The sequence below is a fragment of the Paenibacillus sp. FSL R10-2771 genome, from assembly GCF_038000205.1.
Lineage (GTDB): Bacteria > Bacillota > Bacilli > Paenibacillales > Paenibacillaceae > Paenibacillus_AQ > Paenibacillus_AQ phytohabitans.
On the sequence record NZ_JBBOBM010000001.1, the window covers coordinates 5,709,480 to 6,632,225 of the forward strand.

General features: G+C 51.4%; 842 protein-coding genes, 19 tRNA genes, 3 rRNA genes, 6 pseudogenes, 4 riboswitches and 2 other annotated features (2 of these 876 running past the window's edge). Of the genes and pseudogenes, 210 read left to right on the forward strand and 660 right to left on the reverse strand.

Annotated features, from left to right (window positions below; all coding sequences use genetic code 11):
• The 3 genes from NSU14_RS24230 to NSU14_RS24240 all read left to right on the forward strand — a co-directional run.
• On the forward strand, positions 1-137 hold the 3' end of the coding sequence (locus tag NSU14_RS24230) for a Ger(x)C family spore germination protein (RefSeq protein ID WP_042134468.1). Its footprint begins 1,090 nt before the window's first position; the window shows 137 of its 1,227 coding nt (coding positions 1,091-1,227); its start codon lies beyond the left edge, outside the window; it ends in the stop codon at positions 135-137.
• Between the two features lie 46 nt (positions 138-183).
• The gene (locus NSU14_RS24235) at positions 184-369 is read left to right on the forward strand and encodes a CLC_0170 family protein (protein WP_042134467.1); all 186 of its coding nucleotides are present in this window, start codon (positions 184-186) and stop codon (positions 367-369) included.
• 82 nt (positions 370-451) lie between these two features.
• Positions 452-1,504, forward strand: a complete 1,053-nt coding sequence (locus NSU14_RS24240) for an RluA family pseudouridine synthase (protein WP_081969858.1) — start codon at positions 452-454, stop codon at positions 1,502-1,504.
• 127 nt (positions 1,505-1,631) lie between these two features.
• Here the strand turns inward: NSU14_RS24240 and NSU14_RS24245 are convergent, their stop codons facing one another.
• The 5 genes from NSU14_RS24245 to NSU14_RS24265 all read right to left on the reverse strand — a co-directional run bounded on the left by NSU14_RS24245 (position 1,632) and on the right by NSU14_RS24265 (position 5,050).
• The gene (locus NSU14_RS24245; protein WP_156118557.1) at positions 1,632-1,790 is read right to left on the reverse strand and encodes a hypothetical protein; all 159 of its coding nucleotides are present in this window, start codon (positions 1,788-1,790) and stop codon (positions 1,632-1,634) included.
• A 256-nt stretch (positions 1,791-2,046) separates the two neighbouring features.
• Entirely contained in the window at positions 2,047-2,928 is an 882-nt protein-coding gene (locus tag NSU14_RS24250; protein ID WP_340947511.1) for a transporter substrate-binding domain-containing protein, read from the reverse strand.
• Positions 2,929-2,957: 29 nt separating this feature from the next.
• A complete protein-coding gene (locus NSU14_RS24255) occupies positions 2,958-3,704 on the reverse strand; it encodes an amino acid ABC transporter ATP-binding protein (protein WP_340947512.1) in 747 nt (248 codons plus the stop codon).
• A 22-nt stretch (positions 3,705-3,726) separates the two neighbouring features.
• A complete protein-coding gene (locus NSU14_RS24260) occupies positions 3,727-4,404 on the reverse strand; it encodes an amino acid ABC transporter permease (RefSeq protein ID WP_039299894.1) in 678 nt (225 codons plus the stop codon).
• Positions 4,385-5,050 (reverse strand): amino acid ABC transporter permease, encoded by a 666-nt coding sequence (locus NSU14_RS24265; RefSeq protein WP_042219065.1) that lies wholly within the window; start codon positions 5,048-5,050, stop codon positions 4,385-4,387. The genes NSU14_RS24260 and NSU14_RS24265 overlap by 20 nt, the downstream gene beginning before the upstream one ends.
• 286 nt (positions 5,051-5,336) lie before the next feature.
• On the opposite strand from NSU14_RS24265, the gene NSU14_RS24270 reads away from it, so the two are divergent.
• The 4 genes and pseudogenes from NSU14_RS24270 to NSU14_RS24285 form a co-directional block, all read left to right on the forward strand.
• Complete coding sequence (locus tag NSU14_RS24270; RefSeq protein ID WP_305954179.1) at positions 5,337-5,861, forward strand: hypothetical protein; 525 nt, start codon at positions 5,337-5,339, stop codon at positions 5,859-5,861.
• Positions 5,862-5,885: 24 nt separating this feature from the next.
• Positions 5,886-6,281, forward strand: coding sequence for a hypothetical protein (locus NSU14_RS24275; protein WP_076242431.1), 396 nt, complete (start codon positions 5,886-5,888; stop codon positions 6,279-6,281).
• 60 nt (positions 6,282-6,341) lie between these two features.
• Positions 6,342-6,911: a TetR-like C-terminal domain-containing protein gene (locus tag NSU14_RS24280; protein ID WP_042140838.1), complete on the forward strand. Its 570-nt coding sequence runs from the start codon at positions 6,342-6,344 to the stop codon at positions 6,909-6,911.
• A gap of 179 nt (positions 6,912-7,090) precedes the next feature.
• Positions 7,091-8,683 (forward strand): annotated as a pseudogene (locus NSU14_RS24285) (oleate hydratase); the annotation flags it as partial.
• Between the two features lie 95 nt (positions 8,684-8,778).
• Here NSU14_RS24285 and NSU14_RS24290 read toward each other — a convergent pair.
• A complete protein-coding gene (locus NSU14_RS24290; protein WP_336102964.1) occupies positions 8,779-9,501 on the reverse strand; it encodes a DsbA family oxidoreductase in 723 nt (240 codons plus the stop codon).
• A 516-nt stretch (positions 9,502-10,017) separates the two neighbouring features.
• The gene (locus NSU14_RS24295; RefSeq protein WP_340947514.1) at positions 10,018-11,301 is read right to left on the reverse strand and encodes a glycosyltransferase family 4 protein; all 1,284 of its coding nucleotides are present in this window, start codon (positions 11,299-11,301) and stop codon (positions 10,018-10,020) included.
• A gap of 270 nt (positions 11,302-11,571) precedes the next feature.
• Here NSU14_RS24295 and NSU14_RS24300 point away from each other — a divergent pair, with 270 nt between their 5' ends.
• Complete coding sequence (locus tag NSU14_RS24300; protein ID WP_340947515.1) at positions 11,572-12,504, forward strand: glycosyltransferase family 2 protein; 933 nt, start codon at positions 11,572-11,574, stop codon at positions 12,502-12,504.
• A gap of 531 nt (positions 12,505-13,035) precedes the next feature.
• Here the strand turns inward: NSU14_RS24300 and NSU14_RS24305 are convergent.
• A complete protein-coding gene (locus NSU14_RS24305; RefSeq protein WP_340948985.1) occupies positions 13,036-14,694 on the reverse strand; it encodes an SGNH/GDSL hydrolase family protein in 1,659 nt (552 codons plus the stop codon).
• Between the two features lie 219 nt (positions 14,695-14,913).
• Entirely contained in the window at positions 14,914-15,486 is a 573-nt protein-coding gene (locus tag NSU14_RS24310) for a TetR/AcrR family transcriptional regulator (RefSeq protein ID WP_039299874.1), read from the reverse strand.
• 244 nt (positions 15,487-15,730) lie between these two features.
• Between NSU14_RS24310 and NSU14_RS24315 the strand changes: the two genes are divergently transcribed.
• The gene (locus NSU14_RS24315; RefSeq protein ID WP_042134446.1) at positions 15,731-16,846 is read left to right on the forward strand and encodes an FAD:protein FMN transferase; all 1,116 of its coding nucleotides are present in this window, start codon (positions 15,731-15,733) and stop codon (positions 16,844-16,846) included.
• Positions 16,847-16,923: 77 nt separating this feature from the next.
• Here NSU14_RS24315 and NSU14_RS24320 read toward each other — a convergent pair whose 3' ends face one another.
• The 8 genes from NSU14_RS24320 to NSU14_RS24355 all read right to left on the reverse strand — a co-directional run bounded on the left by NSU14_RS24320 (position 16,924) and on the right by NSU14_RS24355 (position 24,441).
• Positions 16,924-17,634, reverse strand: a complete 711-nt coding sequence (locus NSU14_RS24320; RefSeq protein ID WP_042134444.1) for an HAD family hydrolase — start codon at positions 17,632-17,634, stop codon at positions 16,924-16,926.
• Between the two features lie 22 nt (positions 17,635-17,656).
• Positions 17,657-18,118, reverse strand: a complete 462-nt coding sequence (locus NSU14_RS24325; RefSeq protein ID WP_340947516.1) for a GNAT family N-acetyltransferase — start codon at positions 18,116-18,118, stop codon at positions 17,657-17,659.
• Between the two features lie 29 nt (positions 18,119-18,147).
• Complete coding sequence (locus tag NSU14_RS24330; RefSeq protein WP_171717644.1) at positions 18,148-18,654, reverse strand: metallophosphoesterase family protein; 507 nt, start codon at positions 18,652-18,654, stop codon at positions 18,148-18,150.
• A gap of 220 nt (positions 18,655-18,874) precedes the next feature.
• A complete protein-coding gene (locus NSU14_RS24335) occupies positions 18,875-20,080 on the reverse strand; it encodes an anti-sigma factor (protein WP_336102962.1) in 1,206 nt (401 codons plus the stop codon).
• Positions 20,073-20,576: a sigma-70 family RNA polymerase sigma factor gene (locus tag NSU14_RS24340; protein ID WP_336102961.1), complete on the reverse strand. Its 504-nt coding sequence runs from the start codon at positions 20,574-20,576 to the stop codon at positions 20,073-20,075. Before NSU14_RS24340 ends, NSU14_RS24335 begins: the two co-directional genes overlap by 8 nt.
• A 518-nt stretch (positions 20,577-21,094) precedes the next feature.
• Entirely contained in the window at positions 21,095-22,381 is a 1,287-nt protein-coding gene (locus NSU14_RS24345) for an ATP-binding protein (protein ID WP_042134433.1), read from the reverse strand.
• 1 nt (position 22,382) lies between these two features.
• Positions 22,383-23,822, reverse strand: coding sequence for an RtcB family protein (locus tag NSU14_RS24350; protein WP_340947517.1), 1,440 nt, complete (start codon positions 23,820-23,822; stop codon positions 22,383-22,385).
• Positions 23,823-24,180: 358 nt separating this feature from the next.
• Positions 24,181-24,441 carry a YqkE family protein gene (locus NSU14_RS24355; RefSeq protein WP_042134429.1) on the reverse strand — a complete coding sequence of 87 codons (261 nt, stop codon included), beginning with the start codon at positions 24,439-24,441 and terminating at the stop codon, positions 24,181-24,183.
• A gap of 90 nt (positions 24,442-24,531) precedes the next feature.
• On the opposite strand from NSU14_RS24355, the gene NSU14_RS24360 reads away from it, so the two are divergent.
• Positions 24,532-24,879, forward strand: a complete 348-nt coding sequence (locus NSU14_RS24360; RefSeq protein WP_039299846.1) for a winged helix-turn-helix transcriptional regulator — start codon at positions 24,532-24,534, stop codon at positions 24,877-24,879.
• A gap of 37 nt (positions 24,880-24,916) precedes the next feature.
• Here the strand turns inward: NSU14_RS24360 and NSU14_RS24365 are convergent, their stop codons facing one another.
• Positions 24,917-25,420: a GNAT family N-acetyltransferase gene (locus NSU14_RS24365; protein ID WP_336102960.1), complete on the reverse strand. Its 504-nt coding sequence runs from the start codon at positions 25,418-25,420 to the stop codon at positions 24,917-24,919.
• A gap of 197 nt (positions 25,421-25,617) precedes the next feature.
• Complete coding sequence (locus NSU14_RS24370) at positions 25,618-26,460, reverse strand: SDR family oxidoreductase (protein WP_042140836.1); 843 nt, start codon at positions 26,458-26,460, stop codon at positions 25,618-25,620.
• Positions 26,461-26,641: 181 nt separating this feature from the next.
• On the opposite strand from NSU14_RS24370, the gene csaA reads away from it, so the two are divergent.
• Complete coding sequence (csaA, locus tag NSU14_RS24375) at positions 26,642-26,971, forward strand: chaperone CsaA (protein WP_076242412.1); 330 nt, start codon at positions 26,642-26,644, stop codon at positions 26,969-26,971.
• 552 nt (positions 26,972-27,523) lie between these two features.
• Here the strand turns inward: csaA and NSU14_RS24380 are convergent.
• Positions 27,524-28,876 (reverse strand): PQQ-dependent sugar dehydrogenase, encoded by a 1,353-nt coding sequence (locus tag NSU14_RS24380; RefSeq protein WP_340947518.1) that lies wholly within the window; start codon positions 28,874-28,876, stop codon positions 27,524-27,526.
• 186 nt (positions 28,877-29,062) lie between these two features.
• Here NSU14_RS24380 and NSU14_RS24385 point away from each other — a divergent pair, with 186 nt between their 5' ends.
• Positions 29,063-30,157 (forward strand): M24 family metallopeptidase, encoded by a 1,095-nt coding sequence (locus NSU14_RS24385; RefSeq protein WP_336102958.1) that lies wholly within the window; start codon positions 29,063-29,065, stop codon positions 30,155-30,157.
• A gap of 68 nt (positions 30,158-30,225) precedes the next feature.
• Here NSU14_RS24385 and NSU14_RS24390 read toward each other — a convergent pair whose 3' ends face one another.
• Positions 30,226-30,951, reverse strand: coding sequence for a queuosine precursor transporter (locus NSU14_RS24390; protein WP_042134420.1), 726 nt, complete (start codon positions 30,949-30,951; stop codon positions 30,226-30,228).
• 394 nt (positions 30,952-31,345) lie between these two features.
• Here NSU14_RS24390 and NSU14_RS24395 point away from each other — a divergent pair, with 394 nt between their 5' ends.
• Positions 31,346-33,034: a methyl-accepting chemotaxis protein gene (locus NSU14_RS24395; RefSeq protein WP_042134417.1), complete on the forward strand. Its 1,689-nt coding sequence runs from the start codon at positions 31,346-31,348 to the stop codon at positions 33,032-33,034.
• A 431-nt stretch (positions 33,035-33,465) separates the two neighbouring features.
• Here the strand turns inward: NSU14_RS24395 and NSU14_RS24400 are convergent, their stop codons facing one another.
• The 14 genes and pseudogenes from NSU14_RS24400 to cobD form a co-directional block, all read right to left on the reverse strand.
• Positions 33,466-33,792 carry a YnfA family protein gene (locus tag NSU14_RS24400; protein ID WP_042134414.1) on the reverse strand — a complete coding sequence of 109 codons (327 nt, stop codon included), beginning with the start codon at positions 33,790-33,792 and terminating at the stop codon, positions 33,466-33,468.
• 2 nt (positions 33,793-33,794) lie between these two features.
• Positions 33,795-35,348: a cobyric acid synthase gene (locus tag NSU14_RS24405; protein WP_340948986.1), complete on the reverse strand. Its 1,554-nt coding sequence runs from the start codon at positions 35,346-35,348 to the stop codon at positions 33,795-33,797.
• A 261-nt stretch (positions 35,349-35,609) separates the two neighbouring features.
• Positions 35,610-36,380 carry an adenosylcobinamide-GDP ribazoletransferase gene (cobS, locus tag NSU14_RS24410; RefSeq protein WP_340948987.1) on the reverse strand — a complete coding sequence of 257 codons (771 nt, stop codon included), beginning with the start codon at positions 36,378-36,380 and terminating at the stop codon, positions 35,610-35,612.
• Positions 36,381-36,414: 34 nt separating this feature from the next.
• Positions 36,415-36,978: a bifunctional adenosylcobinamide kinase/adenosylcobinamide-phosphate guanylyltransferase gene (gene cobU / locus NSU14_RS24415; protein WP_076242408.1), complete on the reverse strand. Its 564-nt coding sequence runs from the start codon at positions 36,976-36,978 to the stop codon at positions 36,415-36,417.
• Positions 36,975-38,036, reverse strand: a complete 1,062-nt coding sequence (gene cobT / locus NSU14_RS24420) for a nicotinate-nucleotide--dimethylbenzimidazole phosphoribosyltransferase (protein WP_042134408.1) — start codon at positions 38,034-38,036, stop codon at positions 36,975-36,977. Before cobT ends, cobU begins: the two co-directional genes overlap by 4 nt.
• A gap of 218 nt (positions 38,037-38,254) precedes the next feature.
• On the reverse strand, positions 38,255-39,442 hold the full coding sequence (locus NSU14_RS24425; protein WP_336103919.1) for an aminotransferase class I/II-fold pyridoxal phosphate-dependent enzyme: 1,188 nt from the start codon (positions 39,440-39,442) through the stop codon (positions 38,255-38,257).
• A gap of 41 nt (positions 39,443-39,483) precedes the next feature.
• The gene (locus NSU14_RS24430; protein WP_340947519.1) at positions 39,484-40,473 is read right to left on the reverse strand and encodes a D-alanine--D-alanine ligase; all 990 of its coding nucleotides are present in this window, start codon (positions 40,471-40,473) and stop codon (positions 39,484-39,486) included.
• A gap of 14 nt (positions 40,474-40,487) precedes the next feature.
• Positions 40,488-41,947: pseudogene (locus tag NSU14_RS24435) on the reverse strand (aminotransferase-like domain-containing protein).
• Positions 41,948-42,515: 568 nt separating this feature from the next.
• The gene (locus tag NSU14_RS24440; protein ID WP_340947520.1) at positions 42,516-42,677 is read right to left on the reverse strand and encodes a hypothetical protein; all 162 of its coding nucleotides are present in this window, start codon (positions 42,675-42,677) and stop codon (positions 42,516-42,518) included.
• Positions 42,671-43,750: a histidine phosphatase family protein gene (locus NSU14_RS24445; RefSeq protein WP_340948988.1), complete on the reverse strand. Its 1,080-nt coding sequence runs from the start codon at positions 43,748-43,750 to the stop codon at positions 42,671-42,673. The genes NSU14_RS24440 and NSU14_RS24445 overlap by 7 nt, the downstream gene beginning before the upstream one ends.
• Positions 43,751-43,761: 11 nt before the next feature.
• Positions 43,762-44,727 (reverse strand): adenosylcobinamide-phosphate synthase CbiB, encoded by a 966-nt coding sequence (gene cbiB, locus NSU14_RS24450; RefSeq protein WP_042134404.1) that lies wholly within the window; start codon positions 44,725-44,727, stop codon positions 43,762-43,764.
• 52 nt (positions 44,728-44,779) lie between these two features.
• On the reverse strand, positions 44,780-45,703 hold the full coding sequence (locus NSU14_RS24455; RefSeq protein WP_256703729.1) for an adenosylcobinamide amidohydrolase: 924 nt from the start codon (positions 45,701-45,703) through the stop codon (positions 44,780-44,782).
• Between the two features lie 146 nt (positions 45,704-45,849).
• Positions 45,850-50,817, reverse strand: a complete 4,968-nt coding sequence (locus NSU14_RS24460) for an S-layer homology domain-containing protein (RefSeq protein ID WP_340947521.1) — start codon at positions 50,815-50,817, stop codon at positions 45,850-45,852.
• A 724-nt stretch (positions 50,818-51,541) separates the two neighbouring features.
• On the reverse strand, positions 51,542-52,633 hold the full coding sequence (gene cobD, locus NSU14_RS24465) for a threonine-phosphate decarboxylase CobD (RefSeq protein ID WP_340947522.1): 1,092 nt from the start codon (positions 52,631-52,633) through the stop codon (positions 51,542-51,544).
• A gap of 508 nt (positions 52,634-53,141) precedes the next feature.
• Here cobD and NSU14_RS24470 point away from each other — a divergent pair.
• Entirely contained in the window at positions 53,142-54,146 is a 1,005-nt protein-coding gene (locus tag NSU14_RS24470) for a lipoate--protein ligase (protein ID WP_042134400.1), read from the forward strand.
• 166 nt (positions 54,147-54,312) lie between these two features.
• On the opposite strand, the gene NSU14_RS24475 is transcribed toward NSU14_RS24470, so the two are convergent.
• Positions 54,313-55,035, reverse strand: coding sequence for a metal-dependent hydrolase (locus NSU14_RS24475; protein ID WP_340947523.1), 723 nt, complete (start codon positions 55,033-55,035; stop codon positions 54,313-54,315).
• Positions 55,036-55,266: 231 nt separating this feature from the next.
• Between NSU14_RS24475 and NSU14_RS24480 the strand changes: the two genes are divergently transcribed.
• From NSU14_RS24480 to NSU14_RS24490, 3 genes are all read left to right on the forward strand, one after another.
• A complete protein-coding gene (locus NSU14_RS24480) occupies positions 55,267-56,178 on the forward strand; it encodes a DMT family transporter (protein ID WP_340947524.1) in 912 nt (303 codons plus the stop codon).
• A gap of 110 nt (positions 56,179-56,288) precedes the next feature.
• Positions 56,289-57,092 (forward strand): Cof-type HAD-IIB family hydrolase, encoded by an 804-nt coding sequence (locus NSU14_RS24485; protein ID WP_042134396.1) that lies wholly within the window; start codon positions 56,289-56,291, stop codon positions 57,090-57,092.
• Positions 57,093-57,207: 115 nt separating this feature from the next.
• Complete coding sequence (locus NSU14_RS24490; RefSeq protein WP_076242400.1) at positions 57,208-57,573, forward strand: hypothetical protein; 366 nt, start codon at positions 57,208-57,210, stop codon at positions 57,571-57,573.
• Positions 57,574-57,618: 45 nt separating this feature from the next.
• Here the strand turns inward: NSU14_RS24490 and NSU14_RS24495 are convergent, their stop codons facing one another.
• The 8 genes from NSU14_RS24495 to NSU14_RS24530 form a co-directional block, all read right to left on the reverse strand.
• Entirely contained in the window at positions 57,619-59,454 is a 1,836-nt protein-coding gene (locus tag NSU14_RS24495; RefSeq protein WP_340947525.1) for an ABC transporter ATP-binding protein, read from the reverse strand.
• Positions 59,455-59,468: 14 nt separating this feature from the next.
• Positions 59,469-60,050 (reverse strand): GNAT family N-acetyltransferase, encoded by a 582-nt coding sequence (locus NSU14_RS24500; protein ID WP_042134392.1) that lies wholly within the window; start codon positions 60,048-60,050, stop codon positions 59,469-59,471.
• Positions 60,051-61,021: 971 nt separating this feature from the next.
• Positions 61,022-61,744: a 5'-methylthioadenosine/adenosylhomocysteine nucleosidase gene (locus NSU14_RS24505; protein WP_076242398.1), complete on the reverse strand. Its 723-nt coding sequence runs from the start codon at positions 61,742-61,744 to the stop codon at positions 61,022-61,024.
• Positions 61,745-61,748: 4 nt separating this feature from the next.
• Positions 61,749-63,026, reverse strand: a complete 1,278-nt coding sequence (locus tag NSU14_RS24510) for an iron-containing alcohol dehydrogenase family protein (protein WP_256703761.1) — start codon at positions 63,024-63,026, stop codon at positions 61,749-61,751.
• A 115-nt stretch (positions 63,027-63,141) separates the two neighbouring features.
• The gene (locus tag NSU14_RS24515; RefSeq protein ID WP_039296489.1) at positions 63,142-63,801 is read right to left on the reverse strand and encodes a methionine ABC transporter permease; all 660 of its coding nucleotides are present in this window, start codon (positions 63,799-63,801) and stop codon (positions 63,142-63,144) included.
• A complete protein-coding gene (locus NSU14_RS24520) occupies positions 63,801-64,820 on the reverse strand; it encodes a methionine ABC transporter ATP-binding protein (protein WP_076242396.1) in 1,020 nt (339 codons plus the stop codon). Before NSU14_RS24520 ends, NSU14_RS24515 begins: the two co-directional genes overlap by 1 nt.
• The gene (locus NSU14_RS24525) at positions 64,813-66,027 is read right to left on the reverse strand and encodes an aminotransferase class I/II-fold pyridoxal phosphate-dependent enzyme (protein WP_336102259.1); all 1,215 of its coding nucleotides are present in this window, start codon (positions 66,025-66,027) and stop codon (positions 64,813-64,815) included. Before NSU14_RS24525 ends, NSU14_RS24520 begins: the two co-directional genes overlap by 8 nt.
• Before the next feature lie 124 nt (positions 66,028-66,151).
• A complete protein-coding gene (locus NSU14_RS24530; RefSeq protein ID WP_340947527.1) occupies positions 66,152-67,009 on the reverse strand; it encodes a MetQ/NlpA family ABC transporter substrate-binding protein in 858 nt (285 codons plus the stop codon).
• Positions 67,010-67,249: 240 nt separating this feature from the next.
• Here NSU14_RS24530 and NSU14_RS24535 point away from each other — a divergent pair, with 240 nt between their 5' ends.
• Positions 67,250-67,705: an S-ribosylhomocysteine lyase gene (locus tag NSU14_RS24535; protein ID WP_042134385.1), complete on the forward strand. Its 456-nt coding sequence runs from the start codon at positions 67,250-67,252 to the stop codon at positions 67,703-67,705.
• Between the two features lie 21 nt (positions 67,706-67,726).
• Entirely contained in the window at positions 67,727-68,497 is a 771-nt protein-coding gene (locus tag NSU14_RS24540; RefSeq protein ID WP_042134383.1) for an SDR family NAD(P)-dependent oxidoreductase, read from the forward strand.
• A gap of 148 nt (positions 68,498-68,645) precedes the next feature.
• Here NSU14_RS24540 and NSU14_RS24545 read toward each other — a convergent pair whose 3' ends face one another.
• Together NSU14_RS24545 and NSU14_RS24550 are read right to left on the reverse strand one after the other, a co-directional pair.
• Positions 68,646-68,993, reverse strand: coding sequence for a VOC family protein (locus tag NSU14_RS24545; protein WP_340947528.1), 348 nt, complete (start codon positions 68,991-68,993; stop codon positions 68,646-68,648).
• A gap of 90 nt (positions 68,994-69,083) precedes the next feature.
• Complete coding sequence (locus tag NSU14_RS24550; protein WP_042134378.1) at positions 69,084-69,293, reverse strand: hypothetical protein; 210 nt, start codon at positions 69,291-69,293, stop codon at positions 69,084-69,086.
• Between the two features lie 334 nt (positions 69,294-69,627).
• Here NSU14_RS24550 and NSU14_RS24555 point away from each other — a divergent pair, with 334 nt between their 5' ends.
• Entirely contained in the window at positions 69,628-69,948 is a 321-nt protein-coding gene (locus tag NSU14_RS24555) for a MazG-like protein (protein WP_042134376.1), read from the forward strand.
• A gap of 97 nt (positions 69,949-70,045) precedes the next feature.
• On the opposite strand, the gene NSU14_RS24560 is transcribed toward NSU14_RS24555, so the two are convergent.
• From NSU14_RS24560 to cysT, 6 genes are all read right to left on the reverse strand, one after another.
• Positions 70,046-70,828, reverse strand: a complete 783-nt coding sequence (locus tag NSU14_RS24560) for an MBL fold metallo-hydrolase (protein ID WP_340947529.1) — start codon at positions 70,826-70,828, stop codon at positions 70,046-70,048.
• 132 nt (positions 70,829-70,960) lie between these two features.
• Positions 70,961-71,371 carry a hypothetical protein gene (locus NSU14_RS24565; protein ID WP_340947530.1) on the reverse strand — a complete coding sequence of 137 codons (411 nt, stop codon included), beginning with the start codon at positions 71,369-71,371 and terminating at the stop codon, positions 70,961-70,963.
• 113 nt (positions 71,372-71,484) lie between these two features.
• Entirely contained in the window at positions 71,485-72,552 is a 1,068-nt protein-coding gene (locus tag NSU14_RS24570; RefSeq protein WP_340947531.1) for a sulfate ABC transporter substrate-binding protein, read from the reverse strand.
• Between the two features lie 39 nt (positions 72,553-72,591).
• Entirely contained in the window at positions 72,592-73,656 is a 1,065-nt protein-coding gene (locus tag NSU14_RS24575) for a sulfate/molybdate ABC transporter ATP-binding protein (RefSeq protein WP_340947532.1), read from the reverse strand.
• 2 nt (positions 73,657-73,658) lie between these two features.
• Complete coding sequence (locus NSU14_RS24580; RefSeq protein WP_042134367.1) at positions 73,659-74,456, reverse strand: sulfate ABC transporter permease subunit; 798 nt, start codon at positions 74,454-74,456, stop codon at positions 73,659-73,661.
• Positions 74,453-75,268: a sulfate ABC transporter permease subunit CysT gene (gene cysT / locus NSU14_RS24585; protein WP_042134365.1), complete on the reverse strand. Its 816-nt coding sequence runs from the start codon at positions 75,266-75,268 to the stop codon at positions 74,453-74,455. The genes NSU14_RS24580 and cysT overlap by 4 nt, the downstream gene beginning before the upstream one ends.
• A gap of 195 nt (positions 75,269-75,463) precedes the next feature.
• On the opposite strand from cysT, the gene NSU14_RS24590 reads away from it, so the two are divergent.
• Complete coding sequence (locus NSU14_RS24590) at positions 75,464-75,865, forward strand: secondary thiamine-phosphate synthase enzyme YjbQ (RefSeq protein WP_042134363.1); 402 nt, start codon at positions 75,464-75,466, stop codon at positions 75,863-75,865.
• Between the two features lie 153 nt (positions 75,866-76,018).
• Here the strand turns inward: NSU14_RS24590 and NSU14_RS24595 are convergent, their stop codons facing one another.
• The 3 genes from NSU14_RS24595 to NSU14_RS24605 form a co-directional block, all read right to left on the reverse strand.
• The gene (locus tag NSU14_RS24595) at positions 76,019-76,600 is read right to left on the reverse strand and encodes a TetR/AcrR family transcriptional regulator (RefSeq protein WP_039296452.1); all 582 of its coding nucleotides are present in this window, start codon (positions 76,598-76,600) and stop codon (positions 76,019-76,021) included.
• 4 nt (positions 76,601-76,604) lie between these two features.
• Positions 76,605-77,237, reverse strand: a complete 633-nt coding sequence (locus tag NSU14_RS24600) for a YigZ family protein (RefSeq protein ID WP_042134362.1) — start codon at positions 77,235-77,237, stop codon at positions 76,605-76,607.
• Between the two features lie 130 nt (positions 77,238-77,367).
• Positions 77,368-78,723: a glucose-6-phosphate isomerase gene (locus NSU14_RS24605; protein ID WP_039296447.1), complete on the reverse strand. Its 1,356-nt coding sequence runs from the start codon at positions 78,721-78,723 to the stop codon at positions 77,368-77,370.
• A gap of 263 nt (positions 78,724-78,986) precedes the next feature.
• Here NSU14_RS24605 and NSU14_RS24610 point away from each other — a divergent pair, with 263 nt between their 5' ends.
• Positions 78,987-79,889 carry an NAD(P)-dependent oxidoreductase gene (locus tag NSU14_RS24610; RefSeq protein WP_042134359.1) on the forward strand — a complete coding sequence of 301 codons (903 nt, stop codon included), beginning with the start codon at positions 78,987-78,989 and terminating at the stop codon, positions 79,887-79,889.
• A 100-nt stretch (positions 79,890-79,989) separates the two neighbouring features.
• Here NSU14_RS24610 and NSU14_RS24615 read toward each other — a convergent pair whose 3' ends face one another.
• The 4 genes from NSU14_RS24615 to tkt form a co-directional block, all read right to left on the reverse strand.
• The gene (locus NSU14_RS24615) at positions 79,990-80,811 is read right to left on the reverse strand and encodes an alpha/beta fold hydrolase (protein ID WP_042134357.1); all 822 of its coding nucleotides are present in this window, start codon (positions 80,809-80,811) and stop codon (positions 79,990-79,992) included.
• Positions 80,812-81,255: 444 nt separating this feature from the next.
• A complete protein-coding gene (locus tag NSU14_RS24620) occupies positions 81,256-82,659 on the reverse strand; it encodes a M14 family metallopeptidase (RefSeq protein WP_052421708.1) in 1,404 nt (467 codons plus the stop codon).
• Between the two features lie 307 nt (positions 82,660-82,966).
• Entirely contained in the window at positions 82,967-83,284 is a 318-nt protein-coding gene (ppnP, locus tag NSU14_RS24625; protein ID WP_042134355.1) for a pyrimidine/purine nucleoside phosphorylase, read from the reverse strand.
• Between the two features lie 34 nt (positions 83,285-83,318).
• On the reverse strand, positions 83,319-85,370 hold the full coding sequence (gene tkt / locus NSU14_RS24630; RefSeq protein WP_340947533.1) for a transketolase: 2,052 nt from the start codon (positions 85,368-85,370) through the stop codon (positions 83,319-83,321).
• 318 nt (positions 85,371-85,688) lie between these two features.
• Between tkt and NSU14_RS24635 the strand changes: the two genes are divergently transcribed.
• Positions 85,689-86,333: a hypothetical protein gene (locus NSU14_RS24635; protein WP_340947534.1), complete on the forward strand. Its 645-nt coding sequence runs from the start codon at positions 85,689-85,691 to the stop codon at positions 86,331-86,333.
• A gap of 81 nt (positions 86,334-86,414) precedes the next feature.
• Here the strand turns inward: NSU14_RS24635 and NSU14_RS24640 are convergent, their stop codons facing one another.
• From NSU14_RS24640 to NSU14_RS24705, 14 genes are all read right to left on the reverse strand, one after another.
• Positions 86,415-89,600 (reverse strand): hypothetical protein, encoded by a 3,186-nt coding sequence (locus NSU14_RS24640; RefSeq protein ID WP_340947535.1) that lies wholly within the window; start codon positions 89,598-89,600, stop codon positions 86,415-86,417.
• Between the two features lie 573 nt (positions 89,601-90,173).
• On the reverse strand, positions 90,174-92,438 hold the full coding sequence (locus NSU14_RS24645) for a hypothetical protein (protein WP_340947536.1): 2,265 nt from the start codon (positions 92,436-92,438) through the stop codon (positions 90,174-90,176).
• Between the two features lie 9 nt (positions 92,439-92,447).
• Positions 92,448-93,080 (reverse strand): hypothetical protein, encoded by a 633-nt coding sequence (locus NSU14_RS24650; protein ID WP_340947537.1) that lies wholly within the window; start codon positions 93,078-93,080, stop codon positions 92,448-92,450.
• A 57-nt stretch (positions 93,081-93,137) separates the two neighbouring features.
• Entirely contained in the window at positions 93,138-93,635 is a 498-nt protein-coding gene (locus tag NSU14_RS24655; protein ID WP_042134344.1) for a hypothetical protein, read from the reverse strand.
• 20 nt (positions 93,636-93,655) lie between these two features.
• Complete coding sequence (locus tag NSU14_RS24660; RefSeq protein ID WP_039296416.1) at positions 93,656-94,036, reverse strand: hypothetical protein; 381 nt, start codon at positions 94,034-94,036, stop codon at positions 93,656-93,658.
• Positions 94,037-94,051: 15 nt separating this feature from the next.
• Entirely contained in the window at positions 94,052-94,195 is a 144-nt protein-coding gene (locus NSU14_RS24665; protein ID WP_156118554.1) for a hypothetical protein, read from the reverse strand.
• Positions 94,196-94,200: 5 nt separating this feature from the next.
• Positions 94,201-94,410, reverse strand: coding sequence for a hypothetical protein (locus NSU14_RS24670; protein ID WP_042134342.1), 210 nt, complete (start codon positions 94,408-94,410; stop codon positions 94,201-94,203).
• Between the two features lie 61 nt (positions 94,411-94,471).
• Positions 94,472-95,341 carry a hypothetical protein gene (locus tag NSU14_RS24675; RefSeq protein WP_340947538.1) on the reverse strand — a complete coding sequence of 290 codons (870 nt, stop codon included), beginning with the start codon at positions 95,339-95,341 and terminating at the stop codon, positions 94,472-94,474.
• Between the two features lie 11 nt (positions 95,342-95,352).
• Positions 95,353-96,402, reverse strand: coding sequence for a hypothetical protein (locus NSU14_RS24680; protein ID WP_340947539.1), 1,050 nt, complete (start codon positions 96,400-96,402; stop codon positions 95,353-95,355).
• Between the two features lie 11 nt (positions 96,403-96,413).
• Positions 96,414-97,988: an ATPase, T2SS/T4P/T4SS family gene (locus tag NSU14_RS24685; protein WP_340947540.1), complete on the reverse strand. Its 1,575-nt coding sequence runs from the start codon at positions 97,986-97,988 to the stop codon at positions 96,414-96,416.
• Positions 97,985-99,055 (reverse strand): hypothetical protein, encoded by a 1,071-nt coding sequence (locus tag NSU14_RS24690; protein WP_340947541.1) that lies wholly within the window; start codon positions 99,053-99,055, stop codon positions 97,985-97,987. The genes NSU14_RS24685 and NSU14_RS24690 overlap by 4 nt, the downstream gene beginning before the upstream one ends.
• A gap of 25 nt (positions 99,056-99,080) precedes the next feature.
• A complete protein-coding gene (locus NSU14_RS24695) occupies positions 99,081-99,860 on the reverse strand; it encodes a hypothetical protein (protein WP_340947542.1) in 780 nt (259 codons plus the stop codon).
• 279 nt (positions 99,861-100,139) lie between these two features.
• The gene (purU, locus tag NSU14_RS24700; RefSeq protein ID WP_042134331.1) at positions 100,140-101,036 is read right to left on the reverse strand and encodes a formyltetrahydrofolate deformylase; all 897 of its coding nucleotides are present in this window, start codon (positions 101,034-101,036) and stop codon (positions 100,140-100,142) included.
• A gap of 46 nt (positions 101,037-101,082) precedes the next feature.
• A complete protein-coding gene (locus NSU14_RS24705) occupies positions 101,083-102,210 on the reverse strand; it encodes a deoxyribonuclease IV (RefSeq protein WP_042134329.1) in 1,128 nt (375 codons plus the stop codon).
• Between the two features lie 171 nt (positions 102,211-102,381).
• On the opposite strand from NSU14_RS24705, the gene NSU14_RS24710 reads away from it, so the two are divergent.
• The gene (locus NSU14_RS24710) at positions 102,382-102,846 is read left to right on the forward strand and encodes a DUF2621 family protein (protein WP_340948989.1); all 465 of its coding nucleotides are present in this window, start codon (positions 102,382-102,384) and stop codon (positions 102,844-102,846) included.
• A 50-nt stretch (positions 102,847-102,896) separates the two neighbouring features.
• Positions 102,897-103,802: a TIGR01777 family oxidoreductase gene (locus NSU14_RS24715; RefSeq protein ID WP_340947543.1), complete on the forward strand. Its 906-nt coding sequence runs from the start codon at positions 102,897-102,899 to the stop codon at positions 103,800-103,802.
• On the opposite strand, the gene NSU14_RS24720 is transcribed toward NSU14_RS24715, so the two are convergent.
• From NSU14_RS24720 to NSU14_RS24760, 9 genes are all read right to left on the reverse strand, one after another.
• Entirely contained in the window at positions 103,793-105,499 is a 1,707-nt protein-coding gene (locus tag NSU14_RS24720) for a DUF6382 domain-containing protein (protein WP_340947544.1), read from the reverse strand. The genes NSU14_RS24715 and NSU14_RS24720 overlap by 10 nt on opposite strands.
• Positions 105,500-105,540: 41 nt before the next feature.
• The gene (locus NSU14_RS24725) at positions 105,541-106,053 is read right to left on the reverse strand and encodes an A24 family peptidase (protein WP_340947545.1); all 513 of its coding nucleotides are present in this window, start codon (positions 106,051-106,053) and stop codon (positions 105,541-105,543) included.
• A 27-nt stretch (positions 106,054-106,080) separates the two neighbouring features.
• Complete coding sequence (locus NSU14_RS24730) at positions 106,081-107,055, reverse strand: pilus assembly protein (RefSeq protein ID WP_340947546.1); 975 nt, start codon at positions 107,053-107,055, stop codon at positions 106,081-106,083.
• Positions 107,056-107,070: 15 nt separating this feature from the next.
• Positions 107,071-109,224, reverse strand: a complete 2,154-nt coding sequence (locus NSU14_RS24735) for a hypothetical protein (RefSeq protein WP_340947547.1) — start codon at positions 109,222-109,224, stop codon at positions 107,071-107,073.
• Between the two features lie 257 nt (positions 109,225-109,481).
• Positions 109,482-110,147 carry a TadE family protein gene (locus NSU14_RS24740; protein WP_076242376.1) on the reverse strand — a complete coding sequence of 222 codons (666 nt, stop codon included), beginning with the start codon at positions 110,145-110,147 and terminating at the stop codon, positions 109,482-109,484.
• Complete coding sequence (locus NSU14_RS24745) at positions 110,144-110,332, reverse strand: Flp1 family type IVb pilin (RefSeq protein WP_076242375.1); 189 nt, start codon at positions 110,330-110,332, stop codon at positions 110,144-110,146. Before NSU14_RS24745 ends, NSU14_RS24740 begins: the two co-directional genes overlap by 4 nt.
• Positions 110,333-110,345: 13 nt before the next feature.
• Positions 110,346-111,218, reverse strand: a complete 873-nt coding sequence (locus NSU14_RS24750) for a type II secretion system F family protein (protein ID WP_340947549.1) — start codon at positions 111,216-111,218, stop codon at positions 110,346-110,348.
• Between the two features lie 319 nt (positions 111,219-111,537).
• A complete protein-coding gene (locus NSU14_RS24755) occupies positions 111,538-111,741 on the reverse strand; it encodes a helix-turn-helix domain-containing protein (RefSeq protein WP_340947550.1) in 204 nt (67 codons plus the stop codon).
• Positions 111,742-111,881: 140 nt separating this feature from the next.
• On the reverse strand, positions 111,882-112,295 hold the full coding sequence (locus NSU14_RS24760; RefSeq protein ID WP_340947551.1) for a LytTR family DNA-binding domain-containing protein: 414 nt from the start codon (positions 112,293-112,295) through the stop codon (positions 111,882-111,884).
• A 119-nt stretch (positions 112,296-112,414) separates the two neighbouring features.
• Here NSU14_RS24760 and NSU14_RS36040 point away from each other — a divergent pair, with 119 nt between their 5' ends.
• A complete protein-coding gene (locus tag NSU14_RS36040; protein ID WP_445670061.1) occupies positions 112,415-112,657 on the forward strand; it encodes a helix-turn-helix transcriptional regulator in 243 nt (80 codons plus the stop codon).
• Between the two features lie 194 nt (positions 112,658-112,851).
• On the opposite strand, the gene NSU14_RS24765 is transcribed toward NSU14_RS36040, so the two are convergent.
• The 9 genes from NSU14_RS24765 to NSU14_RS24805 all read right to left on the reverse strand — a co-directional run bounded on the left by NSU14_RS24765 (position 112,852) and on the right by NSU14_RS24805 (position 115,875).
• Entirely contained in the window at positions 112,852-113,223 is a 372-nt protein-coding gene (locus tag NSU14_RS24765; RefSeq protein WP_340947552.1) for a LytTR family transcriptional regulator DNA-binding domain-containing protein, read from the reverse strand.
• The gene (locus NSU14_RS24770) at positions 113,224-113,379 is read right to left on the reverse strand and encodes a cyclic lactone autoinducer peptide (protein ID WP_340947554.1); all 156 of its coding nucleotides are present in this window, start codon (positions 113,377-113,379) and stop codon (positions 113,224-113,226) included.
• Positions 113,380-113,886, reverse strand: a complete 507-nt coding sequence (locus tag NSU14_RS24775; protein ID WP_340947555.1) for an accessory gene regulator ArgB-like protein — start codon at positions 113,884-113,886, stop codon at positions 113,380-113,382.
• An 8-nt stretch (positions 113,887-113,894) separates the two neighbouring features.
• Positions 113,895-114,518 carry a hypothetical protein gene (locus tag NSU14_RS24780; protein ID WP_340947556.1) on the reverse strand — a complete coding sequence of 208 codons (624 nt, stop codon included), beginning with the start codon at positions 114,516-114,518 and terminating at the stop codon, positions 113,895-113,897.
• Positions 114,519-114,638: 120 nt separating this feature from the next.
• Positions 114,639-114,884: a hypothetical protein gene (locus tag NSU14_RS24785; protein ID WP_340947558.1), complete on the reverse strand. Its 246-nt coding sequence runs from the start codon at positions 114,882-114,884 to the stop codon at positions 114,639-114,641.
• Positions 114,881-115,123, reverse strand: coding sequence for a DUF7667 family protein (locus NSU14_RS24790; RefSeq protein WP_340947560.1), 243 nt, complete (start codon positions 115,121-115,123; stop codon positions 114,881-114,883). Before NSU14_RS24790 ends, NSU14_RS24785 begins: the two co-directional genes overlap by 4 nt.
• Before the next feature lie 148 nt (positions 115,124-115,271).
• Positions 115,272-115,400, reverse strand: coding sequence for a hypothetical protein (locus tag NSU14_RS24795; protein ID WP_340947561.1), 129 nt, complete (start codon positions 115,398-115,400; stop codon positions 115,272-115,274).
• Positions 115,401-115,476: 76 nt separating this feature from the next.
• Positions 115,477-115,674, reverse strand: a complete 198-nt coding sequence (locus NSU14_RS24800) for a hypothetical protein (protein ID WP_340947562.1) — start codon at positions 115,672-115,674, stop codon at positions 115,477-115,479.
• A 30-nt stretch (positions 115,675-115,704) separates the two neighbouring features.
• Entirely contained in the window at positions 115,705-115,875 is a 171-nt protein-coding gene (locus NSU14_RS24805; protein ID WP_340947564.1) for a hypothetical protein, read from the reverse strand.
• Between the two features lie 143 nt (positions 115,876-116,018).
• On the opposite strand from NSU14_RS24805, the gene NSU14_RS24810 reads away from it, so the two are divergent.
• Positions 116,019-116,222: a helix-turn-helix domain-containing protein gene (locus NSU14_RS24810; RefSeq protein ID WP_340947566.1), complete on the forward strand. Its 204-nt coding sequence runs from the start codon at positions 116,019-116,021 to the stop codon at positions 116,220-116,222.
• 19 nt (positions 116,223-116,241) lie between these two features.
• A complete protein-coding gene (locus tag NSU14_RS24815) occupies positions 116,242-116,484 on the forward strand; it encodes a hypothetical protein (RefSeq protein WP_340947568.1) in 243 nt (80 codons plus the stop codon).
• 38 nt (positions 116,485-116,522) lie between these two features.
• Here NSU14_RS24815 and NSU14_RS24820 read toward each other — a convergent pair whose 3' ends face one another.
• Genes NSU14_RS24820 through NSU14_RS24830 form a run of 3 tightly spaced genes read right to left on the reverse strand, consistent with a single transcriptional unit; the run spans position 116,523 to position 117,506 of the window.
• Positions 116,523-117,002: a hypothetical protein gene (locus NSU14_RS24820; RefSeq protein ID WP_076242963.1), complete on the reverse strand. Its 480-nt coding sequence runs from the start codon at positions 117,000-117,002 to the stop codon at positions 116,523-116,525.
• Between the two features lie 14 nt (positions 117,003-117,016).
• A complete protein-coding gene (locus NSU14_RS24825; protein WP_076242962.1) occupies positions 117,017-117,316 on the reverse strand; it encodes a hypothetical protein in 300 nt (99 codons plus the stop codon).
• Positions 117,309-117,506, reverse strand: a complete 198-nt coding sequence (locus tag NSU14_RS24830; protein WP_076242961.1) for a hypothetical protein — start codon at positions 117,504-117,506, stop codon at positions 117,309-117,311. The genes NSU14_RS24825 and NSU14_RS24830 overlap by 8 nt, the downstream gene beginning before the upstream one ends.
• Before the next feature lie 151 nt (positions 117,507-117,657).
• On the opposite strand from NSU14_RS24830, the gene NSU14_RS24835 reads away from it, so the two are divergent.
• From NSU14_RS24835 to NSU14_RS24850, 4 genes are all read left to right on the forward strand, one after another.
• Positions 117,658-118,164, forward strand: coding sequence for a hypothetical protein (locus NSU14_RS24835; protein WP_076242960.1), 507 nt, complete (start codon positions 117,658-117,660; stop codon positions 118,162-118,164).
• Between the two features lie 153 nt (positions 118,165-118,317).
• Positions 118,318-119,181 carry an ATP-dependent DNA ligase gene (locus NSU14_RS24840; protein WP_340947569.1) on the forward strand — a complete coding sequence of 288 codons (864 nt, stop codon included), beginning with the start codon at positions 118,318-118,320 and terminating at the stop codon, positions 119,179-119,181.
• A gap of 36 nt (positions 119,182-119,217) precedes the next feature.
• Positions 119,218-119,889 carry an SOS response-associated peptidase gene (locus NSU14_RS24845; RefSeq protein WP_340948990.1) on the forward strand — a complete coding sequence of 224 codons (672 nt, stop codon included), beginning with the start codon at positions 119,218-119,220 and terminating at the stop codon, positions 119,887-119,889.
• A gap of 170 nt (positions 119,890-120,059) precedes the next feature.
• Positions 120,060-121,244 (forward strand): hypothetical protein, encoded by a 1,185-nt coding sequence (locus tag NSU14_RS24850; protein ID WP_340947570.1) that lies wholly within the window; start codon positions 120,060-120,062, stop codon positions 121,242-121,244.
• 36 nt (positions 121,245-121,280) lie between these two features.
• Here the strand turns inward: NSU14_RS24850 and NSU14_RS24855 are convergent, their stop codons facing one another.
• The 3 genes from NSU14_RS24855 to NSU14_RS24865 form a co-directional block, all read right to left on the reverse strand.
• Positions 121,281-121,499, reverse strand: coding sequence for a hypothetical protein (locus NSU14_RS24855; protein ID WP_340947571.1), 219 nt, complete (start codon positions 121,497-121,499; stop codon positions 121,281-121,283).
• 10 nt (positions 121,500-121,509) lie between these two features.
• Positions 121,510-121,773 (reverse strand): hypothetical protein, encoded by a 264-nt coding sequence (locus NSU14_RS24860; RefSeq protein WP_340947572.1) that lies wholly within the window; start codon positions 121,771-121,773, stop codon positions 121,510-121,512.
• A gap of 134 nt (positions 121,774-121,907) precedes the next feature.
• The gene (locus NSU14_RS24865) at positions 121,908-122,945 is read right to left on the reverse strand and encodes a fibronectin type III domain-containing protein (RefSeq protein WP_340947573.1); all 1,038 of its coding nucleotides are present in this window, start codon (positions 122,943-122,945) and stop codon (positions 121,908-121,910) included.
• Between the two features lie 210 nt (positions 122,946-123,155).
• Between NSU14_RS24865 and NSU14_RS24870 the strand changes: the two genes are divergently transcribed.
• The 3 genes from NSU14_RS24870 (at position 123,156) to NSU14_RS24880 (ending at position 124,178) form a co-directional block, all read left to right on the forward strand.
• Positions 123,156-123,356 (forward strand): hypothetical protein, encoded by a 201-nt coding sequence (locus NSU14_RS24870; RefSeq protein ID WP_340947574.1) that lies wholly within the window; start codon positions 123,156-123,158, stop codon positions 123,354-123,356.
• Positions 123,357-123,528: 172 nt separating this feature from the next.
• Positions 123,529-123,717, forward strand: coding sequence for a type II toxin-antitoxin system HicA family toxin (locus NSU14_RS24875; RefSeq protein ID WP_340947575.1), 189 nt, complete (start codon positions 123,529-123,531; stop codon positions 123,715-123,717).
• Between the two features lie 38 nt (positions 123,718-123,755).
• Complete coding sequence (locus NSU14_RS24880) at positions 123,756-124,178, forward strand: type II toxin-antitoxin system HicB family antitoxin (RefSeq protein WP_340947577.1); 423 nt, start codon at positions 123,756-123,758, stop codon at positions 124,176-124,178.
• 229 nt (positions 124,179-124,407) lie between these two features.
• Here NSU14_RS24880 and NSU14_RS24885 read toward each other — a convergent pair whose 3' ends face one another.
• From NSU14_RS24885 to NSU14_RS25300, 85 genes are all read right to left on the reverse strand, one after another.
• The gene (locus tag NSU14_RS24885; RefSeq protein ID WP_340947578.1) at positions 124,408-124,560 is read right to left on the reverse strand and encodes a hypothetical protein; all 153 of its coding nucleotides are present in this window, start codon (positions 124,558-124,560) and stop codon (positions 124,408-124,410) included.
• On the reverse strand, positions 124,550-125,887 hold the full coding sequence (locus NSU14_RS24890; RefSeq protein WP_340947580.1) for a hypothetical protein: 1,338 nt from the start codon (positions 125,885-125,887) through the stop codon (positions 124,550-124,552). The genes NSU14_RS24885 and NSU14_RS24890 overlap by 11 nt, the downstream gene beginning before the upstream one ends.
• Positions 125,888-126,059: 172 nt before the next feature.
• On the reverse strand, positions 126,060-126,500 hold the full coding sequence (locus tag NSU14_RS24895) for a hypothetical protein (protein WP_340947582.1): 441 nt from the start codon (positions 126,498-126,500) through the stop codon (positions 126,060-126,062).
• A gap of 458 nt (positions 126,501-126,958) precedes the next feature.
• Entirely contained in the window at positions 126,959-127,474 is a 516-nt protein-coding gene (locus NSU14_RS24900) for an ImmA/IrrE family metallo-endopeptidase (protein WP_340947583.1), read from the reverse strand.
• A gap of 1 nt (position 127,475) precedes the next feature.
• Entirely contained in the window at positions 127,476-127,844 is a 369-nt protein-coding gene (locus tag NSU14_RS24905) for a helix-turn-helix domain-containing protein (RefSeq protein ID WP_340947584.1), read from the reverse strand.
• 154 nt (positions 127,845-127,998) lie between these two features.
• A complete protein-coding gene (locus tag NSU14_RS24910) occupies positions 127,999-128,355 on the reverse strand; it encodes a phage holin, LLH family (RefSeq protein ID WP_340947585.1) in 357 nt (118 codons plus the stop codon).
• Positions 128,355-129,149, reverse strand: a complete 795-nt coding sequence (locus NSU14_RS24915) for a M15 family metallopeptidase (protein ID WP_340947586.1) — start codon at positions 129,147-129,149, stop codon at positions 128,355-128,357. The genes NSU14_RS24910 and NSU14_RS24915 overlap by 1 nt, the downstream gene beginning before the upstream one ends.
• On the reverse strand, positions 129,149-129,430 hold the full coding sequence (locus tag NSU14_RS24920) for a DUF6527 family protein (protein ID WP_042136455.1): 282 nt from the start codon (positions 129,428-129,430) through the stop codon (positions 129,149-129,151). Before NSU14_RS24920 ends, NSU14_RS24915 begins: the two co-directional genes overlap by 1 nt.
• A complete protein-coding gene (locus NSU14_RS24925; RefSeq protein ID WP_340947589.1) occupies positions 129,427-129,795 on the reverse strand; it encodes a hypothetical protein in 369 nt (122 codons plus the stop codon). The genes NSU14_RS24920 and NSU14_RS24925 overlap by 4 nt, the downstream gene beginning before the upstream one ends.
• On the reverse strand, positions 129,782-129,979 hold the full coding sequence (locus NSU14_RS24930; RefSeq protein WP_340947590.1) for a hypothetical protein: 198 nt from the start codon (positions 129,977-129,979) through the stop codon (positions 129,782-129,784). Before NSU14_RS24930 ends, NSU14_RS24925 begins: the two co-directional genes overlap by 14 nt.
• A gap of 2 nt (positions 129,980-129,981) precedes the next feature.
• The gene (locus tag NSU14_RS24935) at positions 129,982-130,260 is read right to left on the reverse strand and encodes a hypothetical protein (protein WP_340947592.1); all 279 of its coding nucleotides are present in this window, start codon (positions 130,258-130,260) and stop codon (positions 129,982-129,984) included.
• 268 nt (positions 130,261-130,528) lie between these two features.
• Positions 130,529-130,915 carry a hypothetical protein gene (locus NSU14_RS24940; RefSeq protein WP_340947593.1) on the reverse strand — a complete coding sequence of 129 codons (387 nt, stop codon included), beginning with the start codon at positions 130,913-130,915 and terminating at the stop codon, positions 130,529-130,531.
• Positions 130,916-130,934: 19 nt separating this feature from the next.
• Complete coding sequence (locus NSU14_RS24945; protein ID WP_340947594.1) at positions 130,935-132,785, reverse strand: hypothetical protein; 1,851 nt, start codon at positions 132,783-132,785, stop codon at positions 130,935-130,937.
• An 11-nt stretch (positions 132,786-132,796) separates the two neighbouring features.
• Positions 132,797-133,408 carry a YmfQ family protein gene (locus NSU14_RS24950; RefSeq protein ID WP_340947595.1) on the reverse strand — a complete coding sequence of 204 codons (612 nt, stop codon included), beginning with the start codon at positions 133,406-133,408 and terminating at the stop codon, positions 132,797-132,799.
• Positions 133,409-133,410: 2 nt separating this feature from the next.
• Positions 133,411-133,749 carry a hyaluronate lyase N-terminal domain-containing protein gene (locus NSU14_RS24955; RefSeq protein WP_340947596.1) on the reverse strand — a complete coding sequence of 113 codons (339 nt, stop codon included), beginning with the start codon at positions 133,747-133,749 and terminating at the stop codon, positions 133,411-133,413.
• A 17-nt stretch (positions 133,750-133,766) separates the two neighbouring features.
• On the reverse strand, positions 133,767-134,789 hold the full coding sequence (locus NSU14_RS24960) for a DUF2793 domain-containing protein (protein WP_340947597.1): 1,023 nt from the start codon (positions 134,787-134,789) through the stop codon (positions 133,767-133,769).
• A 1-nt stretch (position 134,790) separates the two neighbouring features.
• Complete coding sequence (locus NSU14_RS24965) at positions 134,791-135,204, reverse strand: phosphoglucomutase (RefSeq protein ID WP_340947598.1); 414 nt, start codon at positions 135,202-135,204, stop codon at positions 134,791-134,793.
• Position 135,205: 1 nt separating this feature from the next.
• Entirely contained in the window at positions 135,206-136,339 is a 1,134-nt protein-coding gene (locus NSU14_RS24970; protein ID WP_340947600.1) for a baseplate J/gp47 family protein, read from the reverse strand.
• Positions 136,339-136,791, reverse strand: a complete 453-nt coding sequence (locus NSU14_RS24975) for a DUF2634 domain-containing protein (protein ID WP_340947602.1) — start codon at positions 136,789-136,791, stop codon at positions 136,339-136,341. Before NSU14_RS24975 ends, NSU14_RS24970 begins: the two co-directional genes overlap by 1 nt.
• Entirely contained in the window at positions 136,784-137,125 is a 342-nt protein-coding gene (locus tag NSU14_RS24980; RefSeq protein ID WP_445670098.1) for a hypothetical protein, read from the reverse strand. The genes NSU14_RS24975 and NSU14_RS24980 overlap by 8 nt, the downstream gene beginning before the upstream one ends.
• A 37-nt stretch (positions 137,126-137,162) precedes the next feature.
• Positions 137,163-138,173, reverse strand: coding sequence for an XkdQ/YqbQ family protein (locus NSU14_RS24985; protein ID WP_340947604.1), 1,011 nt, complete (start codon positions 138,171-138,173; stop codon positions 137,163-137,165).
• Complete coding sequence (locus NSU14_RS24990) at positions 138,170-138,832, reverse strand: LysM peptidoglycan-binding domain-containing protein (RefSeq protein WP_340947605.1); 663 nt, start codon at positions 138,830-138,832, stop codon at positions 138,170-138,172. The genes NSU14_RS24985 and NSU14_RS24990 overlap by 4 nt, the downstream gene beginning before the upstream one ends.
• 24 nt (positions 138,833-138,856) lie before the next feature.
• The gene (locus NSU14_RS24995) at positions 138,857-139,075 is read right to left on the reverse strand and encodes a hypothetical protein (protein ID WP_340947606.1); all 219 of its coding nucleotides are present in this window, start codon (positions 139,073-139,075) and stop codon (positions 138,857-138,859) included.
• A gap of 51 nt (positions 139,076-139,126) precedes the next feature.
• Positions 139,127-142,126 carry a phage tail tape measure protein gene (locus NSU14_RS25000; RefSeq protein WP_340947607.1) on the reverse strand — a complete coding sequence of 1,000 codons (3,000 nt, stop codon included), beginning with the start codon at positions 142,124-142,126 and terminating at the stop codon, positions 139,127-139,129.
• 198 nt (positions 142,127-142,324) lie between these two features.
• Positions 142,325-142,783, reverse strand: a complete 459-nt coding sequence (locus tag NSU14_RS25005; protein WP_340947608.1) for a phage tail assembly chaperone — start codon at positions 142,781-142,783, stop codon at positions 142,325-142,327.
• Between the two features lie 34 nt (positions 142,784-142,817).
• Positions 142,818-143,231 carry a phage tail tube protein gene (locus tag NSU14_RS25010; RefSeq protein ID WP_340947609.1) on the reverse strand — a complete coding sequence of 138 codons (414 nt, stop codon included), beginning with the start codon at positions 143,229-143,231 and terminating at the stop codon, positions 142,818-142,820.
• Positions 143,232-143,244: 13 nt separating this feature from the next.
• Complete coding sequence (locus NSU14_RS25015; protein ID WP_340947611.1) at positions 143,245-144,714, reverse strand: phage tail sheath subtilisin-like domain-containing protein; 1,470 nt, start codon at positions 144,712-144,714, stop codon at positions 143,245-143,247.
• Entirely contained in the window at positions 144,715-144,915 is a 201-nt protein-coding gene (locus tag NSU14_RS25020; protein ID WP_340947612.1) for a hypothetical protein, read from the reverse strand.
• Positions 144,916-144,932: 17 nt separating this feature from the next.
• Positions 144,933-145,760, reverse strand: a complete 828-nt coding sequence (locus NSU14_RS25025) for a hypothetical protein (RefSeq protein WP_340947614.1) — start codon at positions 145,758-145,760, stop codon at positions 144,933-144,935.
• On the reverse strand, positions 145,757-146,176 hold the full coding sequence (locus NSU14_RS25030; RefSeq protein ID WP_340947616.1) for a hypothetical protein: 420 nt from the start codon (positions 146,174-146,176) through the stop codon (positions 145,757-145,759). Before NSU14_RS25030 ends, NSU14_RS25025 begins: the two co-directional genes overlap by 4 nt.
• 2 nt (positions 146,177-146,178) lie before the next feature.
• Positions 146,179-146,562: a hypothetical protein gene (locus NSU14_RS25035; RefSeq protein WP_340948991.1), complete on the reverse strand. Its 384-nt coding sequence runs from the start codon at positions 146,560-146,562 to the stop codon at positions 146,179-146,181.
• On the reverse strand, positions 146,562-146,906 hold the full coding sequence (locus tag NSU14_RS25040; RefSeq protein ID WP_340947618.1) for a hypothetical protein: 345 nt from the start codon (positions 146,904-146,906) through the stop codon (positions 146,562-146,564). Before NSU14_RS25040 ends, NSU14_RS25035 begins: the two co-directional genes overlap by 1 nt.
• Before the next feature lie 28 nt (positions 146,907-146,934).
• Positions 146,935-147,969, reverse strand: a complete 1,035-nt coding sequence (locus NSU14_RS25045; protein WP_340947619.1) for a hypothetical protein — start codon at positions 147,967-147,969, stop codon at positions 146,935-146,937.
• A 16-nt stretch (positions 147,970-147,985) separates the two neighbouring features.
• Entirely contained in the window at positions 147,986-148,381 is a 396-nt protein-coding gene (locus tag NSU14_RS25050; protein ID WP_340947621.1) for a DUF2190 family protein, read from the reverse strand.
• A 19-nt stretch (positions 148,382-148,400) separates the two neighbouring features.
• Positions 148,401-149,582 (reverse strand): hypothetical protein, encoded by a 1,182-nt coding sequence (locus NSU14_RS25055; protein ID WP_340947623.1) that lies wholly within the window; start codon positions 149,580-149,582, stop codon positions 148,401-148,403.
• Positions 149,557-149,964 (reverse strand): hypothetical protein, encoded by a 408-nt coding sequence (locus tag NSU14_RS25060; RefSeq protein ID WP_340947625.1) that lies wholly within the window; start codon positions 149,962-149,964, stop codon positions 149,557-149,559. Before NSU14_RS25060 ends, NSU14_RS25055 begins: the two co-directional genes overlap by 26 nt.
• Positions 149,965-149,978: 14 nt before the next feature.
• Positions 149,979-150,152, reverse strand: coding sequence for a hypothetical protein (locus NSU14_RS25065; RefSeq protein ID WP_340947627.1), 174 nt, complete (start codon positions 150,150-150,152; stop codon positions 149,979-149,981).
• Positions 150,153-150,423: 271 nt separating this feature from the next.
• Entirely contained in the window at positions 150,424-151,446 is a 1,023-nt protein-coding gene (locus NSU14_RS25070; protein ID WP_340947628.1) for a retron-type reverse transcriptase, read from the reverse strand.
• A gap of 3 nt (positions 151,447-151,449) precedes the next feature.
• A complete protein-coding gene (locus NSU14_RS25075; protein WP_340947629.1) occupies positions 151,450-152,934 on the reverse strand; it encodes a phage portal protein in 1,485 nt (494 codons plus the stop codon).
• Complete coding sequence (locus tag NSU14_RS25080) at positions 152,927-154,378, reverse strand: phage terminase large subunit (protein WP_340947631.1); 1,452 nt, start codon at positions 154,376-154,378, stop codon at positions 152,927-152,929. The genes NSU14_RS25075 and NSU14_RS25080 overlap by 8 nt, the downstream gene beginning before the upstream one ends.
• Complete coding sequence (locus tag NSU14_RS25085; protein WP_340947633.1) at positions 154,368-155,315, reverse strand: terminase small subunit; 948 nt, start codon at positions 155,313-155,315, stop codon at positions 154,368-154,370. Before NSU14_RS25085 ends, NSU14_RS25080 begins: the two co-directional genes overlap by 11 nt.
• A 67-nt stretch (positions 155,316-155,382) precedes the next feature.
• Positions 155,383-155,559, reverse strand: coding sequence for a sporulation protein Cse60 (locus NSU14_RS25090; protein ID WP_340947635.1), 177 nt, complete (start codon positions 155,557-155,559; stop codon positions 155,383-155,385).
• Between the two features lie 116 nt (positions 155,560-155,675).
• Complete coding sequence (locus NSU14_RS25095) at positions 155,676-156,083, reverse strand: hypothetical protein (protein ID WP_340947636.1); 408 nt, start codon at positions 156,081-156,083, stop codon at positions 155,676-155,678.
• A gap of 91 nt (positions 156,084-156,174) precedes the next feature.
• On the reverse strand, positions 156,175-156,492 hold the full coding sequence (locus NSU14_RS25100; RefSeq protein ID WP_340947637.1) for a hypothetical protein: 318 nt from the start codon (positions 156,490-156,492) through the stop codon (positions 156,175-156,177).
• 94 nt (positions 156,493-156,586) lie between these two features.
• Positions 156,587-156,805, reverse strand: a complete 219-nt coding sequence (locus NSU14_RS25105) for a hypothetical protein (RefSeq protein WP_340947638.1) — start codon at positions 156,803-156,805, stop codon at positions 156,587-156,589.
• A gap of 978 nt (positions 156,806-157,783) precedes the next feature.
• Positions 157,784-158,128 carry a hypothetical protein gene (locus tag NSU14_RS25110; protein WP_340947639.1) on the reverse strand — a complete coding sequence of 115 codons (345 nt, stop codon included), beginning with the start codon at positions 158,126-158,128 and terminating at the stop codon, positions 157,784-157,786.
• The gene (locus tag NSU14_RS25115) at positions 158,125-158,736 is read right to left on the reverse strand and encodes a deaminase domain-containing protein (protein WP_340947641.1); all 612 of its coding nucleotides are present in this window, start codon (positions 158,734-158,736) and stop codon (positions 158,125-158,127) included. Before NSU14_RS25115 ends, NSU14_RS25110 begins: the two co-directional genes overlap by 4 nt.
• Before the next feature lie 69 nt (positions 158,737-158,805).
• Positions 158,806-159,330: a sigma factor-like helix-turn-helix DNA-binding protein gene (locus NSU14_RS25120; protein ID WP_340947642.1), complete on the reverse strand. Its 525-nt coding sequence runs from the start codon at positions 159,328-159,330 to the stop codon at positions 158,806-158,808.
• A 46-nt stretch (positions 159,331-159,376) separates the two neighbouring features.
• The gene (locus NSU14_RS25125) at positions 159,377-159,613 is read right to left on the reverse strand and encodes a hypothetical protein (protein WP_340947643.1); all 237 of its coding nucleotides are present in this window, start codon (positions 159,611-159,613) and stop codon (positions 159,377-159,379) included.
• Positions 159,610-159,789 (reverse strand): hypothetical protein, encoded by a 180-nt coding sequence (locus tag NSU14_RS25130; RefSeq protein WP_340947644.1) that lies wholly within the window; start codon positions 159,787-159,789, stop codon positions 159,610-159,612. The genes NSU14_RS25125 and NSU14_RS25130 overlap by 4 nt, the downstream gene beginning before the upstream one ends.
• A gap of 231 nt (positions 159,790-160,020) precedes the next feature.
• Entirely contained in the window at positions 160,021-160,227 is a 207-nt protein-coding gene (locus NSU14_RS25135) for a hypothetical protein (RefSeq protein WP_340947645.1), read from the reverse strand.
• Positions 160,228-160,416: a hypothetical protein gene (locus NSU14_RS25140; RefSeq protein ID WP_340947646.1), complete on the reverse strand. Its 189-nt coding sequence runs from the start codon at positions 160,414-160,416 to the stop codon at positions 160,228-160,230. It lies immediately after the preceding gene.
• Positions 160,417-160,670: 254 nt separating this feature from the next.
• Positions 160,671-161,006, reverse strand: a complete 336-nt coding sequence (locus NSU14_RS25145) for a hypothetical protein (RefSeq protein ID WP_340947647.1) — start codon at positions 161,004-161,006, stop codon at positions 160,671-160,673.
• Between the two features lie 27 nt (positions 161,007-161,033).
• Entirely contained in the window at positions 161,034-161,381 is a 348-nt protein-coding gene (locus tag NSU14_RS25150) for a hypothetical protein (RefSeq protein ID WP_340947648.1), read from the reverse strand.
• A gap of 36 nt (positions 161,382-161,417) precedes the next feature.
• Positions 161,418-161,564 (reverse strand): hypothetical protein, encoded by a 147-nt coding sequence (locus tag NSU14_RS25155; protein ID WP_340947651.1) that lies wholly within the window; start codon positions 161,562-161,564, stop codon positions 161,418-161,420.
• A gap of 93 nt (positions 161,565-161,657) precedes the next feature.
• Positions 161,658-162,026: a BC1872 family protein gene (locus tag NSU14_RS25160; protein WP_340947652.1), complete on the reverse strand. Its 369-nt coding sequence runs from the start codon at positions 162,024-162,026 to the stop codon at positions 161,658-161,660.
• A 2-nt stretch (positions 162,027-162,028) separates the two neighbouring features.
• On the reverse strand, positions 162,029-162,301 hold the full coding sequence (locus tag NSU14_RS25165) for a hypothetical protein (protein WP_340947654.1): 273 nt from the start codon (positions 162,299-162,301) through the stop codon (positions 162,029-162,031).
• The gene (locus tag NSU14_RS25170; protein ID WP_340947656.1) at positions 162,298-162,576 is read right to left on the reverse strand and encodes a hypothetical protein; all 279 of its coding nucleotides are present in this window, start codon (positions 162,574-162,576) and stop codon (positions 162,298-162,300) included. Before NSU14_RS25170 ends, NSU14_RS25165 begins: the two co-directional genes overlap by 4 nt.
• A gap of 3 nt (positions 162,577-162,579) precedes the next feature.
• Entirely contained in the window at positions 162,580-162,831 is a 252-nt protein-coding gene (locus tag NSU14_RS25175; protein WP_340947657.1) for a hypothetical protein, read from the reverse strand.
• Entirely contained in the window at positions 162,828-163,295 is a 468-nt protein-coding gene (locus NSU14_RS25180) for a hypothetical protein (RefSeq protein WP_340947658.1), read from the reverse strand. Before NSU14_RS25180 ends, NSU14_RS25175 begins: the two co-directional genes overlap by 4 nt.
• Complete coding sequence (locus NSU14_RS25185; RefSeq protein WP_340947660.1) at positions 163,292-163,540, reverse strand: hypothetical protein; 249 nt, start codon at positions 163,538-163,540, stop codon at positions 163,292-163,294. The genes NSU14_RS25180 and NSU14_RS25185 overlap by 4 nt, the downstream gene beginning before the upstream one ends.
• A 267-nt stretch (positions 163,541-163,807) precedes the next feature.
• Positions 163,808-164,035 carry a hypothetical protein gene (locus tag NSU14_RS25190; RefSeq protein ID WP_076242905.1) on the reverse strand — a complete coding sequence of 76 codons (228 nt, stop codon included), beginning with the start codon at positions 164,033-164,035 and terminating at the stop codon, positions 163,808-163,810.
• 110 nt (positions 164,036-164,145) lie between these two features.
• The gene (locus tag NSU14_RS25195) at positions 164,146-164,322 is read right to left on the reverse strand and encodes a hypothetical protein (protein ID WP_340947662.1); all 177 of its coding nucleotides are present in this window, start codon (positions 164,320-164,322) and stop codon (positions 164,146-164,148) included.
• The gene (locus NSU14_RS25200; protein ID WP_340947663.1) at positions 164,319-165,038 is read right to left on the reverse strand and encodes a hypothetical protein; all 720 of its coding nucleotides are present in this window, start codon (positions 165,036-165,038) and stop codon (positions 164,319-164,321) included. Before NSU14_RS25200 ends, NSU14_RS25195 begins: the two co-directional genes overlap by 4 nt.
• On the reverse strand, positions 165,031-165,300 hold the full coding sequence (locus NSU14_RS25205; protein WP_340947665.1) for a hypothetical protein: 270 nt from the start codon (positions 165,298-165,300) through the stop codon (positions 165,031-165,033). The genes NSU14_RS25200 and NSU14_RS25205 overlap by 8 nt, the downstream gene beginning before the upstream one ends.
• Positions 165,297-165,734 carry an ASCH domain-containing protein gene (locus NSU14_RS25210; protein WP_340947667.1) on the reverse strand — a complete coding sequence of 146 codons (438 nt, stop codon included), beginning with the start codon at positions 165,732-165,734 and terminating at the stop codon, positions 165,297-165,299. The genes NSU14_RS25205 and NSU14_RS25210 overlap by 4 nt, the downstream gene beginning before the upstream one ends.
• 256 nt (positions 165,735-165,990) lie before the next feature.
• On the reverse strand, positions 165,991-166,620 hold the full coding sequence (locus tag NSU14_RS25215) for a hypothetical protein (protein ID WP_340947669.1): 630 nt from the start codon (positions 166,618-166,620) through the stop codon (positions 165,991-165,993).
• 33 nt (positions 166,621-166,653) lie between these two features.
• Positions 166,654-166,782 carry a hypothetical protein gene (locus NSU14_RS25220; protein WP_340947670.1) on the reverse strand — a complete coding sequence of 43 codons (129 nt, stop codon included), beginning with the start codon at positions 166,780-166,782 and terminating at the stop codon, positions 166,654-166,656.
• A gap of 34 nt (positions 166,783-166,816) precedes the next feature.
• Positions 166,817-167,638, reverse strand: a complete 822-nt coding sequence (locus tag NSU14_RS25225; protein WP_340947671.1) for a hypothetical protein — start codon at positions 167,636-167,638, stop codon at positions 166,817-166,819.
• 19 nt (positions 167,639-167,657) lie between these two features.
• Positions 167,658-167,840 (reverse strand): hypothetical protein, encoded by a 183-nt coding sequence (locus tag NSU14_RS25230; RefSeq protein ID WP_340947673.1) that lies wholly within the window; start codon positions 167,838-167,840, stop codon positions 167,658-167,660.
• A 31-nt stretch (positions 167,841-167,871) separates the two neighbouring features.
• On the reverse strand, positions 167,872-168,540 hold the full coding sequence (locus NSU14_RS25235; protein WP_340947674.1) for an HNH endonuclease: 669 nt from the start codon (positions 168,538-168,540) through the stop codon (positions 167,872-167,874).
• A 23-nt stretch (positions 168,541-168,563) separates the two neighbouring features.
• On the reverse strand, positions 168,564-168,761 hold the full coding sequence (locus NSU14_RS25240) for a hypothetical protein (protein ID WP_340947676.1): 198 nt from the start codon (positions 168,759-168,761) through the stop codon (positions 168,564-168,566).
• Positions 168,762-169,107: 346 nt separating this feature from the next.
• A complete protein-coding gene (locus NSU14_RS25245; RefSeq protein ID WP_340947677.1) occupies positions 169,108-169,815 on the reverse strand; it encodes a hypothetical protein in 708 nt (235 codons plus the stop codon).
• Between the two features lie 2 nt (positions 169,816-169,817).
• Positions 169,818-170,231, reverse strand: coding sequence for a replication terminator protein (locus NSU14_RS25250; protein ID WP_340947679.1), 414 nt, complete (start codon positions 170,229-170,231; stop codon positions 169,818-169,820).
• 95 nt (positions 170,232-170,326) lie between these two features.
• Positions 170,327-170,884: a Holliday junction resolvase RecU gene (locus tag NSU14_RS25255; protein ID WP_340947680.1), complete on the reverse strand. Its 558-nt coding sequence runs from the start codon at positions 170,882-170,884 to the stop codon at positions 170,327-170,329.
• Positions 170,885-171,121: 237 nt separating this feature from the next.
• Complete coding sequence (locus tag NSU14_RS25260) at positions 171,122-172,063, reverse strand: DnaD domain-containing protein (RefSeq protein WP_340947681.1); 942 nt, start codon at positions 172,061-172,063, stop codon at positions 171,122-171,124.
• A gap of 71 nt (positions 172,064-172,134) precedes the next feature.
• On the reverse strand, positions 172,135-172,500 hold the full coding sequence (locus NSU14_RS25265; RefSeq protein WP_340947682.1) for a hypothetical protein: 366 nt from the start codon (positions 172,498-172,500) through the stop codon (positions 172,135-172,137).
• A gap of 1 nt (position 172,501) precedes the next feature.
• Positions 172,502-172,894 carry a hypothetical protein gene (locus NSU14_RS25270; RefSeq protein WP_340947683.1) on the reverse strand — a complete coding sequence of 131 codons (393 nt, stop codon included), beginning with the start codon at positions 172,892-172,894 and terminating at the stop codon, positions 172,502-172,504.
• Positions 172,884-173,396, reverse strand: coding sequence for a hypothetical protein (locus NSU14_RS25275; RefSeq protein WP_340947684.1), 513 nt, complete (start codon positions 173,394-173,396; stop codon positions 172,884-172,886). Before NSU14_RS25275 ends, NSU14_RS25270 begins: the two co-directional genes overlap by 11 nt.
• Positions 173,380-173,613: a hypothetical protein gene (locus NSU14_RS25280; protein WP_340947685.1), complete on the reverse strand. Its 234-nt coding sequence runs from the start codon at positions 173,611-173,613 to the stop codon at positions 173,380-173,382. The genes NSU14_RS25275 and NSU14_RS25280 overlap by 17 nt, the downstream gene beginning before the upstream one ends.
• Entirely contained in the window at positions 173,610-173,879 is a 270-nt protein-coding gene (locus NSU14_RS25285; RefSeq protein ID WP_340947686.1) for a hypothetical protein, read from the reverse strand. Before NSU14_RS25285 ends, NSU14_RS25280 begins: the two co-directional genes overlap by 4 nt.
• 11 nt (positions 173,880-173,890) lie before the next feature.
• Positions 173,891-174,664 carry a phage antirepressor KilAC domain-containing protein gene (locus NSU14_RS25290; protein WP_340947687.1) on the reverse strand — a complete coding sequence of 258 codons (774 nt, stop codon included), beginning with the start codon at positions 174,662-174,664 and terminating at the stop codon, positions 173,891-173,893.
• Positions 174,645-174,818 carry a hypothetical protein gene (locus NSU14_RS25295; RefSeq protein ID WP_340947689.1) on the reverse strand — a complete coding sequence of 58 codons (174 nt, stop codon included), beginning with the start codon at positions 174,816-174,818 and terminating at the stop codon, positions 174,645-174,647. The genes NSU14_RS25290 and NSU14_RS25295 overlap by 20 nt, the downstream gene beginning before the upstream one ends.
• 241 nt (positions 174,819-175,059) lie before the next feature.
• Entirely contained in the window at positions 175,060-175,272 is a 213-nt protein-coding gene (locus NSU14_RS36045) for a helix-turn-helix domain-containing protein (RefSeq protein ID WP_445670062.1), read from the reverse strand.
• A complete protein-coding gene (locus NSU14_RS25300) occupies positions 175,250-175,501 on the reverse strand; it encodes a helix-turn-helix transcriptional regulator (protein ID WP_340947691.1) in 252 nt (83 codons plus the stop codon). Before NSU14_RS25300 ends, NSU14_RS36045 begins: the two co-directional genes overlap by 23 nt.
• Before the next feature lie 152 nt (positions 175,502-175,653).
• Here NSU14_RS25300 and NSU14_RS25305 point away from each other — a divergent pair, with 152 nt between their 5' ends.
• The 3 genes from NSU14_RS25305 (at position 175,654) to NSU14_RS25315 (ending at position 177,715) form a co-directional block, all read left to right on the forward strand.
• A complete protein-coding gene (locus tag NSU14_RS25305) occupies positions 175,654-175,977 on the forward strand; it encodes a helix-turn-helix transcriptional regulator (protein WP_340947692.1) in 324 nt (107 codons plus the stop codon).
• Between the two features lie 11 nt (positions 175,978-175,988).
• Positions 175,989-176,456: an ImmA/IrrE family metallo-endopeptidase gene (locus NSU14_RS25310; protein WP_340947693.1), complete on the forward strand. Its 468-nt coding sequence runs from the start codon at positions 175,989-175,991 to the stop codon at positions 176,454-176,456.
• 71 nt (positions 176,457-176,527) lie between these two features.
• Entirely contained in the window at positions 176,528-177,715 is a 1,188-nt protein-coding gene (locus NSU14_RS25315; RefSeq protein ID WP_340947694.1) for a tyrosine-type recombinase/integrase, read from the forward strand.
• Positions 177,716-177,775: 60 nt separating this feature from the next.
• Here NSU14_RS25315 and NSU14_RS25320 read toward each other — a convergent pair whose 3' ends face one another.
• From NSU14_RS25320 to NSU14_RS25330, 3 genes are read right to left on the reverse strand one after another with little or no spacing between them, the layout of a single operon-like run.
• Entirely contained in the window at positions 177,776-178,537 is a 762-nt protein-coding gene (locus NSU14_RS25320; protein WP_445670063.1) for a type II secretion system F family protein, read from the reverse strand.
• Between the two features lie 5 nt (positions 178,538-178,542).
• A complete protein-coding gene (locus NSU14_RS25325; RefSeq protein WP_340947695.1) occupies positions 178,543-179,814 on the reverse strand; it encodes a CpaF family protein in 1,272 nt (423 codons plus the stop codon).
• Positions 179,811-180,968, reverse strand: a complete 1,158-nt coding sequence (locus NSU14_RS25330; RefSeq protein WP_340947697.1) for a hypothetical protein — start codon at positions 180,966-180,968, stop codon at positions 179,811-179,813. Before NSU14_RS25330 ends, NSU14_RS25325 begins: the two co-directional genes overlap by 4 nt.
• Positions 180,969-181,261: 293 nt before the next feature.
• Between NSU14_RS25330 and NSU14_RS25335 the strand changes: the two genes are divergently transcribed.
• Positions 181,262-182,452, forward strand: coding sequence for a copper amine oxidase N-terminal domain-containing protein (locus NSU14_RS25335; protein WP_340947698.1), 1,191 nt, complete (start codon positions 181,262-181,264; stop codon positions 182,450-182,452).
• 109 nt (positions 182,453-182,561) lie between these two features.
• On the opposite strand, the gene NSU14_RS25340 is transcribed toward NSU14_RS25335, so the two are convergent.
• The 3 genes from NSU14_RS25340 to NSU14_RS25350 all read right to left on the reverse strand — a co-directional run bounded on the left by NSU14_RS25340 (position 182,562) and on the right by NSU14_RS25350 (position 184,068).
• Positions 182,562-182,960 carry a thiol-disulfide oxidoreductase DCC family protein gene (locus NSU14_RS25340; RefSeq protein WP_042140821.1) on the reverse strand — a complete coding sequence of 133 codons (399 nt, stop codon included), beginning with the start codon at positions 182,958-182,960 and terminating at the stop codon, positions 182,562-182,564.
• A gap of 126 nt (positions 182,961-183,086) precedes the next feature.
• Positions 183,087-183,365, reverse strand: a complete 279-nt coding sequence (locus tag NSU14_RS25345; RefSeq protein ID WP_039296361.1) for a hypothetical protein — start codon at positions 183,363-183,365, stop codon at positions 183,087-183,089.
• A gap of 283 nt (positions 183,366-183,648) precedes the next feature.
• Positions 183,649-184,068: an organic hydroperoxide resistance protein gene (locus NSU14_RS25350; protein ID WP_042140820.1), complete on the reverse strand. Its 420-nt coding sequence runs from the start codon at positions 184,066-184,068 to the stop codon at positions 183,649-183,651.
• Positions 184,069-184,255: 187 nt separating this feature from the next.
• On the opposite strand from NSU14_RS25350, the gene NSU14_RS25355 reads away from it, so the two are divergent.
• On the forward strand, positions 184,256-184,735 hold the full coding sequence (locus NSU14_RS25355; RefSeq protein WP_076242370.1) for a glutathione peroxidase: 480 nt from the start codon (positions 184,256-184,258) through the stop codon (positions 184,733-184,735).
• Between the two features lie 180 nt (positions 184,736-184,915).
• On the opposite strand, the gene NSU14_RS25360 is transcribed toward NSU14_RS25355, so the two are convergent.
• The 3 genes from NSU14_RS25360 to NSU14_RS25370 all read right to left on the reverse strand — a co-directional run bounded on the left by NSU14_RS25360 (position 184,916) and on the right by NSU14_RS25370 (position 186,482).
• Positions 184,916-185,791 (reverse strand): polysaccharide deacetylase family protein, encoded by an 876-nt coding sequence (locus NSU14_RS25360; RefSeq protein WP_340947699.1) that lies wholly within the window; start codon positions 185,789-185,791, stop codon positions 184,916-184,918.
• A gap of 120 nt (positions 185,792-185,911) precedes the next feature.
• A tRNA-Leu gene (locus NSU14_RS25365) sits at positions 185,912-185,994 on the reverse strand.
• 119 nt (positions 185,995-186,113) lie between these two features.
• On the reverse strand, positions 186,114-186,482 hold the full coding sequence (locus NSU14_RS25370) for a helix-turn-helix domain-containing protein (RefSeq protein WP_042134309.1): 369 nt from the start codon (positions 186,480-186,482) through the stop codon (positions 186,114-186,116).
• 148 nt (positions 186,483-186,630) lie between these two features.
• Between NSU14_RS25370 and NSU14_RS25375 the strand changes: the two genes are divergently transcribed.
• Both NSU14_RS25375 and NSU14_RS25380 read left to right on the forward strand, forming a co-directional pair.
• Positions 186,631-186,828 carry a Rha family transcriptional regulator gene (locus NSU14_RS25375; protein WP_076242814.1) on the forward strand — a complete coding sequence of 66 codons (198 nt, stop codon included), beginning with the start codon at positions 186,631-186,633 and terminating at the stop codon, positions 186,826-186,828.
• A gap of 36 nt (positions 186,829-186,864) precedes the next feature.
• The gene (locus NSU14_RS25380; RefSeq protein ID WP_076242368.1) at positions 186,865-187,506 is read left to right on the forward strand and encodes a hypothetical protein; all 642 of its coding nucleotides are present in this window, start codon (positions 186,865-186,867) and stop codon (positions 187,504-187,506) included.
• 19 nt (positions 187,507-187,525) lie between these two features.
• Here NSU14_RS25380 and NSU14_RS25385 read toward each other — a convergent pair whose 3' ends face one another.
• The 42 genes from NSU14_RS25385 to NSU14_RS25590 form a co-directional block, all read right to left on the reverse strand.
• The gene (locus tag NSU14_RS25385; RefSeq protein WP_340947702.1) at positions 187,526-188,518 is read right to left on the reverse strand and encodes a hypothetical protein; all 993 of its coding nucleotides are present in this window, start codon (positions 188,516-188,518) and stop codon (positions 187,526-187,528) included.
• Complete coding sequence (locus NSU14_RS25390) at positions 188,515-188,952, reverse strand: DUF3788 domain-containing protein (protein WP_042134303.1); 438 nt, start codon at positions 188,950-188,952, stop codon at positions 188,515-188,517. The genes NSU14_RS25385 and NSU14_RS25390 overlap by 4 nt, the downstream gene beginning before the upstream one ends.
• Positions 188,953-189,483: 531 nt before the next feature.
• A complete protein-coding gene (locus tag NSU14_RS25395) occupies positions 189,484-189,885 on the reverse strand; it encodes a hypothetical protein (protein ID WP_340947704.1) in 402 nt (133 codons plus the stop codon).
• Between the two features lie 17 nt (positions 189,886-189,902).
• Positions 189,903-190,055, reverse strand: coding sequence for a deaminase domain-containing protein (locus tag NSU14_RS25400; protein ID WP_081969850.1), 153 nt, complete (start codon positions 190,053-190,055; stop codon positions 189,903-189,905).
• Complete coding sequence (locus tag NSU14_RS25405) at positions 190,030-190,716, reverse strand: hypothetical protein (protein ID WP_340947706.1); 687 nt, start codon at positions 190,714-190,716, stop codon at positions 190,030-190,032. The genes NSU14_RS25400 and NSU14_RS25405 overlap by 26 nt, the downstream gene beginning before the upstream one ends.
• A 373-nt stretch (positions 190,717-191,089) precedes the next feature.
• Complete coding sequence (locus NSU14_RS25410) at positions 191,090-191,431, reverse strand: Imm3 family immunity protein (RefSeq protein WP_042134298.1); 342 nt, start codon at positions 191,429-191,431, stop codon at positions 191,090-191,092.
• Positions 191,432-191,463: 32 nt separating this feature from the next.
• Positions 191,464-193,572: a deaminase domain-containing protein gene (locus NSU14_RS25415; protein WP_052421705.1), complete on the reverse strand. Its 2,109-nt coding sequence runs from the start codon at positions 193,570-193,572 to the stop codon at positions 191,464-191,466.
• 109 nt (positions 193,573-193,681) lie between these two features.
• Positions 193,682-193,981 (reverse strand): WXG100 family type VII secretion target, encoded by a 300-nt coding sequence (locus NSU14_RS25420; protein ID WP_042134296.1) that lies wholly within the window; start codon positions 193,979-193,981, stop codon positions 193,682-193,684.
• 189 nt (positions 193,982-194,170) lie between these two features.
• Positions 194,171-196,936 (reverse strand): DUF5704 domain-containing protein, encoded by a 2,766-nt coding sequence (locus NSU14_RS25425; RefSeq protein WP_340947707.1) that lies wholly within the window; start codon positions 196,934-196,936, stop codon positions 194,171-194,173.
• 607 nt (positions 196,937-197,543) lie between these two features.
• A complete protein-coding gene (locus tag NSU14_RS25430; RefSeq protein WP_336103506.1) occupies positions 197,544-198,779 on the reverse strand; it encodes an S-layer homology domain-containing protein in 1,236 nt (411 codons plus the stop codon).
• A 40-nt stretch (positions 198,780-198,819) separates the two neighbouring features.
• Positions 198,820-199,797 (reverse strand): hypothetical protein, encoded by a 978-nt coding sequence (locus NSU14_RS25435; protein WP_076242363.1) that lies wholly within the window; start codon positions 199,795-199,797, stop codon positions 198,820-198,822.
• Entirely contained in the window at positions 199,784-200,335 is a 552-nt protein-coding gene (locus NSU14_RS25440) for a hypothetical protein (RefSeq protein WP_076242362.1), read from the reverse strand. The genes NSU14_RS25435 and NSU14_RS25440 overlap by 14 nt, the downstream gene beginning before the upstream one ends.
• 15 nt (positions 200,336-200,350) lie before the next feature.
• Complete coding sequence (locus tag NSU14_RS25445; RefSeq protein ID WP_076242361.1) at positions 200,351-200,713, reverse strand: hypothetical protein; 363 nt, start codon at positions 200,711-200,713, stop codon at positions 200,351-200,353.
• Complete coding sequence (locus tag NSU14_RS25450; protein ID WP_042134289.1) at positions 200,713-201,252, reverse strand: hypothetical protein; 540 nt, start codon at positions 201,250-201,252, stop codon at positions 200,713-200,715. The genes NSU14_RS25445 and NSU14_RS25450 overlap by 1 nt, the downstream gene beginning before the upstream one ends.
• A 24-nt stretch (positions 201,253-201,276) precedes the next feature.
• Positions 201,277-201,801 carry a hypothetical protein gene (locus NSU14_RS25455; RefSeq protein WP_042134287.1) on the reverse strand — a complete coding sequence of 175 codons (525 nt, stop codon included), beginning with the start codon at positions 201,799-201,801 and terminating at the stop codon, positions 201,277-201,279.
• A 59-nt stretch (positions 201,802-201,860) separates the two neighbouring features.
• Positions 201,861-202,370, reverse strand: coding sequence for a hypothetical protein (locus tag NSU14_RS25460; RefSeq protein ID WP_076242360.1), 510 nt, complete (start codon positions 202,368-202,370; stop codon positions 201,861-201,863).
• A gap of 13 nt (positions 202,371-202,383) precedes the next feature.
• Complete coding sequence (locus NSU14_RS25465; protein WP_340947708.1) at positions 202,384-204,465, reverse strand: hypothetical protein; 2,082 nt, start codon at positions 204,463-204,465, stop codon at positions 202,384-202,386.
• On the reverse strand, positions 204,462-206,309 hold the full coding sequence (locus NSU14_RS25470) for a Flp pilus assembly complex ATPase component TadA (RefSeq protein ID WP_076242359.1): 1,848 nt from the start codon (positions 206,307-206,309) through the stop codon (positions 204,462-204,464). Before NSU14_RS25470 ends, NSU14_RS25465 begins: the two co-directional genes overlap by 4 nt.
• Entirely contained in the window at positions 206,302-207,132 is an 831-nt protein-coding gene (locus NSU14_RS25475) for a hypothetical protein (protein ID WP_340947710.1), read from the reverse strand. The genes NSU14_RS25470 and NSU14_RS25475 overlap by 8 nt, the downstream gene beginning before the upstream one ends.
• A gap of 2 nt (positions 207,133-207,134) precedes the next feature.
• Positions 207,135-207,713 (reverse strand): hypothetical protein, encoded by a 579-nt coding sequence (locus NSU14_RS25480; protein ID WP_042134276.1) that lies wholly within the window; start codon positions 207,711-207,713, stop codon positions 207,135-207,137.
• A gap of 5 nt (positions 207,714-207,718) precedes the next feature.
• On the reverse strand, positions 207,719-208,741 hold the full coding sequence (locus tag NSU14_RS25485; RefSeq protein ID WP_340947711.1) for an SAF domain-containing protein: 1,023 nt from the start codon (positions 208,739-208,741) through the stop codon (positions 207,719-207,721).
• Between the two features lie 45 nt (positions 208,742-208,786).
• Positions 208,787-209,140, reverse strand: coding sequence for a hypothetical protein (locus tag NSU14_RS25490; protein ID WP_144025951.1), 354 nt, complete (start codon positions 209,138-209,140; stop codon positions 208,787-208,789).
• Between the two features lie 20 nt (positions 209,141-209,160).
• A complete protein-coding gene (locus NSU14_RS25495; RefSeq protein WP_340947712.1) occupies positions 209,161-210,612 on the reverse strand; it encodes a hypothetical protein in 1,452 nt (483 codons plus the stop codon).
• 28 nt (positions 210,613-210,640) lie between these two features.
• A complete protein-coding gene (locus NSU14_RS25500; protein ID WP_042134268.1) occupies positions 210,641-210,892 on the reverse strand; it encodes a hypothetical protein in 252 nt (83 codons plus the stop codon).
• Positions 210,861-211,601 (reverse strand): hypothetical protein, encoded by a 741-nt coding sequence (locus NSU14_RS25505; RefSeq protein WP_340947713.1) that lies wholly within the window; start codon positions 211,599-211,601, stop codon positions 210,861-210,863. The genes NSU14_RS25500 and NSU14_RS25505 overlap by 32 nt, the downstream gene beginning before the upstream one ends.
• 38 nt (positions 211,602-211,639) lie before the next feature.
• Entirely contained in the window at positions 211,640-215,629 is a 3,990-nt protein-coding gene (gene essC / locus NSU14_RS25510; protein ID WP_340947714.1) for a type VII secretion protein EssC, read from the reverse strand.
• Positions 215,583-215,798, reverse strand: a complete 216-nt coding sequence (locus NSU14_RS25515) for a hypothetical protein (RefSeq protein ID WP_340947716.1) — start codon at positions 215,796-215,798, stop codon at positions 215,583-215,585. The genes essC and NSU14_RS25515 overlap by 47 nt, the downstream gene beginning before the upstream one ends.
• Before the next feature lie 539 nt (positions 215,799-216,337).
• Positions 216,338-216,589, reverse strand: a complete 252-nt coding sequence (locus NSU14_RS25520; RefSeq protein WP_340947717.1) for an ABC transporter permease subunit — start codon at positions 216,587-216,589, stop codon at positions 216,338-216,340.
• Between the two features lie 288 nt (positions 216,590-216,877).
• Positions 216,878-216,960, reverse strand: a tRNA-Leu gene (locus NSU14_RS25525).
• A 4-nt stretch (positions 216,961-216,964) separates the two neighbouring features.
• A tRNA-Glu gene (locus NSU14_RS25530) sits at positions 216,965-217,039 on the reverse strand.
• A gap of 172 nt (positions 217,040-217,211) precedes the next feature.
• Positions 217,212-218,348 (reverse strand): alanine dehydrogenase, encoded by a 1,137-nt coding sequence (ald, locus tag NSU14_RS25535; RefSeq protein ID WP_076242353.1) that lies wholly within the window; start codon positions 218,346-218,348, stop codon positions 217,212-217,214.
• A 224-nt stretch (positions 218,349-218,572) separates the two neighbouring features.
• Positions 218,573-219,769, reverse strand: a complete 1,197-nt coding sequence (locus NSU14_RS25540; protein WP_076242352.1) for an ABC transporter substrate-binding protein — start codon at positions 219,767-219,769, stop codon at positions 218,573-218,575.
• A 75-nt stretch (positions 219,770-219,844) separates the two neighbouring features.
• Positions 219,845-220,546, reverse strand: coding sequence for an ABC transporter ATP-binding protein (locus NSU14_RS25545; protein WP_076242351.1), 702 nt, complete (start codon positions 220,544-220,546; stop codon positions 219,845-219,847).
• A gap of 4 nt (positions 220,547-220,550) precedes the next feature.
• Positions 220,551-221,333: an ABC transporter ATP-binding protein gene (locus NSU14_RS25550; RefSeq protein WP_042134258.1), complete on the reverse strand. Its 783-nt coding sequence runs from the start codon at positions 221,331-221,333 to the stop codon at positions 220,551-220,553.
• Positions 221,302-222,270: a branched-chain amino acid ABC transporter permease gene (locus NSU14_RS25555; RefSeq protein ID WP_179093401.1), complete on the reverse strand. Its 969-nt coding sequence runs from the start codon at positions 222,268-222,270 to the stop codon at positions 221,302-221,304. The genes NSU14_RS25550 and NSU14_RS25555 overlap by 32 nt, the downstream gene beginning before the upstream one ends.
• 12 nt (positions 222,271-222,282) lie before the next feature.
• A complete protein-coding gene (locus NSU14_RS25560; protein ID WP_039296535.1) occupies positions 222,283-223,188 on the reverse strand; it encodes a branched-chain amino acid ABC transporter permease in 906 nt (301 codons plus the stop codon).
• Positions 223,189-223,661: 473 nt separating this feature from the next.
• Positions 223,662-224,744, reverse strand: a complete 1,083-nt coding sequence (locus NSU14_RS25565; protein ID WP_042134256.1) for a Gfo/Idh/MocA family protein — start codon at positions 224,742-224,744, stop codon at positions 223,662-223,664.
• Positions 224,745-224,762: 18 nt separating this feature from the next.
• Entirely contained in the window at positions 224,763-225,680 is a 918-nt protein-coding gene (locus tag NSU14_RS25570; RefSeq protein WP_179093400.1) for a helix-turn-helix domain-containing protein, read from the reverse strand.
• Positions 225,681-225,722: 42 nt separating this feature from the next.
• Positions 225,723-226,727, reverse strand: a complete 1,005-nt coding sequence (locus tag NSU14_RS25575) for a Gfo/Idh/MocA family protein (RefSeq protein ID WP_340947718.1) — start codon at positions 226,725-226,727, stop codon at positions 225,723-225,725.
• Positions 226,728-227,171: 444 nt separating this feature from the next.
• A tRNA-Ser gene (locus tag NSU14_RS25580) sits at positions 227,172-227,260 on the reverse strand.
• A 6-nt stretch (positions 227,261-227,266) separates the two neighbouring features.
• Positions 227,267-227,342: transfer RNA gene (locus NSU14_RS25585), tRNA-Asn, on the reverse strand.
• 104 nt (positions 227,343-227,446) lie between these two features.
• The gene (locus tag NSU14_RS25590; RefSeq protein ID WP_076242348.1) at positions 227,447-228,199 is read right to left on the reverse strand and encodes an MBL fold metallo-hydrolase; all 753 of its coding nucleotides are present in this window, start codon (positions 228,197-228,199) and stop codon (positions 227,447-227,449) included.
• Positions 228,200-228,332: 133 nt separating this feature from the next.
• On the opposite strand from NSU14_RS25590, the gene NSU14_RS25595 reads away from it, so the two are divergent.
• On the forward strand, positions 228,333-228,761 hold the full coding sequence (locus tag NSU14_RS25595; RefSeq protein ID WP_179093399.1) for an Lrp/AsnC family transcriptional regulator: 429 nt from the start codon (positions 228,333-228,335) through the stop codon (positions 228,759-228,761).
• 487 nt (positions 228,762-229,248) lie between these two features.
• On the opposite strand, the gene NSU14_RS25600 is transcribed toward NSU14_RS25595, so the two are convergent.
• Together NSU14_RS25600 and NSU14_RS25605 are read right to left on the reverse strand one after the other, a co-directional pair.
• Positions 229,249-230,340 carry an IS4 family transposase gene (locus NSU14_RS25600; RefSeq protein WP_340942393.1) on the reverse strand — a complete coding sequence of 364 codons (1,092 nt, stop codon included), beginning with the start codon at positions 230,338-230,340 and terminating at the stop codon, positions 229,249-229,251.
• Between the two features lie 822 nt (positions 230,341-231,162).
• Positions 231,163-238,125, reverse strand: coding sequence for an S-layer homology domain-containing protein (locus NSU14_RS25605; protein WP_340947719.1), 6,963 nt, complete (start codon positions 238,123-238,125; stop codon positions 231,163-231,165).
• A 227-nt stretch (positions 238,126-238,352) separates the two neighbouring features.
• On the opposite strand from NSU14_RS25605, the gene NSU14_RS25610 reads away from it, so the two are divergent.
• Positions 238,353-238,994 carry a pentapeptide repeat-containing protein gene (locus NSU14_RS25610; protein WP_042134244.1) on the forward strand — a complete coding sequence of 214 codons (642 nt, stop codon included), beginning with the start codon at positions 238,353-238,355 and terminating at the stop codon, positions 238,992-238,994.
• Here the strand turns inward: NSU14_RS25610 and NSU14_RS25615 are convergent.
• A complete protein-coding gene (locus NSU14_RS25615; protein WP_081969846.1) occupies positions 238,991-239,476 on the reverse strand; it encodes a SprT family protein in 486 nt (161 codons plus the stop codon). The genes NSU14_RS25610 and NSU14_RS25615 overlap by 4 nt on opposite strands.
• 121 nt (positions 239,477-239,597) lie before the next feature.
• On the opposite strand from NSU14_RS25615, the gene NSU14_RS25620 reads away from it, so the two are divergent.
• Entirely contained in the window at positions 239,598-239,957 is a 360-nt protein-coding gene (locus tag NSU14_RS25620) for a hypothetical protein (protein WP_039296308.1), read from the forward strand.
• Between the two features lie 127 nt (positions 239,958-240,084).
• On the forward strand, positions 240,085-240,222 hold the full coding sequence (cmpA, locus tag NSU14_RS25625) for a cortex morphogenetic protein CmpA (protein WP_099052445.1): 138 nt from the start codon (positions 240,085-240,087) through the stop codon (positions 240,220-240,222).
• A gap of 113 nt (positions 240,223-240,335) precedes the next feature.
• Here cmpA and NSU14_RS25630 read toward each other — a convergent pair whose 3' ends face one another.
• Entirely contained in the window at positions 240,336-240,503 is a 168-nt protein-coding gene (locus NSU14_RS25630) for a hypothetical protein (protein WP_179093398.1), read from the reverse strand.
• A gap of 124 nt (positions 240,504-240,627) precedes the next feature.
• Entirely contained in the window at positions 240,628-241,122 is a 495-nt protein-coding gene (locus tag NSU14_RS25635; RefSeq protein WP_340947720.1) for a DinB family protein, read from the reverse strand.
• Positions 241,123-241,304: 182 nt separating this feature from the next.
• On the opposite strand from NSU14_RS25635, the gene NSU14_RS25640 reads away from it, so the two are divergent.
• Positions 241,305-241,880 (forward strand): CGNR zinc finger domain-containing protein, encoded by a 576-nt coding sequence (locus NSU14_RS25640; protein WP_076242345.1) that lies wholly within the window; start codon positions 241,305-241,307, stop codon positions 241,878-241,880.
• Between the two features lie 3 nt (positions 241,881-241,883).
• On the opposite strand, the gene NSU14_RS25645 is transcribed toward NSU14_RS25640, so the two are convergent.
• Positions 241,884-243,017, reverse strand: a complete 1,134-nt coding sequence (locus NSU14_RS25645; protein ID WP_256703727.1) for a GGDEF domain-containing protein — start codon at positions 243,015-243,017, stop codon at positions 241,884-241,886.
• 290 nt (positions 243,018-243,307) lie between these two features.
• The gene (locus NSU14_RS25650) at positions 243,308-243,481 is read right to left on the reverse strand and encodes a hypothetical protein (protein ID WP_042134236.1); all 174 of its coding nucleotides are present in this window, start codon (positions 243,479-243,481) and stop codon (positions 243,308-243,310) included.
• A 132-nt stretch (positions 243,482-243,613) separates the two neighbouring features.
• Here NSU14_RS25650 and NSU14_RS25655 point away from each other — a divergent pair, with 132 nt between their 5' ends.
• On the forward strand, positions 243,614-243,913 hold the full coding sequence (locus tag NSU14_RS25655) for a hypothetical protein (protein WP_042134234.1): 300 nt from the start codon (positions 243,614-243,616) through the stop codon (positions 243,911-243,913).
• A gap of 286 nt (positions 243,914-244,199) precedes the next feature.
• Complete coding sequence (locus NSU14_RS25660; RefSeq protein ID WP_179093397.1) at positions 244,200-245,159, forward strand: S-layer homology domain-containing protein; 960 nt, start codon at positions 244,200-244,202, stop codon at positions 245,157-245,159.
• 150 nt (positions 245,160-245,309) lie between these two features.
• On the opposite strand, the gene NSU14_RS25665 is transcribed toward NSU14_RS25660, so the two are convergent.
• The 4 genes from NSU14_RS25665 to NSU14_RS25680 form a co-directional block, all read right to left on the reverse strand.
• The gene (locus NSU14_RS25665; protein WP_340947721.1) at positions 245,310-245,468 is read right to left on the reverse strand and encodes a hypothetical protein; all 159 of its coding nucleotides are present in this window, start codon (positions 245,466-245,468) and stop codon (positions 245,310-245,312) included.
• A 173-nt stretch (positions 245,469-245,641) separates the two neighbouring features.
• Positions 245,642-245,833, reverse strand: coding sequence for a hypothetical protein (locus NSU14_RS25670; RefSeq protein WP_156118546.1), 192 nt, complete (start codon positions 245,831-245,833; stop codon positions 245,642-245,644).
• 113 nt (positions 245,834-245,946) lie between these two features.
• Positions 245,947-246,360 (reverse strand): hypothetical protein, encoded by a 414-nt coding sequence (locus NSU14_RS25675; protein WP_336101719.1) that lies wholly within the window; start codon positions 246,358-246,360, stop codon positions 245,947-245,949.
• 81 nt (positions 246,361-246,441) lie between these two features.
• Entirely contained in the window at positions 246,442-248,421 is a 1,980-nt protein-coding gene (locus tag NSU14_RS25680; protein ID WP_340947724.1) for a translation factor GTPase family protein, read from the reverse strand.
• Between the two features lie 292 nt (positions 248,422-248,713).
• Between NSU14_RS25680 and NSU14_RS25685 the strand changes: the two genes are divergently transcribed.
• Complete coding sequence (locus tag NSU14_RS25685; protein ID WP_336101717.1) at positions 248,714-249,688, forward strand: S-layer homology domain-containing protein; 975 nt, start codon at positions 248,714-248,716, stop codon at positions 249,686-249,688.
• A gap of 116 nt (positions 249,689-249,804) precedes the next feature.
• On the opposite strand, the gene NSU14_RS25690 is transcribed toward NSU14_RS25685, so the two are convergent.
• The 14 genes from NSU14_RS25690 to NSU14_RS25755 all read right to left on the reverse strand — a co-directional run bounded on the left by NSU14_RS25690 (position 249,805) and on the right by NSU14_RS25755 (position 264,738).
• The gene (locus NSU14_RS25690; RefSeq protein ID WP_340947726.1) at positions 249,805-250,569 is read right to left on the reverse strand and encodes a hypothetical protein; all 765 of its coding nucleotides are present in this window, start codon (positions 250,567-250,569) and stop codon (positions 249,805-249,807) included.
• Positions 250,570-250,640: 71 nt separating this feature from the next.
• On the reverse strand, positions 250,641-251,120 hold the full coding sequence (locus NSU14_RS25695) for a GNAT family N-acetyltransferase (RefSeq protein ID WP_340947728.1): 480 nt from the start codon (positions 251,118-251,120) through the stop codon (positions 250,641-250,643).
• Between the two features lie 66 nt (positions 251,121-251,186).
• Positions 251,187-252,101: a GNAT family N-acetyltransferase gene (locus NSU14_RS25700; RefSeq protein ID WP_340947730.1), complete on the reverse strand. Its 915-nt coding sequence runs from the start codon at positions 252,099-252,101 to the stop codon at positions 251,187-251,189.
• Positions 252,102-252,850: 749 nt separating this feature from the next.
• Positions 252,851-253,012 carry a hypothetical protein gene (locus tag NSU14_RS25705; RefSeq protein ID WP_340947731.1) on the reverse strand — a complete coding sequence of 54 codons (162 nt, stop codon included), beginning with the start codon at positions 253,010-253,012 and terminating at the stop codon, positions 252,851-252,853.
• Between the two features lie 42 nt (positions 253,013-253,054).
• A complete protein-coding gene (locus tag NSU14_RS25710) occupies positions 253,055-255,217 on the reverse strand; it encodes a Tex family protein (RefSeq protein WP_179093432.1) in 2,163 nt (720 codons plus the stop codon).
• A 694-nt stretch (positions 255,218-255,911) separates the two neighbouring features.
• Positions 255,912-257,123: an MFS transporter gene (locus tag NSU14_RS25715; protein ID WP_042134223.1), complete on the reverse strand. Its 1,212-nt coding sequence runs from the start codon at positions 257,121-257,123 to the stop codon at positions 255,912-255,914.
• Positions 257,124-257,444: 321 nt separating this feature from the next.
• Positions 257,445-258,086, reverse strand: a complete 642-nt coding sequence (locus NSU14_RS25720; RefSeq protein WP_340948994.1) for a TetR/AcrR family transcriptional regulator — start codon at positions 258,084-258,086, stop codon at positions 257,445-257,447.
• A gap of 202 nt (positions 258,087-258,288) precedes the next feature.
• The gene (locus NSU14_RS25725) at positions 258,289-258,639 is read right to left on the reverse strand and encodes a type II toxin-antitoxin system PemK/MazF family toxin (protein WP_019913013.1); all 351 of its coding nucleotides are present in this window, start codon (positions 258,637-258,639) and stop codon (positions 258,289-258,291) included.
• A gap of 3 nt (positions 258,640-258,642) precedes the next feature.
• Positions 258,643-258,924, reverse strand: a complete 282-nt coding sequence (locus tag NSU14_RS25730; protein ID WP_039307597.1) for a CopG family ribbon-helix-helix protein — start codon at positions 258,922-258,924, stop codon at positions 258,643-258,645.
• A 212-nt stretch (positions 258,925-259,136) separates the two neighbouring features.
• Positions 259,137-260,318 (reverse strand): alanine racemase, encoded by a 1,182-nt coding sequence (gene alr, locus NSU14_RS25735; protein ID WP_042134217.1) that lies wholly within the window; start codon positions 260,316-260,318, stop codon positions 259,137-259,139.
• A 182-nt stretch (positions 260,319-260,500) separates the two neighbouring features.
• Positions 260,501-261,583, reverse strand: coding sequence for a LolA family protein (locus NSU14_RS25740; RefSeq protein WP_042134215.1), 1,083 nt, complete (start codon positions 261,581-261,583; stop codon positions 260,501-260,503).
• A 299-nt stretch (positions 261,584-261,882) separates the two neighbouring features.
• Positions 261,883-262,782 carry a DUF4367 domain-containing protein gene (locus NSU14_RS25745; protein WP_042134213.1) on the reverse strand — a complete coding sequence of 300 codons (900 nt, stop codon included), beginning with the start codon at positions 262,780-262,782 and terminating at the stop codon, positions 261,883-261,885.
• Entirely contained in the window at positions 262,779-263,342 is a 564-nt protein-coding gene (locus NSU14_RS25750) for a sigma-70 family RNA polymerase sigma factor (protein WP_042134211.1), read from the reverse strand. The genes NSU14_RS25745 and NSU14_RS25750 overlap by 4 nt, the downstream gene beginning before the upstream one ends.
• A gap of 193 nt (positions 263,343-263,535) precedes the next feature.
• The gene (locus NSU14_RS25755) at positions 263,536-264,738 is read right to left on the reverse strand and encodes an MFS transporter (protein WP_340947734.1); all 1,203 of its coding nucleotides are present in this window, start codon (positions 264,736-264,738) and stop codon (positions 263,536-263,538) included.
• Positions 264,739-264,921: 183 nt separating this feature from the next.
• Here NSU14_RS25755 and NSU14_RS25760 point away from each other — a divergent pair, with 183 nt between their 5' ends.
• Positions 264,922-265,497, forward strand: coding sequence for a TetR/AcrR family transcriptional regulator (locus NSU14_RS25760; protein ID WP_042134209.1), 576 nt, complete (start codon positions 264,922-264,924; stop codon positions 265,495-265,497).
• A gap of 7 nt (positions 265,498-265,504) precedes the next feature.
• Here the strand turns inward: NSU14_RS25760 and NSU14_RS25765 are convergent, their stop codons facing one another.
• The 3 genes from NSU14_RS25765 to NSU14_RS25775 form a co-directional block, all read right to left on the reverse strand.
• Positions 265,505-265,687 (reverse strand): aspartyl-phosphate phosphatase Spo0E family protein, encoded by a 183-nt coding sequence (locus NSU14_RS25765; protein ID WP_039307562.1) that lies wholly within the window; start codon positions 265,685-265,687, stop codon positions 265,505-265,507.
• A gap of 264 nt (positions 265,688-265,951) precedes the next feature.
• Entirely contained in the window at positions 265,952-266,857 is a 906-nt protein-coding gene (locus NSU14_RS25770) for a DMT family transporter (RefSeq protein WP_340947735.1), read from the reverse strand.
• Positions 266,858-267,030: 173 nt separating this feature from the next.
• Entirely contained in the window at positions 267,031-267,447 is a 417-nt protein-coding gene (locus tag NSU14_RS25775; RefSeq protein WP_039307558.1) for a MarR family winged helix-turn-helix transcriptional regulator, read from the reverse strand.
• A gap of 341 nt (positions 267,448-267,788) precedes the next feature.
• On the opposite strand from NSU14_RS25775, the gene NSU14_RS25780 reads away from it, so the two are divergent.
• The 3 genes from NSU14_RS25780 (at position 267,789) to NSU14_RS25790 (ending at position 270,463) form a co-directional block, all read left to right on the forward strand.
• On the forward strand, positions 267,789-268,325 hold the full coding sequence (locus tag NSU14_RS25780; protein ID WP_042134203.1) for a DoxX family protein: 537 nt from the start codon (positions 267,789-267,791) through the stop codon (positions 268,323-268,325).
• Between the two features lie 208 nt (positions 268,326-268,533).
• Entirely contained in the window at positions 268,534-269,658 is a 1,125-nt protein-coding gene (locus NSU14_RS25785; protein ID WP_076242336.1) for a stalk domain-containing protein, read from the forward strand.
• A 25-nt stretch (positions 269,659-269,683) separates the two neighbouring features.
• On the forward strand, positions 269,684-270,463 hold the full coding sequence (locus tag NSU14_RS25790; RefSeq protein WP_340947738.1) for a TatD family hydrolase: 780 nt from the start codon (positions 269,684-269,686) through the stop codon (positions 270,461-270,463).
• Positions 270,464-270,537: 74 nt separating this feature from the next.
• Here the strand turns inward: NSU14_RS25790 and NSU14_RS25795 are convergent, their stop codons facing one another.
• The 5 genes from NSU14_RS25795 to NSU14_RS25815 form a co-directional block, all read right to left on the reverse strand.
• On the reverse strand, positions 270,538-270,798 hold the full coding sequence (locus NSU14_RS25795; RefSeq protein WP_042134199.1) for a hypothetical protein: 261 nt from the start codon (positions 270,796-270,798) through the stop codon (positions 270,538-270,540).
• 9 nt (positions 270,799-270,807) lie between these two features.
• Entirely contained in the window at positions 270,808-271,383 is a 576-nt protein-coding gene (locus tag NSU14_RS25800; protein ID WP_336100500.1) for a histidine phosphatase family protein, read from the reverse strand.
• An 81-nt stretch (positions 271,384-271,464) separates the two neighbouring features.
• Positions 271,465-272,754 carry an MFS transporter gene (locus NSU14_RS25805; RefSeq protein WP_076242333.1) on the reverse strand — a complete coding sequence of 430 codons (1,290 nt, stop codon included), beginning with the start codon at positions 272,752-272,754 and terminating at the stop codon, positions 271,465-271,467.
• A gap of 86 nt (positions 272,755-272,840) precedes the next feature.
• Positions 272,841-273,995 (reverse strand): winged helix-turn-helix domain-containing protein, encoded by a 1,155-nt coding sequence (locus NSU14_RS25810; RefSeq protein WP_336100496.1) that lies wholly within the window; start codon positions 273,993-273,995, stop codon positions 272,841-272,843.
• 233 nt (positions 273,996-274,228) lie between these two features.
• Positions 274,229-274,969 carry a YjgB family protein gene (locus NSU14_RS25815; protein WP_340947740.1) on the reverse strand — a complete coding sequence of 247 codons (741 nt, stop codon included), beginning with the start codon at positions 274,967-274,969 and terminating at the stop codon, positions 274,229-274,231.
• A gap of 447 nt (positions 274,970-275,416) precedes the next feature.
• Here NSU14_RS25815 and NSU14_RS25820 point away from each other — a divergent pair, with 447 nt between their 5' ends.
• From NSU14_RS25820 to NSU14_RS25830, 3 genes are read left to right on the forward strand one after another with little or no spacing between them, the layout of a single operon-like run.
• The gene (locus tag NSU14_RS25820) at positions 275,417-275,911 is read left to right on the forward strand and encodes an RNA polymerase sigma factor (RefSeq protein WP_445670064.1); all 495 of its coding nucleotides are present in this window, start codon (positions 275,417-275,419) and stop codon (positions 275,909-275,911) included.
• A complete protein-coding gene (locus NSU14_RS25825) occupies positions 275,908-276,252 on the forward strand; it encodes a hypothetical protein (RefSeq protein ID WP_076242330.1) in 345 nt (114 codons plus the stop codon). The genes NSU14_RS25820 and NSU14_RS25825 overlap by 4 nt, the downstream gene beginning before the upstream one ends.
• Entirely contained in the window at positions 276,242-278,605 is a 2,364-nt protein-coding gene (locus NSU14_RS25830; RefSeq protein WP_340947741.1) for a carboxypeptidase-like regulatory domain-containing protein, read from the forward strand. Before NSU14_RS25825 ends, NSU14_RS25830 begins: the two co-directional genes overlap by 11 nt.
• Positions 278,606-278,698: 93 nt before the next feature.
• Here the strand turns inward: NSU14_RS25830 and NSU14_RS25835 are convergent, their stop codons facing one another.
• The gene (locus tag NSU14_RS25835; protein WP_340947742.1) at positions 278,699-279,250 is read right to left on the reverse strand and encodes an RDD family protein; all 552 of its coding nucleotides are present in this window, start codon (positions 279,248-279,250) and stop codon (positions 278,699-278,701) included.
• A gap of 20 nt (positions 279,251-279,270) precedes the next feature.
• Entirely contained in the window at positions 279,271-279,735 is a 465-nt protein-coding gene (locus tag NSU14_RS25840) for a hypothetical protein (protein ID WP_340947743.1), read from the reverse strand.
• 158 nt (positions 279,736-279,893) lie between these two features.
• Here NSU14_RS25840 and NSU14_RS25845 point away from each other — a divergent pair, with 158 nt between their 5' ends.
• The gene (locus NSU14_RS25845; protein ID WP_340947745.1) at positions 279,894-280,805 is read left to right on the forward strand and encodes a copper amine oxidase N-terminal domain-containing protein; all 912 of its coding nucleotides are present in this window, start codon (positions 279,894-279,896) and stop codon (positions 280,803-280,805) included.
• Here NSU14_RS25845 and NSU14_RS25850 read toward each other — a convergent pair whose 3' ends face one another.
• The gene (locus NSU14_RS25850) at positions 280,806-281,114 is read right to left on the reverse strand and encodes a hypothetical protein (protein WP_042134179.1); all 309 of its coding nucleotides are present in this window, start codon (positions 281,112-281,114) and stop codon (positions 280,806-280,808) included.
• 201 nt (positions 281,115-281,315) lie between these two features.
• Between NSU14_RS25850 and NSU14_RS25855 the strand changes: the two genes are divergently transcribed.
• Complete coding sequence (locus NSU14_RS25855; RefSeq protein ID WP_076242325.1) at positions 281,316-282,296, forward strand: N-acetylglucosamine kinase; 981 nt, start codon at positions 281,316-281,318, stop codon at positions 282,294-282,296.
• Between the two features lie 64 nt (positions 282,297-282,360).
• Here NSU14_RS25855 and NSU14_RS25860 read toward each other — a convergent pair whose 3' ends face one another.
• Positions 282,361-283,269, reverse strand: a complete 909-nt coding sequence (locus NSU14_RS25860; RefSeq protein ID WP_336100486.1) for a L,D-transpeptidase family protein — start codon at positions 283,267-283,269, stop codon at positions 282,361-282,363.
• A 256-nt stretch (positions 283,270-283,525) separates the two neighbouring features.
• Here NSU14_RS25860 and NSU14_RS25865 point away from each other — a divergent pair, with 256 nt between their 5' ends.
• Positions 283,526-284,089: a hypothetical protein gene (locus NSU14_RS25865; RefSeq protein ID WP_063779782.1), complete on the forward strand. Its 564-nt coding sequence runs from the start codon at positions 283,526-283,528 to the stop codon at positions 284,087-284,089.
• Between the two features lie 120 nt (positions 284,090-284,209).
• Here NSU14_RS25865 and NSU14_RS25870 read toward each other — a convergent pair whose 3' ends face one another.
• The 3 genes from NSU14_RS25870 to NSU14_RS25880 all read right to left on the reverse strand — a co-directional run bounded on the left by NSU14_RS25870 (position 284,210) and on the right by NSU14_RS25880 (position 289,803).
• Positions 284,210-285,217 (reverse strand): sugar kinase, encoded by a 1,008-nt coding sequence (locus tag NSU14_RS25870; protein WP_340947746.1) that lies wholly within the window; start codon positions 285,215-285,217, stop codon positions 284,210-284,212.
• Positions 285,214-286,269: an SPFH domain-containing protein gene (locus NSU14_RS25875; protein ID WP_042134172.1), complete on the reverse strand. Its 1,056-nt coding sequence runs from the start codon at positions 286,267-286,269 to the stop codon at positions 285,214-285,216. Before NSU14_RS25875 ends, NSU14_RS25870 begins: the two co-directional genes overlap by 4 nt.
• Positions 286,270-286,443: 174 nt before the next feature.
• On the reverse strand, positions 286,444-289,803 hold the full coding sequence (locus tag NSU14_RS25880) for an Ig-like domain-containing protein (RefSeq protein ID WP_340947747.1): 3,360 nt from the start codon (positions 289,801-289,803) through the stop codon (positions 286,444-286,446).
• Between the two features lie 442 nt (positions 289,804-290,245).
• On the opposite strand from NSU14_RS25880, the gene NSU14_RS25885 reads away from it, so the two are divergent.
• Both NSU14_RS25885 and NSU14_RS25890 read left to right on the forward strand, forming a co-directional pair.
• Entirely contained in the window at positions 290,246-291,253 is a 1,008-nt protein-coding gene (locus tag NSU14_RS25885) for an ABC transporter substrate-binding protein (protein ID WP_340947748.1), read from the forward strand.
• A 146-nt stretch (positions 291,254-291,399) separates the two neighbouring features.
• Positions 291,400-293,112 carry a helix-turn-helix domain-containing protein gene (locus NSU14_RS25890; protein ID WP_231575296.1) on the forward strand — a complete coding sequence of 571 codons (1,713 nt, stop codon included), beginning with the start codon at positions 291,400-291,402 and terminating at the stop codon, positions 293,110-293,112.
• Between the two features lie 828 nt (positions 293,113-293,940).
• Here NSU14_RS25890 and NSU14_RS25895 read toward each other — a convergent pair.
• The 11 genes from NSU14_RS25895 to NSU14_RS25945 all read right to left on the reverse strand — a co-directional run bounded on the left by NSU14_RS25895 (position 293,941) and on the right by NSU14_RS25945 (position 306,808).
• The gene (locus NSU14_RS25895; protein WP_445670065.1) at positions 293,941-295,446 is read right to left on the reverse strand and encodes an alpha-L-fucosidase; all 1,506 of its coding nucleotides are present in this window, start codon (positions 295,444-295,446) and stop codon (positions 293,941-293,943) included.
• A gap of 14 nt (positions 295,447-295,460) precedes the next feature.
• Positions 295,461-296,153: a copper homeostasis protein CutC gene (locus tag NSU14_RS25900; protein ID WP_076242320.1), complete on the reverse strand. Its 693-nt coding sequence runs from the start codon at positions 296,151-296,153 to the stop codon at positions 295,461-295,463.
• A gap of 8 nt (positions 296,154-296,161) precedes the next feature.
• The gene (locus tag NSU14_RS25905) at positions 296,162-297,061 is read right to left on the reverse strand and encodes an ROK family protein (RefSeq protein WP_340947750.1); all 900 of its coding nucleotides are present in this window, start codon (positions 297,059-297,061) and stop codon (positions 296,162-296,164) included.
• Positions 297,058-297,774 (reverse strand): N-acetylmannosamine-6-phosphate 2-epimerase, encoded by a 717-nt coding sequence (locus NSU14_RS25910; protein WP_042134161.1) that lies wholly within the window; start codon positions 297,772-297,774, stop codon positions 297,058-297,060. Before NSU14_RS25910 ends, NSU14_RS25905 begins: the two co-directional genes overlap by 4 nt.
• A 93-nt stretch (positions 297,775-297,867) precedes the next feature.
• Positions 297,868-298,686 carry a carbohydrate ABC transporter permease gene (locus tag NSU14_RS25915; RefSeq protein WP_042134160.1) on the reverse strand — a complete coding sequence of 273 codons (819 nt, stop codon included), beginning with the start codon at positions 298,684-298,686 and terminating at the stop codon, positions 297,868-297,870.
• Complete coding sequence (locus NSU14_RS25920) at positions 298,683-299,555, reverse strand: carbohydrate ABC transporter permease (RefSeq protein ID WP_340947751.1); 873 nt, start codon at positions 299,553-299,555, stop codon at positions 298,683-298,685. Before NSU14_RS25920 ends, NSU14_RS25915 begins: the two co-directional genes overlap by 4 nt.
• Positions 299,556-299,914: 359 nt before the next feature.
• Positions 299,915-301,210, reverse strand: coding sequence for an ABC transporter substrate-binding protein (locus NSU14_RS25925; protein WP_340947752.1), 1,296 nt, complete (start codon positions 301,208-301,210; stop codon positions 299,915-299,917).
• A gap of 182 nt (positions 301,211-301,392) precedes the next feature.
• Complete coding sequence (locus tag NSU14_RS25930; RefSeq protein WP_042134155.1) at positions 301,393-302,589, reverse strand: response regulator; 1,197 nt, start codon at positions 302,587-302,589, stop codon at positions 301,393-301,395.
• Between the two features lie 3 nt (positions 302,590-302,592).
• Complete coding sequence (locus NSU14_RS25935; protein ID WP_256703723.1) at positions 302,593-304,443, reverse strand: cache domain-containing sensor histidine kinase; 1,851 nt, start codon at positions 304,441-304,443, stop codon at positions 302,593-302,595.
• Positions 304,444-305,084: 641 nt separating this feature from the next.
• On the reverse strand, positions 305,085-305,816 hold the full coding sequence (locus tag NSU14_RS25940) for a ThuA domain-containing protein (protein ID WP_039309665.1): 732 nt from the start codon (positions 305,814-305,816) through the stop codon (positions 305,085-305,087).
• Positions 305,817-305,929: 113 nt separating this feature from the next.
• On the reverse strand, positions 305,930-306,808 hold the full coding sequence (locus NSU14_RS25945; RefSeq protein ID WP_076242317.1) for an AraC family transcriptional regulator: 879 nt from the start codon (positions 306,806-306,808) through the stop codon (positions 305,930-305,932).
• 245 nt (positions 306,809-307,053) lie between these two features.
• Here NSU14_RS25945 and NSU14_RS25950 point away from each other — a divergent pair, with 245 nt between their 5' ends.
• On the forward strand, positions 307,054-307,674 hold the full coding sequence (locus NSU14_RS25950) for a sensor domain-containing protein (protein ID WP_340947753.1): 621 nt from the start codon (positions 307,054-307,056) through the stop codon (positions 307,672-307,674).
• 123 nt (positions 307,675-307,797) lie between these two features.
• Here the strand turns inward: NSU14_RS25950 and NSU14_RS25955 are convergent, their stop codons facing one another.
• Both NSU14_RS25955 and NSU14_RS25960 read right to left on the reverse strand, forming a co-directional pair.
• Complete coding sequence (locus NSU14_RS25955) at positions 307,798-308,652, reverse strand: GNAT family N-acetyltransferase (protein WP_340947754.1); 855 nt, start codon at positions 308,650-308,652, stop codon at positions 307,798-307,800.
• Between the two features lie 221 nt (positions 308,653-308,873).
• Positions 308,874-309,326 carry a YhcH/YjgK/YiaL family protein gene (locus NSU14_RS25960; RefSeq protein ID WP_340947755.1) on the reverse strand — a complete coding sequence of 151 codons (453 nt, stop codon included), beginning with the start codon at positions 309,324-309,326 and terminating at the stop codon, positions 308,874-308,876.
• A gap of 145 nt (positions 309,327-309,471) precedes the next feature.
• Between NSU14_RS25960 and NSU14_RS25965 the strand changes: the two genes are divergently transcribed.
• The gene (locus NSU14_RS25965) at positions 309,472-310,074 is read left to right on the forward strand and encodes a hypothetical protein (RefSeq protein ID WP_042134142.1); all 603 of its coding nucleotides are present in this window, start codon (positions 309,472-309,474) and stop codon (positions 310,072-310,074) included.
• Positions 310,075-310,082: 8 nt separating this feature from the next.
• Here the strand turns inward: NSU14_RS25965 and NSU14_RS25970 are convergent, their stop codons facing one another.
• From NSU14_RS25970 to NSU14_RS25990, 5 genes are all read right to left on the reverse strand, one after another.
• Positions 310,083-310,610 (reverse strand): NAD(+) diphosphatase, encoded by a 528-nt coding sequence (locus NSU14_RS25970; protein ID WP_042134141.1) that lies wholly within the window; start codon positions 310,608-310,610, stop codon positions 310,083-310,085.
• Between the two features lie 159 nt (positions 310,611-310,769).
• Entirely contained in the window at positions 310,770-311,558 is a 789-nt protein-coding gene (locus NSU14_RS25975; RefSeq protein ID WP_076242314.1) for a VOC family protein, read from the reverse strand.
• Positions 311,555-312,370, reverse strand: coding sequence for a pyrroline-5-carboxylate reductase (gene proC, locus NSU14_RS25980; RefSeq protein WP_076242313.1), 816 nt, complete (start codon positions 312,368-312,370; stop codon positions 311,555-311,557). Before proC ends, NSU14_RS25975 begins: the two co-directional genes overlap by 4 nt.
• A 1-nt stretch (position 312,371) precedes the next feature.
• Positions 312,372-313,214 (reverse strand): MetQ/NlpA family ABC transporter substrate-binding protein, encoded by an 843-nt coding sequence (locus NSU14_RS25985; RefSeq protein WP_042134134.1) that lies wholly within the window; start codon positions 313,212-313,214, stop codon positions 312,372-312,374.
• Positions 313,192-314,259, reverse strand: coding sequence for a uroporphyrinogen decarboxylase family protein (locus tag NSU14_RS25990; protein WP_042134132.1), 1,068 nt, complete (start codon positions 314,257-314,259; stop codon positions 313,192-313,194). The genes NSU14_RS25985 and NSU14_RS25990 overlap by 23 nt, the downstream gene beginning before the upstream one ends.
• Positions 314,260-314,543: 284 nt before the next feature.
• Between NSU14_RS25990 and NSU14_RS25995 the strand changes: the two genes are divergently transcribed.
• Together NSU14_RS25995 and NSU14_RS26000 are read left to right on the forward strand one after the other, a co-directional pair.
• A complete protein-coding gene (locus NSU14_RS25995) occupies positions 314,544-315,713 on the forward strand; it encodes an amidohydrolase (protein ID WP_076242311.1) in 1,170 nt (389 codons plus the stop codon).
• A 152-nt stretch (positions 315,714-315,865) separates the two neighbouring features.
• The gene (locus NSU14_RS26000) at positions 315,866-316,600 is read left to right on the forward strand and encodes a glycerophosphodiester phosphodiesterase (RefSeq protein ID WP_076242310.1); all 735 of its coding nucleotides are present in this window, start codon (positions 315,866-315,868) and stop codon (positions 316,598-316,600) included.
• Positions 316,601-316,987: 387 nt separating this feature from the next.
• Here the strand turns inward: NSU14_RS26000 and NSU14_RS26005 are convergent, their stop codons facing one another.
• Entirely contained in the window at positions 316,988-317,839 is an 852-nt protein-coding gene (locus NSU14_RS26005) for a GGDEF domain-containing protein (RefSeq protein WP_340947756.1), read from the reverse strand.
• Between the two features lie 234 nt (positions 317,840-318,073).
• On the reverse strand, positions 318,074-318,655 hold the full coding sequence (locus NSU14_RS26010; protein WP_336102275.1) for a histidine phosphatase family protein: 582 nt from the start codon (positions 318,653-318,655) through the stop codon (positions 318,074-318,076).
• A gap of 192 nt (positions 318,656-318,847) precedes the next feature.
• Between NSU14_RS26010 and NSU14_RS26015 the strand changes: the two genes are divergently transcribed.
• The 16 genes from NSU14_RS26015 to cysC all read left to right on the forward strand — a co-directional run bounded on the left by NSU14_RS26015 (position 318,848) and on the right by cysC (position 337,523).
• Complete coding sequence (locus NSU14_RS26015; protein WP_340947757.1) at positions 318,848-319,999, forward strand: phosphodiester glycosidase family protein; 1,152 nt, start codon at positions 318,848-318,850, stop codon at positions 319,997-319,999.
• A 186-nt stretch (positions 320,000-320,185) separates the two neighbouring features.
• Positions 320,186-321,808, forward strand: coding sequence for a spore germination protein (locus NSU14_RS26020; RefSeq protein ID WP_340947758.1), 1,623 nt, complete (start codon positions 320,186-320,188; stop codon positions 321,806-321,808).
• On the forward strand, positions 321,805-322,908 hold the full coding sequence (locus NSU14_RS26025; protein WP_340947759.1) for a GerAB/ArcD/ProY family transporter: 1,104 nt from the start codon (positions 321,805-321,807) through the stop codon (positions 322,906-322,908). The genes NSU14_RS26020 and NSU14_RS26025 overlap by 4 nt, the downstream gene beginning before the upstream one ends.
• Positions 322,905-324,137 (forward strand): Ger(x)C family spore germination protein, encoded by a 1,233-nt coding sequence (locus NSU14_RS26030; protein ID WP_340947760.1) that lies wholly within the window; start codon positions 322,905-322,907, stop codon positions 324,135-324,137. Before NSU14_RS26025 ends, NSU14_RS26030 begins: the two co-directional genes overlap by 4 nt.
• A 255-nt stretch (positions 324,138-324,392) precedes the next feature.
• On the forward strand, positions 324,393-325,490 hold the full coding sequence (locus NSU14_RS26035) for a GerAB/ArcD/ProY family transporter (RefSeq protein ID WP_042140797.1): 1,098 nt from the start codon (positions 324,393-324,395) through the stop codon (positions 325,488-325,490).
• 113 nt (positions 325,491-325,603) lie between these two features.
• On the forward strand, positions 325,604-326,566 hold the full coding sequence (locus tag NSU14_RS26040; protein ID WP_042134118.1) for a helix-turn-helix transcriptional regulator: 963 nt from the start codon (positions 325,604-325,606) through the stop codon (positions 326,564-326,566).
• A gap of 84 nt (positions 326,567-326,650) precedes the next feature.
• Positions 326,651-327,109 (forward strand): SRPBCC domain-containing protein, encoded by a 459-nt coding sequence (locus NSU14_RS26045; RefSeq protein WP_042134116.1) that lies wholly within the window; start codon positions 326,651-326,653, stop codon positions 327,107-327,109.
• A 297-nt stretch (positions 327,110-327,406) separates the two neighbouring features.
• Positions 327,407-327,661 (forward strand): FeoA family protein, encoded by a 255-nt coding sequence (locus NSU14_RS26050; protein ID WP_340947761.1) that lies wholly within the window; start codon positions 327,407-327,409, stop codon positions 327,659-327,661.
• Positions 327,658-328,389, forward strand: a complete 732-nt coding sequence (locus NSU14_RS26055) for a FeoB small GTPase domain-containing protein (RefSeq protein WP_042134113.1) — start codon at positions 327,658-327,660, stop codon at positions 328,387-328,389. Before NSU14_RS26050 ends, NSU14_RS26055 begins: the two co-directional genes overlap by 4 nt.
• Positions 328,367-329,776, forward strand: a complete 1,410-nt coding sequence (locus tag NSU14_RS26060) for a nucleoside recognition domain-containing protein (RefSeq protein WP_340947762.1) — start codon at positions 328,367-328,369, stop codon at positions 329,774-329,776. Before NSU14_RS26055 ends, NSU14_RS26060 begins: the two co-directional genes overlap by 23 nt.
• Before the next feature lie 1,301 nt (positions 329,777-331,077).
• On the forward strand, positions 331,078-331,923 hold the full coding sequence (locus NSU14_RS26065) for an STM4015 family protein (RefSeq protein ID WP_340947763.1): 846 nt from the start codon (positions 331,078-331,080) through the stop codon (positions 331,921-331,923).
• The gene (locus tag NSU14_RS26070) at positions 331,923-333,371 is read left to right on the forward strand and encodes an STM4014 family protein (protein ID WP_340948996.1); all 1,449 of its coding nucleotides are present in this window, start codon (positions 331,923-331,925) and stop codon (positions 333,369-333,371) included. Before NSU14_RS26065 ends, NSU14_RS26070 begins: the two co-directional genes overlap by 1 nt.
• Positions 333,368-334,153 carry an STM4013/SEN3800 family hydrolase gene (locus NSU14_RS26075; RefSeq protein WP_336102064.1) on the forward strand — a complete coding sequence of 262 codons (786 nt, stop codon included), beginning with the start codon at positions 333,368-333,370 and terminating at the stop codon, positions 334,151-334,153. The genes NSU14_RS26070 and NSU14_RS26075 overlap by 4 nt, the downstream gene beginning before the upstream one ends.
• A gap of 31 nt (positions 334,154-334,184) precedes the next feature.
• Positions 334,185-335,573 carry an STM4012 family radical SAM protein gene (locus tag NSU14_RS26080; RefSeq protein WP_076242305.1) on the forward strand — a complete coding sequence of 463 codons (1,389 nt, stop codon included), beginning with the start codon at positions 334,185-334,187 and terminating at the stop codon, positions 335,571-335,573.
• Positions 335,570-336,472 carry an STM4011 family radical SAM protein gene (locus NSU14_RS26085; protein WP_340947766.1) on the forward strand — a complete coding sequence of 301 codons (903 nt, stop codon included), beginning with the start codon at positions 335,570-335,572 and terminating at the stop codon, positions 336,470-336,472. The genes NSU14_RS26080 and NSU14_RS26085 overlap by 4 nt, the downstream gene beginning before the upstream one ends.
• Before the next feature lie 490 nt (positions 336,473-336,962).
• Entirely contained in the window at positions 336,963-337,523 is a 561-nt protein-coding gene (gene cysC / locus NSU14_RS26090; RefSeq protein ID WP_042134098.1) for an adenylyl-sulfate kinase, read from the forward strand.
• 206 nt (positions 337,524-337,729) lie between these two features.
• On the opposite strand, the gene NSU14_RS26095 is transcribed toward cysC, so the two are convergent.
• Complete coding sequence (locus NSU14_RS26095) at positions 337,730-338,401, reverse strand: hypothetical protein (RefSeq protein WP_340947768.1); 672 nt, start codon at positions 338,399-338,401, stop codon at positions 337,730-337,732.
• A 529-nt stretch (positions 338,402-338,930) separates the two neighbouring features.
• Positions 338,931-340,367, reverse strand: a complete 1,437-nt coding sequence (locus NSU14_RS26100; RefSeq protein WP_076242302.1) for an aminotransferase-like domain-containing protein — start codon at positions 340,365-340,367, stop codon at positions 338,931-338,933.
• 241 nt (positions 340,368-340,608) lie between these two features.
• On the opposite strand from NSU14_RS26100, the gene NSU14_RS26105 reads away from it, so the two are divergent.
• A complete protein-coding gene (locus NSU14_RS26105; RefSeq protein ID WP_340947769.1) occupies positions 340,609-341,559 on the forward strand; it encodes a DMT family transporter in 951 nt (316 codons plus the stop codon).
• A gap of 103 nt (positions 341,560-341,662) precedes the next feature.
• Here NSU14_RS26105 and NSU14_RS26110 read toward each other — a convergent pair whose 3' ends face one another.
• Positions 341,663-342,256, reverse strand: coding sequence for a hypothetical protein (locus NSU14_RS26110; protein WP_340947770.1), 594 nt, complete (start codon positions 342,254-342,256; stop codon positions 341,663-341,665).
• Positions 342,257-342,571: 315 nt separating this feature from the next.
• On the opposite strand from NSU14_RS26110, the gene NSU14_RS26115 reads away from it, so the two are divergent.
• The 3 genes from NSU14_RS26115 to glpX are packed head-to-tail and all read left to right on the forward strand — an operon-like array spanning position 342,572 to position 345,065.
• A complete protein-coding gene (locus NSU14_RS26115) occupies positions 342,572-343,216 on the forward strand; it encodes a helix-turn-helix transcriptional regulator (protein ID WP_340947771.1) in 645 nt (214 codons plus the stop codon).
• Positions 343,217-343,234: 18 nt separating this feature from the next.
• Entirely contained in the window at positions 343,235-344,035 is an 801-nt protein-coding gene (locus tag NSU14_RS26120) for a pyruvate, water dikinase regulatory protein (RefSeq protein ID WP_039302045.1), read from the forward strand.
• A gap of 34 nt (positions 344,036-344,069) precedes the next feature.
• Positions 344,070-345,065: a class II fructose-bisphosphatase gene (gene glpX, locus NSU14_RS26125; RefSeq protein ID WP_340947772.1), complete on the forward strand. Its 996-nt coding sequence runs from the start codon at positions 344,070-344,072 to the stop codon at positions 345,063-345,065.
• Positions 345,066-345,511: 446 nt separating this feature from the next.
• On the opposite strand, the gene NSU14_RS36050 is transcribed toward glpX, so the two are convergent.
• Positions 345,512-346,690, reverse strand: coding sequence for a YsnF/AvaK domain-containing protein (locus tag NSU14_RS36050; RefSeq protein WP_445670066.1), 1,179 nt, complete (start codon positions 346,688-346,690; stop codon positions 345,512-345,514).
• A 378-nt stretch (positions 346,691-347,068) separates the two neighbouring features.
• On the opposite strand from NSU14_RS36050, the gene NSU14_RS26140 reads away from it, so the two are divergent.
• The 4 genes from NSU14_RS26140 (at position 347,069) to NSU14_RS26155 (ending at position 350,689) form a co-directional block, all read left to right on the forward strand.
• A complete protein-coding gene (locus NSU14_RS26140; protein WP_042134087.1) occupies positions 347,069-347,380 on the forward strand; it encodes a (2Fe-2S) ferredoxin domain-containing protein in 312 nt (103 codons plus the stop codon).
• Between the two features lie 250 nt (positions 347,381-347,630).
• Positions 347,631-348,476, forward strand: coding sequence for an AraC family transcriptional regulator (locus NSU14_RS26145; RefSeq protein WP_042134085.1), 846 nt, complete (start codon positions 347,631-347,633; stop codon positions 348,474-348,476).
• A 159-nt stretch (positions 348,477-348,635) separates the two neighbouring features.
• Complete coding sequence (locus tag NSU14_RS26150) at positions 348,636-349,625, forward strand: aldo/keto reductase (protein ID WP_039302057.1); 990 nt, start codon at positions 348,636-348,638, stop codon at positions 349,623-349,625.
• 155 nt (positions 349,626-349,780) lie between these two features.
• The gene (locus NSU14_RS26155) at positions 349,781-350,689 is read left to right on the forward strand and encodes an aldo/keto reductase (protein WP_340947773.1); all 909 of its coding nucleotides are present in this window, start codon (positions 349,781-349,783) and stop codon (positions 350,687-350,689) included.
• A 119-nt stretch (positions 350,690-350,808) separates the two neighbouring features.
• On the opposite strand, the gene NSU14_RS26160 is transcribed toward NSU14_RS26155, so the two are convergent.
• The 3 genes from NSU14_RS26160 to NSU14_RS26165 form a co-directional block, all read right to left on the reverse strand.
• Entirely contained in the window at positions 350,809-351,102 is a 294-nt protein-coding gene (locus NSU14_RS26160) for a hypothetical protein (RefSeq protein ID WP_042134081.1), read from the reverse strand.
• A gap of 166 nt (positions 351,103-351,268) precedes the next feature.
• Positions 351,269-351,412: an S-layer homology domain-containing protein gene (locus tag NSU14_RS36055; protein ID WP_445670100.1), complete on the reverse strand. Its 144-nt coding sequence runs from the start codon at positions 351,410-351,412 to the stop codon at positions 351,269-351,271.
• A 3-nt stretch (positions 351,413-351,415) separates the two neighbouring features.
• A complete protein-coding gene (locus tag NSU14_RS26165) occupies positions 351,416-352,150 on the reverse strand; it encodes a ZIP family metal transporter (protein WP_081969841.1) in 735 nt (244 codons plus the stop codon).
• Between the two features lie 365 nt (positions 352,151-352,515).
• On the opposite strand from NSU14_RS26165, the gene NSU14_RS26170 reads away from it, so the two are divergent.
• Entirely contained in the window at positions 352,516-355,368 is a 2,853-nt protein-coding gene (locus NSU14_RS26170; RefSeq protein ID WP_340947774.1) for an S-layer homology domain-containing protein, read from the forward strand.
• 164 nt (positions 355,369-355,532) lie between these two features.
• On the opposite strand, the gene NSU14_RS26175 is transcribed toward NSU14_RS26170, so the two are convergent.
• The 21 genes from NSU14_RS26175 to NSU14_RS26275 all read right to left on the reverse strand — a co-directional run bounded on the left by NSU14_RS26175 (position 355,533) and on the right by NSU14_RS26275 (position 374,472).
• A complete protein-coding gene (locus NSU14_RS26175) occupies positions 355,533-356,849 on the reverse strand; it encodes an amidohydrolase family protein (protein WP_336102057.1) in 1,317 nt (438 codons plus the stop codon).
• A 12-nt stretch (positions 356,850-356,861) separates the two neighbouring features.
• On the reverse strand, positions 356,862-358,274 hold the full coding sequence (locus tag NSU14_RS26180; RefSeq protein ID WP_340947775.1) for a Zn-dependent hydrolase: 1,413 nt from the start codon (positions 358,272-358,274) through the stop codon (positions 356,862-356,864).
• On the reverse strand, positions 358,274-359,548 hold the full coding sequence (gene hutI, locus NSU14_RS26185; RefSeq protein ID WP_340947776.1) for an imidazolonepropionase: 1,275 nt from the start codon (positions 359,546-359,548) through the stop codon (positions 358,274-358,276). Before hutI ends, NSU14_RS26180 begins: the two co-directional genes overlap by 1 nt.
• Complete coding sequence (gene hutU, locus NSU14_RS26190; RefSeq protein WP_336102054.1) at positions 359,548-361,227, reverse strand: urocanate hydratase; 1,680 nt, start codon at positions 361,225-361,227, stop codon at positions 359,548-359,550. The genes hutI and hutU overlap by 1 nt, the downstream gene beginning before the upstream one ends.
• Positions 361,228-361,377: 150 nt before the next feature.
• Entirely contained in the window at positions 361,378-361,500 is a 123-nt protein-coding gene (locus NSU14_RS26195; RefSeq protein ID WP_336102053.1) for a hypothetical protein, read from the reverse strand.
• Positions 361,501-361,738: 238 nt separating this feature from the next.
• Positions 361,739-363,283, reverse strand: a complete 1,545-nt coding sequence (hutH, locus tag NSU14_RS26200; protein ID WP_340947777.1) for a histidine ammonia-lyase — start codon at positions 363,281-363,283, stop codon at positions 361,739-361,741.
• 96 nt (positions 363,284-363,379) lie between these two features.
• A complete protein-coding gene (locus tag NSU14_RS26205) occupies positions 363,380-363,523 on the reverse strand; it encodes a hypothetical protein (RefSeq protein WP_156118541.1) in 144 nt (47 codons plus the stop codon).
• 100 nt (positions 363,524-363,623) lie between these two features.
• Positions 363,624-364,604 carry a peptide-methionine (S)-S-oxide reductase MsrA gene (gene msrA / locus NSU14_RS26210; RefSeq protein WP_340947778.1) on the reverse strand — a complete coding sequence of 327 codons (981 nt, stop codon included), beginning with the start codon at positions 364,602-364,604 and terminating at the stop codon, positions 363,624-363,626.
• A gap of 172 nt (positions 364,605-364,776) precedes the next feature.
• Positions 364,777-365,151: a hypothetical protein gene (locus tag NSU14_RS26215; protein WP_042134071.1), complete on the reverse strand. Its 375-nt coding sequence runs from the start codon at positions 365,149-365,151 to the stop codon at positions 364,777-364,779.
• Positions 365,138-365,281, reverse strand: a complete 144-nt coding sequence (locus NSU14_RS26220; protein WP_340947779.1) for a hypothetical protein — start codon at positions 365,279-365,281, stop codon at positions 365,138-365,140. Before NSU14_RS26220 ends, NSU14_RS26215 begins: the two co-directional genes overlap by 14 nt.
• Before the next feature lie 29 nt (positions 365,282-365,310).
• Positions 365,311-365,565 carry a hypothetical protein gene (locus NSU14_RS26225; protein WP_039302090.1) on the reverse strand — a complete coding sequence of 85 codons (255 nt, stop codon included), beginning with the start codon at positions 365,563-365,565 and terminating at the stop codon, positions 365,311-365,313.
• Positions 365,566-366,243: 678 nt separating this feature from the next.
• On the reverse strand, positions 366,244-366,540 hold the full coding sequence (locus NSU14_RS26230) for a hypothetical protein (protein WP_042134067.1): 297 nt from the start codon (positions 366,538-366,540) through the stop codon (positions 366,244-366,246).
• A gap of 42 nt (positions 366,541-366,582) precedes the next feature.
• Positions 366,583-366,918, reverse strand: coding sequence for a hypothetical protein (locus NSU14_RS26235; RefSeq protein ID WP_246354306.1), 336 nt, complete (start codon positions 366,916-366,918; stop codon positions 366,583-366,585).
• A gap of 17 nt (positions 366,919-366,935) precedes the next feature.
• Positions 366,936-368,888, reverse strand: a complete 1,953-nt coding sequence (locus NSU14_RS26240) for a zincin-like metallopeptidase toxin domain-containing protein (protein ID WP_340947782.1) — start codon at positions 368,886-368,888, stop codon at positions 366,936-366,938.
• A 256-nt stretch (positions 368,889-369,144) separates the two neighbouring features.
• Entirely contained in the window at positions 369,145-370,773 is a 1,629-nt protein-coding gene (gene groL, locus NSU14_RS26245; protein WP_039302101.1) for a chaperonin GroEL, read from the reverse strand.
• 139 nt (positions 370,774-370,912) lie between these two features.
• Positions 370,913-371,194: a co-chaperone GroES gene (gene groES, locus NSU14_RS26250; protein ID WP_039302104.1), complete on the reverse strand. Its 282-nt coding sequence runs from the start codon at positions 371,192-371,194 to the stop codon at positions 370,913-370,915.
• A 323-nt stretch (positions 371,195-371,517) separates the two neighbouring features.
• The gene (gene tatC / locus NSU14_RS26255) at positions 371,518-372,282 is read right to left on the reverse strand and encodes a twin-arginine translocase subunit TatC (RefSeq protein WP_039302107.1); all 765 of its coding nucleotides are present in this window, start codon (positions 372,280-372,282) and stop codon (positions 371,518-371,520) included.
• A 116-nt stretch (positions 372,283-372,398) separates the two neighbouring features.
• A complete protein-coding gene (tatA, locus tag NSU14_RS26260; RefSeq protein WP_039302110.1) occupies positions 372,399-372,641 on the reverse strand; it encodes a twin-arginine translocase TatA/TatE family subunit in 243 nt (80 codons plus the stop codon).
• Positions 372,642-372,769: 128 nt separating this feature from the next.
• On the reverse strand, positions 372,770-373,255 hold the full coding sequence (locus NSU14_RS26265) for a MogA/MoaB family molybdenum cofactor biosynthesis protein (RefSeq protein ID WP_039302112.1): 486 nt from the start codon (positions 373,253-373,255) through the stop codon (positions 372,770-372,772).
• 90 nt (positions 373,256-373,345) lie between these two features.
• Positions 373,346-373,822 carry a cyclic pyranopterin monophosphate synthase MoaC gene (gene moaC / locus NSU14_RS26270; RefSeq protein ID WP_340947784.1) on the reverse strand — a complete coding sequence of 159 codons (477 nt, stop codon included), beginning with the start codon at positions 373,820-373,822 and terminating at the stop codon, positions 373,346-373,348.
• Positions 373,813-374,472, reverse strand: a complete 660-nt coding sequence (locus NSU14_RS26275; RefSeq protein ID WP_336103734.1) for a 5-formyltetrahydrofolate cyclo-ligase — start codon at positions 374,470-374,472, stop codon at positions 373,813-373,815. The genes moaC and NSU14_RS26275 overlap by 10 nt, the downstream gene beginning before the upstream one ends.
• A gap of 309 nt (positions 374,473-374,781) precedes the next feature.
• Between NSU14_RS26275 and NSU14_RS26280 the strand changes: the two genes are divergently transcribed.
• Complete coding sequence (locus tag NSU14_RS26280; RefSeq protein WP_340947786.1) at positions 374,782-376,734, forward strand: ABC-F family ATP-binding cassette domain-containing protein; 1,953 nt, start codon at positions 374,782-374,784, stop codon at positions 376,732-376,734.
• 873 nt (positions 376,735-377,607) lie between these two features.
• On the opposite strand, the gene NSU14_RS26285 is transcribed toward NSU14_RS26280, so the two are convergent.
• From NSU14_RS26285 to NSU14_RS26310, 6 genes are all read right to left on the reverse strand, one after another.
• A complete protein-coding gene (locus NSU14_RS26285) occupies positions 377,608-379,176 on the reverse strand; it encodes a 2-isopropylmalate synthase (RefSeq protein WP_042134054.1) in 1,569 nt (522 codons plus the stop codon).
• An 86-nt stretch (positions 379,177-379,262) separates the two neighbouring features.
• Positions 379,263-379,562 (reverse strand) — a binding site (T-box leader).
• A 46-nt stretch (positions 379,563-379,608) separates the two neighbouring features.
• Positions 379,609-379,903 (reverse strand) — a binding site (T-box leader).
• Positions 379,904-379,957: 54 nt separating this feature from the next.
• Positions 379,958-381,007, reverse strand: a complete 1,050-nt coding sequence (gene tsaD, locus NSU14_RS26290; RefSeq protein ID WP_336103732.1) for a tRNA (adenosine(37)-N6)-threonylcarbamoyltransferase complex transferase subunit TsaD — start codon at positions 381,005-381,007, stop codon at positions 379,958-379,960.
• Positions 381,004-381,528 (reverse strand): ribosomal protein S18-alanine N-acetyltransferase, encoded by a 525-nt coding sequence (gene rimI / locus NSU14_RS26295; protein ID WP_042134051.1) that lies wholly within the window; start codon positions 381,526-381,528, stop codon positions 381,004-381,006. The genes tsaD and rimI overlap by 4 nt, the downstream gene beginning before the upstream one ends.
• Positions 381,525-382,358: a tRNA (adenosine(37)-N6)-threonylcarbamoyltransferase complex dimerization subunit type 1 TsaB gene (gene tsaB, locus NSU14_RS26300; protein ID WP_042134049.1), complete on the reverse strand. Its 834-nt coding sequence runs from the start codon at positions 382,356-382,358 to the stop codon at positions 381,525-381,527. Before tsaB ends, rimI begins: the two co-directional genes overlap by 4 nt.
• Positions 382,355-382,846: a tRNA (adenosine(37)-N6)-threonylcarbamoyltransferase complex ATPase subunit type 1 TsaE gene (gene tsaE, locus NSU14_RS26305; protein ID WP_081956381.1), complete on the reverse strand. Its 492-nt coding sequence runs from the start codon at positions 382,844-382,846 to the stop codon at positions 382,355-382,357. Before tsaE ends, tsaB begins: the two co-directional genes overlap by 4 nt.
• Before the next feature lie 237 nt (positions 382,847-383,083).
• Positions 383,084-384,094, reverse strand: coding sequence for a DMT family transporter (locus NSU14_RS26310; protein ID WP_340947787.1), 1,011 nt, complete (start codon positions 384,092-384,094; stop codon positions 383,084-383,086).
• Between the two features lie 411 nt (positions 384,095-384,505).
• On the opposite strand from NSU14_RS26310, the gene NSU14_RS26315 reads away from it, so the two are divergent.
• Together NSU14_RS26315 and NSU14_RS26320 are read left to right on the forward strand one after the other, a co-directional pair.
• The gene (locus NSU14_RS26315) at positions 384,506-384,820 is read left to right on the forward strand and encodes a helix-turn-helix domain-containing protein (RefSeq protein WP_052421685.1); all 315 of its coding nucleotides are present in this window, start codon (positions 384,506-384,508) and stop codon (positions 384,818-384,820) included.
• Positions 384,821-384,825: 5 nt separating this feature from the next.
• On the forward strand, positions 384,826-385,758 hold the full coding sequence (locus tag NSU14_RS26320) for an IS3 family transposase (RefSeq protein WP_336103406.1): 933 nt from the start codon (positions 384,826-384,828) through the stop codon (positions 385,756-385,758).
• A 709-nt stretch (positions 385,759-386,467) separates the two neighbouring features.
• Here the strand turns inward: NSU14_RS26320 and NSU14_RS26325 are convergent.
• Together NSU14_RS26325 and NSU14_RS26330 are read right to left on the reverse strand one after the other, a co-directional pair.
• Positions 386,468-386,653: an H-type small acid-soluble spore protein gene (locus tag NSU14_RS26325; RefSeq protein ID WP_039302140.1), complete on the reverse strand. Its 186-nt coding sequence runs from the start codon at positions 386,651-386,653 to the stop codon at positions 386,468-386,470.
• Between the two features lie 12 nt (positions 386,654-386,665).
• Positions 386,666-386,845, reverse strand: coding sequence for a hypothetical protein (locus tag NSU14_RS26330; protein WP_076242284.1), 180 nt, complete (start codon positions 386,843-386,845; stop codon positions 386,666-386,668).
• Positions 386,846-387,059: 214 nt separating this feature from the next.
• Here NSU14_RS26330 and ku point away from each other — a divergent pair, with 214 nt between their 5' ends.
• The 3 genes from ku to ligD all read left to right on the forward strand — a co-directional run bounded on the left by ku (position 387,060) and on the right by ligD (position 390,140).
• Positions 387,060-388,055, forward strand: a complete 996-nt coding sequence (gene ku, locus NSU14_RS26335; protein ID WP_340947788.1) for a non-homologous end joining protein Ku — start codon at positions 387,060-387,062, stop codon at positions 388,053-388,055.
• Positions 388,048-389,046: an ATP-dependent DNA ligase gene (locus NSU14_RS26340; protein ID WP_340947789.1), complete on the forward strand. Its 999-nt coding sequence runs from the start codon at positions 388,048-388,050 to the stop codon at positions 389,044-389,046. The genes ku and NSU14_RS26340 overlap by 8 nt, the downstream gene beginning before the upstream one ends.
• Positions 389,047-389,255: 209 nt before the next feature.
• A complete protein-coding gene (gene ligD / locus NSU14_RS26345; protein ID WP_076242282.1) occupies positions 389,256-390,140 on the forward strand; it encodes a non-homologous end-joining DNA ligase in 885 nt (294 codons plus the stop codon).
• A gap of 192 nt (positions 390,141-390,332) precedes the next feature.
• On the opposite strand, the gene NSU14_RS26350 is transcribed toward ligD, so the two are convergent.
• Entirely contained in the window at positions 390,333-391,241 is a 909-nt protein-coding gene (locus tag NSU14_RS26350; RefSeq protein WP_039302151.1) for a YitT family protein, read from the reverse strand.
• Positions 391,242-391,409: 168 nt separating this feature from the next.
• Positions 391,410-392,840: a cardiolipin synthase gene (gene cls, locus NSU14_RS26355; RefSeq protein ID WP_340947792.1), complete on the reverse strand. Its 1,431-nt coding sequence runs from the start codon at positions 392,838-392,840 to the stop codon at positions 391,410-391,412.
• A 213-nt stretch (positions 392,841-393,053) separates the two neighbouring features.
• Between cls and NSU14_RS26360 the strand changes: the two genes are divergently transcribed.
• Both NSU14_RS26360 and NSU14_RS26365 read left to right on the forward strand, forming a co-directional pair.
• A complete protein-coding gene (locus NSU14_RS26360) occupies positions 393,054-394,277 on the forward strand; it encodes a M23 family metallopeptidase (protein WP_076242280.1) in 1,224 nt (407 codons plus the stop codon).
• Between the two features lie 22 nt (positions 394,278-394,299).
• Complete coding sequence (locus NSU14_RS26365; protein ID WP_340947793.1) at positions 394,300-394,749, forward strand: bactofilin family protein; 450 nt, start codon at positions 394,300-394,302, stop codon at positions 394,747-394,749.
• A 55-nt stretch (positions 394,750-394,804) separates the two neighbouring features.
• Here the strand turns inward: NSU14_RS26365 and NSU14_RS26370 are convergent, their stop codons facing one another.
• The 5 genes from NSU14_RS26370 to NSU14_RS26390 form a co-directional block, all read right to left on the reverse strand.
• On the reverse strand, positions 394,805-395,596 hold the full coding sequence (locus NSU14_RS26370; RefSeq protein WP_042134035.1) for an ABC transporter permease: 792 nt from the start codon (positions 395,594-395,596) through the stop codon (positions 394,805-394,807).
• Positions 395,589-396,515 carry an ABC transporter ATP-binding protein gene (locus NSU14_RS26375; protein WP_042134033.1) on the reverse strand — a complete coding sequence of 309 codons (927 nt, stop codon included), beginning with the start codon at positions 396,513-396,515 and terminating at the stop codon, positions 395,589-395,591. Before NSU14_RS26375 ends, NSU14_RS26370 begins: the two co-directional genes overlap by 8 nt.
• Before the next feature lie 515 nt (positions 396,516-397,030).
• A complete protein-coding gene (gene gltB / locus NSU14_RS26380; protein WP_340948998.1) occupies positions 397,031-401,626 on the reverse strand; it encodes a glutamate synthase large subunit in 4,596 nt (1,531 codons plus the stop codon).
• 374 nt (positions 401,627-402,000) lie between these two features.
• Positions 402,001-404,355 (reverse strand): YhgE/Pip domain-containing protein, encoded by a 2,355-nt coding sequence (locus NSU14_RS26385; protein WP_042134032.1) that lies wholly within the window; start codon positions 404,353-404,355, stop codon positions 402,001-402,003.
• A 195-nt stretch (positions 404,356-404,550) separates the two neighbouring features.
• On the reverse strand, positions 404,551-405,126 hold the full coding sequence (locus tag NSU14_RS26390) for a TetR/AcrR family transcriptional regulator (RefSeq protein ID WP_039302173.1): 576 nt from the start codon (positions 405,124-405,126) through the stop codon (positions 404,551-404,553).
• 296 nt (positions 405,127-405,422) lie between these two features.
• Between NSU14_RS26390 and NSU14_RS26395 the strand changes: the two genes are divergently transcribed.
• Entirely contained in the window at positions 405,423-406,619 is a 1,197-nt protein-coding gene (locus NSU14_RS26395; protein WP_042134030.1) for a UDP-N-acetylglucosamine--LPS N-acetylglucosamine transferase, read from the forward strand.
• Between the two features lie 151 nt (positions 406,620-406,770).
• Here the strand turns inward: NSU14_RS26395 and NSU14_RS26400 are convergent, their stop codons facing one another.
• Positions 406,771-407,679, reverse strand: a complete 909-nt coding sequence (locus NSU14_RS26400; RefSeq protein WP_340947795.1) for a cell wall hydrolase — start codon at positions 407,677-407,679, stop codon at positions 406,771-406,773.
• Between the two features lie 76 nt (positions 407,680-407,755).
• Complete coding sequence (gene thpR / locus NSU14_RS26405) at positions 407,756-408,367, reverse strand: RNA 2',3'-cyclic phosphodiesterase (RefSeq protein ID WP_340947796.1); 612 nt, start codon at positions 408,365-408,367, stop codon at positions 407,756-407,758.
• A gap of 91 nt (positions 408,368-408,458) precedes the next feature.
• Between thpR and NSU14_RS26410 the strand changes: the two genes are divergently transcribed.
• Positions 408,459-409,415 carry a D-2-hydroxyacid dehydrogenase gene (locus NSU14_RS26410; protein WP_042134025.1) on the forward strand — a complete coding sequence of 319 codons (957 nt, stop codon included), beginning with the start codon at positions 408,459-408,461 and terminating at the stop codon, positions 409,413-409,415.
• 990 nt (positions 409,416-410,405) lie between these two features.
• Here NSU14_RS26410 and NSU14_RS26415 read toward each other — a convergent pair.
• Both NSU14_RS26415 and NSU14_RS26420 read right to left on the reverse strand, forming a co-directional pair.
• Complete coding sequence (locus tag NSU14_RS26415) at positions 410,406-412,190, reverse strand: methyl-accepting chemotaxis protein (protein ID WP_076242277.1); 1,785 nt, start codon at positions 412,188-412,190, stop codon at positions 410,406-410,408.
• A gap of 206 nt (positions 412,191-412,396) precedes the next feature.
• Positions 412,397-413,806 carry a deoxyguanosinetriphosphate triphosphohydrolase family protein gene (locus NSU14_RS26420; protein WP_042134021.1) on the reverse strand — a complete coding sequence of 470 codons (1,410 nt, stop codon included), beginning with the start codon at positions 413,804-413,806 and terminating at the stop codon, positions 412,397-412,399.
• A 246-nt stretch (positions 413,807-414,052) separates the two neighbouring features.
• Between NSU14_RS26420 and NSU14_RS26425 the strand changes: the two genes are divergently transcribed.
• Both NSU14_RS26425 and NSU14_RS26430 read left to right on the forward strand, forming a co-directional pair.
• A complete protein-coding gene (locus NSU14_RS26425; RefSeq protein ID WP_340947797.1) occupies positions 414,053-414,829 on the forward strand; it encodes a polysaccharide deacetylase family protein in 777 nt (258 codons plus the stop codon).
• A gap of 143 nt (positions 414,830-414,972) precedes the next feature.
• Positions 414,973-415,983 carry a substrate-binding domain-containing protein gene (locus NSU14_RS26430; protein WP_042134017.1) on the forward strand — a complete coding sequence of 337 codons (1,011 nt, stop codon included), beginning with the start codon at positions 414,973-414,975 and terminating at the stop codon, positions 415,981-415,983.
• A 92-nt stretch (positions 415,984-416,075) separates the two neighbouring features.
• On the opposite strand, the pseudogene dhaK reads toward NSU14_RS26430, so the two are convergent.
• From dhaK to NSU14_RS26465, 7 genes and pseudogenes are all read right to left on the reverse strand, one after another.
• Positions 416,076-417,719, reverse strand: a pseudogene (gene dhaK / locus NSU14_RS26435) (dihydroxyacetone kinase subunit DhaK).
• Positions 417,716-418,816 (reverse strand): glycerol dehydrogenase, encoded by a 1,101-nt coding sequence (locus NSU14_RS26440; protein WP_076242274.1) that lies wholly within the window; start codon positions 418,814-418,816, stop codon positions 417,716-417,718. Before NSU14_RS26440 ends, dhaK begins: the two are co-directional and overlap by 4 nt.
• Positions 418,817-418,950: 134 nt before the next feature.
• The gene (locus NSU14_RS26445) at positions 418,951-419,958 is read right to left on the reverse strand and encodes a PocR ligand-binding domain-containing protein (RefSeq protein ID WP_340947798.1); all 1,008 of its coding nucleotides are present in this window, start codon (positions 419,956-419,958) and stop codon (positions 418,951-418,953) included.
• A 665-nt stretch (positions 419,959-420,623) separates the two neighbouring features.
• Positions 420,624-422,834, reverse strand: coding sequence for an alginate lyase family protein (locus NSU14_RS26450; RefSeq protein WP_340947799.1), 2,211 nt, complete (start codon positions 422,832-422,834; stop codon positions 420,624-420,626).
• A gap of 42 nt (positions 422,835-422,876) precedes the next feature.
• On the reverse strand, positions 422,877-423,746 hold the full coding sequence (locus NSU14_RS26455; protein WP_042134005.1) for a carbohydrate ABC transporter permease: 870 nt from the start codon (positions 423,744-423,746) through the stop codon (positions 422,877-422,879).
• Between the two features lie 24 nt (positions 423,747-423,770).
• Positions 423,771-424,679 (reverse strand): ABC transporter permease, encoded by a 909-nt coding sequence (locus NSU14_RS26460; protein ID WP_340947802.1) that lies wholly within the window; start codon positions 424,677-424,679, stop codon positions 423,771-423,773.
• Between the two features lie 80 nt (positions 424,680-424,759).
• On the reverse strand, positions 424,760-426,322 hold the full coding sequence (locus NSU14_RS26465; RefSeq protein WP_340947803.1) for an extracellular solute-binding protein: 1,563 nt from the start codon (positions 426,320-426,322) through the stop codon (positions 424,760-424,762).
• A gap of 224 nt (positions 426,323-426,546) precedes the next feature.
• Between NSU14_RS26465 and NSU14_RS26470 the strand changes: the two genes are divergently transcribed.
• Positions 426,547-428,352: a sensor histidine kinase gene (locus tag NSU14_RS26470; protein ID WP_042134001.1), complete on the forward strand. Its 1,806-nt coding sequence runs from the start codon at positions 426,547-426,549 to the stop codon at positions 428,350-428,352.
• Positions 428,339-429,958 carry a helix-turn-helix domain-containing protein gene (locus NSU14_RS26475; RefSeq protein ID WP_076247436.1) on the forward strand — a complete coding sequence of 540 codons (1,620 nt, stop codon included), beginning with the start codon at positions 428,339-428,341 and terminating at the stop codon, positions 429,956-429,958. Before NSU14_RS26470 ends, NSU14_RS26475 begins: the two co-directional genes overlap by 14 nt.
• 60 nt (positions 429,959-430,018) lie before the next feature.
• On the opposite strand, the gene modB is transcribed toward NSU14_RS26475, so the two are convergent.
• The 10 genes from modB to NSU14_RS26525 form a co-directional block, all read right to left on the reverse strand.
• On the reverse strand, positions 430,019-430,681 hold the full coding sequence (gene modB / locus NSU14_RS26480) for a molybdate ABC transporter permease subunit (protein WP_042133997.1): 663 nt from the start codon (positions 430,679-430,681) through the stop codon (positions 430,019-430,021).
• 29 nt (positions 430,682-430,710) lie between these two features.
• Complete coding sequence (modA, locus tag NSU14_RS26485; protein WP_336101172.1) at positions 430,711-431,490, reverse strand: molybdate ABC transporter substrate-binding protein; 780 nt, start codon at positions 431,488-431,490, stop codon at positions 430,711-430,713.
• A 204-nt stretch (positions 431,491-431,694) separates the two neighbouring features.
• Complete coding sequence (gene nikC, locus NSU14_RS26490) at positions 431,695-432,588, reverse strand: nickel transporter permease (RefSeq protein WP_042133992.1); 894 nt, start codon at positions 432,586-432,588, stop codon at positions 431,695-431,697.
• Positions 432,589-432,599: 11 nt separating this feature from the next.
• A complete protein-coding gene (locus NSU14_RS26495) occupies positions 432,600-433,604 on the reverse strand; it encodes an ABC transporter permease (protein WP_042133990.1) in 1,005 nt (334 codons plus the stop codon).
• A 78-nt stretch (positions 433,605-433,682) separates the two neighbouring features.
• Positions 433,683-435,353 (reverse strand): ABC transporter substrate-binding protein, encoded by a 1,671-nt coding sequence (locus tag NSU14_RS26500; RefSeq protein WP_340947804.1) that lies wholly within the window; start codon positions 435,351-435,353, stop codon positions 433,683-433,685.
• A gap of 120 nt (positions 435,354-435,473) precedes the next feature.
• Complete coding sequence (locus tag NSU14_RS26505) at positions 435,474-436,466, reverse strand: ABC transporter ATP-binding protein (protein WP_336101736.1); 993 nt, start codon at positions 436,464-436,466, stop codon at positions 435,474-435,476.
• Positions 436,463-437,452: an ABC transporter ATP-binding protein gene (locus tag NSU14_RS26510; protein ID WP_340947805.1), complete on the reverse strand. Its 990-nt coding sequence runs from the start codon at positions 437,450-437,452 to the stop codon at positions 436,463-436,465. The genes NSU14_RS26505 and NSU14_RS26510 overlap by 4 nt, the downstream gene beginning before the upstream one ends.
• Before the next feature lie 271 nt (positions 437,453-437,723).
• Positions 437,724-438,689, reverse strand: coding sequence for a helix-turn-helix transcriptional regulator (locus NSU14_RS26515; RefSeq protein WP_076247430.1), 966 nt, complete (start codon positions 438,687-438,689; stop codon positions 437,724-437,726).
• A 234-nt stretch (positions 438,690-438,923) separates the two neighbouring features.
• On the reverse strand, positions 438,924-439,607 hold the full coding sequence (locus NSU14_RS26520) for a hypothetical protein (RefSeq protein ID WP_042133982.1): 684 nt from the start codon (positions 439,605-439,607) through the stop codon (positions 438,924-438,926).
• A 187-nt stretch (positions 439,608-439,794) separates the two neighbouring features.
• On the reverse strand, positions 439,795-440,481 hold the full coding sequence (locus NSU14_RS26525; protein WP_042133981.1) for a M50 family metallopeptidase: 687 nt from the start codon (positions 440,479-440,481) through the stop codon (positions 439,795-439,797).
• 212 nt (positions 440,482-440,693) lie between these two features.
• On the opposite strand from NSU14_RS26525, the gene NSU14_RS26530 reads away from it, so the two are divergent.
• Entirely contained in the window at positions 440,694-441,203 is a 510-nt protein-coding gene (locus NSU14_RS26530) for a hypothetical protein (protein ID WP_042133980.1), read from the forward strand.
• Positions 441,204-441,255: 52 nt separating this feature from the next.
• A complete protein-coding gene (locus NSU14_RS26535; RefSeq protein ID WP_042133978.1) occupies positions 441,256-441,960 on the forward strand; it encodes an AIM24 family protein in 705 nt (234 codons plus the stop codon).
• Between the two features lie 82 nt (positions 441,961-442,042).
• Here NSU14_RS26535 and NSU14_RS26540 read toward each other — a convergent pair whose 3' ends face one another.
• From NSU14_RS26540 to NSU14_RS26655, 24 genes are all read right to left on the reverse strand, one after another.
• Complete coding sequence (locus NSU14_RS26540) at positions 442,043-442,498, reverse strand: Dps family protein (RefSeq protein WP_340947807.1); 456 nt, start codon at positions 442,496-442,498, stop codon at positions 442,043-442,045.
• 231 nt (positions 442,499-442,729) lie between these two features.
• Positions 442,730-444,208 (reverse strand): potassium/proton antiporter, encoded by a 1,479-nt coding sequence (locus NSU14_RS26545; RefSeq protein WP_042133975.1) that lies wholly within the window; start codon positions 444,206-444,208, stop codon positions 442,730-442,732.
• An 87-nt stretch (positions 444,209-444,295) separates the two neighbouring features.
• Positions 444,296-446,842, reverse strand: a complete 2,547-nt coding sequence (locus NSU14_RS26550) for a discoidin domain-containing protein (RefSeq protein WP_340947808.1) — start codon at positions 446,840-446,842, stop codon at positions 444,296-444,298.
• Positions 446,843-447,062: 220 nt separating this feature from the next.
• Positions 447,063-448,577, reverse strand: a complete 1,515-nt coding sequence (locus NSU14_RS26555; protein WP_340947809.1) for a glycosyl hydrolase — start codon at positions 448,575-448,577, stop codon at positions 447,063-447,065.
• 211 nt (positions 448,578-448,788) lie between these two features.
• Positions 448,789-451,305, reverse strand: a complete 2,517-nt coding sequence (locus NSU14_RS26560; RefSeq protein ID WP_340947810.1) for a PA14 domain-containing protein — start codon at positions 451,303-451,305, stop codon at positions 448,789-448,791.
• 37 nt (positions 451,306-451,342) lie between these two features.
• Positions 451,343-451,423: riboswitch (cyclic di-GMP riboswitch) on the reverse strand.
• A 137-nt stretch (positions 451,424-451,560) separates the two neighbouring features.
• Positions 451,561-452,934 (reverse strand): sugar phosphate nucleotidyltransferase, encoded by a 1,374-nt coding sequence (locus NSU14_RS26565; RefSeq protein ID WP_042133969.1) that lies wholly within the window; start codon positions 452,932-452,934, stop codon positions 451,561-451,563.
• A gap of 545 nt (positions 452,935-453,479) precedes the next feature.
• A complete protein-coding gene (locus NSU14_RS26570; protein ID WP_340947811.1) occupies positions 453,480-453,938 on the reverse strand; it encodes a hypothetical protein in 459 nt (152 codons plus the stop codon).
• 45 nt (positions 453,939-453,983) lie between these two features.
• Positions 453,984-455,324 carry a UDP-glucose dehydrogenase family protein gene (locus NSU14_RS26575; protein WP_042133965.1) on the reverse strand — a complete coding sequence of 447 codons (1,341 nt, stop codon included), beginning with the start codon at positions 455,322-455,324 and terminating at the stop codon, positions 453,984-453,986.
• Positions 455,325-455,328: 4 nt separating this feature from the next.
• Positions 455,329-456,429 (reverse strand): glycosyltransferase, encoded by a 1,101-nt coding sequence (locus NSU14_RS26580; protein WP_042133962.1) that lies wholly within the window; start codon positions 456,427-456,429, stop codon positions 455,329-455,331.
• Positions 456,430-456,531: 102 nt separating this feature from the next.
• Entirely contained in the window at positions 456,532-457,671 is a 1,140-nt protein-coding gene (locus NSU14_RS26585) for a glycosyltransferase family 4 protein (protein ID WP_042133960.1), read from the reverse strand.
• Positions 457,668-458,858 carry a glycosyltransferase family 4 protein gene (locus NSU14_RS26590; RefSeq protein WP_042133957.1) on the reverse strand — a complete coding sequence of 397 codons (1,191 nt, stop codon included), beginning with the start codon at positions 458,856-458,858 and terminating at the stop codon, positions 457,668-457,670. Before NSU14_RS26590 ends, NSU14_RS26585 begins: the two co-directional genes overlap by 4 nt.
• Positions 458,845-459,699, reverse strand: coding sequence for a glycosyltransferase family 2 protein (locus tag NSU14_RS26595; RefSeq protein ID WP_042133955.1), 855 nt, complete (start codon positions 459,697-459,699; stop codon positions 458,845-458,847). The genes NSU14_RS26590 and NSU14_RS26595 overlap by 14 nt, the downstream gene beginning before the upstream one ends.
• Before the next feature lie 256 nt (positions 459,700-459,955).
• Positions 459,956-461,335, reverse strand: a complete 1,380-nt coding sequence (locus NSU14_RS26600; protein WP_042133953.1) for an oligosaccharide flippase family protein — start codon at positions 461,333-461,335, stop codon at positions 459,956-459,958.
• Complete coding sequence (locus NSU14_RS26605) at positions 461,301-462,800, reverse strand: O-antigen ligase family protein (protein WP_042133951.1); 1,500 nt, start codon at positions 462,798-462,800, stop codon at positions 461,301-461,303. The genes NSU14_RS26600 and NSU14_RS26605 overlap by 35 nt, the downstream gene beginning before the upstream one ends.
• Positions 462,801-462,831: 31 nt before the next feature.
• On the reverse strand, positions 462,832-463,605 hold the full coding sequence (locus NSU14_RS26610; protein ID WP_039302998.1) for a WecB/TagA/CpsF family glycosyltransferase: 774 nt from the start codon (positions 463,603-463,605) through the stop codon (positions 462,832-462,834).
• Positions 463,602-464,948, reverse strand: coding sequence for an O-antigen ligase family protein (locus NSU14_RS26615; protein WP_042133950.1), 1,347 nt, complete (start codon positions 464,946-464,948; stop codon positions 463,602-463,604). The genes NSU14_RS26610 and NSU14_RS26615 overlap by 4 nt, the downstream gene beginning before the upstream one ends.
• A gap of 14 nt (positions 464,949-464,962) precedes the next feature.
• Positions 464,963-465,904 carry a glycosyltransferase gene (locus NSU14_RS26620; protein WP_231575290.1) on the reverse strand — a complete coding sequence of 314 codons (942 nt, stop codon included), beginning with the start codon at positions 465,902-465,904 and terminating at the stop codon, positions 464,963-464,965.
• Between the two features lie 19 nt (positions 465,905-465,923).
• On the reverse strand, positions 465,924-466,616 hold the full coding sequence (locus NSU14_RS26625; RefSeq protein ID WP_039302991.1) for a sugar transferase: 693 nt from the start codon (positions 466,614-466,616) through the stop codon (positions 465,924-465,926).
• A gap of 30 nt (positions 466,617-466,646) precedes the next feature.
• The gene (gene galU / locus NSU14_RS26630; protein ID WP_042133948.1) at positions 466,647-467,537 is read right to left on the reverse strand and encodes a UTP--glucose-1-phosphate uridylyltransferase GalU; all 891 of its coding nucleotides are present in this window, start codon (positions 467,535-467,537) and stop codon (positions 466,647-466,649) included.
• A gap of 46 nt (positions 467,538-467,583) precedes the next feature.
• Positions 467,584-468,225, reverse strand: coding sequence for a CpsD/CapB family tyrosine-protein kinase (locus NSU14_RS26635; RefSeq protein WP_076247416.1), 642 nt, complete (start codon positions 468,223-468,225; stop codon positions 467,584-467,586).
• Complete coding sequence (locus NSU14_RS26640; protein ID WP_042133944.1) at positions 468,209-468,949, reverse strand: YveK family protein; 741 nt, start codon at positions 468,947-468,949, stop codon at positions 468,209-468,211. Before NSU14_RS26640 ends, NSU14_RS26635 begins: the two co-directional genes overlap by 17 nt.
• 364 nt (positions 468,950-469,313) lie before the next feature.
• A complete protein-coding gene (locus tag NSU14_RS26645; protein WP_039302980.1) occupies positions 469,314-469,949 on the reverse strand; it encodes a response regulator in 636 nt (211 codons plus the stop codon).
• Between the two features lie 23 nt (positions 469,950-469,972).
• A complete protein-coding gene (locus NSU14_RS26650; protein WP_340947817.1) occupies positions 469,973-471,418 on the reverse strand; it encodes a sensor histidine kinase in 1,446 nt (481 codons plus the stop codon).
• Positions 471,419-472,245: 827 nt separating this feature from the next.
• A complete protein-coding gene (locus tag NSU14_RS26655) occupies positions 472,246-473,100 on the reverse strand; it encodes a helix-turn-helix transcriptional regulator (protein ID WP_340947819.1) in 855 nt (284 codons plus the stop codon).
• A gap of 84 nt (positions 473,101-473,184) precedes the next feature.
• Between NSU14_RS26655 and NSU14_RS26660 the strand changes: the two genes are divergently transcribed.
• Positions 473,185-475,119: a glycoside hydrolase family 20 zincin-like fold domain-containing protein gene (locus NSU14_RS26660; RefSeq protein WP_340947820.1), complete on the forward strand. Its 1,935-nt coding sequence runs from the start codon at positions 473,185-473,187 to the stop codon at positions 475,117-475,119.
• Positions 475,120-475,510: 391 nt separating this feature from the next.
• Here NSU14_RS26660 and NSU14_RS26665 read toward each other — a convergent pair whose 3' ends face one another.
• Positions 475,511-476,587, reverse strand: coding sequence for a Gfo/Idh/MocA family protein (locus tag NSU14_RS26665; RefSeq protein WP_340947821.1), 1,077 nt, complete (start codon positions 476,585-476,587; stop codon positions 475,511-475,513).
• Between the two features lie 222 nt (positions 476,588-476,809).
• On the opposite strand from NSU14_RS26665, the gene NSU14_RS26670 reads away from it, so the two are divergent.
• On the forward strand, positions 476,810-477,748 hold the full coding sequence (locus NSU14_RS26670) for a hypothetical protein (protein ID WP_340947822.1): 939 nt from the start codon (positions 476,810-476,812) through the stop codon (positions 477,746-477,748).
• Positions 477,749-477,832: 84 nt separating this feature from the next.
• Positions 477,833-478,072 carry an NHLP leader peptide family RiPP precursor gene (locus tag NSU14_RS26675; protein WP_039302970.1) on the forward strand — a complete coding sequence of 80 codons (240 nt, stop codon included), beginning with the start codon at positions 477,833-477,835 and terminating at the stop codon, positions 478,070-478,072.
• A gap of 15 nt (positions 478,073-478,087) precedes the next feature.
• Here NSU14_RS26675 and NSU14_RS26680 read toward each other — a convergent pair whose 3' ends face one another.
• Positions 478,088-480,004 carry a sensor histidine kinase gene (locus NSU14_RS26680; RefSeq protein WP_231575288.1) on the reverse strand — a complete coding sequence of 639 codons (1,917 nt, stop codon included), beginning with the start codon at positions 480,002-480,004 and terminating at the stop codon, positions 478,088-478,090.
• Positions 480,005-480,120: 116 nt separating this feature from the next.
• Positions 480,121-482,019 (reverse strand): ATP-binding protein, encoded by a 1,899-nt coding sequence (locus NSU14_RS26685; protein ID WP_340947824.1) that lies wholly within the window; start codon positions 482,017-482,019, stop codon positions 480,121-480,123.
• Between the two features lie 275 nt (positions 482,020-482,294).
• Here NSU14_RS26685 and NSU14_RS26690 point away from each other — a divergent pair, with 275 nt between their 5' ends.
• The 3 genes from NSU14_RS26690 (at position 482,295) to NSU14_RS26700 (ending at position 484,584) form a co-directional block, all read left to right on the forward strand.
• Positions 482,295-482,474, forward strand: a complete 180-nt coding sequence (locus NSU14_RS26690; protein ID WP_042133927.1) for a hypothetical protein — start codon at positions 482,295-482,297, stop codon at positions 482,472-482,474.
• Positions 482,475-482,495: 21 nt separating this feature from the next.
• Entirely contained in the window at positions 482,496-483,101 is a 606-nt protein-coding gene (locus NSU14_RS26695; protein ID WP_052421682.1) for a hypothetical protein, read from the forward strand.
• Between the two features lie 49 nt (positions 483,102-483,150).
• Positions 483,151-483,212: riboswitch (Fluoride riboswitch) on the forward strand.
• A gap of 64 nt (positions 483,213-483,276) precedes the next feature.
• Positions 483,277-484,584 carry a voltage-gated chloride channel family protein gene (locus NSU14_RS26700; RefSeq protein WP_042133926.1) on the forward strand — a complete coding sequence of 436 codons (1,308 nt, stop codon included), beginning with the start codon at positions 483,277-483,279 and terminating at the stop codon, positions 484,582-484,584.
• Positions 484,585-484,603: 19 nt separating this feature from the next.
• Here the strand turns inward: NSU14_RS26700 and NSU14_RS26705 are convergent, their stop codons facing one another.
• Complete coding sequence (locus NSU14_RS26705) at positions 484,604-485,821, reverse strand: MFS transporter (RefSeq protein ID WP_042133924.1); 1,218 nt, start codon at positions 485,819-485,821, stop codon at positions 484,604-484,606.
• 173 nt (positions 485,822-485,994) lie between these two features.
• Here NSU14_RS26705 and NSU14_RS26710 point away from each other — a divergent pair, with 173 nt between their 5' ends.
• A complete protein-coding gene (locus tag NSU14_RS26710; protein ID WP_156118534.1) occupies positions 485,995-486,717 on the forward strand; it encodes a peptidylprolyl isomerase in 723 nt (240 codons plus the stop codon).
• A gap of 183 nt (positions 486,718-486,900) precedes the next feature.
• Here the strand turns inward: NSU14_RS26710 and NSU14_RS26715 are convergent, their stop codons facing one another.
• The 9 genes from NSU14_RS26715 to NSU14_RS26755 form a co-directional block, all read right to left on the reverse strand.
• On the reverse strand, positions 486,901-487,182 hold the full coding sequence (locus NSU14_RS26715; protein WP_340947828.1) for a hypothetical protein: 282 nt from the start codon (positions 487,180-487,182) through the stop codon (positions 486,901-486,903).
• A 244-nt stretch (positions 487,183-487,426) separates the two neighbouring features.
• A complete protein-coding gene (locus NSU14_RS26720; RefSeq protein ID WP_336103552.1) occupies positions 487,427-488,521 on the reverse strand; it encodes a Leu/Phe/Val dehydrogenase in 1,095 nt (364 codons plus the stop codon).
• A gap of 182 nt (positions 488,522-488,703) precedes the next feature.
• A complete protein-coding gene (locus tag NSU14_RS26725) occupies positions 488,704-489,033 on the reverse strand; it encodes a hypothetical protein (protein ID WP_340947829.1) in 330 nt (109 codons plus the stop codon).
• A gap of 37 nt (positions 489,034-489,070) precedes the next feature.
• Positions 489,071-489,772, reverse strand: a complete 702-nt coding sequence (locus NSU14_RS26730; protein WP_042133919.1) for a pirin family protein — start codon at positions 489,770-489,772, stop codon at positions 489,071-489,073.
• A 180-nt stretch (positions 489,773-489,952) separates the two neighbouring features.
• Positions 489,953-490,600 carry a nitroreductase family protein gene (locus NSU14_RS26735; RefSeq protein WP_042133916.1) on the reverse strand — a complete coding sequence of 216 codons (648 nt, stop codon included), beginning with the start codon at positions 490,598-490,600 and terminating at the stop codon, positions 489,953-489,955.
• A gap of 120 nt (positions 490,601-490,720) precedes the next feature.
• Positions 490,721-491,158 carry an RrF2 family transcriptional regulator gene (locus NSU14_RS26740; protein WP_042133909.1) on the reverse strand — a complete coding sequence of 146 codons (438 nt, stop codon included), beginning with the start codon at positions 491,156-491,158 and terminating at the stop codon, positions 490,721-490,723.
• Positions 491,159-491,188: 30 nt separating this feature from the next.
• Positions 491,189-491,764, reverse strand: coding sequence for a hypothetical protein (locus NSU14_RS26745; protein WP_336103547.1), 576 nt, complete (start codon positions 491,762-491,764; stop codon positions 491,189-491,191).
• 168 nt (positions 491,765-491,932) lie between these two features.
• Entirely contained in the window at positions 491,933-492,865 is a 933-nt protein-coding gene (locus NSU14_RS26750; RefSeq protein ID WP_336103548.1) for a manganese-dependent inorganic pyrophosphatase, read from the reverse strand.
• An 88-nt stretch (positions 492,866-492,953) separates the two neighbouring features.
• Positions 492,954-493,793 carry an AAC(3) family N-acetyltransferase gene (locus NSU14_RS26755; protein ID WP_336103549.1) on the reverse strand — a complete coding sequence of 280 codons (840 nt, stop codon included), beginning with the start codon at positions 493,791-493,793 and terminating at the stop codon, positions 492,954-492,956.
• A gap of 193 nt (positions 493,794-493,986) precedes the next feature.
• Between NSU14_RS26755 and NSU14_RS26760 the strand changes: the two genes are divergently transcribed.
• On the forward strand, positions 493,987-494,970 hold the full coding sequence (locus tag NSU14_RS26760; protein WP_336103550.1) for a ring-cleaving dioxygenase: 984 nt from the start codon (positions 493,987-493,989) through the stop codon (positions 494,968-494,970).
• Positions 494,971-495,168: 198 nt separating this feature from the next.
• Here NSU14_RS26760 and NSU14_RS26765 read toward each other — a convergent pair whose 3' ends face one another.
• The gene (locus NSU14_RS26765; protein WP_052421681.1) at positions 495,169-495,840 is read right to left on the reverse strand and encodes a stalk domain-containing protein; all 672 of its coding nucleotides are present in this window, start codon (positions 495,838-495,840) and stop codon (positions 495,169-495,171) included.
• A gap of 147 nt (positions 495,841-495,987) precedes the next feature.
• Positions 495,988-496,671, reverse strand: coding sequence for a YjjG family noncanonical pyrimidine nucleotidase (locus NSU14_RS26770; RefSeq protein WP_336103551.1), 684 nt, complete (start codon positions 496,669-496,671; stop codon positions 495,988-495,990).
• A gap of 200 nt (positions 496,672-496,871) precedes the next feature.
• On the opposite strand from NSU14_RS26770, the gene NSU14_RS26775 reads away from it, so the two are divergent.
• Positions 496,872-497,831: an MraY family glycosyltransferase gene (locus tag NSU14_RS26775; RefSeq protein ID WP_171720677.1), complete on the forward strand. Its 960-nt coding sequence runs from the start codon at positions 496,872-496,874 to the stop codon at positions 497,829-497,831.
• A gap of 372 nt (positions 497,832-498,203) precedes the next feature.
• On the opposite strand, the gene NSU14_RS26780 is transcribed toward NSU14_RS26775, so the two are convergent.
• From NSU14_RS26780 to NSU14_RS26805, 6 genes are all read right to left on the reverse strand, one after another.
• The gene (locus tag NSU14_RS26780) at positions 498,204-498,725 is read right to left on the reverse strand and encodes a mismatch-specific DNA-glycosylase (RefSeq protein ID WP_144026182.1); all 522 of its coding nucleotides are present in this window, start codon (positions 498,723-498,725) and stop codon (positions 498,204-498,206) included.
• A 277-nt stretch (positions 498,726-499,002) separates the two neighbouring features.
• Positions 499,003-501,009, reverse strand: coding sequence for a DUF6449 domain-containing protein (locus NSU14_RS26785; protein WP_340947837.1), 2,007 nt, complete (start codon positions 501,007-501,009; stop codon positions 499,003-499,005).
• Positions 500,984-501,886 (reverse strand): ABC transporter ATP-binding protein, encoded by a 903-nt coding sequence (locus NSU14_RS26790; protein WP_171720557.1) that lies wholly within the window; start codon positions 501,884-501,886, stop codon positions 500,984-500,986. The genes NSU14_RS26785 and NSU14_RS26790 overlap by 26 nt, the downstream gene beginning before the upstream one ends.
• Positions 501,879-502,268, reverse strand: a complete 390-nt coding sequence (locus NSU14_RS26795; protein ID WP_042133893.1) for a GntR family transcriptional regulator — start codon at positions 502,266-502,268, stop codon at positions 501,879-501,881. The genes NSU14_RS26790 and NSU14_RS26795 overlap by 8 nt, the downstream gene beginning before the upstream one ends.
• Before the next feature lie 253 nt (positions 502,269-502,521).
• Positions 502,522-503,622, reverse strand: coding sequence for an agmatine deiminase (gene aguA, locus NSU14_RS26800; RefSeq protein ID WP_076247379.1), 1,101 nt, complete (start codon positions 503,620-503,622; stop codon positions 502,522-502,524).
• A 237-nt stretch (positions 503,623-503,859) separates the two neighbouring features.
• Positions 503,860-505,296 carry an MFS transporter gene (locus NSU14_RS26805; protein WP_340947841.1) on the reverse strand — a complete coding sequence of 479 codons (1,437 nt, stop codon included), beginning with the start codon at positions 505,294-505,296 and terminating at the stop codon, positions 503,860-503,862.
• 158 nt (positions 505,297-505,454) lie between these two features.
• Between NSU14_RS26805 and NSU14_RS26810 the strand changes: the two genes are divergently transcribed.
• Complete coding sequence (locus tag NSU14_RS26810; RefSeq protein WP_042133887.1) at positions 505,455-506,072, forward strand: TetR/AcrR family transcriptional regulator; 618 nt, start codon at positions 505,455-505,457, stop codon at positions 506,070-506,072.
• 165 nt (positions 506,073-506,237) lie between these two features.
• Here the strand turns inward: NSU14_RS26810 and NSU14_RS26815 are convergent, their stop codons facing one another.
• Entirely contained in the window at positions 506,238-507,377 is a 1,140-nt protein-coding gene (locus NSU14_RS26815; RefSeq protein WP_340947844.1) for a polysaccharide deacetylase, read from the reverse strand.
• A 503-nt stretch (positions 507,378-507,880) separates the two neighbouring features.
• On the opposite strand from NSU14_RS26815, the gene qoxA reads away from it, so the two are divergent.
• Genes qoxA through qoxD form a run of 4 tightly spaced genes read left to right on the forward strand, consistent with a single transcriptional unit; the run spans position 507,881 to position 511,778 of the window.
• The gene (gene qoxA / locus NSU14_RS26820; RefSeq protein WP_042133885.1) at positions 507,881-508,897 is read left to right on the forward strand and encodes a cytochrome aa3 quinol oxidase subunit II; all 1,017 of its coding nucleotides are present in this window, start codon (positions 507,881-507,883) and stop codon (positions 508,895-508,897) included.
• A 43-nt stretch (positions 508,898-508,940) separates the two neighbouring features.
• Positions 508,941-510,890 carry a cytochrome aa3 quinol oxidase subunit I gene (qoxB, locus tag NSU14_RS26825; protein WP_042133883.1) on the forward strand — a complete coding sequence of 650 codons (1,950 nt, stop codon included), beginning with the start codon at positions 508,941-508,943 and terminating at the stop codon, positions 510,888-510,890.
• Positions 510,887-511,483 (forward strand): cytochrome aa3 quinol oxidase subunit III, encoded by a 597-nt coding sequence (qoxC, locus tag NSU14_RS26830; RefSeq protein WP_042133881.1) that lies wholly within the window; start codon positions 510,887-510,889, stop codon positions 511,481-511,483. Before qoxB ends, qoxC begins: the two co-directional genes overlap by 4 nt.
• A 1-nt stretch (position 511,484) precedes the next feature.
• Complete coding sequence (qoxD, locus tag NSU14_RS26835) at positions 511,485-511,778, forward strand: cytochrome aa3 quinol oxidase subunit IV (protein ID WP_039302907.1); 294 nt, start codon at positions 511,485-511,487, stop codon at positions 511,776-511,778.
• Positions 511,779-512,108: 330 nt separating this feature from the next.
• Here the strand turns inward: qoxD and NSU14_RS26840 are convergent, their stop codons facing one another.
• From NSU14_RS26840 to NSU14_RS26870, 7 genes are all read right to left on the reverse strand, one after another.
• Positions 512,109-513,254: a hypothetical protein gene (locus NSU14_RS26840; protein WP_340947848.1), complete on the reverse strand. Its 1,146-nt coding sequence runs from the start codon at positions 513,252-513,254 to the stop codon at positions 512,109-512,111.
• A 279-nt stretch (positions 513,255-513,533) separates the two neighbouring features.
• Positions 513,534-515,243, reverse strand: coding sequence for a methyl-accepting chemotaxis protein (locus NSU14_RS26845; protein WP_340947850.1), 1,710 nt, complete (start codon positions 515,241-515,243; stop codon positions 513,534-513,536).
• 144 nt (positions 515,244-515,387) lie between these two features.
• Positions 515,388-516,074 carry an ECF transporter S component gene (locus tag NSU14_RS26850; protein ID WP_340947851.1) on the reverse strand — a complete coding sequence of 229 codons (687 nt, stop codon included), beginning with the start codon at positions 516,072-516,074 and terminating at the stop codon, positions 515,388-515,390.
• Positions 516,047-517,888, reverse strand: coding sequence for an ABC transporter ATP-binding protein (locus tag NSU14_RS26855; RefSeq protein WP_340947853.1), 1,842 nt, complete (start codon positions 517,886-517,888; stop codon positions 516,047-516,049). The genes NSU14_RS26850 and NSU14_RS26855 overlap by 28 nt, the downstream gene beginning before the upstream one ends.
• Entirely contained in the window at positions 517,804-518,748 is a 945-nt protein-coding gene (locus NSU14_RS26860) for an energy-coupling factor transporter transmembrane component T (protein ID WP_340947855.1), read from the reverse strand. Before NSU14_RS26860 ends, NSU14_RS26855 begins: the two co-directional genes overlap by 85 nt.
• On the reverse strand, positions 518,745-519,608 hold the full coding sequence (locus NSU14_RS26865) for a DUF4430 domain-containing protein (protein WP_340947856.1): 864 nt from the start codon (positions 519,606-519,608) through the stop codon (positions 518,745-518,747). Before NSU14_RS26865 ends, NSU14_RS26860 begins: the two co-directional genes overlap by 4 nt.
• 466 nt (positions 519,609-520,074) lie before the next feature.
• Positions 520,075-520,344 (reverse strand): hypothetical protein, encoded by a 270-nt coding sequence (locus tag NSU14_RS26870; RefSeq protein ID WP_340947858.1) that lies wholly within the window; start codon positions 520,342-520,344, stop codon positions 520,075-520,077.
• A 390-nt stretch (positions 520,345-520,734) separates the two neighbouring features.
• Between NSU14_RS26870 and NSU14_RS26875 the strand changes: the two genes are divergently transcribed.
• Positions 520,735-520,971, forward strand: a complete 237-nt coding sequence (locus NSU14_RS26875) for a hypothetical protein (RefSeq protein WP_042133865.1) — start codon at positions 520,735-520,737, stop codon at positions 520,969-520,971.
• A gap of 61 nt (positions 520,972-521,032) precedes the next feature.
• Here the strand turns inward: NSU14_RS26875 and NSU14_RS26880 are convergent, their stop codons facing one another.
• The 8 genes from NSU14_RS26880 to NSU14_RS26915 all read right to left on the reverse strand — a co-directional run bounded on the left by NSU14_RS26880 (position 521,033) and on the right by NSU14_RS26915 (position 538,896).
• Positions 521,033-523,192 (reverse strand): S-layer homology domain-containing protein, encoded by a 2,160-nt coding sequence (locus tag NSU14_RS26880; protein ID WP_340947859.1) that lies wholly within the window; start codon positions 523,190-523,192, stop codon positions 521,033-521,035.
• A 192-nt stretch (positions 523,193-523,384) separates the two neighbouring features.
• A riboswitch (cobalamin riboswitch) is annotated at positions 523,385-523,573 on the reverse strand.
• Positions 523,574-524,090: 517 nt separating this feature from the next.
• On the reverse strand, positions 524,091-527,273 hold the full coding sequence (locus tag NSU14_RS26885) for a GAP1-N2 domain-containing protein (RefSeq protein WP_340947860.1): 3,183 nt from the start codon (positions 527,271-527,273) through the stop codon (positions 524,091-524,093).
• A complete protein-coding gene (locus NSU14_RS26890) occupies positions 527,270-528,532 on the reverse strand; it encodes a hypothetical protein (protein ID WP_042133863.1) in 1,263 nt (420 codons plus the stop codon). The genes NSU14_RS26885 and NSU14_RS26890 overlap by 4 nt, the downstream gene beginning before the upstream one ends.
• 498 nt (positions 528,533-529,030) lie before the next feature.
• Positions 529,031-529,666: a hypothetical protein gene (locus tag NSU14_RS26895; protein ID WP_042133861.1), complete on the reverse strand. Its 636-nt coding sequence runs from the start codon at positions 529,664-529,666 to the stop codon at positions 529,031-529,033.
• Positions 529,667-529,701: 35 nt separating this feature from the next.
• Complete coding sequence (locus NSU14_RS26900; protein ID WP_340947863.1) at positions 529,702-530,973, reverse strand: vWA domain-containing protein; 1,272 nt, start codon at positions 530,971-530,973, stop codon at positions 529,702-529,704.
• Between the two features lie 193 nt (positions 530,974-531,166).
• Positions 531,167-533,590 carry a transcription initiation factor TFIID gene (locus tag NSU14_RS26905; RefSeq protein ID WP_083705691.1) on the reverse strand — a complete coding sequence of 808 codons (2,424 nt, stop codon included), beginning with the start codon at positions 533,588-533,590 and terminating at the stop codon, positions 531,167-531,169.
• Positions 533,591-533,594: 4 nt separating this feature from the next.
• Positions 533,595-536,984 (reverse strand): tubulin-like doman-containing protein, encoded by a 3,390-nt coding sequence (locus NSU14_RS26910; protein ID WP_076247339.1) that lies wholly within the window; start codon positions 536,982-536,984, stop codon positions 533,595-533,597.
• Positions 536,985-537,072: 88 nt separating this feature from the next.
• Positions 537,073-538,896, reverse strand: a complete 1,824-nt coding sequence (locus NSU14_RS26915; RefSeq protein ID WP_340947864.1) for a vWA domain-containing protein — start codon at positions 538,894-538,896, stop codon at positions 537,073-537,075.
• A 242-nt stretch (positions 538,897-539,138) separates the two neighbouring features.
• Here NSU14_RS26915 and NSU14_RS26920 point away from each other — a divergent pair, with 242 nt between their 5' ends.
• Genes NSU14_RS26920 through NSU14_RS26930 form a run of 3 tightly spaced genes read left to right on the forward strand, consistent with a single transcriptional unit; the run spans position 539,139 to position 542,066 of the window.
• Positions 539,139-539,291, forward strand: coding sequence for a hypothetical protein (locus NSU14_RS26920; RefSeq protein ID WP_156118531.1), 153 nt, complete (start codon positions 539,139-539,141; stop codon positions 539,289-539,291).
• Positions 539,284-540,207 (forward strand): hypothetical protein, encoded by a 924-nt coding sequence (locus NSU14_RS26925; protein ID WP_039305825.1) that lies wholly within the window; start codon positions 539,284-539,286, stop codon positions 540,205-540,207. The genes NSU14_RS26920 and NSU14_RS26925 overlap by 8 nt, the downstream gene beginning before the upstream one ends.
• A 56-nt stretch (positions 540,208-540,263) precedes the next feature.
• Complete coding sequence (locus tag NSU14_RS26930) at positions 540,264-542,066, forward strand: hypothetical protein (RefSeq protein WP_340947865.1); 1,803 nt, start codon at positions 540,264-540,266, stop codon at positions 542,064-542,066.
• Between the two features lie 118 nt (positions 542,067-542,184).
• Here the strand turns inward: NSU14_RS26930 and NSU14_RS26935 are convergent, their stop codons facing one another.
• The 10 genes from NSU14_RS26935 to NSU14_RS26980 form a co-directional block, all read right to left on the reverse strand.
• On the reverse strand, positions 542,185-542,517 hold the full coding sequence (locus tag NSU14_RS26935) for a hypothetical protein (RefSeq protein WP_039305831.1): 333 nt from the start codon (positions 542,515-542,517) through the stop codon (positions 542,185-542,187).
• A 98-nt stretch (positions 542,518-542,615) separates the two neighbouring features.
• Positions 542,616-543,758, reverse strand: coding sequence for a 3-dehydroquinate synthase (gene aroB / locus NSU14_RS26940; protein ID WP_340947867.1), 1,143 nt, complete (start codon positions 543,756-543,758; stop codon positions 542,616-542,618).
• 48 nt (positions 543,759-543,806) lie between these two features.
• A complete protein-coding gene (locus tag NSU14_RS26945; RefSeq protein ID WP_076247328.1) occupies positions 543,807-544,556 on the reverse strand; it encodes a WecB/TagA/CpsF family glycosyltransferase in 750 nt (249 codons plus the stop codon).
• Positions 544,553-544,720 carry a hypothetical protein gene (locus NSU14_RS26950; protein WP_179093603.1) on the reverse strand — a complete coding sequence of 56 codons (168 nt, stop codon included), beginning with the start codon at positions 544,718-544,720 and terminating at the stop codon, positions 544,553-544,555. The genes NSU14_RS26945 and NSU14_RS26950 overlap by 4 nt, the downstream gene beginning before the upstream one ends.
• 285 nt (positions 544,721-545,005) lie before the next feature.
• The gene (locus NSU14_RS26955; protein ID WP_076247447.1) at positions 545,006-546,448 is read right to left on the reverse strand and encodes an MFS transporter; all 1,443 of its coding nucleotides are present in this window, start codon (positions 546,446-546,448) and stop codon (positions 545,006-545,008) included.
• Positions 546,445-547,083, reverse strand: a complete 639-nt coding sequence (locus tag NSU14_RS26960; RefSeq protein ID WP_042133847.1) for a cysteine hydrolase family protein — start codon at positions 547,081-547,083, stop codon at positions 546,445-546,447. The genes NSU14_RS26955 and NSU14_RS26960 overlap by 4 nt, the downstream gene beginning before the upstream one ends.
• A 52-nt stretch (positions 547,084-547,135) precedes the next feature.
• On the reverse strand, positions 547,136-548,185 hold the full coding sequence (locus NSU14_RS26965) for an ABC transporter substrate-binding protein (RefSeq protein WP_076247444.1): 1,050 nt from the start codon (positions 548,183-548,185) through the stop codon (positions 547,136-547,138).
• Positions 548,186-548,227: 42 nt separating this feature from the next.
• Complete coding sequence (locus tag NSU14_RS26970; RefSeq protein WP_371916297.1) at positions 548,228-549,037, reverse strand: ABC transporter permease; 810 nt, start codon at positions 549,035-549,037, stop codon at positions 548,228-548,230.
• A 111-nt stretch (positions 549,038-549,148) separates the two neighbouring features.
• A complete protein-coding gene (locus tag NSU14_RS26975; protein ID WP_042210734.1) occupies positions 549,149-549,934 on the reverse strand; it encodes an ABC transporter ATP-binding protein in 786 nt (261 codons plus the stop codon).
• A gap of 146 nt (positions 549,935-550,080) precedes the next feature.
• Entirely contained in the window at positions 550,081-550,455 is a 375-nt protein-coding gene (locus NSU14_RS26980; protein WP_179093602.1) for a Na-translocating system protein MpsC family protein, read from the reverse strand.
• Positions 550,456-550,740: 285 nt separating this feature from the next.
• Between NSU14_RS26980 and NSU14_RS26985 the strand changes: the two genes are divergently transcribed.
• Together NSU14_RS26985 and NSU14_RS26990 are read left to right on the forward strand one after the other, a co-directional pair.
• A complete protein-coding gene (locus tag NSU14_RS26985; protein WP_340947871.1) occupies positions 550,741-551,850 on the forward strand; it encodes an ATP-binding protein in 1,110 nt (369 codons plus the stop codon).
• A 35-nt stretch (positions 551,851-551,885) separates the two neighbouring features.
• Complete coding sequence (locus NSU14_RS26990; protein WP_340947873.1) at positions 551,886-552,587, forward strand: class I SAM-dependent methyltransferase; 702 nt, start codon at positions 551,886-551,888, stop codon at positions 552,585-552,587.
• 551 nt (positions 552,588-553,138) lie between these two features.
• Here NSU14_RS26990 and NSU14_RS26995 read toward each other — a convergent pair.
• The 6 genes from NSU14_RS26995 to NSU14_RS27020 form a co-directional block, all read right to left on the reverse strand.
• Entirely contained in the window at positions 553,139-553,645 is a 507-nt protein-coding gene (locus tag NSU14_RS26995; RefSeq protein ID WP_144026173.1) for a hypothetical protein, read from the reverse strand.
• Positions 553,646-553,729: 84 nt separating this feature from the next.
• Entirely contained in the window at positions 553,730-554,653 is a 924-nt protein-coding gene (locus NSU14_RS27000) for an ADP-ribosylglycohydrolase family protein (RefSeq protein ID WP_042133835.1), read from the reverse strand.
• Positions 554,650-555,024 carry a hypothetical protein gene (locus tag NSU14_RS27005; protein ID WP_042133833.1) on the reverse strand — a complete coding sequence of 125 codons (375 nt, stop codon included), beginning with the start codon at positions 555,022-555,024 and terminating at the stop codon, positions 554,650-554,652. Before NSU14_RS27005 ends, NSU14_RS27000 begins: the two co-directional genes overlap by 4 nt.
• The gene (locus NSU14_RS27010) at positions 555,017-556,015 is read right to left on the reverse strand and encodes a Gfo/Idh/MocA family protein (protein ID WP_042133831.1); all 999 of its coding nucleotides are present in this window, start codon (positions 556,013-556,015) and stop codon (positions 555,017-555,019) included. The genes NSU14_RS27005 and NSU14_RS27010 overlap by 8 nt, the downstream gene beginning before the upstream one ends.
• A gap of 105 nt (positions 556,016-556,120) precedes the next feature.
• Positions 556,121-556,450 (reverse strand): nucleoside triphosphate pyrophosphohydrolase, encoded by a 330-nt coding sequence (locus tag NSU14_RS27015; protein WP_144026174.1) that lies wholly within the window; start codon positions 556,448-556,450, stop codon positions 556,121-556,123.
• 669 nt (positions 556,451-557,119) lie between these two features.
• A complete protein-coding gene (locus NSU14_RS27020) occupies positions 557,120-557,836 on the reverse strand; it encodes a YceI family protein (RefSeq protein WP_042133828.1) in 717 nt (238 codons plus the stop codon).
• Positions 557,837-558,025: 189 nt separating this feature from the next.
• Between NSU14_RS27020 and NSU14_RS27025 the strand changes: the two genes are divergently transcribed.
• From NSU14_RS27025 to NSU14_RS27040, 4 genes are all read left to right on the forward strand, one after another.
• Complete coding sequence (locus NSU14_RS27025; RefSeq protein WP_039305880.1) at positions 558,026-558,706, forward strand: response regulator transcription factor; 681 nt, start codon at positions 558,026-558,028, stop codon at positions 558,704-558,706.
• Entirely contained in the window at positions 558,703-560,106 is a 1,404-nt protein-coding gene (locus NSU14_RS27030) for a HAMP domain-containing sensor histidine kinase (RefSeq protein ID WP_340947876.1), read from the forward strand. The genes NSU14_RS27025 and NSU14_RS27030 overlap by 4 nt, the downstream gene beginning before the upstream one ends.
• Positions 560,107-560,204: 98 nt before the next feature.
• Positions 560,205-560,699: a hypothetical protein gene (locus NSU14_RS27035; protein ID WP_076247182.1), complete on the forward strand. Its 495-nt coding sequence runs from the start codon at positions 560,205-560,207 to the stop codon at positions 560,697-560,699.
• 437 nt (positions 560,700-561,136) lie between these two features.
• Positions 561,137-561,877: a hypothetical protein gene (locus NSU14_RS27040; RefSeq protein ID WP_336101049.1), complete on the forward strand. Its 741-nt coding sequence runs from the start codon at positions 561,137-561,139 to the stop codon at positions 561,875-561,877.
• A gap of 83 nt (positions 561,878-561,960) precedes the next feature.
• On the opposite strand, the gene NSU14_RS27045 is transcribed toward NSU14_RS27040, so the two are convergent.
• Entirely contained in the window at positions 561,961-562,863 is a 903-nt protein-coding gene (locus tag NSU14_RS27045) for a DUF6612 family protein (protein WP_076247184.1), read from the reverse strand.
• A gap of 208 nt (positions 562,864-563,071) precedes the next feature.
• Here NSU14_RS27045 and NSU14_RS27050 point away from each other — a divergent pair, with 208 nt between their 5' ends.
• Entirely contained in the window at positions 563,072-564,529 is a 1,458-nt protein-coding gene (locus tag NSU14_RS27050; RefSeq protein ID WP_340947877.1) for an amidase family protein, read from the forward strand.
• 18 nt (positions 564,530-564,547) lie between these two features.
• Here the strand turns inward: NSU14_RS27050 and NSU14_RS27055 are convergent, their stop codons facing one another.
• Positions 564,548-564,868: a YciI family protein gene (locus tag NSU14_RS27055; RefSeq protein ID WP_052421675.1), complete on the reverse strand. Its 321-nt coding sequence runs from the start codon at positions 564,866-564,868 to the stop codon at positions 564,548-564,550.
• Positions 564,869-564,881: 13 nt separating this feature from the next.
• Positions 564,882-565,439: a DUF1273 domain-containing protein gene (locus tag NSU14_RS27060; protein ID WP_076247188.1), complete on the reverse strand. Its 558-nt coding sequence runs from the start codon at positions 565,437-565,439 to the stop codon at positions 564,882-564,884.
• 248 nt (positions 565,440-565,687) lie between these two features.
• On the opposite strand from NSU14_RS27060, the gene NSU14_RS27065 reads away from it, so the two are divergent.
• The 4 genes from NSU14_RS27065 to NSU14_RS27080 all read left to right on the forward strand — a co-directional run bounded on the left by NSU14_RS27065 (position 565,688) and on the right by NSU14_RS27080 (position 570,663).
• Positions 565,688-566,425 (forward strand): hypothetical protein, encoded by a 738-nt coding sequence (locus tag NSU14_RS27065; RefSeq protein WP_340947878.1) that lies wholly within the window; start codon positions 565,688-565,690, stop codon positions 566,423-566,425.
• Positions 566,426-566,661: 236 nt separating this feature from the next.
• On the forward strand, positions 566,662-568,335 hold the full coding sequence (locus tag NSU14_RS27070) for a spore germination protein (RefSeq protein WP_445670067.1): 1,674 nt from the start codon (positions 566,662-566,664) through the stop codon (positions 568,333-568,335).
• Between the two features lie 32 nt (positions 568,336-568,367).
• On the forward strand, positions 568,368-569,471 hold the full coding sequence (locus NSU14_RS27075; RefSeq protein ID WP_042133808.1) for a GerAB/ArcD/ProY family transporter: 1,104 nt from the start codon (positions 568,368-568,370) through the stop codon (positions 569,469-569,471).
• A gap of 16 nt (positions 569,472-569,487) precedes the next feature.
• Positions 569,488-570,663 (forward strand): Ger(x)C family spore germination protein, encoded by a 1,176-nt coding sequence (locus NSU14_RS27080; protein WP_340949001.1) that lies wholly within the window; start codon positions 569,488-569,490, stop codon positions 570,661-570,663.
• A gap of 63 nt (positions 570,664-570,726) precedes the next feature.
• Here the strand turns inward: NSU14_RS27080 and NSU14_RS27085 are convergent, their stop codons facing one another.
• Positions 570,727-572,757, reverse strand: a complete 2,031-nt coding sequence (locus NSU14_RS27085; protein ID WP_340947880.1) for a beta-galactosidase — start codon at positions 572,755-572,757, stop codon at positions 570,727-570,729.
• 118 nt (positions 572,758-572,875) lie between these two features.
• On the opposite strand from NSU14_RS27085, the gene NSU14_RS27090 reads away from it, so the two are divergent.
• Positions 572,876-573,712, forward strand: a complete 837-nt coding sequence (locus NSU14_RS27090) for an AraC family transcriptional regulator (protein ID WP_076247201.1) — start codon at positions 572,876-572,878, stop codon at positions 573,710-573,712.
• Positions 573,713-574,163: 451 nt separating this feature from the next.
• Here the strand turns inward: NSU14_RS27090 and NSU14_RS36060 are convergent.
• A pseudogene (locus tag NSU14_RS36060) lies at positions 574,164-574,347 on the reverse strand (IS1182 family transposase); the annotation flags it as partial.
• A 271-nt stretch (positions 574,348-574,618) separates the two neighbouring features.
• A complete protein-coding gene (locus NSU14_RS27095; protein ID WP_340947881.1) occupies positions 574,619-575,533 on the reverse strand; it encodes a LysR family transcriptional regulator in 915 nt (304 codons plus the stop codon).
• 150 nt (positions 575,534-575,683) lie between these two features.
• On the opposite strand from NSU14_RS27095, the gene NSU14_RS27100 reads away from it, so the two are divergent.
• On the forward strand, positions 575,684-575,920 hold the full coding sequence (locus NSU14_RS27100) for a hypothetical protein (protein WP_144026175.1): 237 nt from the start codon (positions 575,684-575,686) through the stop codon (positions 575,918-575,920).
• 28 nt (positions 575,921-575,948) lie between these two features.
• Here the strand turns inward: NSU14_RS27100 and NSU14_RS27105 are convergent, their stop codons facing one another.
• From NSU14_RS27105 to NSU14_RS27120, 4 genes are all read right to left on the reverse strand, one after another.
• Positions 575,949-577,982, reverse strand: coding sequence for a beta-galactosidase (locus NSU14_RS27105; RefSeq protein ID WP_340947882.1), 2,034 nt, complete (start codon positions 577,980-577,982; stop codon positions 575,949-575,951).
• A 193-nt stretch (positions 577,983-578,175) separates the two neighbouring features.
• Positions 578,176-579,477, reverse strand: coding sequence for an ABC transporter substrate-binding protein (locus NSU14_RS27110; RefSeq protein ID WP_081969826.1), 1,302 nt, complete (start codon positions 579,475-579,477; stop codon positions 578,176-578,178).
• 58 nt (positions 579,478-579,535) lie between these two features.
• The gene (locus NSU14_RS27115) at positions 579,536-580,369 is read right to left on the reverse strand and encodes a carbohydrate ABC transporter permease (RefSeq protein ID WP_039305922.1); all 834 of its coding nucleotides are present in this window, start codon (positions 580,367-580,369) and stop codon (positions 579,536-579,538) included.
• Complete coding sequence (locus NSU14_RS27120; RefSeq protein WP_042210709.1) at positions 580,370-581,251, reverse strand: carbohydrate ABC transporter permease; 882 nt, start codon at positions 581,249-581,251, stop codon at positions 580,370-580,372. It lies immediately after the preceding gene.
• 134 nt (positions 581,252-581,385) lie between these two features.
• Between NSU14_RS27120 and NSU14_RS27125 the strand changes: the two genes are divergently transcribed.
• The 3 genes from NSU14_RS27125 to NSU14_RS27135 all read left to right on the forward strand — a co-directional run bounded on the left by NSU14_RS27125 (position 581,386) and on the right by NSU14_RS27135 (position 585,116).
• A complete protein-coding gene (locus tag NSU14_RS27125; RefSeq protein ID WP_042140763.1) occupies positions 581,386-583,224 on the forward strand; it encodes a cache domain-containing sensor histidine kinase in 1,839 nt (612 codons plus the stop codon).
• Positions 583,221-584,882, forward strand: coding sequence for a helix-turn-helix domain-containing protein (locus NSU14_RS27130; protein WP_340947884.1), 1,662 nt, complete (start codon positions 583,221-583,223; stop codon positions 584,880-584,882). The genes NSU14_RS27125 and NSU14_RS27130 overlap by 4 nt, the downstream gene beginning before the upstream one ends.
• Positions 584,883-585,020: 138 nt before the next feature.
• The gene (locus NSU14_RS27135; protein ID WP_231575287.1) at positions 585,021-585,116 is read left to right on the forward strand and encodes a YjcZ family sporulation protein; all 96 of its coding nucleotides are present in this window, start codon (positions 585,021-585,023) and stop codon (positions 585,114-585,116) included.
• A 51-nt stretch (positions 585,117-585,167) separates the two neighbouring features.
• On the opposite strand, the gene NSU14_RS27140 is transcribed toward NSU14_RS27135, so the two are convergent.
• The 3 genes from NSU14_RS27140 to yicI form a co-directional block, all read right to left on the reverse strand.
• A complete protein-coding gene (locus NSU14_RS27140; RefSeq protein ID WP_336101354.1) occupies positions 585,168-585,452 on the reverse strand; it encodes a hypothetical protein in 285 nt (94 codons plus the stop codon).
• Positions 585,453-585,539: 87 nt separating this feature from the next.
• Positions 585,540-586,715, reverse strand: coding sequence for an SGNH/GDSL hydrolase family protein (locus NSU14_RS27145; protein WP_340947885.1), 1,176 nt, complete (start codon positions 586,713-586,715; stop codon positions 585,540-585,542).
• 394 nt (positions 586,716-587,109) lie between these two features.
• Positions 587,110-589,431, reverse strand: a complete 2,322-nt coding sequence (yicI, locus tag NSU14_RS27150) for an alpha-xylosidase (RefSeq protein ID WP_340947886.1) — start codon at positions 589,429-589,431, stop codon at positions 587,110-587,112.
• Positions 589,432-589,558: 127 nt separating this feature from the next.
• On the opposite strand from yicI, the gene NSU14_RS27155 reads away from it, so the two are divergent.
• From NSU14_RS27155 to rarD, 3 genes are all read left to right on the forward strand, one after another.
• A complete protein-coding gene (locus NSU14_RS27155; RefSeq protein ID WP_076247211.1) occupies positions 589,559-590,476 on the forward strand; it encodes an AraC family transcriptional regulator in 918 nt (305 codons plus the stop codon).
• Between the two features lie 115 nt (positions 590,477-590,591).
• A complete protein-coding gene (locus tag NSU14_RS27160) occupies positions 590,592-590,942 on the forward strand; it encodes a nuclear transport factor 2 family protein (protein ID WP_076247214.1) in 351 nt (116 codons plus the stop codon).
• 193 nt (positions 590,943-591,135) lie between these two features.
• Positions 591,136-592,014 (forward strand): EamA family transporter RarD, encoded by an 879-nt coding sequence (gene rarD / locus NSU14_RS27165; protein WP_340947888.1) that lies wholly within the window; start codon positions 591,136-591,138, stop codon positions 592,012-592,014.
• An 86-nt stretch (positions 592,015-592,100) separates the two neighbouring features.
• On the opposite strand, the gene NSU14_RS27170 is transcribed toward rarD, so the two are convergent.
• Together NSU14_RS27170 and NSU14_RS27175 are read right to left on the reverse strand one after the other, a co-directional pair.
• Complete coding sequence (locus tag NSU14_RS27170; RefSeq protein WP_340947892.1) at positions 592,101-594,185, reverse strand: class I SAM-dependent methyltransferase; 2,085 nt, start codon at positions 594,183-594,185, stop codon at positions 592,101-592,103.
• 390 nt (positions 594,186-594,575) lie between these two features.
• Positions 594,576-595,418, reverse strand: a complete 843-nt coding sequence (locus tag NSU14_RS27175) for an NAD-dependent epimerase/dehydratase family protein (protein WP_340947894.1) — start codon at positions 595,416-595,418, stop codon at positions 594,576-594,578.
• Positions 595,419-595,535: 117 nt separating this feature from the next.
• Here NSU14_RS27175 and NSU14_RS27180 point away from each other — a divergent pair, with 117 nt between their 5' ends.
• Positions 595,536-596,369, forward strand: coding sequence for a helix-turn-helix transcriptional regulator (locus NSU14_RS27180; protein WP_340947895.1), 834 nt, complete (start codon positions 595,536-595,538; stop codon positions 596,367-596,369).
• 89 nt (positions 596,370-596,458) lie between these two features.
• Here NSU14_RS27180 and NSU14_RS27185 read toward each other — a convergent pair whose 3' ends face one another.
• The 10 genes from NSU14_RS27185 to NSU14_RS27230 all read right to left on the reverse strand — a co-directional run bounded on the left by NSU14_RS27185 (position 596,459) and on the right by NSU14_RS27230 (position 611,357).
• Complete coding sequence (locus NSU14_RS27185; protein ID WP_340947897.1) at positions 596,459-598,393, reverse strand: cellulase family glycosylhydrolase; 1,935 nt, start codon at positions 598,391-598,393, stop codon at positions 596,459-596,461.
• A 102-nt stretch (positions 598,394-598,495) separates the two neighbouring features.
• A complete protein-coding gene (locus NSU14_RS27190; RefSeq protein ID WP_340947899.1) occupies positions 598,496-599,506 on the reverse strand; it encodes a carbohydrate ABC transporter permease in 1,011 nt (336 codons plus the stop codon).
• Between the two features lie 24 nt (positions 599,507-599,530).
• On the reverse strand, positions 599,531-600,430 hold the full coding sequence (locus NSU14_RS27195; protein ID WP_039306560.1) for a carbohydrate ABC transporter permease: 900 nt from the start codon (positions 600,428-600,430) through the stop codon (positions 599,531-599,533).
• The gene (locus NSU14_RS27200; RefSeq protein WP_340947900.1) at positions 600,427-603,006 is read right to left on the reverse strand and encodes a DUF5696 domain-containing protein; all 2,580 of its coding nucleotides are present in this window, start codon (positions 603,004-603,006) and stop codon (positions 600,427-600,429) included. Before NSU14_RS27200 ends, NSU14_RS27195 begins: the two co-directional genes overlap by 4 nt.
• A 14-nt stretch (positions 603,007-603,020) precedes the next feature.
• Complete coding sequence (locus NSU14_RS27205; protein WP_042133771.1) at positions 603,021-603,641, reverse strand: YIP1 family protein; 621 nt, start codon at positions 603,639-603,641, stop codon at positions 603,021-603,023.
• Entirely contained in the window at positions 603,622-605,130 is a 1,509-nt protein-coding gene (locus NSU14_RS27210) for an NHL repeat-containing protein (protein ID WP_340947902.1), read from the reverse strand. The genes NSU14_RS27205 and NSU14_RS27210 overlap by 20 nt, the downstream gene beginning before the upstream one ends.
• Before the next feature lie 13 nt (positions 605,131-605,143).
• Entirely contained in the window at positions 605,144-605,992 is an 849-nt protein-coding gene (locus NSU14_RS27215) for a carbohydrate ABC transporter permease (protein WP_256703999.1), read from the reverse strand.
• Positions 605,993-606,048: 56 nt separating this feature from the next.
• The gene (locus tag NSU14_RS27220) at positions 606,049-606,921 is read right to left on the reverse strand and encodes a carbohydrate ABC transporter permease (RefSeq protein WP_081970408.1); all 873 of its coding nucleotides are present in this window, start codon (positions 606,919-606,921) and stop codon (positions 606,049-606,051) included.
• 54 nt (positions 606,922-606,975) lie between these two features.
• Entirely contained in the window at positions 606,976-609,858 is a 2,883-nt protein-coding gene (locus NSU14_RS27225) for an extracellular solute-binding protein (protein ID WP_340949003.1), read from the reverse strand.
• Between the two features lie 137 nt (positions 609,859-609,995).
• Positions 609,996-611,357 carry an ABC transporter substrate-binding protein gene (locus NSU14_RS27230; protein ID WP_336101346.1) on the reverse strand — a complete coding sequence of 454 codons (1,362 nt, stop codon included), beginning with the start codon at positions 611,355-611,357 and terminating at the stop codon, positions 609,996-609,998.
• Positions 611,358-611,849: 492 nt separating this feature from the next.
• Between NSU14_RS27230 and NSU14_RS27235 the strand changes: the two genes are divergently transcribed.
• Both NSU14_RS27235 and NSU14_RS27240 read left to right on the forward strand, forming a co-directional pair.
• Positions 611,850-612,854 (forward strand): LacI family DNA-binding transcriptional regulator, encoded by a 1,005-nt coding sequence (locus tag NSU14_RS27235; protein WP_340947903.1) that lies wholly within the window; start codon positions 611,850-611,852, stop codon positions 612,852-612,854.
• A gap of 345 nt (positions 612,855-613,199) precedes the next feature.
• The gene (locus tag NSU14_RS27240; RefSeq protein WP_042133764.1) at positions 613,200-613,703 is read left to right on the forward strand and encodes a hypothetical protein; all 504 of its coding nucleotides are present in this window, start codon (positions 613,200-613,202) and stop codon (positions 613,701-613,703) included.
• A gap of 96 nt (positions 613,704-613,799) precedes the next feature.
• Here the strand turns inward: NSU14_RS27240 and NSU14_RS27245 are convergent, their stop codons facing one another.
• From NSU14_RS27245 to NSU14_RS27285, 9 genes are all read right to left on the reverse strand, one after another.
• Complete coding sequence (locus tag NSU14_RS27245; RefSeq protein ID WP_340947904.1) at positions 613,800-614,738, reverse strand: alpha/beta fold hydrolase; 939 nt, start codon at positions 614,736-614,738, stop codon at positions 613,800-613,802.
• Positions 614,739-615,455: 717 nt separating this feature from the next.
• Positions 615,456-615,932, reverse strand: coding sequence for a hypothetical protein (locus NSU14_RS27250; RefSeq protein WP_340947905.1), 477 nt, complete (start codon positions 615,930-615,932; stop codon positions 615,456-615,458).
• A gap of 105 nt (positions 615,933-616,037) precedes the next feature.
• The gene (locus NSU14_RS27255; RefSeq protein WP_340947906.1) at positions 616,038-617,405 is read right to left on the reverse strand and encodes a sensor histidine kinase; all 1,368 of its coding nucleotides are present in this window, start codon (positions 617,403-617,405) and stop codon (positions 616,038-616,040) included.
• Positions 617,402-618,076 carry a response regulator transcription factor gene (locus tag NSU14_RS27260; protein WP_042133756.1) on the reverse strand — a complete coding sequence of 225 codons (675 nt, stop codon included), beginning with the start codon at positions 618,074-618,076 and terminating at the stop codon, positions 617,402-617,404. The genes NSU14_RS27255 and NSU14_RS27260 overlap by 4 nt, the downstream gene beginning before the upstream one ends.
• Positions 618,077-618,177: 101 nt before the next feature.
• Positions 618,178-619,053 carry a radical SAM/SPASM domain-containing protein gene (locus tag NSU14_RS27265; RefSeq protein WP_042133754.1) on the reverse strand — a complete coding sequence of 292 codons (876 nt, stop codon included), beginning with the start codon at positions 619,051-619,053 and terminating at the stop codon, positions 618,178-618,180.
• A 57-nt stretch (positions 619,054-619,110) separates the two neighbouring features.
• Positions 619,111-620,097 (reverse strand): Gfo/Idh/MocA family protein, encoded by a 987-nt coding sequence (locus NSU14_RS27270; protein ID WP_042133752.1) that lies wholly within the window; start codon positions 620,095-620,097, stop codon positions 619,111-619,113.
• 314 nt (positions 620,098-620,411) lie between these two features.
• Complete coding sequence (locus NSU14_RS27275; RefSeq protein ID WP_336102344.1) at positions 620,412-621,188, reverse strand: SDR family NAD(P)-dependent oxidoreductase; 777 nt, start codon at positions 621,186-621,188, stop codon at positions 620,412-620,414.
• 75 nt (positions 621,189-621,263) lie between these two features.
• Complete coding sequence (locus NSU14_RS27280; protein WP_083705687.1) at positions 621,264-622,085, reverse strand: acetoacetate decarboxylase family protein; 822 nt, start codon at positions 622,083-622,085, stop codon at positions 621,264-621,266.
• A gap of 24 nt (positions 622,086-622,109) precedes the next feature.
• Complete coding sequence (locus NSU14_RS27285) at positions 622,110-624,050, reverse strand: NAD(P)/FAD-dependent oxidoreductase (protein ID WP_340947907.1); 1,941 nt, start codon at positions 624,048-624,050, stop codon at positions 622,110-622,112.
• 119 nt (positions 624,051-624,169) lie between these two features.
• Between NSU14_RS27285 and NSU14_RS27290 the strand changes: the two genes are divergently transcribed.
• Positions 624,170-625,456: a PucR family transcriptional regulator gene (locus tag NSU14_RS27290; protein WP_340947908.1), complete on the forward strand. Its 1,287-nt coding sequence runs from the start codon at positions 624,170-624,172 to the stop codon at positions 625,454-625,456.
• A gap of 441 nt (positions 625,457-625,897) precedes the next feature.
• Here NSU14_RS27290 and thrC read toward each other — a convergent pair whose 3' ends face one another.
• From thrC to NSU14_RS27355, 13 genes are all read right to left on the reverse strand, one after another.
• Positions 625,898-627,286, reverse strand: a complete 1,389-nt coding sequence (gene thrC, locus NSU14_RS27295) for a threonine synthase (protein WP_340947909.1) — start codon at positions 627,284-627,286, stop codon at positions 625,898-625,900.
• Positions 627,287-627,506: 220 nt separating this feature from the next.
• On the reverse strand, positions 627,507-628,001 hold the full coding sequence (locus NSU14_RS27300) for a CYTH domain-containing protein (protein ID WP_042133743.1): 495 nt from the start codon (positions 627,999-628,001) through the stop codon (positions 627,507-627,509).
• Between the two features lie 94 nt (positions 628,002-628,095).
• A complete protein-coding gene (locus NSU14_RS27305) occupies positions 628,096-628,641 on the reverse strand; it encodes a hypothetical protein (protein ID WP_042133741.1) in 546 nt (181 codons plus the stop codon).
• 988 nt (positions 628,642-629,629) lie between these two features.
• Positions 629,630-631,351 carry an adenine deaminase gene (locus NSU14_RS27310; protein WP_340947910.1) on the reverse strand — a complete coding sequence of 574 codons (1,722 nt, stop codon included), beginning with the start codon at positions 631,349-631,351 and terminating at the stop codon, positions 629,630-629,632.
• 22 nt (positions 631,352-631,373) lie between these two features.
• Positions 631,374-632,447: an ABC transporter ATP-binding protein gene (locus NSU14_RS27315; RefSeq protein WP_042133735.1), complete on the reverse strand. Its 1,074-nt coding sequence runs from the start codon at positions 632,445-632,447 to the stop codon at positions 631,374-631,376.
• 30 nt (positions 632,448-632,477) lie between these two features.
• A complete protein-coding gene (locus NSU14_RS27320; RefSeq protein WP_340947912.1) occupies positions 632,478-633,266 on the reverse strand; it encodes an ABC transporter permease in 789 nt (262 codons plus the stop codon).
• A 4-nt stretch (positions 633,267-633,270) separates the two neighbouring features.
• Positions 633,271-634,089 carry an ABC transporter permease gene (locus tag NSU14_RS27325; protein ID WP_039310210.1) on the reverse strand — a complete coding sequence of 273 codons (819 nt, stop codon included), beginning with the start codon at positions 634,087-634,089 and terminating at the stop codon, positions 633,271-633,273.
• The gene (locus NSU14_RS27330; RefSeq protein ID WP_076247255.1) at positions 634,082-635,062 is read right to left on the reverse strand and encodes a nucleoside hydrolase; all 981 of its coding nucleotides are present in this window, start codon (positions 635,060-635,062) and stop codon (positions 634,082-634,084) included. The genes NSU14_RS27325 and NSU14_RS27330 overlap by 8 nt, the downstream gene beginning before the upstream one ends.
• Before the next feature lie 2 nt (positions 635,063-635,064).
• Positions 635,065-636,156, reverse strand: coding sequence for an ABC transporter substrate-binding protein (locus NSU14_RS27335; protein ID WP_042133730.1), 1,092 nt, complete (start codon positions 636,154-636,156; stop codon positions 635,065-635,067).
• Positions 636,157-636,471: 315 nt separating this feature from the next.
• Positions 636,472-636,816 carry a hypothetical protein gene (locus NSU14_RS27340; protein ID WP_039310202.1) on the reverse strand — a complete coding sequence of 115 codons (345 nt, stop codon included), beginning with the start codon at positions 636,814-636,816 and terminating at the stop codon, positions 636,472-636,474.
• A gap of 1,465 nt (positions 636,817-638,281) precedes the next feature.
• A complete protein-coding gene (locus tag NSU14_RS27345; RefSeq protein WP_042133728.1) occupies positions 638,282-640,435 on the reverse strand; it encodes an alpha-galactosidase in 2,154 nt (717 codons plus the stop codon).
• A 183-nt stretch (positions 640,436-640,618) separates the two neighbouring features.
• Positions 640,619-640,756, reverse strand: coding sequence for a hypothetical protein (locus NSU14_RS27350; protein WP_179093599.1), 138 nt, complete (start codon positions 640,754-640,756; stop codon positions 640,619-640,621).
• A 323-nt stretch (positions 640,757-641,079) separates the two neighbouring features.
• Positions 641,080-643,617 carry a beta-mannosidase gene (locus NSU14_RS27355; protein WP_340947914.1) on the reverse strand — a complete coding sequence of 846 codons (2,538 nt, stop codon included), beginning with the start codon at positions 643,615-643,617 and terminating at the stop codon, positions 641,080-641,082.
• 292 nt (positions 643,618-643,909) lie between these two features.
• Between NSU14_RS27355 and NSU14_RS27360 the strand changes: the two genes are divergently transcribed.
• The 6 genes from NSU14_RS27360 to NSU14_RS27385 all read left to right on the forward strand — a co-directional run bounded on the left by NSU14_RS27360 (position 643,910) and on the right by NSU14_RS27385 (position 651,302).
• Positions 643,910-645,262, forward strand: a complete 1,353-nt coding sequence (locus NSU14_RS27360; RefSeq protein ID WP_039310194.1) for an ABC transporter substrate-binding protein — start codon at positions 643,910-643,912, stop codon at positions 645,260-645,262.
• 168 nt (positions 645,263-645,430) lie between these two features.
• A complete protein-coding gene (locus NSU14_RS27365) occupies positions 645,431-646,324 on the forward strand; it encodes a carbohydrate ABC transporter permease (RefSeq protein ID WP_042133723.1) in 894 nt (297 codons plus the stop codon).
• A gap of 2 nt (positions 646,325-646,326) precedes the next feature.
• On the forward strand, positions 646,327-647,160 hold the full coding sequence (locus NSU14_RS27370) for a carbohydrate ABC transporter permease (RefSeq protein ID WP_042133722.1): 834 nt from the start codon (positions 646,327-646,329) through the stop codon (positions 647,158-647,160).
• A 25-nt stretch (positions 647,161-647,185) separates the two neighbouring features.
• A complete protein-coding gene (locus NSU14_RS27375) occupies positions 647,186-648,997 on the forward strand; it encodes a sensor histidine kinase (protein ID WP_042133719.1) in 1,812 nt (603 codons plus the stop codon).
• Positions 648,998-649,048: 51 nt separating this feature from the next.
• Positions 649,049-650,545 carry a response regulator gene (locus NSU14_RS27380; RefSeq protein WP_340947915.1) on the forward strand — a complete coding sequence of 499 codons (1,497 nt, stop codon included), beginning with the start codon at positions 649,049-649,051 and terminating at the stop codon, positions 650,543-650,545.
• Positions 650,517-651,302 carry a spermidine synthase gene (locus tag NSU14_RS27385; protein ID WP_445670068.1) on the forward strand — a complete coding sequence of 262 codons (786 nt, stop codon included), beginning with the start codon at positions 650,517-650,519 and terminating at the stop codon, positions 651,300-651,302. Before NSU14_RS27380 ends, NSU14_RS27385 begins: the two co-directional genes overlap by 29 nt.
• 366 nt (positions 651,303-651,668) lie before the next feature.
• Here the strand turns inward: NSU14_RS27385 and NSU14_RS27390 are convergent, their stop codons facing one another.
• The 3 genes from NSU14_RS27390 to NSU14_RS27400 all read right to left on the reverse strand — a co-directional run bounded on the left by NSU14_RS27390 (position 651,669) and on the right by NSU14_RS27400 (position 652,843).
• Positions 651,669-651,866, reverse strand: coding sequence for a DUF4177 domain-containing protein (locus NSU14_RS27390; RefSeq protein ID WP_042133716.1), 198 nt, complete (start codon positions 651,864-651,866; stop codon positions 651,669-651,671).
• Between the two features lie 37 nt (positions 651,867-651,903).
• The gene (locus NSU14_RS27395) at positions 651,904-652,263 is read right to left on the reverse strand and encodes a nuclear transport factor 2 family protein (RefSeq protein ID WP_076247264.1); all 360 of its coding nucleotides are present in this window, start codon (positions 652,261-652,263) and stop codon (positions 651,904-651,906) included.
• A 127-nt stretch (positions 652,264-652,390) separates the two neighbouring features.
• Positions 652,391-652,843, reverse strand: coding sequence for a helix-turn-helix transcriptional regulator (locus NSU14_RS27400; RefSeq protein ID WP_340947918.1), 453 nt, complete (start codon positions 652,841-652,843; stop codon positions 652,391-652,393).
• 109 nt (positions 652,844-652,952) lie between these two features.
• Between NSU14_RS27400 and NSU14_RS27405 the strand changes: the two genes are divergently transcribed.
• Positions 652,953-653,117, forward strand: a complete 165-nt coding sequence (locus tag NSU14_RS27405; protein WP_340949004.1) for a DUF3502 domain-containing protein — start codon at positions 652,953-652,955, stop codon at positions 653,115-653,117.
• A gap of 281 nt (positions 653,118-653,398) precedes the next feature.
• On the opposite strand, the gene NSU14_RS27410 is transcribed toward NSU14_RS27405, so the two are convergent.
• The 4 genes from NSU14_RS27410 to NSU14_RS27425 all read right to left on the reverse strand — a co-directional run bounded on the left by NSU14_RS27410 (position 653,399) and on the right by NSU14_RS27425 (position 659,854).
• A complete protein-coding gene (locus tag NSU14_RS27410) occupies positions 653,399-653,545 on the reverse strand; it encodes a hypothetical protein (protein WP_340947920.1) in 147 nt (48 codons plus the stop codon).
• 123 nt (positions 653,546-653,668) lie between these two features.
• Positions 653,669-658,648: a DUF4132 domain-containing protein gene (locus NSU14_RS27415; RefSeq protein ID WP_340947921.1), complete on the reverse strand. Its 4,980-nt coding sequence runs from the start codon at positions 658,646-658,648 to the stop codon at positions 653,669-653,671.
• 28 nt (positions 658,649-658,676) lie between these two features.
• Complete coding sequence (locus NSU14_RS27420) at positions 658,677-659,096, reverse strand: hypothetical protein (RefSeq protein ID WP_042133701.1); 420 nt, start codon at positions 659,094-659,096, stop codon at positions 658,677-658,679.
• Between the two features lie 98 nt (positions 659,097-659,194).
• Positions 659,195-659,854, reverse strand: coding sequence for a hypothetical protein (locus NSU14_RS27425; protein WP_340947922.1), 660 nt, complete (start codon positions 659,852-659,854; stop codon positions 659,195-659,197).
• 189 nt (positions 659,855-660,043) lie between these two features.
• On the opposite strand from NSU14_RS27425, the gene NSU14_RS27430 reads away from it, so the two are divergent.
• On the forward strand, positions 660,044-660,796 hold the full coding sequence (locus tag NSU14_RS27430; RefSeq protein ID WP_042133697.1) for a 3'-5' exonuclease: 753 nt from the start codon (positions 660,044-660,046) through the stop codon (positions 660,794-660,796).
• Between the two features lie 351 nt (positions 660,797-661,147).
• A complete protein-coding gene (locus NSU14_RS27435) occupies positions 661,148-661,912 on the forward strand; it encodes a MerR family transcriptional regulator (RefSeq protein ID WP_039310161.1) in 765 nt (254 codons plus the stop codon).
• 73 nt (positions 661,913-661,985) lie between these two features.
• Here the strand turns inward: NSU14_RS27435 and NSU14_RS27440 are convergent, their stop codons facing one another.
• The 6 genes from NSU14_RS27440 to rbsK form a co-directional block, all read right to left on the reverse strand.
• The gene (locus NSU14_RS27440; protein WP_340947923.1) at positions 661,986-662,555 is read right to left on the reverse strand and encodes a PepSY domain-containing protein; all 570 of its coding nucleotides are present in this window, start codon (positions 662,553-662,555) and stop codon (positions 661,986-661,988) included.
• A gap of 192 nt (positions 662,556-662,747) precedes the next feature.
• The gene (locus tag NSU14_RS27445) at positions 662,748-663,380 is read right to left on the reverse strand and encodes a PepSY domain-containing protein (RefSeq protein WP_340947925.1); all 633 of its coding nucleotides are present in this window, start codon (positions 663,378-663,380) and stop codon (positions 662,748-662,750) included.
• Positions 663,377-664,741, reverse strand: a complete 1,365-nt coding sequence (locus NSU14_RS27450) for a sensor histidine kinase (RefSeq protein ID WP_042133693.1) — start codon at positions 664,739-664,741, stop codon at positions 663,377-663,379. Before NSU14_RS27450 ends, NSU14_RS27445 begins: the two co-directional genes overlap by 4 nt.
• The gene (locus tag NSU14_RS27455; RefSeq protein ID WP_042133691.1) at positions 664,738-665,430 is read right to left on the reverse strand and encodes a response regulator transcription factor; all 693 of its coding nucleotides are present in this window, start codon (positions 665,428-665,430) and stop codon (positions 664,738-664,740) included. Before NSU14_RS27455 ends, NSU14_RS27450 begins: the two co-directional genes overlap by 4 nt.
• A gap of 443 nt (positions 665,431-665,873) precedes the next feature.
• A complete protein-coding gene (gene aroD / locus NSU14_RS27460; RefSeq protein WP_340947926.1) occupies positions 665,874-666,638 on the reverse strand; it encodes a type I 3-dehydroquinate dehydratase in 765 nt (254 codons plus the stop codon).
• 324 nt (positions 666,639-666,962) lie between these two features.
• Entirely contained in the window at positions 666,963-667,904 is a 942-nt protein-coding gene (gene rbsK / locus NSU14_RS27465; RefSeq protein WP_340947927.1) for a ribokinase, read from the reverse strand.
• A gap of 320 nt (positions 667,905-668,224) precedes the next feature.
• Between rbsK and glgP the strand changes: the two genes are divergently transcribed.
• The 3 genes from glgP to katA all read left to right on the forward strand — a co-directional run bounded on the left by glgP (position 668,225) and on the right by katA (position 672,553).
• Positions 668,225-669,841, forward strand: a complete 1,617-nt coding sequence (gene glgP, locus NSU14_RS27470) for an alpha-glucan family phosphorylase (RefSeq protein ID WP_076247290.1) — start codon at positions 668,225-668,227, stop codon at positions 669,839-669,841.
• A gap of 389 nt (positions 669,842-670,230) precedes the next feature.
• Positions 670,231-670,755 carry a discoidin domain-containing protein gene (locus NSU14_RS27475; protein WP_039310145.1) on the forward strand — a complete coding sequence of 175 codons (525 nt, stop codon included), beginning with the start codon at positions 670,231-670,233 and terminating at the stop codon, positions 670,753-670,755.
• Between the two features lie 346 nt (positions 670,756-671,101).
• Positions 671,102-672,553, forward strand: coding sequence for a catalase KatA (gene katA, locus NSU14_RS27480; protein WP_340947928.1), 1,452 nt, complete (start codon positions 671,102-671,104; stop codon positions 672,551-672,553).
• A gap of 93 nt (positions 672,554-672,646) precedes the next feature.
• Here the strand turns inward: katA and NSU14_RS27485 are convergent, their stop codons facing one another.
• The 20 genes from NSU14_RS27485 to NSU14_RS27580 all read right to left on the reverse strand — a co-directional run bounded on the left by NSU14_RS27485 (position 672,647) and on the right by NSU14_RS27580 (position 682,744).
• Complete coding sequence (locus tag NSU14_RS27485) at positions 672,647-673,597, reverse strand: helix-turn-helix transcriptional regulator (RefSeq protein ID WP_042133682.1); 951 nt, start codon at positions 673,595-673,597, stop codon at positions 672,647-672,649.
• A gap of 218 nt (positions 673,598-673,815) precedes the next feature.
• A tRNA-Gly gene (locus tag NSU14_RS27490) sits at positions 673,816-673,886 on the reverse strand.
• Positions 673,887-673,898: 12 nt separating this feature from the next.
• A tRNA-Pro gene (locus tag NSU14_RS27495) sits at positions 673,899-673,972 on the reverse strand.
• A gap of 153 nt (positions 673,973-674,125) precedes the next feature.
• A tRNA-Arg gene (locus NSU14_RS27500) sits at positions 674,126-674,202 on the reverse strand.
• Positions 674,203-674,212: 10 nt separating this feature from the next.
• A tRNA-Gly gene (locus NSU14_RS27505) sits at positions 674,213-674,287 on the reverse strand.
• A gap of 7 nt (positions 674,288-674,294) precedes the next feature.
• Positions 674,295-674,378 (reverse strand) — tRNA-Leu (locus tag NSU14_RS27510).
• 16 nt (positions 674,379-674,394) lie between these two features.
• Positions 674,395-674,470 (reverse strand) — tRNA-Lys (locus NSU14_RS27515).
• 27 nt (positions 674,471-674,497) lie between these two features.
• Positions 674,498-674,572, reverse strand: a tRNA-Gln gene (locus NSU14_RS27520).
• 205 nt (positions 674,573-674,777) lie between these two features.
• Positions 674,778-674,855: transfer RNA gene (locus tag NSU14_RS27525), tRNA-Asp, on the reverse strand.
• Positions 674,856-674,859: 4 nt separating this feature from the next.
• Positions 674,860-674,936, reverse strand: a tRNA-Met gene (locus NSU14_RS27530).
• Between the two features lie 33 nt (positions 674,937-674,969).
• A tRNA-Val gene (locus tag NSU14_RS27535) sits at positions 674,970-675,045 on the reverse strand.
• Between the two features lie 5 nt (positions 675,046-675,050).
• Positions 675,051-675,122: transfer RNA gene (locus NSU14_RS27540), tRNA-Glu, on the reverse strand.
• 51 nt (positions 675,123-675,173) lie between these two features.
• Positions 675,174-675,263: transfer RNA gene (locus NSU14_RS27545), tRNA-Ser, on the reverse strand.
• Between the two features lie 3 nt (positions 675,264-675,266).
• Positions 675,267-675,342: transfer RNA gene (locus NSU14_RS27550), tRNA-Asn, on the reverse strand.
• Between the two features lie 3 nt (positions 675,343-675,345).
• A tRNA-Ile gene (locus NSU14_RS27555) sits at positions 675,346-675,422 on the reverse strand.
• 63 nt (positions 675,423-675,485) lie between these two features.
• Positions 675,486-675,602: ribosomal RNA gene (rrf, locus tag NSU14_RS27560) — 5S ribosomal RNA — on the reverse strand.
• 77 nt (positions 675,603-675,679) lie between these two features.
• A 23S ribosomal RNA gene (locus NSU14_RS27565) occupies positions 675,680-678,610 on the reverse strand.
• A 248-nt stretch (positions 678,611-678,858) separates the two neighbouring features.
• Positions 678,859-680,416 (reverse strand): 16S ribosomal RNA (locus NSU14_RS27570).
• Together the 16S, 23S and 5S rRNA genes with 14 tRNA genes alongside form the textbook arrangement of a ribosomal RNA operon.
• A 465-nt stretch (positions 680,417-680,881) precedes the next feature.
• Positions 680,882-682,057, reverse strand: coding sequence for an Acg family FMN-binding oxidoreductase (locus NSU14_RS27575; protein ID WP_340947929.1), 1,176 nt, complete (start codon positions 682,055-682,057; stop codon positions 680,882-680,884).
• 39 nt (positions 682,058-682,096) lie between these two features.
• Positions 682,097-682,744, reverse strand: coding sequence for a TetR/AcrR family transcriptional regulator (locus NSU14_RS27580; protein ID WP_340947931.1), 648 nt, complete (start codon positions 682,742-682,744; stop codon positions 682,097-682,099).
• Between the two features lie 279 nt (positions 682,745-683,023).
• Here NSU14_RS27580 and NSU14_RS27585 point away from each other — a divergent pair, with 279 nt between their 5' ends.
• Positions 683,024-683,149, forward strand: coding sequence for a DUF4023 family protein (locus NSU14_RS27585; protein WP_076248006.1), 126 nt, complete (start codon positions 683,024-683,026; stop codon positions 683,147-683,149).
• 157 nt (positions 683,150-683,306) lie between these two features.
• On the opposite strand, the gene NSU14_RS27590 is transcribed toward NSU14_RS27585, so the two are convergent.
• The 3 genes from NSU14_RS27590 to NSU14_RS27600 all read right to left on the reverse strand — a co-directional run bounded on the left by NSU14_RS27590 (position 683,307) and on the right by NSU14_RS27600 (position 685,708).
• Positions 683,307-684,023 (reverse strand): stalk domain-containing protein, encoded by a 717-nt coding sequence (locus tag NSU14_RS27590; RefSeq protein ID WP_042133678.1) that lies wholly within the window; start codon positions 684,021-684,023, stop codon positions 683,307-683,309.
• A 128-nt stretch (positions 684,024-684,151) separates the two neighbouring features.
• Positions 684,152-684,691 carry a GNAT family N-acetyltransferase gene (locus NSU14_RS27595; RefSeq protein WP_340949006.1) on the reverse strand — a complete coding sequence of 180 codons (540 nt, stop codon included), beginning with the start codon at positions 684,689-684,691 and terminating at the stop codon, positions 684,152-684,154.
• Positions 684,692-684,880: 189 nt separating this feature from the next.
• Entirely contained in the window at positions 684,881-685,708 is an 828-nt protein-coding gene (locus NSU14_RS27600) for a methyl-accepting chemotaxis protein (RefSeq protein ID WP_076248004.1), read from the reverse strand.
• A gap of 295 nt (positions 685,709-686,003) precedes the next feature.
• On the opposite strand from NSU14_RS27600, the gene NSU14_RS27605 reads away from it, so the two are divergent.
• The gene (locus NSU14_RS27605; RefSeq protein WP_340949007.1) at positions 686,004-687,539 is read left to right on the forward strand and encodes an acyl-CoA synthetase; all 1,536 of its coding nucleotides are present in this window, start codon (positions 686,004-686,006) and stop codon (positions 687,537-687,539) included.
• A 158-nt stretch (positions 687,540-687,697) separates the two neighbouring features.
• Here the strand turns inward: NSU14_RS27605 and NSU14_RS27610 are convergent, their stop codons facing one another.
• From NSU14_RS27610 to NSU14_RS27630, 5 genes are all read right to left on the reverse strand, one after another.
• On the reverse strand, positions 687,698-688,588 hold the full coding sequence (locus tag NSU14_RS27610) for a CPBP family intramembrane glutamic endopeptidase (RefSeq protein ID WP_076248002.1): 891 nt from the start codon (positions 688,586-688,588) through the stop codon (positions 687,698-687,700).
• Positions 688,589-688,696: 108 nt separating this feature from the next.
• Positions 688,697-689,269 carry a hypothetical protein gene (locus tag NSU14_RS27615; protein WP_076247999.1) on the reverse strand — a complete coding sequence of 191 codons (573 nt, stop codon included), beginning with the start codon at positions 689,267-689,269 and terminating at the stop codon, positions 688,697-688,699.
• 20 nt (positions 689,270-689,289) lie between these two features.
• Positions 689,290-690,249 (reverse strand): DUF561 domain-containing protein, encoded by a 960-nt coding sequence (locus NSU14_RS27620; protein WP_340947934.1) that lies wholly within the window; start codon positions 690,247-690,249, stop codon positions 689,290-689,292.
• Between the two features lie 76 nt (positions 690,250-690,325).
• Positions 690,326-690,766: a HEAT repeat domain-containing protein gene (locus tag NSU14_RS27625; protein ID WP_042133669.1), complete on the reverse strand. Its 441-nt coding sequence runs from the start codon at positions 690,764-690,766 to the stop codon at positions 690,326-690,328.
• 135 nt (positions 690,767-690,901) lie between these two features.
• Positions 690,902-692,155 (reverse strand): MFS transporter, encoded by a 1,254-nt coding sequence (locus tag NSU14_RS27630; protein ID WP_076247994.1) that lies wholly within the window; start codon positions 692,153-692,155, stop codon positions 690,902-690,904.
• A 246-nt stretch (positions 692,156-692,401) separates the two neighbouring features.
• Between NSU14_RS27630 and NSU14_RS27635 the strand changes: the two genes are divergently transcribed.
• The gene (locus tag NSU14_RS27635; protein ID WP_340947935.1) at positions 692,402-693,343 is read left to right on the forward strand and encodes an NADP-dependent oxidoreductase; all 942 of its coding nucleotides are present in this window, start codon (positions 692,402-692,404) and stop codon (positions 693,341-693,343) included.
• Positions 693,344-693,499: 156 nt separating this feature from the next.
• Here the strand turns inward: NSU14_RS27635 and NSU14_RS27640 are convergent, their stop codons facing one another.
• Positions 693,500-694,210, reverse strand: coding sequence for a DUF554 domain-containing protein (locus NSU14_RS27640; RefSeq protein WP_076247989.1), 711 nt, complete (start codon positions 694,208-694,210; stop codon positions 693,500-693,502).
• A 330-nt stretch (positions 694,211-694,540) separates the two neighbouring features.
• Between NSU14_RS27640 and NSU14_RS27645 the strand changes: the two genes are divergently transcribed.
• Positions 694,541-695,731 carry a nucleotidyltransferase domain-containing protein gene (locus NSU14_RS27645; protein WP_042133662.1) on the forward strand — a complete coding sequence of 397 codons (1,191 nt, stop codon included), beginning with the start codon at positions 694,541-694,543 and terminating at the stop codon, positions 695,729-695,731.
• Between the two features lie 8 nt (positions 695,732-695,739).
• Entirely contained in the window at positions 695,740-695,865 is a 126-nt protein-coding gene (locus NSU14_RS27650; protein ID WP_340947936.1) for a hypothetical protein, read from the forward strand.
• Positions 695,866-696,312: 447 nt separating this feature from the next.
• Here the strand turns inward: NSU14_RS27650 and NSU14_RS27655 are convergent, their stop codons facing one another.
• From NSU14_RS27655 to NSU14_RS27680, 6 genes are all read right to left on the reverse strand, one after another.
• Positions 696,313-698,112: an ABC transporter ATP-binding protein gene (locus tag NSU14_RS27655; RefSeq protein WP_042133661.1), complete on the reverse strand. Its 1,800-nt coding sequence runs from the start codon at positions 698,110-698,112 to the stop codon at positions 696,313-696,315.
• A 13-nt stretch (positions 698,113-698,125) separates the two neighbouring features.
• Positions 698,126-698,584: a lasso peptide biosynthesis B2 protein gene (locus NSU14_RS27660; protein ID WP_042133659.1), complete on the reverse strand. Its 459-nt coding sequence runs from the start codon at positions 698,582-698,584 to the stop codon at positions 698,126-698,128.
• Positions 698,581-698,880: a lasso peptide biosynthesis PqqD family chaperone gene (locus tag NSU14_RS27665; protein ID WP_042140743.1), complete on the reverse strand. Its 300-nt coding sequence runs from the start codon at positions 698,878-698,880 to the stop codon at positions 698,581-698,583. The genes NSU14_RS27660 and NSU14_RS27665 overlap by 4 nt, the downstream gene beginning before the upstream one ends.
• A gap of 2 nt (positions 698,881-698,882) precedes the next feature.
• Positions 698,883-699,818, reverse strand: a complete 936-nt coding sequence (locus NSU14_RS27670) for a hypothetical protein (RefSeq protein WP_042140742.1) — start codon at positions 699,816-699,818, stop codon at positions 698,883-698,885.
• Positions 699,819-699,934: 116 nt separating this feature from the next.
• A complete protein-coding gene (locus NSU14_RS27675; protein WP_039306512.1) occupies positions 699,935-700,060 on the reverse strand; it encodes a paeninodin family lasso peptide in 126 nt (41 codons plus the stop codon).
• Between the two features lie 29 nt (positions 700,061-700,089).
• A complete protein-coding gene (locus NSU14_RS27680; protein ID WP_076247987.1) occupies positions 700,090-702,015 on the reverse strand; it encodes an asparagine synthase-related protein in 1,926 nt (641 codons plus the stop codon).
• 279 nt (positions 702,016-702,294) lie between these two features.
• Here NSU14_RS27680 and NSU14_RS27685 point away from each other — a divergent pair, with 279 nt between their 5' ends.
• The gene (locus NSU14_RS27685; protein ID WP_076247984.1) at positions 702,295-702,882 is read left to right on the forward strand and encodes a GNAT family N-acetyltransferase; all 588 of its coding nucleotides are present in this window, start codon (positions 702,295-702,297) and stop codon (positions 702,880-702,882) included.
• Positions 702,883-702,895: 13 nt separating this feature from the next.
• On the forward strand, positions 702,896-703,771 hold the full coding sequence (locus tag NSU14_RS27690) for a GNAT family N-acetyltransferase (RefSeq protein ID WP_340947937.1): 876 nt from the start codon (positions 702,896-702,898) through the stop codon (positions 703,769-703,771).
• A 23-nt stretch (positions 703,772-703,794) separates the two neighbouring features.
• Here NSU14_RS27690 and NSU14_RS27695 read toward each other — a convergent pair whose 3' ends face one another.
• From NSU14_RS27695 to NSU14_RS27705, 3 genes are all read right to left on the reverse strand, one after another.
• A complete protein-coding gene (locus tag NSU14_RS27695) occupies positions 703,795-704,448 on the reverse strand; it encodes a M48 family metallopeptidase (RefSeq protein ID WP_042140741.1) in 654 nt (217 codons plus the stop codon).
• A gap of 23 nt (positions 704,449-704,471) precedes the next feature.
• A complete protein-coding gene (locus NSU14_RS27700; RefSeq protein ID WP_340947939.1) occupies positions 704,472-705,923 on the reverse strand; it encodes a hypothetical protein in 1,452 nt (483 codons plus the stop codon).
• 140 nt (positions 705,924-706,063) lie between these two features.
• On the reverse strand, positions 706,064-706,816 hold the full coding sequence (locus NSU14_RS27705; RefSeq protein ID WP_336103190.1) for an SDR family NAD(P)-dependent oxidoreductase: 753 nt from the start codon (positions 706,814-706,816) through the stop codon (positions 706,064-706,066).
• Positions 706,817-706,989: 173 nt separating this feature from the next.
• On the opposite strand from NSU14_RS27705, the gene NSU14_RS27710 reads away from it, so the two are divergent.
• Positions 706,990-707,637 (forward strand): TetR/AcrR family transcriptional regulator, encoded by a 648-nt coding sequence (locus NSU14_RS27710; protein WP_076247974.1) that lies wholly within the window; start codon positions 706,990-706,992, stop codon positions 707,635-707,637.
• 128 nt (positions 707,638-707,765) lie between these two features.
• Here the strand turns inward: NSU14_RS27710 and NSU14_RS27715 are convergent, their stop codons facing one another.
• From NSU14_RS27715 to NSU14_RS27745, 7 genes are all read right to left on the reverse strand, one after another.
• Positions 707,766-708,791, reverse strand: a complete 1,026-nt coding sequence (locus NSU14_RS27715; protein ID WP_042133644.1) for an ABC transporter ATP-binding protein — start codon at positions 708,789-708,791, stop codon at positions 707,766-707,768.
• A complete protein-coding gene (locus NSU14_RS27720; protein WP_042133642.1) occupies positions 708,788-709,804 on the reverse strand; it encodes an ABC transporter ATP-binding protein in 1,017 nt (338 codons plus the stop codon). The genes NSU14_RS27715 and NSU14_RS27720 overlap by 4 nt, the downstream gene beginning before the upstream one ends.
• The gene (locus tag NSU14_RS27725; RefSeq protein ID WP_076248012.1) at positions 709,771-710,730 is read right to left on the reverse strand and encodes an ABC transporter permease; all 960 of its coding nucleotides are present in this window, start codon (positions 710,728-710,730) and stop codon (positions 709,771-709,773) included. Before NSU14_RS27725 ends, NSU14_RS27720 begins: the two co-directional genes overlap by 34 nt.
• A 59-nt stretch (positions 710,731-710,789) precedes the next feature.
• Complete coding sequence (locus NSU14_RS27730; RefSeq protein WP_039306525.1) at positions 710,790-711,761, reverse strand: ABC transporter permease; 972 nt, start codon at positions 711,759-711,761, stop codon at positions 710,790-710,792.
• A gap of 123 nt (positions 711,762-711,884) precedes the next feature.
• Positions 711,885-713,627: a peptide-binding protein gene (locus NSU14_RS27735; protein ID WP_042133640.1), complete on the reverse strand. Its 1,743-nt coding sequence runs from the start codon at positions 713,625-713,627 to the stop codon at positions 711,885-711,887.
• A 629-nt stretch (positions 713,628-714,256) separates the two neighbouring features.
• The gene (locus NSU14_RS27740; protein ID WP_042133638.1) at positions 714,257-716,824 is read right to left on the reverse strand and encodes an ABC transporter permease; all 2,568 of its coding nucleotides are present in this window, start codon (positions 716,822-716,824) and stop codon (positions 714,257-714,259) included.
• 13 nt (positions 716,825-716,837) lie between these two features.
• Positions 716,838-717,539 (reverse strand): ABC transporter ATP-binding protein, encoded by a 702-nt coding sequence (locus NSU14_RS27745; RefSeq protein WP_042133636.1) that lies wholly within the window; start codon positions 717,537-717,539, stop codon positions 716,838-716,840.
• Between the two features lie 290 nt (positions 717,540-717,829).
• On the opposite strand from NSU14_RS27745, the gene NSU14_RS27750 reads away from it, so the two are divergent.
• Positions 717,830-718,297 carry a hypothetical protein gene (locus NSU14_RS27750; protein WP_340947943.1) on the forward strand — a complete coding sequence of 156 codons (468 nt, stop codon included), beginning with the start codon at positions 717,830-717,832 and terminating at the stop codon, positions 718,295-718,297.
• Positions 718,298-718,417: 120 nt separating this feature from the next.
• On the opposite strand, the gene NSU14_RS27755 is transcribed toward NSU14_RS27750, so the two are convergent.
• From NSU14_RS27755 to NSU14_RS27780, 6 genes are all read right to left on the reverse strand, one after another.
• Positions 718,418-719,314, reverse strand: a complete 897-nt coding sequence (locus NSU14_RS27755) for an SDR family oxidoreductase (RefSeq protein WP_076247963.1) — start codon at positions 719,312-719,314, stop codon at positions 718,418-718,420.
• 142 nt (positions 719,315-719,456) lie between these two features.
• On the reverse strand, positions 719,457-720,296 hold the full coding sequence (locus NSU14_RS27760) for an aldo/keto reductase (RefSeq protein ID WP_076247960.1): 840 nt from the start codon (positions 720,294-720,296) through the stop codon (positions 719,457-719,459).
• An 83-nt stretch (positions 720,297-720,379) separates the two neighbouring features.
• Positions 720,380-725,410: an AAA domain-containing protein gene (locus NSU14_RS27765; protein WP_340947944.1), complete on the reverse strand. Its 5,031-nt coding sequence runs from the start codon at positions 725,408-725,410 to the stop codon at positions 720,380-720,382.
• A 334-nt stretch (positions 725,411-725,744) separates the two neighbouring features.
• Positions 725,745-726,086: a cupin domain-containing protein gene (locus tag NSU14_RS27770; RefSeq protein ID WP_042133628.1), complete on the reverse strand. Its 342-nt coding sequence runs from the start codon at positions 726,084-726,086 to the stop codon at positions 725,745-725,747.
• A gap of 57 nt (positions 726,087-726,143) precedes the next feature.
• On the reverse strand, positions 726,144-727,385 hold the full coding sequence (locus NSU14_RS27775; protein ID WP_256704025.1) for a PTS ascorbate transporter subunit IIC: 1,242 nt from the start codon (positions 727,383-727,385) through the stop codon (positions 726,144-726,146).
• A 440-nt stretch (positions 727,386-727,825) separates the two neighbouring features.
• Positions 727,826-728,848, reverse strand: a complete 1,023-nt coding sequence (locus tag NSU14_RS27780; protein WP_340947945.1) for a LacI family DNA-binding transcriptional regulator — start codon at positions 728,846-728,848, stop codon at positions 727,826-727,828.
• 281 nt (positions 728,849-729,129) lie between these two features.
• On the opposite strand from NSU14_RS27780, the gene NSU14_RS27785 reads away from it, so the two are divergent.
• Positions 729,130-729,261 carry a hypothetical protein gene (locus NSU14_RS27785; RefSeq protein ID WP_340947946.1) on the forward strand — a complete coding sequence of 44 codons (132 nt, stop codon included), beginning with the start codon at positions 729,130-729,132 and terminating at the stop codon, positions 729,259-729,261.
• A 57-nt stretch (positions 729,262-729,318) separates the two neighbouring features.
• On the opposite strand, the gene NSU14_RS27790 is transcribed toward NSU14_RS27785, so the two are convergent.
• Both NSU14_RS27790 and NSU14_RS27795 read right to left on the reverse strand, forming a co-directional pair.
• Positions 729,319-729,774: a putative immunity protein gene (locus tag NSU14_RS27790; RefSeq protein ID WP_256704024.1), complete on the reverse strand. Its 456-nt coding sequence runs from the start codon at positions 729,772-729,774 to the stop codon at positions 729,319-729,321.
• A 71-nt stretch (positions 729,775-729,845) separates the two neighbouring features.
• A complete protein-coding gene (locus NSU14_RS27795) occupies positions 729,846-732,233 on the reverse strand; it encodes a GH36-type glycosyl hydrolase domain-containing protein (RefSeq protein WP_336100467.1) in 2,388 nt (795 codons plus the stop codon).
• Positions 732,234-732,403: 170 nt separating this feature from the next.
• On the opposite strand from NSU14_RS27795, the gene NSU14_RS27800 reads away from it, so the two are divergent.
• Positions 732,404-733,390, forward strand: coding sequence for a DUF4003 family protein (locus NSU14_RS27800; RefSeq protein ID WP_336100466.1), 987 nt, complete (start codon positions 732,404-732,406; stop codon positions 733,388-733,390).
• 350 nt (positions 733,391-733,740) lie between these two features.
• On the opposite strand, the gene NSU14_RS27805 is transcribed toward NSU14_RS27800, so the two are convergent.
• Positions 733,741-735,120, reverse strand: a complete 1,380-nt coding sequence (locus NSU14_RS27805) for an amino acid permease (protein ID WP_340947947.1) — start codon at positions 735,118-735,120, stop codon at positions 733,741-733,743.
• 233 nt (positions 735,121-735,353) lie between these two features.
• On the opposite strand from NSU14_RS27805, the gene NSU14_RS27810 reads away from it, so the two are divergent.
• Together NSU14_RS27810 and NSU14_RS27815 are read left to right on the forward strand one after the other, a co-directional pair.
• Positions 735,354-737,129, forward strand: a complete 1,776-nt coding sequence (locus NSU14_RS27810; protein ID WP_042133617.1) for an ABC transporter ATP-binding protein — start codon at positions 735,354-735,356, stop codon at positions 737,127-737,129.
• Positions 737,116-738,891, forward strand: a complete 1,776-nt coding sequence (locus NSU14_RS27815) for an ABC transporter ATP-binding protein (RefSeq protein WP_340947949.1) — start codon at positions 737,116-737,118, stop codon at positions 738,889-738,891. Before NSU14_RS27810 ends, NSU14_RS27815 begins: the two co-directional genes overlap by 14 nt.
• Positions 738,892-739,035: 144 nt before the next feature.
• On the opposite strand, the gene NSU14_RS27820 is transcribed toward NSU14_RS27815, so the two are convergent.
• Together NSU14_RS27820 and NSU14_RS27825 are read right to left on the reverse strand one after the other, a co-directional pair.
• Positions 739,036-739,608 (reverse strand): GNAT family N-acetyltransferase, encoded by a 573-nt coding sequence (locus tag NSU14_RS27820; protein WP_340947950.1) that lies wholly within the window; start codon positions 739,606-739,608, stop codon positions 739,036-739,038.
• A gap of 24 nt (positions 739,609-739,632) precedes the next feature.
• Positions 739,633-740,550, reverse strand: coding sequence for an AraC family transcriptional regulator (locus tag NSU14_RS27825; protein WP_340947951.1), 918 nt, complete (start codon positions 740,548-740,550; stop codon positions 739,633-739,635).
• A gap of 66 nt (positions 740,551-740,616) precedes the next feature.
• Here NSU14_RS27825 and NSU14_RS27830 point away from each other — a divergent pair, with 66 nt between their 5' ends.
• Complete coding sequence (locus NSU14_RS27830) at positions 740,617-741,177, forward strand: histidine phosphatase family protein (RefSeq protein ID WP_340947952.1); 561 nt, start codon at positions 740,617-740,619, stop codon at positions 741,175-741,177.
• A gap of 67 nt (positions 741,178-741,244) precedes the next feature.
• Positions 741,245-741,772, forward strand: a complete 528-nt coding sequence (locus NSU14_RS27835) for a ClbS/DfsB family four-helix bundle protein (RefSeq protein ID WP_042133608.1) — start codon at positions 741,245-741,247, stop codon at positions 741,770-741,772.
• A gap of 39 nt (positions 741,773-741,811) precedes the next feature.
• Here NSU14_RS27835 and NSU14_RS27840 read toward each other — a convergent pair whose 3' ends face one another.
• Together NSU14_RS27840 and NSU14_RS27845 are read right to left on the reverse strand one after the other, a co-directional pair.
• Positions 741,812-742,060 (reverse strand): hypothetical protein, encoded by a 249-nt coding sequence (locus NSU14_RS27840; protein WP_340947954.1) that lies wholly within the window; start codon positions 742,058-742,060, stop codon positions 741,812-741,814.
• A complete protein-coding gene (locus NSU14_RS27845) occupies positions 742,050-743,642 on the reverse strand; it encodes a glycosyltransferase family 39 protein (protein ID WP_340947957.1) in 1,593 nt (530 codons plus the stop codon). Before NSU14_RS27845 ends, NSU14_RS27840 begins: the two co-directional genes overlap by 11 nt.
• A gap of 489 nt (positions 743,643-744,131) precedes the next feature.
• Between NSU14_RS27845 and NSU14_RS27850 the strand changes: the two genes are divergently transcribed.
• Positions 744,132-744,548: a VOC family protein gene (locus tag NSU14_RS27850; protein WP_076247930.1), complete on the forward strand. Its 417-nt coding sequence runs from the start codon at positions 744,132-744,134 to the stop codon at positions 744,546-744,548.
• A 236-nt stretch (positions 744,549-744,784) separates the two neighbouring features.
• Here the strand turns inward: NSU14_RS27850 and NSU14_RS27855 are convergent, their stop codons facing one another.
• From NSU14_RS27855 to NSU14_RS27905, 11 genes are all read right to left on the reverse strand, one after another.
• Positions 744,785-746,458 (reverse strand): ABC transporter substrate-binding protein, encoded by a 1,674-nt coding sequence (locus tag NSU14_RS27855; RefSeq protein ID WP_076247927.1) that lies wholly within the window; start codon positions 746,456-746,458, stop codon positions 744,785-744,787.
• A gap of 71 nt (positions 746,459-746,529) precedes the next feature.
• Complete coding sequence (locus NSU14_RS27860) at positions 746,530-747,402, reverse strand: carbohydrate ABC transporter permease (protein ID WP_042133598.1); 873 nt, start codon at positions 747,400-747,402, stop codon at positions 746,530-746,532.
• Between the two features lie 15 nt (positions 747,403-747,417).
• Positions 747,418-748,377, reverse strand: coding sequence for an ABC transporter permease (locus NSU14_RS27865; RefSeq protein ID WP_081969822.1), 960 nt, complete (start codon positions 748,375-748,377; stop codon positions 747,418-747,420).
• Positions 748,378-748,676: 299 nt separating this feature from the next.
• On the reverse strand, positions 748,677-750,959 hold the full coding sequence (locus NSU14_RS27870) for a helix-turn-helix domain-containing protein (protein ID WP_076247924.1): 2,283 nt from the start codon (positions 750,957-750,959) through the stop codon (positions 748,677-748,679).
• A 111-nt stretch (positions 750,960-751,070) separates the two neighbouring features.
• Positions 751,071-751,910 carry a formylglycine-generating enzyme family protein gene (locus NSU14_RS27875; protein WP_042133594.1) on the reverse strand — a complete coding sequence of 280 codons (840 nt, stop codon included), beginning with the start codon at positions 751,908-751,910 and terminating at the stop codon, positions 751,071-751,073.
• Between the two features lie 214 nt (positions 751,911-752,124).
• Entirely contained in the window at positions 752,125-752,760 is a 636-nt protein-coding gene (locus tag NSU14_RS27880) for a glycoside hydrolase family 11 protein (RefSeq protein WP_042133591.1), read from the reverse strand.
• 287 nt (positions 752,761-753,047) lie between these two features.
• Entirely contained in the window at positions 753,048-754,088 is a 1,041-nt protein-coding gene (locus NSU14_RS27885; protein WP_076247922.1) for an NAD(P)-dependent alcohol dehydrogenase, read from the reverse strand.
• Between the two features lie 44 nt (positions 754,089-754,132).
• The gene (locus NSU14_RS27890; protein WP_340947961.1) at positions 754,133-755,134 is read right to left on the reverse strand and encodes a sugar ABC transporter substrate-binding protein; all 1,002 of its coding nucleotides are present in this window, start codon (positions 755,132-755,134) and stop codon (positions 754,133-754,135) included.
• A 78-nt stretch (positions 755,135-755,212) separates the two neighbouring features.
• A complete protein-coding gene (locus tag NSU14_RS27895) occupies positions 755,213-756,256 on the reverse strand; it encodes an ABC transporter permease (protein WP_340947962.1) in 1,044 nt (347 codons plus the stop codon).
• Positions 756,257-756,266: 10 nt separating this feature from the next.
• Positions 756,267-757,778 (reverse strand): sugar ABC transporter ATP-binding protein, encoded by a 1,512-nt coding sequence (locus NSU14_RS27900; protein ID WP_042133586.1) that lies wholly within the window; start codon positions 757,776-757,778, stop codon positions 756,267-756,269.
• Between the two features lie 273 nt (positions 757,779-758,051).
• A complete protein-coding gene (locus tag NSU14_RS27905; RefSeq protein ID WP_076247914.1) occupies positions 758,052-759,179 on the reverse strand; it encodes an ROK family transcriptional regulator in 1,128 nt (375 codons plus the stop codon).
• Positions 759,180-759,879: 700 nt separating this feature from the next.
• Here NSU14_RS27905 and NSU14_RS27910 point away from each other — a divergent pair.
• A complete protein-coding gene (locus NSU14_RS27910; RefSeq protein ID WP_340947963.1) occupies positions 759,880-760,329 on the forward strand; it encodes an acetyltransferase in 450 nt (149 codons plus the stop codon).
• On the opposite strand, the gene pcp is transcribed toward NSU14_RS27910, so the two are convergent.
• From pcp to NSU14_RS27945, 7 genes are all read right to left on the reverse strand, one after another.
• Positions 760,298-760,909: a pyroglutamyl-peptidase I gene (pcp, locus tag NSU14_RS27915; RefSeq protein WP_340947964.1), complete on the reverse strand. Its 612-nt coding sequence runs from the start codon at positions 760,907-760,909 to the stop codon at positions 760,298-760,300. The two genes, NSU14_RS27910 and pcp, sit on opposite strands and share 32 nt — an antisense overlap.
• Positions 760,910-761,011: 102 nt before the next feature.
• Entirely contained in the window at positions 761,012-764,374 is a 3,363-nt protein-coding gene (locus NSU14_RS27920; protein ID WP_340947965.1) for a HEAT repeat domain-containing protein, read from the reverse strand.
• A gap of 201 nt (positions 764,375-764,575) precedes the next feature.
• Positions 764,576-765,346, reverse strand: coding sequence for a peroxide stress protein YaaA (gene yaaA / locus NSU14_RS27925; RefSeq protein ID WP_076247907.1), 771 nt, complete (start codon positions 765,344-765,346; stop codon positions 764,576-764,578).
• A 250-nt stretch (positions 765,347-765,596) separates the two neighbouring features.
• Complete coding sequence (locus NSU14_RS27930) at positions 765,597-766,763, reverse strand: GyrI-like domain-containing protein (RefSeq protein WP_340947967.1); 1,167 nt, start codon at positions 766,761-766,763, stop codon at positions 765,597-765,599.
• Positions 766,764-766,817: 54 nt separating this feature from the next.
• Complete coding sequence (locus tag NSU14_RS27935; RefSeq protein ID WP_340947968.1) at positions 766,818-768,086, reverse strand: AraC family transcriptional regulator; 1,269 nt, start codon at positions 768,084-768,086, stop codon at positions 766,818-766,820.
• Positions 768,087-768,641: 555 nt separating this feature from the next.
• Positions 768,642-770,804: a 1,3-beta-galactosyl-N-acetylhexosamine phosphorylase gene (gene gnpA / locus NSU14_RS27940; RefSeq protein WP_340947969.1), complete on the reverse strand. Its 2,163-nt coding sequence runs from the start codon at positions 770,802-770,804 to the stop codon at positions 768,642-768,644.
• A 12-nt stretch (positions 770,805-770,816) separates the two neighbouring features.
• Entirely contained in the window at positions 770,817-771,836 is a 1,020-nt protein-coding gene (locus tag NSU14_RS27945) for a glycoside hydrolase family 88/105 protein (protein ID WP_076247897.1), read from the reverse strand.
• Positions 771,837-772,012: 176 nt separating this feature from the next.
• On the opposite strand from NSU14_RS27945, the gene NSU14_RS27950 reads away from it, so the two are divergent.
• Positions 772,013-772,954, forward strand: a complete 942-nt coding sequence (locus NSU14_RS27950) for a helix-turn-helix domain-containing protein (protein ID WP_039292517.1) — start codon at positions 772,013-772,015, stop codon at positions 772,952-772,954.
• Positions 772,955-772,956: 2 nt separating this feature from the next.
• Positions 772,957-773,475: an IS3 family transposase gene (locus NSU14_RS27955; protein ID WP_179093627.1), complete on the forward strand. Its 519-nt coding sequence runs from the start codon at positions 772,957-772,959 to the stop codon at positions 773,473-773,475.
• 208 nt (positions 773,476-773,683) lie between these two features.
• On the opposite strand, the gene NSU14_RS27960 is transcribed toward NSU14_RS27955, so the two are convergent.
• The 7 genes from NSU14_RS27960 to NSU14_RS27990 form a co-directional block, all read right to left on the reverse strand.
• Positions 773,684-774,160 carry a universal stress protein gene (locus tag NSU14_RS27960; protein ID WP_340947971.1) on the reverse strand — a complete coding sequence of 159 codons (477 nt, stop codon included), beginning with the start codon at positions 774,158-774,160 and terminating at the stop codon, positions 773,684-773,686.
• 48 nt (positions 774,161-774,208) lie between these two features.
• The gene (locus tag NSU14_RS27965; RefSeq protein ID WP_038596501.1) at positions 774,209-774,448 is read right to left on the reverse strand and encodes a NifU family protein; all 240 of its coding nucleotides are present in this window, start codon (positions 774,446-774,448) and stop codon (positions 774,209-774,211) included.
• A 286-nt stretch (positions 774,449-774,734) separates the two neighbouring features.
• Positions 774,735-776,132, reverse strand: a complete 1,398-nt coding sequence (gene sufB / locus NSU14_RS27970) for a Fe-S cluster assembly protein SufB (RefSeq protein WP_340947973.1) — start codon at positions 776,130-776,132, stop codon at positions 774,735-774,737.
• An 83-nt stretch (positions 776,133-776,215) separates the two neighbouring features.
• Entirely contained in the window at positions 776,216-777,499 is a 1,284-nt protein-coding gene (sufD, locus tag NSU14_RS27975; protein ID WP_340949008.1) for a Fe-S cluster assembly protein SufD, read from the reverse strand.
• A 47-nt stretch (positions 777,500-777,546) separates the two neighbouring features.
• Positions 777,547-778,326 (reverse strand): Fe-S cluster assembly ATPase SufC, encoded by a 780-nt coding sequence (gene sufC / locus NSU14_RS27980; protein WP_340947975.1) that lies wholly within the window; start codon positions 778,324-778,326, stop codon positions 777,547-777,549.
• The gene (locus tag NSU14_RS27985) at positions 778,307-778,828 is read right to left on the reverse strand and encodes a MarR family transcriptional regulator (RefSeq protein ID WP_340947976.1); all 522 of its coding nucleotides are present in this window, start codon (positions 778,826-778,828) and stop codon (positions 778,307-778,309) included. The genes sufC and NSU14_RS27985 overlap by 20 nt, the downstream gene beginning before the upstream one ends.
• A gap of 248 nt (positions 778,829-779,076) precedes the next feature.
• Entirely contained in the window at positions 779,077-784,464 is a 5,388-nt protein-coding gene (locus NSU14_RS27990; RefSeq protein WP_340947977.1) for an S-layer homology domain-containing protein, read from the reverse strand.
• A 367-nt stretch (positions 784,465-784,831) separates the two neighbouring features.
• Between NSU14_RS27990 and NSU14_RS27995 the strand changes: the two genes are divergently transcribed.
• Positions 784,832-785,416, forward strand: a complete 585-nt coding sequence (locus NSU14_RS27995; RefSeq protein ID WP_042133555.1) for a DUF4304 domain-containing protein — start codon at positions 784,832-784,834, stop codon at positions 785,414-785,416.
• A gap of 138 nt (positions 785,417-785,554) precedes the next feature.
• Here the strand turns inward: NSU14_RS27995 and NSU14_RS28000 are convergent, their stop codons facing one another.
• The 7 genes from NSU14_RS28000 to NSU14_RS28030 all read right to left on the reverse strand — a co-directional run bounded on the left by NSU14_RS28000 (position 785,555) and on the right by NSU14_RS28030 (position 795,472).
• Positions 785,555-786,724 carry a DUF4317 domain-containing protein gene (locus tag NSU14_RS28000; protein ID WP_340947978.1) on the reverse strand — a complete coding sequence of 390 codons (1,170 nt, stop codon included), beginning with the start codon at positions 786,722-786,724 and terminating at the stop codon, positions 785,555-785,557.
• Between the two features lie 125 nt (positions 786,725-786,849).
• A complete protein-coding gene (locus tag NSU14_RS28005) occupies positions 786,850-787,764 on the reverse strand; it encodes a carbohydrate ABC transporter permease (protein ID WP_336103133.1) in 915 nt (304 codons plus the stop codon).
• 17 nt (positions 787,765-787,781) lie between these two features.
• Positions 787,782-788,654 (reverse strand): ABC transporter permease, encoded by an 873-nt coding sequence (locus tag NSU14_RS28010; protein WP_336103137.1) that lies wholly within the window; start codon positions 788,652-788,654, stop codon positions 787,782-787,784.
• 206 nt (positions 788,655-788,860) lie between these two features.
• Positions 788,861-790,543 carry an ABC transporter substrate-binding protein gene (locus tag NSU14_RS28015; protein ID WP_042133548.1) on the reverse strand — a complete coding sequence of 561 codons (1,683 nt, stop codon included), beginning with the start codon at positions 790,541-790,543 and terminating at the stop codon, positions 788,861-788,863.
• A gap of 115 nt (positions 790,544-790,658) precedes the next feature.
• On the reverse strand, positions 790,659-792,401 hold the full coding sequence (locus NSU14_RS28020; RefSeq protein WP_336103134.1) for a sensor histidine kinase: 1,743 nt from the start codon (positions 792,399-792,401) through the stop codon (positions 790,659-790,661).
• 18 nt (positions 792,402-792,419) lie between these two features.
• Positions 792,420-793,973, reverse strand: coding sequence for a response regulator transcription factor (locus NSU14_RS28025; protein WP_336103138.1), 1,554 nt, complete (start codon positions 793,971-793,973; stop codon positions 792,420-792,422).
• 230 nt (positions 793,974-794,203) lie between these two features.
• Complete coding sequence (locus NSU14_RS28030; RefSeq protein ID WP_340947980.1) at positions 794,204-795,472, reverse strand: carbohydrate-binding domain-containing protein; 1,269 nt, start codon at positions 795,470-795,472, stop codon at positions 794,204-794,206.
• A 202-nt stretch (positions 795,473-795,674) separates the two neighbouring features.
• On the opposite strand from NSU14_RS28030, the gene NSU14_RS28035 reads away from it, so the two are divergent.
• Positions 795,675-796,586 (forward strand): SDR family oxidoreductase, encoded by a 912-nt coding sequence (locus tag NSU14_RS28035; protein WP_340947982.1) that lies wholly within the window; start codon positions 795,675-795,677, stop codon positions 796,584-796,586.
• A 43-nt stretch (positions 796,587-796,629) separates the two neighbouring features.
• Here the strand turns inward: NSU14_RS28035 and NSU14_RS28040 are convergent, their stop codons facing one another.
• The 8 genes and pseudogenes from NSU14_RS28040 to NSU14_RS28080 all read right to left on the reverse strand — a co-directional run bounded on the left by NSU14_RS28040 (position 796,630) and on the right by NSU14_RS28080 (position 805,788).
• Positions 796,630-798,354: an ABC transporter ATP-binding protein gene (locus NSU14_RS28040; RefSeq protein ID WP_042133541.1), complete on the reverse strand. Its 1,725-nt coding sequence runs from the start codon at positions 798,352-798,354 to the stop codon at positions 796,630-796,632.
• A complete protein-coding gene (locus NSU14_RS28045) occupies positions 798,351-800,063 on the reverse strand; it encodes an ABC transporter ATP-binding protein (protein ID WP_052421663.1) in 1,713 nt (570 codons plus the stop codon). Before NSU14_RS28045 ends, NSU14_RS28040 begins: the two co-directional genes overlap by 4 nt.
• A gap of 171 nt (positions 800,064-800,234) precedes the next feature.
• Positions 800,235-801,923 (reverse strand): helix-turn-helix domain-containing protein, encoded by a 1,689-nt coding sequence (locus tag NSU14_RS28050; RefSeq protein WP_340947984.1) that lies wholly within the window; start codon positions 801,921-801,923, stop codon positions 800,235-800,237.
• Positions 801,924-801,974: 51 nt separating this feature from the next.
• The gene (locus tag NSU14_RS28055; RefSeq protein WP_340947985.1) at positions 801,975-802,751 is read right to left on the reverse strand and encodes an IucA/IucC family C-terminal-domain containing protein; all 777 of its coding nucleotides are present in this window, start codon (positions 802,749-802,751) and stop codon (positions 801,975-801,977) included.
• A 1-nt stretch (position 802,752) separates the two neighbouring features.
• Entirely contained in the window at positions 802,753-803,826 is a 1,074-nt protein-coding gene (locus tag NSU14_RS28060) for an ABC transporter substrate-binding protein (RefSeq protein WP_340947986.1), read from the reverse strand.
• A gap of 259 nt (positions 803,827-804,085) precedes the next feature.
• Positions 804,086-804,361: pseudogene (locus NSU14_RS28065) on the reverse strand (5-methyltetrahydropteroyltriglutamate--homocysteine methyltransferase); the annotation flags it as partial.
• Between the two features lie 73 nt (positions 804,362-804,434).
• Positions 804,435-804,980, reverse strand: coding sequence for a CPBP family intramembrane glutamic endopeptidase (locus NSU14_RS28070; RefSeq protein ID WP_340947987.1), 546 nt, complete (start codon positions 804,978-804,980; stop codon positions 804,435-804,437).
• A 496-nt stretch (positions 804,981-805,476) separates the two neighbouring features.
• Entirely contained in the window at positions 805,477-805,788 is a 312-nt protein-coding gene (locus tag NSU14_RS28080) for a YbjQ family protein (protein WP_038585821.1), read from the reverse strand.
• A 225-nt stretch (positions 805,789-806,013) separates the two neighbouring features.
• Here NSU14_RS28080 and NSU14_RS28085 point away from each other — a divergent pair, with 225 nt between their 5' ends.
• Both NSU14_RS28085 and NSU14_RS28090 read left to right on the forward strand, forming a co-directional pair.
• Complete coding sequence (locus NSU14_RS28085; protein WP_336102681.1) at positions 806,014-806,748, forward strand: response regulator transcription factor; 735 nt, start codon at positions 806,014-806,016, stop codon at positions 806,746-806,748.
• A 59-nt stretch (positions 806,749-806,807) separates the two neighbouring features.
• Positions 806,808-808,484 carry a sensor histidine kinase gene (locus NSU14_RS28090; RefSeq protein WP_340947989.1) on the forward strand — a complete coding sequence of 559 codons (1,677 nt, stop codon included), beginning with the start codon at positions 806,808-806,810 and terminating at the stop codon, positions 808,482-808,484.
• 158 nt (positions 808,485-808,642) lie between these two features.
• Here the strand turns inward: NSU14_RS28090 and NSU14_RS28095 are convergent, their stop codons facing one another.
• Positions 808,643-808,837 (reverse strand): hypothetical protein, encoded by a 195-nt coding sequence (locus NSU14_RS28095; RefSeq protein ID WP_042133529.1) that lies wholly within the window; start codon positions 808,835-808,837, stop codon positions 808,643-808,645.
• Positions 808,800-809,108: pseudogene (locus NSU14_RS28100) on the reverse strand (5-methyltetrahydropteroyltriglutamate--homocysteine methyltransferase); the annotation flags it as partial. The pseudogene NSU14_RS28100 and the gene NSU14_RS28095, both read right to left, overlap by 38 nt.
• 142 nt (positions 809,109-809,250) lie before the next feature.
• Between NSU14_RS28100 and NSU14_RS28105 the strand changes: the two are divergent.
• The 5 genes from NSU14_RS28105 (at position 809,251) to msrAB (ending at position 813,805) form a co-directional block, all read left to right on the forward strand.
• Positions 809,251-809,682: a stalk domain-containing protein gene (locus NSU14_RS28105; RefSeq protein ID WP_340947991.1), complete on the forward strand. Its 432-nt coding sequence runs from the start codon at positions 809,251-809,253 to the stop codon at positions 809,680-809,682.
• Between the two features lie 73 nt (positions 809,683-809,755).
• Positions 809,756-810,460, forward strand: a complete 705-nt coding sequence (locus NSU14_RS28110; RefSeq protein ID WP_042133522.1) for a response regulator transcription factor — start codon at positions 809,756-809,758, stop codon at positions 810,458-810,460.
• Positions 810,460-811,503, forward strand: a complete 1,044-nt coding sequence (locus tag NSU14_RS28115) for a sensor histidine kinase (RefSeq protein ID WP_336102677.1) — start codon at positions 810,460-810,462, stop codon at positions 811,501-811,503. Before NSU14_RS28110 ends, NSU14_RS28115 begins: the two co-directional genes overlap by 1 nt.
• Positions 811,504-811,530: 27 nt before the next feature.
• Entirely contained in the window at positions 811,531-812,247 is a 717-nt protein-coding gene (locus NSU14_RS28120; protein ID WP_042133518.1) for a cytochrome c biogenesis CcdA family protein, read from the forward strand.
• 19 nt (positions 812,248-812,266) lie between these two features.
• Positions 812,267-813,805, forward strand: coding sequence for a bifunctional peptide-methionine (S)-S-oxide reductase MsrA/peptide-methionine (R)-S-oxide reductase MsrB (gene msrAB / locus NSU14_RS28125; protein WP_336102676.1), 1,539 nt, complete (start codon positions 812,267-812,269; stop codon positions 813,803-813,805).
• A gap of 89 nt (positions 813,806-813,894) precedes the next feature.
• On the opposite strand, the gene NSU14_RS28130 is transcribed toward msrAB, so the two are convergent.
• A complete protein-coding gene (locus NSU14_RS28130) occupies positions 813,895-815,049 on the reverse strand; it encodes a cobalamin-independent methionine synthase II family protein (RefSeq protein ID WP_076248932.1) in 1,155 nt (384 codons plus the stop codon).
• Positions 815,050-815,307: 258 nt separating this feature from the next.
• Between NSU14_RS28130 and NSU14_RS28135 the strand changes: the two genes are divergently transcribed.
• Both NSU14_RS28135 and NSU14_RS28140 read left to right on the forward strand, forming a co-directional pair.
• Positions 815,308-815,466 (forward strand): hypothetical protein, encoded by a 159-nt coding sequence (locus NSU14_RS28135; protein ID WP_179093664.1) that lies wholly within the window; start codon positions 815,308-815,310, stop codon positions 815,464-815,466.
• Positions 815,451-816,554 carry a response regulator gene (locus NSU14_RS28140; protein WP_340947993.1) on the forward strand — a complete coding sequence of 368 codons (1,104 nt, stop codon included), beginning with the start codon at positions 815,451-815,453 and terminating at the stop codon, positions 816,552-816,554. The genes NSU14_RS28135 and NSU14_RS28140 overlap by 16 nt, the downstream gene beginning before the upstream one ends.
• Before the next feature lie 73 nt (positions 816,555-816,627).
• Here NSU14_RS28140 and NSU14_RS28145 read toward each other — a convergent pair whose 3' ends face one another.
• The 4 genes from NSU14_RS28145 to NSU14_RS28160 all read right to left on the reverse strand — a co-directional run bounded on the left by NSU14_RS28145 (position 816,628) and on the right by NSU14_RS28160 (position 827,347).
• On the reverse strand, positions 816,628-824,397 hold the full coding sequence (locus NSU14_RS28145; protein WP_340947995.1) for a stalk domain-containing protein: 7,770 nt from the start codon (positions 824,395-824,397) through the stop codon (positions 816,628-816,630).
• 112 nt (positions 824,398-824,509) lie between these two features.
• Positions 824,510-825,253 carry an NADAR family protein gene (locus NSU14_RS28150; RefSeq protein ID WP_340947996.1) on the reverse strand — a complete coding sequence of 248 codons (744 nt, stop codon included), beginning with the start codon at positions 825,251-825,253 and terminating at the stop codon, positions 824,510-824,512.
• A 57-nt stretch (positions 825,254-825,310) separates the two neighbouring features.
• Entirely contained in the window at positions 825,311-826,105 is a 795-nt protein-coding gene (locus NSU14_RS28155) for a hypothetical protein (protein WP_340947997.1), read from the reverse strand.
• Positions 826,106-826,243: 138 nt separating this feature from the next.
• Positions 826,244-827,347, reverse strand: coding sequence for a slipin family protein (locus NSU14_RS28160; protein WP_340947999.1), 1,104 nt, complete (start codon positions 827,345-827,347; stop codon positions 826,244-826,246).
• Between the two features lie 631 nt (positions 827,348-827,978).
• Here NSU14_RS28160 and NSU14_RS36065 point away from each other — a divergent pair.
• The 3 genes from NSU14_RS36065 (at position 827,979) to NSU14_RS28170 (ending at position 831,744) form a co-directional block, all read left to right on the forward strand.
• Complete coding sequence (locus NSU14_RS36065) at positions 827,979-828,083, forward strand: putative holin-like toxin (protein WP_445670069.1); 105 nt, start codon at positions 827,979-827,981, stop codon at positions 828,081-828,083.
• Positions 828,084-828,452: 369 nt separating this feature from the next.
• Positions 828,453-828,851, forward strand: a complete 399-nt coding sequence (locus NSU14_RS28165; RefSeq protein ID WP_340948000.1) for a (deoxy)nucleoside triphosphate pyrophosphohydrolase — start codon at positions 828,453-828,455, stop codon at positions 828,849-828,851.
• Between the two features lies 1 nt (position 828,852).
• Positions 828,853-831,744 carry a DEAD/DEAH box helicase gene (locus NSU14_RS28170; protein ID WP_340948001.1) on the forward strand — a complete coding sequence of 964 codons (2,892 nt, stop codon included), beginning with the start codon at positions 828,853-828,855 and terminating at the stop codon, positions 831,742-831,744.
• A gap of 62 nt (positions 831,745-831,806) precedes the next feature.
• Here NSU14_RS28170 and NSU14_RS28175 read toward each other — a convergent pair whose 3' ends face one another.
• The 3 genes from NSU14_RS28175 to NSU14_RS28185 form a co-directional block, all read right to left on the reverse strand.
• Positions 831,807-832,829 carry a restriction endonuclease gene (locus tag NSU14_RS28175; protein WP_340948002.1) on the reverse strand — a complete coding sequence of 341 codons (1,023 nt, stop codon included), beginning with the start codon at positions 832,827-832,829 and terminating at the stop codon, positions 831,807-831,809.
• On the reverse strand, positions 832,826-833,515 hold the full coding sequence (locus NSU14_RS28180; RefSeq protein WP_340948004.1) for a nuclease-related domain-containing protein: 690 nt from the start codon (positions 833,513-833,515) through the stop codon (positions 832,826-832,828). The genes NSU14_RS28175 and NSU14_RS28180 overlap by 4 nt, the downstream gene beginning before the upstream one ends.
• 184 nt (positions 833,516-833,699) lie before the next feature.
• Positions 833,700-834,197, reverse strand: coding sequence for a hypothetical protein (locus tag NSU14_RS28185; protein ID WP_340948005.1), 498 nt, complete (start codon positions 834,195-834,197; stop codon positions 833,700-833,702).
• A 151-nt stretch (positions 834,198-834,348) separates the two neighbouring features.
• Between NSU14_RS28185 and NSU14_RS28190 the strand changes: the two genes are divergently transcribed.
• Entirely contained in the window at positions 834,349-834,597 is a 249-nt protein-coding gene (locus NSU14_RS28190; RefSeq protein ID WP_340948006.1) for a helix-turn-helix domain-containing protein, read from the forward strand.
• A gap of 845 nt (positions 834,598-835,442) precedes the next feature.
• Here NSU14_RS28190 and NSU14_RS28195 read toward each other — a convergent pair.
• The 6 genes from NSU14_RS28195 to NSU14_RS28220 form a co-directional block, all read right to left on the reverse strand.
• Complete coding sequence (locus NSU14_RS28195) at positions 835,443-837,356, reverse strand: helix-turn-helix transcriptional regulator (RefSeq protein WP_340948007.1); 1,914 nt, start codon at positions 837,354-837,356, stop codon at positions 835,443-835,445.
• A gap of 44 nt (positions 837,357-837,400) precedes the next feature.
• Positions 837,401-840,310: a type I restriction endonuclease subunit R gene (locus NSU14_RS28200; RefSeq protein ID WP_340948009.1), complete on the reverse strand. Its 2,910-nt coding sequence runs from the start codon at positions 840,308-840,310 to the stop codon at positions 837,401-837,403.
• Positions 840,311-840,562: 252 nt separating this feature from the next.
• Positions 840,563-841,714, reverse strand: a complete 1,152-nt coding sequence (locus tag NSU14_RS28205; RefSeq protein WP_340948011.1) for a restriction endonuclease subunit S — start codon at positions 841,712-841,714, stop codon at positions 840,563-840,565.
• Positions 841,707-843,203, reverse strand: a complete 1,497-nt coding sequence (locus NSU14_RS28210) for a type I restriction-modification system subunit M (RefSeq protein WP_340948012.1) — start codon at positions 843,201-843,203, stop codon at positions 841,707-841,709. The genes NSU14_RS28205 and NSU14_RS28210 overlap by 8 nt, the downstream gene beginning before the upstream one ends.
• Positions 843,196-845,616 (reverse strand): N-6 DNA methylase, encoded by a 2,421-nt coding sequence (locus NSU14_RS28215; protein WP_340948013.1) that lies wholly within the window; start codon positions 845,614-845,616, stop codon positions 843,196-843,198. Before NSU14_RS28215 ends, NSU14_RS28210 begins: the two co-directional genes overlap by 8 nt.
• 108 nt (positions 845,617-845,724) lie before the next feature.
• Complete coding sequence (locus tag NSU14_RS28220) at positions 845,725-847,347, reverse strand: restriction endonuclease subunit S (RefSeq protein WP_340948014.1); 1,623 nt, start codon at positions 847,345-847,347, stop codon at positions 845,725-845,727.
• A 537-nt stretch (positions 847,348-847,884) separates the two neighbouring features.
• On the opposite strand from NSU14_RS28220, the gene NSU14_RS28225 reads away from it, so the two are divergent.
• The 3 genes from NSU14_RS28225 (at position 847,885) to NSU14_RS28235 (ending at position 850,331) form a co-directional block, all read left to right on the forward strand.
• On the forward strand, positions 847,885-848,421 hold the full coding sequence (locus tag NSU14_RS28225) for a hypothetical protein (protein ID WP_340948016.1): 537 nt from the start codon (positions 847,885-847,887) through the stop codon (positions 848,419-848,421).
• A gap of 153 nt (positions 848,422-848,574) precedes the next feature.
• Positions 848,575-849,348 carry a phage antirepressor gene (locus NSU14_RS28230; protein ID WP_340948017.1) on the forward strand — a complete coding sequence of 258 codons (774 nt, stop codon included), beginning with the start codon at positions 848,575-848,577 and terminating at the stop codon, positions 849,346-849,348.
• A gap of 389 nt (positions 849,349-849,737) precedes the next feature.
• Positions 849,738-850,331 carry a hypothetical protein gene (locus tag NSU14_RS28235; RefSeq protein ID WP_340948018.1) on the forward strand — a complete coding sequence of 198 codons (594 nt, stop codon included), beginning with the start codon at positions 849,738-849,740 and terminating at the stop codon, positions 850,329-850,331.
• A 693-nt stretch (positions 850,332-851,024) separates the two neighbouring features.
• On the opposite strand, the gene NSU14_RS28240 is transcribed toward NSU14_RS28235, so the two are convergent.
• Both NSU14_RS28240 and NSU14_RS28245 read right to left on the reverse strand, forming a co-directional pair.
• Complete coding sequence (locus NSU14_RS28240; RefSeq protein WP_340948019.1) at positions 851,025-851,597, reverse strand: DinB family protein; 573 nt, start codon at positions 851,595-851,597, stop codon at positions 851,025-851,027.
• Positions 851,598-851,652: 55 nt separating this feature from the next.
• The gene (locus NSU14_RS28245) at positions 851,653-851,961 is read right to left on the reverse strand and encodes a hypothetical protein (protein ID WP_340948020.1); all 309 of its coding nucleotides are present in this window, start codon (positions 851,959-851,961) and stop codon (positions 851,653-851,655) included.
• Between the two features lie 194 nt (positions 851,962-852,155).
• Between NSU14_RS28245 and NSU14_RS28250 the strand changes: the two genes are divergently transcribed.
• Entirely contained in the window at positions 852,156-852,719 is a 564-nt protein-coding gene (locus NSU14_RS28250; protein WP_076248112.1) for a hypothetical protein, read from the forward strand.
• Positions 852,720-852,851: 132 nt separating this feature from the next.
• Here the strand turns inward: NSU14_RS28250 and NSU14_RS28255 are convergent, their stop codons facing one another.
• Both NSU14_RS28255 and NSU14_RS28260 read right to left on the reverse strand, forming a co-directional pair.
• A complete protein-coding gene (locus NSU14_RS28255; RefSeq protein WP_340948022.1) occupies positions 852,852-853,469 on the reverse strand; it encodes a type 1 glutamine amidotransferase family protein in 618 nt (205 codons plus the stop codon).
• A gap of 151 nt (positions 853,470-853,620) precedes the next feature.
• Positions 853,621-854,643 (reverse strand): carbohydrate-binding protein, encoded by a 1,023-nt coding sequence (locus NSU14_RS28260; protein WP_340948024.1) that lies wholly within the window; start codon positions 854,641-854,643, stop codon positions 853,621-853,623.
• Positions 854,644-854,935: 292 nt separating this feature from the next.
• Here NSU14_RS28260 and NSU14_RS28265 point away from each other — a divergent pair, with 292 nt between their 5' ends.
• Positions 854,936-857,089, forward strand: coding sequence for an ATP-binding protein (locus NSU14_RS28265; RefSeq protein ID WP_340948025.1), 2,154 nt, complete (start codon positions 854,936-854,938; stop codon positions 857,087-857,089).
• A 4-nt stretch (positions 857,090-857,093) separates the two neighbouring features.
• Positions 857,094-857,786 carry a response regulator transcription factor gene (locus NSU14_RS28270; protein ID WP_340948027.1) on the forward strand — a complete coding sequence of 231 codons (693 nt, stop codon included), beginning with the start codon at positions 857,094-857,096 and terminating at the stop codon, positions 857,784-857,786.
• A 65-nt stretch (positions 857,787-857,851) separates the two neighbouring features.
• Here the strand turns inward: NSU14_RS28270 and NSU14_RS28275 are convergent, their stop codons facing one another.
• The 4 genes from NSU14_RS28275 to NSU14_RS28290 all read right to left on the reverse strand — a co-directional run bounded on the left by NSU14_RS28275 (position 857,852) and on the right by NSU14_RS28290 (position 860,253).
• Positions 857,852-858,421, reverse strand: coding sequence for an SF0329 family protein (locus NSU14_RS28275; protein ID WP_340948028.1), 570 nt, complete (start codon positions 858,419-858,421; stop codon positions 857,852-857,854).
• A gap of 102 nt (positions 858,422-858,523) precedes the next feature.
• Positions 858,524-858,763, reverse strand: a complete 240-nt coding sequence (locus NSU14_RS28280) for a type II toxin-antitoxin system PemK/MazF family toxin (protein ID WP_336103328.1) — start codon at positions 858,761-858,763, stop codon at positions 858,524-858,526.
• Between the two features lie 93 nt (positions 858,764-858,856).
• On the reverse strand, positions 858,857-859,087 hold the full coding sequence (locus NSU14_RS28285; RefSeq protein WP_340948029.1) for an AbrB/MazE/SpoVT family DNA-binding domain-containing protein: 231 nt from the start codon (positions 859,085-859,087) through the stop codon (positions 858,857-858,859).
• A gap of 176 nt (positions 859,088-859,263) precedes the next feature.
• Positions 859,264-860,253, reverse strand: a complete 990-nt coding sequence (locus NSU14_RS28290) for a tRNA dihydrouridine synthase (protein ID WP_340948030.1) — start codon at positions 860,251-860,253, stop codon at positions 859,264-859,266.
• 309 nt (positions 860,254-860,562) lie between these two features.
• Between NSU14_RS28290 and NSU14_RS28295 the strand changes: the two genes are divergently transcribed.
• The 3 genes from NSU14_RS28295 to NSU14_RS28305 all read left to right on the forward strand — a co-directional run bounded on the left by NSU14_RS28295 (position 860,563) and on the right by NSU14_RS28305 (position 864,603).
• Positions 860,563-861,861, forward strand: coding sequence for an MFS transporter (locus NSU14_RS28295; RefSeq protein ID WP_340948031.1), 1,299 nt, complete (start codon positions 860,563-860,565; stop codon positions 861,859-861,861).
• A gap of 207 nt (positions 861,862-862,068) precedes the next feature.
• A complete protein-coding gene (locus NSU14_RS28300) occupies positions 862,069-863,733 on the forward strand; it encodes a cellulase family glycosylhydrolase (RefSeq protein WP_340948033.1) in 1,665 nt (554 codons plus the stop codon).
• 81 nt (positions 863,734-863,814) lie between these two features.
• Positions 863,815-864,603 (forward strand): nucleotidyltransferase domain-containing protein, encoded by a 789-nt coding sequence (locus NSU14_RS28305; protein WP_340948034.1) that lies wholly within the window; start codon positions 863,815-863,817, stop codon positions 864,601-864,603.
• 70 nt (positions 864,604-864,673) lie between these two features.
• Here the strand turns inward: NSU14_RS28305 and NSU14_RS28310 are convergent, their stop codons facing one another.
• Genes NSU14_RS28310 through NSU14_RS28330 form a run of 5 tightly spaced genes read right to left on the reverse strand, consistent with a single transcriptional unit; the run spans position 864,674 to position 869,603 of the window.
• Complete coding sequence (locus NSU14_RS28310; RefSeq protein WP_340948035.1) at positions 864,674-865,687, reverse strand: Gfo/Idh/MocA family protein; 1,014 nt, start codon at positions 865,685-865,687, stop codon at positions 864,674-864,676.
• Positions 865,684-866,877, reverse strand: coding sequence for a radical SAM/SPASM domain-containing protein (locus NSU14_RS28315; protein ID WP_042133462.1), 1,194 nt, complete (start codon positions 866,875-866,877; stop codon positions 865,684-865,686). The genes NSU14_RS28310 and NSU14_RS28315 overlap by 4 nt, the downstream gene beginning before the upstream one ends.
• The gene (locus NSU14_RS28320) at positions 866,877-867,998 is read right to left on the reverse strand and encodes a UDP-glucuronosyltransferase (RefSeq protein WP_340948036.1); all 1,122 of its coding nucleotides are present in this window, start codon (positions 867,996-867,998) and stop codon (positions 866,877-866,879) included. The genes NSU14_RS28315 and NSU14_RS28320 overlap by 1 nt, the downstream gene beginning before the upstream one ends.
• 16 nt (positions 867,999-868,014) lie before the next feature.
• Positions 868,015-869,364 (reverse strand): hypothetical protein, encoded by a 1,350-nt coding sequence (locus NSU14_RS28325; RefSeq protein ID WP_340948037.1) that lies wholly within the window; start codon positions 869,362-869,364, stop codon positions 868,015-868,017.
• Entirely contained in the window at positions 869,361-869,603 is a 243-nt protein-coding gene (locus NSU14_RS28330) for an acyl carrier protein (RefSeq protein ID WP_042133457.1), read from the reverse strand. The genes NSU14_RS28325 and NSU14_RS28330 overlap by 4 nt, the downstream gene beginning before the upstream one ends.
• A gap of 157 nt (positions 869,604-869,760) precedes the next feature.
• Between NSU14_RS28330 and NSU14_RS28335 the strand changes: the two genes are divergently transcribed.
• The 4 genes from NSU14_RS28335 (at position 869,761) to NSU14_RS28350 (ending at position 874,817) form a co-directional block, all read left to right on the forward strand.
• Complete coding sequence (locus NSU14_RS28335) at positions 869,761-870,681, forward strand: AraC family transcriptional regulator (protein ID WP_340948039.1); 921 nt, start codon at positions 869,761-869,763, stop codon at positions 870,679-870,681.
• A complete protein-coding gene (locus NSU14_RS28340) occupies positions 870,659-871,645 on the forward strand; it encodes a hypothetical protein (protein ID WP_340948040.1) in 987 nt (328 codons plus the stop codon). The genes NSU14_RS28335 and NSU14_RS28340 overlap by 23 nt, the downstream gene beginning before the upstream one ends.
• Positions 871,646-871,982: 337 nt before the next feature.
• Positions 871,983-873,866 (forward strand): leucine-rich repeat domain-containing protein, encoded by a 1,884-nt coding sequence (locus tag NSU14_RS28345; RefSeq protein WP_336103313.1) that lies wholly within the window; start codon positions 871,983-871,985, stop codon positions 873,864-873,866.
• Between the two features lie 174 nt (positions 873,867-874,040).
• On the forward strand, positions 874,041-874,817 hold the full coding sequence (locus NSU14_RS28350) for a class I SAM-dependent methyltransferase (protein WP_076248074.1): 777 nt from the start codon (positions 874,041-874,043) through the stop codon (positions 874,815-874,817).
• A 143-nt stretch (positions 874,818-874,960) separates the two neighbouring features.
• On the opposite strand, the gene NSU14_RS28355 is transcribed toward NSU14_RS28350, so the two are convergent.
• The 5 genes from NSU14_RS28355 to NSU14_RS28375 all read right to left on the reverse strand — a co-directional run bounded on the left by NSU14_RS28355 (position 874,961) and on the right by NSU14_RS28375 (position 882,473).
• Positions 874,961-877,603 carry a GH32 C-terminal domain-containing protein gene (locus tag NSU14_RS28355; RefSeq protein ID WP_340948043.1) on the reverse strand — a complete coding sequence of 881 codons (2,643 nt, stop codon included), beginning with the start codon at positions 877,601-877,603 and terminating at the stop codon, positions 874,961-874,963.
• 1,020 nt (positions 877,604-878,623) lie between these two features.
• Positions 878,624-880,099: a 23S rRNA (uracil(1939)-C(5))-methyltransferase RlmD gene (gene rlmD / locus NSU14_RS28360; protein ID WP_340948044.1), complete on the reverse strand. Its 1,476-nt coding sequence runs from the start codon at positions 880,097-880,099 to the stop codon at positions 878,624-878,626.
• A gap of 43 nt (positions 880,100-880,142) precedes the next feature.
• Complete coding sequence (locus NSU14_RS28365) at positions 880,143-881,036, reverse strand: diacylglycerol kinase (RefSeq protein WP_042133438.1); 894 nt, start codon at positions 881,034-881,036, stop codon at positions 880,143-880,145.
• A 372-nt stretch (positions 881,037-881,408) separates the two neighbouring features.
• Positions 881,409-882,161: a sirohydrochlorin chelatase gene (locus NSU14_RS28370; RefSeq protein WP_340948045.1), complete on the reverse strand. Its 753-nt coding sequence runs from the start codon at positions 882,159-882,161 to the stop codon at positions 881,409-881,411.
• A gap of 21 nt (positions 882,162-882,182) precedes the next feature.
• Positions 882,183-882,473 carry a YerC/YecD family TrpR-related protein gene (locus tag NSU14_RS28375; RefSeq protein WP_019913624.1) on the reverse strand — a complete coding sequence of 97 codons (291 nt, stop codon included), beginning with the start codon at positions 882,471-882,473 and terminating at the stop codon, positions 882,183-882,185.
• A 429-nt stretch (positions 882,474-882,902) separates the two neighbouring features.
• On the opposite strand from NSU14_RS28375, the gene NSU14_RS28380 reads away from it, so the two are divergent.
• Positions 882,903-883,451 carry a tyrosine protein kinase gene (locus NSU14_RS28380; protein WP_340948046.1) on the forward strand — a complete coding sequence of 183 codons (549 nt, stop codon included), beginning with the start codon at positions 882,903-882,905 and terminating at the stop codon, positions 883,449-883,451.
• Here the strand turns inward: NSU14_RS28380 and NSU14_RS28385 are convergent.
• The 14 genes from NSU14_RS28385 to NSU14_RS28450 form a co-directional block, all read right to left on the reverse strand.
• Positions 883,448-883,570 (reverse strand): hypothetical protein, encoded by a 123-nt coding sequence (locus NSU14_RS28385; protein WP_256704028.1) that lies wholly within the window; start codon positions 883,568-883,570, stop codon positions 883,448-883,450. The genes NSU14_RS28380 and NSU14_RS28385 overlap by 4 nt on opposite strands.
• A 4-nt stretch (positions 883,571-883,574) precedes the next feature.
• Positions 883,575-884,534, reverse strand: a complete 960-nt coding sequence (corA, locus tag NSU14_RS28390; protein ID WP_042210486.1) for a magnesium/cobalt transporter CorA — start codon at positions 884,532-884,534, stop codon at positions 883,575-883,577.
• A 205-nt stretch (positions 884,535-884,739) separates the two neighbouring features.
• Positions 884,740-885,642, reverse strand: a complete 903-nt coding sequence (locus NSU14_RS28395; RefSeq protein ID WP_039298308.1) for a response regulator — start codon at positions 885,640-885,642, stop codon at positions 884,740-884,742.
• Between the two features lie 3 nt (positions 885,643-885,645).
• Positions 885,646-886,935, reverse strand: coding sequence for an ATP-binding protein (locus NSU14_RS28400; RefSeq protein ID WP_340948048.1), 1,290 nt, complete (start codon positions 886,933-886,935; stop codon positions 885,646-885,648).
• Positions 886,936-887,022: 87 nt separating this feature from the next.
• Positions 887,023-887,673 (reverse strand): amino acid ABC transporter permease, encoded by a 651-nt coding sequence (locus NSU14_RS28405; protein WP_042133429.1) that lies wholly within the window; start codon positions 887,671-887,673, stop codon positions 887,023-887,025.
• Positions 887,674-887,704: 31 nt separating this feature from the next.
• Entirely contained in the window at positions 887,705-888,355 is a 651-nt protein-coding gene (locus NSU14_RS28410; protein ID WP_039298474.1) for an amino acid ABC transporter permease, read from the reverse strand.
• A 161-nt stretch (positions 888,356-888,516) separates the two neighbouring features.
• A complete protein-coding gene (locus NSU14_RS28415) occupies positions 888,517-889,368 on the reverse strand; it encodes a glutamate ABC transporter substrate-binding protein (protein ID WP_039298300.1) in 852 nt (283 codons plus the stop codon).
• Between the two features lie 32 nt (positions 889,369-889,400).
• Entirely contained in the window at positions 889,401-890,129 is a 729-nt protein-coding gene (locus NSU14_RS28420; RefSeq protein ID WP_076248059.1) for an amino acid ABC transporter ATP-binding protein, read from the reverse strand.
• 350 nt (positions 890,130-890,479) lie between these two features.
• Positions 890,480-891,469 carry an inorganic phosphate transporter gene (locus NSU14_RS28425; RefSeq protein WP_039298295.1) on the reverse strand — a complete coding sequence of 330 codons (990 nt, stop codon included), beginning with the start codon at positions 891,467-891,469 and terminating at the stop codon, positions 890,480-890,482.
• Positions 891,470-891,482: 13 nt separating this feature from the next.
• On the reverse strand, positions 891,483-892,100 hold the full coding sequence (locus tag NSU14_RS28430; protein WP_039298293.1) for a DUF47 domain-containing protein: 618 nt from the start codon (positions 892,098-892,100) through the stop codon (positions 891,483-891,485).
• A 204-nt stretch (positions 892,101-892,304) separates the two neighbouring features.
• Positions 892,305-893,408 carry a DUF3048 domain-containing protein gene (locus tag NSU14_RS28435; RefSeq protein WP_076248057.1) on the reverse strand — a complete coding sequence of 368 codons (1,104 nt, stop codon included), beginning with the start codon at positions 893,406-893,408 and terminating at the stop codon, positions 892,305-892,307.
• A gap of 147 nt (positions 893,409-893,555) precedes the next feature.
• A complete protein-coding gene (locus NSU14_RS28440; protein WP_042133424.1) occupies positions 893,556-894,332 on the reverse strand; it encodes a DODA-type extradiol aromatic ring-opening family dioxygenase in 777 nt (258 codons plus the stop codon).
• Between the two features lie 85 nt (positions 894,333-894,417).
• Positions 894,418-895,248 carry an alpha/beta hydrolase family protein gene (locus NSU14_RS28445; protein ID WP_039298286.1) on the reverse strand — a complete coding sequence of 277 codons (831 nt, stop codon included), beginning with the start codon at positions 895,246-895,248 and terminating at the stop codon, positions 894,418-894,420.
• Positions 895,249-895,439: 191 nt separating this feature from the next.
• Complete coding sequence (locus NSU14_RS28450; protein ID WP_042133422.1) at positions 895,440-895,640, reverse strand: hypothetical protein; 201 nt, start codon at positions 895,638-895,640, stop codon at positions 895,440-895,442.
• 239 nt (positions 895,641-895,879) lie between these two features.
• Here NSU14_RS28450 and NSU14_RS28455 point away from each other — a divergent pair, with 239 nt between their 5' ends.
• Both NSU14_RS28455 and NSU14_RS28460 read left to right on the forward strand, forming a co-directional pair.
• A complete protein-coding gene (locus NSU14_RS28455) occupies positions 895,880-896,527 on the forward strand; it encodes a DUF1129 family protein (RefSeq protein WP_179093633.1) in 648 nt (215 codons plus the stop codon).
• Between the two features lie 41 nt (positions 896,528-896,568).
• On the forward strand, positions 896,569-897,528 hold the full coding sequence (locus NSU14_RS28460; protein WP_340948053.1) for a hypothetical protein: 960 nt from the start codon (positions 896,569-896,571) through the stop codon (positions 897,526-897,528).
• A 132-nt stretch (positions 897,529-897,660) separates the two neighbouring features.
• On the opposite strand, the gene ilvA is transcribed toward NSU14_RS28460, so the two are convergent.
• From ilvA to NSU14_RS28560, 20 genes are all read right to left on the reverse strand, one after another.
• The gene (gene ilvA, locus NSU14_RS28465) at positions 897,661-898,923 is read right to left on the reverse strand and encodes a threonine ammonia-lyase IlvA (RefSeq protein ID WP_039298277.1); all 1,263 of its coding nucleotides are present in this window, start codon (positions 898,921-898,923) and stop codon (positions 897,661-897,663) included.
• A gap of 531 nt (positions 898,924-899,454) precedes the next feature.
• Entirely contained in the window at positions 899,455-901,539 is a 2,085-nt protein-coding gene (locus tag NSU14_RS28470; protein WP_052421657.1) for a methyl-accepting chemotaxis protein, read from the reverse strand.
• A 313-nt stretch (positions 901,540-901,852) separates the two neighbouring features.
• A complete protein-coding gene (locus NSU14_RS28475; RefSeq protein WP_052421656.1) occupies positions 901,853-902,344 on the reverse strand; it encodes a PadR family transcriptional regulator in 492 nt (163 codons plus the stop codon).
• A gap of 45 nt (positions 902,345-902,389) precedes the next feature.
• Positions 902,390-903,232 (reverse strand): NmrA family NAD(P)-binding protein, encoded by an 843-nt coding sequence (locus tag NSU14_RS28480; protein WP_042133417.1) that lies wholly within the window; start codon positions 903,230-903,232, stop codon positions 902,390-902,392.
• A 150-nt stretch (positions 903,233-903,382) separates the two neighbouring features.
• Entirely contained in the window at positions 903,383-904,729 is a 1,347-nt protein-coding gene (locus NSU14_RS28485) for an SEC-C metal-binding domain-containing protein (protein ID WP_144026201.1), read from the reverse strand.
• A 382-nt stretch (positions 904,730-905,111) separates the two neighbouring features.
• Positions 905,112-906,377, reverse strand: a complete 1,266-nt coding sequence (gene purD, locus NSU14_RS28490) for a phosphoribosylamine--glycine ligase (protein ID WP_076248051.1) — start codon at positions 906,375-906,377, stop codon at positions 905,112-905,114.
• Between the two features lie 23 nt (positions 906,378-906,400).
• Positions 906,401-907,948, reverse strand: a complete 1,548-nt coding sequence (purH, locus tag NSU14_RS28495; protein WP_340948056.1) for a bifunctional phosphoribosylaminoimidazolecarboxamide formyltransferase/IMP cyclohydrolase — start codon at positions 907,946-907,948, stop codon at positions 906,401-906,403.
• Between the two features lie 482 nt (positions 907,949-908,430).
• Entirely contained in the window at positions 908,431-909,045 is a 615-nt protein-coding gene (purN, locus tag NSU14_RS28500) for a phosphoribosylglycinamide formyltransferase (protein ID WP_042133409.1), read from the reverse strand.
• Positions 909,045-910,085, reverse strand: a complete 1,041-nt coding sequence (gene purM / locus NSU14_RS28505; RefSeq protein ID WP_340948057.1) for a phosphoribosylformylglycinamidine cyclo-ligase — start codon at positions 910,083-910,085, stop codon at positions 909,045-909,047. Before purM ends, purN begins: the two co-directional genes overlap by 1 nt.
• Before the next feature lie 678 nt (positions 910,086-910,763).
• Positions 910,764-912,260, reverse strand: a complete 1,497-nt coding sequence (purF, locus tag NSU14_RS28510; protein WP_340948059.1) for an amidophosphoribosyltransferase — start codon at positions 912,258-912,260, stop codon at positions 910,764-910,766.
• Positions 912,245-914,491 carry a phosphoribosylformylglycinamidine synthase subunit PurL gene (gene purL / locus NSU14_RS28515; RefSeq protein ID WP_042133403.1) on the reverse strand — a complete coding sequence of 749 codons (2,247 nt, stop codon included), beginning with the start codon at positions 914,489-914,491 and terminating at the stop codon, positions 912,245-912,247. Before purL ends, purF begins: the two co-directional genes overlap by 16 nt.
• Positions 914,469-915,158: a phosphoribosylformylglycinamidine synthase subunit PurQ gene (gene purQ, locus NSU14_RS28520; protein WP_039298250.1), complete on the reverse strand. Its 690-nt coding sequence runs from the start codon at positions 915,156-915,158 to the stop codon at positions 914,469-914,471. The genes purL and purQ overlap by 23 nt, the downstream gene beginning before the upstream one ends.
• 5 nt (positions 915,159-915,163) lie before the next feature.
• Positions 915,164-915,409, reverse strand: a complete 246-nt coding sequence (gene purS / locus NSU14_RS28525) for a phosphoribosylformylglycinamidine synthase subunit PurS (RefSeq protein ID WP_039298247.1) — start codon at positions 915,407-915,409, stop codon at positions 915,164-915,166.
• A 364-nt stretch (positions 915,410-915,773) separates the two neighbouring features.
• Entirely contained in the window at positions 915,774-916,664 is an 891-nt protein-coding gene (locus NSU14_RS28530; protein ID WP_340948063.1) for a phosphoribosylaminoimidazolesuccinocarboxamide synthase, read from the reverse strand.
• 368 nt (positions 916,665-917,032) lie between these two features.
• Positions 917,033-918,328, reverse strand: coding sequence for an adenylosuccinate lyase (purB, locus tag NSU14_RS28535; RefSeq protein ID WP_042133396.1), 1,296 nt, complete (start codon positions 918,326-918,328; stop codon positions 917,033-917,035).
• 6 nt (positions 918,329-918,334) lie between these two features.
• Positions 918,335-919,636, reverse strand: coding sequence for a 5-(carboxyamino)imidazole ribonucleotide synthase (locus tag NSU14_RS28540; RefSeq protein ID WP_340949011.1), 1,302 nt, complete (start codon positions 919,634-919,636; stop codon positions 918,335-918,337).
• Between the two features lie 80 nt (positions 919,637-919,716).
• On the reverse strand, positions 919,717-920,202 hold the full coding sequence (gene purE / locus NSU14_RS28545; protein WP_042133394.1) for a 5-(carboxyamino)imidazole ribonucleotide mutase: 486 nt from the start codon (positions 920,200-920,202) through the stop codon (positions 919,717-919,719).
• Between the two features lie 239 nt (positions 920,203-920,441).
• Positions 920,442-920,543, reverse strand: a riboswitch (purine riboswitch).
• Positions 920,544-920,705: 162 nt separating this feature from the next.
• The gene (locus NSU14_RS28550) at positions 920,706-921,140 is read right to left on the reverse strand and encodes a universal stress protein (RefSeq protein WP_042133392.1); all 435 of its coding nucleotides are present in this window, start codon (positions 921,138-921,140) and stop codon (positions 920,706-920,708) included.
• Positions 921,141-921,190: 50 nt separating this feature from the next.
• Positions 921,191-921,454, reverse strand: coding sequence for a DUF1294 domain-containing protein (locus NSU14_RS28555; protein ID WP_039310312.1), 264 nt, complete (start codon positions 921,452-921,454; stop codon positions 921,191-921,193).
• Between the two features lie 147 nt (positions 921,455-921,601).
• Positions 921,602-922,746: the 3' portion of an MFS transporter gene (locus NSU14_RS28560; RefSeq protein WP_340948067.1), read on the reverse strand. Its footprint extends 109 nt past the window's final position; only the last 1,145 of its 1,254 coding nucleotides appear in the window; the start codon falls outside the window, past its right edge — the gene reads right to left on this strand; the stop codon is at positions 921,602-921,604.

Below are 922,746 nucleotides of genomic sequence, written 5' to 3' on the forward strand. Positions count from 1 at the left end.
TGATCCGGAGTCACCATCCTGCCTACTGGAAAGAGCATATCCATGACAAAGATGACTGGGAAAGCCTGTATGGCAGCATTGAGATAGACATTCAAATGAAGCTTCATATCCGGAGAGTGGGACTGAAAGACCAATAACCAGTAATTAAGTTCATGTATCTATATTTAAAAGGGAGCGATCCGCATGGTCCGCCTGTTCGGAAGTCTGGTTATCATAATGTTAATCTCCACACTGATGCTGCTGGCGGTAGATGCCCGGATTTACAACAGCAAAGGCTGGCTCCGGGAGAAAAAATACGCTATGGTTCTGGGATGGGCCTACGGCGTCATCTCCCTGGCTATCCTTATCGGGCTGATCATTTATGTATAGCTGTCCCGGCACCCTCCGTAGTATTTCTTCACGGCCCATGGTATATTGAGGAGTACAATATTACAGGACGGAGAATGCAGGCATGAATACAAGAAGAAATCCGAAAGAGGGTTCCAAGCGGGGCGTGAAGCCCGCAGCAGCCTCCAAGGCTCAGCCTAAATCAGGAACCAGAAATCAGGGGAACAAGACCTCTAACCATAAACCGGGGGCAAGACCGGGAGCACCTGCCACAACAACAACCAAAACACCTGCACAGATAAAATCCTATACGGTGTCCGAGCCCGCAGAGCTGCTGCCTTACCTGCTTAAGACGATTACGAATAAGGGACGGAATGCGGTCAAGTCGATGCTGTCCCGGGGACAGATATCGGTAAACGGCAAGCCGGTAACCCAGCATAACCATCAGCTCCATCCCGGTCAGACCGTGACCATTGATCAGGAGAAGCATGCAGAAGCCAAAGAAATGCTCGGGCTGACCATTGTCCATGAGGATGATGATATCATCGTCATTCAGAAGGATGCCGGACTGCTGTCGATTGCTACCGGAGAAGACAATGAACTGACAGCTTACCGCCAATTGATGGAGCATGTGCGCCTGACGAATCCGAAGAACCGCGTCTTTGTGGTACACCGCCTGGACCGTGATACCTCAGGAGTCATGATGTTTGCCAAAAGCGAGGCGATTCAGCAGTCCCTGCAGAACAGCTGGAAAGAGACCGTCAAGGAACGCTCCTACGTGGCGCTGGTGGAAGGCGCAGTCAAGAAATCCGAAGGCACCATCAGCTCCTGGCTGAAGGAGACGTCTACGCTGAAGATGTACTCCAGTCCGCATGAAGGGGACGGGCTGCATGCCGTAACCCGTTATAAGCTGATCCAGGCCAACCGCCATTTCTCCCTGCTGGAAGTCCACCTGGAGACCGGACGGAAGAACCAGATCCGTGTCCACATGTCAGACATCGGGCATCCAATTGCCGGCGACAAGAAATACGGCGCCGAGACCAAAGCTGTCGGCCGTCTCGGACTGCATGCCCGCGTACTTTCGTTCGTTCATCCGACTACCGGGGAAATCCTCACCTTTGAGAGTCCTATTCCAAAGACATTCCTGAAGTATACCGCACCTGCGCCGACGAACTAAACAAGCTGGGTAATTTCTTTGTCAGTTACTAGAGTTTGATTCCATTCCAGACACTTTTATTTGCGTAATTAAAGGAAAATGAGAGGCATTTATGCCTCTCATTTGTCGCTTTCGGGAATTCCCCGATTCATCCGCTTTTTGAGGCAGAGATCCGGCACCATTCTATGAAATCCTGCACATAATACAACATTTCCCTCCTCATACCGGCCCAAATCCACAATTGTTGTACAAACTGCAGCATTTCATCTCTTTCAAACGGCTCAGCAGAATTATTCTTGTATTTCATACAACAATCCTCCCGATCACCCGGCTATCCATCAATCAAAGTTGCAAAACGTACAACATTTATGTCTACAGTGTTTCTTGCACACTCTTTCGATTCACTATCATCCAATTTTAAACTTAGTATATAGGATTAGTTCGCTTAGCTCTATCCCGCGCCTGAGAAATTCCACGAAAAAGACACCCGCAAGGGTGCCTTTTCATGCTCACTATCTGATCTCGTACCAGTTCCTCAGACCTGACGCCATAGCGCGGCTAAATTACTCTACCTTACCGCCTTCAACTACCAGCTCGTCAGTATAGCCTTCTCCATAGACCTCATTCAATGTATCGCTATAAGCCTGATGAATGAATTGCTCTTTACCGATGGTTTCAAGCTCTGTATTGATCCAGTTCAGCAGCTCCGTGTTGCCTTTGGCTACTGCCGGGGCAATCGTATCCTGTCCGCCAAACGCCGGGATGCTTACCGTGAAGCCGGGATTGGACTTCGCCCAGGCGATCAGCTCGGTGTTATCGTTGGCAATCGCTGCACCGCGTCCGTCTTTGAGTGCTGCAAAGATCTCTGTGTACTGGTCAAATTTCAGCAGCTCAATGTCCGGGTACTCTTTGGTGAAGTAAGTTTCTGCTGTGGTTCCTTTGGCAACGATAAGCTTCTGGCCTTTCTCCTTCAGCTGGTCAATCGAAGTAACCGGTGCACTGTCAGGGGATACGATCCCGAAGGACAGCTTCATATACGGATTGGCAAAATCCACTTTTTCTTTTCTTTCATCCGTTACGGTGAAGTTAGCCATAATGATATCTACTTTATTGGATTCCAGGTAAGCGACGCGGCTGGCCGCATCTACCAGAACGAATTCCGCCTTGGATTCATCCCCGAGCAGGTCCTTGGCGAATCTTTTGGCGATATAGACGTCGAAGCCCTGATTCTTGCCGTCAGCATCCACATATCCAAATGGCGGTTTATCCGCAAAAACACCAATCCGGACCTTGCCGTCCTTCTTCAGCTGTTCAATAGAAGCAAACTTAGATGATGCCGGCCCTGCACTATTATCTTTGTTATCCGAATTACTGCAAGCGGTTAAGCCCGCCAGCAATAAACCCGCTGCCATAAATGATACTGCCCATTTCATCCCTTTTCTCATTCCTCTTCATCCCCTGTTTTCTATGATTTTTAATACTGAAATATATCCAGAAAGTGCTGTGCACGCTCTGTCGCTGGTTGGGTGAAAAATTGCTGCGGCTCCGCGATCTCACAAATGCTGCCCTGATCCATAAATACGATCCGGTCACCAACAGACTTGGCAAAGCCCATTTCATGGGTCACGATAATCATCGTCATGCCCTGTTCGGCAAGTCCCAGAATAACATCCAGCACTTCGCGCACCATTTCAGGATCAAGCGAAGCCGTTACTTCATCGAATAACATAATCTCGGGGTTCATACATAACGCCCGTACAATCGCAATCCGCTGCTTCTGTCCTCCGGACAGCTGCCGGGGATAAGCATCCTTGCGGTCCAGCAGCCCGACCCGGTCCAGCAGTTGCTCTGCCTGCTGCCGCGCTTCTTTCGGTTCTCTCTTTTGCACCTTGAGAGGTCCGAGCAGAATGTTGTCCAGCACCGTCATATGCGGGAACAGCTCATAATTCTGAAACACCATCCCGATGCGCTGCCTGACTTCACGCCAATTCACCTGGGGTCCGGCCAGATCCTGGCCATGGTAGCTGATTCTTCCGCCCTGCACGGGCTCCAGCCCGTTAAGACATCGCAGGAGCGTGCTTTTTCCGCAGCCGGACGGGCCGAGAATAACTGTTACTTCCCCTTTAACCACCTGCAGATCAATGCCGCTTAGAACCAGCCGTTCTCCGAAGCTTTTCTGCAATCCTTCTACCTCCAGCAACAGTTCGCCGGTATTTATCATGATTATCGTTCCTTCCTAACGGCTAATTCTGCCATCTGCGTTCCACTCTCCGGGAAATACGGGATAACGGGAAACATACGGCAAAGTACAGGATAAAGATGAAACCATACACCCAAAACGAAGCGTTTGGCGCTTTGATGACCCCAAGCTCAATGATCTGCTGCCCGATCTTCACAACCTCTATCACTCCAATCAGCACAACGAGCGAGGTGGTCTTGATCATCCGTGTCGCCAGGTTAATTGCGCCAGGCACCATTCTGCGGATAGCCTGAGGGATAAGAATATACCGGTACAGCTGCCCCCGGCTGAGTCCCAGCGCTGCACCCGATTCCTCCTGATGCTTCGGCATGGACTGCAGCGCCCCCCGCACAATGTCGCCAATCTCGGCCGCTCCCCACAGGCTGAACACCAGAATGGAAGTCGTCTCACCGCTAATGTCGATATTTAATAGAGGTGTGAAGCTGAAATGCACAACGTAGAGCCAGACCAGAATCGGTATGATCCGGAAGGCCTCCAGATACAAACGTAGCAATGCCTGCAACGGCTTCACGTTCAGCGTCCGGAGCAGCCCCATCACTATGCCCAGCACCGTCCCGATCACAATGGAAACAAACGAAATTTCAATGGTGACCAGCAGACCGCCGAGCAGACGCTCGAAGTTCGAGCCTTCAAACAGTACCTCAATCCCCGAATTCTGCATATCTTACCTTCCTTTCCAGCCAGCTCAGCACAACCGACAGAGGAAGCACCAGAATGAGATAAGCGGCCACCAGCAGCAGCAGGGATTCCGCTGTTTTGTAATGCATGCCGATCAGATCCTTCGCCACATTCATCAGATCCATTAAGGCGATTGCTCCGACAATGGAGGTCTCCTTGAGCAGAAAAATCACATTCGCTCCCAGTGAAGGAATGCTGATGGCAAAGGCCTGCGGAAGAATAACATATCTGGCGAGCTGGGTCCGGGATAATCCGATACTAAGTCCCGACTCCACCTGTGTCCTGCTTACAGCTTCCATTCCGCCGCGGAAAGCCTCGGTCATATAACTGCCTCCCAGGAAGGTCAGCCCGACAATGGCACATGTGACCTCACTCATCCGAAGGCCGACCTTAGGCAAGCCATAGTATAGGAAGAACAGCTGTACCAGCAGCGGGGTATTCCTCGACAGCTCGATATAAGCTTGAATAATGAAGCTGATGCCCTTCACTTTGTAATACAGGATAACGCTGAATATCAGTCCCAGCACCAGCGAGAACAGAATGGCCCAGAAGGCCAGCTTCAAGGTCAGCCACATCGCGTCACCATACAGCGGCAGGCTCTCGGCGATAAACTCCCAATCCAAATTCATAACCATTCACAACCCTTTGTCTGTAAATAAAATCCCCCATGAATGCAGCTAAAACTAACTATTCAAATGCGAAAACCCCACTTTATAGGCGGCTTAAGACGCCTTTGGATTTTTGTGAGCAACTATGATTGCCCTATGTACAATTCTGCCAAACTATTTAAAATTCTTACAAAAACCTCACATACTGTGGTAATCATCTTATTCACATAATGCCTACTTGTCAACTATGTTTTCTTAATTTTCACTCTTTTCCGCGTCATGGTACAATACAGAGAAACGTTAGAAGGTGCCGCTCTTGTTCCATCCTACTGTATTTGACAATATTAAAATCGCTTTTGAGAACCAGATCTACGACTACGATAATCTGGATGGAATCCTTGTCGTGACGGACCGGTCGGATTTGCTGAACCTCGCGCTGATGTCACGGGAGTTCAGTCTCTCTTTCAAATTGACTGAAGGCAATAATGTAACCTCCGAAATTATGCTGCAATCTTCGGTGAAGGATCTGAGCGACGAAATTATGGAAACACCGGGGAGTGATCCCGGTTGCACTCTTCTATTACGCTTTTATATGGAGATTGACGATGTGAATGTGCAGTGTCCAGCGGCGGAGAAGATTCTGTCTACGATCTGGGGGCCGGATTTCCAGCCTGTCCAGTCCCTCAGCTTCCGCTACGGCCAGGAAGGCGATACGTACAATAACTGCATAGAACTGCAGTTCAAGCGACAAATCACTGAAGAACAGATGGAAGATATTCCGAACCTTCTGAAGTTCCTGCTGCAAAGCGCCGGGGAACTGGAGGAGGTATAATTCTTAAGGCGGGGTGAACTGCATATGAATTTTCTGCCTCCTGCAAGGACGGGCCGCTGGCTCTGGTGGTATGTCAGTTATGCGCTGATTGTATGGCTGCTGCTGATTCTGCACCGGTTCGTGCTGCTCGGCGAGAGTTTCGATCTTCTGATCTTACTTCGCTGGGCTGCTCTTTCTATCGTGCTCTCCGGTATTATTAACAGCTTCGGCTGGTATGGCGCCCGGCTGGTGTGGATATTCTCGACCGCAGGCGTTGTGCTCGGGATCAGCCTGATGTTCATTTACACTTCCCGCGATATGTCAGGCTGGGAGGATCTTGCGGGCTTTCTGTCTTTTCTCCTGTTCACGGCGGGTGGTTTCGTCCTGGGTTTGCTTGTGGAAGGCAGCCGACTGCTTGTTCAATATTTGCGCAAACGCTGATGCCTTCTGCTGGCCGGACTCTACCCTTATACAGGATTACAAGAGGAGCTGATGACCCTGATGTCCAATTCCTTGCTGACCAAAAATGCGCTCGCCCGCTCCCTGAAAGAGCTAATGGCACATATTCCGCTGAACAAAATCTCCGTCAGGCATCTGGTCGACGACTGCGGAGTGAACCGGCAGACCTTTTATTATCATTTTCAGGATATCTTCGACCTCCTGGGCTGGATCTATAAGACTGAGGCGGTTGAGAGCATTGCCCAGTACCGCAGTTACAGCACGTGGACGGACGGATTTCACCGGATTTTCTGCTATATTGAGAGCAATAAAGCCTTCTGCTGCAACACGCTGGACTCGCTGGGACGGACACACCTCGACGCCTACTTGTATGAGGTAACTAATGATCTGATCATGGGAGTCATTAACGAGCTGGCCGCCGGGATGGATATCAGGCTGGAGGATAAGCAATTTATCGCTAACTTCTACACGCTGGCCTTCACCGGGCTTGTGATTCAGTGGATGCGCGACGGTATGAAGGATCAGCCGAAGCATATGATTGAGAAGCTCAGCGTGCTGATCGAAGGGAACTTCCTCAAGGCGCTGCATAAATATGAACAGGCGATGCCGTAACCCTCCGGGTTGCGGCTTTTTTAATGAAATAATATGTTTTGGGGTTATTTTCCTGTCCAAAAACTATACACTTTGCTCCATATGACCAAATTTCATACACTCGCGGACTTTTGATGATACCTTCCACAGCGGCGCTATATTACACTCGGTTCAGGTACAGCAATCAAGCAAACCTATGGAGGCGACAATCAGTGAAAAAAAAGTACGGTAACGAGCAGGTGTATTTTGTCGGCGGCGGAATTGCATCACTTGCGGGTGCGGCATACCTCGTCAGAGACTGTGGTTTTCCCGGACAGAACATTCACATTATTGAAGAGATGAAGATCCTCGGCGGCAGCAATGACGGCTCAGGCAATGAGGAGCACGGCTATGTGATCCGGGGCGGCCGGATGCTGAACGACGAAACCTATGAGAACCTATGGGAACTTCTAAATACGATTCCATCGATTGACCAGCCGGGGCTGACGCTGCGGGAAGAAATCACCCAGTTCGATGATGCCAATCCAACCCGCTCCAAGGCGCGCCTGGTCGACAGCAAGGGTGAGATTCAGGATGTCAATTCGATGGGCTTCGATATGGCTGACCGCCTGGCCCTCGGCAAGCTGATCATTACTCCGGAGGCCAAAATGGGTAAAGCACGGATTAACGACTGGTTCGGACCGCATTTCTTCACCACCAACTTCTGGTATATGTGGGCGACTACCTTCGCCTTCCAGCCTTGGCATAGTGCGGTTGAACTGAAACGCTATATGATCCGCTTCATTCATGAATTCCCGAGAATTCAGACGCTCGAAGGCGTAACCCGCACCCCTTACAATCAATATGATTCGATTATTCTGCCGCTGCACCAGTATCTGGAACCGCTTGGCGTAGATTTCACGTTAAAATGTACGGTAACTGATCTGGAATTCAAAGAAGGCGACGGCATTACCGTTACGAAAATGAAGGTCTCCCGCCAAGGCGTGGAAGACGTGATCGAGATTAACGAAGGCGACCGTGTGATTATCACCAACGGTTCGATGACCGAAGGCTCCAGCCTCGGCTCGATGACCTCGGCGCCGCGCCTGAACGGCAAAGGCAGCTCGTGGAAGCTGTGGGAGAATATCGCCGCCAAGAAGCCGGGTCTCGGCAATCCTTCGTCTTTCGACGATCATGTGGACGAGTCCAAGTGGGAATCCTTCACGGTTACCTTCCAGGACTCGAAGTTCTTCGACCTGATGGAAGACTTCACGCGCAACCGGGCCGGCACCGGAGCACTCGTGACCTTCAAGGATTCCAGCTGGCTGATGTCCGTTGTATTGGCCTTCCAGCCGCATTTCCGCAACCAGCCGGAGCATGTCAAGGTATTCTGGGGTTACGGACTGTATCCGGACAAGGTCGGCGATTATGTTCACAAGAAAATGTGCGACTGTACCGGCGAAGAGATCATGCAGGAGCTGATTGGCCATCTCCATTTCGAGGCGCATAAGGAAGAGATCATGGCTACTGCCAATTGCATTCCTTGCATGATGCCGTACATTACGTCCCAGTTCATGCCAAGACTGAACAGCGACCGGCCGCAGGTTGTGCCTGAAGGCTCCACCAACCTGGCCTTTGTCGGCCAATATTGCGAAATCCCGGACGATGTGGTTTTCACGGAAGAATATTCCGTCCGTGCAGCCCGAATCGCTGTCTACACCCTGTTCGGCATTAACCGTCCGGTGGAGCCGATCAAGGAATACCAGCATGATGTGCGCACGCTGTTATCGAGCCTTGTGACTTCGTTCAGATAGTACTGTTATAGGCCTGGAATAGGTAAACGAAATACCCCGCTGCATGGAGAGAATCCATACAGCGGGGTATTTGTGTGCAGTCTGCCTAAGCGGAATCAGATGCTGCAGGAGCCATCATCACAGCCGTCAGCATCTTCTGCCTTGGACTGCGGCTTGCCGACTACCTGGAGCACAGGAGCATTCTGTTCTTCGGCCCATACGGTGTCCAGGACTTCGGTGAATACCGGACCCGGCTGCGCGCCGGACACCGCGTATTTGTTGTTGAAGACGAAGAACGGCACGCCGGTGATATTCAGCAGCCGGGCCGCATCAATATCTGCATTTACCTGATCAGCATAAGCGTCGCTCTCCAGCACCGCAGCCGTTTCAGCCTGATCTAGTCCGACCTCTGCGGCCAGCTCAGCCAGTACCTTGCGGTCACCGAGATTCAGCGAGTCGGTGAAATACGCGCGCAGCAGCCGTTCGGTCATTTGCGGGGCTTTACCCTTTGTAGCCGCGTAATGGCTTAAGCGGTGACCGTCGAACGTATTGGTCGACTGGACCGTATCGAAGTTGAACTCAAGACCCACACCCTGCGCTTGTTCGGCGAGCTGTGCGTTGGTAGCTTTAGCTTTGTCACGGGTCATGCCGTATTTGGCAGCCAAAATGTCGTGAATATCTCTCGTTTCGTCGGTGCGCGCATTCGGATCCAGCTGGAAGCTGCGGAATACGACCTCCACTTTGTCACGGTCCGGGAACTGGCTCAGGGCGTGCTCCAGCCGTCTTTTGCCGATATAGCAGAACGGGCAGGCATAATCGGACCATATATCTATTCTCATGGGAATTCCTCCTGAAATGTATTGGATGCAACGCTGTCCTACAATTGACGAGTCTTACATGTCACTTACTATTATATAGTTAAAAACCGAAAATTACAAACAAACTTTCTGCCGGGATGCAGATGGCGTTGTACCGGTGCTTATGGATCATTACATTGACTAATTGGTGATTAGACGGCAGGTGAATTCCATATCAAGTCCGCAGATGTATTTAGGGAGGCGTTCCATTGTTCAGAGAGGATTCCGGGGTGATCATCCGCAGATTGGATGCTTGCTTATAGCGGGTCTGTTTATATATGCGGCAGCTATCCCAAAATAATCGCCCCGTTCCGCAACAAGCTGCTGTATGCCTGTATAGCCTCTATCGGCCTCTATCCAGGTATACAGCAGCTATAGGCTTCTATGTAGTCGCAGAGCATCGGATCTGCAACGGGTTCGCCAATTAGAGGAGTGACCATCCGCCGTATTCCGGCAGCCGCGGCCTCAGTCACAACGGCACAACAATAAGACAGCGGTCTACAAGGGAGACGTTAACTCCGGAGCATACCCGTCACCGAAGAGCGGTACGGACGGATCAAGCCCCAAGCTCTCCTGAAGCAGATTGTAGAGTCTGGCTCCGATAATCTCTTCCGAATATTCGGAACGGACGATCTGCAGCGCTGCTGCCCCCATCTCCCGGCACATATCAGGATTGCCGAGCAGCTGATCCAGGGATGCAGCTAGTTGAGCCGGGTCAAGCCCTTCAGCAAGCAGTCCGCTCTCCCCGTGGCGTACCAGACCTCTGACCCCCATCACATTAAAAGCAACGGTTGGAAGACCGCAGGCTCCCGCTTCCAGGATAACCAGCGGCAATCCTTCATAACGCGAAGGCAGCACAAACAGCTCAGAGACGCTGTAATAGCTGGCCAACATATCCTTGTTGCGGATTGTACCGAGCATGATGAAGCGGTCCTCCAGCCCCTTGGCCCGGATCAGATCCTTCAGACTCTGTTCATCCGGACCGCCGCCGGCAACCAATATTCTAAGGTCAGGGTGCTGCTTCAGCTGCTCCATGGCCTGCACCAGCAGCGAATGGCCCTTCTGATGCTCAAACAGCCGTCCAACGGTAATGATATATCTGCAGCCGGGGTCCAGCCCCAATGCGGCTATCGCCTCATCCTTATCCCGCCGGTAAAAGATCGCCGAATTCACGAAATTCGGCAGCAGCCGGATCCGCCCCTCCAGATGCGGAAAGTGGCGCACCATGCTGTTCTGCTCATCTTCGTTAAGCGTAGTCATGAATGCTGCCTTATGAAGCGTATGCTTCTTGATCGGCAGAATCCACTTATGGATGCTGCCCCCGTGGTAAGCGGCAATGATCGGGATGCTCAGCTTCTTCGCAGCGGCAGCCAGCCGCTCAAACCGTCCGGAAGCATATTCCTGGGCATAAATCAGGCTGACTCCGTCTCCCCGCAGAATATCACACAGGTCTCTCTGAATCGTGGATATATATTGTGATACGAATTTGCCGATCGGTGTCCGGTGGGACAAGGGAATGACGGAATACCATTTATACAGCATGCCCACCGGGATAAACTTAATCGTACAATCCACGATTCCGTGCTGATAGGTGCGGACCTCACTCCCAATCCTGGTGAAATTGTAGATGGTCGTGCGGATCCCCTTGGTTTGCAGAAGACGCGCATAGTCGAAAGAAAAATCGTTATGATACGAATGTACATATTCCTCTTCACTGAGACCCAGACCCTTTACGAAGAAATCTTCAAAGTAATTGGTATGCATAAAGATCCCGACATGCATAACGTCCCCTCCTAAAAGTTTTGTTAACTTTACTTCTTCAGATGATACTTCGTACAAAACCTGCTTCGAAAGCATCCGCTTAGGTTTTGAAAGCATATACATTCTGAAATTAATTCTATTATAAGCGCAACTGTACTAAATAAAAGTAAACCAAAGTGGTATATACGGCCTACAAAAGGGGGAGTAAAATTAGATCAACACGTACTTTCGGTGCATTGTAATCTAAAATTAAAGCGGACAGTCTAGGACGTCCCGGGAGGAGTCAGCGGTATGCATGATCTGTCTATAGTAATTCCTACACGCAACCGGATCAGCGATCTGACCCTGTGCATTGAATCCATCGGCAGGCAGACAGAGCTGGAGGATGTTTCAATTGAATTGCTGATTGTGGATGACGGCGAGATTGAGGAGAAAGTGCTGGAGTATTTCCGCAAGGTACTGGGGCGTATGCCTCAAGCCGAGCTGCGCTATTACCGCAAAACCAAACCCGGCGTCTGGCTCTCCCGCTATGAAGCCCTGGGGCTTATCGACGGTGAGATTCTGCTCAGCTTCGATGACGATGCCGAGCTGGATGATCCGCTCTACATCCGCCGGATGCTGGACACCTACGCTTCGGACCCGTCCATTGCCGGAGTTGGCGGCATCGCCAAGGGCCTCTCCAGCAGCAAGTCCGGCAAACTGCTCGGCAGGCTGACCTGCCAGATGTCGGCTTCACCCGGCAGGCTGTCGGCAAGCACACTGGCAGGCTCCCTGCTGCTGTGGGGGGAGACCGAGAATATTTTCGAGACGGATTTCTTCCATGGCTGCAATATGTCCTTCCGGACGTCTGCGCTGCAGGATATGAAGCCTTACCCCTGGATGACCAGCTACGCGGTGGCTGACGATATCTATATGTGCCATCTGGCCAGCAGATACGGCAAGCTTGTCATCAACCCGGAGATGAAGATTATGCATCATGAATCTCCCAGCTCCCGCGATAAGGCAGGCCGGGTGGCCCGGGCTACTGCAGTGAATCATTATTATTTGCTTAATCTGCGCAAGGCACCGGTGAAGAATTATGCCGCATTGCTGTGGACACTGACCTATTTAACCGGCAAGGCTACCCTCAAGCGGAATTTCAATGCCGTCTCGGGCTATGCCAGCGGAATTCTCTTCGTACTGAACCCCCGCAAGGATAAATACAGGGAATTTATGCTGGAATAGCAGCGCCAGATTCAACCTATATAGATTGAACTTGTATTTTTTCTATTATGGGATTGCCGTGACTCCAGAGAATGTTTAACCCTCCGGCCGCTGCCCGTCTGCCGATTTCTTGAATTTAACCCGCTGTTCGCGGTGGAAATCCGCAGACAAAGGCGGACGCTGTCGTCCTACAGTTCCAAAATTCTCCTCCGCCACTACTGAAGGTTTGCGGTGACCGGATTACAGTGATCGGATTACGGTATCCGATATGCTTAATTGTACTTTGTACAACTAAATCATCTGTTTACCAACCCATTATCCGTTTAGTTGTATTTCGTGCAATTAAAATGCCGGTTGTAGAGGGTTCTGTCCGATTCGGGCGGATTTAGTTGTACAGACTGCAGTTATAAGACGGAAACAACCCTTTTCGCAGGTTTTAATTGTACATAATACAACTATCACTGAATTTCCACTTGGACTGAATACATAAGTTGCTGCATTGTTTGAATGAACTCACTTCTTCAGTCCTGTTGTGTGCCAGTTCTTAAACCATCACACTGTATAACCGAAGCCCAGTATCGTAAAGCATTTGTCCTTATCTTCCTTCGCCATGCGGATCTCAATGACATGCTGCTGACTCTGCTCATTCTGGTACAGAATGACCGGATTGCAGTGCGTCCAGCTGTTCACATGCGGATCAGCAGTCAGCACAAGGCTGCCATCGACGAAGATATCTGCTCTGCCAAACTCAGGGCTGCCCGAATCCTTGTATACGAGGATCAGATTGCTGCTGGTGAGGGTCATCCTGAAGCTATCCTCACCGGATGCTGCCGTATGCAGCCAGTTATGCGGAAATTCCGGGGTGCCGAAGGGATCGGCATCCAGCTCTACCCGCTGCAAATCCGTGTCGGTCGCCCCGAAACCGCCAGCTTCCACTCCGATATCACTGAGACCAGTCAGGCTCTTGCGGTCAAGCAGCCGTATATTCGCGTAATCATTTCCGAGAACCGGCCGTTTAGCGGTTGTAATATCCTCTTCGTCCCGGAGCGACCGGCAGGTCTCGGAGAATAAATAACCCAGACAGTCTGCCATTACCCGGTGTCCGTCATTAGCAGGATGATAAATATCGTAGAAAAATTGCCGTTTCGATATGACGTTCCCCTCAGTCTTGCTCAGACGGAATTGTCCGGTTACCGCATCTTTGATGCTGACCATCGGGAGGTTATAGTGCCTGCCCACAGGAGCGAGCCGTTCCTGAAGGTTCCAGTCATTCACAAACACACTGAACAGCAGAATCATGGCGGGCCGGGCCGGGTCAGACAGGATTTTTAGACAAAGGCTCTCGAAGCAATTGCCCTTCGTTTCATCACCCTCGTCATTCACTGCAAATTCCACCACCACGATATCCGGCGTTACCGCACCCTCCCGCAGAATATCTCTTTCATAACGGATTACTCCAAGCTCAGAAGGCGTCCCGCCTACTCCGGCTTTCACATAATGGATATTCTCTCCACCGTCCTTACCGAACAGCTCCTTGAACTGCAAATAAGACTGGTAGGCATAACATCCGGTGTGGGTCGGCTTAGCCCCTGCACCCTGGGTGATGGATCCTCCAATATAAGCAATGGTGACATCCTCACCCTTAATTGCCTTGTCTATTGCTGTTCTGAGCCGGTAATTATTGCCCGAATGCAGCAGAGACTTAGCAATCATTGCGCGGTATTCCAGTGAACCGAAGTCAACCGGAGCTTCCATTGTAGCTTCTGGCGCAGTATAGCCATCATTCAAATAGAAAATAATACTCGCCGTTGCCAGCTCTCCTTCACGGCCAAATTCAAAAGCGAATTTGCCGGGACTTACATCGTCCCCGGACCACATGACCTCCTCCAGCTTCAGCAATACCTCCGTCCCGTCCCCCGGACAGGGGACACGCAGCTGCGTTCCTGTCTCATACTTGCTGCTTCTGCCCCAGTTCTGCATAAGAAAGGAGACCGTTCCCCCTTCACTGCCGGTACCGGTCTTCACGGACACCCCGATGCTATGCACCAGTTCACGGAACCCCGCCCAGGTTGTCAGAAGCGCCAGCATCCCCTCATCCGTAATCCCGCCTATGTATCTTGCCTTATCCGTCAGATAATTGCCTTCCAGATACACTTCCTGGGATGGACTGCCCTCCGCTCTGGCTGTCGCCTCGATCGCTGTTTCGAACATGACGAAGAAGCCGCTTCTTCTCTCCTCCGGATCTTTGGGGGCCGCCGGACCTTCCAATCTGCCGCCGGTAAAATCAATGTTATTGCCCTTCACTTGGATCAGCTCGCTTTCCGGTATATATGAAGACGCTCTCATTATAGACGGGAGGCGGACTACGCTCAACCGGGAAAGACGGACTTTGTTAAGTTATTACAATAATTCTCTAGTTTGTCCACCATACTATAGTAAAATCCCTGTAGAAATGAATAGGATCATATGCTCTTTAATCCGGTTTTTGTCCAGCGGCTCATGGGATTTGTTCCATTCCGTGGTGAGCGCCAGGTACATTCGCAGAATCATAAATGCCGCAACACTGGAATCACAGGGCTTCACTTCACCGCTGCCGATGGCTTCCTCAATCTGCTGTCTCAAGAAATCCAGCGCGTATGCCTCCATCCGCTTAACACCTTCCAGCGCCTGGGCTGTTCCGATGTCCCGCACCTCCTGGGCGAGCTTCACAAATAGCTCATGATCAGACCGGAATTCCAGAATGGAATCCAGCAGATTAAGCAAATTATGCACAAAGGTCGTTTGTTCCGCCGCTACACGGTTCATCACCGACATTAATTCCTGCGAAGCCTTGTCCAGAATTTCCTCAAACAGCTCTTCTTTGGTTTTGAAAAAAGTATAGATCGTGCCTTTGCCCACATTGGCGATTCTGGATACCTGATCCATAGTCGTAGCTTTATAGCCAAATTGTACAAAGGACAGGGTCGCTGCCTGCAGGATCAAAGCCTTGCGGTCAATGGACATAGTAAAACTCCTTTCTTTCTGTACGACCATAAATTGACTGAATTTAATTTTTGGTCACTAAGTCACAAATCAATTTACCATGTCCCCGGGAAGAAGACAACTTTTTGATAAAAGTTTCAATCCGCTTCCGTTCTGCAAGCTGCTCTTCTGCACAAAATGTCATGAAATTAGTATCCCTTGCCATTCTTTCTGGGGTATGATAATAAAGATGTGATCAAGAAACTAACTTTATGGATGGTGGAATATGTTTAAGAACAAGAAATCCGGCGTTATTCTGGCCGCTCTCGTCATTGTTATCGTCGCAGCTGTGGGCATCTGGCTCTTGGTGGGCAACAATGGAAAAGACAGCACAACTACTGAAACCCCCGGCGGTGCAACGGTCACAAAAGATGGCGATACGAAGTCCCTGGAACAGACGTTTTATATTTATGATACGGTCGTGAATATCAAGGTCTTCGGTGATACTGTAGAGCAGAAGAATATGGATGATATTCAGGCGATGCTGGAACGGATGGACATCGAGTTCAGCCGCACCAAGGAGAACGGGGAATTATACGCTGTGAATCAGGCAGCCGGTAAAGAAGCCGTAGCCGTATCCGACGAAACGCTAGATATCGTGAAGCTTTCCCTCAAATATGCCGAAGAAATGGACGGGCTATATGATCCGACTGTTGGACCGCTCGTTGACCTCTGGGCAATCGGTGAAGGCGGAGAGCATGTTCCCGATCAGGCAGCGATTGATAAAGCCCGCAGCCTGACCAATTACAAGGATGTTATTGTGGATGATGCCGCGAAGACGGTGAAGCTGGCCAAAGAAGGCATGGTGCTGGATATGGGCGGGATCGGCAAAGGGTATGCCGCTGACCGGATCGCCGACTATCTCAAGGCGCAAGGTCTGGACAGTGCGATGATCAATCTCGGCGGCAGCAGTATTATTGCGCTTGGCAACAAGCCGAACGGCTCGCCGTGGAATATCGGCCTGCAGGACCCCGATCAGAGCCGCGGTACCCAGCTGGGTACAATCAAAATCTCTGACGAGGTTATTGATGCATCCGGGGTATACGAACGTTTCTTCATGCAGGACGGTGTGCGTTACCATCATATTCTGGACCCGCGGACGGGCTTCCCGTCCCAGAACGGGCTGAAGAGCATTACCATTATGAGTCCGAACGCAACAGATGCGGATGCCCTGTCAACCGGTGTATTCCTGATGGGTCTCGAAGACGGCATGAAGTATCTAGAAGCGCTCCCGGAGAAGGTCGATGCCTTCTTCATCACAGACGACAACAAGATTTATGCCACCTCTTCGCTGAGAGAACGGCTGAATCTGACCGATCCTACGTACAGCTTCGCTGATTGATACCGCGCAGTGATGGATGTGCAGCATCGTATGCAAGCAGAAAAGGTGCCTTCCTTTGGGGGAGGGCACCTTTTTTGTCATACCAGCGGCAGCTCACTGAACTCCTTATAATTGGTGAAAATATAGCTTGGCGTGTGATCTCCACCCGGCTGCCGGCCGCGCGGGTTGTACCAGCATACCTTCCAGCCTGCCGCAAGCGCACCGACCACATCATTAGCCCATGTATCACCTACATAGAGGCTGTTCTCAGGTGCAGTTCCCGTCATCTTATTGACATGGGCGAAGATGGCCGGGTCGGGCTTAGCCAGACCGACAGCATCCGAGATGAAGATCATCTCCTGCGGAATGAGCTTATCTATACCCAGCCCGCGCAGCTTGCCCATCTGGTGCTCCAGCGGGCCGTTGGTGATAATGCCTACCGGATGCCCCAGGCTAATAAAGCGCTGAAGCTGCTCCGCCACGCCTTCGATCATCCCGATCGTATACTGGCGGGCAATATAGGAGGCCTGAACTCTGGTTGCCTGCTCCCGGTTCAAGGGCAGGCCATATTCGGCAAAAGCCAGCTCCAGCCGCATCACCCGGGTCTCCTCCAGCTCAAGCTCCCCGCGCAGATATTTCGGCCATAGTAAATCACTGTGATGCCTGACGGTGTAGAACAGCTCCGCATAATCCAGCTTGTCTTCGTCTGGCGCCAGCACCTCGCGCACCGCTTCCCGGAAAGGCACCAAATGGTCGTACAACGTATCATCCAGATCAAAAAACACGGCTAGCTTATTGCTTGTCTCCACGTAAACTCCCCTAACTATATCTTTAGAAATATAAATGATAAGTGAAAAAGCTCTCGTCCCGGATGTAGCCTTGGGCTTCATACAAACGCTGTGCGCCGGTATTATGCGTCAGCGTTGAAAGCGTCAGTCCCTTCGCACCAGTACCCTGCGCAAATCCGCGCACGCCTTCAAGCAGCAGTGAGCCAAGTCCATGCCCGCGCTGCTCCTCCGTCACAAACAGATCGTTCAGAATCCATACGGGCTGAACTGTAATGGAGGAGAAGGAAGGGTACAGCTGTGCCAGGCCATACGTGCGGCGTTCTGCACCCTCACCGGCAACGGCCATAAAAATAACGGATTCCTCATTCTGCAGCCTCGCCGCCAGGAACTCCCGGGCAGCCTCCGGGTCCGGAGCCTGCCCATAAAAGCTGCGGTATTCGTCAAAGAGTGGAGCAAGCTCCTCTACATCTGCAAGCTCCGCCCGTTCAAAACGGTAATTCAACATAGCTGCTCCCCTCCTTCTACCAGCTTCCTTTATTCCTTGGAGTCATAAAAGACATGACGGGCTGTGATCTTCCCGTCTTCAATGTCCATCAGTCCGAAGGAATACTGCTTCTCCCGGCGTTTGTCCGTAGGCGAGCCTGGGTTGAACAGCAGAATACCGTTCTCCCGGCGCATCAGCGGCTGATGGGAATGGCCAAAAAGAATACAGTCTACATCCTGTCCTTCAAAGGCCAGCAGCGCATTTCCATCCGTCCCCTTACGGGAATACGGCGCATGTCCGTGAATCATCCCGATACGCATGCCTTCCAGCGTAACGATCTTGCTCTCTCCGAAGCGCTGAATAATCTCATATCCGTCGTTATTGCCGGCAATCCCCTCTACCGGAGCAAGCCCGGCCAGCAGATCGTAGATCTCCAGCGATACCCAATCGCCCAGATGCAGAATCATATCCACCTTGCTGAATTCTTCCATAAGCACGGAGGGCAGCCCCTTGGCCCTGCTTGAGAGATGTGTATCCGATACTACTCCAATCTTCATCTGCTTCAGCTCCTAATTCACATAATCACCTTAGAGGTATCCTGGTAGATTCCATGCAAATATTCATATGATCCATAATGAACCCGAGGGACAGGTAGTAAAAAGCTGAGAAGCGCTGTAAACTGCGATTCTCAGCTTTTCACCTTAACATACTCAAGTTTACGTACTTATAATTGTACGATTTGCAGAACTTAGAAGCAAGCCGTGCCCGGCCTAAGCCTCATTCCCGCCAATTCCAGAGCCGGACTTCACCCACCCGCATATAGCTGACCCAGGAAGCCTCGCGCAGCTTCAGCAGTTCCTTGACCGGTCCTGTAGCAACGGCTCCATAAATCTGAACTCCGTGCTCCTGAAGATAGGAGAGCGAAGTATCCAGTTCAATAAACGGCGCTGCCTTCCTGGCCAGTGACTGATGCTTTTGCAGCAGCTTAAGCGTTTTGATGAAGTTGGCATCACGCAGTGCCCCATCCCCATAGGGTTCAACAGAAGGCGATACGCTGCTGTAGGAGGAGACCGAGCTGAACCAGCCTGTTTTTTGGGTGGTGACCTCTGATTTCAGCATATCATCGTCATGCCAGATCGGATCATAGGGAAATCCCAGCGGAGAAGTAACCACCTCATCGTGGGTAGACGGACCCGTATCTGCTCCGAACCACACAGGCAGGATATTCAGCGGCTCAAACTCCTTGAGCAGCTCCTCCGTGGTGTATAAGTGGTCGAACGACAGATAAGCTTCGGCAACCGTACCCTCGGGAAGCTTATCCAGCTTGTTCCACTCATCGCTGTTATCCCCGCTGCTGACGGAACCATCTGCTGACGGATAGTAGAAAATGTAATTACTCGCATTCCGGTCATCCATCCAGTTGAACACTCCGGGATAGGATAGCCCCAGGAGAAAGGTCTGGTTGTAATTACCCATCTGAACCTTCTCCCCGCCTACCTGCTTCAGCAGTTTACCGGTCAGATTCATCCGGAAGACCGATTTCGCATTGCTGGAAAGATATGTGGTTGTGTTGGGCCGGGTCACGGCAATCGCCGAGGATACAACATCACTATAGGTCTCACCACGGTTCCCGGTGTTGTAGAATACTATAGTAATAATATTACTGATGATCATGAAGACAATGAAGGCCGCAAATACAGTAAGGGTGTTCACGAGCCGCGCCTTCCATTTGCCGCGGCGGATAATTTTCTTCTCCCGCTTTTCCGCCTTTTTCTTTACCTTCTTGAGTCCCGGAGAATCGCTGCCGGCCGGGTCCGCCTTGGTCCACCGTCCGCTGGTCTGCTCCTCCCGCTCCATTTGCTCCTCCAGATACAGCTGATAAGCCTCCAGCTTCGCAAGTTCACTCTCCAGCGCCTCCCGTTCTTCCTCCGGAAGTGTTCCCTCACTGTATTTCCTCAGTTGTTCTTTGAACTCCTCACTCATGCTCATTCCTCCTCCGGTCCGCCTCACGCAGCTTCTGCCTGGCGCGGAATACCAATATCTTGTATTGGGACAAACCTACGTTCAAGATGCCAGCAGCTTCCTTGTAGGTCAGCCCGTGATAATCATGCAGCAGCAGCGCATGGCGCTGCCCCTCCGGCAGACGGCTGAGTGCCAGTGCTGTCTCTTCCCAGCGTTCCTGACGCAGCAAAGTCCCCTCCGTGGTTTCGGGATGGGGCAGCCCGCTGAAAAACCCGTCATCCTTGGACACACTCCGCTTTTCCTTGCGCTTGTAATCCACGAAGGCATTGTAAGCCACGCGGAACAGCCACGGCTTAATCCGCTCTTCCCGGCAATCCTCCAGATACAGATACGCCCGGTAAAAGGTCTCCTGCATCAAATCTTCGGCCGCATGGTGGTCATGGCAGAGGGAGCGCAGATAGCGGTAGATGTCCGCCACATAATTCTCATATAGATCATCCAGCGAATTCGGCTCCATCTCCTCCCCCCTTAATCCATCCACGTATGAGAATGCCAAAAGTTACACTTCTGTATGAAAATTCCCCTTATCCGCGCCGTTGCTGAGGGGACAGAGGGGAAGCTAAGTTTGTTAACGGACAACAGCACGCTTATTTGCGGATTTTTGTCGGTAGTGTCAAGAAGTTTTGCTTACAGTTCGGAGTGCTGCGGATGATCTAAGTGGAATTAGTACATCTAATTTAGCGTCAAAGGTACATTTTATTAAAAGCAATTGGAAAAACAACACTTAATCGGTCCGATTTCAGCTAAATCCAGGTGGGTCGGTGGATTAAGTGGACTTTTTCCAACTGCTTACTCTCAACTCTTCGTTTCGGCAGAATTAAGTGCCTTTTTTCCAACTATGTCCGCTGTCCCCGATAGCCACTAAATAAATAAGGAGTAAGCTTCGCTTCTCCAAACCTATAAACTCTTATCCCCCAGGAAAAAGGGAGCCTCACGGCTCCCCAAATCTTCCCTTTACAGTCGCTTCTCTCTTACTTAATAAAATCCGATACTGGACGAAGCATCCTTCATCCATTCCCGTTTGCGCCCCTTGTCCAGTTCGCCGCGCATGCCGCGCACCAGAGACTCGACATCAGCCGTGCCATTCTCATGCCATTCCAGTGCCGCACTGACATACAGCTCGCCAAGCTGGGTCAGGGAGAAATCTCCTGTCAGGCGCGCAGCGGTGGCCGTACCTTCTTCACCTGCGAAGGCGGAGAACCCGCGCAGCTGCAGATATTCGAGGCGCAGCGCCTCATTTGGCATCTTGATCTCATAGGCCCGGTCGAAGCGTCCGGCGCGGTTCATGAGGCCCGGGTCGATTTTCTCCGGATAATTGGTGGTGCCGATCAGGAAGATGCCTTCCTTCGAAGTAGCCCCGTCCAGCGTGTTCAGGAAAAAGGACCGGACCTCCTGCGGCATGGAATCGATGTCCTCAATCACCAGTACCATCGGCGCCAGCCGGGCCGCAGCCTCGAACACCTCATTCACTGACTCGCTGCTCGTATATTCGGTAATCTGCCAGTAGATCACAGGTCCCGGTACACTTCCGGCGATCGATTTGACGAGCGTAGTCTTGCCGTTGCCCGGATGCCCGTAGAGCAGAATGCCCCGCTTGTACGGGATATCGTAAGTGACGTAGAAGCTGCGGTCCGAATCAAAAAACTGGTCGAGCGAACGGTAGATTTCTTTCTTGATCCCCGCGTCCAGCACGACCTCCTCACGCCCGACAGAGCGGGTGATGGGTTCATCCTCACGGAAGATTCCGTTACGCCGGTCAGTGAACACCGTCACCTTATTGATGTTCTGCTCCCGCTGCCGGGTACGCACATTGGCCAGGAAGAATTGCAGCTGCGCGTCAGATGCCGCGAACACATAGTCCTGGAAGTTGATGCCGTTCTCCTGGAACACAGGCACCCGCGCCAGAGCAATGCCCATGGCAGGATACGCCAGCACATTATTGCGGATCGAGAGATGGATATTGTACTCCGGCTGCTCTTTATCATCGTCGTACACAAATGTCCGGTCCTCCAGGCGGTCAAAAATCCGCGCCACATGCTCCACCCCGGCATTCCCGCTCTGCACATCGTTCTCCAGCAGCTTCCAGTATTCACTGTTGGGATCATCGCTCGCATACAGCTCATAACGTACGCCGTAGCGGCTGTAGAGCGCTTCAAGTATGCCGTCAACCAGGCGTGCGTACACATCATAACCTTTGATGATTCCGGCTCTGTCTTCATCGTATTCGTAGATTACAGTAGGTTTCTTAATCTCCTGCTCCATCCTATTTCGTCCCCTTTATCGCTGCGAGCGGCTTGCATTTGGCTACAACAGCAGCCAGGCCGGCGCCCGTAACGCTTTCTATAATCTCATCTACATTCTTATAGGCCTGGGGAGATTCGTCAATGATAGATTCCAGGGAATGCTGATTCACTACAATCTCGTCTGCCGTCCCCACCTTCATCGACCGGGAGAATTCATGGACAGACACCAGACGCTTCGTTGCCGAGCGCGAGCGGATGCGTCCGGCACCATGGCAGATCGAATAATAATTCTCTTCTCCTCCGGGCTGGCCGACCATGATGTAGGAAGCGGTGCCCATCGAGCCGGGGATCAGCGCCGGATGCCCGGTCGCCGCGTAAGCCCGCGGATTATCCGCATGGTCTGCAGGCAGGGCGCGTGTCGCCCCTTTGCGGTGAACAAACTTGGTGCCTGAGGAGGTCTCCTCTTCCCACGCATAATTGTGCATCAGATCGTAGAGGGTGCGCAGCTCGCATTTCGTGCCGAAGACGTCACGGAAGCCCTCACGTACACCATAAGCGATCAGATGGCGGTTCACCACCGCATAGTTCAGCGCCGAGTACATCAGATTAACATAGCGCTGAGCCTGCGGATGTGACAGGGGCGCATAGATCAGGCGCGGGTCAGCGCTGCCCAGTCCAAGCTGGCCCATGACCTTGGCGAAGGCCGGGGTACAGAACTGATTGACCATGCCTCCCCAGGCCCGGGAGCCGGAGTGGATCATCACGGCAATCTGCCCGTCTCTCAGGCCCCACGCTTCAGCCACCTCCCGCTGCTCCTCGGCGATTTCAATCGCCTGGATCTCAACGAAATGGTTGCCGCCGCCAAGGGTGCCGAGCTGGCGGTGCCCCCGGTGCCAGGCCATATCCGGCAGCTCATTCAGAATCTCGTCATCGAAGGCAAGCTTGCTGATCTCCACATGGGACAGTGCGCTTGATTTCTTCGGAGTGTAGCTGTCCGGAACATATTTGCTTGGCAGGCCGTGCAGGCCCTTGCGCACGATATTCTCCAGCCGGATATCGCTGTAGTGGCCGCGCTGCTGGGCCTCCATCGGCAGATACTTCTCAATTGCACGGACCAGCTTCCGGCGCAGCTTCACTTCACGCAGATCATCCATATGCAGATTGGTCAGATGTACACGCATGCCGCAGCCGATATCGCTGCCTACAATGGACGGCGAGACATAACCTGACGCGGCATCCCAGACCGCAGTAGTCCCGATGCAGGTTCCGACGCCTACATGCACATCAGGAGTGTAGCTCATATATTCTATATTCGGGATTTGCAGATTGTTATTAGCCATTTCCAGGACCTTGTAATCAAGTGAGCCAAATAATTGCTCACTGGCATATACCTTGAGGTCGCCTCCCGGAAGGGCTACCTCATGTTTGTAGCGGGATATCTCCCCCGCTTGCTGCTTCATGCTATTCATAAATGTTTTCATTTCCTCTCAGGTTGGTAAGATAATTTCCAGTTTTGTGGTACGCAAAAAGAGCCGCAGATCAGTTCTGATCATGCGGCTCCCGGAGCGCTGGGTGCAGCTTCGAATTCAAGCCGGGACACCCGTATGCAGTTGTGACATAATAAGCACGCTGCGTATTATGTCTTCCGGACGAAGGCGATGAGATCAGATTGTTCATATGCGGTTGTAATGTGACTGTGCGGCGTTCTCAAACCATTTGTTCCAATCATGACCCATCGGCCTCCCTTCTCTAAATGATAAACCCAATAATATATGGCGCTGCTGCAGATTGTCAACCCTGAATCTGGTAAAGTTTGTTTTATTTGAATTTCGACCAGTCCTGATTGCTGTTCTCCAGCAGGTGGCCGAAATCATTCTCCAGACGTTTCTGCTCTGCCTTGCGTTTGTCCTCTGCATCCTTGAGGGCGGCGTCTTTCTTGCCTTGCTCTTCGGCTTTGAGCGCATCGGACTGCGCCTTCAGCTTGTCCAGCACCTCGCGGCTGAGCAGGTCTTTGAGTGTTGCCGGAGCATCGGCCGCAGCAGGGCGCGGAGCCGGAGTTATCTTCTTCTTTTTAGCCAAGGGAATCATCCTTTCAAGTAGTGCAAATAGTTCAAATTTGTTTTAGTTATAGGTCTTTTCGTTTATAATGTACAATAAGAGGTGAGCCTAATGAAATCCACAGAGTTATGTCCAAGGTTACAAAAAAGCATGGATATTATCGGCAGACGTTGGACGGGCTTAATCATCTATCAGCTTCTGCAAGGTCCCCAGCGCTTCGGCGCCATTGAAGCTTCGCTGCCCGTCAGCGGCAGGCTTTTGTCCGAGCGGCTGAAGGAACTGGAGCAGGAGGGTATCGTCCTGCGCGAGGTTTTTCCCGAAACACCTGTAAGAATCCAGTATTCGTTAACTGACAAGGGCCGGGCCCTGGAATCCGTCATCCGTGATTTGCAGGTATGGTCGGAAGACTGGATTACGGAAGAGGAATGCCGGTCTGCTTCAGCTGCTCCTCCGCAATAAGTTTCACACACTGTTTCTGCGAAAGCCTTATATAAATTTACAGCTTGCGGCCTACGATAACAAGGTCACGCGGAATGCCGTCCAGCACGGCGACACCCGGCAGCAGGCCCCATTGTCCGAAACCAAACTTCCGCAGCAGCGCAAGACTTGGCTCATTATGGCCAAACACAAAGCCGACCAGGTTCTGCAGACCAAGACGCGGACATTCCTCAAGCGCCTTGGTCAGCAGGATACTTCCGGCGCCGCTGCCGCGGAATTTTTCACTTACATAGACGCTGATCTCTGCCGTTCCATTATAGGCCGGACGCCCGTAGAATGACTGGAAGCTGAACCAAGCCGCAATTTCGCCGCCAAGCCGCAGAACCCAGAGCGGACGGTGATGGCTGTTATGCTCATGGAACCACTTCACTCTATCCTCCACGGCTACCGGCGTAAGATCCGCTGTTACCATTCTTCCGGCAACCGTCGTGTTATAAATCTCCACAATCGCTCCCAAATCCTCAATTGCTGCATCCTCTATGCTGTAACCTTGCCAATCCATGCTATGATTCCTCCTAAAAGTTGTGTTTTAATTTCAAGCCATTTACGCCACACTAAAGATTCGAACTTGAAGCTTAGTCGTCACTGCGGTGAACATTTGGACTTCCGGCCGATGGTCACCAGATTTCTTGATCTAATCCGCTGTTCGCGGCCCACATCCGGTGACAAAGGCGGTCGCTACCGCTCCTTAGTTCCAAACTAGTTCAGCCCTGTCTGTTCCAGACTCCACTTCCACAGCCGTGCGGCTTCTTCTGTATTCTTCGCCCTTGGCGATAATTCCTTGATCTCGCGGCGGTAATAATACTGCCCGCTAACTTCGCTCAGCTCCGGCGCAGCCGCCAGATAAATGGCCGTGTCCGCACCTTTCTCAGGCGTCAGGAAGAAGTAGGACAGCAGCTTCAGCAGCGAGCGCCCAAAGCCTGTCTCCCGGTTCACTCCGATGCTCGTCCCCACCGCTCCCGGATGCACACAGTTCGCAGTAACCCTGGTGCCCTTCAGTTGAGCAGCCAGCTCGCGGGTAAACAGGATGTTGGCCAGTTTGGAACGGGCGTAAGCCTTAGCCGGGTTGAAGCCGCGTGACAGCGTATGATCCTCCAGATGCAGCTTGCCAATCTTGTAAGCACCTGAAGCCACTACCACAATCCTGCCCTGTTCAGCATGCTTCAGATTATCCAATACCAACATGGTGAGCAGAAAATGACCCAGATGATTCACGCCCAAATCCTGCTCGTAGCCGTCTGAAGTAAGCTCACGTCTGATGGCGACTACGCCAGCATTATTGATCAGAACATCAAGCACCGGATAGCCGGCCGTGAATTCCTCTGCAAATGCGCGAATGCTTGCGAACGATCCCAGATCGCACAGCATCAGCCGGATTTGATCAGAGCCGCTCTGGCGCACTGCTTCCGCAAGAGCTTCCTCCCCGCGTTTGCGGCTGCGGCAGGCCATGATTACATGGGCTCCTCTGCGGGCCATTTCCACTGTCGTAGCCAGTCCCATGCCGGAATTCGCACCGGTGACAAGCACGGTCTTTCCCTTCATGGACATCTTCCCCTCTCTTGCGGGCCAGCCAGGCCGGGGCATGGCGTAGCCTTTTCAGAGTATATGTTTTATGATAATGTTACATCATTTCTGAGGGTTAAAATAGCCCCTGGGCATGGAATAACTTCTCAAGAAGTTTATTCCCGTTAGAAGCAACTTATCAATTACAGGGGGCGAGTACATGGCTACTATTGAAGATTTCTTGAAGCTGGATATACGCATTGGAACCATTCTGTCCGCTGAGCCTTTTCCTGAAGCACGCAAACCGGCGATTAAGCTGCAGATCGATTTCGGTGAACTCGGCATTAAGGCCTCCAGTGCGCAGATCACCAAACGTTACACTCCGGAAGAGCTGATCGGCCGGCAGATAGCCGCTGTCGTCAACTTCCCGCCCAGACGGATTGCCGGCTTCCTCTCGGAAGTGCTCGTCCTCGGCGGCGTGCCGGAGGAAGGCGATGTGATCCTGCTGGCTCCGGAGCAGCAGGTTCCGAACGGAACGCCGATCGCGTAACGGACCCGCTGAACCGGCCACCCCGGGTAAGCCGCTTGCACTGCGTAGTCTCGTAAGCTCGCAGACCTGACGGTATAGAATATCGTCTGCTACCCATGGTGCACGGTATGTAAGCAGCACGCAGGTCCTGATCGGTTGCTTGCGGGCGGGCTGTAGGCGGGGTTTACACGCTGCAAGCCCATAACAGGAAAGGCTGTCCTCTATGCAGATGATCTGCAAGGAGGACAGCCTTTGTTTGTTACATAGTTACATAGTTACATAGTTACAGAGTTATAGAGTGAAACGGACTCAGATGACGCTATTTTGCGGAAAAGGTTACTTTTGACGTTTATCCGGACTCAGAAGCCCTTATTCGGAATATTATAGACCCGAACACGGTAAAACTGAGCCATTAAGGTCATCTGAGTCCGCAACGGACAGAAACCGGGCTATTATCCGAAAATAACGGCTTCTCAGTCCGCATCAGCGGCGGATGGCCGAGAAATCCCTTCTCCATTAGCATAGCCTGGTAAAGTGCCGGAGGAAGTACACGGAAAATTCAGCTAACAGCCCTTATTTCCAATTCGGCCGCAGCGCAAGCAGCTTATCATCCTGTGCGCGCGGGTTGCCTCTGCCATCCCGGTTATTGGTCATAATATACAGGGTGCCGTCAGGCCCTTCCGCCACATTGCGGATTCGGCCATACTTCTCTTTGAATAAAGCCGTAATCTTAGGCTTGCCGCCCGAAGGAGACAAAGATACCCGCAGCAGCTGCTGCCCCGCCAGACCGGCAACCAACAGTTCGCCGCTCCATGGCCCCTGCGTAATAAAGGTCATGCCCGACGGCGCCCAGGTCACCTCACCGCTGTGTGCCAGCGGAGCCTTCAGCTTCAGCTTAGCGGCTCCGGTCTCATCGCCTTCAATCAGCGGCCAGCCGTAATTGGTCCCGGCCTGAATACGATTGATCTCATCATGGCTCGACTGGCCATGCTCCGAGCTGTATAAGACTCCGCTCTCCGGCTGCCAGGCCAGACCCTGCGGATTGCGGTGGCCCATGCTATAGACCGGAGACCCCGGCCACGGGTTATCTTCAGGGATGCCGCCGCTGGTGGTAATCCGCAGTATTTTTCCGCCCAGACTGGTCTTATCCTGCGCGAGCTCAGGCTCATAGCGTTCACCTGTGGTGATGTACAAGTAGCCGTCCGGTCCCAGCTTGACCCGTCCGCCGTTATGATTGGTGTCCCCTGGTATATTATCCAGCAGAACCTGCTTGATCTCCGCTTTGCTGCTGCCAATCTTAATCCGCAGGACCCGGTTTGCCACTCCGCCCTCCGCATTGCGGTAAGAATGATATACATACGCCAATCCGTTGCTCTCAAACTCCCGATCAAGCGCAAGTCCCAGCAACCCGCCCTCTCCCTTACTGATAAAGGGGGCTTCAAGCTCCAGCAGCGGGGCCTCACGAAGCTTGCCATTCTCTATGACCCGCAGGCTGCCCGGCCGTTCGGTGAAAAAGATCCGCCCGTCCGGAGCGAACGCCATCTCCCAAGGCACATTCAATCCGTCTGCCAGCGTATGCGCGGTATAAGGGAAGGCTGACGAAACTGGCGGCTTCGGCGCGGCAGCCGTTACTTCCGGTGCCTGTGTGCTTCCAGAAGCACCAGGTGATGCTGCGCCAACCGGCGCACCCGTTCCTGCACTCGCAGACGCTCCCGGTGTTCTTGTCACCGGCGTTTCGGTCATCGTAGTCATCGAAGATGGAAGAGCAGTGCCGGCAGGCTGTGCGTCAAGACGCGGATTCTCTCCTGTCAGCTGCCCTTGCATAGCATCTTGTTCAGAAGAGGTGCAGGCTGACAGCAGGCCCATCAGCAGGACCAAAGTTCCGCGCAGCAGAAATGTACGGAAGAGGACCGATGTACCGGACATATTCATAACCTCCTGTTAAGTGAAGCGGGAATAGAAACCAGAAATGATTGTGGCAACTATTACCCGGTGCTTAACTTCACTAAACCCCCTTTAGCATCCGTTCGAGGGACGTGCAGCCTCCCGGATTATGAATTATAATGAGAATAATGCTGTTTCACGCGTGTATATGAAAGGGGAATTATTGCAATGAATGAAGCTCTGCTTAAACTGGAGCAAGGACTTACAGAAGGGGGCTTGGATGCTCTCCTCGTAACCGATCCCAAGCATGTATACTATCTGACCGGCTTCGCCAGCAACCCGCATGAACGCTTTCTGGGCCTGCTGCTAATCCGCGGCGGGGAGCCTGTGCTGATCGTTCCGGCGCTGGACGCCGAAGCGGCGCATGCCGCCTCCTCGGTGAAGACTATTCTGACGCACAGCGATACGGACAACCCGTACGAACTGCTCAAATCCCGATTCGGCGGCGCTGCTCCGGCCAGCTTCGGCATAGAGAAGGAGCACTTCTCCGTCAGCCGCTATGAGTTGCTGGCAGACGCCATCCCAGCGGGGGCATTCAGCGACATCGGCCATCTGCTCCGCGCTATGCGCGCCATGAAGACGCCTGAAGAAATCCGCATTATGAAGCATGCCGCCGAGCTTGTGGAGGAAGTTCTCCGCCGGGGCCTGTCGCATGTCAAAGCCGGTGTCAGCGAGAATGAGCTGGTAGCGGAGCTTGAATACCTGATGAAAAAAGCCGGAGCCTCCGGCCCCTCCTTCGACACCATGGTGCTCTCCGGCCCGAATACAGCCCTGCCGCATGGCGTACCGGGTGAACGCAAGATTCAGCCGGGTGATCTGCTGATGTTCGATCTTGGCGTATACGCCGCAGGCTATGCCTCCGATATCACCCGCACCTTCGCTGTAGGCGAAATAGACAGCAAGCTGATAGATATCTACAATACTGTGCTTGCTGCCAATGAAGCTGGTATTGCCGCTTCTGTTGCCGGAGCCACCTTCGGTTCTGTTGACAAGGCTGCCCGGGATGTTATTGAAGCCGCCGGCTACGGCGAATACTTCATGCACCGCGTTGGACATGGTCTCGGCATGGATACCCATGAATATCCATCACTGCATGGACTCAATACGGATATTATCGCAAACGGCAACGTTTTCACCGTAGAGCCGGGGATTTATGTGCCGAATCTTGGCGGCGTGCGCATTGAGGATGATGTGCTCGTTACGGCAGAGGGCCCGCAGACGCTGACCAGCTTCCCCAAAGCATTGACTGTGCTGAGCCTGTAATTCAGAAATCCAAAAAAGCCCCAATCTCCAGATCACTGGAGGTTAGGGCTTTTTTTTATAAAACTATTCTATGAAATATTGCGCTTGGTCTCCTGGGAGGGGACGGTCTGCTCTTCTTCAGCGAACTTAAAGGAACGGGCAAGGTATAGCACCGGTGTGCCTGCACCTGTAAGCAGGAATTTGGCCAGATAGGTAGTCAGCAGAATCTCTGTCCATACCTTCAGGTCATAGGTTCCGGCAAAAGCAATCGTACAGAAGATCAAAGTGTCAACAAAAGAGCTGATCATGGTGCTGCCGTTAGAGCGGATCCAGAGCTGCCGTGAGCTGCCGTAGTACTTGCGGATCCATGCGTATAAGCGCACATCCAGAAACTGGCTGATAAAATATGCGGTAAGACTGCCCAGCGCAAGTCTCGGCATCAGGCCGAAGATCGTCTGGAGTGAGGATTGGGCAATATCCGTCTCCTGCGGCTCAAATACAAGCACCATCTGCATAATGACGGTAGTCATCAGCAGAGTGAAGAATCCGAACCAGACGGCGTTCCGCGCTTCTGCCCGCCCGTATCTCTCATTCAGCAGGTCACTGGTCATATATAACGTGACATACATCGTATTTCCCAGCGTCATTACAATATCGAAAGGCATCGCAATCGTCTTGGCGACTTGTATATTGGCGACCACGGTTGCCATGCCGACCCAGGCATAGAGCCCTTTTTTACCGAACAACCGGTAGCAGAGCAGAAAAAACACAAAATTAACAACAACAAACAAAATCCCCCACAACAAATTAAACATATTTCGGTTAACTCCTCCTAGTTTTGGTTACGCGGGATGGTTACGAACCGCGGCTATCCACTCTTATAGAAACAAAACATTAATACTCTACCACAGAAAAAGCTAACATGCTATGAAATTTAAAATTTTCATGAAAACAGCGTATAATTCATTTTTTTCGGTAAATTGGTGATAGACTCGTTAAATATTCAATTTTTTCTGAAAAATAATGCAGTATAGAGCAAACTTTCACTATTCAACCTGAGGTTAATTCTATAGAATAGTTATCAATCACAATTCCCGTTCACAGATAGCTTCATATATGACCTACACCAATGGAATATATTGCTGCTTGCCTGGCTCTTTGTCTGGCTTGGGATATTCAGATGCAATTGACAGAAAAGGAGAGAAAGAAATGTTCCGTTTCAAAAAATCAATTAGCCGCAAGTTTACGCTTCTGCTGTTTGTCGTTCTGTTACTCACTTCTCTTTTGCTAAGCATCAGCTTCTACTTCATATCCATTAATATCATCGACAGCTATGTGATGCCGCAGATCAACAAGTCTCTGACTGCCTCAGCCCAGGATGTATATAAGAATCTGAATGCTACAAGCGCGCAGCAGGCTCTTAACAAGAATGAACAGGCGGGGACCAATGTAGAATTCTATTTCGAGGAAAAGCGGAAGCAGCACGATGTTGAGACCATTTTCCTCATTGACCTGAAGGAAGGCAAAGCTACTGTTCTGGTCGCGGATCATAGCGCCAAGCTTCAGCGTGAAGAGTCCATTGAGGTATTGCCTGCCATGGAGCAAGCCTCCAAAGGAAAATCCGGACTTAGTGAAATCTATAGTGATAGTCATGGTATACATAAGAGTGCATTTGTTGGCGTTCCCGGTACCACCATGCTCGTTGGCGTAAGCTCGGATGTCGGCTTTATCCAAGAAAAGATGAGCAGCATTCTGTGGACCAGTGCGGGAATCACCCTGCTGGCACTTATCATCGGACTCTCCGGCGCCACACTGATGAGCCGCAGAATCATCCGTCCGATCAAACTGCTGGCGGCCTACAGCAACAAGCTGGCCGGAGGCGATTTCACCGAAGCACTTACGATCAAAGGCAACGATGAAGTAGGCCAGCTCTCCGAGAGCTTCCGGATCATGAGCGAGCGGCTCAAGGAGATGATCGGACATGTGCTGGATACATCGGGCGCAGTAGTTGCCGATTCCAATGATCTGAAGGAACGTGTTCAGATTCTGAACAATATGGCTGAGCAATCCGCTGTCTCTGTAGAGGAAATCGGTAAAGGCAGCACCACGATTGCGAGCAGCGCACTCGATAATTCCCGGGCCATGGATGAGATCAACATTGGCATCCAGCATATCGCTTCCGCCGCCGGTGAGGTCACGGAGCAGATCAGTGAAGCCTCCGCCGAAGCGATGGGCGGTAATGACATTGCCCAGAGTGCTGTGCAGCAGATGCGCCAGGTGGAACAGGCCTCGGTACAGTCGCTGGAGCAATTCCGTATCATGAATGAACGCTCGCTGATGATCGGGGAAGTGGTGCAGGGTATTACCGAAATCACGAAGCAGATTCAGATGCTGTCGCTTAACGCATCCATTGAAGCAGCGCGCGCCGGAGAGCATGGCCGGGGATTCGCTGTCGTGGCCGGTGAAGTGCGCAAGCTGTCGGAGCAGTCCAAGGAATCCAATGAGCAGATCCGCGAATTCCTGCTCGGACTTCAGGAAGATATGAACCACTCGGTATCCGAGATGAACCACGTAAATACAGAAGTAGCTTCAGGTATGAACAAAGTGGTGGAAGCAGGCAATGCCTTCAATCATCTGCTGATTCTTATCCAGAGCATCAACCACAGCATCCAGTCCGTATCTGCTGCTACCCAGCAGATTTCGGCAGGCACCGAAGAAGTCAGCGCCTCGGTGGAAGAAACGGCACAGATTACAGCCAAGTCGCAGCAGAGCGCTGATACGCTGGCCGGCAACTCTGCCCGCCAGCACCAGGAGCTGGAAGGCCACGCGCTGACCGTAGAGCATCTGCATGAGCAGGCCGTGAAGCTGCAGAAGGCTGTCGAGCAGTTTAAGATTTAGATAGTTTCTGTTCAATCTATGAAGCTGTTTAGTGGTAAGATATAAAAAGCAGCTCCAAAGGCCTCGTGGCTGTTGGAGCTGCTTTTTTGCATAGGGACAAGCGTAATCATTCAATTCCTCAAATTTGATTCGTAACCGGCAAATTGGGTTTGTTAGGTACACGCCGTTTCAGTATAAATGTTGTACGATTTACAACTCCGATTCATAGATACCAGGTTTTTTAGAAGGATTGTTGTATGTAATACAATAATTTTCCTGATTCCCTGTTTAGAAAAGGAGAAATCCTGCCTTCCGTACAACATTTTTGAATATAAAAGCGATGTAATCCGCAAAATGTTGTATTTTGGGCAGGATTCATAGAATAACAAGGTTCCATCACAATCCGTGGATGAGAATAGAGGGATTCGTGCGATAACTGATTAGGACCATGCTCAGTGTCTCGGTGCCCACAAGATGACAGAGACCCCAATCACGCAGATGCCGGCGCCGATCCAGTCGTAGAGATCCGGTGTTTTCCGGTCCACCAGCCAGCCCCACAGCACAGCAAGCACGACGAATACTCCGCCATAGGCGGCATATACCCGGCCAAAGGAAGGAAACTTCTGCAGCGTCGGGATAATACCATACGCGATCAAGATGGCAGAGCCTGCCAATCCGTACCACAGCGGCCGCGATTCCCGCAGCCAGAGCCAGACCAGGTACCCGCCCCCGATCTCGGCCAGTCCGGCAACAATAAACAGCAGAACCGCAATAAACATCCCTATTCACCTCCTCCCCGCAAGCCCATAATATTGTACACGGCTTCCATGTCCAGATGTGATCTTACAGCATCCGCCAGCCGGTCAAATTCCTGCTCACGGAGCGCAGCAGCCGAGAAGGTTACGGATAGCGGTGCGAGTCCTTTGGCAATACGCAATCCGTCCAGCCAGCTGCGGCGCAGCCCATCGTTGTGGAACAAGCCGTGCAGATAGCTGCCCCAGACTCTGCCGTCCTGGGTTCCCCAGCCTTCCGGCACAGCCTGCCCTTCCGGTCCGTCCAGACTGAACAGACTGCGTACTGAAGCAGCATCATGATTCGTCGTCGTTCCCATATGTATCTCGTACCCGGTAATGGGCATCTCTCCGATTGAGGCGGGCGCCTGTGTGCTTAGTTGCAGCGGATGAGCCGCAGCCAGTGTTCCGCTCACGCGTACCGTGGTCTTCTGCTGCAGGAACGCCGTTGACAGCGGCAGATACCCGAGGCCCTCACTCTCACCCGGTTCAGCACTCTCAACCGCATGAGGATCAAGCAGCTGCACCCCCAGCATCTGATACCCGCCGCATATTCCGGCAAGCTGCTGCGTCCCCTGTCCCAGTGCACGCTCTATGGCCTCCGGGAACCCCTGCTCCCGCAAATACTGCAGGTCGGCAGCTGTATTCTTCGTGCCCGGCAATATAATGACATCCGGCGTTCCAAGCTCGTCTGCCGACAGGACATAGCGTACGGCAGCATCCGGCTCATCCTCCAGCGGAGCGAAGTCGGTGAAATTGGAGATGCGCGGATAGCGGATGACCGCAATATCAAGTTCTTTCATAGAACCTTCACGCACGCGGCCTGAGGTTCCTTCCAGAACTACGGAGTCCTCCGCCTCAATCCGCAGCTGCGGCAGGAACGGCAGCACCCCCAGCACCGGAATGCCTGTACGCTCCTCCAGCCAGTCCAGCCCGGGCTGCAGCAGCGAGACATCGCCGCGGAATTTATTGATAATGAAGCCTTTGACCCGGGCCCGTTCATGCGGCTCCAGCAGCTCCAGCGTGCCTACAATGAAGGCAAACACGCCGCCCCGGTCAATATCGGCAACCAGCAGCACCGGGGCATCCGCCCAGCCTGCCAGATTCATATTGACGATATCCCGCGCCTTGAGGTTGATCTCCGCGGGGCTGCCTGCGCCTTCCATCAGCACAACATCATAGGCCTCCCGCAGACGGCCAAGCGCATCCATCACCGTCCCTTTGGCTTCGGGGAGAAACTTCTCACGGTATTCTCTCGCACTGAGCGCGGCATGCGGCACACCATGCACCACAATCTGCGCGCTCATCTCACCGGATGGCTTCAGCAGGATCGGATTCATGTCGCTGGTAGCCGTAATACCGAAGGCTTCCGCCTGCATCCCCTGGGCGCGGCCGATTTCTTTGCCGTCTGCTGTAACATAAGAATTCAGCGCCATATTCTGCGACTTGAACGGTGCCGTACGGTAGCCGTCCCGGGTCATAATCCGTCCGATGGCGGCGGTGACGAGGCTTTTGCCGACATCGGAGGCGGTTCCCTGCACCATCAGCACGGCGGCTGGCTGCTGCTTGCCGCGTCCATCTGCAACCCCCGGCGCTGCCTGGACGGTAGCTGGCTGCTGCTTATCCGCTCCCTGAGCAGCTCCCGTCGCTGCCTGAAGCGCGGCCTTACCTGAGGCTGTATCTTCCATGTTCATCTTCTTCGCTTCCTCGCTTTCTGGCTGCTGCCGGTGTTCAGGGCGGTGCAGCCCTATGGCCTATTGGAGCGCTGTGCGGCGCTGCCCTAAGTGCATGGCGGACGCTGTCCGCTACAGATTGTGCTGCAGCAGCACCAGCACCAGCAGAACCACCGTCTCCAGCAGCTCACCCAGCGCGCCGTAGACGTCGCCGGTGAGCCCGCCGAGCCGGCTGGCGATCCGCCGCGCTGCGAGCATGCCGCAGGCTGCCGCAGCCGCCGGCGCCAGGACGGCCGCCGCTGCCAGCTGCGGCCAGGCCCCGCTGCCCGCGCCGAGCGCCAAAGGCGCCGCGGCAGCGGCCAGCGTAAGCAGCGCGGCGGTTAGACGCGCTCGCCGCTCCAGCCGGGCAGGCAGCCCGCCGAAGCTGGCGGCCAGCCCTTCATTGCCGCGGGCCAGCGGATAGCGGGCCATGGCCCGCACCATGTACCAGCGGCTCCAGACCGGCGGCAGCATGAGCAGCGGCAGCATGCTGTAGCTGCCGCCTTCAATCAATGCCGCCAGCAGCGAGGCCTTCAGCAGCAGGAGCAGCACGCAGGCCAGCACGCCCATGGCGCCTACGCGGCTGTCCTTCATGATCTCCAGCATCCGCTCCCGCGAGCGGTAGCTGAGCAGCGCATCGGCGCTGTCCATCCAGCCGTCCAGATGCAGCCCGCCAGTCAGCCCCACCCACAGGATGAGGGTGATGACAGCGGCAGGCCAGGCCGGCAGCAGCCAGGCGGCGGCAGCTGCGCCAAGCGCGGCGCTGAGGCCGATGGCTGCGCCGACCAGCGGATAATAGACTACGCTGCGGCGCAGCAGCTCCGGCGAGAAATCCGGGCTGTATTTGACCGGAAACCGCGACAGGAACTGAAACGCGGCAGCGGCATCCCCCGCGCGCTCACAGGATGTACTCCCGGCTCTTTAGCTCAACAGGTATTCCGGCCGTAACCAGGAATACCTGCTCACACTGCCGGGCAAGCCGCGCATTCATCCGTCCGGCCAGGTCACGGTACAGCCGGCCGAGTGAATACTCCGGCACAATGCCGTCTCCTACTTCATTGGTAACCAAAATTAGCGTTCCCTGGAAGCTGGAGACACTCTGCTCCAGTCCGGCAATTGCAGCTTCCACCAGCTGCTGCCGGTCACTGCGTTCCTCCACAGCCAGCAGCTGGTTGGACAGCCAGAGCGTCAGGCAGTCCACCAAGACTGTCTGACCGCTGCCGCTGCCGGACAGCCGCCGGAGCAGCGCCGACAGTTCAAGCGGCTCCTCCAGAGTCTCCCAGCGGAAGCCGCCCTCCTCCCGCTGCTGCCGGTGCAGGGCAATCCGGGCCTTCATCTCTTCATCGAACGCTTGCCCGGTCGCCACATAGACCGCCTGCTGCGGGTCTGCCAGCTTCTTGGTTAAGCGCTCGGCGAAGCCGCTTTTCCCGCTGCGTGCCCCTCCGGTTACAAGGATGCTCATACGCTCTCCGACCCGGAGACCCCCGCACTCTCGAAGGTCGCCATCTCCCGCATAATCCGGCAGACCGCTTCAATGAAATGCAGGCACAGCGCGCCGCCGGTGCCTTCACCGAGGCGCAGTCCGAGATCCAGCAGGGCCTCCAGTCCGAGGCGGTCCAGCATCAGCTTATGCCCCTGCTCGCCTGAGACATGGGAAGCAATCATATAAGCCGTGGATTCCGGCGCTAATGCCTTTGCTACCAGAGCTGCCGCTCCGGAAATAAAACCGTCCAGAATGACCGGAATCCGCAGCGCAGCCGCTCCCAGAATCAGACCGGCCAGGCCGGCAATCTCAAGTCCGCCTACCTTCGAGAGTACATCGATCGGGTCAGCCGGATTCGGCGCATTAACCTTCAGGGCGCGTTCGATCACCGATATTTTGTGGCGCAGCCGCTCGTCGTCGATGCCTGTTCCACGTCCGGCTGCCGTCTCTGGCGGAATACCTTCCAGTGCGCACAGCACCGCAGCACTGGCCGTAGTGTTACCGATTCCCATCTCACCGGTAATAAAAATCTCCGTTCCGTTCTTCACCGCTTCCTGGGCCACCTGAACCCCGGCCAGAATCGCACGCAGCGCATCATCGCGGCTCATGGCCGGACCTGCCGCCATATTGTCCGTGCCGCGGCGCACTTTGCGGTCGATCAGCTGCGGATGGCTGATGTCACCGTTAATGCCGATATCCACGAACTGCACCTCTGCACCGCCTTGGCGGGCCAGCACATTCACTGCGGCGCCGCCGCTCAGGAAGTTATAGGCCATCTGCATTGTAACCTCCTGTGGAAAAGCACTGACCCCTTCACAACAGACCCCATGATCCGCTGCCATAACTACTACCGTACGTTTGCTGTAACAGGGCTGTTCTACTTTGGAGATCCCGGCCAGCCGGACGGCCAGCGCCTCCAGCCGCCCGAGGCTTCCCGGCGGCTTGGTCAGGCTGTTCAGGCGGAGCACCGCGCGTAAGGTCGCTTTTTCATCAGGCGGAGCGATCCGTCCGGTTACTTCTTGTATGGCTGTGATCATGATATTACCTCCTGTTATCTATTGTATATTCTATTGAAAACAATCTACTGAAAATAATCCACTTCTATCTGCTCTGCATACTGTCATCAGAACACAAAAAAAAGCTCCCCTGCTCTGAAGAAGGGAGCTTCCGCTGACTTGGCTGCAAGCCAATTGAATTCTAACATATCCCTATTTCTTCCTTAAAGGATTATAGGTGATATAGATTGATCTTACAATTAGATTTTTACCTTCATGAAGCCTTCCAGCCGCTCCAGCGCCTCGGTCAGCTTCGCTGTAGAAGCCGCATAGGAGCAGCGGATATACCCTTCTCCGCCAGCCCCGAACACATGGCCCGGAACAACTGCGACTCCCGCCTCCTTCAGCAGCCTTAAGGCGAATTCCTCCGAGCTCATGCCGGTGTGGGCAATGGACGGGAAGGCGTAGAATGCCCCTTCAGGCATATGGCAGTGCAGTCCGGCATCGCGCAGCCCCTCCACAAACAGCGTCCGGCGGTCCTTGAAGCATGCCTTCATCCGGTCTTTATCCGGCAGAGCACTGCGCAGGGATTCGGCAGCGGCGATCTGTCCCAGCACAGGCGCACACATGGCTGTGTATTGATGAATTTTGAGCATAGCCGCCAGCAGTTCGCGGTTCCCGCAGGCATATCCGACCCGCCAGCCGGTCATGGCAAAAGCCTTCGAGAACCCGCTGATCACCACCGTCCGCTCCTTCATGCCCGGGAGTGAGGCAATACTTACATGTGCGCTGTCGTAGGTCAGCTCGGCATAGATCTCATCCGAAATCACGATCAGCCCATGCTCCTTCACCACCTCAGCTACCGGCAGCCAGTCCTCATAGGTCATTACCGCCCCCGTAGGGTTGCTTGGAAAATTCACCATCAGCAGCTTGGATCGCGGAGTGATTGCCCGCTTCAGTGCTTCGGCCGTGAGCTTAAAGCCCTGCTCCACAGTCGTCTCCACCGTGGCCAGCGTTCCGCCATTCAGATAGGCGATAGGCGCATAGGCGACATAACCCGGGGAAGGAATCAGAATCTCATCGCCCGGTGCGATGAAGGCGCGCAGCGCCAGATCCACGGCTTCACTGCTCCCTACAGTAACCAATATTTCGTCCGCAGGATCGTACTGCAGGTCGAAGCCCTTCTGCAAATACCCGGCAATCTCCTCCCGCAGCTCCATCCTCCCGCTGTTAGGCGTATACATCGTCTCCCCGCGGTCCAGGGCGCGGATACAGGCCGCTCTGACCTGTTCAGGAGTAGCGAAGTCGGGCTCACCAACCCCGAGTGAAATAATATCGTTGTTACCCGCAGCCAGATCAAAAAAAGCGCGGATGCCCGAAGGCGGGATCTCCCTTAAGCGCGGAGTAATGGGGTCGCTGTGCAGGGAGATGCCAGTGAGGCTCGGGATGCGGGGGTGGCGGTCCACAGGCAAAGCAGATTGTTTTCTGTTCATAACCTGCCACCCCCTTGCTGTGCCAGTTGTGCTTCCGGTGCTTCCGGTGCTTCTGGTGCTTCCGCTGCTCCACTCATCCCCCCACGCTCCCGCAATGATCCGCTGATAATCTCATCGAGCAGCCGGGTGAAGGAAATGCCAGACGCCCTTGCACTTTGCGGCAGCAGGCTGGTTGCGGTCATGCCGGGCAACGTGTTCACTTCCAGCACATAAGGAATGCCGTCCTTCAGCAGCATATCCACCCGTGCATACACCGCGCATTTCAGCGCCCGGTAGCAGGTAAGTGCCGCCGTACGCACCCGTTCCTCGACCTCCGCAGGCAACTGGATGATCTGTTCCTCCGCCCCGCCCTGCTCATATTTGGCGCTGTAATCGAACCAGTCGGCACCGAGCGACTGAATCCCGATTACCGGCAGCAGCTCTCCACCGAGAATGGAGCAGGTAATCTCCTGCCCTGTTGTATAACGCTCAATCAGCACCGAGCAGTCCGCGGCAAAAGCCTTCTCCACCGCCCCGCGCAGCTCCTGCGGATGGTTCACCTTGGTCATGCCGATGCTGGAGCCGCCGGAATTCGGCTTGACCATCACCGGATAACCCAGCCGGTCCACGGCTTCCGGTGCATATTCATTGATATGGTCCCAGCACAGCCAGTCGGGTGTGGGGATGCTTTTGCTGCGGATAACCGTCTTGGCCAGCCCTTTATCCATGCAGAGACTGCTGGACAGCACGCCGCTCCCGGAATAAGGAATGCCTAGCGTTTCAAGCGCACCTTGTACGGTGCCATCCTCGCCGTAAGTCCCATGCAGGGCGAGCAGAGCGAAGTCCAGCCCCACGACTCCCTCCAGCAGCTCTTTACGCGAGGTGATGGGAACCGGAATCCCGGTGTATTTTGCCGGATCCAGCGCCTTCAGCATCTCCCTGCCGGTATTCATGGATACCTCATATTCAGACGATACGCCGCCCATAATAACTCCCACTCTAATCATATCCGTACACCCCTTCATCCCATAAGTTGCCGTGCTGTCCTGCCGATAATTTCGATCCCTTTGCGTATATCCTCATCCGCCACTCTGGAGAAGCCCAGCCGCAGCGTGTTCTGCCCTGTACCGTCTGTGAAGAAGATGTCTCCCGCCGTAAAAATAACCCCCTGCCTGTGGCACGCCGCCAGCAATTCCCTTGTGCTGAAGCCTTCAGCGAACGTTACAAACAGATGTAGCCCCCGTCCCCCGATAATGAGGCATACGGAATATGCTCCTTGCAGCAGGCCAGCGTCAGCTCGTATTTGCGTTTATACTCCAGCCGGGCCTTCTTCAGATACTTCTCCAGATTGCCGCCCAGCAGATATTGATACAGGATAGACTGGTCGAGCGTTGAGGTATGGATGCTGCGTGCCCTTTTGACACTTTCGAGATAATAGATCAGCTCCTGATCCGCCAGCACCCAGCCCACCCGCAGTCCGGGGAATAGCACTTTGGAGAAGCTGCCGAGGTAGATGACACTGTTCCCGCTGCCCGCCGCCGCCATTAACGGAGCCACATGGGCACCCGAATAACGCAGCTCCTCGTTGAAACCATCCTCGATAACCGGCACCTTGTAATCAGACATGAGCTTCATTAGGCCTTGTCTTTTCTCGGGAGACATGACAATTCCGGTAGGATTGTGGTAGGAGGGGACCAGATACGCACAGTCGTATTCCCGCTCTTCGAGCGCGCGCTTGAGTTCGCCGAGGTGGATGCCATCCCGCTCCATCGTTACCCCGTGTATCCCGAAGCCGTGCAGCTTCAGATTCTTGATCGCCGTATGATGCGTCGGGTTCTCACAGATCACAGCGCCATGCCGCTTACCCAGAGCAGACAACACTATGTCGAAGCCCTCCGTGAACCCGTTCGTAATCAGCAGATCCTTCCCGCGCATATCCACGCCCTTGTGCTCCATATATTGCCGCAAATAATCTATTAAAGGTTTATATCCCTTGGCATATCCATAATTCAGCAGAACGTTGCCCTCCACGGACATGCGTTCCAGAAAAGCTCTTCGGACATGATCCAGATCGAAGAGGCTCTCATCCGGCGCGATACTGGTAAAAGAAATCGTTCCTTTCCCCGCGCGGATTCCCCGCTTCATAATGTCCAGCTCTTCCGCGAGCAGCGCCTGGCCGCTGAGCCGCTCTTTCCAGTCCACGCTCCAGGATGCCGCTTCCGGATCTCCGTGCCCCGCTGCTGCGCCATGTGAGACATAACTCCCCTGGCCCTGCACCGTATACGCGAAGCCGTCATCCTCCAGACTCTCATAAGCCGAGATAATCGAGTTGCGGCTGACCTTGAGGAGTGTGCTGAGTTCCCGTGTTGAGGGGAGCTTCTGCCCGCCCTGGAGCGCGCTTTTGATAATAAGATGCTTCATGTAATCCTTCACCTGGATATATACCGGACGTCCGGCAATGAGCTTGAAATCCTTAAACATACCGCTATCGCCCCCATAGCTATCATGGCACAGACGCCGCCGTAAAAAAAGAACCACAGCCCCGGGATTTTCTTCCGGCTGTGGTTCTAAGGGGGATAATGTATTCGGTTTTTCGAATACATTTAGCTCGTTACCCCTGTCGGCGGCGCATTGTATTCGGTTTTTCGCATACATTTGGCTCGTTAACCGTATCGGCGGCGCATTGTATTCGGTTTTTCGCATACACTTGGCTAATTAACCCTATCGGCGGTGCATTGTATTCGGTTTTCGCATACATTTGGCTCGTTAACCGTATCGGCGGCGCATTGTATTCGGTTTTTCGCATACATTTGGTTCGTTAACCCTATCGGCGGTGCATTGTATTCGGTTTTTCGCATACACTTGGCTTGTTAACCCGAACAGCGGTACATTGTATTCGGTTTTTCGCATACATTTGGCTCGTTAACCGTATCGGCGGCGCATTGTATTCGGTTTTTCGCATAAATTTGGCTAATTAACCCTATCGGCGGCGCATTGTATTCGGTTTTTCGCACCCGAGTTGTAGCGGTCCCTAGTCCAGCTGCGGTAGCTACACTTCGCGTGGCATCATGCGCCAGGCTCCTTCATCCTTCCGAAGATTCAGTACAGTGACTTCACCCGGAGCGGGTGCAGCTACTGTATAGAAGGTTACTCCTTCGGTCAGACGCGCCAGCAGCAGCCGGATGATGCCGCCATGAGTCACAATCAGCACGCGCGGAGGCGGGGATTGGGTGATGAGTCTGGCACTAGTGAAACTGCCGAAGATGAAATTGGTACTGGTGAATCTGCCGCTGGTGGAACTGCCGCAAATGGAATCGGCACTCGTGAATCTGGTACTGGTGGAACTATCACAGATGAAATGGGCACTGGTGAATCTGCCACTGGTGGAACTACCGCTGGTGGAACCACCCTTGGTTCGCTGGTTTCAATCCAGGGCATCCCCCTGTTAATGCTTGTATGCTCCAGTTCCTGCTCCAGCTGAGTCCAGAAATCATCCACCCGGGCTTCAAATTGTTCCCACGCTTCCCCTTCCGGCGGTGTTACTAATTCGGGGTGGTCAATCCAGCTGCGGTAATGCCCGTTATCCTTCAGCTGCTCATAATCGCCGCCTTCCCAAGCACCAAAATCCAGCTCGCGCAGCTGCGAATCATAGATGGCCTGCCGCTCCAGGTGTGGAGCCACAGCTGCCAGCGTCTCCCTGCACCTGAGCAGGTCACTGCAATAGACACGCCAGAATTCCCCGCCGAGCGCCGACTGGTCGCTTAGTGCGGACAATTGCTGACGCGCCTCCGGCAGCAGCGGCAGATCGGTGCTGCCCAAATAACGGCGCTCCTTGTTCCACTGCGTATGCCCATGGCGGATAAGCACCAGCTCTAATTCCAGTTGAGGTTCCTGCTCCTGCTCCAACTCCAGTTCTAACTCCTGCTCCAGTTCCTGCTCATGTTGAGGCTCCCGCGCCAGCTCCTGCTCCAACTTCTGCCCTAGCCCCAGCTCTTGCTCCAACTCCCGCCCTAGCCCCAGCCCCAACTCCTGCTGCGGTGCCGGGTTACTTAGAACGCTGCGAGCTACCAGAGCCGAATCCTTCAAGTGGCTTATCTTGTCATTGTCCGCATCCTTGTCCTTGTCCTTGTCCTTGTCCTTGTCCTTGTCCTTGCCCTTGCCCTTGCCCTTGCCCTTGCCCTTGCCCTTGCCCTTGCCCTTGCCCTTGCCCTTGCCCTTGCCCTTGCCCTTGTCATTGTCCTTGTCATTGTCCTTGTCCGTATCCTTACCCTCGTCCTTGTCCATCTGCACTCCGCTCAGCCCCCCATCCCCTGCCATAACAAGGCAACCGCTGCACACAGGCAGACAAATATGGCTGAAGACAGCATCATCATCCGCGAAGTCACGATAATATCCTCCGGCTCCATTGTCCGCAGGGGATCCCCCATGTAAGCGCGGAAGGAGGTTACGCCGTGGTATACATTTTCTCCGCCCAGGCGGATGCCCAGTGCTCCGGCAACTGCCGATTCCGGGTAGCCGCTGTTCGGGCTGGGATGAAGACGTGCATCCCTCCGCACGGAACGCCAGCATCTCCGCCAGTCCAGCCGCAGCAGAGCTGCACACAAGGTTAGCAATAGCGCTGTAATCCGCGCCGGTATGTAATTGACCACGTCATCCAGACGGGCAGATGCCCAGCCGAGGTCGCGGTACTTGTCGTTCTTGTAGCCGACCATGGAATCCAGCGTGTTCACCGCACGGTAAGCCATAGCCAGCGGAGCCCCGCCCAGCAGGGCGAAGAACAGCGGCGAGATGATCGCGTCGACGATGTTCTCCGCCACTGTTTCCACTGTGCCGCGGACGATCTCCGGGCTCTCCAGATGCGCCGTATCCCGGCCGACGATCATTCCCAGCGCTCTGCGGGCAGCGGGAATATCTCCTTGGCGGAGTTCTGCGAATACCGCCAACCCTGCATCCTTCAACCCTTTGGAGGCAATCGTTGTGGAGATCAGCCATACTTCGGCAGCCCCGGACAGCCAGGGGGATATCTTATAGAGTAGCATGACAAGCAGCGCTGTCAGCACCCATGCGCCTCCTGCTACCAGGAGCGGAAGCAGCAGCCCCGCCCGCTTCAGGGCGCGGGGCGCCGATGCGAAGCGGCGGATAAGCTGCTCTATCGCGCTGATGGCCTTCCCCATATAGACAACGGGATGGGGAAGATTACGCGGATCGCCGACAATCCGGTCCACAACATAAGCGGCCAACAGTATGATGGCAAGCTTCACCTTGGTTCACCCCGCTGCGGTTCCTGGCGGTCCTTCTTCATCATTCCAGACATTATTCCCGGCCGCCCTTCATCAGATGGCCGGGCTGCCCATTTAGTGCTTCTTGAGGCGGTAACAGTTCAGCTGCCACTACTGCTTCGACTGCAACTGCTTCTTCTCCACCCGCAGCTTGCCCAGTTTCCGCAGAAGCTGCAAGTTGCTCTGCCTGCGCCAAGTTAGCTAGTTCCGCTCTCCGCGCAGCCTCTGCCGCCTTCACCGAACTCAGACTTTCCGTCACCGCACTGTACACCAGCCTGCCGATGGCTCCGCCCAAGTCAGTCGCAGTTCCGGCGTAGACATGCTCCGCTGCGTAGCGGCGGCTTCCGCTCACCGCGAGCACGATCGCATCCGTGGTGGTTCCGGTTGCGGTTAGCCCATTCTCGGAATCCGTGATTCCGAGATCCGCCAGTGCGGCAGCCTTCGCTTCCGTGGCCGTCATCACGGCGTTGACCATGGCAGACGGCGACAGCCAGCCGTCAATGCCAAGCATGATGTTGATCGTGCCCGGGCGGTAAGCCGCCAGCACGCTGCGCTGCGATCCGGCGCGGGCGGCATTGCCCGCAGCCGCTGTCACGCAGCACATTATCCCCGCAGAGCCGGTATCCTCCTCGGCAACAGCGGCATGTTCAAGCGGAACTGCCGTCATCAGTCCGGCACAGCCTTCCAGCGGATAACCCCACTCCTGCAGCTTATTTTCCATATCCCGTACCGGATTGCTGCATTCGTAGTCCCGGGTGACATATTGGTTCACCGCCCGCTTCAGGCGGCCTGTTCCTCCGCCATACACTGCGCTTGATATACTGTCTACCTCAGCCGGAAATTCCAGCAGCAGATGGCCTTCCCGCCACTCCAGCGTTAGTCCCTGCCAGACCCTGCTCTGGTACACTGCCAATCCACCGTCAAGATTAAAGGGTAGATTCACATTCACTTCTTTCACGTTACATCCGCTCCTCTCACGCAGTAAACTATTCCTAAACCGACTATATCATTATATAGTATCTCGTTTTCTCTGTATCAATGTTTGTAGCCTGCAAACAAAAAGCTGACGCCGGAAATCCGGACGCCAGCTTGCTCTGCCGTATGCTACTGCTGTTCAGTTATGTCTAACAGTCTTAGAATCAGGGTTACTGCCTCTGCCCGCGTTGCCTGATCATTCGGAGCCAGCCGGTTATTGCCTTGGCCTTCAACCAGACCCGCTTCATAGGCGGCTGCCGCATACGGCTGACCCCATGAAGGAATAAGCTCCGCATCTACAAAAGCTGCCTTAGCCTTGGAGTCTGTCTTCCATTCCAGCGCCCGGACAATCATGGCAATCATCTCCAGGCGGGTAATCTTTCCGCCGGGCCGGAAGGACTGATCCGTATAGCCTGTAATCCAGCCGGATTTAACCGCAGCGGCAACATACGGCTCCGCCCATGGCTGAATGCTGCCTTCATCCGTGAAGGAAAGTCCGGATAGCGCAAGGTCCACCTGTAAGGCGCGACCCAGGATCACCGCGAATTCACTGCGCGTAACGGCTCCGTCCGGACGGAAGGTTCCGTCTGCATAACCGTTCACCAGCTTGCGCTGCGCCGCAGTTATAATGCTCTCTTTTGCCCAGTGCTTCTCTACATCCTTGAACGCAGGCTGAGTAGCCATACCGCCATCGCCTGTATTTCCTGCGCCGCCTATGCTGCCCGTATTGCCGGTGGTTACGATAGTGCCGATAGTACCGGTATTCCCTGTGTTGTTACCCGCATTCCCATTATTGCCGTTGTTGCCGTTATTACCGTTGTTACCGTTGTTGCCATTGTTCCCTGTATCCGTGCCTCCGTCAGGCTTGGTGTCTGCCTTTAGCACCGTCAATACGAAGCTTTTCTGGGCCTCTGCCCCGTCTTTCTTCAGAGTGGCCGTCAAAGTCACCCCGGTTGTGCTCGCCGAACGTTTAACCTCCCCTTTACTGGAGATGATATCGGGATTACTTGAGGTCCAGGTAATTTCACTTCCATGTTCGCCTGCTGCCGGCAAAATAACGTCTTTCGTAACCGAGGTCTGGAGGTCTCCATCAGCATAAACAATTTCAAGCTTATCCTTATCTAAGTTAACAGCCAGCGGTTTCGGTAAATCCCCTAAAGTTATCGTTACTGAGGCTGTATTTAACGGGACCGTAACGATACCTTTGCTGTTATCCATTATGCCTGCAGATACATCCGTAATATTGTTCACCATGCTTGGCAATTGGACACTGAAGCTGGCCCCTCCGGCCTCTACCTTCGCCTGACTCAAATCGCTGCTGAAGGTCACCACGAGCTGATTGTCTTGTCTTACAATGCTGTACCCGACTCTGCCGCCCTGCAGAGCGGGGTAATTCTGCACACTGGCCACCACATTATTGTTCTTGGCAGCGTCCTTGACCCACTCCTTAGGGATCCCGCGGCCTACAATAATCTCAGCCTTCTGATTCTGATCATAAATCCGCTCGGCAATCAGGGAATCAATGAGCACCTTGGAGTTCACGGATTGTCCCCACATATGCTGGGCTGATCCGCCGCCGCCCGGTGTATTCTGAAGGTTCAGCTGATCATTCGTCTGTGCCCAAGGGCTTCCTGCGACAGGATAATTGATCCCTTCCCACCAGCTGAACGGCCCGCTCATCGAATTTTCAATCATGAATTCATACGCTTTGATGCCCATATCCCGGTATTCTTCTCCGCGCAGTGCAGCGCTTCCGTAACCGGCATTATATGCGCTTGAGTAGAAGCCATGCGGATAACCCCCGAAATTGTAAGGAGAATCTGTCGTATCCTCCTGGATACGCCGGTTGATTCCATAGGAATACGTATCATCCAGCAGCTTCAGGTTGATATTATCCTCGGGCTGCTCTGCCCCATACAGATACCCGTCCCAGTGCCATCTGCCGAACAGGAACATGGAGGCCCAGTTCGCATCTCTGGAGTCTCTCATCCGGTTCTCATCATTGGTCTCAACGACCGATGCCGGAATATAATCAAGCCCTTCTTCGGTTATCGTCTGCTGCAGCTTGGCTGTGAATTTGGCCAATAAGTCGTCATACCTTGCTTTTGCCCACTCCGCTTCCTGCAAATAGGTTTCATCATTTTTTAAACGGTAGAGTTCGCGGGTTACATATTCATAAGCGGTCAGACCGGTCAGGGCAGAGTAATTGTCGATCGTCCAGTTGCCCTCGGAATCAATCGCATACGTTTTTTTCATAATTCCGTCAGCGTTGCGGTCACTCTCAATGGTTCGCGCTCCGAATTTAACCCGCTTCTCAAATACGGTGCCGGTAGAGCCGTCATCGGCGGTCATCTGCTCATCGAAGATAGAGGCGTCACCGGTTTTACTTAAGTAAACAGCGTAGGCCCATGGAATTTTCCAGTTGGTATCCCAATACAGATTGCTGTCCACCTGACCCGTCTCAATGTTGATTCCGCCTGTCAGCGGGATACTCTTCAGATAATCCTGCGCATGAGCGAAATCCCCGCTCTGAATCAGATTTACCAGAATGCCCAGCGTATCATGGGAGAATAACCGGGCATAGCCGTTTTCACCCACATGCAGATACGTATCATCTTTAATAATCAGCGTATCGATATAGCCGGATTTGAACGCATTCTCAAGCTCCCGGTTCGGCAAGCCGATATCCACTACTGCGGAGAGTCTATTCAGCCAATAAGCTTTCATCTCACTGTAGTTGGCTTCGAAGGTTCCCAGACCCGCCACCTGCTCTTTGGTCAAGGAAGTAAACCGGGTCACGTTCTTGTCAAAATATTCATATTTATCAGCTTCAATTGCATATTCCCTGACAACGCTCCCGCCCGGCTGAACGGTGTACATATTTACAGCGTCCGCATTGATTGGAACCAGATTGCCCGAGACGACCGGCAGCAGCATGAGCTCGCCTGAATGATTCGTAGCCGTGACTCTGGAATAGTTGACGACATAATCCTTCTGGTCCACCGTGTGCTTGTTGGCGAAGGTCTCAATCTTGTAGTCTACTTTATTCTTCGTATATTCACTGATCATTACAGGTAAATAACCTTCCCCCTTGGTCCACTGGATGTTGCTTGTATCTGCAACTCCGAACGTGACCATTTGCTTAGGGGCTACCGGACCATGCTGCTCCGGACGGCTTCCGCCGATCTGATATGATCCGTCCAGAAAAGCAAGCGAAGCATTCTTGTCGCCTTCGAAGCCGAAGGCTGCTGTCATTTGCGCATGCGTATCGTACTGGTATTTGCCTGCGGTCTTCAAATTATGAACCGCTTCCAAAACAGTGGAGAAGGCGGTCAGCTTCTCGTTATCCGGAGCGTTAACATCCAGCGCCTTGGCGGCTTGCACAGCTGCATTCAAGGTGTTCAGGGAACTGAGGGTGTAGCCTTTGATGACGGCCCGGCTAATAAGATCGATCTGCCCGGCAATCGCCGCCATATCCATATTAATCTCCAGCTGGCCCCTTGCCTCCTGTAAATGGCTGAGCGCTGCATTGATCTCCTCCGGGTCAGCGTCAAAATCGTTCAAAACCAGGCCGGCATTAGCCAACGCAGCTTCGAGTGCAGACCACGACTGCACGGTGTACAGCCTGCTGTTGTAGTTAGATTTGGCAATATCATCGATTAAGGCCTGTAAGGCGGTTCTGTCCACATCCGTATTCTTAATAATTCTTAAGATGCCGGTGCCCAGATGTGCTTCGGATTGGAAGGCACCGGAGACACTTTTGCCGAAAAATTCACTTGCCGTTTCCCCGTTCTTCTTCATGACCATCCAGCGGTATTTGCCGGCGGACAGATTCTTCTGCGATAAAACCAGAGCGTACCGTGTATTTCCGGCGAGACTATAACGGAGTGGAATCGTAGTCATTTCACCGTCCGCAACACGGTCACGGCTGACCACTGTTTCTGCAAGAAGAGTACCTGCCGGGAAGCCGGAAGGGTCTGTCCCATATAGCTTCACGGTCAAGTCGCTTACGCTATTGGACATTTTTCTCACATTTACTTGTGCGTACTGCATCTCGAAGCTCTCCTGAGCCGTAAAGGTCTGATATCTGTCCTGCTGATCCCCATTACTGCCGAATTCGTATTCATTCTCCGCAGCACCTGTGTAATCGATCATCAGATTGGTTTCTCTTCTTACCAGAGCCGCTTGCTTCTGCTCCAGAAGCGACAGGGCACGGTCGATTTCCTCCTGTAGGGCATCCTGCTTGTCCAGAACCTCCTTGGCTTCAATCCTTGCCTTGGCAAAGTCCTGCCAGGATTCATCCGTGTATACACCTTGGAGTTTGTCCTTCACCTGATTATAGGCAAGCTGGAGCATGCTTTTATCGGCTACCTCCTTGCTGCTTACCGCAAGTCCCGAGAAAGACATGTTACCGTACCTCGAAAGGGTTTCTGCCTGCAGACCCTCAACTCTTAGTTGCACATTGGCTGGCACCTTAATCTGATACTTATATACTTCCGAAGTCCCACCCGCACTGATCTCCTTCGTCTCCATGAGGTTCATATCTGCATAGATCCTCACAGCAGCTTTCGCCTGCCATAACCCGATGCCGAATACGACCGTTGACTCCTGCGGCTGCGGGGCAACTTGGAAGGTCCAGCCTACATCCCCGTATATCCCCGAATCTCTGTTCTTGGGGAAAAACACGCCGAATCCGGTATCCTTGACAGCCCTTTCATAACCTGCCATGCCGTCATTCCAGGAATAGGACAAATAATTCCCGTCATTGCCCCTATCTGGCTTCCCTTCGGTACTTGTCGTACCGTTCCCGTACACGCTGAAGGTTACAGAGCTGGGAACGGCCTTTTTAATCTGAATGATGTCATCCGGGCCGTTGCCTTTCAGATGCAGCCAGTCTACATTCCCAACCTCCGACAGATCCAGCGCATACTCACCTTCTACTTTACTTTGGGTAATATCAAGTGCGGGGGAGCTTATAGCGGCGTCTGCACCGTCTGCTCCATAGGCGGCCTGGGGCTGGCCAAGCGGGGTTGAGGATAGGACCAGTGAAGCCAGCAATATCAAGACGGGGATTTTTCGTAAGGGTATTCTGAGCATTCTTTAACCTCCTTGTGTATTTGATTTAAGCATATAAAAACCCGGCAAATTTAAACATACGAATATCTTTACATCCAGCCGACTTTTTTTACCTCTTTACGGCCCGGCCATCCGGGTAAACATAATGTTTGGGTTCATGCACGCTTAGTAACAAGTCTGCGGGTGAACGCGTGGCGAATTAACTTTTCGGTAACATACATACTTCAAAACAACACAAAAAAAACCGTTCCTGTAATTAATGGAGGTACTACCCGCCATTTCAAAAGGAGCGATTTCTTTGTACATTAATAGATGATGAACCCTTCTGGTAAGAGACGGGTTCCGTTCCGTGCTAAAGCCGGCTAAATAAGTGGATTTATGACATTTAATTATATGATTTAACCGTATATGCGTTTATTAAGTGGAAAAATGGCATCTAATTCTCTTGATTCCGCCTCCAAACGGGGATGCGGGACGAATAGATGTACTTTTTCCAACTGCTGTCCCGAAATTGTCTGGTTCAGGCTAAATAAATGCTCTTTTTCCACTTATTTCTTGTGGAGAGGCTGCGTGCACACCGAGCGAAGTGAGTCGGAGAACCTTTGACGGCTGGCTCGCTAACTGTTGGCTTCTGGCCCCCTGCGGCTAGCTTCTGGCTGGCTTCTGGCTGGCTTCTGGCTCGCTAACGGCTGGCGGCTGGCTCACTGGCGGCTGGCACGCTCTCAACTGCTGCAGCTCTCAGCTCTCAGATCCCCGCCCGCAGCAGCGCCCCCAGCTCCCGCAGCAGCCGGGCATTGTCCGCCCGGCCCTTCACCGCGACGCGCATATGCCCCGGCTCAAGGCCGGGGTACATCGCGCAGCTGCGGACGAGAATGCCGCCCGCGCCCAGCCGCTGCTGCAGCTCCTGCGCGCTCCACGGAGCGGGCAGCCGCAGCAGCAGGAAGTTCGCTTCGCCCGGCGGCACTTCGCAGCCGAGCTCAAGCAGACCTTGGCGCAGCAGCTGCCGCTCTGCTGCGATCAGCGCGCGCGTCTCCTGCACGTAGCCGTCGCCGCTCTGCAGACAAGCTTCCCCGGCCAGCAGGGCCAGGCCGTTCACGCTCCAGGTCACCTGCTTGCCGGTCATTGCCGCGACAAGCTCCGGATGTGCGGCAGTGAAGCCCAGCCGCAGCCCGGGAATGGCGAAGAACTTCGTCATCGAGCGCACCAGCACCATATGACGGTAAGCCCCCAGCTCCGGCAACAGGGATTGCCGGTCCGCCTCCGGGATGAAGTCAATGAACGCTTCATCCACGGCAAGAATCGTCCCGCAGGCTTCCGCCCTGCGGGCCAGCACCCGCAGCTCGTCCAGCGGATACTGGACGCCGTTCGGATTATTCGGCTGGCCGAGGAACAGCAGATCCGTCTGCTCCAGCAGGCCGGAGATCTCGTCCACGGAGGCCCGGTAATCGCTGCCGCGGGTCCCTTGAACGGACAAAACCTCTGCACCGAACTGCTCCGCCAGCTGGCGGTATTCGGAGAAGCAGGGCTCGACGATGCCTACGCGGCGCGGGGCCGCCGCCAGCAGAAGCAGGGCCATCGACTCGGCGGCTCCATTGGCAACGGTAATCCAGTCCATGCCCACTCCCAGATTTTCCGCGAGCAGCGCTTTCAGCCTCCGGTGTCCCGGATCAGGATAAGCTGTAATCGCGGAGACCGCATCCCGCAGCAGCGCGAGCACCCCCGGCGGCGGGCCCAGCGGATTAATATTGGCGCTGAAATCCAGGAAGCCGCCGCTATTCTCCCCGTATAGCTCGGCCGCTGTCAGCAGATCGCCGCCGTGTCCGTATTTTTCAAGCATGAGTACACTCCCTTTACGCTCAATCATTACTTCATTAATTTAATTGAACTACACTTATTTGAGTAGCGGATCAGCCGCTGCAATAATCCTGCCCATAATACAACATTCTCCGCATGATCCCGCCAATAATCCAGAACTGTTGTATAAAAGGCAGCATTTCGTCCCCTCCAAGCGGTTTAGCAGGACAATTCTTGTATCTCATACAACAATCTGTGTGAAACTTAGCAATCCTTCACCCAATTATCGGCCTATTGCCGGAAGTACGTCAATGCTCTTACAGCAACGCACAGGTGCGCCCGGCATGATGATCCCAGGCACTTATCAAGCGGAGAAGTACCGGGCGAAGCTTATTCTGCCGGCAGAAGTCCGCTTGCAGCCTCAATGGAGGGTAAACTGGCGGCCCTTGCGTAACGCCAGCCGGATAAGTTAAACTTTCGATTTTGTGGAAATCTCTCTTTTAGTTTAGAATAAGTACAGCAGTTTACTATGGCCAAGCGGAGGAATCACTATGCTTTTTATCGATAACACCGGAATTACAGACGCATCGGTCAATCTGGCAATTGAGGAATTTGCACTCAAGAACCTGCCGATGGACGAGAGCTATCTGCTTTTTTATATCAACAGCCCGTCGATTATTATCGGCAAGCATCAGAACACCATCGAAGAGATCAACCAGGAATATGTGAAGGACAACAATATCCAGGTCGTACGGCGGTTATCCGGCGGCGGCGCAGTCTATCATGATCTGGGCAATCTGAACTTCAGCTTCATTACCAAGGATGACGGACAGTCTTTCCATAACTTCCTCAAATTCACCCAGCCTGTGATTGATTATCTGCAGTCGATGGGAGTGAATGCCGAGCTGAGTGGACGCAACGATCTTCAGGTCGGGGAGCAGAAAATCTCCGGCAATGCCCAGTTCTCCACACGCGGACGCATGTTCAGCCACGGCACATTGATGTTTGACCTTAATCTGGATGATGTGCAGGCTTCACTCAACGTAAATCCCGAGAAGTTCAAGTCGAAGAGCACCAAGTCCGTACGCAGCCGTGTAGCCAATATCAAGGAGCTGCTGGGCAACCCCGATATGACGATTGAGGAGTTCCGCGAAGGTCTGCTGCGTTCCATCTTCGGTATGGAGGCGTCCGAGGTTCCCCAGTACAAGCTGACAATGGATGACTGGGTACGGATCAATGAAATCTCCAAGGAACACTACCAGAACTGGGACTGGAACTACGGCCTGTCGCCGAAGAGCAATGTGAAGCACACCCGCAAATTCCCGGCCGGTCTAGTGGATATCCGCATGGACATTGAGGATTCCATCATCCGCGAGATCAAAATCTACGGGGACTTCTTCGGTGTCGGCGATGTGGCGGATGTGGAGAACGCGCTGCGCGGCAAACGTTATGCGGAAGCTGAGGTCAGAGAGGCACTGGCTGATCTCGATCTGAAGCATTACTTCGGCCGCATTGAGCCGGAGGACTTCATCGGTCTGGTATTTCTTGAGGAGTAGGGCTCTGCACCGCAGACACCACTCCGGCAAGCAGGTACTTATACAGTAAAAAGAACCCCGCTATCCTGCCGCATCCTGCGCAGCTGATCGTGGGGTTCTTGTCTTGCCGTCCATCTCTTATCTCGTTGTTCATCTCTTAAGCTGCTGCCCAGCTCTTGCTTGCCCTTTACACCAAAGAAGGCGTAAGCACAAAAACATAGACAACCAGCGCCAGCGTAAGCATTACGCACACCTTCTCCACTGCATTACCTTTCTTCGTGCCGGTGCTCATCAGCTTCAGCCGCAGCTTGACCGGCAGCGGGGGCAGCGGCGTAATTCCGCGCTGGGTCAGGGAATCGGCCAGCAGATGCAGGCCGTAGGACATACTCCCGGCAATCCAGAGACTGCCGCCGTCATCCATGCCCATTGATACAAAATACAGCAGCGCCCCCCAGCCGGCCACGGCATACAGCGTATGCGTGATTCCCCGGTGCGGGACAACGGAAGCTACGACCAGCACACAGGCGGCAATATAGTTCCATGGATCATAGGCATCGGCAAAAGCAAACAGCGCCAGCGCAATCAGCAGCATCACCAGATGCCTCAGCCTGCGGCCCGGCAGGAAAGACACACTGCCGACCAGCAGAGCCAGGGCAATATTCCACGGCGGAGCAGCGATTCCGGCAAAATAAAGATAAATAGCTGCCCCGATCAGGGATACCTGCAGGATACGCAGCAGAAACTCGGGAACTGCCTTGCGTACCAGCAGTGAATTCGGCTCGTCGATATCGGGCAGCAGCGAGCTGACCACCGCAACGGCGACGGCCGGAAGAGTGATTTCAAGCCCAAGCAAACTCATGGCGGACAAGGTAACCCCGGTGCTGATAACTAAATGGGATTTGCCCATCATGGTGAATCCGCTCCTTCATATGAGAGTATAATGATTCTGGATGCCCGAAATAAGAACAAGTGTGCGGTTATCGAAGTATACCAAGGCTTTCCTTTTTTGTCCAGCGTATAACGGGCTACAGGCCTCCTTCATCCCGTGCGGACACGGCCGCTACGCAGTTTCGGCTTGTCCTGCCCCCTGATTTAGGATACAATTTGGACAACTCATACGGCCCTGAAAGGATGACACCCTGTGAACCGCTCCCGAATCGCCGATCTAAGTCTGCTGCTGGTGGCGATGATGTGGGGATGTACGTTTCTTATTGTGCAATCTGCCGTCCGGGTACTGCCGCCACTTGCCTTCAACAGCATCCGGTTTACAGGCGCCGCCCTGCTGCTTGCACTAATTACCGCCGTCTTCTACCGTCAGGAATGGAAGAAGCTAAGCTTACGTATGGTTCTGCATGCTCTGCTGCTGGGCCTGCTGCTCTTCCTGGGCTATGGCTTCCAGACCATGGGACTGCTGTATACCACCACCTCCAATACAGGGTTCATTACCGGACTGTCGGTGGTACTTGTACCTTTCCTGTCTCTGGCGCTGCTGAAGCATGCCATATCCCGTTACACCTGGTTCAGTGCCGGCCTCGCAGCGGTTGGCCTGTATCTGCTGACCTTCACCGGCTCTGCGTTCTCCCTTAATAAGGGCGATGGCCTGATCCTGCTCTGCGCTGCCTTCTTTGCGCTGCAGATCGTGTATACCGGCATATATGCGCCGCGTTATCCGGCCTTGCCGCTGGCCGCGCTGCAGCTTGCCTTTGTGGGCCTGTTCAGCGTTATGGCCACCCTTCTGGTGGATGGCCCCGCACCGCTTATGCACAGCGGGGAGCTGCTCGCGAAGCCGGAAGTGCTCTGGGCCATGCTAATCTCCATCGGCCCGACCAGCGCCTTCGCCTTCTGGATTCAGACCGCCTGCCAGAAATACACCACCCCGTCCCGGGTGGCGATTATTTATGCCACAGAGCCGGTATTCGCTGCAGTAACAGGCCTGCTCTTCGGCGGAGAGACACTCGGCCTGTCTGCTGCGCTAGGCTGTGGATGCATTCTTGCCGCCATGCTGATGGCGGAGCTGAGTCCTGATCCGGCGCGGACGCAGGCGGAGGGCTAGCAGCATTTTATAGTTACATGCTTCAGACAAAAAGTCGTGCTTCCGTTCCCCTTCTTATAGAAGATTCCCCGGAAAGCCGGACTAAACCAACCTTTTAGGAGAGAACCCAAATGTACAAATTGATTGCTATCGATATTGACGACACCCTGATTAATGACGACAAGGAAGTTACCCCTGCCACCCAAACTGCGCTGGAACAGGCTGTTGCCGCTGGCGTTGTGGTTACCCTCGCTACCGGACGCGCTTATGCTTCCGCCCAGGCGATTGCCCGCCAGACCGGACTGAATGTGCCGATCATCACTTATCAGGGGGCACTCGTTAAGAATCTGCTGGACGAAGAAGTGCTCTATGAGCGTTATGTCCCGCAGGATGCGGTGCGTAAGCTGTTCCAGTACTGTGTGGAGCATGACCTGCATCTGCAGACTTACATTGACGACAAGCTGTATGCCCGTGAGGAGAACCAGAAGCTGATCGATTATGCTGCCTTGAACAAGACCCAGTACTACATTGAGCCTAATTGGGAAGAGAAGCTGGTCCCGCAAAAAACACCTAAAATGCTCATCATCGACGATCCGGCCTTCCTGGATGAGCTGTCCCCGATCCTGCGCAATCTGCTCGGTGATTCGGTTCACATCACGAAGTCCAAGCCGCATTTCCTGGAAATCATGCATCACGAAGGCACCAAAGGCCTGGCGCTTGAATTCCTGGCTAAGCATTTCGGCTGCGAGCTATCCGAGACCATCGCTGTCGGCGATTCCTGGAACGATCACGAGATGCTCGAAGCCGCCGGCCTCGGTGTCGCTATGGCGAATGCCATTCCTGCCCTGAAGGAAATTGCCGATTTCGTTACCCTCAGCAACAATGAGGACGGCGTGAAATTCGCCATCGATAAATTCATTCTCGGTGCAGAATAACAGGCATTCCTCTCTGAGCGGATATCTTATATGACAAAGGTGGCTTACCGCCGGTTCAGTTTATTGAACCGCTGTAAGCCACCTTTTATAATCCAAGAAGAAAGGAGGGTCATCCATGGAAGAAGTATCTGCTGCGGACCAGCTCGAATCCATTAAATCCTGGCAATCGACCATCAAAAAACTCGAAAATGCCTTTGCGCAAATGACTCAAAAGGGCACAAACATTTCGCTGGTAAAGAAACGGCTCAATGCTTCACACATCGGCTTAGCGGTTCTGGAGAACGTCTGGAATCAACAACCTCATCAGTACTCCCATGAAGATATAGCAGAAGCCCGCAAAGTTCTGATTGAAATAACCCCATCTGTTGAACATAGTTACGCTAAATCCAAGGCTGGCAGTCCACAACAAACTCTTTTAGAAAGAAGACTCCAAGCCTTGAAGCTGGCTGTTCAAGCGATTGACGCTCTCTCTGCCAAGTAGCGCGTAGCGCATGCTGAAAGCCAAGAACATAGCTGAAGAAGACTATTATAACGTACCTGCCGCAGCTGTCTCCTGCTTGAGGGGGGTCGTTCCGCCGCTGCTCAAGCTCTCACCGCCCAGAGAAGAATATTGCCCTTCCTCCACTGCTTCCTGCTCCAGCTGGGAATTATACAGCTCAAAGTACCGTCCCTCTGCCGCCAGCAGCTCCTCATGTCCGCCCCGCTCCACAATCTCCCCGTTCTCCATCACCAGAATAATATCGGCATTCTGGATGGTTGAGAGGCGGTGGGCGATGACCAACGTTGTTTTATCCTTCATCAGCTTGCGGATCGCCTGCTGGACCATTTTCTCCGACTCATTGTCGAGTGCCGCCGTAGCTTCATCCAGCAGCAGAATCGGCGCGTTCTTCAGCATCGCTCGGGCAATGGAGAGACGCTGTCTCTGCCCTCCGGACAATCTCGAACCATGCTCACCAATATCGGTGTGGATGCCTTCCGGCAGCTCCATCACGAAATCATAAGCGTTCGCCTGCCGCAGCGCTTCTATAATCTCTTCTTCCGTAGCCCCCGGTCTTCCGTTACCGATATTATCACGGATGCTTCCAGTATACAGACCCGACTCCTGGGGAACATAGGCGAAATAACTTCTCAGCTGCTCAAGCGGCATCCCGGCAATCGCCTGATTATTAATTGAAATCCCACCTGCATCCGGTTTGTAGAAACCGAGCAGCAGCTTGAACAGTGTGGATTTACCGCCGCCGCTCGGACCCACCACGGCCATCTGCTTTCCGCGCGTTAACTCCAGGTTAACCTTGCTTAGACTCTGCTTCTCACTCTCCGGATATCCGAACGACAGGTCTGCGAGCTGTAGCACATTGAAATCAGGCTGCTGCATCTGCTGGTCAGGCAGTACCTCAACCTCGGGAGCAGCATCCATCACTTCAAAAATCCGTTCCGCCGCACCCAGCGACTGCTGCATGGAAGCGACCAGGCCCGGCAGTACCGAGAACGGCCCCACCAGATAATTCATCAATTGGATGAAGGCAATCATCGCCCCGACTTCAAGCGAACCTTTGGCCACAAACCACCCGGCAATGACCAGCGCAAGCAGGAAGGTAAGGTTGCCCAGTACAGAGGAGATCGCCCCCGTTGCTCCTTCGATTCTCGCCTTCTTCTTCTCCCCGGAGGCAATGCTCTCACTATATTCTATATACTGCTTCTGCAGCCTGCGCTCAATCGAGAACGCTTTGAACACCATGCTGCTGCCCAGGATATCATTCAGAAAAGCCGTCGTTCTGCTCATATTTTCCTGTACCCGCACACTGTTGGCACGCATCGCATTGCCGAATATTTTGCCGGTCAGGAACAGCAGCGGCCCTACGGACAGACAGATCAGCGCAAGCAGCCAGTTGATATAGATCAGATAAGCGAAGGAGGCCACCGCCAGCAGCGGATTGCGCAGCAGGTCCATCATGACATGTCCGCAGGCTTCACCGACCGACTGATTGTCGTTCGTGAACCGGGACAACAGATCGCCTGAATGATTGCGGTCGAAATAAGACTGCGGCAAAGCCAGGGTATGTCCCATCATGTCCTGGCGCAGTTCATTTCTGATTTTGGCCGAGATATTGGTTTTGAGATACACACTTAGAAAGGTGTTGATTCCGGCGACCGTCAAGAATATAACTCCGAACCAGGCAAGGTCTGTAAAAGCCTCTACGTCCAGACGGACCGCCGCATCCGTAATCCGGGACAGGAACCAGGCCATCGTCAGATCAAGGACAATACTAAACAGGGTAACTAGCAGTAATATGCTATAAATCAGCTTATGTCTGAGCATGTATGTACTTAATCTGGCAAAAGCACCTTTCTTCTTCTTCACATCATCATCTCCCTTTAGAATTCAACACCCCGCACCTTAGCGTACACTTTGCTGTCATGGAGTTCCCCGTCCGCCTCGCGTGTGCTCCGGCGCAAAATGCCGTCCAGCGTGAACCCGGCACGCTCGGCGACAGCAGCGCTTTTGGCATTCCGCGCACTGCAGCGGATCTCAATCCGGCTGGCCTCCAGCTCTCGTATTGCGAAGGCGGTAATTCCGTTCACCGCTTCCGTGATGTATCCGTTGCCCGCGCATGAGCTCCTAATCCAATAGCCTGTCTCGAAACGGCGGCAATCCCAGTCGATATGATGCAGGCCGATGTTGCCGATATATGTGCCGTCCACCTTGCTGTAGATCTGCATATTCAGTGTCGAGCGCTTCAGATACGCTACCCGCGACTCCCGGACATAGACCTCGGTCTCTTCCACCGCCGGCATGCTCTGGGCAAAAGGCATCCACGGCTTCAGCTCGTTCAGGCTCTCTCCGATCGCCTTATTCATTTCCGCCCCGTCTCCCGGCCGCGCAGCCCGGACGAGCAGGCGCTCCGTTTCAAAGCTCTCTGGAATATCCAGCAGAATTGGAAGCAAATTCTCACTCATACCAAATTCATCCTCCACTATAATCGAATATCGTTATATTATAGTGCGTCCTCCTTTTCTTGGAAATAATGAAAAATACACATTAGTTGCTTAAAATTGGAAGGCGGGCTCATTGTTTATTTACATTCCGTGCTTGGATGCCTTTAGTTTACAGAGCTTGCGGGAAAGCGCCCAGCGGCGGCAGGCGGATTCGCGGGTCGGTCCTGGGGCTGAAAAATGTCGCTACTGCACAGCAAAAACCGCCTTTAAAGCCACGAACAAAGCTCTTCAGCAGCTCCGTTCAGTACTCACAGGCGGTTCCGGGTAGATTGAACTTGAAATTATTCCAATTGGGATGTTGTTCATAACTGCGGTGAATACTTGGACTTTCAGCTGCTGTTGTCACCAGATTTCTTGATTGTTACCGCTTTTAGCGGTAGAATCCGGTGACAAAGGCGGTCGCTGGCGCTCCTACAGTTCCAAAATCCCCCTCAGTTATTCTCATCTGTTATTGTCTTCTTCAATTTAAGCTACACAAGTTTATTATATTCAACTCTATAGGCTGAACTTGAATACTTACGCATACTTAGCTTTCCTCAGTGAATGTTGTACGGAATACAACAATTCCTTCCTAATATCGAGCGAAATCCAAAATTGTTGTATAAAAGGCAACATTTCCGCTCATCCAAACGGTTTAAAGGGACAATTATTGTATTTCATACAACAATCTGTCCAATCATGTTGGTTTCTGGGGAGCCAAGTTGTAATACGTACAACAATTGCAGTGTTGACCGGTTACTTGTTTTGGTTTTGATCAATAGTGCGGTTTATAGTAGTTGTTCTTCTTAGTAAATTGGCCGATAGTAGTTGCTCAGGCCAGTTGCTCACTGTTAATGGTCTGTCCACTTAGTATTTAGTCACTTAGTATTTAGTCACTTAGTATTTAGTCACTTAGTATTTAGTCACTTAGTATTTAGTCACCTATCAGGCACTCACTTCGCGCCACGAGTCTCCGCCGCCGTATACAGTGCCAGAATCTCCGTAACGATCTCCGCCGAGTTGGTGGCGGCGAGCTCCAGATGCGACTTGAATAATCCGGCCGCTTCTGATCCGGCTATGTCGGAGATCGCACGGACAGCAAGGAACGGCACACCGAATTGGTAGGCGGTTTGCGCAATCGCTGCACCTTCCATATCTGTAGCCTTAGCTGCAGGGAAGCGGCTGCGGATCTCATCGGCCCGCTCCGGTCGGCTGATGAACGAATCCGCCGTAGTAATCAGTCCGGTGACGACTGCCTCCGCCCTGGAAGTGCGGGCAATCACCTGCTTCGCCGCAGCCAGCAGATCGCCCGCGACCGGATAACGGTCCGGCATCTGCGGCACCTGCCCATAGGCATAGCTGAATGCTGTTGCGTCCACATCGCTGTAGATCAGTTCCTCGGCGATGACCACATCGCCAACCCTAAGCTCCGGAGCCAAGCCACCGGCAGCACCGGTATTAATGATGAGCTCACAGTGGAACCGCTCCAGCAGCAGCGTTGTAGTTACTGCCGCATTCACTTTGCCGATGCCGGACTGCAGCAGAACCACATCCAGCCCGTTCAGCCTGCCGGAATGAATTCTTCCCACGCCTGCCTTCAGGCTGCGCACCTCCGTCATCCGTGACAGCAAGAGCGCTACTTCCTCTTCCATTGCGCCGATAATCGCAATACTCATGATGTTACTGCCCCCTGACCATGATATTTTGTTGACGCACACCGGACGCCGTCTGCCCTCTTTGATAGCTATCGTCCGTGTCCACTTTCCAGCCAGCTTCGTCCACATACCCTGCTCCTGCAGTATCGTTTGTCTGTGCCACTTCACCGGTACCTAACGCCCGTCCCGGTCCTCCGGCGGAATCCCGGCGCCAGCTGCCAACGAACCGCTCCAGTTCAGCCGCCGCATCCGCAATCCGCGCGGCAGTAATCACGCCGTGCATCCTGTGAATGGAGGCCTCCGGCACCGCCGCCCGTTCTCCCAGCTCCAGCAGATCGCCCGGAGTCAGGAAGTCCAGCCCCATATCCGCCAGACTGGCTGGCAGGCCGATCTGCCGGTAGAACGGTAGCAGTTCTTCTATCTCCGCGAAGTTCTCTTCCAGCGCAAGCTGAACCAGCACACCGTAAGCCACCTTGCTGCCATGCAGCAGGCTGTGGGCCTCCGGGATAGCCGTAAGCGCATCATGGACGGAGTGCGCACCGGCAGTTCGGCCATAATCTTCACCGAAGCCGCCGACCAGACCGCCCACCATGATGATCGTTTCTACCGTCCGGGTCAACGCATCATCCAGCACTCCCGCCGAAACGGCCGCGAGCGCTGCTGCGCTGTACTCCAGCAGGTGATCACGGCATTTGCGCGCCGTGAACCAGGCCAGCTCCACTTCAACCGGAGGCGCAGGCAGATGGCGGATGATGGCGTCAGCCTCATACCATTTGGCCAGCGTATCGCCAATGCCGGCTGCCAGCAGCTCTGGCGGTGAAGCGGCGATGACAGCCGGATCGAGCAGCACCAGCGCGTTGCTGCGCGGGAACACATCGAAGCGGACATAAGCCCCTTGACTGTCGTACATCACGCTCAGCGAGGACCAGGCGGCGCAGGTAGCGGCCAGCGTCGGCAGAATAACTGCCGGCAGATTCAGCTTGGCTGCAGCAGATTTGACCACATCCGTGATCTTCCCGCCGCCTACGGCAATAATCGCCTGCAGCTGATGCTCTACCGCATAACCGGCTATGGCATCACGCTCCCCGTAGGTGCATTCACCGCCGTAGACATGATAATGGATCTCCGTTCCGTCAAGCTGCGGCCAATACCGCCCGGCCGCCGCCCAGGACTTCACACCGCGCACCACCAGTACCCGCTCAATTCCCCGTCTGCGCAGATGCTCCTCCAGGTCATTCCAGCTGCCCTCCCGGCAGACGAATTCCTGCGGTGCCGCGCGCACGATAAGACGTTCCGCCATAATGGACCCTCCTTCAAAGTTTTGTAAGCCTACGCTTCTTGAATCACCTTCATACAAAACTTGCTTCGGAAGCATCCGCTTAAGTTTTGTAAGCCTACGCTCAGCCTCAGCCTCATTCCTAGTCCCGCCGCGCCTTACGAGCCAGCCGGTTCCCTGCAGACTGAATACCCTGAACGAAGATAATCAGAATGGCTACGGTAACGATCATGACGAAGGTGTCGAACCGCTGGTAGCCATACGAGATCGCCAAATCACCAATTCCGCCGCCCCCGACCGTTCCCGCCATTGCTGTGGCCCCGACGAGTCCGATCATCGCCGTGGTCATCGTCAGGATTAGCGACCCGAACGCCTCCGGCAGCAGGAAATGCCAGATCACCTGAAACGTAGTCGCTCCCATCGCTTCCGCAGCCTCCAGAATCCCCGGGCTAACCTCAAGCAGAGAGTTCTCGACCAGGCGTCCAATATAAGGCGCTATGTATACAACAAGCGGTACAATCGCGGCGCTGGTACCAATCGAGGTGTGCACAAGCAGCCGCGTGAAGGGAATAATCGCTACGAGCAGAATGATGAATGGCAGCGAACGGACAATATTAATGATCGGATTAAGCACCGAATAGATAATTCTGTTAGGCAGAACACCGCCCGGACGTGTAATAACAAGGATGATGCCGATAGGAATCCCCAGCAGCGCTCCAAAAAACAACGAAACCCCAACCATAACCACCGTTTCCCTCAGTGCCTGAAACAGCTGCTCCGAGGTAATCACTGTATCCAGCATTAAACCTCCACCTCCTGAATGTCCACACCCTGGCTGACGATAAAAGCCGCCGCCTGATCGATCACTGTATGCTCGCCGTTCAGCTGCAGAATCATTGTCCCCAGCGTTGTCTGCTGGATTTCCGTCATGTTGGCGAACAGAATATTCGCATTGACTTCGAATCTGCGGATCAGGCTGTTGATAATCGGCTCCGAGGCTGTGCCTCCAACGAACTTCAGCCGGAACAGCCGCCGCCCAGGTTCGGCCTTCAGTGTGTTCAGCACACTTTGCGGCACACTGTTATGAATAACCGTCTGCACGAAGCTCTGCGTAGTGGGGTGATGCGGACTGCCGAACACATCCAGCACCTTGCCCTGCTCGATGATCTCCCCCTGCTCCATCACGGCAACCTTGTTGCAGATCTGCTGGATGACAGCCATTTCATGCGTAATGATCATGATGGTGATGTTGTACTCTTTATTTATTTTTTTGAGCAGCTCCAGAATAGATTTGGTCGTCTGCGGATCAAGTGCCGAGGTCGCTTCATCACATAGCAGGATCGACGGATTGGTAGCCAGCGCCCGGGCAATGCCCACCCGCTGCTTCTGGCCGCCGGACAGCTCCTTGGGATAACTCTTCGCCTTATCCTCCAGCCCGGTGAATTTCAGCAGCTCGGTGACCCGGTCCTGAATCTCCTTTTTGCTGCGTTTCAGCAGCACCAGCGGAATCGCGATATTGTCGAATACGGTCTTAGATTCCAGCAGGTTGAAATGCTGAAAAATCATGCCGATCTTCTTCTTGGCCGCGCGCAGCTGCGCCGGATTGTACTCCGCCAGCGGCTCACCTTCCACGAGCACCTCTCCGCCTGTCGGCCGCTCCAGATAGTTGACCAGCCGGATCAGGGTGCTTTTACCTGCACCGCTGTAGCCGATAACCCCGTAAATATCACCCTTGTCCACATGCAGGCTTACCCCGCGCAAAGCTTCAATGGATTGGCCCTTCCGTTCAAACGTCTTATAAATATCTCTTAGCTCAATCATGCTGAGCTGCCCCCCTCAGGTCCGTGACCACCGTCTGCTTGAAAATACCCGCCGCGTCTATCCGGTCTACCGCTTCGTTCAGCCTGTCCTCGCTGTTCACCAGGCTAAGCCGCACATACTGCCTTCCTTGTTCTCCGAAGCCTTCCCCCTGCGCCACAGCCACCTGCGCTTCATCCAGCAGCCGCTGGGCGAAGGTTTCTGCTGTATAGCCTGAAGGCACTTTGAACCACGCGAAGAAGGTGCCCTGCGGAGCCGGAACCTCCCAGCCGATGCCCCGCAGTCTCTCTACCAGCACATCGCGCCGCCGCTGATATAGGCTTCCCAGCTGCCTCACCGCATCCTGCGGTCCGAGCAGAGCCGCCGCCGCCGCATCCTGCACTGCACCGAACACGGTGCTGTACGCCTGCGTATGATAATGCTTCAAGGCAGCAATGATCGAAGCGTTGCCGGCGGCGAAGCCGAACCTCCAGCCTGCCATGTTGTAGGTTTTGGACACAGTATAGGTTTCAATTCCATAGGCTTTGCCATCCGCATGCTGAAGCAGGCTAAGCGGCTTGTGGCCGTCGAAGCCGAACGCGCCATAGGCAAAATCATTCAGCACCGGGAACTTATAGCGGGCGGCAAGCTCCAGCGTCCGTTCCCAGAATTCCCCCGTAGCCACCGCCCCGGTCGGATTATTGGGATAGTTCAGCATCAGCAGCTTCACCTGCCGGAGGATCTCTTCAGGAACACGCCCGTACTCCGGCAGGTAGCCGTCCTCTTCATAGACAGGGAGGGTATGAACCCGGGCTCCCGCCAGCTGGGCAGCGGCATGATAGGCCGGATAAGCCGGATCGGCGGTAAGCATCAGATCCCCCGGATTCAGCAGACTCTGAGGGATGCCGACCACCCCAATGCCCGAGCCAGTGAACACAGCGACCTCATGCTCCGGGTCAAGCTCAACGCCATACTCCCTTTCATAGAAGACGGCGATGGCTTCAAGTGTGCTTTTTTTACCGTAAAACGGCGGGTAGCCCTGATTCTCCGGTTTGTCGATTGCCGCTTTCAGGGCATCAATTATAGGCTGCGGCGTGGGCTGATCCGGGTTGCCGCTGGCCAGATCGATCACGTCTATCCCTTTGCTGCGGTAATCGGCGATTCTGGCTTTCAGCGCGTTGAAGTAATTCCCGGACAACTCTTTTACAACATTAGCGGGTTCAAAATCCATATCACTTACACCTCTTCACAAGATCTCTGAGACTTCAAGCTTCAGGCTGGAATATACAAAGGCGATCTGCCACTTCTCCCAGACAGGGAAATGACAGACCACCAGGCAGCGCTATAATGGTTTGTTATTTTGTAAAGTAGTCCGGCAGCTTGTAGCCTTCATAATCCGGATTCGACGTGATGTACTCCTGGAACTCAGCAGAATGGTAGCCTTCGATGATATCTTTTACAAATTGGGCATCCTTGTTCTTGCTGTCGACCGCCACGATATTCGTGAACGGGTCCGTCATGTTCTCCAGCTGCAATGCCGTGGTCAGCTTAATATTGTTAGAAACGGCGAAGTTCCCCTGAATAGCAGCGTAATCCACATCCTCCAGTGCGCGCGGGCCCTGGGCCGGCTCAGTAGCGATGAACTTCAGATTGTGGGGATTGGATGTAATATCAGCCAGCGAAGTCTGCAGCGGATCAATATCCTCCTTCAGTGTAATCCAGCCCACATCCTTCAGGACGTTAAGCGCGCGGAGCATATTCACCGGTTCGTTCGGCAGGTTGACCTGATCGCCGTCGCTGACTTCATCCAGGCTGGTGTGTTTTTTGGAATAGAGGCCCATCGGCGGAGTAGGAACCTTCACCACACCTACCAGGTCGATTTTCTCACGCTCATTGATAGATTCGAGGTACAGGGAATGCTGGAAGACATTAGCGTCAATCTCGTCATTCGCTACAGCCACATTGGGCTGGATGCCATCGGTGAATTCTTTATAAGTAATGGTGTAGCCCTTGCTCTCCAGGTAGGGTGCAACACCTTTCTTGAACTGGTCACTGTAGGGTCCGGGATTGAAGCTGATGCGCAGTGTCTTCTTCTCTTGTCCGGAGGAATTACTGCCTGATCCGGCAGCATCACTGTTATTACCGCAGCCTGCGATAACCAAAGTGGTGGCAATGACTAACAGCGCGGAATGAATCCATTTTTTCTTCAACATGTAATTTCTCCCCCAATGTATATATTTCTGCAGAAACCCAAGCCAGACGATCCGGCAACAACAACCGACAATTAAACCTAGTAAAAGCATCAGAATTAAGTTGATTCATATGTTACAATGCATTAATATTCATGTCAACACATTTTAATTAAGATGATTGGATTAATCGGCTTTGTCTATTTACATCTTTTATACGTTGTGATAGTTTGATATGAAAAGCTTGAAAGGAAGAGGAATAACATGGCGAAGGTTGAAAGTTTCCAATTGGATCATACGAAGGTAAAGGCCCCTTATGTGCGGGTTGCAGGTACGGAGAAGAATGAGAAAGGCAGCACCATCCAGAAATATGATTTGCGCTTCCTGCAGCCGAATGCGGATGCATTGCCTACTGCCGCTGTCCACACCCTGGAGCATTTGCTGGCCACTTATTTGCGTGATGAGCTGGAGGGCATTATTGATATCTCGCCGATGGGCTGCCGGACCGGCTTCTATCTGATTATCTGGGATGAGCATAACCCTGCCGATGTTGCTGCCGCGCTGACCAAGGTTCTGCATAAAGTACTGGATACAGAGGTTGTTCCTGCGGTCTCTGCACTGGAATGCGGCAACTATAGAGACCATTCCCTATTCAGCGCCCAAGAGTACGCCAGACAGGTCCTGGATGCCGGCATCAGCGATGATCCCTTCAGAAGCTAGAATGAGAGGAAGCCTGCTGCCATGCTGAACATCGATTTTACTGGAAAAACGCTGGTAGTCACCGGGGGGCTGACCGGAATCGGCAAAGGCATTGCCGATTTATTCCTGCAGGCTGGTGCGAATGTCGTGATTGGCGATATCGCCTGTAAGCCTGGCGTGGAACAGATCCATGAGCGGCTGGTGCAGATCCGCATCGATGTCACGTCAAGTGAGGATGCCGCGCGGCTGGTTGAATGTGCGGTGGATTCTTTTGGCCGGATCGACTTCCTGGTGAACAACAGCGGGACATCGACGATGGACTTTGCCGTTGACATCAAGGAGGAAGACTGGGATAAGGTAATGGATATCAACGCCAAGGGCGTATATCTGGTCTCCCAGGCCGGGGCGCGCCAGATGCTCCGCCAGGGCGGCGGCGGCCGGATCATCAATATTGCCTCACAGGCGGGCAAGAACGGCTACCGCTGCATGGGTAATTATGTAGCCTCCAAGCATGCGGTCCTTGGTTTCACCAAGGTCATGGCGCTGGAGCTGGCCCGGGAGCAGATTCTCGTGAACGCGGTCTGTCCGGGGATCGTCGAGACGGACATGAAGAAGCGCGAGCGTGTGGAAGGTGCTGCCCTGCGCGGAATGACACCGGAGGATATTCTCGCCGAGGACCGTTCGCAGGTACCGCTCGGCCGGACGGCTGAGCCGGAGGATGTAGCGAACGTAGTGCTGTTCCTCGCCAGCCCGCTCGCCTCCTACATGACCGGCCAGGCAATCAATGTCACCGGCGGCATGACGATGAACTAACGCAATCCCCCCATAAAGCGGGGCCTCTCATGGACCCTGATAACTTTTCAAATTTATTATTACAATAAAGGGACTTCACCTGCGGCAGGCGCCGCCGGGTGAAGTCCCTTTTTAACAGATTCGCCGTATGAAATTGAATTTCTACCTTCTATTTCTCCCAAAGCTCAATCAGCCGCCCGTCAGGATCTTTAATCCACACAAACTTGCCGTATTCGCTGCTCTCTTGTTCCTTGGCAAGCGGTACGCCTATTGTTTCGAAGTGCTGAATAGTCTCGTTTATGTCATACACCTGGAAATTCAGCATCACCTGTTGGTCGGTTGGAAAATAACTGTCATCCTCCGCAAAGAACGAAAAGATCGTCTCATCCCCGGATTGGGGATTAATCACAGTCCCATTCCAGTTGTTGATTTCAAGCTTCAGCACATCGATATACCATTTTTTTACAGACTCAAGATTAGTAGTTCTCCAGAATATTCCTCCGAAACCTTTTATCATCGCATCCGACTCCTCTCCATCATCACATTGTCAGCTAGCCGATTACGTTAGATATTCGAGTTCTGAAGCGGAGTTCCTTCTGACTAAGCATTAAATAAAGTCTATCTGAATTTGCGGAGGCTGCGTAAGAATGAACGTTGAGGTGCGCCGCGAATGCTGCCGTCCTCCCACCACTACCTCATTCTCATCATACCCGTTCACACGCCCTCCGCCAGTCATCTTCCCCTCTGTTATAACCAGAACATAGCTGCCGAAAAAAATTGCATTATCCAGCTCAAAATCATGCTGCAGTGTTGTCATGTATATGTTCACCCGCGCTTACAGCAGATCTGCCGTTAACGTATTCATGTAGGCCTCGACGTCGTGTGCATTGGAAGCATCCATATAATCAATAATAACCTGTGGTATTGATGGTTCATTTTGACTCATTAGTATACTCACTCCTGTCCGTCATCTTCGCTGCCAGCCCGGCTACCGGCCAAGTTCACAAGTCCACTATACGCCCTGTAACAGGACTACATTATGTCATATTAAGCAGGAGTCATATTCTAATATGACATAATGCCGTCTAATTAGGCGTGCTATATTGGGCAGGCGATATACTAACTTGCCATAGGGGAGAAGTGCAATAGATATGAATATTAACGAGGCGGCATTACGTTCCGCTCAAATCAGACAGCTCTATCATCAATTGGAACGGCAGCATCATGATAAGGAGTGGACAGTCGAAGAGGATGCACTGGCATTCCTGACAGATGCCGGATTGGTGGGCCGTCTGACCATGTCACAGCAGGGGCGCTGGCTGGCTCAAGGGGATACTGCAGCTGAACTGGAGCATAAGCTTGGCGAATGTGCGTGGTGGCTGATGGTTTTGGCTGAACGGATGAATATTGACTTCGCTGCAGCACTGGATACCTTCTTATCCAAAACAGAGAAGCTGCTTGGGCAAGAATAATTAGGGTTGCATGTTAAGAAGCTCCGGGGTAACCGGAGCTTCTTTGTTTGTATATACGCGGATCGTTCATGCTGAAGTCACCCGCTGATCCGGCGCTTCAAGACTCCTCACGATACAGCAGAACCCTCATCCCGGTAACGGCAAGGGTGACCTTCTCCGGCAGAATATAATCCTTCTCCAGATTCACATCATGAGACATATGCGTATATACCGCGCGGCGCGGCTGCACAATTTCAAGCAGGTCTGCCGCCTCCGTCATGTCATATACAGAACGGGTGGACAATTCTGCCGCCTCGTAATAAAAGCTGGTTCCCAGCACCAATAAGTCTGCTCCGTGCATATGCTTCGTTTCCTCCGGTGTGAGGGAGATGGAGTCCGGGCAATAAATCCAGACATAGCCGTTCTTCTCCAGCCGGAAGGCGTAGGAGTAGCCGTTCTTACCGTGGTTGACCCGCCAAGTGCTGATCTGCCAGCCGTCCAATGTAATGCCGTCATCGCAGGGAATCATGTCGATATGAGCACTTAGCCACGGGTATTGGCGCAGGATCACGGGAATCACCTCCGCCGGAGCGTAGAGCTCCCCCCTGAAGCCCATCCAGCGGCAGCTGTCCGCCCATTCCGGCAATCCGCCGATATGGTCAAAGTGAGCATGCGTCACCAGCAACCGCTGCATGCTGCGGTGCCCCAGCAGCTCCATCTGCTTGCGCCAGTCCGGTCCGCAGTCAATCGTCAGAAAGCCGCTGCCGTTATCTATAAAGACAGAAGAACGCAGCCGGTTATTACGGCCGCTCGTTCTTGCTTCCGTGCAGGTTTCACAGTCGCAATAGACCCGGGGTACGCCCATGGCATCCCCTGTTCCCCCAAAAATCAATGTATCCATAAGCCCGCCCTCCTTCATTGTGCAATATTTCAGAGTATCTCAATCTGTATATTATAAAACAGCAGCCGTCCCTTTGCATCCTGCATCCCGATTCCCGCCGCTCCCCCGCCCGCAACACGAAGACGAACAAAATCATCGGCTTATGCAGCCTGTGCAGCTTATGTAGATTATAGGCCGCCTACTTTCGGCGGATTCAGGGGCACTTTTGCCCTTCATTTCCTCCTGCCGCCCACTTTCGGCGGATTCAGAGGGATTTATCCCTTTAATTTCCTCATACCGCCCACTTTCAACAGAATCAGAGGGATTTATCCCTTTAATTTCCCCATACCGTCCACTTCCAGCGGAATCAGAGGGATTTATCCCTTTAATTTCCTCATACCGTCCACTTCCAGCGGAATTAGAGGAATTTATCCCTTTAATTTCCTCATACCGCCCACTTTCAGCGGAATCAGAGGGATTTATCCCTTTAATTTCCTCATACCGCCCACTTTCGGCGGATTCAGAGGGATTCCGATACAAAAACAAAGAGCCGTCCGGCAGCATCCGCCGCAGACCAGCTCTCCTAATCGCCCGCATCTCACCGCAAGCAGGAATCACGAATCTTGCGATTCCCATAAGCAACCATCTGTCATACCGTATCCGTCCGAACTTCCCAACTAAATCCCGGCCAGCACCTGATACCAGATTCCACGCTTGGAATAGAGGGTCGTACGGACTTCTTCCCAGCCGCCAAGGTAGCTGATATCGAACAGTCCCGCTGGAACCGGATACTGGCTCTCATGCTCCGCATAGACCTGCTCGTTCACCGGACGGAAGCCGAATTTGGCGAAGACCTCCTGCGCCTCCGGCGTGGTCAGATAATCCACCAGCGCCTCTGATGCCTCGCGGGTGCCATGCTCATCCGCATATTTGTCCACCACTGCAGCGGGGTTCTCGATCAGGATTGTATTCTGCGGGATGATCACCTCATACTTCACCCCTTGGGCTATCCGCGCCAGCAGCTCATTCTCATAAGTGACGATTACATCGCCTACCCCGTATTCGAAGGCCGCCATCGAAGCGCGTCCGCTTTTATCCAGAGACTCCACGTTGGCGTGTATGCTCTCCAGAAAAGCTTTCGCGGCAGCAGGGTCTTTCGCCCCCTCCTGCTCCTCAGACAGCTTCAGACCCGCCCCGTAGATCGCATTGATGTCCCACTGCGCACCGCCGGATGTCTTCGGATTCGGATAGAGCACCTTCACACCCGGCTTCGCCAGATCGGCAAAATCATGAATGCTCTTGGGGTTGCCTTCCCGTGTACCCAAGGCCACAACCGAACGCGTGACCATTCCGGCCTCGCCGCGTTCCTTCCAGCTCTTCTCCACTAGGCCCGCTTTGACCAGCTTCTCAACATCGCCTTCCATCGCCAGCAGAGTGACATCCGCCTCGAATCCGCCGGCAATCGCCCGCGCCTGGGTTCCGGAAGCCTCATAGGACTCCTGGAATACGATTTTTTGGCCGGTCTTAGCCTGCCATTCCTCCGCGAACAAGGGCAGAATTTCACCCATCGCATCCTTCGCTACGCTGTACGCACCGACCACCAGGGTCAAATCCCCCTGCTGCGCCGCAGCAGCTGTTGAACCTTTCTGCTCATTTCCGCAGCCGGCGGCGGTCAAAGTGAGCACCGCCAGCATTACGACAGCCAGCCATCCGTGCAGTTGTCTGCTCCTTCTGAAAAGCCTCATACCGGCGACACATCCTACATCTTATATTTTTAAATATTTCTAGATAAATACAGGCATCGGATCTTCCTTCAGCCCGTTCTCCTGAATCCAGCTGTGTTCATCATTGAACAGGTAGGCGCGGTGCACAAGCACGGAAATTTTCTGCCCGGGAGTCAGCGTCTCCTTCTCCAACGAGCGATAGGTTACCAGCTTATGACCGTTCACCTCAACCTCCACCAGCCATTCGCTGCCGCGGAAATGCAGATGCTTCACGATGCCCTGCTCGGTGGCCGAAGCCATTTTGAATTCATGCAGGTGGCCTACCTCGATATACTCGGGACGGATCAGTGCCTTGGTCGGTTTGCCGCCGCCTGCCCCTTTGAAGCCCTTCAGCTCGGAGGCACTCTCAATCAGCGTCGATTCCCCGATAAAGGTCGCCACGAACGGTGTCTTCGGCTCCTTGTAGATATCCCATGGCGTACCCTTTTGCTCCAGGCGGCCCTGGTTGATGATCATAATCTCATCCGCCACCTCAATCGCTTCATCCTGGTCATGGGTAACGAAGATCGAGGTTATGCCAACACGCTCAATCAGCTCCCGCAGCCAGGAACGCAGCTCTTGGCGGATCTTCGCATCAATCGCCGCGAACGGCTCATCCAGCAGCAGCAGCTGCGGCTCAGGCGCGAGCGCCCGGGCAAAAGCCACACGCTGGCGCTGACCGCCGGACAGCTGATGCGGATACCGCTTCTCGAAGCCCTTCAGCCCGGTAAGCTCCACCAGCTCAGCTACGCGGTCACGGATGGCATTTTTCGAACTCTTTTTCACCTTCAGCCCGAAGGCAATATTCTCAAACACGGTCATGTGCTTGAACAGCGCATAGTTCTGGAACACGAAGCCGATCTCACGCTCCTGGGGCGGCAAGTTATTCACAGTTTTGCCATGGAAAATAATCTCCCCGCTGTCCGGTGTCTCCAGTCCCGCCAGCATGCGCAGGATGGAGGTTTTGCCGCCTCCGCTTGGGCCGAGCAGCCCGATCAGATGACCTTTGGTAATCCCGAAATTGACGTCCTTCACGGCGTGGAAATCTCCAAAATGCTTATTCAGTCCCCGGACCTCTACATGCATAACTAGTGCACACCCTTTCTTCTCTTGCTCCATTCCATCAACAGCAGCAGACCCGCGGAGAACGCGGCCAGCACCAGCGCTATACCGCCTGCAGCCGTAACATTGAAATTCTCGACATCCTGATAGACCAGCGTGGTCGCAGTCTGCGTTTTGTTCATAATATTGCCGGACACAACGAGCACCGCACCGAATTCACCAAGCGAACGGGCCACCGTCAGAATCACTCCATAGATCACGGCCCAGCGGATCGAAGGCCAGGTCACTTTCCAGAAGGTCGTCCATCCATATGCACCAAGCGTCGAAGCCGCTTCCTCCTGCTGGGAGCCAATCTCCTGCAGCACCGGCATCACCTCACGCACCATCAGCGGGAAGGTCACGAACAATGTGGCAATGACCATTCCGGGAAAAGCATACACAATCTTCACTCCGATTTGTTCAAACAGCGCACCCAGCGCACTGTCCGGCCCCAGCAGCAGGACGATCATCAGACCGCCGATCACCGGCGATACCGCATAAGGCAGGTCAACGATGCTGTTCAGCAGGCTTTTCAGGCGCCGTCCCAGCCAGTTCGCCCGCACCAGATACAAAGCCATCATGATACCAAACAGCGTATTCAGCAGCGTAACTACGACCACCACGAATCCGGTCATCATCAGCGCGTGCAGCGCCTCCGGCCGGGTCAGGGCATTCCAGAAGCCGCCCCAGCCTTCGCTGAAGGCACCGATCGTCATTTTACCCAGCGGCGCGGCAATCAGCAGGAAGAATACGAGATACGTCAGTGTAATCCAGAGTCTTCTCATGATCTTCTCCCCCGCATCTGCAGCAGACTAATCAGCCAGAGAATAAGAAAGGACAAGGTCAGGAGAATGATGGAGACCGCTGCGGCCCCCACCGGATTATCACTCTCAACTTCGCCGAAAATAAATACCGATGACACCAGCGTCCGCCCCGGAATATTGCCCGCCACCAGCACAACCGCTCCGAATTCAGCGAGCGCCCGGGAGAAGGCCAGCATCCCCCCGCCAATCATACCCGGTGACATCGACGGCAGAATGACCTGCAGGAAGACCCGGCTGGGCTTAGCCCCCATCGTATACGCCGCCTCTTCTTCAGAAGCGTCCAGCTCCTCCAGCAGCGGCTGCACCGCCCGGATCACGAAGGGAAAAGTGACGAAGACCATGGCAATCACAATCGCCGGCTGATGAAAAACAATCTCAAACCCCAGCGACTCCGCCAGACCGCCGATTAGGCTCCCTGGACCCAGCAGCAGAAGGATCATTAGGCCTCCAACGGCAGTAGGCAGGGCAAACGGGAGATCAACCAGGCTGTTCAGCAGCGCTTTGCCGGGAAACTTATAGCGTATAAGCACCCAGGCAATCATCGTCCCCAGCAGCACATTAATGAGTGTGGCGATAACCGCCAGCTTAAGCGTCAGTAAAACCGACTTCCAGGCAATCGGATCCATAATACTCTCGACAAAACTGCCAATACCGAGCGAGAATGAATTGTAATAGACACCGAGTATCGGCAGCACGATCAGCACTACAAAATAAAGTAAAATAGTTGTACGGAATCCCCAGGTCCAGCCTTTGTGTCTAATCAACGAATTCAATGGTTAAGCCTCCCACCTCCGGCTATCCGGTCGGTATACTCGTCTTTAAAGCTGTAATTATTCCTATTAATATACTTGGTTTAAAGTTATCACTACTTTACCAAAGACCGCTTGCTGCCGTCAATTACTTTCGTAGCTTTTGGGTTAAAGTATATATAACATTCATTTTGCCTATGTAAGAGAGGGGAGTTCATTATGCTTCATACTATGGAGATCAGCACCAGCAAACGGGATGAGTTACGGGATATCACCCGCGAGGTCCAAGCTTATGTGAAGAAAAGCGCAGTGCGAAGCGGAATTATTGTAGTGTATTGTCCGCACACCACCGCGGGGATTGCGATTAACGAGAACGCCGACCCGGATGTGAAACATGATGTGCTGATGCGCCTGGATGAAGTCTATCCGTGGGAACATCCGAAATACCGCCACGCCGAGGGCAATACCGCTTCCCATCTGAAGTCAATCACAGCAGGCCCTTCCCAAACCATTATTATTCATGATGGAGCCTTGCTGCTGGGCCGCTGGCAGGGGATCTATTTCTGTGAGTTCGACGGTCCAAGACACCGGCAGTATTATCTGAAAATCATCGGGGGGTAGTCCGTTATTCCGTATAAAAGCTTATAGAAAAGCAGCTTCGCCGGTTCCTGCGGAGCTGCTTTCTATATTATTTATAGCTTCTATAACACTTTCACCAATCAATGTTATACCAATGCAACGCTCTAAAGTGCGGATTGCTAAAAAAAACAGCTATTATAAACTGCGGCTTAGTACTTTGACATGCGTAAGTGCGGCTTGCTTCACATCTTCGAACAGCACCTTATCTTGAATATAATATGAAATAAATCCGTGAGCAGACAAGAACAGGGTCAGCGGCACACTTTGCCAGTCTTCCGACACATATCCCTCTTCCTTCATATGACGGCGGACAATACCTGCAAACAACTCGAAACATCGGCCCTGTTCTGCTCTACAATAGGCAAGCAGCTCTTCATCGCGGATCATGAACATAATCTCATACTGGTACGGATGATCCAGCCCGAAACGGATGAACTCCATGATCAGTTGTTCAACACGGGTCATTCCCTCTTCAGGGGGCATGCTCATTGCCTGATTCAGCAGTGTGGCCACATGATTGAAATCCTCGACTACGATTGCGTAGAATAATTCAGCCTTCTCTTTGAAGTGATAATAGAGAGAACCGTGACTATAACCCAGATGCTGGCCGATGCTGCGCATCGAAATGGCCCGGTACCCTTTGGTTATAAAAAGATGCCTCGCCGCCTCCAATATCCTTTCTCTCGACAATTCCTGCTCCACTGCTCTTCTTGCCATAAATTTATTCCCCTTCGCTGTAGTAAAGCCGCCGCCCTTCCGTAACCTGGGCTTGCGCCCCGGTAAGATCGGTTATCCATGCGATAAATGCGTCACCTTCATCATTGCGCGGAAGACATAGCAGCGTAACTTTATCCGTAAATAAAGTTTCGCCAGTCTGGATGCCTCTGCCCCGCAGCGCGTTCTCCACCTTGCCCAGCCAGGTGTATTCGATTTCCACGAACACCTCCCGCCTCAGCACACGGGTGATCACCTCTCCGGCTTCAAGTGCCAGCACTGCGCCGTCTGTATAGGCACGAATCAGTCCGCCTGCGCCCAGCATAATGCCTCCGAAATAACGGGTAACTACAATAGCGACATTTTTAACCTTTTGGCTGCGGATTACTTCCAAAATCGGCTTCCCGGCCGTTCCACTCGGTTCACCGTCATCCGACTGTCTTTGGATCTCATCCCTCTCACCAATCATATAAGCAGAACAGTTATGTGTAGCGTTCCAGTGCTGCTTCTTGATGTCTTCAATGAATAGCACGGCTTCTTCTTCGCTCTCCACCGGCATTACATGTCCGATGAAGCGTGATTTACGGATTACGACTTCCCGTGAACCGGGAGCACGTACCGTCCGGTATTGTTCCAGCATTTGTTGTCCATTCCTTAATATACATATGATAACTTGATATATATTAGGAGCAGCCCCCGGTAATGGTTACCTATGGACTGCTCCCTGATGACTTACATTTAGTATGAATGATCTGCGCGTATGGTTACAACTACTCAGTAAGTCTGGCTTCCAGCTCTGCCTTTTCTTTCTCGTAGCCCGGTTTACCGAGCAATGCGAACATATTCTTCTTGTAAGCTTCAACGCCCGGCTGATCGAACGGATTCACACCCAGCAGGTATCCGCTGATGCCGCAGGCTTTCTCGAAGAAGTACACCAGATAGCCGAAAGTATAAGGCGTCTGGTCAGGAATAGTGACGATCAGGTTCGGCACTTGGCCGTCTGTGTGCGCCAGCATGGTTCCCTGGAAGGCCTTCTTGTTCACGAAGTCCATCGTCTTGCCTGTCAGGAAGTTCAGTCCGTCCAGATCATCAGGATCAGACTCGATCGATACATGGTGCTGTACCTGTTCTACCTGGATAACCGTTTCAAAGATATTGCGGTTACCTTCTTGAATGAACTGACCCATGGAGTGCAGGTCTGTCGAGAAGTCAACGGAGGAAGGATAGATTCCTTTGTAATCCTTGCCTTCGCTTTCTCCGTAGAGCTGTTTCCACCATTCAGATACAAAGTGCAGGGACGGCTCGTAGTTCACGAGGATTTCCGTAGTCTTGCCTTTGCGGTAAAGTGCGTTACGTACTGCGGCATATTGATAGCTCTGGTTCGTAGCTACATCCGGATTGTTGAACTCATCGGCTGCAGCTGCGGCCCCTTGCATCATTTCTTCAATGTTGATTCCAGCTACAGCGATTGGCAGAAGGCCTACCGGTGTCAGAACGGAATAACGTCCGCCTACATCATCAGGAATAATGAACGACTCGTAGCCTTCTTCGTTAGCCAGCTTCTTGAGTGCGCCCTTCTCCTTGTCTGTAGTTGCGTAGATACGTTTGCGGGCTTCTTCCTTGCCGTATTTCTTCTCCAGTGCTGCACGGAAGATACGGAAGGCAATAGCCGGTTCAGTAGTCGTACCCGATTTGGAGATTACGTTCACGGAGAAGTCTTTGCCTTCTACCAGATCAAGCAAATGTGTGATGTAGGTAGAGCTGATGTTGTTGCCGGCAAAATAAACTTCCGGAGTCTTGCGCTTGTCCTTGGACAGGTTGTTGTAGAACGAATGCGAAAGCGCCTCAATAGCTGCGCGTGCTCCCAGGTAAGATCCGCCGATACCGATAACGATCAGTACATCGGAATCACTTTGGATTTTCTTGGCAGCCTGCTGAATACGGGCGAATTCTTCCTTGTCGTACGCTGTAGGGAGATCAATCCAGCCCAGGTAATCGGAGCCGGCTCCGCTCTTGTTATGCAGCTGTTCGTGGGCCAGTTTCACCGGAGCGGCGAAATAGTCAATCTCAGTCTGGCTGAAGAAGGAAAGGGCTTTGGTGTAGTCAAAATTAATCTTCTTGGACATCGGTAATGGTAGCCTCCTGTTTATCTCTTTAGATTTGACACCGTTTGTTGCAACATTATTATCTAGGATACTTTAATTTGCCTTGACTGGCAAGGTCTTAAGGCATATCCCCGGCTTTGGAACCATGTTTATGAAAATTTCATGGAAGCGTTTACTGCCCGGAACCGGAAACCTGTTCTGTGGAACATGCCAGGACCTTCTGATAGAATGTAGACAAACTTAGTTTCTATATTATGATCTCAAAGAGCAAAGGTGGAAATGAAATGAAACAGATCGGCTTTATCGGACTCGGAACGATGGGAGCGCCTATGGCGTCTAACCTGCTGCGCAGCGGCTTTGAGGTTACGGTGTACAACCGCACAGCAGAGAAATGCAGACCTCTGGAGCAGGAAGGCGCGAAGGTTGCCGCAACTCCGCAGGCTGCGGCTGAAGGCAAGAATGTTATTATCACCATGATCAGCAATGATGATTCGATCCGGGAAGTATTCTACGGTGATAACGGTATTCTGGCTGTCCTCCAGCCGGGAACAACCGTCGTAGATTCAAGCACCATCTCCCCCGGGCTCGCAAAGGAAATTGCCGCAGCTGTAGAAGAACGGGGCGGCAGCTTCCTCGATGCTCCGGTAACGGGCAGCAAACCTGCTGCCATCGAAGGCACACTGGTCTTCATGGTTGGCGGCAGCGCCGAAGTGATTGAAGAGCACCGTGATATCTTTGACTCCATGGGCAGACTGCTGCTGCATATGGGTGCTAACGGCAGCGGTGCCGTAGCCAAGCTCGCTCACAATGCCATGGTCGGCATTCATAATGTCGCCCTCGCCGAAGGCTTCTCCATCGCCGTGAAATCAGGTGTTCCCGCAGATAAGTTCCTCGAGCTGGTGAAGAACGGATCGGCAGGCAGCAAGCAGGCTGAGCTGAAGGGACAGAAGATTATTGATAATGATTTCAGCAACCAGTTCTCCCTTGCTCTGATGCTCAAGGATCTCAAGCTGGCATCCTCGCTCAGCGATTCTACCGGCGTACCTTCGCCTATGCTTGGTGTCGCCAAGAGTATGTTCCAGGCGGGCTTCAATCACGGCTACGGGGATGAAGACCTGTCTGCTGTGGTGAAATCTTACGAAGACTGGATCGGCCAGAAGATCGGCGGCAAGGCTGACCAGAAATAATAAACCATACTCAATCAACAATTCCTGCAGGCGCAGCCGGATTTCTGGCTGCGCTTTTTAAATGCAGCATTATATAAAACAAACTTCTCTTTAATTGCCGCTAACTGCCGCTGCTTACTCTGGCCAGCCATTCTTTGGTCATCACCGCGAACAGCTCTTCCTGTTCCAGCTGCAGATTATGGCCGGCACGGTCGAGCACGGCGAAAGTCGCATGCGGATAGACATCCAGCAGCTTCCACGCATCCTTGAACCCTGTCAGCGAATCCTGTCTTCCTGTTATAATTAGAGCCGGCTTGTCAAAGCGCGGGACAGCATCCACGTCAAAGCTGAACGAATATCCGCCTGCCGCTTTTATCCGTTCCATAAAGGCCTCATCTGCCAGCTTCAGTCCGCTTAGTATCTCATGCTCGAACCGCTCCCATATTGCTCTATTCTGAACGACTGCAATGGAAATGAATTCTTCCCTGTCCGCTGCGCTTAGTTCTCCCAGCAATTCTTCATCATGTTCCATCACTTCATGGCGAGGAAGCGTCCTCTTGGAGGATTCAGCAATGATACATGGGCAGAGCAGCAACAAGCCGTCAATAAGCTCCGCGTAATCCCGTAATAATCCTCTCGCCAGATATCCGCCATAGGATTGGCCGGCAAGTATGAAACGTTCTCCGGGAATCAAGGCTTCAATCATCAGCTTCACCGCCTGCAGCATATCATCTGAGGATCTGATCCAGTCTGCTCCTGGTGACATGCCCATTCCGGGAAGATCAATATATATCCGCCTATAGTGATCCTGCTCTGTGAACAGTGGTTCCATACATGCGGCCATCATCCGGTGATCCGGACCGTTACCGTGAATGATCAGCAATGGCTTGCCCTTCCCGGCTTCCTCATAGTTGAAGCTTATGTAATTATCTGAGTACCGCATATATATTCCACTCCTCTGAACAACCCTAAATAACCATTAGCAAACATACGTTCTTATATAATGGTAACAAATTTCCGGTTATATGGCAAGCATTAACATATGAATATACGCTTCCTATTTCACACCAAAAAGCCCCGCTAATTAGCGGAGCATCTGTAAATACATAATTATAAAGGCTAATTCGTTGCCTGCAGAATGTAGACTTCTTAGTCTTAGTAACGCTGTAGACATACATGTTGTAAGTTATATAACTCTGATTCCTCGATACCTGGGTGTACAGGAGAATTGTTGTATGAAATGGATTCGGGCTGATTTAATGAGGAAAATGTTGTATTCCGGGCAGGATTTCAAAAAAGTTACCTGAGCTCTTTGATCGAGAGATTCCTGTGACAACAGCAGCCCCCCGGAAGGCTAAATATCACAGTGTAAAGATCCTATCATTGTTCAAAGAGTACCCGCAGCACTTTCCGGCTGTTCTCCTCCGGTTATCCCGGCACCTGTTGCCGGATCCTGCACTATCTCCTCTTCGGGCCAGGTAATCGTTGCCTTACGCCCGTCAATCCACAGGTTCCCGCCCGGCGTCAAAGCCAGCAGCCAGGTCCCCCATCTTCCCGATACCGGGACGGTCTGCGGATCGAGAAAGGTTACTTTCGGCGAGTATGCATCCGGATACTGATAAGCAGGTATACGTTCGCTCCATCCGGCATTTGCCGTAATCTCCTCGATGATGGCCAGCTTCCCGGGGGACGGATGAATCCATCCCAGTCCTTCCGTTGCCTGAACCTGATACCAGTCACCCTTCCTGGCAATGACTTGAAGCTGCTGCGGCTGCAGAGGGATACCTCCGGCAGAAGCCCCTATCTTCGTATAAAGCTCCGTGCCCGCCAGCAGGCTCATGGATTGCTGCAGATACTCCGCCTTTTGCTTATTCAGCCACAAGGAATAGGACTGTCCTGCAGAATACAATCCAACCACCTTGTTCTCAGACCAGATGCCGCTGAACTGTCTTAACGGAACATTGCTCTCCCCTGCATAGCTTGCAATTTCAATCGTGAATCCTGGACGGCCGTATTCCTGGATGAACCAATCCTTATATCCGCCGCCCGAAGGATTCTTCTCAGGAGCGACCAGAGAATATCCGGTCAGATTGGCAAGCGATCTGGCCATGGCTTTGTCGCGGTTCACATTGCTGCCGGGTGTGTTGAAGTGCCAAAAAATAATTTCACCGGAGCTATGATAAGAAATCGTTACTTCCGGATCAATTCTTTGCGTAAAGTTCATCATCATCTGCACTTCAGGAGCTTCCCCCGGCATCTTTCCCTTATAATTCTGATACCATGGATACGAACCTGCATTCTTAATGCTGTTCCAGTTCGCCGGATACTGGCGGTTAAGATCAATTCCCTGCATATTTGCTTTCCAGCGGGTAAAATCGCTGCTGTTCCCGTTATATTTACGCAGCATCTGGGCCAAATCAGCCGGCAGTCCTGCCGTCCCTTGCTGGGACAAGGCAACCCCATCCGGATTGACCATCGGTACGATCCAAATGCTGACTTCATTCAGTAAACTGCGTACGTTATAGCCGCCTATCGTCTCATTATTATCATAAGCCTGGGCGTAAGTGTCGGTCATTTTCATCAACAGGCTGCTGGTCATCCATTCTCTGGCATGATGGGAACCGTTAAGAAACAGCGCAGATTCTCCCCGCCCCAGCTTCACAGCCCACAGCTGACGTCCATACGGAGTCTCCCCCAAAGATTCGGATGATACCAGGTCGGGGTATTCCGCTACTAATCTCTCAATATCCCTTTGCATAAGGGTATAGGAATAGACCTGATTGGGATTCACTATATTTGCCCCTGCATAGATTGTCCCTGAAGGTACAAATATCAGTAGCGATAATAGACAACTGAACAATAATAGCGCAACCTTATGTATTTCCTTGCAAAAGCCTGACTTGCTCACATCCCCATCTCCTCTATCTTTTTACAAGCAGAAGCGCCAGTTGGCAAATTGATAGTGGAAGTATATGAGAATGTATCTATTTCGTCAATAATGGATTAAATATATTCTTCTTTTGTCGAATAGTGGAATAAAAAAAGAAGCACCCCGGAAGCAAGGGCTCCGGAATACTTCTTCATTTCAGTGCTTTGAATTACACAATTGGGTAAGAACAGCAATAATCAGTTAATGCGAAGACCTCCAGCGCAAACTTGGAGTTGCCGGGAACATGGAACGTTTCTGTTCCGTCGATGTCTTTCCACACGTCAGTACCGGGAAGCAGTACTTTAAGATTGCCGGAGAGGATTTCCATCGTCTCTGGACCTTCTGTGCCGAATTCATACACTCCAGGCAGCATAATGCCGAGTGTCACCTTGGTGCCGTCCTCTAAAGTAACTGTACGGCTGGTAACTTTTCCGTCGTAATAGATGTTCGCTGCTTTTTGAATTGTCGCATTGGTGAACTGACTCATATGCTTATTCTCCCCTTTAAGGTTAATCGGTCTATTATAGCAGGGCTTTCACGCGGCTGACTACATTTTCCACGGTGAAGCCATACTCTCTGATTACTGTATCGCCAGGGGCGGATGCGCCGAAGGTAGTGATACCCAGGATGTCGCCTTGATCGCCTGTATAACGTTCCCAGCCGAAGGTTTGTGCCATTTCAATCGCCAGGCGGGCTTTCACTTCAGGCAGAATTACGGAATCACGGTAAGCCTTGTCCTGTTTCTCGAACAGATCCCAGCTCGGCAAGCTGATTACACGAACATCGATACCTTCTTCGGCAAGAGCAGCCTGAGCTTTAACAGCCAGTTGTACTTCAGAGCCTGTAGCAATGATCTGAGCCTGTGGAGTACCGTTCTTGGAATCAGATACTACATAACCGCCGCGTTTGATGTTATCACGTACGCCTTCCACTGTTCCTGGCAGGATCGGCAGGTTCTGACGGGTCAGTACCAGCGCTACCGGATTTGCAGTGTTCTCCATAGCATAAGCCCAGGCTGCTGAAGTTTCGTTACCGTCAGCCGGACGAAGCACCGTAAGGCCTGGAATGATACGCAGGGAAGCCAGCTGTTCAATCGGCTCATGGGTAGGGCCGTCTTCACCGACAGCGATACTGTCATGCGTGAGCACGTAGGTTACCGGCAGCTTCATGATGGAAGCCAGACGGACAGCCGGACGCAGGTAATCCGTGAATACGAAGAACGTACCGCCGAATACTTTGAGACCGCTGTGCAGTGCAATTCCGTTCATAGCCGCAGCCATACCGAATTCACGGACGCCGAAGTAAATGTTACGGCCGTCATAAGATTCCGAAGTGAACTGGGACAGACCGTTCAAGTGAGTCATCGTCGAGCTCTCAAGGTCAGCAGAACCCCCAACCAGCTGCGGGATACCGGCAGTCAAACCGTTCAGCGCATTACCGGAAGCTACACGGGTGGACACTGCTTTGTCTTCTGCTTTGTAGAATGGCAGATTGGCATCCCAGCCTTCAGGAAGCTCGCCGCTGAGTGCAGTCTCAAGCTGTGCTGCAAGCTCAGGATAAGCTTTCTTGTAGGCTGCAAACTTCTCATCCCATGCTTTGTTAGCCGCGATTCCTTTGGCCTTCACTTCAGCAAAGCTGGCGCGCACTTCGTCCGGTACAAAGAAATCTTCTTCATATACCCATTTGTAGAAGTCCTTCGTAAGCTTCGCTTCATCAGCACCCAGCGGGGAACCGTGAGTACCGCCATGTCCGCCTTTACCTTGTTTGTTCGGGCTGCCGTAGCCGATAACGGTCTTCACTTCGATCAATGTTGGTTTGCTACTGTCTGCTTGAGCTTCGGCAAGAGCCTTACCGAGTGCAGGAAGATCGTTGCCGTCTTCTACGCGCAGAACCTGCCAGCCGTAAGCTTCGAAACGTTTGGCCACATTCTCGGAGAACGCGAGGTTCAGCTTGCCGTCGAGGGAAATATCATTGGAATCGTACATTACAATCAGTTTGCCCAGCTTCAAATGGCCGGCAAGCGAAGCGGACTCGGAAGAGATCCCTTCCATCAAGTCGCCATCGCCACAGATCGCATATGTGTAATGGTCAATTACATTATGTTCGTCTTTATTGTAAGTAGCACCCAGCTGCGCTTCAGCCATCGCCATACCTACAGCCATACCGATACCTTGTCCAAGCGGACCGGTTGTCGCATCTACACCTGCAGTGTGGCCGAACTCCGGATGTCCCGGTGTCAAGCTGCCCCATTGGCGGAACTGCTTCAATTCTTCCATCGGCAGATCATAGCCGCTCAGGTGAAGTAAGCTGTAGAGCAGCATGGAGCCATGTCCCGCAGACAATACAAAACGGTCACGGTTTACCCAAGTCGGGTGATCCGGGTTATGATTCATCGTCTTGGCGAACAACTGGTATCCCATAGGTGCGGAACCCATTGGCATACCGGGATGTCCTGAATTTGCTTTTTCAATCGCATCAATAGCAAGTGTACGGATCGTAGTGATGGCCAGGTTGTCCACCGTCGAGTTTTCTTCTTTATGGATGGCTTGATCTTTTTTTTCTTGTTCAGTCATTAAAATAATCCTCCTCAAATCAAGAATGTCATTTTGACTATTATTGTATCACGTAAGTGGAAGCATTTCCAATTGTTTTTGCTACAGCTTATAGTTAGCGGCTTCTGCCAGGTCTATGCACTCTACCACCAGCTTCGCAGAGTTTCGGAAGGGTTGGGGAGGATGCAATACTGGGATGGAGGAACTTAGCCTTAAGTCTAGTTTCTATCTAAGACTAAAGTTTGTTTTACAAAGCTGATTTATACAGTAAGATGGAAGTACCTCAGCAATATTTTTTACCGGATTATCCATTACTTCCAGCAGAAAGGGATTTCGAAGATGACTGCAAATAGAGATATCTATGTTGTGCTTACCGGAACGGGTACGGCCTTCAGCGGAATTATTAAATGGTTCACCAAAGCAGAGCTGAATCATGCTTCGATCGCCTTTGACAGTGAACTGCGCGAGGTCTACAGCTTCGGGAGAAAAAGAGTGCACAATCCGTTTATCGCCGGACTGATCCATGAGAACTTTATCCATCCGTTCTACAGCAGTGCAGACTGTGCCATCTATCAGCTTAGAGTCAGTTCCGAAGAGTATGACACCATGTACAACCATGTCCAAGGTATGATGCAGAATCAGGAGCGCTATAAATATCATCTGCTCGGCCTGGTGGGTGTGCTGCTGAATGTCCGGATCGACAGGGAGGATGCTTTTTTCTGCTCACAATTTGTAGCCTCTGTATTTGAAGAAACGGCCGTGCATCCGGTGGCCAAGCCCTCCTGCTTCGTAACTCCGGATGATTTCGCCTCGTCCCTGTGTGCCCACAAGATATTCAGCGGCAAACTTTCCTATTATATGCGCCGTAATAATCGTGTGGCTCTCCTCACATCCAGCTTACATACCACCAGTTCACCCGTTCCGGGGGCGGTTGCCGCACGAATGCTCCGCTTAAACGAAGAACGGACTGAGGGGATCGTCTGAACGATCTCCCTCCGCCCGTAGGATGCTGCGTGATATGAACAGATAAGAATAAGATACCGGTAGCTGAGTGACTAAGTTCCGTTATTTTACGCGATGACTCTGATAATATTCTGACCAATCCCCCAGAATGGTTACCGTAACTGAATCGACTTTGGTGGTGAATTCATTAGTCGCGGTAAAAGTGAACGTAACCGGACCATCCGGCAGCTGTTCAAACGACGGGTCTGCCAATTCGCCTGTCCACTTGGTCTTGTCACTTCCGGTCGGACTCAGCTGCGCTGTATACCCTCCGCTCATTGTAACCTGAACGGTATCCGGCAATCCGGTTGCCGTGCCCTGCAGCACGAATTTCTCCCCCGCCCAATAAACAGTATACCCCCGCGGACTCTCCGCATTCCCGCTTTTATTCAAATTGTAAGCCTGACGGTTGCTGTTCCACTCCTCTGTGTGCTGGACAGCCCCCTTAATGCTGAGCAGATTGACCATCATATATTTGCGCGGAGACACACTGCTCCAGCCGAACCCGTCATCCCCCTCAACTTCCACAGCATATTTCTCATTCTCAGCAAGCATGCCAGAAGGAACCTTCCACTGCTTAGCGCCGGATACCTGTTCACCGGACTGGGCCTTTACCGCCCCGCTTGCCAGATTAATAATACGTACTTTGAAGCGTTGCTGCACATCGCCGTCTTCATCCTGATAATCCCACTGAATCACAGGGGTGAGTGTACTAACAATGGTTGGACTGGATGGGCTGGTGCTGGTTGGATAAATAATATTCACAGCCGGAATCCGGTTCACGACCGTGATATTCTGCGACAGCTCCCGGTATAGTCCCAGACTGTCCGTGACGACTTGCCGCAGCGCGAAGGTTCCGTTTGACGTGAATTGCTTGGTGAAGCTCTCCTGTATGCTGGCCAACCCTTCGTTCCCGCTTGAAGGCTTAAGGAAATATTGATATTTAATACTGTCGCCCTTCGGGATATCCGCATCTGTTGCAGTGCCAGTGATCTGCAGTACATCCGTCCGGTAAATGGGTACCGCTGCTGCATTGCGGCCCGTATCCGTCATCAGGGTAAAACCGGCATGCGGCGGATTATCGATGATGAAGGCTTTTTCATTGGAGACTTCCGACCAGGAGCCTTTTGAATAAGCCCGGGCGTATAGGCTGAAGATCGCGAACCGTTCAAAGGTGGGATTAAGCACCTGATACTGACGCAATCCGCCGGTAGAATCTGTATTCTCGACTGTTTTGGCCAACTGTCCGTCTTTCGCGAAGAACTCCAGCCGGTATTTCTCCTGCGGATCGTTCTCCGGATCACTGTAGTTCCACCCAATGAGAGGATCGCCCTGCAGCTCTGCATCCAGAACAGTCGGATTTGTAACCGTACCTGCCGGAGCCGTAAGCGTGATAGCTGGAGCCTGGTTTTCAATGACATCAATCTTTAGCTTAGCCACGTTTGACTTTGCACCGATTTGATCCACTACCCAATGTTCCAGGGTGTAGGACCCTGTGTCCGGGAAATCTATATTTATATTGGCTGTGCGGTACATTGTTGTGGTTCCATCGCTGCTGGTAACCTTCCAGTAGTATTGTAAGCTGCTTGCATCCGACGAGTCTTCATCCGTATCCACACCATAGTAGGTTTTGTTGTCATATTGGTATACAACCGCTGGTCCATTGATTCCTGCCGTTGGAACATGATTCTTGACCGTAAACAACCGAGTGGCATTCGAACTCAGCAATCCATCCGATGCTGTAAGCCGCATTTCCCACCCATCAGAGATGGCCTGCTGCTGTGATATCCCGTAGTTTGAAATTAAATCATGGATCGTTATCACTGGACTCCGATTACCGCTGGTATAATAATAGCCTGAGTTATTGATCCGTGCGTTCCAGCCATAACTCAGTCTGTCCCCATCCTCGTCCGGATCGGGCGTCAAATTTTCCAGCGGAATTACCGTATCCCGGTACACTTCAGATGGCATATAGAATGCAGCTGCAGGTGGATGATTCATGACCTGCACGGTTTGGCTGTAGGGTTCTGACCAAAGCCCCCGATTATCATGGACCTGTAAGGTTAACTGGTAAGTCCCCACTCCGTAGGCGGCAATATTCGGAGGTGTAGTTGCCCCGCCCCAATGACTCCATACCTGCTGCCAGCCGTCCTTAACCACCGTCCAGCTATACACATCAAGCGGATCATTATCCGGATCAAAGGACTTGTCTGTGACCGTCGTAGACTTACGATAGGATACAATGTTGGGATCTACCGTAAAGAGTGCAACCGGTGGGAGATTCCCCCCATTGCCAACAGTACGCACACACCAGTCACTCCAAACTCCTGCTCCATTTTCTCCGTCCACATCACGCACCCGCAGCCGGATATCATATTGATCAGATGTCGGCAGCTGCGCAGGCGGTTGCCCGTCCATCCACATTTCAGATTCGGTTATTTTATACTGCCATTGCCAATCCATCAAGCCCTTGTTATACGCCTTAATATGATCAAGATCGTAGGAGCTATCTGTGATTTGGAGCCATCCCCCCGTTAGCTTCGCACTAAACAGAGCAATCGGCTTGCGGTGTACGTGAAACGTCATGGATGATAAATTATCGCGGCTCCATAGCCGGTAATCATCGAACCGATCATCACTTTTTGGATTATCTCGAGCCTGGAAGGTGGCCACATACACCCCGCTGTAGGGGAATGACTGATACTGGGAATTCCGCCATAGACCACTGTCACCAATGATCCCCATCGAATTGTCAAAAAAGTTCGGATCGTGATCATACCGGTACCTGTCTTGATACTTCGGGTCCCCTTCATAATCTGTATAGGATGTCGTGATGTCTACAGGTGTATTGATTAAGATAAAAGACTTATTCCTTAACCTATAGGACACATTTACATATAGTGTCCTCTCGTCTTTGAAGTTGTATGGATCTACGACTTTGACAGTGATCGTATGCCGTCCAGGAGGTATCCCGTCTGCCAAAACGTCTATGGGTATGGAAAATGGTTTATTATATAATGCCTGCGGAATGGTTACTTTCTTGTAGAAAACATTCGGGATCTCCGCACTGACCACCACATCGTTATTGTCCACATCGCGTACATATCCTTCAATGTTCATCCCGCTGAAGCCCGGCTCGTTAATGAGCTGCTGTTCGCTCGGAGTCGTTACGGTTAGACTTGGAGCTGAATTGATAATTAACGGCACATCGTAAAAATAACGTTGGGCGGCATTCGCCCAACCATTCATGGGAGTGTGATACCAATGACTATCTCTTGCCCATACCACAATATCTAACTTGGTAGGAAGTTCCCGATCCCATGGTACACTCACCTGACTCGTAGGTGGTCCTGATAGACTCAATGTATTATATGTTTGAGTAGCCGGGAACTCATTTACTAACCATTCCCTATAATTAACTGTAGCGCTCTTTGTTGGCGAACTAAAACTTGTGGAAATGCTCACAAATCTAGTTCTCCAGTAGTCAGAATACCAATCCTTATTTGACGATTTCATTATAATTGGTGAATCCAGAACGACGTCATATTCAAAGTTAAGAGTTGTTAGGTCAAATCGGACATTTTTTAGAGTAAGACTTGGCATATCAAGAGTTACATCTCCGATTTCCCCCATATATGGTTCCCAATACCTAGTATCGCTAAATGCCTCTACATGTATGTCGATATAGTTAATTACATTGGGATCACCCGCAGCAGCTACCCGCACCTTTCCCGGAAAAGCTTCAGGACAGGTTAGAAGCAATAACACAGCAGCCATGAATATTGAGAGTACCTTGTTAAATTTCTGCATATTCTTTCCTTTCTACCATGACCAATCCACATCTGGTGCCTGATTTTTAACCTTAAAGATTCGTTCAATAGCATTCTGTGTGATGTCTGAGTTGTTCGATTGGCGATCATCCTGGGTAACAAATTCATCAATCGTGGGCTGACCAAATTCTTCAAATACGGTGAGCCTTACCTGGTACTGCCCAACATCCCGCACTTTAAAATTGAGATGATCTAAATTCTCGTTACTAAAGATGACCCAGCTCTCATCTGCAAAATTCCCGTTGTTATTCGAATCGTAGCGATATTCCCATAGCCTCCGGGCCACAATATCCTTATCCGGAGAATAGGACATGTCATCGATAGAGATCGTCGCCTGATTGCCATCTGCAGGGTTACGATACGCAGAGCCAGGAAGTGTGAAGTAAGCAAAGGGCTTCTCATCCGGTACAATATCAAACGACACTTCGCTATTCGCAGACAGCCCCAGGGTATTCTCGACATAGATTGTTGCTTTATATCTGCCGGGCTTTTTAAACAGTACATCTTTACTTGGCACGTCATTCAGCGACCCGCTGTATTTAATGTCTGCGTTGGTACAGCCAGAAACGGCAGTGATGGTGATTTTAGTTTTAGAATCTACCAACGGGTAATGTGTAGGGCTGCTGCTATAACTGCGGATAATGACCTTCCGGTTCTGTTTTAAGGTTCCTTCAGCGTAAATAGATGCATTCGGGACCGGCTCAATGACCGTAATTTCAGTACTGGTGCTCCCGGCCATTGAATCATCATCCAAAACCGTGAGTGCCAGCGACTGCTCACCTAAGTGCTCTTTATCGTACCAAAGGGTCCCCCGCGGCCGATCTGTCAATTCTCCTATAGCATTCGGCGTGTCCCAATAATAGCTTTTGATAAAGCCATCCGGATCGTAGGAGCCTGCGCCGCTGGCTTCAAATTCTTGTCCTGCCTTAATCGTCTTTGGTGCTGAGATAAGGGCAATCGGCGGCTTCAGCTCTCGCGGAGGATTCGGAGGAGAAGTTGGTCCTGGAAAATCCCCGCCTGGAGGAGTTGGAGTTGTATACACTCCGGCTTTCACGGTGTAGGACTCCTTCAATGAAGTGATGGTTCCCGTTTTGGTTACAACGGGTTTCTTGAACCTCACGACTATACTTAATTCGTATTCCTGTGTGATACTAGGTGCCTTCACTTTTGACTTTTGAATCGTAAAATCTATTTTCTTTGAGGACGTAAGGGTTTTAGAATAATCCTTTAGCGTTTTCAGTGTGCTCTCATTGCCTTTTTCTTTGGCATAAAACACCCATTCCTCGATGTTAGACGAATCTTTATATGCCAACAGCTCCCCTTTTAGGTTAATTTGTACCGGCACGTCTTTATCCTCAAATTTTGCCGGATTGGGTGAGGGCTTTTCAAGAATTGCTGCACCGGTTAGGGTTGCTTCATCGGGGAGGCCGTAGTCGAAGGTGACTAGGCCGCCGTAGCTGTAGGTGGTGACGTTGGCATTAGCTTCGTAATAATAAGTAACCAGTGCAAAATATCTCCGACCTTCTGCTTTTCCTGAAAGTCCGTCATCCGGTTCTGATTTCCATGGAGTACTATTGGGGATAAAATAGTTTATAATTACTCTTCCATTCTTAAATGTTGGTAACCCCTTAGTATATGAAGAATGTTCGAGTAATATTGGTTTTATAGACGATGCAACAATATCTTTTGAATCAATATCTTCTGTTTTTGAACCGTTATACCATTTGAGATACAGCTGATCTTGTAAAGGACCAGCTGTTACTACTATAGATGGAGGATTTTGTGATGGATAACCATCGGTAGCTGTTACATCTTTTGTCTTCATTCGATCATTACGTTCATCATATTCATTAATTTGCCAACGTCTTCCATCTGAATACAGCCATATTGAATTGTAGATTTCAGTCTTGTACATTGCTTCAAAAGAAGCCCTATACCCTTTAACTTTTTCAAGAACTTTTTTATTTTCCGTACCTTTTAAAGTAACTTTTATTTTTCCATTCTCTATAGTAATACTTCCAATGGTCTGATTATTACCAGTATATTTAAGTGTATTTTGTAAGATTGCAGAGCTGGTAACTCCGCTAGGCAAATCCAAGTAAAAACTTTTTGCACTGTTATCTGATCCTACTAAACCTGTAGTGATGGGAACAGCGACAGAACTTGCTTTAGTGCCATTCGCAGCTTGAGCATAATCATTCGGAAAGCTTGCTGCCAGTAAAATAATAATCAAAATCAAACAACTAAATTTTCTCATACTTCCTCCTTACAGTTCTTCCACTACGAATTTTTCGCTGAATTGACCATCGAAGTACAAACGAATAGCAAAATGATCGAAAGCAGTGTTGCCATACATATAAGCTTGATATGTTGATAATTGTTCCCCTGGCTTAAGAATAAAACTATTAAGAGCCATTTTATCATTTGGCTTTTTAATGCGTGACCAATTTCTTACAGGATCAACTGATACCAATCCTTTAAAGCTCAATACCCAGTATTCTCCGTTCTTATCATTACTCACTATTTTTTTGCTATTATTTTTTATTGTTATCTTTGTCCAAACAAAATAGGTAGGCTTTGAAATAAGCGATGATTCTTCACCATATTTATATGTTTTTCTCAAATTGATTGCGTCTTTAGAGTTAATATCATAAATCATAATCTTCTCCAGCGTATAACTAAGTCCCCCAGCCTCAACTGTTACCGGAAGCTCTACATCCTTCACCAACCCATATTTCGAAAGATTATCCCTCATAATCGGAGCCGCCGTCGGTTTTGCAGCTGTTGCACTGGCAGGCCCAACTTGACCTACAATTACACCGGCTAACAATGTTGTTGCCAGTAAAACTTTTACAGCTGTTCTCCCCATCATTGTTTTGCTGAGCATCGTCTTTTTCATAATCGTACTCTCCCTTAATTGTAGTAGTTGGATCAGAACCCGCCGAAGCTCAAATGGCTAATGATTCAGCTTATATTCTTGAACCGCCGGCACAGTAATTGCTTCTTGTACTTTGTTTCTGGAGATCAGGGCCGGATGCTCTGTTTCAATAACTGCGATGACCGAAGGGCCCTGTATGTATTTGGTGATGCCGTAAGCAGGGTCTTCATAGAGCATGGGAAACGTATTACCCGTCGCTTCATCCACAATGTCGAACTTGACGATCTTCACTTGAGCCTGGAGCCGGCTCCCCGCTAAGGGGGATAAGCCGTCGTCCAGTCCCAGATTACTTTGCAGCGTTTGGCGGAAGGTCTCATACGCCGCAGATGGGTCAATAATCAACCTACCTTGTGCCCGCGCTGCTTCGTTCAACTCCTGTGATGCATCGTGAACCGCCATATTGTTGGCATCCTTGAGCATACTGCGCATGATGTCCCACTCCTGATTCTGTATTTGAAAAAACCAGGAGTAGATAAAGATCAGCAGGACAAATGCCAGCTTAATAATATAATCCATTGGTCAGCTTCATCCCTTAGTTAATCGAGATATTCACTCATGATCGATCCGTGCCCATAATAACGTGTCGGCTGGGAGACGCCGGAGAAATTGTAGGGAAACAGGTTTACCCTTGGCGCTGTTACATACACATCTATCCGCTGCTTGCGCTCAAGAATCATTTCCGTACTGCTAGTAATTTCAATAGAGCTCTCCGGAAAACCGACAGCCTTCAGGTTCGAGATGACCTCGCCTCTCATAGAGGCTGTAACCATTCCTTCGGTTGCGGCCTTTTGCGTGATATAGGATGTGTTGGCTTTGACCTGCAAATCCAGCAGATAATCAATATACGTAAAAATCGGCTGCAGGATAATGAACAGCACCAGCCACATAAACAATGCCCGGAGGACGGTTGCCTTCAAGCGCAGCGCCTCCTTTTAATACTGTTCAACTGCTTTGACATGGGTAATGATATCATCCTGGCTGCCGCCGATAATGCTTGTTGCCCCGGCGATAAAAATGCCCGCAATCACAAAGCCAATAGCCAGAAACAGTGCGACGGAAATCGAGTCCTTCTTCATCTCCGTTAAACCAAAGGAGGAACGATGGTATACGTTACGGCTGCTTCCCCCGAGCCTGACGGCTCAACCAGGCTAACCGCCGGAATGACCGGTCTGTTATCATCTGCATCGTCAATTACGTCCCGTACGACAGGAATCAGTATTGCGATTACGATAGCCACACACAGAAATCCGATAGCGATAAATAAACCAGTAGAAATAGCGTCCTTTTTCATTGTTAATATCTCCCTTTTTATTTTATATTTTTAAGTGCTGTTTGAATATACAAAAATTCACTCATTGAAACATCCCCACACCGCTAAAATTGCCCTTAATCAGCATAATGTACTGCATAGCCAGACATACAATCATCAGGAAGGTAGCGATAGACGGAATCACATTAATGATGGTCGATACATCGCCGATGAAGGACCATTTCTTCAGATATTGGTCGCTCGATATTTTGGTGATAATCTTGCCCTGCTCCCTTAAATAATTCGCTGCTTCATGATCATCATCCATGCCCTCTGTCGCCAGCAGAATCGAACGGATATCATTAATGAAAGCGTGGTTCTCTGGAAATTTGCCGCAAAACCATTCAATCGCACGTTCGGTTCCCTCATCTACCGCCCTTTCCGAGAGCTCATATAGATCCTGACGGATATAATTGAAGTGACTGGCTGTCCCTGCACAAAAAGCTCCAAATTCCACATACCCGCGCTTGCGCAGCCGGTTATTCTCATAGAGACGGATGAAGGAAATCAGCTCCCCGTCTTTTTGAATAAGCGTCTTCTGATGCAGCCAGACCAGCAGCCAGCCAAGGGGCAGAACCCGCTGCGGACTGGTAATCAGCAGAATAAGCGCAGCAATAAGCGGATCATAAATAGATAAAGGCTCTGAACGTACGAAGTCACCTGCCGTCTGAACCAGCAGATAAATCAGAGCCGCCGAGTACCGGAACATTGTGATTTTGGCTGCTGATATAGACAGACCGCTCTGATTAAGCAAGTGCTGCAGCCGTTCATTCTGCACCCGTTCCCCGAAGGCCTTCCATTTCACGCCGAGACGGAGCACATAACGTTCCTGACGGCTGCTGCTGCTGACAAAAACCAATAGAGCGAGATACACAATACCTGTTACGGCTATCAAAAGTAGTAATCTATCCATTATTCATCACCTTAGTGGTAGTCCAGCTTGGGCCTGGCGAGGATGGTACTGATCATGAACGAGATGAACATTCCCGCAATGATGACCATCATAAATGTAAGACCAACGGTAGTCTCAAACTGCAGTTTGAAATAGACGTCGGGCTTCAGCATGTACATAAATGTTCCAACCGAAGAAACCAGCACAACCAGATTTCCGTACAGTCCCAGGCTAATCGCATCCCTGCTGCTTGCTTTGACCGTCAGAATCGTCTCCCGTTGCTGCTCCATGGAGCGGTTAAGCATCATGAGCGAGCTTTTGAGATAACGTGTGCCTTCCTTCTCGCAATAGAGCAGATCCGATACGAATTCTACGGCAAAGGTTGTTCCGATCGCTCCGGCAAAACGCCCCGCTTCCTCATTCAGCTCCCGTTCATTGCTGTAATTGGCAAACGCCGCTCCAAGCAGCTTCAAGGGAGTCTTCAGCACATTATCCCCGGCCAGCAAATCACTGGTCCTCGACAGAATGGAATCCGCAGATAAATGAGTGAATTTGGTGGCGATTTTGATCACATCGAGCAGATCGTAGCTCCCCCGCACTTTCCTCTGAGCATAGGTATACCTCATCCGTAAATATGGAATGCTTGCCGAGAGAACTGCCAGAAACAGCGGGAGCCGCCAAGCGTCCTGCACAGTTGTACCGTCATTTAACACAATCCCCTCCAGGAAAGGATTATTAAAGCTCATATGTCCCGGCAGCTCCCGCAGAGTCAGCAGACCCGATAGAAAAACCCCCGTGAACAGCATGCCTGAACGGGTGACAAAACGCATAACACTGATTCCCGGCTCATACCTCTTATGGGCAAAATACAGCAAATCATCCAGATGGCGGTATAGCCACATTCTTTTATTAATCATGCTTACCTTTTTGCCGAACAGACTCATCCTCAGGTTCATCCGGAAATCCATCTTTTGTCCCCACTGCGATAAATGCCGCTCAATAAGCGGCTTCACCAATAGCCACAATCCGCCCGCGGCCAGTAAATGAAAGACAAACTGGATGATATAGTACAGCAGCGCCACAGGCTCCCCCCTCATTCGTTCAAAACAATCCTGGATTTCAAGCTTTCCTTCAGCGGGTCCACCATCGGTTTCTGGGCAGCGAGATGTCCAAGCTCCTGCAGCATAATCCGCGTGGCCCGTGCATTCTTCTTCTTCATCTTCAGCATTAGTCCCGGCGTCAGCTTGTCATTGTAGCTCCAGGCCGACTGCTCCGGCTCCCAGCGCATCAGATCATTAGCGAATACCGAGTTGCTGGCTTCCTCATAAAAAACCTCGGATATCCGCGCGAGCCGTTTCTTCCCATCGGGCACACTTTCCAGAATAAATACCAGCTCACAGGATTTCATCGCTGAGATTAAATGCCCCTTCAGGCTGCCGCCAATCCGTGTAGATACGGCAAATGCACCCTGGTAAGGAATATCCTCCGAATCCACCGTATGAAAGGTTCCGGTAATGCCGTCATAGCCCTTCTCGCCGCTCCACAGATAGAATTCCCATTCGTTATAACGCATCTCCGTCATATAGAGAATGTTCGGGTCATGCCGCAGCGATTCCACACCGACCTCCATCAGCTCCTCATTGGATGCCTGGATTGGAATGATCCGGTGGCCCTTGATCTGATACGGCAGAATTGACTCCGGATGCTTCTCAATCATCACCACACCCATGCAGGAGGAGGAACCGAGCAACTGCTCTCCGACAATTGTATTGGCAAAAGTGGTTTTGCCCGAGCCTACGGCACCCGCGATAATCGTATTACGAAACGTCCCCGTAAGCGCACGGATCAGTTCAATCGCTTCCGCAGGGATGCATTCTGTGCCGGCCTGATCATCCAGATCCAGGAATTCGACGACCTGGCGGCGCAGCGATATGGTGGTGAAGCCTTCCCAGACCCGTGGCGACACCCAGATGGCTAACCGGATGAACCGGCCCGGCCAGAGGGGATCGTCCATTTTGAATTCCACCGAAGGGTTATCCTTGTTCAGCTTTTTGTTGGGATCGCTTTTCAAAAGGGATCGCTTGAGCTGCTCTACACGATCCAGCGAAGGCATCTCATACGGATAAGCTACAAACCTGCCCTGGTGGTTATAGAAAATTTGCCGTCCGATCATCTGCAGACCGGTTGATTCACTATAAGCCCGGTCCGTAAACCAGCGGTACGCAGGTCCGAACCCTTTCCATTCATGAAACAGCGCTTCAGCGGCTGTACGGTAAGCCTCCGGCACCTTGCCCGTAAACGGGGTACGGCGCAAATATTTCTCGATCTCGTTCATGAAAAAGCTGACTGCCTGCGGATCACCAATCAACGCCTTGGCATTTAGCTCGAAATAGCTGTCATCCTCACGCTCCAGTCCGGCGTTCATTTCACTTTTCATTTTTTGCAGAAAGCCGTAGAAGTCTTCCTTGCCGGGTTTGCTGGTACGGAGTACGCTCTGCTTCAGTGAGAAAAGCCGTATGTCCTCTGTCTCCTTTGCTAATCCAGGCAGTGCCTGTCCGCTCCCGTCCTCCTCTTCCTGCCGCCTTCCATGCTCAGGGTCAAGCGGAGTCCATCTTGATGGAATTTGCCCCTGCTTCAGCGGCCAAGCTTCATCCGGATATTCAATCATTGAAATATTCCCTTCTTTCGGACTTCCAAGGCCAGACCCAGCGAGACCAGAAGCGCGTGAACCTTATCGTCTACATGCTGAAGTTCTTTTTTGCCGAGCGGCAGGCTCTCCAGAAAAGGCTGGTAATACGGAAGCTCCAGCAGGATCTCACTGCCAAAGCGCAGCGCCAGATTCTTGGAGGAGGTCAGCTCTTCTACATTGCTGCGGTTAATGATCCACTGGAAATCCTGCGGATGCAGATCCATATGCCCGGCCAGCTCCATCAGAGGCTGCAGCCTGTATTCATGACGGGGATGCGTTACAATCATCCGCAGGACGGATTTCTGCATACCCACATACCAGGCGGCACTTTCCGGAATGGACCCGAAATCAGCCACCACTACATCGGCATTGTCACTTGCTCTGGCCAGCAAATACTCGATCTCCTCCTCCTGATAGTCCTGAGCGCTTAAATAATCGAAGTTGCCCGGCAGATACGAATATCCTTCCTGTTTCACAAACCCGGCAAAGTCCTCATCGTGAAGCATTTTGCCGGTAATCCGCGGCCGCAGCCTGTCCAGACTGACTGCTGTCTTACGGTCATAACCCGGATCGTACAGATCAAGACCCAGCACGATCACCCGCAGCCCCGAAGCCGCAATCCGTCTGGCGAATAGCTTAGCTGCACTTGTACAGCCAATGCCCGGACCGGACCCGAAGAATCCGATCAGATTTCCCCGCTCTGCCTGCTCATCCTCAAGCATGTAGCGCAGCTTATCGATGATCGCTGATGGAGTGGAACGCGGAGGCATGAAGAAAATCCCCAGGCTCTCACATTGCATATGAATGGCCTGATACCCCCTCACTCCTTTTTGCAGATATACATACAAAATGTTGGAATCCGCATAACTCCGGCGCAGCCCGCTGAGTCCGGATACCGGTACCTGCTCGCTTGTCACCATCAGCAGATGTCCTCCGGCCTGCGCCGGCTCAGGCAGCACGCTTTGGGCGATGACCGTAAATCCGGCAAGCTTTATTTCATTAATGGTCAGCTGATCCATACCCAGACTGAATATTTTCAAGCTCATCTTTCCTCCTGTCTGCTCCACTCTCCTACTCCACTCTTACGATCCACAGCTTCTTGCCCTGTTCCAAAAATGCCCCCAGCAGCTCCCCGTCGCTCTTCTTCAGCTTCAGCTCCGGCGTAGCTACTTTCCCGGTCGAGGTGAAGCGGTTATTGTTGTTGCCATTCTCCGAATCCAGCACATCATTGTTGTCTTCAGTGCGCACATAATTCACGGTTACTCCGCTGAGAAATACTTTGCGGCCGGGAAGCGCCGGCTGAATTTCCTCTTCCACCGCAGATGCCGGTCCTGAAACCTTCACGCCTGCGGAAGCATCTGCTGCCCCGGCTGCCGGGCTATAGCCTGTCCGGTCCTTAACCGGCGAATCCCCTTCTACCAGATAAATATCCACCTTATCTCTGCTGCGGAGAGAACCGTTAATGGCATAGATCGCCTCTTTGGGTATAGGAAATATCCCCTCATCCTGCTGCGGCTCCAGATTGCTCACATCAATCAGTGATTCGGTCAGAATACTGCCATCCGTCAGATTCACATTCGTAATCTTCCGTTCCACCTGATTTAGGCTTCGGATAACACCAGCCGGAATGTCTTTGGTCTGCACGGAATCCAGATAGAGATCTCCGGGCTTCAGCTCATAATTTTTCGGTAAAAAGCCTCCGCCATCCACCTTGATTTTGACGACAGTCTGAGAGAGTACATAGGGTTTGAAATAGAGATCATAGCCAAGCAGTCCGCCGAAGCCGGTGGTCAGGATGAGAAAGGCAAAGATGTAATTGCGTTTTAATAAATGTCCGCGTTGCGATGACAAGCCCTTTACCCCCTTTGAATGTGAAATCTGCACATAACAAAATACACTTTGGCTTAAGATCCAAAATGCCGGTAAAATGCTTTTTTACCTGTAGTGGTGAGAAGTGTATTAGATTATTACTGTGAGGTTGTTGTATTGCTTGAGGCTGCGGGAGAAGCTCCCGGCTGAAGATGTTTCCGGTAAAAATCAGGCCGGAAGGATGTTATGAACATCCGCGTTCCGTGTGATTCCTGACTTTTACCGGGGTGGTTGTAAAGGTTAACTGGAATGCTTCGCTGCTTAATTAAAAACTACTGTTTTATTATGATGCACGAGGATTCTGTCCTCAATATGCCATTTCACCGCACGGGCCAGAACTACCCGTTCAATGGTGCGTCCGATGCGCTTAAGCTCGTTCACATCATCGCTGTGGCTGACCCGCTGCACATCCTGCTCGATAATCGGACCGCCGTCCAGCTCTTCAGTCACATAGTGGGCAGTAGCGCCGATAATCTTAACCCCGCGCTGATACGCCTGGGCGTACGGCTTGCCGCCGACAAATGCCGGCAGGAACGAATGGTGGATATTGATAATCCGGTGCCGGTAATGCTCGATGAACGAAGGGGAGATAATCTGCATATACCGGGCCAGAATGATCACATCGATATCATCACCGATCACCTCTAGCTGACGTTTCTCTGCGGCTTCCTTCGTATCCGCCGTAACCGGAATATGATGGAAAGGAATGCCGAAGGATTCAACATAAGCCTGCATGTCCGTATGGTTGCTGACCACAAGTGCAATATCCGCATCCAGATCACCAGCCTGCCACTGCCAGAGCAGCTCCACCAGACAGTGATCCTCTTTGGATACAAAGATCGCCAGCCGCTTCTTGTGGCTTACATTGAAGATCTGCCAGTTCATCTTGAAGCGCTCGGCAACGCCGCCAAAGATCGTACGCACCTCTTCCAGCCGTTCATCCAGCTTAGGCAGGTCAAACTCCACTCTCATAAAAAACATTCCGCCGTCCGGGTCCATCGTATATTGATCCGACTGCACAATGTTCGCACCATGCTGGTACAGGAAATGCGACACCGCCGCTACGATTCCCGGACCGTCTGGACAGGAAATGAGCATACGCGCCCGGTCCGGATATTGTCCGCCTGATGAATGATCTCTTTTCACATGTAACTCCATATTTCTCCGTCCATCCTCTCATCTGCTTGCGCAATCTGTTGTTGGATTAAGCATTCACGAGCAGCTGCTTGCCTGCCAGCCAGGCGATCAGCCGCTGGTTGACAGCTTCCTCACTAAGCTGAGGGAATAATCCGGCGGCAATTACATTGTCATAGAGACGTTCCAGCGGTTCACGGGGATCGGCTTTTTTGGCTTTGGCATCATTCTTCAGCAATTCCCATACATCAAGCACATAGCGGCGGGAGTCCAGCTCCTGTTTGGCAAAAAAAGCATGCAGCTCTTCCAGCTCCTGCAGGAACTCCGCTCCGAAACGTTCAGCCACATTGCCGCGCAGCAGAGCAATTTCCACTTCATACATTGGACGAAGCTTCTTGGCATCCTTGCCAATCCACGGGGTCTCCAGAATGAACGGCAGACCTGCCAGTGCTTCATGATGTACGACATTGTTGATCGTCTCAAAACCAATATAGCCCGAGCCAATCGGAGTATGGCGGTCTTTGCCCGCTCCCCGCGGATTCTTGCTGTCATTAATGTGGATAACGCCGAGCCGCCCCAGGCCGATGGTATCGTCGAATTTCTTCAGCACGCCATCCAGATCGCCCACGATATCGTATCCGGCATCATGAATGTGACAGGTGTCGAGACAAATGGACAACCGCTCATTATGTACGACCTTATCGATAATGGAAGCAATCTCCTCGAAGCTGCGTCCGACCTCTGTTCCCTTGCCGGCCATTGTTTCCAGAGCAATATGCACTTCCGTCTCATTCGTACCGCCCAGCACTTCATTTAGTCCGTCTGCAATACGCTGAATGCCGTATTCGGCATCCTTGTCAGTGAATGCACCCGGATGCAGGACGATATGCTTAACACCGAGCGCATGGGTACGGCGGATCTCCTCCTGCAGGAAATCAACTGCCAGCTGGTAGGTGCTTTCCTTGTAGGAGCCCAGGTTAATAATGTATGGGGCGTGAACCACAATCTCTTCGACGCCATTCTGCGCCATAGCCAGCTTCCCTTCCTCAGGGAACATCGATTCAATTGGCTTACGGCGCGTATTCTGCGGCGCTCCCGTATATATCATAAACGAGGTAGATCCGTACTCATTTGCTTCATTGGCCGCGCTCAGGAGACCCTTGTCCGCGCAGGACACATGTGAACCTATTTTCAGCATGCCTATTTCCCTCTTTCCTTCACGAATTAACCCTTATTCTACCGTGATCGGGAAAATAAATCTAGGCAAGCCCCAGAAGGCTGCTTCCGCTTCGCAAAACTTTGGAAATACGCTATACTTTAGATGAGTAAAAGGAAAGTGACAATCATCATTGTCAAAGGCGGTGTATACATGCATTTTCATTCACCCTCAAGCTTGTTATCTGCAGCTCCGAGCAACTGGTTTATGAATTCCATCGCATTTTGGACCTTTTTACTGCTGGGCTGTATGTGCATCGGCGGCTATTTTATGTTCCGCAAATTTCTTAAGGTACTGCCCAAGGCTGACGGCAAGTCCAAGCTGGACTGGCAGAATTACTGGGTAGAACGCAGCCGTCCACTATGGAGCGACGAGATGAAGGCTTTTCTGGACCAGCTGGTTCAGCCGGTACCCGGCCCCTTCCGCGACATCGCCAAACATTCCATTGCTGCCGAGATCGGCAGAATTGCTGTGGAGAGCAACGCTCCGGAGGTAACCCGCGAGCACTGCATCAAAGGCTATATTATAGCCACACCACGGCGCGATAACCGCTTTCTGGTTACCTTCCTGGAAAAGAACGGCATCGACTACACATCTTATAAACATTTAGTCAAATAACTGCTAATCAGGTCACGCCATGGTCAGGCGTCCAGAACAGGAGCACCCCTATGAAATATATCATTTGCGGAGGCAGCGGCTTCATCGGCAGCGAACTAACCGAATATTGGCTGCAAAGCGGGCATCAGCTCATCAGTGTCGGCCGCAAGCTTCCGGCGAACCCACGATCTCATCCGGGTCTGAGCTATCTTACCTGGGACAGTCTGAAATCAAATCCAGAAGCTGCCGAAGGCGCAGATGCACTGGTTAATCTTGCCGGAGCTTCCCTTAGCCAGCGCTGGACTCAAAGCGGCAAGCAGGCGATTATGAAATCGCGGCTGGAAACCGTTACCGCAGCAGGGAAGCTGCTGCAGTCGCTGCAGCATAAGCCCCAGGTAGTCGTCCAGTCCTCTGCTGTCGCCATTTACGGGACTTCACGGCAGGATACCTATAATGAATCTTCTCCAACCCGCGTTGTAGACTTCCCTTCAGAAGTCGTCAAGACCTGGGAAGAGGCTGCCGATGAAGCATATTCGGGCTGCCGGCTGATCAAACTGCGCACAGGCGTTGTGCTGGGCAATGAGAGCGGTGCTTTTCCTAAAATGAGGTTGCCGTACTCCCTTGGCTTCGGCGGCAGAATCGGCAGCGGCAAGCAGTGGCTGTCCTGGATTCACCTGACGGATATCGTCCGGCTAATCGAATTCTGCATTCTTCATCCTGAGATCGAGGGTCCTGTCAATGCCACTGCACCGCAGCCGGTTACGAACGAACAATTCGGAAGCATGATCGGCAAAGTCTATCATCGTCCGCATTGGTTCCCCGTCCCGGCATTTCTGCTGAAGGCTGCTGTAGGAGAACTGTCGGAAATTCTGCTTGAGGGACAGCGTGTACTTCCTTCCAAAGCAGTGAATAACGGCTTCACGTTCACCTATCCAACCCTGCAGCCGGCGCTTGAACAGCTGAAATCTCAAGTGTGAAACGTATAACAGCCCTTAACAATCGTGAACACCGCTCCTTCGGTCAACGGATACTCTTTATAAGGAACCATAACCTCACCAGCGAGAAGCGTACCGTTCCTGGAGTCCAGATCCTTCAGGATATATCCGCCGGAGCTTCTGGAAATTTCGGCATGCACCCGCGATGCCCCTTCAGATGTCTCTACATACTGGGCGACCTCTGAAGAGCGGCCAATAATGAAGCTGGGGCGGTTCAGTTCAATTCTCTCAGGAGTTCCGCCGTCATCCGCCTCGCTTCTTTCCAGATAAGGAACTGCCCGCCCGCTTGATGCGAGCCCACCCCCTTTAACCGGTTCCGGTTCCCGGATAAGCAGCGCCGTGGCAGCTACAGCAGCAGGCGCTTCTTTCACATGAATCCGTTCCTCGGCAATCTCCGGGGCTGTACCCTGTCCGCCTGCCATTGTCCCCCTAAGATAAGAGATTTCAGCAGATGATGCTTGTTCTGAACGCATGTAAGCGGGAGCTGAAGTCCGGAACGGCGCTACCGGATTTCTGCCAAAATCCCATTCCAGCTCATTCCTCAGCTTCCGGCCTGTACCCTTCCTGTCCTCTATCCCCTCCTCCAAAAATTCTTCCTCTTCCTCAGATCCGCCCCGGGTAATCCTACCGCTCCACACCATCCAGCATACAACTGCCAGCCCCAGAGTTACTGCTGCACAGACCGCGAGCCAAAGCGTCAAGGGATTATTTAAATAGAGAAACTTCCATAACAACGCATCGCACAGCACTGCACCAAGTACAATATACGTCCGATACGATGATGTTCCGTCCACAGCAGCTTGTAGGGTTTGTTCAGGCATATCAGGCCTCAGCTGTTCTCCGGTTGCTCCCCCATCCTTCCGCTTCAGCCGCGGTGCGCCGCTCATCCATGGGGCCTGATCTGACGCCTGTCCAGAAGCAGGAGGCACACTCTCCTTACCTCCTTGCTCCCACGCGAAGGCTGCTCTCCCCGGGAAAGCCGTCTTTGGCTCTTCCAGATTAAGGAGCGGAGGCTGTTCCATTCTGTCTGCTGACCGAATCGGCGCTCCTGCCAGCTTCCCCTGAACCAGCCCCATGGCTTCAGGAGGAGCCCTGTATTGGTCTGCCCCTGTCAGCAATTCTGCTAATAGTTCCTTAAGCCCTGCAGGGCTGAAAGCCTCCTCCCCGCAGTATTGCAGCAGCCGCTGCATTCCGTCACCGGACAGCTCATGGATGGCCGCCATAAAAACCATGATCAGTGATCTGAGTGACTCCCCCGGACTTACAGCTGATTCTGTATGCTGCAGTGGAAGGTAGGTAAGGAACACTTTTCCACTGTTTAACGGACCCTCAATGAAGATGTAGTCTTCATGCAACGCGTACTGCTCTGCACGCAGCATATACAGGCGCCCCTCCTCCATTCCTGCAGCGATCTGCAGCAGCAGCCCGAAGAATTCAAGCATACTCAGCCTCTCACTTTTGAGCAGAGCCCCCAGCATTTTTCGTCTTGATACGGTATATTCCAGTGTCACCTGCAGGTCTATCTCTCTAAGAAGCAGCCGCAGATGATGCGGAATGCCGGTGTTCATCAGCATGCGGGCCTGAACCATGTTAAGCTCTCCTGCCGCCAATCCCTCAGGCTTGCCGAGTAGCATCGTTATCCCATCCTGCTGCACGAAATCACGTTCCAGTCCAAACAAGCAGCTTCACCTCCTGAGCTGTTATAACTCCAAACCTCAAGTCAGAAATAATAATACGCACAGATAAATCCCGGAAAAACAGCCAGCATAAACGGAAACCGGAGCAGACCACTCGCCTGTCCTTTTTTGAACATATCCGTATTACGGAGCAGCAGGAATCCCGAACTTCTGCTTAATATACCGCGTACCCTCCGGCCTGCTCCCCGCCTGAAGAGAATCATGCTCCAGCCGACAACGGCTCCCAACAGCACAGAATACACAATTACCTGCAGGGAGAACAATACACCAGTCCAGGCACCAATTCCGGCAAAAAGCTTAACATCTCCAGCCCCCACTGCCCCGATGAAATACATGATCAGCAGCAGCAGAAAACCCGAACCTGCACCACACAAAGATAAGAGCAGTCCATGCCGGCCGCTCATAATCACCTGCAGGGATATTCCCGCAACAAGTGCAGGCAATGTAATCCAGTTAGGGATCTTCATCCAGCGTATATCGGTGAATAATGCTGCTGTCAGGAACGGCAGGCAGCCCCAAAAAGCCCATTCTGTCATCCGCACTCCCCTTCCCGTAAACTTCAGTTATTTCACAACTGCAAAAGTCGCCTCCAAGGAGGTGCCGTCAGCCAAACAAATGACGAAGGGCCAGGTCCCCGGTGTTGTATTTACGCCTATCTTCCATTCCCATTCGATATATCCGTTCTCATCCGCCTGCTTCCAGCCCAGATATTTGGCCGTGCTCTGACCGCTTTTGTAAAAAATGGCCAGGTTCGCCGAAGCACCCGGAGGCACCTTAACCTTTATCAGGCCCTGATGGTTCGCCACGCCCGGATTAGGCTTCTCCAGGACGACAATGGTGCCTGTTTCTTCATCAGGTCCCGCCGCACCGCCATCTCCGGATACATCTGTGTTGCCGATCCATAAGCGTTCGACTGCACTGGCCTCAAGTACAATCTTCTGATTCAGGAACGGAACTTTCATCGGCAAGTCATAGCTGACTACCAGTCCGAAGTAAGGATGTGTTCCTTTATTCAGATCAGGAACGGTTACATTAGACACATGAATCCGGCTGTATTTAAGCCAGTCCGAAGACAGATACGGCTTCAGCATAGGCTTAAGTGCTATATCCAATACGGCCTCGGAAGCCCCGGCCTGCACCTTCTGGAGCGGCCCTTCTCCCTGCTGGATAGCAGCGCTGACCCAAGATTCCATAGGCTCAGGAAGCTCCTTCACATAATGCTCGCTCCATTCAGCAATCGACAACCGCGGAATACTCCATACACCCGGGGAGGCAGAGCCAGCGGACGAATCTGTGTTCTCTGCTTCACTTGCATCATCCCATTGCTGTGCGGCCAAAGCCGCAGGATACATATGCGCCGAGACTATTTTAACCGTATCGGATACCGTGCTCTGCAGCGCCGTGGAATATAGTGTCATTTGCACAATAAAGATCAGGAACAGGACAAATAACAGAAACATGGGTAGAACCAGCGCCGCTTCTACAACCATGCTGCCTTCATCACGCGGGTCCGGTGATTTCCGCAGACAGAGCTTCATTCGGCCAATCCTCCTTCAATAAGAAAAGTCGGCCCCTACTTTCCTGAAATAATTCTTACCCCGGACGTCCCCCGAGAGTCCTGCACTATAATCCACCAGCTTCACTACTCCAGGGAGAAACCACAGCGGCATGCCCATTGTGAGCTCTGCTGAGGCATACGTGAACTTCCCCGCCGGATCAGTGCCGGTATTCAGGCGGATAAGTGCAAGCATCCGGGCCAATTGTTCCTCCCCTCCTCCATGAAGCAGAAGAAACAACCGCAAATGATCACGATAGGTAAGCTTCGCGGTCATATATTTGGATAAGGGAATCTCCCCGTTCCTGCAGAGCAGAAGCATGTCCTGAACAGCCTGTTCAACTCCATACAAAAGTGCAGCAGCCAGGACCGCCAGCGGATTGCCCAGACTGGCTTTCTCTATCATTCCCTCCATAGTCCTTACGGCCAGGCGCAAGGCAAAGATCTCCCCATATGCCGCCGCTACATTCCCGGCAGGATTATAGAAGCCGTACAGAATATACTCCAGCTCCTGAGCCTGAGGATCAAGTTGTTCCCCGAGCTTTTCTCCGAGTCCTTCCGCAGACCCGGAAGCCAGCGGAGTCAGCGCCGATAGATCAAAATGACGGAAATACATTGCTGAATACTCTGTTTGATACAATCTGTCCCTGGCGCCTTCCAGAACACTGCTCATCGCTGAGTACAAGCCGTCCATATTTTTCATTGATGATTTTCCGGCAGTATACTGATCACCGCTATTCACAGTAACTGTTGCTTCCTGCTCTATACCCTCATTGAAAGAGACATTCTCCTCGTAGTATTGACGCAGACTACGGTACCGTTCCACGGCTTCTTCTGCGCTTTCACCCAGACCGCGGATCTCATTAAGCAGTTTCATAGCCTCCCCGAGCTTGGTTTTAGCCTGTTGTTCCGTTTGCCTGCGCCCACTGTCCGAAGTCCGGCGGCCGTCAATCTGCGCGGCCTCAGCTGTAATAATGGATCCATGCTCGCCATAATTCTGTATATAACTATGAATTGTCCCTGAAGCATTCAGAACACCTGTAACCATGCCTGAATACTCTCCAGATGATCCTGATAATGCACTCAATACGGCTGGTAATCCGGATACTGCCGGCTCCAGGTTCATTGCAGCCTGTTCCTGTTCCCCTAAGTTATTGTCCATAGTACTGAACTCGGATGAAGGGAGAATAAGGCTTGCTGCTTGTTCCCTCAGCTTCCTGAGCGGCTCTGAATTCATTTCTTCCACGCTCCCCGGGATGTCCCAGTTCCGCGCAGGATCATTTCCGGCAGTATCTGCGGCAGCCATTGACTGATCGAGCATGCTTTTCATCTGCCGGTTTAAATCCTCAGCCTTCGTAAGTGCTGATCTGGCCTCCTGTAACCGGGAGTTATGATCTGCCTGAACCTCAGCCAGAACACCAGGTATCCGGCTGATCAAATCAGATACTTGATTTCTATACAGCGATAGAACTCCTGAGTACTTTGGCGGTTTTTTGGTATCCCGGAACAAATCCTCGTAATACTTGGCGAAATAATCGTTATACATCGCCGGGATATCCGCTGCAGAGGCAATGGAGCCCAGCCCAGCAGGATATATATGATTAGCAGGAGGATTCATCAGAAGCTTCTGCAGTTTCACTGTACTGTCAGCAGCCTCTCTTCTCTTCTGCAGCATAAGTTCCAATGCTTCCTCACGCTGAGTATATAGAGGCTGCAGGTCTCCCAGTATCTGTGTTGTCTGTGAAGCCTCCGTCATTGCCGCAGACAGGGGTTTCAGCTTTCCTGCCAGCTCCAGTGCGAAATCAACAGGTGCTTTATACTTCATTTCTTCAATAATCTGCCGCCGGAAGATATCATAGCTGCCAAGCGGCCGGCTCCAGTTCAGCGAAGAGGAATCCAGCTTTACAGGCAGCAGATTAAAGGCATCTGCCCGCCCGCTCTCATACAGATTATCGTTCAGCACCTTGGACAGCAGCTGATTGCCATCGTTACCGCCGAAGGCGAACAGGGCATACCGGTCCCGTAAAGTAATATCATAAGAGGACATCACGGAGCGGACCCCTGCTCTCGCCAAACGTTCCTCCTGCACATTCACAGCCGCAATCCGCGCGTAATCTATGAGCACAGTGGTGAAAAGAAATACGAAAGCCAATATCATAATCAGAAAAATGGAGACAGATCCTTCAGTTGTATGCAGATATCTGAAAGTACACCTAACTAACCTTCCGGTTCTATTACTATCGCTACTTCTGTTGCTACTTCTGTTCCTAGTTCCGCTCCGCCTTGCGTAATTCCGGCAGCGGCCCGGGCTAGGAAGCTTGCTGAACTTGCATTCCTTGGAATGCAGCATCCGTTATCACCTCCTTCCAGCCCCATCACCTGAACCAGTCCCGCCGAGATATTGGCAGCTTAGTGCAGCTTGTCCAGCATGAGGGCAGCGTTCTTCTTCTCCATGCCCGTGTCCTCCTTGCTGCCGGATGAATGATTCTTGAACTTGGACCCGTAGTAACGCATGAGGTCTACGGTTCGAATAAACTCAACAGGCTCAGTAACATAGGAGCTGGCAGACACCTCGGGAACCGCCTCATCCGCCAATAATTCATCCAAGACCGGTAAACTCAGCACCTTCTTTAATTCAGCACTGATCTTGCGGCCTGTGAATCCGTAAGTGTAGCTAAGCTCTCCCGTCAGATTCAACGGGACAATCTTCGAAGCTTGCCGCAGCTTCACTACGGGCAATTCGCCCCCACCCTCCGCCTCACCAGGCAGTACAATTGCCGTACTACCATTCTGTGCCCCCTTTCCGAACAAGGACCCCAATAATCCATCTTCGCTGATTCTCCAGTACAGCGGATCATAATTCCCAGCTGCGAATTCCCCATCCACCGCCCTGTTGCTATTCTCCCAATTGTAGGCCGCACGCTCGGTTGCAGCTGAGCCCACCTGCAGCAGCATCGACTTCTGATAGCTGTAGAGGGAGAAAAACAGCAGCAGCATTGTGATGCACATAATGATCGGCAGCAGAAGCGAAGCCTCGATTGTGAAGCTTCCCTCCTCCTCCTGTAGAGGAATCACTCAAATACTTCCTGACTCTTATCTCCGGCAGTACTAATCAAATCCTTAACTACCTTTACAATCTCTTCACGGAACACCATCACTACCGCAATCAACACAGCAATAATCAGTATCATCTCGAGCGTGCCCAGTCCATCTTCATCTCTCCAAAAATTCCTCACACCTTCTGCAATCAGCGTCATCATATGCTTCTACCTCCTACATTTTTAACATCATCAGCGCCGGTGTCCCCACCAGCACAATCACAATTAAGAAGATAACCACCATCGGGAAGACCAGCTTTGAGGAAGCCTGTTCCCCGTGGGTCCGGCTGATAGCCTTCCGCTTCTCCCAGAGCATCCGCGACAGATCACGCAACGACAGAACAAAGTCAGCTCCGCCTCTGCGGTAATTTAGCAGTACTGTAGTTGTGAAGATGGAGACTTCCTGCACCGCACAACGCTTGCTGAAGTTCTCAAACGCCTGCTGGAACGAATAGCCGCCTTCCCATTCCGCTGTCATCTTCAGCAGTTCAGCATACAGCGGATGGGCGTTGTCTCCCTGGCGGCTGTTGACACAGCGGAGGATTGCCCGCTGCACCGTCTCGCCTGCACCAACAAGCAAGACTAGGCTATTCAGCAGCTCCGGCAGCTCAAGCAGGATTTGCTGCTCCCGCAGGCGCACCTTCTTGTGCAGGTCACTGACCATCGCAACCGGAAGTAGAACTGCCAGGAGGCCGCCAATTGAGATTCCCGCCTGCTCACCCGTAAACAAGGTTAGTGCGCTGCCTCCTGTGATCAACAGCCAGCTGTAGCTGAACATCTCTCCCATGAATAGCAAAGTTCTTTCTGCGCTATGGCGCATGCCGTAGATCCGCTGCAGTGAGCGCTGAATTTTGAACATTACTGCCGGGATTAGGCTAACGACCTTCCCCTTCTCCACAAGCAGCAGGATTGGCTCGCCCAGCCACCGCAGCCGGAGCCCTGCCATGGGCAGCTCACGCAGCGCTGCGTAGCGGCCGCTGCATTTGAAGCGCAGAATCATCCAGCCGGCGGTGAAGATAAGCATGACTGCAGCACATAACAGTGACATGTCAACCCTCCCTCCTCTTCACAATGGAATATCCATGATCTTGGAGGTCCAGAGATAGCAGAGAAATAAGGTAATCAGCGCCAGCGTGGAGACCCCTATTCCAGCACCTGTATACATCGGCTGCATATAGTTTATGCAGGGAATGCAGGTGCATGTAAGAGAATTAAGAGCCATAAAACGCTTGATACGACAGCATTCTAGAGGGAATCTACGGCCATTCTGAGATATTCAGAAAACTATAAGAAACCACTATTTTGTGGGTATTTATTGGGTAAAAAATAATCCCATCAGCGAGAATATTCGCTGATGGGATTATTTTTTATTCAAAGCATATATGATCTACTGTTGTATTATATATCTCCGCAAACACTAGCGCTAAACTAGCCGGAACATCCGCAGGAACCCGTTCAAATTCAATTATCTGTTCCTTAGTTAAATCAGTTAGAATAGATACTTCATCCACTGACTTACCTGAATTAATTCGCGCAGCTCTTATTCCTGAGAACTCATTATTATTCCCCATTATTTATACCTCTCTCTATGTATGGTTATCCATTTTTCATATTCAATTGTATTGTCAATAGATTTCTGCACGCTGAATCCAGTTATCATTTAACTTAACATGTGTTACATTTAAGGTGGTTTTTTTGAAAAATGTTTCACTTAAGGGCTTGTCGGCCAGGACAGGCCCTTAAACAATTTTGAACCTGTTCTCTTCACTTCTGGAATTGAAGAGTTTCCTGCGCGGAAAGTTTTGTATCCCACACTAGACATAGTGCAACTCTTCGTCTGCTTCTCAGCAATCGTATCGAAGTACGCCAACTTATAATCTTGGTCTATAGATTTTATTTTATCAACATTTGCCAATACGCCCCGATCGACCCTCAGAAAATTTAATCCAGCCTTTTCAAACGCCGACTCCCAAAATCTCAGGGGTCCGACAGCAATGTATTGATTATCTTCGGTATGCACTGCTATTGAGAGGCGATTGTCAAATTGCATATATAGGATATCCTCTACTTTTATCTGCTGAATACCGTTACCTTCTTCATTTTCAGTGACTGTTAAATAGATCATATAACTATCCCTCCTGCCTTTTCTTCTGTTCCCCCTCTTTTGATGCCATCAAATTATCCATGTGTTATAATCCTATCAGCATCACCTTCTTAATTTAATAAAGTACCTTGGAGGAAAAAATGGCGCTCATTCTAGGGGAGTGCCAGCTGCGTAAACTAAGGGAAGCTCAAGGCATGAGCCAAGAGGCGCTATCCCAGGCCATTAAAGAAAGGTTTGAATTATCGGTATCTGACACATTAATCTCACAATATGAGCGAGGCAAGAAGACGCCTAACTCTCTTGTAGGTAGGGCCATTTGCTTAGTGCTTGGCTGTGTCGAATCTCAATTTTTCGAATTTATTGATACGCAGCGGCAGGAGTAGATTTTTACTCCCCGACAGCCAGAACCTTACGAAGATGTACTGACTACATTTGTCAATATAATTCCCCCGGTTATATTACTATTAAATCCCATTATTCCAAATTAGTAAACAACAACTCAAATTCTGAATAGGCGTCAATTACTCCTATAATTCGACATTCTTTTTAAAACAAAAAAAGAACCGCTGTTTGCGGTTCATATCATTACAAATGGAATACTTAGAGATTCTAATTGTTCTCTTAGATCTTCGTATCCTTTCTTTGAGAGCATACATCCCTCTTTGCTGTTAAGATCGAAATACGCAGTTTTGAAAAAATCATTCACCCGGATTACTTTCCTCAAATTAATTGCAGCAGTGCGATCCCCGTTTGAAAAAGCATAGCCACTATTATTCAGAGTTGTACACCAATAGTTTAATGGGCCGGTTGTATAATAAATATCATCTGCAGTATAGACAACGACTCTCCTCAATCTACTGCTATGCCTCATGTATAAAATATCATCAACGGACAAAGCAACAGCTCCGGACTCTCCATTTATATCTTTTGTTACCGGCAGATTTACCATCTATTCCATCTCCTTTTTAAGCAGTTCTGAAGGAGTTTCTGGCTGATGTATGAATAAGATACTTGCTGTGCTTGCGGCTGATAATGCAATAATAGACAGAGCCGAAGCAAGGCCATAGGTGGCGCTGCGTTTAGCTAAACTCATGATATTCTTCAATTACTTCACCCCCCTTCGTGAAATCAATGTTAATGACTGTACAAACAACCCCAGTGAGACAGTCTGCGAATTCAAAAGCAAACTCATAATAATTACAGCAGTAGCCCCACCTTTCAATAAAGGAAAATACTTTTTAGGAATACGTGTCTGCTTCTCAATATCTGAGGGGGCAAACAATATAACCATGATTAAACTAAGAACATTCAAATATATTGAATTGTCTCCAACATTGATCATGGAAAGTGTTGTGAATAATGCGGTAGATACGATCACACATGCAAGACCAGATTTAAGATGTATCCCTCCTGATATTTGCCGCAGTAACGCAAATGATGCCATCAGCATTATAACCTGAGCTGTTTTTCCAGTCCAAAATGATATTATTATGGTGAATCCAACTATAAAAACTACATTGTATACGACTTCCAGGGCGTATTTAAGAACAGCCTCGCTGGCCGGATGATTTGGGACAGTCCGCTTAATTGCCCGAGACGTGATAATCGACATCTTTTCTATCAACTCTCTCGATCCTTTCTCATTGCGTAATATAGTAGATAGGCTGATGTCGCTACAAAGAATAGCGTTACTATAGATAGTTCGTTAAAATAAAGAACTATAGAAACTGTTACTAAGAACACCGCAATCAACAAGACTACCATAATATCTTCAAACTTAAATCTTAAGCGGTTCATATCAAATGTGAATCCATATCCTAGTCGGAAGCCTAGCCATGATAATGCCATGATTAATATCCCTGTTGATGCCTGAAGTACATAGCCATTTGCTAATGTGGCCCGGGCTTCTTCAAGTGAACCAAATAACAGCAATGCCAAAAGGCATTGAACTACCCCGAAAATAACATAACCAGAGATAGTTGCAATTACAGAAAAGACTAAAGGCATCCTGACGATGATTGCAAAAAACAATACAAAGAAGAAAATTGTTATTATTGGCATGAAATTCCCTAAAGCAAAATCGTTTCTTAATATGTAGCTTTGGAGGTTCACTAACAAAGTTAGAATGAATGCTTGAGCGATGTGTTCTTGAAACCTGAAACGGAACAAGCACATTGTTAAAAAATATAGAGAGAATGCTTCAATTCCAGAAAAGAACATAAACCCAAATGGTTCCCACGACAATGTACAACACCGCCTGACATAATTTTCATTCAATAGATTAATTATAATTCGATGGACCTATCTGAGTATACTAAAATATGCATTTATAGAGTACGGTCAGGCGGCTTGTTACGCGATCATTCACACATCAAATTCTGCCCATCCAGGAGGTAGTTCTTCTTCGGACACTTGCTCTAATGAATCCGCTTCAACCATGACCAACAGAACCTCCCCAATATCCACGGTTGCTCCTTTGATCACCTCTTTATTATCCAAGGTCTTCGCTTCCCCCACAGCTACGACATTACCCACGCGGCCCCCGTAGCCGCTGGGATGATCTTTGGCGATCCGGACCGGCAGCCCCACATGTAAATCCTCTAATCTCATTGCATGACCACCTTTCCAGTGCGCCGCAGCCAATCCATTTTTGCGGTAATATCAGCCTCCCACTTCACATCTTTTGTTTTTCTCGCTTCAATCAATTGGTTATTAAAGAAATTCATGTCCAGGCAGTAATCAGCATTCACTTTCAGACATTGCTGCAGTTCGATACCCAATTCATCCGAGAGTTGACCTTTCAAATGCTCCTGAAAGAGTTCGGCAAGTCTATTGTGTACTGGCAACATATCTATCACTCCTATGCATTGAGGACGCGCGCAGCCCTCGTATGGCGGATTCCGCGACCATCCCGGCATGAATTATCCGGTAGGTTTCGACCAGTCCGCAGCCGGTCCGTGGCGCTCTCAGCGCTCATCAGGCGGTCATTGAAATATACTATTTGAATTCTACCGTAATGTAAGATAGGCCCATGTCGTCTATTTTGTTAAGCAGATCATCCCTGCCTTTATCCGTGCGTACTAACTCGCGTTCGCTGCCGTCAATCTCGGTGAGCATAGCTATCAATTTGCTTTTGCTACCATTTTCAAATACGTTAATTTTCATTTTGGTCATTCCTCCTTTAGAGGGGCCGTAGCCCATGTTATTTGCTTATTTCCTCATCAGCGCATCTTGCTGCAAGTTGGTTGGTGGTGAGTGTTTCCTTAGCATTATCGTAGTTGTACCAAACGTAGGCATCCGCCTTTACGAAAGTCACACCATTTGGTGTTTCATACTGGTGTACATCATCTTCCATCAATAAACTCCGATATTGGCCGCGAATCTTCATTCTTTTGTCCATCCCTTATCCCTCCCGCGTATGCCCGCCGGCTTAGATTTTATGTGGATCTATTGAGATAACTGCGGAGTAACCTGTTTCACCTTCATAATCGTGCTCTGCGATAGCCAGTGCTTCTAATTGAGTCTTGGCACGCCGTTTTATCTCCCGGAACGGTTGATCCATGAAATGAACTTCAAATTCATATTCGTTCTCTTCAGGCAATTCCCTCACCCCTTACGATATATCGTTATTTGGTTATTTCGTTATTTAAAATATACACCTATATCTTTTCATTGTCAACACAAATAACGATATTGCGTTATATCTATAATGGTGGTAAATTTACATAAAGGAGGCTTGTCCAAATGATTCGGATTAGATTACAAGAAATAATTGACGAGCGAGGAATTAACCAAAAGCAACTTTCAGAACTTACGAAATTAAGACCCACTACAATAAGCGAACTTTGCAACAATATCCGTTCTACGATAAATCGCGAGCATCTTGAAAAAGTTATGGTAGCTCTGGAAATTAAAAATATAGCAGAAATAATTGAATACACTGAATAACTAATAGGAGGAACGATTCGTGAAAGCAAAGTATGGTCTGTTCTGCGTTAGTAAATATGATCCTGCAGGAGGATTTGAAGACATGTTATTGGCGTTCAATAATGTCGCTGAGGTAGAAGCTTATATAGGTGTGAATTCCGGCAACGTTAAGACCTCTATTGCAGAAGATTATTGGGAGTTAGTTGATTTCAGCACATTGGAAAGACATCCAATCGATGCTAAGAATTTAATAGTTTCTATTCAAGAAAAAATCAAAGATTAACGCAAAACCCCGCCAGTATAATCACTGACGGGGTTTTGTTATTTAAAATGATCTTTTAATGTCATTCCCAATTCGGCAGTATACTGGGTCAACCGCAGACTTATCTCTGTACGCATAACGTCACGGGTAAGACCAAACCTCTCCTGTCGTCCCCGGCAAAAGATTTTATGATAAACCAAGAACTCTTCCTGTTCATCCGGCACCACTTTTATGTTCCGTTGCTTCAGTTCCTTTTTCAGCTGATACGTATCCTGTGTGATCCGGCGCTGTATGCTCTGTCCAGCCATTAAATAGGCCCTCTTCAGTATGCTGCCAGAGAGCTCAATCTCCCGGAGGCTTTTATCGACCATAGTCTCGATATATGGCAGTAATATGAGGTCACGCACCATTGTCCGCTCCTCTACGGTAAGCATCTTGTTACCGGCCCCCTCCGCTTTAATCTCCTGCTCGTATTGATCCACATGTTCAGTCGAAACCATCTTAGTTTTCCATCGCTCATTCCCGTCCAATTTACTCATTATGTAAAGCCCCCTCAATGATACAACCAGTAATCTATGTTAGTACTGCGCCCTGGGCTCTGCGTGCCTCCTTGCGGCGTTGTGTCGTATGGTACATGCCGTTCCCACCCCTCAATAATTTCGGCTGTCTCGATTGGTTTGGTTGGGTCCCATGATATATAGTTCTCTGCAGCCAGCACTTTAAAACCCTTGATTATATCTGCAGGTCTGCGCCCGCTTAGGTTTCCAAGCTCCCGGATTGTAGGCATGCGCCGGAAATGATATCGATATTGGGCGATGATCCGCAGCAGCTTGCGCGGGGTATCATCAAGCATGTCGCCGCTCCTGCACAGGCTGCCACGATAAGATACTGGCCGCAAGGAATACGCGCGGCGCACTGGTAGTGAGACACGTAGCCCGGATACGGCCGTTGCGGATGCCGTTCACTTCAATCTTCCGCTGCGTAATCTTGCCCGCTTTGTCCAGGTATATAATTTCAATGGTTTGGCCGATGCTCATCTTCATGGATGATCGCCTCCGTAAAATAAGAACATTTGTTTGTATTATAACCGTACCTGCAATTTTTAAGCAATGGAAATAACTGAAACAACGTATAAAGGAAGTGCTTAAGGAAAGAGTAATATAAATAAATAAATAGCAGATAGGTGTGATTTAAATGCATTTAATTGGTGAAAAATCTATTCAAGGGGACAGTAACATTTCAATTGATCTGCCTCAAAACGAAACAATCGACCGTAAACTTAGAATCTCAGCATTTGGAGAGTTAAAGTCAGGTGAAATAACTCGCTACCTAATCTTAAGGATCAACAAAATTGATAAAGGTTATTATAGTTATGTAGATGTTGGCGGTGACGAACGAGAGGGCGAATGGGGGCATAAACAAGATGAAGTTAAAGATAGAGGTATATATGTTGGACGAAACGGCGGATATTTAGGTCGTTTTGACGCATCATTTACACTCGATTACACCCTCGCGGTTAATTCAAAATCAAAAAGAATTGTGGGCAATGGTACATCCACTTTTGGAGACATTGGCAATAGAACTTATGGTTGTCAAAGTCATGGATTTCTAGAATCCCGTGAACCTATACCTCTTAAAAACATTGAATTAATTTTCTCTGGTGGGATTGCTACATGGACATGTAGGATCTATGCATATTAAAGCCCATGTGTAAGAATTTGCAGAATAACATTATATAAATAGCAGAGGTAAATATTCATCCCGTCAACTAATCATGGTTGACGTTTTTTTTGCCCAAGACTTACCTGCCCCCTCACCTTCCACTGGGATTTATAATTAGGTAGAGGTGAACCTATGTTTATAAGTCCTATGCTACTGCAAACGGCTCCCGGGCCGTTTAGCCACAGCGATTTTATATATGAGCCAAAGATAGACGGCCACCGGCTACCCTACTCTCAACAGGCAGGTAAAGTCCGTTTGTACACTCGTCATAACAATGACTGCACCCTGCAATACCCGGAGCTGCAGCTGCCGTTTGATGACGACATTATTCTGGACGGGGAAGTTGCCTGTGTAGATCCGGCAACGGGTGTATCTGATTTTGAGTCGGTTATGAGCAGGTTCCAGGCCCGCCGGCCAGAAAAGATAAAGCAACTCACCATCACCCTACCAGCTTATTACGCCATCTTTGACATCCTACATTACAAAGGTCAGGACCTCACAGGACTGCCTCTGCTACGCCGCAAGGAGATACTTGCAGGATTATCCCTCCCCTCTTCCAATTTCGGCGTTGTACCTTATGTAGAAGGTGCAGGTGAAGCATTATTCCAGCAGATTGTATCTCGGCATATGGAAGGTATTGTTGCAAAGCGCAAGAACAGCATCTATGAGGTGGGTAGACGCTCTCATGCTTGGCAGAAGGTAATTAACTGGACATATGCAGAGGTGCATATCACAGGTTATCGTAAGCAGGAATTTGGCTGGCTCGCCGCTGTGCCGTCCGGCACGTCCGGTAAACTTCGTCCGGCTGGGATAATTGAGTTCGGGGCATCCCCGCTCCACAAGCAAGCATTCCGAGGAGTGGCCAGCCAGCTCATTACTGGGGAGGATAAGGAGTTTGTACACCTAGAGCCCCGCCTGCGGGCGAAGGTGCGTATGAGAAACTGGACCAAATCCGGTATGCTCCGGACGCCCGTGTTTGAAGGCTTTGTTTTTTGATTATTATAGAGACATCCTTATATGGAGGTTGATTATATGTGTGGACGCTTTACAATTACAGTCACGCTTGAGGAGTTAATTACTCATTACCTAATCGATGACACCAAAATAGCTACTTTAAAGCCAAACTATAATGTCGCACCTATGCATAATATACCGGCAGTAATCGCCAGTGACGAGGGGAAACGCCTTGGAGAACTACGTTGGGGGCTGGTACCGTTTTGGGCCAAGGATGAGAAGATCGGCAGTAAGATGATCAATGCACGCGCTGAGACAGTGGCCGATAAGCCCGCCTTTAAACGGCTGCTTAAATCCAAGCGTTGCATCATTCCGGCTGATGGATTTTATGAGTGGAAAAAGGACGGGACCAGCAAGCAGCCATATCGAATCCTCATGAGTGATGGCAGCCTCTTCTCCTTCGCCGGATTGTATGACACTTGGGAAGATACGGAAGGAAAGAAATTGAGCACCTGCACCATCATCACCACTACCCCAAACAGTCTCATGGAGGACATACATGACCGCATGCCGGTGATCTTGCGTCCTGAAGATGAAGCTGATTGGCTGGGGAAAGACAATGACGATGTCGAATCCTTATTAAAGCTTCTGAAGCCATATGATGCTTCAATGATGAGGGCTTATAAGGTCCCTTCAACTGTAGGCAACGTACGGAATAACACTAAGGAATTACTAGAAGATATCGGATAAGAAACAACCCCGGCAACAAATCTGGCGGGGTTGTTTCTTTTTCTAATGGGATCAAAAAATAAATACTACTGTTCGCTCACTTTATTGCAGATATAGACATATATGTTTAGACAATCCTTGTTAAGTTTTGTAAACTCAATAGCGACAATACATAATAAGGAGTGTAATTAATGAAAAAAATTAAATTATTGCTAGTATTTTTTCTTATTTTCACAGCAGTAAGTGTAATCTCTGTTACCAATGCTTCTTCTAGTACTAATGGCTTCTTAAATGAAAAAACGATGAATCAAGGAATTGATGGTTCTTCTGTATCAAATACAACATCACTTGCCACTGATAACGATGAATCAACTTTTGTTACACTTGATACATCATCACCTTATGCTCCAAATAAAGATTCATTGTGGTATCAGTTTTCTTCACCAATTACCGTTAATTCATATAGATTATTAGCCGATTATGCAAATATTAAAATTGATTATTATGACTCTACCGATACATACATAGGTAGTACCGAAGCCTCCCTAAATACAGGGACGAAACAAAATGTATATGTGAAAAACGTCTCTAAAGTGGTTGTATCTAACACAACTTCTTGGCAGACTGTTAAAATATATGAATTCAACTTATTCCCTGATACGGATACTGGGGAAACATTACTAACTCCTATTAATATTCCCATATATAATTCTGACGGATCGATTAGTGCTAAATCTTGGCAGTCAAGAATTGCGGATGGATCTGATGGTACAGGCAACACCCTTTCTAATAATGCGTATTTCATACTTCATTTAGATAATGAAACAACTATTACCAGAATCTATACTAAAGGACAACTTTACGTTGAGAGAATAAGATATGATTTTTATTCAGATATCGATCAGAAAAACTTAATCCAATCATATACTCCTACAGGAACAGGAACAGCGGAGAACAAAACTGGTTTATCAATACCTGGGGTTAGATCAATGAAGGTTACCGGCTTAGGAGATGGACATAACTATATGACTATAAATGTTTATGGAGAGCCTACCATTCCTTCGGCAACTCCTACTTCAACGCCTATAGTGACTCCATCGCCGTCTCCAACTCCATCTCCATCTCCATCTCCTGAACAGCCGTCAAGAGGTCGTGCTATTCTGGTTCTAACCATGAACACCGGTCTAGAAAAAGAATTCGACCTAACATCAGAAGAGATAACTGCTTTCTTGAACTGGTACGATTCAGCGAACGGATCTGTCCGATATGGCATCGATAAGCATGATAACAACAAAGGCCCATTCAGCAAACGAACAGAATACGTGATACACGATAAGATTCTAACCTTTGAAGTAAATGAATACACAACAGAGTAAACCAAAACAAAACCCGTCAGGCATAAGCCCGGCGGGTTATTTTATGTATGCGCGAAATTCAAATCGTTCCCGGACAAACCGAGCGCCGGCTATCTTAATCGATTCCGGTGTGTATCCCTCCACTATTCCCCCATAATCCATAAGGTGTCCGATAATGTCCGGATCTTCCCGATACCAGACAGATACTTTGGATTGCGCCATTGCTGCCACGAAGAAATCATTGTCGCTCTCCAAGACTTTATATGTAGTGCTCATACTGTCACTCCTATGTATAATAGCGAATCTTCAATGTACTACTTTGACCACTCGTTGTTGAGAATAAAATCTTATCAATCCTCTTTTTATAATCGTACATTGCTTCACAACACATCGGCATCCTGTGATTTCCATCTTGTGCTGGGTATCCTCCAACATTTGAATGTACTTCGCCAGATACAACATCTACGTATTCTGCCCCTGCCTCACGTGCCTCATCTATTAGCCGTTTAACTTCGCGGCGAAAATCGCTTCTTGTTGGGGTTTGACTCATGATCATCCCGCTTTCAGAGAATATACAACCAGTATATTTTATTTGGAACATTATGTATATGTGGGTAAGGAAACTTTTCCTGAACGCAAAAAAAACACCCCGCCATTACTGGCAGGGTTAAATATGAGAAGAAGTTATTCTGCTGAATATTCATCTACGTTGAAGGTTAGGATCTTATCGAATACTACATACTCTGTTCGCTTAGTAAACGGCCCTTTATTCCAAGTTTTAATGAGAGCATATTTTGCTGGTCCAACACCTGCATCTTTTTGGTCAAACCAATCAATAAAGGCATTCACTTCAGTAATAGACAGATCGTATTCTTTCTCTGCTCCGTTAATAAGATAAATAGTTAGGAGTGCACGCCCAGTATCCGGCACTACGGCTACCATTGGTATAGCAGATGCTTCATTTGAACTGATGCTTTCGCCCGCTGCATTAACTGCGGATACTACATAATAATATTTTACATCACTGGTAACGTTAATATCAGTATAAGTAGCATTTGTTACGTTAGAAGCAATTGTTTCATATGGACCGCCGTTTGTTATCGATCTTTTAATATTATAACTCATTGCATTTGTAACTGCAGTCCAACTGAGATCAATTTTCTCGACTGCTGCAGCTGCAGAAAGGTCAATCGGAGCTGTTAGGTTCGTATTGATTAAGTATCCTGTTTCATCAATGTCTATAGCGTCCAGAGTAAAGGTGTTACGATTGTTGCCTGATCTAATTAGAACTGTATGAAAACCTAGAGGCAAGTCTGTCTTTTGATAAATGATAGCCACTGCTCCACCCGAGGCGCTATATTCGCTAAGAGTTTCGGTTACGCCATCCACAGTAACTGTATTGTTAGAGTGCCTACTGCTATAAAAGTCAGCAATGACTCGAAGTTTTGTTCCATAAAACGTAAATGAAACAGTGTTTCCGTTGGTAGCATTACCCGTTACTGCCATACCACCGTTATAATAACCTACATTACTCGCTTTGTACCAGCTGCCTGCATATTTTAATCCCACATCTGTATCATCATACCTTATCCAACCAGCTTCTTGAGTAGTAAGTTGATCACCTACAGCTGCAGCATATGTATTAGTTTGTCCTGAAAAAAACAACACCCCTGCGAATATAACCAATACTAGTTTTGATACTATACTCTTCCATTGTTTCACAAAATCCATCTCCTTTAATATGTATGCATCAAGCCTACATTAAAAAAGGGCGAACAAACAGTCTGTTTTTCGACAGAAATTTACAATACACTTAAGGGTTATTGAGGAAAAATGTGGAATGATATAGAGGTCATGAACTCCGGTAAGGAAACTTTTCCTGATGCCATATTATGAGGTGTATAATAATCAAAAAAGACCCGAGGTGTGGTCATGGATAAAAAGCTTAAGCAAAGTTTGAAGGTCGCAGCTATAAGACGAGAAATGATTGTTGTATGGCTATTAAATGGGGACAAGATAAAGGGCATTGCAGAGGTATCGGCAGATCCAGAGCGAGTAATGATCAATACGATTGAGGGGCCAGTTTGGGTTCCTTACATTGATGTGGAGAGTATTTCACGGGTTGCGGATTGAAGGAGAAACCTGTGAATAAGAATACGGAGTACTACATTGTTGGGTTTAATTATGTTTAAAAAATCCATCAAACAAAGAAAGTATTATTTAAAACCCTCCTTATAATACGTGTAATTAATACGTTGACACGTGTTATTAATACGTGTATTATATAAGTATAAGGAGGGTTGAGATGAAGGCTTATAGCTCAAGAGAAATTATAAAAATTCTTGAAGAGGACGGATGGTACATAATAGGAGTACATGGCAGCCATCATTACTACAAGCATCCGACAAAGCCCGGTAAGATTACGGTGCCGCACCCACGAAAAAGCTTTCCTCCAAAGACACAAGCAAGTATCCTAAAATCAGCAGGGTTGTAGGGGCGTAAGCCCCTCCCCTCAAGGAGGTTAAACCATAGATGAGTAAAAAAGATGTGTACCGCTTCTGGTCGCTACTTGATAGCTCTGAAGAAGGGGTCTCTGTTCGTTTCCCTGATCTGCCCGGCTGCCTGACTGCTGGTGATACCGCAGAAGAAGCACATGCCGCAGCGCGGGAGGCATTGGAAGGATTCTTGTATGTGATGGAACAAGACGGGGATGCCATTCCAGATCCATCCACGCTGGACGTAATTTTAAAGCAGGCAGAAGCCGGAGAAGCTGCTTTAGATGTAATGGTATGGATGCCTACTGTTCGGGCGGCCATGGAGTCCAAGGCTGTCAAAAAGACACTGACAGTGCCTAAGTGGCTGAATGACGAAGCAGAGCGGCAGCACCTCAATTTTAGCCAGGTTCTGCAGGAAGGATTAAAGCGAAGTCTCGGAATTGATAACCAGCGAGTGTAACGCAATGGCAATTGAACTGCCGGCTTAGACCAAAAAAAGCCCGCCGACCAAGTTATGGTCGACGGGCTTTTGCCGATGATTTCAGACTGCACGCTCGGTACTTCCGATCCAGGTTCATTATCACAATGATCATAAGGAGAAATTCCTTGAGCATGTTAAATACTTCTGACATTTATTGAAGAAAAATCAAAATAAGAATGTTATGTATGAGATAAGAAAAAAGGAGAATTTATTTCAAAACCAATTTTTGTTCAACTATAGCAGAGATTTTGTCCTTAGCTTTCTTTTGAGCATTTTTTAGTAGCACTCCTTGTTCTTCTTCATTTTTGGTAAGCGGATATTTTGTTTTAATTAACATTAACCTGATATCTTTAACGCTCATAAGTATTTCCTCCTCTTTTATTCTCAAAATAATGTGAGTTTAAATTCGGGTCAAAATAATGTTTTCTTTTTATCCAGATAAAACCATCCCCCTTGGTGATTAAGGCTACATCAACTGGCCCGCCAACTGTTTCACTATCCGATGAAATCTTTCTTTTAAAAGACGTAAGATTAACCATTGTCTCAGCAATTACTGCCAATTCCTCTTTGGGCATAATATCAATGGTGTCTACTAAAGGCAAAGCATGGTTTTCTCTTCTATATTGGAATGTCTGATCCATGTATGATTCTAATAATTCTTCGGTTATTTCTTGTAAATTGTTAGTCAGTTTATTTAAATCTTCTTCTTCATAATCCATTCTACCTTGTATTTCTTCCGCAAGCTTATTCGCAAGATCACTCATTGATGATTTCAATAACTTAAAAGAAAAATTATCTATATCCGGATCAACTCCACTTGCTATAGTCTGAACCATGTCATCTTGTGCAAACGGAACAAGACTAGAAGTAACCGAGGAATTATTTAAATTTTTTGTTTTTTCAGGATTGATTTTTAGCTTTAAATTACCATTAACCTTACTCTCTACAATATATGCAGTCATCGCTGGAAAAATTTCCTTATTACCAAATCCTGCAAAGACAACGCCGGAATAGTCATTAAAAATATCTTTATTAAAGTAATATCCCACCATCATTTTTAACAATTGAACAATTTCATCATCTTTAGGAAATTTTGTCCATGATGAATCAATTACTTTGTCCAAAATCTCGTCATAACGACTTATCAACTGTTCGACATCGTCTAAAGAAAATCCTTCTAAGTAAGGTATATTTGAAATGACTTCCAACTCAAATTCTAAACTTTGTTTCACTAGGCTAACCACTACTTCACTTTTTAGCCCTGAAGTCACTTCCTCATCAGACATTTCTTCAACAAAATCTTCAATTACTCTTCCAATTTTATTCATCGTTTTTTTTAAATAAATATATGAAATCCCATAAAAATCATCACTTTGTCGTGTGTCAACAAAAAATAAAAAAGGGTCTTTTTCTAAGAAGTCTAAGAAATCCCGACAATAATCATCTAAATAATCAAAACACTTGTCTGATGAAGATTCTCGGTACATTTTTATAATGGTTTCCCAAGGTACTCCAGTAAGTTCTGCATTCCCATAAATCATAATACCAATAGGATTGCATTTAGAAAGCATGAACAGTTTATTTGCATGATTGTATATTTTCTGACCATGCGCACCTCTTATTGTAACTGCGCTATCCGCAGCAAGTGCAATAGCTTGTTTGTTAAGCACGCCAATCTCAGCTGTCATCCATGAACTCCCTCTCAATTAATACTATTTACTTTCATAATACGACATAAATACAATCTTTTCCTTCCGATCGTATGTTCTAATTGCGACTGAAAAGGTATAATGTCCACATTAAGGACACAAAAAATACCCTACCGATTCTGATAGGGTATTCAATACTAAAAAATTGTGTTTATTTTTTGCTTGCAAAATATCCAATTCCGATTATCACAAGTATTAACACGATAGCCATTTTGGAAATAAGGTATACAATAAAACTTGCTCCAGCAATAAACAGGAGTAAAGCAGTAATTCCGTATACCGCCTTATTAAGAATTAAATTATTATCATCATAATAGTTATATCTATCCCAGCTTTCATCCTTAAAGACAAAAAATGCCCACGATATAGAAACTCCAATTAGAAAAACTCCACTAAAGAGATTCATTGCATATTCCAAAACTAATCTTTTGCCAGTGCCTGGAGCAAGGTTAAATAAGCTATTTAAATTGGGTACAGACATAGTTTGAAACCAGATAAGAGTAATTAACCCTATAAGCAGGAATACAATAGTTACAATAGAGGTTTCGCTTTTCTTTTTATAAGCATTCAATGCTGCATCAAGTATACTCATATACTGCCTACACTTCCTTTGGTTTTAATATTGTGATATTTTTCACTTAAAATTTTAAATAAAACGACTACTCGGAACCACTCGAATAGTCGTAGAGACTATTAAGCTCCTGGCTCTAACTCATCCACAGGGATAAACCAAGCCTTCTTACCATAATTTCTTGCCCATAGAATCTGTTGAGACTTTGGATGTTTTCTCCATGCCCGCCAGATTCCAAAACATCCTGCTCTTTCGTTCCATACTACCTTATGATTACCATGACTCTCTGACATTTCACATCATCCTCTTTTTTATATTTGTTGCCGAGAGATGATGTGTGTGCTACAATATCGTTGAAGGTTTTTTGTGATCGATATTGTAGTGGTTCGCACACTTTTGTGTTGAATTCTACAGACTTGTTGGCTCTCGGCAACTAAGAGAGCTATTTTTTTTGCCCACTTCCATATAACTCGTCCCCTCTAAGTAAGTTTTAATTGAATTTCAGCTACTGGTCTTGATACCCCACAAAACCTCTCCACCTCAGCAGTTGTCATCCCCCTGATTAAATCAGGAGGGGCAAGAATTTCTCCAGCAAATACATTGGCTTGCCATTCAGGATCGAGGTATGCCGGCACGCTCTCTTTCCCTTTTGCTCTAGCATATGCAACGGTTTTAGGGGAATGAAGCAAGTAATGGGCAATTTCATGCGCAACGGTAAATCTATCTCTTGCCACACCTTCGACTGCCCTATCGTAAACATCTTCTCGTAGGGTAATTAAGTTTTCTTCGGGATAAGTTATCCCATAACACGAACCCATCTCTTTCATGGTAAGGATTTCGTAGCTAAATTTTTTGTCTACCTGTTCCATCCCGAACTCCAAAAACTCCATGACAGGGAAGTAAAGGTCATTGCTCAGGCCAAAAGTATCCCTTAAGTAAAGTACAGTTTCTCTTATTTTAGCCCTAGACATCGGATTAGCTACGTAAAGATGCATACTACTCTCCTCCTTTCTTACTATTGAGGAGAATACTGCGGATCTTATCCCTATTTTCCTCATCAAGGTCTTTGAATTCTCTGGCGAATGCCATGATTAGGTTTTTCTCTTTGTTGTCATATCCAGTCAGTTCCATTTTCATGGTGAGTTGGGATTCTTCGATTGCTTCCTTCAACTCTCTCTTCTGAATTTTGCTCAACGAGTATGTTTCTGCGATTGTTTCCAACCATTGATGAGGGACGCTTCGTTTACCGTTTTCCACAGCAGATAAATATGAAGATGATACCCCTAATTTATCTGCCATTTCCTTCAGTAGTTCGCCATTGTCTATTCTCAACTTCCGGCAAATTTTCCCGAATAGAGTCAACATGGTTACCCCTCCTTCCTATATGAAGTTGTAACTTACACCCATAATATACCACAGCTTGTACACTCAGTCAACAATTTTTGTGAAACTGTACTACATTTTTTCGTTTCACTAATACACAAAAGCCCACCAACCGAAGCCAGTGGGCAGTTTGAAATTACTGTGTAACAGAAGTTTGACCATTGAGATAGGCTGCTTCAATGGCTGCCCGGATCTCCATTGGCGTGACATTGATCCCCTTGCGGCCTAACTGTTGCGTAGCATACTCCAGAGCTTGTGCAAGCTTAATCTGACTCTCTTCGCTTTTGAACACTGTTGCAGCATAAGCATAGGCTTCACCCGCAACCCTGTGCAGCAGTTCCCGCTGTTTGGCATCCAATTTACTGTCCAGATATGTTACAGCCTTAGCCTTTACAACGCCTACAGCAGACAACAGGACGGCAACCAGAGCGCCGACAAGGGCGGTGACAACAGTAGTTACATACGGCTGTGCTATTTCAACGATGGGTTGCATCACTTAGCCCCTTTCTTGAATACTCCGGCACGGTCAAGGATCGTCACCATCCGGTAGAAGTCATAACTACCGTTTGCTGTAGTATCCAGCAACCCCGCTGCCTTTGCAGCCTCACAGGCGGGCAGTGCCCACTTAGGAATTTCCGGCAGTTTGGCCGACTTCTCCAGCTCGGTAACCCTATTGGACAGAATAAGTGCCGCTTCCGCCTGAGCCTTAATGAGCCATTGCATTGCTTCAAAATCCTTCTTCTCTTGTACTGTCATGGCTTCGTTCGCCTCCCCTTGTAATTTATCAATGACGGCATAAGCCGCTGCTACCTGCGCCTCCGTTGGTTTCTTGCCAGCCCGCAACTGAGCCGTGCTCATGCCGAAGGTCATCTGCAGGTGGGGCAGATCCTTAAAACTCGTCCAATCCCCGCCCCATTCAAAGCCCAGCTTGTTAGCCTCGTCTACTACTTCCATCCAATCAGAAATACCGTCCTTATCAACATCAAGTTTGTTATCCCAGGAAACAACGCGGCCATCATTCAGAAGCAGCGCGAAATCTATAGCCACCCCGTAGTTATGGTAACTGGTGCCGCCTTTGGCGTTGGTTACGATCTGCCCGGGCTTCGTGCGACCCTGCGCGTAGAGTGCATCCTGCTCCGCAATGGTCCGCAGCCCCTGGGTAATGACTATATTGACTCCCCGGGCATAGCAACGCTCAATCAGCGCGATTGTGGCCGCCACAAGGACCGGATGCAACTTCTCAATCTTGGACATGGATTTAAGCTTTACTTGATCCAATGTAAGCATTATTTCATCCCCTTCCGCTCTGAATGCGGCATATCAACTGTGGACCCGGCCAGTTCGTGAAAGCAGTCCGAGAGATACTGAATTTTCCCATCGACAATAAAGCTATGACACACTTCATTTGTGCCAGCTCCAACAAGTAATGACGGTGAGAATGTCGGGCGCTCCATGTCACCGTTAAACTGCCACTGACCTTCAACAATGGGATGGAACTGTTTGCAACCCGGACAAAAGAAGCGCCAGGCTTTCTCCCCAGCGCTCCACTCTATAGGGTGAAGAATCATGATTCTTCCTCTTTCTCCCGTACGGCCGGGAAGATCATAAACAGATCCTGCCGCCGGGTATACATGAGTACGGTCAGGATCAGCAAGCCCAGCGTGGTACCGGTCTGAGCAATAGCCCAGCCTTGCGACTTCAGCGCAGCATAAACCGCTGAATCCCCGGACACGCTCGAGAAGCGAATCCAGAAAGCCACGGCCATCTTGACCGTATAAGCCCCCAGAAAGAAGAACGCGGCCAGCATGAACAAGCTGACCACCCGGGCGCGAAATCTCTTCCGGAAGTATAAAAAAAGCGCGGCCATAAGCAGCACCGCACAGACGAACGATATAGAATAAGCAATCAGCAGCAAGATATCAATGCCCCCCATGATTAACACCCCGATCATAAATTAAAAATTCGGCAAAACCATTGTTCCGGATCTCCTCTTGAATGTCTTTGGAAGTATCCTTATATCTGGCAATCGCAAATGATACCCTGCGGGATGCCCGCGCCAGCTCCTTTTCTCTCTCTTTATGCTGGGGCGATAAACGTTTTATCCATTGACTAAACACGGTTATCCTCCCCTGTCCTCATCATTGCCGGCATTGCTAGCGGCATGATCTATTTTGAGTCTCTGCAATACCTGGAGTGTCGGCGCCATGAAGTCGGACCGCTCTTTGTCGAGGATTGCTTGCAGCCGGTCCCGGTCCTCTTCGGCGCGGTCCAGCAGCTCACGCGGCACCCATTTCCCGCGCCGGATGTCTCTCACAAAACCGAAGACGATAAACACCAGTACCAGCGCCACAATGTAAGCCAAGCCGTATTTGTCTGCGAGCGGCAGCAGCTTTTCCAAGTTTGATACATTATTGCTATCCATTCCCCCGCTCCCCTCTGTCTCTATGATTGTAAAATAGCCCCCGAAGCAGCTCCGAGGGCAAAATAAAAACGCCTCTATGGGCGCCAACTACTCTTTTTGTGGTGTGTTTAAGATCATGTCTATCTCATCGGATGTGATATATTTAGGGCTATACGTTTGCAGCTTAGTCTCTGTGACTTTGCCCATCACCCACATATTTAGTAAAAATGGATACATTGTATTCACCTCCCTCCATAAAAAGATCCTAAAGGCCGAAGTCTAACAGGGCCAGAATTGCTGCCTCGTTCGCCTCTGTTCGCTGTTCCAGAGTCGCGATTTGCTCAGTGAGTGGCTGCTGATAGACTGGATTGCTCGGTTCCCCCGGTACCTCGTTAGGATCAGGATAGCTAAACTCCAGCTTTCCATTGCCTGGGTTAACGCGGTATCCACTGCATTCTGCAAAGTCTTGATTATATTGACCGTATTCTAGTTTTATCATTCCTACGGTTTCGGGGATACGCTCTGAGAGGGCAACATAAGAGGTAAAGTCTTGTTCCTGTGTAGTTTCCACAACATCACCTAACCGCTCTCCAGTGTCTACCAGGATGTTTCCGGTTGATTTTTCATAGTAGATTTTACGACCTATTTGCATTGTTAGGTTGTCTCCTTTCTTATCCCCAGGCTTCCCAGGGGATAGGCCCACTTGCGGGTTGTCTATATGCATACATTGTAAAACCATTAGATTGAATGCTACTGCCAGAACTTGCATCAACGGTAACGTTGTCTTGATATCCGTTACTTATAAAGTTCAATACAAGAAACCATATACCGTTAAAATATCCGTGAGTAACATTGTAAACACCGCTGACGAATCGGCATATAATTACTTTTGGAGTAAATGATAGTCCGTTGACGGTTAATATATTGCTACTTGTATATCCAGCTCCTGAAGCATATTGCTGGGGGAGCAGAGAGCCAACAAGCTGTCCGCCAAAGGCCGTTATACCGCTGCGTACATTAGAAGGAATCAATCCCGCCTCATGTATCCGCAACCAACTGACGCCTGAATAGTAACGGTTTGAAGTCATGCCCAAATAGATATAGGGCAATCCGTTACCGCTGTACGGACCATAACTGGAATTTATAGCTGTTAATTGATCGCTATAATCTGGATTAGTTATAGGCATTGTTCCCGCCGTACCCGCGACTGTATTCCCTACCAGCAATGCTGCAGCAGGGACAGCAACGGCCGCAACTGTTATCGCTGTATCATATATCCCCGCCGCTTTGACAATCGCAGACGGTCCCGGCGTTACCGTACCGCCCGTCTGAACAGTTAGAGATCCAGTTACATCCCCTGCATCTGTAGCTGCCGTTTTCCCCGCGCGAATATCTCCTGCTACCGCAGTACCGGAGCCACCCGCGCTATCTGCCAAAAAATCCGTTCCAACCTTGCGAAACATATAGGGTTTGCCTGCAAGCAGCTTCCCGGTGGCGTATGCGATACCTTTTTGATCTTTCAATGGAATAGCTCCGAGACCGTTCACATTAAGTGTCGGGCCTGCTGTATTTACCAGATTGGGTACAATTGTAATACCAAATCCTTCGGGCAAACTCGCTGGTGCAGGAGTCAAATTAACAGTATAAGCTGCACCAGTACCTGCCGTTATTGAATAAGCAGGCTGCCGCACATAGTCCACAGTAGGGGACTTCCCATTCAGCTGCCCCTGAATCCCCGAGGTCACCCCATCCAAATACCCGAACTCCGCATTAGACACAACGCCTGTTCCGATCTTGGTCGCATCAATCGCCGCAGTGGCATTAACATCCGCATTCACAATTACCCCCGGTGCAATCGCCGTTACGCCATCCCCTGTACTGGTTACATCACCTGTATGATTAGGGTGCGTGTATACTGTGGCATTTGTGCCATTAATTGTGATTACTCCATTAGAAGCCGAATTGGCTACCACATTTGCCCCAGTCGCAATGCCGTCCAGCTTGGTCTTATCTGCAGCAGATTCCAGTCCGGCTGTGGTAGTTGTAGCTGCCGCCGTTGAAGCCTTCGCATTCCATGTTGCCTTTTCTGTGTCCGTAGCAAAACGGTGCGCGCTGTCTTCGACCACCTCCGATCCGTTTACTGCGCCCCAAGCTGCACTCCCTGCTGTAGCTCCTGCTTTTAAAACTTTTGTACTATTTCCAGTACCTGTTGCAGGTACATGCAGGTTTCCATCTCCTGTCGGATGTGTATAGTTATTAGCCCCTGCTGCGATGCCGTCAAGCTTTGCTTTATCCGCCGCTGATTCAAGTCCAGCTGTCGTTGTTGTGGCAACTGCAGTAGAAGCCTTGGCATTCCACGCCGTGCGCTCAGCCGCTGTAATATGCTTAACTGTATCTGCAGCGTGATCCTGTACAGCCTTGACGGCAGTATCCAATATATCCATGTTGCCGTTCAGATCAGCAATATCAACAATATCAGTGCCATCGGGCTTTTTCAGACCCAAATTACCTGTGGTTTGCATGGTTCACTCTCCTATCCAAATGTTCTTAAATCATTCCATGTGCCTGCTCCGGCAGTGTTCCAGGTAATCGTCTTGAGCGATTCCCAATACGTATAAGTGTAAGCAAACTCATAAGCCAGGTGCGCCGGCTTTATTTCCTCCAGGATCTGTATCAGCCCGGCCATGTTCGGTGGTATACCGAGTATGCCAACAAACCGGACGATGAAACGGTACTGCCCGGGAATCCCCTCAACCTTTACCTCCCCACCAGAAAAAGCTGAAGCAGTTCGTTCAATCATTTCCGGCGTTGTCGTACCGGTACCTCTCAATTTCGCACGAATCATCTCACGCCTTGAAATAATTGATTTTGAAAGGTCAGTAGGTAATCCCAATTCATACTCCCATTGAATCAGCCACCATGTTGCTGATTCAGCGAAAAACTGCTTCAGGATATCATTCAATGCTGAGTACAGCAGAGCAATTTCTGTCCCATTGCTTTCCTGGAGGGAGATCATTACCCGAGATGTGCTGTAATAGGCTGGCAGGTATTGCATGAGATCGATTAAAACAGGATTTTCTTCACCGGATTCATTTGATTCTGCTGAGAACAATAGATCAGAATATTGCGATTCTCCATAGGCCACGGCTATACCCCCTTAAGTTGATTCCAGGTTAGCGGACCTTTAGGCATGTACTCATGCGTGTGCACAGCCGGCGGGAATGTAGAAGGCTTACCTGAAACACCGGACCAGGGTACGGCATCAGCGGAAGTGGCAAAATCGACCTTCCCGTCATTGTTGGTGTCGTAAATGGACTTAAGCATGTCCCCTGATGTCTGCGCGGCCACCAGGAGCACATTCCCGCTTGAAGTAGTACCGATATAGAGCTTGCTTGTATCCGTGCAATATCCCAGTTCACCGACAGCAAGAGTACCTATTGCCGATTCCAAGCCGCGGCGGACCTGAATTAATACCTTTCTTGCCATTTCACCTCACCTGCTCCCTAGAATGTTCCACCGTCAATGACACTGACCATAAGGCGATTACCATTTGCCGCATCATAGACAATACTTTCCGCGTCAATACTGGCCTCAATTCCTGTGGAGTTCACCATTATACCTTTGCCTGGTTTGGCTGCTACACTCGTTGAACCTACAGTAATCCCGTTTCCGGCTCCCACGGTAAGGGTTACGGTGTCGGCTTGCCCGCCGCCAGTCAATCCGTTGCCGGCTGTTACCGTCTGCAGCGCCCCGCCAGTCCGCACCCAGGCCGTCCCATTCCAGCTATATATCTTCTGCTCGTCATCCACATAAGCCGTCCAGCCGACAGCCGGAACATAATAGGCCCATACTCCTGACTGGTACTCAGCGATCTGGCTGGTCTTACCTGCCCATACACCCGTAGCTCCAGCCGGGATGATGTACCGTTCACCTTCGACCGGGCTGGCCGGCGGAGCGGTCAGATTCTGATCCTTGACCGATGCCTGAGGCTCGATATTATGCTTGGCAAGCTCAATTTCATTCTTGATTTTCTGCGCGGACCATATATCCGTAATGGCTGTGCCTGTGTCATTAATAACCCTGTGCTTGGTCGCATCGTCAATATGAGTCTTAATCTCAGCAGCCGTTTTCGTATTGGTTCCGTCCGATACCTTATTTGGATGCCCCGCGGTGATGTCTGCCTTGAGTATCTTTGCATAGGTGGTACCGTCAGCAACATTATCAATTGTGCCGGTCAGATCGGCCAGCGAAAGCACATTCGCGCGAATCCAGGTTGACCCACTATCAAAGTACAAATAGCCAACATTGGAGCCGCTTGTTACATAATAGAGTCGGCCGACAGAAGCCGCGACAGGCCGTGAGGCTTCCGTTCCTGAGAGTACTCGGCCAACCATCGAATTTGATGTACCGTCCCCGATGTAGATTTCCTTCGTGTCTGTGCAATAGCCCATTTCTCCGGCCAGTAGCGCGCCATATGTAGAAAGCTGCGCCTTTGTGCCGCGTTTAATCTGTATGGTCTGAGACATGTTACACCCCTCTCGTAAATGATCCGCCGTCTATCAAACCATTCGATTTATAACGTTCGATTTCTGTCTGCGTGGTGGTTACTGCAGATTGGAGGACGTTGATATCGTCCGCCTCCACGGTATCACCCGGCGTTTCGTAGGTAATATATACTTCCGGAGCCGCTGAAAATATCTTTATTACTCTGCGCCAAGGTGCGTCACTTGGTACAGATAGTGTCCAATTTGTAAGCTGGATCCCAGTAAGCATTGACCCGGTATACACTTGGACGGTCTGATTGTTAATGTTGTCATGTTGAAGAGGTCCGTTATACACTCCAGCAGAGATCGTAACGCGCTCTTCAATGACATAATTGCCCCCGGTGGGTTTCTTGTTCAACTTTTCGGAAAATACATCAATATTATCTGGATAAGACATTTCACACCCCCAAATTGACGGTTCCGATTAGAGGGACTTCCTCGGGCTGCAAAGATATATTCCCTGTACCGCCATTCAGCTTGAGATTGGTATAATCCAATACTCCCTCCGTCCCAAGCAGCATCGCTCCGATTACCGCTTGACTGACATAGGTTACTGCGAATGCTGCGCCTGCCCTCCATGATTCCAAGCGCAAAACGAAAGCATCCTGGATGTTCTGTAACGTGTATCCCGCGGCAAGTGTAATCGTAGCAGCTATATTTACGGTTTTACCAACGGCGGAAGTCACCGTTACAGTAGCTCCGATAGGCGCTTGACCTTCCCCATGACCGGCTGCAGGATCAATATATACTTGGACTTCATTCACTAGTGAAGATGGAGCCGGTAACCTATCAGAGTTCACTATAACTACCTTTACGGTACCTGGACCGCTCCAGAGCGGGAATACTTTGGCCGCGCCTACACCGGCAATCTCCAAGGCCCACCGCAAATAGTCCGCTTTATTACCACTTGTCCCCGGGTTACGAACTCGGAGATAATAACGATCCAGCAGGGAAACGTCAGACTCAGTGTCTGTACCACCGGTTATGGCCGCTGCATTCGTGACAGCCGTTACGCCTGTTATGGGTGTGCTCAAAATCTCGATAACGCCAGCGGTCACATTACCCGCCTCTCCAGCTACTATGGCACTGATGGGAGCGGTCACCGTTCCACCTGCGGGAATTGTTGCATTTGCGGTTGTAATATACTCAATACTTGATTGTCCGGTTATATCATCAGCAGGTGTCGCTACAACGGTACCCGCAGGAATGCTGCGCCCGGCTGTACCCGTAAAAGTGACCATTCCTTCCGCAGACACTGCCGCTCTCCGGATAACACCGTGTTCAGCTGCTCGGAGAGTAAGTTCATCTGACCGATACGCCGGATCAGTGCTGGCTGCCGTACTGGCGAAGCCACGCCGAAGGATCTCACGCGCCCATATCACCGCTTGCGCCAGCTCGAAAGCTACCGGTTCCTCTGCATCCCAAATAAAAGAGCCCTCAGACTTGTCAATGTCCTCGGGCACTCGGTTCAGCAGACGCTGCATAATTTCTTCTTCTGTTTGGTCCTGTAGGTAAAGAGATAGATCAGACATTAAGCATCCGTCCTCCCTTCTATATTTTCTGATTCCTCTCTCACATTCGTAATGCTGCAGCTAAAACTGCATGCATCGTCCGCCCAGGTAAAGACAAAATTTCTCACGCTGGCCGTCCTTGGGTCCACCATCAGCGTTTCCGTTACGATCCGCTGTATTTCGCTCTCCTGCACCGCTTTGCTATATCCCCGGCCGATCAAATCATCAAATTCCTGCCCATGGTTACGCGAGTATATAACGTGCCGATATCTGGGTGTAAGTAGCGCCTTCTTGCACCACTGCACCCAAGCCTCTTTTTCATCGGCGGCGGCGACCTTACGGGTGGGAGTCATTATAAAGTCCCCTGCTTCAAAATCAAAGCGCCAACTCCTGCCGAATGTCACTTCAGCGTCAGTGGTCCCTGCTCCGTCCGCTCCACTCCACCCGATATCATCCGGGAATAAATTAGGCACAGTTATCCACCACCCTGCATAGTACAACAACGTCATTGCCTCCGTTTACAGGGATAGTTAATACCCGGTCTCCTGTCTGCAGCCCGGCAGCCATATCCACCTGAACACCTTCAATATCCTTTGCCGGGACGCTGAAGGTCGCTGTCCCGCTCCCGCTCCCGGTGTTGATGGTGCCGGACAGGCTGTAAGCAGGCATCCCGAGTGTTACTGTCCATCCCGCGACAAGGTAATCCTGAATCTCATGCTTGAAGCTATCCAGCTTGAGCCCAGAAGCTGTAATTGTGCCCATTTCTGCCGGGACGCCTGCCAATGACTTTGCAACCCCTTTGCCCATCGCCTCCTGAAATGCTTCATGGAGCGCATCGTATGCATCACCCATATTTCAAGAAATACCTCCTTTTGACGTAATCAGCAGATGCCAGCTCCAAGTTCATGTGTCCCGGGTCGCCCAGTGTGTGACTGATTGACGTTACAATCAGTTCTGATCCGTTCAACTTGACAGCATCCCCTGCCCGTAGCGTATTAATATCAATCCCGGTATAAGTGAATGTTTCCTGTATCCCGGTAAGCATCGATTCGGCAAGCTTCTTTCCGGCCGCCGCAGTCTTCACATCCTCATCCTGTACCATCCGCTGCAGCGTACCGTATTTTTCGGTTTCACCCGTTGCAATAGCAAGGATAGGGGACGGCGCCTCCTCCTTGCTGCCGGATTCCTTGGTGCGGGTGGTCTCCTTGCGGTCTTCTGTCCCGATGACCTTGACCTTGGTAATAGCTCCCTCTAGGGTGCGGCGGCGGGACACGCTCTCCGTTGCCTTCAGGACCCACACCGTTTTATTGCTGCCAATCTGAAAGAGCTCTAACCCGGTGGTTGTCATGCGGGGGATGTACATGTCTCCTCCCGCCTTAACCGTCTCTTGCAGGTCCGCAGTAATCATGTTGTAAATAGCCTGGGAGCGGTATACTGCCTTCTTCAGCTTGGTTTTAGTATCCGGGATGGTGGAAAGCTTCATCCCCCAGTCCGCCGCATACTTCCGGAGCCGCTGACTGGCCGTCTGTCCAGCTGGGAACAAGTATTCATCCTCTGACTTGGATATATAGATTGTCCGGTCATATATGATAATGTCCAGAGTCTTTATATTATCCGTGCTGCTGTTAACTTCCCACACTACTCCTGGATCAAGCAGCGGCTTCCAGTTGCTCTCCCCGTACGGTACTCCGCTTATCCTGATAAGCTCTGCCGGATTAATGGCCTGCATGGAAGCGGGAACGGTAATCTTTACAGTAGCTGTATAGGATATCTGATCAAGAGAATCCTTCAAGGTTATACTCTCGACCAGCTCCCGGAGATAATACTTGTCCAGGTGTACCACTTCATAACTCATGATGGCATCACCAGCTTCTGGCCGGGCTTGATCTTGCTGGCATCCGGGCCAATCGTGCTTTTGTTCAAAGTATAGATGGCTTCCCATTTTGCACTACTACCAAGCTCCAGCTTCGCTATTTTTGATAAAGAGTCCCCTGACTTCACGGTGTAGGTCTTCGGGGGCTTCTTAGTATCAGGCCGGCTAACCGCGGGCGCAGCGGTTGTGCTGCTCTTACCGGAAGCTGACGCCGCGGTCGTACCTACCTTGGTGTGAACGATGGGCTCCCGCCATGTCCGCAGGGTCAAGTCAAAGTAAACGTCACCCGGTTCCCCACCCTTGAAGGTCGTATCATGGACAGAGAGAACGACCAGGTTATTTACAAAGGTGTCAGTGATGATAAACCTCACTGGCTGCTTGCTGACCATAAGGGTGGTTAAGATGTTCATTGCCTCCTGAGGCTTCGGAATATTTTGCGTGACACAATACGTATCCGGCTCTATGGGAAAAAAAGAAGAGAAGGTGATTTCCTTCACCTTCTCTCCACTCGGATAATCAAACTCTCCGAAACGTACTATGTTAACCGTTTCAATGCCTTTTCCACGGTTTATTTTGATTTCTTCCGGATTGACCGGGAAGACGAAGTTCTTACCCGCTCCGTCTATAAGGTGTAATTCCATAGGAACACCTCGATTATAATTTTTTCAATTGAAAACAAACAAGCAAACTAAAAGCACGCTACAAACAGCGGCATTTCTAAATTCTTTTGAAAAAACTTGTTTATTGTTATCCTTATAAGCCCATATCGCATCTTTCCAATACCCAACAGCCGCAAAAAAAAGCCCCAACAATAAAATCCCAAACCCCCACCATTGGGAATGAAACCAGTTAAGTCCTTCGACTACGTTATTAAAAAATGTCAACGAAATCCCCCCTCACATGATTCTATTCTCCATATGAGAGGGATTTCCTTTTTACTCCTTAAGATTTTGTGTTTTTCGGCGCATCGCGTCTGCAAGTCGGCTTCCCACCTGCTGCCCGATGGCATCATAATCAATATCATCACTTTTTACATTGACCTGAATTGCACCATATGGCAGATTGACATTGATTTGATTAGTGGTTTCCGCTTTTATGTTACGAATTCCGCTTTCCATGGTGCTAACCTGTTCAGGAGACATGATAACCGTCTGCGGCTGAGTAGACTTTCCCGCTGTAGCATTGACCTGAAGCTGGGATACACCGATCTTGGATGCGATCGTTTGCAGACTCTTGCTTAGAATATCTGATACAAGCGGCGATTTTACAGTTTCAACAGGCTTTGGCGTATAGGGAGCGGGAGTTCTATTCAGCACAGTATCTATTCCGGGATACTTATTTCCTAACACGGCATCAATTTCCGGTATATCTACTGTGCTTTTACCATACAACTTATCCATGATTTTGTTACTTACTCCTTTACCAGTCCAGGCCCCACCGAGGGCACCGCCAATACCACCAATAATAGCACCGATAACATTACCCGCTCCTGGAACCACAGTACCTGCGGCCCCCCCTAATGTAGCACCTGCCCACGCTCCAGACCATCCACCTACTGAGCCGCCGACTTGTTCGGCACGATCTCGTCCAGAATCCGCTTTAGCAATGGAATACGCATCTGCCGCGACCATGATAGGTAAAACTGCCTTAGAAGCTACTTTCAGTCCTGGTATTGCAAAGTCTTTAGGAGGATTCGTCAGCTTACCTCCTGGACGATAACGCGGATCTCTACGAAGAGACTCTATGGGTATCCGCGCTGCATTAGATGCGCCGGCAGCTCCTGAAGCGGCTCCGCGAGCTGCGGATTCTCCCGCAATTATGGTTCCTTCAACCCCTGCGCCAGCACCGGAAGCACCTTTTCCTAATACTGTTTGAACAATGTTTTTCCCTTTTCCGAATACAGATTTACCTATATCTATTGTTGGCTTAAGGAATCGTTTGAAAAATGATGCTCCAATAGCGGTTGCTACAGTTCCTGTTACAACCGCTGTAGTTATAGTGCTGCCAGAAGGTTCATTCACGGCATTCATCCCAACGTTCGCCAAAGCATTTGCGGCCTTTTTGGCAATAGCTCCGGCATCAAATGCCTCAATAAAGGAAGTAAAGAATGCCTCTCCCGCTGATTGCCCCGCTGTCTTGTATGGAGAATCATCCCCATCATCTAGCAGCCCGAGCGCTCCCATGAATATGCCCTTTAATGCACCGCCAAGTCCCGCTCCAATCTTGCCGGCCATGTTTGCAACAACACCGCGGCCGGTAGATTCATACCATCCGTCAAATTGGGCCTGCAGATCATCAAAAATAAACCCGATTTTTCCTGTGAAGGTCAGGTTTTTGAAATCCGGATTGTTTAGGAAGTGTTTCTTCACATAGTTTTCCGCTGTGGATGTCATACGCTCCATGGATGCCGTCAACTCTGGTGTATACTGAGCTACTGCGGAAGCCAGCTTCGTTACTACCTTCTGGATAATCGGCAAAGTAGGAATCAGGGCGGAAATTTGAAGGGTTTCAACTGCTCCCTTAAACATTTCTACGGCCCCGGTAGCAGAATCCATCTTATCCTTGGCAACCTTCAGGGCGGTAACATTAGACATTTCTCGCTGGAAGGCCTTGATACCTTTGGCTCCCTCTTTATACAAGATATTCGCTGCCCGGATGGCATCCGTACCAAACATTTGCTTAAGGTAGTACTGCCGCTGCTCGTTTGTCAGGCCTTTCAGCTTACTTTGCAGCAGGTCGGCCATGGATGCCATATCCTTGATGTTTCCCTTTTCATCATAAAACGCTGAATGCATCAGGGTATTAGCCATCATGTAATCCTTGGTTGCTTTCGCTGCCTTCGCTGTCCCTGGCTTAATGCCTTTTTGAGCCGATACGTACTTCTCAAGCGCTGAAGTGATATCTTTTACCGAAGAAGAAGCAGGTTTTATTCCCGCCTTATTCAACACCTTCATACTTTCTGTCACATCGACCGTCAGGAGGTCAAACTGCTTGAACAGATTGTATGCTTTGGCCGTTTCCGGAACGAGATTAATCAGGAAGGTCTTCAGGGATGTACCTGCATCCGATCCTTTCAATCCGTTATTACCAAACACCCCGAGTGCTAAGTTTGTATCCAGGAATGATGCCCCGACCCCATCCGCTACCGCTCCGACCATGGATAAAGAATACCGTAGGTCGTTCAGGTCGATGGCGGAGGCATTCGCCGTCCCGGCCAAAATATCTGAAGCCTGCGCAGCGGTAAGAGCATCCTTTTTGTACGCATTCAGTGAGGTGGACATGAGCTCTGCCGCTTCGGACATCTGCATGCCGCCTGCAGTCGCCAGGTTCAACCCGGCAGCAAGGGCACCCTCTTGAATCTTCTGCATGGACAAGCCCGCTTTAAACAGAGTTTCAATCCCCTCTGCTACCTGCAGGGCGTTGTACTTGGTACGCATCCCTTCGGCCAAGGCGAGAGCTTGCATTTCACCTAATTGCTTATCATCGATTTGAGTCAGCGCCTGAATGGACTTCATTTGATGTTCAAACGACATGGCCTTTTGTGTAGATTTGACGGCCGTGTATGCCGCTCCTGCTGTAAGCATCGCCGCTCCGGTAAACGCAGCATTCACCGAGACCCGAAACACCTTCCGTGTAAGATTCCCCAGCATGGAAGATACTTTTCCCAGTCCCGCTGTCGCTCGGTCTACAAGCCGCACCTCCGGCTTCGCATTAATACGGTCCAAACGGTTAAGAGAGGACGTGAGCCTGCCTGCCGGCGCGGTCATTCGGTCATTGAGGGAAACCGTAGGGTTAATGCGTGTCCGGCCTAATGCTGCCGCTCTCCGCTGCGCCTGATCCATCATGCGTTCAATGGCCCGCAGCTGCTGCTCGGTTCGCTCTACACCGCTTGTGCCGATGATAAGGTCTAAGTTATAGAATTCCTTATTAGCCATTCGTCACCCGCCTTCCCTTACGCCCGCTTGGTATCCCGGGCATTATCGGAGGGTTTTTAGAAACTATCTCCATCTCCCGCTCCGTGAATGCCCGCAATAGCAGCTGTTCGCCTTTGGGTAAAGCCCAAAACGCCCCGGGGCGCAGATCATGCTTTGTCCATAAATAGAACAAGAGAGAGATCATACCCCCGGAGCGGGTTAGTTTTTTACTTCTTCAATATCAACACCGAAGCCGGACAGTTCAAGTACCTTGTCGCCTACCGCGTCCAGTTCCCCGGCCAGTAGCAGCCGGCGGACAGCCTGGTCGCCGCCTGAAAGTTTCAGCTGGCTTGTGATTCGCTCATCGCCCCAGCCTTTCAGAACAAGCCTCTGCTCTTTCTGCTCTCCATAATTACGAATAACTTCAATGCCTTTAGTGGCTTCCTGAATCAAAGTGGAGTTGAAGAGCTCATTATCCAGCTTCTCGGTCTGCATTCCCTTCACATTCTTTTTGGACGTGCAACGTTCCCGGATGCTGTCAACTCGGCTGGAGGTCAAGCCATTCAGCGTGACACGCAGCCCGAGACGCTTGATAAATACGGATTCTTCAGGGGCTGTTGCTGCCGTCTCGAAGAGTTCAGCCAAAATCTGTTGATCGGTTAATTGTTGTTCACTCATAGGGTGTAAGCCTCCGTTTTATTGTGGTTTGTATTTAAACAGTCGCATTAATCGGGTCGAGCAATTCAAATCCTTCGAAGGTAAACGGTGTTTCCTCCGTCACTTCTTCACCGGCAGTCCAATTGGCAATTTGCATACTATCCGGCATGCAGCGGATCAAACGAATGGTTTCATGCCCATACGCTTCAGGGTCGTCCAATTTGGAAATGATATCGAACTTGGAAAATTCCCGCTGCAGCATGGAAGAGCTGACCTTATAGCCGCTGATTGTACCCGTCCCGCTCTTAGCTCCGATTTTGTACTGCTTCCAGTTGTAACCGACCAAGTTCAGCTCCCGCTTATCCACATCGATCTTTGCTTCCAAATGGTTAATATGCGTTTGCCAAACCCCATCAATAAAGGCCTGTCCATACGTACCGAGAATGACTTTGCTTGGATCTAATGACATCCTTTACCCCCCTTTATTGCACGTTGAACGTGCCGAAAATTTGTTCCATAACGTCCGTATCATCTGCCGTCCAAGTAAGAAAGACTTGATCATCTTCAGGTGTCATTGCTGGAGCGGAGCCGTAATATCTCGGGTCAAGTGCTACGCTGTAGCCGGTTGACTCGATCACACCTTCTGTTGCCAGTGTCCGGAGGTAGTCTTTACCCGCTCCTATCAGTGCAAGGCGACCTTCAGCGGTGTTGTTGACCTTACCGATGTAGTTATCCTCTGCCGTCTGCATCAGATCATAGGTAATCTGGTCCATCACGCGGATTTTCCGAATCTTTTTCCAGCCTTTGTTTTGACCAACCCGCAGGGTGACCAAGCTGTTAATGCCTTTCAGTGCTTTCACTTTCCGCCCATCATGGATTAGGAGGAATACGCCGCCTTTTACAGCAGACTCTTGTTCCGAACGTGTCCAGCGCCGTGTAACATCCTCAAAAGGTGAAGCGGCATAAGTAGTGGATCCGCTCAAAGCAGTTCCAGCAATAAGACCAGCCACCCATGCGGAAGTTTGCGCGGAACTGTAGGAAATACCATCCAAGATTCCGCCGACTCCAACATTAACGACACCCTCAAAATCAATTGTCGCGCTGCGAGTAACAGCAGTACTCACCGCTGTAGCCCCTGTATCCTCCACTGCGGAACCTCCAAGCACGGAAATGATACCTTTACCCTCTGTCCGCAATCGCTTCACCCAGGCAACCACGCTCGTTCTCAGCGCGGCATCGGAAATACCATCCAATGCGAGCACATGGAAGTCCTGCGTTTCAAATGCACCCAGAGCTGCAATATAGTCCGCATTAACAAGTCCGGTGATTCCGGAGTTGCCGCCAGTCAAAGCAACATTTGTGACGTCTGCCAGGATGCCATTGCCCGGAAGGAGAACAGTAGCTGTAATCCAGGCATTGCCTGCATCCTCATTGATAGCTGCTGCCGCTGCTGCAAGGGTCCCGCTTGTAAATGTGAATGTCCGCAGCAGGGTTGTTCCGTCATACAGTTTGATATCTTTCTTGGCGCTGTCCACCAGGTTAATAGCAACTGTCAGGCGGAAGTTATTCCCGCGGGCTCCCTTGTATTTTGCATCAATCTTCAGAGCATTCACCGGCGTTGCCGTTGTGTCCTGAAGCGTTTTGGTTGCAATAGCTGCGGAAGAATCCACAAGGCGGTAAGCCAGCACCTTTTTAGGCTGAGCCAGGAGAGCTAACCGCAAAGTGGTTCGTGCTGTTGCATTGTTTGTTTCATCGTCTGTAAACAGTTCAGTGATTGCGGCTTCGCTGCCTACTTCAACAAATTGCTTATCCGGCCCCCAGTGAGCCTTTACGGGTAAAACGACAGTTCCGCGGGCTCCAGGTTCGATGGCAGCCAGCGCCGCTGCTTGAAAAATCATGTAAAAGCCCGGCAATACAGGCATATCAGTTGCGCTCCATGTTCCTCCAGCCATTTACAGCACCTTCCTTCCTAAAAATTCGTCAATCAAACTTTGTGCCTCAACCACAGTCAATTCGGTTTTGTTGCTGCCGTATAAAGCACCCTCTAATACCTCCGGTCCGCATGAAAAAAGAGCCCCGGCATGCGCCAAAAGCTCTTGAACAGGTACGGAAGGTATAACCGGCTGTGCTGCAGCTCCTGCTTTCTCTGCCACACTTACCACCTCGCCTTTCATATTCGTTTATAGTTGACTTCCGCCATCAGCGGGCCTTCATCCGTCAGCTTCTGAACCTTCCGACTCAAGGTGACCGTAATCTGTCCCTCTTTAATAGCATCCGCTTCCGTGTTCGCTTTTGTGTCCTTCACCGTCATGTACCTACGGTCAAGCACATCAAGCGGAATCTTTGGCACACTGCCGATTGCCTCAATGAGTTTTAACACACTGTAATGCTCCTGGTTACCGTCAGGGCCGAGTACGTGAGCGGTGAACTGCTTCGTGAGCTGGAACATTCCCACCCCGAGCGGCTTTGCCTCCATTCCGGTGATCCGCCACATGATAGAGTTGCGGGAATACCCAACTGGCCAGACACCCTTATAAACGCTCCAATCTGGACCGAACAGTGTTTCGGTCCATGAAACCAGAGCATTAAGCCACGGATCTAAGGTAACCGGAACACCGGCACCCATTGGCTGTAAAGCCATCACAGCAAATTGCATACCGCGCGTAATGGCGTCCCAGTCTTCATCTACAGTGTCCTGAGAAGAACCAATATAAGAACAGGTGAACACCTCTCCCGCTTCCGTGACAAGCGGTTCAGCCACAAGAGCGGCGGCTATCTCCTGCTCCAGCTCATCCACAACCTCGAAGCTGGTACGCGAAACGTAAGGCCATACCTCAATGATCCGCCGGAAGCCTGCCCATGCGGATTCGTTGTCATCGTCACCCTGAAGCACAACAGCATAAGGTTTTACACTGTCTTTGCTCGCAGCGTGCGGTTCAAACACATCCGTAAGAGCGGGAACGGCTTCTATAATTCGATTCCGTATTGCGTTCCTCATTGCATCCCCCACCATTTCGCCAGGGCTTGCTTGATTTTGCCCTTATATTTCTTCGCAGTCGGCAGTACAATCGGCCGCGACTTGGTGCCGGGATGGTTCACCTTCTTAACCGGATGCGCCGCTCCCCGCCAGTATAAAGCCTTCTTATTCTTTGGCCGGATTACATGGGGCTTCGTGCCTTCCTCCAGGAATGTTCCGTATTTAACACCATGCGCAAGGTACATTACAATTTTATTTTTACCCATAGGCCGCGCTCCACTGTGAAGTGCCCGGCGAGCGGTAGCTGTGCGGTCTGTCCACGTGGCCCCGGTCTTCATTTCGCCTTCAGCAGTTTGTGCAAGGTTTTGGATAATCGCAAACGCCCCGGCCTGCTTCCGCCTCATGTGAGCGCGGGCATTATCTCCAAGTTTCGGCACGATTACTTCACCCTCTCCAGATCCGCCTTGTATCCAACAATGATGTTGTTAATCACATGCGGCATAACCTGCAGCACCTTGAACGTATCCCCCAAATGGCTGAATGTATCCGTTACCTCGGTGCCCGCTTGGATATCTGCATATTCATCCGCCAGCAGGCTGTATGCTTTATCAATCTGCACGGTACCGATGGTTCCTGAATCCACCTGGGGGGACTGAGCATTTCCACCGATGAAGATTCGGACGGTGACAGGCAGCAGTTCTGTCTTGATTTCCTCGTAACCGCCACCCTTCCTCCGCTTCCCCTCCCGGTGTATAACAATGGATGAAGGATTCTGACTGATGTTCCAAGCGATATGCTTACGGCGTAAAGCTACGAAGTCCATCACAGCACCGGCGGCGGGTTGACGCCTAGGATAAAGCTGCCGTAACTAGCTTTTGCAGTGGCCTCCGCTGCCGCAGTATCATACTGCTTTGCCATGGCGAGAGCCTGGTTCAGCAGATCCTTAAGGGAGGTCATATCATATTTCTCAGAGCCGATGCTGTAACTCTCGATATCACCTTGCAGCAGGCCGGCTTTTTCCCTCCATCCGGCTGCTGCGGCGCTGTTCATGGAATCCGACTCAATCAGCAGCATATCAATATCATGGTCGGCGAAACGCGTATTAACCTCGGTCCCGCCCGCAGGGATACTCTCATTGAGCAACCTACGGAGCCGTGTCCGAAGCATTGGGGTTACATCCATAATGTTCACACCCTTATGAGAATGAAATTTCCTGTACGTTCTCTTCAACAGCAGCATAAACGCCGCGGTACGACCATCCGATAATTTGAGCTTCCACCAAGCGGGACAGGTCTCCGGCGATGGACTCAATTTGCAAGTCTTGCTTTTCAAGCTCCTTGAAACCCCGCTTCGGACGAATCAAGTAAGCTTTTCCTGGTGTAACACCGGCATACGTGTACGTTTTACGACCTACAATCGTTTCCCATCCATCGTAGTACACAATTTCACTGATTCCCGAAACCGCAGGATACGTTGTGCCATTGATGGTATAACCACCCTTAATCGCCATTTCAATGTTTTCTTTGTCCATGCTGGAAGCGAGAAGGATATTCCCTGTCCGCTTCGCCAATCTCGCATCGCTCAGGCCTTTGTTCAGGGTGTGATACATTCTGACCCACACCGGATCAGTTGTTTCACCTTGGTAGGCTGTCTTGTTCGCAGTCTTATAGTTAAATGAGATAATCGGACCCAGATGCATGTCGTTCAATTTAGCATTGTAGGCTTCACCCATTGCCTTATTGTAGATTTCTACAATGTAGAAGGAGTTAAAATCCTTCATCTCTTTGGTATACTCAAACCCGGCTGTCTGGGTCAAGATACGGGCAACAGGACCGTGTTCAACGTTAAGGGAACCGAATTTCACTTCTTCGCCTTCCATGTGATCGGTGAAAACAACGGTTCCATACAATGCCCATTTCGCGTCAATAACGCGTGGGAACGTAGGGTCTGTAATGTTTTCATAAATCGAACGGTAAAGCACAGGTACTTGCTCACGCCCGATTTCAACATCAAGAACCACTTTCTTGATCAAATCCTTGAACTGCTCCAAGCTACCGCTGGTGAGCATTTCACCAATAGGCCTGGTGAACTCCAGTGTTTCCATTTCACCATTAACGATTTTCTTGATTACAACCAACTGCTCCCCGTTAACTGAAAAAGGGATATCCTGTTGGACAGTCCCTTTACGGCGCTCTTCGCGCAATGTATCAACGCTGATTATCTTTGTCATATGATGTTATCCCCCTTTATACTTGCGGTCCAAGAATGAACCAGATTACGTTATTCGCATCCTTGCCGACAGTTACGCGGCCCACTTGACGGTTATCTGTAGCTGTTTCCGTAAACTTACTAGTGCCGGCCGCCCAGTAAATAGCTGTACCGGCAGCGAAGGCCTGACTTGTGCTGATTTGATCTGTTTCAAATTCTGCTTGTTCAATATCTAAAATGACTTCAGCGGTTTGTCCAGCCCCTGTGGTGACGGATTGCTTTGCAACTCCGAAGTAACCGCCGAGCAGATAAAACTTTTCAGCTTCAATTACTGTGTTCTGAGGCACAGTAACACGTACTGATTTACCATCGCTTACCTTGGCCCGTGCAACTTGGGTACTGGTTGTTGGTACTGGTTGACCTTTATATGACATAACCTTTTCACTCCTTCTCTTAGATGCTGGTACGGCGTGTTTTCACGCTGGAACCGGCATTATTGTTATTGTTGGATCTGTTACCGCCTGTGCCCGCTGCTGGATCAGTATGATAGTTGCTGACAATGGCTTTAACGGCTGCATCTGCCAGGAAGGTATCCATTTCACCGGCAATCTGCTCTTTAGTAGCCGTAGGGGCGATGGAAGCAGAATGATAAGACCACATCTTGCCGATTGCCGTTGCCGGGTCCTTAATATCCTTACGAACTGCTTCAGACGTTACTTTCTCCGTGATCATTTCACCAACAATTTGATCCCGGCCAGCTCCAGCGTCTTTATCTGCTGCTGCTTTCAGGGATTTGAAAAGGTCTTCGACATTCATCTCACCAGTCACGCCGAGGATTTCAGCCGCTTTACCGCTGATTTCAAGCGCGCGCTGGACTTCCTTTGCAAATTCCGGCGTAAGCTCCCGGACAACCTCCTGGTCCGTCAGCCCCATTTCCCCGGCCAGCGTCCCAATGGTTACGCCCTTCATACCGTGTTTCTTCTTCACTTCTGCAATGACTTGTGCCCATTCCACTTTCTCACCATCTCCCTTCGTATTTTCGGGGCCTCCCCCTTCTAAATCCCACATTTCTCCGGACGTAGCGACTATCCGCGTGCTCATGCCGGCGCGGTCAAGCGGGGTCCAGTCTATAGATAGCGGATCGTATCCGACAACGTTCGTTTCACCGTTTGCCTTTTGCAGCTTCGGCATACCAAAAATAGAAACTTGGGTGATTCGTTTGCCGCGAATCCAGCGTTTAAGGTCAACCGCCGAGGCATCGACAAGGCCGCGGAAGTAAGCCGTTTCCCCTACCATCTTCGCGCCGATCCAGTGCGTCACCGGAGGAAGGAACTGATTACTGACATCCTCAGCCTTTTGATGACCCAGGAAACCATTCAGCGTCTTACTCATGACGGCATCCACGATATTCCGCAGCGACTCGCCGGTGTAGTTCCACCCGCGCTTTGATTTGGAAGCGGGAATCTCAACTACAACCTGTAGGGGATCAGCATCGCCCTTCTTCAGCTCTTCAACATCTACCCCGGAAGCAAGCGGGACATCATCGACCTGCATTTCTCCTGTAATTCCAGCGAAGAGCCGGAATAGAGTTTCACTGCTGTCGGCCATTTCACCGCAAATCAGAATCTTTTTCATTTTTTGTCTCACCTCCTCTCCTTGCAAGTTCGATGTAACCGGACGTCATCATATTGATTGCCTGCTCTTCAGCTACCGCCAGGTGGCCCTCGTAATCCTTTGTCATCGGAATTAGATGAATGTGCAATAATTCATGAACCAATGTTTTCTCCATATCTTGTGGATAAGGTTCATCCGGAGAATAATCCAGCGGATCAAGAATTCTGATGGTTGCTGACCTGTGTTCTTCGTTTATAGTAATGACTCCATTGCAATTAGCAATCTTCATATCCCGTTCACGCTCGATGCTAGTTTTAATATCCCAATCTTGCAGCCGTAGGACCTTTTGCCATTCGGCGCACTTGTCTCGCAGTTTTTCCTTGGTGTAAATAACTGCTTCCAAGTCAGTCACCCCCTTCACTGGATAGCTTCCAATTCTTCAAGCAAATCTTCCGTCCGCTCCCCACGGTCATACCGAGCGATTACATTAGCGATATTCATCGCGCCGAAAGCTCCGTATGGAATCTTCTTATATTCCTCCAGCATGAAGCGGGCATTATCAATTGCGGTTGACCAGCGTTCTTCCTCCATTGGATTCCACCCTTTCTGAACAACAAAAATAGCCGTTCCTCCGAAGTTTCGGAAAACGACTCTATAAGACCGAAATTCTGCAAAATAGGCTTAATTCTTGCATACTATTCATGAATTTTAGTCAACAAGCTGAATAAAAGGGCGATTATATACACTAATATTGTATTTATATTCAAAACGTACTACATATAGATGGATCCTTAGAACAAACACACAAAATGCATACATGCTCACAAAATATAGATATTAACCACATGTCTACGCGGCTCCTTTACGCCACCTTGGAATACACATTCTCATACCAGTTTTCCAGGTCCGGTTGACTGGCTGGAGACTTGGTCCACTGGTTAAGCCGTTCCATGAATAAATCAAGATCCTCATGCACTGCAATAAGCACGCACAAACAGTTTGGATGTGCCGGCATGTGTGGTTCCTGTCCAACGGGCCAAACTCCCCGGCCTAGGTCATGGTCGGCTGCGGCCAGGTCATCGCATATATCCGGTTTCGGATGAGCACCAGATAACACCCATTTCATCCCGGAATAGCTCGGACTCACCCGAGCTGCTGCAATCGTGCCCTCTCCAAAAGCTGCCGCCGTCTCTGTCCGGACCAGCCGCAACGCTTCATAAGATAGGTCACTCGGAATCCGATTGCCCATCCGGTCCATCATTTCCGGATAATCGCCGGAAAGTGTCTTCTTCCCGCTTCGAACATATTTTTCAAGGAAGCGGGCCGTCTTCACCGGGTCCTCGCCGTTCCTAATGCCGTCTTGGATGATCTCCGTCATGGTATGGCGCGCCTTGATTCCTTTTTGCCAAACCCGGTCTGACAGCATCAGTCCGTTCTCACTGCGCGCCCACATGGCATCCACGGCCTGCTTGTTGGTCCGGAATATCATTCGCTCCAGCGGCTCCACAGGTATCTTAGCGCTGCTGAGATGGAGCTTTGTGACGTCAAATGAGTAACCCGTTCCGGCATCCACTCCCTTGATGATATATTGATTCATCCTCTCACGGAGTGACTGGGGAATATTTGTTTCCCGCAGCGTCTTCATGAGAGGATCAAGGTAGCGCTCGTTTAGCTGGCTACCATATCCCCGCTGCCGCAGGCTGCGTATCTCCTTGGATACTTGGTCTCCAGCTTTGATAAAAATCCTGCGTACTTCCGGCTCTTGGTTCAGCATCAGAGAGGTGTACTTTTTCCTGGCCGACAGTGCAAACACCGCGTATTTACCAGCAGTCATTTTAAGTTCCTGCAGCAGCTTACGCGCGGACTCCGTTGCATAATCAGCCATGGGTTACACCGCCTCCTTCTGTTCTGCCTCAAAGAGCTGCCCATCCTCCAAACGCCTTAAGAGCAACTTCGTCTTTAAAATACGGTCCTTCTCATACTCTATTTTCTCATCGTCTCCATCATATGGGTGCATCGTATCTACCCAGTAGGAGAGATATTCAACAGCAGCCTGCTCACTGATCAGCCCGCCGGCAAGTGCCTTATCAAGAGCTTCTACAATTATTTTCAACTCTTCGGCAACATCCTTAGAGTCCCGCTGATCCACTGTTTCCCATACAAGCGAAGTTTCATAGGTGGAAAATGTAGTTACTTCAGCCTGCGAAGTCATAGACAGCACCATGCGGGCCAGAAGCTGCCAGGAGTCCGTAAAGGACTTCCGCTTCCGCTCTACCTTTTGGATAAAGATAGGCATCTGCTCTTTGACACTGGACAAGCTGGACGGCGTATGCACTCCAAAGATAAACTCCGGTGTTTCTGAAGCGGATACGATGCAGTAGAATACGAATTCGAGTAGCGCTGTTGCATCACCTGTGGCGGACTTCGCTTCAATAAAGGAAGCATCCTCTTCCCCCTGGAAGATCAGAAGCTCCTTACCGTGTAAATCAATTCTTCCACCTTCAGCAGCAAACTTCTTCGTGTCACTAATCCCAAAATTATTAAGAAGGAAGCTAGGAACATCTTTCAGTTTAAGCTTTAACCGAGGCGTGCTGTGCATTTTGGATCCTTGAATAGCAGCAAGGAATACATCATGATATACCTTCAAGAACGGTTCTACAGATTCCAGATCACTCTTGCCGAATTCGGTTGTTTCGTCACCGTCATTTTTGAAATGAATAATAGGGATGAAGCCCCACGGATTATCATGTTCACCTGGTTGCAGGCTAGGCGGCTGGTCACCTTCAACTTCGATAATTCGATTCTCTACTGTGAGCCTTTGCTTAATCTTACATTGCTTCTTTGTCCCGTCTTCGTCATACCATGTATGGTCCGCTTCCAGCACATACTGTATCACTTCTCCAGTAAGCGGGTCCTTATCAATCCGCTTGACCTGTTCCGGAGGGATGATGTTATATACTAACCGGGATTCCTTCTCTGGATAAAGCTTAGAAACTTTCTTCTCGCGGGTAAGCCAAACGAAACAGTCTCCCTCTTTAATAGCATTGAGGTGTGTCCGCTGGGCCTTGGATTCATTCTTTTTCAGGAAGTCATTAACAATCATCTGGGCTTCTTCATCCTTCGATTTAAACTCAGGTAATCCGATGTAGCCCACTGTAGCGTTAACCACTTTCTTAGCAAATCCCGCTCCCAGCTTATAATTCTCCTCGGTGTTGTCGTAAAGCGCACGGGCTTTGGCATAGTCTACACGGCTGGAGTCAAGCCTGTACGTACCGCCCAGCGTGCCGGTAATGACTCCCCAAAGGCCTGCCATACCCTGCCGCAGTTTAGACATTTCGCCTACCGCTCGATCTACCAAACGCCATCTAGCCATATACCCTACCTCCTCCCAGTATTGATGCAGCAGCCGGATCAATTACAGCTCCTGTTTTTGCAAACGCCAAAATAAGCGCATCCGCTCGGTCAGGAGACCGGAGACCACGCTTTTTCATTTCCTTCTTTGATTCAAGAATGATTTTCCCCTTGCTGGTTACGGTATATTTCCGGGTTGAAAGCTGGCCTATCAGATCCTCATCATTTGGAATCTGGATATCCTCTGCTTGCAGCAGGTCCCGGACCGTTGCCCACGCTTCAGTACCCCAGTTCTCGTAATGTTCAGCATCAAGGGCCTTTCCGCCATTGTGGCAATCTACCACGGTGATATTTAGGCCTTCTTCTCGAACAACCTCTCTCACTCGGTCTGTCACGCCGCCGCCAACACCATCATCATCAATCTTCACAGTGCAGCGAGGGCGCCCGAATTGCTGCATACACTCCTTGGCTGTGATTATTACCCATCCGGCGGTAACCATCGTATCATTTTTGGAATAATGACGGATATACGGAACCAGCGCCCCGATCCGGGGAATAATTGTGGTCTCATCATCACCGAAGCGGGCAACGTCTACCCCAATTTCTATTTCTGCTGTTTCAGGAATGCTAGATTCCCAAGTCCCGGTGTCTTCATCAAGAATCTGAACATATACTTCTCTGGCCGCCGCGGTCTCCGCAAGCTCCAAAGGAATGAAAGTATCCGGTTCTGATCTCGGAAACTCTCCGTCTGCCCGGACACGGACCACATCGCTGTCTTTACCATATTTATTCTCAAGCATCTCAATATTTTTCTTATTGGTCCGCTTGCTGTTACGGCTTGATACTCGATGTGCCCTATAGGTTCCTCTATCCTTATGATGACTGTCATAAAAAAAACCGCTTGTCCGCGTGGGGTTGCCACACATAAGCAGCTTATTGTCATCACCAGTTAGAGTACCGAATATGGCTTCCATGATATCATCTTTGACGCCGGAAGCTTCGTCCACTATGAACAACATATGGTCTTCGTGGAAGCCCTGCATGTTCTCCGGCTTCGTTGCTGTCCGAGCTGTAGCAAACCAGCGCTTCTCCTGGCCGATCATATAAATCTTGGTCTTGGTCCATTTCAGAAGGTTTTTGACCTTTGAGCGCTCCAGCCACTTCGCCACCTCGGACCAAAGTACATCATGGAGCTGCTGGCGAGTAGGAGCGGTACACACTACCCGGGAATTGGGCCGGCAACACAAGAACCAAATGACTAATGCCGCTTCCAGCGCGGTCTTCCCTACACCTTGACCGGAACGCACTGTTACAAAACGCGAGTGAGCCACATCGTACATCACAGCCAGTTGCCATGTGTCCGCATCGAAATCAAGCATATCCTCTGCAAATGCAGCCGGCTCGTCCCAATATAGATCAACCAGGGCCGCCATAGTTGAAATAACGTTATAAGGCTTAGCGCTCATCGTTCATCACCATAGCCTTCCGCTTCTCGGCAACATCCATCAATGCAGTTACCCAGGCTTGTGCTTCACCGTTACCGCCGCCTTCAATTTTCTCAATCTCTAGCTGCGCTTTGCGGATTTTCAGGCGGGTTTCTTCATCCATATAGTCGGTATACTTCTCAAGCTGCTTCAGCGCTTCAATCTTGTTGTAGAGCTTCACGCTGAAACCGTCTTTGCCTTCCTTCACCTCTGAAATGATGCTGGTGTCTATCACATCAGAATTGACCAGGTTCACAAAATTCTGGGTGCCCGTCATCGGTTCTCCGTCTTTGCCTATGATTGGATCACCCTTTTTGTTGTGAAGAGGGAAGTCTCGGCTGCCAAAATTGACGTAATCTCCTGTGTCAGCGAATGCGATTTTCATCCACTCCGCAATGATCCGCTTAATGTCCAGCCCCAGCTCCTCGGTGTATTGTTCCTTGGCCTGCTTGATGGCCGCCTGTATCTCAGGTTTCCTGAGGTTTTCCCAGCCGATGGCATAAGCGGTCTTCTTTGAGTAGCCAGCAGCGATTGCCGCTCCAGTTGCATTAAAGGTTCTCAGGTACTCAAGAATGAAAATCCGCTGTTTCGGGGTCAACCCTTCTTCATCTGGTTCACCTGTATCCGGTTCATCTTTCGCCGGCGGAGGCTGCTCCCGGATTGGAACGTTCCGCTGCTGATTGGAACGTTCCGTATTTATTTCTGGAACGTTCCGTTTGCTTTTCTTGGACTTTCCCGGCGGCTTTGGTTCCTTCTCGCCATTCAGGGCGGCTTGCCAGTTGTCTTTACTCTTCCAGCCCCGAACCGTACCGTCTGGCACTCCAAGGCTGGCGGCTATATCAACGATGTCTCTCTTACCGCCACTCTCAATCCATAGTTGTTCTGCTTCGGCCCTCTTCGGGTCTCTCTTCTTTCCCACTACATTTCACCACCCCCATATTCGAAACATTAAAAAAAACACCCCTAAGGGTGTTTTAGTTTAGCTTCTATCCTTCATAAATAACTAGCGCGGTAAATAATTCACCATCATCGTGACCCTTTGTACTTGATGCATTGAATTTTATATCAATTATATCTTTTCTCTGTAACTCATTAACAAACTCATTTAATTGTTCTTCTAATTTACTTTCTTTGTATTGTGAAAATATCTTCACTTTTACCATTTCGACCACCTCCCTTCGACATCATATTTCGACACAAAGGAAGTTATTTCCTGCTTACCCATGTACCTTACTTCGCCGTCACCTCATGGGCTTTTGGGGTTTAGATTATGGGATTGTTACCTGCATACCACTTGGGTCTCACGAAGCCACACTTCTGCGGTGCCGACCTTTACTTTAACGTCACCAATACCTTCATCAACTTCGGTGATCTTCGCTTCAACAAGGACGCGATCACCCACTTGGTATTCTGGGTTCTCTTTTCTTTCTGGATCTCCGCCCAAAAATATCATTTGGCCTTCGAATGGCAATGGTTTACCCAAGCCGATGTGAGGCCCTATCTTTTCCATCACTTCTCGTAACTGAAGTCGGGTATACCCTTCTTCGTCTGTCTTAGCCGCGAATGGCCCGATCATGTTTTGACCTGTACGTTCCAAATAATATTGCTCGACTTCCTCATGACGTTTCTGAAGAATGTTCATCCCGACCTCGGTAAGCCTGACCTTTACGTATTGGTTGAAGTTCATGCGGAAGTCCACAGCGACCACCCTTTCATTACGTTTCATTTGGGCATAGAAAAAGCCACCCTATGAGAGAGTGGCTACTACGACTTTCTTATTAAATATGTTTATTAATTTCCGAGAGAATTTTATCAAGGTAATAACTATCTTTCCAATTAGCGCTATCAACCTCATCTAGTTCAGATTTCTTTTGATCCAATGCCGATTTTGCTGGTTCAAGATGAGCTTTCTGAAATGCCTCAAACTCATCCGTTTTCCCCGCTAACCTCGCACTAACTGTACTCAAAATTTGATACCGTGTATTAAGCTTGTTCATTTCTTCATTCAACAAATCGGATTTCTTTTCAGCAGCCTCAATTTTTTCAGTGAGTTCTTTCGACCACTTTTTCAACTCTTCAACATCATATTGTGCCATATAGCACCTCCCACCACCATAATTCGGCGTATGGAAGATAAATCCTGCATTTGGTCTGAGCAAAGGAGTAGATAAAAAGCCGCCTAATGGCGACTCAAATATCTAACATGATTTCAAGAGGTCCTTCTGCATCCCTTGTGCGTATGGTTACACAATTATCTTCTGTTATATCTAAGATATCTTCTTCTGTTAAGTCCAGCATCTTATTCCATTCAAGAAACACAATACTTTCTTCTTTAATAAAAAACTGTAAGCCTAGTAAATGGCACAAGTTTAATTCCATCTGCTCTGTACCATGTCCTATTTCCGTCAACAACAGTTTTTTTGGGTAAAAGTTCCTTCAATTTTTGGACTTTGCTCATTAAAATCGCCTCCCGCCAACTAATTCAACAAAAGGCGGCATATTCCTTTTTTTGTTGAGTTCAATCAACCGTGAGCTTATGCGGCATAAAATGATATATTCACAATTGGTAATAGATGATATAATTTCCATGGTGCCAAAAAGCATGCGTTTTGCTGCAGCCGGAAAGAGGCTCCTTTTGACGCGTTTTGAGATTCTTAGTTTGGCCCTCGGTGTCGTTGGCATCGTTGTAGAAGTCATCAAATTCTTTAAGAAATAGTCTTTACTTACAATTAGCTTTAAGGGTGCATTGCGCAAGGTATTTAGCCGAAGTGTTGCCTGTATGGCCGTGGGTATCTTTATCTTTTAACCACGCACCCGTCTCTAGTGTGTTTAAAAGAGTTAGCTTCATAGGCTGAATTTTGCATTCGCATTAAAGTATTATGCCTTGGCATAGACAACAACTTTATATTTTCCGCAAAAAGAAAAAGACCTGGAGGTGCAACTCCAGGTCTTTCCCTGTTTTGGTCAGCGTTCTGTTTTTAACTGCATATGTGTGACGTGCGCTAAAACAAATTCGACCTATTGACACTTTTTCATTGGCACATTACCAAAGACCTCTAATAACAAAGGTAACCTTGATAGCATGACAAAGTCCTCCTAGTTCGCTGACCGATTCCTCAATACCGTCTCTGATTTTGAGGCAACTAATTAACGCAAGATCTTAGTGGCAAATACATATTAACAGACATTCACAACAATTTCCATATGATAATTATGGCGTGTGCCCCATCTTCATCCCGTTGTCTGCGCTTCGCGCTTACCACCCATAAGAGTGTCAGTCAGTTTTATACGCAATTAACTATAAGAGTATAACCATTTATAGGTTCCTCCTATATATAGGTGGCACACGTAAGACAATAAAAGCCGCCTGATTTAGGCGGCTTTTATTTAAACCATCTGAAGAGATTTACCTTCTTCGCTGGTACCCAAAAAAATCTCTTTTCTCTCCAATACTTTTAAGTCTTCAGAATTGAACTCCTTATATATGGTTTGAGTCGCAACTTGTAAATCATGCTGCAATTCAAATTGACCATCAAACATTTCTTCATTTTTAACCAAGTTCAGTAGGGTGGAATAAATAATAAATTCGCACGCTCGACTCATGTCAATTATCTCTTCATAATCGTCAATTATTCTCTCCGATGAAGAGCGAACACTGGCCTTATCTTCCGAGTTATATTCTTTAAATAAGGTTCTGACAGCCGAACCTAACGCATTTAAGCTCAACTTCATAATACTGTTTGCCCCTTTCTCAATCGGTTAATTTTCGAAGGTTTTATTTCATAATACACGTTAAGAATTGCATTGACATTATATTTTTTCATTTCTTCGATAAATTGCTCCATTACACCTAAACAGCTTTCACAAGGATGGAATTTTGTATACATATCAATAACCAATACGCCATTAGAACTTTGATAGGTATTATTAAAAATCATTTCTAAGAATTTTGCCTCTGTATCAACTTTTCGATCCCAAACTTCATCAGCAATGCCTTGACTATTTAGTACAAGAGTTTTAAATCTTGTAGGTTCTTGTAGTTGAACAAAATCGAGATATTTTAACAAAATATGGTTTGAAAGGTTAACTCGACTATGAGCATATAAATGTTTATAGCTCAATTCTAAATTATCATATTGTCTTTTACTTAAAATAAATTCTTCTTCTGTACAAGATGCATAACGTGTAACAGCATTATTTTTCTTTAAAAACAAAGCAAAAGTCTCTTCGTCAATCATGTGTTGATCTCTTAAAGTCGAGACAAGCTTAGTCCTAGTATCAGCCATTTTTTTCAGCGTTAAACCTTCTTCAGTATTATCACAATGATCTATTCTTAGCAATGAGACACTCCCCTTATTTCATTTGGATTATAATACCTTATTTTTCAAAAAAATAATATATAAAAAAACCTATTCCCAAAGGAATAGGCTAGTACTCAATTCTTTTGATATTTTCTCTTGCGCTCTTACTACATAAGTCTCAACAGTACCTTTCGAAATATTCAGTAGATTAGCAATTTCATTTAGCGAAAAACATTCACCATGAGCTAATACATAACATTCCCGCTCTCTAATAGTCAATCTAGATAGTGCATCTTCAATTTGGAATCTTTCCCAATCACTCAAATTGCTAGGACTACCTGCATTACTTTTCTGAACAAAAGCCTGCATTTTTAGTGGATCCATTAGTTTTTCTCGTTGATATGCCGCCCGCCGCTCAATTCCGCGTTTGTTACCCGGTCGCCGGCCGGTGTTCAACCACTCAATCACAAACTCGCAATCTGATTTCATTCCGGAGATTACCTTTTTATCATCAGCATCAGCCTTTCTGTATGCCCGTTCAGCGCCCTTTAAGGAGAGTTGATAGTTCAATGCGGTTGCTGGGCCTAAGTCCGTAACGTGCTGCTCTGGCGTGGTGTTCTGTGCTGTTTTCATCCTCATTCTCCTCTGTGGTATAATTGTGGAGGATAAAAGTTGCTGCTTATTGCCCTGATGTTGATTCAGGGCTTTTTTTGGTGTCTTCAGGGACATGAATGCTTTCTACGGAAAATCCAAAGACCCGCATATTGGTGCTCATAAATAGTCTCATTGCTGGAGTCTTGTAACGGACCCAATTATCTCCGAACTTCAAAACCTCGGCCACGCTACCTCCGTGGAGATTAAAATGCCTGTGTCCAGCTTTCAGCGCATCTCGTGCTTGATAGGCATACCATGTCATTCAATCGTCCCCCTGATTACAAATGGTCTCTCGGCTGCTTTACCTGTAGGTGGCGGACATCTTAAATCCAATTCAGCACGTTCTTCCGTTGTTAGCTGCGATTTCTTGATGACTCCCTGCCCACCGCCGGCTTCCTCATTGGCTTTATTCGTCATTCCATATTTCCATTTACCCACCTGTTATAGCCTCCTGTTGATTCTAGTTGAGTTTCCAAACTTCGCGGGCAATCTCCATCGGGTCTCGGACCTTTTGGTATCCCGGGCCAGTCAGGGCCACTTTTCCGCGGGGATTTACTTTGACCAACTTCGGGAAACCCTTTCGGCGATCCTGGCGGCTGCTGTAGACGACTCCGTCCTGCGATACACTGAATCCTGGATAGTTGGGTATGGGTTTAAGTGGAGGGATCATTAGGATTCCACCTCACTCTGATCAATTATCTTTCCTCCCAAAAAGAAAGGTTCCGCTTGCCATCGATATGTTCTACCCAGATTCATCCACTGCCATTTGCCTTTGTCTCCTATTGGTACCGAGTAATGCAGATAATCATCCTCGATCTTGTTAAGTTTTCTTATATTGCCATCGCTGCATTTGTAAATAGCTCCTACCTCTAACATTTAACTTCCCTCCTCGGTGTCTGGCTGTACTGGTGGTGTGGGGTCAAAGGTGCCGGCCTCTGTTGAATTTAGTAATGCCATCAACGCTGCGTGCCGTCCACGATCAAAGCTTGTTGTGAAATGTACCGGTATATCCGACAATTCCTTTTTGATCCATTCTTTCTGCTTATCTGCGTCTATCAGTTTCATGGTCTGTCTTCCTCCCCTGGTAGGTTGATCAAAGGTCATTCCAAAAATGAGACCCCTGAACTTTCCCGCATTTTGTACATACCTCATATACTCTGGTGCCATTGAGATCAACAAATTTAGCCTTTTTGATGTGCAACTGATAGTCGTGTTTGCAAAATATCTGTTTGATCCAATTGATCATAGGTTTGTTGTTCCTTTCTTTATGGGGAGCCAGATGGCTATTAAACCTTACCCCGGCCCCCGCTGCGCTGGGATTATTCTGCCGGACGATGGCCTTCGGCCTGATGCAAAACTTCTCGTGTGATAAACTCATTCACTCTATCCCGTTCCGTTTTTTCTATGACAACGTGGTCATACATATCGGCCGCGAAGAATTGGATAGTTTCATTTGTAAATTCACTGACCATTTCGTTAAATTCTTCGGGGCTGGCATATGCACTCTCCCACATTTCATTTTCAGCCCAATCCGTTACATCTTCCGTTTTAATCGTAAACTGTTTGACCTTGCTAGTTTCAACCTGTAGTAGCCTCTGTTCGCAGCATTTGCAATGCGATCTTTGTGTGACGTAGTTAACGGTTATTTCGCTCATCCTCTTCTCCCCCTTATACCTAATGGTTTAGCCCCAATGGCCGTGGCGTTTCAAAATATCAGCTACTTGCTCCGCATACGGTTCATCCACGTTGATGACCAGATATGCGTTAACCCCGCGCTTTCCGTCCCGTTTTCGACTCAATTCAATTTTGTTGCAAAGGTGATTGAAATCCGCCTTTTCCTTGTCATTGAGGTATCTCACGGCGTCCTCATGCTTAAACACGCCGCAGTATTTATTTGACATGCCTTCCATCCATGAGTATTGAACAGCTTCGTTTACGTATCCGCATGCCCCACATGTTGCAAACCGTCCATCATAGAGAGCCTGTGTCTCTTTTTCGCAAGCAGCACATTTAATCAATACTTTTTCCATCTGTTATCTTCTCCCTTTGGGGTCTATGCCCCTCATTTATGGAATCGCGTTAAAATCCTCAGCCTCAGATAACTCCCCATCGCATACCGGACAATTATTCAAATCATCAACCGTTTTATCATCCGGTATTGCTTTGCTTTGAGTTAATTCATCCCATTTGCAGTGATCGCAGTATTTAATCATCCGCGGTCTCAGCCCCCTTATAAGTTAATTGCCGACCTGTGTCGGCCTCCGCTACGCTGAGCTGATTCAGTCGATATGGAGACCTGACGGCCGTTAAAGTTTCAATACCATCAATAGTGCCACCTTGCTGATTGCTTCTGGCGCCGTTGCTGCAAATACATCGATTTCTTTTTGTCTAAAGTCCCATTCTGCTCGCGCTAGATATTTTAAATTATCCGGCGCAGATGAAGACTGCGGTATTATTGCAATCTTTAACTCGTCTGCTACTTCCCATGCTGCGGATATGTCCTTTGATGGATTGAAGATGAACACTTCCTTGCAACTTTTCGGACTCCACCAGTATCCTTGCTCTCCAGCATATTTAGGCGCTATCCACACATACTCCATTACAATTTCAGCTACCAGAGCGCTGAGCTGCGATCCGGAGGTTAGTGCCAGTATCTCTTCCCTTGTGAGTGTCATTACTAAGATTCCTCCAGTGGCTCATTAAGCCAGTTCATTATGCGGTCATACATTGGCTGCGTTTCCCCGTAACCAGAATTAAATACTTTCTTTCCCGGATCGAACTGAATTGAGAAACACATCCCATCCCGCATATCCCAGTGTGGCCGGATGTATTTGATATATTTGCTATGATCGAAGCCAGAATGTCCCCAACGGTGATTCTTCCATATCTCCTGCATGACTGCTTTATATTGATCCAGTGTTAGAGCTAGTTCAGGCGTTTCTGGTGTCATTGGTTATCTCCTTCCTCGCTGCCCGTATTTTCATCGAAACACTTGCGCATTGCTTCGTCCAAATCACCTAAACTCCCGTTACGCCAAACCTTTTCAATCAACTCCAATTTGTCGAGAATTTCGTGATAAGTTCCGGATTTTTCAACAAAGAAGTTACACGGGCCTACCGTTAATGCTCCTGTGGGGTCCTTTTCAATCCATTGGCGGCTTGCTTCCTGCATGACATAGCCAAACTGAAACGTATTTGCTGCGATAAAGCGTTGAACTTGATCCATGATCTATTCGCCCTCCTTGGGTGCTGGGGTATCCCATTCCCATTCCATTTGTCCGTCATATTGCTTACTGTAATTCCGTTGCGTCCATCCGAAGTCCGGCCATAAGGCTGCTGCAACTTGTTCTATGCGGTCCCAGTTCCGTACAGTGCGCCAGCCCCGGTCTTGGTGGTAATACTCCACATCTGCAATTCTGTGACCGCTACCGTCAATCTGGTAGTTGCTGGCGCGATACTTCCGGCCGTCAATCTCTATCATGGTTGTGCTGGGGTATCTGGGTATAGGGATAACACCTGTTCTAAATACCATACTGCGTGTGGAATTCGGTTATCTGTGTTGCACCAGGTCAATGATAGGTGCGCGGATTGTATCGCCTCTTTCAGCCGTTGTTCCCGGGCCTCCGCCTCTCCTAGTGCTGTACGTAACTCTGCAATCTCTTGGGCTTTGTGACCAATCATGTTATAGGCTTTGTCCCGGTTAATCTCCGCTGCGTCTGCACGTTCTTCCGATGCTGTCAGTTCATTGTTGAGATCGCCCAGCAATTTGCTAAGTCTCAGGGCTTCTCTGCCGCGGCCTGAAGCGATCTCCTGGAGTGTCTTGGCTTCTTGGAGCCAGTGCAAACCTATACTTAGAACGTGCTTTTCATTTTCATCTGCTGCTGTTCTTTGGCAGAGCTGTAAGAGTGCTTCATCCTTTTGCCAGTCCCTCGGTGTTTGTGTCATTGGGCTTCCTCCCCAACTTCCAAATGCCCCTTGATTTCGGCAAACTGTTCAGGCGTAAAGCCAAGATCAATCCGCGCTCTCAATTCCGCCATGAATGCTTGACTTTGCTCAATTGGGAACATGTCATTGTACTCATTGGCTGAGTCCAGCAGAAACAGCAACTCATCAAGGGTCATGATTAGTGTTTCGCCCCTCTTAATCTCACCAGTCTCAAAATTCAATTCCAATTCTTCGTTTTCCATCATGTGTACCCTCCCTTAGTGGGAGAGGAGGGCTGTATACCCTCTCTGTCCCTGTGTCTTCGTACTATTCATCAGCATCTACCCAAGCGTCATAGTCTGCTGCGGGGATGCTTTTAAGTGCGCAAACAAGCCTATAGACTTCATACTGATGTTCCAGCTCTAATTCAGCTAAGCAGACACCGCAAACGTCAGATTCAAAACCGAGGCTATAACCGCAACGTTCGCAACTACCATTCACCGTCTCCACTTCCTTTAGCTGCACAATATGCTTCAGTAGTATGCCTTGCGCCCGGTCACCCGTTCATAATAAGCCCCTATTACCCGTTCTACTCCCGGAGGTACAGATTCTATACTTTGGGCATCCATTACCCGTGCAATAGCGCCTAACTCTATCTGCCCATGCTGATAGTTCTTACGCTCAGCAGCATTGTTCGCTGTCCGAATCATCTTTTTCAGACTGGCGAGAAACTTCGCTTCACCCGGATCTCCTGCTTCCATACCTTTAACTCCTTCCTGTGCAGTTTGCGTCAACTACGAATTAATACTTTGTAGCGTGATATATGCCGCCTCTGCCCTCTCTCGGGGGCAAATTGTTGTCTGTACCTGTGTCATGGCTGCGCACCCTCCTCTGGCTGCCACTCCGTTTGAACAAAGATGCCGGACACATAGGTTTTGATTTGATAGGCATTCAGCACACCGAGGATAGCATGCCGCTGGACCTGATCCTTGATCATCACGCGCTTGCCGGCCTTAAGCTTTTTCAGAATTGTAAGCAATTGGTTCATGCCTTGTCGCTCCCTTCCCGGTACAGCCTGCCGCAATTGATACAGACTGTTGTATTTGTTACAAGATTATTGTTAACGGTCTGCACGTTAGGATTAGAGCAGCATGCATCCTCCATATTTCCTATAGCCATCGCATATTCAGGGCTGGGATTCTCCAATGCCCATCTATAAATGATTTGTAAGGCTTCTGCCTGCCCCTTACCTCCGCCGGGATCTCGCCACGACATTAACTCTGTTGCCCTACTGACAACGGGGACCAAACTTCCCAGCCGTCTGTTCTCGGCTTCTATTCGGGATATGGTCTGTTGTGCCTCTGCCATCTCTTGACGCAATGCGTTTCTTTCTTCAGCCACATGACTCAATGCAGTGTTGACCATCTCTGATGCTTCTGCAGCGTATTTGTAGTTCTTTTGTGCCTCTGCTAACTCGTCATACCATTTCATGCCGGTTCGTTCTGACACTCGCAGGCCTGTTTCCAAATCTCCGATACGGTGTTGTGCCTCTTCTAAAGCAGTTGATAAGCGCTCGACCTCGGTCCATGCGGCGTCATATCCGATCGTAAGCAGGTTAAATGTGGTCATCATGTCATCTGTGATGTACTCTTCTGTTTCATAATCTCCGCCTTCATCACGCCACAGTTCGTCAATTCGTTCATCCAACTCCGTTATTGCTTCTTCCGGTAGGCGCGATACTTTAACTGATATTTGGTTAGTCATCGTCCGTGTCATCCTCCTCGTTATACAAATCGTCCGGGTGCAGGCGGCTGCTGCGTATATCCTCCAGCATGCAGTGAATGGTTGCGTGCTCCGATAACATGCCGGCGCGCCCGGAGTATTTGAGCCGGTTTAGATCGCTCCCGCCCCCGCGCCGGGGCTGTGTGCCGCGCCCCTCAATCCTCCGGAGCTTCCTGCGAAGGTACTCACGCCGCTTATCCATCCCCAGCAAGAGTAATTCAATGGTTTCTTCAGCCGTCCTCACCCTGTTTCCCCTTCCCAGTTCCATAGACTGAGCTTTCCCTTAGCCGGAACCGGCTCCGGCAACTGCTTTACGTTTGCCAGCTCCCAGGCAAAACGTCCGGGGGTGAAGTCCCCAAAATCGTATTCCGGCGAATATACTAGTTCTCCGTTTTCAAGGATGTATCCGTCTGTCCATGTCTCAGCGGATCGAATGCAGTCTTTGAGAGTAACCGTACCTATTACAGAGCCAGTGGGCAGCATGCTTATGCTTAAAATGCCGTTCCTGACTAATGCCGCTTTTATTTCAGGTTCGAGGCAGGCATCACGGTCCACCTGCTTGCCTGCATGGATCGCCAGTTCACCGCGATACTTTGTCTGCCAACCCCGGGTCTCAAACCGTTTTTCACCGAGCATTATCAGCGTTGCCCAAGGCTGTTTTATGGTTATAGCCTTCATGACTCATCCTCGCTTTCATATTTCCCGCATGCCTGCCAGCGGACCCGATGGTCGGTTGATCGTCCGTGAGTATTCGCCCGTAGGCCACACTTATAATAGGTTTTTGCGTACTTCCAAGCCTCTAAATGCTGGCAAGTCTTGCAGATTGCATCTACAGGACCCTCTCCATGGACACCAACCATTGGATTTATAGGTGGTTCTGGTAGGGGATCGGGCTCAGGTTCGGGCGGGAAGAACTCCAGTTGCTCAGTCACGCCTATTCCGCCTCTCTTGGTTTCAAATATCCCAGATCCACGGCTACCTGCCGGATGGCCTCTTCCGGATAACCCCAGTGCGGGCAATATAGGCCGCCGTATCCGTTGTTGTGGTTGGCGTCTTCATCCCCGAAGATATAATCCCGGAAATCGTTTATCAGCCCCCACATAGTGCCACCGTTGCTGAAGCGATGTTTCTGCTCATTGGTTTTGCCTTCAGCTCCCGGCACAAGAATCATAGGCATGTCGGAATAATGATCTGTGTACCAGAGCCTCCCGCCAGCCCAGTGAAATTCTGAATATCGATTCTCTTTATCGTGATATAGAAACTTGCGTCCGCGGCTGCCGATCTCACGAATCAGCCGGTTTGCCGTTTCAATCCGTTTCTCAAGCCATGGCAAGCCTGGCGGCAGGACCTCTCCTGGCCTTGGCTGAGACTGCCCTATCTTCCGGCAGCGAATCATCTTGAGAAATTCAATATAAGTCGTATCGGGCCAAGGATCTGAGTATTCAAGATACTCGGCATATTTCACTTTCCCTGCAGTTAACCCGCTCCGGATAACAGAATACGACTCATATTCGCCTGCTTCCCCCGGGTAAGTGACCTCATATACATTCAAGGCTATGCTCATTGCTTATCAGCTCCTTTATAGGGGAGAGAGTGGTTAACCCTCTGGATACATTTCGTTTGCTTCCAGGTGATCGGTGCACTCTTCGTCAGTCAATCCGGCAAGCACATGCTCCTCATAGCCATAAACTTCGCGCAGGATCTCCCGGCTGCTCTTTTCATTCATCACTTATCTCTCCTTATGGGCCTATGCCCTTAATTTAAAAGCTGCAGCCTGCTTTGTCCTCCACCGGCTTCGCCCCGAGAATCTTTCGCGCAGCCGCCCAGAAGGTCGCCGCCGGAGTCTTTTCGTCCGCCTGGATACCGAGCTGCTGCATGGCCGCAAATTTCGGTTCCATCTCCCGCAGAAACATCGGCTTGTTGTTGACTCGCAAGATGCTGTACCCTATCACTTCTTCAGCGTGCTTTGCTTTGGCCCAGACGTCCGGCCGCCGGCAGTAGACTACATACCAGTGCTGCTGCCCCGCCCGCAGGCAACCCGCGCAGTTCGCGTGCTTCCAAACCTCGTAAGTCTCTGGGGGATCAATGCCTATGTCCCGGGTGCTTCCGATTAGGTTCGGCCACTCCGCCAGCGGGAAACAGGTCCGGTACCCCTTATCCTGCAAGATGCTTCGGCGGCGCTCCACGCGGGCAGTCTCTCCAGCCTCGAATCCGTAATAGATTGTCACGTCCTCCCGGCAGCTCCCCGGAGTAGCTGGGAAGGTGTCGGCCAACCACTTATGAAATGGTGCGGTCTTTATCCGGTTGGTGCAGAGTGGATGCACGCCGACTTTGAATGCCTTGGCCTCCATGCAAACGTCAAATTGGTCTTTCTGGTCCCAACCGGCCATATTGGCGTATGTGATGGGGATGCAGAGATAATCAGCGACCTCTGTCTTGAATCGCTTGATGTCCCAGTGCTCGACCCAAGGGTTTATATCATGGTTGATCAGGATTACATTCTCAGGCCCGTATCTGGCGACAACCTCGACTGCCACGATACCAGATGTCTCCCCGCCGCTGTAGCAGACGATATGCTGCATGTCTGTTCCCTCCCTGGGGCTAAATATTTTGTAGCAGCTGCAGCAACGTTGCCGCCAGCTCTGCAAGCTCTACGGCTATCCAGACCAGCACAACTGCTATTGATATCTCGCCGATGATCTGAGGCAGTGTCTTGTCTGCTTCCCGGCGGGCTGTGCCGATGATCCGCCCGTTATCATCCCTTAATTTAATGACCGTCCTCATTTACGCCCATCTCCGTTGTTATAAGATTTTTCTAATCCTCAAATCGGTCATGCGGGTGAAAAGCTCCCTGCGCAGCGTAGCCATTAAGAGCATCCGTGAAGAGTCCGGTAAATATCTGCAGATCATTCGGCGGCAGCATTTCAATCAGGCGGATCTCATTTGCCTTTAACCCCCGGCCGGCTGCCGTTGATATCAGATCCACAACCGGTGCAAGCTTCTGACGCTGCTCTGCTCGCTCCCGTTCCGCCCGTTCAATGCCGGCCAGCTTCTGGCGGTGTTCTTCCCAGTCCTGTTCGTCATACCAGAAGTAATCTCCGTACAGAATGCGATATTCTTCGATGATTTCATTTTTCAGTTCATCATCGCCTTCAATCTGGATGTGGCAATTCCCGCAGACTCTGTAAGCATTGGTTAAAACTCCTTTCCCAGCCCGGCCGCGCCCGTAAACATGGTGGGTTGTTTGACACGGAGCCTTCTTGCAATATTGGCAAATGCCTTTAGAGCGTTCTGTCGCTTCCTTTACAACAGCAGGGGGGAACTCTTTTCGTTGAGTATAACTTTTGCCTGATTTGTGATTTTCGAGAATCTTCTGCTTATGCTCGGGCACGGGTTCCTTATCTTTACGGCCCCGCCCCAGGCCGCTAGACTTCTTTTCCTTTGGTTGTTTCACTGGTTTCCAAAATGTCTGATGTGGTGGCATGGCTTCCACCTCCTGATGTCGGTTTAATATTTAGGCTTGATTTTGAAATTGACTAAGGCATATCTTCTTCCGGTCCGCCGGCTTATTTCCTCTGCTGCCTGCCGTCTATAAATGATCTGAGCTCCTTGATCATGAATCACGGCATAGAGCTCGTTTAGGGTGGCTAATCTCCAGCTGAAATCCTTCATGTTGTCGTCACCGGCCTTTGCCGTTTTAACCATCGGTCTTCATAATGTGTAGTCTTTTTCAGCTCTAATTGTTCAGGCTGTCTATGATAAAAGGGTACGTACCTGTAATCGTCCTTAATTTCAATTCGATATATAAAAGCTACGGGATACTCGCGTTCCTGCACTGGGGCTCCCAGCGCGGCGCAGCGTCTTCGAGTTAGGATGATTCCATCCATCGGGGGCTCACCATACCACCGCCCAGTTAATGCGCCCGGCGCGTCCGGTATAAAGCAGGCAGCTCCGGTATCCATCATTTCATATTTGGTGTATCTCCCTTTTTGGTCGGGCATGATAATCTCCCCTTTAAGGGTGGGGCAGCCGTAGCCGCCCCGGTATGATATTAGGCGATGATTACAAAGTCACCGGCAGCAATTTCATCCTTCAATTCTTTTTCCAAGTAAGCTTTGATTGTGTCCATGGCTTCAACCTTCCAAGCTCCGCCGTCCGCTTCGATAAGGGCTGCAGTTGGGCCGCTCCGCATCCGGAAGACGAAGAGTGACTGCGGTTGCTGCACTTCAACGAATGTACGATACGGCAGCAACGTGACCGGATTAGGAACAGTTACCGTTGCTACAGTCGCAACGCCCGTTTTTGCCGTGATCTGCTGGGCGACTCCGTCATCACCGGTATTCTGGACATTTTCCTCTTTGATATTACCAACAACCTTCAGCAGAGAAGCACGGACTTCAGAAGGCACGAAGAGAGACTGCAGCATGATGTTGAAGGTCTCCACATCCATAAAGCTGTCAAAGCGGATGGAAGGCAGCAGTGCGTCAGCAACAGCGAAAGTGGACCGAACGGAATCGTCATTGAATGTACTGAACGCCGAAACTTTGGTCGGGCTTTCAACGTGAATCATAAGTTTTCCCGGAGCATCGTACTGAGATTTGAGGTATTCCACAAATCCTGAAAGGCTGCGGATTGACAGCGGCGAAGGAGTTGGATGCTTCAGCAGCGTCAATGAGTGATTGGAATATTGCTGTCCATGGATTTCAAGAGTCTTCTGACTTGCCAGTCCGGCGATGTACTGCAGCGCTTCTTTAATCATAATTATTTAGCCTCCTGTGATTTACGTTGTAGGTATGAAACATTGCTTTCTGATTCCGAACCTGCGACTTTCTGTCCCAATTCATCTGCGAGATCGCCGTCATTATCAATCATCATTTGATTCTTCATTCCGGAAACCAGTTCTGCAGCTACCGTGGATCCGTCTTTTTCGACTCCGAAAATTATTTTGGTAGCAATGCCGTGTGCCGGCGCCAATGTGGTTTTTACATCTGCGGACACAAGGGCAATTTCCCTTTCCTCGTCCGGCTTCAGTGTGATTGTAACCACTACCTTGCGGGCCTTCTTCCAGTCGGTATTCGGGTCCTGGACGTTCTCAGCTACCTTCTGCAGCTCAATGTTAATCCGCTCCCCTACCGCTCCACCTGCTAATGTACTGAGATTGATATTTGTCTTCATGCTGTCTGACCTCCGTATGGTTGTTTTTGGTTTTATAGGCACACCAGTTCGATTTATGAGTGCGGCGGTGCGCGGTCCCGGGTCATATCCGGCCCCTACGCTTTAGCCAAAAACCAAAGTTTGTCAACTGCAGCCAGATAATCTACTGGAACGCGACCGTTCCGAATCTCGTAACCCTCAATCTCAAAATCATCAATCGAAATGCTCTTACGTCCGCCTGGACGCTGTGATGCCTGCTTGAATACTCTTAAGGCGGGAAAAGGCAGGAGATACATTTTCCGATTGCGTACAAAGCTCACAAGTATAAAGGCGATTGACCCATGGTTATACGATTTTTCCAGGTGCTCATACTGGTGACGTTCAATCCTATTGAGGTCCAGCCGTGTAAGGTCCGCTACTTCCTTTGCCTCAAAATCTATCCGGCGGTCCCGGTAAACTCCGTCATAATCCACCGTGGATTTTTTATCGTATACCGCCAAAGTGATATATTGCCCTTTACGCTCCAGTACCTTTACCGGAGTAGGACGCTTATTGATGACAGCCCTATTCATGGCATCGTACATTTCATTACTGAGGTCAATATGACTCTCAAAAATCATCCCCCTATTCGCGTGACTGATGGGGCCCTGCTTCTTTCTTGTTCTTACGCCCATGTAATACCACCCTTCCCGCAGATCATGCTTCCTGCAGCAGTTTCCGTTTGTTGTATTTCCAAAATGGAGTTTTGTGCCGAATCCGTATGAAGGTTTCACGTTCACTCTGCAGCAGCTTACCAGCATAGTAAGCAGTTTGCTCATACCAGATTTCATTCCAGCAGTCCCTGCAAACGGGCACTGTCGCCCAATGAGTGGATGCCGGCTTACAGCAACTAGGGACTGAGCACTGATTTCTCATCTGTCATACCCCTCCCCTCTATCCCGTTCTTCTTGGCGGCGCCTCTCCTCTGCTTCTTTCTTGGCCTGAAGATCCGCCATTAGCTTTTTCTGTAAAGCGATATCTTCAGGGGTGGGCCCATCTGTCGAAGGCTTGACGATTTCAATGTGCGGCTTGCCACTGTAGCCCCTGTGATTCCTGTTGTTGGTTTGCTCCGGTGGTTTATCCTTGGTCCACGGTTCGTCAATGCCCTCTGCCTTCCAGCGCTTGAGGATGCCCTGCACGTAACCTAAATTTCGTTTCCCGGCTAATACAGCCTTTTTCATTGCTTCACAGAGCCAGCGCTCAGTGTAATCCTTGATAAAATCTTCGAGTTGATCTTTGATCACATCACTGATGGTCCCGAATCCTTCATTTTCAAACATCCTGAACGCATCAGAGATCGGGGGAAGAGGACCACCACCATAAAGGTAATCATCTTCATCGGTTCCGGGCGAAGCCTCGGAGCCGGGTTCAGTTCCTTTCTGTTCTGTTCCGTTCCCTTCAGTTAAGTTCTCTTCAGTTAAGTTCAGTTCAGTTCTATTCAGTTCAGAGGGAATTACCGGGTGATTCCCGGAACTTCCCGGAAAGTCGGGAAACTTAGAACGAGTCCGCTTGTGTAAACCCTGTTGGTGTTTCTCAAATTGTTGAATCTGAACAACTCGCTCGCCGTCCGCTTCATACCAAAGAATAAGGCCCTGTGCCTGTAAACGCTGGAGCGAAGTGCTCACATCTTCCTTTGTACAATCAAGCATTGGTACCACCAAATGCCTAACCTTACCAGGTGATCCAGCCATCCGGCCGAAGTCATCCGTATGTGGAATCATCCAAGTGAATAGCAGCATGTCAAAAATACTAGGCAACTCATTAACTTTCTCAGAAATTGAAATCACCTTTGAAATCATTCGTTTCTCAGCCATCGTCAACGCTTCCTTTACTTTCCTTGATGTTCTGACGATTTCCGGGAAATTCCGGGAGAATCCTAAAGTTTCTATGCATTGAATTCACTACTTCCCATAGCTTCAGATAAGCACTTGAAATTACAACACAATCCCCAAAATCCATATTTGACCGCCGGCTGCCCGTGTTCGATCCTCTTATGACACTTCGGATTGATGCAGTTCTCTACAGGTTTGCATGAATGGGTACGCGGTTTAAGATTATTCGGTTTTCTTTCCATTGATTTTGGATCCAGTTCAGCGAGCTTCTGCTTTAATCTGAAAATTTCTCTATCAATCCGCGTAGAAGCCTGACTATGAACAATGATTTCATTATCCTGTTGAGAATATAAATCTCTCAGCTTGCGCCGGATTTCATTCCGTTCCACTATTCGTAGAGTTGAGTCAGATTTATTCATACTAATCTCCACCTCCTAAAGTGTGCAGATCCACTCGAACCCGCAGCCGGAGCTCATAGAGCGTTTCGGCAATCGATTTGAATTCGTTATTCCAGAACGATTTAAGCCCCTTCGCCTGCGCTTCAGCCATGCGAAGATCAATAATTGCCAACTCTGCTTGATTTGCTTTGTCTCCGGGTTTAGCTGCATCCTTAGCTTTTGCATACGTAATTTTTCGAAAGGCATAAACTTTAGCGTAATTGGCATCCATCTGAGCAGATACACGCCCCGCCAATGTATGAGCCTTGGTCAAAACCTTAATCTTCTCTTGGATAGCTCCAGGTGCATCCTCGTCAAATAACTCAGCCTGCGCCTGGAACGCCTTGACGTCCTGAATGTACTTCTCAAGATCCATGATCTTGTTTCGCTGCGCCGGCTGCCAGCATCAGGCCATAGCAGTTATAACCGCAGCACACCGCATTTTTATTGCCATCCCTCACCCGTAAAGCTCTTTTCCCTGCGGGGATAATACTGCTGCAGCCTTTACAAATTTGAGGGGCCAATAGTGGAATCCGATTCGGTTCCTCCATCTTGAGTAGGAGTTTAAGCTGCTTGTAACGGTGGCGTTCCGGGGTCATTTGGAAATACCCCATCCCTGCAACATGATGGATAAAGAGGTAGTCGATTTTATCCCGAATCTTTACCAGCACATCCTCATGTTCTAATACAAGCCGTTCCTCCCTTGTGAGATCCAACTTATCTCGGAGCACCGTTTGATTGTGTTCGTGCCTCATTTTGTAGATCACTGCCCAAAGCAGATTATCCCTATGACACTGGGTAACTAACTCTTCTCCAGTCTCATACTCCCGATACGGTATATTAATAAGCGCATCTTCGGTGTTAAGAGACATATTCATTGCGCATGCCTCCAAACTGTGTTAAACTGTCTGTAATTGAATTTGTTATGTTCGTGTGCAGTCCATCGGGGTAGGAGCCGGTGGGCTGTTTTTCATTTATGCGGGATGCTGTGCGTACATACTGCCGGCGGTAATGCTCGCGTAATTGAGGAGTTATTTCTTTCTCTATCAGCTTCTGCAAATTCCCGCATACTCTTACGCGGTCTTTTCTATTCATGCTTCTCCCTCCAATCTCGTAGGTTCCACGCCTATGATCTCGCTCAGCTGCTGCTGCCCAAATGAGGTCAAGAATACAATTGCCTGCGAATCTCCGAATTCATCGTTCCCCTGTAACCAGGTTCCCAGCATGTTCTGTCTGAAACTGATTGGCAATTCCCTCCGGATCTCCTCGCCCGTTGCCGGGTCATTTACCAGAATCGTGATCTTATCAGCCCAGATGGGTTTATCTCCTTGTGAAGCATTTGGTACGACTTGAAGTCCCAATGTAATCCCTCCTATGATTCGAATCCCATAAATTTATTGATAAAATACCCAATCCCCTTGCCGGTGATCTTCGGTGTCCGTGTTACCTTCATTCCTTCACTTGCACTCCCGCGCTGCCCGATCTTGATTTCCATAATCTGCAGCTCCATTGAGCGTTGAGTCGGCATGTTGTATTCTGAGCCGGATTTGATTAGGTAGCCTTGCTGCCGGAGCTCTCGAAACAGCCTTATCTCTCCGATATCAATTCCGTTCTGTCGGAGTAGCTTTGCCAAATCTCCAATCAGTACAGAGTTCTTGGATACTTCCAGAGCCTCTGCGAACACGACCTTGGGCCGATCCTCGTCAATCTTGGCCTCTAATGCCTTCCGGGCCGCCCGTTCCTCCTTAAGCTTCGTAGCCGCCTGAATAAGCAGATCCGGATTATCTAATAGTTCGTCAGCAGCATACATGCCTGTTTTGCGTATGGCCGGCAACACTGAATGTGTGATCCATCGTTTAAAGCTTTTTGCTTCAGGCTTCCGACTTAACATGATTAGTGAATAAAGACCAAATTCATTTACAGCCCCTACTTCTTGAGGGCCGCCAAGGGTGTCCACTACTACCGACCCCCTTTCATCTTCATCCAGCCGGGTCAATGCATCCCGATGCTTGTTAATTCCAAGTACGGAACATACATCTTTGGCAACCCACCATGGGACGTCCGACTTCATAATTACTCGAACATTGTTTCCCGCGAAATTGAATTCTTGTAGTTGATTCATGTTGTCACTTCCCTTCCGGGTCATTCTTGCGGAATTTTCTCTGTTGCAGTCTTTGATACATCGTTGCCCAACGCACCCACTTAGTGTCGCCGAGCTCTCTAGCATATCCGCTGCTAAATTCAATATCAGCCCGTTTCTTCTCGGCAGCACTCATTAATGCAGCTTTAGATATTTTCATTCGGCACCGAAAATTCCAAATCATTTATAATCCGGATCATTTCCGGGTTATCCATATGCTGCCGGCGCGATCGGTCGATGAAGTCTTGTAGCTGCTCTGGTGTGCATCCGCGGTCAATACAGTTTTTCAACACAGTTTCGAAGTTGGGGTACCTCTTCTTTTTCATGGCATTGTCCCTTTCAGACGATTTATAGATAAGGTGTGTATAAATTTTTACTATCCGGCAAAGATGAAGAGGTAATTATTTGGATGAGAGCCTTGTATCTTCTTCTCTCTTCTGTATCCAAGATATCAATACCTCAGTTCGGACACGGCGGGTATTCCCAACCTTGTAACTATCAAGTCCCTCTTTTAGACACCACTTTCGAGCCGTCTTTTGACAAATGCCTTGGCTTTCAGCGAGTTGCTTTATTGTAAGAGACAAACCATAATCATCGAGCGATTTCAAGTTCACTCACCTTCCCTTCGCCATTTTGTCTATTTAAATTAGACTCAATGTCAAAAAAAATACTTTCAAAGTCTTGTTCTACAATTCTGGAGAATTGTTTTGCAGTACCGACACTCATTTCATCGGGTTTCCTCTCCCATTTCATGTAAGTTTGAACATGAACACCAAGTATCTCAGCTATTTCACGCTGAGTCTTACCAGAAAACAGCCTGGCTTGTTTAACTGTGAGTTTCATCTGACTCCCTCCCTTCGGTGCCGATACATGAATATTAGTCTATTTAAAATAGACTGTCAACAATAAAATCTAATTTATTTTGACTCTCATATTGATTTTTTTCACCATTCCGTTTATACTTCTACTTAAAATAGAGTTCTGGAGTGATAACATTGGGCATTAGCGATAATATCAAAATACTGCGTGAGCGTTACGGATTGACTCAACAAGAATTAGCAGAAATTGCAGAGGTGACCAATAAGGCCGTGTCAGCTTGGGAAAGTGGTATATCCGAACCTCGTATGGGAGCAATTGAAAAAATAGCTAAGAAGTTTAATTTAAAAAAAAGCAATATCATTGAAGACAATGGAATGGTTATCTCTGATGGAGAATTACCTTACACTATCGCTGCTCATTTTGATGGAGATGATTACACTGAAGAAGAACTGCAAGAAATTTTGAAATATGCAAAATACATAAAATCAAAACGTAAATAAGGGTGAGGCCATTGTTCGAGGAATTACTAATCGAGGCAGAACTAGCAGAGATTGAGGTCACAAGCCACTCTTTTAAAAATCCTAAATTAAAAGGCCTGTATATTGACGGAGTCATTACCCTAAACACTTCATCTATTCAGACAATTGTTGAAAAACAGTGCATACTTGCAGAAGAAATCGGACACCATCATCGATCATTTGGAATTATATTGGATCAAAAGAGTATCGTTCACATTAAACAAGAACTTTTAGGAAAGAAATGGGCATACCAAAGATTGGTTCCACTTAATGCATTCGTTAGTGCATTCAAGGCTGGAATTAGAAACCGTTTTGAATTTGCGGAATATATAGGTGTTACCGAGCATTTTTTGGACAAGGCAGTGACTTTTTATTTAGAACGATATGGTCTTTCTCACAGGTTTAACCATGATTACATAATTTGTTTTGATCCTCTAGGAGTGATTATGATGTTCGAGTAGGCATCTAATGCTATTACTCGGGCTTTATATACAATAAAAATCGAACATACATTCTCAAAGAGGTGATTTTATTGGCAAGAAGATATCCTAAAGTACGCTCGAGGAATGGGCTGCATACGTATCGTTATGATATAACGGATCCCCAAACGGGTGAACGAATCCAAAAAGAGACACCAAGTTATCCAACTGCGAGAGAAGCATATCATGCAGGGCTAAAAATTGAAGATGAAATAAGAAATGGCACTTACATTGAAGAAAGTAAAATCACAGTTTCCGAATGGAGTGAAAAATTCTTAGTACTATACGCCTCTACAGGAAAGGTTAAAAACCGGACTGTGGATATTAGAAGTGATTCTCTCAAGATCATTAACAAAAAAATTGGAGGGCTCTTAGTTTTTGAAGTAACTTTGCTAATATATCAGACTATGCTCAATGAACTGAAAGCAAAAGGCTATTCTAAAAACTCGCTAAATGTCATTCATGCTGCAGGTTGCCTTATGTTTCGAAAAGCAGTATCTTTGAAAGTCATTAAGAATGATCCAACTAAAGAAGCAGAAATCCCCGCATTTCAGGAAACAGTTGAAGATATTGAGAATAATTCTGAATTACCTCAATACTTGGAGAAAGAACAATTGGCGTTGCTATTACGCACAGCCAAAGAATCTGGGTCCGTCCAGGGGTTTAACGCCCTATTTTTGTTGGCTTATACCGGCATGCGGATTGGTGAATTGTGTGCTCTAAAAATATCAGACATAGATGAAATCAATAAAAAAATTTCTGTCACTAAAACTTTGTATCAGAGGCACGGAATTATTTCATTTGAATTAAACACTCCAAAATCAAAATCCTCAATACGTAAAATTGACGTATCCGAAACAGTTATAAAGGTTTTGAGGAATCAAGAAATCTGGAGAAATAAATTTAAGATGTCTCGAAGAGATGAGTACTACAAAGAAGCAGAATTTATATTTGTAAATGAACTCTTATTGCCAGGCTGGCCAGCTGCCACTCGAACATTCGATGCTTTTATGAAAGAAATGTTAGAAGCAGCCGGATTGCCCACAACCCTTACACCACATTCTTTACGTCATACTTACACCAGCTTAATGGCGGAGGCAGGCGTTGAACTTCCAGCAATCAAAAAATTACTTGGTCATAAAAAAGACGGAGTAACAGAGGCTGTTTATTTGCACGTAACCGAATCTAAAAAACGCGCCGCAGTTGAAAAATTAGATCAACTTATGGATGGTTTGTTATAGTTGTGGGTAGATTGTGGGTAGATGACCTCGAAAACACTGTCATATCAACGTTTTCCCCTCTCAAATATACATCGGCTGCATATAGTCTCCCGCTGTCAGGCTCATGAACATCACCATCATCAGCGGAGAGACGAGTAAGGCCTTGGCCTCAAATTTCTTCTGGGCAATACTGACCGCAATATCCTGCTGAATATCCAGCTTCTCTCCAATAATTGTAGAAGTGCGGCGCACGATCTCCACGAGATCCCCGCCCGTCCGCTTGCAGACCATGAATACATCTGCAAAACGTTCCACATCCTCCATGCCTGCCCTTTTGCTGAAATCATACAGCGCCTCTTCTACCGGCTCCCCGTACTCCATGCGGGTACAGATAATATTCAGCTCAGCGATCATGTTACCGCTTCCCTCAGGGTCAAGCATCCGTAGATCAAGCACCGCCTCGCGAAATGCATTCTCTACCGACCGTCCGGCAGATAGCGATGAAGAGAGCGAGAATAGCATCTGCTTGAACTGCAGATTAAGCGCTGAGCGCCGGCGCTGGAGCAGATATTTGCGCAGCAGGCGGGGGCCGGCTGCACTGCCCGGCACAAGCAGCACAGAGAGAAGCAGATGATGATAGAACAGGTAACCAAGGCCAAATAACAGTATACCCCCTGTCAGAATGACCAGAATTCGTTGCATGGCGTTCAATTCGTACCGGGTATAATCCGGAAGCACTGCTTGCTCGCCCGCAGCAGATCCGCCAGGCGGCTGAATCGGCTTTATTCCTTTCGCGAATATCCTTCTATCCGCTTTGGGTACACTCTGGCTTCTGTTCTTCAAGGCATTCAGGACACAACCTCCTCTGGCTTCCTTCTGGCTGCGCTGAAGCGCAGCAATGAATAATCACTGATTCCGGCCATTCGCAGTTTGTTTGTATACAGCAGCGGATTGCCGCAGGCGGCAAGGCCGCCCAGTACCCGGCCATCCCTTTCCCCGGTTTCCCGAAATTCATATAACGGATTCAGCTCAACCTCTCCGCTGCGCAGACCCGCAACTTCACAAATCTCCATGACTCTGCGTGAACGGTCCCGCAGCCGTGAGAGATGTACGAATATATCAATCGCTGACCCGATCTGCTGACGGACTACAGCTACCGGCAGCTCCGCGGCACTGAGAACCATAGTTTCCAGACGGCTGACCATATCATGCGCACTGTTGGAGTGGCCTGTTGATAAACTTCCGTCATGGCCGGTATTCATCGCCTGCAGCATATCCAGGCACTCTGCTCCACGCACCTCACCAACAACAATACGGTTCGGCCGCATCCGCAGTGAAGTGCGGATCAGATCGCGGATGGTAATCTCACCCCTTCCTTCCGTGTTGGCATTTCTGGTCTCCAGCGAGACCAGATTCGGGACCGTGACAATCTGCAGCTCCGCAGAATCCTCTACCGTAATCACACGCTCCTGCGGCGGTATGAACTGCGACAGGGCATTCAGAAAGGTAGTCTTTCCCGAGCCTGTCCCCCCGCTGATGAAGATGTTGTACTTGGCCGCTACCAGAATCTGCAGCAGCTCTGCGGCTTCCTGACTGAGCGCTTCACGCTTCACCAGTTCGCCCATGGTCATAGGCGTCTCAGGGAACTTGCGGATAGTCATTGCCGGGCCCCTTAGCGCAGCAGGCGGCAGCACGATATTGACGCGCGAACCGTCCTGCAGCCGGGCATCTACAATTGGTGAAGACTCATTCACCACCCGGTTAACGCCTGAGACTACAGTCTGGATAATATCCTCCAGCCGGCTTCTGGATTCAAAAGCCAGCGGCAGTCTGCGGATCATCCCGTCCTCCTCCACAAAGATCTCCTCATGGCTGTTAATCATAATCTCGGTAATGGCCGGATTATCTATCAGCGGCTGCAGGATATCCAGCCCCCGGAAGGAGTCGAACAGCTTCTTCACCAGCTCATGCTTCTCCTTGGCCGTCAAAAATTGCAAATTATCCCGTCCTAGAATAATCCGTTCAATAAAAGCGGCAAGCTCATGGTTTCCTATGGCCGAAGTAACGTCCAGCCCTGCCCGGATGTCGCTGCGCAGTGCTCTGAACATTTCTTCATTCATGCAGAACTCCCGGTAAATACGCCTGGCAATGCCGGTTCAATAATGCTTCTGCAGAGCTGCTGTACTCCCGCTATGAATTGGGGTGAGCTCAGGCAGAGCTCTCCGTAATGCTGCATCTCCCAGGAAGGAATATACGGAAGTGTACCCGCCAGCCCGGTTCCGTCATCCGCCGGGTTGTCTTTCACCGCTTCCGTGCAGCAGTTCATCACGAATCTGCTCCTGCCTCTCAGTTCCGGGGGCATGCCGGAATGCGGGCTGTCGAAGTGGGTAAGCCAGCGTTCCGTCTTGTGCCGGCTTACCTGCTCGTTCTTCAGTACCCACAGCAGGAGTCCGCATCTGTGCAATACAGCCTGAGCCCGCTCCTCCTCAATGCTTCCGGTATCCGCAATGATCACATCATAGCTTCCGGACGCAGCCAGCCCTTCTAATATCTCCAGCGTATCCTGCCGTGACATCTGGAGCATTTCCCTGAAATTCTCCACAGGTCTGAATGCATCACAACGCAGGCTATCATGCCTGAACGCATATTCCTTCCATAAGGGCTTCCCCCTCCCTCCCTTGTTGTCTCCCCCAGCCTTGAGTTCGTAGAGCAGGCGTTCAAAGCCCGGAGCATTACCGCCCGGCATCCGCAGATATAATCCGCTGCTGTCCACACTCTCCAGGTTGAGGTAGAACACCGAGAGGCCGAGTGCACCAAGCTGCTTCGCCATATTCAGGGCAAGCGTTGTTTTGCCGCTGCTGCCGCTTGCCGAGACAACCCCCAGCAGCAGTGTTTGCTCCTTGGGAGCAGCAGCAGTCCTGACCCGCTTCAGATCACACAGCTGGAGAACGGACTCCAGCAGCGAGGGAAGCGCCTGGTATTTGGCAATCCTCATTCCTCCTGCCACATTACCGGCATTCGGCAGATCTCCCGCATCACTCAACACTGCCCACGGAACCGTGCTCCTTCCTTCCACCAGCCAGGCTTCAATGAAGGAAGGATCACCGGCAACGGCATCCGGAATCTCGTCTCCCTTCATAAATTCCATAAAAGTGTCCAGCCTGCTGAACGCTGTGATCCTCAGCATTTCCCCATACTCACTATGGTGAAGATAATGCAGCAGCGGTTCAATGTACTCGCTCTCCCGGACTGCAAGTACAATTCTTGCCGTCATGAAATCACTCTCCTCTCAGAATATTGGCAAAAATGGCAGCAAAAAAAGCACCGCCAATAACCGTGGGATACGGTCATTGAACGGTGCTTCCGTTACTGTTCCTTTAATTTACAGCTATAGTAGCATATATATAAGAGCTCAGCAATATCTTTTTTACCAATATCCGAGTGAACCTCCCAGAATCCCCCTACCTTACATGTCCTGCAAGGGATATGTGATCATTCTCCGCGTACCTTTATAATACATTCGTACATACATAAGTTAGTCCAGATTAAGAGAGGAGTTTTACAATTATGAAACTAATTCCCGGATTCCTTGCCGTTCTTGCCTTATCCGGTGCAGTCAGCTTATCCGCTGCCGCAGCAGAACAACCTATTACAGTCCTGATTGATCAGCAGAAGCTGAACCTGAGCTCCAGCTCGCCGGTCAAAGACAACGATTCTATCCTCGTGCCTATGCGCCCGATCTTCGAGAAGCTGGGCCTGGACCTTACCTGGGATGCCAAGACCAGCACCGTCACCGCCAGTAAGGAAGGCCTGAGCATCAAGCTGCAGATCGGCAGCAAAAAAGCCAGCGTGAATGGAACGGTCAAGTCGCTGGTATCCGCTCCCCGGATGATTAATAATGTGACGTATGTCCCGCTGCGCTTCGTCAGTGAAGCTACCGGCAACCAGGTGAGCTGGGATGCCAAAACTAATACCGTAGCGATTACCAGCGCAGCAGACACTGCTGCATCCACCAAAGAAATCTCAGCCCTGTTCGATAAGTACGCCGACTATTTGAATAATGAGAATGCCAAAGGTTTCGTGTCGCTTATCGATCCGCAGTCTCCGCTAACCGCGATTGGTCCGCAGCTTGAGGAACAAATGGCGGAGTATGATACCAAGACCACCATTGAGCAGCTGAACATTATTGATGTGCAGAAGAGTGAAGCAACTGTGCAGACGATCGAAACCAGCAAGAAGCTCGGCGGTGCTTTTATGCTGAACAGCAAAGCTGAGTACATCTATTCCCTGACCCGGAGTACCGGCAGCACACAGTGGCAGATCAGCAATCTGCAGATCAAAGCAATAGAGTATTCCCTTCCGGAGGGGACACTCGAAGCAGCAGTTTCGGTCCCCAAAGCTGAGGAAGATCTGATCAATGCTGTGGTTCAGGCTAATTTTGATTATACCAACAAAGAGAACCTGGACGGCCTGCTCTCGACCATTGACGAGACTTCTCCCGCATATACTCAGACCAAACAGGTGTATGCCCAGATGTTCCAGGTCTATGATCTGGATTCCGCTATCGAGTCTTCCAAGATCATTGATTATACAGCCGATGAAGCTTCCGTATATCTGGTGCAGACGACCAAGAAACTAAGCGGTCCTGCGTTACCGGATAGCCGCTCCACCACTGTGACAACCCTGAAGAAGTCTGCTGACGGCAAATGGAAGCTTTCCCAGAGCTATATGCTTAAAACGGAACCTTTGAAGCCGTAAGGAACTGCTCAGGAAACATTGAATTCATCTGCGTCAAAATAATCTGCAACCCAAAAAGCAGTGCCGCCCTCAGAGGACGGCACTGCTTTGTATTAAACCCGGTTTCCGGTTACAGGAATCTCCGCTTCAGATCCGGTGACGGGAGCAGACACTGCTCATCCCGGCCGAACCAGCGGTAGCGGTTCCTTGCCACAAGCCTGTACAAGGCGTTACGCAGCGGTTTCGGCACCAGGATGAACACATATGCGAGCGGCCACGGAAACCGCAGTCTGCGGGCAATCCGCAGCACTGCAGCCGACTCTGTATAATAGCAGCCGTTCTCCACAAGCACCACAGTGTTTAACTGATTGCCGGGCAGGCTGCCAGCCCTCAGCAATTCCTTGGCCGCCTCACTCTGCAAGGAGGCGAACATGAAGTTCGCCCGGGGATCACGGGGAACAATGAACCGGACCAGCCCCTGGCACAGATGACAGACTCCATCAATCAGCACAATGGATTTACCCTGCATTTCCTTGTACTCTTCAGCCACTTCGCCGCCCCCTTCCTCTTAATCATAGTGTACCCTTCATATCCTCTTCTGAAAAAAACAAAAAACGCGGGATAGCTCCCGCGCCTACAACGTCAGTACGTGTAATTATTCAGCAATTGCCTTGTTAATCCACTCGTCCCCGATCATTTGCCCTTCGAAATCAGCTGTGAAGGAATCCATGCATCTGCAGATGAAATCTTTGCGGCATACCGGACATGGCGTCTTGAGCAGGCGGCTGATGTTCGTCATTTTCCATTCCGGAAACCGATTGTAGAACGCGCGGCACTCCGTTCCGTCAGCAAGCTTGATAATGAACTCGTACAATCCTTCCTTATCATTGCTGCTGGCTTTAGTCACATTCGTAATATTCGGTCTGTAAGACATCTTCATCACCCATTATTTAAATTTTTGGTAGTTAATAGCACACGCGACATTAACAGATACTTAGACATATTAAAGAATTTCCGGGGTGATGTCAACCAAACAGCAAGCTCGCGCCCGCTATTTATTGCACTTCTAACCTTCTCCGACTCTATTTAGCCATTATTCCCAGCTTTGTTCATTCCTACCCGTTGTTTCTGCGGCTCCACATAGTATAAGACCGGACATCGGCTGTCCGGCCTTATACGGGAACATATCATTTTCAATGATATAACTTCACCATACCTTACAGTACGTTCAGTTCAACCTCAATATTTCCGCGGGTCGCCTTCGAGTACGGGCAGAAATCATGAGCTTTCTTCGCCAGATCTTCCGCTACAGACCGTTCAATACCCGGCAGCTTCACATCCAGTTTAACCGCAAGCTTGAAGCCTCCGTCGCTCTCGTCCTTGCCAATCAGCACGTTGGAAGTGATCTCCACATCCTGCAGCTTCACGCCCTCCTTACGGGCAATGTTGGCTAGCGCACTCTCATAGCAGGCACCATATCCTGCCGCGAACAGCTGCTCAGGATTCGTACCGGCACCGCCGGGACCGCCAAGCTCCTTCGGAATTTTGAGGTCATGCTTAAGGGCTCCATCCGATGATTCCACTGAACCCTCGCGGCCCCCGCGAACGGTTGCTGTAGCTGTATATAACGCCTTCAGTTGCACTGCAGTCATCTTTGATCTTCTCCTTTATCAAGCGGATTTTGTACCGACACATACCTTTAACTTAAACATCCCCTGCATTTTGAAACGATTATGCAATGTTGTCACAACCTGGAGGGTTGCTTCTGACGGTGAATAGTGTACAATTAAATTGTGATAAATCAATGTTCGGGAGGAATTATCCATGAGTGTCTATGATTATGAAGCCAACACCCTTAAGGGCCAGGAAGAATCACTCTCCAAATACAAAGGTAAAGTACTGCTTGTCGTGAACACAGCCAGCAAATGCGGTTTCACTCCTCAATATAAGGGTCTCCAGGAAGTGTACGATAAATTCAAAGACCGCGGATTCGAAGTTCTGGGGTTCCCCAGCAACCAATTCGCCGGACAGGAGCCGGGTGAGAGCGAAGACATCGCCGAGTTCTGCGAGATTAATTACGGTGTAACCTTCCCTATGTATGAGAAAATCAATGTCAACGGCAATGAAGCCCATCCTTTATTCAAATATCTCTCCAAAGAAGCACCCGGCGTACTCGGCTCCAAGAGCGTGAAATGGAATTTCACTAAATTCCTGGTGGATCAGGAAGGCCGCGTGCTGAAGCGGTTCTCACCGCAAACCACACCGGACCAGATTGAAGCAGACATCGCCAAGCTGCTGGAGTAGAGCGACCTAATTCATCTGTCTGCCGCAAAATACAAACACCCTTACTGCCCGCATGAATGCCGGGTGTAAAGGGTGTTTTTTTCATCTTAAGCTTACCGGTAACTTCCTGTAATTAACCCCGGCGCAAGCCTTGCCTTATCTAGCCCAAGCGCATCTGTTCACGTACGTCCTTCCAGGATATCAATCGGATTTCTTCGTCCACCAGCAGCTGTCTGAATTCCTTGTCCATACACAAGTTATATTCCATTTCTCTTTTGGCGAAGAGGGGGTAAGGGTGCGCATTTCAGCAGTGTCCCTTGAAGGGTGCACGACCAGCTCCGTTATTCCAGCTTTCATTTCTTGGATGGCCTGCGATAATTGCCGCCTCACATCAGGATAACCCTCCCCCTGCTCCTGCTCATAAGGCAGAATGATTAAATCATCAATCAGCGGGATTCCCCGGCGGTCTGCCGAATGAATTCTCTTCTGGAACAACTCCCGCATCTGCGGAGATAAAAAAGACTGGTTCACAATGTTCCGGGGCAGCTTGAACGGCAGCCGGTATTCCTCACACAAGTCGAAGGCCAGCTCCAGAAAATCGCGTCCGCCCGCCAGTCCCAATAGACTGCCCTCATGACTGTCCAGATGTGTCGGATCAATCCCCATCCGTATGGCGGCTTCGATCTGATTGCGTACTTCAGTCCTGACTGCTTCTTCAGCAGCCTGAAGCTCCACTTCAGCCGATGTCCCCCAAAAGTACCCCTCTTGAGTCATTAACGATTGAACCCTTCCATCTCTCGTCACCGGCCCCCACTTATACTGCGGGAAACTGGAAGTAAGCGTAAGATGCACACCGATATTCGCTTCGCGGTTATGTGCGGCATAGTCAGCTGCCTGCTTAGCCCAGGGCCCTGGCATCATAATCATGGCGGAAGTAATGGCCCCCGTGTCCCAAAGCTTCATAATCGCCTCATTCATAGAGTGGCACATGCCGAAATCATCCGCAGTAATAATCAGGCAGCGCCCGTTCAGACTCCGCTTCCCACTCCATTCTTTACTCCGTCCGGTATACATCATCCTCATCCCCTTCTTATTTGATTTCCCTCCATGCTCCTGCAGCTGCAAACCCAAATAAACAGCAAAAAACCTGAAGTCCCTTATGGATAAGGAATTTCAGGTTTCTGCTGTTACATGTTATGCGGTAGAGAGGACTCGAACCTCCACGGGTATACACCCACTACCCCCTCAAGATAGCGTGTCTGCCATTCCACCACTACCGCGCGGTGTGAACAAATGTTAAAGCTTTGTTTGAGGCCAACATTCAATATTATAAATCCATTGCCGCAAAAAGTAAAGATGCCCTTTTAAGAATTTTCACTCCTGTCAGAGCATCGCTTATTTAATTAGAATTCCCGTCATCCGCCTTGCGCTTACGGTACTCTGTAAATTCAATGTATTCCTTGATAAACTCCTTCTCTTTCTGCAGCAGTTCATCCGTTTGGCAATTCAATTGCCGTATTTGGCCAAAAAAATAATCCTCTCCGCTTTCTTTCACCGTGTCCACACTCCGCTTGCCCAGAATCAGCCAATCGAGGCTCACATTAAAAAATGCGGCGATCTCAATCAGCTTATGCGTGCCGGGCGTCGACTTGCCGCGCTTCCAGTCTCCCATGTTGCCGGTGCTGATATTCAGCTGCTCACAGAAAGCTTTCTTCGTAAGTCCTTGCCGTTTGATGAGAGATTCAATTCGTTCGTAAATGGAGTGCATTCGGTAACCCGCCTTCCGCCAAAATGTTTTATACGTAAAAACGTTATTTTTTATTGTAAAATGACGTAAAAAAGTATATAATTAACTATTATTATGTCTTTTCCTAATTATAACATAGCGGCTGGATAGTCGATAAGAGGTGAGTGATCTGAACAGCAAACGACCTATTACTCCATATGGCTGGGCTATCAAACAGCGTCTGACAGAACTGCATTTGGACCAGAAGAAATTCTGTGAGTTACACGGCATCCCACCCTATCGGCTATCCAACCTGATTCACGGCACACGTAAAGCCGACCGCTACCGCCGCCAAGTCGCCGAACTGCTGAACCTCCCGCCATCCTAGCTTGTCATTCCTGCACCACCCAAGGAGCGATTACCATTGCCGGACAGTATCTCTTCTTCCATCATTCAATCCCTGAATGCCATGAAGCATAACTCGCTGGTAATCGGCAGCACTGGGGACATCCGTTTCGCCAGCGATCACTGGGAAGACTTTAACCGGCTGTACGGCTTCTCAAGTGCTGGGGACTGGCTCGAATTGAATGTGCTGGAGCTGTTTCGGCACAAGCTGGCTGATCCGGACGGGATGGTAAAGCTGGAGCAGCTGCTGTGTGATATTTTCAAGGGAATCCGCCTTGTTGCCAGCGCTCAGCTAACACTACTGACCTGGAATAACGGCAGCAGAATATTTCACCTGGATATCTTCCCGCTCCTTACTGAACAACAAGCACCCGCGCATCAGACTGCCGTCCTTACACTGCGTGATATTGGACCTTCCCCTAAGTCAGAGGAATCTGCCGGTCCTCCCCTTGTAACCCAGTGCCCCAGCGTCCATCTACACCCAAGCCCCCAGCTCGTGCCCATCTGTGCAGCCTGCAAATCAGTCCGCAGCAGCCAGGAGGAATGGATTACCATTGAACGTTTCCTGAAGCTGCAGCTCTCTTTACAGTTCACCCATGATATCTGCCCGGACTGTATCCGCGAGCTGTATCCGAAATATGCGGCGGCTCTGAAGTGGTGAATCCTGTTAATAAGTTCTGTTAGCGAGACCTTGCCAGAATAATTAATTCTCCATCCCATTCGGGAATAAACAAGTGGTTGTTATAATAGTCAAGACTGCAAATTTTGGGTAGCTGCAGAGCAAGCGGATTTATAGATATAGCTGAATCATTAATGTAAGAAGGGACTCTTGAAGTACGGCCAGCAATCGTGGTTATCCGCCCCGTTTCGTGTTCGACCGTTCGAACCACATGATTCTGTGTGTCTCCAATGAATAGATTGCCCGCCTCATCAATCGCCAAAGACCAGGGCCCATCGAAGTGCTCATCCGGATTAGATCCGAAGGTTGCCTCTAATGCCGGGCCGCCATCTCCGGAATAACCACCTGTCCCCGTACCTGCCACTCGTATTACTACATCACAGCTAACATCAATCATCCGTACACAATAATTCCCGCTATCCAGAACATAGATATTGCCATCAGGCCCGCGCCGCAGATCAAAAATCCAATTAAACTGCACTTCATCCCTTGCTGCCTTATCCTGCGCAACCCCTGGTACACCGTTACCGAAAGTGGTAAGCAGCCGGCCTTCAAGGTCGAACTTGTGCACTCTGCATCCGGTCACCTCATTAATCCACAAGAAACCGCCCGGATCATACTCGCAATTGCCAATGTCCTTCAGCCCCCATACGTCTCCGGCGATCAATAGCTGCGAACTGCCTGTAAAGTGATTTATCCGGAATACCTTGTTATTCCCGCTGCTTACAACCATGATTGTATCTGAATCTATTGTAGTCATATAAGTGGGGTTAGCCAGATCAACATGGATATGCCGGACTCCAGCCCTCACCGGTGACTTCCCGGCCGTCCAGCTGAGCGTATTGCTGCTCCTGCTTATTTTCCCCAGCCAATGTGTATCATGATCCAGTATGAACCGGTTCCCCTGACCGTCGTGAAAACCGAAATGACAGTATCCGTCGATAATTGTGCTCCGCTCTTCAAAATGCAGAATACGTTCAACCGTCCAGTTCATCGGCGGACTCTCGCTTTCCTCTTGATCAGAATCATCCTTTGGATATCCTCAAGCTGTCCGGCAGCTTCGACCCTTATCCATAACCATTTCCCGTCATGATACTGGGCTGCAGAATCATACACGGAGCGGAAAGCGCCGCTGAACTCTGCACATCTGTCCTGATATCCTTCAATCTCCTTTTTTCCAAGGACAAGCAGGACGGTAAATCCGTTTTTCTCCGGGAACATGTTAAATAGGGTTTTTCCACTTTTACGGTACCTGACGTTCCAGCCGTAATTCTTGCCGCCATAATTCCATTCGGCTACATGGTCGTAATGCTCCTCTGCAAAGCTCATTAATTGAACCCAGGCATCCTTCGCCCCACTTCCAAGAGATGAATACAGCTCGTCTTCCGTTGGCATTTCGTTTTTATCGGTAAACCGGTCACTATTCATACCTGCACTCCCCTGAATTTATGATTCAAAGCAAGCATTCGCAGGCTGTCATTACGAGTATTGTAGCATTTTATTGCAAAAAAACGGAAACCCTTATCGCTAAGGATTTCCGTTCTCCATAGCTTGATTCAATTCCGAAGGAATACCTTGCTGTGACAAATATACCCCAGATTTAACCAGTAGTGTCCGTTAGGCTCAATACCAGTGAGGACGGTCACTCTTGGCACGTAACTGCTGAAGCGCCTTTATCCATTGAAGCCAGCTTCTCATTACTAGGATGGTCTGACAGTAATACTGAAATGAATAGCAAGGCTAATCATGGTCGTATCTAACCATAATCAGCCTGCTTCGGTGACGAATAACGTTATTCGGTTACACCATTAAAGTATTCCCGTGCTTTCTAACAAAATAGTAAAATCTTCATAAGGGCATTACATGGTTATATCTGTTATTTGTTGACTGATGCTTTCATTCGGCACTAAGTAGCCTCCACCTGTTTAAGTTCGTAGTACCACCTTTACAACACTAACGTCAATCAACTTTCAAACCTAAGATGTATTCTACTCTTGACTTAGTAGCAAAGCTTGTTTCCCTAATTTTATACTCATCTTTACTATCAATTAATTTCTTACATACTTGAATATCTTGCTCCAGCTTTTCAATGTCATTTTTATCTATATTTTCTTCGAATTCAACGTTTTCAAGGTAAATATCCAGCTTGTAATATATAAAATCAGCAATTTCTTTATATTTTAAACTCTCTATGGCAATAGAAATAAAATATAATGTTTTAGTAAATAAACTATCGTTTACTCTTCTCCAGTCTTCTTCCAAGGTTTTTGCTGAAACTTGAGCCACATTTAAACCTTCTTCTTCAATGTATTCCTCAAAATCTAGCCCTATTGATGATTTTATCGATTCATAACTTGTCATATTCATATCATCAGTCCTTATTTCATATTTTTAGAATAGACATTCAACTCAATATTTGGAAACTTACGTCTAAACCCCATAATTAAATTAGAACAACTTTGACACGCATCTAGTTCTGTAAACAAATCTATTCGCCCTTTAACATTAGGATCTTTTATTTGAGAGCGCATATTCTTCCTTCTCCAGCAGTGGTACGCTTTTGTCTGTAATGGAAGGATCGTAGTCACAGGCTTTGATAGCTGACTGCTTGTAATATCCGCTGAGGTCCTTCCCGGGCTGATACTGGACTTCGCTTATCCCCATCGACTTCAGCTTCTTGCGCGCTTCTTCTGCCTGCTGATGTGCAGCCTCCATTTGTGCCTGATTGCCAAAGGTCTTATACACCTCGTAGGCGGTCTGTGACTTTCCAATCTGCTCCCGTGCTTCGTAAATCTCTTTCAGCTTCATCTGCGCGGCCAGTCCATTGATGCTTACCAGGCCTGACTGCTGAATCATTCCCCGCAGCTTCTGCACCACCGGATCGCTGCTCCATTCATCCCTGGTACTTAGAATCGTTAACGTACATATCAGGCTGGTCACGGCCTTCTGTGCCAAGAAGGGGATAGAAAGTGGACCGAATGACCCACGGCTGCCTCCGCTTCCAAATAACCCTGCCAGTACACCCAGTTGCTGGCTGAGCTGACCTGCCTGCCGCTTATTCTCGGCTTGTACACCCTGGACGCCCTGAACGGCACTACGGATCAGATCCTCCAGCTTCTCAGCCTCGCTGGTTAATTCCTTGATGAGCAACTGGCTTTCTGATGGTTTGACCCTGCTAGGATGGTCTGACAATAATACTGAAATGAGAAAACAGGCCAATTATGTCGTTTTTGACTATAATTGGCCTGCTTCGGTAACGGAATAGCATTATTCGGGCTACAACATTAAAGTATCTTTGTACGTGCAATCAAAATAGTAAAAACTTTATCCGGGCATTATTATTGGTTGACTGATGCTTTCATTCAGACTCTGTGTAGCTTCCCAACAAAGAAAAACTTTGAAAAGCACGAAGTCAATCAAGGTTGTTTACTCCACCTGATCAAACTAAAATTGCGATAGTTCATACGGCACTTAATGCATCTATCTACCATCTACCATCAATCAGATAGTCACAGCACTAAAGATAACTCATTTTTAGCTCTATTTAAAAAACATATTCCCTTAATTAGGTTACTCTGAAAAGCCGCCTCCGTATCTCTTCTATCTCCTTTTTCACAATGTTTAGTTCAGCATCCTCAAATTGATTTAGTGTGTGCAATAATATATCGGCTTCTGTAAGTTTAAAAAACTCATCAGAAACATCGGGTCGAACTTCATTATGCTCAACGCTTAATTTCACCAAAATAATATAAATCATTAGTTTTTCCAATTCATTTGCTTCAATTACTGTTTCAAATTCATAAAGCGCTCTTTCAACTGATTGGGTGACATTCAGTCCAAGAGCTAAGGATTGGTCAAAATTTTCACGAACTATTTCACTAGCCTCTTCATAACTCCAAATCTCCATTGGAATCCTCTCTTCATTCAATCTTAATAGAATTATTTCTTTCCAGTATAAATGTTCAGTTGTATATTGGGATATCTTCTTCTAAATTCCAAGATAACATCACTACAGCTAGCACAGGCCAACCGTTCAGTAAATAAGTCAATAGTTCCAGTGGCTTGTGTGTTTTCCCCAAGTCTATATGCTACGTCTTCCAATATTTTAACTTCTGTATCCCATTCCCGGCTATAAGCTTTTTCTGTTCCAACATATCCATCCTTATCGACATTAATTGTTTCAAAGCTCCTTTGCTCTTTTGATTTTAATAAAATAAAACCGTCTGAACCTTTATCAGTTGCAAAGTTTACGCTACTGTGAGCTTTTAATTCATTAGGAAGTCCACTAATTTCTATCTTGGCAACACCTAGATTGCCAGATTTTTTGATTGAGCTTGGTAATTCACTTCTTATCTCATCAACTCGTTGTTGGAGTGCTGCTGCCACTCCAGTCTTTCCCTTCCCCCCAACCCGAACCTCCTCAAGCTCCTTACCCTTCCCATCAATCTCCGCCTTGGCCTTAGCGGTGCCATCCACCTCTTTAAACTTCACTTCACGGATAGACCCGTTCACGAGCTTCTTTACACTCGCCAGCCCTTTGCTGGCGGCGGTGAATAACGCATCTCCCGCTCCCGCTATTGTCGTGTTCACACCTACCGAGATTAAGCGCTCTCCCACGCTTTGCTTCCCATCATCCCGGTAATCGTTGATCGCGTCCATGGTTTCTTCAAGGGTTCCGCTGATCGCTCCGGCTACCATCGATTTAAGTAAGGTGGGCGAGAACTTACCTACCACGCCTGGTGTCTTCACTGCGCCCAAGAACTTCCAGGGCAGGCCGATGCTAATGAAGGTTCCGGCTATTTGTCCCGCTTTTTTTCCATACGGATCGTCCATTGGGTTCACATAGCCTTCCGGCATTGGACCTGCAATCCAGTCCCCCAGCATCCTTGGGAGTCCAAATGTGGCCGTGTTAATGGCTTGGACCATCATATTGCTTCCACCCATTAGGATGTTCGCCACTGTCTGATTCCCTACTCCGCTTCTCGCCAAACGGTCTTGATCTGCTGCTTCCTTATCCAGCTTCTCGTAATACGCCTTGAGTTCTTCATATATCCGGTCCTGTTCCTCAGCTGGTAAAGTAACCCAGTACGTTCCTTTCAGCCGCTCGATCACCGCCGGATCGTTCCGGTTCAGGATATCCGCTTCTGACACGCTGTTACGCGGGTCTACCGGCCCTATCGTTGCTTCCGGTTGGATCAGGGCCAACTGCTGCTTTGCCCACTCCCCCTGTATTCCCGGCTCCATCGCCATCCGCAGCAAAAGCGCATATTCTTCCTTCTCCAGCAGCGGTACGCTTTTGTCTGTAATGCTCGGATCGTAGTCACAGGCTTTGATCGCGGACTGCTTGTAATATCCGCTGAGGTCCTTCCCGGGCTGATACTGGACTTCGCTGATCCCCATCGACTTCAGCTTCTTGCGCGCTTCCTCCGCCTGCTGATGGGCCGCCTCCATTTGTGCCTGATTGCCAAAGTTCTTGTACACCTCGTAGGCGATCTGTGACTTTCCAATCTGCTCCCGTGCTTCGTAGATTTCCTTCAGCTTCATCTCCGCGGCCAGTCCATCGATGCTTACCAGGCCTGACTGCTGAATCATTCCCCGCAGCTTCTGCACCACCGGATCGCTGCTCCATTCATCCCGGGCACTCAGGATCGTTAACGTACGAATCAGGCTGGTCACGGCCTTCTGTGCCAGGAAGGGGATAGAAAGTGGACCGAATGACCCACGGCTGCCTGCGCTTCCGAATAGCCCTGCCAGTACACCCAGCTGCTGGCTGAGCTGACTTGCCTGCCGCTTATTCTCGGCTTGAACACTCTGAAATCCCTGGACGGCACTGCGTAACAGATCCTCTAGCTTCTCAGCTTCACTGGTTAATTCCTTGATGAGCACTTGAGCCTTTAGCAGCTCCTGCCCCAGCGGGATGCCGCCCCAGTCCGAGGCTTTTCCCTTGAACTGCAGATGCAGGCGGTTTGTGTCCTGGCTGACCAGTCCAATCTTCGTCCGCAGGCGCTCTACTTCATCGACATTGAACAATAGTTTCGTCGTCGCCATGGCTTCCCCCTGCTAGTTTCTAATAAAATCAGCTATGCAGTATGCTGCATAGCTGATTGCATTCTTATGTAGTGGGACTCTTGCTGTTTATTTGGATAAAGAAAATTATTTAGAAACTTTTGTTCTGAGCAGCTTTAATTTCTTTAGAAAGAGTTTCATAACTGTTCGAAACATTTCTCATATGAATTCCAATATTCTCAAGAGCTTGGCCAAAAGCAGTAAAAGTTTTATCCATTCCTTTCACCTTTTCCGCAAACTCTCTTGCGGCAGTATCCTCCCAGATACTGTTCAACGTCGTAGCTGTAGTCGTAATTTTTTTCATTAAATTATCGTATTCTCCTTTTTGTTTTATAATATTCTCTGCAAGTGTTTTCAAACCATCATAGTTTACTGTTACTTTGTCTGCCATTATAAATCGCTCCTTATAAATCATATTTTTATATAAAAATGAACTTGAAAAACACAATTATTAATTTGAAGGAATTTCAAGTTCATTAGTATAACTCAGGTTTCACTTAATTTATTTATCGGATAAACGCGTAAATTATTTTATATTTTATTCCTTTAAAAGAACTTTTTACCTTAATTTAAATTATCTTCATTTCCCCTGCCCCTGATAGTCATTGCGCACCGAGAAATCCGATTCGAACAGGATTATATCTCCCGAGGCAAAGGAAAAGGTCTGCCCCATTTCATCTGTGTCTGCGGTCATCTGGCCCTCAATCGACCACATATTGGCTTCAGGCGCTTTGTAGCCCAGAATGCGGGTGCCGGCATCACTATTTTTGACCGTATAAATTTCGAACTTCACCAGGATATATCCGCCGGTAATGAACTCCTGTTCATGGCCGTCCAGTGCGCCTCCATAATGATTCGCCAAAGTCACAATGTTAGTCCCCTTGGGCAGGATATAAGGAGCTATCGGCAGGTTGTATTCCCCGTACCAGTGCTGCACGCTGCGTACTGCGGCAACGGGGTTTACTCCATTCGGAATATTCGTAGGACCGACTAAGGTACGAGATGTATAAGGCAGAATTTCCAGGTTATAGCCTTCGGAAATCTCGGTTTTACGCTTTATATACTTCTCGTAGAACTTCAGCCAATTAGTTTGTCCCCGCTCCGCCTCCGTGAGGATATAGTTATACTCATAGCTGGCCGCCGTGGATAACTCACCGCCTGATATATTCCGCAGGCCATCGGCCAAGCGGTAGGTGCGGGTATAGCTCAACTTGTCCTTCGGTGAGCCGACGCCGATCATCTTATTGCCCGAACCCGAGACGTCATAATACAAATCTACGGGCGCTGCACTTCCTCCGGTTTTCGGAATAAAGTAGAAGCTTGGCTCAATGCGAATTCCCTCTCCCGGCTGCCACAGATTCCCAATGGTCCGGAAATCGAACAGAAACGAGTAGCCGTTATGCGGAACCGTTATTTGCTCCGTGGGATGTGAACCTTTGCGGATAGGGAGATGCCACTGTCTTTGTCCGCTTAAAGCCGTTGGTGCACCATTCTCATCGTTCCCGCCCGTATAATACATTGCGCTGCTATGGTCCAAATTGCCCGTTCCCGTGCGGAATACTTTTTCAAACCGGAAATCTCCGATATCCCAGATCCGAAAATCGAACAGCCGCCCGACCACACCGACATTGAAGCTCTCTGCTGCGCAGTAATTCGCCAGATTACCGTTCAGATTAACCTGACACAACTCCGCCCCGTCTGAAGGTGTATTGATTGCCCAGGACTGTGTATGAATGGTATAGTCCCCTTCGTTAACCCAAGTCGGCATGGTAAAGTTCATATACGGTGTCCCGACAGGGATGTTGATCCAGGTGTTTTCCGGGTAATACTGCCCCTCTTGGAACACACCGAACGGAAACTGGATGCGTTTGTTCTGCGTGTACTTGCCATAATCCCGGTTGCCGTAGCCGGGAATGTTCAGGTGCTGCCCGCTCTCTGTGAAATGAACAGTAAAGGGCCGGTCCAGAATCAGCACCGTCCGGTCGTAATCCGGGTCCATCCGCTGGTCGTAAGGACGGTTATCATCCGGGAGAAGCGAATAGTTGACGACGGGTGTGTGTACGGTGATGGAGTTAATTCCATTGATTGGATACGACTGGTCCCCCTGTCCCTCCACATTCTCCGGCAGCATCGTGTAATATATTGAGCCAGAACTGGCCGCATTTGCCCGGTTGAGCAGACTCCGGTTAATCATCAACTGGCCTTGATAAAGTACATCGCCTCCGGTATCCTGCGGATCGGCAATCCTTCCCGGAACGGGCCCGGTCTTTGTAGAGACAGTGTCATCCATAATTATCTGTCCGTTGAATACCAGCCGGTCATTCTGCACCTTTGGATCGTTCGTTTGCGATTCTGCAAGACTCTTAAGCTCCGCTGAATCATCAACATCGTCCGGGCCAGGTTCATGGTCCCCACCATCAACCACCTCCGGCGTAAACGATAGGGTTCCTGTCTCTTGGGGAACAACATGCTCTTCCACCACTGTGCTATTGGCAAGTTCAAGCGCTGGAGGATTATAGTTATTAGGGTAAAGTGTGACTGAACCATCCGGCAGTGCATAATTCTCCATCAGTGCCCGGTCGATTTGATAGACAGATAACTGATCGATCTGCCAGTACGCATATTCTCTAGGCGTCAGTTCAAAGGTATAGGTTTTGTCAAAGGATGAATCTTTGGGAATTGGATCTTGGGGGATCGGATCTCCACCATCCTCTCCCGGAAGATCCGGCTGCGCTTCCTCCCATTTAGTAGGATAGGTAACATCCACACTGCAGGAATAGCGTATCTGCCCTGCCATATTGGCAAAGGTATGTTCAAACAAATAATTCTTTCCCCACGCATTGGCGTATAAATGATCTGAGGTAGGAATTCCGGTCGGTGCATCAAAATGTATCCCATTCGCTGCATCATCACCCAGAATGACCCCGCTCGCTGCCGGGTCCATAAATGATGCTTGCGGAGCCGCAATCTTGTTCGGAGGTTGAATGGTGTAGGTGCATTCGCCTGAGCCGGAGCCTTCTCCCCCGCCTACGGTTATGGTAGCAGTTCCATATAGGGAATATGGATATTTGTTCCACTTGGCTGTGATATGTGCAGTTCCTTCTGCATGGGCCACTACTTTCCCATACTGGTCTACAGTAGCTACTGCTGAATTATCTGAGCTCCAGATCGTATTCGTTGTCGCCGATGTCACATCGTTCCAATTGTTGGAGAAATCGGTCATATCAGTAGCCATTGTCCGCACCTGAGCCTGCAGATTTTTCGAATCATTAACTTGAAGAGTAGCATTTTGGAGTACACGCATTTGTTTCTTTTCAACTACATATCCTTCGTATTTTACATCCATTGGAATATAGTATTCTGCTGTATATTTATTCGCCCCATCCGCTCTAGTACCAAATTTTGTTTTTAGATTATAATTTAACGGATAGCCCGTATAGACCTTGATGTTAGCTGTCATTGTACCTGCCTGAAACTCCGGATTCCCGCCAGCCACAGCTGGCGTATAAGTGGCCCCAACTGCTTTCCATGCCATATCTGATATTTCCAGATTTTTGATTTCAGATATGGGGAATGCATTTTCTCTTTGGTCTTTCATGGATTCAGGGGCATAATCTCTCATATCCAAAATAAAATCGGTACGTTCTTTCTTCGGAACCGCAGAGTCTCCAGATCCATTCGTTAAAGTTGTTTTTGGCCCGCCTGTATAAGTTGCTGTCCATTCGGGACCATCTGATTGCACCCATACGACTTTGGGACGTGCCTCTTTCTCACCTCTTACTTTTACTTTCACAGTCTGCATGGGTGCCAGACCTTGCGGAGTTACATCAATGTCTAGGACCCCCTCCGGGTATCCCTGATTAAATCCTGTTGCATAAGACGGAACTGGAAATAGAGCAAGTATTAAAGCTAGAAGGAGTAAACCTACGCCCCACTTTTTCATACCGCCTCACCTATTCCTCTTTCGGTTTATAATAGAGCCAGTATCCGTCATCCATCGTCAAACCCTTTTTACTTTGCCCAACTTCTATGAATTGCACCTGCCATAAAGTAACCCCTTTTCCGTCCATATAGTTTGCAAAGAATTGCTGAGGTTCATCATAGGGTAAAGTATTATATCCATATTTATTTTTAAGATTATCAGTCCTTGTTCTATTTCCTGTAAATAAACCACTATCATGATCACTGTAATAATCACCTATGGAGAATGGACTTTTCAACGGATAAATAGTAACTTCAACATACGCCCTATATACTCCAGGTTTATCTTGTTCAGCTATTATTTCACTTTCATCGAAAAACAAAGGTGCATAAATCCCTTTAGGATTTTTGGGATCCTGTGCATTCACAAAAATGAAATGATTTAATTTGACAATACAGCTTTTATTTTTGAATGTGAATGTTTTCTCAGCAGCATCATTAAAGGAAGATTTACCCGTCGTAAACGGACTGATGCTCTCCATATTCGTCCGCTTGGTTCCCACTTCCCGCAGCTCATTTAATCCCACGAAACTGGCTGCCGGCTGCTGACCGACCTCATTCAAACGCAGCAGGATAGCGGATGCTTCCGCTCGTGTCGCTTTTTGAGTTAATCCAAAGGATCCGTCCGGATAGCCGCTCATCAGCTTGGTCCCCAGCGAAACCGCAATATACGGAGCTTGGGACTGTGAGACTCCCGGTTTAAAATACTCTTTTACCGGAAGCACCGTTGTAACCGTGTCCTGCAAGGCCTCCTTATACTCTGGATCGGCTGCCGCAAGTCCGGATGCCATCCATTTGGCAATTTCCATCCGTGTAATAGGCGTGCTTGGCTTGAACCCGTTCGGATAATCACTGATATTAATGTATCCCAGTGCAACTGCCCGGTTCACTTCAGTCTCACTCCAATGCCCTGCCAGATCCGGGAAATTTCCCGGTTGTGCTGTCTCAGGCTGTACCTTCGACGCCCTTGCCAACAATGCCGCGAACTCTGCCCGGGTTACTGATCCATTCGGTTTGAATGTGCCGTCAGCATAACCTTTGAAGTAGCCATTTTTCACCGCCGTATCGATAGCCGCTTTAGCCCAGTGCCCTTTAATGTCCGTAAACGTAACAGTCTGCTCTGCTGCTAGCACTGGACGACTCTGCACCAACAAACTTGTGCATACTATAGAAACAATCAATAGACTGTTAAGTATTATTTTTTTCATTATTTCCCTCCTTTATTGAATTGCACTCATTCATTTTCTTTCACCTAACCGCACAATCCTCCACAAAATACCCTTTCCTCGCTGCCTCCTCCGGATCGAACAGGCTCTCAATCACATTCGCTCCGGCAGGCAAGCAGCTTTCACCGTAGGCCGTACGCCGGCCTGCTGCATTCCGGGTTCCGATTAGCACCTTGCGCCGCATGACCGCGCCGCTGCCGAGGGAATAAGCATCCAGCAGCTCCCCGCCGGGAAGCGGATAGCCTTGTATAAAAGCCATCATTCCCACATCCTGTATTGACTGCTCCTGAAGACCGCGCGGCAGTGTGAACTGGATGGATAAGCCCATCCGCTTCACCAGCTCCAGGTGCCTGTTAATGGCCGTGGCCAGATCCTGTTCGACCAGTGAAGTGATCGTGCTCTGGCGGATCTCACGGAATAGCTCAAGTGAGTTGATAGGCGCTAGACTCGTCTCTCCGGCCAGCTCCGCGTAATCTCCCTCATAGAATTCATTGGTCCCAGTATCATACACCCGGGCGTTATCGTCCAAAGTGAAGTAGAGCAAATTACCATTACGAAGCTTGTAATAGTAAGGCCGTTCCGGCCAGCTGACAGGCTTAAGCTCCTTCTCTCCATTACTGGCTGTATCATCAAGCGTAACCAGGGTATATCCGCTATAACCGAACATCACAAGGGCCGGCATATGCATTTTCAGATTGTTCAATTCAGTCCTATTATTCTCCAGTCCGAATTTCAGCGCCAGGTTACTGTAGAACACACTCAGCACATCCTGATCCAGCTTCAGCTGGCGTTCCCGGCCATAATGGACTGCCGTTATCGTCGGCTGCATTTCCAGCCGGGACAGATAGTCTCCGGCATCATCCACTGCGGCCTGAAAATCATCGGAATAACGTTTGTACTGGTCTTCATTAAAGACCCGGAGGTCTTCTCTAGTATCATTAATAAGCACTAGCGGTATTACTATAATCAGAAAAACAAGCACTACACTAAGGGGCTTCACTTCGCACCATTCCCCCGTACTTCAAATTGAGCGGAATCCCCTCACTATGGAATAACATCGACCGCATCCGCGAAGCCAGTGTCGTCCCTGCAGATTCCAGCCGGACATTGAACAGATCACCAACATGCATGGTGAACCTTCTGCCGGGGGCATCTGCAGCAAGCGAAGCTGCTGATCCAGGATACAGGACTCCCAATATATCCTTATTAAAATATCCGTCATACCTGACACTGAAGCTGTTCTGAAAGGTCGAATAATCATCAGGATTGGTGTATAGAGGCTCCAGGTTCTTTTTGTAATATTCCATTTGAACATCGAATACTGCATATGAAGCATCCAGCGTATGAAGAAACCTCTCATAATCTCCGACATCCACATACCCTTTGGCACGAACCGTATCTACGAACTCCACCATAGCCGCATTCGCTGCAAGCTTCGTATTCTTCTCTACTACCTCTGATTGGCGGAAGGCCGGGTAGACTCCAAACACAAATGCCAGCAGAATCACGATAATTACACCTTTTAGCGCATCTGCCATGCGGCTCCTCCTTTCTCAGCGGGCAGCAGAGATTTCCGTAACCATCTCATTAGTCCGCGTAACCCTTAGCTCATAAGCAACACCAGGCACACCCCGCAGATCCACTGCATCAAGGTCTGTTTCTTCATTAAATACAATGCCGTCTATCACTAAAATGTAATCCCCTTCGAGTGCCTGAGGAATCATACCAATTAGCTGCTCTCCTGAGACTTTCTTCAAATCACCGGTCCCTGTATAGGGGGCTAATGCAACTGTAGGCGGCTCCGGCCGACTGGCCTGAACAGTGCTGTCAGCTTCCAGGCGCAGAAACGTAAAGCCGCCAATTACGAACATGATCCAGGCGAATAGGGTTAGCAGGAATTGGGTGGCGGTTTTCATTACTTCACAGGGTCTTGATTAAACTCAATAATCCGGACCTCACCGTTTTTATCCCTATGCAATGTGGCTGTAAAGATAGAGAGCGTATTAATATTGCAGTTATAATCATTAGCCGCATTTACACTTTGATCGAGCATTTGGGATACGGAATAATTGTCAGCATCATCGTTTATATCTGAAAGATTAAGCTCTGTAGCCGCTGTTCCTTCGACAGCCGCTTTCGCTGGCACATAATAAGTTGTGTATGTATTCCGGGCATAGAAACCTTTCTTATTGACGCCTGTCTTAATCAGAATGGAAAATTGAGGTCTTCCCTTATACCGCATAGCAGCATTAATCACATCCTGACCGGACACATCCTTGTTATCATACATATTGAATTCCGCCTGATTGATCATTTGGGTCTGGGCCAGTGTCTGCTCCTGGGCACGGATAAAGTAATTGTTAATAATCAGATAAATACTTACCCCTGCAGCAACAATTAAGATGGTAACAATAATACCGATAACCCATTTCAGACCCGTTGAAATATTCTCCATCTTCAATAACTCCTTCCTGAATATTTATTTCTGCGTAAACACAATTAAACGCACTTCCTGATTACTGTCCCTGTAAACAACAGCTTTAAAGACGGATAGCGTATTTACCAAATGATTTTTATCTCCGTAGGAGGATGGTATCTTGGTCTGATCCAGCATTTCTGAAACACCGATGCCTGCATCGGAATTTTCAGTTTTCGTCAAATCAACAATAGGCTTATTTATATCAGTAGGCTGAGTATAGTTCTTCCCATATGTATTCTCTGCATAAAACCCTGTAGTATTTTCCCCGGTAATGATCTTAATCGCAAACTGCGGACGCCCCTTGTACCGCATCGCCGCATTGATTACATCCTGGCCGGACACATCCTTGTTGTCATAGCTGTTAAATTCCGCCTGATTAATCATCTGGGTCTGAGCCAGCGTCTGCTCCTGGGCGCGGATGAAGTAGTTGTTAATGATCAGGTAAATACTTACACCTGCGGCGATGATTAGAATGGTAACGATAATGCCGATGACCCATTTTAGGCCCGTCGAAATATTTTCCATGAAGTTCTCCTCCTCACTTTATATTGAAAGGTTGCTTCTATACTCTCAGTCCAACAACACTACTGTGCCTGAAAATAAATAGCCGCAATCCGCTCGTTCTTGTCTTTGATCAGCTTAGCCCTGTACCTGGATTGGGGGCTGACGTAAACCGGGCCGGATGCATTTGAAATTTCCTCATCTGTCCGGGTATAACTAATACTGGTCCCTTCCTTGAACTCCCCGCTTGAATAATTAAAATTACGGCAGGAGCCCTCCCCGCTCGGATTCATACTAAATTCCCTGGTGGATACATCCTGACCGTAGACATAAGGTCTTTGAACATAAAGGCAGAAGCCCGGCTGTGACTCATAGCGGCGGTAAGCCGTAAGAATCTGCGAGCCGCTGACCAGCTGATTGTCGAAGGCGGAATATTGCTGCTCCGACAACGCCCTCGCCTGTGCTGCTGCCTGGCTGTTCGCAAGCTCAACTACAGGCTGTGTTTTCCCCCACAGGAACAGGCCGGAGGATATAATGGCCAGCGTGATCAGAATGGATATGGTTGTTTTCAAAAAGCTTGCTATATTCTCCATGCCTGTAGCTCCTTCACATTTTGCCGGTCACAACAGTCAGGTCGCCCAGCTGCTGGAAGGCCATATAGACGAAGGGAAGCAGTAAATATAAGGTGAACGTTGCCTGCATCGGCAAGAACCCGAACATTTTGCCCAGTGTACTTTTCCTGCTGATTACCTTCTCGTAGTGCTCCTTGCGCTGATCCATCGCGAAAGCCCTTTCGGCATCCATATCATCGAATGCTTTTTTTACCGGGATCAGATCAGCGGCAACCTGCAGGCGGTCAGCCAGCCGTTCCAAGGGAACAAAACGCGCATCCTCCTTCAGCTTCTCAATGGCATCCCAGCCTCCCGCTTCATAATCCAGCATGCAGCGCAGCAGCTGCCGCTCAAAGATATAACTGTAACGGTGCAGCCACTCTATAATTTCATACACGCTGATATTCGGAAATTGCGACAGCATCATCGACAGCGTATTGAAGCCGTCCACCTCATTCTGCATTTCCCATTTCCGCAGCTGGGTACGGATGATCAGGTATGCATTCGGAAGGAAGAAGCCTGCCGCAGCCAGCCCGAATGCCAGCAGCAGCTCATACCATTTGTAATATTCCCGGTGGTACTGCTCCACTCTGTTCATCAGCTGCTGTGCATAGGCATTCTGGTCCAGGCTGGACTGAAGAAACGGCTTATGCTCGGCCTGCTCCTGAATATACAGCAGCATCTGATCCGGTGTAATATCTCTCGCTACCAGTTCTCCAATCAGCGACTGCTCGAAGGCATACCGTTCCTCACTGAGCATCTTCTGGGATTCCGTCTGATTCCCGCCTGTCGTAATCAGTACATTGGGATGGAGGAGGTTATGTCTGATATTCACATGGATAGAGAACTGAATAATCACTACGAGCAGGAATATGCCCACTGCAGCCAGGGTCTTCTGTAAGTAGTAGGCATGATGGGAGAGGCCGGAGTTGGCATCCTTCAGAACACCCGCTACCTTAAAGTGGACGGGTTCATGCTCTTCCGGAGTAATCCGGTCCGTTACCCTGTAGACCCACTTGTTCTTCAATAGCCGGTTTAACCACTTGCCTTCATCCTTAATAGCCTGCGTATCCTCATCAACACCCTTCAGAATCCGCAAGGCAACGAACGATACAATAAACGTAATGTACAGCAGAATCAGTGAATACAATCCCCAAGCGGAATTATAGTAATTAGTCACAATCGGGAACATGCTCTCTGCCCATGTACGGATCGGGTCCAGCATGAATACCGGTGACACCGCTACAAAGACAATCCCGTACAACAACCGGTCAATCCGCTCACGGCGGTTGATATCCATATGGATCTCTTCTCTGATATTGCCAAGCATGGACAGATAGATAGAGCGCTCGCCCTTATGAATATCCGCATCGCCATATTCACCTATCTTGTAGCTCACTCCGGCCAATTGCTTCATATACCGGTTAGGTGCAACCTCATAATACCGCTGCAGCTCATCTTCCGGGTCCACCGCTGCAAGAATGCCGGCAATCTGTCTGGCATGCATAGCCACCATAGGCTTGGAACGCTCTGCAGAATTCTCCAGGCTGACCTGCACCATATGTGTCTGATGATATTCATGGCGGATATCCAGAATCATGGAAGACTGGTCATACAGCATCTGCTTGGCCAGACGGCCTATGAAGAGGTCGCTTAGAATTCCTCCCAGATAAATGGAAACCAGCATAATGGTTGCACGGCTGACCCAGGAAGAGGTCCAGAGAAAGGACAGCAGCGAGATCAGCAGAATACAGGCAACGATCATTAGAGTCAGTGCAGCTGCACGGCTTCTGATCATAATTTCATTTCCGGCATGAATTAAGGTGAGGCGGGACCGCATCCGGTGGAGCAGTTTTTTGATGACCGGAAGTTCATCAAGTACCGGATAGGCCTTATGAGCTTGTTCCAGCCATCTTTTGTCCTTGGTACGTGTAGGCAGCAGTGCCTTGAGGCGCCTTTGCTCCTGATATTGCGTGCCCTTCAGCTTACGCTGCACAATGCTGAGCAGGACAAGCAGGAGAGCCAGCAGGATGACGGATGTAACGAGAACAATCAGCATTATATTTTGCAGACTCATGCAGATTGCCCCCAGTACTTATCAATAAATGCAGTGAACTCCGCCGCATCATCCTCATCCATGTTTTTGCGCATTTCATCAATTTTCCGGCTGCTGATTGGATGCTTGACCACGTATTCTCCGGCTTCCCAGACAATGATATCCTTGTAATCATAAGAACGCCTGTCAGTCATCCGCCCGAAATATTCAGTCATGGTATCCATAAAAGCATCCAGCTTGTCCGTAATTTCAGCGCGCTCCGCGTAACTTCGGGGATATTCGAACTGAGGGTCGGCCGGAATAATCTCTGTAATCCGCTCAATATAACGTTTGCCGGCTCTGAGCACCAGATGGACGTTGAAGCCCAGCGCCTCAACCACCTGCACCTCGGCAATTTTTTCATTGCTGAATGCTCCCGAGGCAATCAGGCTGTTGCGGAGTGCACTGACGAGATTCGCCAGTGTTTTGCCGTGATGGGTAAACAAGGTATACTCAGAGGCCACCTGGGCTGCCTGAATGACATAACTGACCACACTGTGAGTGGCGGCTTCGCCGACAATGTTAACCGCACCATCTGTTTTCTTTTGTACATCCAGCCCGTCCTGACCGCTGACCGAGGGCGTTTCCCGAAAAGAAAGGATATTTTTACCCGGATACATTTTTCTCGCCCAAATTTCAAAAGAGGTCTCCTGAATCCGGATATTCTTCGCATCAATATATTTGATTAGCGCTTTGAGCAGCGTTGTTTTACCCGATCCCTGTCTTCCTGTAATTGCAGTTACCTGATGACCAAGGATGAGGTAGACCAGCATATGAATAGCAAGCGGCGCACCCTGATCTTTGATCTGCTGGTCCAGTTCTACCAGTGAATCATTGAATTTGCGGACAAAGAACGCCCAGCTCTCTGCCATTTTGGGCCTCACCACCACGACACGGCTACCGTCAGCCATATCGTTGATGATATAACCCTTGGATTCATTCAGCTGGCCTGGATTGCCGAAGCCGTAAATGTTCTGGCAGACCCGCTTCAGCTCCTTTTCGGAACCGAAGCTCAAGAATTCCAGATGAAGCGATTTCCCCCGGTAAAACGTCCATACCGCATCATAGGATTGCGGAATGAAATGCTGCTGTTTGGTATATTCCAGAAAATCAGTGGTTTGCACGACATCCGGAGGCATCCCGCTTGTTCCGCCATTCACACCGTCGATATTCTGATCCCGCAGCTCATCAATGACCCCAAGACCTTTATAAATTTGATAGGCCCGTTGTACAATAATTTCAATCTTGTCCTGCATGGACAATCCCGGATGCTCCGATTGATAGATGTGGCGGATCTGCTCTTCTGTAATCTTGTATCCCCGGGAACCGTCAGGCAGTCTTTGCAGAGTATCCAGACTATATTTGCTTACCATTACATTAAAGGCATCCTGCCCGTGATCTTTCTTGAAGACATGGAGCAGGATATCGAAGCAATCCTGTGAAGTCAGACGGCCCGCATGGCCGAAGCTGATGATCTTGTCCACATTTCCTTCATCCAGACCATAGGTCTGCACCAGCAGATCCTTCATGTACAGCTTGACGTACTTCTTGGCGGATAAATCACCATGCATGCAGCTTCTAAGTGCCTTCTGCAATTCTCTGCGCCGTGCTTTGCGGCGGTTATATTCTTCTTCGCTCGGACTGCCTTCATAGAGGGAAGAGGCGATAATCTCCTCGAACGCACGTCTCAGAAACAGCACGATTTCATTCATATCGTATTTCAGCTGCACGGATGGCGGAGCCGAGTTTTTACGTCTGCCCAGCCATAAGAACAGGAATACTCCAATAATAATCAGGACTATAAATATCAGGATAAGATTAATCATTTGCAGCTTCCAATTCCGGCAAGGCGGATATTTCCAGCGTCTGAAGAATAAGCTGGCCCATCCCCCGCACTGCAGCAGTGAAAGTTCTGTCTTCACTAAATTCCAGAAAACGGGTCCGGACCTCCCTAGCTTTCAGCAGGAACGGCACGGTCCGGCGCTCGTTCTGTGCATCCATGAACCCGGTATGATAAGGAACTATGCCGACAGCAGATTTTTTCAGCCGGTATTGTTTAATAATTCTTTCCTTATTCATCCTTGAGCTGCGCTCGTAGGCACCCAGGCAATAGAGCACTTGCTTATCGCCCGGCACAGGCGATCTTCCGCTTGTCTCAAAGTAGGTGTTCAGGCTCACCTGATTTTGACTCAGGTTCACAACAATCAAATCTGCCTGCTCCATAACCAGTGATACCACCTCCGGGTCATCTTCGGCCGAGAGGTCCACAAACAGAAGATCATAAAATCTTCTGTAATCTTTGAAAATATGCGGAAGTAAAAGCTTGGCCGTGTGCTTCTCTGTATTCAAAGATCCGCTTAACAGCTCCAGGCGGTCTTTAAGAATAGATTCCGCATGATCTCTTATCCCCTCGGGGGTAAGCATCCCGCACTGCACCAGCCGCTCAATGGCATCCATCCCCCCGGAAGTCGCCGCCTGAGCAGCCGCCCTTGTCTGAGAGAATACATGTTCAAGCACCCCTTGCTTCAAATGCGTGTGCGTCATCAGCACCCGGATATGATGATCCAGTGCAATCGTTGCCGCCACAACGGCCATATTTGAAGTTGTTCTCCCCTGCCCTCGGGCAGGCCCCCAAAACGCTACCAGCACCTTTACTCCCCCCGTTTCCTCGCATACTGCCATAATTTCTTGATGTCATTCTTAGGCACATTGCCGATTTCAATTAAAAAATCATTTACAGCCACGGCAAAATCCTTATCCACCTTAAGATTCACCCGTCCATCATGAACCCAGTCAATTCTCCGCTCTGCGCTGGTAATATAACTAATCTTGGAGGTGATTACCGGGTAATACCGGTCCACATATTTCAGTCCAAGCCCGCATTCCTCTTCGATAACAACCAGAAGAGCAGGCATATGCTTTTGATCCAGCAATTTATCCACATGTTCCATAGCCTGGCGCTCGTAGCTGGTTGCAAACACAATCTGCTCATCCTCCAGTCCTTCCGGATAACCATGATGCCAGTCATACAGGACAATATCCGGTCTGTCAGCCACATCCGGCTCAGCATCCCGTATCTGTATACCGGATACTTCTCCATCGAAATATTGATAATGCCTGTGGTTGTCCGAAATGATCATGACGTCATTGTTGTAATAGCCTTTTAACAGAATAGCGGCTACCAGGATGAAATCATGTTTCTCGCAATCTCCGGCGACAACAATATTCAAATCTGTCACTCTCCTTCCAGCAGACTGTCTTCGCCTGTAGCTTCTGTATTCATCCCGCCCACCGAACTCTGGTCTGCGCTGGAATCCACAGGTGCCTGATTACTCTGGTCAATGATTCCGTTAACCGATTGGCTGTTGTCCACTTGGGCAGCCTCAGCGGCTGCAGCTCCCTGCTCCGATTTCCGCTTAATTACACCGCTGCCGCTAGGGGCGTCGGCCCCGACACGTATGTTATCTTCATCTTCAAGGGCTTCAAGCCGTTTCTCCAGCTCTTTACGCAGATCCTCAGCCAGGCTCCACTTGGCCTGATCAATAATAAAGGGATTGCTTTTAATGACTTTCAATACATCCAGGTTAGGCACATAATTCACTACTGGCTCCGGCTGAAGCTCAGGCTCCACATACTGCTTCATATACAGCTCAGCATTGTTAATATAGGCATCCACTAAGGCTGCCTGAAGCAGCTGCGCTTCTTCTTCACTATCGTTGAAGAATGTATACTGATTCCCCAGGTCAACATCCTCGAGCGATTTCTTTCCAACAACTATGTAATCCTCACCGTTAGGAAATACGATTCGGATATCGACAACATCCCGTTTGGTCAGCCGCAGCGGAAGCTTGATATACTCTGTCTCTTCCTTACGTTCCGAAGGCTCAAGTCTCGCCTCATCACGCACCATCTCAGTAGTTACCGCTGTCCCCGGCATGGCATTGATCTTCAGGTATTTGCCGACGATTCCCTTGGAATCGCCGATCAGATTGTCCGGAGAAGAGAATTTGGGAAGCTTCTCTGCCATTACATCCTCTGAGGTAATTGCCTCACCGGCAAGCTTGGCGGAGACGAGAACATAGGCTGTCTGGGACTGGTCCATATACCGCTGCAGGACATCATCCTTGTCCGCCAGCTGTGCTTCATAAGCGGCCCGCTCATCAATTAGCCTGGCATTGTAGTGACGGTAGGTTGCGAACCATACCCCGGATGTTGCGACGGCAACAAGACAACCTGAAATTATCGTGTATCTCAACATTTTTTTCCGCTTGCGTACTGCCACTTCATGACCTCATTTCCATCCCTATTTGATTTTCCCTGTCTTTTTCGCTGCAGCTGCAGCTGCTGCTTCAGCCGCAGCCTTTTCACTGGCTTGCCGCTGTGCTTCCTTCACTCTTGCAGCTTCCGCCTCTTCTGTCCGCTGTAATTCAGTTGCATAACTCATCATTTCTGATTCAATCTGGACAATGGCGGCCTTGAACTGATTCATTTTCTTAATCCATTCTGTGCAATGCTGCTTAAACTCCTCACCGCCCATATCTACCCAGTAATCAGATACGCCTCCGATCGCAGTACTCATCTTGTCGCTGCATTCCTGGGCAGGAGCAAGCAGCTGATGGCAATTAAAAGCCATACTTCTAACCAAACCTGAATTCATAGCAGCCTCCTAGTTATGAATTAACGGCTCTCCGGAACAAATGAGAAACCGATACCTATTAACAGCAAAGTCACAAATAATACCGTTCCTGCGATGATCCAGAACAGCGTTTGCTTACGGATAAGCTTCTTCTGGACGGTCAACAGCTTCATAACCCATGCGACAGCCGCTTTATCCGGATAGAGCGGGTCCTGATGCGCCGGCATCAATGTTGCTTCAATTTCCGGAAAATCCTTCTTCAGCACTTGCAGCACTTCCTGATGCCCGTTCTCCAGCAGCAGTCTGCATCGCTTGCGTTCAAACGGATTCAGGGTATTCAGCTTCTCTTTCAGCAGTTCATATTTCCACATAGCCCCGTTGCCTATCATCATTGGAATTTGTGAGTTCCACCACAGCTCCAGCCCGCCAGTCCCCTTCCGTTCACGGTGAATATCGAGCCAAAGAATGATATGTGTGAAGCCGCTGGCCAGAAGCTCGGACATATCCCAGGAATATCCGCGGCGGTAAAACGTAACGCCTTCATATTCAAACATAGTGGACACGGAGTCTTCCTTCTCACCTTTAAATACAATCTGTTCAAGTGAGCCGATTTCCGGCCGGTCATCTCCGCAGACCAGTGGCTTCCAGCCCAATTCAGCCAGTCCTGCCGCAACCAGAAAAGCAGCCGCACCTACATCCTCTTCCCCGCCAACGCCGCACACCCCAATAACGAGGGGAACATTGCTGCCCAGTATTCTCTGACCCGTTACAGGCGCAGTTTGCTCCTCAGCCGGTAGGGATTGCTCCAGGCTTTCCAGCGTTCCTGTTACGGAAGGTGCCGGAGACTCTGTTCTTGCCGGGGGCCTTGACCTTGGTGCAGTAGCCGCTGTGGCAGGACGCGCAGCATTGGCAGCCCTCCCGGTGTTACCTGCCGGAGCTTGCGGAGCGGCTGCGGGCTGCGGGCGGGTAAGCGACTGGACCGCTCTTACGGGAGCGGGCGGAAGCTCTTCCCTTACCGGAGCAGAGGTAGTTGCTGCCGATTGGCCTCTAAAGGAGAAAAGCCCCTTCTTCTTTCCCAGGATATGATAGTAATCCCTTGTTGTTTTCTTTTCCTTAATCCAGTTCAGCAGATCATCGCCCTGGAATTCGGTGGTGAACAGCAGATCATGAATGTTCATATTTACCATAGACCGGATGAACTCAATATCTGTACGCAGCGCAGGGTCCAGCTGTACAATCAGTCTTGTATGCTTGAGATACTTGCGGATCAGTGTCATGAATCCGGTAATATCAGCAGCCTTAACCGGTGTACCCAGACCCGCTCCGCCCTCCATGATTACGATTGAGGAAGGATCGACCTCTTTACTGCTGAACCCGCTGATAAAGCTATGTAAGGTGGAGTGCTTACCTGAAATAACGTAGCCCTCATGCTCCAGCGCCCTTGACAGAAGCATAATGAGTTCAGGTGAGCAAACTAAATGTACGCTTTTCATAAGAAACCTCCTCGGGTAATTCACCCGCTTAGTAAGGTAATATCCGGATAATTGACCCGTCTCCCTGAATTACATCTGCCAGAAGCACCTGCAGTCCAAGCTCCGACCATCCCTCTCCGGTACTGCTGACCTCACATTTGAATTCCCAATCATCGGGGAGCCAGTTTGCCTGCTTCAGAAGCTCCACACATTCCCCCGCCGTAAGGAAGAGCGACACCTCCAGATCGAGTTCCTTCTCTCCTTTGCCTTTAAACTGAAATGTTGTTAATGCTGTCGACATATACGGCCTCCTCTGAGCGATGTGTCTCTTGCAGCCAAGCTGTTAATCCCTCTACCGCTGCTGCAAAATGAACAGGAGTTCTCATGACCCTTTCCTCTGTCCCGCGCTGCAGCAGCGACATATGATCTTCATGTATCAGCAAATTCAGTTCACGTTGTACTTGTACCTTCTCCTCAGTGCATTGGATTTCCGCCAGAGAGAGTACTGATGCACCGGCCAACAGCACTTGTTCCACCCATTTTTCCAGGTCAGACTCTTTATCTGCAGCAAGAAATTGTTCTGAGTTACCCAGACCTTGCACTAACGGGGTTCTGTTCACTACCTGGAACACCAGCTCATGCCACGCATAAATTTCCTGCACTTTATAGCTGCTGCCATCCGGCTGATGTTCAAGCTCAAACCAGGTGCCATCCCGGAAGAAATAGTAGACCTTAAGCGTCTGCTGATGCTTTTGTATAATCTGACACAGATATGCCGTACTGCCTGAGGCGATACGGATAAATTCATGAAGCCCTTCCTTCACCTGCGCGTTCCCCATAAAATCAGTCTCCAGATACCCTTTCCTTTCAAGCGATCTCATCTGTGCATCCATAAGGGCGCGCAGACTGCGCTCAGACTCCGCCTTGAGATCCGTATCCAGTCCCGGAAAGCTGTTTCCTCCCGTTAATGCCGTCAGATAGATAATTTCCAGAGCATGCAATTCAAACACTTCACGAACTGGTTTCATTGCTTCCTTCACCTGCTTATCTAAAGTTCTGTTATCATTTTGAGCCGCCGGATTACTCCTTCTGTAAGCAGCATCGCCTCACTGGCGTCCATTCCCCTGTTAAGCTCGTCGTAATCAAGGTGTTCCATCACGGCAGCATAGCACGTGTGATCACTTGGTGCTCCGCCCGACAACAGCGCATTTCCACTGTTAATCAGTTCACCCGCAAGTTCAGTGGTTAATTGCATTTTACTCAGCTCAACAGCATTGCTGCCGACCATCAGGAGCACACCCAGCCTGCCGCCAAATCTCGCAATCCGCTCTAGGTGATCCAGGGATTCATTGTCCATCAGATCAAAGGCTGATTTGAAATGCGGCATCAGAATTACGAGAAGCGGGTATTGGGACAGAATATAACCAGCTTCGTCAAATGCCCCAGGCTCCGGAGAATCGGCAAAGGCCTGCCTGGCATCATTTTTTCGCAGCTGCAGCTGTTCAATGAGTGATTGTGTAAGTTCCAGGAACGCTTCAGCCGTGTCCATATAACGGGTAAGCACAGGGTTGGCCCTCAGGCCCGCCAAGTTGGCCACACCGCTGTCGAGCAGATAGAATTCCTTAGTGACCTGGTTTGCCGAATCATGAAAAGTTTGCACTAATGAGTTGAACCTGAAATCCACCTGCTGCAAGCCGGTGTACGATACAACAAAGTTACTGACATGCTTGATATTGATCGCTGCCGGAAGTGTGGTATTCCAATCCAACCCTGCCGGTACAAGATATTCTCCATCCTCCGGTTGCGCCTTGGAGGCGCACTCCAGAAGCTCTTCCAGCGAAAGCTTGTCCGGAATTACGGCAATACCTACCGGTTCAATCTCTCCGGCCACAGCTTTCATCTCTGCACTAATCCTGCGGAGTGAGGCTGCAACCTGATCATCTGAGCTGCCTTCCCCCGGAAGTGCAGTATGGAATTCCAGAATCCGGTTATCTTTGAGCAGCCCGCGTCCCACAGTACTCGTTGGCTCCATCCCGTCCGTTCGGCCCAAAATGCTGCTGTAATCCAGCCTGTCAGACATTTGGAACACCAGAGCCTGCTTGACATTCTGACTGATCCGGTAAGGATAGGAGCTGACTGCATTGGCTGCAAATACAAAATAAATCCCGTAGTTTCCGCCTTCGCGCACCAGCTTCGCCAGATCTAATACATGGTCATCGTACGCTTCCGCAAATCCGGTGTAGTTATCAAGGAGAATAACAATGTATGGAACCTTGTCACCAGTTGCTGCGCAGTAAGACACCAGATTACTAATGCCAAGCTGCGAGAATTTACGTTTGCGTTCATCCAATTGGGACAACAGCCAGCTGATCAGTTTAGCAAGCTTCTGTTCCTCCTCAGGATAAATAATATCTCCCAGATGAGGCAGCTCATGAAAGACACCCAGTGTCCGTGTACCGAAATCCAATATGTAAAAATGCACGTATTCAGGATCATATTTCAGGGCAAGCGACATAATAATGGTCTTCAAAAGCATGGTTTTGCCGCTGCTCGGCGCCCCGTACACAAGCAAATGTCCATTCAGGTTAAAATTAATGTCCAGATTGTATTGATCCTGATCTGCAGGGTTATCTACCCGCCCAACGGTTGCCGTCAGATTATCCGTTGGCTGCTGCCAGTGGACTCCATTCCAGATTTGCTGCGGCTCCAGCACTTCCGTAAGCAGGAGAGTCTCCGGAAGCGGAGGAAGCCACAACTGGAAGGCCTCCCGGATGGAGTGCTCGGCCGAAAGGGCAGCGATGTGATTAACCACTGCCTGAAGCTCACTTAGTTGCGAAGCCCCTTCACCACTCTTCACCTTCGGCAGCAGGGATCTCCGCTCACCGCCCAGGGTGACAATATCCATCTGAGGTCTTTCATCGCCCGCCGAATCACCACCAGCGTACGGTGCTCCGCTCCAGGAGGACTGGAATAGGGTGAAGACCTCATTATTGCCCACCTGCAAATATCCGCGGCCCTTCTCTTTGATCTCTGCCGCTTCAGGGCGTTTCAGCATTTCCTGGCTATCCGATGGTGTCTGCACCTTCAGACATAGCTTGAAACGCGAGTTACTCCAAATCTGCTCATCGACTACTCCGGATGGCTTCTGGGTTGCCAGTATTAAGTGGATACCCAAGCTTCTTCCTACCCGCGCCGCACTGACCAGCTCTTTCATGAATTCCGGCTGATCCGATTTCAGCTCCGCGAATTCATCCACCACTATGATCAGATGCGGCAACGGAAGACTGGCCTCCTTGTTGCGGTACAGGATGATGTAATTATCAATGCTGGTTACACCGGCATCGCTGAACAGCCGTTGTCTGCGCAGCAATTCGCTTTTGATGGATGCGAGTGCACGGTTAATCTGGTTGCCGCCCAGGTTCGTGATCGTTCCTACCAGATGGGGTAGCCCCTGAAACGCATTGGCCATTCCCCCGCCCTTGTAGTCAATCAGGACAAAAGCAACCTCATGAGGATGGTAATTTACCGCCAGACCCAGCAGCAGGGATTGTAGCAGCTCACTCTTCCCTGAACCGGTGGTTCCGGCAACCAATCCATGCGGACCGTAGCTTTTTTCATGCATATCGAACAGCAGGGACTTCCCGCCCGCCCCGAGTCCCAAGGGAATAGACAGCGTCCGGTTGGCCTGATTCTTAGACCAGCGCTGTAGCACATTCAGCTCCTCCACCTGCTCTACCTCAAAGCTCTCCATGAAGGTGACCATTGACGGAATATAACTGTTATTTTGCCCCTCCTTGATTCTAAGCGGAGATAACGAACGGGCAAAAAACTCTGAATGCTGCTTATCCAGAGAATCAACTGTAAAATGATCTGCTAAATGATTTAATAGCTGCCTCGTATCTTTGCGGACCATTCCTTTACCGTCCCTGATTTCAAGAATGGCCTGGCAGTTCAGCGGCAACGCAACATCTATCTTCTCAGAGATAAAAATACTCGTCGCGCCAAGCACAGAATTATTGGACAGCAAAATCTTCATCATTTCTGTGCTATCCCACAATTCAGGAGCAAACACCAGGAATACATAATGTGGGGTCTGCAGCGTCTGCAAGCCATAGCCGCTCTGGCCGCTTTCCTCTCTTTTTCTAAGGATAGGGAGCAGTTCATCGGCAAAATTGGAGGCTTCGTAAGAGGTCGTAGCCAGACTTCTAAATCTCCGGCCTTTGTCCCATGTATGGGGCAGCCATTTCAGCCATGCCCAGTGTTCCAGATCCTCAGGCTGCATCACACATACGATTCTTACGTCATCGTAGCCCTGATGTGTAGTCAGATGAACGATAGCTGCATTCAGAAAATCGCGAACCTCCCGCTTTCTGCCGAATATGCCAAGCGTATTAATATTGCTAAGAGGAATGTACACAGGAATATCTCTTACGAAATACATTTCTTCGCAGATTTTGGCAGCGATTTCTTCAAGCGGATTATCGTCGTCGATTGCTTTGGTTCTGGGGCTGTATGTAGGTACCAGTGAAATGGGCTGTATCCCCACTCCGATCCGGATATTCAAGAAATCATCTTCAATTGCCGTTCTCTCCCATAGCTGCTTGCTTCTGCCGCGGACGATTTCAATGCAGCTGGAGATATCCGGATGTATGTATGTATAAGCCTCACGCTGCGTACTGGCAGCATTTTGCAGCTCATTGCGGACTTGGAATAAATAATTCAGATATTTCTTCTCCAGCTTCTTATTTTGCTCCAGATGCTTCTTCACACTGGATTTGTAATTCATCACCGAGATCATAACTGTTAGAAACGTCATACTCATCGTCGAGATCAGCATCGTATACGATCTGGTCAAGGTTGACATGAAAATTGCAATCAGCATCATCCCGATCGGCGGAATAATAATGGTCAGCCAGGAGAAGGTCGGTTTGCCCGAAGGCTTGGCAGGGTCCTCCAGAGCCAGTTCGCCTTCCGGATAGCTTGGTTTAATTCTAGGGGTTCTTTGTACCTGATTGGTTAGCATTTCTTGTACGCTCATTTTTTTCATCACCACTGGATAGGAATTTTGGATTACCAAGCTCATTTAATTTAAAATTTTTAATAAAAAAATATAAAATTTCATTAATTTGGGATTTATATTTAGCATTATCGGTAATCCTCGACAATAGTTTATATTTTCCATAACATTTATTGTTAATATAGTTCATTAATCCCTAATTAGTCACCCTTCTCTTTAACGTATTAAAATTAACAGAGCATAAAGATATAGTTCAATAGCCACTATGCTCATTTCTGCAAGCACCGGAATTATGCATAATGGCATATTTACTTTTTTTACCTAACCCCGATTATATTTACCATCCGTTTTCTATCTTTACTTAAAATGTATTTTTTTCGTTAGTACACCCCCGTCAAACTTTTTTATTTATTTATCAGCCAACTGCCGGCTTCTCTACTTCAGGACTTCAATACTATGAATAATGACTGTGTCAAAACTATTCCATTGTCCTATTAAAATAAAATACCTGCGGGAATTTACTTCTTAGCCTCAAGTTTTGAAGTACTCAAAAACAAATAGGCCGCCAAAATGGCGGCCTATTCTTCTGCTGCTGAACCTAGTTCAGGTATTCTGCTTGATTTCATATCCGTTTTTTGTCCTTACCCTTTAACCGCACCGCCAGTAAGTCTCCGGACCAATGTTTTGAAGCCGAAGAGGAAGCGGAGATCAGCGGAAGCGTGCCCAGGGTCAGACCCAGGATACTTGCCGAATAATCCGTAAGGAGATCAGCCCCAGGGTGCTGATGCCCGGCACCAGGAACGGAACTACGATTCTTGTGAGAATGGCCGATTCCGAGCAGCCGTCGATCCGCGCGCTTTCGATGACCTCGGTCGGGACTGAGGCGCGGATGAACTGGGTCATGAAGAATACGCCGAAGGCGTTGTTCAGTCCGGCCAGAATCAGCGGCGCATGGGTGTTGTTGAGGTGGAACCACTTCATTTCCATAACATAAGCAATCAGGCCCAGGGCACCATATCGTATACTTTCTCCAGTGCAAGCGGCTCATCATCCACAAGCATGACCGAAATTACAAAATCCATTGCACCCCCCGCTCCTGTCGATGTCTAATATATATGCAGGTATAACGGAACATAAGGCGCCATCAATGGATGTACCCACAACAACAAAAAAAGCAACTCATCCGGAGACAAGTCGCTATTCTAAACGCTCTATTTATATAACAAAAAAACCCTTGAATCATCAAGGGTTTCCTGTCCATTACAATTATGCGGTAGAGAGGACTCGAACCTCCACGGGTATACACCCACTACCCCCTCAAGATAGCGTGTCTGCCATTCCACCACTACCGCATATTGGTGACTCGTATGGGATTCGAACCCATGTTACCTCCGTGAAAGGGAGGTGTCTTAACCCCTTGACCAACGAGCCAGATGATAAGCTTGTGTGTTTGTCACAACAAAAATGAGTATATCAAACCTCGCTAAATTTGACAAGCCTTTTTCCAAAAGAAAATATCAGGGAGAAATACGGCGTGCAGCCTCCGCTTCTCCCCATCCCAGCCCCGCCTTCCCGCGAGGACAGAAACTATATTCTCCCATTCTTAAATACGTCCGCCAGCGGCAGCTAGGACACGGATTCCATCGGCACATTCATAGCCCAGACTCTGCGCTACTGCGGGATTCGTTACGTGTCCAGCTACCACATTCAAGCCGCGGGCAAGCGCCGCATTATTGACCGCAGCCACATGAATGCCATGATTGGCAATCTGCAGCGCATAAGGGATCGTCACATTGGTCAGTGCCAGTGTAGAGGTCCGGGCGACCGCCCCCGGCATATTGGCCACCGCATAGTGCACCACGCCATGCTTCACATAGGTCGGGTTCTCATGGGTTGTAATCCGGTCGATGGTCTCAATCGAGCCGCCCTGATCAATCGCCACGTCCACGATCACAGAACCCTCTGCCATTTGCTGCACCATATACTCTTTGACCAGCTTCGGCGCACGGGCACCGGGAATCAGTACAGCCCCGATCAGCAGATCGGCTTTGCGGACAGCCTGCTCAAGATGATAAGAATCCGACATCACCGTAATGAGCCTACCGCCAAAAATATCATCCAAAGCCCGCAGCCGGTTCGCATTCAGATCCAGGACTGTCACGCGTGCCCCCATCCCCAGGGCAATCTTCGCCGCATTGGTGCCGACAATACCGCCGCCGACAATCACTACCTCTCCAGGCTGAACTCCCGGCACACCGCCCAGCAGGACGCCTTTGCCTCCCTGCGGCTTCTCCAGCAGCCCGGCACCGATCTGCACAGCCATCCGTCCGGCAACCTCGCTCATCGGGATAAGCAGCGGCAGGGAGCCATCTTCAAGCTGGATGGTCTCATACCCTACCGCCGTCACCCCGCCCTCCACAAGCGCCTTGGTCAGAACCGCCTCCGGCGCCAGATGCAGATATGTGAAGAGAATCAGGCCTTTGCGGAAATAAGCATATTCCTCCGGCAGAGGCTCCTTCACTTTAATGATCATCTCCGCCTTGCCCCAGACTTCCGCAGCGGTGTCCAGAACTTCAGCACCTTTATCCAGGTATTCTTGATCTTCGAAGCCGCTGCCTGTGCCGGCAGAGGCCTGGACGAACACCTCATGCCCCGCCTTCCGGAGTGCTTCTACCCCGGCCGGGGTTATGGCGACGCGGTTCTCATTATTCTTGATTTCTGCGGGTACGCCAACAATCATGCTGATTCCCCCTCAAAGTTTTGTAAGCATAACCTTCCTTGATATAACATCGGCAAAACTCGCTTCGGAAGCACAGGCAAAGTTTGGTGAGCATAGTGATATGAGAAAAGAAAGGCTCAGAATTGAGCCTTTCTCTTCTCAGCTAAGGTGATGCAGGAGGCCGCACGGCCTCCTGCGGTTTAGAACCCCAATTCCATTCACCTTAGTATATGCGGATTTCCTTCTTAAGGATTAACCTTTGTTTCGAAGGTCTGTTTACCGTCAACGAATTTCAGAACGACAGCCGCTTTAACCGGGTCATGTGTTTCGTTCAGGGTAATTTTGCCTGTAGCGAGCTGCAGATCTTTGGTTGCTGCCAAAGCTTCTGTAATTTTGGCCGGATCAGCTTCACCGGCACGGGTGATGGCATCAGCCACCAGCTTCAGTGCATCGTAACCAAGGGCAGCCATACCATCCGGAACTGCACCGCCGTTAGCTGCTTTGTAAGCTTCAACGAAGCTCGTTACTTCAGTAGCTGTATCTTCAGGCGAGTAGTGATTGGACATGTAAGTGTTCTCCAAGGCTTCTGAACCAGCGATTTCAGCCAGCTGCGGAGAATCCCATCCGTCGCCGCCCAGGAATGGAACGGTAATACCCATTTCACGGGCCTGTTTCACGATTTTACCAACCTCTTCATAGTAGCCCGGCAGGTAAATTACATCGGGGTTAGCTGCTTTGATACGTGTCAGAACGGCTTTGAAGTCAGAGTCTTTCTGTTGGTAGGACTCCTGGCTCAGCACTTCGCCGCCTTTAGCTTTGAAGGTCTCTTCGAAGAACTTCTGCAGACCTTTGGAGTAGTCACTCGAAGTATCTGTATAGATTACTGCTTTTTTGGCTTTCAGGGAGTCGATTGCAAAGTTAGCCATCACTTCACCTTGGAATGGATCGATAAAGGCTGCGCGGAACACATATTCATTCACATTGCCACTGCGCTCATCTACAGTAACTTTAGGGTTGGTGGCACCTACTGCAACGAGTGGAATCTTCTTCTCGGTAGCAACCGGAACGATACCCAGCGTATTGGTAGAAGTGGAAGCACCAATGATTGTAACAACCTTATCATTGGTAATCAGCTTCTGTGCTGCTTGCGTTGCTTCTTCAGACTTCGAAGCGTTGTCGGCAATTACCAGTTCCAACTGCTTACCAAGAATCCCGCCCGCTGCGTTGATCTCATCAACAGCCAGCTTCGCGCCCTTCGATGCGGAGTCGCCGAAAGAAGCTTGACCGCCTGTGAGCTCAAGGTCAGCCCCGATTTTGATTGTGCCTGCGGCAGCATTTCCGCCGCTTGCAGAGTTACCGCTGTTCTCTGTGTTGTTGCCACAGCCCGATGCTAATACCGCAGTCAGTACTGTCGACAAAATAATGGCCCCAATTTTCTTCATTGTTTCTCCCAGCCTCCCGATTAATTAATTTTTATATGTTGTTTCTGTGATGCTGCTGTAGTTAGGCGTATCTGTTTAGTGACCAAGATAAGCCATTTTGATTTCATCGGAATCGGCCAATTCCTTGGCGTCTCCTTCAAGTACTACCCTGCCTGTCTCCAGAACATAGGCACGGTCGGCGATTTTGAGCGCCTGATGTGCATTCTGCTCAACCAGCAGCACAGTGGTTCCCGCGTCATTGACTTCTTTAATGATTTTGAAAATATCCTGGACCAGCAGCGGCGCCAGCCCCATGGACGGTTCATCCAGCAGCAGCAGCTTGGGGTGTCCCATAATCGCCCGCCCCATGGCAAGCATCTGCTGTTCCCCGCCGGACAGCGTTCCGGCCTGCTGCTTCTTACGTTCCAGCAAACGGGGGAAGGTATTGTAGACTCTCTGGAAGTCAGCTGCCAGGCTGCTGGAATCCTGCAGATAAGCACCCAGCTCCAGGTTCTCCTCAACGGACATATTCGCGAAGACACGGCGTCCTTCAGGACAATGAATTAGCCCTTCCTTAACAATCGCTTGAACACTTTGATTGACAATCGATTTATCCAGGAATTCAATACTTCCTATCTTGGGTTTAAGCAGCCCCGAAAGCGTCTTGAGCAGCGTTGACTTGCCGGCGCCATTGGCACCGATTAGTGTAACGATCTCTCCCTGCTTCACGTTGATGCTGAGATCCTTCAAGGCATGAATAGCTCCGTAATAAACATTGATTCCTTGTACTGTAAGCATAGTTCTACGCCTCCTGTCCCAAATACGCTTCGATAACCTTCGGATTATTCCGGATTTCCACCGGAGTTCCGTCAGCGATAAGGATTCCGCGGTCCAGGACGTAAATCCGGTTGCAGACACCCATAACCAGCGACATATCATGCTCGATCAGCAGAATGGTAAGGTCGAATTCTTCACGGATCCAGGCGATCAGATTCATCAGATCACGTGTCTCGTTCGGGTTCATCCCGGCCGCAGGCTCATCGAGCAGCAGCAGCTTGGGTCCGGCAGCAAGCGCGCGGGCAATCTCAAGGCGGCGCTGGTTACCATAGCTCAGATTGCTGGCTACCTCATGACTCTGATCGGCAAGATTGAATATTTTGAGGATATCCATCGCCTTCTGAGTGATTTCGTCCTCTCCCTTGAAATGCTTCGGCAAACGGAGCATAGACGAGAATAACGAGTGTTTCGCATGCTGATGAAAAGCAATTTTGACATTCTCCAGCACAGTCATAGCCGTAAATAAGCGGATGTTCTGGAACGTACGGGCGGCACCCTTATGGTTAATTTTATAAGGCTTCATACCGCCAATGGATTCGTTATTTAGAAGAATGCTGCCTGATGAAGGGGGGTACACCCCGGTCAGCAGATTGAATAATGTTGTTTTGCCGGCGCCGTTGGGTCCGATCAGCCCAATCAGTTCACCTTTATTAATATGAAGGGAAACCTCACTGACTGCCTTAAGTCCGCCAAAGGATCGGCTGGCCTCCTTAACGTCAAGGAGCACTGCTGCCTTCGATTGCGTCATTTGCCTTAGCCTCCTTTTTGCCGAACTTGCCGAATGAGAATTTGGTTGTGCCCAGCAGACCGCTTGGGCGGAAGATCATCATCAGGATGAGCACGATGGAGTAAATAATCATGCGCCATTCCGGGAATTCCCGAAGGTATGTGTAGAGCAGGGTAACGAACACCGCTCCGACGATGGAACCAGCCGTGCTGCCAAGTCCCCCGAGAACAACCATAACGATAATTTCAAACGACTTCAGGAAGTTGAAACTGCCCGGCGTGATAACGTAGAACGTATGAGCTGACAACCCGCCAGCAATCCCGGCAAACAAGGCACCGATGGTGAAAGCGATAATTTTGTAGCGTGTCGTATTAATACCCATAGCCTCTGCTGCAATTTCATTCTCACGGATAGCAATACATGCCCGGCCGTGTGTAGACCTAATGAAGTTATTAATCAGAACCACAGAAATCAGGGTGAAGAAGAATAACATCGTCCATGTTGTTTTGGCAGGAATACCGCTGAGCCCTGAAGCCCCGCCGACGAATTCTGTATTCAGCATGACAATCCGGATGATTTCACCGAATCCCAGTGTGGCGATGGCAAGATAGTCACCATTAAGCCGGAGGGTAGGCATTCCGATCAATACGCCGAATACCGCTGCCAGGAGTCCGCCTGCAATAATGGCTGGAACGAATGGCACGTTGTAGTCAAGGGTAAGGATCGCCGAAGTGTATGCACCTACGGACATAAATCCGGCATGACCAATGGAGAACTGCCCGGTAATCCCGGTAATCAGGTTGAGCGATACGGCAAGCATGATGTTAACACCAATTAGAAGCAGCATAGATTGGTTTACATCACTTAGTACTCCCGTTGTTAGAAGAACTTTAACAACTCCATAGAACGCAAGGGCAACGATAATGCCCATCCAGAACTTTTTATTTATATTTTTCACGGCAGTTCCCTCCTACACTTTCTCCCGGACATTCTTGCCAAACAGTCCGGATGGTTTAAAGATAAGGATCAGAATCAGTACCGCGAATGCCACGCCGTCACGCCATGAGGAGAACCCGAGTGAAGAAATCTCTGTCTCTACCGTTCCCAGCAGCAACCCGCCTACAAGGGCACCAGGAATACTTCCAATTCCCCCGAGCACTGCAGCTACGAATGCTTTGAGTCCAGGCATAACCCCCATCAAAGGATCGACTGAGTTATACGTCATTCCAAAAATGACTCCGGCAGCAGCAGCGAGCGCTGAGCCGATTGCGAATGTAGCTGAAATGGTGCGGTCTACGTTGATCCCCATCAATCGCGCCGCCTCCACATCGAATGATACCGCCCGCATTGCTTTACCGGTTTTGGTATAACGGACGATATACTGCAGGACAAGCATTAGAATAATCGTTGTTAGCAGAATCATTATCTGATTGGATTCCACTTGGATGGAAGAACCGAACAGATGATATTGCTTCTTCTCCATAATATCCGGGAAGCCTTGAGCCTGAGGCCCAAGAATCAATACTCCGGTATATTCAAGCAGGAAGGATACACCAATCGCAGTGATCAACGCGGCAATCCGGGTTGACTTGCGAAGCGGCTTGTAAGCCAGACGCTCTATTGTGATACCGAGCAATGCGCTGATGGTCATCGAAATGATCAGCGACAAGAGCAGGACAACGATGGGCGGCAATCCGGCATTCGCCAGATATTTGGCACTGTAGAGTCCGATGAACGAACCTACCATAAATACATCGCCGTGCGCAAAATTGATCAGTTTGATGATACCGTAAACCATAGTGTAACCAAGGGCGATCAGAGCATAGATACTGCCTACGGAAATCCCGTTAATTAGTTGCTGAATGAAGTACTCCATCGCCATCCCCTTTTCCCCATAATAATCAAAATTCCCCTTTCTCTGCCTTGCCTCTCTTTTATTTCTTTATGATGTCATTTATATTAACACAAGGGTTGGGTGTCGTCACTAATTTTTATGTGAATTAATATAAAATTCAAGATTTAATGTTATGTTACATAACATGGTATGTGTAGTATTCGGTAGGTTTTTGTTACTTTTCGAAAAATTCGTAGAAAACGGGAGTAAAACAGAGGATTTTAAAGCAGGATAGTTTTAGGATTTGTTTCCTTTTCTTATACAATACTTTATTTACACGCAATTAATATAACATTTGTCTCTTTACAGCAGCACTCCTTCAATTTATTAAAGGGGTAACGGGTTGAACCGGCAGACTTTTTGTCGTAATTTGTCTAGAAAGCAAATAAGCTGGCACCTCTTACACCGGGAGGTCCAGCTTATTTGCCTGATATACTCTGCAGACCGTCTAACGTTTAGTCCAAATAAACCGCCTTACCCGTCTGTGCAGATTCATAGATAGCCTCCAGAATCCGTGAGACCACATAAGCCTGTTCAGGAGTCACGACCGGATCTTTATCCTCTTCAATGGCTTCAATCCACTTTCTCAATTCCACATCCGTAGCCTTCTCTGTTTTCCCTTCATAGAAAGCTACTCCTCCGGCATCGAGCTCAATTTCATTCGTGTACAGCTTACTATGCTTCTCCCCGTTAATTCTGAGACCATTCTTCATATCCGCACCCGCTTCCGTTCCGCTTAAGCTGCACTTGGCTTCATCCACGTCCAGCGAATTAAGCGCCCAGCTCGCTTCCAGCGTAATCGTTGCGCCATTCTCCATCACAATCATCCCGAAGGCGGAGTCTTCCACGGTGAATTTCTTCGGATCCCAGGGTCCCCAGGCATTTGCAGCCTCTTCTTTTCTGGAAAGCTCATGGTATTTGGTACCCAGTACAACCTTCGGCTTATAATTGTCCATCATCCAGAGCGTCAGATCAAGCGCGTGGGTTCCGATATCAATAAGCGGGCCTCCGCCCTGCTTCTCCTCATCCAGAAAAACACCCCAGGTCGGAACCGCTCTACGTCTGATCGCATGCGCTTTCGCATAATAGATATGGCCAAGCTCCCCTGCTTCGCAAACCTTTTTCAAATATAAGCTGTCTTGTCTGAACCGGTTGTCATAACCGATCGTCAGCTTCTTGCCTGTACGTTTCGCCGCCTCGGCCATACGCTTGGCATCTGCCGCTGTTTTGGCCATTGGCTTCTCACACATCACATGCTTTCCCGCTTCTAATGCCGCAATAGAGATATCCGCATGCGCATCATTTGGAGTAAGCACATGGACAATATCAATAGAAGCATCCTTCAATAATTCCAGATAATCCGTATAGACAACAGCATCCGCGTTTCCATATTGTTCTGCAGCCGACTCCGCCCGTTCCTTAATAATGTCGCAAAAGGCAACCACCTGGACCTTATCCTGTCTGCTCAAGCTCGGAAGATGCTTCCCGTTCGCAATGCCTCCACATCCGATAACTCCAACACGATACACTTTGCTCATATCCTCTCATCCTCACTTTTAATTTAATTTTTTGGACTTGCGGTAGGCCGCCGGAGTCATCCCGAGCCGCTTGCGGAAAACCGAATGCAGATAGGTCGCATTTGTAAACCCTTCGGACTCAGCAATGTGTTCTATCGGCAGGGTGCTAGCTTCAAGCTTGCTGCATACGGCCTGCAACCTTATCTCTTCAAGAATCCGGCTGAACGTTCTATCCGGATCGATCTGCTTAAATATCCGCTGCAGCTGCCTGGAGCTGATATTCAGCTTCTCAGCCACATTCTCCAGGGTCACGGTTGCTGAAGAATTCGCCTCCATGTATTGAATGGCATATTGATAGCGGTAGGCCAACATATCCCGGACCGGTGCCGAGGTTCCCATCCCGCCTGCATCGTAAGCTCTGGTTACCTTCAATAAAATACTGATCACAAGATGTTTAATAGAAGTATAATATCCCGTAAGCTTGCCGTCGCAGGCCTCATACGCTTCAAGAAAGCATCTCATAGCCTTGTGATAATCCTGCGCAGGTACAGGGGGAAGTTTCCTCAGCTTCTCAACGCATTCCTCGGCTTCCGCAACCTCCCATGAATCCGCATCTTCTCTGAGCTTTTCAGCAATATTGACATGCAGACACAACTCATCCATCGCCTCTTCCGGCTCCGCTTCCTGACGATGCATCACTCCCGGTCCGGTTAAGTAGAGCATTCCTTCCGTTAAAGCATACGCCTGCTCGCCAAGAATGACCGTTCCCTTGCCCCGTGGTATGAAATGAAATTCAAATTCAGCATGGTTATGGAAATCAATGACCTTTCCCGGCGGAAAAGAGGTCAAATGAAACCGGAGAACTGAAATTTCATAATGTCCCCACAGGATTGAAATATCCAGTCTTTCAAGCATATCCTGCTTCTCAAACATAATCCCGAAAGGAAAATGGCTCATTATAATCCTCCTGCTTAAGCTAAGCTCTTCATGGATGAGTGATCAGGCGTTCAATTCGTCTAACCGGATAACACGGCCTGCCTTCGCGGAGAGATTCGCCGCCTCCATTAACCTTGTAAGCTCAGTTGCGATTTGAATATTCTCGGCAGCAATCGTGTTGTTCTGAATGTGGGTGACCCATTGTTGAAATGCACTCTCCCGGTGGCCCTGCAGAGGCACATCTATCCAGGAATCCCCTTTGTCTGGCGCTTTAGTACTTCTAACGAGCAGCTTCTCTTCAGGCGTTCCGTATAAAAGGGTTCCTTCCGTTCCATGCACTTCGATCGTAAACGGTGAGTAGCTATTCACGAATCCGGCTTCCACCACACCAATAGCCCCTGAATCGGTATAGAGCGTCGCCACCGCGTTGTCTTCCACTTCCTTGCCTGTTACATATCCAAAGCTCGCACTTACACCGGTCACTTCTTGACCCAGAAAGAGCCTGGTCAGGTACATGGGATGACAGCCAAGGTCAATTAAGGCACCGCCCTGGCATTGCTCCAAGCTAAAGAAATGTTCGGGAAGCCAGTTTGCAGTTGCACCATTATGAGATAAGCGGACTCTGACATACGTTATTTCTCCAAGCAGTCCCTGGTTTAGAATTTCTTGAACCGATAAAGTATAACCATCATTTAGACGCGGGAGGTAAACCGTTAGCTTCACCCCATGACCCGAGACTTCTGACAGGATTTCATTGACCTCACTCAACGTTGCAGCCACAACCTTTTCGGTGAAGATGTGCTTGCCGGCTTGGGCAGCCGCAATGATGATATCCCGGTGCTGACAGGTTGGCGCGTCGACAATAACGGCATCTATATCCTTCCGGGCAAGCAGGTCTTCCAAGGAATCAAAAAACGGAACATTCAAGCTGTCCGCAGCCTTCTTGCCGCGCTCCGCATCCTCGTCCCACACCGCAGCGATTTCAGTATCACTATGTTCCTGCGCCTGCTTCGTATAATCCCAGGCATGCACATGCCAAAAGCTGATTTTGCCAATCCTAATGCTCATTCTCTTGCACCTCCATATATATTATTCTGACATTACCTATAAGGTATCATATAACATGCAGGTTTTTTAGTAGATAAATGCGACAATAACTATATGTAATTACGACATCAAAAAGGAACCCGCATACTTCAAGGCTTCACATCGCTCTGACTGGATGAACGCAAAAAAAGAAGCTCAAAATGAGCTCCTTTTGTATTAATACGTATGAATAGTTGCAGGAACGGAGAGAGAGGGATACTCTCACTGCGCGAGAGATTGCGAAGAATCCCTAACGAAGCTTATGCTCCAACGAACCACTGAGGGTTCTCATCCCTAGCAGGGAAGTAAATCTACGGAGAGAGAGGGATACTCTCACTGCGCGAGAGATTGCGAAGAATCCCTAACGAAGCTTATGCTCCAACGAACCACTGAGGGTTCTCATCCCAAACAGGGAAGTATATCATACGGAGAGAGAGGGATTCGAACCCTCGCACCGCTTACGCAGTCTAACCCCTTAGCAGAGGGTCCCCTTATAGCCACTTGGGTATCTCTCCAAGTAATGGCTCCCCGAACAGGACTCGAACCTGTGACAACTCGATTAACAGTCGAGTGCTCTACCAACTGAGCTATCAGGGAACATTAACATGAACAAGGATTAATTTATCATGATTCTTTAGGTTAGTCAAGCTTAGCGAAAGAGATTGTAAGAACGTTTACAAACTATACAAATTTCCTTGGGACTACACCCATTCTCCGTCCAAAGGTACAGCGACACGGTTAAGCAGTTCCTCTTGTTCAAGGCGGAGCTTCAGCAGTTTACGGGTAACGTGGCAGTGGTTAATGGCATCCATATGAACGGCAATCACGGATGCTTCCGGGGCTGCATGGCATACATCCACAATATCCTGTTCGTTCATAGTGATATGTCCTCCGCTTACGAAGCTTGCTCCTCCGGCATTCACGACGATAACTTCCGGGTGATAATCATCAAGTACCTGCCGGACTTCGCCGCACCAGATTGTGTCTCCCGCCAGATACAGATCGGGTTCTCCTTCCGCCTGGAATACGAAACCGGAGACTTTGCCCATTCTCTCCCCGATCTCTCCCGTTCCATGTCGGCCATCAGTACGCGTCAGGGTTACTCCACGCACAGAAGCTGCCGCACTGTCTTTAATCTCTGTAACATGGGCGAAGCCCTGCGCTGTAATTTTCTCTCCATCTCCCTCCTGGCATAGTACCGGAAGCTCATGCGACAAAAGCTCCGCCGCCGCTGCATCCCAGTGATCCTGGTGGAGGTGCGTCACGAGTACAGCATCCGGCTCCAGCCACTGCTCTACAAGCCCCGGTAAAGAAACCAGCGGATTCCGCTGCTCATTCGTGGTATTTATAATTGGCGGATTGACTCCCTGTGCACTCAGCATCGGGTCAACCAGAAAGGTTACGCCGCCGTATTCCAGCCATAATGAGGCGTGGCGGATCAGTTGGATTTTCATAATAAACACCTCTTTCTTATACTTGTGCTTGGGTTCTGCTACAATTAATTATAAATCGGCCGCAGATAAGAATACATTGTGCCGCGAAAGAGATTAGCCTGTTCTACTTTCACCCGGAAAGGAAATTACACTTATGATGCCCTACCTCATTGACGATACGGATTACCGCATCTTACAGCTTCTCATAGAAGACTCTACATTAAGCCACAAAGATATCGGAGCTGAAGTTCACCTGACCGGCCAAGCCGTTGGCGCGCGTATCCGCAGAATGCGGGAGCTGGAGATTATTGAAGGCTACACTATCCGCTGGAACCCGCTCCGGATCGGGCAGAATATGCATGCTTTTATTACGGTTTTTCTCAGCACCAACGCCGCTCATCTGCCCTTCCAGAACTTTGCGAAGAACCATACGAGTGTCGCGGAGCTGTACCGCATCAGCGGGGAGGGCTGCTATTGGATGCGCGTACGTACCGTGAATCAGGAAGCGCTGACTGCTTTTCTCGATGAGCTGCTGAGGTACGGCAATTACCGGGTCAACCTGGATATGGGCCAGATCAAGTAGTTCTGTTGCAGGCTGAGGGCAGGTATAGGGCAGGCAGAGGGCAGCAGAAGGCAAACAGAGCGAACCTTTTGTAAGGCTTGCCTTCCTTGCGGATAGGGGGCGAGGTTAAAGTCTTAGTTAGAAACAAGTTATCCGGGCTGCGAATTAATTGGTTCTCTAGGAGTTGCACCCGCGAACGTGCTCACGATAGAACTACGTATGGAATCATCCATAAGACCGGCAGCGGAAGTAGCTATGGAACCAGCAGTGGGAGTAGCTATGGAATCAGCAGTGAGACCGCCCTAGGAAAACTTCAGCAAAAATTTCGACGAAAATATTATTTGCAACTGCAGATGAAAATTTAAAACACTCTCCACTCTGTATGCCCCGCTCAGCCGACTTTGGGTAAAATTATAGCTACTCTTCCTATATGAGCGGGAGTACTGGAGAATTGTTACCTTCAGATCCGGAATTGTTGTACTTTTTGCAAGCCTGTTGATTCCCCATATTATGGTATGGATATAATTCCCAAAACAACCTTGTTCCTGAGCAGACTAAGTTGAACCTGCCACTCCAGCGGAAGACTAAATATACGCCAATGCTGCATAAATTCCCAAAGGGTCAGTTGAGCAAAGGCAGGCACGTTGGGGTGGATTTCATCATAAACACGTCTCAGAAGTACATAGACCGCAAGGGCCACAAACAATTGGCTGTATACTGCATTTTCAGTGGTTCCAAATAGACATGGCACGTTCAGATGCTGTTTAATCCAGCGGAAAAAGACTTCAATTTCCCAGCGTGCCTTATAGATTTCAGCGATCACATAAGCAGACTCTTTTCTCAAATCGGTCACGACCCGTACGACTTCCCCCCGGTCATTCTCAAATTCTACGACCCGGTGGCGCTTAGCGGATTGGCACTTCCCTTGACCGATATAACAAGTAATATCACGAACAATGTTCGTTTCTCCCTCTGCGGGTCGCTGGAGGTTTCTCGGCTTCACCAAATGGAGATTGTCTTTGAGTCGAATCACAAACGACTGGCCCTGAAGCACATATTGATCCAATCTGCTGATTTTTCCGTACGCCCGATCCTGTACCAAAATGTAGTCCGTATCTGCCAAGACTTCTCCAAACGGAGCGTCATTGCGCTTCGCGATCGATTCCTCCACGTTCACGGGTGAACGCTGACCCTGCGAAAGAGCAACATGCAGCTTAATGCCCCCTCTGAATTTTTTGTACGAGGCCCAAGGCATTCGGGAGTTCGCCGCCGTGACCGTAGTCGAGTCAATCAGCAGAAGATCTTTAGGCAGATTCAGATGCCGCCGGGTTTGACGGTTACATTTCGTGACGAGCATTTGAAAGATACGTTTGAAGATTTCGTAAGGGACTTCACCGGCCTTGCCGGAAAGGGTGGAGTAATGAATCTCAGGCAAGTCAAAGTTTGGGCCTAAGCGGGCACTTTGCCGGAAGCCGTCCCATTTGTGGTAGCAGGCTTGGACAAAGTAATCGAGTAGCAACCCGACGGTCATTTTGGTTCCTCTATCCACGTAGTCCTTGGTTTGTCCGGTCACCATTTCGACTTCATCCGATGTTAACACTTGTTTGAAAACAGCTAAGAATGGGGTATATTTATTCATGAGGTCGCCTCATTTCGGTTTGGTTTGGTCGTACTTACCATTACCCGAAATGGCGGCCTTTTTTGTCCCTTTTTTTGGGAAATCAACACGCCTATACTTTTTGCAAGATTTTTGGCGGTTTGGCGGTTGTGAACCCACATTGTTGTACTTTTTGCAAGAATTCTGACGGGTTGGCAGTTTTGAGCCTCAAATTGTTGTATTTTCTGCAGGATTTCTGGTAAGTAGGTAGTTTTGAACCATACATTGTTGTATTTCCTGCAGGATTTCTGGTAAGTAGGTAGTTTTGAACCATACATTGTTGTATTTCCTGCAAGATTTCAGCCGTCTCGCACCTCTCTGTCCCACCAATCTGCCGGCTTCGGGCGATATTAAACACACTTCTGCGTCTCTCCTTTTCTCCATTCTGTTGACTTCAGCTTATTCAAACACAATTCTGCGTCTCCGTTCCTCCAAACTGCCAACTTTGAGCGATATCAAAGACACGTCTGCGCCTCCGTCCCTCCAATCTGGCAACTTTGAGCGATACTTAGGATACTTCGTCGTCTCCTTTCCTTCACTCCATTCTGCCAACTTTCAGCTAATTCAAAGACACTTCTGCGTTGTATTTCCTCTTTAGTCCACTTCCTGCTTTAGTCTATTTCCTCTTTAGTCCACTTCGAGCGAGTTAAAAAACACGGCCTCCTGGCCTAGATAAAAATAAGCCGCCGCAAAGGAAGACGGGGGAAATCCCGCGTTCCTTTGCGGCGGCTTGTAGGTTGTTCGTTAAGCCGTAACGACTAGCGGCTACTCGTTCAGCAGCTTGCCCGCACGGAGCAGGCGGGTCAGAATAATGGCGGTTTCTGCACGGCTGGTGTTGCTGTCCGGCGCAAAGTATCCGGCGAATTGGCCGTTCATAATGCCGGTGGCGGTTAATGTGTCTACAGCTTCCTTAGCCCAAGCAGAGATACTGGCAGCATCCTTAAATGTGCCTGGCCCCGGCAGTGCTGACGCAGAAGCTGCTTCATTAATTGCTGCATTGGCGTGAAGCAGCTTCCAGGCTCTGGCGGCCATGACCGCCATCTGCTCTCTGGTGATCATCGCATCCGGACGGAAGGAACCGTCCGCGTAGCCTTGAACCAGCCCCAACAATACGGCGGTCTCCGCGTCAGCGGCGTACCAGGAGCTGGCCGGCACATCGCGGAAAGCGACGGCTGCAGCCGGCAGCGCAGCCGGCTGCAGGCCAAGCGAGCGGACCAGCATGGACGCGAATTCCGCCCGGCTGACGGTACGCTGCGGCGCAAAGACACCGGCCGACTGGCCGTTCACAATCAATCTGCTGGCCAGCAGATTGATCTCATCCTTGGCCCAGTGAGCGTAGATATCGCCGAAGCTTGCCGGATTCACGGCAACGGCCATTATACCTCCGGCCAAGCTGCTCTTAACGGTAACCCGGGTCACACCTGCCCCGGATTCGAATACTGCCGGAACGTAACGGAAGGTTCCGTCCTTGGCATTATAGACCAGCGCCACTGCTGTCTTGACGTCCATTACTTCGTTAATGGTGAATGTACGCTCGACATGTACAGTGCCGAAGCTTCCGGCCGGCAATGAGGTCTTGCCGTCCGTAACATTCAAGGTGAAGCCTGCCGGCGTTCCCTTCACCTTATAGTTCTGCTTGCCTGCAGCGGCAAGCAGCCCCGCAAGCTCCGCGCCTGTCTGCGGCGCGAGCTTGAACTCCAGCGTTCCATCAGGCAGCTTCGCGCCCTTCAGAACGCTGTCCGCCAGGGACAGCGGGAGACGGTAGGACGCGTCCCCGCTCCGCACCACCAGTACAGCGTCTGGACTCGCCGCTGCCGCTGCCCGCAAGGCAGTCCCGCTGAAGCGTGCGGAACCCTCTGCATTAGCCGCCACTTCAATTACCTTCTGCCCGGCGGCAATACTCTTGAGCTGCGCATCGTTATTAGCCGCAGGCACAATCACGGACGCCGGGGTAGCCGCAGGAGTTGCCTGCGGGTTCGGGTTCGCATTCGGACTCGGAGCCGCCGTCGGACTTGGAGTCGGACTTGGAGCCGCAGTCGGATTCGGACTTGGAGTTCCCGGATCGACAGGGTCTACCGGGTCCACCGGGTCAACTGGGTCAACCGGATCGACAGGGTCAACCGGGTCGACAGGGTCAGCAGCCGATATCACAAGATCATACACTCTTGTGCTGCCAAGGGCGGACACGGTAAAGGTAGTGTTCCCTTTAGCAACTGCCTGCAGCTTCCCTTCTTCCACAGTGGCAAGGCTGCTGCCTGCAATACTGATGACTGCCTGTGCAGTGATATCTGTACCTTTCTGATCCAGTACCTGCAGCTTGGAGCTGGTTCCCTCTTTTAATACCACAGGTCCGGTCTGTCCATCCCCAAGCTTGATCGAGAATGGCTTGACGCTGCTTGCGATACCTTGATTCTTCTCCAGAACCGTAAATGTTGACGAGGTGTTCGCCACCAGATTCATCCGCTCCCCGCGGATAATCAGGTTATCAGCCAGCAGACTGCCTCTCATCTCCTTCGTAATCTCTACTCCGTTAGTGCCTGCTCCATCGATCACGTTATCTGTTAGGGTGATTCCGTCCATATTCAGATTACCGTGGACGATGAGCCCGGAATAGGTGCTGTCCAGCGCAATGTTATTGCGGATTAGCACATTGCTGTTGATGTTATTTTCCCCGGTATAGAGCCATATTGCCCCCAGATTCACACCATAGCCGGAATCATAACTGCCGGTACGCAGCAGGGTGTTCCGCTCCACAACGGTCGTGCCCTGGAACGGCTCTGCGCTGAAGCGTGTGGATACAGCAATCCCCGCTCCGTTCGTCACCGTGTCCTTCACAATATTGTCCTGGATCTTATTATCCTTGCCGCCGAACACGACGATATTATCAGCCAGCCACGGCAGAGATACATTGTTAAAGCGTACCGTATTATTAAAGCTTGGCGTCCGCTCGCTGCCGTTGACATCATTCAGCCCGGCATCGGTGAAGGACCACATGGCGATACCATCATCGCCCGGATAGCGGATATCGCTCTGCTCCATCATGCTGTTCCCTGTACCTACAGCGAAGTTGATCCCGTCCGCCATCAGGTTGCGGATACGCAGCCCGGCCATATAGAGGCCATTGGTGCGCGCTTTCTCACCTTTGGGCTGGGTCAGCCATAAGCCTGCTTTGGTATGCTCAATCCATACATTCTGAATGACCGAACCTTGACCGAAGGCGCCGTGAAAAGCATTCGTAACCGCCTCATCGTCACGCACGTTAATGCCGCCCTCAATCAGCAGATCGTATACGCCGGTCTTGCCGCCGTGGCCGTAGAACTTGGCGCCGTTCAGCGTCGTGTACCACATGCCTGCGCCGCGGATCTCCGCATCGTCCAGATCCAGCAGTCCGCTGCCGACATTGAAGCTGCCTTCCGGGAACCAGACGCCTGCATCCTGAGCTTCGGCTACGGCAAGTGCAGCCTTAAATGCAGCAGTATCATCGCCATCATCCCCGGCAATGGCTCCAAAATCAGTGACAGACAGGAAGCCCTCAGGCTGAGCCAGCGCAGGTGCAACCTGCTCCATATCCGCCAGATCGATTACATAAGAGGCGGCATGATCATCCGCGCTTTTCTCAAGGCGGATTACTGCTCCTGCCGGAGCCTCACCGATCAGCGCATGAATCTCGTCATAGAAGCGGTGTCCGCTGCCTTGACGCGGGTCATTCGACCATGGGTAGCTGCCGTATTCCCAGGCGTATTTTGACGTGAGATTAAGCACCCGGCGTTCCCCATTCACGAAGAGCGACAAGGTTTCCTCTGCTCCCGCCCCATCCGGACTGTCCGGTATGGAATAACGGAGTACGATTGAATTCGCAGGTTTGGCCAGCGTAAACTCCACATACTCGCCGGTGTTTTTCAGGATGACTGCTTCGCGTCCTGAAGCCTCCGAAGCCAGACTGCGGTATTTCCGTGAAGGCGTGACCAGCGTTCCATTCGTAACGGCATCCTCCGCTTCATAGCTGATATAAGGAAGCGTAGCTCCGCGGTAGGTTTTATTGATGCTATCTTTGACAGTCAGGCTATCGATTGTGATCCCGCTCGATGACGCTTCTGCGTTACTGAATGAAACCGTATTGATTCCTGTCCGCAGGTCAAGCGTAAGCTCAGCCGTCTGCCATACGGAAGCGGAGGCTCTGGCAGCAAGGCTTACATCGCCCTGCTTAAGACCATTGACCAGGGTCTCCAGCTCAGCCGCAGCGGCGGAAGCATTCCGGTAACGGAGCACAACGTCGTATTCCTCCGCTACATCAGCATTCACGGCAAACCGCAGCACCCCATCCCCATGGAATGCCTCTTGCCCGGCATACACAGCATCTTGAGGTACAGGAACAAAGTTCCACAGAGCGTCCTGCGCTGCATCCGCCCCCAGCTGAACTCCTGCGTCCCCATAAATAAGCGCAGATTGCTTATCCGCACTTAACAGCAGCCGGTATCCCAGCTTATCCTGGATACTCCACTGTGCGTCTTCCTTGTCATCGGAATCCACAAGGACAACAGCGCCCTCCTGATCGCGCGCAAGATAATGGCCCGTCTGGACATTCATCACCCGGTTCCGGCCATTGAAATCCTGCACCAGCCATTGCGCCTGGGCCGGACCTCCGGAAGCATCAGCATAAACCAGCTTGCCGTCCTTTTCCGCCACTATCGTGCCGTCCATTCCTTGCGGTGCGATGGTAATGATATTCGTGTCGTTCTGGACCGGTGTAGCCGTATCCGTGTTTCCGGCTTCGCCTTCCGGCATGTTGAATTCTTGCGGTGCAGCTTCGAGTGTCCATTGCAATGACGCCTCAGTGTCCAGCAGCAATGCGCGCTCAGCATATCCCGTCTTATTCTGCAAGTTGATGTACTCATCGTTATATTCACCGTAGAGACTGCGGATGGTGTAATGCTTGGCATCTGCAGCGAGACTGACATCCCATGCTGAAGCGCCGGTATCCGCCGGATCACCGCCGGTACTCTCCAGGAATGAGTAATCACTGTTTAGAGTAATATAATGGCCCGTGGCACGATTCACGATATATTGCTGCCCTGCATCCGTAACGATACTCCAGTGCGAGTAACCATTATCTGAAGCAGGCTGGCCGTACAGCACAACTCCGTGTTTGTTCTCATACAGGTAATCTCCGGTGCCTGCATTTTTGAACCGGACAGGGGCGACTGGAAGCGGCGGTACCGGTTCGAAAACAGGCTCAGCAGTAAACTGCACACTGTCCCTGACGGCAGCATCCGCAGCCTTGCTAATCCGGATTACCGGATAGCCGTTATCATCAGCGGCGCCATACAGGTAATGGCCTGCCCAGGCACTTTTGAAGGTAGTACGTCCTGATTCCTGCATATCAACTATCCATCTGATGCTTGCCCAGACGTCATATACCGTCTGCTCCGTCCGGACGGGGCCCGCGGGCTCTTCCTGTTCAATGACCGCTGCCAGACTCTCCAGGGAAATGTACCTTCCGGTGCCTCGATTCTTCAGCTTGACCGCACCGTTACTGCCGGGGATATCGATCAGCTGCCAGACGAAGGAATCGTCTCCGGGAATAAGCTCTCCGTACGTAGCCTGACCGACTGTGGGATCAGCAGCACCGCCACCGCCACCCGCACCAGCAGTTGCAGTATCACCTGCATCCAGAGCGAGCAATGCCTCTTCCTCTTTAGCAGCCTTCTCCGCTATATCCTCCAAGTCTCCGCCAGCCTGATCCTGCGGATCATACACATCCGCTGTAACTGTACCGTCATTAACCGGAAGTGTAACCTTCAGCACAGGAGCAGGAACAGCATCATCCTTAAGATACTGATCGGCCCCGTTCACTCCATCCAGCTTGAAGCGGAACAAATCATGTTTCTTCTCGGTTACGGGTACGAACTTCCACTTGGGACTGCCCCAATCTGGATTGATCACCCCATACTCGGCATATTTGGTCAGATTCTGCAAAGAAATATACTTCAGCGGACGCTTGTTCGGCTCCTTATCCAGCACACTCGCGATCACATAGGTGCTGTCGCCGGTATTTCTGCCGGTCCAGATGTACGCCGGATCCACATTATCCTTACCGTCAAGCGGAGCCACTGAAATATGACCATCCGGCATCTGCGCTACATTCATGTAGTGGCCTGTTTTTTTATTCTGAAAAAGCTTGCGGCCGTTGTACTTCTCAATCAGCCACTGGTCTGACCCGTCCTCCTGCATATTGCCGTATTTCAGCACACCGTCGCTGCTCTCATACCAGTAGAAGGACTGCCAGGTATTCTGAATCCGGTAATAATGAAGGGAGCCGTCTGTCGGGATGTCCGGGTCAAGCAGCTGCCACTGGGCAGACAGCGAGCTTGCATCAGAGCCTGCGCCGGCATGTCCGCCTCCCATCAGGGACAGATAGTTTCCCGGAGCCCCTACATTCTCAATCGTCTGGTAGTCATCATAATCATCCGATTCATTGAAATCCCACTGATCGGAAGGCAGACTACTATTCATCGTCACGGCAGCAGCGGCACCATCCGCATAGTTAAGATAATGTCCGGTGGCTGCATTGCGGATGCGTTTATGGCCGTCATAGTCCTCGGCGTACCACAGGTATTGACTCTCATCTGCTGCATCCGGGGCGATAACCCCATGCTGGAGCTCGCCGCCTGCAGCTTCATACAGGAAATCGGTTGCTACTTGCGCATCGGTATAGGTGGCAATCCGCACCGGCTGCAGCTCGCTAACCGTGACGATCCGCCACTGCGCACTTGGATTGCCTCCCCAGCCCGGCCAATTGTTGGAGCGCACATCGCTGTCACCGTCATACTGGGGATTGAGCCATAATGAATTCCCGCCGTCGGTCAGACCCTGATTGCGGAAGGTTACAAGCCCTGCCTCCGGGGTGCCCGGTGCCGGCTCTTGGACCCACTCACTCAGATTTGCTTTGGCCGGATCAATCTCAGCCGAGAAGACCCCATACCAATGCTCTTCATTCTGCTTGATGTAGTGTCCGGTCGCCCGGTTGCGGATCAACAGTGTCCCGGAATCTGTACCCGGTTCCAGAAACCACTGTGCTGCCTCATTACTGAGCGGCTGTGCACCGTGCTGTACCTTCCCCTCATTCTCAAACATGACGTTGCCCGGGCGCATCACACTTTCGATCCGGACAGGCGCTGCATTCAGACTCACAAAAGCCCACTGCGGACTCTCAAACGTAATGTTGATATCCGCACTGGCCTGGGCATAACCCAGCTGATTCTCCTCATGGATGACCAGCTTGCTCTCCTGAGCCGTCGCACTGCGGATGACCATATAGCCGGCTCTGTTTGAAGTATCTATCAGCCATTGGTCAGCGGTGCTCCCCCCGCCCGGGGCAGCAGCTGCCTTGAGTGAATCCTCTTTGCCCGCATTGCCTTCAAGCGTAATGAAGTGGCCGGTCTTCACATTCTGAATCCGTGATAAGCCGCCCTCCGTGACCACATTCCAATGGGAAGAGGTATCCGCCGGGTTAGTCATTCCGTAGCGGACAACGCCTTCGCTTGTCTCATACAAAAAATTGCTCTTCCACTTGTTCTTAATCAGAACAGTACCCGCTGGAATTTGCGCTGCGCCTGTTCCCAGGACACCCTCTGCATGGACGGAACCTCCTGTTCCCGCCAGAGACAGGTTCGGAAAAATAAGCAACAGCGCCAGCAGTCCCGCGACCACGGACCTGAATCGTTTCATAAGTGCGCCCCCTCTAACTAAAATGGACTTCTTTTTCATCTTAGTTTGGTAACGCTTACAAAACGATGTGTGATTTTATCCATCCACAGGTGTATTTGTACGTACATGCTTAAGGCGGGCTGTAGCCGCTGTAATTGACAAAAGCCCCGGTTCGCAGGATAGTTAACTCATTCAGCCGCCAAGTTGTCCATACTTGAACGGATGGAACTAATTCTACGGAGGCATTCATGAATAACAAGATCGAACAACCCCGAATCCCGGAACCGGAGCTATTGCTGCCGCAGCAGATTCACTCTCTGTCTTCCAAGGACGAATTCAGCCGCTGTCTCATTTCCGGAGCGCTAATTGAATACCAGGATGCTGCCAGAGTGTCCTTTGATAAGGTTATTTTCAAAAATGTAACGATCACTGAATCCTCTCTGCACGGCATTGAGCTAACCGATGTCATCTTCGATCATTGTGACCTGTCCAATGTCGATTTCAGCGATGCCTTCATGCATAGGACAGAATTCAGGGATTGCCGTTTGATTGGCACGGACTTCACGAGAGCGAGGCTTCAAAATGTATCGGTGACCGGGTGCATCGGGGAGTTCGCGGTGTTCCGGTTTGCTAATTTCAAAGGAGCCTCCTTCGAGCGCAGCTCGCTGATCAGCGCCGATTATTATCAGTCCACCTTAAGCGGCCTCTATTTCTCGGAATGCAATCTGGATCAGGCCACACTGGCCGGGTGCAAGCTGAAGGATATCGATCTGAGCGATTGCGAGTTCACCGGCCTCGTGGTGGACCTCCAGGACCTGGACGGCTGTGTAATCTCTGCGGAGCAGGCGGCTTCTTTCGCCGGACTGCTGGGCCTGGTGATTAAATATTAAGTAGCCGGACCCGCACCTGCCTCCAGGGTGACCAGCTTCAGCTTGCCCGAACATTTCCCGCAGCGGTAACGCTTCGGATCGGCTCTGCGTTTGCGCAGATATTCGGTGGCACAGGCCACGCACACCAGCTTGTACCGGTAAGGCTGCGGCTTCCTCGCCTTGGCTCCCGGCAGTGTCTGGCAGTAGCGGCTGCCCCCGACCCGGGCGAGCAGTGTTTTGAAATCGGCATCCCGGTGCATATATCCCCGCTTCGCCAGATGCAGATGGTAATGGCAGAGCTCATGCTTGATGATTTTCTCCGTCTCCTCCCGGCCGTGGATGGCAAGCTGCTGGGGATTGATCTCTATATTATGGCTTTTGGTAAAATATCGTCCGCCCGTTGTCGTAAGTCTGCTGTTAAAGCTGGCTGTATGCCGGAAAGGCACGCCGAAGCTGTTCAGTGACACCTGCTCGATCCACTGCTGCAGCTCTTCGTTACTCATACTTATCATAGCGCTCCTTCACGGCTCCTCTCCCTAAGGAAATAAGATCTCTACTTGAATTGTAACTTGCCCATAGGCTACACTGTCAAGAAGGAAGACAAGTCCGGAGGGAGAATGAGTTATGCCGAAAATGCGGTATGTAATTTTGCAGCAGGATCAGGAACTGCAGTTCGTGGAGATGCCGGAGGAGTATGCTTACCAGCTGAGCGCCCTCAATCTTCGCCTGAATAAAGAAATTGACAAGCTGACTGCGGAGAATGTACCCGGTCTGCCGCGGGCGATTGCCGAGTGCGATTCCCTGGAGCTGCTGCGTGAGGAGCATCACCTGGAGTCCGGGCTGGCATATATCAACCGTCTGGAAAATGCTTTTGCCTCTATACAAGAGACTGAGTATCCGCTGATCTCGCTATTAACGGAAATCCGCGCGCTGCAGGCCCAGCTTGAGCAATGGTATGAAGAGGAAGAGGAAAGTGTGCAGTAGCTGGCAGTTGTAGGGATGGAGCTGTACGGCTAATTGCCACATGTAAATGAATGCTGCTGCCGCACCTTTGGGCGGCCTTCCCCATATGCTATCTGTACATAGGATGCATGCCAGAGGAGGGGTACCCTTGCCGCAGTGGCTTTGCCAACAGCTCATGAAGGCTTATTTCAAGAAAGACCGCCGTCAGATCAAACTGCTGAATGAATGCTGGTTCTTTTACCGGAATTCTGCCGAAACCCGTGAATTCATCACCAAAGACGTATAAGTATTATTCCGCATTATATCCGTAAGCGCCAAAAGGGAGTGACCGCGCAGCCGTAGAAATCATGGCTGTGGGGCACTCCCTTTAACATATATATCCAAGCCGGATTCTGTTGCTTAGAACATCGGGAATACATACTTCACCAGGAAGAACAGCAGTCCAAAAATGATGATGATATATGCGGCATATTTAATAAAGGTGGATGCGACGAGACTGGAATCCGATTTCTTGTGCACCTCTGTCCGTTCTACTTCAACACTTCTGTCCTTGGTATTCGGTTCCATCTTCAATCTCTCCTCTCGGTTCGTTAGCTGTATGTCATCCATTAACCCCCGTATTTCAGACTGAAACAAAAAGAAACGGGCACCGCCCTAAGGGACAGCGTCCGTTTCTACAGGAAATCAGCTTTTAGTCAAAGCTGCGTTGGCCCGGCCAGGAGCCCTGCAGCTTACGGACCAGTACGATCTGTCCTGTATGATAGGAATCATGCAGAATCAGACTCATTACTTCTTCGCCCGGTGCATGTCCGGAGCCGCCCCATTCATAAGCACCTTCCTCCAGGGCCACAATAATCTCCCGCAAAGAGGCATGAACGGACTTCAGCTTCGCAACTGCCTGGTTCCACGCCTCTTCCCCGCTCTCCGTTACCGTAAACGTAGCATCATTGCTCTCAAGATCAGGCAATTTCTCCAGGCCCTTAAGCTTGCGCAGCAGAAGTTCCTTATAATAAGTCAGATGATTGACGGTCTCCCAGATGGAATTGCCCGCTGCCCCCTCCGGCTTCCAGCTTGCCTGTTCACTAGTCACCCCTTCAAGCGCGTCTTTAAGCGGCGGCTGCCAATCCTCAACATCCATCACATAATCCCAGTTCTCCACCAGAACATCGCTAATCTTATTTTGCATATTTCACCCTCCTAAAGTTATATGGAACATCCTCTTCTCTGACTTTGGTAACGATTAAACAACCCAAATAACGGTTACATTAGAAATGTAGCATATTTGCCGGAGCGCTTCAAGTAACTAGCAAAACTTATTTTTAACTGTTACAATCAAAGGAAACATCGTGGTGAAAGGAAAGATGCAGCTTGCTGTGGGAGGATTTCATTAACAGCTACTGGCGGAATTGGCGGACAGGCGACCGGAGCAAGGACCGGGATAGGCTGGATGAACCGGAGTGGCTGGCAGAATGGCTGGCGGCACAGAAATTACCTGCGGCAGGACCGATTCTGCCGGTAGAACTGGAGCGGCTGAAGCAGCTGCGCGGATTATTATGGGACGAGGTACAACGGCTGGTGCAGGGACAACCTACGGAAAGCGCTCTGCTGGAACAGCTGAATCAATATATGGGTAACGGGCCTGTTCTGCGGAAAGTAGTCTGGGGTACCGGCGGCGAAGCCGGGATTTCATTGCTTCCCCAGCGTGCAGACTGGGAGCAGATTATGGCGGAGATAGCGGCTTCTTTTGCCGAAGCACTACTGGAGAAGGAAGCCTCACGTTTCCGGATTTGCGGAAATCCCGATTGTCTCTGGGTCTATTACGACGATACCCGCAACCGCTCGAAGCGCTACTGCGACGACAAGCTCTGCGGGAACCTGATGAAGGTCAGACGGTTCCGGGCGCGCAAGAAGGCTGCGGAGGATGAAGGAAATCTGCCGGACTAGCATTTAGACAGACTGCAAATGCCGGGTCTGCTGAAGCGGAGTCAATGTTGTGTTTTTGCCGGATTTTTTGGCAGTATAGAGCAGTTCATCCACTTCCTCAAACAACTGTTCTTTGGTGGCTCCTTCGGAGTAGCTTTTGAGTCCGATACTGACGGTCACTGCAGTATTCTCCAACTCTTCATGTAGAGTCTCCGACAGTTGCTGACGTACCCTGTCTGCCAGCTCGTAGGCTTCTTCATAGGTCTTCTCAAAAAAAAGAACCGCAAATTCCTCGCCCCCATAACGTGAGGCAATATCCGTTGGAGTGATATTATCTTTAATCACCTTGGCGACCCGCGCCAGCACTGCATCACCGGTACGGTGGCCGTATTTATCGTTAATCCGCTTGAAATTGTCAATATCAATCAAAGCCAGATGAAACGGCGCACCTTGATTCCCGTACTCCAGCGCTTTGTCGTAGAACTCGTGGAAGGAGATATGATTGTACAGGCCGGTCAGCGCATCCGTAGTGGACAGCTTGCGGATCACCGCGTTCTCGATCATCAGATTCTGCTTGGCCGTCAGTGTCGCTTCCAGATCACTCGCCAGCTCCCGCCCGTTAATAATAATAATGCTGGCTACCAGCGTGCCCACCAGCAGAAATAGCGGAATGGCAATCAGATCGAAATCATTCAGATAATATTTGAACCAGTAATCCCAACGGTAGAGAATGAAGAACGCAGCCGCCTGCAGGGCAGACGTAAATAAGGTCAGATCCAGCCGGAAAAAGATCGCCGAAGCAAAAATCGGCAGCAGCATCAGCGCCCCGATAATCCGGATATCCATATTCAGATGGATAATCATCATGGCAATAATGGTCCCGGACACAAACAGCAGGACAAAGGAATATTTCGGCGCAATCGCATCAACGAACTGGGTCACCCCGACAACCGCACTCATCAGCAGCGTCGGGTAGAGCAGAACATCATAATAAAATTCATGCGGGCCCATTGGGTATGAAAGAAATAAAAAAGCCCAGAGCTGCGCAGCAAAATGCAGAGCAATTACGAGCCAATAAGTACGCAAAAAACGCTTGATCCACTTGGCCTGCCGCTGTGCGGAAGTATCCGAGGGGCCCATGAAATCTCTTAATCTCAAACCATTCACCCGCTGCATGTAGATTTGATCAACACATTTCTATTATTTTAACATGATTTGCCCCGGGTACGATACTCACTTACGGGATATGTACTGATTTTTTTGGGGGTTAATGCGTCTACATATAGTGAGGGAAGTTACGAATGTCAGCCCTAGTGGAGCCTTGTGTGTCTGACAAATTCTAAGGTACGAAGGAGCTAGGAATTTCATAGGCGGGATATCAAAAAGCAAATAAAAAATGACCATCCAAATTGTGAGTTCTGGAGGCCATTACTTCTTCCAAACATGCTTTATTCTTCCGTCCCAATCTTTCCTTTTTCTTTTTCAAAATCTGCTATGTGTTGCTCGATCAAGTATTCGATCTGCATAGCAATAGACCGCTTATTTTTATCTGCGATATATTTAATTTTGTTGAAATTATCATCTTTTAAACGTAAAGTAAATACTCTTTTATCAGTTGCCATATGTTTGTACTCCCTAAAAGTGATGTCATTATTCTATCATTGTGAAAATAACGTTCATAGATTCACATTGACATCTAAGTGATGTCACCTTATAATTTTAGCTATATCATATTTTTTATCGGGGGAGCATACATGACAGATGTGGAGCATGCCTTTAACAAGTTTCTTTCCATACGTATGGAGTATATAGGAAGTTCTATACTATCTAATTCTGATGACTATAAGCATTTAATTTACGAATGCAATCAGTTGTTTGTAGAGTTGATTTCCTTGCTTCCCCAAGACTGCCAACTTCGTCTACAACATTATGAGACTAGTACCGTTCTACTCCAAAGTATTTCAGAAACGCTAATGTACAAGCAAGGCTTAAAAGATGGAATGAATCTCAACACTCTTCTACCCAATGAGTCACCTCAAAATAATCTTCAATAATTCCTTAGAACAGAAAAGTTCGTAATTGGCCTACTACAGCATCATTCCCTTTTTTCCACATTAGTATATCCTCATATTTCCACATTAAGATCCCGACAGTTTTACACTAACAACAAAAACAGCTTTCCCCCATTTCAACTTTCATAATTTCAGTTCTTTGCTCTCAATGCATACGCATACAGGAATTTTTCTTCGCCGGGTGCAACATTTCTCACCTAAAAGCCATCTTAATAGGTAGAGGTGATGCACAATGAGAACAACTAATATTATAAAGCGCGCAAAAAAAATGAGCATCGCGTGCGGAATCCTGGCTGCCAGCTTGTCGTTTGGAGCATCCGCTTTTGCCTTTTCTGATCTGAACGGACATTCTGCCGAAACCAAAATCAATGCGCTACATGCCGCCGGTGTGATTAACGGTATAACCAGCGATCTTTTTGCTCCCAACGCTAAAGTAACCCTGGCGCAAGGCGTTCAATTTCTCGTCAAAGGGCTGGCGCTGACGCCACTGACAGATACGGGCAGCACTTCCACGGCCAGCAGTTTTTTTGACAATGTAAAAGACAATGCCTGGTATGCCTCCTCATTCCTGACCGCCAAGCAGAGCGGTTTGACTCTGGCACAGAATGCCAATCCGAACGCAAACCTGACCCGCGCAGAATTCGCTCATCTGTTAACCGAAGCCTTGCAGAGCAAGGGTGATTTCCCGGTTACCAAAATGTATTTCATGGTCGAGGATGGCGACAAGCTCTCTTCCGATGTTATGAACAGCCTGCAGATACTGCTGAACACGAAGGTTATTACGCTGGACAACGGAAAATTCCGCCCGGCCGATATCATCACCCGCTCCGAGGCTGCTGTTATGGTTCATGATGCCGCTGAGTTTGCAGCACGGGCCATCAACCAAGACGATACAGTAATTGAGCCTTCTGAACCAGAACCAGTTCCGGTTAATAACTACGTTTCCAATGTTGTCCTGGAAAAAGCTGCTGAAGGCATCAATAAAGCCACCATCACCGTCGATAATCTGCCTAATCCCGGCTACGGCCTGGCGGTAGAGCGCATCGAATTCACCAGTCCCACCAAAGCAGTGATCTACTTCAAAATAACCCTGCCCGATCCGGATATGATGTACCCGCAAGTCATCACCAAAGGGACGGTCTCCACTTATCTGCCCGAAGGCTACACTGCTACAGCAGAGCCTGTAATGGGTTCGCGTTGGCTGCAGCCGGCAACCGATGTTGAGTGATTCTTGATAAAGACTTATTGTAAGGTTACAAGCAAATGAAAAACAGATCATGCCTGCATTCAGGGACATGATCTGTTTTTCATTTCACGCATTCCATGTTAAACAGTAGACGCATACTGCGAAGGACTACTTTCATCTAGCTATAGTAACCTATTTCTCTTTTGGAAGAAGCAATTCTCTTATAAAGGCGCCAACAAAACCAGAAAGAAGAACAATTACTACAATATTTAGTGATTTATCAAGTACTGAAGATGAAAAAATCACTCGAAAGCTCTTTGTTATGATGGTTATTACAAATACTAAAGACATAGTGATAAAACCTGCTCGGGCAGATATTTTCACTTCATTCATTCCTCTCTAAAACAAAATTACCAAAATCTAAAATATATTTAACACAAAGTGATTAAGTAATACGCAGTACGAGGAGGCCAGTAAAAAGCAGACCACTTACTAGCGGATTCTAAAGGAGCTCGTTTTAGAGTTCAAAATTTATCGGGATTTTTAATTCTAATTGAGGCTACTTCCCCACATTTTTTGCAGAATGTGTAAATAACCGGAGAACCAAAAGAAAATGTTTTACCAATCGGCATTACTCTAGCATCCACAGCGTTCACTTCACCTTTAGTAAAGGTAGTGCTTCCACAAGCTTTACAAGTTAAGCTTTCTTGGTTCATAATGGCCACCCCCAATAAAACATACGAATTATTCCAAATGGAGGTTTCATTATTAAAAAGCAGTAATGCACAGTTCGAAAATATTGGTTTTTTATATTGAAACTAATTCCCTCCTACGTATGAAAAACCGTCATCAGAAGAATCAGCAAACCGCTGATCAGCCCGAACAGTTCGAGTGCAAACATTCGGGAACGGATTTTGCGGAAAAATACGATAGAAGGATGGACCAGTCCAGCCGCCATATACAGGAGAGACAGCAGCAGGCCGAAGCTGAGCAGGGAAAAAATCGGGTTATCCGCCTGGGGCACACCAAGGAAAATGACCAGTAGGATGAGCGCGGTCAGCAAATACAGAAACCAGCGGGCAATTCGGATAGCTGGTCCGGATTGTACCGGGGGAGTGTTATCAGCGGCTAGCTGTTCACGGGTATGCTTCTCCAGTGCCCGCCGGAACTCCTCTGGATTCTCGTTGCGCATTCGCTGCATTTGGTTCGCATTGTCGATTCGCCGCTTCAGGCTTCTGAACATGCGGTTCTCTCCTCTCCATTGCTGCTTCTCTCGTTATACTATGCTACTGATTCTCATGCCCTGCCTATTTCTTTACCCATCCTACCCCTGCAGCGCCTTCCGCACGCTCAGAATATACTTCGCCTGATCCAGCGGATTCACGCCCCGGCGGGTACGCTCGGCAGTGACGTCCGGCGGACACGGTTCATAGCCGGCAAAAAAGGAAGTAAACGTGCTCCGCCCCTTCGTGTAGGAGCTTAAGGTCACAGGATAATCTAGCGAGGTTGCCAGCGGCAGCCTGCCTTCGATGATCATCCGATCGCCCTGCAGCACGGGCGGCTCGAAGATGCCGCGCATCTGCACGAGGTCGTTCATCACGCGGCCGCCGTTCTCCTCAGGCACGACGATGCGCACCTGCAGGATCGGCTCCAGAAGGCTGGTGCCGGTATGGGCCAGCCCATCCATGATGGCCATGGGCGTAGCCACGGCAAAATCCAGCGGATGGGTATGCCACACATGGTGGTTCCCCTCCACCAGTGTGATCTTGAGGTCGGTGACCTCCCACCCGCGCAGACCCTGCTGCAGCGCCTCCGGCACGCGGCGGGCCGTCTCATTCTGGTATTGCGGCAGCAGATCGGAGCTGCGCACCAATGATTCATAGACGAGGCCGCTGCCCGGCGGCCCCGGCTCTATCTGGAACCTCAGAATCGCCCAGCACGGCTTCGGCATCAGGTACGCAACGTAGCCTTCACCTGCGCGGCTTGGCGTTTCCCGGTAGATCACCGACGGCTGGCCGAAGGTAACCTTCAGCCCGAATCGCTCCTGCAATACACTATCCAGAATCTCCAGCTGGATCGGCCCCATCACCTTGATATGCAACTCCCGCTCCTCCTGCAGCCACTGGGTATCCAGCAGCGGGTCCTCGTCGGCCAGCTCCTGAAATGCGGCAATCACCTTATGATCGTCGGCATCCGCTCCCCAGAAGACACGTACGGTTAGCAGCGGCACGGCAAGCTTCGCCTCCTGCGGAATGGCCTCCGGTTGGCCCAGTACATCGCCGATCTGCACGCCGGACAGCCCATAGACTACAGCGATGTCACCCGCTTCCAGCGCCCCCACATCCTCGGTGCGTCCGCCTTCGACCTTGCGGATCTGCGTCACCTTGCCCTGAACCTCCTGCGTATAATTCATCACCGTGTCCCGGTTGCGGATAGTTCCTTGATAGAGGCGCACGAAGGCCATGCGGCCCATGCTTTTGTCACGCTGGATGCTGTACACGATGCCGGACACCGGCTGCTCCGCATCCCCGCCCGCGCGGGGGAAATACTGGGTCATGGCATCGAGCAGCGCCGTGACACCGAGACCTTTGGCCGCTACGCCATACACCAGCGGATACATTCTTCCTGCGGCCGTCCGAACGGCCAGCTCTCTTTTCCACTGCGCCAGTTCTGCCGCACCGCCCGCCATATACAGCTCCAGCAGTTCCTCGTCCCGCTCCGCGAGCGCTTCCAGCAGTTCTGTCCGCGCCGCCGCGTCCGCACCTTCACTCCACAAATCCGCCGCCCCTATGTATTCCCGTTCCCTATATAAGGGCTGCTGCACAGGCACAATATCCCCGGACAGATAGGTCCGCGCCTGAGTTAGCACAGCGGCTGGATCAGCGCCGATCCGGTCCATTTTATTCACGAAGATGAGCGTCGGAATTCCCAGCTTGCGCAGCGCATTCCAGATCATCTCACTCTGTGCCTGCACGCCCTCCACTGCTGACAGGATCAATACCGCACAATCCATCACCCGCAAGCTGCGCTCCACCTCGGACAGGAAATCCACATGCCCCGGGGTATCGACCAAGTTGATCTGCACTCCTTGCCACGTAAATGAAGCCAGAGCCGCCCGCACAGAAATCCCCCGCTGCCGCTCCACCTCCATGGAATCCGTCAACGCCGTTCCGCTGTCGACACTGCCAAGTGCGCGAATCCGCCCGCTCTCATATAATATATGCTCCGTCGTCGTCGTCTTCCCCGCATCTACATGAGCAAAAATCCCCACGTTGATCCGTTCAACCCTCTGCTGCTGAATCATCTATGTTCTCCTGTCATAAGCCGAATGTATGAATGCCTGATAGTGTTTGAATCCGTTTACTGATTCTACTTCAAGTGTACAGCCAAATGCCGCTAATGTTCAATCGGTAAGCACTTTCCCGGATGACGGCCCCGCGGTCTGCTGATACTAACAACAATGCGCCTTCTGCAATTAGGTTACTTGGTGACAGACGCACATTACTCAGCCCAACAACAATTTTTTCAGCTTATACAGAACTGCCTGCAACATTTCGGCCCCTTTGGCCATCTAAGAGTATAAGAGGTGAGGCACAATGAAGAATAAATCATCATTCCAGAAGCGCGCTACAAAAATCACTCTAGCGTGCAGCATTCTGGCAGCAACAGTATCATTCGGAGCATCGGCTTCTGCCTTTTCGGATCTGAAGGGCAATGCTGCCGAATCCAAAATCAATGCACTCCATCAAAATGGCATCATTAACGGAATTACCAGTGATATGTTCGCACCGAAATCCAAGCTGACTTACGCCCAAGGCCTGCAGTTCATCGTCAGCGGCCTTAAGCTGTCCCCACAGAATACAACCGGCAGCAAAGCCAGCGATTACTTCGACAAGGTAAAAGATAACGCATGGTATGCCTCCGCATTCGTGGCTGCCAAGCAGAGCGGATTGTCTCTGGACAAGTCCATCGACCCCAACGCGGCAATGACGCGGATCCAGTTCGCTCATTTGCTGACCCAGGCGCTGCAGAGTAAAGGGAATTTCCCGGTTACGCTGATGTATGCGAATATCACGGATGGCGGCAAGCTGTCTACAGCGGAGATGAACAGTCTGCAGATTCTGGTCAATACCCGCCTGATCATGCTGGAGAAGAACAACACCTTCCGTCCGAATGAACCGGTTACCCGTGCGGAAGCCGCTGTCCTAATCTATGACGCAGCCAAATTCGCCAAAGAGGTAATCACTCCGGATGACAGCGCCACTGCTCCGGTTAATGACTATGAAGCAGCGGTTACACTGGAAAAAGCGGCTACTGGTGTAAACAAAGCCACTGTCACAGTTGAGAATCTCCCTACCTCAGGTTACGGCCTGTCGATTGAGCGGATTGAATTCGGCGCTAACCAAACAGCAGTGATCTACTTCAAAGTGACTGCGCCGCCTGCCGGTTCCATGAATCTGCAGGTCATCTCTACCGCCTCCGCGGTGACTTACCTGCCTGAAGGGTATACAGCGGTAGCCAAATCTGTAACAGGTTCGGCTTCTGCTGCCGCTTCTTCCGCAGGGATGTAAGTGAGAAATTTATAAACGCATATTCGTCAAAAGAAGCCGCATCGCCGTTGGGATAACCAAGGGATGCGGCTTTTTGCGATTTTACTAATAACTGGCTGGCGCTTTCAGTCCTTACGTTAAGGTGTCCACTGATCATGAATGATCCCTACAAGGATATGGTCCTGACCATTCTTCTCGAAGACCAGCCGCAGGCTGCGCCAATCCATGCCCTCTAAGGAAGGATCGATACCGGCGATATGATATTCTACGAAGTCATGGGTCTCCTTGGGATACACCTCATTGAGATTATTTAGAGTTGTCCCTTGGCCCAAGCCCTGATTCAGTGCAACTTCAGATTTACCGGAAAAATCCGCATCGTACACAAACCGCTTATAATAGTCCGCAAAGGTCAGCTTAATCAGCTCTCCGGTACCGGCGAACTCACGCCATTCACGCTTTACCGGATCTTGCATTGCAGCTTTCAGCTCTTCCTGGCTTAACACAATGTCTTTATCAACATCAACATAAGCGTAAGGGGAGAAGCGGACCCCTCTGTCCCGGTGTACCCACGAGGCGAGCGTCTCCATATTCCCGCTCTTCAGCGCCCGCATTACTGTAGTTGCCGCTTCCAGCGCTGTAGGCGGTGTGCCTTCCTCCGGCGGCCCGGGGTCTTCCGCTACCGGAGTCAGTTCCGTACCCTCAGGACTTGGAGCAGGCGTTGCAGCCGGTGCCGGAGAAGCAGATGGTGATGATACTGCCGCAGTAGTCGCCGGGGCAGAGGTCTGAGTCTGCTCCGGTGTGGATGTGGTCCCCGGCTCCGCTTCCGGCGCTGGGTTGCAGGCTGCAAGCATTAACATTCCGGCCGTCAACGCGGCGAATCCAATAGATCTTGCCTTGTACAAGATATCCCTCCTCATTCTGCCATACTTACCCATTAGACGCTGCCCGGCCGGATATAGTTGCAGGGCGTTTGTCACTTGTCCAGGTAAGCGGCGGGAGGGGCTAGTTCACTGATTTGCAGCAGACGTACGATTTCACCGTCGATTACTTCTTCCCCAGCTTGTGAAAATCCTAAAGATTCATACAGCTTCCCCGCAATCAGATTGTCCGGCCGGTGTCCAATCATGATTCTAGTACATTTGGAATCACTCATCAGCTGAATCAATGTTTCCATTGCTGCCTTGCCATACCCTTTGCCTTGATGCTTGTGATCAACCATTAGGGCAGGAATCCAATAATTATCATCCTTGTCCGGACGGGTGCAAAATACGAGAAATCCGACTAGAACCTCTTCTGAGTAAATCGCACGCAATTCAAATTCATCAACATACTTCGATTCAGCAATCCAATAAACCACAGGTGCAGGAAAAACATTCAGCTGCTCTGGCTTAACCGTAAGCTGGGTACATTCATACCAATTCTCACTAGAGACAGGCTTTAGTTCCACAGACATATAAACTTCCTCCCAACTTTCACTGTGCGGATTTCACTGTGTAGAGGAATTCATCCTGAGTGATTATTACTCCAGCTCCGTATACAATCTGATCTCCTGCCGTCCGGTTTGAAAACCCACGGATTCGTACAGGGACAGCGCTGATTCATTGGTAGTCATGGCGATAAGCTGCACCTGCTCCAGCCCGTGCTCCTTCAGATACGCCAGAGCACGGACCAGCAACGCCTTGGCGATCCCGCGTCTTCTCCATGGCTCACGGACAAACACATCCTCGATAATCCCTTTCTGATCTTCCTGCCAGACCATCAGACTGCCGGCCACCTTGCCTTCATCCAGTACAACAGCCGATGTCCAAAGCGGATGCTCCTGATATTCCAGCAGACGTTCCACGCCCAGCGGGGTATCCGGCCAGATCTCAGCCTCCAGTTCCAGATAAGCTTCTCTCTGCTCCGGTGAATCCAACTGAACCCACGCTGATTCAAGACCTGCCGCAAGCTCAACCACAGGTATAGGTTCGTTCAAGTCACGGTGGAGCGTATATAGCCGGCTATGCGGCAGGTAACCCAGATGCTGTCCAAAATACGAGTTGCAGCTCTCCTCCGCGGCGTAATTCCCCGTACACAGAACCGTTCCGTATTCCCGGGGCAGTGTCCCCTTCAGTTCATGCGCCCGTTCCAGCAGAAGGGAGTAGACACCATCCAGCAGTCCGGTATCCTGTTCACGCCCAGGCAGTGTTTTCAGGTTCACAAAAATCTTATGTTTGCTTCCAGGCAGACGTCCCGGAGGAACTACATTGAAGATCTGCAGCTGGCCTTTGGCCACCATTTTATCCCCTTCAAAGGCACAGATTACATTCTCCCAATTGCTCTCCTCCCCTACCCACCAAAAAAGCACATCCTCCTGTGCCGACACCCGCGCATACATTTCCCCAAGCGCCGCCATATCGTTCTGTCCGAAATTCCTGATCACTCTATTGCTCAATACCGGTCCGCCACCTTCTGTTTTTGTTCATCATAACACTGTGTGGAAGAGGGATTAAGATCATTAACAATTATAACTATTCTCTACCGCAGCTTGGCCCGGAGCGTTACATCTGCTATTTGGGGTTGCCAAAAAACGGCTGCGCCGTCCTGGTCAAGGAAGCGCAGCCGTCCGGCTGGTCATATGGGTTGTTCTTGGGTTGTTCTTGGGTTGTTCTTGGGTTGTTCTTGGGTTGTTCTTGGGTTGTTCTTGGGTTGATGCTGATTTGGGTCTTATTCTGTCTTGATTGGTCATTAGCCGTGGTGTTTCGTATTCGTTTCTTCTGCTGCTGTATTCGCGGGCTGGTCATTGTTAACAGGTTAGTTTGCTGGAGCTCCATAGTGACTATCCAAGATCCAGTTGCCCGGGTGCTCCACTCCAGTGTACATGTCGGCATTCTTCCTTGCGGACTCCAGAGACGTTATTTTGCGAAAATAGCCTGTTCTGCTCCCCTTGCGGACTCAGAAGACGCTATTTGATCTTTCGGGCATGCCAGCAGACCTCGAGCCATGAAATAGAGGCCTTTGAGTCCGCAACCACGATCAAAACGCTGATTTCCGCAAAATAGGGTCATCTGAGTCCGCAACAGTTCGTGCAATAGAGCTCAGACGGGCCAGTTTCCGCGTGTTCGGCAAGCCCGGCCCAATGGGCCCGGCTTCCCTTGTGCCACGAGTCTGTGCCAGCCCCGGCAACTGCTTCTTGGCCCTATTTCACGCTGCAGGCCACCTATTTCGCTGCTCTGACTTCTCGCATGGCCAGCCTCGTATACCGTTTGCCCTTGCTTCAACCTGCCAGACGATGTAGCCGGTCTGCTTCACGCTGCCGCCCAGCTTGCAGCGCCGGTCTGACTTCTCACATGGCCAGCCTCGCATACCGCCTGCCCTTGCTTCAACCTGCCAGCGATGCCGCCGGCCCTACTTCACGCTGCCGCCCGCCTCGCGCGGCTGGCGCATGGTCAGGCTGACGCGGCCCTTCTTCAGGTCGACGCCCATCACCCATACGGTGACATTGTCTCCCACGGAGACCACGTCCATCGGGTGCTTCACGAAGCTGCCGCTCAGCTGGGAGATATGGACCAGCCCGTCGTTCTTGATGCCGATATCGACGAACGCGCCGAAATCGATCACGTTGCGGACGGTTCCCTGCATCTCCATGCCGGGAACCAGGTCCTCGATCTTCAGCACATCCGTGCGGAAGATCGGCAGCGGCAGCTCCTCGCGCGGATCGCGGCCCGGGCGCTGCAGACTCTCCAGGATGTCGCGCAGCGTAGGCACGCCGACATCCAGCTTCACAGCCAGCTCGGCGGCATCCTGCACCTCCAGCTGCTGGGCTACTTCCTTGCTGCCGAGCTTCTCCACATCGAGGCCCAGCTCGCGGAACAGCCGGTCGACCACCGGATAGGATTCCGGGTGGATCGGCGTACGGTCCAGCGTGTTATCCCCTCCGGGGATACGCAGGAAGCCGATGCACTGCTCGTAGGATTTCGCGCCCAGGCGCGGCACCTTCTGCAGCGCCTTGCGCGTGGCGAACTTGCCGTTCTCCTCGCGGAACTTCACAATATTCTTGGCGATCGTCGCATTGACTCCCGCCACATAGGACAGCAGCGAGGCCGAAGCGGTATTCACGTCGACACCGACGTGGTTAACCGCCGACTCCACGACGCCCTTAAGGCTCTCTTCCAGATGCTTCTGTGACACATCATGCTGGTATTGCCCGACACCGATCGCCTTCGGGTCGATCTTCACCAGCTCCGCGAGCGGGTCCTGCACGCGGCGGGCGATGGAGGCGGCGCTGCGCTCCGCCACATCCAGATCCGGGAACTCCTCCTGCGCCAGCTTGGAGGCCGAATACACGCTGGCCCCTGCCTCGTTAACGATCAGGTAGGCCAGCTCAGGATTCCCGACCTCGGCAATAACCTCGGCCGTGAACTGCTCCGTCTCCCGCGAGCCGGTGCCGTTGCCGATTACGATGAGCTGGATGCCATATTTGGCAATCAGCTCTTTGAACTTGGCCGCCGCCTCTTTCTTCTTGTTGTTCGGCGGCGTCGGATACGTGACCGCTACCTCCAGCAGCTTGCCGGTATCGTCCACAACGGCCAGCTTGCAGCCGGTGCGGTAGGCCGGGTCTACGCCCAGCACATGGCGGCCCTTCACCGGCGGCTGCAGCAGCAGGCTGCGCAGATTTCCGGAGAAGATGGAAATCGCTTGCGCCTCGCCTTTTTCCGTCATCTCCCCGCGCACCTCGCGCTCGACGGAAGGTGCAATCAGCCGTTTGTAGGCATCCTCGGTCACTGCTTCGAGCAGCTCTTTGACCGGGGACGGACCCTTCACCAGCTTGCGGATAATGAAAGCGTGAATCTTGTCGGCAATAATCTCAATGCCGACCTTCAGCACATTCTCCCGCTCCCCGCGGTTGATGGCCAGAATACGGTGCGGCGGCATTTTGTGCACAGGCTCACGGTAGGAATAGTAATTCTCATATACGCTCTCCTGCTCCGCATCCTTCGCTTCAGAGACCAGAATCCCCTGGCTTGCCGTATACTGGCGCACCCAGGAACGGATGGCCGGATCATCGGCAATATTCTCGGCAATAATATCCATTGCCCCTTGGACAGCAAGCTCCGCACTGTCTACACCTTTATCCGCATCTATATATTTCGCCGCTTCTTCATAAGGATGGCCCTGGCGGCGCTGCTCCATGATCCAATCGGCAAGCGGCTCCAGCCCCTTCTCCTTGGCAACACTGGCCCGTGTCTTGCGCTTCTGCTTGAACGGACGGTACAAGTCCTCCACTTCCTGCAGCTTCACAGCCTTCATGATCTGCGCCTGCAGCTCCGGGGTCAGCTTACCCTGCTCCTCAATGCTGCGGATGACATCCTTCTTCCGCTCGCCGAGGTTGCGCAGATATCCAAGCCGTTCTTCGATATCGCGCAGCGCGTTCTCATCCAGCTCTCCGGTCATTTCCTTGCGGTACCGGGCGATAAACGGAATTGTGTTGCCCTCATCCAGCAGCCCCACCGTAGTCCGTACCTGCTTCAGGCTAATGCCCAGTTCCTTCGCAATTGCTGCAGTAATCAGTTCCTGCTCCTGGCGGGCAGCCGCATCTTCCGCCGCTTTACCCGCCCCATTAGTATCAACGCTCAAGTATATCCCTCTTTCTATACGCAGTCTGAGTTCATAACTCTCTACTAAAATACTATCACAGTTTGCCGCAGGACCAAAGTTTGGCACGGTAAAGTACCCCCGCAACGCAAGCTACCAACCGGGTGATAACTCAGCAGATTTACGGGGACCCCAAAGCATATTCCGCCCGGAAGGCGAAATATACAGCTTACCAAGGTTAATTGGACCCTACCTTGCATACCTTTACCTTTCCCGTTTAAGGTTCCCTCAGGCACCCACCCGCTCTGCAACAATAGCTGGATAAACGTATCTTATTTTAGCTGTTTTGGAGCATTCGAGTGTTTTAGTTGGATAAACGTCATTTAATTCCTTGCACTTCCTCAACTTTGGCTAATATGCCTTATATTAAGTGCTGTTTTTCCAACTGCTGTTTCAGAGGGGCTTCTCCACTTATGAGCAAGTGGAACAAATCCAACTCCCTGCCCCCCTGCAGCATCCCCTGGCTAATGAGGAGGTTTCCGGTGTCTTTACCCGCCCCAGCGGAGTTATACAAAAAACGGCTACACCGTCCCTCGCGGGACAGTATAGCCGATTCATAAACCTATATCGCTTGGACATAGTTGTATAAGTATCCAACCTTCCCCTCCATTTACCGCATCACCGCACTCCGCCGGCTCCGTTTCCGCCGCCCGTAACTCAGCGACATGAGGAAGCAGAGCACCATGACGAGCGCAGCCGCCGCATATGGGAAATTCACATCCATATCGAACAGGATTCCGGCAACAATCGGGCCGGCAATATTGCCCAGACTGGTGTAGGCAGAGTTCATCCCCATGACAAACCCCTGCTGCGATTCATCCGCCATCTTGGAGAGCTGCGTACCGACGGCGGGGCGGAGAATATCCATCGCCAAGAATACGATGAAGGTCACTGCAACAATAGCTGCGAACCCGTGAACGAACAGCGTGAGGAAGATAGACAGTCCGGCAATGAGCAGACAGATGGAGATCACTCTATTTTCGCCGAAACGGTTCAAAATCCAGCTAAACACCGTAACCTGAACCACCGCACCCGCGATGGAACCAAACGTCAGGACGAACGCAATATCCTTGGGGGTGAACCCGAACTTATGATCCACAAACAGCCCGAACACTGTATCATAATTAGCCAGCCCGAAGGAGAGCACGAATATGATCACCAGACCGAAGAAATAAGGCTCGCGGTAAGAGCGCAGCATCTGCATTCCCAGATTCTCCTTGTTACCCTCATCAGACTTCGCTACATCACGCTTCTCCGCAGACAGTGATTCCGGCAGAACGGCAAAAGTAATGAGTGCGACAACGGCAGCCGCTCCGGCAGCGACGAAAAAGGGTACCCGGATGCCGAGTTCAGCCAAATATCCGCCAATTCCCGGCCCGATGATGAATCCCGTAGTAATGGCCGCATTGATCAAGCCCATACCTTTGGCGCGTTCTTCAGAAGAGGTCGTATCCGCAACATAAGCCATAACCGCCGGCATAATCATCGCCGCACCCGCACCGCCGAGCATTCTGGATACGAAGAGCAGCCAAGGCACATTAGCCAGACCAAAGAGCAGCTCCGACAAGGCAAAGACAATCAGTCCGGCGATAATGATTTTTTTGCGGCCCATCCGGTCCGACCAGTTCCCGGCAAACGGTGATACCAGCAGCTGCGTCAGGGCAAAAGCGGCCACCAGCAGTCCGACAACACTCCCGCCAATGCCCAGCTCATTCATGTAGGTCGGCATAATAGGGACAACTAGACCAATTCCCGTGAACGCCAAAAATATATTCAACATCAGGAGCAGCATCGCGCCCCGGTTTCTTAGTAATAATGACATTGTAAATCCCTCCGTAATTCCCGGGCAAATCTTCAGGCTCCAGGTGTGCTTCATTTCATGTAATAACAGTCTCTCCCATTAACGGGCGAAGAACTCATAACGGCGCGGGTACAGCTGCTTGCATAACGCCGTGGACAAGACCGACCATCCGGTCTATTTAAAATATAATAATTTATACGCTTCGCACCGCAAAAAATTATCCCTAGCTTTCACGCAGAAACAGCCTGAAAGCGATATGCAATATCGCTGCCTCGGAAGCATAAGCTCCTATGAATGAAGCTTAGCCGTTTCTGCTTGTGGATTAAAAATCCCGTTTACCGTTCAGCTCTCCCGGGTACGCAGTCCTTGAAGCAGCAGCTGAATGGCCCCGCGGTAATATTCCCTGATATCCTCAGGCCCCTTGGCGAGTGCTGTAATCTCGCTGACCCTGCCGATCCCTTCCAGCATCCCGCTGACGATGGTCACATAGCTGTCCAGGTTGCCTGGAATCAGATATCCGGAATCCATACCCTCCTGAAGCAGGTCACGGCAGGCCTGTGAAGCAGATTCGTAGATCTGCGAGAGCCGCTGGCGCATATCATCGGTAAGCGTACGGGATCTGGCGTATTCCTCAAGTGCATGAATCAGCGGATTCTGGAAGTCATTCGCGTAATGATCTCCCAGCGCGAACAGCCTGGCTTCCGTCCCGGTGATCTTGCTCCGCAGCTCCTCCCACTCACAGAGCCACTTCTGGGTATCATCCTCCACCACATACAGGAACAGTTCATCCTTGCTGGGAAAATGGTGATACAGGCTGCCCTTGCTGACCTTGGCAGTTATGCAGACTTCATTCATACTTACCGCACCATAACCCTTATGTGCGAACAAATGTGAAGCATTCTGCAGAATACGGTTCTTGGTTTCTTCTCCATCCGAGCGTCCTTTGATATGTATCCCCCCTATAGACCGACTGACCGGTCTAATTGTAACATAAGGTCAAGCCCTTGCACAACACCCGGTGGAACTGCCAAATAACCCACACAGCGGGGCATTATCTTCAAGCATTACTCCGCTACTTTCCGTTGACCCCGAACGTATTCATTCTTATCCTTGTAAAAAAGGCATACCGGATACAATCTCCGGCATGCCTTTTAGTACAATTATTGATGTCATAGCCCTATAAGGTTCAGAAGTCAATCAGACCCAGGCTGATTTGCAGCGAATCATCCACCAGCTTCATGGTCTCATCGTCCAGGTGGGTGATCTTATCGGTTAAGCGTTGTTTGTCAATGGTCCGAACCTGCTCCAGCAATATAACGGAATCCCGGTCAAAGCCATGGGCAGCCGCATCAATCTCCACATGCGTCGGCAGTTTGGCCTTCTGGATCTGGGCAGTGATAGCTGCCACGATTACAGTCGGGCTGAAGCGATTGCCAATGTCGTTCTGAATGACCAGTACCGGCCTAACTCCGCCTTGCTCTGAACCCACGACCGGTGAAAGGTCGGCAAAAAAAACGTCGCCGCGTTTAACAATCAATATTTACACCCCGCTTACTAAGCGGCCAAGAGTACTGTCTGCATCTTCCTCTGCGAGAAAGGCCTCGCTTGCCATGGTCAAATTAATCTTAGCCATTTCCATGTATCCCCGCTGCATCGACTCCCGGATGGTACGTTTCCTCCGTTCGGTCAAGTACAGCTTCATGGCCTGCCTGATCAATTCACTACGGTTAGAGTTCTCCAATTGAACGATCCCATCCACTTCCTGCAAGAGATGATCGGGCAAGCTGATCATGATTCTTTTGGTGTTCTGCAAATTGGCCACCTTCTCTTCCACCCCCACAAACCTTCTGCCCTTGTGTTCCAGTGTTACAATATACAAGGAATTTTATACAAGGAATATATGCCGCCAGTATATCAAGTATGCTGCATCCCATTATAAACTAGAAATGGCGGTTCGTATAGACTATAAGTCACACGCTCTATACGGGTTAGTCCTTATTTTCAATTCCTGCACAAGGTCCCCTGATCCGGGCTTCAAGTCTGCAGCAAGGGATTCACGAGGTTGGGTAACATGCCTTCGCGTACATATACGCGGGGCACCCGGTGAGCCAGCATACAGATGACTTCGTAGTGAATCGTCCCAAGATGGAGCGCCAGTTCGTCTGCCGTGATCGACACGGCTCCCTGGCGGCCGATGAGTACAACCTCTTCGCCAGCTTTGATTTGTTCCGCTTCTTCAGCGAAAGATTTGAGTGATACCATACACTGGTCCATGCAGATTGTTCCGACGACAGGAACGCGGCGTCCGCGTATTAGCACCTCCGCTTTGCCCGTTAGCATGCGGGAATATCCGTCAGCGTATCCCACGGGAAGCGTAGCGATAACCTCATCGCTGTCCGTGAAATACCGGGTGCCGTAGCTGATGCCTGAGTCAGGCGGCAGGGTCTTGATATAGACAGCCTGCGTCTTCAGCGTCATTACCGGGTGTAAAGCCACCAGCTCGCGGTTCACCTCACTTGAAGGATAGAATCCGTACAAGCTTATGCCTACACGCACCATGTTGCTGGATAAGAGAGGTGTATCAATGGCCGTAGCGCTATTGCCCGTATGTATGATCGGGATCTTAATATCCATGTCCCGAAGCGTTTCCGCCACGCTCATGAAACGTCGGTGCTGCATCAGTGTATAGCTTTTGTTCTGTTCGTCTGCCTTAGCAAAATGAGTAAACATGCCCTCCAGCTCCGCCTGCGCTACTGAATGCACTTCAGCAATGAAAGCAGGTGCATCGGCCGGTAATAATCCCAGCCTGCCCATCCCGCTGTCAATCTTGATGTGCACCTTCAGCCGGTGCTCCTTCTCTACAGGAAGCGCTCTAACAGCTTCCAGTACTTCCGGTGTGAACAGTGTTACGGTAACGTTATTCTTCCAGGCAACGGCTATTCCTTCAGGGGAGGTGTAGCCCAGCACCAGAATAGGAATTAGTATTCCCGCCTGACGCAGCTCCAATGCCTCATCCAAAAAGGCGACACTAACATAATCCGCTCCAAGTCGTTCCAGCTCCCGGGTCACTTCCACGGCACCGTGTCCGTACGCATTTCCTTTGACGCATCCCATGAATTTGGTCTCCGGCAGCAGTGCCGCCCGGAAAGCCTCATAATTGGCACGCAAATCATCCAGATTGATCTCGGCTACTGTCGGTCGATAGCTTGCTTGCACTTCAGGTTCACCTTCTTACATTGTAGTAAAACATCTACGCTGAAATCGCATAGAACTTGGGGTCTTACTGCAATGGTAATGCTTAGAGAAGGCCTCTGTCAATGTGAGCAGAACCAGCAAAAAAACGGATACTGCGTGTAGAGGAATATTTCCCACGTTGCGCAGTATCCGCCTACTGATATTTATTTACCCGATTGTTCCTCCATAGAAGCGGCAATTTGCATCATTTCCGTAACTGGCAGATTATCGCTCGTAATCCGGTACTCGACACCCTCATTCATCCAGGTCAATGTCTGCTGCTCGTCTCCGCTGAGAAGTGCCCAAGTGAACCCGAGATCGATCACACTGCCTGGAGCCAGCGATACCGCACGGTCCAGCGGACGGGCTTCCATAATGGTGTACTGGTAGATGCCGTCATAACGGATAAGCACCGCATGATCCTTGCTGCCTTCAATTTTGTTCGTATCCTTCAGCTTCACGCCTGCCGGAACATAATCCGGCTCGATGATTCCGAAGTCACCCATTTCTGCCGCAACCGGCTGGACGGCCTGTTCCCCGTCTTCCGCCACTACCGGATTACCGTTCTCATCCACCTCAGCTACAGTGCTCTCCGAAGGTGAGCCCGTGGCCATATTCTTTTGCATATCAAAAGAATCTGCGGCGAATTCCGGATCAAACTTGAAGCTGTCGAAGGTCACGTTAACGACAACCTTGGCTTCGGAATCCGATACCTGAACCTGCTTTGGTTCATAGGTTTTTTTGGCGAGCCAGATCTTCTGGCGGACCAGCGCGCTGCTCTGATAATTCGCTGCTACCTCAAACACATAATTGTCCCCGTCCTCTACGAACTGGCGGTTGTTGTCAGAGACAATTCCCTTGAGCAGCGTCTGGTAAAGATATACCTGTCCCTGGCTGTCCGGCCAGTCGCTCTGGAACCGGAAGCTTTTGCCGAGGCTTGGTGTCAGAACGAATACGCCCTCATCATTGCGCAGCACAATCTGCTTCACATCCTTCTGGACATTGGACAGGCTGATCCGGTAGTAGGACGGATTCTTGTACCACACTTCCACTTTGTATTCCTGCGGCTGCTCCCCGGTGTACAAGGTCATCGTGCCTGAGCCTTGATAAGCTCCCTGCTTGCTCTCCAGCTTGTCAGACACACTATTCAAATCCTTGACCACAGAGGCGGCATCCTTCTTCCCGCACCCCGTCAATACTAAGGCCACGCTCATAATGATCGCGAGTACCCATGTTATCCGGCGCATGACATCATCCCCTTAACCTGTTTTGAATGCATTGATTAGTACATGTCTATGAAGGACTTGGCCTCAATATGCAGACGGGCATGACAAGCAGGCGGAGAAGTATTCATCCGGCCCCGAATCCGCTCCGGCCTCCCGGGAATCTTACAATCTATGTATGGTTCCTCTTATTACTTCTTATATAATAGAAACGCTATTTCAAAAAGCACCGGACCGCGTTCCCCGCTACGCTCGGGGGTTGCAGTCTGGTGCTGTGATTCATCCTGTTCCTGGTACCTGTTCCCTTCTCTGCTCCTGCCTGCTTACCAGTTGATGGACTCTGCGATCTTCATTACCTCAGCCCGGTCAAGGCCGCGGGTGCTGAGGCCGTACAGTACTCCGTTTGCTTCCCAGTCCAGACCTCTGCCACTGACTAGAACCGCATCGGTTCCCTTGATCTTCACCTGCTCTACCGTACCCTCTGTCGACATTGCAAAGGCGTTGTCCTCATTGGCCAGGCGCAGCTGCATCCAGATCCGCTTCCCCTTCTCCTTGCTGGAGAAGAATAATTCAACAACCTGACCGTTCACGCCTTCCTCGCCCTTGAAGAATTCTCCATGGTCGAAGGCGAAGCCCTCAGGCAGATATTCCGGCAGCTTTACTTTGAAGAGGGCGTATTTGTCCAGCTCCGCAGGCTCCTTGACAGCAAATTTATGCGCTGCCTCCTCTTTCTCCCGCTGCTCCTGCTCGCTCAGTGTAATCAGTTGATCCCCGTCAAAATCCACTATGGCCTCACCGGCTGCATTGAAGATGGCTTCCGGCATGGGGCGGAAGGAATTGACCGGATTGCCTTCCTGATCAAATATTTTGCCCTTCCAGGCATCCGGGAACACCGGCGGAACGCTCGCATCCATCTGACTTACCTCAATGTGTCCCAGATTTACCGACATTAGCACCCTCTCCAGCATCTCCTCCGCGAAAGAAGGTCTGACGAAGGAAACACTTACTATCCCTGCCACCAGAAGGGAAGCCACGATCATGGCCGGACGTCTAAACCGTTGTTTAATATTCATCTTTAATTCCTCCTGTTCCTGTAATGAGCGGCTTCTCACTTGGCGGAGAATGGCTGCCTTATCGGAGTCCCGGGAAAAGTCCTGCTGTGCCAGAAATTGTTCCAGCTCCAGCAGCTCAAGCGAATCCGCTGTCTCCTGCTTGTTCTTCATAGCCCTTCCACACTCCCTATTTCAGATTTCAGTTTCCGCATACTGCGATAGAGAATGACCCCAACGTTGCTCTCCGTCATTCCTGTGACCAGCGCAATTTCTGTATTCTTAAGATCTGCCCCGAATTTCAGCGCGATGATATTCCGCTCCTTCTCACTGAGCGTATCCAGCGCCAGCTTGAGCCTGTCACTTCGCTCGCCTTCGAGAATCAGGTCTTCAGGCTCCTTTTTGCCGGATACCAGCTCCCGGATTGCATCCAATGAGAAGAACCGGTGCCTGGCGCGGCTTCTGTAATAGTCATTCACTACATTCCTGGCAATGGCGAACAGCCATACCTCCAGCGGAGCTTTCTCTGGAGAGTAGCCGGGCAGCTTGGACAATGTCTTCTCGAACACCTGGCTGGCCAGGTCTTCAGCGGTATAACGGCAGTTCACCCGGTAGGCAATATAATTGAATATCCGTTTATAGTAGGTTTCAAAAACCGCTGTGAACTCCAGCTCGGTTTCCGTCTTTTCTTGAACTCTTCCGTGAATCAAAGGCAGCAATGCGCGCTCTTGCATCCTTAGAGGCCCTCCTTCCAGGCTGAATTTACTTGGCCAAGTAATTTACATGAGCTAGTACGCTCTTCATCCCGATTCCATTACATCACGCGGCAAAATAAAAAAGACAGAGGATCGAAGCTCCCCTGCCTACTTTAGTTATATTCGAAATATCCGGCTATGCGGATTATTGCTGAACACCATGCTCCCGGTCTTAAACCAGATTCTTCTTCTCGGTCAAAAAGTACACCAGAGCCAGCACCGGCAGGGCCAGCCCGATCAGTGTAGCCAGACTCCAGCCGCCGTAAGCATAAGCCCAGCCGCCCAGCGAGGAGCCTACTGCTCCGCCTACGAAGAATATCGCCATGAACAATCCGTTCAGCCGTCCTCTTGTTTCATTGCCGAGCGAATAAATCGCCCGCTGCCCCAGCACCAGGTTGCCGGATACACTCATGTCCAGCAGAATGGCCGTTAGAACCAGCAGGCCGAGTGTTAGATTCGAATCATCCCGGAGCAGATAAGCCAAGATAAAGGATACGGCGGCAAGTGAGATGGCCAGACCTGTAAGCAGTCTGGTCCAGCCCCGGTCTGCCAGTCTGCCCGCAATAGGGGCTGCCACTGCTCCGCCCACACCGGCCAGTGCAAACAGGGCAATTCCTTGCTGGGACAGGTGATAGTAGCTGGACAAGTACATAGGAACTGTCGTCCAGAACAGACTGAAGGCACCGAATAAGCTGGCCTGATAAATCGCCCGGCGCCGTAGAACCGGCGTTTGCATCCACAGTGTACCCAGAGAGCGGATTAATTGGCCGTAATTCAACGTAGGTTCTGGCTTGCGTGCCGGAAGTATGCGGGACAGAAGCAGGGTCAGGAGCGCAATCACAACTGCTGAGACCACAAATATAGACTTCCAGCCCCATAGTCCGGCCATGAAGCTTGCTACCGGCCGGGCAAACATAATACCCAGCAGCAGTCCGCTCATCACATTGCCTACCACACGGCCGCGTTCTTCCTCTGCTGCCAGATAGGAAGCATACGGCACCAATATCTGCGCAGCTACCGAGCCCAGCCCGATAAACATGGAGGCTGCAAGAAACAGCGGTGCATTCGGTGCAAGTGCCGCAGCTGCCAGTGCAGCTACAACCAGAATTAGTGACGTTACAGCTAGCCGCCGGTTCTCGATAATATCACTGAGCGGTACAATGAACAGCAGCCCGACAACATAACCGATTTGTGTCAGCGTCACAATCAGCCCCGTGGCTCCGGGAGACAGATGAATGGCTTGCCCGATCGGTCCGACCAGCGTCTGTGCATAATAGAGATTCGCCACAATCAGTCCGCAGGATACTGCGAGCAGAAATGTGATCCAATCGGGAACGGCTTTGTGATTCATAGCGGATACTGCTTGTTGTTTCATTAGTAACTCCACCTTTCAATTTGTAATACTGAACGTACAGTTTAGTAATTCCTATGACCAAATAATATACTAAACGTTCAGTATTGTAAATAGGCATTTTTATGTTATACTCCAGTTACAGATCGATCTTAAGTTTGGATGTCGCAGGTTATCTATGTAGTAATCTATTAGGAGGAACGAGCCATGGATAAGAAGAGAGGCCGGCCGCGCAATACGGAGGCGAAGAATGCCATTCTGAACGCTTCATATGATTTATTGCTGGAGATGGGATTCGGTGCAGTGACGGTGGAGAAAATCGCGGAACAGGCTCAGGTCAGCAAAGCGACCATCTATAAATGGTGGCCGAATAAAGCTGCGGTAGTGATGGACGGATATCTTTTTGCCGCAACCGCCAGGCTGCCTATACCGGACAGCGGCTCTGTGAAGGAGGACTTGCTGATTCATGCGGGAAATCTGGCCATGTTCCTGTCCAGCCGGGAAGGCAAAGTCATTACTGAACTGATCGGTGAAGGGCAATTTGACGCAGGACTGGCTGAGGCTTACCGCAGCAGATATTTCGGTCCGCGCCGCCAGGAGGCCTGGCAATTGCTTGAACGGGGAGTAGCCAGAGGAGAATTGAAGCAAGAGCTCGACATCGGGAGCAGCATCGACTTGATTTATGGGCCTATTTTTTACCGGTTATTGCTGACGGGGGATGCACTGAACGAGGAATCTGTCCGGAACTTAGTCTTGCTGGCGCTTGAGGGGATTCAGGCCTGACTGCAGTTTAACGCTTAGGATCGCGGTTTTTATCGATGGCATCCGCTTTATGATATTCATTAATGAGGTCGTCCAATTTTTTGGACTGTCTGATTACACTGGGATGCAGGCGGCCGTGCTGCTCTTCCATCTGGTTCAGCCGGGTCCGTTCTGCTTCGATATGCTTTTGTATAGCTTCCAAATGATCCATTATCTTCCCTCCTGCAAATATTTTATAAGGATATGGCGAATTGCAGGGTACTCCGTACAATGCAGTATGGCAAGTGGAAACGGCTTTGCCGTCCTTTTGTAAGGACGGTACCGTCTCAGCGAGAAATAGAAGGATAAGTTATCATGTGAAACATATAAATTCTTATATTTATAAAAAAACCACCGGATATACGGGAATCTTCCCCATCCGGTGGTTTTTGATTTTGTGCATGGTTATTGGAAGGATTCAGGGATTTCGTTCGATTTATTTCGCGGTCTCTTTAGTCCGTGATTTCAAAGAAACCATTACAGTCATAAGTACAACCATTCCCGCTCCCAGTGCCTGGTACAGATTGAAGGGGACGGACAGCCAGATTACGGAGGAGACAATAGCTGAGACCGGTTCCGTACAGGACAGCAGGCTGGCTTCATGCGGAGCAATGTGGCGGAGACTGCCGATGTATAGATAGAAGGCGGCTAATGTTCCTAGCAGAATAACGAATAGTATAGCCAGAATGATAGACAGCGACCAATCAGCAGACGGTACGGACCAGACCGGATGAATCAGACTCATCCCCGCTCCCCCCACAATCATCCCCCAGCCCATCAGCAGTGAAGTGCTGTACAGCTTAAGCAGCGGACCGGAATAGAGTGTATAGAACGTCAAGGACACTGCGGATAGAATCCCCCAGATCAAGCCTCTCAGAGGAACGGTCAGCTCCGAGGAATCGCCGCCGGTCAGCAGTAAATACGTTCCTCCCAGCGCAAGTAGCGCACCGGTGATATCCAGCGGAGCCAGCTTCGTTCTTGTCCAGATAACAGTGTACAGGAGAATAAACAACGGGGCTAAATACTGCAGCAGTGTGGCGATTGCAGCATTGCCTGACTCAATGGAAGCGAAATACGTGTACTGTACCCCAAGCATGCCCAGCAGCCCGAACAGCAGCATTTGAAGAACGAATCTCCGGTCCAGCCACAGCTTCCATACCTGCGAGCCCTCCTTGCGGAGTGTAAACATCAGGAACAGCGCTCCCGATACCAGCAGTCTCAGGGTCACCAGCCAGGCCGCAGGCAGCATGGCCTGCTGGAACAAATGCTGGGCTACCGTCCCCGATACTCCCCATAATAACGCTCCGCCGGAGGCCATAATAATTCCTCGGGTCCGTAACATTGTCTCCATCCCTCCTGCGTATATGTATAGATATTTAGTGTTAATTATACGGAATTACCGGCTGTCTCTTCTGGTAGATAGATCATATCTGGCGGAGCATATCCCCCTTATTCTTCACAGCAAACAGAGCCTTTCGTTCTCGAAAGACCCTGCTTCTCCGGCATGCACTTGTATTACAGCTTAATCTTGGCAAGCAGGCTCATCAGCTGCTGCTTCTCTTCAGGAGCGAACTCCTCATAGACCGCTTCCAGCAGCGATTCGGATACCGCCTCGAACACCGGCTGCAGCTCCCGTCCTTTTGGAGTAAGAGATAATCTGAATATCCGTCCGTCCTGCTGGTCCTGCTCCCGTCTCACGTAATCCAGCCGCAGCAATTTGTCCACTAATGCCGTAATCGTAGACTTATCCTTATCAATCCCACGGGACAACTCGTTCATTGTAAGAGCTTCCCGGGCAAACAGCTGATACAGAATATCTCCGTGCGATGGAGCGATGCCGTGAATATCATGCTTTTTCAATTCCTGTTCAATGAACTTATTTCCGCGTCGGTGAATACGGCCAATGACCGCCAATACATTTTTTTCATTCATATCTTATATGGTAGATTTATATAAATTAGGTGTCAAGCGGCTTCGTCCAGCCCTCTAAAAGTATATATAATCCGGGTATTGAAAATTTTATGAAATATTAATCAAATTTTAGTTTGATATAAAATTTTATTCGGATTTTGTGATTTATATCACACTAATTGTGAAAAAAATCACTTAAAATTAAGGTATCGAAGATGATCATCCGATACACAGATAAAGATTTTCAGGATAGGTAGCTCACAGACAGTTAGCCAATAAAACTTAAGCCAATGCTTCCGAAGTGAGTTATGAACGACGTGACTTGCAGAAGGTATGCTAACTAAACTTTAGGAGTGGAGAGTATGTTCAACAACTGGTTTCGCACAAACAAAGCAGCTATGGTGCTGCTCACAATAGTACGTCTATATGTAGGTTATCAATGGATTGAAGCAGGCTGGCACAAACTTACCGGCGGTTTCGATGCTTCTGGCTTCCTGAAAGGGGCCATTGCCAAAAGTGTCGGTGAAGATGCCACTGTACAAGCCTGGTGGGGCAGCTTCCTGCAGCATGCGGCGCTTCCCGGTGTCAATTTCTTCAATCTGCTGGTTCCTGCAGGTGAATTTCTGGTCGGACTTGGCCTGATTCTGGGCACCTTCACTACCTTCGCCGCTCTGATGGGAATCGTTATGAACTCTGCCTACCTGCTCTCAGGCACGGTCAGCACCAACGTCCAGCTGCTGCTTATGGGAATGATCATTGTGGTCTCGGCGGCCAATGCCGGCAGAATCGGTCTTGATTATTGGGTCCTCCCTTACCTGCGCAGCTTGTTCCACAAGAAGGATCATACTCCCGCAGCCCGGCCTCTGGCTCCCGTTCAAGCTATGAAACGTTCCGTATAACTAAATTAATAGACTGTATCTTAAAGGACCCGCAAGAAAAGGACAGCATCCGCTTCCTTCTCCTGCGGGTCTTTGTCATACGCTTAGCGCGCAGAGCAGGTAACCGTAACAGGCTTGTCTTATCTTTGTTAACAGAACGTGACCCGCTAGCGGAGTTTTTCATTTATAATAAAATGGATTGGAATTTCCAGACTCCGGAGGTTATCTTATGAAAAAATTAATTGCCGCTTCCGCTATCGCCCTGCTCCTAGCAGGCCATGCGGCGGCTTCATCCATAAATATTGCCCATTCTGCTGCAGCTCCTCTATCCCTTAAGGTAGACGGACAAGCCGTTCTTCCCCAAGTTCCGCCATTTCATTCCAATGGGATATTATATGTACCGGCTCTTGCCCTGATGGAGTTTTACCCTGTCCAGCTGCAATGGAATAATGTCCTCAAGCAGCTTACTCTCACGACTGGCTGGGATAATAAAGTCCTTACCCCCGGCAGCTCCTCTATCCAGGTCCGCTATACACAAACAGATGGAAGTTATAAAGATAGCCTGGAGGCCCCTGTTATTCTTAAGGCCGGACATGTATATATTCCGGCAGATAGTATGAATTCGCTTACGGGTGCTACCACAGAGCTGGAAGCGGGAGGAACCCGGGTCGCGATTACGCCGGGCAGTCTCAGCACAACGGTCAGGGTTCCCGCTGAACCCCTCGTTGTGGCCGGGGATAATGCCAAGGTCAAGCTGTATGCTTCGCTGAAGGACGGCAACACCTACAAAGGATTCATCCTGGAAGTGAACGGCAAGAAGCACAGCTTCGACTGGACCGTAGACAGAGATTTCTCGAATCCGCCCCAGCTCTTCTATGCTGATATAGATTCTGACGGGAAGCCTGAAGTAACGGTTGTGTTCACAGTGGGTACCGGAACTTCGCTGGTAGTGCAGGAAGTACATGTGGTCAAGCCTGAACAATGGAAGGAGCTCTCCGTGCCTGCAGCGGACCAAGCGGCTTCTGCTGTAGTATCCTCCAGCATTTCAATAGATCAGAACGATGTGCTGCTGAAGCTTGAGCTCCAAGGAGCAACCCCGTCCAAAGTAACAATGAGAATTCCGGACCGTGCAGAAGAAGCATTGAAATATTTCGGCAAGACTGCCGGTATTGGTGCGGTTACCTATTACTCGGTGAAGGACGGCAGGCTGTTAGCGGATACCAGCCTAATGGTAGGAATGACCGAGAGCATGGGGACGCTGAAGCTGGTATACAAGGCAGGCGCAGCGGGGATGGAGCTCGGATCCATCACCTTTGAACCGCATGATACCACTCAGCAATTTGTAGTGAAATAACCTGCGGAGGAAGGAGCAATTACGCATGATTGATGCCCATATTCATCTGGACCAATATGAAGAGACTTTGTTATCCTCTTTGCTGCAGAGCCTGCCGGAGCAGGACATTGAGGCGCTGATTGCTGTCTCGATGAACCTCGCCTCCAGTCTGCGTACTCAGGGGATAGCAGCCCGTTATCCCGGGCTGGTGAGACCCGCCTACGGCTTCCATCCAGAGCAGCCGCTGCCGCCGGAAGAGGATCTGGCCGCGCTGCTGGACTGGATCACGCTCCATGCCCCGGATATGACCGCTATAGGTGAAGTCGGGCTTCCCTACTATTCCCGGACCGAAGCTATAGAACGCGGGGAAGCATGGGATATGGAACCTTATATCCGGCTTCTGGACAGACTCCTTGGTCTGGCGGCACGATTAGCCAAACCAGTGGTACTGCATGCCGTCTACGAAGATGCCTGGACCGTATGTGATTTGCTTGAACAGCATCACATTACCCGGGCCCATTTCCATTGGTTCAAGGGCCCGGGAGTTACTGTCGACCGTATGATCAGCCGGGGCTATTATATCTCGTTCACTCCCGATATTCTCTATGAACAGGAGATTCAGGATCTCGCACGCCGCTACCCGCCGGAGCTGGTCATGGCGGAGACCGATGGTCCGTGGCCTTTTGAAGGCCCATTCACCGGGCGTACCACCCATCCGGCGATGGTGCATGACGTTGCCGCCGCCTGGGGAGCGCTGCATGGTTATACCGGGAGCGAGGCGAAGGCTATTTTAACAGCGAATACGGTGCGGTTCTACGGACTGTAGCTTAGCCGTCACCGTACCCCAGTGAATGATGGACTCCGCCGTGCCGCGGCGACCGCCAGCAAATCCTGTACAAACTACAACATTTCCCGCATTAAATGGGCCGCAATCTCAAATTGTTGTAGAAAAGGCAGCATTTCTCCTCCTCCAGGCGGTTTGGCGGGACAATTAATGTATTTCATACAACAATCCTCCGGATTGCCCGGATATCTATGGATCGAAGTTGCAATTTGAACAACTTTTTTGCTTATGCAAGCGAACTTAAGATGCTCACTCTCCTCCCTCGCGCCAAAGAACGCACCCAGCCCATCCGCGGCTTGGTACGTTCTTCCGGCCATTCTCCATGCTCATCCCTTAACTATAAGACGCTCCACCCCGGTCAGCTGGCCTGCCGAGAAGGCCATGACATAAATATCTGGCTTGGTGGTCTTCAGCAGGAAGTCCAGATCATATTCCGGGGCAAAATAGCCCATCATTAGCGCCATTACGAGCCCGTGGGTACCGATGGCAACTCTTTCTCCTTCATGTGCCTGCAGGATTTCCTGCAACGCTTCTACCGCCCTTGCCTGGCATTCGCGGTTCGATTCCCCGCCCGGCAGGGCATAGTCCGGATCGGCATACATCGCCTGAAGTGAAGCAAGCAGATCCTCGTCCGGCAGTTGCCGGTTGCCCTCCATCCAGACCTTCTCTCTTAGATCCCCCTCGAGGGTAATTTCCTGCCCAAGTACCTTTGCCAAATCGGCAATCGTATGTATGGCGCGGAGATACGGGCTGCTGTACAGCGCGTTAATACCTTCATTACGCAGGCATGCTGTTACTCTGCGGGCGTCCTCTTCCCCTTCAGGAGATAGGCCGCGCGTCCATTCGTCCACCCCGGTCCGGAGTGAATCCCCGTGTCTCACCATGTAAATATAAGTCGTCATTGGTTCCTCCTGAATATGTAATGTGGCAGTGCAGAAAAAGCCCCGAAGGGCTTGATCTTAAACTTACTGTCTGCCTTTAAGCTACCCCTGTTCTACTGCAGCTGCTGGCTGTACACCTTCCAGCTTGAGCTTGGCCACAGGCCAGAGCAGCCGTCCGAAGAGCAGACCCGCCAGACCCAGAAGGAGCTGCAGAAGGCCGATGTTGATAAAAATACGGGCAGGGCCTACATACTGGACAAGTATGCCGCCTAATAAAGGTGCAACAATAAGTACCGTGCTCAGTACGGTGTTCTGGATGCCGAAGATACGGCCGGTCATATGCGGCGGGGTTTCTTTTTGCAGACAATAATTGAACGTAACCATGAATACCCCGTTTCCGATCCCCAGTACAAATCCGATCAGCAGAACCCATACTATCGAAGCGCCGGGCTGAAGCAATCCAAGTGCAGCAATGGAACCGCCGATCAGTACATATCCCGAGCCGAGCCTCCAGCTATATCCCGTTTCGGGATTCAGCTTGTTCAGCAGAAGGATGATCAGCACAGCTCCTACTCCGGTAGCGGCTACCATCCAGCCGAGCAGGGATTCCCGCTCCGGTGCAAATACCCGGAACAGGCTGGTGAACTGGAAGTCGACCACCTGAAGTACAAGTGCCCCGGCCAGCCCAAACAGCATAGTATTCAGCAAAATCCGGCTGCGCAGCATGAAGCTCCAGCCTTCCCGCCACATCGTATGCAGCGGAATCTTGTCTTCCGGCGCCTCTGGCTGTTTGCTGTCCTCTTCATCTGTACGGATGTTCTTAACGGACAGCAGCAGCAGATAAGAACAGCCGCGCAGCAAAGCATTGATCAGTATGCACCATTGCGGCGTAAGGAAGGCGAGCGCCAGACCTCCGAGCAGAGGGCCGGCAATTTTGGAGCCCTGGTTAACCAGCCCATTGAGCGACGAGGCTTGCAGCAGCTGATCCTCTCTGACCAGGCTGCGGGTCAAAGACTGCTGGGCAGGCATATTCAGCGTGGATAGCGCTGAACGCAGCGCCAGCAAAGGCAGTAGCCAGAACATGCTCGGGGCGAATAGCACCAGTACAGTCAGCAGCGCAGTCAGCAGATCGCAGACACGCATCAGCTTCAGCTTGTTCAGCCGGTCGGCGGCTACTCCGGCAATCGAGCCGAACAGAATGCTCGGCAGCGCCAGCGCTACCGGAATAAGCGCCAGCATCAGCGGCCCGGCCTGCCAGCGGTAGCCGACCAGCACCTGAATAGCCAGTGCATCGAACCAGTCGCCGAAGCTTGCCGTGGCGAATGCACTGTATACCCGCATGTACGTTTTGTTATGCAGCAGGCTGGTTCCCTGCTTGGTTGTAAGCTCCATCTGACATTCCTCCAGGTTACATGTAATATCATTGAATGTGCGAAACATTCATGATCCTACTGTAACGGAGAATTGTCAGAGAATTATCAGGGGGATTCGAGCAGCGGCAGCAGCAGATTTTCGAGAGGCAGTTCCAGCCTTAGCAGACCAAAAGCTTCAAGCTCTGCTGTAAACAGGCTCTCATACTTGCGCGCCAAGGAGCTCCCGGCCAGATACATCCGGCAGAAATGATAAATCCGGTACACCGAATAGAAGCGCAGCGGCACAAAGCCGGACATATCGAGCACCTGCAACCCCTCATGTATCAGTTTCTCTCCCTCTGCCCACTGTGCACGCCGAAGCGCCCACAGTCCCTTTACTACTTTGTAACCGCCGATCTCCCGCAGAAAAGGCTTGCCCCTCAGTGTCCGGCTGACGGTTTCATCCATACGATCCAGCTGCTCATCCCCGGTTCCCGCCACCAGATGAATGAACAGCTCCGTAATCTGCGTCGCCGGAACGAAGTTCTCATAATCCGGTTCGGATATTACCCGATAGGAACGTTTTAGGCGTTCCAGCGCTTTTTCCGGCTGGCCTGCCAATGTGTAGAGATCCAGCATGGTCAGAATCTCCAGTTCCATCTGTTCAGGGGGGTTCAGCAGTTTCCGCTCAATCAGACGTTCGGCGTATTCCACCTTCACCTTGGGGTCACCTATGAAGAAGTAGAACAGGTTGAGGTAAAAAAGCCGGTCCTTCAGCGGAACCTCATCCGTGTAGATCAGCCACTCCAAATCTCCCTGGACGAAATGAACGACCATGGAATAATGCGGGTCCAGCTCGTAGCCGAGAATATCCTGCTGGCGCGCGAGGGTCAGCATCGATTTGCCCTGACCGTAGATATGAAATTTCATGAATACCTCACTCATGGTATCCCGCAGCTCCGGATCATTCGTTGCAGGGGTCATTGCTACCCCTTCCGGTGAGCCCGGTACGGCCAGGCTATAACCGAACCCGCGGATGGTCTTGATATCAATCCCGCCCAGCCCGCGCAGCTTCTTGCGCAGCCGGTAGATATGATCATCGACGGTCCGTTCCACCGGATACTCCATCGGCCACACTTTATCGAGAAGCTGCTCGCGGCTGAAGGTCCGCCCCCTGTTGCGGTACAGAAACTGCAGAAGCGCAAACTCCTTGGGCAGCAGCTCTATGGTTAACCCGCCGGCAGATACTTTATATTCGCTTCCGTTCAACTCCAGATGCATAGCTGTGCCTCTCTTCTTTCTACAGATCAACCCATAAACTGATTATATCAGCAAGAAGTTCTGCGCACGATAGCAGCAGCTGCATTCATGAAGGGCAAATGCCCGGTACTTGTATCCGATGATCAAGAAGAGAAAAGTCCCTCCACAGTTGCCGCTGCGAAGGGACTCTTCTTAAACTTGCTCTACCTATGTGACAGCGGCTGCCGTAAATCCGGACACCTATAGAGGCTGATCTAGCCTGCCATATTGTTGAATGAATCCTGTTCGGAGAATACAGAGATATGATCCACGGTACCCGTTGAATCCGGAATGATGAACTTGAGCTGATACTGCTTGCCCGCCTGGTATATATAAATGTCATCACTGCCGTTCACGGAGGTAGCGTCCGGCTTGCCGAGGACTTCTTCAATCTGCTTCAGCGTCAGCTTCTGTAAGTCGGAGGCGCTTGAACGCACATCAAAGATTTGGCTGCCCTTGTTAAAGCCGATTACCACGTGCTTGCCGGCATACGTGGAATAAATGCCTTTGCCTGCCGATTCTTTGGTGTCCGGCTCTCCCCATGCTGCTTCCACATCATCAATGAGTCCGCTGTGTGCAGCATATTCCACGCCGGGCACCTTGCCCTGCTTGGCTAGCTGCAGCAGCTCTTTCAGCTGCTTGCTCAGCTCCTGCGGCGTGGCGGCCGCAGAGTTCCCGGCCGCAGCTCCAGGCTCAGCAGCCGCTGGTGAAGCGGCCGCAGCAGAGCCGCCTGCGTCAGGCGCAGCTGTTGCTGCAGCGCCGCCAGCTTCAGCCGGCTCCGTGCCCGCCGCCGGGGCGGGACTCCCTTCCGGCTGTGCAGACGCCGGAAGCTCCGAGGCTTGCGCAGCCGCCCCTCCGGTATCCGCCGCATCCGGCTTACCGGAATTACAAGCCGTTAGACTGAGCATTCCGCCGAGTAGAATTATGCCTGCTATCGTTTTGAATGATGTGATCATGATGCCATCTCCTTCGTAATAGGTACCATCTTTTAAAGTTTAAACTGTTATCCTATGACGCAGTGTCCCCGTTAAAGGTTGCACGATGCTCCTTCTCAGGCTGCTCCTTCTATAGAACATTTTTGGCATGGAGCAGCTGGGGAATGATGCTGCCGCGTGAAGTTGCAGCGCTGCTCTCACCGCAGAACGCCCCCAAAGCTGCATTACCGGATCTGTTGCATTTAGTACAATAGAACTCCCTAAAAATTACCCGGAATTCGATTCTATTGCACTTTCTGCAATTGAGAAAGCATATTCGCTGCTCAAGTCCTTCAATTCAGGAATTATTTCCCTGCGGCACGCAACCTTCCTCCCGCAGCACGCATCTTACTAATAAAGGGAGGGGAGCTTCATCTGGATATTATAGAGAGAATCAAAGCCAGGGATGAGTCCGCTCTCCGCCAGCTGATGGAGCAATATGGGGATATGCTGTTCAGGACCGCCTGGCTGCTGCTGCGTGACCGGCAATCTGCCGAGGAAGCCGTACAGGATACCTTCATTCAGGCCTATGCCAAAATCGGGCAGCTGAAGGACCCTCAGCGTCTGAGACCCTGGCTGATCACCATTGTGGTTAACCGCTGCCGGATGAGACAGCGGACATGGAGCTGGCGAAATATTTTTCCTGCGCCGGAGGGCGGGGCCTGGGTACAGAATGAAGCAGGCGCCTCCGCAGGCGCAGAAGAGCTGTTTATAGCAGAATGGCATAATCTGCAGCTAACTGAAGCTGTAAGAAGTCTGGATTACATCTACCGCGAATGCCTGACGCTGTACTATTACCATGAGATGAGCATCCGTGAGATCAGCGGGCAGTTGAGATTACCTGACAATACTGTGAAATCCCGGTTATCCCGGGGACGGTTATTGCTAAAGCAGATTCTGGAGAAGGAGGGGCATGTTCTATGAGCAGTGAACAAGAACACATCAAACGCCGTCTGGATGAAGAGTTGAGCAGCCTCTCCTTCAGCGGACAGGAACGGGTTCTGCAGCAGACTCACCCTAACGTACCGCTGGCCCGCCTGCGGGCACTATGGAATAAGGAGCTGGAAATTCCACTCAAGCCACTGGGTGCGCTATCTGCACTGTTAATCGCAGGTGCGCTGATCCTCTGCTACCCGCAGAGCGGGACCCCGGAACATGAGGCCCGTACACTGCCGGCACAGGGCCAGCGGGAACTGATTGAAGCCGGCGGCAATACGTACTGGAAAGACATTTATGAACAGGCGGTGAGACGCCATGAAAATTAGAATCAAGGTCAAACAGCTGGTGCTGTTCGTCCTGCTTCCGCTTACGTTGTTGATACTATTACCGGGTGTTCTGCAGCAGGCAGCAGCGCCATCCGTTCAGCCTGCAACCTCCGCCACAGCGGATACCGGGGCCAAGGCACGCCAGGAACTGCTGAACACTCTGAATTCCAGCACCGGCAGCAAGCGTATGACGCTTATCCGTACCAGGATCATTGAGCCCGGCAATGCGAGGCCTCCATATCAGTACAATGTATATATCGGTTCTTCCTCAAGCCAGTGGAGCCAGAACAATAACGAAGAACCCCCTTCCCTACTGCTTCCCGGGGATAAGCTGCGGTTCCTGAGAGAGTATATGCTAGAAGGCCCTATAGACCGCTATCTGCTTACTGCGGCTAAACAGCTGGTCTATGAATATGATGTCCTGGGCACCGGAAGTGACGGAGACAAGGTCCTTACGGAGGCTATTGCAAGAATTAGCAGCAAATCCTCTTTGGCCAGAGAGCTGCTCCTGCTTCAGGCACAGCGGGCACTGAGTGCAGGGAATTGGGCGGCTGCAAAAGTGCTGCTCGTGCAGGCTGACTCCCCGGGGCATTATGGTGAAGAAGAATCAGATGCCCGTTCGGCCTGGCTGAGTGCACGGCTGCTCTTTGCAGAGGGAGACAGCAGCGGAGCGCTGAAGCTGATAAACAACGGTCTGGAGAATTACCAGGAGGTCCGTGACCGGAAGTATCAGGAGATGAACGATGGGAGTGGCGGGGACTCCCAAGACTCCAAAGACTTCCAAGGCTCCACGGGGGACTCTGCATCCGCACCGGAATCCTTTACAGCAGCTTCACAGTTTCTGGAGGAGCCACATTCTGAATCAGAGCGGCAACTGCTCCTGATGCAGAACGCTTTATTATCCGCTGCGGAAGCAGGAAACTCTGCTCCTGCCACCTTGTCAGGGACACTAACCTACAGCGACGGCACTCCGGTCTCCCGGGCAGGCATCTTCCTGCGGCCGGAGAGCGAAGTTAATCATAGTGTGTTATATGGCTCGGAGCCGTATGAAATCGTCACAGATGCACAGGGCCGTTTTTCCTTCTCAGGCGTCATTCCCGGCTATTATCAGTTATTTTTGGGCCTGAGCTTTGAGCAGATCGACGGCTGGACTTGGCCTGTACAGGCGGATGATTGGATCGAAATCAATCCAAATGACCGTTTGACCCACAATATTGACCTTCAGCCCTTGCTGGAGCTGAAGTCACCGGTGAATTCGCAGATCCTTACAGGTGATTCTGTAGAATTCGAGTGGGAAACTGTCCGGAATGCCGCCTCATACAGTCTCAGCGGCACAGTCTCAGCGGAAGGCAGCACCTTCAGTTATGTAATCCGCCAGCATATCACGGGTAATAAGGTTTCCATCCCAGTAACAGAGCTGTATAGCAGCGGCGGCTTCTCCACCAGCAGCAGCGGAGAAGGCTGGGAATCGGTTGAGCCTTCGTCTCTGCTCGGCTTCGCCGATCCAAGCGGCCGCTTCTCGTGGAGCATCGAAGCCTATGATGAATCCGGACGGGTGATTACCCGCAGCAATGGCTACCGGCTGAACGAGGACACCGTCGGCAATCTGCCTTTCTTCTATTTACATTCACGCAGTCTTACCGCTGCCGATCAGCTGGTTAAAGCGCAGAAGCTTGAGCAGTCACTGGAAGCGTACCGCCACGACTATGCCGGAGATCCGCAGGATGATCATGCCCTCAAGATGCTGGTTCATCTCATGACAGCCAAGGCTTCCTATACTAAAGACAAATCCTTAGAGGCCGCAACGATACCTCTGCTAGTGAAGCTTGTAGAGCTGCGTCCGACTGCAGACTATGTCTTCAACCTGGCGCATTACTACTATGAGCAGTCCGACTGGAAAAGCTACAATCATTATTATTCCTGGTTTCTTGAGCTGCGTGATCAGAAACCGCACAGCTATGATCAGGGAATTAACGCTACCGCGCTGATGTACCAGGGGAAATTGGACGAAGCCCGCAGGCAATTCGTCGCCTCACTGGAGGAGGATGGCAGCCACCGCTTCACCGGCAGCTATCTGGCTGCAGAGCTGGCGGCGGGACAGCCGCTCGATGCCGTACTAAAGCTTGCTCAGCGTTATCCCCAGCATAGTCCCGGCTCCAGCCCAGTTAACTGGGCGAAGCTGATAACCCTGATGAAGGCAGAGCGTACGGGACAGCCGGAGCTCTTTGACCGGGAGCTGGAACAGATGCTGAAGCTATACACAGCAAGGTCCGGGAAGCTCAGGGAATGGACCAGAGAAAGCGGGGATTCCGCGCTCAAGACGTTCATGAAGGCTGTTCTGGAGGTGGACTAATCCACATCCAGAACAGGGTAAAGGGGATAGAACAGGAGCGGCAGCGCCGCCTGGTCTATCCCCTTTACAATTGGCTTATTCTATTCTTTTGGCTCAAACAAGACGGTCCAGTGCATTCTTCTTAACCACATAGGTTCCGGCCATCATATCATGCAGCGCCCGGTTGCGTTGGGTGAATGCAACGAATAGGCAATCGGCGACCACGACCCAGCCAAAGAACACATTCAAAATCGTAGCGAGCGGGGTCCAGTTGGCCAGACTGCTGGAAACCGCAGATAATTCCTCAGTGTTCAGACTCACAATAACCGCAAGAAAGCCGTTGACGATGAAGAAGAGATATCTAATCAAAGCCTGCTTCAGCGCCGGATATCTCCCGTCCTCGTTAATAATCCTTACCCCCAGAAGCAGTCTGCCCGGAGTGCCTCCATATTTGACAACCATGAACACATTGAAGCCTATCAGCAGCACAAACTGAATAAAAAGTGGAAACGCCGACTCCGCCGACTCTGCGGCAGAGACGCACAACCTGTTCAAAAAATACGTAGGAATGGCCAAAATCAGAAAATCAATGAAGCTGATCAGTACTCTTTTCCAAAAACCTACATAGTCATCCAAATCGAGCTGTTCCTCTATCCGCTGCTCCATACTGTTCCCCCTCAGTGCTTCTACTTGCTATCCCTGGCTGAACCCATAATATCCTTCCCGGTCTGTATGGCCTCCTCTAGCGTATTAGCCGGAGCCGAGATATATCCCTCTCCGGCTGCAAGCCCGTAGCGCTCATCAAGATGGGTCAGCATAATCCAGAACTTATCCAGCTTCTGAGACGCTATAATAGAGCCAATCGAACGCCGTGACCGGTCTGCATCCAGGACAGTCAGAATTCCCAAGTAGTATCCGCCGCCATCCTTAAGCTTCACATCATAATGAAGACCTCCATCCAGTGTAAGCTCGCCGGTAAACTCACTGCTTCCGGGCACACCTCTCCATACTTCACCCCTCAGCCCGATTGCGCTATGCTTCACGACTTCATTATTGGAGTAGATCACACTAGGGTACACCCGCTCCACATGCTGCGGACGAAACCATACATAGCCCAGGGATGCTACGATCAGTACTGTTATTGCTGACACTATCCATGATTTCCGGGTCAAAGCTCTCCCCCTTTTCTATCAACTCCTATGAACTGTTGGAGTACAACTGGCATATACGCAACTTTCAAATAGATCCGGCGTCTATAACTGTATAATTTTAGTAAACTAACAAAATTTTCGAAGGAGGACTACTCAAGATGAAAGTCATCAAATTTATCTGCCTGCCGCTGCTGCTGTTAATATTGCTGTCCGGCACTGCCCTGGCCGCCCCTGCTTCAGCTCCAACCATTACAGTAGAAATAAACAACTCCACGATAAGCACGGACATTCCCCCTTATCTCACACAAGGCACAACCATGGTCCCGCTAAATGTAGTGAAGCATATCCCGGGGATTACTGTCGCTTGGAACAATGGCACCAAGACGGTTACAATTGGCCGCAGCGGGGAAACAATCACACTGGTTGCGGGTCACAAGACTGCCCTGATTGGAAGCAAACCAACCGCACTGCCTGTCGCCTCGGTTTTGCTTAAAGGCAGAGTCATGGTGCCGATCCGCTTCATAGCAGAAGCCGCAGATGCGCATGTAGCCTGGAATGCTGCCACCCGGATTGTGTATGTCGCCAAAGCAGATGAGGCGCTGATCACTCAACTCCAATCTGCGAATCTGGGGGAAGCACGTACAGCAGCCCTTCATTTTCCCCGCGTCAGCACGCTTAAGCAAATCCCTATCATTAATGAGTCACAGAATCAGGACTATTATTTCCCGGAAGGCACAGCGGCCCGTTTCTTCATTCAAGGCGGGCCTGGTTTTTCGTATTATGAAGTTACAGGTAATTATGCGGAAGAGATCTGGTCTGCCAAAATAGACTATAGTGCCCCATCCTCTGCCGGACTCTTCTTTGTACCCTACAAAATTGTGGATCAGGCCGGAAAAATGCCCGCCTATAAGGGTAGCCTCGCATTCTATCATCTGATGCTTCCGGTTATGGAGGCAACCTATGGATTCATTGATGCTACGGGTGCCTCCAGGACGGTCGGGCAACAAAATATGAAGCTAAATGAGTTCTTTGAAATACCAGGGGAAGCATCATCCTCTGTACAAAACTAATTACATCCAGATCGGTACCGCAAACGGAACAAGAATCAGCAGCAGCGCGGCGACACTCAGACTCCGGGTCCACACCGGCTTCAGCTTCTGATTCTTCTCCGATTTGTACCAGCCCTTGAACTGCCAATAATTCCGGTACATCACTAAGAATATGAGAAAATTACCGATTACTGCAGTATACAAATACCCGGTCCATCCATATAACATTTTGAAGATCCACTGCTCCACACCCCCGAGTACACCTAGTGTCAGAACCAGCAGAACCACTAAACGCAGCATTTCTGCCATAAAACTTGCGAGTTTACTCATTTTGTCCTCCGAATCAATGTTTTCCAGTGCTCTTCTATAACTTCTATATTTACCCTGTTAATCCTGCTTCAGCAACAGCAAGCTCCCGGTATAGCGGCTGCCGTGAAGGAGTATTATCCCCTCGCAGTATCTGCCTGTGTCATATCCAACGCTGGAGTGATTATAGTATTCTGTAGAAAAGAACGTGAAGAGGTGTCCGGAATGCAGCGAACAGATGTTGTAATTGGAATCGATGGAGGAGGAACTCATACGCGGGTTATAGCCGCCGATATTGAGGGAAATGTACTAGCCTATTGCAAAAAGGGAAGCGCTTCCGCGTACCGGGACTCTGCCGCTCAGCATAACGTGAGGTCAGCGATTATAGAAGCGCTGGAAAGCGGCGGCATCGAGCCCGGCAGGGTCATCGGCATGGCTGCCGGGGTTGCCGGATATGACTCGCCGGAGGATTTGAACTGGATATTGCCGCTCACCGGGGTTCCGGAGCTGACTTGTCCGAGGTGGCACGTCAATGACGCGCTTATCGCCCATTACGGAGCACTGCTTACGCAGCCCGGCATTATTGTCATCTCGGGAACTGGCTCCATCATTATTGCCATTAATGAAGACGGACGTTATTTACGCAATTATGATTTTCATCATTATGCCGCAAGTGCCGCCCGGCTCCTCTCATATGATACCGTCTTTGAAGTGCTGGCCGGTCACACAGATTCAAGCGATGAGCTGCTTGTCGCCCGGATGCTTGCGCACTGGAACGTTGCTGCAGCCTCTGAACTATATATGCTTGCAAGTGAAGGGTTTGACGATGACCGGAAAGCCCGGGACAGACGCTTTGGAGAATTTGCTCCTATAGTTACGGAAGAAGCGGAGCAGGGAAGCTCCACCGCCGTCCGGGTATGCGGCAGGGCTGCAGAGCAGATTAAGACGGGCATCGGTCTGCTGGCTTCTTCTTTTGCGCAGCAGACCGTCCCGGTAGCCTTCATCGGCAGTGTGGCAAACAGCAGGTATTTTCAATCGGAATTACGCAGTTTACTGAAGAACGGGGCCAACAAACAGTATAAGGTGGTAACGCCACAGCTCCCGCCCGAAGCAGGGGCTATCCTATATGCATTGGAGCAATTAGGCCAGCCGGTCACCGAAAATATAATCAGCCGGCTGCAGCATAGCAGCAAGCTGCCTCAGTGAGCATATACGCAGCGCGTGATTGCTACGGATAGACCTTCATCTGGCAGCTTCTAGTATAGGCGCATCACAGCTCCACAGCCGTCTCTTTGGCGTTCCATATGACGGGAAGGCCAAAGAGCGGCGTTAAGCTGCCTAAGGGAATATACAATCGCCCGTTTACAGTCCGCGAGGCCAGCATGGCCACCGTTTTGCCGTTCACCTTCGCTGTTTCGCTAAGCGGTTGATGGACCGCGGTATGCTCACCTATAGTAATGATAAGCGCTCCGGTTCCCGCTTCCTGCTTCAAGGTTCCCCCCAGCAGGGCAACCGATTCTCGGAGCGGAACGAATACCCGTGAATTCTCCAGCAGGAAAGAATCCTTAACCTCCAGCTTTTCTCCATTGATGATAAAGACGCCTGCAATCATTGTCGGCCCGGTGGAATAGCCGCTCTTCACTGCGATGCTTGCCATATCAAGTCCTGAAGTAGTAATGATCACGGGAGTGTTATTGGCTACCCTTGGATACAGCCAGTGGATATCCTCATTATGCATCCGGATGCATCCGGCGCTGACATATTTACCGATGGAGGCTTCATTATTGTTGCCATGAATGGCATAAGTCGTGCCGTAGGTATCGTTCACTTCCAGCCCCAGCCAGCGGTCGCCCAGCGGATTGGCCGGATCGCCTCCGGGAATCTTTTCTTTGTAATAGGGTCTGTTCTTGATTTTGACCACAATTTTGAAGCTGCCTTCAGGCGTCAGGCTCTTGTTCTTGCCGGTGGCGACCGGAAAAACCTTCTCCAGCTTACCGGCGCTGAAATAGGCCAGCTTATTCGTCTTTTTGTTCACAATAATTAAATCTGAGGATGATGATGACGCTGCTGCCGCTGATCCTGTGAAGCATGCTGTGAACAGCACTGCGAACACAAGCATAAGCTTGATGCTCCTTGGAACATAAGTTGTAGTCAGGCTGATACGCTCACGCAGATTCATGGTTGCCCCACCTCCAGGTTATGGGTGATACTGGAAACTCTTTTCTACATAGACGTCAGTCTGCCGCATTAGTTGCACAGCAGCTTGTACCTATTCTTATCAACTCGTCCCTGCGGATTTGAAGCAGAGTTTGCACAATTGTAACCGTTCAAGCGGTGCTTCGCGTGCGGTTTCATGAGGATGAATATTAAGTGCCTCCGCCAGAGATAATAAGCCCGCATGACCATTACAGCACCCGCCAAGGAGGCCATTTACTTTGAATTCAAACCATTCCAGCCAGATCAGCCAAAGCGAGCAAATCATCCAGCAGCTGATGACACAGACCCAGCAGGGCACGCAGAATTATCAGCAGCTTCTGCAGCAGGAGCAGGAGCATGCCGCCAAATTGCAGGAGCTCAGCCAGCACAGCAATAAGGCCATTCAGATGATTCAGCAGGCATTACAGGGCCATCAGACCGCTATGCAGCAGCTGCAGCAGGTCTCACAGTTAATCAGACAGCTGGAGCAGATTCCGCAGACTGCCGGCTACAATACAGGTGGTATTCAAAGATTCAATACTGAACAACAGGGCTTTAATACAGGAATCCCAAGCTTCAGTACTGGTAACTCTGGAAATCAAAGCTTCAGCACAGGCTCCGGAGGATATAATTCTTCCTTCAGCCCGTCCTTCACTTCCAATAGCCAGCCGGTAAATTCACTGCATAGCCCAATTAACTCTTCAATTAACTCTTCATTTAACCCGCAGCCGCTGCATACACCCATGCAGACTAACCATTCCTACGGTTCACCGATGAATCAGGGACGCAGCTTCCAGCAGTAATATAAGCCGGACTAAGCGGTTCAAGACAAAAGGGGTTCTCTCAGGCCGCACCAGCGGCACTGAGGGGAACCCCTTCTTTGTATCTGCACTTCGCGCCTGGGCATTCATAACATATGCATGTTAGACTACCAGCCGTCCCCTCTTCTCCGCGAGACTAATCGTCGCCTCTACGCCGGAGTTGAATTCCAGGTAGTCGCTCTCGACTCCATCACTGAAGATTACCCCGTCCTCCGGCATCTGCGAAGTAATTCGCAGCGGCATACGGCTGTTGATCCTGCCGAATACCAGACCAGCCGAAGTCGTCCGGCTGGGAAAAGGCTCCCGTACCGTAAAGTAGAGCTCCGGATGATCCCAGGAAAGCTTGAGCGCCGCCCCGTTTTCCTGCGGTCTGCCCCCATGGACAGACGCATGTGCTTCCAAGCCCGCCGTTACCGTCACCTGTTCCGCTGTCTGCCATTGCGCCGCCTGGCTGACAATCCCCGCTGCTCCGGCGAGAACGCTTTTGAGCCAGCCGGTGGAGCCCATGCCGGTAGAGACAATAATCCCGCTGGAGGACTGCTGCTCCAGTGTGCCGTTCAGTTCAAGCTGATAACGGGCCGAGACATGGGTCCGGCGGCCGATGAACAGATCGTTGACACCGTACAGGCTCTGGCCGTCATTCAGCTCTGCCCTGGCAAGGGTAACCTCGCGTACCTGCCGCTGGCTGCGGAGCACCTCCGGCACCAGCTGCCGCAGGTCCTTAACCGTGAAGGGCAGCAGCACACCATCCCAGCGCTGCGGGTCGGGATTTACACCGATCAGCGGCTGCTCCCGCAGGTATTTCAGCGTATTGGCAACCAGACCGTCCTGCCCCAGCACAACTACTGTATCCCGCTCTCCAAATATAAAGTTAGGCACATGCTGCCGGTCCAGAAGCTGCAGCCGGCCTACCGCGCTCAGCTCGGTTACAGCAGCCTCTACCGCCTTGCGGTAAGTGAAGTCCTCGCTCAGATAATCGCTGAAATCGGCCCCCAGCCGTTCAATATAGAACTGGGCCTGCTGGATCGTATTGTAGCGGACCACCAGTTCTTCCAGGCGCGTCTTGCGCTTGATCAGAATAATCTTGTTCTCGGATACCGGGCTGCTCATCGTCCGTTGCCTCCTCTTGCCGCGCCCGCTCCGTTACCCGGCGACCCGGCCATAATTCCCTGCAAAAGATCCGGGGTAATATTGAGCTGCCCGATCTTCCCGGCATTCTCAGCCAGCTCCTGGAACGCGATGGCAATCAGCTTATCCGGATTCATGCCTACATTCGTCAGTGCCTGAAGTACACCAGGTGCTACGCCCTGGAGCGAATTCATCACCGCCGACAACTCGTAGGCCTTGGCATCCGCTTCCGCTCTCTGATTCGCTACTGTCAGTTCAATCAGCTCCTGCTTTTTCTCCTCCAGCGCAGTATCGAAGCTGAGCTGCTCCTCCTTCATCTCATTCTGCTTCTGCTTCACCGAGCGTTCGGCATCGAGCTGGGTTTCGCGGATCTGCCGCTTCTTCGTCTCCACGGCGATCTCCGTATTCAGCTCATTCTCCTTCACCCGCCGCTCCTGCTGAATCGAGGCATTGCGCCGTTCATATAGCGCATCGTCGGCGCTGCGGAGAATCTCTTCGCGGGCCTGCGCCTCCAGCGCGCGCAGCGTTTCCTTATTCGGCACGATTGCCAGAATGGACAGCCCCATCAGCTCGATGCCCAGCTTCTCTATCTCCGCACTCTGTCCGATTTCGAGCGTAATTGTCTTAGCCAGACGTTCACTCGACTGAATGGCTTCCTTCAGCGGCAGCTGCCCGAGCTGCTTCTTGGTCAGCACCTTGGCGATATTGATCACCCGCTGGGCCAGCTTGTGCGGATCATCGGAGAGGTAGGAATTCTTCCGCAGATTATACGTATAGTTAAGAATCTGTGTAGTCTTGCGGTAATCCACGATCCGGTAGGTCAGCTGCCCCTGCACGGTCACCGTCTGATAATCAGCCGTAATTTCCTCGAACATGAACGGTACATCAATCGAAGAGACCGGCACCACTACAACCGAGGTCGTAGGCGCGTAATAATGGAAAGAAAGTCCTACACCTTCCTGCACTACCTTACCGTTCTTCACCTTAAGGACATATTCACTGGGCTGGAACTTTACGAAGCGGAATCCGAACATGGTCATTACCTCCTGTTGTTTATTTTAGTGATTGATATTAACTAAATGTTATTATTAATTTGTTATTAACAATATCTTAGCAGACTTTGATGATATTATCAATATGTTAATAACAAAAATCCGCAAAAAAACACCTCACTCTCCAAAATGGAAAATGAGGCAGGTGTGAGTAAATTACTTAACAGTGACCTTTATCTTCACGGTTTTGCCGCCGTATTTCACGGATATGCTCGCAGTACCTTTACTGTTGGCCTTAATCAGGCCGTTTTTGCCGGTAGCTACAAGCTCCTTGGTGGAAGTCCAGACTGCTGTCTTGGATACATCCGATTCACTGCCGTCCTCAAAAGTAGCCGTTGCCGCCAGCTGCACCGACTGGCCTGCACTCAGCGTAAGATTCATCTGGCTGACCTCGAGATATTTCAGCACATCAACGGTTACGGGGACTTTGACGGTTTTGCCGCCGTATTTGGCCGTCACATAGGATTTGCCGTAAGCCACTGCCTTGACCGAGCCTCCGGTAACTGTGACGATCTTATAGCTTCCGCTTTTCCACTCCGCCTTGTCCGTCACATCCTTCGTTTTGCCATCGCTATAAGTGATGCTTACTGCGATTTTGGCCGTATCGCCGGATTTCATCGCCAGGTTGGTCACCGATGCTTCGATGACAGTGATCTGATCCACTTCAATGTTGACCGTCACTTTCTGCCCTCCATAGGAGGCGGTGATCGCCGTTTTGCCCTTCAGCACTCCGGTTACAAGACCTTTCTTGACCGTAGCGATTGTAGTCTTGGCCGAGCTCCAGTCTGCATCAGCCGTTACATCACTCTCTACACCTGCGGAATCCGTGGCAGTCAGTGTAATCTGCTCCTTGTCTCCGGCAGACATCGTAATCAGGCTCACATTGGCAGCCAGCTCATCCACAAGGCCCACATTCACGGTAATGGCCGCCTTCTCCGTACCTATTTTGGCGGTAATCACCGCTGTTCCTACAGAGAGGCCGGTAATCAGACCGTCCTTAACCTCGGCAATCTTCTCATCGCTGGAGCTCCACTCCACATCACTGGTGATCGTCTTGTCGCTGCCATCGCTATAACTTCCGGTAGCCTCGGCCTGATAAGTCTCGTCTTCCTTCAGTTCAATGGCCTTGGCCTGCAGCGCCAGTTTGTCCGGTGTGCCTGCCGTGATTTTGACCGTTGCCGTCTTGCCGCCGTAAGAGGCCGTAATTACAGCACTGCCTGTGGCATAGGCGGTAATGGTTCCTTTGCTAACGTCAGCTACATCCGCATTATCCGTACTCCACACTGCATTCTCTGTGACATCCTGTGACGTTCCGTCTTCATAACTGGCCATAGCCGTTACCGCTTTGCTCTGGTCCTTGCCGAGGTTCAGCTTGCCGACCGTAAGATTCAGGCGCGCAGCTGTTTCGACGCTCACCGCAACGGTGAGGGTTTTGCCGCCATAAACGGCGGTAATTGTAGTTTTGCCGGACTTGTAGCCTGTAACCAGACCTTTGTTCACGATAGCGATATTCTCGTCAGCGGTGGTCCAGACTGCGCTGTCTGTCACCGTGCTTGGGGTGCCGCTTGCATCCAGGGCGGTCAGCACAAGCTGATGAGTTCCGTTCAGGCGCAGGTTCAGGCTGTCGTTATCGACGCTGAGCTTATTGCTTTTGCCAACTGCGGCAGTTGCAGTTACTGTCTTCCCGCCATAGGCTGCTGTTATCGTCACATTACCTTCTGCGTAGGTTGTAATACTTCCTTTTTCCACATAAGCCACAGCTTCATCACTGGAGGTCCAGGTTGCCTTGCTGGTTACATCGGTTACCGTACCGTCCGCAAAAGTCGCCTTGAGCACAAGCACCTTAGCAGCATCCACCGCAAGATTCAGACTGGTTTCACTTAAAGCCAGATGTCTTGCTGTTCCCACATCAACGGTAACCGTGGCCGCCGCTCCATTATAAGTTCCTGTAAGGGTCGCCGTACCTACGGAATAACCGGTGATCAGGCCTTTGCTGACCATAGCGATGCTCTTATCGCTTGTGGTCCATGCCGCACTGCTTGTAATATCCGATGAGGACCCGTCGCCTGCAACGGCAGTCAGCACAAGCTGCTTCGTCCCGCTGATCTGCAGGAATACATTATCATCGCTGGCTACCAGTTTACTTACGGCTCCAACTTCCACCTCCGTCGAGGTTTCAAGTGTGCCATAGACGGCAGAGATTGTTGCGGTTCCAGCCAATTTATAAGTTGTGAGGGAGCCTTTTTTGACAAAAGCCACAAGCTCATCACTCGAACTCCATGCCGCCTTAGAAGTAACATCTTCTGTGCTGCCATCGGCATAAGTCGCCGTCAGAGTTAGCGCATGGGTGGAGCTTGTCTTCAGGCCAAGCTGTTCTTCGCTCAGATCCAGATACCGGGCCACCGCAACATCCACATCCACCTGTACAGACTTATCGCCATAGGCTGCTGTAATCGTCGCCGTTCCGGCTGTATAGCCGTAAACCTTGCCTTTGTATACATAAGCGATACTGGAATCACTCGAGCTCCAGACTGCGGTGCTGGTCACATCTTTGGTCGTCCCATCCGGGTAGACGGCGGTGAGTTTAAGCTGCTGAGCTTCTTCCGTCTTCAGAAAAACACTCTGATCATCCACAACCAGCTTACTGGTCTGGTCAACCGTTACCTCTACTGTGGTAGTCTTGGTGCCGTATTTGGCGGTGATAACTGCCGTTCCCTGCTTGTAGCCGGTAATGACGCCCTTAAGGACATCGGCAACCGCTTCATCACTGGAGGACCAGGCGGCCAGGGACGTTACATTCTCCTGCGTGCCATCCTGGAAAGTAGCTGTAAGCTTAACAGCAGAGCTGTCTTTCAGCAAAAGCGCAAGCTCGGGCTGATCCGCTTCGATCCGTTTGGCTACCTCTACATTCGCTGTGACGGTGATGGTTTTTTTGCCATATACGCCTGTGATTGTGGCTGTCCCGGAGGAGATCCCTTTGACTGTACCGTTCACCACGGCAGCTACCGCAGCATCGCTTGTGCTCCAGACTGCCTTGTTCGCCACCGTGGCGTCCGTTGTATTATCCGAATACGTTGCGGTCAGAATAATGCTGCCCGATTCGGCTTTGCGGAGATCCAGGCTCTGGACATTCTGCGTCAGCGCTTTAACCTTCTTGGTTACAGTAACCGTTGCGGCCTGGGAGAACTTCGTGCCGTCACTATATGTAAATACCGCAACAATCGTAGCTGTCCCTTCCGCCTTGGCCGTCACAATCCCGTTATATACGGTGGCTACCGCCGGCTTATCGCTGGACCAGTCACTGTTAACCGTCACGTCGCCTGAGGCGCTGTCGGAATAGACCGCAGTAGCTGTTAGAGCCGAAGTCTCTTCCACCGCGAGCGTAAGTTCACTTACATTCAGCACAATTTTGGAGACCGTTACCGTGGTGGCTGCCAGCGCCAATCCCCCGTTAGTCAATACCAGAAGCAGCGGCAATGCCATCAGCAAAAACCGGAAATAATTGTTTTTCTTCAATCTGTTATCCTCCTTGGTGAATTATGATTTGAATCTCTTATCGACATATCCTGACTTTTAATTCAGGTACTAAAGACTTAACTTTTTTCTTATAACAACGGTAATAAATCGGTTATTTATCTATGTATTTACACAATCCGCGGAAAAAGAACAGCTCTAAATACACCCTGCTCAAGAGATAGGCTTAATGCATCATAACAACCCAAACTGAATGTAGTCTGAATAGCCTCATTCTTTTTTAATAACCTGAAAATTCACAGCGGATATCCGGTTTTGCACAAGCTCCATTCTCTTTTGCACAAACACGATTCTTCTTTGCACAAACTAAATTCCAGCTTTGGGTTTTGTCCATTGAGTAACGGATGGTTATCCTCTATGATCATTTTAACGAGAATGATTATCATTATTGGTAATCGATATACACATGGGAGGCATACTTACAATGAACAAGGCAAGACAACCTTTCGCAATCCTGTGCATCATCTTCCTGATGAGCACCTTACTGCTCGCCTGCAGCAGCACCAAGAATGATGAAGGCAACGCTGCGGCTAACACTGCTGCCGGCAATACCGCTGCAACCGCCGCTCCAACCGCAGAAGCTACTGCAGAACCGGCAGCTACAACACGCTCTTACACCGATTACAAAGGCCATACGGTTGAGATTCCTGTGAACCCGCAGCGGATCATCTACTCCGGGGAAACTTACGGCGATCTGATTGCCCTGGGCGTACAGGCCATCGGCTATCCGCTCTCCATGGCTGAAGGCCAGGTGTTCAAGGACAAGCTGACCGGGGTAGAAGATGTCGGCTTCCCGATCAACCTGGAGAAGACGCTTGAGCTTCAGCCGGATCTGATCATCTATGCCGGAATTGAAGAGGCTGATTTCGATGCCTTGTCCAAAATCGCTCCAACCATTATCTTCGATACCTTCGCCCCGCTGAAGGAACGGATGCAGGAAATCGGCGGTATCCTGGGCAAGACGGCAGAAGCAGAAGCCTGGCTGGCCCAGTACCAGACGCAGGAAGACGCCATGTGGGCCCAGCTTAAAGCTTCAGGCATGAAGGAAGGCGAAACCGCCGCAGTCTTCACTTACTATCCGGGCGACAGACTGTTTGTAATGGCTACAACCGGCCTGTCGCAGGTACTGTATGGGGAGAACGGATTCAAGCCTACTCCGGCGATCCAAAAGGTGCTTGACGCCGACATGGGCTTCCAGGAGATTTCGATGGAGGTTATCCAGGAATACGCAGGGGACCGTATTTTCCTTCTGACGCCGGTAGCTGACGAAGCCAAGGCATCGACCGACAAGCTGCTGGAGAGTGCAGTCTGGAAAAGCCTGCCGGCTGTTAAGAACGGCTATGTCTATACACAGGACATCATGAAAACCTCCAGTGATGCCGCCACCAGAGAATGGCTGCTGGGTGAAATCCCCGCCATGCTGAATAAGTAACGATTACGCATGCAGATAGGACGAATATTAAAAGCAGCTTATCAACTAATGTTGATAAGCTGCTTTATTTTATATACAATGAGGTTTATTGATAATCGTTCTCAATATACATATAAATTCAACTGCCCTGAAAGGAGTGCTGAGCCTTGAGACAGAATGCCCTGAACCCGGGACTCCCCCCTGCCCCCGCACTTGCAGCGGCTCCGGCCCTGCCGGCGGTTCCGCTCCGCTCCCTGCTGTTTCAGCTGAAGGGCATTGAGCTGGTAATCCAGAGTGCCGACACTGTGTCCGCTGTGCAGACTGCCGGTCAGCATACACTTCTGATCTTTACCGGAGGCCGCGGTGAACTCTGTATCGGGGAGCAGCCGGCCCTTTCAGTACATGCAGACAAGTGTTGTCTGCTGTCCCCCGGAACTTCCTACAGTACGGATAACGCGGAAATGACACTATACTATTATTTGATATCCTTTGCCGCTATTACGGCTGGAGATTCCCCTGCTTCCCATACAGCTGAATTGCTGCCTGGCCGGAAAGAGCTAATCGTCCACCCTTTCACCCGGGTGATCCGGCTCGCGGAAGAGCTGCTTGCGAACCAGGGCAGCGGGGACGAGCTCCAGTATTTCAGACAGCAGCTGCAGTTCCAGGAGCTGCTGCTCCTGCTGTTTGAACATAATTACTCCACCCGCCAGCTGCCCAGTCCCGCGCAATCCGTGGAGAGTACGATCCAATTCCTGCAGGATCATTATATGGAGAGCATTACGGTGAAGCAGCTTGCGGAGCTGGCACAGGTCTCTCCCTGGCAATACACCCCAATCTTCCAGAAGCTGACCGGCAAGCGGCCGCTCGATTATCTGACCGATCTGCGCATCGGGCACTCCAAGAACTATCTGCTGGAATCGGCCGAGCCGTTGCGCGAAATCGCCCGGCTGGTCGGCTTCTCCGATGAATATTACTTCAGCCGCCGCTTCCGGCAGAAGACGGGAGTCACGCCCGGGCAGTATGCCCAGGCCCAGCAGCGCAAAGTTACCGTCAAGGATTGGACGGGGCATGAAGTGGAAATTCCGGAGCGGCCGAAGCGGATTGTCTACCACGGGGAGACACTGGGAGATTTGCTGGCGCTGGGAGTCAAGCCTGCCGGAGGCGATGAGGCCTTCGCCCGGAACAGCGTCTATAAGCACCGGGTCAAGAATCTGGCCAATGTCGGCTTCCCGCTGGACCCGCAGCTGACCCGGCTGATCAGCCCTGACCTGATTATTATCGCGAATTCGGACGAGCGCGCCTATACGCGCGTCTCCGGTATCGCCCCGACCCTCACCTTCGATTCGTTCGCGCCGCTTGAGCATCGGCTGCGGATACTTGGCGGGTGGCTCGGCAGGCAGCGCGAAGCGGAAGCCTGGCTGGAGGCCTACCACGCCAAAAACGCTGCCATGTGGCAGCGTCTGTACGCAGAGGGGCTCCAGCCGGGAGAAACCGCCTCCGCGCTGGTCTACGACCATGGCAACCGCCTGTTCGCTATGGCGATGACCGGACTGTCCACGGCCCTGTATGCTCCCGGCGGCCTGCAGCCGACGGCAGAGATTAAGGGCCTGCTGGACCAGGGGCTTGGCTTCGGCGAGGTTGATCCGGCGAAGCTGCACAGCTACGCGGGGGACCGCGTCTTCATGCTCATCCCGGAGCGCGAAGACTCGCGGGAAGCCATGGAGCAGCTGCTGCTGACGCCGCTGTGGAACAGCCTGCCCGCCGTACAGGAGGGCCGCGTCTATATGCTCGACGGCGCCAAATGGAATTCCGGCGATGCCCTGACCCGCGAGCGGCTGCTGACTCTGCTGCCCAGGCTGCTGGGGGGAGCAGGCGGGTAGGCGGGTTCGGGAATTCAGAGTGACTGGAACCTGGTACAATATCCATAACTAAAGAAGTGAGTCCATTTAACAATGCAGTAACTGCTGTATTCCGTTCCAAATGGAAATTCAGTGATAGTTGTATAATGTGCAATTAAAAACAGCGAAAAGAGAGGCTTGCCTCATATAAGTGCAATCTGTACAACTAAAATTACCCAAATGAGTGAAAACAATCTACAAACAGCTATTTAATTGCACGAAATACAACTAAACGGATAATTGGGTGTATATCAGACGATTTAGTTGTACAAAGTGCACTTATGCACATCGCTTACCGCACACACCTAGGCATATACCGTAATCGGATCATCTCAGGCCATTAGCAAGCGATTTACCAAAATGGTTTTCACTAAATAAATTGACGCTACACCAGGAGCTGCCCTAGATCGCCTGAATTCGTACCTCGGCAGAGTTCGTACAATAGATTTCTTCCTTTCAGCCACAATTAGGGACGATCCCTAAATTCTGTTGCAGTAAATACATTAGAATGCCTTTGCAGACCCTTAAAACCCCGATTCTGTTGTACAAAATACGATCAGCCGGCTGTGAGGTTAGTCCGGAGTGGCTTGGAGCCAGTTTGGAGCTTGTTGCAGCTTGTTGCAGCTGGTTTGGAGCTGGTTTGGAGCCATTTAGAGCTGGTTTAGAGCTGGTTTAGAGCCATTTTGGAGCTTGTTTAGAGCTGGTTTCGGACATACCGGAGCCCCGGAGCTTGGCCGGAATATGAAGCTTGCCGGATTCACCCGGAGCAGTCCCGTAACTCCTGCGCCCGCTCCTTTACAGCTCAAATGTCTATTTCGCCGCTTCAGGAGTAGAATACTTGATCTTCAATACCAGAATGCCCCGGCCGCGCATGTCAGAGGGCAGTTCTACAATCAGGCCTTCTCCGGCCCGGCTCCATTTCAGCTCCCCCTTCCAGCCCAGCAGCTCCACCTGCAGAATCTCTCCGGCAAGCTGCTTGGAGCGGATGCCCAAGGTCTCGATCACTGTCGTTCCGCCCTCGGGCCAGCCCATAACCGCCGCATAGAGCAGCTCCCCGCCTCTGGCGGTGAAGCGGATATCCTGCGGGGTGAACGGGCTGCGCTTCGTATCGTTAAATGTTCCGCTGACGATCTGGGTCGGCCCTTCGCCATATACCTTCCAGGGCCGCGTTCCGTAGATCGCTTCCCCGTTTACCGCCAGCCAGTCCCCTACCTCCAGCAGCAGCTGCTGCTCTTCTTCAGGAATGGTCCCGTCCGCACGCGGCCCGACATTCAGCAGCATGACGCCGTTTTTGCTGACTATATCGACCAGGTCGCCGAGTATAACTCCCGAGGTCTTATATTTGTGGTCGGCAATATGGCACCAGGCGGTTTCACCTACCGAGGTGCAGGTCTGCCAGACCTCCGGATTAATATCGGCCAGCTGGCCCCGCTCCATATCATAGACGGCGGTTCCTTCGGCAAAAGCATCAAATTTATAGTTTATGACTGCCCCCTGGCCCCATTCGGCAGCCTTGTTGTAATAGTAGGCGGCGAGCTTTTGCAGATAAGGCTTGAAGACCGGCTGCTCGATCCACCAGTCGAAATAGACCAGCTGCGGGCCGTAACGGTCGATCAGGTCGCAGGTGCGGACCAGCCAGTCGTCCAGAAACTCCTCATTCGGCGGCAGAATCGGCAGCGGATACGCCGGATCACCGTAGCAAGACTGCGCCGGACCGTACAATTCCGCGTATTTCGGGTCCTGCACATCTGAAGGCAGCTCGCGGCCTCCGTTGTAGTACCACCAATTCTCCGCACGGTGGCTGGAGACGCCGAAGGTCATATAATGCCGCCGCACGGCTGCGCCAAGCTCGCCGATAATGTCTCTGCGCGGACCCATCCTGGCAGCGGTCCACTCCGAATAAGGGCAGTCATACATGGCGAAGCCGTCATGATGCTCGGCAACCGGCACTACGAACGCGGCACCGGCGCGCTTGAACAGGGCAGCCCACTCCTCGGCATCGAATTTCTCCGCCGTGAACTGGGGAATGAAATCCTTATAGCCGAATGTGTCCGGCGGGCCATAGGTCTTCAGATGATGCTCATACACCTCTGTGCCTTCCCTGTACATATTGCGCGCATACCACTCTGTCCCGAAGGCGGGAACAGAATACACACCCCAATGAATGAAAATCCCAAACTTCGCATCCTCGTACCAGCGGGGAACGGAGTACTCCTCCAGAGACTTCCACTCAGCTCTAAACGGGCCGTTCTCTACAGTATCCTTGATCTCCAGCTTCTTCTGTCTGCGCAGCTCATGCAGCGATGGTTTTGACAAGGAACTCACCTCTTCTATGGTTTGAGAATCTTGCGGACGGCTTCCAGCCGCCCGGGGTCAACCGGCCTCAGCGGATCGCCGTCCTCCCGGACAGCCGAACCGAAATGCACCCGGCGGACAGCCGTCCGGGAGATGAAATCCTTCAGGCCTGCAGCATTCAAGCCGCTGCCTGCAAGGATGGAGAGCGAAGAACCGGCGGACAGCCGTTCCAATACGGCAATCCTCGCCATACCCTCAGCGGAAGTAGCCTTATCGCTGCCGCCGGAGGTCAATATATCCGTAATCTGCGGATACCGCTTCAAGACTTCAAGCGCCTCAAGCTGATCCCGCACCTCATCAAAAGCCCGGTGATACGTTACCTCCATCCCGGCCGCAGCATCAAGCAGCCGGACCAGCAATTCTTCGTCCACGGTCCCGTCACTGCGGAGCATGCCCGTGACCAGGGACAATCCGCCCACTCCGGCAATATGCCGGATATCGCGCAGCATCGTTTCCGCGTCTGATGGGTCATACCGGAAGGAACGCGCATGCGGCCGTACCATTACTCTTACGGGAATGCTGACTGCCTCCCGCACCGCTTCAATCAGCCCAAGGCTGGGTGTTAATCCGCCTTCACGGATTCCGGTAATCAGCTCTATCCGGTCCGCTCCATAACGTTCAGCGGTAACTGCATCACTTACTGTCGTGGCTATAACCTCTAACAGCATAGTTCACTCTACTTCCCTTCCTTGTTCATAATCATCCGTGCCGCGCCGATCATTCCGGCATCATTGCCAAGCTCGGCAGGAAGCACCTTAATGGACAGCGGTGACACGGCGGCAAGCCCGCTCATCCAGGCATCCCACCATAAGGCATGGGATTCCGCGACTCCGCCGCCAAGAATAATCGCCTCCGGGTCCATGAAAGACTGGATATTATGCACGGCCAGGCTCAGGTCGTGCATATATCTCTTCATGGGTGCAGCCGCTGTGGCGCTGCCTGCGGCGAATTCTGCCAGCAGTCTGCGGCCGTCCCAGCCCTCCGCCGCTTCTGCGGCCAGCCGGCTGAGCGCCTTGCCGGACAGATAATGCTCGGCGCAGCCCCGCTGCCCGCAGCTGCAGGGAATTCCTCCGGGATGGAGCACCATGTGCCCGATCTCCCCGGCCCCGCCCTGTCTGCCTGAGATAGCCTCAGCATTATGAATAACAGCTCCGCCGACACCTGTACCCAGCGTCAGCATTACATAATGCTCCAGCCCCGCAGCCGCCCCGCGCCAGCCTTCGCCAAGAGCGGCTGCATTGGCATCGTTGCCAACCGACACAGGCAGCGGGAACTCCTCCTCCACTGCTTCCGCCAGGCGCATGCCGGTCCAGCCCGGCAAATTCTCCGTCGCATAGAGGACTACGCCTTCAGCCGGTTCTACCCGCCCGGCGGTGCCTATGCCAATGCCGCCGAGCCCGTATCCGCAGCACACAAGCTCTGCAATAATCTTCTTCAGCGCAGCGAGAATCCCTGCTGCCCCCTCGTTCACAGGCGTAGCGGTACTGCGGCGGGCAACAATCTCCCCTTGCCCGTCCACCACTGCCGCCTTAATGAAGGTTCCGCCGATATCGGCCCCGATATAATAGCGGCTCATCCTTCGGCCTCCGTTGTTGCGCCGCCCGCCTTCTCTTTCATCGCCTTCACATAACGGGCGGCTATCCACTGCGGACGGGTAATCGCCGAGCCCACGACGACGAAGTCCGCACCCAGCTCCAGCGCCGCAGCCGCCTGCGCCGGCTCGGATATCCCGCCTTCGGCGACTACCGGCACCTCCAGGACAGCGGACAGCCGTTCCAGCAGATCCAGATTCGGCAGCGGAGTTCCCAGCGTCTCTGCGGTATAACCGCATAGCGTAGTCGAGATGTAATCCGCGCCCCATCCGGCCGCCTGCACCCCTTCTTCGAAGGTCGAAATATCGGCCATCACCGGTATCCCCGCAGTCTTCAGCGCGGCAAGGGTCGCCTCCAGCGTGCGCCCGTCCGGCCGGAGCCGTCCGGTACCATCGATGGCCACAATATCGGCCCCGGCCGCATAGACGGCAAGTGCATCCTCAAGCGTCGGCGTAATGTAGACCTCACTGCCTTCATGCTGTATTTTGACCAGTCCGATCAACGGCAAGCCGGCGGCATCCTTAATCGCCCGGATATCCGCCAGCCCTCCGGCACGGATACCGGCCGCCCCCGCTTCCTTCGCCGCCATCGCCATCGCCACCATATGATGGCTTCCGAACAGCGGCTCGTCCTCCAGCGCCTGGCAGGATACGACCAGACCCTGATAGGGAATGAGACTCCCTGAACCTTTTCCCATAACCTCGCTCACCCTCCCTGCATATCATTTTCGCGTATCACACGGCTGCCCTCTTAACATTCTCTCATTCTTGCACCTTAGCCATCCAGCCTCCTAGCCCTTAACCGCCCCGCCCACCAGACCTTTAATAATGAAGCGCTGGACGAACAGGTAGAGAATGATGATCGGCAGGGCCACAAGTGCAGCACCGGCGAACATCTGCGGCCAGTTGGTGTTGTATTGGCTTTTGAAGGCCATGAGGCCCACGGGCAGCGTACGCATATCCGGCGAAGACAGATAGACCAGCGGATTGAAAAAGTCATTCCACGAGTTGATCGCCACCACGATAATACAGGTCGCCGTAATCGGCAGCGTCAGCGGAAAAATAATTTTCAGGAAGGTCCGCCAAGGTCCGCACCCGTCCACCAGCGCCGCCTCCTCAATTTCACTTGGCACGGTCTTGAAGAAATTCACATAGAGGAAGATCGGCAGGGCCAGCCCGGAAGCAATCTGGATCAGCGACAGCCCGACATGCGTGTTGAGCAGATGGATCTCCCGCAGCACCAGGAACGCCGGAATCGTGCCGGAGAAGGCCGGAAGGATCAGCCCCATCAGGAAGAAGGTCGACATCGCGTCCGATTTATATCTTTTGCCATGATGCAGACCGTAAGCGGCCAGCACCGAGACGCCGATGGCGGCAGCGGTTGTCATCACCAGCACCAGAACGCTGTTCCCGAAATACGGCAGCAGATTGCCGGTGCGGAACGCTTCGGTATAATTGCTCCACTGCGGGTCTTTGGGCAGGCTGAGCGGATTGATCGTTGACGGTGTCTGCAGCGAAACCGAGATCATGACCGCCATCGGAACGAGTACAATAATGAGCGCGATAATCAGCACGGTGTAAATAGAGGTTTTCTGTAATGTAGTCGTCAATTCGCCACCTCCAGACGGCTGAGCAGCTTCATCTGCACAAAGGTTACAACCAGAATCATCACGGACAGGATCATCGCCATCGCGGTGCCGTAGCCCATTTGCGAGGTTTTGAAGGCATATTGATAGATCATAATCCCGAATGTCTGCGTGGAATTGGCCGGTCCGCCTTGCGTCATGATGAAGACATGCTCGAACATTTTCATACAGCCGATCACCGACAGCACTGTGTTCACAATGACCGAAGGAATCAGCAGAGGCAGTGTAACTTTCCAGAATTTATTCCACGGCCCCGCGCCGTCAATGCTTGAGGCTTCATATATTTCACCCGAAACGGATTGTAGTCCAGCCAAGTAGATCATCATTGAGTAGCCTGTGTACTGCCAGACCATGACGAGTGCAATCGCGTAGATTGCCAGGGAAGGATCACCGAGCCAGTCCAGCTGCGCCAGACCCTTCAGCCCGATTGCGGCAAAAAACTTCGGCAAAAATCCGACCATCGGCGCATACATGTAGCTCCACACATAGCCGATTACAACGGTGTTCAAGATAACCGGGAAAAAGATAATCGCCCGCATCCACACAATGCCCTTAAGCTTCTGGTCGAGCAGTACGGCCAGCAGAATTGATGCGCTATGCTGCAGCACGATGACTACAACGGAGAGAATCGCCATATTCTTCAGCGCCGTCAGGAGCAGCGGATCACGGAAGGCTTCGCGGAAATTCTCCAGCCCGACCCAGTCGGCCTTGAATGAGAAGCCGTTCCAGTCGGTGAAGCCGTAGTACAAGCCGCTGAAGATCGGTCCGGCAAAAAACAGCAGGTAGATCAGGAGCGCCGGCGCGATAAACAGCAGGTAATTGCGAAAATTCATGAATTTCATCTTCTGCCTCCATCCCTCACCCCAAATTTGGGTAAAAAAAAAGAAACCTAAGCGAAAGACAGGGTTGTCCTTGATCTGAGCTTTCGCTTATTCTCTTGTGTTGTGTGTGTTCTATAAAGATTGTGCCTGAAACTCCTCCCATTTAGGTTCAGCCGTGACTGCAGAGAATGTTTGGACCTCCGGCCGCTGTTATGTTTGGATTTCCTGATTTGGACCGCTGATCGCGGTAGAAATCCAAACATAAAGGCGGACGCTACCGCTCCTACAGTTCCAAACTTCTCTTCCGCCACTCTCCCTAAAAGGTATACTTTTCAAACCCAATCTTTATAGTTTTGTTTGTCTTATATGTTCTATATGTCTTTATCTTGAGCTGTTTGCATTTGCTCCAGCAGCTTGGTGGTGTCCACGTCCTGTTTCAGCAGAATCTGCTGGAAGATCGGGAACATTACCGGCTCGATGGACGAGGTCATGCTCGGGAAAATCTGGGCTTCGCTGGCGTCAATCAGCGGCTGGAGGGAAGCGGCCAGCGGGCTGGAGGTTTCGGAAGTGCCGCCTTTTACCGTTACCGCCTGCTTCGTTTCATCGGACCAGATTTTAGCCATTTCCGGCTCGGCCACGAATTCCATGAACAGCTTGATTTCTTCCTGATGCTTGCTCCAGGATACGCCAACCAGCAGGTTGTCGGACACCAGATTCGTTACGAGCGGCTGATCGCCGCGGTTGACCGGAATCGGGAAGGCACTGAGTTCAAAGGCGGAGAAGTCTGCATCAAAGTTCTCGCTGTAGCCCCATTCGCCCATCGGCCACATAGCGGCTTTGCCTTCTTTGAATACCTGCGCCACCTGGTCATAGCTGAGGCCGACGGAGTTCTCCAGCAGATAACCTTTATCCGCCAGCTCCTTCATGCCGTCGAAGTAGCCGGTGAACTCAGGATCGGTCCACTTTTTGTCTCCGCTGGCCAGCTGCGGGAATACGTCTGCATTGTCATGCTGATACAGTCCGAACTGTGAAGTGGTGATGAACTGGGTCGCCCAGCCGTCCTTGCTTCCGATGACCATCGGTGCGGTGCCGCTGGCTTTGATGGTCTCGCTCACCGCCATCAGCTCTTCCCAATTGGTCGGAATCGCAAGCCCCAGCTGGTCGAACAGCGTTTTATTATAGAACATTACGATCGGCTGGCTGTTATAGGGAACGCCGTAGGTTTTACCGTCCACTGTGCCCAGCTTCACCGCAGCTTCAAGATAATTATCCAGCCAAGGGCTGCCGGAGATGTCCATCAGGACATTCTCTTTGGAGAATTCGGCCACCTGATTCGGGAACAGCCACAGCATGTCCATATCGGACTTGGAGACAATCCGTGTACGGATGATTTCCCGGAATTGATCGTATACCTTGTCGTGCTCTATCGTGATGTAGGGATATTTCTCCTGGAATTTATCAACCACCGTCTGGCTGATCGGGTTCCATGTGGTCAGCTTCAGCACCACCGGCTCTTTCTCAGCATCCCCTTCTGCAGCGGAACCGCTTGTAGCAGCCGCTCCGGAATTACCGTTTGATGCCGCATTATTACTGCCGCAGCCTGCAAGAATGACCAACAACCCAAGACATAATACCGACAACCACCAGAACCCGCCTTTTCTTCTCATGTGTTAGCCTCCCTGACATTATGTTTGTTTCATGAGTTAATCGTACTCTGTTTGTGTCAGGTTAACTACCAGGTTGATCTGCTGCTTTATAGCTATTAATTGCTTATCTTGACCGCTCTGCCGGATGACTGATCCTCCAACTAGACGAGAATTGCGGTTTCCGTCAAATATTTGCTCTTTACTCACTGATTGCGGAATTCCAGTGGTGTCAGACCTGTGTCATCTTTGAACAGCTTGCTGAAATAATGCGGGTTGGCATACCCCAGCTCCTCAGCCACCTCGTACACCTTCCGGTTGCTCTCGCGCAGCAGCTTGCGGGCCAGGAGCATTTTTTTGGCGGTCATATATTCATTGAAATGCTGTCCGGTCTCCTTAAGAAACTGGCGGCTCAGATGGCTGACGCTGACATGAATCGCCTCTGCGGTCCGCGCCAGCGTCACATCCTCCAGCAAATGCTCATCGATATAAGCCGTTGCCAGCCGGATAATTCCGCTCAGCTTCCCGCCGCTCACCGGCTCACGCTCCGCCGCACTTCTATAGGCCTCCGGCAGCTCCGCCGCTGTCCGGTGAAGTCCGCTGCAGGTATACGCCATGCGGATGCCCAGCATTTTGTACAACCCTTGTTCCAGCTGATCCAGATAACCCTGCATCGCACCGGCTCCTGCTTCGTCAACGGACGCCTTCTGCGGCAGCAGCCAGACCAGCTCCTTGTTCTCCCGGCTGAGCAATATCCCGCCCCATTCCCGGGAAGTATATTCCTCCAGATAATAACGGAACGACATAAAGCGGGCCAGCGCCGCCTGCGGTTCAATTTCTTCGTTCTCGGCCATGCGCAGAATAGCCAGCCGGTAGCCCGCTCCATACAGGGACTCCAGTCCATACTGCTGCCACTGCTCCAGCCAATTCTCCAGGGGGGCCTGTGTCTCAAGCATCGACTGCAGGAATAGATCCCGGTCCTTATCGCTGTATCCCGGCACCTGCGGCACTGCCGCCTGATGAAGCTGCTCCAGGGTCCCCGCTGCTTTGAGCAGCGCCGCTGCAATCTCCTCGGCCGCCATCGTCGGCTTATGCAAATAATCAACGACTCCGATGCGGACAGCTTCTTTTACATAAGGAAAGTCCTCAAAGCTGCTGAAGAAGATAATCTGCACACTGGGGTACTGTTCCTTGATTCTGCGCGCCAGCTCCAGGCCATCCATGCCCGGCATGCGGATATCCGTCATCACAATGTGAATCTCCTCCCGGGCCAGCACCTTAAGCGCCTCATGCCCGTTCGCAGCCTCGGCTTTCCAGGCAATGGCAAGCTCATCCCAATTCAGCATATAGCGCAGCCCCAGCCGCACAATGGTCTCATCCTCCACTACAAGCAAATTCCACATGCTTCATTCCTCCATTCGCGGCCGGGACGTATCTCCGTCTTCCGGTTGATAAGGCAAATATAATTCTGCCCGGGTTCCCTGGCCCGGACCACTCTTCAGCGTCAAGGTATACGGCGGTCCGAACCTAAGCCGGATACGGTCACGGACGTTGGCTACACCGATGCTTGAACCCGCGTTGCCGTCCCCATCAGGGGCTGGGCCCTGCTCTCTCTCGCCGTTGAGCACCTCCAGTGTATCCTGCGGTATACCGTGCCCGTTGTCCGTGATGGTGATCAGCAGCTCTTCCCCGCCGTTCCCTGTTATCCGGGCACCCACCTCAATCAGCAGCGGGCCTTCGATATCGAAGGAGCCGTGAAAGATCGCATTCTCCATCAGCGGCTGCAGAATCATCGGCGGGACCATCGCCTGCCCGATATTCTCTTCAATCTGCCACTCCACCTTGAAGCGGTTCGTGTAGCGCAGCTCCATCAGCCGCACATAATGATGCAGCAGCTCCAGCTCCGCAGACAGCGGCACCAGTTCGCTGTCCAGCTTCATATTGGCATGCAGCAGCTTGTTCAGTGACTGCAGCAGCCGGGCGATGCCTTCCGACTGCTGCAGCACGGCCAGCATGCGGATGGAATTGATCGTGTTATACAGGAAGTGGGGAGCGATTCTCGCTCTAAGCGCATACAGCTCGGCCTCCCGCTTCTGCCGCTCCTTCTCTTCAATCGACTGGACCAGCACATCAAGCCGCCGCACCATCGTGACATAGCTGAGATGCAGCTGGCCGATTTCGCCCTGGACCGGCAGGGCCGCCGGAGTGATGAACAGTCCCCGCTCTACGTCGCGCATGGAAGAGATCAGGCTGCGGATCGGCCTTGAGAGGTTCCTGGCCAGCAAGAGCGACAAGACCGCAGCCGCCACACTGAAGATCAGCACCAGCACCACGGTGAAGTTGCGGATCACATTCGCATCGCCAAGCAGTTCTTCCCGGTCAATCATGAGATAGCTTGTCCAGCCCAAATACTCACTGTGCGCATATACACCGGTCGCCGCTGCCATCCCGCCGCCCAGATCGGGCAGATTGATCAGGCCGCGGCTTGTCCCGCTGTGCGAGGATTGCACTGCCGCTGCGCGGAGAAACCGCTCGTTGTCTCCGGTCTGTGTGGAATAGATCAGCTTCCCCTTCTCATCGGCCACAATCACATGCATGCTCTCCAGCTGGAAGGAGCGGACAATCTTGTCCATGAAGTCAGGACGGATATCCACGGCTACTACTCCGGCCGGAGTGAAATCATCATTAAGCAGCACGCGGGAAGCGGTAATTGTGGGGAACGGAGCACTGTTGAACTGCCGCTCCAGCCGCAGTCCGGAGATGAATACGCCTCCGCTTCGCTTGAGGGTCTCCTTATACCATTCCTCGTCTACCGGACTTACGGCTTCATTAATGGAGGAGCGGTCGCTAACCCTGTAGCCGTAGATATTGCCTTTGGTGCTGTAGAATACCAGACCCTGAATCGTGGAGAAAATCGAAGGGTAAGTCACGAGCAGCTTGGCGAACTGCTGCTGGGTTTCAATCTCGCGGTAACCCCACTGGTCGCGGGGCACGTAAGGCTGGTTCAATATTTGAAAGATTTCCGGTGTGAAATAAGGAAAAGTACTGAAACGGTCCACATCCTCCACCTGGCGCTGGATCGCCGCATTCAGCTGTCCGGCAATGACGCCGAGATCGGCGTTCACCCGCGACTCCAGCGTGCTGACCGATTTGAAATATGCCATCGTGCCGATCACAATCGACGGGATAATCCCAAGCATGAAGAAGGCGAGCATCAGCTTGCTCTGGTATGTTAAGTTGTTCCACCGCCGCATCATCAGCCTCTCCTCCTGGTCCGTTAAATTTTATTCAGTATAAAGGATTCTGCAGACTGCTGCATGGAAAATAACGAAGTGAATATTTAACATCCTCTCACTCCAGACTTGGCAGAATAGCCAAACCCTTGATATACAAGCATTTATATCTAACATATATATGCCGCAACTTAATTGGTTTAAATTCAACATTGTTAGTTTATCTGCCACAAGCGTAAGGTTGGTCATGGCTAACCGGAGACGTGCGGGAGTGCGGGAACCTAGCGCTGAGCTTATAGCGGAAGCAGTCCAGCTAATGATAGATGTGGCGGAGGATGGTGTCGGCCAGCGGTGAAAGGCATGCGGCTTGTGAAGGCCGGCCTCAAAATGAAAATGTTGTACGTATTGCAACTCGAACCTCCCAATAATGGAGGATTCCTAAGGATTGTTGTACGAAATACAAGAATTCCCCCGCTTGGCCGCTTTCAGGAGAGAAAATGTTGCCTTTCGTACAACAATCCTGGATTAGAGCCGCTATCCTGAAGAAATTGTTGTATTTTCTGCAGGATTCTACAGCGTAACCCATCTGTTAGCGCGTCAGCACAAAAAACCGCCAGACCGTTAGGTCTGGCGGGTAACTTTTTCATCGACTGCAAGACTATAGGTTATACGCCTACTGTGCTTCTAATCGGCTCCAGTGCCTCGGAATGGCCGTACACCGGAACATCACGCTTGACCGGAGCACACCAGTTCACGCCGTTGATGATAACCTGCTGAATTTCCTTGTTGTAATAGGTTGGATAGGACTCGTGGCCGGGCTGGAAATAGAAAATATTCCCGCTGCCGCGCCGGTACGTTGATCCGCTTGGAAACACATTGCCGCCTTCGAACCAGCCGACAAAGATCAGGCTCTCCGGTGCAGGCACGTCAAAGTGCGCCCCGTACATCTCTTCCTGCTCCAGGTCAATATATTCGCCGATGCCAGCGGCAATCGGATGGCTTGGCTCCATCACCCAGAGGCGTTCTTTCTCCCCGGCTTCGCGCCATTTCAGATCACAGCTTGTGCCCATGAGCTTGATGAAGATTTTGGACATGTGGCCTGAATGCAGCACCACCAGCCCCATCCCCTCCAGCACGCGCTTATGAATCCGGTTCACTACCTCGTCACTCACTTCCTGATGGGCAACATGCCCCCACCATACCAGTACATCAGTGTTATTCAGCACTTCTTCTGTCAGACCATGCTCCGGCTCGTCCAGCGTTGCCGTTCTTGTATCCAGTCCCGCTGCGCTCAGAAAAGAGGCCAGCTGTACATGTATGCCATTCGGATAGACCTGGCGGATTCGTTCTTCCTGCCGCTCATGGCGGTATTCATTCCATACGGTTACTCTGGTCACTATGGACACTCTCCTGTTTCAAAGATGAATTTTACGGTTAAGTTTAGTTTTTGACTACTTTTTATACCTCTATCATACAAATCTGCAAGCAGGCTTTCTTCCTGCATTCTTGCTCAATTATTCCCGGATATTGTCTTGCGGTATTTAAGCGGAGAGATCCCCGTAGCTTCCTTGAATAAATGGTGAAAGGTCTTCCCGCTGCCGAACCCGGCCGCTTCCGCTACCGCTGACATCGGCAGGTCTTCGTTGAGCAGAATCCACTTGGCCTTATTCAGCCGGTACTCCGTCAAAAAAGCGACAAAGGTCATACCCGTATTCTTCTTGAACAGCTTGGTGAAATAATACGGGCTGAAGCCCATGTATCCGGCCACCTCATTCAGTGTAATCGCTTCCTGATAATGCTGCTCTACATAGCTGAAGATCCGCTCCAGCCGCTCCAGCGTCTCTCTGGACTGGGACAATGTGTCTTCCGAGAACTTGGGCTGCTTCTTGACCCTGCTCTTCGGCACCTCCCGCATAATAACCGTCAGCATTTCAAACATCCTGGCCTTAATCAGATAAGCGTAGCCTTCCCGGCGCTGTGTATCCTCCTCATAAATGCTCTCAATCAGAGCCATCATACTGGCGGCAGCCCCTTTCGGCCACTTTGAACTGGAGAATTCCATCTCCGTGAACATATCCCGCAGCGGATAGTCATTGCCTCCCAGTGCTGCAACCTCCTGAAAGAAATTCAGATCAAACTGTATCACTACCCGCTCACTGTCAGGTGACGCCAGGAAATAATGCACATCTCCGCCGTTGATGAACTGCACTTCCCCCTGCTCCATGCGGATCGGCACATCATTGATTCCCAGATTCAGACTTCCTTTGGTTACATAGATAATCTCGATTTCTTTATGCCAATGCGGATAGGTCAGATCATCTCCTCCGCAGACCAGGCTGCGAAACGGAAAATGCTTGTCCACATCCGGAATTTCCAGATAGATATTCATAAGCGCGGCTCCTTGTCCGGGATATTGATCATTGCGTACTCTATATTCATTTTAGAGAAATACGCCTGCCCATGCCAACTTAAAGTAAAGGAGAGCTGCACTAGACCAAAGACCAGTATTATTCCCGCCTCCGGGTGCGTGTATTGTATGGATTTAACCTTTATACTGAAGAAGGTAAAATTTGGAGAGGGGTTGCCCTGATGTTACGACGAAGTATAAACGCGTGGAAAATGCTCATGCTTTCTTTGCCCAAAGGAATAATCGCTTTTGTTATTGCCATTACAGGCCTATGTGTAAGTCTGCCTCTGGTAATTATATGGGTTGGGCTGCCTCTGCTGGCCCTGACACTAACCTGGTGCCGCACGATGATGATCAGTGAACAGAAGGCTGCCGAAGCCTGGTCTCACGGTAAAGGGGGAGCCTCGCAGCATATTATGCCAGACCATCCGGCTGCCTTCCGCTGGGAAGGTCTGCGGACATTAGGAAACCACCTTCGCCAAGGCCAGTCGTACCGGGGAATCCTGTACAGCATACTGCAGCTGCCCGCTGGCATTCTGGGATTCACCCTTGCTCTTGCCCTGCCCTCGGTTGCCATTAGTGCCCTCCTGTCGCCTGTAGTCCAGAGAGTCAGTTCTTCCGTATTCTCCTATGACCAGAATATGCTGGACCCGGACGTCTTCGTGTTCCTGTCTGATACAACACCGGACGAACGCTCCTGGATCGTATGCGGAATGGGATTTGTACTGCTGCTGATGCTGCCGTTACTGCTTTCGGGCCTTGGACGTTTGTATACTGCCTGGATCAACATGATCTCTGGAACACACCAGGATGTGAAAGCTCCGCTCGAAATCCTACATAACGCTTAGAGGCTCCACTTCTGGCGAAGGTACCGGCTTGCACCTGTTGTACTATTCCGGTTCACGAAAAAACGGCGGTACATCACCATGATGCGCCGCCGTTTCTTTTCTGCATATGCACGCCTCATTCTACTAATCAAATTTTAACTGGAGCGAATCACAAATTGGTATATAGCCTATCTTTTGATAGATGCTATTAGATATGGGATTTGCTAAGTCCGTATATAAGACGCACTTCGTAAACCCTTTATCCAAGGCAAGCTGGCTTATTTGCGCCACAATTGAAGTAGCGTAACCCTTGCCGCGCTCATATGGAGGGGTATATACAAATGCCACGCCAATAGCCGTCTGCATTTCCCTTGTATATCCAGCCATAGAAACGGGTATCCCGTTGTCTTCTAAAATATAGATTTTTTTCGATGCTATCCGGTAGAGGTAAGGGTCTGCCTCTTGCGGGATGGACATTTCTGTTTGGCCATAACTCCCCGCTGCATAAAATGCTTCAGCCCAGTATGGGAAAAAGTGAATATCCTTTTCATTCAGCAATCGAACGGTACCAACCTTTTGAATGTCCGGGTTTACTGCCGTAAGTTCATATATACGCTGGCTCATGGTTGTATTACAGGTTATTCCCTTGCGCAAGGCATATTCTTTGGCAAAATACTCTGCCAGGTTTTTTTCGGTTGTCACACCTGGAATTTCACGGTCCTTCAACCCGTCTATCAGACAGTTTATAGCTTCCGGGTTAATGATGTTGTCTGTTGCATAAAGCGTAATATTGTGTGGCGGTGTCATTATGGCGGTAAGTTGTATGCCCTTAGCATCCGAAATAGTTGCCATTACCCAATTTACAGGGTCACGCCAGTCTGTTTTGTCTTTTCCTTCATGCCCAATGATGATATTGCCAAGAGGAATCAAATTTTGTGCTTCATGACGCATCAGGACATCATAGGTATCACGGTAAAACTCATGCACATCCGTATACAACTTGAATTGCATTGAAATATCACCCTTTCATCTGCTCACAGATCTACTTGTCCTCTTCACCGCATTTGGTCTAACAATCCTGCCCGAAAGCTTAATAAAAGCATCGTCAGTCTACAACTTTACTTTCTTTTGACAACGGGAAGCGTTGTTCCTGCAGCTTAACCAGAAACGGCTACACCGTCCCTGAGGGTCAGCATAGCCGTTGCTCCTTGTCCTAAGGACTATAGCTTAATCTTCAAAACTACCTTCCGCACAGCCTCGGGCTTGCCTGCTTCAATCCCTGTCATATGTCCGTCCTGCGGATAACACACGACAAGAGCACCCGGCCCTGCAGTTACCGTAGATTCTACTGCACCGGTGAAGAAGATCGCATCCTTCTCTGCGCTGTAGTCATCTCTCACATCAAGCTGCTCAACCGCAGCATAGCCGATCCGCTCTGTACCTTCCAGAATATAATGCAGATCGAGATTCACACGGTGCGCTTCCCAGAAGCATTCTCCGGCATCCTTGGTCTGATATTCGTTGATGAAATAGAACATCTCATCATTGACCTCATGGCGTCCGGCCGCTTGCCCGGTGAAATCGGTATCGCGCAGAAACTGCAGCCCCCTCTGGATCTTCTCTCCGTGTGCAGCCTCATCTTTGAGCAAATGGCTAAGTGTATCAACAATCATGCCTGGAATCCCCCTGGAATCTCTGAATTATTCCCCGCCTTGCAGAATACCCAAATAATATATGATCCCGGCAGGCCCGGTCTATGTATTTGTTCACGTACTCCCCGCATATCTATTAAATAGTTACCTTTTAGGAGGCGGTTCAGTGCTTATTATTCTGATGTACATGTTTGCTGTGCTTGGCGTTTCGCTCCTGCTGTCAGCTGCGGTGCTTCAGTTCATACGGTCCCATCCCCAAGCACCCGGCCGGAAAGAGGCCATCCATGCCTTGTCCGCATTCAATCTTAAGTTTCCCCAGCGGTTCATCACACCTGACGAATCCCATCTGATCGCCTTGGATGAGGCGGGCCAGACTATGGCCATCGGTCTGCTCCATCCCGGCAGGCAGGAGCCGGCTACAGCCACTATCTACACGTTCGATACCATTCTGGGAGCGGAGATCGTCGAGAATGCCTTAACGCTCAGCAAAGTCAGCAAGACCAGCCGGATTACGACCAGTGCGCCGAGAATCCGCCCAAGTGTAGCCGCCACCCCCGGGTTCGCAGAAGCTGTCCAAGCCGTAAGCAATGCCGAAGAGATCAGCGAGCTGACGCTAAAAATCTATTTTAATAACGCGGATACGCCTGTCGTATCGATTCCCTTCCTGCCCCGGCTGCTGCCGGCCCGAAAAACAGATCTTCAGTACTCCGCAGCCTTTCTGGAGGCGCAGCAGGTGCACGAGAGAATCCGCAATATCGTCTCAGCCTGAAATCATGCTTAACGTGAGGCCGCTGTGAAGCTCTCCAAGGTCCGTCCTTGTCTTAGCTTACCGATGATCGTCAGCAGGAAGCTCTCCGCGAGACTGCCCTTCAGTATGGCGTCCGCAGCTTCATCCAGCGTGAACCATGCCGCATGATCCAGCTCAGCGCTCATTGCGCTTAAGTCCTCCGTGTCAGCCACACTGATGAAATTAAGCATCAGCGTATTGGAAGGGGCGAAATACTGGCTGCGCATGTATTCATAAGCGATGATCTCAAGCCCTGCTTCTTCCTGCACTTCGCGGATCAGCGCTGCCTCGGCGTTCTCCCCTTTATTCACGTAACCGGCCAGCAGGATATAATCCTTGCGGTTATACTGCTGGATGAGCAGGATTCTATCCAGCTCCCTGTTCAGCACCGCTGTACTCATTGCCGTGCTGAACACCGGGAACCGGAACGCGGCACAGGACTCACAGTAGGGTACCTCCCCTTCTCCGTTACATTCCTTCAGGACCAGACGGCTTCCACATTCGAGACAAAACTTCAAGTGTATCGCTTCTTTCTGTTATGGGTATAGTTCAGACTTATTCTAAGCGATTGCTGAAGAACACACCAGCCGTAATTCATTACCGCACATAGACCGCTTCCCGGCAACAAAAAGCCCGCTGCCGGCAACACACGCAGGCAACGGGCTTGCAATTCGTCATTACTCGGCTGTAAACACATACTCGCCTTGAGCAATAGTGAGCGTACGGCCCGCCAGTCCCGGAGCATCGCCGCTTAGCAGCAGCCGGGTCATCTGCCGGTCTTCCCCGCGCCGGAATTCAAATACCTTATCGCCAACCGCCAGTGAAACGCTATCGCCGGGGGTTGCAGATGAACCGGCCTGGACTTCCGCCAAGCCGAAGATTTCTCCCCAGTGAGCCGCCGCCGCTGCCGGATCAGGTACGGAGAATACAGCACGGCGGACCGTCACTTCTCCTGCCGGATGGGGAACGATAATTCCCGCTGCCGTCAGCTCCTCTTCCCGCAGGGCATCGGTTCCCTTCCACTCGATTATGAAGGGATAGACCAGACCCTGGTAATGGCCGCCGATAGTCAGCATGCGCCATTCAATCCACTGTCCCTGTGCATTCAGCCGTCTGCCATCAAGTATGGGTGACAGCTTCAGGCCCTGCTTCTCCAGCGCTGATGCGGTTGCTTCAATATCATCGGTGCGGATCGCTACCCTGCTGAACCCTTCATGATCAGGCAGCAGATTCACGGCATCCTTCACTACCAGATTAGGGGTATCCAGACTTGCCGCTAATTCCCGGTCCTCAATCGCCAGGAATTCGATGTAGTTCAGCCCGAAATAGCTTAGCGCGTTATGAGTCCCCCACAGCTTATGCGATCCGCCGTAGGAAGCGGCCAGGCCATTGTCCCTGAAGGCTCCGATGGCCTGTTCAAGATCATTGACATAATGCACGGTATGATCCCACTGCAGCACGCTCATGACTTCACCTGCCCCAGCTCCGTTGTGCGTTTCACAGCAGCCTTGACACTGCGCTGAAGTCCGGCTGCGAAGCCGCTGTTGTTCAGCTCATACAGCGCGTGAATGCCAACTCCGCCCGGAGAGTTGTTGATGTCCAGCAGCTGCCGGGGATGCAGTCCGCTGTGCCGAAGCATGGCTACGGCCCCCTCTACATTCTCCAGCGCCGTCGTCCAGGCTTGTTCGCGCGGCAATCCTGCCAGCACTCCGGCATCGGCCAGGGACTCGATGAAATAATAGACATAATTCGGCCCGGCCACCCCGTACCCGGTAAAGATATCAATCAACGCTTCCTCCAGATACTGCACCTTGCCGAACCCGTTCAGGAACTCCTCCACCTGCTCCTTACCAGCGAAAGCGTTCAGAGCTGCCCCGCTGTAGCCGAGTCCGGTATCGGTCAGCGTATTCGGGATCACCCGGATAATCGGGCGTTCCGCTCCAACATAACCAGCCAGCCTATCGATGGTCACTCCGGCGACAATGGACAGGACCGCCGCTCCGCTTGACGCATAGCTGGAGATGGCCGCGCCAACAGCTGCAAGATCATCCTGAGGCCGGACGGCAATAATGATCAGCTCCGCTCCGGCAAGCTCCGCCTCCTGAGACTCTCCGGCTGCCCGCACGCCATAGGCAGTATTCAGATAAGCCGTCCGTTCTTCATGAATGTCTGCCACGCTGATCTGCTCAGCCTTATAAGTACCATTGCCAACAACGGCCCGGATGATCGCTTCCGCCATTTGCCCGCCGCCGATGAAATGAATTCTGCCCGCTGCCATATCAGTTCTTCTCCCAGGCATCCGGAAGGATGAAGCCGTCGTATTTATCCTGGGCGTTGATGTAATCCTCGAACTCCTGCGATTCATACGCTGCCTTCAGATCCTTGGCCCACTGGGTATCCAAATCGCCCTTGTTCACCGTTACGGTTACCCGGTGCTGCTCAGGCGTGTTCTCAATCTGGAGCGCTTCGGTAATCTGCCGCTTGGCATTGGCGATATAGTTGCCGTTCACCACGCCGTAATCCACATCGGCCAGCGAGACCAGAATCTGCGCCGAATCCAGCGACTCCAGCTTCAGATCGTATTTGTCCGGCTCCACACTGCTGAGGTTGAAGTCTGTGGTCCCGGCATCCGCCTTGACCTTCACCCAGCCGAGATCCTCCAGAATTCTTACCGCACGCTCCTGGTTAACCGGATCATTCGGCAGGGCAATCACAGAGCCGTCCTTCACTTCATCAAGCGATTGATGCTTCTCGGAATAGAGTCCCTGCGGTGCGCTCGGCACGAAGTTCAGCACAGCCATATCCGCATCCAGTTCCGCGTTGATGCCTTCCATGTAAGCCGTACTCTGGAAGATGCTTGCGTCAATGGAGCCTTCCTTCATCGCCGGATTGACCTGCATGTTCTGGGAGAAGGTTTTGATCTCCACCTTGTACCCTTCCTTCTCCAGAATCGGCACAATACCAAGCCGGAACTGTTCTTCATAGGTGCCCACGCCAAAGCCGACAACGATATCCTTCTTCTCTTCTCCGGTAGCCGTTTTGTTCCCGCAGGCTCCCAGCACGACCGACATCCCCACCAGAACCACAGCTGCCAATTTCTTAAACTTCACGATATTTTTCATTATTTGAACCCCTTTTCATATGTGACTCATGCGGAATAGAATCACGTAATGCCTGTAACGAACGATCTTCCACGGTAATCGGGATCGCGCAATTGGGTGCAAGCAGGAACGGCTCGTCCGCCATAAGGCGCAGGGCGAATTCAGCCTGTGCACGGATGCGCCCGGGATCATGTGCTGCGAATAAGGCATGATCCACTCCCCCCACCTTCGTCGGCCTCAGCTCTGCATGCAAACCGGGGTTACCCGGTGCTGCGGTATCCCAGCTGATGCCCTCAATGGGATAATTATTGAACCTTTCCGGCTGCGAATAGGCACCGCAAGTATGCAGAATCCTTTTGCCATAACCGGCGGCTTCCAGCACCATCTCATCATACGGCCGGGACAGCTCCTGAAACGCCGCATCATCAAAAACCCCCGGATGAGCAGTGCCGGTCACCGCATAAAAAATCCCGTCCAGCCCCCGTTTTCCCAGCTCCTGCACATAATCCGCCAGCGTCAGGGCGATGGCCTTCAGCGCTTGATGTACACCTGCACGCTGCTCCTCCAGCAGACTTTCCACGGTCACCGGCTCACGGCTGCCATAAACCGTGTCACCGGCATAAGCCGACTGGCCCGCCAGAAACAGCAGCACGGTAAGCGGCGAGAAAATGGTCTGGGTCAGCGGAGTATCCGGCAGGCCCTGGCGTATAAGGCTTACAGCCTCTAACTGCTCGGCCAGCGGCGCTGCGGCTGCAGCCTGCTGCGCCTGTATATTCCAGACATCCTCCGGCTTCCGGATCACCGCACGGGTCTGCTTGGGAAATACCGTACGGTAATCCGCGAAATCATAGGTGTTGCCCCATGTCTCTGCATAATACGTAGCCCGCGGATTGATTTTAACCCAGTCCCAATCGAATTGCTTCGTATAAGCTACTGTACTGTCTGCAAGATCACCGGCATTACTCTCCCGGTCTACGAAATGGCGCCAGCCGCTAACAATCGGCCGATCGGCCCGCTCCCCTGACAGCAAGGCCGCAAAACGCTCCTGTCTCGACCACTCTCCCATATGTTCTCCCCCTTCTGGACGTAACACATTGTCTCCGAAATATTAAATAAAGAGTTATTCTATCGGATTTAAATGAATTGGCCGTATAATAGCATGGGGAAAAATTAAACGTCAATGAGATATCCATCACTTTCATGAAATATTTCATAAATCCCCGGATCGTTAAATAACACATTGACAGCGCCTTTCCGTTAAAGGTATTATGCGCAGTAAATAAATCAATCGGATTAATCAGGAATCTACAGGAATGATAGATTAATTGGAGAAAGCGGGGCTGTACATCCATGCCGTCATTAACTCAAGATCAGGAACAGCAGCTGGCTCAGCGTTTGATTCAGGTGCGCAGGGAGCTTCATCAGCAGCCCGAGCTGTCGAACGAGGAATTTCAGACCACTGACAAGCTGCGCCGCTGGCTGGCTGAAGCGGGAATTACTGTGCTTGATCTTCCGCTGCAGACAGGATTGATTGCCGAGATTGGCAGCGGCCGGGGCCCGGTTGTTGCCATCCGTGCAGATATCGATGCCCTGCCTATTGAAGAGGATACGGGGCTGCCCTTCTCCTCCGTGATTCCCGGCAGGATGCATGCCTGCGGGCATGATTTCCACACGGCAGGCATCCTTGGCGCAGCCTGCTTGCTGAAGGCACAGGAAAGCGAGCTTGCCGGGACCGTCAGAATACTGTTCCAGCCTGCGGAAGAGACCGGGCATGGGGCCATAGCCGTACTCGAGTCCGGCGGGCTCCGCGGAGTAGATGCCATTTTTGGACTGCACAATAACCCGGACCTGCCAGCAGGCTCATTCGGAACACGCAGCGGTGCACTTACTGCCGGTGTAGACCGGTTTGTCATTAAGGTTCTCGGCAAAGGAGGACATGCAGCTCAGCCGGAACGCGGCCAGGATACGATTGTAACAGCGGCGCAGATCATCACCTCGCTGCAGACAATCGTGAGCCGGCTTACCAGTGCGGTTGAATCGGTGGTGGTCAGCGTAACCCGGATACAGGGCGGCAACACCTGGAACGTCCTGCCCGGCGTTGTAGAGCTGGAAGGCACAGTCCGGACGTATAATGAAGCCATCCGCCAAGCCGTGCCACGGCAGATCCGGCAGATTATCGAAGGGGTCGCTGCCGCTGCAGGAGCTGAAGCACAGCTTGAGTGGATACCCGGACCGCCGGCAACGGTCAATGACCCCCGCTGGGCCGGGTTTGCCGCAGCGACTGCGGCCCGTCTTGGCCTCACTGTCTTTGAGCTTGATCCGCAGATGGGGGGCGAGGATTTCGCCTTTTATCTGCAGCAGCTGCCGGGCGCATTCGTCAACATCGGTACCGAAGGGGTTTACGGCCTTCATCACCCGCGCTTTGACGTCGATGAATCGGCGCTGCTGCCGACAGCACGGTATTTCGCAGAGCTTGCTGCTGCGGCCCTGAATGAGCTGGGAATTAACCCCCCATTCTAATGGCTTCTGCCGGTGCAAGGGTAATTTCCAAGAAATCACACCCTTTTCGCTGCTTGCGGACAGGGTTTCTTCATGTTATGTGGAATACACTACAAGGGGGCCCGTCCAACACGGGCATCATCACAACCAAGAGACGGAGGGAATTACAGTACATGAACATCATTAATTTCGCGCATCGCGGCGCATCCGCAGTCGCCCCGGAGAACACAATGGCGGCATTCCGCAAGGGTCTTGAGCTTGGCGCAACCGGCATCGAAACAGACGTGCAGATGACGAGTGACGGAGCCATAGTAATCATTCATGATGAGAATCTTAGCCGCACCACTACAGGCAGCGGATATGTGAAGGATAAGACGCTTCGTGAAGTGCTGGAGGTCGATGCGGGGTCCTGGTTCAGTCCTGAGTTCACAGGAGAGCGGATTCCGACACTGGATGAGCTGCTGGATCTGCTTCAGGGACGTGAGACAGTACTTAATATTGAGCTGAAGAACGGCACATTCCTTTATCCCGGTATGGAGGAAAAGGTAATAGCCGCTGTACGGGAGCAGGGCATGAGTGAGCGGGTAGTCATCTCCAGCTTCAACCACTACTCCCTTGCTTATTGCAAGTCGCTGGCACCGGAGATCCGCACCGGCATACTGTATGGCGAAGGCTTATACCGTCCGTGGGATTATGCGGCTACGCTTCAGGCGGATGCGCTGCATGCCCATTACTCTTCCGTTCTGCCGGAGTTCGTCACCGATGCAGCGGAGAGCGGAATCGTCTATCATCCCTGGACTGTAAATGATCCCGAACAGATGACCTATCTGATTGAGGCCGGAGTGGCCGGCATCATTACCGATCACCCGGATGTACTTGCCGGGCTGCTGGCAGCCCAGGGATTATAGTATTGGCAAAAAGGCCGGAGTGGCTGCTGCTTCCGGATCAGGAGCCGTCTGAAGCACTCAGGCAGCAGCCGTACCAAACAGAAACGGATACCGTCCTCTAAGGGATGGTATCCGTTTCTGCGTAAAGCTATCACTGTCTCATACCTGTCTCATACCTGGCTCGTACCCGCCTCATACCAGGTTCATTGCTGGCCCCGGTATTAATGTTGAACGTACTGCAACTTTGCTTGCCACCTGCCCAGCTGTCCGGGAGAATTATTGCACGAAATACAAGAATTCTCCCGCTAATCGGCTTAAATGAGGGGAAATGCTGTATTTCATACAACATTTGATGATTAGGGCCGATTTCATGAGCAAAATGTTGTATTTTGGGCAGGATTTCACAAGCTACTGGGCTCTGGAGCTGCTGACCAGCTTCACAGGAGGAAGACTATTCTCCTGCTTATGGACCGCATAACGCCCGCTGCCCAGCTGCTTGGCATTGTACATAGCGGAATCAGCTTCCTGGAGCAGCCGCTTCCGGTCAATTCTGCCTTGGCTCATAGTGATGCCGACGCTCGCGGATACGAACAATTCATGCGTCTCCAACTTATAATTCCGGGTGATATTCTCCAGAACCTTAAGGGCCAGCTGCTCCGCATCCTTGCGGCTGCAGCGTTTGGCGATGATGACGAATTCATCCCCGCCTACCCTGAATATATGTCGTTTGCCTTTACGCGAAAATTGCTGCAGACTGCCGCCAACGGCTTCCAGCAGCAAATCCCCCGCATGATGGCCGAGCGTATCATTAATCGATTTGAAGCGGTTAAGGTCCAGATATAATACCGCAAGCTGTTCGCCTGATTTGCAGTGATCCCAGAAATGATCCATTCCATTCTTGTTGAGCAGTCCGGTTAAGGTATCCCGGTAGGCCAGTTCTTTCAGCTGCTCGCGCTCTCCGAGGAGCATACGCACACGCAGGAACAGGTACAATATTCCGGCGAGCGTAAGCACATAGAGTGCCATAGTAATAAACAGATTGCTATCTTCAGCGGTGAACCCCGACAAAGTTCTCTTGCCCAGCAGGTGCATGCTGCCAAGACCTGCACTAATAACTAGTACAACCAGGCTCGTGCGGACCGCGCGGGCTCTTTGGTGACATTTGGAGAAATTCCGCGTCAGCCTGAGGATGCTGTACACCGTTAGTACTCCAATGAGAATAGATAATACAGCCAGTATATAATTCCGGGCCTCTTCCAAATTACTCTGCCCTCCTTTGATAATCATATGATTTATCGCTTTTAAGCGCTACTGTACAGGGTTAGTCTGAACATATTCTGAACATTTCCGGCAGGTAAGGCCAGACTTTGCATAAATGCTAAGAATATTATCGGCAAAAGCTGCAGGATTTGCGATGGTATGTTCTGGGACATATGGAAGAGAGCCGCCCTTTGCACGGGAGACTCTCTTGTATTCCAGAATCGTCCAGACTGTCTATTCGTTCATATGTTCCACGCCATTGTACAGTTCGCAGGTCCAGCCGCCGGCATCTCTGATCATACGGGTAATTGAAGTATTCTTCAGCACTACACTGAGATCCAGTGAGGGAACAAGTCCTGCCAGCGTACTGCGCAGAATGGCGCCATGACTGACTATGAGGACATTGCGCCCCGGATGGCGGGCGGCAACCTCCTCAACAGCCCGGACACCCCGCTCCTGGGCCAGGTCCCGGCTTTCCAGCTTCATATCCATCGTCTTCCACCCGCTGCCGAACCGCTCGATCCGCTCCTTCTCCGTAGTCCCTTCTATTAACCCGCCGTTCATTTCCCGAATCCCCGGGATCAGACCAGCCAGCGGAATCCCCAGTCTCCCGGCAATGACCTCCGCCGTCTGTCTGGCCCGCAGCATATCGCTTGAATAGATATAATCCCACGATTCACTGCTGAGACGCTCTGCAAGTACGGCTGCCTGCCGGAAGCCCTCCTCGTCCAGAGGATTATCCGTATGGCCCTGTATCCGGCCTTCCTGATTCCAGAGTGTGCTGCCGTGCCGAATCAAGCCTATTCTTGTTATCATCGCTTCCCGCCTTTGTGCCAATATCCGTAAGTGATTTCATTATAGACGAACATTCCTCTCTATGCATGTTCCATTGACGGTCAAGAGAGCCCGCTATATTATAGTATTTCAAGTGCTTCTTTCTGGAGTCCGTTCCAGATTCATCCTAAACTGCAGTTATACTGCTACAAATTGAAGGAGATTTCGTTTACTATGAAAAGAATGTCCGTCCTCTTCACCGCTTTCTGTCTGCTTGCTGTACTTCTGTCCCCATTGCAATCCCGGGCCGCTGCGGCGGCACCAGCCAAACTTGCCGTCTATGTAGATAAGGAGAACCATTCGTTCATTCCGCTAAGATTCCTGAACGGCTTCGCCGGCATCCAGTCTGTAGTAAGCTCTGCCGGAGGACAGATCCAGGTAACACGCGATGATTTGTCTGTTACCTTCACTCCAGGCACGGCCGGAGCCTCCGTCAACGGCAAGCCCGTTACCCTGGGCGAACGTCCCTTTAGCGAGAATGGCATGACTTATATTCCGTTGTCTCTCGTCAGCCAGACGCTTGGCATACAGCTCCAGTGGAATAAAGATTCCGCATCGCTCAAGCTCACGAGCGGCGAGGCAACAGCCACCCTGCCCGTGCAGAATGGCGCCCTGATCAAGAGCGGTACGCCTGCTGTAGTCAGCGGCAAACATACATACAAGGTCGGCGGACGTTCCTTCTCCGTGCAGACCGTTACGGTCTCCCTGCTGCATCCGTCAGTGAAGCTGGATGCCGTTCTTGCCGGAAATACTGTCGGCAAGACAGAAGCGCTCGCCAGCATCGCTAAGCGCAGCAATGCCGCAGCCGCCATCAACGGCACCTTCTTCGATGCCTACACCAAAGGCACCTATTATGCTCCCTACGGCTATATTATCAGCGGCGGCAAGATGCTGAAGAACAGCCCCGGAGATAAGCGGACGGTCTTTGCCTATGACGGCAACCTTCTGGCTGAGCTGATTCCGGGCAGTGAATTCAAGAACCGCTTCGACAGCGGCTCCATTCAAGGAGCATTGCAGGCAGGCCCCCGGCTGCTGGTGAACGGCAAGGTATCCCTCAATGTGCTCGCCGAGGGCTTCAAGGACCCTAAGATATTGACAGGCGGAGGCTCCCGCAGTGCGCTGGGCCTGACGCGCGACCACAAGCTGATTCTGCTGACCTCCGGCGGGGCGACCATCCCCCAGCTGGCGGAAATTATGAAGCAGGCAGGGGCGTACCAGGCGATGAATCTGGATGGCGGCGCCTCCAGTGGTCTCTACTATAACGGCAAATATCTGACCACCCCCGGCCGCCTGATCAGCAATGCATTGGTCGTCCAGACCAAATAGTATCTGGCCATAAGCATCTATATGGAGGCATTTCTACCATCCTGAACAGGTTGGAGAAATGCCTTTTTCGCGTTCACAAGCCTGGATTTCACCTACTGATTCCGTAAATCAGGCAGAATAAGGAATCCACCTGCGGGGGATAATACAGCCAAAGAATCCAGAATCCAGCAGAAAGGAGCCCCGAAGATGCCGCAGAATCAGCAGAAAGGCCGGAAGACAGGTAAAGATCCCGTGGAAACCTCTGTACCCGCACCGCTCCCCCTGAACCCTTCACTTGAAGTGAATTTGCAGGAAATCGGAAAGAGGATCGGCAGCAGCTCGGATATCGTCATCCGCAACTTCACCAATGAATCCTTGAGCTCCCTTTCCCTTACGTTCATATATATTGACGGCCTGGTGAATGCCGATTCTGTCAACCAGACGGTGCTCCAGCCCTTGATGGAGAATGTGACGTTGAAAGGAGATTCAATTACCGCCGAAGCGGCTTTTAGCATGATCAAGGATCAGATGCTGCCGGTCGGGGGCGTCAAGGAAGGCAAGACGCTGGAAGTGCTGTTGGCTATGCTCTTTGAAGGCTATACGCTGATTCTGTTCGAAGGACTTCAGGTAGCACTGGCTGCGGATACCTCCGGCTGGGAGAAAAGAAGCATCAACGAACCTACTTCTCAGGGTGTCATCCGCGGTCCGAAGGAGGGCTTCACGGAAAGTCTGCGCACGGGAACCTCCATGCTGCGCCGCCGGCTCAAAACTACCGATCTGCGGATCGAAGAATATAAAATCGGCCAGCGTACCCAGACCGGAATCGCCATCATTTATTTGAAGGGCATCGCCAGCGAACAGGTGCTGACAGAAATCCGCCGCCGGCTGGATGCCATTAATACGGATGCCATTCTGGAGAGCAACTATATTGAAGAATTCATTCAGGACGGCGGCTTGACCCCCTTCCCTACTATTCAGAACACCGAACGTCCCGATGCGGTGGCCGGAGGCATTCTGGAAGGACAAATCGGGATTATTATTGACGGCACCCCCTTTGCCCTGCTGGCGCCGTCTACCTTCTTCAACTTCTTCCAGTCCAGTGAAGATTATTACCAGCGGTATGACATTTCCTCCTTTCTGCGGCTGATCCGCTACGGGGCTTTCTTTGTGTCGATGCTGCTGCCCGCACTCTATATTGCAGTCACTACCTTTCACCAGGAAATGCTGCCGACCACCCTGCTGATCAGTCTCGCTGCCCAGCGTGAAGGGGTGCCGCTGCCCGCACTGGCTGAGGCGCTGCTCATGGAGCTCACCTTCGATGTGCTGCGCGAAGCGGGGGTGCGCATGCCGCGCACCATCGGACCGGCTATCTCCATCGTCGGCGCGCTGGTGCTGGGCCAGGCTGCCGTTCAGGCCGGGCTTGTCTCGGCGGCTATGGTTATTGTGGTTTCTTTTACGGCCATCTCGAACTTTGTGATTCCGTCACTGGCGATCGCCAACTCCATCCGGCTGATCCGCTTTGTAATGATGTTCATCGCTTCAACGCTTGGCTTGTTTGGCATCATGTCCTTCATGATGGTGCTCCTGATTCATATGGCAGGACTGCGTTCCTTCGGCGTTCCCTATCTGTCTCCGGTAGCGCCGATGATTCCGCGTTATCTGAAGGATATCTTCATCCGCGTTCCGCTATGGAGCATGACTATGCGTCCCAAGACCGATCTCGGCAAAGAAACCCGCAGACAAGGGCCGAACCAGAAGCCTCAGCCTGTTGAAGGAGCGAATCAAGGAGCACCGGAACAGCCGAAACCTCAGGAGGAGGGTCCAGCATGAATGGAAAAATCGGCACCACCCAGGCAGCCATGCTGGTTGTTAATACGATTCTGCCGACGGCTACCGTCGTGCTGCCCATCATTATTAGCACCTATGCGGAGCAAGATGCGCCAATGGCGATTATTATGTCCACCTTGGCCGGGCTGCTTATTGCTGCAATTGTCGGGACTGTGATTCAGAACAGCAATGGCGCTCCTTTTCTGGACTGGATCAGGAAGGAAAGCTCTCCGGTTGTATCCACCATTCTCGGTCTGCTGATGCTGCAATACTATCTGGATACTACGGCAACGATCCTGCGTGAATTCGTCAATTTCATCAAAGACAATGTACTGATCAACACACCGGTCACCGTACTCGTGATCCTGATTCTCTTCATCACGATATATATGGTCAGACAAGGCATCGAATCCATCGCCAGAGTGAATACCCTGGTTATTCTGCTCTATTTCGTCTTCGTCCCCCTGTACCTGTTCGGGTTGTTAAGCGATCTGAATGTGCATAATTTATTGCCGATGTTCGATCATAACCTGGCTGAATTAACGCTGGCCAGCCTGACGCCAACCACCTGGATGTCTGAAGTGGCCGTGCTGCTGTTTCTGGCTCCTTACCTGCAATATCCGCAGAGAGCGCGGATTATCGGCTGGACCGGACTGCTGTTCGTCTCTGTTCTGATGATGTTCTCCCTGATCACTGCCCTGATGGTGTTCGGTCCGGATTTCATCAAGCTCAGCACCTATCCGGGCTTCTCTACCGTGGGCATTATCAGGATCGGAAGTTTCATAGAGAAGCTGGATATTCTGTTCATTTCCTATTGGGTGCTGTCCATCTATCTGAAATTCGCGATCTTCCTGTTTGTGACAGTAGAATGCTTCAAGCAGACTTTCCGGGTGAATAGCAGCCGGCCTTTTATCGGGGCGCTCGGTCTGCTCATTGCGCTGGAATGCCTGTTCTCCTGGCAAAGCTCGGCCAAGCTTAATATCTACAACAAGGAAGGACGTTTCGTGGTCTTCTTCCTGTTCAATGTGCTCGTGCCGCTGGGGGCTATCCTGCTGTACCGGGTCCAGAAGTCGAGATCCAAGCGGAAGGAGTTGGAAACATGAATACACAGAGAACGGCGCTGTGCCTCATCCTCTGTCTCCCGCTTCTGTCCGTTCTTCTCTCCGGCTGCTGGGATGACCGGGAGCTGAATGAGCTGGGGGTTACCTCCGGTTCGGCCTACGACTGGGAGAATAACGAGTGGAAAGCCACCTATCAGGTCATCAACCCCTCATCCGGTGCAAGCGGGATGGGCGGCAGCGGAGGTGGAAGCACAAGCTCACCGCCGTTTGTCACCTATACAGTAAAAGGGCGGACGATTATGGAAGCAATCGAGCGGTCCAATCTGACCAGCACGCGTGAGATGTTCTTCTCCCATTCGCGGATTACGGTCATCGGGGAAAGTCTGGCCAAGCATGGCATCAATCAGCTGATCGACATGTTCCTGCGCAAGCAGGATGCCCGGGAAACCGTATATGTGTTCATTTCCAAAGGCGAAGCAGGCGATATCCTGGATCAGCTGATGCAATTGACCAAAAACCAGGGCGCCGGTATCCAGCTCATGATTGAACAGGAGTCGCGGCTGCTGTCCTATTATCCCGGTACACGCCTGTTTGAGCTGGCGATGTCCCTCGCCTCTGAGTCCGGGAGTGCGGTATTGCCGGAGATTCTGCTTACGGGTCCGGATATTATGGATGAGACCAGCGAGACCGGCCGGACAGATCTGCCTTCACGCCTGGCGCTGGGCAGACTGGGTGTAATCAAAGGCGAGAAGTTTGTGGGCTGGCTCAGCCAGAAACAGGCCTTCGGCTTGTCTTTTATGACAGACAATATCGAGACCGCAACCATCGCCTTCGCTTCCCAACCCCGGAAGAGCGACAAGCTTGACGCCTCGTTCATCCTCCAGAATTCCTGGACTAATGTACATCCCGTCTGGGCTAAAGACCATTTCATCATGGATATAGACATCAAGGGGAGCGGGGTATTAACAGAGCTGGGCAGCGTTATGGATCTGAATGACCGTAAAGCGATCAGTGAAATGGAAGCATCCCTCGAACGGCAGGTACTCGATCTCGTGAATAACTCCTGGACGGAGGTTAAAAAGCTCGGCGCAGATGTCACAGGCTTTGCGGTAAGAGTCCACCGCAGCGACCGCAAGCGCTGGAAGCAGATAGAGAAGGAAAAAAGCTGGGACAGCGTATTTCAGGAGATTGAGATCCGCCCGCATGTCTCGTTCCAGATTGAACGGACAGGCCTCAGCAATAAATCGTTCAAGTCTGTCCAGCAAGAGTAAAGGAGCTTCACTATGAAAATAGCTATAACTCTTATACTCTATATTCTTGCCTTCTTATGGGGCTGCACCAGACTGCGGGGAAAGGGCCGCCAGCTGCACCGCCTGTGGCTGGGCTGCATTCTTGTCTATTGCGCTTATATTAATATTTGCGGAATGACAAGAACCCCCTTCATTAGTGTCGGGATCTTGTATACGGCGTTCTTTCAGCCTATCGGCAGGGCAATAATCTATTGGTTAGGAGGCTGAATGCTGATTATGCCCAAAAAAGAACAGGTGTCCTCCCTGCAAATTGCGTTCATGATTATGCTGTTTGAAATCGGCAGCACGCCGCTGTTCCTGCTTGGAGGCAAGGCCAAACAGGATTCGTGGCTGGCAATGTGTACGGGTTCAGCCGCCGGATTCATCCTGCTTCTGCTTCTGATGTGGATTCAGCACCGTTCTCTGCATACAGATCTGATTGGAATGCTGAAATTTCATTTCGGCAGGTTTGCCGGCTCATTCATCGGCGGGGTCTATGTCCTCTATTTTGCTTATCAGTCCATGCGTAATGTCCGTGATTTAGGTGAGCTCACAGCAATCACCATGCTGCCAAGAACCCCGATGGCCGTAACGATGTTAGTCTTTGTGCTTCTTGCCCTCTATGCGATCTGGAAGGGGGCAGAGGTTATTTTCCGGCTGCCGGAGGTTCTGCTGCCGGTGATGATCTTCTTTTACATTGTGCTTGTTGTGCTGCTGGGAATTATGGGATCAATTGATTTCGGCCGGCTGGCTCCGGTCATGGAGGGCGGACTGATGCCTATCGTCAAAGCCGCGCTGCCGGATATCGTCTCGTTCCCGTTTGGGCAGATGATCGTATTCCTGATGCTGTGGTCCTTATGGGAGAAGCCCGGTGTGCCGGTAAAATATACGTTGAACGCCTATCTCTTGATCAGCCTGTTCCTGATTTTCATGAACGCGCTCAATGTGGCTGTTCTCGGTCCCGCAATAGCAGGGAGCAGCCAGCTGCCTTTTCTCAAAACTGTCCGGACCTTGTCGAACCTCAAGTTTGTGGAACGGCTCGATATCCTGGTGACCATCCAGCTCTTTCTGGGACTGCTGATTAAGATGATGCTCTTCTATTTCTGTTCGGTAAAAGCTATTGCGGAGCTAACCGGCAAACCGGCCAAATGGTGGGTCTTTCCGGTAGGCGCTATGATCTATGGAGCTTCCTTTCTGGAGCGCGACTACACGCAGCATATCGCCATCGGCCTGGGCCCCAGCCTCAAGCTTGATCCGGTGTTCCAGGTCGCTATCCCCCTGCTGCTGGCCATTTCCATATTGGTGCGCAGCGGGTTTAAGAGATCCACTTCGTAAGCCGTTCCCAGCCAGGCTACATTACCCGGCGGCGCTGCAGAAGGTTGGCAAAACGGGTTGTTGAAGGTAAACTGGCTGTTAGATCAGTCATTCTGCCTAGGAGGTTCAAGCCATTGGCCAAAGCCGATTATATGTTGTCTATACTCTGGATGCTGAAGCAGCGCAAAAGAACGGCCGCCGAACTGGCAGACGAGCTTGAACTAAGCGTCCGTTCGATCTACCGCTACATCGATGCGCTGTGCGCCAGCGGTGTCCCTGTAGAGGCCGATGCCGGGCCGGGCGGCGGCTTTTGGCTGCCCGAGCATTTCAGCACCGCTCCGCTATTCTTCAATGATGGAGAACGGCGGGCACTTGTACAGGCATCTGCTTTTGCCAGGGGGAGCGGCTACCCTTACGTTGATGCGCTCGACGGGGCAATTGCCAAGCTTAAGCGTTACAGCAATGAGGCCCAGCTGTCGCAGATGGAACGCCATGAGAGCGGACTTGCGATCCTCCACTCCCCTGGAGAGCACCCTTCGCTGCTGCTTGAAGAACTGGAAGTCTGCACTGCGGAGAGTCTCTCTCTTCAGATGGAATACCGTAAGGGGAACGGTACCTCTGTTTCCTCCCGTTGCATCGACCCTTATGGTCTGGTGATGTGGAAGGGCCAGTGGTATCTCTCCGGCTTCTGCCATCTGCGCCAGGATATCCGCAACTTCCGGGTGGACCGGATCATCGGACTGCAGCGGACAGGGGCAGCCTTCCTTCGTCCTGACGGATTCTCGGCACGGGATTTCTTATTGCAGAGGCTGCTTCCTGCTGCAACGGAGCAGGACTCTGAGTTAACCGCTGTGGTCATCGAAGCGGCCGAAGCCACCCTGAACGATCTGTGCAGTCACTGGCTATTCGGGCATACGCTGGAGCGGCGCAGCACGGGAAGTGCCCGCTTTCTGCTGAATCAGGCTGCCTTACACAGCTTCGCCCCTTATTTCCTGTTGCCTTACGGAAAATCGCTGGCCATTGTGGAACCCGCATCCCTCAAGCACAAGCTGTCCAGGGTTGCTGCGGATCTCGCCGAACATTATAAGGATTCTTAATCTCCTGAGGGATCACTGACTGCAGCTGTCAGTGATCCTTGTGTATATTGTTCATGAATCCAATAATGCCAGGAGGAACAGGGAATGAGAGAATTGAAGTATGACTTCTATATTGGTGCTGCCGCTGCAGAGGTATGGGAGGCTCTAGTCTCCCCGGAGAAGGTCCGGCAAATCTATTACGGGAGTGTGATCCGCTCCAGCTTTGTTGTGGGTGAACAGCTGGAGTATGTAGGTCCGGGGGCTGCCGGGGAAGAAACGGTGCATGTCTACGGCACTCTGCTCGAATATGTTCCGCAGCAGACGCTGCGCTATTCCCATAAGACCGGTCCCTCTTATCTCACGAATAGAGAGGGTTATGAGTCTGTCATCTCCTGGAAGCTGGAGCCGGCGGGCGGCTGTACCAGGCTGACACTGGTTCATGGAGACTGGCATCCGGACGACCCTTCCTACGATGCCAGCAACAGTTCATGGTGGCAGATTCTCAGCAATACGAAGACGCTGGCAGAAACCGGCCGCACCCTGGATTTTGGCAGCCGGGAGTAAGCAGCAGACAGCCTCCGTTATATTCAAACAAGTATCACCACAGAATAGACTCTTCTAATTTATTACTCTTCCGCTATCCCTGCTATAAAGAGGCTCGTGCCGCTTTTATAGCAGGGATTATTTTATTCTTTCCCTAGGGAAACATTCTTGTTGCAAGGACAAAATTATTTACATATACTAATATTGTGGCAGGCCGCAATAATCTATGCCGCGTGCACAATACACTATATAAATGCATACTCCATACTTATGGCTATATATTCATTCATTCCATTTCATACGAAAGAAGGAGATCTTATGGCTGAAGCCGTTATTCCATTGTCAGAAGCTTTGAACGGCAGTACGCTGCGCATCAGCGGCATTGAAGTTCAGGGCGTGCTGCGGAGAAGACTGCTTGATCTGGGATTCGTCGTCGGCAATGCTGTAGAAGTGCTGCGGCGCAGCCCGCTGGGAGATCCTACAGCATTCCGGGTAAGCAATACAACGATTGCCCTGCGCCGGGAAGAGAGCTCATTAATCTATGGTCAATTAATTGGAGGCGGTGAAAGATGAGCCAGTACACGGTCGCTTTTGCAGGCAATCCCAACACGGGTAAGAGCACGCTGTTCAATCTGCTGACCGGCATGCGCCAGCATACCGGCAACTGGGCAGGCAAAACCGTAGTCACCGCCGAAGGCGGGTTCTCCCACAGGAACCACACGTACCTGGCTGTGGATCTTCCGGGCACCTACTCGCTTTACTCCAACTCCGCCGATGAAGAGGCTGCGAGGGACTATATTATTTTTGAACAGCCGGATGTAACGCTAGTGGTCCTGGATGCTACCTCGCTGGAACGCAATCTTAACCTTGCCCTGCAGGTACTGGAGATCACCGGCCGCGCCGTGGTCTGCATCAATCTGATCGATGAAGCCCGCCGGCTTGGAATTGATATCAATCTGAAGCGGATCTCCAAGAGGCTCGGCGTTCCCGTAACCGCTATTTCTGCCCGTAACAAAATTGGTATTGAAGCGCTTCTTGATCAAATCGAGCGCGTGGCCACGGGTGCATTCAAGGCAGAGCCGCTGAAAATCACCTACAGCTCTGACATTGAGCAAGGCATTGCCGAGCTGATTCCTATGGTTGAGCAGACCATCGGTTCGAGATACCCCGCCCGCTGGATTGCCCTGCGGCTGCTGGATGGTGATCACAGCCTGCTTACTTCACTCAAAGCCCGCATGAGCCGCAAGGATATTCCCGTAAGTGAGGAGGTGGTCGGCCATGGAATCACCGCATGCCATTAATGGTCACGACCCGGTGGATTCTCTGCTCGCAGCCGCTAAGAAGCTGGCTGATAAAGGGGGAATCCGCGATGAGATTGTCAGCGGGATCTACGGCGTATCCGCCGGCATCTGCAGCGATGCAGTCACCTATCAAGATAAAAAGAAGCTGGGCAGCACCTATAAACTGGATAATATCGTTACCTCCAAGCTCTGGGGCTTCCCCATCATGCTTGCCGGTCTCGGCCTGGTATTCTGGATTACGATTGCCGGAGCCAACTATCCTTCAAGCTGGCTGGCCTCCCTCTTCAGCTGGATCGAAGGTTATCTGACTGCAGGATTCACTGCTGTTCATGCGCCGGCCTGGCTGCATGGCGTCCTTGTGCTCGGACTGTACCGCGGAACCTCGTGGGTCATCAGTGTCATGCTGCCGCCGATGATGATTTTCTTCCCGGTGTTTGCGCTGCTGGAGAATTTCGGTTATCTGCCCCGTGTAGCTTTTAACATGGACCGCCTGTTCAAGAAATCCGGCGGCCACGGCAAGCAGGCCTTAACGATGTCAATGGGCTTCGGCTGCAACGCAGCCGCCATCCTCTCGACCCGCATTATTGAATCGCCCCGTGAACGGATGCTGGCTATTCTGACCAACAACTTCGTGCCCTGCAACGGCCGGTGGCCGACACTTATCCTGCTCTCCTCCATGTTCATGGTCGGCGCGGCGACAACAGGAATGCTGCGTACGTTCTCCACAGCGCTGGTACTGATGGGCATCGTGCTGGTCGGCATTACCGTAACTCTGAGTGTATCCTGGGTCATGTCCAGAACAGCGCTGCGCGGTGTGCCTACCCATTACACGCTGGAGCTTCCGCCGTACCGCCGCCCGCAGATCTGGAAGACCATTGTCCGCTCCTCCAAAGAGAAGTCGCTGAATGTGCTGACCCGTGCTATCGTCGTCGCCGCTCCAGCTGGTATCATCACCTGGATTCTCGGCAATGTGTTTGTCGGCGGAGAGAGCGTGCTTAACCATATGGCTGCATTTTTCGATCCATTCGCTCAGCTGCTCGGTATGGACGGCTTTATTATCATGGCCTTCATCCTCGGGCTGCCGGCCAATGAAATTGTGCTGCCGATCCTGCTGATGGGCTACATGTCCTCGGGTGCCATGGTTGATATCGAAGGTCTTGGCAGTATCAAGGATATCTTCCTGAGCCACGGCTGGACCTGGCTGACGGCGCTGAATATGATGCTGTTCTCCCTGCTTCACTATCCTTGCGGCACCACGCTGGTGAACATCTACAAGGAGACCAAAAGCATGAAGTGGGCAGTGCTCTCCGCCGTCATTCCGCTCGGCATCGCCATCGCGGTAACCTACCTGGTTGCAGCCGCAGCCCGGCTGATCGGCTGGGTATGATGGCATGCCGCTTAAGGCGGGGAGCCGGGCGATGGAGAGAGGCGACGAGCCAGGGCGATGGATCCGGACGCGCAGGCGGGACGCTGTGCGGGGCGACGGGGCGGGGCAATGGAGCCGGGCGCGCAGGCGGGACGCTGTGCGGGGCGACGGCGCGGGGCGATGGAGCCGGACGCGCGGGCGGGACGCTGTGCGGGGCGACGGGGCGGGGCAATGGATCCGGACGCGCGGGCGGGACGCTGGGCGGGGCGACGGGGCGGGGCAATGGAGCCGGACGCGCGGGCGGGACGCTGTGCGGCCCCCTCCCCTTCCTCCCTTCAAAATCTTGCACGAAATACAACAATCCCATCGCGATAAGCGGCAAAAATCAAAATTGTTGTACAGAATACAACATTTCCCTTATTTTCATTGAATTCATGTAGAAATTCTTGCATTTTCTACAACAATTCTCTCTAATGTACCGTTATCTCTACCTCAAAGTTGTAATTTGTGCAACATTTGTTAGGAGAAGCGTTACATACGGGCTGCATAACTTCATTTCGCGCACGCAAAAGCCTAAAATTACTCTGCAGATACCTAAAACTCCATAAGTTTGCGAAAATCAGCCTCTCAAGCCACTCTTCCCCCATGCTACTCTACAAGTACCTTTACTACTGCTCTACTCCTACCCTACATCTGCTTACCAGCTACTCTCTTGCTACACTCCATGCTACTCTACAAGTACCTTTACTACTGCTCTACTCCCACTCTACATCCGCTCTCCAGCTACTCTCTTGCTACTCCCCCCATGCTACTCTACAAGTACCTTTACTACTGCTCTACTCCCACTCTACATCCGCTCTCCAGCTACTCTCTTGCTACACCCATGTACTCTACAAGTACCTTTACTACTGCTCTACTCCTACCCTACATCCGCTCTCCAGCTACTCTCTTGCTACACCCATGCTACTCTACAAGTACCTTTACTACTGCTCTACTCCTACTCTACATCTGCTCTCCATCTGCTCTCCAGCTACTCTCTTGCTACTCTCCTACTCTCCAGCTACTCTACAAGCACCTCTACTACTGCTCTACTCCTACTCTCCAGATACTCACCTGCTACTCTCCTACCACTATTCAGTTACTCTACAGCTACTCTACAGCTACTCTCCACACACCCTCATCCTACTCTCATGTCCCTGCTACCCTACCGCTCCAGCTGCCGACAAACCCTCTCCCGTAACCTTCCGTCATGGCCATTTGACTCCCCATCTGCTTAATGTTAGGGTGATTTGGAAGCCATAATTTTCCGGGAGGGAATGTTCATGACAGCAGTGAAGCTCAGTATCGATTACGATGCATTTGAAGAAGGTAAGCGGATAGAGACGGAGATTGAACAATTGAGCAAAAGCCCCGAAGCCGCTGAAGTAAGCAGTCTGACGATTGGCGATTGGGGGCAAGCCTACGAGAACAGCTCAGAGGATGCCGTCCAGGCGCTGGTGAAGCACAGTGCAAGTTTCCCTGCGCTGCGCAGGCTTTTTATCGGGGAAATGGGGTATGAGGAATGTGAAATTTCGTGGATTACCCAAACTGACCTCTCGCCGCTGCTTCCCGCTTATCCGGAGCTGCAGTCATTGACTGCGCAGGGCGGCACGAACTTGCAGCTGAGCCAGCTGCAGCATGAGAAGCTCGAAGAACTGATTATTATAACAGGCGGACTCGGCAAAAATGTCCTGGCCGATATCGCCGCCGCCAATCTGCCGAATCTGCAAAAGCTCGAATTATATCTAGGCGTGGACAACTACGGCTTTGACGGCGGTCTGGAAGACCTGTATCCGCTGATCGCCCCCGGAAAGTTCCCCAAGCTTACCTATCTGGGACTCAAAAATAGTGAAATCCAGGATGAAATCGCCGCAGCCCTAGCCGATGCACCTATTCTGGATCAGCTCGAGACACTCGACCTGTCACTCGGAACCCTTAGCGATACCGGCGCCGAGGCGCTGCTCGCCAGCGGGAAGATCAAAGGACTAAAGCTGCTCAACTTGAGCCATCATTATATGTCTGACGGAATGATTCAGCGCTGGAAGAACAGCGGACTGCCTGCCGATGTCAGTGACCAGCAGAAAAGCGACGACGAGGATGACTGGCGTTATCCGTCGATCACCGAGTGATGCCACCCGCAGAGCCGCTGATTGTGTTCTGCAATCCCGGCGACAGGCGCTCGGAAGGCATCCGGCAGGCGCGAAGCCGCCTCGGCATGCCTCCGGCGGTCCTGATTCCGTACGCCGGGCTGCTGCAGGGCCAGCCGCTGGCTGAATTGCTGGAGCAGGCGGGGCAGCGACTGGACATACTGCCGGAGCAGGAGCAGCCGATGGGCGGAATGTCCGGGCAGGCAGGGCAGCGGGTTGATGGAATGCGGGTGCTGGATGCATTGCAGGGACAAGCACAGGTTAATTCACCGGCACCGGACAGGCAGCCGGACCTGACAGAGCCGGCTGCCCAAGGCCGCGATAGCAGCCGGCAATCCAGGCTGGCCGCACCTGCCCCCGCAGCTCATGCCCCGGCCACGGCCCCGCCGCTGCTGCGGCTGGAGTCGCCGGGCGGCAGCTTCGAAACCGAGCGCGCCCTGATCGCGCTCGGCGCGCCGGATGCGCCGGACGCAGACGACTCGCTGCATCCTTACGGCGGCCAGCCGGACCTCCGTCCGCTGAGCTTCAAGGCGGCCGGCGCACTCAAGGATATGCCCGGCGTGCTGCATCATCCGTCCCAGTGGTTCCGCGGCTACTGCCGGCTGCTGGCCCGGATTCAGCGTGAAGCCGGGCAGCTCCTGCCCGCCGCCCGCTGGACCAACCATCCCGGCGAGATCGCCGCGATGACCGACAAACGCCGGACGCAGCAGCTTCTGGCTGCGGCTGGCGTTCCTATTCCCCGGCCGCTTAAGGGCAGCAGCGGAGAAGCCCCCGTGGACTACGCCTCCCTCCGCGGGCTGATGCTCTCGCAGCGGATGCACCGCGTATTCATCAAGCTGGCCAGCGGCTCAGCCGCATCCGGCGTCATTGCCTATCAGCTCAATCCGGCAACGGGAGCTGAGGTGGCGGTCACTACCATTGGGGTCGAGAGCTATATCACCCGTCCCCCGGTGTATTATAATTCCGGCAAGCTGCGGCGCTATACGGACTCTGCGCTCCTCACCGGAATCATCAACTGGCTCTACCGCCACGGCGCCTATGCCGAGCAGTGGATTCCGAAGCCCGGCGCGGACGGGCAATCGTTCGATATCCGCCAGCTGGTTGTTGCCGGTGTGGCCTGCCACTCGGTTGCACGGGTAAGCCGTACACCGATTACGAACCTGCATCTGCGCAGCCGCCGGATGACTCCGGCCGAAGCCGGACTCACGGAGGACATGCAGGCAGAGGTACGGCAGACGGCCGAGCAGTCTCTGGCTGCTTTTCCGCGTTCCTCCGTGGCGGGAATTGATGTACTCATGGGGAGCACCGGGCGGACGTATACGGCGGATGTGAACCCTTTTGGCGACTTATTGTACGATGTGGAATACCACGGCTGCAGCACCTATGAATGGGAAATGAAACAGCTATCCGGGAGGAACCTGGCCCTATGACCGATATGAATGCCGTTGTCGGCACCCACGATATCTTAATGATTACGCTCGATACGCTGCGCTATGATGCCGCTGTTCTGGAGGAAGCCAACTGCCCCAACCTGTGCGGCAGCGGTTCCTGGGAAAAGCGGCATACGCCCGGCAGCTTCACCTATGCAGCCCATCATGCCTTCTTCGGCGGATTCCTGCCCACTCCGGCCACTACGAATAAGGCTGAGCATGTGCGGCTCTTCCATTCCCGGAATACCGGGCTCAAGACCCATCCCCATACCTGGCTGTTCGATACGCCGGATATGGTGTCCGGGCTGGCAGCGGCGGGATATCAGACGGTGTGTATAGGAGGGGTAATCTTTTTCAGCAAAAAAGTTCCCCTCGCCCGTGTCCTGCCCGGTTACTTCCAGCACAGCTACTGGCGGATGACGTTCGGGGTGACGAACCCGCGCTCGACCGAACATCAGGTGAATCACGCGCTCAAAATATTGAATAATACACCGCTTGACCAGCGTCTGTTCATGTTCCTGAATGTCTCGGCGATCCACGGCCCGAATCATATGTTCCTGCCGGGTGCGAAGCGTGATTCCGTGGACAGCCAGCGCGCTGCCCTCCGCTATGCCGACGGTGAACTAGGCCGGCTGTTTGCTGCCTTCCGCGAACGCGGTAACCCGGTGTTCTGCCTGGCGTTCTCCGATCATGGAGAAGCTTACGGCGAAGACGGCTACCAGGGCCACCGGCTCGCGCATGAAACGGTATGGAATGTTCCTTACCGCGAATTTCTTATATAGCTGTACTATCCCGCAAAAGGAAGGAGAACGTATGACGTCAATCCGGCAATCCCTTCATCATAAGAGCAATGACGAAAGTCCTCCCTTCTCCTCCGGGGAGCTTCAGGAATGGACCGGGCAGATTACGGCCAATCCTTACCGCAATTATCTTTATTCTTATCCGCACAAAACCGCTTACCGCGAGTTCGCAGCCCCCATTTCTTTAGAGGAGCTGTGGCGGGACGAGCCTGCGGAGAGTTTTTTCTTATATATGCATATTCCCTTCTGCGGCGCTCGCTGCGGCTTCTGCAACCTGTTCACCCTGCCTGACAAAAGAGCGAATGTCCACGCCGAGTACGTGGATGCGCTGGAACGGCAGGCGAAGCAGTGGGCTGCTTTTACCCGTCACAAGCCTTATGCGCGCTTCGCCATCGGCGGCGGAACGCCAAGCCTGCTGGCTCCCGCGCAGCTGAACCGGCTGTTCGGCATTGCTGCGGATATCATGGGTGTAGACCTCGCGGCCACCTCCATCTCCGTCGAAACCTCACCCGAGACACTGACAGAGGAGAAGCTGTCGATCCTGAAGGAGCATACCGTCGACCGGGTCAGCATGGGGATTCAGAGCTTCGTGGCCGCTGAGTCGGCTGCCATCTACCGGCCGCAGGACCCGGACGTGGTATACCGGGCGCTTGAGCTGCTGGGTAAATATGATTTTCCCATCCTCAATCTGGACCTGATCTATGGGCTTCCGGGTCAAACGGTGGAATCATGGCTGTATTCGCTGAATCAGGCGCTGCTGCATGAGCCGGAGGAGATCTTCATCTATCCGCTCTACACCCGTGAGCACACGATTGTGAAGCCGGGCGATCTGCTGCGCCAGACTGATATCCGCCATGAATGCTATCAGGCCGCAGGCCAGCTGCTGGCAGAGCACGGTTACCGCCAATATTCGATGCGCAGGTTCGCCAAGGAGAACGCTGGAACTGCTAAAGATATTCTCGATTACAGCTGCCAGGAGGAAGGCATGGTCGGCCTTGGCTGCGGTGCCCGCTCTTATACCCGGAATGTGCATTATGCCTCCCGCTACGGCGTCAGCCGCAAAGCCACGGAGAGCATCATCGCTGACTATGTAGCAGCCGAACGTTATGATACTGCTGACTACGGGATTGTACTGAGCCTTGCAGAACAGAAACGGCGCTTCATTCTCAAAGCTATCCTGCATAGCGAAGGTCTCACCGTGGCAGATTACAGCCGGAGATTCGGTTCTACGCTATGGGAAGATCATCCCGAGCTGGGTCTGCTGGTGCAGAGCGGGTTCGCCACGGATGAAGAGGGCATCCTGCGGCTTACTCCGGGCGGTCTCGGCTACTCCGATTCCATCGGTGACTGGTTCATCTCCGGCGAGATCAGGGAGCAGATGGAAGGGTTCATCCTGCCATGAAAGCGGTCCTCTACTACCGCGGCTCCCTCTCCTCCTGCAACTATGACTGCCCTTACTGCCCCTTCGGCAAAACAAAAGACAGCGCCGCCACCCTCGCCAAAGACCGTGAGCATCTTACGGCCTTCGTCCGCTGGGTGTCGGAGCAGGGAGCGGCAGGCCACCGGCTGTCTATTTTCTTCAATCCCTACGGCGAAGGACTGACACACCGCTGGTACCGGGACGCGCTAATCACTCTATCCCATCTGGAGCATGTGGACAAAGTCGCCATCCAGACGAATTTGTCGGCCCGGCTTGATTTCACCGCAGAGCTGAATCCGGCCAAAGCAGCCTTCTGGGCGACCTATCATCCCGGTCAGGTGAGTGAGGAACGGTTCCTGGCGCAGTGCAGGACTGTATACGGGCAAGGCATTCCCTTCAGCGTGGGCAGTGTAGGTGTACATGGTGCTTTTCCCGCTATTGCTTCGCTGCGTGCCGCCCTGCCGGAGGATGTCTATCTGTGGGTGAACGCCTACAAGGACAAGCCGGATTATTATACGCCAGAGGATGTAGGCTTCCTTAGCGGGATAGATCCTTATTTCCGGATCAATGCCGTTGACTACGACAGTCTGGGCAAAAGCTGCAATACAGGCAGCAACGTCTTCTATGTGCAAGGGGCAGGTCTCGTGAAACGCTGCTACAAGGACCGCGCGGTCATCGGTAACCTCTACCGCGATGGTCTCGAAGGACTTGCTGCGCAGCGCAGCTGCCGGATGAAGGTCTGCGACTGCTACATCGGCTATATCCATATGCCGGAGCTCGGCCTGGAGCAGATTTACGGCTCCGGATTGCTGGAGCGGATTCCTTACGGCGCGGGAGAGAGAATCCCAGACGAAATGAGGGAAATGGGGATTCAGCGGTGAGCGGGTTGGGTTGGCGGATTGGATTGGCGGGTTAGGTTGGCAGATTCGATAGAATTGACACGGCGATGGATAGATACCGCTAAGGTAGGGCGAGTTCCAAACACAATTTCTCTTATATGTGGGGGAATGCAGACGCAGAGAGGCCACGAATAGGTGTATTTCGTACAATTAAAAGGAGGATAAACACCGGATTTGTGCGGATAAGTGTATTCTGTACAACTAAAAATGGCCTAAGGCCCTCCTTTGGGGAAAGTCAGTCCTTTTAGTTGTAGAAAGTGCAGCTATTAGATTGGAAAGACAATGGCTGGTGACTTTAGTTGTAGTAAATACAGTTATTGTCGGATGAGGTTCTTGGCTTCGAGCAGAAGTCTGGTTCTATCTCCCAGGCCGCTATTTCGAAAGAGTACCGTTCAATGGATAGAGCAAATGTGGCTACAATATGGCTACAATGTGCTTACAATGAAGCCAAAAGTTACGGGAGGACAAAGCAATGACGGCTCAGCTACATGCTCAGACACAAACAGGGGTAACGATATGGCTCACCGGCCTGTCCGGAGCGGGCAAGTCCACGCTTGCCGCTCTGCTCAAGGACCGGCTGCAGGAGCAGGGCCGGGCAGTGGAGTGGCTTGACGGTGATGAGCTGCGGCGCACACTGGGCCGGGGCCTCGGCTTCAGCCGCGAGGACCGGTTCGAGAATATCCGCCGGGCGGTCTATATTGCCGGCCTGCTGAACCGGCACGGCGTGGTCACCGTGGTCTCGGTGATCAGCCCTTATGCCGACATGCGCAGCTATGCCCGCCGGGAGCTGCCGGGGTTCGTGGAGGTCTATGTAGACTGCCCGCTCCCCGTCTGTGAAGCGCGGGATGTCAAAGGGCTGTACGCCAAGGCCCGCTCCGGTGAAATCCCGGCCTTCACCGGGATCTCCGATCCTTATGAGGCTCCGGACCGCCCGGAGCTGAGGCTGCTCACGGCAGAGCGTACACCAGAGGAATGTGTGGAGGAAATGATAGACTGGCTTACGGAGAACCGGCTCTATCAGCCTTGGCGCTAGAGTTAGAGTGCGGACATTCTCCTGCTTCGCCTGCGCTATGAGCATAATAGAAGGGAGACTTATAGCGTTTAGCCATGAGCCTCCCTTCTTATTGATATGAAGCTCCCATTCCTCCAACAAACTAGCCGCGTTGCTCAGGTATCCTCCAACGTCGCTTCCCCCCGTCACATCTTACTCCGCCTCATCCCGCTTTAATCTGCCTTACACTATTTTCGCGATTTGTTACTCTGACGGCGCTGCCAGGTTAGCCCTAGTGCTATCAAGATCACCATCCCCGCACCCGCTCCCACATATAGCAGCCATGGTGCTGTTGCTGAATGGTTGTCTACAGGTACTGAAGGTGCATCACCTTCAGCGGTCTCCGGCGGCGCTGTCGGCGACCCGCCGCCGGTACCTGGCCCCAGCTCATTCAGATCTTCCTGCGCGTCAGCATACAGGGCAGTCCGGCTGCACAGGCTCGTAGTCAGCTCACTCTGTTCTTCATTCCCCTTCGCTAGGTTTCCATCTGCTTCCGCTCCTCTTGCATAAACCATGTAGCGTTCACCCTCGGCGAATTCAAAGCCGCAGCTGTCTCCGGACTGCGCCGTACTTACGGTCACTTGATTACCCAAATCACCCTTCCAGCGGGCACCCACCTGAAAGGTAACCTGCATGGGATCAGCGCTGGATTGGATAATTCCGGATGGTTTGGCGACCGATATTACGGTGCCTTCAAACACAGCCGCACTGTCTTCCAAAGCCTCCAGCGGCGGAGCTGGTATGACACAAGAACAGGCATAGGTAACCTGCGGACGTACGGTCAGTAGTGTCATGAAGACAAGCAGGGCACACAGGAACATGAGCAGGACGCCCCGGATTCTTTTTATCGCAATCATCATAATCACTCTCCTTATTCACCAGACGAAATTTCCAGAGAAAGGTTACTCTATAAACCATAAAATCCCATGCCAGCAAAAAGGCACGCGGGTATAATAGGACAGTCAGCGTAATAAAAGCTAAGTGATAACGGCTGCGTCACGGGCATGTGATAGCAAGCTGCGACCAGACAGCTACGTGATAACGGCTGCATCATGAGCATGTGCTACCAGCTATGCCTGACGGATATATGATAGCAGCTGGCTCATCATGTCTGCAGGCTAAACCCCAAGGCTTACCCGCGTCTACTTTCTGCATCTGCTTTCTGCATCTAATTTCTGCATCTGCTTTCTGCATCTACTTTCTGCATCTAATTTCTGCATCTACTTTTTGCATCTACTTTCTGCATCTACTTTCTGCATCTGCTTTCCGCATCTACTTTCCGCATCTACTTTCTGCATCTGCTTTCTGCATCTGCTTTCTGCATCTAATTTCTGCATCTAATTTCTGCATCTGCTTTCTGCATCTGTTCTTCGTATTTACTCTCTAAATTCACTCTCTATGTTCACCCTCCGCCTCGATCTCCCGCGCAATTGCGGTCAGCTGCCGCATCCCTTCACGAAGCAGCGCTTCGCTGGCGAAGGAGTAGCTGAGGCGCAGCCAGGACTTCATCTCGCCCAGCGGATCACAGATTTCACCGGGAACGAAGGAGATGGACTGCTCCATACAGCGTACAAACAGCACATCTACGGACACTGTGTCCGGCAGCTTCACCCACAGGTTCAGACCGCCCTGCGGCGCTGTCCATTCCCAGCCGGCGGCAGCGAGCTCCTCCTCCATGATCTCCTTATGCACCTGAAGCGCGATCCGCAGCTTGCCAAGATGCTGCTGCAGGCGCGGCGAGGTGTAGTAGTGGAGGAAGATCTTCTGATTCAGCAGCGGCGTCCCGTTGTCCGCCAGCGACTTGGCGGCAATCAGCCGCTCCATGAACGGATAACGGCAGGCTACTGCGCAAATCCGCAGCCCGGGGGCTACATACTTGCTGAAGCTGCTGATGTAGATGACCCAGCCTTCGGTATCATAGGCAAAAAACGGCGCCGGCGGCTCCTCCTCAAAGTGCATATCACGGAACGGATCATCCTCCACCAGCAGACAGCGGTAGCGCTCCGCCAGCTCAACGAGCAGCTTGCGCTGCTTAGCAGGCACCGTATAACCCGTCGGATTATGATGCGTCGGGTTAATATAGAACATCCGCGGCTTATGCCTGCGCATCAGTTCCTCGACCGCCGCCAGATCATACCCCTGCGGCGAGATCTCCACCGGAACCAGCCGCGCGCCTGCCCGGCGGAAAATATCCAGCGCCACACTATACGTCGGGCGCTCCACCAGCACGGCATCCATCGGGCCGAGCATGATTCCGGCGATCAGATTGATCGCCTGCTGCGCGCCCGAGGTAATCAGCAGCTCGCTGGCCGAGAGCTGCAGCCGGTACCGGTCATGGAAATGACTGCTCAGCGTAGCACGCAGCTCCTCATCCCCCTGCACGGTGGAATAGGTACCCATGACCTTCGGGTAGAGGTCGAATACTTTTTTGACATAATCGGACAGGAACAGGTTGGGCAGCAGACCCGGATCAATCAGCGCCTGAGAGAACTGGTAAGTGACCGGCTTCCGCTGAATATCGGACATCGGACTCTTGACCGTATACCCCAGCACTGCTGCTCCTTCTTCCACTGAGTTGGCCATCCGGCTGCCCGGCGATACATAATAACCGGATTTGTCTTTGACATACAGCATACCGTTCTCCGTAAGTGCCCGGTAAGCCTTAAATACCGTCAGCCGGTGGACACCCAGCTCATCCGCCAGCAGCCGGATCGATGGCAGCTTGTCATGAGCCTTCCACTCCCCCCGCTCGATCCGGTTCAGCATGAACTCATAGACTTGGCGGAACAAGGGATTACTTTGCTCTGCTCCCACTGACTTCTTCATATACCCCCGCCCTCTCCACAATATACTCGCAACCGCCCCGCTGCCCACAGCTCGCCATTCACCTTTCACCGTTCGCCGCTCACTCCAGCGCACACGTCCGCCAACTGCTCTTTGACCTATTGTACAGCATTCCGCCCAGCAACTGTTCTGTGTTCTGCAATCTGTTCTGCGCCTATGAGGATATGATTAACAGAATACTTTAGGAGATTGCCACATTACCACCACAAAGGGGCACGGAAACATGATTATGTTAGCTTATTCACTGGTCTGTCTGATCTTCGGCACAACCTTTCTCGCGATCAAAATCGGCGTAGACGCCGGAGCGCCGCCGTTCTTCTCTGCTGGACTTCGTTTTTTCACGGCAGGGGCGGTGCTGTTCCTGTTCATGGTAGTGAAAGGCAAAGCCAGCTTCTCGCTGCTACTGCGCAAGGAAATGCTGTTCACCGGAGCAACGCTGACCTTCGGCACCTTCGCCGCACTTTACTGGGCCGAGCAATATGTATCCTCCGGACTCGCGGCCGTATTATCGGCAACCGGGCCGATGATGATTCTGCTGATGCAGATGGCTTTTCTCCGGCAAAAGGCTCCCGCCTACTCGCTGTTCGGCTGTATCATCGGCTTCACCGGCGTACTGCTGCTTGTGCTGCCGAATCTTGCAGCTGATGTCACACCGCTCTGGCTGATCGGCTGTGTTGTCGTTCTGATCGGAGAACTCTGCTATGCGGCAGGGGCGATCTACTCCAAAAAAGTAACCACCACCTTCTCCGGAGTATCCCCTGTAGCACTGAATGCGGCCCAGATGATGTACGGCGGAGCGCTGCTGTTCATCATATCGCTGATTACCGAGCCGCTGCATCCCTCCTTCCTGCTATCGTTCAAAACCGCAGGCTCCCTGCTCTACCTGACCGTTGTCGGCTCCATGGTTGGTCATACCCTGTTCTACTGGCTCGTCTCCAAGACGAATCCCGTCTTTCCGTCGACCTGGCTGTATATCTCTCCGCCGATTGCCGTCGGGGTGGGCTTCCTGTTCTATAACGAAGCGGTAACGTGGGTAACGCTGCTTGGTGTATTCACCATAATCGCTGGCACCGTCCTTGTGAATGCGGGCGCGCTGAAGCAGCTGATTTTCAAACAAAAACCGGCAATACCCGTACTTCAAAAAACAAGCATTGAAGCTCTTCCGCAGGATTAATTAATCCTGCCCCTGTTTAGCAAAAACAGCCTGGACCCTTACAAAGGGCTCCGGGCTGTTCTGTTATTTTCACCCTATAGCTCAAGCGCGCTGGGGGATAACGCTACTCCTCAGAGCTGAAAAACAAATTCAGCGGCAATTCCTCATCGCTCTCAAAACTGTTCGATATCCTGTAGGTAATATACAGCTTCTTCTCACCCTCGCCATATGTCCACGATTCTCGGATAAAGCCTATTGACGGCATGAGCGGAAGCGCCATCCGGTCAATCGTCTGAACCGATTGCTCGACTTTGTCAGCCTCTTCATCATCCGCAGGCTTGTAATGTTCCAGAAAAGCACGCACTAGCTCTCTCGCATCCTCATAACCGCTTTCCGATCTGGGAAAGACCGTCCCAATCCGGTAACCGATAATTGTATCATTTGTAACATCTGCCGTAATCTGATGGATGAACTCCATTTGATTGACGGTCAGGACATCATCCTGCATGATTGTACCCAAATTCGGATCATATTCCCCCACAGCATCGGTAACCCCCAGAACGGCAAGCCCGTCTTCGAGCGGCTGGTTGAACACAGCCCTGTGCTCTTCCACCTGTGTGAACAATTCTGCGTACTTCGGGGTGTCCTTGCTGCATCCGGCAGATAACAGCGTTAGGATGACTATCCCGCAAATGAGAACGAAGCTTGATTTCCTCAAATGAATACACCTCCTTGCCTGATCAAACCTTACCATACATGTGAGGAAAGAGCATTAAATAAATACCATATATTAGAGAATTTTTCTTTTCCCTTAACGCAAATCTGATTAAGCTACCTATTTTTTCAGAAAATTATTATATATGACGTACTATATATTGCATTTATGATCATTATTGCGTATTATATAAGCAAGTTAGGGGATTTAATTCCAAATAGGACGTCTGAATGAAGAGGGGGAATCGGCGCACGGTGCTCCTTTTCTGCCAAGGGAGTGCCTGTATCTATAACGTAAACCGGAAAGTGGAGGAAAACTGTGATCGAACTGACAACCCGGCAATTGCAAATTATTGAGATTGTGAAAAAAAGAGCGCCGATTACCGGAGACCAAATCGCGGAAAGCCTGGGCCTGAGCCGGCCGACCATCCGGGGGGACTTGTCCATCCTGGTTATGCTCGAATATGTCGATGCGAAGCCGAAGGTCGGTTATTTCCCCGGTACCAAAGCCGCAGCGCGCCATAACAGCCGGGGGCTGCTGCAGGATACCAAGGTTAGCGATATCCAGAGCATCCCGGTCATTATCCGCGAGAATACAACGATTCAGGACGCCGTAGTTACACTGTTTCTTCAGGATGTCGGTACGCTGATCATCTGCGATAGCGACGGCAAGCTGACCGGTGTCGCCTCGCGCAAGGACTTCCTGAAGGTCACGCTCGGTAATCCCGGCGCGGTAACCATGCCTGTGAGCATGGTCATGACCCGCCAGCCCAAGGTAGTAACTGTTTCGCCCGATGACACGGTGCTTGACGCCGCGCAGCGCATGATATACCACGAGGTAGACAGTCTGCCGGTAGTTGTTCCCGGCAGCGGGGAAGGGTCCGGCTCAGGTCTGGACGTAGTAGGGCGGCTCACGAAGACTTCCATCGTGAAGCTTCTCCTCGAGCTTGAAGCCAAAGGATAACGGAGGAATCGATAGAGCATGGAGCCATCCACCCATTACATTACGATATGCTCGGATTCTATTGGAGATACGGCGGAAGCTGTCGTGCAGGCCGTCATTCACCAATTTCAGAATCAGCGTGTCACGATCAGAAGATACGGTAATGTCAGACATGAAGATGAACTGCGCAAATTAATGGAAGAGACCGCCCAGCTTCAGGGTTTCGTAGCTTATACCCTGGTCCAGCCGGAGCTGCGGGAGATGATCCGCGAGGAGGCGGTCCGCCTCGATCTGCGGATTGTGGATATTATGGGCCCGATGATGCAGGCCTTCATCGATACCTTCGATGATGCTCCGGAGGCCCGGCCCGGACTGCTGCATCAGCTGGACGAGGAATATTTCAGCCGGATCGAGGCGATTGAATTCACCGTCGCCTGTGATGACGGACGTGATCTCGGGGCCATGCTGAAGGCGGATATTGTTCTGCTCGGCATGTCCCGCACCTCGAAGACACCGCTCAGCATCTTTCTGGCCCACCGCGGCAAGAAGGTGGTGAATTATCCGGTCGTCCCGGAGGTCGGTCCGCCGCAGCAGCTGCTGAGCCTGCCGCCGAACCGGATCATCGGTCTGACCATGAAGCCGGAGTACATGCTGAAGATCCGCTCTGAGCGGCTGAAGATGCTGGGCTTGCCTACCGGCTCGCAGTATGCCAGCCTCGAACGTATTACAGAAGAGATGGAATATGCGGCAACACTGTTCGCCAAGCTGGGCTGCCCGGTCATTGATATTACGGATAAGGCGATTGAAGAAACCGCCGGCATCATTATGGGTTATATCTAATCTAACTATTCTAACTACACTGGAGGGAATCATTATGGAACGCGAATTGGCACTGGAAATTGTACGGGTCACTGAATTGGGTGCTTTATCCTCAGCACGCTGGATTGGCCGGGGCGACAAAAATGCGGCAGATGATGCTGCCACAACCGCAATCCGTTCCATGTTCGATTCTGTCTCCATTGACGGAACCGTGGTGATCGGCGAAGGCGAGATGGATGAGGCGCCGATGCTATATATCGGAGAACGTGTCGGTAACCGGAACGGCCCTTCCGTCGATGTAGCGGTAGATCCGCTGGAAGGGACCGAGGTCGTCGCCTGCGGACTGCATAATGCACAGTCGGTGATTGCAATTGCTGACAAGGGCAGCCTGCTGCATGCGCCGGATATCTATATGGAGAAGCTGGCCTGCGGACCGGAGCTGGCCGGTAAGCTAAGCCTGGATGATCCGGCCGAAGTAACGCTGCGCAAAGCCGGCATGATCACCGGCAAAGCGCTCTCCGAGCTGACGGTGATGGTGCTGGACCGCAAGCGGCATGAAGGCTTAATCAGCATCCTGCGTGAAGCAGGCGTGCGCATCAAGCTGATCAATCACGGCGATGTCGCCGGGGCAATAGCCGCTGCGCTGCCGGACAGCGATGTAGATCTGTACATGGGCTCCGGCGGAGCACCGGAAGGTGTACTCGCCGCCGCCGCACTGCGCTGCCTGGGCGGAGAGCTTCAGGGCAGGCTGCTGCCCGAAGGCCCCTTCGAGATGCAGCGCTGCCTGCAGATGGGTCTGGACAATCCGGCACGGGTGCTGTCCATGGAGGATATGGTCGGCACCGGCGATGTCATCTTCGCCGCCACCGGGGTAACCTCCGGCGAGTTCCTCAGCGGCGTCCGCTTCATCGGCAAGGAACGCGCCGAGACCCATTCGGTGATCATGCGGGCGCAGAGCCGCACGATCCGCTACATCCGCAGCATTCATTTCCTGCCGGGCAAGGACATCCCGGAGGTCATTCCGGCCAGAGCCAATGCGGCCTTTATGTAGGCATCAAGGCAGCGGATAACAATTGTATTTCATACAGTTATAACAAGGTATACGCCCAGATTTATTACGCTAAGTGTATTCTGTACAGCTAAAATAGCATGAGGTGATCCTTTTGAGAGAAACTGGTCAATATAATTGTATAAAGTGCAACTAAAGCACTTCCCGGGCAATTTTCAGTGATTTTAGTTGCAGAAAATACAGTTAAAGCCTCGCCGGATTGGGTCCTCTGCTTCAAGCGGAATTTCATTCTGATCCGAGGATTACCGGTTCAATGAATATACAAAAGGGTTTCCGTGAAGTCCGGCTGGACTTCGCGGAAACCCTTTTATTTTTCTCGCTGAAACAGCTCCATGATTAAAGTGACGGCAAGGCCGTTCCCACTAGCTTTAGCCTTAATGACAAATCCCGTCATCTAGCCTGTCAGAATGTTATAACGTCCCTGCTATTTAACGGCTGCGGCTGTGGTCTCTCAGCAGCTCGTCACTGCCGTCCACCTTCACTTCTCCGCTCTTGTCGACCCGTGCTTCCTCGCGTCTGACCGTATCCTGTACCTGCTCGGTTCCCTGAACCTCACGTTTGTGAATTTCGACTTCACCGGTAACGACCGTATTCTTACGGACCTCCACCTGCTCCTCGCTCACCGGGATTCGGATCGTTTCATCCGCGCCAACCGGCTCTGCTGTTGTGTCATTATTGACGGCACGCCGCTCAATAACAAGCTCTTCATGGGTAACAGGGACATTGATCGTTTTCTGCTCTTCGATGATTTCCTTGTGTACGTTGACCTCACCGGTCTGCACCTTGTTCTTGGATACGTCCAGCTGTTCTTCACGCAAACGCAGCCTGCGGTCTTCATCCGGATCATTGAACCCGCCAGTTCGTGTACTATCCAGCGCCCCGTCTATGCCATTCGGCGTACCGGAATATACATCTCCCGTCATTCCCCGCCGGTTCACATCATCCAGTGCTCTTGTCCCCGGGAGATCATGCTCCGTTGCCGAATTCATCGTATCCAGCCCTGTATCGTCCCTGCCTTCAAGACCCGAGCCGTTGAACGCGGCATCCACGGTATCTGTTACCGAATGACGTGCGGTATCCGCAGCATCGCCGGTTGTATTAGGATCATCCATATAACGGTCTGCGTTCGCTGAATTATGGTTGCGGAAAATGGAGTATACATCACTTGCCCGCGTGTTATCTGCATCAACCATGACCAGAATGCGTCCTTCATCCACATAGTTGTCGTAACTCTCCGCTTCATCCTCCGGAATACCCAGCCCGATCAGACCGCCCACAAGCCCGCCTGTTCCTGCACCTACGGCTACTCCCGTCAATGTCGCGGCAATTGGTCCCGCAGCAATAATCGGCCCGATCCCCGGTATCGCCAGCGCGCCGATGCCTGCCAGCAGCCCGGTGACACCGCCGAGTATACCGCCTGTTGCTGCACCGGATGCCATGCCTTCAGGCGCCTTGGTTCCTGTCTCATCACTGATCGCTTCAACATCCCGTTTATTTCTCGCTATCACTGAGATATCCTCTGTCAGAAACCCGTGACTCTTCAAGTCTTCAATGGCCCGTGAAGCTTCATGCTCGGTATAGAATACACCTACAATTTTCTTGTTCATAACGATTCCCTCCTGGTAGCTTATTTTGTGAATAAGGTTAGTCTCACTTTAACTTTAACTTTCACATCCCTTACTTAACCAAACAGGCATCCGCGAAACTGATTTTTTATAAACTTGTAAACGTAACCTCAAAATTATTTATGAAACAGGAAATAACCCGGGAAATAATTTCCAAGCGGATTTCCTCCTGCATTCCGGACACATTTTACTCATATTCCCCGTTTCGGAGTCAGCATAGATAACACTTAATTATCCGCCTCATGGCATTTATTAAGCCTTTTAGAACAATGGTCTCAACCGCATTACAGCACCGCCAAAAGAGGCTATACTCCTCATAAGACAGGTCAGCCACTCAGATATCTTATAGGGGGAACCGCGATGAATATGCGTTTGAAGGTGCTCAAGAAACATTTACTTTTCTGCTGCAGCGAACACTGCAATAACCAGGATGTTGAAGAGGTCATGCAGGAATTCAAAGAGCAGATGGTGGAACACGGGATTAACAAAACGGTCAAAATCAACAAAACCAGCTGCCTCGGCCTATGCGGCAACGGTCCTTTTGTCATCGTCTATCCTGACGGAATCTGGTACTACAATGTAACCACCGATGATGTGGCGCGCATTGTGGAGGAGCATCTGGTGAACGGTGTGCCTGTGGAAGAGCTCGTTATGCTCAAAATGGAAGCCTGACCCTGCCGAAGCTCCGGCATCTGTGTTATGAAATATGTACGTATGGTCCCTCTCCCCTTCAGCGGAGCCGGGACTTTTTGCGGTTGATCTGCCTTGGGGTCCCCGCAAAGTACCTGAGTAATCATCGAAGCCAGAGCCCCACTTTGTGGGGTTATTTTGCGGTTGATCAGCCTTGGGGAAACTGATGTATAATGGGGAATATACACTTTTTAGGCAAAGAACACTCCCTATACAGGAAAGAGGCTGAAGCATGGCCATATTCAAATATAATTCCCATCGTCCGCACCGCACCAGTCCCGATCTACATCTCCATTATTGGGGACAGGAGCAATGCGCACCCGGCCATTCCGTCGGACCCGGGGTCCGTGATTTGTACAAAATCCACTTCATTCACGAAGGCACCGGCAAAGTCGTTGTCGGGGAAGCGAGCCACACGCTGGGGGCAGGACAAGCCTTCCTCACCTATCCCCATGTTGTGACGCATTATGCCGCAGACCAGGACAGTCCCTGGACCTATTCATGGATTGCTTTTACCGGAGAAGAAGCCGGATATCTGTTGTCGCGGACTTCGCTGTCGCCCGAGCAGCCGGTGTTCCCGATGGATCAAGAGCTGATGCCCTCTCTATTCGAGAGGCTGTCTGAAGCCGCCGATTGCCAGGATGTGCTGGATCTGCCGCTCAAGGTAATCCTCTATGAGTTCTTATCCCTGCTGCTGCGCACGGTTCCGGCCACTGCAAACCTGGTGATTCCGCGTCAAAAGAGTGTCTATGTCGAGCAATGCCTCCACTACCTGCATGCCCATTATTGTGAGAATGTCACCGTGGAGAGCATGTCCGCTTCTCTGAAGCTGGACCGCAAGTACCTCTCCACATTGTTCAAACGGACGATCGGTCTGCCGCCGCAGCAGTATCTGCTTAATTTCCGGATTGCCAAGGCCTGCGAGTTGCTGACCGAGACCAGCTGTACCATCGGCGAGATCTCGCATTCTGTCGGGTATCAGGACGCACTGCTCTTTTCCCGTATGTTCAAAAAGGTTAAAGGCTGCTCCCCCAAAGAATACCGCATCCGCCACACCGATACTGACATTGTTCTATAAACATCATCCATGCTGACATACGATTATCCGCACGGATTCGGTACAATAAGAACGTGCCCCGGCCGGAGAAGCAAACGCTAACATTCCCCGGATAGGGAGCGCCAGTTTGTACACATTAATCACAGAACACACTAACCAACAAATTGTAGGAGGAATAATATGTATATCGCTAGTCCTGAACGCTATGACACTATGAAATATAACCGCACCGGCCGCAGCGGCCTGCTGCTCCCGGCGATTTCGCTTGGACTCTGGCATAATTTCGGCGGCAACGATGTGTTCGAGAACGGCCGGGCCATGGTCCGCCGCGCTTTCGACCTGGGGATTACCCACTTCGATCTCGCCAATAACTACGGTCCGCCCGCAGGCTCCGCCGAAGAGAGCTTCGGACAGATTCTGAAGAAGGATCTCGCCGCGTACCGCGATGAGCTGATCATCTCCAGCAAAGCCGGCTACTATATGTGGCCCGGCCCGTACGGCGAATGGGGCTCCAAGAAGAATCTCGTATCCAGTCTGGATCAGAGCCTGAAGCGGCTGGGCCTGGATTATGTGGATATCTACTACCACCATCGTCCAGATCCGAATACACCGCTCGAAGAAACCATGTCTGCACTGGATCTGCTTGTACGCCAGGGCAAAGCGCTGTATGTCGGTATTTCGAACTACAAGCCTGAAGAAGCGCGTGAAGCCGCGCAGATTCTCCGCCGTCTCGGCACTCCCTGCCTGATTCATCAGCCGAACTATTCGATGATGTCACGCTGGATCGAAGACGGGCTGCAGGATGTGCTGGCTGAAGAAGGCATCGGCACTATCGCCTTCTCTCCGCTGCAAAAGGGTATCCTGACCGACCGTTACCTGAAAGGCATTACCGCAGATTCCCGTGCAGCCGGACCAAGCGTGTTCCTCTCCGAGAAGGAAATCACGGCCGAGGTGATCGCCAAGGTAAGCAAGCTGAACGATATTGCCGCTGCCCGCGGACAGAAGATGTCACAGCTCGCCTTATCCTGGGTACTCCGCGGCGGCAAAGTGACCTCCGCCCTGATCGGCGCGAGCAAAGTCAGCCAGATCGAAGATGCTGTAGCTTCCCTGAATGCGCCTGAACTCAGCGCAGAAGAGCTGGAGCAGATCGAGAACATTCTGCGCGGATAATCCGGCGTCTGGAAGGCTGAAAGACAACATCTATTCTTACTTATAACGGCAATCCTGCCCGCCCGGCTGACAGCCAGCGGCGGCGGGATTGCCGTTTTGGCGTATCAGGATGATACAATAGACACAATTACAGTAACGAAAGGACGTCAGGTCAGATGAACACTAACCGTTTGGGACAATCTGATTTATATGTAAGCGCCATGGGCCTCGGCTGTATGACGCTGGGGACGGATGAGGTGAAGGCCGCTGCTATTATTCACGAAGCGCTTGATCACGGAATCAATTTCCTGGATACCGCCGATCTCTACGATGAAGGCCGCAATGAGGAAATCGTCGGCCAGGCGATCCGGCACCGCCGTGCAGATGTAATTCTGGCCACCAAAGTGGGCAACCGCAGAATTCCCGGCCAAGAGGGCTGGAGCTGGGATGCTTCCAAAAGCTATATCCGCTCGGCTGTGAAAGAGAGTCTGCGCAGGCTGCAGACTGATTATATCGATCTGTATCAGCTGCACGGGGGAACGCTGGAAGATGAGATTGACGAGACTATCGAAGCTTTTGAAGAGCTGAAGCAGGAAGGGGTAATCCGTCATTACGGGATTTCCTCCATCCGGCCGAATGTCATCCGGGAATATGTGCAGCGCTCGGGAATAGTCAGTGTGATGAGCCAGTACAGCATTCTCGACAGACGCCCGGAGGAGAGCATCCTTCCGCTGCTGGCCCGGGAGGGTATCAGCCTGATTGCGCGGGGACCGCTGGCCAGCGGCATCCTGACAGAACACGGCCGCAGCAAGGCGGAGCGGGCATATCTGGACTATACTGCTGCGGAGCTGTCAGAGCTGCACGGCCAGCTGATGCAGCAGACTACCCTCACCCGTACCTTGACGCAGACAGCGCTGCAGTATCCGCTGGCTGATCCGGCCGTTGCCGCAATTATTCCGGGGGCGAGCAGCCTTGCACAGCTGCGGCAGAATATTGCATCCGCTACCTCACCGCCGCTCTCTGCCCTTGAGCTAGAGGCTGTCCGTAAGGTGAGCAAGGCAGGACGGTATACAGTGCACTTGTAGAGTTGAATGATTCCAAAGCGAAAGAAGCTGCCTTTGAAGCTGCAGGAAATCTGCAGTCATTGGACAGCTTCTTTTTCATACCTCCGGGGAACAAGTTTGAATTACAGCGATAAATCCGGTTAACCGTGCTTTCTCTTCTTAACGATCCATATAATCACCGAAGCTGCAAATACCAGGGCAGTAATGAGCCATGTCAGCAAAAAGGCCATACCCAGCCCAATATTCGCATCGAGCGCGTCTCTTCTGCTCTCCAGCACCAGCATCACCGCGAGCGGAGCCCCGCTGGCAATCAGCAGAACCGTCATACTGTAACGGGCAAAGTTCGTCCGTTTGTGAATGGCAGCATACAAGCTTATGAAACCAGCAACCAGAAGTACAAATGTCAGTAAAGCTTCCCAGGTTAGTCTGTCCATCAAATCACACCTTCCATCTTCAAGCTAGCGCTCTATGAATCGCTGGGATAACAGCCAGTATAGCTGCTTTGGGAAGCAGACGCAAATCGTGTCTCGCTTCCAGTTCAATACAAAAAACCGCCTGGTGTCTACACCATAGGCGGTCTTAATATTGAGATCAATGAAACTATAGTTTGGAGATCAATTGTACCGCTTCAGCCCGCGTAGCCTTCTGCAGTTGATTAAATTTGTTGCCGCCTTGTCCCAGGATCAGCCCAAGCTTCCGGGCAGCGCTGGCATACGGCCGCGCCCAGGCAGTGATGGAACAAATCCGTCATCCGCCAAAAAACGTTGTAATATACACCATCGCCAGCAATCCAAATATAAACGAATAAGTCGAAGGCCGCTCATATCCATGGCCGTGGCTCTCCGGGATCAGCTCCTTATAGACAATGAAGAGCATCGCTCCGGCTGCGAAGGCCAGCCCGTAACCAACTACATTCTGCACATAGCTGGCTGTAAAATAACCGATGACCGCCGACACCATCTCCATGAGGCCGGTCAGGGCGGCAATAGTCAATGCCTTGCGCCGGGTCGCACGGGCATTCATCAGAAATATTGCCAGGATCAGGCCTTCCGGCATATTCTGGGCACCGATCGCAATAGCTACCATGGGCCCCAGGCTCGCCTGCTCACTGGCATAGCTGAAGCCGGTACTCAGACCCTCGGGAATATTATGAATGAACAGCGCGATCATCACGAGCAGCGCTTTGGAATCCAGATTGCTGAGACCGGGCTTGTTCTCCACATCAATATGCGGAATATGGCTCTCGATCAGATCAAGCAGAAGCACCCCGGTAATCAGACCCAGAGTAAGAGCGATGATTCCCGACTCTTTGATCGCCTGCGGCATCAGTCCGAAGGTGGTCGCGGACACCATAATTCCGGCGGTAAAGGCAACCAGCACATCCTTCCACAGCTCAGACAGCCGCTTCACGAACAGGATGGGAATCACGCCAAGAACCGTAGCCATTGCAGATAAAAAGCTGCCTAGAAACGCACTCGCCAAGTCTTCAACCCCTTTTGTGGACAGGACTTATAGACAAGCTTATGCTTCCGGCAGCCTTAAATATAACCAGAATTTCACTATTACGTATTATCCCGGTTTACAAAAACATTTACATAATAACGCAATTAATTAAATCGAATATCCTATTTTTATACAAAATACTACTTTTTACTCCAAAAAAACTAATATTTCATAGACATTCTTCGTCATTCAATAGTAGTATTTAACATTCAAAGGAGGTTCCTTTACATAACATTTACCTTTCCTAATTAGACTTTAATGAAAGCTGGTGTCAAGAATTGAAGAGAAAAAACAAGCTACGCCGAAACACACTTATTATATTACTATGTATTTGTATGAATCTCATGTCTTTGGGCCAATCATTCGCTGCTTCCAGTGCTCCTGATACTTCCGGGGCTACCGCTGTGGCCAAAGACGCAGCCGGTCATTGGGCGGAGGGTGTCCTTACGGAATGGCAGCAGCAAGGATTGCTTACCGGCTATCAGGATGGATCTCTTCAGCCTGACCACCAAATTACCCGTGCCGAATTCACAGCATTGATCAACAAATCCTTTGGTTATACGAATACAGCAGCAATCACCTATGCGGATGTCAAATCATCCAGCTGGTTCTATACGGATATTACCAAAGCTGCTGCTGCAGGATACATAATGGGATACCCGGATCAGACCTTCAGACCCAATCAGTCACTATCCCGTGAAGAAATGGCGGTCATTGTAAGTTCTGTCCTTAAGCTGAACGCAGTGGATATGGCCGCTTCATTTACGGATACGGCTGCAGGCCATGAGTGGAGCAAGAAGCAGATTAACGCCATTGCTGCAGCAGGCCTTATGAACGGTTATGGTCAAAAATTCAGACCGCTCGCTACGGCTACCCGGGCAGAAGCTGTCAGTGTGCTGGACCGGGCCTTGAAACTCCAAACGTCCTCTTCCGCTAATACAATCGTTTACGATAAAGCCGGTAACTATGGACCTGAGACAGGCGTTGTCACAGTCAACGGCTCTGTGTATATTGAAGCGTCCGAAGTTGTGCTGAGCAATACCATCATCACAGGTGATCTGGTGATCAGCGAAGCTGTAGGCAAAGGTGATGTGACCCTGAAGAATGTCACGGTTAAGGGTACCACTACCATTGCAGGCGGCGGAAAGAACAGTATCCATGTAGTGGATTCAGTGCTTGTAACCGTCATTGTCAATAAGAAGGACGGCAGTATCCGAATTGTCACCGAAGGTACCAGCTCGGTTGAACAGATTACTCTGCAATCAGGTGCACTGCTTGAAGAAGGCAGCGGAACCGGCAGCGGCTTCGGTAATATCGATCTCTCCGCAGCTATTCCGGCGAGTGCAGAAGTAGCTTTGGCCGGAACCTTTGAGACGGTAGATATATTCGCTACCGCTATTAAGGTCAACCTGACCTCGGGCTCCATCGGGCAGCTCACGCTTGCTCCAGGTGCCGCAAATACAAGAATTGATATCGCTAGCGGAGCAAGTATCAATACGCTGATTCTAAATGCTGTTGCCTCAGTAACCGGAAAAGGCTCCATTGGCACTGCCTTGATTAATGCCAGCGGCTCGACCATCGCCCAGACTCCGGGACATGTGAGCTACGGCAATAATGCTTCAGCTGTTGTTGGCGCTCCGGTAGTGTCCGGAAACAGCAGCAATTCACACGCAGTAACCGAGGTGGTCTACGGATTCGAAGGTTATATCTCGGATGTGGACAATCACCCGGTAGCAGATATGACTATCCATTTCCGTAAAGGTCTTGCAGCGACAACCGGAACCATTGCCGCCAGTGTGATTACGGATGCGGAAGGCAAGTATTTTGCCAATCTGGCTCCCGGCATCTATACCGGAGAGTTATCAAAAGCAGGATATATTACTACTTACGTGATTGGCGCTTCGTTGACGACCCATAAGAACACTGAACAGAATGCTACAGCTATAAAAATTCCGGCTGCCGACGAAATCCGGATTGTTCTCACCTGGGGCGAGTATCCGTATGATGAAGATTCGCATCTGATTGGGCCTGCACCTGGCAACCAATCCTTCCATACCTGGTACGGTGACAGAGAATTCTCCAATAATGATGTAGTGTATGCCGATCTGGATCATGATGATACCTCTTCATACGGTCCGGAGACTACTACCATCCGCAAACGTGTCGACGGCAAATATACGTTCTACGTCCACAACTTTAGCGGAAACGGAGCAGATCATACGCAAACCTTAGCTGCTTCCGGAGCCAAAGTAGAAATCTACAACGGCAGCAACGCAACACCGGTAAAAACTTACCATATCCCTGTTGCAGACAGCACCGATGAATACTGGCATGTGTTTGATATGAATGTTGCAGGCAGTGAGCTGAGCTTCACAGACACGAACATGTTGACAGTGAATCCCCCTTATGTTGAGGTTGATGTGAGTCCTACGCCTAATACCTACAACCTTTCTGTGGAGAATCATGTCGGTACCAACGACATTGTAAATGTTTATGGACTTGAGCCAGGTGATGTGATCTCTGTGTACTCAGAAGAGGGTGGAACAGCTGAACCATTGCAGACTGCAACAGTGTATGGTGAATCAACCAGTATTAGAATGACAGGACTTGATTTCGGAAAAGAGTATACCACTATCTATATTTCCCTGAAAAAGCCGAATCGTACTGAAAGCTATGCGATTCCTATCCCGGTGCTCTCCGAAGCATCTTATGCAGAACTGGCTACAACCATCGCCGGCAACTTCAAGGACCGGGTACTTCCCGGCACAATGACTGTTGGCCAAACGGTCTATATGGCTGATCCAGCGTTCGAGTGGCCTAGAGATTTTGATGTTAGAATTATGGATTTTCAAGCTCCATCTACCGTTACTGATGATGTATATCTACTTAGAGACTATTATTTATGGTACATGGATTATAACGGAACTGCAGAGCCGGTGAAATATAGTATTACGTTGGAGTTGAAACTCGACAGTTCTGCAGTTACCAAAGAAATCTTCATTACAGTTCCAAGCGTATTCACTGCGCTGCCTGAAACCATTGCCTATGCACGAACTCTGAATGACGATCGCCTTGCCGATCCTCTAACTGCCGCAGAAGTAGTTGTAAGCAATCCTGAAGCAACGGCCGAGCAATACATTCAGGCAATAAAAGATCTACATTGGATTTTCAGTTTAATTGCTAACGAAGAAGAATAGATCACGCAGCAGCCCAATTTAACATGTATGTTAAATTATATTTCCACACCAAATAGCCAGGCTTTCTATAGCCTGGCTATTTGGCATTCATTTGTCCAATTGCCTGACATCAATCTGACTACCTCGACTCCACCGTTCTATCATTAATCTATCCATTCCTCCCTCTACTTCGCCCACTTCTCAAACAACCGGTCTACCCGTCCTCCGATGGCTGCCTCGGATACTGCCTTGATCTTTCCTTGTTCAAAAACCACCTTCCCGCCAACGACTACTGTCCGGATCGCTCCCGGCTGCATGGCATAGACCATGTTCGCGAACAATTCCCGCTTCGGAGCCAGCGACAGATCCTGAAGGTCGAGCGCCGCGAAGTCGGCGTGCTGCCCGGTTTCGAGCGAACCCACCGGCAGCTGCAGAATCTCCCCGGCACTCCGGGTGCCCATCCGGTACACCTGTCCGGCGGTGATGCAGGTACCGTCCAGCCGGCTGACCTTCTGCAGAAGCGCACACATGCGCATCTCCTCATACACGCTGATCCGGTTATTGCTGCAGCCTCCGTCAGTCCCGAGTGTCACTCTGACGCCTGCCTTCAGCAGGTCGGGAATGCGGGTCACCCCGTCAGCCAGAAACATATTACTGGACGGACAGTATGCCAGCGACCCGCGTCTTGCGCCAATCAGTTCAATCTCAGAATCCTCCACCCAGACCAGATGAACCGCAATCATCCGCTCATCGAGAACGCCCAGGGAATCCAGATAATGCACAGGCCGCAGGCCATAGTCACGCTGGATCTCTTCTACCTCGAACATTTCTTCTGCCACATGGATGTGAAAAGGTGTATCCAGCTCCATGGCCAGCTTATGCCCGGCCTTAATCATCTCCGGTGAAGCCGCATGCGGGCTATGCGGAGCCGGATGTACTGTAACCATGGGATTGCCCTGATACTTCTTGGCTAATGACCTCGTCCGCTCTACAGCCTCCGGAACCGTCTCCCGGTAAGCCAGCGGTGCCCCGGTCCAGTCATACATCGTGCGGGCAAATACAAGCCGGATTCCCAGATCACCCGCGGCCCGGATCACAGCTTCATCGTAGACAGTTCCGCCGTTATGCACATAGAAGAAATCACAGACGGTCGTGATTCCGTAGCGCAGCATCTCTCCGAAGGCAAGCAGCGCGCCGGTATAGATGGCCTCTTCATCGAGAAGCGGTGTGTACTTGTACAGGGCCTGATCCCGCCAATCCAGAAACGGCTTATCAATCGCGATCCCGCGCAGCAGACTCTGGAAGGAGTGATTATGTGAATTGACGGTACCGGGAACGATAGCTCTGTTCTCCCAGTGGATGTGCCTGGCATCGGGATAGCGGCCCAGCAGCTCTTCACGTTCTCCCACATCCGTAATTATCCCGTTCTCCACCAGCAGAGCGCCATTCTTCTTGAATTCGTCCTGCGTGTACAGAACATCTGCAGAATATATTTCGCGCATGGTTTGGTCCTCCTAACGGCTTAGTTGCTCATCGAGTGCCAGAATAGACTGCAGCAGGACATTGCCCGCCTTCTCAATATCCGCTATCCGGCTCTCTTCCTCCGGGCAATGGCTTTTGCCGCCCAGACTCGGTACGAAGAGCATTCCCGCGCAGGTCAGCGAAGCCATATGCGTAGCATCATGACCAGCCATGCTGCCCAGCTGCAGAACCGGAATCCCCAGCGCTTCTGCCTGCGCAGCACTCACATCAATGACCCGTGCATCCATTGGCTGCGGCGCCTGATCCAGAATCAGCCGCCGCTCCAGCCGGAGGGCTCTGCTTCGGGCAATCCCCTCAGCCTGCTGGCTCCAGTCCCCTATCATCTCCTGAATCTGCTGGCGGTCCGCTCCCCTGGCCTCCAGGTGGAAGAGTACCTTCTCCGGAATAATATTGGCGGCATTCGGTTCATTGCTGATCCGCCCGATCGTGCCCACGGCTTCATCCGCCGGCTGCTTCCGGCAGACCGCTTCGAACGCCAGCATCATCTCGGAAGCGCCCATCAGCGCATCCTTCCGGTCCTGCATCAAGGTGGTACCGGCATGATTCGCTTCTCCTGTGACGGTAATCTCCTCGCGGTAAATTCCCGTGATGGCGGTGACGATTCCCACTGGAATGCCCCGGTCCAGCAGCCGCTTACCTTGCTCAATATGGACTTCAAGAAAAGCCGCAAGCGCCTCGGGGTCCCTCCGGCATTGTTCGAAATGCTCAGGATCGCCGCCTGCCCGCCGCAGCGCCTCCGTCAGCAGCTGCCCCTGATCATTGCGCACTCCGGCAAGATCATCCTGTCTGAGCTTGCCCGAGACTGCCCGGCTGCCAAACGTAGACAGTCCGAACGGGTTCGGCTCCTCCGCGCTGAAGGAAACCAGCTCCAGCGGATGACGGGTGTTGATCTTGTTCTCTTCCAGTACTGTCATAACCTCCAGAGCCAGCAGAACGCCAAGCGCACCGTCATATTTCCCGCCGTTTGGAACCGTATCGATGTGGGAGCCAAATGCGATCACCGGAAGGCTCTCCCGTGCTCTGCCGGAAGCACAGGAACCGCCGGCAGCTACGGAATTTCCTGACGGATCGGAAATCCTCTGCCCATCCGGAACTCCTGAAACCTCTAAGTCTTCCGGAGCCTCTGGACACTCCATAACATCCGAATCTCCGGATATAGTCCCCTGTCCCGTTCCCCTCCGGGTGGCCCAGATATTCGCCGCTTCATCTACCCTGACCCTAAGCTGCAGATCCAACAGCATACTCTTGAGCCACTGCCGGGCGGCCAGCTCGGTCTCAGTGAAAGTCGTCCGGTCCAGCCCTCCGGTCTGCTCATTCAGGCCGAACTTGGCCAGCTCCCGGATGTTATTCTGCAGACGTTCCGCATTAATCCGCAAGGCTCTCATCACCATACCCTCCGTCCGTTCTGAATGACTGCCTCACCCTTCTTGAACACGGTATCCACCAGATTCACCGCATAATGGTATTGGAGGTAGAGAACATTCGGCGCATCGAACATTACCAGATCTGCCTGTTTGCCAACCTCAATGCTGCCGATCACATCCGCACGGCAGATCGCATGTGCCGCGTTGATTGTACAGGCCGTCAGCACCTCCGCCGGAGTCATGCCCATCGTCAGGCAGGCCAGATTCATAATAAACGGCAGCGATTCCGTCGGGGAGGAGCCGGGATTGCGGTCGGTCGACAGCGCAACAGGCACACCGGCATTAATCATCGCCCGCGCATCCGCAGGCTTCGCCATCAGGAAGAAGGCTGTGCCCGGAAGCAATACGGCGATTACTCCGCTCTCCGCCATCGCCTGTATGCCAGCTTCGGAAGCATGCAGCAGATGATCCGCTGTCACTGCCCCCAGCTCGGCGGCCAGCTCCGCTCCTCCGCAGGAGACAATCTCATCGGCATGGAGCTTGGGCTTCAGCCCCCAGCTCCGGCCTGTCTCCAGAATATCCCTGGACTGCTCTACCGTGAATACTCCCTCTTCGCAGAACACATCACAGAACTCCGCCAGCCCCTCCCGGGCCACCGCCGGAATCATCTCTTCAATCACGCAGCGGACATATCCATCCGCATCGCCGCGATATTCCACCGGCACGGCATGGGCGCCCATGAATGTGGACACCACATCCACCGGATGGGAAGCATCCAGCCTCCGGGCCGCCCGCAGCTGCTTCAGCTCATCCTCCAGCCGCAATCCGTATCCGCTCTTGGCTTCGATGGTGGTTACCCCATGCGCCAGGAAACGGTCCAGCCGCTTCAAGGTTTCGGCGATCAGCTGTTCCTCCGTAGCTTCCCGGGTCCGTTCGGTGGAATACAGAATTCCACCTCCGGCATTTAGAATGTCCATATATTTAGCGCCCTGCAGCCGCAGATTCAGCTCAAACTCCCGGGAGCCGGCAAAAACGGCATGGGTATGGGGATCGACCAGCCCCGGCGCAACAGTCTTTCCTTCCGCTGAGAACACCGTCACCTGCTTATCTCCGGCATGCTGCTCCACATAGCTGCGCGCATCCTCATCACTGCCGACGAAGGTGAAGATACCGTCTTCAATCACGATTCCCCCATGCCCGATTAGCCCGAGCTCCTCCATCTCCTTGCCCGTCTTCGGCTTATTACTGGCACCGCCAAGCGTCGCGATTTGCGCAGCGTTCTGAATATAGATCATCACTTGACTCCTTTCGGGTCAATCAGCATGGGCATCACAATGCCTTGCGCCTTGGCTGTCTCCACAGCCAGGGGATAACCCGCATCCGCATGGCGGACTACGCCCATCCCCGGATCTGAGGTCAGCACCCGTTCAAGCCGTGCTTCCGCTTCCTTCGTTCCATCCGCCACCACGACCATTCCGGCATGCTGCGAATAGCCCATGCCGACGCCTCCGCCGTGGTGCAGCGATACCCAGCTGGCACCGGCAGCGGTATTGACCAGCGCATTCAACAGCGGCCAATCCGATACCGCATCACTGCCGTCACGCATCGCTTCCGTCTCCCGGTTGGGGGAAGCGACAGAGCCTGCGTCGAGATGATCCCTGCCGATAACAATCGGCGCAGACAGCTCTCCGGCTGCCACCATATCATTGATAATCCGCCCGAACTTCGCCCGTTCACCGTAGCCGAGCCAGCAAATCCGTGCAGGCAGCCCCTGGAAGGAGATCTTCTCCTGCGCCAGAGTAATCCAGCGCTGCAGCCCTTCGTTATCCGGGAATGCCTTCAGAATAGCCGCATCCGTCTTATAGATATCTTCAGGATCGCCCGACAGGGCGACCCAGCGGAACGGTCCTTTGCCTTCGCAGAATTGCGGGCGGATATAGGCCGGGACGAAGCCCGGGAAGTCAAAAGCCTGCTTCACTCCTTCATCATAAGCGACCTGGCGGATATTATTGCCGTAGTCGAAGGTAACCGCCCCCCTCCGCTTAAGCTCCAGCATCGCTTCGACGTGGAGGGCGATACTCTTTCGCGCCAATTGTATATATCCCTGCGGGTCCTCAATTCTTAGCTGCTTAGCCGTATCCACCGTGAAGCCTTCCGGCACATAGCCGTTCAGCGGATCATGGGCCGAGGTCTGGTCGGTCAGAATATCCGGGACATAGCCCCGGGATATCATCACCGGCAGTACCTCTGCCGCATTGCCGAGCAGGCCCACCGAAAGCGCCCGCCCGGTGTCCCGGGCTGCTTCAGCCAGCGACAGCGCCTCATCCAGCGTTTCGGCCAGCACATCGCAGTAGCGGGACTGGATTCTTTTCTCAATCCGCGTCCGGTCTACATCGATGCCGATGAATACCCCGCCGTTCATGGTGACGGCCAGCGGCTGCGCGCCTCCCATGCCGCCGAGTCCCGCGCTAAGCGTGATCGTCCCCCGAAGTGAACCGCCGAAATGCTGCCTCGCACACTCCGCGAACGTCTCATATGTCCCCTGCACAATTCCCTGTGTGCCGATATAAATCCAGCTGCCCGCCGTCATCTGCCCGTACATCATCAGCCCTTTCTTGTCCAGCTCATGGAAGGTACTCCAGTTGGCCCAGGCCGGCACCAGATTGGAATTGGCCAGCAGCACGCGCGGGGCATCACGATGGGTGCGGAAGACGGCAACCGGCTTGCCGGACTGTATCAGCAGAGTTTCGTTGTCCTCGAGCATCTTAAGGGAGCGCACAATAGCATCATAGCTCTCCCAGTTGCGCGCGGCCTTGCCGATCCCGCCATAGACAACCAATTGCTCCGGGTGCTCCGCCACCTCGGGATCGAGATTATTCATCAGCATGCGCAGCGCCGCTTCCTGCACCCAGCCCTTGGTGTTCAGCACGCTGCCTCTTGGCGCGCGGCAGACTCTTGGTTCATCCATATTCATATTCTTAACTCCCCTTCCTCCATTGAACATGCTGATCATGCCGGGAATCCTGTGACTGCTTAAGCTGCAGATAACTCCCCTTCCAGCGGCAAACTTTCATACGTGGTTGAATGCAGCGTTATCCCGCAAGGTAGCGAATTACATTTTCGATTAAAATTCCTGCACAAAATACAACATTCCCTTCATCAAATCGGCCGTAACCGGAAATTGTTGTAGAAAATACAGCATTCCGCCTCTTCCAACCGGCTTAGCGGGAGAATTGTTGTATTCCATACAACAATCCCCCTGAACACCCGGGTATCCAGGTATCAAAATTGCAAAATTTACAACAATTATGCCTATTGCGGCTGAACTAAAGTTCTCAGCCGGCTTCCAGACATGAACTCCGAGCAAACTGTTACATTACCGCCCCATTGCTTCGTTTAAAACTCGCCAAAAGGCTTGATCGGCCGAACCCCGTCCTCCAGTAACTAACCGGTTAGCGGAATCGAATGTTTCTGCTTGCCCTTGATCAGGAATGAAACGGAACCAGTGCGAACAGCTCCTCCAGCACATCCGCTTCCTTCATCCACTCGGCGATGGTGGCGAAATCACCGGACAGGACCCGGTCCCCGTCCACGAACGGGACCAGCTCCCGGCAGCGGTCATACAGCCATTTCGTGCCCGCCCCGAGCAGCTGAGGCCCCCGAAAATCGGCAGCCTGCGCCCCGCAGAGCAGCTCGATCGCCAGCACCGCATAGGCATTGTCGACGATCTGCTTCGCCTTCCGGGCGGCGATCGTGCCCATGCTTACATGATCCTCCTGATTGCCGGAGGAGGGGATCGAATCCACACTGGCCGGATGAGCCAGTGATTTATTCTCGGACACCACAGACGCCGCCGCATACTGGGCGATCATGAACCCGGACTGCAGCCCCCCGTTCTTCGTCAGGAACGGGGGCAGCCCCTCGTTCAGCTGCGGATTAACCATCCGCTCGATCCGCCGCTCGGCAATATCCGCCAGCTCCGCCGCGCTGATGGACAGATGATCCATCGGCAGCGCAACCGGCTGCCCGTGGAAGTTCCCGCCCGAGATTACCTTGTCTTCATCCGCGAAGATCAGCGGATTGTCTGTGGCCGAGTTGATCTCAATCTCCAGCTTCTCTGCGATGTAAGCCAGCGCATCACGGCTTGCACCGTGAACCTGCGGCGCGCAGCGCAGCGAATAGGCATCCTGCACCCGCACTTCCCCCTGATTAGTCATCAGCTTACTGCCGGCTGTCAGATTGCGGATATTATCGGCCGCCTGGCGCTGGCCTTGATGCGGACGAACCGCATGCGTTAACGGGTCGAACGCATCCCGGACTGCCCGCAGCGCCTCGCAGGTCAATGCGGCCGTGCAGTCGGCCCAATTGGCCAGATTCAGCGCATCCCGGCAGGCCAGCGTGCCGACAGCGGTCATCACCTGTGTTCCGTTGATCAGGGCCAGCCCCTCCTTGGCCGCAAGGACAATTGGCGCTAGCCCCGCCTTGGCCAGCGCCTGAGCACCAGGCATCCGTATACTCTGATAATAGGCTTCGCCTTCGCCGATCAGAACCAGTACCATATGCGACAAGGGAGCAAGGTCACCGCTTGCGCCCAGGGAGCCTTTCTCCGGAATCACCGGAACTACGCCCCGGTTAAGCATCTCCACCATCAGCCGGATCACCTCCAGACGGATGCCGGAATAACCAAGGGATAAGGCGTTTATCCGCAGCAGCAATATTGCGCGCACAACCTCCTCCGGGAACGGCTCGCCAATTCCGCAGCAGTGGCTGCGGATCAGATTAAGCTGCAGCTGCTTCGTATCCTCCGGCGAGATGTACGTATCACTGAATTTGCCGAAGCCGGTCGTGAGGCCGTACACCACTTTTTTCTCCAGCAGGAGCTTCTCTACATATTGGCGGGTACGGTCCACCTTGCGGCAGCTCTCCTCACTCAGGTCCACCATCCGATAATACCGGGCCACCTTAACAACTTCCTCAATGGTTAATGTATTGCCGTGGATCATGACGGTTTGATTGTCAATGTTGGGCATATGCCTCACCTGCTTCCCGGGTAATAGAAAAAGCCCATACCCTAATAGAGGTACCGGCTTCTATATCACTAATCGCTATATTACGGCTAATAATCCCTAGATATGATTGAATCCAAATCCTACCGCTTCATGCTCCACGCTGCCGGACATCTTCCCCCATACTGAAGCCGATGCTTCTCCCATGCCGGAGATCTCATCTTTTCTTGACGTTATATAATATGCCTTACACTCGCTAATCATGAATAATCCCCATTAAAAACAAGTTAGGGCAGTCCCCCAGATCCGGAAGCCTGCCCTAATACATATGATATTCCGTCCTGAAGTCAGCCTTCATCCGGAGTTAACCTCGGCTCTCCCGCACAAACTGCTCTAAATACCGCCCAAGCCCTTTCTCCGCAAGCTCATTCTTCGGAATAAAACGCAGTGCGGCGGAATTCACCCGGTAATGCAGCTTCGCCGGCTCCGGGCCATCGTAGGATAAATCCCCCAGATAAGCCCCGCTCAGCCTGCTGCGCAGCACCGTCCGCACTTCACCGCTGCCGTAGTCCGCTTCTCGGCGGATCAGCCCCTCTTCCACCGGCTTGGTGAATCCGGGCCAGCCGGTGCCGGCATCGAATTTGTCCGTGGAGCTGAATAGCGGATCACCGCTGATCATATCGGCGTAGATCCCTTCCCCGAAGTGGTTCCAATACTCGTTCTGATACGGCGGCTCCATAGCCTTCTTCTGGGTGACCTCATATTGCAGCTCTGTCAGCTGCTTCAGCAGCTGCTTCTTGTCTTCGCGGCTGTTCCAGTGCAGCTCCGTGAAATCATCACGGCCTGAACCCTTCTGGTACAGCTTGTAGTCCAGCGGATGGGTTCTATAATAATGCTGATGCTCCGCTTCCGCCGGATAGAAGGCTGCTGCCGGCAGAATTTCCGTCACAATCGGTGCTTTGAACCGCTTGCTGGCCTGAAGCGCCGCCTTCGACAGCTCCGCCTTCTGCCGCTGCTCTTCACTGTGTACAAAAATCGCCGCCTCGTAAGCACGCCCCCGGTCCATAAATTGCCCGCCGCCGTCTGTCGGATCAATCAGCTGCCAATAAATGTCCAGCAGACGTTCATAAGAGAAACGTTCCGGGTCAAAGGTGATCTGCACCACCTCCCTATGCCCTGTAGCTTCTCTTCCTAATGACTCGTAGGTAGGATTCTCCGTATGTCCTCCCGTGTAACCGGATACCACCGAGACTATACCCGGCAGCTCGTCGAACGGCTTGACCATACACCAAAAGCAGCCGCCGGCGAAGGTGGCCACCTGGAGTGTATTGTTAGTAGTCAACAAGACCGCCTCCTTGTACTCTTTTCCCCTATTATATATGAATATCCTTTTTCACGAGAGCGGAATACGCTTGTGAATGCTCCATACTTCCCCGGGAGATCCCTTCCGTTGGCCAGCTCGTCCAGCACAAGAATAGCTATGATGTGAATCTGCGTCTCTCTGGGCTTATTTAGGCCTATTTGAGTCTGTTTGATTGGTTTGAACGGGCCCGGTTCTTTTCTTCACGCCGGTTGGAATCCCATAGCTCCTTATGCATCCAGCCTGCGAATACGAGCATTACGAGGGTCAGAATCAGGACATACTCCCTCATGATGCCCGATAGGCTGCCGTCCGTATTATATCCGAGAATGATGTTCAGCCGCCCCCACAACAGATTGAGGCATAGCAGTGCTACAGCCCCGTAGGTAACCCATACACTCCGGAGATACAAATTATACGTCCGCAAGGGGCCTCGTCCCATAAAATACCTGCGGTAACGGATAACATAAGCAGTAAAAGCAATAAAGGCTATCGTTTCCAGTGTGATCAGTGTCAAGTCAACAATTTCCATGCAGATCATCTCCCCTTCTACCTAAGCCGGTACGGTGCAGATCAATGAGTCTCTCCAGATCATTGGATTCATACGCTTCCTGAATTTCGCCCAAGGTATCTATTTCATGCTTGACCCGGCTGGGCTTCATCTCGTGTTTTCTGAATATATCGAGGAGCTTCACTTGTTGACGACCTCCTCATCTTTAGGTTTCTTCTCCGCAGTGCCTCTCTCGATTAGCAGCTTGACGAGCGTACGGTTATATTCATTCAGCTGCTTTTCGTTCTCTTCATCACGTTTCTGGTAATTCTGAATCACTTTCTCTTTGTTCGCAATTTGCTTAATACTCCAGATTAATGCAGTAGATAACAGGACATTTAGCACGACCGAACCATTGTTATTCACAAAAAGGCCAGTCAATGCACTGAAATCCATGGGTAGTCCCCCCGTTCCTATAATGTAATCTAGATTCTGTCATCAGAAATGAATGCGCCCTTACCCCCTGTCCACTTTTTCGCCGCCAGCCATTACTACCGCTCCAATCACAACACCCTCATAGTAATCTACTCTTTCAAAAGCATTTCTGATTGGGTGCAGCAGTATATTGTTAGAGCGGGGGCGGGTGGGTGTGCGGATAGATGTCCGACAAATGAAATTGTCTCTTCAGTGAGTATCCACAACAAAAAAACCTTGCCAGACCTGGAAAGGTTTTGAAAAAGCGAATAATTAACATAAATACAACACTTATTCGTTTGTAATTCTGGATGAAGTTCACTTTCACCCAATTTATAACTTCAGCATTGAAAAGTAAGGAGCTTGCCTAACGTAAGATTAATCAATTTTCAAATCTAAGATATATTCTACTCATGATTTAGCGGCATTCTGCTATGTGCATTGAACTCTTTCTTTATTCCTGATATTTGCACGTCAGCAGTAGTCATATTACCTTGTTTCTGTAAAACGGTTTCGGCAATTCGCCACCTGTAGATAACAAGGACTTTTCCAAGGGACCCACCAACAACGATACTACTCCCAAACTGTTCAGCCAATGCTCTGCGGACCAGCTTTCTTCGGGGTGGAATGCCCCCTTCCCCATTTCTACTGTCCCGAGCGTCAACCAATCCGCAAACTTCTCCGGTGAATCCAACATATGATCCGCCCGCTCTTTCGCTTACCTGTATATCCCTGCGGAAGATCGCCTGCTATGCCTAACGTTATCCAGTTGACAAAGTCATAAGGGGAATCTGTGGCTTTATCCGCACGGATTCTTAACGTATCCATGAAACCCGTCCCAATCTCTTTAAAACTGTCCAGCGATTTTAACAATGCATTTTTCGGCTTCTCTGGTGCTTCCGCTTGTTCATCCGGCGCTTTGCTTTTAAACAGATTATAGCTTTCTAAACCTGCCATAGTTGATGCAATATGATGAGTCTGTTACCTATTTAAATAATTCTAGCTATCACTGTCATCATCCCATAGTGAATCAAATTCTTCATCCGTCATACCGCCACTTCCTTTTATATGAGGAGCGTAATAATGCCCATTTGCATCAATAATGTATTCAACCTGTGACTTTTCATCAGAAATAATAATAGAAAATTCACTATCCGCATGATAAATTGTAGGTTCTATTGTAACTAAGACAATCCATGTAATCCCTTCTACTCCATCAAATCCATCATATGATTTTACAGTTCTTTCATTATTAATTACAATTTTTCCTGATAAATTGTATTTCTCTGTATATGCCGAAGCAATCTCCAATGCTTGCTTACTTGATAAGTTCATACTTAATTGTTCTCCTTTCAATCTGTGAATCCTGTCCAATCTCGTGGTGGCCATTCTCCATGCCTTACTTTATAAATATACTTCATAGAAAATAATATTTCGGCTTCTGAAAACTTATCTTTGTTCTTCATTATTTCGTTAAAAACATACTCTTCCCTTTCGAGTCTTGATTGCTTTAAATAATTTTCTTTTCCCAACTTCATCCATTGCTCAGCATGGTATGATTCATGAACAGCACTTAAATAGGTTGGGTTTTTTCTTAAGATTATCGATCCAGTATCTGGATCGAAAGCAGCAGCCACATCATCCGGTAATATACTTCCTTTTTTATCAGGAATAAGTTCAATTCCTTTTCCATTCATTTCTTTTTTAAACAACTTCAATTCACTTATGCTAATTAATCTTTGTCCATTGGATGTTATTCTGACTTCACCGCTAACAGGCATGTCTGCCCATTCTTTGTAATCAAAATTCCCCGTCCCCTCAATACCCTGCCCGCCCTTATCTTTACTGAATATATCCATCCCATTGTCAGCTGCATTTTTTGAAATCATCGGTTTCGGCAATTCGCCACCTGTAGATAACAAGGACTTTTCCAAGGGACCCACCAACAACGATACTACTCCCAAACTGTTCAGCCAATGCTCTGCGGACCAGCTTTCTTCGGGGTGGAATGCCCCCTTCCCCATTTCTACTGTCCCGAGCGTCAACCAATCCGCAAACTTCTCCGGTGAATCCAACATATGATCCGCCCGCTCTTTGGCTTGCCTGTATATCCCTACGGGAAGATCGCCTGCAATGCCTAACGTTATCCAGTTGACAAAGTCATAGGGGGAATCTGTGGCTTTATCCGCACGGATTCTTAACGTATCCATGAAACCCGTCCCAATCTCTTTGAAACTGTCCAGCGATTTTAAGAAAGCATTTTTCGACTTCTCTGGCGCTTCCGCTTGTTCATCCGGCGCTTTGCTTTTAAACAGGTTATAGCTTTCTAATTGCGCAAATGAGGAAGTTAACCGGGCGACGTCTCCCCAAGCTTCTGCACCTTGGTTCGTCATCATATGTACGCCTAAATTGACCCCTGTAGCTATCATTTGCTTCATTGTAGCATGAATGCCTTCCAGCTGCCCCTTCGCCCAATTGCCCTGAACTCCATCTTCCATCCCCATCCGCAGCAGCAGTAGATACGCTTCATTCTGTACCAGAGGTACGTTACCAGACGTAATGGACGGATCATACTTACATGCCTTGACTGCCGGCTGCTTGAAGTAGACACTCAGATCCTTCCCCGCCTGGTACTGGACCTCATCCACTCCAAACGATTTCAGCTTCGCCCGTGCCTCTTCCGCCAACTGGTGCACCCTATCCATCTGCGCCTGGTTTCCAAATGCCTGGTACACGCCAAAAGCCGTCTGCGCCTTTGCGATCTGGTCCCGTGCTTCGTAGATATCCTTGAGCTTGCTTTGCACGGCAATGGAGTCCACTGTCTCCAGGCCGGACTGACTGTTCATGTCCAGAAGCTTCCGCACCATTGGATCGCTGTTCAGTTCATCCCTGCCGCTCAGGATCGCTATCGAAGAAATCAGTTTGGTTGATATCTTCTGGGCAAAGGCCGGAATTGGCAACCTTCCCACGCTCCCGAACCCTGCTCCAAAACTTCCGAACATACCGCCAAAAATGCCGAACTGCTGGCTGAGCTGGCCCGCCTGACGCTTGCTTTCGTCCTGCACGTCCTGAACACCCTTCACCGCTATCCGAATGAGATCCTCAAGCTTCTCCGCCTCTACAGTCAACTCGTTGATAAGCACCTGAGCTTGCAACCGGCCTGTCCCTATGGGTAGCCCGTCCCATTGGCTGGCCTGGCCTTTCAGCTGCAGGTACAAACGGTTCGTGTCTTCACTCACCTGTCCTATTTTCGCTTGCAGACGCCGGGCTTCATCGGCATCAAACACCATTTTTCCAGCTGACATTCCTTCCCTCCAATTCTTTATACACTACTTCATCGTTGGAAAGCTTATGTAAAACAAGAAGTTACTAATAACCTATATATCGGTTTTATTTTCCATTTAATCGCTAGTTATCCTTACTTTTGAATTCTCAAAGCTAAAAAAAGGCTTCCCACAAGTTCATTGAACTCGTGAGAAGCCTCTAATTGTATTACCCTATGTGGGGAATTGAACTCCCCAACAGCTCCCCCCTTGCCTCAGCAAGGGTTGTAAAGCTGTCTTACATCATGCCGCCCATACCGCCCATACCGCCCATATCAGGCATTCCGCCCTTTTCAGGTTCTGGCTTGTCAGCGATAACAGCTTCAGTAGTCAGGAACATTGCAGCTACGGAAGCCGCGTTCTGCAGAGCATAACGGGTTACTTTCGCAGGGTCAACGATACCCGCTTCGAACATGTTTACCCACTCATCGGTAGCAGCGTTATAGCCGATACCTACAGCTTCTTTTTTCAGACGGTCCACGATAACGGAACCTTCCTGGCCTGCGTTAGCAGCGATGGTGCGAACAGGTTCTTCCAGTGCGCGCAGCACGAGGTTAACGCCGGTTCTTTCGTCGCCTTCAGCTACTACAGCAGCAACAGCAGCATATACGTTCACAAGAGCAGTACCCCCACCGGAGACGATACCTTCTTCAACCGCAGCGCGGGTTGCGTTCAGGGCATCTTCGATGCGGAGCTTGCGCTCTTTAAGTTCAGTTTCAGTAGCAGCACCGACTTTGACAACGGCTACGCCGCCAGCCAATTTAGCCAGACGCTCCTGCAGTTTTTCTTTGTCGAACTCGGAAGTCGTTTCTTCCAGCTGGGAGCGGATTTGGCTTACACGTGCATTGATATCCGCCTTGTCGCCGCTTCCGTCTACGATTGTAGTGTTTTCTTTGGTTACGCGCACTTGGCGTGCGTTACCCAGTTGCTCGATGGAAGTGCTTTTCAGATCAAGTCCAAGCTTCTCAGTGATCACTTGGCCGCCTGTCAGAGCAGCGATATCCTGCAGCATAGCTTCGCGGCGGTCGCCGAATCCAGGAGCTTTAACAGCTACTGCATTGAACGTTCCGCGCAGTTTGTTCACGATCAGCATTGCCTGAGCTTCGCCTTCGATATCTTCAGCGATGATAACCAGCGGACGCGCCTGTTGAACGATCTTCTCAAGCAAAGGAAGAATTTCCTGAGTGCTGCTGATTTTTTTGTCAGTGATCAGGATGTACGGGTTCTCCAGAACAGCTTCCATTTTGTCCGTATCAGTAATCATGTACGGGGAAATGTAACCGCGGTCGAACTGCATACCTTCTACCACTTCAAGCTCAGTCAGGAATCCGCGGGATTCTTCAACGGTGATAACACCGTCTTTGCCGACTTTTTCCATAGCTTCAGCAATCAGTTGGCCTACTTCTTCGTCAGCAGCAGAGATAGCAGCTACTTGTGCGATGGACTGGGAATCTTCGATAGGCTTGGAAATTCTCTGCAGTTCAAGAACAGCAGCTTTAACCGCTTTGTCGATCCCTTTACGCATAACCATAGGGTTAGCGCCTGCAGTAACGTTCTTCAGACCTTCACGGATCATGGCTTGAGCCAGAACTGTTGCAGTTGTAGTACCGTCACCGGCTACATCGTTAGTTTTGGTAGCAACTTCTTTAACAAGCTGCGCGCCCATGTTCTCGAATGCATCTTCAAGCTCGATTTCTTTGGCGATGGTAACACCATCATTAGTGATCAGCGGGCTGCCGAATTTCTTCTCAAGCACCACGTTACGGCCTTTAGGTCCGAGTGTAACTTTAACCGCATTTGCCAAAGCATCAACCCCGCGCAGCATAGCGCGGCGGGCATCTTCACTGAATTTAATTTCTTTTGCCATTGTGTTGTTAACCTCCTAAAAGTTTTGTGTAGCATTCGCTTCATTAATTTCACTTCGTACAAAACTCGCTTCGAAAGCATAAACTTAAGTTTTGTGTATATAAGTAATCGGGGTCTAACTTATGAAAGGCTCTAACAGACTAGTCAAGAATCGCGTGAATGTCGCTTTCTTTCATAATCAGATATTCTTTGCCTTCGTATTTGATTTCAGTTCCGGCATATTTCGAGAAAAGCACACGGTCGCCTTCTTTAACTTCCAGCGCTACACGTACTCCGTCTTTCAAAGCTCCGCTGCCTACAGCGATAATTGTGCCTTCTTGCGGTTTCTCCTTGGAAGAGTCCGGAAGCACGATCCCGAAAGAAGTGGTTTGCTCTTGCTCGCTTGGTTCTACCAATACGCGTTCACCTAGTGGTTTAATCATGAAAAAATAGCCTCCTTTGAAATTATGTTGTTTACCTTGAAAACATAGATTGAACTGCCGGGAATCTTAGCGGTCCTTATGGCACTGTTGAGAATCAGCATACTTAAATGCTGTTTCGCCGGCCCATTCCCTATTTTCCACAGCGTTAGCACTCAACTGCTTGCAGTGCTAACAACAATTTTTATGATACTCAACTTGAAGACGGATTTCAAGTCCTTTTACGTAAAATCGTATTTGTTTTGGGGAAAATTATGGTTTCAGGGGTTGTCCGGCACACACTCTCTTACATTCTATCCACCAGGGCACAAAATATGCCCCCTCCATTACTCCGCCTTAATATAACGTGCTTCCCGCTGCGCATCCTCCGCCAACTGCCTCCGGTAAACGAACGCAGACAGAAATACACTGAATTCATACAGCACCAGAAGCGGAATTGTCACCAGAAAATCCGAGATGAAATCGGGCGGTGTGATCACCACAGCAATAAATACAAGCGCAAAATAGGCATACCGCCGCATCCGGCGCAGGCGCAGCGGATTGAGCACTCTCAGCTTGGTCAGGAACATGACAATCAGCGGCAGCTCGAAGAGCAAGGCCAGCGGGATCACCAGACTGAACAGGAAATTGAAATATTCGGCTATGCCGTATGTCTCCTCAAGTCCCATGCTGCGCGTAATCGAGATCGTAAAGGACAAGGCCATAGGAAATACGATGTAATAGGCAAAGGCTATGCCCAGAATAAACAGAACGAACACATACGGCACATAACGCAGCGCTGCGCTGCGTTCAACGGGCCGAAGGCCCGGGCTGATGAAGGCCCACAGCTGAAAGACAATAAACGGCACGGAGAACGCCAGTGACACGGCCATGGCAATCTTCATGTACATGCCGATCCCGTCCCAGAAAGAGAAGGCATGCAGCACGAATCCCTGGGCAGGGTCAGCACTGATAAGATACAAATAGATCGGTTTGGCAACGAACAACCCGAGTACAAGTCCGGCTGCAAATACGATCAGCACGTAGATAAGCCGTCTGCGCAGTTCCGTCAGATGATCGACCAAAGACATTTCTTCCGCTTCCAGAGACATGACTGACACCACCCGAAATAAACTATGAAAATGGCTATATCGATTAGAGAAAAAAGAGGCGCCACCCCAGTCTGAAGCAGACCTGGGTAAGACGCCCCTGCGTAAGTGGATGGAAATTATTCCGGCAGACGGCGGTCCTGCGGAAGTTCTGCTGCTACAGTCTGCGGAGCCGGAGGAGCAGGCACTTCACTCTTCCGGGCCGGTTCCGGTTCATTAATGATCTCCCGCGCCCCGTCCTTGAATTCACGGAAGGTACGTCCGACTGCCCGCCCAAGCTCAGGAAGCTTATTCGGGCCAAAGAGCAGGAGCGCCAAGATAACCAATAGAATAATTCCGGGTGCACCAATACCATTTAGCATTACTGTTTCCTCCCATCACTCTATCCGTTCATGATATCGTTAACGATAAATTAATAATACCATAACTTATATCACACATCCATCGTCTAGAGTGACGAATCATGCTGAAGTTACCGGAGCATGTGCACTTATTGCCGGTATTGTCCGGTAACCATCAGCAAGGCTTCAGGCAGCTGATCCATAATAGCCGCCAGGTTCTCATGCACACCCTTAGGATTGCCGGGCAGATTGACAATCAATGTCCGGCCGCGGATGCCGCAGATTCCCCGGAACAGCATCACCGCCCGGTTCTTCTGCATCACTGTGCTGCGCATCGCCTCGGAGAGTCCAGGGACTTCACGTTCAATGACACGCCGTGTAGCCTCCGGTGTAACGTCGCGGATCGCCAGATCGGTTCCTCCGGTAGTCAGCACCAGATCCGCCTGGAAATAATCCGTCAGTTCAATCAATGCAGCAATAATCTCATCCTGCTCATCGGGTACGATCCGGTATTCTACAATCTCGCCTCCAAGCTCTTCTTCCACCAGTTCCCGAATAACCTGGGCGCTCGTGTCTTCCCGTTCGCCTCTGGCCCCTTTATCGCTGGCCGTCAGGATTGCTGTTTTCCACGCCATAGGTTGTCCCTCCCTCTCTATGTACTATGTAAGTCCGGCTGCTTGATACAGCCGCTGCCCGCACCTTCAGCGTAATTCTCATGCTGTTAGCTATTCTTCCTCCAGCGCGTAATCGCCATTCTTGCCGCCGCTCTTGGACACCAGCAGGGTAGGTCCGATAATCATATCCTTCTGCAGCGCCTTGCACATGTCGTATACGGTCAACGCCGCTGCTGAAACTGCAGTCAGCGCCTCCATCTCCACACCGGTTTTGCCGGTAGTCTTGACGGTTGCTTCTATATATAGTTCATCTTTGCTGTTATCCGAGAAGCTGATATCCACCCCGGTAAGCGGCAAAGGATGGCACATCGGAATCCAGGCGGAGGTCTGCTTGGCAGCCATAATTCCCGCAACCTGGGCTACGGCGAGCACATCTCCCTTGCTGATTCTGCCCGCTTTAATGGCGGTAAGCGTCTCCGGGGCCATCTGCACCCGGCTTCGCGCCGCCGCTGTCCGGCTGGTGACTTCCTTCTCGCTCACATCCACCATGCGGGCTCTGCCCTGTTCATTGAAATGAGTTAACTCCATGTCTTCCTCTCCTTCCGGCAGTCCCAAATGCCGTTCTCCGTAATCAGCACATCCATTAAGGCATCATGCTCTTCCAGCGGCACTTCAGGTACCAGCTGCAGGCTAAAAGCCAGTCCCACCCACAGGGGCCTGGCGGCAGATTCAGGAAGCTCTGCTTCCCACGCTGCCCGCAGGCGGTCATAGTAGCCCTGCCCATAGCCGAGCCGCCCGCCGCGCAAGTCGAAGGCCAGGCCGGGTACGAATACGGCATCCGGCAGGCCGGATCTCTCACTCTTGCCGGCGTAAGCGCCGTGACCTGCTATTTCGATTACGGGCTCCGGTATACCGTAAGCTCCCGGAGCAAGCTCTTCCCAGGACCGGACCGGATGGATGCTCAGGACTCCGCTCTCCCGGACGACCCTCGGAAGCAGCACTTCATGTCCTCTGGCCCAAGCTTCAGCCAGCAGTGGGCGGCAATCCAGCTCAGAGCGGAACGGGGCATAGGCCAGCAGTGAATCCCCTTGCTCCTGAGAGAACCAGGTCAAGGCATGACTGCATACCAGAGCAGACAACCGGCCTCTCTGTTCCATGGATAGTCCGTCCCGGAGAGCGGCCTTCCCGGCACGCAGCTCACGCTTCCGGAGAGCAAGCCGCATGCTGCTGTCCTGCATAGGCAGCCGCCTCCTCTTCAACATGTTCCTAGCTTATCATAGTTTGTAAGCTCAGTTTACCACTCTTCTCCCCGGTTCGCCAAGGCTATGGCATTTACATTGTTAGAAGAATGTTCTGCGCACTGTCTTTGACCGTCCCGCCGTGAAATGCCGGGAGCCCGGACAGCTGATCTGCCGCCGTCAGGGCCCTCAGGAATGATGCAGCCCCCTCGCGCGGCAAACCTTTTTCATGTAAACTATAGAATAAGATTATTACAAGCCGGGCGTAATGAGCCAAGGCGAATATGCAAGGGCGGAGGTTTCATCAGAATGCTTCTTCAAGCGACAGGAATTTCGAAATCATATGGAATACAAAGCGTGCTGGACGGCATCAGCCTGATGGTCAATGAGAAGGAAAGAGTCGGTCTGGTAGGCGTCAACGGGGCCGGCAAGTCCACCTTCCTGCAGATTCTCGCAGGTGAGATGTCGTATGACAGCGGGCAAATTCATAAATCCAAAGAAACCACAATAGGGTATCTGGCCCAGAACAGCGGCCTGCAATCCGATAAAACCATTCAGGAAGAGATGCTCGCTGTTTTTGCGCCGCTGCTTGAGGCGGAGGCGGAGCTGCGGCAGTTGGAAACGGATATCGCTGATCCGGCGCTCGCGGAAGATCCGAAGCGTTATGAGGATCTGCTCGAGCGCTACGCCAGACGTTCAGACTGGTTCAAGGATCATGGCGGCTACGAGATGAACACACGGATTCGCAGCGTCCTGCATGGTATGGGCTTCGGGGAATTTGCACCCGAGACCCCGATCGCTACGCTCAGCGGCGGTCAGAAGACACGCCTGGCACTGGCGCGCATTCTGCTGCAGGCTCCTGATCTGCTTATGCTTGATGAGCCGACCAACCATCTGGACATTGAGACGCTCACCTGGCTGGAGGATTATCTGCGCGGATATCCCGGCGGTATCCTGGTGGTCTCCCATGACCGGTATTTCCTCGACCGTCTGGTCACGACCATAGTGGAAATTGAGCGGCACCAGTCCCGCAGATATACAGGCAATTACAGCCGCTATATGGAGCTGAAGGCAGCGGAATATGAGATCCGCATGAAGCAATATGAGAAGCAGCAGGACGAGATTTCGCGGATGGAGGATTTCGTACAACGCAATATTGTGCGGGCTTCCACCACCAAGCGGGCGCAGAGCCGGCGTAAGGCACTCGACAAAATGGAGCGCATCGACCGGCCGCTGGGCGATCTGAAGAAGGCAAGCTTCTCCTTCGAGCCTGACTTCATGTCCGGCAAGGAAGTGCTGCAGGTCCGCGAGGTCGCGGTAGCTTTTAACGAAGGGGCTGCCCCGTTGTTCCGCAATGCTTCCTTTGAGCTTAGACGCGGCGAGACAGCGGCGCTGATCGGTCCGAACGGTATCGGCAAGTCCACGCTCCTGCAGTGCATGACCGGCACCCGTGAACCATCCACCGGAACGGTCAACTGGGGAACCAAGGTGAAGATCGCTTACTATGATCAGGAGCAGACGAGGCTGAATCCGCGCAACACCGTTCTGGAAGAGCTGTGGAGCGAGTACCCCATGCTGGAGGAAGCACGGATCCGCACCATTCTCGGCAATTTCCTGTTTAGCGGCGAAGATGTCCTGAAGAGGGTAGCCGCGCTCAGCGGCGGTGAGAAAGCACGTGTCGCCCTGTCCAAGCTGATGCTGCGCGGGGCCAACATGCTGATTCTCGATGAGCCTACCAACCATCTGGATCTGGTCAGCCGTGAGGTGCTGGAAGCGGCACTGATTGATTTTGAAGGCACACTGCTGTTCATTTCCCATGACCGTTATTTCCTGAACAAAATGGCTGAGCGGGTGCTCGAGCTGCATCCTGGCGGTATTGATCAATATCTCGGTAACTATGACGACTATGTCGAGAAAAAAAGTGAACTAGAAGCCATTGCCGAGGAGGAAGCGGAGCTTGCCGCCGCCAAGTCCTCCCGGAATGCGGACAGCGAGGCTGCTGCCGAGAAAGGGACCTCGCTCTCTTATGAAGCAGACAAACAGGCCAAGCGTGAGGAGCGCAACCGCCAGCGGAGGATCTCTGACCTTGAGGAGAATATCGCCAGGCTGGAGGAAGCCATCTCCGAGATTGAGCATGAAATGACCAAACCTGAGGTTTATCAGGATTACCTGGCGCTTCAGGAGCATGAAAGTGATCTGAAGGACAAGAAACAGCAGCTGGCAGATTTATTTAGCGAATGGGAGCAACTGGCTGACGAATAATGTAAAGGCAGTAAAAAAATAAAATTCAACTGTTTCCGATTTGTTCATAAATAGTTATCCACAGCGCCATCCACAGTTTTCGTGCATAACTCCTGTTGAAAAATAGCCCTCCGGGGCTTTTTTTATGCGTAAAATCGCTATTTTCCTTGTCAAGGACTTTTTATCCACCGAATTATCCACATTATCCACAGTTTTCACAAAAATGATTCAAGGTATAACCTTCTGTTTATGGCCTTCGAAAAAAAGGCGTTATTGCTGATTTTACACGGTTTTTACACAACTCGTGCGGAATATGTGGATAACGTTGTCCACAGCTTGACAAAAGCCGCAATGGATCAAAATTTGCTGATTAAGGGATAAAAGCAGGACCGTTGTTCCCATCGCCGTGCCCTCCAGATTTTTTCTTTCTGTTATCGGTGAAAATCCGGAGACTGCTGATGCTTCCGAAGTGCACTTTCCTGCGGAAAAAATTTCTGGCGGACGTTGCCGCGAGTACAATTCCCCTTACTTTTTGATGGGCCTCCACTCTGCATAATAATTTAGGTGGATAAACGTATCTTAATTTGGCTGTTTTGGAGCGTTTGAGATCATTAAGTGGATAAATGTCATTTAAATTCATGCAGTCTCCTCTAGCCTGGATATTTGCAGCCTATTAAGTGCTGATTATCCAATTGTTTCCTGGCAAGAGCTCCTCAGTTCATAAGCAAGTGGAGAAAATCCACCTGTTTCCGGCCGCCGGCACCAGCCAACCCCATCCCAGCTTCTTGCACCGCTTCTTCGGAGTTATCCGCTAAAAAAACGCGCCCCGCCGTGTCTGAGTGACATCGGCAAGACGCGTCCATGAAGTGTCTAATGCTGCATGCAGGGTAATGCTTAGCTGTTCACCGCAGTTTCCGTTTCCGGAGAATCCGCAGCCGATTCTGACAGCAGTGCTGCATTGCAGGCGGCAATGTAAGCAATTCCCGCTGCCATTACGATATCGTGATGGATGGCCGTCCCCCGGAACTTGGTGTCCTTCCATTCCACCATCACAGCAGCCTCGGCCTGGGCATCCCCGCCGCTGCCCAGGGAGTGCAGCTCCAGACCGTCGAAGCGGATATCCTCAGCGATCCCTTGCCCGATGGCGGCAATGATCGCTTCCAGCGGACCGTCTCCGGTGCTGGTGTGCGTGGTTTCTGCGCCGCTCTGCAGATGGCGCACCGATACGGCGGCTACGCGGCGCGGCGCGCTGCCTGCCAGTACCTGCACCTCGCCGAGCGCATAGACCTGCGCCTGCTGCCCGGTGGTGCTGCTGACCATCCGCAGCAGCTCATCATCGCTGACGGCCTTCTGACGGTCAGCGGTTTCCTTGAAGGATTCATAGAGCGCGTCCAGCTCCGCTGAATCCAGGGCAATCCCGTACTTCGCTGCGCGGTCCTTCAGGGCATGCCTGCCGGAATGCTTGCCGAGGATGATCATGCTGCGCGGGATGCCCAGCCGTTCCGGGTCCATGATCTCATAGGTGCTGCGGTCCTTGAGCAAGCCGTCCTGGTGGATGCCGGATTCATGCTGGAAGGCATTCCGGCCGACGACCGGCTTGTTGAAGGCGATCGGGAAATGCATCGCCCCGCTGATCATACGCGAGGTATCGTACAGCTTTTCAAGCCGGATGCCCGTCTCAGCACCGATAGAATCCCCCCGTGTTTCCAGCGCCATAACCAGTTCCTCCAGCGCACAATTGCCGGTCCGCTCGCCCACTCCGTTGACAGTGACCTCAATTTGTGTGGCACCGCCGGCAATCGCCGCCAGGCTGTTCGCCACGGCCAGCCCCAGATCGTTATGACAATGGGCGCTATAGATGACCTTGTCGCCGCCCCTCGCACCGAGCCGCACGCGCCGGAACATTTCCCCGTATTCCTGCGGCAACGCATATCCTACCGTGTCGGGCAGATTAATAATGGTTGCACCTTCTTCAATCACCGCCTCGACCATCTCGATCAGATCATCGATTCCCGTCCGTGCAGCATCCATGGCGGTGAATTCCACCACATCGCTGAACTGGCGGGCATAGGCTGTCATTTCGCGTGCGGCGGCAACTACCTCAGGTCTGCTCTTGCGCAGCTGATGGCGCAGGTGAATGTCAGAGGAGGAGATGAACAGATGAATCCGCCGCCGCTCCGCATCCCGCGTTGCCCGCACAGCAGCATCGATATCCCCTTTGACCGCGCGGGCGAAGCCGCAGATCTCTACGCCCTGAATCTTGCGGGAGATGGTCTCCACCGCTGCAAAGTCACCCGGACTGGATACAGGGAAGCCCGGTTCCATGACATCCACGCCCAGCTCGGCCAGCTTGCCGGCCAGAATGATCTTCTGCTCCGGGGTAAGGCTAGCCCCCGGGGCCTGCTCTCCGTCACGCAGCGTCGTGTCAAAAATCTGAATTCGTTTCTTTACGGGAATAATCATTGTTCATCCTCCTCAAATTGGTTTCATTCGGCCTGCTTTGTCTTCCAGATCCACTCCAAATAACACAAAAAACCGCCGTCTCTAATTAAAGAGACGGCGGGTCACCCCTCCGCGGTACCACTCTTTTTGACGCATAGGCTCCTGAACCTCATTCCATTCAGGCAGCCCAAGCTGCGTCCAGCTCCGCTTCATATCTCCCTGCTCCCGTAAGGGTAGCCTGGGGGATACGAACAGTCCGGTAACGGGGACATCCGTAACGGCGTACCTGAAGCTCTTTCCGCCGTTCCGCTCACGGGCGAGATTCGCCGGCCTCCGGTGACTGCGTCGCACCACCCGCAGCTCTCTGTTCACCTTGGCCGTCTACTGCTCCCGTTCATTGCGTGTAATTCTATGAATGCCTATACCAGCGCACAAAAAAACCTGCCGTCTCATTCAAGAGACGACAGGTTGTTCACCCTCGCGGTACCACTCTTGTTGATACCCGGATCAGCAACTCTTCTGCTGCGCCTGCGGTATCCACTCAACAACCCTCTTACGGAGGTCAACCGTAACGGTGTACAAAAGGGCCCGGTCTACATTCTGCACCGGCCAGCACTCCCTGTTCAAGGAGTTCCCTGCTTCCACCGCTCCGCTCCCGGACGAGTTCAGGTCTCCTTCGACTGCGTCGCACCCTCCCGCAGCTCTCTTATCCTGGAGTTTCCTTACTGCTTCCAATCATCGCGTTTGTTCAAATATAAGATTCATGAATTGAACTGATTATACCCGGCTTCTCCAAAAGAAGTCAATAGGCAGATACAGACCATTTCTCCAGCGAGAAGCCGGGATCGGCGACCATATCCAGCGGAATCCCGCCTTCATGCTTCCATTTCACATAAGCTGCGGCCCCGATCATCGCTGCGTTATCCGTGCAATACACCGGCGGCGGGATGATCAGCTCGATCCCTTCTGCGGCGCATCTCAAGGTCAGCGCTTCACGGAGGCCCTTGTTCGCAGCCACCCCACCGCAGAGCAAAAGCTGCCCAGCGCTGAACTCACGTACGGCACGCACAGCCTTCTCAACCAGTACCTCAACAACCGATTCCTGGAAGCCGCGGGCAATTCCGGCCACATCCGGCTCCAGCCCCTTCATCTTGCTCTGGTTCACCGCGTTGAGCACCGCAGACTTCAGGCCGCTTAAGCTGAAGTCATACGAACCCGGCTCCAGCCATACACGCGGCAGCGGGAAAGCTTCTTCTGCTTCCCGCGCCAGGCGGTCCACATGGGGACCGCCCGGATAAGGAAAGCCCAGCGCCCGGGCCACTTTGTCGTAAGCTTCGCCGACAGCATCGTCCCGGGTGCGCCCGATGATCTTGAACTCGCCTTCCCGTTCCATCAGGACCAGCTCCGTATGACCACCGGATACCACCAGCGTCATATTGGGATACTGCAGTTCCTTGACCAGCCGGTTGGCATAGATATGGCCGGCAATATGATGGGTGCCGATGAGCGGCTTGCCCCAGGCCAGCGCCAGGCTTTTGGCCGCCACGACACCGACCAGCAGCGCCCCGACAAGCCCCGGACCCTGGGTGACCGCGACTGCCGTCAGGTCCTGCGGCGAGATTGCCGCCTCGTTCAAGGCTTCCTCAATAACCAGCGTGATCACCTCTACATGCTTGCGGGAGGCCACTTCAGGCACCACGCCGCCGAATGCCCGGTGGATCTCAATCTGGCTGGAGATAATATTGGATAACACTTCACAGCCGTCTTTGACTACAGCTACTGAAGTTTCGTCACAGCTCGTTTCAATTGCAAGTATATATACAGGCTTAAGTGCGCCCGTTCCGGTCTTCATTTCAAGTCCACGCTTCCTTCCGTCAACCCTTGCTCCCCGTACTCCGGCAGATCCGCCCACATAATGAGCGCATCCTCGCGGTTGTCCGAATAATAACCCTTGCGGGTACCGGCAGGACGGAAGCCTTTTTTGCGGTATAAATTCTGGGCCACCTCGTTCGAGACCCGCACTTCAAGTGTTATGGATTTCATCCCGAGATACGCCGCCGTCTTCATCAGCTCGTCCAGCAGCCGGTCTCCCCATTTACGTCCCCTATAGGCCTCCAGCAGCGCAATATTCGTTACATGCGCCTCATCGACAATCGCCCACATCCCGGCGTAGCCGATGATATGCCCGGCCAGCTCCATTACCATATATTTGGCAAAATGATTATGGCTCAGCTCGTTGCGGAACGCTTCCTCCGTCCATGGCATCGTGAAGGCTTCGCGTTCAATCACAAGAATCTCAGGTATATCCTCAAGCCGCATCAGGCGGAAAACAAGCTCAGTCCCCTGATCTTTTCCTGGTTCCGATACCGTCATCCTTTATTCAGGCTCCCTTCACTGCTTCGGCGGAGATTAGCCTCCGCTTCGGTAAGCTGCGTATAATTGGGAATCAATACGTGAATATCTGCGCTTTCCTCATAGATGCCCGCTTCGGCCAAGAATCCGGTCCAGCGGCCTTCGAGTTCGTAAGACAGTGCCTGAACAATGCCAGCCCCGGCTAGCGGGGCCAGCGATTCTGCACTTCCATGCAGTGCCGTGTCCCCGGTGAACCATAGGGTGCCCGGCATCACGCCTTCTGCTGCAGCGTCCTTCAGCCGTTCTCCTAGCTCCCGCACCCAGTCTGCCATCAGACGGATGGCATCAGGCGCCAGCCGCTGCGGAGGGTTGCTCCCGTCCGCTGCAAAAAGCGCAGTGTAGGCTTGTCCACGGCGCGCGTCGATCAGCGGGATGATCCAGTCCGGACCCGTTGTCCCGTTCGCGGTCGTCACATCAGCCTGTCCGGCTTCCTGCTGGAGAGCCGCGGCATGATAACCGCCCCACGCCAGCGCATGCAGGCTGGACACCCCGGTGACCGGAACGTTCCAGGCCCAGGCCAGCGTTTTGGCTGCAGTTACAGCAATCCTTGTCCCGGTATACGATCCCGGACCGACACCGACTGCAATGCCGCCGATCATGTCTGCCGCCGTAGCCGAGGCCTGCAGCGCCTGTTCAATGATCGGCAGCAGATGTACCGAGTGATTCCGTTCCCCGGAAGCATTAATCTCATGCAACAGCTCCCTGTTCCCGGTAACTGCCACCCCCAGCACAGCCGTTGATGTATCCAGCGCCAAAAACCGCTTGCGCGGCTCATTATTAAGATTCGTCATGTTTCTTTACCCCACTTCTGGATCAGCGCCCGGCATACTCCGCCGTATGGCTCCCCGATTCCGGTTACCGTAATCTCCCGCTTCTCCGGGCCGGCTGACTTCAGCTCTATATGCAAATGCCGCGGCGGCATCAGGTCCGTAATGATACTGCTCCACTCCACCAGGCTTACTCCCTGGCCGTAGAAATACTCTTCCAGCCCCAGCTCATCCGCTTCCTGGAGGGAAATCCGGTATACATCCATATGATACAGCGGCAGACGGCCCTCATACTCTTTGATAATTGTAAAAGTAGGGCTGTTCACAATCCCCTCCACACCTAAGTGGCGGGCGTAGCACTGCGAGAACGCGGTTTTGCCCGCGCCCAGATCCCCGTCCAGGCCGATCACCATCCCCGGCTCCGACACGGCTGCGATGGCGGCTGCAAGCGCCTCAGTGTCCTGAAGGCTGGAGGAACGGTAAGTAAACACCGTTTCAATATTATTGTCCAAAACTGCAACTACCACCTTTTAGAAAATATAAGAAAGGATATGTTTTACGCTATACTTTATCCTTCTATTTCTCGCTGAAACGGGTACCGTCCTTCAGGGACGGCGTAGCCGTTTCTACTTGATATCCCTTAACGGTTAACAATACTTTTAATTATATCGGTATGATACTTGCACCGCAACAGGCCGCTGTTATCTGTATATGGAGCCAGTGTACAGAGCTAGCTGCACGGATTCTCATTATGTAACCTTCCTTCCGGCTGCAGGAACTTCAGCTCCTCCGCGCCGCTTCTCTCTGCCGGATGCCGCTTCTCCCGGATACCGGGAGAACAGACTGTGCAGCGCCATGCCGGCAATAATGACCGCAATCCCAACCGATGACAGGAGGGATGGCAGCGGGGAAGCCAGAATCAGCATCTCACCCAGCAGGGCAAACAGCACCTCCAGGGACTGGGTCGCCTCAACTGCCGCCAGGCCGCTCATGCTGCCCCGGACCATATCCGTAGCCCGGAAGAAGAGTACGGTAGCCACTATCCCCGAAGATAGGGCAACGATCACGGACTGGCCCGCTTGCGAGGACGACGGCAGGCCCGCGTCTGCCAGGCCATATAATGCGACTGCCAGCCAGAAGGGCAGGCTGGCCAGCGTCATGCCGAGAATCCGCTGGAACACATCCAGCCGGTCTCCGCAGAGCTCCATCGTCTTGCGGTTGCCGAGCGGATAGGCGAATGAAGCAATAAGTACCGGAATAATGCCCAGCAGCAGCTGGGATGGAGTCAGCTGGCGCGCATGTTCCACTTGCAGCAGCGCTACTCCGGCCAGAATGATCAGGGACAGGAGCAGCCCGCGGAGCGGGATTTTACCTCTTATGTATACAGAACCGGAAGGACCGTTTACCCATTGTCCGAAGAATGGGGCGAGCAGCGAACCCGAGATAATCGTGATCTGCCAGGTCCCCGCTGTCAGCCAGCCGGGTGCATACGCAGCCGCGAAGCATATAGGCGCATAAAACAGGCCGAAGCCGACCGTCCCCCATAACAGCCAGGCCCCCGGACGTTCTCTCATCGCAGCCAGCAGCGGCCTCAGCCGCCCTCTTCCGGCCACAAGGGCCAGCAGAAACGGCAGGGTAAAGAAATAACGCAGCGAGGCGCTCCAGGCCCAGCTTCCTCCCGCAAGCTCCATCCTACGGTTAAGCACAAAGGTTACCGCAAAAAACAGCGCCGAACAGATTCCAAGCAAAATGGGACGCACGCCTATCATCTCTTTTCGTCAAAATTCTTCCCCCAAATATAGGGGGTTATGGCGTTCGCCGTCAACCTTTGTGTCAGCTCTAATATGATCTTTTTGCCGGATGACGCTCTGGCCAATTTCTGACGGATTTAAAGAGACATCCCCCTTTATGTTCACCAACCAGCCCCCTCCAGCACATTGTATTCGGTTTTTCACATACATTTGGCTCGGTTACCCTCGCAGTCGCACATTGTATTCGGTTTTTCACATACATTTGGCTCGGTTACCTTCTCAGTGACACATTGTACTCGGTTTTTCGCATACATTTGGCTTTCTTACCTTCACAGTGACACATTGCTCCACAGCCCCCTAATGAAGTTGGAGTCCTCCCCCATAAAAATGTAGACTGAATACAGGAGGAGGATGAACACAATGGGACACTTAACGGGAACAAGAGAGAAGGCAGCGCAAGAGGTGTTGTCTGGCATTAAGGCAGCGGTGGTTGCCCGAAAATATGGGGTGACCCCAGCGACGGTGAATCAGTGGGTGAGAGATTACCGAGGGGCCCATGGGGAACAAGATCATCCGTATCCCCAGGAGCAGGTGGAGGAACTGAAGCGCCTCCTGGAAGTGGAGCAGAAATACGAGAAGGCCGTCAAGATACTCGGCGAAAAGGAGTTAGAGATTGAGATTCTGCGTGAACTGCTAAAAAAGCCAACCCCTGCTTATCCGAAAAAATCGAGGTAGCCGACATGTTCATTAAGCAGGGGAATACCGCAGCTTTGGTACTGCGTCTCATGGGGCTAGCAGAGTCCACGTACTACGACCGTAAGAAACGCAGGTCACTGTCCCCAAAGGCCGTTCAAGGGGGGCGTGGAAGACCCCAGCCAGGCTACTCCTTTAACGAGTCTGGGGAAAAGATTAGTGACGAGGAGATCCAGGAATGGCTGCTGGAATTAATCGCTGGAGAAGAGCACGTGTACGGGTACAAACTCCTGGCCAAGTGCTTGTGGAACCAGCACCGGTTGAAGCTCAATCACAAGAAAAGCTACCGGCTGTGTCAGGAGCTGGATATCCTGCAGCCCCAGCGTCAGAAGCGCTTTAAGCATCCCCGGAAGCTGCCGGAGAACCGAGTCATTACAGGAGCGAGCCAGCTCTGGCAGATGGACATTAAATACGGGTATGTGGAGGGACGTGACCGGCATTTCTTTGTCCTGAGCATTATCGATGTGTTTACCCGTGTCATCGTCGGCTACCACCGGGGATCGTCGTGTGAGGCCAAGCACGCCTGCCAGACGCTGGCGCGCGCCATGGAGCATCACTGCGCCCCTGACAGCGCTCGCCCTGTGATCCGCACCGACAACGGCCCACAGTTCGTCAGCCACCTGTTTGGCGACATGTGTGAAAGCTGGGAAATGACCCATGAACGTATTCCGCCTCGAACGCCGGATTTAAATGCTTTTATTGAATCATTCCACAGTAATATCGATCGGGATTTGTTCCGCAAAGAGGCATTCGAAACGTTCGAAGAGGCCTATGAAGCGGTGGACCGGTACATGGACTTTTACAACAATCGCAGAATGCATACGAGCCTTCGTAACCTGCCGCCAGCTACCTTTGCAGAGTGGGTGCTGACCCTAGAAGACCGCTCCCGCTTCTTCTGGCCGAGAGAAAAAGCGAAATAAAGAGCATATCTACAACAAGTACTGATTTTATACGGAGGACTCCGGGATAAGGGGGTCGCACCGATTGTATTCGGTTTTTCGCATACATTTGGCTCTCTTACCCTCGCAGTCGCACATTGTATTCGGTTTTTCGCATACATTTGGCTCGGTTACCCTCGCAGTCGCACATTGTACTCGGTTTTTCGCATACATTTGGCTTTCTTACCTTCACAGTGACACATTGTATTCGGTTTTTCACATACATTGGCTCGGTTACCTTCGCATTAGCACATTGTATTCGGTTTTTCACATACATTTGGTTCGTTTACCTTTACAGTCGCAAATTGTATTCGGTTTTTCGCATACATTTGGCTCTCTTACCCTTTCAGTCGCATATTGTACTCGGTTTTTTGCATACATTTGGCTCGGTTACCCTCACAGTGACACATTGTACTCGGTTTTTCGCATACATTTGGCTTTCTTACCTTCACAGTGACACATTGCTCCGATTGTATTCGGTTTTTCGCATACATTTGGCTCTCTTACCCTCGCAGTCGCAAATTGTACTCGGTTTTTCGCATACATTTGGCTCGGTTTGCTGTAGCAACTTGCTCATCACTTAATTTCTAAACTACAAAAAACCGGCTGATCGGATACCTCCTCAACCGGTGTTCCTATCCGTCCTTTTCTCTACCTCATCCGGCCTCTGCCTAAGGAGGCATAAGCCTATCTAGCTTCCCTGCTCCTCCAGCCGGTCTACACCAACGGTTCGTGTATTATCCGGCCGGGAGCCTACTTGTACAGTGGCCATGCCGTTATCAGCATCCACATGCTCAATCCATACCGGTTCACCATCGAGATGGACAGCAATCCTATCCTTGGAGGCGTAAATATCCCCCGCACGTTTCACATCCATTTTGTCGCCTCCCTATTCATCCTCATCTTCTGCAGAAAGATCACCTATGGTCGCATCAGCATCAAGCAGTCCGGCTTCGCCGTACAGCTCCTCTTCCCCGGGCTCCGCAATAATGCTCTCCCAATCGACAGCCTCCACCGGGATATCCTGCTCGGACAGGACGTCGCTCCAGTTGTTCCGCTCTTTTTCCATAACGGCCTCCCTTGGCATGACTATCCAGCAATGACCAGCAATGAATGTCTCATTCACTGTGCAATGCGTATGCTGAACGGCTTTATTTTTTCCCATGAATCGCAAATAATGCATCCGGCTAGAAAAAGCCCCATCGCGTCATACTAAGCCATATTAATCGTGAACTCATGATACAGCAATTATAAACAGCACTTATACTCAGGAGGCGATTCTCATGCATACCGTTTGGAAAGGAGCCATCAGTTTCGGGCTTGTGCATGTTCCGGTCAAAATGTTCTCCGCTACGGAAGACAAGGATATTTCGCTGCGTTACATCCATAAAGAATGCGGCAGCCCGCTATCCTATGTGCGTAAATGCCCCGTGTGCGAGAAGGAAGTGGCCTGGGAAGAGATCGGCAAGGGTTACGAATATGAGAAGGGCAAGTTTGTCTTGTTCGATAAGGAAGAGCTGGATCAGTTAACCGAGGAGAGCAGCAAGAGCATTACGATTCTTGATTTTGTGGATTTGACGGAGATCGACCCGATTTATTTCCAAAAAACCTATTACCTGTCTCCCGATCAGGCCGGTACCAACGCCTACCGTCTGCTCATGGAGGCGATGCGCCAGACCGGAAAAATCGGGATCGCCAAAATCTCCATCCGCTCCAAAAGCAGTCTGGCTGCGATCCGCGTCCTCGCCGACTGCCTGGCGATTGAAACCATTTATTACCCGGACGAGGTCCGTCCGGTATCGCAGGTCCCCGGTCTGCCGGAGCCGGGGATCGTGAACGACAAAGAGCTGGATATGGCCAAGCTGCTGATCTCCCAGCTGTCCACACCGTTTGAACCCGCTAAATACACGGACGATTACCGCCAGCGGATGCTTGACCTGATTACGCACAAGATCGCCGGTGAGGAATTCCATATTGCTCCGGCACGCCAGGAGAATAATGTCATCGATCTGATGGCTGCCCTGCAGGCCAGTATCGAAGCTGTACAACACATTCCGTCCGATCCCGGGCCTTCACTGTCCGGCACAGGAACAGGCGCAGGCAAGAAGCCGCGGGCGGCTGCTGCGGCCGGCAAGAAAAAACCGGCACAGGCCAAAGCCTCCGGAGCCCCTGCCCCTGAACCGGGAGTGCCGGCAGTTAACGAGGCAACAGGCCCGATTCCGGTCATCGCTCCGAAGCCGAAACGCCGGGCGGCCAAGAGCAAGGTAACCGGTGCCTAGGAGCAGGTCATCCGCACCTCCCGTTATTGGCGGTCCGCTTACGCTGCAGCCGGTTATTCCATTCGAGCCCGTGCTGGCCTCCAGGCTCCCGGAGGGCGAGGAGTGGATCGCCCAGATCAAATGGGATGGCGTGCGGATGCTCTCCTATTACGATGGAAGCCATGCCGAGCTGATCAACCGGCGGGGCAACCGGCGCACACTGCAGTATCCTGAGCTTGCCAGACCGGAGTCGTATTGCCGGGCCGGTTCCGTCATTCTCGATGGTGAGATTATTGCGCTCAGCGGCGGCAAGCCCTCCTTCCATGAGGTGATGCGGAGGGACAGCCTGAAGAATGAAGCAGCGATCCGGGCTGTAAGCCCGCAGGTGCCGGTGCTCTACATGGTCTTTGATATCCTTTACTGCAATGGCATTTGGCTGCTGGACCAGCCGTTGTCCCGGCGGCAGCAGATGTTAAGTGAAATGCTGCTGCCGCATCCCCATGTGCAGAATGTGCCAAGCTACCATCAGCCCGCACAGCTGTACGCTGCCGCTCTGAAGGGCGGGCTGGAGGGGATTGTATGCAAAGAGCTCACCAGCACCTATGCCCCGGGAGGCAAGGACAAGCGCTGGCAGAAATGCAAAATCATCTCCGATGTCACTGCTGTAGCCGGCGGCGTCACCTTCCGTGACGGTCTGGTTAACGCCCTGCTCTTCGGACTGTATGATGATGCAGGCAAGCTGCACTATATCGGCCATGCAGGAGCGGGCAAAATGACCGTACAGGACTGGCGGAATTTGACCGCACAGATCAGCGGCATGATCACAGAGCAGATGCCTTTTGCAGAGCTGCCCCAGCGCAGTAAAGGCTCGGTCTGGATTAAGCCTGAGCTGGTGTTCAAGCTGCACTATCTGGAATGGAATACTTCCGGAACCTTCCGCCAGCCGGTTATACAATCCCAGGTAGAGCTCCCTCCGCTATCCTGCCGCATGGACCAGAGAACACAGACGTAGTAACGGGATCACCGGGCCTGAGCCTTACCTGAGCTGCCTAAGTCTTGCCTGAGCCTTACCCGAGCCTTACCTAAGTCTTGCCTGAGCCCTGTCTGAGCCTTGACTATGTCTAGTCTAAGCCTTGCACGAGCCTTGCATTGCCTGAGCCTTGCCTAAAGTCTCACCTGACTACGCCTCAAGCTCGTATAACTATACAAGGAGGATGCCGCATGCCGAAGACGATCAGAGGCTCCATTACCGCAGGGGGACATGAGATCAGCATTACGAACCCGGATAAGCTGCTATGGCCTGAATGCGGCATCACCAAGCAGGTGTATCTGCAGAAGCTGGCTGCGCTCTCCCCTTATCTGCTGCGCTATTGCCAAGGCCGCCTGCTTACGGTAATCCGCTACCCCCACGGTGTACCGGGGATGTCCTTTTATCAGAAGAATGCCCCGGAGCCGCTGCCGGAATTCGTGCATACAGCAACTCATGAGAATATTACCTATATTGTGCTGCAGGGGCTCCCGGAGCTGCTCTGGCTCGGCAATCTGGCCGCGCTCGAATTCCATCCCTCGCTGCATTATGCGGGCAGTGAGCTCCCCTGCGAATGGATGATTGATCTGGACCCCTCGCTTGAGGTCGAGCCGCGTATTATGGAGGCAGCCGCTACGGTGGGCGAGGTACTGAAGTCCCTGGGACTGGCCTCTGTACCCAAGACCTCCGGTGCCACCGGTGTGCAGATCATTGTTCCGGTGGAGCCGGGAGTCACCTTCGACGGCCTGCGCCGGGTAGGCCATTTCGTCGGCCGCTATGTTACGGAGAAGCGTCCCGATCTGTTCACTTTGGAGCGCCTGAAGAAAAACCGCGGGGACAAAATCTATTTCGATTACCTCCAGCATTACGGCGGGAAAACTCTTGCTGCCCCATACACCCCGCGGGCCCGTCCGCTGGCAACCGTCTCAACGCCCCTCCTGTGGGAGGAAGTGCAGCGTAACGTCAAGCCTACCGATTACCATCTGCTGAACATTGAGGAGCGTCTGGCCCGGATGGGCGATCTTATCGCCCAGGTCCCTCCACAGCCGGTGGGTGATATTATTGCCAAGCTGCCCTGAGAATGGCCCTGAAGACAGCAATAAGCCCGCAGTTACCTATACTCTAGGCTGCGGGCTTATTTGGCGTCCAGCATATGGACGGAAGGTATTATATATGAGAATACGGCGCAGCAAGCACAGGCCGCCGCATTGATTACTCTGACGTTCGTAAATATACCTTCCTTCGGAAGCGCTCCGGTTATACCGTACTCGCTAATGGATTGCTTTTTTCTTAAAGCGGCCGCCTTTGACATCATGGATATTACCGATCGCGATGAATGCGTCGGAATCCCAATCTTCTACAATGGACTTAAGCTTGGCTTCTTCCAAACGGGTAATGACTACAAAGATAACTTTCTTGTTATCGCCGGAGAATCCGCCTTCACCATCCAGATACGTCACTCCGCGTCCCAGACGCTCCGTCAATGCTTCACCGATATCACGGAATTTATCACTGATAATCCATACCGATTTCGACTGATCCAGACCTTCAAGTGTAATATCTATTAATTTAAAAGCAATGTAATAGGCAATCAGCGAGAACATCGCATTATTCCAGCCGAAGACAAAACCCGCGCCGGAAAGAATAAACAGGTTGAAGAACATTACAACTTCCCCTACGGAGAACGGAAGCCTCTTGGACACAAGGATGGCCACAATCTCAGTACCATCAAGCGATCCTCCATAACGTACCACGAGTCCGACCCCGACCCCGAGGATAACCCCACCGAATACTGCGGCAAGCAGCGGTTCAACCGTAATCGGATTCACAGGATGGAGCAATTGCGTCCCAATGGACATTACAACTACAGCAAATAAAGTAGATAAGGCAAAGGTCTTACCAATCTGCTTATAACCGATCACCAGAAACGGCAGGTTAAGCAGTGTCAATAAAATACCCAGAGGTATATTGAAAATATGGGACAACATAATGGAAATACCGGTTATTCCGCCGTCAATCAACTCATTGGGAACAAGAAAAATCTCAAGCGCAACAGACATCATGGCCGCTCCGATGACAATCATCACAATCCGCTGGGCCAGCTTCGCTGTCTTGAAGGCTCCTGATTTCTGAGGCTTCTTCTGTTCCTCACTCGTAAAGATTTGTTGGCTTACAGTCATAGAACTCCCCCTATAAATAGTATATCTAAGAAGTATACGAAAGCAGACTTCACAGCTGCGCTTTCTCCCCTTTGCTTCTTATATTCCTATTATATCATAAAGGAAGCTCAAATAACGCATGGAACATGATATAACCTTCGATAAACGATGCTTACTTCACCTTTTATGTCATAAAAGCGGCGATAAGAGCTGACAGAGCCCCTCAATCAGTTTGACATTATGCGCTCTCTCCCTAAACTTTTTGGGATCGATGAATTCGCTGTGCTTCAGGTCCTGGCTGAAGTCCTCTGCCAGTTCCGCAATAATCGCCGGACGGAGCAGAACAGCCGTCAGTTCAAAGTTGGAATAGAAGCTGCGCATGTCCAGATTCGCACTGCCTACCGTTGCCAGCACGTCATCAATAATCATCACTTTGGCGTGCATGAAGCCTCTTGTATAGCGGTAGAACTTCACTCCGGCATCCTGCAGATTCTCAAGGTAAGACAGGGTTGCCTTATACACCAGCTTGTTGTCCGGCTTCGCCGGGATAATGATCCTCACATCCACTCCGCTTAGCACCGCATTCTTGAGCGCCCGGCAAATGGCCGGGTCCGGAATGAAATACGGGGAGGTCATCCAGATGCGCTCCTTCGCCGCACAGAGTGAAGCGAAAAACATTTCCTGTGTGGCATCCACCGCCCCATCGGGCCCGCTGGCTACAATCTGCACAGCATCCGGCCCGCTGCAGGCATGAACAGGAAAAAACCGCGGATGGCTCATAGTGTCACCGGCTGCCAGTCTCCAGTCTTTGAGAAACACATATTGCAGATGATACACTGCATCCCCTTCAACACGAAGATGCGTATCTCGCCAATAGCCCATCTTGGGGTCTTTTCCCAGATAATCATCACCTACATTCATTCCCCCGGTGAAGCCCGTCAGCCCGTCAACCACGAGTATCTTGCGGTGATTGCGGTAATTGAAGCGGCGGTCCAGCAGCGAAGTAAGCGGCGGCAGAAAAAAGTGAACCTGCACTCCTGCGTTCTTGAGCGTATTCACGAATCTCCGGCTCAGCTGATGACTCCCAAGCCCATCACATAGCAGACGCACCCTAACCCCCTGACGCGCCTTGCGGATCATAATCTCCTGAAACTGCCTGCCAATATCATCATCCCGGAAAATATAAAACTCCATGTGGATATGCTCTTGCGCATTCTCCATCACATCCAGCATCGCCTTATAGGCGTCCCCGGCATTATTGAGCACCTGACATTGATTATGGCTTGTAATGTGGCTTTCTGACAGGCCTGAGAGCAAATGCAGCAGTTCTTTACGGTTCTCAAACCCCGGATTTCCGGTTTCTGCCGTGCTTTTGACGATATGGATTTTGCCGGCAACATGGGCGCGGATCTCCCGCAGCAGGGACACACACCGTTTGCCAAGCTTCCGGCTCTGCCAATAATCCCGCCCGAGGAAATAATAGAACAGCAGCCCCAGCGGCGGACAGCAGAAGGTAATGCATATCCAGGCCAGTGCCCTCTGCGGACGGCGGAACTCCGATATAACGATAATGGCAATCTGTATGATAAAAAGACTTAAGATAACTGCGAATATCCTCATCCCGGACCTCCTAAAAGTTATGTTATTGAAGATGATCTACTACAGGTCTTGCCGTAACTCTCCTTCTTTATTCAAGCAAACCGTTGTCATGTTCGCCAGAGGAATGGAATACATAGAGTAGTAGGACGAATCGGATGAGCCCCGCTCTATAGCAATGTTGGATTCACTCAGTTCATACCACGCGGCTGCTAAAGGCCGCAGGAAGGAGATGTTATGAAGAGTCAGCCCGATCATAAAAAGATTACGCTGCTCGTCGTCCGTGAGGCCGGACGGCCTGTCAGACAGCTGCAGCTGTCCAAGCCGCTTGCCTTCGCCCTGCCTGCTGCGGCTGCCCTGTCTCTCTCCAGTCTGGTCACCTCCATGCATATTCATGCCTCCCGGTCCATTTCCGAGCTGGAAGCCGAAGCTGCGGCACTATCGCTGACGAATATCCGGATGGAGCTCAAGGTCGCCGACAAGGACCAGGCGCTGCTGCAGCTCCGCAGCCAGGTGACCGAGCTTTCGGAGGAAGCCCAGAGCATTAAAGACAAGCTGAAGAGTGTCTCTGAACTGGAGCAGCAGCTGCAGTCGCTGATTGAGAAAGAGACGACCTCTTCTTCCGGTACAGACAATGAACCCACTGCCTCTGCAGCTTCTGCCGCAAGCAGCCAGCCGTTCATTGCCGCATCAGCCAAAGTTGCTGCAAGCGGAACTAAGGGAGACGTCAAGGGAACCATAAGCCGTTCAAGTACGGCTCCGTTCCTTGCAGAGCATCCATCAGACACCTCTTCCGGCACTTTGTCTGCAGTTGATTTCCGTTTCGGGGTAGTTACCGCTGCATTAGGAAGTACAGTGCCCCCCCAGGTCGGCGGGGAGTACATCGCTGTATATGCCAATGACCCGCTGGAGCTGGTTCAGGAAACAAGAGACGACTACGAAGAAATAAAAACGATGCTGGAGGAAATGGTCAGCCGTATCTCCACTACAATTACAGAGGCCGAAAAAGCCAACACCCTGGAGGCTAACCTGCAGGCCAAGAAGGCAAGTGAAGAAAAAGCGAGACTGGCCCCGGCTGTCCTCTGGCCCACAGGCTCGAAGGTGATCACCTCCAGCTTCGGTTATCGTTCCGATCCCTTCAAGGGGGTCTCTGCCTACCACTCCGGAATCGATATTGCCGGCCGCATCGGTGACCCTGTATACGCAGCGATGGAAGGTGTGGTCACTTCTGCCGACCAGCTGGGCGCCAGAGGCAAATATATCATTATCAAGCATGCGAACGGGCTGGAAACCTGGTATATGCATTTGAACGGCATGGTGGTCTCGCCCGGTGACAAGGTCAGCAAAGGGGAGCAAATTGGTATGCTCGGCAATACCGGACGCAGCACAGGTCCCCATCTCCATTTCCAGGTTGTGAAGCAGAATAAGCCGGTGAATCCGCTGAATTATGTTAAACCTTAAGAATACAAGGAGGAATGCAGGCATGTGGAACAAACGCAAACAAAGTGCTCCATATAAATCGACCGATTCACTTATCGGACATGGAGGCACACTTGAAGGTAAAGTCCATTGCGATACCAATCTGCGGATTGAAGGGAATTTCAGCGGGGAAATCCTGTGCCAGGGGACAGTTACGGTCGGCGAACAGGGAACGGTCCACTCCAGCATTAAGGCGCAGGAGGTTATTATTGCCGGCAGGGTCTACGGCGACGTGACCGCCAACCAGAAGCTGATCATGACCGAAACCGGACAGCTGCACGGTAATATCGCAGCCGGCGCACTGAGTATTATGGAAGGCAGCGTGCTGAACGGGTCCGTAGCCATGGCCGAACAGCCCGCCACAGAGACAGCGGGCGGGCTTCAGGCAGATGGTTCTACGGACAAGGCAGGTAAGCGGGGTTCCCATAAACAGAACAAACTGGAAGCAGGCTGAGCGGGCATAACCCCGCATATGCTTGCTTCCAGTCCTTGTAGAGCCTTTTACCACATTAAGCTGCGACATCTCTTTTACGGAATACAACCCAAGAGACGAGCATGAAAATAACGTAATACACCGCGAGGACAGCAATTGCGAATCCTAACGTAGCGCCTCCGGGGCCGGTGTCCGACAGCAGATAACCGCTTAGATTCATATGGGCAAAAATCAGATAATTGGCCCACTCATACCGTTCCGGGCTGAAGATGGCGATAAAGATATCTTTGGTGAACATGATGGACAGCGACAGTACAATCGCAAGGCCGCTGGAACGGAATACGCTGGAGATCATAAAGGCAATGGCTGCTGTGAGAAACAGCTCAATGTAGGCGCACATAATCGTCAGAAAAACGTATTCTCCCTGGCTCCAGGCCATCGTCGGCCCCCCTATCGAATCCACGGCCGAGGACGAGAAAATCAGGGCTGAGCCATAACCAAACACGATCAGCAGCAGAGTGCTGAACAAGCTGAAGAGCACCATCGATATATATTTCGAGAGCAGGATTTTGGAGCGGCTCCAAGGGCGGATCAGCAGCAGCTTAATCGTTCCCCAGGTGAATTCGCCCGCAACGGAGTCAGCAGCCACCAGGGCTGTGAAGATGGTGTTCAGGAAAAAAGCGATCGCTACGGTAGTCTGGAAGCTGTCCCATAAACCGATCGTTACCTCATTGCCTCCGCTGGTGAAATGGATTAGCGCCGGAAACAGCGCACTCATAACCGCCAGAATGAACAGCATAATCCATGTCCGCAGACGTCTGTAAATTTTGATATTCTCATTATGTATGAGAGCAGCGAACTCACCCAATGCCTTCACCTCCTGTAATCTCCAAGAATTGATCTTCCAGTGACCGGAACAGCGGCTTGATGCTGTACACTTTAATTCCGCCGGCCACCAGCTTTGCGTTGAGCTCGGCAATTTCCTCCCGCACCGCCTCTACAGCAATACCCCCGTCCTTCACCACACCACGGCCCATCAGTTCCAGCGCAGCTTCAGGCTGATCTACTTCGAACAGGGTCTCACCCACCGGCACCAGCACATTGCCTACAGCTTTAAGCTGTTTCACTTCGATCAGGCGGCCGTTCTGGATAATCGCCACACTATCACACATGAGTTCCATTTCAGCAAGCAAATGGCTGGAGACAAAAACAGTAGTACCTTCCTTCTGGCACAGCAGGCGCAGATAATCGCGCAGCTCACGGATGCCCTGCGGGTCCAGCCCGTTGGTCGGCTCATCGAGAATCAGCAGCTTCGGCCGGTGCAGCAGTGCCTGGGCCACACCCAGCCGCTGGCGCATCCCCAGAGAATAGGTCTTAACCTTGTCGTTGATTCTCTGGCCGAGACCTACCAGCTCTACTACTTCACTAATCCGCTCCTTGGTCACACCGGGGACCATGCGGGCATACTGGCGCAGGTTCTGGTATCCGGTAAGGAACTTGTACATTTCCGGATTCTCCACAATAGCCCCTACATTCGCTATCGCCTCTTCAAAATGGTCTTTAATACTGCGTCCGCAGATGAGAATATCCCCGCGGCTAATGGAAATAAGCCCTACCATCATGCGGATGGTAGTTGTTTTACCGGCACCGTTCGGACCCAGGAATCCGAAGATTTGCCCGGGCGGAATATCGAGGGTCAAGTCATTGATCAGCGTTTTGGAGCCGATCTTTTTGGTAACCCCCATCAGGCTGGCCACAGGTTTCACAACTTCTGCCGTATTCGGCATAACTTCACTTCCTTTCGTCGGTTTGGATGAAACGGACTTGCGCTTTCGGATAAGGTGACTAATAGAAGAACTGAAGAGGCTCCAATGCAGATGTTAGCCGTAACTGCGGTGAATGTTTGGACTTCCGGCCGCTGTTGTCTGCAGATTTCTTGATTCATACCGCTTTTGCGGTGGAAATCCGCAGACTGCTTATGCTTCCGATGCTAGCTTTCCTACGGAAAGCTTTCAGGCGGACGCTACCGCTCCTACAGTTCCAAACTTCCCCTCCGCTACTCCCATCTTAATATTGTCTCTTTCAGTTCAAGCTATATTAACCTTATCACTGTATCAGCAACCCGTTTCATACATTTTTATATTCTACCATAGCTTTCCTTTTTCCTGAAATTAGGAAAGAAATGCAGTAATAGTAAAAGGGACAGTATCTTCCCCGTCTGATACGGGTAAGAATACTGTCCCTTGATCGTATAGTGCACACCGGCAATACCGGAGCCATTTAAAAGTTGAAAGCTTAAACCTTAGCCGCCGACACGGGCAAGCTCACGCATATTCGCTTCAAAAGCAGCCATCAGGGCAGCTTCGCCGGTCAGGCCATTCTGCTCCACCTTGCGGATCTGCTCCATCATCCGTTTGTAATCCTTCGGAATGACACGGGCAAATTTCGGCAGGGCCTGATCCCATGAATCGAGAATCACTCTGCCCGCATTGCTGTCTGTAAGCTCGGTATGACGGGTAATCAGGCTATGCAGCTCAGCGATTTCATCCGCCTCCTCCACACGCTCCAGCAATACCATTTCCAGGTTACAGCGTTTGATGAACGTGCTGTCCGGATCATATACGTAGGCGATCCCGCCTGACATCCCTGCCGCAAAGTTGCGGCCGGTTTCACCCAGAACAACCACACGGCCGCCAGTCATGTATTCGCAGCCGTGGTCGCCCACGCCTTCAACGACTACATTCGCCCCGGAGTTGCGGACTGCGAAACGTTCACCCGCAATCCCGCTGACATAAGCTTCGCCGCCAGTCGCTCCATACAGCGCCGTATTCCCGATGATGATATTATCTTCAGCGGCAAAGGTTGCCTTACGGGACGGTCTGATAATCAGCTTGCCCCCGGACAGCCCTTTGCCGACATAGTCATTGGAGTCGCCTTCGACCGTAATCGTGATGCCCTTCGGTACGAATGCGCCCAGACTTTGTCCGGCCGAGCCTGTGAAATACAACTTGATGGTGTCATCCGGCAGACCTGCTGCGCCATATTTGCGCGTCAGCTCGCTGCCCAGAATCGTACCCACGGCACGGTTGACGTTCGTGATCGGCAGGGATGCTTCAACTGCTGTGCCGGATTCCAGTGCAGGAGCGGCAATATCGAGCAGGTGAGTCATATCCAGCGTTTCTTCCAGGCCATGATTCTGGTGTTTGCTGCGGAAGCGTGTGCTTCCTTCCGGCATAGCCGGTGTATGCAGCAGGCTGTTCAGATCGACACCCTTCTTCTTCCAGTGGGTCGAAGCCTGAACCGCATCCAGGCAATCCGTGCGGCCGACCATTTCTTCAATGGTGCGGAAGCCGAGCTCAGCCATAATCTCGCGCAGATCCTGTGCTACAAAGGTCATGAAGTTAACGACATGCTGCGGATCTCCCATGAAGTTCTTGCGGAGCTCCGGATTCTGCGTAGCAACGCCGACCGGGCAGGTATCCATCTGACACACACGCATCATGATACAGCCTACAGCTACCAGCGGTGCAGTAGCGAAGCCGTATTCTTCAGCGCCAAGCAGAACAGCTACTGCCAGATCACGCCCGCTGAGCATCTTGCCGTCTGTTTCCAGTACAACACGGTCGCGCAGATTGTTCAGCATCAGTGTCTGGTGTGTCTCAGCCAGACCCAGCTCCCAAGGCAGTCCGGCATGACGGATGGAGTTCATCGGTGAAGCACCGGTGCCGCCGTCATAGCCGCTGATCAGGATAATATCGGCACGGCCTTTGGCCACACCGGCAGCAATGGTGCCTACGCCGACTTCGGATACAAGCTTAACGTTAATATTGGCACGAGGATTGGCATTCTTCAGATCATAGATCAGCTCTGCCAAATCCTCGATCGAGTAAATATCATGATGCGGCGGCGGTGAGATCAGACCTACACCTGCTGTAGAGCCGCGGACTTCGGCAACCCAAGGATATACCTTGCGGCCCGGAAGCTGTCCGCCTTCACCCGGCTTAGCGCCTTGTGCCATCTTGATCTGGATCTCGTCGGCATTCACCAGATAGTTCGAGGTTACGCCGAACCGTCCCGATGCCACCTGCTTGATCGCACTGCGGCGGGAATCGCCGTTAGCGTCCGGAATGAAGCGCGCCGGATCTTCCCCGCCTTCGCCGGTATTGCTCTTGCCGCCGATACGGTTCATCGCAATGGCCAATGTCTCATGGGCTTCCTTGCTGATCGAGCCGAAGGACATGGCGCCGGTCTTGAAGCGTTTCATGATCGATTCCGCCGGTTCTACCTCATCAAGCGAAACGGGTGCATTAGTGGATTTGAACTGCAGCATCGAGCGCAGAGTCTGGTGTTTCTCGCTTTCGCCCTGAACAAGTGCCGCATATTTCTTGTACATCTCGTAATCTCCGCTGCGTACGGAATGCTGCAGCAGATGAATCGTCTGCGGGTTGAACAGATGCTCTTCCCCGTCACTCCGCCACTGGTATTCACCGCCGGAATCCAGCACCTTGTCGTTGCCGTCTTTGTCGGTGAAGGCTCGGTTATGGCTGGCAAGTGCTTCTAGAGCCACTTCCTCCAGGCCAATTCCTCCGATACGGGATGGTGTCCAGGTGAAGTAACGGTCTACGAACTCCGAGTTCAGGCCTACAGCTTCAAAAATCTGTGCGCCGCGGTAAGATTGAATTGTGGATATCCCCATTTTGGACAGGATTTTTACAACACTCTTCGTAGCTGCCTTGATATAGTTCTTCACAGCCTTCTCATGCGAGATTCCGCGGAGCAGGCCTTGGCCGATCATATCATCCAGACTCTCGAAGGCCAGATAAGGGTTGACCGCACTGACACCATAACCAAGCAGAAGCGCATAATGATGAACTTCACGCGGTTCACCGGATTCCAGCAGGATACTGACCTTGGTCCGTGTTCCCGAGCGGATCAGATGGTGATGCAGGCTGGAGACAGCCAGCAGCGCCGGAATAGCAGCATTGTCGCGGTCTACCCCGCGGTCTGACAGAATAAGAATATTATGTCCTTTGGCCATAACACGGTCTGCCGCCTCATTCATACGCTCCAGAGCGATACGCAGCCCTTCCGCCCCCAGCTCTGCCGGGAAGAGAATCGGAATGGACATCGATTTGAAGCCGGCACGGCGTACATGACGCAGCTTGGCGAAATCCTCGTTCGAGAGAATCGGAGAATCCAGCGAGATCTGACGACAGCTCTCCGGTTCTGCTTTGAGCAGATTGCGTTCAGGCCCGATCGTTGTTGCCGTGGACGTTACCAGTTCTTCACGGATCGCATCAATCGGCGGGTTGGTTACCTGGGCAAACATTTGTTTGAAGTAGTTGTAGAGCCGCTGCGGACGGTCAGACAGTACCGCCAGCGGTGAATCATAACCCATGGACCCGACAGCTTCGGCACCTGTGGATGCCATAGGCTCCAGCACCTTGCGCAGATCTTCAAAGGTATAACCGAACGACTGCTGAAGTTGCTGCACGTTATCATGCTTCGGATTCGGCAGCTCCGGTGCTTCCGGAAGCTCATCGAGGCTGATCAGGTGCTCATCCAGCCAATCCTGATAAGGCTGCTGCGAAGCAATTTCAGCCTTGACCTCTTCATCAGAGATAATACGGCCCTGCTTCGTATCCACAAGCAGCATACGGCCCGGTCTCAGGCGGTCTTTGTATAGTACATCCTCTGCCGGGATGTCTAGGACTCCCGCTTCGGAGGACAGAATGATCAGATCATCTTTGGTGACATAATAACGCGCTGGACGAAGACCGTTACGGTCGAGGATCGCCCCGATTTGCACGCCGTCGGTGAAGCCCATTGCGGCAGGCCCGTCCCATGGCTCCATCAGGGTGCTGTGGAATTCATAGAAGGCTTTCTTCTTCTCGTCCATGCTGTCATGATTGCTCCAAGGCTCAGGAACCATCATCATCGCAACATGCGGCAGGGAGCGTCCGCTCAGGTACAGGAACTCGAACGTATTATCGAACATCGCAGTATCGGAGCCGTCGGGGTTAACCACCGGCTTGATCTTGCCGAGATCCTCGCCGAACACTTCGCTCTTGAACAGCGACTGGCGGGCATGCATCCAGTTCACATTGCCGCGAAGGGTGTTGATTTCGCCATTGTGAATCATGAAGCGGTAAGGGTGGGCACGTTCCCAGCTTGGGAAGGTATTGGTACTGAACCGGGAGTGGACAAGCGCAATCGCCGACTCCAGCTTCTCATCCTGCAGATCCAGGTAGAACTGTCCAACCTGTACAGTAGTCAGCATGCCCTTGTATACGATCTTCTTGCAGGATAAACTCGGTACGTAGAAGGATTCCCCCTCTTCTGCTCCGCCGTAGCGGATCGACAGCTCCGCACGTTTGCGGATCACGTACAGCTTGCGTTCAAAAGAAAGATCATCCTTAATTCCTTCAGAGCGGCCGATAAATACCTGCCGCACATAAGGCTTGGCAGCCTTGGCCGTCTTGCCGAGCATTTCGTCAAAGGTAGGCACATCGCGGTAGCCGAGCACCTGCTGGCCCTCTTCAGCGATAATCTCGCTCAGGAGCGCCTCATGGCGGGTCCGGATCTCCTCGTTATGAGACAGAAAGATCATGCCCACGCCGTAATGGCCCTGTTCCGGCAGCTCAAAGCCAAGCTTCGCTGCTTCGCCGGCAAAGAAACGGTGCGGAATCTGCAGCATAATGCCGGCTCCGTCACCAGAGTTCGGCTCGCTTCCCTGGCCTCCCCGATGCTCCATATTAAAGAGCATAGTCAGAGCATTGCTAACAATATCATGGGACGGTTTGCCTTTAATATGGGCAACAAATCCCATGCCGCAAGCGTCTTTTTCGAACTGAGGATCATAAAGGCCCTGTTTGCCGGGCAGTTCAGTGTGTCTCATCATACGCAACCTTTCTATTATAAAGTAGACGGAATTCCAGGAAAATTTTTCAGAGGAAAATCTTAATAATTATTCAAGCCAGATTGGTTATATTATTTTATCATCGACCTGACATGAGCGCAATTTAAACTTTTTTATGAGCTTGATTAACAAATGCTTTTGCAGCGCAGCTTTAGCGGATAAAAGCGTAAAAAATCTTCTCAGTGCATAATTATGCATAAAAGACGAATAAGTTCTTATGCATTGAAAGCGTTTCATTTATTTTCCTGCCATCGGTATGGCACTTTTTTTACCCATTTAGTTTTCTGTATAAGCCAAAAACGCCCCCTCAGGGGCGTTTTTGTGTCCTCATATTTACAAGAAAATGTGTTCCATTATACAGTCAAAACTTGTTCACTTTTCAGCAGAGCTTCATTACCGCGGTCACGGGTCATGAAGTAGGTGAAGGTAAGCGCCAGGAATACTATGCCGTAAGCGGCCAGCAGTCCGGCATCATTCCACATCGAGCTGAAGTCGCCAGTGGAGATGACTGCCTTGAAGCCTTTGACACTATAAGTCATCGGCAGCAGCGGATTGAAGATCTTCATCCAGTTAGGAATCAGCTCCAGCGGGAACGTACCCGCACTCGTAGTCAATTGGAAGATCAGAATCAGGATGACTACGAAACGGCCCGGCTGGTCAAGCCAGGTTACGATCGCCTGGATCATCCACATGAAGGCAAGACTGGTGATGAAGGAGAAGGCGTAGAACAAGCCTACACTCTGCACTTCAAGGCCCAGGCCGTACAGAACAATCAGGATGGCGAGAAGTGCCTGGAGCAAGCTCATCATGGAGAACGTAAGAGTACGGCTCATGAACCGGTTGAACCGGCTGGCTCCGATCACTTCAGATTCACGCATCGGAATAACAATCGTACAGATCAGTGCGCCTACGAACAAACCGAGAGACAGGAAGTAAGGGGCGAATCCTGTTCCATAGTTCGGTACCTTACTGACTTTCACTTCTTCAATCTGTACCGGCTGGGCAAACATGGATACCAGCGCATCGCTCTTGTTCACAGCATTAGTCTGCGTTGCAGCATCGCCCAGCTTGCTGGCCAGCTCACCGGAGCCTGCTTTCAGCTCATCCAGACCGTCCTTGAGCTGGCCTGCTCCGTCACTCAGCTGCTTCGAGCCGTCAGCTACAGAGCTGAGGCCGCTGCCAAGCTGTCCTGCGCCGCTCAGCAGCTTCGCTGTACCGGCTTCAAGCGCCTTGCCGCCGTCTGCCAGCTTCGCACCGCCTGCGGCCGCTTCGTCCAGCTTCGCGCCGAACTGCTGCATGCCTGCCGACAGCTTAGCACCGCCTGCTGCAAGTGTGCCCGCGCCAGCCGCCAGCTGCTGCTGGCCTTCCAGCAGCTGTGCGCTGCCGGCGTTCAGCTGCTGCGCTCCGGCATGCAGCTGCGTTACACCTGCATCAAGCTGCTGGGAACCGCTGTGCAGCTGATTCGCTCCCTGCACCAGCTGCTCCTGGCCGCTGTGCAGTGCCGTTGCTCCTGCCAGCAGCTGCTCCTGGCTCTGGTCCAGCTGTGCAGTGCCGGTCGCCACTGCTGTACTTGCCGCCAGCAGCTTCTGTACATCCGGGCTTGCCGCAAGCTGCGGGTTCGATTTCGCCAGTGCCTGCAGACCGTCTGCTACCGCCTTGGCTCCGGCTGCCGCTTTCGCGCTGCCTTCCTTCGAAGCCGTAAGACCGGCTTCGAGCTTCGCGCTGCCTTCTGCGGAAGAGGTCAGACCCGCTTCCAGCTTCGCGCTGCCGTCCACCACCGACTTCGTGCCAGCCTGCAGCTTGGCGGTTCCGTCTACGGCCGACTGTGTGCCGTCCTTGAGCGAAGCCGCTCCGGCTGCAGTCTTCTGCAGCCCTGCATCAAGCTGCTTGCTGCCTGCTGCCGACTGGGTTACACCATCCTGCAGCTGCTTATGTGCTGCGGACAACTGCTGAAGCCCTCCGGCCAGCGTGCTGCTGCCGGCTTCCAGAGCCGCTGCTCCGGTATTCAGATCCGTCACACCCTGGGTAAGCGGCGCTACACCATCGAGCAGCTTGCCGGTGCCTTCAGTCAGGACAAGCAGATTGTCCTTCAGCTTAAGCGCTCCGTCATCCAGCTTGGTGGCACCGTCAGCAATCTTGGTGGCGCCGTCCCCGGCTTCGCCAAGCCCGCTGGCGATATCCGTGATTTTATCAAATACAGATTCGGTATACGCTTCTGTGATCTTGGCAGACACTTTAGTCTTGATATCCTTCACTGCCGTGCCGCCGATCTGGCCAGCCAGGAAGTTGTAGCCTTCATTCGGCTCGTAGATGATTTTGGCCGGCTGCGGATCTGCATCCAGCAGGGTAGTAGCTTTGGCCGAGAAGTCTTCCGGAACAATAATCGCCATATAATAGGTATTGTCCGCAAGTCCGGCTTCCGCTGCTTCACGGCTGACGAAATTCCACTTGAACCCGTCCGTCTTCTTCAGCTCCGCCACCAGGTCTGATCCGGCGCTCAGCTTGGAGCCCTCATAATCAGCACCTTTATCTTCATTTACGACAGCGACCGGAAGCTCGTTCATTTTACCGTAAGGATCCCAGAATGCCTTCAGGAATAATCCGCTGTACAGTACAGGAATGAACAGAATGGCAAACATGGAAATACGCATCTTGGGATTCTTAAAAACCGCGCCAAGGTCCTTGATAAACACGGATAAAGATTTCATTCTGGTTCTCTCCTTCTAATCATATGCTCTCTTTAAAATGCTATAAATTCCTCTGAAATGATATTTTCGTGAATGTTACAGTAACACTGGTTGACCATTTTCCCCATTCAGTCAGTCAAGAGCAAAAAAAATTTGCCTGTTCACATCAGGGAAAGCGCAGGTTCACAGACGCCGTCCCTATACCGGACTTAAATTCTACTGTGACAGGCCTTCTGCCAAAAATAAATGAAAGTAGCATTTAATCTGCTCTTTGGTCAAAGGCACATGCACCTTGCTCAGTTCAGCAGTAAGTACGATATAAAGCCTGAACATTACTACCGAGACAATCTGGGGATCGCAGGGTTTGATCTCCCCTTGACGGATTGCCTGTTCCACCTCCCGTTCCAAATATTCAAGTACGACACTCTCGATCTTGTCGAGCCCATCACCGGCCTGCGGCGTTCCGAAATCACGACTTTCCTGGGACAGCTTGATGAATAGCTCATGTTCGCTCCGAAATTCCAGCAGGGCGTCCAGCACGCGGTGCAGATTATCAAAAAACGGCTTGTCGCGTTTAATCTCCCGCTCGGCGATTCTTTTCATCTCAATAATGACATCTCGCAGAATCTCGTCAAATAATTGTTCCTTGTTCGTAAAAAAGGTATAAATCGTCCCTTTGCCGACATTGGCAATCTTGGCGACCTGATCCATTGTAGTTGCCTTATAGCCGAATAATGAAAAAGATTTCGTCGCCGCCTGAAGCACCTGCTGCCTTCGATCTACCACAGCCACCCGTGCACTCCCTTTCGTCAGGAAATATCATTGCGTCCGCGTTCTGACCAATTTACTAATCCGGTCACTCGGTCAAGACCAACTTTATCACGATGCTCCTGCCAATGCAATACTTGTGCCCAACTTTTTTTATTTTATTGCAGTGTTTTAACTTTCTATTTACGTCTTATTTGTATAATGTGAGAAAAGAAGCAAAAACCCTAGTATAATATAATAGAACATGAACATGGGATCTCGAATGAACCGATGAAGAGAACTCGTAATTCTACCCATGATGGAAAGTAGCAGGTGAACTTATGCGAAAGAAAAGAGTACTGCTGTTTTCGGAAGGCTTCGGCACGGGCCATACAGGGGCAGCCTATGCTCTGGCCGAAGGAATAAGACTGCTGAGTCCGGATGTGCAGTGCCGGGTCATTGAGCTTGGAAAATTCCTCAATCCTACGGTCGCACCATGGATTCTTTCCGCTTACCGCAAAACAGTCAGCAGCCAGCCAAAGCTGGTCGGCATGATGTATAAGACCCAATATCATAAATCACTGAACCGGTTGACTAAGCTGGCTCTTCACCGGATTTTTTATACACATGCCTCACAGGTCATAGAGCAGCTTAAACCCGATTTGATTATCTGCACTCATCCGATTCCGGCCGCAGTCATCTCCAGATTGAAGCAGCAGGGGCTGGATGTCCCGCTCTACACGCTGATTACAGATTATGATGCTCACGGCAGCTGGGTGAACGCCGAAGCCGACCGCTATCTCGTCTCTACTTCACGCGTCAAATCGATTCTTACCGGACGGGGCGTATCTCCTGAGCTGGTGACGGTTACCGGCATCCCGGTGCATCCGAAGTTCTGGGAGCGCCATAGCAAGACTCAGCTCCGCAAGGAGCTGGGGCTCGCCGACATTCCTACCGTGCTCATTATGGGCGGCGGCTGGGGGCTGATGTTCGGGAAGGACATCATGAATTCGCTCACGGCCCGGATGGATGAGATCCAGCTTATATTCTGTATGGGCAGCAATGACAAGCTGGTAGCCAAAATGAAAGCCAACCCGCTGCTGGACCATCCCAATGTAAAGATTCTCGGCTACAGCAGCGAGATCAACAAATTAATGGATGCTTCCGATCTGCTGATTACGAAGCCGGGCGGAATGACCTGTACTGAAGGTCAGGCCAAAGGCATTCCGATGCTGTTCTACAGCGCCATCCCGGGGCAGGAAGAGAAGAACAGCCAGTATTTTGTAGAGCTGGGGCTGGCCGAGGTACTTGATTCGGAAGTGGTGAACAAATGGTTCTCCATGCTGCTGCATGAATATGCCGGACTTGAATTACAGCGGAAACGCCGGACTTCCCCTGAACGCCAGCAGCCTCAGCATTGTGCAGCTACTGTGCTCCAGCTGCTGGGCAAGCCCGCCAGCCAAGCTGTTGCCGAATCCGAGTCGTGGAGCTCCCCCTCACAGGTGCGCAATGAAGAGGCCGTCTATGTCACCCCGTAGACGGACCCCGGTGAACAACAACATAAAGAACCTCCAGCCACTGGTAAGCGTGGATTTGGAGGTTCTTTTGCATTACATAAGATGAGAATGCAGCGGAAACCTTCTCCGCGCGCAACCAGCGTGAATTCGGATGGCAAGAATGTAACAGTGATTATTTGTAGAAGGTATGATTGCCGATGGTCTTAAGGAGTGTCCGTGAATGATGCACAGTAAGATCCTGCGCGAGCGTCAGCGATAAGAAGAAGTACGTGTCATCCGTAACTTCCTTAACTCCCATAAGTGCAGCATTAACAGCCTTGATACTGTCTGCGTTGGGCTTCACACGCTTTAGCCGGCCGTTGGCGACAGGACTAAATTGGCTTTTTTGATAGATTACATCATGAATGGTATCGGGAAAATTGGCTGACCGCAGCCGGTTCAGAACAACGTTGGCAACTGCCACCTTGCCCTGGTACGGTTCGCCTTCTGCTTCTGCCATGACGATTTTTTGCAGCAGTAGCAGGTCTTCTTCGGATACGGCGTAGCTCCAGGTAGCTTCAGCTTGCTGCTCCTGGCTTAGTAGCTTGGTCCGAGAGAAGAACAATGTTGCGGGGGGATGTTGCTGAGTTGCCGCTTTGACTTTATTTACGCTCGTTGTCCCCTTGGCCGCTTTCTTCAGCGCTTGCGCCGCTGACGGCGTTGCTTTCACCACAGTTACCTTAGCCTTAGGCTTAGGCTGAACGGCGCCCGTCTTCGCAGCCTCTTGACGCTGCAGCTTCTCGGGGCTTAACCATCCGGCGCTTACCATGCGGGCCCAGGTGTGGACCGGTTCGGCAGCTGTGGTGTAAAGCATGGGAATCATTGTGCTGGATGAAGGGCTTGTCCTATATACAGCAGATGCAGCTTTCGGAACACTGGGCTCCAGAGACTCATGGCCGGCAGACTTCAATTTACCCATTTCTATTACATTCTCCCCGGTAGCAGCAGATCCTTCGGGGTTCATCAAACTTATCGCTGAGAAAGACACTAAAATTACGCTAACCAGCAGCGCAATACAGCGGCTCTGTTTAAATATTAACATTATTTACCTCCTATTTTACGGCACACTCCTATTGTATGTAACCGAAAATGGAAGCTTTGAAAACTTTCTTGTCGATTTATGTTGAGAAAAATGTAAATTTTTCGGTCATTTCATACATAGGAATGGCATGCATCCTGGTAGCATACACCACAAAAGCATCCACCGTCCAGCCTAAGTCTGGAAGTAAATTGCCTGCGGGACGTCCCTTTACCCGTAAATTTTCCAGCCGCTCCAGCGTAAACGGCTGCTCCTCACGGTATTTGCGGGCCACTGTCAAATGGGGATTATACGTTCGCGTTTCCGCCGTGAATCCTAACGGAATTGTCGCCGAAACCACCTTTTTCTGCAGCTCCCTGAGCGGCTCAAGCTCCCCGGAAACCCCCGTCCAGAGCACTCTTGGCGAGTCCGGGAGGCCGAATGTGCCCCATTCTCCGAGCTTCAGCTGAAAGCCTTTGCTTGACAAGGAAACTTTCCGGAGCGCCGCGAACAGGGCCGGGATATCCTCCTTCGGAGTGTCGCCAAGAAATTGCAGCGTAATATGGAAATCTTCAAAATGTGTCCATCTGGCAAATTTAAGTCCGGAAGACACGCGGGCAGACTCATTTTTAAGATAATAGCGCAATGCTTCCGGCAAAGGTATAGCGATAAACAGACGCTCAAATTCTTGCTCCGGCTCCTTATGTTCCATTCTAATTTCACCTTTCCAGGCAGATTTGTTATGCTTATTCTATACTTATCGTCCATTTCTCTACTGAAATGTAGAATAGGAGGGAACCAACATGACTAAATCCATCGTTTGTATGCAGCATTTATCAGATGGGCAGCAGGAGCTGATCCGCGCCGCTGCACCAGATTATACCCTTACCCTCGGAGATTCCAGGAATCCGGACCTTGAGCTGCTCTCCGGTGCAGAAATTATCATCGGCTGGGGAAAAGGCGCCAGTGATACCCTTCTGCGCCAGGGTTCACCGCTGCGCTGGGTCCAGGCCTGGTCTGCCGGTGTGGAGAAACTTCCGCTTGAAGCCATGCATGAACGCGGGATTCTGCTGACGAATGCCAGCGGTGTTCATGCCGAACCGATTACTGCCGTTATCTTCAGCTTCATGCTGATGTTCACCCGGAACATGCATACCGCTATCCGCAACCAGCAGAACCGCCGCTGGCATTCGGATGGACAAGAGAGTGAATTGACCGGCAAGACGGCAGTGATTGCCGGAACTGGCTCCATCGGCAGTGAAACCGCCAGAATTGCCAAGGCTTTCCGTATGAAGACGATCGGTGTGAGCCGTTCCGGCCGGCCGGTTGACGGCTTCGATGAGGTCTTCACGACCGGACAGCTGAAGGATTCCGTGAGCGACGCCGATTTTATTATCAACACTTTGCCGATCACCGACGAGACGCAGGGAATATTCGATGCAGACATCTTCTCCGCTGCCAAGCAGGGGGCTTATTACATTAATATTGGCCGCGGAGCGACTACCAATACGGACGATCTAATCTCTGCGCTGCACAGCGGACAGCTTGCCGGTGCCGGACTCGATGTCTTCGAGAAAGAGCCGCTGCCGGAGGATCACCCTCTGTGGGGGATGGAGCAGGTCATCATGACCCCGCACTGTGCCGGGGTAACCGACCGTTACGCGGACCGGGTAGTGGATATTTTCGTTGAGAACATGAAGGCCTATCTGGAGTCCGGAACGCCTTCACTCAATCTGGTCGACTACAGCCGCCAATATTAAGCCTCCGCCGCCTGGGCTGGCGGGGTTGCTGTGGGATATGCGGACTTGTTTGTAACTTGCGGGTTTAAAGGTGCCTCCTGCGGCTAAATGTTGTACATATTACAACATTGGATGTTAGATAAAAGGGTTTTCTAGAGAATTGTTGTATGAAATACAACAATTCTCTCGTTGATCTGCCGGATGGAGGCGAAATGATGCCTTTTGTACAACAATTTTCCGTTAACGTCGATCTTTTGAGGAAAATGTTGTATTTTGTGCAGGATTTCAACTATATAGACTATAGATTGAGCTGGAAAGTACCTTGCTCCGTAGAACCCTGCACTGGCAAGACTCCTGCGCGGACAAGTCTATTGTGAACTAGCTAGTGCGGAGTGCATTGCAATTACTTTAATTGTATTTCCTGCAGTTAAATAACGGCGAAAAAACGGATATGCCCGGTTAACTGTATTCTGTACAACTAAAATAGCAGTACGTCTTTTTTCCCGGAGTATGGGGGATTTTAACTGCAGAGAATGCAATTAAAGTCCTCGCAGCACAATAACCGATCGCTTTAGTTGCACAAAATACAGTTAGTTAGTACTTAGGCAGCGCGAATTTCGTCATCAATTAGCCAAGGAGTTCGAGCTAGGAGCCGGGAACACTCCCAGTTTAAGCTGTATAGCAATTTAGTATTAGGTAACATAACTTTGCTCTCCCCAGCACATTACCAAGACAAAAACAGCCTCTGCTAACCTAAGCAGAGGCTGTTTTTATATTCCCACATCACTATATAGTTTGAACTTGAGATTTACAACTAGGGAGAAGTGGCGGAAGAGAAGTTTGGAACTGTAGGAGCGCTAGCGTCCGCCTTTGTTCACGGATTTCCACCGCTACTAGCGGTATAAATCAAGAAATCCGGGAACAACAGCGGCCGGAAGTCCAAACATTCTCTGCAGTCACGGCGTATCCCTAAGTATTAGAATTTCACTGCTTCAGCCTATATAGCCCCCCTCACACTTGAAACCGAGTGACCGACTCCTTAAGCTCAGTAAGCAGCAGCTTCAGATGCTCGATGCCGTTGGCCACTTCCGTAGTCGCGCTGAGCTGCTCGTGAGCCGAAGCTGAAGTCTCTTCTACACCGGCCGCAGATTGCTGGGCGAGTGCCGAGATATGCTGGCTGAACTCGTTCATGGTTTCACTGGCTCCGGTCATCTGCTCCAGATCCTTGGCCATTCCTTCCACCGTGAGCGCCATTACCCCCACCGAGCCGTTGATATCGGCCAGGGCTTCGCCCGTCTCGACAATCTGCCGGCTGCCCTCTTCCGTCTTCGCCACGCCGCCGCGCAACTGCTCAACCATCGCTCTGGAGTCATGCTGGATTCCCTGTGTAATTCCGGTAATCTCCGCTACGGTCCGCTGCACATCCTCCGACAGCTTGCGCACCTCCTGTGCTACTACCGCGAAGCCCCGGCCGCTGTCACCGGCTCTCGCCGCTTCAATGGCCGCATTAATCGCCAGCAGATGCGTCTGCTCGGAGATGCTGCGGATGGAGCCCACAAGCCGGAAGATCCCCTCGTTCTTGCGGTTCAGCTCCTCCACCGTGTCCATAGACTGCGATACAGCGTCCGCAATCTGGTTCATTTGCGCCACCGAGCTTTCCATGAGCGCTTTGCCTTTTTCACCCTTCTGCCGCACCTGCTCCGAATGAAGCGAGAGGTCAATTCCCCTGCCGGCAAAATTCTCAATTATAGCGTTTAACTCCTCCACCGCCTTAGAAGCATCTACCGCTGCTTCGGCCTGGCTTCCGGAGGCTTTGGCCAGCTCTTCCATGGTCAAGGCAATCTGGCTGCTGCCCTCCTTGGTATCGGAAATCGTATGCATCAGCTCATCGCCCTGTTCCGAAATCACCTCGGAGACATTTCTGATCCGGTTCACCATTTCCAGCAAGGTACGGTTAGTTTCGTTAACGGTCTTGGCAAGCTGGCCGATTTCATCCATATTGCCGATCAGGGTATCCTCTGCGGTCAGATCACCGCCGGAGATCCGCTGCAGGTGTACGGTTACCTTTTTAAGCGGATTGATCATGGTCTTACGGATCACCATGTTAATCATTCCGATGACTACCAGGACAATCAGCACAGTTACAATACTCAACGTCAGGGAAGTGTGGAAAATCTTCTCGGAAACTTTGCCCTCACTCGCTGCTTCATCCTGAGTGTGTGCAACAAGCGCGTCCAGATCAATCTGCATCGAATTAAACGCCTCAATCCCCTTGTGGGATACCTCCAATGCTAATTCCTCGTCATTCGAGCTGCTGAGCAGGATCGCCTGATTGTTGACGGTCAGGAACTCTCCCCATTTCCCGACGAGCGACTGTAATTGCCCCAGCTCCTGCTCTCCCCGCAAGGTGAGCTTGTATTCCTTCAATGTATCTGACACTTTGCGGATGAATTCAGCCCGCTCTTCCGCAAGTGTGTTTTTCTCTGCGCTATCCGTGCTCAGAATATGCTGCATGCTGATCGCCATAACATGCTCTGTCAGGTAATTTACATTGTGGATTTTATCCAGTGCGGGAATGCTCTGATCAATAATATTGCCTGTGTTCTTCTGCATACCGTTCATTTGATAGAGCGAGACCCCGCCGGTAACCAGAACCAGTACTGCCAAAGCCGCATAACCGGAGGCAATCTTGAATCCAATACTTTTACTTCCTTTAGCTACTGCGGTCTGGCGCATTTTTTTAGTTCCACTCACCCATTTTTTAACTGCACTTTTCAGTTGTTGACCCTTGCCCATCTACGTGCGCCTCCTCAAACATTTTCCGAAAACATGACCGGAATTCCATTCTATTACATTCCATTTTCATAAAAGAACAAAAAAAAATAGGTTGCTAGTACTATTTCGGCAAAACACCCAAAAAATTTTATATGTATATCCAGAACTATAAAAAAAGTACCCGCCAGCCAAACCGGCTGACAGGTACTATTGGCGCAGAGCTATGCCTAATCCAGATCGTAAATCGAGCCTACCTTTAGTCCATACAGCTCATTGTAGATTTTCTCGGCAAACGCATCGGTCATCCCGGCGATATAATCTGTCACCATATGCTCCCAGGTCCAGATGGGCCTGGCCGACCTCTGATCCTTCTCATACCGCTGCAGCCAGTCGCTCGGAATAATACTCCGCGAGGTCTCGGGATCCAGGAAGGCCTCCCACAGCCGCCGGAGGATCCATTCACTCCGTTTCTGCAGGCGCTGCACACGCAAATCGCGGATCATCGTTACCCAGGCGAAGCTTTTGAGCACACTGACCGTCCGCAGCATATCCTCATCCTCCTGGCCTTCCTTGATGAATGTAACCTTCTTCCAGTCCCCGTCCTCGATGACGCCGAGACTGGCGACGAAAGTACTGACCCAATAAGCTTTAACTTCACGGCGCGTGCGGGAGTAGTCATTCTCACAGGTTGGCATTTTCTCCATCCATACCCGAAGGAATGAGCTAAGCACTTCCTCCACCTTGGCGCTGATCGCCTCGGCCTGCCAGCCTGACCAGAAGGCATCCTCCAGCGTCGTGATCTTCTCAACAATCAGCCGCTGAATGTATTCGTCGTGCATGAAATGCTCGTGTACCTCTATCTTGCCGGCCTTGATGCCGTCTTCGAGGTCATGGGCCGAATAGGCTATGTCATCGCATAAGTCCATAAGCTGTGCTTCCAGTGTCTTCTTGCCTGCCGGAACCCCCCACTGGGTGCGGATCTCGTTGATGTATTCCCATTCATGCAGGTACATGCCCTTCTTCAGCACAGTACCGGGAAACGGATATTTGTTAATGCCCAGCAGCACCGCATCCGAGAGGTTCAGTCCATCGATATTCTCCCGTTTCTCCAGAAACATGATCAGGCGGAAGTTATGGGCATTGCCTTCAAAATGTTCATATTTACGCTTCATGCTCTCATGGATCGTCTGCTTCTGTACCGGACCGGCCCCGGACTTCGCGGCAGCCTCCGCTGTTTTCTTGGCAATAAGCCCTTCCAGCAGGCTGTCCAGCACCTCTTCCCCCTTATGCCCAAACGGCGGATGGCCGAAATCATGCGCAATGGCCGCACATTCCACGACCTCCGGATCGATGACCAATCCCGGATTCTCAGCTGCCCCCGTCTCTACCTCAGGATAAGAACGCAGCAGACTCTTGGCCGCTTCGCGGGCAATCTGCGCCACCTCCAGCGAGTGGGTCAGCCGTGTGCGGTAATAATCTCCGGTGCCTGCACCGAATACCTGTGATTTGCCTTGCAGCCGTCGAAAGGTCGGCGAATGGATCAGACGCGAATAATCGCGTTCATATGCGGCTCTGGATGTTTCCAGCCGGGTAATTTCCGGATATTGCCTATGCTCTCTTTTCTCAATTAGTGTCATCTCCGCTGCCCCTATTCCATTGTTCTGTATTTAGTATCTCATTATAAGTCATTTCCGGCAGAACTTTCACTCTAAAATGCGACCAGATAAGTTTCCGGTTCAGATGTTACTTTCATCTTTATCATTAACCTTCCAGTTCGCTCTATATAAAATGCATATTTCCCGGGGCAAATGGAGCATTCTAAGGCTCAAGCAGCGCAGGAACGGCTTATAAAAACACAGGGTGTGGAGTGAAACTTGAGACGCATGAAAAGAGGAATCCGAATCACTGCCGCGGCCCTTGCAGCGCTCGCGCTTATGCACGGCTCTGCAGACATTGCCCTTGGCAGCCCGAACAGGGCCAAGAACCGCTATTATTATGAGGAACGGGGCGACATGATCTGGGATGTGCAGACCAGCCAAAAGGTTATTGCACTCACCTTCGACGACGGCCCGGACCCCTTCGAGACGGATGGCATTCTGGAGGTACTGCATGAATACAATGCGAAATGCACTTTTTTTGCAATTGGCAAACGGATCGCCGCTTATCCCGAGGTCGCCAGACGCGTCATTAATGAAGGCCATGAGCTTGCGAACCATACCTATAATCACGTTTATTTCAAAAAACCGGTCTCCGGGCAGCAGATTCAGGAGGAGCTGGAGCTGACGGAGAAGGAGATTGTCAAAGTATCCGGCAAACACAGCAGCCTGTTCAGACCGCCGGGCGGAATGTACGACGACACGATGATTGATGTGTCCAACAGCATGGGCCTGAAGCCGGTGCTCTGGTCCTGGCATCAGGATACCCGCGACTGGAACCGCCCGGGAGTCTGGAGCATCTCCAGCAGAGTGATCCGCAATGCCCGGAATGGGGATATCGTTCTGTTCCATGACCATGTCCATGGGCAATCGCAAACGAAGGAAGCGCTGAAGATTATCCTCCCCGAGCTTGAGAAGCAAGGGTTCCGGTTCGTCACTGTCTCCGAGCTGATCACGTTATCCGATGCGCAGCAGGCGAAGACAGAGCGGCACGGGACTTATTGAAGCTCCGTCTGCCGCTCTCCGCTTGCGGTCCGGGGGTTTCTTAGATTGCGCAGGTCCACAAAATAAGGTAGTCTTGAGCATTATAAGCATTATATGGCTACCTGTGACTTCTGCCGCAGTGCATCCCTGGGAGGGTTTAATTCATGTCTGAGAATACTTCCTATACCACCGAGGAAATCGCCCGGTTACTCAAAATATCCAAACTTAAAGTCTATGATCTGATCAAAAAAGGAGAGTTGCCCTCCTACCGTGTCGGCAAACAGATGCGTGTTGACCTCTCTGATCTGGAGGCATACAAGCAGAATTCCCGCAGCAGCGGGGCTTATGGGCATCCGCTCCCCGGCGGAAGCGGATTACAGGAAATACAGCCGCTGCAGACGCCCGCTTCCTTCGCGGCTCCGTATCAGGCCTTTGCCCCTCCGCCCCCCCATACCGGCAAAAGCACCAGTATGAATGTGGTCATTACCGGCCAGGATATGTCGCTTGATATTCTGGCGACCTATCTGGAGCGTACGCTGCCGTCCACCCGCCCGCTCCGTTCGTATGCCGGCAGTCTGGACAGCCTGATTGCCATGTATCACGGGGAATCGGATATTGTCAGCACCCATCTCCTGGATGGGGATACCGGCGAATATAATCTGCCTTATATCCGCAAGCTGCTCGTAGGCTTCTCTTATATCGTAGTGCATCTGCTATCGCGCAGTGCCGGGTTCTATGTGCGGAAGGGCAACCCCAAAGGCATCCGCGGCTGGAGTGATCTCCGGCAGAGCGGGCTGACCCTGATCAACCGTGAACGCGGCTCCGGGGCCCGGGTGCTGCTGGATGAGCAGCTCCGCCTGCTCGGAATTCCATCCGCATCGCTGGAGGGCTACGGAACCGAAGAGAACAGCCATCTGGCTATAGCCGGCATGGTGGCGCGGGGCAGCGCCGATGTGGGCATCGGCACCGAGAAGGCCGCCAAGATTATTGACGGCATTGACTTCATTCCGCTCACCACGGAACGCTACGATCTGGTCATGGTCAAGAAGCCCGAGAATGAACAATGGATCAGCACGGTTCTTGATATTCTGCGTTCATCCGCCTTCCAGAACGAGCTGAAGTCCATTCACAGCTATGACCTTACCGAAACAGGGAATATTATATACGAGACTTGAACTAGCGGAACAGCAAAGGGACGCCCGGCGGAGATATACCACCGGGACGTCCCTTTTCGCTGCATCTGTATTTCAATCGGGGTCTTCAATCCTTACTGCTGCATCCGGTCTACAATCCCGGTGAACAGAATACCTATCGCTGTAGCTCCGGCATCGGGGTGGCTGAGGCTCCGCTCGCCCACATAGCTTGCCCTGCCTTTGGAAGCGATAATGTCTTTGGTGTGCTCGGCTCCCTGCACCGCCGCTTCTGCGCCCTTGCGCATGCTGATCAGCAGGGCGTCGCCACTCTCCGCACTCTTCCGCTGAGCTTCAGCAGCAGGAATCAGTGCATCGAGCAGCGTCTTGTCGCCAAGCTTGGCCCCGCCCCGCTTCTGGATGCCCTCTACCGCGTTCTCCAGCAGCTCCGCCAGCTCAAGTCCGCTTAAATCGGTCTTGCCATTGGCGTATTTCGCCGCGCTGCGGAAGGCCGAGCCCCAGATGGGACCCGAAGCGCCTCCGCAGTGCTCAATGATCACCATTCCGCAGGCTTTGAGGAATTCACCGATATCTTCCTGCGGCAGCTCCTCCCATTCCAGTTTCAGCTGCCGGAAGCCCTTGGCCAGCGACATGCCGAAGTCCCCGTCTCCGGCGAAGGAATCCAGTTCACAGAATTCGACTTCCTTCTCAATGATAAGCTTCGCCATCTCGTCTATCATCACTACTATATCAGCTGTAAGCAGCTTCTCCATTGCTTCCGCCTCCTAACATCTATAAGCTGCCGTCTCCGCGCTATAGTCGAGTGCCTGCTTCAGCTCATCATCCAGCTTCAGCAGGGTGACCGATGCTCCCGCCATATCAATCGCACTCATATAATTACCGACAAAGGTCCGGTATACCCTGATCTTGGCTTCCTCCAGCAGCAGGCTGACGGAACGGTTCAGGATGTAGAGCTCCTGCAGCGGTGTTGCCCCGAAGCCGTTAATCATCAGAGCGACCTCTTCCTCCGGGTTAACCGGCATATCGGCGAGCAGCGCCTGCAGTGCCTTCGCGGCCAGTTCATCTGCCGGAACGAGCTTTTCCCGGGCAATACCCGGTTCGCCGTGAATGCCTACACCGAATTCGATCTCATCCTCTCCAAGCGCGAAGGTTGGTGAGCCTTTGGCCGGCACGGTACAGGGAGTCAGCGCGAAGCCGATCGACCGGACATTGCGCACTGTTTTCTCCGCGATGGCCTTGACCTCCGGAAGTGTATCTCCCCGTTCTGCAGCCGCTCCGGCGATCTTATGCACAAACACCGTTCCGGCCACGCCTCTTCTGCCTGCCGTCGATGCATCGTCCGCTACGGACACATCATCGTTCACATACACTTTTTCCACGGTGATATCATCATCTTCGAACGCCATCTCCGCCGCCGCATCGAAATTCATACAGTCGCCGGAATAGTTCTTGATAATCAGCAGCGTTCCTTGGGAGGAAGCCGTCTTCGTAATCGCATTGTAGACCTGAATCGTCGACGGAGATGCAAACACATCACCGCATACCGCCGCATCCAGCATTCCCTTACCTACGTATCCGCCATGCGCAGGCTCATGTCCGCTGCCTCCGCCGCTGATCAGGGTGACTTTGTCCGGGTTCAGCTCTTTACGCGTAATAATCTTGTATTTCCGGTTCCACTCCAGCAGCTCCGGATGGGCAAGCACCATGCCCTCGATCATCTGCACGACTACATCTTCAGGGGCGTTAATGATCTTCTTCATCTGGCTTCGCCTCCGCTTCCGCCCAGCCGGTCCGCAGCCAGAATGGCCGCATATACATCATACTTCGTAACCGGGAACGGCATATTATGAATGGACTCCCCTTCGGCACAGGCTCTTTCGGCCACCGGCATCAGCCGGGCTTCACTGATATCTGTAACACCCAGGTCCTTCAGGCAGGTAGGTAATCCGAGCGATTTGCAGAAGCCAAGCACCGTGTCCAGTTCTTCCTGCGGCGCATTCTCCAGCACCATGTGCACCAGCGTGCCGAAAGCCACCTTTTCCCCGTGATAATAATGATGAGTCTCCTCCAGAATGGTCAGCCCGTTATGCACGGCATGCGCTGCGGCCAGTCCCCCGCTCTCGAATCCAAGCCCGCTGAGCAGGATATTCGTCTCGATAATATTCTCCAGCGCCTGCGTAACCACCTTGCTGTCATTGGCCGCTTTGGCCTTCAGTCCGTCCTCCAGCAGTGTTTCGTAGCAGAGCCGGGCCAGCTCCATCGCTGCCTTCGTGCTTACGGCCCCGGAATTGTTATAGGTGAAACCTCTGACACAGGATCTCGCCTCAAAAAAGGTCGACAGCGCATCCCCCATCCCGGCCACCAGAAAACGCGTTGGTGCATTGGCAATGATTCCGGTATCCACCAGCACCACATTGGGATTCTGCCGCGCATACAGATAGGATTCGAACTCGCCATGCTCCGAATAGATCACCGAAGAGCCGCTGCATGGTGCATCAGTCGCCGCAATCGTCGGTACGACAATAATCGCAATTCTAGCCCGGTTGGCGATCGCTTTGGCTGTATCCAGCGCCTTGCCGCCGCCGAGGCCAACAATCACATCACAGCCTTCTGCTGCCGCGAACTGCTCCAGCCGGCCGATCTCCTTAAGTGTACATTCCCCGCCGAACCCGCCGGTTACGAATTCGAAGCCGCCTTTGGCAACTGCCTTGTCCAGGTAATCCTGAACCCGGGCCTGATCATCCTTATGCGCCACCAGCAGCGCTTTCCGTCCATAGATCGTTACATAGTCCCCGATGTTGTACAGTTCATCTTTGCCCTGAACATATTTAGAGGGAGAGGTTAGTATTTTTCTCATTTCACAGCACTCCTTAGGCAGGATTTGTAAACGCTTCCTATTCAGTATAAGCGCTTTGCCGCTGTTTGGCATTGCACGATCCTGTATAGAACTATTCCGTCATTTCATCCTATAAACTCCCAGCGCAGCGCGGATTATGCACGGCTCTTCAGGCGGTAGACCGCCGGTGTTTCGCCTGTAGCTTTTTTGAAGGTCCGGATGAAATACCCGCTATCCTCAAAACCCAGCGAATACGCGATGCTCACTACAGATTCTTCTCCCTCCGCCAGACTACGTTTCGCTTCCTCCAGCCTAAGGCTATTTATATAGGAAGAAAAGGTGCTGCCCGTCTCCTGCCGGAACAGTCTGCTGAAATAGTCCGCGCTGATCCAGCATAACTGGGCCATGTCCGCCAGTCTCAGCCGCTCCCGGAAATGCCCATGCATATGCTCCAGCGCCGGCTTCAGCCTGAGGCTCCCGCCTATTGTGCCCGCAGCTTGCTTCCTGTCAGTCGGCTGGCCCGCCTCCTCCTGTACCTGCTGCCGGGGAATCTCATGTACCTGCGCTGCTTCTTCTGTAAGCTTCACATCCGCAGCAGCTGCAGAAGTGCCGAATACATAAGTCCGGTTCCTGGCGCTAACTCTGCCGGTTATATAATGGCTCATGTGGGTGACCAGACGGGCTACGGATTCGATCCGTTCATAAGACATCACCGGAAGGCTCCGGTAATATTCCTCCAGCATGCTGTCATGCTCCCTTTGATCTGGACGGCTGGTTGCGCTCAGTATATCAAGCTTCTTACCGGTATCCTGTGCGGGAATAGAGATCTGCCCCAGCATAATGGAGCCAAGGTACTTGCTGCCGACTACCAGCGGTACCGCCATATCCACAATCCCCATATGGCATTTATAGACATAGGGACGCTGCATACTCTGTGCGGCATATCCCCCGCGGTAATCACAGCTCTCACATAACCGGGAGGACTGGGTGGCTGATCTCATCGCTCTGCAAAAGTCCGTGCATTTGCTGTGCCGGGTCACCGGCTTGCCGCCAGCATCGACCGTGAGCACAGCCATATCCGTCACCGCAGCAAGATCGTCCTGAATGATCTGCAGCGCCTGTGTATCCACGACATCCTCAAGCAGTTCCAAAGAGTTCCTCATGAGTCCCTCCATTATCATTCAAATTATATCTAAAATTATAACATGATAACGGTTGCAACAAGGAGATTCGGCGCAAACATTTTCAATACTTGATCCTAGCGGACCGTAGTGCCGTTATTTATCGAAAGGGAAACGTTGTGCCGGGCTTAAAGGCTTATGCACACTTGCGTTCTCTCCAGCAGGCGACCAGGTACTTGTCCAGCCCACTTCGGGCGGAATTCGCCTACTTCGGGCGGAATCAAGAGCTTTTATGCTCTTGATTGGCTCGTCCAGACCAATTGTATTCGAAATATCGAATACAATGAGCTACTGTGAAGGTATAGAGACCCAATGTATGCGAAATATCGAATACATTGAGCTACTGGAAGGTATCCAGACCAATTGTATGCGAAAAACCAAATACATTGAGCTACTGTGAAGGTAACCAGACCCAATGTATGCGAAAAACCGAATACATTGAGCTACTTTGATGGTAACCAGACCCAATATATGCGAAATTTCGAATACATTGTAGCTACTGTGAAGGTATTGCGCCCTTCCTTCTCTCAACCCTCCCACTCCTTTAAGCTCTCCCTTTCGAAGGAGCACTTAACCGTAAATTCTTATATTTACAACTAAAACAACGCCCACCCCGGTACAGGATGGACGTTGTTCTTTTCAAACCGCTATGATTTGGATTCCGTGATCACAATAACATCCCGGCTATAGCTCCCCCCGGCAAACTCCAAGCCTGCCGGCTCTTCCTTGCGGGGCAGCAGCGCTTCGGTAATGATATTGCCGGTGTGATCGAGGTAGCCCGCTACCTTTACACTATTATGGTATAAGCAGATTTCATCCACTCGATCTCCCATTATAATACGCAGGGCCGTTGCCTCTTCGGCAGATAGCTCTTTTCCGTTCATCCGTGCAGGCAGGGGCTCAATGGTCACCTTAGGTTTCTCCGTTCCGAACGGAACGGCAAGCGTTACGATTGCCGTCCTCCCCGCCACAGTTAATGAACGCTTCACCACCGGACTCTCAGTATACTCCCCCTGCTTGAAAATCAGGCCCGGTTCAAGCATCAGCTGGTCCTCAGCGTGGCCGGCCGGCAGATGCAGCAGCAGCAGATTAGCCCCCTCCAGCTGAGTGGATACTTCACCGCTGCGGCAGTCATATCCCGCTCCGCCTGTAGGCAGATGGAAGTACTGCTCATAACGGTGCTGTTCCTCCGCTTCAAACAGATCCACAATCAGCCAGTAGCTGTTCCTGATGAACAGCACCTTGCGGGAATGGATGACCGGATCATCGTAACGGGTATAGCCGTAATGGCTCGCGAAGCTGTAGTCATAGGCTGCACTGGACTGGACGTCCCAGATTCTGCAGGCTGCCGTCGTCGGCGTATTCCAGTGAAAGCTGCGGACATGCTGGTCCTGGCCATCCACCACTACGGTATTATGGGCCCGGGTGGATACCGTATATTTACGCTCCTTGTTCCACTCGAACAATCCCATGCCTGAATCCGCCAGCAGCTCGCGCCCTCCGGCGTAGAGCACCAGGCTCAGCGCATCCGAATGGGCATGTCCGCCGACTCCAACCCCTGCACGCATCGCCATGTACATGTCTTCCCGGCTCCAGCCCTGCCTGGAGGTAATGTAACCTCCAATCGGGAAGCAGGCTGCCGTTTCGGCAGGCTGCTTCGCCTTCAGCTGCTCATATTGCTGCACCGCTTCCGGCCCTATTCTCCAGAGCAGCGAGAACGGCAGCCGCTCATGCCCCAGCGCTTTGAAATCGCCGCGCTGATACAGATAAGCGCCCAGACTCATGACATTGCGCAGCTCACTGACCACCTGCACATCCGTATCGCCGAATTTGACCAGCTGTCCGTCGGGGGCCAGCAGATGCATCGTCACGGTGAACATTTTCTCCAAGGTGTCGCGATACTCCCCGGCGTCAATTCCAAGCTTATGGAACAGTGCCACCAGTTCATACAGATCGCGCATCACGATCAGATGATAATTCGGACTGCCTTCGAACTGTACCCCATCCGCATATACGTTCTGGCGGATATATCCCGGCAGCTCACGCAGCCCGTACTCCAGCCATTCCGCGGAATCCTTCAGCTCCGGCAGGAGCAGCGCCGTCTGGATCAGCCCCCGCAGCTGCATGCAGACATGGTTGCCGCCGCTGGCATGATATTTGCGCACATACTGCCCGTGCTCCTGGAAGGACTTGATCAGCTTCAGCTTAACCGCAGGTTCAAACGCAGGTGAGCTGAAGAAGATAATGAAGGCTTCCGGCAGCATAAACAGCCGCACCCCGACAGACAGCGGGTCCCAGGTCGAATGCTCGGAACGGAACGTATCATCGACAGGCATCCTATTATCATCGATGAAGTCGCTGATCATGTCATTGAAGCATTTGGCGTATTTCTCATCACCGGTCAGCGCATAAGCTCTGGACAGATGCTTCACATATACGAACCGGGTCAGATGCAGCTGATACTGTGAGCTGTCATACAGCCAGCTGTTCCAGTCATAGGTTCCACGCGGAAAGACCACTCTTTTCCCTTTAAATAGCGGGATATCCCCTTCCACGATCCGGTCTGCCTCAGCGATTGTCTGCTGCGCTTCCTCCTCATGGCCGTAGTAGCTTGCGGCATACGCCTGAAGCTTGGGAACATCCTTCACTTCAAAGTAATATCTCCCGTTGTTACCTGCTGCAATGACCTCCAGATAGGCATTCCGTGCAGCCGGGACATCACCTGTCTTCAGCTGTGCGGCCACACCGGCAAGCTCAGGTCTGCTCAAGTCCAGCATGGTGCCGAGGAATTCTTCATCCGACAGCTGCGGCTTTGTATATATAGGATTATGGCGCAAGTCTTTATATCCAATCGTCATTTGAACCCTCACCTTTATTGGTTTAACGGATCTCATCCGCGTCTATTCCTTGATCGAACCCAGCATGGCTCCCTTGGCAAAATACTTCTGCAGGAACGGATACACGATTACAATAGGCAGCATGGCGAGCAATATCGCCGCATTCTGGACATTGGGTCCAAGGTTGGCCGCAAGCTGTGCGTCAACTGCAGCCTCTGCCGAAATATTGGAGGCGCTGATCGCCACCATCTGCCGCAGGAGCGGTTGAATCGGCCAGCGCGATGTATCATTCAGATAGATGACCGCTGAGAAGAACTCATTCCAGAACTGCACCATGAAGAACAGCGTAAACGTGGCGATGATCGGTTTGGACAGCGGAAGCACGACCGAATACAGAATTCTGAACTCTCCTGCCCCGTCAATTCTTGCCGCTTCATCCAGACTTTCCGGCAGGCTCTGGAAGAACGAGCGGATGACCATGATATTAAAAGCACTGGAAGCCGCCGGAAGCACCACTGCCCAGTAGGAATCGATCAGACCCAGATTTTTGACCACCAGATAACTGGGAATCATACCGCCGTGAAAGATCATGGTGAAGAAAATAATCAGCAGCATGATGCGGCGGCCGGGCAGAAACTTCTTGGATAAGGCATAGGCCAGGGTAATCGATACAAACAGGCTAAGCAGCGTACCCATTACCGTGATAATCACGGAGTTCTTGACCGAGGTCAGGAACGTATTCGCATTCAGCAGATAGCTGTAAGCATCCAGCGTCCAGTGCTTGGGCCAGATGAAGAAATTCCCGGCCATTGAATCTCCGGGCGGACTGAAGGATACCGCGATAATGTATAGAAAAGGCAGAATAACCAGCAGACTGATTAAGCAGATAATAACTACAATAATGGTGTCAAACCATGTTGCCTTGAGCTTCATAACGTCTCCACTCCTGTTCTTGTTCTAGAATATGCCTTCTTCGCCAAGCAGCTTTGCCGCATAATTGGCCCCGACTACAAGGATCAGACTGGCAACGGATTTGAACATGCCTACGGTAATCGCGAAGCTGTAATTGAATTGCTCCAGACCGATATGGTAGACGAACAGATCGAACACATTGGAGACATCCAGGTTGAGGCTGTTGGTCATCAGGAAGATCTGCATGAAGTTGGAGTCCATAGAGGAGCCCAGACGGAGCAGCAGCAGTATAACAATCGTGCTCTTGATGCCGGGGAGGGTAATATGCCAGATGCTCTGCAGCCGGCTCGCTCCATCCACTTTGGCCGCTTCGTACTGCTCCGGGTTGATTCCTGCCAGTGCCGCCAGGAAGATAATTGTCCCCCAGCCTGCATCCTTCCAGATGGACTGGAAGATGACCAGCGGCCGGAACCATTCATTGCTCACCAGGAAATTGGCATTGCCGTCAAACCACTGGCTGAGATAATGATTAATGACGCCTGAAGGCCCGAAGAATGAAATCGTAATCCCGTAAATGACGACCCAGGACAGGAAATGGGGCAGATAGACGATCGTCTGCGATACCCGTTTGAACACTTTGAGCCGCACTTCATTCAGGAGTAACGACAGGAGGATCGTAAACGGAAAATAAATGATCAGGTTCAACAGACTGATCAGCAGTGTATTTTTCAGCAAAATATAGAAATCGGAGGTTCCGAAAAACTGTCTGAAATTATCCAGCCCCACCCACGGGCTGTCCATAATGCCTTTGAACGGGCTGTACTCCTTGAAGGCCAGAATGAGTCCTGACATCGGGATATAATGAAAAATCAGAAAATAGAGAATGCCAGGTGCCGCCAGTAAATAGAAAGGCCATAATTGATTAAACCGTTTAGGGCGCAAAGTTCTCTGCACAGGCTAAACCTCCTTATCCATGGGCAAAAGAAAGGGGAAGCCCCCTCCTTTGCCTCTGTGTATATTTATGGGTGTCTTATTCAGTGCGCTGCATTATACTGATCCAGCAGTTCCTTGGCTATCTGCATACCTGCACCATTAGTCCAGGTATCAATCTCCTTCTGCACATCTTCCCAGGTGCCTTCACCCAGCACATATTTCGTCATCACGGCGCTCATTTTTTTGTAGCTGTCCGGATTCTTGCTGGCGAACTGTGAGTTGTAGCTGAGGAACGGATTCTCAACACCGATCTTGCTGATAATATCCAGCGTCGCCTTTTGCTGCGCCAGAATCTCCGGCTCCTTGGAGCTGGCGTATACATATGGATCTACCCGGTTCTCCAGCACGAATTGGCTCGGCTTATCCAGGTCGTATTGCTTCTTCTGCTCTTCAGTCTGCACAGCAACACCATCTTTGAAGTCACTGGAGTGAATGCCGGTAACTCCCGCTTTGGAGAACGCTATATTCTCCTCGGAGGCGGTGAAATCAAGGAAATCAACAATCTGCTGAACCTCGTCTTCCGGTACGGAGCTTGGAATGACCCACAGCCCGTAGTATCCGCCGAGTACAGCGGCACCTTTGTGTCCGTCTGCCCCTTCGAGCACGTCGACAATGGCAATTTCAGCATTCGGATCTGTCTGCTTCAGCTTCTCCACATTGGCCTCTCCCAGATCGCTGACATTCCCCACAAAAGCACCCGCCGTGCCTGCCAGGAACTTGCTCCGTGCCTGGCCCTGATTCTTGAGCACCGGCGCATCCTTGTCAATCAGGCCTTTGCTCCAGGAATCTCTCAGCCACTCCAGAAATGCCTTGTATTCGGGAGTCTGGAAATCGCGCACAGCATTCCCGCCGTCCAGCTTCCACACATTAGGAATGCCGAAGGCAAACTGAATCGGAAGCACACCTGAGAATGGTCCGGGACTGTTGACTCCGTCTGAACCATAGATCGTAAACGGAATGGTTTTGCCTCCGCCCGCCGGATCCTTCTCCTTGAATACAGCAAGTGCATTCGTCAGCTCATCCATCGTTTTTGGCACAGCCAGATTGTACTTGTCCAGCCAGTCCTTACGGATCAGGATATTAGCTTCCCCTCCGCCGTACAGGCCCCGCGGCCGGGGAACTCCGTATACCTTGCCGTCAATCTTGATTCCATCCCAGACGACATCATCGATCTGGCTGATATTCTCCGTCTTCTCCAGATAAAGCGTCAGATCATGGAACGCGCCCATCTTCACCAGGTTGTTGAATTTGTCGTCCTTTCCGCCATCCATGAGCAGCAGATCATAGGAATCGCCTGCCGATACGGCTACGGAGAGCTTATCGGTGTATGCCTCGGAGGGTACGAAGGTCACATCCAGATCGACGTTGCCGCGTTTCTCCAGATCCTCCAGCGCTTTATTGCTGCCCATCTCCGGCGGATTGCCGAAGAGGATCGTCATCGCTTTGATGCTGGCCGGCTTGCCGCCAGTCTCTGTCTGTGCGCTTCCATCCGGTGACGCTGCGCTGCCTGCTGCAGAATTGTTGTTACCGGAGCAGCCTGCCAGGGCTGTTGCCATTAATGCTGCTGATGCCATAAGCGGTACAAGCTTTCTTGTAAAATTCATTGTTATCCCCCATTCGCTTGTATTGAGTGCGTTTACATTGTTCTTACACTTTGGATTATAGAAGACACCGCAGGTAGTGAACATGCCGGATTCGAGCCAAAGTGTCACCATTCTTAAGATTCCCTCGGATCTGTGTTTCTCCTTATTCTCCAATGTACTATAATCTTTATAGGATAGCCTATCCAGCATCCAGCGTCTAAAACCGGTTAACGGAAGGGGTTCCTATGAGTTCACCATTTTTCAGCTTTTTGCGGCGGAGCTTCTATATCAAGATGATTCTCGTCATGTTCGCCATCTCCGTGATTCCGCTGATTGTATTGTCTATTATCTCTGTAAGCGTATCCACCACAACCGTTGAGAAACAGGTGAACCGTCTGAATGCCCAGCTTGTCAATCAGGTCGTAGACCGGATTGAATTAACCATGACCCGGCTGAGGGAATTAAGCGAGCAATACTCACGTATTTCGTCGATTCAGGGCGCGCTGGTTTCACCGTCGGCCCAATATTTTGAAGAGGTTGTCCGCAAAAAGGACCTGATCTCCGTGCTCAGCAGCGCCTCGGCGATTATCGGGAATGTAGAGGGGCTGCAGGTCTATTCAGCTATTACAGGGGAAGTGCTCTCTTCTACGGAGGCTCCGGCTGCCCTTGCGGATTCCCCTTACCGGCCGCTGATTGAAACGTATTTGGCCTCGGGGAAACCTAATATTTTTCTGGATAAGCACTCTTTGCCGGAACTTGCGATTCTGGACTCTTCCACCTATTATATCTCACGGGTTCCCTTCGACTTGTATGAGGACTTGAAGGGAGTGCTGCTGATCTCCATGAGCAATAACCAATACCAGCGGCAGATCGAGAATATTCAGCTCGGGAGCGAGGGCTCCATTTCGCTGTTGACCGAAGACGGGCTGACGATTGCTACAACCAGCAAGCTTGAGAAAGCCGAGGATACCCGGCGTGTACAGGGTATTCTCAAGCACTGGAAAGAGCTGAACCGCCCCGATCAATTCGCAGCCGGCTCTTCCATTGTCTCAGTCAAACAGACCTCCACCTACGACAACTGGATCGTGGTCTCGGAGATTCCGTCCAAGGAGCTTACCGCCAGCGCAGACATTATCCGGCGGACCGTAACTTATTTCCTGGTCATTCTTGCGGTGCTGGGGGCACTATGCGTTGTCGGGTTCGGGTATCAGTTATACCGGCCGCTGCAAGCCGTGAAGCGGCAGGTCGATGCGCTTAAGAAAGGGCATTTCGAGGCCCGGGTCACTCATTTTGCCAATAATGAAATCGGAGATCTGGGCCGGATGCTTAATACGATGGCTGTCCGCATTCAGGATCTGCTGGCAGATTTGCATGATTCGGAGGACCTGAAGCGCAAGCTGGAGATTAGAGCGCTGCAATCGCAGATTAATCCCCATTTCATGTACAATACCTTAAATACCATCCGGATGTTCGCCATGATGAAGGATTATGAGAAGATCAATTCGCTGATGGGCCGGCTGGTCGCGCTGCTGCGGTACTCTATGGAGAATTTCGAGCAGACCGTGCAGCTTCGGCAGGAGCTTGATTACTTGGCGGATTATGTGGGGCTGCTCAATATGCGGTATAAATGTCAAATCCGGCTGGAGTCAAGCATCGAGGAGCCGCTGCAGAGTATGCAGATTCCGAAGCTGAGCCTCCAGCCGCTGATCGAAAATTCTGTGTTCCATGGGATTCTTCCGCGTAAAACGCCGGAAGGGCATATCAGTATACGGGTCTTCACCGATACCGGGAAGAACTATATCATCCTTGAGATTACTGACGACGGGATTGGCCTTGCGGAAGCCGAACTGAAGAAGCTGCAGCTCCATCTGCTCCATGAAGAGTCCACGGAGAACATCGGGCTGCAGAATGTATGGCTGCGGATGAAGCTGCTGTTCGGAGGGGACGCGCAAATTCTGCTCTCCAGTGCTCCGGGTGAAGGGCTGACGATCCGTATTATGCTGCCGTCTGAGAATGTTCTTGTAAAGGAGGAGCCTCATGAATCCCTATAGAGTTGTGCTCGTGGAGGACGAAATTCCGGCAAGAACGGTATTCCGGCATTTCATTGAAGAGCGTACCGATTTGTTCACGCTGGTCGGCGAAGCCGAAGACGGCCGGGACGGACTGGAATTGTTCCTGAAGCACAAGCCGGAGCTTGTCGTAACCGATATCACCATGCCGGGCATGAATGGGCTTGAGATGCTAAGTGAAATTGAGAAAAGCGGAGAACGTCCTCCGCAGATCATCATCCTTACCTGCCACCAGGATTTCCATTATGCCCAGCAGGCCATTCATCTGAAGGCTGCAGCCTATCTCATTAAAGATGACTGTCTTTCTGATCCCGGCCTGTTGACCCGGACGATGGAGGAGCTGGCCTCCCAGGTGAACTCACTTGATGAAACCCGGGAAAAGCATCTCCAGCTGGAACAGCAGGTCCGCCTCAGCGAGGTGGAGATTGAGCAGAGCCTCTTTCTGGATATGCTGCTGAATCCGGCGGCAGAAGCCAAATGGCTGCGCAGTCTGGAGGACGCTCAGCTCCCGCTTCACGAACAAAGCTTCAAGGTATTGCTGCTGGAGCTGGACAGGAATTCCCTTCGCTTCCCGATCGATCAGCTTGAAGAGCTGAAGCTGTGGCAATTCGCCGGAGTCAACGTACTCAAGGAGCTGCTGGCCGGCATAGGCCCGAATAAAGTCATCGCGCTCGACAAGGGACGTTTTCTCGCCATATACACCGATACGTCAAAGGCTATGCGCCCCAATTTCCCGGAACAGGTGCTGGATTCCTTTGCCGCCAATCTCAAAATGAGCTGCATTGCCCTGCAGTGCAGCTTCGGCCAGGGACTGAAGGCCCGGCCTGAGGCACTGAAACGGCTGGCTTCTGCCCCCTATCCTTTCTTTTACCGCTTTGGCGATAGCATTGCTATTGAGGATTGGGAACAGATCGCCCGTTTCCAGCGGATTCCGGAGCCCCTTAGCCGATTCTGGAGCAAGGTACTCAAGAAAGCACTGCTGGAGCCGCATTTGAACACGGCTGCACTGGAGCAGGAGCGCCTCTCCTTATACCGCCAGGCTATGGAGCAATCCTGGGACCCGGAGCAGATCAAATCCTTATATTTGAGAGTCTTCCTGGATATGAGCCATAACGTTATTGGAGCAGAGGGCGGTGCGGATCTCGAAGCGGACCTGCGTAAAAAAATGGAGCTGTGCCAAACCTTCAACTCCGTACACGAGGCGACCTGTGATTATTTCCGCAAGCTTCAGCAGCTTCAGGAGGGCGGCCGGAAGATCGATGCTTCGATTACAAGAATCATTCAGCATATGCGCGAAGACCTCAGCTATCCCTATAAGCTGGAGGAGCTGGCAGCTTCGATTAATTACAGTGTGCCTTATTTCAGCTCCATGTTCAAAAAAGCAGTAGGCGAAAGCTTCATTCAATACCTGTCCCGTCTGCGGATTGAAAAGGCAAAGCTGCTGCTGCTTACCACGGATCATAAGACATTCGAAATTTCCGAATCTATCGGTTTTGAGAATTACCGGTCCTTTAACCGGATCTTCAAGAAAGAGACCGGCGTATCCCCTTCCGATTACCGCAGAATGGGTATGGGAATGCCCCAATGATAAACCCCCGGTATCTCCAGAATTTCTGGTGATGCCGGGGGTAATTTAGCTTACACTCCGTCAGGATCGGCGGTTAACAAACATCAGCATAAGGGCCGAGATGACAATGATTGAGCATACCCACATCCAGGCCAGCGTCATGTTGCCGCCGTCAACCGCTACATAGATTGCGGTCGGCACCGTCTGGGTACGTCCGGGGATGTTCCCCGCTACCATAATCGTTGCGCCGAATTCGCCCAGCCCGCGGGCAAACCCGAGCACGTAACCTGCGGCCAGTGAACGGCTGGCCAGCGGAAGGGTTACATAGCGCAGGACCTGAAGCTCGCTGGCTCCCTGCGCCCGAGCGGCATCCTCAAGATCCTTCTCCACCCCTTCAAAGCCCGCCTTGACTGTCCTGTATACCAAGGGGAAAGCAACCACTACTGCGGCAATGACTGCCGCGCCCCAGGTAAACAGAATGGTATGCTCGGTGAACTGCTCATACAGCCTGCCAATCCAGCTCCGCCGGCCGAGGATCACCAGCAGGACGAAGCCGACAACCGTCGGCGGCAGAACCAGCGGAAGCAGCAGGACCGTTTCAACCAGGCTGTGTCCGAAGAACCTCCGCCCTGCCATCTTCTTGGCTGCGAGCGTAGCCAGTAAGAACACTATAATGCTGGTAATCACTGAAATCTTGACCGAAAGCCAGACCGGGGCGAAAAAATCGGTCCAATTGATCTCCATCTCTTCTCACCCCATTTATATAGTAGTTATTATTGTGCTAATTGAAAGCCGTAGCTTGTAAATACCGCGTCCGCCGCTGTTGTCTGTACATAATCGTAGAATGCCTTGGCCTCCGCCTGATGCGGGGACTCCTTAACAATGCCTACCGGATAATTAATGGCCTTGTGCACATGTCCGCCCACTGTCAGGGCAATCTTCACTTTGTTCGACGTAAGCGCGTCTGTCTTGTAGACGAAGCCGGCATCTGCATTGCCTGTTTCCACATAAGACAATACCTGACGGACATCCTTGGCAAAGACCAGCTTGCTCTGCAGCGTATCCCATACCTTCTTAGCCGTCAATGACTGCTGCGCATATTGCCCGGCCGGCACGGATTCCGGCTGGCCGACAGCCACCTTCTTGAACGCTTTATCGGTAAGCTGGGTGATTGTAGTAATGGAAGTCTTCGAATCAGAAGGCACCACGAGAACCAGCTGATTCTTCAGCAGTTCCGTATTATCACTAATGAGCCCGCCATCTACCAGGGCAGTCATCTGTTTGTCTCCTGCAGAGAAGAACAGATCAGCCGGAGCGCCTTGTTCAATCTGCTTTTGCAGCGTACCGGAAGCACCGTAGTTAAAAACAAGATCAATACCGGGATGCTGTTTCTCGTAAGTCACGGCAATCTTGTCGAGACTGTCCTGCAGGCTGGCTGCTGCAGATATAATAATTTCAGTTTTCTTAGCTGCCTGTGCCTGTTCACCAGGTGCAGCAGACAATCCCGCCGCTACCAATCCCGCCACTAACACTAACCCCAGCTTCTTGAACATTTCCATTCCTCCCATGTATGTATCTTATATATTTTGGTGCTATTCTAGCACATCTTTTTTGGTTTTACTATACGTTTTGATTATGTTTGATTATATTTAGTTATTATTGATATGAACAAGTGATAATTCCAGCTGTAAGTATAGCTACTCAGAAAAAATAGCCCTTACAAGCCAAAGGCCTGCAGGGCTATCAGTGAACAGAAGTTAATTCTTCATCCGCGGGTCAAGCACGTCGCGCAGGCCGTCCCCTACCAGGTTGAAGCCTAGCACGGTCAGCATAATGGACAGCCCCGGGAAAATAACCGTCCAGGGTGCCTTCTGAATGAACTGCCGTGAATCCGAGAGCATCTTGCCCCATTCCGGATCGGGCGGCTGTGCGCCGAGTCCCAGGAAACCAAGTGCAGCTGCCTCAATAATCGCAGTGGCGATGCCAAGTGTCCCTTGCACGATAATCGGCGTTAAGCTGTTCGGCAGAATATGGGTCAGCAGAATGCGGTTATTCGTCATTCCGATCGCCCGGGCTGCCGTAATGTACTCCTCCGATTTCAGAGAGAGTACCTTGGCCCTTACCAGCCGGCCATAGGTAGGGATATTAACTATGGCGATGGCATATAGCGCATTCTGCAGCGAAGGCCCCAGAATGGCTACGATGGCAATAGCCAGCAGAATACTCGGGAAGGCCAGCAGAATATCGAACATGCGGGAGATCAGCATATCGATCCATTTGCCGTAGAATCCCGCAAGAATCCCCAGAAACGTACCGACAACAATGGAACCGATAACCGAGAAGAAGCCCACCCAGAGAGATATCCGGGCACCGTATAGAATACGGGTGAACATATCTCTGCCCAGATCATCTGTACCGAACCAGTGGTCAGCGGACGGCGCCTTGAGCCGGTTGACCAGCTCCTGCTCCTTGAAGCCGTAAGGCGCGATGAAGGGTGCCAGCAGGGCAATCAGCACAAAAAACACAATGATGCCAAGGCCGAGCATCGCTGTCTTATTCTTGCGGAAAGCCTTCCACGCATCCCGCCAAGGCCCGGAAACCTTGTCAGCAGGTACAGCCGGGGGCGTTACTTGAATTGATGCCTGTCCCATAGGTTCACCCCTCACTTGTAGTTGATGCGCGGATCAATGACGGCATAGAGCAGATCCACCAGCAGATTAATGAATACGAAGATAAAAGCAATGATCAGGATACCGGTCTGGATTACCGGATAGTCGCGTGAGCTGATCGCCTCAAATATATATCTTCCCACGCCCGGCCAGGCAAAGATTGTCTCTGTCAGCACCGCACCGCCGAGAAGCGCACCTGTCTGCAGACCTACTACGGTCAGCACGGGAATCAGCGCATTCTTAAGTGCATGCTTATATACGACAAGGAATTGCGACAATCCTTTGGCCTTTGCCGTACGGATATAGTCGGAGTTCATGACCTCCAGCATGCTCGAACGGGTCATCCGGGCAATAATTGCCATCGGAATGGTGCCCAGTGCTATGCTTGGCAGGATCAGATGCTTAATGACCGTCCACAGCTGGCGCCAGTCTCCTGCCAGTATCGTGTCGATCACATACAGATTGGTTATACTCTCCACTGGATTCCGCTGATCCATTCTGCCTATCGAGGGCAGCCAGTGCAGCTTCAGCGCGAATAACATCTGCTCCATCAGCCCCAGCCAGAAGATCGGCATGGACACGCCAATGAGCGCTATAATCATCGCGGTATAATCAAACCAGGAATTCTGCCGCCAGGCACTTAGAATACCGGCGTTCACTCCTACAATCGTAGCGAACAGCATACTTGCTGCCGTAAGCTCCAGCGTTGCCGCCAGATAAGGCATAATCTCTTTGGCAATCGGTGTTTTGGTCCGGATCGAGGTTCCCAGATCGCCCTGCACCAAATCGCCCATATAGTTGAAGTATTGCTGCAGCCATGGTTTGTCGAGACCAAGCTGCTCGCGCAGCGCCTGTTTGGACTGCTCGGTTGCCTTTTGGCCCAGAATGGTTTCTGCCGGATCACCCGGAATGGCATGAATAATGGAGAAGACGATAATCGTCATTCCGATCAGCACAGGAAATAAAACCATGACACGTTTTAATAGGTAGGAGTTCAAGTTGGCTCACCTTCCAGTGGTCCTTAAGCATAACTTGCCGCCCGGCATGCGGCGGCAAGGAAATGCTTATGGAGCATACTATTCGAAGTAAATTTCGCTGTAATATTCCGTACCTGTAGGGCCTGGAACGAATCCTTTCAGATTGGCCTTCGCAGCCAGCAGCGGTGTAGTGTGCACAAGCGGAATCCACGGTGCATCCGCTTTGATGATCTCCTGAGCCTGTTTGTACAGGTCGGAGCGTTTCGCCTGATCCGTTTCCTTCTGGGCATTGATCAGGATCGTGTGCAGATCTTCATTCACATAGAAGGTACGGTTATTGCCGGGGATAGCATCCTTATCGAGCAGCGTATACAGGAAGTTATCCGGGTCACCATTATCGCCGGTCCAGCCGAGCATGTAGATATCATCCTTCTCGCCGGCTTTGGTGTCATCCAGATAAGTCGCCCATTCCGGAGATTCAATAACCGTCTTCACACCGATTTTCTCCCAGTCCGCCTGAATGGCTTCCGCAACCTTCTTGCCGTCTGGCATGTAAGGCCGGGATACCGGCATAGCATAGAGGGTTACTGTATCCGGCAGGCCGTCAGGGTAACCAGCTTCCGCCAGCAGTGCCTTTGCTTTGTCCAGATCATAATCATAATCCTGCACAGCATCGTTGTAGCCCCACAGTGAAGGCGGCATCGGGTTAACCGCTGCAGTAGCCTGGCCTGAGAAGAATGCATCGATGATTGCCTGTTTGTTCACCGCATAGTTCAGCGCCTGTCTTACTTTCACATTATCAAAAGGTTTCTTCTTAAAGTTGAAGCCGAGGTACGCTACATTGAACGGCGGGCGCTCAATCTTCTGCAGCTCAGTATTGCCTTCAAGTGTGGACAGATCATCCGGGCTTAAATCCTCCATTAGATCGATCTCGCCGTTCTGCAGGGCATTGAAGCGTGCCGAGTTGTCCGGAATGGAGCGGACGATTACTTTGTTCAGCTTAGGAAGGCCTTCTTTCCAGTAGTTCGGGTTCTTGTCCAGTGTAATGGAATCATTATGCTTCCACTCCGTGAACACGAAAGGTCCTGTGCCTACCGGCTCGTTCTTGAAGTTCTCCTTCTTCTCCTGGATGGCAGCAGGGCTGGCAATCCCGAAGGAGGTCATAGCGATATTCTGCAGGAACGGTGCCTGCGGCTGGTTGAGTGTGAACTTTACCGTAGTGGCGTCTACAGCCTTAACCTCTTTGATTACACGGCTGCCGTCCGGACCGAACATCGAGTCATAGTAGTCAAAGGAATCGCCTTCGAACTTGAACTCACTTGCCGGATCACTCCAGCGTGTGAAGTTGAACACTACAGCTTCAGCGTTGAAATCTGTTCCGTCATGGAACTTCACGCCCGGGTGCAGCTTGAAGGTATAAGTCAGACCGTCAGCTGAAACTTCCCAGCTGTCAGCAAGTGAAGCCTGTACTTCAGAGGTACCCGGTTTGTATTCCAGCAGGGAATCGAATACCTGGTGGGCAATCTTCAGGGATTCGCCGTCTGTTACAATGGCCGGATCCAGTGATGCGGAATCGCCGCCTCGTCCGAGGATCAGTGTATCCTGCGTGTTAGCCGATGTTTCAGGTGAGCTCTCCGGTGCGGTGGTCGCCGCTGCATTCGTGCCTGCAGTCGCTTCTGTGCTTGCGTTGTTATTGTTACCCCCGCAGCCGCTTAATGTTAATACCGCCCCCAGCGTTACTGCCAGTGCAAGACTACTCCACTTCTTCATCTCTAGAAAACTCCCTTCTCTCATTAAAAGTATTAAAGCGTTTATATGGAGCTGCGCCAAAGCGCTGCCATATATCAGGGCCAATGCATAGAGAGCGGTATTGAATTCTTCCTTCTTTCATTAGGCCAGCCGGGAACGGACTTCCTCATCATACAGATGGCACGCGGTCAAATGTCCGGCCCCTGTCTCCTGCAGCGGCGGTCTGACATTACGGCATACCTCCATCACCCTGGGACAACGTGTATTAAAAGCACATCCGACCGGCGCATTCGCCGGACTCGGCACCTCACCCTGCAGAATGATCCGTTCCTTGCGGATATCAGGATCGGGCTCAGGAACTGCGGACAGCAGCGCCTGCGTATAGGGATGCTGCGGATCGGCATAGAGCTTATGCTTATCAGTGACTTCAACAATCCGTCCCAGATACATGACGGCAACACGGTCGCAGATATGCTTCACCACGCTGAGATCATGGGCGATGAAGATATAGGTCAATCCGAATTCCTTCTGTAAATCCTGCATCAGGTTAATGACCTGTGACTGGATCGATACATCCAGTGCAGATACAGGCTCATCGGCGATAATCAGCTTCGGCTGGAGCGCCAGTGCTCTGGCAATCCCGATCCGCTGGCGTTGTCCGCCGGAGAACTGATGCGGGTAACGCTGCAAATGCGCTTTAGCCAGCCCGACTACATCCGCAAGCCGTTCTACTTCGGCCCGGCGCTGCTTGGCATCGCCTACTCCGTGCACGATCATCGGCTCTTCAAGAATACGCTGTACGGTATTGCGCGGATCTAAGGATGAGAACGGGTCCTGGAAAACAATCTGCATCTCCCGGCGCCGCCTCCGCATCTCCTCTATAGATAGCTTCGTGATATCCTGACCTTCGAACCAAACCTCTCCCGCCGTGGGCTCAATCAGCCGAAGCAAGGCACGGCCGGTTGTGGATTTACCGCAGCCGCTCTCTCCAACCAGGCCAAAGGTCTCACCTTTGCTTACCGAGAAGGAGATATCGTCCACAGCCTTGACATAACCCTGCGCGCGATTGAAGAACCCTTTGTTGATCGGATAATACTTCTTAAGGCCCTTGACCTCTAGCAGGCTCTCACTCATACCGCATCCTCCTGTTGACTTTCATGCAGCCAGCATCTGCAGCTGTGCTGTTCCTCCTGGAGCGTAAGCTTCGGAAGACTTTGACGACAGATATCCATGACATCAGGGCAGCGCGGCGCGAACCGGCAGCCCTGCATTTCTTTGCTGAGAATCGGCACATTGCCCGGAATTGAATACAGTCGTTCTCTGGTTTCATCCATCCGCGGTACCGATTCGATCAGCCCCCGGGTATACGGATGCAGCGGATTCTTGAAAATATCACGTACGCTGCCTTCCTCCACTACCTTGCCGGCATACATAACCGCAACACGGTGGCACATCTCCGCTACAACACCAAGATCATGGGTAATCAGCATAACTGCGGTACCCTGTTCTTCGTTAAGCCGGCGGATCAGATCCAGAATCTGTGCCTGAATCGTTACATCAAGCGCAGTCGTCGGCTCATCGGCAATCAGCAGCTCCGGACTGCAGGAAATGGACATGGCGATCATTACACGCTGGCGCATGCCTCCCGACAGCTGATGCGGATATTCATCAATAATGGCCTCCGGCCGGGGAATGCCAACCTTGCGGAGCATCTCTACAGCGTGCTCCCGGGCCTCCTTCTTGGAGAGGCCGCGGTGCAGGCGTACGGTTTCTATAATTTGCTGTCCGACCGTGAACAGCGGATTGAGCGAAGTCATCGGTTCCTGAAAAATCATCGAGACCGAGTCACCGCGGATCTTACGCATCTCTTTCTCTTTAAGCGGGACAAGATCACGGCCCTTCAGCAGGATACGTCCGCCCACGATTTTTCCCGGGGGATCCGGAACCAGCTTCAGAATGGACAGGGAGGTTACGCTTTTACCACAGCCGGATTCGCCTACCACACCCAGAACCTCACCCGGATTAATGTACAAATCAACACCGTCAACTGCAGGAACTTCACCGCGGTCGGTAAAAAAGTGGGTGTGCAAATTTTCAATTTTTAGAATGGGCTGGATCAAATCTCTACCTCTCTTCTACTTAAAAATTGAACAAAGGTCAAATGACAGGATAGAAAATATATTTAAAAAGTTAGATATATTAACGAATACCTGACATGACACGTTACAATAATCCGCTTAAATACACATTGTTGTTATTTAATGTATAACTTACTATATATACCCCGACTAGACAAGGAAAATTTGCACATATAACTAACACGAGTGTTTTGGTATGAATAATTACATGCCCAACCTGTGTAAATACCTATATATAAAAAGAAAAACTGCGCTATTTGTATAGCGACAGCCATTTCTCGAGCTGATTTCTGAGAACTTCCCGGTAGTAGACCGGCTCCATAATCTCAGCTTCTTCCTCGTATCTCATAATCCAGTGAACAAAGCCAATATCCTGCTCCACCGCAACCTTAAAATGCAGACAGCGGTTCTGGCGGTCCACCCTGCTGGGCTTCACAAACATCTCCTCATGCTTAAGCCTCTCCATCATCCGTTCCGAGAACTTGACTTTGAATTCTACCTGCAGACTATCCTGGTCCAGAGACCACTTCTGCTCCATAAAAGCCTGTAAATCAAATTTATCCTTGGAGAACCAGCTGTCCAGCGGCTTCACACTGGAAAACCCGTTAATATGAAAGGTGCGGATGATCCCGAAGCGATGACAAAACCCAATCAAATGAAAACGATTCTCCAACGGGACCAGGCAGTAGGGATCAATTTTGATACCTTTTTCTTCGTATGCATTCTCACTGTAGTCCGCCTGTATACTGCGCTGCTTCATCACGGCATCCAGAATGCCGGTCAGATAGAATGGCTGATCTCCATGAGATCCGCTTCTCTCCATCCAATGCTGACCCGCCTCCTTCTTCGCGCTCTCCATCGTTTCTTCCCTTTCTGCCTTTTGCTTATATTCTGCGGCCATCACTTTCTCATAGGCGTCTTCGAAATCCGGGGGCAGTAAAGGTTTGATATCCGTCATAATACTGCGCAACTGTGAAAATGCGGCTGCTTCTTCTTCTGACCAATCCAAAGGGTACAGTGCAAAATTACCGATAAAAGCATATCCCTTACCGTGTCCCATATGGGTAATGGGGATATGCATGGCACTGAGCGCATCCATATCCCGGTAAATCGTTCTCTCACTGTTGCCGCATCGTTCCGCCAGCTCACGGGCCAGAATTCCCGGTTTGGCTTGAACTAGCGTAATAATGCGCATCAGCCGGATTAATCGGTCTGTCATTTTCAGTTCTCCTTGATTCATGGTAAAATAGACCCATTATTTTTAAATAAACTAGTTATATATATCTATAACCAAGGATGTAATAACCGAGATAAGAAAATATAATAGAACTATTTTACTATATTACCACATTTATATATTACACGATTCGTTATCTATTTCTGCGAATTGGATTCAAATTTTAACCTATATGTATGATCACTGCCTATTGTATCCCTGCTGCATTCCTTACATTTATCTCGTTACAACCTTTCCCAAGAGAGTCATCTCCACCTCAAGCTGCTTATAGAGTGCTTCCGCTTCCTTTACAAGCTGCATATCGCCGGAACGTGCAGCGAGCAGCAGCAATTTATCCGCCTGACGCCGCAGCTTCTCCGTGGAGACCTGCTGCTGATTTTGGGCTCTGGCCACTTCCCTTTCTGCTAATAATCCCTCCATTTTGAGCAGTTCTACATGCTTCTCAACATGAAAACAACACTGAGCGCCCAGTACATCCGTATGATGTGAATATTCCATTCCGAGCTTCTTGAGCGGCAGCTCACGTATACGTTCTACCGTGGGCTGTCTGTATTGCCACTGCAGCCAAAGCGCCTCATGTATGCCTGCAGGCATGCCTGACATCGTAAATTCCAAAGCAATAAACCTGCGTTGCCCGGAATGGATTTTGCCCAGCTTCAGCAGCAGTGAGCGTCCTTCTCCTTCTTCTGCTGTACACCCGTAGCATCCGGTCACCGTAACGTGGCTTTCCAGCCATACACGCAGCTCAATTTCCCGGGCTACAACCTTTCGGCTTTTCTTGCGGAATTCCTCTCCTTGTGACACTCCTTTCCACTCCACGAGCAGGATAATATTCTTCGCACCTCCTGCTAAAATCCGATCCTGGCTCCAAGTAAATATGGGCTGAATACTTGCTTGCATATTTCCACCTCTTTCTTTTTTTGGGTCTTCTATTAATGTACCAATAATGGCGGACAACTCCTTGTCATGGAATATATGTTCGGTCCTATAATATCGACAAAAAAAGAGCCAACCTACCACTAAAGGTAATTGCCTCTTTGCGAAAGTCTATTATTTTGTCAAAATATGACGAACACAGTTTTGCGCATTATAGGCTTCTTGCCCGGTTAGCTTTTTTTTCTTCCCTGAAAAAAAAGCCCAGCGCCCACTTGGCACATAGCAGCGAGAAGAGGAAGAACAGCAGTGCCCACAATATAGCCGGCAGCGGCGTTAATCTGGCCAAATTTGCTGCATCCCCCGCACGGGAAGGCGTCAGTACCGAAGCCGTTACCAAAAATAGCGTCCCCATTACGGACTCCTCCAGAGTCAGAAATGCAAGAAATAAATAATAATATTTGCTGACCTTCGGCCAAAGGAACAGCATAGCGGCATTCAGCAGAATAAAACCGCTCAGCCAAATCATCCCAAAGCCGCCCCGTACATAGAGCACCAGCATCACCAGCGCAACACCGCTGGCCATAATCAGCCCCCACTGCCGCTTGTCTCTACTATATAGATAGAAGAGCAGCAATGAGAACAGTGAAGCCAGAGGATAACCGGCCAGCGATACAAGAATTGCCCTCCCCCCTGCGGCAATCGCTGAATAGGTTACACCGCTATGGTCGGGATGCAGCTCTATCCGCAGCACACTCCCCGAGAGCAGCAGGGTTACCAGCGCATGGCCGAATTCGTGAAACATCGTATCCAGATTACGGAATAAGGATGAGAACGGAATAAACCGGGTCAACAGTGCAGAACCTGCCAGAAACAACAACGTTTTGAGCCATTTATTCACTCGAAGCAGCTCCTTTCCGTTCAAAGTATACGTTAATTTATGTGCACACTCAATATAATAGAAACCTTCATATGATTTGTACTGTATTACACATATGGTTACCTGCATAGACAGGAAGGGTAATTATGCCTAAAGCTGCCCGCACTGCCCAAATCAGGACCGGCTATGATAAAATAAGAATACAACAAGCCTATAACAGGTGGTGATCATTAATGAACAAACGCGCAACAAGAAATATGATAAAGCTGCTGGGGTCGGCCTTGCTGCTGCTCGGGATTTCTTTCACTTATGATATCCCTGCGGCCAAAGCCAACTATTTCACTGATTTATATAATGGACTACAGAGCTTCTCGGAGCTGCCCGGTGAAGTCAACAAACTGCAGGAGAGCTATCAGCAGACGGCGGAGGAACTGCAGAAAACAAAGGCGGAGCTTGGAACGGCAGTGGACGAGCTGGGGCAGACAAAAGACCAGCTGGACCAGTCTCTGCAGCAAATGGCGACCTACCAGGCCCAGAATGCCGCGCTGCAGGAACAGAACCGCCAGCTCAGCCAGGTCGTCGATGAACTGAAGAATGACCGTACGGCACGGGAAAATTACTATAACCGGATCAAGGTGACGGTAATCACCGGACTTGCTCTTATCCTGGGTTATTTCCTGCTGATCCGGCTGCTGCGCTTCACCATGCGCCACCGTTCCAGAAGAAGCGACCGGCTGCGTTAAGGCTGGAGGAAGAAGCGCATGTACACAGCACTGCACGAGGGGAGCATAAGGAATGAATGTTGATGTCCAGGATGAAGGCGACAGCGGCAGCGGACAGGCCGTTGCTTTTACCGTCGCAGAGAATGAAGAGGTTCATGTGCTCCATCCGCAGCAGATTATAGCCTATCAAGGCCCCTCTTCAGGACGGGCGGACCGGCTGATGGATGTGAAGGGCATGTACCGCAAACGAAAGCTGATCCGCTCGGATATCACCGGCCCCTGCCGGTTCGTGGCTGCATTGCCGCCCGGTTACCGGGTCAAGACGCTGCAGCTCGACGGCAAGAGCGATCTGCTCTATGATTTCAGGCATCTGTTCTTCTACAGCAAGGGAGTCACCATGCAGACCAGAGTATTGAATATGAAGAATATGCTGATTACCCGGGATATCGTCAAGGTGAAATTCTCCGGTCATGGCAGCATCGGCATTCTGACAGAAGGCACAGTCTGTGAAGCCGAGCTTGACCCGTTTGATCCGTTGTATGTCGATGCCGGCAGTATTATTGCCTATCCCGAGAATGCCCGGCTTGAGCTTACGGTCTACGGCAATCATCTCGCCAGCCAGCATATGAGCTATCACTGGAAGATGACCGGCCACGGGCCTGTGCTGTTCCAGGCCGGACGCCAGAGCAGGCGTTTTCAGCGGGATAATAATGAAGACGGCATTATCAAACGGTTCCTGCGCGAGGCGTTGCCGTTTGGCGGAGTATTTATCAAGTAAACCTGCCGGGATAACCGGCCATACTGCAAAGAGCGCCCGTGCGGATACCACGGGCGCTCTTCTTATATACTATTGTTACGGTTTAAGCCAGGTAAGCGTTCAGCATCCAGGATGTTTTCTCGACGCTTGTTCTAATACCGATCAGCAGGTCAGCCGTAGGCTGGTCGCTAAGCTCTTCGGCAGCAGAGATTGCCTGCTTCAGCTCTTCGGCTACGGCAGTGAAGTCCTTAACCAGCTGCGCTACCATTTCCTTCGCGCTTTCGCCGCCGGTTGCTTCCTTCAGTCCGGAGAGAGCCAGATATTGTGTCATTGTGGAAGCAGGTTGTCCGCCAATGGCGAGCAAACGTTCAGCCAGCTCATCCACATAACCGGCAGCTTCATTGTACAGCTCTTCAAATTTCTCATGCAGCGTGAAGAATTGTGCTCCGCCGACATACCAGTGGTAATGATGCAGCTTCACTCCAAGCAGCGTCCAGTTCGCTGTCTGACGGTTCAGGGCAGCATGCAATTCAGTATGGCTTTTAACTTGTGTACTCATTCTAATAACCTCCTGGGATGTGTATTTATTTGTTATTGTATTTAGACTCATTCTAAATCTATATACAATTTAACACAGATTACGCCTTAATGCAACTCTGTTTTATGATATAGGGTTACTGCAAATTCTAGCATTCCCCTTTCGGAACCTCCTATTATTTCGGTCACAATGCTGTAAAATCTGCTATATTGACACAAATCACTTCACCCGGCAGAGAAGCTCACATTTATCCTAAACCGATGTGATATCTGTCTCCGCCGCCTTCCCCTTCCCGCTCCGGAAGATCGCCCGCATCTCGTCCCGTTTGGTCTTGGGGCTGAGTACATATACTGTATCACCCGGTTCAATAACCGTGCTGCCATGCGGCGTCACGATGCTCTTGTTGCGGATAATCGCGGTGAACAGGATATCATCCGGCAGCCCGATCTGCGCAATCTGCATCCCGGCAATCGGCATATGCCGGTCAATCCCGATGTGGTTAAATTCGGAATCCGTCTTGCCAAGAGCCACGAGCTCCATCAGCGACGGCTGGGATGCATCCTCCCGTCCTACCAGTCTAAGCCGCGAGGCCAAGGGCGAAATGGTCGTTCCCTGAATGACCGCCGAGGTCAGGACTACGAAGAAAACGACATTGAAGAACAGCCGGCCCTGCGGAAGCCCCGCGAGCAGCGGGTAGGTCGCAAGCACAATGGGGACGGCGCCCCTGAGTCCGGCCCAGGAGATCAGTGTCTTTTCGCGGAAGGAGAACTTGGCAAACAGCAGACTGATGAATACACCCGCAGGTCTTGCTACTACCATTAGAATAACGGACAGCAGTATACCCTGCCAGGCAATATCCGCCAGCTCCTGGGGAAAGACCAGCAGTCCGAGCAGGATGAACATGGCAATCTGCATCATCCAGGCAAAGCCGTGATTGAAATTCATGATCGTACGGTGATACATCAGCTCGGAGTTCCCCAGCACCAGCCCCATGACATAGACGGCAAGCAGACCGCTGCTGTGGACCATCGCCGAAACCCCGTAGGTCAGAACCGCAAAGCCGATGGCCATCACCGGGTACAGCCCGGTGGAGTCCAGATTGATCCGGTTGATCAGATATGTAGCCAGCTTACCGATAAGAATCCCCAGCAGGAGACCAATCCCCATCTCCCAGAAGAAGGAGAGCACCAGACTCCAGATTGCAGTATCAGGATGCTGTATCCATTCGATCAGGGAGACGGTGAGGAATACCGCCATCGGATCGTTGCTGCCTGATTCTGCTTCGAGTGTGGAGGTCAGGCGTTTATCAATGTTTTTGCCGCCCAGTACTGAGAACACCGCAGCCGCATCCGTCGAACCGACAATCGCCCCGAACAGGAAGCTCTCCGCCCACGGCACGCCTAATATAAATCTGGCAAAAACACCGACAACCCCCGTTGTCACAAGCACACCTGCCGTAGCCAGCGACAGCGCCGGCTTCATGACCGGACGGATATCCTTCATACTCGTCTGCATTCCGCCTTCAAACAGAATAACCACAAGCGCAAAAATCCCGGCGATCTGTGTTAATGAAGCATTGTTGAAATAAATGAAATGGCTGAGCACCATCCCGGCAGCGATAAACAGAACCAGTGCGGGCATTCCAAAACGGGTGGAGAATTTGGTGGACAGCACGCCTACCAGCAGCAAAGCCGCCAGCAGCAGAATAATTTGATCTGCAAGATGAGTCATCGATCCGTCCGCCCCCTTTCCCATTCATACTTCGCAGCAAAAAACCCCGGTGGCTTCTTAAATCCACGGAGCTTATTATGCCGTCCTTTATTCTCTTGAATACACCTGCAGCTCCTGAATCGACCAATAGTTGCCTCCGGAACCTGTCTGCTGTATGCGGATATAACGGGTTTGGACCTGGGAAAAGGCAATTCTGGTCAACTCCAGCTTCCCTTTGCCGGATGCTACCTGTGTCCAGCTCTTGGCATCATCGGATACCTGGACGGTATATCCCCGCGGATAATCATACGACGATAAAGTATAAATCAGCTCTATGGCTTCTATTGCATGTACTGCACCTAAATCAATCTGGAAGTATTCACCTGATGCCTGATGTTTACCGGTATCCCAGCGTGTGCGCCGGTCCCCGTCAATGGCACTCTCCGGCTTCGAGGCTGCCGTGTTCACATTAGACGTAACCTTCCAGCCGGTCCGGTCCAGCGGGACGAGTCCGGTTGCTGTAATCTGCGTCTTCTCCGACATGACGCCAGAGCCTGACACTCTTACCGCATAAGTATACAATGTGCCCTCCTGCAGTTTGCGGTCAGTGTACTCTGTGCTCTGCACACCTGCCGCAATCACTTTCAGTTCACTGCCCGGGCCGTCGGCCCGGAGCACTTCATAGCTTGCCCCGGGAGCCTCCAGCCAGCTCAGATGCATCGACAGCCCTTTGACTGCCGCGGCCTTGAAGCCTTGCGGCGCCACATCCGCTACTTCGGAAGAGGGCTGCAGAATATACTGCACCGCCTCACCCGGAGCCAGCGTTTCGGTGAATTCCAGCACAGGTGTAGCATTCCTGCCCGACATATAGCTGCGTGCCTCTTCATAAGTATCTCCGCGGCCAAAGCGTTCACCCTCATATACGGTCTTCTCCGGCATGGTCACCTTTACTTTAACGGTCTGCTCGGTTTCTTCGAAATTGACAAAGTTCACAAGCAGCTTGTTGGATGTGGCTCCGCTGCCTGCCAGAGGCTCAAGGGTGGAAGTGTCTACCGCCCGCACATACACCAGTTTGTCAGCCAAATCATCTTTGTTCGTAATCTGGTAGCTCAGCGGCGCCCCGTGTGTGGCATAAGCCAGATCCAGCCGGCGCATAATACTTACGCGTGAATCTTCACCTTCTTTGGTATAATAAATCTCTGTAGCTCCCGGATCATGCTCCTCCAGGTTGAAGCCGTACTTGAACAGACTGAAGTTCTTGAAGAAAGCCGCATGCTGCACAAACATATCGGCATATCCGATATGCCCCCGCATAATCCGGTCAAACACCGCCGCAGTCCGCTCGGACGCGCCGTATTGATAGGCATCCACATGAGAATCCGAGGTGCCGAATTCGGTGGTGAGCATTTTTTTGCTGAGGCCGTCTACAGCTCCCCCAAAGGTCTTCAGGTTCTCTGTAAAGCTGCCTCCATTGCTGAAAATGTAGGATTCACCATAGGAATGCCCATTGGTCAAATCCGTTACTTCCTCCAGCTCGTTCCGCTGCTCCGGGTCCCGTTCCCAGCCGTCCGGATCTCCGCACTGCTTAAGCGTCCCCTTCTGATTACCGCAGGAATCTTCGCTGTAACCCGGCCAGTATGCCCAGCCCGGGGCCACCGTCTGCAGATGCGGTGCGATCGTCTTGCCTTTCTTATTCAGCCAGTCGGCTATCGCCAGATTGACTGCTTTGGAACGGTTGAACAGTCCGGGCTCATTATCCACCTCATAATACTGGAAATACTGGCCGTACTGCTTGAAATAATCGGTCAGCTTCTTCTCCGCATCATCCGGCAGTGAACCGTCTTCCTTGAGCTTGATATCACCCGTGTACAGATAGAGGGCAACAGCCTGCATATTATAATCCTTCAGGACCTCGTAGTACTCTCCCATATTCTCACAGGATCTGCCCACATCGCTGGCACAGCTGGTCCGCATAATGTTGCCGCTGTAGGCTAAACCCAGCCATTTCATAATATAAGGCAAATGCGTAACTGCACCTTTGTCAAAATAGAACTGTTTGTTGTTGACCATGGTTCCGGTCAGCGTATAGCTCCCGTGAATCGGCTCCTTGACCGGAGTCTTCAGTGCTTCCAGACTAAGGTTATCCCATGTCCACCAGTTATACTTATCCTCCGCAGCGGAGGAATAGATCCCGCGCGCTGCCCGCAGTGTCAGCTCGTTGGTTCCGCTGATGAGCTGTTCTTTGGGAATGTACAGCTCATAGGTTTTGCGGAAATCGTATTTACTGTCCGTACCGTTCACACCGGCAATCTGAATAATCCCTGACAGCTGCCGGTTAGAGAATACGCTCATCTGCGGTACGGATTTGTAGGCATCAAGGATGCTGACACGAAATAAGACCCCGTTAACCGGGATCTTATCCAGTTTGTAGGTAATCCGCAGTTCAGGATTGGTAGCGCCGTGCAGCCCGGACGGGATACTCTGAAGCTCCGCCGCCTTCACTGCGGTTGAAGCAACGCTGAATACCCCCTTGGCCCCGTTTGATCCGGCTGCTGTAAACTCTGCGGCTGAACCGTCATGCTGGCCCAGCCTCCATAGTACAGTCCCCTCCGGAACTGCGGGACCCGCATCCTTGGCTGCAGATAATTCCGACATGTCAACTTCCACCTCGCCGCTATTTGTCCCATCCTCTCCGAAGACAGAAACGGACAACAGAAACAAGATGATCAATGCTGCAAATTTTAGTAGTAGATGAATGGGTTTATTTCTCTTTGTTTTGAGTCTAGTCCTCATTCCCTTGTCCTCACTTTCTTCCAGGGTGGCTGTAATGTACCGGTTTCCGTAGAGCCGCATTCGTGATGACCAGCTTCATTCCTCAAGGAAGAGTCAGCGCGTTCTGGGGAATCACCGCCTGCTTCTGGCGCGGGCTTTGCCACATCAGACGGACGCTTGCGTCACCGTGATTCTCATAATACTCCACTTTAATATCGTAGGCAGTTGCGGCTGTAAGAGTTATACTTCCCTCCCGGCTGACACCGCTTTGCTTCTTCCAGCTGTCAATGATCAGCTTGCCGCCGATCCACACACGGATGCCGTCATCGGAAGAGGCTGTAAAAGTATACTTTTCACTGTAGACTGGCTTGATCTTACCGGTCCAGCGTACGGAAAAAGAGTCCTTGCCGATTCCCGGCGCTGGTGAATCTCCATGCCAGTTGAAGTCAATCCTGTTGTCATTCCGGGTAAGCAGCGGTTTGCCAGACAGCTCCGTATTGCCGAAATACTGCCCCTTGAGACCGTTGCGAGATACCGCTGTAAGTGCGTTGAGCTGAGCACTCAGTGCCAGCTTGTAATCATCCCGTGATACGGTGTACTTATTGCTCATAAAGCTTTGAATTTTCTGGAGATTATTATTCTCGAGCAGCATTTTCCCCCATGTCATCGTATATACCCATTTACTCTGGGTTTGAGACAATATGACAGGGTCTGGAAGCTCTCCGCTCTCCCCGATACCGATGGGTTTGCCGTCAGCCAGCTTCAGAAGGTTCTCGTAATAGGATTGCTTAAAGTCATTGTTATAAATATCGGCTGCCAGTACATCCACCTTGGCGGCACCCGGATAATAATTGCTGTAAGCCTTTGCCCACTCGTTCGGTGCATTCGGGTTCCATACCCACAGCAGATTATTCAGCTTATGCGTGTTCACCATACGGTCGTACACTATATCCCACAGCTGGGCAAAGTTATCCTTTTGCCCCCACCAGAACCAGTTGCCGTTCATTTCGTGATATGGACGCCATAAAACCGGAACTCCGGCATCCCGCAGTTCACCCAAGTACCCGGCTACCTCATCCAGCTCGGCGATTAGAGCTTTGTACTGCGGGGTTCCCGGAGTAACATAGGCGTCAAATTTATCCTGGCTCAGATTCATTTTTACATTAGCCCATTCGGGAGAGGTTCCCGGCAGATTCTGATGGAAGGTCATCGCCACAATGCCTCCGCCTTTGTGCCACTTAATGGCACTGTCTACGACAGCCTGACGCTGCCTGGCAATGGTCTCCTTGGACTGGTTGTTAATAGCTCCCAGCTCGTAGCCGTGCAGAACGGCATACTGCCCGCTTGCATTTTTAAGCTTATTATTGAATTCATCAGGACTCTCCAGATAATCATGCTGGCCGGAGATCATACCTTTGCCGCTGAGATCGGCAAGATAGCTTAACAGTGCTGTGGCTTCCTTGGAAGCGGAGGGATTAACGGGTTTGATGGAAGCGGCAGGAGTGTTTACGGGGCGTGCTACGGGAAGACTGCGCGCCTCCCCCCATGGCAGAAGTGAAAGGATAAGGATAATTGGAATAATTGTTGTATATAGCCTGTACTTACGGTAAGTGTTCAATATAATCTCCTTTCCCCGGGTTTCACTGCCGCCTTAGGCGTGCAGGTATGCAGTTCTCTGTTAAGAGGCTGCAATGAATTAACCGGATGGTCTATAGCTTAGTAGCCCTGCTAATAGCAGGGCCATTAAGATTGGACTTTATAGGATTTAGAATTGTAACGTCTTAACCAGTATCAGCGCCAATAATGAATACAGCTGCGGGGGTATGATCTTAGGAAGCGGAAGGGAGAAACAGTGCGCTCGCAGGAACCGTTGCCTTAACTTGGCTCGGACTCTCCCACATCAGGCGTGCTCTGGCATCTCCTTGATTCTCATAGTACTCCACTTGTATATCATATAGCTGACCGGCTGTCAGGCTTATGCTTCCTGTGCGTTCGGTCCCGCTCTGCTTCATCCAGCTGTCGATCACGAGCTCACCATTGATCCGTACGCGGATGCCGTCATCTGAAGTGGTATAAATCTGATAAGTCTCAGTGTATAGCGGCTTGAGCTTACCGCTCCAGCGTACAGAGAAGAAATCTATGCCGATTGCGGCATCCGGCGTGCCTTGACGCCAGTTGAAGTCAAGCACTGCATCGGTACGTACCACTGCCGGAGCACCAGACAACGTCATATTATTGAAATATTCCGCAACCAGCCCATTCGCCGCAGGAGCCTCGGCCGTAAGATTCTCCGGTAATGGAGCTTCTGCCGGCGTCGGTACCGCTGTTGGCGTTGGTGCCGCTGTCGGCGTTGGTGCCGCTGTCGGCGTTGGTGCCGCTGTTGGCGTTGGTGCCGCTGTTGGCGTTGGTGCCGCTGTCGGCGTTGGTGCCACTGTCGGCGTTGGTGCCGCTGTCGGCGTTGCTGTTGGCACCGGTGTTGGTGTTGATACTGGTAACGGCGTTGCTGTTGGTACTGGTGTTGCAGTCACAGCCGGAGCATCCAAAGCTGCTTTGCTGGCTGAAGAAGCAGCCGTGTTCACAAATAACGCACTTGTAGGGACAGTTGCCTTCGCCTGGCTTGGACTCTGCCACATCAGACGGATATTGGCATCGCCGGCATTCTCGTAATACTCCACTTTGATATCATACAGCCGGCCTGCCTGCAGGTTTATGCTTCCTGTACGCTCGGTACCGCTCTGTTTGGTCCAGCTGTCGATTACAGCTGTGCCGTCAATATAGACGCGGATACCATCATCGGATGTAGTGATAATCTGATAGGTTTCACTGAAAGAAGGTTTGATCTGACCCGTCCAGCGTATGGAGAAGCTATCCACTCCAAGCTTGGCATCCGGCGCTGCCTGGCGCCAGTTAAAGTTCAGCAGCGCATCATTCCGGACCAGAACCGGAGTGCCCGAAAGCGTCATGTTCTTGTAGTATTCTCCCTGAAGACCATTCTGAACGACGGGGGCCGTCACAGAATCATTGGAAGCAGGGGGCGGCGTCAGTATCGGTATTGGCGTTGCTGTCGGTACCGGCGCTGGTGTTGCTGTTGGAACTGGCGTTGGCGTTGCTGTCGGTACCGGCGTTGGTGTTGCTGTTGGTACCGGCGTTGGCGTTGCTGTCGGTACCGGCGTTGGTGTTGCTGTTGGTACCGGCGTTGGTGTTGCTGTTGGTACTGGCGTTGGTGTTGCTGTTGGTACCGGCGTTGGTGTTGCTGTTGGTACTGGCGTTGCTGTCGGTTCCGGCGTTGGCGTTGCTGTTGGTTTCGGCGTCGCCGTAGCAAATGTGCCTGCTTTATAATCGTCCCGGGTCACAGTATAGCTGTCGCTCATGAAACCTTTGATGGTAGCAACTGTGTTGGTTTCATACAGCATTTTTCCCCAGCTCATCATATATACCCAATTTTTCTGTGAGAGTTGCAGCTTTGCTGTGCTTGGCATTTGTCCATTCTCGCCAATGGCAATCGGTTTGCCATTCGCAAGTGCGAGCAGGCTGTCATGATATTTATTCATATAATCGTTCTCATATATATCTGCCGCGAGTACATCCACCTTGTCAGCCCCCGGGTAGGTCAGCGCATAAGGATCAGACCAGGCATTGGGTGCATTGGGGTTCCATACCCACAGCAGGTTGTTTAATTTATGAACGTTTACGAAACGGTCATACATAATATTCCAAAGCGCAGCAAAGTTATTTTTCTTCCCCCACCAGAACCAGTCACCGTTCATTTCGTGGTAAGGTCTCCAGAGTACGGGAACACCAGCATCCCGCAGGCTTTTAAGTGAAACTGCCACTTTGTCCAGATCTGCAATCAATGCAGTGTACTGTGTTGTACCCGGAGTAATATATTTATTGAATTCCGCCTGGCTCAGCGGTTTCTGAACATTGGACCAGAGGTATGCGGTACCGGGCAGATTCTCATGAAAAGTCATGGCTACAATGCCGCCGCCCTTATACCAGTTGATCGCGCTGTTCACAACATTTCTGCGTTGCGCCGCTGCTGTACTTTCCGATTGCCCGCTGATTACGCCCAGTTCATAGCCGTGAAGAGCAGCATATTGTCCGCTGGTTCCTTTCAGCTTGTTGCTGAATTCGTCCGGACTTTCCAGATAGTCATGTTGGCCGGTAATAATGCCTTTTCCAGTGATAGAATACAGATCATCCAGCAATCTGACTGCTTCGGTTGAAGCCTCCGGATTAATGGGCGCTTTGGAACTAGACGCAGCTTCTGCAGATGAAGGCATTCCGCCGAGTCCCAGAGGTACTGCAGTCAATAAAAGGGCCAGAGACAGCACAGTGCACAGCAAACGAGACTTACGGTAAGTTATCAAAATCCATCTTCCTTTCGGTAGCCAGGCTGCCACTCTTGCGAAGGCCCTATAGCTTTGCGTCCCTATCTTTCGATTAGGTTTGCCTTTGTCGTATTGGAAGGATTAATCCCTCTTACCGTAAGTATCGTCCCTATTTAGTTTTAATTTAGAGCAAAAATGAAATTTTCTTAATAAATGGTTCTTAATACCTGTTTTGGATTTGTAACAATTGGTTATATAGATAGATTAGACCTATGAAATGAATTGCTGCAAGGCGATATCTTCCCAATCCAAGGTGATTCGGATGTTATCTTCCTCCACCAGCTCAGAGCCGGTCTGCACTTCGATAAATTCCATATCTGTCAATGCCAGGATCGCATGCTTGGTGCCTTCCGGAATCCGTACGACATCCCCCGCCTTCACATTATGCATTTTCTCATTGAGCACAATGCTGGCTTCACCGCTGACAATGGTCCAGATTTCACTGCGTTTGTGATGCAGCTGATAGCTGATATTTTTACCTTCAGAGATAAAGATTCGCTTCGTCAGCACCTCATTGCCTTCCGCATATTTCACATAATCAATTACCTTGTAGTGGCCCCAGCGGCGTTCTTCGTACATCGGTCTTTGTTCAAAAGATTTCAGCACTTCTTTAATGCGCGGGCTCTCCGCCTTGTGCGTAACCAGAATTCCGTCCGGGCTGGCGGCGATAATCAGATCCTTCGCTCCGATCACGGTGATCGGAATGTCCAGCTCGTTGATCAGGCAGGTGCCTTCGGAATCTGCAGTGACGAAGCCTTTGCCGACATGATTGCTGGTCATTTCTTCAGTCAGCGTGTTCCAAGTGCCCAGATCCTTCCAGAATCCGGCGTAAGGCTGAACCACGATATTCTCTTCTTTTTCCACCACTTCGTAATCAAAACTGATGGAAGCCAGCAGTTTATACTGCTTCTGCAGTTCCTCATAGTTCAGCGGCAGTCCTTTGCGCTGCAGAATATCCAGCAGATAACCTAGACGGAAAGCAAACACGCCGCAGTTCCAGAGCGCGTTCCGGCTGATCAGCTCCTCAGCCTGCTTGCGGTCCGGCTTCTCCTGGAAGTGGCTCACCTGCAGATACCCGCTCGCCCCCGCTTCGGCGCTGGTAGGAATGATATAGCCGTATTTCTCGGAGGCATGCTCCGGAACTACGCCCATCAGCGCCAGATTGGCGCCGCTCTCCAGCATCGTGCTCTCCAGCTGCAGAACGGTTTCGAAGAAGGACGACTCCACATAAGGATCGACGGGCAGGATGGCTACCGTCTCGCTTGGTGAAACACCGGCGACCGAATACAGATAAGCTGCTGTCAGTGCGATGGCAGGGAAGGTATCGCGCCGCTCCGGCTCAACGATAATCGGCACCCCGCTGCCCAGCTGGCTCTGAATCATCTCTACCTGGCTGCGGCCGGTAGCCAGGTAGGACGATTCCGCCATCCCTGTCTCCTGCAGCTGTCTCCATACCCGCTGTACCATGGATTCCGGTTCACCTGCCGGGCTTTCCAGTACTTTCAGAAATTGCTTCGAACGTGAATCATTGGACAAAGGCCAGAGCCGTTTACCAGAACCGCCTGATAGAAGTACTAGTTTCATAAGTGAACCCTCCTAAGTTTATATGATGTCGCGAAAATATCGGATTGTTATTGGGAGCTGGCTGCGTTTGCTTAAGCCTAAAAGCGGCTGTTATGAGGGTCACTGCAAGGAATGTTTGGACTTTCGGCCGCTGTTGTCTCCGGATTTCCTGATTTAAACCGCTTATCGCGGTAGAAATCCGGAGACAAAGGCGGACGCTAACGCTCCTACAGTTCCAAAATCCCTCTCCGTTCCATTACATAACAGCTGGCTTATTCGCTTCGCCCGCAGGCGAAGCTCCCGGCTAAAGATCCGGCTATTGCCGCTTGGTTGAGCGGCAATTGAATCAGCTGCTGCCGCTTGTTGTTGCGGCAATTGAACCTGCGGCTGCCCCGCCTGCTTTTGCGGGGACAAAAGCCATTTCACGCTTGTTCCAAGGCGGCGCCGCTCAACTAAGCGGCGGTGAGAGATTTAAGGGATTAAATGCATCTTGTTCCAAGGGATTTCCGCTCGCTGTAGCAGCGAAGGGGAAACATAACACTCTTGTTCCAAGGTTTTACGTTCACTTACGCGGCGGTGGAATCAAGAGCACTAATGCCCCTCATTCCCTCCTTTGGCCCGCATCCGGTGAAATCAGGAGCACTTTTGCCCCTCATTTCCTCCTTTAGCCCGCATCCGGTGAAATCAAGGGCACTTTTGCCCCTCATTTCCTCGTTTAGCCCGCATCCGGTGAAATCAGGAGCACTTTTGCCCCTCATTTCCTCATACAGCACATATCTGGTGCATTCAGAGAGATTTTTCCCCTTAATTTCCCCATACAGCACACTTTTGGCGGAATTAGAGGGATTTTTCCCCTTAATTTCCCCATACAGCACACTTTTGGCGGAATTAGAGGGATTTTTCCCCTTAATTCCCCCGTACAGCACACTTTCGGCGGAATCAGAGGGATTTTTTCCCTTAATTTCCCCATACAGCTTACTTTCAGCGGAATTAGAGGGGTTTTTCCCTCTAATTTCCCCGTGCATCACACTTTCAGTGGGAGGCTGCAGGATCACTGATAGACCAAGAGCTTAGACCGCGCCAGCAACGCTGGCGGAGAATCCGCTAAGGCCGCCCATCTGCGGGCGTCCGACAGAATGATACTCCAGGCCGGTTCCTTCGATCTGCTCTTTGCTATAGACATTGCGGCCGTCGATCAACACCTGACGGCGCATGCTCTTCGCCAGCAGATGCAGGTCGATATCCTTGAACTGGCTCCAGTCGGTCAGGAGGCATACCGCATCGCTGCCTTCGGCAGCCTCTTCCGCCAGCCCGCACCAGCGAAGCTGCGGGTGATCATATTGCGCCCGGAAATTCTCGGCGGCAATCGGATCATAGAGCTTCACCGTGGCGCCTTCGGCTACCAGCGCTTCAACGATTTCACGGGCAGGCGCCTCGCGGACATCATCGGTGTTCGGCTTGAAGGCGAGGCCCCAGATACCGATGACTGCGCCGCGCAGGCTGCCCAGCGATTCATGCAGCTTGGAGATGATCATGAAGCGCTGGCCTTTATTGACCTCGACCACCGATTTCAGCAGCTTGAACTCGTAATCCACGTTACCGGCAATCTGGATCAGCGCATTGGTGTCTTTCGGGAAACAGGAGCCTCCATAACCGATACCGGCCTGCAGGAATGTAGATCCGATTCTCCGGTCCATTCCCATGCCCTCGGCCACCTCGGTTACATCAGCTCCCACTTTTTCGCATATATTGGCGATTTCGTTAATGAACGATATTTTAGTAGCCAGGAATGCATTTGAAGCATATTTAATCATCTCGGCGCTGCGGATATCCGTGACGAATACATTGTCCGTGAAGCCCTGATGAAGCTGGCGCATCATCGGCTCAAGCTCAGGATTATCGAGTCCGATCACGATCCGGTCGGGATGCAGCGTATCGCGGATCGCGGAGCCTTCACGGAGGAACTCAGGGGCGGAGACAATGTCGAAGGGATGATTCGTGTGCGAAGCGATCAAATTGCGGATTTTCTCATTGGTGCCTACGGGTACGGTTGACTTGGTCATGATGACCTTGTAGCCTTCCATTGCCTGCGCAATTTCAATGGCTGCCCCTTCGATATATCTTAGATCCGCTTCACCGCCCGGCAGTGAGGGGGTCCCTACGGCAAGGATGACGATGTCGGAGCGGCGGACCGAATCCTTAAGATCTGCCGAGAAGCTCAGCCTGCCCTCGCGGAGATTCATTTCGATCAGTGCCTCAATACCCGGCTCATAGATTGGGGATTCCATCCGGTTCAGCTTCTCGATCTTCGCCTCATCCTTATCCACACAGATGACATGATTTCCGTTAAGGGTGAAGCAGACACCTGAGACAAGACCTACATATCCGGTACCGATTACTGCGAGTTTCATACAATCATCCTCCTTTTAGGAAATTGACGTAGGCCTGTTCCACATACTGCTTGAACTGGACCATAAACGCCTGCTCATCAAATTTACGTGCATGGCCCATAATCTGCTCGATATCCCACGCGTAGGATTCTGCTTCATCAATGGCCTGGAGCAGATCATCAACTTCCTGGTGCTGGAAGAACACGCCGTTGACGTAAGGAATAATCGTGTCCAGCGCTCCTCCGGCCTGATAGGCGATGACCGGTCTTCCTGCTGCATTCGCCTCCAGGGGCGTAATGCCGAAATCCTCTTCTCCGGGAAAAACAAAAGCCCGGCACTGCGACATCAGTCCTGTCACCTCTTCATCCTCCAGCCGGCCCAGGAAAGAGATATTATCCTTAGCCATGCCTTCCAGACGCTTGCGGTCCGGCCCGTCTCCCACGATGTACAGCTTCACACCGTTACGGTTGAACGCCTCCACTGCCAGATCGATCCGCTTGTAGGAAACCAGCCGGGATACGATCAGATAGTAATCTCCAATGGTAGGGGAGCTGGTGAAGCGTGCTGTATTGATCGGCGGGAAGATCACATCGGAATCCCGGTGATAATAATTCTGAATCCGCGTCTTCACGACGGAGGAGTTGGCTACGAACTGATTTACATTTTTGGAGGTACGCTGGTCCCAGTTCTTCAGCCGCTGCATATACACCTTGAGCAGTCTTTTGAATAATCCGGAATTCGACTGCCGCTCCATGTAAGTGTCATAATCCCAGGCGAACCGCATGGGGGTATGGCAGTAACACAGATGAAATGTAGACTCGGGCACCTGGATGCTTTTCATAAAAGCACTGCTGGAGCTAAGGACGATATCATACCCGCTGAAGTCCAAATCGCGGACGGCCATGGGATAGAGCGGCAGCACCCCTTTGAAATTCCGCTTCACGCCGGGGATTTTCTGCAGCCAGGAGGCCCGGATATCCGCATCTTTGAGGTTATCGGTCAGGCGGCTTCCGTTAAAAACCGTTGTGAAGATCGGAGCATCCGGATACATGTGATGAAAAACCTCCACCACTCTTTCCGCTCCGCCCATTTGGATTAAGTAATCGTGCGCTATCGCAATTTTCATGTGAATCATCCTCAAAGTTTTATGGAGCAGCATCATCAAGCAGTGAACGCATGGTAGAAACGGATAGTGAAGCAAGTCTTAAGCATTGTCCAAGTACGAGGGTCAGGTAACCGCCAGCAAACCTTTGTAGTAAGCGACGATATCCTTGACCGTATTCTCGATGACAAAATGCTCTTTCACCCGTTTCATTCCATTATCCGCCATCCGTCTACGCTCTTCGGGATGGTTCAGCATCCAGGTGATGGAGTCTGCAAGTACAGTAGCATCTCCCGGCTGGATCAGCATTCCTGTTACGCCAGGAACTACAATCTCAACCGGTCCGCCTTCATTGGAGGCAATCACCGGCAGTCCAGCCGCCATACCTTCGACGATGACCTGGCCAAACGGCTCGGGGGTGATCGACGTGTGAATCAGTAAATCGGCTTTGTTCATAAGTCCTTGTATATCATCTACATGACCCAGCAGGCTGACATTGGTAATGTTGCCTTGCTGCATCTGCTGAATTAATTCCTGTTTGTATTCCTCTTCCCCGAACAGCGCGTCTCCGGCAAGCCAGAACTTCACCCGGCTGTCATGCTTGAAGGCCTTGGCGGCTTCCAGTACAATATGCTGGCCTTTCCAGTGAGCCAGGCGTCCCACCAGCAGGACATTGAAGTCCTTCTGGTCCCGCTTGCCGATCCCTTCACCAATCGCTTTGGCAAAAGCGGAGTAAACGACCAGCGTCTTCTTCGACCGCGGCAGCTCCAGCGCATTCAGCGTGGAATGGGAATTGGCGATGACGCCGTTCGGCAGCAGGCGTGACAGCAGCCGGATCGCCTTGGCGACAACCGGCTTCAGGTACGGGGCTCCGATATGGTCCCGGATATGCCAGATCAGGGGCACTCCGGCTTTTTTGGCAGCCACCGCTCCGTAAAATGCCGATTTCAGCGAATTGGTATGCACGCAATCGACCTTCTCCTCTTTGAGCAGCGGAGCGAGCTTACGGCCGTAGGCCAGCAGCTTCATTGCAGCAGCCGGAGCACCGAGGTTCACAGCGTTGCGTCCGCGGCTGCGGATGCTCTCGTCCAGCGGGATAATGCGGACATCAATGCCCTTCTCCCGCAGCCGTTCGGCCAAAGTGCCTTCTTCCGCCAGAATCACCAGCGGGCTAATCTGTTCACCGATGTTGGTGAGAATGTTGAACAAGGCAACCTCTCCGCCGCTCCATTTGGCGGTGTGATCAATATAAGCGACTTTGATCATCCTACGCTCACACCCTTTCCCAAAGTTTCGAGGAATACGGACTCCACTTGATCGCCTACATGCTGCCAGGTATATTTCTCCAGCACATGATTCCGGCATTCGTCACGGCCCGGCAGCAGCTTGCGGTTGCTCAGCATATGAATCATGCCTTCTGCCATATCGTCGCTGCCTGCACTCTTGAACAGCAGCTCCGGCCGGAAGCCCTGCAGAATCTCTTTGTTGCCGCCGACCGGAGTCGCCATCACCGGAAGTCCGGAGGCCAGCGCCTCCACGGTGATCAGGCCGAAGCCTTCCAGCGCCTGCGAAGGAACGACGAACATATCCGCCGCCTGATAATAGGAGGCCAGCTCATGATCGGGAATATAGCCCAGGAGCCGGACCTTGTTGCCCAGTCCGTAATCGGCTATTTTCTCTTCGAGCTCACCGCGCAGCGGGCCTTTGCCCCCGATCAGCAGAATTGCGTTCGGGAACCGTTCGGCAACCTGCTTCCAGGCTTCGAGCAGCTGCAGCAGCCCCATCCGGTTCATCAGCCGCCGGACCGTCAGCACGGTAGTTGCACCTTCCGGCAGATTCAGTGTCCGCCGGATCGCCAGCCGGTTGGTGGAAGGCACGAACCGTTCCACATTAGCCGCACCCGGAATGACGATGATCTTGTGCAGCGGCACCCCGTGCAGATCATGCAGCATACCCCGGAAGTATTCGCTCAGGACAATGAATTTGTCTGCCAGCTTGTAAGCCTTATGTTCAATCGATTTGGCAATCGTTGTTTTCACCTTGTGCCTGATGCCTTGACCTTCGATCTTCATCTCTTCATTCCAGGGGCCGTGGAAGGTCATAACCACCGGAATGCCCCGCTTCTTCGCTTCTATCGCCGGCCCGATGCCGTAAGGTGCGAAGTGGGTATAGAGGATATCAATCCGCCCGCTGCCGTCTCCCATCAGGTCCGCCGCCTTGCGCTGGAAGGCATCCTTGCGTTTCCAGATCGTCTCCTTGGGATCACCGGCGTTGTGGATGATCAGTTCCTTCGGGGTAGCAGGTGTCTCCTGACTACAGATCAGGGCATGCACCTGGTTCCGTGAGGAGAGCTGCTCACATACGGATTTGAAATAGGTGTTCAGTCCTCCGGGCTGTAACGAGGGCCAGCTGAGGCCGGTCGTCATAATGTTCAATCCGTCATTGTACGACATAGCTTCTCTCCCCTTTGTTCTCCTTGTCGGCCTGGCCCATGGCATTATGCCGGGTCAGCTTGCCGGAGCTGTGTAATTCGTAATGCTTGAAGCCGACCATGAATTCATACATCACCCAGAATATCGATACCGCGAAGCCTGAAATTCCTTTTTTGAATAATCCGTGCACGAAATACTTCTGCAGGAAACGTGCCGGCGGCCTCAGCAGCAGGTGGCTCAATTTGAACGGCTTGCCGCTTTCAAAGGCGCTTTGCGCTTCCAGATCCGTGTATTTGTTGAACCGGGCCACGTGGTCGTTGATGCTGCGGAAGCCTTGATGCCACAGCGTTCCGTTCAGCTTCACCGTCCGTTCCTCGGATACCTCGGGCATCTCATGCACCAGGCTGTTGCGGATGCCGTACTCCTTGCGGTTATACAGCCGCACCAGGTACTCACCCTTATCCAGCCATTTGCCGAGAAAATCACCAATCCGGTATAGCGAGAACGCTACGGTAGCATCCGTAAGTCCCGGCTTGCGCTCCAGAATATCCCGCGCCAGCTCTTCACTGACCACTTCGTCGGTATCAATCAGGAAGACCCAATCATGGACGGCGCGTTCCACTCCGAATTCCCTTTGCTTCGCGTATCCGGGCCATGGGTTAACGTACACCCGGCATCCCAGGCTCTCGGACAGCTGGACCGTCCCGTCTTTGCTGCCCCCGTCGATTACAACCACCTCGTCGGCGAACAACCGGCAGGACTGAATTGCTGCGGAGATTCGAACTTCGTCATCCTGAGCAATGATGACCGCCGATATCGGGTAACTCCCCCGGCCGCCAAGCACGCTTGTCATTGAATCCATGAAGGTATCCTCCTTTGCCTTGTAGGTCCGGTGTGTGTCGTCGCTGCGAGAAAAGTTTGGGCTTCCGGCCGCTGTTGTCTTCTGATTTCATTGATTGGACCGCTGTTTGCGGTTGAAATCAGAAGACAAAGGCGGACGCTGACGCTCCTGCAGCTCCAAATTTTCTCTGCGCCCCTCCAAGCACCGTCCCTTGGTTTTTTAGCAGATAAGTCGCTCGCCTCGTATTCTCGGCTCGCTGAATCAATTACTTACCTGCTTACACATCCATAGGTTTCTTGCGAATATACGAATTCATCGTCGTCTTCAGCCACTGAAGGTCCTGGGCGTTAATAAGCAGCCGCGGAAGCTTAACCTTCAGGTTGTATCTGATATTAAGAATAATGAACAGGAACCGCAGCACTGCCGAGGAGAGCATAGCCACTCCGGCTCCGAACAATCCGAACTTCGGCACCAGCAGGAAGAGCAGCGGAATCACGAGGATGAGGCCGACTCCCTGAAGGATGGATACGAACTTCGGCTTGCCCAGCGCCATGAACACCTGGGCCAGAATCAGCGTCCCTCCGCTGATGGTCACTTCCAGCAGCAGCAGGCGGAACACGGTAAGCGCCGTATTGAAATCCTTGCCGTAGAGCAGCGGGATGACGAACGGGGCAACCAGCATCAGGAACACTGCGCCTAGCAGAGTACAGGTAGTACTGATCCGGAAAGCCTTGAAGGTAAGGGCTACCGCTTCGTCCTTCGACATCTCGGAGGCTTTGGGGAACAGGACCACCGTAATCGAATTGGAGAAGAAGTTGACCATTCGCGACAAGCTTACCGCAACCGCATAGAGCCCCAGATCGGCCGGCCGGAGCAGCCCGGCAATAATGATCTGGTCTATGTAATAAGAGAACTGTCCAAGCAGGTCATTACCATAGGAGCCCATACCGTAAGTAAACAATCTTTTGAAGTTAAGATAGGCATCCCGCAGCTTTACTTTGTAGGTGCGGAGCAGCGAGACCGTCATTCCGATGAACAGCGGAACCGACGGGACCAGATAGGCCAGCGCTGTTGTATAAGGATTCATGTGTCCGGTCAGGATGAGTATCCCAATCGCGGCCAGCGTCAGCAGGGGAATCAGATAACGCAGCCAGTTGAAGGTTTTGTAATCGCCTCTGAACTGGAACGCCGCATTATTGACCTGTGAGACCACAATCAGCGGACACAGGATCATCGACCACTGGGCGAAGACCACAACATCATGGCTGAAGGACTTCAGCCAATACGGGAGAACAATAATTCCGATGATCATGGCCATGGTTCCGAACACAAGTCCGATCAGCAGCGCCACCCTGTACAGCACCCCGGCTTCATCCGGGTTTTTCTTGGCGTTGTAGATCAGTGCCGAGGGGATACCGAAGCTCATGCTGAACGCCAGGAATTGTGACCAGTTCACCATAGCGGTCTGTTCCCCCCGACCTGTCGGGCCGAGATACCGCGCGGTCAGCACGCCGGTCAGCATATTGACCAGCAGAATCAGTACGCTGACGAACATTGTTTTGACGGCAGCCGAGCTATTGTCCTTACTCTTCGTGAAGCGCCGGAGGGAGGACCAGACTGTACTAGCGGGAAGTGATTTTGCGTTCAACTGCTGCATGTGGTATACCCTTCTTTCTGCTCTGAGTAATCTCTTTGGCACTGAGTCCGAGTCCGATCAGCATCCAGATCAGATAACCCTTAAGGCCCGGAAATCCGTTATCCGATACCAGACTTACCACAGCCCCCATCCATGCCGCCAGCGACAGGCGGGCATAAGGCTGAAGATGATCCTTGCTGGTTACTCTGACGGCAATCTCTTTAATGACGGCCCCCAGGGCTCCGAAAAAGAACAATGCGCCGAGTACTCCGAAGGTAAGCAGCAGTGCGATCACACCGTTATCCATGTTCCCGTATTCACCAAGCTCCCCGCCGTTGCCGATCTTCGTCCCCTGTCCTACACTGCCGATACCCTGCCCGACCGGATTACCTGCCACCATCGGCAGCATGTTCGTCCAGAGGCTGAGACGTTCATTGTAGGAATGATCCTCCTGCACCGAGGTGAGGGTCTCCATCCGGGCGACCAGCCCCTCTGCCCCCGGCAGCTTGGGAACAATCGTGAACAGCGCGGCTGCCACGAATCCAAGCTGAAGCAGGGTTTTCCATTTGCCTTTGGATGGAGAGGAGGCAATGTACACCAGCAGCATCACCAGCAGGACCAGCCATGCGGAACGCACCAGCGTAGTCAGCAGGCAGACTACTACGAGCAGAACACCGATCCAGCGCAGTGTCCCCTGCCATCTTTTCTCCAGAATCATCGGGACCAGTGCGAAGACCAGGAAGGTTGCCGCCGGGCCCGGAGAATTCAGAGTGGAGAACACCCGGATCTCCAGGGGATACGGTGTGCCGATGGACATCATATCCGCGTTCCGCATCCAGAAGGCGTCCCACGGGGGAACCGTCAGATACTGTACAATTCCATATGCTGCAACCAGCACGGCGATATTCGCAAAAGCGTACAGCAGCCGGTCGATATCCTTCGGTTTGTACTGGGTTACCGCGAAGAACGGAATCAGCAGCAGTGGAACGATATAATTCGCCAGATCGTATACCGAGCCAATGCCGTTCTTTGCGAGGCCAATCATCGCGCCGTAGGCCAGCGCAATGGAGAACAGCAGAAGGATCCGGGTAGAGGATTTGCGGATCTTGTGAATCTCCTTCAGCACCGGAATGGCTAAGGTAGCTCCGGTGAGCAGGGGAGCCAGACTCAGCAGTGATACGGAGTGATACACCCCTTCATACCAGTCTGCGATCCGCCGCAGCTCCGGGGCAACCGCCCAGATCAGCAGCGTGTAAGGAATCAGCATCCGTGTATTCAGCAGCGCCAGCAGGAAGGCCGGGAAGAGGATTCCTGCCAGTATCACTCCCTGCAGACTGTTCGATGAGCTGAGCTTCGCACTGGCGAAGCCGATCAGCAGCGGCAGAATCACTGCTGCGCCGCAGATCATGGTCATCACTGCCGCTGACTTCACAGCTGATCTAGAGGGAAGACTCAGACTGTTCTCATCCCTGCTTAGCATCTTCATTCCCCCGCCTCCCGTCTCCGCCGCTTCTCGTTTATTGCGATTTGCTGTTCTTCACTTTATCCCGCTTGCGCAGCTCCTTGAGGAGCAGCACCAGGAACTGGGCATCATCGACCAGGTATCTTTTCCATAGACGGCCCGGCTCCTGACTGAGCCTCCACAGCCATTCCATTCCGGTTCTCTGCATGAAATCCGGAGCCCGTTTGACCGAGCCTGACAGGAAGTCGAAGGTTGCGCCCACACCGATCGAGATCGGCGCCTGATAAGAGGTATAGTGACGGTATATCCATTTCTCCTGCTTCGGCGCTCCCACGCCTACGAACACAATATCCGGCTGACTCTCGGTCAGCATCTGGATAATCCGCTGGTTCTCTTCTTCGTTGTGCTCAAAGCCGTAGGAAGGAGAATAGCAGCCGACAACATTGATACCCGGATAAGCTGCTTTCAGGTTCTTCGTCGCCTGCTCCGGCACGCCTTCCGCTGAGCCCAGGAAGAACAGCCGGTATTTCCTTTGTTCAAAAGCATTGCCCAGCCTGCTGAACAGGTCCGCTCCCGATACCTTTTGCTTCAGCGGCTTACCGAGCATTTTGGAAGCCCAGATGAGCGGCATTCCGTCTGCCACAACAGCTCCGGCTTCGGAATAGACCTCCTGGAACTCTTTGTCCTTGCGGAGCTTGATCACATGATCGACATTGCATGTCAGGATGTAGGACTGGTTCCTTTCCTGAATCGTTTTGTCAATGTAATCGAGCAGGTCCATGAAATCATAGTTATCGAAATTGACATCGAACATATTCACTTGGTTCATCGTATCACTTCTTTTTGTGGGGAATCGGCCAGCTGTGAAGATCGATACAGGCAGTTCAGGTACCAACAGAACGGAATGATGAATTGGACCGTCGACAGCGTGTTATCTGTAAATGAGTAGATCAGAAACGCTGCTATAAAGAGCAGATAATAAGGTTTGACCGGCGGTGCCAAAGCCCTGTACACCAGAAGGAACACAGCCAACAAGGAAAGCAGCAGCAGGATTGCGCCGAAATACCCTCCATCGAAGTAGAAGCGGATATACTCATTGTGAGGAACAACAAACCCTTTGTAGAGCGATCCGTCATTCGCCACCGTCACCGCTCCAAGACCCCGTCCCGCATAGGGGGAATCCTCCGCTTTGTTCAGGAAGTACTCCCAGGCTTCCGCACGCCCTGACAGGTCGACCCCCGTTTCCGTCGTACGTTCGAAGGAACGTTTCTTGATGTTATCGAGCTGCAGGTATACTGCCGAGGTGATCACGAGCAGTGAACACAGCAGCGGGATTAGAAATTTCGTTTTGCCTTTTAAATACTGGCGGGAGATGTCGTAGAAATAATAGAGCACCATCAGGACCAGCGCCAGGATCGGCCCCCGTGTCCCGGTTCCAATGAGAATCAGGAAATTCAGACCCAGCATTGTGTAGTAAAAGCGGATATGCTGCGGGCTTCGCTTAATTTCAATGAACGCGATCGCGACTCCCATGAACGCCAGCATAGCCAGATGCGCCGGAATATTCGCCCCCTGAATCCGTACTGCGCCGGTGAATTCGATGTCGAGTAAGGAATGCAGATGAGCCGCCTGCAGCACCACTCCGGCCAATACACTGACCAGCGGCAGCAGGGTGATGATGCGGATTTGCTTCTCAGCCACCTCCTTCTTCCAATTGATAAGCAGGAATACGAAGGGCAGCGATAATCCGATAAAAGCTTTGACTGCAATCGATGAGCTCATCTCCGGCAGCCAGATGGAGAAGGTGAAGGTGATGAAGACCAGCGCCAGCATCGCCCACAGGGGCTGGCTGAGCCGGAACTTCAGGCCGTTGACCAGAATGCACGGCACCAGCAGCACCAGGATAACCAGTTTGTAGAGTGAGAGAATCTCAACACCGAACATACTGCCGCTGAACAGGAAATTAATCGAGACTGCGGTGGTCAGCAGAACGAAGTAGCTGATCAGTTCCGGACGGGAGATGGAGACGAACAGCAGCATAATCAGGAGTACAGCAGCTACGGCTATGACCGGCTGGTAGATGACCGCTGCCCCCAGGAATAATGCGGACATGAGATAGAGCATTCCGTATGGCAAAGCGTTTATTTTGGAGCCCCATTCAAAATTAGTCATGTCACGCACTCCCCTCACCCCGCTGCGGATTCCCTCTTCCGGTTCCAAATCATATGGAGAGTTCCGCGAATACTCTCCAGCCGGCATTTGTTCAGCAGCCTTCTTCCCTGACTGCGGGAGAGAATGGAATCTGCCAGAATGTACATCACCTTGGCCCCTGTTTTACCCAGCAGCAGCAGGTTGCCCTTCATCCCTTCGCTTTTCATCGCGTTCGAGATGCCTTGGCTGTAATAACGTTTCATAATCCAGTCTTCCGTCAAACGGTTAGCCGGTACGAAATGATCCACCGCCATCTCCGGATGATAGAGAATGGAATGCCCCTCCTGCTGGATTTGACCGAACAGCCAGGTCTCTTCACCGGAGAGCAGCGAATCACCTTTTCTCCCCAGCTCCAGCGGAAACAGGCTGATGTCGAACACGATCTTGCGCATCGCCATATTGGCTCCGCAGGGGTGCAGACGCTTCGGATATTCCCTGATCCGGTTGCCCAGATCAACTATGGTATATGGAAGCTCGAATGGCTTAATCAGCCATTCCGGCCGTTTGCTCTCGAAGATCGGAGCAATTTTACCGCCCATCGCCATCACTTCCGGCTTCTGCTCAAACGTACTGACGATCGTACTAATCCAGGTCCGGCAAGGTATCGCATCATCATCCAGGAAGGCGATGAGCGGCGATTTGGAAGCCAGAATCCCCGTATTCCGGGCCGCCGACAGTCCTTGCACCGGCTCCAGAAGATAACGGATATCCATATCAGCACCATAGGTATCAATAAACCTCCGGATAGCGGCTGCCGTATCATCCTTGGAACTGTTATCCACTACGATGATTTCGGCGTGGTCCAGATTCTCCAGCGGAAGCAGCGAATGAAGAGTCTTGACCAGCAGCGCCGACCGGTTGTAGGTGCAGATGATAATGGAAATCTTAGGTACTTCTCCGTGTACAAGCATCGGCATTCACCCAATTCCCATAATTTTAATAAGCATTTTTGGAGCCGAGCAGCATCAGGCCGGTTTTGACAATGATCTTAAGATCCAGCATAGTGCTGCGCATGTGGATATAGGTCAGGTCCAGCTGGACCATTTCGTCAAAGCCAACGCTGTTTCTGGCATTAACCTGCCAGTACCCGGTGCAGCCCGGTGTAACCATCAGCCGTTGTTTGTCATACTCCGTATACTGCGCCACCTCTTCAACGAGCGGGGGACGGGGGCCTACGAGACTCATATGGCCCATAAGCACGTTCCAGAGCTGAGGCAGTTCGTCAATACTTGTCTTGCGCAGGAATCTTCCTGTCCGCGTGATGCGGGGATCATTCTTGATCTTGAACATTGCGCCGCTCACCTCGTTGTAGGCCATCAGATTGGCCTTCAGCTCCTCGGCATTGGAGACCATGGATCTGAATTTGTACATAGGGAACAGCTTCTCATCCTTGCCGACCCTGTTCTGGCGGAAGAATACTTTGCCTTTAGGATCCTCCAGCTTGATTAGGACAGCCACCACCGCGAACAGCGGCAGCAGCACGAGAAGGCCAAGAGCGGAGAAAAAAATGTCGATAATCCGCTTCAATACCAGATAGGAATCCATTTCCTTACTTCCTTCATTGGCATGCAGCATGTAAAGTTTCGGCAGGACGGCCTCATAGTCTTCCGGCAGTTTTTGCATGCTCATCTCTCCTCATTCCTCCTAAATATTGTTGGTTCAGCTGCTCAGCGTGGTTTGTCCGGCCTGTTTCAGCCATTCCGACATTGCATCCATGACCTGATAGCGCAAATCCTCGCTCTGTAGAGCAAATTCCAGTGTGGTCAAAATATAACCAAGGCGTTCACCAACGTCATATCGTGTACCATCAAAGTTATAAGCATATACCCGTTCGCTCTGGTTCAGCTTCTGGATCGCGTCCGTGAGCTGAATTTCACCGCCCGCGCCTTTTTCCTGAAGGTCCAGATACTTGAAGATCTTCGGTGTGAACACGTAACGCCCCATAATCGCCAGGTTGGAAGGAGCCGTTCCGAGCGGAGGCTTCTCCACGAAGTTGTTAACCCGGTAGAGCCGTCCGTCCTGCAGATCCGGTTCGATAATCCCGTAGCGGTTGGTGAATTCATCAGGGATGACCTGAACACCAATCACTGAATTCTGTGTTTCTTCATACTGGTCAATCAGCTGCTTCAGGCAGGGGACCTGTCCGGTTACAATATCATCGCCGAGCATAACGCCGAAGGGTTCATCCCCGATAAACCGTCTGGCACACCATACGGCATGGCCCAGACCCTTGGGTTCCTTTTGCCGGATATAGTGAATTTCCACTTTTGAGGAACGCTGTACTTCTTTGAGCAGCTCCAGCTTACCGTCTTCCAGCAATCTGGATTCGAGTTCAAAGGCATTATCGAAATGATCCTCAATCGCCCGCTTTCCTTTACCGGTAACGATGATGATGTCTTCGATCCCGGAAGCGATTGCTTCCTCCACGATATATTGAATCGTTGGTTTGTTGATAATAGGCAGCATTTCCTTAGGCATCGCTTTGGTTGCCGGAAGGAAACGTGTGCCTAACCCGGCTGCCGGGATTATTACCTTTTTGACCTTTTTCATCACACATACCTCCCAAAAGTTTCATTCACCTTGCCGCTTCAGTACATTATTTGGTCTGGTTCATTGCAATTCCGATAATTCTCACACCTGTCTGTTCCATAAGAGCCTTCAGCTTGCGGAGAGACTCACGCTTCGTCCGGCCATGTCTGGCCACGATGATTACACCGTCTGAGAGCGGAGCCAGAATGCGGGCGTCACTGAATTCCACCGCTTGCGGCGAGTCCAGCAGAATCAGATCAAAGCTTGCTTTCAGTTCTTCCAGCAGGGCTGACATCTTGTCGCTCCCGAGCAGATCCGGGGGACTGACACTGGTAATACCGGCAGGAATTACGGCCAGATTAGCCAGGCTACCGTATACGGCAATATCTTTGGTTTCCTCATAACCGGCCAGATAAGCGGCCAGCCCTTGGCTTCCTTCTACCTCGAACACACTGTGCAGTCCGGGCTTCCTCAGGTTGCAGTCTACAACGGCAACCTTCTTGCCGTCCTGGACAAAGGATACGGCCAGATTGGAGAGAATCGTTGTCTTGCCTTCCCCGCCTTCCGCAGAAGTGAAGAGCAGCACCTGTCCACCATTGCCCTTCAGCAGACCGAGCTGGCGGATGTAGGTACGCAGCGAGCGGAAGGATTCAGAGATATGCGAGGACGGGTTCATGTCCGTAATCAAACTTCTATTCAGCCGTAACATAAGCGCCCTCCCCTACTCTTGCCTTGGCATTTCCCGCTTTGCCCAAATCACGTTTACGGATTGCCGGAATACTGGCAATGACCGGAAGGCCAAGATCGAACTCTGCTTCCTTCTCGGATCTCAATGTACCGTTCAGCGTTTCCATCAGCAGGATGATTCCTACTGCCGCCATCAGCGAGACTACAAAGCTGATGATAATGTTCATGGTAGAACCGCTATTGACCGGTCCAGGCTGATTCGCCGGGTCCGCCGGGGTCAGGAACGTTACATTGTCCAGATTCATCAGTGCCGGCAGGCTGCGGATGAATGTTTGTGAGACCGCGTTTACGATCGTAGCTGCGGTGGCGTAATCCTCATCCTGCACACTCAGATTAATCACTTGGCTTTTCTCTGAGGATTTGATCTGCAGCTTGGCAGCGAGTTGGCCTGCCGTCAGACCGAATTCGGGATGCTCCGCGATCACACTCTTCATAATCGTTGGTGACTTCATGATTTCCTTATAGCTCTCGATGAGGTTAAGACTGAAGTTGAGTGCGTTGAGATTGTTGCTCTCGGGAACATTTACGACGTTGTTGACCAGTAGCTGTCCAGAGGCGGAGTAGACGGGGACAACGAAGTTTTTGCTGACATAGAAGGTGGTGGCGCAGGAGATAAGCACGAACACCGTGATTAACCATAATCTTTTTTTAATCAGGTTAATGTAATCCAAAATCGTCTTTTCCACAGTAACCCTCCTTCCGCATGTGTTCATTTTGAAAGCAATCATGAAAATTTCAGAACTCTTGCTTTTATTCTATCAACGCGCAACATTTGTCACATGCCTCATAGCATCCCTTTACACTTCACTTTCGTGTGATGCCATTTAGTCCCTAAGAGGGTAGGGATGGTATACTTTAGTACCATACGACTGGTAATAACTAACAGCATCCGGTAGCGTTACCTACTTCACGTGTCACTTCATGCTTTTGAAAGATAAAGAAACTGTTCAGAAAATGTTCAGATGCTCATGCTAGGGTAGGGACCAAAGGGCACAAAAAAAACACGGACATCACTGTCCGTGTTCATGAACCATCCGTTATGAGGTAATCTTAGTCGTACGACATCTCGTATTTGGTAAGCCCAACCGCATTGGCATATAATGCTGCCTGCGTCCGGTCCGCTACCTGAAGCTTCGCCAGAATCTGGCTGACATGCTTCTTGACTGTGAATTCACTGATGAACAAGCGGGAAGCGATCTCCCGGTTGCAGGCCCCCTGCCCAAGCTCAATCAACACTTCCTTCTCTTTCGGTGTCAATTCATCCGTTGGACTGTTGCCGCTCATCCGCATCTTGTCTTCCATCAGGCCGGGATCATAATACTTTCTGCCTTTGTGCACCAGTTGAATCGCAAACAGCAATTCCTCCGGCAAAGCTTCCTTCAGCACGTAACCGTCTACCAGCACTTCTTCCGCCTTCAGGAAATCCTCCCGGCTTGCGGAGGACGTAAGCAGAATGAACTTACTGGCAATTCCGCGTATACGGGCTGCCTTGATAATGTCCAGACCCGATTCATCGGCAAGCTTCAGGTCAATCAGCACAAGATCAGGCTGTATCTCTTCTATAACGAGAAGAGCTTCCTGGCCATTCGTAGCCTCACCGGCAAACTCCAGATTAGACTGCATTGAAATCACAGCAGCCAATCCTCTTCTCACCAAAGGGTGATCATCAACAATGACGATTTTCACTTGAACGACCTCCTGCCTAAAGTTTATGCATTTTTTAGTTCAGCCACACCGACAGGGATGGAGATCAAAATTCTGGTGCCTGCATTCTCACTGCTGGACAACTGGAAGTCACCGCCAAGGGACTGTGCCAAATATTGCATATTCTTCATTCCCAGTCCGCCGGTGTTATCCTCGGACTCGGTCCAGATCAAGTCCGTATCGAATCCGACGCCATCGTCGATAATCGATAGTCTGATCCATTTGGGCTTCAGGGACAATTCAACATCCACCCGGCTGGCTGCACCATGACGTATGGCGTTGCCTGTCGCTTCGGAGATTATCCGGAAGAGCGCCTTGTGGTAAGGATAAGGGAGACTGAAATCATCCCCCGTTATTTTCAGTTCAATTTCCACATCATTGAGCCGGGACAGGCTCTTGAGATGGGAGCGCACCATGCCAAGCCAGCTGGGGCCGCCGCTCTTCTTGGAGCTGAGGCTGTAGATGGTGATCCTGAGTTCCTTGGCCACCTTGGTGGCTGAATCGTGGATCAGCTCAATTTGCTCCTCCAGCTCGCCTTCGGACATTTTGCGCCAGGACTGCTTCAGGGAATGCGTAGCATATACAATGCCAAAAAGGCTCTGTGATACACTGTCATGCATTTCATCGGCTATCCGGTTCTGTTCGTTCGTGATGATCAGCCGGTTCTCGATCACGCCCAGCTCATGGCGCTCAAGAATAATCGCACTCAGCTCCGACAGGAACATCAGCTGCTGGATATACCATCTGCGGCCTTCCAGCCCTTCCGAGGATTCCAGCCTCACGCCGATCATCCCGACGAAACGTGTACTCATCCTTACCGGCATCAGCAGGAAATCCCCAAGACCCGGCAGACTCTTGAATACCGGTTCCCGCTGCAGCCTCCATTCATGCTCATGCTTCTCCAGCTCCATGAACAGAAACCGTTCTTCCTCATGCTGCCAGCCTGTCTGCCGGCTCTCCGGAGCGGGTTCTCCGCTCTTCTTCGCGAACCAGAACAAGGCCTTCTCCAGCTTGGTAAGCTTTACAACGTAGTCGGTGATGACTTGGCCTATGTTCATGAAATCATGCTGGCTCGATGTTTCCACGATGTGATAAAGCGACTTGATATGTTCCATGGTATCGTTGGTCCGCGCGTTTGCTTCCTCCCGTTGCCGCTTTATCCCGTTAACCATTTGCATAACTATAACCGCAAGAGCCAGGGCTAGAAACATGTTGCCGTTCGTAAGCACGATTTCGGAGAAAGATTTCCCCGTAGATCCGGGGAGAAAATAACATAGCGCGGCAACGATGCCGAAATACCCGAGAAGCAGGCTCCAGACAAAATAGTATGATAGCGATCCAGCAGCAATCAGGACGGGACTCAGCACATACAGCTTAAACGGGCTGTCATATCCCCCTGTAAATAGCGTCAACACAATGATTCCCGCCAGCTCTATACAGATAACGAGCATAAGAATACGCGGTCTTGCACGAAGCCTCCGGTAATAGAAAGTGAATACTTGAGCAAATAAGAATAGCACAATGATTAGTAGGGATTTGTATATTACGGAAGGCCCCGCAGGAACCATGAGGAACATAAACGATGTGAGGGACAAAGAAATGGTTCTGTAAAAGGCGATCATTCTGTCTTCGGCTGTTGCTTTAATTTTCATCCCACCACCCTATTCTCCAGTTTGTGGAAAATTCGAGCTTATTCTAAGCTATGTTTAAAAGCATCATACATGAGAAAAATCACAATAACAAGTTTCGCTTTTTAATGACAGCGTTTACTTTTAAAATAAAAAGCATGTCATTAACCTTTTTTTACAAAATCGCACTCAGTTATATCCATAATTCCAAATAATAGCGCATTCATGGTCTAACAATGATTTCCTGCACAAGACGAACAGCCTGTCCCCCTGGAGGGACAGGCTGTTCGTTATATAATATTCACAACCGTCATGATCATTCTGTCATCTGCAGTCTACTCAGTCACCGCCGGCAAGGCTGTTTGCTGCTTGGCCTTATTACATATGCAAATCTGGTAACGCTGTTCGCCAACGATATGATACCCGGTGGACAGAATACGTAAGGTATGGTTTCTTGCGTCCACCTTATGGAGACTGCGGCAACTGATGCAGTAATATTCTCTCATGGCTTCATCTCCGGCATAGTCTAGAAGAACTATTCAAAAAACTGCTAATATGTTCTAAATCATATCACTGTCTTTTTCAGCATGTCAACAATAATCTGCAAATTACGACATATATCCAGAAATAAAGTAGAATTATGTCGGTTTTTATACGTTGCTGCGGCAGTTCTGCGGAGAAATGCCCATATATTTCTTAAACAGCCTTGAGAAATAGAAGGAATCCCTATAATGAAGCATTCCCGCGATTTCCTGTACCTGCAGGGAAGTGTTGAGCAGAAGATGTTTGGCTTCTGCCATTTTGAGACGATGGATATATTCATGCAAGGGGTAACCGCTGCTTCTGCGGACCGTACGACGGAGTGTGGACATGGAGATGTGCAGACCTGCAGCGATTCCAGGCAGATCAGGCTTCTCATAGATGCAGGCATTCAGCGCTTCGCGGATATGAGACATGGGTTCTGCCTGCAGGAGCCGGTTATTGCCCTGGATACGCAGTGAACATTCCAGCAGCATCTCTTCGAGCTTCAAGGCCGCCCGGTCCGCATCTCCGGGAGCCCCGCCGTCCATTAGCCCCAGAACCTCTTCAAACAAGGCCATAAGTCCCTGCACCCCATCCGCCTGACAGACAGCCCCGCCGGCTATCATTCCGGTCTCCAGCCATTCCGTGACACGGCTTCCGGCGAAATTAATATAGTATTCATCCCAATACCCTCCTGAAGGCGGTCCGAAACTGTAGGTGCAGCCGGGACGGAAAAAGAACAGGCTCCCTTCACGGACCTGCTGCTCCTTGCCTCCGTTCTCACTATAAGAACCGCCACCCGAAACTATGTATACAAGCGCCCAGTGCTCGAACACCACACCTGAACGAAAAAGCGTTCTTCCCGGCAGATGACCCGCTTGCCCTATCCGTATCGACTTCAGCCGGAGCCTGGAAGCCTCAACCTTGGGATCGATAATCCGGATCGGATAGGGACTGATCATATAATCCATGAGCTTGGGCATACATTGCATTCCTCCACCTGTTTAGGAGTGATATGGTTGTAATGAAGATGATCATATTCTACATGAATAAGAGGTGTCCACGCTATGCCTGAAAACAGTAATTTACAGCTGCTCCCTTACCCCCAGCAGGTCACAGTATCCCAAGGCCAGTTTCTCATTCCCGCCAAGGGGAGTATTGTTCTGGCCGGTGAGAGGAATCAAACCGCACTCCCGGCAGCACGCAAGCTTCAACAGGTTACTCTACAGGCGGTTCAGCTCCGTCTGTCTCTGTCGGTGGGGATACGCCCTTCCACCGTTTCCGCCTTTACCTTCAGCTATAATGCCCTGCTGGCGGCCGGAGCCTACGAGATTCACATTGATGAACACGGAATCACCATTGCCTATGGCTCCCCGGAGGGCGCTTATTATGCGGTTGGTACGCTGAAGCAGCTGCTGGAGCAGTATGCCAGAAGTATTCCCCAGCTGGTTATCCGTGATCAGCCGGATTTTGCCGCCAGGGGACTCATGATCGATATCAGCCGCAACAAAATCCCCAAGCTGGAAACCCTGTACCGGATCATTGATCTGATGTCCGATCTGAAGCTGAATCAGTTACAGCTATATATAGAAGGAGTTCCATTTGCCTATGAGTCTTTTCCGCAGGTCTGGGAGCTGGAAACGCCCATTACCGGTGAGGAAATTCTGCTGCTGGATGCCTACTGCCGTGAGCGTTATATCGAGCTGGTGCCTAACCAGAACAGCTTCGGCCATATGGAGGGCTGGCTGACCCGTCCTGAATTCAATAGTCTGGCCGAAATTCCCGAAGGCTTCATGCTCCCTGATCATATGTATGACAGCGATCTGTATCCCGACGGGCTGTTCATGCATCCCGGAACCTTCGATACGGAAGATCCGCAAGTACTGAAACTTCTGGGCACAATGTATGATGACCTTCTTCCTTACTTCCACTCGCAGCTATTTAATGTCGGATGTGACGAGACCTATGAACTGGGACTTGGCAAAAGCAAAGCGAAGGCTGACTCCACCGGTAAAGGCGAGCTCTATCTCTCTTTCCTGGAGAAAATTCACGGGCTCGTTACGGAGCGCGGTAAAACCATGCAGTTCTGGGGTGATATCATTATCCAGCATCCGGAGCTGATTCCCCGCCTGCCGAAGGATATTATCGCCATGGAATGGGGCTACAGCGCCGCTCATCCGTTCGAAGCGGATACCCTGAAGTTCCGTGAAGCGGAGATTCCGTTCTATGTCTGTCCGGGAACCAGCTCCTGGAATTCACTTACCGGACGGACCGACAATATGCTGGCTAATCTGCGCAGCGCGGCAGTCCACGGCAAACGTAATGGTGCAATCGGCTATCTGATTACAGACTGGGGCGATTTCGGCCACTGGCAGCATCTGCCGGTCAGCTACGCCGGATTCGTATACGGGGCTGCACTGGCCTGGAATGTGGAGGGCAACCTTGAAGCGGATGTTGCCGAATACCTGAACACCTCCATCTTCCATGACCGTTCCGGAGCGATCGGGCAATTACTGCTCGACCTCGGAAATTATTATACCTTCGAATCCGGAACCCTCCGCCCGAATGATACGGAAATGTCCATGCTGCTGCGCAGCAGTCTGGGTCATGTGCATCTGGCAGAGAAGCTGACCGGAGAGCAGCTTCAGCAGCTTGAGCATTACATCACCGGCATAGAAGCAAGACTTGAAGGGCTCGCCCTGGAATGCGATGATGCCGGTCTTGTCGCAGAAGAGCTAAGCAACGGGATTCACTTTGTGAAGCATGCCGTGCAGCTGACCCGGCTTAAGAAACAAATGGCCGGGGCAACGCCGCAGATTGATGCGGCACTCGTTCATGAGCTGATCCATGATCTGGATCTCCTGCTTCATCATTACCGGCAGCTATGGACCCGCCGCAACCGGCTCGGCGGCCTGGAGCAAAGTGTGTCGAAGCTGGTCCGCCTGCGCGGAGAGTATGTTGTGCTTGCAGCCAAGCTCAGTGAGGCTGAAGTACAAGGATAGAGCTAGTCCCAGGACTATACACGCGCTTAGTGTGATCAGAACAGGTAAGCGCAAAAAAATGTTGTAAGAATTACAACTTTAACCTCCTGATAGGCGGGCTTTTAGAGGAATGTTGTATGGAATACAACAATTCCCCCGCTAAGCCGGTTGGAAGAGGAGAAATGCTGTATTTTCTACAACAATCTCCGGTTAAGGGTTATATATCTCGAAGAATGTTGTATTTCGTGCAGGAATTCTGATCGAAGTTGTACTGGAATGCGGTACCCAACCATTCATGATCTCTAAATAAACGAGTCCCTATCCACAATAGTGGAATGGGGACTCGTTTGTTCACTACATCCGGCACTTCCCTGATCCTGCTCCGCTCTTCCCTCCTCCACCCGCCAGTTGGTCACTCGGCCGCCCAAGGCTGAGTAGTAGAGCGGACAATCTCACCGCTTGCCGCAGCCTGCTCCATCAGCAGCGCCAGATATTGATCCTGGCTACCCTCGGCCAGGCTGTAGAATGAAGGGCCTCCCTCTACGTGCCGCTGCATTCTGTCCAGACTCTCGGCGATAGCAATTTCTTCCTCCGTTAGCCGGGCAGGAATGAAGGGATTGCGGTACAGCCACTCCCCGTCCCCCATAATCCCCCTGAGATATAAGCCCTCCAGGTTCCCGCCGTGGCCGGCATCAATCCGGCTCAGCCTGCTGTAGACTGGAGTGTCATAGCTCTGCAGCCAGGAGACTTCATCGTTCATCATCTCTCCACGTTCCCCCCGGACGAGCACCCGGCCAGCGCGAATCCAGGAGAAATACTGGTCACGGGTGAAATCATAGACCCCGAGCTTGCCGCCGAAATCCAGGACAGCCAGCGTTTGCTCGGTCTGCACCAGCTCCTCGGCAGCCGGAGGCCCGCTGCGCTGCGGACCGTTAATAATCGAAGAACCGAAACGCTGTGCACGGATACTCACATTCTCGAAGCGGAGATCCAGCAGCTGCCGGATCAGGCTGATCCCGTGATATCCATGGGCCGCTGACACCTGCGCCTGACTGATTGTCCCGAGGCGTCCTGAGCGGGCCAGCCTGATCCGGGCTGCATGCATCGGCTGGAACATATACTGCTCGGCTATCTGGATAACGGCTGAACGGTCCAGCGCATTCCATAGCTGAGTGAGCTGTTCCAGATCCGGTGCCGGCGGGGTTTCCGCCAGGAGCGGAATCCCTTCCGCCGCCAGTCTAATGATGAAGTCTTTACTGGCCTCCCGCTTCAGGCAGATAACAGCAAAGGAATAGCCGCCTGCTTCAATAAACGTATCGATGGAAGTATATACTTCCACTCCCCAGATTCTCTTCAATGCTTCCGCTTTATCCTTATTACGGACGTACATGGCCCCTACGGCAAAGCGCTCCGGAAGTGCTCTGGCGATCCGCAGATAGAATTCAGCCCGCCAGCCTCCCCCCACCAGTCCGAACCTGATAATATCCATGCTTAACATCCTTCCTTTCTGCACTGCTCACATAGTGTTATTCTGTTGCTCCAGCCTTCTCCAAGCCTATAATCTCTGCGGTTAAATAGTCCGTTAGACCCCCAGGGACCTCATTTCCAAAATTGGATTGAAATAGGCTGAATCTAGGACTATAATCATGACAAATACCCACTTTTTTCCTAATAGTAGAAGAACAATACATTGTTGACAGGAGACAAGCCTATGGATTGGCTTCATGATTACGAGGACGAGCTCCGCCTGGTTTTTCAGGAGAGCTGCACGGTTATCTCAGCGTTTCCCAAGCCGCTTAATGCCCAAGGCCTGTCCTATCTTGATCAGTTTAACGTATTTAGGGCAGGAAGCCACAAAAATTACATATGTTATCTTCTCCCCTTCTGGCTGCAGGACAGATGCGGCCTGAGTATCCCCCTGACCCGTCAAATGTCGGTCGGCAACGTCTTTTTTATGCTCTATTTTTTCCTCCAGGATGATCTGATGGACAGTAATGAGCTCTCCGCTGCACAGGCACTGCCGCTGGCCAATCTGCTCTATGTCGAGTTTCTGAATATTTACCGTCCGCTTTTCCCGGCGGATTCCCCGTTCTGGTCATACTTTGGGCGTTATATCTCGGAGTGGGCAGACAGTGTAAGCGGTGAAGCCGGCGGAGATTATTTCCTGAGGGACCGCCTCCGTATCTCCCACAAAGCCAGTCCGCTTAAGCTTACCAGCACGGCGGCACTGCTGCTTTCAGACCAATCCCACCTGATAACTGAAGCTGAAGAGATGATTCATGGCGTACTGCTGACCTTGCAGATGCTTGACGACTATGAGGATTGGGAACAGGATTTGGAGGAGGGAAATTACAATTGCCTGCTGTCGCTGGCACGCTGCCATGGGGAGGATGAAGGAGTACCGTTCACTAAATCATCGGTGAAGGATTTTATTTTCACAAATGGCGGGCTTGCTTCGTATGCGGGGACAGCTCTGGTTAATCACAGCACACTGGAAGCCTTCACGCTGGAGCTTCCCCATCTGTTATCCTTCCATCAGGTGCTGGTGAAGAACCTGCAGCATATGGCCGCAGCGATCGAAGCCGAGAAGCAATTATTGCAAAGCGGAGGGCTCAATTATTGGTTAACCAAAAATATGAATATTTTATAAAATATATAAAAAAGCAATAGAATTATAGATTGGCCTATGTTATGCTTATCAGGAAAATATAACCATTTTGAAAGGGTGATTGTATTGTCAGACGCAATTCTTAAGAATCAAGTGATTCAGAAGGCCTGGGAGGATCCGAGTTTCAAACAGAGACTACTCACAGATCCGAAAGCAGCCCTCAAAGAAGTGCTCGGCATTACCCTTCCTGATAACATTACACTTAAGACAGTAGAGGAAGGCTCCAATGAGTTCTATCTCGTTATTCCTCCAAGTCCGGCCTCCGGAATGATGAAGACTAATGTCTCTGCGCTCGGCATCTGGTAACTTTCACTAATGAAATCAAGCTAATAGGGAGTTGGAATCATCCGGACCTTCTGCACGCGGCAGAATGGTGATGGATTCGGTTCCGGCTCCTTTTTTGCTCATGAAGCGGATTTCACCCTCCATCGCCTCGATAATACGGAAGGTAACCATCAGTCCAAGACCCGTACCTTTTGTTTTGTTGGAAGAGAAGTACGGTTCACCCAGCCGGCTGAGGACCGCAGGCTCCATCCCCGCCCCGTTATCCTTGACATGAATGTATACTTTATCCCCTTTACCATAGGCCAGCAGGTGGATCGCGCCGTCTTCTCCCAGTGATTCGATACTATTCTTGATAATATTGATCAGCGCCTGCTTGAATTTGGACGAGTTGCCCTTAACCCATAAGCAATCCTCAACATCCAGAATCATTTTGCCTCCATTTAAATGGCACAGCGGCAAGAGTATGCTCTGGATATGCTTGAATTCTTCGTTCACATTAAGCAGGGAAATTTGCTCAAACTCCGGTTTGGCAAAGGTCAGGAAATCCGTGATAATACTTGCTGCACGGTCCAGTTCACTGAGAGCCATGAACAGATATCTCCGCTCATCGCCGTTCGACTTCTCGCTGAGCAGCTGGAGGAACCCCCGGGTAACCTGAAGCGGGTTGCGCACCTCATGGGCTACAGAAGCTGCCAGCTCGCTGATAATCTCCATTTTCTCCGAACGCTGCAGTTCATTGTTGAACAGCTCCAGCTCACGCGAATATTTCACCACCTGCTGATGATTCTGCGCCAGCCGCCGGCCCAGGATGACAATCAGTGACAGGATGAATACAACCAGCGCCCATTTCCAGTAGAACAGGTCATAATTTCCGCCCTTAACATAATACCAGACCAGCTCCGAGGCTCCGGTTAATGCTGCAGTACCGAAACCAATGGCGAAAATGATGGCATCCTTATTGCGCTTCAGGGAGAATATGATCACGCAGGCGATTAGCAGAATGAATTGCAGGATCATGATGATCCCAAGAATCTTAGTCGAGACAAAATAGTAGAATTCCAAAATCCGGTCGCCGGAGAGCGTATTAATAATCAGACAGAGGATGCAAAAAAGGGAGTAAACGGACTCGAATTTACGGAATGAGCGGATGATGCCGAATTTGCCGCCGCCGAATATTTTCTCAAACAGAAAGGTCAGGGAAGGCAACAGCGACAATAGCGCCACGTCAAAGAACACCACGCTGACCGGTCCCAGATAACTGTAGAAGGTATATGTAAACGGTGAGTAGGTAATAGACAGCACTCCGGTGGAGGCTATCACTATGGCTAAGGAAGCTGCAACCGGGAAGTACTCCTTGTTCAGATAAAATGAGCAGACAAACAGGACCACCGCCACGAACACAAAGGCGCCGCCCAGGATCACATCGATAAGTCCATTTTTAATATAATCCTTGATCAGAACACTATGCTCACCGACCACGATCTTATCCTTGATTCCAATCCGGTCCTTCAGGGTTTCCGTCCAGATATACATCGTTTTGCCGTTGTCCGTCATATCCAGAGGCACAAGCAGCGAATAATTATCCTTAATAAAGCTGCGGTCGCTCTCAAAAATCAGCCGTTCTTCCACGTACACTTTGACATGCAGGGCATAGATCGCATCAATATAGACGGAAGGGGCTGCGTAGCTATATGAGGGCAGTGTTAGCTTCGTCCAGGCGGAGGATACCCCGGAAGGCAGCTGAGGCATCTCTGTCTTCGCTTCAACTTCCATCCATCCCTCGGTTTCCCTCAGAGGAATCTTACGCCCGCTGTCTCCCGGACCCTCCTGCCACTTCATCTGCCAATGGCTGATCTCGCTGGCAGGGTAGTAACTTTGCGCTGATACCAGAAACGGTCCACAGGTTACTGAGAGCAGAAACAGCACTAAGGTTATATGTAAACTTTTGAACATCAAAGACATGCAAGCACCTCAGAAGAAAGTTTCAGAAACAAAGTTCTGTTAGTGTTAGTATTTCGCTCCGCCCTCCGCCCATCCCTTCAAAAAAACGGAATAAACAAAAATAATTCCTAATTATTACCTGAGGCTGGTAATTTAACAATAACCTCTGTCCCCTCACCCTTCCTGCTCTGAAACTCTATGGAACCGTTCATCGCTTCAATAATCCGGAAGGTAACCATGAGTCCAAGCCCCGTCCCCTTCGTCTTATTGGAATAATACGGCTCCCCCAGCCGGGCCAGCTCGCTGACCTTCATGCCTTCGCCGTTATCCTGCACACTGATGACCACATGATTGCCTGTCTTCCAGGCGGTTACTATAATCAGGCCTTCCTCCTGCAATGACTCAATGCTGTTCTTAATCAGGTTAATGAATGCCTGCTTGAATTTGGCCGGACTGCCCGACACTTGAAGATCCTCCTGCAGATGCAGTTCAATGGCTCCACCCTGCAGATTGGCGAGGGGCACCAGAATGCCTGATACATGCTTCAGCTCTCCGGAGACTTCAAATACATCTACCGTATCCATACCCGGCTTAGCGAACGTCAAAAAGTCGGTAATGATGACCGAGGCCCTGTCCAGCTCCTCCATGGCCATCTGCAGATACTCCTTCTCCTTCTTGCCGGAGCGTTCTCCCAGAATCTGCAGGAAACCGCGGGTTACCTGCAGGGGATTCCGTACCTCGTGGGCAACCGAGGCAGCGAGTTCACTGATAATCTCCATTTTCTCCGACCGCTGCAGATCATTATTGAATTTCTCCAGTTCCCTGGAGTATTCCAAAGCCTGCTCATGACTCCCCGCAAACCGTCTTCCCAGAATAACAATCAGGGAAATAACGAACAGAACCATTCCCCATTTCCACCAATACAGATGATACCTCTCCGAAGAGAAATAATAGATCAGCAGCTCACTCAGGGACAGGAAGGCAAACACAGAGAACCCCATCGAGAAAATCACAGCATCTTTATTGCCCCTGAGGGCATAAGTCAGCGACATATACAGCAAATAAACAAACTGCGCCATAATCAGCACACCTGTCACATTGATGGTCAGGAAGGAGTACAGGTAGTCGAGCCGAAATGAGAGCACGGCATTCAGTGCAAGCGCACCCAGGCAGAACAAGGAGTAAGCCAGCTGGAAATTGCGCAGCCGGGTGGTATATCCCCGCTTGCCGGGTCCAAATAATTGTTCAAAGTAGATCGTAAACGCCGGCAGAAGTGTGAAGAGTGCCAGATCGAAGCAGATTCCCGTAAGCCGCTCCTGGCTGTTCACGATCAGCCGCAGGAACGGAGAATACGTAATCAGCAGCACGCCAAAGGATATAATGACCAGAATCAGAAATAATCCGCCCGAGAAAAATTCCGGTTTAAGGAACAACCGACAGATCATCAGCGCTCCGCCCATAAATATCAGTGCCGCTCCAATGACAATATCCACCAGATCCTGCTTCACATAGAAGGACAGCAGCTTGTCATAGCTGCCGACCCTGACCTTACCCCCGATGCCGAAATCCTTGCCGCCGCCGGCACTCCATAGATACAGCTGCTTGGCACTGTCCTCCCCGCATAGCGGAATTAGCACCTTGTTGCCGCTGTAATTGACCACCTCACTGGAATCATAGATGAGCTGGCGGTCTATATATGCTTTAAGGCTGTCGCCGTATACTTTGTCAATCAGGAGTGCTGAATTCGCCTCTGTCCGCGGCAAAGAAAGCCGCAGCCAGACTGAATCCGCACCTGCAGGCGGTTGCGGCCTGCCTGCCCGCGCCTGTACAGTCCGCCACTCCCCGGAAGGAGCCGCCATCGCCTCCTGAATATCATGTAGAGCTGCATGTTCCCATTTAAGCTGCCATGCCGGGAGGGTTACTTCTTTATGTCCGCCCCATTCCATGGCAATGCCAACCGGGATTATGGCAATTACAAGCAGCAGCATAATTAGTGCGGCTGCTGTTTTGGTTGAAGGCAACTTCATTGTGGCACCCCAGTGAATCCTTAGTTGTATTTATGTAGTTCATATGATTCTTATTTTCGACAACGTTCGCACTATACCTGCCTTATCCTGCAAAAAACCTCGAAAAATAGAAGGATAAGTTAGCTTGTGAAGCCTATGCATTCTTATATTTACGCGTTAATTGTGGTTATTCCACGGGTGGAATGAATATATTAACAGAATGGCTGCCCGGGTGCCGAACAGATTCGCCGCTGGTTTAAAGGGTATACAATTACTATAGGTAAAGGAGGCTCGCGATGGACACTCATAAGAAACCTGCTGATGGTGAAGAACAAGACCGTGAGGACCTGATTACCGAGCGGGATATTGATGAAGAGTCCGGACTGTTTCAGGAAGGCACCTATCCCGGCGCACTTCCGGACAAGGATCAGAAAGCTGCGGTTAATCATGCTGTCCCCAAAGAGGGGCAGACTTAAAATAAAGGGAGCTGAACAGCAATGGGCAATGAATTCAATAAGACCGAAGCCGACTTTGTGTACGAGCGTTATACCAAAATGGGCGGCATTTCCCCGGAACAGGATATTCCGCTGGAAGAATTGCGTCCGCTCGGCACGATTACCGAACAAAGTCCAAGTGATGAAGTGGACACCGCCGGGAACCGGCCGCTTGAATCTGCTCTGGCCAGCCACGATCCCGCTAATTTCACACCCATAGATTTCGACGGTGTGGTGGACGACGGTTCCGATCCGGCACTGGTCGGCGATAATATCCTGGCTGCCGACATCGGACTGAATGTGCCGGATTCCGGGCTGGGCCCGCGTGCAGACCGGAACCCCCCTCCGCCAGGGACTCCGGCGCCGGAACGGGACGAGCTCCTGGAATCGGATGCACTGTACGCTGCCGGCGCGGCAGGCCTGACCGGCAATGTAATTGATTATGCGGATGAGGAAGAGCTGCTGGAGGAAGAGGAAGAGCTTCCGCTGGAGGATATTCCGGATGCCGACGATATTGATCCCGGCAGCGCGATCGACCCGGTCTCCCCGGACCCCGACGCAATGCCCGGAACCGATGTGCTGAACGGCTCGAGCGGCGAAGAGGACTAAGCGGCATAACCGTATTGACATTTGAACGAAATAAACTTACTATAATGGCATTCAATACGGCGATGGAGTTCGCCATAACCGTCCTTCGGGACTAATGACTCCTACCAGTGATCACTCGCTGGTAGGAGTCTGTTTATTTTCAGGGAGCAGACTCGGGATATGGGGGCATAGCAGGATGAAGAGGAAGTATGCACGGTGGGTGGAGCTTGCAGCACGGCAGAGCCAGCTCGCTCTTTGGAGTACATTTGTGAAATGGGTGGTGCTGGGGGGAATGGTAGGACTATTGTCGGGGAGTGCCTCGGCTATTTTCCTGAAAAGCCTGGAAGCCGTGACCAAGGTCCGGCTGGAGCATGCCTGGCTGCTGTTCCTGCTTCCTGTGGGGGGCGCTCTGGTTAGCGGCATGTACATGCGTTACGGCAGGAATAGCGCAAAGGGTAACAATCTTATTCTGGAGCAAATTCAGCAGGGAGATGAAGCGATTCCGCTGCGGATGGCGCCTCTGGTCCTTATCGGGACACTGATTACTCATCTCTTCGGAGGTTCTGCCGGGCGTGAGGGAACGGCTGTGCAAATGGGCGGCAGTCTGGCCGATGCGCTGGGAAGACGGCTCCGGATCAACTCCCTGGACCGCAAAATTCTGCTCATGTGCGGAATCAGCGGAGGTTTCGGCTCGATCTTCGGGACCCCGCTGGCCGGAACGGTCTTCGGTCTGGAGGTTATCGCCATCGGCCTGATCAGCCACAAGGCCCTGCTGCCCTGTTTCGTTGCCAGCTTCACCGGTGATCTTGTCGCTTCCCGCTTGTGGGGTGTGCACCATATCCACTATCAGGTGGATGTTGTCCCCGGAATGGATGCGCTGGTGCTGGTCAAAGTAATTGCCGCGTCCATTGTGTTCGGTCTGGTCAGCCTGCTGTTCAGCGAGCTTACCCATTATCTGAAGCGGACCTTCACCGCCCTAATCCGTAACCCTATGCTCAAAAGCGCCACCGGCGGTCTTATCGTTATCGCCCTGGTGTACATTGCCGGTACACGGGATTACCTGGGCCTCGGGATTCCGCTAATCAGCGGTTCATTTACGGGGGATGTCCATCCTTTCGCCTTTCTGTGGAAGCTGGTCTTCACAGCCTTCACCCTAGGGACTGGTTTTCAGGGCGGCGAGGTGACCCCGCTCTTTGCCATCGGAGCTACTCTGGGGAATAGTCTGGCCGGCTTACTTCATCTCTATGGACCTTTCCTGGCTTCGCTCGGCTTCATCGCCGTTTTCTGCGGAGCGGTCAATACACCGATCGCCTGCTTCATTATGGGCATTGAGCTGTTTGGCTCCGGCGGAGCGGTATACATGTTCATCGCCTGCGTAATCAGCTATCTGTTCTCCGGACACAGCGGCATCTACAGTTCCCAGCTCATCGGCATCTCCAAAAGCGCACTGCTCCCTGTTCCTGAAGGGACAACGCTGGCCGCCGTCAAAGAGCTTCACAAGTAGAAACAGCGGCAGTTACTTCTCAAGGTGTCACCTGGATTCCCGCGTGCGCGGCATTCACCTTCGATTCCAGCTTGTGGGTCTTCACGAGTACAGCCGCTACAAGCAGCATGACGCCGTTAATGACAAATACCCAGCGGATCGGCAGGAAGGCTCCGAGCAGACCTCCGATAATCGGTCCCGCCATCGTTGCCAGTTGGCTGGCCGCCTGATTCAGCCCGAAGGCCCGTCCGCGAAATCCCGGTTCAATGACCTGGACTATCATCGCGTTAACGGAAGGAAGCACACCGGCATAGAAGAGGCCGTAGGCAAACCGCAGAATAGCAAACTCTACATAACCTGATACAAAATACTGCAGAATATTCCCGATCCCTCCGCCAATCAGACCGATGAAGAGAATAAAGCCATAGCCTTTGCGGCTGCCGATTCTTCCCCACTGCGGTGCCATAATTACGGTAGCGATACCGACTGCCGAGAAAACGATTCCGGAGCTAAGCGAGGCGCTGCTGCGTGAAATCCCCATGTCCAGCAGATAGATCGGCAGCAGCGGCTCCAGAATCATGACAGAGAAGGTACTGATGCCCGCAAGCAGAAGCAGGGTGATAAATGCCCGGTTCTGGCCGGCTTCCCGGATATCATCACTTACCCTGGAACGCGGGGCAGAACGGTCGAAGTTCTCTTCCTTGGCGAAGAAGGTAGCGATCAGCGCGGAGACCAGCACAATAACAGCCGAGAACAGGAACGCAACACGGTTGCTGGAATAATAGCTGACTACGCCGCCGATGAGCGGCCCGATGATGCTGCCGGTGGCTCCGGCTGTAGACATGATGCTAAGCGCATAGCCTGTCTTATCCTCCGGTGTGTTGGTCGCTACCATAGCAATTGCTGCCGGAACGAACCCTGCGAGCAGTCCCTGCAGAATCCGCACGACTAAGAATACATAAGGATCATGCACGAAGAAATTAATCAGATACAGGGCCGCCAGGCTGAAGCCCGAACGGATAAGCATCGGCTTGCGGCCGTATTTGTCGGCAAGTGAACCCCAGTAAGGCGAGATTAGCGCGCTGGCCAGAAACGTAATGCCGAAGCTGACCCCAGACCATATCTCCAAATGGCTTGTAACACCTAACTGGTCGCTAAGAAAAATTGAGAGGAACGGAATCGAGATCGAATATGCCGTACTGCAAAAGAAAACCCCTACCCAGAGCACGATCAGGTTCCGCTTCCATGAAAAACTCATGCTGTACACATCCCTTCAGCGTTTTTTTGGAAGCACTTCTCCCATTCTACCCCTCTTTGAAGAATGTGCCAATCCCGGCCGGAGGGGCAGGCTTTGCATGAAGCGGGACAAAGAAGGTATGATACTAGGGAGACTGCACCTATTATTCAAAGATAAAAGGAGAGATTTGTACCGTGAAGCTTACTACTAGAAAACCCGTCATCCTGCTGGCGGCGATGTGTCTGATGCTCGTGATTCTGGCGGGCTGCGGCAACAAGCCTGTGAACAATAATGCTGCTGCCGGAAACGGAAATAGTACTACCGCCGGCAGCGAGGCTACTACGGCGCCACAGGATAATGCTGCTGCAGCTACGGAAGGCGTACCTTCAGCCACGGCCAGCCATCCGGTAGTTACAATTGAAATGGATAACGGCGCCATTATTAAGGCTGAGCTGTATCCCGAGGTTGCCCCGGGCACGGTCAACAACTTCATTTCGCTGATCCAGAAGGGCTTCTATGACGGAACCATCTTCCACCGGGTTATTCCCGGCTTCATGATTCAGGGCGGCGACCCTGACGGTACAGGTATGGGCGGTCCGGACTACAGTATCGCCGGAGAGTTCTCCGCCAATGGATTCACCAATAATCTGCTGCATACAGAAGGCGTTCTATCCATGGCCAGAAGCCAGGATGTGAACTCGGGAGGCTCGCAGTTCTTCATTATGGCCGCCGCGTATCCGAGCCTTGACGGCAGCTATGCCGCTTTCGGCAAGGTTACCGAAGGACTGGAAGCCGTCCAGGATATCGTCAATCTGCCGCGTGATGCTAATGACCGCCCTGAACAGCCGCCGGTGATGAAGAAGGTAACGGTCGATACTCTCGGCGTAACCTATCCGGAGCCGCAAAAGGTGCAATAACCGCTATTTATCCCGTACCCCGCTGCCGCCCTTCCAGCAGCGGAATTGCAAAGCAAGAGCCATCCTCCGGTTACGGACGATGGCTCTTGGTCTGTCTTACGTATTCTTAAATCATGAGGCGGATTATTGGAAATGAGTATTCTTCGTTCTCCACTGCTCCAGCTTAATTCTTACCCAGAAGCTTTAGATGCCGAGCGTTATTAATGACAGCAGGAACCACTTGATCCATTGTCCGAACAAGCTTACGGCACTGCCGTCAAACCGCAGACGCTGCCCGTTAACTACGGTATGCTCCACCTTCCAGCGGTAGATCATCACCACAGACCAAGGATAGCAAATTCCGAGGGTACACACCGTAACCAGCCAGCCTGCCAGGCACCAGCCTATATACTCGATAAGTGTCCCGTCAAAGTAAGATTCCCTGCTTCCGTAATTCATTGCCGCATTCATATTCACCGCTGCCATGTGTCTCCACCTTTCCATCCTGCAAGATCTTTCCTGGTTCTATTTTCCTTATTATCCAAGCCGGCTACTGCTACATTTCTCACTATTCTGCATGAAATAGCAAACGAATTGTCGAATGATCTGCTATACAGCCTAAGAAACGGCCCTGTTCACCGCCGATTAGCGGAACAGGGCCGTTCATGTACAGATTCAATGCTGCCCGGATTATGCAGCGGGATCACCGCTCCCGCCCCGGCTGCTCACCTTATCTTCTGCTAAGGGCATGCTGCCCGTTGCGCAGGAAGGTACTGCGGCTGTTACGCAGCAGCGAGATCCGCTCCTCTGCGAGCTGATCCGCTGCAGCGTAAGCTGGAATTCCGCTCAGCTGGGAGATTTCCAGCACGCGGGTGATGCTGTCGTAGATTTTGGCGATTTGCTTGAACGCCCGTTCCTTGTTATAGCCGTTCAGCTCGTCGGCGATATTGATTACGCCGCCGGCATTAATGACATAGTCCGGGGCGTAGACAATCCCCATCTCATGCAGGGCATCCCCGTGGCGCGGTTCTTTAAGCTGATTGTTAGCGGCTCCCGCTACAACCTTGGCTCTCAGCAGCGGCAGGGATTCATCATTAATGGTGGCACCGAGTGCGCACGGCGCGTAGATGTCACAATCCGCCTGAATAATCTCGCCCGGGTCCACCGCTGTAGCCCCGTAAGCCTCTACTGCCCGGCTGACAGCCTCCTTATTAATATCTGTGACGATCAGGCGTGCCCCCTCCTCGTGAAGGTATTTGCACAGCGTGAAGGATACATTGCCGACACCCTGCACGGCAACGGTTCTGCCGTTCAGTGAATCACTGCCGAATGCCGCCTTGGCCGCTGCCTTCATTCCCCGGTATACCCCGAAAGCTGTAGCCGGTGAAGGATTGCCGGATGAACCGTAGGTAGCCGAGATGCCGGTGACGAAATCCGTCTCCTGATGGATGATGTCCATATCCTCTTCCGTAGTGCCTACATCCTCGGCTGTAATATAACGGCCGTTCAAGCCCTGTATGTATCTGCCGAAGGCGCGGAACATCGCCTCATTTTTATCTTTTTTGGGATCCCCGATAATCACCGTCTTGCCGCCGCCCAGATTTAGCCCGGCAACCGCATTCTTATACGTCATGCCCTTGGCCAGCCGGAGCGCGTCCACAACCGCCTCTTCCTCTGTAGCATAGGTCCACATTCTCGTTCCACCCAGTGCGGGACCCAGTGTTGTGTCATGAATAGCAATGATTGCCTTCAAGCCTGATGCCTTATCCTGACAAAACAGCACTTCCTCGTAGTCGTCCCGCTCCATTGCCGCAAACAATTCCATTAGCTTCATTTCTCCTGTCTCCACTTTATGTACATGTTACGTTTCATAACAAAGCTAGACCTTTCAGGACATGTTGTCAATATCTTTTGTCCCATTTTCAGCTTTTTTCAGCAAAATCCAGCAAGCAACAGACATCAACCTCACGCGAAGCGTTAGAGAGTCAGATTGATGTCTTTGCAGCTTTATTCCCAGTATTGGTCCGGCCGGTATTCGATCTCGGATTGCACAGCTATCGTCAGACGGCCCGTGGCCGCATCATATACTACATGATGATCACCTACGTAATACCAGTGCTTAATCACCGGCCCGCCAGCCGGTTCCTCGAAACGGAATACATTCAGCTCAGCCTTGAGTTCAGCAACTGCCGCACCCTTATCAGCCGGAACTCCGGTTAGGGTAATCACGGTTAGCCCGCCCTGCTCATCAAAGGTATAGCCTATGCCATCTGTACTGCTGATCAGCATACGCCCTGTTACGGAATGCTTCACCAGTACTCTTTCCTGCTCTGCCATCAAGGATTCCTCCTCCACATTTAGGTTTAAGCCTTATTTAAGGCAGATCAATCAGCATGACAAGCATATCCCCGTCTGCCTGCAGCTCCAAATGGCTCACCCCTTCAATCCGGGCAGAATCTCCCGGCTTCAGCACAGCGTCCCCGTTCAGCGTAATTTGTCCGCCGATTAAATAGACGAAGATCCGCCGGCCCGGCTCCTGCCGGAAATCAAGCAGCCCGCCAGCCTGCGCTCTGCCCAGATAGATGGTCATATCCTGGGCAATGCCGACGACCTCCGGCGAGGCTTCAGCTGCCACTACCGGAAGCAGTCTTCCATCCAGCTTCGCCGGATCGAAGCGGCCCGTCGCATAGGATGGGGCCGTTCCCCGGGTACGCGGCATGAACCACAGCTGCAGCAGCCGCACCGGCTCGCTGTCAGAAGGGTTATGCTCTGTATGAATAGCGCCCGTGCCGGCTGACATCCGCTGAATGCCGCCAAAAGAAGTCTCAGCCACATTGCCCAGGTTATCCTCATGGCGCAGCACGCCGGACAGCACAATGGAGACGATCTCCATATCACTGTGCGGGTGGGCACCAAAGCCTCTTCCCGGAGAGATGGTATCATCGTTGCAGACCCGCATCGGGCCGAAGGCTGTATTGTCAGGATCATAGAAATCGCCGAACGAGAAGACATGACTGCCCTTCAGCCAGCCGTGATCGAACCGGTGTGCAGACTCTGCAGGATATACTGTAATCATTGTGATCTCCTCCTAAAGGCTGTTATGGTCTGTCTTAATGAATTTCAGGGTCTTCCATACCTTCAGTGTAGCAGAAAGCTCCGCAAACAAGAAGAAACGGGCACCAGCCCTTGGGGCGGCATCCGTTTCTTCAGAAGACAGCAGGTACAGTAGTATAGTGTGGAGCTTAATCCTTCAGAATTAGGCCTGAAAAGCGTTCCATTGCGCAACTGCTTCCAGCGGAAGTCTGGCTGTCGGCCGTCCCTCTACAGCTGCCTTGCCCAGTGCAATGAGCATCACCGGCACATAACGCTCCGTAATCCCGAACAGCGCCTTGAAGCTGTCGTGCACGAATCCGCCCATAGGCACGGTATCATAACCTCTCGCCTTGGCTGCCAGCATAAGCTGCATGGAGATCAGCCCTCCGTCGATCAGCGCAATCTCCTTCAGCTTCTCAGCAGGCATGCCCGAATAGCCGTCATAGCTTCTTTTGGCCATAGCCGCACCTATTTCCGCTGTGACATAACCGGCTGCTTCTGCGTACTGATAGATGGTCTCCGCGTTGCGGTAAGCCTCCAGATCGCCAAGCACGGCTATCGTTGCTGAGGATTCGGTAATCTGTGCCTGGTTATGGGCGATCGGCAGGAGCTGCGCCTTCACGTCCGGGTCGGTAATAACAATGAACCGCCAAGGCTGCAGATTGGACGAAGACGGGGCAAGAATCGCCTCTTCGAGGATCTCCTTAATCTCCGCATCGGATATTGTCCAGGATGGATCGTATTTGCGCACAGAATGCCTATCGCGAATCACCTTGCTGAATTCCTGTTCTACCTTTAGTTCTGCTGACATACGCTCATCCTCCTCTTCCTCTTCCTGATCCAAATAAGCACTTCATCAACCGCTGTATTCTAGCGCCAGCGTTTAACTGTATAATATTACGCACAGTATAATTCAAAAAAAAGCACCCTGTCAATCTTCCGTTTTGCGCACCATATCGGCCAGCGTATAACGTTCCAGAACTCTTAGCGCACTCTGGTCCAGCTCGTCCAGCAATTCACCATAGGCTACCTTCATTTGTGTCCCCAATGCATTTACACATATTGTATCACTATGACCATTATCGCGTCCTTCTCCTGCCTCCATAGCCTGATAAATCTCAGCAAGCGTCAACTCTTCCGGCGCCCGGTTAAGCAGATATCCTCCGTCACGCCCCTCGCGGGTTACCAGAATCCGCTCACGGGTCAGATTAGCCATAAGGCGCCTCAACAGTGTGGCTTCAGACGACAGCAATCCGGCGATTTCGCAGCTGGAACAGGTACTTCCTTTTTTCGCGAGAATCACCAATGCCTGCAGTACAAGACCAAACGACTTATATTGGGGAGCTCCGCTGTTTCGTGTTTTTGCCATATTCCCCGCTCCTCCTTCATGATGAAGACCTTAAGTGGTCGATATCTGCAGTTCGGAAACGATGAACCATTTCTTGGATGCAGTGTCTTTCAAATAGACCTGGATCGTATAGCTGCCCTTCTCCGTGAAGGTGTAATTATACGCCGCCGACTTGAACCAGAAGCTCTCCTTCTTCTCCGTAATCTGCTGATTGTCCACAGTATCCGTTTTGCCGGCCGGGTCAGTAATTGTTATTTTCAAATCGGAAACATCCGTTTTCAGCTGATCCACCTGCACCAGGGTGTAGAATGTACTGCTGGACGCGGTTCTTACTTTGCCGAAAATGGTACCCTTTTCATCAAGCAGCACCGTGTTCACATTGGGCTTATAGATACGGACCGTCCCCGCCGACTCGTCCAGAGACAGGATCGCATGCATATTGTCTGGAAGCTGGTCCAGCGGCACATAGGTCTGGCCTTCCGATGATATCCCCGGCTGCTTTTGAAGCACATTATTTATGTATACAGAGAGATCCGTTTTGCCCGCAGCAGCATACAGCAAAGTTCCTCCTGAGATAATCATCAGTCCAAGTGTGGACACCGCCAGCTTACGTATCTTCCCCATCATTTCCGTCCCCCTCAAATATTCCTATGCTGATTATACCCGCCAAACCGGAAGGAGTTGCTGTCAATTGTAAAATAAAACCGGTTGCTTCATCCTGTTAAGGATGCTGCAGCCGGCTTTATATAAAATTATGAATAATTTACTGTTCCGGATGAGTTCCTGGCGTGCCTGTTACAGCTTGGCAATCGTCTCGGTCAGCACCGGTACGATCTGTGATTTGCGGGAAACTACACCCTTCAGCACAGCTTTGTTGTCGTCCAGCTTCACATTGTAAGCCTGCTCCACGGCACCGGCCACTCGGCCCAATGCCAGTCCAACCGAATCGTTGTTTAGGATATCGGTAACTACGAACAGGAACAGATCAAGTCCCTTGTCGTCGATAATCGCGGTAAGGGCTGTTTCCAGCTCTGCCTGCTTGGAGAGCACATCGTTCACATCTACCGCATTGACCTGGGCGATCTCCACTTTGTATTCACCCATTTTGAATTCCTTGGCATCCAGGGAGATCAGCTGGGCAATACTCTTGTCGCTTAGGTCCGCACCCGCTTTGAGCATGGCAAGGCCATAGCTGTCAGCGTCTACACCAGCAATGTCAGCCAGCTCACGGGCAGCGGCAACATCTTCATCTGTGCAGGTCGGCGATTTGAACAGCAGGGAGTCGGAAATGATAGCGGAGAGCATCAGACCGGCGATGTCCTTCGGAATGGCTACACCATGCTCTTTGTACAGCTTGTTCAGGATTGTTGCAGTGCAGCCTACCGGCTCTGCACGATAGTACAGCGGATGAGCGGTTTCAAAGTTGGCAATCCGGTGATGGTCGATAACTTCAACCACACGGACCTGATCGATATCATTCGCACTTTGCTGGCGTTCGTTATGGTCAACGAGAATAACCTGCTTCGCTTCAGCGGCAACATTCTCCACGTGGCGCGGTGCCGGTACCCCGAAGTGATCAAGCGCATATTGGGTTTCTCCGCTGACTTCTCCCAGCCGGACCGGCTCGGCATCCCAGCCCAGTTCCTTCTTGAGTGCTGCATAAGCAATTGCTGAACAGATGGTATCTGTATCCGGGTTTTTGTGTCCAAAGATCAAAGTTTTTGTCATTTCCAATCTCCTTACTTTGTTTTTTGTGAGAATAATATACCATACATTGATAGGGCCTTGCCAGAATGAACAGATACCCGGCCCCGGATTAAGGGCGGGAGCGCTCCCGGGCTGGCCGGTGCTGCGGAATTCCCGGCTTCGTCTTGGGTAATGCTTCAGGCACATCCCCTCCGCTTAGCGGTTCATTGTCCGAGAACAAATCCGGATTGTCCTCCAGCATGCGGCTCAGGATATCCGTGGTCTCCACGGTTCCGCAGATCATGACTCCGGCATCCCCGAAGCTCCCCCGGCGCAGAGCGCCGCCTTCCTCCAGCACAGGCTCCACTTTCCAGAAATGCTGCGACCAGGACAGCCCGGAATGTCTGCGTGAAGGAACAGCGATTTCCTCCCCTTCAGGTGTCACAGTGTAGAGCAGTTCATGCCCGTCCGTCATTCTGCCGGGGATATCCACCCACTCTTCAATGCCATGGATGAAGGTATTCCTCCGCAGATCCACACCCAGCAGCATAATCTCTGCCTTGCGGTCCAGCAGCTTACCGTAGACCGAGCCTCGCGCGCAGGGCGTATCCCAGCGCTGGTCTCCGGCAGTGAAGGCCGCCGCGTCTGCTCCAAGCGCAGCTACAGAGTGGGTCGGATGCCAGGAGCGGATCACACCCGGCCGCTTCCGGAACAGCTCCGGCAGGATGCCGACACAGACGGGTGACTCCAGAACAGAGAACTTCGGGTTCGCCCCGTTAATATATGACCAGGTATGCGCCGGCAAGACAAGCAGCCCTTCCTTCATATATTCGGAGAGCGCATCCAGTACGGTGTCCGCCCCTCCTTCTACTTCACCGATGCTTTTATAGGAGGAATGAACCAGCAGCGTTCCGCGCGGATCGATTCGCAGGTTCTCCAGCTGCCGCAGCAGACTTGATTGGGTATGCATGTTTACCCCCGCTTTCTTGGATACTAAGATAGGATTACAAAATACATCTTGCTTTTATTCTCATTAACTATTAAAATTATAGTAACTTAAAAATACTCATTAAGTATCCGACACGTTTAAATACATCCGCTTAAGGTCACAAAATTATAGCTGCTGCTTACGTAGCGGCAAAACTTTATTAGGAGGTCTTCCCATGAGTTTAACATTAAAAGGGCTTCATCATGTATCCGCCATTACAGCCAAAGCACCGGAAAACTACAAATTCTATACAGAAGTGCTCGGACTCCGCCTGATCAAAAAAACAGTAAACCAGGATGATGTCTCTGTCTATCACCTGTTCTATGGTGATGAGACCGGGAATCCGGGTACGGAGCTTACCTTCTTCGAGCTGCCGAACGCCGGCCGCAACCGCGACGGCAACAACAGCATCTCTGCACTTTCACTCCGTGTACCAAGTGATGATGCGCTGCTCTTCTGGACCCAGCGGTTCACGGTGTTTGGTGTAGAGCACGATGAGATTACCGAACGCGGCGGCCGCAAGACGCTGGCCTTCACCGACCACGAGGGACAGCGCCTCATCCTCGTCTCGGATGAGCACAATCAGGGCATGGCCGGCGGCAAGCCCTGGGACAAGAGCCCCGTACCGGCGGAATATGCCATTGTTGGACTGGGTCCGGCACATCTTACAGTGGAGACTGCCGAACATACGGCACTGATTCTGGAAGACCTGCTCGGCTTCCGCCGCGCAGGCACTTATCCTTCGCCGGTAACCGGACAGCCGGATGTCATCGTGTTCGAGACCGGAGAAGGCGGGTCCGGCACCGAGATTCATCTGGAGGAACGCAAGGATCTGCCGCAGGAGCGCCTCGGACGCGGCGGTGTACATCATGTCGCCTTCCGCGTAGATAACGAAGAAGAGCTCAAGCTGTGGATCGAACGTATCCGCACCGTGCAGCTGCCCAATTCCGGATTCGTCGACCGCTTCTACTTCCGCTCCCTGTATTTCCGCGAGCCGAATGGAATTCTGTTCGAGCTGGCTACGGATGGACCGGGATTCGCCACCGATGAAGAGGTGGAGCATCTCGGGGAATCACTGGCCCTGCCGCCGTTCCTGGAGTCGAAACGTGAACAGATCGAAGCCCATTTGAAGCCGCTGGATACCCGGCAGCGGGCTTAAGGCTTCTCCCCGCCTGGCGGGCACAGCATCTATCCTTCTTAGAGGACCCACGGACAGTGGACAATCAGGGTCTCCGGGTGCAGAAGTCCGTGTACCAGGCACCTCCTGAATCTGCAGCATCCCAGCAAAAACTCCGGGCCGACAAGCGGCCCGGAGTTTTGAGTCTGTATACGGCTGTATGACGGCATACTTACTCCGTCAGCTCTCTGACCAGGTAACGGTGAAGATATTGAAGCCCGGCCGGGCAGTCGAAGCTTTACCAGTGATCGATACCGGGCTTGTACCACCGAGTCTGCCGGTAATTTTGACCGTGCTGGCGGATACGGTCTCAGAGGCATTATCGAGCCGCTTAATCCGCACATATTCACTGTATACGAATCCCATCATGTCCAGCGTTTCCTGCGTGGAGTAGCTGAAGGCTACCTTTTTTACACCGTTAGCATCCGTATCAAGGGTAGTCGCAATCAGGGCATCGGCCGGAATCGGGAAATCCTTCGGCAGATTAACCGGCCGGGCAGTACCCTCTACCGGAGCTGTAGTCCCGCCGCCGGCGGAGGTTCCCGGTGAAGGAGTGACCTCGCTGCCGGTACCGATCCGCACTTTATAATTCGCGGCATCATAAGTTATCGGCACATCCAGCGCATCCGCGATCGAACGGATGGGCAGGTAAGTGGTGCCTTCGTAGGTGATTGGCGTTAGAGTTTTGCCGTTGCCGTCCTTCAGCCAGTAAGGAGTGCCATCCACCACAATCCCGAGACTGTGGTTGAGATAGGCTTTGATCTGCTGCAGCTTGGCGCCTGCGTAGACTCCTGCCGAGCCGGTTACCGTAAGTCCGGTGACAACGGCGGCAATCAGCCATTTTTTGTTCATAGTAATCCTCTCCCGTGTGTTGTTATCAATATAGGATGAATATAGCGTCCTTATATATTTAACACAGGGGAGAATCTTTCAACCTCCCGGAAGCCAAGTTCAAGAAGGATTGGCGCGCCACTTCACTCGCCTGCCACAAACTTCGCCCTAGCGCACAATCTCCAGCAGCTCATGTAAACTGCGGATTTCATAGGTAGGCAGCACATCCGGATCTCCCGGCTTCTCCAGCGGATTGAACCAGCAGGTATCGATGCCATAATTGATCCCGCCCTGGATATCCGAGGTCAGGGAGTCACCGACAATCAGCACCTTACTTTTATCGGTAATCTTAAGCCGTTCAAAAGCATAGTCAAAAATCCCCGTCTCCGGCTTCTGATACCCGGTCTCCTCAGAGATAATAATCGCCTCGAACACCTCGCTCAGCGGCGAACCCTTAATTCTGGATTGCTGCACATCCTTGATTCCGTTCGTAATAATCGCCAGCCTGCATCCGGCAAGCTCTCCGCACAGCTCTATCGCGCCTAGAATCAGGAACGTGCCTTCACCGAGGAACCGCAGATAAGCTTCGCTGAATTCATCCGGCTTAAGCTCAAGGTGATGTGCGGCAAACAGCCGGTTGAACCGCTCCACCCGTAGCGCGGCAGAGGTAATCCGCCCCTGCTCGAAATCCTTCCACAGCGAATGGTTAATTGCTTTGTAGCTGGCCGCATAGTCCTCTGCCCCTGTCGGCAGGCCAAAATGGGCAAAGGCGTGGTACAAGGCATGGCTCTCCGCCATCCCGTAATCAAACAGCGTATCATCAGCATCAAATAAAATACATTCGTATTTCAAAATAATTCCCTCCATCTCGTTTGCCGGTTCGACAACGTATAACCTTCTGCGATATAATTTAGGACAGACCAGCCCAAGCAGAAACGGCTTTGCCGTCCTTTTTTTAAGGATGGTAGCGTTTCTGCGAGAAATAGAAGGATAAGTTATCGTGTGAAACCTATATGTTCTTATATTTTAAATAAATCAACGGGGTGATTGTCATTTTATACGTTTTAGCGTTTCTCGTGTCATTTTTTATCGTTTATCTGCTGATTCCCCCTCTTGGTAAGCTCGCTTTCCGCCTTGATTTTGTGGACAGGCCCAGAGAAGATGTAGAACGCAAAATACATAGGGAGCCGATTCCGCTCACGGCCAGCTATGCCATATTCGTAGGCTTCTTTATTACATATCTGCTGTTTGCCCGGGACTTCTCACTGGAGACGCTGGCCCTGTTCATCGGCGGCGTGCTGCTGCTGACTATAGGAACCATTGATGACTGGTACAAAACCAAAGGCAAGGACTTCCCGGCGCTTCCGAAATTCATTGTTCAGATCGCCGCAGCGATTCTCGTCTTTTTCTCAGGCAATGCCTTCACGGGATTCATCAATCCCTTCTCAGGAGATTATATCTCACTGCCGTTCATTCTGCAGTTCCTGCTGACGATTATCTGGATCTTCGGCGTCACCACGGTGATTAATTTCTCTGACGGCATGGATGGCCTGGCCGGAGGACTGACGGCGATCTCGGCAGTAACCCTGTTCGTAGTCGCCATTACCATGGGACAATCCTCGTCGGCCATCATGGCGATGTCGCTGATCGGGGTCACAGTCGCGTATCTGCGCTACAACAAGGCTCCCGCCAAAATCTTCATGGGTGACGCCGGCGCCACCTTCCTCGGCTTCATTCTGGCCGTGATTGCGCTCGACGGTGCCTTCAAGCAGGCAACGGTGCTGTCCCTGTGCATCCCGATTCTTGCGCTCGGCGTGCCGATCTTCGATAATATTTTTGTTGTCGTCAAAAGGTTCCTCAAGGGCCAGGCCATCTATCAGGCCGACGCCACCCAGGTTCATTACCGCCTGCTCAAAGCCGGCCTGAACCAAAAGCAGGTCGTTGCTGTGCTGTATCTGGTCAGCGTCTGCCTGTCGTTATCATCCATCATTCTGCTGCTGATTCAGATCTAACTATGTAAGCCCCCTTAAGCCTTTGAGCTGAGGGGGCTTTTGTTTTACCTGCAATTCACTGCAATTGTTCGATTTTATCGCTTATCCGCTTTCCGGGGCAAAGATCTGGTGACCTTTTATAAAATCCTACCCATAATACAACATTCCCTTCATCCTATGGGCCTAAATCCAGAATTGTTGTACAAAAGGCATGATTTCGCCTTTCTCTAGCGGCTTAGCAGGATTATTCTTGTATTTCATACAACAATCCGCCTGAATACCTGGCTCTCAATGAATCAAAGTTGTAAAACGTACAACTTTCAGGTCTACAGGGCTTCCTCAGAAGTCCCCATCCTGCGGAAACTACGAATCAAGTATATGGCGGCCCTTGCCTCAAGTCTCCTTCTCTTCCGTAAAATCATGCAGACGCCGGTAAATATCCACGATCTCCGGCATTGGCATACGGACGAGACCGCTGGACGAAGGCGCGACAAACTCCCGCACTCCATCCACCACCGGAGTCACCCCCTCCTGAAATCCCCAGTCCGCTTTGGTTCTGCGGCTGAATTCCGTGTATACGCCTTTGCCGACAAAGCAGGCGATCTCCGGACGGTATTGCTCCAGCTTGGCCCGGAGCAGCTCCCGGCCCTGCGTGTATTCCTCCCGGGTTATATCTTCAGCGCCTACCGTGGGGCGGGCGACAATGTTCGTGAACCCGTAGCCCAGCTTCAGCAATTCGCCGTCCTCCGAGGCATCATACAGCCGCGGCGTCAGACCGGACTTATGCAGGATGCGCCAGAAGTTATTGCGCGGATTGGCATAGTGGTGACCCAGCTCTCCGGAACGGATGCTGGGGTTAAATCCTATGAAGACGATCTGCAGTCCATGATCCAGATGATCCGGTACCTCTTCCATTAAAGTTCCCTCCTTACACGGCAGCTCCATGTGAGTCATTATGCTTACTTTATATAAGCATAACCCAAGCAGAGGCTTAAGACACGCAAGCGCCTCATTTCCGCACCTCATTTCCTCCCCGGCACGCTTCGGGCGGAATAAAGAGTATCCATCCCGAATGCAGCAGCCTCATTCTCTATTTCCCCATACATGCGGCAGAGCAATGCCCCCGTCCGGGAAACATCACCGGATACGGGGGCATAGTCTGACTTTGGTTTTATTTTAATAGACAAGATGACTATGGTAGAAGGGCCTTTAGCTCTGGCGTTACGTCTTGTTCGTCTATTGAGATGTAACTCGTCATTCCAATTTTGTACTCTATCTTCACCACGTACCTGCCATCTTGTCCGGTGACATTCTGACGGTGCTGCAGAATATCATCAATAAGTGTCTTATCTTTAACTGTGACTGAACGTTCCTCGTTGCGGGCCAGATTCAAACGCCGTTCAATACTGCCACGAAGCGCTGAAGCCATTCCATCCTTGTTGTAATCTTTGAAAATTACAGCCGACAATACGTCCTTTGCTGTTGCTTTAACTTTATTAGCATAGCCCTTCTGTTCCAGCCAGGTCCCCAATTCATGGTATGAAGGATACCACGGATAAGAATAATAGCGCTGATAACCTGTTGAATCCGGTTTATTGACTAACTCAATGGATGCCCGCTCAAGCTGACCGGAAACCTGATCTTCATAGGACATATTCAATACTTCCCGCTTCAGAATCTCCTTAAGCTCCTGAACCTCCTGCCGGTCAGAAATACTGACCACCTTATCCAGATTACTCAGTCTGAAGCTGTCTACATTCCGGTCCAGCATGGACAGAACATATTTCACGCGCTTAAAGTCCGCATTCTCCATTATGGCTTTCAGTTCCGGCTCGAAACCCTTGGCCGGAACATTGTAGGTCCGCATCAGCTTCCGCCCGCTCTCCAGCTTATATACCAGGGTGAACTGCCGGTTACCCGTATAATCATAACTCGGCGCATTCCCGGGATCCGGCCTCAAAGTAACAATCGCATGATGCAGCGCAGTGACAGCTTCGATGTACCGCGGATCCGTGGATAGAATCTCTTCCTCCGGTTCCTTAATGCCGTTAATCCCTTGTGGTGGATCCTGGGTTAAGAACTCGTAATTCCCCCCGGCATATACCGCAGTCACTTTATCAACCTGTGGCACCCTGTCCTCATACCCGGTTAACCCTGACACGGGAATGTAGAGCAGCAGACCCAGCAGCACGCTGTAGACCGCGAATTCAAGCGGCAGCCTGCGGGTCATAATATGCCAGGTTTTACGGAGAATCATCTCTACTACAATGTAACCAACCAGCCCTCCGATAAAGACACTGCCGATGATCCAGCCAAGCTGATTCCACCCGGTACCGAAGTAAAGGCTGGCCAGAAGCATACTGCACAGCATCACACCGGCTTTGAACAGCGGATTGAAGTAGGAGAAGGCCAGAGCCTGACCGGACTTTTCCCCGTGGCGTTTACGGTACAGCAGGAAGGACAGCGCCATGAACACAGCGGATAGAATGGCATATACCCACGTCTCCACACTAGTTAAGGGCTCAACGGACAGGTCCATAATACGCAGAAGCGGTGCCCAGTTATTCAGGATACTCTGCAAGCCGGACCATTCCGGATACCCGTAGAGATATCTGTTCAGATGCAGGTCGATGAATTGCAGGAGTGCAGCGGGAAGAACCAGCAGGATGAAGATCAGGATTCCCTGGAGAATGGTCTGTCCCGTGCAAATGCCTACAAATACTGTGAACACAAATAGAAACAGCGTCAGCAGACTGACGGTCAGGCACCATTCCCAGACATCGGCTGCGTTGTAGATATACATGATGCCGTCCAGCGGGCGGATGATAGCCGCAACCGCAGCCGTAATCCAGACAGGCGGAAGCAGCAGGAGCAAACCGCTCAGCGTATGGGAAGCCAGCAGATGCGAGCGCCGCAGCGGCAGGCTGTGCCACAGGTCGGAAGGCATTTTGGACTGCAGATAACGGAACAGGAATAAGCCGGCTCCAACAGGAAAAGCAACAAGGAAAGGTGCAATATCTATGCCAATGTTAAAAAGGTCCGGTATCTCCATCGGCTCCGTAAAACGATAGCCGTTCATGAGTATCTGCAGCGGGAATATGAACAACAGTACCAGTGTATATAGAATTCCGATCCAGCCGTGCTGGCGCAGATTCTGGCGGATAATGCTGCTGTTAAAGAAGTATCGGCTGCGCGTCATAACCGGCATCCCCCATTTCATAAATAAAGATTTCCTCCAGCGTCAGCGGCAGCAGATCGAACACATAAGGCTCGTAGACATGAAAAGCCTGGGCGATCCGCTCCCGGTCGCCTTTTACAATATACAGGCTGACACTCCCCCGCTGCTCCTGGTGGAGAATCTGCAGCTTGGCCTCCAGCGCCGCCGCATGGCGTTCATCGCGGAAGGCCACCTGGATCTTATGCGTGTCCGCCTTCAGATCATCCAGATCCTTCTCGACCAGCATCCGGCCTTCATGCATAATGCCGACATGGTCGCATAGATCTTCGATTTCCCGCAGGTTATGCGAGGAGATCAGCACGGTCAGCTCCCGCTCGGCCACCTCCTGGAACAGCAGATTCTTGATCTGCCGGCGCATGACCGGGTCCAGCCCGTCAATTGGCTCGTCCATAATCAGCACATCCGGCTTGCAGCTGAGGGCCAGCCAGAAGGCGGCTTGGCGCTGCATTCCTTTGGAGAAACGGCTGAGCTTGCGCCGGGTATCCAGCCGGAACGCCGTCCCGAGCTCCTCGTATCTCTTCTGGCTCCATTCCGGATAGATGGAACGGTAGAATGCCGCCATACTTCTGATAGTTGCCTGCGGGAAGAAATAAGGACTGTCCGGCATGAAGATCAGCCTGCGCTTCACCTCAGGAGCTTCGAACACCGGCTGGCCGTCTATCTTGACACTCCCTGTTTCAGGACGATAGATGCCGGCGAGTGTCTTCAGCAGCGTTGTTTTACCGGCCCCATTGGAGCCCAGCAAGCCGTATATGGCCCCTTTATGTACAGTCAGCGAAATGTCTTCAACAGCCTTTTCCTCCTGGAAAATCTTGCTCACTCCGCGTATCTCAATCATGGCTGTTCTCCTCTCTTCTCTTATCCAGCGCCTGGCGGTACAGCGCACTCATCTCACTCTCCGTGAATCCGAGGTAGACTGCCTCCGCCATCAGCCGCAGCAGCTCTTCCTTCAGCTCTGCCCGTTTGCTCTCATTCTGTCCGTGCTGCAGCGGGGCTACGAAATTGCCTTTGCCCTGCAGTGAATAGATGTAACCTTCCCGCTCCAGCTCCCTGTAGGCTTTCTGGATCGTATTGGGATTCACCGTAAGCTGCGAGGATAAAGCCCTCACTGAAGGCAGTTGTTCATCCGCCTGCAGAATACCATGCATAATCATCTCTTTGACCTTACCGGTCAGCTGTTCATAGATCGGCTTGCGGCTGCGTACATCGAGTTCGAACATGACAGTCCTCCTTTCATATGATGTTTCACAGGCTGTCAAGGTGTATTAACTGTACTACTATTATTAATACAGTTGCGGTTATATGTCAATCATTAACATACAAGCATTGATTGAACCTTAACCAGCGCTTTTCCAGCGAGTCGGCCGGGTAAACCGTTTCACTCCATGCACAAAAAGAACCCGGGCCACAAGAGGACCCGGGTTAGACGATATGCCGGCCCGTTTCGAGCCCGGTGCAGGTGCAAGTGCAAAACTACCAGCCCCGGGGCTGCTGCTGGGTAATACAGTGAATATTCCCGCCGCCCAAGGCGATCTCACGGGTATTGACCTGCACCACCGTGCGGTCTGTGAATAACTGCTGCACGGTCTCCAGCGCCTCCCCATCCCGCCTGTCCCCGAATGCCGGCATTACCACTCCGCCATTGCAGATATAGAAATTCACATAAGTCGCAGCGAATGTTGTACCTGAGGCACGGCTGTAGCTGCCGCTGGCCGGGTCGATCCATCCCGCCTCTTCATCTGTAATGATCAGCCGCTCCGGGATGTGCAGCCGGTGAACCTCCAGTTTGCGCCCGCGGGCATCCCTCTGCCGGATGAGCCGTGAATAGGCTTCGTGCAGCACCTCATATTGCGGATCTTCCCGGTCGTCCGTCCAGCTCATCACCACTACGCCCGGCTTCACAAAAGCGGCCACCTCATCAATATGCCCGTCCGTCTCATCATCGCTCATTCCTCGGGGCAGCCAGATAATCTTGTCTACGTTCAGCGTATCGCGCAAATAACCCCCGATCTGCCTTTTGGACAGATGAGGGTTGCGGTTCTTATGCAGCAGACACTGCTCAGTAGTTATCAGCGTACCTTCTCCATCCACATGAACAGCTCCGCCCTCAAGGATGAAATGCCGCAGGTCATAATAGTCCAGCTTCTCGATCTCCAGCACCTTCCGCTTCACCAGCAGATCCTGGTCCCAGGGAAAATACAGCCCTCCGTCCAGTCCGCCCCAGGCGTTGAACCCCCAGTCAATTCCCCTTACCCCGCCGCTGCTGTTCACTACAAAGGTCGGGCCGATATCCCGCATCCACGCATCGTTCGAGGAGATCTCCACCACACGTACCTGCGGCGGCACAAGTGCCCGGACATGCTCATATTGGGCACTGATGGTGCCTATCGTTACAGGCTCAAACTCCGCAATCGCTGCCGCCACTCTGGCAAAAGCAGCCTGCGCCGGCTTCGCCCCCAGCCGCCAAGTGTCCGTCCGGGTCGGCCAGAGCATCCATGTCCCCTGATGCGGCTCGAATTCTCCGGGCATACGGTAGCCGTCTTGTCTGGGTGTACTGGTAATTCTGCGTGGCATAAGCATCCCTCCCGGCACTTGAACAGGATGGGGACCGCAGAGAACGCTGCCCGGCATCTCGTCCTGTTCCAATTTATGCGGGGCCGGGACTTATTGCTACGATTCGGAACACCGGTGAACAAAATAATCACTGTCCAGTTTCGCAAACAATTAATTTTCGTTGTTATAAGAATAATATTATTTTAGGGATTCCGCCAGACATAGACAAACAGCTGTAGAGATACGACACACTAATTATCAAACGCTGCCCCGCCGCTGTCTGCGTTCATCACTGAATAAAGCTGCGGCGATGCCGGGCAGGATCAGGTAACTTGCGAACTTATAAGTCTGGCTGAAAGCATCTACGGCAGCCTGCTGCTGCACATCCGCTCCAGGTATCACCCGTATGTTAGCGGAGCCCGCTGCTCTCAGCTGCCCGGCTGTATTATGCTGCAGCACGGTGACGATAATGGCCACGCCGATTACACTGCCGAGTGACTTCGCCATATTGGTTACCCCTGAAGCAATACCCACCTTGTCTTCAGGAACGACCCGGATCGCAGAAGACATCACAGGTGCCATCGAGAGCCCCACGCCGAGGCCGACCAGCGCGAGCCGGAGCATCACCGCGCCCAGTGTAGAGCCGGCGTGCAGCCCGCTCATGGAATAGGTGGCACCGCCTATCAACACCATGCCTGCTGCAGCAAACCGGCTGCTGCCATATTTCGCAGACAGCGGTCCGGAAATGGCTGAGCTGGCGATGGAGCCGACTGCCATCATGGAGAGAACAAGGCCCGCCTTCAGTTCCGACACCCCCATCACCCGGGTCAGATAAAAGGAGGTCAGCAGCGAAACATTCATCAGCGCCGCACCTAAGATGATCATAGAAACCGATGTGCTGTTGAATGCTCTGATCCTTAGTAATGACAAGGGCAGCATCGGCTCCTTCCCCTTGTACTGCGTAATAAAAAAGAACACCACAAACAATACTCCCGCAGCCAGCAGCGCTAGGAAAATCCGTGAGCTCCAGCCGTAATCCTGCACTTTGATCAGAGCATATGTAAGGAAGAACATCCCTCCGGTGATCCCCAGGATCCCGGCGTAATCTATGGAACGGCCCGCTGTGTTATCCCGCGATTCCTTAATGAATATGGCCGTCAGCACAATACTCAGCAGCCCAAGCGGTACATTCACAAAAAAGATCCATTCCCAGCTCAGCTTCTGTGTCAAAATCCCGCCAAGCGCCGGGCCGCTTGCAGCCGCCACCCCGGAGACCGCACCCCAGATGCCGATAATCAGGCCGTGCATTTCTTTGGGAAAGGTTGTGGTAGTCAGCGGAATCGTGACCGGCACAATCACCGCACCGGCCAATCCCTGAATGACTCTAAGTGCGATAAGCATACCGAGTGAAGTAGAGAGACCCGCCAGCAGGGAGCTCAGCGTAAACAACGCCACTCCGATGAGGAACACCTTCTTCCGCCCGAACTGATCGGCCAGACGGGAGGCGGTGAGAATAAAAACGGCGAATGCCAGATTATAGCCGTTCATCACCCAGGAGACTTGTGCTACACTTCCGCCGAAATGACGTGTCATCTCCGGCAGGGCAATATTAATAATCGTGGTATCCAGCAGCGCCATGAAAAAGCCCAGGACTATTGCCGTAAAAGATAACGCTCTTCGTGTTCTAACGCCCATCTCCATCACCCTTCAAAATATGAAATAAAGTTCATATTCGCATTATATGAACCAAAGTTCATATTTGTCAATCACAAAAAAACGAACCAGGGTTCAACTTTTATTGACAGCTTAAAACGGTTCCTCTAGAATTCGTACTATAAGGGGGACCTTAAGACATGGGTGAAATCGAGGACAAAGTTAGAACTCCGCAGCAGGAGCGCAGTATCAGAACCAAGGAAGCCATTATCCGGGCGGCAATGAAGCTATTCTCGGACAAGGGCTTCCATCAGACCAATACCAAGGAAATCGCAGCGGCGGCCGGGGTATCCACAGGCAGCTTCTATTCTTATTTTATTGATAAAAGAGCCGTATTCATCGATGTTCTCCATATGTACGGCGATGACCTTCTGGCCAGGATCGATGCTTCAATGTCAGAGATTAATTTCGAAACGATCGGCCGCTCCGAGCTGATTCTGCATCTGATAGACACCCTTCTGCTCTCGCATAAGGCGTTTATCGGATATCATAAAGATCTGAGCATCATGTACCACAGTGATGAGGTCATCAAGCAGCTGATGGATGCCCAATATGAAACAGGCCGGCTCAGAACGCTTAAGTACCTGCAGATGGGTCAGGATGAATTGAAGACTGAAGACGTTGAGGCAGCTTCCGTAATTGTGTTCGAAGCGGTGAGCGCGATCGTCGATGTCATTTCCTTCTCCCCGCAGCGGATTGCCGTGGACCGGTTGAAGTCGGAGCTGGTCAATATGCTTGTCCAATATCTGTACAAGTAGCGCCTCCGTTACTCTCGTGCTAACACATCTGGCCGCTGATTCAGCCGGCGCGGACCTGCATTGTTGTACTTTATGCAGGATTTCCGGCGATTCGGCGGGCCGCAAAAAAGAGCAAGCGGCCGGAAACCTCCCGCAGCTTGCTCTTTTGCATTCAAATCCTTCTGATTACCGTTTATCCTTCCAGAAATTCACCGGCTCCATATCCTTTGTAATGACCTGGAAGGTGTAGCTATCCTTCTTAAGCGCTTCTAGCAGACGCGGCAGCACCTTGAGGGTGGCCTTCTGATCATGCATCAGAATAACCGGATTGGTCTTCGACTTCTTCAGCGTGTGAACCTGCTCCATTACTGTATTGTAGATCTTGTCACTGTCCTCTTTGTATCTCCAGTCACTCGAATCCACATTCCAGTCCCAGAGATGATAGCCCTGACCCAGCACCTTATCCCGGAAAGACTTGGTGAAATACGGTTTGCTTCCGTAAGGCGGCCGGATTAGCGTTGTAGTAGCACCCGTCAGCTTCTTAAGGACAGCATTATCGCCCGACATCTCCGCCAGTGCCGCAGCCGGGGAAGCATAGAATTTCTCCTTGCGGTGTGTCATGCCATGAAGCCCCAGGCCGTAGTCCTCCTTCACAATCCGCTTCACCTGCGAAGGATATTTGTTCATATTATTTCCCAGCATGAAGAAGGTTGCCTGCACCTCATACTTGCTTAAGATATCCAGCAGCTGGGAAGTCGTCGCCGACGGGCCGTCATCAAAAGTAAGATACACGGTTTGTCCCGGCTTGCCGGGTTCAGCGGATGGCGCAGGAGCCGCAGGCACTGTTTCCTTCGGCTTCAGCTCTGCTGCATACTGGGTGACAAAGGCTTCATCCGTAAGCCCCGCCGAGCCGTCCTTCACCCGGAGTAAATATTTATCCCCCGCAAAGGATATGATATACCCAAGATACCCGCTTACTTTCAGCGGAACCATAAGTTTACCGTCCTGCAAAAAAGTGCTCACAGGCACCACTGTGCCATCTTTGAGCACAGCGCCGGCATCGCCCTGCAAGGTCAGCGAGCCGGAGCCGCCAGACACCAGAACTCCGTCGGTCAGGCCGGTAAGCGTCCATTTTAATTCATCGGCCAGAGCACGCAGCGGGACATAGTAAGTGCCTTTTACAGACACGACTTCTATACCGCTCAATTTATCGTTGATCCCGAGCTTTAGTACATTAGTCTTACCTTCAGCGTTAGCAGGGATCTGTACAAGACCCGTAATCAGGAATAAAGAGAAGAATAACAGCATTATTTTTTTAATGGGCACAGCAGCAATCTCCAATCTATGTATATTTGTCTATTACTTTATCACACATAGATATAACGTAATTTGAGAGATTGTAACCGCAAGCTAAAATATTGTTACCCTTTTTGCAATGAGAAAATGATTATTCAGCTTTTTTTCTGAAATACGACAATTCGCGTCGAATGCTGTCACAGCAAGCAATATGCGGTTAAATCACATCTTTTTGACCCAAAATAAATGTGACAAAATTAATAACAATTGTGCAATCTTGAACAAAGTTTGAACAACCTTAAAATTAGCTTAAACTGCGCCACTACAGTGATCTTTATCATACCTTTAAGTAGTTGTAACAATTTGATCACACATATTTAACTTGTTCGCCATTTTTAAGGTCTTTTTTAGCCTAATATACAAAATATGTATTTTGCATTATGGGTAAGTAGTTCTTACTATAGATACAGGTTAAGTAGTAAGACCGTTAATGAACGGCGAATGAAAAGTAGTATTGAAGGAAGGAGTTCTATATGAAAAAAAAGGGACCGTTATACGCTTTGTTTCTAAGCCTGATCCTTCTCCTGCCGGGATGCAGCTCGATCGCTGTTCTGAACCCGAAGGGGCCGTCTGCAAGGACGTTATCGGACACCATCATTCTCTCCATTGTTGTAATGCTTGGTGTTCTGGCAGTTGTCTACATCTTATATATCTTTGTTCTGGTGAAATACCGGGCGAAGAAGAGTAACGAGGGTTACATTCCTGAACACGAGGAGGGCAACAAGGTACTTGAAGCGATCTGGATTATTATCCCGATCATTATCGTCGCCTTCTTGTCAGTTGTAACCGTCAAGACAACTACCGAGGTTGAGAACGTGGCCGCGGATTACAAAGATCAGACACCGCTGGTCATTTACGCATCATCCTCCAACTGGAAATGGCATTTCAGCTATCCGGAGGAAGGCATTGAAACGGTTAACTACGTGAATATGCCTGTGCATCGTGCAGTTGAATTCAGAATGTACTCATTCGGCACCATTACCAGCTTATGGATTCCACAGCTTGCCGGACAAAAGTACGCCATGAGCGACATGCTCACCACGCTTCACCTTTCTGCTGATACCGAAGGCTCTTATATCGGAAAGAATGCCAACTTCAGCGGTAAAGGCTTTGCCCACATGGAATTTGAAGCTCTTGTTATGAGCAACAAGGATTATGACGAATGGGTGAATGACGTCAAGGAAACCGCGCCTGAGCTTACAGAAGATGAATTCAAAGGCCTGCTCGCCACGGACTTCCTCGGACGCAAAACCTATTCATCGACCCATTTGGAGTTCAGTCCTCCCCCTGGAGACCACAGTGAACACATGAGTGGTGACGGAAGTGAGATGGATATGGACAACGGCAGTGAAGAGCATCAGGATAACAAAGAGATCCACCCTTCTCCTGAGCCGTCCAGCGGAACCGAATTTGACAGCGAACCTGATCCGGAAGTCGAACAGCCGCTGCCAAGCTCACCCGTAGATGCCGAGACTCATGATGGCCACTAGCTCTGCAAGAGCTTAACGTAACACACTGAAAGGAGCCACCCTAATGGATTTAGACAAATTTAAGGTTCACGGCGAACCCTTGATATACGGAGCCATGGTCAGCATTGCACTTGCCACCATCGGGATTCTCGTCGGGCTTACCTATTTCAAGAAATGGGGATACCTCTGGCGTGAATGGCTTACTACTGTAGATCACAAAAAAATCGGTGTCATGTATATCCTCGCGGCGCTGCTCATGCTGTTCCGCGGCGGTGTGGACGCGATGATGATGCGTCTGCAGACGGCAGCGCCGGAAATGAAATTCCTCGATGCCCAGCATTACAATGAGGTATTTACCACGCATGGCCTAATCATGATCCTGTTCATGGCCATGCCGTTCATCATCGGTCTGATGAATGTGATCATTCCGCTGCAGATCGGCGCGCGTGACGTAGCGTTCCCGCGGCTTAACGCCGTCAGCTTCTGGCTCTTCTTCATGGGGGCCATGCTGCTGAACATTTCCTTCGTTATCGGCGGATCGCCGGATGCCGGATGGTCAGCCTACTTCCCGCTGGCGAGTCTTGAATTCAGCCCGACGGTCGGTAACAACTACTACTCCCTGGCCCTCCAGATTTCCGGTATCGGGACTCTGATTACAGGGGTCAACTTTATCGTAACGATTCTCAAGATGCGCGCACCGGGCATGAAGCTGATGAAGATGCCGATGTTCACCTGGTCCGTACTCATCACCAACGTCATTATCGTCTTCGCCTTCCCGGTACTTACTGTTGCGCTTGCGCTGATGATGTTCGACCGCCTGTTCGGCTCCCAGTTCTTCACGATGGCCAACGGCGGGATGGATATGCTCTGGGCCAATCTGTTCTGGGTATGGGGTCATCCGGAGGTCTATATCGTTATTCTGCCGGCCTTCGGTATTTATAGCGAAATTATCGCCACCTTCTCCAAAAAGAACCTGTACGGATATACCTCAATGGTATTCAGTATGCTGATTATCTCGCTCCTGTCCTTCCTCGTATGGGCTCACCATTTCTATACGATGGGTCAAGGCGCAATGGTCAACAGCTTCTTCTCCATTACAACAATGGCTATTGCCGTACCTACAGGGGTAAAAATATTCAACTGGCTGTTCACCCTGCGAAAAGGCAGGATTACCTTCACAACGCCAATGCTGTATACACTCGCCTTTATTCCGATTTTCACCATCGGCGGGGTAACGGGTGTCATGCTCGCAATGGCCAGTGCCGATTACCAGTATCACAACACGATGTTCCTGGTGGCGCATTTCCACTATGTGCTCATTCCGGGTGCCGTGTTCGCCGTCATCGCCGGGTTCCATTACTGGTTCCCTAAAGTGTTCGGCTTCCGCCTGAATGAACGGCTCGGTAAGCATTCCTTCTGGTGGATCGTGATTTCCTTCAACGTAACCTTCTTCCCGCTGTTCTTCCTGGGTCTGATGGGAATGACACGCCGGACGTATACCTATTCCGAGGAATCGGGCTTTGGTCCGCTGAATATGCTGTCCTTCGTAGGGGCTGTCGGCCTGGCTATCGGATTCCTGCTGCTGGTCTACAATATTTACTGGAGCACACGTTATATGCCTAGAGACACAACAAGTGATCCATGGGATGGACGGACACTCGAATGGGCTACACATAGCCCGATGCCGGTCTACAACTTCGCAATTGTACCTACTGTGCAGACCCGCGATGCCTTGTGGTCCGCGAAGCAGGACAATATCCCGCTCTATGACGACAAAAAAATCACCAAGATCCATATGCCTAGCAATACCGGCAAGCCGTTCATTCTGGGCGTGATCTTCTTCATCCTGGGATTCTCCCTGGTATTCAGCTTATGGATTCCGGCCATCCTCTCAGGTATCGGTGTCATTGTCATGCTGGCCTTCATGTCCTTCGACCGGGATCACGGCTACTATATTTCGGCTGAAGAGGTTATCGCTACAGAAAAGAAATTGAAGCGGGGTGAGACTGTATGAAAATAGATGCGTCCAAGCCGCTCGAATATTCAACGGAAGAGAACAGTAACAAGATCTTCGGCTTCTGGGTCTTTCTCGGAGCTGAAATTCCTCTCTTCGCCACATTGTTCACTGTTTACTTCGTAATGGTCAACCGCTTTGCCAGCGGACCGAGCGCCAGCGAGCTGTTCAAAATCGGCCCAGTGCTGATCGAGACCTTCCTGCTGCTGTCGAGCTCCTTCACGATCGGCCTGGCTATCCATGCCATGCGGCATGGCTATAAGAAAGCGATGATGGTCTTCATGGCCATCACGCTGCTTATGGGCCTCGGCTTTATCGGCATTGAAATTGACGAGTTCTTCACTTACGTCCATGAGGGTGCGACCCTGCAAACCAGCGGTTTCCTCTCCAGTCTGTTCGTACTGCTCGGAACGCATGGTGCCCACGTCAGCTTCGGCTTCCTGTGGGGAGCGGGAATCATGATTCAGCTGTGGCGCCATGGCATCACACCGGCCACCGCCAACAAGGCTTTTATCTTCTCCCTGTTCTGGCATTTCCTGGACGTTGTCTGGATCTTTATCTTCAGCTTCGTCTACCTGAAAGGACTGATGTGACATGATGAAGCAACTGTTCCCAATTCGCCATGTGATGGGTTATCTGGCCTCTCTGGTCCTTTCTGCCGCTGCGCTGATTGTCATCTACGGAGATCTCTCCTCCGGGGCCAATATGGCCGTGCTGCTTATTACAGCGCTTATCCAGGCTTCTCTGCAGCTGTTTGTATTCATGCACATCGGGGAATCGGCCGACTCCAAGAAAGAGCTGTACATCAACATCGCCTATGCACTGTTCGTGGGTCTGGTTACCATCTTCGGAACCCTGTTCATCTTCGTGTGGGGCTGGTACTCTTAAACTTTATGAGGGGCGGGAACGCCTCTTCTACGCAGCATAATAAAAGCGGTCCGTTTCCGGTATGTTCCGGGACGGGCCGCTTTTTTTGGCTAGACTGTATTTTAAATATTAACTTAAAGCATTAACTAAAGGCTCAATCGTCACTACGGTGAATATTTGGACTTCCGGCCGCTGTTGTCTACAGATTTCTTGGATTGATACCGCTTCTTGGCGGTCGAAATCCGTAGACAAAGGCGGACGCTACCGCTCCTACAGTTCCAAAATCCCCCTCCGATCCTTTGCGCTTTTTGTTATTATCTAGCTATCTCAGATGCTCTCAGTAAATAATCACTAATCCTGCAACTGCACCACACTGCTGCTGCTCTCATCCCCGCTCCATTCGGTATACGCAAGCTGTTTGCCCGAAGGGCTCCAGGAGGTCGTCAGATTCCCTGTACCATCTGCAACCTTGACAGACTTACCCGATTCCAGATCGTAGACATAAAGAGCAGTAGAGGCCGTACCGTCCCCGTCAGCGGACATGCTGTAGGCAATCATCCGCTGGTCCGGCGACCAGGAGATACCGCCAAGCTCCGCGCCTTCCACGATAATCTTCTGATTTCCCCCGTCTGTATCAGTGAGGAGCAGCGCTTGTGCGGAATCCTTATATTGCTGGACCAGCAGCTGATCTCCGCCCGGTGAAGGAATTACGCTGCCGACACGGTCAATTTTCAAGGTGGCTTTTTCCTTGGTATTCAGATCGAAGGTTTGCAGCGATTCGCCGGAATTGGAGGTGTAATAAATCTTATCTTTGATTTGCCGGACAACAATCATTCCTTCACCGCTAAGTCCCTCTACCGCAGCGATCTTACCGGAGGTATTTGCTGTAAAAGCACCGCCGCTGTATGCAGGTCCTATAACGGTGTCATCATCAGCCCACCGGGCGCTCATAGCTCCTGCAATGTCATCGCCTGTGATACTGAAGGTCTTCTTTGACCCTAAATCCATCACATAGTAGACCGGATCTCCTAATGAGAATTCACTATACAGCAGATGCTTGTGATCGGATGACAATACAGCGTCTCCCAGAAACACATTTTCCTGTTCCTTGATCAATTCAAATTCTTTGGTATCCAGGTGGTAGAAGTACAGGCTTTTGGGCAATGAATCCGCGAGCTCCTCCAAACTCATTTTACCTAACTTGTCGTTCTCCTTGGACACTACAACCGTATCCTCATCCATCCAGTCAGAAATAACTATATTCTCATAATGCCCGATCTCCTCCGCCGTTACCGCTGGCCCGGCTGCTTCCCGGGTTGGTCCGGCAGATTTGACGGGTTCAGCGGTTCGGGCAGGTCCGGCTGGTGTACCCGTGCCCTCCGTGCTGTTCCCCGGCTCCTGGACAACGGCATTATTTCCGTCCTGACCTGCACTGCAGGCAATAAGTGTGCTCAATAATACCGGAACTAGGGCCAGTTTGAATATTGGGGTCCTCATCCTGTGAATCGCCTCCTTTGAATTCAGGTTCACTTCCTGGAATGAACATCCAATCATGGAATCATGGAATCGCGCTCAAGATGCCCTTCCGTTTCCTTAGCAATACCCGGAAGCTACTCTCCCGGTATCTTTAAAGACGTGAGCAGAAAGCCGTATGTTGCAGGAAGCTGCCTGTTGTTGTAGGGCGGATGACCTTATTCATTCAAAAAAAAGCCCTGTTCAGCTGCAGATAACAGGAAACTCCCTGCTATCTTTAGCCGAACAAGGCTTTAGTACTTCCTATAGCTTGAACCGGGCCAGATGCTTCTGCAGATCCTCGGCCAAGGTGGCGAGGTACTGGGCAGAGGAAGACATCTCCCCCATTGCGGTTAGCTGCTGCTCACTCGCTGCGCTTGTGTCCTGAACATCACCGGCGCCTTTACGCGAGATTTCATCCACCTCTGCCATCGCCTGGGCTACGCCCTCCGATTCCTGGGCGACATGTCCGATAACCTCCGTAATCAATTCCATCTGCTCGCTGGCTGCTTGAATAGAGGTCTGTATCTCAGTAAATGCAGCGGAGACCACTTCACTCTGCGCTACGCCATGGGAGACAATCCCGGAGCCCAGCTCCATCGATTCCACTGCGCTTTCAGTCTGCTGGCGGATATGGGTAATAATCTCCGTAATCTGCAGCGAGCTTCTTCCGGTAGCTTCCGCAAGCTTGCGGATTTCACCCGCAACCACAGCGAAGCCCCGCCCATGCTCTCCCGCTCTGGCCGCTTCAATCGAGGCATTCAGTGACAGCAGATTAGTCTGGGTAGCAATGTCATTGATGGTTGTGATGATCGTGTTGATCTCTTCGGACAGGCTGCCCAGACTGCCGACAATACTCTGGCTTGCCGATACACTGGAGTCAATCTCCCGCATTTGGGCCAGAATCCGTTCAACCGCTTCGACGCCCCGGTCCGTTGATGAGGCAGCCTGTGCCATCAGACCGTTCATTTCACTGCCGCTGTGCCGGGCCTCGGTAATATCATACGTCATCGTCCGGACGGACCGGGCGGTACGTGCGATGCTCTCGGCCTGTACATCGAATCCGGCAGCGATTTCACTTGAGGTCTCGGCGATCATCTGGGAAGCATGTGCCGTCTGTTCTGCGCTGGCGCTCATCTCCTCTGAGGAAGCCGACAGAATCTCGGCACTCTCGGAAACTCCGCGCATCATATTCTGGAGGCCTTCCAGCATTGTATTAAACGAAGTGTTAATCTGGCCGATTTCATCCTTCGACTGATAGGAGGCGGCAGCAGTCAAATCCCCCTCCTCTGCGCGCTTCATCAGCTGCTGCAGTTCCTTGAGCGGTTTCGTAATCAACCGGGTAATCATGATGCTGATCACAATACTCAGAACCCAGGCAATAGTAATCAGAATACCGCTTAAAGTGATGGAGCTTTTGGCGCTTGCTACAGTATCCTCATTATGCGCGGATGAATCCTGTACAAGCAGGGCCGCAGTATCCTCCAGCAGGTTAACCATCGTCCGGCGCGATTCACTGAACGCTCCACCCGAGAAAACCTGATAACCCTCATCATTCAGTTTATTGTCGGCAAGATGGATGATATTATCACGCTGGGAGCGGTAGTCCGGCAGAAGGAGCAGATATTCGTTGATATTGGCCGCGATTTTGTCATTGCTGAACTCAACCGTCTTGAGCTGTTCTAAAAGTTCATTGTTCGTAGTGATATTCGTTTCAATAGCCGCCTTAAGCTCCTGGCTCTTGGCAGCATCCCTGGTAATGAGATCCTCCAGCAGAAAAGATTCGATCGCCCGGTTATTCCCGCGGATCTCCGTAATGAGATAAATCGGCAGCAAATTCTGTTCGTATGTCTCCTGGGACCTGTCCGCCATTCTGCTGGTGGTCATAATGCCTGTCGTCCCAATGCCTATGAGTAACACTACAATCACTGCAATCAGCAAAGTCATTTTATGCTTAATCTTCAGATGTCTCATTTCTTATAATCCCGCCTTCTCGATATCTTGCTGTAACTGTATTTATCGGAGAATTAGGCCAAAATGTTGATAATACGCTGAAAAAAATGTCGAAAAAAGAAAAATATTATCGATTCATATGAACAAAGACCTATAAACAGCTTTTCACTCTTGAAGCAGTCCATACTTCTTGCGAAATCTCTTCAGCACTTTGGTCCATCCTCCGGCCAGAATAGCCAGAAAAAAGACATTGGATAAAGCATGGGCCAGGTCAAAATAAAAGCTGGCTCCATAGGTCGCTGCCACAAGCCCCCAGCTGAACGCATCCGGAAGACTGAGAATAACCCAGAGATTCATAATCCAGCCGAACAGGAATCCCCAGATAAAACCGAAGATCAGCAGCCCGGTCCGTTTCTTCATCCACCAGGTATTGCGCAGCCAGCCTGCCGTAAGTCCGGTCATTCCCCAGGCGAACATCTGCCATGGTGTCCAGGGGCCCTGACCGAAGTAGATATTCGAGACCAGCGCCGCCACTGCACCGATGACGAACCCTGCCTCTGCCCCAAAGACATAAGCCGACAAAATGACAACGGCAGATACGGGCTTGACACTTGGCAATGCGGCAAAAGGAATCCGGCTGACCGCAGCAATAGCAGATAATACGGCCAGCAGTACCAGTTCACGGGATGCCAGCTGGCGGCGCTCCAGACGGAGAAACAGCGGCAGCAGCGCAGCCAGCAGCAGCAGCAGGCTGAGCAGCATATAATGACGGTCTTTCAGCGCCGCTGTTAGCGCAAGGCCAGCCACAAATAATCCCAGAGCAATCAGCAGGGGTGCGCGGAACCGGACCATGTTTGAATCACATCCTCTATCGTCAATGCCTGCGGCAGTAAGTCCCGGACCATACGGTTGACTGCCGTAGTATAGAAATAATTACTGCTGAAGAACTCTGCCGGCGCCCCTTCCGCTGTTATGCTGCCGTCAAACAGCAGCGCACAGCGGGAAGCGTATTTAGCGGCAAACTCCACATCATGCGTTACGATCAGAATACTGGCCCCCTGCCTGCGCAGTTGCTGGAGCAGAGCAGCCAGCCTGTCCTTGGCTGCCGGGTCGAGCCCCTTAGTCGGCTCATCCAGCAGCAGGATATCCGGCTTCAGCAGCATCATCATGGCAAGTGCGGTCTGCTGCTGCTGCCCGCCGCTGAGATCATGCGGATGGCTCTGCAGCACCCCGCGGAGCCGGAAGACTTCCAGCAGGGCATCTATTTCCCGCCCGGCTTCTTCCAGGGATGCCCCGGCATACTGCGCCATATGCTGCAGTTCCTCAGCCACAGTATCATAGCTGAAATAGAGCAGCGGATTCTGGGCCAGAAGCCCGGTTGTACTCCCCTTGGAGAGCTCGGCCTTGCCGCGCTGCGGCTTCATCAGGCCGCCCAGTACATGGAGCAGGGTCGACTTCCCGGCACCGTTCCCGCCCATAACAGCCAGAAGCTCTCCCCGCCTCAGCGTTAGCGAGAGCTTCCTCAGCACCTCCCGGCCTTCCTTGTCGTAGCGGAAGGTAACCTCCCGGCAGCTGAGCAGAATTTCTGCGGATGGTGCAGGAAGGTTCACGGGTGAATCCTGCCCGGGCGGGCCGGAGGCTCCAGCCGGATAAGTAACGGGCTCAGCGGCTGTATTGCCGGGTGTGACAATACACGGAGCTGTAGCAGAGGCTTCATGGGAGAGCGCAGCAGGTAATCCAGCGCCGGGATTAGCGGCCGGATGATCACGAATGACAGTAGCGCATACTCCTGCTTCTGTCACAACTGAAGCTCCCGCTGCCCTGGAATTCAGCAGCCAGCGTTTGCCCTCGCGTACGGTCAGCGGAATATTCTCAGGCGCGGCTGTTCGCGCTTCCGTTGACAGCGCCAGATATAACCGCGAAGCTGCCGGAAGATAATCCTGACGCGAAGCGAGTGATGCGCTGCCGGCTTGCTGAACGAAAGCACGCGGGCCTGCATCTGCCACCAGCCTGCCGCCCTCCAGCATCAGCACACGGTCGGCCAGCGGCAGTACCTCCTCCAGCCGGTGTTCGCTGATGATTACCGTCACTGACATTTCCTCGTTCAGCCGCTGCAGCGCCATAATGAATTCCCGGGCAGCTACTGGGTCAAGCTGCGAGGTCGGCTCATCCAGCAGCAGCACCTTGGGCTGAAGCAGCAGCACCGAGGCCAGATTGAGCAGCTGCTTTTGCCCGCCGGACAGCTCATGCACGGATTGGTAGAGCAGCGGCTCCAGCCCGAATAATCCGCAGATCTCAGCCAGCCGGGTCCGCATCACTGCAGGCGGCATCCCCAGATTCTCCATAGAGAAGGCCAGCTCATGCCAGACGGTATCCATCACGATTTGCGCATCCGGATTCTGGAAGACCATGCCGATCTCCCCGGCGGCAACGGCTGCGGGAAGCTCCGGCAGGAGCTGCCCTTTATATGTCAGGCTTCCGCTGAACATGCCTACCGGAGCAAGCTCGCGTTTCAGATGGCGCAGCAGTGTCGTTTTGCCGCCGCCTGACGGACCGCAGAGCACTACGAATTCGCCTTCTTCTATTGTGAACGAGAGCTCATGGAGCGAGTCCCTGTCTTCTTCAGGATAGCGGAAGGATACTTGTTCCGCTTTGAGGATCTCCATAACCATTTCTCCTTTCCTTCCAGACCTGCAGGGAGCAGGACGAACAAGCAGAAGCTGCCGTACATCACGGCATCCTGCCAGCCGAAATCCATACTCTTCATCCGGGGATAAATCTCCAGCGTACCGTAGCCCTGCAGCCAAAAGAACAATGCAATCATACCGCTGAGCGTCAGTACCAGCAGAATCAGCTTATCCTGCCGATCCGGCTTGTATATACTGTACGTGCTGCGTTTGGCAACCCCGTAGCCGCGGGCCGTCATGGAATCTCCGGTCTGCAGCGCTTCCTCCAGCGACCAGGTGAGCAGCACCTTCAGCAGCGTCATACCGTCTTGCATCCGCTTGCGCAGGCTTCCTGTGCGGACATCCACCCCGCGCAGGCGCTGGATCAGGGTAATCTGGCGCAGCCGCCGCTGAAATAAGGGGACGAACCGGAGCGCAATCAGCGTAAGTAATGCCGTTCTTGGCGCAGCGGCAGCGAACAGGTACATGAATTTATCTGTCGTTACCGTGTAATTGTATGAAATGAACCAGATGAAGATTGTCAGCAGTACGGTCATCATTATAAGTCCGTACAGCACAGCCTCCAGCGTAATCGGCTGGTCCAGCCAGTAGAAGAGAATATGCGCACCCCTGTGCGAGAACAGCGGATTCAGCACTGCGACTGAAACCCCCATCAGGAGCATAAAAGGCAGACCGCGCAGCAGCGCCTTCCCTTGGCCCTGCAGCAGCAGCAATGCCAGCAGACCTGCTATTTCCGTAACCAGAAACAACGGATGAAGCCCCAGCAGGGCGAACAACAGCAGCCCGGCATAATACAGCAGGGCTACGGCAGGATACATGGACCGGAAGCCGCTGTTCATGGCGCCGCTGCCCCGATATCCTTGCCAAGATCAAGCGTATACAGCCACTCTACCGTATCTCCGGGCTTCATAACCCAGCTGCCGGAAGCCTTGGACGGAAACTCTCCGTTCACCTTATACATCCAGCCGCTCTCTGCCCCGTGATCATATTCATACAGATTATCTATACCTTCCACATAGGCAAAGGTTTTGCTGCCCTGATATTCCATCTGGATCTTGTGCTGGCGGGTAATCCGTCCCAGCAGCTCCAGCGCAGTCTCATTCTTCTCTATTTCATAAGCCGCCGGGGCCAAAATAACGCCGTGCTCCTCATCTCCAGTAATGGAGAGAGTCACCGTATTCACCGGTGCGGCGGTGGCCGCCGGGGCTGGCGCGGCTGGCTTGCCGGAGGCCGCCGGGGCTGGCGCGGCAGACTTGGCGGTGGCCGCCGGGGCTGGCGCGGCGGGACTGCCGGTGGCCGCCGATGCTGGCGCGGCGGGACTGCCGGTGGCCGCCGATGCTGGCGCGGCGGGACTGCCGGTGGCCGCCGGGACTGGCGCGGCGGCACCGGTGTGGCCGGGCGCCGGCGCGGTGGCCGCCGGCACCGGGGCTTGCGTAACGGGAGCTTGCTCCGTTACGCCGGGGGCGGCTCCGGCAGGCGCTGCGCCGGAGCTGGAAGCTGCCATGCCGTCCGCCGTGGCGGAGGGTATGGCAGTGACCTCAGGCCGCGGCGTCTGCGCGGCCTGGGAACTGGCGGGCGGCACAGGCCCGCCGCCTGCGGAATCCGGCTGCGCCTTGGAGCAGCCGGAGAGCAGCAGGACAACTAGGAGCAGGAGCAGCGGATAGAGCCTCGCCCTTCCTGATTTCAATAGACTGAACATTACCTCAAGCACCTCCACAAAAGGGAAAAGAACGGGGGCAGTCAGCCTGTTCCCCGTTCCGTCCAAACACCTTATGATTTCTTAGTGTGACTTATACATACTAATCCTGAGCAAAGCACCATCAGCCAGCCCCTTGGCCGCTGAGCATCCAGCCCCGCAACCCGAAGGAGCTTCTCTATCGGCTAAAATCAGCCGCTTAAAATACTGGCTGGCACCATACTCTCAGTTTCATTAGCTCTAGCTTCATTAGCTTCATTAGCTCTAACCCCACTAGCAGTAGCATCAGTAGCTTCTTCAGCATTAGCTCTAACTTCACTAGCAGTAGATTCATTGGCTCATTAACTCTAGCCTCACTAGTAATAGCTTTATTAGCTTCATTGGCTTATTAACTCTAGCTAAACTAGCTCTAGCTTCTTCAGCATTTGCTCTAGCCCCACTAACAATTACATCATTGGCATCATTGGTTCTAGCCCACTAACGGTTGCTTCATCAGCCCTAGCCCCACTAGCAATAGCTCCATCAGCTTCATTGGCTCTAACCCCACTAGCAGTAGCATCAGTAGCATCAGCATCAGCATCAGTAACATCAGCAGCATCAGTAGCATCAGTAACATCAGTAGCATCAGTAGCATCAGTAGCATCAGTAACATCAGTAGCATCAGCAGCATCAGCAGCATCAGCAGCAGCAGCATCAGTAACATCAGCAGCATCAGTAGCATCAGCAGCATCAGTAGCATCAGTAGCATCAGTAGCATTTTAAATCATCGGCTCAATCCGGGAAAGCATGCCTTCCCGAGCGAAACTCCACAAAACATTCCTCCGCCGGAACAGTAATTGGATTTATGACACTTGTTTATCCTATACGGACTTCACTGCCGATCCTAGTTGGATTAATGACACTTAATTCTGCCCCTAGCCGGGTCATTCGCTAATTCATGCGAGATTAAGTGTTGTTTTTCCAACTACGTCGCCATATCGGGAGATTTACCGGGAACTAAGTGACATTTTTCCACTTATATATCCCACCAGCACCCCGCACTATCGCTTTATTAGGCTGCTCCATGCAAAATCTTGCAGAAAATACAACTTAACTCCCTTAATCCTTAGGCATTCGGAAGGATTGTTGTATGAAATACAACAATCTTCCCGCTACAACGCTTGTTAGAAGAGAAATGCTGCCTTTTGTACAACAATTTCCGATTATAGCCGCGATCTTGATTGAAATGTTGTATTTTGTGCAGGATTTTCAACAAGCATTCGGATTCCCACCACAAACGAGGGTTGAAATCGTGAGATTCTTGCCCCAGCAGCCCTACTATTCAAATTTCACTGCAGTGAAGACTAAGTTATATATTCATATTTAAGGTTTAGCTTATCTAGGATCTTTTCTTCATCAAGGCTCTTCTTCCTTGACCCATATCCTTCCTAAGGCAATCTAACCGCTACAGCAGCGGCCATTTCTCTGGTTACAGCTGTGGCAGGAGCGAATTCGCCGCCGGTACCGCTCATAATTCCAAGTCCGGTTACAGTACGTACCGCCGTTAATGCGTAGGCGCTGATCTGGTCTTCATCGGTGAATTTTCCGGTTCCGGCTGCTGCCGAAGCCTCGTCCAGCTTCAAGGCTCTCACGATCATTACAGCCATATCCTGGCGGGTAACGGGGCCGTCCGGTTTGAAGGCTGTGCCTGCTACTCCGCTGACAATTCCCAGTTCCTTCGCTTTGTTCACTGCTCCATAATACCACGCATCCGCCTTAACATCACTGAAACTCTGGGCTGACGATGCCGCAGACGGCTCGTTGCCGGTCAATCTCAGCAGCAGTGCCGCAAATTCAGCGCGGGTAATATTCTGCTTCGGTGCGAACACGAGGCTGCTCTCACTGACACCGCCCATCAGCTTGCGGTCATAGACCGTGTACACTGACTCCAGCGCCCAAGGCGAGATTGTCTTCACATCGGTAAAAGCAGCACGGTCAGCCGCAGCAGAAGCCACGGTCAGCGGCTGCGAATAGCGGACTACCGCAGGTGTGCTGTCTTTGAGATATCCGGTAACGGTAATCGTATATTTATTCGCTGGCAGGCCGCCGGCAACAACAGCTGAACCCGCAGCATCCGTAACAGCAGTTTTACCGCCGATGGATACCTGAACCCCTGCGGCTGGCGAGGATACCGGGTCGGAAGTGAAGGTCGCTTCATTCCATACCCACTGCTTTTGAGTTACTTTTACAGTAATATCTTGTCCAGGCTGCGGCTGTGCAGGGGAGACCGCCACGGACTCTACCACCTGTGTGTTATCCCCGCCATAATAGACAAGCACGCGGTCATTCTCCGCAAGAAGGAAATCACCCATGCCTACACTTGGATAGATCCACGCTCCACCGCGGGCTACAACATACATCCACCCGTCATAGCCGCCAAAAGCACCCGCAGTTACGCCGCCGATTCCCGTCACGTAATTGCCAGCTTCATTGACCAGGGCCACCTTCTTCGCCGCCGCTGCCTTCTCCAGTGCTTGAAGTACATTTCCCGCATATACAGTGCCTTCTGCCAGGGTTCCGTTAGGGCTCTCAATGGCAACGGACACACTAACCTGAGGACTCTTCACAGGTGAATTGCTAAGATCATAGAGCTTGCTGCCTGTGCTGAAAAGCTTGTAAGCTACCAATGCTTCCAGTGCCTGCTCTGTCGAGAGCTGATTGTAGCTTCCCCCCGCTGTATGAGCGAACCCGCCATCTGCTGCACTATAGCTAAGAAGCTTACTGACAAGGTTTACATTGCCTACGGTATACTCCGCCCCTGCCGGGTCAATGCCAAAGGAGGACAGACCAATAATGGCTTGAGCGACACTCTCGCTGCTGTCACCATAGCCGCCGTTCTTGTCCTGTGCAGTCGCCAGCCAGGCTGCCGCCCGCTGTCCTGCGGTATTGACTGCCGGATCATCCTTATGTCCTGCCAGCACAGTAAGCACCATCGCCGTCATGTCCGGATCACTAGCCCCCGTAGTCAGAGTGAAGCCTCCGTCAGTGTTCTGCTTGGACAGGATCTCAGCCAGCAATTTAGCTGGGGTCCATTTCGCATTGTCAGGCATAGTATAAGTTCCGGAATCAAGCGCCAGCAGTACATAGGCTGCGTTGTTCAGCGTCTGGCCGGTAATTTTATCGTTATTGTAGAGCTTCTCAATCAGATTGTAGCCGGCAACATCCGCCGGATTCCCGCCAAGCGCCCTAACCGTAAGCGTAATCCGCGCATAGTCCGTAGCTCTGGCGTAGACACCCTTGGCTGCGGCTACTTTACTCTCAAGCGCCTTTAAATAACTATCCGGAACCTTATAGCCCGCCTGCGCTAGGCCGATGGCCTGCCAGTCGGACTGGACTCCGGCCTTCAGCACAAACTCCGAAGTGGCATAGACTGCCTCAGCTACGCTAACTGCTGTGCCTGAAGGTAGAGATGCCGCGTTATTCCCAGTGCTCGCAGCCGTCTCTGCAAAAGCCTGTCCCGCCGGAGCTACAGCCGCTCCCAGAACCGCGAACATCATGACAACGATCAGACCCAGCCGGATAAACTTGGATGATAAATTGTTCTTCATTGCTTGACCTCTTTCTGTGAATAGAATGGTATAGATGAATCCTGCGTCCTCCGCTGATGCGGGTGCAACATAAAGACCGCCCTGTACAGGGCGGCCGGGGAAGGATACAATACATGCAGCTGATATGAAGTTTCCCTCACACAGCCACTGCTTATATTTGCACCTGTTCCGCATTCTTACCCCCGAAGAATAGAAACAACAACGAAAAAGGCAGGTCTCCTGGCTTAAGCTTCATTGCTTCCCCCGCCTTCCCATCCTATTATCAGACAGTGACTTCTCAGGAGTCGCTCCGCATTTACAGTGGCGGGACCGCACCGGACTTGCACCGGACTTCCCTTTTAAGCAGATTACAATCGTAGAACCGGCATGGGTATCTGTTGCATGACTACGCCTGTTTCTACGGAAATCCGCACCTTTTTCCAAAGCTTATTAAATTTGAATATTCACAAACAATCATATCTACTATTCCCCTGTATGTCTATAGACAAGCTGTTTCAATTATAGGCACAACCGGCCCCTTCCGCACAAAAAGTCCTGAACAACACTCGCCGCATTCTCCCGGCATATCATGCTGTTCAGGACTTAAATAGTGATGCTTCCGCTTCCGGCAAGAGCCGGCAGCTGGTTGATTGTATTATGTACAACAGAATGGGAATAAAAGGCGGCCATAATGCATTCTGCTGTATTTAGTACAATTGATTTTGGAATATACCCCTTATAAGCTCTAAAATCCGGATTCTAATGTACCAAATACAATAGAACGCATAATAGGGCTGATTATTCCTGATTTGAGTGTACAAAGTACAATGACCTCTCTGCCAGCTTACGCGGAAGCACCGTTGATGAAATGCCGGACTTCTCTTACATCCGGCTTCGCCCAATTCAGGCTCTCACCCAATCATTCCGCATCCGTGTCCGGGCTGGCGGAAGGAGTGGGGCCGGGGCCGGGTGTAGTCTCCGGAGTAGTGCTCGGGGTACTTCCCAGAATGCTCCCCGGACTAGCCTGTAGCTTCAGCGTATAGATTCCCGCAGTGATCACATCACCCGCGGCCAGCTTTGCGCCCGGCTCCAGCTCCACCGTCACTTCATATACGCGCGCAGGTGTTCCTGCGCCCGATGCGCCCGCCGCCGGGGAGGCTTCGGCTTCATCAGAGCCGCCGCTATTTCCAGCGGCTGCATTTCCGGTCGCCCCGCCGTCAGTCCCGACGGCTCCCTCATCAGAGCCGCCGTCATTTCCGGCGCCCGATGCACCCGCCGCCGGGGAGGCTTCGGCTTTATCAAAGCCGCCGCTATTTCCAGCGGCTGCATCCCCATTCGCACCGCCGTCAACTCCGGCGGCCAGGCAACTGCTCGCAGTTGCTGCAACCTTGTAAGTGTCCGCAACGTTATTACCGGACATCACGATGATCTCCGCCGGGTTAAAGGCGGAGCATTCCGCCACAGAGGCAAAGCTGAACACCAGCTTGACGCCTGCCTCCCCGCTGCTTTCAGCCCCGCCAGCATTCCCGCTGCCTGCCTCCCCGCCGCCTTCAGCCCCGCCAGCATTCCCGGTACCTTCTGTTCCACCATTTCCGGTTCCTGTGCTTGTCCCGGCACCTGCCACTCCGCCAACCAGCCGTACAGAGACCGGGCCTTGCTCTTGCCCATCCGCATTGTGGATATCACCCCGAATCGGGCTCACAGTCGGCTGCGGTGCAGCGGTATCCGCATCCGGCCGCAGCCAGCTGATAGCGATGATGGCTATGATCAGTACGATCCCAAGCACGCTGCCGGAGATCAGGATCTGAAATCGGCTGCGGCTGACCCACCGCGCCAGCGGCGAAGCCAGCTGGGAGCGGGCTTCATTATAGACATTCTGCATGGCGGGCGTTGCAGCCGAGCTATAGCTTTTGCGGAAATCACGGTTCTTGAACGCCTCGCGGTCGTTCTTCAGGAAATACTTCAGCACCGCCCGCCGGTAATTCGGCCACAGCTTCTTGCTCGAGATGGTGAACAGCCGGTTATGCTGCGACCAGGCCAGGAAACGGTAAACCGTTTCCTTATCATTGCCCGCTTTGCGTGCCACCAGCTCCAGCAGCGCATCGTAATCAAGCGGACCGCCCTCACGTTCACTGCTGTGGTAGAAGGCCAGCGGCAGCCGTTCGAACGGCTCGATGCTCCGCGACTCCTTCAGCCAGCGTCCTCCGAGCAGCTGTACATCATCCAGCTCCCGGGGAGACAGACCGGCGAAAATCTCCTCGTCCGGCTTCTCCTCCCCGAACCAGCGGTACGCAGCGCGCAGCGCATTCGCTTTACGCTTAGCGATTGCATCCAGAGGCGGCTGCCAATCCGCCGTATCCCGGTAGCGCAGGAAGGAAATCTCCAGCAGCTGCTCCATCGTCAGCTCGTCCAGCGAGATCCGGTTCAGCAGGAAGCGGTCGGCAACGGTTCCCAGCTCCTGCAGCAGTGACAGCGCTTCAGGATGTACACCGCCGCCTCTGCGGCGTTCTTTCTCGGCCTTCTGCACCGACTCATGAACCGATGCCACCGCCGCCACCGGATCATTGTCCCGCTGCAGCTTCTCCAGCAGATATTCCTTGACGGTATCGCGCACGAAAGCCTGCTGAAGCGCCTCCGGCAGGAAACGGCCCCAATGCGCCACGAACCGCAGAATATCCGCCGATTTCGGCGCGTCAGCCAGCCGGGATTCCATATAAGGCTCCAGCAGCGCTTTGCGGAAGATAGGCTGGGCCAGCACTCTTTTGAAGAAGGCCGCACTAAGCTCATCGTTGCCCTCAATAATACCGTAAGCGGCAGCAAGCGCATCCTCACGTCCCGCCGACTGGCAGTTCAGCATTCCGTTGATGAAGTAATCCACAATTTTGACCCGGTAATTATGGCCCGGCAGCGCAAAATACTCCTTGAACCACTCCAGAATCTCCGGCGCCGGTATCCCTTTTTTGCGGATCAGATCATACTCACGGTCGAACCGCTCCAGGAACATATCATTCAGCCGCACCCGGGATTCCAGCGCCCCCTCCGGCTTCAGATAGGACAGCAGACCGCCGAGCACAGCGTTCTTGTTCCCAGTATATAAATCTTCATTGCCCTGCTCAATCTCATAAAAGACAGCCAGCTCATTGTAGAGTGCCAGCGACAGCTTGCGGTCCACGCTCTCCCCAAGCAGCAGGGAGTCGGCGAATCTGGCGAAATCTCTGAGACTCCCGCCCTTTTGCCCCAGCGTCTTCCAGGCCAGGTCTGCATACGTCTGCCGGGACTCCCCGAAATCGGCATTCAGAATCCGCGCGCCTGCCAGATCAAAAATATAATCCTTCTCAATACTCCGGTCCCCCGGGCGCAGCGAGCCCTTCTCCACAAAGGTCAGGTGAATATATTTGCGGCTCTGCGGCTCTTTGGCATAAGTGATCACTCCCAGCCTGCGGCGGAAGTCATGCGGCATTGAAGCATAGAGGACCTCCGTCAGCTCCACCGCACGCTGCGACAACTCACTGATCGGTACATCCAGCGCTACATAGATCTTCTTCTTGCCGGCTACGGACAGCATGACCGCCTGAAGCAGGGCTTTGAACAGCTCTTCGGTGAATCCGAGGCTGCGAAGTACGGTCAGCGGGTCTGCAGACTCTTCACGGACCCCGACTGGAATAGACTCCAGTTCAGGCAGTGTTCCGCCCGGCTCTCCCTCATAACTCCGGGCGAAGCCGGCATGCAGCCATTCCCCATACCCCTCAACAATCTCCTCCGAGCGGATAGGCGGCACCACGAAATTATGGGCAAAAAAAGCGCTCCGCTGCCCCGTGAAATCCGCCGCCAGATAGCGGCTCAGGCCAATCACTGTCTCATTGCTCTCCGTATGGAACAGATGCAGCGCGTCAGGATACAGCTCCTCATCCTTCTCACCGCGTGCCGCGAGCTCGGCCGGAGCATCGTAGAGGCAGAAGGGATGCAGGATTTTTTTGACAAAATTATTGTCGAGACTCTCCGATTTCGCTACCGTATCGAATCCCTCTGTCGCCCGGTAAACGCCGCGGCGCTCGCGGGTATACATCTGCTGGGTGATCATGGACCCTGAAAATCTGTTCACGGCCCGTCGCTCCCCTCAATATAATTCAGCTTGTGCAGCAGCCAGATAAACGGCTCGTCCACACGGATCGGACTGACGACACCCTCCACCTTCTGATTGACCGGATTGCTGCCCAGCGCAGATACCGCGAAGTAACCGGTGTTGGCAAAGTACACATCCATCGTATCCTTGAACGGACGGTCGACCTTCTCGATAAAGCGGCGGATTTCACCGTCGATGTTGTGGAACTCGTCCAGATTCAGCGTGTTGCGGTGCACATAGTTGTTGAACACGTTGCTGTTGGACTTGATGTAATCGCCATCCTCATCCTTGAGTGAGTGCAGCATGTCGCTTTTGGCCAGTACAATGGCCGTTGGAATATTGGTTTTGCTCTTCTCCTGATAAGCGATGAAGTCGCCGAACATGGTCAGCACAACATCACGCGGCTCATCGTACTGCGACACCCACTCGCCCGGACGGTCGCCGAAGTTGATGCGGATTTTCTCGCGGATGGAGCGGATCTGCAGCGGATCGACCATGAACAGAATGCCTGCGGAGTTCTTGATATGCTGGCCGTGCAGGCCCAGATAGTCCTGATCGACCATCCCTTCACCGGCAACATCGAAGAACACCAGCGTCAGCGGGGGCTTGGATTCATCCTTGAACACGAACTGGAAAATGAACGGCTCCTGCATCTTCTCCTTCTGGGTAGAAGCGAGCAGATCTCCCCGCTCGAACAGCGGCTCTTCGTACAGGGTGCGGAATTTGCGGCTGATCTCGGCATTCAGCGGCATACAAGCCGCGTCAAAATGTCCCGCTGTCGTATGCTGCAGCGTATGAATCAGCGAGGTCATATACACCGACTTCCCTACCTGGGAAGCGCCGATAATCGAGATAATATTGCTCGGCACCTTGCCCGCCGTTACAGGCAGCTCATTATGGCAGGACGGACATAGCCGTCTGCGGGTCAGCACGCCATAGCGGTCGGTGATTCCGGTCAGCACATGGTCCGTATAATGATGATACTCCTCCGGAATATCCGCCGGGTTCAGTATCGCTTCCAGATCGTCTACCGTATCGAGGCCGAAGCGCTCACGGTACTTATTCAGCAGATCATCTTCGCCCAGCGCATAATTCTCGTCATCCTCACGGCTGTGCATGGCCCGGAACACCACTTCCTCCGGCTCAAAGCGGGAGAAGCAGTACGGGCAGACGATATCATAATACAGCGGCCTTGCCGGGGCCTGATTCTTCTTCATGAAGCGGCTAAAAAAAGACATTTCTCTTCCTCCTCAACGTTTTGTCCGGCAGCTCAGGTAAATGGGCGGCTGACAAAACTGGCTTCGAAAGCATACGCCTAAAGTTTTGCCGCAACAGCTGCTCAACGAACGAGCTGCTCGCAAAACGGGTATCGCACAAATTTGCTTCTATATCTGAGCGCAGACGGTCCGCTCGCTTAATTTCTCCGGCCTTACACACTGCACTTCCCCGGCATTCCGTTTGTACGCGGTTCTTGGAGCGCATATAACTGCACTTTGTACAGCTATATTACCGTTTCCGCCCGCTTGCGTCCGAATAGCTGCAGTTCGTGCAACTATACCGGAGCAGAGAGCATGATTAGAGGCTTTTCCCGGGATATAGATGTACAAAATACAATTAAACATCCCGTACAGCAGAAATCTGCCACTTTAGCTGTATGAAATACAGTTATTCCATATCTGGACGTATCCGGCTGAGCTCCGCGCTCCAACTAATATTCCTTACACCCTGCCGGCCGGTCACTCCGGCACCAGCTCGTAATATAAACCGTACTTGCGGCCGTCCGTGAAAAAGATCCGGATGAAGTCGTCTTTGCCGACCTCAATCGGCGGAAGCTGATTTCGTCCGGGGGCGAAATCCTGCACGAACGGGAAAAGCGCCCCGTCCTCCCTGGAGGCGGGATGGCCATCCCGCTTCTTCACGTAGCATAGTACTTCCTTCGGTACAGGCACCTCAGCGGTAATTGTCATATGCACGGTTTTCAGCTTACTAAACAGGCCCTTTTTGTGCTGGACGGAATAATAGATTCTCGCTTTGCCCGCGCTTACCAGTGTCTTGTTGGCACCGTCCCGCTGACGCACCAGCAGCGTCTCCCCGTTCCCGGCCAGCCGGGCATAGATGGTATACGCCACCAGCCCGATCTCATCCAGCCGGTCACGGTAACCGTTATTCGCTTTGTACTCTTCACGTGTGTAGAGCTTCATGCCGGAAGGCGGATGTTCCTCATCCTCCGGTGCCTCCGCAGAGGCTTTATGAATACATACCGCCTGCACGCCATCCGGCCAGCGCCACCGCAGCGTGCAGAACCGGTCTTCCACTCTGGATACCACTTCGGCTATAACCGGTGCACCAGAATCAACCTCGGCGTACTTCATGGCAACATGCTCCTTTCATTAGGTAACCATCGGACTCAGAATCCCTTACTGCCGCGGTTCCGGCGCGGCGGAGGGAATCCGTCCGCAGGTGCGGCCGCAGCTCCGGCGGCTCTCCCCTTGCGGGACAGGCGCCCTTCCCCTACAGGTACTACATAAGTAAACAATGTAAGAATAGCAACGAGCACCAGCAGTGCCAGCAGGCGGATCATTGGATCTGTAACCGTATCCCCGTTGAGACCGAATTCGAGAATCAGTCCGGCAGCGAGCCCGGATAATGCGCCTCCGAAGCTGAAGCTGCGGGCCAGATGGCGGTTATCGAATATAATGCCAAGCCCGAGGCCCAGTGCGGTACCAATCAGGATCAACGCAAGAATCCGCACTACAGCATAATAAGGACTGTCTGCTGCCCTATCACTGCGCTCGGTGAGCAGGGTCCGGTCGCCCAGACGGTCATAGATCTGCTGGAATACCTCGCCAAGCCGATTCGCATCTGTAACATCATAATACTGGCCGCCAGTCACGCTGGCGATATCCTGCAGAAGATTGGAGCCGGACGGATCATCCAGGGCAAGCCCGATGGTATTGACCGCAATGCCGCGGTCTACAAATGCGGTCAGCTCCGTTGACGTATCAAACTGGCTGAAGCCGTCAGATAACAGAATGACCATCGCTCCGCGGTCCGCCCCGTCTTCATTGATGACATTCATCGCTTCTGTAAGAGCCCCGCTGATATTCGTTCCGCCCTCGGTAGTCACCAGGCTGCTGATTACATCCGACACCTTCTGGCGGTTCTCCGCCTTCGAGAGCGGGATCAGCGGCTGGACTACGGAAGCCTCATGGCTGAACGTGACCACGGCCACCTTGTTGTCTTCATCCAGCTGCTGCACCAGTGCTCTGGCTGCTTCGTAGCGGCTGTTATTGGGGTCGCTTTCCAGCATGCTGCCGGAATCATCAATGACCATGATGACATTCTTGACCGGCTTGATGCCGCCAAAGTTCAGTTCATACACGAACTCGGTCAGCGTACCTATGCCAAACAGCAGCACCACTGCCAGCGGAAGCATTTTCCATGACGTGCCGAGATAACGTAGCTTCCAGGACTGGCCATTCAGCTTGGGCGAGATCGTCTCGGCAACCACGCTGCCTATCGAGACACAGAGCGCGACAAGGGCAAAATAGATCCCAACCAGTACAATCGACGGCAGGTCATACGGCCTGCGGTCCAGTAGCAGCTCTCCAAGCACAAAAGCCACACCGCCGCCCAGCAGACTGAAGAGGAGCAGGAGGAGATTGATTTTACGCTGCATTAATATTCATCCTTTCCGGAAAAAACTTAATAATAATGCGCTTGAAGCCGGCGCTGTAGTGCTGGAGTTTCAACTGCAGGGTGAATAGGCTACTAATTCTATTCTGATGCATTCTGTACAACAGATTCCCGGAAAAAGGATCTGAAATTTCATTCTATTGCACTTCCTGCAGCAGAATGAGAGAACATTGTCCTCATCTCATCTCCGGCAATTGCTCCTCAGCAAGACCGTGCAGCTCATAGCCGTTGCCCGCATAGGTCTCATAATATACCTTGCCGTTGCGGTAATAGAGCAGATCCTCCAGGTGGAAGCCGCCCATCAGATTCAGCTTCTCCACTCCGCTCCTGCGCTGCTCATGCACGAAGCCCAAGCGGTAGATGCGGGTGGTCTCGTCGGCACCGAAGGCATAGCGCAGGAATTCGGAGGCACTGTCGCCGAAAAAGTATTTCTCCTCATGCCGGTGCTCCTGCGTATATTCAAACAGGCGGACATTCATTGCCGCCTCCTCTTCGAGACTGCGGTAGAGCTGCTTGAACAGCTCCTCCTTGGAGACAATGTCCCGGTTCTCATAGGCCGCCGCGACATTGGCACGCCGCAGCAGCTCTTCCTCGAACGGAAGCGTGAACGGCCCCGCCGTCAGCAGCTCCCGGTGGCAAATCTCAATCAGCCGCTCAGCTACAGCATCGCGGCCGCGCCGCAGCAGCTCTGAGAGGCTGCCCATAAACCGCTCACTGAAGAAGATATCTCCGCCGCGCCGGGTCTCGATATCCTTCATGACCTCTTCCGTCACGCTGCGGTAATATTCCATGATGTTCTGGTCCACGGTGTCCTTGCTGCGGCCGATGCTGGCAAGGGCCAGGCTATGCAGCTCCTCCTCCAGCGCTTCCATCGCCAGGACCTTGGCTCTGCTGTCCGCATGCAGCTGCTCAAGCGCCGCATCATAGCGGAGGCAGAGGGCAAGCTCGCTTTCGAGCCGGAGAATCTCATATTTCTTACCATATACGGTATCAAATAAATAATGAATGAAATTACGCACAGTCCGTTTATCCAGCAGCGGCACCCGCTGGAACGGCTGGCGTTCTACACTCTCCGCATAGAGCCGTTCCAGCTCCTCCTGCGCAGAGAGCAGTGCCGAACGCAGTCCGCCCATATGCTGGCGCAGGGCATGAAGCACACTCCCTCCGCCCTCTGCCAGCTCAGCGGTCCATTCTGCGAGCTGATAGAAGGTCACCGGCGGAGTTGCCTGCTCCTCGGCGGCCAGAACGCCGGCCCACTCCCGGGCAGGGTCGATGGCCGCAGTCCTTCTTGCGGACACTTCCGCAAAGTTGCTGCGGAAATAGGCCTGCCCGCCTTCGCCGAAGAGCAGCTCCTCGGCTTCGCGCAGCGACAGCGCTCTGAGCTCCGAGTAGGACGGGCGTCCATGGCTCATCAGCCCGGTCATCTCCGCAAGGCCGGTGTCATCCGGCAGCAGTTCCGCCGCGCGGGCACGCAGGGAATCCGCTCCGAGGCCCAGCAGCGCCTGCCGTTCCTTAAGGCTCCGGCTGTTGCCGGCACGCAGCTTCTCAGCCAGGTAATGCAGGGCATGGTAGAGCACCGCCAGTGCAATCTGCCGGTTCGGCCTGCGTACCGCCGAGAAACCGGCCGAAGCATAGCCTTGTCTGCCCGTGCTGCCCCGGATGCCGCTTTTGAAGGTCATATTATTGTAGCCGCCATGCCCGGAAGCATGATCAGCCGCAGGCCGGACACGGTTCTTCAGCAGGCTGATATGGGCAATAATCTCATAATTGTCGTCCATCCCGTGAACGGACATCAGTCCGCGCTCGTTCTTGTCGGAGAGCAGATAGACCAGATCGAACAACGCGGAAGGACCATGGCCCACGGGGATAGACAGCCCTTCCTCCGTAACCAGAAGCGGAGCACTTAAGGCGTAGTCTGCCGCCTGCATCCCGTCCAGCTCACGCAGAAAAGCCAGCCCTACCGAGCTGGAATAGCCAAAGTTATCCCCTTGCTCCCGCTCGTTGATCAGCGCATACAGATCGGTCTGCACCGACTTGAATGACTGGCTGAGGATGGCGCGGGCCAGCAGTGCAACCTCCGGCAGCAGCACATTAAGCGGATCATCGACCCGCGTAACGATGGACAGATGGATGACATCGAACGAAGAATACAGCCGTCCGTAGTCTGCTATGCTGTTGCTTAACTGGCGCAGCGTCCGGTTCATCCCGGCCAGGTACTGGCTGTCCTCATGAAATTCACGGTACAGCTCCCGCCGGACCGTCCGGGGATCACGGCCCGCCGTGTTCGGCAGGGCCATGTGCAACACGCGTTCATGAACGCTGCTGTTACCGCTGCCGATCCATCCCTTGATTCCATCCTTCTCCTGCGTACTGCCGCTGCCGCTGGGAGAACCCGCGTGCAGCGCCATGACACCGCCTGCATTGTCCCATTTGCGCTCGCAGCGCTCCAGCACCGGACCGATGGCCGGGGTCACCTTGTCGCCGAGGAACAGAAACAGAGCAGGGTAATGGATGCTGCTGCGCCCATCCCCCTTGTTATGCTGCGCTTCCTCCTGCGCAGCGTACTGCTCTGAATATTGTAAGGCCTGATCTCTGATCATAGGCTTACTTCAGCTTTCTGCGGATGCTGCCGAGCTTGCCGGTCAGGCTCTTGTAGAAGCCGTACATTTCATCGCCGTTCGCATGCTCTACCCGCTCATATTCCAGGCTGTCGCGCGCCTCCAGGAACGATACATACATCCCTTCCAGCTTATACAGCAGCGGAGTCACATCTTCCGCCGCCGTCATCTCTCCGGCCCGGCGTGCCGCCTTGCGCAGCAGGAGACTGCGGCTTTTCTCATCCAGCGCACGGAAATGGCGGTAGACGGCATACTCCACATAGCTGCGTTCCTTCATCAGGTTCGCGAACGGCTCCCAGGCATCTTCGTCCTCGTCACGGTCATAGACATAGAGCGCACCTTTTTTGGTGATGGTATCGGTGTACAGCGCCTCGATGAACTGGTCGATCCACTTGTCTTCATCCAGATGCTGGTGGACCAGCACTTCGAGTTCCGCTGCCTTGGCCGACAATACGTCGTATTTCGCCAGCTCTTCACGGACACGGGCAATCAGCTGCGGTGAGCGGATCAGGTTCTCCTGGGCCAGTTCACGGTTGATGCTGCCGAAGATGTCCTTAATTCCTTCACGTTCCAGGCCGCCCGAGCGCAGCGCTTTGAGCTCTTCAGCGGCTTTTCTCACTTCGCCCAGATTCGGACGCGAGGAGCCAAGCTGCAGATCATAGCCGCTTAGCATTTTATCCAGATCAAACGGCTTCGTGAAGATGACCGAGAAGCGGCTGCTCGTATTCTCGTCGATGCCTTTCTCGATAATTACACCAGCCTCCAGGGCACGCAAGAAATCCGCACGCACTCTGGCATTATAATCACGGACCCGTGCATTCACGTAGGTATCGCCCCATGACTTCTCCGGAATCGGGGAAGGCAGGTAGGTCCAGTTATCCTTGTCGGTCATCACCAGATGGCGGCCAATGCCTTCCTTGTCCAGGATGGTCCGTTCATAGTTCTCCTCGAACACCCGCAGCGGTGTATATACAAACAGCGGTACTCCGTTACGTGTATTGAGCCAGAAAATCCGGTTCTTAACCTGGCTTTCCTTGATCGTGAACTGCGATTTGCCGAGCGCATTGTTCTGATAATTGCGGATTCCCTTCAGAATACCCGGCGCCTTCACCGGCACGGATACGAAGCCCCAAGACGGGAAGTGCAGACTGCCGGAACTGTTGCTGAGGTGGAAAATCGGCACCGCATCTTCATCCAGACGTCCGGCGATAATCCGCTCAACGAACTTATCCAGCGGCTCCTCGCGCCCGTATTTCATCACCAGGAAATCTTCCATTGAACGGGTAATGAGATCACCGAACTTGTCGCTGAGGAATTCAGAGATCGAACGGACGATATCAATCTCCTGCTCTTTGACCCAGCGTCCGGAATGCTTCAGCATTTCGCGTGTGAAATCACGGATCAGATCGTCGCCGTCCTTCTGGTCCATCACCTTGGAGATGGTTGCCGAAATATCCGGCACATTGACGATATTCCAATAGTAGGTTTTGTTGCCCTTATGATCAGCCTGCTCTTCGCCATTGATCAGAATGTCGCCATTCTTCTCGAAGATTGAGCTGAGCGCCGTCAGAATTTCTGTGAATACGCCGTAGATCCGGCTGTTCTCTTCATTCAGAAGCTCGTACAGATCCTCGTAGAACTGGATCATCTGCTCTGTGCGCTCCACATCGGCATGCAGCCAGTATTCATTGATCTTGGCTTCGATATAGGCGTTCTTCTTCTTCTCCTTGGAGACAAAAGCGCTGCGCGCATCGCCCAGCTTCTCCTCTGCACTGTCCTGCGCCGTCTCGATATCACGCGGCAGACGGAGCAGGCTCTCCCGCAGCGCTTCAATATACGACTGGATCAGCTTCAGGATACAGAAGCCCTTCTCCGTGTAGAGCAGCCGGGATACATAGAACGGCCCCTGCTCCGGATGCAGGAAGATCCGCTCCAGCTCCTCGCCGAAACGTCCGGTGATTTCGCCCGGCAGCTGCTTCTTCGCTTTGATGTATTCTTCCCGCGCACGGGCGAGGAAGTTCTGTTCCAGCTCCGTATCCATGCTGACCACCTGGTTCTTGACCACATTGGCATGGCTGAGGCGCTCACTGTTCTGATAGCCGGGCAGCGGCTCAGGCACACGGGACTCGAAGGTCTTGATCATTGTATCGAGATCAATGCCGAGCTTGCGTGCCATCTTCTCCACATCCTCCTGCCCCGGGGCGTGATGGAACATCTTGTCCATCTTGTCGAAGAGGCGGAAGGCCAGATATGTGGTCATTTCCTCAATCGGCAGCACCGCCGAGGAAGCGCCGATAATGTTGTATTCATAATTCGCAGGATACGTCTTGTTCATCTGTGCAATGTTGGTGCGGATGTTGCTGATATAGTCATGGATGGCGAATTCCTCGCCGGAGGCTTTTTCCTCGCTGGCCATGAAGTTGGTGATATTCTCAGCCGTTACATTCATGCAGTAATCATAGGCATTCTCCAGCAGCTTGCCTTCCGTATTCGTCGCCGAGATGAGATGACACAGATTGAACGGCGGCAGCGGCGAATTAACGCTCAGAATATTGCCGTACTGCTGGCGGAACCGTTCTCCCCGGCTGTCCACATTCATCCAGTAATCCAGCTCTTTGAGCGCAGCATAACCGTTCTTGCGGATATACTCGCGGGTGTGCTCGCTGAGGCTCTTGTTCGCCAGATTCACATCCGGGGTGAACAGGTAACCCAGCGTATTCACGCGGTCGATTCCGGCAGCGCCATAGTCACGTTCAATAATCCCCCGGACAATGTAGGCAATATCCAGAAAGGCACCGCTGCCTGTTCCGCCGGACAAGCCGGTTAGCAGGAAAACCATCAGCTTCTTGCTGGTGCCGACCGACAGTGTCTTGATCTTCTTATCAATTGCAGCCACGACCTGATTAATCTTCGTGAACAGCAGCAGTCGTCCGGCCTGGCGCACCCCGGCGGCTCCGTTCATCCCGTCTGTGATACTCAGCTCCGGCGACAGCCAGTCTGTAATGTACGAATCAAGAATGCTGCGGTTCTGCAGCAGTCCGCCGATCTCGGCGTTGGCCAGCAGCACGAATTCATTCTGCGGGTCGAGGCCGATGCCTTTATATTTTTTGCCGCGGTCCTGTTCATTGGTCTCGAACGCCAGGAATTCCACATTGTCGGGCTTATCCCGTTTCTTCTTGGACAATGGATCCTCAGGCAGCTTGAAGCGGCGGTTAATCTGGTATTTCAAGCGCAGCAGGGCATCGATGCCCGTGCCGCCAAGTCCGATAATCAGAATCGGGTTGTCTATGGTGTCCACTCTTATTTTGTCGCTGACGATCCCTCCGCCAAGCGATACATCGAGCTGCTGAATATGTTCTCTTACTACCGGTTTCATAGGTTATCCTCCTAAAAGTTATGCGTAGCACTTCTTCCTGAACATGCTCGTTCAAAATTCACTTCGGAAGCTTACGCTTAGTCTGCTGTTATATCAAATATTCGAGTAATATCGTCTTGTCTACCGTCTGCAGGGAGACCGATACACGGTCACCGCTCTTCATCTCAAGGCCCCGCGAGGTATCGGCGGCACGCCCTGACCGCTCCACGGAGATTCCTTCTCCTCCGCGCAGCATCAGCCGGTCATTGTTCCCCGGAGTGAAGACCAGCTTCTCGCTCTCCTTCAGTTCAGGCGCCAGCTGCAGCAGCTGATGCAATGTGAATTTGCCGCGGAAGCCTGCAAGCTTCTTGTACTGCGGATAGGTCTTCTCTCCGGTATTGCCGTCCAGCACTTCCACAACCAGCTGTCCGACAAAACCGCGGTTTGATCTGCGGCGCAGCAGCCAGAATGCGGCGGCGGCAGCCAGCAGGAGTACAATCCCGCCTATAATATAGTAAAGAGTGTTCGGGGACTTCTGATCCGTAACCGGTTCTTCACCAGTGCCTGCCCCCGTGGCCGGAGGACTTGTAGCCACCGTTCCCGTCTTGGCGTTGATTGTCAGCACATCGCTCTCGCGGTAGAAGCTGCTCTCTTCGGCCCGCACCTTAAGTTCATAGGCATGATTGTCTTTTATTTCAAAAGCACCCTTGAACTCAGCACCTGAATTGTCGAGCGCAATCTCCTCCACAGTCCCCGTATCGACATCCGTAGCCAGCAGCACTGCCTTCATCTCCTGGTACAAGCTGCTCTCTGTAACCTCAGCACCGTTGCTGAACAGATGCGAGGAGATATCGACGGTGTCGCCTTTGCGGTAGGACTGGGAAGGCAGCGCATCGATCTTAAGCTCCAGATCATAGTTGAATACCAGATTGATATCAATTTTGTCCTTCGCCACACCCTTGACCTGGAGCTTCCAGTCTCCCTGCTCCGGCGAGAGCAGCTTGATCAGCGTGTAGGTAGAAGACTTGGACAGCAGCACAGCATCCGAGGGAATCGCTACTTCCTTCCCTGACGGATCACTCAGCTTCGCGGTTACAGGCTGCGAGGACATTATTGAAATATTCGCTTCCAGTACACTGCCGTTCGGCACATTGACCGTCACTTCCTGATAGTCGCCATTCGCCGTAATCGACGGCACCGGCACGACCTTCAGCTTCAGATGGCTGGCAAAAATCTCGCTGAGAATCTGCGGAAGATCATCCGCGGAATCCGTTGTGAATGCCTTGCCGCCTGTCTGATCGGACAGATTAGACAGAATATCCTTGTTCAGCTTACCATCCGCATTGAGCCCGATCGTATACACCGGGTACCCCTTCTGCTTCGCAGTTTCTACAGCGGCCTTCAGTTCCTGATCGGACTGGGCCTGCGTAGCGCCGCTGGCTTCATCTAAATCATTGTTGCCGTCGGCCAGCATCACGATCATCGGCTCATGGCCAGGATCACTGCCGTTCTCTAGCACCTTCACAGCTTCTTCCATTCCGACCGCTATATCCGTGTAGGGTCCACGGTTCAGCCCGTCGATGAAATCCTTCAAATCCTGTTTGTCCCCGGCAGAGGTGATGCCAAGCAGGGCCTTCTCGCGCTGCACCTTGTCGGTGTAGGCAACGATCCCCACCTTGTCTCCTTGCGTGGACAGCATATCTATGAACATCTTCATCGCTTCATTCGCGATCTTGTTCTTGTCGCTCTTGTTCATCGAGTTGCTGACATCAATCAGCAGTACAGCATCAATATGGGACGGCGCCGCAGAAGCAGCACTGGCCGCTGCGCCTCCGAAAGGCAGGACAGCGATGCATAGGATCAGCAGCAATACAGGAAAAATGCGCTGCAGTCTATTCTTGATCGTTCTGGGGTTACGGTGTGTACGAAGCATAAATAGGGCTCCTCTTGTGTTAAATTCGGCGGATCTGGCAAATCCGGCAGCATAGCTAAATTCTGTAAATAGTATGCCATTATGATATAATTAAACCTTGTAAACATCAACATAGTGACCGCTGGACCGGCACTCCCGTCTGGTAGAATCGCCATCTTGAAGCGGATGGATTATTCTAAGTATACGCCGTGTTCCTGAATATTTGATTAAAAGACCGTAACCAGAGAGAAAGGAAGAGTTCCATGATTACATACGTCATACTCGGAGTAACGTTCCTCTATGCCGTTATTCAGATCTCCTTATACGCTTCACGCCAGCGGAAGCCGCTTACCCGTGAGGACATAGACGAGCGGCTCCTTGCTGCACTGAACGGAGGCGACTCTACCCGTGAGTAAGAAGAAACCTGTTACCTTCCGGCCGTTCAAGGCTCCCCGCTATTCTTATGAGAAGCTCCGTATCTGCCGCCGCTGCGGGCGTTACACCGCCCTGGGCGAGGAACGCTGCACCCGCTGCGGCCGTGCCTCACTGACTCCCGTGGAGAAGCAGGCGGTATCCATTGCCGGGCGCAAGATGCATACCCGGCTGCTGCTCATCCTCCTGCTGACTCTGGCTTCGGTTTATTTCGGCCAAAGCCTGCAGCAGATGGCGCTAAGCGGTGCCGGCGGCATCGTGATAGCCGGACTGGTCTACTATACGCAGCGAAAAGTACGGCAGAACGAAAATCTGTATGCCCTTAATGAGCTGCTGGGCCGGAACATCCTCAGAATTAAGGAAGATCTGGAGCTTAACCGCCAGGAGGCAGTATCCGTCCTCCGCGAGAATGATGTCCTCGCTTATGAGAAGCTCCGCGAGATCTCCATTCTGCTGCGCGGAGACCGGATCTCCCGCCAGCGCGTAGCCCTGCTGCACGGCTTCCAGCTGCGCAAGGACATGGTTCTGGAGCTGGAACAGCTGCTGCTGAAGGACTTCGAGCCGCTGCTCGCTGAATATATCGGTGAAATCGCCAAGGTCCGGCCCGATTTGATTAAAGACCGCACCCTCCGCTATGTTAAGAACTACGAAGTGCAGATTCTCGAAATGGACAAAGGGCTGGCTATTCTGACTGTCGTTGCCGGGGCAGCGGTACGCCTGAAGCGTTATGCACTGCTCTATTCCGGGCTGATCGGAAGATATGTACAGGAGCTGCCCAAGGACCGCTTCCTGCGCTTATCCCGGCTGATTGCTGCGAACCCCTATGAGCCGTGGAACGGCCTGGATGCCAAGGTGGCGGAAATCCGCGAGCTCAAGTACCGGTGGGACCCTGAAGTATAAGGATGATAGCTGGCAGCACGCGCAATCCTTATATCCGAATAAAGGGGCTATACTATATGACGATCAAACAAGCATTAACCCTGCGGAATATTATGATCATTCTGTGTATCTTCATGCTGGTTCTGCTGGGACAGAAGGCTCTGGGGATAGAGGACAAGATTCAGACCGTGCGTGAGGCTGAGCGGCTGTATGCTGCAGGAGAGCTCATCGCTGCCGAGAACCAGTACCGGCTGGCAGCGGCAAATACGGCAATCTTATACAAGGAAGAACAGATTAACGCACGGCTTAAAGAGCTCACTCCCATAACGGCTATACGCAGTAGCCTAAGGGGACTGGTATTAACCCTGGAAGACCAGTTGACGGTCAAGGATTTCACCGGATATATGGAGAGTTATGCCTCCCTGCTCAGCCTGAAGAGCAAGTATATGGTTACGGGAGGACCTTATGAAGTCTATTATCGCCAGCTGTCCGCTGATTCAGGCATTTCGGAGAAGATGACGGCAGGGTTCCGGCAGTTCAAGGAGCAGTTTCTTGCCGGGCTCACGGAGAGCCAGAAGAACGCAGCGAATAACACGACCGGCGCCGGAAGCGCAGAGAGCGTCAAATGGAGCCTGCTGCAAATCCCCGAGGCCTATTACGGCGGGGCCGGGGCCAAGGAAGAATTGCTGGCCGCGAAATTCGAAGCTCATGACACCGCCAGGCTGAAGGCTCTGGCGGCAGCCGGAAGCTTCCAGCCTATGCTGGACAGCGCCTTATCTATGGAAGAGGCTTATCAAAGCCATAGTTATACAGCGGACTGGATTGAGGATCCGGTTCAGGAAAGTACCACACTTATCCTGAACAAGGACCTGGACGGCGATCGTACCGCCGCCTTCGCCGGACACGCTGTTGCCTACCGCAAGTATGCAGAGTCAGCTGGCCTGAAATCTTCCAAAGTGCTGAAGCTGATCGACAGCAGCACCACCAGGCTGCTCCGCGAGGCGGCGCGCCAGGTCCGGGGCGGACAATATGCCGAAGCCATCCGGCTCTACGGGAATCTTAATCCGCTGCAGGACACCTCCGAGGCGGTTGCCGCTGCGACACTCGCCTGGAATACCGCTGAACCTGTGCGGCTACTGCCCGGGGGAGATGTCCAGGGCAGCTATAAACTTACGGCCTCCGTCACCGGACGCTATGGCGCTAAGGTGGCTGTGGCCGGAGTGGGCGCCAGCGGCAGGCTGGTCTACGCCGATATGAGCGATGACGGAACCCTCTCCACCCGCACCGGCGATGTGGTTGCGGATGCGGCTGCGCTGATAGAGCTTACTTTTGACGAGTCATTGTCTGTCTATTCAGAAGTACCTGTAGTTACAGCTATAGGCAACCGAGAGGACGGGCGCCGTACGTTCACCGCCTACACCATTAGGCCCGAGGGGATCTCGCAGCTGTTCAGCTTTGCCGGCAGCGGCTATGAGCTGATTGCAGAAGACGGCTCCATCCGCGTATCGGATACAGATCTCGCCGACGGTCAAGACGGGCAGACAGCCATTTTCCGCCAGGTGAACGGCGCGTATGAGTTCTCGGAAATATACCGGGAGGTTACGTATACACCTATAGATGCTTCACAGCTGGAGCTTCATCCTTATGAGAAGGTGACTCTCTCGTGCAATATTTACATCGACTCTGCCGGGAGAACGGTCGCCAGCTCGAACGGGCGTTATCTGATCCTTCAAGGCGAAACCGGCGGGGTTACCGGATTAGCTGTCGCCAGCGGCCAGTTCGAGAACGGCTATGAGCATGCGCAGACGGATGCCGGCGAGCAGTATGTACCTGTCTTTAATGTAGATTCGATTGGTAGTTTAAGCATTCAGATGCCCTGATGCCGCTGATGTTCCGGTCATGCCAGAAGACGCAAGAGATGAACGGTGATTCTGCCGTTTGTCTCTTGCGTCTTCTTTTTGGGGGAACCCTAATTCCCAATTCTAACTGCTGACTGGCTTAAGCACGCCCGGCCTTGGCGGTTTGCAGTTTTCTTTTGCGGCCGAATAAGCGTAAATATCGTTTGCGGGTATACAGCACATCCGCCGATGCCGTCAGGGTATCCTTCACCTCAGTGAGCACCGCCTGCGTTTCCTTCACAGCCTGCTTCATCCGTCCGAGCTCTGACTTCACACCTTCCGATCTCGACTTCGCCTCGTCCAGCGTTTCCTGAACATTCGTTTTGAACTCATCCACCGGAGCCTTCAGCCCGTCCACCGATTGCTTCACACCGTCCAGCGACTGCTTCAGCCCGTTGATGCTGTTCTTGAATTCCTTCAGCGGGTTGCCCATATCGATTCCTCCTAAGTTCCCTTTATCTACATTTACCCAGATTGGAGGGGGCAGCTTCCCGATCGGTTAAAATAAAGTGCAGCACTCTTTAATATGCATCAGTTGCCGCGCATTTCCTCCAGCAGCTCCATAATATCCGCCTCTTCAACCGGAACCGAATAGGAGCCGTCTGCGAAACGTTTCATCTCCCCGATGCCGTCCTGGAAGACGAAGCGGATGCGGCCGCTGCGCACTTTTTTGTCCGTGTACATCTTGTCCACCAGCGCCCTGTTAGCAATAGAATCCGGGATTTCCGTCGGCAAGCCTGCCTTCTTCAGCAGTGAGACTACACGATCAGCCTGCTCAGCCGTCATATATCCATACTTCACACCCAGCCTGGCCTGAATGACAAGCCCAACCGCAACGGCCTCGCCATGCAGCAGCTGGTAGCCGCTGAGCGCCTCAAGCGCCCGGCCTGCCGTATGACCCAGATTCAGAATCTGCCGCAAATTGCTCTCATGCTCATCCTGTTCCACCACTTCGTATTTGATCCGGCAGTTCGTCAGCGCGATATGCCCGCATACGTCCGCATCCAGGATAAGCCCGCCCTGTTCTGAGATGACCCTGCCGATATTCTCCTCTAGGTAACGGAAGAATGTCTCGTCCGCCAGGCAGGCATGCTTGATCGTCTCCGCCAGACCGCTGCGGAACTCACGGGCCGGAAGGGTGCGCCATGCTGCCAGGTCTATGTACACTTTGCGGGGCTGGTGGAACACGCCGATCAGGTTCGTGGCGACAGGTGTATTCACGCCGGTTTTGCCGCCGACAGAGGCATCTGCCGCTGCCAGCAGAGTGGTTGCATAATTCAGGGCAGGGACCCCGCGGCCAAAGGTGCCGGCCAGAAATCCCGCCAGATCCGTTACGGATCCGCCGCCCACGGCAATAATGCAGCAATCCCGCCCGTAGGCCTGGCTTAACAGCTGGTCTTCCAGCAGCGCCTTGGTTTCACGGGTTTTGGAGCTCTCTCCGGCCGGAAAAGAAAATAAATCCGCCTGGAAGCCGCTTTGCCGCAGCAGCTCCAGTAAGGGACGGCCATACAGCGGCTCGACCGTAGAATCGGTAATAATGGCGAACTTGCTTACATCCGGCAGAAGTCCCTGCTGCAGATCGCGGATCAGGGAACCGAACAGATTCTCACCAATCTCTATATTGTAGGAGTTATCGACTACTTTTTTGAGTACCACTTCAAAGCTTTTAGACATGGGTTCTGCCCCTTTCCTGTTCAACACTCTTCAATTGAATTGTCTCCCTCATTTGCGGATCATCGTCCGGTAGACGAATTTGGGCAGGGCGGATTGTCTGCGCCAGCGTGATTTCTGGCCTTTGGCAACGGGTGCGAACAAGAGCCTGTGGGCCCACTCCAGATTTAGCTTTTTCCAGATGGCCGGTGCCGGCTTCACTTTGCCCGAGATTACGTCCAGACTACCGCCTACGCCAAACACTAGCTTAATCCCGCTAAGCGCCTCCTTATGCTTATACAGCCATTTGTCCGAGTAGGGAGCGCCCATCGCAAGAATGAGAATATCCGGCTTGGCCTGCTGAATACCGGCGATAATTCCTGGCTCCTCGGCTGCCGTAAAGAATCCGTGATGCCTTCCGGCAATCTTCACCTGCGGATAGCGCAGGGCGATTCTCTCCACCGCTTGTCCGCTGGTCACTTCATCCGTCCCAAGGAAATAGAAACTCCAGCCCCGCTCATTCCCCTTCGCAAGCAGGCTCAGCAGCAGATCGTAGCCGGTCACCCGCTCCGGAATGGGATCTCCCTGTCTTCGTGCTGCCATTACAATCCCGATCCCGTCTGGCACGATTAGATCCGCCGAGCAGATGATCTCGCGGAGTCTCCCGTCCGATTGACTGGCCAATGTAATCTCCGGGTTCGCTGTAATCAGGTGAAATAGCCCTCCCTGTCCGCCCCCGATGTGGCTGTCCAATAGCGAGGTTGTCTGTTCAAGCGTCAGCTTGGAGAATGGAACTCCGAGAATGGAAACCTTGTCCTTCATCTTTTCACCTGTCCTTCCCAATCCTGCAGAATGGCCCACTGCACCCGCGGCTCTCCCAGAACCGAATGCATTGAACCGGTATAAACCAGCTTGTTATGTATGCCTGTTGCCTGACACTGATTGAGCGAGCCGCAGTCCACCCGAACGCCCTCAATATCCGCCATCCTCCAAGCCAATGCCGTTCATTGTTAACTTTTATGTAAAGTAGGCTATGAATCTCCAAAAGATAACCATATATTTACACGGGCACTTCCACCATACCAACATCGGTATTTCTTTTCAATGCAGAAAATTACTTTAGCCGGTTATGGCTTCTCCGCATCCGCGGACGCAAAGCTCCGGATGCTCCCGACATGGTCATTTGCCGATGGAACAAATCATTTTAAAGAAGCGGGGCCTCCTTCTTGTTTCAGCACGAAAACCTCTGCCCGGCGGGCAGAGGCTCCTTCTTATTTATAGGGTATATGCAGTTGTTCAGCCCCTTTGCGCTTGCTGTTGTAACGGAAAGAATACAGCTGCCAGACTGAAGAAAGGCCTACGGCGGCTGCACAGACTACGAATACGGCCAGATAGCTCCCGTTCGGACTACCTCTGCCGCCAATCATCAGTCCGCCTGCCGCCGTGCCGAACATCATGCCAATGTTGCGCGACAAGGCAAGCAGGCTGCTGACCCGGCCAAGCTGCGATTTCGCCGCCAGCCCCATAACAATACTTGTGTTAGGTGAAGTAATCATCCCCATTGCGCAGCCGAGCAGCATAACCGGCAGCACCATGGCACTTGTCCTCAGCACAGGTGAGCCGAAGCCCAGCGCCAGCAGCGTGACACTCATCAGCAGCAGTCCGGCCGTAAGGATACCGAGCGGCCCTTTGCGGTCCGCGATGCTCCCGCTGACAGGAGCGGTCACCACCAGCGCCAGCGGATATCCAATCATGATCAGTCCCACCCAGGCTGGCTCGGCCCCCGATAAACGCAGTAGCGAGGGCAAAGCCAGCTGTGCGGCGAAGGCCGCCATATATGTGATAACCGTAATGGCGATGCCGGCGGCAAAGCTCCGGTCAGTGAACAGTCCGGCACCGCTGTCCGCTGGCGGGAATTCACCAAGCGTGCCCCTCTTATCCCTGCTGCGGGAGAAGCGGGCATGTGCCGTATAAGCCGCCGCCATCCCCGCTGAAGCCGCCAGCAGCAGCAGCACGGGCAGAGACAGGAATGAGGAGCGGCCGCCGAGATCGAAGGCGATCATCAGCGAGGAGAGACAGGCAGCAAACCAGGCGGCTCCGGCGAGATCCAGCCTGCCTCCGGCCGTTTCCGTATCCCGGGGAATCAGCCTGTGCGCAAGCACGCCTACGCCCGCCGCCACTACGGCCAGCAGCCAGAAGTTGCTCTCCCAGGTGAACCACTGGATCAGGAAGCCGCCAAGACCGGGACCTGCCATGGAGCCGGCAGCGACGAAGGTGCTCATCAGCCCCAGTGCCCTGCCCCGCTGCCCGGCCGGAAATACAGAGACAATGAGGGCCATATTGGTCGCCTGATACATGGAGGCCCCGGCTCCCTGCATGACTCTGAAGCCAAGCAGCATGGCTTCGTTCTGGGCAAGCGCACAGCCCAGGGCCCCCGCCGCGAAAGCGAACAGGCCCAGATTATGCACCTTACGGCGGCCGAACCTGTCTCCCAGCCGGCCCATTACAGGCAGCAGCACCGAGATAACCAGCAGATAGATACTGACGATCCACTGGGCAGAGGCCACCGGAAACCGCAGATCAGCCGCAATATCGATAAGCGAAATATTGAACATACCGGCAGACAGATTGGACAGAAAGGCCCCGAGGCAGATGACCACCTTGACCGCCGAATGGTTTACGGCTTCCCCGGAAGACCGTACCGGTGAATTCATAATATCCGCTGCAGGGCGGGCTGATTCCACATCTTCCAGCTTTCTTCAATATCTGCGGCTGAAGCCACCACGCCGAAGTAGCCCTTCATGTTCTCCAGCGTCATCTCATGAGCGGCCCGGGAATAGGAGGCACAGGCATCCTGAACCATCACAATCTGATAATCCAGCATGAAACCGTCCCTTGCCGTCGACTCCACGCACACATTGGTACTCACTCCTGTCATAATCAGGGTTTCGATCCGCTGCGAACGCAGCACAGAATCGAGGCGGGTATTGATAAAAGCGCTATACCGGTGTTTATTGACAATAATCTCCTCAGGAAGCGGGGCCACCTCATAGAATTCAGCCCCCCAGCTTCCTCTGCGGCAGACTCCCAGCGAACCGCGACCAGAGCGGGAAGTCCAAACGGGCGAATCGGTCGCCTTTTCATGGAAGGTCTGGATATAGATCACCGGCACGCCCTGTGTTCTCGCTGCCGCGATCAGCCCATGCAGCTGCGGCATCATCTCCCGTACGGCTGACACATCACTTCCGCCAGTGGCGAGTGCTCCTTCCTCATGGCAGTAATCATTCTGCACATCTACTATAATAAGTGCGGTTTTATCAGGCATAATCAGATCGGCAGTTAATTCCATCATCTTCACCTCTTTAGTTTTTGAAGGCCTATGGTACGGTGTTCAGCTTAGCTTATTTCACTGCTGTCTTGTTCACAAACTGCATATCGACCAAATCCTCGTAGGTGTATTCGCCTTTGTAGATTCCGGTCTTAATCATCACGTTCATGTCCTTATCCAGCGCCTCCTCCGAAATGATCCCATCCGGACTCCAGAGCCGATCGGCATACGCCCGGTCAAGCGCAGCTTGTGCCGCTTCATCGGATAGTGTAGGGAATTCAGCCTTCAGGACGCTCATCGCCAGAGCTTTATCCTCCTGGATGGCTTTCAGTGCTTTCACAACGGCGTTAACCGCCTTCTGCACCGTTTCCGGGTCCTTCTCCAGTGTCGACTTCTTCACGCTCAGCACAGAGTAGGCATAGTCGCCCATATCATGGAACTTGTAAAAAGGTTCTTCCCATACCCCCTTGGCGATCCCGTCACTGATCTGCGGCTCGGCGCCGTTCGCAATATCCGCTGCACCCTGCTGAACCATTGCTACCACGGTTGAACCATCCGCCGGCTCGAGCAGCCGCACATCCTTCTGCGGATCAAGCCCCAGCTCCAGAAGCAGATATTGGGTCAGCAGGTTCGGGGTTCCGCCATGCCGTCCGGCATTCAATTTCTTATCCTGCAGGAAGGCTTTCAATTCTTCATCAGAGCTGCCCGCAGGGGCTGTCCCTTTCTTGGCCATCAGGTAAACATTCGCACGGTTAACCACATTGCTGACTGAAACGATCGGGTCGGAGTTGCCGATGTTCGCCAGTGCATTGGATTCCGGTCCGCCGATGACGCCCCAGGCATCCCCGCTGACTACCGAGGTCACATGTGTACCGCCGGCAGCCTGAAGCATTTCAACCTCAAGCCCTTCATCTTCAAAATATCCCTCGCGTTGCGCTACATACAGCGGCAGATAACCTGTGTAATGCAGCGGCTCGGCAATGACCAGCTTCTTGAGTTTTCCCGCTTCGTTGCCGGCAGCGGCGGCTTCAACTTCCGCATTCCCTTTGCTGCTGCATCCGGAGAGCAGGATCATTACGGAGGCAAGCAGGACGGCGGACAGCTTCACTTTGGTTACATTCATCATCAGGTTCTCCCCTTTATCTTATATAGGATTGCTTAGGTCTCAAGCCTTCTTCATCCCGTATCCCTTGGACAGCCATTTCTCCAGCAGGACCACTCCCGCATACATCACCATCGACAGAACGGACAAGACTACAACTCCCACCCAGACGAGATTGATATCAAGGATCGTACCGGCGTAGATCACCATGCGGCCAATCCCGTGGCTGGAAGCAATGAATTCCCCGACAATCGCACCGGCCAGCGAGAGGGCAATATTAATCCGCAGACTGCTGATCATCCAGGGCATCGCCCAGGGAATGACCACCTTGGTAAACACCTGATGGCGTTTCGCGCCCAGCGAATACATCAGCTTCTCCATATCCTTGTCCACACTCTGCACGCCGCTGTGCGCCGACAAGGCGGCAACGACTACCGTCATGGCAAAAGCGAGCGCCACCTTGGAGAAGAATCCGATGCCCAGCAGAATCACCAGCACAGGAGCAAGCGCCAGCTTGGGCATGGCATTGAGCAGGATCAGGAACGGTTCACTGATGCCGGCGAATCTGCGTGACCACCAGAAGGATAGACCGAGCAGCGATCCGATCAGGGTCCCGCCGATGAAGCCCAGAATCGTCGAGCTGGAGGTATAAGCGATATCCTCCAGCAGAGTACCCTGCGTCATCTGTATCCATGTTGTGCTGAGAATCCGTACCGGGCTGCTCCAATAGTATGAATCCATCCAGCCGATCCGCGTAAACAGCTCCCAGCAGAGTACGATCAGCAACCCGACCGTCAGCCGCCCGATTCCAACAATCCGCTGTGTCCGGCGCCTTGCCCCCTCTTCATCCACGATGACGGGTTCCTTCTGCATTTTCTCAGGCTTGACCGAATGGATCGGGGCCGGCTCCAGCTTGTGAATCACATACCCTTTCTTTTGTACACTCTCCATGGTTGTTCTCTCCTTCTGTAAGTTTTGTAAGTTCTACGAGATATGGGCTGCCGGCTCTTCGCCTCCGCCTGACAGCAGGTCCAGCAGATGGGCTTTGAGCTCCATAAATGACGCAGATACCGTATCCTCCTTATGTCTCGGGCGCGGCATATCCACAGAAATCTTGGAGATGATTCTGCCCGGCCGCCCGGAGAAGACATAGATGTCATCAGACAGGTAGATGGCTTCATCAATATCGTGGGTGACGAATAACACCGTCTTGCGGAAATCCTCCCAGATCTCCAGCAGCCAGTTCTGCATGGTCAGCCGGGTCTGGGCATCCAGTGCGCCAAAGGGCTCGTCCAGCAAAATAATATCCCGGTCGTACAGCAGCGTGCGGAGCAGCGCTGCCCGCTGGCGCATGCCTCCGGACAATTCTGCCGGATAATGGCCGCCGAAGCCTTTCAGTCCATAACGGTCCATCAGCGGCTGGGCCCGGGCTACCGCTTCCTTACGCGGCACACCGCGGATCTCCATGCCCAGAATAATGTTATCCAGGATCGTCCTCCAAGGGAGCAGCATGTCCTTCTGCAGCATATATCCGACATATCCGGTCTTGCCAACGATATCCTCACCGTCAGCAAGCACGCGGCCGGTAGACGGTGGAATCAGTCCTGCTATGATATTGAACAATGTGGATTTGCCGCAGCCGCTGGGGCCGATTATACTGACAAATCTGCCTTGCTCTATAGAGAGATTCGTCTCCTGCATGGCGATAATCTCCTGGCCGTCACGGCGGAACCACTTGCTTACACCGGCAATCTCAATCTTTGCTTTCATAGAATCAGCTCCTTATTAGGTTTAATAGCATCGGCAGCCGGGATGAACTCGGGACAAACAACAGATAAACAAAAAGCCGCCAGTTTTAGACACAGCCCCAGAGGGCTAATGTCCGAAAACTGACGGCAGGCCGGCTCTCCGGAAGATCAGAGTTCCAACGTAACGTTCAGGTAATGCTCGAGGTCCTTCTCCAAAATTATGATCGTACCGGAATACTCGGTCTCCACATCATAATCTTTAAGAACGGCCTTGATATTCACTTGAAATTCATCCAGAAATGCCTGCTTGATTTCACACTTGAATACTTCATGCAGCACCAGATTAATCTGGCGGCTAGCCGTGGCATCATGGGCATCCAGCACCTTCAGTACGGGCACCCGGCTGTTAATGGATAGAATAATAATCTTGTTCCCCACGAAGTCGACCTTCTGCTGCTTGACGCCGGCGTTAAACAGCTTCTTGTTGATTTCGTTATAAATCCTTAAAATATCCTGTTTCCATTGTCCGGCGGAAGCGATCATTGCGATCACACCTTCATAGCTATTAATAATGTTACATTATGTCACAAGTACGTCAACAACTGCATCATTGTCCACCGCTTATACATCATTATAGATAAAAAGGTAGAGTTGTCAATAAATTTACGTAAGATAAATTAACATGTTAATTAATATTTCGGATTATATGTAATGTTAGTTTACACATAAAAAGATATCATCCTAAATATTTACAAAATAACGCTAATGAATTACAATCATTACGTAACTACGTAATTACATAATTTCGAAAGCAGGTGATCTTCCTTCATGACCCGTGACTTAAACAGCGAACTGGATACGCTGAAGCAGCAGGTTGCCGAACTTCAGGCGGCCGTCCAGCATTGGAACACTGAGCGGAGAAGCTTGGCAGGCCATGCTGATCCGCCAGAATCTGTGAATTCAGCCGCAGAAGCGGGGCTGCCCGGCGCGGGACGCGGATCTGTATTTTATTCCGGCCATGCCCGTCTTAACGGACAAAGCTACCGCTGGGAGCCCCATGAGCGTCCGATGGAACAGCTGCTCGAAGTGAACAACGAGAAATCAGCCAAAGTACTGGCGGCATTAAGCAACCGGCAACGGCTGGACATTCTGAAATCCGTCATTCAGGAGCCGCTTACGGGCACGGAGCTGGTGGAACGTCTGGGCATGGGCACTACCGGCCAGCTGTATCATCATCTCAAAGCATTGACTGGCGCAGATTTATTAGTGCAGGAGAACGGAGGCCGTTATGCCTTCCCTTCCCACCGCCTCCTCCCCTTCCTCCTGCTGCTCGCTTCGGTTAGTACTCTGGAGGATACAAGCGATTATATGGACACGATGAGAACGAGAAATAACGCGGGGATTTATTTGGGCCCTGCACAAAATTTCGATGTCCATCACCTGCTGTGGGCCGTTATCGAGAATCCGGTGATGGAGCATGCGGCCGGATATTGCAGCGAAATCGGGATATTCCTGCACGATGACGGGAGTGTCACCGTAATGGACAATGGACGGGGAATTCCGGTAGCGTCTCTGCCGAATTCCAATATGCCAGCTGTTCAATCCATACTGACCGATATTCATAGATTTAATGGAGACGGAGCTTTTAAGGTCCCCGGTGCAGAGCAGGGGATCAGCATTGCCGTGGTCAACGCCCTCTCCGGCAGACTTACCGTTGATATCCGGCGCGGCGGCAGAATGTACCGCCAGGAATATAGGCATGGTGTGCCGCAGTCCGGACTGATGACGGTTGGAATCGCGAAGGATACGGGGACAAGTGTGACTTTTAAGCCGGATCAGGAATTTCTGGGCACAGGCTTTGAACAGGCACGGCTGAATGAACACAGTGCTGAGCTGATGAAGGCATATCCGGGGCTCTCCATCTTCGTTAACAACTAAACCGGGCAAATGAAATGAAAGGAAACTGCTGCTATATGTCAATTGAAACGATCTATAGTCATGAGGATACGCTGAGGATGCTGGACTCTCTTTTTCGGGAAGAAGGGCAATGGTGGGATCAGTTCTACGGGGACCGGAATAAAGGGATTCCTTTCTTCAAGGATAGTCCGGATGAGAATTTGGTTGAATACGTAAGTGGCGGGCATATTACACCCGGCAGGGTGCTCGAATTAGGCTGCGGGGGCGGCAGAAATGCGGTTTATCTGGCTCGGCAGGGCTACGCCGTGGATGCCATTGACATCTCTCAGGCAGCGGTAGATTGGGGAAGGGAACGCGCCCGCAAACATCAGGTGGAGGTGAATTTCGCCCGCAGCAATATTTTTGACCTGAGCCTGGAGCGAGGCAGCTACGACCTCATCTATGACAGCGGATGTTTCCATCACATCTACCCCCACCGGAGAGTTACCTTTCTCGAATTGTTGAACAGCACGCTCAAGCCTGGCGGGCATTTCGGACTGGTCTGCTTCGCGGCTGGCGCCATGGGTGCGGAGATCACTGATTGGGAGGTGTACCGGCAGCGGAGCCTCCGGGGTGGATTAGGATTCACCGAAGACAAGCTTAAGAGCTTCTTCAGCGGTTTCGAGCTTATAGAGTTCAGACGCATGCGCCAGATGGATCAGAAGGATGCGCTGTTTGGTGAAGCTTTTCTGTGGACTGCCTTGTTCAGAAAAAATTAACGGCGTACTTCTCTTCTTCCACATCCACACCATGTCAGGTTTGGCGTAAGTGTACTGCTCATCAACCCTATCGCTGGCACAATGAATTCGGTTTTTCGTATACATTCGGCTCATTTACTCTATCGTCGGCACAATGTACTCGGTTTTTCGTACATTCGGCTCATTTACTCTATCGTCGGCACAATGTATTCGGTTTTTCGCATACATTCGGCTCATCAACCCTATCGTCGGCACAATGTATTCGGTTTTTCGCATACATTCCGCTCATCAACCCTATCGTCGGCACAATGTATTCGGTTTTTCGTATACATTCGGTTCATTTACCCTATCGCTGGCACATTGTATTCGGTTTTTCGCATACATTCGGCTCATCAACCCTATCATTGGCATATTGTATTCGGTTTTTCGTATACATTCGGCTCATCAACCCTATCGTTAGCACATTGTACTCGGTTTTTCGCATATATTCGGCTCATCTCTACCTGTCTTTCTCTTAAGCCCCCGCCGAAAGGATCGCCGTACGTAGGAGTGCCGCTGCTCTCCGCTTCCGACTAACCGGAATTTCTCCGTGACTGTGTACCGGCTTTCCGCCGCAGCAGTGCTGCAATCCACGCTACAAGGATAACCAGTGCGATCCCGCCAGCCAGAATATAAGCATTATAGAACAGGTTGTTGGTATATTGATTGATCCAGCCGAAGCGGAATACGACGGAATCCTCATCTCTGGTGAAACCTCTCAGATGTACTCTCAACGCATCGACATATCCGGTTTCCAGCCAGATGGCGAGCGGCAGCACAATAAGCGCTGAGACGGCAATCAACAGACTTGGTATGCTGAATACGGATTTCATCCGGAATAATCGGTAGAGCACCATGCCCGCACTGCACAAAAGAATAATGCCAAACAGCCATCCCGCCGCAAGCATGATAATTCCCGGATTGCCGTTGCCGGATATCGTTCCGCCGGTTTTATATGTGAATGTCATCCCATCCGTCAATACTACCAGGATGATGTTAATCAGCAGCCATATCAGCAGTTTCCGCCAACCCTTGCCCATATCCATTCTCCCCTTTCCATAATTAAAAAAGGCTGAGTGCCCGTTATAGATGCGCTCAGCCTGTCTCATGCAGCCTATTTCCTTCTATTCCACCCGTTCTGTAAACAACCGGCCGGCGTAGTCACTGATCAGCTCACGCATGGCCAGCTTACTCCGCCATTCTGCCGGTATACCATCCAGCCCGTAATACGCTCCGGCGATCTGGCCGTAGACCGCCCCTGTGGTATCGGCGTCATTGCCCAGATTCACAGCGAGCAGTGCGCCCTCCGCAAAGCTAGAGGATTTGTGAAAAGCCCACAGTGCCGCCTCCAGCGACTCTACTACATATCCCGAGCCTTGGATATCAGGCGGCTCCTTGATCCGGTAGGAGCCATACTTAATATTCAGCATATGCGGCGTCAGGCTGTCTTCATTAAGCCAATCACGGTAAGCCTCCGGAGCCAGCATGTCCTGCTTGCTCCACCCGTGCAGTCCGGCAAGGATGTACGCCGCGAGCAGACGGCAGGCATCCAGACATTCAACTGCGCCATGCGTCGTTCTTGAACTGAGCGCCGCATAGCGGATAGCTTCTGCAGGATTCTCTGCGTAGTACATGACCACCGGCGCAAGCCGCATAATGGAGCCGTTCCCGGCAGAATGAGGATCCTCCGATCCGCTGAACCCTTCGCCGCCGGCTTCGAATTGATGCAGCGCTGCGCGTGTCGCATTGCCGATATCGAAACATTCGCCGGTACTGCTGAGCTCTCCTTCGCGGTACCACTTCACATAACGCTGCATCTGATCCACAGGATCAAATGCCTGCTTCGTAAGCAGACTCTCCGCAAGGCAGAGCGCCATTGACGTATCATCGGTCCACTGTCCCGGCTGGAGACCAAATACCCCGCCGCCGACAATATCCGTAAGCGGCTCAAAGGTTCCGGGTGCTTTGAACTCAGCGGTCGTTCCCAGCGCATCTCCAGCGGCCAGACCCTGCAGGCAGCCCTGGTAGCGGTCAGCATTCAATGTCATTTGGTTTCCCCCTTTTTCCTCCTTCTTACGCTTGCAGCTATACTATTGCTGATTAGAGCGATTACGGAGTACATGATGCCATAGAACAACGCACCGCTTCCGTCAAACAACACGTAGATGGATAACACGAACAGCGGCAACGGCAACAGGCATACCAGCAGGTTGAAACCCAGCTTAAGTCCCGAATCCGCAGCAAGAATCAGCACGGCTGTGGGATTCACCAGAACCAGCAGCAGCAGCCAGCTGCCAAGATCCTCCATTACCCCGGAACCGCCGCTTTGAAAATACGGGATCACCAGAAACAATACAAGATAGACTACAGTGTGAAGCAGAAGCTTGCGGGATAATGGCGTCAGGTTCAGTTTATTCACCGGGATACTTAAGCCCCCATTGTTCACGCACACCGTCCAGCAGCTTAAGAATCGCAACGGACTCATCCAGCGTCATCACCGGGCTTTCCGTCAGCCCTGCCTGAAGACAACGTCCCACTTCCTCAGCTTCAAAAGAATACCCGATCGAAGCACGGTCATCCTCAAAGGTCTCCACCAGCTCCCCGCCGATATACAGCTCAGCCGATTTCGGATTTACCAGCGTGCCTTTGACCACGATATAGCCTTCAGTTCCATAGACATAGGCTTCTTCATGCAGCTTCAGGCGAATCCCGCCGTTCAGGGAAGCCGACTTGCCATCCCCATAAGACAGCAGCAGGGAGAAGTGCTCGTCCACACCAGTCTCGCCGATATGTACGGTGCTGGAGACGGCTTCCGGGTGAGGTCCGAATACCATCGACGCGAAGGAGATGGGATAGATACCGACATCCAGCAGGGCTCCGCCGCCAAGGGCCGGGTTCAGCAGACGCCCCTCCGGATTCCAGTCCGCGCGGAAACCAAGATCCGCTTTGACCAGCCGCACTTCGCCGATACGCTCTGCTGCGAGCCATTCTCTAACCTTGGCATTGGCCGGAATATAGCGGCTCCACATAGCCTCCATCAGGAACAGCTTCTGCTGGCGGGCATACGCCACGATTTCTTCCAGCTCTGCACTGTTCACGGTAAAAGGCTTCTCACAGAGCACGGCTTTACCGGCACGCAATGCGAGCAGCGCATTCTCTTTGTGGAACGGATGCGGCGTTCCAATATAAATCGCATCCACTTCAGGATCGCTGACCAATTCCTCGTAGGTGGCATATGCCACAGGGATGCCGTGATTTCGGGCAAACTCATCTGCGCTTTCCTGAGTGCGCGATCCAACCGCATAAGCCACACCATTGCTGGCATGGGCCAAATCTGTAGCGAACTGATGGGCGATCCAGCCTGTGCTGAGAATGCCCCATTTTATCGTGTAAGCGTTATCTTCTGTCATTAGTTAAATCCTCCTCTTAAATGAAACTTAGTCCCTATGATTCTATCAAAATGTGCCTGGTGTGTACATGTTGCCTGCTTCCCGCCGTCCGCCGGGTTAATACTATCAGCCCCTGTTCTCTACCTGCAGCAGCAGAATCCGGTCCTTGAACCCGCCGCGGCGCTCCGCTTTGTCAGCACGGATCTGTTCCAGAATACCGCTGTCCCCGCCATGGGTTACCGCCAAAGCCCGGATGACTTCCAGCAGATCCGCCAGCTCCTCGAGCGCCTGTCCGTCATTGTCCTCCCGTAGATACTCTGCCAGCTCCTCATGCAGCTTCGCACGCAGCTCCCGTATATATTCCTCCTCGTCCATGATTCTTGTCCTGCAGGTTTGCCCGTTCGCCGCAATCAGCGCCGGTATTCCGTCACGCACCAGTTTCGGATAATCAGCCAATTTCATTGTCTCCTTCGGGATGTATTGAATTTATAGACATTTTTATGTACGATCTGCGGATGAATCCAACTACAAATCATAATCCATTGAATCAAACATAATCCATTGAAGCCAGCTCATACTTCAGAGGTGAAGCATTATCACCAGCAGTCACACCAATTTCCCTTTGTTCCGCCGGGCAGTGCCGCCTTCGAAATGGAGGGTGAATAGTTTGTTCTGAACCCGCAAGCGGGTATAGAGGTCCCCCTTTAGTACACCATCAAATGTTTAACAAATCAACTCATCCGCCGGTGAAAAGGACTGAGAATCCTCTATTCCAGTTAATCAGATGTATTTGCTGGCCAAACGGACTCAGAATCCGTTAATTGACGGTTCACACCCCGTATCGGGCATAAAAAACAAGATAAGTGATTCTCAGTCCGCTTGAGCTCCATAAAGAGGCCTTTGGAAGAAATAACGGCTTCTAAGTTCGGTTCATTCCATATAAAGATAAAGGCACTATATAGATTGAACCGGGAAAATTCCACTGTGGGGATTAGCCGTGCTGCAGAGAATGTTTGTCTTCCGGCCACTGTTAGGTTTGTATATATATCCGAACCAAAAACTCTCCCCGCCAGCCGCGAATCCGCAGTGATGGGGAGAGCTTCTTATTAACAATCTAATCCTATATTATTTGCTCAGTACAAGCTCCAGGCGGACCTCAAGGTTATTCTCGGTATCCAGCACAATCGAATGCGGATTGCTCATGCCGAAATCTTCAAAGGTAACCATGGTTGTGCCCGACAGCATGAGCTGTCCGCCGCTGTATACGGCCTGCGAGTCAAACGTAACATCCTTCTCTATCCCCTTGACTGTCAGCGTACCCTGGAGCTCAACCGGCACCGCTGTGCCCTCCGTCCATTCCGCCGGAAGCTCCGAGAAGGAACTCACGGTAAATGTGGACTCCGGGAACTCCGTCACTGCCAGGAAGTCTGCTCCCTTGACATGCTCGTCCCGCTGGCCGTTGCCGGAATCCAGCGCACTCATCTCTACGGTTCCTTCGCCCGTCATCGAGCTGGCATCCTCCAGGTTCACATTCCAGTTTCCGGTAACGGAAGGGTCTACGAAGTTAACAGTTTCTTTGGAAGTTGTCACGGACCAGTAGACTTTGGACGTATCCGCAATGCTCCAGGCACCGTTCAGCTGCTCTGCCGTAACTGCAGCACCAGTCGCTGCCGCCGCGTTTGCAGTTCCCGCCTCCTGGGTTTCAGTTCCCTGATTCTGCGCAGGAATAACAGATTCGATCTCAACATTATTGCCCAGGCTATTGTTAAGTAACATGAATGCTGTGATGGCTCCTGCGATAACGACTACGGCTGCGATTAAGGCGATTGTTTTCTTCTTCATCTTATTCCCTCCATCCAATTCTCTGTATGCCCTATTAGGCTTGGTTCCCATTCTAACAAAGCAATATGTCGGGAAGATGTCAAAGCACACCGGCCCGCAGTATGGTAGAATTGTCGTAATTTTAACTAACACATAGCCGTAGCCCTGGGAGAAGCATTCCCCGCCGGGCCTGATAAGGAGGCTGAATAGATGAAATCCATTCTGATTGTTGAGGATGAGGAGGCGATTGCCCGGGTGCTCAGTGCTTATCTGCGAAAAGCGGGCTTCCACGTCACCCGTGCCGCCGACGGCCGGAGTGCCCTGGAAGCCTTCGAGGTGGCGCCTCCCTCGCTGATTCTGCTCGATATTATGCTGCCGAACATGGACGGCTTCGAGCTGCTCGGACTGATCCGCGAGAAAAGCAGCTGTCCTGTCATTATGCTCACGGCCAGGGACGGCATCAATGACCGGCTGGCGGGACTGGACGGCGGTGCCGATGACTATATGTCTAAGCCGTTCATCCCCGAGGAGGTTGTCGCCCGCGTGAATGCGGTGCTGCGCCGCCCCTCGCAGTGGTCGGACGGCAGCCGCAAGCGCCATTTCGGCAGCCTGTTCATTGATTACTCTGCGCGCAGTGTGTTCCTGAACGGGGCTGAGGTCAGCCTTAGTCCGCGCGATATGTCCGTGCTGCTGTTCCTGGCCGAACGCCCGAATCAGATCTGCACCCGTGACCAGCTGCTGGAGCATGTATGGGAAATGGATTACGAAGGAAGCGACCGGGCCGTTGACCTCTCCATCAAAAGACTGCGCCAGGCGCTCTCACACTGGCCGGACAGCGAAGGAGAGATCCGTACCCTGAGAGGAACAGGTTATCAATTATGGACAACATGAATAACAGAACAAAGAAACCCACTTCGATCCTCTCCTACTGGACCGTCCGTTACCTGCTGATTATCAGTATCGGGCTGCTGCTGACGGCGCTGGTAACCTTCTGGTGGATTCAGCAGGAAGCGATGAACAACCGGATGCAGACCACCGGCCTGCTGGCCCAGGAGATTGCCGACCGCAGCGTCGGCACGGACGGACAGCTCGCCATCACCCAGGGCCTCGACAAGCTGGTCGAGGACCGCAAGCGGTTCTTCAAGGTAACCATGGAAATGTGCGTGATCATTACCGGACCTTCGGGCGAGCTGCTGTATTCCCAGCCTCCTCTGACGGCTGAAGAGATGCGGCATAAGCTGAATGATACGCTGACGGATTCCCGCAGCCCGGAATTCAAGGCCGCCGCTGCGCAGATCCAGGGAGATCAGGGAACGCTCGGGCAGGTAATCGTCCTGCAGTCCAAACGTTCCCTGCGTCATATCCCGCAGGAAGAGATCACCTTCTTCTCGATCATCATTGTCTTCCTGATCATTTTAAGCTGGCTGACGATCTACCTCTTGTCGATCAAGCTGGCCAAGCCGATTCAGCGGGTCGCTGCCGCTGCTGCACAGATCAGCGGCGGCCAGTATAACATCGTGCTGGAGACCGGAGCCAAGGAGCGGGAAATCCATGAACTGCTGGTATCCTTCCAGGAGATGGCGGGCAAGCTGCAGCAGTTCGAGCAGTCCCGGGCCGTCATGCTGGCCGGAGTGTCCCATGAACTGAAGACCCCGGTCACCTCTATTAAAGGACTGCTTCATGCGGTCCGCGAGGGTGTGGTCGAGGGAGATGAGGCCGGGGAATTCCTCGATATCGCCTTACTCGAAGCCGAGCGGCTGCAGCGCATGGTCGCGGATCTGCTCGACTATAACGCGCTGACAGCGGGCATTGTCGCCGTCCGTCATGATAGGCTGGAGGCCGCTCCGCTGCTGGAGGAAATCCTCTATCAATGGAAGCTGACCCAAGGCGAGGATGTCTGCGAGCCCATCCTTCATCTGCCGGAGAGCCGGCTGTTTCTGCGGGGAGATCCGCTGCGTATCCAGCAGATTATCGTCAATCTGCTGAACAACAGCGTGCAGGCGAAGGCACAGGACCGCAAGCTTCAATTAACGCTGGAGCTTGCGGCCACGCCTCAGGGCAGCGCCGAAATTACGGTGACAGATAACGGATCGGGTATTCATCCGGAGAGCCGGGAGCTGATCTTCGAAGCCTTCTTCCGCAGCACTGCCAAGCAGAGCGTGCTGCGCGGACTCGGGCTAGGCCTGACCTTCAGCAGGCTGCTCGCCGAAGGCATGGGCGGCAGCCTTGAGCTGGGCAGCGCCCCGCAGCAGGGCTGCTCGTTCGTGCTGCGGCTGCCGCTTGCCGGTTGAGCCGGCTTAAGGGCCGTAACAGTTCCGGCAGGCTATATAGTCCACTGCCCGCCGGCATGGTATAATCAACTGACGAAAATGCGAACCGGAGGCTGCATATGCTTACTTTTGAACAGAAATTAGCTATTCTTGATTCCTACCCCCAGCTGGAACGGCGGAATGTCTCGCTTGGGCGGGTGAACTACCACTTCGAGGAGAGCCGGCATGACAAGAAGACCGTCGCTTCCCATCTCCACCCGAACGGCAACGGCTTCGTCTATGCCGGCCTGCTGCGTGGCTATGAGAGTGATGACAAAGGTCTGGTGAACATCAGGGATTATTCGGAAGCTGAACTGCGGGAACTGGTGGATGCTTCGATTACGTCTCTATCCATGTTCATTCCCGATGCCCCTGCTCCGGCCAAAAGAAAGAAAAAAGCGCAGACTGGTACTGAATCTCTATGGAAGAATGAGGATGGCCACACGCTGAGTCTAAGATTCGAGGAAGATCTGTGGTACCTGTATGCAGGCCTCCAGCTGGAGATGGCCTTCGAAACCGTAGAAGAAGCCGAGGAGTATTTGGCGGAAGAGGGATTTGTCCGGGAACAGGAGTAACTTCCTGATTACCCGCCAGCTTTCCTGTAAGGTACATTCAACGCAAAGCCTGTAAACCGCATTTTATCTGCGGAATACAGGCTTTTTAAAATCCTGCCCATAATACAACATTCCCCTCGTAATCCCGGCTATAATCGGAAATTGTTGTACAAAAGGCAGCATTCCTCTTCCCACATAGCATGAAGCGGGACAATTCTTGTATTTCATACAACAATCTGTCCGAACACCCAGGGATTTAGGAAGCTAAGTTGTACTACGTACAACAATTAAGCCCATTAAGCCTAAACCCTATGAAACATAAAAATTCCAGGTTCTCCCGGCAACGAATCCGGTATGGGCGGTTTATGTCTTTGGCAAATTTATAGTATTTATAGGGCAACCCCCTTATACTATAGCCAATGCTATGATTTCCATATTTTTCTTAAGGAGGATGAGCAATGAACAATCCGGAAGGCGGAGCGCCCTTTACGAATCCCGGAGGACCAAATTCAGATAACGGGCAACCGCAGCCCCAGCGCAGAACATCCGGGCAATGGGACAATCTGCTCCAGGATGAACGCGTCAGGCAGGCTAAGCAGGTCAGTAAACAGTACTGGGGATTCTTCTTGAGTGCTCTAACCCGTCCTTACAGTACGATGAAAGAGGTCCAGGCCGCCCAATTATTGAACAGTCTGATTACATTTGGACTGACGGTAATACTGTCAGCACTATATTTTCTCACCTGGTTCATCAAATGGGATATCTCGCCAATCATAGGCCCCGGATTTCTGAAGCCGCTTCTATTAACGGCTGCAGGAATTGCCGTTGGCTGCGGGACTACTTATGCCGCACTCCGGCTGGAGAAAGTCAGCTTTGATCTCAAGCTGCTGATCGCAAGATTCGGCACTCTGCTCGTTCCCGCTGTAGCGCTGCTGGTTCTGGCTATCCTGTCGCTGATCCTCAGCCTGTATTCCTTCTCGGTTCTCCTGCTTATTCTGTCCTTTCTTTTCGTCTTTGTCAGCATCAACAGCGTGGCGTTTCAATATCCGCTAAACACCTCCAACCGCGGAATCGATACCCTATACCTGATTGCCACTGCAAACGTTGCAACCGGATATATATTCTACAAGCTGGTAATTTCGGTATTGGCCGGAGCAGCCTACGGACTGTTCAACAGCATGTCCCCCTTTGGCCTGTAAACATGTAATCAGCATTGCCATGACCAAACAGGAGGACCCGGTGTACGGGTCCTCCTGTTCTGCATGATTTATATTGGGGCCTGTTACTGGGTTGCCGGCATTTGAGCCTCCTGCGCCTCCAGAGCTTCCTGCGGAACCTTGATCTCCGTGATCTTGTTATGATCGCTAATGGTTGCCTTCATCTTCATATCCATCGAGACGGTCTGTTCACCGCTGCTCATATCCATGACCAGATTAACATCCGATGAAGTCGGGAAATAAGTCTTCTTGTCCACGGTGTAAGCGATGTTCATGCTCTTGATATTCATCTGCTCCATCATCGCAGTCATCTGGCTGTCTACACTTCCGCTCTGGTTCAGATAGCTCTTCGCCAGATTCTTGACTTCTTCGCCAGATACTTCTGCTGTTATCAGATAATTGTCACCTTCCTCGGTGATTTTCGTCTGGTCAGCAATTTGGTTGAACTGCTCCAGCTGCTTCTCAGGATTTGCAGACTGCTGCATGGCAGCGGTCAACTGCTCAGTCATCGCAGCCGGCATCTTAACCCACTGCCCGTTCGTCAGCGAGAAGAAACCGTCTGCGGTTACATACTGCTCCATCTTCTGTTCTCCCTGGCCTGCCAGAGTCATAACGATCTCCTGATGCATTTCCAGCGGATCTTTAGTATATTCAGCTTTCACTGCCATCTCAATGGCTTGTTCCTGATTGGTTTCGCCCTGCTTAACCACCATATTCTGCTGAATTTGCGAGTTCATGGCGAAGCTCTTCAATTCCGATTGTGCAGCAGCCGTCTTCTGCAGCAGTTCCTCCAGAGCCGGAACGCCGGCGGATGTCTGTTCGGCTGGGGCTGTAGTGGCGGTAGTACCGGCAGCTGCTGCCGGGGCTTCAGAAGCATCAGCAGCCGGCTGAGCCGTTTCATTGTTGCCGCATGCGGTTAAGGCAGCAGACAGAATAACCCCCATGAATAATGCAGTCCATTTTCTCAAGTTGTAATCCTCCTAATCGTTATTGGCAAGATGTGTTAGTGCATGTCAACTATTAACCACGGGAGATACGCCTCTAACATTTCTTTAAGAACTAACATGAACTGTAAGAGTAACCCGGACAGCAAAAACAACACTATGAAGACAGGGAAAACTATGGTTAGATGAAGGAGAAAACCTATAACCTAGAGGGAAAGAAGCGTGAACCCGCATGAGTTTTGAAATCGTAGAGGCTACCCTACCGGAGATTCAGGCCGCTCTGGATTCCGGAGAAATCACTTCCAGACAATTAGTCCTTATGTATCTTGAACGCATTGCAGATCATGACAAAAACGGCCTGACGATCAATTCCGTGCTGGAGATTAATCCGGATGCGCTGTTCATCGCTGAATCCCTGGACGTGGAACGACAGCTTCAGGGGTCCCGGGGACCGCTGCACGGTATACCGGTATTGCTGAAGGACAATATCAACACAGGGGATAAAATGCATACCAGTGCGGGTTCGCTGGCTTTGGCGGATTCTTTTGCGCAGGAGGATGCCTTCATTGTTACCAGGCTGCGCGAAGCCGGGGCGATTATTATGGGCAAGGCCAACATGACGGAATTCGCCAATTTCATGACGAACGGTATGCCCTCAGGCTTCAGCTCCCGGGGCGGTCAGGTGCTTAACCCTTACAATATCTCCACGCCGACAGGCGGCTCCAGCGCCGGCTCTGCAGTGGCGGTTGCCTGCAATTTCTGCGCCGTGTCCGTAGGAACGGAAACCTCAGGCTCGATCCTCAATCCCGGCAACCTTGGATCGGTCATCGGCATCAAGCCCACTGTGGGAATGATCAGCCGCTCCGGCATTCTTCCGCTCTCCAATACGCAGGATACCGCCGGACCTATGGCGAGAACCGTCCGCGATGCTGTACTTCTGCTGAATGCCCTGCTTGGACAGGACGACAGCGATGCCGCAATGGGTACGAATACAGGCAGACTGCATGCGGATTATACGGTCTTCCTCGATGCAGACGGCCTGAAGGGTGCGCGCATCGGGATTCCGCGGGATTATTATTTCGAGGAGCTTACAGACGAACAGCTCGCGCTGTTCAATGCCTCAGTGGACAGAATGCGCGAGCTCGGGGCGACCATTATTGATCCGGCAGAGATTACAACTGCACGGGAGATCAGCTATTCCTCTGTGGTGCTGAATGAGTTCAAAACCTCACTTAACGCCTATTTGGCAAAACTGGGCCCGGGCGCTCCCATGCGAACCCTGAAGGATATCATTGATTTCAATCATGCCCATCCGGTAGAGACACTGAAGTTCGGGCAAGCCACCCTGCTGGATGCCGAATATACCACCTCCGGCACCCTCACGGAGCCGCAGTATCTGCGTGACCGTGCGACGGATCTGCGGCTCTGCAAGGAACTGGGTATCGATGCCACTATGCGGGAGCATCAGCTGGATGCCCTCTTATTCCCGGCTGACTTTGGCGCACGAATCACGTCAAGAGCCGGTTACCCGTCCATTGTAGTACCGTCCGGCTACACATCGGCTGGCGCTCCCTTTGGAGTAACCTTCTCGGCACGGGCTTATGAGGAACCGGTGCTCATCCGGCTGGCTTATGCCTACGAACAGAATTACAAGGTCCGCAAGGCGCCTTCGCTGCAGAGCTTCATCTAAAATTTTCTTGTAAGCCGCCTAATCGGCGGCTATGCCCATGTGCCTGTTGCCTTCATGGGACAGGCCCCAGGTGCGTAGTTCATAGCTGCGGATACCCGATAGTACATAGGGGTCCCGCCCGGCAATCTCTGCTGCCTCTTCACGGGAAGCGGCGCGGATAATGACCATTCCGCCGGGACTGTCACTGAAGGGCCCGCACAGCACCAGCTGTCCGCTGCGCTCCAGCTCCTGCAGATGTCTGACATGCGCCCGGATGATATCCATATCTCTGCGGTCCTGTGCAGTCGGGCTCAGCAATATTACATAACAAATATCCTCTTCAGCCTGCTTTTCACTCAACCTGCTCTCCTCCTCATTCGTAACCGCGCTGGCTCTCTTCGTCGGCAATGTTCTGAATCTCCTCGGCATGCATCAGATAGAGTTCATAATCACCTTCAGCATGCAGCTTCATTGCCCGTTCCTTGGTGAATTTCGCACTGCCTTCCGCAGCATCCTCGTCGTAGAACAGCAGAATCCCGTCGCTTTTGCGGAACAGCAGATCATCTCTCGCCCTGAACTGCCAGCTGCCGTCATAGGGTGCATTACTCACAGCTCCGTAGTAGTCTGCTCCGGCAATAATACGGCGGTATTCATTCTGCTTCTCTTCCTTCCACTTCTCTTCCGGGGCTGCATGGGCTGTAATGATCCCCAGCTTCAGTCCGGGGTATTGCCGTTTCAGCTCAAGCACAACCTCGCAGGCCCATAGATCGACGCCGTATTGGCCGGGAGTGATAACCCACTCCACCCCATCTTCTATCAGCGGAGCGAGCCGGTTGGCGAGCGCTTTTTTGATATAAGGAATCCCCTGATGTTTGCTGTCGTAAATCCCGAGCTCATGCGCACGGTAGCCTGTTACCAGTAAGGTTTTCATGTGCTGCCTCTTTCCTGAACGCTTCATTCCTGTTCTCTGTCAAATCCACTCTATTATGCATTATATAACATTTCACCAAGCGATACTTCCGGGAAAGCTCTGCCTAACTTTAAGCTTGTTTTCAGGAGCGTCTGATATATTGTCCTCCAGGATAGTGTTAAACCTAATCCCAGGCTTTTTATGCCAGCATTATACGACAACAGGCGATGAAGTTTATACACACCATACAGTTTAGGAGGACTATGAATATGAAAAAACATGTGCCTTATATGATGGCCGGCAGCCTGCTTGCTGCGATCCTGCTTGCCGGCTGCAGCTCGGATACAGCTCCGGCGGCAGCAACCTCAGGCGACATTCAGACAGCCCAGACCCAGAGCGGCAGCGAGGCGGCTCAGCCGGACGGGACTGCCGGGGCAGGCCAGAACCGGATGGACCGGGCCGGGATGAATATCGGCAAAATCAAGAGCATCAGCGGAAACACCATCACAATCTACACCGCTGATATGCCGGCACGGCAGCAGAACGGCGGAGAGGGAACCGCACCGGAGGGCGGGGCAGCGGCTCCCGGCAACGCGGCAGGCGCCCAGGCGGAGGGGCAAGGTACTCCCCCTGAAGGCGGACAGCCCACAGACGGGGGAGGAAAGGACTCTGCGCAGGGCGGCGGACGTCAAGGCGGCGGCATGATGGGTGGCGGCATGATGCAGAACTTCTCCGAAGAGACCACCGATATCACAACCGGAAGTGATACCCAGTACGTATCGGTCACCTTCGACAACGGCGCTCAGACGGAGACAGCACTCTCCCTGTCCGATCTGAAGGCTGACGACATTATCCAGTATACGCTGAAGACGGATACTGCCGAGGCAGAGAAAATCACGCTCAGTACAGGAGGCTTCGGCGGTGGTGGAATGGGCGGCGGCGGACGGGGTCAAGGCAAGGCACCGGCAGGCGATGTCGCGGCAAGCGGCTCGGCTACCGGCAAGTAACAGAAGAGGCGGGCTACAGTAGTCAGAGGACCCGGTGATTCGTTAATTCCGGAGGCCGTCAGCGGGCGGAAAGGCGGCACCCGTCATTCCATTAAATTCTTATCTTAAATAAAAACCGGAGGCGCTTCCACAAGAGCGCCTCCGGTTTTTATTTATATTTTTCAGAGAAATGACTAAATCGAAGCAAACTTTGGAAAACTTCATTAACACGGATTCTTAATTTCTGCGGCTGGGGGATGATCAGATTGCTTGCTACCATTGTATCCTATATACCCGGCTGGGCAATCTTTGGTCAGGCGGGTGTTGCGCTGCTCATTCCGCTCGTCCTCGGATACCTGTACAAAGCTTTGTACCTGCTGGTAGGGAGCGGGCGGGGACAGTCTGGCTACGGCACCAAGACCGTTCCCCGGTCACAAGCACAGTCTGCAGCTGGGGCAAAATCTGGCACACCGGCTTCAATCCCCTTCAGCGGCAACTATACTACCGACCTGCTGGCGGTGAAGAACGCTATCGGTGCCAACAGTGACCTGCATATCCGGGAATTCACGATCGCGAATGGCGGAGGCCGGGGAGCGCTGATCTACGTAGACGGCATGCAGAATGACAGGATTCTTAATATGCGGATTATGCAGTTCCTGATGTACGAGATACCCGCCGGCCCGGTGTCTTCTGCAGAGATTGCCAACCAGCTGCTGCCCTTCAGCCAGCTTAATGAAGCGGACAGTGTGGAGAGCTTCAATAAATCTGTCCTCTTCGGCCACACGGCCCTGCTGATTGAAGGATTGCCCGGTGGTCTGCTGATTGAGCTGCCCGGAGGAGCCAACCGCACGATTGGGGAGCCGGTCTCTGAGGCCCTGCTGCGCGGGCCTAGACTGGGCTTCTCTGAAGTATTAAGCGAGAACACCTCCATGCTCCGGCGCCAGGGCTTCAGTGACCAGCTCGAGATGAAGACCTACCGGGCAGGCAACACCATTCAGCGGGATATAGTCCTGGCCTATATGAAGGATATCGTCAATCCCGAGCTGCTGGAGGAGGTTACGAACCGCATCCGCAAAATCGATATCGATTTCCTCGCCGAATCCGGCTATATCGAGCAGCTGATTGAAGACAACTATCTCAGCCCCTTCCAGCAGGTCCAGGATACTGAACGGCCGGACAGGGTCATTAGCGCCCTCTTGGAGGGACGGATTGCGATTCTGCTGGACGGAACACCGTTCGCACTGATTGTACCGGTTACCTTCAGTATGCTGCTGCAATCGCCGGAGGATTATTATGAGCGGTGGCTTCCCGGCACACTGCTGCGGCTGCTCCGTTTTGCATCGGCCTTCCTGGCGCTGATGGCCCCGTCCCTGTATATCTCGTTCATCTCCTTTCATCCGGGGCTGATACCGACGGAGCTGGCGATCAGCATCATTAAGACCCGGCAGGGTGTGCCTTTTCCTTCATTAATTGAAGTGCTGATTCTGGAAGTCGCCATCGAGATTCTCCGCGAAGCCGGAATCCGGCTGCCGAAGCCGATCGGCCCGGCCATGGGTATCGTCGGCGGTCTGATCATCGGGGATGCTGCAGTTCAGGCGGGCATCGTCAGCCCTTTCCTGGTCATTGTGGTTGCCGTAACCGCCATTTCGTCCTTCTCCATTCCCATGTACAGTGCAGGAATCACATTGCGGATCCTGCGCTTCGCCGGCATGCTGTTCGCAGCAGTGCTCGGAATGTACGGCACCATTCTATTCTTCCTGCTAATCTGCTGTCATCTCACCAAGCTCAAAAGCTTCGGTGTACCTTATCTGACGCCGGTATCCCCTTTCCGGCTGAGTGATTGGAAAGATCTGTTCCTGCGTGCTCCGATGGCTCTGATGAAACGCAGACCGGTGATGATGAAAACCAAACAGGATAAACGAAAATCATAACCGCGCCTGCGCGCAAGGAGGAAGAGGACTTAATGTTCGTACGCACCGATGATAAAATCACGGCTACACAAGCGGCCGTTTTCTTGAACAATACATTGCTTGGCGCGGGGATTCTTACGCTTCCGCGCAGTGTGAGCGAATCAGTCAAAACCCCTGATTCCTGGATATCCGTCCTGCTAGGCGGAGCCATTGTGATGCTGGTTGTATTCATTATGGTGAAGATCAGCCAGCAGTTCCCGGGCAAAACTGTATTTCAATATGCCGCTCAGATTACAGGCCGGGTATTCGGCGGATGCCTGTGTTTGCTGCTGGTTCTTTATTTCATCATTATTGCCGGCTTTGAAATCCGCACGCTGGCCGAGGTCACCTTGTTTTTTCTGCTGGAGGGAACCCCCATCTGGGCAGTCATCCTTCCTTTTCTCTGGCTCAGCACCTATCTGGTATACGGAGGCATTAACTCTATTGCCCGGGCCTTTACGATTGTGTTCCCGATTAGCATTATGATACTGCTCATTTCCTTTATACTCAGCGTACGGCTGTTTGATATCAACCATCTGCGTCCCGTGCTGGGCAACGGATTGCCTCCTGTATTCGCAGGGTTGAAATCCACTGTGCTCGTATTCACCGGTATAGAAGTTACGATGACACTTGTAGCATTCATGGAGAAGCCCAAACTGGCGGTCAAAGCCATGCTTGGAGGCCTCGCGGTCTCGCTGGGGCTCTATTTCCTGACCGTGATCATGGTTATCGGGGGCATTTCCGTTAATTCCGCCATCACCAGTACCTGGCCTACCATCGATCTGATGCGCAGCTTCGAGGTGCCCGGTTTTTTCTTCGAGCGTATGGAATTCCCGTTCATGGTCATCTGGCTGATGCAGATGTTCTGCAACTTCAGCAGCTTCTTTTTCCAGTCCACGCTTGGCATTTCACAGATCTTCAAGATTAAGGTTCATCCGATTATTTATGCTATGGTTCCCGTTCTGTTCCTATCGGCGATGCTGCCCAAATCCATGACCGATCTGTTCGCACTCGGGGATGCCATCGGCAAAATGGGGATTGTACTGTTCCTGCTGCTGCCTGTGCTGCTCTCGGTTATCTGGCTCATCCGTGTGAAGGGGCTGAAGCAGCATGTGTAGACGGAGATTCTTCCTTATGCTGTGCTGTCTGATGCTTCTCGCCACTCAGACCTCCTGCTGGAGCAGCAAGGAGATTGAAGATCTGGCGTTATACTCCGGCCTGGCTCTGGATGTCGGGGAGCCCACCGTGACGGAGCAGGCGCTGGAGGATCAGGGGGCGACTTATCCCAAACGGAATACAATTACAGCCACCATACAGCTCGTTCCGGCAAATTCCGTAGGAGGGACAGGTCGTCAGAGCAGCAGTAGTAGTAGCAGTGATGCTCCCTATCTGAATGTAACGGGCACAGGAGATTCTTTGCTGGAAATATTCCGCCAGTACTCGCTCCGCCTGGACCGGCCGATTATCGGGCATCACCTTAAGGTTATTGTGGTCACGACCGAGCTGCTTAAGCAGCAGAAAATAAATCAGTTAATGGACTTTGTGCTTCGTGATAATGACATCCGCCCCAGTACGATGGTGTTCTTAAGTCAAGGCCAGGCAGTGCAGACGCTGGTTTCCAAACAAAAAAATCAAATTCCCTCATTTCATATCAGGGATATGATTCATAATCAGAGACGGACAAGCAAGGTGCTGGACCCGGTCATTTTATCCAAAATGGATGCCCTGATGTATTCCAAGCGAAGCTTTGCGCTACAAAATCTGGTGACGGCGAATGGTGAAGTAGAATTCTCGGGTGCAGGTATTATTAAAGGAGATACCGGGCACTGGGTAGGGGCGTTGAACCAGGAGGATACCGAATGTCTGTCCTGGCTCACCAACGAGGGCAAGACCGGGGTCATCAAAACCCACGACTGGAACAATCAGCCGATGACCTATGAAATGAAGGCTATGAAAAGTAAAATCACTGCCGTCACCGACGGCGGCAATCTGGCCTTTGACGTTAAAATCACAACGGAAGGAAGGCTCAGCGAAACCTGGAACGCCGAGGAATACCCTTCCGCCACAAAGCACGCACAAAAAGCAGAAAAGCTGTTCAAGGAAAAGCTGGAGCAAATGATGCAGGCGCTGATTCAGAAGCTGCAGTCCGACTACAAGGCCGATGTCGCCGGATTCGGCGACAGGCTCAGTATCCAGAAGCCGGCATTATGGAGAAAGTCAGAGGACCACTGGGATGATGTATTCAGCCGGACCCCCATTCATATCAATGTTGAGCTGAAGATTACGGAATTCGGCTCCTTTACCAAATAAGATGGCAAAAACGCCGTCGCCCCTAGCGTACGGGCGGCGGCGTTGCAATATGCCTTCTCTAAATTACTGTTTATCCGACAGAATCATTACTCCGCGGCCCGGCACTACAGTGGAACCGCTGCATTTCTTGCCTGTCAGCAGATCTGTCCGCTCGCCGGTGCCGATATCTGCACTAAGCTCCTCTGCGGAATGATTCAGCAGGAACAGGTAGGATACGCCTTCCTTCACCCGCTGAACGGATTCAATGCCTTCCGGCGCACTCACCAGCGGGGCAATGCCATTCTCTGCGCTCACCGTAGCCAGGAATGCGCGCAGGAATGCAGCATCGGGACTGGTGGCTACATAATAGGCTTTGCCTTCGCCGAAGCGGTTCACGGTCAGGGCCGGCATCCCCTTATAGAAGTCAGTGCCGTACTGTGCAAGTACTTCCGCACCTTCGGAATGAATCAGATCGCAGAGCAGACCGCAGGAATAGGAACGGTTAAGCTGACCCCATTCCTGGTTCATCACAATTTCATTGCGCATATCCGGCAGCAGGGCATCAATCTCTTCAGCCCAGATGCCCAGCACCTTGCGCAGCTCGCCAGGGTAGCCTCCAACGGTAACCAGATCGTTCTCGTTAACGATACCGCTGAAATAGGTTGTAATGAACGTTCCGCCCGCTTGAACGAAGGCTTCCACCTTCGCGGCAAACCCCGGTTTGATCATATACATCACCGGTGCGATTACAACCTTGTACTTCGTTAAGTCCTCTTCTACGCCAATCATATCCGCTTCAATATTCTGCTGATACAGTGCATCATAATAGCTGTGAATCTCCTTCACATAATCCAGTGCTACGGTCGGGCCGCTGGAGAGATCAAGCGCCCAGCGGTTCTCCCAGTCATAGATAATCCCGATCTGCGCCGCACTGCGTGCATCCAGCAGCTCATCGCCCAGCTGCTCCAGCTCCCGGCCAAGCTCGGCACATTCACGGAATACCCGCGTATGCTCATGTCCGACATGCTCAATGACCGCACCGTGATACTTCTCGCATGCACCGATAGACCGGCGCAGCTGGAAGAACAGCACTGTATCTGCGCCGCGCGCCACCGCCTGGTAGCTCCACAAGCGCATCACACCCGGACGCTTCACGGAATTGTAAGGCATCCAGTTCTGCTGGCTTGGCGTCTGCTCCATCAGCATGAACGGCTGGCCGTTCTTCAGCCCGCGCATGAGATCATGCGTCATGGCTGTATGGCTGACCGGTGTGTCCAGAGCCGGATAGTTGTCCCAGGAGATAACATCCATATATTTAGCCCATTCGAAATAATCCAGCTCCGGATAGAAGCCCATCAGGTTAGTGGTAATGGGAATATTCTTGCTGTGTTCCCTGATTGCGGCATGCTCAAGCTTATAGCATTCCAGCAGGCTGTGGGACATGAATCTGCGGTAATCCAGCGAAATCCCCTGGAAGTTCGTCCGGTTGCCGTTCCACTCTTCACTGAGCTCGTTCGGGACTACGATCTCTTCCCAGTCATAGAAGGTATGGCCCCAGAAACGGGTATTCCAGGCTTTGTTCAGCGCATCAAGTGATCCGTAACGCTCCTTCAGCCAGACGCGGAAGGCCGCTTCAGACTGCTCGGAATAATCATATCCGCCGTATTCATTGGAGATATGCCAGATCAGCAGCGCCGGATGATCCTTGTAGCGTTCCGCCAGCTTGCCAGCAAGCCGTGCAGCATATTCACGGTACACCGGGCTGTTCGGATTAGAGTTATGGCGTCCGCCGAATTTGCGCTTTCTGCCCTGGACATCCACCCGCGTAACCTCTGGATAGCGGTGAGCCATCCAGGCCGGATGCGCCCCGGTTGCAGTAGCCAGACATACATAGGTTCCATTCTTATATAGACGGTCGATTAATTCATCCAGACCGCTGAAATCATACGTATCTTCGGACGGCTGAAGCGTTGCCCAGTTGAACACATTGATCGTAGCGACATCGATCCCTGCAAGCTTGAACATCCGTTCATCCTCTGCCCATACCGGGGCATCCCACTGCTCCGGGTTATAATCTCCACCATACCAGATCTTCGGCAATTTCTCGTTGATCATACTTTGCACATCCTTTATAGTATAAGTATATTCTTATTTTAAACATTAAAATAAGCGCTTTATATATAAAATAAAAAACCTATCATATAATAATATGGAACTACAGGAGTTGACATTTATGCCAGTTAGCACCGTGCGCAGAATCGTGTTCGCCCAGGAGAGCGGCCAGCAGCTTCCGATTGCCCTGGATAGTATGGGCTATAACCCCGATCAGGAGAAAGTCTCCCGCCCGCAAGGCTATCATACCTATCACTGGCTGCAAACCGCGTACGGTGAAGGCATCATTCATTTCGATAACAAAAAGATAACACTCGCTGAAGGCAGCGGCATTCTGCTGATGCCGGGTATGCCGCACGGCTATGAATCCCTCTCTTCCGAGGTATGGTGCACCTATTATCTCACCTTCGGCGGGACTTCAGCCCGGCATATTCTGGATTCGCTCGCGATGAATACCAATCTTCTGTACCGCTGGGAGAATGAATCGCCGCTCCGCCATATGCTGAAGGAGATGCTCGACCGCCATGACACTTCCGGAGACATGTTCAACCTAGGTGAATCGACCGACGCCTACCGTTTCCTGCTGACGCTGAACAAGTACGGGCAGCTGCACAATAACACAGCGATCTCCCGCAATGTGGACAAGCTGCAGCCGCTGCTGAAATGGATGGACAGCCACTACGGCGATCCCGAGGTCGGTCTCTATGATCTCGCTGGCCAGCTCGATGTATCCGGGCGCTATCTGAACAGCCTGTTCCTGCAGACGTTCGGCCTCTCCCCTTATGCCTATTTCGTCCGGCTGCGAATCCGCAAGAGCAAGGAGCTCCTTGTCACCCAGCCTGCGCTTACGGTAAAAGCAATCTCACAGCGCGTCGGCTTCCGCGACGTCAGCCACTTCGTGGCTACGTTCCGCAAGCAGTCGGCGATTACGCCGGAGCAGTTCAGGAAGCTGCATTAATTCTCCCGCCCAATCCGGGACAAGCACTTTGGTTATATGATTTATCTGGCCTGATTTCGGTACCGCATCCCTTCCAGACTGACAGCCCCCAGATTTTCAGTTTCTCCTTACTCTCATAGCGAAAAAAGCTTCTGTCCGGCTTTATACGTCCACGTATCTCCGGCTTCGTCGTATGTCCAGTTCTCTATCTTCCCCATATCCCGCGTCGCAAGTTCAAGTTCAGTGATAGTTGTATTCTGTACAATTAAAAACAGCGAAAAGGTATGCTTGTCTCTTATAACTGTAGTCTGTACAACTATATTTGCCCGATTGGTGAAAATGAAGGTTCAAATGGCCGTTTAATTGTACGAAATACAACTAAACGGATAATCGGTTGTAAATCAGACGATTTAGTTGTACGAAGTGCAATTAAGCATATCTCACCCCATACCGTAATCGGGTCACTGTAAACGATTGGGCGGGACGAATAGGTGCGCCGGGTATAGGCGTAGATGATGACTTTGGTGAGCCTTTCAGGAGGGTAGCTGTCGCGGCCGCCACCGGGAATAGGCAACGTCAAAGAGGGTGTCGTTCAGCCGGTTGACGGCTGCACTCACTATACGAACGAGGTGGTTCAAAGGTGAGTCCCCTGAAAGCTTTCTGTAGGAAAGCTCATTTCGAAAGCATTCGCAGGCTCCGGATTGTCTCCGCTAAGTGAAATGAAAAAAAGTCTGGAGAGCACAGCGCCCCAAACAACGGTCCGTTCGCAGAGCGTCCATCCAAGTGCTCACGTTGATCCTGCTTAAAAACAGAGGGCTATCCCAAAGCCAATATATGGCTTTTGGGACAGCCCCAAGAAAGATAAAGGAACACCTTGCCCACAATCTCCAGAAGGATGGACCAGGTACATGCGGTATGCTTCATCTGTCACTTAACAGTTCTGCCGCTGTCCGCCGTCATATCTGGCCCGCTCACCGCTTCAGGCAGCCCTGCCTTAAGCTCTTCTATAAACTCCCGGAAAGCACTCGTCATATAGAGATCGCGCCGCCGGATGAACACCGTCGGGACCTCCGCATACTTCTCCGGGAACGGATAAATGCGGATGCCTTCCGTTACATTCATCCGGGTGAAATAGGATAAAGGCAGCACCGCATAGCCGATTCCCGCTTTCACGCAGCCGAGGAGTCCCTCCATCGTCCCGAATTCCATCACCTTGCCCAGCCGGCCGCCCTCTTCGGCGAGCCATTTCTCCAGCCTGCTCCGGTACAGGCACTCTGAATTCAGCATCAGCAGTGTCTTGTCATGTACAGAGCGGATGCCCTGATAATCCATCGTATCCGGAATGACAAGTCCGATCCGCTCATGGATGAGCAGCTCCTGGACAATCTCCGGATGCTCAACCGGTCCGTCGAGAAAGGCTCCGTGCACGGTATGCTGCAGGACAGAATCAATAAGCTCCCCCGCCCGTCCCACCTGCAGATGAACTTCAACATCAGGGTAACAGACCCGGTAAGCGGATAGGATGGCAGGCAGCCGTACAGCAGCCGTCGTATCCGAGCCGACCGTTATTGAGCCTTTGGGTACCGGCGAATCCAGCACCGCCTGTTTGGCTTCGTCCAGCAGCTTAAGTATCCTGACCGTATATTCCATGAACGTCTGTCCCGCTGAAGTCAGCGTGATCCCCCGGCTATGACGGTAGAAGAGCGGAGTCTTCAGCTCCTGCTCCAATTGCTGAATTCTGGCTGTCACATTCGACTGCACATAGTTTAGGCTTTGGGCTGCTTTAGAGATACTACCTTCTTCAGCAACCGCCTGAAATACTTTAAGAAGACCCATATCCATACCGCATCTCTCCCCCGGATCACCCATCAGCCACAGTGATGGCCACCATCATTTCCCTTCATTATACATGATCCGCTTCGCAGATTATGATGAAAATATAAAAGAAACACTCTGCCTCTGCCGGATGGCACAAACTAATAAGGAGTGATTATGATGGGAAATAAACAATGGAATTTCAAGATCCCCGGGAACCCGGATGGTAAAGAATTAACTATAGATACGAATCAAATCACAACGGTCTATGACCTGCTGGACATGCTCCGGCAAGAAGAGCTTCAGACTCCGCAGAAGGAACAGCAGCCAGGATTGAATCCTCCGCAATCCAGAGCAGTGGTAATCCCCTTGATCTCGCGCATGCTGGACAAGAGACGCCATCCTTCCGCCTGAGTGTCAACACCCCGCCAAGCTTCAGCCTTCAGCCGTGAGTCTCCAGAATTTCTACACCATATGCCGCAAGCTCTACCGGACCAGATATCGGGGTACCGGTAAGAGCGCTGCGGTAGAGCCTGTCTAACCCCACCGTCTGAGACGTCCGGCTGAGATTCAGCAGAAACAGCAGCTCTCCCTTTGATCCTGTGCGTGTGAAGGCCTGCACGCCGTCCGGCAATTCCGGGAACAGCGTTAGTCCCGCATCCGGTGCGATATCCCCCAGAAGCTTCAACCAGTAACTCTCCTCCGCATGGGTACCGATATAATAAACCCTGCCCGCCCCGAAGCGGTTCACCGTAACCGCAGGAGCACCGGCAAAGAAATCATCCTCATACCAGGCGATCGCCTCGGCTCCCTCCGGCCGCAGAATGTCGCACCACTGGCTGCATTCATACCGGGTTCCGTCAGAGCCGCGAAGCAAGTGGACCTCGCCTCCGACCGGATCATATTCCTCCACCGTTACGCCAGCCGCCCGGGAGAAGAGTCCCGGCAGCGGCTGCATCATACAGATGTTGTTCATATTCTTAACACCGCTGCGGCTGGTAAGGATTACTGTACCGCCTCCTGCTGCAAAGTCCTCCAGCAATTGCGCGGCTGCTTCATCATGCAGATACAGGCTTGGGGCAATCACCAGCTTGTATCCCGCTAGCGGCTGCCGCCAGCCGATGATATCACAGCCGATACCATGCCTGGTCAGCGCCCGGTGGTACTGCTTAATGTTCTCATAGTAGTCCAGCCCTTCCGCCTGGGGCTGAATACGCAGCGCCGCCATCTGCTCATGCGAATACAGGATAGCCGCCTGGCTAATAACCCGGGTCCCCTCCAGCAGCGGAGCCAGACCGTTCACCTCGCTGCACAGCTGCGCGAATTCGGTAAATCTCCGCCCGGGCACATTGCTGTGGTCAATCAGCCCGTGCCAGAACTGCTCCGCTCCGGCAGCCGCGCTTCTCCAGCGGAAATGCACCACGGTATCCGCACCTCTGGCAATTGCCTGCCAGCTGTACGCGCGGATGAGCCCCGGATAAGGTGTCCGCCACATCGGGAACCAGCAGCCCGGCGGACCGCTGAGCTGCTCCATGATCCAGAAATTGCGGCGTTTGATGCCCCGGGTCAGATCCAGGGATAACGCCCCGCTGTATGGCGCGGTCGCCTGCTTCTGCGGCGAGGGGTTCGGATAATAGTCGAAGGACGCGACATCAAGATCCTCGGCCAGCCCGTGCATATCCAGCCGCTGCGGATAGCTGTGGAAATTGTGGGTGATGAAGTGCTGCGGGCAGATCGCGCGCAGCACCTCCGTCTGCGTCTTCTGGAAGGCAACCGCCGCCTCCCACTGGAACCGCTGGAAATCCAGCAGCATCGAAGGGTTCTGGAACGGCGAGCCGCCATAAGGAACCGTCAGTTCATCCCAGCTGCTGTACTCCCCGCTCCAGACCACAGTTCCCCACTCTGCATTCACTTGTTCCGTGGTGCCGTACTTCTCCCGGACCCAGCTGCGGAACGCCAGGTTGCAGCTGTCACAATGGCAATCCAGCATGCCGAATTCATTGTCCGTCTGCCAGCCGGTGACAGCAGGATGGCTGCAGTAATGAAGGGCCAGCGCTTCAACAATCCGGGTGCCATACTTACGCAGCGATGCGCTGTTGTAACAGCGGTGTCCGCGCACGCCCGGATGGTACACGCCTCCATCCGCATATACGGGCAGCACATCCGGGTAAGCGGAGGTCAGCCAGCGCGGCGGTGTCGTTGTCGGCGTCCCGATGACAATCTGAATCCCATACGCATGGAACAAGTCCAGCGCCCGGTCCAGCCAGGCGAAATCAAACTTCCCTTCCTCCGGTTCAAGCCGGCTCCAGGCAAACTCCGCGACCCGGACTACTTTGACTCCGGTTTCCTTCATTAGCCTGATATCGCTCTCCCACATAGACTCGTCCCAGTGCTCTGGATAATAGTCCACACCGATCTGCACCTTGCTGTAGTTGTTCAGCTCCATAACCTCCATCAGCTCCCTCTCCTCATTCATGCACAGACACTTTATAAATAGAGTATATCTCAGCCAGCCGCCTGTTTTCTGGATAACCCAAAGGACGCCCCCGCCTCACCTCATATGCTGAGATAGACTGGAGCGTCCTGGCAAATCCACTTTATCCGGGTTAGGTCCCTAGAAGGACTCTCTGTTTAGTATTACATTAGAATGATTTGCTTGCAGGTACTGATTATTTCTTCAGCTTGTCCCAACCCGCCTGCATGCCTTTTTCCCAGCCGGCTTCATCCACTTTGCCCGCGATCAGCTCTTGGATGCTGCTTGCGAATTCTTGAGTTACACCATCAGGGAATTTCGAAGCCTGCAGACCGTAAACTTTACCTTCTTGAACATAGTTCCATACATCGGAACCAAGCTGGCCTACATCTTCAGTTGTTACTGGAATAGTCGACAGGGCAGGGATGAATTTCCACTTTTTAGAGATATATTCTTTACCCATGTCAGAAGTTACGAGCCAGTTCAGGAAGGTTTTAGCTTCTTCCTTAGATCCGGAATCCTTGTTTACGACCAGGTTCGCCGGAACACCTACAGACAGCTTATCGTTCAACTCAGGATCGTCACTGATTGGCATAGGGAACATGCCGATGTTCATGTCAGGCGTAATGTTATCAACCAGCGTCTGCGCCCAGTTTCCTTCCTGCATCATAGCGGTTTCGCCATTGGCGAACATAGCCAAGTGAGTGTTGGCATCTGTAGTCAGAGGATTCTTCTGGCCGTATTTCACAGTCAGGTTAAGCAGGTTGCTCCAATCCTTGAATTTCTCGTTGCCCACGATGGTGGAAGTTCCGGCGTTCAGGCCGCTGATGAATTCATCCACATTATCCTGCTGTGCAAAAGCTACGCTAATGCCCTGGATCCCCAGCAGCCACCATTCCTGATATGCGTTGCCGAAAGGAATAACGTCGATCGCCTGCAGCTTTTTAGCCGCTTCTTCCAGCTCAGTGATCGTTTTTGGCGTTTCAGTGATACCGGCTTTCGCGAACAGGTCCTTGTTGTATACATAACCGATACCTTCAAGGTTCATCGGCATACCATAGGTTTTACCGTCTCTGGTCATAGGCTCTGCAGCCAAAGGAATCAGATCCTTGACCCAAGGCTGATCGGACAGATCCTCGATCTTGTCTCCCCACAGATCGAATTCAGCGTAACCGCCGTTGGAGAAAATATCTGGAGCGTCGCCGGAAGCGAACTTAGTCTTCAGGGCTGCCGCATAGTCAGCGCCGCCGCCGACAGTCTGGATATCCAGCTTAATGTTAGGATATTCCTTCTCGAACTCAACCTTAAGCTCGTTGAGGCCTTCTACGATTTCGGTTTTGAACTGGAAAATCTTAACCGTTTTCACTTCACCGGAGTTGCCAGCGCTTCCATTTGATGCATTATTTGAAGCGGTATTGTTGTTACCGCCGCATGCCGCAAGCACGACAGACATCAGCATGACGCTGGACAGCATCACTGCAGAGCGTTTTTTCATCATTTTTATTTCCCCCTTGAATAAGTTAACTGCTTAATATGTGGAACGGGAGCCCGGTGAATTAACCCTTCACCGAGCCAGCCGCTATTCCCTCAACAATATAACGCTGCATGAACAGATAGAAAATTACAATTGGAGCAACCCCGATAGTCAGTGCCGGAAGCGCCATATCCCACTGCTTCGTATACTGCCCGAAGAACGAGAAGGTCGCCAGCGGAATGGTCCGCAGTTCAGGTGCCTGAAGGATCAGCGATGGAAGCAGATAGTCATTCCAGATGCCCAGGGCATTCAGCACGATAATGGTCATCAGCATCGGCTTCAGCAGCGGAAGCACAATCCGGAAGAAGGCCGAGATCGGATTACAGCCGTCCACAGTTGCCGCTTCTTCAATTTCCAGCGGCACGGATTTGATGAAGCCGTGGAACAGGAAGATCGCCATCGGAATACTGAGTCCCAGATTGGAGATGATCAGACCCGTGAAGGAGTTGTTCACATGCAGGATGTTCACGACCTTCAGGATCGGAATCATGATGGTCTGGAACGGAACAACCATAGCAGCTACGAACAGCAGCAGCAGAACCTGGTTGAACCGGTTATTGGCACGCACCATGCGGTAAGCCGCCATTGCGCTGAACAGAGAGATCAGAACCACACTGATGATCGTAACAATCAGCGAGTTGCGGAAGGCCTCGGAGAAACGGGCCAGCTTCCAGGCGTTAGTATAGTTCGACCACATGAAGGTCTGCGGCCAGCTTGCCGCATCGCTCAGGATCTCGCCGAAGGATTTCACCGAGTTCGCCAGCAGGAAATAGAAAGGAGAGAGGAACAGAAGCGCCAGAAGAATCATAATCACTTCAATTCCGATATTCCATCTGCCTTTTGATTTAGCATTCATTTAAGCTTCTACCTCCTTGCTCTTCGTAACACGGACCTGAATCACTGTAATCAGTGCGACAATCACGAAGAATAACAGCGCTTTTGCCGTACCCAGACCGTAACGGTTGTTCAGGAAGGCTTCATTGTAGATATTCATAGCAACAGATTCCGTCGATTTGAACGGCCCGCCTTTGGTCAGCGACAGGTTCAGGTCGAACATTTTGAAGGACCAGGAAATTGCCAGGAACAAGCCGATGGTCACCGCAGGCATAATCAGCGGCACGATAATGTTGCGCAGCACCTGCATCCGGGATGCGCCGTCAATCTCAGCGGCTTCAAGCACTTCTTTGGATACGTTGCTGAGCGAAGCGATGTAGATAACCATCAGATAACCGGAGGACTGCCAGATAAACACCATGACGATCGCCCAGAAGCCGGTTGTTGCATCCCCGAGCCAGGGAAGGTTGAAGAAGGACCAGCCTGTCATATCGCCCATTGTGGCGAAGCCCTTGATGAAGATGAACTGCCATATAAACCCAAGCAGCAAGCCCCCGATGACATTCGGCATGAAGAAAATGGTCCGGAGCATATTGCGTGTTTTTAGAGGTTTGGTCAGCAGATAGGCCAGGAAAAAGCCCACTACATTGGTCAATACAACTCCAAGGACCGTGAATCTCACGGTGAACCAGAAGGATGACCAGAAATCTGGATCATTGGTAAAAATCATTTTAAAGTTCTGAAAGCCGACCCAGCTAACATTACCCGATACGCCGTTCCAGTCCGTGAAGGAATAGTACATCCCCATCAGAAAAGGAATAATCGTGATCAAGGTAAAAAACAACAATGCCGGGCCAACGAAAAATACTTGTTGACCTAATTGGGACAACTTATTGCCGCGCATGTAATGGTCCCCCTTTCTTTTACTCACTCACTTGTTTATGATCTAAACATATTATCTGTTTTTTACAGAGTCCCTTACACCTACGCAAGTGATCTTTAGGGTGTAAAATATTGATCGGATGTGAAGCGAGCCTCATGAAATGGAACAGTATCCGTACCAAATTGATCGTTTTTTTACTCCTGCCAACATTAATCTGTATTATGGCTACTATGTTCGTCAGCTATTCCTATACGACCAACTCCCTCAGAACACGGGCTGTCGACGAGAATAAGAATCTGCTCTATCAGGGCTCCAAGAACATTAACAGTCTGATTGGGGAGATCAACCGTTTGTCACTCAGTGTGTACTCTGACTCGGATTTCTACCGGCTGCTTGAAGCCGGGCACGACGATCTGTCCTCCGACATCGCAATTTACAATTCGCTCAGCTACATCTCCACCTCGCTGCCTAATATCTCACAGGTGTACTTATATGGCGTCAAAGACGGTAAAGCTACACTGATTACCGATAATACGACACCCAAGCGCTGGCTGGGAGACACACCCTACCAGGAATCCAACATTACAGGGAGCTCCCCGGTGAAAGTGCAAAGCACCCATCTAAGCGACGCCTACGGATTAAGTCTGCCACTAACGCAGTTCGTACCGGAGCCTGTTTTTACGATGCACCGCAGAATTGAGCGTATTCCTTCCTCTGAAGCACTCGGCTATCTCTCGATTGATGTCAAGCTCGCAGCTCTTGGTGATATAGTAGACCAGCTATACGACCAGGATCAGGAAAACATCTATCTGGTGGACAGCGCCGGCAAGCTCGTATACGGACCTGACGCCGGCACATTCGGCCAACCGCTGGATGCAGCATGGTACAATAAACAGATGGCTGACAGCATGGTGACCCAAGGGCATTTTGAGCAGGACAACTCTGTGTTCATCTATCAAAAGATCGAAAGCATAGGACTGAGCTGGACGCTCGTCAAGCAAATCCCTGTCTCCTATCTGTTCCGTGAAGCCAAGGAGGCCGCCGGCATTAACCTGCTTCTGCTCTTCGTGCTGATGAGTATGATCATCGCCCTGACGATTCTGATCTCCTTCCGGATCACCGCCCCCATCAAGCAGTTGACCCGGTACATGAATCAGGTGCAGACCGGTAATCTTGAGATTGATATCCGTCCGGCAGGAAAAGATGAGATCGGTGTGGTCACGGAGCATTTCCGCAGTATGATGGACACGATCAACAACCTGATTCTGCGCGAGTACAGGCTGGAGCTGTCGAACAAAACCAATGAGCTGAGGGCGCTGCAGTCGCAGATCAACCCGCATTTCCTGAACAACACCCTTCAGATTATCGGTACACTAGCCCTTGAGCTGAAGGTGCCGCAAATCTATGGTCTGCTCTCGGCACTGGCCAAGATGATGCGCTACAGCATGTACAATGATGAGAAGATTGTGACGATCCAGAATGAACTGGAGCATGTTAAAGCGTATATTGAGCTGCAGAAGGAACGTTTTGAAAACAAGTTCAGTTTCCGCTACGATATGGAAGACTCCTTGCTGCACGCGCTGATGCCCAAAATGATCCTGCAGCCGATTGTGGAGAATTACTTCAAGCATGGGTTCAACCTTGCCCGCACGGACGGATTCATTGAGATTACGGCAGCCAGACTTAGCCCTAGCCGGATGGAGATCAGTATCCGGAACAACGGCCTCTCGATTCCGGCCGTGAAGCTGGAGACGCTGCGCAAGGAGCTGCAGCAGCCCAGAGCTGTTGAAGAGCTCGACATGATAAAGAACTCAGGTCAGGACAGCTACAGCAAACGTGATGCTCCCGGTGCGGGAATCGGCCTGGGTAATGTATTGGCCAGGCTGCGGCTGGTTTGCGGGGATGATGCTTTGCTGACGGTAGATAATCTGGAGACCGGCGGGGTTATCATCCGGCTGGAAATTGAGATATTAGTGGAGAGTGAACGGATATGAAGGCGCTTATTGTGGATGACGAAGCAAGAGTCCGGAAGGCCGTCCGGCTGCTGGTGGACTGGGATGCGCATCAGATTGATGAGATTCTGGAAGCAGGGAACGGCAATGAAGCCATCGGGCTGATCCGCAAGGAGAAGCCGGCGCTGGTGATTATGGATATGATGATGGAGTCAGGCAGCGGCGTTGAGCTGATGACCTGGGTGGATGAATTCGCAGGCAACACCAAATTCATTGTTGTCAGCGGGCATGATGATTTCGACTTCGTGCGCCAGACCGTCCGCCACGGCGGCATTGACTATATTCTGAAGCCGATTGAAGCAGATATGATTAACACTGCGGTATCCAAAGCGGTAGCCGCCTGGCGCTCCGAAGAAGAGGAGCGCAGCCACCGTCAGCTCCAGAGCCTCCGGCTGAATGAGATCAAGCCGATCTACGGGGAGAAGCTGCTCTCCGCGCTGATTGATGATAAGGTCAATGCCGAGGCCTCGCTGCGCAGGCTGACCGTTGACGGAATCATTCCGCAGAGTATACAGGCTGCACGGCTGATCCTTCTGCAGACGGACAGCGGCAACAATCCGCTGCTTAAACGTTTCGGGGGAGACAGTGAGCTGATGTACTACGCCATCGTGAACATCTGCAATGAATTCCTGCAGCTGCAGCGTAAGGGCGTTGCCTTCCGGTACTGGGGCGGTCCGCCGGAGATTGCCATCATTCTCTGGGATCTGGAGGAGTCTGTTATCGAGCTGATCAGCCGGATTAATCAGGGGATCTACCGTACCCTGCAGTTCCGTATGCATTTCGGAATCAGCACCGCAGGCGCGTTCCCGGGACAGCTGCCGGCACAGCGCACAGAAGCCGCCGAAGCCCTGCTGCGGCGGAACCTGTTACGGCATGAGGATTATTGCCATTTCTCCCCGGGTGCGGGAGCCGGCGGCATGGCGGCAGACAGCCGTGATTCCGCCAACACGGAGGCGGAGGCACCGCTGAACTTCGCCGATGTCCAGGAGGACTGGCGGATGGCGGTCATCAGCGGCACCACTGAAGCCATATCCGCCGCCGCACAGCATTGGACCCATGAGCTCAGCCGCAGAGGTGTCGTTACCCCGCAAATGCTGAATTCGTGGAAGGCGGATGCCCTCCTGTTCCGTTCCCGGCTGGTCCGGGAAGCGCTGGGCAACCAGTCGGACAGTGTGCTGGCGGAGCTGGAGCAGGCTGATCTGCTCAGTCCTTCACCGCTGCCAAGCGGTTATTCCTTCTCCCTGTTCGCCTGGCGTGACTGGTCCTTTGCGCTGATGCAGCAGCTGTCCCAGACGCTCTCGGCCAGACACATGAAAGAACGGAACCCGATGACGGAGATCGTTAAATATATCGAGCAGAATTACCCGTCCGACCTCTCCCTGCAGGAGGTTGCCGGCAAATTCTATGTCAGCCGCGAGTATATCTCGCGCAAATTCAAACAGGAATACGGCATCAACTTCTCCGACTACATCGGCAGCGTCCGCATCGAGAAGGCCAAGCTGCTGATGCAGAATCCCAACCTGAAGCTGGCGCAGATCTCGGAGATGGTCGGTTTCCACGACGTCAAATATTTCAGCAAGGTCTTCAAGAAGCAGGTCGGCTGCCCGCCGAAGGATTTCCGGGGGCAGGCGGAGCATTGAATGCATTGAAGACATTATCCATTTCCGCTTCTATTTCTTACCCGGCTCTGAGCTTTAAATTGGCCGATGGTCTATACCCGAATGACCAAAAGTGCATATCATGGTTCTGAAAGATGATATTGCGAAGGAGGTAAGACGATGAGCGGTTGCGGAAATGTCGGTGGACTTTTTACTTCTACCACTACAATCTTAGTCCTTTACATTCTGCTGGTGATCATTCTCAAAACATTCTAACCAATCATAAAAAAGATAAGGACCTGCTTACGCAGGCTCTTATCTTTTGAGTTAAGACAATAAAACTATAACCAGCAATTCGAACAGTACCAGGGTCAGGATGGCTTCATCGCTGCTTCCGAAGGCGCGTCCTGCTCCATGATGATTCTGTACCCCCATGTATAACAATCCTCTATCGCAGCCGAGAATTCTCCCAGTAACGACCTGGCCGTCAATCGTCTGCACCCGGACAATCCGGTTCACATGTTGTCTGCATACACTGTGCAAGTGATGCCGAACAGACTTCAGACTCTGAATATAATTTTGATCTGCTTGATACAGCACTTTGGGCTGCATTGGTACTCCCGCTTGAATGCTCACTACAGGCACACTACCCTTCTGATAAAGTACTACATAGTATGCCTAGTGCATTCAAGAAGTTCGTTACAATTGTTTCCCGTACCACTCCAGAAAAGCATCCGCCACTGCCTTGCCGGCGGTGCCGTTCGGATGCGGATCGAACTCATCGCTCATATACTCCGGTCTGATTCTGTGATCTGCCGGAGCAGGTACAGACAGTACCGCCGCGATATCGAACACGCGGTCCACCCCGGCAGGAGGGTTCGTCAGGATCGTCTCATTCACCTTGCGCCAGTATGCTTCCCGTTCCCCCTCGAAATTGAACGGCGGCACGGTGCTGAGAATCACGGCAGTCTCAGGCCGCGCTTTCTTGATCGCGGAGATAATATGCGTGAGGTCTGCCAGCAGCTCCGCCCCCGAGCGTTGCCCGATATCCAGATCATTCACTCCAAGCACGATCAGTACTTCATCGCCCTGCTGCGCCTTGTGCAGCCAGGCTCCATCGGTGGCGACATCATAGGCCCGGCCCCAGCCGGAGCCGATATTCCACAGCCCGTACTCCGTTCCTAATCCTTCGGCAATTCTTGCCGCCCAGTAGGAATACTCATCCTTCGCGGTCCGTACGCCTTGCGTAATTGAATCCCCCAGGAAGACCAGCTTCTTCGTTACATTCTTCTTATACCCCAGGAAGCTTGGCAGTACCTGCAGCTTGTCCGACTCACTGAACGCTTCGGCTGTCTCCTGAGCGGCCAGATTGCCCGGCGCATCGTAGCCGGAGACCAGCATGCCCTCCACATTGAAGGGGATCGACTTGCCGGCAGCTGCCGTCTTCAGCGTCCAGGTGAAGGCCAGGTAATGCCCTTCCGGCAGCTCCAGCAGTGCTTCATCGCTCCAGAACTGCTCGCCCGGAGCAACGTTCCGCGAGGCTTCGCCTCTGAAGGTTACAGGAACCTGTGAACCTGGCACGATTGTACCATCCGGCACAGCTCCGCCATCGGCTACATATGCCGCTTCAATGCTCCACTCCCCGCCCGGTTCACTGGCCGCTGACTCCGCGCCCAAGTCCCATGTCGAATCCACAGCATTGCTGTGCCAGAACTTCAGTGTCAGGCTGCCATTCTCCCGCAGGCGGACATAGGTCCGGTAGGTATGGGTGAACGGCTCGGGCGAGTTCATAATATAATTAGCGGCTGCGGATACTGCCGTTGCTGAAGTGAATCCAGACTGGCTGTACACACTGGTATTAACTTTATTGTTCATAGCATTCAATTCTCCTATCGTTGCTGACAGAAATGAGATTATTAGTTCACAGCTTACCTGTAATAAATGGAAAAAGGCAATAATGTTGTACGTTCTACAACTTCCATGCATGAATAACAGGCTGTTTGAGAGAATTGTTGTACGAAATACATGAATTCCCCCACAAAGCAGCCGAGAGAAGGAGAAATGCTGCATTGCATACAACAATTCCGGATTTGGATCGATAATAAGTGGAAAATGTTGTATTCCTTGCAAGATTTGCGCGGCAAGAACAGCTTGAAGTTCCAATAGCCTCAAATACCGTACCCGCTGTTTAATCCTCAAAAAACTCTCTGATACACCGGGGACGAATGTCCCCTGTCATCAGAGAGCTTGAGTATAAGGCGGTATAAGCTTATTTCAGTGTAATAGTGAACGATACGGATTTGGCTCCGGTGTTTACTTTCACTGTAGTTTCATCTGCCTGCTCCGCACCTTCTACAGAAGCGATAGCGCCGAGATCCTTCACAGCCAGGGTGAATGCTTTGCCGCTGCCTTCTGCAGTTACAGTTATGGTATTGCCGCTGCGTGCAGCTTCCACCTTCAGCTCAGGAGCGCCGTTGATGTCGCGTACGGTTGCAGTTGTAGCCTTGCCATCCTCCAGGGAGTACAAGCCAAACTTCACGCCTTCGGCAAAATCATAATCCGGGCGGCTGTCTTCGCTGCCCACGGCAAGCAGGGAGTTCTGGCGTACGAACAGCGGCAGGCTGAAGAAGTCATGCTTCTCTTTGCGCCATGATCCGCCCACTACGGTCTCACCGTTCAGGAGATGCGTCCAGCGTCCAGCCGGCAGATAGTATTTCACTTCGCCGTTCTCCTGGAAGATCGGAGCCACGAGCAGGGAATCGCCCAGCATGTACTGGCGGTCCAGCACTTCGCAGGTTGGATCTTCCGGGAATTCCATCACCATCGCCCGCATCGAAGCCCAGCCCTGTTCATGCGCCTGTCCGGCTACATCATACAGGTAAGGCATCAGGCTGCATTTAAGCTTGGTGAAGAAGCGGGTAACATCCACGGCTTCGTCATCGTAAGCCCAAGGCACACGGTACGAGGTGCTGCCGTGCAGACGGCTGTGGCTGGAGAGCAGGCCGAAGGCCAGCCAGCGCTTGAAGACATGCGCCGGAGCAGTGTTCTCGAAGCCGCCGATGTCATGGCTCCAGAAGCCGAAGCCGGACAGGCCGAGCGACAGGCCGCCGCGCAGGCTTTCTGCCATGGATTCATAGTCAGCGTAGCAGTCGCCGCCCCAGTGAACCGGGAACTGCTGTCCGCCGGCGGTTGCCGAACGTGCGAACACGGCTGCTTCGCCTTTGCCAAGCTTCTCTTCCAGTACTTCAAAGACAACCTTGTTATACAATTGTGTGTAGTAGTTGTGCATTTTGTGCGGATCGGAGCCGTCGAAGTATACGACATCCGTTGGAATGCGCTCGCCGAAATCGGTCTTGAAGCTGTCTACGCCCATGTCAACCAGATCACGCAGGTAACCCGCATACCATTCACAAGCCGCAGGGTTCGTGAAGTCCACGAGTCCCATGCCCGCTTGCCACAGATCCGTCTGGTAAACGTCGCCGCTCGGTTTTTTGAGCAGATAGCCGTTCTTCTTGCCTTCTTCAAACAGCGGTGAACGCTGTCCGATGTAGGAGTTGATCCAGACGCAGATCTTAAGCCCTTTCTCATGCAGGCGTTTCAGCATGCCCACAGGGTCCGGGAACACACGGGAATCCCACTGGAAATCGGTCCATTGGTATTCGCGCATCCAGAAGCAGTCAAAGTGGAAGACATGCAGCGGCAGATCGCGCTCAGCCATACCTTCTACGAAGGAGTTAACCGTAGCTTCATCGTAGTCCGTAGTGAACGAAGTGGTCAGCCACAGACCGAAGGTCCATGCCGGTGGAAGCGCAGGCTTGCCGGTCAGGGAAGTATATTTAGTAATAACTTCTTTGATAGTCGGCCCTTCGATAACGAAGTATTCCAGGCTCTCTCCAGCTACGCTGAATTGGGCTTTCTTCACCTTCTCCGAAGCGATTTCATACGACACCAGTTCAGGCTGGTTCACGAATACGCCGTAGCCTTTGCTGGTTACATAGAACGGAACGTTCTTGTAAGCCTGCTCGGAGCTGGTACCGCCGTCTTTGTTCCACAGGTCAACTACCTGGCCGTTCTTCACAAAAGCAGTGAAGCGTTCGCCCAGACCATACACGAATTCGCCGATGCCGATATCCAGCTCCTCACGCATGAACGTGTTGCCGTCCTGATCAGTGATATAGGCCATCGATTTGTAACCGCTGCCTGTAATGCGCTCGTCGCCGCGGTAGAAGTCTACCGACCAGTGAGTTCCCTTGTTGATGACCACGCGGAGTCCGCCGCTGATCAGCACGGTCTGTGCTTCAGTTTCTTCGATTTGAACGTGGTCGCCAGTTCCCTGGGTCAATTCAAAAGAAGGACCGCGGTCAATAACGCCATCATTATGAATAATCTTAATCCCAACCACACCCGGAAGCGGGGAATGGAATTTTACGGTAAGCAGTGTGGAGTTAAGTGTTGCTGCACGTCCTGTAATCGGAGTTGTCTGCGTAATTGCTGTCAGACCTTCTGCAGTTTTTTCCACCGCATAGTTCTGAACTGCACCATTGATTGTGATTCCGTCGCGAACCAGCCAAAGGCCGTCTGTAAATTTCATGTGTGCACTTGCCACCCTTCAATTTGGTGTTTATAGTTGCATTATAACGATAACAAAATCACAAAACTACTATAATATAGCTTATTTATAACACTATTTTGATGTTTTTCCCACAAGGAGGGCTTTAATGGACCGCACATCGCAGCGATTGCTCAAAGAAGACCGTGAACACGGGGATGTTATGTTTCCCTTGGCCGCCTATTGGATAGAGCTCCCGGCCGGAGCCCCTGTCCTGGATACCCACTGGCATGAGGAAGCGGAGTTCTTCCTGCTGCTTGAAGGCGAGATTCTCTTTCAGGTGGATACGGATTATTTCACGCTCCGCCCCGGCGAAGCCGTCTTTATTGAATCCGGTGATATTCATGCCGCCTATGCGGCTCTGGACACTCCCTGCCGGTTCTGCGCCCTTGTCTTTCACCCCGATCTCCTGGCCAGCGCCCAATATGATACCATCCAGCAGACTGTAATTCTGCCGCTTCAGGAGAAACGCCAGAGCTTTCCGCGTCACATCACCTCCTCCGTGCCTTGGCAAGGGGAGCTTCTGCTGCACCTGGAGCGGATGATGGAGGCATATGATAATAAAATGCCCGGATTCGAGTCCTTTATGAAAGGAACTTTGCTGATCATGCTCTCACAGATTGCGCCGCCGGGACGTTCGGTGAACTACAGCCAGTCGGCAGGCGCGGATACCACGAAGATCGACCGGCTGAAGAAGGTCATCCTCTATATCCAGGACAACTATCAGGAGCCGATCCGCACGCGCGATCTGTCCGAACTGATTCCGATGAGCGAGGGGCAGTTCTGCCGGTTCTTCAAAAGCATGACCCGCAAGACGCCCGTCGATTATATCAACTCCTACCGGATCCGCCAGGCCGCAGCCCTGCTGCAGCAGAGTGACCGCAAAATCTCCGATATCGCCATGGATGTCGGCTTCGACAACGTCAGCTACTTCATTAAAGTCTTCCGCAAAGCGATGAACTGCTCGCCTTCCGAATTCCGCAAGGATGCTATTCCGGGAGCCGGTCAGGGCCAGCTTTATCCGTAAGATCAGCTCCGTACAGATTACATTGTCTGCTTACGGATGCCCGGATACGTTTAAGTTACGTGTAAGGGTGGAGCCATGCCGCTTCCGCTACTCTACTTACAGGAGGCAGATCACCATGAATCAACATGTCACTATGCCGAGTGAGGTACAAGAGTTCTACAATGCCATTAACCAATATCAGCCTGAAGCCTTTATAGAATTGTTCACTCCCGGCGCCAGCGTTAAGGATAACGGTAAAGAGATTGCGGGCAGGGAGGCTATACAGGCCTGGGGAGAATCAGAGCTGTTCTCTGCCAAGGTCCGCTATACGATCATGGAAATAGAAGAATCCGGGGAGTCCGTCGCTGTGACAGCAGAGATGGAAGGGGAATTTAACAAGAACCGCGTTCCCGCTCCGCAGCTGTTCAGACACGAGTTCAAGGTGCAGGGCGGTAAAATCAGCTTACTTAACATCACGCTTAAGTAGCGATACAGATTTCATTAATAATGTGAAGGGGCCGCAGTCGCGCGGCTCCTTTTTGTCGTTCGACACAGAGCATTTCGTCTATCGTGCTTACGGAGCGAAGCTCAGCTAAATACATGATGCGGAATGCCTGATATAATGAACGAATTGAACCTAATATTTCCATTCTTTTGATTCTTCGGGCAGGGGTGTCATTATGAAAAAAGGCATTATTTATGCCGTTCTATCCTATCTCATCTGGGGGTTTCTGCCGCTCTACTGGCGGCTGTTCCAGGCTATGCCCGCATGGGAAATACTTGGGCACCGGATTGTGTGGGCTTTCGTTTTTGTAGCCGTACTGGTTACGTGCTCGCGGCAGTGGGGGCGGCTGAGGACTATCTTTTCAAGCACCAAAAGCACCGTAGCAGTTGTCCTCTGCTCCTTCTTCATCAGCATGAACTGGTTCCTGTTCATCTGGGCCGTGAACAATAATCACGTGTTGGAGACCAGCCTCGGCTACTACATGAATCCTCTCATCAGCGTTCTATTTGCGGTCATCTTCCTCAAGGAGAAGCTGTCAGCGTGGCAATGGGCGTCTATTCTTCTGGCAGGCACCGGTGTGGGGATTATGGCAGTCCAGTACGGGCAGGTTCCATGGGTGGCAATTGCGCTGGCGGTCACGTTCTCCCTGTATGGTCTGGCCAAAAAGCTTGCTGGGCTCGATGTTCTGCTCGGCCTGACCGGGGAAACACTGATGGCCATGCCAGTTGCGCTGGGCTATCTGATCTACATTCAGTCGCAGGGCACAGGAACGTTCGCTTCGCTGTCTCCCCTGCTGATGATCGTCCTGCTGCTGTCCGGAGCCGCTACGGCGATGCCGTTGTTCTGGTTCGCCAAGTCTATGCAGCTGCTCCCGCTCTCCATGGTCGGCTTCATCCAGTACATCTCGCCGACGACGAGTATGCTGCTGGCAGTATTCCTGCTTGGTGAGCCCTTCTCACAAGGGAGGCTGGTCAGCTTCTCCTTCATCTGGGTTGCCCTGATTGTCTACAGTGTGGCCGGCTTCAGGAAATCCAGGCTGCCGGCCACCAACTGATCGGTCAGTTTATCGAAAAAGGGCATTACCAGCGCCGGACACGGCTGTGGTAATGCCCCTTTTATGTTCCACTCAAGCACCCGTCTTCAGCCTGCCTTACGGATTACAATGAAGCAGGTGCTGTCCGGCAGTGCGGCCGCCTGCCCGCTCTCATCCATCACCACGACCCGATCCTGCAGCGCCTCCGTATACCCTTCCTGCAGGTAATGGCGGATGACTTCGATCTTCGCCTGATCACCAAGCGTCTGCTCAATGAACGCGGCATATTGCGCCGGTGTAAAGTATCCGAACTGCTCCTGTACCTCATGGATATAGGCTTCCTCGCCCCACGTATACGTGTACAGGAACTCCATCGCATCATTCACCGGCATGAGGACCTCCCGGAAGCCAAGCTGCTCATACCGGATACTCCGGCCGGCAAAATCCTTCGCATACCGCTCCAGCCACGCCATTCCGTCATCCTCCAGGAACCGCACTCTCCGCTGCTGATCCTCCGGCTCACTCATAATACCGTCGCGGATAATAATGACTCCGCCGTCCGCCAGCACCCCGAAGGCGCTGGTTAGCGCAGCCGCAACCGTCCCGTGATTGAACTTCTTCCCGTCCAGCGGGACATAGGAATACAGCTCATGCAGGATGGAGGAGAAAATCACCGTGTCGACCGTCCCCGCCTCCACGTAATCCTTCAGGTTCAGCGCATCGCCCTGGAGCACCTCCCAGCGGTGGTCTTCCCGCTGCTTGCGCTGCCGCAACGCTTCAATGACATTGCTGGAGATATCGATGCCCACCGGAATCACGTCCGGCATCCGCTGCTCAATCAGATCCAGCAGCACCCCGCCGCCCGGCCCGATGTCCAGCACCTTGCGGCCGGTGACGTAATCCAGAATAACCGCCTTATAATCTGCCGTATCATTCATCTGGCTTAAATACGTATCCTCGTTATGGAAGCGGTCGAACGCATCCCGGCGCAGATCGAACAAGTCGAACAGCAGCAGCACCGCCCGTTCATACAGCGCGGACTTCTCGGCTTCTATACAGAATTCAATCAGCTTCTCAGCCGCCGGGGAGAATTCGAAGTTGAAGAACAGCGTATCAGGCAAATGCTCCTTCCGCAGCAGCCGGTGCAACAGATGCGGATTGCCCGAGGGCTGCTCCCCGCTGTAGATCTCAGTCCAGTCCAGCTCAGACAAGTATTTCTCAATGATCCGTTTCTTGTACACGTTGATCTTCTTGCTGCCCTTGTAGTCATAATAAATGCTGTTCATCACCGCTTCGAAGCTGATATGATTCAGAGCGGACAAATCACTGCTAGCGGAGAGGCTTACTACTTTGAGGAACTGCTCCAGCGAGAAGGTCTGCAGCGCTGATTCCACATACCAGAAGGTGACAGGCTGCAGCGGCTCCAGTACAGCAGGATTGAAGCCCTCCTGCACAAGACTGCTCCACTCCGTCTCATAATCCTCGCCCTTCGCGATAGACCCGGAGCGCATTCTCCGCAGACGCTCCTTCATCGGGACTTCATCATGCAGATTCCCCGAGGAGATTACGGCAATCAGCTCCATCACCTGAGGACGAACCTCCTGCCACAGCTCCGGGGCAACGGCAGAGATAATGCAGTGATTCAGCGCGAACAGCAGCCGCTCCAGCTCATCTGCAGTCAGCAGCCCCTGCTCCACCAGTCCGGATAACGGAAGATTGACCGAAGGCGGGACCTCGCCGCGGATCTGCTGCCCGATCAGCCCATGGGTTTCTATCAGCCGGTGCACGATCAGCCGCTTATCCGCAGAGGCAGCGTCCTCCCGGTCATCCTCTGCATAACGCAAGTACAGCTGTGCCGAACCGATATTATGCACAAATATATTAATGCCTTCTTCCTGCCAGCTCCTGCGCTGCCGGATCGTACCGCCCTTGGCAGTCTCCGACCAGATCAGCGTCTCTTCAGCCAATTCCCTGATCCAGTAGGATAGCGGCAGACTGTCCAGTACGCGCAGGCTGCGCTCTACGTAATCCAGCACCGGACTCTGCTGCTCCAGTTCCCCCAGCGACTCTACCCGTTCGAGGTTCACAATCGTCTGCTCGGCCTGAACGATATATTCCAGCCACAAACAGCCTTCACCGGGGAGTCTTCCTTCTTCGCGGTATGTTTCAATAGCCTGCAATGATTTCAGCATTTGCCTGCCTCCCTATGTAATAACGATCTCTATACAATAGCCCTGCTGGCTGCGGTTGAATCATGATCTCTATAGATCAACTTAAGCCCCCCCAGCTGGGCGAGGACGTAACTGCGGTGAATATTTGGCCTTCCAGCCGCTGTTGTGTCCAGATTTCTTGATTTAACCCGCCTTTTGCGGATGAAATCCGGACACAAAGGCGGACGCTACCGCTCCTCCATTCCAAAATTCCCCTCCGTTACCTTTTGCCTTTATGTGTAGTTCTTTAGTTCATCTTATTCAAACTGTTCATATAACAAAACGCAAGCTTCTGAAGAGAAGCCTGCGGTCAAGAAAATGCACTACTATTGTATATTGTATACCAGATTGCCGGAAGAAGATAAATCCAATTTAAAGTGCACCTGCATCCCTAGCCGTATAGAATGACGGGAAAATCGGGCGGTAATGTAATTCGTCTCTGATCCGGGTGGTATCAATGACACCCTCCCATGGATTGAATTCCTGCTGCTGCGCTTCCGGGGAGGTTTCAAAATGATGCAGCTTCTGCAGCTCCGCAATGGAGATCGGTGCGTCGTCGCCGACGTTGTAGATCCGGCCATCTATCCCGTCTGCGGAAGCTGCGAGCAGCAGGGCCTGACCTACATCGGCATGGTGCGCCATATGCATTCTTTTCGCCGGATTCCAATTGCCTGCGAGCGGCAGAAATTCCGTGATATGCGGGTCCCGCTCACCGTAGACAAAAGGCAGCCTTACAATGCGCAGGCCTAATCCCTGTTCGCGGTGGAGCTGCAGCAGCGCTGCCTCAGCCTTAGCTTTGGACTGCGGATAAGCAAACGCAGGCTTCAGCTCGTCATCCTCCTGACTGGGTCCCGCGTTACTTCCGGAGCCGTAGACATTATTGGTGCTCGCAAAAACAAACCTTGGCACCCCCGCCTCCAGCACTGCCTTGGCCAGAGCGATGCTGCCATCGAAATTGGTTACCCAGGTGGTATTCTCGTCTACCCCGCGGAACTGAGCTGCCAGATGAAATACAACATCAATCCCCCTTAGAGCCTCCACATATCGGTCCGGCTGCAGAAGCTCGCCTTCTACAATCTCAGCCCCCAGCTGCTTAAGCCCCTCTGCCTTGGCAGCATCCCTAATCAACAGCTTAACGTGATGACCGCGCTGCAGCAGACGCGGAACGAAACGGCTGCCTACTTTACCGGTGGCTCCAGTTACAAATATGTTCATAGTTCAAATCCTCCTAAGTTTATAGATGCTATACTGGCAGTATAATAGAATGTATAACTGGCATCCTTCCTGCGTTTATCGTAGGACTGTCAGTGTCAGGATAAGGAGGAGTTCAACATGGAAGAGATTTCTTCCAGGATGCCGTTAGGAGAATTTCTGCGTTCGCGCCGGGAACGTCTGACTCTTGAAGAAGCCGGGTTAGTCTCTTATGGAAGACGGCGGACTCCGGGGCTCCGCCGGGAAGAAGTGGCCCAGCTTGCCCACATCGGAACCTCATGGTACACCTCTCTGGAGCAGGGAAGAAGTATCAATCCTTCAGAGGATGTACTGAATAACATAGCAGAGGCGCTGCGGCTGACTGAAGACGAACGTCACCATCTTCATCTTCTTGCCAGACCTGTGCAGCAGCAGGCCGTAGAAGATCAGCAACTGAATACAGGCCTGGAACGGATGATTAAGGCCCTGGAGCCGAATCCGGCCTTCGTAATCGGGAGAAGCTGGGATTTGCTGTTATGGAATCAGGCAGCGGAGCTGGTTTTCGGCTTTCCTTCATTCTCAGAGGGTGAGCAGGAGCGTCCCAACTGGATGCGGCTGTTATTGACGGGCGGGAAACGAAGAATGAATCCAGAGGACTGGGAGAGTAAAGCAGAAGTAATCGTTGCACGCTTTCGTGCGGATTACGCACATTTTCCTAATGACCCGAGGTTCAAGGAGCTTATCGGGGAATTTATGCAGAGCAGCCCGCTGTTCCGCGAGAAATGGCCGCTGCATGATGTTCAGGTTGTAACGGACTGCCACAAACAGTGGAATGCGCCAGGCATCGGGGAGCTGGAGTTCGAACATATGACCCTACAGCCCCAGGGCCATCCGGATCTGAAGCTGATGATTTATACAGCTACTGCCGAAACAGCTGCGCGTCTGCAAAGTCAAATGAACACCAGCGAACATTAATCATGCGTTTATGGGTTCAAAAATAACAGCAGCAAACGAGGACATGCTTCTCCCGTCCATGGTTGCTGCTGTTTCGTTATCCGCTAAGCCTATCTTCTACCCGCTCTCCGCCAGTACATGGCCGCTGCCGATACAACGATCAGCGCCGATACAGCGAGCAGGATCATCAAGGTTTTGCTGCCGCCTTGGCTGGCTTCCTCTGGCTGGACAGCTTCAGCAGAATTCTCCACTGAAGTTGCTGCTGCAGTATCTGTTGGTGCCGGTTCAGCGGATTCCGCCAGTACTTCTACAGCTTGACTATCCGCTTCTTCCCCTGCCAGCGTTGCCGCCTTTTCTGCATCCTCTACAGAGACACCAACGATTTGACTGCCGGTCTTGGTGAGCGTATACGGGATGACTGCACCGCTGCGGAAATGCATCCTCAGCTGCACTTCCCCATCCTTGACTTCTTTCCAGAATTCATCCGTGAATTTGATTTCTCCGGTAATATAGTCCGGATAGAAGGCTTTGTAGTACTCCTTGAAGGGCGTCCAGTCATTAGGTCCGGCATTGCCGCCAGATGTATAGACAGCCTCCAGTGTTGCCAGGCTGTCCCCGTTGAACCAGGCCGGGATCGTATATATCCCCTCCGGAGCCTGCGCACTGATGAAGCTGGGCGTGTCGTAATAAATAATGTCCATTCTCCAGTCAGCACCCGCGCTGAATCTGGCAGTTAGCACTGCATTAATACCGTACTTCTGCGTAACAAGTTTCTGCAGCAGCCCGGCATTGAGGATAAGGTTATCTCCATCAAGCTCATAATCCGTTCCCTTGACTAACGCCTGTTCCTGATTAAGCAGCGCCGTGAACGTGTTGCCGTTCAAATTCAGGGGAATGGCGGTATCCTTGATTTCCGCATCCTTTAGAATATAGACCGAATCCGTCTCCGCATTGGAGGAACGGCCTTTCCAGCCCTGCTTCATCACCTGATGAAGCTCCTCGTCTACCCACATGAACGTGCGCCGGTCGAAATGCTGCCCGTTGTCCCATAACATCAGCGGCATTTTTTTCTCATAGGCATAGTAGGTAACATATTCAAAAAACTTCAGAATCTCACCATGCTGGACCGTACTCAGCGATTTATCGAACCCGAGCAGGCCGAATTCCCCGACGATTACGGGAATGCCCTTGGCCGTGAAGGTCTCATAAGCCCGGTCGAACGCCTGAATCAGATCCTCCCTGGCCGTGGTATCGAACGTGGTCGAGCCCCCAAGGTTCACACTGAACGCATAATAACCATAGTAATGGAACGTTGCTATCAGTCTATCATCATTTAATTTCTTGATGGTTGCGGCTAATGCATCCAGTCTGGCCTGGGTAGGGGCAGCAGTGAGCGTAGAAAGTACCAGCGGCCGCTGCTTGTTGTTCCCTCCGGAATGCCGGACAATAGTATGAAAGGACACATTCAGTTCATCCAGCATAGTAAAATATTCCGGACTGTCCTTACTCCAGTCGTCGGAGAAACGCGGCTCATTCAGACTCTCGAACATCAGGCTGTCCGGATAATTCTTGAAATGCCCGGCAATCTGTGTCCAGGCGGCATTGAATCTGGCCAGCACCTCATCATGCTCCGCTGCCATGTTCATCACCCAGTTACTGTCATGATGAAGATTAATAATCACATGAAGGTTCGCAGCCAGCGACCAGTCAACCACCTCCTGAATCCGGGCCATGAAGTCCTGCCGGATTGCATAATCAGGAGCATCGCCCATCCTGTGCTTCCAGGTAACCGGGATACGGATGCTCTTATAGCCCTCCGCCGCCAGCTGCCCGATGAAGGCCTCGGTCACGGCCGGGTTCCCCCATGAAGTTTCGTCCCCGGAGGCCTCGAAGGTATTCCCCAGGTTCCAGCCCGGTCCGAGCGATTCTACATAAGCCTGCAGGGCACTCTTCTTCTCTTGGGATTCCGCCTGCGCAGGAACTGCCGTCACCATGACAGCCAGCAGCAGTATACAGGTAATGAAGAATGAGCGTTTCAGCTTCATCTCAGGCTCCCTTCCTAATCACTTCTAAAATATACGAGCTCATTCAACTGCTGCTTAATTCGTCCTGTTCCCTCAAGACTGGCAGCTCATCCTTCGTCTGGATCAGCCGATAATTCCGCTGCGTTCCACACTCTCTACGAAGTAACGCTGCACCACCATATACAAGGTAATCAGCGGAAGAATCGCCAGCAGGATGCCGGTATCGATAATCATCGCTACATGATTGGGGTCTGCCTTGACACCCGATCCCCCGCCTACCCCCAGCAGTCCCGGCAGCAGGGCATTGGCCTGCGCGGCCAGCGAGCTGACCTTCGTAGGCATAAGTGCAATTTCACTCATGAACAGCGAGGTGAAGAAGGTATCGTTATACTGCCAGACGAAGCAGAACAGGATCACCGTAATCATCGGCGAGACCGCATTGGGCAGCATGATCCGCAGGAATGTCTTCACTCCCCCTGCACCGTCAATCAGCGCCGCTTCCTCAATCTCCTTCGGCATCCCCTTGAAGAACTGGCGGAAAATATAAATGAACAACCCCGCCTTAAGTCCGATGGCTGTCGCTGATGTAATCATCGAAGGCCAATACGTATTGAGCAGATTTATGCCGCTTTTCCCAGTAATCAAATGAATAATCCCCATAATGTCAAAGCTTCTGAAATGCAGGTACATCGGCACCATCAGCGTGCTGGTAGGGACAAGCAGGGTCAGAATGACTAGCGCGAACAGGATGTTGCTTCCCGGAAAGCTGAACCGGGCGAAGCCGTAACCGGCCAAAGCGCAGGAAGCCGTGGTCAGCACCGTAGTCACTACGACGAAGAGCAGCGTATTCCCCAGCAGCGGGATGTAGTCCAGAATCTGCATCGCCATTCTGATGTTATCCATAGTGTAGTGGACCGGAATCATATAAATCGTCGGATTGTAGATATCCGCTTTATCCTTGAAGGCGATCGAGAACTTCATAAGCAGCGGGTAAATAATGATGAAGGAGATCCCGATGACCAGCGCATAGCGGAACAGTGCGTATAGAAGATCCACTGCTTTGCCTTTTAGCTTATGGACTCTATGGTGATTCGCCTCCCTATGAGCAGGCTGAACAGATTGAGGAGCTTGCATAGCCATATCCTCCTTTACGATTCATCAATTGTAATGCACTCTTTTGGACAGTACGTATCCTACAATAATCAGGACGATGCTAATAATCAGCGTATAGATCCACGACATGGCCGCACTGAGACCAAAGTTCTGGGTGGTGAACGCGGTGGTGAAGATCATTTGCGTTACTTTGCTGCCCGTGAAGGAATCAATAATGGTGTAGATCACATTGGTCAGGATAAGCGGGCTTACCAGCGGGAAGGTGATTTTCCAAAAGGATTCATAAGCGGTCGCCCCTTCAATCTTCGCTACCTCGTACATCGCCCCCGGCACAGACTGCAGCGCGGCCAGGAAGATTAGAATCTGTACACCCGAGCTTGTAATAATCTCGTAGATCCGCAGGATAGCATCCACAATGTAATCTACGAACGAGAGCGGCAGACCGATATCACTCAGAATCATCACCATAGACATGACATTGTACTGTGAGCCGGATTGACCGAGTTCATTCACAGCCGTGGCATCCCCCACCAGATTGATCAGTCCGGAAGCTTCTGCCGCCGATATCGCATTCGAAGCCAGAATAACCGGCAGGAAGAATATCGCACGGGCCAGAACTCTCCCCCGGAATTTCTGATTCAGCAGCGTTGCCGAGAACAGGCTGAAGAACAGGATCATCGGAACGTTAAGCACCATATCCCTGACGGATTCGGTGAGTACGCGGTTGAAGGTGGCATCTACAAACAACGCATTGTTGAAATTAGACCAGCCCACCCAGTCCAGTGTGAACCCGGTCGGATCGACATTTAATTTGCTGAAGCTGAATTTGATGGACTGAATGAGCGGAGCCGCGAACATGAATACGAATCCAAGCAGCCACGGCGTAATAAAGGCGATTCCCAGCCAAGAGCGCTTGTGATTTAAGCTGAGCTTGCTCCCCCTCATGACTGCCCACCTTCTATCCCATATTGTCCGGCTCCGACGGTGAAGCCATGTACGGAGACTGGCATGTCTGTGTAATTTACATAGATTGAAATCCCGTTGCTGTACTGCACCTCCACAACACCCTCCTGATGGCGTATGTGATTCACAATCTGCGCGTTCTGTACCGGAGAGAGCACTTTACTGACTTCCTTGTACAGCGAAACCGCCTGACCGTACCAATCCTGATAACTTGTGGCATACATGTCGTCAAAATGAGTGTATTTCAGCTGGGAGGACGGCTCATACGACCAGGAGAAATGCGGCGCAGCCCCAAGCTCAATAGAGCGGAGCAGCTGCACCTTGAGATCCTGCTCATCGTTCAGATTCACCGGCGTCCCCGTATAGCTGATGTAACCATGGACAACCATTTCATAGAACGGGATTTCTTCATCCGTCAGCACGAAGCCGCTGGAGGCGGTCGGTACATTGATCAGATGATCCGAGTAAGGCCATGCATACGCATTGCCTCCGGCGACCATCGTCTGGCCGATGCTCTGATCCAGCTTGCCCAGCTGCTCTTCTACAATTTGTTTGGCCGTCTCCCGCTGAATGACCCGGCTGACCCGGAAATCCGAGCTGAGCACACTGCCGAGATCCCGCAGGGATACGCCGTTGAACCCATAAGCTTTATACTTGCTCATGAATGTGTCTACATAATAGGGCAGCTTGGCCGGGGACAACAGATAGTAGCTTCCTAGCGTCATATCCATCCGGTTCAAGGCCCGGTTGTACGGATAGAGCTCCGCTTCTTCCCGGGTCACGAACCGCGAGGCATCGGAGGAAGGCGTGAAGCCGCCATCATCGTGATAAATCTTCTGGAAGGCCACATCCGGGAATAACATACCTCCTGCCTGTTCCAGCTGCTCTGATAATTCAAGAAGCTCCGCTTTGCTGCCGAGAACACTTTCCGTCTTCAGCTTATCCGGTGTAGCGTGATTCACACCTTTGGCAGACCAGCCGACATAGCGCATAAGCAGCCGGTCAACACCATCCTGCTTCAATTGCTCTGCAATCTGCGCCGCCTGTCCGAAGGTGGTCATGGCAATCTCGGACCGGTAAGGGACGCCGAGGAACGACTTCTGCTTGTCAACCGCCCCCAGCATATCGAGATACAAGGGAATATCCTGCCCGGCTTCCAGGGGCTGCAGCACCTGCTCCGCCGCCAGCTTATTCCGGTACAGCTCAGCCATTCCTGAATAATTGGCTTTATCTTTACCGAGGAAGCTGTAGCGGACCTCAATATCGCCTTTGTAAATCTCATCATTTAACAGCTGGATTTCCTGAATGGTAGAACCCGTATACAGCTCAAGCTCATCCTCCCCCCGCAGGGTGTAGCTGCTGTGGATGAAGTTGTAGGAGTTCTTCTTGCCGCTGATATCTGCGGCAATGCTGGCTATGGCATCGCCTTTCTCGATCACGGCAAACCATGCGGCATCCTCTGTTTTCAGGCCAAAGACCGGCATTCTGGCACTCTCGCTGACCTGCCCGCGTCTATAGCTGTTATCATTCGGGTCCGGGCCGTATACACGCTGTACATACTGCTCTTCCTTCACTTTTCCGTTATTCAGATAGATCAGGCTGCCGGAGCCGTCCGGAACGAACATGTAGCCGTCGCTCTGCTGATCCGCAGCTCCGAACATATTCAGCAGCTCCAGGCTGCGAATCTGATATTCACCGCTCTCCTTGACCTGGTTCACAGGAATAGTTACTACCAGCGACCCTGCATCCAGCCGGTATTCCAGCGGAATGATGAAGTTCGGCTTGCTTGCTCCGGAGCCGCCCTCCACTCCGTTCTCCTTATTATCGAAGGCCAGATCTTCCGCAGAATAACCGGATTTGTTGAAGGCCGCAGTCATTTTGCTCAGCACCAGCGGCTTCGAGACCTGGGCATCAATGCGTTCCAGAACTTCCGGGTCACCTTCTTTCGGATAATAACGCTGCCCTACATACTTGGCGCTGGACGCATCCAGATTAGCCTGGACCTTCTCTTCCATTCTTGTCTTGCTGATGAACTTAGGCAGCGCATCAATCCCGATCGATGTATCTCCAATCGTATATACAATCCGCAGCCCGTTCTTAATGCTCTCAGCAGTGAATTGTTTGCTGCTGATACTCTGGGCGAAGTTCGTATAGGATTCAAGCGTCCCTATAGAGTCGCGGAACAGTACGTTCAGCTGCGAGGACAGCAGCTCCTTCTCGAATCCCGAAGCCAGGGTATCCTGCCCGCGGCCCGCCGGATTGCTGTACCAGATCTGACCATGGCTTTTATCCTTCACGGCAATTTCCGTTGTCTCAGGATTGAAGTATAAGGACAGCTCAGATTCATCTGCTGCAAGCTGCATGCCCGGTATACCCCCGGACGAATCCGGCAGTGCGGTGAACCCGGTTCCGGCCTCCAGCTCATCTGTTACTTCCATATAGGCCGAGGCTTCCACCGCCTTCACTCCGCGTGAGGAGAAGAATACGGCAGAACCGGCAAGAATAAGCATGACTGCGGCACAGGCGAGCACCGCGACCAGCATTTTACGATTTTTCACAGGTGCGGCCTCCTTTACGTACGGAAAATTAATTCCCGGTAAATGTTAACGAAGAATTCTATAATCTGCTGAAGCATGCTTAATACGAGCGTCCCCAGAAACACGACAATTCCCATGACAATAACCGTGAGCAGCATCGTGACTATGGTTTTGAGCACGGTATATTGATGAACGGTCATAATGCCGACGAATAATAACGCGACGAACCATATGGAGGATATCGTCATCATCAGATAATAGAAGGCTGTTTCTTCCTCCGCCATAAACCGGCTGGCCAGGATCATCGGCACATAAATGATTACAATCGGAACTAGCGCATAGGCTGTAGCCATCATAATTTCTTTGAATTTGCCTTCCCCGTCCATGAGTGTGGTGATCGCCCAGTTGGAGAGGCACCACAGGAAGAAGGGAAAGATAATCGTGAACAATTGCGTGATGCTGTTCAGATGCCGGGGGTCGTTATAATTCACCAGGAAACCCGCAAACTGATCCTTCAGGATCATCGAAATCACGACCAGCAGCAGAATCGTCAACGCGACCCGGACCTTCCCTTTGCCTTCGTACTTCATATCCCAAAAGCTGTCAAACGGATGCACAATGAGGTGCAGCGGGAATTTAATGAAATCCTGCCTCATGGGCGTTCCCCTCCTTAAGGTTTGGCGAAGCCTGCCTGGACGCGGTTAACCGCCGCTTCCTTCTCCAGAAGCTGAAGAGCTTATAAGACAGCCAAGCCAGCACCAGGATCATTACCGCTGTCAGGAAGGTTCCGAAATGCTCCTGCATGACTTCTCTCCGGTACCGTTTGAAGGCTACTGAATACCCGTCACGGTCCATTCCGAGCTTGAAATATTTAAGCGCCTCTTTGTTGTTTTTGTCCATCAGCAAGGACTTGCCAATGCCGATATACGCGATATCGTAGTTGGAGTTCAGCTTCAGGACTTCCCTCCATACCGGCACAGCGAGCGTATCTTCACCATTGTAGTGATACCCCACCGCTTCATTGACGCTTGTGCCGAACTGGGTCGGCCTGAACACGACAATGTTGCCTTTCCCCCGGTCCAGTACGAGCTGGTTCCCTTGGGAGAACTCTACCGCTACCGGTATTTTGAAGGTCCCGGTCTGGTTGCCTTTGCCTCCGTAGACATAGAGAAGATCACCTTCATCGTTATACGTGAACACCTTGCCCTGATTGGCATCAAGCGCACTGTACATCCCGTTCCCCAGCACTTTAATATCTGTGAACTTGGACGGTCCATCCGCCCTCCGGTACCGGATATCGCCTTTAATGTCGAAATATCCGAACCGCTTCAGTACATCCTCCCCGGAGGGATTCAGCCGTTTGATCGGCTCCTGCGAGCCCGGATCAATATTCGTCGCATAGAGGAAACCTTTGGCATCCACATCAACATTGGAGAATTCTGTAGGCACAAACAGCGCCATCTGGGCTTTCTGCGCTTTGGTCGAGACCAGCCGCCACAAATATTCGGCATAATCACGCTGCACTTTGTTCGTGCCGACGTAGCCGATAAATTCACCGTTCTTATCAAACTGCATGATCCCTTCGAAGATCCCTTTAGCGATGACATAGACACGTTTAGCCTGATCCACAGTCACTTTCACGGGAATAAACTTGAAGTCTGCCGGCAAAATATCAGACGCCGGCTTCTCCACCATGCCGAGCAGCTCCCCTTCCGGGGACAGGATCACCACACGCCCGTTATCCGTATCGGCAACATACAAATTGCCGTCTTCCGTAATGTACAATCCGGATGGATTCTTGAATGTATCCTCCGTGCCCAGATTATCGAATCCGGTAATGACCTTAACGACCTTCCAGTCCGGGTCCAGGCAAATAATCCGCCCGTTCCCGCTGTCGGCTATATAGATCAGTCCGCTTGCCGCCACGGCCATGTCGCCGGGTTCCCGGAAATCACCTACCCCCAGATCCTTGCCGGACAGGGTCCGGTCAGGGATATACGCCGCAGGAGCGGGCACCGCTTCTTCCCAATAGTTATAGTTGTAGCTCTCATAAGGCGCAGATTCTGCATACGCCGGCGCGGGAGCTGCATACACAATCAGCAGGGATGCCGCCATAAGTGACAGCAGCCATTTTTTTGCGATCAACTGCGTTCCCCCCTTAATCCTTCATTCCCGAAGTTGCCATGGTCTCTATAATCCGGCTCTGCGAGAACACAAACAGCGTGATCGGCACGCTCATCAGAATGAGGGCCACCGCTGCCGCCGGACCGGAACGGGCAATCCCCCCTGCAACCACCTGGCCCGCTGCAAAGTGCAGTGATTTCAGCTGTTCACTGTAGATGAACCCGTTGCCGTCACTGCCCCAGAGAATCTGGAATAACAGAATGATGAGCGTCAGCCAGGCCGGCTTGACGTTAGGCATCACGATCGACCAGAAAATGCGGTATTCACTCGCCCCGTCAATTTTGGCCGCTTCCAGCAGCACATCGGGAATCTGCTCCATGAATTGCTTCATCAGATAGAGCCCCAGTGAATAGGCAAAGGCCGGTATGATAACTGCCCAGTACGTATCGATGAGGCCCAGCCAGGACATGATCATATAGTTTGGCATAGCCGTCACCGCCGGTGTGAACATCAGCGAGAGGACAACGATGCTGAACAGTGCTTTTTTGCCGGGAAAATGATGTTTGGCCAGAGGGTACGCTGCCGCCGAAGCCAGCAGGACATGCCCGATAATCCCAGCACCGGTAATGAACACCGTGTTGAAAATATACCGGGAAAACGGCACCCATGAATTCCCCAGCAGGTTGAACAGATCGATAAAGTTGTTCATCGTCGGGTGCCGGACAAACAGGGTCGGCGGGAAGATGAAGATTTCGTCCAGCGGCTTGAACGCATTATTAATCGCATACACCAGCGGCAAAATCATAAACGCCCCGAATACAGTAAGCAGGGCAAATAAAGAGAAGGTGCCCCAGGCAGAGCGGTTCACCCGCTTCTTGGGCATCCGTAAAGGCCGGTTTAACCGTTTGGAACCTATTTGAAAGGGGGTATTCATGTCTTCTATTCACCCACCTTTCTAAGAAGCTTCTGCACCACCAGGTTGGTGCCTACCATGATGAAGAACAATACAGTAGCAATCGCTGAAGCATAGCCCATCTCGAACCTTGTGGTGCCAAAGTCGATCAGGTGCGTCACGATGGTCTCCGCTGCATAGTTCACGCTCGGGAACCCGGCCAGGGCAATCGAAACATCAGCTACGGCGAACGCGGTCGTAATCTGGATGACAGCACCGAACATCAGCTGCGGGCGCATGGAAGGCAAGGTGATATACCAGAGCTCCTGCCAGCGGTTCTTGATTCCGTCCACGGCTCCCGCTTCGTATAAGGTTCCATCCACGGTCTGCAGTCCGGCAATGAAGGTCAGGAAGCCCGTTCCCAGACTGAGCCATAACTGGACCAGGATAATGATCGGCATAATATAGCCTTCTGTCTTCAGCCACTGGATCGGTTCCAGAATGAAGCCGAACTTCAGCAGCAACCCGTTCATGATCCCGTACCGGTCTCCGGAGAAGATCATCAGCCAGATGAAGTACACGTTCCCCGAGATGGACGGTGCGTAGAACACCAGCGTCATTACCGCTCTCAGCTTCGGAGACAGCTCATTAATGATCCAGGCAAATACGAAACAGGCGATATAGCTTATCGGACCTGTAATTACTGCGAACAGCAGCGTGTTCTTCAGGGCAATCAGGAATACATCATCCTCCAAAAAAAGACGAGTGTAGTTCTGCCACCCAATGAACTTCGGAAATTCCAGCATATTGAAATATGTGAAGCTAAGCACAACCGAGACCAATACCGGCAGCACCGTAAATACGGCGAACAACAGCATATACGGCGCCATCAGAATGTACGAATGCTTATTCGCTCTCATCTGCTGCCATTTCAGGCTCCACCAAGTTTGCACGCTTGACTCTCCCCCTTACCGCTATAGACCAAACTCTTTGCGTTTGGTGGTGATTTCGTCCTGAATATACTGGACATAGTCCATGATGGATTCCCTGGCTTCCACACCGCCGACCACTGTTTTGTAAAAAGCATTGAACAAATGCCGGCCTGTGAAATATCCGCCCGGAACCTCAGGAACCCCTTCCGCCCATTCGAACTGGGCTTTCAGATTCTCGTAATCGGCGATCGGCCAAGGCAAGCTGTCCAGCGCTTTGATATTCGCTGTCGGATAACGTGCGGCAGCGCCCATCAAGCCTTCCATCTCACGCCCGAACACCGTCTGGGTCTGTTCACTCGTCCACCACTTCATGAATTCCCAGGACGCATCCTTGTCCTTCGCTTTATCCAGCATTACGACTGCACTGCCGCCACTGGAGACTGTGCGGTCCAGCGTACCGTCTTCCTTGACGGTTCCGGGGATCGGCACGAAGCCCCACATGCCCCTGATCTCCGGAGCAAAGACAGACAGCTGGTTGTATAAGGTATAATCCGCGATGCCGATCGGCATTTCACCTGTACGGAAACGGTTGGCAAAGTCATATTCGCGTTCCAGCTTGTAATCGGTATAGAATTCGCTCCATTGCTTGAAGGTCTCGATTCCGGTACGCGAATCCAGATCTGACGCTTTGCCGCCATCGCGGTAGAATTGCCCGCCATTCTGGAACAGCAGTGCGGCAAACATCGAGTTCGGCGGGATGTTCTGTCCCTGCACTGCCGATTGGACCACTACGGGCAGGCCAAACTGCATATGATTCTTGCTGAGCACCGCGAGCAGTGTGGATACCTCATCCCAGGTCTGCGGAACCTCAAGCTCCAGCTCCTGCAGAATGTCCTTGCGGTAGAAGAGCATATTGAAAGTCTGGGTCTCAGGCAGGGCATAGACACCGCTGTCATACCGGTAAGGCAGCACCGCACTCTCGCGGAAACGTGTGCTCACTTCCCCGAAATCCGCAAACTGCGTCAGATCTGCCGCCGCATTGCGCATTGCAAAGTTAACCGGCAGATCATTGCCGATCTGCATTGCCACATCCGGCCCTTGTCCGGCCAGGGTCGCCGGAAGCAGCGTGGTCATGTTGACCAGCTTCAGATTGACATTAATCCCGGTGGCTGCGGTGAACGTCTCATCGATCATCGCCTTCATCGTATTCGCCTGATCCCGTCCGCTGCCGATCCATACGGTTACCGACTTCTGGTCATCCTCATCCGACACATTGCCGATCTGGTTGTAGTCGGTGAAGAAGGACGTGAAGAAGGACGCCGTCTCATGCTTCAGCTTCGCGCCGAAGCCCATCCCTTTCTTCGAGAGCTTCTGATCAGGTGAAGCTATGTAGAGCGCATCCACTTCAAGCGGCTGCTCTCTTGCCGTCTGGACCCAGGTGCCGAGTCCGCCGGTATTCGTCTTGTAGGCGGTAAGTCTTTTGGGGACCGTATCCGGGTCCTCAATCATCTCGTCCAGCTGCTCGGCCATCGTCTTGAGCAGCGCTTCCTGATCACTGGATTGTCCGGATAAACGGACCAGTTCCTTCGCAATCCCCTTCAGGCGGTCGCGCTCCGCAGCGAATACCTCCAGGAGGCCCGGAATCTTCCGGTCCAGCTGGTAATCCCGGTACTCATCCGGCTTCGTTCCGGTAATCATCAGAATCTTGCGGTACATGGAGTTGAGATTGTACAGGCTGTTCTCTACCTCACGGATGAGCGGGGCAAACTCGCCAAGGCTAACCTCAAGCCTTACGACATGTTTCCCTTGTTCGAGCTTGTATAGATAGGGCTCATTGCCGCCCATAATGTCCAGCCGATAAGAGCTTTTATACCGGAAAGGAACCTTGGCCATTTCCGCAAACGGGACGGTACCATCAATGGTCAGCTTCCGGGTTGAATAGATTCCCCGCACATAATTCTGCTGCGTCTTGAAGGCCAGCTTATAGAATCCGGTCTCAGGCACATCCACTTCCCATTCGATCCACTGACCCGGTATCCGCCAGTTCAGCCCGCCAATCGTGTTAATTTTGATTACAGAAGAACTGTACGGAGTCACTGCCGGGCTCGAACGCTCATTCAGCGGGTACAACGTCGGGGAGGATTTCGCCGTTGCGTCTTCTGCCTGAACGGTCAGGAGCTGGCCGCTTACGGCCTGAATGCCTTCGGAGTCCCACGCTTTCTTCGCTTCTTCGTACGGCAACGGCGCACTTTGCCTGAACAGCTTCAGCTGCTTAATCAGTACAGGTTCTCTTGTAGATTCCAGCGTTAGGGTATGTGTGCCGGCGCTGAAATAAAATAAAAACGGCTCATTCTCATAACCGTCAGAGTCCTGAAACGCCTTCTCGCTCCAGACCGGCCGCTCCACCTGCCTTGGCCGCAAATCATTGCCCTGGTTGTCCTGGATCAGCTGATCCGACTGATTATCCCAAATCCGGTCAAACTGCAGGAACGCCGCCTCCTTGAAAGGGAGCTGCCCGTCAATATAGAAGGCGCGCTCAATAGCCGAACTTTTCCCTTCGACGGGATAGTACAGCATCGACAGGTTATAGAAGCCGGCTTCCTTAACTTGGACAGTCCACTCGGCCTTGCCCGTTTCACCGGTTAACAGCGCTTCACCGGCCATACCTTCGTAATCGGACCACTTCTCGAAGCCGCCTCCTTCTACACGGCTATAGTCAGCCGCCTCCAGAAGAATTTCCTGATCAGGTCTGGGAACGTCCTTATGTTCAGCCAGATAGGCAACGTATTTATTCTCTTGATTCGCGGCAATCTCTATGGGTTCGCCGGGAGCCTGCTCATTTGCGGCCACAGCCTGCGTAGTTGTCTCAGCCTGTACATTCAAGCCTGCCGGAAGCATGATCAGCAATGCTATAGCAGCAAGCATTATATTCTTGGCTATTTTGGATTGACGCTTTTTATCTGTCACCAGAAGTCCTCCTTACAAGCGGAAATCTTATATCCATACAATAGGGGGAGTCACCAAGACACCCCCCGTTGTTATGACGATCCGGAACCCTCCTATTACTTGCCTAGCTTAGCAATGGAAGCTTCTGCTTCCGGCTTATACTTCTCGGCAGTTGCAGTAACCGATTGATTGTCTACAATAATATCCTTCATGTAACCGGAGGTCGGATATTCCGGGTAAGCGGTTTCAAGCAGGATCTGGCCTGTGTTATTGATATGTTCATGCATCATAGCGACATCTTCTTCATGTGCGTAGATACTTTCCAGCCATTCCTGGCTAGGGAAATCACCGGTTTGTGTAATATCATAGGTATCTTCAAAAGCCTGATAGACAGCCTGCGGATCTTTCACACCTTTGGGAACGAAGAATGCATTCTTGCCGTTATCGGCATAGGTAACTTCAGGCGATCCGGAAGGTCCGTTCGGGAAAGGAACCACACCGAAATCGAAGGTCAGATCGCCCAGGTTCCAGATCGGAGCCGGGAACATCGCTACATCGCCATCCTTGAAGGTATTGAACTCGTCATAGCCGACTTTGTCTGCGCCTTTGACTTTGACTACGTTCTCTACGTTGTACAGACGGTTAATGAATTCAGCCGCCTCAATAACCTTCGGATCAGTCAGACCCTGAGTGCTTGTTGCTTCATCCACCAGCTTGCCGCCGTTGGCAGCGGAGAAGTTGCGCAGCATATCGATTGCCCAGCCCGAGAAGCCGTAAGTATCGATTTTGCCGTCATTGTCCGTATCCTTGGTGGCCTGCTTGGCAACTTCAACGAACTTATCCCAGTTCCACTGTCCGCTGGCATACAGCTCCTGCAGGTCAGGAAGCCCCAGCTTCTTGAACAAATCACGGTTGTAGTGAATACCGGCTCCCCCAACGCCAGGTTCAGCGAAGGCATAGTCCTCATTAGCAATTTTAGGCGCCTTCACCAGCAGATTAGCCTCGTTGTTGATATTGGAAGCCGCTGTTGTATATTCGCTTACTTTCATCAGCTGTCCCTTGAGGATCGCAGGCCAGGCCGAGTTGTACTCCATAATTACGATATCAGCAAAAGGTTCACCCGTAAGCGCGGTTGCCGTGAATTTGGGCATGAATTCTTCGAAGGGAACATTTACAAATTCGAACTTGCAGTTGTACTTTTGCTCCACTTCAGTAATCTTGGCCAGACGTTCCTTCTCGGATGCGGAATTGCCCGCAGGCTTCAGATCCCACCAGGCCGCTACCTTAATTACACGTCCGCCCATATCAACAGGTGCTGCCGTCGGTTCCGCTGTTGCTTCTGCCACTGCCTCTGTAGCAGCAGGCTCAGCCGTCGCATTAGCCTTGGTATTATTGGCTGCATTGTTGCCGCCGCTGCAGGCTGTAAGTAAAAAAACAAAACACAATAATAAAACTGAATACCCCTTTATCTTTCTCATCCGTCAAACCTCCCATGATAATTGATAAATGATGAATACTTCAGTGCTGCCACATCTCTTATAAAGCGCTTACAATGATGGTTAAAAAAATAACAAAAGCCCATTTACCTTTGTTTGTTTTTCACACCGCCCCTATTTGTTATTGTTTATTTGTTTTTCTTAGCATAACAAATATTACCACCAGGCAGGAAGATGGTCAATAATATTTTATTAAAAATCCTTATTTTAACATAATAAAGGCTTGTTTACGTGGGAAAACCGCTTATCTCTTGTTGAAGTCGTACAACAGTGTTATCTTTATCATAACAAAATAACATTATATAAAAACAAAAAAGATAATATAAAACTATAATCATAATAACAGATAGATTCATAGGCAAAACCATTTTCAGAAAACTAAAAAAACAAGTGTTAGTCTACTCTTCTTCATGTAAAATTGGAATGTAGTTCTTCTGAAGAGACTAAATAAACTGACTAAAGTAGGATGATTTCATGCGGCGTAAAGTAACTATCCAATCCATAGCAGATTTTACGGGGCTATCTAAATTTGCAGTGTCACGGGCATTATCCGGCAAACCCGGTGTAAGCACACAGACCAGAGATATGATTTTCAAAGCCGCAGGGCAGCTTGGATACTTTAAAGACTCAACCACTGTACAGCCTCCGGGTGAGCTTATCGATCTGGATGCCCGCAAATGGTCGGGAACCATTCTGATCTTATTTCCCAACATCCGCTACCAGAATCCGGACTCCTTATATTGGGGCCCGCTGTTCAACGGCATCTCTACCCGGCTGGATCAGCGGGGCATTAATGTGCTAACGCTGACAGAGCCCAAAGATGATTCAATGTTCTCGCTCCTCAATCCCGAGGCCATCATGGGGGTCATTACAGTCGGCTCCATTTCCACACCGATTCTGGCAGAGATCAGGAGTCTCGGCATTCCGGTCATGATGGTGGATCACTACGATCCCAGCTTTCCGTGCGATTCTATCTTTACCGATAATCTGTCCTGCATGAGAGAACTGATGAACCTTGTCATCAAAAAGGGCTACCGCAACTACCAGTTCCTCGGCAACATCCGTGATGCCCAGAGCTTCTATGAACGGTTCCTGGTCTTCCGGGCCTCACTTGAGGATAACGAGATCGAACTTAAGCAGAACCCTTCCCTTAACGGGCCGGAAATTGATAATTTCCGGGAAACCTTCACTGCGGCTGTTACCGAACACGGTCTGCCCGAGGTTTTTGTATGTGCTAATGATATCTACGCTTTGTTCGCCCTGGAGACGATGGAGATTATGGGTATGCCCGTTCCTGACAATCTGGTGTTTACCGGTTTCGATAATACGCACCCCAACCTGCCGTTCCTGGCAACCGTTAATGTAAACAAGCAGCTGCTCGGTACAAGAGCTGTAGATCATATGCTGTGGAGAATCCTGAATCCGGGTACAAGCTATGAGAAGATCCTGATTCAGGCAGATCTTATTGTCAGGGACTGAGGAAGGTAAGCCGGGCGTATGTTGCCGAACATAATTACTACGGGTAAATCAAGAGGGAGCTTAGCGGCTGCGCATGGAGCTAGCCATTCTACCACTGGAACTTCGGCGGGTCCTCATGGCCCATCCATGTGCGAAGCGGACTGAAATTCCTCTATCCTGCGGGATCTGGGGAAATTACGGGGGGATCGGACTGAGATTCCGCTAAGTCTCCTAATCATCCTCATTTTAAGCTCAAAAGAACAACATAACGGAATCTCAGTCCGTTTCAGCCTTATTATGAGGTTTTTTGGAGAAATAAGGGAATCTCAGTCCGCTCAGACCTCCATCTAAAGGTGGTAATGATATATGGCTGCTTCAGAAGATAACAGCTTAGACACCCTGACTTTTGAAATGTTGATTGATATATCCAAGAAATATACGAATCTCTCTAAGCATAAACGGGTATTAGCTCCGGTAGTTACTTCAACTATATCTCTATATGTAAATGGACTTAGGTTAAATGAAGACGAGGGTGAAGTATTTGTAGTCACTGAGTTCTTCGAATCCCTTACCCGTCAAGGGAGAATCCCGATGTATACCTGCTCTTGTGGTATTTTTGGTTGTGGAGGATTTTATATTGATGTTCTGTATAAGAAAGAAACAGTCATTTGGGGTACAGAACAAGCTACTTTCACCAAGTACATTTTCACAAGGGACAATATCGTACGTGTTGCGGAGGGATTGATTAATAAGCTGGTGGAATTACACCAATTGTTACAGGAGCATGAGCTTCAGACTTTTCATGACATTGAAGCCTATAAAGAGAAGCTTGCCTGGTTTCTTAATCCCGTAAATAATCAACTAAGCTAACTACAATTATCATCACAAAACAGCGGCAATCCAAGACTTGTTACTGTCCCGGGCTGCCGCTGTTTCTGTTTACCAGAATATAGCGCAAAGCTTCTATTATTTAACCTGTTCCATGAACGCCTTATAATCCTGGACGATCTCTTTAGACAGGGTGTGGTGTAGGTAATGCTCCCCTTCAAGCGGGATCAGTTTGCCGTGCACAGAATCCTTCACTTGCCCTTCATGCAGCGTCTGCCAGCCCTCAACATCTGTATTATTAGCCTGTATGAAGAGGAGCAGCGGGAGCTCCTTAGGGAATGCCAAAGCCTGAGCCGCTGTAAAGTTATCATTGAAATGTTTCATTTCATTCATAGTAGTGTCGTTGCTGGAGTTTTTATTCGAGATCATTTTCATCTGCTGCTTGATCTGATCATCATATGGCAGTCCGGCATACGGGTCACCGCTCAGCTTCTTGAGCATTCTCATCAGACCTGAGTTGTCCAGAAACTTAAACAGTCCGATGGGCATTTCAGCATCCATCCCGCCTTGTGTCGGCACACTGCTGTCGATTCCGACAAAAGCAGTCACTTCGTCTGTGTACTTGTTCACATAATCCAGTCCGTATATGCCGGCAATGGAATGCCCCATCAGCGTGTAACGGTTAATACCCAGCTGCTGCAATGCCTCATGAGTTTCACTGGCAATATTATCGTTAGTCCGTTCCTTATCGGTTCCATCACTTAATCCATAGCCGAACGGCTCAACCGCTACTACCGTGTAATGCGGAGACAGCTCATCGATCAGAGGTTTGAAATCCAGTGCCGGAGCGCCCGTGCCATAACCAGGCAGCAGCACCACAGTTTCCTCGCCCGTCCCTTGAATCAGTACATTCATCTTTTTGCCGTCTACAGGCACCAGCTGGCCGTAAGACTCAATTTTCCCCTGCTCCGATTTGCTGCTGATAATATTCACTACAAACACAACAGCTAAAAAAAGCACTATGGCGATCATTATGGCCGCAATAGATTTAAGCGTAACCCTAAGCCATTTTTTCATTATACATGCACCTGTCCTTATCGTTTGATTAAGATCCTTACGAACCAATAAGGTAAGCTTACACAATGAAGATGTACTCCCCGTGACGGCAATATGAACTGAATATGAACAGCTGCATACAAGTGGAAACGGCTACGCCGTCCTATAAGGACGGGGTGTTTCAGCGAGCAATAGAAGGATAAGTTACCGTGCGAAACATATAAATTCTTATATTTGAACAAAATCACCTTTATGGGTGAATCAGGGTGGTGTTTATGCAGCCTGTGCAGCTCATGCTGGTACTACGGCTACCTCACAATACTCCCCTCTGAATACTTTCTGGGCAGTCCCTGGGAAATGAGGGGCACTTCTGCCCCTCATTTCCTCTTGCCGCTCACTTTCGGCGGACTCAAGGGCTCTTCTGACCCTCATTCCTGCTTGCCGCCCACTTTCGGCGAATTCAGAGGGATTTATCCCTTTAATTTACCCATGCCGCTCACTTTCGGCAGATTCAGGGGCACTTCTGCCCCTCATTCCTGCTTGCCGCCCACTTTCGGCGAATTCAGGGGCACTTCTGCCCCTCATTCCTGCTTGCCGCCCACTTTCGGCGGATTCAGGGGCACTTCTGCCCCTCATCCCTGCTTGCCGCCCACTTTCGGCAGATTCAGGGGCACTTCTGCCCCTCATTTCCCCGTGCCGCCCACTTTCGGCGGAACCGGAGGGATTTTTCCCTTTAATTTACCCATGCCGCTCACTTTCGGCAGATTCAGAGGGATTTATCCCTTTAATTTCTCCATGTCGCCCACTTTCGGCGGAATCAGAGGGATTTATCCCTTTAATTTCCCCATGCCGCTCACTTTCGGCGGATTTAGAGGGATTTATCCCTTTAATTTCCCCGTGCCGCCCACTTTCGGTGGATTTAGAGGGATTTATCCCTTTAATTTCCCCATGCCACTCACTTTCGGCGGATTCAGAGGGATTTATCCCTTTAATTTCCTCTTGCCGCCCACTTTCGGCGAATTTAGAGGGATTTATCCCTTTGATTTCCCCATACTGCCCACTTTCGGCGGATTCAGAGGGATTTATCCCTTTAATTTCCCCATGCCGCCCACTTTCGGCGGATTCAGAGGGATTTCTGATACAAGAACAACAATCGGCCTCCAGAGAAGGTTCCTGCTCCAAATTCCAATGTAACTTATCCACAATATTATGCACATATTATCCACAATAGACGAGTAGCATGATTTTCCAGTCAATGAAAAAAAGCTGAGGCAACCTGCACAAGCCAAAGCTTGAGCAGGTTGCCTCAGCATGAACAGACTAATCCGCCGGTGCAGATACCGGCAGGGTGACAATGAAGCTCGCGCCCCGTCCCGGCTCACTCTCCACCCGGATATCACCTTGATGGAGCAAGACGATTTGCTTAACAATGGCCAGTCCCATACCGCTTCCGTTATACTGGCGGCTGTGGGAACGGTCGGCCTTGAAGAACCGTTCGAAGATCCGCTTCTGGTCCTCAGGCAAGATCCCGATGCCCGTGTCGGATATCCGCACGGTCACGTTCTTATAATCTTGCTTGATACTGACGCTGATCACGCCGCCATCCCTGGAGAATTTGATGCTGTTCCCCAGCAGATTCGTCCACACCTGATTGAATTGATCATGGTCAGCCGTCAGCCGGACGGCCTTCAGATGAAGCTCGAAGCTGATGCTGCGGGCCGACCATTGCGGCTGGAGTGCAACGATTACCCGTCTGATCTGTTCATCCAGGCTGAATGTGGTGAACTGCAGCTGCCGGGACTGCGATTCCAGCAGACTCAGCTTCAGCAGACTGTCGCTCATCTTGGACATCCGCTCCGCTTCGCTGATGATAATATCCAGATATCGGTTCCGCTCGCCCTCCGGGATATTCATCTGCTTAAGCGCCAGTGCATACCCGGATATGGAGGTCAGCGGTGACTGAACCTCATGCGACACATTGGTGACGAATTCCCTGCGCATCTGCTCCAGCTGCTGCAGATCACGCATCATCTCTTCGAAGCTCCGTGCCAAAGTACCAAGCTCACCCTTCTGCTTAATATTCAGCTTCACATTGAAATCTCCGGCTGCGATCCGCCGGGTCGCGTTGGTCAGCTTTTTGATCGGCCGGACCAGAAACATGGCAGCAACCAGAATCACGAGACTTCCTGCTACCAGCGAATAGATCGAGAAGTTCAGAATCCATGTCAGGACAAAAGAGGTGGAAGGAGGACCGATGGGCTCTACAAACATCGCTTTCGTCCCCGCTTCAGTTGTGAGCGGCAGCCCTAAGAGCGTAGTGGAAATCCCCGTTGGATTAAGCTGAACAATTTTCCCGGACAAGACTTGCTTCACTTGTTCCGTGGTCACGTTAACCGGCTTATTCTCATGCAGCTCCCCGAAAGACTGAAACTGGCCCGTCTGTTCATAAATCCGGATATGGTAGGATTCAAGTTGTTGCATTCCATGTACGAACGCATCTGCCTCACTCAGCGGGAAGGCGTCATAGATCCGCACAATATCCTGTCCGAAGCGCAGCAGGGGGAGCTGCAGATTCTCGTTTAATTTATCTCTGAACAGCCATGTAGCCACAAAAAAGGAAATAACCGTACCCCCGATTACGGAGACCAGGAAGGTCAGGACAACCCGGGTATATAAGGATTTGATCATTCGGTAACCTCAAGCCGGTAGCCCAGCCCGCGCACAGTCTCGATGCGAAAATCAGGTGTAGCCGTAAACCGTTCCCGCAGCCGCTTGATATGCACATCTACCGTCCGGTCATCCCCGGGATAATCTATTCCCCAGATCTGATCGATCAGCTGCTCACGCGTATAGACTTGTCCGGGTGTCCCGGCAAGCTTGTACAGCAGTTCGAACTCCTTGAGCGGCAGCGACAGCGATTCCGTCCCGCTGATCACCTTGTAAGTCTGCCGGTCAAGGGTAGTGTTGCCGATCCGGATCATCTGTGCGCTGCCAATCCGGTACCGTTTGAGCAGCGCCCTGACGCGGACCGTCAGCTCCAGCGGATCGAACGGCTTGGTCAGATAATCATCCGTGCCCAGCTCGAACCCCTTCACCTTCTCCCATGTCTCGCCTCTGGCCGTCAGCATCAGCAGCGGAAGATCGGGATCGGCTTTTCTAAGCTCCTTACATAGCGTCCAGCCGTCCATCACCGGCATCATAATATCGAGCACGACAAGATCGACATGCTCTCTGGCATAGACCTCCAGTGCTTCCTTGCCGTCCGCGGCTTCAGCTGTTGTGTATCCATCATTACGCAGAAATAGGCAGACGAGTTCGCGGATGTTCGCATCGTCGTCTGCAACAAGTATAGTAGGCATCCGTTCCCTCTTTTCGCATTGTCCGGCCTGTAATGATATTCAGAAATAAGCTTAACTTCCCCTGCGGCAGCTTCCTGTATTCACCAGCACCCGCTAACCCGCTAAGTTCCGAACCGCTGCCGGTACCCGCATTTGCGGCACAGCTCCTCGACTGCCTCCCGGCGGGAGAAGCCATAGAACAGGTTGTTCGCCCGCTCACCCTCAACAATCTCGGAGAACGGCTTCTCGTGAATGTTGCCAAGGTTGATTACCCCTTCGCCATCGAGGCAGCACGGCACAACCGTGCCGTCCACCAGCACCGCCGCCTGGCTGCGCAGCGCATGGCAGAAGCCCTTGCCGTCGTCCTCCGGCTCGTGCAGAGCCGGCCATCTGAACTCGTGATCCTGGTTCAGATAGACACGCGGGGCAATCTTCACCCCGCTGCCGGGGACGACCTTCTCTTCAATCCGGAAGTCGAGCCCGAAGGCCTCCTCCAGCAGAGCCAGCGTCTCGCGGTTGCGGCTTTTCTCCAGATTCGTCCGGTTGTCCTCCGTCAGGTTCCACAGCCTGAACGAGACAATGACGCCCTGGGCGGATATCTCCCGGACGAAACTGATAATCTCCGACACATAGCCTTCGCGGTTCTCGGAGCCCGCATGGCCATCGAAGCTGTGCAGCGAGAAGTTCATCTGCCGCAATGCCGGCTTGCCCAGCAGCTTCGGCCCCGCCTTATGGATCAGCGTGCCGTTGGTCGTGATGTTGACCTTGAAGCCTTTGGCATGCGCTGCATCCAGCAGCTCGCCGAGCTTCGGATGGAGCAGCGGCTCGCCTTTGACATGCAGGTAGATATGATTGCTATGCGGTTTAATCTCATCGAGTATGGTATTGAACGTCTCCAGCTTCATGAAATTCTTCTGCCGCTCGGTTGGCGGACAGAAGCTGCAGGCCAGGTTGCAGACGCTTGTAATCTCGATGTATACCTTTTTGAAAGTCTTCAAGTTCCGCTCCCCTTTTCCAGTCGTACATCCTAATTCAGGCCGTACATGCCCGTACAGCTATAGATCCGAGGCGTAGCGCAGGCCGATCTGGCTTCTTGCTTCCTCCATCAGCTCGGCAACCGCCAATGAATTGGCATGACTGTTAGTTCCGCTCTCCCGCTGGCCGCTCTTCAAGAGATGAATGAACTCCTGAATCTCATAATACATCGGCTCGAACACCTGCGGCAGCGTAAGCTCTTCGATGGTGCCGTCACGGTAATGGATTTTGACCTGATAGGGCTGGTTGATCTTGTCGATGACCATCGTCCCGTTCTCACCCTGAATCTCAGCCGGCAGATAAGAGTCGGCGATCTTGGAATGCATGACCACGGCATCCATATCCGGATAACGCATTACCATACTGCCTTCGCCGTCCACTCCGGAGGAGAGCATCATGCCCACTGCCTTCACCGAGTCCGGCTTGCCGAACAACGCCACCATGGGATACAGGCAATAGATGCCCAGGTCCATCAGCGAGCCGTTCGAATATTCCGGATTGAAGGCGTTCAGCACCGTGCCCTGGCGGTAAGCATCGTATCTCGATGAGTATTGACAATAACCGGCGAAATATCGCCGCACTTGACCCAGCTTATATAAATTATCCCGGATTACGCCAAAATTCGGCATAAAGGTTGATTTCATCGCTTCCATCAGCAGCACATCATTGCTGCGCGCCGCGTTAATCATTGCCTTCAGCTCTGTGCTGTTAGAGGCAGCCGGCTTCTCGCAAATGACATGCTTGCCATGGTTCAGACAGATTAAGGACTGCTCCGCATGCATCGAATTGGGGCTGGCGATATAGACCGCGTCCACCTCTGCGCCGGATACCATCTCCTCCAGATCCGTATAGATCGAAGCTCCTGCATATTTTGCGGCAAAAGCCCGTCCCTTCTCCTCTGTACGGGAATACACGGCTGTGAGGATAAATTCCTCATTCTCCAGTCCGGCTTGAACGAAGCGGTCAGTAATCCAGTTAGTGCCTACGACCCCGAAACGAATTGTCATGAATGATCCCGTCCTTTTTTATAAATATAAGACTATATATCCGAACACAATTAAATATCCTTCTATTTACCGCCGAGCCTATCCCATCCTTACTCAGGACAGCAGAAGGGTTTCAGCATGTCATACTGATCTATAACTGCTATTTTCTCATTCCGTGGTAGGTATGTCCACTTTTCAGCCGTAATTTCCGACAAATTCCGCTAGATTCCGCTTGTGAAAAAAAGCACCTGCATAAATGCAGGCGCTTCGTCTAATATGCAATGTTTATGCAGTGTTTATGCAATCTTTTATACAGCTTCTATACGATGCAGCTTCTATACAATCGTCCAGCCGCCGTCTACAAACAGAGTCTGACCGGTAGTGTAGCTGGAGGCATCCGAGGCAAAATACAGCACCGCCCCGTTCAGCTCCCCCGGATTGCCGGGCCGGCCCATCGGACAGACCGCGTTGTACATCCGCAGCGCCTGCTCGGTGAACAATGTGTTCTCCGTCATCTCGCTATGGAACAGGCTGGGGCCGATCGCATTCACAGTAATGCCGTGCTTGGCATACGTAGCCGCCACACCCCGGGTCAGGTGGATCACTCCGCCTTTGGCCGCATTGTAGGAATGGGTAGGAATCGAAGCCGATGCCGTGAGGCCCAGCATGGAGGCGGTATTGATGATTTTGCCGTATTTGCGTTCCTTCATGTGGCGGATGACATGCTTCGACATCAGGAAGACACCCTTCAGATCCGTATCGAGAACGCGGTCCCAGGCTTCTTCCTCCAGCGCATCAATCGGCACAGAGTCCACCACACCGGCGTTGTTCACCAGAATATCAATTTGGCCAAAAGTCTCCATCACCTTAGAGACTGCGGCGATAATCTCATCTTCTTTTCTAACATCACATTCAACAGGGATAATCCGCCGCTCCGGATATTTGGCGCGAAGCTCTTCGGCCACTGCTGACAGCTTGTCGTATCGTCTGGCCAGTATGGCCACATCCGCACCCTGATCAGCCAGCATGTCAGCGAACTGCACACCGATTCCGCTGGACGCACCGGCAATAATGGCTGTCTTGCCTGTTAAATCAAAAAGGTTGATCATCATAATCCTCCTCAAATTTGTCAGATTAGGCTATAACCATGAATGTCTCCGTCTTTGTACCTGCACCAATGTTTCCTTTTATAAAGAGCTCTCCGCAGTCTCAGGCTGCAGCTTGTTCTCCCACCAGTCCCAGCGGAGATAGCAGTAGGGCAGGAACTCCATCGGATGGAGCGGTTCCAGCACCTTACCCTTCTCCAGCACATTGGTACTGACGGTATAGACGGCTCCCAGCATCTTAACGACTTCAAGCTCACTCCACGGATCATGCGGGGATTCCTGGAACATAACCGATGCTTCCGCAGCTTTATACACCTTGACGTCGCTGACCAGACGCTGGGTCACGAGGATTGGCATAAGGTCGAACCCGTTTCCGTCCACCGCATTGGAATATTTGATATTGTACAGCGGGATGTCCTTGCCGTAGAATTGCTCCAGAATCCCTTCAGCTTCAGGATCATTGAAGACTTCACCCATTTGAGCGTGTATGCTGAAAAAATCAATCCCCTGCCGGCCGATCGAGCCGCTGATGGAGTCACCTTCTACCTGCATGCGGACATCCGCCATCTTCTTCGGCAGCCCGCACACCTCACGGCCCATCGCCATGCCAATGTCGCTGGTGATCGGCATCGACAGGCAATAGTTGCCCAGCTCCCCGTTGTAATCGGCCAGCACGAACAATCCGGCTTCACGGTAAGGCGGACAGAAATTCGTTGCCGGGTAATCGGCTATAAAGGCATTCACCAGCGGCCGGCCCGCAGGCTTCAGCGGCTTCGGCAGCAGCCGTTCAATAATCTCCGGCTTCGTCTCCCAGTAGACCGTCAGCATCTCCGCATCATAAAAGGTCGTCGGTTTGCCTCCGTACTGCCGGATATCGGCCAGGCTTTTCACAAAACTCCCCATACATGATCCCTCCTCGAATTGGTATTACTTCAGCACATAAGCGGTCTCGAAGCCGGACTGAATGGCCTGGCCAATTCTGCCCGGCTTCGCGGCGTCGCCAAGCACCTTCACCTGCGGCATCGCCCGCTTAAGCTCATCCACGAAACCGCGTTCCGGCTTAACACCGATGGACAGAACTACGGCATCGGTATCCTGAACGGAAATATCACCCGTTGATACATTCTCCAGCACTACAGCACCCTCCCGCACCTCCACCAGCTTCGTTGAGGCCAGCAGCTGTACACCGTTCTTCTTCAGCCGGGTGACGATATCGATCAGGTTCGGCAGATAGGCATCGGGTCCGACCCTTGGCTGCATCTCCACCACAGTGACCTGATTCCCCTGTTCAGCCAGATATTCCGCCGTCTCCAGACCTGTCATTCCTGATCCAATTACCACAGCCCGCTTATCCCTGATTACTGCCGCCCCGCTGAGCACATCCACCACTGTGCTGACATGCTCACCAGTCACTCCGGGGATTGCCGGAACAATTGGCCGGGCCCCGGCAGCTACGAATACCGCGTACGGGTCAAGCGCCTGCAGCTCCTCCAGCGTTGGCTTCTCTGACAGCCGCACATCCACATGCAGCTGTTCCAGCTGATGCTCCATGCTGTCCAGGAACCAGTTCAGCTTCTCCTTCAGCGGCGGACGGCTGCCCAGCTCCACACTGCCGCCCAGCACATCGCGCGCCTCGAACAGCACAGGCTTGAACTTCCGCTGCGCCAGAACCCGCGCTGCCTCCATGCCTGCCGGTCCGCCGCCGACCACGGCCACGACTCTGCCGTCTCCGTTCTGCTGCGGCTCAGGGAATTCCAGCTCCCGGCCTGCCCTGGCATTGACCGCACACTTGATCACCTTGCACTCCATCACTTCCTGGATGCAATACAGACAGGAGATACAGGTTCTGATCTCTGCTTCCCGGCCTTCCGCAGCCTTATTGCCCCACTGCGGATCAGCCAGCAATGCTCTGCCAAGCGCCACGAAATCGGTATTGCCTTCTTCCAGCAGACTCTCGGCAAAATCCGGTTTGCGGATCACATCACAGGCGATGACCGGAATCTGCACGGCCTGCTTCATTGCGGCGGCAAGATGCTTCTTCCAGCCCTGCGGATAGGAGATCGGCTCGATAATCGTATTCGACGACTCATAAGTGCCAGCACTTACATTAATGCAGTCCACACCGAGCTTCTCCAGCTGCTGCGCGGTAAGCAGCGCTTCTTCGAGCGTAATCCCGCCCGGCACGAATTCATCCCCGTCAATCCGCACAGAGACCGGGAAGCCTGCTCCGCAGGTCTTCTTGATCCCCTGCACAATCTCGCACAGGAACCGCATCCGGCCTTCCAGTGCTCCGCCGTATTTGTCGGTCCGCAGATTGGTCAGCGGGCTGAGAAATTGACCGATCAGATAGCCGTGGGCGCCGTGAATTTCAACCCCGTCGATTCCTGCCAGCTGGGCAATGTACGCCCCGAAGACGAATTTGCCCACCAGCACTTCCACTTCCTCTGTCGCCAGCTCCCGGGGCATTTCACCGATGGCTGAGGACATGACTGCACTCGGGGCGACAATCTGCTTGCCGCCGATTAGTCGGCCATGATTCTGCCGGCCCGGATGCTGGAGTTGTAGGAATATCCGGCTGTCATGGCGGTGTACAGCCCGGGCCAGCTTTTCCAGGCGGGGAACATACAGCAGGTCGCTTGCGTTCAGCTGATTGGGTGTGCCCACTCCCGTCTCATTGTCCACGCGGGTAATCTCCGTAATAATCAGACCGCAGCCCCCTGCAGCACGTTCTTCATAGTAAGCAATCATCTCATCCGAGGCTTCGCCGCTGGCCGTAGCCAGTGATGTGCCCATAGCAGGCATCACAATCCGGTTTCTAAGCTCAAGGCGTCCTATTCTTCCTGCTGCAAACAGTTTCTCGTATTTCATCTGCTCAGCACCTCCACCCTTAGTGTAAGTCCGCCGAGACTTTGTGAATATATTTACAAGCGCCAAAAATCACTTCTTTATAGTGCACAGTGCACTATGATAATAAGGGGGCGATACCAATGGATATTTCCTTAAATGAACCGCAGCGTGACAGACTCGAAACCGAGCATTTCACCGCAGCCTTATTCACGGCATACATCTCAGGGGCCGGCCTTGCCGGCATTGTACAGACAGCTGCAGGACTGCTGCACAATCCCGTGATTGTTTTTGACGCAAGCTTCAGAATTGTCGCCCATTCCGGGCGTGAGGATATCGATGATTACATCTGGAGCGAGAACATCCGCAAGGGGTACTGCTCTTATGATTTCATTGCGGCTGTGAACAGAATGGAGAGTGTCCGGCGGGGCAAGCAGAGCGATGCTTCCTACGAAGTGGCCTGTGAAGAAACCTCCAACACCAAGCTGATCTCCAAAATAAAAGTAGGCGGCAAACCAATCGGCAATGTGCTGCTCCTGGGCTGCAAACATCCCTTTCGGCCCATAGACAGTGAACTGCTGTCCCTCACCGCCACCGTGCTTGCCGAAGAAATGGGCAAGAGCAGCTACTACCGGAACGCCAAGAATATAAAAGTAGAGGATATCATCTGCGGGCTGCTGGAGCTGCAGCTGCAGGACAGCAATACCCTTCAGGAGCGGCTGCAGTCAGCTGACTTAAGGCTCGGGAAGGACCTGCTTGTGCTGCTGTTCGATCTGACCGGATACGTCGATTCGGGGCGTTATGATGACTATTTAAGAGAGCGCTTGCAACTTTTATTTCCCGGCAGTCCCTGCGCCTATTATGAGGGACGGATTGTGCTGATTCATAACGGCAGCCTCTCCCGGGAGCTCGCCTTCGGGCCGCTGCAGGAATTCCTCGTCCAGACCGGAGTCAGTCTGGGAATCAGCAGCATATTCTCCAGTCTCAATCAGTGCAGACTGCACTATCTTCAGGCGCAGAGCGCTATCCGGATCGGCCGGATTCTCTGCCCGGAACGCCATTTGACCTATTATGCCGATGTCCAGCTCTACGAGCTGCTGCCTGCAGAGGTGCTGTCAGGCGGCGAGCAGCGCTACCGCCATCCTGAGCTCCGGAAGCTGCAGGAATACGATGCCGCCCATCAGTCCAATCTGTACCACACCTTCTACATCTATCTCAAGCATAACCGGAACATGCAGCTCGCTTCCGAAGAGCTGTACATTCACCGGAATACCCTCCGGTACAAGCTCGACCAGATCAGCAGACTGCTGGAGACCGGCTTCAGCGATTCTGAGAAAATGCTCGCCTACTACGTTTCCTACAAAATCGCCGATTTCTGCGACAAGGCCCGGGAGCAGCAAGCGCAGCAAGAGGCGCTGCCTTTGCGGTAAGGGAAGGCCCGGTATATTGGCCGGGTGGCGAGGATCTGCTGCTAACTCTGGCTTGATGGGCGGGGCGCTGCCAATGCTGGCTTGACAGGCGGCGAAGGCTGCCAAGCAAGTTTGCTGGGCGGTGCGCTCTGCTGCTAACGCTGGCTTGATGGGCGATGCGCTTACCCTTACTCATACACACGCACACTCTTATCCATCCCCCTCCTCTTACTCATACACACGCCCACGCTCTTACTCAGCCAGGAAGCTGCCTGGCCGGATTTCATAACTATATAGAGTCTCCCCGAGACTAGCCGCAGCATTGATGCAGCGCGGCGGCTATAGCACTATTCGTTACAAGACACTAAGCACAGAACATAAACAGCCCCCGCTCCAGAAGGAGAGCGGGGGCTGTACTATTCCTATTCAGAGAGCGGGACCTGTATAGACCCCCGAACCTTTTTAACCGTAAAAAGCCTGCAGCTGGCGCACAATCTCCGCCTTATCATGATCGACCACAACCTGATGCTGCGGTAGCTCGAACAGGGCAGCAATCTGCGCCGGGAATTCCTGCTTGATGCCGGTCAGGGCAATCGCCTCGTCGAACTTGGCCGGATGCGCTGTCGCGAAGGCGATGCTTGTCTCACCCGGGGCGCTGAATTTCTCGTAAGCCGCAACCCCGCATGCCGTATGCGGGTCCAGCAGATAGCCGGATTCCTGCTCGTATTTGCTGATCGTCGCAAGGCATTCCGCATTCTTGACACCCAGCGCCGAGAAGTCGGCCTGCACCCGGGCAAACAGTTCGCCGTCAACCGTGATGGCGCCCTCACTCTGCAACGCAGCCATATATCCGGACAGCTTCACTGTATCCTCACCGAGCAAATAATACAGATAACGCTCGAAGTTGCTTGCTACCTGGATATCCATTGACGGGCTGTAGGTGCCCGTGAAGCTGCCCGGTTTGTATTCGCCGGTTAACACGAACCGTTCGAGAATGTTGTTCTCATTGGTGGCGATGATCAGCTTGTGGATCGGCAGCCCCATTTTCTGCGCCAGGAAGCCTGAGAAAATATTGCCGAAGTTCCCCGAAGGCACGCTGATATTCACCTTCTTCTTGTCACTCTCCGGAAGCTGCAGGTAGGCATAGAAATAATAGACCGTCTGCGCCAGAATACGCACGAAGTTGATCGAGTTGATCGCCCGCAGGTGATACCGTCCCTTGAAGTCGAGGTCGGCGAACAGCTCCTTGATGATCTTCTGGCAATCGTCGAAGTTACCCTCTACGGACAGGTTCAGCACGTTGCTGTCATCCACGGTCGTCATTTGCAGCTCCTGCACCTTGCTGACCTTGCCATGCGGATGGAGAATACAGATTTTGATGCCTTCCTTGCCGCGTACGCCCTGGATTGCAGCCGCTCCGGTATCGCCCGAGGTTGCGCCGAGAATATGGATAATTTCGCCCCGTACCTTGGCAATATAGGAATACAGCTCACCCATGAACTGCAGCGCCACATCCTTGAAGGCAAACGTAGGCCCGTGGAACAGCTCCAGCACATACAGGGAGTCGTTTACTTTGTGCAGCGGCGTGACTTCCGGAGCGCGGAAATTGCCGTAGCTGGTGTAGACCATTTCTTTCAAGTCATCATAGGGAATTTCGTCATTGGTATAGTAGGAGAAAATCTCAAGGAACAGCTCCTGGAAGCTGAGGCTTCTCCATTCTTCAAGCTTTTCAGGGGAAACCGCAGGAATCTGAAAAGGCACCATCAACCCGCCATCATCCGCCAGCCCCATCAGAACCGTGTCAATAAAGCCTCTTGCTTCCACCTTGCCTCTTGTACTTACATACTCCATACCCGCCTCATCCTCCTGAACCCCTCTTTATTTAACCTGCTGATATTAACTGACCATATAACAATACTCGCCATCATTATTAAGTTCGGCTTATATGGTGCTTAATTTTACTTTACATAGTAACACGTTTACGCGTTAAAGTCCGTTAATTATTGGCGTTATTTTTAAAATAAAGCGAAGTTTCGCCCGTATCCTATTCACCGCATTATGCCTATGGACACTATTTGTTCTGCAGCTGCTTCCAGACGGTTTTGTTGCTGTACTTCTTCTCTGTGCTGACATCCTGGCCGAACCATTCCGGGGCGATGAAGCTCTCCGCTTCCTCCAGCGAATCGAATTCAACCTCCAGCACCGTAAGCTCCAGCTGAGTATAGAGATCAATCTCCACCGTTGTGCCGTTCCATACGCCTGTGATGCGGGTTTTGACCAGTGCTACAGCTTTCACAGCCTCGATCATCTGATTATATAAACCTGCCGAAATGGAATATTCGATCTCCTGGCGGCTGATGCCTTTGCCATCCTTGAACGTATGTGTATAAGAAACTTCGCCCGTATCCAGGTCGGTAATTTTGCGTACCCGCAGCTCCTGCCCGTCCTCAATCGCTAAATACGTCTGGTCAATGCTGTGCCGGGTGAGCACCTTCAGCTGTCCTTCTTCAATAAGCCGCTCCGGGTATTCCGGCAGCAGGAATTTGCGTTCAATCTCCATAGCCATGCTGTTTCTCTCCTCTGTGTACGAGCCTAATGTTACATATTATTTATCATCATAGGGGCGGGTCCTACGCAAGTCAACCGGAAGCGGCGGATTCTCACGGAAACAGGCGGTCGATCGACCCGATGTCATAATCGTTGATGATTTTAAAAGATCCGCTGCTGTACTTGTCTCGCCGGGAGGAGTCACCGATTGAGATATACTTGGCGTCATCCACTCTAATCGAGAATCGGTAGTATTTGTTCACATCGATATGAATCCAGTAGCTTCTGGTGAAATCATGGGAAGCATAAGAGCTTCTTAACTTCACGCCGGCAAAAGCATTCATGATCCCCGCGATTTCTGCCGGATCGGTCACCGTGACCACGACGTCATCAGCCGTTTCCGGCAAAGACCGGGTAATTTCTATCGAGGTGATATCCTGCAGGCTGATGCGGCTGGACACCCTTGCCTCGAAAGAGGTGAACATCTGTACAATCGTACCTACGTGATAAACCGCAAGCCCCAATAGGAAAATAATCAGGAAGACCCGGCCCAGCGTAAGCTTCTTCCGCTTTTCCGGCTTCCCCCGCCTTCCAGGCCCTCCCCGCTCTCCCGGCTGCTCCACATTCTCCGGCCCGTTCAACCGTTCCGTCTCCGTCACTCCAAGCACCTCCTCCGAAATCAAGCATTGCTTCCATTATATACAATATTGGTTACAGTAAAAACCTCGCTTGCCAGCTATGTATGCTAAAACCCGCTCTTGCCCGGGTGTACAGGTACAAAACCGCTCGTTGGGCAAATGCGGGTGGATGTTAGCGGAAGCATAAAGTATGGGTGAGGGATTGGCGGGAGCTGCGGCTTGCGAGAGCTGCGGCTTAGCGGGACGGCGGGGATTGCCGGATTTGGCGGGACGGCGGGACTTGCTAAGGCTTTGCCACCCCTCGACTAGTATGAGGAATGAGATTCCGTTATTTGGTCAGATCAGGCGAAATCACTGGCCAATCGGACTGAGATTCCGCTATGTGTTCCGAAATCCCTCATTTTAAGCCCGAAGTCACAAGATAACGGAATCTCAGTCCGCTTCACTCCACCGGCGATCCCACTAAGGCCCACTTTCGGCAGATTCAGGGGCACTTTTGCCCCTCATTCTCGCCCGCCGCCCACTTTCGGCGGATTTAGGGGCACTAATGCACCTCGTTCCCGCCTGACGCCCACTTCCGGCGAACTTCATTCCTCTCTCCAGCCCACTTCCCGCGGATTCAAAGGGACTTATCCCTTTCATTCTTCCATACAACCCACTTCTAGCGGATTTAGTGGGATTTATCCCTTTCATTCTTCCATACAGCCCACTTCTAGCGGATTTAGTGGGATTTATCCCTTTCATTCCTCCATACAGCCCACTTCTAGCAGATTTAGTGGGATTTATCCCTTTCATTCCTCCATACAGCCCACTTCTAGCAGATTTAGTGGGATTTATCCCTTTCATTCTTCCATACAGCCCACTTCAGGCGGTGAATACAGAGGTACTGCTGAATAACAAAGAAGGGCATCCCATCGGGACACCCTTCTCCTCCAGCTCTTCCGCCAGCTCCCCCGCTAGCCCCTCTGCCAACTCTTACGCCTAATCCCGCTGCAATCCCCAGCTCCCCTTACTCGTCTCCAAGCGGGAATAGCAGCGGCACGACCTTGCCGGCTCCGACATCAATCAGGCCGTGGTCCGTGATCTTCAGCGCCGGGCTGACCGGCAGCGAATGGGTGCTGATGGACATAATCGGGTTGTAGTGATTGTAGCCCAGCGATTCCATCGCCGTGCGCAGCGCCAGCACCTGCTCCGCAGTCTCGGTCAGCGGCGCTTCGGTCAGGATGCCGCCGACTGGCAGCGCCAGCAGCGCGAGCACCTCGCCGCCGCAGGCGACGCAGAAGCCGCCCTGCCCGGCGATCACTGTATTGGCGGCCAGTACCATGTCCGCCGCATTATGTCCGACAACCAGCAGATTGTGGTTGTCGTGTGAATACGTAGTCGCGACCGCGCCGCGCTTGATCGTGTCTCCGCCGATCAGGCCATAGGCGCGGTTGCCGTTCTTGCCGTACCGCTCAAAGGTCGCGATGAGACCGCAGCCGGTCTCCTCCCATTGCAGGAGGCCGTCCTTCACTCCGGCCTCCACATGCTTCTCCTCGGTAAACGTGGACACGTTGTTGACCATCATCACGCGGGCGCCGTAGCAGCCGTCCGGTAGCGCAGCAGGCACCGTGAAGTCAGCCTCCGCCAGCGGCTCCAGCTGCACACTCTTATAGAAGTGAGCCGGGAACTGCGGCTCACTCATGACCTGTGCCTGCGGGCGCTTGCGGTCAAAGACCTGCAAGCCCCGCTTGTACACCGCCTCAATCGCGAAGCTGTCCAGATCGGACAGCAGGAGGTAATCGGCGGTTTTGTTCGGTGCGATTACGCCGCGGTCATCCAGCTTCATCCGCCGCGCCGGGGTGAACGTAGCCGCATAGACTGCGTCCTCCGGCGTCATGCCCATGGCGATGGCTTTGCGGACCAGGTGATCCAGATGGCCGGTCTGCACCAGCGAATCGGTCATGACATCATCCGTCACGAAGCAGAAATGCTCACTGACCGGATGACCGATCAGATACTCCACGACTTCAGGTGTCATCGATTTCTCCTGGATCTCGATGAACATTCCGGCTGCGATCCGTGCGGTCAGCCCCTCGATACTCTGGTGGGTATGATCGGAATCAATCCCCGCATAGATCAGGCGGTGCAGATCGAGGTCCAGCAGCTTCGGCGTATGCCCTTCAATGACCAGGCCCGGATAGCGGCTGCGGACATGCTGGAGGATGCGGTTGCTTTTCCCCTCAGGATCACGGATCACATCCACAAAGTTCATGACCTCGCCCAGGCAGATCATCCGCTGCGTCTCCATCAGCTCGTCGATATCAGAGATCTCAATGGAGCCTCCCGTAGTCTCCAGCGGAGTTGCCGGCACCGAGCTCGGAATCGCATAGAACATGTCCACCTGGCAATCCCGGCTGGCCCGGATCATCTCATGGACGCCCTCTACCCCGAACACATTGGCCATCTCATGCGGCTCGGGAACAATCGTGGTTACCCCGTGCTGCAGAATACCGTAGGAGAACGTCTCCGGTGTAATCATCGTGCTCTCAATATGCAGATGAATATCGATGAGGCCGGGCACCAGATACTGCCCCTTAGCATCAATGATCTCGGCAGCCACAAACGTCTCTGCACCAAGAGGACCTACGTAGAGAAAACGTCCTTCCTTAACGGCCACATTCGCCGTCTCGAATCTTTTATAGTAACTGTTGTAGACCTTAGCGTTCAGTATAAGTTGATCTGTATTCATCGTGTATGCTCCTTATGACGCGCTACTGCACCAGCACCAGCTTCTCTTTTGGAAAATAAACCGTGACCTGCTGTCCCTGAATGAACGGCTGCTCCATCTCCTGATTGACCGTGAATACCCCAAGCTCAGTCTCTACCTGATACTGGTAGCTGCGGCCGAGATACGTGCTGACCTGCACTTTACCGGTCAAAACATTCCCCTCCATGCCTGTGCCCGTATCCGCCACGCCGCCGCCAAGCAACTGCAGATCGTCAGGGCGAATCGCACCCAGCAGCCCGGTATTTCCCTCGCCGCCCGGCCGCTTAGCCGCCTGGAATTTCAGCTCACCACGGCTCAGCTCAATATCCGAACCTTCATCATTCCGTCCGTCAAAAGCAATAAAGTTCCCGAACCCGATAAACCGGGCCACAAATTCACTGGCCGGATATTTGAAGATGTTCGCCGGATGATCCAGCTGCTCGATCTTGCCGTTATTCATAACGGCGACCTGATCGGAGATCGAGAAGCATTCCTCCTGGTCATGGGAGACGTAGACGGTGGTGATGCCGAGCTCCTGCTGGATACGGCGGATCTCCACCCGCATGTTGACCCGCAGGTTGGCATCGAGATTGCTCAGCGGCTCATCGAACAGCAGCAGATCCGGCTCGATGACAAGCGCCCGGGCAATCGCTACCCGCTGGCGCTGACCGCCGGACAGGGCGCCCGGCAGTCTGGATTCAAAACCGCCCAGGCTGACCGTCTCCAGCATCCGGTTCACCCGCTTTTTGACCTCCGCTTCCTTCAGCTTGCGCAGCCGCAGGCCGAACGCCACATTGTCAAACACCGACAGATGCGGGAACAGCGCATAGCTCTGGAACACGAAGCCGAAATTCCGCTTTTCCACCGGAACCTTGGTATAATCCTTGCCGGAGAACATGAAATTCCCTGCCTCGGCATTCAGGAAGCCGGCGATCAGCCGCAGTGTGGTTGTTTTACCGCAGCCGCTGGGTCCGAGCAGGGAGAGCAGCTGGCCTTTTTGCAGCGACAGGTTGAAATCCTCTAAGATCAAACGGTTGTCATAAGCAACCGATACATGTTCAAGACTGAGTAGTGACATTGCTCTAGGCCCCCATTATCATTGAATAGGTTATCGTTTGGTGAAATAGGCGAAGCCCATCAGCCGCTCGATGATGAACATCAGCGCTGCCGTGAGCACCATCAGAATGACCGAAATCGCGGCAATCGTGGGATCGAAGTAATTTTGCACATAGGTCAGCATTTGAATCGGCAGGGTACTGATCCCCGGGCCTGTCATGAACACGGAAATATCCACATTATTGAACGACTCCAGGAATGCGATCAGAATAGCCGCCAGAATTCCTGACCGGATGTTGGGCAGCACGACTTTGAAGAAAGTGTATACTCGGGTCGCCCCCAGGCTCTGCGCCGCCTCTTCTACCGCGAAATCGAATTTCTCCAGACTCGAAGCAATCACCCGGATAATAAAAGGCAGCATAATCACCGTATGTCCGATCAGCAGCCCCGCCACAATCGGCAGATTATACACCACAATCAGATAACGCAGCAGTGTGAAGCCCAGCACAATCCCGGGAATCAGCACCGGCGACAGGAATACCGCATTCAGCGTGTCCCGCCCGCGGAACCGGTAACGGCTCAGCGCGTAAGCCGCAGGCACACCCAGCAGGAGCGCCAGCAGATTGCCGAGCAGCGAGATGACAATGGAAGTCCTGAAGGTCTCCATGAAGGCGCTGACCTCAAAGATGTTCTTGTACCATTTCAGCGAAAAGCCCTCCGGGGGGAATTTCAGGACCGTGCCCGGCTCAAAGGAAGTAATGGAGATGATCACGAGCGGACCCAGCAGAAAAATAAAGACCAGCAGCGTGTACAGGGACAGCATGCGGTTACCTTCCTTCATATTCTCACCCCTTCGGATTCAGGCGGTTAGCCCAGGCATTCATCAGCCCAACCACCACAAATGTAATAACAATCATAATTACCGCAATCACCGAAGCCGCCTGCCAATCATTCAGCGTCATGGCATTCTGATACAGGAAGGTGGAGACCACCCGTTCCTTACCGCCGAGCAGCGCCGGCGTGGTATACGCCGTGAGACTGCCGACGAAGACCAGAATCCCGCCGATGATCAGTCCCGGCACGGTCAGCGGGAAGGTGATTTTGCGGAACGCCGCAAACGGGGAAGCGCCCAGACTGCGCGCCGCCCGGACCAGCTCATGGTCCAGATTCTCCATCACGCCGAGCAGCGTAATAATAATCAGCGGCAGGAACAGATGCACCAGCCCGATCATCATCGCGGTCGGCGTATACAGAATGTCGAGCGGCTTCGCGATCAATCCTGTGTTCACCAGGAACGAGTTGATCAGCCCTTTTTTGCCGAGAATAATCATCCAGCTGAACGAGCGCACAACGGGACTGGTCAGCAGCGGAAAAATCGACAGCGCAAGCAGAAGGCTCTTCTTACGCGCGCTGGCCCGCGAGATATAATAAGCCGCCGGATACCCGAGCACCATGCAGACCAGCGTAGTCACCACACTTACCCGGAGCGTAGTCAGCAGGATGCGGTTAAAGTACCCGTCGCGGAAAAAATACAAATACCCTTCCAGCGTCAGCTTTCCGTCCTGCACAAAGGTGGAGGCAATGGTCAGCGTGATCGGGACCAGCATGAAGGCCGCCAGGAATAAGAGGCCCGGCAGCAGGAGAAGCAGCACTCTTTTATTCATTCTCATGACTCCCGTCCTTCTTCGGTTCTTGATTCAAGCTATTCAGGCTATTAATGAAGTACTCCAGAAAAGCCGGCGCGTCCACCTCCAGACAGACGCCGGCATTGGCCGGCTTGTTCAGCCTGTTCTGGAAATCGCAGACCGTCTGCCCGTCGCATAGCTCGCTGCGGGTTTCCACGTCCACGTAATACTTCTGCACATTAACAAACTCCCGGTTCAGCGCCACACCTACCGCCAGCGGATCATGCAGCGCACAGGCCTGCACACCGTTACGTTCAAAATAGCGCGTACGGTAGTCCGCCGTACTCTGCTCCACATATTCGCGAACCGCTGGAATACGCAGCTTCGCGATATCCTCCGCGCTAAGCAGCGCCCGGCGGGTTACATCCAGCCCGACCAGCGTCAGCTGCGGGAAGCCCGCAGCCAGCACCAGCTTGGCCGCCTCCGGATCGACATACATGTTGTATTCCGCGGTCGGCGTGATGTTGCCGAAGCCCTGCACCACACCACCCATCACAATCACTTCGGCGGCATGCTGCGTAAGCTCCGGACATTTGTGCAGCGCGCGCGCCAGATTGGTCAGCGGCGCGGTCATAATCAGCGTGACCTCACCGGAATGCGCCAGCACCTGGCGGATGATGAAGTCCTCCGCCCGCTCTGCTTCCGCCCGCTTGGTTACCGTCATGCCGCGCAGTGCACCGCCGATGCCGTCCGAGCCGTGCACACGGTGCTCGAACACGGTATCACGGACAAGCGGCTTGTCCGCTCCGCGAAAGACCGGAATCTGCCCGGATACGCCGAGCAGCTCCAGAATTTTGCAGGTATTCAGGGTCGCCTGATCCAGCGAAACGTTGCCGCTGACTGTGGTAATCCCCAGAATATCGAACTGTCCGCTCGTGACGGCCAGCATAATTGCCAGCGCGTCATCCACCCCTGTATCTACATCGAGAATGACTTTTTTACGTCCAGTCATCCTTAGCCGCCAATCTCACGGTTGAAGCGGTCTGTCCACACGGAGATATGCTCGTTCACGAAGGACATGTCCAGCTTGCGCAGCTTGCTGATTACCTCTGCACCGTACGTTACCCCTACTGCTTCTTCATCCGTTAGCACAACCTCTGTGTTTACCGGGGAATCGACTTTGGCTTTGGCCGATTTCTCCTGCACTTCCTGGCTCAGCTGCCAGTTGATGAACTCTTCGGCAAGCTCTTTATTGTCACTGCCTTTGACCACGTTGACCGTATTCATTACGGCATAAGCACCTTCAGACGGTGCAACGAACTTGGCATCCGGCACGGCTGCCTGGAGATCCTTGAAGTACATTTCCATAATCGGACCGCCGGCAATTTCCTCCTGGCCGAACATATTTACATACTCCGAAGTCTGGGAGTAATATTTGACCACATTGCTGTCCAGCTCCTTCAGCTTCGTGAAGGCTCCGTCTTCATTGAACTCTGTACCGCCCGACACGAGCGATGCCGCATCCACAATCATTGGACCCGCTGTGGCAGTAATCGCCGGCAGCGCCAGGTTCTTGTCGAACTTACTCCACATATCTGCCCATGAACCGACTTCTCCTTCAACAAGTGCCGGGTTATAGGCAATTCCGAGACGCCCAACGGTGTACGCCGGACCATATTCTTCGCCGAGCGGCGCTTTGGCGATATCATAGATCTTATCGATGTTCGGAATATTGCTGCGGTCAATCGTTTCGAACAGACCTTCATTGATAGCCTGCTGCGCATAATAGTCAGACAGATAGACTACATCGACATCGGAGCTGCCCTGACGGATTTTGTTCAGGCGCTCGGCGTTGTTGCCGATCTCGACGACGATTTTGACATTATGCTCTTTCTCAAATGGAGCGTAGACGGATTCCTTGAAGAAGTCCTCCGAGAATCCCCAGGTTGAGACCACTAATTCCGTTGGCGCACCCCCAGATGTTGCTTCCGGTGTAGCTGCATTGTCCGTACCGGCGCCGTTTGTCGCAGCGGTATTGTTGTTGCCGCAAGCGGCAAGCAGAGAAGTCAAAGCAAGAGCAAGGCCTGTAGTCATTAATTTATTCATTAGTAAATAACCTCCCAAATGTAATTAAATATGCGGTACAATTCCAGCGGTCATCCTATACAAACGGCATGTTCTGTCAGTCTTCCATTAAGCAATCGGCAGCAGACAACGGATCAGCAGCACCCCCTGTTGGTAATAAAAACTTGGTTTGCCTTATTTTTTCACAAAAAAAAGAAAAGCATTCTTGTAGGAACAAGAACACCTTTCTTTGTATAAACAAAGGAAAGAGCTACCCCGTTATAGAAGGACGGTCTTCGCTTAAGATAGATCAAAAGCAAAAATCCGTGATATTCAAAATTCATTGACTGAAATGCTTCATTCACCGGCCAATATCATATTGGTAAAAGCCCATCCGGTTGGTGCATCATAATCCCTCAGCAGAACCTCAATCGTTAAGCCCATCTCTGCTTCAAGCCGTTCTTTGAATCTCTTCTTAAACAGCAGTGACATCCGGAAGTCCACTTCCTGCTTAAGCTCCGGCGCCTCCCCTTCCAGGGCGGTCGACCGTGGAGACCTGCGGTGCTTGGCGTGAAAGGTAATGACCCGCTGATCGACAGTAACGCGGAGCAGGGTCGTCCCGAAACCAAACAATTCCTTGGAGATCTCATTGTAGATCTGGCACATCTTCTTCTTCTGCTCGCTGTTTTCCAGTTCTGCCATGAAACCACCTTCGAAAACAGAATATCGTACATTCACATCGATAATAATTGCTATTATACATAATTCTAGCTTTTCCGGCAAGAAAAAAGCTGAATATAACATGAAAGTAACGCCAAACCCGAACGATGCCTGGCTAACAGTTATGTAAAATGAACTGAAATCCTCCGGATCGACACCCCATTACCACCGGACTCACACGGGACTCACACCAAATGTTTTACTGGAATTGGATTGCAGCAGTTCGCTGCTAGACCAGCGTTCCAGCTCTACTCCAGCTCTGTTCTAACTGTATTTCGTACAACTAAAACGATCATTTATCGCGCTGCGGGCGTTTTAATTGCATTTCCTACAGTTAAAAATCCCTAAATTCCGCAAAAGAAGTGCTGCCGCTATTTTTAATTGTACAGAATACAGTTAACCCGGGAATCCGGTTCTTTTTCCGACCTTTAGTTGCAGAAAATACAATTAACCGCTGCACGCTGCACATGGGTTACTCCAAATAAACTGGCAAAAAGCGAAAGAAGCGGAGGGGAAATTTGGAACTGTAGGAGCGATAGCGCCCGCCTGAAAGCTTTCCGCAGGAAAGCTCGCTACGAAAGCATAATCAGTCACCGTATTTCCACCGCGATCAGCCGTAATAATCAAAAAATCTGGGGGCGGGCAGCGGCCGGAAGTCCAAATGTTCACCACAGTGACGGCTAAGCTTCAAGTTCAAATCTTAAGTGCGTTTTATCTATCAGCAGATTTAGCCCGACTCAGCCGCGGTTCTCGGGAAATAAGGTTCAGCCTGTTTACAGTTAACCTGCTTAATTCCAGATCCAACCGGAAGCTTACAAAAACCATCAAATAACGGCAAAGGGAGTATAGCTGCTACATCTGCTAATACTACTTCGTCTGGCTACGACTGCTAATGCTACTTCATCTGCTACTGCTGCTATATTTGCTACATCTGGATACGACTGCCAATGCTGCTACATCCGGCTACGTCTGCTATTGCTGCTTCATCTGCTTCATCTGGCTACTGCTACTACGTCTGCTACTTCTGCTTCTGCTGCTTCTGCTTCATCTACTACAGCTACATTGGCTACTTCTGGCTACGTCTGCTTCAACTGCTATTACTGCTACATTTGCTACTTCTGGCTACGTCTGCTTCATCTGCTACTACTGCTACTACTGCTACGTCTGCTTCATCTGCTACTGCTGCTACATTTGCTACTTCTGGCTACGACTGCTAATGCTGCTACGTCTGCTACTGCTGCTACATTTGCTACTTCTGGCCACGTCTGCTACTACGTCTGCTTCATCTGCTAATGCTACCTCATCTGCTACATCCGGCTACGTCTGCTACTTCTGCTACGTCCCCTTCGCCGCATCCCTAATTATTCACATGCTACAGCTTTCTATACAGAATAGGGGAAGCCAAGGTTTCCCCGGCTTCCCCTATTCCCTATGATCTGCCTGTTGTTTATCCTTCAGCCTTCAGGTGGTAGCAGCCGCTCACGAAGTCCCGCTGGACCTCCGGCAGCAGCAGACCGGCCTGCATCAGGCAGTCCCCGCCGTAGACTTCGCCGCTGCCTTCAATACGGTAGTCGAGGTCCGGGTTCAGGCCCCCGAGCAGGAGCATCCGGCGCGGCGGGTGCGGCATGGCCAGTACCCGGAAGTAATAGACCAGCGCCTCGCGCTGATCATCCGAGACGAACATCCAGGCCGTATCATTGCCCTCGAACGGGCTCTCCAGCCGGTACAGATTGCCCTGCTGCACCAGGCTGCGGATTTCCTTATAATTCGCCACCTGCGCCTTTGCCAGCTCCTTCTCCTCCGGAGTGAACTTCGTCAGATCGAGCTCATAACCGAAGTTGCCGGACATAGCTACATCTCCCCGGAAGGACAGCGGCGTGAACCGGCCCACCTGATGATTCGGCACCGCAGAGACATGTGCTCCCATCGAGCTGGCCGGATAGACTAGGCTGGTTCCATACTGAATCTTCAGGCGTTCTACCGCATCGGTATCATCGCTGGTCCAGGTCTGCGGCATATAGTAGAGCATGCCGGGATCGAAACGGCCGCCCCCGCTGCAGCAGCTCTCGAACAATATATGGGGGAATGCCGACGTCAGCCGTTCAAGCAGTTCGTACAGCCCGAGTACATAACGGTGCGCAGTTTCTTCCTGCCGGTCTGCCGGAAGCTGCGCCGAGCCGATCTCGGTCAGACAGCGGTTCATATCCCATTTAATGTAGGTTACCGGAACTGAAGAGAAGATACGGCTAAGCGACTCGAAAATATACTGCCGTACCTCAGCCCTTGTATAATCCAGTACCAGCTGCCAGCGGGCTTCACTGCGGCGGCGGCCCGGCACATGCAGACACCAGTCCGGGTGACTGCGGTACAGATCGCTATCAGGCGAGATCATCTCCGGCTCAACCCACAGGCCGAATTTGAGCCCATGGCCGTTCACCCGCTGCGCCAGGTCAGCCAACCCGCCTGGCAGCTTGCGCAGATCCTCTACCCAGTCACCCAGCGAGGAATTATCCGCATCCCGTTTGCCGAACCAGCCGTCGTCCAGCACGAACAGCTCAATGCCGAGCTTCGCCCCTTCGGCGGCAATCGCCTCCAGCTTGTCGGTGTTGAAGTCGAAATAAGTGGCTTCCCAGTTATTGACCAGAATCGGACGCTCTTTGTCCCTGTACTGTCCTCGGCAGAGACGGGTCCGGTATAGACGGTGATACGTTCTCGACATCTCTCCGATCCCCTGTCCCGAGTAGACCATAACCGCTTCCGGGGTCTGGAAATGCCCGCCGGGCTCCAGCTTCCAGGAGAAATCGAAGGAATTCAGACCGATGGTAAACCGGGTGGTTCCGAAGGGATCTACCTCTGTCTCAGCTTCAAAGTTGCCGCTGTATACCAGGGAGAAGCCGAACACCTCGCCTTGGTTCTCATCGGCTCCGGCCTTGGCCAATGCAGCAAACGGATTATGCTGATGGCTGCTCATTCCCCGGCGGCTCTGGATCGCAGAGTTGCCCTGCTCCAGGCGTCTGCGGGTAATCTGGGCCTCCCGCGACCAGGCACCGGACAGGTAGATCATATCCATGTCAGCCGCCGGGAAATCCACAGAGGCACTAAGGGCGCGCTGCAGCTGCAGCGTATCCGGGCCGTCATTGGAGAACTCCACGGAACGCGCTATGACATTCCGTTCCTTATATACCGTATATCGCAGCTTCACGGTCAGCTTGGCGTAATCATCCTTCAGAATAAGCTCAAGCGTATCTGCTTCCTCCGGCGATTCTACATACACGGAAGGCAATCCGGCAAGCTCCGGTTTGCCTTCCGTCACGCGGTACCCGCTGTAGCGCAGCTCAGTGACCCGTGTTCCATCCTCAAGTTTGGCCTGATAGGCAGGAACGCGGAAATCCCCGGTTCCATATTGCGGATATTCCTGCGGCAGCCGGTCCAGCGAGCCATGGGCCACCGGCAGGAGCAAACCGTCCAGATTGCTGCCCTCACGCAGCCGCCCTCCCCAATAGAGATGCGCTGGATAACCATTCACCAGTCCGATCACATAACTCATCCCTGTGCTCTGCAGGTGGAATATCCCCTTGTCTTCCTGAACCCATATCGCCATGGTCCTGACTCCTTCTCTCCTAAGGATTAATTATCTGCAACCTGCAACCTATAGCTACAACCTGCAGCTTACTATCTAATATCTAATATTTAATATCTAATATCTGCCATTTACTATTTGTTTCAGCCTACAACACGCACGAACCTCCGCCTCTCACCTAACGATAAGCCGAACTCCGCCCAGTCACCCACCGATAACCCTAAGCTTCGGCGGTCTTACCGGTCTTCGGCGGTGATCTACTTCTACTACCGCTACTACTTCTACTGCTGCCACTCTTACTTCTGCTACTTCCGCTGCTTCCACTTCCACGTTCTCCAGCATTCTTTGTTCTTCACCAAGCCCCGCCTGCTTCTACGAGACAAGTCCAAGCGGAATGGAGAGCCGTTATTTCGCTGAAAATGCCACTTTTTCCTTCCAAGCGGACTCAGAAGCCCCTATTGCACCGCTTCAGCGTCCAAACGGCCTTCTGAGCGGGAATTAAGGTCTTCTGAGTCCGCAAGACTGGAAATAATGCTTTATTTCAAACAATAAGGTCTTGTCAGTCCGCAAGCCTGCCCGCTTCCCTAAAGTAGCAACGGCCATCCCGTCCATCAAGGGACGGAATCCGATTCAGCGTGAAGGATTGCGTAGCACCCGCTTTATATTTAGATATAATCCGCCATCGAGCGGACCACCAGCCCCGTTGGAGCCGCCGGCGTGAAGTCCGCCTCACCGCTTCCGCTGAGCGCAAACTCTATCGTCTTCGGCTCGCCCGGAAGCAGATCGAAGAAGTTGTCGGAGAAGATACCCTCTTCTTCTACGGTCAGATGCACACCTCTAGCCAGCACATCGCTGCTGAGCGTGAAGCTCTTCCCGGCGCTGCCCGGCACTTCCGTCACTGTAATTACCGGCTTGCTCAGCGGAATATCCTTGGCCGCCGCGAAGTAATGCTCCCCCCGCTCCAGCACCTGTCCGCCTTCCAGCAGGGAAGCCACCAGCAGCACTTGTGCCGGATCACGGCCTTCCAGCAATTCAGCAACCGGCAGCGTGAATACCACCGCTGCCGAATCCGCAGCCAGCGTTACCGGCTGCGACCATTCCCGCAGCAGCGCGCCGCTGAAGTCATGAAGCCGGATCACCAGCTCGCCGTCCAGCGCCTGACGCCGGTCGGAGACAGCGTGAACCTTGAGCGTATCCCCGTCCGTACCGTCAATGGACAGCAGCACATCCTTGAAGGACTTGCGCACGGTATATTGCAGCGCCTTCCAGCGTCCGTAATAATCCATACCCGCCCAGGAAGCTACCGGCCAGCAGTCATTCATCTGCCAGTACAGCGTGCCCATGCAATAAGGCTTGTTCCGGCGATGGCTCTCAATCGCGATGCGGATCGCTTCCGCCTGAAGCACCTGGCTCATGTACAAGAAGCCTCTGAAGTCCTTAGGCTGCGGCAGGTACATATCCATGTATTCCTTGATCAGCTGATTACCCCGTCCGTTCTTCTGATGGGCCAGCATCACCTTGGACTCCAGCTCCATATCCGCTTCTTCTGCATAGCTGAGCACCGACTTCAGCTCCGGGAAGGATTGGAAGCCATATTCACTCATGAAGCGGCCAACCTTAAGGTTATAGTTCTCAAATGGCTCGATTCCGTGCCATACTCCCCAGTAGTGAATATCGCCTTCGCCCATAATCCGCGTAGCATGCTGATCCTGACCGCGGGTAAGCTCACGCAGCGGTGAGGAAGGCCAATAATCCACACCCGGATGATTCGCGGCAACAGCCTCAGGCAGAATCTTGTGGAAGATTTCTTCATACGCGGCCCATAAGGTCTCACGGATATCAGCACTCAGCTTCTCCTTCCAGCCCCAGCCCATATTCTCCTCGAATTGCGACCAGGCCGAATCAATCTCATTGTTCCCGCACCATACAGCAATAGAAGGATGATTCCGCAATCTGCGGACATTATATACCGCTTCCTCACGGATATTGTTCAGGAACGGCTCGTCCCCCGGGTACATGCTGCACGCGAACATGAAGTCCTGCCAGACCAGCAGGCCGTACTCATCACACAGCCGGTAGAAAACTTCCTCTTCATAGAATCCGCCGCCCCACACACGCAGCATATTCATATTGGATTCCACCGCCGTAGCAATCTCATGGCGGTAACGTTCTTCCGTAACCTCAGTTATGAAGCTATCATTGGGAATATGATTCGATCCTTTAGCGAAGACCGGCACACCATTCAGCTCAAAATGGAACGAAGCCCCGCGCTCATCGGGCTTACGGACCAGCTTAATTTCCCGCAGTCCGGTCGTAACCTCCGACACGGCCACAGCTTCTTCTCCCTCCAGCAGCTCTGCACGGAATTGGTACAGCTCAGGTAGACCCAGCCCGTTACACCACCACAGGCGCGGCGTATCGATGACCAGCTCCAGCTCCACCACCTGATTGCCCGGAACCAGCGAAGCTGCCTTCATCCATTCCTGCCCTTCAGCTGTTACCCGCAGCATACCGCTCCAAGCTTCCGGAGCATCCACTTCAACTACAGCTGTCAGCCGCGCTTCCTGTGCATTCACCGCATTCTGGCGGATGTACAGATCCTTAATGACCGCAATGTCCCGGCCCTCCAGCACGGCTTCACGCCAGATGCCGCTGGTCAGGAATCTTGGGCCCCAGTCCCATCCATAGTGGTACGGCGCTTTGCGGGCAAACACACTGATCCGCTGCTCCTGAAGCCCGCCGAGCTCGGACTGGTCATTCGGTGCAGGCAGATCATAGCCCAGCTGTGCCAGCTTCGGCAGATCCTCGGTCACCACCGAGCGGAATACGATGCGGATCTCATTCTCCCCAGCCTGCAGAAGGCCCTTCACATTCACGGTCCAGGAGCGGAACATATTATCTGCGGACAGAGCATGCACATTGTTCACATATACATCTGCATACGTGTCCAGTCCGGCGAATACCAGCTCCGTAACCGCCAGTTTCTGCCATTTCTCTTCTAATGTAAGTACGGTTCTATATTCCCAGTTCTTCTTGTCGATCCATTGCAGGTCATGTTCATTGGTTCCATAAAAGGGCTGATCTATAACTCCATTCCGGAGCAGATCCGTATGTACCGTTCCCGGTACGGCCGCCGGAAGCCAGGCTTCATCTCCACAGGCTCTAAATTCCCAGTTCGTCAGGTTGATGTGCAGCTGTTTCATAAGTCCTCCTAAAAGTTTTGTGAGCGTACACTTCCCTGAGATTGCTCCGTACAGAACCCGCATCGGAAGTATACACTTTAAGTTTTAATAGCATAAGCTTTAAGTTGAATAGCCTACGTTTTAATTACCCTCATTGTATTTTGTTATTTTATTGTTAGCAATAACTTAATTATAATCTTATAAACAGAACAAATAAAGACAATAAATAATAAATGAATACATTTCTCATTGGATACTTTAGCGCTATAATAATCATGTAAACGCTAACAATAAACGAAAAGGGGACTACACAATGAGAAATAAGTTATTTTCGTTATGTTTTGTTATCATCATGATCTTCTCTTTATCCCTGACAGGCTGCGGTTCTAACAACAATAACAACGCAGCGACGGCTACAGATGAGCCGGCAGCAACCACCGCTCCTGAGACTGCCGCCGGAGAGGCAACAGCTGCACCTGCTACTGAACCTGCAGCGGCAGGCGGCGCTGACATCAGCGGCAAAATCATTTTCCTGACCAACAGAACCGACATGATCGGCAAAGAGTATGACGAATATGTTAAGCGCTTTAATGAGAAATATCCGAACATCAAGGTAGAATTCGAAGCTTCCCAAACCGACTACAACCAGCAGGCAAAAGTTAGAATGGCCAGCGGCGAGCTGCCTGACGTGATGTTCGTCCCTAACATTCCGAACTCCGATCTGCCTAAATATTTCGCCTCACTCGATGATCTCGGACTGAATGACCAGCTCACCTTCAAAGATTTCAAATCCTTTGACGGCCAGCTGTACGGGATCACTACCGGGAACTCCACTTCGGGGATTGTTTATAACAAAAAAGCCTTCGCCGATGCCGGAATCACCGAAGTTCCGAAGACATGGGATGAATTCCTCGCGGCCTGCGAGAAGCTCAAAGCTAAAGGTGTCGTTCCGCTCGCTTCCAACTTCAAAGACAAATGGCCGCTTAATGACTGGGTATATGCTGTTCCCCGCGTGATTGCCGGCAACCCTGACTTCCCGAATGAGAAGCTGACACAAGATGCTCCGTTCACCATGGACAACGGATACGGCAAAGCGCTCGGTCTGCTCAGAGAGCTGAATGAAAAAGGCTACCTGGAAAAAGACATCAACTCCACCAACTGGGAGCAATCCAAGAAAGACATCGCATCGGGTAAATTCGCCATGTACTTCCTGGGTAACTGGGTCATCAATCAGGTGATCGGTGCGGGTACCACTTCCGATAACGTAGGCTTCTTTCCGCTTCCTTATGACAACTCGGGCACTTTGACGGCTCCGCTCAGCCCGGACTTCTTCTATGCCGTGGCTAAGAACAGCAAGAATGTCGATGCTGCCAAGGCCTTCGTGAAATGGATGATCGAAGAATCCGGATACGAGGACTTCGCCGGCTTCATCTCCCCGCTCAAAGGCAAAGAATCCAAGCTGACTCAGCTTAAGGAATTCCAGTCGACGGGTGTAGTCCTGCAGGAAGGTACCGTAGATGACGCCAAGGTTACCGAAATCACCAACAAAGCACAGCTCGACCTGCCTGCTATGGTCCAAGAGTTCGTGCTTGCCAAAGATCCGCAAACCGTCTTCGACAAATGGAATAAAGCCTGGGCCAAAGCCAAGAAAGACCTCGGCTACTAAAATAACCCCACAAAGTGGAGCTTTAGCTTCAAGGTAATAAAATGATTTACCCTGCTGCACTAAGCAGCCAGATGCACTAAACTTCCGGCGCAAAAGGGATTATTGCCTTCATGGATAATCCCTTTTGTCGTCAATCCCACTTAAGCTTTCACGAAAGAAGGGTATGCGATGTTCGGAACACTGTCTTATAACAAGCAGAAAACTATTATCATAGTCTCCTTTCTGCTGATCCCGCTGATCCTCCTCGCCACGTTCACTTATTATCCGGCACTGAAGCTGGTCTATTACAGCTTCACCAACTGGGACGGCTACAGCCCCGAGAAGCCTTGGGTCGGCCTCGATAATTACCGCGAGGTGTTTAACACTCCCGATATTTTCAAAGTATTCACCCATAACTTCGCCTACTTCGTCATGGGTCTCGTTCAGAATATAGTGGCGATCTACTTCGCCGTTGTGCTGAACAGCAAGCTGCGGGGCCGGAATGCTTTTCGCATCATGCTCTTCCTGCCTTACATTATGAATGGTGTCGCTGTCGCCTTCATGTTCGGTTATGTCTTCGACACTACCAACGGTTCACTGAATCTGTTCCTGAACAGCATCGGCCTGACCGGCCTCGGACAGACCAGTTGGCTCGGCACTGAAGGACTGGTGAACTACGCGCTCGCTTCCACCGGCTTCTGGCGGTTCATGGGCTACAATATGGTCATTTATATTGCTTCCCTGCAGGCCATTCCGCGTGATATTTATGAAGCTGCGAAGATTGACGGTGCAAACTCGATGCAGACCCTCTGGAGAATTACGCTGCCGAATATGAAGGCCGTCATTCAGCTCAATCTGTTCCTGACCGTGACCGGCGCACTCGAAGTCTTCGACCTTCCGTTCGTACTCACCAAAGGCGGCCCAGCGGGCGCCAGCCAGACGTATGTCCAGCGCGTGGTGGATACGGCATTTGCCTTCAACAATTACGGCCTGGCCTCGGCCATGAGCGTTATCCTGCTCTTCTTTGTGGTCATTGTACTGCTGATTCAACAGCTGGTTCTTAGCCGGGGAGGAGATAAGTAGCCATGGAACATTCCAAATTGCGTTTCAAAGACCTGTTCAAATATTTCACGCTGCTCATCGGCGTATTCGTAGTGCTGTTCCCGCCGTATGTCGTGATCGTCAATGCGTTCAAATCCACAGATGAGTTCAACAGCAGCAGCTCTATGGCTCTGCCGCACAGCTTCCTTAACTTCGACAACTTCATCGCTGTCTTCCAGCGCGGCGGGCTGCTCAGCGGCTTCGGCAATGTACTCGTCATTATTATAATTACATTGACCCTGAACATTCTGTTTGGCACAATGGTGGCATATGTACTGGGCCGCTTCTCTTTTAAGCTGAAGCCGGTTGTGTTCGGTGCATATCTCGTGGCCACCATCATTCCGAGCATCACCACCCAGGTCGCCACCTTCGGCATCATCAAAAATATGGGGCTCTACAACACGCTCGGCGCTCCCATTGTGCTCTATATCGGGGCCGATGTGATCCAGATCATTCTCTATTTACAGTTCATCCGCAATATTCCGTTTGATCTCGACGAGAATGCCATGGTTGAAGGTGCTTCCCTGTTCAAAATCTACCGCTCGATCATCTTCCCGCTACTTACACCGGCGACGGCCACCCTGGTCATCCTGAAGACGATCAGCATTTACAATGACATGTACATCCCTTACCTCTATATGCCCAAGCAGAGCCTGGGTGTTGTAACGACGATCCTCATGCGTTTCCAGGGGGTTAATTCAGGCGAGTGGAACCTGATCTGTGCGGCGATCCTGCTGATCCTGCTGCCGACAGTCATCCTCTACTTCTTCCTGCAGCGTTATATCTTTGAAGGCGTAACGAACGGCGCGGTGAAATAGGGGATGTACGGAAAGGAACAACACAGTGGTATCCTATATCCGGAGATTTCCGCGTACCCTTTGGCTGTTCCTGGCCAATCTGCCTATGGAGCGCAAGCTGATTGTCGTGTTTATTTTTCTGATATCCATGCCGATCACTTATGTCAGTTATCTATCGTCCCGTTCCACCTTCAATTCCGTCCTGGTTAATGCAACAGCAAGCGCCGGACAGATGGCAGACAGCGCCTCGGATACCATCGACCGTTATGTAGCCGACCTGAAGAGGTACACTGCGCTCCCGCTCTACAATACCGATGTCCAGTTCTATCTGGAGCAGGAGCAGACCGATTGGGAAAAAAATACGGGCATGTCCATGTTCCTAAGCTATTTGAACCATACGAAAGAAGAGATTGTTGCTGTATACCTGGTGGATAAATACGGCTCCGTCTATTATGACAAAAGCTCGGGCATCAGCGAGCTGTTCCCGGAAGAACGTCTGGCGCAGTGGCAGAGTCTCACCGAGTCCGGCGTAGCTTCCATAGTTCAGGGCAGGCATATGATCCGTGTAAATGCGGGGGATCACCGGGAGGTATTCAGCATTCTGCGTACCGTCAGTTCGGTCAGCTCGCTGCAGAAGATCGGCATTATTGTGTTCGATATCAATATCAGCCTGTTCAAGGGCATCGTGGACCCGGTCAATGCAGTCACCCAGGGGAGTACCCTGATTGTTGATGACAAGGGGGAAATGATGTACGCCAGCCCGGATGATTCAGGCGGTGGGTCCGGCATGCTGGAGAAGTATACGGACAAGTTCCTGCAGCAGGTGAACGGACCCGATGGCCATTTCCAGATCACTCTGGACGGCAAGGAATATCTCGCGGTATATACTGTATCGGCCAAGACCGGCTGGACTACAATGGTCTCTATCCCGCTGGAGCGGATACTGTCACCAGTGGAGAAAACCCGTAACGCGCAGGTGCTGACCACGCTGGCGATAATCGCCTTCGCCCTGATTGTAGCCACCTTCATCTCCCATGCCCTGACGAAGCCGCTGAAATCCATGGTCCGCCTGATGAAGCAGGTGCAGCATGGCAATCTGGAGGTATGGCTGCATCCCCGGTACAATGATGAGATCGGAATGCTGGGCAGCCACTTCAACCGGATGATCATCCGCGTGAAGGACCTGCTGCAGGAAGTGAAGCTGACGGAGAAACGCAAGCAAAAAGCCGATATGCGGGCCTTGCAGAACCAGATCAATCCGCATTTCATCTACAACACGCTTGAATCCATCCGCATGCTGGCTGAAGGCAGTGATGATCCCCGGGTCGCGAAGCTGACGTACCTGCTGGGGATGCAGATGCGTTACGGGATTGTCCGCAGCGAGGAGATGGTGACCATCGGGCAGGAGCTTGATCACACCCGTAATTATCTGGATATGCTGCAAATCCGTTTCCCGGACAAATTCAGCTTGAAGATTGACGTGCCGGATGCTCTGCTGAGCTTCCCGGTCATTAAGCTGGTCTTCCAGCCGATCGTCGAGAACGCCGTCTTTCATGGCCTGGAGCCCAAGGAAGGCCCGGGCACCATCAGCATCACCGGCTGGGCAGAGGGGGGCAAAGCTGTATTTTGCGTGGAGGATGATGGTGTCGGCATGGATGAAGGTACGCTGCGCGCGCTGAACCATACCCTGACGGGGGGAGCTGACGGCGAGAAATTCGGTATCGGCCTGCGCAATGTGAACGAACGGCTCCGCCTGGACTACGGCAGCCCGTATGGACTGCGTGTAGAGAGCGAATCCGGCCAAGGCACCCGTGTCATTCTAAGAATCGAGAATCTCTCCCACCGTATTGAAGATTAACCGGAAACAGGGCAACCTGCACATTATGTCTTTTGAAAGGGGATATCCGGATTGCTGCGTATTGTGATCGTAGATGATGAAGTCCTGATCCGCGAAGGTCTGGCCCGGATGATCAGCAAGGAGAGCAGCGATTTCGCCGTCATCCGCACTTATCCTGACGGCAAACAGCTGCTGGATGCGCTGCCTGCCCTCCAGTTCGATGTCCTGATTACCGATATCCGTATGCCGCAGATTGGCGGTCTTGAGCTGATCCGTCTGCTCAAAGCCAGTCATCCCCATATTCGTTCCCTGCTGATGAGCGGATTCGTTGAATTTGATTATGCCCGGGAAGCCATCCGCAGCTCGGCGGTAGATTATCTGCTGAAGCCGATCAATAAAGAGCAGCTGTTCGACGTGCTCTACAGCCTGGATAAGGAACGCACGCTGCTGCGTGAGAAGGAAGAACGGCACCGCTCCGGGATGCTGCTCTCCATGCTGCATATTGAAGAGCCCTCCGCTGTGCTGATCGGCAGCCTTATTTTGCCCCAGCCTTATTTCTCGGTGTTTGTCCTCAAAGGAGACTCGCCTGAAACCGTCTGCTCCTGTACAGACAGTCTGCGGCAAGAGAAGGATAACGGATTCGATGTGCTGGAACTCCGCCAGGGACTGCAGGTCTGGATCTGGTATTCTGCGCAGCCGCTGGAATCTGCTGAATTAAGCGAGATCCGCAGATATCTGCAGGCTGCCAGTGCAGGGCATACTCTGCATGTGGGCATAAGCCGCTCCTACGCGGATGCAGCCAGGCTCAGAACGGCTTATCTGGAAGCCAAACATGCCTGTGACTGCGGAATATACCAATCCCGGCCGCTGCATTATGTTACTATTGAAGAGCTCATCCTGCCGGATAAGGCAGGGTCTGAGCTTTTTGCGCCTTATCGTGAACCGCTGGTCCATGATTTACAGATCCTCAATGTCGAGGGTGTACTTGCAGGAATTCATAAGCTATTCTCGGAGCTTGCATCGCAGTGTGCTTATCCCGAGCAGATTCTCCGCATGTGCCGGGAGATGGAAGAGCTTGCCCGTAAGGAAGTGCAGGAATTCGAAGCGGTCTACCGTAACGGATTAACTATGGCGCTGGAGGAACAGCTGGAGAGCTGTTTGGCTTTTGCAGATATGGAAAAGCTGTTCGCTTCCTCCTTGTCGTCTGCCCTAAGCAGTATCCGTGCCCACCGGCTGGAGTTGTCCGGTACCGCCGTCGAGACCATCAAGCGCTGGATCTCAGCCAACTATAACCAGCACGCAGATCTGAACACCCTTGCGGGGATGGTGTATCTTACGCCAAGCTATTTGAGCAAGCTGTTTAAGCAGGAGACCGGCCTCACGCTGACTGATTATATAATTGAAATCCGCATCCGCAAGGCCAAGCAGCTGCTGAAGAATGCCCCGGACCTCAAAATCCATGAAATCGGCACCGAAGTCGGTTATCCCGACCCCGCCTATTTCAATAAACTGTTCAAAAAAGTTGTCGGTGTCACGCCGAATGAATATAAACGAATCTCATCTGTGTAAGGAGTCTGATCACTTGCATCCGCTGTCCCGAACTACACATGACTCTCAGGAAATCGAGGTATATGATACAACCGAGCTGTATGGCGAGACCGGACGGTTCCGTGTGCTGCAGCTCTCGGGTGAAGCGATTCAAGGCGCGCTGGATCTGGAGCATCCCCGCCGGGTCGTCTTTGAATATCCGCGGGCGATGATCCATCTGATGGAGGCGGGCGATCCTTATTTCGAGGATGTGTTCCTGATCGGGCACGGGATTGGAACGATTGCCGGGTATTTTGCGGAGAAGCGCTTTAAGGTCGCTGAGGTCAATGAGCAGGTTGTGGAATACAGCCGAACCCGCTTTGGTTACAGTCAGGACAATGTACTGATCGGTGACGGCCGCAGCCTGCTGGAGAATGAAGCAGACCGGAGCTATGATTACATTCTGCTGGATGCCTTCACCGCTGCCGGAACACCGGCGCATTTCACTTCGCTGGAGTTCTTCGGGCTTACCCGGGATAAGCTGCACGGACACGGCGCGATTATCATGAACCTGATGGGCCGCAGCGATAACGACCGGCTGATTAGTGCGATCCACACGACGCTTAACGAGGTGTATCCCCACACTAAGACCTTCGCCCTCCCGGCAGAAGGCAACGCCGATCTCCGCAACATTATTATGGTTGGCAGCAGCCGGCCAGTCACCTATCAGTCCCGCCACATGGCCGGATTCAGCGAAATTACGCCGGAGCTTGGGCATGTGATCCGGGACCGCCGGTAGTTGGCCTATGACCGGAGTTGCGCCGCCCTAGCTTTAACTGTATTTTGTACAACTAAAACGAGCGATTATTGCGCTGCGAAGGTTTTAGTTGTATTTTCTACAATTAAAAATCCTCATATTTCATAAAAGAAGGCTTACCGCTATTTTTAATTGCACAGAATACAGTTAAGCCCGTAAACTCCGGGTTTCCGCCGCTTTTAACTGCAGGAAATACAACTAAATACTGCCCACTCCACGTTAGGTACTCGCAGGCAGGCGCTGCCGGGGGAGAAATGTCCGCCCATTGAAGGGATACGCTTGTGGCCGAACTCCACCTTGAGTCCGTTCGGCTCCGCTTCGCACCACTCGATCAGCCGCTGAATAGGCCTACTCCATTTTCTTTTCAAAAATGAGCTCATAATATTCCGGAAACCCCACAGCCTGGGCGCTGGGCATGATAACGAACTGAACGAACCGCCAGCCCTCTGCTGCATGCGTATGTATAATCTCCTGATAATTCTCCGTTGGCAATTGGAGAAATCCAGTATTCTTCTTTTTCATTTGTACAAATTTGTATTCAAACATTGATCTTCCTCCTGTTGTAATTTTCTACTTAAGCATGTTAATCCTTCACAGGCGTCCCCTGATGAAAAAACATCTGCCAGCGTCCCTCAAGCAACCTCCAGACCGAGCTGCGCAGGCAGTGAATGCCGGAATCTTCATTGAAGGTCCGGTAGGTCGCAAGGACAGCCTCCTCAGACAACGTATGGAGTTCGAAGTTACTCAAGGTCATCCGTACCTCACCTGCTCCCCCTTCGCCAACCTGATCGTGCTTCCGCCATACCCTGCCTGAACTTCCGAATTCAGTGTAATCATCTGCGATCAGCAGCGCCACCGCTTCAGGATTCGTACGCACTTCATTGCTCAGCAGCTGCTCCTCGAGATCGCAGATATGGTCTGCCAGCAATTCTTTAGCTGTCACATCAATTCCCTCCTTTTTACATTTACTATTCTGGATGGGCACCGGAATATCCTCTCCAGACAGCAAAAAGCCCGGTCCGTTCTGCAGGAGACGCAGCGCTAACCGGGATTCCGCAAGGGAATGCAGCCTATTCCAGCGACCGCTTCAGGCGGTATTCCTTGGGGGTAACGCCGAAGGCTTTTTTGAACAATTTGAAAAATGTGCTCTCATTGACGTATCCGACGAGCTCCATAATCTGCTTGATGCTGATATTCTTCGTCTCCAGGTAAGTCTGGGCATGCTGAAGGCGGATATCGTTAAGATACTCGCTCACCGATACCTCTTCGCTCTGCTTGAACATTCTGCCGACGTAGGCCGGTGTCATATGCAGCATAGCGGCGATTCCCTGCAGGCTGAGGTTCGGCTCTTTATAATTCATCTCAATGATTTCCTTAATCGCGTCCATCAGAGCCGCATTCTTGCCGCTGCCCGTCTGGTCCAGCTGATCATGGATATCCCGGCATACCCTGCCGAATAATTCAGCGGTCTCCTGCAGCGTCTCCTGCTCCAGCACCTGGCGGCTGAGCGTGCTCAGCTCCACATTCAGCGGAACAACACTGTTATGGTTAATCTCCTTAACGGAGGTTTTGATAATGCCCGTGATATGCAGGAGACTGTGAGGATAAGATCAAGGCCGAAGCCCCGCCAACATCAACGCCGTCAAAAATGAGTTTGAAGCTGCCCTGGAGACCGGTGCGGTTGATCCGGACAAAGTCCTTCCCGACTATATCGCCAAGCTCAAAGCCTCAGGCATCGAGAAGGTAGAGGCTGAGATCACTGCCCAGTGGACCGAGTTTCTGAAAAACAAACAGTAAGCTGCGAATGTCAGGGAACGGCGATAGGCCTTCTCCGGGGGCTAACACCGTTCCCTGTTACTTTCCCATTAAAATTAGCAGTTTTATAAAATGGTGGTCACAGGGAGCATCCCCCCAGCATTTTTAATTGGATAAACGTATCTTAATTTGGGTGTTTTCAGGGAGTCGGGGGTATTAGTTGGAGAAACGTCATTTAATTTCATGCATTTCCCCTGCTCTGATCTATTTGCAGCCTATTAAGTGCTGATTATCCAACTGTTGCCCGGCAAGGGTCCCTCCGTTCATAAGCAAGTGGACAATATCCAACTATATCCGGCTACACCCGCATTCACAGCCACGGTCACATCCGCAGTCAAGCCCTTGCCAATGCTGCTCCCGGCTTCTTTAGCCGCTTCTTCGGAGTTATCCGCGTTTTGGGTATTGTTCAATTTACACTATAGTAAAAAGCACCGGCGCTCTGTTTCAGCGCCGGTGCTTTTTGCATACCTGCTATAGGTTCTCTACAGCTGAAGCATAGGCTCAGCCGCACGACTCACCCCCTACTCAGCTGCTTAAGCTTTCAGCTGCGCCAGAATCTCAGGGTCTTTAATCTTCGTATCCTCAGCCAGCAGCACGACCTTGGAGAGAATCTCCGCCGTGCGCGGATCTTCGTCCAGGAACGGCAGGAACAGCCGGCCGCGGTGCTGCGAATGGACCGGGATAATATGCAGCGCCCCGCTGGCCTGCTTATAGCTCATGCCGCTGCCCAGATGCACTGCATATTCGCCCAGCGTCCCGGTAATCCGGGCATAGCTGCCGTCCACGCGGACGTTGCCGATCTTCAGCAGACGCAGGGACTCACTGACGATCACCCGGCGCATCTCTATAGTCGTCAGGCTGGCCTCCGGATCGACGCCTCCCACATGCGCTACGCTCACTACCAGATCCACATCGCGCATCACCTCGGAGAACAGGCGGGGCGGCACCTTATCCAGCATGACGTTCTTATACGTAGTCCGGTCGAAGAACTCGACCGTCTCCAGCGTTGGTGCTTCCGTATCCGCCGGGGAGAACCAGTCCGCCATGGCGTAGAGCCGTGCAATCAGATTCTCGCCATAGAATACCTTCTGCAGCCCTTCTTCATAGCTGACCGTCCACTGCCGTTCTCTCAGCAGTGCAACCGTCTTGCGCGGCTGCACCTGATGGCCGGCATAGCGGCGGGATACGCCGCCATTCGCCAGTTCATCCACATTCGGCAGATACAGCTCCCGGAAGATCTGCTTGAACGGCTGGCTGAGCTGCCGGTCGAACAGATCCTTCTGGTACAGGCTCCACTGCCCGCTGTTATACAGATCAAGCGGATGGGCGATGAATAGCTCATCCTTATCCGTAAGAGCAGCTTGCGCTCCGGAAGGATTCTCCAGCGCAGGCGGAACGGCCGCGAAGTAACCCAGTGCGCTGCCGCTCTTCAGGACAAGACCGCGCAGCAGCGGCGCCAGAATAGGATTCCGGCTGAGCCCGGTAATCTCCTGAAGCGTGAAGCTGCTGCCTGATTCCATCGAGCGCTCCAGCTCCAGGCGCGCCCGGCGGAACTGGGCCGTCAGCTCGCTCCGTGTTTCCTTCAGCGCCTCGATATAGGCATCCTTCTTCAGGCGGGCAGGCACCGATTTCAGCACCTTGCCTTTGCTGGTGATGACAAGCTCGCTCTGACCCTGCTCATCAATGACCAGCTGGGCGAAGGTGTCGGTATCCAGCGCGTGCTGCTCGAAGTATGGCTTCAGCTCATCCAGCTTGCGGGCTTCGATATCCCACATCAGCCGGGTAACATCGGCATATCCGGCATTGCGGGCCAGATTGCCAAGGGCAATCCGTGCCGCCAGCCCCTCGCTCGCCCGCCGCTGCGCGCCGAATTTCTTGCTCTCCGCGAGGAAGCGCTGGATCAGCTCATAGCGCTCCCGGATATCCTGCTCCCGGTCCTTGCGGAGCGGAATCAGGCTGTAGCTGAGCAGATGGTCTTTGTTACGCTTTTGTTCCACAGACTGCTTCATTTCCTCCAGCTTCAGCTTGCCAAGGGTGGCATCAGCGAACAGCTGGGAGCGCCGGTGGTTCGCACCCGCGGAGATATACTTCGCAGAGTCATAGAGCAGATCGAACCGCTTCTGTCCAAGCGTCTGATACGCCGACTGGAACCAGTTCATATCAAAAGCGCCGTCATTGAAGTCCTGCGGGGTAATCGGCGAGTAATGCGCCACCACCGTCTCCTTCTCCGCCGAGAAGCTCTCGTTGATATGGGCGTGGAAATACCACGCGGCACTGCGGATGCCTTCCCAATCCAGATAGCCGGAGATAATCTCAATCCACTGCGGCGCATACATGGCGGCTTCCAGCAGCCGCTTCTCCGTGATACCGGAATCCTTCAGCAGCGTCCGCAGGAGTGCAGAGTCTTCACCCTCCCGGGGATGGCTAACCTTAAGCAGATGGCTGAATGATTCCTTCTTCGTGATACTGTCGCCGTAGCCATATACATAACCCCGGATGAAGGTCTCCTTGTCGAGCCCCGCCAGAATACGGATGAAATACTCCATTCCCTGAATCCGCTGCAGCCCCATCACCAGCGGGGTCACCTCGGTCGGCAGCTCCCCGCGGGCCAGCTCGATTTCCAGCAGACGGTCAATCAATACGGTGCGGATTCGGGTAACCCGCTCACTGTCGTCAATCCACTCCACATTCCGGCCGGTTAGGGTGCGCATGTGATGACGGTTGTCATGGCCGGCAAGCAGCTCCTTGTACAATTCACCTTCACCGATTAATCCCGTTTCGTAAGCCTTCAGATAATCGTACAGCTCCAGCCTGGTGCCGGCATCCTCCGGGTTCATCCGGTCGAAGACATACAAGGATCTGAACAGCTCCTTGAAATCCTCCGGCCCGTCCGCCCGGTCCCGCATCATCCTCAGCCATGGCTGGGCCAGCACATTCAGCAGCGCCGGCTCACTTTCCAGCTTATCCTCCGGCATCGCTGCCATCAGCGCATTCAGCGCCCCGGCGGCCAGGCTGAAGTTATCCAGTTTGTCACTGTCTGCATAGAAAGCCCCGATAAGAGTCTTCACCTGATTGCCGTACCGCAGCCCTTCAAACAGCTCTGCTACATCCCTGATGGTCTGCAGCGGATATACCTGCTCTGTGAATTCCGCTCTCCAGCCCTCCAGCAGCTTATGTTTTTTCAGCTCCCTATAATCCATAGAGCCTCTGTAGTACCGGTAATAGCTCTCCATCGTTCCATCCAGATCATCCAGCTGGTTGTAGAAGTTCAGCTCCAGCAGCATCTTTGGATTCCAGCCGCTCTGCTGGAGATAGGCGGACCAGAGCTCATGGAGCGGATACTCCTCCAGTTGAGAAGCCGATTTGTCCCTGTCCTTAGCCATAGTCCATTTCAGTGTGCGCAGCACCGCACCGACCAGCAGCGTCTCCTTCTGGCCGGAATAATATTCGCTGACATATTCCGTGTCCCGCTGTCCATGAATCTGCTCATCCAGCCCGTGCAGGAAGGTCCTGATCTCCTCCAGCGGCAGGGAGAACACCTTATCCCAGCTGAATTCTCCGGGCTGCGGCCCCCCGGTCAGCCATGCTTCCGTCTCCCCCGGGTTGAACAGCCCGAACCCGCTCGCCGCCGTATATTCATTCCTGCGGCTAAGCTTCGCGATCAGCTCCCGTTCCTTCGCCGCAGGCTCGGCAATCGCTTCCACCTGTGGACGCACCGCCTCATACAGGCTGCTGCGCTGCTCATCCTCGAAGAGCACCGTCACCATCTCCAGCGCGGCCAGGCGCTGCAGGCTGTTCTTCTCCTGCAGCAGCCGCTGGATGCTGCCTTCAAGCGCCGAATCCGGCTGGCTGAGCAGCAGCCGGGTCACGTTCTGGCGCAGCGATCCGGTCTTCAGCTTCAGCAGCGCCTCGGCCTGCACCAGTTCCTCCGCATCCAGTGTCCATTCCTTGGCCTGCTCCAGGGCCAGCTCACGGTTCTTCATGCTTTTATCGCCAAGGCTGGCGAACACGAATTCACGCTGCACCGGATTCAGCGGGTCGCTAATGAAGCTGGCCAGCAGCTCGCCGCGCAGATCCGGCGAGAACTCATCCTTGAGTGCAATCAGCTCGGCAATCCAGGCGCTGTCCATATCATACGCGGTCAGGTACAGCATTTTGCGCACCGGAAGCTCCGGGGTGTAGTTCACCTGGACGAAATCCAGCACTTTGGATTCCCCGGTTAATTCACGATGGGGAGTGCGCAGGAACATCGCTTTGAGGGCAGTGAAATCCCGCTCTCGTGCCGCCTTCTCCCCCAGCTGCGGTGAACGCTGCAGCTCCAGCTTGGGCCCGTTCTTGTCCGGTCTCCACAGCCTGCTGTAGCCGTAGCTATAGTTGCTTAGAACCCAGTATTGCAGCTCCAGGTCCTGCTCCTCCAGAGATTGCCGGGCGCTCTCCAGCCGGAGCTCGCTGTTCTGGCTGTTCGCCAGCACATACTGGGCCACAATCTTCTGATAGAGCTGCCCTCCGGCCATCAGAACCCCAATCCGTCCATAGAGATCCTCTTCCTCATGCACAGCTGTTGCCCACAGGCTCAGGTAGACATGATGGGCGTTCGCATCCTCCAGCCATGCTGCCCGCACCGCTTCATCCTGCAGCACCAGGTATGCGCCTTCAATCAGGCTCTTGGCCACCCGTTGATTCTGGGCTTCCAGCCCCATGCCCGTCCACACGCCCAGCGCGCGCACGACAGAGCTGTAGCGGATGAAATCATTGTCCAGAATCAGCTTCAGCACGTACAGATTGTTATCCAGAGTTCCTTCATCCATCCGTTCCACCAGCGATTGGCGCAGCCCCTCCTGCAGCTTGGCAGCCAGCAGCAGCTCGCCCAGCATCACCACAGCTTCCTTCCGGTGACTCATGAATACGCCCTTGATCACCTCGTAGCTCAGCACCGCTGCCTGGTTATCGCCGTAGACCATTTCCTTGAGGTCGTCCAGCATACCGCTGCTGTCCTCACGGTCCAGCTCATAGGCAATGACATCGCTTAAGACCAGCCTGAAGCGGTAACTCACATTGTAATCCGTATCGTTGTCCTTTTTGCGCAGATACTCTCCAAGGACGAAACCCTGCCGCTCCATGAAGATCAGCGAGCTCAGTTTGCTCAGAATTTGTGCGCTGTGCAGCTCAAGATTACGGGTACGGTAAGGTCTGCGCACGTATCCCCTGCTGTACGGATACTCCGTACAATGCTCCACTATGTAAGTCATCACTTCTGCGGTATACGGGCTGAACAGCTTCCTGACAGCCGTCAGCAGCGGTTCATAGAATCCTTCTGTCCTGCCGCCGGCCAGTGGCCTGAGCTGTTCCATGCACGCCTTGCTCTCGTCCTCCTGGCCTCCATAATAATTCAAACGGCTGAGTCCAATAACGACAGACGCAAGACCCGATGTTTCTTCATCCAGCCCTTTGGCCTTATTCTCCATCTCCGCATACCATTGTGCTTCCAGATCCTCAGTTTTACTTACCGCCATATCCTGTTCCCCCTTCTACCTAATCTTCCTACCATAGTCTTCCGGCCAGCATAGTGAACCGGATGAATACCAGCTCATCCCCGTCCTGGATCTGCAGCGGCTCCTCTAATAGGGCACATTCCCGCTCCTGCAGGAACACCTTATATAATCCGTCCTCAAAAGCAAGCAGTGCAGCAGCAACCGCTTCACCGGTATCCGGCGGTTCACCGTTATAAATGGTCGCGAAGCCGACCTTGCCGTTCTCTCCCTGCTCCTGGATCTCATTGCCTGTAAGATAAGGAATAATATCTCCCCGCCCCTGCTTGTCCACAAGTCCCTGCACCTGCCGGACTACGATCTCAGTAATCAGCTCCTGCAGTGTAGCAGGAGCCCCCTGCAGTACTAATTCCTGCCGGGCAAGCACCGGTTTGCGTTTGCCCAGGCTTTTGACAGTAACATACAGCCGCACATCTATCCCTCCTGTTTCTACAGACAAGCCTTACCGGAAAACAGGCCATCTTAGATTAATACCCAATTCCGGCCCCTCTGCCGCGCTTCGGCTAGATTTCACACGATGAAATTCGGAGCGGACATCGATTCCGCCCCGCCATCCCCCTGCAATCCGAACCAGCGCTCCAGTTCAGCGAAATTCTCCTCCAGCGTCCGGCTGCCATCTGCCTCCAGCACCTTCAGCTTCCGTTCCCCTGCCTCACTCCTGATCCTCGCAGCGAACAGCGCGTCTCTCTTCATCCAATTGTTGAACGAAACCTCCGGATTCTCTGTTGCCTGCAGGATTCCCTGAATCCATTCCCGCTTGCTGTACTGCTCCCGCTGGAACGGTTCCGCCGGGATCACCCAGATTGCCTTATCCATCGGCTTCAGAAGAGGCGCCACCAGCGCCGGCAGCAGCTGATTCCCCTCCACAACAATGGGGCCATCGCCCGAACACTCAAGATCGCTCAGCACATAATTGAAATCCTCCCGCAGACACCCGGTATAGACATCCAGCTGTTCAGTCACATCCCTGGTGAAGAACACTTCATTCATCGACATCTGCGATACCCGGTACATTGCAGACTGCGCCTTCCCTGTAATTCTCTGCAGGTGATCCTCATAATGCTCATCGCATGCGTAAAGCGTCATATTATATTTCTCCGCGAGGCGCCCCGCGAGCGTGCTTTTCCCGGCACAGGCCGAACCGCCGATCCAATAGATTTGTCTGTTCATGTACATCCGCTCCTTTGTTCTCCGGCATTACCTGATACTGAGCTATTCGACACCGGATTGCCGCCGTTCCTGCATCAATCTGCCATTTCACCGCCGAATTCCCCACACAAGCACTTTTTTTGTTAAAATAGAAATGTCGGCGCAATTACGGGCAATCCGGCGCCAGTCACTGAAACGGAGGCATTACCTGTGGATTATATTATTCTGGACATCGAATTCAACGGCCGCAAATTTGCCAGTGAGCACCCTATGGAGGTCATTGAGATCGGAGCTGTCCGTCTAGACGCTTCATTGCAATATAAGGGCGAGTTCTCTGCCTTAATCAAACCCATATACTTCTCCACCCTCAATTCCTTCATCAAGAAAAAAACCGGCATCCCCCAAGAGGATATCGATGTCGCCGACCGGTTCCCGAAGGTGATAGCCGCCTTCAGAGCCTGGCTTGACCAGAGCACGGACGGCGTGCTGCTGCTGACCTGGGGCGGCGAGGATATGAAACGGATCATCCAGGACGTGCGGATGCACAAAATCGATGACGCCTACTGGATGGAAGCAACCTACTTCGATCTGCTCAAAGGCGTACTCCGCGCCCGCGGCCTAAGCAATGACATCAGCGTTGAAGGCGCTATGGCCCTGTTTGGCCTTGAGCCTTCCGGCTCTGCACACCGCGCGCTGGATGATGCCAAGATGACGGCCGATATTTTCCGTGCGGTCTTCAGCGAGCTGGATTTCGGGCGCTCCCAGCACTATATCGACACCTTCTCCAACGCCAGAGAACGCAAGACCGTCAAGATCGCCATCAAAGCCATGACCTCCCAAAAGATCGTTCCCACCTGGGAGCTTGTAGCCGAGCATTACTTCCCTGCTGAGGATGCTCTGGCCGACCCCCGGAAGCTCGCGGAACTGCAGGCGTATTTCGCCGCCCAGGTCGGCAAGAAATAGACAATCCCCCCCCCACAAAGTGGGGCGTTAGCTTCGAGGATGACTCAGGTACTTTGCGGGGACCCCAAAACACTTAAATTCTTATCTTCCAAGGCTTACCCTGCACATGACAGCGGCAGCTTTCCCTTAGACATTCATCGGGGAGACTGCCGCTGTTTGCTGTTTGCTGTTTGCTGTTTGAGATATTATCCGGTTATCCGGCCAGCCCTCGGGTTATCCTAAAATCAGGATTTGACATTGCCGTTACGTGAAGGTGTAGAGTGATTTTTGTAAGCAGCAGCTTACACGGCGGGGACGCTAGAGCACGTCCATGCTGTATACGCCAAGACAGAGTTGGAGGCTGAAATGACAATGGAGTACACTGTTCAGAAGCTGGGAGCGCTCGCGGGGATCAGCACGCGGACACTGCGGTATTACGATGAATTCGGGATTCTGAAGCCGGCCAGAATCAATTCCTCGGGATACCGCATCTACGGCCAGGCCGAGGTGGACCGGCTGCAGCAGATTCTCTTTTACCGGGAGCTGGGCTTAAGCCTCGAAGGGATCAGGGACATTGTCACATCACCTTCCTTCGATGGAGCCCGCGCGCTGCGCGAGCACCATGACAAGCTGCTTCAGCGGAGACAGCAGCTGGACCAGCTGATCGCGAACGTCGAGCAGACACTTGCACACACCGAAGGGAGAATCACAATGAGCAATGATGAGAAATTCGCAGGCTTTAAGCAGAAGCTGATTGACGATAACGAGCAGAAGTACGGGCAGGAGATCCGGGAGAAGTACGGCGAAGACGCCGTAGAGAAGTCGAACCGCAAGCTGAAGAACATGACCGAGGAGCAGTATGCTGCCATCCAGCAGCTTGAAGCAGACATGTTCGCGTCGCTGGAGCAGGCAATGGAGGACGGAGATTCGGCAGGTGAGCTTGCGCAGAAGGCAGCTGATCTGCACCGCCAGTGGCTTAGCTTCTACTGGGATACCTACACCAAGGAAGCTCACGCTGGGGTAGCGCAAATGTATGTCGATGATGAACGCTTTACCGCCTATTACGACAAACGCCGTCCCGGACTGGCCGGGTTCCTGCGGGATGCTGTACATGTGTATACGGGAGCGAAGCAGTAATGTGAAGTTCCCCTTATAAAAAAGAGAGGCAGCCGGATTGCACGGCTGCCTCTTTTTTTTACTGCTGTATGGCTCAATCATCATCGTCGTCGGAGTCTACATCTGTGTACACAATCTTGGCTGTATACGCATCGACTCCCACTTCCGTCGAGACCCGTCCGTTTCTGATCTCCACCTCATACACGGCTCCGCTATTATCCCGGTCAAAATCAATTTCAGCTACCGTTCCTTTCACTGAGGCTGATGCTACTTCGGCCGCTTTGGCCGCTGTAATCAGCGTTCCGCTTGGTGCTGTAGCAGCAACTTCATAGTTATCATCGTCGTCATCGTCTGTTTCTTTGCGCACGCTTATCACTTTACCCGTGTACGCATCTACCCGGACATCCATCTCCTGCTTGGTCTGCCGGATCTCGACATCGTAATACGTACCGCTGAGTTTCTTATCCAGATCAATGCTCTCTACCTGTCCCGGTGCCGCCTTCAAGGCAATCTCTTCGGCTTTGCTTACACCGATCAGCGTTTTGCTCTGACTCTGCACCGATGCGGCGGCTGCCGCAGTACCGCCCTTAACCTCGCCGATACCGTAGGCACCTCCGAGAATCAATGCTGCTGCCGCTATACTGCTCCATACTTTTTTCTTCATCTTTGCCGCCTCCTAAGTTCAATCTGTGCTGCTCATGTAGTAACTATAACGGTCCAACATGAGAGGACAGCGGGAGGAACATTAGAATTTGATGAGAAAAATAATCCCACAAAGTGGAGCTATAGCTTCGAGTTTTACTCAGGTACTTTGCGAAGGCCCCAAAACATATAAATTCTTGACTTAGAAAAAGGCTCAGGAGTTATCTCCATCCGGTTCTTCCCACGTTACTGACATAATGCTGCCTGAGATGGCGTTCACCTGAACTATGGCTTCACGTCCGTCTGAAGTTTTAATCTCCACCAGATAAAATGCGCCTGAGTCATTGATTCCGGTGTCCACATCATCCGGCTCCCCCGCTACTTCCTGCAATGCCAGCCGGACCGCTTCGTCTTCTGAGACCACACGCTGCGCGGACGGGGACGGAGCTGGTGACGGTGCAGCAGTTGCTCCGCCCGCAGGGGCTTGAGAGGCTGCGGGTGTAGGCTGAACAGCTGGCTCTGCTGCGCGCTTCAGCAACACTATGGAGAGGATCTCACCTGTTGCTCCATCCAGCTTCAGCTCATATAATCCCTGCGCAGTCTCCAGCTCTGCCACATATTTCCCGGACTGCAGCCTCAGACTCTCTACCGTTCCGGCATATTCCTTCAGCACGGCCTGTTCCGCCTGTTCCCTGGACAGCAGCTGTTCGGATTCATTACCGAATATCCACAGTGCAGCAAATACCAGCACGAGGAGCACAGCCAAAATAATGACCGCCTTATACAGAAGGCTCTGGGTCGATCGTTTATTATTCACTCGTTTCGTATTCTCACGTTGCTTGTTCATTGTCCTCCCCTGCTCTCAGCGGCAATCCGGATCATCACCGAGGTTCCCAGACCTATTGCACTATTCATGGACAGCTTGGCACCAATCGCACCTGCGATCTCTGCCGCAAGCGACAGCCCCAGGCCTGCACCCCCGCCCTCGCGGCTTCTTGCCTCATCCACTCTGTAGAAACGGTCGAATATCTTAGGCAGCTCCTCCGGAGGAATCCCGATCCCCCGGTCCGTAATGACTATAACCCGCTCCTGCCCGGAAGCTTCAAGGCTGACAGTTATCGCCTCATCACTGTATTTGCGGGCATTGTCCAGGAAGATGAACAGCAGCTGCCTCAGCTTCGCTTCATCACTGTAGCCTTCAACCGGGCCCTTGGACTGGACGGTCACTTCTCTCCCATATGCATTATGGAATACCCTGGCCGAAGCTCGGGCCAGCTCTTCCAAATCGATCATCTTCATCTCAAGATCCCAATGCTCATGATGCTTCGCCAGCAGCAGCAGCTGCTCAGTCAGCCCCTTCATCCGTACAGCTTCAGAATGAATGGCTTCAACCGATTCATTGAACAACTCGGGATGTTCCAGCCCTCTGCGCTTCAGCAGACTGGCATAACTCTCAATTACCGTCAGCGGTGTGCGCAGTTCATGTGAAGCATCCGAGACGAATTTCTCCTGCTTCACATGATTGCTCTCCAGGAGGGCAATCATCTCGTTGAACGTACGCCCCATCTCCACCAGCTCATCCCCGGAGGTCTCCTTCAGCGCAAGCCTGCGGAATTTCCCGCTGTTTTTGATCTCCCGCATGGTAACTGTCATTTGCACAATGGGGCGCATAATCAGTCCCGACAGCAACCGGCTGGAGAGCAGCAGCGGCAGCAGCGCAACAAGCGTGGCTCCGGCAAGCACAATCCGCAGCACCCGCAGTGTACTCATGGTGCTCTCCAGACTTTTGGTCATCTGGACATTCATGACGTTCCCGTCCGTCCAGATGACCGGAGTGCTCACGAATGCATAGGAGCGCCCGCCCGCCTGTATAATTCCAGTGTGCTTCTCAGGATGATAGACCGGCTTCAGCCGGCTGATCTCCTGTTCGGAGGCTGAAGTGACAGGCGCAGGACCGCTCCCGTCCGGCGCGAGCAGCCGGAGCATCCCTTCAATCGGCACATAGGCCCGGAGCAGCTCCGGTGCCGCTACCCCGCTTCCCGCCCTTCTCATATCAGCAGCGACCCTGGCTGTCTCGGCAGCAGCCTGTTCCAGCTGGCTATCTGTCGACAACCGGCTGAACATCAGGTAAATGAACAGGTTCATGATGACAAGCAGTACGGCAAACAGCACACTGGAGTACAGATAGATTTTGCTCCGCAGCTTCATAGGGAGTCCTTCAGCACATAACCGATGCCCCGCACCGTATGGATCAGTTCTTCCTGATTACCCTGCGTAAGCTTTTTGCGGACATACCGGATATAGACATCCACGACATTCGTATCCCCGTAATAGTCATATCCCCAGACGGCTGTCATAATCTGCTCCCTGTTCAGCACCTGGCGCTTATTCTTCAGCAGGAACACCAGCAGATCGAACTCCCGCGGAGTCAGATCAATCCTTCTGCCCGCCCGCATTACCTCACGTGTAGCTTCGTTCAGCTCAAGATCATCCGCTCTCAGCCATGAGTCTGTTTCCGCTGTCTTACGTCCTGATGCCAGCCGCAGCGCAGCGCGGACACGCGCCAGCAGCTCCTCTATTTGAAAAGGCTTGGTAATATAGTCATTTGCCCCTAAATCCAGCCCTGATACCTTGTCCTCCACCGAGCTTTTAGCCGTAAGCAGCAGCACAGGAGTATCGGCATCATTCGCCCGGATACGCCGCAGCAGCTCTATTCCGCTGAATCCGGGCAGCATTACATCCAGCAGCAGCAGATCCGGCTGCTGCTCCTGATACAGCTCAAGTCCCTGATGGCCGCTGCCGGCAATGGATACACGGTATCCCTCACACTCCAGCTCAATCTGCAGCAGACGGGCTATTCTCACCTCATCCTCAACAACCAGGATAGATTCTGTCATTGGCGTTCCGCCTTTCTGCCTGCATGCACGTGTATGCATGCTTATTCTTAATCCGGCTGCCTCCATTGTAGGGCATAGGCAGGCGCAGATTCAAACTCTACATCTGGCCACCGTCCCCTCGCTCCTCGTAATTCTCCAGTTTATTCTTAATAGTGTGAACTATATATCCCCTTAACAAAGGCCCCCTCCCCCTCTTCCTCCACATGCCCGCCTACCGCTCAACCAAAGGGATTTATCCCTTTCATTTCCTCATTCTGTCCGCCTTTCGCTCAATCAGAGGAAATTATCCCTCTCATTTCCTCATTCTGCCTGCCTACCGCCAAATCCCGCTTATTGCCCACTCTCTGCGGATTAAACAAAAAAGAGTGCTCCAGGCCGCTTAAGCGGCTCGGAAACACCCCATTCTCTTCTACTGCGTATGCACACGCAACAGCAGCAAGAAGTTATAAGCTGCGGTGCAGCAGCTCCAGCACACTGCGCAGCTCGGCAACCGCTACCTGTCCCGGAGCCGAAGGCTTATGCGCTGCCCCGAAGGTCAGCGCTGAGCCGAAGATTTCACCGGCAAGCCGGCTGATTACGCCCTCTCCGGCCATCGACATTGTAATGATCGGACGGTCCGCATACTGCTCCTGCATCACGTTTGTTGCCGCCAGCAGGGTAAGCACATCCCCCGCACTCTGCGGCATCACAGCAATCTTCGGCAGATCTCCGCCAAGCTCCTGTGCTCTGCGCAGCCGGGAGACGATTTCATCCTGTGACGGCGTGCCCTGGAAATCATGATTCGATATAATCACGAATACCGCATTGTCATGCGCTGTGGCAATCAGCCCGCGGACCTCCTGTTCCCCGTTAAACAACTCCACATCCACAATATCAACATATCCGCTCTCTACAGCGGCTTTGTTGAGCCGGAAGTAATATTCTGTGGAGATTTCCTTCTCCCCGCCCTCTTTGGCGCTGCGGAACGTGAAGATCAGCGGGATCTCCGGCAGAATCTGCTGGATTTCCCCCAATACCTCCGTTACCGCTGCGATATCCTCCACTTGGCTGAAGAAATCGCTCCGCCACTCCACCACATCCGGAGCCAGAGCCTTAAGGGCCTCCGCCTCTTCCCGAAGCTCGGATAACGTTGTTCCGACCAGCGGAACACAGATTTTGGGCATCCCCTCCCCAAGGGTTACATTCTTAACGGTTACTGTACCGCTCATCGTTTCAGCTCCTTATGTATCAGGCTAAGCCTGTGAATTAACCGCCCGGCTCGCTTGTCCGCAGCATTCTGTATCTGGTCAAACAATCCTGCACAGAATACAACAATCCCCGCAATATATTAACCAGAATCCGAAATTGTTGTATAAAAGGCAATATTCTCCCCTTACCATGCAGAATAAAGAAACAATTCATGTATTTCATACAACAATCCGTCCGGACAACGCGGTATTTATGGATTCAAGTTGTAATACCTGCAACATTTTGCCTATACAGAGTGAACTTACGAATCTCAAAGGACCGTTTACACGATCCTTACGCTAAATTTACTGTGCGCCCGGCTCGGCATCAGCAGCTTCCTGCAGGAACTGCTTCACCTCTTGCAATCTTGGCAGCGAAGGAATCGCTCCCGCTTTGCCAACCGCCAGTGCACCGACCGCATTCGCGAATCTGACCGCTTCATCCAGCGTTTTCCCGCGGGTAAGCTGCCAGGCCAGCGCCCCGTTGAAGGAGTCGCCCGCTGCCACTGTATCTACAGCTTGTACCGGGAACCCGGGAACATGCAGGCTGCCGGCGGCATTCACAATCAGCGCCCCTTTGGAGCCCAGTGTGACAATAATGTGCTGAACCCCTTTTTGCAGCAAAATCCGTGCCGCACGCTCCGCATCATCCACACTCTCTACCGGAATACCGGCCAGAATGCCCGCCTCTGTTTCATTCGGAGTCAGGTAAGTCACATGATGAAGCAATTCATCTCCGAGCGGCTGAGCCGGTGCCGGGTTAAGGATCACCGGAATTCCATGGCGGGAAGCAACGGCAGCCGCAGCCTCTACCATAGTCAGATCCGTCTCCAGCTGCATGACGACAATTCCGGCTTGGCGGATAACCGGTTCAAGTGCTTCAATATCGGCCGGCTTCATCTCAACATTCGCACCGGGGACCACAATAATCCGGTTCTCGCCTTCTCCGTCCACCACAATGGAGGCGACTCCTGTAGCCTGTGACTCACTCTGCGTGATATATCCGGTGTGAACCTGCTCCTGTGACATAACCTCCAGCAGTCCGCTGCCAAAAGAGTCCCGGCCCACTCTGCCGATCATGGTTACCTCCGCGCCAAGTCTGGCTGCAGCAACGGCCTGATTGGCACCTTTTCCGCCCGGGGACAATGCAAATTCCTGACCAAACAGCGTCTCGCCCGCTTCCGGAGCCCGTTTCGTGCGTACTACCATATCCATATTCAGACTTCCAATTACGACTATACTCAACATGAACACCACCACTTGGTTTATTTCCATTGTTTCTTCGCCATTAAGGCTACCTTCTCCATGGAAGGGACGGCACCGGCGTTACTGGTTGTTATCCTCTTATCTTATGGCCTTCAGCCGGGTTAATCAAATTTTTATGAATAGAAGCTTTGGCAGCTTTTTTTCATCAAAACTTCGCTGTGCTTTTTAAAGACAAATATGCTAGAATAGGTGTGCAATCGCTTCCAGAGCCTAACACATTCTTTTGAGCAAACGTTTGCATCTTAGATAAAGCCTGCAGTTTTGCCAATAATAATCTAAATCATATTTAGGAGGCTTATCAAGTGAACGAGAACCAACTGCCGTCAGTAGCTTATTTCAGCATGGAGTACGGGCTCCATTCAGACTTCAAAATGTACGCCGGAGGCCTGGGCATTCTGGCCGGAGATTACATCAAAGGTGCCAAGGATATAGGCGCTCCCGTCATCCCCATCGGACTCAAATGGAAACAAGGCTACACGGACCAGAAAATTGATGCAAACGGCAATCCGTACGACTCCTACCATAATTATGTGTATGAGTTCCTTGAAGATACAGGCGTCAAGGTTACGGTAAAAGTCAGAAAAACCGATGTCGTCTGCAAAGTGTGGAAAACAGAGCATTTCGGCAACAGCCCGCTTTATCTGCTGGACACCGATATTCCCGAGAACAGTGATGCCTGGATTACAGGCCAGCTGTACGGCTGGTTCGGGGAAGAACGCATTGCCCAGGAGATTGTCCTGGGGATCGGCGGCGTCAAGGCCATGCGTGCCCTGGGCATTCCGATTGATGTCTACCACTTCAACGAGGGGCATGCCGCGCTTGCAGCAATTGAGCTGATCCGTGAGAAGATGTCCGGCGGCAGTACTTTTGAGGAAGCCTGGAAAGCTACACGGGAAGAGGTTGTGTTCACTACACATACACCGATCAAGGAAGGTAATGAGACCCATCCGCTCGACCGTCTGGAGTACATGGGTGCTTTTAACGGCTTAACCCGTGCTCAGATGGAGCGGATCGGCGGAGAGCCGTTCAACATGACTGTGGCAGGCCTGCGCCTGTCCCGTATCTCGAACGCCGTTGCCCAGCTCCATGCCGATACCGCCAATAAAATGTGGAAAGAGGTCGCCGGCCGGTCCGAGATCATCGGCATTACTAATGCAATTCATACGCCTACCTGGGTGGATGAACGGATGACGCGTGCTTTTGAAGAAGGCGGCGACCTCTGGGCTGTGCATAAGGAGATCAAGCAGGAGCTGATCGGCTTCATCGAGGAACGCTCCGGGATTGCCCTGAATGCCGACAACCTGCTGATCGGCTTCTCCCGCCGCGCCGCTCCCTACAAACGCAGCGACCTGATCTTCTCCCAGCCCGAGGTGATTGAGCCTTACCTGGAGAGCGGCAAAGTTCAGATTGTCTTCTCCGGCAAAGCGCATCCGCTGGATGATAACGGCAAGAGAATCGTCAGCAACCTCGTAGCCATGATGAAAAAATACCCGAAAAGCGTAGTTTTCCTGGAAAACTACGATATGACCATTGGTGCCCAGCTCACCCGCGGCTCCGATATCTGGCTGAACAATCCGCGCAGACCGCTGGAAGCCAGCGGAACCTCCGGTATGAAGGCCGCCATGAACGGCGTCCTCAACTGCTCCATCCTTGACGGCTGGTGGCCGGAAGCCTGTATAGACGGCGAGAACGGCTGGCAGATCGGGGACGGCTTTGAGACTACGGACTTCGCGGTGCTTGATCAGCACGACAGCGATGCCCTGTATGATACACTCCTGAACCGTGTTCTGCCGACCTTCTATGAGAACAAGGACAAGTGGGTGCAGATGATGCACCGCAGCATTGAGACCACCCGCACCGAGTTCGCCACCAAACGCATGCTGGATGAATACTATAACCGGATGTACATCAAAGGCTGATTCGCGTCCGCAGTTCTACAGCTTCCTCCTATACGCCCTTTCTTCGTTCCCTCCTGCCCGCTTCAGCGGGCGGGAATTTTTAGGTTCCACGAGTTTTCAGTCAATATTCTTTATCTTTAATAACGTTAATCATCTTCATTTAATCTGCTTTCCAGCAGAATTCCGGGTAAATATCCTACTCTTGGTGAAACCAGTTTCTCAAACTAATTTTTTTTGGCTGCTTGTCCAATTCCGACAATATTTTCAGTTCACTTGGGTTACAGTGATAGTGTGCTACAAACGTTTGCACAATAAGGTAAGCGATGAGCGGCTAGAAGTTCCCGGGAGTTTATTTAGGCCAAACACGCACAAGTTAAGCAGGTAAAACCACTACAAAGGGAGATGGGCAAATGCAATTGCAACGAATGGGCAGCTTCAAAAAAGTAGGTATCGGCTTGGGGACTCTGCTTATGGCTTCCGCGATCAGTTTAACCGGAGCCAGTGCTGCCGGCAATCTTGTTCCAGTGATGACCTCCAACACAAGTCCGGCGGGTACCGCCTCCGCCAGCAGCGAATGGGCATTCCATGAAGCCTACAAAGCTTTTGACCATGATTACAGCACCTATTACTCCACTTCCAGCGGCAGCTCAGGATATCTGCAATACAGCTTTGGTACTTCCAAAAAGGTCCGCAGCTATAGGCTCACCACCTCATCCCAGCCTCAGGCGAATGTGCCAAAAACCTGGACCCTTCAGGGCTCCAGTAACGGCAGCAGCTGGGTCGTTCTGAGCAGCCAGTCCGGCCTTTATTATCCGGGTTCCTCCTACTACTTCAACCTCTCTTCTACAGGTGACTATACCAGCTACAGGCTGGTCATTACCGCCAACAACGGCGCTTATTCCACTTCTGTAGGCGAGCTGGAACTGTACGAATAATTAACGCTCACATCCGCTTATCAGATACAGGCCGCATTCCTGACTGATAGCGGCAATAGAGACCCTCTTACGCCTAACGTAGAGGGTTTTTGACGTTGTCACCCTACTGCTTCAGCTCATACCTCCCATTCCCATTCCCATTCCCTCTCACTCGCCCTTGCCCTTACCATCCAATAATGCGAGATATATTCTAGTCCAGAGGCGTCAGCCCTATCATGATTTTACCATCTTCCGCATATTGTTAATTATAATGATTATAAAAAAGGATTGATTTTATTTAATTTTTTGTTATTATAAAACTTATACTTAATCTAAAATCAAATCCTAATACGAGGTGACTGTATTCATGAGTGAGAGCAATAACAAACTAACGACAAGCTGGGGTGCCCCGGTAGGTGACAACCAGAATTCTATGACAGCCGGTTCCCGCGGACCCACTTTGCTGCAGGATGTTCATCTGCTGGAGAAATTAGCCCATTTTAACCGGGAACGTGTTCCTGAGCGTGTCGTCCATGCCAAAGGTGCCGGTGCTCATGGTTATTTTGAAGTCACCAATGATCTCTCCCAATATACAAAAGCTGCCTTCTTATCTGAAGTCGGTAAGCGCACACCGATGTTCATCCGCTTCTCTACCGTAGCCGGGGAGCTGGGTTCTGCTGATACCGTGCGCGATCCGCGCGGCTTTGCCGTGAAATTCTATACCGAAGAAGGCAACTACGACCTCGTCGGCAACAATACACCTGTCTTTTTCATCCGTGATGCGATCAAATTCCCGGACTTTATCCATACCCAGAAACGCCACCCGCAGACACATCTGAAGAACCCGAACGCTGTATGGGATTTCTGGTCGCTCTCCCCTGAATCCCTGCACCAGGTTACGATTCTGATGTCTGACCGCGGCATACCGGCCACCCTCCGTCATATGCACGGCTTCGGCAGCCATACGTTCAAGTGGGTGAATGCAGAAGGCGCCGCAGTATGGGTGAAATACCATTTCAAAACAGAGCAGGGCGTCAAGAATCTCGATGTTAATCTGGCTGCGCAGATTGCCGGTGACAACCCGGATTACCATACTGAGGACTTATTCAATGCGATCGACAAAGGGGATTTCCCCGCCTGGAGACTGCATGTGCAGATCATGCCTGTAGAGGATGCTGACACCTACCGTTTCGACCCGTTTGATGTCACCAAGGTATGGTCCCAGAAGGATTACCCGCTGATTGAGGTGGGCCGCATGGTGCTGGACCGCAATCCGGAGAACTACTTCGCCGAAGTGGAGCAGGCTACCTTCTCCCCGGGATCATTTGTGCCAGGGATAGAAGCCTCTCCTGATAAAATGCTCCAGGGCCGCCTCTTCGCCTACGGAGACGCCCACCGTTACCGGGTAGGAGCGAATCACAACCACCTGCCGGTTAACCGGCCCATCGCCGAGGTGAACAATAATCAGCGGGATGGCGCGCTGAATCATACCAATAACGGCGGAGGCTCCGTGTATTACGAGCCTAACAGCTTCGGCGGGGCAACCGAGTCGCCGCAGGATAGACCGGCCGCTTTTGCAGTCTCCGGTCAAGCAGACAGTCTCCCTTATGATCACAACGATCATTACACCCAGCCGGGTGATCTCTATCGTCTGCTGAATGAAGAGGAGCGTGCCCGGCTCGTACGCAATATTGTAGGCGCGATGACTCCAGTCGAGTCGGATGAGATCAAGCTTCGCCAGATTGGCCATTTCTACAAAGCCGATCCGGAATTTGGACGGCGTATCGCGGACGGACTGGGACTGGTGGTACCGGAGTAACTCCACTTGCACCCTTCAGCGCCAAGAAACCCCTGACTTCATCAGTCAGGGGTTTCTTGGGATTATCGTATTTGCATTTTCTATGTATATTGCCTAATGATACACATTCATCCACTGCTCCAGCTGCTGCTTCAGTCCCTGTCTCGCGGATACCGGCTCAAGAATCTCGGCGTTAGGGCCATATTGCAGAATCCACTTAATAAATTCCTTGTCGTTATTGACGGTGACTTCAAACAGCAGACTTCCGTCTTCCTCATCGGTCATTCGCGGGTGCACGAACAATTCCTCTTCTTTGATGTAACGCGCTACCTCCGGATGAAACCGCACTTTGAAGGTGGTATTCTTGTTGCCCCGGTCGATCGACCAGGTATTTTTCAGATACTGTTTAATATTGAAATCCCCTTTGTCGAAGGGGGTATCCGTCACCTCTACCTGCTGAAAACGGCTGATGCGAAATGTCCGGATCGCCCTCTTCAGGTGGCAATAGCCAATCAGATAGAATCTCTGGTCACGCGGAATCAAATAATAAGGATCAATCTCCCGCTGCGTTGTCTCATTACGCAATTGCGAGTGATATACCGTACGAATCCGCCTTTGCTCCATAATCGCCCCGATCAGCGGCTGCAGGAAATTCCGGCTCTCCTTGCGGTAAGCAGGCTTGCCCATTTGGATAATATCTGAAATATTCTCAAGCATTCCATTCTGTTTGGATTTCTCCTTCAGATGTGTGCCCATGACTTTGTCAAAGGCAGACAGAAAACCTGGGGGGATTTTGCCGGGTGCCAGCACGGAGGGCAGCAGAGAGAAGGCCATTGCCTCCTGCTCGGAGAAATCCAGCGGGTATAAGAAGAATTTCCCCATAAACTTATAACCCGTTCCTCTCCCCTCATTCATCACCGGTGCAAAATGACTGATTACATCCAAGTCCCTGTAAATCGTTCTAATATTCACCTCGCACCGGAATGCCAGATCCGCAGCCGTAATCCCGGGATTCGACTGGATGGCGTTAATGATCTTGAAGATCCGTATTACTTTGTCTGTCATAATAAATGCTCCTCAACTTCCAAGTAAATAGTGCCTGTTCTTCCATAGTTCTAATATAACAGGTCTATATAAACATGGCTGTCTGCATAATATAGCATTACCAGCGCATAGAGCGGCCACCAGCATATACTATGTATTTTTAGTAAGCAATACTTCCGCCCCATGCTAAAAAAACAAAAAAACCCTTGAATATCAAGGGTTGCTGTAACTATTATTTAAGCGGGTGATGGGAATCGAACCCACGCTATCAGCTTGGAAGGCTGAAGTTCTACCATTGAACTACACCCGCAAAGGTGAAATATCGGGATGACACGATTTGAACATGCGACCCCCTGGTCCCAAACCAGGTGCTCTACCAAGCTGAGCTACATCCCGTTAATATAAAAGCTATACTGCAAAGTAATAATGGCGCGCCCTGAGAGATACGGATGCTTCGCATCCGATTGCGAAGTTGTGCTATTGAAGCTGATGCTCCAACGAACTCGTTCGAATCCTGAGGACACTTTGATGATTCAACGAAGTTATAAATGGCGCGCCCTGAGAGATTCGAACTCCCGGCCTTTTGATTCGTAGTCAAACGCTCTATCCAGCTGAGCTAAGGGCGCAAAATCTATATGGAGCGGACGACGGGAATCGAACCCGCGACCCTCGCCTTGGCAAGGCGATGCTCTACCGCTGAGCCACGTCCGCAAAAACATGGTGCGCGTGAAGGGACTTGAACCCCCACGTCGTGAAACGCCAGATCCTAAGTCTGGTGCGTCTGCCATTCCGCCACACGCGCACACTTTATAAGAAAATGGTGAGCCATGAAGGACTCGAACCTTCGACACCCTGATTAAAAGTCAGGTGCTCTACCAACTGAGCTAATGGCTCTCATAAGAGAAGCAATCATAAATGAAATGGCTGGGGATATAGGAATCGAACCTATGAATGACGGAGTCAAAGTCCGTTGCCTTACCGCTTGGCTAATCCCCAATATTAATAATTAGCAAACACTACGGAATCGGGTGGATACTCTATACTTCGAGATATAGGATGCTCAATCCCTGATACCTTCATACAATAAAAATGGCGGAACAAGGCGGGATACTCTTCACTCCGTTACGGGATTGCGAAGTATTCCTTACGATGCCTATGCTTGGGCGGACCCTGGGAATTCTCATCCCTGAAGCAATAAAGATGGCGGAACCGACGGGATTCGAACCCGCGATCTCCTGCGTGACAGGCAGGCATGTTAGGCCAACTACACCACGGTTCCAAATTGGTTGCGGGGGCAGGATTTGAACCTGCGGCCTTCGGGTTATGAGCCCGACGAGCTACCGGGCTGCTCCACCCCGCGTCAATGTTAAAGATCTATTCTGTTAAAGATAGATGGTGGAGGCTGAGGGGTTCGAACCCCCGACCCTCTGCTTGTAAGGCAGATGCTCTCCCAGCTGAGCTAAGCCTCCATATATGACTCGTATGGGATTCGAACCCATGTTACCTCCGTGAAAGGGAGGTGTCTTAACCCCTTGACCAACGAGCCATGCTGTTAAATAATTCTACTTCTCATCCCTATACAGGGAAGGTAAAGCTACGGAGAGAGAGGGATTCGAACCCTCGAGACGCTTGTGGCGCCTACACGATTTCCAATCGTGCTCCTTCGGCCAAACTCGGACACCTCTCCAGATGGCTCCCCGAACAGGACTCGAACCTGTGACAACTCGATTAACAGTCGAGTGCTCTACCAACTGAGCTATCAGGGAATATGGTGGGCCTTAGTGGACTCGAACCACTGACCTCACCCTTATCAGAGGTGCGCTCTAACCAGCTGAGCTAAAGGCCCGTTCTCATACCACTATGCAACTAATAAGGGCAAAAAAAATACCACAGTGTGTGTGGATTGTCCGCTTGGCGGCGTCCTACTCTCCCAGGACCCTTCGGTCCAAGTACCATCGGCGCTGGAGGGCTTAACGGTCGTGTTCGGGATGGGTACGTGTGGAACCCCTCCGCTATCGCCACCAAACGGGCATTTACAGGGTAAATGCTTCAGGAATTGATTCCTGAAAACTGAATCCGAAACGAATCTGCGTTGTTCGAAATTTGGATAAGCCCTCGACCGATTAGTATTGGTCAGCTCCATGCATTGCTGCACTTCCACCTCCAACCTATCTACCTCGTCGTCTTCAAGGGGTCTTACTAGTTGGGAAATCTCATCTTGAGGGGGGCTTCACGCTTAGATGCTTTCAGCGCTTATCCCGTCCGTACGTAGCTACTCAGCCATGCTCCTGGCGGAACAACTGATGCACCAGCGGTACGTCCATCCCGGTCCTCTCGTACTAAGGACAGCTCCTCTCAAATTTCCTGCGCCCACGACAGATAGGGACCGAACTGTCTCACGACGTTCTGAACCCAGCTCGCGTACCGCTTTAATGGGCGAACAGCCCAACCCTTGGGACCTACTTCAGCCCCAGGATGCGATGAGCCGACATCGAGGTGCCAAACCTCCCCGTCGATGTGGACTCTTGGGGGAGATAAGCCTGTTATCCCCAGGGTAGCTTTTATCCGTTGAGCGATGGCCCTTCCATGCGGTACCACCGGATCACTAAGTCCGACTTTCGTCCCTGCTCGACTTGTAGGTCTCGCAGTCAAGCTCCCTTATGCCTTTGCACTCTGCGAATGATTTCCAACCATTCTGAGGGAACCTTTGAACGCCTCCGTTACTCTTTAGGAGGCGACCGCCCCAGTCAAACTGCCCGCCTGACACGGTCCCCGTACCCGATTAGGGCACCAGGTTAGAACCTAGATACGATCAGGGTGGTATCCCAACGGCGCCTCCGCAGAAGCTTGCGCTCCTGCCTCAACGGCTCCCACCTATCCTGTACAGATCGTACCCAAATTCAATATCAAGCTGCAGTAAAGCTCCATGGGGTCTTTCCGTCTTGTCGCGGGTAACCTGCATCTTCACAGGTATTAAAATTTCACCGGATCTCTCGTTGAGACAGCGCCCAAGTCGTTACGCCATTCGTGCGGGTCAGAATTTACCTGACAAGGAATTTCGCTACCTTAGGACCGTTATAGTTACGGCCGCCGTTTACTGGGGCTTCGGTTCACAGCTTCGGGTTTAACCCCTAACCACTCCCCTTAACCTTCCAGCACCGGGCAGGCGTCAGCCCGTATACTTCGCCTTGCGGCTTCGCACAGACCTGTGTTTTTGCTAAACAGTCGCTTGGGCCTTTTCACTGCGGCCCCCTCGGGCTATTCACCCTACCGAGGCACCTCTTCTCCCGAAGTTACGAGGTCATTTTGCCGAGTTCCTTAACGAGAGTTCTTCCGCGCGCCTTAGAATTCTCTTCTCGCCTACCTGTGTCGGTTTGCGGTACGGGCACCTTCTCCTGGCTAGAGGCTTTTCTTGGCAGTGTGAGATCATGACCTTCGCTACTACAATTTTCGCTCCCCATCACAGCCCAGCCTTAGTGATGTGCGGATTTGCCTACACATCAGCCTCACTGCTTAGACGGACACATCCATCAGTCCGCGTCACTACCCTCCTGCGTCACCCCATCGCTCATAGCGGATTACGGTGGTACAGTAATTTCAAACTGTTGTCCTTCGACTACGCCTTTCGGCCTCGCCTTAGGTCCCGACTTACCCTGAGCGGACGAGCCTTCCTCAGGAAACCTTGGGCTTTCGGCGGATCAGATTCTCACTGATCTTTTCGTTACTCATACCGGCATTCTCACTTGTATGCTGTCCAGCGCTCCTTACGGTACACCTTCAACCTGCATACAACGCTCCCCTACCCCAGATACAAAGTATCTAGCCATAGCTTCGGTGGTGTGTTTAGCCCCGTTACATTTTCGGCGCAGAGTCACTCGACCAGTGAGCTATTACGCACTCTTTCAATGGTGGCTGCTTCTAAGCCAACATCCTGGTTGTCTGTGCAACTCCACATCCTTTCCCACTTAACACACACTTGGGGACCTTAGCTGATGGTCTGGGCTGTTTCCCTTTTGACAATGGATCTTAGCACTCACTGTCTGACTCCCGGCAAGAAGTTAATGGCATTCGGAGTTTGACTGAGCTTGGTAACCCTTGCGGGCCCCGCACCCAATCAGTGCTCTACCTCCACCACTCCATTCACCGAGGCTAGCCCTAAAGCTATTTCGGGGAGAACCAGCTATCTCCGAGTTCGATTGGAATTTCTCCGCTACCCCCACCTCATCCCCGCATTTTTCAACATGCGTGGGTTCGGGCCTCCAGTGCGTGTTACCGCACCTTCACCCTGGACAGGGGTAGATCACACGGTTTCGGGTCTACGTCCACATACTCAATCGCCCTATTCAGACTCGCTTTCGCTGCGGCTCCGGCTTCTCACCTTAACCTTGCATGTTAAACGTAACTCGCCGGTTCATTCTACAAAAGGCACGCCATCACCCATAGATCGGGCTCTGACTTTTTGTAAGCACACGGTTTCAGGTTCTATTTCACTCCCCTTCCGGGGTGCTTTTCACCTTTCCCTCACGGTACTGTTTCACTATCGGTCGCCAGGTAGTATTTAGCCTTAGCAGATGGTCCTGCTGGATTCATACGGGGTTTCACGTGCCCCGCACTACTCGGGATCCGTCTCGGAGAGAACACAGTTTAGGCTACAGGGCTTTTACCTCTATCGCGGGCCTTTCCAGACCTCTTCGCCTACCATATTCCTTTGTAACTCCATGTGAGACGTCCCACAACCCCAAGGGGCAAGCCCCTTGGTTTAGGCTGTTCCGCGTTCGCTCGCCGCTACTGACGGAATCACTATTGTTTTCTCTTCCTCAGGGTACTTAGATGTTTCAGTTCCCCTGGTCTGCCTCTGCGTATCCTATGTATTCAGATACGAGTAACTGCGAATTACCACAGCTGGGTTTCCCCATTCGGACACCCCCGGATCAAAGCTTGCTTACAGCTCCCCGAGGCAGTTTCGTTGTTCGCCACGTCCTTCGTCGGCTCCTGGCGCCTAGGCATCCTCCGTGTGCTCTTATTAGCTTAACCAATGCGTTTTCCGTTAGGAAAATCGCTGTAGCAACTAATAACTATTTCAACTTGCTTACACAAGTTTCAGCTAAAAGATGTTCTAAAACGCAAATTCGTTTCGGTATCCAGTTTTCAAGGATCAAGGTAAAGATGAGAGCTTAAACTCTCAAAACTGACCAACGAGTGAGTGTTTGAACCCTAAGGTTCGTTTTGGAAGTAATACTTCCGATTTGAATGTCACCGTTGCAGGTGACGATTCTCCATAGAAAGGAGGTGATCCAGCCGCACCTTCCGATACGGCTACCTTGTTACGACTTCACCCCAATCATCTACCCCACCTTCGGCGGCTGGCTCCCTTGCGGGTTACCCCACCGACTTCGGGTGTTGTAAACTCTCGTGGTGTGACGGGCGGTGTGTACAAGACCCGGGAACGTATTCACCGCGGCATGCTGATCCGCGATTACTAGCAATTCCGACTTCATGCAGGCGAGTTGCAGCCTGCAATCCGAACTGAGACCGGCTTTGCTGGGATTGGCTCCACCTCGCGGTTTCGCTTCCCGTTGTACCGGCCATTGTAGTACGTGTGTAGCCCAGGTCATAAGGGGCATGATGATTTGACGTCATCCCCACCTTCCTCCGGTTTGTCACCGGCAGTCACTCTAGAGTGCCCAGCTTCACCTGCTGGCAACTAAAGTCAAGGGTTGCGCTCGTTGCGGGACTTAACCCAACATCTCACGACACGAGCTGACGACAACCATGCACCACCTGTCTCCGATGCTCCGAAGAGGGGCACTATCTCTAATGCTTTCATCGGGATGTCAAGACCTGGTAAGGTTCTTCGCGTTGCTTCGAATTAAACCACATACTCCACTGCTTGTGCGGGTCCCCGTCAATTCCTTTGAGTTTCAGTCTTGCGACCGTACTCCCCAGGCGGAGTGCTTACTGTGTTAACTTCGGCACCAAGGGTATCGAAACCCCTAACACCTAGCACTCATCGTTTACGGCGTGGACTACCAGGGTATCTAATCCTGTTTGCTCCCCACGCTTTCGCGCCTCAGCGTCAGTTACAGCCCAGAAAGTCGCCTTCGCCACTGGTGTTCCTCCACATATCTACGCATTTCACCGCTACACGTGGAATTCCACTTTCCTCTTCTGTACTCAAGTCACCCAGTTTCCAGTGCGACCCCAGGTTGAGCCCAAGGTTTAAACACCAGACTTAAATGACCGCCTGCGCGCGCTTTACGCCCAATAATTCCGGACAACGCTTGCCCCCTACGTATTACCGCGGCTGCTGGCACGTAGTTAGCCGGGGCTTTCTTCTCAGGTACCGTCACTCCGGTAGCAGTTACTCTACCGGACGTTCTTCCCTGGCAACAGAGCTTTACGATCCGAAAACCTTCATCACTCACGCGGCATTGCTCCGTCAGGCTTTCGCCCATTGCGGAAGATTCCCTACTGCTGCCTCCCGTAGGAGTCTGGGCCGTGTCTCAGTCCCAGTGTGGCCGTTCACCCTCTCAGGTCGGCTACGCATCGTCGCCTTGGTGAGCCGTTACCCCACCAACTAGCTAATGCGCCGCAGGCCCATCCCCAAGTGGCAGATTGCTCCGCCTTTCATTCTCTCTTCAGGAGAGGAAAGAAATTATCCGGTATTAGCTACCGTTTCCGGTAGTTATCCCAGTCTTGAGGGCAGGTTGCCTACGTGTTACTCACCCGTCCGCCGCTAAGTAAGAATGGAAGCAAGCTTCCATTCAAACTCCGCTCGACTTGCATGTATTAGGCATGCCGCCAGCGTTCGTCCTGAGCCAGGATCAAACTCTCCAAATTGTATTTAGAAAGAGCGATTGCTCATTTTGAAACATCTGACGAGAATTTTCATTCTCTTTTTTGGAAGTCACTTTCGTGAATTCCGATACTCACTCGTTGTTCAGTTTTCAAAGATCAAGCTCGTTGTCAGCGCCGCTTACCGCGTCACCAGCAACTCTTATAATATATCACATCCAGCCGATCAATGCAAGCTCTTTTTTTCAACTTCTTTTCGAGCTCGGCGTTGATGTTTCGCGGCCAGAAATAGAATATATCATGTATAGAAATTCTTTGCAAGCTTTATTTTGAAACTATCTTGTGCATTCCCTTGAACTCCAGGTTCTTCACGGATTGTGCCCCATAATGCATGGAGTGCGGCGGACCGCACTCGCTAGTACTCCTTCCGACACAATGTATCAGTTAATCCAACAGGATAGATAATATCCACAGAGTGAAGGCTGGTTCCTCTCTAGCAGATTTACGGCCTTAATTATCGTCCAGTAGCTCTAGCACATCACGCCTCATGCTAAGCCGCCCTGTCTTAAGCGGAGTTCCCACACGGGCCAGCATCTGAATCGTCTGACCGGGAGCGGCATATTCGCGGTGAATCCCGCTGTACAATCTGCTCATCTCCGGATATTCCTCAAGCACCTGGCTTAATGGTTGCATAGCCAGCCCTTGAAGGTGGGCGGTCAAGGTTAACCGGCTGTAGAGCATGCCGCTCCGGATTTGGCTGACCCGGCTGTTGTCATTGCTGATAATTAGCACGTACGCGGGAGTACTCTTGACCGAAGCTGTTGTGGAGTTGATAAACTGCTTCGAAGCAGCTTTTCCTTCATTTAGGGATGGAAACAGAGTTACTGCACCCTGAAGGATATGTCGCATAATACCGCTAGTTCCTTGTCCTTCTACAGAGAATCCATCGCGGAATTGATTCTTCTCCCGTTCATTGGCGCGGAAGATCCGTGCGGATTCCTGCATCACAGAATCTACACCAGCCTCTATTACTGCCGCTTTCTCGGCGTAGGCTCCCAATATCTTCATATTGCCGGCATCCTGAACGATGTTCATTTTCAGACCGCTGATAACATTAATACTCTGCAGTCCCTTCAATTGAACCGGGCTGAGCTTATCGGAAGTATAAGGTCCCCTATTGGTATCCGGCTGGAATAAATAATTGTAGAGCGGCGGCTGGCTCACCAGACTTATGCTATTGAGCGTAAGACGTGCAACCGGTTTGTTGGCCATACTCTCTTCCAGCCTGCTCTCATCATAGCCTCCCTCAGGAAACAGTTTGATGTCTACCTGATATCCAAGCTGTTGTCCTGCAATCCGTACATATTCCAGAAAGGTTCCCTGCGAAATCATTAACTGTCTTGCTTCAGGATCCACCGCCGGAGACAGGCGTCTGTTGTCAGCATATAGAGTAAACACTTTATCGTTCTTCTGATCCAGCTTGATTAACCAAGGCTGCATATTATGCCCGCTTGCGGCCAGCAGACCATGTGCGGCCAGTCTCAATCTGGGATCTGTCATAGCTGCGGAGTACCCTTGACTCCACGGCTGCAAGTAATCCTGCTGCCTGAAAACTCCACTAAGGAACATTAATAAGACAAACACGGCAAGGACCAGCCCGGCAGTAAACGAAATAATTAGCTTCAATATTTTAAAACTCCTCTTTCCTTTCAATGGACCCCTCCTCTAGACTTTTATAGACTCAATCATCAGATGGAAGGCTGCCATTACGAGTTCATCCGGTGTTGTCGAATGCATCTGCCTGAGATAATTCTCCTTCTTCCGGACCGTATTCAAAACACCGATCACACAAGACCACAGCACCAGCGCGGTTTGGACTGGATTCAGGCTTTTACGGATTACGCCCTCTTCTATCCCTTTGCGGGTTAGCCCGATTAAGTACTCTGTCATCGTCTCACCCAAGGCATAACATTCCTCTCTGGAGGCGTCCGTAATTCCCCTATCGAAGTCAATCTCTGCGGTCTCGTATTCCATAATGGCCTTGAAGTATTCCGGGTGCACTTTGCTGAAACGGTAAAAAACATTGCCCATTTGCACAAGGCTGTCTATGGCATTCGCGGTCTTCGTCTCGAGCATTTCCTGCTGCAGCATCCCTTGCATCAATCTATAGCCCCTGATCATGATCTCAAAGTAAAGCTGTTCCTTGCTGTTGAAATATACATATAGCGTTCTCTTGCTGAATTCCGCTGTTTTGGCAATGTCATCCATGGTCGTATTCTGATACCCTTTGGCAAAGAAGACTGTCTCCGCAGCTTCTATAATGTCGTTCCTGCGGAGCTCCTTCTCTTTCATTTTGCGTTCGCTGCTTCCCACAGTCTCGCCTCCTTTCAATCTGCACGGCAGTGCAGTCAAGTAAACTATTAGTTTACTTTGCGCTTCTTAGGGTCCTGATGTCTGTGAGGTTGGTTACATTCGAAAGAAACAAGCCATGCATGAGAAGGGTCCGAAGTGGATAAAGTAAACATACCAAACTTAAGCGTTTGCTTTTAAAGCCATGCTTAATAACACTGAAGCTCATGATTCCGAAGTGGGTATTGATCGAAGTACATTCACCGAGGTTAAGCTGAGCAAACTATTAGGAGGACCGCCGCAATGGACACTCATGAATTCGTGGAGAAATTCCAGGAGAATCAGCGGAAAGCGCTGAAGAACAGAAACCGGGGCAAAGGAACACCGGGCGCACGCCTTGCGAACAAACAGCACAGCACCAATAAATAGGCTACAACATTCAGCCAGGAGCTGTATACCAAAAAAGGATGTCTGCAAGGACCAGTTCAGCTGGCTCTGCGGACATCCCTTTTTACTATAAGAACATTCTATAAATATGCTTCTGAAGATTTCTCTGTGTGTTCTATCTCTATAGAAGCAGTAGTGATTATTTGCTCAATTTCGCTACACTTACAGCTACTTTCTCGATTTGTGCTTTGCTGAGTGATTTATCCGGCGAACTGATAGTCACAAAACGGTCTGCCAGCGCAAAGGTCAGCATAGCCGTATCTGAAGGGGTGTACCACTTCGCTTCCGTTCCGTTGGATAGCTTCACGGTAGTTCCGTTATAATCGTAAGAATAATCACGCGGGGATACATTCACCCGCATTTTATTGAACAGGAAGCTTACGCCGTCATCTCCGCCCACAACCTTCTGGAATGCATCCCCGCTGATCATTTGGGCCGGAGCATAAGCTGTTTCAAAGCCCTGGTAGGCGGCGAACGCCTTGGTAATCTCTTCTTTTTGTGCTGCACTGTATTGTACTGCCGCTAAAGCAATAGCTGAACCGTTATCCGGTGTTGTAGTTACCTTTCCGCCGCCCAGAATGACCTGGTTAGTAGAAGCATTGAATGTTACCGGCACCTTCAGTGCATCCGCCAGCGCCCGGACCGGAAGGTAAGTTGTATCATTATAAGTAATTGGTGACAGTGTTTTGCCATTGCCGTCTACCGGCGTGTAAGCCGCTCCGTTTACTTTGAAGCCGATGCTGTGGTTTAGGTAAGCGCTGATCTTCTGCATATTCGTTCCTGCGTATACACCTGCTGAACCCGTAATTGCCATTCCGAATACCATGGTTGCTATGATCATTTTTTTGCTCTTCATTATTATCGTCTCCCTTGTGTGTGTGTATGTTGTTTGTAGTGTTCCTTGCTATAGATTCATTAAACCATTAACTTGTTTCTAACTTGTATCCGGATTGTAAAGAAGTAATTCCGAATCTGCACCAGGTGTTAACGGCTGTTCGGGACCGTAATCTGATACACCCCGGTGTACAGGACATCTCTAAACCGCTGGAATTCCTTCAGGGTAGCCGGCCGGGGATAGGTCATGATGCGCAGCGGCAGGTCGGCTTGACCCGCGCGCAGCGGCGGCTGCACATAAGGGTACGGATTCAGATAGAAGCCCAGCCGTTCATAGAATCCGATTCTCCGCTGTTCCGTTTCCCCCTCAGGCGGCTCCACCTCCAGCACCACCGGCTTGTCCGATCGGCTAATATAGCGGTTCATCAGCTTCTTGCCGATTCCCCCGCCCCGTATATCCGGGTTAACGGCAATATGCTCAACAAACCGCAATTCAGGGAATTCCCAGGTGGCCATGAAAGCGAGCGTCCGGTCCTCTGCATCCTTTTCGGTATACAGGTGATAATTCGGATTCGCCAGCAAGGCCCGCTGCCCGCTATAGGTTCTGATCTCACTTACCGGAAAAGAAGCTTCCATAATTGCGAATATCTCATCAAAGGTTGTTCCGCTGATTAGCGACTGATTGCTCATTTTCGGCTGCCTGCTTTCTGCTGTTTCTGTTGTGTGAAGCGTCTTGCTCTTTATTTTACCCGTAATTCCTGTATGAATAACTTCATGGGAAGCTACATTAGACATGTCTGGACCTGCTTATATAAAAAAGATGCCCGGAGGCATCATCTGAGGGTTGTTGCGGCTGCAGTTTATAATATACGTCCGGGCCTAGTCCATATTGGATAAATCATTCGCGGTCCCGGCCACATGCTCAAACGCCCGGCTTAACTCCTGCATGGATTGTCCCTGATGCTGTGAGAATGACATGATGTGCTGGATAGACTGGTCCATCTGCAGAATAGACTGCTTCATCCCTGCCAGCTGGCTGTGGATGTTCTTCACCAGTGCGTGGCTGTCATTAGCCAGCTTGCGGATTTCAGTCGCCACCACGCCGAATCCCCGTCCCTGTTCACCGGCTCTCGCCGCTTCAATTGCCGCATTAAGCCCGAGCATATGTGACTGGTCAGCGATCCGCTTGACGGTGGACAGAATCTCAAAGCTGCTCTCGATATCTTGAACCATAGAATTTGAGCTGCTCATTAGCTCGTCCAGTCTTTGGGTAATTCCCATGGAGGAACGGGTCACTTCTTCGGAGGTCGCCGTCATTTCTTCCACCAGGGAGGACAATTCTTGTGCACCCTCCTGAAGCCTTGCCGCCTTGTGATTGGATACCATCGCTGCAATAACACCAATGACTTCACCCTCACGCATGACCGGGACTGCCGTTGAGAGATAGGATATGCCAAAAGCTTCCGGGCCGCGTTCCTCGCGCTGCACTTTGCCCGTCTCCAGGGCTGCATACGACACAGTACCTCTGAACTTCTCAATAGGTGCGCCTACCGGAACCTTAAGATCAATCTTCTCACCGGGAAGATAAGCAAGCACCTTGTCCGTATCCGCGAGCACCAGGGCAGCATCCTCGGGGTACGTTTTCTGAATCATACTGAGCACATTCTGCAGCTGCCCAAGCTTATCCTCCTGTTTATCCTCCAGCATAACTATCGACCGCCTGTTCCGTAATTTTCAAATATTCAGGTCTGATTATATCACTTAATGAAAAGGGGAATTGAATTTTTCTGAAAATCATGTGGTTCTCCCCTTCAAGATTAGAATGTTCAAAATAAAAGCTGTCACAGAACATTCTTCTGTATCGTTACGGGGATTTAGCATCTGGTACTAGGAGAACGTGCTATACTATATTTATCAGATACATCATCATGTTTGCATAGGAGAGGTTCAATTGGATAATCAACGCTGGATCGCACCTGAATTCTACAATCTCACTTCGGAAATGGAGCAGCATCCTGGAGATAAGATTGCTCTTAAATGGTTACAAGAGAACGGGGATTTCGAAGAAATCACCTATGGACGGCTTATGGCTCAGGCTAACCGTCTGGCGGGGGGGCTGTCAGGCCTCGGTCTGAAGCAAGGGGACCGTGTCCTGGTTATGGTACCACGCCGCATTATCGCCTACGTCATCTATCTGGCCTGCCTGAAGCTGGGACTTGCCGTTATTCCATCTTCTGAAATGCTGCGGGCCAAGGATCTGTCCTACCGGCTGCGCCATTCCGAAGCCCGCGCGGTCATTGTCTGGTCGGAGGTTACCGGCGAAGTGAACAAGATCGCCGAAGATCTGCCTGCCCTGGACTATCGCCTGTCTGTCGGCGAAGCTGAGCTTGGCTACGGCTGGGTAGACCTGGAAGGCCTGATGGACGGACAATCTGACTCCTTCCCTGCGGTTGCCAGCCGCCGGGACGATATCGCCATCCTGGCCTATACTTCCGGTACAACCGGCAACCCGAAGGCCGTAGTCCATACCCACGGCTGGGGATATGCGCATCTGCGGATCACCTCCTCCCTCTGGCTGGATATCCGTGAATCGGATACCGTCTGGGCAACGGCCGCACCGGGCTGGCAGAAGTGGATCTGGAGTCCATTCCTCACTGTACTCGGCAACGGGGCTACCGGCTTCGTCTATAATGGCCCTTTCCATCCGGACCGTTATCTTCAGCTGCTGCAGGATGAGAAGATCGGGGTATTGTGCTGCACACCTACAGAGTACCGTCTGATGGCCAAGACTGAAGGCCTCGCCCAGTACGATCTGTCGAATCTGCGTTGTGCAGTATCCGCCGGTGAGCCGCTGAATCAGGAAGTCATTCACACCTTCCAGCAGCACTTCGATATTACGATCCGCGACGGCTATGGACAAACAGAGAGCACCCTGATCATCGCGGCGCTGAAGGATGAGCCGATCCGTGTCGGCTCCATGGGCAAATCGATTGCTCCCGGAATTGTTGAAGTAATCGACGAGGAAGGACATCCGCTGCCTGCCGGGGTCGTAGGTGATATCGCCGTGCACCTGAGCATGCCTGCCCTGTTCCAGAATTACTACAAAGATCCGGAGCGCAAGGCAAACTGCTCGCACGGGGAGTATTTCGTAACCGGCGACCGGGCGCGCAAGGATGAGGACGGCTACTTCTGGTTCGAAGGCCGCGGGGATGATATCATCATCAGCTCTGGTTATACCATCGGGCCGTTTGAAGTAGAAGAAGCATTAATGAAACATAACCTGGTCAAGGAATGCGCAGTGGTAGCCAGTCCTGACGAGATCCGCGGCTCGGTCGTCAAAGCTTTTGTTGTGCTCAAGGACGGCCATGCCGGCACACCGGAGCTGGCCAAAGAGCTGCAGTCCCATGTCAAGGAACAGACTGCACCTTACAAGTACCCGCGCAAAATCGAATTCATTACGGATCTGCCGAAGACGACCTCCGGCAAAATCCGCAGAATCGAGCTGCGCGAGCAGGAGAAGAAGGCTGCGCAAGAGTAGGCAGCAGCTTGGCCGGCAGCAGCAGGCTCGCTCCTGTTGACTGGAAGCACGCCGATAAGGCCAGTTCCTAATGAACTGAAGAAACAATAAAATCCCCGTTCCTACAGTCACGTAGGAACGGGGATTTTTGTGCTTTTACCTCAAGACAGCCTTAAGCTCTAACGAATACGAATCGAACCTTCCTGTCTCTGTATCCTTGTACCGCGTTTGCCGCTGGACAGAAGCAGCAACGCTGTATACAGAATGACAAGAATGAGTGTGGTAACCAGACTCCCTTCCAGGCCGAACTTGCCCCCGGTCAGCAGCTCATTTCCTTGTAAGGATACCGAATAGATACCTTTGGGCGTATTCCCGCTCACCGCAACGCCGTATATGTAGCCCTGGAACAGATTCCAGGAAATATGCAGCGCCATCGCAGCGTACAAATTACCTGTCCGGAGAGTCACCCAAGAGAAGATTAAAGCGATAATCACGATATTCAGTCCACTGATCCAGCTATATCCTGGATTCGCCATATGGGCAAGCGAGAAGAAGATGGCGGTCAGGCCCACTGCGGCCGGAATACCGAGCCTTGAGGACAGCAGATGCTGAAGGTATCCTCTGAAGATCACCTCTTCGCAGATTCCGGCCAGCAGTGCCGTAATCACAATATCCGCCGCATCGAGCTGTCCGAACCGGGGCTGTGACCACTCTCCCTGAACCACAGCATTCCCCAGACCCCATAGCACCAGCAGAACGGAGGATAGCAGCAGTGCTCCGCCTGCGAAGCCGGCAGCGAACCGCTTGCCGTCAGGCCTGGACAGTCCAATGCTGGACAGCGGACGCTTATGTATTATTCGTACCGTATAACACACAACAATAAACGAATAGATGGCTGTAGATTTGAAGACACGCACCCAGCCGTCCGGATCGAATAGTCCTGTGGAACCCACACGCAGCGATAGACCAAAGGAGACAATTACCGTCAGAAGCGCAATAGCCCCGCCGACCCATAAAATCTCCCAGCCTGCTCTGAGCTGCCCGTTCCGGTTCCTGAATAGAAATTGCATGTGCAGTCACCCTTCCCTTCCTCATCCTCTCATCCGTTAGACGGACCGAAAGGGAAGGGCCCTGCAAAACAATTGAATATATGCAAAATAATCCAGAGCCGCAGCTGCTTACTCCGACCAGTACTTCGCATCCGGATTCAGTGCCGCGCCTACCTCGCCTTCCGTTACCAGATCACAGTCCAGGTAGCCCTCTTCATCCAGGAAATATACCTCCTGCTTATAGAATTCGCACAGGGTCTCCAGGAATTTCTCCGGTGAATCATACATGGTCACCAAATCGCCGTAGTCATGCAGCAGGTCGCATACCCGCTCGACCCCATCCTCAGACCGGTAGTAGCAGATAAAATCACTGCCGTAGTTAGTCAGCAGCGGCAGCACGACCCCGCCGCCGGCATAGCCCTTCTCCTGCAGGATGCCTGACAGTAGCGCCACTTCCTGGCCGTATTCCCCGATATGAATCAGCCGGTAGCCCGGAATGAATTCAACCAGGCTGGGGTCCTCTTCGCTGCTGCCCGTTCCCAGAACGGTGTCATAGATTGCCTGTAAAAGCGGAGGAACCTCGGGGGCATACTCTGAAATAGCGGCACTGCCTCCTGCCGGGGCCTTGCCCAGACTGGCGGTGTAGCCGGGCCGCAATTGCGCGGACAGCTCCAGGAATTCCTGAAATTTATGGGTAAGCATGAAATCATCCTTTTCTTGGATTAATATAGTGCGCCTGTATGAACATCATCGGTCATTTTATATACTTTGCGGCCAACGGTCTTAGCCTCTGCGAACATGGAGGTGATGACCTCCTGCACGGTGGTAATCTCACGTACCAGCCCTGCAATCTGGCCGGCCATTACCGAACCGTTCTCTGTATCCCCGTCACGGACCGCAAGGCCCAGAGAGCCCATTGCCAGTGCCTCCAGCTCCTCTTTACCCGCCCCGCCCTTCTCCAGCCTCATGTACTCCAGCGTCATACGGTTCTTAATGCTGCGCACAGGAACACCAAGCGAACGGCCGGTTACCAGCGTATCGCCGTCTTGTGCGGCAACAACCGCCTGCTTAAACTGCTCATGGGCCGGACATTCGATTGTCGCCAGGAAGCGTGTGCCCACCTGCACCCCTTGCGCTCCCAGTGCAAAAGCTGCCGCCGCTCCCCGGCCATCGGCGATTCCGCCGGCAGCAATGACGGGAATGGCTACAGCATCGGCAACCTGTGGAACAAGCACCATGGTTGTAGTCTCTCCCACATGACCGCCCGCCTCTGTGCCTTCGGCCACAATCGCGTCAACTCCCAGCGCCTCCATTTTCCGTGCAATCTGCACAGAAGGAACTACAGGAATGACCACTATACCTGCTGCCTTCCACATGGCCACATAATTCTTGGGCGAACCCGCTCCTGTGGTCACGACCTTAACGCCTTCGTCTATCACCAGTTGCGCCAGTTCATCCCGGTTGGGAGCCATCAGCATCAGGTTGACGCCGAAGGGCTTAGCCGTCAGGCTTTTACACTTATGAATTTCTTCCCGCAGCCGGTCCGCACTCATCCCGCCGGAGGCAATGACTCCCAGTCCCCCCGCATTCGATACCGCTGCTGCCAGTTCGGCGTAGGCAATCTGCGCCATGGCCCCCTGGATTATCGGGTAGGTGATCCCTAGCATTCTTGCAATACTCATAATCCTTCCCCCTTATCACATCAAAAAGCGGATCGATAAGGAAGGCTCCCCCATCTCTCCGCTTGCTGTGCTCTACCTATTTGGTGGCCGAAACCCACATTTTCTCCAGCCATTCATCGAAATTCTCGCCCTTCTCGCCTTCATAGGCATCGTAGACGTCAACCCGCATCTTCTTCAGCTTCTCTTTGAACTCTTCGTAAGAATGGTCTTTCGGAAGACTCTTCTTAATCCGCAGAATAATCTTCGATACCCCTCTGAACAGCTCGGCCTTATTCTTCGACGGAACCTTGACCTCTTCGCCGAAGGCTCTCAGCTTGTTGTACGCGGCTTCTTGAACGGTATATACAGGATCGCTGATCATCAGACGATTAAGGATATCAATAATTTGTTTGTGGTTGTAGCGGCCCAGCTCTTCCACTGCTTCAAGACGCGCTCTCCAATCCGCGGAGCGGCCGGCGGCTTTCTTCAGTTCCTCATAATTCTCTGGCAGCTCTTGGATTACTTCTTCATTATTCAAACGATACAATCCCCTTCTTGGTTAAATCTGATATATAGAACGTTTATCTTACATAGTGCAATTCTACAGTACTGTACTCCTTGATTTCAATCTTTTGTACAAACATTCATGTGATTCCGGAGCAACCGGCAGATCTTACTCATTTCCTCCGGCATTCTCCGCTTCAGCACCAGCAACAGCAGCAGGCTTGCCTGCCTCGATCAGCACCTTATTACCCAGCAGGAAAAAGCCTTGGATAAACAGCAGCATTCCCGTAATGATCAGCAGCCATTCAATCTGTATAAGATCGGCCAACGGCCCGAAGACCAGCATGCCCAGCGGCATCATCGAACTCGAAATCATGCCCAGCACCCCGAAGACCCGGCCCAGGTAATCCGGCTCCACCTTCTCCTGCAGCAGAACTGTGGAGGGGGTATTGAAGAACGGCAGCGCCAGTCCCACCAGCCCCATTACGGCAAGATAAATCCAGAAGACTGGAATTACACCCAGCGCAAACGTGCATAACCCGACGGCAAGGGCCGATAAAGTCATCGTATGAACCCGGTTCCGGAAACCCGGCCAGACGGCCATCAGCAGTCCGCCAAGCATCATCCCGATCGAGAACGTAATCTCAATGGCGGTCAGGCGCCAGATATCCCCGCCAAAGGTTCGTGTAACCTGCAGCGGAGTCAGAAACGACACCGGGGCCGCCAGCACAAAGAAAAAGGCACAGAAAATAAAAAAGCTTCTAATATAAGCATGCTGCCGGATATAGCTGAAGCCCTGGCGCAGATCACTCAAATAGCTGAGTGTCTGCTCTGCAGCAGCTTTGGCATGAAGCGGCACCTGCACGAAGAAGAACATCGTCATAACCGCCACTGCAGCAGTGATCACATCGATGAAAAATATAATTTCAATACTTGCCATGCTCAGCAGGGCTCCGCTCAGCATCGGGGACAGCAGCATCACCATTGCCTGAATGCTGCCGTTGATTCCGCTGATCCGGGTCAGTTTGTCTTCCGGCACCAGCTGCGGCAGCATGGCCGCTACAGCCGGTGTCTGCACTCCGCCTCCAAGCGCCCGCAGGGCAGACACCACAAAAAGCAGCCACATCTGGTCGTATCCCAGCAGAAACAATATCGCCAGAACCAGTGTCGAAGCTGCAATAATAGAATCCGAGAGGACAATCAGCCATTTGCGGCTGTAACGGTCTGCCCAGACCCCCGCAAAGGGCGACAAGAGAAACATCGGCACAAATCCGCAGATAATCGCTAACGTCATCATTACTCCGGACTGTGTATTCAGGGTAATATACCAGAGAATCGCATACTGGACCAGTGAAGATCCGAACAGCGAGACGGTCTGGCTGGTAAGGAAAAAGGCAATATTTTTCTTCCAGTCAGTGTTCATTGTCAGGGGATTCCTCCTCTTTCTCAGCACTTTAGAGTCATATTCTAGCATAGTTTCCACAGCGCTACCTAATGGATTTTGACCAAGCAGGAAGGGTTTGCCGTCCTTTTTCAGGACGCTACCGTTTCAGCGGGAAAGATAAGGATAATTTATGCGCAAAGCATATAAATTCTTAGCTTTTAAATACATCTGCAAAAGTATAGTATGTACAAGCGAATCTGCAAGCAGTATAGGAGGTTACCATCAATGAAAGCCATCGCCATTCATGAGTTCGGCCCCGCTGGAAATTTAACAGAGATTGATATCCCTGTTCCCATTCCGGGTGAGCATGAAATACTGATTGAAATGTATGCGACTTCTGTTAATGCGGCGGACTTGAAGGTCAGGGAAGGCTCATTGCCTGCTGGCAGCGGCCACACTGCCGCCTTTCCGCTGATCCCCGGAATAGACGTTGCCGGAGTGGTAGTGAGTACAGGCAGCGGAGTAAGCCGGTTCAAACCGGGTGATGCGGTGTTTGGGCTGATGCAGGTTAAGGAGGGCGGGGCCTACGCAGAATATACATTGGCAAACGGCCAGGTGCTGGCACCGATTCCCCCGGGATTATCCTTTGAAGCAGCTGGCGCTCTGCCTGCCGCCGGACTTGCCGCCTGGCAGGCGCTGGCCAGTGCCAGGGTCTCCAGCCGGGACCGCGTGCTGGTTCACGACGGCGCGGGAGATATCGGCAGCTTGGCTGTCCAGCTCGCCAAGCTCCGGGGAGCTACCGTGATTACGACGGTAAGCGGTGATGAGCTTGATCTGGCCTGGGGCATCGGAGCCGACCAGGCGATAGACTGGCAAGAGCAGGATTTCGCCGCTATTCTCGGGCAGAGCATAGATGTTGTGATCGACACCGCCGGAGGTCTGATCCTGAACCGGAGCTTTGCGGTTCTCGCACCCGGCGGAAGGCTGATCTCCACTGCGGAGCGGCCTGACCCGGTACAAGCGGCGGCTGGGGACATCACCGCAGCGTACCTCACTCCCGCCGCTGACCCGTTCCAGTTGGCCGAGCTGGCCCGGCTGACGGCCGAACGCCGGCTGAAGCTGATAATTGGCCAGTCCTTCCCGCTCACTGCAGAAGGACTGCGCAGCGCACATCTGCTGTGCGAAGGCAGGCAGACTCAGGGCAAAGTCGCTATCACTATCAAATAACGGTCCGGCAATGCGCATGCCCGTTCATCTGATATAAGGCAAGGATACCTCCACTTCAAGACCCTTTATGGGCTAAGTGGGGGTAGTTGATTATAGAAATATTAGCCGTCTCACCACAAGTTCAAGCGGAGGAAATCCCGTATGGCCCAGGTTGCCTCAATTCAGTTGAAATCCATGCACCAGCACGACCAGCAGTACAGCCACAAGAATACCGGGCAGAAGATTGGCTACCTTGATCTTGGTAATTCCCAGCAGATTCAGGCCGATCGCCATGATCATAATCCCTCCCGCTGCGGTCATCTCAGCAATACAGTCGTTCAGCAGTGCTTCAGGCACAAACCGGGTAATCTGTGTAGCAAGCAGAGCAATAATCCCTTCATATAGAACAACAGGGACCGCCGAGAACAGAACACCGACTCCCAGCGTCGAGGTCAGAATAATGGAAATGAATCCGTCCATAATCGCTTTGGTATAGAGAATCTGATGATCACCTTTGATGCCGCTGTCGAGGGCTCCGAGAATGGCTATTGCACCCACCACAAACACCAGGCTTGCCGTGACGAATCCCAGCGAGATACTCCCCTGTCCGCCTGCCCCCACTCTACGCTCCAGCCAATTCCCTGCACGGGTGAACCTGTCTTCAATGTTGATCCATTCACCGGCTACCGCCCCGATCACGAGGCTTAGAATAACGATCAGGAAATTCCCGCTTTTGAGGCCCATCTGCACCCCCAGCACAACAATCGCCAGCCCAATCCCGTTCATCACCGTATTCTTCATACTCTCCGGTATCCGTTCCAGCAGCTTGCCCAGCATTGTTCCGATAATAATAGCTGCTCCATTCACCAAAGCTCCCAACAGCACCATCGCCCAGCAGTTCCCCCAACTATAATTTCTCTCTTATCCTAGCATTATAGGGGTAACAGGCACTGTAGCGTCAAGAGTGTTGCCGGCCGAGCAGATGCATATGGCCCATCAGGATTACATCGCCAGATTAAATTGACAGATTTCTGTTAACGATGGTACGCTCACTAATATCATTCTCTAAATACAAGTAGAAACGGCCAGCCTTCCTGAGAAGAACGGTATCCGTTTCAGCGGGAAAGATAAGGACATTCTAATGCGTCAGGCATATATATTCTTATCTTTGAACAAATCCGGTGCGGATCTGTTCAAAGCCAAGTAAGGAGAGTCTCTATGAATGAACGGCCTACCCTCGATAAGGGGAGCTTATCTAAGGAAACATTACTTCTTCTTGCGCTTTTAACTTCTGAGAATATCAATGAAACGGCACACCAGAATCCGCAGCTGTTCACAGGCCTGGACTGGGATGTATTCTTGCGGCTTACCTTACATCACCGGGTATATCCATATTTGTACCCCAAGCTCAGCCGGATGGATGGGGATGTGATTCCTGCCAGCGTCCTGGAGCGGATAAAAATGGAGTATCGCCGAAATACCGTCCAGATGCTTCAGCTCAGCGGTGAAATGAGTAACCTCGGCACTCAGCTGGCCGAATTGAATATCCGCTGCCTGTTCCTCAAGGGTCCGGTGCTTGCGCAGGCGTTGTACGGAGATATCTCGCTGCGGACCTCACGGGACCTTGATTTCCTGGTGCCGATGGCGCAGCTGCAGGATACGGAAGCCCTGCTGATCCGTCTGGGGTATGTGAAGGAAGAAACGTTCGAGAGCATACTCGGAGACTGGAAATGGCGGGAGCATCATACTACATTCAATCATCCGGTCAGTAAGATCAAGGCGGAGGTACACTGGAGATTAAGCCCGGGGCCGTCCAAAGAACCCGATTTCGATACCCTTTGGAAGCATGCGCGGACAAGCAGCCCCTTCGGCCGCAACGTCCACTATCTGGGCCAGGAGGATCTGTTCCTGTTCCTGGCTGCCCATGGAGCCAGACATGGATGGTCCCGGCTGAGATGGCTGCTGGACATCAAAATGCTGCTGTTGCAGCAGCCGGACTCCGCTGTATTGACCCGCCTGCTGCGGCGCTACAATTACAGCGCTGTAGGCGGACAGGCACTCATTCTGGCAGCCGGTCTGCTGGACGCGGAGATAGAGCCCGGATTGTCCGCTCTGACGGACCAACCCAAAGCCCGCAGATTAGCACAGCGCGCCCTGTTCTATGTGGCGCGGATGGTCAATCTGCACAACCCTCCGCTGGAGCCGGAGGTCGAGCGTCATTATAAATATTACCAGCCGGCGATTCTATCCCCCTGGCATCAGGTACTCTATGTAACCGGCTTTATGTACCCTTATGCAGCGGATGCGAAGACACTGCCGCTGCCGGAGGCGCTGCATTTCTTGTATTTCCCCCTCCGTCCTTTCCTGTGGAGCTGGCGGAAGGTAACGGGTGCAGAGAAACGGATATAGCGGGCGGGATGCGGAAACCGCACTTCACTCAACAACCACACGAGTTACCTGTCAATACCGGTCAATCGCTGGCGGGACTGGTCAGACTGGTCGGGCTGGTCGGACTGCCGGGACTTGCGGGACTAACGGAATAAACACTTAAACACTTAAATCCTCACTTCTGATTGATTGCCGGCAGAATTGAGTCTCTTAAGTAAGCAGTGCAGTTATAAATGTAACCTTAAGCAAGCAATATAGGCATAAATGTTGTACGTTTTGCAACTTTGACTTCTGGATCGCAGGGTTTGTGGGAGGATTGTTGTACAAAATACAAGAATAATCCTGCAAAGCCGCTTGAGAACGGCGAAATGCTGCATTTTGTACAACAATATTGGATTTGAGCCGGTAATATGAGGAAAAAGTTGTATTCTGTGCAGGATTTTATAAAGTTACCTGTTCACTACCGCGAACAGGGGAGGATTAGCGGATGAATCAAGAAATTCATACTACAGTTTATCAGCCATCCGGAAGTCCAAGATCACCGCAGTGACATCCAGCGTAGGCTAAAGACAATATAGGGGAGGGGCTAATTAGCCCCTCCCCTATATTGCTTCTTCCTGCCCGCTAAGCAGACGGCTGAACATGCCGCCCTTCTCTGAAGCCAGGCCGCTGTATATTCCCTGCTGGATCACCCGTCCCTGGTCGATGACCAGAATCTGATCGGCTCCCCGGATGGTGGACAGGCGATGGGCAATGACGATGACCGTCACCGATGCCTTCAGCCGCTCCAGCGCCTCCTGAATCCGCTTCTCATTCTCGGTATCGAGCGCACTCGTCGCTTCATCAAGCACAAGGATGGACGGCTTGCGGATAATCGCGCGCGCCAGTACCAGACGCTGCCGTTCCCCGCCGGACAGGCGTACGCCGCGGTCGCCGAGCAGCGTATCCAGTCCGTCCGGCAGCTTGCGCACAAAGTCAGCCGAAGACGCAAACTCCAGCGCCTCCCACAATTCCGCTTCCTCCGCATCCGGCTTGATCATCGTCAGATTGTCACGGATGGTCGCATTGTACAGAAAAGGGTCCTGCGCAACATACCCGATGGATCTCCGGTAGGACAGCAGCCTCTCACCTGTGATAGGCGCGCCGTCAGCCAGGATCTCTCCGGTCTCCGGCTGCATCAGTCCCATGAGCAGATCAACGAGCGTGCTCTTCCCTGCGCCCGAACGTCCGACTATGGCGGTCATCTTCCGGGCCGGAATCGAGACATTTACGTTCTGAAGCGAATATTCCGGTTCATGCGGATGATAGCGGAAGTCAACATTTCTGGCTTCAAGACCATGCTTCAAGATCATAGGGGCTACAGCTTCCCCGCCTTCCACCCGGTCATGCTCCACAGCGGCAAGACATTCGTCCTGCAGCTGCTGCAGCTGCTTGAAGGAGGGCAGTACGGAGGCTAGCTGCTCCATCAGCGACTGCAGGGTAGAGAATGTCGGCCACAGCCGGGTAAATACCAGAATAACCAGCAGCAGATTAGGACCCTCTGCTTGCATGAACCGGAAGGAGACGAAGATAAACACGGCAATCAGCAGTGTAGAGGACAACTTGTACAGCAGCTGCGAGTTCGAACGCAGACGGGTATAGTCCAGCTGCTCCTGCTTCACCTCTCCGGTGAAGGCATGCAGCCACTCCAGCCGGGAATGCTCCAGATTATTGCTTTTGATATCCTTGATTCCGTTCAGCTGATCCGTTATTCCGCCCAAGTAGGTCTTGCCGAGCTCCGTGCTGCGGCTGCCCAGCTTCTTAGCCTTACGGATGAAGCGGCGGGAAAACAGGGACAACAGAACAGCGCAGACGAGTACGGAGAGCGTCATCTTGGGGGACAGCCAGAAGGCGAAGCCGATCTGCACCAGCGTGAACAGCAGCGAGGTAAGAAACTGCAGGAAGCAGCTGATGCCGGCAAGCACTCTGGCCAGTTCCGTAGTCATCACGTTGATCAGATCGGAGGTGCGCTTTTTCAGAAAAAAAGACCATTCGGCCCGCAGCAACGCGCTGTATACCTCATAACGCAGCTGTCTGCCGTAGGTCTGCTGAATCTCCACATTGCGGATGGCCACGGACCGTGAGATCAGATTCTGGCAGAGTACAATGAGCACATAACCGCCAAGCACCAGCAGGAGCGCCGTGGTCTGCGGCAGTTCGGAGATGAAGCCAAGCATCGGAAGATGAAGACCGGCCGTGGCTGTGCCGCCTAACTGAATACCAGCCATACCCAGCATAGGTACAAGCAGCAATATGGCAGAGCTCTCCAGCAGACCACTGATCACCATACCGGACAAGTTGAGATATAGTTTAGCTCCCGACAAGCGCTGAAGCTGCCGGAAATAATAGATTATCGCTTGCATGGGCCCACCTCGATCACTCAGCTTGTAACACTTTGGCGAATTTCTCCACAACCACGAATCCCTGCATGGCATCATCACCGGAGACATAATAAGCCCCGCTTCTCAGCCAGGCATGGGCGATCATCTGCCCCTGCTTATCCCGCGCCACCCCCATATAGAGTGTGCTCTCAATCCCCCGCTTCTCCAGCATCTTCAGACCGGCTACGGCTCTGACCATACAGGTGCTTTTCCAGGGCGTATAGCGGCTGATCACCCGAATGGCCTTCGTGATCTGCTGAATGCGGGGAATATCCGTGTCTTTGGATACCGCCGGAGTCTCCAGGGATTTCACCCCGAGCTGCGGAGCCGTCTTGGCAAAAGGAAACAGCAGCTGGATTCTAACCAGGAAAAGCCGCCATAACGCCTCAGGAATCAGCGCCAGCGCGGCTTTGTCATACTTCAGCAGTAAACCGATGCGCCGGAGGGTAATCATGGCCCGTTGACGATGGCGACGAGATCCTCATTCAGCAGATTCTGCACAAAATCAAATACATCCTGCTGTGCCAGCTCCGCCGGAACCTCAAAGATCTCCTGCATGATCTCGGCAATCCGGCGGATGGACACCGGTGAAGCCAGAGCTTCCCAGATCTCGCCCCCGACCTCGCCAAGGTTGTAATACTTACCGTTCTTCACATTCAGCATCACCTTCTCGCCATCCATGTCACTGGCGATATTGCCTTCCCGCTGAACCAGAACCGAATCAAGGGACAGGACTGCTGCTGTATCCATATTCATATTTTCATCTCCTTCACCTTTTGGGTAATCGTCTCAAAGATCAGCTCCGTCTGCTGCGGTGCACTGAAGCCCTGCTCCGGACGGGTCAGCCGGTACATCGGCAGCCGGTTAACGAATGAGGCCAGCATACCGAAATGCCATTCCCTGACCCCCATGGGGTCCACCAGCGCTTTTTGATAGGTATGATTATATAAGGTATGAAGCCGCTCCAAGCCGCTGATAGCCTCTACTGACACCGGCCCGTCCTGTACAGACAGTTCAAATATTCCTGCAAGCGGCAGCGGTTCAGCCTGGAACCGGTCATGAACGGGTATGGCAAACTTGGTCTCCCGCTTAAACAGCGGGCGGTACGCAGACGAATTCATTCCCAAATAGTCCAAGCTTTGCTGCCACAGCTTCTGCTGCGGATAACCTGGAACAGCTAATGGAGTTCCATTATGCACCAACACGGGAATAACGTCGTCACTGACCAGGAGATGTCCCTGATCCATTAAATAGGAGGCAAGCGTAGATTTCCCCGCTCCCGAACGCCCGACCAGCGCGTATGCCTTATTCTCCAGAACAAGTGAGCTTCCATGAAGAGCCAATACGCCTTTTTGCATCAGAAGAACACCCATGCAGCTGCCCAGAATGAACAGGCGGATGCTATCCGGATCGGCATGGACTGCGGGAGATACGGTAATGGTACTGCCATTCTGTATGGAAAAGACAGCTGTGCCTTTAACCATGAACATCACTTCTTGCTCTGCCATACCCAGATTCGGTGAAATCTTCGGTATCGCCTCCCAGCGCTCGGACAAATCAGCCTCCACAACAGATACGCTGCCCAACCTTCCGGGCTGCTCCGTACGGGGAAGTTCCGGCAAGGGGAATTCACTGAGAATTTGCAGACCAAAAGCCTTATACCCCAGGCATTGCACTGTGCTCGCCATACGGTTCACTCCATCTTTATCAATTTCACCCGGCTGCCTGCCGGTGATGTGAGGATAGCCCTTATCCCCCTCCAGCAAGCTAAGAGGGATGAGGGCTGGGATGTTGCCAAGCAAAACTAGGAGTGACTAACGATTTCTTCCGGATCCGATTGGAAGGAGTCGGCAATAGCGATCCCAGGTCCAGCCATAGTCATTTTAACATCCAGAACTTCCAATGCAGGCTTGCTGTATTCCTTTTTCATATTTGTCACCCCCTTTCAAGAAACATCCATCAGGTCACACGCTTCAGAAAGCGGTAGAACACCAGTCCTCTCGTAAGAAGGCGGAAATCCGTGTTGAATATTAATAATGGTGCGGGCTCACTACCCAGCCGGTCTAAACACCCGGCGAGCCCGGCATGATTCAAGTAAGAGGAAGTCCGGGGGTCCTGAAGCATCTCCCTTAGCTCCTGCAGGAACATCTGCCATTGGGGCAGCATACGTGTAATCCCATCTGCTCCCTGTATACCGCGCCGCGTCTGGTTTAGTCTGACCTTGTCCGGCAGCCGTCCTTCCATGGACCGGCGGATTAACGACCGGTCCACTCCGTTCTGGACGTACTGTCCTTCAGGGACAGACAGACAGAAGTTGATGACACGCAGATCATTCGTAGGGTCACGATCCCATACCCTGTACTTCAGCGACAGCTTGGTAGCTGCCGTTCCATTCACATTCCAGATATGCGGCTGCTGGAAATGCTGTCTGCGGATATCGTACACCGTCTGGGACGAAGCAACTCCTTCAAGCTCTCTCAGCTTCTCTTGCACCCCTGTCCGCCGTGCGAATTCAGGATGAATCAGCTCTGGAGGGGCCTCCTGCTTCCCGGAGATCAGCTGGCCAAGGCCGGGGAACACCTTGCGGCCGACAATCTTCAGCATTTTCTTGCGACTTGCCCCCATCGAACGACTATAAAGCTTGTTCTCGCGGTAGAAGGAAATCCAGTGAAATTCGCGCAGCAGCTTCGCCTGGTAATCGAGTGCAGGCCCCCAGGAGATACTCCAGTTGCCCCGTTGTCCGCTGAGCAGAACACCGGCGCCTTTCATTTGTGCTTGTTCATATATGCCTTTGAGCCAATAGGAATTCTCTATGAATTTGTAGGGCATCTCCATAATATCCAGCCATTCGTCAATTTCACCATAAGGGCTCCGGTCAGGAAAGTTCAAGAAGCTGGGCTGAATGTTCCCCACATGGTCGATGGTCTCTTGAATATATGGACGCTCATCGGTGACCCGCTGGCCCAGTTTAAAGCCTGTAAAATTGTCCAGCGGATAAGAGCTGAATGTAAATAATGGCTTGCCGCGGCGGCGGAGCTCCTCTGCAGCAAAGCTGACCACTGAGCCGGAATCCAGTCCGCCGCTCAGATTGGCGCCTACTGCGAGATGGGTCCGCAGCCGGTCTCTGACTGCCTGCCCGAATACCTCACGGAACGCTTCCTCGTATTCGCCGTTGCCGCGAAGCCTTAATGGAGGCGGAGTCCGGAAGGTGTAATACTGGGAGAAGGTAACCCCCTTCGCGCTGACTGTAACCGAGTGGGAAGGCGGCAGCTGTTCCACCCCTTGATAAACCGTGGAGAACATATCTGCCACATCGTTCCGGGCCTGGCTCGCCAGATACTCTGAAATCCAGCCTTCGTTCAGTCCCTGCTGACCATCAGGCAAGGCCAGCAAGGGATGAATTACGGTACAGAAGGAGAACTCTCTGCCGGAACGGCGAAAGTAAAGCGTCCGGTTACCCGAGAAATCCCTCGCCCCAAACAGCGTCCGCTTGCGTGCGTCCCAGATCATGAAGGCAAAGTCACCGACCAGATGAACCGGCGCCTCTCCCCCCCATTTCTCATAGGCCAAGAGAATCAGCAGACTGTCTGGAATGGAATCACGATCTTCCCGGACAACCTGAAGTTGTCCGAATAGTTCGCTGCGGTTATCAATGATTGCATCGGCCACAATCGCCAGCCCGCGTTCCGGATCATAATAGGGGAGAATCTCATTCCTTGACTGTGGGGTGATCCACTGCGAGCGGCAGCCGAGGAAGAGTCCCTCTGCCCTCCAGGCCCTGGCATCATCAGCCGGATAACGCTGCAGCTGCTGCATAAGGCGCGGACCCAGCTCCGGGTCCAGCGGCCCATGCTGCATAGAATAGATCCCGGCGATTGCGCTCATTGTACGACCTCCAGCTGTCTAAGAATTCGATATTCGTTCTTAATAATGAACACTTCTTACTATATAAGATAACGTTCTTTCCATTGATTGTGAATAGTACCAGAGAGTACTTTTAGGTAGCCTTTAGCGTATTGACTTGTCACTAGTTATATGATATATAGCAGCTGAGTGAAGACCTATATAAGTTGCTATAAAAGTAGCTTCATTGAAAAGCTTCATTATATGCAGCTATATATAATGCTCACGCTCAGATTACATATCTCTCTAGGAGCTGAACTTATGCCTATTCATCCGATTGACCCGATCCTCCTCTCCATGCCGGAGAGCTTTGAAAGCCGCCGCCTGCTGATCCGTGCCGCTCTATGGGGAGACGGCGCCGCTGTAAATGAAGCCGTTCAGGAGAGCACAGCCGAATTAAGCCCTTGGATGCCCTGGGCACAGCATATCCCGTCTGTGGAGGAATCCGAAGCCTCCATCCGGAAGTCACGGCTGCAATTTCTGGAACGCAAGGATATCCGGCTGCTGCTCGTGAATAAGAAGACCGGTCAGCTGGTCGGCAGCAGCGGCCTGCACCGGATCGACTGGCAGGTGCGGAAGTTTGAAATCGGTTATTGGGTCCGCACCTCCTGCGCCGGACAAGGCTATATCACGGAAGCGGTGAGGGCCATTGCCGATTTCGCCGTACAGGAGCTGCAGGCGGCCCGGCTGGAGATCCGCTGTGATTCCCGCAATACACAGAGTGCGCGGGTGGCTGAACGTGCAGGCTTCACTCTGGAAGGCATTCTGCGGAATGACAAATTAGATGTACAAGGGGCCTTAAGAGACACTATGATTTATTCGAAGGTTCGCGGGGTTGAATATTACTGAAGGAGCAGCTACCATGGATAATCTTCAATTTATCTGCAATTATAAAGATCGGGAGCCGCTAAGAAACAGCTTTTTCGCGCTGGCTGCTGATACGTTTGAACTTGAGCTGGAGCGCTGGTATGAGCAGGGCTTCTGGGGGGAACGGTACATTCCTTATTCTTACGCAGAGGGTAATCGGGTAATTGCAAATGTCTCGGTGAACCTGCTTGAGCTGATTATTAATGGTGTGAAGTCCCGCGCCGTGCAGCTTGGGACGGTGATGACGCATCCTGACTACCGGGGACAGGGCCTGTCCGCCCGGCTGATGAACAAAGTGCTGGAGGATTACGGACTACAGTGTGAATTCATGTATCTTTTTGCCAACGATACGGTGCTGGACTTCTATCCCAAGTTCGGATTCCAGCCCGTGGAGGAGCAGCTCTTCTCCATGAACTGCCCTCCCGGTTCAGCCGGATCTGCGGGAATCCGCAAGCTGGATCTGTCCATAAGTTGTGATCTGAGCCTGGTCGCCACCTTCGCAGCGCAGCGGCAGCCGGTATCCGAAAGCCTTGGCGTCAGCGGTGCCGATGGACTGCTGATGTTCTACTGCCTGAACGTCTTCAGCGGCGATCTATATTACCTGGAGGACGAGGAGGTCATCGCCATCTGCCGGCAGGAGAGCAGCCGGTTAGAGATTTACGATCTGATCAGCACGAAGCCCGTCGCCGTCCGCGAAATCGCAATGAAGCTTGCGGACAGCGCCACGGAGGCTATAGTCTTCCACTTCACGCCTAGTGACGATGACCTTGAACTGGCGGGCAGCAGCTGCCCAAGCGGTTTGTTCGTGCGGAATCAGAGCAGTCTGCAGTACCCTGCGAACGTCAAACTTCCGGCAACATCCATCGCTTAAGCCACGCCGTCATCACATAGGATTCAGAGTGTCATGAATTGCCCCTGCCGGGCCAGATAAGCTTCCTTCTCTTTGTAGTCCGGCATTACACTTCCCAGGCGGCGCCAGAAGGACCGGTCATGATTCATATGCAGCAGATGACAGAGCTCATGAATGATGACATAGTCGATCACCTCCGGCGGCGCCATGGCAAGGCGGTAGTTAAACGTCAGTTTTTTATCAAAGCTGCAGCTCCCCCATTTGGTCCGCGATTCCACAATCTCGATACTCTTCGGCTTCACCTTCAGCTGGGCCTGATAACGGGTAATGCGCTCTGCAACGATTTTTTTCAGACTGGCCATATAGAACTTCTTCAGCGCAAGCTTCAGCTCCTCCGCATTCATACCGCCGGTCGCAATCAGCTCATGCAGCGCGTGCTCTTTCCCCAGATACAGGTATGTTTCTTCCCCCTGATACTCCTTGATCTTCGGCACCTGCCGGGCCGCCGCATTGCTGCGCAGCTTCTCCAGTATCTTCGGGCCGAGCCCTTCCACCGCAGTGCGGATACTCTCTTCACTTGTTCCTGTAGGCACCTTAACGGTAATGAGATCCGATCCGTCAATCTGAACGGACATTTTCTTGCGCTTGGCATATTGAACATGGAGCGTAATCATCTGATCTTCGAGCTGAATCTGCATAGCCACCATCATTTCTGTAATTTCTAATACACCGGATACCCGGCTACAAACACTGCCAAATACAGCAGACTCCCCGCAATGAATAAGGAGGTAAGCGCGATATCCTTCCATTTCTTATCTTGGGTCAATACTACTGCCGCGAAGGCCAGCGGAAAAGCCACGGCGAAATAACGCGGAGCGGACAGCAGCCAGGTCGGACCCACAACGTAGACGAAATAGACGATTAAATACGCCATATAAGCAGGATGAAGTCTCTTCGCGCTTTTGAACATCATCAAGAGCACCAGGAAGATACTGATCAGATTCGGCAGCCACAGCCCCAGGAAGGAACGGAAGTCCGCATCCTTGAAGGTATTCACGGCATATTCCATCTGATATCTCACCGTATCGAAAAAGAAGTAGAACTGCTGCGACCAATGCTCCCGCTGATAAATACTGAACTGGAACGCGTTGCCCGTAACATTGTAATTGATATAGAGATAGGCCAGCAGACCAAAGGACACTGTAGCCAGAGAGACCCCTGCTTGGATCAGTCTGTTAATAAAAGCCTTCCGCTCCAGCTGTCTGTAGCCTGCTGCCAAATCCCGGGCAAATTCCACGACAACCGGTACAGCCAGCAGTATCCCCGGAGAACGGGTGAAGCCGGCCAGCGCCGCACAGAGACAGCCGAGCAGCCAGCGCTTCTGGCGCACATAATATAGAGCCATCAGGGAGAGCAGCAGGAACAGCGCCTCCGTCATGGGGATGAAGAAAAAGAACGCCGAAGGAAATATGAAAATATATTTCACGACCCGCAGCGCATTGCTGCGTCCCATGTCCAGCCTGGCAAGCTCATAAGCGAACAACGCTGCAGCAAGGGTGCAAAGGTTAGCGGCTACAAAGCCGGCGACCATATAATTGCCTGTGAAAAACTGCGCCAGCTTAATAATGACTGGAAATAAAGGCAGGAACACAATGTGGAACCGGGAGTCTCCTTCCGTGACATACCCGTGCTCAGCGATCCCCAGATAAGACATGGCGTCTATTCCGCGAATATGCCAGGTATCGATAAAACGGGAGAATAAGCTTCCGGAAACCCCGTCTTTAAGCATCCAGAAGACATAGGCTATCAGAATGAGCAGCACACGGCTGGCCACCACCCAGAGCACAATCTTCCACCATGTCCGTTGCCGCTCCTCAGGCAGACTGTTGATACGTACCGGCTCCTGCATATTCCATGAACTTATGTATCCGGTCAAAGCGGGAATGGCCCGCAGTCCCGTCCAGATAAACAGCCCCAGACAGACTAGCGAGGCAAGGGTGCCCATCAGGCTCCACGCATGCACGGACACCGCCCATATCCATACGGCCACTATCATTACAAGAATAAAGAGAGCTGAAACTGCTTTGTCGACCTTTTTCACCATAGCCTCCGGTTCCGCATCCATTGCGGCATTGATTAGGATTAGAATTACAATAATCAGTCTTTTTCTCATTTTCTTATAGAAGTGGCTTTTACACAATAATTAGTTTACGGCGGTATCAAAAGCAAAGAGGAGCGCTGCCCATAAACCCGGCAGCACTCCTCTTCATCTATTTCAAGTTTGTCCCTCCCGGCAGCCGGGGCTTCGGGCTCTTATTTCGCTGTAACGCCGCCATCTACCGGCAGTTCTACACCAGTGATATAAGCCGACTCATCGGAAGCGAGGAACAGCACGGCTTCCGCCACTTCGGAGGCACGGCCGACACGCGGCAGCGCCGTCTGGGACAGGAACCATTTCAGCCTTTGTTCGTCATTCACGAACTCAGCGCTCATTGGCGTTTCGATAAAGCCGGGATGCACAGAGTTGACCCGGATATGATCTTTACCGAAATCAACAGCCGCCGCTTTGCTCAGCATGCGGACCCCGCCTTTGGAGGCTGTATAAGCGCCTGCGCCGCTGCTTCCGGTCAGACCTGCGATCGATGAAATATTGACAATTGAGCCTCCATTATTCTCCTGCATATGCGGAACCACATATTTCATCCCAAGGAAGGTGCTGGTCAGGTTAATGCTGATGACCTTGTTCCACTGCTCCATAGTTGTATCCAGAAGTCCGGTTGCAAGCGAAATTCCCGCATTGTTAACCAGCACGTCGATTTTGCCGTAAGTCTTCATCACTTCTTCGATCACATGGACCCATTGCTCTTCAGAGACCACATTATGAACATAAGCTGTAGCCTGACCGCCGTCAGCTTCAATTTCCTTCACTACAGCCTGCAGCGCAGCTTCATTAATATCGGTAACGGCAACCTTGGCACCCTCCCGCGCAAAAAGCAGTGCTTCTTCACGTCCCATGCCGCTGCCGGCTCCGGTAATAATGGCAACCTTATCCTTCAGTCGATTCATAGCTGTATCCCCTTCGTTGTGTAAATTAAAATGTGTGGTGATAGTTACACTATCACTGTGATATTTATCATATCACTTTGTGCGGATAAACTCAAACCCTCCTTGCTTAAAGAATAAGCACTAGCTATACTACTGGTAGTTCAAATACCGATAGTGAAAGGGTATAAGCTCTTATGGATCCCAAAACAAGATACGAGAAGGAACGCCTTGACGGCAAACAACAGCGCTTATCCCTGATTCTGGAAGCAGCAGAACGCGTATTTAATCAGAAGGGGATTGAGAAAACCACGATGCAGGATATTGCAACTGACGCGAATATCGGCATTGCTACCCTGTTCAGGTATTTCCCCAAGAAAGAAAAGCTGATTGTCGCCGTTGCTACCCGGCTGCTGGAGCCGATGCTGGAGCGGTTTGAATATGTGGCCGGATTGCCTGTGCCATGCCTGGACAAGCTTGAAGCATTATTCGATTTTTTCATTGAGGATCACTATAAATTAAGCACAACCTTCATGGTTGACTTCGAAAGCTACGCCGCCCATTTCCCGGAACCGCTGGAGGATATTCATCATTTCAATGCTCTGACCCGCCGAATTTCGCAGGTCTATTCCCGGATCATTCAGAATGGCATTGAGGACGGCTCGGTCTGCTCTGATCTCGAGGTGAGGGATACTTTAACTACATTAATTAATACGTTCGGCATTTTCTCGAAGAAGCTCTCGCTGCAGAAGAACATCCCTATGCTTGAAGCGGATCTTCCAACAGAGCTCCAGCTGGATATTCTCAAGCGGGTGTTTCTCGACTATCTGAAGCCCCCCGTATAGAGCACATATGCAGGGCAATGACTATTCCAGAGATACAAAAATAGGGGGTGCCCCCGCAGCCAGTGGTGGATATGGCTGCGGGGGCACCCCCTTAATCTGCGGGACATCCTTAGGAAATCGCGGATTATCTATGAATTCGGAAGCAACGGGAAATGACAGGCCACCGGACGGCCTGGAACAACCTCTTCAAGCAGCGGCTCCACCTGGCGGCATTTGTCCTGGACAAACGGGCAGCGGGTATGGAACCGGCAGCCGGACGGCGGGTTAGCCGGGGATGGCACATCCCCCTCCAGCACAATGCGGTCCTGCTTGCGTCTTGGTGTCGGCTTCGGAATCGCCGAGAGCAGGGCGGCAGTGTAAGGATGCAGCGGAGCTGCAAACAGCTCCTCCGTCTCAGACACCTCCACCAGCTTGCCCAGATACATTACCCCGACGCGGTCCGAAATATGCCGGACCACATTCAGGCCGTGCGCAATGAACAGGAAGGTTAATCCGAGTTCCTTCTGCAGCTTCATGAGCAGGTTGATCACCTGGGATTGTACCGATACATCCAGTGCCGATACAGCCTCATCGGCAACGATAAACTGCGGATTCAGGGCAATCGCCCGGGCAATCCCGATCCGCTGGCGTTGTCCGCCGGAGAATTCATGCGGGTAACGGTTCCGGCGGCTGGCATCCAGCCCCACCAGCTCCATCAGCTCCACTACCCGGGCATCGATCTCTTTAGCCGACATGCTCCGGTGAATGCGCAGCGGCTCTCCGATAATATCCTTGACGAGGAACCGCGGATTCAGCGAGCCGAACGGATCCTGGAAGATAATCTGCATTTCTTCCCGCAGCTTCCGCATGTCACCGGAGCTCAGGGAATGGATATCCTTCCCCTTGAATAACACTTCTCCCCCAGTTGCACTCTGCAGCCGGAGCAGCACCCGGCCGAACGTGGATTTGCCGCAGCCGGATTCACCGACCAGCCCGAAGGTCTCGCCTTTGCGGATGGATAAATTAACACCATCCACAGCCTTGACCTGTCCGACGGTGCGGTTAAGCAGACCCTTGGTGATCGGGAAATATTTCTTCACATCCTTAACTTCCAGCAATATTTCCGAAGAAGGCATATGTTCTCTTACCGGTTGGGTTGCCGTTTCATTCATCATGCGCGTTTCACCTCATTGCTGTAATCTGCCTGCACCGGCTTATCCTTGAACAGCCAGCAGGCCGTCCGGTGATCGTCCGAGATCATGAAATCCGGCGGCTCCTGGTTCCTGCAGATATCCATGGCATGGGGACAGCGCGGATTAAAGCGGCAGCCGGAAGGCAGCTGGCCAATCGGAGGAATCGTCCCGAGAATGGTATACAGCTCGCCTCCCCGTCCGCCTTCAAACCCCGGAATCGACCGGAGCAGCCCGACCGTATATGGATGGCTCGGGTGGTCGAAAATCTCTTCGACCGTCCCCTCCTCCACGATGGCTCCGGCATACATAACAGCAATGCGGTCAGCCATCTCTGCCGCTACTCCCATATCATGGGTGATCAGCAGAATGGACATCCCGAGTTCGGATTGAAGCTTGCGCAGCAGATCCAGAATCTGAGCCTGCACCGTAACATCCAGTGCGGTTGTCGGCTCATCGGCGATGAGCAGTTCAGGATTACAAGCCAGCGCAATAGCAATGACGACGCGCTGGCACATCCCGCCGGACAGCTCATGCGGATACTGCTTGGCACGGATCTCCGGAGCCGGGATACCGACTAATTTGATCAGATCAACCGCCATCCTCAGGGCTTCGGCATCACTCTTGTTCTGATGAAGCCGCAGGCTCTCCGCAATCTGTTCGCCTACCGTAAATACCGGATTCAGCGACGACATCGGGTCCTGAAAGATCATGGCAATCTGATTCCCGCGGATTTCCCGCATCTCTTCCTGGCTCTTCGCCGCCAAATCCTGGCCGTGAAAATCAATACTGCCGTCAAGAATCATCCCTCCGGCATAATCAATCAACCGCATAATTGCGAGTGAGGTTACACTTTTACCGCTGCCGGATTCACCGACAATACAGACAGTCTGGCCTTTGTTCACAGAAATGGAGATGCCGTCGGTTGCTTTGAGAAGGCCCTTCTCAGTTGCAAAGCCGGCGGTCAGCTTCCGGATTTCGAGTAGTTTTTCCGCCATTGTTCCAGCCTCCTCCGGGATTTGGTCACTTGCTGTCTGGGATCTAGAGCATCCCGGATGCCGTCGCCGATAAAGTTAACTGCCAGCACTACGAGCAGGATGCAGAAGCCCGGGTACACTGCCTGCATCGGGTCAACCAGCATGAATTCCTGAGCGTTGCTGAGCATTAGCCCCCAGCTTGTAGCCGGTGCCTGAATGCCGAGGCCCAGATACGACAACGCAGATTCACTCAGAATCGCACCGCCGACCATCAGGGTCGCATTTACGATAATCGGGAAGCTTGCATTACGGAGCAGATGCCGGAAAATGATGCCCCAGCTGGATACTCCAATCGCCCTGGCCGCCTCCACATATTGCATTTCACGCAGCTGCAGGAAGGTCCCCCGGACGAGCCGGGCAATACTCATCCAGCTGGTAAATGCCAGAATAAGAATCATGTATTTAATCTGTGTGCCGAACAGCGCCATAATCAGGATGTTCAGGAACAGGGTCGGCACAGAGTTCATCACGTCTACAATACGCATGAATACCGTATCTACAAACCCGCCGAAATACCCTGAAATCGCACCGATAACCGATCCGACAACTACGGAAACAAACGCAACGGAGAATCCGATAGCGAGTGAAACACGCGCACTGTACAGCAGTCTGCTGAGAATATCGCGGCCCAGTTCGTCTGTGCCCATAGGATGCCCTTCAGCCCCCGGCTTCAGATTGGCGAACATCAGATCAATCGTTTCCGGTTTATATTTGGTCAGCCACGGAGCGAAGAGTGCAATGAGCACAAATATAATCAGGACTACCAAACCGCCCATTGCGAACGGATTGCGTGAGAATTTCTTCCATAAAACACTCCAGGGACCCGGCGGCCGCTTGGAATCCACTACCGCAATCTCAGGGTCTGTCCCTCCGGGCATCGGATTCATGTCCGGGGTTCCAAACGGCTTAGATACAGCCCCTTTGGTAAACTCAGTATTCTCTGTATTCATGCCGTCTTGCCCCCTTGCTTACCGAGCTTCACCCGGGGATCAACTACGGCATACAGTATATCTGCCAGGAGATTGCCGATAACGACTATAACAGCCGTCACAATAGTAACAGCCATCAGTGCCGAATATTCGCGCGCACCTGCCATCTCAACAAACCAACGGCCCATTCCCGGCCAGTTGAATACATTCTCAGTTAAAGCGGCCCCTCCCACCAGTATGGGAAGATCAAGGCCGAGTATCGTAATAATCGGAATCAGTGCATTGCGCAGCGCATGGCGGAAGACGACCTTACGCTCTTTGACGCCCTTGGCACGCGCCGTACGGATATAATCCTGATCGAGCACTTCCAGCATACTTGCGCGCGCATATTTCATATAAGAGGCCAGGAAACCAAGTGCCAACACTGTTATCGGCAGCACCAGATGCATGAACAAATCGCCTATATTGCCTTCCTTGCCTCTGGTATACATGTCCGACAACGGAAACCAGTCCAGCTTCAGTGACAACCATTGCTGGAGGAGTATTCCGAACCAGAAGGTTGGCATTGCGAAGCCTAAGTAAGAAATGAATGAAGCCGTCTGGTCAGATAGACCATACACTTTGGTACTGTTATAGATTCCCCAAGGAATTGCGATCAGCAGTGATACCAGCCAAGCCGCACCCATCAGAATCACGGTGTTGCCAATACGCGGCCAGAGAAGATCGGATACCGCAATATGGTTCTTGAAGGTGTAACCCAAGTCTCCTTGCAGCAGGTCGCCGATCCAGCGCACATACTGTACCGGAACAGGCTGATCCAGCCCAAGGTTCTTGGCTTGCTGTTCAAATATTTCCGGGGATAAGCCCGGAGAAAGCATGACTTGCGTCGGTCCGCCCGGAGCAGCATGGATGAGAAGAAAGGTCAGTATGGTAATCAGAAAGATGACCAATACCGATTGAAGCACGCGTCGTATCAGATATTCTGTCATGGGCTATCCTCCTAGAGATGGTAAGGCGATAGATTACGGAAGGCTCCCCCATTCATACAAAAGGGGGAGGTGAAAGAGAATTCTCTTTCACCTCCCGTAATTCTATTCAGTTTGTTCGGTTCGTTAGTCGGTTACCCACCATTTGATAGCGTGGAAGAACTGTCCGTAGCCCAGTGACGGCTCAGGAGCATCTTCCTCTGCCCAGTGTACTCTAGGTCCTGTTCCGATAGCCTGACCATATTGATACAGGAATACATAAGGAAGGTCGGTAGAAATTTCTTTACCTACTTCTTTGTAGATCTCTTTACGTTTATCCTGGTCAACAGTGGAATAACCGTCCACCCACAGCTGATCCAGCTTCTCATTCTTATACCAGCCGCTGTTCTGGCCGGCAGGCGGGAAGTATTTGGAGGAGAAAATGCTCTCTGCATCCGGATCCGGTGTATTCAGAGACCATGCCAGCAGCAGGGCCTGGAATTTACCCGGTGTTACGTTCTGGTCAATCCAAGCTGCAAAGTCGATCGCCTTAGGTGTTACTTCGATACCAACATCCTTCAGGTTCTGCTGGATAACAGCGGCTACTTGCTCGCGGCGGCTGTTGCCGGCATTGTATTGCAGCTCGAAGGAGAAGCGGTGTCCGTCTTTAGTGAGAATACCGTCTTTGGCATCGGCAACCCATCCGTCTTCTGCCAGGAGCTTCTTGGCAGTTTCGGCGTTGTAGTCATAGTTCACAGCGGCATCACCCGGGTCAGCCCAAGTGTCCGGAAGGAATGGGGCATTCATCAGGGCGCCTACGCCTTTTAGAATATTGTCTACCATACCTTGACGGTTCAGTGCATGTGCAATTGCCTGTCTGGTCTTCTGTCCGGCGAAAAGGCCATAGTTATCAGGGAAGTTCTTGCCGTCGAAGTTAAACATTACATATTCATACTGTGCGCCCGGCTTCTGAATAATGTCGATATCGCCGTCAGCTTTAACGGCTTCAACCTGCGTTACCGGAATCGCACTGATATGGTCCGTGTCGCCCTTCATGATAGCCTGAACCTCAGTGTTCTGATCGGCGTAGATTTTGTAAACCACTTGAGCGATATGTGGCTTAACAGTACCCCAATAGTTCGGATCGGCATCAAGGGTGTGGCTTTCGCCTTGTTTCCAGGCTGTCCATTTCCAAGGTCCGCTGGTTACGGTCTTGGCCGGGTCTGTACCGAAGGCATTGGTTTGGATTTCAGTCGGCTTTACATCCTTCAGAATGTGCGCTGGCACGATAGCCTGGCACAGGGCGTACAGGAACGGCGCATAGATTTGGGACAATGTGAATTTCACAGTCTGGTCATCGACCTTCTCAACGGTCTTCACCTTGTCAAATGCACTGGTCAGCGGTGAACCTGTCTCCGGATTTTTGCCGGTTTCGATTGTATACACCACATCATCGGCAGTGATCGGCTGGCCGTCACTCCATTTGATTGTATCTTTCAATTTCACGGTATAAGTCAGACCATCTTCAGAGATAACCGGAAGCTCTGCAGCCAGTGACCAAGGCTCCGGAGTTACGTTCCCTCCACGGTCCAGATCATACAAGGAGGCGAATACGAATTGGGCAATATCGCCTGAAGAGGTGTCATTGATTAAGAGAGGATTAATATTAACAATATCGGAGAATGTGCTGAGTACAATTGTTCCGCCGTCAACCGGTGCATCTGCGGCCGGTTCAGCTGTAGCATCAGGTGCTGCGCTCTCAGCGGCTGTTGTTGCTGCAGGAGCATTAGTTGGAGAACTTGCAGTGTTATTGGTGCTGCAACCCGTAAATAGAACCCCTACCAACGATACAACAAGTAAACTAGACCACCATTTTCTCTTTTTCGCCATTCCTTTTACTCCTCCTTAGTTAAGTGCGTGTAGTGAGCGTTACCCGGAACCACAGGTCCGGTTCGCCACCTTCTCTTCAAAGCTTCCGGGAGACTGGGTATTCTGGATGATTCTACCCCCGCCGCTATAATTCAGCTGACATCTGCAATCCATGTAATATAACATCACATAAGATACCTATGACATTCAGAGATCAAATAGACCGCAGGTCAATTAGAGGCAGGGGCAACTTTCCCGGCTGGGAGTCTTAACAATTCCCTATAAATTATGGTTTATATTACATGTGAATATATCTTACGTCAATATATTTCTTTATCACTTTCATATCTTATTTATGTACACAAAAAATAATTCCTTCCAATATAGTAAAAGAAACTCACCTTAAACCTCTTTTCAAACTATTCAACTATGTTTAATACGGTTAGTTTTCATGACTTAATGTTATCATTTTCGTGTTAATTCGACATCTTTCAGCATGATTATCTTTTTTGCGAGCTTGGTCGCATAGTGATTTCTATATTTCAATACACAAAAAGGAAGAAAACCAGGCCAGGAGAACTCTTCCGGCAGCCTGTTTTTCTTCCTCATTTTCTTGCTCTTTTTATGTTTTTGACAAAATAGTGACTACGTTACTCCACCGATTTCAACGCTTCAATCATATGAATCCGCTTCAGCTTAAGGTGCATGAACGCCATTACAATCCCCGAGAACAGCACGGTCAGCAAGGCTGCGTACAGATAACTCTGCCACTTGATCAGCGGAGCGAACATCGTGGCATCCAGCTCAGCCGTTGACAGGACAAAGCCATGCAGCAGAATCCCCAGTGCACCGCCGAAGATGATCCCGAGCAGTGTTAAGAGAATATTCTCCCGGTATATATACATGGTGACTTCCTTATCATAGAAGCCCAGCACCTTAATCGTAGACAGCTCACGGACCCGTTCAGACACATTGATATTGGTCAGATTATAGAGCACCACGAAGGCCAGCGCAGCAGCGGACACGATCAGTACTACTATAACAACGTCCATGCTCTTCATGGTCCCGTCAAAAGCTTCGCCCACCCCGCTGGAAAAGCTGACCAGCGCCACTTGCCCGTTGGCGGTTAATTTTTCCCCGAAGTGGTCTTCCCACTGCTTATCCTGCGCGCTATAGTTCAGCAGCTGAGTGTTATAGACCGCCCCGCCGCCAAATACCTTGGCATAGTAAGCCGGCGTCATATACACATAATGCAGCACATAGTTCTCGGTAACCGCCGACACCTTGACCTGATATTCCTCATTGTTGCTATCCAGAACAGTCAGGCTGTCTCCCGGAACCAGATCGTACAGCTTGGCGAGCTTCTCGGTAATGATTGCGCCCTCGTCAGTAAGCATCTTCGGTTCATCTGTTATTCGGTCCTTCAGTACAACGAACGGAGCCAGCTGATCTGCAGCCGCAGGAACAAAAATCCGTACCTCCTGATCGTTAACCCCTTTGGCCCGGGCAGTCATTGCTTCCTGAAGCACATCCAGCGTTCCCGTAACTGCGGACTCCTGTTTAATCAGTTCTGCGTAGGACGCCTTATCTCCGGCTGTTGCATTGTCATGCAGCGCAACCAGGGCGTTATATTTCATAATCCCGCCGAACTGCCGGTCGGCAATGCTGCCAATGGAATCCTTCAGCCCAAAGCCGGTCAGAATAAGCGCGGTACAGCCCGCCACCCCGATTACCGTCATGAACATCCGCTGCTTGTAGCGGAACAGATTGCGGGCCGTCACCTTCTGCACGAAACTAAGCCGTTTCCACAAAAAGCTGAACCGTTCCAGCATAATGCGCTGTCCGCTCTTGGGGGCCTTGGGCCGCATCAGTACCGACGCATTACTGCGCAGCTCCACCCGGGAAGCGATCATCGCCGTCATTGCTGTACATACCAGCGCTACTATTATGGAAATAATGGCGTAGGCGGGATAGAAGCTTTTGATCACGCCCGGCAGGTTATAGAGCTGGCTGTAGGCATTGTAGATAATGCCCGGAAATAAGGTAAAGCCGATCGCAAGGCCCGCAATGGATGCCGCCAGACTAGCGAGTGTGCCATACACCAGGAATTTGGTCATAATATCCATGGAACCATACCCCAGGGCCTTCAAAGTACCGATCTGCAGACGCTGCTCCTCAACCATACGGGTCATCGTCGTTAAGCTGACGAGTGCCGCAATCAGGAAAAAGAACACCGGAAACGCCGTGGCAATCGCCGACAGCCGGTCCGCATTATCCTTGTATTCGGCGTAACCCGGGTTAATCGTCCGGTCTGTCACATACACCTTCGGCAGCTCCAGCGGGTTCTGCGCTGCTGAGGCCTCCGCCTGCTGTTGCTGCGTTTGCTGTTGCTGCGCCTCGTCCATAGGCTGCCGGCCCGCAGCCAGCAGCTTTGCGGCTTCCGCTTTCAGCTCTTCCAGACGCTGCTGCGGGTAATCCTTCAGCGCTTCCTCGGTCTCCGGCAGATGCCGCTCGATGAGAGCATCATAAGCCGGAGTATAAGCTGTTTCTGCAGCCGTATCCGTGAAGCTGAGATAGGCCTCTGTGTACACCGGGAGGCTGAAGTCATCCTCCGGGATGACAGCAAACGCATCGGCTGTCCCTTTGCCGATCCGGCTCGTTCCTCGGGTCGACGTTTCAATATATTGCGGACTCTGCGCGAAGCCGACCACGGTATAGCTCAATGTCTGGAAGTTCCCCGCCAGATCATCCCCTGCCTCGCCGCTGAAGGTAATTGAATCTCCCAGCGAGAACTTCTCCTCCTGCAGCAGATAAGCGTCAAGTACGATCTCCCCGGATACCTCAGGCAGATGCCCGGAGGTAATCTTGTACCCGTTCAGTTCATTATCGTCAGCATAGGAATACACCTTAGCAATCAGTCCGCTCTCACCAAGAAACACATCCGAGCTGTACACAGGCTGAACAGTCTTCACTCCGGGAATGTCCCGAAGATTATCAATACTCTTCTCTGTCAGCCCATAAGTGGACTGAACGCGTAAATCCATCAGCCTATGATCCTTATAATAAGTCGCTGCGGTATCCAGCATATCCGGCCCCGCTGATTTGATCCCGGCAAAAAAACTTACCCCCAGCATAATAATCGCAAAAATCGAGAGAAACCTTGCTTTCGTATGACGGATTTCCCGAAAAACATCCTTCCATAATGCCCGTTTCTTCATGTCCTCCGGCTCCTTACCATTCAATATCTTCCACGGATACCGGTGTTGCGTTCCTCACCATTTTCCGTACCTTCGCGTTATTGATTTCAATAACCCGGTCCGCCATCGGTGCAATAGCCAAGTTATGCGTAATGACAATAACCGTGGTTCCGGTATTGCGGCAGGTATCCTGCAGCAGCTTCAGTACCTGTTTGCCGGTATTGTAATCGAGCGCACCTGTCGGCTCATCGCAGAGCAGCAGCTTCGGCTGTTTGGCCAGCGCTCTGGCAATGGCGACACGCTGCTGCTCCCCGCCGGACAGCTGGGCCGGAAAGTTATTCAGCCGCTCTCCAAGTCCTACATCCTCCAGCACCTTGCGGGCATCCAGCGCACGCGGAGAGATCTGGGATGCCAGCTCAACATTCTCCAGCGTCGTCAGATTGGGCACAAGATTATAGAACTGGAACACAAAACCCACGTCATTACGGCGGTAGCCGGTCAATTCTTTGGCGCTGAAACGAGCGATGTCGGTACCGTCCACAATGACCTGGCCTTCGTCGGCGGAATCCATCCCGCCCAGTATGTTAAGCACCGTCGATTTCCCCGCTCCGCTGGGACCTACAATCACAGCGAACTCGCCCTGTTCAATTTCAAAATCAATTCCGTCATTGGCTACAATCAGGGTCTCCCCCATCTTATACCGCTTATATTCGCCCTTCACAGTAACAAACGCCATGCCATCTCCTCCTGTCTTCTCCACAAACCGCCTTTGCTTGGGCATACATGCGGCAAATGCAGTCCTGCTCTCAAGTTTAGCACAAGAGCCCCCTATAAATACAAAAGCGGGATTATGCGGCAATCCCGTGCCCCGTTCCTTGCCGGAATAACGGAATCAGAACAAAATTACCCTAACGGCTAAATCAAGCTGGAGCCTATGCGGTTATGCGGGCTGTGCAGCTTATGTAGATATAAAGGCCACTCCTCATTTCCGCCTTCCGCCCACTTTCGGCGGATTCAGGGGCACTAATGCTCCTCATTTTCTCCTTTTGCCCGCCCTCGGTGAAATCAGGGGCACTTTTGCTCCTCATTTCCTCCTTTTGCCTGCATTCGATGAAATCAGGGGCACTTTTGCTCTTCATTTCCGCCTCCCGCCCACTTTCGGCGGATTTAGAAGGATTTATCCCTTTGATTTTCCCCTACCGCCCACTTTCGGCGGATTTAGAGGGATTTATCCCTTTGATTTTCCCGTACCGCCCACTTTCGGCGGATTTAGAGGGATTTATCCCTTTGATTTTCCCCTACCGCCCGCTTTCGGCGGATTTAGAGGGATTTATCCCTTTGATTTTCCCATACCGCCCGCTTTCGGCGGGATTAGAGGGATTTATCCCTTTGATTTTCCCGTACCGCCCACTTTCGGCGGATTTAGAGGGATTTATCCCTTTGATTTTCCCATGCCGCCCACTTACGGCGATTCCACTGGGAACCCTGCTATAAGAACACATTCGTCCGTCAGACGAATCTGCTCCTAATCCGACTTTATCCACTACAGACAAATATCATAATTCCCAATATAACAAAAAACCTCCTTGCGGAGGTTTGAGCTTATACGCTGATTTAAGGTGTCGGCATGCCGCCGTTAGCATTCAAAGTCTCGCCGCTGACATAACTGGATTCCTGGCTGGCCAGAAATACATAGGCCGGGGCCATTTCAGCCGGTTGGCCGGGACGGCCGAGTGGTGTTTTGGCTCCGAAATCCTTCAGCGCTTCCTGCGGCTGTCCGCCGCTTACCTGAAGCGGAGTCCATACAGGTCCAGGTGCCACAACATTAACCCGGATTCCCTTGGCGGCTACCTGCTGAGCCAGCGATTTGCTGAAGGTGTTGATTGCGCTTTTGGTGGTGGCATAATCCAGCAGAATCGGCGCAGGCTCATAAGCCTGAATGGAAGCAGTGTTAATGATCGTACTGCCCGGCTTCATATGCTTCACCGCCGCTTTACAGAGCCAGAACAGCGCATATACATTGGTCTTGAAGGTTGCATCGAATTGCTCGGTGGTCAAATCAGCGATATCCGGTACAAACTGCTGCTTGCCCGCGATATTGGCCAGGATATCAATCCCGCCCAGTTCTTCCACGGCCTTCTCAATCAGTTGTTCACAGTACTTCTCGTCCTTCAGATCGCCTGGCACGGCAACGGCTTTGCGGCCGGCTTCCTCCACCAGCTGGACAACTTCCTTCGCGTCAGCTTCTTCCTCCGGCAGATAGGCAAGAACCACATCAGCCCCTTCACGGGCAAAAGCAATGGCTACCGCCCGCCCGATTCCGCTGTCCGCTCCGGTTACAACGGCCTTGCGGCCGGTAAGCCGTCCGCTGCCGCGGTACGTTCCCGCCCCGTCATCGGGACGCGGGTGCATCTTCTTCTCCAGGCCGGGACTCGGCTGCTGCTGTTCAAACTCAGGCGTAGCTTTTTCATACTGCTTCGCAGGGTCCTGAATCGTATACTGATCGCTCATTGTGTATTCCTCCTCTGTAGGCTTCTGACTCTTTCTATGTAACCAGCTTCCCATTTTCCTAAACGAATTATGTATGACCAGGAATATGAAAAAGCCCCCTGCTAAATAAGCAAGAGGCTTAACACTTCCCATTCAACCCTTCTTAAAACTCTTCGTACACCGCAGGGTCCTGATCCCACAGCGGTCCGGTTGCCGGGATTTCCGCAATCCGCTTCATCTCTTCGTCTGACAGCGTAAAGTCGAAAATATTAATATTCTCCCGCTGATGCTCTTCCGAAGAGGATCGCGGAATCGGAACTGCACCCAGCTGCACATGCCAGCGCAGAACAATCTGTGAGATGGATTTATGGTGCGCTGCGGCAATTGCGCCGAGCTGTTCATTCTTCAGCAGATCCGTGCCGCGTCCCAACGGACTCCAGGATTCTGTAATAATCCCGTGTTTCCCGTGGTAAGCACGCTGCTCTGCCTGATTGTAATACGGATGCAGCTCAATCTGATTGATGCTCGGTGCTACGCCTGTTTCCTGAACCAGACGATCCAGATGCTCCGGCAGGAAATTACTTACCCCTATCGAGCGGATCAGCCCCTGCTTCTGGGCATCGATAAGTGCCTGCCATGCTTCTACATACAGGTTCACCTTCGGATTCGGCCAGTGGATCAGATACAGATCATAATAATCAAGTCCCGCGCGGTACAGCGATTCCTGAACGGTCACGATCGCCTCATCATACTTGTGGTGACGTCCCGGCAGCTTGGAGGTAATGAACAGCTGGTCTCTGGGCACTCCGCTCTGCCGCACTGCTTCCCCGACAACGCCTTCGTTCTCATAGTTAAATGCTGAATCAATCAGGCGGTAGCCCAAATCAAGGGCAGTCTTCAGATGCTGTACTCCCTCCGTGCCTTTAATCCACGCCGTTCCAAAGCCAATCGCAGGCACTTTCAATCCGTCGTTCAACACTACTTCTGGAATGTGATTTGCCATGATGATGCAGCCTCCCTATTAAGATAGTTGCTTACATTATCGCAGAGAATGAGGGTAATATCAAAAAGCCCCATATCAATATTTCATGATCTGCTATACCAGGCGGCTCTCCAGCGGGTAGCATACACCCCTTCCTTCAGATAATTAAACGGTACAGCCTTCCGCCGTAATTCCGGCAAATAGCGGATCAGGTTCAGGTCTTCAATGATCCAGACTGCACCGTCCTGATCTCTGGTATCTACAAACTGCAGACCCCGGCTGTGCAAATATTCCACCAGGTTAAATCCGGAGCCGGAGTCCCCGTCCTCTCCCAATTCAGCACTGTCCGCTGTTAAGCCCTGCCAGTAAGGAAGCTCCAGACCCGCATCCGCTTCCAGCAAGCTAAGCTCCTGCTCCAGCACCGCCTGTCTGTCTTCTTCCCTGCTTCGCATTTCTTCCGTCCAATAGTGCGTCAAATTCGGCTGCCGGCTGATTTCCTGATAAAAGAATTCCGCCGTCTCCTCTTGCGCTTGCTCCGCAGCAATGAACCCCTCCGTCTCCGCCGCTGACCCCGGAGAGCTCGAATCTTCAACACCAGGTTCCCGTTCAAGCTCCTGCCATTCCCGCCGGATCTGCGCTGCCCTGTTTACGATAACCGTCTTCAGCGCAAGTTGTCCGGCATCCCCGTCATCCGCAACTGCCTCCTGCCGGAGAAGCTCACGGGGAATATCGAGCTCCTCCAGTCTGCGGAACAGCGGCTGCAGCGCCTGCTCCGGATTCCGGAAATATTCACCGCCCCGAAGCCGCACAAAACTCCAGCCAAGGCGTTCCAGTATGGCTTGTATGTCCATATCTTCCTTAAGCTTCTCTGCCGGATGCCATTTGTCTCCGTCGCATTCCACCGCCAGACGTCTCCCGCCGCCTTCAACAACCATATCAATCCGGTACGCCCCTACTTTCCATTGAGGCAGTACTCTATAGCCTTCATCCAGCACCCGCCGCATAACCTGCCGCTCGAATTCGGACTCCAGCACGGGCTCCTGCTGTTTATACGTTTCATCCGCTGCATACGGATTTCTGACATATTCAATTAACCGTTTCCGCAAATCCCCTTCTTTGAGCTGGGCTACGGAATCAAGCGAGTGCACCAGCCATAGCTGGTCGCGGGCGCGGCTTACAGCTACGTTATACCTTTTCTTGGTGCGGTTCCCCGGATCAGAGATGAGGCGCAGAGGCACAGCTTCCTCTGAAGCGTCCACCATGGACAGGAACACAACATCGCGCTCATCCCCCTGAAACTGGGCGGAGTTGCCGCAGCGAATCTTCCGCCGCTTGTATTCCGTTGCCGGAATATACTTCTGCAAATACTGGTCAATCAGAATGGCCTGCTCTTCGCCAAGCAGCGTAATCACGCCAAATGTAGCATCCTTGTATTCTTCCAGCTGGATAGCAGACAGAATTAGCGAAGCAATGGCCTCTGCTTCTGCCTCATTGCGTTTACCGTTCCGGTTCCCGCCCTGGGCCCGGTATTCCACAGTATACGGTTTCGTGGTTACTCCGCCGGCATCGCGGAGCGGAAGAATGGAACCATTATAGGAGAGCAGGTTGCTGAACTGGATAATCGGCTCCACACAGCGGAAATGCTCCCTAAGCTGCGTCATGCCCGCGAATGAGGTTTTGGCTAAGTCATAAATTGAGGTGCTGCCGTCATAAAGTGCGGCATTGGGAATCCCCTCCAGATGGGCATCCATCAGTCTTCTGGTCTCATCCAGCCGCTGGCCGATGGCCTCCGGGCTCACCTGCTCATCATCACCTACCACGACAATTTGTGTGCCCAGATACAGTGCTGTCAACACCATAATATCTGCCTGGCTGGCTTCGTCCACGATAACCACATCAAACCGGTTCTCGGACGGAGTGAAGCTGTCGACCACTCTGTACGTAGGCATAATCCAGACAGGAACAGCCGTCTGGCAGACCGGCATCAGCTTCCGGGCTTCGGCAAGCAGATGGGGAGCCGCTTTTCCCGTACGCTTGCCGGCTTTTTTCATCAGCAGCTTCCAGCCGTGAAGAGCGTTCTGCTGCTTCAGCGTAGTTTTCCGGGCAAGCGCCAGCCAGGCCTTCTTCTCCACTAATTGAAGTGTGGCCGCTTTGAACTTTTTACGAATCTCCACCAGTTCTTCTTGAAGTTGTTGTGCAGAGATACCCGCCCGCTGATCAAGCTCCATATCCAATTGTTTAAGCAGCCAACCCGCTTCAAGTCCATTGGGGGCCCGGTGCTCTCCGTGGATTCCGCTTCTGTGCCTGAGCGCCTCCGCCCAATCCGGAGCACTCTGCTGCAGCCGCTCCAGCCATTCTTCCCTTTGGCTGATCCGCGCACTTTTATCCCATAATTGCTGAACTGCCTGATACGCTTGCTCATAGGACTGCGGGTCCAGCCGCTCTACACTCTCCTGCAGCCGGCAGGCTATAGCGGAACGCGAATCTGCCAGCGACTCTGCAGCCCTGCCTGCTTCCGCGATCTGCTCTTTAACTGTTCTCCATTTCTCTGCATTAATATTGGCACCTATAATAGAAGGAAGCTCTTGCTCTACCAGCTCCCGCATATGAATCCAATCCATATGTTTGCCTACCGTCATAGGCTTGGCGTTCAGCAGAACATTCCACAGCAGCCCCTCGCTCTCGAGGGATTGAAGCGGCGGATCAAAGCTTGTCTGCCGCCAGTCCAGCAGGCTGCGGATCTCCTGAATAATGTTATCCATATACTCTTCGGGCTGCGGTCCGAACCGGGCCAGATCATATCCGCCCCCGTCCGTAACCTGACGCTTCCAGCGGATGACGGACTTGGCCCGCTGCGCCTGATACGTACCGACAGTAAGCAGAGCCTCCAGGTAGGCAGCGTTGACCTCTTCAATTCCTTTGCCGGGAGGCGCTATAAGCTCGCAGGCCTTCTTCCACGGTCTCTTAAGCAACAGCTGGAACGTGCTCAGCTTCCCCCTGTCTTCCAGATACCGCTTCATCTCCTCCAGTACAGGCAGCAGCGGCTGCAGATCCGTATCGGCCAAATGTTCAAAACCATATCTGTACCGCGCAGTTCTGGCGGCGCGGTATAGCTCAAGCCACTTCTCCACTTCTTCCAGCAGATCGGTCCAATCGTGCTTATCATTATCTTTTGCCGAGATCAGATTCAGCTTCCACTCTTCCTCAGTAACGGCACCAAACGCCTCACGCAGCTGCTGGAGAGCGGCGTTCAGCTTCCCGGGATGTACAGCCATACCGGGCTTAAAGTAAGGAAGATGTCTGACGGTATCTGCAGCGGCAAGTGTCTGATATTCCAGCACAAGCTCATGGAAAATTTCAGGAGTGACAGGCAGTTCTATACGATTGCGTAAGTACCGGAATTCCGCTTCATCCAGCGCACTGATTTCCCCAGAGCTTCTATATAACTGTTCCAGCTCGTCAGGGGTAAGCGGACAAGCCTGTCCGGCCGCTATCCTTCCCGGCACCAGCTCCATCGTATGCCGGCCTGCGGAGATCATTTTGGCAGCTGCGGATGGATCGAAGGAAGTGCCAAAAATAACAATAGACCGGTAATCGTTCTCTCTGGAGAGCCGCAATCTGTCTTCAATGCCTCTGATCTGCTCCAGAATGGATTTGCGTCCGGCAGTCAGCTGCTCTACTTCCGCTTCCGTCTGTTCAATGGATATGGAGCTTAAGGTGGAAGTAATCTTATCGATGGAATTCTCCAGCTGCTTCTGCCCGCTGGCATCATCCAGCACACTGACACACAGATCCTGAAGCGGCCTTGCCACCTTGTCACGCAGCACGGCGAGTGCCCTTGAGGTGTGACTGGTGACCAGTACGCTTTTGCCTTCCGCCAGGAAATGGCCCAGCAGATTGGCAATCGTATGCGTCTTCCCGGTACCCGGCGGGCCCTGCACCAGAACAGAACCGTATCTGCCCAGCTTAAGAGCAATATCCAGCTGCTCAGAGTTCGCTTCTTTGGTGAACAGAATCTCTTCGTTCTCACCATTCACATTCAAATTCGAATACGAAAAAACCTGCGTTCCGTCTGAAGCCTCCCCCGGATCAATGCCGGTAATTCTGGCAATCGCCTGAGGGAGTTCCTCTCTATCTTGTAAATCCTGAATAATCTCTTCGAACGCATGATCGAAACCGGCCGACCGCTTGCGCAGGAAAATAACCGGTTCTCTCCGGATATACACTACTGTCTTGTCCTGAGCCGGTTGTGCAGATGTTCTATTATAAGGAATAAACGCTGTCTGGGCAGACAAGTATCCGGATACTTTGCGCAAATATTCATCCGTATCCGTGAAATCCAAGGGGGAGCATGCAGCCTCGAGCAAATCCGCGGTGCATTTCTTAATCGACCCCGGACTGACTTCAGGCACATCTCTGAACAAGGAGCCATGAAATTCGGGGGCGGCTTCGGAGGCTATAACTGTAAATTCGGGTCCCTCCGTATTGAATACAAGCTCGATCCTCTGTAGCAGCACCGGATGGTGAATCGTCTCCGGTGTAAGCTCCCAGTGCAGAATCCCGTCGCCGATTATCAGCTCCACAGCGTCCCGCTCCCGCTCAATCCACGAATAGAGCATGTACAAATCCTCGAACAGCTTAATCGTTCTGCGGACAGGCCACTCCCGCTCCTGCCAGGCCTCACGCTCCTGAGTCCAATTCTCCCAGAGCCGCACTCTCTCTTCGTCCTGATCGAAACGTTCAACATAAGCCTCATATTCCCCGGAATCCGCAGCTTCCCGGTAGCTGTCCATGCTCTCCAGCCGTTCCGGGCGGGTATGAATTTTCTCCCAATCCGGCTTCAGCCAGCGCTGCAGCAGCTCCGGCGGCTTCGGACAGGCGGTCCGGTCAGGCCGCTTCACGCGCAGCAGAACCTCAGGCATCTCCTCGTCTATACGTTCAGAGGGACTTATCCCCTCTGTGAAATCACAGGTCACATTAGAATGAACCGGCAGATCCGCAAGGGACTGCGACCATAACTGCCCGGATATATGCTTGATTATCGGCTGCTTCAGCTGGTGCAGAGCCTGCAGATAGGTGAATACCTGAATAAGCTTCTGTTTCGCTGCGATTCGCAGATCTTCACTAATTCCCATACAAAGCCCTTCTTCTCTGTCTTTTTGCGACAAAGATCCTGTTTTTTGAACTAATTATAATATAATCGGCCAGGTTACAATACCAGTATTTTCATACCAAGTAGAAACGGTACCGTCTTTAAAGGACGGTACCGTTTCAGCGAGAAATAGAAGGATAATTTATCATGTGAAACATATAAATTCTTATATTTTCAAATACCCCCGCAAGGTGTGGCTTTAACTGCGATGTTTAATCAGGTATTTTGTGTAGACCCCATATTATAATTATTTCCAAAAAAAGAGACGCGGATTCCCCGCGCCCCTCATCAGCTTTATCTGCTTTTCAATTACTCTTCTAGAGAAAATCCGCCCGTGCCGGTGTAAAAGCATCCAACAGAACGCCGTCATCCTCCAGCGGGATACAGCCGTGAAGCACATTGGACGGGAAGTGGATACTGTCGCCAGCCTTGACGGTCTGTACATCCTGCGTTTCACCGTCATCGATCATGAACTGAAAGCTGCCCTGCAGCACATAGGTAACCTGTTCATGCACATGCTTGTGCAGCGGGATTTCTCCTTCCTGGGCTTGGGCGAACATCACCTTCGTATACATAATCTGGTCGCTGTGAGCGAGCACCTTACGGGTAGTATTGCTGTCTACAGTTACAGCCTGAATCTCTTGATCGTGATAAAACATAAAATAATACCTCCTATTCAATAATCACTAAATCGATTTAGTTAGTGTGCAAAAAAATTAATGGAACCAGCGGAAAATCCCCCATAGGATAACCGACAAAGAAGTGAAGTCCGGATCAGCGAATGTTACCCCTTCAGCTCCCAGGTAGGAGAACAGCGGCAACGTAAGAGCAGGCAGCAGACATAGCAGGAAACCGTTCAGACAGCTGGAAATGACAGCCCCTCTGAAGCCTCCGCTGGAATTCCCAAAGATCGCAGCAGCACCGCCGGCCAGGAAGCAGGCCATAATTCCAGGAACAATTACCGGCAATCCAACGAGCGGGAACAGGAACACGCAGGCCACACCCGTAAAGAAGCTGACCAGGAATCCGACCAAAGCGGAATTCGGCGATTTGTCGAACAGGACCAGGACATCCACACCTGGGATTGCGCCCGGAGCGAACACTTGGGAGAAGCCTTTGAAGGCAGGGACGATTTCTGTAGTAAACAGCTTAACACCGGCTTTGGCGATATACAACCCGGCGGCGAAAATTGCAGCCTGCTCCAGAATGAAGACGATATATTCCTTGCCATCCGATAATTCGTTAACAAAATCAGCACCGGCGACGAGTCCTGACACCAGCAGCAGCACCAGCATCGTTAAGGTAGTAGCCACATTGGGATCGCGCAAAAAGCTGATCCGGTCGTTAATCTTAATGTTCTCCGTATCATTCTCACGGTTGCCGAACACTTTGCCCAGGTACGTACCGATGATGTAGGAGGTCATGGAAGCATGAGCGATGGTATATTCATCCGACTTGATGATGTTCCGGCTGGCATTGCGCAGCAGATAAGGAAATACCGCCATGTAACTGCCTATGGCCAGGGAACCGACAATAACAGTCACTACTGAGCTTAGCCCCAGACCTTTCATAACCGCAGTAGCGGCGAAGCTCATGAACAGAACAAGGTGCAGAGACAGATAGATGTATTTGAACTTCGTTACCCGTGCAAGCACAATGTTCAGAATCATGGAGAACAGCAGGATCAGCGCAGCGTCTGCACCAATCTGATCAATGGTCAGCGCCATGATCGCTTCGTTACTCGGCACAACACCCTTGAGGTGGAAGGCATATGAGAACATTTTGCTGAAGTTGGTGAGCACGCCGCCCAGGATACCGCCGCCTACTTTGATCATGGTGAAGCCCATGAAGGAAAGGGTTGTGCCCGTAATAATTTCAGGAATCTTCTTACGCTGGAAGATGAGGCCGAGAAGCGTCACAATGGCAATAATAATTGATGGCTCTTTGATAATACTCATAAACATATGCATGGCGGGTCTCCAACTTCTTTCTCAAAGTTATAGTTTTAAACTCGTTACTAAATCGATTTAGTAGAATTCCAAAAAAATTTGGTCCTCCCGTAAACCATGAAACAACATGCCTTAACATTGTGCAATAAAACTACTCTGTTTGTTTGTGAACAAAATCACAACCAGAATCAAACACTTCACTCATTAACCGCCATCCGGTACCCCCTCTTCAAAAGAACACGCTATCATTGTTAAAAACAGGAACAATCAGGAATGCAAGGGTATTCATTACTCGAATCATACGATCATTATAACGTGATATCTGCTTTTTGCAACAGAAAAAATAAAACCGTTTCCAAAGCAAAAAAGACTTACTCTCCTTCTCCGGTTCTGTCTCCGGTCCAAAAGAAAGTAAGCTGCGCGATTCAATAATCTATGCCTTTAATCATTCAGTCCAGCCTGCGGACCGATTCCCTATGGTTAATCTCAGGGTTCAAACGGACCAGCTCGGGCCGCCCTGCCTGCTCCTCTTCCTTCTGGTCAATTAGATCCAGCAGCAGCCGGGCGCTCCTCTTCCCCATTTCAAAGCTTGGCTGGGATATGGTCGTAATCGGCGGATTGTAGAAGGACGCAAAGGATACATCATCGATCCCGATCAGGGAGAAATCCTCCGGTATGCTTAAGCGGTTATTCTTGGCGTAGATCAGCACCTGCTCCAGAATCATGTCATTGGTGGCGATGATAGCAGTAGGCGGATTGTCCATATGGAACAGCTGTCCGATCAGCGCCGGCATTTCGTCCAGTCTGCCGCTTTTGATATAGCTCTCATTCACCGGAAGACTATGCTTCTTCAGCGTACTTCTGTAACCGGACAAGCGCTCAACCCGCGTGGTAATAGCCTTTTTGCCAAGCGGAAAGGTGATGATTCCTATTTGGGTATGGTTATGAAGGACGAAGGCTTCGACTGCCAGCTCGCTGGCTTTTTCGTTATTGAGCAGTACGGTGTCCACGCTGATATCATCTATTTTACGGTCAACAAATACAAATGGATAACCATTCTTAACCAGCGAGGAATACATCTTCTTATTCTCTTCCGTCGGAAAAATAATCAGGCCGTCCACCTGCCGCGCAATCATCGACTGAACGTATTTCTTCTCCTTGAGCGGGTCATCATCAGTGTTGCAGACGATCACCTGCACCCCCTTCAGCTGGCATTCATCCTCGATGGCACGCACAACCTCCGTAGTGAATTTTGATAGAATGGTTGAGGAAATCACACCTACAATGAACGTCTTCTTATGCTTGAGACTGCGGGCCACCTCATTGGGAATATAGTTAAGCTCTTCAATGGCCTCTTCAATCTTCTTCTTCGTATCCACACTCATATAGTTGAATCTCTTGTTCAGAAATTGCGAAACCGTACTTTTGGATACCCCTGCAAGTTCGGCAACTTCCTTCATCGTAACTGCCATGATCCAGCCCCCTACAACACTTTCCCTTATGCAAAAAGACACTTCGCCCGTGTGCCAAAGTGTTTTCACGACGCATGTGAGTTCTACTGTATTATATACTTTCTTGGGCGGGTAGGAAATCAGGCATAAATTTGCCCAGGCGGGAACGACACAGTTTGTTCAGAGTTCATTCTTTAAACGAATCGCGGGATCTTTTGCAGCCGGCAAAGCAATAAATCATAAATGTTGTACGTTTTGCAACTTTGATTCAATCATATTTGGGTGTTTGGGAGAATTGTTGTATGAAATACAAGAATTCTACCGCTAAAGCGCCTGCAAGCGGAGAAATGTTGCCTTTTGTACAACAATTTCTGATTATGGTCGATTTAATCAAGGAATTGTTGTATTTAGTGCAGGATTTCAAGTCAGTGTAACTGACTGCCGCCAAAAGGATCGCAGGAGGACTTCTACCAGTCCTCCCCCTCAACTAATCAGTCCTCGTTAAGCTGGGCCAGATGCCGGTACTGCCATTCACGCTCCTGCGTGACGGCGAGTTCCGCTCCGTCAGGGGCCGCCGCGGCATGAACAGCCTTGACGGCATAGGTTGCGGCATGCACTGCATGGGCGGCGACATGCGCAGTTGCCGCAGCATGTCCGGCTGCGCGGGCTGCAGCGCAAGCCTCTGCCGGACCGGCGTCACGTGCCGCTGAATGAGCGGCAAACGCTGCCTGGCGGGCTGCGGCCATCTTAAGCTCACCGCGCACCCAGGCCCGCGCGGCTTCAACCGCTTGCCGGGGCCGGTTGTCTTCCGGGCATGCTGCCTCCAGATAAGGCAGCACGCGCTCGGCGCAGTCGGCAGCCCAGAGCGCTAACACTTGATGATTACTTGTGCCTGCAAGCGCGGCGATGGACTTATCCAGTCCGCCCGCGGCCAGTTTCGCTTTCACTATATTCCTCCCTTGGAAGAAGGCCGGAATCTTCCTGAGATTCCGGCCTTTTCCTATATTATATGTTTCTATCAGGCATTGCTTAGCGGAAGCTTGACCAGCACATTATACACCGTACCAGGTTTCAGATCCTTAAGAATACTACCCTCCGCTAACTGGCCGTCCAGATAGACCTCTGTCGCCTCAACCCCCGCTTCACGCTGCATCTTGATATGCAGCCCGGCACCTCTGAAGTTACGCTTAACCGTAACCTCCGGCCAATCGGAAGGGAGCTGCGGCTTCACCTGCAGTCCTTCGCGCATGCCCTGGAGTCCAAACAGGCCATCTATCAGGCAGCGGTATACCCACGGAACGGTGCCAGTATTAAACAGATGGCTGGAGCGTCCGGCAGTCTTCGGGAATTGCTTGTAAGCACCGCGGTAATAGTTGGGGATGAAGACAGGCAATTGGCCCCGTCTGATGATATCCCCGATGTCAGGTCCAGGGAGCATTTTGCGCAGCAGGCGGTACGCCTGATCCTGCTCTCCCACCGCATACAGGCCATAGATATAGAACGCTGCGGCATGATTATAGACTGCCCCGTTCTCGGCGGTGCCCGGATGCTTCTGCGTGACCCGGCCTACATCCTCCCGCATGGCGGTATAGGAGGGTGCCAGCTTTTCAACTCCATATGGTGTCTCCAGCTGCTCCGTGACCGACTTCATCAGCTTCTCCCGCTTCTCTTCATCGGCCGCACCGCTGAGCAGCGCCCAGCCTTGCGGATTAATGAAGATCCGCCCTTCCTTATCCTCACTAATTCCGAACACGACATTGTCATCGGTGATTCCCCGTGCGTACCACTCACCATCCCAGAAATACTGATTGACGACCGCATTCGTCTCATCCGCCGCAAGGCGGAATGCCTTGCCAGCCTCCAGCCGGCCGCTGTGATCACAGATATCCGCCCAGATCATGCAGGCATAAGCCGTAGCTATCGTCAGCCATCCGGATACTCCTTTGCCCCGGTAACCTACCATATTCATCGGGTCACACCAGTCACCCTGATTGATATAGTTCAGACCCCGCTCATCCCGCTCATGAATCAGCCAGTGCATCGCCCGGTCAATATGTTCGAAGACTGATCCGGTTTCCTCACTCCCCGCATAAGGGACAACCTCTTCCAGAATGCTGTAATCATCCGTCTCATCCAGATAGGTACTGAGGCAAATGGGCAGCCAGACACAATGGTCCGTATGCGGGACCTGATTAATATATTTCAGTTCAGCAGCCTCATGCAAAATAATGCCATCCGGCATGGCTCCGCTTACCGCCTGCTGGCTTAGAGCAGTCAGAAAAGCCTGCCTGGCTATCTGCGGCTTAATATAACTCATGCCCATATTATCCTGCAGATAATTACGGGTCTGGGGGTCTGTCGTCAGGCGGTTCGTCTGCCCGTGATAGTACATCTGCCGGGGCAGCCAGTGGTTGACCAGATTATCAAGATCCGCATCCGGAGTCGTGATCTCAATGCAGCCTCTGCCTTCGCGGATGTATTCCGCATATTCACGTTCTGCAAGCTCGAATCCGTCTTCGCCGTCGGCATCCGCATTCTGGAACATCCGCTGGCGGATATCAGCGATCTCCTGCTCTGTCTGAGCCGGACCGAAGATGAACCGGTATTCGCGCTCTTCACCAGACTCGAGGCCGAGCCGATATTGCAGAACTGCAACCGGCGATTCGTAACGGGATTCTCCCCGGGATAGCAGACTGCTTCTCAGCGCTGACGGCGAGCTGATCCCGCCCTCCCCTTCGAATGCTTCCTGGTTCACCTCCCAGGATACCGGAGCGTGATCAGCCAGCAGGAAGGTCTTGTCCTTCAAGTGTTTGATTCTGTCGTATTCCTGATATTTCTGGTAAGGAGTAACGGCTGTAGCGACGATTCCCTGCAAAGCTTCCTTATACTCGCCGGACTGGTTCATCCATGACATGTAGCCGATGGTGAAGTAGGGATAGATACTTATTTTCCGTGGAGCAGAAGACAGATTGGTTACCTTCACCCGCCACAGCTCCATCGGCTCATCCTTGGGCAGGCTCAGCGTCATCTCGATGGCGATACCGCTCTTCTCTATTTTCCACACAATATTATGTTTGCCTACTGCAAAGGTATAGTGATCAGGGGGCATACGTACGGGTTCATACGGGGCAGAGAATAACTCACCGCTCTCCTCATCCTTCACATAGACAAACCGGCCGGGATGGTGGGCATAATAGGGCTGCTCCGGCTGCATGAAGGTCTTGGCTTCCAGATTCGGGGCATAGGAGTACTTGGCAGGCTCGGGCTGCATGAACTGGGCTACCGCATACCCGCGGCAATTCATATGAATCATCATCTGCTCATTCCATAGAAATCCTGAAGCCTTGGGCAGAATTGTCGGGCTCGACAACTCATAATACTCGTTATCTTCAGATGCTCTTATCATTCTCATGCCTCTCTTCCAGGTTTATAATGCGCTGATGTACCTTCTCTATGTTCAAGAATACGCTCTCATAGGTTACACGGCAAGTCTATGAGATTAGATTCATTTTCATCATTTGGGTTTGTATAGTAGAATTAGCCCAAGTGTCCAAGTATAGATGAGAGGTGTACCCGATGAAGGAACAATACCTGGCAAGACTTGAATTGTTCGCTGAAAATGCACAGAGAATCAAGAAAGAATTCTCCTGGCAAAATGTTCAGGTGAACCGCCTGGCGGCATTGCTCTACACCGTGGTGAACAAAACAGCCGATCCTGAAGCGATCCGTGCGCACCATGCGCTGATCAAGGAGAACACCCGGATGTTCTCTTCCTTCCGCGGGACTTCCGCCATCAGTATTGCCACCCTGCTCTCTCTTTCTGCTAAACCGGAGCAGCAGCTTGCCGAAACGCTGGCCGTCTATGAGCTGATGAAGGATGTCAAATTCAGGGCTTCTGACTATCTCGTTATTGCCGCCTATCAGATTGCTGCCCACACTGCATCCGAGCAATATATCCGGGTGATCGAACGCACGAAGGCATTCTTCGATGGTATGAGAGCGAAGCACCCTTTCCTGACCGGACAGGATGACTATATCTTCGCTGCCATGCTCGGAATTTCCAATATCGGAATCGAGCACGGAGTAGAGCGCCTGGAACAGCTCTATGTAGCTCTGAAGCCTGAGTTTTTCTCCGGCAACAGCGTTCAGGCTCTGACACAGGTAATGCTGCTTGGGGAGGAAGATGGCGGATCTGTAGAACGGGTGCTCAGCCTGCGTGAGGCCTTCCGTGCACAGGACATCCGGATGGACAAGGAATATACCCTTCCTTCGCTTGGCATCCTGTCGCTGCTCCCTTATGAACAGAAAGAGCTGGTAAGCGATGTCTCGGAGACGTATGAGTTACTGCGCACCCGGAAGGGCTTCGGAAATTGGTCGATTAACAAGCAGGAGCTGCTCCTGCTGTCTGCTGCACTGGTGTCCTATACGTATGTAGACGACGTGAAAAGCGGCATTATCACTTCCGCGTTATCTACCAGCCTTACCAACATCATCATTGCCCAGCAGACGGCAATTGCGGTTGCAGCCGCATCTGCTGCGGCAGCCTCGTCTGCTTCGAATTAGATTTATAGGCCTGCCGTGTGTGGCAGAGACCGGTTATGTGATGGAATTCCTGCACCAAATACAACATTTTCTTCGAAAAATCGGCCGTAAACCAGAATTGTTGCACAAAATGCAACATTTCTTCAGTTTCAGGCAGTATGACGGGAAAATTCTTGTATTATGTACAACAATACTCTCAAACACACGGGTAACTATGAGCCAAAGTTGCATTACGTACAACATTAGGCCGATACAGTGTTTACCTAAAAGTCTCAATTCTGCCGGGATGTATTCCGGCGACATTTCTATAAAAGTGGTTCCAGAAAAAGAGCCCGTCCCCAGTTTATTGGAGACAGGCTCTTTATTATCATCTAAGCTTCCCCCGCCTCCTCCGGACGCTCACGCTTGCCAATGCCGAATGCATAATAGCCTGCAACAACAAAGGCCAGGAACGAAGCCCCCACAATCAGCGACAGGTGTGTGTCCGGGTTGAACCACATGCCGACGATCACGAGCGACAGGAAGATAATGATAATGTAGTTGCTTATCGGGAACAGGCGCGACTTGAACGGATGATCTGCCATTTCGCCCTTCCACTTGTCCCGGAACCGGAACTGGCTGAAGGCCAGAGCGAACCAAGGAATCATTCCCGGAAGCACACTGGCGCTGTAAATATAGAGAAACAGCTTGGAATCCGGCATAAGGTAGTTGAACAGCACCCCGACCAGCAGCAGGGAGATGGTTGTAATAATACTGTTTCTGGGCACCCCGCTTGCCGAGACCTTCCCGAAGAACTTCGGAGCCTGCCCGTTCTGGGCTAAGGTGTACAGCATTCTGCCCGCACTGTAGATTCCGCTGTTGCAGCCCGACATGGCCGCTGTCAGCACGACAAAGTTGATGATGCCCGCAGCGCCGACAATTCCCACCTTGGCAAAGGTCATCACGAATGGACTGCCGATTCCGCCAATTTCGTTCCATGGATAGATTGTTACAATGATGAAGATTGCCCCCACATAGAAAATCAGGATACGCCAGATGATATTTTTGATCGCTTTTCGTAGCGTTTGCTTAGGATCCTCGGCTTCCCCTGCGGTAATGCCCACCAGCTCAATCCCCTGATAGGCGGCCGTGACAATACAGAGCGCAAACAGGAAGCCCTTCAGTCCTCCCGCAAAAAAGCCTCCATGGCTGTACAGGTTCGACAAGCCGAGCGGCTGTCCGCCGTTACCCAGACCAAAGAAGATTACTCCCGTTCCAATCACCAGCATCACGACAATGGCGACCACCTTGATCATCGCGAACCAGAATTCAAACTCCCCGTACAATTTCACAGCTGCCAGATTGGCTGCCGCAATAATACCTACACCAATCAGAGCCGGAATCCACTGCGGTATGTCCGGGAACCAATATCCCACGTAAATCCCGATTGCCGTAACCTCCGCCATGCCTACAGTCACCCAGAGGAACCAATAGCTCCAGGCAGTGAGAAATCCGGCCAGCGGACTGATGTATTTGTGGGCAAAGGTGGCGAAGGAGCCGGTGACCGGTTCGAGCACCAGCATCTCCCCCATAATCCGCATCACAAAAAACATGATTATTCCCGCCAAAAGATAGGCCAGCAGCACCGACGGCCCCGCCCATTTAATCGTACTTGCAGAGCCCATGAACAACCCTACACCAATCGTACCGCCGAGTGCGATCAGCTCGATATGGCGCGGCTTAAGCCCTCTTGTTAACTGTTTCGTTTCCAAAAAAATGCTCCCCCTCATATATGTTCCTTGCCTATGTAGAACGCAAAACTATCATAGTATGTCAGAATCATTGTAAGCTGTGACATACATTAACGCAATGCAGAATTACTCCACCAAAAGTTCGGTCGATTGTAACAAGAAAATTAGCTGTAAACCTATACATTTTGTTTCATAGTGTTATAATCACTTTGATTTATTCACACGAAATAAGAAAAACAGAAGCAGGTGATCAGATGTTTGAACTTAAATGGCTGTGGCAAAACCTGGAGGGCAACCGGGCACGGTATATCGTGGCACTTTGTCTCTCGGTAGTGGGCTCAAGTCTAACGATTGTGAACCCTTACCTCAGCCAGCGTATCGTCGATACGTTTATAGCCGGCGACCATGCAGGGCAGAATCTTGCTACAGAGAGGGGTCTGCTCATCGCGCTCTGCCTGGGCATGATTGGCTTTTCCCTGCTCCGTACAGGTCTGGCTTATCTAACGACCATGCAGTACGAAATATCCTCCCAGAATATGATGTACAACATCCGCATTTATTTGTACAACAAGATTCAGGGGCAGGACCGGGAGTATTATGACCGCAACCGTACCGGTGATCTTATGACCAAGATGACAGGCGATCTGGATATGGTCCGGCATTCGATGGCGTGGATTTTCAAGACGATCATTGAATCGCTGACGATTTTTCTGGCGGCCGTTATTTATTTCCTTACGATCGATGTCCAGCTGACGCTGTGGATGCTGATCCTGTCGCCACCGATTTTTGTCGTGGCCTTTATCTTCGCCAAACGTGTCCGTCCCATGTACATTGATCTGCGCGAGCGGCTGTCCCAGCTTAACACGACGACCCAGGAGAACATTTCAGGCAACCGTGTAGTCAAGGCTTTCGCCCGGGAAGAGTTTGAGATTGCCAAATTCACGGAGAAGAACGTCAACTACTCTGTGGCGAACAAGAAGGCGGCCCTCGTCTGGCTCGATTACTTTCCTTATCTGGAGTCCTTCGCCCAAGCCTTCAACGTCATCCTGATGCTGGCCGGCGGTTACTTCCTGATGCACGGCCGGATCACCTTTGGTGAATTCGCAGCCTTCTCTTCGCTTATCTGGGCGGTATCCAACCCTATGCGCAATATCGGGATTATTATCAATGATATCCAGCGCTTTTTTGCCAGCTTATCCAAAATCGTTGATATCTATTATGCCCGCCCCGCTATTGTGAACGAGCACAATGTCACAGAGAGCCGCCGCTATGAGGGCCGGATTGAGTTCGAGCATGTCCGGTTCAAATATGACAGCGCTACCGTGCTGGATGATCTGAGCTTCACGATTGAACCCGGCGAAACGATCGCCATTATGGGCGCAACAGGCTCAGGCAAGACATCGCTGATCAACCTGATCCCCCGGTTCTACGATGTGGCCGGAGGCCGCGTGCTGGTAGACGGCAGAGATGTCCGTGAGCTTGAGCTTGATGAACTGCGCGGGAATATCGGGATGGCTACGCAGGACGTCCTCCTGTTCTCCGATACGATCGACGGCAACATCGCTTATGGCGACCCTGAGCTTACGGAAGAAGAAGCGCAGGCCTATGCCGGCCTCGCAGCAGCCCATGACTTCATCGTCAAAATGCCGGAAGGCTATGACACGGTAGTCGGCGAACGCGGTGTCGGCTTGTCCGGGGGACAGAAGCAGCGTATTGCGCTTGCCCGCGCGCTGGCAGTCCGCCGTCCAATCCTGATCCTGGATGATACGACGTCTGCGGTCGATCTGGAGACGGAGGAGCATATTCAGCGGAGTCTGCGTGAGCTGGAGTATCCCTGCACGAAGATTATCATTGCACAGCGGGTATCCACTACCGCCCAGGCAGACCGCATCCTGATCTTAGAGGGCGGCCGTCTGATTGAGGAAGGCACCCACGCCGAGCTGCTGGCCAAGCGGGGGTATTACTACGATGTATTCATGCTGCAGAACGAGGGCATTGGAAGGCAGGTGACCGAGAGTGGCCAGGAATAAATTCGATGTCGATGAGAATCTGGAATCGCCGTTTAATATTAAGCATTTCCGGCGGGCTATGGTCTATATCAGACGCAAGAAGAAACCGATGATTCTCGCATTCGTGCTTAGCGCACTGTCAGCGGCTATCGCCCTATCCGCCCCGCTGATTATGCAGCATGTGGTAGACGTAACCATTCCCGCCAAAGATATGGGCGCGCTGGTCGGCTGGTCCGCGCTGATGCTGGCGACCATTGTGGTCAGCGTAATTCTGGCTACTATCCGCTCACGGATTATGACCAGTGTCGGGCAGGATATTATCTTCGATATCCGTACCGATCTGTTCAAGCATCTGCAGGATTTGCCGTTCAAATATTACGATGACCGGCCGCAGGGCAAGATCCTGATCCGGGTTGTTAACTACGTCAATGCGGTATCCGACGTGTTGTCGAACGGAATTATTAACTTTATCCTGGAAATCGTGAATCTGATCTTCATCGCTGCCTTCATGTTCGCCGTTGATGTCCGGCTCTCCTTCGTCATCCTTGCCGGACTGCCTGTATTCCTCGGTGTCATGCTGCTCATCAAAACCCGGCAGCGCCGGGCATGGCAGGCGGTATCGAACAAAAGCTCCAATCTGAACGCCTATCTGCAGGAAAGTATCAGCGGTATCGGCGTAACGCAGATGTTCTCCCGGGAACAGCGCAATGAGGGCGTCTTCACGCGTCTGGCCGGTAACTTCCGCACAGAATGGATGCGGGCGCTGCGTTACAACACGCTTATCCCGTTCACTGTCGATAACTTGTCTACTATGGTTACGGCAATGATTTTCCTGGTCGGCCTGCTGACTCTGAACCCGCAGAGCATGACGCTCGGCGTCATTCTCGCGATGAGCAGTTATGCCGCCCGCTTCTGGCAGCCGATTCTCAATCTATCCCAGCTGTACAATAACTTCATTAATGCGGTAGCCTATCTGGAGCGTATCTTCGAAACGCTGGATGAGCCGGTTACCGTCAGCGATATTCCCGGGGCGAAGGCGCTGCCGCCCGTTCAGGGCCGGGTCACCTTCGACGATGTAACCTTCGCCTACGATCCGGGACTGAACATCCTGGAGAACATCTCCTTCGATGTCGCAGCCGGAGAGAGCATCGCCCTGGTCGGTCCGACCGGTGCAGGTAAAACTACGGTCGTCAATCTGATCTCGCGCTTCTATAACCTTACCGGCGGCAGAATCCTGATCGACGGGCAGGATATTGCCGGGATCACGCTGAAATCGCTGCGCAGCCAGATGGGGATTATGCTGCAGGACAGCTTCATCTTCTCGGGAACGATTCTGGATAATATCCGCTACGGCAGACCGGATGCCACCGAGCAAGAGGTCATCGCCGCTGCGAAGGCTGTCTGCGCCGATGATTTCATCCGTGAATTTGACCAGGGCTACCTGACGGAGGTTAATGAGCGCGGCTCCAAGCTGTCCCAGGGACAGCGACAGCTCATCTCGTTCGCCAGAACCCTGCTGGCCAATCCGCGCATTCTCATTCTGGATGAAGCCACTTCTTCCATTGACGCGCAGACCGAGCGTCTGCTCCAGAAGGGTCTGAATGAGCTGCTTAAGGGACGTACCTCGTTCATCATCGCGCACCGGCTGTCCACCGTGAAGAACTGCGACCGCATCATGTATGTCTCGAATAAGGGCATTGCGGAAAGCGGCTCGCATGATGAGCTGATCGCCCGCCGCGGCCTCTACCACCGGCTCTATACGGCGCAGAAGATGGAAGCATAAGCCTCCCCCGCAAAGTGAGGCTCCAGCTTCGAAGATAACTCAAGTACTTTGCAGGGACCCCAAAAATTAACCCAATAATTTAGTTCTTACAGCATCAAAAAGCTCAAGCCTATTAACGGGCCTGAGCTTTTTTTTATCTTATTGTCACACCTGAATATAATCTTCCCTAAGCATACTGTATATCTCCAGATCGACAATTCCTTTGCCTGACCATAAGGCGGCTTGCCGCAGCATCCCCTCCTTGATGAAACCGGTCTTCAGGAGCACCTTCTTGGACGGTTCATTCATCAGCATCACTTCCGCCTGAACTCTGTTCACCTGAACCTCTCTGAAGATATAATCCAGCAGGACTTCAACAGCCTTAGAAGCAATGCCTTGGCCCCAATGGGCTTCCGCCAGGAAGTAGCCGATCGTCACCATATTCACCTTCTGATTGAAATCACAGGCTTCAATTATTCCGAGCAGACGCCCCTCCTCACCACTGGCAAAGATTCCCCACTTGATCCTTGATCTTTTGGCGTAGTCCCGTTCGAAATGTCCTATCATATTGCTGACTGTAGCCTTGTTATGCTTCGGAATGATCCCGCAATATTCAAAGACCTTGTCATTGCTGTAAATGTCAAACAGCTCGTCCAGATGAGACTCCTCAATTCGGTTCAATACAAGTTCATCTGATCTTAGTACAGGAAACCGTTCAAATACAACATCCAAATTCATTCCCGCCACTCCATTCTCCGAAACTTATACGCGCTGCTTAATGGGGATATACAAATCAACCTTACACTTGCCTTCCTGATCCTTCATGGGATCATTCAGACAGAATTCGAGGCAGGGCCTGTCGTCCGCTTCATATCCGCTGCGGGGCAACCATACACTGAACATGCTGTCATACGCGAGAACCAATTTGTCCACCGTATCGTAGTATGAATACACTGCATACATGCCGCCGGATACTGTCTTGAATTCCACCTGCAGCCGGTGCGTCTCCCGATCAAACCCTTCCGGAAGGGTGACGCAGGCATCATACCGGCAAGCAGACTCCTCTACGAGATCCCCGTCATCCAACGATATTCCGATAAACTGCTGATTCCCTCCATGAATACCCCGCTGGTCTGCCCAGCGGCTTAGCTTGTCCCATGCGCTATACGTATCCAGGTAACTTCCAATATGCCTGATATAAGCAACTTCAACCTCAGGGATCTGCCTGATTTCTACCATACTATCCCAAGCCCTCCTTAACAGCGGATTACTTCTTGCTCTATTGTAATCTGCCAGGGAAGCTGATTCTGCCTGCATATTGCTGAGGGATGATACGAAATTGCTATTTCTCCGGCTGCTGTTCCTGATACTGCCCGGTGTACAGCCATAATACCGTTTGAAATGGGCATTAAAGACCGATACCGATTCGAAACCGCTTTGACCTGCAACCTCCAGAATAGTCTTATTCGTTTCGGTCAGCAGCAACAGTGAGTGCTGTATACGCTTCCTGTTTACAAAGGCCATGGGAGTCAAACCGACCATAGCTGTGAATATTCTGCTGAAATGAAATTTGGAGAAATGGGAGATCTCCGCCAGCGTATCGAGCTTAAGCGGCTGACTGCTGTGTTCCTCTATGTATGCAATGACCTTATCGATCCGCTCTCTATAATCAAGATTCATCGCTGAATTCCCCGCTTCATTCATGATACAATGCATTACAAATATTAGCAGATGAGGTGATAAATAATGGTTACAAATTTGTATTTGGTAAGGCATGCGCACTCGGCTTATTCTGCCGATGAATTAAACAGACCTTTATCTGAACGCGGACAGGCAGATGCGCGGAGGGTCAGCGGACTGCTCATCCAAGAGAATATTCATGTCCTGATCTCCAGTCCCTATAAACGGGCAATACAGACCATTGAAGGACTGGCCGGCCCCCTGGGCCTTGAACCTGTAATCGAAGAGGATTTCAGAGAACGGTTGTTGTCCGGCGGACCTGTCAGTGACTTCGGCCAGGCCATTGCGAAGGTATGGGAGAATCCCTCTTTTGCCTGGGAAGGCGGAGAATCTAACCTGATTGCCCAGGACAGGGGAGTTCAGGCACTCCACAAAGTATTGCAGCAATACCAAGGCAGTAACGCCGTCATCGGGACTCACGGTAACATTATGGTCTTAATCATGAATGCGCTGGATAAGCGTTATGATTACGGCTTCTGGAAGCAGCTGGATATGCCGGATATCTATAAGCTAAGCTTCAATGGAGACACACTTACCGGCGTGCAGCGGATTTGGAACAGGACCTGACTCTGGTTAAACTGGACAGACTGCTGTCACAGCTCTATGGTATAACCAATGTAAAGGAGTGAGCGCTATGGCAAGCTATGAATATTCGTCCAAACAGGAGCTGATGGAAACGATCCATACCCTCTACCTGCTCTTGGACGCCGAGTATGACGGTATTGACGATAAGTATAAGGATACGCGAATTCCTGAAGTGGATAAAACCCCCGCCGAGATCATCGCCTATCAGCTGGGATGGCTGGAGCTGGTGAGGAGCTGGGATCAGAAAGAGCTGGAAGGACAGGCCTTCCTAATGCCCGCCCAGGATTATAAGTGGAATGAGCTGGGCGGATTATATCAGTCCTTTTACAGCACATATTCTGAGTATTCACTGACTGAACTGCGCAGCCTATTCCGGCAATCAGAGCAGCAGTGGCTGGACTGGGTCAGCACATTAACGGAAGAAGAGCTGTTCATCCAGGGCTCACGTAAATGGACCGGAACCAAGGACAACTGGCCCATGGCCCGGTGGATTCACATCAACTCAGCAGCTCCGTTCAAATCCTTCCGGGGGAAGATCAGAAAGTGGAAAAAGCATTTCCCCGCCACGCTGGCATAACCTCCACTACCCGGCCGGCTCATTGCTGGCTATTGCTCTCTATTGCTGGCTGCTGCCCGTTCCCCTATCCGTCCCCTGACTGCCGCCTCTGCGCGTGCCTCCCCGATCCATCCCCCGGCCGCCGCCATTGAAATTCGTGCCGCCGTTCATGCCGGGGAACCCGCCCGACCTGGAGTTGAAATCGTCACTTGAGATCTTCTGGGCAGTAATTGCCTCACAAGAGGTGAGCACCAGCGAACAGCTAAGCACAGCAATGAGTAAGGTGATGCGAAATTTCTTAGTCTGCATCTTTAGCCGCATGTTGAGCCGCATGCCCAAGCCCCCTTTTCGTGGTCAGAAGTTCATAGACATCTTTAAAGCCCATATAGGATAAAACAATCAGCAGCGGATATACCGGATAAATATACCGGGCCTTGATCTCCCAGAGCAGATAGAAGCCGATGAAGCCCAGAATCACCAGCACCAAAGAGGTTTCCGCATACCGCTTAGCCCGAATACTACTGATCAGCCGGAAGAGAATAAAGCCATACATCAGTAAATTCTGCATATATACCACCCATTGCAGCCCGCTCCGGTAATTCGAATCTCCCTTAAGCAGCTCTGATGCAGAGGTGGAATAGATATAGCGGTCCATCACAAAGCCGTTTCGTCCCCCGCCGCCGATAGAGGTTCCATCATTCCCGATGCCGTACCGTTCAAACTGATACGTTCCTTCGGTCCAGATCCATACGAGCTTTTTATAATACATTCCGGCAAGCTCCCCTAGAGTAGCCTCAGAGAGCTTATTGCTGATGGACGCTTTGAACAGCTCCACGCTCTCCGCTTTATTGTAGCCGGCATCCTGCTGATAGATATTATAGCTCTCCCGGTTATCCCAGAAGCCGAGCGTCTCCAGATTGATCCCCATATTCAGCCACATATAGACCGGCGCAGCATTGCTGGACGGCGATTCGTCCACGATACCTGTGGCCTGGAGCGCAGCGTTCTGCGTCCAGCCCGGAATGTTAAATATCAGCAGCGTTATGCCTATGGAGGCAATGGCTTTTTTCAGCCCAAGATGACGCAGGTTAAATAGCAGACAGATAAGCACGGCAATCAGGAAGATCATACCGGTACTCCGGAAATAGTTGCCGAGTGCCAGCAGGATGGCCGCAAACACGATATCCCTCATGGATCTTCTGCGGATGAATGTAACGGCAAAGTACAAAGCGCTGGTCAGCAGAGCTGTGGCAATCACATCATTATAGATAAAGTTGCTCATAAACAAAGACGGAATATAGGTCGCAGCGAACACCAGGACACCATAGTCATTCGATCGGGACTTGGCATTCAGCTCTTTGTACAGCAGATAGATCATTAGCGTGGTGACCAGCGAGAACAGGATATTGAAGCTTTTGATGACCAGATAATTGTCCGGGAACAGGAACAGCAGCGTCTTCAGGTACAGAACGATTGAGAAATTGAACGGGAACATATACAGATATCCGCCCTGCTGGAAGGATGAATAATCCTTGTTGTACAGCATATCCCACGCCAGCGACAGCACCGTTTGCGAATCGTCCGTCGGCATGCGGGTGAACAGGAAGATGATCACGAGTTGAATGGCGGCAGATAATAACAGGACCGCAGGGATGACCATTTGCCTGCTGTATTTATTAAGCTTCAGACAGAGCCTGTACAGCACGTAGCTCAGTCCCAGAACGGCTGCGATCAGCAGGATAAAGAGCAAGAGATTTTGTTTCTCCAGCACTGTTGTATCACCATAGATTGCATAGTTATATTTCGCCCTGATAAAGAAGGAGGAAGCAATAAACAGCCCTATGAAAAAGGCAAGCAGGACGTATAAAATTCGCTGGTTTCCTTTTACCATGTTAACCTCCTCTACGGCAGCGTCCGTTCTCCATCCGCACATGCCTTGATTTATAAAAGTAGTATAAACACCGAACCTGAATAACAGATGAAGATGGGGTTAAGGTGGATTTCAGATGCGCCAATATACATGGATAAAGCTGAATAGCACGCTCCCCCGCCCAGCAGCAGAGTAAATCCCACAATTTCACCCTCAAAAAATAATAATGTTGTACGTATTACAACTTCGAGTCGTAGATAACCGGGTGTTTGGGAGAATTGTTGTACAAAATACAAGAATCCCCCCGCTGAACTGCCAGTAGGAGGAGAAATGTTGCATTCTGTACAACAATTTTGAAATTCGGCCAATTTATTGAGGAAAATGTTGTATTTGGTGCAGGATTATATAATACTAACCCTTCAGGTTCACTCCTGGATCTGTTTTTCTTTCACGATCTATGATGTTAAAATATGTATAATAAAACAATTCTCTTACCAGGAGATGACCCCGATGCCAATTACCCCCACCCTGCACTTTAACGGGCAATGTGAAGAGGCGATCGCTTTATACACGCAGGCTTTTGACTTAAGAACAAACTATATCCTGCACTACTCTGACGCAGACAAACGGGACTGGGATACCCATCTCACCGGCGAACAGCTCAGCTATGTATATCATTCAGAGGCTTATATTGGTGAGCAGCGCCTGATGCTGGCAGATGAGCTTGAACTGCAATCTGCCGGAAGCCGCTCTTTCTTTCTCACGGTTACTTTTGAAGCTGAGGCTCAGGTAAAGCTGGCTTACGAGGTTCTAACGAGGGAGGGGAGTATCCTTCAGTCCTTACGTAGCACAACCTATAGCTCCTGCATGGCTTCCGTCATAGACAAATTCGGATTTCGCTGGGGGCTTATGACGGAGCAGGCATAGCCGTGCACCCTAACGACAATAATCAGCAATAACTGATCAGGAAAGTGCAATCTTTTGCCAAATATGTTGTGCTACTATGACAGCATTAATAGAGAATGGATGCTGACGATTAGGAATACACATAGAAATCCCCTCCAAGCCCTCTCCAGCCACCGCATCCTAAGATGCTGCTGCCGGAAAGTCTGCCTGAAGGGGATCTGCCGTACTTGAATCTATTTACTTAAGCGAGTTAATCATTAATACCCTAACAGACTCTTTGTCTTCGCAAAAATGTCATTGGCCATCTCCGTATACCGCGTGCTGCCATTCGCTTCAACCTGAGCCGTATACTGGTCCCAGTTGTCCAGCTTTTCCTGGCCGGTCACGAACTTGAGCGTCATGGTCTTGACGTAATCCATCAGCGGCGTCGAGATCAGCTTCATCTGCTCATTCTCTTCAGGAGTAGCCATGATCGGCGGTGCCAGCTTGCGGGTATCCCGTGTCGACTGGACGCGGCTCACGAAGTCTTTCTCCCCATCGGTCATCTTGGACAGCTTCAGCTTCTCAGAGCCGCCGTAGGCAAACATCCCGCCGGCGAAGCCGTAATCCACATTCAGCTGCTTAGCAGCACCTTCATTGATTCCGTTATAATAGATATCCGGATTCAGCACTACATTTCCGTCTGCATCCAGTGTATACGTCTCCCCTTCTACGCCCCATAAGCTGAGCATCTGACCTTCATTAGAGTACCAGAACCAGTCGACGAAGCGGAGCATCTTAATGAACTCTTCTTCGCCCAGGTCATCCAGCGCATTCTGGCTGATCATGATTCCGTTCTCCAGACGGGAGGTTTCGACCTGCAGCTTCCCTTTCGGTCCGCCCGGCTGGTTGATCATGTAGAGCTCGCTATCCGGAACCTGCATCTTGCTCTTGAAATCGGCCATAACCTGATAGATTCCGCTGATCACATAGGTGTCGCCCTTGAAGAACTTGGCTTGTGCCGCATCATCTTCCTGAGTGAAGGATTCAGGGTCCATAATGCCTTCATTGACCAACTTGTTGAAGTAACCCAGATAGTCCTTGAAGTCATCGGAGGCATCGGCAAAAACAAACTGCTGCTTATCCTGGTCAAAGACCAGACCGTTGGATAATCCCCAGCCGGCAGTAACGCCATATTGAACCGCAGCAATGTTCAGTGCGGAATCTCCCTTGAACTGATCAGAGAGGACATAATTGCTGCCTGTGAAGTCCTTGACCTTCTTCATCGCTTCATAGAAGTCTTCGTAGGTCCAGTTGCCCTGCTGGCCTTCAACATCCACTCCTGCAGCCTCAAACACATCCTTGCGGATAATGTAGGAATAACCGCCGCCGGCAATCTCCCACATGCCTGGAAGCACGTAATATTTACCGTCCTCCTTGAGCTTAGCCTTCAAGTCCTCTTCCATTCCCCAATCCTTCACGGCCTTCATATAGTTCGGCATGTACTGCACCCAGTCACTGACAGGTACAATCTGGCCTGTGGCCACGAAAGCGGATTCATCATAAGTCTTAGGAATAATATAAGGAGCATCTCCGCTGTTCACGAGCAGGGATTTCTGGTTCTCATATTCGGTTCTTGCCGTAATGGCCAGATCGAAGTTTACATTCGTTTTCTCCTGGATCGCACTCCACAGCCGCCAGTCTTTATTATATGGATAATTCTCATGGTCGCTGTACATCATGGAGTAGGTTACCGGTTCATTCGAGTGGAAGGTCTGATCTGCGCCAAAGGTATAATCTTCCGCCCCGGCTGTTGCAGGGGCATTCGTACCCGCAGCATTCGGTGCTGTGGAATTACTGGTGCCCGAAGCCTCTTTATTTCCGGATGAACAAGCTGTCATAGACAACATCAACGCCAGCGATGCCATTGCAAGTGGTTTACTGAATCTCATTGTTTGCCTCCCTTTTTGTGTATAGAGCTATATATAACAGAGAGGGCCATAACCCCCTCCGGTTATACCGTTTATCCTTTGACCGCGCCGATCATCATGCCCTGTACGAAATACTTCTGCACGAAAGGATACACGCAGATGATAGGCAGTGAGGTTAACACCATGGCCGTTGATTTGATGCTAGCCGCAATCTGGCTCGTCTGATCGGAGGATGCCCCGATTTCGGTCGGACTGACCGCGTTGTCGATGATTTGCTTCAGATATAGGGCGACCGGCCATTTCTCTTTCGACTGCAGATAGAGTGACGGTCCGAACCAGTTGTTCCACATGCCGACCATCACGAACAGCATAATGGTTACCAGAATGGGCTTCGATAACGGCAGAATGATTTTGGTGAAAATCCCGAATACCCCCAGACCGTCAACTCTTCCCGCTTCTTCTAATTCATAAGGCAGGCTGGCAAAAAACGTCTTCATCAGGATGACATTGAAGGCGCTGATCGCCCCCGGAATGACAATCGCCCAGATCGTATCCCGCATCTCTAAAGTTTTGGCCACCAGAATATAGTTCGGGATGAGCCCGCCTCCGAAATACATCGTGAATAGTACGAATGGAATGAAGAATTTGTTGAGCCTCAGCTTCTCTTTGGACAGCGGATAGGATATCACTGCCGTTGCGGCCACCGCGATTAAAGTGCCTGTTACGGAATATACAATGGTGTTCCAGTAGTAATGGAAGAAATCCGGCTTGCTCAAGATCACCTCATACGTTTTGGTCGTGAATTCTACCGGGAATAAGGTCACCTTGCCTGCATAGATAGCGGCTTCCGAACTGAAGGACTGGGCTACGAGATAGACGAATGGATATAAGGTGAAGATGACAATCAGAATCATAAATATACTGTTCAAAATGTTAAACAAGTTAAAGGTTGAGGTTCGCTTCACGGGTTCGGCTCCTTTCTACCACAGGCTTGATTTCGTAGTTCTTTTGGATACGGTATTGGCAATCGTCACCAGGATCAGTCCAATAATCCCTTCGAACAAGCCTACCGCTGTCGCATAGCTGAAGTTCCCTCCGGTGATCCCCATCCGGTACACATAGGTAGAGATAACATCAGCGGTTTCGTAGGTAAGCGGATTGTACAGCAGCAGGATTTTCTCGAAATTGGAACCCAGAATACTGCCGATATCCAGAATCAGGAGCACCATAATCGTCGGCAGAATGCCGGGAATGGTCACATGCTTCGCCAGCTTGAAGCGGTTAGCGCCATCAATCTTCGCTGCCTCATACAATGATGGATCGATGCCGGTCATCGCGGCCAGATAGAGAATCGTTCCCCAGCCCAGGCTCTGCCAGACGCCGGAGGTAACATAGATCACCGGAAACCACTGCGGCAGGGAGATGAAGGAGATTGTTTCCAGTCCAAAGGACGTCAGAACGCTATTCAGGGGGCCCGTTAAAGAAACCACCTCTTTAATCATCCCTGCGACGATAACCATGGAGATGAAATGCGGAAGATAGGATACCGTCTGGACGAATTTCTTCCATTTGATCCTCCGTATTTCGTTAAGCAGAAGCGCAAATGACAAAGTAACAGGGAATTTTACCAGCAGATAACTAACACTTAAAGTAAGATCATTGAAAAAAGCCCGCCAAAATGTCGGATCCTTCATAAACATCTCGAAGTACGTAAACCCGACCCATTCCGTACCCAGGATATTAGGCCCGCCTCTGTACTTCCGGAAAGCAATAATGTTCCCCAGCATCGGCGCATACTTGAAAATAATGAAGTAGATTACCGGGATGACCAGAAACGAATATAGCTTCCATTCTTGTTTAACATGCTTCCATAAGGGAATTCTGTCCGCCTTCTTGCGTGGAATCATGCCTGCAGTCTTGGCTTTAGCAGGAACTGCCATGTCATCATCACTTCCTCACGAATAATTCACTCTAGCAGGGACGGCTGCCTGAAGCTTGCGGGCGGGTTCGCGGCTGTCCGGATGTAATCGCTTTCTGCTCCATCAATGTACTTGCTAACCCGGCGGCTCATCAATGTTCAATACCGGAAATGATGTACGTTAACCTGCAATTGGTGGTTGACATCTTGAAACGGATAGACGGTTTCGCGTATTTCCGCTCTGGAAACCAAAAAAGATGACCTCCGGCAACCGGAGATCATCTGTCACTCTGCCTCACTATCCTGTTTCACTATCCTGTTTCACTGGATCGCCTTGTATTTCCCCGGCGTAATCCCTTCATACTTCTTAAATACCCGGATAAACGCATGGCTGCTGGCAAATCCAACCTTCTCGGCGGTATCGTCGATGCTGGCCCCTTCGAGCAGCAGAACCTTGGCTGCTTCAACCCGGCTCTGGCTGATATAATCACGCAGTCCGACCTGCCCTGTCTGTTCGCGGAACAACCGGGATACATACTGCGGCGTCAATCCGAAATGATCGCCGATCTGTGACACACTCAGGTTCTTGTCGCTGTAGTTCTCCTGCACGAACGCTGTAACCTTCTCGCCGATACCGGCACTCGTCTGCAGATTAGGCTTACTGCGGAGCACCGTGCATACCCGCTCAAAGATATCGAGCAGCTCCTGCTCGAATTCAGGCTTCGTGGTGCAGGACAGCAGCCGCTTGAGCGGCCGCCATTCATCCCAGGCGATGCTGGCCTGCTCTTGATCAGGAATGGCCTTAATCATCGTAGCCGCTACATCAAGCAGGATGCATTTCGAAATTTCATGCGACCTCTCTCTTTGGAACGCTTGCTGTAAGATACTATTAATCATCTCGTTGGCCTTATCAAATTCATCGGCCTTCAGGAAGTTGATCAGCATCATCTGGTCATTCACCGTGAAGAAATAACTGCCGGCGCTTGGCTTGATGCTTCCATACCAGATCAGCATCTCATCTCCGAGCACGCTGCGGTATTCCTGGGCTTCCAGGGCTTGAAGGAACGCGAGATTCACGCCGTTCAGACCTGTCTGCAGCTCACTGCCCACTGTGGTGAAGCGGAGCTTGTACCGGAGAGTAATGAATTCGTAGGCTTGGGCCAGATCATCCTCGATATCATCCTTCCAGTGCTCTGCACGCTCCGGAGCTACGTTCACGACCGCCGCCAGCATGCCGTCCATATCTGTGAAATTGATCGTCCAATGATTGCTGACCAGGTCGGCAACAATATTGGATACAATAAATTGGGATAACGCGAGATCCTGTATCCCATCGTCATCGCTATCGATATAGAACAGCAGCACTGCGAAATGATCAGTCGTCCAATTCAGCTTATACATCTTTGCCAGCTCCGTGAACGGGACGTTACGGTCGGCCTGACCTTTCAGGAGCCTCCCTAAATAGTAATTCTGCAGCACGCGCAGCTGTTGATCATGCTTATTGTTCGTATCATCCCGTTCCCTGATCGTCTCCAGAACATTCCTGCGGATGAAGGTATATTCATCCAGGTATTCACCGGTGCCCTGCGCCGGATTGCGGTTGAATACGCTGACCAGCTCTTTGATCGGATCATAGTTTTTGCGGGCGAAATAATAGATAACCACACTGCCTACCGCAAAGCACAGCAATAATCCGTACATGTTCATCGTCCGCATTCCCCCGATATGCTCCCAGAAGACATCGGTCGGAAACACGCTGATATACTTCCAGCCTGTCGTATCGGACGACTCGATGGTGATCATCGATTTAACTCCCTGAAAGGTGCTCGTAAAGGTGCCGGTGCCGCGGTCATTCCATTCCTGATAAGCCGAAGGTTCGATCAGCGTATCTCCAGCATTCTGAATCATAATCTGGCCGTTTGTGTCCATAATAAATACCCGGCCCCGCTCTACCCAGTCGATATTCGCGAGCATCGTCATCATCTTCTCCACATTAAGCGGTATGATGAGTGCGCCTGTTAGTTCGGCAGTCGCCTGAATCGGCAACGAACGGATATAGAACGGGGTATACGTAACTTTTTTATCCGGATTCTTGAGCGGAAGCAGCACGTATTCACCCGAATGATGCTGGCCCATAAGCTGCTGCCAATCATCGTAAGCGAACGTATCCGTCTGAAGCTTCATCTCATAAAAAGATTGTTCTTCTATATAGGTCTCACTGGAAAGCACCGACTGCAGCGGTTTCGAATATAAGTTAATCTCCTTAATGAAGTTGTTGGCAGATAACATTTTGCCCAGCTCCTGCTTCAGCCCGTATATTTTGTAAGCGTTATCAGGTGTGGATGAAGACAGAAAGCCTTTCACTTCGGAATGAACGGCCAGCTGCGTAGCAAGGCTCTCTGTCTGCAGCAGCTCCCCGTCCACAATATATCTTACCTGCTGAAGCATCGCTCTGCTTGCCAGCTTAATCTCATTTTTCACAACTTCTCTCGTCTGACCATAGATGATCACACTAAGAATGACAGGTATGCACAGAATCACCGCATACGAGACAATTAACCGGAAAACTACACTTTGTGTGAAGTGACCCCTTTCCAAATTCAATTGCAATCCCCCTAATTCCCTTTTTTGTACATTTCAATCATAAATGAAATTGGGGTAAGCTTCATATGTACAATTTGAAATCTGATGTACAGTTTAAGCAGGTTTGGCTATTTACTCACTGCGGATCACACGAAAACCCTGGTCATTTCCCCTGCTGCTCCCCTCAAACTTGCCCCGAAAAGATACCTCTGTATTGTTAACGCCGCCGATCCACCCGCCGCCCTTCACCAGTCTGAGGGAGCCGCTGTTGCTGTCCGGGCCTTCGTACCAGTTCCAGCACCATTCCCTCACGTTACCTGACATGTCGTAAAGCCCCAGCTCATTGGGTTTCTTGAGGCCGCTAATTTTCGTCTGGTTATGGTTATTCTCGATCGCCGGCCAGTTCCAATCCCCGGTTAAGAATTGATCCCCGGAATTCCTCCAATACCAGGCTACCTCATCAGCCTTGCTGCTTCCGCTATAGCTGCTGCTCTTGCTCATCTGTCCTCCGCCTGCTGCATATTCCCACTCCGCTTCAGTCGGCAAACGGTAGCCGTTCACTCCTGCATTGACCGTTACGGTCCATTTCATGAAATCTCTGTCGCTTGTATTATTCGGATCAACAGTGTTCTTGTCTATATTGTAATAGGGCTTCAGGCCCTCTTTCATACTCCGTTGATTGCAGTACTCCACAGCATCATACCAGGTTACACTCTCTACGGGCAGATTATCCCCCTGAAACTGGGAAGGGTTATTCCCCATCACCTCCAGCCATTCTTGTTGAGTCACCTCATACTTACTGATATAAAAATCAGGGAGGGTCACATCTGTTCCGTAATAATTGGATTTTGTGTCTACAAAGGCACCGCCCTCGACCCATACAAGACGCTCTTCCCTGGCAGGCTTCTCCTGCGAGCAGGCAGCGGCAATACCCGTTAACGCTATTAAAAAGACAATCGATAGTTTTCGCATGGATATATCTCCTTTGAACCGATTGGGAAAGGTACGGACCTGCTGATAGCCTCTATATAGGAAGCACAGTAGTTATAGAGATTTCATGTGGAGTTCAGCCTATATAGCTGGCTTATTAAGGCCGCCGGCTGTGTGACCGGCAGGCCTCAGTCCTATCAATGATCAGCCGTCTTTCTGAATAGCCGGAACCCGGTTAGTGCCTGTCAGCCGCCTGTTACCACACCGTTACGTTAGAGCTGCCGCTGCTCTGATAGCCTTCTGTTGCAAGCACCTGATAGGACCAGCTGCTTCCCAGATTCATCCCTTTGCTCTTCCATGCGTTAACATGGTTACTGAAAGTGATAGCAGAATTGCTTCCCGTCGCTCTCTTCGACTGTCTTACACTCCAGTATTGAGGGAATGTGGCATTACCATCAATGGAAGGCGCGTCGTAGCGCATAGTGGTATAGATATCATAGGTGCCCCCGTCACTGGTCACGGTGCCCTTATACGTTCCGGTAGGTCTATAAGTACCCCAGCTGTCAACAACGTAATATTCGATGAGTGAATTTCTTGTCCAGCCGTACAGGGTTAAATACCCGTTGCCGGACGGCGCCCAGACGCCTGCATTGTAGTTGATTGTTCGTGTTGGCGATCCAACGTTCCAGCCTTTGCCGACCACGAAATTGCCGGTATTGGACCAGTTCACACTGTAATTCCCGCCTGTTCCGTTCGTAGCATTGACTGTACCTCCGCCATCAGTCCAGTTCTGCCAATAATCTGTTGCTGCACTTGAGGTCGCTGCAAACGCGCTGAAGCTCATTGTGGCTGCCATGAATACCGTTAGAATTTTCTTGTTTAGCTTAAACATTGAATTACCTCCTAAGAATAATTTGTTGTGTACAGCCTTTCTTCCCCGCCCTCACTTGCCCGTAGCCTCTGTCCGCAGAATCTAACTTATCCTGAGTTATCTCCCAGATATTTACTTGTCCTCCTTCACGAGTAAATTATATAAGGTAAGCGTTTACATTTCTCTCTGCAAATTAAAGGTTTAATCCCAATTTTTATAGGTCTTATGGAGACGAGGCGGCATAACTCATCAATTAAAAAAGCCGCCCCATTAAAGGACGGCTCTGCATCAGCAATCTTATGGATTCATCAGCCCATCTTGATTACGGCCTTCACCACATCTTCCTTGTTATTGATGACGAAATCAAAAGCCTTCTGGGTATCCTCGAAGTTGAATTCATGGGTCACGATACCCTTGACGTCAATTTTACCGTCGGCAATCGCTCCAATGGCGGCAGGATACAGGTTGCGGTAACGGAATACCGATTTGATATCGGCTTCTTTGAACATAATCTGCATAAAGTCGAAGTCGATGATATCCTTGGCTGCGAGTCCGACGAGCACAATCGTTCCGCCTCTTTTGACCAGATAAGGCGTTTGCTTCACGGTATGCTCGCTTCCTGCGGTTTCAATGACCTTATCCACGCCCTGACCGTCTGTCAGTGCAGCGATGACATCCAACACATTCTCTTGCTTCGCATTGATAACCAGGGAGGCGCCCAGCTTCTTCGCCGCTTCCAGCCGCTTCTCAATGATATCTACGACCACAATATCCGTTGCTCCGTACGCCTTGCAGGCCAGAAGTGTGACAAGCCCGATGCACCCCGCTCCGAGGATCACAACACGGTCCCCCAGCTTAATTCCGCCTTGCGCCGCAGCATGCAGGCCCACCGCCAGCGGTTCCACCAATGCCCCTTCTTCCGAAGATACGTTGTCCGGCAGCTTGAAGGCCATGTTCTCCGGAAAAGCCATGTAATCCATTAGGCAGCCATGGTAAGGCGGAGTCGCCAGAAACTGTACATCCGGACAGAGATTATACTTGCCGCTCTTGCAGAACTCACACTGGCCGCAGGTGACTCCAGGCTCCAGCGCAACCCGGTCCCCTACCTTCAGATGCTTCACCCCCGGTCCCAGCTCTACCACTTCTCCGGCACATTCATGCCCGAGGATGAAATCTCCGTCGACCACGAAGTCACCAATCCGGCCATACTCCAGATAGTGCACATCTGAGCCGCAAATCCCGACATATTCCAGCTTTACAACAACCTCGCCCTCTTTGGCTACCGGCATGTCAATTTCATTCATTTCCAATTTCTTCAGCTCTGTCATATAAAAAGCTCTGTTCTTCACAAGTTTCTCCTCCTCAGGGGCATTAGCGTTCTGTATACCCATCCTTACTTCAAGGCCTCTGCCTTCTCCAGCAATTCGATATACTCATCCACATTATCCTTGGCAATCAGCGGGTTACCGATATCGGTGTCGATCTGTTTCTCCGCGCCGGTCAGCAGCTTGTTGCTGGTATCGAGCAGCTTCTCTGCCAGCTCAAAAGCATTCTGCAGACAAGTGGAGGTCATCTTGCCCTCCTTGATCAGCTGAAACGCCTCAGCCGTTCCATCCACTCCATAAGCCAGCATGCTGCTGAACTTGGCATTATCCTTAACCGCTTCAATCGCGCCTGCCGCCATATTGTCGTTCATGGAAACTACCGCGTCGATCTTGTCGTTGGCCTGAACCCAGTCCTCCATATATTTCATCGCTTCATCCTTGTTCCAGTTCGCGATCTGTTCGCCGACGATCTGCACATCCGGACGTTTGTCGAAGAATTCCTTCTGCCAGCTTTCTCTCCGCTTATCGGCGTGGAAGTTCCCGGACGGGCCGTTGAGTACTACGACCTTGGCATTCTGTGGGATCTGTTCCAGCGCTGCGCGGGCATTGACTCCGGCCTGCTCGTAAGGATCGGCATCCACAGTGGATGCTCCTTCAATGCCGGAGATGCGGGCATTAGTGGTGATGGCATAAATACCGGCTTTGATCACCTTCTCAACGTAAGGTCTTTGCGCCTCACCGTTATTCGGCTGCACAATGACGAGGTCGAACTTGTTGGTGATGGCATTCTCGATCATGGAATTCTCTTTATCGTCACTGGCCTGCCCGTCGAAGACCTCCAGCTTGATGTTCGGATATTTCTTGGCTTCTTCCTTCACGGCGTTAGCAAGCCAGGCGGCAAAGGAGTCAGACTGCGCACGGGCGATATAGGCAACCTTATATACTTTCTCGCCGCTGTTACTTCCTTGCGCTCCTGAATTAGAAGAGCTTGCCGTATTCGAATTGCCACAGCCTGCTAGCAGTCCCAGTACCAACAGTATCGAAACTAAGGTGATCCATGTTTTTCTCATTGTTTTTCCCCTTTTATTTATTTTAAACAGCGCCGCTGTTTAATCCGGTTGCCTGGACATCCTCTTACCTGTACCGGGTCACTTGGCGATTCCCGGACTCTGCTCCCTCTTGCGTCCGCTGCTCTTGCCGTTCTTGCCGTTCTTGCCGTTCTTGTCTTCAATTCTGCCAAGTGTGTTCTTGGTTCTGCGGTTCTTGGACCGGATATCGTAGATTACTGCCAGCGCAATGATGGCCCCGCGGATAATCTGCTGCATGTAGGAGTCGACATTGGTCAGGTTCATGATGTTATCCAGGAAGCCTACAATGAAGGCGCCAGCCAGGGTGCCGCCCGCCGAACCGATCCCGCCGGAGAAGCTGGTGCCCCCGATGATCGCCGCCGTCAGCGCCGTGAATTCATAGTTGATTGCACCGTTGGGAAGCCCGGCATTCACCCGGGACATGAAGAGAATTCCGGCAACCCCTACGAAGATACCGTTAATGATGAAAGCGGTGTATTTGATCTTGGATACGTTGATACCTGAAGCCGTAGCCGCTTCTTCATTCCCGCCCACTGCAAACAGCGAGCGTCCGAACCTGGTGTGCCGCAAGATGTACCAGGTGATAAGGGCAAAGGCAATCAGAAATAGCACGGGGATAGGAATGAAGCCGATGGAGCCTTGGCCGAGGACGGTGAAATCCCCCAGCTGCAGGATGTTCTGTCCTTTGGTGAAGAGGAGGGCAACCCCGCGGGCCATCGTCAGCATGGCCAGTGTCGCAATGAAGGGCGGCGTCTTGAAGGTGCTGACCATCACGGCATTGACAATATTGCACACCACGCCGGTCACGATGCCGACGACAATAGCGGCTGTAAAGGAACCTGTAGATTTGTAAGCGGATACAGCAAACACTCCGGAAAGGGCCAGCACAGAGCCCTGCGATAAATCCAGCATCCCGCTGATAATCAGCAGGGTCTGGCCAAACGCCAGGATGGTAGTTACCGCCAGCTGGGTGGAGATGTTGGTCAGGTTATTAATGGACAGAAAGTTCGGGTTGGCAAAAGAACAGACAATAAATAATGCCAGCAGCACCAGATAGATGCTGTACGTCTTTTTAAATGTGCTCCAGAATTGGCTCCAATTCATCTCTTTCAATTCAGTTCACCTCATTTGATGTAATCGTTCCGGTGGCGTACTTCATAATCTGCTCCTGGGTGAAATCCTCCCGGCTGATCTCCCCGGTAATCGTGCCCTTGGCCATCACGTAAATCCGGTCACACATCCCCAGCAGCTCGGGCAGCTCGGAGGAGACCATAATGACGACCTTGCCCTCCTTGACCAGATCGGTCATCAGCTTATAGATTTCGTATTTGGCACCCACGTCGATGCCCCGGGTAGGCTCATCCAGAATAAGAATATCCGGACCCAGAATCATCCATTTGGCCAGCACCACCTTCTGCTGGTTGCCTCCGCTCAGCGAGGCGATAACTGTATCCATCGAGGGTGTCTTCACCCGCATCTTCTGGAACATCTCCGACACGATATCCTGCTCGGCCTTGGCATGATGCCGGAAGCGGTAGAACACGCTCTTCAGGGAAGACAGGGTCGTATTCTCCTTCACCGACCGCATAGGAATGATCCCGTATCTGCGTCTGTCCTCGGAGAGCATGACCATACCATGCCTGATGCTCTGCTCCACGTTCTTGATTGTGACCTCGCGGCCCTTGATGTACACCTGCCCGGAGGCGATGGGATCAAGCCCGAAGAGCGAACGCATCACCTCGGTTCTCCCTGCCCCGATCAGTCCGGCGAAGCCGACCATTTCCCCCTTGCGCGCATGGAAGCTTACATTCTCATAACCGCCGTGACCGCTCAGATTCTCTACCTTCAGCAAGGTATCGCCAATCTCTACCTCTTCTTTCGGGTAGGTATTGGTAAGCTTGCGGCCGACCATCAGCGAGATCACCGTCTCAATGTCCAGCTTCTCCTTGGGATGGCTCTCCACTACCGTTCCGTCCCGGAATACGGTAATCTCATCGGCGATCTGAAAAATCTCGTCCAGCTTATGCGAGATGTAGATAATGCTGACGCCCCGGGCCTGCAGCTCCCTGATCTTCACGAACAGCTTATCTACTTCCTCGTGGGTAATCGCAGAGGTAGGCTCATCCATGATGATGATATCTGACTTGTACGAAATCGCTTTCATAATTTCCAGCATCTGAATATCGGACACCGTCAGGTCCTTGAGCAGGGTAGTCGGGGAATACGGCAGATTCTCTGCACGCAGCAGCTCCTTGGTACGCGCTCTGACCTGCTTCCAGTCCACCTTGCCGAACCGGTTCGCCGGCAGATTTCCGAGGAAGATGTTCTCTTCCACTGTCATTTCCGGCACATAATTCAGCTCCTGGAATATCATCGAAATCCCCAGGCTCCGTGCCTGAATCGGGTTGCTGATTCTGACGGGCTTCTCGTCTATGAAGATCTGCCCGCCATCCGGCTGGTGAATGCCGTTGATGATCTTCATGAGGGTTGATTTACCTGCACCGTTCTCGCCGCACAGGACATGCACCGAACCTTTTCTTACCTTGAAATCAATCTTGTCTAACGCCTTGACCCCCGGAAAGGACTTCTCGATCTGTGACACCCTGAGTTTAATGCTCTGTTCCATTCCTTTCCCCCCAAATGATGAACTGATTTCCCGCCTGCTCCAATTGTTACTAAAGTACTTTTATAAAACCTTCTAAATAAGATTATAGCCAGTTTTGTATTGAAGTCAACAAAAACTTAAAGCGTGATGGAAACGCATTCAATTAGCGGTTTTCTGTATACAGGAGGACATACAAAAAAGCCTCCGGAAGAGGGCGGAGCCGCAGATGCAGCACCGTCCCTCTTCCGGAGGAGCGGGAGAAGAACACGATATTCTTTTGATTAAAGGTTATATCTAGATGCTGTCAATAAACTCCGTTACCAGTTCCAGCGCAGCTCCCACGGCGGTAGCCTCCAGCTTGTATTTGCAGACCCGGAGGTAGGTGCCGTCCTGCTCGAAGGTGTTCTTCCGGGCCGCGAGCGCCTGGAGATCATCAATGTATTCCTCCATGTACGCTCCGGCATAACCGCCGAGAATTACATCGCAATCGTACAGCATCCGCAGGTTGTTAATTGTAATCACCAGGTAGCCAAGGTACTCCTGCCATATAGCCTTTTGCGGCTCATTCCCCTCCCGCAAAAGCCGGAAAAATTCAGAAATGCTGCCCCCGGTGCTGTCCGATAGTATTCTAGCTGAGCAATAGGCATCCACACAGCCCTTCTGCCCGCAATAGCAGGTACGGCCCTCAGGCATAATCGTCATGTGTCCGAACTCTCCGCCACGGTGGTTCTGACCGGCGTATATCTGGTTACTAACTATAATTGAACCGCCCACGCTGTTGTTAAGGGATAAATAGACTACATTGTGAATGTCTTGCTCCCCCCACAATTCGGTGAAGCCGGCCGCATTCGCATCATTGCTGAGAATACAAGGATAAGGGATGAATTCCGCGAACCGCTGGACACTTCCCCCCTTGAAATCAATAACCGTGGCATAGCTCACCGTCTGGCGGTCATCGGACAGAATCGCGGGCAGCGCAATTCCCACGCCCAGAATCCGGCTGCGGTCAAGCTGACAATCTTCCACAAAATCCTCCACCAGCTTGCCCACCCCCTGGAAATAGACTTCGCTGTTCGCGAAGGGGAAATGGTTTCTGACATTCTTAACGATTCTGCCGCTTAGATCAATGATGACTATCCCCACATGATTCAGGGTCACATCCAGCCCGATGGCATATCTCGCCACACTGTTGCAGGCCATCGACTTGGCTTTGCGGCCGCCGGTGGATTCGAACAACCCGGTCTCCTCGATCAGCTCTCTTTCCTGCAGCTCTTTAAGATTCTGGGTAACTGTAGGCAGGCTTAGATTGAGCGCCTGCGCAATCTCTTGAATAGAAGTAGATTCACGGTGATACAGATATCGGTAAATGGCGTTCCGGTTCATCTTTTTAACTTCCATACTGTTCAAGCGATGTGTCGCCATTTTATAGCCTCCGACTTTTATAAATGTACTTTAATAATGTATATAAATATAATATACAATCACATCCGTTTTTGCAATCATATGTATGTTCTAATTGTGAATATTTTCACTAATATACGGTCATTGTATCAAGTATTTATTTCCCCGTCATTAGTCTTTTCACACTTGCACACCGGATTGCGTTGTTTTGTCCGAAGCGCTGCCCCTAGACTAGCTGGACTATTACATTCAACCGCATAAACACCCTAATGTTGTACGTATTACAACTCTGCTCCCTAAATAATAGACACCTCGTCAGAATTGTTGTATGAATTACAAGAATTGTCCTGCTCAACCGCCTGTTGAAAGGCAAAATCCTGCCTTTTATACAACAATTCCCGAATAGGACTGATATTAATAGAGAAATGTTGTATTTCGTGCAGGATTTAGTAGGGTAGAAATGACAGCGAACGGTTGAGCCTGAATGCAGCCAGGACAACAGCTAAGCATCCGGCAGCGGGGGAGCAGGCATAGGCATCATAAACAGATACTGGGCAAAAAAGAGAATACCGGAAAAGAATGAATGTGATTCCGCCAAACTTAATCAGGTTAACCGTTGGTCTCAAGCCGCGTCATCTCGATTCAGTTATATATGAAATCAGCCTCAGAATCCATTCCTTGTCGTATGCTATAATCATAGCAAAATTGCCAGGAGGAGCCTATGAACCGGATTCAAAAAATTACAGATAGAGATCACAATATATCACAAGAGCTGCTGGACATTTGGGAATCAGCGGTCCGTGCCACGCATTTTTTCCTAACAGAGCAGGATATTGAAGGATTACGTCCCTTGGTTCATCAAGGTATCGGACATATCTCCCATTTGCTTGCCTATACCGGTCAGGAGCATTATCTCGGCTTCATCGGCGTTCAGGAGCAGAAGATTGAAATGCTGTTCGTAGACCCCGCCGTCAGAGGACAAGGCATTGGTAAGCAGCTAGTCACTTATGCCCTGCACACTCTGAACGTACTCTACGTGGATGTGAATGAGCAAAATCCCCAGGCTCTCGGATTCTACGAGCATCTGGGATTCCAGGTCTATGACCGGTCTGAACGGGATGAACAAGGCCAGCCTTGGCCTATTCTGCATATGAAGCTATCACAGATATAGCAATCCGGGTAGCCTTAACAATATCACCCAGCGCCATGCTGGCCTTGCCCGGTTTATCGAGCACCTGCTCAGGGATATAGGGCACATGGATGAAGCCGCCGCGCATAGCCGGATAATGTTGCTCAATGTGATGGAGCAGACCGTACATGGTGTTGTTGCAGACATAAGTTCCAGCGCTGTTCGAGAGGAAGGCCGGCAGGCCGTTGTCTTTGATCGTCTGAACCATTCTTTTGACAGGCAGGCTGGAAAAATAGGCATTCGGTCCGTCCGCGCAGACCGGCACATCCTCCGGCTGGCAGCCTTCGTTATCGGCAATGGAAGCATCCATCAGATTAACGGCAATCCGTTCCACCGTAATGCCGCTGACCCCGCCCGCCTGTCCGATACAGATCACCGCATCCGGTCTTTCGGACTTCACATAGCCGATCAGTGTATCCACCGATTTCTGGAACACCACGGGCAGAGACCGCTTGATGATCTCCGCACCGCCAATGTAATTCTCCAGACGCTGTACCGCCTCTAGGGAAGGATTGACAAGCTCTCCGCCAAACGGCTCGAAGCCTGTTATAAGGATTTTCATAGCGTGTAGCCTCTCTTTCTTTCTGATCCCGTTATCCCGGAAAAGCCAGTACATGCGCATTGACAATCAGGAACAACGCTATGGATCATGTCAGCTTAACCTCTACTCCCTCGCTGTCCAAATATTCAGCGCACGCGAGCGGACCGCAAGGTTCGTGTGATTTCTGAACGACCGCAAACGCTCTGCCGGTTCCGGGCTCCAATGTAGAGCCTGTCCTGCTACTTCCAGCAATGAAAGTCCCATATACGGGGATTCGTAACGCTGTTCAGCCCCTAGCACATCCACAATTTCGAGCAGAATCTCCGGATTCCAGTATCCTGCGCTGTCTTGTATACTATGGGCGATCTGGCTGTACGCTTCGCTTAACAGCTGCGGCTGATCTGACATACCATCAACCATCCGGTTCAGATACGCGGCGGATTCCTCCACGTTATTCCAGTCAATTACTGCGATATACAACTTCATCACAAGCTGCTGTAAAGTCTCATAGGCTGCGTGACAATCGATCAGTCCCAGGTACAAAGGGATAAGATGGATACGTGTATTCTTCGGCAACGAGGTCAGCTGGTTAATTAATTTCTGGAGGCGCTGCCGGTGAGGCAAATCTCTTCCCGCAGCTGCATTCCAATCCCCGCTTATCCCTGTACCGGCCAGCTTCCGGCAAACACCAATTACAACCTCGTTGACCTTGCCGTCGCGGCAGGTTTCAATCAGCGTGTTCACCGCAGCTTCCCATCTCGTGCTGTCTTCCAGGTCCGTAATCGCCTGAGCAGCGGCAGCAGCAATCACATCTTCATTTCCGTTAGTCCACCAAATCATAGCAGCAAAAGCATACCTGCCAACGGACGTATCCGGATGATTGGCAATCTCAATGATTAAGGCCAGATAGCGCGGTCTATAGTCAAGCGGAAGAGCATTAGGCTGCTGGGATAATAAGCTTAGTGCGATATCACTTTGCGGGGAAGCAGCGATGGCCCTTAGAATCTCCCAGCTGCGTTCATCATCCAAAAGCTGCTTTGCAGCATGCCCTATGGCGATGATCACATCCTTATGGGCGCTTGGTTTGCCGAGCTCGTTCAGGAGCAGCGGAAGGCTGTCCTCACTTCTATACGCGCCCAGCAAGCGGATGGCTTCTTTCCGGACCGTAATCTTCAGCTTATCCCGGTTTAGCAGCTCCTTCAGCAAGGTAACCAATAACACCGGATTCACTCTGCGGATGCACCTTGGTATGGAGTACATCGCTACACGTGCCCGGTCTCCATCCAGATTGTCCAGCAGCACGGGGAGCACCTTCTCCGGTTCTTCCAGCAGTGACAGGGCATGAAGCGCCGCCTCTGCTACAGCGACTTCCTCATCCTGTACCAGTCCAAGCAGCCTGTCCGGGCCAAGATCAGGCATACCGGCCATAATCCTGATCACTCTTGCACGCTCGGACAGACTGCGCTTAGGATCATCCGCAATTTTCGCTAAGAGGGAACTGTAAGCTTGCTGCTGACGCGGCAGCCACCGGTAGAATCCGCTCTCCGCCGGCACGGGATAAATCGTTTTGCCTGACAGGAACCTGCCTTTGATCACAGCCCCCGAAATGAATGGATCGAGCCACTCCTGACGCTTCAAGTGCAGGTGCCGGAACACTTCATGGATCGTAATATACGATTTATCCGAGGCCAAAAGTTCCTTAACTCTGGCATCACGCGTCTGATGTGGTTCAAGCCAGAGCCGGGTTGCACGCATAGCTATTGCATCTGCCGTGGACCTCGTGGCTTCCTTTAACAGATTCTGAAGTTTAATAATACCGTGACCTCTTTTGCCAAAAGAACCCGCCAGGCTCATTACCAGATAGTAGTTCTCTGTCCGGTTGGCCTGTGCAGCAAAGGCATATATGCCGTCGAAGATCATCTCTTCTACTCCCTGGGGCAGTTTCTCTAGTGATGGAAGGGATAGCTGCCCGTTCTGCTTAGCCAGCTTCTTGATTGTATCTAGCGCAAACTTGAACAGCTCACCGTGAGGCTGCCCTGCGTTATGCCGCAGAATAGCAAAGGCCAGCTTCTGGACAGAGAACTTCGTTCCATACGAGGTATCTCTGGCATCGATAACACTATCAACGAGTAAAGTAAGCGCCTGCACATGGGCATCCTCGTATACAGACGCAGGACTTTCCGACAGCTCCTTGAACACTGCGCTGCGGACAGGGTCCTGGTCATTCTTAATCCGGCCCAGATATACCAGGGTTTCATTCATCCCCTGCCTCGACAGAACCGTACTTCGTATCAGCTGCATAAGCGCCGTAGCACGTTCGTCTGCACCAGATACCCGTGTGGCCAGCTCAAGCGGCTCCCTTGAATAGAGAATGGAGCGGCAGGCGGCAATACGAATGGTCCGGTCCCGGTTATCCTTGATCTCACGAAGGCCAAACATCCGGGCAGCCTCCTTATCACGCAAGGCATGCGGCAATACATACAGTAATTTTTCCGGGAAAATCCGCTCTTTGCGTCTATCCTCCTCATACACGGCATCAAAAATCACCTTGCGGTTAGACGGCGCCATATGTTCAAGCAGCTTCGCTACATGCATAGGGTAATCTGCGAGTAATTTCGCAATCCCGATCCACTGGTCTATAGACAGAACTTTCTTTCTTTTCAGCACAGCCTCAGGAACACCATGGGACAGCAGATCGCTCCGCAATTCCGTTTGTGTCAGCAGCTGAAACACCTTATCCGGATTCTGGCGTACAAGTGTGCCCAGATGTTCTTTGAGTGCAGGATGTATAATTCCCATAGGCCCGTGATTCAGTGCACACGCAAGCATCAGATCCGCCTTATGATTGCACAGATGCTCCATAGCAGACGAGAACCTCGACCAGACATGCCCTTTTTCCCTGAGTGGGGTGCTCTCCAGCGTGGCTGCGAAGTATTCCGCTACTACATCAAGATGCCGGCTGGCTAACTTCTTCCAGTCTCTGATGGCAAACCCGATATCCGCAAGCCACGTGCTAACCGTTGCCGCATGGCAGGCCTGCAGTATAATTGCTGCCTCCTCCGCACCCCACCGGGCGTATACCAAGGGTAACAGGCGTTCCGCCAGCTCCTGACGGTCTATCTGTGAAATGGTGCGAAGCAGCTTGCGGCGGCAATCATGTGATAAGTGCGGGAGCTCACGTTCTATTTCTTCATCTGAAGCTGCTTTAGCCAATAGGCCCGCAGCCGTGTTCCTGATACTTGCCAGGGGATGCCGCAGCGCAGACAGAATAACCGGAGCATCCAGTGTGGCGATGGCACCCATTAAGGCAAGGCGCGCTTCATACGCACCGCCCTCCAGTAATGAGGCCAGTAATTCGGAGTACTTGGCTGATCCAAGGTGCTCACGGCCCAATGTCGTTACTTTTCTGATTCTGTCGGAGTAACCTAGTGAATCCAGTTCTTTAAGTAAGCTCTGCTTGTCCAATGGATCTCTTCTCAAAATCATAAGTCCTCCTCGTTAACCTGTTCTGGTTCCATTCATTATAGGCTGAACTTAAGAGATACTAACTTAAACGCAATTGTCACTACGGTGAATATTTGCGCTATTGTTATTTTCTTTTATTCAGTTTAGATAATCTCCTTAACAAAAAAAAGGCAACCCCCAATCCGGTTATTCAACCGTCTTCAAGATTACCCGTTGCAAGCCTTACTCTACCATTTCATTCTTATCGCGCTTCTGTTGGATAAACACATACGTCTTCTCATCCGACAAGGCTTCCGCAAATGCGAAATCAAACCCGTCGAAGCCTTTGATATCCTCCACGCGGGTAATTTGCCGCTCGGCCATGTAGCGGACCATTTCACCCCTGGCCATCTTGACCAGCGTCGCCCGCTCAACCACCTTGCCGCCGATGTCCTGCCCGAACACCACACTAATCATTCGAGCGTCCTTGCCAATGTACGGAGAGATACATTTGCTGTATTCCTTGGAAGCCAGGTTCAGAATGATGTCACTCTCCGCGAACAGCTGGTCCGCCAGTCTTCTATTCCAGAACTCATAGAGAGAACTGAAGCCCTTACCACCCAGCTTAGCCTGCATCTCCAGCCTGTACGGCACAACGCCGTCAAAAGGTCTGACGATTCCATAGAATCCGGATAAAATCCGCAAATGCTGCTGAAGATAATCCAGCTCCTCAGTCTGAAAGATCCCGGGCGCCATGTACTGGTACTGTATTCCCTCATATGAGAAGATAGCCGGCGTCAGATTCCTGGTGACATCCATCTCCCGGATCCGTTCCATATTCAGCGTGGCGATGGCATCATTGCATTTCCATAGCGCTTTGGCTTCTTCATAATTCAACTTGCGTAATAAGGCCAGAAGAGTCTGCGAATCGCTGATGAACTGCGGCACTTGGCGGTAATCCAGGAAATCCGTGTCCGTCTTCATCTTCTTGGCAGGCGATATAATGATTCTCATGCTGCTCCCTTTTCTACCCCCGCGGGGAAAACTAAATATACCTTTATACTATCATAATTTATATTATATAAGCTGAACTCAAGATACTAACTTAGTATACTAACTTAAACCTTAGTCGTCACTGCGGTGAATATTTGGACTTCCAGCCGCTGTTGTCCCCAGATTTCTTGATTATTACCGCTCCTACAGTTCCCAAAATCCCCCTTCGATCCTTCCGCTTTTTGTTATTTCTTCTATCCATCTTATTTAGTTATTCGCTGGCAAGCGGCACAAATACGGAGGCACAGTTCGCCTGCCGGAAACGGGCGATCACATGCCTGCTCCAGTCACGCGTATATTCAGGGTGAGCATTCAGGAATAGCTCATCCAGATGATTGAACGCCACATCATACGGTATGCCGGGATTATCACCATTCACTTCGAGCTGGGTAATGTGCAGATAGATGCCTCCGGGCACTGTAATCTTTTCCACGCAGTCAGGAAGTGACTCAAAGGTGCTGACTCTGGTGCCGAAGCAGGAGTTAACCTTCCCCTCCTCCTCACTGTTCACCGGAAAACCGTAATAATCATGCAGATAATATTTAGCCGCCTCAGTGGCGAATACCTGGTCCTGCACGTCAAAATATTTCGTGATTACAAACTCCTCATCATCCGGCAGCGTCATGCTGCAGGCGATCTTCATCTCCGGCATTGTCACCGCCTTGAAGCGCAAAGAGTCAAACCGCTCCGCATCATTTCCCGGTATCTTAACGGGTTCGTATTTGGTGAGAATCTCCCCTGAGTCATCATATGTATTGAAGCTAAGGCCGGAAGGGTTATAGACGTAGCTGGTGTCATTACGGAACTGGCCGATGAAATATTCATCTGCATGCATCCGCTCATCATAGCCGATCCGTCCCGCCTCCTTTGTCTCATTGATCAGGACTTTGGCATAGCGGCATGCAGGCACTGTAAGCGTCTCAGTATATTCCGGCAAATGTGCGGGTAACCCGTCGAAGCTGCTTACCTCATATCCCACAATGACTTTATAATTGCCGTCACCCTGCACCTCTGATCGTACGGTAACAACCTCTTTACCTTTGATTTGCCGGGTGATGAGACCGGAGAGGAGCGCGATATCGCCTTCTGAAGTCAGCTTCTTGGTATAGAAGTAATCATTCAACGTACAGCTCGCATGCTCAGACCCATGGAAACCGCCATATCCCCGGCTCTCATACGAAACCGGCAGCGCGATGCCCACCACTTTCATCTCCGGCCGGTCCACAATACTGCACAGCTCCGTAATCTGTTCTACCTGAATCTCACTTGGAATCTCCATCTGCTTCATCTCCTCCACCATTCTCAGGATTACCGGCTTCACGCGGGGGCTGTAGTCTTCGGGCGCATGCTGCGGCAGTGCTTGTTTTCTTAGATTCATTTGTGTGCTCCTTTCCTATATAAATCTAGTTTATAGATGAACGCGTACTAAATATTATCCGTTCTTAACATCTTTCAGCTTGATCCACACTCTCATTGTGATAGCATCCGGGTCACCCTGACCTCCGGTCTCATAGGTAGTAAAAGCAGGCAGCTCATCCTTACTCCATCCGTGCTCCTGTATCCATGTATCCAAAAGAGCAATAAACACTCCGCGGTCACTACAACTGTCCCTCTCGAGCATCGCATAATGGCCTTCGGCAACCCGCAATATTTCAAGCCTGCTATTCACGGGAAGCTCTATCGTCTGTTCCAGCCACACACCGCAGGTGTAGCTTAAGCCGCTTTGGGCTACATAGAACTCCTTTACTGTGCTTATCACCTCAGGGGTATGAAGGGATATATAGTTCATCACCGCAGCAGATGCCTCCTCCTCTGCCTGATCCCCTTCCCGGGACGACACCAGAAACTCTAGACCTGCACAGAAATTCACACTGATCTTGTCATAATCCGTCCGCCTCTTCACTGGCAGATACAGAATCAGCTTCCTCACTTGCCCGCTTTTGCAGATATATTCTTCGAAATAACACACATCATCCTGTACGAACATACTGGTTCGCAGCCACTTCAGATAGAGATAATCCCATGCCAGCCCGATCTCGGCCTCATCGTTCCTAACGGTTGTCTTCGCGAAGGTTGAACTGAATTCTTGAGCCACCTTTATTCCCTGAAAAGTGCTGTCTGCCAGTCTGTCTAGCAAATCCGCATCATACTCCACAGCGAGCTCATAACAGAATAAGCCGTCCCGCTGCTGCCCGTCTCTGCCGAAGATTCTGCCCTGGTATTCAGGTATTAGAAAATGCAGCGCTTCTAGCGCTTGTTGCTCAATGCCGTACTGCTTGGGATGATAGAATTTCGCGCGTAAGGTCTTGGGGATCGTTTCAGCGGTGACGGTTACCTGCCGGATGGTTTCACTGTCGAATCTGGGGAAGAAGTAGCAGGCTTCACTCTTCTGGTACTCTAGCGGTGTCATATGGGTTGCGGATTTCACGTATTTGCACAAAGCCTGCTGGGAGCTATAGCCGCAGGAGTAGGCAATCTCAGCAAGCGGACGCTGCGAAGCTCGGATCAGCCCGAGCGCGGCTGACAGCCTGCGCTTGCGTATGTATTCTTTTACCGAATGTCCGGTATAGGTGTAGAAGTCACGATACAGCTGCATCAGCGACGTGTACCCGGCCTGCGCAGCTTGTCCAAGGTTGATGTCTTCGTATAAACGTTCCTCTATGAAGGCTATGGATTGTTTGAAGCGGGCGGATTTGTCCATGGGAAGTCCTCCGGGAGCCTGTCGCTGAAAGCTTCAGCGTCTTTGCTTTGTAATTCCACAAAGGTTAGGGGAATCCTTCCAGTAACACATTGTATTCGGTTTTTCGCATACATTGAGCCAATCTCCCCTATCACCGGCACATTGTATTCGGTTTTTCGCGTACATTGGGCTCATTCCCCCTATCGCTGGCACATTGTATTCGGTTTTTCGCATACATTGAGCCAATCTCCCCTATCGCCGGCACATTGTATTCGGTTTTTCGCATACATTGGGCTCATTCCCCCTATCGCTGGCACATTGTATTCGGTTTTTCGCATACATTGGGCTCATTTACCCCATCGCTGGCACATTGTATTCGATTTTTCGCATACATTGGGCCAATCTCCCCTATCGCCGGCACATTGTATTCGATTTTCCGCATACATTGGGCCCATTCACCCTATCGCCGGCACATTGTATTAAGTTTTTCGCATACATTGGGCCCGTTTAACATCTCACACAACACAAAAAGCCCAAGCCCGGCATAACACCCCAGGCTTGAGCTTTTTCACATTCCTATTCCCCAATAGTCCGAATAATCGTATCGAACGGTTCCAATTCCACAGTCTGCGGCCCATATTCCGTCTCAATCGTAGTCTTTTGCAGCTGGTCGCTGTTATTGATCACGACAAGCATCTTGCTCTCCGGATAATACGCGCACTCGGTATAGAGGTTATCCGGAATATATTTCGTTTCCTGTAGCTCCTTACCGGCATAGCGGATCAGGTTCAGCAGCAGGCGGGTATTCTCCCAGCCGAATTCGAAGGAAGGCAGGTAGATTCCCTTACCCTTACCAAAGTTATTCGTAGACAATGTAATCTTACCGTCCAACTCACTCATCACAGCAGCGGAACCATCCGTAAGATGGACACCGTTCTTCGGTGTAATGCTGGCGCCATCAGGCACCAGACCTTGCTCAGCTTGAACCTCATACGCCCATTTGCCGTGAGCTACCCGCGCACCCGTGTCCTCATCCACACCCAGAACATGCGCCATTCTGAAGTAGCTGTCGTATCCCTCAACCGCTGAAGGCTGGTTAATCCCGATAAAGGTACCGCCCTCATACACCCATTTGGTCAGGACATCTACAGACTTGCTGTCTTTCCAGTAGTCCCCGCCGCTCCAGGCTGTACCGGCGCTGCCTGCATTAATCACTACATCCACATGCTGCAGCACGCCCTGGCGGATATCCTCGAAATCAATGAACTGCACCTCAACCGGCAGACCGGATAGAGCTTCATTAATGTGAATCAGATCATGCATATACGTCTCATGGAAGTGGCCGGACAAGGTCCACGATCTCAGCTTGCCCCAGCTGTGCAGAATGGCTACCCTGGTCTTGATATGATAAGGCTTGCCTTGCTGATGCAGCTCTTTAATCTCTCTGAATTCATTCGCAATCTTCTCGATGTAATCACAGAAATCCGGGTAAGGCTCGACCAGATGCAGATATCCGCCCAGGCCAATCCGGTCAATCGGCTCACGCAGGAGGGCACGCCGGATGTTGATCCAGTATTTTTTGGCATCCAGTGTCGGATCTCCCCCTTCCATGAAGGTAGGCGCGCCGCCTAACCCCACCGGGAATAAGTACGGATGCAGCCGGATCTCATGCGTATCCACTTTCACCCCTGAACAGAGCCTTGCCTCATATCCCGAGAACACACATTTGATCATCCCGTCGAAACCAAATTCACCGAAGCGGTCATTGTAAGGCTCTGCGCCAACCCAGCTGTCATCGTAGAAGACATACGCCAGCTTGTCATGCTTATGCACAATATCAATTAACTGCTTGCCGAATCCGATCACGAAATCATTGATAAAAGCCATATAGTCCAGCTTGCGCTGCTCCGCCGGGATATGACTGACGCGGTATTTGCCGCCGTTCACGAAATCTTCTGCCGTCAGCGAATAGCCGTATTGCTGGGCGAACAGATCCAGACCTCGGGCACTCACCGTGAAATCATAGGAACCCCAGTCTGAGAACAGATGACGGTTACGCTCACTGCTGCCCCAGATCCAGGCGAAATTATAGAACAGGGAAGTAAAGCGGACAACCGTTGTTTCTTTATGCTTCACACACCAGTCTTCCATCCAGTCCAGCAGGTACTTCTGCGTGTCCTGATACATAGGATCAATCTGCATCAGATGCTCTTTGTTCCAGTTGTTCGTGGTGTGATTGTACATCGAGATCTCTTCCCAGATCCGGTAGGCCATGAAGCTGACGGTGTATTTATGCCAAGGTACGATTCCGGTAAGCACCACATTGCCTGATTCCCGGTCGTAATTCCATTGCTCTCGCGGTACTTCCTCACCGGTCGTCCGGTCATACACCTGCCAGTACTTGAACGCCTCACGGGAATCATTCACTCTGAACTGTTCAGCGAAGAAATCCTCCATCAGGTAGACCGATAAATAATCCTGCACAGCCACCTTCGGATTCGTAATAAGGAAGCTCTGCTGCAGCTTATCCGGGTTCTGCGACGCCCATTCATTATGGTCCCGGATGATACAGACTGTAGAATAAATGCCGTATCCGGCATTGATAATCTCATCAGATAACTGTGTACCGTCACTGTCACGGATGACATCGGCACCCCAGCGTTCAGCGAGTTCAAGCGTTAGCGCTTCGTAACCGGATTCTCCCGGCAGTGTGAATGCGCCTGTTGATGGTTTGGACAATTCGATTCCCTCCTATTTAAGCATATCGGACAAGAAAGCAAGCGCTAAGCCTTGGCCCCAGCCTTGAATCCAGTCTTTTGGAATATTGCGGTACCCTTCGCGGTCCTTCATTACGGCTGTGCCGCCGGATACGCCCAGGACACGTCCGTCTTCGCTGATGTTTGCAAGAATGCCTTTTAACGCTTTTTGCACGTATTTGGTGTGCAGCGGGTTGCCGTTGTTGATCATCGCCGCCGCAATGCCGCAGGATGCCGATACTTCTTCATAAGATTCCTCATCATCCAGCACCGTCCGCCACAAGCCGTTATCTGTCTGGACAAGCTTCAGCGCCGCCAGCTGATCACGGAGCGAACATTCCACGTCCATACACTGCGGATACAAATACCAGTCCTTCAAAAGCGGCTTCACCTGCGACATCGTATACGCACCCCAGGCATTCGCTCTGCCCCAGTATAATCCGGACATATGATCCTGCTTCACATTGTTATAGCCATGGAACCAGAAGCCGGTGCCAGGATCCTGCAGGTATTTGATATGCCAGTAGTATTGGTTAAGGGCATCCTGGATCAGCTCCTGATCCTTCAGCTTACTGCCCACACGCAGCAGGAAGAATGCCGCCATAAACAGCGTATCCGCCCAAGCCTGTTCCGGAAAATCATTAGAAATCGATACCGTATGCTGCAGCACATTGTCTCCGAACCGCAGTGCATTCTTCCGGATGTATTCCACCTTGCTCATCGCAATATCCCAATATTTCTGCTCTCCAGTCGCTTCATACAAGGTGATCAGCATGTGGCCCATGGCACAAGTGTTGACCGTCCAGTCCGGCAGCCCCAGCTCAATATATTCATCCGCCCACTGAACCAGCCTGTCCAGGTACTCCTTGTTCCCTGTAGTCTGATAAGCTCTGGATACCCCATAATAAGCTACGCCGCAAGGCCAGTCCCATGTTAAGTCCATCGCCAGTGTTTTGTTGGTGACCTTATCAATAATGCTTAGAATCTCTTCCCTGTTGAAATCCACTTGAATCATCTTATTACCCCTCTCTTGTATCACGCGCCTCAATAGCGCTTACTATCCGTCTCATTGCAAGCGCTTTACATACTCCATTGTAAGCAGTAAAATATTCTATATCTAAGCATATTCACAGCAAAACTGCGCATTTTCGACCATTTATCTATTTTAATATTATAGAGGAGTCCCCGGATATGCCCAGAAAAAAGAAACCCGTCATCGAGTACCGCCACTACAGCCTGCCGATCCATTTCCCTGTGCTGCTGTTAAGCGGGGAACGCTGGAAGATTTCCGATATCAAGAGCGAGCACCTGCATTTCCATAACCACCTGGAGATTGGGATTTGCTATTCGGATAGCGGCATCATGGAGATCAAAGGCGAGTCTGTACCTTTTACAGCCGGTGATGTGACCTTCCTCCCCCGGTACCTTCCGCATACGACGTATAGTTCTCCGGGTGAGGCCAGTCTGTGGTCTTATCTCTTTTTCTCGCCGGAGGACCTCTTTCAGCATTCCTTCAAGAGCGCCTATAGCAACTTCGAGCCCAATTTGTGGGCGGTGCTGGGGAAGAACTGTATCCTGAATAAGGATAAGCATCCCATGGTGTATAGTCTGGCCACATCGATCGTGGAGGAATTGCAGCAGCAGAAGCCTTATTATCAGGAGAGCGCCTACGGCTTATTGCTGTCGCTCTATATCGAGCTGCTCCGGATCCATTCCACGAATGAGGCGCTGACCGATCAGGAAGCTGGGCATAATCTGAAGGGCGACTTCGTCATCTCCCCGGCGCTGGAGTATATCACCAGGAACTATATGCTGCCGATGACCATCGATTTCCTGGCCGACCTCTGCCACCTGAGCACTACACACTTCCGCCGCAAATTCCATGAAATGATGGGCACCGCCCCTCTCGATTTCCTGAGCAGTACCCGGATCGAAGAGGCCTGTAAGCAGCTGAAGAGCACCGAGGATTCTATTCTTGAGATTTCTGAGAAGGTGGGGTTTCATTCCATCTCCAGCTTCAACCGCTGTTTCTCTAAGCTAATGGGCACGTCACCCAAGGAATGGCGTAAGAGTGCACAGTCCGAGACGCAGTCGGCGAAGGCAAGTATTCTGGAATTTACGGGGTGGGTATGAGAATGAATAATAAGGGTGAAAAGTCTGTCCTTGCAGACAAGATTCACGAACTGAACAAGCAGGTGCTGGCAAAAGAAGAGGAGCTTGCCGTCCTAAAAAAGACCCGCGCATATCTTCCGCAATCTAAAGCACAAAGATTTCAGTTCATCGAAGACCATAGCTCCGAATTTTCGGTAGAGAAGATGTGCAGCATTCTTGAAGTATCGCGGAGCGGATTTTACAAATGGAGAATCACCGAAGTCAGCCCTCAGGCGAAGCGCAAAGCCTTACTGCTAAAGCGGGTCGCTTACCTCTTTGAGGCTAACCACGGCCAATACGGCAGTCCAAGGATCACCCTCCTCTTAAGGGAAGAGGGCTACATTATTAGCGAGCGGACAGTAGGAAAGTACATGCGGGAACTTGGTTTACGTGCGTCGCCCTTCGCTGATGGACAACGTGAACGGCTTACCATCTGCAAACAGATGGACATGCGCATTGATCAGCCCGGCATCAGATATTTCCCCGCTACATCAATCGATTGATAACATTAGTAATTGGATAAACGTATCTTAATTTGGACGTTATTATCCAACTGTTGCCCGGCAAGGGTGCCTCCGTTCATGAGCAAGCGGAGAAAATCCAACTAGTTCCCCATCAGGGATCATAGTTGGGAAAATGGGCGGCTTAACTCAGGAAGAAGGCAACCGCATCCTGCGGATCGCCCGTAAGGGAGCAGATCCGGCATGAAATTTAGTGAACAATCAGGACGGGGCAATTTGATAATTGTGAAACTTTGTGACTGACACTACCTAACATCATTTCTTTTATACCGCTTAGCCCGCGACTTCCAATAATAATTAGTTGCTGTTTGGTGTTTTTTGCATAATTTAATATTTCATGCGCAGGGTCTCCCTTAAGATGAATCGTTTCTGCAAAGATCCCTTCAGCCGCTAATTTGAATTGGGCTTGTTGAAGCTGTTCTAAACTCATCTTTTCCATCTCATTTAACATTTCTTCCAAGTAGCTCTCTGGTATATATGGCATTCCGCTGTTTACATATGCATGGCTGACATTCACCAAAGTTACCTGAGTATTTTTGTTTTGTGCAATTTCAACGGTTGCTTCAAGGATTTTGTTAGTTATTTCAGATTTATCGATGGCCACGAAAATTTTCTCGAACATTATTAAATCAATCCTTTCCTTCGTATGTCTTAATTGATTCGGCATTTTTTCTATGCGGATTTTTGTATAACAGCCTCTTCTGTTAAAAGGAATTTAGAATACTTGTACAACTTCTTTAATATCATCGATTTCCTCTAGAATTGCGCGCTCAATAGCAGCCTTTAACGTAATCGTAGCACTTGGGCAACCGTTGCAAGCTCCCAAAAATCTTAATTTGGCTATACCGTTCTCCACCTCGACGAGTTCAGCATCTCCGCCGTCACGCAGTAAGAAAGGACGTAGTTTGAGAAGCACTTCCGATACTTCATCGAATAAAATTCCATTCTCCTCCATAATTCCAGCTCCTATCATTGTTTTACCAACAGTCAATTCTCTTTTTCAACCTAGATAGTCTGAGTGATCCTTTGCTTTTTGCCTAAGAATGGCCTCTTGATCCGAAAGTTCCCTTATAAGCGTATAAACAGAGTCTAAAGGTATCAACGCACCACAGCTTGCGCTCAATCCTGACAACATATTGTAGTAGAACTGAAGTTTCCGTATCTCCCGGGTAAGTTGAGCTAGTTCTGAATTGTCCGAATTCTTTTTCTTCATTACCAACACCTCGTACTTCCTTTATGAATCAACCGATGCTTCCTTCCATCTCAAATTGAATCAACCGATTCATTTCAACGGCATATTCCATCGGCAATTCTTTGGTAAACGGCTCAATGAAGCCCATTACAATCATTTGTGTGGCCTCTTGTTCTGTAAGTCCGCGGCTCATTAAGTAAAACAATTGCTCCTCGGACACTTTGGATACTGTTGCCTCGTGCTCCAAAGTAATCTGATCATTTTTAATTTCATTGTACGGAATCGTATCTGATGATGACAGATTGTCCAAAATCAACGTATCACACTTAATATTAGACTTGGAGCCTGCAGAATCGCGGCTGAAGCTGGACAATCCCCGGTAGTTTACTTTGCCGCCCTGCTTGCTGATGGATTTGGATATAATCGTAGATGTTGTCTCGGGAGCAAGGTGAATTACCTTCGCGCCGGCATCTTGATGCTGATCTTTACCGGCTACGGCAATAGACAGGATGGACCCCCTAGCTCCCCTTCCTTTCAATATTACAGCCGGATACTTCATGGTTACCCTGGAGCCAATGTTGCCGTCCACCCATTCCATTGTGGCATTTTCCTCTGCCACTGCCCTTTGGGTTACCAAGTTGTAGATATTAGGAGCCCAATTCTGGATTGTCGTGTAACGGACACGGGAATCTTTCCGGCAAATAATTTCAATAACTCCGCTGTGCAGAGAACTGGTACTATAAATAGGCGCTGTGCATCCTTCCACATAGTGGACAAAGCTGCCCTCTTCGGCAATAATTAATGTCCGCTCGAATTGTCCCATATTTTCAGAATTAATCCGGAAGTACCCTTGGATCGGCACCTCACACTGAACACCTCTCGGGATGTATACAAAGCTGCCACCTGACCAAACCGCGCTGTTAAGCGCAGCAAATTTATTGTCGGCGGGAGGGATGTTCGTTCCGAAATATTGCTTGAACACTTCAGGATATTGCTTTAAAGCAGTATCCGTATCAAGGAAAACAACACCTTGATCCTCCAGTTCCTTCCGCATACTGTGATAGACTACTTCCGACTCGTATTGAGCGGATACGCCTGCCAGAAACTTTTGCTCCGCTTCAGGAATCCCCAGCTTGTCAAAGGTTGCTTTAATCTCGGAGGGAACCTCCTCCCAGGTCTTTCCCTGTTTTTCGGATGGCCGAACGTAATATTGGATGTTATCAAGATTTAGCCCGGACAAATCCGCTCCCCACTCAGGCATCGGCATTTTGTAGAATTGCTTCAAGGCTTTCAGCCGAAAATCGAGCATCCACTCCGGCTCTTCCTTAATTCGGGAAATTTCCCGGACAATCTCTTCAGTCAGACCTTTTCCAGATTGAAAAATAGACTGGTGCTCATCGCGAAACCCGTATTTATATTCACCCATATCCGGCGCTTTTTTAGCCATTAGTGTCGCTCCTTTTAACCTTCATAAGAATCACTTTGATTGGCTCTGATTGGCTCTGATTGGCTTTGATTGGCTCTAATTCCCTATGATCTGCCAAGCTTTTTCTCCACTACATCCTGCAGGCGGCTACGCACTCCCTCCAGCGGGATCTCCGAAATGACAGGAGCAAGGAATCCGAAAATAACAAGATATTCGGCTTCACTCCGTGAGATGCCGCGCGACATCAGATAATAGATTTGTTCCGCGTTTACTTGCCCCACGGATGCAGCATGACCGGCGGTTACATCATCCTCATCTATAAGCAGGATCGGATTGGCATCGCCGCGCGCATTTGGACTTAACATCAGTACACGTTCTGTTTGCTGACCGTCACAATGGGTTGCACCTTTTTCGATTTTTGTAATCCCGTTGATAATGGCTGTAGCCTCTTCACGCATTACTGCGCGTGTGATCATTTGGCTCACCGAGCTTCTGCCAAAATGCTGGGCTTGCGTAGTAAAACTCAATTTCTGGTCCCCAGAGCCTATCGCAATCACCTTAGCGTCAGAGATGGACCCGTTGCCTTGGAGTAATGTCTTGGTATCACTGGCGGTATAGCCATTATTCATCTCGCCGACAATCCATTCTACACCGCCATCCGCAAGCACAACCGCAAGCCGCTGGGTGAAATCCGTTGTTGCTGCAGCAAGCTGATGAACAGAAGCGACCTGCACCTTGGAGCCTGCCCCTGCAAACACCTCTACCACACCGTTATGCAAAACCCTGATATCATCTCTGCCCGATATATAATGATCCACATAGCTGATCTTGCTGTTGTTACCAGTCACAATCAAGATGTGAGGAGCAAAACGTACCCCGCTCGTATCGCTATAAAAGATCGCTTGAATGGGAACTTCAATCTCTATACCGTCTGGGACATATAGAAAAACGCCACCACTCCATAAGGCACTGTGCACAGCGGACAATTTGTGCTCTTCCGGCTTCACTGCCTGAAAGAGATAACGTTGAACCAACTCCTCATACTCTTTTGCCGCAGTATGCAGGTCCGTTAAAATCACTCCCTGGGCGGCTAAGCTCTCGGACAATTTCGTATACACTACATCCGAATTGAACTGAACGATTAGTCCGCCTGTCACTGGAGAAGCAACCAAACCTCGAACAATCTCCGGCGCATCTTCCAAACCTGACCATGCATTCTCAGCCTTGTAATCTCCACTTTCATAGATATCCCATTTTTCAAGCTTGATTTTCTCCACGCTTGGCAGCTCCAGCGTCCCTGCCAGCTCAAGTGCCTGAATCCGGCGTTCAAGCAGCCAATGAGGTTCATTCTTAGCGCTTGACAACGTGCGTACATCGTCCACGTTCATTGAATTTCTTGCTTGTATACCCACTTGCTGTTCCTCCTCTCCGGCGCTTAAACTTCCCCGCCTACCGTCTCATCCGTAATCCCAAGCTCCTCCTTCACCCAATCGTACCCTTCTGCCTCCAAACGGTGGGCAAGCTCCGGACCGCCAGATTTAACTATCCGGCCTTGCATCATGACATGCACAAAATCCGGGGTAATATAATTCAACAGCCGTTGATAGTGGGTGATGATTAAAAAGCCTCTATCCGCGCTGCGCATCTCATTTACACCATTGGCTACAATACGCAGTGCATCAATATCAAGCCCGGAGTCCACTTCATCCAGGATCACAAACTTGGGTTCAAGCAGCATCATTTGCAAAATCTCATTCCGCTTTTTTTCACCGCCGGAGAAGCCCTCATTCAAATAACGATGTACAAATTCCAGGTTCATCTCCAGCCCCTTCATTTTGCTCTCCATTTCACGGATGAAACGGATTAAGGATATCTCATCTCCGTCTTCACGCCGTGCATTCATGGCACTTCTGAGAAAGTCCGAGTTGGTCACGCCGGCAATTTCACTTGGGTATTGCATAGCGAGGAACAAGCCTGCACGGGCACGCTCATCCACCTCCATCTCCAGAAGATCTTCATTGTCTAGTGTCACCTTGCCGCCAGTAACCTCATATTTGGGATGGCCCATTAAAGCTGAAGCCAACGTACTTTTCCCCGTCCCGTTAGGCCCCATAATCGCATGAATCTCTCCACCATTAATCTCCAGTGAGAGTCCTTTTAAAATTTCCTTCCCTTCAATCTTGGATCTTAATTCCTCAATCCTTAATGTCGTCATTTATCGTAAACTTCCCTTCGGAATATTCTTCGGCACGCGCCACCAAATCGCCCATAAATTTTCCAATAGTCTGCAGTTCAGCCTCTGAATAGGATTCAATGAATTGGTAAAACCTTTCTTCTTTTTCTTTGTGCAGCTCTTTATGCAAATCATAAACGTGTCTTCCCTTATCCGTTAAACTAAAGTAAATCTCCTTACGATTGTTGTTCAGCTGACTTCTCATAATGAAGCCCATTTCCAGCAGCTTTGAACAAATTTTATTAATGCCAGCTTTGGACAACCCCATCTTTTCCACAATCCCGGTATGATTTATCGGTTCATAATCACCAATGCAATCAATAACGTGTACACTAGTAATATTGTTGGAGAGCATGTCAATCTGGTACTTTCTGGCCTGTTCCCGAAACGAATTAAATTCTTGTTCTGTATACAACTCATTCAGATGCAGCATTCTAATATATTGCTCGTAAAGATGACCTTTAAAATTATTTTGAAACTCCAATTTCGCTATCTCCCCTCTCTTGTAGTAGTTGCAGACCAAGTTCAGTGTCAGCAATAGACTTTTTTATTTTTGTTCTCTAGTGAACAAAATTATATTAACATAATTGATATTGATAATCAATATCAATTAGCATTAGGAAGCCAAACGAATGCCCGGATCGACATTTCTGGAAATTGTATAATTTTCTATACAATAAAGAAGCGAATTCAGCACAGTGTCTGAATTCGCTTCTCCTATAATTAACTTAATTAATCAATCAAATCCGACTTCTGCAGCAGCCGCTGAATCAGTACTGCCACTTCCGCGCGGGTAACATTAGCCTTTGCCTCCAGCTTGCTGTCTCCACGGCCGGTGATTAAGCCAGCCTTAGCAGCAAGCGCCAGGCTATCCCCGGCCCAGGCAGCTATGCTGCCTGCATCTGTAAAGGCTGCAAGTACACTTGCTGTATCCACTGTACCAGTCTGGTCTGCCAGGCCTGTCAGCTTCATCGCTTTGGCGATAATGTTCATGGCCTGCTCACGTGTGATTCGGGCATCCGGACGGAAGGCTCCGTCCTCGAAGCCGGTGATCAGCCCGTATTCGGATGCTGTTTCCACCGCTGCTGCATACCAGCTATCCGCTGCAACATCTGCAAACGCCGATGTTCCTTCCCCAGGCTTCAATCCCAGACCGCGTACGATAATCGCTGCGAACTCTGCACGGGTGATGTCTGCATTCGGGTTGAAGGTCGTTTCGTTCACACCGTTAATGACCAGACGCGATCCCATATCGTTCACTGCGTTCTTCGCCCAGTGATTGTCCACATCTGCAAAAGTCAGCGGATGCCAGACCACCGCATACGAGCTGTTCGTCAAGCTCTTGATATCTGCGTAATATCTGCCGTCTTTCCGGACGAGTCTGGTCGGCACATGGCGCACTGTACCATCCGGGTCTACGACGATGCCCGTCGTAATCCGGTTAGGGTCAATACCATCCGGAAGAGCTACTGTCCGCTCCACGTAAGCATTGAACCGGCTCACTTCCACTGTCAATGTACCGTAAGTTGAGGTAACGGTGAAATCTATTGGCGGTGCAACAAGGGTAAAGCCCCCTCTGCCTGCAGCAGCTGTCACTACCTGGTTCATGGATGCCAGGGTTTCGCCAATCGTAATCCTCAGCGTAATGTCCTCCAGCTTAATCCCGGTTCCGAGTCTCTCGGCCAACGCACCGATGTTGATCTCGGAGGCCGGCAAAGTATAAGTCCCTTTGGTTGTCTGAAGCACCAGGGTAGCCGATACATTCTCCATGTTCTTGATCATCTGGCCGTTCAACTCCGCGATGATGATATTGGAATCCAGCATCATCGGAATTGTAACTACAGCGCCATTCCCTTCCGCATCCAGCTTCGCTTGAAGCTTCGCCGGATCAACAGCGATAGTAGTTATCTTCAAGTTTCCGGAGGTCGTTGTTGTGGCTTTGCCCGCGTTCTCTTCCTTGCCGTTAACAAGGACGATCACATCGGTAACATTGCTTGCCGCGTTACCGGTACTGGTTCCGCTGCCCGGATTGCTTCCGGTTCCCGGACTGACGGGATCGGGATCTGGTGTTACGGTATTAGCCGCCACAACAACCGCTGTTGCGCTGCCGTACTTCACTACCTTGCCGTCAGCATCCACTTCTGCTATTCCAATCCTATCGCCGTTAGCTGCAGGAATTAGACCATCGATTCCTACAAGGGTGTATCCCGTCAGGGTTTCCCCCGCATTAGGTGCAACAACGCTGCCAGTGCCAAAATTCTTGTACAGCAGCTTATGTCCTGCAGTTGGCTCCGGTGTAACACTGATCTGCGTATATCCGTTATTCCCTGCACCACTTGGATCGCTGGCGCTCACCGACAAGCCCCCCGCAGGGATAAGCTCATTAGTTGTAAAGGCCAGTGTAGTTGCCGGCCCTGCCGGAACCGATCCGCTGGCCGCAACCCTCACCTTAACGGTGTGTTCACCGCTCAAGTCCGGCAGGTTGGTTCCGTCGTAGCGTACGAAAGTTCCATCGTCCACTGAGAATTCCATGCTGGTGTCCAGACCAACAATCGTATTGTTCTGGTCATCCGCTGCCACTTCAGGTGCAGCCGGGATGACTGCATCCGAATCATGAACGGTAACCTGAGCAATATTAGAAGCGAATGCTGTTGACGTGGCCTTCTCCCGTACATAATACGTGTCCGGTGCAAGGCCAGTAATGATTGTGTCTGTAACTTCTGACCAAAGACCTGTACTGCCAATCTTGTACTCCATTTGTACTGTCAGATTCTGCAGGGTACCGTCATTCGCCCCGTTGTACGTCACATCTGTAACAGTGACACCAACCGGAGCTGCCGGACGGGCTGGAAGACTCACAGTCTGCGACGCACTGTCTATAGTCGTCGAACCGTTACCCTTCTTCACAATGTTCAGTGACGTTCCCAGCCAGCTGCTATCTATAGCCAGCTTACCATCCGCTGCCGCTGTTACTGGTGTACCGTTCACTGTGTATGACGCGTCCGGTGTCAGACCTGTCAGCTGCTCAGCCGCATAGTCAATGTCCGCTGCCGGAGTCGCTTCCGGCGTTGCCGTGAACGACAATACTGTCAGTTGCACAGAAGCCGAAGTGAATGCCGATGCTGTAGCTTTCGTCCGGACGTAATACGTGTCCGGCACAAGCGCTGTTACAGTTGTGCCCGCTACATCGGTCCACTCACCTGCTGTCCCCTTTTTGTACTCCATCGCTGTGGTTACGCCAGTCAATGAGCCATCTTCGGCATCTATTGCTGTCTCATCCGTCGCCGCCACACCAGTAGGTGCCGCCGGACGAACAGGGATGCTCACCGTCTGCGCCACGCTATCTATAGTCGTCGAACCGTTGCCTTTCTTCACAATGCTTAGTGACGTGCCCAGCCAGCTGCTATCTATAGCCAGCTTACCATCTGCTGTCGCCGTTACTGCCAGCGTACCGTTTATCGTATACGAACCGCTTGTCGCCAGTCCCGTCAGCTGCTCTGCCGCATAGTCAATCTCTCCGGCCGGGGTCGCCTCCGATGTTGGCACAAAAACATTCACTGTCACGCTTTGTGCTTCCGACACAAATGCTGTCGATGTCGCCTTCGTCCGTACGTAATACGTGTCCGGTGCAAGTCCTGTCACGGTTACGCCCGTTATACCAAGCCACGTCCCCGCGATATCTCTTTTGTACTCCATCGCCGTGGTTATGCCAGTCAATGTGCCATTTTCAGCACCTATTGCTGTCTCATCCGTCGCCGCCACACCAGTAGGTGCTGCCGGACGACTAGGAATACTCAACGTCTGCGCCGCACTATCTATAGTCGTCGAACCGTTGCCTTTCTTCACAATGCTCAGTGACGTGCCCAGCCAGCTGCTATCTATAGCCAGTTTACCATCTGCAGTCGCCGTTACTGCCAGCGTACCGTTTATCGTATACGAACCGCTTGCCGCCAGTCCCGTCAGCTGCTCAGCCGCATAGTCAATTTCTGCTGCCGGGGTCGATTCCGATGTTGGCACAAAAACATTCACTGTCACGCTTTGTGCTTCCGACACAAATGCTGTCGATGTCGCCTTCGTCCGTACGTAATACGTGTCCGGTGCAAGTCCTGTCACGGTTACGCCCGTTATACCAAGCCACGTCCCCGCGATATCTCTTTTGTACTCCATCGCCGGGGTTATGCCAGTCAATGTGCCATTTTCAGCACCTATTGCTGTCTCATCCGTCGCCGCCAAACCAGTAGGTGCCGCCGGACGAACAGGGATGCTCACCGTCTGCGCCACGCTATCTATAGTCGTCGAACCGTTGCCTTTCTTCACAATGCTCAGTGACGTGCCCAGCCAGCTGCTATCTATAGCCAGTTTACCATCTGCGGTCGCCGTTACTGCCAGTGTACCGTTTATCGTGTACGACCCGCTTGTCGCCAGTCCCGTCAGCTGCTCAGCCGCATAGTCAATTTCTGCTGCCGGGGTTGCTTCCGGCAATGCCGTGAACAGCGATACAGCTACCGTCATCGGCGAACCGCTGATCTTGTACCCGCTTGGCGAATTTACCGCTACCGATACGTCACCTTCAGTTATCACCGAAGTAAGACCGATGCTCCATTCTGTCCCTGACCCGCTCAAAGCTCCTTTTACAGCAGAACCAGCGCCATCTGTAATTGTAATATCGCCTGCCGTCAGCCCGGCAATCGCAGTATCGAAGGTCAGATCAATTTTCGTCGATGTTGTTGTTCCGGCTACGCCGTCAGCTACCGCTGACAGCAGCACAACCGGAGTTGAAGTCTCTGTATCAAACAGCTTCCCCTTTATTCTATAGTGACTCGCATCCGTATTATCTGTTTTGATGAGAACAACCTTATCGCCGAAGGCGGGATACAAAGCGAATTTCGGATAATATTCTACAGCGAACATCCAGCTGTCTTCATCATATCCCTGAAATACCACCGGAGCGGAATCTACAGGCTGATCTGAGGTTAAGACCAGGTTGCCTTCATAATCATAGTAGTTCAGGTAAGCATACTGAGTTCCTGACCACTCTGTACCGTAGTTGTATGCATCGTTGATGGCTTCATTAGAGGTGGGATCAGTGCTTACTGTTACAAAACCCGGCAGTGCACCGTTCTTATAGATTGCAGCCGAAGCTTCCCCCAGGGAACCGCTTATCGTAAATCTGCCTTGGCTATTCCCCTCGTTATCATATAAGGAGACCGTAGAGCTATCATTAACCCAGTAATATTGGCTGAGCATGAAATTCCCGTTATTTAGCGTAGACAGATACAGCTGTCTCTCATTCGTTCTTGCTCCTACATCAATTGTTCTTAAGAGTGTTCCGCTGTTGCTGAATAGCTTCAGATAAATATTATCGTTCGAGGGCCCCGAATTGTAAGCAACCATATATACACCATCTCCGGCGGATACATAAGACATGCTCGCATTAGCATCTACCAGAAGTGTTTCACTTGTAACAGGCGAACCCGCAGCGGTGAACACACGGGTAACTGTGCTCTTATTGTCGTTTCTTTGCCAGGAGAAGGCGATGTTACCATCGGACAATTCTGCTATCGATACATTACGTGTAAGCTGCGGCGGAAGACTTCCATCACTAAATGTATTAATCTGAGTCTGGGCGGTTACTTTGTGCCCCTCTTTGTTAAGTACCATGAAATAGGTGTTAGGAGTGCTCTCCTTCACTGTCCCCAATTGCAGATTATGGTCATTAGAGTCGCTTTTATTGTAAGTAATTAATAGATTACCGTTATTTAGCGCAAGCATACTCACATAAGTCATTTTGTAATAAGTGTCCATTAAACTGCTCAGATCCACATCCGTGATCAGCGTTCCTGCACTATCAAAAACCCTCAAAAAATTAGATGAAACAAAAACATTACCTTCATAGACAAATGAATTCAGCAACACTGCCGTACTTCCGTCCTGAAGACCTTGGGCAGTGGAAATATTTTTGCCCGCATTGTATGTTGCCGGAGGCTCGATAACAAAGTCCTTTGTTTCCGTGAATGAAGGCATCGCCGCGTATGCGCGGAGTGACATCAGGGGCAGCAGCCCAATGACCAGCACCAGAGCCAGTCCTATTTTGCCTACCTTGCCTATCTTTTTCAACATTTCGTTCCTCCTTGTCGAATGAGTATCTTTTATAAATTGATAACGTTTCCGTATGAGCGCACAACAAAAACTCTTAGTCTACTTTATCGACATTTCGCATGAATAAGTTTAATTTTCGACAAACAATCGTAGTAATTAGCCTGATTCACATGACTTTTATTATTGCTTAATAACAAAAAGACCCAAGCATCCATGCCCAGGCCCTATGTCTATATCTATTCCGGGGTAACCCTATCATCGGATTCCGCATTTACTTTTGGTTCCTCTTTTTGGCATCTGCAAGTATTTATTGCTATAGTAGAATGGTGCCTGGCATGTGATCAATCAGAGGTTCATCATAATTAACTATGGATGGGGAGGGATTCCTTTGCAAGAGTTGTTTAAGACGATCATCAAGCAAGACGTGAAACCTTTTTTCTCCGCACAGGGCTATCGTACAAAAGATCTGAATTTCTACAAAACAGAAGGCCAACTCAGCTATAAAATCAATATCCAGAAATACAAGTACAATACACACAAGCAACTCAGCTTCTATGTGAATTACAGTCTTCATTCCGAAGAGCTTGCGCAATATAGGCCTGCTTCGTCTCTGGGCTTGCCTCACTTCTATGTCCGGATCAGGAACATCGTCCCCGCCGCCCCGGAACGCTACTTCCTGACGCCGGAGGTAGATGTGGACAAGTTCACGGCAGACCTGCTGCTCCATTTGGATCAGGGTCTTCAATTCTTGTACACCTTAACCGATGCCAGGGCCATTATTGAATACTATATGCAGCGGACAGCACTGCATTTAAGTGAGGAGACCTTCGGGTTCCTGCTGGATACAGGGGATACAGAGACTGCGGAGCAATACCTGAAGCAGCTCCAAGCGAAATACGGCGCCGAGAAGCGCTGGGCGATCTTGGAGAAGAAGTATGCAGCGGTTTGGGCGAAATACGGGCTGAAGCTTTAGCGTTAGCACATTGGGTTCGGTTTTTCGCATACATTCGGCCCGTGCGCACTCGCACCAACCCTACACAAATAAAAGGGCTTCCCGCTCTCGTAAGGAGACGTCGGGATAGCCCTTGCAATATACATCTATCTGTACAGGTCAGGATAGATTCTCCGACATCAGTGTAAACCCTTCAATTACAGCATCCTCATCAATCTCAATCAGGATACAGCGTTTCCCCTGATAATTTACCTGTCTCACATACTTCAGATCCTGCGGGCTGACCGTAATAGAAGCTACCTTTGTATCGATCTTGATCGATTTGGATGTGAATTTCGGGATCACGCTGCTTGCTTTCATCTCATAATTCTTATCGTCGACGATGGTTTCGAACGCGCGCTCTACCTTCTCCATCGTCACTTCCCCTACGCCGCTTGCCTTCAGCACACGCTCTACATCCCGGTAATCGAGCTTCGGCGGTTCTTCCTCATCCTCATGGTCCTCGATGACCTGATGAATACTTTCGTATACCTGCGCAATGGTCGCCACATCGAGTTGTTCGCCCGTTATTTCCTTTACGATATCCTCGAAGATGGATCTCTCTTCCATGGCTGTCACGGACCGCTCCGCATTCAGCACCTGTTCGATGAAATGAGGGTTAGGATTATTCGAGCTCCCTGTACAATACAGGATACGATTAATATCCGAATAGTTGTCCGTTACACTCGGGTAGAAGAACCCTTGCTCCGGCGTGCTAAGCTTGATGATCGGATCAACCATCACATTGTATTTGAATTCCCGCTCCACATAATCGAACAGGAGGGTTTTGCGCTGCTGCTCCGTGGAGTTCACACTGCATAGGATGAACGGATGTGAGAACATCTCATCCTTACCTGTCTCTTCGGCTTCGTCATTCCGGGCCTTGGTCGGCCGAAAGTATTGTCCGCGGACAAACGTAATTACCGCATCCTTCTCATACTTGACGTCCACCAGCATTTTATCCACCAGCATCAGCATCAGGTCCTGCCATTCTTCCGGATCGCCCGTCACCAGCCCCTGGTGAAGCATGACCTGCGACGGCTCCTCCGCTTCTTCAAGGAACTTCAGCTCGAACAGTTTATGATCCAGCTCGCCGGTCAGCAGTTTCCGGAAATTCGCCATATACAGCTCCTGCTTCTCCCGGTCCAGCATGGCGAACGGCTGGCGTTCACAATGATAGATTTCATTGGTTTCCTTCATAATATACACGTTCAGAATATCGAACAGATGCAGCTGATCGTGGTCCATCTTAAATTGCTTACGTATATGTGCAGCTTCTTTCTTTATCATGTTCTGGGCACAGCTCCTATGAAATAAATTGGTTTAATCAGTATAAACGATATAAAAACCCTTCGCCAGAAGGGTTTTTATATCGTTTATTTTATACTAATTTTCGCCAGGCATAAGACCTCATTTTAACCCTTCACGCCACCGACAACCATACCTTTGACAAAGTACTTTTGCAGGAAGGGATACACGATAATAATAGGCACACTGGCGACAATAGTCATCGTTGCACGTATAGAAGTCGGTGTCACGGCACCCTTGTTGCCTTGTGCGTTAGCAAAGGCATCGGCTGCCGAGCTTGCAGAGGAGGTGTTTGTGGTGGACAGCATTTTCATCAGTTCATACTGCAGGGTACTCAGACCTGGCTTGGAAGAGTTATACAGGAATACATCGAACCAGGAATTCCACTGATAGACTGCCACAAACAATGAGACTGTAGCAAGGGCCGGAACGGTCAACGGGAGTACAATGCGCGCGAACGTAATGAAGTCTCCGGCGCCGTCAATTTTGGCCGATTCCATTAGCCCTTCAGGCAATGCTTCGATGAAGGAGCGGATGACAATCATATTGAAAACGCCGATGATGCCCGGGATGATATAAACCCAGAAGGTGTTAAGCATGTCCAGCTCTTTGATCAGCAGGTAGCCCGGAATCAGACCGCCACTGAAGTACATGGTGAAAATAAAAGTGACGGACACAAACTTCTTCAGCTTATATTCCGGGCGGCTTACCGTATAGGCCAGCATCGCTGTACAGAATACGGAGACCACAGTCCCCACAATGGTCCGTGCCGCAGAGATAAACGTTGCATAGAAGATATTGGATCCGCTAAACACATAGTCAAAGTTTCGCAGCGTCCATTCCCGCGGCCAAATGTAAATATCCCCCCGGACGGAATCATTCGCATCATTAAACGATAAAGCGAACATATTCAAGAACGGATAGAGGGTGACAATAACCAATAGAATCATGAAGATAATATTGCATACATCAAAGATCCGGTCACTTAATGAAGAATTGCGGAATGATTTGGATTGAGCCATAACATGTGCCCTCCTTTCTAGTACAATCTGCTTTCGCCCATACGTTTGGCGATATTATTGGCTGAGATTAAGAAGATAAAGCTGACCAGCGTCTTGAATATACCTGCTGCGGTGGCAAGCCCGAAGTTGTTCATCTGCATCCCGTATTTCAGTACGAAGATATCCAGATTCTCCGAGAAGTCCAAATTCATACCGTTGCCCAGCAGGTACTGTGCCTCGAACCCGGACTCCAGAATATGGCCCAGATTCATAATAAGTATCAGCACAATAACCGGTTTGATGCCTGGAAGCGTAATGTAGAACATTCTTTGCAGACGGGAGGCCCCGTCAATCTCGGCCGCTTCATATTGTGACGGGTCGATAGAGGTGATGGCCGCCAGATAAATGATAGTGTTCCAGCCGACATTCTTCCAGACCTCTGTTGCTCCGAGAATTCCCCAGAAGTATTTGCCGACGCCAAGCCACAGAACCGGATGATCAATGAGCTGCATCTTGAGCAGGAGCACATTGATGATCCCTTCCGGTGCCAGTGCCGTTTGCACGATATTGGACGCAACAACCCAAGAGATGAAGTAAGGCAAGTAACTGATCGTCTGCACCGTGCGCTTGAAGAAGATATTACGCAGCTCATTCAGCAGAAGAGCCAGTACAATAGCCGTTACAAAACCCAGTACCAGGTTAATGGAACTCATAACGAGGGTATTGCGCAGCACCCGATAAAACTGTTGCTCCTTGAACAAAAATTTGAAATTATCCCAGCCGACCCACTTCTGGTCGAAGAAATCTTTTGCCGGTTTGAATTTCTGAAAAGCAATGGTCCATCCCCATAGCGGGAGGTATTTAAATACAAACACCCAGACTAGAAAGGGCAAAGACATCAGCATAAGCATTTTCTGTTTAGATAGCTCTTTAAAAAAGGTTGTGAAGCGCGAAGTGCCGGTATTATTCGATTTTGCCAACTGCACAGCGGTTTTCCCCACCTGTACCGTCCCCTTTCCTAGCTCCATATTCTCTCTTTCGTAACAAGGATAGAAGGAAAAAGTGAAGGCTGGCTTCACTTTTTCCGGTTCATCATGCTTATGGAGAAGCGGTCAGCTTACCATTTGCCGTCGATGCGGTCCTTCACCTTGTTCGTCATAAATTCCTCGTAGCCTTTAATGTCCAATTTATTGTATTCTGCAAGGTATTCATTCCAGACCGCTTCGAAGCCTCCTGGTGCGGCAAGCACCATACGAGGATAATATTTCTGCTGCAAATCGCCGGATCTCTGGCTGAAGAGCTGCTCAGGGGAGCCCGGTTCTTTCTCAATACTCCAAGCAGGGTACCATGGACGTTCCACTGGTTTGGCGTAGAGGTCGGAGAAGGTCTTCAGGTTATAGGCCTTCAGCAAGGCTTTGTCGCCTTCTGTATAGTTGATGGCTGCAACTTCCGGCTGGTTGAACGGAACATGGGCGTTGCCGTCCTCATACACAGAGTTATCACCATAACGCGGCCATTCGTAGTCGAAATAAGCAAAGCCGTACTTGTGCTTGAAATCATTGTCGTTGCGGTTCTTAAGCTGTTCTTCGGTCATTACCATACGGCCTTCGGCATTCTTGGAGTAAGTAACGCCTTCTTCACCCCACTGCACGAGCTTCTGATTCTCGTCGGTCAGCAGGTTATCCCAATATTTAATGATGCGTACCGGATCTTTTGCGCTGACCGAGATACCCAGTCCGCGGTTGTTAACGAAGGATGGAGGATCAACGTAAGCATCTTTAATTCCTTCTTCATATACGATAGGAAGGGCTACATAACGCAGATCGTCATTACCGGCAGTTCTCAGGTTGGTAATGGCATCATTAATCTGAAAGGAATAGTTGACATATCCCAGTACACGGCCGGAGGTCAGCTTGGCCAGATACTGGTCTTTGTTCGCGGTGAACGTCTCCGGGTCAACCAGGCCTTTGCCGTTCATTTCGTTCAATTTGGCCAGCCAGCGCTTCTCATTGTCAGTTCCCTGATACAGCTTGGCTTCATGGGTCTCCATGTCGACCATGACACCGCCCTCATTCGGGTAACCGGCCAGATGCATCGGCTGATTCGTAATGGTGTAGAATTCACCGGCTGTACCGGCGAAGGTTACGAAGCCGATGGTATCTTTACCATCAACCTTAGGATACTTGGCCTGGTATTTCTCAATCAGATCAAAGTACTGGTCAAGCGTTTTCACTTGCGGGTAACCAAATTCCTTGAGGACGCGTCTTTGCATCCAGAAGGTGCCGCTTGGGTCCGGCGGGGATAAGTATCCGTTTACATTTGCAGTGTAGGGAAGGATGTAGATGTTGCCATCCTCATTCGTAATTTTGTTCATGTAGTCGCCGTAGACGCGCTTGATGTTGGGGCCGTACTTTTCAATCAGGTCATTAAGCGGAATCAGTGCACCGGCATCCAGGAACTTGGCCAGCTCGCCGACCGGAGAGATTACATCAGGATAATCGCCGCCGGCAATCATAACACCGGACTTGGTGCTTGCATCCCCAACCACGTTTTCTATTTTCCAGTCCACACCCGTCTGCTCCTGAAGCTTCTTGCCGATGGTGGTTTCACTGCCCATGATATCTGGTTGTGACCCGAACCCGAAGTAAGTGAAGGTAACCGGCTCGGTGCTGACCTCGCTGTTCTTTCCGCCGGACTCACTGTTCTTTCCCCCTGAATTGCCATTCGAGCAGCCGACAATGAGGAGTGCCGAAGCCATGACAACAGCCAGGCCGGTTTGCAACCATTTCTTTGTACGCATTTCATATCCCCTTTCTTTTCTTTGTGCTTGAGAACACCCTCATTATAAAAGAAAGCGCTTAACATTGTTACAGGGCAAACCTTAGATCGGTCTTTGAATAATTAAGAAACAAGCTTTATTTATTATTGAGCGGCAGCCTGAGCATGATGCGTGTTCCCGCTCCAGACTCGCTGGTAATGGTGAAGGAGAAGGATTCGCCGTAGTATATTCTCAGCCGTGTAATGACATTTTTCATGCCGATCGAATCGCCCATGGCAGACTCCGCCTCAAAGTAATGATGAAGCTCCCTGATCTTCTCCTGATCCATCCCCTTGCCATTATCCATAATGACGAAGACGATTTGTCCGTTCTCCTGCGCGATCTGAATATTGATATACCCGATGCCTGCTATATTTTCGATGCCATGAATGCTTGCGTTCTCCACAAACGGAAGAAAAGCCATCTTCGGTATTTCGATGTCCAGCAACGATTGATCCACCTCGATGTGGTAGTCAAGCTTGCTGTCAAAGCGGTATTTCTGAATCTCCAGGAAGCTCTCGATTAACTCAAGCTCTTCACGGATCGTCACGAAGCTGCTCTTCCACAGAATCGATTTGCGGAAGATCTTCGCCATATTCTGAATCGTCCGGGCGGTCTGGGTCTCGCCCTTCATCAGGCTCCGCATCCGGATCGTCTCCAGCGCATTGAACAAAAAGTGAGGATTAATCTGGCTGTGAAGCGCATGCAGCTGAGCCTGACGCTGACGCAGCTCCAGCTCTTTCTTCTGTATTTCCGCTACATACACATCATTGATCAGGTTCTCGATCCGTTTGCTCATCCGGTTGAACTCCACGGCAAGCTCACCGACCTCATCCCGTTCCCGGTGATAAGGAATCAACTCGAAATTTTTGTCCTTTACCGACTTCATGTGCTTCAGAATGCTTTTAATGCGTGCATGGATCGAGCGGGATATGATCAGGATGACGATGGTCGGCACAATGAAGTTAATCCCCGCAAACCACAGGATAAATTGTCCCGATTGTCTGACATCTGACAAAATGATCTCTTCATCCAGAACCCCGTATACCGACCATCCGCCCAAATAACGATTGTTCTGATAGGTCTTGCCGATTACGATTGCCTTATCCGGCCTGGGGATCTCACCCAGGGTTAGGGTCTGTCCTTGTGTGATCAGCCCGCTCGGCTGTCCGCTGGAGAGACGTCCGAAGCGCGCTTGACCGGAGGGGTCCAGAATATAGAAGTCGCCACTAAAGCTGGACAAATCCAGGATTTGTCTAATATAGTTCATATTCAGATCAATTTTGAATACATGCTCATAGGTCTCAAGCCGGCGGTCTGTGAGTCTTTGGATGATACTGATACTGTCAGGCGTAACGTAGAGATGGGGATGTGTATTGCTGAATTGACTGATCTGTTTATACCAGTCCTGATTCCGCATTTCATCCTCAAGTTGTATGATATGTCCCGAGGACAGAACGGTCGGATTGTCCGTCATAATGACAGAGGAGCTGATTATTTTATTCTCCGTGTCGGTACGATTGAACAGATTCGATATGGCATTCAGCGACTCCACATAATGGTCATTAGACAGATAGGTGGTGTTTAAATGCTGAAGGAGCTGCCTGTCTATAGAATAGAGGTAGGATATGCCTGCCGCATCCTCAATAACAGTCCTAAGTTCAGCTTGTAAAAGGGTCATTGCCTGTTCTGCGTCCGCTGTCTTCTGATTCTTGATATTCACGGTGGTTACCTGGTAGAACATCACATTGGTCAATATGATCGGGATGAATACGCATACAATGTAGATTACAATCAGCTTGCTTCTTAGCTTCATATGATGCAGGCGAATGTTCAACACAGAAGTGAGCCTCCTTATTTACTGCCCGATCATGCTGTTGCGATAATCGGTTGGCGTCATATTCTCCAGCTTTTCAAACTGGGTGGCAAAGTAATCAGCGTTCTGGAAGCCGACCTGCTCAGCGATTTCGTACATGCGTTTCTTCGTTTGCCGCAGCAGCCGCTTGGCCTCTTCGATACGCAGCGACAGCAGATATTCGTTGAAATACGTACCGTAAGTTTTGCGGAACAGCTGTCCGAGGTAGATCGGATTCATATCGAAATCGGCAGCAATCCCTTTCAAATAGATATTTTCCCTGTAATGCCCATCAATATATTTTTTGATTTTTTCAATATTCCCTTCGCTCTTGCCTCCGCGTTTCCCGGTGATATATTCAGCAGCCTCCCCGACAAAATGCAGGAAAACCTGCTTCAGCTGATTCAGATTGCGGTATTTCACCTGCCAGTTGAGGAGTTCGTCCGTCCAATAGAGGTTATTCTCGTCCCCTTCGAGCTGCCGGATAATATTAATGATGGCAATCATACTCCGCCTGATCGTGTTCGTAACCGCCCCTGGAGCGAAATAACGTTCCTGAAATACGTTGAAAATAGTATCAACAACGGAGCTATAGCCTTGTTTGGTATTGGCTTCGACCTCATAAATGAGCTTGCTGTGCAGTCCTTCATCAATATCAAAATAATATAAGGGCTGCTCCAGCAGCTCATCTGCCATAAAGATTCCCTGTAAGCCAGCGGCAAAACGGTAATTCAGGCATTTCTCGGCACTGGCGGCGGAACCAACGATCTGCTTCAGCTGACCTGCCTTATGGCCTATAAACAAAGCAACGGTCGTTCCAAGCTCTCTCTCCAGCGTGTCCAGCAGGTTGATATAGTTACTCCGGTCAGGCACATTCCGCTCGTACATCCAGAGCTCAGGCACAATAATCCCATATTGATTGTTCGCACGTACATGAATGAGCAAGGTCTGTAGCTCGTGATGAAAATAACGCTGCAGCGATGCCTTCAATGCGGGCATATAATCCCTTTCGCCATGAGGAAGCTTGTCCTGCATTTCTGCGATGACATACGTATAGGAAGAGACGAGCGGAAGCTCCAGCACAAAAGCTATCCGCCCCATAACCTGGTCATCGGGTTCCGTCTGCAGTAAGCTCTCGATGACAGTTTCGACAAGCGGCTTCTCCCGTGTTATGGATAAAAGCTGCTGCTGATTCAGGGTAGAGGCTATCTTTTTCAAGGCAGCGGTAAGCTCCTGCTCATCAACCGGCTTGAGAATATACTCTGAGACATTGTAGCTTAAGGCTTGCTGGGCATACGAGAAATCAGGATATCCGCTTAAGATAATGAACAGCGGCTGATGCTCCTGTTCTGTTTTGACCTTCCGGATCAGCTCCAGACCATCAAGTACAGGCATGCGTATATCCACAATGACCAGCTCCGGGGTTAGTTCTTCAATAAGAGCGAGCGCTTGCTCCCCGTTCTCTGCTTCACCGCAGATTTCAAATTCCAGCGAGCATTCATTCATGATCGTAATCAAGCCTTTTCGCACAAAAATTTCGTCATCCACAATCAGCACCTTATACAATACCCTTCCTCCTTCGAGTTCATCTGCTGTGTATTCATTTATCATGAAATGCATATAAATTCCAGCTTATAAATCAAAAAAGCCTCGGCTCGTGACCTGCACCTCCATTATGGAAGACACAGATTCACAAGCCAAGACATTTTCGTTCACGATGGTGGCCTTCAGGCCATGTTAGTTGGGGACAGCCTCTTCATTGGGGATTCCAGGAAACTTCCCCTTAATTATTGCCCCGTCCCTCTACCGCCGCCTGCGCCCCCCCGGCCACCTCCACCGCCGAACCCGCCTCCGCGTGATTCCGTGATTTCAGTGATTTGTTCGCCATTAACTGTGACAGTGCCGCCATTTAATTCAGCTGTACCATCCGCATCAAAAGCGGAAGTCGCTTCTACATTAATGGTCCCGCCATTAATATAAATATCACCATTTGAATCAAAGGCATCCGTATCCCCGCTAGCCATACTTACATCAATCGTACCGCCATTGACCACAATTGATGCGCCGGAACTAACTTTGGGTGTAGCATTTATACCGTCATCAGTCGCATACAACGTAAGCTGACCCTCATTTACAATAAAATTATTTGCCTCAATACCTTCTACTGCACTCTTAATGTTGATGATTCCGCCATCGATTTGCACCAGGTTATTGCCGGTAATGGCATCGTCAGCAGCAGTGATTGTTAAGGTGCCGCCTTCAATATAAATATTACCAAGGGTAGTATCCTCTTCGTTCTCGCTATGCAATCCATCCTTCTGTGTATCAATCGTGATCGTTCCATCATGGATCAGAATCGCATCATTCGCTTCTAATGCATCCGCAGAGGACTCTATGGTATACACGCCTCCGGTAATTTTGAGATCATCCTTGGAAGAGATCCCATTTCCTTGACCCGATACAATATCTAAGGTTCCGGTTCCATTCAGGGTCAGATCTGCTCTTGAGAAAATAACCGCATCCAGATTGGTCTCCCCATCCGCTACATAGCTTCCGGATACCTCCATATAGTTCTCACTGTCCGTGGAGGTAACGAATACCTTATCCGCAGCTTTCACATAAATGGCAGGTGCATCTTCATTGGTTATACTCACACCGTCAAGAACGATTTGAATTTTGGCATCGTCGGCAGCCTCAACCGTTACCGTCACATTGTCCACATCACCACTCAAAACATACACGCCTTCCTCACTCAGTGTCACATCCTGATTGCTTTCCAGATTCATTGGTGTTGCAGCGGTAAGATCCGCCGCTTGCTCTAAATCCCGGTCACTGAATAATTCCGCGGTGTCTAGAGCGGCTGCTTCCGGTGTTTCAACAACAGTACCTTCTTCTGCTGCGGATGTTGCGCTTGGTGACACGGTCTGAGCTACAGATGGAGTGGTTGCAGCAGCAACCCCGCTGCCTTCTTGTGCATTAGAGCATCCTGCGGCAGATACGGTAAGTACTGCGGCTAGAGCAATGACACTTATGCTGTTCAGCTTTATGATTTTCATGGATTAACACTCCTCGTATAGTTAGTAGTCATCTATAGGCTGTTTATCGTTCAATAAGCATTAACGCTACCTGACTTATTCCAAGCATAAGCCATAACACTTAAATCAAACTTAAACCGCGAAAACTAAACTATATATGACAATAGATGTCATTCCCATACTCTATAATGAAGCTGTATTCAACAAAGGAGGTAACCACGGAATGAGGAGTTTACAAGGGAAAATCGCTTTAGTAGCCGGAGCTACCAGGGGAGCTGGCCGGGGGATCGCTACCGAGCTAGGGGCAGCTGGCGCAACGGTATATGTGACAGGAAGATCGACGCTAACCCAACGTTCCGAATATGACCGTCCTGAAACCATAGAAGAAACGGCTGAGCTTGTCACCCGGGCTGGCGGTCACGGAATCCCGGTTCAGGTCGATCATCTGGACCCTGTCCAGGTAGAGAAATTGGTCAATCGCATTGAAGAGGAGCAAGGCCGGCTCGACATTCTTGTGAATGATATCTGGGGCGCCGAAAAGATCATCGAATGGAATGTTCCGTTGTGGGAGCATTCCCTTGAGAAGGGACTGCGGATGTTACGGCTCGCGATAGATACCCATCTCATTACAAGCCATTACGCGATCCCTCTTCTGATTAAGAATAAGAATGGGTTAATTGTAGAGATGACGGACGGAATCGCTGAATACAACAATCAGAATTACCGGGTGTCAATGTTCTATGATCAGGCCAAAACCTCCGTGACCCGTATGGCCTGGGCTCTTGCCCAGGAGCTTAAGCCTTATGGCTGTACAGCGGTAGCACTCACACCAGGCTGGCTTCGTTCGGAGATGATGCTCGAACACTATGGGATACAAGAAGATAACTGGCGGGATGCTGCTGCCAATGAGCCTCACTTCATCATCTCGGAATCCCCACGTTATGTAGGCCGGGCCGTCGCTGCTCTTGCTCAAGACCCCGAATTATCCAGATGGAACGGACGGTCACTCTCAAGTGGAGAGCTGGCACAAGTCTACGGGTACACAGATATGGACGGCTCCCAGCCGGATTGCTGGCGTTACATGGTCGAGGTCGTAGATGCCGGTAAACCGGCGGATGCTGAAGGATACAGATAAAATACAAAAACCCGGGCGCTGAACGCATCCGGGTCTCCTTATATCAACCTGCCCTATACTGATTCTGGAACAGCAAATTATAGGCTTCGTTCCGGTTAAACAGGTTCTCATGGGTATCGAAGGCTGCGACCCTGCCCGCTTGCAGAACCATTACCTTGTCGCAGTCCAGAATGGAAGATAGACGGTGAGCAATGGAGATCATGGTTTTCCCCGATGACAGGCTCTTGAGTTCGCTAATGATGTCACTCTCATTCTCGCTGTCCAGCGCACTTGTGCTTTCATCGAAAATAATGATGTCCCTGTCCTGCAGAAAAGCACGCGCAATCGATAACCGCTGTCTCTGGCCTCCGGAGAGCTTCACACCCTTTTCTCCAATGATCGTATCCAATTGATCCGGCAAGGTGTCAATGAAATCATATATACTCGCCCTGCGGCAGCACTCTATCAATTCCGCGTCGGTTGCCCCGGCCTTGGCCAGCAGCAGGTTGTCTCTAATCGACATATTGAACAGAACGGGTTCCTGCACAACAATACTCACTTTGTCGGACACACTCTCACTGTTCACCGAAGAGATATCTGTGCCGCCAATGCTTACCGTTCCCCCTTGCGGTTCCATCTGCCCTGTCAACAGCTTGGCGATGGTGGATTTACCGCTGCCGCTTTGTCCAACAATCGCCAGATGCTCCCCCTTACCCACAGAGAATGATATACCGTCAAGCGCAAATGAATCGTTCCCCTCATAGGTGAATTTCAGCTGGTCAACATTGATATCTGTTCCTTCAATCTTCTTAAAAGGCTTCTTAGCTGCTTCTATATTTAGAAGCCCGATCACTTTACCGATACTCACCGAGTCATTCTTGAAGTTCATTATGGAATTACTAATGTTCTCGATGTATCCGAAAAACTGCCCGTAAAAGCTGATAAACACAAGCAGCACACCAACCTCCGAGTAGCCTTTGATGACAAATAATCCGCCGATAAAATAGATGAACAGCTGGGTAATGAAATTCTTGGTGAAGAACGAATAGGTAATCCCCAGATGCATATAGAGCTGGTTAAGAAACCACACATGCCTGATCTTCTTGTAATGTCCGTTTAGCTCAGCCGATTGGGTGTCTTCAAGATTATTGGTTTTGATATCCTTCCAGTTTTGAAAGTTGGAGTGTAAAAAGGATTCATACTGAATCTGCAGTTTCCAGAGCTCCTCTCCGGTAAGCTTCGCTTTCCCTCCCAGAAAATTAACCGTTACCAAAGAAACCGGAACAAAAATAAAACTGATGAGCGCAATCCGCCAGTCATAGCATAGTAGAATTACCGCTAACGCCACAGCATAAACAACAGCGTAGATAAAATCTAAGATATGCGTCTCGAAAAATTTCCCGGCAATTGCCGAATCGTTCTCAATCCGGCTCTTAACATCGCCAATGCTATATTGGCTATAGTCATCGTTATCGAGGCTGATAAGCCTTTTGAGCAGTTTATTCTTGATTCTCAGATCATACTTCAGCATTAACTGGTTAGAAAATCGCTTACTGACGGCAATCCCGGTTGTAGTAAGCAGGAAAACCGCCAGATACCCGCTGATGATTAGCCAAAGCTCATTCAACTGCTTATCTACCAAAACGCGGTTAACCAATAACGAGTACAAGAACAGGGGGATCAGCCCGAATACTAAGCTCCATATCTTGAACATCCCCAGCGCAAGGAGCGGTTGTCGGATACCGTCTATTTCCCGGGTTAAGGCCTTATAGGTGTCCCATCGTTTCATACAGCTTCACCTCCTGCATACTGTTCGCTGAATAAGTCTATGTATGTTGGATTGCTAGTAATCAGTACGTCGTGAGTATCGTAGCCTTTGACAACACCGTCTGCTAACACCGCGATTCTATCACAGCTCTGGATGGTGGAGAACCGGTGGGCGATGATGATCAGCGTCCGGTCCTGCGAGAGCTCACGCATTACTTTCCGGATCAGCGCTTCGTTCCGGCTGTCGAGGAAGGATGTAGCTTCGTCGAAGATCAGAATCTTCGGATTCTTGACTAAAATCCTGGCGATTGCCAGACGCTGCTTCTGCCCGCCGGATAATTCCTGCCCTCCCGTCCCCAGCAGAGTATCCAGTCCGTCCGGGAAGGTCATGACCACATCATACAGAGCAGCCTTCTTGATCGCTTCTATCAGGGCTTCATCATTATCCTTAAGATTTGTAAATGAAAGATTGTAACGCAAGGTCTGATCGTACAGAATAGTCTCCTGATGGACAATCCCCACCTGGCTCCGCAAGCTATGCAGGTTATAGTCATTAACATTTACACCGTCGATCAGAAGCTCGCCGCTGTCCACTTGATACAGATTGTAGAGCAGGTTGCCCATCGTTGTTTTACCCGCACCGCTCCTACCGACAATGCCGATCGTGCTGCCTGCATCGACGCGGAGATTGAACCCGTTCAGAACCTGTCTGTCTTGGCTGTATCCGAAGGTGACATTATTAAATTCAATCAGGCCCTCTTTTATGGGCTGCGGAGGCTGGTTTTCCCGGTAATCCTCTTCATCCTCATTCAGAATATCCACGACACGCTGCAGGGAGACCCTCTGCCCCCAGACATCGGTAATTTTGCCGTTAATGGAGCTGAAGTAATTCACGGCCATATTGAAATAGCTTATCGCGGCTACAAACACACCGAGCTGCATTTGGCCTTTAACAATGAAATAGGCGCAGATAATAAATATGAGCAATTGTGCGGCAAGCGTGATGAATGCATTCACCCTTTCTGTGGTCACTCCGATTCTTCCGTTTTCCACATTCATTTTATGAATGGCAGCCGTTTTCCTTAGATAAGTGCTTGTTACTTTTTTACCTGCGCTAAGGATTTTGACGTCCTGCAGATTCTTCACAATTTCGAATAAATACGAGGATAACTTTCCCTGTTCCGCCCGAAGCTCCTTGTTGACCTGTTGCGCTCTGGTCTTGAAATATTTCGAGGCAAAAAACACGGCGGGAACCAGAACGACCGTAAAAGCGCCCAGCAGTACATTGTAGTAAAACATAAAACAGACAGCGAATAGGATATGCAGCAGGTTGGAGTATCCCCACAGTCCGCTCCAGAAGACGAGATTCATAATATCCGTAGCGTCGTGGTTCATCCGGCTGATCATATCCCCGCTGTACATCCCGGAGAGGTCTTTGCCTTTTTTATGTAATATCTTGTTGAACAGAGCCCGCCGGATATCGAAGACAAACCCGGTCATCATCTGCGACGAAATAAGATTGTTTAACGTTGCAACAACAAACTGATTGAACAAGAGTATGCCGGCATAGACCAGACATAGATCCAAGAAGGCGCTCATGTCCTTATCATAAAAAGCGATATTGATCATCTTCCCGCCCAGGAACGGATAAATCAGGTTGACCATCGTCATTAACGTAGTGATCATGAACCCGCATAGAAAAACCCATTTGTGCATCAGCATAAATTTCATGACCCATTGCCTCTTTGTCATAGACTCACGCAGCCCCTTCCATATATTCACAAAAGGTATTGTAGCACAAACGTTCGCATATAAGAAGCTCAAAAAAACACCTGCCAATGACAGGTGTTAGGGATGCAACAACCGGCTAAATCTAATAGAATCTATTGGGATTGGCACTACTCAGGCCAGCAAGGCGCGGGCTACCTGATCCACAATGCAATTGATGCCTGTCGGCCCATAGCAGCCGATCCATGTAGCGGCATCCACCGGGTATATATGCTGCCGTTCATCTGCATCCAGCAAGCCCCGGGCGTTCTGCTCGGTCACAGCCAGGTTATCCTGCAGCAGCTCGTTGCTTAGCCAAAAGTAGTGGCTGGCATGCACTGCCGGCAGCCTGTCGACGGAAATATGATACGCCGTGTCGGAGGTATCTGCGACGAATAGCGGAGCAGGCAGACCCAGGTCGCGGTACAGCACAGCGCCTGTGCGGTGCGAAGCCGTATGTACGCGGACCAGTGACTCCCGCGGGCGGATCAGAGCCACGCTCTTGCCTGCCAGCACCGGGGCAAGCTCTTCTGAGAGCAATGCCGTGCGGCGAAGGTAATCGGCAATAATACGTTCCGCCTCGGCCCGCTTGCCCGTCAGTTCACCGAGCAGGCTCAGAATCGTCTGCCAGCTCTTATTGCGCCGAAACATGATAGTGGGAGCAATCCGGCTTAAGCGTTCATAATGCGGATCATGCACCTCGGTACAGATAATCAAATCCGGCTGCAGCCGTTCCACAGCCTGCAGGTCCGGGTACTCATAGGTTCCGAGCATTTCCGTTGCCTTAAGCCTTTCCCGGATATATTGGGGGAATTTCAACACTGCACCGCCCAATCCTACACTTCCTGCGGGTGACAGCCCAAGGGCAAGCAAATGGTCAGCATATTGAACATCGAGTACAGCGATTCGCTGCGGAGAAGCAGTGACGTTATAATCGCCCCGCATATGACTGATCACCGGGTCCGGCAGCCCGGAATAAGCAGCGCCAGCACGGGGCTCTGAAGCGGCAGTCCGCCTGTAGAGCTGCGGGGGGACTCCATAATATTTCTTGAACGCCCTGCTGAAGTAATACATGTCGCGGTAGCCTGTTATTTCAGCGATTTCGCCGATAGGAGCATCCGTATGACGCAGCATCCGTTCTGCGCTCTCCATCCGCAGCCGGATCACATATTCCATCGGGCCGAGCAGCTTCTCCTGCTTGAACCGCCGCTGCAGCTGTCTTGCACCGCATCCGGCAAGCGCAGCCAGCTCTTTAAGCTCCAGCTCCTGACGGTAATGCCCCGCTATATAGGCAGCAACAACCTCCACCATATCCGGCTCCCCGCCGCCCTGACCGCGTTCATGCTCCATAATAAGCTCGTACAGCATTCCTTGCAGCAGTGCATTGGCATGGAACCGTTCCAGCCCTTCTCCCCGGCTCCATTTGGCTGCGAGCTTGTCTGCCGTCTGGTGCAGCTCCACCGGATGCGCGGGATGATGAACAAACGAAGTGCGCAGCGGGTGGCTCTGCTGCGGGAACAGTACACGGGCGGCTCCCGCCATTGGAACAGCCTTGTAGAGAATAACGGTATAATGAATGTTCTCCGGTCCGGCAGTCATCGTAAATGCCGACCCCTTAACAGCGTGGCAGACAAAAGAGGCCTGGATACGGCGAACCTCGCCATTCATCACAAGCCTCCCTTCCCCGCCGCCTGCCAGCAATAACAGATTGGCTGACAATCCCGCTTCGCTCAGAACACCGCCGGGCGGCACAGTACCGCTGCGCACGTCAAGCGTCTTGATCGCCGTATCACTCCATAAACTTGCCTGCTCCTGCAGCGGCATTTCTCTCATCTCCTGACAATAGCATCCTCTGCTAGACGGACGTGCTTGTTGTCATTTTAATTGAGATTCATTCTCATTGTCAATTTTCGGGCATTTCCTGCAATACTCCCCTGACATCCGGTAATAGAAGCAGCAGGTGCTGCGCTTGTTCTTCGCAACCGTTGTCTCGTCATTATGCTCTGTGAACCGGGTAAACGGATTGCGCCTTGGCCCAAACAACTCTCCGGGAGCCGTCCGGGTCAGAAAAGCGAAATCGGCTTGCATCCGCTGCCTGTCTTGCCCGGATTCGTCTGTTCCAGGAGAATATAGCGGGGCAATGCGCACCATAATATTCTCCCAAAGCACCGCCATCGGGACGGGTCCTATGGCGGCAAGCGTCTGCAGCAGCGGGGCAATCCGTACCGCAAAAATCTCCTTAATGACCTCCTCCCGCCACGCTTCCCTGTCTTCCGGTGGCGATGCTGTTCGAAGCCCGTTCACCGCCAGGAAGGGAAAATGCGTATCCCCTTTAAACTCCGGGGAAGCCGGATGATAAAGGAAGCTTGTATCCAGCGGAAAGGAGACTTCCCGGTTATGAAAGGTCATCGCAGCCAGCAACGGCGCGATCCACAGATAGCCGATCCGCTTAGCCAGCATAGAAGCCGCAACCTGCATATCCGGCGCGCCGATATAATCCTTAAGCCAGCTTACATATTCGCGGCATGCCGCTTCTTCCTGCAGCTGGCTCAGGGCAAGGGTGCGGATGCTGTCTTTAGGCGGACCGCCCAGCCGCAGCCGGTATTCCTCCGCCATGTCCCTCCAGGAGGCCGAAGACAGATAGCTATCCATTTCAATGCGTTCCCAGCAGTGCTTCCGAGGCCTGATCTACAATAATATTGAGTGCAATGGGGCCATAGTAAGCGATCCAGAGCGTTGAATTCACGTCATAGGCACGGTTATTCTTGACGGCATCAAGTGATTTCCAGACCGGGCTGCCTGCCAGAGCCTCTGCCTCTTTGGCGAACAAATCATCCGACAGCAGGAAATAATGATCTGCTCCGACATCAGCGACTGTCTCCATCGAAATTTCAACGGAGGTGTCATCTTTAATCTCCTGAACGAAGGCCGGGGCATTTAACCCCAAATCCTCATAAAGAATGCTTCCGGTCCGGTGTTCGGGACCATGTACACGGATACCCTCCGGTCTCGGACGAATCAGCGCTACGGTTTCATCGCCCAGCTTCGCCGCCAGTTGCTCCCGCAGTCCGGTGATTTTGTCCCTGTAAGCCTGACGCACCACCTCTGCCTCCGCCTGCTTACCTGTTATCGCACCGATGACAGCCAGCGTATCCCGCCAATCCTCGTAGAAGTCGAGCACCACTGTAGGCGCAATTTGACTGACGCTGTCATATACCTCCTCCTGAAAGTCGGTCATCAATATAAGGTCCGGATTCAGCGCCACAATAGCCTCAAGATTGGGCTCATCCCGTGTGCCAAGGACCTTCACATCACCCAATTGGGCGTTCAAATATTCCGGAAATTCATCCTTCGTCCCAGCCACAACGCTGCCCGCCGGGCGCTCCCCAACCGCTATCAATTGATCGACGAATTTCACATCAAGCGCTGCAATCACCTTTGGCTTCTCCGTCAGTGTATATTCGCCCTTCAGGTGTGAGATCGTTACCGGAAAAGCTGCAGCAGCCTGCGCCTCCGGCGACGACTGAGCCTCTGTATCCGGTGGCGCCGACGGCCCCGCTGAAGCTGCTGCAGACGGCTGTGCGGCTGTGCCTCCCTTGGTATCCCCTCCAGTGCCGCAAGCCGTCAGCACAAGTATCAGTGCCAGCATCCATACCATTAATAGTCCTGATTTCTGAGCGGCGTATACCCTGCTGCCGGTTGTCTGCCTCTTTGCTGCTCTCTTCATGCTGACTCCCCCTTCTTATGTGATAATGATTTTCATTATCATATTCGTAAAGTGAGTATAATCGATCTGCCTGCTCCGTTTCCATGTACTTTTGCGACATTGCAGCCGGATTAATGCGACATTGTGTTCCATAGGAGCATGCTTCCTTTTACACAGTATCCCTTCGGGATTCCGATAATCCAATATAAAAAGACTGCCGACATTACCTTCGACAGTCTTAAGGAAGGGGACCTGCTCCCCTCATTAACTGAGTTAAATATTAATTACCCCAATATTGCTGGGCAATCTGTTGTCCTTGTTTAATTTTCGCCCACTGTTCATCTTCCGTTAATTCATTGCCGCCATCACAGGACGCAAACCCGCATTGACGAGAAAGTAATAATCTATCCTTATTAATGATTTTCGAGACTTCATCAAGCATTTGAACTACACGGGCCTCATCGTCAAGCGTATTGGTCTTAGAAGACAACAATCCAAGTACAATTTCTGTATCAGGCTTATCTTTGAACACCGCAAGCGCCTCAAGGGAGCCTGCACAGCTTGGTTTCCCGGTCGCGCGCAGCTGACCGAGCTGTTTGTCTCTGCCACGATGTCTCATAAAATTAGATCTATAGCGTAGAATAGTAGAGAAGATTGAGGCCGTTATACACGATATGCACCACGACCCCGGGCCAGATGGAACCCGTCTTACGGAACAGTATACCATTCAGGATGCCGACCATGAATGCGTCGAACAGGATGACGTTGAATCCATGAACGACGCCGAAGATCGCAGCGCTGCCAACCACACCGGCCCATGCTCCGTAACGGTTCAGCGCATTGGCAATAACGCCCCGGAATACAAACTCCTCGCCGAGCGGCGTGAGGATAGCGCCAGTGATAAGCAGAACGAAGAGTGAGAGCGCGCCACCTTGCGCTGCCGTCTGGAAGTCCGCTTGGTTGTTCAGCTCGGTGATGAAGTGAAAATATACCCCCTCTATAACGAAGCATCCGCCGAACGCGACAACACCGAGGGCGGCTCCCACAAGCAGCCATTTCCGTTCGATCGCCCGGAAACCGAAAGCGCGCAGACCGCGAACCCGTAGAGCGTAGGCTGCGAACAAGGCGGCGAGGCCAACGAGACCATTGCCTGCACCCCCGATGTTAATTCGCAAAATGGCTTGCTCGTCAGGGATTTGCGTCATCCAAAGACCGAGCATAACAATGCCGATCAGATAGAGCCCCAGTGCAGTTAGGGCCTCTGGCCAGCCAGGTCGGGCTTGGGGCATAGTGGACGTGGAAGAGCTAATTACCTCCATGAGTTCCTTTTCAGTTTCAGACAATTTTTGAACCTTTTTCACGGGTGTACACCTCTTTGCATCGTTATGCGTAGATAACGACTTATTTAGTATATAAGTTGAACAAAAGGGGTTTATTTCCATATCATCGAATAAAGAACTTCAACCTACGCTAGCTGCGGTGGATGAAGTCAAGCAACAAGCCTTCACAGAAGTAACTTTTCCTACTTTGAAAAAAGGTTAATGGACGAGAAAATCCCTCACTTGCTCTTCAAAGATGAGTCGATAATCCGCGATTACCAAGCGCTTCAGCATACGTGGTTTCTCAAAGGCAAGCAACGTGTCATCCAGACAAGAGGCAAACATCGTGGTGTTAAACGATCACGGCCGTCCCGCTTACGGCAACCATCAGCATGCCATCGCGAATGACTTCATAATCAATGTCGACTCCGACAATCGTATTAGCTCCCATCCCTGAAGCTTTCTGAGTCATCTCAGCAAATGCCGTATCTCTCGCTTCCTGAAGCTTGCCTTCGTAAGCGCCCGAACGCCCCCCTACGAGGTCGGTAATCGAAGCCTTAAAGTCTCTGAATACGTTGGCTCCTATAATGACTTCACCGGTGGCAATGCCCAGATACTGCCTTATCGGGGAGCCTTCAATAGTTGATGTAGTGGTTATAATCATAAATTATCCTCCTCAATTGGCCTGACTATAGGGTAATACTTTTGTTGACTAGGGACGATCTTCTCATAAACCAATCCTTTGTATGTTCGAAGAGCTTTCTCACCCCTATCCTACCAGCCCCAATGAAACAGAACCTAAACGGATAGACAAACATCAGCTTAATTTCACTCCCCCCGTTTAGGTTCTGTTAAAGTGATTATGCTACTATGGAAATGGGTGAAAACAATGACAAATCTATCCGATTTTAAAATCGCAATCGTCGACGACGAGCCTTCGATTGTCACGATGCTGCAAATGGTGCTTCGCAGGGAAGGGTTTCATCAGCTGTACGCGGCTTCCACCTGTGCAGAAGCTCTCGATTTAGCGAAGCGTGAAGCCCCCGATATCCTCCTGCTCGACATCATGCTCCCCGACGGCAGCGGCCTGGAGCTCTGCTCCAAGCTCCGCAAATACGGGAATCCGCATATTTTGTTTCTGACGGCCAAGGCTTCCGATCTCGATGTCCTGCGAGGCTTCGCTATGGGCGGGGACGATTATATCACGAAGCCCTTCAATCCTCTGGAGGTGGCCGCAAGAATTCAGGCACGCATACGCCGACTGGAGCCAGAAACCTCGGCGTCCAGTCCGGCGAAACGGCCCGATCCGGGGATTTATCGGTTTGGCCGCTTCACCGTCAACGAGGTGGAGGGCGAACTAATCGTGGAGGGACAGCCAGTTCCTTGCCCCGCGCAGGAGTTCCAGTTGCTGCTGCACTTCTGTAAGTTTCCCGGCATCGTATTTTCCAAAACACAGCTCTACGACAAGGTTTGGGGGATCAACGGACAGGGCGATGATTCGACGGTAATGGTGCATATCCGGCGCATCCGAGAGCGGATCGAGATCGACCCCGGTAATCCGAAGCTGCTGCTTACCGTACGCGGGCTTGGCTACAAGCTGGTGAAGGAGCCGCAGGAGCGATGAAGATCCAACAGCGCATGGCCTTCCACTTCACGTATCAATTGATTTTTTATGCCCTGCTTATGGTGGCTATCACTCTGGTTGCCTGCATCTTGTTTTTCCAGAACATGACGAGTAATGAGATACGCCGGAACTTTCCGGTTGGCGTCCTGCAACAGATCGCTCAAGAAGCTCATTACAAGGACGGGATGGTTCAGATCTCCCCTGAGTGGGACAAGCTCATCGAGGAAAAAGGCATGTGGCTACAGGTTGTCAGTGCCGAAGGAGAGGTGATCTACGCCGTCAATACAACTCCGCACCATACGCTGCCGGCCTCCTACTCCATCGCTCAACTGCTCGATATCCAAGAGACACGGACGTTTGGGACGTATGCCGTACACACTCAGCTTAATTTTGCTTTCCAAGACCCGCTTCTGTATATGCTGGGCTATCCTAGTCCTGACCTTGACCAGCTCGTTGCCTGGTTTCATGCCTACGGGCAGCATGGAATCGTGCGTAGCGAAGCGGTTTCCCACTTGGACCGGCGGCTGCGCAAAACCGGCAGCTATCTGCAGGTGATCGACCCCGAGAGCCATATCGTACAAGGCATCGGCGATGGAGCATACGTGCAGAAGGCGTATCGACAGCTGGATATCCTGGCCATCCAGCAATCGCCCAGCAACTATGACACGAATATTGTCGCCCATCGGGACAAGCTGAGCGGAATGACGTGGATTCTCTATACACCCCATGCAGCGGGAGCCCCTCTGAAGCATCCTGTGATGGAAAAGGCAACGCGTGGACTCGTCCGGATTACAGTTCTGATCCTGCTCTTGGCGCTGCCGATCTCCATCTGGCATGGCTACCGCTACGGTCAGCCGCTGATTCTGTTTGCAGGCTGGTTCGAACGTATGGGCCGGGGACAGTACGACCAGGTACTGACCGCCAAGGACATGCGCAAGGTATTCCGCCGCAACGGCATGATGCGCATCCGCTACAGGCTCTATAAGGAAGTGATTGAATCCTTCTATCAGATGACTCATCAATTGGCTCAGATCGAGAAGGAACGCGAGAGGCTGGAAAAGGCGCAAGCGGAGTGGATGTCAGGGATTTCCCACGATCTGCGCACACCACTGGCCACAATTCAAGGTTATGGGTATATGCTGGAGAGCTTGCCTGAGCAATGGAGCCAAGAGGAGATGCGCATCATGGGCTCGACGATCCGGGAAAAGGGGGATTATATGCTGGAGCTGATCTCCGACTTCTCATTGATTCATCAGCTCAAGCAGGGCGATTCGATCATGAAGTTTCGGGAGATCGACTTGGTTGAGCTGGTGCGCTGCTCCGTACTGAAGTACGTCAACGGCGCCATGATGTCTGAGTATCAGTTTCACTATGTTGGGGAGGATTGTCCCTTGCTGATACAGGCCGATGAAACCTGGCTGATGCGGTTGATGGACAATTTGCTGTCCAACGCCGTGAAGCATAACCCGCCTGGCGTAGTTGTCAACGTCTATGTCGGCAGGATGAACGACAAGGTATGCATACGAGTAATCGATAATGGCAAAGGGATGGACGAGGAAACACTGCATCATTTGTTCAATCGCTACTACCGGGGAACGAATTCCGATGAATCGACGGAAGGATCCGGGCTCGGGATGAGCATCGCCAAAACCATCGTGGAAGCGCATGGCGGCGAAATCCAGGTAAAATCCAAAGTGTGGCAAGGCACGATAATTGAGATCTTATTGCCCAACTGAGCGTTTGGCTGGGAATGATTCTTCCCTGTATGTACTCCCAACATTGAACACGATTCCACATGTGTGGAGTAAGCAGAGTCAACACATACAACAACAAATTAACGGGAACGCCTAAAAAAAACCTCCCGATAAAGAGAGTGCATTCCCACGCCGAACAATCAGAACCGAATAAAATCAACCACGCCATGCGCAATCATCGCTGAAGTCACATCCCGCTTCCACTGCAAATAAGCAAAATGCAGCCCGAAGAGCAGCCCCCATGTAATACTGCCCGTCACCCCACCCTTTTCATTCCGTCTCAAACATTGAATCGGACTCTCCTGATATACTGCAAACGTACTTTCGAGTCTCATATTTGGAAGCTCCGTCCGTATCTCTGAAGAATTATCCATGAATAGCAATATAGCGTTCAATCCCCTGGAAGCCCCAGACAAATTCCAGATGCCACATCGATTTGGAATATTCCCCATCCGTAAGAATGGACAGCCCATTCTCGCTCTCTTGCTCGACTACAGTCTGAATCGCCTCATCCTCACACTGCTCATAGCCCTGGAAATCATGGTAAAAAGGATAGCTAATATCATCCCGATGCTCAATTTGCTGTTTATATTCCAATCTGGTTATAGTGAAAGGTTATAGTGCGCCAGCCCGGATATCCAAGCTCTGCTCACTTCGTAAGACAATCGTAATACTTAGCTTAGAGAATCGTAAGCTCTCTTGCTTATGCTGTTCATGTAATCAAATAAAGCGATGGAGTGTGATAAACATGGTTAAAGGTAAACCAGGCAAAAGGTTAATGATGACCGCGGTATTGGTGCTCTCTCTGGCGGTGTCCGGAATAGCCGGTGCGGCAGGAATGAAAACGATGAAAAAGAACGGCATGGAGCTAGTGAACTTAAGACAGGCGGCCGGGATGTACGGCTATAGCATCGAGTGGAACAGCAAAGACCGGTCCGTATCCCTGATGTACATGGACAAGATGATGGATGACGGCAAGATGATGGACGACGACAAGATGATGGACGATGGCATGAAGCCGATGGGCAAGATGATCAAGGTATGGATCGGATCGAAAAAGATTATGGTCGACGGTATGGCTGTCAGCCTGAATATGGCCCCTGCTCTCTACGATGGCAGCACTTATGTGGTGGACATGGTAGTTGCAGACTACATGAAGCCTGCCAAGGCTATGAAATAAGACGGACTGAGCTCCCATCACCATATGCTATGATGGAGTCAAATGTATTTTTCCGGATATGGGGTGGGTTAGGGTGAATGAACGAATACTGGTCGCTGATGATGATTCAAATATTACCGATGTGTGCCGCAGATATCTTGAACGGGAAGGTTACCTGGTGATCACCGCCAAAGACGGATTAGAGGCGCTGGAGCTGTGGCGCAGTCAGACTCCCAGCCTGATTGTGCTCGATCTGATGATGCCGCATAAGAATGGCTGGGAAGTGTGCAACGAGGTTCGGCAGACTGAAGATGTCCCGATCATTATGCTGACGGCCCGCGGGGAGGAACAGGACCGTCTGATGGGGCTGACGATGGGGGCTGACGATTATTTGACCAAACCCTTCAGTCCAAGAGAACTCGTGCTGCGTGTGCAGGCGATCCTGCGCAGAATGCGGGTGGTTCAGGCATCGCCCGTTACCGCCGCTGAACACACCATTAAGTATGAAGGACTTACCGTGGACGTAGCGAAGCGTACGGTGGAGATCAGCGGGCAAGTGATTGACTTGACGGTCACAGAGTTCGAGATGCTGTACTTGCTGGCAAGTCATCCTGGCCAGGCGTTCTCGCGGACCCAGATTCTGAGCAAAATATGGGATTTCAGCTACGAAGGAGATACCACAACAGTTACCGTGCATATCCGGAGATTAAGAGAGAAGATCGAACAGACTCCCTCTGATCCGAAATATATCAAGACGGTCTGGGGAATAGGCTATAAGTTTGCGGGGGATGGCATCTAATGAAACTGCGTACGTATTTATTGTTGTCCAGCCTCACGGGGATTGGCGTATTACTCATCTGTTTATTCGTCAGCTACTCCAAAATGCTCCTCACCATCGATCAATTCTATTGGTTGTCTGGTATAACGGCCGGGGTAGGCTTGCTCTCCTTCATCCTGCAGCATTTGCTGACACGGCCGTTAGAGAAATCCATTGCACGGATTACACAGCAGACTGTGCGAATTGCCGAAGGGGATTTCCATACCGAAGTCCCCTTAATCGGCCCGCAGGAGTTCAAGCTGTTGGCACAGCAATTCAATGTAATGAGCTTCAAGCTGAAGGAAAGCTTCGACAATCTGCACCATTCTGAATCCGCGCGCCGGGAGCTGATTGCGAATGTCTCCCACGATCTGCGCACCCCCCTCGCCTCCATTCAATCGTTTGTTGAAGCGCTGGAGGACGATGTCATTCAGGATGAGGTTACCTTTCAACGTTATCTGAATACCATCCGGCTGGAGACGAAGCGGCTCGGGGGGCTGATTCATGATCTATTTGAATTATCCAGTCTGGAAGCCAAAGGTGAAATCTTCGACCCGCTGCCTTGTCATGCCGATGAGCTGCTGATCAGTACGCTGGAGAGCTTCTCGTTTCACCTCGCGGAGAAGAAGCTGAACGTGGAGATTGATCTGCCGGATAAACTGCCTGCCGCTCTGATGATGCCTGCGCAGATTAAGCGGGTCTTGTCCAATTTATTGCAGAATGCCATTCAGCATTCACCTGTGGAAGGAAAGGTCATTCTGGCTGCCGCTGAAGAGGGTCAATACCTGCGAATCTCAGTGACCGATGAAGGCCAGGGAATTGAAGCGGAGGAGACCGCACGTATATTCGAACGGTTCTACCGGATTGATAAATCACGCAGCAAGAACAACGGGGGTGCCGGTCTGGGCCTCGCCATCGCACAATCAATTGTTGAGCTTCATGGCGGCGCAATTGGGGTGCACAGTGTGCAGGGAGCAGGCAGCTGCTTCTGGTTCACCGTTCCCATCTATACCGGGTCAGGGTAAGCAGCATTTATTAAGGTGGTGACTGATTTGGCCGGTGATTCTATATTTCTGTTCGGCGTATTCGGCGCAGGGCTGTTATCGTTTTTTGCGCCATGTATTCTGCCGTTGCTTCCGGTATATGTGTCTTATCTGTCAGGAAGCCTAGCAGACGGCACGAATCAGGGAGTGGCTGACACCAGCTCCTTCCGGTTTCGTTCCAGTTTTATGATGCGGACGTTATTGTTTGTGCTTGGACTATCTGTAGTCTTCATCTTACTTGGTTTCGGTTCCGGCATCCTGGGCAATATCATATCCAGCCCGAGATTCATTGCCATCTGCGGAGCTATCGTTATCTTATTCGGGATCTATCAGACAGGCCTCATCAAGTTATCTTGGCTGGAACGGGAAAAAAAGCTATCCAGCAATCGTGTTACAAAAGGCGGATATATAGGTGCCTTCCTGCTCGGTCTGACGTTCAGCTTCGGATGGACTCCCTGCATCGGCCCGGTACTCGCAGGCATTCTCAGCATCGCTGCCGGTGAAGGCTCTCCTGCTTATGGAGGCTTCCTCATGTTTCTGTATACGCTCGGTTTAGCCCTCCCCTTCCTGGTCATATCCGTATTCTCGGAAGTTCTGGTGAAGCGGATTCGCCGCTTGTACAGATTCATGGGAGGAATCAAAATCGCGTCCGGCTGTATGCTGATTGTAATGGGACTGCTGCTTATGACAGACCGGCTGAATACGATTGTCGGCTGGATTCAATAAATCGCTAGGAGGGTTAGCTATGAGGAGTGCGTGGAAATGGATGGGATATGTCCTGGTGATTGGCGGAATGCTGTCGCTCCTGATGGCCTGTGGTACGAAGCCGAACGCACCCGCCGGCAATACCGGCTCCCCCGCTGCAATGGACAAAGGAAAGCCTGCACCTGACTTTGCATTACAGGATCTGAAGGGTAACTCCCTTCAACTGTCGGATCTACAGGGTAAGAAAGTGTATGTGAAGTACTGGGCTTCCTGGTGTTCCATCTGTCTGGCCGGACTTGAGGACCTGAATACCTTGGCCGGGCAAGAGAATGATTTCCAGGTGATCACGATTGTTACACCGGATGCCAAGGGAGAGAAGTCCTCCAAGGAATTCACGGAGTGGTTCAATAGACAGTCTTATGACAACTTAACCGTACTTTTGGATGAGGATGGGGTATGGGCCAAGAAATTTGAAGTCAGGGCTTTCCCTACCTCCTTTTATATTGATGCGGACGGAAATCTAGTGAAATCACTCCCGGGTCATGCTTCCAATGAGCAAATTACCCAGACCTTCGGGGAAATGACGTCCACGGTCCGCACTGTCAAGACCCCTCCCATTGCTGATAAGGATCTGCACAATCTGTACCTGGCGGGTGGCTGCTTCTGGGGTGTGGAGGCCTATATGTCCCGCATTCAGGGGGTTCAGGATGTAACCTCGGGTTATGCCAACGGGGAAGGCGAGAATCCGGCCTATGAAGATGTCATTCGCGGGGACCGCGGGTTCGCGGAGACCGTTCATGTGAAATATGATCCGAAGCAAGTGACGCTCCAGCAATTGCTGGAGTCTTATTTCAAAGTGGTTGATCCTACCAGCCGGAATAAGCAAGGCAATGACAGAGGCGTTCAATATCGGACTGGAATCTATTATTCGTCCCCTGAGGATGCAGCCATCATTCAGCAGGCCGTAGATCAGGAGCAGGCGAACTATGATAAGCCGATCGTAACGGAGGTTCTGCCTCTGAAAAACTATTATCTGGCCGAGGAGTACCATCAGGATTATCTGGAGAAGAACCCGAACGGATACTGCCACATTGACTTAAGTATTCTGGATGAGCAAGCGGTTGTGATTGATCCTGCCCAATACCCGCGCCCCTCCGATGAACAATTGAAGGAACAATTAACCGCTGAACAGTATGCGGTCGCTGTCAACAATGATACCGAACATGCCTTCAGCAACGAATACTGGGACAATTACGAACCCGGCCTGTATGTCGATATCACGACTGGAGAGCCCTTATTCACCAGCCGGGACAAATACGATTCCGGTTGCGGATGGCCCAGCTTCACGAAGCCGGTTACCCCGGAGGTGGTAACTTACACCACAGACACCAGCTTCGGCATGGAGCGCACCGAGGTCCGCAGCCAATCCGGCGATATCCACCTGGGTCATGTGTTCGATGACGGCCCCGAAGACCGCGGCGGCAAACGCTACTGCATCAACAGCGCCTCCATCCGCTTCATCCCCCTGGACCAGATGGAAGCGGAGCATTACGGGTATTTATTGGGACTGGTGGAGTAGATCAAGTGGATTCGTACAGATTCTTAAAAAGATCGCCCTCCATACGCTCAAGAGAGCTGTGTGGAGGGCGATTGTTGTTTGTTACTTACTTAACCCCAATATTGCAGGGCAATTTCTTGTCCTTGTCTAATCTTCGCCCACTGCTCATCTTCCGTTAATTCATTACCGCCATCGCAGGACGCGAACCCGCATTGATGGGACAGTAACAATCTGTCCTTATCAATAATTTTTGATGCTTCATCAAGCATTTGAACTACACGGGCCTCATCGTCAAGCGTATTCGTTTTGGAAGACAGTAAGCCTAATACAATTTCCGTCTCCGGTTTATCTTTGAACACCGCCAGCGCCTCAAGGGAGCCTGCACGGTCATCATCCCATTCCAGGAAGAAGCGGTCGTACTTCAGCTGCTTCAGGAACAGATTCGCAATCTTGGCATACGAGCCGCCGCCCATATTACGGGAATCGTAGTTGCCGCGGCAGTTATGCGTCCACATTTTGAGGCCCAAGCTATGACCATAATCAATAATGGTGTTGTTGATGTCAATAAATTCTGCAGCCAGACCCTGTACTTCCTCATGATTGATTTTCTCGCCGGTAAATGGAGAGTTCGGGTTATCATCGGCAAATAACTCCCATAAGCAATCGTCGAATTGCAGAATTTGTCCTCCTGCAGCAGCGAATTCCCCTACAAAATCCTTATAAGCCTTAACCAGACCGTCTTTCAGCTCATCTTTGTCCTTATACACTCCTGTACTGCCAATGTTATCCGACCAGGACAGCTCACCAAAAATATGGGATGGTGAAGGTACGCACAGCTTGGTCTCACGGTCGCCGGCAAGAGCCTGAAGCTTCTTATAGGCATGAATGAAATGATGGTTCTTTCCGCCCAATTCACCTGTAATGCGCAGACCGATATCTTTTCTGGTCTCATATTTGGAAGCTCCATCTATATCTCTGAAGAAATATCCATGATCCGCGATATAGCGGTCAATCCCCTGGAAGCCCCAGACGAAGTCCAGATGCCACATCGATTTGGAGTATTCCCCATCCGTAAGAATGGACAACCCGTTGTCTCTTTCTTTATCCACTACAGCCTGAATGGCCTCCGATTCACACTGCTCATACCCCTGAAAGTCCTGGTAAAAGGGATACTGGATATCATCACGGTGTTCAATCTGCTGTTTATATTCTAATAGCTCCGCCGGACGCAGCAGGCTGCCTACGATTTGAAATCTATTGCACATATATAGTCCTCCTCTATTCTCATACATCTCTTTCTCTTGTGTCTAAATTCTAGCATGGAGGACTTAGAGGTACGTAACACTTAAAAATGATATCTGGTTATAGTCAAAAGGTATAGTAAGGATCTTTTATGTAGTGTCCGTACCATTTTTCCTCCGTGCCGACACAAATAGACTTTTCCCGGTGTGAATTCTAATTGAAAGCCCATCTGTAATTTGCTAATATTAATGGCTGATTAGATTTTCTAGGACTAATGACTCATGATGATCAAGGAGCGGCTGGGCCGGCTGGAGAATGGTGCGGTCGGGTTTGCCATTAAGGATAACGGCAGGGGATGCGTCCCGGGCTGCCGGAAGATTGGCAGAGGGCAGATCTGGCTAAAAAAGAATAAGGAGGTGAACATATGCTTCGGGCGATAATTGTCGATGATGAACGGCTTTCACTTAATCAGCTCAGCTGGGTTCTGTCCGAGAGCGGAGAGGTCGTGATCTGCCAGACCTTCCAGAATCCGGTGAAGGCCTATGAATATGCCAGGGACAACCCTATCGATATTGCTTTTCTGGATATTTCCATGCCGGAGGTAAGCGGGATGAAGTTGTCCCGGCAGCTTCATGAGCTATATGAGGCCATGGACGTGGTATTCGTTACCGGCTATGAGGAATATGCACTTCAGGCGTTCGACGCCAGCGCGACTGACTATCTGCTGAAGCCGGTTTCTGCGGAACGGGTAAGACAGACTCTGGATAAAATAAGGAGGCGGCCGAGGCGGCCGGAGGTGGAGCCTGTGCTGGAGGTATGCATGTTCGGCGGCTTTAAGCTGCTGCACCCCGGACCGGACCGGAAGCCTCTCAAGCTGAGGAGTCCCAAGACGGAGGAGCTGTTCGCTTATCTCCTGTACAAACGCTCAGTCAGCCGTGACGAGATCATGGACACCCTGTGGGGCGGGTTTGAATCCGGAAAGGCAAGCAACAACCTGAATAGCAATCTGTATTATATCCGCAAAGCTATCAGTGAAAGCGGGCTTAAGGTGTGCCTGCTGCCTGACCGGAATGAGGTACAGATTGTGGAGAATTCCCTGTCCTGTGACCTGTATGCATTCGAGCGTTTGCTGAGAGAAATCAGAATGAACCGGGACGGGCATACGGAATTACTGAAACAGGCAGCAGCTTTGTATACCGGACCTTTTCTTAAGGGTAAAACCTACGAATGGGCCAGCACCAAGGCGCGCCGCCTGGAGCAGGATTATATAGAGCTGCAAGAGTTGGCCGCCCGTATCTATCTCGAGCAGCATCAGATGGAGCAGGCACTGCAGGCATATGATGAAATCCTCCGGATCGACGCCCTGCGCGAGGATATCGCCGGGCAGGCCCTGCGGCTGTTGATCGGACTCGGAAGAACAAGCGAGGCCATCCGGCGGTACCGCAAGCTGGAGGAGGTTCTGCTGCAGGAGCTGGGAACACAGCCGGGCACCCCCATCCGAGAGATGATGCATAGATTGAACAGGTAAGCAGAAAGTTTAATAAGCAGACAAAAGCCGATTGCCCTGAAACAGGCAACCGGCTTTTTAGATTAGGATGATACTAACGGATAACCTCGATCCGTTTATCTTGCGGGAACCACATGACATAAGCTCCTAAGGCTTCCGAAACGTAACGCAGCGGCACCATGATTCTGCCGTCAATCGCCTGCGCAGGTACGTCCATGCCTTCAATCAATTCTCCCAAAGTCATTGTCAGCACTTTACCGTCAAGCGTAATGGTCGCTGTTTTGGTTGCGTGGTCCCACTTGACTTCAGCGCCCAAAGCTTCCGCTACAGCCCGGATCGGCACCAGGGTTCTTTGCTCCTGGATAACAGGCGGCACATCGTTTTGCTTAGCAAGTGCTCCAATTGAATACTCTTTGCTGTCAACCTTGAACGTAATCTTGGTAACCGAATCAGCCTTAACGATGCTGTACAAGCTGAAGCTGTCCGTATAGAACTCAAAGCTATTCGTTGCCGGGATATAGACCCCGCCAAGCTTGATCGTCTTATACGTGCCGTCTGCCTGAGGTACGAATCGAACCGCTGTCAGGTTGGTCGTATCACCGGTCAATCCTAGCTCCTTCAAGTTAATCGTGACTTTGACCGGTTCAGCGAAGCTCTTGATTCTCGTGCTGGTGCCGTTCGAATAATTCAGCTGGGCAATCAGGTCCAGAACCTTCCCGCCTAGCGGCTGCAAGCCCGCCTGATCCAGCTTGGCTCCTGCCAACACCTCATCGGTTTTGGACTTCTCTGTCATAAGTATTCCTAACTCCAGGGAAGCACCTAATCCTAGTTTGAGCTCCGGTACGTTCAAGCCATTCTTACCAAAATCAATTACACCAAGCGTAGATTCAAGAATAACCGGCTTCGTAGCCTTCATGATCTCTTGAACCTCAGACGCAGCTGTTTTTACTGTGCCTTGTCCCGTTTCAACTGTGTTCAGTCCATCTGTAATTTTGGTAGACGGCTGTGTCACAGGCTGTGTAGCTGCCGGTGGGGTATAGTTGCTAACCGGCGGTGTATACGAATCTACCGGTGCAGTCTTGATTACAGCTGCCCGGAAGGCATTATAAGCCGCTGTTAATTGCTCATTAGCCTTGTCAATCTCTGCTTGTGTTGCCGCCGTGCGGATGGCATTTTCCGCCGCCGTAATTGCGGCTTGCAGGATTGCTTTGGAACCCGCCGGATACTGTCCTACGCCGTTGCCCTCTGTGCTTTCATTTAAAAGAGTGGTCGCTTCAATAATTTGGGCTTGAATCTCTCCAGCATTTCCAGCTTGAATGACTGCCGCTTCAAAGGCTGCCACCGCTGCTTCCAACGTCGCTTTCGCTGCGTCGATTTGTGCTTGTGTTGCTGGGTTTTCAAGCACTTCTTTGGCTGCTGCGATCGCAGCTTCCAACACTTTTACAGCTTCAGCCGGATATTGGCCTACGCCTTCGCCTACGATGCTGTCTTTCAGCAGCGTTTGTGCACCCGTTACGGCTGCGTCAGCTTCTTCGCTGCTGCCTTTTGTATTAACCGCAGCTTTAAATGTCTTGATTGCTGCTTCCAACGTAGCTTTGGCTTCATCAATCTGCGCTTGCGTTGCCGGGTGATCAAACACTTCTTTGGCTGCCTTGATGGCTGCTTTCAATACGTCGACCGCTTCGGCCGGATACTGGCCTACGCCTTCGCCTACTGGTACATCAACCAGCAATGTTTCTGCTTCGGTCACAGTTGTGTCAGCTTCTTCGCTGCTGCCTTCTTTATTCACTGCATTTTTGAAAGTTGTGATTGCCTCTTCCAATGTTGCTTTGGCTTCATCAATCTGAGCTTGTGTTGCCGGGTGATCAAATACTTCCTTAGCTGCCTTGATTGCTGCTTTCAACACGTCGACTGCTTCTGACGGGTATTGGCCTACGCCTTCGCCTACTGGCACATCGACCAGCAATGCTCCTGCTTCGGTCACAGCTGCGTCAGCTGCTTCACTGCTACCTTCTTTATTTACCGCAGCTTCAAATGTTGTGATTGCTGCTTCTAATGTAGCTTTGGCCTCATCGATCTGCGCCTGAGTTGCTGGATGTTCAAACACTTCTTTGGCTGCCTTGATGGCTGCCTTCAACACGTCGACCGCTTCAGACGGATATTGGCCTACACCTTCCCCTACTGGCACATCGACCAGCAATGTTTCTGCTTCGGTCACAGCTGCGTCAGCTTCTTCGCTGCTGCCTTCTTTATTCACCCTAGCTTCAAATGTCTTGATTGCCGCTTCCAACGTTGCTTTCGCTTCGTCAATTTGTGCTTGTGTTGCCGGGTGATCAAACACTTCCTTAGCTGCCTGGATGGCTGCTTTCAATACGTCGACCGCTTCGGCCGGATACTGGCCTACGCCTTCGCCTACTGGTACATCAACCAGCAATGTTTCTGCTTCGGTCACAGCTGCGTCAGCCTCTTCGCTGCTGCCTTTTGTATTAACCGCAGCTTCAAATGTTATAATGGCTGCTTCCAATGTAGCTTTGGCTTCATCAATCTGCGCTTGCGTGGCTGGGTGTTCAAACACTTCCTTGGCTGCCTGGATGGCTGCTTTTAACACGTCGACTGCTTCTGACGGATATTGGCCAACGCCTTCGCCTACTGGTACATCGACCAGCAGTGCTTCTGCTTCGGTCACAGCTGCGTCAGCTTCTTCGCTGCTGCCTTCTTTATTTACCGCAGCTTCAAATGTCGTGATTGCTGCTTCCAACGTTGCTTTCGCTTCGTCAATCTGCGCCTGCGTTGCCGGGTTTTCGAACACTTCTTTCGCTGCCTTGATTGCTGCTTTCAATACGTCGACTGCTTCTGACGGATATTGGCCTACGCCCTCGCCTACTGGTACATCAACCAGCAATGCTTCTGCTTCGGTCACAGCTGCATCAGCTTCTTCGCTGCTGCCTTCTTTATTCACTGCAGCTTCAAATGTTGTGATTGCTGCTTCTAATGTAGCTTTGGCCTCATCGATCTGCGCCTGAGTTGCTGGATGTTCAAACACTTCTTTGGCTGCCTTGATGGCTGCCTTCAACACGTCGACCGCTTCAGACGGATATTGGCCTACACCTTCCCCTACTGGCACATCGACCAGCAATGTTTCTGCTTCGGTCACAGCTGCGTCAGCTTCTTCGCTGCTGCCTTCTTTATTCACCGTAGCTTCAAATGTCTTGATTGCTGCTTCCAGCGTCGCTTTGGCCTCATCGATCTGAGCTTGCGTTGCCGGGTTTTCGAACACTTCCTTGGCTGCTGCAATCGCTGCTTCCAGTGTTGTTTTGGCTGCCAGCGGGTACTCACCTAAGCCTTCACCTACAACGCTGTCTTTCAGTAGCGTTTCTGCGCCGATCACTACCGCATCAGCTTCTTCACTGCTACCTGCTCCATTTACCTTAGCTACAAATGCGGTAATTGCCGCTTCCAACGCCGCCTTAGCTGTATCAATCTGCGCTTGTGTTGCCGGTTGTTCAAACACTTCCTTGGCTGCTGCAATCGCAGCCTCCAGTGTTGTTTTGGCAGACAGTGGATATTGGCCTACGCCTTCGCCTACAATGCTGTCTCTCAGCAGCGTTTCTGCGCCGGTCATAGCTGCATCAGCTTCTTCACTACTGCCTTCTTTATTCACCGCAGCTTCAAATGCCTTGATTGCTGCTTCCAATGTTGTTTTGGCTGTATCGATCTGCACTTGTGTCGCTGGTTGTTCCAGCACTTCCTTGGCTGCTGCAATCGCTGCCTCCAGTGTTGTTTTGGCTGCCAGCGGGTACTGGCCTACGCCTTCGCCTACAATGCTGTCTCTCAGCAGCGTTTCTGCGCTGGTCACTACCGCATCAGCTTCTTCGCTGCTGCCTTCTTTATTCACTGTATTCTTGAAAGTTGTGATCGCTGCTTCCAACGCCGCCTTAGCTGTATCAATCTGCGCTTGCGTCGCTGGTTGTTCCAACACTTCCTTAGCTGCTGCAATCGCTGCTTCGAGTCCTGTTTTGGCTGTCAGCGGATATTCGCCTACGCCTTCACCTACAACGCTGTCTTTCAGTAGCGTTTCTGCGCCGATCACAGCTGCATCAGCTTCTTCGCTGCCGCCTTCTTTATTCACTGCATTTTTGAAAGTTGCGATCGCTGCTTCCAGCGCCGCTTTAGCTGTGTCAATCTGCGCTTGTGTCGCTGGTTGTTCCAGCACTTCCTTGGCTGCTGCAATCGCAGCTTCCAGTGTTGTTTTGGCTGTCAGCGGATATTCGCCTACGCCTTCACCTACAACGCTGTCTTTCAGTAGCGTTTCTGCGCCGATCACTACCGCGTCAGCTTCTTCGCTGCTACCTGCTCCATTTACCTTAGCTACAAATGCGGTAATTGCCGCTTCCAACGCCGCTTTAGCTGTGTCAATCTGCGCTTGTGTCGCTGGTTGTTCCAACACTTCCTTAGCTGCTGCAATCGCTGCTTCCAGTCCTGTTTTGGCTGTCAGCGGATATTCGCCTACGCCTTCACCTACAACGCTGTCTTTCAGTAGCGTTTCTGCGCCGATCACTACCGCGTCAGCTTCTTCAGTGTCTCCAGCCAGTATCTGCGCCTTCTTAAACACATCGACCGCGTCTACAAGGGCTTGGTAAGTAGCATCAAGCTTCACTTGCGAAGAGGGTTTATCGACCACAATAATCGCTGCATCAAATACTGCCTCCAATGCTGCTATTGCCTCAGCCGGATATTGTCCAACTCCGGTTCCTGCTTTGCTGGCCTCCAAAAGCCTGCCTACCTCATAAATTTTTTCGAGAGCTTTCGAGATATTGCCCGCTGGAATTATTTTAGCGATGAAAATACCTGCCGCATCTATCAGTTCCTCATAAGCCTGGTCAATCTCCTGCTGGGTAGCCGGTTCGCTGATCACATTCGATGCTGCCGTAACCGCTGATTGCAAAATCGCTTTTGATCCTGCCGGATATTCTCCTGCGTCATCCCCCTCTTTGCTGTTGCTCAAAAGAGTGGTCAAATCCGTAATGGCCAATTGAAGATTTGTGCTGTCCCCGGCACGAACTACAGATTTCTGAAAATCTTCAACCGCATCCGCAAGTGTTTGGAGTGCTTCCTCTATTTCTTCTTGAGTTGACGGCCCGCCTACTACTATGTTTGCCGCCTCAATGGCTGTCATGAACAACGCTTTGACTTCCGGCCAATATTGCCCTGCACCGTAGCCCTCCGGGCTAGTATCATAGAGTGTCATTGCCTCCGACAACGCCATTAGAAGCGGGGCATACTCGCCCTCCTGAATCTTAGCATTTTCGAAAGCTTCGATTGCTTGTACCAAATCATGATGGGCATCATCAATCTGTTGCTGTGTCCCGGGGGAATCCATCAGAGACTCGGCAGCTTCAACAGCCTTATCCAAAGCATCGAAGGCTTCTGACGGATACTCTCCAGGGCGATCACCCTCTGCGCTAAAACTCAAAAGATTTCTTGCTGCTTCAATTTTGAGTTGGAGCTCTGTGCTGTTCCCTTCCTTGATCACCGCAGCTTCAAAAGCTACAACTGCGTTGTTCAGAGTTAGGATAGCCTCATCCATTGCTACTTGAGTCGCTTCTTCATTTGCCAAGTTTTCTGCATTTGTAATCGCGGATGCCAGTAAGTCCATGGCTTCTAGCGGATATTCTCCTACAGCATTTCCTTCAGTACTTCCCTCCAGGAGGATTTTCGCCTCAGTAATTGCGGCTTGTAGTGCTGTATTGTCTCCAGCCTTAATTACAGACGCCTTAAAATTCGCCAATGAATTATTCATACTCGCTAACGCTTGATCAACTTCCAATTGAGTAGACATCAGGTTGATTAACGTTTCCCACGCTGCTTCTATGGAACCTTGGAGAATGTCCTTCGAATCTGCCGGATATTGTCCAACTTTGGTACCTACTTCACTGGCATCCAAAAATGCCCGGGCAGTCTCGATGCCAGCCTGGAGCGCTACTTTATTAGTATCGGGATTCTTTGAATCCTTAAAAACCTGTAGTGCATTCACCAAATTTTCATAGGCTTCATTAATTTGTGCTTCGGTCCCTGAATTCCTAATCAGAACATTTGCTGCATCGATGACACTGTACAAATCTGTGTAAGCTGATGAAGGATACTGTCCTGGTCCATCTCCTTCCGAAGCAAACCTCAGGAAATCCCATATCTCACCAATTTTCTCCTGGAGTACCGAGGGATCTCCCCTCTTAATTTCGGAGTCTAAGAATTTTGTAATTGCGGCATCCAAAGCTTGATAGGCAGCCTCTAGCTCAGCTTCGGTAGAGGTGGGATTATTCCATTCTTTAGCCGAAGTAATAGCAGCTCCTAGCGTATCTCTTGCCTCAGCCGGATATTGACCGTAGTCTGTCCCCACAGTGGTATAATCGAATATCCTTTGCGCATAGCTAATCTTGGCCTGAAACGGTGTCACTACTGCCGCGCGAAATATCTCTATGGCATCGGATAACATTTGATGTGCATTTTTAATCTCTGCTTGATTATCTGAATAGTGGTACACATCTACTGCTTGCATAATGGCATCGTTTAAAGCGTCTTTTGCTTGTCTTGAGTATTGTCCTTCGCCATCTCCCTCAAGACTATATAGATAAAGGTCGGATGCCTCGATAACTTTTAAATACAAGTCATCCCTAGTGATCTCGGGACTTTCTGGTTCTTCCGGCTCTTCCGGTTCCTCCGAACCGTATAGTTCACGCGGGATAGAGGTGCTATATAAGCCAGTAAGAGCATAAGGATTCATGCCCTGCGGATAATAGTACCATTGGTAGCCCCGATTGGTGGATATAAAGTACTCTATCGTATAGGCTTCCATTTGTTTAAATTCGGGATCAGCCAAATTAACGGTGTACGTATCGCCGTCCACATGGGTTAGTTGGCCCATACCCTTCACTATACTTAATCCATCGGAAGTTAATTCTGACCTGTAATAGACATTGATTGTTGGAACTTCGCCTTCCTGCAACTGCGTAATCTTGAATGTAGCGGGTATATTGTCGAAACTGGTAACAACAGGCGGAGTGTGCTCGACTATAGCTGCTGTGGAAAAGTCCGGCGGATCAGCCAACTTAACCGTCAAAGCTCCTTCCAACGAGTTCATGTCAATAACCTCGGGATATTGCAGGAATCCCCCATCTTCATCTAACATAGTGAAAAAATAAGTCATTTCATACGCATTGAATTCTCTTATCTTACTCTTGACTTGATAGGTAATGTCAGCAGAAAATACTGAACTATTGTCGTCTTCCCGTGTCAGGCTAATAATGTCACCCGGCACCATACCATAGGCATGCTTAAAAAATGTTCTTATCTGTACATTGTGAATTCCGCCATCCAGTGCCGTTGCACTTACGATGAGATGATTAAGATCACTTGTATCCAGCGGCGTAGGGGCTATTCTTGGCTGCGCCGGTTGCGGAGTACCCCCACCTGAATTCACAGTAATAGTATGAGTAGTATAAAAATTATCCGGCAATACAGCTTTGATGGTAATCGTTCCAGCTGGTGCTCCTTTATCAACGAACAGTGTATTGCCCACAATCCGCTTGCCTACCGGATTTTCTTCCACAATGGATAATTGAACATAATCTGGAGGATAAGACGCCTCCCCGTACTCAAAGGTAACAAGCATCTCTGCCTCATACGATTCATCCGTAACATCAATAGTATCCTCCAGGTCTCTCAATCCAGCAGGAGTATACTTCATAATATTTGCATCCTCTTTCAATACCAGATCAGCCGCATGTATCAAGCCCGTCGGTATGATCATCGCAAACACCAGCAACAAGGCGATTATCCGTTTAAATCTCAATGCCTTTTCCTCCATTATTTTCATTTTTTCTACATCAATTTATTCTACACGACAGCGCTAAACGTAGAATAAACAAGAAAACCGCCACGAATGGTGGCGGCATGAAGTAATGGATAGTCTACGGGGTTCAGTCCTGATCCTTATTCTTTTTCCTATACTCTTCTTTGATTCTCTCAGCCTCAGCCCACTCCTCCGGCGGAGTGAAGTACGCATCATACTCCTTCAGCGCCTCCGGCGACTGCTGCTCTCTCCATTCCCATAAGTGCATCAAGTAATCTTCACCATACCCCATTCTCCAGCCAATGCTGAACGGCTCAATTTCAGGATACACTATCCACTGCGGCAGCAAGAATTCCGGCACATATTCATCTAATCCGTTCCTAATCTCCATCAGCAGCTTGCCCAGCATATTGCCGCCTTGGCCGTTACCACCGTCTCCCCAGTAGGCATCATTGGCGGTATGTTCAACTAAGGTACAATCGCCTGTCGACAACAGGATGGACTTTATAGCGGGGTGCTGCTCAACTTTAGCCATCAGCGCTTCTCTCATAACCTCAACCTTGCATGCTTCCCAGTCGGAACGAAGCGGCTTACTCCGGTCCCGCCCCAAGCGTGCTGTATCCATCGGCGTTCCGGCGAGCCGGACCTCTTCCTCATGCTCAGTGCCTGCGAACTTCTGCGCCTGAAAATAGTGCTCCGTGGTTGCCCACGCCTTGCCTTTTAACACTATGGGGTACTTCGCAAAATTAGAGAAACAACCGTAAGGCTTATCTGTTTCATAGAAGCGTATAAAGCGTTCTTCGGGATTGAGAGCCAGCAGCTTTCTTCTGTTGTCTTCAAGTATCTTCTGGATGTGTTCCGGGGTGTTCATAATGAGCGTGCCTCCTTGTCCTATATTATCTAACCGTCATTCAAGTTCATAGTGAATCTACAAAAACGCGCCGAAATACAACTCTACCGCCTCCTGAGAATAGCCGTCTTCTCCCTGCCACTCAGCCATAGAGTTAAAATCATGACTCCCGCCTTTGCGCTTCCGGGGTGTGTCCCGCGGTACCAGCAATCCGGCATATCCCCAGATCTCCATCAGCACATCCCGTTCATTCTTACTGGAGGGAATCACGTCCTTCCACCGCTTCTCCAGCATCCGCGCACTCTCATGGTCCGCACAATCCCGTATCGCTTCGAGCATCCCGGAGAGTATGGCAGTATCCTCGGCGGTAACCTCGAACTCTTCTTCTTTACTTAATAATTCAAGGTCCATCCAGCAGTATAAAAGCCAATTCAGACGAATTCCGCCCCATTTGACCCGTTCGAAATTCAGCACATTCAAGTCCTCATTCATATATTCCCGGTCAGACATTAATCTGTAAAAGTTACAATCCCAGCAGCAGCTATAATTGGGCCGTACAACACTCCGCTGCTCATAGTTATGTACTGGTAGCGCGGAAGTCAGAGCCCAGCTCGAAAGGGCGCTCCGCAAATGGACCTTCTTCGTCGACAGACTGTGCAGGAACGCATCGGCTACCCGCTCCTTGGTAATCGCCCCATGCAGCTCATGCAGCCGCTGGATAATCTCGTCATGGGTAATCGTCACAGGATCGAACATCAGACCTTTGCTTTTGGCATAGTCGAAATCCTCGCCACTGAAGGCAGCAGGACTACTCTTCCAGCCAGCTGAGGTCCAGAAGGTGTTCATCAGGATTTTCTTTGCTTTGTTGTCCATGGAGTCACTTCCTCGGGTTTGGCTTAAACCGCTCTATAGCTTAGTTCTATAGCTTCTATGTAATTACCTGTTTACCGGAACTTTGACTAAGCTTAATTCTCTCGATCTGCATAAAATAATAGACCGCCAGGAGGCGATCTACCTATTACTGCCGATTAGCGAGCTTAACCGCTCCAGGAGGTCTCCACCGCCAGTGACAGAGATAGAGCCGATTTTGTCGCATATTTTCTCGAGGAATTCCAGCTCCTTCAGACGGAACAGTGTCTGATTCTCGTCCATCAGCTTCGCCGTATTCAGCAGGCTGCGCGTCGAAGCCGTCTCTTCCCGGCGGGTAAGCAGGTTCGCCTGCGCCTTCTTCTCTGCGAGCAGGACGGTGTTTAGGATGTCTTTCATTTCCCCCGGCAGAATCACATCCTTCACCCCCGCCCCGAGGAAACGCACCCCGAACGCCTCTTCCTTCTCCTGGATACGGGACAGAATGAATGTGGCAACATCCTCTTTTCGTTTCAGAAGATCGTCCAATTTCAGCGTCCCGACATACTCCCGGAGCAGGAGCTGAAGCTGGATGTGTATCTGCTCGTCAAAAGCCTTCATCTCCAGAACGCGGTGCGGACTTACGATTGTGTACTGGCATACGAAGTTCAGACGCAGCGAGACCTTATCTTCTGTCATCATTTCCTGGCCAACCAGATCCATCTGCTGTTGTCTTAGATCGACCGTCTTCGTCAGCACCGAGACCGGACCCTTCCAGAAATAATACTTACCAGGTGTAAGCTCCCGATTGAGCGTATGATCATAGAACAGGAATCCCTGCTCGTAACTAGCGATTTCGCAGCACTGCACATACGGAGTAAGCTTCGAGATAATCGAGCGGTCGATCCCGGCAGGCAGCTCCGGCTGTCTGATATCCGTATGTACGAAGGTGTGCTTCCTCAGGAGGTTCCAATAAGCATACACACCCGGCTTCAGCAGCTGCATGAATTGGCCATCCTCATAGTGCAGAACAATCTCATGATCCTGTACGCGTACGACATCGAGCTCCCGCAAGAGTTCATCATCCTGTAGGAACAGCTGCAGGTCTTTACCCTCGACACTAAACGGTTTGGCAATATTCAGTACTGCCACTGTATGCTGCGACCATGATAAGTAACGGTAGGTTCCCGGCAGCAGCCGCTTCACATAACTTCCCTTATGAAAGAGCAGACCGCGCTGGTCCGCTTGAATCGTTATTTGCTTCAACATATGTATGCCCCCTTAATGTTTGACCAATGGATGACAGAATCCCGCTGCAGCTCAGACGGAATCACGTTTGAGACAGGCGGCCCTGCCGGGAGGTCCGGGAGGACTACTTGAGGTCCGAGGCTAACCCTACTTCAGCCGGCCTTCGTTCCCTTCTGTCCTTGCCACAGCCTCCCCAGCTACCGCACCATCGGTATCCACGGATTGCAAAGCCCTTCCGCAGTGCGCTATACCAGCCGCCAGAGATTCTGTCCATTGGTTTCCTTACTCAGATTGTGCTTCAATTGTCGCTCGATGGAAATCGAGTACTCTACCAGAATCGCTCCCAAGGCGATTGGGGAATCGAACCCCAAAGGTGACTCTTACCGAAACGGACCGTACAGGATACCGTAACATACATGCCGGCACTGCGGGATCACCTGAGATCCCCGCCTCGTTACGCCCGCCCGGATAAGAACCGGATGTAGGATGAACGCGCTCGGCGTTATCATCTTACAGGTTCTATCATCGCTGAAATCAGGCTGAACGAACATGGCGAAAGTATTACGACGGAAGAATATATTTCCATGGAGAGTCTTGGGCTGCATAGAAAAAAGCTCAAAGGCAGGGATGGGAAGCCTGCGCTTGAGCTTTTTTGGGGGATTCGGTTCGTATATTAAAATTTATTCATTCGTGGTCCCTAATGTTCATGTTCGGCATGTTCATTATCGCGCTGCTAAATTACCTCAAAAAGAAATAGACCGCCCTTCTCAAGGGAAGCGGTCTATTCTTTGACTGGTTTACCTTTAAAAGCCTCCGCCCTTAAAAGCGGCTATTGCTCCGAGAGTCGTGTTAGCGCACAGCTCTCTTTGTATTATACTTTTTTCTGCCTTTACTACCACAAGTCATTTCATAAAGTAAGAAAATCTCAGTTGCATTAATCTAAAACGAAATGATTACCCTCATGCTGATCTAGTCCCGCCCAAATCGCGCTGTATCTATAGAATTCTGCGGAGCCGGACCTCTTCCTCATATGCAGTATGTAAACATTAATGAAATTATACTAAAATAGTATTATCAATGCAGAATCTATAACTTTCTCATTAAGCTGCATAACCGGAGGGAACTAATGAAAAAACATATTCATGTAGTTGGTGCTGTGATCATTGAAAATGAAAAGATACTTTGTGCGCAGCGAGGAGCTAGCAAAGCATTGGCTTACATGTGGGAATTCCCAGGCGGGAAAATTGAGGATGGCGAAACACCACAGTCTGCACTAAAACGAGAGATCGATGAAGAAATGAACTGCACAATCGAAATTGGTGAAGCGATCGAGACCACTGTGTATGAATATGACTTTGGTTTTGTTCATCTCACTACTTTTTATTGCAATCTATTAAAAGGTACACCAACCTTAACTGAACATGTTGCCATACAATGGCTACCTGCTAATGAATTGATGTCTTTAGAATGGGCACCTGCTGATATTCCTGCTGTTCAAAAAATTCAAGAAACACTGGGGAATTGAAATGGACAATCCCCTTCTACATTTGAACAGTTCTTTAAATTGGGCATTTATTGACCATCAACAGGATTCACCGGATAAATATAAGCCAAAACTATTAGTCAATAATAAGGACACCAATGATTACGTGCTTACACCTTTGCTAGAGGAGCTTGATCACTGTTCCTCTTTCATTATTTCTGTTGCATTTATTACGGAGAGTGGCTTAGCCACTCTTAAATCTCATTTAGCTGATCTGAAATCACGAGGAATTACTGGTAAAATCCTAACTTCCAATTATCTAAACTTTAACAAGCCCAAAATATATAGTGAGTTGCTAAAAATAACGAATGTTGAAGTTCGTTTGACAGATCTAAGTGGTTTTCATGCTAAAGGTTACGTTTTTCAACATGAAGATCATTCAACAATCATTATGGGAAGCTCTAATCTGACTGCTGCAGCATTAAAAGCCAACTACGAATGGAACGTGAAATTAACATCTTTTAAACATGGGGGCCTCCTAGGGCAGTTCCATAGTGAGTTTGAAAAGGTATGGCTTAATGCTGTTCCACTAACGAATAAATGGATCGAATTATATCAAATTCTTTATGAAGAGGTTCAGAAGGTAACCCGTAATGATCGACTAGCAATGCCCTTCACTCCTGAAAAGTTCCCTCAAACCGTATCTGGTTTAGTCTCACCTAATAAAATGCAGGAGAGAGCACTACAAAATCTAAAAGAGTTGCGCACAACAGGGGCAGTTAAAGGACTTGTTATTTCAGCGACAGGAACAGGAAAAACCTATCTCTCTGCTTTTGACGTGAAAAGCTTTGCTCCAAGCAGAATGTTATTCGTAGTACACCGAGAACAAATTTTGCAAAAAGCTTTGGCTGATTATCAGCGAATTCTAGGCGGTGCGGACAGTGATTTTGGTATTTTATCCGGAAACAGTAAAGAAACAGAGGCTAAGTACCTCTTTGCTACAATTCAAACTATCTCTCAGGACTCCTCATTAAGCAATTTTAATCCTGAGGCGTTTGATTATATTCTGATTGACGAAGTTCACAAAGCCGGAGCACGTTCCTACCTTAAAGTTATCGAACATTTCAAACCTAAGTTCCTACTGGGCATGACAGCAACTCCAGAACGCACTGATGAATTTAATATATATGAACTCTTCGACTACAACATCGCTTATGAAATTCGCCTTCAGGAAGCTTTGGAGGAAGACATGTTGTGTCCATTTCACTACTTTGGCGTTACTGACTTTGAATACAACGGCCAAATCATTGACGATACGACTCTACTCTCCCAGTTAGTCACTGATGAAAGAGTAACTTATGTAATTGAAAAGATTGAATATTACGGTTACTCAGGGGAAGCCATAAAGGGATTAATCTTTTGTAGTCGCAGAGAAGAAGCTATCGAGCTATCTAACATTCTAAATATGAAAGGTTATCGTACAGTAGCTTTGACTGGAAGCGATAGTCAAGAAACACGGGAGCGCTGTGTAACTGATCTTGAATCAGGTAACCTAGACTATATTCTAACTGTAGATATTTTCAATGAAGGAATCGATATCCCTTGTATTAACCAAGTTGTGATGCTCCGTCAAACTCAGTCCAGTATAGTGTTTGTTCAGCAGCTAGGACGTGGCTTACGTAAGCATCCTAATAAAGAGTTCGTCACGATCATCGACTTTATTGGTAACTATAAAAATAATTATTTGATTCCTGTAGCCCTTTCTGGAGACCAGACTCAGAACAAGGATAATATCCGTCGTCATATGAAGGACACCAGTTATATTAAGGGCATCTCAACCATTAACTTCGAAGAAATTGCCATTCAACAAATTTATCGCTCGATTAGTAATAGCAATCTAACAGCACTCAAGATTCTTAAAGAATCTTACTCTCAACTTAAAAATCGCCTTAATCGAATACCCAAACTAATGGATTTCATTGAAGCAAATTCAATTGATCCGCTTATATTCACTGATGAGCATTCCAGCTATTATCACTTTCTACAAAAGATTAAAGAAAACATTCCCATCTTATCAGAGCACGAGAAGAATTATATAGCGATGTTATCAGCAGAGATTCTTAATGGAAAACGTAGGCATGAAATTATATTAATAAACTTACTTCTCTCTAAAGATAATGTCACTTCGACGCAGTATATGAATGCCCTTATGGAGGATGGATGTCCAACAGATTCCAGAACTATTGATTCTGTCACACGTGTACTCAACCTATCATTTTTCACCGAACCAACAAGGGAAAAATATGGAGAAACAGCTATAGTGCAATTCGATCCATCTCAAAATTATGTTTTCCACCCAATGTTGGCTAACTCGCTAAAGAATAACATGTATTTTCGAGAAATGGTCATTGATATTATTCAGACTGCATTTCATAAAAATGAACAGTATGATTGTGGCGAACCCTTAACCTTATACAAGAAGTATTCCAGAAAAGATTCTTGTAAACTTTTGAATTGGAGTAATGATGAGGGCTCAACTATCTATGGTTATAAAACAAAACATCAGACTTGCCCAATCTTTGTAACCTATCACAAACAGGAAGAAATAGAAGCAAGTACGAAATATCAAGAAAACTTCATCAACGCAGAGGTTCTAACGTGGTCAACAAGAAGTAGACGAACACTTGAATCTGAGGAGGTTAAAACGATTCTTGAGGCAGACCGCTTAAAGATCAACCTTCATGTTTTCGTGAAAAAGGATGATGCAGATGGAACAGAATTCTACTACTTAGGTAAAGCACATCCCGATCAATCGAGCGCTGTACAGGCATCTATGCTGGATAAGAATAATGAGTCTATATCCGTTGTGCATATGAATCTGCTATTAGAGAATGCTGTGGAAAGTAAGCTTTATGGGTATCTGACTAAATCTTGAAATGTATCAATAACTAAGGACGTGAATACACCACGTCCTTAGTTAGCCAAAAACATTCAAACTTATAACGGCCAATATATTTTCCTTAACGGTATTAATGTCCGTGTCTCTGAATCAAATTGATCATAGTATTGCGTTACTAACTCCGCGAGCAGGTCCAAGTCTATTAACGATAAAGGGATATTAGATCTTTCCGCTTCATATTTCGCTTCCTTGGTGAATCCACCAGTAGACACATAAATTCCCCGATCGCCTACTCTTAATCCTCCAGTAAAACTACGTATTTGATTAGATCCCATACTGCCTGAACGGTGTTTTACTTCCACTATGATTCTGGGTTCTTCAAGCCCTAGACCATCTGGGGATGCAAAAATATCTCTTCCCCGGTCCGGCCCTTCAGGTGATATTCTCGTCTTGTAACCCATTCCTCTTAGGATGCCCGCAACAAATTTCTGCATCTGCTTCCAGTCTAGCTTAGCAAGCTTATCTTTGATAAATTCATTGGACTTCTCAATAACGTCTTCCTTGATTAGTTCTAACTCCTCAGCTTCTTCCTCCGTCTCAGCTTGCACAGACTCTATGGGTTGACTGTGTTGATTACCTTCTGTCTGTCCGGCTACCATTTGCTTGAGCAATTCCTTCTGAACATCATTCGGGATAGATATAATAGTCATTATGGAACCAAGAGTATTACGAGCGCTTGCCGTCAAAACATCTCTAGATACAGTTCCCTCCCAATCGATTCTGCGAATATGGGGCATATCCGTAATATGATTTGGCTTAAATTCATAATTAGACTTGATTCTTCCTATATAGTAGAGGCGCTCTTCAGGATTATATGTGATTACTTGGTCGTCTAATTTAAATTCACTTACAAAACGAAAAATCTGGCCAGCAGTAATATTGATCTTACCATCCTTATATTCAGGATACGTCACCTTCAAAAGCTTCTTCATCTCTTGCAGTGAATTTACCGCACCAATATCTCCCAATTGGTCCCAGCCAATCGCCACAGCTTGCTTTTCTTTAAATTCATTAATAAGATATGCCCTTTCTCCTGCTCGAACAAGCCACATACTTTTCATAGTTGACCTCCCTCTATTCTTTGTACATGAAGCTTGCGGATCTCGGCATCAGTGATATTAGCCTGAGCCAAACGATCATATATGGTTTGGGCCTGTGCGGCAGAAATGGGAGGTTCAGGAGTTCTCGTCTTCAAATTAATTAGCTTCCTAGAGATAAACTCGCTTAGTTCCACATCATAGACAACCAGTTCGTCCGAATGAATCTTCCGAAGCTCCGGATCAATACTGAACCGACATCTCATCGTGAATGAGATCATGGAGACAAACTTTACTGCCGCTACACCTTTTATCAGACTCTTCATAGCCTTGATATGCCCGTAGTTCTGCTTCAGCGGATTATACATCTTGTAACGGTTGCTCACTGACCATTGCTGATCAACCCGCCCACCCTTAATTTCCCCATTGTAGTTTTTCGTCTCAATGACAAATATGCAGTAGGGAGAAATAACAATATGATCAATCTGAGTGTAGCCTGTTCGAGACTTGGGATTAGGGAGCATTAAATCGCTTAACGATTTGCACTCTTTAGGTAACTGATCCAGTTGGATATTAATTTTATGTTCGCCTAGCTCACCAATTCGTGTGGAGGCCACTTTTGGCTTTGGCTTTGGAGATTGTATCTTCTGCACAGCCTGTGGAAGCTTAGCATCAGACTTTTTGAAGAGAGAGAACAGTGCTTTTAACATAGCAAAACCTCATATCAACTGGATTTACAATATGTATGGTAATTCGACAATATGGGAAGGATTACCTCCCCAAAAACACCAAGAAAAAAGACTGTCGCATGGACAGCCCAATAATAAAGTTTGCATGTATCACTCTTCGTACTGATACCAAAATACTTTTGCAGTATATTCCACAGGACATGTCTTAGTCCGAGAGAACTGGAGGGGCAGTAGAGGCATTTGCAAGTTGCATACCATCCTTAAGCCCTTGTAGATATAAGCGTTCATAAATAACGGATTGCTTCAATTGAAGCTTGTCCTCCCAGCACTCAAACTCTGGCATATGTGCAATGTCCATGGACTCAAATAATGCTTGAAAAGCTTTGCTCTCTTCTTCAAAAGGATGTCTAGGCTCTGAATGATATTCGATCTGTGCGGTAACCTCATTCAATCGACTTTGAATCGTCTGTATAAACCATGCTGGAAAGCTCACCACATCCCCTCCAAGACCGAATTTCAAACGAAATGAAGCTGTATGCCCGCTTTTTTCTTGATACATCTGATTAATGAGTTCATCCACCTTACGGCTCTGAGCCTGAACCGCTTCATTGCTGCTTAGCGGAATCCCCTGCTCCAATGATTTATTTCCGAGTTCATTCAGCTTGCGCTTCTCCTCCTCATAATTATGCGTAAGATGTTGCATCGCACCCTCTCCTTCCTGGGAAAGCTATATCTGTAGACGATGTACAGAAATTTTAATGCGTTTATCGGTTTATTTTATTTTAATTCGATATCCGCATTAAAACAACAGTTACCTCGCATACAATTTGGTTAAATTGTGAGGTGACACGGAAATGAGACATCGCAAAGAGCCCCCAGGCGATAAAAACATCATCGGGACCCGAGTTGTAGCTATTCGAAAAGCTAAACGAATGAAGCAAAAGGATTTCCTCGCCAGGTTGCAAACCTTCGGCTTAGACATCAGCCCAACCAGTTTGTCGCGATTGGAGGGTCAATATAGGCTTGTGCAGGATTATGAGGTGTTGGCAATAGCAAAAGCGCTAGAGGTTTCTGTTGGGGAGTTGTTGGGGGAGGAAAAATGATATTGAGGGTAAATCGAAAATTGAAAAACTTCAATTCTCTACTTTAATACTTTTTATGTTCAGTTTAGCGAGTCAATCGGCTAAATTGAACATAAACGCAATTGTATTGCTTTCCCAGAAATTAGTTTACTTATGGCCGTTATTGCTTTCCAAGATGGAACTTACTGAGTTAATGATAAATACCAAGAGAACCGAAGCTAAAATCCAACGCTTTCGTAGCTGTTCCCTTACTTATTTAATCAAATTCATACTCATACAAAAAGCGAGTTTATTAAATTCCATGGGATTTAGTAGAATGTAAATGCTTGATATTTGTGGTACTCTGATTTCTAACGATGGTTTGACCGATCATGTAATTGGCTCTTAGTCTATGTATTTAGGTTGACACTTGATTTGCTTATACAAAATATTATTTTATAAAATCGTTTACAAGGCTATCTATGAATACGTTTAATTTTTTAAGTTTATGCACTTAAAAAGAGAACTCTCTACAAGAAAAATGATTATTCGCTTTATTTCATTAAGATCCTTCTTGAGTTAACTCTTTCAGTTCAGTTGGTTGGAATATTTATCATGACATATCCCATTTTATTTGAAGTCCAGAAAAGAAACCATTCAAAGATGGATGAAATGCGTAATATACTTTATGAGATTACATTTAATAATTTATAAATCAGTACATTTAATCTTTTCCTTGTTCCTTATTCCCTTCTCCCCATCGCTATTCCATTAGCACTATACTATTCAATTTAAAACATGTAATTTCTCTCTTTTTATAATACGTGTCACTGCAACTAATCTGAAACTAGTCTGCACGTCCAGGAAAATAAGTTTCTGTATATTTACTAATGTTTATTACTCGGGAGACGCTGAGAAATACCTGCATCTTCTAGTCTCTTATTCCATTGATGTAAGTTTTCATCCGAATGTGAGGATATTAACCATCTATAAACCATGTGTTCATGTGTCCTCTTCCATTGATGTCCAGCCTTCGCAATTAAATCCTCAGCATAAAACTGATGTAAGTTTAATCCAATACATAGTGCCATGACCGTTGGTAACTCCTTAGTTAACGCTTCATTATTTCTATAATTGCTAATTATTCTTGAGCTTAAACCAGACCGTTCAGCAACAATCTCAATAGTTAGGCTTCTTCTTTTCATATGATAGCTCAACGTCTTTGAAAAGCTCCCAGGCATATTCATTAGTTCATCCGAAATTTTTTTTGAGAAATCGCTTATTTTCGCAGTCTCCTCCGCACGTTCTTGTACATTTTGATTATCTATAAAGTTTGGATTGTACGTTGCCTCAACAAAATTGACAGCATTAACATCCCTACAGAGAAAACACCTTCTATAATAGGAATCATCATACAATTTGCTGATTCGATTTGTTCTATCAAAGATCAAACAGCACTCATCAACATGCTCTAATGCATACTCAGTCAACTCAATTGAGCCATCTTCGAGTCGAATTACGTAATGAGGATCGTTAATACAAAACATAGCATTTACATAAACAACTTTACCTGAGAACACCATTTCCGAAAGCTCTTGCGACATTTTTGCTTCATTAAAAGCATTAATCTTATCAATTGCAAACGTTTGATTCTTTCCTAATGTGCCGCTTCGGAAGGAAACTGGTGGATAGTATCTACCATCGACATATACAAAGGTCCCTGCTGCCTGCTCAACCCCAACATCAATCGCTCGTAGTTTTGCTGCTAATTTGGATACACCAAAAAAAATAGCGAGTTCCTCAATTGCAAGCTGCAAAATCTCAGCACTCCGTAGATCTTGCTTTTCACCGTGTAGCCCTACCAATATTTCATTCAGTTTCTGTTTTGTAGTTTTTAAAGGCATTAAGATTCTTGGTGTTAGAACATTAGCTTGCCATTCCATCCAGTGTAAGGCTTTATCAATCCCTACCGTATCTTTTCCGTATTCCTCAACTACTTCGCAACTTATTGAAGTCACGTCGTTATTCAGCAGCTTCTGTAATTCGAAAAAGTTTGCATGGAGATCATGATGAACACACTCATGAACAATTGTATTATTTTTTGAACCAATATTTCTCATAAAAAATACATTGGGATTTACCAATATGGTTCCAACATCAATATTTTCTGTTCGAGTGTATCTCATATCCTCCTCGAATACTTCCACCTGAGCCTCACCAAAGTATGACATGCCAAAAATATTATCCGGCAAAGGTGCATAATGCATAGTTAGACACATATTGTCCAGCAGCTCGGCCATGTCTAATGGCATTGGATTCTCCAGTGCTTCTGGATAATACTTTTGCAAGAATCTTTCAGCTTCATGATCCAGGTCTTCCGAATATAAATAAGGGACCAGGTACTTTGATAGTGCATTTTCTTTGCTAAATCTCTCTTTGCTGTAATCTCTAACATCAATTATCAAGACTTTTCGAAGGCCTGATATTAGATGTCCGTAGAAGGATAAAATAAACCATTTAGACTGCCTATCAGCTTCATAGTCACGTGTAACCATCCCTTTTAAAAGAATTTCAGCATTGACAGTAACATTAAAAAAAATTTGACGGTGTTCGATACCATAGAATTTTATGCTTCTTACACGGATGTTTTTTACCTCAATGTATGAGGGATCTAATACATTATAAGAATTGAAGTAAAGTGATCTTCCTTTTTGAAGGATTGAGTTTTTTATTGCTCGATGCATTTCATCGTAGTAAATATCTTCGAGATAAGCTTCAAATGATTTATAGTACTTATGCACCTTATCACCTCCCTGCCGGATTCTCATCACATCTGGTCTCCGAATTAGTAATATTGCTCAATATATTGATAGGCTTTATCAAAGACTTCTTTGTCTTTAATTTTGTATTTGACCCAGATAACACTCCGAAGAGCTTTCTTCACTTCCTGTTTTCCTGCAGTTGTACCCTGCCAACCATCGAAACGTACAATCCTAACGATATCATCTATATCGCTAACAATACGCTCGACTATAATTGGTGTCTTTGAATTCTTCACCCCATCAAAAAGCTCTGTCAATGCTGTCTTGCCTTTGTCCACTTCTTCCTCAGGCACTACTTCTTTTTCAGCTTCTGCTGCTTCCCGCGCAAGTTCTAATAGCAGTTTTAGAAACTCAATACTGGTTATTAGCCCTTGTTCGTGTTTCTCACGGAGATTTTCAAGTTTTTCTCCTAGCTTAACGAATTTAACATCATTACTGTGTTTTCTAATTTTCGCGACCAAATCAATTTCAATTTTGATCGTTGTCTTTCTCAGATCCTTTTGTTTTTCAATGAATGCATCGATTAAATCTGCATCCATCGTAAGAATTTCCATGTCATCATGTACTTCTCCCACTTGCAGATTCTCGTGAACCAATTCCAATGTCTTCGCTCCGAGTGCTGCCCAAATCAACCCGCCTCTTCCATCAGTAGGCTTCACCGATTCGAACACTCTTGTCAGCCATTGAAAATCGTATTTCATTGGATTCAGAAATGGATCTGGCGAAAGCGCATCCCAAGCTCTATTGAGCACTTTATAATCGGCTCCAAATTCATCTTTGATTTTATTAGTTGGCAGACATTCTTGAGCAGCAATCAAACCTTCCCAACCATCTATTGTACGGTCAACTCCCATGAAATAACTCAAGCACTTACGCATTAATGCAGGGATTTGCTTCTTAACCTCTTCGATATTCGAAATGACCTTTTTCATACTCGATTCATCAAAGTCCAAAGCTTTTGCTACATTATCAAAAATACCTATGTAGTCAACAATCAAACCGTGTGTCTTACCTTCATCATAGGTTCTGTTAGTACGACAGATGGCCTGCAGCAAGTTATGATCTTTCATTGGCTTATCAAGATACATAGCCTGCAATATAGGTGCGTCAAAACCAGTAAGAAGCTTAGACGTAACTATTACTAGTTTCAGAGGATCATAAGCCTCTCTGAATCTATCTAGAACCTTCCCTTCTGCGTCTCTATCACGTCTGAACGCTCTATATTTATCTTCCTTGTCATTATTGGTGTCCATAACGATTGTAGTTGCATCCGGACCTAGCAATTTATCAAGTTCTTCTTTATACATAAGACAGCATGCTCTGTCATAACAAACAACCTGACCCTTGTATCCATTCGGTTCAATTTTCTCCCGGTAATGTTTGAATATATGCTCGCAGACCTTTCTGATACGCTTGCGGTCATACATAATTGCTTTCATGTTTACCCTTCGAGATAACTCTGCTTTATCTTCTTTAGATAAGGTCTCTGTTAATGCTTCAAATTCAGCATCGAGCTTTTCTCTATCAACATGCAGGTCAACTGGTACCGGTTCAAAATTCAATGGTAGTGTCGCATTGTCACGAATCGAATCCGAAAAGGAATACTTGCTCATATATCCACTCTTATCCTCAACTGCACCAAAAGTATTGAAAGTATTTTTATCAATACGATTAATCGGTGTACCTGTAAGGCCAAAGAAAAACGCATTCGGAAGAGCAAGTCGCATTTTACTACCTAGATCGCCTTCCTGAGTTCTATGAGCTTCATCAACCATAAGAATGATATTGTCTCTAGGGTTTAGTTCCTTTTTAATATCACCAAATCTAAAGATTGTTGTAATTGCAATCTTTCTTTGGTCCCCTAAGAAGAAGGATTCTAAATCGTCCTTTGAGCCAAGCCTGACGAGATTAGGAATATCTGACGCATTAAATGTTGCAGTTATCTGCGTCTCTAGGTCAATTCGGTCGTCAACTATAACTATTGTAGGATTGTTTAATTCAGGCATCATTCTGAGTTTCTGTGCTGCAAAAACCATCAGCAATGATTTACCAGAACCTTGAAAATGCCAGATAAGACCTTGTTTTGGGTATCCAACCTTTACGCGTTCCACAATAAGATTCGCACCCTCATATTGTTGATAACGGCATATGACTTTATATTTTCGGTACTTTTTATCTGTTGAAAATACTGTAAAGAACTGAAAAATGTCCATGACTTTTTCAGGTGTAATCATATCTTCAATACTGATTTTCACATCAGCAAGACTTCCTTCACTTTTATGATCCGAAGTATGCCATGGACCCCACATTCCAATTGGCATGCAAACTGAACCATATCTGTAACATTTGCCTTCTGTAGCAAAATTGAATATGTTAGTTACAAACATGCCCGGTATGCTCTTTTCATATGCAGCTATGTCTCCAGCAGCATCCAACCATGTTATAGAATTACGAACGGGCGTTTTCAACTCACCTATCCCCATTGGAAATCCATTAATCAGAAGTACAATATCTAGCCTTTTACCATTTTCTTTTTTTGGATATACCCATTGGTTTGTGACAATATATTCGTTCAGCGCTAGGTCCTCTTTAGTCATTGTTCCAAAGAAACGAATGGGAATCATACGGCCATCTTTGCCGAATGGGTAAGAGTTCTCCTCAAAAACCATCTTCTTGAACAGTTCATTCTGCGTTACCAGGTTGTGTGGTTGAACCGTCAATATTATAGTACGTAGTTTATAGATAACTTCATCTGCTCGAGATGGTTCTTCAGCAATTTCAGGATTAAGACGAATTAGCGCCTCTTTAACCATAGTTTCAACCATGACATCCGAGTATTCGCGTGGCAACTCTTCGGCAGTTATGTACTTCCAACCATTGCTTTTGAGCGTTGTCATCGTCATTTGCTCGATTGTATTGTCTTCATTAAACATCAAGTGGCCCTCCGATCTTAATAGCAATATCGATATTGATTATATGAAAAATCTTTGCATTTGTAGTAAACGTCTCCTACGAGCTGTTCAATCCTTTGAGTTTCCTCTCCGAGCAACCTTCTACTCTTTTTGTAGCGATGAACAACGACAGCAGCCTGTCTTCTACATTTCTAGTTGCCGCGTGTTCATCGACCACAAGATCTCCTCCCTAATGTTGTAATAACATGAATCAGGAGGAAATCAAATTACAAATCAGCCAAGATTCTCGGAAATGATTGTCTTGTAAGTGGAATTCAGCTCTTTAAGTGCTTGTTCCAGTTCAAATTTTGATTTATCGCTCTGGCGAACGAATGCTTCAAACTGATTTTGAAGCTCAATTGGTGGCAAGGAAATGGGGTATTGATCCAGATACATAATTGGAACTCTTCTTTGCCCGCCGGTGCCTGTCATGACTTTTTCTGCGTCTTGCCTGAACTTACTAAACATTGTAATGATATATAGCCAGTACGGACTGCTTTTCCCAATGATAGGTCGCAATACATGGAACTCTGTAGAGCCAAAACCAACCCCGTTTTTGAGTCCAACCGCTATGCCTCCCTTGCCATTCTCCATACAAGGTGTAATTTTCGCAAACAAGACATCGTTTTCTGCAAAGTATGTAAAGCCTTTGCTGACTTCTGAGTAAGGTCTCAGAATGCTTGAGTCAATAATGCCTTTTTCACTTACTGAAGGCATTGCTACAAATGAATACTGAGCTTTAGAATCTAGATCCCTAGGCCTTCGTGGATTAAGTTCACAGCAATTTCCTAATGTCGTTAATCCCCAACCTTTAATATTACTTCCGAGTTCTCCAAACATCTCGATAAATTGAGACTTCACCAACTCATCCGTTTTCTGCAATAATTTTCTATATGCCTGCTTTGTATTTTCTATTGCCCAAAGCAAATCGCTTAATTCTCGTTGCACAGTAATGCTTGGAAGATCAAATTCGTATTTGGCAAGTGTGCTCCAGTTAATAAAATAATTTACCGATCCGCTTTTATTAGCTTCAGCATAAGTCCAAAAATCGTTACTCTGTAGAACAAAGGGCAGATATCGCTGGAGCAATACGTTTTCATCTTTTGACTCAAGTACAAAGGTTTTCTCAGAACAAATTCCATCAAAAGTGACCATACCGGCTTTTCTTAGATGAGGATTCCGAGAAACAAATAGAACCTGTCCAGCCTTAAATCCAAAATAAAACATAGGTCCAATAGTGGAACCTTCAATTACTCCACAGTTTTTAATTAAAACTTCGCTGCTTAAAATATGTTCTCCACCCACATAGAATTCTTTTTCAGTATTATCTTTGTCTTCTTTTGTGTTGGCTCTGATAACAACATCTGCGAATTTCACTCTATTCATTGCTCTGCTCCTCTTCAATAAATGATCGCATTAAAGCAAGCGATTTATGAAGTTGTCTCGATTGATCCATCCATTTTTCAACAAACATATCTGAAGATTCACCATTTGGCACTTGCTGTGGGTTGGCATGAGCAACATACATGTTTATTGCTAAAGAATATTCATTTATTTTTACTTCTTCAGCATTTGCAACATATGACAGTTCAGTAATTGAGTGAAAATTATAGTATGTTTGTGCGATTATCTCTATTTCCTCTTGTGCTAAAAAACTCTCAGTGCCACGTCGAGTTAAATGTGCACGACCATCGATAAACAGAATTCTACCTCTTCGTTCAACTGCCTTGTTTGAGCGGCATATCAAAATACAAGCTTCCATGGGTGAGTTGTAAAATAAATTTTTCCCAATGCCGATAACGCATTCCACTAGATCATTATCAACAAGTCCTCTCCGCATTTTTGCTTCCTCTTGTCGATTAAGCACACCGTGCGGAAGTAAAATTGCACATCTTCCAGAATGTTCATCCATACTTTTAAGAATATGTTGAATGAATGCAAAATCCGCTCTATTTTGATTAGGTACTCCAAGAAAGTTGCGACCGAACTTATCACTTATAAATGCTTCACGATCCCACTGGCTAATTGAGTAAGGTGGATTGGCAAGGATCAAATTAAATTGTCTCAGTTGACCTTTTTCAATAAAAGCTGGTGCTTTTAATGTATCACCATTGACGATGTCAAAGTCTTTCACACCATGAAGAAAAAGATTCATCTTGCCTATGGCCGATGTAAGTGCATTAATCTCTTGTCCAAAGACCGCAACATTACGCCATTCTTTTTTCTGATCCTTTAAATATGCAATTGCTGAAATCAACATCCCAGCACTGCCGCATGTAGGATCATAGATGGTTTCGCCGGATTCGGGTTTTAGCATTTCCGTCATCAAGTGTACCACCGTGCGATTCGTATAGAATTCCTGTGCGGTGTGGCCACTGTCATCAGCAAATTTTTTTACTAGATACTCATATCCCTGACCGAGTTCGTCCTCCGGGCAGTTCTTAATTGAGAGTGTTTTAGTGCTGAAATGTTCAATTAACTCTTTCAATAACCGATCAGGTAGGCGATTTTTATTCGTCCAGGAGCCATCGCCAAAGATTCCTTGCAGTTTGTTGGAATTTGCATTTTCTATTTTTCGGAAAGCATTCACTATAGCAACTCCGACATTCTCAGATACTGCTCGAACATCACGCCAGTGAGCGCCTTCTGGTACGATAAAGCGGTGATTTTCCTCCCACTCCAGAGCTTCTTCATCTCCACCATAATCTTCAAGAATTTGTTTACATTCCTCATCATAAACATCACTGATACGCTTGAAGAACAATAGCGGAAATATATACTGCTTATAAGCTCCAGCATCAATATTTGTTCGTAATAGAACAGCAGAACTCCAAAGGTAGGACTGCAATTCTTCAATTGTAATACGCTTACTCATTGATGTATCCTCCTTCCTGAAGTAGTTTCAACATTTCTTCTTCAGCTTCAACCATCTCATCAAAAGCTTCAAAATACTCTCTTCGAACCTCTGCTGGCCGCACGGTTTCTTGTTTTTTCATTTCAATATAATTATTGATTGCAAGTGTGTAGTTTTTACCGCGGATTTCATCTACACTGACGATCTTCACATGTTCAATTACATCCTCGTAATCAGTGTAATAATCAAAAACTCTACGAATGTCATTCTCTGTCATGATGTTCTGTGCACGTTGGGGAGTATAAACGTTTGAAGCGTCAATCATGCATATGCGACCTTTATGCTTATTTGATTTGTTATTATTCAGAAGCAGGATACAAGCCGAGACACCTGTTGAGTAGAAAACTCCACGTACTAAAGTAATAATGCATTCCAACTTATCGGACTCGACAAGTTGTTTACGAATCTCGCCTTCTTTTCCACCACGGAATAGTACACCTTGAGGAAGTACAACCGCACATCGTCCGGCATTCGGAGACATGGATTTAACCATGTGCTGCAACCAGGCAAAGTCCCCATTAGAATCTGAAGGGCACCCCCAAATGTTACGTCCGTAGATGTCAGAACTAAATTGTTCGCCTCCCCAATTTTTCAGGGAAAATGGTGGGTTCGCAATGACACAATCGAAGGTTTTCAGCTTACCGCCTTCCAGGTAATTTGGCGATCGCAGTGTATCACCTTGAGATATTTTAAAATCATGCGCCCCATGAAGGAACAGGTTCATTCTGGCAATTGCAGAAGTTGCGAGGTTCTTCTCTTGACCATAGATACGACCATAAGTAAGTTTATCACCCTTCATATAATGTATAGCTTCAATGAGCATCCCACCAGTTCCAGCTGCAGGATCGTATACGGACTCACCAACTTTTGGTGCCAAAAGCATAACCATAAGCTTTACAATTGGACGTGGGGAATAAAATTCTCCCGCGCTTTTCTTTGATAAGTCCGCGAACTTTTTAATTAAGAATTCATAACTGTCACCCATAACATCAGCAGAATAGTTACTATTTCCTACTTTTATTTTTGACATATGTTCCACAAGATCTTTTAATCGTTCATCTGACAGCTTTGTTTTATCAGTCCAATTTGCATCATCAAAGCTGCTAAATACACCGTTAAGAGTATCCGGGTTGGCACGTTCAATTCCATTCATAGCCATGACTATTGCTACTCCAACGTTCTCACTAACTTCGCGAACATCCTGCCAATGGCACCCTTCAGGAATAATAAAACGATGGTTTTCTGGAAAACTAGCATATTCTTCATCACCACCAGATTCCTCTAATGCGGCTTGTGTTTCCTCGTCATAAACATCAGATAGACGTTTAAAAAATAAAATTGGCGTTACATAGCTTTTGTACTCATCCTGATTAATTGGGCCGCGCAGAACATTGCAGGCTTCAAAAAGGTGAGAAAAAAGTTTTTGACTTGTTGTTTCTTCAGGCGCTGAAGCACTGTTTCTTAGTGCTTCATCAGCAGCATCCATTGCTAATTGGATCATTTCTTCCCTACCTCCAGTTATTATTTTGGCTCCGACAGCTTCTTCTTTAATGCTGACGCTCCTTGAAGACTGTATCTTTTCCATCTTTGCTGGATATAGGTTTTCGAATTCAAGCAGTATCCTCAGAAGCCGCTCATCAAGAAATGTTAGTGCGTGCTTTCTGATATTTGTCGGCACTCCGTAGTAGGCCTCTGCTATACCTCCAGTAATTGCAGCCAACGTATCGCTATCTCCACCAATAGAGACAGCGTTCCGGATTGCGTCTTCAAAATTGGAAGACTCGAAGAACGCAACAAGTGCTTGTGGTACTGTTTCTTGGCAACTCTCGTTAAATTGATACGTTTCCCGGATTTCATCGATCGAGAAATTCATGGGGTAGTAGTGCTTATCAATGTAATCGCGAATTTCTAAGATGTTTTTCCCGCTACGAGCCAGAAAGACTGCAACCGCAGTAGCCTCAGCGCCTTTTATCCCCTCCGGATGGTTATGTGTTACAGCTGTCACCTTGTGCGAAAGCAATTTAGCTTCTTCGATGGAATTGGCTACATAACTACAGGCACTTACTCTCATTGCAGCACCGTTACCAAAACTGTTGTATGGTTCAGGAGTATCACTGTACATCCATTTATAGAATCTCTCTCCATACCCGCAATTCGGATAGGGTCTTCCAATAAATCGCATGGATTTAACAGCTTGGTCGCCCAAGTCTCTATAATCACGTTTACAGATCATAAGTGCTTCACATATCGCTAATGACATTACCGAGTCATCAGTGAAAAAACATTTGTATGTTAAAAAATCAAAATCTTTCGAGCGATGATTATCCCATTCAAATCTGGAACCGACAATATCGCCAATGATAGCCCCGATCATGAAATTCCCTCCCTGGTGCCAGGCCGATACTTTTAATGAAGCCTCAGCAATACATACAGAATTTTTAAGTAGTCCTCCCATTACAACTCGGTTATTTATGTAAACATTTTACCGTTTTACATTGATAATAGTTTTTTGAAGACGCTCCATAACTTCATTCCACCTTTCCTCAGCTAGACGAATGCTTTCTACATATCTGGAACGTTCTTGCTCATATTCTTCTGCGATCACCTTTTGTTCTTCAACCCTGAGCAACGGGATTTCAAGCGTCTTCAAGTCTTTATAGCTAATATTAATGACGACAGTTCCTTGCTGCTTTCCTGCTAAAACTTTGTTCCCCATCGGGCTATCTAAGAAAACTTTTAGGTACGTCCCTAAAAGCAGTTTTTCATTCGGTCTTATTACAATAATGTTTGATGATGCGATGCAAGGATACTTCTGTTCTTTAAAAACCGCTATTCTAATCACTGTTCCCCGTGCTGGCAATAATAAATCCCCATCTCTTAGTAAGTAATTCGCAACTTTACGCTCTTCCTCTTCGATGTGATCAAGGCCCGCATAATCAATGTCATAATCATTAAGGTTCGATATATTTACGACTCCAATGCTACCATTAGCATCTTTTTTGTTGATCGCCTTACCGCGAAATACTTCAGCAACATTACCTAATTCTTCTTTTTTAATGCTTGAGTTCTGATAACGCTGCCAGTCTTCATCCACCATCCCAAAGATATGATCAACATTCCAGTGACTCATTTCCACCAACTCTTCCAGCATAACAAATGTATTATCAATGAGAACCATTTCATTGATTTCTTTTTTTTTGATGTTGCTTGTAGCAGCATCATACCTCTTAATCATTACATCTTCTGTGCGACCAGTTGTAATTGTAAACATATACGTCTTAATAGCGGTAGATGCAAATATCCCAGTTGGCAGCTCGGCTATTTCCTCCAATTTATACATGCTTTGTATAAATTCTCTTAAATCTTTAATCGAGCCCGCAGCAAAAGTTATTCGAGCTGGAAGTACAATTACCAATACACCCGAACTATTCAAGTGTAGGAGTAAGTTCTCTACAGCTATCATTTCATATTCCCTACAAATGAAATCCCCGTTATCTTCTCCGCGTTCTCTTGCTCCAAATACAGGTACCGCCAGAATTAAATCAAACTTTCTTGCTGAAAACTCGTAATCATAAATACTTGTCTGCTTGACAATTACATTCACATGCTCCTTAAACATTTCATCGAGAAAAACTTTACTTACACTATTCATGGTAGTTATGAAGAATTCGCAATCAGAATATCGGCTCACTAATTCAGTAAGGTAAGGTACAAATTTTTCGGCTTCAGGAATCAATACCGTCTTAATTTTTGGATTGAAGTGTTTTTCAAATTCAGTAATTAGCACTTTCGGTATATAAAACATCTCTCTATGATCTGCAGATGCAAGAGCCATTTCCCAATCAATAGATTCATCATCCATATCCATAAAGGAACCAAAAAACGTCCTTGAATCCGTAAATGGATTTTTCATTCCGTAATTATCTGCTATTGAAAGCATTACCTCATATGCTTTTTGCTCAGTAGGTCTTTTTGAATTTGATACAAATTCCTCTTTTGTCTTTTTTAAAAGGAACAATACAACATGCAACTCTGACTGAGCAGTATATCCCCTTAACGCATTATAACGATTCCAAATATGGTTCATCTGCTTGTCGTTACGCACCGTTATGCCCCCTTTGCAAAACAACTCACCGTTATTATCACACATAAAAATATAGCACCGCATAGAAGGCATGTCAATCGATATTCAATTTTGGTATTAACATACCAAAATCAAATCACTCTCGTATTATCTATTCGCAATTGCTTCATACGTACAATCAAATAAATTTCGAGAAAACATGAAGTCAGACTTCGTGTTTCTTTTCGAGCATTATCAAAGCCCTTGCAAATAAACAGTATTCTGCTTATTTGCAAGGGCTCATTTTTTGTCCGAATATCAGGAAGTCTGACTTCCTGTTAGGACGATTTTGACTGAATTACTATTAATACATAGATTGAAACCTTCACACGACAGCCACCTGCAGGGCATTCCGGTGTTGTGTGAAATACAACCAAATATTTGCAATCGCCTAACGGAAGTGAGGTTGCAATTCGAAATGGAGAAATCCTATTGAATTGCTTCCAACCATCTGTGGTCTGGTTTGTAATATCAAAAAAGCTCTCCATTTCGGCTCAAACCGAAGGAGGGCTTTTTTATATGTCAATCAAAGAAAATCAGAGTCAACCAAAGAACTGTAATTTTTACGAAGGTGCGTGGCACGTAATTGTCGACGGCCAGCAAGTCCCCACTTCCGAAGAAGTCTATCGAGCCTACAAACGTCCGGCGTGGGCGGAACGTAAACACAAGGAGCGAGAAATGCGTTGTCTAGATGAAAAAGGTAATCGCTGTACCAAAAACTGTCGTGAATGCGATTTAGAGCGTGCGGAAAAAGGACTCCCACCAATAGAACGGATAAACAGTATCCTTTCATTGGACAAGTTCACCGAGGATGGCTTCGAAGTATCCGACACAGTCGATTTGGCTGAACTCGTAGCGGACAAGCAGCTGTACGAAGAATTATTCGCGGCCCTGAAGGAATTGGCTCCAGAAAACCGCAGGATTATGGAACTCTTCTGTATCGGCAAATCCGAGCGGGATATCGCCGCCGATATTGGGCTGTCACAAAAAGCGATTAATAAGAGGAAAACGAAGCTGTTCACTCAATTACAAGAACGTCTGAAAGATATTATATAAACTCGGTACTCAAAAAGTCTCTGATGTCCCGTGGATATCAGAGGGCAACGAAAAAATAATATTTTTCAAAACACAGGTACTCAATCCCCCGCCTTCTGTCCTGTGGATGGTGAAGGGGTAAATCCCTACCATCCATTTTTCAGGAGGATCAATATGAACAACGAATTGCAAGCATTCGCTTATGAGGGAATTGAAATCAGGACGGTACAGAAAAACGTTGAGCCATGGTGGGTGCTGAAAGATGTTTGCACCGTGCTTGATCTCAGCAATCCTAGTAAGATTGCTGACAAATTGGATGACGATGATCAGGCTAAGTATTGCTTAGGGCGTCAAGGCGATACCGATATTATCAGTGAAAGAGGCCTATACAACGTCATACTACTCTCTCGCAAACTCGAAGCAAAGAAGTTCAAACGCTGGGTAACTCACGAAGTTCTGCCAACCATCCGTAAGCACAGCGCATACGTCATTGCCGCCAAACTGGAAGAAATCATGAACACCCCCGACACTTGGATTACGGTGCTGACCGCCCTTAAGGAAGAACGCGCTGCCAAGGATCGACTCGAGTTGGAAGCTGCCCAGAATACGCCGAAGGTCATATTCGCCGATGCGGTATCGGTTTCGGAAGGTACCATCCTTATTGGGGAATTGGCAAAAATCCTCAAAGGAAATGGTCTTGAAATTGGGCAAAACCGCCTTTTCGAGCGGCTTCGTCAGGATGGTTATCTCATTAAGCGCAAAGGTACAGATTACAACACGCCAACGCAAAGAGCCATGGAACTCGGTTTGTTCAAAGTAAAGGAAACCGCCATCACTCACTCGGACGGTCATGTCACCATTAGCAAAACTACCAAAGTCACAGGAACAGGGCAGCAATATTTTATTAACCAGTTTCTTAAGGAGAGCCGCGGCTATGGACAAATATAACAGCAAAGGGGATCTCGACCCAACAGTCACCGTAGCTTTAGTCAACGTAGCAAGAGAGGAAAAGGCCACATAAAGCCTTTCAACCTATGCCGTATATCTGCAAGCTTTCGGAAACAAGATCAAACTCCTTGCGTGCAAAAGCGGAATCACAAGCATCAGATGATTTTACTGAGGAAGACAATAGTGAAAATTTATGAAATAAACTGATACACGAACTTCTGACGAATGCCCTTAACCATCTTCGGTGCCTATTATATTGTTAATTTATGAAAATACTAAAGATTTCTCACAAATAATAAAATCATACTATAAAAACTACGTAATTTATAATATTATAATTATAAGTATTAATAAGAAAATATATAGTAACTTTGTGAGAGGGTGTTTGTATGGCAAAGTTTGAAATCAATATTGATGATGATACCTTATTCGAAGCCGAAAAAATTCTACGTTCCCTTGGGATGAATACTGAAATTGCTGTGAATATTTTTTTAAGAAGAGTCACTTTAGAAAAAGGATTACCAATGACTATGGCTGCTTCGACATCAAACCTAGCAGATTTCAGCGATTCTGAGGATATTGATAAAACTTCCATATATGAGACGAAACAGTTTTCACGTAGCAATATCAAAATTACGCCAGCGATGGTTGAGGATTTGTGGCGTGCGTTCCTAAGATACGTTGAGGGCTCGGGCGAAATCAATAGGCTGAGCACTGAGGTTGCAGAGACGACAGGAATGAGCCGTGGTAGCGCCTTTATTTACTTAACGGTTTTAACTAACCTAGTTAATGGTGAGCCCAATACCCGAGTCTTGAAATATAAGGATTTAGAATTTTTAATGGACAACATAAAGGCCCAATTAGGGGATTCCAAGTACGAGAAAGCTCTCCATTCTTTGAAGATGTCCGTTCCTTACTGGAAAGAGAAGATCCCTGGAGCCTTCGCAGATAAAGTTAAGGCATATTGCAATACGCACTCGTAGTTCAAATAATGAGGGAATTGAGAGCGAGCAGTTGCCTCATGTCTTGTATAATTGAATTATTGAGAACTATAAGACTTCACAGCAGTTGTTCAAGTCCCCCTTTTAGTTGACATTAAAAAAACACCTAGGCAGCATACTGGCGTCGGTAATCTACCGGCGTCAATTTATTTAATTTATGCTATGGTCATCTTCGGTTGTAAAATTGAATTTACTTCTTAATTCGCTTTTTGTGCCTCCGCCATTTTCCGGATATCATAAGGGAGAGCCCTTCCGTTTTGAGATGCTAGAAAAAACTCTCCATAGAGGCATTGTCTAGGCAATTGCCCAGCTTTACATGCAGATTTGGGCCCCTACCTTAGTTTCAACCCTTCCTTACTAATGCAGGACTGAGAAAACCCTCCAGTTGCTGCTTCAATTTGCTCCAGGACACGTATCCCCCTCTATACCAAATAAAGGAAAGGAGCGCAGGGTTGGCCCCTTCCCTATTCATCCTATCCTCACTCGTTTAGCTCATACTCTATTTTCTACTCGGATTTCTACAATCCTGGCAGTTTAATCCTCCAGTCCCACCGCCCCATCATGCTCTTTGATTCCATAATTCATCGAGCAGCGCACGCACTTTACTTGTTGACTTGGTGTTATGCAAAACCCCGCGCTAACCGAGGCGGGAAGGCGCTCTGCGTGAATAAGATGTTACTCAGCCTCACTTAATTTGCTATACTCATCCATTACCTTTTGCATCTGTACAATGTGGCGTTTGGCATGTTGACACAGGAAATAAATATATTGATAAACATCAATCTTGCCTAAGTTGTTTACGGTCATTGTAGTTTTATAAAGTATTCCCTCTCCGTTGTTCATCTCTTTCAAAAGCTCTTTGCATTCGTTAATTTGATTATCTAATAATGCTCTTATTTGCCCTAATTCTTGTTCACCCTTAGGCTCCATATGTTCTGGTCTGATCCAATCAAAAGACTTATGTATAGCTATCGCATCAAGTTCTTGTAAATTAATTTGGCTTGATTCTATTATTGTATTCAAGTCTTTCTTTGTTGATAGTTCAATTGCTTTCCGAGTCCCTTTTCTTATTAGGATCAATAAAAAGTGATTGGTTAGTGTTACATGCTCTAATATTTGTTCAATACTCCATCCGGTCTGAGGTTTAAAGGATAGTTCTTCGGGATTTAAAGTAAACCAGTGTTGGTAGTCACTTAATGTTTGAGATAATTCCTTATCTATAACGTTAATCGCTTGGTTTATATTCATGTTTACACCCGCTTTCGAGTTATCTATGAATTGCCTTACCTTCTAAAATTTCATACTACACAAACCCATCCTCAGGCTCCCCCACCTCAAACCCTAACACTTTAGTTGCTTCTGATTTAAACGCTCCAATCCAAGAATCCCAATCACTCTGATTCATCTGAGCATAAAATGACAATCCACTTGGCTCAACGGATGCCTGAATATAAACATCCTCATCTTCCAGCCCAAACCAGTGTGGAATCCCATCTATGTACCCTCTCCAACCAGGCATACGCTCATAAATATTAGCAACTGTATTCCATACTTCATCAGGCAGATGAGCCCAAATATTCAGATTACAATGATGAGAGGTTATTTCATTCATTTCCCTTCCCCCTTAGCCTTACACATATACAAAATAAACCTTACGCACTTCAATCACATCGTACCATATGTTGGAATTCCCTTCCTATCATTCGAGGCTCAATCGAGTTAATTATCCACTTGCAAAAAGGATTATTTTTCTATATTTTTAAATATAAAGTAACCATTATAATGAAATAAAAAGGATACTCACTAATGAAAAACAAAATGTTATTACTTCTTATATTGTTATCCGTGTTGTTTGTAAGCTGTGACATCAAAATTGTAAATGAGCCTCAGGCGGAGGAGCTTTATAACCCTCCATCAATCCAGTTAGAAATTGCAGTTGTTGGTGATATTCCTTTTGATAACATTAGAAATCTAAGCTACATACCCAAAAGCCTCAAAGATATTATTGAAGATCATAATATAAATTATGATGGCTTAATCATTGCAAAGGATTATCTGGCTGAAGCAGCCAAGCAGGAATATAAAGATTTTTTCAGTAACATAACGTATCCGGTATTTTTCATGGGGACTGAGAATCTGCTGGTGAATGTATTTCATGACGACAGATTAACTCTTGAATCTGCAAGAATAAATGGTTTTGGAGCTCATGTATCCGGATTTGTTCTATTAGAGGGCAAGTTTCAGCAGTGGGGCTTGTACTTACCAAATAACCCTACTGAACAAGATATGAATAGAGATATGATTTTAAGAATCTCCAATATATTAGAAGATTTCAAAATTCTACGCAGTAACATGAAAACTGCAACTTAAATTCACCCTATAGTGGAGCACGGCAAATCCCCCCACAACTACTTATAGATGTCCAGAAGATGTACTGCCATCCCTGGCCAGACCAACAGAAATACCCTCTCCGCGAAGAGAGGGTACCCTTATTAACTACTCTTATCCCATCAACTCATAGAAATACTTAGCTTCCTGAGTCTTGTAGAGACTATACCAGGCCTTCAATTTTTCTGGAGTCATGACATCCAGGGCTTTCAAGACATGTACAGTGAATTCTAGCGGCGCTATTCCAGAGGCAGTGATCAGCTTCCCATCCGTTACAGCAGACTGCATCTGGTAGAGCTCTTCGCCGGTGTACGCAGGACAGATCATTTTGAGGTACTCCAGATCATTGCTTGTATGCGGGCGTGAATTCAATAGTCCGGCCTGGGCTAGCCCCATTGTTGCCCCACAAATCGCTGCCACTAATATATCTTCCTTTATGCATCGCTCAGCAAGCCCGAGGATGGGCTGGTGAATGGCTTCGGTCCATGTCTCTCCACCGGGTAGAATCAATGCATCTGTGCTTGTCATGCTGCACTCATCCACCGTGATGTCGGGCATTATTGCCAGTCCGCCCATTGTAGTGACAAGCGCCTTTTCATTGGCTACGGTAACTATTTCAGATGGGGCTTGCCCCTTCTTGTAGTATCTTCCCGAGTTCAGTTCGGCAGTTAAATACCCTATCTCCCAGTCTGCCATGGTGTCGAACACATATAGATATACTTTATTATTCATTTCTACGTCCTCCTTCAAGTCCTTTCCTGTATTATAAAATAGCTTCACTGACAGCTGCTGTCAGTGAAGCTATTTTAGCTGAACATATAACAAAGACGCTCCGAGACTCCTCCCGAGCGTCTTTTTGCCTTCTTTTATAGAAGATAACCCCTTAGTTCTTCCCCCCATACCCCTTATATGTAGCGTAAACGGCATTGGCATATTGATCTGCCAGAATCGGACGGCCATAGGAATCGGTAGCGCCCGGATACCAGTTGTCGCCTCCGTTATAGTGTAGCAATCCGTTATAGATATCTCCGAATCTGACAATCTTCTCATTCAGGATCAATGCGCCCAGGTATACCTGATCCTGTTCGCTGCTGTGATTATACGCGCGGCCGAATTTGGCGCTGAATTGTGAGGCATAGGCATTGCGGGTGTTAGGTTCGACCTGCATTAATCCGTCGCCGGCGGATGGGCTGCCGGGCAGGCCTGCTCCGAAGCTGCTCTCCTTCTTAATCACCGCACTCAGCAGTAGTGCGAAATCTCCCCCCTTGCCATAAGCATTGTCTGCATTCACGACATAGGTCCAGATTTGGCTGGGAACCTCGGCAGGCTTGGTTACAGAAGGAGGCTGTGATCCGGTATAGATCTTAACCGAGGTCATCTTGTCATTGACACTGTCGCCAACCCAGGAGGAATCTGCCGTATAGGTCCATTTGGCTCCGCCAAAGCTATCATTCTCATAGACTTCAACCGTCCAGCCGCCGGGAACCTTAAGCGAAGACATCCAGTCATTCGGAATGCCTGCAGCATTCAGCTGGGACAATACATAATTGCCTACTCCCAGGGTTACCGCCTTCCCGCCATAGTTGATATCTGCATAGAAGGTGACTCCGTTTGTTGATGGGGGTGTGGTTGGTGTAGGTGTAGGGGTCGGTGTTGTTGTTGTTCCGCTCTTCCATAGTGCAGGAACATTAGGCGGCTCCCAGCCTGTGAGGGAAGTATGTGCCTGAAGACAGGTATACGTACTTCCGCTATAGGTTACTGTATCATTTACTGCATAAGCCGTATTAGGAGCCCATGCTCCTCTGGCGGCCGCGTTTGCCTGCGGTAAGGCTGTGAAGAACAGGGATAGGAATATGGCTGCAACTACCAAAAGGGATAAGGCTCTGGCTGGAACTTTTTTAATCAATCACTTAAACCTCCTTTATTTAATTTACCGGTTTCGCCCATTAGGCGAACCACAGGTATATTGTATTGTCGTTTGTGAAAATAATTCCATCAATTTTACTCCCCAACCCCTTGCTGTAATGACAAATTCCGCGTTTTCACTCCTTACATTTGGTTCCATCCTGGTGATTTAACGCATTCATGAAATTTTTACATAACTTTTACTTCACGCTATCAACACAGCTTCCTGTAATGATGCTATCATGAAACAATCAACTCATTTATAGCGAATTTTGTAGATTGGGGTCGGCTTCATGATGAGGGGTATTCTAAGGTTCGTTTCTCGTAATATCTTCTTTCATATAGCGGTTGCCGTTGTTATCGGTCTGGCCATAAGCTATGCCATCGTGCCTGTAACGCCAGGCGCCCCCAAGCTTCGAAGCGAAGAAGGCGTTCTGGATCTAACGCAGGCTTCTATCCTTAAGACTCCGCTAAAGTTGCAGGGGGAATGGGAATTCTACTGGCAGGATCTGCTCTCGCCAGAGGATATACGGAGCCGGATGGCAAGCGGGGAAATGGCTGACCGGTATATCAGCATCCCCAGCTCTTGGCTAGGATACAAGCTTGATGGTCAAGAGCTGGGAGGGCAAGGCTATGCAACCTTTCGGCTGGTCACCCGGCTTAGCGGGCAGGACAGGAATGAGCGGCTTGCGCTGCGGCTGCCTACCATTTTTCATGCATATAAATTATGGGTGAATGGAGAGCTGCTGGCAGAAGTTGGCGAGGTTGGTCAGGACAAGAGTAGCGTGACACCACGTCTGGCAACGAAGCTGGTGTTCTTCCAGCCCGGGAGCGATACCGTAGAGCTGGTTATACAGGTTGCAAACTTCCATCATAAGCGGGGCGGCATCACCACGTCTATAGAGCTGGGTGGCAGTAACGTATTAGCGGCCAAGACCACTCGGAAGGTTGCCGCAGAGATGTTCATAACCGCAAGCCTGCTGGTTATCGGCGTGTATCATCTGCTACTCTACATGCTGCGGCGCAAGGACAGGGCACCGCTTTATTTTGGACTGTTCACTGTGTTGTTCGGTATCCGGTCCTTGCTGGTCGGCGAGCTCATGTTCACACAATGGTTTCCCCGTTTTCCGTGGGAATTGCAGTTCAAGCTCGAGTATCTGATTCTATGTGTCAGTGGTTATATCATCACCATGTATTTTGAATGCATTTTCCCGAATTATGTGTCGCGTTGGTTTCGTCTGGGCAGCCGGATCATAACGAGCGCACTCTGTCTGGTTGTTGTACTGACCCCTGCAATTATATATTCAAGAATGTTACTGCTGATCGGTGTAATCGTTGTTCTTCACATGGTGTATCTGATGGTGGGTCTGGCTGAGGCGGCTGTGCGGCGTATGGAGGGGGCGCTGATCTTCCTGCTCGTGTCGATGGTTGCTCTGGTAACGGTGATCAACGATTTCCTGTATTTCAACGAATGGTCACTCATCGGTAATACCTCTCCGTTTGGGCTGCTCATATTCACGATCGCACAGATGATTCTGCTGTCTTCCAGATATACGCGGGCGGTAACGAACGAAGAGAGAATTGCACGTGAGCTGTACGAAGCCAATAACAAGCTGACTGAAATGAATTCCAATCTGGAGCAGCTCGTAATGGAGCGTACACATGCCTTATCCGCAGCCCACGAAGACCTCCGCATGTCGTATGAGCGGTTACTTCACTCCGAGCAAGGCAGGAAAAAGCTGCTTGCCTACATTACACATGATCTGCGTATGCCGCTGTCCAGCATGCTTGGTTATGTTGAGGCTGTGATCGACATGGTTAAGCCGGAACGCAATGAACAGTACCTGAAGTATATCCGGGATAACACGGTAAGGATTAACCGCATGATCGGGGAGTTGTCCTTCTTGTCGCATCTGGAGACGGGGCAGGTAGAATACCGTATGGAGCCGGTTCATGTGATTCATTTCCTGCGCGGTTTCTATGAACAATATGAGCTGGTAGTGCGTGACGCGGGGCTTGATTTCAACCTGGATACCGGACATACGGAGGATCTGGGAGCCTTCTTGCCTGTTGCCGGGATCGATGCGCAAAGATTAACGCAAGCGCTATTTAATCTGGTGTCGAATGCGATGAAGTTCACCTCTAGCGGCGGGATGGTGCGTCTTGCTCTAACCTGGGATGAGGTGAAGGATACCCGCTATGCAATCATTAGCGTACAAGACTCTGGTACGGGCATCCCCCCTGAGCAGCTCGAGCAAATCTTCGACCGCAATTACAGGGTTGACCGGCCGGGTATGGACATGGGAGTAGAGGGCAACGGCCTTGGGCTGGCGATTTGCAGGGAAATCGTACAAGCGCATGGCGGAACGGTCCGGGCCGAGAGCGACGGTAAGACGGGTTCGGTATTCTATGTATCACTGCCTTTGTATCCGGAAGCAGGAAGGTGACAACATGATGGACACGTACAAAATTATGATCGTCGATGATGATCCCCATATCTGTGAGATTGTTCAGGCGTATTGCGAACGGGAAGGCTTCGTATCCTCGTATAGCCATAGCGGGACAGAAGCCATGCTGCTGCTTGCATCGTTTAATCCGGATCTGATTGTACTGGATGTACTGCTGGCTAATGAGAACGGCATTGACTGGTGCAGGAACGCACGCAGCTACACGAATGCGCCGATCGTGTTTCTGAGCAGTCAGGAGGAGGACGAGGTGAAGATCAGCGCTTTAGCTTATGGCGGCGATGATTACGTGACCAAGCCGTTCAGTCCGGGAGTCCTCATGGCCAAGATCAAGGCTCACCTTCGCAGAGTGTCGACAGGCAGAAGGGAACAACTGCTGGAGTTACCGGGCTTGACGCTGGATTTCTACGCACAGTCTGTCAATATAGGCAGCAAAGCCATCTTTTTATCCAAAAAAGAGTTCAGTCTACTGTCCTATATGGCCCAAAACGTTAATCAAGTCGTCACGGTCGATACGTTGTTTCATCTCATCTGGGGAATGAAGAGTCTGGAGGATACGAGAACGGTCGCTGTACACATCAGTAATTTACGCAAAAAAATCGAGGCTGATCCTGTCAATCCGGAGAGAATCCTTACGATTCGGGGGGCCGGATATATGCTGGTTGCCGGCAAGCGTTGAGCATAGCAATGTTCCCATAATAAAGGTTCAAGCATGAACTCTTGCTTGAACCTTTGGCATACTATTCACAGGGCCCCCCGCCGCAGCTTATAGAAATACTGGACCACCGGATGCTTCAACTCCATCTTCTCGGCCATACCCAGAATCCGCTTTTTCCCGACTCTCCGATCCACCAGCGCAAGAATATTGAGTACCATATCACTGCTCTCCAGGCTCTCCTCTATAGGTGTAGTCAGGAACTTATTCGCGGCCACGATGAAATTCGATTTAACGAGTGTTGCCTGTGCGGACATTAGCTCTTTGGCATGCTCTGTACTTAATCTGCTTCTGGCCATTACGATTAGGCGATCCTCCGGCACGGGTCCCTTGGCAGCTTGTCTGACCGCTTCAATGTCGTCCTTACTGACAGGAATGCGGATTTCCGGATCATTCTTAATCTCCAGCTCTGTCTGATACCATCGGATCGTGTTCGTTTTATCGCCCATATTGAGCACATTCCTTCTGTCCACTGAGATGTAACAGATTCCCGATTTATCAGGCAGATAACGGTAACCCGGCGCGCGGTATTCTACCGTTCCCTCTAACGCAGGACTGAGAAAGCCCTCCAGCTGCTGCTTCAATTTGCTCCAGGACATGTAATCCCTCCATATGAAAAAAAAGGACTGGCCTGCTGGCTCCGGGTTCCCCCTCCCCATCATCCGGTCCTCAGTCTCATGTCTATTCTATTTCTACTAGGATCAGCGAATCAGTATGTCGAGTTTAGCAATGACATCTGAAAGAATGCTCAGTGGTACTTTACAGATGAACGCTGCCTGCCTGGATTGCCAATCGAGACTCTTTACTTGATCTGCAAGGATAACCCCTTCAATGGGCATATCCTGCGGTATGACTACTTCAAACGGGTAGCCCTTTGGTTTAGAAGTTACCAGACAGAGCAAGGAAACTCCGACTTTACCATTATAAGAAGCAGGAGACACGACCAAGGCCGGGCGTTTGCCTGCCTGTTCAGTCCGCTTGCGGGTTGAACTGCAGCCATATCAAGTCACCCCGATCCGGTACATACCCGCCCGTTACCATACTTCCCGTCCTTGCTGCCCGCCTGTAGAGACCTCATTATGGAGATTTTCCGGGGTGACCCGGGAAAGGAGTTCGTCCAGTGTGGCCGACTTCGGCTTGATGATAAGATGTCCATCTTCCACATCAAGATCGACTTCGGAGCCTTCCTCAATACCGACCTTTAGAGCAAGGGATTTCGGAATGCGAATGCCCAAGCTGTTGCCCCATTTCTGAACCTGAAACATAGAACCGCCTCCTAGAACGTATAAACAAAGTGATTCAAGAAGTCAAATCATGTCGAGGATATATAAAACAGAGGAATGACCTGCTGGCTCCGGGCTTGTCCCTTCTCCATTCAGCCGATCCTCACTCCTTTAGCGTCTATTCTATTTACTACTAGGATATCTACAATCCCGGCCGCCTAATTCCCAAGCTCGTCCGCCCCGTCCTGCTCCCTGCTCCCGAACTCCTCCAGCAGCGCACGCACTTCACTTGTCGACTTCGTGTTCATTAAGTTATTTCTTAATTCACTGGCCCCGCGGAAGCCGCGGACATAAATCTTGAAGAACCGCTGGAGCGGACTGAAAGAACGGGGCTTCTGTCCTGAATACTCATCATAGAGATCCAGATGCAGCCGCAACAGATCAAGCAGTTCCGCGCTGCTATGCTCCTTCGGCTCCTGTTCAAACGCAAACGGATTCTGAAAAATCCCGCGCCCGATCATAATCCCGTCCACACCGTACTCTTCAGCGAGCCTCAGGCCGGTCTGACGGTCGGGGATATCCCCGTTAATGGTCAGCAGGGTATGCGGTGCGATCTCATCACGAAGCTTCTTAATCTCCGGAATCAGCTCCCAGTGGGCATCCACCTTGCTCATTTCCTCCCGGGTACGCAGATGAATCGACAGATTAACAATGTCCTGCTGCAAAATATGGGTTAACCAGCCGCGCCATTCGCCCAGGTCAGTGAACCCGAGTCTTGTCTTGACACTGACGGGCAGTCCTCCGGCTTTGGCCGCCTGGATGATCTCTGCTGCGAGTTCGGGACGGCAGATCAGGCCGCTTCCCTTCCCGTTCTCGGCTACATTCGCTACAGGACAACCCATGTTAATATCGATGCCCTTGAAGCCTTCCTCGGCCATGCCGATGCTCATCTGACGGAAGTATTCCGGCTTATCGCCCCATATATGAGCTACAATCGGCTGTTCATCCTCTGTATAAGTCAGACGCCCGCGCACCGCATGATGCCCCTCCGGGTGACAATAGCTCTCTGAATTCGCAAACTCCGTGAAGAAGACGTCCGGTCTGCCCGCTCTGCTTACGACATGGCGAAACACAACATCCGTTACATCCTCCATGGGTGCCAGTATGAAAAAAGGGCGTGGTAGTTCACGCCAGAAATTATTCATCATATTAAAAACCTCTCTATAAATAGCAAGATATTAAAGCAAATTATATCATAATCCCGGAGGAAACATACTTACCCAATTAATTCATGTAAGACGGAACGACTCGCATATGGTAAAATAAAGCAGAATTTACTTTCCAGGTGAATGTAACTTCAAGCGATCAAGAAGGAGAATGAATATGAGAATATGCAGTGACAACGCTCCGTGCAAAGTCTGAACCGGACGAAACTGCACGGAGCGGACTACAGCTCGTCCGTTCGGCTTTGCACTTTCATTGAATTGTTAAGAATTCATTGAAAGAGGAGCAGAGTCATGATAACAAAATTCAAAGTCAACCTCAGGGAGCTTCGTACTTTCCTGATTTTATGGATTACACAGTCATTCTCGGCACTGGGCAGTGCAATGACCGCCTTTGCCCTGGTGATCTGGTCTTATCAGCAGAATGGATCGGCTCTAACCAGCTCTCTGTTGGTTATCTGTTCCTACGCACCTTATGTGCTGCTCAGTATCTTCGCAGGTGCACTGAGCGACCGCTGGAACAAGAAGGCTACGATGCTGATCAGTGACAGCTTTGCGGCACTTTGTACCGTCACGGTCCTTATACTGATGACAATGGGTAAACTCCAGATCTGGCATCTGTATCTGATTAATACCTTGACTGGCGTAATGAACACTGTACAGCAGCCGGCGTCGGATGTAGCGATCAGCCTGCTGGCTCCGCAGCAACATTATCAGAAGGTTAGCGGAATGCGTTCCTTTTCCAACTCACTGGTTACCATATTGACGCCTATACTCGCTACTTCAATACTTTCCTTCACCAGTGTCCGGGTTGTGATTCTGTTTGATCTGATTACCTTTGCCACAGCGTTCACGGCATTGCTATGCTGTGTCCATATCCCGCAGGTTCCTAAGCGGAGCAGCACCGGTAGCGAGACGATATTGCAATCGGCTTCAAGCGGCCTGCGGTATCTCAGGGATAACCGTGGCATTCTGGATTTGATCCTTTTTTTGGCCTTGATCAATTTCACCGCCTCCATTTTCAATGCTGCCCTGCCCGCAATGATGCTCTCACGGACGGGTGGCGGAGAGCTGGCGCTGGGGATGGTCAACACCGTTACAGGGATAGCCCTGATGCTTGGGAGTATTTCGGTTGCTATCCTGCCGCCGCCCAGAAGCCGGGTCCGGGTCATTTGTAATTGCCTGCTTTTTTCCATGAGCACCGAGAATTTCTTCCTTGCCTTTGGCAGAAGCACGCCTATATGGTGTTTGGGTGCAATCCTCGGATGGATATTCATTCCTGTTATGAACGCTAATATGGATGTGCTGTTCCGCTCCACAATTCCTATTGAGATGCAGGGGCGTGTCTATTCGGCAAGGAATACCTTGCAGTTTTTCACCATTCCATTGGGATATCTGTGCGGCGGTATATTGGTAGACAGGGTGTTTGAACCCTTTATGGCAGGGCAGCCGCTAGGCAGCCTGTGGGTCGCACTGGTCGGAACAGGCAAAGGCTCCGGAGCAGCTTTGCTATTCCTGGTAATCGGAATTACCGGTGCATTATCTTGTCTGCCGTTCCGGGCAGACAAACATATCTGGAGGTTGGAGGAATAGCTTCTTCTCCCCCAACTGTAATTAGCACAGGGCGGCTCTACGGCTGCCCTGTGCTTTTCAATTTCGTGCCGTATCCCAATCACGCTTGTAGTAACATAGATGTTTCCAATTATTCATAATTCATCCTAATTCAGATGAATACGTTAACATTCGGATCGTATGCTATAAAGTCTGACCTCACTGAAATCACTAAGAGGAGGAAAATGGATGTCGTTCGGGTTCCGGAAGTTGGGTGTATGGTTTACAGCTTTGATATTGCTGGCAGGTGCTTATGCGTATCCGGGTTATGAAGTGAAGGCTGAAGGTGCAGCAGGCTATTATCACACCTCAGGTAACAAAATCGTGGATTCCGCCGGGAATACGGCCGTATTCAACGGACTGAACTGGTTTGGCTTCGAAACCGCGAACTACTCTCCGCATGGGCTGTGGTCCCGTTCCATGGATGATGTGCTCGACCAGATCAAGACGGAAGGCTATAACCTGATCCGGCTGCCCTACTGCAACCAGATGTTCGATGCAGGCTCTGCAGCCAATAGTATCGATTATGCCAAAAATCCTGATCTGGCCGGCCTTACGCCGGTGCAGATTATGGATAAACTGATTGAGAAAGCCGGGAACCGCGGCATCCGGATCTTCCTTGACCGGCACCGGCCGGACTCCGGCGGACAATCGGCACTGTGGTATACTGCGGCCTATCCCGAAACCCGCTGGATCAGTGACTGGGTGATGCTGGCCCAGCGCTATGCAGATAATCCTACCGTCATTGGAGCCGACCTGCATAACGAACCGCATGGTACGGCAAGCTGGGGAACAGGTAATCCTGCCACAGACTGGCGGCTGGCCAGTCAACGGGCAGGCAATGCGATTCTCGCCGCGAATCCGAACTGGCTCATTATTGTCGAAGGCATTGAGACCAACGTTCAGGGCAACTCCAGCAGCTATTGGTGGGGCGGTAATCTGACAGGCGTGCGTAATTACCCGGTCACGCTTACTGTGCCGGACCGGGTGGTCTATTCCCCGCATGATTATGGTCCCGGCGTTGCCTCACAGACCTGGTTCAGTGCTGCCGACTTCCCCAATAATCTGCCGAAGCTGTGGGATGATACCTGGGGATACATCAGCAAGGAACAAATTGCCCCGGTTCTTGCCGGAGAATTCGGCGGGCGCAGCGTAGATACCTTATCGGCGGAAGGGAAATGGCAGCATGCGCTCGTAAGCTACATCGGCCAGAACAATCTCTACTGGACGTACTGGAGTCTGAATCCCAATAGCGGAGACACTGGCGGACTGCTGCTGGATGACTGGACCTCCTGGAATGCGCCGAAGCAGGCTATGCTGGACCTTATTATGAAGCCGGTCACCTTTACCCCTATTGGTGATCCTGGCGGACCCGGTGAAGGCCCCGGATCTGGCGACCCTCATGCCACACTGCTCTACCGTGCCGGTGAGACGGGGACGGCCGTGGGCTCAATCCGGGCGAGTCTACAGCTGAAGAACGAGTCCGGTAGCTCTATTCCGCTGAATGAGCTTACGATACGTTATTGGTACAACAGAGATGGGAATGCTGCACAGACCCTGGAATTTGATTACGCGGTCATCGGCAAAGAAAAATTGCTGACGCAAATCGTCCCCTTGGCTACACCGCGAACAGGTGCAGATACTTATGCGGAGATCGGGTTCACGGCAGGTGCTGGCTCACTCGCAGCTTCCGGCACAACCGGAGATATTCAGTTCCGCATTCACAACACGAATTGGGCGAATCTCAACCAGGCTAATGACTACTCATTCCAGCCCGCCATCATCAGCTACGCCGCGAATGACCGTATCACGATTTATCATCAAGGCCAGCTGATCTACGGAATTGAACCTTAAATGTCTGAATTGACCATAGCTGGTGAGCTGTCTAATGGTTACGCTTAATGTGCAGGAGCACGTTAAGGGAGGATGAAAGAGATGTATGCGCACCATAGACAGACGCTGGAGAAGCTGGTGGAGAAGCAGGCGAAGGACCCTTCCTGCCTGGCAGTAATCACCAGCGGTTCGGTAGCCCAGGGAACCGCCAAGGAGACCTCGGATGTGGATGTTCACCTGGTATTCACCGATGAAGCCTATGAAGAGTATGACCGGAAGAATAAGCTGTCCTACGTGGACCGGGAAGTCAGTACCTATGAAGGCGGATACGCCGATATCAAGGTGATCAACCTCCGGTTCCTGGAGCTTGCCGCGGGGCGGGGTAACGAGCCGACGAGGTATGCTTTTATCGGTTCAAGCGTTCTATTCTCCAGAATCCCGGAGCTGGGTGAACTGGTTGCCCGAATTCCGCTCTATCCTGAAGAACACCGAGACCGTAATCTGCGGGACTTTTGCGCCCAGATCTTCCTGTATGCTTTTTATTTCGCCAAAGAAGCGGCCCGGAAGAACGACGCCTACCTGCTCGCTCACACGGCCAGCAACCTGGTCTTCTTCAGCGGGAGAATGATCCTGGCTTATAACCGGATGCTCTTTCCAAGCCACAAGGGGCTGCTGGATGCCGTTGAGGCTGCAGAAGCTAAGCCGAAGGACTTCCGTAAGCTCGCTGCAGAGCTGCTGCAGTCGCCCGGCGCAGATAAGAGTATGCGCTTCGCTGCGAAGATGCTGGCTTTCTATAATCACGGCCTTACCTTCGAGCAGGCGCTGGGCATTTATGTGCTGAGCAACGAGCGCTCCTGGATAGAGCAGCCTCCTTCCTTGCAGGACCGTTAACAACAAACAGCGACTCTCCGATGATGGAGAATCGCTGTTTTGACGTTTGGGCCAGGGGCAGATTGCTTCTTCATAGATAAACCCGGTGCTGCTGCGCCTCGGCCATGATCAGGGATTGCAGGTGTACCCGTTCCCATGTAGCTTCCAGCTGCTCCGCCCTTTGCCCGCTCATTATTTCTGCGAAAGCCTCCAGCTGATTGACATAATAGTTCATCGGCGCGAATTCACACAGGGTGCTGCGGTTGTCTGGCAGATCATGCCGTATTTTGATTTTGTAGAAGCCTTTGACCGGCCGGAAGAAATCCGGGACCGTCAGCACTGTCTGCGCGAAATGCAGGGTATGCGAAGCCCGGAAGGGCAGCTCGAAGGAAGTCAGACATTCAGCTTCCAGACCGTTCTCATATTGCAGCGCCGCCTGAAAGGTCCAATCACAGCCCTCCGGCCCGTCAAAAGCAGACTTCGCCCTGATTTCACTGGGCTGAAGACCGACAAAGGTCTGCAGGAACTGCAGCCAATAGCAGCCCAGATCGGCAAAAGCGCCTCCGCCCTTCGCCTTGACACTGCGGTAATTCCCGGCATATCTGTCCTTGGCAGGCACGGATATTCTTGTACTGATCTTATAGAGCGGGCCGAATTGCCCGGAGTCGACTATGGATTTGAGTGCCTGCTGCCAGGGGTGGAAGGCAATCATCATACCTTCGGCGAGCTTCGGAGCAGCGGAGCTTTCTTTTAGCAGCCGTAACCGTTCAGCTTCTTCGGGATGCAGGCACATCGGCTTCTCTACCAATACATGCTTCCCCGCCTCCAATGCCCGGACTGCCCATTCTGCATGAAGGTCATTGCTGAGTGCAATATATACCCCCTCCAGATCGCCAAGCTCCAGCAGCTCATCCAGACTGCCCGCAACATAAGGAATATGGTAAGCCTCTGCCAGTTTCACTGCCTTTTCCAATGTCCGGTTGGCAATTGCGGTTATCCGCACCTTCTCCACAACCTGCGCTGGCTCCAGCATGGCAGGTACAGCAATATTCGAGGCACCCAGGATACCGAGCCTATAGGCAGGCTGATCACACCCGTTCTTCATACATGCGTCAGGGCAGCATAGGTATTCAGGTACAGCACATTGCATTTGGAGCAGGCCGGCGACAAGCCTTCATCCAGAATCCGCCGCAGCCTGTCGTAGCGGGCTGAATTCCATATTTCCGTCAGCGGTTGCTCTTTCACATTGCCAATGGCCAGCTCGCCAAAAAATTTGCAGGCACTCACCATCCCGTTCGGAGCAATATCCACCCGGGTACTGAGCGCCAGACATTTCGATGTACTGCGGGAGAGCATCGGCTTGCCGGCCACAAAATCCTCGATTTCATCAAAGTCGAGTCCCGGCTGGTAACGGATTCGGGTATTATGCCAGGTGTTGCTGTTGATCCGTTTCAGGTCTTCGGTCAGCCTTGTGACATTCTCCGGTTTGATATGGTATTTGAAGGCATGCCAGCTGCTCCGGTGATCCGGCGGAAGCTCCGCCAGCCACTGGAAGTGTTCATCGTAGAACCGGTCCATTTCCAGGCTCGTGTCCGCAGAGATATACCACGGGAAGCAGAGCAGTACCAGATCGACGCCCTTGTGCTCAAAAAACTCCACCAGCTCATACAATCTGCCGATCATATTGTCATTAATCACATTGTGCACAGAGATCCGGCCGCGGAAGCGGCCTTGCCTGCGCAGCTCGAGCAGCCGTTCGACGCTCTCGATCACCTTCTGAAAGGAGCCTTTGCCGCGCAGCAAATCATGCTCCGCCTCGAACCCCTCGATCGGAATCAGCAGCTCCAGGTTGTCAGAGATTGCACACAGCTCCTCTTCATACTTAGGAATCAGATAGGCATTGGTACAGATCGTGGTGTCCCGGGGATGCTCTTGCAGGAGCTCCAGAATCTGCTTGGTATTCCGGTGAAACAGCGGCTCGCCGCCCCATAAATACAGGCGGGACTGCGCTTCATCCGTCTCCTCCAGCAGCCTCCGGATCATCTCCACATCCATATCGAGGTTCTGCTCGGCGGTGTCCATATCATGATGATAGCCGGATTCATTCCATTGGTAGCAATGCTTGCAGCGGAGATTACAGCGGTTAGTCAGCTTCAGGGACATAATCTCCGGCATAACGGTTTTGAACCCTGGATCTAGCTTGCGTTCCCTGTGCGGGACCACCACATTCTTAATCGTACGTTTCAGGGCCTCAAAGGACTTGGCATCCAGGCTCACTCTACTGGTAGGCTGCATTAGCTTCTCCCTTCTGCTGCGGATAGCTGCTCCGCATAGCTTGCCGCATAATCCGGGTAAAGGCCCTTGGCTGACTGGAGGTTATCCGCCAGCTTCCGCAGTGCCTCACGGTCAAAGCCCATCTCGGCCCACTCCCCGTAACGGATGCCGTAACCCAGCTCCACCCACAGATCGCTGTTAATCTTCTCATGCGGGCCGAAGGGGTCCAGCAGCACCAGCGGTGTGCCCGAGGCCAGGGAATCAATCAGGGCGCCTCCACCCGGCTTGCTGATAACTGCGGATGCCTGCCGGATGACGCCATACATCCCGTCCTGGTAGTTACGGCAGGGCGGATAGTGGTCCGGCTGGCTGACGGTTACTTCTGCAAAAGGCGGGAAGGTATACTGCCCGCTGCTGTCACGCTTCCAGGTCCGCCACTCCGGATCGTTCATATAATAACGTCTTCCATGGACGGCCTCTCCAATCTCCTGAGGACTGTATGAGGCTATATCCAGTTCATACCCTGCCGACTCCAGGCTATCAAACTTCTCGCGGAAGGTGCCAATTCCCCAGCCGCCGCCATGAACAACCAGTCTCCCGTTCCTGGCCGCAGCGGGCAATGCCTCCGCGGGTCCGGCATCTATGCTGCATAGAATCTCCCTTGCCGCAGGGTCATACATACGTACTTCGCGGTAGCCTTCCGCGTAACCGGGATTCAGCCTGCGGAGATTCTTCCATGACGGCGAGAGGTCGGCATCAATATAGAGCAGGTCAGCCTCCACAGGAAAGCCGGCCAGTTCACGGTACCTGTCCATGACATGCACCCAATGCCCGGATAATACAATGAAGCGCTGCCGTTCTTCCTGCTTCCATTGCTGTAATAAATGTTCCACGGCCGCAGCATCCAGGCTGCCCCGGATATCACCCGGTATTTTCTGCGAGGTCAAGGCTACGGCAAAGCTCTGCTGGTACGCTTTGCGGCTGTTGTCTGTCTGCTGTTTTTTGCTGTCGGACATGAGTGTTTCAAAAACCTCAATCTCCGCCTGGATGCCAAGTGCGGTAAATCTCCGTTCCATCAGCAGGCCGGGGACATAGAAGCCCAGACCAAAACCAGAGCATAGAATCGTCACGGTGTTATTCATTGGAGGGTCCCTTTCTTTATCGCAGTATAGTGTAGCCCGAGCGCAGAAGCGATTCGTCCAGCTTACGGGTGAGTCTGTGCTTACTGTCTTCATCCCGGTAAGCGAGTGCTGCATACAGCTTGCCCTTACTGGAACCGGCAGACCGGGACGGGTCAGGAGGCTGAAGTGTGCCCGAAGCCAAAGGAATCACGCCTTCCCCCGCTCCCAGCGAAAATAATATGCCTTCCCGCTCAAGCCGCCCCAGCAGCTCTGCATAATGAACCTCGCCCATGGTTGCCAGCGGCACCTGTAACAGGCAGGTATGCATTCCTTCCTGCTTGAGCTGGCGGTCTACATTATGCTTGATCAGACTCATCGACTTCCGGGCATTGATCTCGACCAGAGGGGCGAGGCTTCCGTCACGCAGCAGCATGGAATCGACGCATACATCACCGAAGTAACCGTCTGCATACAGCTCCCGCCCAATGCTGTGCATGATCTCCCAATAGTCTTCCCGGTCCAGCCTTTCGAGCAGAGCCGGCTCCGGGGAGTGGGACTCTCCGAAGGCAAAACCATGGTTGACCAGCTGCTGAACGGACAATATCGAGATCCGGCCTTCCGGATCAATGTGAAATTGGCAGGAGAAGTCGGTCTCCCGGTCCAGCAGCGGCTCGAGCACAAACTTTATTCGTTTGTCCTGGTTCCGGCTGGATTCCAGGTACCCGGCAATCCGGCGCAATATCCGCTCAGTGTCCACGAGCTGATTGCCTTTGCCGGATACACCATACTCATCCTTGATCAGAAAAGCCCCCTCCTCCAGCAGCGCTTGTCCGGATTGCAGCAGCTCTTCCGCGCTATGGACAACAACAGCGATATTCGGCAGCAGCAGCCTGTCCCGCATAGCAGCAGAGTAGGTTTTGGTGTTCACTTTGCGCACAGTCTGTTCATCCGGGAGAGCGGGCTGAAGCTTATACCGCTTAACCGCCTCATGCGTTCCGGGAAGCACGGCAAAGGGCTCAAGCCATGCTCCTTCCGGTATTAACCTGTCCGGCTCCTGCCCGGGGTTCAGCCTGCCCAGCAGCTCGAATACATTCATTGCATTCAGTGCGTTCTGTGCTGTGCCAGGTGCCTCCACGCCCAGGGTTAATGGATTCATATTAGTCTTGAATGAATAATTGAGAGATTGCAGATAGTCATATTGAGCCTTGTCCATCCCATGGCGGGTTAATAGAATATCTCCGCTCCCGCAGAAGACAAACAGCAGTTCATCCATGGCCTGCACGATAGCCAGAGCCTTCGCATCAGGAACGGATGGCAGCGCAGCCAGATCTTCCTCCCGCCAGTACCGTTCCGACTCCAGGCTGCCGCAGTGTACAGCGTGCTTCATCGTACAGCAAGCTCGGCGACATACGCGGAGAAGCGGTCCACCGATTTCAAATGTTCAAGATCAAAGGTATCAAAGTCTACTTCGACATCGAATTCGTCTTCGATTCTCAGAATAAAGTTGATGATTTGCAGCGAATCCAGTGCGGCATCCAGCGTCAGATCGGAAGCTCCGCTCAGCGTCTGAAGCAGGCCCGGCTCCTCCTTGATTTCCGCGATAATCTCAATAACCTTTTGCTGCATGTGTATACCCCTTTCAGTAGGCATGATAGGAATGAATAGGATGAATATACCAAATAGTGTACTGTTAATATATGGTTGAATACGCCAAAATATTCAGATATACTAGGATGGATTCCAGATGTCTATCTTAAGGAAGCAGGAAACGGAGGTTTGTGTTATGGAAGTTTTTCCGGTCTTTACTGGGGAATATCTATTTGACTCCTGTTCGCCGGTACAAATGCTCCTGACTCAGGAAACGGTCACTTCCGTACGTCATCAGCACGATTTTGTAGAGCTCGCCTATGTGGTTCAGGGGGAAGGCATCCACCAAGCGGATGAGGATAAAATGCAGGTTATGCAAGGGGATTTGTTAGTTATACCGCCCGGGGTTTCCCATGTCTTCCAGCCGCAGGATCTGACCGGTGCAGAGCCGCTCCTCATCTACAATTGTATGCTCAGGCCTGAGCTGGGCAGGATGCTCAGGAGGCTGCCGGAACCCTTTTCTGAAGAAGAGATGTTCCCGCTCCTGGAGCTTCTGGAGGTCAAGCAATGGTTCGGGTATAGGGAGAGCAGCATGGAGCTGGACTTATTGCTCCGCCGTATGCATGAGATGCAGAGCTGCGGCTCACTTAGGGACCAACAGCAGCTATACCCGTTGCTGTTCGAACTGGCAGACCTCATAATGCCCGCAGCCGCCCTTCCGTTCGCTCAGGAGCCCGAAATAGACTATGATCCGCTGCATGACGTCATTCTGTATATGATCAGTCATTTCAGAGAGAAAATCACACTGAAGGAGATGAGCCGCCAAATTGCGGTGAGCTCCCGCCAGTTTCAGAGATTATTCAAAATTAAGACCGGCAGGTCCTATATCCAGATGCTCCAGGAAATCCGCATGAAATATAGCTGCCTCCTGCTGATGTTCACAGAGCTTGGGATACAGTCCATTGCCCTGGAGGTCGGAATTTACGACATGAAATATTTCTACCGGCTATTTCGTGAATATAGCGGTATGACTCCTGCCTCTTATCGAAACCGGTTGCAGAGTCACTTTTTGTCGGCAAAGGAGATGATGAGCAGTGCTGAACATTGCTCCCATTAAGAGTACGCCCTATCCTACCCTGCGCAGCTGTATTGATGACTGTATCCAGTCTGTTGCAGAGTGGCAGGGCAAGGACAGCAAGTGCATGTACGGCAATGCCTGGCAGATGTCCTTCGCAGAACAGCAGTCCCCGGATCAGCCGTTAATTGAGAGGTTAGTGCTGCCGCGGATCAGTACAGACTCTCTCTCTGCATACCATGGCCTTATGTTCAATTACATAGAACGAAAGGGTCCGGCCATGGATAAGAACTTTCTACTGGACCTCCTGGAGAGCCGGCTGTCTTCGGGAATGCCGGTGCTGGTCGGCTTCGATTCCTATGACTGCCCCTGGTGTGTGGCCTTCCGCAGGCTGCATACCAGCCATGCCTGTCTCGCTGTTGGACTGGACCGGCCCGGCAATATCATCTATCTGACGGATGCCTACTATGGCAAAGAGCTTGAAGCAATAGATTTCGATATCCTCGAGCAAGCCTGCCATTTCTATGCCATCTTTGAGCTTTGTGATACTTCGCGTTCCTACACAGATTGGCAGACAACACTTCATGAAATGCTGACGAATCCAGCCAATCAGGTTCAGCCCAGCGAGGTTGCTGCTAACCTCAGATCCTATGCCGGGACCTACCTGCATACAGGGCTTCCCGCCGATCATTCTGCCGAAGCCGGTTCCCGCTTCAAGCTGTACGCCAACGCCCTGCCCATCAGCCGGATCCGGTTCAGCCAGTTCCTGCAGCTGCTTAACCGCGAGGCTTCTGTACCTGCACTCTCCCGGGCCACCGAGGGCTACCGTCATGCAGGAGAGCAGTGGGATCTGATTAATCAATTCATGATCAAGGTGATGTGCTCCGGCAATAGGCCGGCCGGGCGGGAGAAGATTCACAGAAGAATGTGTGAAGTCATCAGCCTGGAAGAGCAGCTGCTGGAGGAATTGGTACAATTGACGATGCAGGCTGGACGGGCCCGGTAAGTTCGTCAGTAAGGATTATTAATTCTCTATGATGAAACATAAGTACAAAAAAGAAGCCCCCAGGACTTGCAGTTTCCTGGGGGCTTCTTTTTCATTTTTGGGGAAATAGGTTGAAATTGGTGGATTTCCACATTAATATTATGTCAAATCTGTCTCCCGCCATCTGTATCACCTTTACCTGCCCTCACCAACCAAGCCACCTACAAATCACTTGCTTTTTGACAACAGCTGGCTCTATCCTCTCTGGAAAGTGTAATAGAATAGAAGAAGTATAATAAACTCAGATGCCAGCTCAGTATGAGCTTATCATCATCACATCATGAAGGAGGAGGCATTCGTGGCATTTATTCCGTTAAACTGTCCCAATTGCAGCGGAAGAATTGATTACAAGGAAGGTACGATCCTCAAGTGTCCCTATTGCCATACAGAGCTTCTATTGAAGCAAAATCATGTCTACTATGTGGATCAGACCATTAACCATTATCACGGGACAGTTCCTGAGGCCACGGCCACGCCAAAGCCGTCCGTCTCTGTCTCCGTCCCCCTAAGGCTGGTACTTATCCTGTTGCTCGTCATATCAGGCGCCATCGGTACTTATTTCTATTACGGCTTAGACTCCCCTCAGCACACAACAGAAGCCAATCTGTCTGTGCGGAAGATGCCCGAAAGCGAGGTCCTGCTCTCCTTTTTGCGGGAGATCTTGGATAAAGGCTCTGCGATGCCGACAGAAGAGGAATTGGCCCGTCTGCGCTATTTAACCGTAGATCATTCGGAGAATGACCAGTGGCGTTTCACCTATAGCCTCTCCGATCCCTTCAGCAATGAGCGGGCCGAGAAGATCACTTATGTTACCCAGGACAAAAGACTGAATACCCAGGAGATCGATCAGCGGGATTTCGAAGCCTTTAAGGGGCTGACGGCACTGAACCTGACGAATACCTACGAAATCTCCCAGGCGGACCAAACAACGCTTGCCCATATGGCCGGATTAAAAAGCTATGGCGGCGCCTTTAATGAATCCTTCAGCACATTTTCCCGCTACTTTGGCGATAAGTCTAAAATTACGGAGCTAACCACCCAGCTTCGCAGCAATCAGGAATTGGCGATGTTGCTGGAATTCCCCAATCTAAGCTCTCTGTCCATTACCTATGTGGATGAGTCTGTGACGGATTTTCATTTACTGAATAAGCTGCCGCTGAAGTCCTTGTCGCTTACCTTTGTCGATGAACTGGGGTGGTTATCGTCCATGTCCGGGCTGTCATCCCTGGCCATCCATCACAGTGAAGCCACAGACCTGCAGCCGCTGTACGCCTTAACCCAGCTTCAGGAGCTTCACCTTTCTTATCTGACCAATGTAAAGTCCATCGACTTTGTGCAAAACATGCCTGCTCTGCAAACACTTGACACGGAAAATTTGAATTTTTCTAATCTGAAGCCTCTGGCCGGAAAGACTTCCATTACCACACTCCGCCTGGCTTCCTTAAGCCAGCTTAGCTCGGTAGCGGCCGTGAACAGCCTGCCCTCTTTGCGGGAATTCACCTTGTCCGGGTACTACGAAAAGGCAGAAGCGCTGACATTGCCGGGCGTAAGACGGGTCGAAATACCCGGCGACTTTCTCCCCGGACTGAAAGCGCCTGCCGTAACCGCCCTGACAATCCGGGGCGGAAGTGAGGAGCTCGATATGGCCGCTCTGGGGAAATTCCCGGAGCTTGCGCAGCTTTCTCTCTGGGACATCGACGAAATGACCCAGCTTGACGCCCTGAACGACTTGACCCGCCTGAAGACACTAAGCATCTACGATTCGTCGCTGTATAAGGAGAGCGATGCCTTATTTCGTTTGAAGCAGGTGAACACGCTGGTGTGCTCGGAATGCCGTCTGGATTTCGGCCAAAAGGCTGGCGCGGCGAACAGCGTGCTTGAGCATTTGACCTTGGACCGGCCCTCTTTTAGCATGAACAATAACTCCGTCAGTGAAGTTGACCAGGTGCTTCCTTATTTCGCCAACCTGTCCGCTCTGCGTTCCTTCACCCTGCAAGACAGCAATTTGGCTTCTCTGGAATTCATGAGCAACTGGCAGGCCATAGAAGAGCTTCATCTGGAGAACAATGCCATTTCCAATATAGAAACCTTAAGCCGCTTGCCTAATCTGCAAAAGGTATTTCTGGCCGGCAATTCCGTGTTGAACAAATCCGTGCTTGGTGCGGGCGTGCTCGTGTATTAATTCCATTACTATCCAATATACGTAAATAGACCGCTAACCGCCAGAGGTTTGCGGTCTATTTTCTATTTATTGAAGAGCAGCACTTATAGGCAATGGATATAAACTAAATAGAAACTATATATTTCATTTATAAGCTGTGCATCGCTATACTGGATTTCAAAGGAGGGGAAGCACATGACTCACTCGACTTCCAATAACCAATGGCAGGCGGACACGTATGATCACAAACTGGACTTTGTCTCCAAAATGGGCGGTGACGTCCTCTCGCTGCTACAGCCTCAGCCCGGTGAACGCGTGCTGGATATCGGCTGCGGGACGGCCGACCTGACGGCTAAGATCGCGGCAGCCGGAGCGGTGACGGTAGGCATCGATCTGTCGCCTGAGATGATCGCACGCGGCCGCGACAAGTACCCGCACCTGAGTCTGAGCGCCCAGAATGCGTACACTTACCGGGCAGCCCAACCCTTCGATGCGGTGTTCTCTAACGCAGCATTGCACTGGATGAAGGACGCGCACGCGGTCGCGGTGACTGTGGCAAGCGCACTAAGGGACGGCGGGCGATTCGTCGCCGAGTTCGGCGGCTATCGCAACGTCGCCGCTCTCGTGAATGCGACCGAGAGCGCACTGACCGCGCATGGCTATGACCCGCAAGGACGTAATCCGTGGTACTTCCCTACCATCGGCCAATATGCGGCAGTACTGGAGGAGCATGGCTTCCTCGTTACGCTGGCCCAGCATTTTGAACGGCCTACACCCTTGCATGGTGAGAGCGGAGTCCATGATTGGCTGGACATGATGGCCGATGACTTCTTCTACGATGTCAGCGCGGAGCACAAGGTAGCGATCTATCAAGCAGTAGAAGAACAACTGCGGCCGGAGCATTACCAGCAGGGCCAGTGGATCGCAGACTACCGGCGGCTGCGCATCTGCGCGGTGAAGCAGGCCAACTGAAATCAGACGAAAACCACCCAATTTTAACTTAGGCGAATTCCCTCAGATTGCGGCTCCCCGCGCATCTTTCATCCATACTAGATCGCCGACTCCGAGTTCCAGCAATCGGCGATCCAGCACTATTCATTGTACTGTATTGCCATCTACATCGAACTTCTCCATGTATTTTTCAAGGAATACACGTGTAATGATTTCACGACAACCGTTCCACCGGATGCATAAAAGCTCATCCCGCTGCTAGTGGAATCCGGTAGGATGATGTCCGAAAAGACCACTGCCCCGTCGTTGCCAAATAGCTCCAAAGAAGACTCATCCACAAGGATATGCATACGGACAACACCGTTGACGGGTTGCACAACCGCCTCATGCAACGTCGTAAAATTGGAAGCAAAATCCGTTCTGCCGGAAGCGGATCGATCGATGAACATCTTGTTATCGGTACTCCGATAGCCGACGACCGTCTTCTGTCCTCCGCCTTCCCGCAATCGGAATCCGAATTCGGTAGCCGCTCCAGAATTGGGGAGCTGGAGTTCCACGACAATTTCGTATGCATTTCCATTGACCTTTCCAAGGATATTGCCGGATTGCGGTGTTACCGAAACATTGTTAACTGAAAAATCGGTTCCACGCAATGAACTCAGTTCGCTTATCGGATTCTGCGCAAGGATGACGTTCCCGTTCACGGTCTTTAACGACAGCTCGCGGGGAATTGTCAATTGCCCTTTCCAACCTTCGGTCGGGAAGCTAAATGGATAATCCCAATTTGACATCCATCCCATCGTAATACGCCGGTTATCTGGTGTGTTGTAGAACGACATCCCAGCGTAATTCTCTTTCCCGAAGTCGGTAAGCAACACTTTGCCCGGAAGGTTGTCATTTACGAATTTTCCATCCGCCGTTACCTGACCAATGAAATATTCCGCCGACGAACCTTGCGTATTCGGGTTGCCGCCGGTACTGATCATCAGCACCCATTTTTTATTGTTTGCATTCCCGTCCACCGCAAGTTGGAACAAATCCGGGCACTCCCACACCCCGCCGCGTATATATTGGCTATATCCGAAATTGTCGGTCCACGTCCAATGAAGCAGATCAGTCGATGTAAAAAAGCGAATGTGATCCCCGCCGGATACCACCATAATCCATCGGTTATTGACGTCGTCACGCACGACTTTCGGATCGCGGAAATCCCAACTGCCGTTAATGCCGCCCGGGTTAGGCACTATGGCGTCATCCCCGTAATATACCCACGTGCGTCCCTTGTCTTTGCTATACGCAGCCCCGATCTTCTGATTGCCGTTCGGCTTATTCGGATTGAATGAAGTATAATAGGCAATCAAACCTTTACCGCCTGAGTCCCCGAACAACCCTGAAGCGTTGGTTAAATCAGCAACCGTGGACCCCGACCAAATATGCCCCAAGTGGTTCCATTTCAACGCAAGCGGCATCTGCTTCCAATGTAAAAGGTCGGTGCTGATGGCATGAGCCCATTGGCCTCCATCCTGGTGGAACAGATGATATTCACCTTCAAAATACACCAGTCCGTTCGGATCGCTGGCCCATCCTCGCGTGTCCGTAAAATGGTATTGCGGTCGGTACAGCTCAGTATAATAATTGCTGTATGGGGTAAGATACACATCTTGAAAATATGCGGCCCCATTCTTCACCGTCATTCCGGCGTATCCGCTCAAAAAGTCGGCATCTTGTGCTACGATCTTCTCCGCAGAATACCCATCGACATAAACCGTAAGGTTCGAACCTATCGCCGTTATTTCAATATGATGTTTGTTCCCAGTCTTCAAAGGAATGCCGGATTTCGATTGGATTACCGTTTCGGTGTCCCCGTGTTTTTTGAGTAATGTGACGGTATGATCGCTCGGCCGTATTCGAAGAATATATCCGTTCGTACCATCCCTGTCAGAACGGAACATCAACCCTGCGACCGCTTGCGGCGCTTGGGAATCCACCGTCACGTCACCCTCAAACACGAAATCGCTTGTCACACTGTCGGCGATACAAGTCGCTTCTGCGTTCGCAGATCCGACGCCCTTAACAATGTTCTGATTCAGCGTCCACTCGCCCCTTGACATACAACTTTTCAGATTACTAGTTCCCCAGCCGCTTAGGTTCGTGTACACGGGTGGAGTTGTTGGTGTTGCAGTTGCAGTTGGCGTTGCAGTTGGCGTTATCGAATCCGGTGTCATTATGATGTTCTGGAACAACATCGAGCTGTTCCAAACTTGAACACCTAAGTAACCTCCAGTGTAAGCGTTATCATTTATGCTAATCACAGGTGTAGCACTGCTCCCCCAGTATACCTGGAGCGCTGATCCAACAGCTCTCACTTTCAGATGATAGGTTGTGTTAGCCGCAAGCGAAACGCTGTACACGCCCAGCTCACGATCTCCGTTCGCATCCTTCAAGCGAATCCGGCCGCCTACCGGATCGATCTGCAGCATATAAGAGCCCCAGCCGCTGTTATTGGAGCGGAATACCAATGCGCCACTCCCTTGGAATTGGCGAATGGTCACATCCGTTTCATAAGTAAAATCGTTGGCAGTCGTTGTCGATAGCGCAAAGAAATTACCGCCAGACGTGAGCAGCTTCCCGTCTGCACTGTTCGTTAATGTCCCCGCATCCCCCGAAGTCGCCCAGCCGCTTAAGTTCGTGTTCACCCCAGTACCATCGGCTGTTGCTCTTGTAGCGTTACCTGTCCATAAAATCGGTATGGCAAGCATCATCGCGAGTATGAGCTTTACCCCATAAAACATTCGATTCTTCAACAACAGTCATCCACTCCCATTCATCGGATTGTGAAAATGATAATAAATAAACTCAACTTTCACACCTAGAAAATCAGCATAACCATATCGAAGAGGTGTTTTCTCTACGATAGAACAAAAGCAGTCATTCATTTAACTACCAAAAGAAATCAAACCGGTATTTATGGAACTCCATGTCCTCAATCACTAAGATGGTAACGCTTTCAATAAAAAATCCAGGTTCACTTATACCTTTTTATTTCGCATTGTCTTTACCCTGTTGTTTAACCAGAAGACCTGGTTCCGATTGTTGGAGAGCAGCAAACGTGAGTCCTTCCATGGTAAGGATACGGTATCTTCATATTCATCTTGACTCTTTCGAGGCTTTTGTGACGACGCGACAGGATTCACTTCATGTTACGGCCTGCCGGTTTGCTCGCCCTTCCTGTAGAAGGTACTTTTGCACAGGGCTTCAACCTTAGGATCTCTCCACCAGTTGCGTGCCAGCTACGAGGCGTTTGCTCCTACCTCGGCCGGACTTTCACCGGCTAGTTGTGCCTAGCCTGGCTAGGTGCGCAATTGATCAAAACCCTTCCGCCAACAAGCATGCTGTAAACGAATTGACTTTCTCGATTAACACCCCCCATTCTGGATTTCCTTTGCCCATTACGATATCATCCTATCAAATGAAAGAGCCGATTAAATTCAATATTCTCTGTTTATACTTTTAAATTTTATAATCCACTTGTACGTTACCTCACCTCAGAACTAACCAACCCTATTCTTGAATTGTTCTTTATGGCTTGTGCGATAATCAATTTCCAGGAAAGGATTTGAAGTGCCAGTGCATCTGAGGCATCGTAGAAAGGGATACCGGGAAAAGAAAAGCCGGGCGATAATCAGGGGAATGCCTGAAGATTGCCCGGCTTATAGGTAAACATTAAGTGATCAGAGGTCAGTTTATGTGGGGGTTACAGCAGAGGGATTCGTCCTCTCCCCTGCATCTATTTATCGGCTTTATCACATCTTTATTCATTTTTTAGATTAGAGGGTTACAACATCCCTCACCAACCAAGCCACACTTTCCACATGCACCGTATGCGGGAACATATCCACCGGAGTGACCTCCGCGGTTCTGTACCCGCCATCTTCCAGGACCCGCAAATCGCGGGCCAGGGTGGACGGGTTGCACGATACATACACCACACGCTCCGGCTTCATCAGCAGGATTGTCTCTAATAACCTAGGGTCGCAGCCCTTGCGCGGCGGATCGACGACGATAACATCCGGGGTGATGCCCTGCTCTTTCCACGCAGGGATAACATCCTCAGATGCACCGACTTCAAACTTCACATTGTTCATGTTGTTAAGCTTCGCGTTCGCGCGGGCATCCTCGATTGCCTCAGGCACAATTTCCACGCCGTAGACCTGGTCGGCATGCTGGGCCAGGAACAGGGAAATGGTTCCGATGCCGCAGTAGGCGTCGATTACGGTCTCGCTGCCGGTTAACGCAGCGTAGTCCAGGGTTCTGCCGTACAGTACCTCGGTCTGTACCGGATTCACCTGATAGAAGGAGCGCGCTGAAATGGCGAATTGCACATCTCCGATATAATCGTAGATCACATCGCTGCCCCATAAGACGCGGGTATCGTTACCGAAGATTACATTGGTCTTCTGGGTGTTGATGTTCTGGCAGATGCTTGCCACTTCAGGAAGCTGCTCACGGATACTGCCGAGCCAGGCATCCAGATGCGGGATATCCCGGCCATTGGTTACCAGCACCAGCATCATCTGGCCGGTGCGGAAGGCCTTCTTCACCACAACGTGGCGCAGCAGCCCGCGGCCGGTCTCTTCGTCATAGGCGGTAATGCCAAGCTCACGGCCTAGGCTCTTCACGGTGGCCACGACCTTGTCATTATCTTCATGCTGAATCAGACAGGTCTCCATGTCGATGATCCGGTGGCTGCCGCGTGCGTAGAAGCCGCCGACCAGGCCGCCATCGGTTACACCGATCGGCACCTGGGCTTTGTTGCGGTAACGCCAAGGCTCGTCCATGCCAAGGGTAGGCAGGACGCGTATTCCTTCAGCTGTTGCGGCATTACCGTCAGCTGCACCCGCCACCTGCAGCTTCCCGATCCGCTGCAGGTTGTCCACCACCAGCTGCCGTTTCCACGCCAGCTGGGCGGTATAATCCATATGCTGCAGCTGGCAGCCGCCGCATTGATCATAGATCGGGCAAGGCGGCCCTATACGGTCGGGGCTGGCCTGCATCAGCTCCATCAGCTTGGCATAGCCATACTGCTTCTTGGTCTTCAGCACTCTGGCGCGGACCTTCTCACCGGGAAGAGCACCCTGCACAAAAAGGGTAAAGCCCTCTACACGGCCTACCCCTTCACCTTCATGGGTCATGCCGATAATATCGAGCAGGACCTCATCATTCTTATTCACTGGCAGTCCGGCGACAGAAGCCGGCCCTTGTTCCCGGCGGCTTGCGCTGCGCCCGCTGCGGTGTTTACTCATGTGTATAGGTTCACTTCTTTCATTATCTTCACTATTAATCTTGTTAATTATTCTGCGCGAAGATCCGCAGATGATGCGGCAGAATACTGAAATTGCCCGGCAGCGTGCCGCCGAGTTCGCCGTCCAGATTAAGCTGGACGTAGCCTGGGGAGGTAACCTCCATCGCATCCGTGCGGAAATGGATAACCTTCTTGTCATTCAGATGATCGCCGCGGATCGTAAGCCGGACCAGCCGGATGAATTCGGCCAGGTTGCATTTCTTGACGGCAATTACGTCGAGCAGACCGTCATCGATTCTGGCACCCGGAGCCAGCTTCTCGAAGCCGCCGACGGAGTTCGTATTGGCGATCAGGAAGAGCATGAACTCGTCATGGATCATCTCTTGGCCGTTCGCGCGGATGTACAGCTCCTGCGGAGCAAGACTGGCCATCTTCTCAATACCCTTCAGGTAATAGGCAAGCTGGCCCATCATGGTCTTCAGCTTACTGGGAACCTCATAGGTAAGCTCCGTCAGCTGGCCGCCGCCGGCTATATTAATGAAATAACGGTCATTGGCTTTGCCGAGGTCAATCAGGCGCGACTCCTGGCGCAGAATCAGGTCGCAGGAATCCTCCCAATTCTTCGGAATGCCCATGGCCCTGGCAAAATCGTTGGTAGTCCCGAGCGGTAATAAGCCGAGCGGGGGAAGGTTAGGCTTCTCAGCCATCCCGTTGATTACTTCATTGAGCGTACCGTCGCCTCCGGCAGCTATGATCAGATCATACGTACCGCGCTCTACAGCCTCAGCTGCGGCTGCTGTGGCATCGCCCTCTCCGGTTGTTGCATGACAGGAGGCTTCAATGCCGCCAACATCCAGCCGGTCTAAAATATCGGCGAGTCTTCTTTTCATTTCTTCCCGACCAGAAGTGGGATTATAAATCAATCTCGCAGTTTTCATTACCGGAACGCCACCTGTTTATATAATGGATAACCTTACTGATTATACCCAATTCAGGACCCCACAAGCAATGTCAGGGAGCTTTAGAGGATTATATTTATACTCCCGCGCAGCGCTGAAGACTCCTTAGCCCGTCAGAAAGTATAGATATATGTATGCGGCGGCTGCCAAAATAAATACTGGACGCATTCTATTTTTTCTATATAAGCTGAACTTAAGATGCTAACTAAAGCTCAATCGTCACTACGGTGAATATCCTGTGACTGGGCACGCTGCTTCCGTAGCGAGCTTTCCTGCGGAAAGCTTTCAGGCGATCGCTAACGCTCCTACAGTTCCAAAATCCCCTTCGATCCTTCTCGCATATGTTATTTTCTAACCCCGGCCCCGCAGACGCAGCAGCGCCGCCTCCACCTGCCGTTCAATCCAGCGCGGCAGCAGCGGATGCGGCAGCAGGGTCTGGCCGGAGTAGGCATATTCGAGCCCTTCCAGCCGCTGCGGAATAACAACCTTGGTGAAATACCCCTCACTTAAAAAGAGCGGAGCCACCAGTACATCATGGCCCTGCTCCTGCCAATACTCCACTCTGCTTCTTACGCTGTCCGGGTTCAGCAGCCCGTAATCGGCCGCAGCCAGCCCGCTTATGTCCCGTACCCGCGCCGCGAGTGAGGAGATCCCCTGCTCCCAGCGCTGCCGGAAGCCCTCATGCCTGCTGCCGTGTCCGACAAGCAGCAGGGTCTCCCGCTCCGGATTCTTCGAGAGTTCCCGGAGCTTATCCCAGATCATCAGCGCAATGTCCGGATCGTCGTCAACGGGATAGCCGAAGTGAATCTGCGCTGTAACCCGGAACCGTTCCAGATCCGTCTCCCGTTCTGGAACCGGCTTAGCGCCCAGTGCATACTCTATCTCATCGATATGCGTACTGCCGGAGGACACAAACAAGGGGATCACAATAATATCTGTGACCCCTGCATGTTCCAGCTCGTCTATACCGTCCTGAATCAATCGTCCTTCTACCAGCTCCAGGAAAGATACCGCCACGGGAATCTCTTCCCCCAGCGATAAATGACTCACGGCTTCCTCTACGATCGACACCCAGGTCTTATCGCGGGAGCCGTGACTGATCATCAACACACCCGGCTGCATCAATTAACGTCCCAGACGTTCCAGCGTGAGCTTGTAGCCGTCATTGCCGTAGTTCAGGCAGCGCTTCACACGGGAGATTGTTGCTGTGCTGGCACCTGTTTCCGCTTCAATTTGATTGTATGTAGACCCTTTGCCCAGCATCCGCGCGACTTCAAGGCGCTGCGAGAGCGATTGAATTTCGTTCACCGTGCACAAATCATCAAAGAACACATAGCATTCTTCCATATTTTTCAATGTTAAAATAGCCTCAAATAATTGATCGATACTTTTATCGTTTAGCTTCTTAAGCTGCATCGTTAATCATCCCCTAAAAGTTTGGTCAGCATTAGCATCACTGATTAAGCTTCGTACAAATTAGATACTCGGAAGCATAAACTTAATGTGACTATCTTGCCTCTACTATATTGCACTGGAGCACATTTTTCAAGCATTAACGGTTTCACGCTGTAAAGAACGAAAATGATGGACAAACGTCCACCCCGGGCGCACACCACTAATGGAGCTTACGGCCTTCTTCCTCTGATTCCTAGGTTTTACCGCCTTAACTATAGTACTACAAAACCTCACGAAATCAAGCATGGACACGGTTTCTTCACTTCCGGAGGGTTCTTGTAGGCATTCGCCCTTTTCCGCTAGTATCCCGGTTACCCGGGCATTCGTCTATACCGTATGTTCGCCCATGACATACAGTATAGCAAACCACTAACGAAGGAATGTGATATTATGCCTGAGCATTACTATAATCATTCCCGCAGGGAAGGGCGTTCACTGGCTGAGCCGTACAATCCGTCACCCTATCCGGGCCTCTCTTCCTACGCGCCTGCCCCGCTTCCCGGAGAACCCGGAATACTGCCTGCCTTCGGTGCAGAAGTTGCCGATACTGCACTTGTTGTGCCCGCTGCCGAAGCTGCTACTGCGAAAGCCGGCGGTCTGCTGGGCGGGCTGGGCAACCTCGGGAGTCTCGCGAATATGGAGCAGATCAAGGGAATTGTCGACCGGATGGGCGGGATTGACGGGATCGTCAACTCCATGGGCAAGGTACAGAAGGTCATGCAGGGCTTTTCACAGATGGCTCCGATGGTGAAGCTGGTGATGGGCGGATTCGGCAAAGGCAAGGGAAGCGCAGCGGGAGCCCTTGCGGCGGAAGAAGATGCGGCACTGTATACCCCCAAACGGCGCAAAAAAAGACGCCCAACCACGCAGCGCCGCAAAAATACCTCCAAGAGCCGCAAAACCGGGGCCCCTTCCTCTGTTAAGCGCCGCCGTTCTTAAGCGGCGGCGTTTAACACGCCTTGTCTGTCTGCTGCCGGACCGCTGTATTCCATGAATACCCATGCGTCGTCAGCCATAACCATTCTTTTATCACCCGGTCCTTGTCCGGTTCTCTTCACGGTTTCACTTAAACCAGCCGCTCCGCCGGAACCACCTGAACATCCCGACTCCCAGCACCAGCATCAGCAGCAGCACCGCGAAATAACCATAATCCCAGTCCAGCTCCGGCATCACCCTGAAGTTCATCCCGTAGATTCCGGCGATCAGCGTCAGCGGCATAAATACGGTAGTAATTACCGTCAGTGTCTTCATAATGGAATTCATCCGGTTGGAGTTGAGCGAGATGTAGCTGTCACGCAGATCGGCGGTCATTTCCCGGTCAACTTCAATCATGTCGGTCAGCTTCAGCAGATGATCATAAATATCACCGAAGTAGATCCGTTCCTCCCCGTTGCTCTGCACATGCTGCGAGTTGACGATCCGGTACATCAGATCACGCATCGGCACGATCGTCCGGCGCAGCTTGAGCAGTCTTCCGCGCACGTTGAACACCTGACTCATCAACTCTTCCACCGATTCACTGTCGCTCTTGCTCTCCAGATCTGCCAGTTCATCCTCCAGGGTGTACAGCGACGGGAAATACCTGTCGACCAGCTTGTCCATTACCGTATAAGCAGCAGCCATCGGCCCGCCCGACCAGCCTTTACGGCTATGAATTTCAGCTTGTACCATCTGCCACGCTTCCTCCATTTCCGATTTATTCTGGTGATGGTAGGAGACGAGGAATTTTTTGCTGAGAAAAAGGTCGACCTCTTCCGCCTCCAGCGTACGCTCATTAAGCGCATGCAGCACGAAGAACTGCACATCCTCGTAGTAATCCAGCTTCGGACGCTGCAGCACATGCATACAGTCTTCAATGGCCAGCGGGTGAAAATGAAAATAAGTATCCAGCAGCAATGTCTCTTCTTCCGTAGGCATGGCAAAATCCGCCCAAATCCAGGCATAGTTATCCAGCACTATACTCTGAAGCGGCAGGTCAGTCAGCACCTCGCCCTTATGTGTTACCGCAAGCGTTCGTATCATATATGAGTCCTCCACCTTATCCTGCTATCCGCACGGCAACATCCCGTTGCCTGTCGGCCTGCTACTATTGTAACGCATGAGGTCTACTATTATGAAACTTCTGTATCCGCCCGGGCTCCCGTTATCTCAAAAAAATAACCGCCAGTCCGCTGGGCAGCGGTTCCGGAGGTTTATTTTTTGCTTCATTTTCCGTATCCATTCCGTTCTAGCGGCCCATCCCCTCCAGCACTTCCAAATGAAGCACCTGCAGGAACTTCTTGATGTTCACCTTCACCTTGCCGGTGTCGCGCCCCTGTTCAATCTCTTTCATCTTCAGGCGCACTTCTTCAAAGTCGAAATACAGCGGCGCATAATGCTCGAACTTCGGATTGCCGTAATCCGTCAGACCGATGGAAGCCAGGTTCGCCAGTCCGGCCGCCAGCGCCCGGCGCAGACGCTGTTCAATCGCTTTGACTTCCTTGGCGGCATCGGCTGGCACCGGTTTATATGTAGCAGCTGCCATTTCATACAATTCCTTGAGCGGCGGAAGGCTCCCGCTGTTCCCCCCCGCCACCGCCAGCTCCATGATCGTGATAATATCCCTGCTGCCGTTCTCCGAGATCATTCCCATATTCATCAGAATCGGCTGGATAATCTCCTTGACGGAACGTTTGCCGGACGGCATCTGCGGCATTCCGAACTGCAGCCCCTCCAGCTTGCCGAGCGTCAGCTTGATCTCATCCAGATAACGGCCCATCGCATAACGTTCATTCACCTTGTACAGCACAGATTCGACTTCAATCTTGTTGATCGGCTTACGGATGAAGAATTCAATTCCGCTTTTGTATGCGCGGCTGACCATATCACCATTCTCAATCTGTGAGATCATCACGAACTTGGACCGGCAGCCCTGCGCCTGAAGGGAAATGATCGTCTCAATACCATCCTGGTCCGGCATCAGCAGATCCATCAGCACAATATCCGGCGTCTCACTCAGGATCAGGGCTACCCCCTCCTGCCCGCATTCCGCCGTACCCACCACTTCGCCAAGTCCGCTATCCTCAATAATATGCTGCAGCATTCTTCTTGCCGACGCGTCGTCATCTACAATACAGAAAGAAAGCGGCATTCTCTATTCCTCCTTCCGCAGCTTTGCACTCGGCACAATAATCTGGAACATGGCCCCTCCGGCATGCGACACCGGCTGAACGGTAATCGTTCCCTCGAACATATTCACTATATCCCGTACATGAGAGAGTCCAATCCCCGTAGCGGCGATTCCCTCTTCATCAAATTTCGTAGTAAAACCCGGCTCGAACAGCAGCTCCAGGTCACGCTTATGAATCCCTGCCCCGCTATCGGTCACTGTAAAAATGGTCATGCCGGCTTTCTCATAAGCATCCAGGTTGATGCTGCCTTTACGTTTGATGACTTCCACCGCATTGGCGGTAAGGTTGTTAAGCAGAGTCAGCAGAGGAATATAACTGTCGGTTGTGTAATCGGAGGTAATATGAATATGAAAATCGATCTGCTTGCCCAGCATTTCGGCGTATTTGGCATTGCTCTTGACCGTGAACCGCAGAATTCCCGATAACGGCATATCAGCGGTGACCTCGCGCTCCACCAGCTTCACAAGCCCGGCCAGAATCCGCTGGGAATCCTTCTTCACCTCATGGATCTGCTGGGTGATATCCAGCACCTGCCGGCTATACGGCTCCGGTCCTTCCCCTGCCTTCAGATTGCGGTACAGCTCGAAGCTGTTTAGCGTCACATTCTCCAGTGTTCCGATGGATTTCTTCAGATAGAATACTTCGCCGTACAGGCCGGAGCCGAATCCGAGCATCTGCTCAATCCGCTCATTCTGCTCACGCGCCCTGATCCGCATCTGGCTGACCGAGATACTACTGTATACCCCGGTTGTGAAATACGTACGCAGGACAGCAATCGCCATCAGATAAGTCCACTCGTTCAGCCGGAAGGAGGCCGAATCCAGCACAATCAGCCGCGTCAGCAGCTCCATTTCATTCGACAAGAGATCGATTACCGCGGCAACAGCGCCCAGCACCAGCGGATGGAAGGTATCCAGCCGGCTTTTGATGGCATGCATCAGCAAGGCGAACACAATATAATAGACCATCGCGGAGAAATGACTGTTCAGGCTCTGCTCAAACGTCAGTCCGCTTCCTTCTACTGCATCCATTGCCGTGCGGAACAGCAGAACGACCACACCCGTAGCAATGCCTGTACTGATATACGGCAACTGCCTCATTAAAAGCAAAAACAGCAGAAAAGCGCTGCTGCCCATAGCAATCCGGAAGATGTCGCCATCAAACGGATTTATTTTGAATTCACCGGCTACAGCCGTAACGACTGCCACCAGCAGAATCTGTGCAACTCTCATTCTCAGAATAGATTGTCCCATCGCCACTGCTCCCGCCTAGAGATGTTGACAACTATAGTATCATACCCGCACTTTATTTTATACGGCTTTGCCCCGGTCCCGCTCGATTTATGCTGTTTTGTTCTCAAGTCTTCTGGAGAGCATCGACAGCAGGAAGTTTACGGTGAAATAGATCAGTGCGACGAGCGCCAGCGTCGGTATCGCGTAGCCATAGCTGTGCCCGATTACGATATTGGCATTGTGCATCAGCTCCGGCAATGAAATGACCACCGCGAGTGAGGTATCCTTCAGCAGCGAAATGAACTGGCTGACCAGTGGCGGAACCATCCGCCGCAGTCCCTGGGGGAGCACGATATGCCACAGGGTCTGGAAATTGCTGAGACCGGAGGAACGTGCAGCCTCAATCTGCCCTTTATCAATGGACGTCAACCCGCCCCGGACAATCTCAGCGATCATCGCCGCCTCGAATATCGTTAGTGCAGCAATCGCCGCCGTTATCAGTCCAAGCTTAATCCCTACCTCCGGCAAAGCGAAGCGGATGAAGAATATGATCAGCAGCAGCGGCAGATTACGGATCAGCTCGACCAGGTAGAACATCACCGGAGACAATACCGGCACTTCCGAGTAGCGGATGACTCCAATAATACAGCCAATAACAAAACTCAGGATGATCGATACAAAAGCAACGATCAGCGTAATATACAGTCCGTCCAGCAAAAACTTCAAATTATCGGCGGAGTATGCACCAATAAAATCCATGATATCCCTCCTTTATGCTTTGAGTGGCTTCTTAATATTTGCGCTGCAGTCTGCGTTCCCACACGCGTACGCCGTAGCTGAGCGGAAGGGTAAGCACCAGATAGAACAACGCCACGAAGATATAGGTGTCGAAGGTACGGTAAGTCTCTGTTGAGATACTGTCCGCGAAATACATCAGATCAAGGCCGGCTACCAGTGTCAGCACCGAGGAGTTCTTGATCAGGTTGATGAACTGGTTGCCGAGCGGCGGGATAACCAGCTTGATCGCCTGCGGCAGAATGATATGCAGCATCGTCTGTATGTAGCTTAGGCCGGATGAACGGGAGGCCTCCATTTGTCCCTTGGGAACGGCCATGATTCCGGCGCGGATCGCTTCGGCGATGAAGGCTGAGGTGTATACCGCAAGTCCGATTGTTCCCGCCTTGAAGCCGTCCAGCGTAAAGCCCAGAGCAGAAGGTCCATAATAGAAGATGTACACTACAAGCAGCAGCGGGATATTGCGGATGAACTCCACATACGCCGTTCCGAACCAGCGCAGCGCTCTCACAGTAGTAATGCGGAAGACCGCAATCACCGCTCCGATCAGGAAGCTGCCGATCAGGGCCAATACACTGGACAGCACGGTGCCGTAGAACCCTTCCATATACAGCCCGAAATAATTCGTTAATATTGAAAATTCCATAGATTTCACCTGCCTTTGCCCAAAGATGAGTTCATTCTTGCCCCACATAGGAATCCTTCCTATAAACAAGTAGAAACGGCAGTGCCATCCTCATGGGATGGCATCCGTTTCTGCGAGTAATATAAGGCAGGTTGTTAAGTAAGCTGAAGCTTAGCACATGCTTATTTCGCTGGAGCTTTACCAATCCATTTCGTATAAATGGCATCATACTCACCGTTTGCTTTCAGTTCAGCCAGTGTATCATTCACGGCTTTAACTACATCGGTGTTGCCCTTTTGTACTGCAATGCCGTAAGGCTCATCGGTGAACGGCTCGCCTACAACTTCATAGCCCGGGTCCTGCGAAGCCATACCGTACAGAATCGCATCATCCGTAGTCAGTGCATCGCCTTGGCCGGCCTTCAGGGCGCTGAATGCATCCTGATAGTTATCGAATTCAAGCACGGTTACACCCGGCACTTTTTCTTTGATATTCTTAATGGAGGTTGCGCCCTTGGAGCCCAGGATCTTCGTATCCTTCGTTACGTCATCCAGTCCGGTAATCGGGCTGCCCTTCTTCACCAGCAGGGATTGGCCTGCCTGGAAATAGACGTCGGAGAAATCAACTTCCTTCTTGCGTTCTTCAGTGATGGTCATTGTAGCTACAACCATATCGATTTCGCCGTTATTCAGCATCGGAATACGTGTCTTGGAGGTAACTTCCTTCAGCTCAATCGCGTTCTCGTCACCCAGAATTTTTTTGGCGATGGCTTTGGAGATATCAATGTCGAAGCCCTCTACGTTGCCGGATGCAGGGTCCTTCAGACCGAACAGGCGGGTGTCGTACTTCACGCCTACGAGCAGCTTGCCGCGTTCCTTGATCTTGGCAATCGCCTCAGAGTCAGTAGCCGTTCCTGCAGCAGCGTCATTCCCTCCGGCATTGTTCTTGGCATTGTTGTTGCCGCAGCCGGCAATCACGAGCATAGCCGCAATCATCAGTACACTTAACATTTTGAAGCTTTTTGACATTTTCATTTCTGTTCCTCCCCTGAATCCTATATATTTGTTTAATGACTTAATACACGGCTGAGAAACGTTCGTGTCCGGTCTTCACGCGGACTGGCGAAGAATTGCTCCGGCTCCGCTTCTTCCACGATCTGTCCCTGATCCATGAAGATTACCCGGTCGGCCACCTCGCGGGCGAATCCCATCTCATGGGTAACGACAACCATCGTCATGCCTTCGCGGGCCAGAGTCCGCATAACATCGAGTACTTCCCCGACCATTTCCGGGTCAAGCGCCGAGGTCGGCTCATCGAACAGCATAATCTTCGGCTTCATCGCCAGCCCCCGGGCAATCGCCACACGCTGCTGCTGTCCGCCGGACAGCTGTGAAGGATAGGACTGTGCTTTATCGGCAATCCCGACCTTTTCCAGATAATACATCGCCGTCTTCTCGGCTTCCGCTTTGCTTAGTCCAAGCACCTTAATCGGCGCGAGTGTGATATTATCGATTACTTTTTTATGCGGGTACAGATTGAAATGCTGGAAGACCATTCCGATCTCTTTGCGCAGCTTGTTGATATCTGTCTTGCGTTCATTTACAGTTATACCGTCAACGGTCAGTCCGCCGCTCGTAATAGTCTCCAGTCGGTTAATGCAGCGCAGCATAGTGCTCTTGCCGGAGCCGGAAGGACCGACTACGACAACCACTTCCCCTTCCTGAACATGCAGGTCAATGGCTTTCAGTACATGGAAATGTCCGTAATGTTTGTCTACCTGATGAAAGTCGATCAACGACAGGGCCTCCTTTGTATATCATTATGTGTTTGTCAGCTATGGTAACACTTAAAACACACCTTACTTTAAAGACTACCGAAAACTACAAAAAACTACGAAAACCTTTAATCACTCATGTCATTTTCTTTTCTAAATGTGACGTATTTCATTTTCTTTTTACGCCTATTAATGTTTTTTATCAGTTCGCTGTAACTTATTGTGACATTCCTCTCTTGAAAAACCAAAATACTCCCCGCAAAATCAAGAAAAGCCGGAAACACAAAAAAAGCTGGAAACACAAAAAAAGATGTCCGCAGCCATTCGTGGCTTCCGCGACATCTTGTACGGGCAATCTATTCAATTCAAGTCTAGAAAAAGAGTTTGAAGATTACTCCCGCCAGCACTGCGCTGATCGGAATGGTAATAAACCAGGTCACCACGATACGTCCGGCTACTCCCCATTTCACGGCGGAGAAGCGTTTGGCTGAGCCTACCCCGAGGATTGCAGAGGTAATGGCATGTGTCGTACTTACCGGCAGATGAAGCAGTGTAGCTGTGAAGATAACGGACGCGGCCGAAATATCTGCTGCGAAGCCGTTAATCGGTTCAATTTTGAAAATTTTGGTACCCATGGTCTTAATGATCTTCCAGCCGCCGATGGACGTTCCGAGCGCCATGGATGTTGCCGCTGCAATCTTAACCCAGAGTGGTACATGCATAGTGTCGAGCCGTCCCGATGTTACGAGGGCAAAGGTGATAATCCCCATCGCCTTCTGGGCGTCATTCGTACCATGTGTGAAGGATTGGAGCGCCGCCGTAATGATCTGCATGGAACGGAAACCCTTGTTCACGGTATGCGGACTGCGCTTTGCAAAGATCCACTTTAGAATCATCATCACAACATAACCGATGGCAAATGCGATCAGCGGGGAGAAGATCAGCCCCTCCACAATCTCAATGAAGCCATGCCATTTCACATTCTCCGAACCTGCACCTACATATACCGCTCCGGCCAAAGCTCCGATAAGCGCATGGGAGGACGATGATGGAATCCCGAGCCACCAGGTTACCAGATTCCAGATAATCGCCGCAATGAGCGTCGCAATAAGAATATCTATCCCGTTATCCAGGAGTGCCGGGTCAGCAATGCTGCCGCCGATCTTCTTCGCTACGCCTTCAAACATCAGCGCACCGATAAAGTTCATACTTGCTGCCATCATAATGGCTGTACGCGGCTTCAGCGCGCGTGTAGAGACTGAGGTAGCGATTGCGTTGGCTGTATCATGGAAACCATTGATAAAGTCAAACGCCAGCGCAAGAAATATAACAAAACCTAGTACATATATAGATGTATCCATATTTCAGAGCCCCTTATGAATTGCGCATGATGATCGATTCCAGCATGTTGGCTACGTCTTCACATTTATCCGTGGTCGTCTCCAACCGCTCGTACAATTCTTTGCGCTTAATCAGTTCAATCGGGTCTTTTACAGTTTCGAACAGGGCCTTCGTACAGATACGAAGCACTTCATCGCCTTGGTTCTCCAGATCATTCAGACGGATCGTGTATTCACGGATCGCCAGCAGCTTCTTCTGGGAGAGCAAATGAACCGCTTTTTGGATTTCATACGCACTTTGGCGCAGAATTTCCGCGAACTGGACGATATACTCATCCGCATCCAGCAGGTTATACATATAGAAACGCGAGGCAGAAGCCTCCAGACCATCAATAACATCATCCATGCTTGTGATCAGGTCCATGATGTCGTCACGTTCCAGCGGCGTAATAAAAGTTTTGTTCAGTTCCTTGATGACGGTGTGCGTGTAGGTATCGCACTGGGATTCGTATTTCTTCATCACCCCGGCGAAATTCTCAACATTGTCCTGGAGAGTTGAAATATTCTGAGCGAAGTAATCTGCCGCCTGAACAATGGTATCGGCCATGTTTTCCAGCGTCTCAAAGAATATATCCTTTTTTCTCAACTTCATTAGCTTTAAACCCCTTTACATAAAATTGCCGTGAAAACGTGAAGCCACCCAAATGTAAACAGCATGAAAATGAATGACAACCCTTGTTATCTTATCATATCAATAGAATGGATAGAAGTAAAAAACCGAACTTTTTTACACTATAATAACAATTCCCTGTAATTGCGAAAATAATCATATGAACGGTTAATTATCCGGTGCTTATCAGGTGGGACTAGGTGCCAGCGCATAATCGACATGGCTGCCGAAGGATGGACTGTTCGGTACAATCAGAATATGCGTTATGCCGGGGTACATCAGCGCTTCCCTGCCGTCTTCTTTCACGAACCGGATGATGTCTCCGGGCCTGCGCGACCATTTGCCGGGAATCGCTACTCCGCGCTGAAACAGCAGCGCTTCCCCGCCCAGCTCCACATCCACCTGCAGCCTGCCGACATCATCGAGCACCTTATGGTCAGAGCCCATTACGATTACGTTCGCCGCTGCCACCGGACTGTTATTATTCAGATCCAGATGCGGTTTGCCGTTCACCCAGCGGACATAGGTGCGCTGCTCAGCATTATATTTATACCCCACCGTATAGCTCTTCAGCAGGAAGCTTACATTGAATTCCAGCGCGGGCTTCCCCTCAGTAGGCGCATAATCCGGATCTGTGAAAAGCAACCCGGGAACCTCCACACTTTCGGCAAATCCCAGCTTCCCTGCACCTTCCCGCAGCTTGGCGGCATTGCTGTATAGATTATGCGGGGCTTTGCGCTCCTTGTCCCGCCAGAAGTAGGCACCTGCACGGCCGATCTCGTCCATGTCCTCCTTCTTCTGCTTCTGCAGAATGGCGTAAGCCGCCGGACTGCCTCCCGCATGCACAGTCACACCGCCGTAGCTCTCGCCAATGTCGAGCAGATAAGGGCGGATACTGCGGATCGGGCCGATCTTCACCACCCCGGTATGACTCTGGAAGATTCCGATCAGCCGGGTAATTCCGCCCTCCGCCAGTACTTCGTAGAGGATATCCGCTTCGCTGACTCCGGATTGCGGCCGGGCAGCCGGGGCATTATTGATCATGACTGCGAGCGGTCGGGGTAGCGTTCCGTCCGTAGCCGGAAGCCCCGTTAATCCGGATACTATTCCCGCTGCAGGCGCTATTGTCGGAGTGGGCTGCGCAGCTTCTGTCGGCTGGGGTTCAACAGTAGCTGCTACTGTAGTCGGCACTGGAACCGTTACTGCATTCTCTGTCCCGCAGGCGGAGAGCAGCGCGGCAGCAAGGACGAAGACTGATATAGGACGGGCTGAAGACCGGTTTATCGTCATAAACTTGTTGTTCCTCCTAAAGTTTTGTCAGTAAGCTTTCTTTCATTTAATCATAGCTGGCAGAGTTTGTCTTGAGCACACGGGAAAATCTGCATACAAAAAAGGATACAGCCATTAAAGCGGCTGTATCCTGCATTTATTTGTGTATTAGTCGACCATCCAGCAGTTTAAGCTTAGGGTACCGTATTGATAGGCCTGAATCATTAACTGCGCCCGTCTGCCCTCATCGGCTGTACCCATTACATAGAAGAGCGGTACGAAATGTTCCTTCCCGTAGGTGGGAACGGCCTCCCGCACATGCGGAGCCTGCTTCTCAAATGCAAAAAGTGAAGCCAGATCCCATGCTTCGAGCCGCTCAGCGATCCAGGCATCGAAGTCGAGCGCCCAGGGCTCGGGCTGATCATCCTGCTTCAGCAGCCTGAGATTGTGGACCAGTCCTCCGCTTCCGATCAGGAGGATTCCTTCATCGCGCAGCGGGGCCAGCATCCGTCCGATATTGTACTGCTCTTCGGGAGAACGCATCGAATCGACGGATAAGGCTACGACGGGAATGTCGGCCTGCGGGAACATTTTCTTCAGAATAACCCAGACCCCATGGTCAAGGCCCCGGCCGAGTATAGGCTGATGACAAAGATTGCTATCCTTGAAGAGTGCGGAAATCCTGCTGCTTAACGCGGGATCGCCCGGGGCCGGGTAGGCCAGCTTATACATCTCTTCCGGAAAACCATAGAAATCATGCTGCGTTTCATGCTGTGCGTCCACTGTAATCAGCTGCTGGGGACTGTCCCAGTGCGCCGAGAAAACTACAATGCCGCGGGGCTTCCCCAGATCAGAACCCAGCCGCTCCAGGAAACGTGTGTATTCGTTATCCTCAAGAGCCAGCAGCGGAGAGCCGTGCGCAATAAAGAATGCCGGTAATTTCATAGGGTGCCAACCTCCATAACCCAGTATATGGTCTGCCCTTTTATTTTACCGCTTATTCTTACGTATTGCACGCATGGGACCTCTCCTATATCATCCAGTTCTGCCATTCCTCCTGCAGATGCTCCTGCTGATTCATCCATTCCCTGGTGCGCTTAAGCACCTGCTCCTGTGCCGGACCTGACGAGAAGGTATGGTCGCCCTGGAAAATAATCTCCTTGTCGCAGCGGCCTTCAGGACGTGTCCAGAACAGCTTCTGGTAGAGGAAGGCATAGTCAACGGGAATAACATCATCGGAGGTCCCGTGGATGACCAGCACATCACCGCTGAATTTCCCGGCCTCCTGGAACGGCTGGAACGCTGCCAGTGAGTTGAAGTACACCGGGGTGAACGAATAGCCGGAATAATCGGCTGAGCCGCTCTTCACCGACCGGTCATAGGCTTCCCTTCCGACAATCTTTACGATATCATTGAACGGATAGCCGACCGCAGACCACAGCACCAGGTTCTTCACCCGCCGGTCACGGACACCGGTCAGCAGCGCTACTGCACCGCCCAGACTATGTCCGATCAGCGTCACACGCTGCGGGTCCACATCGGCCGAGCTGATGCCGTAATCCAGCACCGCCCGGGTCTGGCTGATCATCGACTCCATATCTTCGCTTCCGTAATTACCGCTGCTCTCCCCGCAGCCTACGTAGTCAAAGCGGATAACCATATAGCCATCCTGCGCCAGCTCACGGGCTGCCTTAACGAAGATCCGGTCTACACCAATCCGGCTGCCCACGAAGCCGTGGCAGATCACTGCAAGCGGCACCCGGTTCTTGCACCGTCCGGTGCCTGCCTTGTCTGCGGATGGATAGTGTATGCTCGCTGTCAGTTCCTCTCCATTATGCCGGATGATAATATTCCGTTCCATTGCTGCGCCCTCCCTGAAAGCTGATTTATTTCAAATTATAATTATTCCGATTAATTTAGTATGATTTATATCTTTATTATACGATTCTCCTTAATTTCTTGTCAATAACCATAGTCCTCCGGATTTCCTGAAAAGAGCCCCTTCCGCTCCCGCAGGAGCAAAAGAGGCCGTGGGTCAAGCTTGAGCTTCACTCAGTCATAGCTGTCGTGAAACATATCATGGGTCTCCTGCCGGCCTTCCCAGTCTTCAAGTCCGTTCTCCGGTGTCACGCCAGCAGCATCCCAAAGACTGAAGCCGTCAGAATTGCCCCAATCCCCCACTTCATTAGCAGGTGCAGGCGCGAAGCCGTCGCCCACAAATTTGCCGGGTTCCTGTTTGTTCTCCTGTTTCATAACGCTCCCTGCCTTCCTCTAGCTATATTTGGTGAAGCAACCACCTCTTCAGTGTTCACTCTTCCAAACGGATTATTCAGGGATTAACGAAAGAAAAGTTACGCAGAAGCGGAATCTTCTGATCCGCCTGCAAGGGTTGTCCTTGCACACCACTGCTGCACAAACGTATACTCTAGGTTAAAGGCTAACCTGATTAATCCACCTTGGAGGTATACGTCCATACTATGAAAGTTAAAGCTATGATTAAGCAAAACAACCTGCTGCGTGAGCAGATGACGCCATTTAACCGCTCTTTTTTTGAAGATATGATTCTGGCCATGCGGGCCAGCTCGGTAGACTCTGTCCGTGCAGAGGAGCTGCTGCTGGAGGCGGCTGAACTGCTGCTGAAGGGGCAGGCCAAAGGCAGGAATGCCAAGCAAATCTTCGGCGAGAACCCCGGAGACTATTTCAAAGATGTGATGAACAGCAGCCCCCCGCGCTCTCCGCGCAGCAAGCTGAAGAACTCCCTGATGATCTCTTTGTCCGCCCTGACCATTCTGTTCGGAGTGATGGGCGCTGCCGGACTGATCATGCAATGGAGCGGAGGTCCGGATGAAATCTTCGGCCAGATCAGTATTTTCACCCTTATCATAGTAGGTATCGGCTCGATTGTTCTGATTGAGCTAATTATGAAATGGATGGCCTCGTTGTCTGAGGACGATAGCCCGAAGCCCAAGGCTTTTGATATCAAAGGGCTGGGACTCTATGTCGGAATTGCGATTGCTGCCGTATTTGCCGGGATGTTCCTCGATAATCTGTTCCCGGTCATCCGGATTGCGCCTTGGGTCAGTCTGGTTCTTGCCGCAGCCGGTGGTCTTGGACTGAAATTAATATTTTTCAAATCATAGAGAATATATTCAACTTTTATTCCACACAGGAGGAGACTTGTATGAAGAAGCACGTCGTTCTAACCGCCGCTATTGCTCTGCTCATGGGGCTGGAGGCAGCAAGCTCCGCTCCTGCCCGTGCTGAGAGCAGTGCGGGCCGCGGCACAGGCACGTCTGAGGCGGCTGCCAGCACTAAGGCGGGTGTTACCGGTGCGGCCGTCCTCAGCCATGCTGAGGCTGTCTACAGGGCTGCGCTGCCGCTGTTCTCCTCAGGCAACCTGCCGGGTGCTATTACTTATATGAATACCAATCTGTATGCTGTCACTCCTTATCAGGCGACTGTTCTGACACTGAAGCTGGAGAACCTGCACAAATCGCTCCTGCCTTCCTGGGAGAAGAAATTCAGCAGCAGTGAGGTACAGCGGAAGCTCATCTCCGTCTATAAGGCGGGAGTCAGCATGGTGAAGCTGGCCGAGAGTACGGAGAATGCTTCACTTCGTGCGCTGCTGAAAAGCGCGGGAGAGAGCGGCTATAAGCTGGAGACGGCCGAAGGCACCTTTTTCCCGGTGATTGATTATGCCGCTTACCGCAAATATAAACTGTACGTGACGGAGGATATCCGTGATTATATTTCAATAATGGCGACCGAGTCGGATCTGCCCCCTTCCAAGGATAACGGGCTTGTGATCGCCTGGGGGGATGTCGCTTCCCGTGCACTAACCCAGGAGCAGTTTATTCAGACCTATCCCAAATCCAACCGCCTATCAGCAGTCAAGACACTTTATAACATGTACGCAGTGAATACATTCTATGGCCAGAACAACACGCCGCTCTTCCATTACGATAATCTGGAAATGGATCTGGAGGCACAGAAAGCCTACAGCAGCATCCTGGCCAAAAACAGCAGCACCAGCCCGTTCCTGCAGAAGCTCGATGGCTTCATGAAGCTGATGAAGAGCAACGGCTATCTCTTGGATGATGACGCCGAGCAGTATCTGAAGACAGAAGTGCCCCAGTCCTGATAAGCGTATAACTCAGCAGCACCGGATGTGCGCAGCAAACTTATCGCTATGAAATAAGACCCGCCCGGGTTGAACCCGGGCGGGTCTTATTCATATCCATATAAACGGCTATTGCCGCTGACAACGATTATATTAGATCAGCATGCTGAATAAATTGACATCCTTGTTGATCTCTACGTAATCCACGCCCTTCTGCTTCATCCGCTCAATCAGCGGGGCGTAGGCATCTGTGGACATCAGCTCAATGCCCACCAGTGCCGGGCCGTTCTCCTTCTCGTTCTTCTTCGTGTATTCGAACCGGGTAATGTCATCGTCGGGTCCGACTACCTCAGTCAGGAATTCACGCAGGGCACCCGCGCGCTGCGGAAAATTAACCATGAAATAATGCTTCAGGCCTTCATAGATCAGTGAACGCTCCTTGATCTCCTGCATCCGGTCGATATCATTATTGCCGCCGCTGACGATGCAGACCACGCTTTTGCCGCGGATCTGATCCCGGTACATGTCCAGCGCAGCAATCGGAAGCGAACCTGCCGGCTCCACAACAATCGCATTCTCGTTATACAGCTCCAGAATGGTTGTACAAGCCTTGCCTTCCGGCACTTTGACTACATCATCCAGGAGCTTCGAGCAGATGTCGAAGGTTAAGCCGCCGACACGTTTCACCGCCGCACCGTCCACAAACTTATTAATTTCCTTCAGGGTGATCACCTCACCGCATTCCATCGCCTCGCTCATGGAAGCTGCTCCCGTAGGCTCCACACCAATCACCTTGGTCGCCGGGCTCACGGTCTTCACATAGGTGGCTACACCTGCCGCCAGGCCGCCTCCGCCAATCGTAACAAATACAAAGTCAGCCGGCTTGTCCAGGCTCTCCATAATCTCCATCGCAATCGTACCATTGCCGGCGATAATGCGCGGCTCATCAAACGGGTGAATCAGCGTCATGCTATAGTCTATACAAGCCTGCAGCGCTTCATCGTAAGCATCGTCGAAGGTATCCCCCTTCAGAATCACTTCCACGAATTCGCCGCCAAAACGCCGGACCTGCTTAATCTTCTGATTAGGTGTAGTGCTCGGCATAAAGATTTTGCCTTTGATTCCCAGTGCCTTACAGGAATACGCCACACCCTGGGCGTGGTTACCCGCGCTTGCACAGACAATCCCCTTCGCTCTGTCCTCGTCGGACAGACTGCGGATCATATTGTAGGCTCCACGGATCTTGAAGGAGCGTACAATCTGCAAATCTTCGCGTTTCAAATACACATTACAGCCGTATTTAGCTGACAGTACCGCATCCAGCTGCAGCGGCGTACGGACGATAACCTCCCGCAGCACATGATGTGCGCGTACAATATCTTCCATTCCTACGATCCGGTTTTCGCCTTCTCTCATCTTTTCCTCGCCTCACTGTCTCTTTCTTATCGTTTCGCTTCTTGTAACATACTCTTCCAAGGACATTTTTTCAACCCTTGTCCTCCTCACACAATACAGAATCCACTGCCGGTGGAATCCTGCTACTCCACCCCTCATTCTTAAGTTCATCTTATATAGTTGTATAATGTGCAATTAAAAACAGCGAAAAGGGAGGCCCGCCTCTTATAACTGTATTCTGTACAACTAAATCTGCCCGAATGGGCAAGAACCGTCTACATAGTGCTTTTTAGTTGCACGAAATACAACTAAACGGATAATTGGTTGTAAATCAGACGTTTTAGTTGTACAAAGTGCAATTAAGCCTACCGGAAGACCCTCCTAGGCATATACCGTAATCCCTTCACGGCGTCCTACCCTCATACTTTAATCTCCTCATTTCCTCATTTAGCACTCCAAATGCCCCTCCTATGCGCCTATGCTTACTTTCCATACGCAACAAGCAAACGGCCCTGCCATACATCAGCAGGACCGTCCCCTAGCTTGCTATAACTAGACCTTAAACCGCGAGACCGTCTGCAGCAGCTGCGCCGAGCTCATCTTGATCTCCTCCATCTCGGCAACGATGCTGCCGGACTTGCCGATGATCTGCTCCGCCTGGACGGCGATGACCCCGGCCCCTTCTGCGCCTTCATTCGTTGCACTGCCCGTCTCGCTGATCGCAGTCAGCATGCTCTGAATGGAAGCCAGCAGCTCTTCGGAGGTGGCACTGAAGTCCGTTACCAGCTCATCAATATACTTGGCATCTTCGCTGTACCGCTCACCCGTCTCCTGCATCGCATCGTAATCCTTCAGCACCTGCCGGTCCATGAAGCGCAGCATGCTCTCCGCGCCCTCAACCAGATTGGATACCGCCTGGACTACCGCTTCAGTAACTCCCTGGATTTCGGTCACCGTCTCCCGCGAGTTATCAGCCAGCTTGCGGATTTCCTCCGCCACAACGGCGAAGCCTCTGCCCGCATCCCCGGCTCTAGCAGCCTCAATGGAAGCGTTCAGCGACAGCAGATTGGTCTGGGCGGCAATTTCCAGAATCGCTCCTGTGAGCGCGCCTATCTGCGAGATCGACTTCGACTGTTCAAGCGCCATGCGCAGCTTTTCTTCACTCTGTCCGTAGATATGATCCGCCTGCCTGCGTGACTCAAATGCTCCCTCTTTCAGCTTATCCGCCCGTACATTAATTTCCCGGGCCGCATCTGCCCCCTCTTGGGCTTTGCGGGCGATACCGTTAATGGCATGCTCGAATTCGATCGTGCTGGCGTTCATTTCTTCCATCGAAGCCGCCGTCTGCTGCATGCCCGCTGACAGCTCTTCGGTAATCCCCGAAATATCGGTGATGCTGCCGTCGAGCACGAACACATTCTTCTCCGTATTCTCCACTGCGCCAGAGATGCTCTGCGAGCTGCGCATGATTTCCTGAATCAGCGACTGCTGTGAGGAGATCATATCGTTGAAGCCCTCTGCCAGTACGCCGATTTCCCCTTTGGCGGTAACCTTTGCTCTTACCGACAGGTCGCCGGACATCGCTTTTCGGAAGGCAGCCGTCAGGATAGGAATCTGCTTCAAAATACTGTTGGAGACAAAGTACAGCAACACAGACATCACTACAATTGAAGCAATAATCGAGAGAATAAAGATCAGCTCGAATTTCTTCAATTCCTGCTCCGCTTTTTTCTCCGGTACGATCAGCGCCACAGACCACTGGTTCTCTACAGCCGGCGAATACGACACATAACTGGCCTCGCCGTCAATATCCGTCTTTATCACATTCGAGCCCCACTGTACCATCTTATCCCCGACAGCTTTCCAGTCTTCACCGAGATCGGACATTTTCTTCAGCAGAATATTGTCTGTATCCGGATGGTAGATGAAGGTTCCTGTCTTATCAATCAGTACGGCATACCCGCTGCCATTGTAATTAAAAGCGCTCAGCGCCTGGGTAATCTGCTCCGTGGAGATATCGGCACCCGCCACACCGATCAGCTTGCCGGCATCGTCGAGAATCGGTGCGCTGACGCTGACGACCATTTTGCCGGAGCCGGCATCAATATAGGGATCCGTAACCGTAACACGCTTATTCTTGGCTGTGCTGGCATACCAGCCCCGCTCCTTCAGCACGAAGTCCGCCGGCGGCTCGAACTCATCCTGCGTAATCACCTTGTTCGCAGCATCCAGACCTATATACACATTCAGCAGGTTCTTATTGTTGTTCTTGACCAGATTCAGGGTGCGGATCAGTTCACTGTACCCGCTGGTGGTCTTCGCTGTTTCCGGATCACTTACACTGGCGATATAGTCACGGATATAGGCGTTGGCATTCAGAAGCTCTACACTGTCCGAAGCGGGCTGCAGCAGCTCGTTGACCTTAACGCTTATCTCTCCTTTCTGATAGGTCAGCGAATTGTTCAGGCCATTGACTATAATCTGCTTGGCATTGCTGTAAATCACTACGGATACAATCACAAGAATAACAATCACAGAGAGGATCACGGACATAAACAGCTTGCCGCGGATTCCCATATTGCTGAAAGAGGCTATAAGCTTCCTCTCCCTGCCCCTTCTGTTCTTCCCCAGTGTCATAGGTCCTTCCACCTTCCATGTATAAAGACTCAAGTCAGCTATGCTGCTCCGAATCTTCTCTATCTTTCGACTTATTTCTGCAAAAATCCCCTTTATCCCTTTACCGTTTCCCCGTAAGCTGTGAAAAAACTGTGACCATGTCAGATATTTTCTCACAAATGTCATGTCCATCATCTGAATATCCCGTATTTCTGCTTATTCATGTCAGGTTATTTGCACAAAAAAACCCTTGTATCTGCGCTATTCAGCAAATAAAAGGGAGTATGAGTTCATACACCAATATTCAGTTCCTATTATCCGGGAGTACGCCGCCCTACTGCTCGAGCAGCTCCTGAAACCATTTCAGGTTCAATTCATGGTGCGCTCTGACATTATTCATCATCGACTTTGCCGTGTAGTAGATCCTATCTTGCTTGGCATCCAGCGCAGAATCAATTTCAGCAATTTTGCGCCGTGTTTGCTCCATCTGCACCGCTACGGCCGACTTGAACCGCTCAGAATCATATTGGTGGGCGAATAGCGTGGTCATATAAAAGGCTAACGTGATATCGTCCGTCTGCAGCGAATATTTAGCCATCAGCGCTTTGAAATGCTCGTCGCCCTGCGTCGTAATCTCGTAGATGTATTGTTCAGGATAGTTGTTAACGCTAACGACTTCAACCAGCCGGACCAAGCCCTCACCCGCTAACCTCTGCAGGTTGTAATACAGTGATCCCTTCGTCATATGAGCGAGATACCTGTAGTCCCGTTCCTTAAAGACATTCATCAATTCATAAGCGCTGGATGGTCCGCAATCCTTCAGCAAACCCAGTATTAATAAGGGTATAATAATAATTCCTCTTTCTATAGATTATTGAAAATCAAGGATATGCTCAGATATCCATTCTCTGAACGTATAAGGCTCCCGTCCCAGAATAGCCAGTACCGTGTCCGTCACGGCGAGCTTATGCTTCAGGGTATACTCCCAGTCCTGGACTCTAAGAGTAATATACTCTTCAGCAATGTACTTGCCCATATAGGATCGGAAGTCATCGATTGTCTGCTCTTCCAGTTCAAGCGATTGTCCTAAATGTTTGGAAATTTCTGTCAATATGTTCCGCTGGCTGAGAATACTCGCCCCTGTAAGCGTTAAGACCTGCCCAGAGAATCTGTCAAAATCGGTAACAACCACGCTGATAACTTCAGCAATATCTGCTTCGTGCACACTGGCCAGCTTAGCCTCCAGGGCCGGTAACCGGATCGTCCCCCTATTGTATCTAAAAAGGTCCCCCCAGTAAATGGTATTATGCATGAAGGCCTCAGCACGGATAAACACATACTGAAAGCCATACGCCTGAATCTGATCCTCGACTTTTTTATGTTTAATCGCATTCTCGTTGTAACCGGCATCCGAGCGGTTGATGGAGGCTGAGGATAAGAACACGATGTTCCGGACACCCTTGGCCCGGGCAGCCTGCAGAATCTCTTCAGCATCATCCAGAAGGATCAGGAATAAGGTCTCCACGCCGCGCAGGCTGTCTGACCAGGCGCTGCAATTCTTGATATCGCCGGTGACGATCATCATATGCTCTGTCCGGTCTGTTAACAGCTTCTCAGGTGTTCGGGTGAGGGCTTTAAATTCGATATCCTTAAGCTTGAGGTAATGTATAACCCGATTTCCAACGGTTCCAGTTGCTCCAGTAATAAATAACATTACAAGGACCTCTTTTCCGAAAATTTAGTCTAATTAGACCACATCACATAATATAGTCTAATTAGACTAAAGTGGCAAGGATTATTATACAAAAAACACAGCCCCGGAGGACTGTGTCAGATATTTCATGATATATAGATCATCTATATTCTATTGTTTCAGCATCCATTTGAGCAGATCCGGCATGCTTGCCCACAAACGCGAATGCATAATGACATATTCAATAGCTTCATTGGAATCGCCCATTCCGACAAAATCCGGGAGATTATGCGGCAGCCGCTTCACACCCAGCAGATAATCAGGCACATGCTTGTTCACCCCGCGCGCAACACGGTACAGCATTTTGAGCTGTGAGGTAATTCCGTTCTTCTTGAACTCCAGTACAATCCGGTCATAGGCAAAAGCCGCTGCGGCATCGTCTTCCCCGTAGTTCTTGATCACCCGCTCCGCTTCCTTCAACTGGTTGCTGTACAAGTAGACAGCGGTCAAAAGATAGCGTGCACCGGTATTGTCATCCGGGTTAAGCTCGAGAATATGCTCCAGAATCTCCGCTGCTTCCTCGGCCTTCCCGCCAAACCAGCAGGATTCCGCATAGCTTTGGCAGATACGGATATAAGGGCGGGTCTCCGTAAGCCCCCAGAAATACCCTTTGTTCTTGGTAAAATAAAGCTCGCCCAGTTCACGTCTGCCTGCAGCAATTCCCGCTTTGAGGAATTTACGCGCCTCATGCTCATTCTCCGATTCCTCGGCCAGGATAAGATAGGCATCCGGACTGTCCGGATAAATCTCCAGTGCCGTCTCCGCCAGCTGAACACGGCGTTTCGCAGAAGTGGCCTCCACCGCTTTGTACAGAAGGGCTTGCGCCTTCTCCTGGGGAGTACCCGGACCATTCAGCGTGATCAGCTCATCAGCTTCTCCGCCCATTCCGTATTCTTCGACATAATTATATAATTCTTTGACTTTACGGGAGATGGTGGCCGCCGTAACTTCGTATTTATCGGCAAGCTCCGTCTGCGACAGCATGAAGCCGTATTCCTCTGACAGCAGATATTCGATGGCCGCGCAGAACGAGCCGGCTTTCTTCACCGCAGGTTTGGTCTGCCGGGAGAAGCCATTCCACAGCACCAGGGCTTCCAGAATCAGTTCCCGGTCGTATTGATTTCTCATGCTCTCAATGAGCTGCAACGCCAGCTGTTCATGGGCCGGATGCTCCCATTTCAGTTCGCGTGCGACCATCTTTTTCAGCTTGGGCAGTGTAAGCTTACTCTCGGTACGTACCGCGGCCTCCGCTGCTGACTGTTCCTGTACGGATTCGCTGAATACAGCCTCTTGTGCTGCCGCATCCTCCGTCGTTACCAGCCGCAGTATGGATTCGACCGCTGACGTTTCTTTATCCAAGCAGCACTTCTTATATTTTTTCCCGCTTCCGCATGGGCATAAGTCATTTCTTCCGACCTTACTCAAAAACAATTCCCCCTTAAATCTGTAACTAAGCATCCGTAAAAAACGGCATCGCTGTTATTGTACTTATTATTTAAGTATCATTTCCCGGCATGGGGCTTTCTATATCCCCTGAACATTCAGCAAGTGGAAACGGCTTGCCCATCCTGTTAAGGACAGTTCAAAAATATAAATCCCTAAATTTTAAAAAAGGCCTTTCCATGAAAGGAAAGACCCTTTATCTGTATATATCCGCACATTTTCCCCCGTACGAGTTGTATTATAGCACTTCTCCTACTACTTGTCAGTCCTTTTTTTGGGACTAATAGCATAAACTAACCCCGCAAAGTGGGGCTTTAGCTTCGATGAGTATACGGGTAATTTGCATTGGCCCCAAAGCATAGGCACTCTTATCTGGCTGAAATACAGTGCTTTATCCTCAGATCAGAGCCTTCATAGCGATGTCACTACGGCACTGTTTGCCCGGGAAGGTGATCTTTCCGGCACTGGCATATGCTGCTGCACGCGCTTCAGCAATCGTAGGACCCATGCCTACAACTCCAAGCACCCGGCCGCCGCTGGTTACCCAGCTGCCATCCTCACCGCGTGCAGTTCCCGCATGGAAGACCAGACTTGTACCGTTCTCCTCCAGTCCGCTGATCGGCACACCCTTCGGATACGGACCGGGATAACCTTCCGAAGCCAGGACCACGCAGACTGCGGCCTCATCGCTCCATTCAATCTGAATATCCGCCAGCCTGCCTTCTGTAACAGCCAGAAAGATCTCCAGCAAGTCGCTTTGTAGCCGGGGAAGAACAACCTGCGTCTCGGGATCACCGAAGCGGGCATTGAATTCTATCGTCTTCGGTCTGCCGTCCGGCGAGATCATGAGCCCTGCGAACAGTACGCCGCTGAAGGGGCGCCCCTCAGCCACCATGGCTTTGGCTGTCGGCTCGATGATGGTCTCCACTGCTTCGCGGATAATAGCCTCATCGATATGCGGAAGCGGGGAGTATGTCCCCATGCCTCCCGTATTAGGTCCTTTATCGCCGTCGAATACCGGCTTATGGTCCTGTGCAGCCGCCATCGGCCGCACTGTTTCGCCATCCACAAAGGCCAGAATCGACATTTCCTGCCCGGCCAGAAACTCCTCAATCACGACCTGTGCGCCGGCTTCACCGAACACCTTAGCCACCATGATATCCTGCAGAGCCGCCTCCGCTTCCTCAAGGGAATACGCCACGGTCACACCTTTGCCTGCGGCCAATCCGTCCGCCTTGATTACAATCGGCAGCTCCTGAGTACGCAGATAGGCAAGTGCAGTCCCATAATCACTGAACTTCTCATACGCCGCTGTCGGAATGCTGTACTTATGCAGCAGATCCTTCATGAAGGTCTTGCTGCCCTCGATTTCCGCCGCATTCTTCCGTGGGCCGAATACAGGAATATCCTTCGCTTCAAATGCATCGACGATCCCCGCTGCCAGCGGATCATCCGGTCCGATGACGACCAGCCCGATCTCCCGTTCCTTGGCAAACGCGGTCAGCTTATCGAACTCGAATACGCCGATCGGCACACATTCGGCAAGCTGCGCAATCCCGGCGTTGCCGGGTGCACAGTAGATTTTACCGGCCTTGGGACTGCGGGTTAAGCTCCAGATGATCGCATGCTCCCGGCCGCCGCCGCCGACCACTAAAATATCCATAAGTATGTTACCCTCCCAGCGTTCTAGTGTTTGAAGTGGCGAACGCCGGTGAAGACCATGGCAATGCCGTATTCATTAGCAACCTTAATGGATTCCTCGTCCTTAATTGATCCGCCCGGCTGGATAACCGCCGTAATACCAGCCTTGGCAGCCATCTCCAGGGTGTCGCCCATCGGGAAGAAGGCATCTGACGCCAGTACGGAGCCTTTGGATTTCTCTCCGGCCTGCTCAATCGCAATCTTGGCCGCGCCGACACGGTTCATCTGTCCGGCACCTACGCCTACGGTCATATTATCAGCCGCCAGCACAATCGCGTTCGACTTCACATGCTTAACCACCTTCCAGCTGAAGAGCAGCTGCTTCAGCTCTTCTTCCGTTGGCTTGCGGTCGGTTACGACCTGCAGCTCCTCTGGATTCACGGAATGCACGTCACTTTCCTGCACGACCATCCCGCCCTCAATGGAGGTTACAACAAAGCTGGTTTTACGGGAAGCCGCCGTGCTGAGGTTGCCCAGCTTGAGCAGGCGGATATTCTTTTTCTTCGTCAGGATTTCCAGTGCTTCTTCCGTGAAGCCCGGAGCCAGAACGATCTCAAGGAAAATATCCTTCAGCATATTAGCCGTATCCTCATCGATAATCCGGTTCGCCGCTACAATTCCGCCGAAGATGGAGGTTGGATCGGCATTGTACGCTTTTTGATAAGCCTCATATACACTCGCACCCACGCCTACACCACAAGGGTTCATATGCTTAACAGCCACTACAGCCGGTTCTTCGAATTCTTTTACAATCTGCAGTGCCGCATTAGCGTCGTTAATATTGTTGTAGGACAGCTCCTTGCCGTGCAGCTGCTCCGCAGCGGTGAGTGTATCCTGCGCAGCCAGCGGCTTGCGGTAGAACGCAGCCTTCTGATGCGGGTTCTCCCCGTAACGCAGATCCTGGATTTTCTCGTAAGTGACCGTATAGCGTTCCGGCAGCGGTTCACCGGTTACATTCGCCAGATAATCAGCAATCAGGGCATCGTAAGCCGCCGTATGGCGGAAGACTTTGGCCGCAAGACGTTTGCGGGTCGCAAGGGTGGTATCTCCACCCGCACGCACTTCCTCAAGCACTGTAGCATAATCCGCCGCGTCCACTACCACACTGACAAAAGCATGGTTCTTCGACGCCGAACGCAGCATCGTAGGTCCGCCGATATCGATGTTCTCGATAGCTTCCTCATACGACACATCCGGCTTGGCAATAGTTTCCGCGAACGGATACAGATTTACTACCACCAGGTCGATGTAGTCGAGTCCAAGCTCGGTCATCTGCCGTGTGTGCTCTTCGTTATCACGAACCGCAAGGAGGCCGCTGTGTACAGCAGGATGCAGCGTTTTGACGCGTCCATCCATAATTTCGGGGAAGCCTGTCACATCGGATATCCCGATGACCGGAACGCCTTCTTTAGCCAGAAGTGTGCTGGTGCCGCCTGTGGAGATAATTTCTACGCCTAGTGCAGACAACTCGCGGCAAAAATCTACGATGCCCTGTTTGTCCGATACGCTGACCAGCGCTCTTTTGATACTCACTTTGAATAGTCCTCCTCTGGATTCACGCTAGATTAGGTTGTGGCCTATGATCGCAGGATCATTGTCGCCGGTTAGCCCGTGCTTATAACTTGAGTTTTAGAGTGTTTATAGAATAAGTGGATTTACGTCATTTAATTTCGGCTTGTTATCAGCCAGATAGAAAAGTAGTTGGAAATTGTCCATCTAAATGATGCCATATGCGCCTTAGAGCCTACAAACGCCAGAATTAGTTGTACTTTATCCAATTACGTTCTGCGATCACTGGTATTCAGACAAATTAAGTGGAGTGAATCCAATTGCTGTATCGACAGCAACCGGCATGTCAGCAAACCCGTAATTCCGGCAATTTCAAACTGCTCAGTCAGCCAATCCGACATCTTGCAGACTTTGTGCAATATTTCCCGAGAAATATCAGAATCAGCCGCACCTGCCTGAACTACATTTTTTGTGTTTGTCAGATCCGGCTGATATGGCTTCTGCTATTATTCGCCAATTGTCGTTATTCTTCCGTTCAGATCCACTCTGCCGGCTGCCAAAGCTGCCACCACTTCGGGATACAGCCCGTACTCTACCTGATGGATCCGTTCTGCCAATGATTCAGCGGTATCTCCCGGGTTCACCTCAACGCTGCGCTGGGCAATAACCGGTCCGGTATCCATGCCTCCGTCGACAAAATGCACCGTAACTCCCGTCAGCTTCACGCCATAATCCAGCGCCTGGCCAATCGCATCCTTACCTGCAAAGGCCGGCAAAAGCGACGGATGGATGTTGATGATCCGTCCCGCATAAGGCTCAAGCAGCACCGGTGAGATCAGCCGCATATACCCGGCCAACACGATCAGCCCGATGTCCCGGCGCTGCAGCTCGGCAACAATCGCTGCCTCGTACAGCTCCCGGCCCGCGAAGTCCTTCGGCCGCAGCAGGAGGGCGGGAATTCCCGCTTCCTCCGCCCGCTGTGCCACAGGCGCTTCCGGCTTGTCCGAGACCAGCAGCTCTATGCTGCCTCCGCCGAGCTTACCCTCCTGCTGCGCCTGGACCAGTGCGGCGAAATTGCTGCCCTGACCCGAAGCAAATACAGCGATCCGGCTCCACTCCATCAGACTTCAGCTCCTGTAAAGGTAACCTTACGCTCACCTTCTGTTACAGTTCCGATAAGGTAAGCTTCTTCTCCGCTTGCTTTCAGCAGCTCCAGCGCACGTTCTCCGTCGGCTTCAGCCACTACCAGTACAAGGCCGATCCCCATATTAAAAGTGGTGAACATATCACGGTTGCTTACATTGCCTTTGCTCTGCATCAAGCCGAAGACCGGCTGAATCGGCCAGGAGCCGTAGTTAATCTCTACGTTTACATTCTCAGGCAGCACGCGCGGGATATTCTCGATGAACCCGCCTCCGGTAATGTGAGCCATGCCTTTAACCGGAAGCTGTTCCAGCAGCGACAACAGCGGCTTCACATAGATTTTGGTTGGAGCCAGCAGCACATCCACGAGCGGAGCGTCTAGTTCAGGCACTACGTCATTCAGTCCGTAGCCGTCTTCCTCCAGCAAAAGCTTGCGTACCAGCGAGAATCCGTTGCTGTGAATGCCGCTGGAAGCCAGACCAATCACCGTGTCTCCCGGTGCAATGTCCGCGCCGGTTACCAGCTTCGCTTTGTCGGCAACCCCTACCGTAAATCCGGCGATGTCGTACTCACCGGCCGAATACATGCCGGGCATCTCGGCCGTTTCGCCGCCAATTAATGCGCAGCCTGCCTGATGGCAACCTTCTGCGATTCCGGCAACGATCGCTTCGATCTTCTCCGGCACTACCTTGTCGCAGGCCAGATAGTCGAGGAAGAACAGCGGCTCTGCGCCCTGCACTACGATGTCATTCACACACATGGCTACAGCATCGATGCCAATCGTGTCGTGGCGGTCCGCTGCGAACGCGATTTTGAGCTTCGTGCCCACGCCGTCCGTTCCCGATACGAGAACAGGCTCTTCATATTTGTCCTTATTCAGGCCAAACAGTGCGCCGAATCCGCCCAGCTCCGTCATCACTTCAGGACGGTAGGTGCGCTTCACATGCTTCTTCATGCGTTCTACCGCTTCATTGCCAGCCGCAATATCCACTCCGGCGTTTTTATAAGCTTCCGACACTTTTGGACACCTCATTTAAATTAGTTTAGAGCGCGGGTTCGGGGCGGCAGGGATTTGAATCTTTTGGTGGTTATAGTCGTCATTACGAAGAATATTTGGACTTCCGGTCGCTGTTATATTTGGATTTCCTGATTTGAACCGCAATTTGCGGTAGAAATCCAAATATAAAGGCGAACGCTGACGCTCCTACAGTTCCAAAATTCCTCTTCATGACTCCAACCACCGGGGTTAAAACCCGTGCCGCAAGCCGAAGTTCGCGCCTTGCACAGCAGCACTGTTTCGGCGCTGTGGGCGAAGCCCAGCGCCTCCAAGCGCACGGGGCGAAGCCGTGCGTGCCCTTAGGCGACAGAACCTCCGATTTTGCGCAGCAAACAGGGCGGGTTCTGCAGCACTTCTGCGCACGGGGCGAAGCCGTGCGCATCCTTAGGCGACAGAACCTCCGGATTTGCCGCAGCAAACAGGACAGGTTCTGGATCCAGGGCCGGCGGGCAGCATGCCGCCAGGGCGCGCAGCGCCGTAAAGCGTGTCCCGGCCGTGCGCAGCACACAGGGACAAAGCGGGCACCCGCACCCACGCCCTCTTAGCAAGTTTAGAGCAAACTCCTTCCACCAAACTTTCGGGTGGCCGGAGGGCAGCGCCCTCCGGGGTCCCCCTTTGCAAGGGGGATTTAGGGGGATGTTAACAACTGCATCCGTCCTTCTCTTCCCCGCCGAAATCCACCTGCGTCGGGTAATCATTATCGAAGCAGGACAGGCATAGTCCGCCTTTGTAATCGTCACTATTATAGCCGCCGATGGACTGGATCAGTCCATCAGGTGAGAGGAACGCAAGTGAATCCGCATTGATCTCCTCGCACATCTCGGCGATCGTCTTATAAGAGGCGATCAGCTCGCGGCGGTCCGGGGTATCGATGCCATAGAAGCAGGGATTCTTGAACGGCGGAGAGGTAATCCGCACGTGAACCTCGAGCGCTCCGGCTTCGCGCAGCAGGTTGACGATCCGGCGCGAGGTCGTGCCGCGCACGATGGAATCGTCGATCATCACTACACGCTGGCCTTCCACGACACGGCGCACGGCGCTGAGCTTCATCTTCACGCCCTGCTCACGCAGCTCCTGGCTCGGCTGGATGAAGGTCCGGCCGGTATACTTGTTCTTGATCAGTCCAAGCTCGTACGGGATGCCAGTCTGCTCGGCGTAGCCGATGGCTGCAGAGATACTGGAATCCGGCACGCCGGTTACGATATCGGCATCCACGAAGGCTTCGAGCGCCATCCGGCTGCCCATCCGCTTGCGTGCGGAGTGCAGGTTAGAACCGTTCAGATCGCTGTCCGGCCGTGCGAAGTAGATGTATTCCATCGCGCACAGCGCTTTGCGTTTAGGTTCTGCGAAGCGGTCTTCCCGGAAGCCGTCTTTATCCAGCACCAGCAGCTCGCCAGGCTCAATATCGCGCACCAGCTGGGCGCCGATGACTTCCAGCGCACAGGATTCGGAAGCGAAGACATAAGCTTCTCCGAGCCGGCCCATCACAAGCGGACGGAGGCCATGCGTATCCGAGGCCACAATCAGCTTGTCATTGGTCATCAGCAGGAAGGCGAAACCGCCGACCAGCTGCGATAAGGCATCCTTCGTAGCTTCGACAAAATCCTTCTGCGAACGCGCGATCAGATGCGCCAGTACCTCGGTATCACTGGTGGTCTGGAAGATCGAACCTCCCTGTTCGAGCTGTTTGCGGATCAGAGGTTCGTTCACGATATTGCCGTTTGTGGCAATCGCGAGATCACCGTCACGGTATTTGAAGACCAGCGGCTGCGCATTGGTCAGCCGGCTGTCTCCGCTGGTGGAATAACGCACATGTCCAATGGACATATCCCCGATCAGCGAAGCGATCTTGTCTTTATCGAACACTTCCTTCACCAGGCCCATGCCCCGGTGATAGTTGAAGTCGCGCCCATCCGCTACGCAGATGCCCGCGCTCTCTTCGCCCCGGTGCTGCAGGGCATGCAGGCCGTAATAGGACATGGAAGCGGCTTCCGGGTGTCCGAAGACCCCGAAGACGCCGCATTCTTCTTTTAACGTGTCAAAAATATCTCCCGAGCCCGTTCCTTCGTTGTAAAAGTCGCCGGTCCACAGGATAGGGGCTTCCTGCTCTTTCCCGGTCTTTATTTCATAAGACATGGAATAGCATCCTCCCAAATGGTCTTAAGTTCAGTAACTGCTTCATCCAGTGCAGCCGCGCCGTCCAGAGCAACACGCAGGCGGTCTCCGCCGACGGTTCCAATAATCTCTACAGGTACGCCGTATGCGGCAACCGCCGCTTTCAGTTCTTCCGCACGGTCAGGCGCAGAAGTCAGGATAATCCGGGATTGGCTCTCGCTGAACAGCGCCACATCTGGACGCAATCCGCCAGCGGACAGCTCAATATTTGCTCCGGTTTTGCCGCTGATACAGCTTTCTGCAAGCGCTCCGGCCAGGCCGCCTTCGGATAGGTCATGCGCCGAGCGGACCAGCCCGCTGCGGATCGCAGCAAGTACGGCATCCAGCAGCTTGCGTTCCGTTGCCAGATCGAGTTCTGGCGGACGTCCTTCAGTCACGCCGTGAACAGCATACTGGAATTCACTGCCGCCTAGCTCTGCCTTCGTAACACCGAGCAGCAGAATCGAATCGCCTTCCTGCTTGAAGGCCTGAGTTGTAATATGATCGGTATCTTCTACAAGACCCACCATGCCGACAACCGGTGTCGGATAGATAGCTCCTGAAGCATTTTCATTGTAGAGACTGACGTTACCGCCAATTACAGGGGTATCAAGCACACGGCAGGCTTCAGCCATACCGTCTACCGCACGTTCCATCTGCCAGAAGATTTCCGGCTTCTCCGGACTGCCGAAATTCAGGTTATCCGTAATCGCCAGCGGCTGGGCACCGGAGCAGACAATGTTACGTGCTGCTTCGCTGACGGCAATCCGCCCGCCCACTTCAGGATCGAGATAGACATAACGTCCGTTACAGTCCGTAGTCATCGCCAGAGCTTTGCGTGTGCCGTGGATCGTTACTACTGCTGCATCGGAACCCGGACGAACGGCCGTGCTGGTCCGCACCATATAATCATATTGGTTATATACCCATGCTTTGCTGGCTACTGTAGGTGATCCCAGTACGGTTCGCAAGGCGCCGCCCAGATCGGTTACTTCATCATAGCGAAGCGTATCCACCGCGGCATTCTCCTCATAGTAAGCAGGAACTGCCGATGGTTTGTTATAAATCGGACATTCATCAACCAGAGCTGTTACCGGCATGTCGCCGACCACTTCACCGTGATGGAACAGCTTCAGGCGGCCGTCATCCGTTACCTTACCCACTTTGCGGCAAATCACGCCCCAGCGGTCGAAGATTTCCTGTGCCTGTGCTTCATCCTTAGGCTCAACCACGAACAGCATCCGCTCCTGGGATTCGGAGAGCATCATTTCATAAGGCGTCATGCCGTCTTCGCGCTGCGGCACCTGATCCAGATACAGCTCCAGGCCGTTGCCCGCTTTGCTCGCCATTTCAGCACTGGAGCACGTGAGTCCGGCTGCACCCATATCCTGAATACCAAGGACGATACCGCTGTCGATCAGCTCCAGGCATGATTCCATAACCAGCTTCTCCATGAACGGATCGCCAACCTGAACCGCCGTCCGCTTCGCTTCTGACTCTTCACTAAGCTCAACCGAGGCGAAGGTCGCACCATGAATGCCGTCACGGCCTGTTGGAGGACCCACGTAGAATACGGGATTACCTACCCCTTTGGCGACACCGCGCTGGATTTTATCGTGATCTATCAGGCCCACGCACATCGCATTAACCAGCGGATTACCGTCATAGCTGTCATCGAACATGATCTCCCCGCCGACGGTCGGGATGCCGATACAGTTGCCATAGCCTGCGATCCCGGACACAACATGCTCGAACAGATATTTTACCCGGTCGCTCTCAAGCTTCCCGAAACGCAGGGAATTCAGCAGCGCCACCGGTCTTGCACCCATGGAGAAAATATCGCGGATAATCCCGCCCACCCCGGTCGCCGCGCCCTGATAAGGCTCAACTGCCGATGGATGGTTGTGACTCTCGATTTTGAAAACAACCGCCTGGTTGTCTCCGATATCAACAATCCCTGCGCCTTCGCCCGGTCCCATCAGCACCTTCGGTCCGCTTGTCGGGAAACGGCTGAGCAGCGGCTTCGAGTTCTTATAGGCACAGTGCTCAGACCACATCACGCTGAACACACCGATTTCTGTATAGTTAGGCTTACGTCCCATGAAGGAGGTAATGAGCTCATATTCGCTGTCCGATACACCGAACTGACTGTAGATTTTCTGCTCCGCGATCTGCTCTGCGGTCGGCTCCTTAGCGGATACTTGCTGCGTCATAACGATCCCTCCACGATGTAAGAATGGATGTGAACATCCGTTTGCCGTCTTCCGAACCAAGCAGGCTGTTCGCTGCACGTTCCGGGTGAGGCATCATACCAACCACATTGCCCGCTACATTGCTGACTCCGGCGATATCGGCGACTGAACCGTTCGGGTTGTCGCTGTAAGTGAATACGATTTGATTATTAGCTTTAAGCTCAGCCAGCGTCTCTTCATCACAATAGTAATTGCCTTCGCCATGCGCAATCGGAATAACGATTTCTTCATCCTGCGCATAGTCGATCGTAAACGGAGTTGTGTTATTCACTACCTTAAGCACCGTGTCATGACAGCGGAACTTCATCGACATGTTGCGGCGCAGAGCGCCTGGCAAGAGGCCGGCTTCGGTCAGGATTTGGAACCCGTTGCAGATGCCGAGCACGAATTTGCCCTGTTCCGCCGCTTTGGCCACTTCAGCCATCACCGGAGCGAACCGGGAAATTGCGCCGCAGCGCAGATAGTCACCATAAGAGAAACCGCCCGGCACGAGAATGCAGTCATAAGCCGACAGATCTGTCGCCGTATGCCACACATAATCTACAGGTTCGCCGAGGCTGTCTTCTACTGCTTTGTAGCAGTCAATGTCACAATTGGAGCCTGGAAAGACAAGTACAGCAAATTTCATGACTTTTAGTCCTCCAATTCGTAGCGGTAATCCTCGATCACCGTGTTGGCCAGCAGCTTCTCGCACATATCCTTGAGGCGTCCTTCCGCTTCAGCGCGGTTGTCGGTATCGAGGGTCAGCTCCATATATTTGCCGATACGCAGACTTTCAACTTCCTGAAAACCTACGGAATGCAGCGCCCCTTGCACGGCTACACCTTGGGGATCGAGCACGCTTTTCTTGATGGTGACGTAGACTGTCGCTTTTAACATACGCTTGTAGTTCCTCCTAAAATTTAATGAGCTGGACTGGGTACCCGGAATGAAAACTTACCGTAACTCAACATTACAACGATGTGCTAACCTCTAACGGTGAGCTGCAACAACTCACTTCACTGCGGCCAGCTAACTTAACTGCATAATGTACAGCTATAATCTCAATATCTTCTGTGATAACAACTATAGTTGCATTTCGTACAGCTATTTCTCTAAAAAATCTGCTTTTCAGGCCATTTCACACATTTTAGTTGTATCAGATACAGTTAAAGAGCAAATGGCATCTTTTTCGGGCAAAATAACTGCAGAGAATACAATTAAAAGTTGGCTGCTGCTGGTCGGAACAGGCGTATCAGATAATCTATAAGGACTTACCGGTAAGGCGGTGATAAATGTCCAGGTACCGGCGTGAGGTCTCTTCCACCACTTCAACCGGCAGCGGATCCGGCGTGCTATTCTTATCCCAGGAGGATGCCGAAAGGTAAGTCCGTACAGGTTCCTTATCCATGCTGTCGATCTCGATATCCAGCGCGTATTTGTCCTTGGCCCAGAAGCGGGAAGCATCCGGTGTGAAAATCTCGTCAATCAGGATGACCTTGCCATCCAGCAGCCCGAACTCGAATTTGCAATCGGCGAGGATGATGCCGCGGTCTTTACAATATTCTCTGGCAAAAGCGAACAGCTTCAGGCTTTTGTCCTTCAGCTCCAGTGCAAGCTCCGCACCAATCAGCTCCTGCATCTGCTCAAAAGGAATGTCCTCATCATGGCCGACATCGTTCTTGGCCGCCGGCGTAAAGATCGGCTCGGTCAGCACCGCATTCTTGCGCAGCCCTTTGGGAAGCTCGATGCCGTTCACTTTGCCGGTCTCCTGATACTGCCGCCAGCCGCCGCCGGTAATACAGCCGCGCACGACACATTCGATATCAATCCGCTCTGCTTTGCGGACAACCATGATGCGGTTCTTCAGCGCTTCGCGGTCCCGCACAATATCCCCGAGCCGGTCCACGTCGATATGAACCACATGGTTCTCAATAAGCTCCTTGGTCTGACCGAACCAGAACGCGCTAAGCCGGTTAAGCACATTGCCTTTGTCCGGCACTGCCGGGTCCAGCACGTAATCAAATGCGGAAATGCGGTCCGTAACGACAATCAGTACCTCATCCCCCAAATCGTACAGCTCACGAACCTTACCTTTGTAGAGCAGCGGTGCATTTACGAGTTCCACGGCAGTGGATACGGCCGTTGATGTCATGACCTTTCCTCCCTTGAACAAATGATCTTGCTTATATTTGGGCTAAAAGCGCCTGGGACGCTGTCATTCTCCGCTTTGCCTTTGAGATATGAACTGAACGGCTAGCTAATCGGTAACACTACAAAAAATTTTGGACTTCCGATCGCTGTTATCCTCAGATTTCCTGATTTAAACCGCTGACCGCGGTAGAAATCCGAGGATAAAGGCGAACGCTGACGCTTCTTCCAGTCCCAAAATTCCTCTCCGTTCCTTATTAACTGGCCTATTCCATTCAATTCTGCAGCTACTCGCTCCAGAACAACAACTCCCCTTCGCTCCGCCCATATCTTCTCCAGCTCATCAGTTCACCACTGACTCACCTTTTTTAATTAGATAAGCTCCAGTTTGCGGAAGATGGTGTCCACATGCTTGAGGTGCCAGGAAGGATTGAACGCATCCTCGATCTCTTCCGGACTAAGTACGGCTGTGATTTCCGGTGTAGCTTCAACGATGTCACGGAACTGGGTTTGTTCCTCCCAGGCCTGCATCGCACGCGGCTGCACGGTGTCGTAAGCCTGCTCGCGGCTGAAGCCTTTGTCGATCAGCTTCGTCAGGATGCGGCCGGAGAACGGAACACCGAAGGTGCGGTTCATGTTGCGCTTCATATTGTCCGGGAACACGGTCAGGTTCTTCACGATATTGCCGAAGCGGTTCAGCATATAGTTCAGCAGCATGGTCGCATCCGGCAGGATGATCCGCTCTACCGAGGAATGCGAGATATCGCGTTCATGCCACAGCGGCACGTTTTCGTATGCTGTAACCATATGGCCGCGGATCACGCGTGACAGACCGGAGATATTCTCGCAGCCGATCGGGTTGCGCTTATGCGGCATAGCGGATGAACCCTTTTGACCTTTGGCAAAAGCTTCCTCCACCTCGCGGATCTCACTCTTCTGCAAAGCGCGGATTTCAGTAGCGAACTTGTCCAGCGAAGTGGCGACCAGTGCCAGCGCAGCCATGTATTCAGCGTGACGGTCACGCTGCAGCGTCTGCGTGGAGATCGGTGCCGGGCTGGTGCCCAGCTTGCGGCAGACAAATTCTTCAACGAACGGGTCGATATTGGCATAGGTGCCGACAGCCCCGGAGATTTTGCCGAATTGGACGCCGCTCGCCGCATGACGGAAACGCTCCAGATTACGCTTCATTTCCTCATACCACAGCGCCATCTTGAGTCCAAAAGTCGTCGGCTCAGCGTGTACGCCGTGTGTACGGCCCATCATCGGGGTATCCTTGTAAGCTACTGCTTTATCTTTAAGAATCTCAATGAACCGGATAATATCCTGCTCCAGAATTTCGTTGGCCTGACGCAGCAGGTAGCCGAGCGCCGTATCGACAACGTCCGTGGAGGTCAGTCCGTAATGCACCCATTTGCGTTCTGCACCCAGGCTCTCCGATACTGCACGGGTAAAAGCAATCACATCATGACGCGTTTCCTGTTCAATTTCGTCGATCCGCGCGATGTCGAATTTGGCGTCCTTGCGCAGCTTCGCGGCATCCTCATGCGGGATCACTCCCAGCTCGGCCCAAGCCTCACAGGCGCAAATTTCAACTTCCAGCCACGCGTTAAATTTATTTTCTTCGGTCCAAATGGCCCGCATCTCAGGTCTGCTGTAACGTTCGATCATAGCTTGTCAGTTCCTCCAAAAGTTAGTTTGCTCTACCCAGGACAGGCCGTCTCCGGTGTCCTTGCAGAGCAGGTTGATATGGCCCATTTTGCGGCCGGTCTTGCTCTCAGTCTTGCCATATATATGAAGCTTAGGGGATACCCCAAGCCGGTTTGATTCTTCATCCGCACTGCAGGCCGCCTGAATGGCGCCCTCCAGATGCTGGCCGAGCACATTCACCATGACTACAGGCGTAAGCAGCGTAGTGTCGCCCAGCGGCAGATTGCAGATCGCCCGCACATGCTGCTCGAACTGCGAGGTTACGCAGGCATCCATTGTATAATGCCCGGAGTTATGCGGGCGCGGAGCCAGCTCGTTAACGAACAGCTCTCCGTCCTCCGTCACGAACATCTCCACAGCCAGCAGTCCAACGGCATCCATGCCGGACACAATCTGCTCGGCCAGCTCGCAGGCCCGCCGCTGAATCTCCTCCGGCACCCTGGCGGGTACAATCGAGAGATGCAGGATATTGTCTACGTGTATGTTCTCGGCGGGCGGGAAGCTCTTGACTTCACCTGACGCGCTGCGGGCGGCTATGACCGAAATTTCGCATTGGAAGGCGATAAATTTCTCCAGCACCAGCTCGGGTGCATGTGGCCTGGCCTCGGCAGCGTCTTTCGCTTCAGCCGCTCCCGGCGAGTCGGGCGAAGCCGCTCCCCCGCTTGCTTGCGGTGCTGGAGCCGCCGCTCCCGGTGCTACCTGCCGGAACGCTGCTGCCAGCTCTTCCGGCCGGCGGATGACGGCTTGTCCCTTGCCGTCGTACCCCCCTGTGGCTGTCTTCAGCACACAGGGCAGGCCCAGCTCGGCAGCCGCGGCCTCAAGCTCCGCCAGGCTGCCGACCTTGCGGTACGGGGCAACGGGCACGCCCGCCGCCTCGATGGCCGCCTTCTCGCGCAGCCGGTGCTGCGTCGTATACAGCAGCGCGCTGCCCTGCGGCACGTACGATTCCTCCGTCAGCAGCGCGGCTACGCCCGCGTCGACGTTCTCGAACTCGTACGTGATCACGTCCGCGCGCTGCGCCAGCTCACGCGCCGCGTCCCGGTCGTTGTACGCCGCAATAATCTGCGGCGTAACCTGCCCGCAGGGCGCATCCGGCGCAGGGTCCAGCGCCACGAAGCGGTACCCCATGGCGCTGCCGGACAGCGCCATCATGCGCCCGAGCTGCCCGCCGCCGAGCACGCCGATCGTCGCGCCGGGCAGCAGCGTCCGGGGCGTTCCCGCCCCTGGTGCTTCAACAGCACCAGCGGCTGCCTCCTCCCGGCGCTCCATTCTCTCAGCTCCAGCTTGATCCCGCTCTGCTCGTTGCTGCTCCAAGTTCTCCAAGCCTCCGGTCTTCGACTCCACCGGTCTCATAGCGTCTCGCTGCTTTCCAGCACTTCGCGCTGGATCGCCTCGCGCCGCAGCTGCACCTTTCTCGCCACCTCCGGCTCGAAAGCACCGATGATCTGCGCAGCCAGCAGCCCTGCATTCGTAGCTCCGGCACGGCCAATGGCTACCGTGGCTACCGGGATGCCAGCCGGCATCTGCACAATCGACAGCAGCGAGTCCAGGCCGTTCAACGCCTTGGACTGCACAGGCACCCCGATGACCGGCAACGTAGTTTTGGCTGCCACCATACCCGGCAGATGCGCCGCACCGCCCGCTCCGGCGATAATCACCTTCAAGCCGCGCTCCACCGCTTCCTCGGCATAACGGAACATCAGATCCGGCGTGCGATGTGCCGAGATGACCTTTTTCTCATAAGGCACACCCAGCTCCTCAAGCACAGCACATGCATGCTCCATAGTTTCATAGTCCGATTTGCTGCCCATAATGACACCTACTTGCACAGACATTGTTCACCCAGCCTTCCGTTTCCCTTTATAGATATTCCTTGGACTTAAGTGTGTCCCATTTCCCTCTAGTTTCCCATAAATCCGAAAAAAATAGCCCGGATTCCAGACGCATTTTGCTGCGGGTGGACCCGGACTACTAAGGAATTAGGAGAGTACTGCTCCGGCATCTACAGATACCCGGCCTTTAAGAGAGCCGGCGCAGAGCACACCCCCGGTATATGCGGCGGCGGCTGGCCGTTTCAGTCATCCTATTTCCTCGTAGTCCGGCAATTTACGGTTACCGGGTAGAAACTTCCGGGCCCTATCCCCGGTTTTATACGAGCTCTTCATAGGTTCAGTTTAACAATGCCCTACACTTCGTGTCAACTTAAACACGAACATTGTCATATCATGTCTCTCAAATGTTCGCTTTTGGGCACATTTAATTTTCTTATTCCGCCTATTCCGGCCATCTCCGCAGAAAAAAAGGGGAACGCCTAAGCGCTCCTCTGCAAGTATCTCTATTATTTAACAACCAGCACCGGAATGCGCGCGCTTTGCACTACATTGTGGCTGACGCTGCCCAGAACGAACTCCCGGATTCCGCCAAGCCCGCGGCTGCCGATAACGATGACATCCACCGTGTGCTCTTTGGCATAAGCCAGAATCACTTCGGCAGGCGATCCCTGCAGCAATTCTACAGTAGCGTTCAGGCCTTCGGCTTCCAGCCGGCTTTTCACTTCATCCGTAGTCTGGACCGCGAGGTCATAATAATCCTTGTTCACTGATGCCGGCAGAGGCGCGAGAGCTTCCCCGATGAAGAACCGCGGGAATTCAAATGCGTGTACGACGTACAGGGAGGACCCTGGAGTTACCTTGGCCAGTTCAATCGCACGTTCCAATGCCTGATTGGAAGCCTTCGAACCGTCATAGGCTAGCAAAATTTTAGAGAATAACATATACGCCACCTCTTTCTATTGTGTACAGCCTTAGCCAAACTACAAGAAACTTAACTCAAAAAATATCCATACAGCAGGATATTCAGCAGCAGCAGCAGCGGAATTCCAATCCTGAAGGAAGTATGCCTCGTCTTGTGGCGCTTGCGGTACATGGCAATCAGCACACCCAGCGCGCCGCCCATGAACGCGAGCAGAAACAGTGTTTTCTCCGGCACCCGATCCCGTCTTTTGCGGGCCTTGTTCTTGTCTTCCGACATCACTACATACCCGATAATATTGATCAGTGCGAACCACAGCAATACAACCTTGACCATCCTTCCGGCCCCTCCTCCTTGCATCCTATCTACTCTCTATTATATTACCCTTTTCGGCAAAAAACCAATAAGTTCCCCTACAAAGTGAGGTTTTGGCGCAGGTGATCACTCAGGTACTTTGCGGGGACCCCTTCTATTACAATAAACCTAACCCTGCCTGCCAAGTATCCGCCGCTCTTGTCTGCTCCCTGTGCCCGGTTCCCCGGCCTCTCTGATCCATAGCCAGGACAACACTGCAGCAAGCAGCGCCGCAATTCCGCCAAGCCAGAAACCGCCGGTCAGTCCATACGCCGCACTCATCCATCCTGCAACAAATGGTCCCCCTGACATCCCTATGGCATACACCGCCTGATAAAAGCCCATAGCCGTTGCCCGTTTGAACGGAGCGACTCCCGACACCGATTTACCCAGCAGCAGCGGGAAAATAAGACCCTGCATGAAGCCGTTCCCAATCTGCGTTGCACAGAGAGCGGCTAGAGTAGGCATAGAGGGAATCAGCAGCGTGAATACCGCACTCCCGGCAAAACCCAGCATTAACGTTCCCCGGTCCCCAAGCCATTTGCCGAATAGACGTGAGCCGTACAGTGTGGCAATCGCATGCGGCAGCATGAAAGCCAGCGTCAGCCAGCCGAGACTTTCTTTGCTCGCACCGATATCCAGCGCCTGATTCGGCGTATAGCCGAACATCGTAATGAACAGTACACAATGTGCCAGCACGGACAAAAGCGAGACCTTGACCAGCAGCGGTTCCCGTACTACTCCGGCAAGATCTTTAATCTGAATCGCATTCCGCTTCTCCTGCTTCTGTTCAGGAAGACGTAGTGCAAGCAGCAGCGCAGCCGCCGCCACAATCCCGCCGATAATAAACGGAGTGTTCCAGCCCCAGTGATCGACCATATAGCCGCTGATCATCATACTGGTCAATTGGGCAATAACCGTTGTGAACTGCAGCATGCCCATCGCTTTACCAGCCTCTTCTTTCGGAAAATACCCCGCGAACATCACCGAGTACACGACCCACGCGGAGGCGGCAATCCCTGAGACGGCACGTGCAGCCAGCGCCCAGCCCGGATGTGCACCAGCCAGGAACAGCAGACAGCTTGCTCCGCTGGCGATCAGCCCCAGATAAATAAACGGCCGCCGCCGGTTAAGATAATCCGAACCAATCCCGATCGGCAGCCGGAACAGAATCTGCATTAGGCCGTATACGCCCAGCACCGCTCCAACCATGACATAAGAAGCTCCCAGATGCTCCACATACGGAGACAACACAGGTACATAGATATAAGAAG

Coding starts and splice junctions, on each gene's coding strand:
- NSU14_RS24235 (WP_042134467.1), top strand. CDS start 184: ATGGTCCGCCTGTTCGGAAGTCTGGTTATCATAATGTTAATCTCCACA.
- NSU14_RS24240 (WP_081969858.1), top strand. CDS start 452: ATGAATACAAGAAGAAATCCGAAAGAGGGTTCCAAGCGGGGCGTGAAG.
- NSU14_RS24245 (WP_156118557.1), bottom strand. CDS start 1,790: ATGAAATACAAGAATAATTCTGCTGAGCCGTTTGAAAGAGATGAAATG.
- NSU14_RS24250 (WP_340947511.1), bottom strand. CDS start 2,928: ATGAGAAAAGGGATGAAATGGGCAGTATCATTTATGGCAGCGGGTTTA.
- NSU14_RS24255 (WP_340947512.1), bottom strand. CDS start 3,704: ATGATAAATACCGGCGAACTGTTGCTGGAGGTAGAAGGATTGCAGAAA.
- NSU14_RS24260 (WP_039299894.1), bottom strand. CDS start 4,404: ATGCAGAATTCGGGGATTGAGGTACTGTTTGAAGGCTCGAACTTCGAG.
- NSU14_RS24265 (WP_042219065.1), bottom strand. CDS start 5,050: ATGAATTTGGATTGGGAGTTTATCGCCGAGAGCCTGCCGCTGTATGGT.
- NSU14_RS24275 (WP_076242431.1), top strand. CDS start 5,886: ATGAATTTTCTGCCTCCTGCAAGGACGGGCCGCTGGCTCTGGTGGTAT.
- NSU14_RS24280 (WP_042140838.1), top strand. CDS start 6,342: ATGTCCAATTCCTTGCTGACCAAAAATGCGCTCGCCCGCTCCCTGAAA.
- NSU14_RS24290 (WP_336102964.1), bottom strand. CDS start 9,501: ATGAGAATAGATATATGGTCCGATTATGCCTGCCCGTTCTGCTATATC.
- NSU14_RS24295 (WP_340947514.1), bottom strand. CDS start 11,301: ATGCATGTCGGGATCTTTATGCATACCAATTACTTTGAAGATTTCTTC.
- NSU14_RS24300 (WP_340947515.1), top strand. CDS start 11,572: ATGCATGATCTGTCTATAGTAATTCCTACACGCAACCGGATCAGCGAT.
- NSU14_RS24305 (WP_340948985.1), bottom strand. CDS start 14,694: ATGTTCGAAACAGCGATCGAGGCGACAGCCAGAGCGGAGGGCAGTCCA.
- NSU14_RS24310 (WP_039299874.1), bottom strand. CDS start 15,486: ATGTCCATTGACCGCAAGGCTTTGATCCTGCAGGCAGCGACCCTGTCC.
- NSU14_RS24315 (WP_042134446.1), top strand. CDS start 15,731: ATGTTTAAGAACAAGAAATCCGGCGTTATTCTGGCCGCTCTCGTCATT.
- NSU14_RS24325 (WP_340947516.1), bottom strand. CDS start 18,118: ATGTTGAATTACCGTTTTGAACGGGCGGAGCTTGCAGATGTAGAGGAG.
- NSU14_RS24330 (WP_171717644.1), bottom strand. CDS start 18,654: ATGAAGATTGGAGTAGTATCGGATACACATCTCTCAAGCAGGGCCAAG.
- NSU14_RS24335 (WP_336102962.1), bottom strand. CDS start 20,080: ATGAGTGAGGAGTTCAAAGAACAACTGAGGAAATACAGTGAGGGAACA.
- NSU14_RS24340 (WP_336102961.1), bottom strand. CDS start 20,576: ATGGAGCCGAATTCGCTGGATGATCTATATGAGAATTATGTGGCGGAC.
- NSU14_RS24345 (WP_042134433.1), bottom strand. CDS start 22,381: ATGGAGCAGGAGATTAAGAAACCTACTGTAATCTACGAATACGATGAA.
- NSU14_RS24350 (WP_340947517.1), bottom strand. CDS start 23,822: ATGAAGCAGCAAGCGGGGGAGATATCCCGCTACAAACATGAGGTAGCC.
- NSU14_RS24360 (WP_039299846.1), top strand. CDS start 24,532: ATGAAATCCACAGAGTTATGTCCAAGGTTACAAAAAAGCATGGATATT.
- NSU14_RS24365 (WP_336102960.1), bottom strand. CDS start 25,420: ATGGATTGGCAAGGTTACAGCATAGAGGATGCAGCAATTGAGGATTTG.
- NSU14_RS24370 (WP_042140836.1), bottom strand. CDS start 26,460: ATGAAGGGAAAGACCGTGCTTGTCACCGGTGCGAATTCCGGCATGGGA.
- csaA (WP_076242412.1), top strand. CDS start 26,642: ATGGCTACTATTGAAGATTTCTTGAAGCTGGATATACGCATTGGAACC.
- NSU14_RS24380 (WP_340947518.1), bottom strand. CDS start 28,876: ATGTCCGGTACATCGGTCCTCTTCCGTACATTTCTGCTGCGCGGAACT.
- NSU14_RS24385 (WP_336102958.1), top strand. CDS start 29,063: ATGAATGAAGCTCTGCTTAAACTGGAGCAAGGACTTACAGAAGGGGGC.
- NSU14_RS24390 (WP_042134420.1), bottom strand. CDS start 30,951: ATGTTTAATTTGTTGTGGGGGATTTTGTTTGTTGTTGTTAATTTTGTG.
- NSU14_RS24395 (WP_042134417.1), top strand. CDS start 31,346: ATGTTCCGTTTCAAAAAATCAATTAGCCGCAAGTTTACGCTTCTGCTG.
- NSU14_RS24400 (WP_042134414.1), bottom strand. CDS start 33,792: ATGTTTATTGCGGTTCTGCTGTTTATTGTTGCCGGACTGGCCGAGATC.
- NSU14_RS24405 (WP_340948986.1), bottom strand. CDS start 35,348: ATGGTGCAGGGAACCGCCTCCGATGTCGGCAAAAGCCTCGTCACCGCC.
- cobU (WP_076242408.1), bottom strand. CDS start 36,978: ATGAGCATCCTTGTAACCGGAGGGGCACGCAGCGGGAAAAGCGGCTTC.
- cobT (WP_042134408.1), bottom strand. CDS start 38,036: ATGATCACAGCCATACAAGAAGTAACCGGACGGATCGCTCCGCCTGAT.
- NSU14_RS24430 (WP_340947519.1), bottom strand. CDS start 40,473: ATGATTAGAGTGGGAGTTATTATGGGCGGCGTATCGTCTGAATATGAG.
- NSU14_RS24445 (WP_340948988.1), bottom strand. CDS start 43,750: ATGGACAAGGACGAGGGTAAGGATACGGACAAGGACAATGACAAGGAC.
- NSU14_RS24460 (WP_340947521.1), bottom strand. CDS start 50,817: ATGCTCAGAATACCCTTACGAAAAATCCCCGTCTTGATATTGCTGGCT.
- cobD (WP_340947522.1), bottom strand. CDS start 52,633: ATGCTTGAAAAATACGGACACGGCGGCGATCTGCTGACAGCGGCCGAG.
- NSU14_RS24470 (WP_042134400.1), top strand. CDS start 53,142: ATGCTTTTTATCGATAACACCGGAATTACAGACGCATCGGTCAATCTG.
- NSU14_RS24475 (WP_340947523.1), bottom strand. CDS start 55,035: ATGATGGGCAAATCCCATTTAGTTATCAGCACCGGGGTTACCTTGTCC.
- NSU14_RS24485 (WP_042134396.1), top strand. CDS start 56,289: ATGTACAAATTGATTGCTATCGATATTGACGACACCCTGATTAATGAC.
- NSU14_RS24490 (WP_076242400.1), top strand. CDS start 57,208: ATGGAAGAAGTATCTGCTGCGGACCAGCTCGAATCCATTAAATCCTGG.
- NSU14_RS24500 (WP_042134392.1), bottom strand. CDS start 60,050: ATGAGTGAGAATTTGCTTCCAATTCTGCTGGATATTCCAGAGAGCTTT.
- NSU14_RS24505 (WP_076242398.1), bottom strand. CDS start 61,744: ATGAGTATTGCGATTATCGGCGCAATGGAAGAGGAAGTAGCGCTCTTG.
- NSU14_RS24515 (WP_039296489.1), bottom strand. CDS start 63,801: ATGCTGGATACAGTGATTACCTCGGAGCAGCTGTTTCAGGCACTGAGG.
- NSU14_RS24520 (WP_076242396.1), bottom strand. CDS start 64,820: ATGATTGAGCTAAGAGATATTTATAAGACGTTTGAACGGAAGGGCCAA.
- NSU14_RS24525 (WP_336102259.1), bottom strand. CDS start 66,027: ATGGATTTTGAACCCGCTAATGTTGTAAAAGAGTTGTCCGGGAATTAC.
- NSU14_RS24530 (WP_340947527.1), bottom strand. CDS start 67,009: ATGTTGAAGAAAAAATGGATTCATTCCGCGCTGTTAGTCATTGCCACC.
- NSU14_RS24535 (WP_042134385.1), top strand. CDS start 67,250: ATGGCGAAGGTTGAAAGTTTCCAATTGGATCATACGAAGGTAAAGGCC.
- NSU14_RS24540 (WP_042134383.1), top strand. CDS start 67,727: ATGCTGAACATCGATTTTACTGGAAAAACGCTGGTAGTCACCGGGGGG.
- NSU14_RS24545 (WP_340947528.1), bottom strand. CDS start 68,993: ATGATAAAAGGTTTCGGAGGAATATTCTGGAGAACTACTAATCTTGAG.
- NSU14_RS24550 (WP_042134378.1), bottom strand. CDS start 69,293: ATGACAACACTGCAGCATGATTTTGAGCTGGATAATGCAATTTTTTTC.
- NSU14_RS24555 (WP_042134376.1), top strand. CDS start 69,628: ATGAATATTAACGAGGCGGCATTACGTTCCGCTCAAATCAGACAGCTC.
- NSU14_RS24560 (WP_340947529.1), bottom strand. CDS start 70,828: ATGGATACATTGATTTTTGGGGGAACAGGGGATGCCATGGGCGTACCC.
- NSU14_RS24565 (WP_340947530.1), bottom strand. CDS start 71,371: ATGCTGCCGGACGGCTCTTTGTTTTTGTATCGGAATCCCTCTGAATCC.
- NSU14_RS24570 (WP_340947531.1), bottom strand. CDS start 72,552: ATGAGGCTTTTCAGAAGGAGCAGACAACTGCACGGATGGCTGGCTGTC.
- NSU14_RS24575 (WP_340947532.1), bottom strand. CDS start 73,656: ATGCATGTAGAGGTCCGGGGACTGAATAAGCATTTTGGAGATTTCCAC.
- NSU14_RS24580 (WP_042134367.1), bottom strand. CDS start 74,456: ATGAGAAGACTCTGGATTACACTGACGTATCTCGTATTCTTCCTGCTG.
- NSU14_RS24590 (WP_042134363.1), top strand. CDS start 75,464: ATGCTTCATACTATGGAGATCAGCACCAGCAAACGGGATGAGTTACGG.
- NSU14_RS24595 (WP_039296452.1), bottom strand. CDS start 76,600: ATGGCAAGAAGAGCAGTGGAGCAGGAATTGTCGAGAGAAAGGATATTG.
- NSU14_RS24600 (WP_042134362.1), bottom strand. CDS start 77,237: ATGCTGGAACAATACCGGACGGTACGTGCTCCCGGTTCACGGGAAGTC.
- NSU14_RS24605 (WP_039296447.1), bottom strand. CDS start 78,723: ATGTCCAAGAAGATTAATTTTGACTACACCAAAGCCCTTTCCTTCTTC.
- NSU14_RS24610 (WP_042134359.1), top strand. CDS start 78,987: ATGAAACAGATCGGCTTTATCGGACTCGGAACGATGGGAGCGCCTATG.
- NSU14_RS24615 (WP_042134357.1), bottom strand. CDS start 80,811: ATGCGGTACTCAGATAATTACATAAGCTTCAACTATGAGGAAGCCGGG.
- ppnP (WP_042134355.1), bottom strand. CDS start 83,284: ATGAGTCAGTTCACCAATGCGACAATTCAAAAAGCAGCGAACATCTAT.
- tkt (WP_340947533.1), bottom strand. CDS start 85,370: ATGACTGAACAAGAAAAAAAAGATCAAGCCATCCATAAAGAAGAAAAC.
- NSU14_RS24635 (WP_340947534.1), top strand. CDS start 85,689: ATGACTGCAAATAGAGATATCTATGTTGTGCTTACCGGAACGGGTACG.
- NSU14_RS24640 (WP_340947535.1), bottom strand. CDS start 89,600: ATGAATGGTTGGGCGAATGCCGCCCAACGTTATTTTTACGATGTGCCG.
- NSU14_RS24645 (WP_340947536.1), bottom strand. CDS start 92,438: ATGAGAAAATTTAGTTGTTTGATTTTGATTATTATTTTACTGGCAGCA.
- NSU14_RS24650 (WP_340947537.1), bottom strand. CDS start 93,080: ATGAAAAAGACGATGCTCAGCAAAACAATGATGGGGAGAACAGCTGTA.
- NSU14_RS24655 (WP_042134344.1), bottom strand. CDS start 93,635: ATGGATTATATTATTAAGCTGGCATTTGTCCTGCTGATCTTTATCTAC.
- NSU14_RS24665 (WP_156118554.1), bottom strand. CDS start 94,195: ATGAAGAAGGACTCGATTTCCGTCGCACTGTTTCTGGCTATTGGCTTT.
- NSU14_RS24670 (WP_042134342.1), bottom strand. CDS start 94,410: ATGAAAAAGGACGCTATTTCTACTGGTTTATTTATCGCTATCGGATTT.
- NSU14_RS24675 (WP_340947538.1), bottom strand. CDS start 95,341: ATGGATAGATTACTACTTTTGATAGCCGTAACAGGTATTGTGTATCTC.
- NSU14_RS24685 (WP_340947540.1), bottom strand. CDS start 97,988: ATGATTGAATATCCGGATGAAGCTTGGCCGCTGAAGCAGGGGCAAATT.
- NSU14_RS24690 (WP_340947541.1), bottom strand. CDS start 99,055: ATGAGCTTGAAAATATTCAGTCTGGGTATGGATCAGCTGACCATTAAT.
- purU (WP_042134331.1), bottom strand. CDS start 101,036: ATGGAGTTACATGTGAAAAGAGATCATTCATCAGGCGGACAATATCCG.
- NSU14_RS24705 (WP_042134329.1), bottom strand. CDS start 102,210: ATGCTGAAAATAGGTTCACATGTGTCCTGCGCGGACAAGGGTCTCCTG.
- NSU14_RS24710 (WP_340948989.1), top strand. CDS start 102,382: ATGCATTTTCATTCACCCTCAAGCTTGTTATCTGCAGCTCCGAGCAAC.
- NSU14_RS24715 (WP_340947543.1), top strand. CDS start 102,897: ATGAAATATATCATTTGCGGAGGCAGCGGCTTCATCGGCAGCGAACTA.
- NSU14_RS24725 (WP_340947545.1), bottom strand. CDS start 106,053: ATGACAGAATGGGCTTTTTGGGGCTGCCTGCCGTTCCTGACAGCAGCA.
- NSU14_RS24730 (WP_340947546.1), bottom strand. CDS start 107,055: ATGAAGCTCTGTCTGCGGAAATCACCGGACCCGCGTGATGAAGGCAGC.
- NSU14_RS24745 (WP_076242375.1), bottom strand. CDS start 110,332: ATGATGACGCTGATTGCAGAAGGTGTGAGGAATTTTTGGAGAGATGAA.
- NSU14_RS24750 (WP_340947549.1), bottom strand. CDS start 111,218: ATGTCACTGTTATGTGCTGCAGTCATGCTTATCTTCACCGCCGGCTGG.
- NSU14_RS24755 (WP_340947550.1), bottom strand. CDS start 111,741: ATGGGGAATAATAATGAGTTCTCAGGAATAAGAGCTGCGCGAATTAAT.
- NSU14_RS24760 (WP_340947551.1), bottom strand. CDS start 112,295: ATGATCTATTTAACAGTCACTGAAAATGAAGAAGGTAACGGTATTCAG.
- NSU14_RS36040 (WP_445670061.1), top strand. CDS start 112,415: ATGGCGCTCATTCTAGGGGAGTGCCAGCTGCGTAAACTAAGGGAAGCT.
- NSU14_RS24765 (WP_340947552.1), bottom strand. CDS start 113,223: ATGGTAAATCTGCCGGTAACAAAAGATATAAATGGAGAGTCCGGAGCT.
- NSU14_RS24775 (WP_340947555.1), bottom strand. CDS start 113,886: ATGTCGATTATCACGTCTCGGGCAATTAAGCGGACTGTCCCAAATCAT.
- NSU14_RS24785 (WP_340947558.1), bottom strand. CDS start 114,884: ATGAGATTAGAGGATTTACATGTGGGGCTGCCGGTCCGGATCGCCAAA.
- NSU14_RS24790 (WP_340947560.1), bottom strand. CDS start 115,123: ATGTTGCCAGTACACAATAGACTTGCCGAACTCTTTCAGGAGCATTTG.
- NSU14_RS24800 (WP_340947562.1), bottom strand. CDS start 115,674: ATGGACAAAAGAATGAAGATTCGCGGCCAATATCGGAGTTTATTGATG.
- NSU14_RS24810 (WP_340947566.1), top strand. CDS start 116,019: ATGATTCGGATTAGATTACAAGAAATAATTGACGAGCGAGGAATTAAC.
- NSU14_RS24820 (WP_076242963.1), bottom strand. CDS start 117,002: ATGAGTAAATTGGACGGGAATGAGCGATGGAAAACTAAGATGGTTTCG.
- NSU14_RS24825 (WP_076242962.1), bottom strand. CDS start 117,316: ATGCTTGATGATACCCCGCGCAAGCTGCTGCGGATCATCGCCCAATAT.
- NSU14_RS24830 (WP_076242961.1), bottom strand. CDS start 117,506: ATGAAGATGAGCATCGGCCAAACCATTGAAATTATATACCTGGACAAA.
- NSU14_RS24835 (WP_076242960.1), top strand. CDS start 117,658: ATGCATTTAATTGGTGAAAAATCTATTCAAGGGGACAGTAACATTTCA.
- NSU14_RS24840 (WP_340947569.1), top strand. CDS start 118,318: ATGTTTATAAGTCCTATGCTACTGCAAACGGCTCCCGGGCCGTTTAGC.
- NSU14_RS24845 (WP_340948990.1), top strand. CDS start 119,218: ATGTGTGGACGCTTTACAATTACAGTCACGCTTGAGGAGTTAATTACT.
- NSU14_RS24850 (WP_340947570.1), top strand. CDS start 120,060: ATGAAAAAAATTAAATTATTGCTAGTATTTTTTCTTATTTTCACAGCA.
- NSU14_RS24855 (WP_340947571.1), bottom strand. CDS start 121,499: ATGAGCACTACATATAAAGTCTTGGAGAGCGACAATGATTTCTTCGTG.
- NSU14_RS24860 (WP_340947572.1), bottom strand. CDS start 121,773: ATGAGTCAAACCCCAACAAGAAGCGATTTTCGCCGCGAAGTTAAACGG.
- NSU14_RS24870 (WP_340947574.1), top strand. CDS start 123,156: ATGGATAAAAAGCTTAAGCAAAGTTTGAAGGTCGCAGCTATAAGACGA.
- NSU14_RS24875 (WP_340947575.1), top strand. CDS start 123,529: ATGAAGGCTTATAGCTCAAGAGAAATTATAAAAATTCTTGAAGAGGAC.
- NSU14_RS24880 (WP_340947577.1), top strand. CDS start 123,756: ATGAGTAAAAAAGATGTGTACCGCTTCTGGTCGCTACTTGATAGCTCT.
- NSU14_RS24885 (WP_340947578.1), bottom strand. CDS start 124,560: ATGAGCGTTAAAGATATCAGGTTAATGTTAATTAAAACAAAATATCCG.
- NSU14_RS24890 (WP_340947580.1), bottom strand. CDS start 125,887: ATGACAGCTGAGATTGGCGTGCTTAACAAACAAGCTATTGCACTTGCT.
- NSU14_RS24895 (WP_340947582.1), bottom strand. CDS start 126,500: ATGAGTATACTTGATGCAGCATTGAATGCTTATAAAAAGAAAAGCGAA.
- NSU14_RS24900 (WP_340947583.1), bottom strand. CDS start 127,474: ATGCATCTTTACGTAGCTAATCCGATGTCTAGGGCTAAAATAAGAGAA.
- NSU14_RS24905 (WP_340947584.1), bottom strand. CDS start 127,844: ATGTTGACTCTATTCGGGAAAATTTGCCGGAAGTTGAGAATAGACAAT.
- NSU14_RS24910 (WP_340947585.1), bottom strand. CDS start 128,355: ATGCAACCCATCGTTGAAATAGCACAGCCGTATGTAACTACTGTTGTC.
- NSU14_RS24915 (WP_340947586.1), bottom strand. CDS start 129,149: ATGCTTACATTGGATCAAGTAAAGCTTAAATCCATGTCCAAGATTGAG.
- NSU14_RS24920 (WP_042136455.1), bottom strand. CDS start 129,430: ATGATTCTTCACCCTATAGAGTGGAGCGCTGGGGAGAAAGCCTGGCGC.
- NSU14_RS24925 (WP_340947589.1), bottom strand. CDS start 129,795: ATGGGGGGCATTGATATCTTGCTGCTGATTGCTTATTCTATATCGTTC.
- NSU14_RS24940 (WP_340947593.1), bottom strand. CDS start 130,915: ATGCAAATAGGTCGTAAAATCTACTATGAAAAATCAACCGGAAACATC.
- NSU14_RS24945 (WP_340947594.1), bottom strand. CDS start 132,785: ATGCAAACCACAGGTAATTTGGGTCTGAAAAAGCCCGATGGCACTGAT.
- NSU14_RS24955 (WP_340947596.1), bottom strand. CDS start 133,749: ATGGCAAGAAAGGTATTAATTCAGGTCCGCCGCGGCTTGGAATCGGCA.
- NSU14_RS24960 (WP_340947597.1), bottom strand. CDS start 134,789: ATGTCTCAGACCATACAGATTAAACGCGGCACAAAGGCGCAGCTTTCT.
- NSU14_RS24965 (WP_340947598.1), bottom strand. CDS start 135,204: ATGTCTTATCCAGATAATATTGATGTATTTTCCGAAAAGTTGAACAAG.
- NSU14_RS24970 (WP_340947600.1), bottom strand. CDS start 136,339: ATGTCTGATCTATCTCTTTACCTACAGGACCAAACAGAAGAAGAAATT.
- NSU14_RS24980 (WP_445670098.1), bottom strand. CDS start 137,125: ATGGGCAAAGGGGTTGCAAAGTCATTGGCAGGCGTCCCGGCAGAAATG.
- NSU14_RS24985 (WP_340947604.1), bottom strand. CDS start 138,173: ATGAGTTATGAAGTGGTACACCTGGACAAGTATTATCTCCGGGAGCTG.
- NSU14_RS24990 (WP_340947605.1), bottom strand. CDS start 138,832: ATGGAATTACACCTTATAGACGGAGCGGGTAAGAACTTCGTCTTCCCG.
- NSU14_RS25000 (WP_340947607.1), bottom strand. CDS start 142,126: ATGGCTAATAAGGAATTCTATAACTTAGACCTTATCATCGGCACAAGC.
- NSU14_RS25005 (WP_340947608.1), bottom strand. CDS start 142,783: ATGAGTGAACAACAATTAACCGATCAACAGATTTTGGCTGAACTCTTC.
- NSU14_RS25010 (WP_340947609.1), bottom strand. CDS start 143,231: ATGTCATTAGATCCAAGCAAAGTCATTCTCGGTACGTATGGACAGGCC.
- NSU14_RS25015 (WP_340947611.1), bottom strand. CDS start 144,714: ATGGCTGGAGGAACATGGAGCGCAACTGATATGCCTGTATTGCCGGGC.
- NSU14_RS25025 (WP_340947614.1), bottom strand. CDS start 145,760: ATGAGGAACGCAATACGGAATCGAATTATAGAAGCCGTTCCCGCTCTT.
- NSU14_RS25035 (WP_340948991.1), bottom strand. CDS start 146,562: ATGGACTTCGTAGCTTTACGCCGTAAGCATATCGCTTGGAACATCAGT.
- NSU14_RS25040 (WP_340947618.1), bottom strand. CDS start 146,906: ATGCTTCGGACACGGCTCCGTAGGTTGCTCAATGAGAGTATCCCTGCG.
- NSU14_RS25045 (WP_340947619.1), bottom strand. CDS start 147,969: ATGACAAAGATAATCAGCGTTGATACATTGCGCGAAGAGCGCCGTAAA.
- NSU14_RS25050 (WP_340947621.1), bottom strand. CDS start 148,381: ATGTCATATAAAGGTCAACCAGTACCAACAACCAGTACCCAAGTTGCA.
- NSU14_RS25055 (WP_340947623.1), bottom strand. CDS start 149,582: ATGAAAAAGATTCTGATTTGCGGTGAAATGGCCGACAGCAGTGAAACT.
- NSU14_RS25065 (WP_340947627.1), bottom strand. CDS start 150,152: ATGGAGGAAGAACGCTGGTCAACCGCAATTGATAATGCCCGCTTCATG.
- NSU14_RS25070 (WP_340947628.1), bottom strand. CDS start 151,446: ATGGCTGATTATGCAACGGAGTCCGCGCGTAAGCTGCTGCAGGAACTT.
- NSU14_RS25075 (WP_340947629.1), bottom strand. CDS start 152,934: ATGGCTAGATGGCGTTTGGTAGATCGAGCGGTAGGCGAAATGTCTAAA.
- NSU14_RS25080 (WP_340947631.1), bottom strand. CDS start 154,378: ATGAGCGCTAAGCCTTATAACGTTATTTCAACTATGGCGGCCCTGGTT.
- NSU14_RS25090 (WP_340947635.1), bottom strand. CDS start 155,559: ATGGTAAAAGTGAAGATATTTTCACAATACAAAGAAAGTAAATTAGAA.
- NSU14_RS25095 (WP_340947636.1), bottom strand. CDS start 156,083: ATGAACTTCAACCAATACGTAAAGGTCAGGCTTACCGAGGTCGGGATG.
- NSU14_RS25100 (WP_340947637.1), bottom strand. CDS start 156,492: ATGGCACAATATGATGTTGAAGAGTTGAAAAAGTGGTCGAAAGAACTC.
- NSU14_RS25110 (WP_340947639.1), bottom strand. CDS start 158,128: ATGAAGTTGAGCTTAAATGCGTTAGGTTCGGCTGTCAGAACCTTATTT.
- NSU14_RS25120 (WP_340947642.1), bottom strand. CDS start 159,330: ATGAAAACAGCACAGAACACCACGCCAGAGCAGCACGTTACGGACTTA.
- NSU14_RS25125 (WP_340947643.1), bottom strand. CDS start 159,613: ATGACATGGTATGCCTATCAAGCACGAGATGCGCTGAAAGCTGGACAC.
- NSU14_RS25135 (WP_340947645.1), bottom strand. CDS start 160,227: ATGTTAGAGGTAGGAGCTATTTACAAATGCAGCGATGGCAATATAAGA.
- NSU14_RS25140 (WP_340947646.1), bottom strand. CDS start 160,416: ATGAAACTGATAGACGCAGATAAGCAGAAAGAATGGATCAAAAAGGAA.
- NSU14_RS25145 (WP_340947647.1), bottom strand. CDS start 161,006: ATGAGCGAAATAACCGTTAACTACGTCACACAAAGATCGCATTGCAAA.
- NSU14_RS25150 (WP_340947648.1), bottom strand. CDS start 161,381: ATGGAAAAAGTATTGATTAAATGTGCTGCTTGCGAAAAAGAGACACAG.
- NSU14_RS25155 (WP_340947651.1), bottom strand. CDS start 161,564: ATGATTAAATACTGCGATCACTGCAAATGGGATGAATTAACTCAAAGC.
- NSU14_RS25160 (WP_340947652.1), bottom strand. CDS start 162,026: ATGACACTCACAAGGGAAGAGATACTGGCACTAACCTCCGGATCGCAG.
- NSU14_RS25165 (WP_340947654.1), bottom strand. CDS start 162,301: ATGACACCAGAAACGCCTGAACTAGCTCTAACACTGGATCAATATAAA.
- NSU14_RS25170 (WP_340947656.1), bottom strand. CDS start 162,576: ATGGATCAAGTTCAACGCTTTATCGCAGCAAATACGTTTCAGTTTGGC.
- NSU14_RS25175 (WP_340947657.1), bottom strand. CDS start 162,831: ATGATAGAGATTGACGGCCGGAAGTATCGCGCCAGCAACTACCAGATT.
- NSU14_RS25180 (WP_340947658.1), bottom strand. CDS start 163,295: ATGACACAAACACCGAGGGACTGGCAAAAGGATGAAGCACTCTTACAG.
- NSU14_RS25185 (WP_340947660.1), bottom strand. CDS start 163,540: ATGATGGAAAACGAAGAATTGGAATTGAATTTTGAGACTGGTGAGATT.
- NSU14_RS25190 (WP_076242905.1), bottom strand. CDS start 164,035: ATGGAAGCAGGAGATCCGGGTGAAGCGAAGTTTCTCGCCAGTCTGAAA.
- NSU14_RS25195 (WP_340947662.1), bottom strand. CDS start 164,322: ATGAACCAATTGCTTACAATTCTGAAAAAGCTTAAGGCCGGCAAGCGC.
- NSU14_RS25200 (WP_340947663.1), bottom strand. CDS start 165,038: ATGACTAACCAAATATCAGTTAAAGTATCGCGCCTACCGGAAGAAGCA.
- NSU14_RS25210 (WP_340947667.1), bottom strand. CDS start 165,734: ATGAAGGCTATAACCATAAAACAGCCTTGGGCAACGCTGATAATGCTC.
- NSU14_RS25215 (WP_340947669.1), bottom strand. CDS start 166,620: ATGAGCATAGCCTTGAATGTATATGAGGTCACTTACCCGGGGGAAGCA.
- NSU14_RS25220 (WP_340947670.1), bottom strand. CDS start 166,782: ATGAATGAAAAGAGCAGCCGGGAGATCCTGCGCGAAGTTTATGGCTAT.
- NSU14_RS25225 (WP_340947671.1), bottom strand. CDS start 167,638: ATGCAGCATATCGTCTGCTACAGCGGCGGGGAGACATCTGGTATCGTG.
- NSU14_RS25230 (WP_340947673.1), bottom strand. CDS start 167,840: ATGAGGACGGTCATTAAATTAAGGGATGATAACGGGCGGATCATCGGC.
- NSU14_RS25235 (WP_340947674.1), bottom strand. CDS start 168,540: ATGCCACCACATCAGACATTTTGGAAACCAGTGAAACAACCAAAGGAA.
- NSU14_RS25240 (WP_340947676.1), bottom strand. CDS start 168,761: ATGGTTAAAACGGCAAAGGCCGGTGACGACAACATGAAGGATTTCAGC.
- NSU14_RS25245 (WP_340947677.1), bottom strand. CDS start 169,815: ATGATTAAAGAAGCGCTGCAGTACATCGCCGGACTGGCAAGTCAGAAG.
- NSU14_RS25250 (WP_340947679.1), bottom strand. CDS start 170,231: ATGAAGACAAATATCAATCTCAGTACATTAGCAGGTGGAGCGGTAGGG.
- NSU14_RS25255 (WP_340947680.1), bottom strand. CDS start 170,884: ATGGGCGTAAGAACAAGAAAGAAGCAGGGCCCCATCAGTCACGCGAAT.
- NSU14_RS25260 (WP_340947681.1), bottom strand. CDS start 172,063: ATGGCTGAGAAACGAATGATTTCAAAGGTGATTTCAATTTCTGAGAAA.
- NSU14_RS25265 (WP_340947682.1), bottom strand. CDS start 172,500: ATGAATAAATCTGACTCAACTCTACGAATAGTGGAACGGAATGAAATC.
- NSU14_RS25270 (WP_340947683.1), bottom strand. CDS start 172,894: ATGGATCTTGAGAAGTACATTCAGGACGTCAAGGCGTTCCAGGCGCAG.
- NSU14_RS25275 (WP_340947684.1), bottom strand. CDS start 173,396: ATGAATATGTCTCTTAACACCGAAGATGCGCTTATTAATATACCGTAT.
- NSU14_RS25280 (WP_340947685.1), bottom strand. CDS start 173,613: ATGAATAGAAAAGACCGCGTAAGAGTATGCGGGAATTTGCAGAAGCTG.
- NSU14_RS25290 (WP_340947687.1), bottom strand. CDS start 174,664: ATGACCCGGAAGGGAAGTGACAACATGAATCAACTACAAGAATTCAAT.
- NSU14_RS25295 (WP_340947689.1), bottom strand. CDS start 174,818: ATGAAAATATCTAAAGCTGCATTAATGAGTGCTGCCGAGAAGAAACGG.
- NSU14_RS25300 (WP_340947691.1), bottom strand. CDS start 175,501: ATGAAACTCACAGTTAAACAAGCCAGGCTGTTTTCTGGTAAGACTCAG.
- NSU14_RS25325 (WP_340947695.1), bottom strand. CDS start 179,814: ATGAATGAAGAAATGTTCAGAGCACTGCGCAGCGACATCCGGGCAGGG.
- NSU14_RS25330 (WP_340947697.1), bottom strand. CDS start 180,968: ATGACGGCAAGAATTGTACTTGCAGTCCGGGAGAGCGAGTACATTGAA.
- NSU14_RS25335 (WP_340947698.1), top strand. CDS start 181,262: ATGAAACTAATTCCCGGATTCCTTGCCGTTCTTGCCTTATCCGGTGCA.
- NSU14_RS25340 (WP_042140821.1), bottom strand. CDS start 182,960: ATGCAGGGTAAATCCATTGTGCTGATTGATGGAGTCTGTCATCTGTGC.
- NSU14_RS25345 (WP_039296361.1), bottom strand. CDS start 183,365: ATGTCTTACAGACCGAATATTACGAATGTGACTAAAGCCAGCAGCAAT.
- NSU14_RS25355 (WP_076242370.1), top strand. CDS start 184,256: ATGAGTGTCTATGATTATGAAGCCAACACCCTTAAGGGCCAGGAAGAA.
- NSU14_RS25360 (WP_340947699.1), bottom strand. CDS start 185,791: ATGATGTATACCGGACGGAGTAAAGAATGGAGTGGGAAGCGGAGTCTG.
- NSU14_RS25370 (WP_042134309.1), bottom strand. CDS start 186,482: ATGCACTCCATTTACGAACGAATTGAATCTCTCATCAAACGGCAAGGA.
- NSU14_RS25385 (WP_340947702.1), bottom strand. CDS start 188,518: ATGAACTGGACGGTTGAACGTATTCTGCATTTTGAAGAGCGGAGCACA.
- NSU14_RS25390 (WP_042134303.1), bottom strand. CDS start 188,952: ATGAATAGTGACCGGTTTACCGATAAAAACGAAATGCCAACGGAAGAC.
- NSU14_RS25395 (WP_340947704.1), bottom strand. CDS start 189,885: ATGACAAGTTATGAATCGATAAAATCATCAATAGGGCTAGATTTTGAG.
- NSU14_RS25400 (WP_081969850.1), bottom strand. CDS start 190,055: ATGCGCTCTCAAATAAAAGATCCTAATGTTAAAGGGCGAATAGATTTG.
- NSU14_RS25410 (WP_042134298.1), bottom strand. CDS start 191,431: ATGGAGATTTGGAGTTATGAAGAGGCTAGTGAAATAGTTCGTGAAAAT.
- NSU14_RS25415 (WP_052421705.1), bottom strand. CDS start 193,572: ATGGCGACGACGAAACTATTGTTCAATGTCGATGAAGTAGAGCGCCTG.
- NSU14_RS25420 (WP_042134296.1), bottom strand. CDS start 193,981: ATGGCAGACAAAGTAACAGTAAACTATGATGGTTTGAAAACACTTGCA.
- NSU14_RS25425 (WP_340947707.1), bottom strand. CDS start 196,936: ATGGATGTAAAATACGAAGGATATGTAGTTGAAAAGAAACAAATGCGT.
- NSU14_RS25430 (WP_336103506.1), bottom strand. CDS start 198,779: ATGAAAAAAATAATACTTAACAGTCTATTGATTGTTTCTATAGTATGC.
- NSU14_RS25440 (WP_076242362.1), bottom strand. CDS start 200,335: ATGGCAGATGCGCTAAAAGGTGTAATTATCGTGATTCTGCTGGCATTT.
- NSU14_RS25445 (WP_076242361.1), bottom strand. CDS start 200,713: ATGAAAACCGCCACCCAATTCCTGCTAACCCTATTCGCCTGGATCATG.
- NSU14_RS25450 (WP_042134289.1), bottom strand. CDS start 201,252: ATGGAGAATATTTCAACGGGTCTGAAATGGGTTATCGGTATTATTGTT.
- NSU14_RS25455 (WP_042134287.1), bottom strand. CDS start 201,801: ATGGAAAATATTTCGACGGGCCTAAAATGGGTCATCGGCATTATCGTT.
- NSU14_RS25460 (WP_076242360.1), bottom strand. CDS start 202,370: ATGGAGAATATAGCAAGCTTTTTGAAAACAACCATATCCATTCTGATC.
- NSU14_RS25465 (WP_340947708.1), bottom strand. CDS start 204,465: ATGAGTCTGCAAAATATAATGCTGATTGTTCTCGTTACATCCGTCATC.
- NSU14_RS25470 (WP_076242359.1), bottom strand. CDS start 206,309: ATGATTAATCTTATCCTGATATTTATAGTCCTGATTATTATTGGAGTA.
- NSU14_RS25485 (WP_340947711.1), bottom strand. CDS start 208,741: ATGTTGAGATACACGATAATTTCAGGTTGTCTTGTTGCCGTCGCAACA.
- NSU14_RS25490 (WP_144025951.1), bottom strand. CDS start 209,140: ATGAATTCAGGTTTGGTTAGAAGTATGGCTTTTAATTGCCATCAGCTG.
- NSU14_RS25495 (WP_340947712.1), bottom strand. CDS start 210,612: ATGAAAAGCGTACATTTAGTTTGCTCACCTGAACTCATTATGCTTCTG.
- NSU14_RS25500 (WP_042134268.1), bottom strand. CDS start 210,892: ATGTCGACAGCATTAACAACATTTCAGTTTAAAGGCAAAGGAGAGAAG.
- essC (WP_340947714.1), bottom strand. CDS start 215,629: ATGAGCGTACAAGAAATGCTAACCAATCAGGTACAAAGAACCCCTAGA.
- NSU14_RS25515 (WP_340947716.1), bottom strand. CDS start 215,798: ATGAACTATATTAACAATAAATGTTATGGAAAATATAAACTATTGTCG.
- NSU14_RS25520 (WP_340947717.1), bottom strand. CDS start 216,589: ATGAAGTGGTTCCACCTCAACAACACCCATGCGCCGCTGATTCTGGCC.
- ald (WP_076242353.1), bottom strand. CDS start 218,348: ATGATTGTTGGCGTACCCGCAGAAATCAAGAATAATGAGAACCGCGTC.
- NSU14_RS25540 (WP_076242352.1), bottom strand. CDS start 219,769: ATGAAGAAAATTGGGGCCATTATTTTGTCGACAGTACTGACTGCGGTA.
- NSU14_RS25545 (WP_076242351.1), bottom strand. CDS start 220,546: ATGCTTACAGTACAAGGAATCAATGTTTATTACGGAGCTATTCATGCC.
- NSU14_RS25550 (WP_042134258.1), bottom strand. CDS start 221,333: ATGACGCAATCGAAGGCAGCAGTGCTCCTTGACGTTAAGGAGGCCAGC.
- NSU14_RS25560 (WP_039296535.1), bottom strand. CDS start 223,188: ATGGAGTACTTCATTCAGCAACTAATTAACGGGATTTCCGTAGGCAGT.
- NSU14_RS25565 (WP_042134256.1), bottom strand. CDS start 224,744: ATGAGCAAAGTGTATCGTGTTGGAGTTATCGGATGTGGAGGCATTGCG.
- NSU14_RS25570 (WP_179093400.1), bottom strand. CDS start 225,680: ATGAGCCATTTTCCTTTCGGGATTATGTTTGAGAAGCAGGATATGCTT.
- NSU14_RS25575 (WP_340947718.1), bottom strand. CDS start 226,727: ATGAGCATTAGGATTGGCAAAATCAGCTTTTGGCATGTGCATGCCTGG.
- NSU14_RS25590 (WP_076242348.1), bottom strand. CDS start 228,199: ATGAAAATCCAACTGATCCGCCACGCCTCATTATGGCTGGAATACGGC.
- NSU14_RS25595 (WP_179093399.1), top strand. CDS start 228,333: ATGATGCCCTACCTCATTGACGATACGGATTACCGCATCTTACAGCTT.
- NSU14_RS25605 (WP_340947719.1), bottom strand. CDS start 238,125: ATGAAACGATTCAGGTCCGTGGTCGCGGGACTGCTGGCGCTGTTGCTT.
- NSU14_RS25610 (WP_042134244.1), top strand. CDS start 238,353: ATGAATAACAAGATCGAACAACCCCGAATCCCGGAACCGGAGCTATTG.
- NSU14_RS25615 (WP_081969846.1), bottom strand. CDS start 239,476: ATGAGTAACGAAGAGCTGCAGCAGTGGATCGAGCAGGTGTCACTGAAC.
- NSU14_RS25620 (WP_039296308.1), top strand. CDS start 239,598: ATGCCGAAAATGCGGTATGTAATTTTGCAGCAGGATCAGGAACTGCAG.
- NSU14_RS25630 (WP_179093398.1), bottom strand. CDS start 240,503: ATGGAACCGAATACCAAGGACAGAAGTGTTGAAGTAGAACGGACAGAG.
- NSU14_RS25635 (WP_340947720.1), bottom strand. CDS start 241,122: ATGCAAAATAAGATTAGCGATGTTCTGGTGGAGAACTGGGATTATGTG.
- NSU14_RS25650 (WP_042134236.1), bottom strand. CDS start 243,481: ATGGCAACTGATAAAAGAGTATTTACTTTACGTTTAAAAGATGATAAT.
- NSU14_RS25655 (WP_042134234.1), top strand. CDS start 243,614: ATGACAGATGTGGAGCATGCCTTTAACAAGTTTCTTTCCATACGTATG.
- NSU14_RS25660 (WP_179093397.1), top strand. CDS start 244,200: ATGAGCATCGCGTGCGGAATCCTGGCTGCCAGCTTGTCGTTTGGAGCA.
- NSU14_RS25665 (WP_340947721.1), bottom strand. CDS start 245,468: ATGTCTTTAGTATTTGTAATAACCATCATAACAAAGAGCTTTCGAGTG.
- NSU14_RS25670 (WP_156118546.1), bottom strand. CDS start 245,833: ATGAACCAAGAAAGCTTAACTTGTAAAGCTTGTGGAAGCACTACCTTT.
- NSU14_RS25675 (WP_336101719.1), bottom strand. CDS start 246,360: ATGTTCAGAAGCCTGAAGCGGCGAATCGACAATGCGAACCAAATGCAG.
- NSU14_RS25680 (WP_340947724.1), bottom strand. CDS start 248,421: ATGATTCAGCAGCAGAGGGTTGAACGGATCAACGTGGGGATTTTTGCT.
- NSU14_RS25685 (WP_336101717.1), top strand. CDS start 248,714: ATGAAGAATAAATCATCATTCCAGAAGCGCGCTACAAAAATCACTCTA.
- NSU14_RS25695 (WP_340947728.1), bottom strand. CDS start 251,120: ATGTCTGTGGAACTAAAGCCTGTCTCTAGTGAGAATTGGTATGAATGT.
- NSU14_RS25705 (WP_340947731.1), bottom strand. CDS start 253,012: ATGCGAGGCTGGCCATGTGAGAAGTCAGACCGGCGCTGCAAGCTGGGC.
- NSU14_RS25715 (WP_042134223.1), bottom strand. CDS start 257,123: ATGTCATTATTACTAAGAAACCGGGGCGCGATGCTGCTCCTGATGTTG.
- NSU14_RS25740 (WP_042134215.1), bottom strand. CDS start 261,583: ATGCGCCGGATAACATGGGTACTCGCGATCATTATGAGCGTGGCCTTA.
- NSU14_RS25745 (WP_042134213.1), bottom strand. CDS start 262,782: ATGAAGAACAAGCAGGAGACAGCGGATTCGCTTGAGCTGCTGGAGCTG.
- NSU14_RS25750 (WP_042134211.1), bottom strand. CDS start 263,342: ATGCAAGAGCGCGCATTGCTGCCTTTGATTCACGGAAGAGTTCAAGAA.
- NSU14_RS25755 (WP_340947734.1), bottom strand. CDS start 264,738: ATGAAACAACAAGCAGTATCCGCTATGAATCACAAAGCCGTTCCCGAT.
- NSU14_RS25760 (WP_042134209.1), top strand. CDS start 264,922: ATGGATAAGAAGAGAGGCCGGCCGCGCAATACGGAGGCGAAGAATGCC.
- NSU14_RS25765 (WP_039307562.1), bottom strand. CDS start 265,687: ATGGATCATTTGGAAGCTATACAAAAGCATATCGAAGCAGAACGGACC.
- NSU14_RS25770 (WP_340947735.1), bottom strand. CDS start 266,857: ATGTTACGGACCCGAGGAATTATTATGGCCTCCGGCGGAGCGTTATTA.
- NSU14_RS25775 (WP_039307558.1), bottom strand. CDS start 267,447: ATGAATGAAAAAAATGTATTGGCGGTCATTGGCCGTATTCACCGACGC.
- NSU14_RS25780 (WP_042134203.1), top strand. CDS start 267,789: ATGTTCAACAACTGGTTTCGCACAAACAAAGCAGCTATGGTGCTGCTC.
- NSU14_RS25785 (WP_076242336.1), top strand. CDS start 268,534: ATGAAAAAATTAATTGCCGCTTCCGCTATCGCCCTGCTCCTAGCAGGC.
- NSU14_RS25790 (WP_340947738.1), top strand. CDS start 269,684: ATGATTGATGCCCATATTCATCTGGACCAATATGAAGAGACTTTGTTA.
- NSU14_RS25795 (WP_042134199.1), bottom strand. CDS start 270,798: ATGGCCGGAAGAACGTACCAAGCCGCGGATGGGCTGGGTGCGTTCTTT.
- NSU14_RS25800 (WP_336100500.1), bottom strand. CDS start 271,383: ATGACGACTTATATTTACATGGTGAGACACGGGGATTCACTCCGGACC.
- NSU14_RS25805 (WP_076242333.1), bottom strand. CDS start 272,754: ATGGAGCTTACAACCAAGCAGGGAACCAGCCTGCTGCATAACAAAACG.
- NSU14_RS25810 (WP_336100496.1), bottom strand. CDS start 273,995: ATGCATCTGGAGTTGAACGGAAGCGAATATAAAGTATCTGCCGGCGGG.
- NSU14_RS25815 (WP_340947740.1), bottom strand. CDS start 274,969: ATGATCACATCATTCAAAACGATAGCAGGCATAATTCTACTCGGCGGA.
- NSU14_RS25820 (WP_445670064.1), top strand. CDS start 275,417: ATGGAGCAATATGGGGATATGCTGTTCAGGACCGCCTGGCTGCTGCTG.
- NSU14_RS25825 (WP_076242330.1), top strand. CDS start 275,908: ATGAGCAGTGAACAAGAACACATCAAACGCCGTCTGGATGAAGAGTTG.
- NSU14_RS25830 (WP_340947741.1), top strand. CDS start 276,242: ATGAAAATTAGAATCAAGGTCAAACAGCTGGTGCTGTTCGTCCTGCTT.
- NSU14_RS25835 (WP_340947742.1), bottom strand. CDS start 279,250: ATGGAGCAGCGGATAGAGGAACAGCTCGATTTGGATGACTATGTAGGT.
- NSU14_RS25845 (WP_340947745.1), top strand. CDS start 279,894: ATGAAAGTCATCAAATTTATCTGCCTGCCGCTGCTGCTGTTAATATTG.
- NSU14_RS25850 (WP_042134179.1), bottom strand. CDS start 281,114: ATGAGTAAACTCGCAAGTTTTATGGCAGAAATGCTGCGTTTAGTGGTT.
- NSU14_RS25855 (WP_076242325.1), top strand. CDS start 281,316: ATGCAGCGAACAGATGTTGTAATTGGAATCGATGGAGGAGGAACTCAT.
- NSU14_RS25860 (WP_336100486.1), bottom strand. CDS start 283,269: ATGAATCTGCGTGAGCGTATCAGCCTGACTACAACTTATGTTCCAAGG.
- NSU14_RS25870 (WP_340947746.1), bottom strand. CDS start 285,217: ATGAGCAGCCCGGTATCCGAGAACAAGATTATTCTGATCAAGCGCAAG.
- NSU14_RS25875 (WP_042134172.1), bottom strand. CDS start 286,269: ATGTTCGGATTCCGCTTCGTAAAGTTCCAGCCCAGTGAATATGTCCTT.
- NSU14_RS25885 (WP_340947748.1), top strand. CDS start 290,246: ATGAACAAGGCAAGACAACCTTTCGCAATCCTGTGCATCATCTTCCTG.
- NSU14_RS25900 (WP_076242320.1), bottom strand. CDS start 296,153: ATGCTGTTAGAGGTTATAGCCACGACAGTAAGTGATGCAGTTACCGCT.
- NSU14_RS25905 (WP_340947750.1), bottom strand. CDS start 297,061: ATGAGCCGCTATTATATCGGGGCCGATATCGGCGGAACCTTCATTAAG.
- NSU14_RS25910 (WP_042134161.1), bottom strand. CDS start 297,774: ATGGGAAAAGGTTCAGGGAGTCTCATTCCCTATCAGGGTCTGGTCGTA.
- NSU14_RS25920 (WP_340947751.1), bottom strand. CDS start 299,555: ATGAATTTTCGCAATTACCTGCTGTTTATCGCGCCGGCGCTCCTGATC.
- NSU14_RS25925 (WP_340947752.1), bottom strand. CDS start 301,210: ATGAGAAGAAAAGGCGGGTTCTGGTGGTTGTCGGTATTATGTCTTGGG.
- NSU14_RS25930 (WP_042134155.1), bottom strand. CDS start 302,589: ATGTGGAATTTGCTTGTAGTGGAGGATGAGACCATTGTGCGGCTGGGG.
- NSU14_RS25935 (WP_256703723.1), bottom strand. CDS start 304,443: ATGATGCGGCGGTGGAACAACTTAACATACCAGAGCAAGCTGATGCTC.
- NSU14_RS25945 (WP_076242317.1), bottom strand. CDS start 306,808: ATGAATATCTATCTGGAAATTCCGGATGTGGACAAGCATTTTCCGTTT.
- NSU14_RS25960 (WP_340947755.1), bottom strand. CDS start 309,326: ATGATTGTTGATACACTTAGCCATTTGCTCAAAGATGAGGCTGCACAC.
- NSU14_RS25975 (WP_076242314.1), bottom strand. CDS start 311,558: ATGAGCGTGCTGCAGTGGGATCATACCGTGCATTATGTCAATGATCTT.
- proC (WP_076242313.1), bottom strand. CDS start 312,370: ATGGCAGCGGGCAGAATTCATTTCATCGGCGGCGGGCAAATGGCGGAA.
- NSU14_RS25985 (WP_042134134.1), bottom strand. CDS start 313,214: ATGAAAAATATCGTGAAGTTTAAGAAATTGGCAGCTGTGGTTCTGGTG.
- NSU14_RS25990 (WP_042134132.1), bottom strand. CDS start 314,259: ATGGGAGAGTGGTCGAGACAGGAGCGTTTTGCGGCCTTGCTGTCAGGG.
- NSU14_RS25995 (WP_076242311.1), top strand. CDS start 314,544: ATGCCGTCATTAACTCAAGATCAGGAACAGCAGCTGGCTCAGCGTTTG.
- NSU14_RS26000 (WP_076242310.1), top strand. CDS start 315,866: ATGAACATCATTAATTTCGCGCATCGCGGCGCATCCGCAGTCGCCCCG.
- NSU14_RS26010 (WP_336102275.1), bottom strand. CDS start 318,655: ATGATAACAAGAATAGGCTTGATTCGGCACGGCAGCACACTCTGGAAT.
- NSU14_RS26015 (WP_340947757.1), top strand. CDS start 318,848: ATGAAAAGAATGTCCGTCCTCTTCACCGCTTTCTGTCTGCTTGCTGTA.
- NSU14_RS26020 (WP_340947758.1), top strand. CDS start 320,186: ATGCCGCAGAATCAGCAGAAAGGCCGGAAGACAGGTAAAGATCCCGTG.
- NSU14_RS26025 (WP_340947759.1), top strand. CDS start 321,805: ATGAATGGAAAAATCGGCACCACCCAGGCAGCCATGCTGGTTGTTAAT.
- NSU14_RS26030 (WP_340947760.1), top strand. CDS start 322,905: ATGAATACACAGAGAACGGCGCTGTGCCTCATCCTCTGTCTCCCGCTT.
- NSU14_RS26035 (WP_042140797.1), top strand. CDS start 324,393: ATGCCCAAAAAAGAACAGGTGTCCTCCCTGCAAATTGCGTTCATGATT.
- NSU14_RS26045 (WP_042134116.1), top strand. CDS start 326,651: ATGAGAGAATTGAAGTATGACTTCTATATTGGTGCTGCCGCTGCAGAG.
- NSU14_RS26050 (WP_340947761.1), top strand. CDS start 327,407: ATGGCTGAAGCCGTTATTCCATTGTCAGAAGCTTTGAACGGCAGTACG.
- NSU14_RS26055 (WP_042134113.1), top strand. CDS start 327,658: ATGAGCCAGTACACGGTCGCTTTTGCAGGCAATCCCAACACGGGTAAG.
- NSU14_RS26060 (WP_340947762.1), top strand. CDS start 328,367: ATGGAATCACCGCATGCCATTAATGGTCACGACCCGGTGGATTCTCTG.
- NSU14_RS26065 (WP_340947763.1), top strand. CDS start 331,078: ATGACAGCAGTGAAGCTCAGTATCGATTACGATGCATTTGAAGAAGGT.
- NSU14_RS26070 (WP_340948996.1), top strand. CDS start 331,923: ATGCCACCCGCAGAGCCGCTGATTGTGTTCTGCAATCCCGGCGACAGG.
- NSU14_RS26075 (WP_336102064.1), top strand. CDS start 333,368: ATGACCGATATGAATGCCGTTGTCGGCACCCACGATATCTTAATGATT.
- NSU14_RS26080 (WP_076242305.1), top strand. CDS start 334,185: ATGACGTCAATCCGGCAATCCCTTCATCATAAGAGCAATGACGAAAGT.
- NSU14_RS26085 (WP_340947766.1), top strand. CDS start 335,570: ATGAAAGCGGTCCTCTACTACCGCGGCTCCCTCTCCTCCTGCAACTAT.
- cysC (WP_042134098.1), top strand. CDS start 336,963: ATGACGGCTCAGCTACATGCTCAGACACAAACAGGGGTAACGATATGG.
- NSU14_RS26095 (WP_340947768.1), bottom strand. CDS start 338,401: ATGATGATTGCGATAAAAAGAATCCGGGGCGTCCTGCTCATGTTCCTG.
- NSU14_RS26100 (WP_076242302.1), bottom strand. CDS start 340,367: ATGAAGAAGTCAGTGGGAGCAGAGCAAAGTAATCCCTTGTTCCGCCAA.
- NSU14_RS26105 (WP_340947769.1), top strand. CDS start 340,609: ATGATTATGTTAGCTTATTCACTGGTCTGTCTGATCTTCGGCACAACC.
- NSU14_RS26120 (WP_039302045.1), top strand. CDS start 343,235: ATGGAGCCATCCACCCATTACATTACGATATGCTCGGATTCTATTGGA.
- glpX (WP_340947772.1), top strand. CDS start 344,070: ATGGAACGCGAATTGGCACTGGAAATTGTACGGGTCACTGAATTGGGT.
- NSU14_RS36050 (WP_445670066.1), bottom strand. CDS start 346,690: ATGAACAAGAAAATTGTAGGTGTATTCTATACCGAGCATGAAGCTTCA.
- NSU14_RS26140 (WP_042134087.1), top strand. CDS start 347,069: ATGAATATGCGTTTGAAGGTGCTCAAGAAACATTTACTTTTCTGCTGC.
- NSU14_RS26145 (WP_042134085.1), top strand. CDS start 347,631: ATGGCCATATTCAAATATAATTCCCATCGTCCGCACCGCACCAGTCCC.
- NSU14_RS26150 (WP_039302057.1), top strand. CDS start 348,636: ATGTATATCGCTAGTCCTGAACGCTATGACACTATGAAATATAACCGC.
- NSU14_RS26155 (WP_340947773.1), top strand. CDS start 349,781: ATGAACACTAACCGTTTGGGACAATCTGATTTATATGTAAGCGCCATG.
- NSU14_RS26160 (WP_042134081.1), bottom strand. CDS start 351,102: ATGGACAGACTAACCTGGGAAGCTTTACTGACATTTGTACTTCTGGTT.
- NSU14_RS26170 (WP_340947774.1), top strand. CDS start 352,516: ATGTCTTTGGGCCAATCATTCGCTGCTTCCAGTGCTCCTGATACTTCC.
- NSU14_RS26175 (WP_336102057.1), bottom strand. CDS start 356,849: ATGCGCGAAATATATTCTGCAGATGTTCTGTACACGCAGGACGAATTC.
- NSU14_RS26180 (WP_340947775.1), bottom strand. CDS start 358,274: ATGAGAGCCTTGCGGATTAATGCGGAACGTCTGCAGAATAACATCCGG.
- hutI (WP_340947776.1), bottom strand. CDS start 359,548: ATGATCTATATTCAGAACGCTGCGCAAATCGCGACGCTTGGCGGTGCC.
- hutU (WP_336102054.1), bottom strand. CDS start 361,227: ATGAATATGGATGAACCAAGAGTCTGCCGCGCGCCAAGAGGCAGCGTG.
- NSU14_RS26195 (WP_336102053.1), bottom strand. CDS start 361,500: ATGGAATACAACAATTCTCCCGCTAAGCCGGTTGGAAGAGGCGGAATG.
- hutH (WP_340947777.1), bottom strand. CDS start 363,283: ATGCCCAACATTGACAATCAAACCGTCATGATCCACGGCAATACATTA.
- NSU14_RS26205 (WP_156118541.1), bottom strand. CDS start 363,523: ATGATTAGCGAGTGTAAGGCATATTATATAACGTCAAGAAAAGATGAG.
- NSU14_RS26215 (WP_042134071.1), bottom strand. CDS start 365,151: ATGGAAATTGTTGACTTGACACTGATCACACTGGAAACGATAGCCTTT.
- NSU14_RS26220 (WP_340947779.1), bottom strand. CDS start 365,281: ATGAAGCCCAGCCGGGTCAAGCATGAAATAGATACCTTGGGCGAAATT.
- NSU14_RS26225 (WP_039302090.1), bottom strand. CDS start 365,565: ATGGATTTCAGTGCATTGACTGGCCTTTTTGTGAATAACAATGGTTCG.
- NSU14_RS26230 (WP_042134067.1), bottom strand. CDS start 366,540: ATGGCAGGTTTAGAAAGCTATAATCTGTTTAAAAGCAAAGCGCCGGAT.
- NSU14_RS26235 (WP_246354306.1), bottom strand. CDS start 366,918: ATGAACTTATCAAGTAAGCAAGCATTGGAGATTGCTTCGGCATATACA.
- NSU14_RS26240 (WP_340947782.1), bottom strand. CDS start 368,888: ATGTCAGCTGGAAAAATGGTGTTTGATGCCGATGAAGCCCGGCGTCTG.
- groL (WP_039302101.1), bottom strand. CDS start 370,773: ATGGCAAAAGAAATTAAATTCAGTGAAGATGCCCGCCGCGCTATGCTG.
- groES (WP_039302104.1), bottom strand. CDS start 371,194: ATGATTAAACCACTAGGTGAACGCGTATTGGTAGAACCAAGCGAGCAA.
- tatC (WP_039302107.1), bottom strand. CDS start 372,282: ATGTCTCTGGAAGCGGAAGAAATGTCTTTGGTCGATCATCTGACGGAA.
- tatA (WP_039302110.1), bottom strand. CDS start 372,641: ATGCTAAATGGTATTGGTGCACCCGGAATTATTCTATTGGTTATCTTG.
- NSU14_RS26265 (WP_039302112.1), bottom strand. CDS start 373,255: ATGGCGTGGAAAACAGCAATCCTGACGGCCAGCGATAAAGGGGCCAGA.
- moaC (WP_340947784.1), bottom strand. CDS start 373,822: ATGGAGTTAACTCATTTCAATGAACAGGGCAGAGCCCGCATGGTGGAT.
- NSU14_RS26275 (WP_336103734.1), bottom strand. CDS start 374,472: ATGCAGGACAGCAGCATGCGGCTTGCTCTCCGGAAGCGTGAGCTGCGT.
- NSU14_RS26280 (WP_340947786.1), top strand. CDS start 374,782: ATGCTTCTTCAAGCGACAGGAATTTCGAAATCATATGGAATACAAAGC.
- NSU14_RS26285 (WP_042134054.1), bottom strand. CDS start 379,176: ATGATTATTCCCGTAAAGAAACGAATTCAGATTTTTGACACGACGCTG.
- tsaD (WP_336103732.1), bottom strand. CDS start 381,007: ATGAAGACCGGAACGGGCGCACTTAAGCCTGTATATATACTTGCAATT.
- rimI (WP_042134051.1), bottom strand. CDS start 381,528: ATGACGGTATCGGAACCAGGAAAAGATCAGGGGACTGAGCTTGTTTTC.
- tsaB (WP_042134049.1), bottom strand. CDS start 382,358: ATGACGAATCTTAATAATGAGCCGCGCAAGCGGTTTTTGGCGCTGGAT.
- NSU14_RS26315 (WP_052421685.1), top strand. CDS start 384,506: ATGGGACACTTAACGGGAACAAGAGAGAAGGCAGCGCAAGAGGTGTTG.
- NSU14_RS26320 (WP_336103406.1), top strand. CDS start 384,826: ATGTTCATTAAGCAGGGGAATACCGCAGCTTTGGTACTGCGTCTCATG.
- NSU14_RS26325 (WP_039302140.1), bottom strand. CDS start 386,653: ATGGATGTGAAACGTGCGGGGGATATTTACGCCTCCAAGGATAGGATT.
- NSU14_RS26330 (WP_076242284.1), bottom strand. CDS start 386,845: ATGGAAAAAGAGCGGAACAACTGGAGCGACGTCCTGTCCGAGCAGGAT.
- ku (WP_340947788.1), top strand. CDS start 387,060: ATGCATACCGTTTGGAAAGGAGCCATCAGTTTCGGGCTTGTGCATGTT.
- ligD (WP_076242282.1), top strand. CDS start 389,256: ATGCCGAAGACGATCAGAGGCTCCATTACCGCAGGGGGACATGAGATC.
- NSU14_RS26350 (WP_039302151.1), bottom strand. CDS start 391,241: ATGACTGTAAGCCAACAAATCTTTACGAGTGAGGAACAGAAGAAGCCT.
- cls (WP_340947792.1), bottom strand. CDS start 392,840: ATGAGGATATTCGCAGTTATCTTAAGTCTTTTTATCATACAGATTGCC.
- NSU14_RS26360 (WP_076242280.1), top strand. CDS start 393,054: ATGAAGAGTCAGCCCGATCATAAAAAGATTACGCTGCTCGTCGTCCGT.
- NSU14_RS26365 (WP_340947793.1), top strand. CDS start 394,300: ATGTGGAACAAACGCAAACAAAGTGCTCCATATAAATCGACCGATTCA.
- NSU14_RS26375 (WP_042134033.1), bottom strand. CDS start 396,515: ATGCCGAATACGGCAGAAGTTGTGAAACCTGTGGCCAGCCTGATGGGG.
- gltB (WP_340948998.1), bottom strand. CDS start 401,626: ATGAGACACACTGAACTGCCCGGCAAACAGGGCCTTTATGATCCTCAG.
- NSU14_RS26385 (WP_042134032.1), bottom strand. CDS start 404,355: ATGAAATCTTTATCCGTGTTTATCAAGGACCTTGGCGCGGTTTTTAAG.
- NSU14_RS26395 (WP_042134030.1), top strand. CDS start 405,423: ATGCGAAAGAAAAGAGTACTGCTGTTTTCGGAAGGCTTCGGCACGGGC.
- NSU14_RS26400 (WP_340947795.1), bottom strand. CDS start 407,679: ATGTTAATATTTAAACAGAGCCGCTGTATTGCGCTGCTGGTTAGCGTA.
- thpR (WP_340947796.1), bottom strand. CDS start 408,367: ATGGAACATAAGGAGCCGGAGCAAGAATTTGAGCGTCTGTTTATCGCT.
- NSU14_RS26410 (WP_042134025.1), top strand. CDS start 408,459: ATGACTAAATCCATCGTTTGTATGCAGCATTTATCAGATGGGCAGCAG.
- NSU14_RS26415 (WP_076242277.1), bottom strand. CDS start 412,190: ATGGGCAAGGGTCAACAACTGAAAAGTGCAGTTAAAAAATGGGTGAGT.
- NSU14_RS26420 (WP_042134021.1), bottom strand. CDS start 413,806: ATGACACTAATTGAGAAAAGAGAGCATAGGCAATATCCGGAAATTACC.
- NSU14_RS26425 (WP_340947797.1), top strand. CDS start 414,053: ATGAAAAGAGGAATCCGAATCACTGCCGCGGCCCTTGCAGCGCTCGCG.
- NSU14_RS26430 (WP_042134017.1), top strand. CDS start 414,973: ATGTCTGAGAATACTTCCTATACCACCGAGGAAATCGCCCGGTTACTC.
- NSU14_RS26440 (WP_076242274.1), bottom strand. CDS start 418,816: ATGAGAAAAATACTAACCTCTCCCTCTAAATATGTTCAGGGCAAAGAT.
- NSU14_RS26445 (WP_340947798.1), bottom strand. CDS start 419,958: ATGAGGAACTCTTTGGAACTGCTTGAGGATGTCGTGGATACACAGGCG.
- NSU14_RS26450 (WP_340947799.1), bottom strand. CDS start 422,834: ATGACGATTGGATATAAAGACTTGCGCCATAATCCTATATATACAAAG.
- NSU14_RS26455 (WP_042134005.1), bottom strand. CDS start 423,746: ATGAAGCTCAAGGCAACATGGTTTGACACCATTATTGTAGTTATTATC.
- NSU14_RS26465 (WP_340947803.1), bottom strand. CDS start 426,322: ATGAATTTTACAAGAAAGCTTGTACCGCTTATGGCATCAGCAGCATTA.
- NSU14_RS26470 (WP_042134001.1), top strand. CDS start 426,547: ATGAGTTCACCATTTTTCAGCTTTTTGCGGCGGAGCTTCTATATCAAG.
- NSU14_RS26475 (WP_076247436.1), top strand. CDS start 428,339: ATGAATCCCTATAGAGTTGTGCTCGTGGAGGACGAAATTCCGGCAAGA.
- modB (WP_042133997.1), bottom strand. CDS start 430,681: ATGGAGATCAATTGGACCGATTTTTTCGCCCCGGTCTGGCTTTCGGTC.
- modA (WP_336101172.1), bottom strand. CDS start 431,490: ATGTTCAAGAAGCTGGGGTTAGTGTTAGTGGCGGGATTGGTAGCGGCG.
- nikC (WP_042133992.1), bottom strand. CDS start 432,588: ATGGGACAGGCATCAATTCAAGTAACGCCCCCGGCTGTACCTGCTGAC.
- NSU14_RS26500 (WP_340947804.1), bottom strand. CDS start 435,353: ATGAAGAAGTGGAGTAGTCTTGCACTGGCAGTAACGCTGGGGGCGGTA.
- NSU14_RS26505 (WP_336101736.1), bottom strand. CDS start 436,466: ATGAGTGAGAGCCTGCTAGAGGTCAAGGGCCTTAAGAAGTATTATCCG.
- NSU14_RS26515 (WP_076247430.1), bottom strand. CDS start 438,689: ATGACAGACCGATTAATCCGGCTGATGCGCATTATTACGCTAGTTCAA.
- NSU14_RS26520 (WP_042133982.1), bottom strand. CDS start 439,607: ATGCAAGCAAGTATTCAGCCCATATTTACTTGGAGCCAGGATCGGATT.
- NSU14_RS26530 (WP_042133980.1), top strand. CDS start 440,694: ATGAACAAACGCGCAACAAGAAATATGATAAAGCTGCTGGGGTCGGCC.
- NSU14_RS26535 (WP_042133978.1), top strand. CDS start 441,256: ATGAATGTTGATGTCCAGGATGAAGGCGACAGCGGCAGCGGACAGGCC.
- NSU14_RS26540 (WP_340947807.1), bottom strand. CDS start 442,498: ATGAGTACACAAGTTAAAAGCCATACTGAATTGCATGCTGCCCTGAAC.
- NSU14_RS26545 (WP_042133975.1), bottom strand. CDS start 444,208: ATGACTCATCTTGCAGATCAAATTATTCTGCTGCTGGCGGCTTTGCTG.
- NSU14_RS26550 (WP_340947808.1), bottom strand. CDS start 446,842: ATGTCGGAATTATCTGCAGCCAAGGATGCGGGTCCCGCAGTTCCGGAG.
- NSU14_RS26565 (WP_042133969.1), bottom strand. CDS start 452,934: ATGAAACTAGTACTTCTATCAGGCGGTTCTGGTAAACGGCTCTGGCCT.
- NSU14_RS26570 (WP_340947811.1), bottom strand. CDS start 453,938: ATGCACGGGGAAATTAGAGGGAAAAACCCCTCTAATTCCGCTGAAAGT.
- NSU14_RS26575 (WP_042133965.1), bottom strand. CDS start 455,324: ATGAAACTCGCAGTAATCGGTACCGGATATGTAGGTCTTGTCTCAGGT.
- NSU14_RS26580 (WP_042133962.1), bottom strand. CDS start 456,429: ATGAAAATTGCGATAGCGCACGATTACTTAATCCAAATGGGCGGAGCG.
- NSU14_RS26585 (WP_042133960.1), bottom strand. CDS start 457,671: ATGATCAAAGTCGCTTATATTGATCACACCGCCAAATGGAGCGGCGGA.
- NSU14_RS26590 (WP_042133957.1), bottom strand. CDS start 458,858: ATGTCGTACAATGACGGATTGAACATTATGACGACCGGCCTCAGCTGG.
- NSU14_RS26595 (WP_042133955.1), bottom strand. CDS start 459,699: ATGGATTCAATGACAAGCGTGCTTGGCGGCCGGGGGAGTTACCCGATA.
- NSU14_RS26600 (WP_042133953.1), bottom strand. CDS start 461,335: ATGCAGCAGTTGAACGCAAAATCACTTCCCGCTAGTACAGTCTGGTCC.
- NSU14_RS26605 (WP_042133951.1), bottom strand. CDS start 462,800: ATGAAGATGCTAAGCAGGGATGAGAACAGTCTGAGTCTTCCCTCTAGA.
- NSU14_RS26610 (WP_039302998.1), bottom strand. CDS start 463,605: ATGAACCAAGTGAATATGTTCGATGTCAATTTCGATAACTATGATTTC.
- NSU14_RS26615 (WP_042133950.1), bottom strand. CDS start 464,948: ATGACTAATTTTGAATGGGGCTCCAAAATAAACGCTTTGCCATACGGA.
- NSU14_RS26620 (WP_231575290.1), bottom strand. CDS start 465,904: ATGCCGATGCTTGTACACGGAGAAGTACCTAAGATTTCCATTATCATC.
- NSU14_RS26625 (WP_039302991.1), bottom strand. CDS start 466,616: ATGAGCATGCAAAAACTGCCGGAAGACTATGAGGCCGTCCTGCCGAAA.
- galU (WP_042133948.1), bottom strand. CDS start 467,537: ATGAAAAAGGTCAAAAAGGTAATAATCCCGGCAGCCGGGTTAGGCACA.
- NSU14_RS26635 (WP_076247416.1), bottom strand. CDS start 468,225: ATGTTACGGCTGAATAGAAGTTTGATTACGGACATGAACCCGTCCTCG.
- NSU14_RS26650 (WP_340947817.1), bottom strand. CDS start 471,418: ATGCTCGTTATCTGTATAGAGCTGGCGGGAATCATTGTGTTGACGCTA.
- NSU14_RS26655 (WP_340947819.1), bottom strand. CDS start 473,100: ATGCCCAAGCTCATGGATTATATGATCAGTCCCTATCCGATCCGGATT.
- NSU14_RS26660 (WP_340947820.1), top strand. CDS start 473,185: ATGCCTGAAAACAGTAATTTACAGCTGCTCCCTTACCCCCAGCAGGTC.
- NSU14_RS26665 (WP_340947821.1), bottom strand. CDS start 476,587: ATGGATATTATCAGGTTCGGACTGGTGGGGGGAGGCTGGCGGGCTGAA.
- NSU14_RS26670 (WP_340947822.1), top strand. CDS start 476,810: ATGGATTGGCTTCATGATTACGAGGACGAGCTCCGCCTGGTTTTTCAG.
- NSU14_RS26680 (WP_231575288.1), bottom strand. CDS start 480,004: ATGTTCAAAAGTTTACATATAACCTTAGTGCTGTTTCTGCTCTCAGTA.
- NSU14_RS26685 (WP_340947824.1), bottom strand. CDS start 482,019: ATGAAGTTGCCTTCAACCAAAACAGCAGCCGCACTAATTATGCTGCTG.
- NSU14_RS26690 (WP_042133927.1), top strand. CDS start 482,295: ATGGACACTCATAAGAAACCTGCTGATGGTGAAGAACAAGACCGTGAG.
- NSU14_RS26695 (WP_052421682.1), top strand. CDS start 482,496: ATGGGCAATGAATTCAATAAGACCGAAGCCGACTTTGTGTACGAGCGT.
- NSU14_RS26700 (WP_042133926.1), top strand. CDS start 483,277: ATGAAGAGGAAGTATGCACGGTGGGTGGAGCTTGCAGCACGGCAGAGC.
- NSU14_RS26705 (WP_042133924.1), bottom strand. CDS start 485,821: ATGAGTTTTTCATGGAAGCGGAACCTGATCGTGCTCTGGGTAGGGGTT.
- NSU14_RS26715 (WP_340947828.1), bottom strand. CDS start 487,182: ATGGCAGCGGTGAATATGAATGCGGCAATGAATTACGGAAGCAGGGAA.
- NSU14_RS26720 (WP_336103552.1), bottom strand. CDS start 488,521: ATGGAATTGTTTGCGGCAATGGAGCGGGACGACTACGAGGAAGTGCTG.
- NSU14_RS26725 (WP_340947829.1), bottom strand. CDS start 489,033: ATGGCAGAGCAGGAAAGAGTACTGGTGAAGCATTCCGTAACAGGGCGT.
- NSU14_RS26730 (WP_042133919.1), bottom strand. CDS start 489,772: ATGATTACAGTATATCCTGCAGAGTCTGCACACCGGTTCGATCACGGC.
- NSU14_RS26735 (WP_042133916.1), bottom strand. CDS start 490,600: ATGTCAGCAGAACTAAAGGTAGAACAGGAATTCAGCAAGGTGATTCGC.
- NSU14_RS26740 (WP_042133909.1), bottom strand. CDS start 491,158: ATGGCAAAAACACGAAACAGCGGAGCTCCCCAATATAAGTCGTTTGGT.
- NSU14_RS26745 (WP_336103547.1), bottom strand. CDS start 491,764: ATGATGGGGAAGATACGTAAGCTGGCGGTGTCCACACTTGGACTGATG.
- NSU14_RS26750 (WP_336103548.1), bottom strand. CDS start 492,865: ATGACAAAAACTTTGATCTTTGGACACAAAAACCCGGATACAGATACC.
- NSU14_RS26755 (WP_336103549.1), bottom strand. CDS start 493,793: ATGCATACCCAATCAAGTCTGCTGCGGCAGCTGGAGAACCTGCGAATC.
- NSU14_RS26760 (WP_336103550.1), top strand. CDS start 493,987: ATGAGTTTAACATTAAAAGGGCTTCATCATGTATCCGCCATTACAGCC.
- NSU14_RS26765 (WP_052421681.1), bottom strand. CDS start 495,840: ATGAACAAAAAATGGCTGATTGCCGCCGTTGTCACCGGACTTACGGTA.
- NSU14_RS26780 (WP_144026182.1), bottom strand. CDS start 498,725: ATGGAAGAGGTACCGGATCATCTGGATCATGGACTGCAGATCGTCTTC.
- NSU14_RS26785 (WP_340947837.1), bottom strand. CDS start 501,009: ATGACGCGCAGCCGATACTTCTTTAACAGCAGCATTATCCGCCAGAAT.
- NSU14_RS26790 (WP_171720557.1), bottom strand. CDS start 501,886: ATGATTGAGATACGCGGAGTGAGCAAGATTTTCCAGGAGGAAAAGGCT.
- NSU14_RS26795 (WP_042133893.1), bottom strand. CDS start 502,268: ATGTTCGAACTCGATGTACGCAGCCGCAAGCCGATCTATGAACAGCTG.
- aguA (WP_076247379.1), bottom strand. CDS start 503,622: ATGCCACGCAGAATTACCAGTACACCCAGACAAGACGGCTACCGTATG.
- NSU14_RS26805 (WP_340947841.1), bottom strand. CDS start 505,296: ATGGGCGTTAGAACACGAAGAGCGTTATCTTTTACGGCAATAGTCCTG.
- NSU14_RS26810 (WP_042133887.1), top strand. CDS start 505,455: ATGGGTGAAATCGAGGACAAAGTTAGAACTCCGCAGCAGGAGCGCAGT.
- qoxA (WP_042133885.1), top strand. CDS start 507,881: ATGAAAAAAAAGGGACCGTTATACGCTTTGTTTCTAAGCCTGATCCTT.
- qoxB (WP_042133883.1), top strand. CDS start 508,941: ATGGATTTAGACAAATTTAAGGTTCACGGCGAACCCTTGATATACGGA.
- qoxC (WP_042133881.1), top strand. CDS start 510,887: ATGAAAATAGATGCGTCCAAGCCGCTCGAATATTCAACGGAAGAGAAC.
- qoxD (WP_039302907.1), top strand. CDS start 511,485: ATGATGAAGCAACTGTTCCCAATTCGCCATGTGATGGGTTATCTGGCC.
- NSU14_RS26840 (WP_340947848.1), bottom strand. CDS start 513,254: ATGAGGACCCCAATATTCAAACTGGCCCTAGTTCCGGTATTATTGAGC.
- NSU14_RS26845 (WP_340947850.1), bottom strand. CDS start 515,243: ATGAGACATCTGAAGATTAAGCATAAAATGACTTTGCTGATTGCAGTG.
- NSU14_RS26850 (WP_340947851.1), bottom strand. CDS start 516,074: ATGGTCCGGTTCCGCGCACCCCTGCTGATTGCTCTGGGATTATTTGTG.
- NSU14_RS26855 (WP_340947853.1), bottom strand. CDS start 517,888: ATGGAGATCCTCAAAGCGGAACAAGTATCCTTCCGCTATCCTGAAGAA.
- NSU14_RS26860 (WP_340947855.1), bottom strand. CDS start 518,748: ATGAACAGCGGCTTCCGGTCCATGTATCCTGCCGTAGCCCTGCTGTAT.
- NSU14_RS26865 (WP_340947856.1), bottom strand. CDS start 519,608: ATGTTCAGTCTATTGAAATCAGGAAGGGCGAGGCTCTATCCGCTGCTC.
- NSU14_RS26870 (WP_340947858.1), bottom strand. CDS start 520,344: ATGCTACTGATGCTGCTGATGCTACTGATGCTGCTGATGTTACTGATG.
- NSU14_RS26875 (WP_042133865.1), top strand. CDS start 520,735: ATGAAATACAACAATCTTCCCGCTACAACGCTTGTTAGAAGAGAAATG.
- NSU14_RS26880 (WP_340947859.1), bottom strand. CDS start 523,192: ATGAAGAACAATTTATCATCCAAGTTTATCCGGCTGGGTCTGATCGTT.
- NSU14_RS26890 (WP_042133863.1), bottom strand. CDS start 528,532: ATGTCTTTTTTTAGCCGCTTCATGAAGAAGAATCAGGCCCCGGCAAGG.
- NSU14_RS26895 (WP_042133861.1), bottom strand. CDS start 529,666: ATGAAGTACGCCGAGGTTGATTCTGGTGCACCGGTTATAGCCGAAGTG.
- NSU14_RS26900 (WP_340947863.1), bottom strand. CDS start 530,973: ATGCAGCGTAAAATCAATCTCCTCCTGCTCCTCTTCAGTCTGCTGGGC.
- NSU14_RS26905 (WP_083705691.1), bottom strand. CDS start 533,590: ATGATCAGAGATCAGGCCTTACAATATTCAGAGCAGTACGCTGCGCAG.
- NSU14_RS26910 (WP_076247339.1), bottom strand. CDS start 536,984: ATGAAACCGGTAGTAAGAGAACATATTCAGCAGCTCGATGTATCGCTT.
- NSU14_RS26915 (WP_340947864.1), bottom strand. CDS start 538,896: ATGCTTCGTACACACCGTAACCCCAGAACGATCAAGAATAGACTGCAG.
- NSU14_RS26920 (WP_156118531.1), top strand. CDS start 539,139: ATGATTACATACGTCATACTCGGAGTAACGTTCCTCTATGCCGTTATT.
- NSU14_RS26930 (WP_340947865.1), top strand. CDS start 540,264: ATGACGATCAAACAAGCATTAACCCTGCGGAATATTATGATCATTCTG.
- NSU14_RS26935 (WP_039305831.1), bottom strand. CDS start 542,517: ATGGGCAACCCGCTGAAGGAATTCAAGAACAGCATCAACGGGCTGAAG.
- aroB (WP_340947867.1), bottom strand. CDS start 543,758: ATGTCTAAAAGCTTTGAAGTGGTACTCAAAAAAGTAGTCGATAACTCC.
- NSU14_RS26945 (WP_076247328.1), bottom strand. CDS start 544,556: ATGAAGGACAAGGTTTCCATTCTCGGAGTTCCATTCTCCAAGCTGACG.
- NSU14_RS26950 (WP_179093603.1), bottom strand. CDS start 544,720: ATGGCGGATATTGAGGGCGTTCGGGTGGACTGCGGCTCGCTCAATCAG.
- NSU14_RS26955 (WP_076247447.1), bottom strand. CDS start 546,448: ATGAATTCACCGGTACGGTCTTCCGGGGAAGCCGTAAACCATTCGGCG.
- NSU14_RS26960 (WP_042133847.1), bottom strand. CDS start 547,083: ATGGAATTAACTGCCGATCTGATTATGCCTGATAAAACCGCACTTATT.
- NSU14_RS26965 (WP_076247444.1), bottom strand. CDS start 548,185: ATGAATGTAACCAAAGTGAAGCTGTCCGCCGTCCTGCTTGCCTCCGTA.
- NSU14_RS26970 (WP_371916297.1), bottom strand. CDS start 549,037: ATGCAGAAGGAACCCGTCATCGTGGATGAAGAGGGGGCAAGGCGCCGG.
- NSU14_RS26975 (WP_042210734.1), bottom strand. CDS start 549,934: ATGAAAGCAAAGATTGAGATTGCCGGTGTAAGCAAGTGGTTCCGCCGT.
- NSU14_RS26980 (WP_179093602.1), bottom strand. CDS start 550,455: ATGATCGCTTCCGCCGGACAATGGAAACAGGATATTTTAAGGATTTAT.
- NSU14_RS26985 (WP_340947871.1), top strand. CDS start 550,741: ATGACCCGTGACTTAAACAGCGAACTGGATACGCTGAAGCAGCAGGTT.
- NSU14_RS26990 (WP_340947873.1), top strand. CDS start 551,886: ATGTCAATTGAAACGATCTATAGTCATGAGGATACGCTGAGGATGCTG.
- NSU14_RS26995 (WP_144026173.1), bottom strand. CDS start 553,645: ATGGGCAAGGGTTGGCGGAAACTGCTGATATGGCTGCTGATTAACATC.
- NSU14_RS27000 (WP_042133835.1), bottom strand. CDS start 554,653: ATGACATTGAATGCTGACCGCTACCAGGGCTGCCTGCAGGGTCTGGCC.
- NSU14_RS27010 (WP_042133831.1), bottom strand. CDS start 556,015: ATGACAGAAGATAACGCTTACACGATAAAATGGGGCATTCTCAGCACA.
- NSU14_RS27020 (WP_042133828.1), bottom strand. CDS start 557,836: ATGAAGAAGAAAACAATCGCCTTAATCGCAGCCGTAGTCGTTATCGCA.
- NSU14_RS27025 (WP_039305880.1), top strand. CDS start 558,026: ATGAAATCCATTCTGATTGTTGAGGATGAGGAGGCGATTGCCCGGGTG.
- NSU14_RS27030 (WP_340947876.1), top strand. CDS start 558,703: ATGAATAACAGAACAAAGAAACCCACTTCGATCCTCTCCTACTGGACC.
- NSU14_RS27035 (WP_076247182.1), top strand. CDS start 560,205: ATGCTTACTTTTGAACAGAAATTAGCTATTCTTGATTCCTACCCCCAG.
- NSU14_RS27040 (WP_336101049.1), top strand. CDS start 561,137: ATGAACAATCCGGAAGGCGGAGCGCCCTTTACGAATCCCGGAGGACCA.
- NSU14_RS27050 (WP_340947877.1), top strand. CDS start 563,072: ATGAGTTTTGAAATCGTAGAGGCTACCCTACCGGAGATTCAGGCCGCT.
- NSU14_RS27060 (WP_076247188.1), bottom strand. CDS start 565,439: ATGAAAACCTTACTGGTAACAGGCTACCGTGCGCATGAGCTCGGGATT.
- NSU14_RS27065 (WP_340947878.1), top strand. CDS start 565,688: ATGAAAAAACATGTGCCTTATATGATGGCCGGCAGCCTGCTTGCTGCG.
- NSU14_RS27070 (WP_445670067.1), top strand. CDS start 566,662: ATGATCAGATTGCTTGCTACCATTGTATCCTATATACCCGGCTGGGCA.
- NSU14_RS27075 (WP_042133808.1), top strand. CDS start 568,368: ATGTTCGTACGCACCGATGATAAAATCACGGCTACACAAGCGGCCGTT.
- NSU14_RS27080 (WP_340949001.1), top strand. CDS start 569,488: ATGCTGTGCTGTCTGATGCTTCTCGCCACTCAGACCTCCTGCTGGAGC.
- NSU14_RS27085 (WP_340947880.1), bottom strand. CDS start 572,757: ATGATCAACGAGAAATTGCCGAAGATCTGGTATGGTGGAGATTATAAC.
- NSU14_RS27090 (WP_076247201.1), top strand. CDS start 572,876: ATGCCAGTTAGCACCGTGCGCAGAATCGTGTTCGCCCAGGAGAGCGGC.
- NSU14_RS27095 (WP_340947881.1), bottom strand. CDS start 575,533: ATGGATATGGGTCTTCTTAAAGTATTTCAGGCGGTTGCTGAAGAAGGT.
- NSU14_RS27100 (WP_144026175.1), top strand. CDS start 575,684: ATGATGGGAAATAAACAATGGAATTTCAAGATCCCCGGGAACCCGGAT.
- NSU14_RS27105 (WP_340947882.1), bottom strand. CDS start 577,982: ATGAATGAGGAGAGGGAGCTGATGGAGGTTATGGAGCTGAACAACTAC.
- NSU14_RS27110 (WP_081969826.1), bottom strand. CDS start 579,477: ATGATGAAAAAACGCTCTGCAGTGATGCTGTCCAGCGTCATGCTGATG.
- NSU14_RS27115 (WP_039305922.1), bottom strand. CDS start 580,369: ATGAATGCTAAATCAAAAGGCAGATGGAATATCGGAATTGAAGTGATT.
- NSU14_RS27120 (WP_042210709.1), bottom strand. CDS start 581,251: ATGCGCGGCAATAAGTTGTCCCAATTAGGTCAACAAGTATTTTTCGTT.
- NSU14_RS27125 (WP_042140763.1), top strand. CDS start 581,386: ATGAAATGGAACAGTATCCGTACCAAATTGATCGTTTTTTTACTCCTG.
- NSU14_RS27130 (WP_340947884.1), top strand. CDS start 583,221: ATGAAGGCGCTTATTGTGGATGACGAAGCAAGAGTCCGGAAGGCCGTC.
- NSU14_RS27135 (WP_231575287.1), top strand. CDS start 585,021: ATGAGCGGTTGCGGAAATGTCGGTGGACTTTTTACTTCTACCACTACA.
- NSU14_RS27140 (WP_336101354.1), bottom strand. CDS start 585,452: ATGCAGCCCAAAGTGCTGTATCAAGCAGATCAAAATTATATTCAGAGT.
- NSU14_RS27145 (WP_340947885.1), bottom strand. CDS start 586,715: ATGAACAATAAAGTTAATACCAGTGTGTACAGCCAGTCTGGATTCACT.
- yicI (WP_340947886.1), bottom strand. CDS start 589,431: ATGAAATTTACAGACGGCCTTTGGCTGGTTCGCGACGGAATCACAATC.
- NSU14_RS27155 (WP_076247211.1), top strand. CDS start 589,559: ATGGACCGCACATCGCAGCGATTGCTCAAAGAAGACCGTGAACACGGG.
- NSU14_RS27160 (WP_076247214.1), top strand. CDS start 590,592: ATGAATCAACATGTCACTATGCCGAGTGAGGTACAAGAGTTCTACAAT.
- rarD (WP_340947888.1), top strand. CDS start 591,136: ATGAAAAAAGGCATTATTTATGCCGTTCTATCCTATCTCATCTGGGGG.
- NSU14_RS27170 (WP_340947892.1), bottom strand. CDS start 594,185: ATGCTGAAATCATTGCAGGCTATTGAAACATACCGCGAAGAAGGAAGA.
- NSU14_RS27175 (WP_340947894.1), bottom strand. CDS start 595,418: ATGAACATATTTGTAACTGGAGCCACCGGTAAAGTAGGCAGCCGTTTC.
- NSU14_RS27180 (WP_340947895.1), top strand. CDS start 595,536: ATGGAAGAGATTTCTTCCAGGATGCCGTTAGGAGAATTTCTGCGTTCG.
- NSU14_RS27185 (WP_340947897.1), bottom strand. CDS start 598,393: ATGAAGCTGAAACGCTCATTCTTCATTACCTGTATACTGCTGCTGGCT.
- NSU14_RS27190 (WP_340947899.1), bottom strand. CDS start 599,506: ATGCAAGCTCCTCAATCTGTTCAGCCTGCTCATAGGGAGGCGAATCAC.
- NSU14_RS27195 (WP_039306560.1), bottom strand. CDS start 600,430: ATGAGGGGGAGCAAGCTCAGCTTAAATCACAAGCGCTCTTGGCTGGGA.
- NSU14_RS27205 (WP_042133771.1), bottom strand. CDS start 603,641: ATGAGGCAGGATTTCATTAAATTCCCGCTGCACCTCATTGTGCATCCG.
- NSU14_RS27215 (WP_256703999.1), bottom strand. CDS start 605,992: ATGCCCAAGAAGCGGGTGAACCGCTCTGCCTGGGGCACCTTCTCTTTA.
- NSU14_RS27220 (WP_081970408.1), bottom strand. CDS start 606,921: ATGAGAGCGAATAAGCATTCGTACATTCTGATGGCGCCGTATATGCTG.
- NSU14_RS27225 (WP_340949003.1), bottom strand. CDS start 609,858: ATGCTTGCTGCTATAGCATTGCTGATCATGCTTCCGGCAGGCTTGAAT.
- NSU14_RS27230 (WP_336101346.1), bottom strand. CDS start 611,357: ATGAGAAAGATAAAGGGGTATTCAGTTTTATTATTGTGTTTTGTTTTT.
- NSU14_RS27235 (WP_340947903.1), top strand. CDS start 611,850: ATGCGGCGTAAAGTAACTATCCAATCCATAGCAGATTTTACGGGGCTA.
- NSU14_RS27240 (WP_042133764.1), top strand. CDS start 613,200: ATGGCTGCTTCAGAAGATAACAGCTTAGACACCCTGACTTTTGAAATG.
- NSU14_RS27245 (WP_340947904.1), bottom strand. CDS start 614,738: ATGAAAAAATGGCTTAGGGTTACGCTTAAATCTATTGCGGCCATAATG.
- NSU14_RS27255 (WP_340947906.1), bottom strand. CDS start 617,405: ATGATCAAATCCTTATATACCCGGGTTGTCCTGACCTTCCTGGTCTCC.
- NSU14_RS27260 (WP_042133756.1), bottom strand. CDS start 618,076: ATGCCTACTATACTTGTTGCAGACGACGATGCGAACATCCGCGAACTC.
- NSU14_RS27270 (WP_042133752.1), bottom strand. CDS start 620,097: ATGACAATTCGTTTCGGGGTCGTAGGCACTAACTGGATTACTGACCGC.
- NSU14_RS27275 (WP_336102344.1), bottom strand. CDS start 621,188: ATGATGATCAACCTTTTTGATTTAACAGGCAAGACAGCCATTATTGCC.
- NSU14_RS27280 (WP_083705687.1), bottom strand. CDS start 622,085: ATGGGGAGTTTTGTGAAAAGCCTGGCCGATATCCGGCAGTACGGAGGC.
- NSU14_RS27285 (WP_340947907.1), bottom strand. CDS start 624,050: ATGAAATACGAGAAACTGTTTGCAGCAGGAAGAATAGGACGCCTTGAG.
- NSU14_RS27290 (WP_340947908.1), top strand. CDS start 624,170: ATGGATATTTCCTTAAATGAACCGCAGCGTGACAGACTCGAAACCGAG.
- thrC (WP_340947909.1), bottom strand. CDS start 627,286: ATGGAGTATGTAAGTACAAGAGGCAAGGTGGAAGCAAGAGGCTTTATT.
- NSU14_RS27300 (WP_042133743.1), bottom strand. CDS start 628,001: ATGGCTATGGAGATTGAACGCAAATTCCTGCTGCCGGAATACCCGGAG.
- NSU14_RS27310 (WP_340947910.1), bottom strand. CDS start 631,351: ATGAATACAGATCAACTTATACTGAACGCTAAGGTCTACAACAGTTAC.
- NSU14_RS27315 (WP_042133735.1), bottom strand. CDS start 632,447: ATGTCACTACTCAGTCTTGAACATGTATCGGTTGCTTATGACAACCGT.
- NSU14_RS27320 (WP_340947912.1), bottom strand. CDS start 633,266: ATGAAGGAAGGTAACCGCATGCTGTCCCTGTACACGCTGCTGGTCTTT.
- NSU14_RS27325 (WP_039310210.1), bottom strand. CDS start 634,089: ATGAATAAAAGAGTGCTGCTTCTCCTGCTGCCGGGCCTCTTATTCCTG.
- NSU14_RS27330 (WP_076247255.1), bottom strand. CDS start 635,062: ATGACTGGACGTAAAAAAGTCATTCTCGATGTAGATACAGGGGTGGAT.
- NSU14_RS27335 (WP_042133730.1), bottom strand. CDS start 636,156: ATGAATAAATTAATGACTACAGGCCTTGCTCTTGCTTTGACTTCTCTG.
- NSU14_RS27340 (WP_039310202.1), bottom strand. CDS start 636,816: ATGGCAGAACTGGAAAACAGCGAGCAGAAGAAGAAGATGTGCCAGATC.
- NSU14_RS27345 (WP_042133728.1), bottom strand. CDS start 640,435: ATGGCGATATGGGTTCAGGAAGACAAGGGGATATTCCACCTGCAGAGC.
- NSU14_RS27350 (WP_179093599.1), bottom strand. CDS start 640,756: ATGCTGGAGAACGTGGAAGTGGAAGCAGCGGAAGTAGCAGAAGTAAGA.
- NSU14_RS27355 (WP_340947914.1), bottom strand. CDS start 643,617: ATGAAACAGCTGCACATCAACCTGACGAACTGGGAATTTAGAGCCTGT.
- NSU14_RS27360 (WP_039310194.1), top strand. CDS start 643,910: ATGAGAAATAAGTTATTTTCGTTATGTTTTGTTATCATCATGATCTTC.
- NSU14_RS27365 (WP_042133723.1), top strand. CDS start 645,431: ATGTTCGGAACACTGTCTTATAACAAGCAGAAAACTATTATCATAGTC.
- NSU14_RS27370 (WP_042133722.1), top strand. CDS start 646,327: ATGGAACATTCCAAATTGCGTTTCAAAGACCTGTTCAAATATTTCACG.
- NSU14_RS27385 (WP_445670068.1), top strand. CDS start 650,517: ATGAATATAAACGAATCTCATCTGTGTAAGGAGTCTGATCACTTGCAT.
- NSU14_RS27390 (WP_042133716.1), bottom strand. CDS start 651,866: ATGTTTGAATACAAATTTGTACAAATGAAAAAGAAGAATACTGGATTT.
- NSU14_RS27415 (WP_340947921.1), bottom strand. CDS start 658,648: ATGGCGGTAAGTAAAACTGAGGATCTGGAAGCACAATGGTATGCGGAG.
- NSU14_RS27425 (WP_340947922.1), bottom strand. CDS start 659,854: ATGAACAGACAAATCTATTGGATCGGCGGTTCGGCCTGTGCCGGGAAA.
- NSU14_RS27435 (WP_039310161.1), top strand. CDS start 661,148: ATGGAGTACACTGTTCAGAAGCTGGGAGCGCTCGCGGGGATCAGCACG.
- NSU14_RS27440 (WP_340947923.1), bottom strand. CDS start 662,555: ATGAAGAAAAAAGTATGGAGCAGTATAGCGGCAGCAGCATTGATTCTC.
- NSU14_RS27445 (WP_340947925.1), bottom strand. CDS start 663,380: ATGAACAAGCAACGTGAGAATACGAAACGAGTGAATAATAAACGATCG.
- NSU14_RS27450 (WP_042133693.1), bottom strand. CDS start 664,741: ATGAAGCTGCGGAGCAAAATCTATCTGTACTCCAGTGTGCTGTTTGCC.
- NSU14_RS27455 (WP_042133691.1), bottom strand. CDS start 665,430: ATGACAGAATCTATCCTGGTTGTTGAGGATGAGGTGAGAATAGCCCGT.
- aroD (WP_340947926.1), bottom strand. CDS start 666,638: ATGAGCGGTACAGTAACCGTTAAGAATGTAACCCTTGGGGAGGGGATG.
- rbsK (WP_340947927.1), bottom strand. CDS start 667,904: ATGTTGAGTATAGTCGTAATTGGAAGTCTGAATATGGATATGGTAGTA.
- NSU14_RS27475 (WP_039310145.1), top strand. CDS start 670,231: ATGCAATTGCAACGAATGGGCAGCTTCAAAAAAGTAGGTATCGGCTTG.
- katA (WP_340947928.1), top strand. CDS start 671,102: ATGAGTGAGAGCAATAACAAACTAACGACAAGCTGGGGTGCCCCGGTA.
- NSU14_RS27485 (WP_042133682.1), bottom strand. CDS start 673,597: ATGACAGACAAAGTAATACGGATCTTCAAGATCATTAACGCCATCCAG.
- NSU14_RS27585 (WP_076248006.1), top strand. CDS start 683,024: ATGGACACTCATGAATTCGTGGAGAAATTCCAGGAGAATCAGCGGAAA.
- NSU14_RS27590 (WP_042133678.1), bottom strand. CDS start 684,023: ATGAAGAGCAAAAAAATGATCATAGCAACCATGGTATTCGGAATGGCA.
- NSU14_RS27595 (WP_340949006.1), bottom strand. CDS start 684,691: ATGAGCAATCAGTCGCTAATCAGCGGAACAACCTTTGATGAGATATTC.
- NSU14_RS27600 (WP_076248004.1), bottom strand. CDS start 685,708: ATGCTGGAGGATAAACAGGAGGATAAGCTTGGGCAGCTGCAGAATGTG.
- NSU14_RS27605 (WP_340949007.1), top strand. CDS start 686,004: ATGGAGCAGCATCCTGGAGATAAGATTGCTCTTAAATGGTTACAAGAG.
- NSU14_RS27610 (WP_076248002.1), bottom strand. CDS start 688,588: ATGCAATTTCTATTCAGGAACCGGAACGGGCAGCTCAGAGCAGGCTGG.
- NSU14_RS27615 (WP_076247999.1), bottom strand. CDS start 689,269: ATGCTTACCCATAAATTTCAGGAATTCCTGGAGCTGTCCGCGCAATTG.
- NSU14_RS27620 (WP_340947934.1), bottom strand. CDS start 690,249: ATGAGTATTGCAAGAATGCTAGGGATCACCTACCCGATAATCCAGGGG.
- NSU14_RS27630 (WP_076247994.1), bottom strand. CDS start 692,155: ATGAACACTGACTGGAAGAAAAATATTGCCTTTTTCCTTACCAGCCAG.
- NSU14_RS27635 (WP_340947935.1), top strand. CDS start 692,402: ATGAAAGCCATCGCCATTCATGAGTTCGGCCCCGCTGGAAATTTAACA.
- NSU14_RS27640 (WP_076247989.1), bottom strand. CDS start 694,210: ATGGTGCTGTTGGGAGCTTTGGTGAATGGAGCAGCTATTATTATCGGA.
- NSU14_RS27645 (WP_042133662.1), top strand. CDS start 694,541: ATGAATGAACGGCCTACCCTCGATAAGGGGAGCTTATCTAAGGAAACA.
- NSU14_RS27650 (WP_340947936.1), top strand. CDS start 695,740: ATGCGGAAACCGCACTTCACTCAACAACCACACGAGTTACCTGTCAAT.
- NSU14_RS27655 (WP_042133661.1), bottom strand. CDS start 698,112: ATGCAAGCGATAATCTATTATTTCCGGCAGCTTCAGCGCTTGTCGGGA.
- NSU14_RS27660 (WP_042133659.1), bottom strand. CDS start 698,584: ATGATTACCCTCCGGCGCATCGGTTTACTGCTGAAGTATGACAAAGCC.
- NSU14_RS27665 (WP_042140743.1), bottom strand. CDS start 698,880: ATGGATACAGCAGCAGTCCTGTCCCTTGATTCGGTTCTGGTTCAGCGG.
- NSU14_RS27670 (WP_042140742.1), bottom strand. CDS start 699,818: ATGGCGAGCACAGTGCAATGCCTGGGGTATAAGGCTTTTGGTCTGCAA.
- NSU14_RS27675 (WP_039306512.1), bottom strand. CDS start 700,060: ATGAAAAAGGAATACAGCAAGCCTGCATTGGAAGTTCTGGATGTTAAA.
- NSU14_RS27680 (WP_076247987.1), bottom strand. CDS start 702,015: ATGAGCGCAATCGCCGGGATCTATTCTATGCAGCATGGGCCGCTGGAC.
- NSU14_RS27685 (WP_076247984.1), top strand. CDS start 702,295: ATGCCTATTCATCCGATTGACCCGATCCTCCTCTCCATGCCGGAGAGC.
- NSU14_RS27690 (WP_340947937.1), top strand. CDS start 702,896: ATGGATAATCTTCAATTTATCTGCAATTATAAAGATCGGGAGCCGCTA.
- NSU14_RS27695 (WP_042140741.1), bottom strand. CDS start 704,448: ATGCAGATTCAGCTCGAAGATCAGATGATTACGCTCCATGTTCAATAT.
- NSU14_RS27700 (WP_340947939.1), bottom strand. CDS start 705,923: ATGAGAAAAAGACTGATTATTGTAATTCTAATCCTAATCAATGCCGCA.
- NSU14_RS27705 (WP_336103190.1), bottom strand. CDS start 706,816: ATGAATCGACTGAAGGATAAGGTTGCCATTATTACCGGAGCCGGCAGC.
- NSU14_RS27710 (WP_076247974.1), top strand. CDS start 706,990: ATGGATCCCAAAACAAGATACGAGAAGGAACGCCTTGACGGCAAACAA.
- NSU14_RS27715 (WP_042133644.1), bottom strand. CDS start 708,791: ATGATGAATGAAACGGCAACCCAACCGGTAAGAGAACATATGCCTTCT.
- NSU14_RS27720 (WP_042133642.1), bottom strand. CDS start 709,804: ATGGCGGAAAAACTACTCGAAATCCGGAAGCTGACCGCCGGCTTTGCA.
- NSU14_RS27725 (WP_076248012.1), bottom strand. CDS start 710,730: ATGAATCCGATGCCCGGAGGGACAGACCCTGAGATTGCGGTAGTGGAT.
- NSU14_RS27730 (WP_039306525.1), bottom strand. CDS start 711,761: ATGACAGAATATCTGATACGACGCGTGCTTCAATCGGTATTGGTCATC.
- NSU14_RS27735 (WP_042133640.1), bottom strand. CDS start 713,627: ATGGCGAAAAAGAGAAAATGGTGGTCTAGTTTACTTGTTGTATCGTTG.
- NSU14_RS27740 (WP_042133638.1), bottom strand. CDS start 716,824: ATGAAGAAACGGGCATTATGGAAGGATGTTTTTCGGGAAATCCGTCAT.
- NSU14_RS27745 (WP_042133636.1), bottom strand. CDS start 717,539: ATGGCGTTTGTTACTGTGAAGGGCGAATATAAGCGGTATAAGATGGGG.
- NSU14_RS27750 (WP_340947943.1), top strand. CDS start 717,830: ATGCTCCTCATTTTCTCCTTTTGCCCGCCCTCGGTGAAATCAGGGGCA.
- NSU14_RS27755 (WP_076247963.1), bottom strand. CDS start 719,314: ATGAGCGATCAGTATACGATTCAGGACCCTGCGAAGCAGTATGAAAAA.
- NSU14_RS27760 (WP_076247960.1), bottom strand. CDS start 720,296: ATGGCAAATCACATTCCAGAAGTAGTGTTGAACGACGGATTGAAAGTG.
- NSU14_RS27765 (WP_340947944.1), bottom strand. CDS start 725,410: ATGGGAATTAGTGAAGATCTGCGAATCGCAGCGAAACAGAAGCTTATT.
- NSU14_RS27770 (WP_042133628.1), bottom strand. CDS start 726,086: ATGTTTTATCACGATCAAGAGATTCAGGCTGTAACTGTAGACAGCAAT.
- NSU14_RS27775 (WP_256704025.1), bottom strand. CDS start 727,385: ATGAGTATTATCAAAGAGCCATCAATTATTATTGCCATTGTGACGCTT.
- NSU14_RS27780 (WP_340947945.1), bottom strand. CDS start 728,848: ATGGCAGTTACGATGAAGGAAGTTGCCGAACTTGCAGGGGTATCCAAA.
- NSU14_RS27785 (WP_340947946.1), top strand. CDS start 729,130: ATGAAATACAAGAATTCTACCGCTAAAGCGCCTGCAAGCGGAGAAATG.
- NSU14_RS27795 (WP_336100467.1), bottom strand. CDS start 732,233: ATGATAAGAGCATCTGAAGATAACGAGTATTATGAGTTGTCGAGCCCG.
- NSU14_RS27800 (WP_336100466.1), top strand. CDS start 732,404: ATGAAGGAACAATACCTGGCAAGACTTGAATTGTTCGCTGAAAATGCA.
- NSU14_RS27810 (WP_042133617.1), top strand. CDS start 735,354: ATGTTTGAACTTAAATGGCTGTGGCAAAACCTGGAGGGCAACCGGGCA.
- NSU14_RS27820 (WP_340947950.1), bottom strand. CDS start 739,608: ATGAATTTGGATGTTGTATTTGAACGGTTTCCTGTACTAAGATCAGAT.
- NSU14_RS27825 (WP_340947951.1), bottom strand. CDS start 740,550: ATGAATCTTGATTATAGAGAGCGGATCGATAAGGTCATTGCATACATA.
- NSU14_RS27830 (WP_340947952.1), top strand. CDS start 740,617: ATGGTTACAAATTTGTATTTGGTAAGGCATGCGCACTCGGCTTATTCT.
- NSU14_RS27835 (WP_042133608.1), top strand. CDS start 741,245: ATGGCAAGCTATGAATATTCGTCCAAACAGGAGCTGATGGAAACGATC.
- NSU14_RS27840 (WP_340947954.1), bottom strand. CDS start 742,060: ATGCAGACTAAGAAATTTCGCATCACCTTACTCATTGCTGTGCTTAGC.
- NSU14_RS27845 (WP_340947957.1), bottom strand. CDS start 743,642: ATGGTAAAAGGAAACCAGCGAATTTTATACGTCCTGCTTGCCTTTTTC.
- NSU14_RS27850 (WP_076247930.1), top strand. CDS start 744,132: ATGCCAATTACCCCCACCCTGCACTTTAACGGGCAATGTGAAGAGGCG.
- NSU14_RS27855 (WP_076247927.1), bottom strand. CDS start 746,458: ATGAGATTCAGTAAACCACTTGCAATGGCATCGCTGGCGTTGATGTTG.
- NSU14_RS27865 (WP_081969822.1), bottom strand. CDS start 748,377: ATGGCAGTTCCTGCTAAAGCCAAGACTGCAGGCATGATTCCACGCAAG.
- NSU14_RS27875 (WP_042133594.1), bottom strand. CDS start 751,910: ATGCGAAAACTATCGATTGTCTTTTTAATAGCGTTAACGGGTATTGCC.
- NSU14_RS27880 (WP_042133591.1), bottom strand. CDS start 752,760: ATGTTTAAGCTAAACAAGAAAATTCTAACGGTATTCATGGCAGCCACA.
- NSU14_RS27890 (WP_340947961.1), bottom strand. CDS start 755,134: ATGAGAAAAACATGGATCACCTTAGTTTCGATACTGTTGGTACTGGGA.
- NSU14_RS27895 (WP_340947962.1), bottom strand. CDS start 756,256: ATGAATTGGAGCCAATTCTGGAGCACATTTAAAAAGACGTACAGCATC.
- NSU14_RS27900 (WP_042133586.1), bottom strand. CDS start 757,778: ATGGAACAGAGCATTAAACTCAGGGTGTCACAGATCGAGAAGTCCTTT.
- NSU14_RS27905 (WP_076247914.1), bottom strand. CDS start 759,179: ATGGCGACACATCGCTTGAACAGTATGGAAGTTAAAAAGATGAACCGG.
- NSU14_RS27910 (WP_340947963.1), top strand. CDS start 759,880: ATGAACCGGATTCAAAAAATTACAGATAGAGATCACAATATATCACAA.
- pcp (WP_340947964.1), bottom strand. CDS start 760,909: ATGAAAATCCTTATAACAGGCTTCGAGCCGTTTGGCGGAGAGCTTGTC.
- NSU14_RS27920 (WP_340947965.1), bottom strand. CDS start 764,374: ATGATTTTGAGAAGAGATCCATTGGACAAGCAGAGCTTACTTAAAGAA.
- yaaA (WP_076247907.1), bottom strand. CDS start 765,346: ATGAGAATCATTATATCGCCTGCCAAGAAGATGAAGACGGACACGGAT.
- NSU14_RS27930 (WP_340947967.1), bottom strand. CDS start 766,763: ATGAATCTAAGAAAACAAGCACTGCCGCAGCATGCGCCCGAAGACTAC.
- NSU14_RS27935 (WP_340947968.1), bottom strand. CDS start 768,086: ATGGACAAATCCGCCCGCTTCAAACAATCCATAGCCTTCATAGAGGAA.
- NSU14_RS27945 (WP_076247897.1), bottom strand. CDS start 771,836: ATGATTCAAGTGGATTTCAACAGGGAAGAGATTCTAAGCATTATTGAT.
- NSU14_RS27950 (WP_039292517.1), top strand. CDS start 772,013: ATGCCCAGAAAAAAGAAACCCGTCATCGAGTACCGCCACTACAGCCTG.
- NSU14_RS27955 (WP_179093627.1), top strand. CDS start 772,957: ATGAATAATAAGGGTGAAAAGTCTGTCCTTGCAGACAAGATTCACGAA.
- NSU14_RS27960 (WP_340947971.1), bottom strand. CDS start 774,160: ATGCCGAATCAATTAAGACATACGAAGGAAAGGATTGATTTAATAATG.
- NSU14_RS27965 (WP_038596501.1), bottom strand. CDS start 774,448: ATGGAGGAGAATGGAATTTTATTCGATGAAGTATCGGAAGTGCTTCTC.
- sufB (WP_340947973.1), bottom strand. CDS start 776,132: ATGGCTAAAAAAGCGCCGGATATGGGTGAATATAAATACGGGTTTCGC.
- sufD (WP_340949008.1), bottom strand. CDS start 777,499: ATGAACGTGGACGATGTACGCACGTTGTCAAGCGCTAAGAATGAACCT.
- sufC (WP_340947975.1), bottom strand. CDS start 778,326: ATGACGACATTAAGGATTGAGGAATTAAGATCCAAGATTGAAGGGAAG.
- NSU14_RS27990 (WP_340947977.1), bottom strand. CDS start 784,464: ATGTTGAAAAAGATAGGCAAGGTAGGCAAAATAGGACTGGCTCTGGTG.
- NSU14_RS28000 (WP_340947978.1), bottom strand. CDS start 786,724: ATGATAAAGAAAGAAGCTGCACATATACGTAAGCAATTTAAGATGGAC.
- NSU14_RS28005 (WP_336103133.1), bottom strand. CDS start 787,764: ATGGCTCAATCCAAATCATTCCGCAATTCTTCATTAAGTGACCGGATC.
- NSU14_RS28010 (WP_336103137.1), bottom strand. CDS start 788,654: ATGCTTATGCTGATGTCTTTGCCCTTTCTAGTCTGGGTGTTTGTATTT.
- NSU14_RS28015 (WP_042133548.1), bottom strand. CDS start 790,543: ATGCGTACAAAGAAATGGTTGCAAACCGGCCTGGCTGTTGTCATGGCT.
- NSU14_RS28030 (WP_340947980.1), bottom strand. CDS start 795,472: ATGAAAATCATAAAGCTGAACAGCATAAGTGTCATTGCTCTAGCCGCA.
- NSU14_RS28035 (WP_340947982.1), top strand. CDS start 795,675: ATGAGGAGTTTACAAGGGAAAATCGCTTTAGTAGCCGGAGCTACCAGG.
- NSU14_RS28040 (WP_042133541.1), bottom strand. CDS start 798,354: ATGAAACGATGGGACACCTATAAGGCCTTAACCCGGGAAATAGACGGT.
- NSU14_RS28045 (WP_052421663.1), bottom strand. CDS start 800,063: ATGAAATTTATGCTGATGCACAAATGGGTTTTTCTATGCGGGTTCATG.
- NSU14_RS28050 (WP_340947984.1), bottom strand. CDS start 801,923: ATGCCGCTGCAGGAGCAGGCAAGTTTATGGAGTGATACGGCGATCAAG.
- NSU14_RS28055 (WP_340947985.1), bottom strand. CDS start 802,751: ATGGATAGCTATCTGTCTTCGGCCTCCTGGAGGGACATGGCGGAGGAA.
- NSU14_RS28060 (WP_340947986.1), bottom strand. CDS start 803,826: ATGAAGAGAGCAGCAAAGAGGCAGACAACCGGCAGCAGGGTATACGCC.
- NSU14_RS28080 (WP_038585821.1), bottom strand. CDS start 805,788: ATGATTATAACCACTACATCAACTATTGAAGGCTCCCCGATAAGGCAG.
- NSU14_RS28085 (WP_336102681.1), top strand. CDS start 806,014: ATGACAAATCTATCCGATTTTAAAATCGCAATCGTCGACGACGAGCCT.
- NSU14_RS28090 (WP_340947989.1), top strand. CDS start 806,808: ATGGTGGCTATCACTCTGGTTGCCTGCATCTTGTTTTTCCAGAACATG.
- NSU14_RS28095 (WP_042133529.1), bottom strand. CDS start 808,837: ATGAGACTCGAAAGTACGTTTGCAGTATATCAGGAGAGTCCGATTCAA.
- NSU14_RS28105 (WP_340947991.1), top strand. CDS start 809,251: ATGGTTAAAGGTAAACCAGGCAAAAGGTTAATGATGACCGCGGTATTG.
- NSU14_RS28115 (WP_336102677.1), top strand. CDS start 810,460: ATGAAACTGCGTACGTATTTATTGTTGTCCAGCCTCACGGGGATTGGC.
- msrAB (WP_336102676.1), top strand. CDS start 812,267: ATGAGGAGTGCGTGGAAATGGATGGGATATGTCCTGGTGATTGGCGGA.
- NSU14_RS28130 (WP_076248932.1), bottom strand. CDS start 815,049: ATGTGCAATAGATTTCAAATCGTAGGCAGCCTGCTGCGTCCGGCGGAG.
- NSU14_RS28135 (WP_179093664.1), top strand. CDS start 815,308: ATGATGATCAAGGAGCGGCTGGGCCGGCTGGAGAATGGTGCGGTCGGG.
- NSU14_RS28140 (WP_340947993.1), top strand. CDS start 815,451: ATGCTTCGGGCGATAATTGTCGATGATGAACGGCTTTCACTTAATCAG.
- NSU14_RS28145 (WP_340947995.1), bottom strand. CDS start 824,397: ATGGAGGAAAAGGCATTGAGATTTAAACGGATAATCGCCTTGTTGCTG.
- NSU14_RS28150 (WP_340947996.1), bottom strand. CDS start 825,253: ATGAACACCCCGGAACACATCCAGAAGATACTTGAAGACAACAGAAGA.
- NSU14_RS28155 (WP_340947997.1), bottom strand. CDS start 826,105: ATGGACAACAAAGCAAAGAAAATCCTGATGAACACCTTCTGGACCTCA.
- NSU14_RS28160 (WP_340947999.1), bottom strand. CDS start 827,347: ATGTTGAAGCAAATAACGATTCAAGCGGACCAGCGCGGTCTGCTCTTT.
- NSU14_RS28165 (WP_340948000.1), top strand. CDS start 828,453: ATGAAAAAACATATTCATGTAGTTGGTGCTGTGATCATTGAAAATGAA.
- NSU14_RS28170 (WP_340948001.1), top strand. CDS start 828,853: ATGGACAATCCCCTTCTACATTTGAACAGTTCTTTAAATTGGGCATTT.
- NSU14_RS28175 (WP_340948002.1), bottom strand. CDS start 832,829: ATGAAAAGTATGTGGCTTGTTCGAGCAGGAGAAAGGGCATATCTTATT.
- NSU14_RS28180 (WP_340948004.1), bottom strand. CDS start 833,515: ATGTTAAAAGCACTGTTCTCTCTCTTCAAAAAGTCTGATGCTAAGCTT.
- NSU14_RS28185 (WP_340948005.1), bottom strand. CDS start 834,197: ATGCAACATCTTACGCATAATTATGAGGAGGAGAAGCGCAAGCTGAAT.
- NSU14_RS28190 (WP_340948006.1), top strand. CDS start 834,349: ATGAGACATCGCAAAGAGCCCCCAGGCGATAAAAACATCATCGGGACC.
- NSU14_RS28200 (WP_340948009.1), bottom strand. CDS start 840,310: ATGTTTAATGAAGACAATACAATCGAGCAAATGACGATGACAACGCTC.
- NSU14_RS28205 (WP_340948011.1), bottom strand. CDS start 841,714: ATGAATAGAGTGAAATTCGCAGATGTTGTTATCAGAGCCAACACAAAA.
- NSU14_RS28210 (WP_340948012.1), bottom strand. CDS start 843,203: ATGAGTAAGCGTATTACAATTGAAGAATTGCAGTCCTACCTTTGGAGT.
- NSU14_RS28215 (WP_340948013.1), bottom strand. CDS start 845,616: ATGATCGGGGCTATCATTGGCGATATTGTCGGTTCCAGATTTGAATGG.
- NSU14_RS28225 (WP_340948016.1), top strand. CDS start 847,885: ATGTCAATCAAAGAAAATCAGAGTCAACCAAAGAACTGTAATTTTTAC.
- NSU14_RS28230 (WP_340948017.1), top strand. CDS start 848,575: ATGAACAACGAATTGCAAGCATTCGCTTATGAGGGAATTGAAATCAGG.
- NSU14_RS28235 (WP_340948018.1), top strand. CDS start 849,738: ATGGCAAAGTTTGAAATCAATATTGATGATGATACCTTATTCGAAGCC.
- NSU14_RS28240 (WP_340948019.1), bottom strand. CDS start 851,597: ATGAATATAAACCAAGCGATTAACGTTATAGATAAGGAATTATCTCAA.
- NSU14_RS28245 (WP_340948020.1), bottom strand. CDS start 851,961: ATGAATGAAATAACCTCTCATCATTGTAATCTGAATATTTGGGCTCAT.
- NSU14_RS28250 (WP_076248112.1), top strand. CDS start 852,156: ATGAAAAACAAAATGTTATTACTTCTTATATTGTTATCCGTGTTGTTT.
- NSU14_RS28255 (WP_340948022.1), bottom strand. CDS start 853,469: ATGAATAATAAAGTATATCTATATGTGTTCGACACCATGGCAGACTGG.
- NSU14_RS28265 (WP_340948025.1), top strand. CDS start 854,936: ATGATGAGGGGTATTCTAAGGTTCGTTTCTCGTAATATCTTCTTTCAT.
- NSU14_RS28270 (WP_340948027.1), top strand. CDS start 857,094: ATGATGGACACGTACAAAATTATGATCGTCGATGATGATCCCCATATC.
- NSU14_RS28275 (WP_340948028.1), bottom strand. CDS start 858,421: ATGTCCTGGAGCAAATTGAAGCAGCAGCTGGAGGGCTTTCTCAGTCCT.
- NSU14_RS28285 (WP_340948029.1), bottom strand. CDS start 859,087: ATGTTTCAGGTTCAGAAATGGGGCAACAGCTTGGGCATTCGCATTCCG.
- NSU14_RS28290 (WP_340948030.1), bottom strand. CDS start 860,253: ATGATGAATAATTTCTGGCGTGAACTACCACGCCCTTTTTTCATACTG.
- NSU14_RS28295 (WP_340948031.1), top strand. CDS start 860,563: ATGATAACAAAATTCAAAGTCAACCTCAGGGAGCTTCGTACTTTCCTG.
- NSU14_RS28300 (WP_340948033.1), top strand. CDS start 862,069: ATGTCGTTCGGGTTCCGGAAGTTGGGTGTATGGTTTACAGCTTTGATA.
- NSU14_RS28305 (WP_340948034.1), top strand. CDS start 863,815: ATGTATGCGCACCATAGACAGACGCTGGAGAAGCTGGTGGAGAAGCAG.
- NSU14_RS28310 (WP_340948035.1), bottom strand. CDS start 865,687: ATGAAGAACGGGTGTGATCAGCCTGCCTATAGGCTCGGTATCCTGGGT.
- NSU14_RS28315 (WP_042133462.1), bottom strand. CDS start 866,877: ATGCAGCCTACCAGTAGAGTGAGCCTGGATGCCAAGTCCTTTGAGGCC.
- NSU14_RS28320 (WP_340948036.1), bottom strand. CDS start 867,998: ATGAATAACACCGTGACGATTCTATGCTCTGGTTTTGGTCTGGGCTTC.
- NSU14_RS28325 (WP_340948037.1), bottom strand. CDS start 869,364: ATGAAGCACGCTGTACACTGCGGCAGCCTGGAGTCGGAACGGTACTGG.
- NSU14_RS28330 (WP_042133457.1), bottom strand. CDS start 869,603: ATGCAGCAAAAGGTTATTGAGATTATCGCGGAAATCAAGGAGGAGCCG.
- NSU14_RS28335 (WP_340948039.1), top strand. CDS start 869,761: ATGGAAGTTTTTCCGGTCTTTACTGGGGAATATCTATTTGACTCCTGT.
- NSU14_RS28350 (WP_076248074.1), top strand. CDS start 874,041: ATGACTCACTCGACTTCCAATAACCAATGGCAGGCGGACACGTATGAT.
- rlmD (WP_340948044.1), bottom strand. CDS start 880,099: ATGAGTAAACACCGCAGCGGGCGCAGCGCAAGCCGCCGGGAACAAGGG.
- NSU14_RS28365 (WP_042133438.1), bottom strand. CDS start 881,036: ATGAAAACTGCGAGATTGATTTATAATCCCACTTCTGGTCGGGAAGAA.
- NSU14_RS28370 (WP_340948045.1), bottom strand. CDS start 882,161: ATGATCAGTCACGGCTCCCGCGATAAGACCTGGGTGTCGATCGTAGAG.
- NSU14_RS28375 (WP_019913624.1), bottom strand. CDS start 882,473: ATGCAGCTTAAGAAGCTAAACGATAAAAGTATCGATCAATTATTTGAG.
- NSU14_RS28380 (WP_340948046.1), top strand. CDS start 882,903: ATGCCTGAGCATTACTATAATCATTCCCGCAGGGAAGGGCGTTCACTG.
- corA (WP_042210486.1), bottom strand. CDS start 884,534: ATGATACGAACGCTTGCGGTAACACATAAGGGCGAGGTGCTGACTGAC.
- NSU14_RS28395 (WP_039298308.1), bottom strand. CDS start 885,642: ATGCCGCTTTCTTTCTGTATTGTAGATGACGACGCGTCGGCAAGAAGA.
- NSU14_RS28400 (WP_340948048.1), bottom strand. CDS start 886,935: ATGGGACAATCTATTCTGAGAATGAGAGTTGCACAGATTCTGCTGGTG.
- NSU14_RS28405 (WP_042133429.1), bottom strand. CDS start 887,673: ATGGATTTTATTGGTGCATACTCCGCCGATAATTTGAAGTTTTTGCTG.
- NSU14_RS28410 (WP_039298474.1), bottom strand. CDS start 888,355: ATGGAATTTTCAATATTAACGAATTATTTCGGGCTGTATATGGAAGGG.
- NSU14_RS28415 (WP_039298300.1), bottom strand. CDS start 889,368: ATGAAAATGTCAAAAAGCTTCAAAATGTTAAGTGTACTGATGATTGCG.
- NSU14_RS28425 (WP_039298295.1), bottom strand. CDS start 891,469: ATGGATACATCTATATATGTACTAGGTTTTGTTATATTTCTTGCGCTG.
- NSU14_RS28430 (WP_039298293.1), bottom strand. CDS start 892,100: ATGAAGTTGAGAAAAAAGGATATATTCTTTGAGACGCTGGAAAACATG.
- NSU14_RS28435 (WP_076248057.1), bottom strand. CDS start 893,408: ATGACGATAAACCGGTCTTCAGCCCGTCCTATATCAGTCTTCGTCCTT.
- NSU14_RS28440 (WP_042133424.1), bottom strand. CDS start 894,332: ATGAAATTACCGGCATTCTTTATTGCGCACGGCTCTCCGCTGCTGGCT.
- NSU14_RS28445 (WP_039298286.1), bottom strand. CDS start 895,248: ATGGAACGGAATATTATCATCCGGCATAATGGAGAGGAACTGACAGCG.
- NSU14_RS28450 (WP_042133422.1), bottom strand. CDS start 895,640: ATGAAACAGGAGAACAAACAGGAACCCGGCAAATTTGTGGGCGACGGC.
- NSU14_RS28455 (WP_179093633.1), top strand. CDS start 895,880: ATGATTAAGCAAAACAACCTGCTGCGTGAGCAGATGACGCCATTTAAC.
- NSU14_RS28460 (WP_340948053.1), top strand. CDS start 896,569: ATGAAGAAGCACGTCGTTCTAACCGCCGCTATTGCTCTGCTCATGGGG.
- ilvA (WP_039298277.1), bottom strand. CDS start 898,923: ATGAGAGAAGGCGAAAACCGGATCGTAGGAATGGAAGATATTGTACGC.
- NSU14_RS28470 (WP_052421657.1), bottom strand. CDS start 901,539: ATGACACTGGGGAAGAACAGAAGGGGCAGGGAGAGGAAGCTTATAGCC.
- NSU14_RS28480 (WP_042133417.1), bottom strand. CDS start 903,232: ATGTTATTTATTACTGGAGCAACTGGAACCGTTGGAAATCGGGTTATA.
- NSU14_RS28485 (WP_144026201.1), bottom strand. CDS start 904,729: ATGCTTAGTTACAGATTTAAGGGGGAATTGTTTTTGAGTAAGGTCGGA.
- purD (WP_076248051.1), bottom strand. CDS start 906,377: ATGGATATTTTAGTGGTCGGCGGCGGCGGCCGGGAGCATGCGATCATC.
- purN (WP_042133409.1), bottom strand. CDS start 909,045: ATGGAGTGGAGCCGGATCGCTGTATTTGCTTCGGGTCAGGGCAGCAAT.
- purF (WP_340948059.1), bottom strand. CDS start 912,260: ATGTCTTATGAAATAAAGACCGGGAAAGAGCAGGAAGCCCCTATCCTG.
- purL (WP_042133403.1), bottom strand. CDS start 914,491: ATGACGCAGCAAGTATCCGCTAAGGAGCCGACCGCAGAGCAGATCGCG.
- purQ (WP_039298250.1), bottom strand. CDS start 915,158: ATGAAATTTGCTGTACTTGTCTTTCCAGGCTCCAATTGTGACATTGAC.
- purS (WP_039298247.1), bottom strand. CDS start 915,409: ATGTTAAAAGCGACAGTCTACGTCACCATCAAGAAAAGCGTGCTCGAT.
- NSU14_RS28530 (WP_340948063.1), bottom strand. CDS start 916,664: ATGACATCAACGGCCGTATCCACTGCCGTGGAACTCGTAAATGCACCG.
- purB (WP_042133396.1), bottom strand. CDS start 918,328: ATGATCGAACGTTACAGCAGACCTGAGATGCGGGCCATTTGGACCGAA.
- NSU14_RS28540 (WP_340949011.1), bottom strand. CDS start 919,636: ATGGAGCGCCGGGAGGAGGCAGCCGCTGGTGCTGTTGAAGCACCAGGG.
- purE (WP_042133394.1), bottom strand. CDS start 920,202: ATGTCTGTGCAAGTAGGTGTCATTATGGGCAGCAAATCGGACTATGAA.
- NSU14_RS28550 (WP_042133392.1), bottom strand. CDS start 921,140: ATGTTATTCTCTAAAATTTTGCTAGCCTATGACGGTTCGAAGGCTTCC.
- NSU14_RS28555 (WP_039310312.1), bottom strand. CDS start 921,454: ATGGTCAAGGTTGTATTGCTGTGGTTCGCACTGATCAATATTATCGGG.